Raw genomic sequence first — 899,729 nt, 5'->3', positions numbered from 1 at the left:
TCGCCAGCTTGAGGATTACATGCGCGGCCGTCTGCGGCAGGCGGGCTACAAGGAAATCAAGACGCCGCAGGTCGTGGACCGGGTGTTGTGGGAAAAGTCGGGCCACTGGGAGGCCTACCGCGAGAACATGTTCATCGTGGAGGTCGACGAAGAGGGCGCCAAGGAAAAGCGCATCAACGCGCTGAAGCCGATGAACTGCCCCTGCCATGTGCAGGTGTTCAACCAGGGCCTGAAGTCCTACCGCGACCTGCCCTTGCGGCTGGCCGAGTTCGGGTCGTGCCATCGGTATGAATCGTCGGGGTCCATGCACGGGCTGATGCGCGTGCGCGGCTTCACGCAGGACGATGCCCATATCTTCTGCACCGAGGATCAGATCGAGGCCGAATGCGCCGGGTTCATCGCGCTTTTGTCCAGCGTTTACAAGGACCTGGGGTTCGAGAAGTTCGACATCAAGTTGTCCACCCGGCCCGAGGTTCGGGTTGGCAGCGACGAAGTCTGGGACAAGGCCGAAACCGCGCTGCAAAAGGCGATCGAGGGTCTGGGCCTGCCCTATACGATCAACCCCGGCGACGGGGCGTTCTATGGGCCGAAGCTGGACTTCAAGCTGACCGACGCCATCGGGCGCGAATGGCAGTGCGGGACGTTCCAGGCCGACTTCAACCTGCCGGTCCGGCTGGATGCGGAATATGTGGGCGAGGACGGGGCCAAGCACCGCCCGGTCATGCTGCACCGCGCGGTCCTGGGCTCGTTTGAACGCTTCATCGGCATCCTGCTGGAGAACTACGCCGGCAAACTGCCGTTCTGGCTGGCGCCGCGGCAGGTTGTGGTGGCCAGCATCGTCTCGGACGCCGACCCGTTCGTGCATGAGGTCGTGGCCGCCCTGCGCAAGGCGGGGGTCCGGGCCGAGGCGGACGTGCGCAACGAGAAGATCAATTACAAGGTCCGTGAGCATTCCGTCGGCAAGGTCCCGGTGATCCTGGCCATCGGGATGCAAGAGGTCGAGGGCCGCACGGTCAGCGTCCGCCGCCTGGGTGAAACCCGGACCGAGACAATCTCGCTGGACGAGGCCATCGCCCGCTTCGGCCTTGAGGCGCTGCCCCCCGGCTGATGCAGGCCTGCCCGCAAAACAGGCGTCCCGGTTGCCGACCGGGCCGACTGTTCGCGTTGCGGCTTGATTTTCAGCGAATGATTGGCATCATCGCCGCAGTGACGACAGAATTCCTGCACGGCTCTCTGAACGAAGCCCTGGAAGACCTGGTGGCACGGCTCGCGGCAATGACGCCGCGGGGGGTTCTGAGAGGAGAAGCGGAATGCCGACAGGCACCGTGAAATGGTTCAACGCTACCAAGGGCTATGGCTTCATCGCGCCGGATGACGGCGGCAAGGATGTGTTCGTCCACATCTCGGCCGTGGAACGTGCTGGGCTGAAGGGCCTTAGCGACAACCAGAAGATCGGCTACGAACTGCAGTCGGGCCGCGACGGCAAGCAGTCGGCCGGCGACCTGCGTCTGCTCTAACTGGTCAGCGCGGCTTCGGTCGCGCTGTCCCATCCCAGATACCAGCGCTCACCGTCCTGGATGACCGGCCGTTTCATCACGGTCGGCTGCGCCATGATCTGTGCTTCGGGGTCCGAGGCCTTCAGGAAATCGTTGAAGCTGCGATAGGTGGTGGATTGCTGGTTCACCGCCTTCGACCCGAACTCCTGCACGATCCGGTCAACTTCATCCTGGGTCAACGGGTTGGCCCGGATGTCGCGAAAGCTGACGTCCTTGCCCGCCCGCTCCAGCGCCTTGAGGGCCTTTTTGCAGGTGTCGCAGGTCGGGATGCCGTAAAGGATCATGGAACTTCCTTCCGTCCGCGCGGGACGTTCCGTATCAAGGGCTTGACCTTACGGGTAGCATGGCAGGCCGGTGGCCGCAAAGGCCCTTAGCCATGGATCATCCGGGTGATCGTCACCCCAGCCCAGGCCGAAAACGCCGTGAGGAACCCGCCCCAGGCGACATCCGTCGCCACCATCGTCCAGTGCCAGTCCCGCATCACGCTCCATGAGGTGAATTCATAGGTGCCATAGGCCATCAATCCGATGACCAGTGCGGGCAGAAGAAGCGGCGCGCCGGTTTTCAGCGCGGGAAGGGATACCAGGTAGACCAACCCCGCGATGTAGGCCAGATAGAACAGCGCCGCCGGGGCGATGCGGATCGGCTCGGCCAGAAGCGGGCCGATGTGGCGGCTGAAAAGCGGCTTCATCACCAGGGTCAGCATGATCGCATCCAGGATCAGGAACACGGCGGCGGTGGCGGTGTACAGGGTAAGGGTCATGCGGGGGCTCCTTCGGCAAGAAAGGTAGCATGCCGGCACGGGCTGACCAGCACCCGCTTGCAACCGACGGCCGATCCCGGTGTTATCCCAGCAAGCGCGGCGGATGCCGCTGTGGGATGGAAAGGATGTTCCGATGCGGTTGCTTTCATTGCCCCTGGCCATGGCGGCCGGCCTTGCCCTTACCGGTCCTGCCCCCGCGCAGGATCTGGGCGACGTGATCGGCGGGATCGCGCAAGAGCTGATCCAGCAAGAGCTTGATCGCAACGCCTGGATCGCGGCGCAGGAGGCGAACACGGTCCGCGCCTACCGCGACTACCTGGCAAAGTTCCCCAAGGGGGCCTATCGCGCCCGGGCCGAACAGGCGCTGGCCCGGCTGGGCGCCCCGGCCGAGGGCACGGCCGATGCGGCCGCACAGGCCGAGGCGCGGCTGCGGATCACCACCGCCCAGAAGGTCGCCGTCCAGCGCGAACTGACGCGGCTGGGCTACCGGACCTACGGGACCGACGGGGTCTGGGGCCGCAATACCCGGACCGCGATCGCGACCTGGCAGCGCGACCGGGGGGACAAGGTGACGGGCTATGTGACCGAGGCCCAGCTGAAGGTCCTGCTGCGCGGGGCCGTGGTGACGCCGCCCGAGGACGAGGATGACGACCTCACCCCGGCGCAGGTCGAGGCCGCGCTGAAACTGACGCGGACCCAGCGGGTGACGATCCAGCGGCAGCTTTCCGACCTGGGCTATGATCCCGGGGTGGCGGACGGGCTGTGGGGGGCCAAGACGCGGGCGTCGATCCGGGGCTGGCAGCGGGCGAACCGGCAGGCCCAGACCGGCTACATGACGGCGGCGCAGGTCAAGCTTCTGGCCAGCCAGGCGGGGGCGGAGGCACCCGCTTCGGGGGCCGACAGCGAGGCCGCGCTGGAGGAGAGCCTGCTGGGCCTGACCCGGACCGAGCGGGTCGACCTGCAACGCCGGCTGACCCGCCTGGGCTATGACCCGCAGCGGACCGACGGGACCTTCGGGCCGGGCACCCGCCGGGCCATCGCCGAGTGGCAGGCCGACGGCGGAGAGCCGGTGACGGGCTACCTGACGGCCGACCAGGTGCGGCTGATCCGGGTCGAGACGGGCGGGTGACGGGGGCCGCAAGGACCTCTGTCCACGGTGGACATTTTGGGATTGTCGTTCGGGTCCAATGGGTTGGTCGTGGGCGTTAGGGGTTTGTTAAGGCGGTGGTTAATGCCCCGTTAGCCAGCCTTCGCCTTGTCGCGAAGCCAGTTGGCAAGGTCGCCATCCTCCATCAGCCCTTGAGCGCAGCGGATGATGATCTGGCCGATTTCTTCGGTCAGGTCTCCCGGGCGTTGAGGGCTGCGAAAAGCTCGTCGAAGGAGTCGTAGCCCGGGTGCGTCGGGTCAGCCCATTCGGGGTGGGCGAGTTCGGCGGGGATCAAATAGGCCGCGACTTCGGAGTTCTTCAGGATTGCCACAGGCTCTCCCTTCGCCCGCGCGAGGACTTTGTGCGGTTCGCGGAGTTCGGTGATCGTGGCGATCTGGCGGGTGAGGAGGTGGGTCACTTGGTGATGTCCTGTGATATGAAGTGAAATGTATATTAGAATGTGGGTTTTGGCAAAAGTGAGCACCGGCACCGCGCGCCCCTGCGTTTGGGGCGACAGCGGTCCGGTGGACTGTTTTCAGGGGTGATGGGCCGGGTGGGGTTGCGAGGGCCGGGCTGGCGGTGGGTTTAGTATCCACAAAGCTTCAAAGCAGCTGCATGAAGATCTTCGGAACGTTGGTTTCGAAAGGCTCGGAAGTCATCTGCCAGCAGGTGATCAAAAGCCGCTGGCGAGATAAGGTTTGAGGCCAACACCTCAGCAAAATCGGCACCAATCCGCTTCTCACAATCTCGGATGTATTGAGACGGAGCTTGGTCGGAGATTGTTTTGTTGGACACCGAGGACAGCAGAGCAAAATTGCTCAAGGAGTTTATCTCCGGGGGATGAAATCCACGCTCTTTCAGAAACGCTTGAGGAAAGATGTGATGAAATTCACGATTGTTCTGCCAAGCCAGCGCTTGGGCCAACTTCACCTTCTGACCAGAAACAAGATCACGCGGATCATGCTGGGTAAGTAGCAAGCCAAGTAATTTCGAAAGCGAGGTATTTGCTCGGAATGATCGACTCTTCCAAATAGAACTCGGTGGAGTCCCAGAGCCAATGTCTAGCTCCTTTGATCCTCCCGAAGTAAATTCTTCAATCTTCTGCAAATCCATGTCCATTTGGCCGGAACTCCAGCCACTGAAATAGGTCGAGAGTGTAGTCCTCCAAAACCAGTGCTTAAGCGCGTTTACCTCTTGTGCACTTAGAGTCTGTTTTCTGCGAAAAAGTTCAGCCATCACGACAATTTGGTTCACATAAGGAACAACTTCAGCATTCGGAATCTTTAGCTGGTCATGAAGGAAGTCCGTAGCTAGCTTAAACGCTGTGACCGTAGAATCAGCGGCGGCCTTCAATTGATCAGCTGTACGGTCGCGAAGCTTGTCAATTCCACTTGTACTGAACGAAAATCCCGAGGCTGACGACATTACCCTCAATACCGCTCGACGATCAATGGTTTCAAACCCTTTGCCTGAAACGGCTTCTAGAACCTGTTGGTCGATGGTATCAACTAAGTCAAACTCTTCACTCCAAGTCGCCGCACGCATGAGGTCTACAATTGTTAGCTTCGTGCCAGTGCTGTTGATTCTTTCAAAAATCGGTGCCACATCTTCAATTGGCATATCATGCAAAGTTACTGAAGCGATCGAGTAGCTTTTGAGCAAAGCAAAAAATCGCTCCGCTTCTGTGGCGAGACCTGCTTCCCCAGCTTGCTGCAAACTTGCGACATGTGCGAAATATTTTGAGGCATCGGGAAACTTATTTAGGCGAATTTGATGTACTGGCGGCTCATCTGTTGTTGAAAGATGAATGAACTTCTTTGTCTTCAAGTCATATGCAATATTCCAAACACTATCTTCGTCACCGTGCACAGGTTTCCAAAAAAGAGCGCCGCAAATACAGGAAAGACGTTGTTGGCCATCAAGCAGATAATTTACTGGATACTCATCAGGTCTTTCCTTGAATGGAAGGCCAGCAATGTTCACCTCTGAACGAAGTTTCTGTTTACTGAGCCACAGAAGAATGCTTCCGATTGGGTAATTCTTGGAAATTGAGTCGAAGAGGTCGATTATCTGGGCGCGGTTCCACACGAAATCTCGTTGAAACTTCGGCAAGAGTATGTCGCTCTCAATAATTCGTCTTGCGAGCTCTTCAATTCTTTCGACGGATGGTTTCGGATCTCTGATAGCTGCATCCATATCTTTTTACCCCCAAACCTCCACAAACTCCCGCCATTCACCCTTCGACATGCCGGAGTCTTCCTGGCTCACGGTCTCACCAGCAAGCCTTCGTTTCAAGGCGGAAATCGCCTTGGAGGAGAGCGTCACTCCCCCCATCCGGTAGTCCTCGAATGCCCCGTAGGCCAGGGGGACCCAGTCCTTCACACAGGCCGCAATCGCCTCGGCGTAGACGCGGATTTCGTATTGGGCGTGGGGGTCGGCGCGGAGGCGGAGGAAGTGGAAGAGGTTGTGCAGGTCGACCTTCCAGTACCACTGGGTGTAGATGTTGGCGGGGAGGTTCATGCGGGCAAGCTCTCGGGCGAGGCCCTGCTGGCCGTCCTGCGACAGCATCGCCTCGTAATGGTCATAGGCGCGGTTGGCGTCGGATTTGAGGAGGTCGAGGACGCGGGCGGCTTCTTCGCCGGTCAGCACCTCGCCCCGGCCCTGGTTGTTGACGGTGGACTGGGCGGCGAGGTGTTCGGGGGCGGGGATGTAGAACTCCCGGTCCAGGATCGAGTAGCGGGCGGAGTATTCGTTGACGTTGGCGGTGCGGTGGCGGATCCACTGGCGGGCGACGAAGACGGGCAGTTTGACGTGGAGCTTGACCTCGCACATCTCGAACGGGGTGGAGTGCCAGTGGCGCATCAGGTAGCGGATCAGGCCCTCATCGTTCTGGACGTGCTTGGTGCCGGCGCCGTAGCTGACGCGGGCGGCCTGGACGATGGCCGCATCGTCGCCCATGTAGTCGATGACGCGGATGAAGCCGTGGTCAAGCACGGGGTGGGCGCGGTAGAGATGGGCCTCCATCCCTTCGGAAACGGCGCGGAGGGTGGGGCGGGGGGTGGCCCGTGCGGCCTGAATCTCGGCGAGCTGGTCGGGGGTGAGGGGCATCGGGGCCTCCGGTTGTGGCGAGTCGGGGTCTACTATAACTTGGGGTCAGGGCGGGTGATACTCGCTAGATGGATGGAGGATGAGATGGGGATCAAGTACCTGCACACGATGGTGCGCGTGAAGGATCTGGAGGCGTCGATGGCGTTCTACCGGCTGTTGGGGCTGGAGGAGACGCGGCGCTATGACAACGAGGGGGGGCGGTTCACGCTGGTGTTCATGGCACCGCCCGGCCAGCCGGAGTGCCCTGTGGAGCTGACCTACAACTGGGACGGCGACGAGGGGCTGCCGTCGGACGGGCGGCACTTCGGGCACCTGGCCTATGAGGTGGACGACATCTATGCGACCTGCGCGCATCTGCAGGCGAACGGGGTGCTGATCAACCGGCCGCCGCGGGATGGGCGGATGGCGTTTGTACGCTCGCCGGACAACGTGTCGGTGGAGTTGCTGCAGGCGGGTGGGGCGAAGGAGCCGGCGGAGCCTTGGCTGAGCATGGGCAACACCGGGCATTGGTGAGGTTAGCGGGGTCAAGCGTCTGGCATGTGTCCAGACGATGGGCGGCATTTCCGGTCATGGGCCGGGGGTGCCCCACCCCCATCCCCTGCCCACGGGGGGCGGAGCGTTTGGTGATCGCGCAGGACGGTGCGGTGGGTACCCTATGATCGGGTCGTCCGTTCATTGGGAGTTGCGATGACTGGATATCGGGCAACTCTCAAGTTAAGGATAACCGTGGGGGTTATTCTGTTCGGAATAGCCTTCCTGGATGCAGATTACGATCCATTCAGAGACCGCAGTGACTTCTTAAATTCGGCTATTGTCCTATTCATCATATTTCTTGGGGATAGGCTGTGGGCCTGGATCAGGGCGCGGATCGAGTAATGAACCCAACCTGAATCGGCTTACGGTTCGCTCAGGAATGGGTAAAAGCCCAGCGGGACAGGGTGTCTTGCCCCAGTGCCGCAGCCTCACGCAGGACAGGTCGGTGGGCTTCTCCCAACTTCAGAAGCGAAAGTGGCCCCAATGACGAATGACCCTCTGATCCGATCAGTACCCCCCCACTGAACAACGCCAATTCATCCACCAGCCCCGCCTTCACCAGCGCCGCTGCAACCGTCGCGCCGCCTTCGCTTAGGATGCGGGTGAGGCCTTTCTGGGCCAGTGCTTGCAGGGCGGCTTGCAGGTCGAGGTGGCCGTTGGTTTCAGAGATCTCAAGTAGCGTCGCTCCTGTCGCCAGCCATGCCTTGCGGGCCGGTTCGGGGGCGTTGGGGCCGTGGAGGAGCCAGACCGGGTGGTCCTTGGCGGTGCGGCCCAAGCGGCTTTCGGGGGAATGTTTGAGGCTGCGGTCCAAGACGATGCGGACGGGTTGCCTCACTGCGCCCATGTCGCGGACGGTGAGGTCGGGGTCGTCGGCCAGCGCGGTGCCGGAGCCGACCATGACGGCGTCGTGGCTCAGGCGCATGGCGTGGACTTTGCGGCGGGCTTCGGGGCCGGTGATCCAGCGGGACTCGCCTGTGGCGGTGGCGGTGCGGCCGTCGAGGGAGGCGGCGAGTTTCAGGGTGACGAAGGGGAGGCGTTGGGTCACCCGTTTCAGGAAGCCGGCGTTGAGAGCGGTGGCATCGGTTTCCAGCACGCCTTCTGTGACGGCGATGCCGGCAACGCGGAGAATGAAATGGCCCTGGCCCGATACACGGGGATCGGGGTCGGTCAGCGCCGTGACGACACGGGCCACCTTGGCCGCGATCAAGGCATTCACGCAGGGCGGAGTCTGGCCGTGGTGCGCGCAGGGTTCGAGAGTGACATAGGCGGTGGCACCCTCGGCCAGGGGCCCGGCCTGTTCCAAGGCGCGGACCTCGGCATGGGGGCGGCCGCCCGGCTGGGTCCAGCCGCGACCGACGATCACGCCGTCACGAACCAGAACGCAACCGACGGCCGGGTTCGGCCAGACATTGCCAAGACCCCGCGCCGCAAGGCGCAGGGCGTGGGCCATATGGGCCCGATCCTGGGCGGGGTCGCTCACTCTTCGGTGGCCGGGGCGGGCCGGAGTTCGCTGACGAAGCGGTCAAAGTCGTCCGCCGCCTGGAAGTTCTTGTAAACGCTGGCGAAACGGACGTAGGCGACGGTGTCGATCCGGGCCAGCGACTCCATCACGATCTCGCCGATCTGCTTGGACTGGATGTCGGTATCGCCCAAGGATTCCAGCCGCCGCACGATGCCGCTGATCATCTGGTCGATGCGTTCCGGGTCGATCGGCCGCTTCTGCATCGCGATGCGGATCGAGCGTTCCAGCTTGGTGCGGTCGAAATCCTCGCGCTTGCCCGAGGATTTGATGACCACAAGGTCACGCAACTGGACGCGTTCATAGGTGGTGAAGCGGCCGCCGCAGGCCGGACAGAACCGACGCCGGCGGATCGAGACGTGATCCTCGGCCGGGCGTGAATCCTTCACCTGCGTGTCGATGTTGCCGCAGAATGGGCAGCGCATCGGCCCCTCCTTGCTATGGTTTTCCTGCCTCAAGGCCGGGTGTTCCCCCCGGTCCCTGCCACAGACTATAGGGCAGGGGCTTGGATTTGGGGAAGGGCTATATTCAGGCCACTGGATATGGGGGCAGGGGTGTGGCGGCGCGGACTCAGATCAGTTGCAGGTCGTGGTCCAGGCCTGCGCGTTCATGTCCCAGCACTGGCCGATCCCGGCCTTGAGGTCGTAGAGCGTATCCATCGGCGTGGCGGTCCCGCGGTCGCAGATCAGGTCAGCGACGGTCTGGTCACCCTGCAGGACGCGAACCCCGCCCGAGCGTGGTTCGGTCGCCTCGGGGTCGCGTTCGACGCTGGTCCAGACCTCGTAGGTATAGCCGTCGTTCTGGAAGGCCACGGTTTCCCACAAGGAGGAGCCGATGCCGGGCCAGGGGGTGAAGGCCACGGTCTCCAGCCGTTCGTTCAGGAAGAGGTCCGGCTTGCCCTCGGGTCCGAAGCTGTAGGTCAGCATGCCCTTCCAGTAGCAGACCTGCAGGGTCTTGGCGCCGATCTGGCAGGAGAAAGCCTCGTCGCCCTGGCAGGCCGCGTGTGCGGGGGCGGCGAGGAGGGTGAGGAGAAGGGCTGTGCGCATGCTGGGTTCCTTTGGCCCGAGTGTGCGGCGGCGGGAACCGGCGCGCAAGGTAGGGAAAGGCGCGATGCCGGCTTGCCGTGGGGCGGGGGTCGGGCGCATGCTGGCGGCCTGGTCAACGGGTAGGAGCATCAGATGAAAACGGTCAAGGACATGCTTGCCAGTGCCAATGCCGAGGTTCTGCGGATCGACACCGAAGCCGCGCGGGCGATGATGGCCGAGAAGGATGCGCTGCTGCTGGACATCCGCGATGCGCCAGAGCTGGACAAGACCGGCCGCGCCGAAGGCTCGCACCACATCCCGCGCGGGATGCTGGAGTTCCGGGCGGACCCCGAGTCGCCCTATCACGACCCCGCGTTGCGCAAGGACCGGCCGGTGATCCTGCACTGTGCCTCGGGCGGGCGGGCGGCGCTGGCGGGGAAGCTGTTGCAGGAGATGGGGTTTCAGACCGTGTACAACCTGGGCGGGCTGAAGGACTGGAAAGAGGGCGGCGGGCCGGTGGAGGAGCCGCTGGATCAGGGGATGTAGGGCTGGGGACCGGCCGGGCCGACCGGGGTGGTGGCGGTGTAATAGATACCGAAGCTGTTGCCCCAGCCGTGCAGGTCGATGATGGCTTTCGGCCCCATTGAACGAGCCGCCGTCTTGTCTTCCCGGCTGTCAAAGCACAGCCGGCCATAAAGACTGTCCATCCGGTCGGCGATCACCGCCTTGTAGCGGCAGCCGCTTGAGGGTGCGTCGACGCTGCCGACGAAGTTCATCTGCGCGGTGACTTGCTGGGTGATGGGGCCGCCAAGGGCCAGTGCCGCAACGCCGGGCAGGGTGATGTAGCCGGTGATGAAGATCAGCCCGAAGACGGCAAAGGCCGGGAGGATCCTGAAGACCCAGAAGTTGTCTGGAAGACCAGAGGGGGAGCGGCTGGGGCCGTCAGCCTCGCCAAGCCGGCGGATCAGCCAGACGGCGGGCAGCAGGATCGCGAGGATCAGCGATGGTGTGAAGGCCGTATCCTGCCACCAGGGGGCAGGCAGGAAGTGGACGTACTTTCTGGAAAGCAGAAGGACTGGTGCCAGCAGCACCAGTCCCACTCCCAAAAGGGCCCATTTGTCGCGTGTCACTGATCCAGGAAGCTGCGCAGTTTCCGGCTCCGCGACGGATGCTTCAGCTTCCGCAGCGCCTTGGCCTCGATCTGGCGGATGCGTTCGCGGGTGACGCTGAACTGCTGGCCGACCTCTTCCAGCGTGTGGTCGGTGTTCATCCCGATGCCGAAGCGCATGCGCAGGACACGTTCCTCACGGGGGGTGAGGGAAGCCAGCACGCGGGTCGTGGTTTCCTTCAGGTTCTCCTGAATGGCGCTGTCCAAAGGCAGGATCGCGTTCTTGTCCTCGATGAAGTCGCCAAGCTGGCTGTCTTCCTCGTCCCCGATGGGGGTTTCCAGGGAAATCGGTTCCTTGGCGATCTTCATCACCTTGCGGACCTTTTCCAGCGGCATCTGGAGCTTTTCGGCCAGCTCCTCGGGCGTCGGTTCGCGGCCGATTTCGTGCAGCATCTGGCGGCCGGTGCGGACCAGTTTGTTGATCGTCTCGATCATGTGGACCGGGATACGGATGGTCCGCGCCTGGTCGGCGATCGACCGGGTGATCGCCTGACGGATCCACCAGGTCGCGTAGGTGCTGAACTTGTAGCCCCGGCGGTATTCGAATTTGTCCACGGCCTTCATCAGGCCAATGTTGCCTTCCTGAATGAGATCAAGGAACTGCAACCCGCGGTTCGTGTATTTCTTGGCGATGGAGATCACCAGACGCAGGTTCGCCTCGACCATTTCCTTCTTGGCCTGACGCGCCTCTTTCTCGCCCTTCTGGACCTGGTTCACGATCCGGCGGAATTCGCTGATGTCGACGCCGATATATTGGCCGACCTGCGCCATCTCGTTGCGCAGTTCCTCCACCTTCTCGCGGCTGCGTTCGATCAGCGCCTGCCAGCCGCGACCAGCCTTCTGTGACATGCGGTCCAGCCAGGAGGGGTCGAGTTCATACCCCTGGTATTCCTGGATGAATTCCTGACGGTTGATCCGCGCGGCATCGGCCAGCTTCACCATGCCCGAGTTGATCGACATGATCCGCTTGTTGATGCCATACAACTGGTCGATCAGCGCCTCGATCCGGCTGTTGTTCAGGTGAAGTTCGTTGACCAGAAGCACGATTTCCGAGCGCAGCTTCTGATAGGCGGCCTCGTCGGCGGTGGAAAACCGCTGCGAGGAGGACAGCGTCGCGTCCATCCGGCTTTGCTGCATGTCGGCCAGCTTGTCATAGTCGCGGGCGATCAGGTCCAGCGTTTCCAGCACGCGCGGCTTCAGCGCGGCTTCCATTGCGGCCAGCGACATGTTCGCGGACTCGTCATCCTCGTCCTCGTCCATCTCGCGCAGGATCGGGTTGCCGTCGGCGTCCAACTCCGGCTCGGCGCTGGAGGCGCGGCGGGGGGCTGCTTCGCCGACGCCCACGTCGTCAAGCGGCGGGCCGTCCAGGTCTTCCTCGCCGTCCAGGCTGCGGCCGAAGGTGGCCTCAAGGTCGATCACGTCGCGCAGAAGGATCTCTTCGGACAGAAGTTCGTCGCGCCAGATGATGATCGCCTGGAAGGTCAGGGGCGATTCACACAGGCCCGCGATCATCGTGTTGCGGCCGGCCTCGATCCGCTTGGCGATGGCAATCTCGCCCTCACGCGACAGAAGCTCGACGCTGCCCATCTCGCGCAGATACATGCGCACCGGGTCGTCGGTACGGTCCAGCGTTTCGGTGGTCGCGCCGGCGACGGCGATCTCGCGGCTGGTGGAGGTCTCGACCAACTCACCCGTGGGGGCTTCGCCTTCCTCGACCTCTTCGTCCTCGATGATGTTGATGCCCATCTCGGACAGCATCGACATGACGTCCTCGATCTGCTCGGAGGACACCTGCTCGGGCGGGAGGACCGTGTTCAGCTGCTCGTAGGTGATATAGCCGCGCTCTTTGGCGTCGGCGATCATCTTCTTGACGGCAGCCTGGCTCATGTCGAGCGAGACATCGGGTTCTTCCGCTTCGGGCTTGGCGTCGTCGTTGTCCTTGAGGGCCATGGAATCTCCTAAGGGGCGCGAATCGGGCGAGGCTTGGTCGAATCAATAACGCGAATCAGACCAGTTGAAAGGCCGAATCAGCGGTTTTTCTTGACCCAGACCTGGCTATCGATCAGGGATTGCAGATGTCTTGACAGTGCGGTGCGGTCTTCGCCCAGGTCTGAACTGTCGCGGGCGGCCCCATGTTCCGAGCGATGACGCGCCTCGGCGGCCTTGGTCAGGCGCCAGGTCAGTCCCTCGTCGGGCAGGCCTTCGAAATCCTCCATGGCATCTTCGATCTCGCGTCGGGCGCCACGGCGGGCTTCAAGCTTGGCCAACTCTTCCGCCAGGCAAAGCGCAGCCAGATCGTCGTCCTCGCGGTTTCGCACCGGGGGTGCGATGGCGACATGGGGACGCTGAAGCAGGGCGTCAAGGGCCGCGGGCGCAGTATCGCGGATGCGGGCGTGCAGATCGGCGCAATCGGCGCCGGTCAGGATCAGGTGGCGCAGGTGGTCGTGGTCGGCTTCGGTCAGGTCCAGCCGTTCCAGCGCGGATTCGAACCGGTGGATGAGCGCGGGGTGCAGGATCAGGGTGGCCAGGATCACCGCTTCACGCAGGCTTTCTTCGACCGCGCCCTGGGCCTGGGCCAGCAGGGACGAGCGGGTGGTGGCCAGGGCGCCACCCGGCGGGGCGAACTTGCCGCCACGGGGGCGGAAGGGCCCGGGCTGGAAGGGGCGGGCCTGGCCGGTGCCGAACAGCTCCAGCCGCAGACGCTTCATCTCCTCGGCATAATGGCTGCGGATCGAGGGGTCGGCGATGCGGGCCAGGTGGCCGCGCAAGGTCTTGTCCAGGGCCGCCCGGCGTTCGGGGCTGTCGAAGACGCGGCCCTCGGTCTCGCGCTGCCACAGAAGCTGGACCATGGGCCGGGCCTGGTCCAGCACCGCCTGCATCGCGGGCGCGCCTTGCGCCTTGATCAGGTCGTCGGGGTCCATGCCCCCGGGCAGGATCGCAAAGCGCAGGGCCTTGCCTGCCTCAAGCAGGGGGAGAGCCAGGTCGATCACCCGCTGCGCGGCCTTGAGGCCGGCGTTGTCGCCATCAAGCGCGATGATCGGCTCGTCCGCGATGCGCCAGATCATGCGCAACTGCTCATCGGTGACGGCGGTGCCAAGGGGGGCGATGGCGGCGGTGAAGCCGGCCTCGGACAGGGCGATCACGTCCATGTAGCCTTCGGCGACGATCAGCGGCTTGCCCTTGCCCGCCGCTTCCCGCGCGGGGGAGTGGTTGAAAAGGCTGCGGCCCTTGTCGAACAACTCGGTTTCCGGGCCGTTCAGGTATTTGGCTTGCGCATTCGGGTCGAGCGAGCGGCCGCCCAGGCTGATCGGCCGGCCGCGCGGGTCGCGGATCGGAAAGATGATGCGCGCGCGGAAGCGGTCGTAGAGGCTGCCGTCGTCACCCTTGGCGATCAGGCCCGAGGCGACCATCAGGTCAGGCGCGACGCCCTTGGCGGCCAGCGCATCCTTCAGGGCGTGGCGGCTGGACGGCGCCCAGCCGATGTCCCAGCGGTCCCAGGCGGCCTCGCTCAGGCGGCGTTTCTGGGACAGATAGGCGCGCGCCTCGGCCCCGGCGCTGGTTTTCAGCTGCAGGCGGAAGAACTTGACGGCCTCGTCCATCACCTGCTGCAGTTGGGTCCGGCGATCGGCCCTCTCCGCCGCCTTGGGGTCGCGGGCGGGCATCTGCATCCCGGCTTCACGGGCCAGGATTTCGACCGCTTCCATGAAGCCGAGGTTCTCGGACTCTTTCACGAAGGTGACGGCGTCGCCCTTCGCGTGGCAGCCGAAGCAGTAGTAAAAGCCCTTGCGGTCATCGACGTGGAAGCTGGCCGATTTCTCCTGGTGGAACGGGCAAGGCGCCCAGAAATCGCCCTTGGCCATGTTCGACTTGCGCATGTCCCAGGTGACCTTCCTTCCGACGATGGAAGAAAGCGTGACGCGGGTGCGCAGCTCGTCGAGGAATCCGTTCGGCAGGGACATGCCCCCGCTTATACCAGATCGCGCGCCCTGTGCAGCCCCCGGGGGCCAGCCCCCGGACCCCCGGGATATTTTTCGACAGAAAATGGCAGGTGACTTTCCATTTTCTGTCCGCAAATATCCTCGGGGGGGCCGGGGGGCGAAGCGCCCCCGGGGGTGGTCAGAGGCCCAGCCGGTCGCGCATCGCGTACCAGGTCATCGCGGTGGCAAGGAGCGGCCAGCGCAGGGCCGCGCCACCGGGGAAGCGGTGCTGGGGCAGGCTTGCCATCAGGTCAAAGCGTTCCATCTGGCCCGCCGTGGCCTCGGCCATCAGCTTGCCCGCAAGGGTCGCCATCGCGACGCCGTGGCCGGAGTAGCCGGAGGCGGACAGGATGTTCTGGCCAGGACGGGTGAAGCAGGGCATCCGGTTCACCGTGATCGCAAGCGTTCCGCCCCAGGCATGGGTGATCCGGGTTTTCGCCAGTTGCGGATAGACTTGGAGCATCGGTTTCGAGACGGTCTTGAGGATGTCGGGGAAGCGGTAGCCGTAGGACTCACCGCCACCGAAGAGGAGGCGGTTATCCTCGGACAGGCGCCAGTAATTGACGACGAAGCGCGTGTCGGCGACGGCAACGGGTTCGGCGAGGAGGTCTTTCGCAGCCTCTCCCAGAGGTTCGGTTGCGAGGATGAAGTTGTTGATCGGCATGACTTTCGCCGAGACCTTTGGGGAAAGCTGGCCCAGGTAGCCGTTCCCGGCCAGGATCACCGTCGCGCAGTCGACATGGCCTGATGCGGTGCGGACCACGGGGCGCGGGCCGGGTTCCACGCGGTGGACCTCGGACAACTCGTGGAGGCGGACCCCGGCCTTCGCGGCGGCCTGTGCAAGGCCGATGGCATAGTTCAGCGGGTGCAGGTGGCCCGCGTCGCGGTCGATCTCGCCGCCGACATATTGGGTCGAGCCGATCAGGTTACGGATGCCCGCGCGGTCGAGCGGTTCCAGATGGGTATAGCCATAGTCGCGGCGCAGTTTCTCGGCATAGGCGTGGGTGTCGCGGACCTCGGCGTCCGACCGGCAGGCATGGGCGATGCCGGGGTGGAAGGTCACCGGCATGGCGTGGTCGCTGATCAGGGATTTCACCAGGGCTTTCGCCTCTTCCGCGAGATCCCAGAGCCGGTGGGCGTTCTCGCGGCCGACAGTCTTTTCGATCCAGACCTGGTCCTGACGCTGGCCAGAGCCGACCTGTCCGCCGTTCCGGCCCGAAGCGCCGAAGCCGACGCGGTGCGCCTCCAGCAGGACCACGTCAAAGCCGCGCTGGGCCAGATGCAGCGCCGCCGACAACCCGGTGTAGCCGCCGCCGACGACGCAGACATCGGCGCGCTGCTGCCCCTTCAGGACCGGGAAACGGTCAAGCGGGGTGGCAGTCGCGGCGTAGTAGCTGGCGGGGTATTCGCCCCGCCGGTCGTTCGCGTGAAGAAGGTTCAGCCGCATCAGACGTTCAAGAGCAGATGCTCCCGCTCCCACGGGCTGATGACTTGCAGGAACTCTTTGTATTCGTTCCGCTTCACGCTGTCGTAGACCTTGACGAACTCAACGCCCATCACCTCTTTCAGGGCCATGTCCTCGTCCAGAAGGTCCAGGGCATCGCCAAGGTTCACCGGAATATCCTCGGAATCGATATAGGCCGAGCCGGTGAATTCGGGGCGCGACTGCGTCTTGTTCATCAGGCCAAGATAGCCGCAGGCGAGGGTGGAGGCGATGCCAAGGTAGGGGTTGCAGTCCATGCCTGGCAGGCGGTTTTCCACCCGGCGGCCGGCCGGGCTGCTGATCGGGATGCGCAACCCCGTGGTGCGGTTGTCGCGGCCCCATTCCAGGTTGATGGGTGCGGCGAAGTCCGGGACGTAGCGGCGGTAGCTGTTGACGTAGGGCGCGAACAGGGCCACGGCCGCGCCAAGGTGCTTTTGCAAGCCGCCGATGAAGTGCATGAAGGCTTCGGTCTCGACCCCTTTCGGACCGGCGAAGATGTTCTTGCCGGTCTTGGTGTCCACGACCGAGGTGTGGATGTGCATGGCCGACCCCGGCTCCCCGGCGATGGGTTTGGCCATGAAGGTGGCGAAGCAGTCGTGGCGCAGCGCCGCCTCACGGATCAGGCGCTTGAAGAAAAAGACCTCGTCGGCCAGGCGGATCGGGTCGCCGTGGGCCAGGTTCAGCTCGATCTGGCCGGCACCGCCTTCCTGCAGGATGCCGTCGATTTCCAGGCCCTGCGCCTCGGCATAGTCGTAGATGTCGTCGATCACCTTGCCGTATTCGTCGACGGCGGACATCGAATAGGCCTGCTTGCCCGCCGCCCGGCGGCCCGAGCGGCCCATTGGCGGGATCACCGGCATGTTGGGGTCGATGTTGCGGGCGGTCAGGAAGAATTCCATCTCGGGCGCGACTACGGGGCGCCAGCCCTGGGCGGCATAGAGGTCCATGATGCGGCGCAGCACGTTGCGGGGGCTGAACGGGACGAGGTTGCCCTGCTGGTCCTTGGCGTCGTGGATGACCTGCAGCGTCACATCCGCGGTCCAGGGGGCGGCGGTGGCGGTGGACCAGTCGGGTTCCAGGATCATGTCGGGTTCGGTGAAGGCGTCGAAGGGGTTGTCGGCCCATTCGCCGGTGATCGTCTGCAGGAAGATCGAGTTCGGCAGGAAGTAGTTGGTCTGCTTGCCGAATTTCGCGGCCGGCATCGCCTTGCCGCGCGCCACACCGGCGATGTCGCCGATGATGCATTCGACTTCGTCTACCCGGCGGTTGCCGATGTAGTCACGCGCTGCCTGCGGCAGCTGATCGGTCCATTTGGACATATGTCACACATTGTTGGGGGGTGGCCCCCGCGGCCGAAGGATCAGGCGCGGAGCTTCTCGGCCCCAGATTTGGCTTGGTGGGTCAGGAAGAAATCCGCGATCCGGTCGGCCATCGACGGGCTGTCGGTGGGCGTGTCGAGCCTTTGGGTGGCATCGGCAAGAAGCGCGTCGGGGACCAGACCCGGCCCCCGGTGCTGGATCAGCCCCGCCATGAACTCCTTGCGGAATTCTGGGTGCGGCTGGACGGTAAACATGCGGTCGTCATAGAGGAGGGCCGCGTTCTCGCAAAACGCGGTCGAGCCAAGGACCTTGGCCATCTCGGGCTTTTGCACCACCTGGTCCTGGTGCCAGGCGTTCAGGGTATAGGTCTGGTCGCCGAAGTCGTATTCGGTGGGGCCGACCGACCAGCCGCCGGCATATTTCTCGACCCGGCCCCCCATCGCCTGGGCGATGATCTGGTGGCCAAAGCAGATGCCGACCACCGGCACATGCTGGGCATAGGCGCGGCGGATGAAGTCCTCCAGGGGCGGAATCCAGGGGTGCGGCTCATAGGCGCCGTGGCGCGAGCCGGTAATCAGCCAGCCGTCGCAGTCATGGACGTCCGACGGGAAGTCATTGTGCAGGACGGCCCAGCGGCGGAAGGTCAGGCCGCGGCCGGCCAGCAGCGTCTCGAAGAAATCCGGGTAATCGCCCTGGTCGCGGAGCGCGTCGGGGCTTTCGCCGGTCTGGAGGATGCCGATCTGCATCTTGATCCCTTTGGTTTTCCTCAAGGTGGGTGCGAAGGGTGGGGGCGGTCAAGGGGGGAGTTGGGGATGGGGGAGTTGGGGATGCTCGTCGTGCGGCTTCGCCTTCTCCTCGCCGCGGGCTTCGCGACGAGGAGACGCAGTCGAACGAGGAGCGGTCAGACGGTGTCGAGGTAAAGTTCCAGCCGCTCTTCCGCCGAAAGCTCGGCGATGTAGTGCAGTTCCTGCCGCTTGGTCTGCACCAGGTTGCGGATCAGTTCCTTGGGCAGGAAGCGATAGAGGATGTCCGAATGTTCGAACGCCTCGATCGCGGCTTCCCAGTTGGCCGGAATCGACGGCAGGTCCATCGCATAGGCATTGCCGGTGACGGGGGGTGGCGGCTCCATCTCGTCCTCGATCCCGGTCAGCGCAGCGCCAAGGATCGCGGCCAGCATGAGGTAGGGGTTCACGTCGCCCCCGGCCACCCGATGCTCGATCCGCCGGGCGGCAGGGTTGCCAGCCGGGATGCGGATGGCTGCCGTGCGGTTCTCATACCCCCAGGAGATGGCGGTGGGCGCGTGCTTGTCGGGGACCAGACGCTCATAGCTGTTGAAATGCGGGGCGAAAAGCAGCGTGGAGTCATTCATCGCCGCCAGGCAGCCGGCCACCGCGTGGCGCAGTTGCGCGGTGCCTTTCGGGCCGCCGCTGTCGAAGATGTTGTCGCCCTTGGCATCAAGGACCGAGAAATGCGTGTGCAGCCCCGAGCCGGAATATTCCATGTAGGGCTTGGCCATGAAGCTGGCGGCAAAGCCGTGGCGGCGCGCCAGGCCCTTGACCAGCATCTTGAACAGCCAGGCATCATCGGCGGCGCGCAGGGCGTCGTCGCAATGCATCAGGTTGACCTCGAACTGGCCCAGGCCGGTTTCCGACGTGGTGGTGTCGGCCGGAATGTCCATCGCCTCGCAGGCGTCGTAGAGGTCGGTGAAGAAGGTGTCGAAGGCATCCAGCGCGCGGATCGACAGAGTCTCGGCCGCCTTGCGGCGCTTGCCGCTGCGCGGGCTGGCGGGGACCTGCATAGTCTTGCCGCTGTCGTCGATCAGGAAGAACTCCAGCTCCATCGCGCAGACCGGGGTCAGACCCTTGGCCTTGTAGCGCTGGACGACAGCGTTCAGCGCGTGGCGCGGGTCGCCCTCGTACGGTGTGCCGTTCTCGCGGAACATCCAGATCGGCAAAAGGGCGGTCGGCGCCTCCAGCCAGGGCATCGGCATGAAGCCGCGCTCGGTCGGTTTCAGGACGCCGTCCTGGTCGCCCTGTTCAAAGACCAGCGGGCTGTCATCGATATCCTCGCCCCAGATGTCGAGGTTCAGGACCGAGAACGGGAAACGGGTCCCGTTCTTTACCACGTTCTCGGCAAACCGGGCCGGGACGCGCTTGCCGCGTGCCTGGCCGTTCAGATCGACGGCGGCCACGCGAATGGTCCGCACGTCGGGGTGCTTTCTAAGCCAATCCTTCATCGTCATGTTCAAACAGGAAGGGCACGATCCCCGCGCCCGGGGCACGGATGTGCCCGCCTGATGCGCAGGATGGGACCATGCCCTTGGTCCTTCCCCTGGTTTCGATCGCCTTCCCCCGCAGGCCTTCTTTTCGGCATTTCCACGGGGTCCGGGCGGGTGCCCGGATAATTTGATCAAAAGTAGCCTACTACCGGATCAACTGCGGACGCAAGCGAATTCTGCTTTTGACATTCGACGGCAGGTGCCGGTTCAGCCGCCGGTTCACCACGGCGAAGATCCAGGTGACCAGCAGGGTCAGAAGGATGAAATAGACCGCGACGATCGGGTAGGGGACGAAGGGGTTGAAGGTCTTGTCGGCAAAGTAGTTCGCGTAATAGAGCGCGTCGCCCATCTGCCGAAAGGCCGGAAAGCCCGAGAAGAACACCAGCGTCGTGGCGTGGAACAGGAAGATCGCCTCGTTCGTATAGGCGGGCCAGGCCAGCCGCAGCATGGTCGGCCACTGGATGCGGCGGAACTTCTGCCAGCCGGTGATGCCATAGGCCTCGGCCGCCTCGAGGTCGCCCTTGGGGATGGACTTCAACGCGCCGTGGAAGATCTCGGCAGCATAGGCCGAGGTGTTCAGGAACAGGACCAGAAGCGCCCCGGCCCAGGCGCGGGTGGTCCAGGCGGTTTCGACGGTGATCCCCAGAATGTTGATTCCGGCCTTGGGCAGCATCTGCAGCGCCTCATAAGCCAGGAAGAACTGGATGAAGAGGGGCGAGCCGCGGAAGAGAAAGACGAACCATTCGGCCGGCTTGCGGACCAGGGCGCGCGGTGAGGATTTGGCAAGGGCCACGGCGACGGCCAGGAAAAAGCCGAAGGCCAGGGCGAGGACGCCGAAATAGATATTCCAGAGCATCCCCGACCCGATCAGCGTGATCTGCTGGCAAAGGGTGAAGTCGGACCGGGGCAGAAGGTTCTCGCCGAACCCGAGCGAGCGGAAGGCATAGGCCTGGACGGTCTCCCAGCAGGTCATGCGGTGTCCCCCGGCGCGGGCCAAATTCCTTCGAAGGAATTTGCAAAAGTTTTGGAAAACTTTTGGTCGCTCATGCTGCGGCCTTTCGCAGGGCTTCACCGCCCGCCGTGGCCTGGCCGTGGTTCAGCCGGGCCGAGATGCGCGCCAGCACGATTTCCGAGACCTTGGTGAAGAGAAGGTAAAAGACCAACAGGCCCAGGAAATACCACAGCCGCCAGTCGGGGTGCGGGTATTCATAGGCCTGCGTCTTGGAGCCGCCCAGCTCTCGTGCCCAGTAGACGATATCCTTGACGCCCAAAAGGAACAGCAGCGGCGTGGCCTTGATCAGGATCATCCACAGGTTCGACAGGCCGGGCAGGGCATAGACCCACATCTGCGGCACCAGGATGCGGCGGAAAACCTGGCCGTGGGACATGCCGTAAGCCTCGGCCGTTTCCAGTTGCGCCCGGGGGACGGCATTCATCGCGCCGTAAAGGACGTTGGCGGCAAAAGCCCCGAACACCAGCGCGAAGGTAAAGACCGCCAGCGCAAAGCCGTAGGCCTGATGCCAGAAGGCCGAGGATTTGCCCAAGGGGATCTTCGCCTCGGGGCAGACGCGGAACTCCAGCCCCTGCCAGGGCCAGACGGGGTTTTCACAGACGGCAAGGCTTTTCAGGTATTCCAGCCCCTGGTCCAGCGCGATGACGAAAAACAGGAAAAACACGATGTCCGGCACGCCACGTACGATGGCGGCATAGCCCTTGCCAAGAAGGCTGACGGGCAGAAGGCGCGAACGGGCGGCGGTGGCACCGGCGAACCCCATGGCCAGCGCGGCCGGCGCGGTCAGGGCCAGCAGCAGAAGCACCGTCAGGAACGACCAGTAGAAATCCAGGTGCTTGCCCGAGGTCAGGTAGCACATGGCCCAGGTCAGGCCCTCGATGGATTTGGGATCGGCGCAGCTTGCGAACATCTGGGGACGGGGGCGCGGCCGGAACCGCGCCCCTTTTGATCAGAACTTGGCGGCTTCGGCGCCGAAGTGCTTTTCGATCAGCGCGTTCAGGCTGCCGTCATCCTTCATCGACTGGATGGCGGCGTTGAACTTGTCTTTCAGCTCGGTGTCGCTTTCGCGCAGGCCAAGGCCCACGCCGCCGCCAAGCTGCACTTCCTCGCCGACGAACATCAGCTCGCCGTTCGATTCGGCCACGATCGGGACCAGGAAGTCCTTGTCGGCAAAGACGGCGACCGCTTCGCCGTTGCGCACGGCGGCGACGGATTCGTCGGGGGTGGCGAATTCCAGCACGGTGGCACCCGATTCCGCGACATAGCCAGCCTGGATGGTCGAGACCTGAGCCGCGACGACGCCCTTGAGGTCGGCATCGGCCGCCATCGCCACATAGGCCGAGGAGGCTGGCGGGAAGTAGTTCTGGCTGAAGTCGATGACTTCGTCACGTTCGTCGGTGATGCTCATCCCGGCGATGATGACGTCATAGTTGCCCGACTGCAGGTTCGGGATGATCGAGTCCCATTCGTTGGTGACCCATTCGCAGGTCAGGCTGGCGCGCTTGCACAGCTCGTCGCCCACTTCCCGCTCGAAGCCCGCGACTTCGCCGGCGTCGTTGATGAAGTTGAAGGGCGGGTAGGCGCCCTCGGTGCCCAGGCGCACGACGTCCTGAGCGAAGGCTGCGCCGGAAACCGCGATCAGCGCGGTGGCAAGAAGCAGGTTTTTCATCCTTGGTCTCCTTCTAGGATGGTTCAGCCGGTTCACTGGAACCAGCGGGATTCGATGGCGGCCATGCTGCCGTCCTGACGCATGGCATCAAGTGCTGCGTCCAGCCTGTCAAGCAGCGGATTGCCCTTGCAGACGGCCATGGCGACGCCGTCGTCGGGGATCAGCTCGGAATACAGGTAGTCAAGGCCCCGGGCTGCGGCGAAATCCTGGATATCGGCCCGGGTCGAGAACGGGCCGAGGGCCAGGTCGACACGGCCCTCCGCGACGGCGGCCAGGGCTTCGGCCTCGGTCGCAAAGACGCTGTGGTCATAGCCCATGCGGCGCAGGTGCGATTCGTGGACGGTGCCGGACTGGACGGCAGTCCGCGCCTGGGAGGGGGCCGGGGCGCCGGGGCGGCCGATGTACCATTCCTCGGGGTCGGTCAGGTGGTAGCTTTGGGTGAAGTCCACCAGCGCGCGGCGTTCGTCGGTCACGGCCATGCCGCCCAGCACGACGTCAAAGCGCCCCGACATGACGCCGGGGATCAGCTCGTCGAAATTCGCCAGCTCCCAGGTGCAGTCAAGCGCGGCGCGGTCGCAGACCCCGTCCATCAGGTCGCGCTCATAGCCGATCACCTGGCCTTGCGGGTCAAGGGCGGTGTAGTCGGGAAAGGGCGCGTCGGTGCCGACCACCACCGGCTCGGCCGAGGCCAGGACCAGCCCGGTCACCAGCCCCGCGATGGTGCCGGCGCAGACCATCAGGCCGCCGTGGCCGACAGAAAGCCGCGCAGGCGGTCGCTTTGCGGGTTGCCGAACAGCTGGGCGGGCGGGCCCTGTTCCTCGATCAGGCCCTTGTGCAGGAAGATGACGTGGTCGCTGCAGTCGGCGGCCAGCTTCATGTCATGCGTCACCAAAAGCATGGTGCGCCCTTCATCGGCCAGGGCCTTGATGACGCGGACCACCTCTTGCTCCAGTTCCGGGTCCAGGGCACTGGTCGGCTCGTCGAACAGCAGAGCGCGCGGCTCCATGCACAGGGCGCGGGCGATGGCGGCGCGCTGCTGCTGGCCACCCGAAAGCTGCGCGGGCCAGGCGTCGGCCTTGTCGGCGATTCCCACCTTGGCCAGGTATTCGCGGGCCTTGGCCTCGACCTCTTTCGGATCGCGGCGCAGGACGGTGACCGGCGCCTCCATCACGTTCTGCAGGATCGTCAGGTGCGACCACAGGTTGAACTGCTGGAACACCATCGACAGGTTGGTGCGGATGCGCGTGACCTGGGCGCGGTCGGCGGGGTGGCGGTGCAGGCCCTGACCGCGCCAGTGGACCGCCTCGCCCTCGAACCGGATCTCGCCTTGCTGGCTGTCCTCCAACAGGTTGCAACAGCGCAGAAGCGTCGACTTGCCCGAGCCGGAAGAGCCGATCAGCGACACGACATGGCCGCGCGGGGCGACCAGATCGACGCCTTTCAGCACCTCAAGCGGACCATAGCTTTTGTGCAGGTCGCGGATTTCGATGACCGGGGTGTCTGAGGGGGCTTGTGGCATCTGGCTTGGGTCTTGGGGCGTCTGGCCCGGCAGTAGGGCAGGGATTCCGCGCCATTGCAACGTGGATTTGCCCGAGGTGCGGGCCGTTGACGCGGCGATCTGGTCAGTCGGCCGGCGAAAGTGGCAGCGGTGCGGGGGGATTGGGCACGGCAAGATAATCGGCCACCGGGATGCGGACCAGATCGCGCAGGCCAAGCGCCGCGCGCGATTGCGGGGCAAGGGCTGCGATGGCCTCGGCAACGGCGGCAAAGGTCGCCTCGGCGTCGCGGCTGGGGGCGGCGATCAGGGGCAGGCCGGGGGTCGGGTCGGTCAGGCCCACGGGTTTCAGCCGGGTGACCACCGGGTCGTCCTGCAGCAGCCGCCAGGTCACCGCATCCAGTGCGGCCAGGTCGGCCCGCCCCTCGGCCACGGCCAGCGCCGACAACCGGTGCCCGCCGGTTCGGGCCACCGGGCGCAAGGTCAGGCCCAACGTCGCCGCATGGGTCTGCGGTGCGGCCCAGCCGGATTGCGACAGGTCGTCGTTGAAGGCGAAGGGCGCGCCCGTGAAATCCTGAACCCGGTCGCGGGGGTCGTCGGTGCGGGCGACGAAAACCGACCGGTAATAGCCCGGCGGGCAGCCATCGACGCCGTAGTCGGGCGTTCCGACATAGGCCACGCGGTCATGCAGCCGGGCCCGGAACGGATAGCCGCAGGTCTGCGACAGGACGAGGTCGGGCGACTGCCAGGCCGGCCAGTAGGCGCCCTCACCACGGGTCAGCTCGTCAGGGGCGGACTGCCCTCGGGCGCGCAGGCCGTCGCGGATCAGCGCCCACAGTTCGTCATTCGCGGCCGTCGCCGGCCCGAAGTCGTACATCGCAAGGCTGGCGATCATTCCCGGGCGTCCCGCCGTTCCGCGCGTTGCCGGGCCTGGGCCGATTCCACATCGGTCAGGCCCAGAAGGCTGGCGACCATCCGCATCAGCCGGTCCTCCTCGGCATCGCGCAGGCCGTCGGCCAGCGCCACCGACCAAAGCGCGGCCATCAGGTCGGCCCGATCTTCCAGCGCGACGGCGGCCTTCAGCGCGCGGGTGAAGCGGACGGTGTCGGGGGCCTGACGCTCCATCTCCTCGGCCTCGGTGCGCAGGCGGGCGGCCTCGAACGGGCCAAGGCCGTGGTATTGCGCCAATGTTCGGTCGATCCGCTCCACCTCCTCAGCTGCGTAAAGCCCGTCGGTGCGGGCGATGCGGACCAAGAGGGCGGCGAGGGCCAGACGCGAGTCCGGTTCCGGCAGGCGGGCGGGTTCGGGGGCAAGCAGCTTGCGCAGGATATCGATCATCAGGGATATTTACGGTCTGGGGCCGGGTTTGGAAAGCTTGGCGAACCGGGTTGTGATCGCGGCCAGTTCTGCGTCCAGACCGAAGGGCGGGTTGACGATGAACAGGCCCGAGCCTTCCATCCGGTGCCCGTCGCGGGCGGGGGGGAAGCGGACCTCATGCTTCAGGCCGTCGGGGAAGGCGGTTTCCAACGCCTTCAGCATCGGGCCATGGGCGCCGCCGCGCAGCAGGGGATACCACAGGATCAGGGTGCCCACATTCCACTTGCGGTGGATGTTCGCCATGTGGCGCGGGATCGCCTCGTAATCCGCCTTCACCTCATACGAGGGGTCGATCAGCATCAGCCCGCGCCGGGGGGTGGGCGGGGTCAGCGCCAGCGCCAGCTGGAACCCGTCCTGCCGGTGGACATGCGCGCCCCAGGGCTGGGCGGCGGCCTGGAGATGGGCGAACTCTTGCGGATGAAGTTCGGCCAGGTGGATCGTGTCGCTCTCGCGCAGTCCCAGCGCGGCGATAAGGGGTGAGCCGGGATAGGCCGCGCGGCCATGTGCGGCGCGGGTCTCGTCCAGGCGCTGGCGGTAGGGGTGGTCCTTGGGGAACAGCGGTTCGGCCAGGGCGACGCCGGCCGCAGCCTCGCCGGTCTTGAGCGCCTCTTCCGCCGCCAGGTCATAAAGGCCCCGGCCGGCGTGGGTCTCGATATAGGACAGCGGTTTGTCCTTGCGGGTGAGGTAGTCCAGCACCCAGGCAAGGACCGCGTGCTTGTGGACATCGGCCAGGTTGCCGGCGTGGTAGAGATGTTGGTACGAGAGCATGGGCCTGCCTACCCCGGCCGCCCGGTCTTGGGAAGCGGCAACCGACTTGCGGGCCCGGCGTTGTGGGCGTAGGACCGGCGCAAACGGACGGGGACAGGCATGGAAATCTTCACATACGAGGGCTTTGTCGCCCTCATGCAGGTCATTGGCATCGACCTGGTGCTGGCGGGCGACAATGCCATCGTGATCGGCCTGGCCGCAGCCGGCCTGCCGAAAGAGCAGCGGGCCAAGGCGATCCTGGTCGGGATCGGTGCGGCGACGGTGATGCGGATCGGCTTTGCGCTGATCACGACGCAGCTTCTGGCCATCGTCGGCCTGTTGCTGGCGGGGGGCATCCTGCTGCTTTGGGTCTGCTGGAAGATGTGGCAGGAACTGCGCGCCGGCGCGCATGAGCATGACATCGAGGCGATGGAGGCCCTGGCCAACCAGGATCTTGACAAGGACGGCGCGATTGCCGACGACGCGCCGAAAAAGACCTTCCGGCAGGCCGCGACGCAGATCGTGGTGGCGGACGTGTCGATGAGCCTGGACAACGTGCTGGCCGTGGCGGGCGCGGCCAAGGATCACCCGACGGTGCTGATCATCGGCCTTGCCCTGTCGATCGCAATGATGGGCCTGGCTGCCAGCTACATCGCCAACCTGCTGAACAAGTACCGCTGGATCGCCTATATCGGCCTGATCATCATCCTTTACGTCGCCCTGAAGATGATGTGGGAGGGCTGGCACGAGGTCGAGCCCTTTGTGCTGAGCCAGCTGGGCTGACCACACGGGGCAGGCCTATCCGGCCCTTGTCTGTCAAGGGGTTGGGTGTGGGCCTTCAGGATGCGGTTACCAAGGGCCGGGGCCGGAAGGGTCCCGGCCCTTTTCCTTGGGTCGGGTGGACCTGCCTTGGCGGACCGATCCGGCCGTGACAGGCTGATCCCGTTGCGAAGGAGACCGCCATGACCCGACTTCTGACCCTTGTCCTGTCCGCCAGCCTTGCGGGCAACCCCGCACTGGCGGTCTGTGACGACCCCGCACCGCCACGCTTTGACGGTGATCCCGGCACCGGCGTCTCGGTCTCGGTCTCGGTCGGGCGGATCGCGGACCGGGTCTGGGAGCCCAGGTTGATCGCCGGCACGCCGGTGCCGCAGGGCGAGGGGATGTACCTGTTCGTCAGCTTTGACGGCAAGGTCGAAGGCGTGGGCGGCTGCAACCGGTTCTCGGGGTTGGCCGAGATGGATGCGGGTGTGCTGGAACTTGGTCCGCTGGCCGCGACCGAGATGGCCTGCCTGGACCCGGCGCGGATGGAGCGGGAGGCGGCCTTTCTGCAGGCCCTGTCCGAGGTGCGGTTCTTCGTGGTGGCCCCGGGGGAACTTTGGCTGACGCGCGAGGATGGCTCGGTCGCCGTCTGTCTGGAATAGGCCGCGCGACACGGTGCGGACCCGATAAATGAAAACGGGCGGCAGGACACCCTGCCGCCCGTTCTGTTTCGTCCGACCGGGATCAGAACGCGCCGGTCAGCGCCGTGTTCACCGCACCGTGGCGCGGGTTGAAGATCGAGTCGGCCACGCTGTTCAGCGGCGCTTCGCTGCCCGCGCCGCCCAGCGGGATGGTCCAGCCCAGACGGATGGTGTCGAGGTCGGTGCTGTCGCCACCGGCCGAGAGGTCGGTCCGGGCCAATTCCAGCGAGACGGTCGAGGCAACGCCGCCGAGATCGACGTTGTAGCCCAGGCCAAGGCCCATCGTGGTGACATCGCCGTCCAGCTCGTCCACCGAGGTGCGGCTGTACCCGCCAAAGACCGAGAACTGCTCGTTGATGTCATAGGCCGCCGCCAGACCGATCAGGTCGACGTCGACATCGGTGCCGCCCGAGCTGAGCGTGGCGCGCTGGAAGGCACCGGCGATGGCCAGGTTTTCCATCGGGCGGTACTTGGCGGTCAGGCCCAGGTTGTCGATGTCGATGTCACCGAGGAAACCAATGTCCGGGCTGGTCGAGGTGCGGCCGATGTTCATGCCGAACTCAAGATTGCCGGTGGTATAGCCGACTTCCGCGCCGATGGTTTTCAGCGAAAGATCGATCGGCAGGAGGCTGATCTGGCCGTTCAGCTGTTCGGCATAGGCGCCAAAGGACAGGCCATTGGACATCCGGTAGCCGACTTCAAGGCCGACGAAGGTCGCGTCGATGCCAATGGGCGTCCCGTCGATGCCGACGTCCAGATACCCGGCGTTGACGCCGAAGGTCATGCCGTTGTCAAAGGCCAGGTTCACGCGGCCATCAAGGCTGGCCGTGGACAGGTCCTGGTCGAAGTCGTCCAGCGAATGCTCGCCGAAGCCAAGGGTCACGGCGCCCGAGAGGTCCTGCGCAAGGGCCAGGTTGGGGGCGGAGACGGTCAAAAGGAGGAGTGCAAGGCTGCGTTTCATGGCAAGATCCTGAGGGAGGGGCCGAAAAAGGCCGGGGGTTAATAAGTATTAATAATATATTAATGTCCGTATGTGGCGCAATGCGGGGCTGGGGGTTTTCGGCGGCCTGTGTCGCCCGGGACATGGTTTGCCAAGGAAAAAGCGTATGGTTGCCGCCCTGTGCAACCACAGGTTTCAAGCTGCTGCCGAAGGGCCGCGAGGGGTAGGTGGCTGCCTTTCCCGGGCAGGTGCGAAGCCTTGGACCTGGGTCCCGCGCCAGGGCGGCGCGGGCAATGGGTCAGACCAGGCGCGACACCTCAACCGCGGCGCGCACGAAATCGGCGAACAGCGGATGGGGGGCGAAGGGCTTCGACTTCAGTTCGGGGTGGAACTGGACGCCGATGAACCAGGGATGGTCCTTGACCTCGACGATCTCGGGCAGTTTGCCGTCGGGCGACATGCCCGAGAAGATCAGGCCGCAGTTTTCCAACTGGTCGCGGTACTGGATGTCCACCTCATAGCGGTGGCGGTGGCGTTCCTCGATCACGGTGGTGCCATAGATGCGGGCGACGGCCGAGCCTTCCTTGAGGTTCGCGGTATAGGCCCCAAGGCGCATGGTGCCGCCCTTGGCGTCATCGGCCTTGCGGCGGACGGTGTGGTTGCCCTGGACCCATTCCTTGAGGTGGTAAACCACGGGGGTAAAACGCTTTTCGCCGGCCTCGTGATCGAATTCCTCGGACCCCGCGTCCTTCAGGCCGACAAGGTTGCGGCTGGCTTCGATCACCGCCATCTGCATGCCAAGGCAGATGCCCAGGTAGGGGATCTTCTTTTCGCGGGCAAAGGTCGCGGCGCGAATCTTGCCCTCGGTCCCGCGTTCGCCGAAGCCTCCCGGCACAAGAATGGCGTGGAAGTTTTCCAGCCAGGGGGCGGGGTCCTCACGCTCGAAGATTTCCGCATCGATCCATTCGGCGCGGACCTTGGTGCGGTTCGCCATGCCGCCATGGGTCAACGCCTCGGCGATGGATTTGTAGGCGTCTTCCAACTGGGTGTACTTGCCTACGATGGCGACGCGAACCTCGCCCTCGGGGTGCGAGATGCGGTCCATCACGTCTTCCCAGCGGGCCAGGTTGGGCTTGGGCGCGGGGGTGATGCCGAAGGCGTCAAGCACCGCCTGGTCAAGCCCGGCCTCGTGATAGGCGAGCGGGGCCTGGTAGATGGTTTTGAGGTCGTAGGCCGGGATCACCGCCTCTTTGCGGACGTTGCAGAAAAGGGCGATCTTTTCCCGCTCGCGGTCCGGGATCGGGTGTTCGCTGCGGCAGACCAGGACATCGGGGGCAAGGCCGATGGATTGCAGTTCCTTGACGCTGTGCTGGGTGGGCTTGGTCTTGAGTTCGCCGGAGGCCGCGAGGTAGGGCAGAAGCGTCAGGTGCATCAGGATCGACTGCCCGCGCGGCCGTTCGTGGATGAACTGGCGGATCGCTTCGAAGAAGGGCAGCCCCTCGATATCGCCGACGGTGCCGCCGATCTCGCACAGCATGAAGTCGACCTCGCCGTCGCCGACGCGGAGGAAATCCTTGATCTCGTTGGTGACGTGGGGGATCACCTGGATGGTCTTGCCAAGGTAGTCGCCCCGGCGTTCCTTCTCCAGCACGTTGGAGTAGATCCGGCCGGAGGAGATGCTGTCGGTGGTGCGGGCCGAGACGCCGGTGAAGCGTTCGTAATGGCCCAGGTCAAGGTCGGTTTCGGCGCCGTCGTCGGTGACGAAAACCTCGCCATGCTCGAAGGGCGACATCGTTCCGGGGTCGACGTTGAGGTAGGGATCAAGCTTGCGCAGGCGCACGGTGTAGCCGCGGGCCTGGAGGAGCGCGCCCAAAGCGGCCGAGGCCAGACCCTTGCCAAGCGAGGAGACCACGCCGCCCGTAATGAAGATGTAACGCGCCATGGGCAGCCCCCGTGTTTCCAATGCGATTCGGATCGGTGGAATCGCTGCACCACGGGAGTCGAGGTATAACGACTCCCACGGCAGGAGGCAACGCCCGCCGCTAGATCATGCGGGGCTTGGCCGAAGGCGGCCAAGCAGTTGTGGGTCAGGGATTTGAGGCCGGGGCGGTTGCCGGTTCATCCGCGCGGGGGGGCGTGGCCGGGGCATCGCCAGCGGTCGGCGGCAGGAGGTTGCCACCCAGGCCCGGCGTGGCGGGGGCCTCTTCCGCCGCCGGGGCTTCGGTGGCGACGCGGTCCACGACCGAGCCGCCTTCGCCGCCGCGGGTCGCCAGGATGGTAAGCGTGATCGAGGTCACGATGAAGGCCGAGGCGAGGATCCAGGTCAGCCGGGTCAGCGCGGTTGCGGCACCACGGGCCGAGACGGTCCCGCCGCCCCCGCCGATGCCCAGCCCGCCGCCTTCGGAGCGTTGCAGCAGGACCACCCCGATCAGGAGCAGCGCGAGGATCAGGTGGACAGTAAGGACAACGTTTTCCATGGGGCTTCCCGCAAGGTGACGCGCCTATCTAGGCGGAAGGGGCGGGGGGCGCAAGGGGCGGGGGGGCGCAACGGTTGTGCCGCCTTTCCCGGACCGGGTGCCGCCTTGGGGGGCATCGAGCCCCCCAAGACGGCGCTGCCGGGGATATCGGGCCCGGACCGGGGCGCGTGGGGGAGGTGTCGGAGCCTCCGGCGGGGATATTTGGGCAAAGATGAATGGGGCTCGGGGTATGGGCGCATGGGGTGTAGCACCTTTCCCGGACGGGGGTGCCGCATTGGGGGCATCGAGCCCCCCAAGGCGGCGCTGCCGGGGAAATGCGACCTGGCCTTGGCGCAGGGGGAGGTGTCGGAGCCTCCGGCGGGGATATTTGCGCCAATGTGAATGGGGGCGCGGGGGCTGGTGCAGGCGCAGTTGCGGCGGGTCAGCCTTCGTGGACGGCAGAAAGCTTGTTGCCGTCCGGGTCGCGCACGAAGGCGGCGAAGAAGGCCGGGCCGTAGGGGCGCAGGCCGGGGGCGCCTTCGTCGGTCCCACCGTGGGCCAGCGCGGCCTTGTGGAAGGCAATCACGGCGTCCTGGCTGGGCGCGACAAGGGCGGGCATCGAGCCGTTGCCCACGCTTGCGGGCTGGCCGTCGAAGGGAAGCGTGATCCAGAGCCTGGTGCGGCGGTCGGCGGGATTGCCGTAGCCGACCTCGGTTTCCAGGGTTGCGCGGCGGACCAGGCCCAGGGTGGCAAGTGCGGCGTCATAGAAGCGGGCGGCGCGGGCAAGGTCGTTGGTGCCGAGGGTGAGGTAGAGGAAGGTCTCAGCCATCGACCTCGTCCGTGGTCTGCTGGCCGGAGAGGCGCTGGCGCAGGATCGACCAGCTCATCCCGACGCCAAGGATCAGCGACAGGGCCAGGATCGCGAGCCAGGTGTTCAGGGCCGGGTTGGCCAGGCCAAGGAAGCCCCAGTCCATCAGCACCCAAAGGCCCGCCGCGAAGATCGCGGCGATGATGATCGCGCCGAGGAGGCCGATCGAGCGCATGGTGGCGACAAGGTAGACCATCGCCAGAACCGCGAGGATCAGGCCAAGGAACACGATCAGCGGGGTCTGGCTGCCCCAAGCGACCTGGGCCCAGCGGACATAGTTCCAATCGGTCGGGTTGAAGATCACGGCGAGCAGGACGAAGGCGCCCAGCCAGCGCAGGAGGATGCCCATCGGTTTGCCCTTCTTGGTGTCGGTCGGGCCATGCTAGCCTTGTCCGCGTGGAAGGCAAAGGGTTGGAATGGACGCGCTGTATGACGATCCCGCGCAGGTGGCCTTTTACGACTGGGACAATCCCTGGCCGGAGGATTTCGACTGGTTCCTGACCTTGGTCGACGGGGCCGGCTCGGTGCTGGATCTGGGGTACGGGACCGGGGTTTTCTCGGTCGCGCTGGCGGCGCGGGGGGCAAGGGTGGTCGGGGTCGATCGGGCGGGCGCGATGCTGGCGATCGCGCGGGCGCGGGAGGGCGGCAACCGGGTGTCCTGGGTCGAGGGCGCGGCGCAGGGGTTGGATCTGGAGCGGCGGTTTCAGGCTGTGGTGATGACGGGGCATGCGTTTCAGACTTTGCTGACGCCGCAGGACCGGGCCGCGTGTCTGGCCACCATCGCACGCCAACTTGCGCCGGGCGGACGGTTCTTTTTCGACAGTCGCAACCCTGCGGCGCGGGAGTGGGAGCAGTGGACGCCCGCGGCCACGCGGGAGGTCCGGGCGCACCCGGACTTTGGCCTTGTCGAGCGGTGGAATGCAGCCGAGGCGACCGACGGTGCGGGGGTGATCGAATACCAGACGCAGTACCGGCTGCAGGACGGCCGGCACTGGCAGGCCCGGTCGCGGATCGCTTTTCCGGCCTTTGACGAGTTGGAAGGGGCGATTGCGGCGGCGGGGTTGCGGGTGGATCGGTGGTACGGCGATGCCTCGGGCGGGCCGTTGCGACAGGGATGCCCGGATTTCATTCCGTTTGGGGGGCTGGCATGACCGGGCGGATGCGGGTCGGCGGGGCGATCTTTCTGCTGTCGGGCGCGGCCCTGGTCTGGATCGGGGTCTATCTGTTCAGCGGTATCCGGCATTGGCGGATCACGCCGGACGGGGCCGGGCTGGCGGCGCTGTGGCTGCTGGTCACGGGCGCGATGGGCGGGCGGATGCTGGCCACGGGGCAACGGCCGCGCTGGCTGTTGTGGGCGTTTGTCGGACTGATGGCGGTCCTTGTCGGGGCGGGGATCGTCGTCACCCTGCAATCGGGCGGGCGGATGCTGCGGCTTCTGCGTCAGGCTGCATTTGTCGGTTTCCACCGCGGCGGGGCGCCGCTATACCCCGCGTGGTTTGACACGTGACTCGGGGGAATGAATGGCCAACGTCGTCGTGGTGGGTGCCCAGTGGGGCGATGAGGGCAAGGGCAAGCTGGTCGACTGGCTGTCCGAGCGCGCCGATGTGATCGCGCGGTTCCAGGGCGGGCACAATGCGGGCCACACGCTGGTCATCGGGGGGACGGTCTACAAGCTGTCGCTGCTTCCGTCCGGGATCGTGCGCGGCGGCAAGCTGTCGGTGATCGGCAACGGTGTGGTGGTCGACCCCTGGCATCTGGTGGCCGAGATCGAGAAGCTGCGCGGGCAGGGGGTGGAGATTTCGCCCGAGAACCTGATGCTGGCCGAAAACGCCAGCCTGATCCTGCCGATCCATGGCGAGTTGGACCGGGGGCGCGAGGCGCAGACCAGCGTTGCCAAGATCGGCACCACGGGGCGGGGCATCGGTCCGGCCTATGAGGACAAGGTTGGCCGTCGGGCGATCCGCGTCGCGGACCTGTTCGATGCGGCGACGCTGGACACCCGGATCGGACGGCTCTTGACGCATCACAACGCGCTGCGCGCTGGCCTGGGGCTGGACCCGGTGGATGCCGAGGCGCTGAAAGCCTCGCTTCTGGAGATTGCGCCGAAGATCAGGCCCTATGCCGGGCCGGTCTGGAAGGTGCTGAACGAGGCGCGGCGGGCGGGCAAGCGGATCCTGTTCGAGGGCGCGCAGGGCTCGCTTCTGGACATCGACTATGGGACATATCCCTATGTGACGAGTTCCAACACCATCGCGGGGCAGGCGGCGACCGGGACGGGGGTGGGGCCGACGGCCATCGACTTCGTGCTGGGCATCGTGAAGGCCTATACGACTCGGGTCGGCGAAGGCCCGTTTCCGGCGGAACTCCACGACGCCGATGGTGAACGTCTGGGCGAGCGGGGGCATGAGTTCGGCACGGTGACCGGGCGCAAGCGGCGCTGCGGCTGGTTCGACGCGGTGCTGGTGCGGCAGACCTGTGCCACCAGTGGGGTGTCGGGGATCGCGCTGACCAAGCTTGATGTGCTGGACGGGTTCAAGACGCTGAAGATCTGCGTCGGCTATGATCTGGACGGCAAGCGGATGGATTACCTGCCGATCGCGGCGGATGAACAGGCCCGCTGCACGCCGATCTACGAAGAGATGGAAGGCTGGTCCGAGACGACCGCCGGGGCGCGGTCCTGGGCGGAACTGCCGGGTGCCGCGATCAAGTATGTGCGGCGGATCGAGGAGTTGATCCAGTGCCCGGTCGCGCTACTGTCCACCTCGCCCGAGCGGGACGACACGATCCTGGTGACCGACCCCTTCGCGGATTGACGGGGCTCCTCGCGTCACTGCGTTCGCTCCTCGCAAGGCGAGTGGGCGCGGGGCAGGGTGGAAAGGGACTGGACGATGGCACTCAGCTACAAGGCGCGCAGGCGCTGGGCCCTGGTGATCCTGCTGATCGGGATGCCGCTTTATGTGGTGGTCGCGGTGAACCTGATCGACCTGATCGAGCGGCCCTCGATCCCGGTGGAACTGGCGATCTATGTCGGGCTGGGGTTCCTGTGGGCGCTGCCGTTCCGGTTCATCTTTCGCGGCATCGGCCAGGCTGACCCTGCGGCAAACACGGACGGTGGGGGGCCGGCAGACTGATCGGCCCGACCCTTATGGCGACGCGGGCTGCCGGTCGCGTGGGCGTGGTCCACGCAAAGTCCTGACTCTGGACCTGGCGGCGCTACCCACCTTGGCCGTGGGCAAAGCGGTTCCGGGCAAGCGTCGGCTTTTCTTTGTGGGCCTGCGGCCTGGCGTCGTGGCCCCAGGTTGCGCAGGCGAGAGCGTCCGCCAATCACGCCGTCTTGCTGACGGCCCGCACAACAGGGCGGGCCGCCCAGACGCGGATCAGGCCATCCGGCGGGCTTCGGCCAGGTAGGGCGACTGGTCGGCCAGTATATAGTGGCCACGGCTGACCTTTTCGATCCGGCCGGTGCGCAGCAGCGTGCCAAAGCTGCGCAGGCCCTCTTCGCGGCTGACGGTCTTGCCGCCCGCGCTGGCCAGAAGGCGGCGCATCAGTTGCGGCCGGGTGAACTGGGCGCGGTTCTCGATGCAGGTGGCATAGGCGGCGGCGGCTTCCAGCATGTCGACCATCGACTTCACGCCCATCTGCTCGGCAAAGCGGGCCAGGCCAACCTCGTCCTCGGCGCTGAGTTCGTCGACCAGGTCTTCATCTTCGTCCTGATCGGAGGGCGCGGAACGCTGTTCCAGCACCAGTTTCTGCACGGGCATCGCCGGTTTGGCGGCGGCACCGATCCCGATGGCGCCGGTCAGCCGGCCGGTGCGCAGGGCGACCATCGGCTTCGGCTCTGGCGCGGGGGCCGGGGCCGGGGCGGGCGGGGCCACGCGGTCGATGCGCTGTTCGGAAACAAGGACCAGCGGCGGCGGGCTGATCATGCCGGGGCGGATCGTGCCGGGGCGCGGTTCCTGCGGGCGGACCGAGATGGTCTTGCGGCGCGGCTTGACCTGCGGCTCTGGCGCGGGGGCCGGGGCCGGTTCGGGCTGCACGGATTGGGCGAGGTCGTCGCGATAGCGGTCCTCTTTCGTGCCGGGCTTCTTCTCGGTTCCGGCGGCGCGGTCGGCCTCGGTCGCGGCGACGGCGGCCTTCAGATGCGCGATGGAGTCCAGGCGGCGGCGGTTTTCCGAATCCGACATGACATCGTCGGCCTGCCGCAAAAGCCGGGCAAAATCGTCGTCGTTGCCGTCCAGGATGCGGGTGGCGCTTGCATCGCGCGTGGCGGGGGCGTCCTCCTCGGGGTGGATGCGGACCACGCGCGAGTTGACGCGCTTGGTCTTGCTCTTCGCAGCCGGTGCGGGCGCTTCGGCTTCCACCGGGGCCTCGGCCTCGGCGGTCTCGGCTTCCGGGGCAGCTTCCGGGGCGGCTTCCGGCAGCGGATCGGCGACGGCGACATCGGCAAGCGACAGCGGTTCATCCGCCGCAGCCTCGGGCAGCGGGTCTTGCAGCAGCGCTTCGTCCAGGGTCAGGGCGGGCTCGGCCGCTTCGGGCAAGAGGTCGGCGGCTTCGGCCGGGAGGTGGGAGGCTTCGGACGACAGGTCTGCCGTGTCCAGTTCTGCGGTTTCCGGCGCCACGTCCACGTTGGACAGCCAGGTTTCGACCAGGGCCTCCACCGGCTCTTGCGGCACATCCTCGGCCATCGGGGCGGCATCGGCATCGGCTGCGGCGTCAGTTGCGATGGGCGCGGCGGGCTCTTCCTCGTCCATGTCCCAGATATTGACCGGCTCGGGGTCGGAGACCAGCGCGCCAAGACGGCTCAGCACCTCGGTCTCAGCCGGGAGGCTTTCGTCATCGGAGGTTGCGGTTTCGGGCAGGTCAGCTTCGGGCAGGTCAGCTTCGGGCAGGTCAGCTTCGGGCGGGGCGGTTTCCGACACGGCCGCGTCCGACTGCAAGGTCTCGGCGTCGTCGGTTTCGGACCGGGCTGCATCCGCCACGACATCCACGGCTTCGTCACTCGATGCGGCAATATCTTCGGAAACCGGCGGTTCGATCGCCAGATCGGCCACAAGCCGCGCCGGGGGTTCGGCGGCATCGGCAGAGGGTTCGGCGGGCGCTGTCGCCTCGGCCGCGCCGGGGACATAGCCGGGGGCCAGGGTCGAGGGGTTCACCGCCTGGCGGATGCGTGCCAGCTTGGCGGCGACGCCGGTCGGGATCAGGTCCTGCAGGGTGGGTTCGGCCGCAGCCTCGCCCAGTGCGGTCGCGGCCTTTGCGGCAAGGTCGGCGGCTTCGCGGGTGGGGCGGGGCTGGGTGCTGACCCGGCGGATCGCGGCGGGGGCGGCCTCCTGGTCCTGGGGACGCAGGACGACAGAGTTGTCGCGCATCCGGCTGTCGACCAGGCGGCTTACCTCACGCTCGGCAATCCGGTGCAGCATGGCGGCGTCGGGTTGCGGCGGTTCGGCGCCGAAATACCGATCCTCGGCGGCAAGGTCGCGGAAGTATTCGGCGATGGCTTTCATGGTGTTGAACGGGTCGTCGAACCCTTCCAGCGTGCAGCTGAAAGTGCCATAGGACACCGTCAGGATCTTGCTTTCACTGGCCATGACTGGACCACCTTTCGTATTCCACTAGAGCCGAAGTCTACTCAACACACGCCCTAATCCATGGACAGACATGGGTAATTTGATGGATTGATTGTGGCCGGGGCCCGAGAATCCTGCCTTAATTGGAGACAGTTTTGCATGAATGCGCCGATTGTCCAGACGGAGGCGGGGGTTACGCTGGCCGGAGGCGGGCCGTTCGGGCGGCGGGATCTGGCGTTTTGCCTGGTGCGGGCCCCGGTGGCGGTGGCGGCGGACGGGGGGGCGGACGGGCTTTTGCGGCTGGGAGTGATGCCCGAGGCAGTGATCGGGGATTTCGATTCGCTGTCGTCGGCGGGGCGGGCGGCGATCCCGGCGGGGCGGCAGCACCGGGTCGCGGAACAGGCGACCACCGATTTCGACAAGGCGCTGCGCTCGGTCGAGGCGCCCTTCGTGCTGGCGCTGGGCTTTGCCGGCGCTCGGCTGGATCACGGGCTGGCGGCGATGAACACGCTGGTCACCCGGGCGGAGCGGCGCTGCATCCTGGTCGGGCCGAAGGATGTGGCCTTCGCCGCGCCGCCGCGGCTGGAGCTTGACCTGGCTCCTGGCGAGCCGCTGTCGCTGTTCCCGATGGCGCGTGTTTCGGGCATCAGCCGGGGACTGGAATGGCCGATCGACGGGCTGGACTTCGCGCCGGACGGGATGATCGGCACCTCGAACCGGGTGACGGGGCGGCGGGTGGTGCTGGAGTTCGCGGCACCCGGCATGCTGGTGATCCTGCCGCGCCGGCGGCTGGATGCGGCGATCAGGGCGCTTGGGTAAGCCCCTCGGTCGCGGGGTGGGCCTTCTGGCGGGCCACGCCCCGCTCGCGGTGGATGATGTATAGGCCCGAGGCGACGATGATCGCGATGCCGGTCCAGGTCAGCGCATTGGGCCAGTCGCCGAAGATCAGGTAACCCAGAATTACCGCGATCACGATTTCGGAATAGTGCAGCGGCGCGAGGGTGGCCGAGGGGGCGTATTTCAGCGCGTAGGTCATGCACATGTGGCTGACGGCGGCCCAGAAGCCGACGCCGAAAAGCCAGAGCCAGTTCAGCCCCTGCGGCCAGACCGGGTCCAGCGCGGTGATGCCGCTGCCGTTGAAGCCGACCATGATCGGCAGGCAGAGAAGAAGGCCGGTCCAGGAGGTGTGGAACTGCATCGCGACCGGGTGCATGTAGGCCGAGATCGCGCGGGTCACCAGCATGTAGAAGGCGAAGAAGAAGGCGGTCCCCAGCGGCCAGAGCGCCACCAGCCCAAAGACCTGGATCGACGGCTGGATCACGAGAAGCGCGCCGCCGAAGCCCACCGCGCAGGCCGCGATCCGGCGCGGGCCGACCTGGTCGCCGAAGATCAGGCTGCCAAGGATCAGCAGGATGAACGGCTCGACAAAGGCGATGGCCAGCGCATCGGCCACCGGCATCACCGCGATGCCCGAAACGAAGGAATAGGTGGACAGGATCAGGAACACCGCACGCAGCGTGATGAAGCCAAGCGCGCGCGGCGACAGGCGCAGGGTCACCCCCATCGCCAGCACCACGGGCAGCATCAGAAGGCCCTGGACCAGGAAGCGGGCCGTGGTGATCTGGCCCACCGGCATGCCGTTTTCGGCTGCAAGCTTCGACGCCACGTCAAGAAGCGGCGCCAGCATGCAGAAAAGAAGCATCAGCACGATGCCGCGAAGAGTGGTGTCCCGGGCCATGTCCCTGCCTAGCTTGGCCGGCGCGGGCCTGCCAGCCTGAAAGCGACATCGCGGGGGTGGGGGCGGTTTTCAGAAGGAGCGCGTTCCGCGCAAGTCCTTTGTCTCGTCGCCGGGGCTTGCGCCCTCCTCCTCGGGGATGGGGGCCTTGCCCCCAAACCCCCAGGATATTTGTCGAAGGGAAAGCTCAGCAGTTCGGGACGTTGACGGCAAGACCGCCGAGGCTGGTTTCCTTGTATTTCTCATGCATGTCGCGGCCGGTCTGGCGCATCGTCTCGATGCAGACGTCAAGACTGACAAGGTGCTGGCCGTCGCCGCGCAGGGAAAGGCTGGCGGCGGAGACGGCCTTGATCGCGCCCAGGCCGTTCCGCTCGATGCACGGGACCTGGACCAGGCCCTTGACCGGGTCGCAGGTCATGCCGAGGTGGTGTTCCAGCGCGATTTCGGCGGCGTTTTCCACCTGTTCCGGCGTGCCGCCCAGGACGGCACACAGCCCGGCGGCGGCCATGGCGGCGGCCGATCCGACCTCGGCCTGGCAGCCACATTCGGCGCCCGAGATGCTGGCGTTGTGCTTGCAAAGCCCGCCGATGGCGGCGGCGGTCAGCAGGAAATCACCGACCTTCGCGGTCGAGGCGCCGGGAACATGGTCAAGGTAGTAGCGGATCACGGCCGGGACCACGCCCGCGGCCCCGTTGGTGGGTGCGGTCACGACCTGGCCGCCGGCGGCATTCTCTTCGTTCACCGCCATGGCGTAAAGGCTCATCCAGTCGTTGATCGTGTGCGGCGGCGTCAGGTTCAACCCGCGTTCGGCCAGAAGCGCGTCGTGGATGCCCTTGGCACGGCGGCGCACCTTGAGGCCGCCGGGCAGGATGCCTTCGCCCAACATGCCGCGCGAGATGCAGTCGTTCATCACCTGCCAGATCCGGTTGATCCCGGCGTCAAGATCGGCGGCAGAGCGGAATTTCAGCTCGTTCGCGCGTTTCATCTGGGCGATGGTCAGGCCGGATTTCTGCGCCATCTCCAGCATTTCCGCCGCCGTCTCGAACGGATAGGGCACATCGCCGCGGGCTTTTGATTTCGCGCCGCCGGTCTCGGCCAGTTCGGCCTCGGTCAGGACGAAGCCGCCGCCGATGGAATAGTAGGTCTCGGTCAGAATCACGTCGCCCTGGGCGTCGGTGGCTTTCAGGATCATGCCGTTGGCATGGCCGGGCAAAGCGGGGCCATAGTCGAAAAGCAGGTCCTTGCCCGGATCGAAGGACAGGGTGCCAAGGCCCGGGGCTTCGATCACATGGGTTTCCTTGATCTTTGCCAGCACCGCCTCGGCCTTTTCGGCGTCATAGGTGGCGGGTTCAAAGCCCGCGAGGCCCAGGATCGTCGCCCGGTCAGTGGCATGGCCGACCCCGGTGAAGGCCAGCGAGCCGTGCAGCGAGGCGCGCAGGCCCCGGAAGTGGAAGGGCGAGGCGCGCATCGCGTCCAGGAAGCGCGCGGCTGCAACCATCGGCCCCATGGTGTGCGAGGAGGACGGGCCGATGCCCACCTTGAACATGTCGAAAACGGAAAGGAACATCAGGGACCTGGATTGGTGAAAGGGGTGGGACCAAGCGCGTCTGACGTGGCGACGCGAAGGGCGGCGGGGCGGGCTTCAAGCGCGGCCAGGACGGAGCGCAGATGCGGGAAGTCGTCGAGGCGGATGCCATAGGGCGCGGGCGGCAAGAAGATCAGCCAGCGCACAAGGACGCCGATGTAATAGCCCAGGACGCCGGGGTGTTCGGGTGACAGCCAGCGCGGGCCTTGCGTGGCGATCAGCGTCTCGATCAGGCCCAGACGGGCGGTGATCTGGTCTTGCGCGGCGGCCTGGGCGGCGGCGGAGTTCGCCTCGCCCGCCGGGCGGTGCGGGTAGAACATCGCCAGCGCCGCCTGGTGCAGCGCGTTCGAGGTGAAGAAAAGCCAGGACAGGAAGGCGCCGCGGTCGGGGTCCCTTGGTCCGGGGCCAAGCCGGCCGGTCTGGTCCACCAGCCACAGAAGGATCGCCGCGGTCTCGAAGATCGGGCCGTCGTCGGTCTCCAGCGCGGGGATCAGGCCCACGGGGTTCACGCGGCGATAGTCCGGGCTGTTCAGCGCGCCGCCGTCGATGTCGGCCAGCGCCAGGGTGTGCGGCAGTTCCAGCTCCTCCAGCGCGAAGCGGATGATGGTCGAGGCGAAGTCGGGGGCGTGGTGCAGGGTCAGGGTCACAGGACCGATCCTTCCGGTGGATTGGGCTGTTCGGGCCGGGTGAAGGGATGGGGGCCCAGCCCCTCGGCCCGGGCGATGACGGGGGTCTCGACCCGGGCCTCTTGCGCGCGGGCCAAGGCGTGAAGCGTGGGAAAACGGGCCAGGTCGAACCAGCGGGGCCCGCCCTCAGGGTAAAGCGCGGACCAGCGGGTCAGCGCCAGGGTATAGGTGCCCAGGGGCGTGGCGGCGGCGAAAAGCCGGGGGTGCTGCAGGGCGGCGGTTTCCAGCAGCGCGAAGTGGCGCAGCATCCGGGCCGACATGATCTCGCCATGGCCGCGATGGGCGTCTGCGGGGGCGTATTGGTGCGGATAAAAGATCGTGCGCAGGTCGGCGTGGGCGGTATTCGACAGGAAGAACAGCCACTTGAGGAAGACCGGTCGGTCGGGATGGGCCGGGGCGGGGGCCAGCTGGTGCGTGTCGGCCAGCCACAGCAGAATCGCCCCGGTTTCCGAGATGGGGCCGGCAGGCGTCTCCAGCACCGGGATCAGCCCGGTCGGGTTCAGCGCGCGGTAGGCGGCGCTGTCCTGCTGGCGCTGGCTGCGGTCGACCAGCACCGTGCGATAGGGAATGCCGGCCCCGTCCAGCACCAGCCGGACGATCAGCGAGGCATTGTCCGGGGCATAGTGCAGGACGTACATCGGCTTTCCTTCAAGTCCGCGCGAGACTGACGAGTCGGTGTGAGACTGGTCCAAGTCTTGCCCCGGAACCGGCCGAAAAGCGACTCTCCTGCGGCGGTTCGCGCTTTGGCCCAAGGTGTTTGTGGTGTGGTTAACCCTTCGTCAACCCTGTTGCGCCAGCATCGCCGGCATCGGAACGGAGGATGGACATGGTAAGGATCATGGCGGCCCTGGCGCTGATGGTGCTGTTTGCGGCGAACGGGGCGATGGCTCAGGACGCAAAGGACCCGCTGGCCGAGGCAATGGAGCGAAACCCCGCGCGGTTCGAGGCGCGGATGGTCGACCTGGTGGCGGGCTTTGGCGGGCCCTCGGGCCTGACGCTGCAGGGGATCGAGGAACATGTCGCGCTGGAGCGGGCGGGGGCACGGGCGGCGGCGATGCGGCGGCTTCTGGCGCTGGACCTGGATGCCGACGGCAGCGTCACGCAAGACGAGCTTGCGGTGGCCCAGCGCGCGGCCAGCGCCACCACGCGGGGCCGGATGGAACGGCAGTTCTCTGGGGCCGACGCGGATGGCGACCGGCGGCTTTCGCCCGGCGAAATCACCGCCTCGGGCCAGGCGGCGGGACTTGCCGCATTGGATGACGGCGAGGCGGCGCTTCTTCGTGCGGCGCTGCGGCTGGACGGCAATGGCGACGGCGCGCTAACTGCTGACGAAGTGCGCAAGGCGGTGGCGCGGCTTGACCAGGAGGCGTGAGCGCGGCGAGAACCCTCTCGCCCTTGGCGGGCCTTTGCGCTATGCCAAGCGGCAAAAGAAGGGGAGTGCTGCCATGACCGCCGAGCTGTCGCCGATCGACAAGGCCAAATACGCCGCCGCGCGCCGGTCGGTGGATTTCGTCGAGGACGGGATGAAGCTGGGGCTTGGCACCGGATCGACCGCCGCCTGGATGGTGCGCTGCCTGGCCGAACGGGTGAAGGCCGAAGGCCTGACGGTCACCTGCGTCGCAACCTCCAGCCGCACCGCCGATCTGGCGCGCGAGTTGGGGCTGACGGTCGTCGGGCTGGACGATGTGCGCTGGCTGGACCTGACCATCGACGGCGCGGATGAGTTCGACCCGAACCTGAACCTGATCAAGGGTGGCGGTGCGGCGCTGTTGCAGGAAAAGATCGTGGCCACGGCCAGCGACCGGATGATCGTGATCGCCGATGCGGCGAAAGAGGTTGCTCAACTTGGCGCCTTCCCGCTGCCGGTCGAGGTGATCCCCTTCGGCTGGCAGACCACCAAGGCGCTGATCGAAGAGACGCTCTACAGCCTGGACGTGCTGAACCGCGAGATCGCGCTACGCCTGGACAACGGCAAGCCCCTGCGCACGGACGAGGGGCATTACATCCTGGACCTGCACCTCAAGCGGATCGGCAATCCGCGCCAGCTGGCACTGGTCCTGAACCAGATCCCCGGCGTGGTCGAGAATGGCCTGTTCATCGACATCTGCGACATCGTGGTCATCGGCGCGGGCGACGGGCGGGTGACGGTGCGCGACATCAACTCGGGCAAGGTCGAGGACGGCCAGGTCGATGTGGGCGACACCGGCAACATCTTTGCCGACCTTGGCGACTGATCCGGCCGCTGCCCCTTTCCCCGGCGGGGGTGAGGGCTTAGGTCAGGCAGAAAGCAGGCGGCAGGCGGGACGGGCATGAGCTTCGACTACGATCTTTTCGTCATCGGCGGCGGTTCGGGCGGGGTGCGCGCGGCGCGCATCGCCAGTGGCGAATACGGCGCCAAGGTGGGCCTGGCCGAGGAAAGCCGCATGGGCGGCACCTGCGTGATCCGGGGTTGCGTGCCGAAAAAGCTGATGGTTTTCGCCAGCGCCTTCCCCGACGCGATCGAAGAGGCGCAGGCCTATGGCTGGGACGTGCAGGCCGGCGCCTTCGACTGGACGCGGTTCCGCACCCGGCTGGAGGCCGAGCTGGACCGGCTGGAGGGCGCCTATCGCAACACGCTGACCAATGCCGGCGTCACGATCCATGACGAGCGGGCGGTGATCGTGGATGCGCACCGCGTCCGCCTGGCCTCGGGGCAAGAAGTGACGGCCAAGCATATCCTGGTCGCCACCGGCGGCTGGCCCTTCGTGCCCGACATTCCCGGCAAGGAGCTGGCCATCACCTCGAACGAGATGTTCCACCTGCCCGCGCTGCCAAAGCGCGCGCTGGTGGTGGGCGGTGGCTATATCGCCAGCGAGTTTGCCTGCATCCTGCACGGGCTGGGGGTCAAGGTCAGCCAGTTCTACCGTGGCGCGCAGATCCTGCGTGGCTTCGACGAAGAGGCGCGCGGCCATGTCGCCAACGCCATGCGGGCGCGCGGCATCGACATCCACTGCGGCACCGATGTGATGCGGCTGGAAAAGACCGCTTCCGGCATCCGCGCTGTGGCCACCGATGGCACCGAGCGCGAGTTCGACCTGGTGCTTTACGCGACTGGCCGGCGGCCGAACACCACCGGCCTGGGGCTGGAGGGACTGGGGCTGACGCTGGGTCGGCACGGCGAAATTCCGGTGGACCGCTTCAGCCAGACGGCCGTGCCCTCGGTCTATGCGGTGGGCGACGTGACCGGCCGGATCAACCTGACCCCGGTCGCGATCCGCGAGGGCCACGCCTTTGCCGACACCGTCTTTGGCGCCAAGCCCACGGCTTTTGACCACGGGCTTGTCGCCTCGGCCGTCTTTACCCAGCCGGAACTTGGGTCGGTCGGGCTAAGCGAGGAAGCCGCGCGCGAGCAGGAACCGATCGAGGTTTATGCCACCGCCTTCCGCCCGATGAAGACGTTGTTCGCGGGCAAGCAGGACCGGGTGCTGATGAAGCTGATCGTCTCTCAGGCGACGCGGAAGGTGCTGGGTTGCCACATCGTCGCGGCCGAAGCGGGCGAGCTGATCCAGCTGGCCGCCGTCGCCATCGGCATGGGGGCGACGAAAGAGGACTTCGACCGGACCGTCGCGGTACACCCGACGATGGCGGAAGAGCTGGTTACAATGAGAAAACCGACAAGAACGGCCTGACTGCGGCATCCCGGCCGCTTGATTTCCGGCCAGGGATGCACAGCTAAGGCGGAATGCGAGAAGAGAGGTTCTGATCCATGGCAGGTAGTGGCGGTCCCTGGGGCGGCGGTGGCGGCCCCGGCAACGATGACCGGGGCGGCAAGGGAAACAATGACGACGACGACCGTCGCGGCGGACGCCCTGGTCCGAACGGGCCGCAGATCCCCGAGATCGACCAGCTGGTGAAGCGGGGGCAAGAGCAGCTGCGCGTCCTGATGGGCGGGCGTCCCGGCCAGCGTGGCACGGGCGGCGGTGGCCCCGGCGGCGGCGGTCCGGTGATCACCAAGCAGGGCATCGCGCTGGGCGCGCTGGCGGCGGTGGGGCTTTGGGCCTTCATGTCGTTTTACACCGTGCGGCCGGAAGAACGCTCGGTCGAGCTGTTCCTGGGCGAAAGCTCGGGCGTCGGCAATCCGGGCCTGAACTTCGCGCCCTGGCCGATCGTGACCTACGAGAAGGTCCAGGTGACCGGCGAACGCACGACCGACATCGGCACGGGCGAGACCTCGGGCGATACCGGGCTGATGCTGACGCGCGACCAGAACATCGTGGACATCGGCTTTCAGGTGGTCTGGAACATCGCCGACCCGGAGTCCTATCTGTTCAACCTGGCGGACCCAGACGACACGATCCGCGCGGTCAGCGAAAGCGCGATGCGCGACATCGTCGCCCGGTCGGAACTGTCGCCGATCCTGAACCGCGACCGGGGCGTCATCGCCGCGGACGTGCAGGCGCAGGTGCAGGCCACGCTGGACAGCTACAACGCCGGCATCAGCGTGATCCGCGTCAACCTGCAACGCGCCCAGCCCCCGCGTGAGGTGCTGGACGCCTTCCGCGAAGTGCAGGCGGCCCAGCAGCAGCGTGACACGCTGGAAAGCGAAGCCGACGCCTATGCCAACCGCGTGACCGCAGGGGCCCGCGGTGCGGCGGCCCAGCTTCTGGAAGAGGCCGAGGCCTATCGCGCCCAGGCCGTGAACAGCGCCCAGGGTGAAGCCGCGCGCTTTGTCTCGATCTACAACGAATATGTGAACTCGCCCGAGGTCACCCGGCGGCGCCTTTACCTGGAAACCATGGAGCGGGTCTTGGGTGGGATGAACAAGGTGATCCTTGATGGCGTCTCGGGCGGCGAAGCGGGGCAGGGCGTGGTGCCCTTCCTGCCGCTGAACGAATTGGGCCGGACGACCCCGGCGCAAGGCGCGGCGGGCGGCACTACGGCCGGGGGGACCAACTGATGCGTGCAATGTATATCGTTCCCGTCCTGGTGGTGCTGGGCGCGCTGGCGCTGTCCTCGGTGTTCATCGTCGACGAACGCAAGAAGGCGCTGGTGCTGCAGTTCGGCCAGGTGACCCAGGTCAAGTCGGACCCGGGCCTTGGGTTCAAGATCCCCTTCGTGCAGGACGTGGTCTATTACGAGGACCGCATCCTTGGCCTGCAGACGACGCCGCTGGAAGTCACCATGCTGGACGACCGCCGCCTGGTGGTCGATGCCTTCTCGCGCTGGCGGATCGTCGATCTGGTCCAGTTCCGCGAGGCGGTGGGCGTGGGTGGCGAAACCCAGGGCCTGCGCCGTCTGGAAGGCATCGTGAACCCCGCGATCCAGGAAGTGCTGGGCTCGGTCCCGTCGAACCGCGTGCTGTCCGAGGACCGGACCGCGCTGATGAACCAGATCCGCGACATCGCGCGCCGCCAGGCCGCGAACCTGGGGATCGAGGTCATCGACGTGCGCCTGACCCGCACCGACCTGCCCGAGCAAAACCTGGAAGCCACCTTTGCCCGGATGCGTGCCGAGCGCGAGCGTGAGGCGGCCGACGAGATCGCCCGCGGTGGCGAAGCGGCGCAGCGCGTGCGGGCCTCGGCCGACCGGACCGTGGTCGAACTGACCTCGGACGCCCGGCGCCAGGCCGAGGTGGTCCGCGGTGAAGCCGATGCCGAGCGGAACCGCATCCTGGCCGAATCCTATGGCCGCGACCCGGAGTTCTTCGCCTTCATCCGTTCGCTGACGGCCTACGAGGTCTCGCTGCAAGGCGCGAACTCGTCGATCGTGATGCAGCCCGATAGCGAATTCTTCGACTATCTTCGCAGCGATCAGGCCCCGGCGGATCCTGCCGAGACGCCCGAGGCGGCCCCCGCTCCGGCGCCTGCACCCGCGCCATGAGCCTGGTGCTGCTGGCACTGGGGCTGGTGCTTGCAATCGAGGGGCTGGTGCTTGCACTGGCCCCTCGTCGTATCGAGGATGCCTTGCGCCTGCTGGCCAGCCTGGGCATCGACCAACGCCGGATGATCGGCCTTGGATCGCTGGCCTTCGGGGTCCTGCTGGTCTGGTTGGCCAGCCCAGGGTGACAAATCCCTTCACATCGCCTTGATGCGACGTGACGGGGTTTGCATTGCGTCTTTGGTTCACTAACTGTTTCTCTGTCCGGGGCGCGACGTGCGCGACAGGCGCCGCCCTCCGCCCGCTGCTGAACAGGAGTTCCACCCGTGCCTGACCTGACTCATTCCATCCGCTCTGCCCTGCGCTCCAGCACGATGCTGGCCCTGGTGCTGGGGCTGGGCCTCAGCCTGTCTCCGGCTGACCGGGCCGAAGCCTTCGGCGCGCCGGAAAGTTTTGCCGAGCTGGCTGAACAGATCAGCCCCTCGGTCGTCAACATCACCACCTCGGCCCTGGTCGCGGGCCCGGCCGACGGGATGCCGATGATCCCCGAGGGGAGCCCGTTCGAGGACTTTTTCGAGGACTTCGGCGGCCCCGGCCCCGGCGGTCCGCAGCGGTCCGAGGCGCTGGGTTCTGGCTTCGTGATCTCGGAGGACGGCTATATCGTCACCAACAACCACGTCATCGAAGGCGCGGACGAGATCACCATCGAATTCTTCTCGGGTAAGAAGCTGCCGGCCAAGCTGGTCGGCACCGACCCCAAGACCGACATCGCGCTGTTGAAGGTCGAGGCGGGCGAACCCTTGCCTTTTGTCAGCTTCGGCAATTCCGACCTGATGCGCGTGGGCGATTGGGTCATGGCGATGGGCAACCCGCTGGGCCAGGGCTTCTCGGTCTCGGCCGGTATCGTTTCGGCCCGGGGCCGGCAGCTTTCGGGCAGCTATGACGATTTCATCCAGACCGACGCGGCGATCAACCGGGGCAACTCGGGCGGGCCCTTGTTCAACATGGATGGGCAGGTCGTGGGGGTGAACACCTCGATCCTGTCGCCGAACGGCGGGTCGATCGGCATCGGTTTCTCGATGTCGTCGAACGTGGTGACCAAGGTCGTGGACCAGCTGAAGGAATTCGGCGAAACCCGGCGCGGCTGGCTGGGTGTGCGCATCCAGGACGTGACGCCCGACGTGGCCGAGGCGATGGGCCTGGCCGAGGCGGCCGGTGCGCTGGTCACCGATGTGCCGGACGGCCCGGCCAAGGATGCCGGCATCACCTCGGGCGATGTAATCACCCGGTTCAACGGGGAAGAGGTGGCCGACGCCGGTGACCTGACCCGCCGCGTGGCCGACGCCCCGATCGGCGAGGCCGTGCCGGTGATCGTCCAGCGTCAGGGCCGGACCGAGACCCTGGCAGTGACGCTGGGCCGGCGCGAAGAGGCCGAGGCCGCGACGATGCCTGCCTCCTCTCCCGCCCCGGACGAGCCGAAAGAGATGGAATCGCTCGGCCTGACGCTGGCGCCTCTGGACGACGACATGCGCTCGCGCCTGGGGCTGGATGCGTCCAGCGAGGGGCTGATGATCATGGCGGTCGATCCGGCCTCCGATGCCTATACCAAGGGCCTGCGCGAGGGCGACCTGATCACCGAGGCCGGCCAGGCGCGGGTGACCCGGCTGCAGGATCTGGAGGACCGGATCAAGGAAGCCAGGGACGGCGGGCGCAAGTCGATCCTGCTTCTGATCCGGCGCGGCGGCGATCCGCGCTTTGTGGCGCTGTCGGTCGAATAGCTTGGGGCCTTGGGGTTCGAATGGCGGCGGGGTCTCCTCGCCGCCAAATTTCTTGAGGAAGAAATTTGTCAAAATCCTTGAGGAAGGATTTTGGGCGGCCCGTCAGGGCTGATCGCCCGCCCGGACACCATCGGGCCGGAAGCCGGGTTCCAGCAGCCGGTCAAGGAGGGGCGACAGATCCTCGATCAGTTCGGCCACCACATGCACCACCCCCGCCTCGCGCTGCAGCTTGCCGGTGACGCGCAGAAGGCGCCCCGCGATCACCGCGCGGCGGAAGCGTTCGTAGACCTTGGCCCAGACCACGATATTGGCGGTGCCCGTCTCATCCTCCAGCGTGACGAAGATCACCCCCTTGGCGGTGCCCGGCCGCTGCCGCACCAGGACCAGCCCCGCCACCGTGACCCGCGCGCCCGAAGGCGGCTCGCCCAGCCGGGCGGCGGGAAGGGCGCGGGGCGGGCGCGGCCAGGGGTCGCGCAGGGAAGCTCGGTCCAGCATGAGAACAAGTGTAGAACATTACCGGCCGCGCGCAAGCCCCCGCCCCCTCTGGCAAAGCGGCGGGCTTTGGCCTATGTCGGGGGCAGGACATCCCCCGGAGACCCGAGAATGGCGAAGATCACTTACGTGGAACATGGCGGCAAGGAACATGTCGTCGAGGTTGCGAACGGCCTGACCGTGATGGAAGGCGCGCGCGACAACGGCATTCCGGGGATCGAGGCCGATTGCGGCGGCGCCTGCGCCTGTTCGACCTGCCATGTCTACGTCGATCCGACCTGGGTCGACCGGCTGCCGGCCAAGGACAGCATGGAGCAGGACATGCTCGACTTCGCCTGGAACCCCGATCCGGTCCGCTCGCGCCTGACCTGCCAACTCAAGGTCAGCGACGCGCTGGACGGCCTGCGGGTGCAGATGCCCGAAAAGCAGATCTGAGGGACTGCTCGTCGACGACTTCGTCACGCCTCGCGCGGGTCACCCCGACGAGAAGACTAAGTCGCACGAGGAGGGCCAGCCTTCGGGTTAGCCTTCGGCCTTGCCCAGACGGTCCGCCTTGCGCCGCACCAGGACCGTGCGCAGGTCGTGCATGGTCAGCAGCAGCTGGTCGGTGACCGCGTCCAGCTGGTCGTCTGTCGCCCGTGACTGCGCCCATTGCGCGGTCAGGTTCAGATGGTCCACCGTGCGCAGGATGTCGTCCACCTCACGCGTGGCAAGCAGGGCCTGCCGGCTGGCCAGCCAGTCGCGGATCGCGGCCAGATCGGCCTCGGTCAGTTCCACCTCGCCATGCGGCTTGATGTTGCCGTTGCGGACGTTGACCACCGCGATCTCGTCCATCTCGATCCGGCGCTGACGATTTTCGGTGCTGACGCGGAACACGGCCGCCCCGTTCTCGCGGACCCGGAAGTAATAGTCGGGAAGATCGGCGGTCATTCGGCACTCCGGACAGGGACAGGGCCATTCCTTGCCAAGGCGAGGCCCCGCGTCAAGCCGTGTGGTTCAGACGAGGCTGGCACAAAAGCGCTGGATGCGGGCGCAGGCTTCGCGCAGCACCTCGTCGCTGGTGGCATAGCTGACGCGGAAATTCGGCGACAGGCCGAAGGCCGCGCCAAACACCACGGCGACCCCGGTTTCTTCCAGCAGCGCGGTGGCAAAGACCTCGTCATTGGAAATCACCGTGCCGGCGGGCGTGGCCTTGCCGATGCAGCCCGAGATGTCGGGATAGACGTAGAACGCGCCTTCCGGCTTGGGGCAGCGGATGCCCTTGGCCTTGTTCAGCATTCCGACCACCAGATCGCGCCGGCCCTGGAAGACGCGGCGCCAGTCCGCCAGAAAGTCCTGCGGGCCGCTCAGGGCCTCAAGTGCGGCATACTGGCTGACCGAACAGGGGTTCGACGTCGACTGCGACTGGATCGTCCCCATCGCCTTGATCAGCGACACCGGCCCGCCGGCATAGCCGATCCGCCAGCCGGTCATCGCATAGGCCTTTGACACGCCGTTGCAGGTCAACGTCCGGTCGTAGAGGCCCGGTTCGATCTCGGCCGGGGTGCAGAACTTGAAGTCGTCGAACACCAGATGCTCGTACATGTCATCCGACATCACCCAGACCTGCGGGTGGCGCATCAAAACATCGCACAGCGCCTTCAACTCATCCCGCGTATAGCCCGCGCCGGTCGGGTTCGACGGCGAGTTGAAGATGAACCACTTGGTCTTGGGCGTGATCGCCGCCTCAAGCTGTTCGGGCGTAAGTTTGAAGTCGGTCTCGATCCCCGCGACCACTGGGACGGGTGTGCCCCCGGCCAGCAGCACCATGTCGGGATAGCTGACCCAATAGGGCGCGGGGATGATCACCTCATCGCCGGGGTTCAACGTCGCCATCAGCGCGTTGTACAGGATCTGCTTGCCGCCGGTGCCGACCGAAATCTGGCTTGGCGTATAGGTCAGCCCGTTCTCGCGCAGGAACTTGGCGCAGATCGCGGCTTTCAATTCGGGGATGCCGTCGACGGCCGTGTACCGGGTCTTGCCGGCATCGATCGCCCGTTTCGCCGCCGCGCGGATGTTTTCCGGCGTGTCGAAGTCCGGCTCGCCCGCGCCAAGGCCGATCACGTCCTTGCCCTCGGCCTTCAGCGCCTGCGCCTTGGTCGTCACCGCGATGGTGGGCGAGGGTTTGACGCGCGCCAGCGTGTCGGACAGGAAGGCCATCGATAAACACTCCGTCAAGCGGTTTGCGATTGTCGGCTGCAGGTCTTAGGCTGGCCCCCCAACCGACACAAGCGATATCGAAAGAAGGAGAGGCGTGATGGCGGAAACAAGCCCCGAGACCCGGTGGTATGCGGCGGAAGTTGCGACGTTTGGCGACCGGCTGGCCGGCGCGCGTGAGGCGGCGGGTCTGACCCAGGAAGACCTGGCCCAGCGGCTGGGCGTGCGGCTGACGACGCTGCAGAACTGGGAGGAGGACCTGGCCGAGCCGCGCGGCAACCGGCTGCAGATGCTGGCGGGGATGCTGAATGTGTCGCTTGCCTGGCTTCTGACGGCCGAGGGGGACGGGCTGGCCGACCCGGACCTCACTCCACGGCCCCTGAGCGGCGAGGCCGAGGCTGCGCTGGCCGAGTTGCAGCGCCTGCGGGCCGGGGCAATTGCGCTTGCGGACAATCTGCGCCAAGTGGAACTGAAGATGCGGCAGGCGATGCGGTCGGCCGCATAAGGCGGACAACGGGGGAAGCGATGGAAACGGCGGAAGCGCGGCTCAAGCGTATGCGGATGCGGTCCTGGCGGCGTGGCACCAAGGAGATGGACCTGGTGCTGGGCCCCTTTGCCGATGCACATCTGGAAAGCCTGAGCGAGGCGGATCTGCTGACCTATGACGTGCTTTTGGCCGAGAACGACCAGGACCTCATGGCCTGGATTCTGGGCCAATCGGCCGCGCCGGCGACCATCGCCTCCCTTTTGTCGCGGATCGCCAGCTTTGCCGAGACGCGGCTTTCGCGCGAAACCTAGACAAAGTTCCCCGCAAGTTTACTGAATGTTTGCCGTTTGTGCTGATTCTGCCTGCCAGTTGCCCTGGTAGAGAGAAACGGTAATGACCCATTACGCCCCCGTGCTGGACGGCTCGCAAAAGGCGTTCCTGTCCTGCTATCTGGACAGTCTGGCCCTGGTGGAACGGTTGCACCGACTGCTGCTGGACGTGATCAAGGATGAATTCGAACGGCTGAACATTCTGGAGATCAACTCGGTCCAGGCCCTGTTGCTGTTCAACATCGGCGAGAATGAGGTGACCGCCGGCGAGTTGAAATCGCGCGGCTATTACCAGGGCTCGAATGTCAGCTACAACCTGAAGAAACTGGTGGACCTGGGCTACATGCATCACCAGCGGTCCGAGATCGACCGCCGCTCGGTGCGTGTACGCCTGACCGAGAAAGGGCGTCATGTGCGCGGCCTGATCGCCGAGCTTTTTGCCCGCCATGCCGAAGGGATCGAACGGCGCGGGCTGGTCGATGCCTCGGGGATGGATGAGATCAACACCGCCCTGAAACGGATGGAGCGGTTCTGGACCGAACAGATCCGCTACATCTACTGAGCCCGCAGCGTGGTTAAGCGATCCTGAACGCCCGCGGCCAAACCCTTGATCGGAAACGAATCGTTGGTTTTGTCCACTGTGGACAGGGCCTAGTTGACCTTGCGGGTCGGCAGGAAGGGCAGGGGGGCGACGGGCAGGCCCTCTTCCAGCATCTGCCGCGCCTCCTCGGGCCGGGCCTCGCCATGGATCGCCCGGGCGGGCGCTTCGCCAGCATGGATCGCCCGCGCCTCGGCGGCGAAGTTCATGCCGACATAATCGGAATTCTCCTCGATCTGCTTGCGCAGGGCGGCGATGGCCTCCTCCAATTCGCTGGCCGGTCCGGAAAGCGTGGGGCGGTCGGTTGTGTCGGTGGGGGCCGCAGCCTTGCGGGCGGGGCGGACCATGGGGGCCATCAGTTCCTTCTCGACGCGGGTCGCGCCGCAGACCGGGCAGGCCAGTTGCCCCGCGCCCTGCAGCGCCGCGAAGGCATCGGCATTCTGGAACCAGCTTTCAAAGCCGTGCCCGGCCCCGCATTTGAGACTGTAGCGGATCATCCCCGTTCCCGCCCCGCTTCCCGTGGTGACCGCGCATAGCTATGGATTCGCCGGCCAAGGTCAATGCCCCCGGCCCGGCGGCGGCCGATCATTCGCCCGCAATCGGCGCGGGTCGCCCCTCGGACGGGGGGACGAAACCCTGGATGATGCGGGCAAGTTCCGGCTCATGCACCAGGCCCGCGGCGACCTCGGGCGGGAACCAGTGGCGGCGACGCTCTTTCACTTCGGGGAACTTTTCGGCCAGACGCTGCACCCGCAGGCCATAGACCGCCACCGCGCAGGGGACCTGCGCCGCCTCGGACAGAACCTTGTGATAGCCATAGCGACCCAGGCTGACCGGGTTCATCACCCCTTCGACGCCAGCCTCTTCCCAGGCTTCCTGCGCCGCCGCCGCCTCGGGGGCAAGGCCGGCCATCGGCCAGCCCTTGGGAATGACCCAGCGGCCGGTGTCCCGGCTGGTTATCAGCAAGACCTCGACCCCCTGGTCGCCCCTGCGCCAGCACAATGCGCCGTACTGAATCTTCGCGCCCGTTCCCCCCTCGGCCCTGGGGGAGGCGATCTTGTCTTGCCAACCCATCTTTCGCCATCCTGGCCGCCCGGTTCCCGGGTCTGGCCCTGCTCTGCCACCTCAGGCCTCACTATGCCACGGAGTCGGTGCGATTCACAGGATTTTCCCCCTGCATTGACCGTTTTCCGCTTCGGATTATCTGCCTTGCAAGGAAATCAGGCGGGAAGGGAAGGGCATGCGGCGACTTCTGGCGGCAACACTTGCGGGCACGATGGCGATCCTTGCGGCCGGGCCGCTGGCGGCGGCGGAGCGGTTCCGCTTCGCCTCGATCGACGGGGGCGAGATCGACCTTGGCGACTGGGCGGGCAAGCCGGTGCTGGTGGTCAATACCGCCTCGCTCTGCGGCTATGCCGGGCAGTACGACGGGTTGCAGGACCTGCACGACCGCTTTGGCGAAGCGGCATTGATCCTGGCCGTCCCCTCGGACGACTTCAACCAGGAGCTTGCGACCGAGGCGGAGGTCAAGGAATACTGCGCCATGACCTTCGATCTGACCCTGCCGATGACCGAGATTACGCCCGTTCGCGGCAGCGACGCCCATCCGTTCTACCAATGGGTGCGGGCCGAGACCGGCTTTGCCCCGCGCTGGAACTTCAACAAGGTGCTGCTGGCGCCCGATGGCACGATCGCCGGAACCTGGGGTGCGACGACCGCCCCTGAAAGCGCCGAGATCGCCGGCCGGATCGCGGCGATGGTCGAATGATCCAGGGGCCGCCGCCCCAAGGGGCCAGGGTGGCGCCGCTGTTCATCGGGTCCGAGATCTATCGCGGCTCGTCCTATGGCCCGGCGCATCCGTTGCGGGTGCCGCGTGTGTCGACCGTCATGGACCTGGCGCGCGCCCTGGGCTGGTTGCCGCCCGGGCAGTTTCGCACCAGTCCGCGCGCAAAGCCCGCCGCGCTGGCATTGTGGCACGACCCGGCCTATGTCGCGGCCCTGCAAGCGGCCGAGGCTTCGGGCGAGGCGACGGCCGAGATGCGGGCCCGGCACAATCTTGGCACGCTGTCGAACCCGGTCTTTCCGCAGGTCTACCGCCGCCCCGCGACCGGGGCCGGGGGAACGATGCTGGCGGCGGAACTTCTGTCCGCGACGCCGGGGGTGGTGCATGTCCCCGGTGGCGGGACGCATCACGGGCTGCCGGATCGGGCGAACGGGTTTTGCTACCTGAATGACGTGGTGCTGGGGATCAAGGTCCTGCAACGCAGCCTGTCGCGGATCGTCTATGTCGACCTTGACGCGCATCATTCGGACGGGGTGGAGCTGGCCTTTGCGGGCGATCCTGGGGTCCGCATGATCTCGGTCCATGAAGAGGGTCGCTGGCCCTTCACCGGGCGGCTGGAGGATCGGGCCGGGGGCAGCGCCTTCAACCTGCCGGTGCCGAAGGGCTATAACGACAGCGAGGCGCGTGCGGTCCTGCACGGCCTGATCCTGCCCCGCGTGGCCGAGTTTCAGCCCGAGGCCCTGGTCCTGCAATGCGGGGCCGACAGTCTGACCGAGGACCCGCTGTCGCGACTGGCCCTGTCCAACCGCGCCTATCTGGAGGCGGTGGCGGCCCTGGTCCCGCTGGCGCCGCGGGTGATGGTGCTGGGTGGAGGCGGGTATAACCCCTGGTCGGTTGGCCGCCTGTGGACGGCGATCTGGGGGCTTCTGGCGGGGCGTGAGCAGCCCGACCGATTGCCCGACGCGGCGGTGGCGGTGCTGGGCGGGCTTGGCTGGGGCGGTGGTGGGCGGCCCCCGCCGGACCCGGCGCTGCTGACGACGCTGCTTGATCCGCCGCGCGAAGGCCCGGTCCGGCCCGAGATCCGCGACCGCCTGGCCGCGCTGGCCCGGCGATGATCCGCGCCTTTCTGGGCATCGACCTGCCGCCCGAGGTGCGGGGGGCCTGCCAGGTCCAGCAGTTCCTTTTGCCCCTGCCGCGCAAGGTGGAGCCGGAGACGCTGCACCTGACGCTGGTCTTTCTGGGCGACTGCCCCGAACCTGCGCTGGAGGCCGCGCATGAGGGGTTCCAGACGCTTCGCGCCCCCGGCCTGACGTTGGCCTTGCAGGGACTGGGCCTCTTCGGCAAGGACAAGCCGCGCCTGGCCTTTGCCGGGGTCGCGCCGTCGCCCGAACTTCTGCATCTGCAGGCAAAGGCCGAGACCATCGCCCGCCGCGCCGGCTGTCCGGTCGACGCCCGGAAGTACCACCCGCATGTCACTCTGGGCCGCTTCTCTCCGCCACCTCCGGCCGACGCGATGCGCCTGGAACGCGCCGTGGCGCTGGGTGCGGGCTTTTGCGCGGGGCCGTGGGAGGCGCGCGAGTTGACCCTGTGGCAAAGCCACCTTGGCGGCAAATCCCCCCGCTACGACATCCTGGCGACCTATCCGCTAACTTGACAGCCGGGGGGCCGTCATGCAGCACCATAGCGCAGAAGGAGTCCCGCCCATGAAGATCGCCCACCGCGAAATCGGCCCCGGCCACCCGCCGCTTGTCATCGCCGAGATCGGCATCAACCACGGCGGCGACCTGTCCGTCGCCAAGGAAATGGTGCGCCTGGCCGCCGGTGCGGGCTGCGAGATGATCAAGCACCAGACCCATATCATCGAAGACGAGATGACGGACGAGGCAAAGTCGATCTTCCCGCCCAATGCCGACGTCTCGATCTGGCATGTGATGGAACGCTGTGCGCTGACGCGTGAGGAAGAGGCCGAGCTGAAGCGGTACACCGAAAGCCTTGGGGTGATCTGGATCTCGACCCCGTTCAGCCGGGCTGCGGCCGATTTCCTGGAAACGCTGGACGTGCCGGCCTACAAGATCGGCTCGGGCGAGGCGGACAACCTGCCGCTGATCCGCCACATCGCCCGCAAGGGCAAGCCGGTGATCATGTCCACCGGGATGCAAACCATTGAAACCATTCGCGCCAGTGTGGCGATCCTGGATCAGGCCGGCATCGACTATGCGCTGATGGAATGCACCAACCTTTATCCCAGCCCGCCCGAGATCGTCAGCCTGAAAGGGGTCACCGACCTGAAGACCGCCTTCCCGAAGGCGGTCGTCGGCTTTTCGGACCACTCCATCGGGCCCGAGATGGCGCTGGCCTCGGTCGCGCTGGGGGCTTCGATCCTGGAACGACATTACACCGACACGCGTTATCGCAAGGGTCCGGACATCATCAACTCGATGGACCCTTCGGAACTGCGCCACCTGATCGACCGGTCCAAGGAAATCTGGATTGCCGCCAACAACCCCAAACAGCGCACCGCCCCGGAGGAGGACGTGTACCGCTTTGCCCGCGGCTCGGTCGTGGCCGATGCCGATTTGCCCGAGGGCCACGTGATCCGCGAACAGGACATCTGGGCCCGCCGCCCCGGCAGCGGGGAAATCCCGGCCTATGACTTTGACAAGTGTCTGGGCAAACGGCTGACCCGCTCGGTCACCCGGAACACGCAGCTGAAGTGGAGTGATCTGGGGTGAGCGAAGGGATCCGCCTTCTAGCTGATGCGCGCGGAGAGTTCCGGTCGCATCTGCTGAGGCGGATCCTTAAGGATGCCGGCGGGGATATCACCCTGGCCCTGCATCTGGGCGACCGCGATGCCGATTTTCACGCCCCCTGCCTGCAACGGCTGGAGGTGCGCATGGGCCGCAAGGGCCACCTGCTGCATGGCCGCGAAGGTACCGGCGCGCAGCTTCCGCTGCTGGCGCAGCCCGATTTCCACCAGCTGATCGAAACCGCGGTGGACCAGATGCAGCGCAACGCGCAATTCTACCGCTACCGCGCGCACAACATCGTCAACCTGCAGGATTACCTGGACTATTATCACCTTCTGGCCAACGCCTTCGCACAGGAGATCCAGGACAACGGCGCGACCCATGCGCTGTTCACCACGGTCCCGCACCTGGCCTATGACGCGGTGCTGTACCAGGTCGCCCGCGCCTTGGGTCTTAAGACCCTGGTCCTGTGCCAGACGATCTTTCCCAGCCGCTACTTCTCGATGCGGCGGGTCGAGGACCTGGGCAGTTTCGTCGATGATGGCCGGTCGGTGGAGCCCTATCCGATCGAAAAGGGCTCGGCCCCGGATCTGTTCTACATGGACGACCGCTGGCAGAAGCCAAGCCCGCGTGGCCAGCTTGGTGCGCGGGCCGTCATGCAGCTCTTGCGCCACTTGGCGCTGCGCGATCCCGGTAAACTCTTCCGCCCGCGCTATCTGCGCGACACGCTGGCCCGGATGCGCGACATCTATGGCGCGCTGCCCGACTGGCGCGATCCTTTCGCGGCGTTCTTTCACACCAACGAAATGGCCTACTTCGAGCATCTGGCGCAGTACGAGGGCCAGACGGTCGATCTGACGCGCAAGTATGTCTATGTGCCCCTGCACAACCAGCCCGAGATGTCGACCTCGTCCCTTGGTGGGGTGTTCCGCGATCAGGTCCTGATGATCGAAGTGCTGGCCCGCCACCTGCCGCCGGGCTGGCTGATCTATGTGAAGGACAACCCTCGTCAGGGGGCCTTTGCCCGGGGGCCGATGCATTTCCATCGGCTGACCTCGATCCGCGGGGTGCAGGTCGTGCCGCTGGATGCCTCGACCCATGACCTCAGCAGTCATGCCCAGTTCGTCGCCACGGTGACCGGGACTGCCGCCTGGGAGGCGGTCCGCAAGGGCCGCCCGGCGCTGGTCTTTGGCAATGCCTGGTACAAGTCACTGCCCGGCATCTTTCCCTATCAGGAAGGGTTCGACCCCGAGGCCATCGCCGCCTTCCGCTTTCCCCACGACGCGCTGGAGACGGCGATGGGCCGGATCATGGCGCGCTGTCACCAGGGGGTGATCGAGCCGATCTATCGCGACATGGCCCCCGACCTGGACGAGGCGGCCAATGCCGACGAAATCTCGCGCACGGTCCTGGGGCTGTTGCGGCGCGAGGTGTCGCTGACGTTCGGCGCCCCGCATCCGGCAGAGGAGACGGCGCTGCTCTAGCCTCAGGCTGGAGCGGTCCCGCCATACTGCACCCAGTAATCCTGGACCCAGGCCACAGGACCCCGGCCCAGATGCGGAAAGCGGCCCCAGACCCCCGGGCGCAACAAGTCGGCGGGTCTTGGATCGCCGTGGTAGGCCAGGATGGCCGGGCCGGGCACCGGGGCGCGCGGAGGCACGAACAGGTCGCGGCCATAGCGGTGCACCAGATGGCGCTTGAAGCTGATCACCGCGCCCGAAGGCCACAGCGACAGGTCCGTGGCATGGGCGGCGACGAAGTCCTGCTCGTTGCGAAAGCGCGCCATGGCACCTGGGATATCGGCCTGAAAGGCGGTCAGGATCTGCTGCTGTTCGCCCAGGGTATAGGCAAAGACGCCGGTGGAGGGCTGCACCGCCTCGCTCTCGCGCCAGTCGTGGCCGGTGTCCAGCAGGACCATGCCGCCGGGCCGGGCAAAGAACGGGTCCAGCGGGCCAAGGATCATCATGTCGAGGTCGATGAACAGCGCCCGCGCACCGGGGGCCAGCGCCGCCACGTCGGGATGGAACAGAGCCAGCTTGCGCCAGACCCCCGGCGCGCGGATTTGTGCTTCTGTCAGGCCGATGTCGGGGATCGGCGCGGTGCGGATGCCTGCGTCCAGCCCTTCCGGCTGATCCGTCAGGCACAGGAACAAGAATCCCGGCACCAGGTGCGCCTTGACCGCCCGGTAAAGGACATTGGCATAGGAACAGTCGAACAAGCGGCCCCATTTCATGCAGATCACGACTCTGTCGGGCATCGCGTCCCCCAAATGTCAGCAAGAATTCGAATATGTTGGACTGCTAGACAATCTCCCGCTTCCTGTCCATACCCATGACCGGCCGCCCGGCAACCGAAGTCGCACCATGACCCGCCACCTGCTTTTCCTCACCGGCACCCGCGCCGATTTCGGCAAGCTTGAACCGCTTGCGGCCGCCGCGCGGGATGCGGGGCACCGGGTCACCTTTTTCGTGACCGGCATGCATATGCTGGAGCGTTACGGTCTGACCCGGAACGAGGTGCGCCGCATGCCGGGCGTGGCGGTCGAGGAATTCGTCAACCAGGCCGAGGGCGACCCGCAGGACCTGGTCCTGGCCCGCACGGTCACCGGCTTTTCCGCTTTCGCCACCGCCGCCCGCCCCGATCTGGTCATCCTGCACGGCGACCGGATCGAGGCCCTGGCCGGCGCGCTGGTGGCTGCCACCAACTATCTGCGCTCGGCCCATGTCGAGGGCGGCGAAGTCTCGGGCACGATCGACGAGGTCTTTCGCCACTGTAACACCAAACTGTGTACCCACCATTTTGTTTCCGCCGACTCTGCCGCACGCCGCGTCCGCGCGTTGGGAGAGCCGGAGGAGACGATCCACGTCATCGGCTCGCCCGAGTTGGACTTTCACGCGCGCCCCTCGGGCGTCACGCTGGAGGAGGTCCGCCAGCGGTACGAGATTCCGTTTGCCGATTTCGGCATCGCCACCTTCCATCCCGTCACCTCGGAACAGGACACGATCGGCCGTCAGGCTGCCGACCTGTTCGGGGCGCTGGCGGACAGCGGGCGCAACTTCGTCACCATCGCGCCGAACAACGACCCCGGATCGCAAGCCATCTTCGACGTCCTTGAAAAGCTGCCGAAAGACCGCTTCCGCCTTTTGCCCTCGATGCGCTTTTCGCATTTCAGCGAGTTGATGAAGAACGCCGCCTGCATGGTCGGCAACTCCAGCGCCGGCGTGCGTGAGGCGCCGTTCCTGGGACTGCCCTCGCTGGATATCGGCACGCGGCAGTCCAACCGCTCGGACGCGCCTTCGGTCACGGCTTGCGAGGCTGCGGACCGCGCCATCATCCTGGATTTCCTGCGCCGGCACTGGGGCCGCCAGGCGATCCCGCATGAAGGGTTTGGCCAGGGCACCGCCGCGCAACGTTTTGTCGAGACGCTGGACCGGCCGGAGTTCTGGTCGCTTGGCCTGCAAAAGGCCTTCCGTGACTAGGCCCGGCCTGGCTCTGGGCGCCTATCTTGTGGCCTCACGCGCCATCCCCTTGGCCGCACCGCGCCTTCTGCGCAAGCGGCTGGCGAAGGGGAAGGAACTGCCCGACCGCTGGCAGGAGAAGCTTGGCCAGCCTTCCGCCCCCCGGCCCGACGGCCCGCTGATCTGGCTGCACGCCGTCGGCCTGGGCGAGACGCTGGCGCTGCGCGGGCTGATCGCGGAACTGGCCACGCAGTCCGAAGCGCAGTTTCTGGTCACCTCCACCACCCGCGCCTCGGCCGAGGTGCTGGCCCGGAACCTGCCGCCCCGCACAGTTCACCAGTTCCTGCCGCTTGACGCCCCGGCCTATCTGGCGCGCTTCCTGGACCATTGGCGGCCGGCGCTTTCGGTCTGGGCCGAGCAGGACCTGTGGCCCGGCGCGGTTGCGGCGACCGATGCGCGTGGCATCCCCTTGGCCCTGATCAATGCCCGGATGAATGCCGACGCCTATGCCCGCCGCCGCCACTGGCGCAGCCTTTACGCCGATCTTCTTGCCCGCTTCCGCCTGATCGCCGCCCAGGACCCCCAGACCGCCAGCCACCTGACCCAGCTTGGCGCGCGGGACGTGCGGGTCGCCGGCTCACTCAAGGCCGCGGCACCGCCCCTGTCGGCCGACCCCCATGCCCTTGCCGCCGCGCGTGAGGCGCTGGCGGGCCGGCGCCCGGTCCTGCTGGCCTCCTCGCATCCCGAGGATGAGTTTGCCCTTTTCTCCGCGCTGCGTCACGGTCCGCGTCCCCTGACCATCATCGCCCCACGCGACCCACACCGGGGCGCCGATATTGCCGCCCGCGCGGCCGAACACGGACTGACCGCGACCCGCCGCAGCGCGGGGCAGGGGCCGTCCGGCGACGTCTGGATTGCCGACACATTCGGCGAGATGGCGCTGTGGTATCGCCTGTGTCCCACCACGCTGATCGGCGGCAGTTTCGGCCCGACCGAAGGCCACAACCCGTGGGAGCCTGCCGCCCTGGGCTCGGCCATCCTGCATGGGCCGCGGGTGGCGAATTTCGCCGCTGACTTCGCCGCCCTGCATCAGGCCGGCGCGGCGCTGCCGGTCCAGCCCGAGGGGCTATTGTCCGCTTTGGCCGCCGACCATGCCGAGATGGCCGCCCGTGCCAAGGCGCTGTCCGATGTCGCGCAGGACGGGCTTACCCCCATGACCCGCGACCTGCTGGCACTGGCGGGGCTGGCATGAGGCTTTGGTGGTTCCTTCGCCTTTGGTCGCTTCTGTGGCACCTGGGGCTGCCCTTCGTGCTGGTCTACCTCTGGCGGCGGGGGCGGAAGGACCCGGCCTATAGCCAGCATGTGGCGGAACGTTTCGGGCGCTATCGCCAGCATCTGCCGGGGGCGATCTGGGTTCATGCCGTCAGCCTGGGCGAGATGCGGTCGGCCGTGCCGCTGATCCGCGCGCTGCTGGACCGGGGCGAGCGGGTCGTGACCACGCATTTTACCCCCGCCGGCCGACGCGAGGCCGAACGGGTGTTTGGCCCCGAGATCGCTGCGGGCAAGCTGGCGGCCGTCTGGGTGCCGTTCGAGACCGCCTGGGCCTATGCCGGTTTCTTCCGCGCCTTCCGGCCGCGCGCGGGTCTGGTGATGGAAATCGAGATCTGGCCGAGGATGATCTTTGCGGCCCGCAATGCGGGCGTCCCCCTGTTCATGTGCAACGCACAATATCCCACGAAATCAATGGATCGGGACCGAAAGTTAAAGCTGCGTCACAAGTTGATGCAGGGCTATGCCGGGGCCTTCGTCAAGTCTGACCTGCAAGCCCGGCGTTTTGCGTCGGTCGGCGTGCAGAACATCCATGTGACCGGTGAATTGCGCTTTGACCAGCCGATCCCCCCGCATCTGGTGGCCGCCGCCGCGATCCGCCCGGAATTGGCCGGTGACCGCCCGGTCATCACCTTCGCCTCGGCGGTGGAGGGGGAGGACGAGCTTTACCTCGATGCCATCGTGGCCGCGCTGGCCCACCCCTCGCGCCCTTTCGTCGTCTATGTGCCGCGCAAACCGGAACGCTTTGACGAGGTGGCCGGATTGCTGGCGGCGCGGGGACTGCGGTTCCTGCGCCGCAGTCAGGCGCTGGATGCGGCCCTGACGCTTCCAGCGCCGCCGGCCGAGACCGACCTCCTCCTCGGCGACAGTCTGGGCGAGATGTACTTCTACATCGCCCTGTCAGACCGCGTTGTCACGGGCGGCGGTTTCACTCCGCACGGCGCACACAACATCATCGAACCCCTGGCCCTGAAGCGCCCGGTGATCGTCGGTCCCGAGATCCACACCATCGAATACCCGGCGGTCGAGGCCATCGCCGCCGGCGTCTGCCTGCGGGTCGAGACCGCTGCGGCCCTGACCGCCGCGCTGACCGACTGGCAGGGACCGGGCGACAGCGCGATCCAGACCTTCTTTGCCGCCCATTCCGGGGCGACGGAAAAGACCCTAGCCGCGCTGGACCGCGCGCTTACCAGCCGCTGAACCCGCCGTCGACGTTCACCAGTTGGCCGGTCATATAGCCCGCCTGCGCGCTGCACAAAAACAGCATGGCATCGGCGATTTCGTCGGGCTGGGCCATGCGGCCGGCCATGATCAACTCACCCACGCGGCGCTGGAATTCTTCGGTATGGCCGTTGAACACCGCCCCCGGTGCGATGGTGTTGACCGTCGCCTGCCGCTTGGCCCAATAGCCGGCCAGCCACAGGGTCAGCCCGTGTATCCCCGCCTTTGTCGTTGAATAGGCCGAGAAACTTTTGAACGGCATCCCTTCGTAGATCTGGTGATGCGGCCCGTTCAGGGCATACATGCTGGCCACGTTGATCAGCGTGCAGGGCCAGTTCCCGACGATGTCGCGGTCCATCTGCCGCGCGATCATGAAGGCCCCGGTCAGGTTGGTGCGCAGCGTCCGCTCCCAGTCCGAGACGCTGGTGTCAGCGAAGGACGGAAAGGGCTTGCCCGCGCCCATCAAGAGCTCGCCGGTGATGGCGGCGTTGTTCAGGACCACATTCGGCTGCCAGCCATCGGCCAGGATCCGGGCGAAGATGCCGGTCACCTGATCTTCGTCGCCGACGTCCAGATCGTAGAAGCGGAAGTTCTCGCCTCCGCCGTGTGATGCCTTCAGAGCCTCGGCCCGGTGGCCCGGCAGGTCCGACGCGATCACCCGCGCGCCTTCGGCCAGCATCCGGCGGACATAGGTGGACCCCAGCACCCCACCCGAGCCGGTGATAAAGACCGTGCGGCCCTTGAGTTGGTCAACCATTGCTGGCCTCCTGCATCAGAAATTCGACAAGACGGAAGTCGAAGGGCGTGTCGATATCGACGCACCTCTCGGGCGGCATGAGGTAGGGGATCACCCGCCCCTCCCACAGCCCCTTCGACCGTTTCAGATAGGCGGGCGAGACGACATAGGTCGAGGCCGCGTGTTCATAGACCGTGGGGGCCTGTTGCCGGGCGACCACCCCTCCGGGCAGGGGTTTCGAGACATGCAGCGCGCCAGTGGCGTCAGGCTCCACCAGGTTGAAATATGGATTCTTTCGCGCCTCGCAGCAGCTCATTACCAGATCTGGATGTTCGATTTTGTAAAGCTCCAGTGCGGCTGTAATGTCCGAGGGCAGCCGCAGGGGCGATGTGCAGTCGAGGTCCAGGAACGCATCAACCGGGCCGACCAGCGCCTCGGACGCCTCTAGTGCGTGCTGCCAGACGCCCCATTTGCCGGCCGTATCGGTGGCTAGATGCGCGGGCCTAAGGCCGATCTTCAGGCAGCCCTTGGCGATGGCGTGGTCATAGATTTCCTCGTCATCGGTGCTGACGACGACGGCATCCACCAGGGGATGCTCCAAAAGCTGGTCCAGCGACCAGTCGATCAGCGGCTTGCCGTGGATTTCCCGGAAGTTCTTGCGCGGCACACCCTTGGACCCTTTGCGCGCGCCGATATGGCCCAGAATCATGGCAAGGACCTCATCATGGGATCTCCTTCGTGATCTCGCCGACGAATGTGCGCATCGCCCAGGCCTGCGCCACCAGCCGGGCCGATGGCAGGCAGAGGTCCAGCCGCGGCATCAGCGGGTTGCCCAAGGTTGGGCCGCCGAACGCCAGCGCCAGAAAGTCGCGCATCGCGTCGAGGAACATCGCATTGCGCTCAAGCGGCAGGTCCAGTCCACGCGGGCCGTCGGGTTCGGTCACCCGGTAGACCTGGGCGGCAAGGTCGAAGTCATGCATCCGTTCCGTCCCGCGCAGGGTGGTGCGGCGATGGAGGAGCGGCGTCAGGTAGTCCATCGACACATCGCCCACAAGCCCTTTGCGATGCAGAGAAATCCGGCTGGCGAAGTCCACGCCCGGAAAGGCCGGGTGCCCCAGGCTTTCAACCCGCGCAACCTGCAACCCCGGGAACAGGCAGGCGGCAAGGTCCAGCTCGTGACAGAGGTCCAGCAGCACGCCGCCCCCCTCGGCCTTGGCGGCATAGCTGTCCGAAAACCGCCAGTTCTGCCGCCACTGGGTCACGTCATGGCCGATGGACAGCGCAAACTGGAACACATCCGTCAGGTCGATCCCGGCCAGCGCCCGCACGGCCGGATGATAGCGCATCATGTAGCCCAGCATCGACCGATCTGCGACCGGTGCGGCGACCGCAGCAATCGCCTCCACCTCCTCGGGCCGGAAGGCGAGCGGCTTTTCGATATAAAGCGGCAGGTTCCGCGCGGCGGCGGCCTCGATCAGCGGTAGGCGGATGTCGGTTGCCGTGGCCAGCACCACCGCCCGCGCATCCGTCATCGCGGCCAAGGCACCGCCAAGGCCCGCCTCGCGCCAGGACACCAGCCGGGACGAGGCGCCAAGCGCCTGAAGATTGTCGTGATGCCGGCGCCCGATGGACCCCGAGCCGATGACCAGAACTCGCATCCGCAAGACCTAGCGCGAAACCGCGCCTGCCACCAGAGGCGGGCGCTTCTGCGGCCATTCCGTCGCGCGATGCCAGGCCTGACCCAGGGCAAGGACGCCCCTGTCGTCGCCCGAGCGGCCGATGATCTGCATCCCCATTGGCAGGCCCTGGTCCGAGAAGCCCACGGGAACCGACAGCGCCGGCAGGCCGATCAGGCTGGCGGGGATTACCACCTCCATCCAGCGGTGGTAGGTGTCCATCTTGCGGTCCGCAATCTCTTGCGGCCAGCGCCAGTCGGCCGGGAAGGGCCAGACCTGGGCCGAAGGCAGGACCACGGCGTCGTAACGCTGGAACAGCCGCGCGGCATGGGCGTGCCAGCGGCTGCGGATCACGCTTGCCTCATGGACCGCCTGCGCCGACAGCCCCATGCCCTGTTCGATTTCCCATAGCGTCTCGGGCTTGGTCAGCGCCCGTTTGGCCGGGTCCTCCGCCAGCGCCCGCTTGCCCCCCGCGTTCAGCATCGCCCGCAGGATGACCCATGAGGACCACAGCTTTTCCGCCGGGAAGGGCGGCGCCAGCGGCTCGACCACCGCGCCCATCTTCTCCATCTGCCGCAGCGCCGTCTCACACAGGGCCAGAATCCCCGGCTCCATCGCATAGGCCCCGCCCCAGTCGGCCAGCCAACCGATGCGAAGGCCCTTCACGTCGCGGTCCAGCGCCAGGTCGGGCAGGGCGCGGGGAAAGGGCACCTCGGGGTTCTCTCCTGCCAGCACCTGCAAAAGACGGTCCAGATCCTCGACCGTGCGCGCCATCGGGCCTTCGGTCGAGAGCGTGGACAGATAGGTGTCGCCCTCGGCATCCTGCGGGACGAGGCCCCAGGTCGGGCGAAAGCCATAGACGTTGCAGAAGGCGGCGGGGTTGCGCAAGGAACCCATCATGTCGGACCCGTCGGCGACCCAGGCCATCCGCGCCGCCAGCGCCGCCGCCGCCCCGCCGGAAGAGCCCCCGGCGCTGCGGGTAAGGTCATAGGGGTTCCGCGTGACGCCGAAGATCGGGTTGAAACTGTGCGACCCCTGACCCCATTCCGGCACATTGGTCTTGGCCGCAATCACCGCCCCGCTGGCCCGCAGCCGGGCGGCGACAAGGTCGTCCTGCGCCGGCACGTGCCCGGCATGGATCGGTGAGCCCCAGGTCGTCCGCAGCCCCTTGGTGGCCACCAGATCCTTGACGGCAAAAGGAATTCCATGCAGCCAGCCCTGCGGCTGCACATCATCCAGCGCGCGCGCCTCGGCCATCAGCTCATCGGGATCGCGCAGCGAGACCAAGGCATTCACCGCCCCATTCACCGCCTGCACTTGCGCCAGCCAGGCCGCCATCACCTCAGACGGCGCCATCTTCCGCGCATGGATCGCGGCGGACAACTCGGTGGCCGTTCCCTCCAGCAGGTCTTTCATCTTTGCTTAAATATCCTGCGGGGGTCCGGGGGTGCAAAACCCCCGGACGGTTGGTGCTTGGACCTTACTTCTGCAATTCGGTCCAGATCGCGGTCATGTACTCCAACCCCTTGCCGCGGCAGGTGGGCAGGAACTTGCCGGCGGCCTTGTGCTCTTCCGGGACCACCACTTCGGGCGCGGTCTTCATGTCTTCCGGCATGAAGGCATCCGACCCCGCGATCCCGTTGGCATAGCGCGCAAAGGCCGAGATCATCGCCGCATTCTCGGGCAGCATGATGAAGTCGATGAACTTGTAGGCTTCCTCGACGTTCTGGGCATCCTGCAGCAGCATGACCGAGTCCATGAAGATCGGGTAGCCTTCCTTGGGATAGCCATACTGCACATCGCCGTTGGTGTTCAGCCGCACCCGCATGGTCGAGCCGTTCCAGTTCACGCTGGCCGCCCAGTCGCCGTTGGACAGCCGCTCGGTGGCGCCATAGTCCATGCTGATCCAGTTGGGCTTGGCGGCCAGCAGGACGTCGCGCGTTTTCTTCATCACTTCCGGGTCTTCGCTGCACGGCTCGCCGCCGACATACATCGTGGCCAGCGAGACGATGTCGATCATCTCGGGCACGACGTTGATCTTGCCGACAAGCTCGGGCGGAACCTCCAGGAAGACGGCCGAGGTGTTGATGTCACCGCCATAGATCTTTGTATTCACCGCGATGCCGGTCGAACCCCACTGCCACGGAACCGAGAACTTGCGGCCCTGGTCCCAGTCCACGTCCATCCATTCCGGCGCGATGTTCTTGTGGTTCGGCAGCTTGGACAGGTCCAGCTCCTGAACCAGGCCCTTCTCGACCCAGATCGGCACATAGCTGGCCGAGGGCACCACAAGGTCAAAGCCCGACCCGCCGGCCTCGACCTTGGCCAGCGCCACGTCGTTGCTGTCGTAGTCCGTCACCGTCACCTTGATGCCGGTCTCGGCTTCGAACTTCGCCAGAAGCTCGGGGCTGGTGTAGTTGCCCCAGTTGTACAGCTGCAATTCGCCCTCGGCCGCGGCAAGCGTTGCCGAGGCCAGGACCATCGCGGTCGCGGACAGAAGATGTTTCATCGGTAGTCTCCCCGTTTTTGGTTGTCAGTCTTTCTTGCGCGTCAGCAGGAAGAAGGCGGTCAGCATCACCACCGTCACCCCCAGCAACATGGTCGAGATCGCGTTGACCTCGGGCGTGAAGGACCGGCGCAGCTGGCCCAGCATGTAGGTGGGCAGGGTATCCTGGCCGCCGGACTTCACGAACTCGGTAATTACAACGTCGTCCAGGCTGATGACGAAGGCCAGCATGGCGCCGGCCATGATCCCAGGCGCCAGCAGCGGTAGCGTGACCCGCCGGAAGGTGGCAAAGGGGCTGGCGTAAAGGTCGGCGGCGGCAGTTTCCAGCGCCAGGTCCATGCTTTCCAGCCGCGCGCGGATCGGCAGATAGGCGAAGGGAATGCAAAAGGCGGTATGGGCGGCGATCAGATAGCCCAGCCCCTGATAGCCGGTCGCAACCTTCAGGATGCCGAAGAAGATCAGCAGGGCAACTGCCGTCACCACTTCGGGCACCATCAAGGGCTGGTTCAGCACGACATAGATGAAGGTCTGCCCCTTGAATGCCCGGCGTCGCGTCGTCCCCAGGGCGGCCATCGTCGCCAGCGCCGTGGACAGGACCGCAGCCGAGGCCCCGATCACCAGCGACCGCATGGTGGCGGCCTTCACATCGTCATTGGCCCAGGCGTCGGCATACCAGTGCAGCGAGAACCCGCCCCAGATCGCGACCGAGTTCGAGGCGTTGAACGAGAAGATCACCAGCGTCAGGATCGGCAGATACAGCAGCACGAAGGCCGCGATGGCAATGGTGGCAAAGCCGGGCAGGCGGCTGATCTGGAACCCGCGTCTAGCCATGACCCTGGCTCCGGTCGCGGTTCGCCACCCGGACATAGATCAGAAGGGCGGCCATCACGATGATCAGCAGGGTCACCGACAGTGCCGCGCCCAAGGGCCAGTTCTTGCCCTGCAGGAACTGCAACTCGATGAAGTTTCCGATCATCATGTTCTTGCCACCGCCCAGGATGCGCGGCGTGACATAGGCCCCAAGGCTGGGGACAAAGACCAGGATCGACCCGGCGATGATGCCGGGCTTGACGATGGGCAGGATCACCCGGCGCAGGGTCAGCCAGCGGCTGGCGTAAAGGTCATAGGACGCCTCCAGCAGCCGCATGTCGAACCGCTCGATCGTGGCGTAGAGCGGCAGCACCATCAGCGGCAGATAGACATAGGTCATGCCGATCAGGACCGCGGTTTCCGTGTAGTTGATCTGCAGCGGTGTCTCGATCACGCCCAGCCAGATCAGCAGGGTGTTCAGGATGCCCTCGTTGCGGATCACCTCGTTGATCGCGAAGGTGCGGATCAGCAGGTTGGTCCAGAACGGAATCGTGATCAGGAACAACCACATGGCGCGTTGCTGGGGCGGTCGGGTGGCGATGAACCAGGCCGTGGGAAAGCCAATGGCGAAGGTCAGCGCCGTGGTGGTCAGCGACAGCCAGACCGAGCGCCAGAAGATCGTCAGATGCGCATCGGCCAGGGCATAGCGTTCCTCGAAGATGTCATAGGTGTAAAGGATGCCCTTCCACCCGTCGGTCGAGAATTCGTGGATGACGTTGCCGGTATCGTTCGCCGTCAGGAAGGAATACCAGACGACGATCAGCAGCGGCCCCGAGGCCGCAAAGGCCAGCACCACCAGCGCCGGCAGCGACAGAAGCCAGCCGTTGCGGGCCGAGGTCCTGACGGCATTTGCCTCGGCGGGGCTCATTCAGTCCTCCACCCGCTGCACGGCGCCCTTGGCGAAGGTCACACCCACCGCTTGCCCCTCGGCCAGCCCCGCCTCGCCCGAGACGGGGTTCTGCAGCCGCGCGACCAGTTCGGTCCCGTCCGCCAGCGCCAGGTGGCAATGCGTGTCGGTGCCGAAATAGACCAGCGATTTCACCACCGCCGCCAGCCCCTGATCCGCCGCGCCCAGCCGCAACTGTTCGGGCCGCACGATCACCGTGGCCGGCCCGCCGGGGGACAGTCCCGGCACCTCGATCCGCTCGCCCGTGGCAAGCCGCAGGGCGCCATCCTCGGCCGTGCCGGTCAGGAAGTTCGTCTCGCCGATGAAGCTGGCAACGAAGCGGTTCTTCGGTTGGATGTAGATGTCCTTCGCGGTGCCGACCTGCTGGATGCGCCCTGCGCTCATCACCGCGATGCGGTCGGACATGGTCAGCGCCTCTTCCTGGTCATGGGTCACGAAGACGAAGGTGATCCCGGTTTCCAGCTGCAGCCGCTTCAATTCGATCTGCATCTCCTTGCGCAGCTTCAGGTCCAGCGCGCTAAGGGGTTCGTCCAGCAGCAACACCTTCGGCTGCGGTGCAAGCGCCCGGGCCAGCGCGACCCGCTGCTGCTGGCCGCCCGACAACTGGCTGGTCTTGCGCCCCGCCATCGTCGCAAGCTTGACCAGGGCCAGCATCTGCGCCGTCCGCGCCTTCACCTCCGCGCCGGGTTTGCCCAGCATTTCCAGGCCAAAGGCGATGTTCTGCGCCACGGTCAGATGCGGGAACAGCGCATAGCTTTGAAACACCGTATTCACCGGTCGCTTGTTCGGCGGCAGGGTGGTGATGTCGGTCCCGTCCAGCAGGATCGTGCCATCCGTCGGCATCTCGAACCCCGCGATCAGGCGCAGAAGAGTGGTCTTGCCGCAGCCCGAGGGGCCAAGCAGCGTGAAGAACTCTCCCCGCCGGATATCGACCGAGACATCGTCCAGCGCCCGAACGCTGGTGCTGCCTTGCCCGAATGCCTTGACGACATTGCGGGCCGAGATGGTCACTTCTTCCGCCACCAAGACCCCCACTTCATCCCCTGAGTTTGATCATATTGGGCGGAATAGTTTATTCCCCACAAGCGATTCCTTCCCGCTCAGCCGGCCATGGGCGCTCTTTTCCCGGCCCAGGGGGCGGCGCGCTCAACCTCTGCGCACAAGGCGATCAGGGTTTCATCCTGGCCGAATGCGGCGGCCAGGTGGATGCCGATGGGCAGGCCGGTGCGGGACCAACCCAGGGGCAGGCTGGCGGCTGGTTGCCCGCTGGCGTTAAAGACGGCGCAGAACGGGGAATAGGCAAAGATGCCCTCCGGTCCAGTACGATAGCCGACATAATCGGTGGTCTCATGGTTGAACCGCCCAACCTTGGCGGGGGGTTCGGCCAGGGTGGCTGACAACAGGATATCCGGCCCCTGGTCGAAGAACCCCGCCATCTCGCGTCCGAAGGCATGGATCTGGCCCACCGCCTCCAGATAGCGCGTGGGGTGCAGGGTCTCGGCATGGGCGACCGCACCGCGACCGACGCCCTCGACCAGATCGGGGGACAAGGGGCGGCCCTTCAAGGCCGAGCGGATGCCAAGCGCGGTCCCCACGGCGACGATATCGGTCCAGGCCCGCATCATCCCGGGCACATCGGCCTTGGGCCGCGCCGGCTCGACGATATGCCCCAGCGATTCCAGCAGCTTGCCCGCCGCACGCACCGCCTCGGCCACCTCGGGGTCAATCGGATCGCCAGTGAAGGTCGTGTCGCAAAGGCCCACCCGCAGCCGCCGCGGCGGACGGCTGATCGCGGCGGCATGGCCCCGGCCCAGCGGCGGTGCCCAGTAGGGCGCGCCCAGATCGGCCCCCTCGCAGGCGTCCAGCATCACCGCCGTATCCCGCACCGAGCGCGTGAGGAACCCGTCGATCGCCATCCCCGCCCAGCCTTCGCCGGCATAGGGCCCGTCCGGCAGCCGCGCCCGCGTCGGCTTGAACCCGAACAACCCACAGGACGCGGCCGGAATCCGCACCGACCCCCCGCCGTCCGAGCCATGGGCAAAGGCCACGATCCCCGCCGCGACCGCCGCCCCCGCCCCGCCGGAAGATCCGCCCGGGGTGTGGTCCAGGTTCCAGGGGTTCCGCGTCGGCCCGCCATAGACGGCCGATTCCGTCGCCGCACCGATCCCGCCCTCGGGACTGGTCGTGCGCCCGAAGGTCACGACTCCCGTGGCCTTCATCCGCGCGAAGATGCTGGAATCCTGCCCGTAGACCGTATTGGCCAAAAGACGGCTGCCATTGTGCGAGGGAAAGTCCTTCGCCTCGGCCCCCAGGTCCTTGATCAGGAACGGCACCCCCCGGAACGGCCCGGCTGGCAGCCCCTCGGCAATCGACCGTCGGGCGACCTCCGCCTGCAGCAGCACCACCGCGTTGATCGCGGGATTGCGCGCCTCGACCGCCGCCAGCGCCGCATCCAGCAGTTCCGAAGGGCTTACCTCGCCCTTCGCCACCAGCCCCGCAAGTTCTGTCGCATCCGCCGCACCCAGATCGCCGATCATCGCCTTCTCCTTCTTTTCGCAAAGCCTGCCCCCCGTGGCCTGCGGGGTCATGCCCATCCCCGCCGCTCCACGGTCGCTTTCCGCCACGTCTTTCCCTTCTGCAAATATCCTGGGGGTTTGGGGGTGAAACCCCCATCAGCCGAGGAGAAGGGCGCAAGCCCGCCGACGAGACAAAAGGCTTGCGCGGAACGCGCTCCGCTCAGTTGCCGCCCGCCACCCCGGGGGACAGCGCGACCTCCTGCGCCAGCCGGCCCTCGCGATCGAAGATCAGGATGCGATCATCGCGGGTCACCACGGCGGTCCACCCCTCGCCAAAGGTGACCGCCTGCGCCTCGGTGCCTTCGGGCAGGACGAACCCCTCGGGCAGCGCGGGCACACCAAGGGCCTGCGGCATCCGGGTGACAAGCAGGGCCACCACGGTTATGACACCGCCGATCATCGTCAGCATCAGGACGATCACCAGCCATTTCAGAAGCCGCAGGCTGGGCGGCAGGGCAGGATCGGGGGCGTCGGGCATGGCAGGATCGGACATGGACGAGACTTTCGATGAAGACGCGGGCGATGACGACTCGGGCGATGAAGACGCGGGCGATGACGGCGCGGGCGATGGCGGCGCAGGGGTCCTGGCCGTCACCATCGGCCCGGATGCCCCCACTCGCCTTGATAAGGCGCTTGCCGCCGCCGTGCCAGAGGAAGCCGCGCTTTCACGGTCGCGGCTGGCCCGGATGATCGCGGAGGGTGCCGTCAGCCGCGCAGGGGTGGCGGTGACCGATCAGAAGGCCAGGGTCGCCGAGGGCGAGGTCTACCTCCTGCGGCTGGACCCTGCCGTCGGGATCGAGACCCTGCCGGAAGCTATCCCGCTGAGCGTGGTGTGGGAGGATGCCGACCTCATCGTCATCGACAAGCCGGTGGGCATGGTCGTCCACCCCGCGCCGGGCACACCCTCGGGGACGCTGGTGAACGCGCTTCTCCATCACTGCGGCGACACGCTGTCGGGGATCGGCGGGGCGCGGCGGCCGGGGATCGTGCACCGGATCGACAAGGATACCTCGGGCCTGCTGGTCGTGGCCAAGACCGACCGGGCGCATCATGGGCTGGCGCGGCAGTTCGAGGACCATTCGGTCACCCGCCGCTACCTTGCGGTCGTCCTGGGGGTGCCCCAGGCCAGCGATCCGCGGCTGCGGGGGTTGCGGGGGGTGACGATGGAGGCGGCGGGGGTGATCCGGATCGCGACCAACCTGGCCCGCCACCGGACCGACCGGCAGCGGCAGGCCGTGGTCTGGGAGGAGGGCCGCCATGCCGTCACCCGGGTCCGCGTGGTCGAGGCCTTCGCCGACCAGGCCGCGCTGGTCGAGTGCTGGCTGGAGACCGGGCGGACGCATCAGATCCGGGTCCACCTGGCCTATGCCGGGCATGGGCTTGTCGGGGACCAGACCTATGGAGGCCGGCGGAAGGTGGCGGGCAAGGTCGCGGGGGCGGAGGTGGCGAACCTGTTCCCGCGGCAGGCGCTGCATGCGGCGACGCTGGGGTTCGATCATCCCGTGACGGGGGAAAGGCTGGAGTTCGCCGCCCCCCTGCCGGCCGATATGGCGGGCTTGATCGAGGCGTTGCGGGGGGTCTGAACCTGTGGGTGTCCACGGTGGACAAATTGCGATGCTGCAACATTATCAAACACTTGCTCGCGGGCGTTAGGGAAATCTTAACCCCTGGCCCCGGGCTTGCAGGGGCGGCTGCAAGGGCCTATGCTGACGCTTGCAAGGGCCAATGTGGCCCCCGAGGTGCGTATATGCCGGAGACTGTGGCAGCCAACTGATGTCATCCGCCCGCAAGGGCACGGATGACCGAACCGACCGACGAAGCGCGCCAGGCCTTCGTCCGGTCTGGCATGGCTTTCCGACTTCGGACAATCCTGATGAACATCTCACGACACGAGCAGCGCGTGCTGCACGTTCTGGCCCTTGGGGGCCGCATTGACCATTTCCGCACGGGCCGCAGGATCGCCGAGGTCCAGTGCATCACCCGAGACGGGTTTATCCTGGCTGACTGCACGCTGCCGGTCTTTCAACGGCTGCGGCGCAAGCGGCTGATCGCCTCGGAAGGTGGAGGGCCCTATCGCATCTCGCGGTTGGGCCGGCTTTCGGTGCGGGCGCAACTGGACAACCAGGGGTGACCCGCCTGCGCCGCTGCATCTGGGCCTGACGGTGTTGCAGCAAGCATGGCGGCAGGATCACGGAGCGGCGTTGCCAGGGCCGGCAGAGGCTGGATTGTGCGTCCTGCCGGATGCGTTCGCCGCATCCGGCAAGACGGTTGACCCGGCCCGCAGCCGGGTCGGCACCGTCAGTAGCTGACCCAGGCGGCGGGGCTTTCCAGCACCTCTTCCAGCTTGCAGCCCTTGGAGGTCTTCTTGCACAGCCGCATCGCCTTGCGCCGGGCCTGGCCGTTGTCGCCGCCGATATCGGCGTAGATCGTGCCGTCCTTGCCCACCACCAGGGCCAGGCTGCCATTGGCGACCGAGGGGCCAAGGTGGCAGTTGGAAAAGCCGCTGGACAGGCAGGCGTTCATCGCGCCGTTCTCGGCCTCGGCGAAGGACGAGGCGTTGACGTACCAGGCATAGGTCGGGCGGCCAGACGCATCTGTGCCCCAGGCAATTGCGCCGAAGCGTTCGACCCAATAGCCGCTGGGGCCGGGATCGACATAGTTCGGATCGACCTCGCACAGCGGCGTCGGGGGCGTGGTGCTGTTGTCCATGCCGACCAGGTACTGGCCCGGCCCAGGGCCGTTGCAGGGAAAGAGCGCCAGGGCGGGCGTAGCCAGCAGGCTGGGCAGGGCAAGGGCAAGGCCCAGGGCAAGTGAACGCAGGAGGGTGGCAAGCATGGTGGGCATGGGTGGTCCTTTGGCAGCGTGGCGGCCGGGGTAGCGCAGGGGACCTGTCCTGTCTGGTGGGGATTTCCTGATCCCTGTCCGTCCGGTGCGGTGCCGGACTGACATTCGCGTGACCCTGCTGTCACAATGCTTTGCGCGCGTGTGGGGGATCCTCACCTGTGCGGCAGGCGTTGGGAAATAAGACTTGCGGGGCTGGGTGAGTTACTTTAGGTTATCACCTTCCCCGGGGGCGCTGACGCACCGGGACACATGAGGGGGCACAATGAGCACCTACACCAACCTACCCGCACCAAGCCCGGAACAGGGCCTGAACCGGTATCTGCAGGAAATCCGCAAGTTTCCGCTGCTGGAACCGGAAGAAGAATACATGCTGGCCAAGCGCTGGGTGGACCACCAGGACGCGCAGGCCGCGCACAAGATGGTCACCAGCCACCTGCGTCTGGCCGCCAAGATCGCCATGGGCTATCGCGGCTATGGCTTGCCGCAGGCCGAGGTGATCAGCGAGGCCAACGTCGGCCTGATGCAGGCGGTCAAGCGGTTCGACCCGGAAAAGGGGTTCCGGCTGGCGACCTATGCGATGTGGTGGATTCGCGCCTCGATCCAGGAATACATCCTGCGGTCGTGGAGCCTGGTGAAGCTGGGCACGACGTCGGCGCAGAAGAAACTGTTCTTCAACCTGCGCAAGGCCAAGGCCAAGGTCGGCGCCCTGGAAGAGGGCGACTTGCGACCCGAGAACGTGGCCCAGATCGCCAAGGACCTGTCGGTGACCGAGGACGAGGTCATCGCGATGAACCGCCGGTTGTCGGGCTCGGACGCATCGCTGAACGCGACGGTCGGCTCGGACGGGGACAGCGTGACCCAGTGGCAGGACTGGCTGGAGGACGAGGATTCCGACCAGGCCGAAGCCTATGAGGAAAAGGACGAGCTGGACGCCCGCCGCGCACTGCTGGTGCAGGCGATGTCCGTGCTGAACGACCGCGAGAAGGACGTGCTGATGCAGCGTCGGCTGTCGGAGGACCCGGTCACGCTGGAGGAACTGTCGGAAAGCTATGGCGTCAGCCGCGAGCGGATCCGCCAGATCGAGGTGCGCGCCTTCGAGAAGCTGCAGGCGAAGATGCGGGAACTGGCCAAGACCAAGGGCATGGCGATCCCGGCCTGACCGGCAACCGATTTTCTGCGAAAATCGGATCGGGGCCCGAACCGGCTCCGGTCCGAAGCTAAAACTCCGGCAGCGCGACGGGTTTTCGTTGATCCGGGGGGCTGCCGGGGATAGGGAAGCGCCCATGCGCATGATCGACACCTTCCTCAAGCCGATGCACCCCGAGGGGTGGAAGTTCGTTCCCGTCTTTGCGGCGGTCAGCCTGGTCCTGTTCTGGATCTGGGACCCGCTGGGCTGGCTGGGTGTCGGGCTGACGGTCTGGTGCTACTATTTCTTCCGCGACCCGCGCCGGGCGGTGCCCGAGAATGCGGGGCTTCTGGTCAGTCCGGCGGATGGGGTGGTCAGCCTGATCGAACGCGCGGTGCCGCCGGCCGAGCTGGGGCTGGGGCCCGCGCCGCTGGTGCGCGTCAGCGTCTTCATGTCGGTCTTCAACTGCCACGTGAACCGCGCCCCCATCGCGGGACGGGTGACGGCGGTGGCCTACCGGCCGGGGAAGTTCTTCAACGCCTCCTTGGACAAGGCCTCTGAGGAGAACGAGCGCAATGCGCTGGCGATCGAGATGGCGGATGGTCGCAAGATTGCGGTGGTGCAGATCGCGGGACTGGTCGCGCGGCGGATCATGTGCTGGAAGAAGCCCGGTGACACCCTGCGCACGGGCGAACGCTTTGGCCTGATCCGCTTTGGCAGCCGGCTGGATGTCTACCTGCCCGAGGGCGTGCAGCCGCAGGTCGCGCTGGGCCAGACGATGGTCGCGGGCGAAAGCGTGATCGCGTTGATCGGTCAGGACGCCCCGGCACGGGCGGCGCGGATCGAATAGCCGATGGCGCGCCGCGAGACCGACCCCCCGCGCGAGCTTTTGCTGTTGAAGCTGCTGCCGAACCTGGTCTCGATCCTGGCGCTGTGCGCGGGGCTGACGGCGATCCGCTTCGCGATTGCGGGCAATTTCCCGATGGCGGTCCTGCTGATCGGCACGGCCGCCGCGTTGGATGGCCTGGACGGGCGGCTGGCGCGCATGCTGAAGTCGGAAAGCGCGATCGGCGCGGAACTCGACTCGCTGTGCGACTTCGTCAACTTCGGGGTGACGCCGGCGCTGGTCCTGTATCTTTGGGGGCTGCGGCCGGAAACCAGCCTGGGCTGGATCGCGGTCCTGGTCTATGCGGTCTGCTGCATGCTGCGCCTGGCGCGGTTCAATGTCGGCTCGCGCCAGGCGGGGCAGGCGGCGGAAAAGACCGTGTTCATCGGCGTGCCCTCGCCCGCCGGGGCCATGCTGGCACTGGTGCCGATGTATCTGGTGCTGGCGCTGGACCACGCGGTGACGCTGCCGCCGGCGCTGGTGGCGCTGTGGATGGTGGCCATCGGGGCGCTGATGATCAGCCGGGTGCGGACACCCTCGCTGAAACGGATCACCATTGCGGCGGACCATGCGCGCTATGTGCTGGTCGGTCTGGTCGTGGTGGTCGCGGCGCTGCTGACCTATCCCTGGGTGACGCTGCTTGCCCTGTCGCTGGCCTATCTGGCGGCGATCCTTGGCCTGTTCCTGCGCAGCTTGCGGCGAACCGCCGGTTAGACCGGCCAGGGCCACTTTGGCTTGCATCCTGCGGCGCAATGCGCAGTCTGGGGTTGAAAAGCCAAAGGAATCATGTGCATGCAAGCAGAAGCCATCCAACGCAGCTATCGCCGCTGGGCGCCGATCTATGACTTGGCCTTTGGCCGCATCACGCAAGGTGGCCGGATTCTGGCGGCGCGGCATGTGAATGCGCAGGGCGGCTCGGTGCTGGAAGTGGGGATCGGCACGGGGCTGGCGCTGGACTTTTACGGGCCGCAGGTCCAGGTCACCGGGATCGACCTGTCCGAGGACATGCTGCGCGAGGCGCGGGCCAGGGTCGCCAAGCGCGGCCTGCGCAACGTGGCGGGCCTGCATCAGATGGACGCGACCCAGGTGGCGCTGCCGGATGCCAGTTTCGACCATGTGGCGGCCATGCACATCATGTCGGTCGTCCCCGACCCCGAGGCGGTGCTGGCCGAGATGGCGCGCCTGTGCCGGCCGGGCGGGTCGGTCCTGATCGCCAATCATTTCGCGGGCCATGCCGGCGGCTGGTCGCTGGCCGAACGCCTTGCGGCGCCGCTGGCGAACCTGCTGGGCTGGCACTCGGACTTTCCGATGGCGCGGGTGCTGGGGCATCCGAAGCTGCACCTGGTCGAGCAGGTACAGGTGCGGCCCTTCGGGCTTATGACCTTCCTGCGCTTCCGGCGGCTTGAATAACCCGGCGGGTTCTGCCCAAACTGGTCCAAGGGATTCCTGGGGGAGTGACAGAATGAAACCGGTCAGATGGGGCGTGCTTGGCGCCGCGAAATTCGCGCGCGAGCATATGGCACCGGCAATCCATGCCGCGCATGGGGCGGAACTGGCGGCGCTGGCGACCTCGGACCCGGCCAAGGCCGAGGGGTTCCGGGCGTTCTGCCCGGGGATAACGGTGCATTCGGATTATGAGGCGTTGCTGGCCGATCCGACGATCGATGCGGTCTATATCCCGCTGCCGAACCACATGCATGTCGAATGGACGCTGAAGTCGCTGGCGGCGGGCAAGCATGTTCTGACCGAAAAGCCGATCGCCCTGAAGGCGCGCGAGATCGACCAGTTGATCGCGGCGCGCGACCGAACCGGCCTTCTGGCGGCCGAGGCCTACATGATCGTGCATCACCCGCAGTGGCAGCGCGCGAAGGAATGGTTCGAGGCGGGCGAGATCGGCGAGTTGGTCCATGCCGACGTCGCCTTCAGCTTCAACCTGACCGAGGGCGGCAATATCCGCAACAAGCCGGAAACCGGCGGTGGCAGCTTGCGCGACATCGGGGTCTATACCTTCGGTTGCGCCCGTTTCGTGACCGGGGCGGAACCCGTGGACCTGTCGGCCCGCATCCGCCGCGACAATGGGGTGGATGTGTTTGCCCAGGTCGCCGGGATCATGGAGGGGCCGCGCGGGCGGTTCACCTATGGCTCGGTCACCTCGATGCGGATGTACAACCGGCAGGTGGCGACCTTCCAGGGCACCAAGGGCATGATCCGGCTGGAGGGCGGGCCGTTCAACGCCAATGTGAACGACCTGGCCGAGGTGGAGCTGCACCAGAACGGCAACTGCGTGACGGTCGAGCGTTTCCCGACCGCGAACCAGTACAAGCTGCAGGTCGAAGCCTTCGGCCGCACGGTGCGCGAGGGTGTGGCCTATCCCTGCCCGCTTGAATTCGTGCGCGGGACCCAGGCGATGATGGATCGCGTCTACGACGTGGCGGTCGAGATCTGAGCGCCGCAGTGCGGCGTGGAATTGGGGTTGTGCGTCACGCCACTGTGATATGCTTGTCCCTGTCGGGGCGGGCCAGCTGGAAGGGTGGCGTCTTGCCCCGACCTGTGCCAGTGCGAGTCCCCGTTCTTCAGCTGGAAAGCATCGCCAATGCCTGAAGACATGTCTGGAATTTCCGCAGGTTACCTTGCGCCCTTGGACCGGGCGCGACGGTTCATGGAGCGGCGGGGTTCGGCGTTGCCGGACGCCGCGCTGCGGGCCCTGGCGCGCGAGGTGATTCTTCGCGTGTCGCGCGTGGCCGAAGTGCCCGAGGCGCAGCTTCTGGGGCAGCGGGCCGGCCGGTCCGAGATCGCCGCCCTGTGCGATGCGCTGCTGTCGGCGGACGAGGCCGCCGCCGCCGAGATGGTGCGCGGCGCCCGGCTGGCCGGAATGCCGGCAGCGGTGCTGTACCATGTCTACATCGCCGGGGCGACGCGGATGCTGGGCGAGCGTTGGGACCGCGACGAGGCCTCGGTGCCGCAGGTCATCATCGGGGCCGGCCGGGTTTACGGCATCCTGCGCGAGATGCGCGAGGCGTTCCTGACCGAACGGCTGACCGCCCCGCCCGGCGCACACGCGGTCTTTGCCAGCATCCCCGGCGAGGTGCATGGGATCGGCATCACCATGGCCGCCGACACGATGCGGCAGAAGGGATGGGACATCACGCTGCGGCTGGGTCTGGGCCATGACGCGCTGGTGGAAGAGATCGCGGACCTTGCGCCCACGATGGTCGGCCTGTCGACGGCGCTGAGCAGTTCGACCTTCGCGATTGCGCGGCTGATCGTGGCCTTGCGGGTGCGCTGTCCGCAGGTCTGGATCATCCTGGGCGGGCAGGCGGTCGCCGCCGATCCCGAGATTGCGGCGCTGGTGGACGCCGATGCCGCCGCCGCCGACATGGACAGCGGGCTGGAGTTGATGGCGGCGCATCTGGCCACGTTGAACCGTCTGGCGGGGCGTTAGCCCCGGCGGTGTCGCGCCGGGGCCCAGGATAGGGGGCTTACGCCTCCATCGCCTCCAACTCGTCGATGAAGCCGGCGATCATCGACAGGCCCTTGTCCCAGAAGGTCGGGTCGCTGGCGTCCAGGCCGAAGGGCGCAAGCAGTTCCTTGTGGTGCATGGACCCGCCCGCCTTCAGCATGGCGAAGTACTTCTCCTGAAAGTCGGGCAGGCCCGCCGCATAGGCCGCGTAAAGCGCGTTCACCAGCCCGTCGCCGAAGGCATAGGCGTAGACGTAGAAGGGCGAGTGGACGAAGTGCGGGATATAGGCCCAGAAGGTCTCATACCCGTCCATGAAGTCGAAGGCGTCGCCCAGGGATTGGGCCTGCACGCTCATCCACAGGGCGTTGATGTCGTCGGGGGTCAGTTCCCCTTGGGCGCGGGCAGCGTGGAGTTTGCATTCGAAATCGTAGAAGGCGATCTGCCGGACGACGGTGTTGATCATGTCCTCGACCTTGCCGGCCAGCAGGGTCTTTTTCTCGGCCGGGGTCTTGGCCTGGTCCAGAAGCTTGCGGAAGGTCAGCATCTCGCCAAAGACGCTTGCGGTTTCGGCAAGGGTCAGCGGGGTGGAGGACAAAAGTTCGCCTTGCCCTGCCGCCAGAACCTGGTGAACGCCGTGACCAAGCTCATGCGCCAGGGTCATCACATCGCGCGGTTTGCCCAGGTAGTTCAGCATGACATAGGGGTGGACGGTGGTGACGGTCGGGTGCGCAAAGGCCCCCGGCGCCTTGCCGGGTTTCACCCCGGCGTCGATCCAGCCCTTTTCGAAGAAGGGTTTGGCAAGGTCCGCCATCCGGGGATCGAAGGCGGCATAAGCCTCGGTCACCATGGCGCGGGCGGTGGGCCAGTCCACGGTGCGGGGCGTTTCGCTCGGCAGGGGGGCGTTGCGGTCCCAGACCTGGAGTTTCTCCAGCCCCATCCATTTCGCCTTCAGGCGGTAGTAGCGGTGGCTGAGTTTCGGATAGGCCGCGACCACGGCGTTGCGCAGCGCCTCGACCACCTCGGGTTCGACATGGTTCGACAGGTGGCGGCCGTGCTGGGGCGAGGGCATCTTGCGCCAGCGGTCGTGGATTTCCTTTTCCTTGGCCAGGGTGTTGTGGATGCGGGCGAACAGCTTGACATTCTTGCCGAACACCTCGGCCAGGGCCTGGGCGGCGGCTTGCCGGCGCGGCCGCTGGGGGTCGGTCAAGAGGTTGAGCGTCGCCTCAAGGTTCAGCTCCTCGGGCTCGCCGTCGACCTGGAACATGAGGGCGGCCATGGTTTCGTCGAAGAGCTTGTTCCAGGCGCTGGCCCCGACGACGGATTCGTCGTGCAGGAAGCGTTCGAGTTCGTCCGAAAGCTGGTGCGGCCGCATGGCGCGCATCCGGTCGAAAACCGGCTTGTAGCGGGCAAGGTCTGCGTTGGCGCCCAGAAGGCCGGCCAGATGGGTGTCATCCAGGCGGTTGAATTCAAGGCTGAAGAACACCAGCGGCGTGGTGGCGTTGGTCACGCGATCCTGGGCGTTGCCCATGAATTGCGCGCGTTCGGGGTCGATGGTGTTCTGATAGTAGCGCAGGCCGGCATAGGACATCAGGCGGCCGGCGATCACCTCGATCCGTTCGTATTCCTGCACGCAGGCCAGCAGGGCGGGCGCGTCGAGGCTGGCAAGCTTGCCTTCGTAAGCGGCGGCAAAGGCGGCGCAGGCGCGGTCAAGCTCGGCCATGTCGGCGGCGAATTCGGGGCCATCGGCCGAGGGGTAGAGGTCGGTCAGGTCCCAGTCCGGCAGATCGCCGAAGCCCCCGCCGCTGGCATTCGCGTCGAAAACGGGCTGGGGCAGGGACAGGGTCATCGGGTTCTCCATATCAGGCTTGGGGTTCATCTAGGGGCGCGGGGGCGGGATGTGCAAGGGCGGGCGGGTTCGCGGACACCTCCTCGTGCGACTTCGTCTTCTCGTCGGGGGATGGCGGGGGTCAGGGGGCCGCGGTCAGAAGGGCGCGCAGGCTGTCGATCGTGTCGATCTCGTCCACCCCCTTGTCGCGGCGCCAGCGCAGCATCCGGGGAAAGCGCAGGGCGATCCCCGATTTGTGCCGGGGGCTGGCCTGGATGCCTTCGAAGCCGATCTCGAACACTAGTTCGGCGGGCACTTTCCGCACCGGGCCGAAGCGTTCCAGCGTGTTCTTCTGCACCCAGCGGGTGATCTCGTTGAACTCGGCGTCGGTGAGGCCGCTGTAGGCCTTGGTGAAGGGCACGATCTCGTTGCCGTCGCGGACGCCGAAGGTGAAGTCGGTGTAAAGGTTGGCCCGGCGGCCGTGCCCGGCCTGGGCGTAAAGCATGACCGCGTCCACGGTCCAGGGATCAAGCTTCCACTTCCACCAGTCGCCGCGTTTGCGGCCCTGGAAATAAGGCGAGGCGGCACGTTTCAGCATCACGCCCTCGGCCCCTTCGGCGCGGGCGGTGGCGCGGGTTTCGGCCAGGGCGTCCCAGGTCGGGAAGGCGAGGGCGGGCGAGGCCGCGAGGGGCAGGCCGGGGGGCAGCGCGGCCAGGATCTGCGTCAGGCGGGCGCGGCGGTGGGCAAGCGGCTGGTCGCGGATATCCTGGCCTGCATCCTCGAGCAGGTCATAGGCCAGGATGCGGGCCGGGGCTTCAGCCAGCAGGGTTTTCGGCACGGTCTTGCGGCCGATGCGTTTTTGCAGCTGGGCAAAGGGATGCGGGCGTTGCGCGGCGGCGTCCCAGGCCAGAACCTCGCCGTCGATCACGGTGCCGGGGGGCAGGAAATCGGCGAGCGGGGCAAGGTCGGGGAAGCGGTCGGTGATCAGCTCCTCGCCCCGGCTCCACAGGGCAAAGGCGCCGGGGCGGGCGATAAGCTGGCCGCGGATGCCGTCCCATTTCCATTCGGCAAGCCAGTCCTGCGGCGGGCCAAGGGGCTGTGGCCCGTCCTCAAGCTGGCTGGCCAGCGCGAAAGGATAGGGCCGGGCGTCGCCGCCTTCGTCCCCGGCGATCAGGGCGGGAAAGGTGATGCGGGCGGGGTCCCAGTTGCCCATCAGGCGGTGGGCGAGGGTGGCCTCTTCCACCCCCGTCGCCTGCGCGAGGGCGCGGGTCAGGAGGCCCTGCGCCACGCCCATGCGGAAGCCGCCAGTCAAGAGCTTGTTGTAGAGGAACCGCTCGGTCGCCGGCAGTTGCGCCCAGGCGGTCAGGACGGCGGCCTTGCGCGCCTCGGCCGGCTGGCCGGTCAGGGCGATGAGGCCGCGGATCGCGTGGTCAAGCGTCAGGTCGGCGGTGGTCGCGGGGGGCGGCAGGAGCAGGGCGATGGTCTCGGCCAGGTCGCCGACGACGGTGTAGCTTTCCTCGAAGAGCCAGTCCGGGATGCCCGCGACCTCGGCCGCCCAGAGGCGAAGTTCGGTGGAGTTGACCGCGCGTTTCGGGCGGCGGCCGGTCAGCAGGGCCACGGTCCAGACGCGGTCGGGTTCCGGGGCGGCGCGGAAGTAATCGGCCAGCGCGGCGGTCTTGGCGCCGGTCTTGGTGGTGCCGTCCAGCGCGGCGAAGAGGGCGGCGAAACGTCTCATTCGGCAAGCGGGGGATCGGGAGGGGACTCGGCCTCGGCCTCGTCCCCAAACTGGGTTTCGACGATCCCGGCGTCGTAGCCCTGGCTGTCCAGCCAGTGCCGGAAGGGCGCGGTATAGCCGTGGGTGACAAAGACGCGGGAAGCGCCGGTCGCGCGGATGGCGTCGTTCAGGCCCTGCCAGTCGGCGTGGTCCGACAGGACGAAGCCTGTCCCCAGCGCGCGGCGGCGGCGGATGCCGCGCACGGCCATCCAGCCCGAGACGAAGGCCTCTTCCACCGGGCCAAGGCGGGCAGACCAGGCCGAACCGAGGGCCGAGGGCGGGGCGATGGCCAGCGCGCCGGGGTGGGTCTTGGCGGTGACGTCGGGTGTCACGCGGATCGTGGGGGGCAGGGCATAGCCCTGGTCGCGCAGGGTCTGGGTCATCTCCTCGACTGCGCCGTGGGTCAGGATGGGGCCATGCACGCCCAGCCCCGCCATAAGGCGCTGGGCCTTGCCGAAACTGTAGGCGCCCAGGATCGAGGTCTTGCCGGCAGCGGCGTTGGCTTGCCACCAGTCCAGGATGCGCTGCATGACCTGGGGCTGCGGCTCCCAGCGGAAGATCGGCAGGCCGAAGGTGCATTCCGAGATGAAGGCGTGGCAAGGGACGGGCTGGAAGCCTTCCGCCAGGCCATCGGGTTCGGTCTTGTAGTCGCCCGACACGACCCAGCTTTCCCCGCCGACCGTGACCTTGATCTGGGCCGAGCCGGGGACATGGCCGGCGGGATGGAACGAGACCCCGGCCCCGCCGATGCGGCGGGTTTCGCCGTAGGCGATGCCTTCGGCGGTGATCTGGCCCAGGCGCTTGCGGATCACCGGCAGGGCCTGGTCGGTGGCCAGATAGGCGCCCATACCCCAGCGGGCGTGGTCGGAATGGCCATGCGTGATCAGGGCGCGGGGGACCGGGCGCCAGGGGTCGATATGGAAATCACCGGCGGGACAGTAGATGCCTCGGTCGGTGAAGGTGAGGACGGGGGTGGCCATCGTCAAAGGGTAGCACGGGGGCAGGGGGCCGCAAGGGTTGGGGCCCTTGGGGGCAGGGGATCGGCGGGTTCGGCGGTGCCTTCCGGGTGGGGGCAATGCGGGCGTGGAGGTGCAGTTCGCCGACGCGGTTGGACGTTTGACGGGCGTTGGCGCGCGGGGGAAGGCTTGGGGCTGCGCCGGACCTGCTGCGGGGGCGTAGGGTGGGCGATCCCGCCCACCCTGGCGGTGATCTCAGGGTCTGGGGCCACGCGTGCGGCGGCGGGGCATCAGCTTGCGGAACCGGGGGCGGTTGGCGGCGATGAACGCCTCGAAGGTCGAGCCCAGGCCGAGGGTCAGGCCTTTCAGATAGGCCGCCCCCGCCACGGCGGCCAGCGTGGCGCCGAAGGCATTGACGATGAAGTCGCCCATCGTGTCATGCAGCCCCGACTTCTGCATGTTGAACCCGAAAAGCTGGTCCATCGCATATTCGAAGATCTCCCACAGCACCCCCACCGCCATTGCGGCGCAGAAGCTGAGCAGGCCGATCGCCCAGGGCGGCGCGGCATAGCGGTCGCCCTCGAACAGCATCAGGATCAGAAGGAAGCCCAGGATGCCGAACCCCATGGCCGAGGTGCCGTGCAGCGCCAGGTCCCACCACCAGAAGCGGTTGTAGAAGTCATGCATCTCGCCCAGGTAGATCGTCGCCAGCACGAAGGCCGCGATGGCTGCCAGAAAGCCGTTCGGCAGGAACAGCTTGACGCGACTGGCCAGAAGCTGCGGCAAAAGCGTCAGGACCAGGGCCGCGACCGCGACGAAGATCGCCAGCCAGTTGCCGCGCAGCAGACCGATCAACGCCTCGACCGCAAGGAAAAGGCGGATGCCGTTCAGGACAAGAAGCGATGGCGCGGGCATCTGGCGTTCCTGCTGGGCTGTGCCTGACCTATATTGGGATGATGACGCGGGAATCAAAGCCGTCGCTGAAAGTGGCAACCTGGAACATCCGGGCGGGGCTTGGCACCGACTTGCGGCGCGATGCGGACCGGGTGCTGGCGGGGATCGCGGCGCTGGGGGCGGATATCGTGGCCTTGCAGGAGGCGGATTTCCGGCTGGGGCTGCGTCCTTCGGCCCTGCCGCGCGAGGTGATCGAAGAGCGCACGGGCCTTGTTCCGCTGCCCATCGGGCGCAACGCGGCCAGCATCGGCTGGCACGGCAATGCGCTGCTGGTGCGGCCGGACTTCCACATGGTCGGGCTGGACCGGCTGGACCTGCCGGGGATCGAGCCGCGCGGCGCGGTGATCGTCGATCTGGACGGGCCGACGGCGCTGCGGCTGGTGGCGGTGCATCTGGGCCTGTGGCGCGGGTCGCGGCGCAAGCAGCTGGACGCGATCCGCGAGGCGGTCCTGCGGCATCCGGCGCGGCCGACGCTGATCCTGGGCGACTTCAACGAATATTCGCGGCGGGTGGGGCTGGGGCGGCTGGTACGGGCGTTCCGGCTGATGGAGCCCGCGCCGACCTTCCCTTCGCGCCGGCCGGCGTTGGCCCTGGACCGGATGGCGCACAGCCACGATCTGGACCTGGCGCCGCTGCCGGTGCCCTGGCGCAAGGGGGTGCAGGCCTCGGACCACCTGCCGCTGCTGGCCGAACTGCGCTGGATCTGAGGCGGGGGGGTAAGGTGGGCGATATCGCCCACCCTACGCCGGTGGTCTGCGGAGTGTCTGCCTCAAATTTGGGCAGTTGCGTCCGGCGCAGGCGGATTGGGAAGCATGGGGGCTTTTCGGAACGCGGGGCGGCTGCTCTAGTGCAGGAAAGCGGCAGGCAGATCGGCCGGGGGGTAACGGGTGGCGCAGTTCAACGAGATGTTTCAGGGCACCGGGGTGCGCACGCCCTATGGCCGGCTGCAGGACTGGGTGGCCGCCATGCCGCAAGAGTTGCGCAGCCTGAAACAGGCCGAGGCGGAGGCGCTGTTTCGCCGCATCGGCATCACCTTCGCGGTCTATGGCGAGGGCGGTGACCCGGACCGGCTGATCCCTTTCGACATGTTCCCGCGCGTCTTTGCCGCCGCCGAATGGGCCAAGCTGGAGAAGGGCATCAAGCAGCGCGCCCGGGCGCTGAATGCGTTCCTTGTCGATGTCTACGGCCGCGGCGAGATCATCCGCGCCGGCCGCATCCCCGGCCGGCTGGTCTGGCAGAACGAGGCCTATGAGAAGGCGGTGGTGGGGTTCGTCCCGCCCAAGGGCGTCTACAGCCATATCGTCGGCATCGACATCGTGCGCACCGGCCCGGACGAGTTCTTCGTGCTGGAGGACAATTGCCGCACGCCTTCGGGTGTCAGCTACATGCTGGAAAGCCGCGAGATCATGATGCGGATGTTCCCGGACCTGTTCCGTGAAAACCGGATCGAGCCGGTGGACGGCTATTCCGAGCTTCTGCGCCGGACGCTGGCCAGCGTCGCGCCGAAGAAGTGCAAGGGCGACCCCGTGGTGGTGATCCTGACGCCGGGCCATTTCAACAGCGCCTATTACGAGCACAGCCTGCTGGCCGACCTGATGGGGGTGGAACTGGTCGAGGGCCAGGATCTGTTCGTCGAGGGCGAGTTCGTCTGGATGCGCACGACCGAAGGCCCGCGCCGGGTGGATGTGATCTACCGGCGCATCGACGATGCCTTCCTTGACCCCTTGTGCTTCCGCCCTGACAGCATGCTGGGGGTGCCGGGGCTGATGGATGTCTACCGGTCGGGCGGGGTGACGATCTGCTCGGCCCCCGGGGCGGGGGTGGCGGATGACAAGGCGGTTTACACCTATGTGCCGGACATGGTGCGGTTCTACCTGGGCGAGGAGCCGATCCTGCAGAACGTGCCGACCTGGCAATGCGGCAAGGCGGAGGATCTGAAATACGTCCTCGACAAGCTGCCGGAGCTGGTGGTGAAGGAAGTCCACGGCTCGGGCGGATACGGGATGCTGGTCGGGCCGAAATGTAGCAAGGCCGAGGTGGAGGCCTTCCGCGCCAAGATCATCGAGGATCCCGGCAACTATATCGCGCAGCCGACGCTGGCCCTGTCGACGGTGCCGACCTTTGTCGAGCAAGGTGTTGCGCCCCGGCATGTGGACCTGCGGCCCTATTGCCTGGTGGGCGAGCGGATCGAGCTGGTACCGGGCGGCCTGACGCGGGTGGCGTTGAAGGAAGGCTCGCTGGTGGTGAACTCGTCCCAGGGGGGCGGGGTGAAGGATACCTGGGTGCTGGCGGAATGAAGGCGATGAAGGCACAATTCTTCTGCGAAGAATTAGGGTTTGGGGCAAGGGCAGGATTTTTCGCAGAAAAATCGTGGGTGGCACCATGCTGAGCCGGACCGCCGACAACCTTTACTGGATCGCCCGCTACATGGAGCGGGCCGACACGATCGCGCGCCTTCTGGAAGTGGGCAGCCGCATCAGCCTCTTGCCCAGTGCGCATGGCTATCGCAGCGAATGGGACAGCCTGTTGCAGGCCAGCGGTCTGGCCGTGGCATTTGCGCAGAAATACGGCGATCCGGTGCAGCGCAACATCGAAAGCTTTCTGTTCTTCGACCGCGACAACCCCTCGTCCATCGCCAGTTGCATCACGGCGGCGCGCGAGAACGGGCGGATCGTCCGCACGGCGTTGACCAGCCAGGTCTGGGACGCGCTGAACACCGCCTTTCAGGAGCTGAAGGCGCTGGAGCGCGAGGAACGCTCGCGTCTGGAGCTTAGCCGGCTGACCGACTGGACCATGCGCCACGCGGCCATGCTGCGCGGGGCGATCGACGCCACGCTCTTGCGCAATGACGGGTTCAACTTCCTGAACATCGGCTATTATCTGGAACGCGGCGACAACACCGCGCGCCTGATGGATGTGAAATACTATGTGCTGCTGCCGCGGCTGGAGTTCGTGGGCTCGGGTCTGGACAATTACCAGTGGTCCACACTCTTGCGCGCGATGGGGGCGCAGCGGGCGTTTCACTGGGCCTATGGCGGCGAGGTGACGGCGGCGAAGATCGCGGATTTCCTGATCCTGAACCCGCAGTCGCCCCGGTCGCTGGCCACCTGTGCGGCGGGACTTGTCAACCATCTGGGCCGCGTCGCCAAGGCCTATGGCCGCGAGACCCTGGCCCAGGCGAAGGCCCGCGCGCTGCTGGCCGAGGTCGAGGGCGCCAATGTCGAGGCGATTTTCGACGAGGGGCTGCACGAATACCTGACGCGCCACATCGCGGCGACGGCCGACCTCGCCCTGGCCATCCACGACGCCTATCTGAGTGGAGAAATGCGGCAATGCGGCTGACGGTCGATCATGTGACGCGCTATCTTTACGACCAGCCGGTGCGGTCGGTCGTGCAAAGCCACCGGCTTGCACCCTCGGCCTTTGCGGGGCAACGGGTGCTGGACTGGGAGGTGACGGTCAGCGGCGGGCTGCGCGGCGGGGCGCATCGCGACGGGGCCGGGGACATGATCCAGGCCTGGACCATCGCCGGTCCGGTGCAGGAGGTGACGGTCACGGTGCGCGGCACGGTCGAGACCGAGGATCTGGCCGGCGTCCTGCGCGGCCACCGCGAGGCCGTGGCGCCGGAGTGCTATCTGCGCCCGACCCTGGCGACGCGGGTCGACGTGGCCCTGACGGGGCTGGCGCAGTCTGCCATCGGCGCGGATGTGCTGGCCCTGTCACATGCCCTGTCCGCCGCCGTGGCCGATGCCATCGCCTATCGCCCCGGCGCGACCCACGCCCATACTACGGCGGCCGAGGCGCTGGCATTGGGCGAGGGTGTCTGCCAGGACCATGCCCATGCGCTGATCGCCTGCGCCCGCAGCCGGGGGATTCCGGCGCGCTATGTCTCGGGATATCTTTTCGCCACACAGGACGGTGTCCCGCATGAGGCCGCCCATGCCTGGGCCGAGCTGCATGTGCTGGGGCTGGGCTGGGTCGGGTTTGATCCGGCGAACCGCTGTTGCCCGGATGCACGGTATATCCGTCTGGGCTCGGGCCTGGATGCGCAGGATGCTGCGCCCATCCGGGGCATTGCCCGCGGCGGTGGGCGCGAGGCGATGGATGTGACCGTTGCGGTCCAGCAGGCGGCCCAATAGTCTGGGCCGAGGATCGGGGGACGGACAATGACTTACTGCGTCGGGCTGTTGCTGAATGAAGGCATGGTGCTGCTGTCGGACACGCGCACCAATGCCGGGTTGGACAACATCTCGATCTACCGCAAGATGTTCACCTTCGAGGACCCGGGCGAGCGGGTGATCGTGATCATGACGGCTGGCAGCCTGTCGGTGACGCAGACCACCATGGCCAAGCTGCGCGAAGCGATCGAGGACAAGGAGGCCACGCCTGAGACCAGCATCATGCTGGCACCCACGATGCTGAAGGTGGCCGAGATCGTTGGGGCCCAGCTGGCCGCGGTGCGGGCGGAAGTCGACGAGAAGCTGTCGGCGATGCAAGGCGCCAGCGCCAGCATGATCATCGCAGGCCAGCGCAAGGGCGGGGCGATGCGGCTGTTCCTGATCTACCCCGAGGGCAATTTCATCGAAGCGACCGAGGACACGCCGTTCCTGCAGATCGGCGAGCACAAGTATGGCAAGCCGATCCTGGACCGGGTGGTGAAGCCGACGACCAGTCTGGTCGATGCGCAAAAGGCGGTGCTGTTGTCGATGGATTCGACGGTGCGGTCGAACCTGTCGGTGGGCATGCCGCTGGACCTTGCGGTGATCGAGAAGGACGCCTGCAAGGTGGCCCTGCGCCGCCGGATCGAGGCGGGCGACCCCTCGTTCCGGGCGATGAGCGAGGCCTGGTCCAACGCGCTCCGCGACGGATTCGCGCGGATCACCATCTAAGGGTTGGAATCATCGCGCACGCGCCCTAGCTTTGACGGGAAGCATGGAGGGACCGATGCCCGAACTCGTCCGCCTTTACATCCGCAGCGTGGCCCTTGGCTTTGGGATCTCGGCGCTGTTCACGGCGGGTCTGGTCTGGTGGGACGTGGCGGGGATCGGGCATCTGATCCTGGGTTCGGACATCGGGCTGGTGGCGGCGGCGATGCTGGTGGTGTTCAACGGGATCGTCTTTGCGGCTGTGCAGTTCGCCTTCCGGGTGATGGCAATGGCTGAAAGCGATGACCGGCCTGCGGGGGGCCGTCCGCAGCGGCTGCCGGTTCCGGTGCCCGTGCCGGTTTCTGTCCGTTCGCAGGCCCCGCGCCGCTAAGGGCGCGCGCAGGACTTTTCCCGCAGCCCCGACCCTGTCGCTGCAACCCTTGGGTGGTCTGCCGCGTTCCAGGTCCGACGTCCAAAGGGCCAAGGGATGGATCTGCAACTGATCAAGACCTTTCTGGAAGTGGCCGCGACCGGGTCTTTCGGCGCGGCGGCCGGGCGGCTTTACGTCACGCAATCGGCGGTTTCGCTGCGGGTCCACCGGCTGGAGGACCAGCTGGGCCGTCCCTTGTTCGAACGAACGCGCGCGGGCGTGGTCCTGACCCCCGCGGGGCGTGAGTTTCGCGGCTTTGCCACGCTGATCCTGCGCAACTGGGAACAGGCGCGCCAGCGGGTCAGCGCGCTGGACGCTGTGCCGGCCACGCTGATGGTGGGGGCGCAGTCCGCGCTGTGGCCGCGGTTCGGGTTCCTGTGGCTGGACCGGCTGCGGGAAGAACTGCCCGACGTGGCGATCCGGGCCGAGACGGCGCGCCCCGAGGTGTTGGCAGAGATGATCCTCTCCGGTGCGGCGCAGTCGATCCTGTCCTATGAGGCGGTCGTGCGGCCGGGCCTACTGTCCGAACCGTTGATGGAGGATCAGCTGGTGCTGGTCAGCCCCTGGCAGGAGGCGACGCCGGACAGCCTGGCGGGGCGTTATGCGCTGGTGGATTGGGGGCCGGACTTCCTGCGCGCGCATGACGAGGCTTTGCCGATGCTGGCCGACAGCAAGCTGGTCCTGGGGCTGGGCACGATGGCGGCCTGGTATCTGCGCAACCGCCCGCTTGCCGCCTATCTGCCGGCGCGTCATATCCGCAAGGCCATAGCCGAGGGCGCGCTATTCCTGGTCCGGGACGCGCCCCGCTTTGCCCAGCCGTCCTGGGTGATCTGGCGCGAGGACATGGACCCCGGCCTGCGCGCTGTTGCAGCAAGGACACTCCGCGCGGCGGTGGAAAGTGCCGAAGCGGCCACAGCCGAGGTGCTGGACCAGATCTGAGGACGCCCTTGCTGCGACCAAGCCGCTGATCTGAAACAGGTTCTGCCCGATTGGCCAAGTGCGAAATGGTTCCCGGAGTAATTCTTGCGGGGGTCTCAAGTTATCGCAATTTTGGTAATCCGGTCAAAGGCTTACCTCATGGATACAACGGCGGTCCAGCCCGGATCGCGCAAGTTTACAGATGAGGTTTGACGATGAAGAACATCCACCTGCTTTGGTCGGTCCCGGCGCTGGCGCTGTTCGCAGCGGTCCCTGCGATGGCGCAGGACACGGTCACCGGGATCCGCGGCCTGAACGACCGCCTGGAGGATATCGAGGACGACGTGGCCGACGATCTGGACCGGGCCAACGACGAAGCGCGCTTTGGTTTCCCGGAGTATCAGCCCGGCTTCAGCGGCAGCGCTTCCTTGGGGTATTCGGCCCAGACCGGCAACACCGACACCCAAGACTTCTCGCTGGGGGTGCGGATGCGCTATGCCCAAGGCCAGTGGGTCCAGACGCTGGGGGTCGCGGCCGACTTTTCCGAGACCGAGGGCGTGAAGTCCGAGGAGGACATCTTCGCGGTCTATGACGGCAACTATTACTTCAACGACCGCTTCTACATGTTCGCCCTTGCCCGGGCGCAGCATGACGGCTTGGCGGACAGTGCGGGCGAATACGAAGGGGACGGCTTCATCGGGATCGGCCCGGGCTACCGGGTGGTCAACCGCTCGGACATGGCCTGGCGCCTGCAGGCCGGTATCGGCGTCAGCTATCTGCGCGACGGCTTGGGCGCCTCGGACACCGAGGTGGGTTACATCGCCTCGTCGCGGTTCTTCTATCAGATCAGCGACAGCGTGTTCCTGACCAATGACACCGACGTGCTGTCCTCGGACACCGCGCTGCGGGCGAATAACGATCTGGGCGTGAACTTCCAGGTCAGCGAGGCGCTGTCCACCCGCATCAGCTATCTGAGCGACTACAACGATGCGCGCGACATCAAGACGGACAACCGTCTGGGCATTTCGCTGGTCGTCGGCTTCTAGCCCTAAGGCCAGGATCAGCGGGGAACGGGGCAGGGGAATCTGCCCCGTTTTCCGTTGAAGTGGGGTGGCGGGCCCGCAGCAACCGTGGGTGCCTGGGTTTTCCCGAGAGCCAGAGGTCTCAGGTGGGCGCCAGATACCTGGACCAGGATCCAGGCAGAGCCAGCCCCCGTTCGCTTGCTTATCGGCCACTGGAAAATTGGCCCACACGCGAAGAGCAGCACCCGCCAATACTCAAGATAGGGCTTGGGGGGGCGGGCCGCAAGGCTGGACAGATGTTCACCTTTGGTTCATATTTCCAGGCATGGACAGTCCAGTCGCACCCATGCCGGATCTTTTGCCGCCCCTGCCGGGACAGCGGTTGCAGCGCGGTGTTGCGCGGGGCTTGCGGGCGCTGGACTTCGTTTGCGTCGAAGAGTTGATCCCGACACCTGGCCTGCGGGTCGACGTGATGGCGCTGGGCCCCCGGGGCGAGGTCTGGGTGGTGGAATGCAAGTCGGGCCGCGCGGATTACCGGGCGGACCGCAAGTGGCAGGGTTATCTCGATTGGTGCGACCGGTTCTTCTGGGCGGTCGATGCCGACTTTCCGGTCGAGCTTTTGCCGCCGGATACCGGGCTGATCCTGGCCGATCCCTATGACGCGGAAGTGGTGCGGATGGCGCCCGAGGTGCCCTTGTCGGGCGCGCGGCGCAAGGTCGTGCTGCGCACATTTGCCCGGGCGGCGGCCGCGCGCTTGCAGGGCTTGCGCGATCCGGGGTTCATCGGCTGAACCGTCCGCTTCTGCGGCGGGTCAGCGCTTCTTCGGTTTTCCGGCCGGTTGCACACCCATCGCCCGCGCGGCCTCGGCGGCGGCAAGCAGTTCCTCGGCGATTTCCTCGGCCTCTTCGGGGTCGAAGTCCAGCGGCAGGTCGATCCCGCCCTCGGCCTCGACATAGATCCGCACCATGCCGGCGTCGGTCGGGCCGATCTGCAGGTTCGCCGCGATTTCGCTTGGTGAGTTGATGCCCATGGCAGCCTCCTGACTTTTGCGGGGGGTAGCGGGCGGCCGGGCGGCGTGCAAGGAAAATTCGCAAGGCCAGCCCGACGAACCCCCGCAAAGCCGCTTGCAATCCGGGGGGAGGGGGGCTAAATCGCGCCCGAGTGCCGCCTTAGCTCAGTTGGTTAGAGCACCAGATTGTGGATCTGGGGGTCCCCCGTTCGAGCCGGGGAGGCGGTACCATCCTTCCCCTACATTGATTGTTCAAGCGGCAGGGAACCTGGGTCCGGCCGTCCTTGTCATGCCGCGTGCTTGCGTCGGGCCACGATCCTTGCCGCGGGCCGCCGGGCCTGCCGTTTCCTTCAAGGTTTCACGAACGCGCGATGCCTGTAATGGCCGCATGTCCTGGTGCGAACTGCTTGGTGAAGGGCAGATGGCCTTTCTGGTTCAACAGGAGTTTGACATGACTGCGATGACGTCCCGTCTGGTGTTCGGTGCTTCCCTGGCTTGCGCGCTTGGCGCGATGGCGGTGACGCCGGTGGCTGCCCAGGAAATGGAAAAGTGCTTTGGCGTGGCGCTGGCCGGGCAGAACGACTGCGCCGCCGGTCCGGGCACGACCTGCGCCGGCACCTCGAAGGTCGACTATCAGGGCAATGCCTGGAAGATGGTTCCGGCCGGGACCTGCGTGACCATGGAACTGCCGGCAGCCGAAGATGGCACCGCCCGTGCCGGCGCGCTTGAGGCGCTGGAGCGCGACGTTCCCAAGGCCTGACCCCCTGCCGGCGCGCGGGTCATCCGCGCGCCGCTTTCCCAAGGACGGATGCATCATGCTGCCAGCCCTGCCCGGAGTGGGTTTCAAGCCCGAACATTTCCCCGCGATCCGCGCCGATGCTGCCGGGGTGGGGTTCTTCGAGGTCCATGCCGAGAACTACATGGGGGCCGGCGGCCTGCCGCATGTGCAACTGACGTCCATCCGGGCGGATTACCCGATCTCGATCCACGGGGTCGGGTTGTCGATCGGGGGCGCGCGGGGGCTGGACGCCGAGCACCTGCAGCGCCTGCGCCATCTGTGCGCGCGCTATGAACCGGCAAGCTTTTCCGAACATCTGGCCTGGTCCAGCCATGGCGCGGAGTATCTGAACGACCTGCTGCCCTTGCCCTATACCGCCGAGACGCTGCAACTGGTCTGCGATCATGTGGATCAGGTGCAAGAGGCGCTGGGCCGGCGGATGCTGCTGGAAAACCCCGCCACCTATCTGCGCTTTGCGCAGTCGACCATCTCCGAGACCGAGTTTCTGGCCGAGATCGCGCGCCGCACCGGCTGTGGGCTGTTGCTGGATGTGAACAACGTCTTTGTGTCCTGCACCAACCACGGCACCGACCCGCGTGCGTTCCTGGCGGCCTTCCCGCTGCATGCAGTGGGCGAGATCCATCTGGGCGGCCATGATGCCGAGGATTTGCCCTCGGGTCCGCTGCTGATCGACAGCCATGGTGCGGCGGTGGCCGACCCGGTCTGGGCGCTTTATGCCGAGGTGATCGCGGCCGCCGGCCCGCTGCCCACGCTGGTGGAATGGGACAACGACCTGCCCGACTGGCCGGTGCTGGCGGCCGAGGCGGCGCGGGCGGCGGCGGTGCTGGCGGCGGGGGGGACCGGCCTTGCCCGCGCATCCTGAATTCGTCGCGCAGTTCGATGCGGCCTTGCGCGGGGGGGCCTTGCCTGCCGGCCTGACCGCCCGCGATGCGACCGAGGTCGAGCGCCGCTTTGCCGTCTATCGCAACAACGTGGCAGTCAGCCTGACCGAGGCGCTTGCCGCGCGTTTTCCGGTGATCCGGCGCCTGGTGGGCGCGGAGTTCTTCGCCCCGCTGGCCCGGCTTTACGCCGAGGCCGAACGCCCCAGATCGCCCATCCTTGCCGAATGGGGCGATGGGTTCGGGGCCTTTCTGGACGGCTTCCCCCCCTTGTCCGGCTATCCCTATCTTGGGGATGTGGCGCGGATCGAATATGCCCGTGGCCGCGCCTTCCATGCCGCCGATGCGCCGCCCGTCGATCCCTTGGCCCTGATCTCGGCCGATCCCGAGAAGGTTCGGCTTGCGCTGCACCCGTCCCTCCTGCTGCTGCGGCTGGCGCATCCGGCCGTATCGATCTGGGCGCGCAACCAGCCCGAGGGCGAGGGGCTGCCCCTGGCCAAGGGACCGCAGACCGCGCTGATCCTGCGCGATGCGGCGTTCCAGGTGCAGGTGCGGGCGCTTGAAGCGGGCGATGCCGCTCTGGTCACGGCGCTGATGGCCGGGGACCCCCTCGCCGCTGCGGCCTTGGCCGGGCAGGAGGCCGAAGCGGGGCATGACCCGCAACCGTTGCTTGTCTGGTTGATGCAGGCAGGCGCGATCACCGACGCAAGGGAGTAAGACATGACCGCAATCGCCAAGCTGAACCAGGCCTGCGCCAGGCTGCCAGAGGCACCTGTGGGCCTGCTGCTGCGGGTCTTTCCGGCGCTGGTGTTCTGGCAGTCGGGGCGCACCAAGGTGGAGGGGTTCTCGATCAAGGATTCGACCTGGTTCCTGTTCGAGCATGAATATGCCCTGCCCGTGATCCCGCACGAGTTGGCGGCGGTGCTGGCGACGGTGGCCGAGCATCTGTTGCCGGTCCTGCTGATCCTGGGCCTTTTCACGCGGTTTTCGGCGCTGGGCCTGTTGGCGATGACAGCGGTGATCCAGATCTTTGTCTACCCGGATGCCTGGATGACGCATGGCCTTTGGGCCGCGCCGCTGCTGGCGCTGGTGATCTGGGGGCCGGGGCGCTGGTCGCTGGACCATCTCTTGGGATGGGATGGCGGGCCGCGCGTCTGATGGACCTGGTTTTCGCATATCTTGCGGGGCTTCTGACGCTGATCAACCCCTGTGTGCTGCCGGTCCTGCCGATCGTGCTGGCCAGCAGTCTGCAGACCGACCCGCGTGCGCCGCTGGCGCTGGCGGCGGGAATGGGACTGTCCTTCGTGACGCTGGGCACGGGGATCGCGGCCCTGGGTCCGGCCCTGGGCCTTTACCCCGAGGATGTGACCCGCCTGGCGGCGCTGGCGATGATCGGCTTCGGCGCGGTTCTGGTCGTGCCGGCCGTGGGGCGCCGCTTTGCCGCGGCCTCGGCCGGGGTTGCGGCGGCGGCGGATGCGCGGATCGCAGCGGCGCCGCGCGGGATCGGCACCGAATTCATGGGCGGCGCGCTGCTTGGCGCGGTCTGGAGCCCCTGCATCGGCCCGACCCTGGGCGCCGCGATTGCCCTTGCCAGCACGGGCGAGGGGCTGGGCCACGCCGCACTGGTCATGGCCGCCTTTGCAACGGGGGTTGCGACGCTGATCCTGGCCTTCGCCTATGGCCTGCGCGGGGTGCTGCGCCGGAACATGGGGCGGCTGGTGGCGCTTTCGGCCCGGGCGCGGCCGGTCATGGGCTGGGTCTTCATCGCCGTTGGGGCGGCGCTCTTTCTGGGCGTGAACCATTTTCTTGAGGCCACCGCGCTGCGCATCCTGCCGGCCTGGCTGGTCGATCTGTCTGTCAGCATCTGAAACCGGAGTATCCCATGAACCGCCGCACCCTGCTTCTGTCCGCTTCGGCCCTGCTTCTGGCCGGCCCGCTGCATGCCGACGACCGCGTCTTCTATACCCCCGGCCTGGCCGAGGCGGCGATGGAGGCGGGCGAGGTTGTCATCCTGGACTTCTGGGCCAGCTGGTGCAGCACTTGCGCGGCGCAGGAACGGGTCATCGCCAGTCTGATGGCGGAAAGCCCGGTCTATGGCCAGAAGATCCGCCTGATCGTGGTGGACTGGGACCAGCATGGCGACGGTCCCCTCTCGCGCGGGCTGAAGATTCCGCGCCGCTCGACCCTGGTGGCGCTGAAGGGCCAGCAAGAGATCGGCCGCATCGTCGCCGGAACCGGCCGGGACGAGATCAAGGCGCTGTTCGATGCGGCGCTGGCGGCGGCAGGATGACCACAGCCTTCGCCTTTTCACCGAGGCGTGACTGTGCGGCAGGCTTCGGTTCGGCTAGGTTCGCCTGGTCGGGGATGGAGGCTAGGCTGCAACAGGATGAAGTCTGGGAAACGCTGCTCGCCCGCGCCAATGACGGGGATGGTGCAGCCTTTGCACGGTTCCTGCATCTGGTGACGCCCACCCTGCGCGCGGTGATCCGGCGCCGGGGCGACGGGCTGCCCCCCGACCAGCACGAGGACGTCCTGCAAGAGGTGCTGCTGGCGATCCACCTGAAGCGCCAGACCTGGCGGCGGGAGTCTCCGGTCAGGCCCTGGCTCTATGCGCTGGCCCGCTACAAGGTGGTGGATGCCTTTCGCCGGCGGGGCCGGGCAGTCAGCCTGCCGATCGAGGATTTCGCCGATGTGCTGCCCGAAGAGCATGTCACTCCGCCCCTGTCGGACCGGGATGCCGAGGTGATGCTGGGCCTGATCGACAGCCGTTCGGCCATCCTGGTCCGGGCGGTGGCGCTGGATGGCAAGACCGCCGAAGAGGCGGGCGCGGCGGTCGGTCTGACGGCGGGTGCGGCGCGGGTGGCGTTGCACCGCGCCATGCGTCGGCTGTCGGGGGTCGCGGAAAGGATGATGAAATGAGCGACAGAAGCTCGACCGAAGCCTTGATCCGGCAGTTGGCCGCAGCGCCCGCGCCGGTTGCGTTCCGCCCCGCCGTGGCGCTGAGCGCAACGGTGGTGCTGGTGGGATTTGTGCTGGTGCTGTTCCTGCAGGTCTTTGGCCTGCGCGCCGATCTTGTCGGCGCTTGGGCGGCGCTTCCGGCCCAGGCCAAGACGCTTCTGCCGCTGGCCTTGTCGGTCCTGGCGGGCTGGCTGGCGCTGCGGATGTCGCGCCCCGAGGGGCAGGGCGCGCTCTGGCCGCTGGCGATCCCGGCCGGGCTGGCGCTTGCCATGGTCCTGCAACGCCTGACCGTCGCCGAGGGCCCGCTGCTGGTCGAACTTGTCGGTCAGACGGCCATGGCCTGCCTGGTGTCGATCTCGGTCCTGTCGGCGCTGCCGCTGGCGGCGGGGGTGATCCTGCTGCGCCGGGGCGCGACCACCCGGCCGCGGGTGACGGGCGCGCTTCTGGGTCTTGCCGTCGCGTCGGCGATGACTGCCGGCTATGCCCTGCACTGCCCCGAGGATTCACCGCTGTTCTTCGTGACCTGGTACGGCCTTGGCATCCTGATCGTGACCGGCATCGGGGCCGCTCTGGGCCACCGTTTCCTGCGTTGGTAGGCGGGGCCTAGCCCGTCCGCCTGTCCGCCACGATACGCCCGTCCTCCAGCGTCAGGATGCGGTCGGCGCGGTCCAGGATGCGCGGATCATGCGTCACCAGCAGGGTCGTCATGCCACGGGCCGCACCGATCCGGCGCATCAGGTCGATGGCCTCGCTGGCGCTGTCCTTGTCCAGCGCGGCCGTCGGCTCGTCGGCCAGCAACAGGTCGGGATTGCCGACCAGGGCGCGGGCGATGGCGACACGCTGCTTCTGCCCGCCCGAGAGGTTGGCCGGAAGATAGTCGGTGCGGTCCGCAAGCCCGACCAGCCCCAGGATATGCCGCGCCGCGCCCCCCGCCGCAGTCTCGGCCACGCCGCGGTGGACCTGCGCGCCCATCATCACATTCTGTGTGGCAGTCAGGCTTTCATGCAGGTTATGCGCCTGAAAGATGAAGCCCAGGCGGCGGCGCATGGCGACCAACTGTGCCTCCTCCGCCCCGTGCAACTCGTGTCCCATAAGGTGCAGCGACCCCTCCTGCACCAGGCGCAGGCAGCCGATCAGGGTCAGAAGCGTGGTCTTGCCTGAACCCGAGGGGCCGACCAGCACGGTGAAACTGCCCCGCTCCAGCCGCAGGTCGATGTCGTAAAGCGCCTGTTTGCGCGCGGACCCTGTGCCGAACCAGTGGTTCAGCCGTTGCGCCAGGACGATCGGATCTTCGGTCATAAGGCCCCCTCAGAACAGGTCGGCCGGATCGGCGGCGGCAAGGCGGCGGGTGGCAATCGCGCCGGACAGGGCCGAAAAGACCACGGTCCCGACAAAGACGGTCGCCGCCATCGACCAGGTCACCGCCAGCGGCAGGGTGGTGACCTTGCCCATCACCGTCAGGATCGTGCCGCCGACCGTCACCCCCGGCACGAACCCCAGGATGCCCAGGATCAGCGCCTCTTCCAGGACGATGCCCATGAAGAAACGCTGGTCATAGCCCATCGCCTTGAAGGTCGCATATTCGCGCAGGTGGTCGGCCACATCGGTGGACAGCACCTGGTAGACGATCACCAGCCCGACCAGCACCCCAATCAGCACGCCGAAGCCGAAGATGATCCCGGTCGGGCGCTTGGTCTGCTGGTAAGTCAGTTCCTCCTGCCCGGCGTCGGCATAGCTGCGGATGCGCAATTCGGGGTCCGAGATCAGCTTGCGCAGGCGCTGGACGGTGGCGTCGACATCCGCCGAGGGGCGCAGGCGCAACAGGATATGGTCGGGCGCGGCCGAACGGCGGGCGGGAAACAGCGACAGGAAGGTCTGGTCCGACATGATCATGTAGCCGTCGCCGCCGAACCCGCCTCCGCCGGCAAAGGTGGAATAGGCCGTCACGGTGCGGCCCTGCGTCTCGAAGGCCAGGGGCGATTGCGGGCGGATCGCGGCGGCCTCGTCGCGCGGCAGGCCGCGGGCCAGGCGGTCGATCAGGGCCGAGTCCTGCACCTGAAGCAGCGCGATGTCGTCCGCGATAAGGGGCGACAGGAAATCGGGCTTGGTCGGATCAATGCCGAAGGTGGTCAGGGCGATGTCCGTGCTGGCGCGGTCCAGGGGCACGTTGCCGACGAACAGCCCGATCCCGTCGACCACATCCGGGTCGGCCATCGCCTGCAACAGCCACTGCCGCGCGACATTGCCGCCATCGGTCAGCGCGTTGGCATCCGAAGCCGAGATCATCACATCGGCGGAAAAGAAGCTGTAGGGTTGCAGGACGGCCGTCCCCATCGAATTCATGATCCCCAGCTGGACGAAAACCAGCACGTTGGCGAAGGCCACCCCGACCAGGGCCGCGGCAAAGCGCATCGGGTTGTGCGTCAGTTGCAGCCAGCCGATTGGCAGGCGGCCCAGCAGGCGTTGCAAAAGCCGCGTCACGGCGCGGCCTGCGTGTCGATCCGGGCAATCGCCTCAAGATTGGTGAACCGCGCCGCAATGGCCGAGGAGTCGGGGTCCAGCGCCACCAGAACGCGGATGACGCGGGCATCCTTGTTTTCCGCCGCATCGTCCGAGATCAGGCCCTGGCGGCCCACGGTCAGGCCGATGGCCGCGACCTGCCCCTGCAACGTTCGGCCCAAGGCCGAGGAGACCAGTTCGACCGGCTGGCCGACGGCAACCCGGGCGATGCGGTCCTGCCAGATTTCGACCTCGGCCATCATGCGGCCGGTGGCGCCCATCTGCATGATCCCGTCGGCGGGCGGGCGCTGGCCGGGGGTGGCGTTGATGTCCAGGATCGCGCCGCTGATCGGGGCGACGACGACTGCGCGTTGCAGGTCCAGCCGCGCGCGGGCCAGATCGGCGCGACTGGCCTCGACGTTGCGGGTGGCGACGACGATGTCGGGCTGCTCGTCCAGCGCGACCCCGGCAAAGCGCGCGAGCGTCGCCTCGGCGCGCGTCACCGCCAGGCGGGCGCTTTGGGCTGCGGTGCGGGCGGCGTCCAGTGTCTCTTGCGTGGCAACGCCGCGCAGGAACAACTCTTCCGTGCGCTGCTGGCCCGAGGCGGCCTCGGCGGCGGTTGCGGTGGCCTGGTCCAGCGTCGCCTGCGCCTCGTCCCGACTGGCCTGCACGGCCGCGCGGGTCTGCATCAGCGTGGCCTCGCGGACCGCAAGATTGGCCTCGGCAGTCAGGACCGCGCCTTCCAGCGCCAGGGCATTGTCCAGCCGCGCCAGTTCCGCACCCTTTTCCACGGTCTGGCCGACCGCGACCAGGATTTCCGCGATCCGCGCATCGCCCGCGCCATAGGGGGCAGCGACGACCGAGACATCGCCCTCGGGCATCAGGCGCGCCAAGCCGACCACGTCGCTGGGCAACATGGTTTCGGCCATGCGCGGCGGCAGTTCGACATTCGGCGGCAGGGCGATGGGGGTGTCCGACCCGCCGCCCGGCTGCAATCCGGTCAGGCCGTAGAAGGCCCGCAGAAGCGGCGGCTGGAAATACATGCCGATCACCGCGCCCGCGAACATGAGGGCCGGGACCAGCAGCACCAGCAGGTAGCGCCGCGCAAAGCGGGCCCGGGGCGGGGCGGTGGTCCCGGCCTCCGCTTGCGCGTGGATCTCCAGCGGGAGGTCGGTATCGCTGCGCTGGGGCATGTCGGGACTTTCTGGATGCAGGACGAAGGTCGGCCGACCGTCGCACGGGCGGCGGCAGTCGGCCTTGATGTCGGTCAACCCGTGCCCGGCACCCGCGACAGGCCCGGCACCAGCTTCAGGTCTGCGGGTGCGGCCGGGCTCGGTGGCGACCCCGGCCGCACCTGTCACGGGGCCGCGTGCGGCTTCTTGCAGAACGTGTCGCGCAGGGCGGTCACGATGGTCGCCACCTCGTCTCGGGCCAGGTGGTAGATCACGCTTTTCCCTTCGCGGCGGGTCTGCACGATACCCTCGGCCCGCAGGCGCATCAGTTGTTGCGAGACGCTGACGGGACTGGACCCCAGCGCCTCGGCCAGTTGGGAGACATTGCGCTCGCCATCGACAAGAAGGCAGAGGATCTGCAACCGCCCCTCATGCGAAAGCGATTTCAGAAGCGCCACCGCACGCGATGCCTGCTCGGCCGTGCCGCCGAAGCCTTCCAGGATCTCTGCCATCTTCGCTCCTACGGCTTCATTCGAACGCGCAGCCCTTCTTCACCCCCAACGACCGGAACAGCATGGCCGCCGGGCAAAAGCCGGTGAAGGAGGACTGGATCAGGTTCAGACCGATGAACACGGTGAACCACACAAACAGGGGCGAGACATACATGGTCAGCACGACGCTGAGAAGGACCATGGCCCCGGCAAACAGCATGACGGCGCGATCAAGCGACATGATTTATCCTTTCGTGGTTGCTTTAAGTTTGTCGATGCCCAGCACCTTGAGTGCGAGGCTTTCGTAGAAGGGTTCCGACTGGCCCTTGCGCAGCTTGCGGATGAAGTATTTCTCGAACCCCGCCTTGGCCAGGTGGACCCATTTGCCCGACGAGGACCAGTTGACGTTCCGCGGCGGAATCTGGGGCTGGGCGACAAAGGCGATGCCCCCGTCGCCGAAGTCGGCAAGGCAGACCGCGTTCCAGGTGCCGACGCTGTCGGGTTCCTTGCCGCGGACGATGTTGCCGATGTTGTGCGCGGTCGCGGTGACCATGCTTTCGATCATGAACCCGGTCTTTGGCACGCCGCAGGGCACGGGCGTCGGTCCCATCGGCGGGATCGCCACGCAGACGCCCACCGCAAAGACGTTGGGGTATTTCGGGTTCTGCTGGTGCTTGTCGACGATGGTGAAGCCGCGCGGATTGCTCAGCCCCTCGATCCCCGAGACGGGCTTGATCCCCCGGAAGGCCGGCAGCATCATGGAAAACGCAAAGGGCAGGTCCTTTTCGGGTTTCGCCACGCCATCCTCGCCCACTTCCTCGACGATCATGTGGCCTTCCTCGACCCGCTTGATCCGGGTGTTGGTCATCCACTTGATGTGCTTCTCGCGCATCTGGCTTTCCAGAAGGCCCTTGGTGTCGCCGACGCCGTCCAGCCCGAGATGGCCCACATAAGGCTCGGGTGTGACAAAGGTCATCGGCACCCGGTCGCGCACCTTGGCCCGGCGGAGCGCGGTTTCCAGGATGAACAGGAACTCATAGGCCGGGCCGAAACAGCTCGCGCCCTGCGCCGCGCCGATGATGACCGGGCCGGGGTTCGCCACCAGCTTTTCGAATACCGCCTTCGCGGCCTCGGCATGGTCGATGTGGCAGATCGACTGCGTGTGCCCCTCAGGCCCCAGGCCCGGCACCTCGTCAAAGGCCAATTCCGGCCCGGTCGCGATCACCAGATAGTCATAGGCGACCGACTGGCCGTCGACCAGGGCGATCCGGTTCTCCTCCGGCACCAGCTTTTCGGCGGCCACCGGGATGAACTCGATCCCCTTCTTCGCCATGGTTGGCGCAAGGTCGACCGTGATGTCCTCACGGTCGCGCCAGCCGACGGCGATCCAGGGGTTCGAAGGCACGAAGTGATACTTCGGGTCCTTCGTCACCACCGTGACCTTGTCCTCGGGCCGCAACTGGTCCTTCAATTCGTAAGCCATGATGGCGCCGCCAAGTCCGGCCCCCAGAACAACGACATGTGCCATTTCAGTCTCCTCTTCTGATCAGGCGTGAAGTACCGGTCATGTGCGGAACACGCGGTAGATGGCCGGGATGACAAGGACGGTCAGCAAGGTCGAACTCAGCAGACCGAACAGCAGGGAAATCGCGAGACCCTGGAAGATCGGGTCCGCCAGGATCGTCACCGCGCCGATCATGGCGGCGATGGCGGTCAGGATGATCGGCTTGAACCGGATCGCCCCCGCCTCGATCAGCAGGTCCACCGTGACCGGCCCCTGCCCATGGCGGATGAAGTCCACCAGCAGGATCGAGTTGCGCACGATGATCCCGGCCAGTGCGATGAAGCCGATCATCGAGGTGGCGCTGAAGGGGGCGGCGAACAGCCAGTGGCCGAACATGATCCCCAGGAAGGTCAGCGGGATCGGCGTCAGGATCACCAAGGGCAGCTTGAACGAGCCGAACTGCGCCACGACAAGGATGTAGATCCCCAGAAGCGCGATCCCGAAGGCGGCCCCCATGTCGCGGAAGGTGATGAAGGTCACCTCCCATTCGCCGTCCCACAGCAGGGTGACCTTGCCCTCGTCCTCGGGCTGGCCGTTCAGCGCGATTTCGGGCTTGGTCCCTTCGGGCCAGTCCATCTTTTCGATCGCGTCGGCGACGGCCAGCATCCCGTAAAGCGGGGCTTCGAAATCGCCGGCCAGTTCGGCGGTGACCATTTCGGCGTCGCGGCCGTTGCGGCGGAAGATCGGGAAGCTTGCGGCTTCCTCCTGAACCCGGATCACGTCGCCCAGCTCCACCACCCCGCGTGCGCCCGGCAGGGCATTGGCCGGGATCGGCGTGGTCAGGAAGCGTTCGTCCAGCACCCGGTCCGACTTGTCGCGCCCGACAACCAGCGGGATCGGCAATCGCCCCTCGCCGCGGTGCGAGTAGCCGACGGTTTGCCCGCCATTCAGCAGTGCCAGCGTGTCGAACACGTCCTGCTCCTGCACGGCGTAGAAATCCAGATCGTCCGAGGAAATCGTCGCCCGCAGCCGCCGCGCCTGGGTGCCAAAGCTGTCGTCCACGTCCACGATGAAGGGCACGGATTCAAACGCAGCCCTGATCATCGTCGCCGCCTGACGCCGCGTCTCGGCATCCGGGCCATAGACCTCGGCCAGAAGGGTCGAGATCACGGGCGGCCCCGGCGGGGGTTCCACCACCTTCAGGCTTGTGCCCTCGGGCACCGCCAGCGCCGCCAGCCGTTCCCGCAGGTCCAGCGCAATGTCATGGCTGGCCCGGTCACGGTCGGCCTTCGGCGCTAGGTTGATCGCCACTTCGCCCAGTTGCGGTTCGGCCCGCAGGTAGTAATGCCGCACCAGCCCGTTGAAGTTGAACGGCGCGGGCGTCCCGGCATAGGTCTGGACCGAGGTCACCTCCGAGAGGCCCATCACCACATCCGCCACGTCGCGGGCCACCCGGTCCGTCGCCTCGACCGAAGAGCCTTCGGGCAGGTCGATCACGACCGAAAGCTCGGACTTGTTGTCGAAGGGCAAAAGTTTCACCGTGACATCGCGGGTGTAAAGCAGCGCCAGCGACCCGAAAGACAGTGCCGCCGCGACCAGCAGGAAGCCCAGGCTGCGCCCCTTGGTGGCCAGCACCGGCTTTGCGGCGGCGGCATAGGACCGCTCCAGCCAGCCGCCGTGATGGCCGCCGTGGGCGTCATCCTGTGCATGGTCCTTCATGTCCGCGCCGCCGGCGATCTTGACCATCAGCCAGGGGGTGATGATGACCGCCACGAAGAAGGAGAAGATCATCGCCGCGCTGGCATTGGCCGGGATCGGCGACATGTAGGGGCCCATCAACCCGCTGACGAACAGCATGGGCAACAGCGCCACCACCACGGTCAAGGTGGCTACGATCGTCGGGTTGCCGACCTCGGCCACCGCCTCGATGGCGGCCTGCAGGCGCGGCTTGCGGCGGTCAAGGCCCCAGTGACGGTCGATGTTCTCGATCACCACGATGGCGTCGTCGACCAGGATACCGATGGAGAAGATCAGCGCGAAGAGCGACACCCGGTTCAGCGTGAAGCCCATCACCCATGCCGCAAACAAGGTCAGCAGGATCGTCACCGGGATCACGATGGCGACAACCCCGGCCTCGCGCCAGCCGATCGCCAGCCACACGAGAATGATGATCGACACCGTGGCCAGGCCGAGGTGGAACAGAAGCTCGTTCGCCTTTTCATTCGCCGTCTCGCCATAGTCGCGCGTGACCGTCAGCGTCACGCCTTCGGGGATCAGCTTTTCTTCCAGCGCGTGAACCCGGTGCAGGACCTCTTCGGCCACCACCACCGCGTTCGCCCCGGCGCGCTTGGCAATCGCCAGCGTCACCGCCGGGCCTCCGGTCAGGCCGTCGTCGGTCTTTGCCAGATGCGAGACGATGGCGTCCTTGGTGTTCGCGACATAAGCGACCGTCGCCACGTCCGCGACATAGACCGGCCGCCCGTCCCGCGTGGTCAGGAGGAGGTTCGCCACCTCGGCCGGGGCGGTCAGCGTTTCGCCGGCCACCAGGTCCACCATCTGGCCCTGATCGCGCAGCTTGCCCGTGTTCAGTGTCCGGTTCGCCTGCGCGACCTTCCCCGCCAGTTGCTGCAACGTCACGCCATACAGCGCCAGCCGGTCCGGGTCCGGCTCGATGCGGATCGCGTCCTGCGCGTCGCCGACCAGATAGGTCAGGCCGACATCCTGGGTCTTGGCGACCTCGGTCTGCAGGGTACGCGCGATGCGGGTCAGGTCGTTGGCGGTCAGATCCTCGGCCGAAAGCGTCAGCGTCAGGATCGCCACATCGTCGATGCCACGGCCGACGATCAGCGGCTCGGGTATGCCCACCGGGATCGCGCCGATATTCGCGCGCACCTTGTCATGCACCCGCAGGATCGCGTCCTCGGACCGGGTGCCGACCTCGAACCGCGCCGTCACCATCGCCGCATCGTCGCGGGTCTGGGAATAGACATGCTCGACGTCGTTGATGCCCTTGACAATGACCTCCAGCGGCTCCGTCACCAGCTTGACCGCATCCTCGGCCTTGAGCCCCTGCGCCATCACATGGATGTCGACCAGCGGAACCGAGATCTGCGGCTCTTCCTCACGCGGAAGGCTGACCAGCGCGACGATCCCCGCCGCCAGCGCAGCCAGGATGAAGAGCGGCGTCAGGGCCGAGTTGATGAAGGCCTTGGTCAGGCCCCCGGCAATGCCCAAGGGGTGCTTGCGGTCAGTCATGGCCCACCTCGCCACCGGCTTCGGCGGCCGGAACGACCACGTCGCCCGCGACCAGACCCGTAATCACTTCGACCATCGCCACGCCGTCCACCTCATGCGCCTCGCCCGGCACGATGCTGCGCAGGGCCACGCCTTCGGGCGTCTGCAGGCGGACGAAATCCAGACCCGCGCGGGTCACGATGGACGCGGCGGGGACCAGCAGGGCCTGACGCTCGCCCACCGGCAGGCGCACCAGAAGCCGCGCGCCGACATGGGTGTCGGGCAGGTCAGCGACCTCGACATCGGCGACGACGCGGCCGCCCTCGATCAGCGGATATACGCGGGCCAGACGCCCCTTTGTCCCTTCGGACAGGCGGATCGTGTCGCCCTCCTGCAAGGCCGTGGCATGGCGTTCGGGCACCGCGATGCGCAGGTAGGTTCCGCCGCCGCCGATCACCGCGACCACTTCGCCGGGCATGGCCACAGCGCCTTCGGTCACCGGCACATCCAGCACGCGGCCCGCGACCGGCGCCAGCACCACCCCCTCACGCGCCTGCTGCGAGATCACATCGGCCTGCGCCTCCAGCGCGGCGATCTGGCCTTTCAGCACATCGACCTGGGTGCGCAGGGCATCGACCCGCTGGGTCGTGGTCACGCCATTGGCCAGCAACTCCTCACCCCGCTTCAGGTCGGTCTCGGCATTGGCAAGTTGGGCGGAAAGGGATTCCCGCTGGGCCGACAGCGCGGCCAGCTGGAAATCCAGCTTGTCGTCGACGATTCGGGCCAGTTCCTGCCCGGCCTCGACCACGTCGCCTTCGGCCACCGCCAGGGCAACCAGAGTGCCGCCGATCCGGGCGCGGGCCGGGATACGGTCGCGCGCCTCGACCGTGCCGTAGACCGCCTTCCAGTCGGTGACGGCGACGGGCGACAGGGTCAGCGGTTCGGCCAGGGCCGAAAACGGGAAAAGGAGGGATGCCGTCAGCATCAGCTTGCGCAGGAGGGGCATGCGAGTCGGGTCCTTCTCATTGGCTCTTTATCTATAAAGCTTTGAAGATGTAAAATGCAAGGCCCTTGTGCGAAACGGAAGCGCCGGGGCAGGGCGGCGGCCGCAGGGACGCCCCCGCCACGCGACCGGGCGGGCGGGCGGTCGCGGCAGCCAATCCCTCGCCCCCGCCTTCCAGGCGCACGTGATCGGCCGGATCAATGCAGCTTGCGCTGCGGCGTCGTTCACAATCAACCTTTCGACCGATATTGCTGATTGACAGGAATTGGATCGTTCCAGTAATGATTTGGAACGATCCAGAATCAAGGGGGCGAGGATGCGCTGGGGGCTGATCGGGGCCAGTACGATTGCGGCCGAGCATGTGATCGGGGCCCTCCGCGCCGCCGGGCAAGAGGTTGCGGCCCTGCACAGCGGTGATCCGACCCGGGCGCGGGACTATGCGGCGACCCATGCCATTCCGGCGGTCCATGACCGTTTGGACGACCTCCTGGCCGATCCGATGCTGGCGGCGGTCTACATCTCCTCGACGAACGAAAAGCACCGTGATCAGGCGCTGGCAGCCATCGCGGCGGGCAAGCATGTGCTGTGCGAAAAGCCGCTGGCGATGACCGTGGCCGAGGCGGCCGCGATGGTCCGCGCCGCCGAAAGCGCCGGCCTGGTTTTTGCCACGAACCACCATCTGCGCTGTTCCGGCAGCCACAGGGCGGTGCGGGACCTGATCCGCGCAGGCCGCATTGGTCGCGTGCTGTCCCTGCGCCTGTTCCACGCCGTCCACTTGCCACCGCACCTTCAGGGCTGGCGGATCAACGATCCCTCGGCGGGGGGCGGCGTGATCCCCGACATCACCGTGCATGACGCCGACGTGGCCCGCTTCCTTTTGGGTGAGGACCCAGTCTCGGTCGTCGCCCAGATGGGGACCAGCGGCTTGGGGCAGGGGGTCGAGGATTCGGCCATGTCGGTCTGGACCATGCCCTCGGGCGCGATGATCCTGGCCCATGAAAGCTTCACCCATCCCTTCGCCGGCTCGGGGCTGGAGGTGCATGGCGACAAGGGGTCGATCTTCGCGCGGGGCGTGATGACGCAACAGCCGGTGGGCGAGGTGGACCTGGTCACCGCAGCGGGGCGTGAGGTCGTGGCTTACGCGTCGCACAACCTTTACGTCCAGGCGATCACGGATTTCCTGGCCGCTGTCCAGGGCAAGGGCCAGCCCGCCGCGACCGGTTGGGACGGGGTTGCCTCGCTGGCCGTGGCGCTGGCGGTGCGGCAGGCCGCAGAGACCGGCACCCGCCAGCACGTCGACTATGGAAGGGCCGCATGACCAAGCTTGTCACCCCAGCCCAGGCCGTGGCCCGCATTGCGGATGGCGCGGTTGTCACCGTCTCGTCCTCCTCGGCGCTTGGCTGTCCCGACCTGGTGCTGAAGGCGCTGGGCGACCGGTTCCGCGCCGAAGGCCATCCCAGGGCCATCACCACGCTCCACCCCATCGCGGCGGGCGACATGTATGGCGTCAAGGGCATGGAATGGATCGCGCAGGACGGGCTTCTGGCGCGGGTGCTGGCCGGGTCCTATCCGTCGGGGTCGTCAAACCTGCCGATGCCGGAAATCTGGAAGATGATCGTCGAGGACCGGGTTGCGGCCTACAACGTGCCCTCCGGCATCCTGTTCGACATGCACCGCGAAGCCGCTGCCCGCCGTCCCGGTGTGCTGACCAAGGTCGGGATGGACACCTTCGCCGACCCGGTGCGCGAGGGTTGTTCGATGAACGCCCGCGGGGCCGCAGCGCCCATCGTGCAGCGCGTCGACTTCGGCGGCGAGACCTGGCTGCACTTCTCCAACATCCAGCCCGACGTCTGCATCCTGCGCGCGACGACGGCGGACGAAAACGGGAACCTGACCTACGAACACGAAGGCGCCTACCTTGGGGGCCTCGAGCAGGCCATCGCCGCACGGAACAACCGCGGACTGGTGATTGCCCAGGTCTCGCGGATCACCGCCAAGGGCAGCTTGCGGCCGCATGACGTGCGGGTGCCGGGGCATCTGGTGGACCTGATCGTGCTTGACCCCGACCAGCGCCAGACCACGGAAACCCCCTATGACCCCGCCATCTCGGGCCAGATCATGCGCCCCTGGTCCAGCTTCTCCCTGGCCGAGCAAGGCGTGGAAAGGGTCATCGCCCGCCGCGCCGCGCTGGAACTGAAGGGCGGCATGACCGCCAACCTCGGCTTTGGCATCAGCGCGATGGTCCCGCGCATCCTCCTGGAAGAAGGCCACCCCGAGGCGGTGACCTGGGCCATCGAACAGGGTGCAGTGGGGGGGATGCCGCTGACCGGCTTCGCCTTTGGCTGTGCGTCGAACGCCTGGGGCTACGTCCCCTCGCCGCAGCAGTTCATCTACTTCCAGGGCGCGGGCTTCGACCTGTCCTTCCTGTCCTTCCTGGAGATCGACATCGAGGGCAACGTCAACGTCTCGAAACTGGGCAAGAAGCCCTACCTTACCGCCGGCTGCGGCGGCTTCGTCGACATCACCTCGCACGCCCGCAAGATCGTCTTTTCCGGCTGGTTCGAGGCCGGGGCAGGGGTCGCCCTTTCCCCCGCCGGGCTAAGCGTCACCACCCCCGGTAAGTTCTGCAAGATGGTCGAGAAGGTCGAACACGTCACCTTCTCCGGCACCCGCGCCCGCGCGCAGGGGCAAGAGGTGCTGTATGTCACGGAACGCTGCGTGATCCGGTCCACCGACCAGGGCCTTGTGGCAACCGAGATCATGCCGGGGATCGACCCCGCCCGCGATATCATCGCCGCGAGCCAAGGCCGCGTGAGCGTGGCCGAGAACGCCACCACCATGCCCCTATCCCTTCTGTCTGATGGCCCGATGGGGTGGCAGCCATGAGCGGCGTCCGCCTTCACCTTGCCGGTCCCGTTGCGACCCTGACGCTGGACAATCCGGCGAAACTGAACTGCTTCACCGTGGACATGCTGGCCCAGCTTGCCGGGCACCTTGAAACCATCGAAGCGAACCCCGACCTCCGCGCCGTGATCGTGACCGGCGAGGGCGACCGCGCCTTCTGCTCCGGCGCCGACATCAACGCCTGGGGCGGCCTGAGCCCCGCCGACTTCGCCCGCACCTGGGTCCGCGGCGGCCACCGGATCTTTGACCGCCTCGCGCGCCTGTCGAAACCCACCATCGCCGCACTGAATGGCCATGCGTTCGGCGGCGGGCTGGAACTCGCTGCGGCCTGCGACATCCGCCTGATCACGCCCAAGGCCACCATCGCGCTGCCAGAAGCAGGCGTCGGCATCGTTCCCGGCTGGTCGGGCAGCCAGCGCCTGGCCCGCCTGATCCCGGAAGGCATGGTCAAGGAAATGGCCCTCTTTGGCCGCCGCATCGGCGCGGACCGCCTCCTCTCCTGCGGCTTCGTCGCCGAAGTGACCGACGCCCCCCGCGCCGCCGCCCAGGCCATTGCCGAGACCGCCGTCCCCCTCTCCCCCCGCGCGACCGAGATCACCAAGGCGATGATCCACGCGGGTCAGGGCGAGGACCAGGCCGCCCTGATCGAGGCGCTGGGGTCCGCCGCCATCGCCGCCAGCGCCGACCGGCAAGAGGGCGTCGCCGCCTTCCGGGCCAAACGCAAACCAGAATTTCCGGGGACTTGAATGCTTGACCTGACCATTATCCCGGCCCTTGCCGTCACCCTGCCCGAGGTCCGGGTCAACCGCCACTGGATCGACGGAGCATCCGCATCCGGAGACACTGGCTGGATCGAGCGCACCTCGCCGTCGCATGGCGTGGTCGTCAGCCGCTCGGCTGCAGGCTCGGCCCAGGACGCCCAGACCGCCATCGCCGCCGCCCGCGCGGCCTTTGACGATGGCCGCTGGAGCCAGCTTTCCGGCAAGGCCCGCGCCACGGTCCTGCTGAAAGTCGCCGACCTGATCGAGGCCAACGCCGACCGCATGGCCCTGATCGAGACGCTGGAATCCGGCAAGCCGATCACCCAGGCGCGGGGCGAGATCAGCGGGGCCGCCGACCTCTGGCGCTATGCAGCCTCGCTTGCCCGGACGCTGCACGGCGACAGCCACAACTCGCTTGGCCAGGACATGCTGGCCGTGGTGCTGAAGGAACCCATCGGCGTCGTCAGCATCATCACGCCGTGGAACTTCCCGTTCTGGATCCTGTCGCAGAAACTGCCCTTCGCGCTGGCGGCAGGCTGCACCTGTGTCGTCAAACCGTCGGAACTGACGCCCTCGACCACCGTCATGCTGGCAGAGCTTCTGGCCGAAGCGGGCCTTCCCGCCGGCGTCGTCAACATCGTCCTTGGACACGGCCAGCCGGTCGGCGCGACGCTGGCCAGCGATCCCCGCGTGGACATGGTCACTTTCACCGGTTCCACCGCTGTCGGACGCGGCATTGCGGCGGCCGCCTCCAGCACGTTAAAGAAGGTCGCCCTCGAACTTGGCGGCAAGAACCCGCAGGTGATCTTCCCCGACGCCGATCTGGAAAGCGCCGCCGATGCCGTGGTCTTTGGCGTCTATTTCAACGTGGGCCAATGCTGCAACTCGGGCAGCCGGATCATCGTGCATGAGGAAATCGCAGAAGCCTTCACTGCCCGCGTGGTCGAGTTGTCGCAACAGGTCGCCTTCGGCGATCCCCTCGACCCCGCCACGCAGGTGGGGGCCATAGTCAGCCCCGAACATGGGCAGCGGATCGACGCCTATGTCACCGCCGCCCGCAAGGCCGGGGCAAACGTCGCAATGGGCGGCGCGGCGCTGACGGTTCCGGGCCTTGGCCCGCAATTCTACCAGCCCACCGTCGTGACCGGCGTCACCCCGGATATGGCCATCGCGCGGGAAGAGGTGTTCGGTCCGGTCCTTACCGTCCTCACCTTCCGCACGCTGGACGAGGCCCTGCATCTGGTGAACGACGCCGACTATGGCCTGTCCGCCGGCGTGTGGAGCGAGAACATCCACACCTGCCTGGCCTTCGCCCGTGGCGCGCAGGCCGGCACGGTCTGGACCAACACCTGGATGGACGGCTTCCCCGAAGTGACCTTCGGCGGGGTCAAGCAATCGGGCCTGGGTCGCGAGATCGGCCGCCAGGGCCTGGATGAGTTCATGGAAACCAAGTCGCTGGTGATGCGGATCGGCCGCACGCGGGCGCCTTGGGTAAGACCCCGCAGTTAGCGGGCAAGACGCATAAAGGGAGGAACCAACATGCGCTTTTTCGGAAAGACGATGACCGCTGCGGCGGCACTGGTGATGACCACCTCGATCAGCTTCGCGGAAGATGTGGAGGTCCTGCACTGGTGGACCTCGGGTGGCGAGGCCGCGGCGCTGAACGTGCTGAAGGACGACCTTGGCACCAAGTCGATCGGCTGGGTCGACATGCCCGTCGCCGGCGGCGGCGGCGAGGCGGCGATGACCGCCCTTCGCGCCCGCGTCACGGCCGGCGACCCGCCGACCGCCGTGCAGATGCTGGGCTTCGACATCCTGGACTGGGCCGGCGAGGGCGCCCTGGGCGACCTGACCGAAGTGGCGACCGCCGAGGGTTGGGATGCCGTGGTTCCCGCCGCCCTGCAAGGCTTCTCCAAGTCCGACGGCAAGTGGATCGCGGCCCCGGTCAACGTCCACTCGACCAACTGGGTCTGGATCAACAAGGCCGCGCTCGATGCGACCGGACTTGCCGCGCCGACCACCTGGGAGGAACTCGTCGCCGTCCTCGACAAGATGAAGGAAGCCGGGATCACGCCGCTTGGCCACGGCGGCCAGGCCTGGCAGGACGCGACCGTCTTCGACGGGATCGTTCTGGGCATGGGCACCGACTTCTACAAGGCCGCCTTCATCGACCTTGACCCCGCAGCCCTGGGCGGCGAGCAGATGGCGGAAGCCTTCAACCGCCTGATCAAGCTTAGCACCTATGTCGACGCGAACTTCTCGGGCCGCGACTGGAACCTGGCCTCGGCCATGGTGATCAATGGCGAAGCCGGGATGCAGATGATGGGCGACTGGGCCAAGGGCGAGTTCCTGAAGGCCGGCAAGGTCCCCGGCACCGACTTCGTCTGCATCCGTTTCCCCGGCACGCAGGGGGCGGTGACCTTCAACTCTGACCAGTTCGCGATGTTCAACGTCGAAAGTGACGCGGCAAAGGCGGCACAGGCGGCGATGGCCAGCGCGATCATGAACCCGACGTTCCAGTCGGCGTTCAACGTGGTCAAGGGCTCGGTCCCGGCGCGGACGGATGTGCCGAACGACGCGTTCGATGATTGCGGCAAGAAGGGCATGGCGGACCTGGCCGAGGCGAACACCAGTGGCAAGCTCTTCGGCTCGATGGCGCATGGTCACGCGGCCCCGGCCTCGGTGAAGAACGCGACCTATGACGTGATCACCGCGGCGTTCAACGGCGAATACGCCGATGGGGCCGCCGCTGCCGCAGCACTTGCCGAGGCCGTCGCCGCCGCGCAGTAACCGCATGGAAAGGGGGCGGGCCATCTGCCCCCCGACCCAAATTCCTTCGAAGGAATTTGCCAAAAGTTTTCGAAAACTTTTGTGCCCCAGAACCAACGGGAGGGACCGATGGCCACCAAGGCCGATTTCCGCACGACGCTACAGGATTGGCTGCCAAAGCTGGTGCTTGCCCCCTCCTTCGCCGTGACGCTGCTTTTCGTCTACGGCTTCATCCTCTTTACCGTGGTGCTGTCCTTCACCGGCTCGAAGATGCTGCCCCGCTATGACTGGGTCGGCTTCGAGAACTACGAGAAACTCTTTGCCCTTCCCGCCTGGACCACCGCGATCACCAACATCGCGATCTTTGCCACGCTTTACATCGTGATCTGCACCGTCATCGGCCTGATGCTGGCGATCTTCCTCGACCAGAAGATCCGGGGTGAGGGGATGCTGCGTCCCATCTACCTTTACCCGATGGCCCTGTCGTTCATCGTCACCGGCACCGCCTGGAAATGGTTCCTCGACCCCGGCATTGGCCTTGAACGCATCATGCACCAGTGGGGGTGGGAGTCCTTCTCCTTCACCTGGATCAAGGACGGCGAGATGGCGCTTTACACCATCGTCATCGCCGCCGTCTGGCAGACCTCGGGCTTCGTGATGGCGATGTTCCTGGCAGGTCTTCGCGGGATAGACAACGAGATCCTGAAGGCCGCCCAGATCGACGGCGCGTCGAACTGGCAGCTTTACCGCCGCATCGTGATCCCGCTTCTCCGCCCGGCCTTCCTGTCGGCCTTCGTCATCCTGTCGCACCTCGCGATCAAGTCCTACGACCTTGTCATCGCGCTGACCGGCGGCGGCCCCGGCCGGGCCACCGAAATGCCCGCGACCTTCATGTATTCCTACACCTTCACACGCAACCAGATGGGCATCGGCGCCTCCTCTGCCGTGATCATGCTGATGACCATCGCCGCGATCATGGTCCCCTACCTATACGCCGAGTTGAAGGAGAAGAAGGCATGAGCGTCGCGACCCAAGACACCGCTGTCTCCACCGGCCGCTTCACCCGAGCGCTGATCTACCTAACCCTCCTCCTCTTCGCGGTGTTCTACCTTCTCCCCCTTTACGTGATGGGCGTGAACTCCCTCAAACCCCTGGCCGAGATCACCGGCGGCAACATGATGGCCCTGCCGTCCGAATGGACGCTGGACCCCTGGCGCAGCGCCTGGTCCACCGCCCAGATCGGCGTCGAACCCACGGGCCTGAAGCCCTATTTCATCAACTCCATCCTGATGGTCGTCCCCGCCGTCGCCATCTCCACCATCATCGGAGCCCTCAACGGCTACGTCCTGACCAAATGGCGCTTCCGGGGCGATACCTGGGTCTTCGGGCTGATGCTCTTCTCCTGCTTCATCCCGTTCCAGATCGTCCTGATCCCGATGGCCGTGGTCCTGGGCAAGCTTGGCCTCGCCGGAACCGTACCCGGCCTGATCCTGGTGCATGTGGTCTACGGGATCGGCTTCACGACCCTGTATTTCCGCAACTACTACGCCAGCTTCCCCACCGAACTCGTCCGCGCCGCGATGATCGACGGGGCAGGGTTCTTCCGCATCTTCTGGCGCATCCTGTTGCCGGTCAGCGGCCCCATCGCCGTCGTCTCGGTCATCTGGCAATTCACCAACATCTGGAACGACTTCCTCTTCGGTGTCTCGTTCGGAGGCACCAGCCAGCCGATGACCGTCGCCCTCAACAACCTCGTCCAATCCTCGACCGGCGTGAAGGAATACAACGTCCACTTCGCGGGCGCGATCCTTGCCGCCCTTCCCACCCTCTTCGTCTACATCGTCGCAGGCCGCTACTTCGTGCGCGGGCTGATGGCGGGGTCGGTCAAGGGGTAAGGCCGACCGCCGGGCGGCGGCAACCGCCCGACGGTCTTTGTTCAACCCAAGCCCGCTTTCACACCAACAAGGGCGAACACCGGAAGGAATACCGCATATGAGAGCCTTGTCCATAACTGCCCTCCTCCTCGCGACCCCCGCCTTCGCCGAGCCGTCGGTCGAGGTGATGCACTTCTGGACCTCTGGCGGAGAGGCCGCCGCTCTGGGCGCCGTCCGCGACAAGGTGGTGGCCGAGGGCGTCGCCTGGACCGACGCGCCCGTCGCCGGGGGTGGGGGCGACCAGGCCAAGACCGCGCTGCAGGCCCGCATCGCCTCCGGCAACCCGCCCGCGGCGATGCTGATGCTGGGCCAGACGATCACCGACTGGGCGGCTGAGGGGATGCTGGGCAACGTCGACGCCCTGGCTTCGGCGCAAGGCTGGGACGCCGCCCTGCCGCAGGCTGTCAAGGACTGGACCAAGATCGACGGCCACTATGTTTCTGTCCCCACCAACGTCCACCGCACTGACATGATCTGGGCCTCCAAAGCCGCCTTCGACAAGATCGGCGCGGCCTATCCCACCACCTGGGAAGAGCTGAACGCCCTCGCGCCAAAGTTCGTGGAGGCCGGGATCATCCCCTTGGCCCACGGTGGGCAGGCCTGGCAGGAAGCCTACATGTTCGAAGCCGTCGCCGCCGGGGTCGGGGGCGCGGAGTTCTACCGCAAAGCCCTCATCGACCTCGACGACTCCACCCTGCGCGGCCCCGAGATGATCGCGGTCCTTGCCCAGATGGCCGAATTGCGCGGCATGGTCGACCCGAACTTCCCCGGCCGCGACTGGAACCTTGCCTCCTCGATGGTCATCAACGGCGAGGCCGCGATGCAGATCATGGGCGACTGGGCCAAGGGCGAATTCACCAATGCCGGCAAAAAGCCCGGCGACGACTACGCCTGCATCCCGGTCCCCAAGGCCAAAGGCGATGCCTTCGTCTACCTGGTGAACTCGCTGTCCCTGTTCACGCAAACCGACCCCGACCTGATCAAGGGCCAGGAAGTGCTTGCCTCGGCCATCATGGACGCGTCCGTCCAGATCGCCTTCAACCAGGCCAAGGGCGCGATCCCGGCCCGCACTGACATCGACCTTTCGGCGATGGACGTCTGCGCCCAAGCGACGAGCACGGCCCTTGCCGCCAATGACGCGGGCGGAACCGCTCTCCCGACCTTCGCCGGCACCCACGCCGCCAACGCCGCCGTCGTGGGCGCCGCCACCGACGCCATCACCGCCTTCTTCAACTCTGACCAGACCCCCGAAGAGGCCGCAACCGCCCTTGCCGACGCCATCGCGGCGGCCCGGTAAGGCAACCGGCCCCATCCCTCCCTCCCGTGGGATGGGGCCACCCAACGACATGAGGACGAACATGGGCTTTCTCGACATCCGCAACGTTACCAAATCCTACGGGCCGGTCCAGGTCCTGCACCGCATCGACATCGCGGTTGAAGAAGGCGAGTTTCTCGTCCTCGTCGGCCCTTCCGGCTGCGGGAAGTCCACGCTTCTGAACATGATCGCGGGGCTGGAAGGGATCACGGGCGGCGAGATCGCCATCAAGGGCCGCGTGGTCAACGGGGTGCATCCGTCCAAGCGCAACATCGCGATGGTGTTCCAGTCTTACGCGCTTTACCCCAACATGACCGTCGGCCAGAACATGACCTTCGGGCTGGAGATGCACGGTGTCCCCAAGCCCGAGCGTGACCGCGCGCTGGCCGATGTCGCCAAGCTCCTGCAAATCGAGACCCTCCTCGACCGCAAGCCCGGCCAGCTTTCCGGCGGCCAGCGCCAGCGCGTCGCGATGGGCCGCGCACTCGTGCGGAACCCTGACGTATTCCTCTTCGACGAGCCGCTTTCCAACCTCGACGCCAAGCTCCGCGTCGACATGCGGACCGAGATCAAGAAGCTCCACCAGAAGCTGCGCACCACCATCGTCTACGTCACCCACGACCAGATCGAGGCGCTGACCCTCTCCACCCGCATCGCGGTGATGAACAAGGGCCATGTCCAGCAACTGGGCACTCCGAAGGAAATCTACGACACGCCGGCGAACCTGTTCGTCGCCACCTTCATGGGCAGCCCCGCGATGAACATCGTCCCCGCCACGGTGGTCATGGAAAACGGCCACCCCCACGCCGCCATCACCGACGCCGACGGCACCCCCCGCACCTTGCGCTTCTCCCAACCCAACCTGGCACAGTGGCAGGGCAAGCCCATCCTCCTCGGCATCCGCCCCGAGGCGATCACCGATCCCGAAGGCGCGGACCGCAAGTCCGGTAACATCCAGCCCCTGACCAACCGCGTCGCCGTGATCGAACCTGCCGGGGCAGACACCTTCGCGACGATGGCCGTCTCTGGCCGCGACGCCATCGCAAGGATGCGCGCCGACGCTTCCGTCGCCCCCGGACAGACATTCGAGTTCGCGGTGAACATGGAAAAGGCGGTAGCCTTCGATCCGACAACCGAGGAACGGATCACCACCTGAATGCAACCCGACATCATCATCATCGGCTCCGGCATGGGCGGCGCGACCCTCGCCGCCGCACTCGCCCCCACCGGCCGCCGCATCCTGATCCTGGAACGCGGCGATTACTTGAAGGACTCGCCCGAAGCCCGCGACCCCGCCGCCATCTTCCAGCGCGGCCATTTCAAGCCGAACGAGACCTGGCGCGACATCTCGGGCGAGCCCCTGCAGCCCGGCAACTACGCCTATGTCGGCGGCAACACCAAATTCTACGGCGCGGTCCTCCTGCGCTACCGGGCCGAGGATTTCGCCCCCCTCCGCCACCTCGAAGGCACCACCCCCGGCTGGCCCATCGCCTACGCCGACCTTGAACCCTGGTATTCCCAGGCCGAAACCCTCTACCGCGTCCGGGGCGACGTTGCGAACGACCCCTCCGAACCACCGCACTCCGCCCCCTATCCCTTCCCCCCCGTCCCGGATGAGCCCGATATCCAACGCCTCCGCGCCGCATTCCAAGCCCAAGGCCTCCACGTCTCCGCCCTCCCGCTGGGCGTGGACATCGACGCCTGGCTGAAACGCGCAAAGACCGGCTGGGACGCCTTCCCCTGCACGACCGGAGCGAAATCCGACGCCGAATCCTGCGCGCTGGCCGAGGCGCTGACGCACCCCAACGTCACGCTGCAAACGAACACCAAAGTCACCCGCCTTCTCTCCGACGCCCGCCGCATAACCGGCATCGAGGTGGACCGCCAAGGCACCCGCGAGACGCTCACCGCCCCCCTCGTGGTCCTGTCTGCCGGAGCCATCCTCTCCTCCGCCCTCCTCCTCGCCAGTGCCAACGACCACTACCCCACCGGCCTTGCCAACCGCTCCGACCAGGTCGGGCGCAACTTCATGAACCACAACCTGACCGGCATGGTCGCCTACAACCCCTTCCGCCGCAACCGCACGACCTATGAGAAAACCATCCAGATCAACGACCTCTACCTGACCGGCGGTCCCAATAACGAACCCCTCGGCAACATTCAGATGCTCGGCCGCATCACTGGCCCGATCCTTGCGGGCGAGGCGGGCCTTCCCCTCTGGCTCGCCCACCACATCGCCGACCACTCGATCCACATCATGGCCATGTCCGAGGACCTGCCCGACCCGAACTCTCGCGTCCTGTGGCGGAACAACGAAGTCGTCCTCGACTGGAAAAAGACCAACACCAAGGCCCACGACCTCCTCGTCCAGCGCCTGAAACAGGCGATGAAGAAGGCAGGCTGGCCCATCACCTTGGCCCGGGGCTTCCCCAAATCCAAACCCTCCCACCAATGCGGCACCAACCGCATGGGCGCGGACCCGCAGACCTCCGTCGTTGACCCCAACCTCAAGGCCCACGACCTGGACAACCTCTACATCGTCGACGCCTCGGTCCTGCCGACGTCGGCAGCCGTGAACCCCTCGCTCACCATCGCAGCCCTCGCCCTCCGCGCGGGTGACCACATCGCGAAAGCCCACACATGAAACCCCTCGCCCTGATTACCGGAGGCCAGCAAGGCATCGGCCTCGGCATCGCCCAGGCCCTTGCCACCCAAGGCTTCCGCCTCGCCATCGCCTCCCGCTCGGCCCCCGAGGACGCGACCGTCCAACAAGCCCTGCAATCCCTGCCGGACGCCCGCTACTACCAGCACGACCTCTCGAACGTCGCTGCCATCCCGGCGCTTCTGGACCTGATCGAAGCCCAGCAAGGCCCCCTCGACGCCCTGATCCAGAACGCCGGAGTGGCCGCCAAGGTCCGGGGCGACATGCTCGACCTCACGCCTGAAAACTTCGACTGGATCCTGAACATCAACCTGACCGGAGCCTTCTTCCTCGCCCAACAGGTCGCCAAACGCATGCTCGCCACCCCAGCCGGGCACTACCGCTCCATCACCTTCGTGACCTCCGTCTCGGCCCAGATGGCCAGCCCCGAGCGTGCCGATTATTGCATCTCCAAGGCCGCCGCCGCGATGGCCGCGCAGACGCTGGCGCTAAGGCTCGCCCCCCACAACATCGGCGTCTTCGAACTGCGCCCCGGCATCATCGAAACCGGCATGACCGCAGGCGTGAAGGACAAATACGACACCCGCATCGCGCAAGGCCTCGTCCCCGCTGGCCGCTGGGGGCAGCCATCGGACATCGGCCAGGCCGTCCTCCCCCTTGTCACCGGACAGTTTGCCTTCGCCACCGGGGCGGTGATCCCGGTCGACGGCGGCCTCTCCATCGAAAGACTGTAGCAATGACCTCTCCACCCCGCGCACCGCAAAATTCTTCGAAGAATTTTGCCCGGAATTTTCGAAAATTCCGGCTTCCCGGCCGCACCAAGGCGCCCCAATGACCTACGACTACATCATCATCGGCGGCGGCAGCGCAGGCTGCGTCCTCGCTGCCCGCCTGTCTGAGAACCCCACCGCCAAGGTCCTCCTCCTTGAAGCCGGGGGCCGTGATCGCCACCCGTTCTACCACCTGCCCGCAGGCTTCGCGAAAATGACCAAGGGCATCGGAAGCTGGGGCTGGCAGACCGTCCCGCAGCGGCACATGAAGGGCATGCAGATCCGCTACACGCAGGCCAAGGTGATCGGCGGCGGCTCCTCGATCAATGCCCAGCTCTACACCCGCGGCAACGCGCAGGACTATGACGACTGGCGGCAGATGGGCTGCCCCGGCTGGGGGTATGAGGACGTGCTGCCCTATTTCCGCAAGTCGGAACACAACGACACCCATGACAACCGCTTTCACGGCACCGACGGCCCGCTCGGCGTCAGCCAACCCCGCGCGCCCCTGCCGATCTGCGAGGCCTTCTTCGCCGCCGGGGCCGAGCTTGGCATCCCCCGCAACCACGATTTCACCGGTGAGACGCAAGACGGCCTCGGCTACTACCAGCTGACCCAACGCTGGTATCGCCGCTCCTCGACCTCGACCGCCTTCCTGAAACCCGCCCTGGGTCGCCCGAACCTGACCGTGAAAACCGGCCAGCAGGTCCTGCGCATCGTCACCGAAAAGGGCAGGGCAGTCGGCGTCGAAACCACGGAAGGCACCCGTCGCGCCAGCACCGAAGTCATCCTCTCCTCCGGCGCCATCGGCTCCCCCCGCCTCCTGCAACTCTCGGGCATCGGCCCCGCCGACGACCTCACCCGCCTCGGCATCCCCGTGGTCCTCGACCGCCCGCAGGTCGGCGCGAACCTGCAGGACCACCTCGACCTCTTCGTGATCGCCGAATGCACCGGCCCGCACACCTACGACCGCTACGCCAAACCGCACTGGTCCGCCCTCGCAGGCCTGCAGTACCTGCTGACGCGCAAAGGCCCGGTCGCCTCCTCCCTCTTCGAGACGGGAGGTTTCTGGTACGCCGACCCCTCCGCCCGCAGCCCCGACATCCAGTTCCACCTCGGCCTCGGCTCGGGGATCGAGGCCGGCGTCGCCGCCATGCCCCAGGGCGGCGTCACCCTGAACTCCGCCTTCCTTAGACCCCGCTCGCGCGGAACTGTCAGGCTCGCGTCCAATGACCCGAACGCCGCCCCCCTGATCGACCCGAACTACTGGGAAGACCCCTACGACCGCGAGATGTCGATCAAGGGCCTCAAACTCGCGCAAGAGATCATGCGCCAACCCGCCCTGAAACCCTTCGTCCTGGCCGAACGCCTCCCCGGTCCCGAAGTCAAAACCGACGAGGACTACTTCGACTACGCCGTGAAGAACGCCAAGACCGACCACCACCCCGCCGGCACCTGCCGCATGGGCGCGGATATGGAGGCCGTCGTCGACCCGCATCTCCGCTTCAATGGCATCGAAAACCTCCGCGTCGTCGACGCTTCGGTCATGCCCACTGTCGTCTCGTCGAACACCAACGCCGCCACGATCATGATCGCCGAGAAAGCCGCCGACCTCATAAAGGAAGCCCGCAAATGATCCGTCACATCGTCCTTCTCAAAGCCCGCCCCGAAGTCACCGACGCCCTGATCGCAGGCATCTTCGCCGACCTCCACGCCCTGAGCCTCCCCGGCATCCTCGCCATCCACTCCGGCCGCTCCGAAAGCCCCGAGAAGATCGAACGCGGCTACCTCCATGGCTTCACCGTCGACTTCGCCGGTTGGGACGCGCTGGCCGCCTACCAGGCCCACCCCGACCACAAGCGCGTCGGCGCCGCCCTCGTCGCCGCTGCCCAGGGTGGCATCGACGGCCTCCTCGTGTTCGACCTTCCGATCCCATGACCATTTTCTGTCCCCAAATATCCTCTGGGGGTTTGGGGGGCGAAGCGCCCCCAACGTCCGAGCCGTTGCGCGTTCTTCACGCGCAAAAGGCGAGACAAAAGCCGTGCGCGCCAGCGCTCAATGTCAAACCCGCCCGAGAGGCAACCTCATGCTGACCCTGCCCACCGCCGACGCCCGCCTGGACCCCTACTGCCTCGCCGGCAGCCCCCTTACGCCGCGTGCACCCCGCACACCGCTTACCCGTACCGCCTTTGCCGCGGCCCATGTCATCAGCGATCCCCTGCGCGAACGTTCCCCCTGGGACACCAGGCCCGCCGTCGACTGGGAGGCGACCCTGGCCTTTCGCAGCCAACTCTGGGACCAGGGCCTCCACCTCGCCGAAGCGATGGACACCGCCCAACGCGGCATGGGCGTCGACTGGCCGACGGCGCTTCAACTGATCCAGCGCACCATGCGCGCCGCCAAGGCGCACCCGATGCGCCCCCGCGTCGCCTGTGGGGCAGGGACCGACCACGCGCAAGACCTTGCCACCCCCGACGCCATCCGCGCCGCCTACACCGACCAGGCCGAGGCGATCGAGGCCGCTGGCGGGCAACTCATCCTCATGGCCTCCCGCGCATTTACCGCGATCAGGGCGCCCCAGGACACCTACCACCATGTCTACCGCCACCTGATCGATGGCGCGAAAGACCCGGTCATCCTGCACTGGCTGGGCGACATGTTCGACCCCGCGCTTGCAGGCTATTGGGGCACGACGGATATTGCCAAGGCCTCGGACTTCGTCCTGAACCTGATCCGGGAAAACCCCGCCAAGGTGGACGGCATCAAGATCTCTCTCCTCGACCAGGCCCACGAAGAAGCCTTCCGCGCCCGCCTTCCCGCCGGCGTCCGCCTCTATACCGGCGACGACTTCAACTATGCCCCGCTGATCGAAGGCGACGGCGCCCACCACTCCCACGCGCTCTTGGGCATCTTCGCCGCAATCGCGCCCGCCGCGGCACAGGCGCTTGAGGCGCTGGCGCAAGGCGACCACGCCACCTACCACCGCCTCCTGGCCCCGACCGTCCCCCTTTCCCGTGAAATCTTTCGCGCCCCCACCCGCTTTTACAAGGCAGGCATCGCCTTCCTAAGCTGGCTGAACGGCCACCAGAGGCACTTCATCATGCCCGCAGGGTTCCAGTCCAGCCGCGACATCACCCATTACGCCCAGGTGTTTCGCCTTGCCGACGCCGCAGGCTTGCTTTCGCGGCCCGATCTGGCAGAAGCGCGAATGAAGGTGCTGCTCACGCTCCACGGGATCGACCAGGACTGATGGACAAACGGCCGACGATCATCGACGTGGCGACGCTTGCGGGCGTCTCCAAATCGACCGTCAGCCTGGTGCTGCAACAAAGCCCCCTGGTGCGTGAGGAAACGCGCAATGACGTGCGCCGGGCCATGGCGCAGCTTGGCTACGTCTACAACCGCGCCGCCGCCAACCTGCGATCCTCCAATGCGGGCCTGATCGGCGTCGTCATCAACGACCTGCGGAACCCGTTTTTCACCGAGTTCGCCACCTCGCTGCAGATGGCCCTCTCGGCCCGGGGCTATGCCACCGTCCTTGCCAATACCGACGAAGACCCCGCACTCCAGGCGCAGGTCATCGGCGCGATGCTGGAACACGGCGTCTCGGCCCTGATCGTCTCGCCCGCCTATGGCGACGAGACCGCCTTTGACGCCATCGCCCGCGCCAATGTGCCTGCGTTGCAGGTCCTGCGCCAGGTCGTGTCCAGCGAACGTGTCCCCTTCGCGGCCCCCGATTACCCGACCGGCAGCCGCCTGGCCACGGAACACCTCCTTGCCCAAGGTGCCAGGCACATCGCTTTCCTGGGCGGCCTCGAAGGCCGCGCCGTCACACAGCTTCGCATGTCCGGCTACCTTGCGACGCTTGCTGCCAATGGCCGGACACCGCTTCACCTTCCCGGCCGCCCCGGACGGGCCTTCGGACGCGAAGCCGCCCGCCGTCTGTCCGAGGAAAACCCCGGCGTCGACGCTGTCCTGTGCTTCAACGACCTGACCGCCCTTGGCCTCTTGACCGGCTGCGCCGAACAGGGCCGCAGCATCGGCACCAGCCTCAAGATCGTCGGCTTCGACGACATCGAAGATTGCGCCCAGGTCTATCCCGCGCTCTCCTCGGTCCGTTGCGATATCGCGGGCTTTGGCCGGCAGATGGCGGAAACCGTGCTGAACTGGCTGGAAAACGACCGTCGCCCGCCGCCGGAAACGATTACACCGGTCACCCTGATCCCCCGCGCGTCGAGCCTGTGATGATTCCTGACCCCGCCCGCTTCCTTCGCAGCCTCTTTGACCGCGCGGTCGAGGTGGCCGATCCCATGCGCTCGCTGGCCGGGTTCCTGCCGGACAAGCCCAAGGGCCGCGTCCTGGTGATCGGCGCCGGCAAGGCCTCCGCCCGCATGGCCGAGGCGGTCGAGGCCGTCTGGGGACCGTGTCAGGGTCTGGTCATCACCCGCTATGGCTATGGCCGCCCCTGCCAGGGCATCCGCATCGTCGAGGCCGCCCATCCGGTCCCCGACCAGGCCGGGGTCGAGGCGACGCAGCAGATGCTGCACCTCCTCCAGGGTCTGACGAAACACGATTTCGTCCTCGCCCTCATCTCGGGCGGGGCCTCTGCTCTCCTTTGTGCGCCGGCCACCGGCATGACGCTGGCCGAAAAGCAGCAGGTCAACGCCGCACTCCTTGCCTCGGGCGCGCCGATTTCGGCGATGAACACCGTGCGCAAGCACCTGTCCCGCGTGAAGGGCGGCCAGCTTGCCGCCGCCGCCTACCCAGCGCGGATGCTGTCGCTGATGATCTCGGACGTGCCGGGCGACGATCCGGCCTTCATCGGCTCGGGCCCCACGGTCGGCGACGCCAGCACGGCGCAGGACGCCCGCGCCGTGCTGGACCGCTGGCAGATCCCGGTTCCCGAATCCGCCCGTGCGGCCCTGGCGAAATCCCAGGTCGTCCCGCCCGGCGACCCGCGCCTTTCCCGCACTGAAAACGTCATCTATGCCGCGCCCGCCCAGTCCCTCGCCGCTGCCGCCGCGCTGGCTGACCCGCTGGCCGAAGTGCGCACCCTTGGCGACCGGCTGGAAGGCGAGGCGCGCGACGTGGCCCGCGATCAGGCCGCCATGGCAACCGCAATCGCCGCCACCCTGAAACCCGGCGACCGGCCGATCCTGCTGCTTTCGGGCGGCGAGCTGACCGTCACCCGCACCGGCGACGGGGTAGGGGGGCCGAATGCCGAATTCTGCCTGGCCCTCGCGCTTGCCCTGCAAGGCCACCCCGGGATCCACGCCATCGCCTGCGACACCGACGGCGTCGACGGCGCGGCCGAGGTTGCGGGCGCGCTGGTCAGCCCCGATACCCTGCACACCCCCGGCGCGGCCGAGGCGCTGGCCCGCAACGACGCCCACAGCTTTTTCGCCACGGCCAACGCTCAGGTCATCACCGGCCCGACGCTAACCAACGTCAACGACTTCCGCGCCATCCTGATCCAGCCGCCCGCCGCCTAGTTCCCGGCGCCTAGTTCCCCGTGTCGCGGTCCAGCGGCACCACGGTCAGCTTGTGCAGCGCCGCCGTGTCGCGCACGGCCCGCGCCACCTCGTCGCAGTCGATGCGCTGGTCCAGCCCTGCTGCCAGCAACTTGTAGCGCCGCAGCCCCAGCGCCACATCCTGCGACAAGGAAATCGGCCCGGCCTTCAGCCCGATCCGGTCCAGCACCTTGGACAAGACCGCCGCATCCAGCGCGCTGGCCTGTGGCACCACCACGTCCAGCCGGATCACCGGCCGCGCCGGCAGCACCCGCTGCAACAGCCGGAACAGCACCAGCACCAGCAGCGCCACCACCGTGCCGATCACCCCCAACTCCAGCAGACCCGCGCCAAAGACGATCCCCAAGGCCGCCGTCAACCAGACCGAGGCCGCCGTGGTCAACCCCTGCACCGCCGGCCCCTCGCGGAAGATCACGCCCGCGCCCAGAAAACCGATCCCGGTCAGGATCGCATGCGGCATCCGCGCCATGTCGGTGACGATCTGCGCATCCGGGGGCAGGGTGGTCAGCCATTCGTCCATCCGCAGGCCCAGCAGCGTCATTAACGCCGAGGCGAGGCAGACCAGTGCATGGGTCCGCACCCCCGCGGGCTTGCCGCGAAACTCGCGCTCGATGCCGATCAGAAGTCCGGCAAGGACGCTCAGGCCCAGGGGCAGGGTGATGGTATGGTCTTGCAGCAGGGCAAGCAGGCTGTCTAACGTCATTATCCGGTCCGAAGTTAATTCAATTCAACGCAGCCACGTCCGCCAAAGTTCCCGCCTGGCCCAAGAGCAGCGACCGGCACTCGGCCGTCAGGGCCTCGGCCCGCGCCATCGCTACCGCGGACAGCCGGGCATCCGTCCTGAACCGCGCCTGATAGAGGAGCGCGCGCTGCGCCACCTTGGCCTTGATCCGCCAATCCATCACCCGGACCCCGCTGTCCGGCGGCATCAGGGCCTCGACCAGCGCGACCATGGCCGCAAGCTCGTCCCTGGTGTGTTCCGAGGCCGGGCCGTCGAACATCCACTGATCTTCCATCACGGCCGACAGCCGACCGGCGCAGACGGCAAACTGCTGAAGCAAGGCCTCAGCCGCCCCGGGACCGCTGGAAACCCCAAGCAGAAAGACGGCAAGACATGTTCGCAAACCACGCGCCATTTCAGCATTGGGCGCGCAGAAAAGCACTTTTTCAAGGCAGAATGAAAACTTCTGCGGCAGGCAGCTGGCGGTCAGGGTGGCGTGGTGTTGTACGATTGCGGGAAGTTGGCGCGGACCATCCGGTTGAAAAGCCGCATGCAGTCGGCGCAACCTTCATCCACCATGCAGGCTTCCAGACGAAGATTGCCGCGATAGGTGTCCGCCAGTTCGATTAGACGCTCTTCTGCAAGGGCATGCCGTTCCCCACTCAGGTCTTTCGGACCGACACACAGGACCAGACTTAACAGTGGCGCGCGGTCGCTGCTGCAGCCAGCCCAAAAGGTTGGAGAGCGCATCTCGGCAAGATGCAAGAACAGGTCGGCCCGCCCCGAAAGAAAGGCAAGATGGCCCGCGTCCCCCTGCCCAAGGACTCCGGCATAGGTTGCACGTGCCTCGTACTCGGCCGCGCAGGCCAGCAATTCATCCGCCGTCGCTTGGGCGGCGGCCGCACCCGGAGCGCAGGAGAGCGCCAGGGCAAACCCGAAGGCCTGCCCCGCCCGCATCACTTCATCGCCATGCTGGCCGCCGACTCCGGCAGTTCCTCGGCAAAGCAGCGCTGGTAGAACTCGGCCACGGTCTGCCGCTCCAGCTCGTCGCATTTGTTCAGGAAGGTCAGCCGGAAGGCATAGCCCACGTTGCGGAAGATCTCGGCATTCTGCGCCCAGTTCAGCACCGTCCGGGGCGACATGACCGTGGACAGGTCGCCGTTCATGAAGGCAGTCCGGGTCAGGTCGGCCACCGCCACCATCTGGCTGATGGTCTTGCGGCCCTTCTCGGTGTTGTAATGCGCGTTCTTGGCCAGCACGATCGCGGTTTCCGCGTCGTGGGACAGATAGTTCAGCGTCGCCACCAGGCTCCAGCGGTCCATCTGCGCCTGGTTGATCTGCTGGGTGCCGTGGTACAGCCCGGTCGTGTCGCCCAGACCCACGGTGTTCGCGGTGGCTAACAGGCGGAAGCAGGGATGCGGGGTGATGATCTCGTTCTGGTCCAGCAGCGTCAGCTTGCCGTCATGCTCCAGCACGCGCTGGATCACGAACATCACGTCCGCGCGGCCCGCGTCGTATTCGTCGAACACGATGGCGACGGGGTTCCGCAGCGCCCAGGGCAGGATGCCCTCGTGGAACTCGGTCACCTGCTTGCCGTCGCGCAGCTTGATCGCGTCCTTGCCGATCAGGTCGATCCGGCTGATGTGACTGTCCAGGTTGACCCGGACGCAGGGCCAGTTCAGCCGGGCGGCGACCTGCTCGATATGGGTGGATTTCCCCGTGCCGTGATAGCCCTGGATCATCACCCGGCGGTTATAGGCAAAGCCTGCCAGGATGGCCAAAGTGGTATCGGGGTCGAACTTGTAGGTTGGGTCGATCTCGGGCACCCGGTCGGTGCGGTCGGCGAAGCCCTTCACACGCATGTCGGTGTCGATCCCGAACACATCGCGGACCGAGATTTCCTCGGTCGGTTTCATCACCTGATCCAGCATCGTGAAGGTCCATCTTTCGCCGGCAGCGCCCCATTGCACCGCACCACGGCATCCTTGGAACATAACGCCGGGGGGTTCAAGGGGAAGGGCGGACTTCCCGATTGCGTGATCCTGAAACTTGCCGCTTCTTGCGTGCGTAGCTTGGCGCATATCCTCTGCCCACGAAAGGACCGCCAATGCACCGCCGCCTGTTCCTTCTCACCGTCCTTGCCGCGCCAATGGCCCGGGCCGAAAGCTATGAGGTCTCCCTGACCGAGGCCGAATGGCGCGCGCGCCTCTCCGACATGGCCTACCGCGTCCTGCGCGAGGAAGAGACCGAGCGTCCGAACACCAGCCGCCTGAACACCGAAACCCGCGCCGGCACCTATCACTGCGCCGGCTGCGACCTGGCCGCGTTCTCGTCACAGACCAAGTACGACAGCGGCACTGGCTGGCCCTCGTTCTGGGAGCCCCTGCCGGACGCGATCCGCACGCGTGAGGACGGCGGCCTGTTCGGCGCCCGGACCGAAGTCCACTGCCGCCGCTGCGGCGGTCATTTCGGCCATGTGTTCGACGACGGCCCCCAGCCCACCGGCCTGCGCTACTGCATGAATGGGGCCGCGCTGACCTTCAGACCGGCCTAGTCGCGGAAATACCGGCTGTCCTTCAGCTGGTCCCAGGCCCAGACCACTTCCTGCAGCTGCTCCTCGTGGCTGCGGTCGCCGCCGTTCATGTCGGGGTGCAGCACCTTTATCAGGCCCTTGTAGACCTTGCGGATCTCGGTCTTGGACATCGTGTCCCGCGCATCCAGGATCTCGATCGCCTTGCGTTCGGTCGGCGGCAGCTTCCGCGTCGCGGCCGAGCTTGGGCGCCCCGGATTCTGCGTCGCCTTCTCGCCCAGAAGCGCCATCGGGTCGTTCACCCCCAGCCGCGCCCAGGCATTGCCATCCCCGATCCGGCTGAACGGCTTCGTCTCCCGCTCCCAGACCCGGTCCTTGTCCAGGAACTTCTGGAACTCCTCGTCCGTGGTCCCCTGAAAGAAGTTCCACTTCAGATTGTACTCGCGGATGTGGTCCTTGCAGAACCAGAAGAACTCATCCAGCAGGTCCGGCGATTTCGGCGCCCGGTAGGCGCCCTTTTCCTTGCAGCCAGGGTAATCGCAGGGCCGGTCGGCGGTGTCGAACGCCCCCGACATCCCGCGCCGCCCGGTTTTCTTGCGCTTCTTGTCAGCGGCGGCGCTGATGTTGAACTCGAATGGCGGGCGACTGGACATGCGAACTGGGCCTTTCCGACTCGGGGCCACGAGTTTAGGGCTTTCCACAGGGTTTTGAAGGGGGTGGCACTGACATGGCCGTGAAAGACGAAATCGAGGCGCGCCTGACCGCTGCCTTCGCGCCATCGCAGCTGGTGGTCGAGAACGAAAGCCACAAGCACGCGGGCCACTCTGGCGACGACGGCTCGGGCGAAAGCCACTTCCGCATCATGATCCGCGCCGCGGCCTTCCAGGACATGACGCGCATCGCCCGCCACCGCGCTGTGCAAGCCGCGCTGGGGGATCTGAACCAGCGCATCCACGCGATCGCACTGGACATCGGCTAGCGCGCCCCTCCTCGGCGCGCGCGCCCTTTTGCCGGGGGTAGCGGAAACGTGCCTGCATTTCCCTAAGATGGCGGGAACTTAACCGGTCGCAACCGGTTAGCCTTGTACACCTAAGCCCCCGTAAACCCATGCAGGAGGACACATCATGGTCCCGCATCTCCGTCTATGGCTGATCGCACTCTGGGCCTCGTCCGTGGCCGGAGCTGTCGTGATCGCCGGCCTCGTTCTGGGGCATTACGAATGGGCCACCTTCCTGTGGGCCGCTGTGTTCGGCCTGCTGATCGGTGTCCCCGCCGCGCTTCTGAACTGGGTCCGGCTGCGCCCGAACCGCGCACGTCAGGTGGGCGTGCTGGGTCAGGTCCCGCCCGACCGGACCTAGCCCGACCGGACCTAGGCCCCCCCGGACCTATAGGCCCCTAGTGTCCCTCAAAGGACATGGTCACCCGGTCCCAGCGACCCGCTTCCAGATCGGCAGGCCGCAGCCAGAACTGCAGCACGCCGGCATCGCCCCAGTGAAACCCGGCAAGATCGTCGCATTGCAACTGCAACAGCAGGTAATACCCCATGTAGGTCGAGGCCGCGTCCTGCACGCTGTCCGGTTCGCCGAACATCTGGTGAAACCCGCGGTCATAGGGCTGACGCCAGGCACCGTTGACTGCCTCCTGCACCGGCTGGGGCAGGGCGGCAAAGACGCGGTCCTCGGCCACCGCCATCACCAGCAGCGTTTCGGACACGCAGTCGCCCATACGCCGGTGGATGCCATAGCATTGGTCCAGATGCACATGGCCCAGCCCGCGATGCTCGGTCCAGGGCGCCAGCAGCGGCGCCAGCGTCTCCTGCTCGGCCTCGGTCAGGGGCGCCCAGCGGTCGCCCGTCCGGGCCCAGGTCTCCATCACGTCGCGCTCGGCCGCAAGGGCCGCGACGGCGGCCGGGAAATCGGCCAGGTTCCGCTCCAGCCGCCCCAGGGCGGTCCGCAGCCCCTGCAACCGCGCCTCCATCTCCTCGCGCCCCTCGGTCGCCGTCTCCAGCTTCGCCACCAGCGCCGCTTCGGACGCGGTGTATGAGGCCTGCATCTTCCGCAGCGCCGCCTCGGCCTTCTCGCCTGCGCCAAGCGCGATCTTCGCGCCATGCAGAAACCGCAGCAGGCTGTCGCGGTTGAAGGGGCGGTCGGGCGAGAAAGCCTCCTTGAACAGGGTTGCATCCAGGTTGTAGTGGCGCGCCGGTCCCAGCACCCGCTCCACCTCGGCCTTCTGTTCAGCGCGCTTGCCGTGGACTGGCACCAGCTCCAAGGCCATCCGCGGGAACAGAAGCTGACCGTCGCCCGGCTCGCCCCGGCGCAGGGGACCGCCGACCGTATGGTCCTCTACCGGCCGCAGCGCCCCCGGCGGCTTGGTCGTGGCGCCGACCGGCCCCGCGACATGGCGCACCCTGCCGACCCATTCGCCCTTTTCCGGCAGCGCCGCAAAGAAGGCCAGGCTTCCCTCCGCTGGCAGGCCGGGCACCTGCAGATGCGCCGCAAGTCCGGTCAGGTCGATCTGCGCCAGTGGGGTCATCGGCCGCCCCTCGTCGTCCAGGGGCCAGGTCATGTCGCCCAGGGCCGGCAGCCCGCCGAACCAGCTGGTCCCGTCGCGGCTGGGGTCGAACCCCGCCCCGCGCCGCCGCCGCGCCAGCACGATGGATGGCCCGTCATGCGCGCCCTCAGCCGCCTGACGCTCGCGCTGGATTGCGGGCAACTCGTTGCGGATCGCGCGTTTCAACAGCCGGAACATGTCCGTCTCTTTGCGCCCACCGCCGTATTTCTTGAACAGCGCAACCATCCAGGTTGTATCGGCGGGCGTGACGGGTTCGTTCACCGACAACTGGCGGACGATGCCAATCACGCGCTCACGCTCTTCCGCGGTCATCCTGTTGAACGGGTTCCGCACGGCCAGAACCAAGATGGCGACGGGGATCAGGGGGATGCCCAGCCAGATCAGCACATACCACCCCAGCGTGCCCATCGGGACGGTCTCAAGCTCTTTCAACACGTAAAGCCAGATCCCGGCTACGAACCAAGGCAGGGCGACAACCAAAGCCAGTGCTTTCACCAGTGACGCTCCCACCCGCACGGCCCAGGGGCGCCGCTCCCCGTTGCAACCGCAAGATAGTGCTTGCTCTCTTGCCGGTGGACTTCTGTCAAGCATCCGCCGGTCGATGACCGGGCGCGCCGTTCTGGCCTGACCCGTGGCGGATTTCCCCCGACCACTTCACGGACAGCCGCCCGTGCAAGGCGGGATGGCTTTCCCTTCGGCAAATATCCTCTGGAGGTTTGGGGGGCGAAGCGCCCCCAAGCAGCTGAACCCTTTGCGCGCCCTTCGCGCGCAAAGGGTGAGACAAAGGCGTGCGCGTCAGCGCTCCTTTTGAAAACCGCCCGAAGCCACCCGCGGGCCAAAGGTTGAGAAACCCCTAACGGCCACGCGCAAGGCATTGAAGGAAAAAGAAAATCAGATTCTGTCCACCGTGGACACTACCCCGCCTTCACCCGCAGCCGCCAGGCATGGAGAAGCGGCTCGGTATACCCCGAAGGCTGCTCCCGTCCCTTGAAAACCAGATCGCAGGCCGCCTGGAACGCCGCCCCCTGGAAAGCCGGGGCCATCGGCCGATAGAGGGGATCGCCCGCATTCTGCCGGTCCACCACGGCGGCCATCTTCTTCATCGCCTCCATCACCTCGTCGGCCGAGACGACCCCATGATGCAGCCAGTTCGCCACATGCTGGGCCGAGATCCGGCAGGTCGCCCGGTCCTCCATCAGCCCGACATCGTTCACGTCCGGCACCTTCGAACAGCCCACCCCCTGATCGATCCAGCGCACCACATAGCCCAGGATCCCCTGGGCGTTGTTCTCGACTTCCCGCAGGACCTGGGCGCGGTCCCAGGCCTGGAAACTGGCCAGCGGGATGTCCAGGATCCCGTCCACATGCGCCCTGCGGCCCCCCTTCGCCAGCCGGGACTGCACCGCGAAAACGTCGACCTTGTGGTAGTGCAGGGCATGCAAGGTGGCCGCCGTCGGCGAGGGCACCCAGGCCGTGTTCGCCCCCGCGCGGGGATGGGCGATCTTCTCGTCCAGCATCGCCGCCATCAGGTCCGGCATCGCCCACATCCCCTTGCCGATCTGCGCGCGGCCCGACAACCCGCATTCCAGCCCGATATCGACGTTCAGGTTCTCATAGGCCGTGATCCAGGACTTCCGCTTGATAAAGTCCTTCCGGCTGAACGCCCCCGCTTCCATGCTGGTGTGGATCTCGTCCCCGGTCCGGTCGAGGAAGCCCGTATTGATGAACGCCACCCGCCCCTTCGCTGCCCGGATGCATTCCTTCAGGTTGACCGAGGTCCGCCGTTCCTCGTCCATGATCCCCAGCTTCACGGTCGCCTTGGGCAGCCCCAGCACCTCTTCGACCCGCGCCATCACCGCGTCGGCAAAGGCCACTTCCTCGGGCCCGTGCATCTTGGGCTTCACCACATAGACCGACCCCAGGACCGAGTTCCGCATCCCCTCGGTCTTCTTCAGGTCATGCAGCGCGATGGCCACCGTCACCATCGCGTCCATCAGGCCCTCGGGAACCTCGGACCCGTCCGGCAACAGGATCGCCGGGTTGGTCATCAGGTGGCCGACGTTGCGCACCCACATCAGCGCACGGCCTTTCAGGGTGAAGGGGCTGCCATTCGGGTCCAGATATTCCCGGTCGGCCGCAAGCCGCCGCTCTACCGTGCGGCCAGCCTTCTGGAACGCCTCGGACAGGTTGCCCTTCATCAGCCCCAGCCAGTTCCGGTAGGCGCCGACCTTGTCCTCGGCGTCCACACAGGCGACCGAATCCTCGCAGTCCATGATTGCCGTAAGCGCGCTTTCCATCTGGACGTCGGCCAGCAGGGCCTGATCGCGCGAGCCGATGAAATGCGCCCGGTCAAAGACCAGTTCGACATGCAGGCCATTGTTGCGCAGCAGCACCGCGTCGGGCGCCTTGGGGTTGCCCCGGTAGCCGGCGAACTTCGACGGGTCCACCAGCGGCAGGTCGTCGACCAGAAGCTGGCCGTCCTTCACCACATAGCGGCGCACGTCGGCGTGGCTGGCCCCAGCGATGGGGAAGGCCTCGTCCAGGAATACCCGCGCCCGGGCCACGACCCGCGCGCCCCGGCCACGCTCATACCCGCCCGAGGGGGGCAGCGAGCCCATCGCGTCGGTTCCGTAAAGGCAGTCATAAAGACTGCCCCAGCGGGCATTGGCCGCGTTCAGCGCGTAGCGGGCATTGGTGACCGGCACCACCAGTTGCGGGCCGGGAATGGTGGCGACCTCGGGGTCGACATTCGTCGTCTCGATGGTGAAGTCGGGGCCTTCGGGCAGCAGATAGCCGATCTCGGTCAGGAAAGCCTTGTAGGCTGCATGGTCGTGCGGCTGGCCGCGCCGCGCGATGTGCCAGGCGTCGATCTTTGCCTGCAGGTCGTCGCGCTTGGCCAGCAAGGCGCGGTTCTTCGGCGCGAAACCGGCCAGAAGCCCGGCGAGACCCGACCAGAACGCCCCCGCCGCCACCCCGGTGCCGGGCAGCGCCTCATCCTCGACAAAGCGGGCCAGGACCGCATCCACCTGAAGCCCCGCCCGATCCAGACGTTCGGTCATCGCAAGTCCTCCGCAAGGCCGCCGGGGCCGTTCTGTATGCTATGGCACACAATATGCGAGCCCGCCGGGGTTCGGCAAGAAAAGCAGGGGGATAATTTCAAGCACAGCCGAAAATCACTTGTCGGGAAAACAGGAAGGTGAAAACTTTCCCAAGTGGCTAAGTTTTACTTTTCCCAAGCCGAAAAGGGTATATAGTTAGCAGCATGGCTAAGCATGATCCACACCTGGACCTTCTGTTCCACGCCCTGTCCGATCCGACCCGGCGCATGATGCTGAACCAGTTGGCCAAGGGCCCGGCTCCGGTTTCGGAGCTGGCCGGGCCGTCGGGGTTCAAGCTTCCGACGATCCTGCGGCACCTGTCGGTGCTGGAAGAGGCGGGCCTGGTCGCCACGCAGAAGGACGGCCGCGTCCGGTCCTGCGCGTTCCAGCCCAAGGCCTTGCAGCCGATGACCGACTGGCTGGACGAGCAGCGCAAGGTCTGGGAGTCGCGGCTGGATCGGCTGGACGACTATGTCACGAAACTTATGAAGGAACGCGAGCAATGACCCCCGATCTGGACCCTGCGACCGACCTCAGCTTCACCCGCACCCTGGCCGTGCCCCGCGCGCTGGTCTGGGAGTGCTGGACCGAGCCGAAGCACATCCCTCATTTCTTCGTGCCGAAGCCGCACAAGGTGACGGCGGTGGACATCGACCTGCGGGTCGGCGGGCGGTTCAACACGTCCTTCGATGTGGACGGCAACGTGATGGACAACAAGGGCGTCTACCTGGAAGTGGTTCCGGGCGAAAAGCTTGTGTTCACCGACGCTTATACCGAAGGCTGGAAACCTGCGCCGGAACCCTTCATGACCGCGATCCTGCTTCTGTCCGACGCGCCCGGCGGCGGCACGACCTATACCGCGATCGCCCGGCACCGCAGCCCCGAAACCAAGGCGGCGCATGAGGACATGGGCTTTTTCGATGGCTGGGGCACGGTGGTGACGCAGCTTGAGGACTATGCCAAGGGGCTGGTGAAATGAGCCGCGACCTTCCCGCTGACCGCTTCGCCACGCTGACCTTCCAGCGCAAGGTCGCGGCCCCGGTGGCGACGCTCTACGCGGCCTGGACCTCTCCGGCCGCGCGGGCGGTCTGGGCCGCGCCCACGCCGTCGGTGACGGTGGAATTCCTGGAAGCCGATGCCCGCGTCGGGGGCCGCGAAGTCTTGTTGTGCAAGGTGGCCGGCGAGCCCGATCTGCGGGTCGAGGGCGGCTGGCTGGACCTGGTGCCAGAGACCCGCTCGGTCGGGTATGAGGTCGTCTCGAAAGAGGGCGACCGCCAGTCCGCCGCGCTGGTCACGGCCGATTTCGCGCAGGCGGGCGACGAAAGCCGGATCACGGTGACGGTCCAGCTGGCCTCGCTGGCCGAGGATATGACCGAGGGCTATCGGCAGGGCTTCGATGCCGGGATGGCGAACCTGGGCGGGGTGGCCGAGCGGACGATGGTGCTGCAACGGCTGATCAAGGCCCCGGTCCCGGTGGTCTGGGGTGCCTGGATGGACGCGGAGTCCTTGCCGAAATGGTGGGGGCCGGAGGGGTTTTCCTGCCGAACCTCGCGGATCGACCTGCGGGCCGGGGGCGAATGGGTGTTCGACATGATCGGGCCGGACGGGACGGTCTTTCCGAACCACCACAAATACGGCGCCGTGATCCCCGAGGCACGGCTGGATTACACTCTGCACTGGGGCGAGAACGGGCCGAAGCACGCCGATGCCTGGGCGTCGTTCGACGATCTGGGCGGGGCGACCCTGGTGACGCTGGGCATGGTCTTTGCGACCGGACAGGAGTTCCGGGACGCCAAGGGCTTTGGCGCCGAGGCGCTTGGGTTGCAGACCCTGGGCAAGCTGGCGCGGATCGTCGGGGCAGACTGACGCGGCGATGGGGGGCGGAATTCCGAAGGGGAATTCCGTCACGATTTCCGTTCGGAAATCGCCTTGCGCCCGGCCCGGCAGCGGTCCGAGCAATAGCGGACCTCATCCCAGACCTTTTCCCATTTCTTCCGCCAGGTGAAAGGCTTGCCGCAAGTCGCGCAGGTCTTTTGCGGCAGGTCGGATTTCCTCACGCCCTTTGGCATCCTAAAGGTCCAGCGTCAGTTGTGCCGACGAAGCGCGGCGGCGGGGGGTGCGGTCGTTGACGAAGCGCGCATCGGCCCGGCTGGCGTGGCGCTGGACGATCTGCGCGGCGGTGGGGGCAAAGCCGGGGGCGCGGCGGGCGGTCCAGACCGCATCACGCGCGGCACGGGCGGCGGTGGCGATGTCGATGATCGGCTCGGGGTAGCGGTGGCCAAGCAGGCGGCGCGCCTCGGGCCATTTCCAGGGTTCGTGCAGGAAGGCGTCGGGAACCGGGGCCAGTTCGGGCAGCCAGCGGCGAGTGAAGGCGCCGGTCGGGTCCTGGTCCAGGCCTTGTTTGACCGGGTTGTAGATCCGGGGGATGTTGATTCCGGTCGTGCCCGATTGCATCTGGACCTGCGGCCAATGGATGCCGGGTTCGTAATCGGTGAACATCCGCGCCAGGTGCTGGCCCGTCACCCGCCAGTCCAGCCACAGGTGATAGGAGGCGACCGAGGTCACCATCGCCCGCATCCGGAAGTTCAGCCAGCCCGTCGCGCGCAGGTAGCGCAGGCAGGCGTCCAGGAAGGGCAGGCCGGTCTCGCCGTTGCACCACGCGGTCAGGCGGGCCGGGTCGCTGTCGCGGGGGCGGGTGACAGCCAGGGGATGCAGGTCGCGCAACTCGATCGAGGGCTGATCCTCCAGCTTCTGCATGAAGTGGTCGCGCCAGGCCAGGCGCGACTGGAAGCTGGAGAGTGCGCCGCCCCAGCGGCCGCCCGGACGCTCGGCCTGCCGGATGGTGGTGGTCTGGACCCCTTCTCGCAGGCTCAAAGTGCCCCAGGCTAGGTGTGGCGAGAGGCGCGAGCAGGCACGTTCCGCCGTCAGCGGCGAGGACATGGCGGTGCGATAGGGCTCTCCCCGCCGGGTCAGGAAGCTGTCCAGAAGCTCCAACGCGCGGGTGCGGCCGCCAAGCTGGCGATGCGGGCAGGGGTCGGGTGGCAGCTTCAGGGCCCGGGCGGTGGGGATCTGGCCGGGTTCCACCCCCGACACGGCACGGAGGGCGGGCAGGGGCAGGAACGGCTGCGACATGAACCCGTCGCGCCGGGACGCCCAGCCGTCGCGGTTTGGCAGACGCCGGGTGACACCGGACTGCGGCACCTCGGCCCAAGGGATGCCGGCCTGCCGCGCCCAGGCAGCGACGGCGCGGTCGCGGGCATAGCTGGCAAGGTTCCCCGTCTCCTCATGGCTGACGATGCGGGCGATGTGGTGCTGGCGGCACAGGCGGTCCAGCACCTCCACCGCCTCGCCCACCCGGACGATGAGGGGCAGGCCCAGGGCCGCCATCGCCTCGCGCAGGTCGGCCAGGCTTTCGGCGACAAAGTCCCATTGCCGGGCCGAGGCATCCGGCAGCGACCAGAGCGAAGGTTCCACCACAAAGACCGGCAGGACCGGGCCAAGGCCTGCCGCCAGGGTCAGCGCCGGATGGTCATGCGTGCGCAGGTCGCGTTTCAGCCAGACAAGAACATTCATGGAACATAGATGTAGCGTCTGCCCCGGATTCGTAAAGCACCCATTGCGCGCTGCCCCCTACTTGCACGCGCGGACCAAGGGCTTAGCTTGTCGGGAAAGGAGTCTTCGCATGACCGACGCGCCTGCCACCGTCCATCTGGCCGATTACCAGCCCTTCACCCATCTGGTGAACGGGGTGGAACTGACCTTCCGGCTGGCGCCCCAGGCGACGCGGGTTCTGGCCCGAATCCGCTTTGCCCCGAACCCGGCGCGCCCCGGGGTCCATCCGTTGCGGCTGGACGGCGAAGGGCTGCGCCTGCTTGCCTGCAGCGTGGACGGCCAGCAGGTCCAGGCTGCGCTGGACGCCAAGGGCATGACGATCTCGGCCGCCGACCTGCCGCCGGATGGCTTTCTGCTGGAGACCGAGGTCGAGATCGCGCCCGCGGACAATACCGCGCTCGAGGGGCTTTACATGTCGAAGGGCATGTACTGCACCCAGTGCGAGGCCGAGGGCTTTCGCAAGATCACCTACTACCCCGACCGACCCGACGTTATGGCGCGGTTCAAGGTGCGGATCGAGTCCGACCTGCCGATCCTCTTGTCGAACGGCAATCCGGTCGCCAAGGGCAAGGGCTGGGCCGAGTGGGACGATCCCTGGCCGAAGCCGGCCTATCTTTTCGCGCTGGTCGCGGGCGAGTTGCGGGCGCGGTCGGGCCGGTTCCGCACCTTCTCGGGCCGCAAGGTCGACCTGAACATCTGGGTCCGTCCGGGGGACGAGGACCGCTGCGCCTATGCGCTGGACGCGCTGGTCAGGTCGATGAAATGGGAAGAAGAGGTCTATGGCCGCGAATACGACCTGGACGTGTTCAACATCGTCGCGGTCGACGACTTCAACATGGGCGCGATGGAGAACAAGGGGCTGAACATCTTCAACTCCCGCTATGTCCTGGCCTCGCCCGAGACCGCGACGGACGACGATTTTGCCCGGATCGAGGCGATCATCGCGCATGAGTATTTTCACAACTGGACCGGCAACCGGATCACCTGCCGCGACTGGTTCCAGTTGTGCCTGAAAGAGGGGCTGACGGTCTTTCGCGACCATCAGTTCAGCGGCGACATGCGGTCTGGCGCCGTGCGGCGGATCGAGGATGTGGTGGTCCTGCGCGCCCGCCAGTTCCGCGAGGATGCCGGGCCGCTGGCCCATCCGGTGCGGCCGGAAAGCTTTGTCGAGATCAACAACTTCTACACCGCCACGGTCTACGAGAAGGGGGCCGAGGTCATCGGCATGCTGAAGACCCTGGTCGGGGACGACAGCTATAAACGCGCGCTGGACCTGTATTTCGACCGGCATGACGGGGATGCGGCCACGATCGAGGACTGGCTGAAGGTTTTCGAGGATGCGACCGGCCGCGACCTGGCGCAGTTCAAGCTGTGGTATTCCCAAGCCGGGACGCCGCATCTGAAGGTGGCCGAGGATTGGGCCGACGGGGTCTATACGCTGACCTTCACCCAGACCAACCCGCCCACACCGGGCCAACCGAAAAAGGCACCCAAGGTGATTCCGATCAACCTGGGCCTGCTGAACCCGAACGGGGACGAGGTGCTGCCCACCACCACGCTGGAGATGACCAAGGCCAAGCAGTCCTTCCGCTTTGAGGGGCTGGCGGCGCGGCCCATCCCTTCGATCCTGCGCGGGTTTTCCGCGCCCGTGGTCCTGGACCGCAAGGCCCCGCCCGAAGAGCGGGCGTTCCTCTTGGCGCATGACACCGACGCCTTCAACAAATGGGAGGCGGGACGGGCGCTGGCCAAGGACGTGATGGCAGAAATGGCATTGAAGGGCGCGCCGGTCAGCCGCGCCTGGCTGGATGCCGTCGCGGCGGTCACTTTTGACGAAAGCCTGGACCCGGCCTTCCGGGCGCTGTGCCTGCGCCTGCCGGGCGAGGATGACATGGCGCAGACGATCCATGCGCTGGGCCGCGTGCCCGACCCGGCCAAGATCCACGCCGCCCGGCGCGAGATGTCGGGGGCCCTGGCCGTCCGGCTGGGCGAAGGATTGTCGCAGCTTTACAAGGCGCTGGATGACGGCGCGCCCTTCAGCCCCTCGGCCGCGCAGGCGGGGCGGCGGGCGCTGCGGCTGGCGGCGCTGGCGCTTCTGACGCGGCGGGACGGGGGCAAGCTGGCCGCCGCCGCCTATGCCGCCGCCCGCAGCATGACCGAGGAGATTGGCGCCCTGTCCGCGCTGCTGGATATCCGCGAGGGCGAAGCCGAGTTGCAGGCCTTTGCCGACCGCTGGGGCAAGGACGCCAATGTCATGGACAAGTGGTTCGCGCTGCAGATCGCCCATGCCGAACCGGCCGAAGCGGCAGCGCTGACCGGCCGCCTGACCGCACGGCCCGATTTCGACTGGAAAAACCCCAACCGCTTCCGTTCGGTCATCGGGGCCTTGGCGGCGAACCACGCAGGCTTCCACCACCGGTCGGGCGAGGGGTACCGGATGGTTGCGGACTGGCTATTGCAACTGGACCCGCTGAACCCGCAGACGGCGGCGCGGGTGTCCACCGCCTTTGAGACCTGGCCGCGCTATGACGCGTCACGCCGCAAGCGGGCAAAGTCTGAACTGGAACGTATCCTGGATGCCCCGAACCTGAGCGGCGATCTGCGCGAGATGGTGGAGCGGATGCTGGCGGCGGGCTAGTCAGGCCGGCATCTGGGGCGGGGGCAAGAGTTTTCGAAAACTCTTGCAAAATCCTTTGAAGGATTTTGGTCCCGGACGCCCCGGCCCACCCCGGTTAAACAGTCAGGTCGCCTTGCAGTAGGGCTGCGCGCGGGTCCAGGCCGCCATAGCGGCACGCTTTTCAGCCGAGCGCAGCGGGGCCCAGTCGCGGCCGATCCCACGGTTGCCGCCGCCGGCCACCAGGTTGTCCTTGGCGACCTGGGTCGACATGATCTCAACCGCGCATTCAAGGTTCTGCTCGCCGTCTTTCAGCGCGTTGACCGACGTCGCCTCGCAGCCATAATTCACGGCCGAGCGTGGCGAAATCTGCATAAGACCGATCCAGCGCCCACCCCCGCCAGAAGCGTTTTCGTTCCAGGTGCTTTCATATTTGGCCACCGCCGACAGGAGCCCGACCCAGAAGGCCCGACGCTCTTCGACCGAGGCTTCGGGATAGCCTGGGCACCAGGTTTCAATATCGGCCGGCACGCGCTGCGACAGAATCGGGTCCTTGGTCGAGATGGCGACCATGGTCGATTCGGTCCATTCCTCGGCCTCGGGATGGTGATCCCACTGCATCGGCGGGGCGACGAAGGACATTTGGTCCTCGGTGTTCATCGGAACGCAGCCTGCCAGCGAAGTTACCGCAACCATTGCCGAAATTCCGGCAAGCCGCCAGGACCTGACACCTGAAATCCACCGCATTTCCATCATTCCGCCCTGATCTAAGCCATGCTGTACACAATGGCAGCCCGTGAACTGCCCAGGAATTCCAGTGATGCTGATTACCCCCTCGCTTCTGCATGTGAAAACCCGCACCGGCCGGCATCGGCAGGAAGACGCCGTTGTGCTGCAGGCAGGCGGTGCCGGCTCGGGGTTCCGGGTGGAGGGGTTGGGGGCCGATCTGGTGCTGTCGCGGCTGGACGCGACGGTGATGCGGGTGGGGCCGGAAGCGACCGAATGGCATTGCGTGCGGGCCGATCACGCGGCCATGGCGGATGCGGGCGAATGGGCCGACCTGCTTGAGGCGCTGCGCTATGCCGACCAGGAACGCACCATGGCCTCGGGTGGGCGGCGCGTCGCGGCCCTGATCAGCGAAGGTGTCCGCACCATCCTGGCCGAGGCGTTGGCCCGCCAGGATTGGCGCGGCGCGCGGGCGGAACTTGACCGGTTTGAAGCCGTGATGGCCATGCACCCCGAGAACTACGCCGCAGCGCATCTTCTGGCGCAGGCGCATCTCGACATCGGCGCGGCGATGCTGGCGGCCGCAAGCCAGGGCCAGTTGTCGCGCGACCTGATTGCAGAAAGTTCCGCACATTACGCCGCAGCCGAGGATATCCTGACCGCCTTCGACCCGATCGAACAACTGTCTCCGCTGCTGGCCGGCAGTCGCTATCTGTTGGTCCGCGGGATTGAGGACGGGGCCGATCTGTGCCGCGACTGGTTCGAGGATTGGTGCGATCTGGACCCCGAGGATGCGACCGTCCATGCCACGCACGCGGTCCACCTTCTGCCCGACTGGTTCGGCACCCTGGGCGCCTTCGAGAAAGAGGCCCGCCGCGCCGCGAACATGACCGCTGGCACCACCGGCCGTGCGGCCTATGCCATCTTCCACATCGCCGCCGCCGAGGCGCTGGGCGATTTCGTTCCGACGCTGGACCTGGAATTCTTCATCGAGGCGCTGGGCGACTATCAGGATGCGACCGGGTGCCAATACCGAGCCAACGTCGCCGCCAGCCTTCTGACGCGGATGGTCCATGACTACCGCGAGGCTGGACCGGCCGCGAACTGGCAGTTGACCAAGGCCCGCGCCGCCCTGTCGAACGTGATCTGGAACCGCCTGCGCGAAATCCATCTGGATTGCTGGATTCATGGTGCCGATGGCCTGGCCTATGCCTTGGCCGAGGTTTTTGGTCCCGCCCTTCAGCGCGGTGCGCGGATCGGACGCTGGGGCGAAGGACTGGGCAGCCGCATCCCGCGCCAGTGACGCCCCCTTGCCCCGCGCGGCCTTGCGGCCTAAACCCGGGCGCAAGACCGCAGTCCCGGAGGCGACCGATGCTTGACCTGACCTATACCGCGCCCACGCCCAAGGTGATCGCCGGGGCCAAGCATGACTGGGAGCTGGTCATCGGGATGGAAATCCACGCCCAGGTCTCGTCCAACGCCAAGCTGTTCTCGGGCGCCTCGACTGCCTTTGGGGCTGAACCGAACTCCAACGTCGCCTTCGTCGATGCCGCGATGCCGGGGATGCTGCCGGTCATCAACGAATTCTGCGTGGAACAGGCCGTCCGTACGGGCCTTGGCCTGAAGGCACAGATCAACCTGAGCTCGGCCTTTGACCGCAAGAACTATTTCTACCCCGACCTCCCGCAGGGCTATCAGATCAGCCAGCTTTACCACCCCATCGTGGGCGAGGGTGAAGTGCTGGTCGAGATGGCCCCCGGCGTCGCGCGTCTGGTGCGGATCGAGCGTATCCACCTGGAACAGGACGCCGGGAAATCCATCCACGACATGGACCCGAACCTGTCCTTCGTCGACTTCAACCGGACGGGCGTCGCGCTGATGGAGATCGTCAGCCGCCCCGACATCCGGGGACCCGAGGAAGCTGCCGCCTATGTCACCAAGCTGCGTCAGATCCTGCGCTATCTGGGCACTTGCGACGGCAACATGCAGAACGGCAACCTCCGCGCCGACGTCAACGTCAGTGTCTGCCGCCCCGGCCAGTATGAGAAGTACCAGGCCACCCAGGACTTCTCGCACCTGGGAACGCGGTGCGAGATCAAGAACATGAACTCGATGCGGTTCATCCAGGCCGCCATCGAATACGAGGCCCGCCGCCAGATCGCCATTCTGGAGGATGGCGGCAAGGTCGTGCAGGAAACCCGCCTCTATGACCCCGACAAGAACGAGACCCGCTCGATGCGGTCCAAGGAAGAAGCACACGACTACCGCTACTTCCCCGACCCCGACTTGCTGCCGCTTGAGATCGAGCAGGCCTGGGTCGACGACATTCACGCCAGGATGCCCGAACTGCCCGACGCCAAGAAGGCCCGCTTCATGGCCGATTACGGCCTGACCGACTATGACGCCAACGTCCTGACCGCCGAGCTCGACAGCGGCCGCTATTTTGATGAGGTGGCAAAGGGCCGCGACGGCAAGATGGCCGCGAACTGGGTCATCAACGAGCTTTTCGGCCGCCTGAAGAAGGAAGGGCACGACATCACGTCAAGCCCGGTTTCGGCTGCGCAACTGGGCGGGATCATCGACCTGATCGCCGCCGGCACCATCAGCGGCAAGATGGCCAAGGACCTGTTCGAGATCGTCTACACCGAAGGCGGTGACCCGGCGGCCATCGCCGAAGCGCGCGGCATGAAGCAGGTCACCGACACCGGTGCCATCGAAAAAGCGGTGGACGAGATTATCGCCGCCAACCCCGAACAGGTGGAAAAAGCCAAGGCAAATCCAAAGCTTGCCGGCTGGTTTACCGGCCAGGTCATCAAGGCCTCGGGCGGCAAGGCGAATCCGGCCACGGTCAACGCGTTGGTGGCGAAGAAACTGGGGCTCTGATCCGGCCCGGCGGGCAAGGACCCGCCGGAAACATTTGCGTTATTTGCCGACTTCGTGAAAATCGCCTATCAGATCTGCCAACACAGGCAGGAGACGCCCGATGCTGCGGTTTGAGTACAAGGTCATCCCAGCCCCGAAGCGGGGCGAAAAGGCGCGCGGTGTCAAGACGACCGAGGATCGCTTTGCCCTAGCGCTGACGCTGCTGATGAACGAGCTTGGTGCAGACGGGTGGGAGTATGTGCGCTCTGACGCGCTGCCCTGCGAAGAGCGGGTCGGTCTGACCGGGACGAAGACCAACTACCAGAACATGCTGGTCTTTCGCCGCACCCTCGCCTCGGCGGCCGCCACGCCTTCGGGCGCACGGCTGATGCTGCAAGAGCCGCAGGCCGGACCCACCCCGCGTCTTGGGCCAGCCGAACTGCCGGTTCCCGCCTCGGCGCCGTCGGTGGGTCCAGCAAAGCCCGAGCTTGCGGCCGAGTAATCAGCCCGCGGCCTTCAGCGCCATTGGCAGGGTTTCCTCAAGGATGTCAAGCGTCTGGTCGTCTCCCAGGCTGATGCGGATGCATCGGTCGAGGGGGGCGAGACCGGGCATCCGGATAAAGACGCCAAGCGTTCCCAACTCGGCCAGCACCTTCCGCGCGTGATCCCCGTCGCGGCCACAGTCGATGGTCACGAAATTGGTGGCCGAGGGCAGGGGGCGCAACCCGTTGGCGGTTGCGATAGCTGAAAGCCGGTCGCGCGCCGCAAGGGTCCGGCTTTGCACGCTTTTCAGCCAGTCCTGATCCGCCAGCGCCGCCAGCGCCCCGGCCTGGCTGATCCGCCCCATCCCGAAATGGTCGCGCACCTTGTCGAAGGCCAACGCCAGGTCCGGGTTGGTCACCGCATAGCCGACGCGGGCGCCCGCCAGACCGTAACCCTTGGAAAACGTGCGCATCCGAATGACCTGCGGATGGTCCGCCGGTATCATTGGCACCGTGCCGGGCGGGGCAAGGTCGGCATAAGCCTCGTCCAGGATCAGCAGGCTTTGCTCGGGCAGGTTCGCGACCATGTCCTCGATCACCGCGGCGGGATGGTGGCTGCCCATCGGGTTGTCTGGATTGGCCAGGTAAATCAGCTTGGCGCCAAGGGATTTTGCCTTAGAAACAAGTGCTTCCGTGTCCTCGTGGTCAGCCTTGTAGGGCACGCGCGTCAGCGCGCCACCATAGCCTGCGACGTGGAAGTTGAAGGTCGGATAGGCGCCAAGGCTGGTGACGACGGGGGTTCCCTCATCCAGCACCAGGCGACACACCAGACCCAGCAAGCCGTCGATCCCCGGCCCTACTGCGATATGGGCGGGCGTGACGCCATGGTGCGCCGCAAGCGCCTGCTTCAGATCATGATTTTCCGGGTCGCCATACATCCAGGCCCCTTCGGCCGCCGCCTTCATCGCATCGATTGCACGGGGCGAAGGGCCGAAAAGCGACTCGTTCGCGCCAAGGCGGGCACGGAAAGGAATGCCCGTCCGGCGCTCCAGCGCCTCGGGGCCGGTGAAGGGCACGGTCGACGGCAATTGCGCGGCGTGGGGGGTGAGAAAGCGGCTCATTCCGGCAGGCTGGCATGGGGCAGGGGGCTGCGCAAGAGGGGTGCTGCGGGCGGTCCGGTTAACGAAAGGTGAAGCGTCTGGAATGCGTCCGGCATCCGTCTGGCCGGACGGGGGCATCTTTTCAGACTGTGACTGTCGCCGTCAGGGCCGGAGCATGCGCCCAGTCGTCACCGCAGTCCCGCCAAGCCAAAGGCAGCGGCGGGCCGGTGCGCCCGGCTATGCCACCGCCCGCCTGCGGCTGCCGCCGCGGATCGGTTCCCTGAAAACCTATCCCAGGTCGGCAAGCCGCTTCAGCGCGTCCTGAATCTTGCTGGCTTCCTCCTGGCGGGCTTCCAGGTTCGCTTGCGCCTCCATCACCACATCCTCGGGTGCGGACTTGACGAAGTTCGGGTTGTCGAGCCGACCTTTCAGCCCGCCGATTTCCTTGGCCAACTTGTCCAGCGCCTTTTGCAGACGGGATTTCTCCTCGGCAATGTCGATCAGCCCCGCCAGCGGGATCGCGAAAGCAGCCCCTTCCGCCGCCACGGCGATGGAGCCCTTCGGGGCCACGCCTTCGGTGACTTGATCAACGCGGGCGAGGCGCTTGATCAGCGCCTCGTTCCGCTGGAACGCTTGCCGGGCCTCGTCGGTCAGGCTGGTCGCCACGAGGTCTGCCTTCAGCCCCACCGGCACATGCACCTGCGCGCGGGCGCTGCGGATATCGTCGATCAGCGTGGTGACGAAGGACATTTCCCGGTCGGCAGCCGCGTCGATCAGGCTTTGCGGCAGCGTCGGCCAATCCGTATGAACCAACAGCTTCTCGCGCTTCCCTGTCGTGCCCCACAGCTCTTCGGTGATGAACGGCATGAAGGGGTGCAGCAGGATCATCGACTGGTCGAGGACCCAGGCCATGGTTTGACGGGTTTCAGCGGCATCGGGGCCGTCGAACAGGGGTTTGGCGAATTCGACGTACCAGTCGCAGACCTTGCCCCAGACGAACTTGTAAAGCGCATCGGCGGCGGTGTCGAAGCGGAACGCCTCCATCGCCTCGTTGACCTCGGCCAGGGTGCGGGCGGTCTCGCCGATGATCCACTTGTTGGCGGTGGCCTTGGGGCTGGGGGCTGGGCCGGTCGCGTGACCCTCCCACACCCCGTTCATCTCGGCAAAGCGGCAGGCGTTCCACAGCTTGGTGCCGAAGTTCCGATAGCCGGCGAAGCGCTGGGTATCCAGCTTCAGCACGCCACCAAGGCTGGCCATCGCCGCATTGGCGAAGCGCAGCGCGTCGGCGCCGTATTCGTCGATGATCTCCAGCGGGTCGACGACGTTGCCCAAGGACTTCGACATCTTCTTGCCCTTGGCGTCGCGGACGAGGCCGTGCAGGTAGACGGTGTGGAACGGGATATCGTTCACCACGGCCAGCTGCATCATCATCATCCGGGCGACCCAGAAGAAGAGGATGTCCTGCCCCGTCACAAGGACCGACGAGGGGAAGTATTTCTTCAGTTCCTCGGTCTGTTCGGGCCAGCCGAGCGTGCCGATCGGCCAGAGGCCGGAGGAGAACCAGGTGTCAAGGACGTCGGGGTCGCGGCGTAGGCCCACCCGGTCAAGCTTTCTGCCCGAAGTACTGAACGTGTAACCTCTGATCGGAGCCTCATCGTTCCATTCATCAACGATGACATCCGAGCCGTAATAAGATTTCGCCATCGCCTGCGCTTCAGCGAAATTACTTGCGCAGAAACGCATTTCTGGACCGTGGTAGACGGCTGGATAAGCCTCGATTTCTTCAAGTGATGGCCCGTACCAAACCGGGATCTGGTGCCCCCACCAGAGCTGGCGAGAGATGCACCAGGGTTCAATGTTTTCCAGCCAGTGGTAATAGGTCTTCTCGCCCGAGGGCGGAATGATCTTCGTGCGGCCCGAGCGCACCGCCTCCAGCGCGGGTTCGACGATCTTGGCGGTGTCGACGAACCACTGGTCCGTCAGCATCGGCTCGATCACGACCTTGGAGCGGTCGCCGAAGGGCTGCATGATCGGCTTGGACTCGACATACGGCACCAGTTCCAGATGCTCGGCCCCGGTTTCCTTGTCGACGGATTTCTTCAGGGTGGTGACCGCCAGCCCCTCGGCTGTGATCGCCTCGACCACGCGCTTGCGGGCCTCATACCGGTCGAGGCCACGCAGGTCGTCGGGGACGAGGTTCAGGGCGTCGATCTCGGATTCAGACAGGGTGAAGGGCTGCTCGGCGATGCCGGGGGTGGCGTAGCCCTTGGCGACGAGCCAGGCGCGGGATATGCGGCCGGCGATCTCTGCCGCCTCGGCATAGGGCACCCCATCCGCCCGCATCTGGGCGCGGGTGTCCAGCAAACGGTAGCACGGGATATCGCCGCGCTTGGCGACGGCGTAGTCGTTGAAGTCATGCGCGCCAGTGATCTTGACGGCACCCGAGCCGAAGGTCGGGTCCGGATATTCGTCGGTGATGATCGGGATCAGGCGGCGGTGTTCGGCAGGCCCCACCGGGATTTCGCAAAGCTTCCCGACGATTGGCGCGTAACGTTCATCCGATGGATGAACTGCCACCGCGCCGTCGCCCAGCATGGTTTCAGGGCGCGTCGTGGCAATGGAGATGTAGTCCCGCGTCTCGCGCAGGGTCACATTCCCCTCGGCGTCCTTCTCGACGTATTCGTAGGTCTCCCCCCCGGCGAGTGGATACTTGAAGTGCCACATATGGCCAGGAACTTCGGTATTCTCGACCTCAAGATCGGAAATCGCCGTCTCGAAATGCGGGTCCCAGTTCACCAGCCGCTTGCCGCGGTAGATGAGGCCTTTGTTGTACATATCCACAAAGACCTTGATCACCGCGTCGTGGAAGTGTCCCGACATGGTGAACGCCTCACGCGACCAGTCCATCGAGGCGCCAAGCCGCTGGTCCTGCCCGACGATGGTGCCGCCGGACTGTTCCTTCCACTCCCACACCTTGGCGATGAACGCTTCGCGTCCCAGCGTACGGCGGTCGGGCTGCTGGTTCTTGGCCAGTTCCCGCTCCACCACCATCTGCGTCGCAATGCCGGCGTGATCGAGGCCGGGTTGGAACAGCGTGTCGTCGCCCATCATCCGGTGCCAGCGGATCAGGATGTCCATCAGCGTGTGGTTGAAGGCGTGCCCGACGTGCAGCGTGCCGGTGACATTGGGGGGCGGCAGCAGGATGCAGAAGGGCTTGCCGTCCGGCTTGGCGTTGGCGCCCGCCCGGAAGGCCTTGGCGTCAAGCCAGAGCTTCGAAATCCGGGCCTCGGCCTCGGCGGCGTTGAAGGTCTTTTCCATCGGCATTTGCGTTCCCCTACGGTCAGCGGGGTTCTAGCGTGACCTTGGCGGAAGGAAAAGCGTCAGAAGGGCGGCAGACCCATCAAGGCGCGCGCAAAGCACCACAACGTGAGGCCCGTAAACCCTGCCGCCGCCACCCAGACGGCCGCGCGGCTGCCGGTCAGGCCCGCCAAGGGGACGGCATGCAGGGCGTGGGTCGCCAGGAAGTGGGGCAGGCGCAGATCGCCGACCTCCGTCGACCAACCCATCAGGGGGAAGCGGGCCCCCGTGACGGGGGTGCCGATCAGGTGGCCGGTGCCCGAGGACATGGTGCCGGCAATCGGCACGGTCAGCAGGAAAGTCAGGATCAGCCCCAGCGCCACCGACAGCATCAGGGCGTCGGTGCGGTGCCGCCAGAAGGCCAGGCCCATCACCAGCGCCAGCGAGGTCAGGATCACCGCCGCCGCCCCCATCAGGCTGTAAAGCGGGGCCCAAAGGCCGGTCTGGTTGAAATGCGATGCGGTGCCTAGCGCCGCCGCGCTGCCGATCCAGGCAACCTCGGCAAGGATGCAGGCGGACACGACGCCAAGGTAGATCCGCCAGCGGCGCGAGGTGAAGGTGCCCTCGGGCAAAAGCATCGCGAACAGGGCCAGTGTGCCGGTATATACCGCCAGGGCCAGGTGGAACTTCAACGGCTTGAGCCAGATGTTGTCGCCTTGGAACTGCCGGTCGTCCAGGACATGTGCGGCCATCAGGGGCAGGGCGGCCAAGGCGACGAAAAGGGTCAGGCGCACAAGTTGCCGGTTCGGGGCCGAGACGGCCGCAAGACGTGGGGCGGCAAGGGTGGCGGTCATGGCAGGACCTTTCGGACAAAGGTGAAACGCAGGATCGCAAAGGCAAGCAACCCCGCAGGGCCGAAGAGGAACGTCAGCACCAGGCAGGGGATCACCGTCCAATGCGGGATGCCCTCGGCCCGGGCGGTGCGGACGGCCCAGGCGCCCAGGAACAGGTCAAAGGCCAGGTAGTGCAGCCACCCGGCCAGCGCGATCTGGGGGTGGGTGAACAGGGTTTGAACCTCGGCCAGACTGCCGAACCCGCCGGGAGCTTGCCACCAGAAAGCCAGGACCAGCCCGGCATAGGCCAGCGAGAGCAGAAGCGGGATCGCCGCCGCCGCCACCGCCTGCGCCGCGCGGGGCGCAAGCGGTGCCGCCAGCAGGGCGACCCAGCCCAGCAGGGCAAGCGGGTTGGCAAGTTGGAACAACTGGTCGGGGGGCATTGCGGCCTCATTTATCTTTACACTGTCAGGATGGGGCGGCGACTTGGCTGCGTCAAGAAAAATCTTTACGCTGGAAAGATGGACGGCTAGGTGTATGACATGGCGTCGAAACCCTATCATCACGGCGATCTGCGCGCGGCCCTTCTAAGCGCGGCCGAGGCCGAGTTGGCCGACCGGGGAATTGAAGGGTTCTCGCTGCGATCGGTCGCCAAGCGGGCCGGGGTCAGTCACGCGGCCCCCGCCCACCACTTTGGCGACGCCCAAGGCCTTTTGACCGCGCTGGCGGCCGAGGGGTTCCGCCGGTTTCAGGCCACACTGGATGCGCGCGAAGCGGGGGCTGCGGATGCGCGCGACCGCGCCGTGCGGGCGGGCCTGGGCTATATGGAGTTCGCGGTGGCCCGGCCGACGCTATTCCGGCTGATCTTCTCGTCCAAGAAGCCCGATTTCGCCGACCCCGAAATGCATGAGGCAGCCGAGGCGGCCTATCGCCATCTCGTCGGGCTGATTGACGACATGGGCGGCGGGCTTGCCGATGTCGCCGCGCTTTGGGCGATGAGCCACGGGCTGGCGGACCTGGCGGCGGGCCAGCGGATGCGCAGCCTGGCGGCCCTGTCCGAAGCCGAGCGCCAGGCAGTGTTGGGCGACCTGTTGCGGCGGGTGCTGCCGCCGGTCAGTCCAGTTGCAGGATCGGCGTGAAGCCGCCCCAGACCATCCGCTTGCCGTCGAAGGGCATCTCCATGCCTTCCATCGCCGGGTCGGCCATCATCTTGGCATAGGCGGCATCGCGCATCGCCTTGTCGGGCCAGGTCATCCAGCACAGGACCACCGTTTCGTCGTCCTTCAGGTCAACGGCGCGGCGAAAGTCGGTCTGCTGGCCTGCCGGCACGTCGTCGCCCCAGCCGACAACCAGCGACTGGGCGCCCATCTCGCGGAACCGGGGCCACCAGTGCTGTTCATGGGCGCGGTAGGTCTCCTGGTCGGACGTGCGGACCGGGATGAGGAATCCGTCGAAGTACATCGTCGCCTCCCTTTGGTTGGGCCGGGGGTAACCGCCGGGGCCGGGATCTGTTCCCTAGACGGCGCGGTCGATCTTGGTCGACAGGTGGATCAGGCTTTCGGAACTGCGCACCCCGGCCATCGCGCCGATCTGGTCCAGCACCTGGTCCAGCACCTGGGTGTTGGGGCAGGCGATCTGTACCAGAAAGTCGAATCGGCCCGAGGTGGTAAAAACCCGTTCGATTTCCGAGATCGACTTCAGCCGCGTCAGCACGGCCGCCTGCGAGCGCGGCTCGATCGTCAGAAGGACGCTGGCCCGCAGCCGGCCTTCACGCGCGCCTTCGCCCAGTTTCAGCGTGTAACCCGCGATCACGCCGCTGGTTTCCAGCCGTTCCAGCCGGGCCTGGATCGTGGACCGCGCCACCTTCAACCGCCGCGAGAGCGTGGCAACCGACATCCGCGCGTCGGCCCCCAGAAGCCCGATGATGTTGCGATCCAGCTCGTCCATTCAATCTGCCATCCTTTTCGTCATTATAACGAGGTTTGACCGCATTTATACAGTTTTGTTCGGTGAGTTTGTAACCCATATGCGGCATCCTCATTGCAGGAAAAGGGCGGCTCATACGCACCTGGCCTGGTTCACTTGAAACCACGCTGGTGCCCGGTCCCATGTCTTGCAAGGGGAAGGGCGAAGCGTCTTGTTGGCAAAGGGAAATACGCCGATGGGACTCTCCAAGACGATCTGGACCAATCCGACCGAGTATCTGAAGAACCAGCAGCCGGAGAATCCGGTGCTGTTCTTTGCACCCTCGGCCGCACAGGCTGCCGCGCGGCGATTCATCGACGGGTTTCCCGGTCTGGTGACCTATGCCGTCAAGTCCAACCCCGGTGAGGCGATGGTCGAAAACCTGGCCGCCGCGGGCATCCGGGGCTATGACTGCGCCAGCCCGTTCGAGATCGACCTCATCCGTCGCCTGGCACCCGATGCGGCGATCCACTACAACAACCCCGTGCGCTCGCGCGCCGAGATCGCCTATGCGGTCGAGCGTGGGGTGAAATCCTACAGCGTTGATTCCAAATCGGAACTGGCCAAGCTTATCGAGATGGTCCCGGTCGAGGGCACCGAAATCTCGGTCCGCTACAAGCTGCCGGTCGCCGGGGCGGCCTACAACTTCGGCGCCAAGTTCGGCGCCACGGTCGAGTTGGCGGTGGAGCTGCTGAAGGACGTGGCGGCAGCGGGTTACATCCCCTCGCTGACCTTCCATCCGGGCACACAATGCACCGATCCCCACGCCTGGGAGGCCTATATCCGCGAAGGCGCCAACATTGCGCGCGACGCTGGCGTGACCATCGCCCGGCTGAACGTCGGCGGCGGCTTCCCCAGCCACCGGATGAATGCGGTCGTGCCGCAGCTTGAGGAAACCTTCCAGCTGATCGACCGCGTCACGACCGAGGCGTTCGGCGCCGACCGGCCGCTTCTGGTCTGCGAACCGGGCCGGGCGCTGTGCGGTGACGCCTATGCTCTGGCGGCCCGCGTCAAGGCGCTGCGCGACGGGACGCATGTGTTCCTGAACGACGGCGTCTATGGCTCGCTCACCGAACTGCCGATGATCGGCGTGATCGACCGGATCGAGGTTCTGTCGCCCGAGGGCCAGAAGCGCAAGGCCGAAACCATGCCGCGCATCATCTTTGGCCCGACCTGCGATTCGGTTGACCGTCTGCCGGGCGAGATCCCGCTGCCGGCCGACTTGACCGAGGGTGACTTCGTGATCTGGCAGGGCATGGGGTCCTACTCCACCGTCACCAACACCCGGTTCAACGGGTTTGGCGACGTGCAGATGGCCACGGTGCTGTCGCTGAAACTCTGACCCCTTTTCCGGGGAAACGCGGGCGCCCGGCTGGACATTCCCGGCCGGGCGTCTAGCGTTTGCGGCCGGAGGTGCCGCATGGAGCAGCTGAGATTCGGAACGGCCCAGCCGCTGAAGCGGCGCGAGGACGTGCGGTTCCTGACCGGGACCGGCCGCTATGTGGCGGACCTTGTGCCGGCCGGGGCGTTGTGGGCGGTGTTCCTGCGCTCGGACTACGCACATGGCGAGATCGTCACGCTGGACGTGTCCGAGGCGCGCGCCATGCCCGGGGTGCATCTGGTGCTGACGGCCGAGGACCTGCTGGCGCGGGGCGTGAAGCTTGGCATGAAGGGCGAGCGGATCAAGGGCCGCGACGGGCAGCGGGGCCAGGGGCCGGAGCGCCCGGTGCTGGCGCAGGGCCGGGTCCGCTTCGTCGGCGAGGCGCTGGCCATGGTGGTGGCCGACACGCCCGAGGCCGCACGGGATGCGGTCGAGGTTATATCTTTTGATATCAACCCACTCGATGCGGCTCTTCACCTGAACTCTGAACACCCCGTCATCCACCCGGAAGCTCCTGGCAACCTGGCGCTGGACTTTGTCTTTGGCGACGAAGCCGCGACCGAAGCTGCGCTGAACGCGGCGACCCACCGCGTCGCGCTGGAGGTGATCCACAACCGCGTCACCGCCGCCCCGATGGAACCCCGCGCCGCCTTTGCCGAATGGGAGGGCGACCGGCTGCACCTTTGCGTCAACGGCCAGGGCGTCTGGACCCAGCGCAACGAGCTGTCGCGGATGCTGGGCCTCCCGCGTGAGGCGGTCCGGGTGACCAACCCCGACGTTGGCGGCGGTTTCGGGATGAAGGCGATGACCTACCCGGAATACGTCGTCCTGGCCGAGGCCGCGCGGGCCCTGGGCCGGCCGGTGGCCTGGGTCTCGACCCGGACCGAAGGGATGCTCACCGACAACGCTGGCCGCGATCTGGTAGCGCGGGTCGAGCTTGGCTTTGATGCCGACCACCGGATCACGGGCTATCGCGTCGACCTTGTGTCAAACCTTGGCGCCTACAATTCGCAGTTCGGACAGGGCATCCAGACGGAGCTTTTCGCCAAAGTGCTGACCGGCGTCTATGACATCCCCGCGGCCGCGCTGACGGCGCGCTGCGTCTATACCAACGCCACTCCGATCGACGCCTATCGCGGCGCCGGCCGGCCCGAGGCGATCCTGACCATCGAACGCGCGATGGACCAGGCGGCGCGAGTGCTCGGCGTCGATCCGGTGACCCTGCGCCAGAAGAACGTGATCCGCAGCTTTCCCCACCGCACGATGGAGGGGGAAGAGATCGACGGCGGCGACTTCGCGGGCCTCCTGGACACCGTTGCCCCCCGGATGCAGGGCTATGCCCAGCGTCAGGCCGAAAGCCGCGCCAGGGGGCTCGTGCGCGGGATCGGCCTAGCCTCGTATATCGAGGCGATCCTGGGGGCCCCGGACGAAATCGCCCGGCTGGTGCTGGACGCGGATGGCGGGGCCACCCTCTTTGTCGGCACCCAGTCGAACGGGCAGGGCCACGAAAGCGTCTATTCCCGCATGGTGGCCGAGGCGACGGGCATCCCGCAGGACATGGTGCGGATCGTCGAAGGCGACAGCGACCGGATCGGCAAGGGCGGCGGCACCGGCGGCTCGCGCTCGGTCACTGTGCAGGGCACGGCCACACGGGCGGCGGTCACCGCGATGATCGAGGCCTTCGAGGAGTTCCTGGTCGAGGAATGGGACGCAGCCGAGGTCAGCTTCACCGACCACCGCTTTGTCGCACCGGGGACCAACCACAGCATCACGCTGGCCGAGGCCGCAGCGCTGGCGCGGGCCAAGGCGCGGCAGGATCTGATCGACCGCAGCGAGAAGATCACACTGGACGGCCGGTCCTTCCCCAACGGCGTCCACCTGTGCGAGGTCGAGATCGATCCGCAGACCGGCCATCTGCGACTGGACCGTTACTCGGTTGTGGATGATTTCGGCGTGCTGGTCGCGCCGAACCTGGTGGAGGGGCAGGTGCATGGTGGCATCGCGCAGGGCTTTGGCCAGGCGGTTACCGAATGGCTGGTCCAGGACGACAGCGGCCAGGTGGTGACCGCCAGCTTCATGGATTATGCCATGCCGCGCGCCACCGACTTGCCGATGTTCTCCTTCGCCGAGCAGGGGGTGCCGACGCGAACCAACCCCCTGGGCATGAAAGGCTGCGGCGAGGCGGGAACCGTCGGCGCGCTGGCCGCGATATCCAATGCGGTAAGGGACGCCCTGGCGCCGCTGGGGGTCGACCGGGTTGACATGCCGTTCACCCCGTCCCGGATCTGGACCTGGATCAAGGAGGCCCGCCACGCGCCTGTTTGACCGCCTGCGCAGCTTTTTCCGCCGCGCCCCCGAAGTTACGGCGGAACCCGCCCCCGCGCCCGAACCGGGCCGGGTGCGCGGCCGGGTGGACCATGTGGTGATCCTGGACGGGACCATGTCCAGCCTGGAGCCGGGGCATATCGGCAATGCGGGCCTTCTGTTCCAGCTGTTGCACGAGGCCGGAGTCCACGCGCATCGTCGGCTGTACTACGAGCCCGGCATGCAATGGGAGGGCTGGCTGCGCGGTCTGGCGCTGATCGAGGGGCGGGGGATCGCGCCGCAGATCCGCCGCGCCTATGGCTGGCTCGCCTCGGGTTATCGCGAGGGGGACCGGATCTTTCTGTTCGGCTATTCGCGCGGGGCTTTCGCCGTGCGCTCGCTGGCCGGGGTGATCGACCGCGTGGGGCTTTTGAAACGCGAACATGCGACTGAACGGGCGGTGACGCTGGCCTGGCGGCACTATGAACGCGCGCCCGACAGCACGGCGGCCCAGGCTTTTGCCCGCCGCTTCTGCCACCTGGAGGCGCCGATCGAGATGGTGGGGGTCTGGGATACGGTCAAGGCACTGGGATTGCGGCTGCCGTTCTTCTGGCTGTTCGCCGCAGACCGCTATGCCTTCCACAGCCACCACCTTGGCGCCAGCATCCGGCACGGCTTTCACGCGCTGGCGCTGGACGAAACCCGCATGGCGTTTGAACCCGTCTTGTGGGACTGCCCGCCAGGCTGGGAGGGCAACGTGGAGCAGGTCTGGTTCCGCGGCGCGCATGGCGATGTCGGCGGACAGATCGGGGGATTCGAGCCGGCCCGGGCGCTGTCGAATATCCCTCTGGTCTGGATGCTGGAACGGGCCGAGGCGCTGGACCTGACGCTGCCCGAAGGCTGGCGCGACCGCTATGCCTGCGACCCAGAGGCACCAATGGTCGGCACCTGGAAAAGCTGGGGCAAGGCCTTCCTCTGGCGCCGGCGCCGGGTCATCGGGCGGGACCGGTCGGAACGGCTGCATCCGACCGCCACCCCCACTGCCGGCGCACGCTGGCCGCGCGGCCTGCCGGCAGAGTGACCGATTTCCGAACGGAAATCGGACCGGAATTCGTTCGAATTCCGGCCCCTTCCGATCAGCGGTGGCGCAGGTCGACGTAGTCGCGCTGGGCCGGGCCGATGTACAGCTGCCGCGGACGCCCGATCTTCTGGTTCTTGTCGGCGATCATCTCTTTCCACTGGCTGATCCAGCCAACGGTCCGCGAAATCGCGAAGATCGGCGTGAACATCGAGGTCGGGAAGCCCATCGCCTCCAGGATGATGCCCGAGTAGAAGTCGACGTTCGGGTAAAGCTTCTTCGAGACGAAGTATTCGTCCTCCAGCGCAATCCGCTCCAGCTCCTTGGCGACTTGGAGAAGGGGGTTGTTCTCGACCCCAAGCAGCCCCAGCACTTCGTCGGCGGATTCCTTCATCACCTTGGCGCGCGGGTCGAAGTTCTTGTAGACCCGGTGGCCAAAGCCCATCAGGCGGAAGCCCGAATTCTTGTCCTTGGCCTTGGCGATGTATTCCGGGATGCGGTCGACGCTGCCGATTTCCTTCAGCATCTCCAGGCAGGCCTGGTTCGCCCCGCCATGCGCCGGACCCCAAAGGCAGGCAATGCCAGCCGCGATGCAGGCAAACGGGTTGGCACCCGAGGAGCCGGCCAGACGGACGGTCGAGGTCGAGGCGTTCTGCTCATGGTCCGCATGCAGCATCATGATGCGGTCCATCGCCTTTTCCAGGACCGGATTGACGACGTAATCCTCGGCCGGGACGGCAAAGCACATGTGCAGGAAGTTGCCCGCATAGCTATGGGCGTTCTTCGGATAGACGAAGGGTTGGCCCACCGAATACTTGTAGGCCATCGCGGCAATGGTTGGCAGCTTGGCGATCATGCGGATCGCCGCGACCTCACGCTGCCAGGGATCGTTGATGTCGGTACTGTCGTGGTAGAAGGCCGCCATCGCGCCGACCACGCCCACCATCGTCGCCATCGGATGCGCGTCGCGGCGGAAACCGCGGAAGAAATAGTGCATCTGTTCATGCACCATCGTGTGGCGGGTCACGCGCTGGGTGAAATCGGCCAGTTGCGCGGCAGTCGGAAGTTCACCGTACAGCAGCAGATAGCAGACTTCGAGATGGGTCGATTTCTCGGCCAACTGCTCGATCGGGTAGCCGCGATACAAGAGTTCGCCCTTGTCGCCGTCGATATAGGTGATCGCGCTTTCGCAAGCGGCGGTCGAGGTGAAGCCCGGGTCGAAGGTGAACACGTCCGCCTCGCCGTAAAGCTTGCGGATGTCCAGCACATCGGGGCCGATGGTGGGTTTGTGGACCGGCAGGTCGTAGGTCTTACCGTCCAGTTCAAGCTTCGCGACTTTGTCCGACATGGTTCTCCCCGGTCATGGCGGTCGCACCCTGGCAGGGGCGGCCATTGGCTATCCTGCACCCCGGCAGGGGCGGCTGCAAGACCGGGGGGCGGGCCTAGCCGGCCGCGTCCATCAGCCTTGCGACGGTTTCTTCCCGACCGATGGTAAGCATCATGTCGTAAACCGAAGGCGTCACGCTGCGGCCCGCGATGGCGGCGCGCAGGGGCGCTGCAAGCTTGCCGAACCCGATGCCGTTTTCAGTGGCGATCTCGGTCAGGATGGGCTCCAGCGCGTCCTTGGTCCAGCTAGCATTTTGCAGGCGCGGCGTCAATGATTTCAGTATACCACGGGATACCGTATCGAGGGACTCCGCCGCCTTGGTCTCGGGGGAAATGGGGCGTTCGATCAGCAGAAATGCCGCCTTTTCCATAAGTTCCGGGAAGGTCTTCGCAGATTTCTTCAAGAAGGGCAGCGCCGCCGCCATCCGCGCCTTTTGCATGTCCGTCAGCGACTCACGCCCGGCCGCGGCCAGGAAAGCCTGCAATTCATGCAGCAGTGCGGCATCATCGGCCATCGCCATGTGGTGGCCGCAGGTATTCTCCAGCTTCTTGAAATCCAGCCGCGCCGGGGCGCGACCGATTCCCTTCAGGTCGAACATCTGCATCGCCTCGTCGCTGGTGAAGATCTCGGCGTCGCCATGCGCCCAGCCCAGACGCGTCAGATAGTTGCGCATCCCGGCGGCCGGATAGCCCATCGCCTGGTATTCCTCGACGCCGGTCGCCCCATGGCGCTTGGACAGCTTCTTGCCGTCCGGCCCGTGGATCAGAGGGATATGCGCCCAGATCGGCACGGTCCAACCCATCGCGTCATACACCATCTGCTGACGGGCCGCGTTGTTCAGGTGATCGTCGCCGCGAATGACATGCGTGACCCCCATGTCGTGGTCATCGACGACCACGGCCAGCATGTAGACCGGCGTCCCGTCGCTGCGCAGCACTATCATGTCGTCCAGCGTCTCGTTCTTGATGACCACGCGGCCCTGGACTTGGTCCTCGATAACCGTCTCACCGGTGCGGGGGGCTTTCATGCGGATGGCAAACGGGGCATCCGGGTGGGTCGCCGGGTCCGCGTCGCGCCAGGGCGACAGGAACACCGGGTAGCGGCCCGCAGCCTCTTCCGCCGCGCGGAAGGCGGCGATTTCTTCCTGCGTCGAGAAGCACTTGTAAGCCGTTCCTCGCGCCAGCATCTCATGCGCCACCTGCGCATGGCGATCGCGACGTTCGAACTGGCTGACCACCTCGCCGTCCCAGTCCAGGCCCAGCCAGGTCAGCCCGCGCAGGATCGCGGCCGTGGCTTCGGGGGTCGAGCGTTCGCGGTCGGTATCCTCGATCCGCAGCAGGAACTTGCCGCCGCGACCCCGGGCATACAGCCAGTTGAACAGCGCCGTCCGCCCGCCGCCGATATGCAGATACCCGGTGGGCGAGGGCGCGAAGCGGGTGACGACAGGTGCGGACATGACGGCATTAACCTTTCGGAAACCATGCGAGGTGTAGGAGTCCAGCGGGTTTAGGCAATCGCGGGGTGGGAAACAAGGTGGGCGTGGCCAGGGCCCTGATCGCGCCGCTCGTGGCGTTGCAGACGATGCAGGGGATGCTGTTCCCCTGGATCGCCGTGCTGATCGGCTGTGGCGTCGGCGTCTGGTTTTCGGTCTCGGTCGAGCCGGGGGCCGGCAGCTATGCGCTTGCAGCCGGGCTGGGGACTGCCGGGCTGGTCCTTGCCGCAAAGCTGGACCTCGCGCGTCCGCTTGGCCTGGCGGTGGCGGCCCTGGCGGCTGGCTGGATCGCGGCCGGCATCCGCGCCCATGCGCTGGACGCGCCGATGCTGACCTTCCGCTACTATGGCCCGGTCGAGGGGCGGATCGTCGAGATCGACCGCTCGCAATCCGATGCGCTGCGGCTGACGCTTGACCAGGTGGTCCTGCGCGAGGCGCCGCCCGACAGGACGCCGGCGCGGGTCCGGGTCTCGTTGCAGGGCGAACAGGCCTGGCTGCAACCGATGCCCGGACATGTCGTGATCCTGACCGCGAACCTCGCCGCGCCCGACGGGCCGGTGGAACCCGGCGCCTTCGACTTTCGCCGCATGGCCTTTTTCGACCAGTTGGGCGCGGTCGGCTATACCCGGACGCCGGTCTTGCTGCTGGAACAGCCCCTGGACGGCGCGCTGCCCATCGACCGGCTGCGCAGCTGGCTGACGCAAGGGATGCTGGCCCATATGGACGGCCAGGCGGGTGCCTTCGCGGCGGGGGCGATGACCGGCGACCGCTCGGCGATCACGGAAGACACGGTGCAGGCGCTGCGCGACAGCTCTCTGGCGCATCTTCTGGCGATCTCGGGCATGAACATGGCGTTCCTGACCGCCTTCGTCTTTGCGCTGTTCCGCTATGGTCTGGCGCTGATCCCCTATGTCGCGCTGCGGGTGAACACCAAGAAGGTCGCGGCGGTGGTCAGCTTGGGCGTGGCGCTGTTCTATCTCCTGCTCTCCGGGGCCAATGTGGCGACCGAGCGGGCCTTCATCATGATCGCGGTGATGCTGGGGGCGGTGCTGCTGGACCGCCGCGCCCTGACGCTGCGGTCGGTGGCTGTGGCGGCGATGATCCTGCTACTCCTGAAGCCCGAAAGCCTGCTGGAGCCGGGATTTCAGATGTCCTTCGCTGCCACCATCGCGCTGATCGTGGGCTTTGCGGCGCTGGACGGCAGCATCTACCGCGAGCGGGTGCCGCGATGGCTGATGCCGGTGTTCACGCTGGTCCTGTCCTCGCTGATCGGCGGGCTGTCGACCGCGCCCTACGCGGCGGCGCATTTCAACCGGTTCACGGACTATGGGCTGCTGGCGAACGTGCTGACCGTGCCGGTCATGGGCGCGGTCATTATGCCGGCCGGCGCGGTGGCGGCGCTTCTGGCCCCGCTGGGCCTGGCCTGGCTACCCCTGTGGTTCATGGAGCAGGGCGCGCGCTGGATCCTGTTCGTCGCCCACTGGATTGCGGGCCTGGAGGGGGCGGTGACCGCGATCCCGGCGCCCGGCCCCTGGGTGCTGCCGCTGTTCACGCTGGGGGCGATCTGGCTGATCCTTTGGCGGGGCAGGGTGCAGTTGGCCGGTGTCCTGCCCATGCTGGTGGCGCTGGGTCTGTGGGCCACGGCCGAGCGGCCAAGCCTGCTGATCTCGGGTGATGGACGCCTGGTGGGGCTGGCCGGACCGGAAGGCCGGGCGCTTTCCGCTGCGAAGGGCGGTGGATTTGCGGCCGAAAACTGGTTGCAGAACGACGGCGACCTTCTGGCGCAGGCAAAGGCGGCCGAGCGTCCGGGCTTTGACGGGCCGAAGGGAGAGCGTTGGTTCGATCTTGCCGGGCTACGGGCGGTCGCGCTGTCGGGCCGGGGGGCCGAGGCCAAGCTGGAGGAGCTATGCCGAACCGCCGACCTGGTCATCCTTGCGGCAAAGGCAGAGCGTCCGCCCGAAGGTTGCCCGCTTCTGGAGCAACCGGCGTTGGCCCAGACCGGACCGCTGGCGATCTGGGTTGACGGCGAAACCCTGCGGATCGAGCAGACGAAGGGCGCACGCCGCCTTTGGTCGCCGCCCTCTCGCCGGGTAGAGTTGCCGGACCTGAACCGAAAGACCCTGGATCTGGCGCGTCAGTAGCTGCGGATCAGGCCGACCAGCCGGCCCTGCACCTTGACCAGGTGATCGGGGAACACCCGTGTTTCATAGGCGGGGTTCGCGGCCTCAAGCGCGATCATGGTGCCGCGACGGCGATAGCGTTTCAGCGTCGCCTCGTGATCCTCGACCAGCGCCACGACGATGTCGCCGTTGTCGGCCGTCGATTGCTCGCGGATGACCACGATATCGCCGTCGTTGATCCCGGCCTCGATCATGGAATCGCCTTTGACCTCAAGGGCATAGTGCTGCCCTTTGCCCGAGAGCATCGAGCCGGGGACCGCAACATGGTGCGACACCTCGGAAATCGCCTCGATCGGGACACCTGCGGCAATGCGGCCCATCACCGGCAGTTCCATCGCATGGACGGACGAGATCGGCAGCGCGCCACGCGGCGGGTCGACCTTGTCGCCGGCGATCACCTTGGGCGAGAAGCCGGGCTTTTCCATCGCCTCGGGCAGCTTCACAATCTCCAGCGCGCGGGCCCGGTGGGCAAGGCGGCGGATGAAGCCCCGCTCCTCAAGCGCGGTAATCAGGCGGTGGATCCCCGATTTCGAGCGCAGGTCCAGCGCGTCCTTCATCTCGTCGAACGAGGGCGGCACCCCGTCGCGGTCCATCCGGTTCTTGATGAAGTCCAGAAGTTCCAACTGCTTGCGCGTCAGCATATGCGGGCCCCCAACAGCATGTGTTAACGCAATGTTCTGCCCGTGTTCCCGGTTTGTGTCAAGAAATATCCACAAGGGGTTAAAGCGGAAGGTAAGGCACCGTGTCCCCCGCGCGACAGGCTGGCGCATCGACCGGACGAAGAAGCAGCGCATCGGCCTGTCCCAGGATCGACAGAAGCGCCGAGTCCTGCCGGTCGAAAGGCGCGATCTCGGGCATCCCGTCGCCGGGCGCCAGCCGTGCGCGCATGTAATGCGCGCGCGGTCCATTGGCAGGCAGATCCACGGTCAACCGCGCCATAAGGGGTTTCGGCGCGGGCGCGGGGTCGCCCAGCATCGCCCGGACCATCGGCAGCAGAAACAGATGGCCGCAGACGATCGCGCTGACCGGATTGCCGGGCAGTCCCAGCATCGGCACCCCGTTCAACCGGCCCGCCATCAGCGGTTTGCCCGGCCGCAGCGCCAGTTTCCAGAAGCTGTGCTCCAGCCCCGCCACCTTGCCCACCAGATCATGGTCCCCGACCGAGGCCCCGCCGATCGTGACGATCAGATCCGCGCCTTCCGCCAGCCCCAGGACCGTGGCCAGTTCCGCCTCTGTATCCCGCGCGATGGGAAGAAGACGCGCTTCACCGCCGGCAGCCTCGACCATGGCCTTCAGCGCAAAGCTGTTCGAGGCGATGATCTGATCCGGCGCCGGGTCTTCGCCGGGCATCACCAACTCGTCCCCCGTCGCGACCAGGGCCACCACGGGCTTTCGGGTCGCCTGCACCGCCGAGATGTTCATCGCCGCCAGCAAAGCCAGGTCGTTCGGCCGCAGGCGCCGGGGCGAGAGGCTATCGCCGGCCCGGAAATCCTGGCCCTGCGGCCGGATGTGCAGGCCAGCGTCCAGACCGTCCTTCAGGATGATCCGGTCACCCACGCGCACCACATCCTCCTGGATGATCACGCGTGTTGCACCGGCGGGTACCGGCGCGCCGGTGAAGATGCGCACCGCCTGGCCAGAGCCAACCGGGCCGGCAAAGGCGTGGCCTGCCCCCGCCTCGCCGATCACGACGAAGGTGTCATCCGGGCCGGGGTCGCCTTGCACCGCATAGCCGTCCATCGCCGAGGCCGGAAAGGGCGGCTGGTCGCGGCGGGCGGTGGCCGGGCTGCACATCCAGCGGCCGGCAGCCTGGGCCAGCGGCACCGTTTCGTGCGGAAGCGGCGCGGCAAGGGCCAGGCAGCGGGCAAGCGCCTCTTCAACCGAAATCATCACTTCGCCTCGTATCGACCTGATTTGCCGCCATCTTTCAGGATCAGCTTGACCCCGTCGATCACCATCGACTTCTCGACCGCCTTGACCATGTCATAGACCGTCAGCGCCGCGACCGAGACGGCGGTCAATGCCTCCATCTCGACCCCGGTCTGGCCCGAGGTCTTGACCGTCGCCTCGATCCTGATGCCTGGAAGGGCGGGATCGGCGGTCAACTCAAGCGCGACCTTGGTGATCGGCAGCGGGTGACACAGGGGGATCAGGTCGGCGGTCCTCTTGGCCGCCATGATGCCGGCCAGCCGCGCGACGGACAGGACATCGCCCTTCTTTGCCCGGCCCTCGGTGATCAGGGCCAAAGTCTCGGCCGTCATCCGCACCGCGCCGATGGCAACGGCCACCCGGTCGGTGACGGGCTTGGCCGAGACGTCGACCATATGGGCCTGGCCGCGGTCGTCAAAATGGGACAGGCCGCTCACAGCCCGCCCTGCGCGGTCAGGGGCCGCGCCAGGATCGCGCGGGTCGCGGCGGTGACGTCGGCTTGCCGCATCAGGCTTTCGCCGATCAGGAAGCAGCGCGCGCCGTATTGCGCCAGATCGGCCAGGTCGTCGGCCGTGTAAAGCCCGCTTTCGGCGACGATCATCCGGTCCTCGGGAACCCGCCGCGCCAGTTTGCGCGTCGTGTCCAGCGTCACCTCGAACGTGTGCAGGTTGCGGTTGTTGATCCCGATCAGCGGCGATTTCAGCAGCGCCGCGCGGTCCAGTTCCTCTTCGTCGTGGACCTCGATCAGGACGTCCATGCCAAGCGCCATCGCTGCCGCTTCCAACTCGGCCGCCTGGCTGTCGTCCAGCGAGGCCATGATGATCAGGATGCAGTCCGCGTTCAGGGCGCGCGACTGTGTGACCTGCCAGGGGTCGTAGAGGAAGTCCTTGCGCAGGCACGGCAAGGCGACGGCGTTATGCGCCGCCACAAGGTATTCGTCGGCCCCCTGGAAACTTGGCGCATCGGTCAGGACCGACAGGCAGGTCGCGCCGCCGGCCTCATAGGCCTTGGCCAGGGCGGGTGGGTCGAAGTCGGGGCGGATCAACCCCTTGGACGGGCTGGCTTTCTTGATCTCGGCAATCAGACCGTATCCGGTCAGCGTCGCCTCGCGCAGGGCGCGGGCAAACCCGCGGGGCGGGCTGGCGGCTTTGGCAGCGGCTTCCAGATCGGCCAGCGACGTGGCGGCCTTGGCCTTGGCCACTTCCTCCAGCTTGTAGGCCTTGATGCGGTCGAGGATGGTGGACATGAAAGGCCTCTCAGGCGTTCGTCAGGCGGCGGAGCGCGTCGACCTTTGACCTGGCCGCACCGGAATCGATCGACTCCCGGGCCAACGCCACGCCGTCGCGCAGGGTTCCCGCCTTGTCGGCCACCACAAGGGCCGCGGCGGCGTTCAGAAGGACGGCGTCGCGGTAGGCCCCCGGCGCGCTGTCGAGGAGGGCTCGGAAGGCGACGGCGTTTTCGGACGGGGTGCCGCCCAGGATCGCTTCGAACGGGTGGGGGGCTAGGCCCGCGTCTTCCGGGTGGACGGTAAAGTCGCGCACCGCCCCGTTTTCCACTGCCGAGACAGAGGTGGGGCCGCAAATGGTGATCTCGTCCGTGCCGTCCGAGCCGTGGACAAGCCAGGCCTTCTCGGACCCCAGGGTCAGCAGCGTCTCGGCCATCGGGCGGATCAGCGCGTCCGAGAAGGCGCCGGTCAGCTGGCGCTTCACCCCGGCGGGATTGGTGAGAGGGCCAAGGATGTTGAAGATCGTCCGCGTCCCAAGTTCCGCGCGGACCGGCATGACATGGCGGATCGCGGGGTGGTGCATCGGGGCCATCATGAAGCCGATCCCGGCCTCGGCCAGGCAGCGTTCCACGACCTCGGGGCCGATCATCACGTTCAGGCCCATCTCGGTCAGCGCATCCGCCGCGCCGGACTTGGACGACAGGTTCCGGTTGCCGTGCTTGGCGACGGTGACGCCCGCCCCGGCCACCACGAAAGCTGTGGCGGTCGAGATGTTGAGCGTGCCCTTGCCGTCGCCACCGGTGCCGACGATGTCCATCGCGCCCTCGGGGGCTTTCACCGGGTTGCATTTCGACCGCATCACGCTGGCGGCGGCGGCGTATTCGTCGACCGTCTCGCCTCGGGTGCGCAGCGCCATGAGGAAGCCACCCATCTGGGCCGGGGTGCCCTCGCCTTCGAAGAGCGCGTTGAAGGCGGCCTCTGCCTCGGTGCGGGTGAGGGGGCGGTTGGCGGCGATGCCGATCAGGGGCTTGAGGACGTCACTCATGCCGGGACCCGGGCCTTGGCCTCGTCCAGGAAGTTGCGCAGCAGTTGGTGGCCGTGTTCCGAGGCGATGGATTCGGGGTGGAACTGGACGCCCTCGATCAGGTGCTGGCGGTGGCGCAGGCCCATGATCGTGCCGTCCTCCAGCCAGGCGGTCACCTCCAGCTCGGCCGGGAGGGTGGCGCGGTCGACGACGAGGGAGTGGTACCGGGTCGCCTGGAAGGGTGAGGGCAGGCCGCGGAACACGCCTTTCCCGGACTGGTGCATGGTCCCCATCTTGCCGTGGACGATCTCATGGCAGCGGACGACGTTGCCGCCGAAGGCTTCGCCGATCGTCTGGTGGCCGAGGCAGACGCCGAGGAGGGGGATGCCGGCCGTCGCGGCGGCGCGGGTCAGGGGCAGGCAGATCCCGGCGGCGGCGGGGTCGCAGGGGCCGGGGGAGAGGACGATCACCTCGGGCGCCATCGCGATCACGTCCTGGACCTGCAGGGCGTCGTTCCGCTTGACGACGACCTCGGCCCCCAGCTCGCCCAGGTAGTGGACGAGGTTGTAGGTGAAGCTGTCGTAATTGTCGATCAGGAGGAGCATGGGCGTCACCTTCGGGCCGGTTGCCGCCGGTTATCGCCGATGCAGGGGGCGGTGTAAACCGGGGGGCTGCGAGGGTGTCCACGGTGGACAAATCCGGGTTCAGGAGCGATATCAGTGGCTTGCTCGTGGGCGTTCAGGAAGTGTTAACTTTTGCCACGGTACGATTTTGGCCCGGAAGTCGCGCCGCCGAACCCAAGAGGCCCCGGCTTACGCCTGGGGCGTCGGTGCCATGGCGAAAGCGTCAGGAGCGGGCGTAGCGATCCTGGTAGCGGATGATGTCATCCTCACCCAGATAGGTGCCGGTCTGCACCTCGATCAGGTCTACGGGCACGCGGCCGGGGTTTTCCAGGCGGTGGACCTCGCCCAGGGGGACGTAGATCGACTGGTTCTCGGCCACCAGACTGACCTGATCGCCCACGGTGACCCGCGCGGTGCCTTGCACGACGACCCAGTGTTCGGCCCGGTGCAGGTGGGATTGCAACGACAGCGCCGCGCCGGGATGGACGTGGATGCGCTTGACCTGAAAGCGGTCGCCCGCGCCGATGGTTTCATACCAGCCCCAGGGCCGCAATTCGCGCGCAAAGCCGGTGGCCTGTGCCGCACCCTGGGCCTTCAACGCCTCGACCGCCAGCCGCACTGCCTGAGAAGAACCGGCGTCGGCCACCAGAACCGCATCCTTCGTCGCCACGGCGACGACGTTCTTCAGGCCGATCCCGATCAATTCCACCCCGTCGCTTTCCGAGCGCAGGAGCGTGTTCTCACAGTCCATCGCCGTGGCGCGGCCGTGGACGGCGGTCCCCGACCCGTCGCGCGGGGTTTCGGCAAAGACCGCGGCCCAAGAGCCAAGGTCGTTCCAGCGCCCGTCATAGCGGACGACCGACAGGCGGTCGGTCTTTTCCATGATCGCATGGTCGATCGAGGTGGCAGGCACCTTGTCCCAGGGGGCCGGGGCCAGGCGGATGAAGCCAAGGTCGGCCTCGGCGGCGGCGACGGCAGCCTCGGCCAGGGCAAGGATCTGCGGGGCATGCAGGCGGGCGGCTTCGATCAGCACATCGGCGCGGGTCAGGAACAGGCCGGCGTTCCACAGATAGCGCGGGTCTTGCAGAAGCTGCGTCGCCAGGTCCAGCGGCGGCTTTTCGATGAAACGGACCAGAGCCTGCACGCCGGGGTGGGTGGGTGTCCCACATTCCAGCCAGCCATAGCCGGTTTCGGCCCGGCTGGGCGCGATGCCAAAGGTGACGATCCGGCCGTCACGCGCGGCAGGCGCGCCACGGTCCACGGCGGCGCGGAAGGCGGCGGCGTCGGGGATCATCTGGTCTGAGGGCGCAAGCAGCATCAGCGCCTGCGGTTCGGTCGCCGCCAGGAGGAGGGCGGCGGCAAGGGCGGCGGGGGCGGTGTTGCGGCCCGCAGGCTCGATCAGCAGGGTCTGGGGGGTAACCCCAACCTCCTCCAGTTGCTCGGCGGCTATGAAACGAAAATCCTCGCCCGTGACGACAAGGGGAGCGGCGAAGCCTTGGGCGTCAAAGCGGCGGGCGGCGGCCTGGAATAGGCTTTCCTCACCCACCAGGGGCACGAATTGTTTGGGGAATTTCGCCCGCGACACCGGCCAAAGCCGGGTGCCCGATCCCCCTGCAAGCAGAACGGGCGTAATCAGGCCCGCACCAATCCTGCCGCCGGCAAGTGCCGGGCGGTCCTCATAACCACTGCCGTCCACGTCAACCTCACCCGTAGTCCCTGCCGTACCCTGGCTGCGGAATGGTTACCAAATGGTAAAAGCCTTCCGGTCTTTCCGAGGTCTTTCAAGGGCATAGCGGCGGCAAATGCCCCCGGTTCGCCATCTTTGGACCAAGGCCGCCCAAGTATTCGTGCGGCCCGAACCATCCCCGGTAGGGGGCGTGGCCCGGACCACAAGCCATGGTAGGCAGAAAGGTTAACGCCAGTCCAGCACGACCTTGCCCGACAGGCCCGAGCGCATGGCGGCAAAGCCCTGCTGGAAGTCGTCCACTGTGAAGCGGTGGGTGATCACGCGGCGGATATCCAGGCCGTTTTCCAGCATGGCGATCATCTTGTACCAGGTCTCGAAGATCTCGCGGCCGTAGACGCCCTTGATCGTGATCGCCTTGAACACGATGCGGGACCAGTCGACGGGGGATTTCCCTGGCGGGATGCCCAGCATGGCGATGCGGCCGCCCATGACCATGTGTTCGACCATCTGGTCCAGGGCGGCTTGCGAGCCGGACATTTCCATCCCCACGTCGAAGCCCTGGGACATCTTGAGGCTGGGGTAGACGGATTTGAGGTCGGTGGTGGCGACGTTCACCGGGACTACGTCGGCGACCTGTCCGGCAAGGTCGAGGCGGGCCTGGTTGATGTCGGTGATGACGACATGGCGCGCGCCGACGTGCCGCGCGACGGCGGCGGCCATGATGCCGATGGGGCCGGCGCCGGTGATCAGGACATCTTCGCCGATCAGGTCGAAGGACAAGGCAGTGTGGACGGCGTTGCCGAGGGGGTCGAGGATCGCGCCGATCTCGTCGTCGATGGCGTCGGGCAGGGGGACGACGTTGAAGGCGGGCAGGCGCAGGTATTGGGCGAAGGCGCCGGGTTCATTGACGCCGATGCCGCGGGTTTCGGGGTCAAGGTGGAACTTGCCCGAGCGGCTTTGGCGCGAGGTCTTGCCGATCAGGTGACCTTCGCCCGAACAGCGCTGGCCGATGCTCAGGCCTTCGACATTGCGGCCGATCTCGACGATCTCGCCGGCGAATTCATGGCCGGTGACGAGGGGCACGGGGACGGTCTTTTGCGCCCAGTCGTCCCAGTTCCAGATATGGATATCGGTGCCGCAGATGCCGGTCTTGTTGATGCGGATCAGCACGTCGTCGGGACCGATCTCGGGCACCGGGCGGGTTTCCATCCAGAGGCCGGGTTCGGGACGGGCTTTGACGAGGGTCTTCATTTCGTTGGTCATCTGAGGACTCCCGTGGCGTGTCCGGCCTTGGTGAAGGCGTCGAGGGCGAAGTCGAGGTCGGCGCGGGTCAGGGCCGCGTTCATCTGGGTGCGGATGCGGGCCTGGCCCTTGGGGACGACGGGGAAGAAGAACGGGGCGACATGGACGCCACTCGCGTTCAGGTCGGCGGCCATGGCCTGCGCAAGCTTGGCGTCGCCCAGCATGACGGGGATGATCGGGTGGTCGCCGGGCAGGAGAGTGAAGCCGGCTTGGGTGAGGCCCGCGCGCCAGTAGCGCGCGTTTTCTGTAAGCTGGACGCGCAGGTCGTCAGCCTGTTCCACGATGTCGAGCGCGGCCAGGGCGGCGCCGACGACGGCGGGGGGCAGCGCGTTGGAGAAAAGGTAGGGCCGGGCGCGCTGGCGCAAAAGGTCGATCACGGGCTGCGGCCCGGCGATATAACCCCCCAGCGCGCCGCCAAGCGCCTTGCCAAGGGTGCCGGTCAGGATATCGACCTGAACACCCGCGCGGGCTGGGGTGCCACGGCCTTGCGGGCCGGTGAAGCCGGTGGCGTGGCAGTCGTCAACCATGACCATCGCGCCGTAGCGGTCGGCAAGAGTGCGGATCGCGGGCAGGTTGGCGTAGAAGCCATCCATCGAGAAAACCCCGTCGGTCGCGATGAGGATGAAGCGGGCGCCGTCCGCGCGGGCCTGCTGCAACTGCGCCTCAAGCTCGGCCATGTCGTTGTTGGCGTAGCGATAGCGCTTCGCCTTGCACAGCCGGATGCCGTCGATGATGCTGGCATGGTTCAGCGCGTCGGAGATGACGGCATCCTCGGAGCCGAGGAGCGGCTCGAACAAACCGCCGTTGGCGTCGAAACAGGCGGCGAAGAGGATGCTGTCGTCCTGGCCAAGATAGGCGGCCAGCCGCGCTTCCAACTGCCGGTGCAGGTCCTGCGTGCCGCAAATGAAGCGCACGCTGGCCATGCCGAATCCGTGGTCGTCCATTGCCTGCTTTGCCGCCGCAATCAGGCGGGGGTCGTCGGCCAGGCCAAGATAGTTGTTGGCGCAAAGGTTCAGCATCTGCCGCCCGGCCATCTGCACATGTGCAGCCTGCGCGCCGGTGATCAGACGCTCGCGCTTCAACAGTCCGTCGGCCTCGATCTGGGCCAGTGTCGCGCCAAGGTGGCTGAGGAAGGCGCCCCGATCCATCGAAATTTCCGTCATTACAGAATCCCCTCCGGTTTGTCGGAAAATGGCAGGCTGCAGGCCTTAAGTCAATATTGCGGAATCAACTCCGTTAAGCTGGAATTTTCTGTCCTCAAATATCCCACGGGGGTCCGGGGGTGTGAAACCCCCGGTCCGCAGGTTCAACTGTCCTGCACGATCAGGATCGCGCGCGCCGGGCCGGGGTCGGCGGCAATCTGATGCGGGCGGTCGGCCGGGTAGCGGGCGACATCCCCGAGGGCGAGCCTTTCGGTCGCCTCGCCCGAGGTGACGGTCAGGCGGCCCTCAAGCACTGTGAGGTGTTCGCGACAGCCGGGGGAATGGGGGTCCGAGGTCAGGCGGGCGCCTGCGGTGAAGGCCAACTCGTAAACCTCGTGCTGGCCGATGCTTTCGGGCGCCGAAAGGATGCGGATGGTCACGCCGCCGCGCTGGATGACCGGGGCGGTGCCGGCGCGGGTCACTTCGATCCCGGGCGTGGGGCGGCCTTCCAGCAGCCCGGCAAAATCAAGTTGCAGCGCCTGGGTCAGGGCCCAGAGCGTGGCGACCGTGGGCGAGGACTCGCCACGTTCGATCTGGCTGACCATAGACCGGCTGACCCCGGACAGTTTGGCGGCGGCATCAAGCGACAGGCCGCGCGCCTTGCGGGCGGTGCGCAGGCTGGCGGCGAGGCGGTCATGAATGTCGGAACGGTCGGCCATGGCCCATGGTGGCGGGGAAGGGCGGGGGCGTCAATCTGGGGGTTCGCGCGTCGTCGACTTCGTCGCTCCTCGCTTGGGTCGCCCACGGACCTCCCGTCGTCGACTTCGTCGCTCTTCGCTCAGGTGAGCCACGGACTGCTCGTCGTCGACTTCGTCGCTCCTCGCTGGCGACGAGAAGCCGAAGGCGCACGAGGAGCGGCCGGTCAGGTGCCGCAGAAGGTGACGTAGTGGCCAAAGCCGGTCGGGGCGGGAAGCATGTAGGGCTCGGACTCGGCAAACGGCGCCTGGATCGCCGCAAGAAGCGCGTGGAAGGGCGTCATGTCGCCATCGGTGGCGGCGGAAAGCGCCTCTTCCACCTGGTGGTTGCGCGGGATCACGGCGGGGTTGGCCTGGGCCAGACGATCCGCGACCCCAGCGCCGACCCCAGCGCCAACCCCAGCGTCGGCACGGGCGCGCCAGCGGGGAAGCCAGGCCTCCATCGGCGTGAAGTCCGCGAAGAGGGGGCGCAGGGCGGCCTCATCCGCGAGGCGGCGGAAGGTCAGGGTCCAGTCCGCGCCCTGCATCGCGGTCAACAGGTCATCGGCCAGGGCCGCATCGCCCTGGTCCGTGCCGAGCAGCCCAAGCTTGCGGCGCATCACCGCCAGCCACGCCTCCCGGTAGCGGGAGGCAATGCCGGTCAGGCGGTCGTTGGCGATCTCGATCGCCTTGTCCTGGTTCGCGTCCAGCAGCGGGACCAGCGTTTCGGCCAGGCGCGCCAGGTTCCAGGCCAGGATCAACGGCTGGTTGGCATAGGCATAGCGGCCCTGATGGTCGATCGAGGAAAAGACGGTGCCGGGCGCGTAGCCTTCCATGAAGGCGCAGGGGCCATAGTCGATCGTCTCGCCCGAGATGGCCATGTTGTCGGTGTTCATCACGCCGTGGATGAAGCCCAGGCCCATCCATTCGGCGACAAGCGCGGCTTGCCGGTCGATCACAGCGTCAAGGAGGGCCAGATACGGGTTCGCGGCCTCGGCCAGGTCCGGGTAGTGGCGGGCGATGGCATAATCGGCCAGCGCCTTGACCTGGTCCCGGTCGCCACGGGCGGCAAAGAACTGGAAGGTGCCGACGCGCAGATGGCTGGCGGCGACGCGCGCCAGGACCGCGCCGGGCAGCTTCGTCTCGCGCCAGACCTCTTCTCCGGTTGCCACGACAGCCAGCGAACGGGTGGTGGGCACGCCGGCGGCGGCCATGAATTCCGAGATCAGATATTCCCGCAACATGGGACCGATGGCGGCCTTGCCGTCGCCCCCGCGCGAGAACGGGGTGCGGCCCGAGCCCTTCAGCTGGATGTCGACGCGGCGACCGTCCGGGGCGACCACCTCGCCCAGAAGATGCGCGCGGCCGTCGCCGAGTTGCGGCGAGAAGCCGCCGAACTGGTGGCCGGCGTAGGCCTGCGCGATGGGATCGGCGTCTGGTGGCAGGGCCGCGCCCGAGAACCAGTCGGTCGCCTCGGCCTCGGTCAGGTGCAGGCCGAGGTCGGTGGCAAGGGCCTGGTTCAGCACCAGAAGGCGCGGGGCGGGGGCGGCGTCGGGCCGGGCCCGCAGATAGGTGCCGGGCAGGTCGCGCGCGTAGGAATGTTCGAAGGCGATGGTCATGCAGGGGATATGCGCCTTGCCCCCGGCGATGACAACCTGCGAGACGGCGATTTCCGAACGGAAATCGGGCCGAATTCCGTTCGGAATTCGCGGCAGCGCCAGGGGCGGCGGGAGGGCCAAGCTGGAGAAGGTGGTCGGGGCGGAGGGATTCGAACTCTCGACCTACGGTACCCAAAACCGTCGCGCTACCAGGCTGCGCTACGCCCCGACAGCGCCCCCATACCCGGAAGCGCAGGGAATGAAAAGCCTTTAGCGGTCGCAGGGCCAGGCAGCACTGCCGGCAGGGATAGCGGGGTGGCGCAACTGGGCCCCGGGCGTGATACCCAGCCGTTCGGCCAGGCCGCCGTTGATTTCCAGGACATAGGCCACGCCCTCGCCGCCGTCGATCGGGGTCAGGTCGCCGGGAATGGCGTTGGAATGGACGCGCGTCACCGCGCCGGTCGCGTCGGCGAAGATCATGTCCAGCGGAATCAGGGTGTTCTTCATCCAGAACCGCGCGCGGCGCGGGCTGTCATAGACGAACAGCATGCCGGCGCCTGCGTCCATGCTTTCGCGGAACATCAGGCCGCGCGCCCGTTCGGCATCGTCGTCGGCAACTTCCACGGCAAAGCTTTCGCTGCCGCCCTGCCAGCGCAGGTCAAGCCGGTCGGGCGCACAGGCCGCTTCGGCCCGCGCTGCACCAGGCAGCGCGAGCAGAAGGGCCAGTGCGAGACCAGCCGCACGCCGCATCAGGACACATCCCGTGCGGCGGCTTCCCAGGATACGACCTGAACGGCCATCCGCCCGCGCCGCCCCTCGATGATCCGAAGGGCGACCGCCTCGCCGGCCGTAAGGTCGGCAAAGCCCGAGACGCGCAGCACCTCGGCATGGATGAACACGTCCTCGGGCCTGCCGAAGACATTGGCAAAGCCGAAGCCCTTGCCCTTGTCGAACCACTTCACACGCGCTGGTTCCAGCGCGAGCGTCAGAATGTCCTCTCCGACCAGCTCGCTGGCTTCTTCGCCCAGAGGAAACACCGCGCCTTCCGGCGGGTCGATCCTTACCACTTCCACAGCCTGAACCCCGCGTTGCGTCCGCTGGACGCGCACCACGATTCCTGCCCCGTCCGCCACGGACCCCTGCCCGAAGTTCCGAAGAACGTTCGCGTGCAGAAGGATATCCGAGTCGGTGTGTTCCGAAACGATGAAACCAAAACCCTTGGAAGGATCAAACCACTTAACGCGACCATGCACGAGCTGCATGACCTCTTCGTCTTCCGTCATGTGCAGAGCCTTCTCCCCAGAATGAGCCCCTTAAGTCGCACAATTGCGGCCAAGTCGGCGCCGGGTTCAAGGGGAAATTGCCATTTACCTTGCGGAGTGCAGGCGAGCCCTTGAAAACTAAGGGTTAAGCCGAAGGACCTGCCAGGCCGCATCCACCGAACTGCGCGACCAGCGAAAGCGGTCGTGCAACCGGAAGTTACCGTCGGCCCAGAATTCGATCTCGACCGGGCGAATGCGGAAGCCACCCCAGAAGGGCGGGCGGGGCGGATTCGGGCCCTTGGTGACGGCGACCTTCGCCGCCTCGGCCATCAGCGCCTCACGCGAGGAGAGGGGCTGCGATTGCTGGCTGGCCCAGGCGCCAAGGCGCGATTTCAGGCTGCGGCTGGCGAAATATTCGTCGGCCTGCGTCCCTTCTTCGCGGCTGACCAGCCCGCGGACCCGAATCTGGCGGCGTAGCGATTTCCAGTGCAAGACGAAGGCCGCCTTGCCCGAGGCCGAAAGCTCTTGCCCCTTCTTCGAGGTGTAGTTGGTGTAAAAGACGAAGGCGCCGCCGCCTTCGCCTGCGGTCTCGATCTCTTTCAGCAGCACCATGCGGACATTGGGCAGACCGTCCTGGTCCACCGTGGCCAGCGCGATGGCGTTGGGATCGTTCGGCTCGACGGCCTCGGCCTCGGCCAGCCAGCTTTGCGCCAGCGCGAAGGGGTCCTCGCCTGCGAAGATGCCGCTGCGGTCCATGGGGAACTCCTTACCCTGGCGCTTCGGACCTGCCTTGAAGGACGGCCGCGCTTCGCCTACACGTCATTGCCAATGAAAAGTGGGCGAGGGGTCAGGAATGTCAACCGGACTGATGCAGGGCAAGCGTGGCCTGATCATGGGACTTGCGAACGACAAGTCCATCGCCTGGGGGATCGCGCAAGCCGTCGCCGCACAGGGCGCAGAGCTGGCGTTCAGTTACCAGGGCGAGGCGCTGAAAAAGCGGGTTGAGCCTTTGGCGGCCAGCCTGGGCAAGCCGATCCTGCATGAATGCGATGTCGGCAGCGACGAAAGCATCGACGCGCTGTTCACCGCGCTGAAGGCGGAATGGGGCCAGTTGGACTTTCTGGTCCATGCCATCGGGTTCGCCGACAAGAACGAACTCCGCGGCCGCTATGTCGACACCAGCCGCGCGGGGTTCGCGCTGGCGATGGATATTTCGGTCTATTCCTTCACCGCCGTGTGCCAGCGTGCCGCCGGGATGATGGCGCAGGGCGGCAGTCTGCTGACGCTGACCTATTACGGCGCGGAAAAGGTCATGCCGCATTACAACGTGATGGGCGTGGCGAAGGCCGGGCTGGAGGCCAGCGTCAAGTATCTGGCCGAGGATCTGGGCCGGGACGGCATCCGGGTGAACGCGATCAGCGCCGGGCCGATCAAGACGCTTGCCGCCAGCGGGATCGGCGATTTCCGCTATATCATGAAGTGGAACGAGTTGAACTCGCCCCTTCGCCGCAACGTGACGCAGGAAGAGGTCGGCAAGGCCGCGCTGTACCTGCTGTCGGACCTGGGGTCCGGCACCACGGGCGAGAACCTGCATGTCGACGCGGGCTATCACGTGGTCGGCATGAAGGCGATCGACGCGCCGGATATCGACGTCGTGACCGGCAAGAAGGAAAACGGCCAGTGAGCCTTGCGGCCTTCCTGGCCTTTGCCGGCCTGGTGATCTTTGCCGCCGTCTCTCCTGGTCCGGCGGTCCTTATGTCGGCCCGCACCGGGCTGACCGAGGGCTTTCGCACCGGCGTGATGCTGGCGCTGGGCATCGCCTCTGGCGCGGTGATCTGGGCCGTGGCGGCGATGTTCGGGCTGCATCTGGTGTTCGACGCGGCCCCCTCGCTGCTGTGGGTGCTGAAGATCGGCGGCGCGGCTTATCTGTTGTGGATGGCCTGGCATCTGTGGCGCGATGCGAAGGTGCCCTTCGTCACGCAGGACAGCCGGCCGGTCCCACGCTCGGCTTTCGCCGCGTTCCGGCTGGGGCTGTGGACCAACCTGGCGAACCCGAAGGCGGCGGTGATGTTTTCGTCGATCTTCCTGGGCACACTGGACGCGGCCACGCCGGTCTGGGTGCTGGGCCTGCTTCTGGCGGTGATCTTTGCGGCCGAGGCGGTCTGGAACAGCCTGGTGGCGCGGATCTTCTCGCTGGACCGGACGCGGGCGCGGTATATCAGCCTGAAAACCGTTATCGACCGCAGCTTCGGCGGGATGCTCGCCCTGCTGGGGGTCAAGATCGTCGCCACCTGAAGGAGCGCGCGCCATGTCCGCCGACCGCCTGCCGCATGAAAAAGGGTTTCACGTCAGCTGGGACCAGATCCACCGCGACGCGCGGGCACTGGCCTGGCGGCTGGATGGCAAGGGCCCGGGCGAGGGCGGCACCTGGAAGGCCGTGGTCGGGATCACCCGGGGCGGGCTGGTGCCGGCGATGATCGTCAGCCGTGAGCTGGACATTCGCGTGGTCGACTCGATCTCGGTCAAGTCGTACCACTCGGGCGGCGGCAAGCAGGACCAGCGGCGCGAGGCGCAGGTGATCAAGGCCCCGAATGCCGAGGTGATGGGCGATGGCACCGGCGTCTTGATCGTCGATGACCTGGTGGACAGCGGCAAGACGCTGGAGCTGATCCGGGGCCTGTATCCCAAGGCGCATTTCGCCTGCGTCTATGCCAAGCCCGAGGGTGAGAAACAGGCCGATACCTATATCACCAGCGTCAGCCAGGACACCTGGATCTTCTTCCCCTGGGACATGGCGCTGCAATATGTCCAACCGATGCGTGGGACCGACTGACCGCTCCTCGTCGCATTGCATGCGCTCGTCGCTGGCGGGCGCTTCCGACGAGACGCGAAGCGCACGAGGAGGTGTCGCGATGAGCCTGCCGCTGAACCCTGCTTTCGCCGCGACCGAGCCGCCCCCGGTGATGGAGGCGCGGCGCTGGCTGGAGGGGGTGGTCCATCCCGAGGGCCGGCCGCTGATCAACGTCAGCCAGGCCGCCCCGGTGGAAAGCCCGCCGCTGGGCCTGCGCCAAGCGCTGGCGGATGCGGCGCTGAACGATCCGGCGGCGCATCTGTACGGGCCGGTCCTGGGCCTGCCGGCGCTGCGCGACGAAATCGCGCGCCAGTTCTCGGTCGCCTATGGCGGGACGATTGGCGCACAAGAGGTGGCGATCACCCAAGGGTGCAACCAGGCCTTCTGCGCGGTGATGGCGACGCTGGCCGGGGCGGGGGACGAGGTGATCCTGCCGACGCCGTGGTATTTCAATCACAAGATGTGGCTGGACATGACCGGCGTCCGCGCCGTGCCGCTGGATACCGGGGCCACGCTGATCCCGGACGCGGCGGCGGCCGAGGCGCTGATCACCCCGCGCACCAGGGCCATCGTGCTGGTCACGCCGAACAACCCCGGCGGGGTGGAATACCCGGCCGAGACGGTGGCGGCCTTCCGCGACCTCGCCCGCGCCCATGGCCTGGCGCTGATCATCGACGAGACTTACCGCGATTTCGACAGCCGCCATTCCATCGAACTGGGCGGGCGGCCGCATGACCTGTTCCTCGACCCCGGCTGGCAGGATACGGTGGTGCAGCTTTACAGCTTCTCCAAGGCCTACCGGCTGACCGGGCACCGGGTCGGCAGCATCGTGGCGGGCGCAGCAAGGCTGGCCGAGGTGGAGAAGTTCCTGGATACCGTCGCGATCTGCCCCAGCCAGCTGGGCCAGATCGGCGCGCTGTGGGGGATGCGCAACCTGGGCCAATGGGTCGCGGGAGAGCGGGACGAGATCCTGGCCCGCCGCACCGCGATGGTCGGGGGCTTCGCCGCGCTGGCGGGGTGGAAGCTTCTGGGCTGCGGGGCGTACTTTGCCTATGTCGAACACCCGTTCGACATCCCCTCGGACGCCTTGTGCAAGCGGCTGGTCACGGATGCCTCGCTTCTGATGCTGCCGGGGACGATGTTCCAGCCCGAGGGCAGCGCGGCCGGCAAACGGCAGATCCGCATCGCCTTTGCCAATGTCGATGCGGCAGGCATCGCGGAAATGTTCCGCAGGCTGGCGGCCTTCCGGCCCTGATGCGGCCTTGCCGCGCTGCGCCCCAGCCACTATTCACCTTGTCCAGACAGGATCCAAAGGCAGACCCATGGCCAAGACCCCCGACCACGAGGACGCGAAACGCCCCAGAGGCAAGGTGAAGGAGGCCGCCGTCTGGCTGATGATGGCCATGCTGATCCTGGGTCTGGGGGGCTTTGGCGTCACCAGCTTCTCGGGCGGGGTCACCCGCGTCGGCAGCGTGGGCGAGGTGGACATCACCACCGACGACTATGCCCGCGCCTTGCAGAACCAGGTGGCGCAATTCTCGCAGCAGATCGGCCAGCCGATCTCGACGCAAGAGGCGCTGGCGTTCGGGATCGACCGGCAGGTGCTGCAGGGCCTGGTCACCCGCGCTGCGCTGGACAATGAGGCCGACCGCATCGGCCTGTCGGTCGGCGACGAGGTCGTGGCGACCGAATTGATGGGGATGGATGCGTTCAAGGGCATCTCGGGCAGCTTTGACCGCGAAGCCTATCGCTTTCAGCTGGACCGCACCAATCAAAGCGAGGCCGAGTTCGAGACCAACCTGCGCCGCGACGTGGCGCGTGAGCTGATGCAGGGCGCGGTGGTCGGCGGCTTTGCGGCCCCGGCGGCGCTGACCGATACGCTGTACGCCTGGATCGGTGAACGGCGCGGCTTTTCCATGCTGCGTCTGACCGAGGCGGACCTGACCGCGCCCCTGGCTGAGCCGACCGACGAGGCGTTGAAAGCGCATTACGACGCGCATCTGGACCGGTTCACCAAGCCCGAGGCGAAGCGGATCACCTATGCCGCACTGCTGCCCGAGGCCATCGCCAAGGACCAGCCGGTCGATGACGCGCTGCTGAAGGAAATGTACGAGGACCGGATCGACGAATTCGTCCTGCCCGAGCGTCGGTTGGTCGAGCGGCTGATCTATCCCGATCAGGCCGCAGCGGATGCCGCGCGCGCCAAGCTGGATGCCGGCACGACCTTCGAGGATCTGGTGACCGAGCGCGGCCTGACGCTGGAGGCGATCGATCTGGGCGACGTGACCCGCGACGATCTGGGCGAGGCCGGCGAGGCCGTGTTCAGCGCCGAAGACGGCGCAGTAGTCGGCCCGCTGCCCAGCGATCTTGGCCCGGCGCTGTTCCGCGTCGTCACGGTGCTGGCGGCGGAAGAGACGACCTTTGATCAGGCGCGCGACATGCTGGCCATCGAGATCCAGACCGATGCCGCCCGGCGCGAGATTGCGGACAAGGTGGAACTGATCGACGACCTCTTGGCCGGTGGTGCCTCGCTGGAGGATCTGGCCAAGGAGGCGGCGCTGGACATCGCGACGCTGGACTTTGTGGCATCGCAGCAGGGCGAGGCGGTGATCGAGGGCTATCCCGCCTTCCGTCAGGCCGCCGAAGCCGTGCAGCAGGACGATTTCGCCGAAGCCATCCTGCTGGAGGACGGCGGCGTCGTCGCCCTGCGGCTGGACGAGGTGGTGCCCGCCGCGCCGATCCCGTTCGAGGAGGCGCGCGATCAGGTGGTTGCGGACTGGCGGCAGGACGCGCTGACTGCGGCCCTGTCCGCCCGCGCGGCCGAGATCATGGCCGAGATCGAAGGGGGCGCTGCGATTGGCACATTCGGCATCGTCGAGGTGACGCCGGAAATCGCTCGGGATGGCTTTGTCGCGAATGCGCCCGAGACGCTGCTGTCGGGTGTCTTTCAGATGGAAGAGGGCGCGGTCGAGGTCGTGGAAGGCCCCGGCTTCGTCGGGGTCGTCAAGCTGGACCGCATCCAGCCCGCCGCGACCGAGGGCGACGAGGCGCTGGCCCTGCGCGACGCGCTGGCGCGGCAGGCCGAGCAAGCCATCGCCGCCGACGCCTTTGCCGCCTTCACCAACGCCCTGACCACCGAGGCCGGGGTCACCCTGGACCAGGCGATGATCAACGGCATCCACGCGAGCCTGCCGTGATGCAACTGTCGCCCACCTTTGCCGAGTTCGAGGCCGCCTGGAACCAAGGCTGCAACCAGATCGTCTGGGCCCGTCTGGCGGCGGACCTGGATACGCCCGTCAGTCTGATGCTGAAGCTGGGCGATGCGCGCGCCGACACGTTCATGCTGGAATCGGTCACGGGGGGCGAGGTTCGGGGCCGCTACTCCATCGTCGGGATGAAGCCGGACCTGATCTGGCAGTGCCGGGGCGAGACCAGCCGCATCAACCGCGAGGCGCGCTTTGACGCGCAGGCCTTCACCGACCTGCCGGGCCATCCGCTGGAGACGTTGCGCGCCCTGATCGCCGAATGCCGCATCGACATGCCCGAGGGGCTGCCAGCGGTGTCCGCCGGGCTGTTCGGCTATCTTGGCTATGACATGATCCGGCTGGTGGAGCATCTGCCGGACGTGAACCCCGACCCACTGGGCGTGCCGGATGCGGTGCTGATGCGGCCTTCGGTCATCGCGGTGCTGGACGGGGTGAAGGGCGATGTGGCCGTCGTCTCGCCGGCCTGGGTCGCCTCGGGTCTGACGGCCCGGGCGGCCTATGCGCAAGCGGCAGAGCGGGTGATGGACGCGCTGCGCGATCTGGACCGGACGCCCTCGGCGGCGCGCGATTTGGGGGATGCGGCGGTGGCGGGGGCGCCGCGGTCGAACTTCACGCATGACGGCTATAAGGCCGCGGTCGAGAAGGCCAAGGAGTATATCCGGGCCGGAGACATCTTTCAGGTGGTGCCAAGCCAGCGCTGGGCGATGGACTTCAAGCTGCCGCCCTTTGCGCTGTATCGGTCGTTGCGGCGGACGAACCCGTCGCCCTTCATGTTCTTCTTCAACTTCGGCGGCTTTCAGGTCGTCGGCGCCAGCCCTGAAATCCTGGTGCGGCTGCGCGACGGCGAGGTGACGGTGCGCCCCATCGCCGGAACGCGAAAGCGGGGGGCGACGGTGGAAGAGGACAAGGCGCTGGAGCTGGACCTCTTGGCCGATCCCAAGGAACGGGCGGAGCATCTGATGCTTCTGGACCTGGGCCGCAACGACGTGGGCCGGGTCGCCAAGGTCGGCACCGTGCGCCCGACCGAGACCTTCATCATCGAACGCTACAGCCACGTCATGCATATCGTGTCGAACGTGGTGGGCGAGATTGCTGACGGCGAGGATGCGCTGTCGGCGCTGCTAGCGGGGCTTCCTGCGGGCACCGTGTCGGGCGCGCCGAAGGTGCGGGCGATGGAGATCATCGACGAGCTGGAACCGGAAAAGCGCGGGATCTATGGCGGCGGCGTCGGGTATTTCGCGGCCAATGGCGAGATGGATTTCTGCATCGCGCTGCGGACGGCGGTCTTGAAGGACGAGACGCTGTATATCCAGGCCGGCGGGGGCGTGGTCTATGACAGCGACCCCGAGGCGGAGTATCAGGAAACCGTCAACAAATCCAACGCCTTGCGCCGCGCGGCCGAGGATGCGGGTCGCTTCGCCGGGCGCGGTAACCTGTAGCCCCGGCGACGATTTTCCTGCGAAAAATCGGGGATCCCGGTGAGGCGCGGCGAGGGTTGACCCCGCCGCCGCGCCTTTGCGTCATTCCACCGTCAGGACTGCGGTGACCGGAGCCAGGGCAACGGTCGCACCGCGCCCTTCGATCGTCCATTCCAGCAGGCCCGCCACCAGTTCGGGCGTGGCGGCGGCCGCCACCGCGACGCGGCCCTCCTGGCCGGCCTTGAACACCACCCGCTCCAGCGAGCGGCGCAGGGCAAAGCGGTCGGTCCCGCCGGCGGCCAGATCGCGGAACAGCGTGGCGGCAGGCACATCCTCGCGCCGGGCGACCTGGTCGGCGGCGTTCAGGCCCGCGTCCCATGTGACCAGTCCGCGACCCTGGCCCTGGATGACCGGCACCACCAGGCTGGCCAGGGGCCGGTTGTTCTGGAACACCGGCGCGGCAAGCTCCATCACGGCCACCGCCTCGGGCAGGTTCTGCGCCATCGACTGGAAGGCGACCTCGACATCCGAGGCTTGCGCCCCTTCGGGCAGGCCGGTGGCCAGCATCACCACTTCCTTGCCCGCCGAGCGGTAAAGTGCGGCCCGTTCGGGCGTGGCCGGGTCCAGCGGGTCCAGCGCGAAGCTGACCGGGAAGGGCAGGGCAGCAAGGCCCGCGCGGTCCAGATCGGCCGCGCCACTGTCGATCAGGACGATCGCCACCAACGGCTTGGCATCGGGATTCTCGAACGCGGCGGCGTATTGTGCAAGCGGGCGGTCGTCGGTTGGTGCGACCTCGGCAGTCGCAGGCTCGGTCGCGGGATCGGGTTCGGGGGTGGCGCCGATGCGCGGCAGGCGGCCGACGACGACGCCTTCGGCTGCGCCAGAGAGGCCGGGTGCCGGTTCGGGCGGGACGACCAGTGCGCTGTCCGGCTCGGGCGCAGTGCCCGGCAATCCGGCGGGCCGGGTGCCCGGCATTTCGCTGGCGACGGCGCCGGGCAGGCGGTCGGCCGGCGCTTCGGGCAGCGGGACCATGCCGGATTCGGGGGTCTCATCCGTGGGGGCGTCGGGGGCGTCTGTCCCGGTATCAGGGGCCTCGGGGTCAGGGGTCTCGGCGCTGGGGGGCTCCTCTACCGGAGTTTCCTCCACCGGGGCCTCGGGATCGACCGGCAGCGACTCGGGCTGGGCGGGGGCGTCCACGGGCGCCTCGACCGGGGTCTCGGCCACGGGTGGCTGCGGGGCCAGTTCCGGGGTCGGCGGTTCGACAGGAGGCACGGGTTCGGGCAAGGCCTGGGCAATCTCGGTCTCGGCCGGCGCGTCGACGGGCGTTTCGGTCAGCGCCGTTTCGGGAGCGGCCTCTGGCGCCGCGTCTGAGGGCGCAATTTCGGGCGTGGCGTCCGCAAGTGCCGGTGCCTGGCCCATTTCCTTCGGCGGCACGGGCATCAGGGTTTCGGGCTGCGCCAGCGTTGCCGTATCCGCCCCTGTCTGCGGGGCCGGGTCACTTGCGGCTGAACCTTCGGCCGCAGGCTCGACCGGGGTGACGCCTTCGCTGTCTGCGGTGGCCGCAGGTTCGGTCACCGGCGTTTCCACGGAACTTTCGGCCGGAGGGATGGGGGTCGGTTCAGGCACCGGGGTTGGTTCTGGAATGGGGGTCGGTTCTGGAATGGGGGTCGGTTCGGGAACCGGAGTCGGCTCGGGAGGCGGGGTTGGTTCGGGCAGAGGCGTCGGCTCGGGCAGGGGCGTAGGCTCGGGCAGCGGAGTCGGCTCGGGCGCTTCGGCCTGGGCCAGTTCGACCTTGGGTTCGGGTTGCACCACCGGCTCGGGCGCGGTGACTTCGGGGTTGGCATTGGCATTGGCGACCGTATCGCGCGGCGGGAAGAGCGCCGCCCCGACCACCAGGCCGCCCGTCACCACGACACCACCGAAAATCGCGCCAAGGATGAATCTGCCGACCAATGTCGCCTCCGTTCCTGTGCCCGTCCAAGGGGCTTCTCGGGCCCAGCGGACCCTTGATCCATTGGACAGCTTGCCACCGCCCAGGGTGGCCCGTCATCCGTTCGGCCGCAGTATAGCCTGCGGCTTGGCCTGCTTCACCCCTTTTTCACGGTCGCGTCAACAAGTTGCGCCGCCGTGGCCGCTTTGCCCCGGCCCCGATTGCCCCGGTCAACCGGCAACGGGCGCCACGGGGCGACAGGGGCGCAAGACGCAACCCGTGCGCGAGTGCTTTTCGCGCCCTGCCAGCCCCGGTCGGGGGAGGGGCGTGCGCCGGTCGGCGTCTTGCCGCCGGCGCGCGGGTGGCGCGGCGTTTCCGGCACCCGGTCGGGAACCTTTCGCAGGTCTTGCGGGTTCACTCTCCGCAAGGTTGCAGGCCGCCCCTGGCCGGACACATCCATTCAAGAAGCAGGAGAACGCCCATGTCGGTCGCTGGTCGCGCGATGCCCAATACTCCGGTGGCGATTCTGCTGGCGGGCGGTCGGGGATCGCGGCTGCATGAGTTGACGGACAACCTGGCCAAGCCTGCGGTGGCGTTCGGGCGGCGGAACCGGATCGTGGACTTCACGCTGGAAAACCTGCGCCGGTCGGGCCTGTCCGAGGTGCTGGTCGCCACCCAGTACTGCGCCGACCCGCTGGAGGATTATCTGAACCGCTGCTGGCGGCCCGAGTTCGGGACCGGGCTGCGGCTGCGCCGGGCCTCGGGGCACGGCATGGCCGAGCGGTGCTATGCCGGGACGGCGGATGCGGTGTGGAAGAACGCGGCCGAGATCGATGCGCTGTCCCCGCGGGAGGTGATCGTGCTGTCGGGCGACCACGTCTATGCGATGGATTACCAGCCGATGATCGCCGCCCACCGGGCTGCGGGGGCGGCCGTCACCCTGGCCGCCGATGTGGTGCCCCTGTCCGAGGCCCGCGCCTTCGGCTGCATCGAGGCCCGCGCCGATGGCCGTGTCACCGGCTTTGTGGAAAAGCCCGCGCGGCCACCTGCCATCGACGGAGAGCCGGACCGGGCGCTGGTGTCGATGGGGATCTATGTCTTTGACTGGCGGTGGTTGCGCGAACGTCTGCGGCGCGATGCGGCCGATCCTGTCAGCACGCATGACTTTGGCCATGACATCCTGCCCGCCGCCGTGGCCGAGGGCGAGGTGCAGGTTGTGCGCGGCACGGCGCCGGATGGCGGGGCGTTCTTCTGGCGCGACGTGGGGACGCTGGATGCGTTCCGGGCAACCTGGTTGGCCTTTGACGGCGCAGTGCCCTGTCCGCTGCCATCGGTTCCTCCGGTTCCGGCTGCGCGGCTGGTGCCTGCGCTGCGCGAGGCCAGTGCCGCGCTGGACGACGCGGGTGCGGTTGTGCCCCTGGCGCCCGCGTTGCAGGACCGGACCGAGGTTGTGGACTCTGTCCTGATGCCTGGCGCGCGGGTGGGCGAGGACTGTCGCTTGCGCGGCGTGATCCTGGCGCCGGGCACCCGCCTGCCGGACGGGCTGGCCGTGGGCCACGACCCGCAGGAGGACGCGCTGTGGTTCCGGGTAACGCCGGATGGCACGGTCCTGGTCACGCCGCAGATGCTGGCCCGCCGCGCCCTGCTGCAACCGGGGCCGGTGCTTCTGCCGGGCCGACCCACCTTGGCGCGGAGCCGCTGACCATGCTGCAACGACTGGAGACCGCGCCGGGGCTGTTCGACCGCTCGCGCGCCAGCCCGGCCAATCTGGGCGCGACCTTTGATGGCGAGGGGGTGAACTTTGCCCTCTTTTCAGACCATGCCGAGCGGGTGGAGCTTTGCCTCTACTCGGACGACGGCGCGGTCGAAACGGCGCGCCATGACCTGCCCGAGATGGAGGGCGGGATCTGGTATGGCTACCTGCCGGGCGTGCGGCCGGGGCAGGCCTATGGCTACCGCGTCCACGGCCCCTTCGCGCCCGAGGAGGGGCACCGCTTCAACCCCGCGAAACTGGTCCTGGACCCCTACGCCCGGCAATTGGTGGGCGATCTGGTCTGGGACGAGGCGGTCTATGGCTATCCTGCGGGCGGCACGGATCTGGAGCGTGACGACCGCGACAGCGCGCCCTTCGTGCCCAAGGCCGTGGTGGCCGACCCGGATTTCGACTGGGATTCCGACCGGGCGCTGACCCGGCCCTGGGAAGAGACGGTGATCTATGAAGCGCATGTGAAGGGCCTGACCAAGCTGCATCCCTCGGTGCCCGAGGCGGACCGGGGCACCTTTGCCGGCCTTGGCGCCCCGGCGGTGGTGGATCACCTGAAGGCCCTGGGCGTGACAGCGATCGAGCTTCTGCCGGTCCATTCCTTCGCGCAGGACCATTATCTGCAGGAAAAGGGACTGACCAACTATTGGGGCTACAACACGCTGTCGTTCTTCGCCCCGCACCGGCCTTACCTGAAAACCGGGAACCCGGCCGAGATGAAGCGCGCGATCCGCGCCTTTCACGCGGCGGGGATCGAGGTGATCCTGGATGTGGTCTACAACCATACTGCCGAAGGTAACGAGATGGGGCCGACCCTGTCGTTCCGGGGGATCGACAACCGCTCGTATTACCTGCTGGCCGACAATCCCCGGCACAGTTTCGACACGACGGGCTGCGGCAACACGCTGAACGTGGCGCATCCGATGGTGCTGCGCATGGTGCTGGATTCATTGCGCTATTGGGTGCAGGTGATGCATGTCGACGGCTTCCGCTTCGACCTTGCCTCGACCCTGGGCCGCGAAAGCCAGGGGTTTGAACGGGACGGCGGGTTCCTGACCGCGATCCGGCAAGATCCGGTCCTGCGTCAGGTCAAGCTGATCGCCGAGCCCTGGGACATCGGCGAAGGCGGCTATCAGGTCGGCGGCTTTCCCTGGCCGTTCCGCGAGTGGAACGACAAGGCCCGCGATGATCTGCGCGCCTTCTGGCGGCGCGATCCGGGCAAACTGGGGCGGCTGTCGCAGCGCCTTCTGGGCTCGCCCACGCAGTTCCACCATTCGCGGCGGCCCGCGACCTCGTCCGTCAATTTCCTGGCGGCGCATGATGGGTTCACGCTGTGGGATACGCTGTCCTACGACCACAAGCACAACGAGGCGAATGGCGAGGACAACCGCGACGGCCACGACCACAACCTTAGCCACAACATGGGGGCGGAAGGGCCGACCGACGATCCGGATATCCTGCATGGCCGGATGCGGCGGGCCAAGGCGATGCTGGCCTCGCTTCTGACGGCGCAGGGCGTGCCGATGCTGCTGGCCGGGGATGAGATCGGCCATTCCCAGCAGGGCAACAACAACGCCTATTGCCAGGATAACGAGATCACCTGGCTGGACTGGTCCAAGACCAATCCCCAGCTTCTGGCCGCCACCGCCGCAATGATCCACTTGCGGGGCGAGTTACGCCTGGCCGATGCCCGCTTTGCCGTGGCGCCCGGCCACGGGTCGGGCGACCGGCCCGAAGTGGCCTGGCTGCACCCGGCCGGCCGGGCGATGGAGGATGGGGACTGGCAGGACGAAGGTCTGGCCTGCCTTGGCTTCCAGCTGTGGCGGGCCGAAGCGCCCGAGGTTCTGGTCTGGCTGAACGCCGGCGACGATGCCGAGGCCACGCTGCCCGAGGGCGAGTGGCAATTGCGCCTCTCCTCCTCGCAAGACCCGGTGACGGTCTCGGGCAATGCCAGCGGCCAGGTCCTGGTGCCGGGCCAGTCGGTCCTGATCCTGATCCGCGACCCCCTGCTTCCCCCGAAAAGGAGCCCTGACGATGCAACTTGATCCTACCCCCCTTCAGACGATGGACGACGCCGCGCTGGACAGTCTGGCCTTGGCCCATACCCGCACGGTCGATGCGTTGGCGGGGTTCGAGGTCATGGTGGACAAGGCCGAACCCCAGTTCCGCGCCACCGCGGCGCGGTTCCGCGATCTGCACCGGGCCCATGCGGCGGCGCTGTCGACGCTTTTGCAGCAGCATGGCCGCACGCCGGACGATGACGGGACCTTCATGGCGAGCGTGAACCGTCTGGTGGTCACCGCCCGCGCCTTCTTTGACGAGATCGACGAGGACGTGATGGATCAGGTCCGCAACGGCGAGGATCACGTCCTGGCCGCCTACCGCGATGCCGAAAGCGGCGTGCCGTTCCCGGTGGTCAAATCCTCGATCGCCAACCTGCGCACCGAGTTGGAGGCGCTGTTGGCCGAAACGCGGGATCTGGACTAGACCGCCGTGCGCACCAGCGCGCCTGGGGCGGCGATGACCCTTGCTGCAAGGCTGGCGCCTGCCGCCACCGCCTGGGCCAGCGGGGCGCCGTCCAGCCAGCCGGACAGGAGGCCCGCGTTGAAGCTGTCGCCGGCGGCGGTGGTGTCGACGGGGGCCGCGACCGGCGCGGGCAGGGGATGATGTGTCAGCGTCCCCGCCTGCAAGGCCAGCACGGGCCGGGACGCATCCTTGACCACGACCAGCCCTGCTCCAAGCGCGGCATAGCGTTCGGCCGTGGCTTGCGGCGTGGGGTCGCCGAAGTGCCGGGCCTCATCCTCGAACGAGGGCAGGGTGATGTCGGCAAGGCCCGCACCTTCGGTCAGGGCGTCCCGCATCTGGTTGGCGTCGGGCCAAAGCGCGGGGCGGATGTTCGGATCGAAGGCCACGACGGTTCCCGCGGCCCGCGCCATGCGCAGGGCGGAAAGAAGCGTGGACCGCGCGTCGGGTGCCAGGATGGCAAGGGTGATGCCCGACAGATAGGCCAGCCGCACCCCCGAAAGCCCCGCCGCCAGCGCGGCCGGATCATCTGCCAGGCCCCGCGCGGCAGAGGTGGACCGCCAATAGGCAAAGCTGCGTTCGCCCTTGTCCACCTGGATCAGGTAGAGCCCCACGCTGCGCCCTGGCACCCGGCGGACATGCGCGGTCCCGATCCATTCGGCGGCCATGAACCCCAGCATCCGGTCCGACACCGCATCCTGGCCCACCGCCGAGAGGTAATCGACCGCCACATCCGCCGGCAGCAGGCGGCGCAGATACCAGGCGGTGTTGAACGTATCCCCGGCATAGCCCAGCGCAAAGTGGCCATCGCCTGCGGGGGCAAGTTCCACCATGCATTCGCCGATGCTGACGATGCGGGTCATTCAGCCCTCGTCGGCGAAATAGGCGGCGTTCTCGGCGCGGATGCGGACGATCTGGTCCAGGATGCGCGACAGGTGCAGCCGCACCATCTGCGCCGCGCGGTCCGGGTCGCGGGCGCGGATCGCGGCCAGGATATCCTTGTGTTCAAGGAAGGCGCGTTCCGAGGCGAAGGACAGCGACAGATAGCGCACGCGGTCCATGTGCGACTTCATCTCGCGCGCGGTTTCCCAGGCAAAGCCCGCGCCGGCGCGTTCACAGATCTCGCGGTGGAACTGGTCGTCCAGATCGTGGAAGGCGGCGGGATCGCGGGCGGCCACGGCGCGTTCCTGCTGGGCCAGGATCGCCTCCATCGCCAGGAAATCCGCCTCGGTCAGGGTCTGGCAGGCGACGCGGGCGGTCTCCAGCTCGATCGCCATGCGGATGAAGCGGGCCTGCAGCACCGCGCGCTCCGAGATGGCCGAGACGGTGGTGGCGCGCTGTGGGCGGATGGTCAGGAAGCCCAGCTTCGACAGCCGGTAGAAGGCATCGCGCACCGGCTGTCGCGACACGCCAAGCGCGCGGGCCACGTCGAATTCCGACAGCTTGGTGCCGGGCGGCAGTTCCAGCCGCAGGATCTGGCGGTGCAACTCGTCAAAGACGGAATCGGCGATCGAGGGCCGCTGGATCGGCTCCAGCACGCTGAGCGCGTCATTGCCCGGCATCGCACATCTCCCCTGTTCCTGGGGTCAACCTAATCGGGGGCCGGGCGGGCGGCAACTGGAATATTAGTTGACTAGTCGAAAAAGTTCTCCCAAGGTGACTCGCATTCCAGACTGCGCCAGGGGGAGGGTGTCAGTTGCCGATCCTGCATCCAGACCGACTGTTTCCGGCCGATCCCGCGTCCCGCGATCTGGCGCGTGCGCTGTATGATGCGGTGCAGGACCTGCCCATCGTCAGCCCGCATGGCCATACCGATCCGGCCTGGTTCGCGGGCGATGCGGCCTTCCCGGACCCGGCGCAGCTGTTTGTCACGCCCGATCACTACGTCTTTCGGATGCTGGCGTCGCAAGGCGTGGCGCTGACCGACCTTGGGGTGCCGCGTGCCGATGGCGGGCCGGTCGAAACCGACGGGCGCAAGATCTGGCGGCTGTTCGCGGCGCACTATCACCTTTTCGCCGGCACGCCGTCGCGGATGTGGCTGGACCACGCGTTCCAGACGATCTTCGGCTTCGACCAGCGCCTGTCGGCGGCCAATGCGGATGATTACTACGACCGGATCGACGCGGCCCTGCGGACCCCGGAGTTCCGGCCCCGCGCGCTGTACGAGCGGTTCAATATCGAGGTCCTTGCCACCACCGATTCCGCGCTGGACGACCTAGGCCACCATGCCGCGATCCGCGCCTCGGGCTGGACGGGCAGGGTGGTGCCGACCTATCGGCCCGATGCCGTGGTGGACCCGGATTTCCCCGGTTTCGCCGCCAACCTGGCCCGCCTGGCCGAGATCACGGGCGAGGATACCGCCAGTTGGCAGGGCTATCTTGCCGCCCACCGCGCGCGGCGGGCCTTCTTCAAGACGATGGGCGCCACCGCCACCGACCACGGCCACGCCACCGCCCGGACCGAGGACCTGTCGCCCGGCGCGGCCGAGGTGCTGTTTGCCCGTGTGCGCACCGGCCAGGCCACGGCCGAGGAGGCCGACGCCTTCCGCGGCCAGATGCTGACCGAAATGGCCAGGATGAGCCTGGAGGACGGCCTTGTCCTGCAACTGCATCCCGGTAGCCGGCGCAACCATCATGCGGGAATCCTTGGGCAATTCGGTCGGGACAAGGGCTTCGACATCCCGGGCCGCACCGATTACGTCGCCGCCCTGCGCCCGCTTCTGAACGCCGTGGGGATGGAGTCGGGGCTGACGATCATCCTCTTCACGCTGGATGAAACCGCCTATGCCCGCGAACTTGCGCCCCTGGCGGGCGTCTATCCGGCATTGAAACTCGGCCCCGCCTGGTGGTTCCACGACAGCCCGGAAGGGATGCGCCGTTACCGCGAGATGACGACCGAGACGGCGGGCTTCTACAACACCGCCGGCTTCAACGACGATACCCGCGCCTTCCTGTCGATCCCGGCGCGGCACGACATGGCCCGCCGGGTGGACTGCGCCTGGCTGGCCGACCTTGTCACCACCGGCCGGCTTGACCGCGAGGAGGCGTTCACGCTGGCCCCATTGCTGGCCCACGGGCTGGCGAAAGCCGCCTACCGACTTTGACCAACACGAGGAGGAGACCCATAATGAAACTCAGAACCACTCTGGCCGCCCTGCTGGCCACCGCCGCCCTGTCCACCGCCGCCTTCGCCGAATGCGAAGTGACGCTGAAATCGTCCGACACCCATCCCGACGGCTATCCCACCGTCTCGGCGGTGCAGAAGATGGGCGAGATGGTCAAGGAACGCACGGAGGGGCGCATCTGCGTCGAGGTGTTCCACTCGGCCCAGCTGGGCGAGGAAAAGGACACCATCGAACAGACCAAGTTCGGCGTGATCGACCTGAACCGCGTTTCGATGGGGCCGTTCAACAACCTGATCGAAGAGACCAAGGTCGTCTCCTTGCCGTTCATCTTCCGGTCGGTCGATCACATGCACAAGGTGATGGACGGCGACATCGGGGCCGAAATCGCGGCTGCGTTCGAGCCGCATGGCTTTGTGGCGCTGGCCTTCTATGACGGCGGCAGCCGCAGCTTCTACAACTCGAAAAAGCCGATCCGGTCGATCGAGGACCTGGCGGGGATGAAGGTCCGCGTCATGCAGTCGGACGTGTTCGTCGACATGATGAGCGCGTTGGGCGCCAACGCGACCCCGATGCCCTATGGCGAGGTCTATTCCGCGATCCAGACCGGCGTCATCGACGGGGCCGAGAACAACTGGCCGTCCTTCGAATCCTCGGGCCATTTCGAGGTCGCGGGTTACTACACGCTGAACGAGCACCTGATCGTGCCGGAAGTGTTGGTCATGTCCAAGGTCAGCTGGGACAAGCTGTCGCCCGAGGACCAGGAAATCCTGCGCCAGGCTGCGAAGGACTCGATGCCCGTGAACCGCGAGCTTTGGGCCGCGCGCGAGAAGGAGTCGGAAGAAAAGGTCCGCGCCGCCGGGGTCGAGATCATCAGCGACATCGACAAGACCCCGTTCATCGAGGCGATGGTCCCGGTCTATGAAAAGCACGCCAACACGCCGAAACTGCAGGACCTTGTGACCCGCATCCAGGCGGTCGAGTGACCTGACCAACCGGGCGGCCGCGTCAGGCCGCCCGATCCAACGGGGGAAGATCGTGCAGGACGTCATGAAACGGCTGGCCCATGTCCTGGGCCTTTTGGCGACGGCTGCCCTGTGGGTGGCGGGGGCGGCGCTGGTCCTGATGACCGCGATCATTGCCGCGCAGGTCGTCTTTCGCTACGGCCTCAACTCCTCGTTGATCTGGAGCGAGCCCTTGGCCGTCATCCTGATGGGCTGGTTCATCTTCCTGGGTGCTGCGGTCGGCATCCGCGAGGGGTATCACCTGTCCTTCGACATCCTGATCCACGTCCTGCCGCAACGGGCGCGGCTGTGGCTGTTCTCGATCTCGGACCTTGCTGTCACCGGCTTCGGGATCGGGATGGTCTGGTACGGCGGCCAGCTTGCCGGGTCGGCCTGGAACATCAAGCTGCCCTCGCTGGGCATCACCGGCGCCATCGACTTTGCCCCGATCCTGGGCGGCGGGGCGCTGATCGTCCTTTTCTCGCTGGAGCGGCTGGCGCGGCGGGCGGCAGGCCTGCCCACGGCACGCTTCGGCGAAACCCAAACGGCGGAGTAAGCCATGGAACTGTGGATCCTGTTCGGCACCTTCGCCACGCTGCTGCTGATCGGCACGCCGGTTGCCTTCTGCCTGGGCATCGCCTCCTTCGCGACCGTCCTTTACATGGAACTGCCGCCGATCGTCGTGTTCCAGCGGTTGAATTCGGGCGTCTCGGTCTTTGCGCTGATGGCGATCCCGTTTTTCATCTTTGCCGGCGAGTTGATGGTGCGCGGCGACATCGCCCGCCGTCTGGTGGCGCTGGCCGGGGGCCTTGTCGGCCACATGCGCGGCGGGTTGGGCCAGGTGAACATCTCGGCCTCGGTCCTGTTCGGCGGCATCTCGGGGTCGGCGGCCGCCGATGCCTCGGCCATCGGGGGGCTGATGATCCCGCAGATGAAGGAGCGCGGCTATGGCGTGGATTACGCGGTCAACGTGACCGTGGTCTCGTCGATCATCGCGCTGATGATCCCGCCCAGCCACAACATGATCATCTATTCCATCGCCGGGGGCGGGCGCATTTCCATCGCTGACCTGTTCACCGCCGGCATCCTGCCCGGCCTGATGCTGGCGGTCTCGCTGATGGTCGCCGCCTGGCTGGTCGCCGCGAAGCGCGGGTATCCGACCGATCCCTTCCCCGGCTGGTCCGCCGTCGGCGGCCTGCTTCTGAACGCGATCCCCGGCATCCTGCTGATCGCGATCATCTTCGTCGGGGTCCGCTCGGGCGTGTTCACCGCCTCGGAATCCTCCTGCGTGGCGGCGGTCTATGCGCTCCTTGTCACCGTGCTGGCCTATCGGACGATGGACTGGAAGAACTTCGTGGCCGCCACCTTCGCCGCCGTCCGCACCACCGCGATGGTGCTGATGGTCATCGGCTGTGCGGCGGCCTTCGGCTGGCTCTTGGCGGTCCTGAAGGTTCCGGCGAACATGATCGAGGTGATGAAGGGCGTCTCGGACAATCCCATCGTCATCCTGCTGCTGATCAACCTGATCCTGCTGTTCCTGGGCACGTTCATGGACATGTCGCCGCTGATCGTGATCACCACGCCGATCTTCTTGCCTGTCGCCACCGCCTTCGGTGTGGACCCGGTGCATTTCGGGGTGATCATGGTGCTGAACCTCGGGATCGGCCTTTGCACGCCGCCGGTGGGGGCCGTCCTTTTCGTCGGCTGCGCGGTGGGGCGGATCGGGGTCGGGCAGGTGCTGCGCTCGATCTGGCCCTTCTACGGCGCGGCCTTCGCCACGTTGATGCTGGTGACCTATATCCCTGGCCTGTCGCTGTGGCTGCCCTCGCTGTTCCGGTGATCCCCATGACCTATCCCATCATCGCCACTGGCCCCGGTGTCACGCGCCAGGTCCTGTCGGACCACCCCGACCTGATGGTCGTCGCCTTCCGCTTCGACGCGGGCGGCGAGGGCGCGCTGCACCAGCATCCCCATGTGCAGGCGACCTATGTCCAGTCGGGCCGCTTTGCCTTCACCATCGCCGGGCAGGACCGCGAGGTCGGCCCCGGCGACAGCTTCATCATCCCCGGCGGGGCCGTCCACGGCTGCCGCTGCCTTGAGGCGGGGGTGCTGATCGACAGCTTCACCCCCCGCCGCGACGATTTTCTCCGAAAGGCCGCACCATGCTGACCGTCGAAACCCGCCCCGCCGTATCCCCGTTTGAGGCCAAGGGCATGGACACCACCGCCCTGCGCGGGGCCTTCCTGGGCCAGGGCCTGTTTGAGAATGGCGAAATCCGCCTGATCTACAGCCATTACGACCGGATGATCGTGGGTGGGGCGGTCCCGGCGGGCGACACGCTGACGCTGGACCAGGTCAAGGAATGTGGCACCGCCAGTCTCCTTGACCGGCGCGAGTTGGGCGTGGTCAACGTCGGCGGGCCCGGAACTGTGACCGCCGCAGGCCAGTCCTACGCGATGGAGAAGGGCGACGTCCTTTACCTTGGCCGCGGTCTTGGGCCGGTTACTTTCGCGGGGCAGGGCAGGTTCTACCTGACCTCCGCCCCCGCCCATGCCAGCCTTCCCGCCCGTCTGATCCGGCTGGCCGAGGCGAAGAACTTCACCACCGGTGCGGCGGAAACGGCGAACCACCGCACCATCTATCAGTTCATCCACCCCGAGGTGATGGAAAGCTGCCAACTGGTTCTGGGCTATACCAAATTCCACGGCGGTTCAGTCTGGAACACCATGCCCGCCCACCTCCACGACCGCCGGATGGAAGCGTATTTCTACTTTGACCTCGCCCCCGAGGCGCGGGTCTTTCACATGATGGGCGAGCCGTCGGAAACCCGCCACCTGGTCGTCGCCAACGAAGAGGCGGTCCTCTCGCCGCCCTGGTCGATCCACTGCGGCGCAGGCACCGGCAGCTATACTTTCGTCTGGGCGATGGCGGGCGACAACGTGGATTACAAGGACGTGGAGATGGTCGCGATGGGGGACCTGCGGTGAATTTCTTGCTGCAAGGCCGCCACGCGCTGGTGACCGGCGCCAATGCCGGGATCGGCCAGGCCATTGCCGTGGCGCTGCACCAGGCCGGGGCGCGCGTGACGCTGGCCGCCCGCCGCGACTGCGACGCGACGCTGGCGCTGATCCCCGGTGCGCAGGTCATCGCCTTGGATTTCGCCGACCCCCTGGCCGCCCGCGACACCTTCGCGGACCAGGACTATGACATTCTGATCAACAACGCCGGCACCATCCGCCGTGCCGACAGCCTGGACTTCACCGAACAGGACTGGGACGAGGTCATGGACGTGAACCTGAAGGCCGTGTTCTTCACCGCCCAGGCCTTCGCCCGCGCGCTGGTCCAGCGCCAGGCCCCCGGCGCGATCGTCAACATCGCCTCGCTGCTGTCGTTCCAGGGCGGCATCCGCGTGCCGTCCTACACCGCCGCCAAGCACGGGGTTGCGGGGCTGACGAAGCTTCTGGCCAACGAATGGGCGGCCAAGGGCATCAACGTGAACGCCATCGCGCCCGGGTATATCGAGACCGCCAACACCACCGCCCTGCGTGCCGATCCCGAGCGGAACCGTGCGATCCTTGATCGCATCCCCGCCGGGCGCTGGGGCCGGCCCGAGGATATCGCCGGCACCGCCGTGTTCCTGTGTTCCCCCGCCGCCGCCTATATCCACGGCGCGATCCTGAACGTCGATGGAGGCTGGCTTGCCCGCTGACCCACGCAAGCCGCAAAAGTTTTCGAAAACTTTTGCAAAATCCTTCGAAGGATTTTGGCCCTGCCGAAAGGCCACGGCATGACCCTGCAGCGCACCACCCCTGCCCCCAAGGTCGGCATCGTCCACCTGGGCCTCGGTGCCTTCTTCCGGGCCCATGGCGCGGTCTACATTCAAGAGGCCGACCGAACCGGCGACTGGGGCATCCTTGGCGTCTCGCTGCAACGCCCCGATGTCCGCGATGCACTTGCCCCGCAAGACGGCCTTTACCATGCGCTGGAGCTTGGCCCGGACGGCCAGACCGCCCGCCTGGTCACCAGCATCACGGGCGTCCTTGTCGCGCCCGAGGACCCGCAGGCCGTGCTGGAGGCGATGGCCGATCCCGGCGTCAAGATCGTCAGCCTGACCGTCACCGAAAAGGGCTATTGCCACAACCCCGCGACCGGGCGGCTGAACCCCGACCACCCCGATATCGCGCATGACCTGACGCAGCCCTTGCCCCGCTCGGCCATCGGCTTCCTGACCCGCGCCCTGCAGCTGCGCCAGCAGCGCGGACTGCGCCCCTTTACCGTGCTGACCTGCGACAACCTGCCGAACAACGGCCGTCTCCTCCGCGGTCTGGTGCTGGACTTCGCCCACCGCCTTTCGCCCGACCTCGCGGCCTGGACCCGAACCGAAGCGCGTTTCCCCGCCACCATGGTCGACCGGATCGTGCCGGCCACCACGTCCGAGACGCTTGCCACCGTCGCCCGCCTGACCGGCACCGAGGACCGTGCCCCGGTCCAGCATGAACCCTTCCGGCAATGGGTGATCGAGGATGATTTCGTCGACGGCCGGCGCCCCGACCTGGCCGCGGTCGGTGTGGAACTGGTCGGCGACGTGACAGCTTATGAGCATATGAAGCTGCGGATGCTGAACGGCACCCATTCGTCGCTTGCCTATCTGGGCTACCTGGCGGGGCACGAGACCATCGCCGACTGCATGGCCGACCCCGTCTTTGCCGCCTTCACCCGCACGCTGTGGCTGGACGAGATCATCCCGGCCCTGACCCCGCCGCCCGGCGTCGACCTTGCCGCCTATGCCGACCGGCTGGCGGAGCGCTATCGCAACCCCGGCATCCGGCACCGGACCTGGCAGATCGCGATGGACGGCAGCCAGAAACTGCCGCAGCGCATCCTGGGCACGCTGGCCGAGAACCTGGCGGCCGGGCGCGACAGCCCGGGCCTCGCGCTCGCCGTGGCGGGCTGGATGGTCTATGTCGGGGGCTCCGACCTGAGCGGCCGCCCGATCGACGTGCGCGATCCGCTGGCCGACCGGCTGCGCGTCACGGCGGCGGCCAAATCGACGACCGTGGGCAAGGTCGCGGCCCTTCTTACGGTGGCCGAGGTGTTCCCGCCCGATCTGGCCAAGGCGATGCAGACCTGCCTGACCCTGGCAATGAAATCCCTGTTGCAGAAAGGCGCACGTGGCGCCGTGGAGAGTTTGACATGATCGAAAGCTGGCGCTGGTATGGCCCCTTCGACAAGATCACCCTGCCCGAGATCGCCCAAACCGGCGCCACCGGCATCGTCACCGCGCTGCACGAGATTCCCTATGGCGAAGTTTGGCCCACCGACCGGATCGCCGCCCGCAAGGCCGAGATTCAGGCGGCGGGCTTTGACTGGGTCGTCGTCGAAAGCCTGCCGATCCACGAACGGATCAAGCGCGGGGAAGGGGACCTGTCCCAGCTTTTCGCCAACTACCGCCAGTCGATGGCCAACCTTGCGGCCAACGGCATCCACACGATCTGCTACAATTTCATGCCGCTGATCGACTGGACGCGCACCGACCTTGACGCCCCCGTTGCGCGCGGTGGCACCTGCCTGCGCTTCTCGGCCCCGAAGATGGCGGCCTTTGAGTTGCACATGCTGGGGCGACAAGCGGCCGAGGCCGACTATCCCGAGGACGTCCGCAAGGACGCCGCCGTCTGGTTCCAGCAATCGACGGAACAGGACCGCGAGACGCTTCTTCATTCCATCATGTCCGGCTTGCCCGGTGCCTATGACCGCTACGACATCGCGGGGTTGAAGCGGGCGCTGCACGGCTATGACGGGATCGACCGTGCCACCCTGCGGGCCAACTATCGCCGCTTCCTGGAGGAGGTGATCCCGGCCGCCGAAGATCTTGGCATGCGCTTTTGTGTCCACCCCGACGACCCGCCGCGCGACCTGCTGGGCTTGCCGCGCATCGTCTCGGACGCCAACGGCATCGCTTTCGCGCTGGAGGCGGTTCCGGCCCGGTCGAATGGCCTTACGCTCTGCGCAGGTTCGTTGGGCGCCAACCCGGCCAATGACGTGCCCGGCATCGCCCGCCGCTTCGCCGACCGCATCCACTTTGCCCATCTGCGCAACGTCAGGAAAGACCCGGACGGCAGCTTTGAAGAGGCGGCGCATCTGGAAGGCGACACCGACATGGTGGCCCTGATCGACGCGCTTCTGGCCGAAGAGCGCCGCCGTACGGCAGAAGGCCGGGCGGATGCGGTGATCCCGTTCCGCCCCGACCACGGGCACGAGCTTTTGTCCGACATCGGGCGCGGCACGCATCCCGGCTATCCGCTGATCGGCCGGCTGCGGGGCCTTGCCGAGTTGCGGGGCGTTGCGGCGGCGCTGTCGGCCAGTCACGGGGCGGCTCAGGCCCGGGCGTAACCCTCGACCGCCTGGCGGGCGGCGGCAAAGCGGGCCATCCGCGCGCCGCGTCGCGCAAGGCGAGCGCCCAGGTCGCGGCCGGGGCGCGGGTCGGGCAGGACCAGGCCCAAAGCCTCGGCCGCCATCCGGGCCAGACCGGCGGCGGTCTGCTCGGTCTCGTCGGGCAGGAACAGGTCGTGGCCGGCCACTTCGGCCAGGAAGTCGGTGAAATAGCCGTTCTTCGCCAGGCCACCATCGACCGAGACCGGCCCCCGGAAAGGTTGCAGCGCGGCCATCGCCTCCAGCACCTCGGCCGTCCGCAGGGCGATGCCTTCCACCAAGGCCTGCATCATGTCCTCGCGCCGGTCGGCCAGCGCCAGGCCCAGCCACGCCCCCCGCGCGCCGCGGTTCCAGTGCGGGCAGCCCAGGCCCGCCAGCGCCGGAACAAAGGCCAGCCCCCGGTCGATGGCCGGGGCGGCGGGAAAGACGGAAATCTCGCAGAAGGCCCGGAAAAGCCCCAGGTCCCGCGCCCAGTTCACCGCCGAGGCCGCAGCATAGACCCCGCCGTCCAGCGCATAGGTCACCGGCTGGCCCTGCGCCTGCCAGGCCACCGTCGGCAAGGGGCCGGGCTGGTCGGGGCGGACCAGCCGCCCGGTCAGGCATTGCACGAAGGCCCCGGTCCCGAAGGTCACCTTCGCCGCGCCGGGGGTGCGGCACCCGTGGCCATAAAGCGCGGCCTGTTGATCGACGATCGAGGCGACCAGCCGCCCGCCGCAGGGCAAGTTGCCCAACTCGCCCGAGGTCGGCCCGATCTTCGGTAGCGCGTCCAGCGGCACCCCGAACAGGCGACACAACTCCGCGTCCCAGTCGCCCGTCTCCAGGTTCATCAGCGAGGTGCGCGAGGCGGTGGCAATATCCGTCTCATACCGCCCGGTCAGCCGGTCGCGGAAGAAGGCGTCCGTCGTGCCCAGGCGCAGATGCCCTGCCCGCGCAAGCTCTGCCGCCCCCGGCACCTGGCGCAGGATCCAGCCTAGCTTCGAGGCCGAGAAATAGGGGTCCAGCGGCAGCCCGGCCCGCGCCATCACCTCTGGCCCCGCACCTTCGGCCGCAAGGGCGGCGGTCACATCCGCCGTCCGGTCGTCCTGCCACGAGATCACCGGCCCCAGAGGCCGCCCGTCGCGGGCGTCCCAGGCCAGGCAGCTTTCGCCCTGGTTCGCCAGCCCGATCACATCCGCCTCGGCCGCCTGCAGGCAGCGCACCAGATTGGACAGCAGCACCTCGGCATCCTGTTCGACATGGCCCGGCGCGGGATAGTCCTGGCCGTGCGGCAGGGACAGGACCGGGGTCAGTTGGCCGGTTGCCGCCAGCATCAGGATGCGCGTGCTGGTCGTGCCCTGGTCGAGTGCGGCAATCCTCATCGCGTCTCCTCCAGTTCCAGCCGGACCTCGGCATCGGACAGGGTCGGGGGCAGGGGCAGGGACAGGCGGCGCTCGGGCAGCGCGTCGATTCGCGCCTCGACCAGGACGCGGTCCCCTTGCGTCAGGCGCAGGCGGCCCTTCACGGCGCGGGTCAGGCGGATTTGCAGCCGGTCGTGCGGAGCGTCCGAGGCCGGTCCAAGGACCTGCGGCACCGCCAGGCGCAGGGCGGGATGCGCGACGGTCAGCCGCGCACCGCCGGGGGCGGGCAGTCGGCCCTCCAGCGCGGACAGGATCGCATGGGCGGTGCGCCGGCCCTCGGCCCAGCACCAGCCGGCGGTCTCGACCCCGCGCAATAGGTTGCCGGCGGCGAAATAGGCCGGGTCGGCAAGCCGCCCCCAGGCGTCGATCACCGGCCCGCCACCCTGCGGGTCCACGCCCAGATGGCTGGTGCGCAGCAGGGCAGATTCCGGGCGGAACCCGCCGGTGACGATGACGCCGTCAGCCTCGATCTCCACCTCTCCGTTGGGAGTGTGCAGGACCACCGCCTCGACCCTGCTGCGGCCACGGATCGCGGCAATGTCGCTCTGCAGATAAAGGGGCACGCCCATCAGGCGCGGCAGCCAGCGGGCGGCGGACCAGGCGGTGACGCGGGGACCCGGCTCGACCATCGCGGCGGGTTTGATCCCGGCGTGACGGCAGGTGAGCAGGGCCGAGAAAGCCACCAGTTCCGTCCCCAGCACAACCGGGCGGCGAAAGGGGCTTTGTCCGTTCAGATAGACCAGCCCCTGCAAGGCGGCGGTGTTCATCACCCCGCCCGGTTTTTCGCCCCCGATCAGCCGGGCGGCGCGGCTGGTTTCCCGCACCCCCATCGCCAGCAGGACCACCGGCGCGGCCAGCATCTCGGGGCCTTGGTCGCTGGTCACCTCCACCCGCCCGCCGGGCAGAAGGGCTGTCACCGTGGTTCCGGTGCGGATAGTGGCGCCCGCGGCCAGGGCGGTGTCGCGCAGGCGGGCGGCGTAGGCCGGGCCACTCATCACCCGCTTGAATTCACGCATCCCATAGGGCGAGTGCCCGCAGTGGCGCGGCACGCCGCCCGCTTCGGCCTCACGCTCCAGCACCACGACACGCCGGCCCGCGCGGGCCAGTTCGGTCGCGGCGGACAATCCCGCCGGGCCGGCGCCGACCACGATGACCTCGGGCTCAGTCATGCTCCAGCATCGGCTGCAACAGCCGCCCCTCGCTGATCCGCGCCAGCTCGGCCGAGCAGTAGAACCCCTGGCAGCGCCCCATCGTCACCCGCGTGCGCCGCTTCAGCCCCGCCAGACTGCCCGCCGCCATCGGCCCGGTCAGCGCCGCCTCGATCTCGCGCCGGGTGACCAATTCGCAATGGCAGACGATCCCGCCATGGCCCGCACATTGCCAGTCGCGTTGGCCGTCGACCGAGATGTTGGGCATCGCGGGCCAGACCGGATCGGCCGGGGCCGCCCAATCCCGCCCTGCCAGCCGCAGCACATGCGCCGCGATCCCCAAGGCCGCCGACAGGCCGGTCGAGCGGATGCCGCCCACGCAGATATAGCCCGGCGCCAGGTCGTCGCGGATGCGATAGTGCTTTTCCTCGGTCGCCGGGCGCAGGCCGGCATAGACCGCCGTCACCTCATGCTCCGCCAGCGCGGGCAGGATCTCTTCGCCCCGGCGCATCAGGGCCTGCAGGGTCTCACGCTCGACCGTGGCATGGTCGCGGTCGTCCTGTTCCTCGGCAGTGGGACCGACAAGCAGGTTGCCAAAGGCGGTCCGGCAGACGACGATCCCCTTGGTGATCTTGGTGGGCACCGGCAGCAGGATATGCCCGGCCAGCGCGGCAGCGGTCTTGTCATAGACCACGAACTGCCCCTTGCGCGGCTTGATCGTGAACCAGCTTTCGCCGGTGACGCGGCGGTCGACCTCATCGCCCCAAAGCCCGGCGGCGTTGATGACCAGATCGGCCGAAACCGCCCCTGCCGTCGTCGCCAGATGCCAGACCCCGCCCGAATGACGGCCGGCCAGCACCTCGGCCTGCCGCAGCAGGACCGCGCCGTTGGCCAGGGCCTGCGCCAAATAGCCATGCGCGGCCGACCAGGGGTCGATCAGATGCTCGCCCGGCACGCGAAACCCCGCCCTGACCGCCGCCGACAGCGCCGGTTCCAGCGCACGCGCGCCGGGGCCGGTCAGGGGCTCCAGATCGGTGATCCCGTTCGCCTCGGCCTGGGCCATCAGGGTGGGCAGGCTGGCGACCTCTTCCTCGCTCCAGGCCAGGACCATCGCGCCCGCGCGGACCAGGGGCAGGCCCAGCCTTTCGCGGACCTCGTGATACAGCGCATAGCCATCGCGGATGCAGGCCAGTTCTAGCGACCCTTCCGGCGCGTCGAATCCGGTGTGCAGGATCGCGCTGTTGCCCTTGGACGCGCCATCAAGCACGTCGGCCGCCTTTTCCAGCACCACCACACGCGCACCGGCCAACGTGAAGGCCCGCGCCAACGCGCAACCGACCACGCCCGCGCCGATCACCGCCACGTCATAGCTGCCCAGGGAGAGGGGGTCGGACATCGGTCCCTCATGTGGTTTCCGTCAGGAATTGACTATTCGGTCATTCTTGTCAAGCTGACTGCCGCGAATCCCGGCGTCTGGACCCGGGGAAACGTTTGTTCGGTCAGGGGTGCAAGAAAACTGTTGACCTGTGGCCCGGCCCCGTGTCGGCTGGCAGGCGGGGTGAAGGATGAAGCCGCACGAACGACAGCCTCAGATCGAGGCGATCATCAGGCGCGAAGGGGAAGCCTCGGTCGAGCTTCTGGCGCAACGCTTTGATGTCTCGCCCGAAACGATCCGACGCGACCTTGGTCAACTGGCCGAACGTGGCCGGGTGCAGAAGGTGCATGGCGGCGCGCGGCGGCCCCGGCTGATCCAGGAGCCCAGCCACACCCAGCGCGAGACAACAGCGACCGAGGCGAAAGCCGCCATCGGTCACCGCCTTGCCAGCGCGCTGGAGGCGGGCGAGACGGTGTTCGTCGATACCGGATCGACCACGCTGGCCGCGGCGGAATCGCTGGCATCCGTGCCGAACCTGACCATCATCACCAATTCCTGCCGTCTGGCCGAGCGCATCGCCCGCGTCGGGACCGACGCCACCATCCATCTTCTGGGCGGCCGCTATGGCGCGGACAATGCCCAGACCACCGGCACCGCCGTGGTCGAGCAGTTGCAGTCCTTTCGCGCCGACCGCGCGATCCTGACGGTCGCCGCGCTGGACCCCGACCTGGGGGCGATGGATGCCAGCCTGGACGAGGCACAGATCGCCCGTGCCATGGTCCGCCACGCCCGCACCCTGACCGTGCTGGCCGACGCCACCAAATTCGGACGCCAGGCTGCCTATGCCGTGTGCGGTATCGAAGAAATCGACCTGATCATCAGTGATGACAACCTGGACAAGGCGCACAGAGAGGCGCTGCGCGACAAGGGAGTGGAACTTTGGACCTGACGGCACCGCGGCAAACGGGGGCACCATGCCGCAACTGATTAAGGGCTATGTGCGCTTTATCGACCGCATCTCGGATTATGTGGGCTATCTGGCCGCCTCGCTGATCTTCTTCATGGGGGCGGTGCTGCTGTTCGACGCCTTCACCCGCAACGTGATCAACATGCCGGTGCATTGGGCGATCGAACTGACGCAGTTCACGCTGGCCGCCTATTACTTCATGGGCGGGCCGATCACGTTGAAGAACAACGAACATGTGCGGATGGACCTGTGGTACGCCAACCTGTCCGAGCGCGGGAAGGCCAAGCTGGATCTGGTCACCATCTGGTGCATGATCTTCTACCTGGGCGTGATGCTCTGGGGCTCCATCTCTTCGCTGCAATACGCGATTGCGACGAATGAGAAGCGGTTCTCGATCTGGAACCCCTCGACCATTCCGATCAAGTCGCTTCTGACCGTCTGCCTGGTGCTGATGCTGCTGCAAGCCTTCAGTCTGGTTTTCAAGCACATCGCCACCCTGCGCGGGGAGCGCATCTGATGTCCTATGAGATGATTGCGCTGCTGATGTTCGCCTCGATGGCGCTTTTGCTGGTCACTGGCCAGCGGGTGTTTGCCGCCATCGGCTTTGTCGCGGCGGGGGCGGCGCTGCTGCTGTATGGCAACGGCGCGGTCGAATTGCCCTACAACCAGGTGTTCAAGCTGTTCAACTGGTACGCCATGCTGACGCTGCCCATGTTCATCTACATGGGCTATATCCTGGCCGAAAGCGGGATTGCCGAAGACCTGTACAAGATGATGCATGTCTGGTTCGGCCGCCTGCCGGGCGGGCTGGCCGTGGGGACGATCCTGGTCATGGTCATCATCTCGGCGATGAACGGGCTTTCGGTCGCGGGCATGGCCATCGGCGCGACGATTGCGCTGCCCGAGATGATCCGGCGCGGCTATGACAAGGTGCTGATCTCGGGCGTGGTGCAGGGTGGCTCGTCCCTGGGCATCCTGATCCCGCCCTCGGTCGTGCTGGTTCTTTACGGGATGATCGCGCGGCAGCCGGTGTCGCAGCTGTGGTTTGCCGGCCTCATGCCGGGGCTGCTGATGGCGGCGATGTTCATCACCTACATCATGATCCGCGCCAAGCTGAACCCGAAGCTTGCGCCGCCGGTCCCGGTCGAGGAACTGGCGATGCCGCTGGGCCAGAAGCTGGCGCTGGCCAAGGCCGGGATCATTCCCTTCGTGATCTTCTTCACCATGACCGGCCTCTTCGTCACGGGCGTCACCAGCCTGGTCGAAAGCTCGGCCGTGGGGGCCTCGGCGGCGACGCTGGCGGCCTGGGTCAAGGGCCGCTTCAGCTGGCGTCTGGTGCGCGAGACCTCGATGAAGACCCTGGCCGTGTCCTGTATGTTCATGTGGCTGATCCTGGCCGCGCTGGCCTTTGGCGCGGTGTTCGACGGGCTGGGCGCGGTCAAGTCGATCGAGAACCTGTTCCTGACGCAATGGGAACTCAGCCCCTGGGCGATCATCATCATGATGCAGCTCAGCTTCCTGTTGCTGGGCATGTTCCTGGACGACACCGCGATGCTGGTGATCGTGGCACCGCTCTATATCCCGCTGGTCGGCACCCTTGATCTGGGCTTTGACAACCAGCTGGTCTGGTACGGTATCCTCTACACGATCACCTGCCAGATCGCCTATATCACGCCGCCCTTCGGCTATAACCTGTTCCTCATGCGATCGCTGGCGCCCGACGATATCTCGTTGGGCGACATCTATCGGTCCGTCTGGCCCTTCGCGGCCATGATGGCGCTGACGATCGTGTTGCTGATGCTCTTTCCCCAGATCGCCCTGTGGCTGCCCGAGCAGTTGCAAAGCGTGCGGGGCTGACCACCGACCACCCACCCGGGCCAAAGAAGCCCATAGCAACAGGAGATGGACATGACGACCGATCCCAAGAAACCCGCCAGCCCGTCCGAGGCGATCCTTGCCTCGCGGCGGAACTTCCTTCGCAAGTCGGTACTGGGTGCCGGTGCCGCTGCGGGGGCGACGCTGGCCGCACCCTACGTGAACGCGCAGACCGGGCCGATCAAGTGGCGGCTGCAGACCTATTCCGGCGCGCCCTTGGGTGCCCATGTGATCAAGCCGCAGATCGAGGCCTTCAACGCCGCTGCCAATGGCGAGATGGAGATCGAGCTTTACTACGCCGATCAGCTGGTCCCCACGGCCGACCTCTTCCGCGCGCTGCAAAGCGGGACCATCGACGCGGTGCAGTCGGACGAGGCGACGATGGCCTCGCCGGTCGATATCGCGGTCTTTGGCGGCTACTTCCCCTTTGCCACCCGTTACAGCCTCGATGTGCCGGCGCTGTTCCAGTACTACGGGCTGAAGGAAATCTGGGAAGAGGCGTATTCCGAGGTCGAGGGCGTGACCTGGCTGTCCGCCGGGGCCTGGGACCCCTTGCACATCTTCACCGTGGACAAGCCGATCCGCTCGCTGGCAGACATGCAGGGCCTGCGCGTCTTTGGCGTGCCGACGGCGGGGCGGTTCCTGTCCAAATACGGCCTCGTGCCGGTGACGATCCCGTGGGACAACGTGGAAGTCGCGATGCAGACCGGCGAACTTGACGGCGTGGCCTGGTGCGGCTTCACTGAGGCGTATGAGGTCGGCTGGGCCGATGTCTGCAAATATGCCCTGACGAACTCGGTCACCGGGGCCTGGTTCGGGTCCTACTTCGCCAATACCGCCAGCTGGCAGAAGGTGCCGCCGCATCTGCAGCAGCTGTTCCGCACCACGATCGACCAGTCCCACTACTATCGCAACGTCTGGTATTGGGGTGGCGAGGCGAAGCTGCGGGTCGAGGGCGAGAAGATGGAGCTGACCTCGCTGCCGGCCGAGGAATGGCAGCAGGTCCTGGCCGATTCCAACGGCTTCTGGGACGAGATCGCGGCCTCGTCGCCGCGGTCGGCCCGGGTGGTGGAGGCGTTCAAGAAATACGCCGCCACGATGGAAAAGGCCGGCTACCCCTACCGCTGAGGGCGCGTGCCAACCCCGGCTGTCCACGCAGGACGGCCGGGGCCAGCGCAGCAATATCAAGGGATTGCCCGCGGACGTTAACGATCCGTCAACCCGCGGGCAGACCCATCAGATGCGACATGGCCTGCGCGGCCGCCTCGGCCTCGCCTCGTTCCACGGCCTGGACCAGGGCCTCGTATTGCGGGGCCTTGGCCTCGGCCAGACCGCCGGGAGGGGCCTCGAACTCGCCCACCAGCCGGGCCTTCACGGCCACGGCCACGCCGAATTCCATCATCGCCGTCGCCGCCCGCAGGAAGGGGTTGCCCGAAGCCTCGGCCACGACGCGGTGGATCTCGAACTCGGCCATGGCAAAGGGTTCGGGCTGCTGCGCCATCACGGCGCGCTGGTTCAGCCAGTAGTTCAACAGGCGGACGTGTTCGGCCTCGCGGTGCCGGGCAGCCAGCTTCGCGGCCTCGACTTCAAGGCTTTCACGGATGGTCTGGAAAGAAGCCAGAAACGCCGGGGAGGGATCGCTTTCCAGCTTCCACGCCAGAATTTGCCGGTCGAAGAGGTTCCAGCGCGATTGCGGGAGGACGCGGGTGCCGACCTTGGCGCGGGCTTCGACCAGGCCCTTGGCTTCCAGCGTCTTGAGCGCCTCACGCAAAACGGTGCGGGAAACGCCGAAACGGTCCATCATCTCGGCATCGCCAGGCAGGCCCGACCCCACCGGCATCTCGCCCGAGACGATGGCCCGGCCCACCTCGTTGATCACATAGGAATGGTAATTCCGCGCCGCTGGCCGCCCGGAGAGCGTTCGGATCAGGCTCCCGGGTTCGCTCATACTCGTCCACGGCCCTTCAGGTTCTTCGCGGCCCGGCCCGGAAGACCAGCCGTTGCAGCAGGATGAACATAAACAAAAGCACGCCGACGACAATCTTGGTCCACCAGCTGGACAAGGTTCCGTCAAAGACGATGTAGGTTTGCACCAATCCCTGCAGCATCACGCCGATGAAGGTTCCTGCGACAAAGCCGTAGCCCCCGGTCAAAAGCGTGCCCCCGATCACCACGGCGGCGATGGCGTCCAGCTCGACCCCAAGCGCGTTCAGGCTGTATCCGGCCGAGGTGTAAAGCGAGAACACCACCCCGGCGAGGCCGGCAAGGAAGCCCGACAGCGCATAGATCGAGATCGTGGTGCGGGCCACCGGCACCCCCATCAGCGCGGCCGAGGTTTCGGACCCGCCCAGGGCATAGACGTTCGACCCAAAGCGCGTGCGATGCGCGAGCAGGATCGCGGCGGCAAAGACGGCCAGCATGATCATGCCGACAACCGTCAGGCGGCCGCCCCCGGGCAGGAGGATGTAGCTTTTCTGCACGGCGGTGAAGAAGGGATGCTCGATGCCGATGGAGTCGGGCGACAGGACGGAGGCCCCGCCACGGGCGAGGAACATGCCGGCCAGCGTGACGATGAAGCTTGGCACCTTCAGATAATGGATCGCGGCCCCCATGATCGCGCCGAAGGCGGTGGCGACCGCAAGCGCGACGGCGAAGGCGACCAGCGGGTGGAGTTGCAGCCACATGATCAGGACGGCCACGAGGACGGTGGTGAAACCGATCACCGCGCCGACGCTAAGGTCGATCCCGCCCGACAGGATGACGAAGGTCATCCCCACCGCCGCGATGCCGAGGAAAGCGTTGTCGGTCAGAAAGTTGCCGAGGACGCGGGTCGACAGCATCGCCGGTTGCTGGGTGACGGCCAGCATGTAGGCGAAAAGGAAGATCAGGGTCGTCGCCAGCAGGGGCCGGAGGCTGCGGTTCATTTTTGCGCTCCGGGCAAACGGCGGAAGAGGCGGGCGGACAGGGGCGATTGCAGGACCAGGATCACGATGATCACGGCCGATTTGACGACCAGGTTGAACTCGGGAGAGAAGCCGGAAATCAGGATGCCGGTGTTCATCGCCTGGATGATCATCGCGCCGAGGACCGCCATCGGGATGGAAAAGCGCCCGCCCATCAGGGAGGTGCCGCCGATGACGACGGCGAGGATTGCGTCGAGTTCCAGCCAGAGGCCTGCGTTATTGGCGTCGGCCCCCCGGATGTCCCCGGCGACGATCAGGCCCGAGATGGCGGCGCAGAAGCCCGCGAAAGTGTAAACGATCAGGAGGAGCGCGTTGGCCTTCAGCCCCGCGAACCGGGCGGCCGAGCGGTTGACGCCCACCGCCTCGATCAACAGACCAAGGGCGGTGCGGCGCACGAGGAGGGTGGCCAGGATCATCAGGACCAGCGCGATCACGACGGGCATTGGCAGGCCCAGGAAACTGCCGGTGCCGATGAAGATCAGGAGCGGGTCGGCGAAGGTGACGATGGTGCCCTCGGTGATCAGCTGGGCAAGACCGCGGCCGGCGACCATCAGGACCAGGGTGGCGATGATCGGCTGGATATCCAGGAGCGTGACCAGGATGCCGTTCCAGAGACCGCAGAGAACCCCGGTGCCAAGCGCGGCCAGGACAGCGACGGGGGCGGGGACGCCGTTCGTGACCAGGGTCGCAGCGGTGGCGCCGCTGATCGCCATGACCGCGCCGACCGACAGGTCCACGCCCTTGGTCGCGATGACCATCGTCATGCCGATGGCCAGGATCGCGACCGGCGCGCCGCGGTTCAGCACGTCGATCAGGCTGCCGAACAGGCGGCCGTCCTGCCAGGTGATGGTGAAGAAGCCGGGGAAGAGCGCCCAGTTGACCAGCAGGACAGCGGCCAGGGCGATGACCTGGGGCCGGGTGAAGAAGGTCGCGATGGGGCGGGGCCGGGGCAGGGGCGGCTGGCCGGTCGGGCGCAGGTCGACGGTCGGACGGGTCACGGGTGGGCCTCTTCAGGGGTTCCGGCGATGGCCTGGACGATGGCATCGGGGGCGATGGTGTCGCCGTCAAGTTCCGCCACCATCTCGCGGTCGCGCATGACGACGATGCGGTTGGAATAGGCGACGACCTCGTCCAGTTCCGAGGAGATGACGAAGAGGGCCAGGCCCTCTTCCCGCAGGCGGTTGATGGTGCGGACAATCTCGGCATGGGCGCCGACGTCGATGCCGCGGGTGGGCTCATCCAGGATCAGGAAGGTCGGGTCGATGGCCAGCCAGCGGGCGAGGATCACCTTCTGCTGGTTGCCGCCGGACAGAAGTTTCACCGGCATGTCGTGGTTTGCGGCGCGGATGTCCAGCGCCTCGGCATATCTTCCCGCCAGTTCGACCTGATCCTCGCGGTTCAGGGCCTTGAACCAGCCAAGCTTGGCCTGCAGCGCGATGATGATGTTTTCGCGCACGGAAAGGTCGCCGAAGATGCCGTCCAGCTTGCGGTCCTCGGGGCAGAAGCCGAAGCCGGCGGCGACGGCTTGGGCGGGGTTGCGGATGGTGACGGGCTGGCCGTCGACCAGCACCTGGCCCGTTTCGGCCCCGTCCACGCCGAACATCAGCCGGGCAACCTCGGTGCGGCCCGAGCCGAGGAGGCCCGCGACGCCGACAACCTCGCCTTCGTGGACGGCAAGGTTGAAGGGGGCCATTCCCTTGCGGCCGATCCCCTGGAACTGGACCCGTACGGCGCCCTTGGGGCCGCCCGCCAGGGCGGTGGGGTGGTGGTCGAAGGCGACGTCCTTGCCCAGCATCATGCGGACGACATCGGTGGTGTTCAGGGTGTTCAACGGTTGCGAGGCGACCTTGCGGCCGTTGCGCAGGATGGTCACGCGGTCGGCAAGGTCGAACACTTGATCCAGGAAATGGGTGATGAAGATGATCGCCAGCCCCTTGGCCTTCAACCCGCGCACCACGTCGAACAGGCGCTGGACCTCGTTGCGGTCCAGGCTGGCGGTGGGTTCGTCCAGGACCAGGACCTTGCCCGAAAGCTCGACCGCGCGGGCGATGGCGACGATCTGCTGGACGGCGACCGAGTATTCCGAGAGTTCCGCCCGCACGTCGATCTCAAGCCCGTAGCGGCCAAGAAGGTCGCGCGCCTGGGCGTCGATGCGCTTGCGATCGACCAGGCCAAAGCGGGTGGGCTGGCGACCAAGGAACAGGTTTTCCGCGACCGAGCGGTTGGGCAGCAGGTTCACCTCCTGGTAGACCGTGCCGATTCCGTAGGTCTGGCCGTGCAAGGGGTCGCGCAGGTGGATCGGCTGGCCGTCCAACAGAAGCTCTCCGCCGTCAGGCTGGTAGGCGCCGGTCAGGATCTTGATCAGCGTCGATTTCCCCGCGCCGTTCTCGCCCAGAAGCGCATGAACCTCGCCGGCATGGGCGGTGAAATCCACCCCATCCAGCGCACGGTGCTGGCCAAAGACCTTGACGATCGCCTTGGCCTCCAGAACCGGGGCCTCCAGAACCGGAGCATCCGTCATGCCTGCCTCCCCCACTTCGTTCGACTGTCCGCTTATCCCGCGGATAAAGCAATTCCGCCGGGCGGGGCCGTGAACCCCCGCCCGACGGCACCCTGGCTAGGAAACCTAGTAGCCAAGGCCTTTGCGGCGGTCGTACTCGCCCTGCGGGTCATCCGCGGGGGTATAGAGCTTCGACTCGGTGATGATGAACTTTGCCGGTTCCGTGCCCGCGTCCCAATAGGCTTGCAGCGCGTCGAAGGCGGGACCGGCCATGTTCGGGGTCAGCTCGACCGTGGCGTTCGCCTCACCGGCGACCATCGCGGCGAAGATATCGGGGACCGCGTCGATCGACACGACCAGGATATCCGTGCCCGGCTTCAGGCCGGCATCCTTGATCGCCTGGATCGCACCCACCGCCATGTCGTCGTTGTGGGCGTAAACGGCGCAGATGTTCGCCCCGCCGCCTTCGGCCTTCAGGAAGCCTTCCATCACTTCCTTGCCCTTCGAACGGGTGAAGTCCCCGGTCTGGCTGCGGATGATCGCAAGGTTCGCCTTGCCGGCCAGCGCCTCTTCGAAGCCCTGCTTGCGGTTGATCGCGGGCGAGGAGCCGACAGTGCCCTGCAACTCGACCACGTTGCACTGCTTGTCGCCGACCGCGCCCACCAGCCATTCGCCGGCGACACGGCCTTCCTTCACCTGGTCCGAGGCGACGGAGGTCAGATACAGATCCTCTGGCCCCTCGATCCCGCGGTCCAGAAGGACGACGGGGATATTTGCTTCCTTGGCTTCGGTCAGGACTTCCTCCCAGCCGGTGGCCACGACCGGGGCGACCAGGATCGCGTCAACGCCCTGGGCGATGAAGCCGCGGATCGCCTTGATCTGGTTTTCCTGCTTTTGCTGCGCATCGGCGAATTTCAGGTCGATGCCCCGGGCTTCGGCTTCCGCCTTGGTCACGGATGTCTCGGCCGCACGCCAGCCGGATTCCGACCCGATCTGCGAAAAACCGATGACTTTGCCTTGCAGTCCTTCGGCATAGGCTGCCGACATCAACAAGCCCGCCAGTCCCGCGCCAAGCGCGAGAGTCTTGATAAGCTTCATGTTTTCCTCCCGATGGAAAGCCCGGCCCTTCTCCCAAGGCCGGCTGAGGGGACGTTAGCAAAAGTATTACTATATGCAAGGAATCTGTTCACAGCGCCGTGTGGACCGGGGCTGCATGTGCAGCACAACGCCCCCCGAACAGGGGTTCGACCATAGGTTTCAACGGGCTGAGGGGTGCCGCGCCGCAGCGTGTCAGGCGGGCGCAGGGGTGAAGTCAAAGCGCATGACGTGGCTGTAGACCTGTCCCGGGTCCAGCCGGGCCGGGGGAAACTGCGGCTGGTTCGGCGAATCGGGGAAGCGCTGGGTCTCGGCCGCAAAGCCGGCAAAGCGCGGATAGCGCGCGCCGGCCTTGCCCGGACCGCCCGCGAAATGCGCGCCGGTGTAAAGCTGGACGCCGGGTTCGGTCGTGGAAAGCCGCATCCGGCGGCCCGAGGCGGGGTCGGTCGCGGTCAGGCAGGGGCGCAAGAAGGCGCTGTCCTGCGGGGCGGAAAGGCACAGGTTGTGGTCGAACCCGCCATCCCCCGGAAGGGTCTGCCCGATGGGACGGGGGGTGCGGAAGTCGAAGGCGGTGCCGGCCACTCTGCGGACCTCTCCGGTCGGGATCAGGGCTGCGTCCACCGGCAGGTAATGGGCGGCCTCGACCTGCAACGCGTGCCCCAGAATGTCACCTGAGCCCTGGCCGGCCAGGTTGAAATAGGCGTGGTTCACCAGGTTCACCACGGTCGGTGCATCGGTGGTGGCCTGCATCTCGATCACCAGGCCCCGGTCCAGCCGATAGGTGACGCGGGCCTGCAGCGTGCCGGGAAAGCCCATCTCCTGGTCAGGCGAGGTGGCGGTGAAGGTGACATGGGCATCGGAATGATCGGTGACGGCCCAGTGTTTCAGGTCAAAGCCCGCCCTGCCGCCGTGCAGGGTATTCGCGCCCTCGTTCCGGTCCAGCTGCACGGGTTTGCCGTCCAACGTGAAGCGACCCCCGGCGATGCGGTTGGCATAGCGACCGCAGGTGGCGCCCAGATAGGTGCCGTGGGTCTGCCAATCGGCCAGATTGTCCTGGCCCAGCACGATATCGGCAAGCTGGCCGCCCCGATCCGGCACCCAAAGCTCGGCCAGGCGGGCGCCCCAGGTCAGGACCTGAAGGCGCAGGCCCGCACCCTCCAGCGTCAGGGCCTGGACCTTGGTCCCGTCGATCTCTCCGATGGTTTCGATCCGCGCCATGTGCCCCTCCTGCCCGTCAGGGGGGCACTATGGCGGCGGCGGGGATCAACCGCAACGGGCCAGGAAGGCGGTCATCGCCGGGTCGATGAAGGCCAGCGTCTCGGCATCGGTAAAGGTGCCGTCGGTCAGCTTTTTCGGGGCGAAGGGGACGACGATTTCCTGCCAGGTGAAGGGTTCGGCCAGCATGGCGGCCAGGATCTGGCGCAGGTGCCCTTGGGCCCGCACCCCACCAAGCGCCCCGGCCGAGGTGGTGACGATCAGGCAGGGTTTCCCTTTGAAAACCGAGTTGTAGCCGGGGCGTGAGGCCCAGTCGATCGCGTTCTTCAACACGCCGGGGACGGAATAGTTGTACTCGGGCGTCACGAATACCACGCCGTCGGCCGCCTTGACCTGCGCCAGAAGCCTGGCCGTTTCCGGCCCGCCGTCATGGTCGGCGTTGTAGTGGGGCAGGGCGGCGATGTCGGCGGTCTCGGCCGTGGTGCCGCCGGGCAGGCGGGCAATCATCGCGTGCAAAAGCGCGGTGGACGAGGCCCCCGCGCGCAGCGAGCCGGGGACGAAAAGCAGCTTGGTCATGGGCGGTCCTTCACAGTCGGGCAAGCCAGGTCGAGATTGCGGGGAAGATGGCCAGGATCACCAGCGCGGCAAGCATGGCCAGGACAAAGGGCATGGTGCCCCGGAAGATGGTGCCGACCTTCAGGTCGGGGTCGTTCATCGCCGACTTGATGGTAAAGACCGACAGGCCGAAGGGCGGGGTCAGAAGGCCGATCTCGACCGCGACGACGGTCATCACGCCGAACCAGATCATGTCGAACCCCGCCGCCTGGGCAACCGGGATCGCGATCGGCAGAAGGATCAGCATGATCGAAATGCTGTCGATGATGCAGCCCAAGAGGATCACGACGGCAAGGTACAGGATCAGAAAGCCCCAGGGGCCGACCGGGCCAGAAAGCAGCACATCCCCCAGCGCAGCGGGCAGGCCGGACATGGCCAGCATCCGGCTGAAGAAGGTCGCGGCCATGACCAGGAACAGGACCGAAACGGTGATCTGCCCGGTCTCGACCAGGATATGCCACAGCCGCCCCTGACCCAGCGAGCGGCGCAGGATGGCGATGACCAGCGCCCCGGCGGCACCCGCCGCGCCGGCCTCGGTCGGGTTCAGGAAACCGCCGTAAAGCCCGCCCAGGACCAGACCCATCAGCGCCAGAATCGGCGCCCCTTTGCGCAGGGTCTCGGCCAGTCCAAGGCCGGGCAGATCGGCGGCCTGCTTCACCTCGGCAAAGACCATCTGCGGGCGAAAGCGGGCCATCAGGTAGATCGTCAGCGCAAACAGGACCGACAACAGGATCCCCGGCCCGATCCCCGACAGGAACATCCGGCCCACCGATTCCTCGGCCTGGACGGCATAGACGATCATCAGCAGCGACGGCGGAATCAGCATCCCCAGGACCGAAGAGCCGGCAACCACCCCGGTCGCAAAGCCCTTCTGATAGCCGTGGCGCACCATCTCGGGCACGGCAACGCGGCTGAACACGCTGGCCGAAGCGATGGAGATCCCGGTGATCGAGGCAAAGACGGCATTCGCGCCCACCGTCGCCATGCCCAGCCCCGCCCGCACCCGGCGCAGGGCGGATTGGAACACGTCGAACGTGTCCTTTCCCACGCCGGATATGGTGACCAGCAGCCCCATCAGGACGAACAAGGGCACCACGGCGAAGAGGTATTCCTGCAAACTGTCCCGCGCGACCGATCCGGCCATGCGGAAGGCCACGCCCTCGTTGCGGATGAAGCTGACCCCGCCGAACGAGACCGCCAGCATCGCCACGCCAATCGGCATCCCAATCAGGATCAACAGAAGCAGGACCGCGACGGCCAGAAGGCCGATTTCAACGCCGCTCATTCCAGCCCCCCGCCGGTGCGCGCCTGACCTTGCCGCAACGCGGCCCAGGCCTGGTACAGGAATTGCAGCACCGCGACGCCAAGGCCCAGCACGAAGGCCAGGCCAAAGGGCCAGGAGGGAAAGGTCAGGACACCCTGGATGCCGATGTAAAGGTCGCCCTGATACTCGCGCGCCAGGGTCAGGACGCCCGCCCAGCCGACCAGCGCCAGCATCGCGGCACCCACCAGGTCATAGACCGCCGACAGCACCGCCGCGACCCGCGGCCGCGACCGGGCCAGCGCGCCCAGCACCATGTCGGTGCGCGCCAGCCGGTTGGCGCGCACCGTGGTCGCCAGCGCCAGATAGACGATGGCCACCAGAAGCGCCGCGCCCAGTTCCGAGACCAGGGGCAGCGACGCCCCCATCGTGTTCCGCGCCACCGCATCGGCGCAGATGATCAGCATCAGGACCGCGATCAAGAGGGTAGAGACGGCCGCAAGACCGTCCCCCGCCTTTGCCAGCACGCGTCCGACCGGCCCCTCTTGCAGGGCCGCACCAGAGGGGCCGGTCATGGCTTATTCGGCCTTCCAGTCGCGGATCGGGCTTTCACCGCGTGCCTTCAGGCCTGCCATATAGGCGTTCATCACGGTCGAGCCCGGCAGGCCCTTGGCGTCCATGTCCTTGGCCCAGGTTCCAGCCAGATCGGGCAGGACGTTCACCCAGGCCTCGCGCTGGTCCTGCGGCAGGTCGGCCACGGCGACCGGCGGCGTCTGGGTCGCCCCGGCCTCGACGATCTTCTGCATCACGGCGACGGGCCGCTCCAGCAGGTCCTTGCCGTGGGCTTCGGTGTAATAGGCGCCGGCCTTCTTCATCGCCTCCTGCACCTCGGCCGGAAGCGCGTCCCAGCTGTCCTTGTTGATCGCGATGGCACCCGAGAACGCGGTGCCCATCTGCACCTTGGTCACATAGGGCGCGACTTCGTAGATCTTGGCCGGGAACACGCCCAGGGCCAGCGACAGAACGCCATCCGACACGCCGGTCTGGATATCGGTGTAATAGGTGGTCAGCGACCCATCGACCGGGTTCGCCCCGGTGCCCGACAGCCAGGTGCCAAGGACGCCCGGGGCCGAGATCTTCATCCCGTTCAGGTCGGCCAGGCTGGCAATCGGCTTCTTGGCGTAAAGGTCATAGCTGTCGGTCCCGGTCAGGCCCAGGACGACCAGATTGTGGCCCTCCCATTCCGCCTTCAGTTCCGGCACGGTGTCGATCAACTCCTGCATCACCGCCAGTTGCACCGGCGGGTTGTTGGTGGCGAAGGGCGCATAGCTAGAGACCTGGCTTAGCGGCAGTTCCGCACCTTCCAGAAGCGAAAAGACCCAGCCGATATCCGTCACCCCTTCCTCGACCGAGGAGAGCGTGGCGTTGGCCTTGTACAGGGCACCACCGAACGCCTCGTTCCAGGTGATCTTGTAGGTTCCGGTTTCCGCCAGCAGGCGGTCGGTCTCGGCCATGAAATGGGTCTGCATCATGCCGACCCACGGGATCGCCGTGGGGTGGCTTGAGGCGATGGTGAGGTCGATGTTTTCCTGCGCCAGGGCGGGCAGGGGCAGGGCGATGGCGGTCGCCAGCAGGATTGCCTTAAGGTTCATGGTCTTCCTCCTCCCAAAGGATGCCGGATCAGCCGGCTTTGCGGTGTTTCAACTCGTCACGGATGTCCGCCCCATGCTGGTCCAGCGTGGGCGGCGGCAGGACAGAGCGGTCAGCCGCCCCGTCAAAGTTGTAGGGGGCGCGGACGGTGGTGAACCGGCCCATTTCCGGGTGGTCGGCGCTGGTCTTGATCTCCAGATGCCGGGCCTGCGGGTCCTCCAACGCTTCGTCGGCGTCATAGGCGGGGGAATAGGGGACCTCGGCCGCCTCCAGCGCCGCGCACCAGGCGTCGCGCGGTTTGGTGCGGAACACCGGGGTCATGATGGCGATCAGGTCGTCCTGGTGCTTGATCCGCTCCAGCCGCTCGGCAAAGCGGGGGTCGGTGGCAAGGTGCTGCTGGCCGGTGGCGGCCAGGAAGCCCTCCCAGAACTTGGGCGGGCTGGACATGTGGATCGCCACCCATCTCCCGTCGGCGCATTCAAAGGTGTAGGACTGGCTGACCACCGGGCGGGACAGTGGCCCCATGACCTCGCCCGCGCTGAAATAATGGGTGAAACTGTCCAGGTTGAAGTGGCACATCGCTTCCAGCATCGAGATGTCAAGCCGCTGGCCGGCGCCCGTCTGCCCGCGCTCCAGCAGGGCCGCAAGGATGCCGGTCGCGGCGTAATGGCCGGTTACGGCGTCGGCCAGCGCCGGGCCGATGACGCGCGGGTTGGTGGGGGGCGTGACCAGACGCAGGAAACCGCTGGCCGCCTGGGCTACCGTGTCATAGGTCGGCCGGTCCCGTGCGGGGCCCGAGGTGCCGAAGCCAGAGATCGCGCAATAGATCAGCCGGGGATTCAGGGCGCGCAGATCGTCCCACCCTGCGCCCATCTTCTCGGCCACGCCGGGGCGGAAGTTCTGGATGAACACGTCCGCGCTGGCGATCAGGTCGCGGAAGGTGGCCAGATCGTCCGGCTTGCGGGTGTCCAGCGCGATGCTGCGCTTGTTGCGGTTGTAGGTCTGGAAATGCGGGGAATAGAGCCCGCCCTTGAAGGCGCGGAACGGGTCGCCCTCACCGGGACGTTCGACCTTGATCACATCGGCGCCCAGGTCGGCCAGATGCATCGCGGCGGCGGGGCCGGTGATATAGGTCCCCATCTCGATCACGCGGAGGGATTTGAGCGGCCTCATTTCGCGGGTTCTCCGTCATATGTGATCGCAAGGTCGGCGTTGTGCGACAGGATGAAGCCGATGGGGCGCTGGCTTTCCTCATAAAGATGCGCGGCAAGACCAGCCGTGCGGGCCAGCAGCGGGACCGCCTTCAGCGCCGCCAGGGGCCAGCCCGCGTCCAGGATCACCGCCGGGATCGCGCCACTGACGTTGATCGGCAGCGGGCGGTTCATGATGCCGGGGGCGTGCTTGCCCAGATGCCGCAGCGCCCCGATATGCGCGCCGCTGACCCCCAGATTGTCGGCAATCTCCAGCAGCTTGTCGGCGCGCGGGTCGCCCGAGGAATGTTGCGGATGGCCCAGGCCCGGCACCTTCTGCTTCTTCGCCTTCACCCTCTCCAGCGCCGCGATGGCCGCCGCTTCGTCGCCACCCGCCGCCACGACCTCGGCCAGGAAGCGCCCCGCAACCTCGGACGAGCCGGCCACGACCGTGCCCATCCCCAAGAGACCGGCGGCAATCGCGCCCTGCCAGGCGTCCGGCCCGGCCGCCAGCGTCATCCGTGCGGCCTGCACGCTGGGCACCAGCCCGTGTTCCGCAATCGCCACCAGACAGGCGTTCATTGCCGCCATCTGCGCCGGCGTCGGCCGCACGCCGCAGACCAGAAGCCAGAAGTAGTCGGTGAAATCGATCTGCCCGATCAGTTCCCCCACCAGGTCATGGCCCCTGACCGTGATCGTATGTTCGTCCGACGTGGCGATCGCCGTGAACGCCTGGTCCTGCTTGCCGATCCTCATTCTACACCTTTTCGCATGGCGAAAGAAATTTCCCTTGCCGAAGAGTATGGGCCGCACTACCGTTCCGTCAACCGCAAATCCGCCGGGGGGAAAGACGCCGATGCGCGACATCAACCAGTTCACGATCACCGAAGCCGTGAAGCAGTCCTTCAAGACCGAAGAGGGCAGCCGCCTGAAGTTCCTGTTGGAAAGCTTCATCGAGCACCTGCACGACTACACCCGCGAGGTGAACCTGACGCATGAGGAATGGATGGGAATCCTCATGTTCCTGTATGATTGCGGCAAGATCTCCACCCCCGAACGGCACGAGTTCATCCTTCTGTCCGACGTTCTGGGCTTTTCGGCACTGGTCGACATGATCAACACCCGCGGTGGGGCGACCGAGGGGTCGAACCTTGGCCCGTTCTACCTGGACGACGCACCCCGCTTTGCGCTGGGCGGCGACCTGGGCAAGGGCCGCGACGGGGCCGTGCTGCTGGTGCAGGGCCAGGTCCGCGATTCGCTGGGCAACCCGATCGCCGGCGCGGTGATCGACACCTGGCAGGCCGACAGCGCCGGGACCTACCCGATTCAGGAACAAGCCTCGGGCCAGGACAAGTTCGACCTGCGCGGCGTATTCACCACCGACGCGGACGGCAAATACTGGTACACCACCGTCCTGCCGAAACCCTATACCGTGCCCTATGACGGCCCGGTTGGCCGCCTCCTTCGCGCCGGCAACCGCCATGCCTGGCGCGCCTCGCACCTGCACTACATCGTCCGCGCGCAGGGCTACCGCGCCATCACGACCGAGCTGTTCTTCGAAAACACCGACTACATCGACAACGATGCCGTCTTTGGCGTGCGCCGGTCGCTGATCACCAAGCTTGAACCGGTGAAGAAGACCGATACTCTGCCCCCGACGGATGTGGCGCCGAACGCGCGCTGCACCTTCGATTTCGTGCTTGCGCCCGAGGGTTGAGAGTGAAGGATCTGATGGAAGCGCCTGACAGACCTGCGGAATTCGTCGAGGCGCTGGCCAAGGGGATCGCCGTGCTGGAATGCTTTGACGCCGGCCATCCCGACATGACCCTGTCCGAAATCGCGCGCCGTGTCGGCCTGACGCCCGCCGCCGCGCGCCGGTCGCTGATCACGCTGTCGGCGCTGGGCTATGTCGGGCAACAGGGCAAACGCTTCCATCTGCGGCCCAAGGTGATGACCCTGGGGTCGGGCTTCTACTTCGCCGCGCGCATCGACGAATTGCTGCTGCCCGAGTTGCGGCAGATCGTCGAGGCGCATGGCGACGCGGCCTCGGTCGCGATGCTTGACGGGACGGACGTGATCTATATCGCGCACCACTCCACCCAGCGCGCCCGCCGCGCCAGCGCCACCTTGGGCGCGCGCTATCCGGCCCATGCCACCAGCCTGGGCCGGGTGCTTCTGGCGGGCCTGCCCGACGACCAGCTGGACCGGACGTTCCAGACGATGACTCCGGTGGAACTGACCTCGCGCACTGTCACCTCCAAGGAGGAGTTGCACCGCCTGGTCTGGAAGGCGCGCGATCTGGGCTATGCCACCACGGTGGACCAGCTGGACTATGGCATCACCGCGCTGGCCGTGCCGATCCGCAATGCCGAAGGCCGGGTGGTCGCGGCGCTGAACTCCTCGGGCTATTCCGGCATGGTCACCCCGGACGAAATGGTGGCCCGCCGCCTGCCCGACCTGCGCGCGGCGGCGAACCGGATTTCCGCCGCCATCGCCCGCGTTCCGGCGCTGAACGCCGTCTTCGAATAGACTGAACCCAGGCCCCGGGGGTGGGGCTTGGCCTGCGAAATCCGCGAAGAAAACTTCGCAATGCGAAATATGGGAGAGGGAAAGATGTGCAAGTTCTGTGATGCCACGGCGAAAACGTTCGCCCGCGCCCCCGCCGACCTTGGCGGCGGCGCGGCGGCAAAGCCGGGCGCCATGCCGCAGGGCATCGGCCAGCCCGGCCGCAAGACGCTGATCCGTGGCGGCCATGTGATGAGCGTGGACCGCGCCATCGGCAATTTCGCCAAGGGCGATGTGCTGATCGAGGGCCGGAAGATCCTGGCCGTCGGCCCGCAGATCGACGCCGGCGACGCGGCAGTGATCGACGCCACCGGCCATGTGGTGATGCCGGGCTTCATCGACACCCACCATCACCAGTTCGAGACCGCGCTGCGCAGCCTTCTGGCCGATGCGATCCTGGTCAATGATGGTCGGCCGGAAAGTGCGGCGAACTATTACGAATGGATGCTGCAGAAGTTCTCGCTGCATTACACCCCGCACGACGTCTATGTATCCGAGCTTTTCGGCGGCCTGTCGCAACTGGATGCGGGCGTCACCACCGTGATGGACGTCAGCCAGATCCACCACTCGCCCGAACATTCCGACGCCGCGATCCAGGGGTTGCGCGATGCCGGGCGGCGCGGAGTCTTCGGCTATTTCGAAGGTTGGGGCGAGAAGGCGCAGTATCCGTCCGACGCGCGCCGGATCAAGGCGCAGCACTTTGCCAGCGACGACCAGCTCCTCAGCATGGTCATGGGGGCCGAGATCTACTTGCCGGGCTATGAAGCCGCCTGGGACCTGGGGCGCGAACTTGGCCTTCCCCTGGCGATGCATATCGTCGGCACCTTCGGCATGGCCCCCACCTTCGACGCGCTGGCGCAGGCCGGCAAGTTCGGCCCGGATTGCATCTTCATCCACATGACGGGGATGAGCGACCTGGCCTGGAAGGCCGCTGCCGACGCCGGCTCTCACGTCTCGCTCTCGACGCCGATCGAGATGCAGATGCGCCATGGCGTGCCGCCGATCCAGAAATGCCTGGACCTCGGGATGCTGCCCTCGCTTTCGTCGGACGTGGAATGCACGATGACGGCGGACCCCTTCACGCAGATGCGGTCGACCATCACACTGCAACGCATGTTCGCCAACGACCTGGCGTTGAACGGGAAAGACTATCCCCGGCTGATGGCGGCTGCGGACGTGATCGAGATGGCGACCCTTGGCGGGGCCAAGGGCCTGAATCTGGACCACAAGACCGGCAGCCTGACCCCGGGGAAAGAGGCCGATATCGTGCTTCTGGACGCGACCGCCCTGAACGTGGCGCCCTTGAACCACGTCCCCGGCGCGGTGGTGACGCTGATGGAACGCTCGAACGTCGCGACGGTGATCTGCGCGGGTGAGGTGCGGAAATGGCAGGGCGTACTCCTCGGCCACGACCTCGGCAAACTCCGCACCGAACTCGAGGCCAGCCGCGACGCCCTCTTCACCCGCGCCGGCGTGGAGCAGGACCTGTTCCGGGTCTGAGAACGGCCGCAGATTTTCTGTCCCCAAGTATCCTCAGGGGGTTTGGGGGCAGAATGCCCCCAACTGCCCGAGGAGAAGCGCGCAAGCGCGCCGACGAGACAAAAGCCTTGCGGCGCAAGCCGCTCCGCATGGCAACCGCTGGCCTCCCGCGGGCGTTAAGAAATCCTGAACGCCCACGGCCAAGGGATTGAAATTGCTGGTCTAAGCCGAATTGTCCACCGTGGACAGGGTCAGAAGTGGAAGTCCTCCACCACCACCCGCCGCCCCAGGGTCAGCGCGTCGGCGACATGGACCATCGGGGCCAGATCGACCTCGCTCTCCCCCGCGCGGACCAGCGCCGCCATGCGGGCGTAGAGGGCCGGATACTCGCCCATGATCGACGCCTCGCCCGACACCGGCACCCCGTCGATCTCCAGCACGTTGCCGCCCATTCGCAGGGCAAGCCGCCCCTCCGGGGTCTCGACCTCGATGTCCCAGGTCTGCGGACCCTGCTGCCGCCAGTCAAAGTCCGCGGTCACCCCGCCCGAGAAGGTCAGCCGCGCCCCGATCGGGGTCTGCCGGTTGCCTGGAAACTCCAGGTCCGCCGACACCAGATGCACGGGAGAGGGCAGGATCTCGGTCAGGATCGACAGCGCGTTGATGCCGGGATCAAAGACCCCCATCCCGCCCGGTTCGAACACCCAATCCTGCCCGGGATGCCATTTCCGCACATCCTCGCGCCAGGTGATGTGGGCGCGGGTCACGGTCTTGCCCGCCAGCCAGGCCTTGGCCGGAGCAACCGCCTGGGCCATCCGGCTGTGCCAGGTCGCATAAAGGGTCAGCCCCCGCTCGCGGGCCAGCGACTGCAGGGCGTGCACCTCGGCCAGGGTGGCGCCTGGGGGCTTTTCCAGCATCACATGCCGCCCGGCCAAAAGCGCCGCCTCGGCATAGGCAAAGCGCGGGACCGGGGGCAGGGCGAGCGAGACGATCTGCACATCCGGCCGCGCGGCCAGCATGGCCCCAAGATCGGTGAACGCCTCCACCCCCTCGACCTCGCCCTTGCGGCTGACCGTGCAGGCCAGCGTCAGGTCGGGCGAGGCGTCCAGGGCGGGGACGTGCTGGTCGACCGCGATCTTGCCGATCCCGACCAGCGCGACGCGCATCTTGCCCGCCATCAGTGGCTTTCCCGCGCGACCGCGTTGCCACGGCAGCCGATCAGGAAGTCCATGTCGGCCCCCTTGTCGGCCCCCTGGACGTGGTCGTGGTAGAGCTTGGCATAGCCGCCCGCCGGAGGCTCCACCGCCGGTTTCCAGGCCGCCAGCCGGGCGGCGAGTTCTTCGTCCGATATATCCAGATGCAGGCGGCGGTTGGCGACGTCCAGCTCGATGAAGTCACCCGACCGTACCACCGCCAAGGGGCCGCCGCGTGCAGCCTCGGGCGAGGTGTGCAGGACCACGGTGCCGTAGGCGGTGCCCGACATCCGGGCGTCCGAGATGCGGACCATGTCGGTGATCCCCTTGCGCAGCACCTTGGGCGGCAGGCCCATGTTGCCGACCTCGGCCATCCCCGGGTATCCGCGCGGGCCGCAGTTCTTCAGGACCATGACGCAGGTCTCGTCGATATCCAGCGCCTCGTCCTCGATCCGCGCCTTGTAGTCGTCGATATCCTCGAACACCACGGCGCGGCCGCGGTGCTGCATCAGGGCGGGCGTCGCGGCGGAGGGTTTCAGGACCGCGCCATCGGGGGCGAGGTTGCCCTTCACCACGACGATGCCGCCCGACTGGGCCAGTGCCTTTTCGGCCGGCAGGATCACGTCGTCATTGTGGCTGCGGACATCCTTGACCTCGTCCCAGACCGGGCCGCCGGAGACGGTCAGCGCGTCCTTGTTCAGCAGGCCCGCCTCGCCCAGCCGTTTCATCACGGCGGGAAGGCCACCGGCGTAGAAGAATTCCTCCATCAGGTACTTGCCCGAGGGCATCAGGTTTACGATCGTGGGCACGTCCTTGCCCCAGGCGTCCCAGTCGTTCAGCGTCAGGTCGATCCCGCAGCGGCCGGCGATGGCCAGCAGGTGGATGACCGCGTTGGTGGACCCGCCAATGGCCGCATTGGCGCGGATCGCGTTCTGGAACGCGTCGCGGGTCAGGATGTCCGAGGGTTTCAGGTCGTCCTTCACCATCTGCACGATGCGGCGGCCGGTCATGTGGGCCATGACGCGGCGACGGCTGTCCACCGCCGGGATCGCGGCGTTGCCAGAGAGGGTCATCCCCAGCGCCTCGGCCATCGAGGCCATGGTAGAGGCGGTGCCCATCGTGTTGCACGACCCTGGCGAGCGGGACATGGAGGCTTCCGCCTCGACGAATTCCTCGGCGGTCATCTCGCCGGCCTTCACGGCCTCGGAGAACTTCCACAGGTGCGTGCCCGAGCCGACGCGTTCGCCCCGGAAATAGCCGTTCAGCATCGGCCCGCCACTGACCATGATCGTCGGCAGGTCCACCGAAGCCGCGCCCATCAGAAGCGAGGGCGTGGTCTTGTCGCAGCCGACCAGGCAGACGACGCCGTCCATCATCTGGCCGCGGATGGTTTCCTCGACCGCCATGGCGGCAAGGTTGCGGAACATCATCGCCGTGGGGCGGAAGGCGGATTCGGACACGGAAAAGACCGGGACGATGATCGGGAAGCCGCCCGCCTCATAGACGCCATGCTTTACCCGTTCGGCCAGGTCGTTCAGGTGGGCGTTGCAGGGGTTGGCCTCGCTGAAGGTGTTCAGAATGCCGATCACCGGCCGGCCGTCGAAGAGGTCGGGCGGCAAGCCCTGGTTCTTCATCCAGGAGCGGTGATAGATCGCGTCCTTGGACGTGCCGGCGAACCATTCTTGGCTGCGAAGCTTGCGGGGCCAGGCGGCGGGTTTGAAGGTCATCTCACAGGGCTTTCACTAGGGCAGGGCCGGTTTCGCGGGGCGCGAAGGCGAGCGGGTTCTTCAGGGGCAGGCCAAAGGGCGGGGCCTCGATCTCGAACATATCCCCGGCTTCGGTCTTGATGCCATCGGCAACCGACAGGGTGGCGGTGCCGAACATGTGGACGTGCAGGTCGCCGGGCTGGCAGAAGATGCCATACTTGAAGTGGTGGTGTTCCAGGTTGGCATAGGTGTGGGACATGTTCGCCTCTCCGCTGAGGAAGGGCTTTTCCCAGATCACGCGGCCATTGCGGCGGATGCGGCTGGTGCCTTGCAGATCAGCGGGCAGGTCGCCAACCAGGATTTCCGGGCCGAAACTGGCCGGGCGCAGCTTGGAATGGGCGAGCCAGAGGTAGTTCACCTTCTCGATCACATGGTCCGAGAATTCGTTGGCCAGCGCCCAGCCGATGCGGAAGGGCTGGCCGTCGGGCGCTATGATATAGATGCCGGCGACCTCGGGTTCCTCGCCGCCATCTTCGGCGCAGCCGGGGGCGGTCAGGGGCTGGCCGGGGGCGACGGCGGCGTGGCCGTTGCCCTTGTAGAACCATTCCGGCTGGACGCCGATCTGCCCGGCGGCGGGGCGGCCGCCCTCCAGCCCCATCTTGAACATGCGCATGCTGTCGGTCAGCACCTCGGCACCGTCCAGCTTGGCGTGCATCGCGTCGCGGGCCGAGGCGCTGCCAAGGTGGGTGAGGCCGGTGCCGGTCAGGTGCAGGTGGGCCGGGTCGGGGTGGGTGACGGGCAGGGTCACGCGGCCTTCGTCCAGCAGGCGGGCCAGGTCCACCGCCTCGCCCAGGCCATGGGCGGCAATAGTGGCGGCAAGGCTCTGGCCGCTGGCGATGGCTTCCTGCGCCAGGGCATAGGTCGAGGCGGCGCCCTTGACCACCGCGGCCTCAGAGCCTTCACGCGCGACGACGGCCAGGGTGCCGTCGGGGCGGATGATCTGCGAAATCAGCATCTTGGCCTCATTTGTTCTTGTTGTAGACGTCGAAGATCACGGCGGCGAGAAGGACCAGCCCCTTGATCACCTGCTGGTAGTCGATGCCGATGCCCATGATCGACATGCCGTTGTTCATCACGCCCATGATCAGCGCGCCGATCACGACGCCGACGATCTTGCCGGACCCGCCCGCCATCGAGGCCCCGCCGATGAAGACGGCGGCGATCACGTCGAGTTCAAAGCCGGTGCCGGCCTTGGGGGTGGCCGAGTTCAGGCGGGCGGTGATGATCATCCCCGCCAGCGCGGCCAGGACGCCCATGTTGACGAAGCACCAGAACACCAATCGGTTGGTGCGGATGCCGGAGAGCTTGGCCGCCTTCTCGTTCCCGCCGGTGGCATAGATACGGCGGCCGGCGGTCGTGTTCTCGGTGAAGAAGGCGTAAAGGACGGTCAGGATCACCAGGATGACCAGCACGTTCGGCAGGCCGCGGAACTGCGCGAGTTTCCAGCCGACAAAGACCAGCGCGGCCGAAACGACGATATTGCGCGCCCAGAAGAGGCCGGTGGGTTCCGGGGTGATCCCGAACTCGATGTCACGGGCGCGGGCACGCAGGCCCAGCCAGATGAGGACCGCGGCCGCGATGACGACGACCAGGATCGCGGTGCCGTTCAGGCGTTCAAGGCCCAGCAGCGCCTGGTCCCAATCGCCGAAAAGGTCGGGGATAAAGCCGGTGGACATGCCCTGGAAGGACTTGGGGAAGGGCCCGATGTTCTGCCCGCCCAGAAGCCACAGCGTCAGGCCGCGGAAGATCAACATCCCCGCCAGGGTCACGATGAAGGACGGGATGCGCCAGTAGGCGACCCAATAGCCCTGCGCCGCGCCGATCAGGCCGCCGACCACCAGGGTCGCGGGGATCACGATCCAGACCGGCAGGCCCTGTTGCACGGTCAACGCGGCGGCAACAGCCCCGGTAAAGGCCGCGACCGAGCCTACCGACAGGTCGATATGCCCGGCCACGATCACCAATAGCATCCCCAGTGCCATGATGATGACGTATGAGTTCTGCAGGAACAGGTTGGTGATGTTCTGCGCCGACAGGAAATCGACGTCGATCGACGCGCGGACCACCACGGTAAAGAAGAACACGATGGCGACCAGCGCCAGAAGCATCCCGTTTTCCCGCAGATGCCCGCCCAGACGGGCCTTGATACCGCTGCCCTCGTTCACGCTGTCGCTCATCACGCCGCCTTTCCGCTGTCTTTCAGGATCAGCGCCATGATCGCCTCCTGGCTGGCCTGGTCGCGGGTGAGTTCGCCCACGATCCGGCCTTCGTTCATCACGTAGACCCGGTCGCACATGCCCAGAAGCTCGGGCATTTCAGAGGAGATCATCACCACGCCTTTGCCCATCTCGGCCAGCTGGTTCATGATTCCGTAGATTTCAAATTTCGCGCCAACGTCGATACCGCGGGTGGGTTCGTCCAGGATCAGCACCTCGGGGTCGGTGAAGAGCCACTTGGACAGGACCACCTTCTGCTGGTTGCCGCCCGACAGGTTCACCGCCTTCTGGAACACCCCCGGCGTGCGGATCGACATCTGCTTGCGGTAGCCCTCGGCCACCTGCGTCTCGCGCCGCTTGTCCAGGACGCCGCGCACCGCAACGCCGGCAAGGTTCGCCAGGGTGATGTTGCGGGTGATCGGTTCTTCCAGGACAAGGCCCAGGGCCTTGCGGTCCTCGGTCACATAGGAGAGGCCCGCGTCGATGGCTTTTGCGACGGTCGAGGTATCCACGGGCTTGCCACCCATAAGGATTTCGCCGCTGATGTTGCGGCCATAGCTGCGGCCGAAAAGGCTCATCGCCAGTTCGGTGCGGCCGGTGCCCATCAGGCCGGCGATGCCGACGATCTCGCCCTTGCGGACGGTCAGGCTGGCGGACTTGATCACCTGCCGCCCGGCCTGTTCGGGGTGCCAGACGTTCCAGCCCTTCACCTCCATCAGCACGTCACCGATCTTCGGGGTGCGCTCGGGATAGCGGTGCGCCATGTCGCGGCCGACCATGTCGCGGATGATCCGGTCCTCGGTGATCTCGTGGCGGTCCATGGTCGAGACGGTCGCGCCGTCGCGGATCACGGTGATCCGGTCGGCAACGCGGGAGATTTCGTTCAGCTTGTGGCTGATGATGATCTGGGTGACACCCTGGGTCTTGAGCTCCAGCATCAGGTCCAGAAGCTTCTGGCTGTCGTTTTCCTGAAGCGCGGCCGTGGGTTCGTCGAGGATGAGAAGCCGCACATCCTTGGCCAGGGCCTTGGCAATCTCGATCAACTGCTGCTTGCCGACGCCCAGCTTTTCCACCTTGGTGGTGGGGGGCTCCTTCAGGCCGACCTTGGCCAACAGTTCCTCGGTCCGTTGATAGGTCCTGGGCCAGTTGATGACCTGACCGCGCGCGACCTCGTTGCCGAGAAACAGGTTTTCGGCAATCGACAGGAGGGGGACCAGCGCCAGTTCCTGGTGGATGATGATGATGCCCTTCGCCTCGCTGTCGCGGATGCCGCGCAGGGCCAGGACCTCGCCATCGTAATGGATTTCGCCGTCGTAAGAGCCATGGGGATAGACGCCGGACAGCACCTTCATCAGCGTGGACTTGCCCGCGCCGTTCTCACCGCAGATCGCGTGGATTTCGCCCTGTTCCACGGTCAGGTTCACGCGGTCCAGCGCGCGCACGCCCGGAAAGATCTTGCTGATCCCGCGCATTTCCAGAAGTGCGGCCATGATTCCCCCTTGGTGAAGTCATGCCCGCCGGGACCACGGGGAGCGCGGGTCCGGCGGGCATGGGCCGTTCAGCTTATTTCAGCTGATCGGCCGTGTAGTAGCCGGATTCCACCAGCACCTTCTCGATGTCGGCAACGCCAAGCGAGATCGGCTCCAGCAGGTAGGACGGCACGACCTTGACGCCGTTGTCATAGGTCGAGGTGTCGTTGATCTCGGGCTCGCCGCCCTGCAGGATCGCATCCACCATCTTGACGGTGACGCCCGCCAGCGCGCGGGTGTCCTTGAACACGGTCGAGTACTGCTCACCCGCCATCATCGACTTGACCGAGGGGACTTCGGCGTCCTGGCCGGTGACGATCGGCATCGGCAGATCGCCCGAGCCATAGCCCACGCCCTTCAGCGACGACAGGATGCCGATGGAGAGGCCATCATAGGGCGACAGCGCGCCGTGCAGCTGCTTGTCGCCGTAGTTGGCGGACAGAAGGTTGTCCATCCGCGACTGCGCGACCGCGCCGTCCCAGCGCAGGGTGCCGACCACGTCCATGCCCATCTGGCCCGACGGGATCACGATGCTGCCGTCCGCGATCAGCGGGTCGAGGACCGACATCGCGCCGTTGTAGAAGAAGAAGGCGTTGTTGTCGTCCGGGCTGCCGCCGAAGAGTTCGACGTTCCACGGCTTGGCATCCGGGAAGCGTTCCTTCAGGCCCGCGACCAGGCTCTCGGCCTGCTGCACGCCGACCTTGAAGTTGTCGAAGGTGGCGTAATAGTCGACCGCGCCCGAATCCCGGATCAGGCGGTCATAGGCGATGACCTTGATCCCGGCTGCGGCGGCGTTTTCCAGCGCGTTCGACAGGGTGGTGCCGTCGATGGCGGCGATGACCAGGACGTTCACGCCCTTGGTGATCATGTTCTCGACCTGGGCCAGCTGGGTCGGGATGTCATCTTCGGCATATTGCAGGTCGGTCGCGTAGCCGGCGGCGGTGAACTGGTCGACCATCGACTGGCCGTCCGAGATCCAGCGCGAGGACGACTTGGTCGGCATGGCGATGCCGACAGTGCCCTTGTCCTGGGCAAAAGCCGGCAGCGAGGCCAGCGGCATGACGGAAGCAAGCGCGAGCAGCGCGCGTCGGGAAAGTTGCATGGGTATTCCTCCCTGGGTGGCGGGACCTTGGCCCGCGGTCTGCCTGTGCCCGGTTCGGGTCAGGTCTGTGATGGTGTTTGCAATCTGCCCACATATCCGTCAAATCATGTTTTGCGATTGATAGATAACGGGCATGATATGAAAAGCCTGCCAGCCCTTCTGACCCGGGGCCTCAAGCTTAGCCATTTGCAGATGATGGCGGCCTTTGCCGAGACCGGCCAGATCGGGTCCGCGGCCGAACGTTTGGGGATCGCGCAGCCCGCCGCCTCGCGCCTGTTGTCCGAGGTTGAGGAGATGCTGGGCCTGCCGGTGCGGACGCGGGCCGGGCGGGGGGTGATGCTGACCGAAGCCGGGCGCGTGCTGGCCGACCGGGCGGGCCGGGTCATGCAGGAACTGGCCGAAGCCGGCCGCGAGGTGGCCGAGATCGCGGCGGGGGGCGTGGGCCGGGTGCGGATCGGCGCGGTGACGGCCCCGGCGCTGGACATCGTCTTGCCCGCCTTGCGCACCGCGCGCCTGTCGCATCCGCGCATCGAGTCCGAGGTGGTCGTCGCCGCCTCGGACATTCTGTGCGACCAGTTGGCCTCGGGTCGGCTGGACTTTGTGATCGGCCGGGTGCCGGCGGGGGTGGATGCCGGGCTTTTCGACGGGCGGGTGATCGCGCCGGAACCCGTGGCGCTGGTGGTGCGCAAGGGGCACCATCTGGCGGAGCGCCCGCCGCAGGGTCCGGGCGAGCTTATGGGTTATGACTGGGTCCTGCCGGGCGAGGAAAGCCCGCTGACCCAGGCGGTGCTGGCGCGGCTGGCGGCGCTGGGGCTGCCGCGGCCCAGCCAGCGACTGTCCACCGCGTCGTTCCTGCTGACGCTGGCGCTGTTGCATCAGTCCAACGTGGTGGCCCCGCTGGCGCAGGCGGTCGCCGACCAGTTCGCGCGCGGTCCCGATGCGCCGCTGGTGCAGCTGCGGCTGGATCTTGGCATCGAGGTTGCGCCCTACAGCCTGCTCACCCGCAAGGGCGCACGGCTGACGGCGGCGGCGGAAACCGTGCTGGGGATCGTCGGGCTAAGCCTGCCGGGCGGGGATCAGGCCGGGTCCTTGGGGCGGCGCAACTCCACCACCTCACGGACGAAGGTATAGTCGTGATAGCCCAGCCGCGCGGCGGGGCGGTAGCGGGTCACGTCGAAGCGGCCATCGACCAGGCAATCGTCGCGCAGGTGGATGCCCACCACCTCGCCCACCACCAGATGGTCGTCCACTGGCAGGTCCAGGATCTGGATCACCCGGCATTCCAGCGTGGCGGGCGCGCCATCGACGCGGGGGCAGTCGATCTCGTTGCACTCGGCCTTGGGTACGCCGACGGCCTGGAATTCATCGGTGCCATGCGGAAAGCGGGCCGAGGTTTCGTTCATCAGCCGCCAGGCGGCCTCTTCCACGATGTTCACCGCAAAGACGCCGGTGGCGCGCACATTCGCCACCGTGTCGCGCGGATCGCCCGAGAACATCACCTTTGGCGGGGTGTAGCCCACCGCGTTGAAGAAGCTGTAGGGCGCAAGGTTGTCGCCCTGCGCGCCACGGGTGGAAATCCAGGCGATGGGGCGGGGCGAGACGATGGCCGAGAACGGGCTGTGACGCAGGCCGTGGCCATCGGCTGGGCGGTAGAACATGCTGATGCCTTTCAACGATTTGATCCTGACATGGGACCATGTTACGGCGCGCATCAAGCAGATTCGGGGGCGGTCGAAAGGGACGGGGCGCTGGTGTACCGGCTTGAGGAAGAGACCGAGGATGACTGGTGGGAGGTCGAGGCGCTCTATGACCTCTGCTTTGCCCCCGGCCGCACGGCGCTGTCGTCCTACCGGCTGCGCGACGGCGTGCCGACGGTCGCGCCCCTGTGCCTGACCCTGCGGGATGACGAGAACGCGCTGGCTGCCGTGATCCGCTACTGGCCCGCGCTGATCGGCGAGCATGACGTGCTGCTCTTGGGCCCCGTGGCCGTCCACCCCACCCACCAGGGCGAGGGGCTGGGGGCGATGCTGATCACCGAAAGCCTGGCCGAGGCCCGCCGCCTGGGGTGGGAGCGGGTAATGCTGGTCGGCGACGCGCCCTATTACGCCCGCTTCGGCTTTCGCAGGCTGGAGGGGGTCGAGATGCCGCCGCCCACCAACCCCGACCGTGTCCTTGGGCTGGAGCTGAAGGCCGGCGCCTGGGCCGGCGTGACCGGCAAGGTCGCGAAAGCCACCTGATCCCATTGCACGCAGGGCCGCTGGCCCCATATGAACGGGATGGACCAGACGCTGCCCGTTTCCCTGCCCGTGCCCGTTGCCGATCCCGGCCCCCGGATTGCCGAGCTTGCCCGCCGTTACAAGCGCGCGAACGGGCCGGTGATGCGGCTGGTCAACCGCATGGGCAACACGCTGGAGAACCAGCTTTCCGTCGTGCCCGACCGCTATCGCGGCCATGTCGAGCGTGCCACCGCCCAGGCGCTGGAAACCGCCTATGGGCTGGCCGGCCGCGCCCCGGACATGGGCGAGCGTGGTCCGATGATGGCGGTCCTTGCCTCGGGTGCGGCCGGGGGTGCGGGGGGGCTTGCGACCTCGATTGCCGAACTGCCGGTGACGGTGACGCTGATCCTGAACGCCATCCGGGCCGAGGCGCGGGCGGCGGGCTATGACCCCGACACCCCTGCCGTGCGCGAGGAATGCCTGCGCGTCTTTGGCGCGGGCAGCCCCTTGGCCAGCGATGACGGGATCAACACCAGTTTCCTGACCGCCCGGTTGTCGATCACCGGCCAGGCGGTGCAAAGCGTGATCGCCGCCGTTGCCCCAAGGCTGGCCGCGGCGCTTGGGCAGAAACTGGCCGCTCAGGCCGTGCCGGTGATCGGTGCCGTGTCAGGCGCTGCGCTGAACGCGGCGTTCCTGAGCTATTACCGCGAAGTCGCGCGCATCCGGTTCGAGCTTCTGCGCCTTGCGGAAAGCCACGGGGCCGAGCCGGTGCTGGACGCCTTCGCCGCCGCCATCTCCCCGCCGCGCGTCACCCGCGCCTGATCTGCGCTGCCTGACCCCGCGCGAACGATTTTTCTGCGAAAAATCTTGGGTTTCGTTCCCGGCTTGGCTAAACCGGCGCGAAAGTCGGGGGGCGGCATGAGTACGGATGTCATCGTCAAGCTGAAGGACATGGCGGCGCGGTCGGATCGCGTCTGGATTCAAGGTCGGTCCAGCTATGCCGATCTCCTGGCGGAAACCGGGCGGCTGGCCAATACCCTTGCGGCGATGGGCCTGGTCAAGGGCGACCGGCTGCTGCTTCAGGTCGAAAAATGCGAGGCGGTGCTGTCGCTTTACCTCGCCTGTCTGCGGCTGGGCGTGGTCTTTCTGCCGGTGAACCCCGGCTATACCGTGGCCGAGACGCAGCATTTCCTGACCGACGCCGACCCCGCCCTGGCCGTGACCGATCCAGACCGCGCCGCCGCCATCGCCGCGACCGGCGCGCGGGTGCTGGCACTGCCAGAGGTGCTGGCCCAGGCCGCAAGCGCCGCGCCAGAGTTCGCCGATCCAGCGCATGGTCCCGACGATCTGGCGGCGATCCTGTACACCTCGGGCACCACTGGGCGGTCCAAGGGCGTGATGCTTGGCCGTGAGAACCTGGCCTCGAACGCCGAGGCTTTGGTCGATCTGTGGCGGTTCACCGAGACGGACGTGCTTCTGCACGCGCTGCCGGTGTTTCACACGCATGGCCTGTTCGTCGCGACGAACTGCGCGCTCTATTCCGGTGCCTCGCTGATCTTTCAGCCGGGCTTTGCGCCGGAGGCCGTGCTGGCCGCCTTCCCGCAGGCCACGGTGATGATGGGGGTGCCGACCTTCTACACCCGGCTTCTGGCCGATCCCCGCCTGACGCGGGACGCCTGCCGGGGAATGCGCCTTTTCATCTCGGGTTCCGCGCCCCTGTCGCCCGCCACCCATGCCGAATGGCAGGAGCGGACCGGCCATGCCATCCTGGAACGCTACGGGATGACCGAGACGAACATGATCACCTCGAACCCCTATGCGGGCGCGCGGCGGGCGGGGACGGTGGGGAGGCCCTTGCCGGGGGTCGAGGTCCGGGTGACCGGCCCGGACGGTGCGCCGGTTCCAGTGGGCGAGGCAGGCGCGATCGAGGTGCGGGGGCCGAACGTCTTTCACGGCTACTGGCGGCTGCCGGAAAAGACGGCGGAAGAGTTTCGCGACGGCTGGTTTGTCACCGGCGATCTGGGGGCCTTCGATTCGCAGGGCTACCTGTCGATCCTGGGCCGGGCCAAGGACCTGGTGATCTCGGGCGGGCTGAACGTCTATCCGACCGAGGTCGAGTCCGCGCTGGACGCGTTGCCCGGCGTCGCCGCCTCGGCCGTGATCGGAGTTCCACACCCTGATTTCGGCGAAGCGGTCGTGGCCTGCCTGATCGCCGCACCCGGCGCTGCGTTGGAGGAAAGCGCGCTGCGCGCGGCCCTGCGCGACCGGCTTGCGGCCTTCAAGATCCCCAAGCGGATGCTGGTTCTGCCCGAGTTTCCGCGCAACGCGATGGGCAAGGTGCAGAAGGCGGAGCTTCGCCGCCAGCATGCTGGGCTGTTCAGCGAAAGCTGACAGAATCCCGTCTATACCTTTGGTTTATGACGGCGAATTAAACCTTTGATGACTTTTCGCCGCCATTTTCCTTGCGCAACGTGCCCCTACCCGACACGGGACGGGCGGTCCGCGAATGGTGCCCGTGCAGAACAAGTGGAGAGTGACATGACCGATTTCAACGACCAGATCGCATCGCGCCGCCGGGCGCTGGCCCGGATCGGGGCGCTTGCCCTGGCGGCCTATGCCGCGCCGGCCCTGACGACCCTCAGCGTGGCGCGGGCCAGCGGCTCCAGCAGCTCAAGCGGGTCCAGCAGCCCGAGCCCGACTTCCACCCCCAGCCCGACCAGCGCACCCAGCCCGACCTCGACGGCAAGCTCGTCTTCGTCCACGACGACGCCCACCACGCCGACCACCCCCAGCACCTGCTCGGGCCCGTCGGACGATGACGCGGGCTGCGGCGGCACCGGCGAGCCGTCCCTTTAAGCAGACCACCCCGGCGCGGACCGCCCGTGCCGGGGCCAGCAGCGGGTCGCAGGCTTGGACCAGGATATCCTTTTTCGCGGCTTGACTGCTCCGCTGCGGCTGGTTGATTCCCAGCCCGTGCTTCAGCTTATGCCCCAGATTGCCCGTGGCTGGCCGCATGAGGTGCGCCCCGCCGATCCCGCCGCGCGGCCGTTCTATACGATCCAAGCTGGGGCAGAGGCGGGGATGTTCCTGTGCGAGACCCATGTCGAGCCCGCGCCGCCCCGCAAGCTGGACGCGGTGAATGCGGCCTGCGACGCGATGGCGGGGCTGGCGATGGCACTTCCGGCCGAGGATGCCACGGTGATCTGCCTGCATGCGGCCGGGGTGGCGATGGCGGGGCGGCTGGTGGTGTTTCCCAACGTCCGGCGCGCGGGGAAAAGCACGCTGTCGGCGGCGCTGGCCCATGCTGGACACCGGGTCTTCAGCGATGATGTCCTGCCGCTGTCCTTCCCTTCCGCCGGCCCGCCGCTTGCCCGGTCAATGGGCATCTCGCCCCGCCTGCGACTGCCGCTGCCCGAGGCGGCGGGTCCGGCGTTCCACACCTGGGTCGCCGCAATTTCGGGTCCGGCGAACCGGCAGTACCGGTATCTGTCGCTGCCCGATCAGCCTGCCCATGGCGAGACGCTGCCCCTGGGGGCGTTCGTGATCCTGGATCGGCGGGATGAACCCACCGCCGCCCTGTTGGAGCCGGTGCCGCCGGATTTGGCGATGGATGCGCTGCTGCATCAGAATTTCACCCGGGATCGGCATTCGGGGGACGTCCTGCAGGCGATGGCGGGGGCCTTGGATGGGCTGCCGATCTATCGGCTGACCTATGCTGACCTGGCCGGGGCGGTGGCGTGTCTGGGGGCGGCCTTCCGGTCCTGGCCCGTGAGCCCGCCGCCGGGGCCGGTTGCGCCCTTCCGGCTGGCCGAGTTCGGGGCGGAGCCTGCCCCGCTGGGAGAGGGGGCGCGGCTGCGGCAGCGGGTGGGGGTGGTGGCCCGGGCGATCGGGGGGACGCTTTACCTCGCGGACCCGGAGGGGCGCGCGATCCACCGGATGGACCCCCTGGCCGCGGCGATCTGGGGGGTGCTGGAAGAGCCGGCGACGGCGGGGGAATTGGCGGCGGTCTTGGGGGAGGTCTTTCCAGAGACCCCGGCCGAGCGGATCGTGGCGGACCTGGACGGCCTGCTGGACCGGCTGTCGGGGGCCGGGCTGATCGTCGGCTAGGTCAGGCTGTCCACGGTGGACAAGGTCCGTATTGCAAGTGAAATCAGTAACTTGCTTGATTTCGTTAAGGAATTTTTCATAGTTCGGCCACGGCGGGCCAGCCCGCTTCCTGCCAGGGACCAGCCGTCCGGTCATGTCCCGGACCTTCGCAATCCTCGCGGGCGAGGAAGGCGGACAGGCTGGTGGCGGGATCATCGGCAAAGGCCACACCCGTCTGGGCCAAGGCCGCGATCCGGTCCAGTCGGAAGGTGCGGAAGTCCTGCCGCAGCTCGCACCAGGCGCTGACCATCCAGCCTTCGGCAAAGCACCAGAGCGCCAGCGGGCGGATGCGGCGGTCCGAGGGGCGCGCCTCGCCGTCGCGGTAGGCCAGCCGCAGGACGTGCCGCTGTCGGATCGCCTCACGCAGGCTGCGCAGCGTGCGCAGGCTGGGCGGCGGTGGGCGGTGCAGGCTGAAGAACGGCGCATCGGCCAGCCGCCGCGCGCCGGGATCGGGCATGCCGGCCTGCAGCTTGGCCCGCACTTCGCGCGCGGCCGAGGCCAGGACCGGATCGCCCGCCCGTTCGGCAAAGGCCAGGCCCAGGGCCAGCGCCTCGACCTGGTCATGGGTGAAGGTCACGTTCGGCAGATCGAAGCCGGGGCGCAAGAGGTAACCGATCCCGGCCGCGCCCTCGATCGGCAGGCCAGAGCCTTGCAGATGCGCGATGTCGCGGTAGACGGTACGGGTGCTGACCTCAAGCCGCAGGGCAAGATCTTCGGCCCGGGCAACACCCCGGGTCCGCAGTTCCTGCACCAGTCTGAACAGGCGTTCGGCGCGGCGAATCCCATTGTCCTCCGATTGGCCCGGCCGCAAGCCTAGCACGGCCGGGCGCAAGGGTCAGGCGGCGGCGGTCGCTTCCAGTTCGACCAGCAGCGGCGGGATCGCCAGCCGGGTGACGCCGACGACCGTCATCGGCGGGGCCACGCCAAGCGCCCCGATGCGCTGGCCCAAGAGGTCGAAGTTGCGCAGCGCCGCGTCCACATCGGTCGCATAGACGGTCAGCCGGATGATGTCGGCCAGCCCCATCCCGGCGGCGTGCAGCACGGATTCCAGGTTGTCGAGCGCCAGGCCCAGTTGCGCCCGCATGTCGCCGGGATGCTGTGGCGCGCCGGTGGCATCGACGGCGGTCTGCCCGGCGCAGATCAACTGGCGGGTGATGCCGGTCAGAAGCTCGGCCTGATGGTAGCCCAGCGGCAGGGACCAGGGCCAGGGGTTGATGGGGGTGCGGTGCATGGAGGCTTCCCTTGCTGTTGTCAGTGCCGGGAAGAAACCACATTGCCCCTGACAGCGTGCTGTCAGGAGTGTTCGGGCGGCGGCGACGATTTTTCTGCGAAAAATCGGGTCCGGGGGCGCGGGAGGAGTGGGGAGGAGTGCTGCGATTTTTCGCAGAAAAATCGTGCCCGGTGTCAGGTGCCGGATTGGGTGGCAAGCCAGTCCATGAGCAGCGGGCGCGCGCTTTCGGCCCCTTCGGCACGGGCGCGGTCGATCACCGCGCGGGCTTCGGACAGGTTCACCCGGCGCAACAGCGCCTTGACCGGGCCGACCGAGGCCGGCCGCATGGACAGCGCGCGGAAGCCGATGGCGGCAAGGGCCAGCGCCTCGATCGGGCGGCCGGCATCCTCGCCGCAGAAGGAGAGGGGGGTGCCGGTCTCGGCGCAGCGGGCGACGATCTGTTCAAGGAAGGCGAGGAAGGACAGGTTCAGCGTGTCATAGCGGCGGCGGACCAGTTCATTCTCGCGGTCGGCGGCGAAGAAGAACTGTTTCAGGTCGTTGCCGCCGACGCTGATGAAATCGGTCAACTCGAAGAAGGCGCGCGGCGCATAGGCCAGCGAGGGGGTTTCCAGCATCGCCCCGATCTCGATCCGCTCGGGCACCGGGTGGCCGAGAGAGCGTTCGCGGTGCAACTCGCGCAGGACATGGGCGCGGGCGGCCTGGAACTCGCTGAACTCGGTGATGAGGGGGAACATGATGGTCAGGGGCCGCCCGGCCGCAGCCCGGATCAGGGCCTGGACCTGCATCCGCATCACGCCGGGCTTGTCGAGGCCGACACGAACCGCGCGCCAGCCCATGGCGGGGTTTGGCTCCTCGGGCGGCTTCATGTAGGGCAGGACCTTGTCCGAGCCGATGTCGAGCGTGCGGAAGGCGACGCGCTTGCCCTTGGCCGCGTCCATCACCCGGGCGTAAAGCCGGGCGAGTTCGGCGCGCTGCGGCATCTTGGAGCGGATCAGGAACTGCAGTTCGGTGCGGAAGAGGCCGACGCCATCGGCGCCAGAGCCTTCCAGGCTGGGCAGGTCGGCCATCAAGCCTGCGTTCATGTGCAGCGCGATGGTGGTGCCGCAGGTCGTGGTGGCGGGCAGGTCGCGCAAGGAGGCATAGCGTTTCTGCGCCTCGGCCTGCATGGCGATCTTGTCGCGGAAGGCGCGGGCGACGGTTTCCTCGGGGCGCAGGTGGACAATCCCCTGGTCGCCGTCGACCAGGATCGGGTCGCCGTTCAGCGCCTCGGACGTGACGCGGGAGGCGTTGATGACCAGCGGGATGGCCAGCGCGCGGGCGACGATCGCGGCATGGCTGCCGACCGAGCCTTCCTCCAGCACGACGCCCTTCAGCTTGCGGCCATAGTCGAGGAGTTCGGCCGGGCCGATGTTGCGCGCGACGAGGACCGGGTTTTCCGGCATTTCCGCCCCGGTGTCCTTGCCCTGGCCCGTCAGGATGCGGAGAAGCCGGTTCGACAGGTCGTCCAGATCCTGCAGCCGTTCGCGCAGGTATTGGTCCGGCACCTGTTCCATCCGGCTGCGGGCGGCGGATTGTTCCTTTTCCACCGCCGCCTCGGCCGAGAGGCCGCGCATGATGTCCTCTTCCATCCGGCGCAGCCAGCCACGGGAATGGGCGAACATGCGGTAGGCTTCCAGGACCTGCTTCTGGTCCTTGTCCAGTTGCTCGGCCTCCAAGAGGTCGTCGATGGATACGCGCAACTCGCCCACGGCGGCGCGGATGCGGTCGATTTCGGTCAGGGGGTCGTCGGCGACGGGATTGGTGACGACGACGCGGGGTTCATGCAGCCAGACCCGGCCCTCGGCCGCGCCTTCCTGGCCCGAGGAGCCGCGGAAGAGGACCGGCTGCTTGTGCAAGGCCTTCATCGCGCCGTCATCGCCGATGAAGGCGCCAAGTTCGGTCATCTCGGCCAGGACCATGGCGACGACGTCCAGGGCATAGATCTCGTCTTCCGAGAACTGGCGGGCGGTCTTGGACTGGACGACAAGGACGCCAAGTTTCTCGCCGACACGCTGGATCGGCACGCCAAGGAAGGAGGAATAGATCTCTTCCCCCGTTTCGGGCATGTAGCGAAAGCCCTTTTCGGCGGGCGCGTTTGCGGTGTTGACCGGCTGGCCCAGCCGCGCGACGCGACCGACCAGGCCCTCGCCCAGCTTCATCCGGGTCTGGTGGACCGATTCCTTGCGCAGGCCCTCGGTCGCGCACAGCTCCAGCGTTTCGGGGTCGCGGAACAGGTAGATCGAGCAGACCTCGGTCTTCATGCTGTCGGCGATCAGGTGGGTGATCTGGTCCAGCCGGTCCTGGCCCTTGCCCGGGACGGACAGCATGTCGCGCAGGCGGCGCAAGAGCTTGCGGCTGTCGCTTTCGCTGCGTTCCGGCATTCGGCGGCCCCTCGGGTTTTGACGTCCTTAGAGCATAGGTCGCGCGGAAGGGGAACACGGTTGATGCGCGGGCGGCGGGTCCGGGGGGCGGGTGCCTGAAACTTGGGCAGGGGGAACTGCCGGTGGGGGGCGCGCGTAAGGCTTGGGTCTGACAGGGGGAGCCAGCGGATGCAGAAGGTCGATGTTGCGGTGGTCGGGGCCAGCTTTGCGGGCGTCTCGGCCGCCATCATGCTGGCACGGGCGCGGCGGAGCGTGCTGGTGATCGACGACGGGGTGACGCGGAACCGGTTCGCCCATAGCTCGCACGGGTTTCTGGGCATGGATGGGGCCGCGCCGGCGGCGATCCGCGAAAAGGGGCTGGCCGAGGTGCTGGCTTATCCGACCGCCCGGCACATGGCGGGCCGGGTTACCGGGATCACGGGCCAGCGGGGGGCCTTCGTGCTGCAGGGGCCCGAAGAGGTGCAGGCCGAACGGGTGATCCTGGCCTTCGGCCAGCGCGATGTGCTGCCGGACATTCCGGGGCTGGCCGAGTGCTGGGGCCAGACGGTGGCGCAATGCCCCTACTGCCACGGCTATGAACTGGCGGACCGGACCACCGGCCTTTTGGCCGTGGACGCGATCCCGATGCACCATGCGGCACATCTTCAGGACTGGACCGATGATCTGGTTCTACTGGAAAACGGCGTGCCGCTGATGCCGGAAGAGGCCGAGAAGCTGGAGCGCCTTGGCCTGCGCCGCGCGGCGGGGCGGGTGGTGCGGGTGCATCAGTCCGAAGGTGCCATCGAGGCGGTGGAGCTTGACGGCGGCACCCGTGTCGAGATGCGGGCGCTGTATCTGGTCACCTGGCAAGAGCCGGCCTCGGACCTGGCCGAGGCGCTGGGCTGCGAAGTCGAGGAGACGCCGATGGGGCGGCATCTGAAGGTGGATGACCACCAGCGGACCAGCGTTCCGGGGGTCTTTGCTGCGGGGGACCTGGCGCGGCCCTTTCCGTCAGCCACGCAAGCGGCATCGACGGGCAACCGGGCGGGGGCGGCCTGCCATCAGGACCTGCTGGGGATATTGGAGTGAGGGGGTAGGGTGGGCGATATCGCCCACCTTACGCCCGGGCAAACAGCAACGTGCGGCGCGCGAACGATACCCGGGCAAAAGCGCGGGGCGTTGATGGGCCGTTTCATTGCGACTGAAGAAGGGGGGTAGGGTGGGCGTTATCGCCCACCTTACGCCGGTGCGGTGACGCAGCTTGCGGGATTACGCCTTGTCGAGTTCAAACGTGTCGTGCAGGGCCTGCACGGCCAGTTCCATGTACTTGCGGTCGATCAGGACCGAAATCTTGATCTCGGACGTGGTGATGACCTTGATATTCACGTTCTCGGCCGCCAGCGCCGCGAACATCTTGGCCGCGACGCCGACCTGGCTGCGCATCCCGATGCCGACGACCGAGACCTTGGCCACATCGCTGTCGGTGACCAGCGAGGTATAGGCGAAGGCGCCGGCGGCGGCGGCATCCTCGATGGCCTTTTTCGCGCGGTCCACCTGATTGGTGGGCAGGCTGAAGGTCATGTCGGTATGGGCGCGCTTGTCGCTGGGGTCGTCCAGTTCCGAGATGTTCTGGACGATCATGTCAACATTGACGCCCGCATCGGCAAGGGTGCCGAAAATCGCGGCGGCGACGCCGGGGCGGTCCTCGACCTTCAAGAGGGTCATCTTCGCCTCGTCGCGGGAATAGGCGACGCCGGACACAACTTTCGATTCCATGATTTCATCCTCGTCGCAGACCAGGGTTCCAGAGTTCTCGTCGACATCCTCGAACGAGGACACGACCCGCAGCCGCACCTTGTAGCGCATCGCCAGTTCCACGGAGCGGGTCTGCAGGACCTTGGCGCCGAGGGAGGCGAGTTCGAGCATCTCCTCGAAGGCGATCTTGTCCAGCTTGCGCGCCTTGGGGCTGATGCGGGGGTCGGTGGTGTAGACGCCATCGACGTCGGTGTAGATGTCGCAGCGTTCCGCGCCGAAAGCGGCGGCGAAGGCGACGGCGGTGGTGTCAGAGCCGCCGCGGCCCAGGGTGGTGATCCGGCCTTCGGCGCTGACGCCCTGGAACCCGGCGACGACGGCGACCTTGAAGCCTTCGGCGAACTTGGCGTCGATGTTTTCGCGCGGGATGCTGACAAAGCGCGCCTGGCCGTGGGCCGAGGTGGTGTTGATCGGCACCTGCCAGCCCTGCCAGCTGCGCGCCGGCACGCCCATTTCCTGCAAGCGCAGCGCCATCAGGCCGGCGGTCACGTTCTCGCCGCTGGACACCACGGCGTCGTATTCGCGGGCGTCGTAGAGTTTCGAGGTGGTTTCGACCCAGCCCACAAGCTCGTTGGTCTTGCCGGACATGGCCGAGACGATGACGATCACGTCATAGCCGCGCTCGACCTCGGCCTGGACTTTCTTGGCGGCGTTCTCGATCCGGGCGAGGTCCGCCACGGAGGTTCCGCCGAATTTCATCACCAGAAGCGGCATCCGCGCCTCCCCCATGGGCGTTCAAAACCTGGGCTTCTTATGCGCGGGTGCGCCCATGCGCAAGGGTCAGTCGAGGCGGTAGCCGATGGGTTGCAGGGGCAGGGGCGGGGCCTCGTCCAGGTGCGGGGCGAGGGAGATTTCGGCGGTGCGGCAGATCGCGTCGAGGGGCAGCGCGTTGGCGGTCAGGCCGAAGGGGTGGGCCAGTTCCTCGGTCACCTCGGCCAGGCCGAAGAAGGTGTAGGCGACGATGACGGCGAAGAGCGGGGTCAGCCAGCCGGTGGGTTCCAGCAGCGCGAAGGGCAAAAGGAGACAGTAAAGCCAGCTCGTGCGGAAGATGAGGAGGGAATAGACGTAAGGCAGCGGGGTAAGCTTGATCCTTTCGCAGCCCGCCTGGGCGAGTGCGATGGTGGAAAGGCGGGTGGAGAGGGTGCGGGCGCCGAAGCCGTCCATGCGGCCTTGGCGCAGGGCCTCGGCCAGGTGGGCGGCCATGGCGTCCAGGGTCGCGTCAGGGGTGGCGGTGGCGGTGTCGCGCAGGGCGGCTGCGTCGTTGGGCAGGCCACGCAGGACGCAGCGGTGCTGGTGCAGGAAGGCGCGCATCGCGGTGAGAAGGCGGCGGCGGTCGGCAGGGTCGGGTAGGAAGATCTCCGCCTCGCGCGACAGGGAGCGGGTATCGGCGAGAAGGCCGCCCCAAAGGCGACGCGCCTCCCACCAGCGGTCATAGGCGGCGTTGTTGCGGAAGCCGAGGAAGAGCGAGAGGGCGACGCCGAACACGGCCAGGGGCGCGGCCTGGACATGGGGCAGGGTCAGGACGTGGCGGTCGATGGCGACGATGGTGGTGGCGAAAAGGGCGACGAACAGGAGTTGCGGCGCGATATGCGGCAGGACCGAGCACCGGACGGCGAAGAGAAGCGCGAGGATCCCGGGCTTGTCGCGCAGGATCATGGCAGCGCGCGCCAGCCGATGTCGCGGCGGCAGAACCCGCCCGGCCAGTCGATGCGGTCGACCAGCGCATAGGCGGCGTCACGCGCCTGTTGCAAGGTCTCGCCCCGGGCGGTGACGTTCAGCACGCGGCCGCCGGTGGCGATGATCTGGGCGTCGCGCGTGGCGGTGCCGGCGTGAAAGACCATGTGGCGGCTGTCCTCGGGCAACTCCTCCAGGCCCCGGATCTGGGAGCCCTTGAGGTAGCCGCCGGGATAGCCTTGCGCGGCCATGACCACGGTCAGGGCGTGATCGTCTCCCCAGTTGACCTGGACCTGGTCCAGCCGGCCTTCGGCGGTGGCCAGCATCAGATCCAGCGCCTGCGCGCCAAGGCGCATCATCAGGACCTGACATTCCGGGTCGCCGAAACGGGCGTTGTATTCGACAAGGCGCGCTTTGCCGTTTTCGATCATCAGGCCCGCGTAAAGGACACCCTGATAGGGCGTGCCGCGCAGGGCCATTTCGGCGATGGTGGGCAGGACGATTTCCTCCATCGCCTGCTGTTGCAGCGCCTCGGTCAGGACCGGGGCGGGGGAGTAGGCCCCCATGCCGCCGGTGTTCGGGCCGGTGTCGCCGTCGCCGACGCGCTTGTGGTCCTGGGCGGTGCCGATGGGCAGGGCGTGCGTTCCGTCGGTGAGGATGAAGAAGCTGGCCTCTTCTCCGGCCATGAATTCCTCGATGACCACCTCGGCCCCGGCTGCGCCATATTCGCCGCCGAACATGTCGTCGATGGCGGCAAGGGCTTCGGCCTCGGTCATCGCCACGATGACGCCCTTGCCGGCGGCAAGCCCGTCGGCCTTGACCACGATGGGCGCGCCCTTTTCGGCGATATAGGCGCGGGCGGGGGCGGCTTCGGTGAAGCGGGCGTAACCGGCGGTCGGGGCGGCGCAGGCGTCGCAGATTTCCTTGGTGAAGGCCTTCGATGCCTCCAGCCGCGCGGCGGCGGCAGAGGGGCCGAAAGTCAGCAGGCCCGCCGCGCGGCAGGCATCGGCGACGCCGGCGGCCAGGGGGGCCTCGGGTCCGACGATCACGAAGTCGATGGCGTTCTCTTCGCAGAAGGTGACCACGGTGGCGCCGTCCAGGATGTTGATGTCGGCGCATTCGGCCAGCATCGCGATCCCGGCATTGCCGGGTGCCACGATCAGCCGGTCGCATTTCGGGTTCTGCTTCACCGCCCATGCAAGGGCATGTTCGCGGCCACCGGAACCCAGGATCAGGATGTTCATGGCCGTGCCCCCGCTTGGAAATCTGCTCTTCGCGTCATAGGGTCAGGTGGGCGGGGAGGCAAGCATGGACCCGGACGCAGGCCTTGGGATCGAACCGGACAACACCGCGGGCGCCAGGCGAAGGCCGCGGCCCTCGCTTCTGGTTCGGGGTCTGGAGATGGTGGGCCTTGGTCTGGTGATCTATGGGCTGGCGACGTCTGGCATCTGGCTGGCTGCGCTGGGCGGGGGGCTGATCCTGGGAAGCTATGCCCTGTACCGCAGGACGCACGGGTCTGGCCTGGACCGGGGACGCGGCGTTGGACCCGACGGCCCGGATGCAGCGGACGCAGGTGAGTAGTCGCCGGATCGGCCCTGCGACCATCTGACAACGGAACCCTGCGGAACGCGTTGACGTTGACTGGGCGATAATCCCAAACAGCAACGGAGCATCCCATGCCGAGCATTCAAGGCAAGCGCATCGCCATTCTGGCCACCGACGGGTTCGAACAGTCCGAGTTGGAAGTGCCGCTGAAGCATCTGCGGGCCGAAGGGGCCGAGGTCCATGTCATCGCGCCGAAAGCCGGCGAGATCACGGGCTGGGAGGGCAAGGACTGGGGTCGGCCGATCACGGTCGATGCGGCGCTATCCGGGGTCAGTGCCGGCGACTATGACGCGCTGGTGCTGCCTGGCGGCCAGATCAACCCGGACCTGTTGCGGGTGGAACCCGAGGCGATTGCCTTCATCACCGCGTTCTGGGACGCGGGCAAGGTGATCGGCGCGATCTGCCATGCGCCCTGGCTGCTGGTCGAGGCAGGGATCGTGCGGGGGCGCGAGGTGACCTCTTACGCCTCGATCCAGACGGACGTGAAGAACGCGGGCGGGATCTGGTCGGATGCCGAGGTGGTGACCGACAAGGGTCTTGTCACCAGCCGCAAGCCCGAGGATCTGCCGGCCTTCTGCGCCAAGCTGGTCGAAGAAATCGCCGAGGGCACGCACCAGCGCGCGGCGGCCTGACGCGTCCCCGATTATCCTGTCCGATTCCGGCGCTTCATCTTCGCGTCGGGATCGGGCATCAATGAAGCATGAGCGAGCTTTTCGAAGACGACGGTCCCCGACCCAGCGGCAACCAGCCGGAATACACCGTGTCCGAACTTTCGGGCGCGGTGAAGCGCGTGATCGAGGGCGAGTTCGGCCTTGTCAGGGTCCGGGGCGAGGTGGGGCGGGTGTCGCGTCCGGCCTCGGGGCATCTGTACTTTGACCTGAAGGATGACCGCAGCGTGATTGCCGCGATCAGCTGGAAGGGCCAGGTCGCGCGGATGCAGGTGCGGCCCGAGGAGGGGATGGAGGTCGTGGCCACCGGGCGGATGACCACCTTTCCGGGGCAATCGAAGTATCAGCTGATCGTCGATGACGTGGCCCCGGCGGGCGCGGGCGCGCTGATGGCGATGCTGGAGAAGCGGAAGGCCGCGCTGGGGGCCGAGGGGCTGTTTGATGCGGGCCGGAAGAAGCAGATTCCCTATCTGCCAAAGGTGATCGGGGTGGTGACCTCGCCCAGTGGCGCGGTGATCCGGGATATCCTGCACCGGCTGCGGGACCGCTTTCCCCGGCATGTGCTGATCTGGCCGGTGGCGGTGCAGGGCCAGGACTGTGCGGCGCAGGTGGCGGCGGCGATCCGGGGGTTCAACGCGATTGCGCCGGGTGGGCCCATCCCGCGCCCTGATGTGCTGATCGTGGCGCGGGGTGGCGGGTCGCTGGAGGACCTGTGGGGGTTCAACGAAGAGATCGTGGTGCGGGCGGCGGCAGGGTCGGCGATCCCGCTGATCAGCGCGGTGGGGCATGAGACGGATACGACGCTGATCGACTATGCTTCGGACCTGCGGGCCCCGACGCCCACGGCGGCGGCGGAGCTGGCGGTGCCGGTGCGGCTGGAGTTGCTGGCGGTGTTGGAGGCGCTGGGCGCGCGGCTGGTGCGGGGGGTGGGGCAGGGTGTGACCCTGCGGCGGCAAAGGTTGCGGGACCTGTCGCGGGCCTTGCCTCGGGTCGAGACGCTGGTGGCGACGCCGCGGCAGCGGCTGGATACCTGCGGGATGCGGCTTGGCTCGGGGCTTGGGCTGGCGGTCGCGAAGAAGCACCGCGAGTTTGACCGGGTGGCGGGGCGGCTGCAGCCTGCGGCGCTGCGGGGGCTGGTGGCGCGACAGCGGGACCTGCTTGGCGCGCGGGAGGAGCGGCTGGCCCGCGCGATCCTTTTGCGGCTGGAACGGCGGGGGGAGCGGCTGGAGGCGCTGGCGGCCCGGCTGGCCCCGGCGCTGGCGCGGATGCTGGGCGAGGCGGGGCGGAAGGTGGGCGACGGGCGGCGCGACCTGGCGCGGCTGGGCGACCGGCTGAACGCGGCGCCCCGGCAGCGGCTGGCCCGGCTGGCCGACCGGCTGGAGGCGCTGGACCGGACGCGGGTCACGCTAGGCTATGCCGAGACCTTGAAGCGGGGCTATGCGGTCGTGCGGGGGGACGGGGCGGTGGTCACTTCGAAAGCCGGGGCCGAGAAGGCTGCGGCGCTGGAGATCGAATTCCGCGACGGGCGGCTTCTGGTCGGTGGCAGGCCAGGCAAGAAGGGCCGGGGCGAGGGCGAGAGCGGGCAGGGGAGCCTGTTCTGACCGTCCGCGCCGGTCTGGTTCTGGCGGGCTGGTAACCACAGGTCCGAGTTTGCAGACCGGCGGGGCGACGATTTTTCTGCGAAAAATCTGATCTTTCGCAGAAAGATCGTGGCGGAGCGCGGTCAGACGCCGAAGAAGCCTTCGCAGGTCACCACCTCGTCAGCGGGTTGCAGCGTGATCGGCTCGCGGCTGCGGTCGCCGTTCAGCCAGGCCACCAGCCAGCCGCCCCGGTCGTGGTAGGTCCAGCAATAGGGGAAGGGTTCGCCCAGGTAGTCGAAGCAGATCATCTCGCCCTCGGCGCGCCAGGTGCCTTCCAGGCATTGCCCCGCATCGCGCCAGATCGCGCGGCGGCCGGGCAGGAAGGTTTCCACCCCGTAGCGGCCGGAGAGGTTGAGCGTGTCGAAGGTGCGGCCCTGGACGATGGCCTCGAAGTCCTGGGCCGAGAGCGGCGGGTCTGCCCCTTCCGCCTGGGCCGTCGGCGGCTGGAGCGTCAGGAGAAGGGCGAGGACGAGGGCGAGGACGGGAGCGGCGCGCATCAGACGCCGACCTCGGGGCCGAAGCAGGCCAGGGGGGCGGTCGTCTCTTCCAGGATCACCGGGGCAGCATCCGGGGGGCTGCCGCTGAGACGGGCGTGCAGGGCGGTGCCTGCGGCGGTGATCTCCCAGCAGACCGGGTCGGTGCGGCCGTCATAGAGAAAGCAGATCGCCTGGTCGTGCGCGTACCAATGGCCGGTCTGGCAGTCGTCGCCCAGCACGGTCCAGCGGACCTTGCGGCCGGGCAGGTATTGTTCGACCCCGTAGACCTGGCCGAACTCGGCCCAGGTCAGGGTGCGGCCCCGGGTCAGGGCGTCGAAGTCCTGCGCCGAAAGCGGTGTCTCGGCCATCGCGGGGCCGGTCAGCAGGGCAAGGGTGACGAGAAGGCGCATGGGCTGTCCCTGCGTTAGACGCCGACATCCGGTCCGGGACAGGCAAGCGGCCCGGCGGCAGGGGTGACGGTCTGGGGCGGATCGGCGGGATCGGCGGTCAGCGGGCTGGCGAGGACGGTCTGGCCGTCGCGCCAGAAGCGCCAGCAATGCTCGCCGGGGAGGTCCTGATAGACAAAGCACACGGCCCCCTCGCGGGGGAACCAGCGCCCCGCGCGGCAGGGCCCGTCGGCATCAGCGTCGGTCACCCGGCGGCCGGGGTGATAGGCCTCGCTGCCCCAGACCTGGCCGCCCACGGCATAGTCCAGGGTCTTGCCGGTGGCCCAGGCTTCGAATTCCTCGGGCGTCATCGGGGTCTGGGCTGCGGCGGGCGCGGCGAGGAGCGCGAGAAGAAAGGCGCGGCGCATCAGACCCCCACATCCGGGCCGGGGCAGGGCAAGGGGGTCTGGCTACGCTCGGCCTCGGTCAATTCGGCCCCGGGGGCATCGGCGATGGAGAGGGCGACCAGCCGCCCCTCGCGCAGCCAGAAGGTCCAGCAGGACGGGTTGGGGTCGTATTCGTAGACGAAGCAGATGAAGTCGCCTTCGGGATACCAGGTGCCGTACTGGCATTCATCGGGCGCGACCGACCAGCGGACCTTGCGGCCGGGAAGGTATTCCTCGACCCCGTAGACGCGGCCGAACTGGGTGTAGGTCAGGGTGTGGCCGGAGACATGCGTCTCGAAGTCCGGGGCCGAGAGCGGGACTTCGGCCAGCGCGGGGGTGGCGAGCAGCGACAGGAGGAGGACGGCGCGCATCAGTGGGTCCGGGGGCTGGGGGCGCCAGGCTGGCGCGGGTTGCGGACGCGGCGGTGCTTGAGCGGGGAGGTGCCGGGCAGCGGCCCTGGGTGGGGCTGACCCCTGGCCCGGGTGGCCGCTGGGGGTTGGTCGATGGCACCGACCACCCCTTGCGCAGCGCCTGTCGGCAGAGCGCGGAAAGGACGGGGGCAGGTCATGCGCTTGGGCCCGCCTGCCGGGCGCGCGGGGCTGGCGGGCGGTATGGCGCGAAGGTGGATATCGCGAGGCGTGGGATGCGCCCGCTGCGCCGTGCCGCCACGATTGGGGCGGGGCTGATCCTTGGCGACACGGGCAGCAGGTGCGCGGGTTGGTGTCGGCAGCGCGGGGGGCGGACCGGAGGGCATCAGACGCCGACGTCGGGACCGGCGCAGGGCAAGGGGCCGCCGTCGCGGGAATGTTCGACGATCTCCCACCCGCCGCCTTCGCCCATGTAGCGGCCGCGAATTTTGCCGTTTTCCAGGAAGTACAGCCAGCAGGCCGGGTCGGGGTCGTTCTCGTAGGCAAAGCAGATCTCGTCGCCCGCCTGATACCAGGTGCCGTAGATGCACAGGTCGCCCTCGAACGCCCAGCGGACGCGGCGGTCGGCGAGGTATTCCTCGGTCCCGAAGAGGCCGCCGCCGTAGTCATAGGTGATCGTGGCGCCAAGGGTGGCGGCGTCGAACTCGGGCGCGGAGAGCGGCGTTTCGGCGAGGACGGGCGTGGCGGTCAGGATCAGGGCGGCAAGAAGATGGCGCATCTACGGCTCCAGCAGGTCGGTTCGGGGGGAGACTGCCAGAGACGGGAGCGATTGGCCAGTCAAGCGCCCGTGTCTTGCGCAGGGCGCGCGGAGGGGCGGTGGCGCTGGGCCGAACAGGTGCGACGGTGTCGCGTCGAGGGGGCAGCGTGCGGCGGGTCACGCGGGGCGGGTGTGGAAACGGCGTCGGGGGTGCGGGGCTATCTGTTGGCGGCTGGACTGAGGCGACGAGTCAGGCTTGCGCGGTTGCGGGTCTGGCGCGGCGATGGAGGTTGGTGGGGGCGGCAAAGCCGATGCACCGACGCCGGGTTGGTCACGCTTGGTGGGGGCGGGTGGCTGGAACGCTTTGCGGCGCCAGTCAGGCTGCGAGGCATCACTGACCTAGGGCAGGCGAGAGTGGTCACCGCGCGGATTGCTTGGCCTCGGCGGCCTGCCACTTGGCAAGATGCGGGCGAATCAGGCGCTTCCACTGGCGGGGGGCGAGGGCCAGCGCGCAGGCCAGGGGCAGGGGCCAGGGTAGGCGGGGGGCCTCGCCCTCGGGCGGAAGGCGAAGCGCGGGGAAGGGACGCCCGGGGTGGGCGTGGTGGTCCGAGTGGCGGGGGGCGTTCAGCATGAGGGCCGAGGAAAACCAATGCGCGGTGTTCCAGCTGTGGCGCAGGCCCACCGGCTCTAGCCGGCCGTCGGGCTGGCGCAGGCGGGTCAGGCCGTAGTGCTGGACATAGTCGGACAGAAGGACCTGGCTTTGCGCATGCAGGGCAAGGCCGGCCCAGGCCAGAAGGCCCGGCAGGCCAGCGATCAGCGCGGCCAGCACCAGGGCCGACAGGCTGCCGGCGATGTAGAAGTAGTAGGGGTGCAGACCCAGCCGGCTGCCGCGCGCGCGCAGATCGCTTTCCGCCCGCAGGCCCTGCAGGAAGCTGCCGCGCCAGGCGCGGAGCGCAAAGCGGTAGAACCCCTCGCCCGCGCGAGCGGTGTTCGGGTCCTCGGCGCTGCCGACATGGCGGTGGTGGACTAGCCGATGCGCGCTGGCGTGCTGGCCGAAAAGCAGCGCGACATAGACGGCGGCACCAAGCCGGAACAGCTCGCGCCGGGGGCGGTGGATCAGCTCGTGCGCGGCGGGGTGGGCGACCTGGCCCAGCCAGAAGCCGGTGGCGAAGAAGCACAGCACACGCTCGCCCGCCGTCAGGGGGCTGTCGCCGGCGATGGCCCAGGTGGCCACCGGCAGGATCGTCAGCGCGCCAAGGCCAAGGCTGACCAGAAGGATGTCGGCGGCGGGAAACTCCATCCCCTCGTCGGCCCCGGCGGTCAGGGGGATGAGTTGGTCGAGAAGGATCGTCAGCACCGCCATGTACAGGAAGGCCGCCCAAAGCCAGCCGCCGCCCAGCGTCACGCCAAGGGCAAGCAGCGGCAAAGGCAGGAGTGCGGCCAGCGCGAAACCGGCAAGCGGCAGAGGGCGGGGTTGCATCGGCGGGCAGGTCCGGTGAAGGCTGGCGGTCGGGGGGCGGAAGATCGGGGCGGAAGGTCGGGGGCGGGAGGTCTTGGATGCCGGGAACCTTGGGCGAAATCGTGGCGCTTGCAACTGCCATAGTGTCGCTGTCGGCGGCGATCGGCTATTGGCTGGTCTTTGCCGCGCGTGAGGTGAAGGGCTGGGCGGGGGTGGCGGTCAAGACCGGCTCGACCGGGCTGCTGGCGCTGGTGGTGCTGACGTTTCCCTTGGGCGACTGGTTCTGGCTGGTCCCGCTGGGCCTGGCACTGGGCGCGCTGGGCGATCTTTTCCTGGCTTTGGGCGGTATCGCGCGGTTCCTGGCCGGGGTCGCGGCCTTTGGGGCGGGACATCTGGCTTATGCGGGGGGATTTCTTCTGCGCTCGGGCGATCTGGGCTTTGACGGGCTTTCGGGTGCCGAGATCGGGGCGCTGGTGGCGCTGGGGGGGCTGGTCGCCTCGACCGAGATGTGGCTGACGCCCCGGACGGGTGTGCTGCGCCAGCCGGTGCGGGTCTATGTCGGGTTGATCGGGCTGATGGGCGTGGCGGCGGTGCTTTTGCCGGCGCATCCAGGGCAAGGGGTGCTGCGGCTGGGGGCGGGGCTGTTCATCCTGTCGGACCTGATGCTGGCGGTGCAACTGTTCGTCGCGAAGGGCGAGACGGTGCGGCGCTGGCTGGCCCTGACGCTATGGCCCGCCTACTGGGTCGGGCAGGCGCTGATTGCCTGGGGGGCGGTGCTGTATTGGCAAGGGGCGGCCTGACGGACTTTTCACCGCCTGCCAAAGCGACTAGGTGAAGATCAGGATAGCCCGGGGGCCAGGCCGATGTCGTTCTTCAAGAAACTCAAGGACCGGATGTTCCGGTCGTCGGACAAGATCGGCGAGGGGCTGGAGGCGCTGGTCGCGGACGAGGCGGCCCCTCAGACGCCGGCAGCCCCTGCGGCGCAAACGCCGCAGCCAGCAGCCGAGAAACCCGGTATTCTGGGCCGCCTGATCGGCCGGACCGAGGAGCCGCGGCGCGTACTGGACGATGCGATGCTGGAAAGCCTGGAGGAGGTGCTGATCCAGGCCGACATGGGCGTGGATACCGCTGTCCGGGTCACGGCCAACATCGCCGAGGGGCGCTTTGGCAAGCGCATCTCTACCAGCGAGTTGCGGACGGCGCTGGCCGAGGAGGTGGCGCGGATCATGACCCCGGTGGCGCGGCCGATGCCCCTTTATCCGACAAAGCCGCAGGTCGTGCTGGTGGTTGGGGTGAACGGGTCCGGCAAGACGACGACGATCGGGAAACTCGCCAGCCAGTTCAAGGCGGCGGGCAAGTCGGTGGTGATCGCGGCCGGTGACACGTTCCGCGCGGCGGCGGTGGAGCAGTTGCAGATCTGGGGCCAGCGCGCCGGGGTGCCGGTGCTGACCGCGCCCGAAGGCTCGGACCCGGCGTCGCTGGCGTTCGATGCGCTGACCAAGGCGCGGGCGGACGGCGCGGACCTTTTGATGATCGACACGGCGGGGCGGTTGCAGAACCGGGCCGACCTGATGGAGGAGTTGGCCAAGATCGTGCGCGTGATCCGCAAGGTTGATCCAACCGCGCCGCACAACACGCTTCTGGTGCTGGACGCGACCACGGGGCAGAACGCGGTGACGCAGGTCGACATCTTCCGCAAGATCGCCGATGTCTCGGGTCTGGTGATGACCAAGCTGGACGGCACGGCCAAGGGGGGCGTGCTGGTGGCGTTGGCCGACAAGTTCGGCCTGCCGATCCATGCCATCGGTGTGGGCGAGCAGATCGACGACCTTGCGCCCTTCGACCCCGAGGATTTCGCCCGCGCGCTGGTGGGGGCTGCGGAATGATCCGGGCGGCGGCTCTGTTTCTGGCGGCCGGGCTTGCTGCACCTGCGGCGGCCCAGGTCTCGGTCGTCCCGCCGGTCTGCGAGGCGGTGCTGGCGCGGCTGATCGCGATTGCCGAGCCGGTCGCTCCGCTTGCCGCGACCGTGACGCCAAGCGCGATGGAGGGCTGTCTTTACACGGACCTGCGGCTGGACCTGCCGGGCCAGTATATGCCGGATGTGCTGATGGACAGCCTGCATCTGTCCGGCGCGCTGCAATGGGTTGCCGATGGCACGACCGTTCCCGACCGGCTGTCGGTGCGGGTGCAAGGCCTGCGGATGGTGGTGAAGCTGGACGTTCCGCATTTGGATTGGCTTTACGCGGCCCAGGCGCAAGCGAAGTCGAACCTGATCCGGGTCGAGATGGACCTGGCCTGGGATGCGCCGGCGCGTGTGCTGGCCGTGGAGGGGCTGACCGTCGATCTGCCGGGCGAGAACCTGGTGACGCTCAGCGCCAAGGTTGCGGGGGTGGACCTGGGCTCGGTCGGGGCGGCGCAGATGTCGCTGACCAGCTTTGCCGTGACCGAGGCCGACCTGATGGTGCAAAGCCACGGGTTCTTCGAGACCTACCTGCTGATGGGCCTGGGGGAAAGTCTGCTGCAGAGCGAGGGCGACATCGACGCCGCCGCCGAGGCGCTGCGGCAAGAGGCGAAGGCGGGGATCGCCGATCTGCCCGAGGCGCTGGTCTCGGCCGAAAGCAAGGCCGCGCTGGTGGCGCTGGTGGAGGAGATGCCCAACCCAGCGGGCCGGTTGACGGTGCGGCTGCGGTCCGAGGCCGGGCTTGGTCCGGTGCGGCTGCTGGGGCCGGTGATGACCGGGATGCCGCAGGGTCTGGCCGAGGTGGTGCCGCTGTTGCAGGGCGTGACCCTGGACATTGGATGGAGCCCCGAGGATGCTCCGTAACCTGGCCGTTCTGGCGGCGCTGGCACTGGCGCGTCCCGCCCTGGCCGAGCCGGTTCCGGCCGATTGTGCCGCCCTGATCGCGCCCTTGCAGGGGCTGGAGGGCTATGTCCTTGCCGCCCCGCCGCAGGCCCCGGCCGATGGCTGGTGCGTGTTTGACGGGGCGACGTTGCGGACCCCGGCGCTGGACCGGCCCAATGTCAGTGTCGAGCGGTTGCGCCTGCGCGGCAGCGTCGAGGCGGGCGCGCTGGTCGCGCTGGCGGTCGAGGCCGAGGGGCTGCGGCTGCAACCCAAGGCGGGCGACCGGCAGATGGACGACCGGCTACGCTCGATTTTGCGGTTGCAGGTGGTGGATGTCAGCCTTGCGGCCAGTCTGGAGGACGGGGTGGTCGCGCTGCGCCCGCTGATTTTGCGGCTGGGCAGCGGCATGACCTTGCGGCTGGATGTGGAGGGGCGGGCCGGGGGGCTGGACCCCGCCGCGTTGCTGGCGGGGCGGCTGACCGGGTTGGCGCTGGACTGGCAGAACGACGGGCGCAGCCTGCGGCCGGTGATGGAGATGCTGGGCGAACGGCTGGTCGATGGGGCAAAGGGTAGCGCGGCCGTCGATGCGGCGCGGCTGGCGCTGCGGATGCTTGGCGACAACTTGCCCGAGACGCTGTTCGGCGAGGACGGGCGGTCCGAGCTTGCCGCGCTGCTTGCCGCCCTGCCGCATGGCCGGGGACGGCTGCATCTGGCATTCGCCGCCGAGCCGGGGATCGGTGCGGCGCAGGTGGCGGTGCTGGCGCTGTCCGGCGATCCGGCCTCATCCGAGGCGCTGGGGCGCTTTCTGGACGGCGCGCGGCTGGAGCTGGACTGGACACCCGGTCTGTCACCTTGAGCGCCTATCTGCAAAGCCTGGAGGGAACCCTTGCGGGGCAGGACCTGGCTCTGGCGCTGGCCTTGCTGGCGGCGGTGCTGCATGCGCTGTTCGGCGCGTTGCAGAAGGGTCGGCACGATCCCTGGCTAAGCCGGGCGGCGATTGATGCCAATTATGGGCTGATCGCAGTGCCCTTCGCGCTGTTTGCCGTGCCCTGGCCCGAGCCGCATATGTGGCCGATCTTCGCGGGCGCGGTGGTGATCCACTCGGTCTACAAGGTGTTGCAGGCGATGACCTACAGCCGGGGGGCCTTTACCGTGGTCTACCCGGTGGTGCGCGGCACGGGGCCGTTCTTCACGGTGATCGGTGCGGGCCTGGTCTTTGGCGAGACCTTCGCGCCGGGGCAATGGGCGGGCCTGGGCCTTCTGGTCGGCGGTATCCTGGGGCTGGCCGCCTGGAACCTGGTGCACGTGACGGTGGACCGCGCGACGCTGGTCCCGGCGCTGGGGCTTGCGGTGGCCACGGGGGCCATGGTCGCGACCTATACCACCTATGACGCCTATGGCATCCGGGCGACGGCGGACCCTTTCACTTTCCTGGCCTGGTTCTTCATGCTGGACGGCGTCTTTATCCCCGCCCTGACCTGGCGGCGCTGGAGCCGTCTGGCGCGCGAGGAAGCGGTTCCCCTGCTAAAACGGGGTGTATTGGGCGCATTCGTCGCCTATTTCAGTTTCGGCTCGATCATGCTGGCCACGCGGCTGGACAAGGTGGGCGAGGCGGCGGCGCTGCGCGAGACCAGCACCGTCTTTGCCGCCTTGATCGGCTGGCTGGTTCTGGGCGAGAAGGTGGGGCCGGTCCGGGCGGGCCTGATGGCGCTGATCGCGGCGGGCGCGGTCATCATGGAATTCGCGGGGTAAGGCGATGGCGGAAAAGAAGATCAACCCGGTCCTGAAACAGGTGCTGGAACTGGGACCGACGGTCGTCTTCTTCCTGATCTACATGTGGATCAAGGATGAGTCGTACCTGATCGCCGGCACGACATATTCGGGCTTCATTGTGGCAGCCGTGGTGCTGGTGCCGCTGCTTCTTGCCTCGATTGCGGCGCTGTGGTGGCTGACCGGCAGCCTGAGCCGGATGCAGATCTTCGTCGCGGTGATGGTGATCTTCTTCGGCGGGCTGACCGCCTGGTTCAACGACGAAAGCTTCTTCAAGATGAAGACGACGATCGTCTACGGCACCTTCGCGGTGATCCTGGGGATCGGGCTTTTGCGTGGCACAAGCCTGCTGCAATGGGTGATGGCCGAGGCTTTGCCCATGAAACCAGAGGGTTGGATGATCCTGACCCGCCGCCTGACAGTGATGTTCGCGGCGCTTGCGGTGGCGAACGAGGTGATCTGGCGCACCCAGTCGACCGAGCTTTGGGTCAAGCTGGAGACCTTTGCGATGCCCGCCGCATTGTTCCTGTTCCTGATGGTGAACTTCGCGATGCTGCAGTCCTACATCGACGAGCCGCCCAAGGACGAACCCTGAGCATTTGCACAGGAATGCCCCGGCGCGGTCCGGTTCATGCCGCAGGCCTGCCTTGATGGTCGGGTAGATCTTGAGGCGACCTGAGGGGGTTCGCCATGTACCGTCATCCGTTCGATCTTGTCCGCCTGTTCCTTAGCCTGTTTCAGGATCTGCCGCCGCTAAGCCGGGCGCTGTATCTGCCGGGCGCGGTGCTGCTGATCGGCTATCCGGTCCTGTCGGTGATGCTGGGCCCCGACCATGAGGGGCAGGCCTTCGTGACCGCGTTCCTTGCCGCGCTGGCCGTCCGGCTGGGTCTGGGCTTCGAAGGCATGGTGCGGCGGATGCTGACGCGCTACTCCACCGCGCAGGCCGTGCTGTTCGCCGTGGCTTTCGCGCTGCTGCCGATGCTGGTTCTGGCGGCCGTGGACGACCCGGTCTGGTGCCAGCGGATGCAAAGCGTGTTCTATGTGGTGATCGGCGGCGTGTTCCTGATCGACGTGATCCAGGGCAAGACCGCGACCGCCGCCAGCTTCTGGCCGGATGCCGAGATGCGTGACCATCTGCCGAACCTGACCCGGATGATGGTGGTCTACAACTTCGCGTTCCTCTTGCTGAACGAGACCCTGATCCGCGCTCTGGATACGTCGTACTGGCTGCTGTTCTGGGCGGTGCTGCCGGTGATCGGTCACATGATCCTGCGGGCCATGGTCCTGACCGTGATCAACCTGGACGACGACGCCCACCCGATCTGAGGCGATACGGTCTGATCGCCCCGTGCGGTCAGCTGGTCACCTTGCACCCAGCCTTCTTCACATCCAGACACCGCCGCAGCGCCGTCAGCACCCCTGGCGGCGCATTCGACAAGGGCAGGAAGCCCAGGCCCGACAGGCTGCGGGCATAGGCGCGGGACAGAGTGGGATCGAGATCCATCGCTGCGGCGTAATGGGCATAGGCCTCCTCAAGCCGGGCCAGGCCCACGTCGATCTGCGCCAGGGTGTCGTGATAGACCGCCTCCATCCGCCGGCCTTCGATCGCCTGGCGCAGGGGTTGGGTGACCTGATCGGCCGCCGCAAGATCGCCCGTCAGTAGAAGCGCCCGGCCCTTCACGTTCACCGCCGCAAGACTTTCGGGATAGCGCGCAAGCAGGGCATCCGCCTCGGCGGTGACGGTGGCGGCGGGGGCATAGTGCGACAGGGCCAGAAGGCGGCGCGACAGGATGTCCTCTTCGATCGCGGGGACAGGGTCGGGCACCACATCGGGGCGCAGCGCCTGGTCGGCGGTGGCCACCACCTCCTCATGCCGGCCAAGGGCTGCCAGCGCGGAAAGCTTGTTGCGATAGGCGTTCTGGTAGCCGGGGAAGAGCGAGATCGCGGTGTCGAAATAGGCCAGCGCCTCTTCCGCGCGGCCGAGGTCGATCAGGCAGCGGCCCTTCACCTCGTTGGCATAGGCGAAGCTGGGGTCGATGCGCAGGGCATTGTCGGCGTCGAAATCGCAGCGTTCGCCCATGCGGTACTGCCACCAGACCTCGGCTCGGTTGGCCCAGGCATCGACGTTATCCTCGACCGCCAGCGCCGCCGAGTAATGCGCCAGCGCCTCGGCCGCCTCGCCCTTGTCATAGGCGACGTTGCCCAGCTCGACCCAGATCCAGGCATTGTCGGCGGAAAAGCCAAGCGCCTCTTTCAGGACGGCGTCCGCCTCGTCATAGCGGCCAAGAAGGCGCAGCGCCTCGGCCTTGAAGGCAAGGGCCATGGCGGCGGCGCTGTTGTTTTCGGCCGCCGCGAAGGCCTGGTCGCAAAGGGTGATGCGGGCCGCGTAGTCCGGGCCGCGATCCTCGCAGGTCTGGGCGAGGAGGGGGTTGGGCATCAGGGTGGCAAGGACGAAAAGCAAGGGGCGCATGGAAACCTGCGGGGGCAATGGGGCGGGGCAAGCGTCCTTTACCTGTGGCTGAAAATCAAGGGCCGCGCGGCCGGGTTGACCCCGGCAGGCCACGGGCGTAAGAGGCAGGCCGTGGCGCTTTGTTACCGGATTGCGGGCCACGTTAAACAAACCGCTAAAGAGGTGAAGGGCATCGGCCCCGGCACCTTTCGGTTCCGGGGTTTTTTCTTGGCCGGGGGCCATGCTGGGGAAGATCACACGATGACGAAGGACTGGAAGACCCGCACAAGCCTGGTGCATGAAGGCAGCCGCCGCAGCCAGTATGGTGAGATGGCCGAAGCGATCTTCCTGACGCAGGGCTTCGTCTACCCGACCGCCGAGGCGGCCGAAGCGCGGTTCGTCAAGGCGGGCGAGGACGAGTTCATCTATGCCCGCTACGGCAACCCCACGACCCGGATGTTCGAAGAGCGCATCGCCGCGCTGGAGGGGACCGAGGATGCCTTTGCCACCGCCAGCGGCATGGCGGCGGTCTCGGGCGCGCTGATGGCCTGTCTGCGGGCCGGCGACCATGTGGTCAGCGCCCGCGCGCTGTTCGGGTCCTGCCTCTATGTCCTGGAAGAGGTGCTGGGGCGCTTTGGCGTCAAGGTGACCTTCGTCGATGGCGCGGACCTGGACCAATGGCGCGCAGCGGTCACGCCCGGCACCAAGGCGGTGTTCTTCGAGTCGATGTCGAACCCGACGCTGGAGTTGGTGGATATCCGCGGCGTGTCCGAGATCGCCCATGCGGCGGGTGCGCTGGTCATCTGCGACAACGTCTTTGCAACGCCGATCTTTTCCCGCGCGGTCGAGCAGGGGGCGGATGTGGTGGTCTATTCCACGACCAAGCACATCGACGGGCAGGGCCGGGCGCTGGGGGGCGTGGTTTGCGGCACGACCGCCTTCGTGCGCAAGGTGCTGGAACCCTACATGAAGCATACCGGCGGCAGCATGAGCCCGTTTACCGCCTGGATGCACTTGAACGGCATGGCGACGCTGGACCTGCGGTGCCGGGCGATGGCGGACACCGCGTTGCAGGTCGCCCGCGCGCTGGAAGGGCATGGCAAGGTGACGAAGGTGATCTATCCGGGCCTGGAAAGCCACCCGCAGCACGCGCTGGCGATGGCGCAGATGGGCTCGGGCGGGACGCTGGTCACGTTCGAGATCGCGGGCGGCAAGGACGCGGCCTTCCGCTTCATGAACGCGCTGGAGATCGCCAAGATCTCGAACAACCTGGGCGATGCCAAGACCATCGCGACGCATCCGGCCACGACGACGCACCAGCGCCTGCCGCAGGACCAGAAGGACGCGCTGGGGATCACGCCGGGTCTGATCCGGCTTTCTTTGGGGCTGGAGGATGCGGGCGATCTGGTCGCGGATCTGGCGCAGGCGCTTTCGGTGGCATGAGTGTCGCAAAGACCGCTTGTGTCCTGCGGCAAAATGCCTATCTGATGGGGACCTGCCCCGGACCAGGGTGATCCGGCGGCGGAGTTCCTGCGTAGAACATTCCGGAAATTGATGGTGGCCAACCGGCCGCCTGAACCGAAAGGACCGCCCGATGAACATCCATACCCCCGATTTCGACCGCATCCCCTCGCGCGAAGAGGCAGAGGCGGCGCTGGCCGTGCTGCGGCAGTGGGCGGGCAAGTCCTCGGACGACGAAATCGCACGGCTGGATTCCGCGCTGGGCTATCTTTTGCCCGGGCAGGGCTATCCTGCCCTGTCGCGCGACTATCCGCAGGGCTTTCGGCCCGATGCGGCCTATCGCGACAGCATGCCCGACTTGCAGAATGGGCCGTCCAGCCTGATCCGGGGCGCCAAGGCGCGTATTCAGCATGTCGGCATCTCGAACTTCCGCCTGCCGATCCGCTTTGCCACCCGTGACGGCGGCGCGCTGGTGCTGGAGACCAGCGTGACCGGCACCGTCAGCCTGGAGGCTGAAAAGAAGGGCATCAACATGAGCCGCATCATGCGGTCGTTCTATGCCCATGCAGAGAAAGAATTTTCCTTTGGCGTGATCGAGGCGGCGCTGGACGACTACATGCGCGACCTTGGGTCGTTCGATGCGCGCATCCAGATGCGGGCGTCCTTCCCGATGCAGATGACCTCGCTGCGGTCGGGCCTGTCGGGCTGGCAGTATTACGACATCGCGCTGGAACTGGTCGAGGTGGCCGGGGTCCGCAAGCGGATCGTGCATCTGGACTATGTCTATTCCTCGACCTGCCCGTGCAGCCTGGAACTGTCGGAACATGCGCGCTCGGTGCGGGGTCAGTTGGCGACGCCGCACTCGCAGCGCTCGGTCGCGCGGCTGTCGGTGGAACTGACGGGCGAGATGTGGATCGAGGATCTGGTGGACCTGGCGCGTGGCGCGGTGGTGACCGAGACCCAGGTGATGGTGAAGCGCGAGGATGAGCAGGCCTTTGCGGAACTGAACGCGGCGAACCCGATCTTCGTCGAGGATGCGGCGCGCCTCTTCTGCGAGGCGTTGCGGCGCGACGCGCGGATCGGGGATTTCCGGGTGATTGCCAGCCATCAGGAGTCCTTGCACAGCCACGACGCGATCAGCCTGCTGACCGAAGGCGCGACCTTCGCGGCCGAAAGCCTGGACCCGCGTCTGTTCCAGGGATTGATCCACGCCGGTTGACCAGCGGCGCAGGGCCGCGTAGCCATGCGCCATCATGGTTGACCTCCGCCCCGTCGCCTATGTCATTGGCCGCATCCTGATCGTCCTGGCGATCCTGATGCTGGCCCCGGCCATCATCGATTGGCGCGCGGGGCTGGAGAATGGCATCGCCTTTCTGCAATCTGCCGCGCTGACCGGCGTGGTGGGCGGGGCCTTGACCCTGTCCACCGGCAATGCGCTGGGGCGGGCGCTGGACACGCGGCAGGCCTATCTGCTGACCGCAGGGATCTGGTTCCTGGTCCCGTTCTTCGGCGCCTTGCCCTTCTGGATCGGCGCGCCCGGCCTGTCGCTTCTGTACGCCTATTTCGAGGGCGTCTCGGGGATCACCACCACCGGGGCCACGGTCATCTATGGGCTGGAGGAACTGCCGGCGGGGATGAACCTGTGGCGCGGGATGCTGAACTGGCTGGGCGGGCTGGGGATCGCCTTCATCGCGATGATCTTTCTGCCGTTGATGCGGGTCGGCGGGATGCAGTTCTTCCGCACCGAAGGCTTTGACACCTTTGGCAAGGCCCTGCCGCGCGCCACCGACATCGCGCGGCAACTGCTGGTGATCTATGTCGGGCTGACGGTGATCTGCATCGCGGTCTATTCCGCCATCGGCATGAGCGCGCTTGACGCGGTGGTCGGCGGTTTTGCCACCATCGCCACAGGGGGCTTCTTTCCGGCGGATGTGTCCTTTGAGAAATACAGCGGCGCGGGCGAGTATTTCGGCGCGCTGTTCATGGTCCTCGGCAGTCTGCCCTATATCCGCTATGTGCAGTTGGTGAATGGCCAGGCGGGGCCGCTGTGGCAGGATAGCCAGCTGCGCGCCTATCTGCGCTGGCTGGCCTATGCCGTGGTCTCGGTCACGGTGTGGCAGATGTGGACCACGGGATCGTCGCTGGAGCCGACCTTCCGCCAGGCGCTGTTCAACCTGAGTTCGATCATGTCCTCGACCGGGTTCTTCTCGGGCAGTTTCCCGACCTGGGGCGGGTTCATGCTGGTCGTGGCCTTCGTGATCGGCGTGATCGGGGCCTGTTCTGGATCATCGGCGGCGGGGCTGTCGGTCTTTCGCGTGCAACTGGTCATCGCCGTCCTGAAACGCGAGATCCGGCGGATCGCCAACCCCTCGGCGGTGGACCCGATCCGCTATGAAGGGCGGGCGGTGGAAGAAGATGTGCTGAACGCGCTGATCCTGTTCGTGTCCAGCTTCGTGCTGCTGCTGGGCATCTTCACCGTGTCGATCACGTTGCTGGGCGTGGACTCGGTCTCGGCGCTGTTCGCGGTCTGGACGACGCTGGGCAATGTCGGCTACGGCTTCGGCCCGCTGGTCGAGCGGACCGGGACCTTCATCGACTTTCCACCCGGCGCCATTGCGATCATGGCGCTGTGCATGATCCTTGGGCGTCTGGGCCTGCTGGCGATCCTGGTGATGGTGTTGCCCAGCTTCTGGCGGCGCTAGTCCCAGCAGGAGACCAGCGCCGTCATCCCCAGACCCGCCGCCGACAGGTCCGACGGCGGCAGCGCCGCGCGGCGTTCGGCTTGCAGCGGGGTCAGGCCCGAGCCGGTCAGAAGACGCGCGATCTCGGCCCCGGCGGCGGCGAAGTGGACGCCCTCGGGCAGTTGCCGGGTCGCATCGGTCGGGCGAGGCAGCAGCATCCCGATCACCGCGCCGGTGGCATCCAGCACCGGCCCGCCGGCATCGCCGGGCAGGGTGGCCACGGCCAACCGCTTCACGCCGGGTTCGCCGTTCAGGCCGGTCACCTCTTCCAGGGTGCCGAAGGTCATCACCGGGGCGGGCAGGCGGTCCTCATAGGGGTAGCCGGCAACCATCACCTCGGTCCCGGTGCGTTCGGGGGCAAGCTGGAATTCGGCCACAGCGCGGGGCGAAAGGGCGGCTGCGGGTTTCAGCAAGGCCAGGCCCGTGGCGGCATCGGTCAGGGTCACCGTCGCCTCGGTCGTGCGGTCGATGGTGACGCGGGCGCAGCCCTGCACCGCCTCGGCCGTGGTCAGCACCGCGCCGCTGGCATCGACGAACAGGCCCGAGCGGCTGAACCGGGGCTTGCGCACCTCTAGCCCCGAGAGGAGGCCGGCCTTCGTCTCGGCCGACATGGCGACCATGCCGGGGTCCAGCGCCTTGTCGTCGCGGGGGGCGAAGCTGGATTCGATCGTGCGGATGATCCGGGCATCGCGCGCCTCGTTCCCCGGCGAGGAGATGTACATCCAGCCCTTGATCAGCCCGCCCGTCAGTTCCGCATAGACGGTGGTGTCATACTTGTCCGAGGTGCCGCGGATGCGAAAGCCGCCCTCGGTCCGATCGCGCGGGCCGGTCAGGGGGACGGATTCCAGCGTTTGCAGGATGTCATAAAGCCCATACAGCGCCGCCTGGTCGCCGGGTTGCGAGATCAGCACGATCTGCGGGCCGGTGCCGGTTTTCGACCGGAAATGCACGAAGGGCGGCTCGTAATGGTCGAATTCCACCAGGCCCAGCGGCAGGGTCAGGGTGATCCCGGCCTCCTCCTCGACCAGTTCGGCAAAGCCGAAGGCGGCGGTCTCGCCGCGCCAGGCGTCCAGAAGGGCGCGGCGCTGGCGGGTGGTCAGGATGCCGGTGGCCTCAACCCCTTGCGCCTCTTGCCAGGCGGACATGGAGTTGCGGGTGCCGGGGCCATAGGCGCCGTCGATGCCGCCGTCGTAGAAGCCGAACCATTGCAGCGCGGTCTGCAATTCCTTGCGCTGGTCCTCGGACAGAAGTGCTTCGCTGTCGCGCGCCTCGGCCCGGGTTTCATCCGGCAGGTCGGCGAGGGCGGGTTCGGTCGTGTCGGGTTCGGTCGTGTCGGGTTCGGGGGCGGCCTCGGTCTCGGGCACGGGAACCACGGCGGGGCTGCCGGCGGGGGGCCAGAACGGCTGTCCCAGGTTGCGGGTGAAGGCGATGAAGCTGTCAGCCGGGATCATCCCGTCACGCGCCAGCCGGGTCATGCGCTGGCGGGCCTCCGTTTCCGGGAAGGGGCCAAGGACGATGCCATACCAGCCCGAGCGAAGCTGGAACCCGGCCGTTTCGGGAAACAGTTCGGCATAGGCGCGGGCGCGTTCCTCGGCCTCGGCCAGGGTGGGTTGCGCCTCGATCTGGATCCAGACGGTGCCGTCCTGCGCGGCTGCGGGGTGGGGCGCCGCCCACAGGGCAAGAGCCGACAGAAGCAGGGCAAACAGGGCAATAGGTCTGAACATAGGGCGTCCCGGACAGGGTTTCACAATCGCGCCGACATTAGTGGACGGGACCGCCGCGGCAAGCCATAACCGGCAGCCCGCCGGTCACAATCCCGCAGGCGGTGCGGCCAATCCGGGAATTGACCCTTGCCGGGCCAATGGATAGGGAAGGCGCGACCCTGCCACGCCCTGTCCTGAAGGTGCGCCATGCCGCATGAGACCACGACGCCCCGCAGTTTCCAGGAGATCATCCTGCGCCTGCAAACCTATTGGGCGAAGCAGGGCTGCGCGGTTCTGCAGCCCTATGACATGGAAGTGGGGGCGGGCACCTTCCACCCGGCGACCACGCTGCGGTCCCTGGGGTCGAAGCCCTGGGCGGCGGCCTATGTCCAGCCCTCGCGCCGGCCGACCGACGGGCGCTATGGCGAGAACCCGAACCGCCTGCAGCACTATTACCAGTATCAGGTCATCATCAAACCCAGCCCGCCGAACCTGCAGGAGCTTTACCTTGGCAGCCTTGCGGCCATCGGCATCGACCTTGGCCTGCATGACATCCGCTTTGTCGAGGATGACTGGGAAAGCCCGACGCTGGGCGCCTGGGGCCTGGGCTGGGAGGTCTGGTGCGACGGGATGGAGGTCAGCCAGTTCACCTATTTCCAGCAGGTCGGCGGACATGACTGCAAGCCGGTCAGTGGCGAGCTGACCTATGGGCTGGAGCGGCTGGCGATGTATGTGATGGGTGTGGACCATGTGATGGACATGCCGTTCAATGACCCCGACGCGCCGATCCCGCTGACCTATGGCGACATCTTCCGCCAGACCGAGGAAGAGTACAGCCGCCACAACTTTGACGGCGCCACGACCGAGATGCTGTTCCAGCATTTCAAGGATGCCGAAGCAGAATGCCAGCGTCTTCTGGCCTTTGCGCCGCAGGACCCCAAGTCCGGCAAGCGGATCATCATGGCGCACCCGGCCTATGACCAGACGATCAAGGCCAGCCACCTGTTCAACCTTCTGGACGCGCGGGGCGTGATCAGCGTCACCGAACGTCAGGCCTATATCGGCCGGGTGCGCGCCCTGGCGAAGCAATGCGCCGATGCCTTCCGGCAGACCGAAGCGGGGGCGGATCTGTGAATGTCGGGCGCATGGCGGTGGGGGTCATCGTGCTGACGGCTGCCCTGGGCGGGGCTTTCCTGTGGTACACGGCCGAGCGCGCCTTTTATGAACCCGTGGCCTTCACCCCCGGCGCGGAAATCCGGCTGGTCCCGCTGACCGGCGACCAGCCCGAGGCGATCCTGGCCGAGGGGGTCGAGGGGATCGACGCCGCCAGCTCTCCGATCAAGTTCCGCGCCTGTTTCACCACGCCCCTGTCGCTGGCGATGCTGACCGAGACCTACCGTGGCTATGAGGGGGCCGAGCCCCTGGTCGCGCCCTCGGGCTTTGACTGTTTCGACGCCGCCGCCATCGGCCGCGCTTTGGAGACGGGCGAGGCGCTGGCCTTCCTGTCGGAACCGAACATCACCTATGGTATCGACCGCGTGGTTGCCGTGACCGGCGACGGGCGCGGCTATGCCTGGCACCAGATCAACAATTGCGGCGTCGAGGTCTTTGCCGGCCGCCCCGCCCCCGAAGGCTGCCCGCCCCCCGAAGGACAGAACTGATGCCCGACCTTCTGATCGAACTTTTCTCCGAGGAAATTCCGGCCCGGATGCAGGCGAAGGCCCGCGAGGACCTGAAGAAACTGGTGACCGACGGTCTGGTCGAGGCCGGGCTGACCTATGCCTCTGCCGGGGCGTTCTCGACCCCGCGCCGGCTGGTGCTGTCGGTCGAGGGGCTGACCAGCGAAAGCCGCCCGGTGCGCGAAGAACGCAAGGGCCCTTCAGTATCGGCCCCCGCACAGGCGGTGGAGGGGTTCCTGCGCTCTACCGGCCTGACGCTGGACCAACTGGAGCGGCGGGCGGACAAGAAGGGCGAGACCTTCTATGCCGTCGTGGAAAAGCCCGGCCGGCAGGCGGCCGAGATCGTGGCCGAGGTGCTGGAAGGCGTGATCCGCAGCTTCCCCTGGCCCAAGTCGATGCGCTGGGGCGCGGGCTCCTTGCGCTGGGTGCGGCCGCTGCAGTCGATCCTGTGCCTTCTGTCGGATGAGACCGGCGCGCATGTCGTGCCTCTGACGGTGGACGGGATCGTGGCCGGCAACACGACCGAGGGCCACCGCTTCATGGGCATGGGCCGCTTCACGGTTACGGGCTTTGACGATTATGCGGTGAAGCTGAAGCGCGCGAAGGTGGTCCTGGACAGCGCCGAACGCGAGGCCGCGATCTGGCAGGGCGCGCAGAACCTGGCCTTTGCCGCCGGGATGGAAGTGGTCGCGGACCCCGGCCTTTTGACCGAGGTTGCGGGGCTGGTCGAATGGCCGGTGCCGCTGATGGGGCGGATTGCCGACCAGTTCCTGGCCCTGCCGCCCGAGGTGCTGCAGACTAGCATGAAGGAACACCAGAAGTTCTTTTCGGTGCGGAACCCCAAGACCGGCCGGATCGAGGGCTTTGTCACCGTGGCGAACATCGAGGCCGCGGATGGCGGCGAGGTGATCCTGAAGGGCAACCAGAAGGTCCTGGCCGCGCGCCTGTCGGACGCGAAGTTCTTCTGGGAGAACGACTTGCGGGTCGCCAAAGCCGGGATGGGCGAGTGGGTCGAGGGGCTGAAATCCGTCACCTTCCACAACAAGCTTGGCTCGCAGGCCGACCGGATCGACCGCATCGCCGCCCTGGCGCGCGAGATTGCGCCCTTGGTCGGGGCCGACGCCGATGACGCCGAACGCGCGGCGCGGCTGGCGAAACTGGACCTGCGCAGCGCCATGGTCGGCGAGTTCCCGGAGTTGCAGGGTGTAATGGGCCGGTATTACGCGCTGGAGGCCGGTGAGAAGGCTTCCGTGGCGGATGCCGCGCGGGATCACTGGCGGCCGAAAGGGGAGAGCGACTCGGTTCCGGTGGAGCCAGTGTCGGTCGCCGTGGCGCTGGCCGACAAGATCGACACGCTGACCGGGTTCTGGGCGATTGACGAGAAGCCGACGGGCTCGAAGGACCCGTTTGCCTTGCGCCGCGCGGCGCTGGGGGTGATCCGGTTGGTGTTGGGGAATGGCTACAAGCTGGATCTTCTTCTTCAGCTTTTGAACTCAATCGAACTGCACTACGAAGCGGCCAACCGAGCCGCCCTGCCGGCTCTTGAAGCCAAGATTGAACAAGACAAACGGGTCAAGGAAGCCTTCATCGAACAGGTCAAAAAGCAACTTGGTGATGACGTAGTTGTTACCCACCCCGACGAATTGCGCGACAGGAGCAATCGAATGTTTGCCAGGTACGGCGGTCTTAGTGGTGATCAGTTGCGGCTGACACATGCTAAGCTGTCCGACCTCCTCTCCTTCTTCCACGACCGCCTCAAGGTCTACCTCAAGGACCAGGGCGTCCGGCACGACATCATCGACGCCTGCCTCGCCATGCCGGGGAATGACGACCTGACGCTGCTCGTCAAGCGGGCCACGGCGCTGTCAGAGGTGCTGAAGACCGAGGACGGGGCGAACCTGTTGCAAGGCTTCAAGCGGGCCAACAACATCCTGTCTCAGGCCGAGGCGAAGGATGGCGTCGAATACTCGTTCGGCGCGGACCTCAAGTTTGCGGAAACCGACGAGGAGCGGGCGCTGTTCGCGGCGCTGGACAAGGCCGAGGCGACGATCACCCCCGCGATGCAGGCCGAGGATTTCGGCACCGCGATGGCCGCGATGGCCGCCCTGCGTGCGCCGATCGACGCCTTCTTTACCGCCGTCCAGGTCAACAGCGACAATCAGATCGTCCGGCGCAACCGGCTGAACCTCCTCCACCGCATCCGGGCGGTCTGCTCGGGCGTCGCCGACCTGACGCGGATTGAGGGCTGACCGCCGGCCGCCCTTGACCACGACGGCGGTCGCCAGCGGTTTCCAGACTGCCCAAAGATTCGTCACAGGACTGACATGTCACGCTTGATTGACAGGGCTTTCGGCGTATTCTGCACCTGAACACAAAGGTGCTGCGGTGCAGAAACACGATCCGATTGCCGAGTTCGTCCAGATCACGCCCCCGGCGCAGATCGCGACGGCCAGCCATGGCTGGCGTGCGAAGTGCTTGCAGCGTCTGGTGCGGCTGGACCTGCCGGTGCCAAAGTCCGTCGCCCTGCCCACCGCCACGGTGCGGGCGATTGCGGCCGGGCATGGGGTGGATGCGGCCGGAATCCTGGACCATTTCGGCGACGGCCCGCTGATCAGCGTGCGCCCCAGCCCGGCGAACCCGGATTGGGGCGGTCCGGCGACGATCCTGAACATCGGGATGAACGCCAAGCGCCACGCGCGGCTGGCCGAAACCCATGGCGAACAGGCGGCCGACGCCCTGTATCTGCGCTTTGTCCAGGCCTATGCGATCCATGTCGCGCGGTTGGACCCGGACGTGTTCGACGCGCTGAAGCCGGGACCGGGCGCCCTGCGCGAGGCGCTGCGCGAGTACGAGGTCGAGACCGACGAACCCTTCCCGCAAGAGGCCGCCCGCCAGTTGTCCGAGGTCCTGCGCAGCATGGCGCGGGCCTGGGAGGGGACCTCGGCGCGCCTCTTGCGCCAGGCCAAGGGCGCGCCGGATGAGGCGGCGCTGGGGCTGGTCGTGCAGGAAATGGCGCAGGGGATCGGGCAGGGGATCAGCGGGTCGGGCGTGATCCAGTTCGTCGATCCGGTGACCGGCCAGCGGCAGATCACCGGACGTTACCTGGGGCAAAGCCAGGGTCGCGATGCGCTGAAAACGACCGAGGCTTTGTATCTGACGCGCGACCCGCGCGGCCCCTCGCTGGAGGATGTGGCGCCCGAGGTTTTTGCCAGCCTGGTCGACTATGGCGCGATCTGCCGTGCCCGCCTGCGCGAGGAGATGCAGGTCGAGTTCACCGTCGAGGACGGCCGCCTGGCGGTGCTGGATGCGGTGAAGGTGCAACGCTCGGCCCGGGCGGGGTTGCGGATCGCGGTTGCGCTGGCCGAGGACGGGATCATCCCGCGCGACGAGGCGATCCTGCGGGTCGAACCCCGGGCGCTCTCGGAACTTCTGCACCACCAGGTCGATCCGCGCGGGGCGCGCGACGTGGTGGCGCGGGGGATTGCGGCCTCGCCCGGGGCGGCGACGGGGATTCTGGTGTTCTCGTCCTCTGCCGCGCAGGCGGCAGCGGCGCGGGGCGAGCCTTGCGTGCTGGTGCGGCGCGAAACCTCGCCCGAGGATATCCGGGGGATGCATTCGGCCGCGGCCGTGCTGACGGAACGCGGCGGCATGACCAGCCACGCGGCGGTGATCGCGCGCGGGCTGGGCCTGCCTTGCGTGGTCGGCGCCAGCGACATGCGGCTGGACGCGCGCGACAAGAAGCTGACGGCGGCGGATGGCCGGGTGTTCCGCGAGGGTGACCTGGTGACGCTGGACGGCTCCAAGGGTGAGGCGCTGGCGGGCGCGGCCGAGATGCTGCCCCCGGCGCTGGACGACAGTTTCCGCCGCCTCCTGTCCTGGGCCGACGAGGTGCGCGACATCGGGGTGCGCGCGAATGCCGACACGCCGGCGGATGCCGAGACTGCCCGCAAGTTCGAGGCCGAGGGGATCGGCCTGTGCCGGACCGAGCATATGTTCTTTGACGAGGACCGGCTGATCGTCATGCGCGAGATGATCTTCGCCGACACGCCGGGCGACCGGGCGGCGGCGCTGGCGCGGCTTTTGCCGATGCAGCGGGCGGATTTCGTGCAACTCTTTGAAATCATGCAGGGCCTGCCAGTCTGCATCCGGCTCTTCGACCCGCCCTTGCACGAATTCCTGCCGCAGGACCGCGAGGGTCTGCGCGATCTGGCCGAGGCGCTGGACCGTCCCCTCTCCGAGGTGACGCGGCGGGCCGAGGCGCTGACCGAGGTGAACCCGATGCTGGGGATGCGCGGCGTCCGGCTGGGGGTGGTGCTGCCGGAAATCTATGACATGCAGGCGCAGGCGATCTTCGAGGCGACGCTGGAATCGGCCCGCCGAGGCGCCCCGGTCGTGCCCGAGATCATGATCCCGCTGGTCAGCGCCCGGCGCGAGGTGGAACTGGTCAAGACCCGGATCGACGCGCTGGCGGCGATGGTGCGGACCAAGGCGGGGGCCAGCTTTGACTATAAGCTGGGCGTGATGGTCGAAACCCCGCGCGCGGCCCTGCGGGCAGGCGAGATCGCGCAGCACGCGGCTTTCCTCTCCTTTGGCACCAATGACCTGACCCAGATGACCTATGGCCTTAGCCGCGACGATGCCGGCCGGTTCATGAACACCTATGTCCGCCAGGGCGTTTTCCCCGAGGACCCGTTCCATATCCTGGACGTCGACGGGGTGGGCGAACTTTTGCACATTGGTGCCGAACGCGGCCGGATGACCCGCAAGGACCTGACATTGTCCATCTGCGGTGAACATGGCGGCAACCCGGAGTCGATTGAGTTCTGCCGGCGCGAGGGCTTTGACTATGTCAGCTGCTCGCCCTACCGCGTGCCGATGGCGCGGCTGGCGGCGGCGCATCTGGCGTTGCGCGATCGGCGGAATTCGATATAATCCAAGGGCTTGTAACCCTTTGTTAACATGAATCCCCCGATTTTAGGCGAGATTTCGCCGACTTCGGGCTGAAAACCGTTGCATTCCAGCAACAGTGGTGGACCCCCAAGCCGCATCCTCCTACCTAGCGACCCGCTTGCAAGGCGGGGGTCACTTCCGCCGTTTCGGAAACAACGACGGAAGAGCAGAATGAAACTGTATCCCCTGGCGCGTGTGGTTGCGCCCCTGTTGCTCGCCGCCCTGTCGGCCATGCCCGTCGCTGCGGATGGCCGGGTGGCCGACATGCGCACCCCGCTGATCGAACGGCTTCCCGCCCCCGACTTTACGGCCGCGCTGCCCGCCACCGCCCAGACCGAGGGGTTGACGCAGGACTGGCTGACCGCCCAACCCGCGCCCGAAGGCGATGCGGAATGGCAATGCCTGACCGAGGCGCTGTATTTCGAAGCGCGCGGCGAAAGCCTGGACGGGCAGATCGCCGTGGCCGAGGTGATCCTGAACCGCAAGGACAGCGGGCTTTATCCCGGCACCGTCTGCGGCGTGGTCAAGCAGCGCGGGGGTGGGGGCTGCCAGTTCTCCTATGTCTGCGACGGCAAGAAGAAGATGCGGGAACGCGATGCCGCCGACCTGGCAGGCCGGATCGCCCGCGCCATGCTGGACGGCGCGCCGCGCCTTCTGACCGATGGGGCCACCCATTTCCACACCCGCCATGTCCGGCCCGGCTGGTCGAAGCGTTTCGCCCATACCACCTCGATCGGGGCGCATCTGTTTTACCGCCAACCCAGCCCGCGCGGGTGATGTCGCCAATGGCGGCATCCGCGACGCCTTCTCGCTTGGCCCGGCCGTCCCAGATGCTATGACGGGGCCGAACTTGCGGAGGCGCCCATGACCATGTCCGATATCGAGCTTGCCTTCGCCCACCCCGAGGATCGGTCCGAAGCTTCGGCCGGGGCCGCCCCGCGTGACCGGATTTCCCTGCGCGACCATGTGGTCGAGGCCGATATCGGCGCCTTCCAGAAAGAACGTGGCCACAAGCAACGCCTGCGCTTCAACGTGGCGGTCGAGGTGCGCCCTGTCACCGAACCCCTGGAGGATGACGTTGACCGCATCCTTTCCTACGACCGGATCACCGAGGCGATTGCGGCCGAACTGGCGGCGGAACGGCTGAACCTGCTGGAAACGCTGGCCGAGCGCGTGGCCGAGCGCATCCTGGCCGAGCCCGCCGCGATGCGCGCCTTCATCCGCATCGAGAAGCTGGACATCGGCCCCTATGCCCTGGGGGTCGAGATCGTCCGCTCGCGCGCCGAGGTTCCGGTTCAGCGCGTCGGTGCCGAGGGGGACGAGGCGGTGCATCCGCTGGTGGTCTACCTGGACAACGCCACGATTGCGGCCCCCGATCTGTCGGCCCGGCTGGATGCCCTGTTGACCCGCGGGCTGCCGCTGATCCTGACCGTGGGTCTGCCCGACTTTCCGCGCCCTGCGACCGGCCACAAGCCGACCCAGCGCCGGATCGACCTTCTGGCGATGGAGCAGAATGCCTGGACGCTGGCCGCCCGCGACCCGCGCTGCGTCGTCGTCGCCACCCGGACCGAGATCGACTGGGCGATCAAGCGCGGCCAGTCCGTGGTCTGGGCGCCGTCGAAACTGGTGCTGGACGCGGTGGACGGGCCGCAAGGCACCGCCCCGGTCACTCTGGCGCTGTGGCTGGCCGAGATGATGTCGGCCACGGCCCTGATCGTTCACGGCGAGGTTACGGTCCCGGCAGGAAGCCGCGTGCCGGTCGAAAAGGGCCAAGACTTCCCCCTTGCCAAGTGACAGGGCATCGGCCAATCGGGGGCCATGGAATACTTCAGACCGATCGCAATGACCGATGCCGCCCGCCCGGACGGCGCTTTCTCTCTTGCCGGTGGCTGGTGCTGGTTTGACCGGGTTCAGGTTCTGTCCCGCGCCGCCGCCCCGCGGCTGATCGCGGCCCGTGACCTGCCCGAGATCGTGCTGCACCGCCTGACCGCCCCGCGCCCCGACTTCGCCAGCCTGTCGATGGACCGGCCACGGCTGATGGGGATCGTCAATACGACGCCGGACAGTTTCTCGGACGGCGGCCGCTACCTGTCTCAGGCGGCCGCGGTGGACCATGCGCGGCTGGTCGCGCGGTCGGCGGAACTGGTGGATATCGGCGGCGAAAGCACGCGGCCCGGCGCGGCCGAAGTGCCGGTGGCCGAGGAAATCGCCCGCACCGCCCCGGTGATCGAGGCGCTGCGCGCCGGGGGCATGCGCGCGCCGATCTCGGTCGACACGCGCAAGTCTCTGGTGGCGACCGCAGCGCTGAAGGCGGGGGCCTCGGTGGTCAACGATGTCTCGGGCCTGGATTTCGACCCCTCGCTGGGCAAGGTCGTGGCCAAGGCGCGGGTGCCGATGGTCCTGATGCATGCCCAGGGCCTGCCCGAGACGATGCAGGACGCGCCCCAATATGGCGACGTGCTGCTGGATGTCTATGACGCGCTGGCCGAGCGCCTCGCCCGGGCCGAGGCTATGGGGATCGCCCGCGAAGATATCGCCATCGATCCCGGCATCGGTTTTGGCAAGACCATGGCGCACAACCTGGTGCTGCTGCGCGGGCTGTCCTTGTTCCATGGGCTGGGCTGTCCGCTGCTGGTCGGTACGTCCCGCAAGCGGTTCATCGGCTCGATCGGGCGGGCCGAGACGGCCGAAGAACGGATGCCGGGATCGGTTGCCGTCGCGCTGTCGGGGATCGCGCAAGGGGTGCAGATCACCCGGGTGCATGACGTGGCCGAGACGCGGCAGGCGCTGCGGCTGTGGCAGGCGCTGCATACCGACCATCTGGAGGGACAGGCATGAGCCGCAAGCTGTTCGGGACTGACGGGGTGCGCGGCCGGGCCAATACCTGGCCGATGACCGCCGAGATGGCGCTGAAACTGGGCGCGGCCGCCGGGCGGCACTTCCGGCGCGACGGCTCTTCGGGGCATCGGGTGGTGATCGGCAAGGATACGCGACTGTCGGGCTATATGCTGGAGAACGCGCTGACGGCGGGTCTGACCTCGACGGGGATGAACGTGCTGCTCCTTGGCCCGGTGCCGACGCCGGCGGTGGGGTATCTGACGCGATCGATGCGGGCGGATGTGGGGGTGATGATCTCGGCCAGCCACAACCCGCACCAGGACAACGGGATCAAGTTCTTCGGCCCGGACGGGTTCAAGCTGTCGGACGCCGCCGAGGCCGAGATCGAGGCGCTGGTCGAGGGCGAGATTGCGCCGGCCCAGCCGCAAAACATCGGTCGCGCTAAGCGGATCGAGGACGGGCGGGGCCGGTATCAGGAGTTCGTCAAGACGAGCTTTCCGACCGGCCTGCGGCTGGACGGGCTGAAGGTGGTGATCGACTGCGCCAACGGGGCGGCCTATCGCGCGGCCCCCGAGGTGCTGTGGGAGTTGGGGGCCGAGGTGATCCCTATCGGCGTGGCTCCGAACGGGACCAACATCAACGACCGCTGCGGGTCCACCCACACCGAGACGGCGGCCGAGGCGGTGGTGGCCCACGGCGCGCATGTGGGCATCAGTCTGGACGGGGATGCGGATCGGGTGATGATCCTGGACGAGACCGGCCGTGTGGCGGACGGCGACCAGATCATGGCGCTGCTGGCGGCCCGCTGGGCCGAGGAGGGGCGGCTGCAGGGCGGGGCGCTGGTGGCGACCGTGATGTCCAACCTGGGGCTGGAGCGGTTCCTGGAAGGCCGGGGGCTGCGGCTGGAGCGGACCTCGGTGGGCGACCGCTACGTCGTCGAACGGATGCGCGAGGGCGGGTTCAACCTGGGGGGGGAGCAGTCGGGGCATATCGTGATGACCGACTATGCGACGACCGGGGACGGGCTGATCGCGGGCCTGCAGTTCCTGGCCGAGATGGTGCGGACCGGGCGGCCGGCGAGCGAGCTGACCCGGTCCTTCGACACGGTCCCGCAGCTTTTGAAGAACGTCCGGTTCAGTGCCGAGGCCCGGCCGCTGGAGGTCGCGGCGGTGCAGGCGGTGATCCGCGCAAGTGAGGAGCGGATCGCCGGGCGGGGGCGCATCCTGATCCGCAAATCCGGGACCGAGCCCCTGATCCGGGTGATGGCCGAATGTGAGGACGAGGGTCTGCTGATCCAGGTCGTCGACGAGATCGTTGGCGCGGTCGAGGCGGCTGTCTGACCACAGTGTCCACGGTGGTCACTTTCTGATTGCCTATTATAAACAGATAGATGCCGGTTCGCGTTAACCTGGCCTTAACCCGGACGCGCTGCCCCTTGGGTCAGGGTTTCCGCTCTGGCGCCCAGGGGCTGGCGCGGGCAGTCTGGCGGCAGGCAAAAGCTTGTGAGGTCGGGATGCGGAGTGCGGTCATCGGTGCGGGACTTCTGGTGGGGGGGCTTGCGGGGCTTTGTGGCTCGGCCCTGTTGGCCGAAGGTATGCGCGTCGCGGGGCGCGAGATCACCGTCACCGACGATGGCATGGGCAGCGCGGCCCTGGTCGTGGATGGGGCGGTGCTGCATGAAAACGGCGTCATCTACATGGACGACGCGCCGCAGGTGGTGGACGGCGTCACGGTTCTGACCGGCGCGGCGGGGGCGGGCGGCAATGCCTGCAATGCGGCGCCCGTGGTGCTGGCCCTGCCCGAAAGCGGCCCGCCCGAATTCTGGGGGCCGGTCGAAAGCTGCGCCTATTTCACCCCTCGGGTTGACGGCGGGCGGATTGTCTTTGCCGCGGACGCCCTGCCGGGCACGCCGGGCGAGACCTGGGTCTGGACACCCGGCGCGGGCTTTGCGCCCGGCCCGGCGGTCGGCTTTGCCTCGAATGGTGGTTGGGAGGGCTTTGACAGCCTGGCCGGGGCGCATCCGGTGGATGCTCTGGCGCTAATCCCGGTGCTGGACCGGCTGCAAGCGGGGCTGGGCGCGGAGTTCCCGGATTATGCCCGGCTGATCGGTGGCATTGGTGCGGGGAATCTGACGTCAGAGGGCTATCTGGGCAGCGCCTGCGACAAGCCGACCTGCGACACCGATTGGGCGATCCTGTATCTGCACCGCGAGACGCAGGGCGTCTTTGCGATCTGGCAGACCTATGACGACGCCTCTCCGCAGATCTGGCCGGTCGACCGCAGCCTTTGGCCGCCTGAGGCGCTGGCCCTGGTCGACTGGAGCACGCCATGAGCCGGGCGCGGATCGCGCTGGCGGCGGCGCTATTGGCCAGTGCGGCGGGGGCTGAGGGCCGCGACGAAACCTATTCGGCCGGGGATCAGCAGATCTGGATCGAGTATATCGACCCGATCGAAATCATGTGGGTCGGCCCGAACCTTTACGAACGCACGCAGGTCCTGTCGGGCGATGACATCGAGATCGAGACTTTCGCGACCGATGATCTTGGCGTCGGGCTTCTGGGCGTGCCGGCGGTGGTGACGCGGATGCATGCAACGCACAGCTGCGAGACCGGTACGCCTTTGGCCTATCATGTGATCACGCTTGGCCCGTTGCTGGCGACCGACGGTCCGCTGACGACCTGTGTCGAACTGGTGGTTTCGGTCACGAATGACATGATCCTGCTGGAAGAGGACCCGATGCGGCAGTCTGGCGAGGATGGCGAGGCCTGGGTCTGGAGGCCGGGCGAGGGGTTCAGCCAGTAGTGTCTGGCGGGGGCGCTCGTCGATGACTTCGTCACTCCTCGCTTGGCACCTCTGGGACACGCCGGCGTTTGGGGGCCGACGAGAAGACGAAGTCGCACGAGGAGGGGGCGGCGCGCGGTCGGGAACCATCCGGGCCACGGTCGGGTTGACCCTGCAACCGGTGCCAATGTGGCACCCTTTGCATGGAGTCCGACGATGTTCGAAGAAATGATTCCGCTGCTTGCGCTTTTCACCCTGCTGGCCGTGATCGTGCTGGCCTTGGTCAGCAAGGAGCGCACCATTGACCGCAAGCGCGACCCGAATGCGCCGGTGTCCTCGCTGGCGAAGGATGGCAAATACGGCGGCGTGGCCTTCCTGCGGCCCCTGGCGGCCCGGGTGATCGATCCGCGCGACCCGCTGGCCCGTCCGGTGCTGCGGTTGAACGAGGTCCAGGAGGACCGGGTCAACCGCGCCCTGTACTAGGGCCGTTCGGGCTGCCAGCCATCGTCGCACGAGACGGAGCGGAAGCGGTAGCGGCAGGTGACAAGACTGTCATCGGGCAGGCGGTACACGCTGCTATAGCCGAAATGGATTCCTTGACCGCCCACCAGCGCCGCCTCGCCCGGCGCCGCCGCTCGGATCGGTGTCTGGGTGAGGATACGCTCGTCCCCGCGGGTCAGGGCAAGAATCGGGCGGGTTCCAAGCTCGGTCAGGGCCAGGGCCGAGCCGAGGTTGGTCAGGGCGAACCACAGGATCGCCAGGACGATAAGGGCGACGGGAATCCACTTGCGCATGGTTGAAAAAGGGCGCCCGAAGGCGCCCTTTCCGTCTTAGTTGCGGGCCTTGTCGACCATCTTGCCCTTGGAGATCCAGGGCATCATGGCGCGCAGCTTTTCACCGACCTGTTCGATCTGGTGTTCGTCGTTGATCCGGCGGGTCGCCTTGAAGAACGGCTGGCCGACGGCGTTTTCCTGCATGAAGTCGCGGACGAACTTGCCGGTCTGGATGTCGGTGAGAACCGCTTTCATCCGGGCCTTGGTCTCGTCATAGGGCAGGATGCGCGGGCCGGAGACGTATTCGCCGTATTCCGCGGTGTTCGAGATCGAGTAGTTCATGTTCGCGATGCCGCCTTCGTAGATCAGGTCCACGATCAGCTTCACTTCGTGCAGGCACTCGAAATAGGCCATCTCGGGCTCGTAGCCGGCCTCGACCAGGGTCTCGAAGCCCATGCGGATCAGCTCGACAAGGCCGCCGCAGAGGACTGCCTGCTCGCCGAAGAGGTCGGTTTCGCATTCCTGGCGGAAGTTGGTCTCGATGATGCCGGACCGACCGCCACCGATCGCGGAGCAGTAGGAGAGGCCGATTTCCATCGCCTTGCCGGTCGCGTCCTGATGGACGGCCACGAGGCAGGGCACGCCGCCGCCCTTGGTGTATTCGCCGCGCACGGTGTGGCCGGGGCCCTTGGGGGCCATCATGATGACGTCGACGCCCTTTTTCGGCTCGATCAGGCCGAAGTGGACGTTCAGGCCATGGGCGAAGGCAATCGCAGCGCCCTCACGCAGGTTGTCGTGGACGTATTGCTTGTAGGTCGCGGCCTGGAGTTCATCGGGCATGGTGAACATGATCAGGTCGCACCAGGCGGCGGCCTCGGCGATGCCCATGACCTTCAGGCCTTCGGCTTCGGCTTTCTTGGCCGAGGGCGAGCCTTCGCGCAGCGCGACGACCAGGTTCTTCGCGCCCGAATCGCGCAGGTTCAGCGCATGGGCGTGGCCCTGGGAGCCGTAGCCCAGGATCGCGACCTTCTTGTCCTTGATCAGGTTCACATCGCAGTCGCGGTCGTAGTAAACGCGCATTTGGCGTCCTCCTTGATGTTGATGGTGGGAAAGTAGGGGTTTCTGCCCGTCTTATCGTGCATTCTTTGACGCGATACGAGTTTTCTGCGAAAACTCATTCCTGATTTGAGTAGTATCCGAGAAAATCATGCAGATCGACGATACCGACCGGCGTATCCTGCGCAACTGGCTGGCCGAGCCGGGGCTGGACCGCGCGGCTTTGGCCGAGCGGGCGGGGGTGACCCCAGCGACGCTGTGGCGCCGGCTGGACCGGCTGCGCACGGCGGGCGTGATCCGGTCCGAGGGCGCGGTGATCGACTGGCGCGCGCTGGGGTATGCGGTCGAGGTCAGCTTGCGCTTTACGCTGGACAAGACCAACCCCCGCGCCTTCGACGAGTTCATCGCAGCCGCGCGGCAGGTGCCCGAGGTGCTGGCGATCGAGACCTTCCTGGGCCGCGTGGACGTGCGCCTGAATGTCATCGCGCGGGACATGGGCCACTGGACCGGCATCTACCGCGACCGCATCCTGACCCTGCCGCATATCGCCGAGGTCGAGGCGCTGATGCTGGTCGCCACAATCAAGGAAACCGGGGGGCTGCCGCTTTGATCGACCTTGATGATACGGACCGGGCGATCTTGCGGGCGCTTGCGGGCGAGGGGACGCTGTCGGCGGGGGAGTTGGGGCGGCGGCTGGGCCTGTCGCAACCCGCGGCCTGGCGGCGGGTGCGGCGGCTGGAGGAGGCAGGGGTGCTGAAGGGCCTTGCTGTGGAGGTTGACCGCGAGAAGTTGGGGTTCGGGGTGACGGTGTTTCTTGGGGTGAAGCTGGCCACCAAGGGCCGGGTGAGCCTGGAGGACTTTGAGCGCGCGGTGCAGGCGATCCCGGAGGTGCAGGTGGTGCAGCATGTCCTGGGCCTGTTCGATTACCGCTTGCGCGTGGTGGCGCGGGACATCGCGGATTTCGAACGGGTCCTGCGGCGGCGGATCATGACGCTGCCGGGGGTGGGGAACGTCGAGGCGAACGTGCTGCTGACCGAAGAGCGCCGGCCGGGCCCCTTGGGGTAGGGATCGTAAGGTGGGGTTCAACCCCACCCTACGGGCTGGCAGAGCGGGACGGCAGGCGCTAGGCTTCGCTGCAAAGAGGGAGGATTACATGAACTTGCCGCATGCGCATATCGACCCGGACGGGTTGCAGGAATTCTCGGTCGTCTTCACCGACCGCTCGCTGAACCATATGTCCGCCCGCTTCCAGGGGGTGATGCGCGATGTCTCGGGGATGCTGAAGGAGGTCTACAAGGGGTCGGCCGTGGCGCTGATCCCGGGCGGCGGGTCCTATGCGATGGAAGCGGTGGCACGGCAGTTCGGCAAGGGCCGGGTGCTGATCGTCCGCAACGGCTGGTTCAGCTATCGCTGGACGCAGATCTTCGAGGCGGGAGGGTTCGCCGGCGAGACGACCGTGGTCATGGCCCGGCAGACCGGGAATGACGCCCGCGCCCCCTATGCCCCGCCGCCGATCGAGGAGGTGGTGGCGAAGATTCGCGAGGTGAAGCCCGAGGCGGTGTTTGCGCCGCATGTGGAGACCAGCGCCGGGATCATCCTGCCCGACGACTACATCGCGCAGATGGCGGCGGCAGCGCATGAGGTGGGCGCGCTGATGGTGCTGGACTGCATCGCCAGTGGCTGCATCTGGGTGGATATGGCCGCGACCGGGGTCGATGTGCTGATCAGCGCGCCGCAGAAGGGGTGGTCGGCCTCGCCCAGTGCGGGGGTGGTGGTGCTGTCCCCGGCGGCGGAGGCGCGGCTGGCCGAGACCGCCTCGAACAGCTTTGCGCTGGACCTGAAGAAGTGGCGCGCGATCATGGAGACCTATGAGAAGGGCGGCCACGCCTATCACGCCACCATGCCGACCGACGCGATCCTGGGTTTCCGCGACGCGATGGTCGAGACACAGGCGATGGGCTTCGAGGCGGCGAAGGCCGCGCAATGGGCGCTGGGGCGTGCGGTCCGGGGGCTGCTGGCGGGGCGCGGGGTGGCTTCGGTCGCGGCCGAAGGTTTTCAGGCGCCGGGGGTGGTGGTGAGCTACACCGCCGATCCCGAGATCCAGAACGGCGCGAAGTTCCGGGCGCAGGGTTTGCAGATTGCGGCCGGGGTGCCCCTGCAGGTTGGCGAGGGGCCGGAGTTCAAGACCTTCCGGCTGGGCCTGTTCGGTCTGGACAAGCTGAAGGATGTGGACGCGACCGTCGCGCGGCTGACCCGGGCGCTGGATGCGGTGATCCCGGCATAAAACAAACAGGCCGGAGGGGAGCTCTCCGGCCTGTGCGTTTCGGCAGAGGGACGCGAGATTATTGCGCGCCGAGGATCGCTTCGATGCCCTGAGCAGCGCCAGCGCGGGTGTTCAGGTTCTCGGAGTCGGCGAAGAAGGTCACCAGCTGGGCATACTGCGAGTTGGTCAGGGTCGACAGGTCGGCCGAGGGAACCAGCGTCAGGATCTGCGAAGTGATCGACGAGGGCAGCGCGACCGGGGCCTGCTGGGCCAGGGCGCCAACGGCAGAGAAAGCGACGAGAGCGGAAGCGAGAGCGAAGCGTTTCATGTTGTATTCCTTCGGGTTTGTTTCGTCCTGCCCCACCGTGGGGCGGTGAGGGAGAAATGGGCGATAACCGGGGAAAAGCAAAATCACGGCTTGGTCGCGTGCAATCGCCCTAATGTGAACGCCTGTGCGCCTTGCGGCGGGAACATGGGTGTTTCTTGGGGAAATCCAGGGGCCGGGTCACGCCGGGCATCACATGTTACAGGATTTTCACGCGGCCTTGCGGCGCTGCGGCAAGTCTGTGCAAAAATGCACGAAACTTCAGGCGTCAGCGGCCGTAGCCGTTTTTCCTGTGCCCAGGCCCGCCCGCATCAGGGTCTGCCGCACTGGCCGCGCCGAGTAGAGCAGGTCCAGCGCCCGTGCGCGCAGGTCGCGCAGCGGTTGCGCCCCGGCCATCGAGGCGCGGTTGAGAAGGTCAATCCCGGTGACGCGGGCCTGCACCTCCCAGTGGCGGCGGCGGTGGTAGGCCTCGGTCACGGCTGGCAGGCCGGGGTCCTCGCGGTGCTTCGTCGCCAGGTCCAGGAGGCAGGTGAGGTCGGCCAGCGACATGTTCAGGCCCTGCGCGCCAATCGGCGGGACGACATGCGCGGCCTCGGCCATCAGGACGGCGCGCTGGCCGGACATGCGGTCGGCGATGCGGCTGATGATCGGCCAGACGCTGCGCCGACTGGCCAGGGTCAGCGGCCCGAGGACGCCGGAGGACCGCGTGGTCATCTCGGCCTCGAACTCGAGAACCGGAAGGGCCGACAGGCGGGCGATCTCGTCCCCGCGCTCCATCCAGACGACGGCCGAGGCGGGTTGGCCGTCGCGGTCGGGCAGCGGCACCAGGGTGAAGGGCCCGCCCGAGCGATGCACCTCGGTCGAGACGTTGCCGTGCGTGAGGGGGTGGGTGACGGCGAAAGCCAGCGCCTTCTGGCCGTAGCGGAAGGTGCGGGAGGCGATCCCCAACGCCTCGCGCACGGGCGAGTCGCGGCCGTCGGCCCCGATCACCAGCCGCGCCGAGACGGTGGTTCCGTCGGTAAGGGTCGCCAGCGCCTCGGTCTCGCGCGTCAGAAGGCGGGCGAAGCCGGTGCCGATGCGAAGGGAAACGTTGGGCAGTTCGGCGATGCGGGCCATCATCTCGCGCCGCAACAGCCAGTTGGGCAGGTTCCAGCCGAAGGGCGCGTCCGAGATGTCGGCGGCGTCGAACTCCTTGGTCAGGCGGGCCTCGGTCGTCTCGCCGCCCGCGTCGACGATACGCATGACCTGCAGCGCGGCGGCATGGGGTTCCAGGCGTGCCCAAAGACCGGCGTCGTCCAGCACCCGACGCGACGGCTGCAGAAAGGCGGTGGTCCGCAGGTCGGCCCCTGCATCCTCGGCCTGGGTGACGGGGGCGGTCGGATCGACGCAGATCACACGAAAGCCGGCCGAGCCGAAGGCCGCTGCCGCGGTCAGACCCGCGACGCCGCCGCCGGAAATCAGGATATCGGTGGTTTCGCGCATGATGGGCCCTCCGCTATCCGGTTGTAGGCCGGGGTGCGGGCGGGGGCCAGAGGACAGGTTGTCCTAGGGCAGGGTGACCCAGATCAGAAAGACGAACATCACCGGGACGAAGGCGATTGCGCTGAGGACCAGGGCAGGCAGACCCCAGACCTGGATCGCCAGGATCAGCGCGGTCAGCGCGATGACGATCAGGTAGTAGACCGTGTCGATTTCGCGTTCGACCTCGCGGATGACGCGGCCGACGACGGGCAGGGCGCGGATGAGGCGCGAAGCAGGGCTGCGGAAGGCGGCAAGGGTCTGGGCGGTCACGGGGATATCTCCGAGCAGTTTCGGAGGAGATAGGGGCGGCGCGGCGGAAGGTCAGGGGCTGTGACGCTTCGTCACCCCCGCAGGCGCTGCAGGAAGCCGGCAAGGTCGTCGGTGTGGTGCTGGATATGCGGCGCGGGTTCGGGCGCGGGGGCGACATGGACCGTTCGCATCCCCAGGTCATGCGGCACGGCCAGGTTGCGGGGATCATCCTCGAACATCGCTGCCCGGGCGGGATCAAGGCCGTCGCGGCCAAAGACGGTGGCAAAGGCCCGAGCGTCGGGCTTGGGGTGGAACGCGGCATGCTCGACCCCGTAGATCGCGTCAAACAGGCCCGCAAGCCCGCGTGCCGAAAGGACTTTCTCGGCATAGGGGGCGCAGCCGTTGGTGTAGATGATCTTGCGGCCCGGCAGGTCGGCAATCGCCCCTGCGAGCGCCGGGTCAGAGGTCAGGACCGAGAAGTCGATGTCATGCACCTCGGTCAGATAGGGGCCGGGATCGACGTCATGCTCTCTCATCAGGCCGGCCAGCGTGGTGCCGTAGGTCTGCCAGTAGTAGGCGCGCAAATGGTCGGCGCGTGCCCGGTCGACCTGCAGCGCCTGCATCACCCAGTCGGTCATCTTGACCTCGATCTGGTCAAAAAGGCGCATGTGCGGCGGGTAAAGCGTGTTGTCCAGGTCAAAGACCCAGGTCGTGACGTCGGAGAAAAGCTGCTGGACCATGGCCCGCATCTAGCCCTGCGGGGCTGGTTTGGGAAGGGTTGAAAGCGGGGCTTGGGGCAGGCTAGGGTCCGCAGCGGGAATGAGGGGACCGATCCGGTGCAGAAAGACGCCTATACGCTGATCCTGGAGGCGATCGAGGCCGGGGTTTACAAGCCGGGCGACCGGCTGGTCGAAAGCGAATTGGCCGAGCGGTTGGGCGTCAGCCGTACCCCGGTGCGCGAGGCGTTGCAGCGGCTGGAGACGCAGGCGATGCTGACCCGCGACGGGCGCAGCCTGATCGTCGCCAGCCTGGACCATAACCAGTTGGCCGAGCTTTACGCGGTGCGGACGGAGTTGGAGGGGCTGGCGGCACGGCTGGCGGCCCGCCATGCGACGCCCGAGGAAGTGCGGGTCCTGCGCAGCATGGTGGCCGAGGACCGCGCGCTGCTAGGGGGCGATCCGCGCAATCTGAGCCGGGCGAACAAGCGGTTCCACAAGCAGATCCACCTGGCCAGCCACAACCGCTTTCTGGTGCAGCAGTTGGACCTTGTGCATCGCAGCATGGCGCTGATGGCCAATACCTCGTTTGCGGCCGAGGGTCGCGATGAGGTGGCGCTGGACGAGCATGACCAGATCGTCGCGGCGATCGAGGCGGGGGATGGCGACGCGGCCTATCAGGCGCTGAAGTCGCATATCAGCAAGGCGTTCGAGACGCGGCTGCGGGTCGATGCGGGCGAGTTGAAGCTGCGCTGATCACTTCGCCGCAGGCTGGTCGAATAGGCCGTGCGTGGTCTTGTCCCAATAGAAGGGGCGTGTCGCCAACTCCCACAGCCCCTTGTAGGTGGCCAGCGAGGCGAGCGGGAAGTAGAGCTTCATCGTCGGAATCCACAGAAGGCTGAGGTTCTGGCCGCTGCGTTTGAGGCCGATGATCCCGATGGCAAGGTTCGCCGCCTCGGACAGAATGAACACCGCGACCATGGCCCAAAGGGCAGGCAGGGGCAGGGCGGCCATCAGCGGGTGGTCAAACCCGAAGGGAACCAGCCAGAAGGTCCAGGCGATGGGCGACAGCAGGAATTGCGCGATCGTGCCCAGGAACAGGACCTGCACCCCGAAAAAGCGCCAGGGGCCAAGCTGGCGCCACAGGAGGCGCGGGTCGCGCATGTGGACGGCCCAGGTCATCATGTAGCCTTTGAGCCAGCGCGACCGCTGCTTGATCCAGGGCAGCGCGCGGCAGTTTGCCTCCTCTCCGGTCACCGTCTCGACGAAATCGGTGCGATAGCCGTGCCGGGCCAGACGCAGGCCAAGATCGGCATCCTCGGTCACGTTGTGGGCGTCCCAGGCACCCAATTCTTCCAGGACCGAGCGGCGGAAGAAAAGCGTCGTCCCGCCCAGGGGCACGACCAGGCCAAGGCGAGCGACGCCGGGCAGGATCAGGCGGAACCAGCCGGCATATTCGATGGTGAAACAGCGGCTTAGCCAGTTGGTCGTCGGGTTGTAGTAGTCGAGCATCCCTTGCAGGCAGGCGACTTCCGGCCCTGATCGCTGGAACTGGGCCACGACCTTGGTCAACTGGTCGGGGTCGGGCGCATCCTCGGCGTCGTAGACCCCGACGATGGCCCCGCGGGCATAGACAAGGGCGTGGTTCAGCGCGCGCGGCTTGGTTTTCACGGTACCGCGCGGGACGGAGATGACGCGCATCCAGGGCGGAATTTCGGACGCGGCAAGGGCGGCGCGCGTCATCTGGTCGTCCTCTTCGACCACGAGAAGGACGTCCAACAGCTCCTCGGGGTAGTCGAGACGGGCAAGCCGTGCGACCAGGCGCGGGGCGATGTCGCTTTCGCGGTATAGCGCCACGATGATCGAGATGATCGGGTTGATCCCGCCATCGGCTGGCGCGGCGGGGGCAGGGGGGCGGGCCAGGGATGCGACCATCGCCACGAGCTTCAGCCCGACCAGCAGGAACAGGCTGGCGACGAACAGCGCGAGAAGGCCAAGTGCGAAGCCCATCGGGGCGGTCCAGGCCAGCGCGGCCGCAAGCGCCAGCAGCGCCAGCGTGCGCGGCGAGCGGGTCAGGCGCGGCCAGGAGCGGCAGCTTTCGGACGGCGCGACGCAGGTTTCGGCGGCCCGGGCCAGGGCCGGGCCGGCCTGGGCAAGGATCGCCGCCTCGACCGCGTGGGGTGAGGCGAGCGCCGGGCAAATCGGGCCAAGCCGCGCCTCCAGCCGGGCGCGGAGGCGGGGAAATTCGGCGGGGCGCGAGGTTGCGACAACGGTCACATCGCCCGCCCGGCGCCAGGGGACGAGGCCAAGGCGCAGGCAGTCTGCGGCGCCCATCAGGTCGATCAACCGGGGATCGGGCGGGTCGGCCAGGGGGTCGACCAGGCCCATGCGCCAATTCCGCGCTTCGGCCGCCAGGAGGTCGCGTTCCACGACCAGGCCACGCGCGCGAAGCATGTCGGGCAGACGCCCAGCCTCACGCCCCTTGTGGGCCAGGGCGTTCACCACATCCTCGGACCCGACGACCCCGTCGCGCAGCAGCGCAGCGCCCATCGCAAGCCGCCGGGGCGGGTGCAACGTGGGGTCGGGAAGGCGCTGTGCAAGGCTCATGCCCCGCAGAGTGCGCCCGCCCGGGTTAACAGAGGGTTAAGACCCTTCAGGCCCTGCGGGTTTTCATCGCTTCGGCGAACCGCTCGAAGAGATAGAAGCTGTCCTGCGGGCCGGGTGAGGCCTCGGGGTGGTACTGGACGGAATAGACCGGCTTGCCGTCCACCGCGATGCCGCAGTTGGTGCCGTCGAAGAGCGAGACGTGAGTCTCGCTGACCCCTTTTGGCAGGGTGTCGGCGTCCACGGTGAAGCCGTGGTTCATGCTGGTGATCTCGACCTTGCCGGTGGTCAGGTCCTTCACCGGGTGGTTCGCGCCGTGGTGGCCGTGGTTCATCTTGCGGGTCTTGGCGCCAAGCGCCAGGGCCAGCATCTGGTGGCCAAGGCAGATGCCGAACAAGGGCACGTCTTGGGCCAGGACGCCCTGGATCATCGGCACGGCATAGCTTCCGGTCGCGGCCGGGTCGCCGGGGCCGTTCGAGAGGAACACGCCCTCGGGGTTCAGGGCGAGGACATCCTCGGCCGTGGCAGAGGCGGGCAGGACGGTGACCTCGCAGCCGACGGAGGCCAGGCAGCGCAGGATGTTGCGCTTGGCGCCGTAGTCGATGGCAACGACCCGGAAGCCGGGGCCTTCGCGCCGGGTATAGCCCTCGGGCCAGGCCCAGCGTTTCTCGTCCCAGCGATAGCTTTGCGCGCAGGTCACGTCCTTGGCGAGGTCGAGGCCGACAAGACCCTTCCAGGCGCGGGCCTTCGCGACCAGTTTCTCGATGTCGAACTTGCCTTCTGGGTCATGCGCAAGCGCGACATGCGGCGCACCTTGCAGGCGGATCGCGCGGGTCAGGCGGCGGGTGTCGATCCCGCCGATGCCGATGCGGCCGATCCGGGTCAGCCACTGCGTCAACTCGCCCGTAGCGCGCCAGTTCGAGGGTTCGGTCGGATCCCATTTCACCACCATGCCGGCGGCGGCGGGGGTTGCGGTCTCGTCATCCTCGGGGGTGATGCCGGTGTTGCCGATATGGGGGAAGGTGAAGGTCACCACCTGGCCCGCATAGGAGGGGTCGGTCATGATTTCCTGATAGCCGGTCATGGCGGTGTTGAACACGAGTTCCGCCACCGTTTCCCCGACCGCGCCGAAGCCCTGGCCGAAGAAGAGGGTGCCATCGGCAAGCGCGAGGCAGGCGGTAGGCTTCTGCGGCGCAGGCATGGGCGACTCTCCTATTGGCAAATTGCGCGGAACCTAAGGGCAGGGGGGCACAGGGTCAAGTCATTCGGCGAAAAGGTTTTGCAATGGGATTCAATGGCTTGGCAAAAGCGCCCCCGGTTGCGGCCGGCAGCACTTCGGGGTATTCTGCCAAACTTGGGGAAACCATGGGGAAACCAGCACATGCTTCTGCGCGACCGTCTGCAGACGGCCCTGAAAGAGGCCATGAAGGCGAAGGAGGCCGACCGGCTTTCGACGCTGCGCCTGATCAACGCCGCGATCAAGGACCGCGAGATTGCCGTCCGGGGCGAGGCCGATGCGGGAGAGGTCGGCGAGGCCGAGATCCTGCAGATCATGGGCAAGATGGTGAAGCAGCGCCAGGAATCGGCCCGCGCCTATGAAGAGGGCGGTCGGCTGGAACTGGCCGAGAAGGAGTTGGCCGAAATCGGCGTGATCCAGGAATTCCTGCCGCGCCAGATGGACCAGGCCGAGGTTCAGGCGGCGGTGGACGCCGCTGTGGCCGAGACCGGGGCTGCCAGCATCCGCGACGTGGGCAAGGTGATGGCGGCGCTGAAGGCCCGCTATACCGGCCAGATGGATTTCGGCGCGGTCGGGGCACTGGTCAAGGCGCGGCTGGGCTGACCCTTTAACCCGGGCTTGGCTCGCGTCCTGCCGCCCAGGCGATGACCAGCCAGAAGAGCGCGCGGAAGGGCAGGGCGAGCGCCGTGCGCAGTTCGACTGGCGCGCCGGTCAGGGCGGTGACGGCGAAACCCGCAAGGACGATCAGGGTGGCGGTGCCGATGGCGAGGGCAATCCCGCGAGCTGCGGGCAGCTGACCGCGCCAGAGGGCATAGGCCCCGGCCAGATAGGCAAATCCGGCCGCGGTGTTGAAGATGACCACGAAGGGAACGGCATCCCCGGCGGCGCGTTGCGCGGCCTCGGGCCCGAACAGCACAAGCCCGCCACTCAGGATTGTCAGGCCCCCGAAAAGGGCGGCGGCAAGGGCGGTGGGGCGGGTCCAGCGTGGCGCAGCTTGGGTCATGGCGGGGCCTTTCATGGGCGCTGATAGCACCCTGCACCCGCTGGCGGACGGACGCCTTGACCGGGATCAAGTCAGCGCGCGTTCAAGCGCGACTGCAACTCGTCCCGCAGGGCGACGCGTTCCTCCTCGGACAGGAAGGCACCCAGTTCCACCTCGCGCCCTTCTCCTTTCAGCGTCAGGTAGTTGGGCACCGGCCCGCCGGTCTCATGCAGGGTGACGCGCAGCCAGTAGGGGTTCGCCTCCCAGTCCTGTCTTTTGCCCCTTGGGCCGTGACGGACCAGTGTCACGCGGTCGGGTGACAGGCGCAGGTCCTCGACGATGTCGCGGTCGCGGCCGTTCTTGCGCAAGGCGAACCAGATCGCCCAGATCGCTCCAAGAAGGAACGGCAGCAGCGCCCAAAGGACGGGGCTGCCCAGGATGCCCAGCAGCGGCACGGCGATCAGCGCGGCGGTCGCGCCGATGAACCAGACAAAGCCGCGCTGGTCCAGCGACCGGTGCGGCCAGAGATGCAGGCGGTCCTCGCCGCCGTCGGGGGGAAGCCATTCGTAGGGCATGGGGGCAATCTAGTCGGCTTGCCGAGAAGGAAAAGGCGGTCTTTGTTCTGGTGACCCCAGGGATATTCCGGTGCGCAACAGTTCGGAAGGTCCGGCCCAGGCGGATCGCGGGCAGGATCGTGCCGTTGCCTTTGGCCACCGGGTGGGCCGGCTGTCGGCTATTTCGGAACGTCGGCCAGGAAGGCGGTGAAGGCGGCCTGATAGGCGGCCGGGTCCTCGGCGTAAGAGCCCAGGTGATCGGCCCCGTTCCAGAGCGTGGTGGTCGTCGCCGGGCGCGCGGCTGCCAGAGCCTCGGACGGGGCGAGGGGGACGATGCGGTCGCCGCTGCCATGCGCCAGGAACAGCGGGCCGGGGAAGGCGGCGTAGGTGGCCCCGACTTCGGCTTGGGTCAGCTCAAGTCCGGTGGTGCGCGGCAGGATCAGCGTTGCGGCCCAGGCCATCGGGCGCGGGAAGGGATTGGCGCTGATCTGGGCCAGATGGGCGAGGACGGCCGAAAAGCTGAGCGCGGGGCTGTCCAGGGCGATGGCGGACACCCGGTCGGCGTGGTCGCTTTTGGCCAGGAACTGCCCCAGCACGGCCGCGCCCATCGACTCGGCCACGATCAGGACCGGGGTCGCCTCATCGCCCGAGAGGCGCAGGACGGCGGCTTCCAGATCGGGCCATTCCTCCAGCCCGAAGGTGTAGCGGCGGTCGGGGCTGGCGGGCGCGGTGGGGTCGTTGCGATAGCTGATGAGAAGGACGGTCCAGCCAGCCGCATGAAGCATCGAGAGATGGCGGTACCCGTCCTCGCGGGCGCCGGCGATGCCGTGGACATAGATCGCACGCCCGACCTCGGGCCCGGCGGCGGGGACCAGCCAGGCTTCGGCCGGGCCAAGGGCGGTGTCGATGGTCAGGGTCTGGAAGGGCAGGGACAGGGCCTCGACCGGGGTGCCGCGATAGCCAAGCGCCAGGGGATCGGTCGGCGGCGTCGCAAGCGTGATGGCCGAGGCGATGGTCCCCACCGTCAGAAGCTGCGTGGCGGCCCGGGCCAGGAAATAACCGGTCAGCGCGATATAGCCGGTGGCCGCCACGCCAAGGATAAAAACCAGAACCAGGAACAGGCGTACCATTTCGACCCCCCAAGACAAAGGAAAAGGCCCCGGGAGCGTGGTCCCGGGGCCTTGCAGTGCGTTTCGCCTTAGTGGGCGTGCGACTTGTCCCAGTCCTCACGCTTCGGCAGCTGCTCGAACGTATGCTCGGGCGGCGGCGAAGGCAGGGTCCATTCCAGGGTATCCGCATGCTCGTTCCAGTAGTTCTTTTCGGTCACGCGGCGACCGGCGGTCAGGGTGTAGAACACGATGCCGATGAAGAACACGAACGAGGCGAAGGACAGGAAGGCGCCGATCGACGAGAACCAGTTCCAGTAGGCGAACGCCTCGGGATAGTCGATGTAGCGGCGCGGCATGCCCTGGCGACCCAGGAAGTGCTGCGGGAAGAAGGTGAGGTTCGAGCCGATGAACATCATCCAGAAGTGCAGCTTGCCCGCCCATTCCGGATACTGCCGGCCCGACATCTTGCCGATCCAGTAGTAGATGCCGGCGAAGATCCCGAACACGGCGCCCAGGCTCATCACATAGTGGAAGTGGGCCACGACATAGTAGGTGTCATGGTACGCACGGTCCACCGGCGCCTGGCTGAGGACGATCCCGGTCACGCCGCCGGCGGTGAACAGGAACAGGAAGCCGAAGGCAAACAGCATCGGCGTCTCGAACGAGACCGAACCGCCCCACATCGTCGCGATCCAGGAGAAGATCTTGATGCCGGTCGGCACCGCGATCACCATGGTCGCCAGCATGAAGTAGGACTGCTGCGTCAGGCTCATCCCAGCCGTGTACATGTGGTGCGCCCAGACGACGAAGCCGAGGACACCGATCGCCACCATCGCGTAGACCATCGGCAGATAGCCGAAGATCGGCTTGCGCGAGAAGGTCGAGATGACCTGGGAGATGATCCCGAAGGCCGGCAGGACGATGATGTAGACTTCGGGGTGGCCGAAGAACCACAGGATGTGCTGGTAAAGGACCGGGTCACCGCCGCCCGAAGGCGTGAAGAAGGTGGTGCCGAAGTTGCGGTCGGTCAGAAGCATGGTGATGGCGCCAGCCAGCACGGGCAGGGCCAGCAGGATCAGCCAGGCGGTCACGAAGATCGACCAGGCGAACAGCGGCACCTTGTGCATGGTCATGCCAGGGGCGCGCATGTTCAGGAAGGTCGTGATGATGTTGATCGCACCCAGGATCGACGAGGCGCCCGACAGGTGGACGGCGAAGATCGCGAGGTCCATCGCATAGCCGCCTTCGGCGGTGGTCGAGAGCGGCGGGTAAAGCACCCAGCCCACGCCCGCGCCGGTGCCAAGGTCGCCACCGCCGCCAGGGGCGAAAAGCGAGGCCACAGCCAGCGAGGTGCCCGCGATGTAAAGCCAGAAGGACAGGTTGTTCATCCGCGGGAAGGCCATGTCCGGCGCGCCGATCTGCAGCGGCATGAAATAGTTGCCGAAGCCGCCGAACAGCGCGGGAATGACCACGAAGAACATCATCAGGATGCCGTGGGCGGTGACGGTCACGTTCCAGAGGTGGCCGTTCGGGGTGCAGGTTGCTGCCGCGTCGGCGGCAAGGCGCATCCCCTCCTGGCACATGTACTGAACGCCCGGCTCCATTAGCTCCATCCGCATGTAGACGGTGAAGATGACCGAGATCAGGCCGACGATCCCGCCTGCGAACAGGTAGAGGATGCCGATGTCCTTGTGGTTGGTGGACATAAACCAGCGGGTGAAGAACCCGGGTCTGTCGTGCTCGTGGCCGTGAATGGCTGCGTCCGCCATAGGCTGCTCCCGCTTTGTCGTCTGTGTCTTACCTGTGACGGTCTGATCAACAGTCCGCCCGGTTCCCTTGTTCCAATGTCTTTAGCGGCGGCGAGGGCAGGTCGCAATGCATGACTTTGCCGCAGGGGGCAGAAATCGCCTTGGAAAACTGCAGGGGCGCGGCCCTGTCCGGTGCCGCGCCCCTGGGTCGGAAAGGTCGGACGCTTACTGCGCGACCGAGGCGAGGTAGGCCGCCACGTCCTCGTTGCCCGAGGCAAGCTTGAACGACATCTTCGACTTGGCTGCCGGGTCGCCAAGCGCGGTTTTCAGGTATTCCGCCGGGTTCGCGGTGTAGGCGGCCATGCTGGCCTCGTCCCACACGGCGCCGGTCGCGCCCAGGGCAGCCAGCGAATCGCCATAGGCATAGTCGGGGTCCGAGGCGACGCCCCGGCCGATCACGCCATAAAGGTTCGGGCCGGTCCGGCCGCCTTTCTGGATCTCGGTCCCGTCGGGGGCGACGATCGAGTGGCAGGCCTTGCACTTCTTGAACCCGTCCTCGCCCGCCGCGGGATCGGCCGCGAAAGCGGGGGCCGCCAGAAGGGCGGCGGCGGTGGCGAGAAGGCTGAGCGTCTTCATGGTATCCTCATGTGTCACGTGGCGGCCGCAGGCTTTGCCACGGGGTCAACATGGGGGAGGGGGGCGTTGATATGCAATAGCAACCTGACGTTATGCGCCGTCACGCCGCGCAGGATACCCCCTGGAAGCGGCGCGGGAAGGTGGCGATCAGGGCCGCGTCCAGGTCGGCCATCGTCACGGGCAGACCCAGGTCCACCAGGCTGGTCACGCCATGCTCGCGGATGCCGCAGGGCACGATGCCGTCGAAGTGGGACAGGTCCGGCTCGACGTTGATCGAGATGCCGTGAAAGCTGACCCAGCGGCGCAGCTTGATGCCGAGGGCGGCAATCTTGTCCTCGGTGGGTTTGCCGTCCGGCCCGGGCCGGTCCGGCCGCTGGACCCAGACGCCGACGCGGCCGTCGCGAATCTCTCCGGTCACGTTGAACTCGGCCAGGGTGTCGATGACCCAGCGTTCCAGCTCGCGCACGAAGCAGCGCACGTCACCGCCGCGTGCCTTGACGTCCAGCATGCAGTAGACCACCCGCTGGCCCGGCCCGTGATAGGTGTATTGCCCGCCCCGGCCCACCGGAAAGACGGGAAAGCGGTCGGGTTCGACGAGGTCCGCCGGTTTGGCCGAGGTGCCGGCGGTGTAGAGCGGCGGGTGTTCCAGCAGCCAGATCTCCTCGCCCGCGCGGCCTTCGGTCATGGCGGCGGCATGCGCCTCCATCGCGGCCAGGGTCTCGGGATAGGGGGACAGGCCCGGCAGATGCCGCCATTCGACCATTGCTGATGCCCTTCTGCTGTATGCCGCCCCGTCATGTGCGGATGTTTGCGCCGATTGCAACCGGGACCGGGCGGCGCGGGGTGCGAATCCCCCTTTTCATCGTCCGCGACTGCCGCTATCTAGCACCCGTTCCCGGCCAGACCCGATGCGGATGTGGCGGAATTGGTAGACGCGCAGCGTTGAGGTCGCTGTTCCTTAACCGGAGTGAAAGTTCGAGTCTTTTCATCCGCACCAGGGTCGCCGGGAATGATGCCAAGGGCGTGGAGGGCAACCTCCGCGCCCTTTGTTTTTGTGCGTCCCGTTGCAACCAGACGGGCTGTCTCGGTCAATCCCGGCATTGCTGAGCGAATTCCGACATGCCTCCACGACCCTGTGGCGCATTATTGCCGATTCCTGTCGTATCCAACCCGCGCTGCCGGGCAAAAGTGCGTTGCAAAGTAGGGACAGTTTCGATCTAGTCGAATCAAGTCAGAAGGCGCCCGAGCGCCCATTCCATCAGGGAGATACGGGTGACGATTGAGCCCCGCAACGACGCTTTCGTCGCGTTCGAACACGTCCAGAAAAGCTATGACGGGGTCACGCTGGTCGTGAAGGACCTGAACCTGTCCATCGGCAAGGGCGAGTTCCTGACGATGCTTGGACCCTCGGGGTCGGGCAAGACCACCTGCCTGATGATGCTGGCGGGGTTCGAGACCGCCACCCATGGCGAGATCAAGCTGGATGGCGTGAACATCAACCAGGTGCCGCCGCACAAGCGCGGGATTGGAATGGTGTTTCAGAATTACGCGCTGTTCCCGCACATGACGGTGGGGGAAAACCTGGCCTTCCCGCTGGAAGTGCGCGGCATGGGCAAGTCCGAGCGTGAGGCCAAGATCAAGCGCGCGCTGGACATGGTGCAGATGGGGGCCTTCGCCAACCGGCGGCCGGCGCAACTGTCGGGCGGCCAGCAGCAGCGGATCGCGCTGGCGCGCGCGCTGGTCTTTGACCCCAAGCTTGTCCTGATGGACGAGCCCTTGGGCGCGCTGGACAAGCAGCTGCGCGAGCATATGCAGTTCGAGATCAAGCACCTGCACGAAAACCTTGGGATCACCGTGGTTTACGTCACCCACGACCAGGGCGAGGCGCTGACCATGTCGGACCGCGTGGCGGTGTTCAACGACGGGCGCATCCAGCAACTGGCCCCGCCCGCCGACCTGTACGAACGCCCCGACAACAGCTTTGTCGCCCAGTTCATCGGCGAGAACAACAAGCTGCCCGGCACCATCGAGGAACTTGACGGCGACAAGGCTCTGGTCCGGCTTGGCACGGGCGAGTTGATCGACGCCACTGCGGTGAACGTGAAGCAGAAGGGTGACAAGACCCTGGTCTCGATCCGCCCCGAACGGGTGGAATTCAAGCCCGAGATGATGCCCCCGGGTGCCCATACCATCGAGGCCGAAGTGGTCGAGATGATCTATATGGGCGACATCCTGCGCGCGGTGCTGAAGGTCGCGGGCTCGGACGATTTCGTGATGAAGATGCGCAATACGCTGGGGCAGACCAAGCTTTCCCCCGGCCAGAAGATCAAGGTGGGCTGGCATCCGCAGGACGCCCGCGCGCTGGATCCTTGATGCCGGACTAAACCAGTCCGGCCGTTTGACAGACCAACCAGAAACAGGGAGCCTAGAATGAAGAAGACCCTCATCCTGACCACCGCTCTCGTCAGCTTCGCCTTCGCCGCGAATGCCGACGTGACGGTGATGTCCTGGGGTGGCGCCTATGGCGCGGCCCAGAACGAAGCCCATGTGAAGCCGTGGGCCGCCGCGACCGGCAATGCCACGATCATGGTCGACAGCGACAACCCCGCCCCGGCGATCAAGGCGATGGTGGAAGCCGGCAACGTCACCGTTGACGTCGCCTCGGTCGAATATGCCGATGCGATCCGCCTGTGCGACGAAGGCGTGCTGGAGCCGATCGACATCAACAGCCTGCCCGCCGCGCCCGATGGCACCCCGGCGTCCGAGGACTTCCTGGCCGGTGCGGTCACCGAATGCGGCGTGTCGACCGACATCTGGTCGAACGTCTTTGCCTATGACACCTCGAAGTTCCCCGAAGGCCCGACGACTGCCGCCGATTTCTTCGATCTGGAGAAGTTCCCCGGCAAGCGCGGGTTGAAGAAGGGCGCCAAGGCGGTGCTGGAATTCGCGCTGCTGGCCGATGGCGTGCCCGCGGCCGAGGTCTATGCCCTGCTGGACACCCCGGAAGGCGTGGACCGCGCCTTTGCCAAGCTGGACACCATCAAGTCGGACGTCGTCTGGTGGGAAGCAGGCAGCCAGGCGCCGCAGCTTCTGGCCGATGGCGAGGTTGCCATGACCACCGCCTACAACGGCCGGATCTTCGCCGCCGCGATGGACGAGGGCAAGCCCTTCCAGATCGTCTGGGACGGTCAGGTCTATGAGAACGAGATGTACGTCGTGCCGAAGGGCGCGCCGAACATGGACCTGGCGATGGAGTTCATCCGCTACGCCACCTCGACCGAGGGTCTGCGCGCCCAGGCGCAGTACATTTCCTATGGTCCGGCCCGCAAGTCCTCGTTTGCCGAGCCGATCATCTTCAAGGACGGCAAGACCGTGATGGCGCCCCACCTGCCGACCGCGCCGGAAAACCTGGGGAACGCGCTGGAAACCTCGGCCGAGTTCTGGGTCGACCATGACGCGGAACTGAACGAGCGCTTCCAGTCCTGGCTGGCGCAGTAACACCTTCCGGGCCGGGCGCAGGTGCTGCGCCCGGCCCGCCTTGCGGAAGAAAGCAGCATGGCCGACGCAGCCGAACCCCTTCTGACCACCGCAGATGGCCGCCCGCTGAGGGCTGCGCTGACGGCCGCGCAAAGCCGGGCCAAGCGCCGCGCCTTTCTGCTGGTGCTGCCGCTACTCTTGTTCGTGCTGCTGACCTTCCTGGTCCCGATCATCTACATGCTGATGCGCTCGGCCGAGCATGACGGCTTTGCCGCCTCCGCCCCCGCGCTGGTGGAGTGGTTCGGGGCAAACCCCGGTTTTGACCCGGCCAACCCGCCGGAAGCGGCCTATGCCGCCCTGGTCCAGGACCTGGCGCGGATGCAGGTCGAAAAGACCACCGGCATGGCCGGCACCCGGATCAACTATTCCGTTCCCGGTACGATCAGCCTGTTCAAGAAGGGCGCGCGTGAGGCCGCCGACCTGACCCCGCCCTACAAGGAGGCGCTGCTGGCCGTGGATGCCGACTGGGGCAAGCCGGCGCTGTGGCGCGGCATGCTGTCGGCCAGCGATGTCTACACGCCTGAGTTCTACCTGGTCGCGTCGGACATGAAGCTGACCGATGACGGCTGGGCGCGCGGGCAGGATAACGAACGGATCTACCTTTACCTATTTGGCAAGACCTTCCTGATCTCGGCCCTGATCACGGTGATCTGCCTGCTGCTGGCTTTCCCGGTCGCGCATCTCTTGGCGACGCTGCCGATGTCCAAGTCGGCGCTGTTGATGATCCTGGTGCTGTTGCCTTTCTGGACCTCGCTTCTGGTGCGGACCACGGCCTGGATCGTGCTGCTGCAAGAGCAGGGGGTGGTGAACAACCTTCTGGTCAGCGTCGGCCTGATCGACGACGACGGCCGGCTGAGCATGATGTACAACATGACCGGCACCATCGTCGCGATGACCCATGTGCTGCTGCCGTTCATGATCCTGCCGCTCTACTCGGTGATGCGGGTGATCCCGCCCAGCTATGCCCGTGCGGCGCGCAGCCTGGGGGCGACCAGCTGGACTACCTTCCGCCGGGTCTACCTGCCGCAGACGCTGCCGGGAATCGCGGCGGGCTCGCTGCTCGTCTTCATCCTGGCGGTGGGCTACTACATCACCCCCGCGCTGGTCGGGGGGGCGGATGGGCAGTTGATCAGCAACCTGATCAGCTTCCACATGACCAAATCGAACTGGTCGCTGGCCGCGGCGATTGCCGCGATGCTGCTGGCGGCGATCCTGCTTCTATACTGGGTCTATGACCGGCTGATCGGCATCGACCGGCTGAAGTTCGGCTGACGGAGGAACCTTTGGCCCTGCCCATCTACGCCTCGCCGCTGGAACGTGTCTGGCACTATACCTACATCGTGCTGTGCGCGCTGATCTTCCTGTTCCTGATCGCGCCGATCCTGGTGGTGATCCCGCTGTCCTTCAACCCGGACGCCGATTTCACCCTGGGGGTCGAGTTTCTGGACCCCTCGACCTATTCGATGCGCTGGTATGACACGCTCTTGACCCTGGGCCATCCGGCGGTCGAGGGCGCGGTGCGCGATGACGCCTGGTGGAGCGCGGTGTGGGAGCGGTCGACCTGGGTGCAAGCGGCGAAGAACTCGCTTTGGGTGGGTCTGTGGGCGACGATCCTGGCCACGACGCTGGGCACCATCGCTGCCCTGGGGCTAAGCCGCCCCGAAATGCCCTATCGCCGGTTGATCATGGCGCTTTTGATCAGCCCCATGATCGTGCCGATCATCATCATCGCGGTGGGGATGAGCTTTTTCTACGCCAAGGCCTGCGTCGCGCCGGACAGCGCGATGGCGCTGATCTTCGGCTGGATGCTGTCGGAAAAGGGCTGCCTTGCGAACTCGCATCTTGGGGTGATCGTGGCCCATGCGGTCCTGGGGATTCCCTTCGTGATCATCACGGTGACGGCGACGCTGTCGGGCTTTGACCAGTCGCTGATCCGGGCGGCGCAGTCGCTGGGCGCCAATCCGCGGACCGTGTTCTTCAAGGTGATCATGCCCCTGATCCTGCCTGGCGTGATCTCGGGCGCGCTCTTCGCCTTTGTCACCTCGTTCGACGAGGTGGTGGCGGTCCTGTTCATCGCAGGCCCCGACCAGCAGACGATCCCACGCCAGATGTTCAACGGCATCCGCGAGGCGATCAGTCCGGCGATCCTGGCGGTGGCGACGATCCTGGTGGTGATCTCGGTCCTTCTTCTGGCCACGGTCGAAGTGCTGCGACGGCGGTCCGACCGGCTGCGGGGCGTCACCGGGCGCTGACCCCCGGCTCCTCGTGCGCCTTCGGCTTCTCGTCGCGAGCGGGTTGCAACGAGAAGCCGAAGGCGCACGAGGAGCGTCAGGGCAGAAGCTGCAGCCAGACCCAGACCGTGGCGATGGACAGCCCCGTCGCCACCAGTACGGACGAGGCCGCGACCCGCTTGGCCACGCCGTAAAGGTTGGCAAAGACATAGGCATTCACCCCCGGCGCCATCGCTGCCGTCAGTACGGCCGAGCGCAGGGCCGCATCGTCCAGCGCAAAGACCTGGGTGCCAAGGACCCAGGTGATCCCCGGATGCAGCCCCAGCGAGATGGCTGACAGGACCGCGATGGCACGCAGGTCGCCCTCGGGGCGGTAGCGGAACAGGACGCCGCCCAGCCCGAACAGCGCCGCCGGCAGGGCCGCCGCGATCACCAGATCGACAGCAGACCAGGCAATGGCTGGCAGGCCCAGGCCCGAAAGATTGACCGCAAAACCGCAAAGGATGCCGATGACCAGCGGCTGCGTCAGGATCGCGCGCAGGACCTGACGGGTCAGCGCCACCGCCGACAGCCCCAACCCGCGTGAGCGGGCCAGCTCCATCAGCGTGATCCCCAGCGCGTAGAACAGCGGCGCATGGATCGAGATGATTGCAAAATTGCCCTCCAGCGCGGCGGCGCCGTAGGCGCGTTCCGTGATCGGCACGCCAAGCAGGAGCGAGTTCGAGAAGAGGCCGACGAAACCGAAGGCGATGCTGTCGGTCGCCGGGCGCCGGAACAGCAGTTTTCCGGCCAGGAACCCCGCCGCAAAACCCGACAGTGCGCCGAGGTAGAAGGAAAGCATCAGCCCCGCGTCATAAGCCCGCCCCAGATCCAGCCGCGCGATCGAGGCGAAGAGGAGCATCGGCAGCGCAAAGCCTTGCGCGAAATGCATGACACCATCGACCGAGCTGTCCTTGAACCCCAGCCAGCGCGCGGCGACATAGCCGAAACCGATGACCAGAAAGACCGGCAGAATGACGTCGAGGAGCGCGGTCATGTCCGGCCGCGACCGGGGCTTTCACATCCCCCGCGTCCATTGGTACCTGAACCAATGGCGCACGCAAAGGACGCACCCGTGGGGTATTTTCGCAAAGATGAAAGGCCGAACGTCACGGCTGGTTGTCATAGGCCACGGTCATGCCGTCGAAGGCGGGCGCGATATGGGCCGGAAGCTCGGCCCGCAGCGTCTCGTAATCCAGATCGACATGCATGTTGGTCAGGACCGCGCGGGTGGGCCGGGCGCGGGCAATCCAATCCAGCGCCAGGGCAAGATGCGCATGGGTCGGATGCGGCTTGCGGCGCAGCGCGTCGACGATCCAGCAGTCCAGGCCCTGAAGCAGCGGCCAGGACTCATCCGGGATCTCGACCGCGTCGGGCAGATAGGCGAGGGGGCCGATGCGGAAGCCAAGCGCGTCCATCGAGCCGTGTTCGGCGCGGAACGGGATCAGTGTCACGGGGCCGCCCTCGCCGGTCACGGTGACCGGGCCGTCGATCGTATGCAGGTCCAGGATCGGCGGATAGGGGCTGCCCTCGGGCTGGATGAAGGCATAGCCGAAGCGGGACAGGAGCGCCTCTTGCGTCGGGCCATCGGCCCAGACGCCCAGCCGGCGGTGCAGGTTGAACACCACCTGGCGCAGATCGTCGATGCCGTGCATGTGGTCGGCATGGCTGTGGGTGTAGACCACCCCGTCCAGCCGGCCCACGCCTGCGTCCAGAAGCTGGTCGCGCATGTCGGGCGAGGTGTCGATCAGGACGCGGGTCGCCCCGGCCTCGGTCTCGCGCGTGATCAGAAGCGAGCAACGCCGGCGGCGGTTCTTCGGGTTCGCCGGGTCGCAGTCGCCCCAGTCGCCGCCGATCCGGGGCACGCCGCCGGAAGAGCCACAGCCAAGGATGGTGAAACTCAGCCGTGCCATCAGCTGCCCCGTGCCGCGCGGGGGAAGAGCCGGTCGAAATTCGCCGTGGTGATCGCGGCGAATTCCTGCAAGCTCAGCCCGAAAACCGGGGCCATCGCGCTTGCGGTATGGGCGACATAGGCCGGCTCGTTGCGCTTGCCGCGATAGGGCGGGGGCGCCAGATAGGGGCTGTCGGTTTCCAGGATCAGCCGGTCCAGGGGCGCGCGGGCGAAGATGTCGCGCAGGTCCTGGCTTTTCGGAAAGGCGGCGATGCCGGAAATCGACAGGGTGAAGCCCATCTCCAGCGCCGCCTCGGCCAGCCGGGGGCCAGAGGAGAAGCAGTGCATGACGCAGGTGTAGGGCTTCGCCGCCATGCCTTCCGCCAGGATCGCCGCCATGTCCTCGTCCGCGTCGCGGGCGTGGATGATCAGCGGCAGGCCGGTTTCCTGCGCGGCCGCGATGTGGATGCGCAGGCTGGTCTGCTGGATCGCCTTGCTTTCGGCGGTGTAATGGTAGTCAAGGCCGGTCTCGCCGATCCCGACAAAGCGGGGATGGCGGGCGAGGGCGACAAGCTCGTCCAGCGTGGCAAGGGGTTCCTCGGCCGCGTGCATCGGGTGGGTGCCGGCGGCGTAAAAGACCTGCGGGTGCGCTTCGGCCAGGGCGCGGACCTTGGGTTCGTTCTTCAACCGGGTGCAGATCGTGACCATCCGGTTGACGCCGGCGGCGCGGGCGCGGGCGAGGACCGCATCCGTTTCGGCGGCGAGATCGGGAAAGTCGAGGTGACAGTGGCTGTCGACCAGGTCCGGGAGCTGGGGCGGAGCAAGTTCAGTGGCGGGCATTCGGCTACCTCAGGGCGAGGCTTCCCGCCGTCTCGTCGACCTTCAGGAGCATATCCATCAGAAGCGCGGCAGGGTCAAGGTTGACCGCCTTCCCGCGCCGGGCCCGTGACGACAGGCTTTGCGCCAGATCCGCCCATGCGCGGGCGGCCAGCGGGTGCGGGGCGAGGCGGTGGAGAAGCTGCGCCTCGTGCGGCGCGGCCTCGGGCGGGGTCTGACCGGTCGTGCCGCAGCGGGCGAGGCGGGCGAGGAAAAGGTCGATCAGGGTGACGATCAGGTCGAAGGTTTCGGCCGCGCCCTTTGCGGCGGCAAGGTCGGCCAGTGCCAGAGCCTGGGGGCGGTCAAGCCGGGGGAGCGTGGAGAAAAGCCGGGTCAGGGCAGTGTAAAGCTTCAGCCCGTCGAGGTTGGTCAGCCGGAACGCCTCGCCCACGGAGCCGCCGGAAAGCTCGGCCAGGGCGGTGCGGTCCTGGGGGGCGATGTCGCCGCCGGCCTGGGTCAGTGCGTCGGCAAGGTCCTGGGGGGCCAGCGGGGTCAGGCGCAGCTCGCGGCAGCGGGAGCGTATGGTCGGCAAGAGGCGAGCGGGCTGGTGGGCGATCAGGAAGAGGGTGACGTTCGGCGGGGGTTCCTCCAGCAGCTTCAGAAGCGCGTTGGCGGCGGCGGGGTTCATCTCGTCCACCGCGTCGATGATCGCGGTGCGCCGGCCGCCGTCGGCGGCAGTGAGGGCGAAGAAGCTTTTCATCTTCCGCACCTCGTCGACCGAAATGACCTGCGAGAGCGCAGTTTCCTTGTCGTTCGGCCCGCGCCGCAACAGGAAGTGGCGCGGCTCGGCCAGTTGCAGCAGGCGGCGGGCGACGGGGTGGCTGTCGGGGAGCTCCAGGCTGTCGGGCGGGGGGGCGGCGAACATGCCGCCGTCGGCTTCGGGCGTGGCGAGCAGGAACCGGGCCAGCCGCCAGGCGAGCGTCGCCTTGCCGACCCCTTTCGGGCCAGTCAGCATCCAGGCGTGGTGCAGGCGGCCGGAATTGAAGGCGCGCAGGAACTCGGCCTGCTGGTCGGCGTGGCCGAAAAACGCGCGGGTCTCGCGCGGGTGGGGGGCGCCCTCCAGGCGGTCGGGGTCGGGCAGGGGATCGGTTGCGGCCATGGAGGGAGATTGCACAGGCCGGGGGGCGGGGGGAAGGGGGGTCGTCGGGCCGGGCGGCTGTCCACGGTGGACAATCCGGGGGATGCAAGGAAAAGCAATGGCTTGGCTGCGGGCGTTCGGAATGTGTCAACCATGATCTGGGCGAGCATCGGCCCGGGTTGGCGACCCATGAGAGAGTCGGTTGACCGGGCGATCGTGCGGCGGCAGGCTGGCTGGCGCCGGGGGCCGCAGTGCCTGTCCAGTTAAGCGCCGCTAGCCGGAGGGGCCATGCAACCCAGAATCTCGCTGATCACGCTGGGCGTCTCGGACCTGGAGCGGGCGGTTGCCTTCTATCGGGACGGGCTTGGGCTGCCGACGGAAGGGATCGTCGGTCGTGAGTTCGCACACGGGGCGGTGGCCTTCTTTCCCTTGGCCGGTGGCCTGCAACTGGCCCTGTGGGCGCAGGCCGACCTGGCGCATGACACCGGGTTGGAGCCGCGCCCGGTCAGCCCGACCGGCTTTGCCCTGGCGCATAACGTGTCAACGCGGGCGGAGGTCGATGCGCTGATGGCGGATGCCGAGCAGGCCGGGGCGGTTATGGTGAAGCGGCCGGGGGCGACGTTCTATGGCGGCTATGCCGGATACTTCCAGGACCTGGACGGGCATTTGTGGGAGATCGCCTGGAACCCCGCAATGCTGCCAGAGTGAGGGGAAGGGTGGGTGAATCACCACCCTACGCCCGCGCGGATCTGCGACCGGCTGAGTTTCCGAGCGACTCGGAACGTCTTGGCCTGCGGCGCGGCGGGCACACGGCAGGATGCTGATGGAACGCGGGGATTGGGTGGGCGGATCGCCCACCTTACGCCCGTGGGGGTGCCGAGGCGGGATTTCGGGTTGAGGAGGGAGGGGACAGAGCGGCGCGGCTTGGGTGCGGCCGTGGGACTGCGGGATGCTGATGAAGCGCGGGGGTAGGGTGGGCGGATCGCCCACCTTCCGCTTGCAGTTTGACCCCGGTCACAGGCCGTAAGGATGCGTGCCCTCTTACCCAGGGCCGCTGGGGATCAGCGGCTGGTGAGGTGTGGGGCGACCGACGACCAGACACGGGCCGCGACGGTGTCGGGGTCGGCGTCGGCGTCGATCAGGGCAAAGCGCGGGTGGCGGGCGGCCAGCGCCAGGAACCCGGCCCGGGCCTTCTGCTGGAAGGCGAGGCCCATATCCTCGAACCGCAACTCGGCCCCGGCGCGGGCGGTGGCGCGGGCGAGGCCCACGGCTGGGTCGAGGTCGAAGAGGAGGGTCAGGTCCGGCTCGACCCCGATCATCAACTCGTGCAGACGGTCGACCGTCTCGGTCAGGTCGCCCCGCGTGATGCCCTGGAAGATGCGCGTGCTGTCGGCAAAACGGTCGGTGATCACGATCTCGCCCCGGGCCAGGGCCGGGCGGATGGCCTTTTCCAGATGGTCGCGGCGGGCGGCGGTGAAGAGAAGGATCTCGGTCTCGGCCGACCAGCGGTCGGTGGCGCCTTCCAGGACCAGGCGGCGAATCTCTTCGGCGCCGGGGCTGCCGCCAGGTTCGCGCGTCAGGGTGACGGCGTGACCGGCCTGCCGCAGGCGGTCGGCCAGCAAGCGGCCTTGCGTGGACTTGCCCGAGCCGTCGATGCCTTCCAGGCTGAGGAAGAATCCGGCCATTCAGCTGGCCGGCGACCCGAAATATTGCGCGTAAAGCGCCCGGGCGGCGGTGGTCAGCCGCTTGGTGAAGCCGGCGGTGCCGATGTCGGCCTCGGCCACCAGGGGGAAGCGGCGGTCGGGCAGGTCGGGGACATGGATCACCAGTTCTGCCACCGCAGTGCCGGCCTTGACCGGGGCGAGAAGCGGGCCGTTGTAGACGACTTCGGCGGTCACGCTGTCCTGCACCAGGGCCGGGACCAGCAGGCGCACATCCTCGGCCGGGACCAGGCCCACGGTGTCGGCGGCGCCAAGATGCACCTCGGCCTCGGCCACGCGGACGGCGGCCTTGGCCACGGTCTTTTCCGAGAACTGCCGGAAGGCCCAGGCGACGATGCGCTCGGATTCCTCGGCGCGGGCCTGTTCGCTGGGCAGGCCGGTGATGACGAAGATCACCCGGCGGTCGCCCTGCTTGGCGCTGCCGACCAGGCCATAGCCGGCCTCTTGCGTGTGGCCGGTCTTGAGGCCATCGGCGCCGACGCCCAGTTCCAGCAGCGGGTTGCGGTTGCGGGCGTTGGCCGGGGCGCGGTCCATGAAGTTGAACTCGGTCTCGGCGAAGATCGGATAGTATTCGGGGAAATCCTCGATCAGGTGCTGGGCCAGGATGCCAAGGTCGCGCATCGACATGCGGTGGTCCGGGGCGGGCCAGCCCGAGGAATTGGCGAAGGTCGAGTTCATCATCCCCAGCGCGCGGGCGCGTTCGGTCATCTGGGCCGAGAACGCCTCTTCGGTGCCCGCCAAACCTTCGGCCACGACGACGCAGGCGTCATTGCCCGAGTTCACGATCATGCCGCGGATCAGGTCATCGACCGTCGGCCGGTCGGTTTCCTGCAGGAACATGGTGGAGCCGCCCATGGCGGTGGCGTTGGAGGAGACGGCGAATTCGGTCTCCATCGTGACGCGGCCGTCGCGGAGGGCCTCGAACAGCATGTTGATCGTCATCAGCTTGGACATCGAGGCGGGGGGCAGGGGCTCGTCCGCGTTCTTGTCCATCAGCACGGTGCCCGTGGTCATGTCATAGACCCAGGCGGCGGTGGCGGCCGTCTCGAAGGCGCGGGCGGGCAGGGCGGCCAGCGCAAGGGCGAAGAGGATCAGGACGGGACGCAGGCGGTGCAGCATGGGCAGGCTTTCTATTGCAGGAAGAAGGCGTCGGCGAACCCGGCGGCCTTGATCTTGTCCAGAAGGGCAGCGTCGCCGACGGCGACCACGCCCCAGACCGCCTTGCCGTCACGTTCGGACTTCTGCGGCTGGGCGGTGATGCCGATCTTGGCCAGCGCCTCGGTCGCGCGGCGGGCGTTTTCCTCTTTCGAGAAGGATGCGACCTGGATCGGGCGGCCGCCCGTCGCGGCAGCGGGGGCCTCGGGGGCGGGAGGCGCTTCGGCAGCAGCCTTGGCGGCGGCGGCAGCGGCGGCCTCTTCGGCGCGGATCTGGCGGCGGGTCTTTTTCTCGGGCGCCGGTGCGGTCCCGGCGGCCACTTCGGGCGCACGGGCGTCCAGCGGAGCGGTCTCGATGGCCGCGACGGTGCCCGCTGCGGGATCGACAGCGTCGGTTCCGGCGGCGGCCGGATCGGTGGCAGCACCGGCCGCAGCGGCAGCCTTGGCAGCTTTCTCGGCCTCGCGCTTGGCTTTCGCCTCGGCCCGGCGCTCGGCCCAGGTCTTGCGCCTGGGCGGTTCGGCCGGGGTCGCAGCGACAGCCGCGTCGGATGCGGCGACAGCTGCGTCGGGGGCCGCGTCGGCTGTTGCATCCAAAGCTGCGGCAGCCAGTGCGGCAGTCTCTTGCACGGCCGGGTCCGTGGGGGTTGCGCCTTCGGCGACGGCTGGGTCGGCAACCGGGGCTTCAGCCGGGGCCGCGACCTCTTCCTTGCGCAGGGCCGTCACGCGCAGCTCGGTCGGTTGGCCGGCAAGGATGCCCAACGCCTCGGCCGCGTCGGAGGAGATCTGCAACGTCGGGCCGGGATTGTCCCGCTCACGCCGGAAGAGCGCGCCGGTGACCGACTTGCCGGTGGCCGGGTTGAACATCACCACCCGCTCGGGGTCGGTGGCATCGGGCGACGCGATCCAGATGCCGCCCAGCGAGGGCCGGCCATCCCAGAGCGCGCTGTCGGTGACCTGAAAGACATCGGGTGCCTCGACCTCGCGCGATCCGCCGCGCATGGCACTGGGGCTTGCCGCAGTACCGGCGGACGTGCCGCCCGACCCGTCGCTGCCCCCTCCTGGAACACAGCCCATCAACAAGGCGGTGGTGGACAGAGTGAATGCGAAATGCCGGAATGCCGCTCGTGCCATGGTCCGCCCTTGATCTGACGCGGTCTGCGTGCCGCGTTTCCTGTTCCTGTCGCACCGAGGGGCTTTTGCCCGGACTGTTTCCGCCCTTGCCCGCTGCGACAACGCCTGCCTTGCGCGGGAACATACCGGCTTTGGCATCCGGTGGGAAGGCCCGAGCGAAACTCCGCCTGTCACGATCAGCGGAAATCGCCGCTGCGGTTCTCTTTCAGAATCAATCGGCACCGCGTATGGCGCTTCTTGTCGGAGGAGTGGCGGAGTGGTCTATCGCACCGGTCTTGAAAACCGACGCAGGGGGAACCCTGCCGTGGGTTCGAATCCCACCTCCTCCGCCACTTGCCCTTGAGAAAGCGTTCTCCCGATCCGGCTGCGGACGGATTTTTCCGTTGTTTTCGGGGGTTATGCGGGTGTGGCTGAGCACTGGCCTTGGCGCAACGAGGCCCGAAAGCGGTCTCCCAGAGCCGATATTCTCCGGACCTCATGACTGCGACGATTTGGTGAATTTCTGCAAGCGCATGAAAAATAACAGGTATTTTTGCTCTGGCCTAAGCAGTTCGACCGCAGTCGCCTTACCAGATGGTACACAAATCGAGCATATACCCAAGGCGCCAGCGAGGCAAATCAGTCTATCCCGGTTAGAAGAGCACTGCGTTACCCTTGGCGTCGATACGAACCGCTGATCCAACTCTTGCATAAACCGTTGACGTCATTGAAAAACGACCACGTAGTTGCTGCGCGTGGCCAGCGTCAAGAAGTGTAAATGCGGCAGACTCAGCTGGTCCCTGTGCCGACAGGCCTGCACCGATCATCAACCCGCCAACCTCAGTGAGAAAGTAGCGGTCATGGAAGTCCTCGCCTCCCGGAATCGCAGCCCATTCATATAGCTCCAAGATAAAGCCTGGGGGGAGGATTCCGTTCGTCTGAGCCGGCGCATCACGCGCGAGGATATGGTCCGGAGGGCGAGAGACATGAGACCGAAAATGCACCCTAATCACTTTCGCTGCGGGTGCTGCGACGGCGAGTTTGGCAAGTAGTGCTGCCAATGGGCCGATGTAATCGCCTTTGGCGGGCCGCAGATCGAAGAATGGATCCACTATGTCAATTTCGCGAGCAACCACAGATAGAACCAGCAGAGCGTCAGCGATTTCGTTGGCCGTCCTTGCGACATTACGACTGATCGGTGCCCCAAACAAGACGCTTTCATCAGAACAGTCGTCGGGAACTAGGGACTCGGCGCATGGTTTTGCCCCATCACGGTAGATTATAGCGCGGAACGGTCTCCGCCCATGCTCGCGGACAGCGTTTTCGATCCAGTCCGCATCTGGATTGTAACTTCGGCCAAAATCAGCCATCTTGAACCTAGATCTACTCAAACGTTCAACGATGCTTGCCATGCGAATATCCGGTACGCCTGAAGCTTTCGCTTCTTGGATAACCTTCTTCTCCCACTTACTCGGCAGGCGTGAGATAAGGCGACCTTTATCAACCCCAAACTTTTCGATCAGGAATAGAAACGTTTTCCAGTCCGCACCAATTGCTGCAGGTTCCACCGCGTATTCGGAGAGCATCAGAACAGCTCCTCGGCGCGTTCTTCAAAGAAGCCTTTCGGCCAGCGGTCGATGAATTCTCCTTCCCGATCAACACGCAGCGGCCGAAATCGTACGCCGTCATCGCAGCTTTCGACGTAGATCACCGATAGGTCATTCGGCGAAAGGCCGATCACACCTGGCGGCACCTCATTTTCGGTCACCTCCCGGATGCGCCGAAGCAAGCGCAGCATAATATGTTCGCTGTGGGTTTCGACAAGCAGGGTCTTACCCGCACCAATGACGCTTTCGCTCGGCTGCACTGCGTGGATGAACAGATCGCCAAGGCCAACTTGAATCGCGGGATGGACGTGTAGTTCGGGCTGCTCGATCGCGAGAATGCCCTGTTGGTTTCGAAGGCAACTGACGATCACCGGGATCATCTGCGAAATACCGACTCCCACGTCACTTGGCGCGACGATGATGCCCTTTTCGAAATCACGCAGAGCGATCTCGGAACGTCCGCCAAGCGTTGCGTAAAGTTCTTGCAGCTCTCCGAGATCATCTTCGGAAAGCCCGCGATCGAAAAGCTGGTGAAATCGGCTGGGAACGGGAACTTCCCGGAATTGGAACTTCTCTAGACGATAGCCGGTTTTCAGCCGCTCTTCGCCACCGAGCCATGCATTGACTTCTTCCAGCAGCTTGCCCGCCGTATCGCTATAAAGAAGATCCCACGCCGCCAATCCCTGCGCCCACCGCGATTCATCTGGTGAACGGCGCGGGCGATACCTTCTACCTGGGATTTCACGTAGCGGGCCAATGTAGGTCATAGCATTGAGATAGTCTCGAACGATCCTCGCAGGCCCAAGAACCAGTTCGTCAAGCAGATCAGATAGTGCCTTCCGTCGCCCAAGCTCAATGTCGATCGCACGTCTGGTTTTTCCCATACTGGGGGTCCGTAGGAACTCTGGTAAATCGTCGGAAGCGGCTTGCACATCTTCCGGTTCAACGTCTCGCAGGTCCAGCTTTAGCGGAGTGTCAAGAGCAGGCAATGCGCCCAATCGCGTATCGACTGCAATGGCATAGACGGAATCTTGCCCGGTGAGTTCCGATCCATCGTGGATGTCGGTGAACCGCACCGGTTTGTAGCTCGCGAGTTCTTGGACCAACTGTGCCCTGATGGCCTTTGGGATTTTCTGACCCATCTTTTGGACTCGCGTCGAGGAAAGATCGATTGATGCCATATCCCGCGAGAGCTCAGCGATCTCTCTTTTCAACTGTGTGTCAAAGTCCGGCTTTTCACCATCATCGGCCTCGGAAAGCTCAAAAAGTTCAGGCTGGGCAGGTTCGGCGAGTAAAGGGTGGTCAAATTGAAAATTGCACAGCCGGGCTCGGCCAGGCTGTGCAGGGGACAGGATTTCGGCGACCTGGCGACCATTCATGTCAACGGTCAAACGAGAGATAAAGGGACCTCCAATTAGTTCGCTCCATTGAACTTCCAGCCCCAGAGCTATGGTCTTAACGAAAGCGCTTTCTTGAGATTCTGCATATTCGCCAAGAAGATATCGTAGTCCGAGATTCGCGAAATCTGGATCGCGAAGGCTTCCGCCAGAGTTTAGTGGCAGGCGCTCGCTGCCTTGATCATCTTGTAAGTCTATACACACCTTCAGCTTGATTTCACGATTGAGGTCGTGACCGTGAACCAGCGCCGCAAACCCGCCGAGATCGATCAGCCCTCCGGCGATGGTCTGGTCCGGGTCTGCGTTCCCGCGCTCAAGAATTTCACGCAGGTAGTGGAGCGATTGTAGGATCGTGCTCTTCCCGGCACTGTTCGGGCCGAAGAGCAACGTGATCGGTTTGAGGTCGACAACTTGCCTGCTGCCGATCCCTTTGAAGTTCTCGATTTCGATTCTTGCTAGTCTCATGATTCAATCCGCCCTAAGCCCGAAAAGTGTTCGGCGAATGCATTCCGAACCGCTTCCCACTGGGCGGCATCGTATTGCTTCTTGCTGTGGACCACGTTCAACACCGGATGACCGGCCTCCACCAGCGCATCCCGCAACTTCCTTTCCAGCGCGGCCATCTGGTCGCGCACCGGTGTGTGCAGCAGCATCTGATCGGCACGGAGCTGCTCCTTGGTCATGCCGATTTCCGGAAAGATCGGGCCATAAGAAAACAGGTCGAAATGCCCACAGCTTTCCGGCTTCACCCCCGCCTCGGTTAGCAGCCGTCGTAGACTGTTCTGGGCCTTTGAGAAGCCGAGGTGCTGGCCCATGCGGGTGTAGGGGGCCGTGGCATGGGGGCTGCTGCTGTCACCGGTGCGTCCCACATACAGCCGCTCCCCCTTGGGGGTCTGTACCCGCCAGACATAGAGCCAGAACCCCCGCTGGAGCATCGGGCCTGGAAGCGTCAGGCGGTGCAGACTGGCGGTCGTGGTGGCATTGCCGGAGGTCTGATCGTCCGTGTGGGGCTGGGTGCTCATGCCATGCTCCTACAGGTCACCGGCAAAGGCACGTTGGGATAGGGCTGCGAAGAGGGACTCACTCATCCCCAGATCATCTGCCAGTCGCTTACGGACCCGCGTAACGTTACCGAAAACCCTGTCAAATGCGATCAGGTCGTTCGGACGGGGTATTGGCAATTCGAGAGGTTTGAGGTCACCCTTGTTAAGCTGGGGAACGGTGCTGCCGTTGGAAAGTGTGGAGAGGTCCAATAGGTCAAACCAGACACGGAGGAATTGATACGAAATTGGCGACGCGACTTTAGGTGCTACAGCCATGAGGTTGGGGTCGAGGATGCAGTCCCGCCCAAGAACCCGCTTCTTGTTCGTGGCGATTGCCCCGCCACGTTTGGGAAACACGATGGCGTCTTTTGGTGCCCTAATTGCCGGTCCAGTCACTTGATCTTCGTCTATCCATTCCCGGGCGACCTGAACGATTTCTTCATTGCCTGACAGGTTCATGTCCCCGACCTTCAAGAGCAGCAACCCATGCTCCTGACCATCAAAAGTTGTTCCAACGGGCAACGAATTTCCGGCAAACAGATCACATATTTGGCCAAGCTCTTTCGTCGGTAGCAAGGGGTTCGGTTGCCCCGGTCGGCCAAACATCTCCAGAAACACCGACCGGAGAAAGTCATCTGCCAGGGCGAGGGCATGTTCGCGTTTGCGGCGGATGGCATCGGCCTTATCCAGTATCGCCGCGATCCGGCGTTGTTCAGTGTGTTCGATCAGTGGGAAGTCGATCTCTTCCAACTTTGCCTTATCGACGTGCGGGATGGTGGCCCCACGGCTCTGCGCTTCTTGGTTCAGTTTTGGGAAGAGCCCATCCAGCAGGCGGCCCAAGAAGCGGGGGTCCCAACGATCAGGTTCTTTCAGTCGCAACCTCGACACTGTGCTGCCGATTGCACCGGAAACACCGTAGCCTACCGTCCCGGCATTGGCCCCGTCCCATACGATGCAAAGATCGTTGCCGGTGACCACCACCGGCCTCGGATCGATAGCGAATTTGGTCGGGGTGACACCGCGAACTTCGTCGATCTGGATGTAGGGATGTGATCCAGGGACAAAGGTGTCCGAGGTGGCTGCGGCCTTCTTGCCTTTACGGATGTCGAAAACCTCACCGAGCTTCTTGGTCTTCGTCATACCAGCAGTTCCTCAAGCTCTGCCAAGTCCGACGCGATGTCATCGTTCAGCTTCTTCATCTGATCCAGGATCGCCGCCGGGGTGTCATATGTCTGGGTGACAAGGACCCGTTCCTTGTATTTCCCGAGCGACAAGTCGTAGTTCGAACCCCTGATCTCCTGGGCCGACACGAAGAAGGCTTTCTTCGTCCGGTCAGTATCGCTGCCCGCATCCCGGTTCCGCCATGCTGCCAAACACCCTGGCAGGTCGTTGGCGTCGATGAGGTCTCGCTTATCATCCAACGAGTAGCCGTCGGCCTGAACATCATAGAAAAACACGTCATCGGTCCGCCCACCCTTGGTGAACACCAGAATGCCGGTGCTGACCCCGGCATAGGGTTTGAACACGCCCGAGGGCAGCGAGATCACCGCCTCCAACTGGTTGTGATCAAGCAGCAGCTTGCGCAGGGTTACGTGGGCCGTCGAAGAGCCGAACAGTACACCATCTGGCACGATGGTCGCCGACCGGCCGCCGTTCTTCAGCATGCGCAAGATCAGGACGAGGAAAAGCAGCTCCGTCTTCTTCGTTTTTACCTGACGAAGCAGCGATGCATGAACATCTTCGAAATCGAGGCTGCCCTTGAAGGGCGGGTTCGCGAGGATGACGTTGAAGCCTTCGGCCGCGGTCGTCGGGAACTTATCGGTAAAGCCAGCGCTCAGCGTGTCTTGATAGTGGATGTCGGGATCATCGACCCCGTGCAGCATCAGGTTCATGGCCGCGATGCGTAGCATCGTGGCGTCGAAGTCGAAGCCGTGGAACATTCCGCTGCGAATATGCTCGCGATGCATTTCCAGCAGATCGCCTGTGTAGGTCCTTTCGGTTCTCCCCGTCTCGGGGTCGGTTTCTTCCAGAACGCCCTCGGCCGAGGTGTAGGTTTCGAGAAGATACTGCATCGCCTGGACAAGGAAGCCGCCGGTGCCGCAGGACGGATCGCCGATCACGTCGGTGGGCTTCGGCTCCAGCATGTCGACCATCAACCGGATGATGTGGCGCGGCGTCCGGAACTGACCGTTGATGCCGGCGGTGGTCAGCTTGCTGAGAAGGTACTCGTAGAGATCACCCTTCGCGTCTCCTTCGGTCAGCGGCAGCTGGTCGATCATGTTGACTGCCTTCACCAGAAGGCTCGGCTTCTGGATCATGAGCTGCGCGTCCTTCATGAATTCCGCGAAAGCGGAGCCACTTGTCGATGATTTCCTGAAATGCGGGAACACCTTGTCGCGCACGAGGGGCAGCATCGCGTCGGCGCCGAGATGGCGGAACTGCGACCAACGCAAGCTCTGCTCCTCATCGGAAAACCGCCGTTGAAACGACTTGCCCGTCCGCTTCAAGCGGTTCTCGTCGCGCGTTTCGTTGATGTCGAGCAGGCGCGCAAACATAAGGAACGTGACCTGCTCGATCACGGTCAACGGATTGGTGATGCCGCCCTGCCAGAACTCGGTCCAGAGGGCGTCCACCTTGCGCTTCAGATCACCAGTAATCATTTAGTGCTTCGTCCTTTCGGGGGATTCTTTTGTGCCCTCGCTGGCCGCTGGAGGCGGCGCGAAGACGCTCAGGATGTCGAGAAGATCGTCGATCTCCTCCGGTTTCTCAAAAACGCCATCCAGGCCGTCAGCGTCCACCACTGTGAACGGCTGCTCATAGAGGCGATCAAGCGTGACGGACCCGAAGCGCGCGATGTGATTTTGAAGCAGCCCAAGGAAGCGGGTCTGCTTCGCTGTAAGGCTGGGATGCCGACCCGCGAATTCCGCGAAACGTGCCGCCACTGCTTCCGGGTCCAGCCCGACAATCGACCGGATCGCGAAATCCAGCGGAAGAGCCGTGTCGGCGAAGAACTCTTCGAGCACATCCCGGCTCGCGTTCGGGCTTTGGATCAGGACCAGCGAAACAAGTGCCTGAATGTCGACATCTGAAACCGCTTCGCCCGCGCGAATCTTCTTGAGCGTCGGGTTCGTATCGAAGTGCCGCTTCAGTTCGGCCTCGACGATCTGCTGGTATGCCTTCATGTCGACGGTCTTCAGACTCGTCGCCCGGCGATTTGTCTGGAAGCCAGCCGTATCTTCCGTCACGTCGATGATCTTCGCCGGCAGCGGCATGGCGCCTTGGCGGTCTCGATGGTGCATGATTTCCCGTAGCGGTTTGCGAACCGACTCCAGATCGGCGACGGTTACGCCGTTCCAAAACTCGTCGGTTTTGACCCGCTTGATGACTTCAGCCTTCTCTCGCACCGGGTTGAGGTGCATCTGGAGCGCCGAGAGTCGATCGAGCAGATCGATTTTCAGATCGGCTACGTCTGCGGACTTTCGAAGCACTGCGATCTGGGCGCGCGCAATTAAGAGATCCAGCGCGTGGGCATCGCTCAATCCGCGAACGTCTCGCCATTGCATGAGGGGTGCGATGACTTGCCTGAGCATCGCAACGGTCGCGGGCGCAAAGGCTTTGAGCGTCGCCGGAACGGCCACCGCCCGCTTCTCGCGCCACTTTTCGCGCACCGAGACGGATTCCTCGGGCAGCGCTTCGATGTCTTTCGCGATGAGCTCTATCACCTCGTCGAAAATCGCGATTTCGCTCATCCGGAGCGCCGTCTCAGCGAGCAGCACGCGTTCTTCGAATACCAGTTGGAGCAAGGGCTTCGACTGGGTCGGCTCAGCCGGCCGGTAGCCCATTTCAAAGCGTTCGAAGTTCCCCCAGTGATCGAAAATGCGGAACATTTTCTTGTCCTTACCCGGGCCGAACAAATCGGGCTTCAGGCGCGTTCCACGCCCGATCATCTGCCAGAACTTGACAGGTGAACGGACCGGTTTGGCGAACACAAGGTTCAGGATTTCTGGGATGTCGATGCCGGTATCGAGCATATCGACTGAAATCGCGATCGTCAGTTCGGAGTTTGCGCCGTCGCCCTTGAAATCGTCTATGAGCTGCTCTGCGCGTGGATCATAATTGTCGATAACCTGACAGAAGCGACCGCCGTACTGCGGATACATCTCGTCGAACATCTGCCGCATGAGCACAGCATGTTGGTGGTTCCGCGCAAAGATGATGCTCTTGCCTGGAAGCTGCCCGGTGGCGTCGCGCAGCCCGTTCTCCATCAAGTTGCGAAGGATCGCGCGGTTGGTGTCCTTGTTGTAGATAATCTTGTCGATCTGCTCTGATGAGAAATCGTACTGCGCCGGGTCTTCGCCCTGTTCCTCAAGCTCCTGAATCTGCTGCTTGGTCAGGATGTCGAGCCTGATCCCTTCACGAAGGAATTGCGTCGTATGCTCGAAAACCTCAAACGGCGTCAGGAAACCGTCCTGAACCGCCTGTTCAAGATCGTAGTTCGCTGTCGGCAGCTGCCCTTCACACCCAAATAGGCTGAACGTGTTGCGCGAAACGAAATCGATCGGCGTCGCGGTCAAGCCGATCTGAAGGCAGTCGAAGTAGTGAAACATATCGCCGTATACATTGTAAATGCTTCGATGCGACTCATCGGCGATAATCAGGTCGAAGAACCCAACATCGAAAGACTGGTAGACCTTTTGCATTGCGGGATAGGTCGCAAGAAATATCCGTTCGCTCGCCGATTGATTCACGCGCGAGCTGACGATGCGAATGGGCTCAGACAGGAAATCGCCGAAAGCGTTTTTGGCCTGTTTGCGCAGTTCACGACGGTCGCAAAGGAACAAGACGCGCTTTACCCAGCCGGCGCGAATGAGCAATTCAGCGAGGGCTATTGCAACGCGGGTCTTGCCGGTGCCGGTCGCCTGCACGACGAGCGCCTTCCGATGGTTATCTGTAAACCGCTCAGAGACGCGCTTGATCGCCTCGATCTGATAAAGACGATTGACGATGGCGACATTAGGCTCAAGCGAGTTGAGCGGCTTCCTACCCGCCCGCTGAAAATTCACGAGGTACTGCAAGCTGTCCTTCGAATAGTAACCGAACACTTTTCGCGGCGGATAACCCAGGACGTCGTCCCACATCCAAATGTCGTAACCGTTGGTGTAGAAGATGAGGGGACGCTGCCCGTGCATCTTCTCAAGGCCGTCGGCATACAGTTTCGCCTGCTGCCGTCCCCGCTCCGGGTCCACAGCTGTCTTCTTGGCCTCGATGACCGCCAGAGGATTCCCGTTGTCATCCCAGAGCACATAGTCAGCATAGCCAAGGCCTGACGCAGTGGGCTGATGTTTGACCTCAACCTCCTTGCCAACCTCCGCCGTACTGGCGTTCCCAAGGCCAACGTTCCAGTTGGCTGTTGCGAGCAAGCTGTCGATGATACGGGCACGGGTCGTCGCCTCATTGAACGCCAGCAGGTTGGCCGTTGCCGCACCGGATGATGCCAGCGACTGAATCTCCTCAACCTTCTTTTCCGCTGTTACGGCGGCTTCGCGCGCGGCGTCCAGTTCTCGGAGAAGCGCCTCCATCTGTGCTTCTTGCGAGGCCAGCTTTTCTAGGACTTGGCGCTTCTCGCGCTTTAGCTGACCTTTGCTCTCATCGACAGCTTCCGCCATCGGTTGCACAAACGCTGGGATGGCCGCGGCATCGCCTTTGGCGAATTGCACGAAGAGCCACCGGCCTAGGTCAAACGCTTCTTGGATGAGCCAAAGTGCAGTTCGAACCGTCGCCGGCTCGCCGTGGGCGGCTTTGTTGCCGTGAATTCGAAGGGCGTGGAGCTTGTCGAGGACCACCTTCGGCGTGATCGCGATGAAGGCGTCACTCTTCAAGAGATCGACAAACGTCGGCTGATCCGGCTTTGGCAGCCGAAGCTCACGATAGATGTCCTTCGTCAGATTCTCGCCGAAGAGCCGAAGCTTGACGAGCGCGCTCGCCGGATCTGCGTGCGCATAGGCCTCCGCAAAACCGCCAAGGCCCGCAAGTTCGGGCCACCCGTCACGAAGGATCTCGAAATTGATCGACTTCATGCCATCGCCTCCGCAAGCGCCGCGTCGAAGGCAGCGCGATTTGAAACCACGACCGGGATTTCGTGCGGGTTGTCCAACTTGTCGGCGATGTCCAAACGGAGGCGCTTCTGAAAATAGTAGAGCATCGCCTTGCGAACCATTACTTCGGCGCGCCCGTTCTTCATCTCGTAGTCTTGAGCGATAATCGACTGCTGGCTCTCGCTAAGAGCTGGATTCGGCGCGAGTGCGACGGCAAATCGATCATGCCAAAGCATGTCATCGCTCGCGGATGCGCCCGGCAATCCATGCTTCTGGGTTTTTATGCATCGCGACAGGATGAAGTCCTTGAACTTGTGATCGACGTGACAAAATGCACGAACATGCCAGCGCAGTCCGTCATTGCCGAGAGCATGGGGTGTAACTGGTCTCCACTCCGGGGCAGGTCTCTTGGCGCTCATAGACTGATAGAAGACTTCGATGGACCGGCCGTCCCTCACAGCCTTGAGGACGTCACGGAGGACCTCAGCGTCCACGCGCCGGTGCGGGATCGGCAAAGCATCATGTTCGGGTGCAGAAGCAAGCCATACATCGGTAGCGCCTGCTGTTCCTCCGTTCGCTTCGCGCAGATGAGCGAGGTACGTGGATGCAGAGGGCTGCATGAAGACGGGCTTAAAATCGTCGGCCGCTTTGTAGAGCTTCGCGCTCTTGTCGTAGATCAGATTTCCTGGCGCCTTTTCCTCATAGAGCGTCAGATCCTTGGATGCTTGGGGCACGGACACGCTGAACTGGTCGACGATGTCGGCACGGTTGATCCCGCCCTCCCAAAAGAGGCGGAATTCTATGAACTCCAGCCGTTTTTCGACACCCCAGCGCATGGCAGGTCCTCGTTGAGCAGGTAGGACAAGAGCGTCAACCCGATTCGTTTGATGATGGATATATAAACTATACTCATCCGCGCAATCAACCCCTTTCCGTGTTGCCTTGTTGGGGCAAGTTCACGCAATGGCGCGAGTCGAGAATCGGCGGCGCTGCTCGTCCCACTCTACCGGAAACGGCTCAAGCACCGGGGCCAGCGTCACCCCCGGGCCCTGACTCCCATCCAGGATCGCCTCGACGATATTAGGTGCTAGCAGCGTGACGCGTAAGATGCGGGTCATGTACGAGGGTGCGATCTCCTCACGTTCGGCCAGTTCGGCGACGGTGGCGAACTCGCCCGACTCCAACATCCTCTTCCAGCGGAAGGCGCGGGCCACTGCTTTGACCAACGAGTTGTCGGTCTTGCGCTGCTGGGCGCTGCCTTCAGGCATTTGCATTTCCTTGCGCCCGCCGCGCTTCACGATGCGAAACGGAACGTGGAGCGTCATGGTTTCGGGGATCGGCGTCCCGCGTTTCATGCGGCTGCCCCCATTTCTCCAGCGAACATCTCTCGCGCGAGGCCACCAAGACCATCGACGCGGAGGCGAATGTTCAAGCTGTCCTTGCCGATATCCACCCCCTCGACCAGCATCGTCACGATGCGCGCCTGCTCGGCGGGGAACAGTTCGTCCCATAGCGGGTCAAGCCGGGCCAGGGCTGCGCAGGTCTCTGCCTCGTTGATCCCTGCATCTTTCACTTGGGCCGCCTTCCATAGGACTTCCAGCGTCAGGTGACGCGGCTGACGTCCTTCGAGGATCGACTCAACCAGGTCTGGGGACAGATGCGACAAGCGCATCGTCCTCGTGAGGTATGGTGCAGCGATCCCCTCTCGCTCGGCCAGTTCGGCGATGGTGGCGAACTCACCCGACTCGAGCATCCGCTTCCAGCGGAACGCGCGGGCCAGCGCCTTGACCAGCGTGCTGTCCGGCGTGCGCTCTGGTCGGACATGGTCGGGCATCTGCATCTCCTTCCGCCCGCCGCGTTTCACGATGGAGAAGGGGATATGGATGGTAACGGTGTCCGATTGCCCGCCGCGGGTGGCACTGCAGCTCATTCCTGCCCCCCGGTGTTTTTCTGCTTCCTGCCTGTTCCTTCTGTGGTGTTTTTTGCGCGGATACCGCGGGGAGGATGAGTTCGGTTTCGGTTTCAAGTTGATGAGTTTATTGGGCATAGCGTGCCGAGGTTGATTTAGGCCACCAAAGGTTAGGACTTGATGAAGTTTGCGCACGTTCATGCCGCTTCTCCCACCTTTGTGAGCAGTTCGCTTGCAAGCCCCGTCAGGCCATCCAGGCGCAGCCGAACGTTCAGCCCATCCACGCCAATGTCGACCCGTTCCAGGAGCAGCGCCACGATACGCGCCTGTTCTGCCGGGAAGAGTTCGTCCCACATGGGATCAAGCTGCTTAAGGGCTGTTCGGGCGTCCGCCTCGCTGATGTCTGCGGAAAGCGCGCTGGCGGCCTTCCACGTTCCGGCGATGATCTCCGGCTGCCGGAAGACCAAGCGGAGCTGGTCAATGACGGCCGCCTCGATCTCCCCGGCTGACACCCGCCCGATTGGGCAGGCGCGTTTACCGAACTTCAAGATACTCTGGCTAACGTAGTAGCGGTACAGTCTCCCGTGTTTGCGAGTGTGTGTCGGGGAGAAAGCTGCGCCGTCTGGGCCGAAGATCAGGCCTTTAAGCAGTGCAGGCGTCTGCGCCGTCGTGCTTGCTCCCCTTGCACGAGGGCTCACCGTCAGCATCAGATGGACTTTGTCCCAGACATCGCGATCGATGATCGCCGCGTGCTCGCCAGGATAGCTGGTTCCCTTGTGAACAGCCTCGCCAATGTAAACCCGGTTGTTCAGCATCCGATAGACGAACTTCTTGTCGATGCGGTGGCCCCGGCTGGTGGTCACATCCCGCTCGGCTAGCTCGCGCGCCAACAGTGTGCCGGAACCGATCTCGATGAAGCGGGCGAAGACCCAGCGCACATGCGCGGCGGCGTCCTCATCAACCAGCAACTTCCGGTTTTCCACCCGGTAGCCGTAGGGCGGTACGCCACCCATCCACATGCCCTTCTTGCGGCTGGCGGCGACCTTGTCGCGAATGCGCTCGGCAGTGACCTCGCGCTCGAACTGGGCGAAGGACAGGAGAACGTTTAGCGTCAACCGCCCCATAGAGGTGGTCGTGTTGAACGACTGCGTGACTGAGACGAAGGTCACGCCGTTCCGGTCGAACACCTCCACCAGCTTTGCGAAATCCGCCAGCGAGCGGCTGAGGCGGTCGATCTTGTAGACCACGACGACATCGACCAGCCCGTCCTCGATATCTGCCATCAACCGCTTCAGGCCGGGACGTTCCAGCGTGCCGCCCGAAATGCCGCCGTCGTCATACTGATCGCGGACCAGCACCCAGCCCTCTGACCGCTGGCTGGCGACGAACGCCTCGCACGCTTCGCGCTGGGCATGCAGGCTGTTGAACTCCTGCTCCAGCCCTTCCTCGGAGGATTTCCGGGTGTAGACGGCGCAGCGGAGCTTGCGGACGACAGGCTTGCTCTGCGCGTTCATGTCCGCCCCCTGTGGTTCTTGAGCCCGAAGAAGGTCCACCCGTTCCAGCGCGTGCCGGTGATGGCGCGCGCGATAGCCGACAGGGACTTGTAGGGTCGTCCCTGCCATTCGAAGCCGTCCTTGGTCACGGTGACCACCTGCTCCACACCCTGCCACTCCCGAAGGAGCCGCGTGCCGGTGATTGGGCGATCCCGATCGAGGCGCATGCTGCGCTTTTTCTTGTCACCGCCGTCGAGTTCCTCACCAAGTTGCTCCAGCCGCCGGACGGTCTCGGGCTTCAGCCCTCCGTACGCCAGCTCCTGGATGCGGTAGGCCAGCCTGGACTCCAGGTAGCGCCGGTTGAAGGGTGGTGGCTCTCTGTCTAAGAGGTCGCGCCACTGCTGCTTCAAGTCAGCTGTCGTGGCGGTCTTCAGAGCGGCCAGGCGCGCGGGAATGGGGTCATGTGTGGTCATGCGGGTCTCCGTTCATAACGGGTTGCATGACCGCTCTGGTCGGGCGGGAAGTGTAGCGAACTTTCTCCGGGGCGGTGTGATAGTTCGGTTGACTGTCGCTGCAGGAGGCGAACCAGGCCTAGGCCGAGGATACGGCACAACTCGGCGCGGCGTTCGGTGGGGGTCATGTGGAACGGGGAGAGCGGGTTCATTCGCTATCCTCCGGTCGGCGGGCGGAGCGAAGCCCGATGCCGTGCCAGCCTCGATCGCGACCGACCTTCCCATCACCGAAGCCGCGGGAGCGGAGTTGCTCCCCGAGATACCGGATAGACTTCGGATCAATCCCGGCGTCCTGCGCCCAGCTCGACCAGGATGCGAACAGGGCCCTAGACGTCGCCCTGCGAGCCGCCCCAACGTCGCAGCCCACTTCAATCCACTGTCCGAAGCGATCCTCGGTGGAGAAGTACTCCTCCACCGCCGAGCTGACACAAGTCGGAGGGCACAACCCGCCGAGCCGTTGCAGATCGTTGCAGCCTGCCAGCATCCACCCAAGGATGCCGTTGGCTTCCAGCTTGAGCTTATCCGCCAGGCCCGGGTCGCGCTGATCTTCCGGGATGGTCACATTGAAGGGGATGAGGTGGAGGCGCCGCCGCATCGCCTCGCCGACCTCGCCGAGCGCAGGGCGGTGGTTCGTTCCGACCAGGAGCTTGAACTGCGGGGTGAATTCGAAGTGGTCCTTGTACATGAAGTTTGCGCGGAGTGTTTCACCGCCGGTCACCATCTTGATCCGCGCTTCCGCCCATTGCGCGTCAGCTTCGGTTTCAGACATCAGCACCAGACGCGCCCCCCGTAGCCCGGCGATTTCTGACAGATGCCGGGTGCCGCCGCGGCTGACGAACGTGTCGCTGGCGGCCGTGGCGGCATAGTCACCGAGGACATACGCAAGGGTCTGCAGGAAGACCGACTTGCCGTTCGCCCCCAGCCCGTGAAGCAGGAAGAAGGCCTGCTCTTTCGTCTGACCGGTCAGGCAATAGCCGGCGACCCGCGCCAGGTACGCCATCAACTCTTCATCGCACCCGGTAATGGTTTGAAGGAATTTCATCCATGTTGCGCATTCTCCGCCCGGGCTCGCGCGGGTGATCTGCGTCAGAAGCAAGCGGCGTTCGTGCGGACCAACCGCGCCAGTATCGAGGTCGACAACACCCTCGGGAGTGTTCAGCAGCATGACGTGTTGATCGAGCTGATCGACTTCAGTCGCGATGGAAGGGTCGGCACCAGCAAGCTTTGCGACCGCCAGGATCGTCTTCGCACTGGCTAGGCGTCGCTGGTCTGCAGGCTTGTTGTTCTTGCTTGCCGAGGTCCGACAAACAAGCCGAACGGCCTGGACTACCGCCCCGACAGCGTCGCGCTTCCAGACTTTGCCCGTCCAGCGGTACCATTGCCCCCAGACCGCAACGTAGATCCAATCCCGGCCACACTCGCGAACAAACAACTGGACGAGCGCGTCGTCACTAAACTCAGGCGCCGCATCCTCTTGGTCCTCAGCCTCTTGGCCAGGCATCGGGCCGTGTTTTTCGCAATCGACGCGAAGGAGCGCTTTGAACTCGCGGAGCAGCCGCTCTTCCGGCCACGGCGGCTGGATCGTGGCGGCGTTCTGCTGCTGAACAGCAATCCAGGCTTCTTCGAGCGTTGCGCGCCCCCTCCTGACCATCCGGAGCCAGTGGCCGATGATCTTGGACAAGGTCAAATAGCGGGTCTCGCCGTCCTTCCCATCCTCACGGATAAAGGAGGTCATCAGTTCCTCTGCTGACCGGCTCTGCCGCTTCGCGTTGTTGTAGTCGTGCTTGGCATTCGCCGTTGCCATGGGCGGCATCGCTTCAACGGCGGCGGCCAGATCAGCCAAGTGGTATTCGACTTGCTCGTGGCTCAGCAGACGAACCGAGGCCAGAACGCCGTGCTTGCCATGGATCGTGCCCGCTACCCGGATCGGCTGGGTGACATTGTCAAAGCTGTCATCTCCCCCGACCTTGCTGGCCATCAGGGACCGAAGGTGGACGGCAAGTTTCAGGTCGGCGCCTTCCGCCGCTTCGCTGAGGCGCCAGTACACGTGAAACTTGGTGTTCCCTTCTTCGGTAATGCCACCTGAGGCAACGATCATCGTGGGCGTCCCGAGATAGCGGATGAGGTGATCGCGCTTGGCGTCAGTGTCACCGTTGTCGATATCGATCACCAGGACGCCCGTAGTGACGATGTCCTCCTCTTTCGCGCGCCTAGGCTGGGCAACCGTGCACGGCACGACATAAATGGCTTCCTGCCTTGCCGCGGCCTGCGGTGCGATCCTCCCAATTCTCGTCGCGATGTCATGGGGCCGAAGGTACTCGGGCGTCACCTTGGAGTTGGACGTCCCCTTTTCACCGATCAGGCGGAGAGGAACGTAGCCGTCGAGATACCCGAACAGAACCTCGCAGTAGGTGTTGATGGCGTCAAAGTCGATCTGGGGAAGCTCGTCCATCACTGCGATCCCCCGCCCCGGCGCATACGGGCCTCGAACTCCTCGATGTCCTCCAGACGGTAGAAGATGGATCCGCCGATCCGCATGAAGGTCGGCCCGTAGCCTTTGGCCCGCCAGCGCTGAAGCGTGCGGACGGCCTTGCCGTACCTGAAGGCCAGATCTGCCTCCGCGATAAACTGCCGATCTTCATCAAGGCGCATGGACGATCTCCACCACAAGACTGGCGAGATAATCCCACGAAAACAGAAGTTTAGTCAGGCATGACGAGATGACGTGGTCTGACTTACTTCATGACACTCGTCATTCCTGTTCCCTCTGGAAATGCGCACGCATGAACTCGCATCATGACATTTCGGCTCTGCCATCATGACATTTGACGGGAAATGACCTCGACTGCGGCCGGGACTTACTACGTGATTACCCGAATCGTAGGGTCGAGGCGGTAGCCTTTCGGACCGTGGCTCTGGATAAGGAGCGGCTCGGCCGGAGGAATACCCTCCATCGCAAGATAGAACTCGGCCAATTCCTCGCGACATCGCCGAATGTTCTTTGTAACCGCCGAGACACTCATCTTCTTCGTGGTCGTTATGTTCTTCGCCAACGTGTACCGGCAGCCATCAATCGGACGACCTAAGTTCCGATCCTCATCGAAGACGGGCTTTAGGGCATGCGCGACGGACGCGGGTTCTCCGCTGACCATGCCGAGGTCCTGGACATCCAGATGATCAACGGAGCGCCGTTGTCCTTCGGTCTGGTAGAAGCGTACCTGCAATGGAAAGCGAACCGCTGGACCATGGATCGAGGCCGCTGTGCCTTGTTCCAAGCCAGCTTCGACCGAAGGGTTCAGTTCGATTGCAGTATCTCCTGTGTCGTCAGCGCTGAGCGTGGCAAGCAAGGCTGAAACCGGCACTTCGCCCCTTGCCAACGTTCCAGCATGATACCTGAGCGCATTCTCGATCGCGATGAGAGCCGTCTTGCCATGCTTGGTCTGCAATTCTGCTATTCGAGACCTCGCCTCGTCTCTGGGAAGATCAGGAAGCCCGCGGACCAAGCGTGACATCTGTAGGCCGAACTCATTCGCCAGTTTGTCGGGTGTCATCTGGGCCATGCGGCGCGCGTGGCGTGTCCACTCGATCGCGACCTGCCTTGATCGCCCATTCCCTCGTGCGCCAACGAACACATCGGTGGAATAATGCACGTCCTGCTCGAACGCCTCCATGCCAGTCGCGAAAACAGCAAATCTTCGGTCAAGACACTGCGTGCAGTCACCACAGTGGCTTACCTCGGCGCTTTGGGTGTGCAGGTTCGTGCAGCTGACGGTGTGCTTGATCTGATCTTCAGCACCGTGGGCTCGGATGACTTCCAGGACCTCCGCCTTGGTTTTCCAGATGAAGGGATTCCGTATCGCAATTCTGCTGCCGCCCAGGGCACCAAGGAGCCGTTCAAGAAGAACGAGGCTAAGTGGATGGGTCGTGCGCGTTGCTGACGTCCCTACCACCGACCCGGAGATCGGCAGGTTCTGACTGATCACGCCATTCTCGTAAAAGCTGATCGTGGAAATCTGCAGTGCCCGAGCCACGGCGTAACCCAGACTCGTGAAGAGAAGAGATCGTGATCGCTGCGTTCGTTCTGTCGCGACGGTTGCCTTCCTTCGGGCGGTAATCTGCACGTGAAGTACCCGTTTTGGAAAACGCTCCTTCAAGTAGTCAGCCAATTTGGTCTGGCGTGTGATCGCCTTTTGTGAGGAGCGATGGGTCAGCAGGACAACGTTTCCGGTTCCAGTGGCGAGCGACTGCAATGCTCCCGCAAAGCTATCCAAACCCCCACTGAAGAGTATGACTTCGTCGAACGTCCGTTCGTCTTCGCGCGCGGCGAAGTTGAAGTACTGCTGAGTGGGCTTGCCAGGAGGAAGGTCCTCAAACTCGAACTGGAAAGTGTCCTCCGTTAGAAACCCGGCAGCGTCAACCAGCGCCTCCCGAACGTCCTGCCGTGCCCAGAGTTGAGGGTCTGAGACCTTGACCTTTGCTGAAAAACCCCGGCGCCAGGCCGCCCCCATGTCCGATCGAGCGTCGCCCCCACGGCTAACGGAACAGTCTGCGTGGAAGACTGCACAGGCAATCCGCATGAGGTCGTTACAGGTCTCTGGCAGAGGCATCAGGTTGCGGGCAAACACATCACCTGCCGCGAGGTTGAATGTTTGGCTGGACCCGCCAAAGATCAGGTTAAGGCGCTTGTCGGTACGATCGGCGACGCAGGTGATTTGTGCCTCAATCATCTGCGTCTCGCTTCCTGCGAAGTTCCTCGCCGATCTTCTTGAACGCAACGTGGCCAAATGCGGCGACGCGATCGGCCGGAACTGTTCCCGTGCCGGCTATCACCTTTCCATACCAGCCTCGCGAGAACTCCTTGATGATACGCGTTGACTCGAAAACATACTGGGTCATCGCCGCGTCGAATGCACCACGGTCTCCCAACGAACGGAACCGGCTGTCGGGGCCGGTGTGAATAGGAAGGACGCGGTCCAGCCAGTATCTAAGCGTCCCATCCAGCAGCTTTCTGAAGAAGAGACGCGACAGCTTCTCAAAGCCTTCTGGATTGGAAAACTTCCTGATTCCAGTCTGAATGATTTCGGGATTAGGATCTAACAAACCGGGCAATGCCGCAGTGAACGCTTCACCTAAGGTAGACGCCATAGCTCGTGCCGAAAGCTCGGAGAAATCGTCAGCCGATCGAGATTTGGCTTGGACCTCTTCCAGTCTCATGGTTGCGGCCACCACGACATCGATGATTGAGGGCGCCGGGCCGGCATCCAGGCCGCCAAGCCTCAAGGCGGCTGCGAAGTTGTCGGCCTGTGCCGAGAGTGGAATTTGGCAGAGCAGTCGAATTGCTTCGACGAATACAGGGTTTCGGGCCGCTTCCGCCAAGTCCCCTTCGGACGCGACCGCGGCCGCAGAGACCACCTCATCCGCCTCCGCGCCCTGGGTCAGAAGCGCAACAACTTCACGCCATTTGCGTGTTCCAGGTAACCGAACAAGATGGGTATGGCCCACGAAGCACCGCTGTTGGAACCCCTAAGTGGCAGTTCAACCTTGGCGGGAATTGTCTGTCAATGCAGTTGGAAGGGACACATGGGACAGATTGGACAGAGGATTTACAAACTTCCTCAACACGCGCGCACATGAAGGAAGCTTCTATTTGGTCCGTCCAATGTGTCCCATCTGTCCCGCGAGAGGCCCCTCCCGTCGGTTTCGCGAGTAGACGGAGAACCGGATGATGTTGCCTTCGATCATCGGCGCAGAGGTCATCGGCGCTGGAGGTCCGAACAGTGCGGGTGCCCCGCTGTTCTGATGGACAACGGCTGCAGCCTTCATGACGGCGACTGCACTTTCGTGCATCCCCGACGAGGATAAGCACGCGGCGATTTCATTCAGCGTTGGAACGACCCAGTCGTTTGTGGACGGAGAGATCATGGAAGAGTGCCTCGCTTCAGTCTGGAAACCGTAGCCTTTCGTTGGTTACCTCCCGGTTAAGCTGAGCATCTGCCTACACCGCAGGGGCGGGGAATGTCGCAACATGGCGCGCCTCGTCGTGAAACGTCATTTAATTACATAATTACAATGCTTTAGCCTTCTGCTATACTGCCCGCATGAGCCCCAGAGACGCCGCTTGTTGCGGACCGGGGGGTGGGAGGCACGGATGGACGGCACGCTGTCAATCGACTACCGCCCGATCGAGGCGCTGATCCCCTATGCCCGGAATGCCCGGACGCATTCGGAGGCGCAGGTTGCGCTGATCGCAGGATCGATCCGGGAGTATGGATTCACCAGCCCTGTGCTGGTCGACGGCGAGAACGGCGTCATCGCGGGCCACGGCAGGGTGATGGCGGCGCGCAAGCTCGGCCTTGCGAAGGTGCCGGTGATCGAACTCGCGCATCTGACTGAGGCGCAGAAGCGGGCCTACATCCTGGCGGACAACAAGCTGGCGGAGCAGGCGGGGTGGGACAAGGCGCTCCTCGCTTTGGAGCTTGGCGACCTGCAGGACATGGCAGTCGATCTGACCAGCCTGGGCTTCGACGCTGCGGAGCTGGACGCGCTCCTGCGGTCAGGCGAGACGGACGAGCGGGAAGACGACATCCCTCCGGTGCCAGTGGTTCCGGTGTCTCAGCCCGGCGACCTCTGGCTGCTCGGCACCCACCGGCTGATCTGCGGCGATGCGACGGACGCGGCCACGGTCGCAAGGGTGCTGAACGGCGTGCGTCCGCACCTGATGGTGACCGATCCCCCCTATGGCGTCGCTTACGACCCGAACTGGCGCAACGAGGCGGGGGCAGCCAGGACCAGGCGCACCGGCAAGGTCCTGAACGACCATCGGGCAGATTGGCGCGAGGCCTGGGCGCTCTTTCCGGGCGACGTGGCCTACGTCTGGCACGGCGCGCTGCATGCGACGACCGTGGCCGAGAGCCTCACTGCCTGCGGCTTTGCCATCCGCAGCCAGATCATCTGGGCCAAGGAACGACTGGTCCTCTCCCGCGGGGACTACCACTGGCAGCACGAACCGGCCTGGTACGCGGTGCGCGAGAAGGCGACAGGCCACTGGTCCGGGGATCGCAAGCAGACCACGCTGTGGAGTATCCCCAGCCGCGACCAGGATGCCGCCACTGTTCATGGCACGCAGAAGCCGGTCGAATGCATGCGCCGGCCGATGCTGAACAACTCCAGCCCGGGCCAGGCGATCTATGAGCCGTTCTCGGGATCGGGGACCTCGATCATCGCAGCCGAGAGCTGCGGGCGGCATTGCCATGCGGTCGAACTTGATCCGGCATACGTCGACGTCGCAGTTGAGCGTTGGCAGGCCTTCACGGGGAGGGAGGCGGTGCTGGACGGCGATGGCCGCAGCTTCGCCGCAGTGCGGGCGGAACGGCTCAGTGCCGAGGTGACGGCATGAGCGGCGTAGCAATGACCCTCGGGGGGAGGGTCAATCTCTGGGCCATTCGGGCTGGGGACCGGCATGGGGCTCCGCTTACCACAACCGCGAAATTCCCCAGGGGGTATCGCCAGGACCAGGACAGACATTCCCGCGCATTTGCAAACGCATGGCCGCCGATTGGACAGGCGCGAGAGCCAAATTCGGTCGACCAACTCTGCAGTCCGATCGCACCCCTTGAACCTGACCGGAGGCTGACATGAGAGGCCGTAAGCCCAAGCCCACCCATCTGAAGTTGCTGGACGGCAATCCGGGCCGCAGACCGATCAACGGCGCGGAACCGAAGCCGACTCCCGGTCTCCCGACTTGTCCCGCGCATCTCAATCCCACGGCCAAGGCGGAGTGGAAACGGCTGGTTCAGGAACTTGAGGCAGTCGGCATCCTGACCCGCGTCGACCGTGCCGTCCTGGCGGGCTACTGCCAGTCCTGGGGACGCTGGGTCGAGGCCGAGCGCAAGCTTGCGGAGGGCCCATCGCTCCTTCGGACGCCTGCAGGCTACGTGCAGCTTTCGCCGTGGCTCACCATCGCGAACCGTGAGCGCGAATTCATGCTGCGCTACATGACGGAACTCGGCCTGACGCCTTCATCCCGCAGCCGTCTCAGCGTGAAGCCGCAGGGCCCGAAGCCGTGGGAGATCCCTTGGACGGATGGAGCCACTGGATGAGCGCCTTGGAGGATACCTCGGCGAAGCGATTGGGCGGCCGGCCGCTCGTGCAGCTGACAGCTGCCCAGCGAGCCGAGGTCGAAACGCTATCCGCTGTCCTGAACGCCGAACAGATTGCCGACTTTCTTGGTATCGGCCGGACCACCTTCTTCGCACTTCTGAACCGCGACGAAGACCTATCCGAACGCTATAAACGCGGGAAGGCGCGCGCCGTGGGCGCGGTAGCCCAAAGCCTCGTCACCAAGGCCCGGGCAGGCAATGTGACTGCAATGATCTTCTTTCTCAAGACGCAAGGGGGCTGGCGCGAGGGGGTGGACCTCGCGGTCAAGCAGCAGCCCGAGGAAGATATCGACCTCACGGATCTATCGGACGAAGAACTGGAAGTACTCCTGGCACATGCGAGGATGCTGGAAGAGGCGAAGAGGTCCATTCTCGAAGCCCGGAAGGAGCAGGCCAATGGCCACTGGTCAGTCGCGTAGCGCCTCCCTTTTCGAGGCTTTGACCGGAACGGTGGTTGGCTTCCTGCTGTCCCTGTGGCTGCAGCGTCTCCTGTTTCCGGCGATGGGACACGACCTTGCCCTTGTCGAGAACCTGCTGGTGGCGTCAGTGTTCACCGCCGTCTCGATCCTGCGAGGCTATGCGGTGCGGCGGGTGTTCAACGCGCTGAAGGATCAGCTGCCGTGAGCGGTCCGCCCCGCAAACCCACCGCCTGGCGGCGGTTGGAAGGCAACCGCGGCAAGAAGGCTTGGAACCGGGCCGAGCCCATCCCGCCGGAAGGTATTCCCGATTGCCCGGAGCATCTGAGCGACGAAGCGCGCGCGGAATGGCACCGGCTGGTGGACACGCTGGTCGCCATGGGCGTCATCACCATCGTCGATCGGGCAGTGCTTGCAGCCTATTGCCAAGCCTACGGGCGATGGGTGGAGGCCGAGCAGAAGCTGAAGGAGACACCGCTCCTGTTCAAGACGCCGTCCGGCTATGTGCAGCAGTCGCCCTGGCTCGGAATTGCCAATCGGCAGATGGAGCTGATGGGGCGCTACATGGCGGAGATTGGCTTGACGCCTGCGTCGCGGTCGCGGATCGCGGTATCGGGGCCGTTCGACCATGGGGAGCCAGTCGACAAGATTGAGTACGTGATCGTCTACCAGGATGAACAGGGCAAACGCGTGAAGCGCCCTTTACATGACCCGAGCCCGTTGGACCCGCCCGAGCGGACGTTGGCACGCGGTGGAACTGCACGGAAGATCGAGCTTGACGGAAATCTATGAAGATCAGGCACTTGCCAGACACCGCCGACTGAGCGACCTGTACAGAACTGCGCAACGAACGTTAGGCAGTTCTGTACAGGGGGCGGAGATGGCGGCAGGGCAGCGGCTGGTGGCTTACGAGCGGGTCTCGACCGCCAGACAGGGGGCAAGTGGCCTTGGGCTCGAAGCACAGCGTAAGGTGATCGAGGACTTCGCCGTCTCCCGTGGTGCCGAGGTCCTCGGGCGGTTTACCGAGGTCGAAAGTGGACGAAAGGCCGATCGGCCGGAACTGGCGAAGGCGCTGCACCTGGCGAAGGTCACCGGGGCGACGCTGGTGATCGCGAAACTGGACCGGCTCAGCCGAAATGCAGCGTTCCTTCTGGCCCTGCGTGACAGTGGCGTGCGGTTCGTGGCCGTGGACATGCCAGAGGCCAACGACCTGACCGTCGGGATCATGGCGCTGGTGGCTCAGGCCGAGCGCGAGGCGATCTCGCGGAGGACGAAGGAGGCCCTTGCAGTGGCCAAGGCGCGCGGAGTGAAGCTGGGGAACCCAAACGGGGCGGAAAGCCTTAGACGAGCGGGGAAAGGCGGGGCGGCGCTAAGGGCCGCCGTGTCGGCCAACGCTGCGGCCTTCGCGGAGGACCTCGCGCCCGTGCTCGCGGATATCTGGGAGGAGGGGCATACGTCGCTGCGGGCGATCGCGGCGGAACTGACCCAGCGGGGGATCAGGACGCGGAGAGGGGGGAAGTGGGGCGTGGGTAATGTTAATAACTTGCTTCGGATGGCCGACTGAAACTTTCGGGGCAAAGCGGACATTCGCCGCGAAGGGCCATGCTACCGGCACGCGCCTGATAGCGGGCCTTAGCGGCGCGCATCGCAAGGTCATGGTTTTGTTGCCCTGCATTCAGCGCAACCGGGCAGATCAGGCCTCGCACCAGTCCTTGATCGATCGAGCAAGGATAGGCAGCGCAAGCCATATGGTGGCCCGATAGCCCGGAAACTCGGACTTCAGGGTGAACAGGACTAGCTGCCGTCCTTCCGCGACGATCTCATGACGCGGGCTCGCATCACGGGCTTTTGAAAAATGGGCCACGCTACGCCATCTCGCGGAAGCCTCGCCGCCGCCTGCGGTTTCGTCGCCCCTTGCCTGTGCAAGCATCGCCAGAATGCGCAGACCTTGCCACCCCGTGGCAATCAGTGCCGTTGCATGCTGTCACAAGAGCCCCTGGTCTCGCTTCAGGTGGCGAACATGGCCAGTAGCCGGTCGCATCGATCCGGCCAGTCCGGCGACCGGACGTCCGCCCACATCATGCCGGCTGATCTTGCCGCATCGATGCCCTGATCGCTGTCTTCAAGGACGAGGCAGCCGGAAGGTGGTGCGTCAAGACGCGCTGCGGCGGACAGGTAAAGGTCTGGGGCGGGCTTTGGACGCGGGGCTTCCTCTACCGTCACGATGCAGTCAAAGAGCCCGGAAAGCTGCGTTTCAGCCAGGACTGCCCGCGCGATGCTGCCTTCGCTGTTGGTCACGACCGCCATCGGCACCCGCCCGAATGCGCGGCGCGCAAGCCCGGCGACCAGGGGGTTTTCGCGCACGTGACCGGTCAGACCCAATGTCAGCGCGATGCTGTCCTTGACCAGGCGGTCCATGTCGAAGGTGGCCGAGGCCTCGGCAGCGAAGCGGTGGAAGAGGTCGCGCCGCCCAAGGCCCGTAAAGGACATGTACCATTCGCGTGGCATCTGGTGACCTTGCCGCGCAGCTGCCCGGGAGATGGCATTGTAGTGCAGGTCTGCCGTCAGCACGAGCGTTCCATCACAGTCGAAGAGGAGGGCCGCAGGAGCCGGAGGCAATCCCGTGTCAGAGACCGTGTCGGGCAATGGTCGCATTCTCGATCCTTGGGTTGAACAGTTCGACCAACGCACTGGACAGAAGGTCTTGCGTCAGGGGTTTTGCCAGCATTGCGATCCGCCCGGGAAAGCGGGCTGAAAGAGGTTGCACCTCAGGCAGGTGCCCCGAGACGACGATGGCCCTGGCGTCGGGCCAGCGCGTCAGCGCCGTCTCGGCCAGACGCCAGCCTTCGATCTGGCCGTGCAGTGTCAAGTCCGTGATGATCAAGCCAACCGGTTCGGCAAGATGGCGCAGGGCGGAGGCCGTTTCTTCGGCAACCAGCAGGCGGTCCGTCACGGGGGCGAGCAGCGAGAGGGCGGTGATCCTGTCGGATGGATCGTCCTCGACCACCAGAACGGTGCCAAGCAGGGGCAGCCTGGATGCTGCCGCTTGCTGCAACGGCAGCACAAGCCGGACAGTGGTTCCCTTTCCGAGAGTGGAGACGATGCCGATGTCCCCGCCCGACTGGCGGATGAAGCCATAGACCATGGCAAGTCCAAGCCCTGTTCCGGTGCCGTCGGCGCGGGCGGTGAAGAAGGGTTCCATCGCGTGGGCCAGCACTTCGGGGGTCATGCCAGTGCCGGTGTCGGCGACCTCGATCAGGGCCAGGTCGCCGTCGCGCCGGACCGACAGCGTGATGCGGCCGGCGCCTTCGATCGCCTGACCCGCGTTCAGGCAGAGGTTCAGGATCGCGCTTTCCAGCTGGCCCGGATCGACCAGCACCGGCAACGACCCCGGTTGGCAGTCGATCACCAGCTCGACCCCGTCGCGCAGTGCGAACCCGACCAGATCAGCGATGCCGTCCACCAGAGTCGGCAGGTCCACCGTTTCCGGCGCCAGATGCTGGCGACGCGCGAAGGCCAAGAGCCGCCCGGTCAGCGAGGTCCCCAGGTCCACCGCCGAGGCGATGGTCTGGCGCAGCATCCCCTGACGTTCCAGCGGGGCGCTGTCCATCAGGTGCAGGCTGCTCGAGATCGTGGACAAGATGTTGCCGAAGTCATGCGCTACCTCTCCCGAGACCTTGCCCAAGGCCTCGATCCGCTGGATCTGGCGCAGGCGGTCCTCCATCTGCCGCCGTTCGGTCGCGTCCGAGACAAGGACGACCGCCCCGCCACCGGGCAAGGGGCTTTTGCGCAGCTCGGCCTGCGGGCCGGTGGGATGGATGAGGCTGCCCGGCGCCTCGCCTGCCTGCCAGCCCGCTTCGGCAATGACATCGGTCAGACGGGGACGCCCCACAAGGCGGGCGGGATCGATGCGGAGGGTGGGCGCAAGGCGCTGGTTGTGGGCCACGATCTGGCCCGGATCGGACAGGATCGCCACCCCGTCGCTGATCCCGGCCATCATGTTCTCGTAAAGCGCGGTGCGCTGCGCCATCTGGCGGTGCGAGCGGTCCAGCCGCAAGGCATTGGCGCGGAAGGTGCGGAAGGCGTGGAACAGCTTGCCGATCTCGTCCCCTTGCCCCTCGCCGCGCGGCAGGCGGGTCTGCCGGTCGCCAGCGGCAAGCCGCATCATCGCTTCGGATATCGCGCGGAGGTTGGCCGTGACATAGCCCGAGACATAAAGCGCCGCCGCCAGCGCCAGTGCCGCGCTGGCCAGCACGACGACAAGAAGCGTCGACTTCGCGACCGCGATCGCTGTCGTGGTGCTGGCGCGCTCGGCGGCGATGACGGACTGCGCGGCGGCCGTGTCGGTTGCGGCATGGGCGGTTACCAGCGCCGCCCCCTGACGGATGCGTACTAGCGCTGCCTCGGCTCCGATCTGGCGGGCAAGTTCAATCCGGCGCAGCTCGAACAGACCCTCCGGCCCTTCGGCGATGGTGCGGAGGCGTTGCAGTTCGGCGCTGTCGGAGTCGGGGCGTGTGGCGGCAAGGCTGGCGATCAGCCGGGTGTATTCGCGCTGGAGCTCGCCCACGCCTATCAGGTTCTCGGCCCGCCCGGCGCCCAGAAGCGCCGCAGCGATGCGTTGCAGGGTCAGCCAGTCCTGTCGTTCCTGCAAGGGCGCGGTGGAGTGGGCGGAGAGTGCGCCAAGGCGGCGCTCGGTGGCGGCAAGTTCGGCGTTCAGGCGCAGCGTGCGGTCGCGCAAGCCCGCGCGCAGCGAGGTGTCGCGCACTAGGTCGGCAATCGCGCGGCGTGTGTCATCCAGAGAGACGCGCAATGGGTCGCCCGAGGGCAGGTCCGCGGCGATGGCATCGACCAGCACGGTGGCGGCCTGACCTTCCTGCGCGATGCGAAACGGACTGTCGAGCGTAAGCAGGTAGGGCGCAAGCGTCGCAAGGTCGGCCGCCTGGCGCGAGAGCGTCAACGCACGGTCCACCCCGGCCAGCGTCTCGCCATGCAGCCGGTCCAGCCGGTCATTGCCACGGCTGAGCGCCCCCCAGGCGATGGCCCCCACAGTCAGGACGGCGACGGCGAGGAGAGCGAGCGCCGTCAAGAGCCGGACGCGGACGGACAATGCCCTCATGCCGAGGTCTCCACGACGAAGAGGTAGCCCTGCCCGCGCCGAGTTTGTAGATGGATGGGCTTTGACGGCACAGCCTCAATCTTGCGGCGCAGGCGCAAGATCAGCACGTCGATGGTCCGGTCCATGTATTGCGAAAGATCGTTGCCAAGCTCGGTCAACAGCTCCGTGCGTTGGATGATCCTGCCGGGATGGCGCAGGAAATAGTCCAGAAGCCGGTATTCGGCATTGGTCAGGGGAATCTCGGCGCCGTCGTAATCCAGAAGCTCGCGTCGGGTCTGATCCAGTCTCAGCCGCCCGAAGACGCGGATCGTGCTGGTGCTGCGGTCGGTCGGGGCCATGGCGGGATGGCCCGCTCGGCGCAGCACGGCACGCAGGCGGGCGATCAGTTCCCGCGGGTTGAAGGGCTTCATCATGTAGTCGTCGGCTCCGGTTTCGAGCCCGATGATCTTGTCCATCTCGTCGCCGCGGCCCGTCAGCATCACGATGGGTATACCCATCGTCTCGCGGATCCGGATGGCTAGAGTCAGGCCGTTCTCGCCGCGCAGGCGCAGGTCGATCAGTGCAAGGTCCACCGCGGGACGCGGCCCCAGCGCCAGGAAGGAGGCCCCATCGGCCAGGGGAAGCGGCGTGAAACCGTTCTCGCCCAAGAGGTCGGCGACCGTGCGGCGCAGGTCCGGGTCGTCATCGATGATGGCCACGACAGGGCCCGCGCCCATAGGCGCCAGCCTGTCTGGCATGGAAGCCTGTTCCATGCAGTTCGTCCTCCCTCCCGCCATGATGGCCGAACTTCGCTGCGCTGCAATCGCTATCGGGTTTCAATTGTTGTGGCGCGGCCCCGCTTTGTAACACTGTTCATCGAAAAGCTGCGCCGGGGTCAGTCTGTTAACGGAGCCACCCCTACCCCTGAAGCGGGGCCGCGTGCCAGTCTTGCCTTGGCCGCTCGGGAGAGGCGGTTGAACGGGAGGATCACGATGAAACGTTATACGATCAGTGCGCTGGCACTGAGCGCGATCATGGCCGCAGGCGCGGCTTCGGCGCAAAGCCTGAACGTGGTCTGCTCGAACGAGCAGGCCTGGTGCGATCTAATGGCGCAGAACTTCAAGATCGACACCGGCATCGACGTGGCCATGGTGCGCAAGTCGACCGGCGAGGTGCTGGCCCAGATCCGCGCCGAGGCCGGGAACCCCAAGATCGACGTGTGGTGGGGCGGCACGGGCGACCCTCACCTGATTGCCGCGAACGAAGGGCTGACGGTCGCCTCGGGCGTCGATGTCTCTGGCCAGCTTGGCTGGTCGCAGAACATGACCGAGATGTCGGGCGGCAAGGCCGTTGGCGTTCACGTCGGCCTGCTGGGGATGCTCTACAACACCGAGGTTCTGGCCGAAAAGGGCCTGCCCGCTCCGGCCTGCTGGAAGGACCTCGCCAAGCCCGAATACAAAGGCGAAGTGACGGTGTCGAACCCGCAATCCTCGGGCACGGCCTATACCCAGTTGGCCACTCTGGTGCAGCTCTTCGGCGAGGATGAGGCGTTCAAGCTGCTGGCTGATATCGCCGTGAACGTGAACCAGAACACCAAGTCCGGCTCGGCCCCCGGCAAGATGGCGGCGCGGGGTGAAACCACGATTGCCGTAGGCTTCATGCATGACATGGTGAACCTGAAAAAACAGGGTTTCCCGGTGGAAATCGTCTCGCCCTGCGAAGGGACGGGGTACGAGGTCGGCGCCGTCAGCGTCATCAATGGGACGCCCAACCTTGAGGCCGCGACGAAGTGGGTGGAATACGTCATCAGCGCCGAGGCGCAGTCGCGCGGCCTTGAGGTTGGCGTGTTCAACATCCCGTCGAACCCGGCGGCTGCGACCGACCCCGAGGCCCCCGACATGGCCGCGGTCAAACTGATCGACTATGACTTCGCCACCTACGGCTCGTCCGAAACGCGCGAGCGTCTGCTGGCGCGATGGGAGGCGGATGTGAAGTCCAAGGGCGGCACCTTCGAAGAGTGATCCCTGCACCCGGCCCGCGCCCCGAGGCGCGGGCCGCCTTCAATTTCGGGAAGAATGCGATGCGGCGCACGGCGGGGCTTTGGCTTCTGATCGGGCTGGGGGCCTATGGCCTGATGCCCTGGTACATGGTGGCGGGGGGCTTCTGGTCCTTTGGCTGGCTGGGCACAGAGCGCTCGGCGCTGGGCTGGGCGCTTGCGGATCGGGCCTGGCTTTGGCTGCCCTTGATGGGCTGTGCCATCGCCGGGGCCACGCTGGTCGTTGCGCGCAAACAGCTATCCGTCGCGCGGGGGCTGGTGGCTGGCGGGGCCTCGGGCCTTTTGCTTCTGGCCGCGCAGGGGCTGGTCATTCTGGGCAACGGCCCGCGGCTTGGGTTGATGGAAGGGGCGACGCAACCCGGCATGGGGGCGGGCGCCTTCGTCGTGGCGGCGGCGCTTCTATTCCTTCTGACCACCGGCGTCTCCGGCCTTGGCCGGGGCCGGGGCGATGCCTTCATCACCGGCATGATCGGCGCGATCATTGCACTGGTTGGCGTCTTCGTCTTCTACCCGATGAGCTTCATCCTGATCCGCGCCTTCGAGTTGCGCGGCGGCGCGGGCCTTGGCGTGAGCGAGTTCCTGCCGCGCTTCTTTGCGCCCGAGATCTGGTCGCCTGCCTGCCTGCTTGGCACCGGCTACTGCGGCGCTGCGCTGAATTCGCTGTTGCTGGGGATCGCCACCGCAGCATCGACCACGCTTCTGGGCCTCGCCTTCGCCTTGATCTTCACCCGTACCAATTTCCGCGCCAAGCGCCTGCTACGGGTGTTGACGATCCTGCCGATCATTACGCCCCCCTTCGTGATCGGTCTGGCGCTGATCCTCTTGTTCGGCCGGTCGGGCACGGTAACGGAGTTCTTCGCGGATGCCTTCGGCTGGGAGAAAACGCGCTGGCTTTACGGCTTCTGGGGCGTGTGGCTGGCACAGACCTTGTCCTTTACCCCCATCGCCTTTCTGGTCCTGATTGGTGTGGTCGAAGGCGTCAGCCCCTCGATGGAGGAGGCGTCCCAGACCCTTGACGCCAACCGCTGGCAGACTTTCCGCTTTGTGAGCCTGCCCCTGATGCGCCCAGGGTTGGCCAATGCCTTCCTGCTGGGGTTCATCGAAAGCCTGGCAGATTTCGGCAACCCCCTAGTGCTGGGCGGCAACTTCAACGTCCTGTCGACCGAGATCTATTTCGCCATCGTGGGCACCGTGGCCGATCCGGCAAAGGCCGCGATCCTGTCCTTGATCCTCCTGTCCCTGACCCTGGGCGCGTTCATGGCGCAGCGAAAATGGTTGGGGAAGAAGAACTATGCCACCGTCACCGGCAAGGGCGACAGCGGTCGCCATGCCGCGCTGAACCCGGGGCTGCGGGTGGCCTGCTATGCCATCGCCCTGCCGTGGGCCGCCTTCACGCTGGTCCTTTACGCGCTGATCGTCTTCGGCAGCTTCGTCAAGCTCTGGGGCTATGACCACAGCCTGACGTTCGAGCATTACACCCGCGCGTTCGGGATCGTGTTCCGCAACGGCGTGCACTTCACCGGGGCAGCTTGGGACAGCTATGTCACCACGATAACCATCGCCGCCATCGCCGCCCCCCTGACCGCCGCCGTGGGCCTCGCGACCGCCTACCTTCTGGTGCGCCAGAAATTCACTGGGAAAGACGCGTTCGAGTTTTCGACCATGCTGTCCTTCGCCATCCCCGGCACGGTCATCGGTGTGGCCTATGTCATGGCCTTCAACTTCCCCCCGATCGAGCTGACCGCGACCGGCCTGATCCTGGTCATCGTCTTCGTCTTCCGCAACATGCCCGTTGGCGTTCGCGGCGGTATCGCGGCGATGAGCCAGCTGGACAAGTCGCTGGACGAGGCGTCGATCACGCTTGGCGCGAATTCGGCCACCACGCTGCGCCGGGTGATCCTGCCCTTGATGGGCCCGGCGATCCTGGCGGCGCTGACCTATGCCTTCGTTCGCGCCATCACCTCGGTCTCTGCCGTGATCTTCCTGGTCTCGGCCCGCTACAACATGGCCACCAGCTTCATCGTCGGCCGCGTGGAAAACGGCGAGTTCGGCATCGCCATCGCCTATGCCACGGTGCTGATCTTCACAATGCTGGCCGCCATCCTTGCCCTGCAACTGATCATCGGACGACGCAAACTGCGCCGCGCCGACCGTATCGAAGCCCATTGAAGGGGGTGCCATGAAAGGTTCCGTCCGGTTCGAAAACGTTACGAAAAAGTTCGGCGAGGTTGTGGCGCTGAAGCCCTTGTCGCTGGACATCACCCCCGGCACGCTGGTCACGCTTCTGGGACCGTCGGGCTGCGGCAAGACCACGACGCTGCGACTGATTGCCGGGCTGGAGAGCGCCAGCGAAGGCCGTATCCTGATCGGTGGGCAGGATGTGACGCATCTGTCGGCGACATATCGCAAGGTCTCGATGGTGTTCCAGTCCTACGCGCTTTTCCCGCACATGACGGTGCTGGAGAACGTTGGCTACGGCCTGTCCGTCAAGGGGATGCCCAAGGCCGAAGTGAAGGCTCGCGCCGAGGCGGGGCTGGAGACGGTAGGGCTGAAAGATTTCGGCGCGCGGCTGCCGTCGGAGCTTTCGGGCGGGCAGCAGCAGCGCGTGGCGGTGGCCCGCGCCATCGTGCTGGAGCCGGAGGTGCTGCTGCTGGACGAGCCCCTCTCAAACCTTGACGCGAAGCTGCGCCGCCATGTGCGTGAGGAAATCCGCCAGATCCAGCAGCGCCTTGGCCTGACGGCGGTTTATGTCACGCATGACCAGGAAGAGGCGATGGCGGTCAGCGACCGGATCATCGTGATGAAGAATGCCGAGATCGCGCAGGAAGGCACCCCGCACGACCTGTACGATCGGCCAGAAAACGCCTTTATCGCGGATTTCATCGGGGACGCAAACCTGATCGACGTCGAGGTCACCAAGTCGGGCGCCGAGACGGAAATTGCATTGCAAGGACGCCGCCTAACCCTTCCGCTGGCAAGCACCGCGACCGGCCCGTCCAAGATGGTCCTGCGGCCGCATCACATCCGCCTGTCCCGCGAGCCGGGGCCGGAGCGCCTTCCGGCCGAGGTGACCTACGCCGCCTGGCTGGGTAATTCCGTGCAGTACACGCTGAGCACGGCAGTCGGCCCGATCTTCGCCATCGCCCCGCCGCAGCCCCTGCCGTTCCGGCAAGGCGACAGCGTGCAGCTTGCCTTCGCGCCAGGGGATGTGCGGCTGGTGCCGGCCTAATCCGGCGCGCCGAGTTCGGGGGGACCGGGACGGAAGTTGTAAAGCTCTAGCTACGCCGCATCGCCGTTCAGCCGCAGCACCGTCAGGCTGGCGGGGGCGAGGGGCGGGACATGCTGCGGACGCAGGCCAAGGAACACATCCAGCGCAGCGCTGACCACGCCAAGGTCCATCGGGGGCTTTTGATGGCCTTCTCCGCTTCGATGAAGCCGAAGGTCATCGACTTCTCTCTGCCGCGAAGAAGGCCGCGGCCTTTTTTAGGAATTCGCGCTCTTGCTTCAGAACCGCATTCTCTCGCCGCAATGGCTTCAACTCGGCATGCAGATCATCCTGGACCTCACTCGGCTCCCTGGCATCCCGTTCCTGCCCGAGCCACCGCGTCAGCATCGACAAGCCAAGGTCCAGGCCGGAAGCTTGCGATGGCTGGGCAATTGCGGCTCCCCAAAGCAATAGTCTAAACTCAAGGTGGAGTGGCTTTCCTGTAGCTGCCCCGGGGTTGTGTTAGCGCTGCAAGTTTGGGCGGGTCAATATGTTGTGTAGCGGCAGCCAAGATCATCAGCATTTGGCCCTCCAGCGCGCGACCGCACGGGTGGTGGCCAGCGGCAGGGAGGTTACCTGTAAGTTGATTGTCCCCAAAAAAGAGGGTGATTAACCCAATGTTAAGATTCGCGGACTAGCTTTGTCCGGAGTGAGGCAATAATGGGGTTTGCGTTGTTGGAGAATGGACTGAGAGTGCGCGCCCTTGCAGCTGCCAGCGCCGCGCGATTTGCTGGATTTCCTGAGGCCTGTAAAGCTCTGTTAGAGCTTGCCAAAGAATGCGAGCGCGACTTACCTGAACATGCTGGCGGATGCGACACGATGTCCTGGTGCATTGAAAGAGCTCCGAAGCTCAGGAACACTAAGTTAGGCCCAGTAGGAGTTTCTTAACCAGTTCCTGATCTTGATTGCCCCACGGAGCAATCGAGAGCAATTATGAAGCACCTTAACTTGCCTGTCCGCAGTCTGATAACGGAAAGCATCGTTGCCGAGGCTGAGGCCCATACCGTACGCCTTCTGGAGGCTAAGCCCAACCGTTTGGCACCTTTGCATGATGATGTGCTCGTCGGTCACCTAGACTGTTGGGTGTATCAGTCCATGCTTCGATCCATGGTCCACAGTGGTGCGATAAAGGTCGCAGAGCAACGTGCCGTTGAGCTACTCCCTGCTGCCTGGGCAGATTTCCGCCTGACTTAACGGACCGCTGAAGAAGTCGGCAAGGCGGAACGGTTTCCCGATTGTGGGGCGTTGGGGTGGCCGTGCATTGCGGTCTGTGTCGCGGGTGTCGTGAGACGGTCACCCGCTATTGGTCGCGCCCCACGCAGCCGGGGCAACCGGATGAGGTTGTTGGCGGCCATGGTCAGGACGAAGCGGGCGCCGACCCGTTCGAGGCCGCGGTAGACGGTCTGGGCGAGGCTACCGACGGTTTGCCCTAGCCGACAGGCTCCTCGATCCGCTTTTTGTGCTTTTGGGATAGGGCATAGCTCGCGTGACGGATCGTAAGACCGTCGATCGCGGAACACCGGAAATTCCGCGCCACATGCGGCGTGACGCAGGCCTGCCGGAGATCGCGGACAAGGTCGGCGCTGTCGTAGCCCCGGTCCGCGCCCAGCGTCAATTAGCGGGTCGATCCTGGAGAATGGGCATGGATCATCTCCAGCGCCGCCCGGCGCTCGGCGCGGCCGCGGCCCGGGTGAGATCGGCCTGCACGATCAGCCGGCTCCGGTTCTCCATCAGCGCATGCCCGATGAAGAACAGCATGGCGCCGGTGCCGGGCAACTTCTTGTAGAGCCGCGCGTCGCGATCGGTCGTCGAGGCATGGGTCCATTCGACCGCTTCTCGCCCCGGAAGTCGACTTCGGCATTGAGGGACTGGCGGTCGGGGCGGGGCATCGAGGCGGTCTCTGCTGGGGTCGGTTCGGGGTGGTCTTCGGCGCGGGGGTCGGGTCCGGGCGGGTCGCCCGGATCGTCATCGTGTGGCGTGTCTCCGGCCTTTGGCTGGAAGCTCTTGATCGACGCCGAGGCCTTCACCAGCCTGCCGTCCACCGAGAAGCGGTCAGCCGAGAGAAGCGGCGGCACCGGGCGATGGGCCAGGATCGCCGTCATCACCTTGCGCGACATGTCGGTCGTGAGCAGCCGGTCGCGGTTCTTGCTAGAGACCATGGGGACCCAGACGGGATCGTCGCCCCCCAGCCTGACAAACTACCGGAACAGCAGGTTGTACTACATCTGCTCCATCAGTTGCCGCTCGGAGCAGACCGAGAATCGGGTCTGGATCAGCCTCGCCCGGATCAGCCGCTCTGGCGGGATCGAGGGGCGACCGTAGTCGATGTAGAGCGCCTGGAACTCGGCATCGAGGATCCACAGTGCACCGTTGACCACCTGCCGGATCTTCCGCAACGGATGCCGCAACGGGATGCGCTCCGCCAGATCAACATAGCTGAACAGGGACCCGCTCGTCTCGTCCGCCCCGCGGACACAGGCCCCGCAAAAGCCTGCCGAGGTTGAATCATCTTCTTCATATCGGGCCAAGGCCCAACTTCTTCAGCAGCCTGCTAGTCCTTACTCTCGCATTTCCGTGAGTGCAAAAGCATGGGACCGGCTTCAGGTGCGAAGGCGTGACCTGACCGCAAACGACACGATATTGCCCGGGTCTGAGACTTTCTCCGTCAACCTGCATTCACGAACGGAGTGTCCGCGTTTTTCCAAATCATGCCGAATGCTTTCTGCGGCCACTGCCACGACCTCGGCGCTTCCGGCCATATCATTTGTGATTAGGAAGGAAACGATGTCCTGCAGAACACAGTTGATCCACTCGAGATCGGAACTTTTCTTCACAAAGGCCTCCCCATCGATAAGAACAATGTGGTCCGAATTTGTTAATAATCGGTTAGGGACATCTCGTACCTCGCAAGAGGCTCGAGGGTCAGGACTCGTTCTTGTTTCACAGCCAGAATATGACGGTTTCGGCGAGAGCCATGGCGGAGAGGAAGACCTTGCGGCAGCGGTCCTAGCAGGTGGCAACCCCCGCCAGTCCTTGAGTCGCCCGAACATGATCTCGATCCTGTTGCGGCATTTGTAGTGGCGTTTGCCGTGCTGGAAGGGCTTGCCGTGCGACTTCCGACTTACGCTGCATCACTCTATCCCCTTGTCTTTCGGTCATCGACCCGCGCAACGCTATGGCTCTTTGGGAAGAACGGCCGAATCCGGGCCATCTGCGAGTCTGTAGGCCAGAAAAGACTGCTAAGGACACCTCACGCAAATCAATGGGTCTTGACCCGACGCAGTCGCTGCTCGACCAGGCCGCGCTGACGGATCTTCTCTCGCCAAGTGGTGACGCCAGCTATCAGGCGCGAAGCCGTCGCGATGCTCGTGGAGCGCCACGAGATGTGTGAGAGGTGGGCGTGTAGCGTGACCGGCGTGAACTGGACCTCGATCCGGTATTGCAGCCGACGTCCTAACGATCACGAACTGCTCGAGCGCCTGCGGGCGCTTATGTAAGAAAGTTCGGTTTACCCGCAGCTGCATGTTCTGCTGCGGCGGGAGGGCCAACTCATGAACCGCAATAAGATCCAGCGGTTCTACCGCGAAGAAGGCTGTTGGTGCGCAAGTTGCGTGGGCGGAGGAAGGTGGCGGGCACATGGGCGCACTGCTGACAGTGGCCGCTCCGGACGCTCGCTGGTCGGTCGACTTCGTCCACGACCATTTCGCCCAGGGCCGGCGGTTCCGGATATTCAACTTGAACAATGACGTCACAAAGGAGTGCCTGACGGCGGTGGCCGACACATCCCTGTCAGGATGCCACGTCGCGCGGAAGTTGACGGTGCTGATCGCCCGGCGCGGCAAGGCTGGCTTGATCGGCAGCGAGCCTGGCACCAAGTTCAACTCGAGCGCGGTGCCGGCCTGGAGCGATGAGACAGGCGTGCCGTGGCACTTTATCGCGCCGCGGAAGCCGACGCAGAACGGCATCTGGGGAGCCTTCAATTCGAAGATGCGCCACGAACTTTTGAACGAGACGTTGTTCTTCGGACAAGACCACGCCCGCAGAGTGATCGGCACATAGGTGGCGGATTGCAGCGCCGCCCATTGCTCCCTCCGCCCAAGCGGATAGCTGTCGCGCGTCCGATATGGTTTCAGCTCGATGGAGGTCGGGGGTCACAGCACACCGAAAGATACATCAACAGATATCCTCCGTCGCGAGCCTTGTGCAAACAAGCGGCTCGGCCCTTCCCGGCGGTACTGGCGGCGTCGGGATTGACCACTTAACCAAGATTTAACCGCCTTGTGTTTTCCTCTACGACATGAGGGAAGGGAGACGGATGACAATGCGAACGTGGCAAAAGGATGCACGGCGACTGTTGCGCGAGGCAAGGGCCCACGCGACGCGCACCTCCACTGTCTCCTACACCAGGCATGCTGCCGGGCCATCGAGGCGATGATAGCCAAGGGCGGCTGCCGTCCGACCCTCGCAACTATGGTCTCCAGATTCGTCAATGTCATCAGGCCTCGGGAGTGCCTGACAGTCATCGCAGCCCAACGCGCTGCAGTGGGCGATAGGCCCCGCTGAACAGAGGCATTCTGCTCGTCGTGTATTGTTGCCTCCCGGAAGGCGGGTAAGCGCATCACACCGGTGCTGGTGTCAAATGGATGAACATCTGGCGTCAGAGCACCAAGAACCCATCCTGCATTCGCTCAAGGCTTCTGATCTTGGCCAAATAAGTCAACTTTGAGCCGCAAATGGGGCCCGAAGAAGGAAGCACCCCAGTCTTCAATACAAACGAACTTGAGAGATTAACTAGTTGTTATGCATCGATCTGCCATCATCTGGATGTGACGACCTAGGCGTAAGAGACGGAATATGGCAAACTTAAACCTACTGACGCTTACACCACGAATACAGTATATTTCTGATAAAGCAACCGAAGAGCTATTCGGTGCCAACTTCCTGTTCAACAGGGATGGAGCACAACAAACATCGGATATCTCAGCTGCATATCAAGAGTTCGCAAAAGAGACAGGACTGAGTACTCTGCGCTATCCTGGCGGGACTATCAGCGAGGTCCTTTTTGATATAGCGAATCCCAATGCAGAAGGCGCCTACGATCAGGGCAAGAAGGGTACAATCCCACTCACCGATTTTCTTGAGTACGCCGCCTCGATAGGAGCGAGCGTTACGATCGTGATGCCGACCTATCGGCTACTGAGTGCAGAGCTGGATAGTTCTGGTAATCACATAATCGACATCAGCCAGAAATCAATAGTTAAAGAGTTTGTCAAATTTGCTCTGTCTGAGGCGGAGAGGCTTGGGACAAGCATCGCTGCATTTGAACTTGGAAACGAGTGGTGGGTTGACAACAGTGCTGCGTTCGGCTTCCGAATGTCACCAATTGAGTATGGCCGCGTCGCCAACTTTCTTGCGGAGGCGATCGAAGAGGCGGTTGGCGAATACAACCTAACGCAGGATGAGGCGAACGGCGTTGACCCGGATATTGTCATTCAGGTTGGTCCAGGCGGAAGCGCTGAATGGTTTTCGCGCGCCGAACTTGGCATTCCTGACGAGGGAACCGGTCCCGATATATCAGCGACCGAAGTCATATTTCGGCAAATAACGAGTCCAATCGCCCGAGCTGCTATCGATGGTACGCTGATGCATCGGTATCTGCATGGAGCAGACGAGATGATTAGCGGCTGGATCTATCAGCCGTTTCAAATCTGGGATCTTCTCGCACGAAATACGCCGGGATTTCAGATCGATGTCAAAAGATTTGTGACCGAATGGAATGTGTCTTCCAGAAATCAGAACGAAGTCGGACTGAAGCAGTTCGATACAATGGTCCTCCTGGTAGAGGAGATGCTCGGGGCCGGAATTGATCTGGCGAATGTCTGGGCGGTGCAGCAAAACAATAACACGAAGATGATCTACAACACTGGTCTAAAGGACGATCCGTATGGTGGCTTGACTTTTGGCGGCCTTGCTTTCGACATGATGGCGGCCCAGCTACCTGGTCAACGCATTGTGATGCAGTCGCAGAGCTTGGCAGGACTCCACAGTGTTGTGTTCGGCTCCGAGCAGAAGTTCATCTATTTTCTATCGAACAAAAGCGGGTCGAGCAGAACTGACACGCTAAGCTTGTCAACGCTCCCCGCGAATGCGCACCATGTGTCAATCTATTCCGTCGAACAAGGTGCGGACGGAAGACCTGACGTCACAGTCACGACAATTGACCTGCGGACGACCACGCAAGCACAGATCTTGCAATTCTCTGCCAATGAAACTGTCATGATAGTTGTTGCCAGGAATGCGACCGGATCTTTCATCGAAGGTTACAATCAGGCGGATACGTTGTCGGGGAGTGAATACGACGACACCATTTCAGGCGGCGACAACCATGATCGGTTGAGCGGTCAGACTGGAGAAGACAGGTTAGAAGGCGAGGCAGGGAACGATGAGCTCTACGGGGGCGATGGCAACGATGTTCTCGTTGGCGGTACAGGAGACGATTTGCTCTACGGCGGTGCTGGCAATGATCTTCTATTTGCTGACGGGGGAAGCGACACAGTCTTTGGTGGGGCCGATTTCGATATAGTTTCTTTGGTTGATGTCAATGTCGATATAACACTCGACCTCGAATTTGCGCAAGAAGCACCGAGTGCTGTGGCTGGTGGGTTTGTGTCTGGAGTTGAGGGAGTGATTTCCGGAAGTGGGAATGATGCTCTTCGAGGAGATTCTGGACGAAACTCCATTTCTGGAGGCGCTGGGAACGACACCCTCACAGGCATGGCAGGCAGCGATACTCTCAGTGGCGATGAAGGCAATGACACTATCGATGGAGGGGAAGGGGACGATTTTCTTTGGGGGGGATCCGGGGCGGATACCCTGGCCGGGGGGGATGGAAGCGATCTTATTCGGGGCGAGGATGGCAACGATCTAATCTTTGGTGGACTAGAGTTCGATGTCCTCGAAGGTGGCTCTGGGAACGACACACTGTTCGGCGGTGCGGGTATTGATGTTCTGCTGGGCCAAGAAGGTGACGACTTTCTCGATGGCGGTTTCGAGGGAGATCGCATCTTTGGCGGCAATGGAGGGGATCTGCTATCGGGCGGAGACGGATTCGATTTCCTCGACGGTGGTAGCGGGAACGACACGATGTCTGGGGGGGCGGATGATGACCATATGCTCGGAGGTCAGGGCAATGACCTTATCTCCGGTGACATCGGGAATGACCTTATGATCGGTGGGTTGGGCGACGATACGCTCACTGGGGGTGCGGGCGCCGACACCTTGATGGGCGGCTTGGGTGCGGATCACTTCGTCTTCAACAGCACGACGAGTGGCGTCGATATCATTACCGATTTCAACGAGTTGAATGGTGGCGTGGAAAAGGGCGACATCCTACGATTCGAGGGGCTTGGGATTGGGACCTTCAGCTATCTGGGAACCGGTGCCTTTACGGGCGGTTCGGACAATTCCGAGGCGCGAGTTGTCGGCAACCAGGTTCTGGTCGACACCAACGGAGATGGTACGGCGGACATAACGATTGCCCTTACTGGGCTCACCGACGCGAACCAACTTTCGGCCGGCGATTTCCTCTTTGTGTGACTTGGGGGTGAGGGGTCTTGAAGCGAACTAGCGCCATCCAGGGGGTGAGGGAACTCAGATCGGCGCGACGTGAGTCCGCCGGTCTGATCCTTGCGACGGTCCTCTTCAGTGCAATTGTGAACGCGCTGATGCTGACGGGTCCGCTGTACATGTTGCAGGTTTATGACCGGGTGCTGGGCAGCGGCTCAGAGGCAACCTTGGTTGCGCTTTCCGGGCTGGTCATTGTCCTCTTCCTGGCCATGGGCGTCCTGGAGTATGCCCGAGGCAAGGTAATGGCGATTGTGGGGGCGAGGTTTCAGGAACGATTGGATCGCCGGGTGTTTGAGGCGGCGATGCGACGATCAGCCGTCGTCCCCAACGACCCTGCAGCGATGACGGCGCAACGGGATCTTGAAGCGATCCGCGCTTTTCTCGGCTCGCCTGTCCTTTTGGCGCTGATGGACCTGCCCTGGACGCCATTCTTCTTGGCGGCCATCTTCATTTTCCACTCGATGCTTGGCTGGCTCTCCATCGCCGGTGGGGCTGTTCTGGTCATAGTGACCGTACTCAACCAGGTGATGTCCAAAGCCCCGCAAAGGGAGGTCGGTTCTGCCGCGGTCCAGTCCGAGCGCATGGCCGACCAGCTGAAAGCCGAAGCCGAGACGCTGCAGGCCTTGGGCATGTCTGGAGCGGGCTACGACCGCTGGCAAACTGCCCGGCGAAACGCGCTGCGGAAAGGTATAGCGGTGGCTGGTCTTGCCGGTGGCTTCCGGTCTCTGACCAAGACGTTTCGGCTGTTTCTGCAGTCTGCGATGCTTGGTCTTGGCGCTTGGCTTGTTCTGCAGGGCGAACTCTCGGCCGGCGCAATGATTGCAGCATCGATCCTTATGGGGCGTGCTCTCGCTCCCATCGAAATGGCGGTAGGACAATGGGCGGTGGCTCAGAAGGCAAATGAAGCTTGGCATCGCCTCGCAGAGCTCTTGACGCACAGCCCCCAACAGTTGCCGCGGACCGCCCTCCCGCGGCCCAAATCTCTTATAGAGGTGGAGGGCTTGAGCGTCGGACCGCCCGGAGAGCAGATCGCACTCCTACGTGCCGTGAGCTTTCGACTCGAGCCCGGAAAAGCCCTCGGCGTGATTGGTCCCTCCGGTGCCGGCAAGTCGACACTTGCAAGGGCCCTGACGGGCGTCTGGCGTCCGCTCGGCGGTAAGATCCGCCTGGATGGGGCGGCATTGGAGCAGTACGATCCTGACGTGCTTGGGCGCCATGTCGGCTACTTGCCGCAGCGGATCACGCTCTTCGACGGTACGATTGCAGAGAATATCGCGCGGCTCGACGTTCAACCAGATAGCGCCAGTATTGTTGAGGCTGCGCGAAAGGCGGACGCACACGACATGATCGTCCGGCTGCCGCAGGGCTATGACACCCGTGTTTCGGCAGCAGGTGGTCGTCTCTCAGGAGGCCAGATGCAGCGGATCGGCCTAGCCCGGGCGCTTTACGGTGATCCGGTTCTGCTGATTCTGGACGAGCCGAACTCGAATCTCGACAACGCCGGATCCATGGCAGTGAACGCTGCCATTCGGACGATGAAGGCCGAGGGAAAGTCGGTCCTGATCATGGCGCATCGGCCCGCGGCGATTCAAGAGTGTGACCTGCTTCTGGTCCTGGAAGATGGTATGCGCAAGGCCTTTGGACCCCGCGATCAGGTGCTGCGGGATCAGGTGAAGAATCATACCGAGATCCTGAAACCAGTCGCCCCGGGAAATGCGCCATGAGCATTCCCGAGGGAAATTGGTCAGCCTCACGGCCGCTTTTCTGGGGCTTTCTTACGGTTGCACTTCTCGTGGGAGGTCTGGGTGCGTGGTCGGTCATGACGACCCTTGCTGGTGCGATTATCGCTCCCGGCCAGATCGAGGTCTCACAAAACCGTCAAGTTGTGCAGCACCCCGATGGCGGTGTTGTTCAGGAAATCCTTGTTGTCGAAGGTGCGAACGTTGAGGCTGGCGATGTCCTGCTGCGCCTGGATGGCAGCGCGATCAAGTCCGAGATCTTGATCATCGAAAACCAGCTTCTTGAGCTTGGGGCACGGCGGGCGCGGCTCGAAGCGCAGAGCGATGAAGCCGATGCAGTTGTATACCCGGAAGATCTGAAAGCTGCGGCCATCACTCGCCCAGATGTTTCCGAGATTCTGGCGGGTCAAACGAGCCTGTTTGCGAAGCAGGCCGAGGTTCTGGCGCAGGCGCAGGACCAAAGGCAGACGCGGATCCTGCAGATCGGCAGCCAGATCGAAGGCCTCGCAGCGCAGCAGGGGGCAATCGAGATGCAGACCCAGCTTCTGGAGGAAGAACTCATCACACAGCGCGATCTCCTGTCGAAGGGATTGACCCAAGCCACACGGGTTTCAGTGCTGGAGCGCGAGCTTGCGCAACTCAAAGGCCGGATGGGCGAGTTGATCTCAGCCCGTGCAGAAGCCGCCGGCCGCGTCACCGAAATTGAGATCGAGATCACCGCCCTGATCACTCAGCAACGCGAAAAGGCGGAAGCCGAGCTCCGGGATGTGGTTGCGCGACAGTTGGAGCTTCTTGAGCGCCAAAGCGCCCTTGCTAAGCGTATCGCCAGGCTCGAGGTCAGAGCGCCCGCTTCCGGTCTGGTCCTTGGGCTGCAGGTCACGACGCTACAATCGGTTATCCTCCCCGCTGATACGCTGATGTACATCGTGCCACAGGACCGGCCGCTCCTAGTCGCGGCCCGCGTGCCGGTTACCCATGTCGATGAAGTCCGCCCCGGACAGGATGTCCGGCTTGTGTTCTCGTCACTGCCCACTCGCACGACGCCGGAGGTGATCGGAAAGGTGACGCTGGTTTCTGCGGATGCTCTGTCCGATGAGCGGACTGGCCTTACTTACTTCAGAACCGAGATCGCTTTAGACGCGGCTGCCTTGCAGCAACTGGCTGAGGTAGACATCGTTCCCGGCATGCCGGTGGACGCATTCATACGCACGGCAGACCGCACACCGCTGTCCTATCTGCTGAAGCCTTTCACGGATTACTTCCGGAATGCGTTTCGGGAAACTTAAACTAAGTTTTCAACTTGTTACGAAGTGGAGAAGGTTGGATTCCGGTCCCGTTTCCTCCGCCAGCTTTGAAAGCTGAATCCGCTCAGAGGTGCAGGCATCGCTGTCCGGGCTTTCGCGGTGCGTCTGCGTTTGTCTGCGGTCGGATGGCCCGCGCGGTCGTGGCTTGAACTGGCCTTCCACCTGCCAGCGGACGGGTATGCTGTTGCGCGGCTGATCGCGGCCGGATGACAAGACTGGGACTGGGCAGAGCGGTCCTGACCGCGCGGCCGTGCCTTTTGATGTTGCTTGGAGACCCAGCCCCTTTCGCCCTTCCGCGTGCCATCCGTGCCCGGGCCTGAACCCAGATCGGCGATATGTTCGCTCGCAGATCGACCGTGGGTTCGCCGCGATGGTCTTGGGCGCGAGGGGCAGTTGCCGATGACGTGGATCAATGCGGCGCGCATCGTTGCATGGCAGATGCGGAGGGGAAGAGGACCGCGCCGATGGCCATCGCCACCTTGCCTGCCGATGTAGCACCCGCCCGTCGTGCGACTGGGCGGACCCGCGCCACTCCCGCCACTGAGGCGACCAAGGGCGGGCCCGCAGCATGAGCGTGTTTGCCTGGGCGAACGATCAGTTGCTGCGGATGACCTGGCTGAACGACCTGGTGGGGCAGGGCGTGGTGGCCATCGGGCTGGATCCTGCCTCGCGGCTGGGCGGGTCGGTGCAGTTCTTCGTCTATGACGTGATCAAGATCTTCATCCTTTTGTCGGTGCTGATCTTCGCGATTTCCTGGGTGCAAAGCCATTTCCCGCCGGAGCGCACGCGGGCGATCCTGGGCGGCCGCACCGGGCTGGGCGCCAACACGCTGGCAGCCCTTCTGGGCACGTTGACGCCGTTCTGTTCCTGCTCTTCGATCCCGCTGTTCATCGGCTTTACTGCCGCTGGGTTGCCGCTGGCGGTTACCTTCTCGTTCCTGATCTCGTCGCCGCTGGTCGACCTGGCCTCGGTGATCCTGCTGGCCTCGATCTTCAGCTGGCCAATCGCGCTGGCCTATGTGGCGGTCGGTCTGGTCGTCGCGATCCTGGGCGGCACGCTGATCGGACGGCTGGGGATGGAGGGGCAGGTGGCCGCCTTTGTCCGCAGCGTTCCGGTGACCGGCACGGCCGTCACGCTGACCCGCGGAGAGCGTCTGGCCTATGCCAGGGACCAGGTGGCCGAGATCATCCACCGCGTCTGGCCTTATGTGCTGATCGGCGTGGGCCTGGGTGCGGCGATCCACAACTGGGTGCCGGGCGATCTCATCTCGGCGCTGCTCGGGCAGGACAAGTGGTGGTCGGTGCCGGTGGCGGTGCTGGTCGGCATCCCGATGTACGCCGACATCTTCGGCACCCTGCCCATCGCCGAGGCGCTGGTGGGAAAGGGGGTTGGCCTTGGCACGGTCCTGGCCTTCATGATGGCTGTGACGGCGCTGTCGCTGCCCTCGCTCATCATGCTGAAGCGGGTGGTCGGGATGCCGCTGCTGGCGACCTTTACGGCGGTGGTCACGGCTGGCATCCTGTCGATCGGGCTGATCTTCAACGCGATTTCCCACTGGTTCAGCTAGGAAAGGACCATGCCATGATCATCAAGATCCTTGGATCTGGCTGCAAGAAATGCATCGCCCTGGGCGAAAATGCCAAGGCAGCGGCCGCCGCGGCGGGCAAGATGGCCGAGATCGTCAAGGTCACGGATTTTGCCGAGATCGCACGTTATGGTGTCATGTCCACGCCGGGCCTGGTGGTGGACGAACGGCTGGTCTCTTCGGGCCGGGTGCTGACGGCGGACGAGATCGGAAAGCTGCTGTGACGGAGTACCGCGTCGCGGCGCGCCGCATTGATGCGCACGGCAGCTTGGCCCGCGCCAAGGCGGCCGAGGTGGTGCTGGACACCGAACTGGCCGGGCGGCAGGATGCGATGAACCCGGTCGAGTTGCTGCTGTCGGCCCTGGCCGCCTGCATGCTGAAGGGGATCGAGCGGGTCATACCCATGCTGCACTTCCAGCTTTCGGGCGCCGAGGTCCGGCTGGAGGCGCTGCGCCAGGACGCGCCGCCCAAGCTGACGCTGATCCGCTATGAGATCCTTGTGGACAGCCCCGAGACCGACCAGCGGCTGGACCTTCTGCACCGCAACATCCTGAAATACGGGACGATCTCGAACACGCTGGCTGCTGCCGTGCCGCTGGAGGGCACGCTGCGCCGCGCGGGCGGCTGACATGCGCCAGTCGGGCCAGGGCCCTCGTGGTCAGCTGCGCAGGATGAAACCGCGCGCCAGGTGGTTGCGGAAGATCCAGATCATCGCGATCCCCGGCACCAGCGAGAGGCAGGTCATCGCCATCACCGGGCCGATGTCGGTCTGAAAGCCGAACATCGCATTGATCGCCATGGTGATCGGCTTGCCGGCGGTCACGGTCAGGATGCGGGCAAACACCACCTCGACCCAGCTGAAGATGAAGCAGAAGAAGGCCGCGACCCCCAGCCCCGGCGCGATCTGCGGGATCAGGAAGCGGAAGAAGAAGGCCGGGAAGGACCAGCCGTCCAGGAACACCGTCTCGTCATACTCGCGCGGGACCGAGCGGATGAAGCTTTCCAGAATCCAGATCGTGACCGGCAGGTTGAACAGGCAATGCACCAGCGCGATCCCAAGCGGCGAGTTCACCAGCCCAAGGTGCGAAAACAGGATGAAGATCGGCAGCGACAGGACGACCGGCGGTGTGACGCGAAAGACCAGGATCAGAAGCAGGAAATGCCGGTCGCCGATGAAACTGTAGCGCGCCAGTGCATAGGCGGCCGGCAGTCCGACGGCCAGGCACAGCGCCACATTGACCAGCACATAGGTGATCGAATTGCCGATGGCTGCGCGCAACTCGGGGTCGGCAAGGACCGCGAGGTAGTTGGCCAGCGCGATCTCGCCCGGTTCGGCCCCCGGTTTGGGCAGGGTGACGGTGAAACTGAGGATCACCGCCTGGGTCAGGGGCAGAAGGATGAAAACGGCCAGCGCCAGGAAGCCAAGGATGCGGGTCATGCGCTGGGCTCGCGGCGCATGGCAACGACGAAGGCCCAGACGGCGGCCAGCACGATCAGGAAATACAGCGTCGCGCGGGCGGCGGCCTGGCCATAGGAAAAGCCCTTGATCTCTTCCCCCAACTCGATCGACAGGAAGCGGGTCGCATCATGCGGGCCGCCCGCGTTGATCGCGAAAGCCTCGGTATAGATCATGAAGCTGTCGACAAAGCGCAAGAGGAGGACGATCCCCAGCGCGCGGGTGATGCGCGGCAGTTCGATATGGCGGAAGATGGCCCAGCGGGAAGCGCCGTCGATGGCGGCGGCCTGCCGGTAGGCGGGCGGGATGGCGGAGAGGCCGGCATAGGCCAGGACCACGACGAGGCCGATCCAGTGCCAGGTGTCGACGGCCAGCAGAAGCGCCCAGGTATGGACCGCCGTCGCCTTGTAGTCGAAGCCGGTCGCCAGGACGGCGGGGCCCAGGAGGCCGGTGTCCTTGTCGATCAGCCCCAGCCACAGCATCGGGATCATGTTCCACGGCACGACCAGCGGGATCGCGCACAGCATCAAGCCCCAGACCGCACCCCGGCCGCAGGTGATCAGGAAGCGTGCGATGACCAGTCCCAGCGGGATCTGGATTGCCAGCACCAGCCCCGCGAACAGAAGGCTGCGGCCCAGTGAGGCAAGGAAGCGGTCCGATCCCAGGATATCGGCGAACCACTCCACCCCCACCCAGTGGATGTCGGCCAGCGAGAAGATGTCGTGGAAGCCGTAGTTTACGACGGCCAAAAGCGGCAGGAGGCCGACGACAGCGAGGAGCGCCAGCGCCGGAAGTAGAAGCAGCCAGGCCCGGTTGTCATGCGGCGGCATGGAGCGCGTCCAGAAGCTGCCCCTCGCTCAGCGCGACCGGGTTGCCCTGCATCGAGGACGAGGTCAGCGCCGCCGAAGCGATCCTGGGGAACAGCACAGGGTCCACGCCTTGTGCGACAAGGCCGGGCAGGCCGGCAGCCTTGGCCCAGCCTGCCAGCGTTGCGGTCGCCGTGTCGCGGGTACCGCCCAGGGTCGCGGCGATATGGTCCAGCACAAGGTCCAGCCGCGCGGCAGTCTCGCCCGTGGCCACCGCCCGGTTCAGCCGCAGGATCGGGGACAGGAGCGCGCCGCAAACCGCCCCATGCGGCGCGGGGGAAAGACCGCCGATCACGCCGGCCAGCCCATGCACCGCGCCAAGGCCGGAGTTGGCCAGAGCCAGCCCGCCCGACAGGCTGACCCAGGCCAGCGCGTCGCGGGCCTGCGGGTCCTCGGCCTGCATCAGCCGGGCCAGCGCCGCCAGTCCCTGCGGGATCGCAGGGGCGGCGATGGCGTCGGTGAAGGGGGTTGCCTTGCGGCTGACGAAGGGCTCGATCACCTGGGTCACCGCGTCAAGGCCCGAGGCCAGGGTGGTCGCGCGGGGAGTTCCATCGGTCAGGGCCGGGTCCACGATGGCCAGTCGCGCCAGCATCCGGTCATCGCGCAGGCTGACCTTGCGGCCGTGGTCAGGCAGGCCGATGACCGCGTTCTTCGTCGCCTCGGCCCCGGTGCCGGCTGTGGTGGGCAGCGCGATGAAGGGCAAGGGCGGGGCGGAGAGGGGCAGGGCGCGGCCCACAACCTCCAGATGGTCCATCGGGCCGCCGGGGGCCGGGATCAGCGCGGCCAAAGCCTTGCCCAGGTCCAGCGCGGCGCCGCCGCCGATGGCGGCAACCCAGTCGGGGCGGAAGGGACGGGCAGCCTCCTGCGACGCAACCAGCATTGGCAGGTCCGGCTCGCCCGGGCAGGGCAGGGCAAGGGTGATGGCCCCGGCCTCCTCCAGCGCCTCGATCAGCCAGCGGGCGCGGGCCGGCTTTGCGCCATGCACCACCAGCCCGCGCGGGCCAAAGGCGCGGATCAGGCCCGGCGCGCGCGCGGCCTCGCCCCGGCCAAACAGGATGCGGCCGGGGGCGGCGATGGCGAAGGGGGTCATACGCTCATCGTCGCGGCGACGGCGCGGCCCCAGCGGGCGTATTTCGCGTCGCGGGTGGCGGCGTCCATGGCCGGGGTAAAGCGCCGCTCCAACGCCCAGGATTTCTGGAACTCGGCCGGGGCGGGGCAGATCCCGGCCTTGAGGCCGGCCAGATAGGCCGCGCCAAGGGCCGTCGTCTCGGTCACCACGGGGCGGTCCACCGGCGCGCCCAGGATGTCGGACAGGAACTGCATAGCCCAGTCGCTGGCCGTCATCCCGCCATCGACGCGCAGGATGCCGTCCGCCCCCGCCCCCCAGTCCGAGCGCATCGCCTCCAAAAGGTCGCGGGTCTGGTAGCCCACGCTTTCCAGCGCCGCCTTGGCCAGTTCCGCCGGGCCGGAATTCCGGGTCAGCCCATAGACCGCGCCCCGGCAGTCCGGCCGCCAATAGGGTGCGCCAAGGCCGGTGAAGGCGGGGACCAGCACCACGTCCTGCGCGGGGTCGGCGGCATCGGCCAGGGGCTGCGTCTCCTTCGCCTCGCGGATGATCTTGAGGCCGTCGCGCAGCCACTGGACCACCGCGCCCGCGATGAAGATCGAGCCTTCCAGCGCGTAGGTGGTCTTGCCGTCCAGCCGGTAGGCGATGGTGGTGAGCAGGCGGTTCGTCGAGGGGACCATGTCCGTCCCGGTGTTCAAAAGCGCAAAGCAGCCGGTGCCGTAGGTCGATTTCATCATGCCGGGGCTGAAACAGGCCTGGCCCACGGTCGCGGCCTGCTGGTCGCCTGCGACGCCCAGGATCGGAATCTCGCGCCCAAAAAGATCGGCGCGGGTGGTGCCGTAGAAGGCGGCGCAGTCGCGCACCTCGGGCAGAAGGGAGAGGGGAATGTCGAGCAGCGCGCAGATCTCGGTATCCCATTCGCCCTTGGCGATGTTGTAGACCAGGGTGCGGGCGGCGTTGGTGGCATCGGTAGCATGGGTGCGGCCGCCGGTCAGCTTCCAGATCAGGAACGTGTCAACCGTGCCGAAGGCAAGCTCCCCCCGCTTGGCCCGATCCCGCGCGCCGGGGACGTTGTCCAGAAGCCACTTGATCTTGGTGCCCGAGAAATAGGGGTCGAGCAGCAACCCGGTTCGGGCGGTCAGCATCGGCTCGTGCCCCGCCTGTTTCAGTGCGGTGCAGGTGTCGGCGGTGCGGCGGTCCTGCCAGACGATGGCGCGGTGGATCGGTTCGCCGGTCGCGCGGTCCCAGATCAGCGTGGTCTCGCGCTGGTTGGTGATGCCGATGGCGGCGATGTCGGTGGCGGCGATCCCGGCCTTTTCGATGGCCGCGCGGGCGGTGCCGGCGACCGTGGACCACAGGTCCGAGGGGTCATGCTCCACCCAGCCCGAGGCGGGGTAGTGCTGCGGAAACTCTTCCTGCGCGACGGCCTTCACCCGGAGGCCTGCGTCGAACAGGATCGCGCGTGACGAGGTGGTGCCCTGGTCGATGGCAAGGATATGGGTCATGGCCGGTCCGGTGCTTTCGTCTGTCTGGCAAAGAAACTGGTCCCGGCACAGCGAGGAGCGCAAGCGGGTCAGTGCCTTTGCAAGAAAGAGGGGGGCGGGCGCCCGGTGGACGCCCGCCCGAAGGGATCAGCCCTGCTGCCAGGACTTGATCAGCTCGTCATAGGAAATCGTCTCGCCCTGGGGCTTTTCGTTTTCCAGCTTGCCGACCGGGGCGCCCGGCTCGTCCAGCCAGACTTGCGGGTCCTGCGGCTCGTTCAGCTTCGGACCGATGTCGCCCTGGACGCCGGCGCGCTCCAGACGCTCCAGCACCTTTTCCTGCTCTTCGCACAGGGCATCAAGCGCCTCCTGCGGGGTTTTGGCCCCTGACATGGCGTCGCCGATGTTCTGCCACCACAGCTGTGCCAGCTTCGGATAGTCCGGCACGTTGGTCCCCGTCGGCGACCACTGGACACGGGCGGGCGAGCGGTAGAACTCGACCAGACCGCCCAGCTTGGGGGCGCGTTCGGTGAAGGATTCGTGCTGGATCGTCGACTCGCGGATGAAGGTCAGGCCGACGTGGCTTTTCTTCACGTCCACGGTCTTGGAGGTGACGAACTGGGCATAAAGCCAGGCCGCCTGGGCACGGTCGACCGGGGTCGATTCCATCAGCGTCCAGGAACCGGCGTCCTGGTAGCCGACCTTCATGCCGTCCTGCCAGTAGGCGCCGTGCGGCGAGGGGGCCATGCGCCACTTGGGCGTGCCGTCCTCGTTCATCACGGGCAGACCTTCCTTGACCATGTCGGCGGTGAAGGCGGTGTACCAGAACATCTGCTGGGCGATGTTGCCCTGCGCCGGAACCGGGCCCGCTTCGCCGAAGGTCATGCCCTGGGCTTCCGGGGGCGTGTACTTCTGCAGCCACTCGATCGCCTTGGTCACGGCATAGACCGCCGCCGCGTCGTTGGTCGCGCCACCGCGCGCCACGCAAGAACCGACGGGCTGCGAGTTCTCGTTGACGCGGATGCCCCATTCGTCGACCGGCAGGCCGTTCGGCTCACCCACGTCGCCCATGCCGGCCATCGACATCCACGCGTCGGTGTAGCGCCAGCCAAGCGAGGGGTCCTTCTTGCCGTAGTCCATGTTGCCATAGACGCCGGAAGCCGGGCCGCCGGCATAGGACATGTCGCGGCCGGTGAAGAACTCGGCGATGTCCTCGTAGGCGGACCAGTTCAGCGGGACGCCCAGGTCATAGCCATACTTGGCCTTGAAGTCGTCCTTGGTCTTCTGGTCGTTGAACCAGTCGTAGCGGAACCAGTAGAGGTTGGCGAACTGCTGGTCGGGCAGCTGGTAGACCTTGCCATCCGGGCCGGTGGTGAACTTCAGCCCGATGAAGTCGTTCATGTCGAGGTTCGGGTTGGTCACGGCCGCGCCGTCGCCGGCCATCCAGTCGGTCAGGTTGCGGGCCTGCTGATAGCGCCAGTGGGTGCCGATCAGGTCAGAGTCGTTGATGTAGGCGTCATAGATGTTTTCGCCCGACTGCATCTGCGTCTGCAGCTTTTCCACCACGTCGCCTTCGCCGATCAGGTCATGGGTGACCTTGATCCCGGTGATCGCCTCGAACGCCGGGGCCAGCACCTTGGCTTCGTATTCGTGGGTGGTGATGGTTTCCGAGACGACCTTGATCTCCATGCCCGCATAGGGCTTGGCGGCGTCGATGAACCACTGCATCTCGGCTTCCTGCGCGGCGCGGTCCAGCGTCGACAGTTCGCCGATTTCCGCATCAAGGAAGGCTTTCGCCGCCTCGATGTCGGCCCAGGCCGGGGCCTGCATGGCCATCAGGGCCAGTGCCATGGCGGTTGCGGTTGAACGAAGTCTCATGCGTGTTCCTCCCAGAATGTTGAGACGTTTCGATTTATTGCCGGGCAGGTCGCCTCTGCCCGGGTCGTGCCTTGCCCGGCGTCAGACCCAGCGAAAGACCGCTGCGGCATAGACGAGGCAAAGGATGGTCGCGCCCCAAAGCAGGTCGGGGCCGGCGAAGAACAGCCAGGCCAGATGGATGAAGGCCGAGCCGAGAAGCGTGATGAACAGCCGGTCGCCGCGCGTCGTCTCGATCCGCAGGATGCCAGTGCGCGGCGTTTCGGGAAAGCGGATTGCGAGCAGCGTGAACAGGATCAACAGGCAGGCGATGCAGTAGAAGAACAGCGCCACCGGGAAGGTCCAGGCCATCCAGCCGCCGGGGATCATCGGGGCAAACCAGTCGATGCCGTCCTCGCTTCGCGGGGTGGCATAGATCAGCGCGGCCAGGATCGCGGCCATGGTTCCAAAGGTGAGCACATAGATGGTGGTCCAGCGGGACGCGGTCATGTCACACCCTTCCCAGGGCAAAGCCCTTGGCGATGTAGTTGCGGACAAAGTAGATCACCAGCGCGCCGGGGATGATGGTCAGGACCCCGGCGGCGGCCAGTACGCCCCAGTCCATGCCGCTGGCCGAAACGGTGCGGGTCATGGTGGCCGCGATCGGCTTGGCGTTGACCGAGGTCAGCGTGCGGGAAAGCAGCAGTTCCACCCACGAGAACATGAAGCAGAAGAAGGCCGCGACCCCGATCCCGCTGGCGATCAGCGGCATGAAGATCTTCACGAAGAACTTCGGAAAGCTGTAGCCGTCGATATAGGCGGTCTCGTCGATCTCTTTCGGGACCCCGCGCATGAAGCCTTCCAGGATCCAGACCGCCAGCGGCACGTTGAACAGGCAATGCGCCAGTGCGACGGCGATATGGGTGTCGAACAGCCCGACCGAGGAGTAAAGCTGGAAGAAGGGCAGGGCGAACACGGCCGGCGGGGCCATGCGGTTGGTCAAGAGCCAGAAGAACAGGTGCTTGTCGCCCATGAAGCTGTAGCGGCTGAAGGCATAGGCCGCCGGCAGCGCCACGGTCAGCGAAATCACCACGTTCATCGTGACGTAGATGATCGAGTTGACATAGCCCATGTACCAGGACGGGTCCGTCAGGATCGTCACATAGTTCTGGATCGTGAAATTGGCCGGGAACAGCGTGAAGGTCGACGTGATCTCGGTGTTGGTCTTGAAGCTCATGTTCACCAGCCAGTAGATCGGCACCAGCAGGAACAGGAGATACAGCGTCATTACAAAGGCAGAGCCGCGTAGCCGCATGTTACTTGCCCTCCTCTTTGTCGAGATTGGTCATCACGGTGTAGAACACCCAGGACACCAGCAGGATCACCAGGAAGTACATGATCGAGAAGGCGGCCGCGGGCCCAAGGTCGAACTGTCCGATGGCCATCTTCACCAGGTCGATGGACAGGAAGGTGGTCGAGTTGCCGGGGCCGCCGCCGGTCACGACGAAGGGCTCGGTATAGATCATGAAGCTGTCCATGAAGCGCAGCAGCACCGCGATCAGAAGGACGCCCGCCATCTTCGGCAGCTCGATATAGCGGAACACGGCCCAGCGGCTGGCCTGGTCAACCCGCGCCGCCTGGTAATAGGCGTTGGGGATGGATTGCAGGCCCGCATAGCACAAGAGCGCGACAAGGCTGGTCCAGTGCCAGACATCCATCACGATCACGGTGATCCAGGCGTCGATGGGGTCGCTGACATAGTTGTAGTCAAAGCCCAACTCGGCCAGGTAATGCCCCAGCAGCCCGATGTCGACGCGGCCGAAGATCTGCCAGATCGTGCCGACCACGTTGAAGGGGATCAGCAAGGGCAGCGCCATCAGCACCAGGCAGACGCTGGCCCAGAAGCCCTTCTTCGGCATGTTCAGCGCGATGTAGATGCCAAGCGGCACCTCGATCGCCAGGATGATGGCGGAAAACAGGATCTGCCGCCCCAACGCCTCGTGCAGGCGGGAGGAGGTGACCATCTCCTCGAACCAGACGAGGCCCTGCCAGAAGAATTCGTTGTTCCCGAAGGTGTCGTTCACCGCATAGTTGACGACCGTCATCAAGGGCAGGATGGCCGAGAAGGCGACCACGACCAGGACCGGCAGGACCAGGAACCAGGCCTTGTTGTTCTGCGTCTTGTCCATCAGGCAGCCCCCCCGGCCGGTGCGACGCGCCAGTCGTCGGCGTATACGTTGATGCGGTCCGGCGTGAAGCGGACATGGGTCAGCGAGGCGCCGACGGGCATCCCCTCGGGCGCGATGACGCTGACCATCTGGCCCGCGACCTCGCCCCGGACGATGCGGTGGCGGCCCACATCCTCGACCCGGCGGATGGTGATCGGCAGCCCGTCGCCCTCGGTCAGGACGGCGTATTCCGGGCGGATGCCGATCTGGGTGCGGCCCGTAATTGGCCCATAGGCCGCACCCAGCGGGACAGCGGCGCCTTGCAGGTGCGCGGTGCTGCCCCGGATCTCGGCCGGCAGAAGGTTCATGCCGGGCGAGCCGATGAAATAGCCGACGAAGGTATGCGCCGGGGTCTCGAACAATTCCTCCGGCGTGCCCATCTGCACGACGCGGCCGTCATACATCACGACCACCTTGTCGGCGAAGGTCAGCGCCTCGGTCTGGTCATGGGTGACGTAGATCATCGTATGACCGAACTCGCGGTGCAGCTGTTTCAGCTGCGTCCGCAACTCCCACTTCATGTGCGGGTCGATCACGGTCAGGGGTTCGTCGAAGAGGATCGCGTTCACGTCCTCGCGCACCATGCCCCGCCCAAGGCTGATCTTCTGCTTGGCATCCGCCGTCAGACCGCGCGCCTTGCGGTCAAGGGTTGCCTCCATCCCGATCATCCGGGCGATCTGGTCCACGCGCCGCGCGATATAGGCGGCATCCTTGCCCCGGTTCCGCAGGGGAAAGGCCAGGTTGTCGCGCACGGTCATCGTGTCGTAGACGACCGGGAACTGGAACACCTGGGCGATGTTGCGCTCGGCCGTCTCGGCCTCGGTCACGTCGCGGTCGCCGAACAGGACCCGGCCCTGGCTGGGTTTCAAGAGGCCCGAGATGATGTTCAGAAGCGTGGTCTTGCCGCAGCCCGACGATCCCAGCAGCGCATAGGCCCCGCCGTCCTGCCAGACATGGTCCATTTCCTTCAGCGCGTAGTCCTGCTCGCCCTTGGGGGTGGCCAGGTAGCTGTGCGCCAGGTTCTTGAGGGTGATCTGTGCCATCGGTCAGGCCGCCATCGCATAGCCGGCGGGCGCGGCAAGCCGGCCCTCGGCGTCGAAGATGTAGACATGGGTCGGGTCCAGCCAGACGCTGACCTCGGCCCCGGCGGTCAGGTCGTGGACGCCGTGGACCAGCCCGACCCAGCGGTCGGAGCCATGCGTCAGATGCAGGAAGGTCTCGGACCCGGTGATCTCGGTCACGCCCAGGGTGCAGCGGAATTCGACCGCGGTGCCGGAATGGGTGTTCAGATGCAGATGGTTCGCGCGGAACCCGGCGGTGTAGCGGCCGTCGGGCAGGGCGGCAAAGGCGCCATCGGCCGGGGCATTGGCGGTGCCGCCAAAGTTCATGCGGTGGCCTTCCTTGAAGCACGAGACGAAGTTCATCGGCGGGTCGCTGAACACCCGCGCGGTGGTGGCGTCGGCCGGCTGGCGATAGACGGTGGGCGTGGGGCCGAACTGGGTCACGCGGCCCTCCCACAAGGTGGCGGTATTACCGCCCAGCAGCAGCGCCTCTTCCGGTTCGGTCGTGGCATAGACGAAGATCGCGCCCGATTCCTCGAAGATCCGGGGGATTTCGGCGCGGAGTTCCTCACGCAGCTTGTAGTCCAGGTTGGCCAGGGGCTCGTCCAGCAGGACCAGGCCTGCGTCCTTGACCAGCGCCCGCGCCAAAGCGCACCGCTGCTGCTGGCCGCCCGAAAGCTCCAGCGGCTTGCGGGCCAGCATCGGGGTCAGCTTCAGCATCTCGGCCGTGGCGCGCACGGCGCGGTCGATCTCGGCCCGGTCCTTGCCCATCAGGCGCAGGGGCGAGGCGATGTTGTCATAGACCGACATGGCCGGATAGTTGATGAACTGCTGGTAGACCATCGCCACCTTGCGGTCCTGCACCCGGACCCCGGTCACATCCTGCCCGTGCCATTTCAGCCGCCCGGTCGTGGGTGCATCCAGCCCCGCCATCAGCCGCATCAGCGAGGTCTTGCCCGACGAGGTCGGTCCCAAAAGCACGTTCATCGTGCCTTTTTCCAGCGTCAGGGTCGTGGGCTGGATATGCACCTGCCCCTTCACGACCCGGCTTACGGCCTGCAATTCAAGCGCCACTAAACTCCCCCCTTATTCGGCCGCGGGGCTGACTGCCCCGTGGGCCGTGGCGCTGGCCATGAAGGCGTCCAGCGCGTCGATCTGCTCCTTGGTCAGCCGCAGCCCCAGCTTGGTGCGCCGCCAGACCACATCCGCCGCAGCACGGGCAAATTCGTGGGCCATCAGCCAGCGCACCTCGGCCTCGGTCAGCGTCGCGCCGAAGTCGCGGCCCAGGTCGGCAGCACTGCGGGCATTGCCCAGCACCGCCTCGGCCTCGGAGCCATAGGCCCGGATCAGGCGACCGGCCCAGAACTCGGTCAGGAAGGGGAAGCGCCCCTTCAGCCGTTCGGTCAGCGCCGCCACCCCGTCATGCGGGAAATCGCCGCCGGGCAGGGGGACGCGGGCCGTCCAGGGCCCCTTGGCCTGCGGGAAGAACGGCGCGAGTTTCTCCAGCGCGCTTTCCGCCAGACGCCGGTAGGTGGTGATCTTGCCGCCGAACACGTTGAGAAGCGGCGCGCCGGTCTGGTCCAGCGACAGAACATAGTCCCGCGTTGCCGCCGTGGCCGACTTGGCACCGTCGTTATACAGGGGCCGGACGCCGGAATAGGTCCAGACCACGTCGTCCTTTGTCACCGGCTTGGCGAAATACTGGCTGGCGAAGGCCAGAAGGTAATCGCGTTCCTCATCGCTGCAGACCGCATCCTTCGGCGCGCCCTGGTGGTCCTTGTCGGTGGTGCCGATCAGGGTGAAATCCTGCTCGTACGGGATCGCAAAGATGATCCGCCCGTCGGTGCCCTGGAAGAAGTAGCAGCGGTCGTGGTCGTACAGCTTCTTCGTGACGATATGCGACCCCCGCACCAGCCGCACCCCTTCGGTCGAGTTGATGCGCGCCACGTTGCGGATCACATCCTCGACCCAGGGGCCACCGGCGTTGACCAGGGCGCGGGCGTGGTGGGTCTGGCGGCCGTCCGGGCCTTCGGTCACGATCTCCCACTGGTCGCCTGCGCGACTGGCCGAGGTGACGCGGGTCCGCGTCAGCACCGTCGCGCCCCGCTGGGCGGCGTCGCGGGCGTTCAGCGAGACCAGCTTGGAATCCTCGACCCAGCAGTCGGAATATTCATAGGCCTTGGCGAAGCGGTCCTGCAGCGGGCGTCCGGCCGCATCGCGCGTCAGGTCCAGCGTGCGCGTCGCGGGCAGGATCTTGCGGCCGCCAAGGGTGTCGTACAGGAACAGCCCCAGCCGGATCAGCCAGGCCGGGCGGCGACCCTTCATCCAGGGCATCACCCGCGACAGCAGCCGCCCGGTGGGGGTGTCCCCTTCAAACCGCATGTCGGGGTGATAGGGCAGGACAAAGCGCATCGGCCAGCTGATATGCGGCATGGCGACCAGAAGCGTCTCCCGCTCCTCCAGTGCCTCACGCACCAGACGGAATTCGAAATACTCCAGATAGCGCAGCCCGCCGTGGAAAAGCTTGGTCGATGCGGAAGAGGTGGCCTGCGCCAGGTCCCCCTGTTCGGCCAGCACCACCGACAAGCCGCGGCCGGTGGCGTCGCGGGCGATGCCACAGCCATTGATGCCGCCACCGATGATGAAGAGGTCGGCCACATCGGGCCTGGTCTTCGTTGTCACGCCAGTCTCCTCCCTGGTGGCGCGAGGTTGAAACGAATCGCGCCGCACCGTCAATCCTGTTTTTTCGTTTATGCGCGCTTTCTATAAAAGCGAACATCGGCGCGCAAGTGACGCTAGGTAACTCGCGCATTGCCAAGGGCTTGCGCCCCAAGCGCGCAAATTCGCGCCGCAACGCAGCGTCAGGGCGCTTTGCGGCTGCGGCAACTTTTCCCGCTTGATCGCCGGGGCTGGTCTCGCGAAACTGCGCGATCACGGGCGAACGAAAAGGAACGCGCATGGCGCTGAGTTTCCGGCAGACCGAGATCATGGAGATCGCCCGCGCCGAGGGCCGGGTGATGGTCGAGGATCTGGCCCAAAGGTTCGACGTCACCTTGCAGACCATCCGCCGCGACCTGTCGGAACTGGCCGACATGGGGCATCTTGATCGCGTCCACGGCGGGGCGGTGCCACGGACGGGGGTGGCCAACCTGGGCTACGAACAGCGCCGCCGGATGAACGAGACCGCAAAGGCCGCCATCGCGCGGGCCTGTGCGGCGGCGATCCCGGAAAATTCCTCGCTGATCATGAACCTGGGCACCACGACCGAGGCGGTGGCACAAGAATTGCTGACCCACCGCAACATCACCGTGGTGACGAACAACATGAACGTGGCCAATACCTTGGCCGCCAATCCCGGCTGCGAGATCATGGTGGCGGGCGGCGCGCTACGGCGCTCCGACGGGGGGCTGGTGGGAGAGTTGACGACCCAGTTCTTCGAGCAGTTCAAGGTCGACATCGCGGTCATCGGCGCCTCGGCGCTGGACCGAGACGGCGACCTTCTGGACTTTGACCTGGCAGAAGTGCGGGTGTCGAAGGCGATCATCCGACAGGCGCGCAAGGTCTATCTGGTCTGCGACCATTCCAAGCTGGACCGTTCGGCCCCCGCGCGCCTGGCCTCGTTGGCCGAGGTGACGGTGCTGTTCACCGACCAGGCGCTGCCGCAGGAACTGGCGCGGAAATGCGCGGAATGGGGGACCGAGGTCGTGGTGGCGGGCGAGGGGGCGTAAGGTGGGCGCATCGCCCACCTTACGCCCGTCCTTCGACGTCAGCCGCCGTTCTTGGCCAGCCACTCCTGCATCCATTTGATCTCGCCTTCCTGGGCGGCGATGATCGTCTCGGCCAGTTTCTTCACCTCGGGGTCCTGGCCATGCTCCAGCACGACGCGCGCCATCTCGACCGCACCCACGTGGTGGGCGATCATTCCGCGCACGAAGTCCACATCGGCATTGCCCGTGTATTCGATCGCCATCGCGGCATGCATCCGGTCGTTCGCCTCCATGAAGGCCATCGCGGCCGGGCCCTTGTCGCCCATCATCGTGTGGCCCTCGTGGCCCGTCGCCTCTTGCGCGGCGGCGGGAAGGGTCAGGGTCAGGCCAAGGGCAACTGCGGTCAGAATACGGGTCATCGTCGGGTCTCCTGTTGTCGTGATGCGACCGGGATGCCGCCTTCCCCCATGGGAAGGAAAGTCATTTCCGCGTGAAGTTTGGGCAGTGTGCGTCAGGGCAAACCGGGTTGTGCGCCGCGAAACCGCCCTTTGTCTTTCCCCCAGCAGTCCCGGGGGCTATGTTTCCGGCAGGGACAAGGGTGGAATGACGTGAGCCTGTGCAGCCATGGCCGGCGCCCCGTGGTGGGGATCATCGGCAACATCTATTCGATCAACGACCGGTATGAGGTCCATTCCGGCGGCACGATGAACTCGGCCGCAGTGGCGGATGTGGCGGGGTGCCTGCCGCTGATCGTGCCCTCGGACCCGCGCTATGTCTGCGTCAACGAACTGCTGGAGCTGTGCGACGCCTTCCTGCTGACCGGGGGCCGCCCGAACGTTCATCCCAGCGAGTATGGCGAGGAAGAGACCCCCGCCCACGGCGCATTCGACCGGGGCCGGGACGCGATCACGCTGCCGCTGATCCGCGCCTGTGTGGACCGTGGCCAGCCCTTCCTGGGGATTTGCCGGGGGTTTCAAGAGGTGAACGTGGCCCTTGGCGGTACGCTGCACCCGGAAATCCGCGATCTGCCCGGCCGGATGAACCACCGCATGCCGCCCGATGGCACGCTGGAGGAACAGTTCGCGCTGCGCCATGTCGTCAGTTTCACCGAAGGCGGCGTGTTTCACCGCCTGCTTGGCGCGCGTGAGGTGATGACGAACACCCTGCACGGCCAGGGCATCGCCCGTCCCGCGCCCGGGATCGTGATCGACGGCCACGCGCCCGACGGCACGCCCGAAGCGATCTATGTCAAGGACGCACCCGGCTTCACGCTGTCCGTCCAATGGCACCCGGAATGGAACGCCGACAGCGATCCCGTCTCGCGGCCCCTGTTCCAGGCCTTCGGTCAGGCGGCCGCCGACTGGGCGACGCGGCGGGTTCCGGCCGACCGCAAGCGGGCTTGATCAGGATCAGGGCGGCGCGGGCAGGTTCGGGGCAGAGTACACCCCGCCGCACCCAGAGGGCCCGCCGATGCTGATCCTGATCGCCTATGCCACCACCGATGGCCAGACCCGCAAGATTGCCCGCTTTGCCGCCGACCGGCTGGCGGGGCAGGGACACGGGGTCGAACTTCTGAACGTCGAGGATGCCGAGGGGCTGGACCTGTCACGTTTTGACGGGGCGATCCTTGCGGGCTCGCTGCACGCGGGGGGCTACCAGAAGGCGCTCAGCCGCTTTGCAGCGGCGGAACAGGCCCGGCTGGCCAAGATGCCGACGCTGTTCCTGGCGGTATCGCTGTCGGCCGCCGGCAACGATGCCGAGGATTGGGCCGGCCTGAACCGTTGCCTGGCCGACTTCCAGGCCGAAACCGGCTGGACGCCGGGCCGGACGGAACATGTCGCCGGCGCCTTCCGCTTTTCGGAATACGACTTCTTCCGCGCCTGGGCGATGCGCCGGATCGCCGACCAGAAGGGCGAAACGGTCGAGCCTGGCACGGACAAGGAATACACCGATTGGGCTGCGCTGATCCTGGCGCTGGACGGCTGGGCCGCCGGGATCAAAGCGGGCGCAGCTTCAGCCGGATGATCCGGTTTTCCCGCTTTTCCACCACTTCGAAGCGGAACCCGTGAAAGCTGAAGACCTGACCCGCGTTCGGGATCATCTGCGCCTCGTGGATGACCAGGCCGGCGATCGTGTTCGCCTCGTCGTCGGGCAGCCGCCAGTCGGTGGCGCGGTTCAGGTCGCGGATCGTCATCGCGCCATCAACCAGCCAGGCGCCATCCTCGGACGGGGTCAGGCCCGAGTCCTTCTTCACCACGTCGAATTCGTCGGTGATGTCGCCGACGATCTCTTCCAGGATATCCTCAAGCGTGATCAGGCCTTGCAAGGTGCCGTATTCGTCCACCACCAGCGCGAAATGGGTGCGCCGGGCCAGAAACTCGCGCATCTGTTCGTCCAGCGTCGTGGTGTCAGGGATGAAATAGGGCTTCATCGCCACTTTCACGATGTCCAGGGCCCCGATCCCCTGACCCTCTTCGCCTCGGACCAGGCGGTCCACCTCGCGTAGAAGGTCCTTGGCATGGACCACGCCCAGGATGTTGTCGTCGCTGTCCCGGTAGATCGGCAAACGGGTGTGGGGCGAAGCCAGGACGCGGGTGATGATCTCGCCGGGGGGCAGGTCGGCGTCGATCATCTCGACCTGGCGGCGGTGGCGCATGATTTCGTCCACCGTGCGGTGCGACAGGTCCAGCGCGCCCAGCAGGCGGTCGCGGTCCTCTTTCTCCACCGCGCCTTCCGAGTGACCCAGCGCGATCGCCCCGGCGATTTCATCGCGCAAGGCCAGCATCGCGCTGCCCTCGTCGGTCTTCAATCCGAACAGGCGCAACATGCTGCGCACCAGCAGCCGGACCAGCGTGACGATGGGAGAGAAGATCAGGATCAGCACCCGGATGATCGGGGCCACGCGGGTCGCCACGCTTTCGGGGAAAGTGATGGCCACGGTCTTGGGCATTACCTCGCCAAAGATCAGCACCAGCGCGGTCATGCCCAGCGTCGCCAGCGCCACCCCGCTGTCGCCGAAAACCCGCGTAAGCAGCGCCGTCGCCAGCGAGGCCGACAGGATGTTGACGATGTTGTTGCCCAGCAGAAGCGCGCCGATCATTCGCTCGCGGTCCTCGGTCACGACCATCGCCGCCTTGGCCCCGCGCGACCCTCGGTCGGCCTGGGCCTTCAGCTTGCCCCGCGACGCCGCCGTCAGCGCGGTTTCGGAGCCGGAGAAGAAGGCGGACAGCACCAGCAATACCAGGATTGCAGCGGTGGTCAGCCAAAAGGCGGTATCAAGTGCAGCGTCGGGCATAGGCTCTTTCCGGGCTTAGCCCTTGCGGGCCAGGGGATGCTTGGTCAGGACCAGGTCCTTGAGGTGATCATCGAGGACATGCGTGTAAATTTCGGTGGTGGCAACATCTGCGTGGCCAAGCAAGGTCTGGATCACGCGCAGGTCGGCGCCATGTGCCAAAAGGTGGGTGGCAAAGGCATGGCGCAGGACATGCGGCGTCACGCGCGACGGGGAAATCCCGGCCAGCACCGCCACGTCCTTGACCAGGCTGTGGAAATACTGCCGCGTCAGGTGCCCCTCGCGCCCGTCGCCGGGAAACAGGAAACGCGACGGCGCGCGGCCCGCCTTCTTGCCCGCCTCATCCTCGGCGTCGCGCTGCGCAAGCCAGGCCGCCAGCGCCGTCCGGGCGGGGGTGGAAAGCGGCACCATCCGCTCCTTGTCTCCCTTGCCCTTGACCAGGATCATCCGCGGATCGCCCCGGACGGCGGCGACTGGCAGGCCCACAAGCTCGCTGACCCGCAGGCCGGTGGCGTAGAGGAGTTCGAACAGCGCGGTGTCGCGCAGCCGGTCCACCGGGTTGCGCCCGCGCGTGCGGGCGGCCTCCATCAGCCGGGTCACCTCGGTCTCGCTGAGGGTCTTGGGCAACGACTGCGCCTTGCCCGGGCCGGTCAGCCGCAGCGCGGGATTGTCGGCGCGCCAGCCTTCCTCGACCGCAAAGCGGAAAAGCTGCCGGATCGAGGACAAGCGCCGCGCACGGGTGGCCTTGGACAGACCCTGTGCATCGCAATGCACCAGGTAATCCTCGACCGCCGCCCGGTCAGTCTGGGCCAGCCCACGGCCGCGCCGGGCCAGCCAGTCGGCAAAGTCGGACAGGTCGCGGCCATAGGCCAGTTGCGTATTGCGCGACGCACCCAGATCTGCCGCCCGCGCATCAAGGAAGGTGGAAATCCAGCGGCTCGCCTCGGCGTCCGGCATGGGTCAGCCCCGCCGTTCCAGGATCATCAACTCCAGCGCCGTTCTGCGCGCCACGGCCTCCAGCCCCGTCAGGCGCAGGACGGAAAGCCCCTCGCTGACCCCGCGCAGGTCGCCCTGCACGCCGCGCGCGATGGTGTCGATCGCCAGCACGATCGCCTCGCCCTTGCGGTTGCCGTCCAGAAGCGCCTGCGCCTCGGCCGAAGCGACGGGCGTGCGGAAACCGGCCCAGATCGCCCGGCCCAGACTGTCCGGCGGCACGCGGCCGTCCAGATTTCCCGTCGCCAGCCCGATCAGAAAGCCCTCGGTCGCATCGGCGGGGGTATGCCGGCGCGCCACCAGTTCGGCCTGCGGCGACAAGAGCGCGACCCGGAACGCGACGGCCGCAGCCTCGCCGGTCAGGGGCAGGTCGGCCAGCCGCTTGCCGAAAAGGACCGCAAAGGGCACCTCCAGCTCGGCCTCGGCCATCTTGTCCCAGACGGCGGGGAGGGTGGCCGCAACGCGGGCCGGATCGCCCGAATCCAGCGCCGCCTCAAACCGCTGGAACGCCTCGGCCCGGTCCCAGACTCCGCCCGAGGCGGCGGGGTCGGCCTCGGTATACAGCCCCAGGATCACGTTCGGCGGGATCGTGCCCGCGCGCGTCAGCCGCTCGGCCGCCTCGATCCGCGCCTTCCAGCCGGACCGGGGACCGATCTCGGCGTAGGAGAACGCCAGCGGCAGCCCCTCGGTCGACAGGGGTTCGCCCACCGCCTCATAGATCTTCCAGTCCAGCGGCGTCACCGGATCGGGCGCAGGCGGCACCGGCTCGCCCTCGAAAAGGTCGGGGTCCAGGAACCGCGCCAGAAGTTGGGCTTGGTCCGGCCCGATCTGCCCCAGCGCCTGCGAGGTGTGCAGCGTCAGCGCCGCCGTATCCCAGTCGCCCGACCGCGCGAGGCAAAAGATCCGCGCCGGCACGGTGGGCGCCAGGTGCGGCGCGCCCTGCATCCGGGTGCAGGCGCGATCCTCGGCCCCGGTCAGCAGCGCCACGTCAAAGCTGCGGCGGAAGAGTTCGGGCGTATCCGCCCCGGCCGCATCGATCAGCGCCGAAGCCTGCTCCAGCGCGCCAAGCGCCAGCAGCTTGTCGATGCGGACCTGCAACAATTCGCCCCGGCCGCCCGAATCGCTGGGCGCAGTCAGCTCTGCCAAGAGGATCGTCAGGAACAATTGCCGCATCGCCGGCAGGTCGTCGTCGGGATGCGCCACCAGCCGCTCGGCAATCTCACGCGTCAGGCCCGCGCCCCACAGCGCCGTCGGCAGGCCCGAGACGGCGGGCGGGATCAGCCCGACCGCATCCGGGTTCGGCCCGTCCAGCGCCGTCGTCGTCACCGGATCGGGGATCGCCCCGCCCTGTTCGGTGACCGGCGGCTCGTCGATGCCCGAGGCAACCCCGGGCGCAGCGGTCACCGGCGTGGCCACCGACTGCGACAGCCAGTCGATCGCCGAAAGCGGCCCGCCCGCGCTGTCCTGGGCCGACAAAGGCCCAGTCAACGCCAGGAACGCGACCGCCGAGACTGCGCTAGTCCGCATTCAGCACCACGGGCTTCTTCACCTCGGACTGCGGCGGGGTGAGGTCGGCCAGATAGGCATAGCCGGTCAGCCCGATGAAGCCAAAAATCACCAACACCACCAACACCTTGATGATCCGACCCATCGCCTTGCCCTTCCTCGACATCATGCCCGGCCGTTGGTCGGCCGGATCTTCTTTTCCGCCCCAGCGATTGCCGGCACGACATGATTTGACAATCTATATAGCATCCGCTCCAGTTTCACGCCATTGAGTGCGGAATATTTGCCGTCGGTCATTCCTTGCCCGGGGGCGCGTGAACCAGACAGGATCGGACCTTTGCGCCTGGGTAAAACGGTGGTGATGGTGGGGATGATGGGGGCGGGCAAGACCGCCGTCGGCACGGCCTTGGCCAGGCAACTGGGCGTGCCCTTCCTTGATTCGGACGAAGAAATCACCCGCGCCGCCAGCCGCTCCATCGCCGAGATCTTCGAACGCGACGGCGAGCCGTTCTTCCGCGCCCGCGAGTCCGAGGTGATCAGCCGCCTCTTGCGCGGCACGCCTTGCGTGCTGTCCACCGGGGGCGGCGCCTTCCTGTCGGCGGCGAATCGGCAGTTGATCCACGATGTCGGTGTCTCGGTCTGGCTGCGCGCCGATCTTGACCTTCTTTGGCAGCGTGTCCGCCACAAGACGACGCGCCCGCTGTTGCGGACCGCCAACCCGCGCGAAACCCTGCGCGAGCTTTACGAAGCCCGGCTGCCCTTCTACGCCGAAGCCGACCTGGTGGTGGACAGCTCGCCCGACCTGTCGGTCGAAGACATGGCGACCCGCGTGCGCCAGGCGTTGCTGACGCGGCCCGACGTGCTGGAGGAATGATGACCAATACCGTGGCGGTGGACCTGGGCGCTCGCTCGTATCAGGTGCGCATCGGCGAAGGCCTGATCGCCAGAGCAGGGGCCGAGATCGCACCGCTGCTGCGCCGCAAGCGCGTGGCGGTGGTGACGGATGAGACCGTCGCCGCCGCGCACCTGCCCGCCCTGACCGACGCCCTTGCCGCCGAGGGGATCAGCGCAACCGCGCTGGCCCTGCCGCCCGGCGAGGGGACCAAGAACTGGGAAAACCTGGCCCGCTGCACCGAATGGCTGTTGGAACAGAAGGTCGAACGCAAGGACGTGGTCCTGGCGCTGGGCGGCGGCGTGATCGGCGACCTCGTCGGCTTTTCCGCGGCCATCCTGCGGCGCGGCGTGCGCTTCGTGCAGCTTCCGACCTCGCTTCTGGCGCAGGTCGACAGCTCGGTCGGCGGCAAGACCGGGATCAACACCGCGCAAGGCAAGAACCTGGTCGGCGCCTTCCACCAGCCCTCGCTGGTGCTGGCCGACATCGGCGTCCTGTCCACGCTGCCCGGCCGCGACTTCCTGTCTGGCTATGGCGAGGTGGTGAAATACGGCCTGCTGGGCGATGCGGCCTTCTTTGACTGGCTGGAACGCGACGGCCCCGCCTTGCGCGACGGCGACACCGCCGCCCGCCTGCGCGCCGTCACCCGCTCGGTCGAGATGAAGGCCGGCATCGTCAGCCGCGACGAGACGGAAGAGGGCGAGCGCGCGCTGCTGAACCTGGGCCACACCTTCTGCCACGCGCTGGAAAAGGCGACGGGCTATGGCGACCGCCTGTTGCACGGCGAAGGCGTCGCGATCGGCTGCGCGCTGGCGTTCGAGCTTTCCGCCCGTCTGGGCCTGTGCAGCCAGGAAGAGCCCAGTCGCGTCCGCGCCCATCTTGCCGCGATGGGCATGAAGGTCGACCTGTCCGACATCCCTGGCGACCTGCCGGGGACCGAGGCGCTGATCGCGCTGATGGAGCAGGACAAGAAGGTGGTGGACGGCCGGCTGCGCTTTATTCTTGCGCGCGGAATCGGCCAGGCCTTCGTGGCCGAGGATGTGCCGGGCGAAGCCGTCCGCGCCGTTCTGGACGAAGCCATGGCGCGGCGGCGCTAGAACAGCAATTTATAGACGTTGCCCTGGGTATCGGTCGCCTGGCCGGTGCCGCTGGCGGTGCCCGAGCCGATTACGAACGTGCCCTGCACCCTGCGACCATCCTCGCAGACCGCGTAAAGCTCGCCGTCGTTCACCCGTGCTTCGGTGCGCGTCTCGTTGCCGATCTCGCCGCCGGTCTTCTTCCAGGTCAGCGACAACCCGTTCGACCGCGAGACGGTCTTGGGCGTCAGCGAGGACCAGGTGCCTTCGCATTTCACCCGGCCGGGCAGGCGGAACTTCAGCGGGCCCGAGGTGCCCGAGACGTTCTCCATCACCGCTTCGATCACCAGCGTGGGGTCCTCGGCCGCGATCTGCCCTTCCAGCGGGTAGAACTGCATCGTGGTCTTGCCGCCGCCGCCCACACAGGCGACCAGCGGCAGAAGCGTGGCAAGGAACAGGGGGCGTAGGGTCAAGGCGCGATCTCTGCTCTGCCGGAATGGTGGGGGAAAAGGTTGGCTGGGGCGCTAGGATTCGAACCTAGGTATGGCGGTACCAAAAACCGCTGCCTTACCACTTGGCGACGCCCCAACCGTGCGGCGGTGTTTAGCGAAGGCCCGCAGGGGGTGCAAGAGGCCAATGGCGAAAATTTCGCGGGGTGGCGGCGGCTTGCGGGACCGGGCCGGCCGGGCTAGGACGGGCGGATGGACTGGGACGCGATCATCCTTGGCGCCGGGGCGGCCGGCATGATGGCCGCCATCGAAGCGGGCCGCCGGGGCCGTCGGGTTCTGGTCATCGACCATGCCAAGGCGCCGGGCGAAAAGATCCGGATCTCGGGCGGCGGGCGGTGCAATTTCACCAACCTTGGCATCGCGCCGGACCGATTCCTGTCGCAAAATCCGCGCTTTGCGCTGTCGGCGCTGAAACGGTTCACGCAATGGGACTTCATCGCGCGGATGGATGCAGCCGGCATCGCCTGGCACGAAAAGACCCTGGGCCAACTGTTCTGCGACGGGCCCGCCACCCAAGTGGTAGACATGCTGCTTCGCGACATGGAGCGGGCGGGGGTCACGCTCTGGCTGGGCTGCGCCCTGGGCGAGGTGCAGCGGTCCGGCGCAGGCTTCACGGTCGAGACCGCGCGGGGCCTGCAATCCGCACGGGCCGTGGTGGTCGCCACGGGCGGCAAGTCGATCCCGAAGATGGGGGCCACGGGCTATGGCTACCGTGTGGCCGAGAGCTTTGGCCTGCCCCTGGTCGAGACCCGGCCCGCCCTGGTGCCCCTGACCTTCGCCGAGCAGGAACTGGCCTGGATGCGCCCCCTTGCCGGCGTGGCACTGCCCGGCCGGGTGGCCTGCGGCCGTCAGGGCTTTGACGAGGCGATGCTCTTCACCCATCGCGGGCTGTCGGGTCCGGCGGTGCTGCAGATCTCCAGCTACTGGCGCGAGGGCGAGGCGATCCATCTGGACCTTTTGCCCGGCCGGGACGTTGCGGCCGAATTGCGGGCGGCGCGCGGCAAGGTCGCCTTGCGCACCGTCCTGGCCCGCTGGCTGCCCGAGCGGCTGGCGCGGCATCTGGAAGAAGCGGCAGGGGTGACCCAGACCATGGCCGAACTGCCCGCCGCAGTGCTGGACCGGCTGGCCGAGGGGCTGCGCGACTGGCGGCTGGTCCCCGTGGGCTCCGAAGGCTATCGCACGGCCGAGGTCACGCTGGGCGGGGTGGACACCCGGGCGCTGGACGGACGCACGATGGCGGCGCGGGATGTGCCGGGGCTGTATTTCGTCGGCGAGGTGGTGGATGTCACCGGCTGGCTGGGCGGCTACAACTTTCAATGGGCCTGGTCCTCGGGCTGGGCCGCCGGGCAGGCCATCTGACGCCGGGCACCGATTTCCGACCTGGAAATCGGTCCGGAAATCGTGACGATTTCCGGCACCCGGGCGCACCCGCCGGTCAGACCCGCAGCGGATCGGCCTTGGCCAGACGGTCGAACTGCATCAGGCTTTCCACCAGCGCCGGCATCTGCGCCAAGGGGATCATGTTCGGCCCGTCCGACGGCGCGCGGTTGGGGTCCTCGTGCGTTTCGATGAACACCCCCGCGATGCCCAGACTGACCGCCGCCCGTGCCATGACCGGCGCGAATTCGCGCTGGCCGCCCGAGGCGTTGCCTTGCCCACCGGGCTGCTGCACCGAATGGGTGGCATCCATGATCACCGGCCAGCCGGTCCGCGCCATGACCGGCAGCGCGCGCATGTCGGCCACCAGCGTGTTGTAGCCGAAGCTGACCCCGCGCTCGGTCAGCAGGATGCGGCTGTTGCCCGTGCTTTCGACCTTGGCGGCCACATTGGCCATGTCCCAGGGCGCGAGGAACTGCCCCTTCTTGATGTTGACCACCGCCCCGGTTTCCCCGGCAGCGAGCAGAAGGTCGGTCTGCCGGCACAGGAAGGCCGGGATCTGGATCACGTCCACCACCGCCGCCGCTTCGCGCGCCTGACCGGCGTCGTGGACATCGGTCAGGACCGGCATCCCCATCGCGCGCACCGCCTCCAGCACTTTCAGCCCGGCCTCGATCCCCAGGCCCCGCTGGCCCGAGAGCGAGGTGCGGTTGGCCTTGTCGTAGCTGGCCTTGAACACGAACTGCGCCCCGGCCGCCGCGCAAGCCTGCGCCATCTCGCCCGCGATCATCTGGGCGTGGTCCAGGCTTTCCAGCTGGCAGGGGCCGGCAATCACCAGAAGCGGCCGGTCGTTGCCGACGCGCAGCGCGCCGATCGTCACATCCTTCATCGCACCCTCAGGCAGAGACCTGTTCCCGCAGGATCGCGGCGGTCATCGAGACCATGAGGTAAATCCCCAGCATGATCAACAGCGTGACAGCCGTGTTTTCGAAAGCGCGCGGATAGGTGGGGGCGTCTGGCGGAATCGGGCGCACCGAAAGCGACAGATAGCGCACCTGGCGGTTGGCCTCGACGCGCGAGGTCTCCATCGACTGCAGGGCCTGGGCCAGGATCATCTGGCGGGTCTGCAGGTCGGCCTGGGCCACCAGCAACTCGCCCTGCACCTGCGCCAGGCTGGAGCTTCCGGCCGAGCTGCCAGTCATCTTGGCGCGGATGCTGGCGATCTCGGATTCCAGGGTGGCGATCCGGCGAAGGACCGGCTCCATCCGGGCCTGGTTCGGGTTTTCGTTTGCCTGCATCTGTGCCAGCGACAGCCGTTCTTGCGTCAGTTGCGCCTCAAGCGTCGAAATCTGGCCGGTCAGCAGCCCGACTTCGGTCTCCGAGGAGATGACCTTGAACCGTTCCTGCAATTCGATCAGCTCGCGCTGCGAGGTGGCAAGGGCGACCTGCGCATCGTCATAGCCGGTCTGCGCATCCTTCATCTGGTCGGCGCGCAGGCGTTGGGTCAGGTGGTCGACCTGTTCCTCGGCATAGGCGATCAACTGGTTGGCCCATTGCGCGGCGACCGCGGGGTCGGCGGCGATCACCTCCATGCGGATCAGACCTTCGGTCGGGTCATACGAGATCTTCACGAAATTGCGGTAGACCTTGTAGGCGGCTTCCAGGCTGGCGTCCGGTTCCAGCCGTTGCAGGGGGTCGATCATCTCGCTTTGGAAATGGGCGCGGAAGCCCACATCCTCTTCCAGGCGCAGCATGGCCTCACGCGATTGCAGATAGCCCTGCACCGCGATCGAATCCTGCGAGGTCGCCATGGCGGTCCCTGAGAAAAGGCCGCCCAGCTGCCCCGCACCCGCTGCGGGGGCGGCCTGCTGGATGACGAATTCGGTGCGTGTGGCGAACATCGGGGTCGCCATCTGGTAGAAGTACCAGCCCGCCAGCATCGTCGGCAGCAGGACAAAGGCGATCAACCGCGTGGCCAGCAGCGCCAGGCGGCGGCGGCGGCGGCGGGCGATGTCCTGCTGCATGCGCAGGATTTCCCCAGCCTGGGTCACATCGGCGCGCTGTTCGGTCGAGGGTAGCGCCAGCGGCCGCGCCTTCTGCGGCAGTTGCACCACGTCGCCGGGCAGGCGCGCAAGTTCGCGTCCCGGAGGCGGGGCCCCGCCGTTGCCGGCGGGGTCGGCCTCCGGCGTGGGGGCAGGGGCCGCCGCGCCGCCGGTCAGCCGCGACGTGACCATGTTCAGAAGCGAGCCGCGCGTGAACGGGTCGATGCCGGCAAGGCGCAACTGGCGCACGGCGTCCAGGTCCGACGTGACGGAAAGGCCGTGCTGCTGGGCGATCATCCGCGCCCTGCGCAGTTGGCGGCCGGTCAGCCCTTCGGCCGCGATGGCGGAAAGGTCTGCCTCGACTCCGGGATCTGCAGCGGAGGCGCGCGGCACCTTCAGCACGCTGGCTGCTGCGCGGGGCGGTTCGGGCGGGGCCGGGGCGGCTGCCGCCGTCGCGGAGGGCGCTGGCGCATCCGGCCGGCGAAAGTCCATGCCGGCAAAGCCGTCATCCTGGGTGTCGAACATCCCCGCACCCTCGGCCGGCGGGGGGGTGGGACGCTCGGGCGGGCGGATGTGGAAGCGGGTGGCTTTAGGCGGTGTAGTCATACAGGCGCTTCGCTTCCTCGAGCGTGTCGAAATGATAAAGCTGTCCATTGCGCAGGACCGCGGCCGAATTGCAGAACCGCTGCAGGGTCTGCGGCGAATGCGAGACGATGACCACCGTGGCTTTCAGCAACCGCTCTTTCAGCAGATTGCCGGCCTTGCGGTTGAATTCGACGTCGCTGGTGGCGGGCATGCCTTCGTCGATCAGGTAAATGTCGAACTCGATCGACAGCAGGAGCGCGAAGGAAAAGCGCGACCGCATGCCAGAGGAATAGGTGGACAGCGGCATGTCGAAATATTCGCCCAGGCCGCAGACCCAACGGCAGAAGCTTTCGACATAATCCGGGTCCAGCCCGTAAAGCCGCGCGATGTAGCGGCAGTTTTCCTTGGCGGTGTGCTTGTTGTTGACCCCGCCCATGAACCCCAGCGGGAACGACACGCGCGAGGTCTTGCGGATCGTGCCTTCGTCAGGCTTTTCCAGGCCCGCCATCATGTTGATGATCGTGGTCTTGCCCGCCCCGTTCGGCGCCAGGATGCCCATCGACTGGCCCAGGTCGACCCGGAACGAGGCGCGGTCAAGGATCACCTTGCGCTGCGTCCCCGTCCAGTACGATTTCGAGACCTGCTGGAATTCGATCATCGTCGCCCCTGTGTCGACAGCCCGTGGCCGTCCCTGACCCCAATGATTACGCGCCTACCGTTAACATCTGGTTTGTGGCGTTAAAAGGGCCAGGTGCCGGCGATCCCCGCGACCTCTGACGCCGGATCAGGTCCGCCGCCGGGCAAACAGCAGCGCAAGCGGTGCCACCAGCAGGCTGGCGGCCAGGCCCAGCCGGGCGGCCTCTTGCATCGCGCCACCGGGCAGGGCGGTTTCCAGGCTTAGGACCGGGACCGTGAAGCCAAGCGCCAGAATCAGGATCACCGTCAGGATGTCGCGCAAGCTGATGCCCGGTGGCAACCGCAGGCCCAGCACCGCCGCCAGACCCAGCCCGATCACCAGCATTCCCAGCGGCCGGCCCAGCCAAAGCGCGGCCAGCGTGGTCACGGTCGTCGGTGCAAAGGCCGACAGGTCCACCCCGCCCCGCGTCACCCCGAACAGGAACAGCACCCCGACCAGCGGCCAGGCCAGCGCATGGGCCAGCCGGTTCAGCGGATCGTGCAACAGCTCTTCCGCCTCGGCAAAAAGGCCGAAGCTGCGGTCGGCATGCGCAATCGCCGGGACCACTGGCAACAGCCCCAGCGCGCCGGGCAGCCCTGCGGCCGTGACGCCGACCCATGAGGCCGCCCCGGCAAGCACATAGGGCCACAGCCGGCGTGCTGCGGTCCGGTCGCGCTCGGCTGCGTCTGCGGGCAGGGCGCGGCCATAGAAGCGCCAGGCCAGCCAGGATGCGGCCAGCGGCATCAGCAGCCAGGCCGGGCGCAGGCCCGCCGGCGGCAGGGTCAGGCCCAGAAGGATCAGCGCAAAAAGATCGGTGCCGATCGCCAGCAGCAACAGCAGGTGAAGCGCCGGATGGCCGGCCCCGAAAACCCGCCGTCCGACCAGAAAGCTGATGACCACGTCCGACCCCAGCGGCACCTGCCAGCCGGTGGCAAACCCCGCCTCCTCGGCGGTCTCGATCAGGCTGCCCACCAGCACCCAGACCATCGCCGCACCCAGCATCCCGCCTAGCGTCAGGCCCAGCGGCAGCAGCGCCTTGCCGCCGCGCAGCGCACCGCGCTCCAGCACCAGCGCCTCCCACAACTCCTTGCCGACGAAGAACAGGAACAGCGCCATCAGGCCCTCGGCCACCAGCGACAGCGGCGTCAGGCTGACCGGGATCGGCGAGACCCAGCCCGGCAGGTCCAGGTCGAGAAGCCGCCACTCCACCGCATCATAATAGGAGGCGGGCGCCAGGTTCACCCAGACCGTCGCCAGCGCCGCGCCGGCAAGCAGGGCCTGGGCAAAGCGCGGCAGGAAAGAAGAGACGCGGTACATCAAGGGCAACCGGGGACAGGGGCAAGCCCTGGCATTTGACGCGGTTTTTTCGGCAGCCGCAATGGTCCGCGATGGCCCGCAATGGGACGGGGGTGCCGGCCTGCGGGGCATCGAGCCCCTCGGCCGGCGCTGCCGGGGCTGTCGTAAGCCGGTCGCGGATCGGGGGGGGCGGATGGGTGGACGCGGCAGGGCGGACGGGAGGCGGGTGATCGCCCAGGCCGCGCGGCATGGGTTCGAATGCGATGTCTGGGGGTGCCGGCCTGCGGCGCATCAAGCCCCTCGGCCGGCGCTGCCGGCTCCGGGCGGCTTTCGGTGGCGCATGGGATGCCGGCGGTGTGGCGCAGGCGGGCCGGGCCCAGCGGTTGCATCCGGCAGCCCACCGGCGCAGGGTTCAGGCATGGGACTGGACGCCGATATCCGCGCCTGCCGGCTGTGCGCCACGCGCTTTGCCGCGACTGCGACCGCGCATGAGCCGCGCCCGGTCGCCTGGTTCCGCCCCGGCGCCCGGCTTCTGATCGCGGGGCAGGCGCCCGGGGCACGGGTGCATGAGAGCGGCCGGCCCTTCACCGACCGCTCGGGCGCGCGACTGCGCGACTGGACGGGGCTGAGCGAGGCCGAGTTCTACGATCTTGGCCGGGTCGCCATCGTGCCCATGGCCTTCTGCTTTCCCGGCTATGATGCCAAGGGAGCGGATCTGCCGCCGCCGCCGCTCTGTGCCGCGACCTGGCGGGCGCGGGTGCTGGCGCGGCTGGGTGCCGTGCCGCTGACGCTTCTGGTCGGCGGTGCCGCGATCCGCTGGCACCTGGGGCTGCGCGATGTCGGTGCGGCCGTGGCGGATTGGCGCGGACCCGCCGCAGGTGGCGTCTTTCCCTTGCCGCATCCGTCCTGGCGGAATACCGGGTGGCTGAAACGCAATCCCTGGTTCGAGGCCGAGCTTCTCCCGGCGCTGCGCAACCGGGTGCGGGAGGTGATGGATGGCTGACCTGGTGACCTTTCTCGACGCGGCCCATGCCGCTGTCTCGGCCGACCCCGAGAACGAGGCCCTGCGCCTGCGCTTCTTCGAGCGGCTGGCCGATGGCGAGATGGTGCTGCTTCTGGAGCGCGAGGCGGTAGGGCAAAGCCTGGAGCCCAAGGTGTTCGAACTTGAGGATGGCCCCGTCGTCCTGGTCTTCGACCGCGAGGAACGGCTGGCCAGCTTTACCGGCGGGATCGCGCCTTATGCGGCGCTGCCCGGTCGGGTGATCGCGGGCCTTCTGCGCGGGCAGGGGATCGGGATGGGGGTGAACCTGGGGGTGGCACCGTCCTCGATGCTTCTGCCGCCCGAGGCGATGGACTGGCTGGCCGAGACGCTGGAGGAGTCGCCCGAAGAGCTTGAGGCACGGCCGCAGGAGTTCCTGCCCCCCGCCGTGCCCGAGGCGGTGATCGCCGCGCTGGATGCCAAGCTGGCGCGGGCCGGTGGGCTGGCCGCGGCGGCGCTGCTGGCCGGGGTGGTCTACGAGGGCGGCCGCCGGGGACATATTCTTGCGGTGATCGACGCCGCCGACGGCGCCGAGGACGCGCTGGCCCGCGCGATGAACGAGGCGCTGGTCTTCTCGGGCATCGAGGCGGGGGAACTGGACGTCGCCTTCCTGCGCGGCGGCGATCCTGCGGCCGTGGCCATGGCCCGCGTGGCGCTGCGCTTTGACCTGCCGGTGCCGGATGTGCAGGACCTGGCCCCCGCCGCCCCGGGGATGGACCCCTCGCGCCCCCCGAAGTTGCGCTAGCGCCAGTATCGGATGGCAAAGGGCCTGCGGCGGGGATATTTGGGCAAAGATGAAAGGGCTTTGCGTGGGGTATTATGATACCGTTCTAGCAAGACATTGATTTTGAGTGATTAAATATCGACCTGGGCGCTTGACGCTGCATGGGGCTTCGGCGATAAGCCGGCATCCGAGATTCCGGGGGCGCTTCTGCCTCCCTCTTCGCTGGGAACCACGATGAAAACCTTCACCGCTACTCCGGCGGACATCGAGAAGAAGTGGATCCTGATCGACGCCGAAGGCGTCGTTCTGGGCCGCCTCGCCACGATCGTCGCCAACATCCTGCGCGGCAAGAACAAGCCGACCTTCACCCCCCACATGGACATGGGTGACAACGTCATCGTCATCAACGCCGACAAGATCCAGATGACCGGCAAGAAGCGTGACGACAAGGTCTACTACTGGCACACCGGCCACCCGGGCGGCATCAAGCAGCGCACCGCGCGGCAGGTGCTGGAAGGCAACCACCCCGAGCGTGTGGTGGTCAAGGCCGTCGAGCGTATGATCACCCGCAACCGCCTGGGCCGTCAGCAGATGACCAACCTGCGCGTCTATGCCGGGGCCGCCCATCCGCATGAAGCACAGCAGCCGACCGTTCTGGACGTCAAGGTCCTGAACCCGAAGAACACCCGGAGCGCGTGATCATGGCCGATATCAAATCTCTCGATGACCTGAAATCGGCCGTCGGTTCGGCCCCCGCTGCCGTCGAGGCTGCGCCCCGCGTTGCAGTCCGTGACAAGCTGGGCCGTTCCTATGCCACCGGCAAGCGCAAGGACGCGGTCGCCCGCGTCTGGGTCAAGCCCGGTTCGGGCAAGGTCGTGGTCAATGGCAAGGAAATGGCGGTCTACTTCGCCCGTCCCGTGCTGCAGATGATCCTGAAGCAGCCCTTCACCGTGGCCAACGTGGAAGGTCAGTTCGACGTCTACGCGACCGTCGCCGGTGGTGGCCTCTCGGGCCAGGCTGGTGCGGTGAAGCATGGCATCTCCAAGGCCCTGCAACTGTATGAACCCACCCTGCGCCCGGCGCTGAAGGCGGCAGGTTTCCTGACCCGCGACAGCCGCGTCGTCGAACGGAAGAAGTACGGCAAGCCGAAGGCCCGCCGCTCGTTCCAGTTCTCCAAGCGCTGATCGCTATCGCTGAGTGTGCTTCGGCGCACCCTTCGGAAGGCCCGCCCCTGGCGGGCCTTTTCCATTCCGGGGCCGGGTTGCACCGCCCGGCAAGATGCAGTCTGATCCCGGCCGACGGGCACAGCACAACATGGGGCAGGGCATGAGCGATACCGGACCGGAAGCGCCCGCCACCCTGGTGCGCGACCCGACCAAGCCGTGGCGCTATCAGACCGGCCGGTCCTGGGTCACGGTCGGCCGCTTCTCCTATGGGATCGAGCATATGGCCGTCCGCCACTGGCGCGAGGGGGCGAGGCTAAGCATCGGTGCCTTCTGCTCGATCGCGCGCGGCCTGACCGTGTTCCTGGGCGGCAATCATCGGGTGGATTGGGCCACGACCTATCCCTTCGGCCATATCTTCAAGGAAGAATTGCTGCCCCCCGGCATCAAGGGCCATCCGCAGACCCGCGGCGATGTGGTCATCGGCAATGATGTCTGGATTGCCGAGGGGGTCACGATCCTGTCCGGTGTCACCATCGGCGATGGCGCGGTGATCGGGGCCAATGCCACCGTCACCCGCTCGGTCGGTCCTTACGAGATCTGGGGCGGCAATCCGGCCACGCTGATCCGCCCGCGCTTTGCCGATGCTGTGACCGCGCGCCTGCAGGCTCTGCGCTGGTGGGATCAGCCGCTCCCGGTGGTCCGCACCCTGGCGCCGCTTTTGTCGCAAGAGCCCGTCGATGCCGTCCTGGCCGAGATGGAGGCGCTGGTCGCCGGTCAAAAAAACGGGCCGGAATGATCCGGCCCAGTCAGGGGTAAGAACGATAGGCGGGGCCGGTCAGGCCTGCCAGAAGCGCTTTGCCGCCTCGGTGGCGGCGTCTTCCTGGGCAAGGCCGATGTCGCGCAACAGGTGCTGGTCCAGCCGGGCCAGCGACTGGCGATCACGGCGGCGGGCCATGGCTTCGGTCAGGGCACGGCCAATGCGGGTCAGCAGGGCCGGGCGGGTGGTCAGGGCAATGCGTTCGATCCGGGCTTGGGGCATGGTGGCCTCCTGGGTAGATTTGTGTTGATACAATGGCCGTTTGGCTATAGGGACAATGTAGCAATTACCCGCAATGAGTCGCCAGAGGATTATTGTGACTGACACAAGTTGGGCGCCTGATCTGACTCAATTCCCTGGACCGAAGTATCTAGGCCTGAGCCGCGCCTTGCGTGAGGCGATCCGAAGTGGCGAACTGCCGGCAAATTCCCAGCTTCCGACGGTGCGAGATCTGGCCTGGCGGCTGCATTTGACCCCCGGAACCGTGGCCCGCGCCTATCAACTGGCCACGCAAGAGGGGCTTTTGGCCGCGACTGTCGGGCGGGGCACATTTGTTGCGGCACAATCGCCGCGGCTTGGACCAACCCAGGCATTGTATACCGAGCGGGTGACCGGCGGATCGACCGGCCTTGTGGACCTGCGCCCACCGCTGGTGCCCGAGGTCGGCCAGGCCGAAGCCTTCCGCGCCGCTCTTCTGGACATGGCCCAGTCGACGGGGCAGGGTTGGCTTGACTACACCAGCCAGCAGGGCGAGGCCGCGCTGCGGGCCGAGATCGTGTCCTGGATGGGCGACCGCATCCTGGGGCCGATCGTGCCGGATGACGTGGCGCTGACCCATGGTGGGCAGAATGCGATCAGCCTGATCTATGATTGCTGCCTGCGTGGCGAGCGGCCCGTGGTGCTGATCGAGGACCTGGCCTATCCCGGCTTTCGCTACGCCGCCCGCGCCGCCCGCGCCGAAGTGGTCCCGGTCGAGATCGACGAGCAGGGCATCGTCCCCGCAGCACTGGAGGCCGCCTGCCGCCGTCACGGTGCCCAGGTCCTGTGTCTGACGACCGAGGCGCAGAACCCCACCACCGGCCGGATGCCGGTGAAGCGCCGGCAAGAGATTGCCGAAATCGCCCGCCGCTACGACCTGCAAGTGCTGGAGGATGACTGCTATTCCGTCGCCGAAAGCGACATCCCCAGTTTGCGCGCGCTGGCGCCGGAACGGGTCTGGCTGGTCGGCAGCGTGTCCAAGACCATCTCGGCCGCGCTGCGCTTTGGCTATGTCATCTGCCCGTCCGGCATGGGCGAGGCGGGCCGGCTGACCGCGCAGCACGGCTTCTTTGCCCTGTCGCGCCCGGTGGCGGACCTGATGCTGCACCTGTTCCGCTCGGGCGAGGCAGCCCGGATCCGCGCCGCCGTGCAAGGCGAATTCGCCATTCGCCAGCAGATCCTGGTCAACCAGCTGGGCGCCTATGACCTTGCCTGGCAGCCCGGCGTGCCCTTTGTCTGGCTGCGCCTGCCCATCGGCTGGCGCGCCTCGGCCTTCCTGCGCGCGGCCGAGGCGAAGGGCGTGCTGGTGCGCTCGGCCGACGAATATGCCCTGGTCCATGCCCGCGCCCCGAACGCGATCCGCATCGCCATCGCAGCCAACCTGCCGCGCCCCGATTTCGAAACCGCCATGCGCCGCCTGGCCGAACTCCTCGCCCGCCCGCCGGCCGACCTGTCGGTCTGAAAACCCCACCTGTTGCAGATGGGACTCGCTCACGCGCTTGTTATTCGTGGACCGGATTGACCGTTGCCGCTGACCTGACGGAAAGTCGCGCCAGAGCAGTCATATAGCGAGAGTCCGAAAATGGGCCTGCAATCCTTCCACGCCCCCCACGGGGGCGCCGATTTCCTTGGCTGGCGCAAGAACCGCCAGGGCGCCACCGAGATCGTCTATGACGACGGCGTCGCCCGCCGCATGGTCTGGCGCGTCGCCTCCACCGACCCGTCCGAGGATCGCATCAGCGATGCCCTCCGCGTGGCCGTCGGATCGCTCCGCGTCGTGCCCACACTCTATGACGAGCTGAAAAAACGGGCGATTGCCATCGAACGCGTCGCCGGATAGCTGCCTCTGGGGTTGATTTCGCGCCGCAGTGATGGCCCTCTTGCTTAAAGCCGGGCGTTCGGTCTAATTTGATCAAATGGCAAGGCTGCCGCAGCGCAGTCACGACAGGGGGCATGATGGCGCAAACGCCAAGTTCAGAGGCCAGGGCTGGCCTGAAGCTGATCAGCCCGACTGCGATCTATGTCATCCTGCTGCTGGCCGTGCCGCTGGCGACGGTGCTGCTCTACTCGGTCCTGACCGGCGGGCGCGGCACCGTGGGGCTGCCCCTCACCGGCGAAAACTATGCCGAGCTGTGGTCAAAGCCGGTCTACGGCTACATCATGCTGAAATCGCTGCTGGTCGCGCTGACCGTGACGGCGATCACCGTGCTTCTGGCCTATCCCGTGGCCTATTTTGTCAGCTTCCACGTCAAGCCGGAACGCAAAAGCCTGTGGCTTTTCCTGATCACCATCCCGTTCTGGACTAGCTACATCATCCGCGTAAGCCTGTGGTTCGTGATCCTGGGCTACGGCGGTGTGCTTGATTCGACGCTGGCCTCGATCGGCCTGCCGCCGCTAAACGTCGCCAGCTATTCCATCCTGTCGATCATCATCGTGCTGGCCCATGCCTATGCGCCCTTCGCGGTGCTGCCGATCTTCGTCAGCCTGGAAAAGGTCGACCGCTCACTCCTTGAGGCCGGGCAGGACCTGGGCGAAAGCCGCTGGGTCACCTTCCTGCGCGTCACCCTGCCGCTGTCGATGCCGGGCGTGATTGCCGCGACGCTGATCGTGTTCATCCCGACCGTGGGCGACTATGTCACGCCCGAGCTTGTCGGCGACGGCAAGGAGCCGATGATCGCCAACCTGATCGAGACGCAACTTCTCAAACTGCGCAACTTCGCCCAGGGCTCGGCCTTCGCGGTGGCCTCGATGCTGATGGTCGGGGTGGTCAGCCTGATCTTCGTCCTTCTGAACCGGCGCTTCATCGGGGGGCAGAAATGAAGAAGGCCCCGCTCCTGCGCAGCTACACGCTGTTCTACCTCTTGTTCCTGTACGGCCCGATCATCCTTCTGCCGATCTTCGCCTTCAACGACAGCCGCGTCGTCGCCTTCCCGCTGCAAGGCTTCACCCTGCAATGGTTCGGCGAGATGGCGGCCGACCAGAACCTGCGCAACGCGGCCTGGAACAGCCTGATCATCGCGCTGTCGGTGGCCACACTCTCGACCGTCCTTGGCATCTTCGCCGCCCGCGCCAGCGTGCGCTACCGCTTCCCCGGCAAGGTTCCGGTCATGGGCCTGATCATGCTGCCGCTGGTCCTGCCCGAGATGATCGTGGCCATGGCGCTTCTGGTCGTGCTGCTGTCGATCCAGATCCCGCTGTCGCTGTTCACCGTCATCCTCGGCCAGGTGCTGATCTGTACCCCCTTCGCGGTGGCGATCCTGACCTCGGCCTTCCAGTCGCTGGACAAGTCGCTGGAAGAGGCCGCCCTTGACCTTGGCGAAACCCCCTGGTCCACCTTCCGGCTGATCATCCTGCCCCTGGTGATGCCCGGCATCATGGCCAGCTTCCTGATCTGCTTCACCATCTCGTTCGACGAATTCATCATCGCGAACTTCCTTGGCTCGGGCCAGCCGATCCTGTCCGTATACATCTTTGGCCAGTTCCGCTTTCCCGCCAAGGTGCCCTCGATGCTGGCACTCGGGACCGTGCTGGTTCTTTTCTCGATCATCCTGCTCGGCTTTGCCGAGTACATGCGCCGCCGCGGCATCGCCAAGGCGGGTGGCAAAGATTCCGGAGGCTTCCTGTGACCTTTTCCGATGACCGTCCGACGATGATCGAGTTCAAGGACGTCCACAAATACTACGGCGACTATCACGCCCTGCGCGGGATCAACGGCACGATCAAGGCGGGCGAGTTCTTCTCGCTCCTTGGCCCCTCGGGCTGCGGCAAGACCACGCTCCTGCGCACCATCGCGGGGTTCGAGGACATCTCCTCGGGCGTGGTGATGATCGACGGCAAGGATGCGGCCGGGATGCCGGCGAACGTGCGCCCGACGAACATGGTGTTCCAGTCCTACGCCATCTTCCCGCATATGTCGGTGGCCGAGAACGTGGGCTTCGGCCTGCGCAAGGACCCGCGGTCCAAGGAAGAAAAGGCCAAGGCCGTGGCCGAGGCGCTGGAGATGGTCGGCCTCAAGGGCTATGGCAACCGTGCGGCGCACGCCCTGTCGGGCGGCCAGCGGCAGCGCGTGGCGCTGGCCCGGGCGCTGATCCTGAAGCCCAAGGTGCTGCTCCTCGACGAACCCCTGTCCGCGCTCGACAAGAAGATGCGCGAGCATATGCAGGTCGAACTGATCAAGCTGCAGCGCCAGGTCGGGATCACCTTCATCCTGGTCACCCATGATCAGGAAGAGGCGCTGGTCATGTCCGACCGGATCGCTGTAATGTTTGAAGGCGAGATTGCCCAACTTGCCGACCCCGAGACGCTGTATCGCCGCCCCGCGACCCGCAAGGTCGCGGATTTCATCGGCACGATGAACTTCATCCCGGCCGAGATCCTCAGTGAGGCCGGCGACAAGGTCGAGGTCGACGCCAAGGGCCTGGGCCGCGTGGCGCTGGACATCTCGCAAGCCCCGGCCAAGACCGGTGAGACGCCCGTTGTCGGCCTGCGCCCGGAAACCCTGACGCTGCTTTACGACGACCAGAAGCCGACCGAACGCGAGACGGATGGCGTGATCGACGAGGTGATCTACTTCGGCGACATGACCTATTACGACGTCTATCTTGGCGGGACCGATGTGGAAGTGCGCCTGTCGATGCGCAACGTGCCCGGCCGACCGGTTCTCGACGTCGGCACCAAGGTCCGCGTCGCGTGGAGCCCCTCGGCCCTGGTCCTGTTCCGCTAGCCTTTCTGATTTTCGCAGAAAATCAGTGCACGAGTTTTCTGCGAAAACTCGATGCTCGGCCTTGCAACGACCTTAACACTTCCTGAATGCCCGCGGGCAAATCTATGAAAAGGCAGGGTTTTCGGATTCTGTCCACCGTGGACACTTCACCTCACCGATCCGGCGAGATCAGCCCCAGCCCGCGCAGATAGATCCCGATCCCGGTCTCCAACAGATCCTCCGCCGGCCAGGGCTGCGGCCCCCCGTTCCCCCGCAGGAACAACTCCACCACACCGTGACTGACTGCCCAGACATGGGCCGACACCATGGAGGCCGGCGGCCGCCGCCCCTCGGGCAGCCCTTTGACCAGCCCCTCCGCCGCCCGGTCCATCGTCGCCCTTGCCTTGGCCGAGACCTGGGCCAGATCAGGGTGCTTCCCCGGCTGCAGCCCGCTTTCAAACATCGCCTGGTAGTGGCCCGGATACTTCCGGGCGAAGGCGAGATAAGCCCGCCCCGTCGCCTCAAAGGCCGCCAGCGCGGACGGCCGCCCCTCATCGTAGGCATATTCCAGCAGGGCGGCGAAAATGTCGAACCCCTGGCGCGCCACCTCGGCCAAAAGGTCATCCCGCCCGGCAAAGTGCCGGTAGACCGCCGCCGGCGTCACATCCGCCGCCTTCGCGGCCTCGGACAAGGTGAAGCCTTGCGGCCCCTTCTCGGCGATCAACGCCAGCGCCGCCTCGACCAGCGCCTGCCGGAGGTTGCCGTGGTGGTATCCCCGCTTCATTTTGCCCGCAGCTTCGGCCCGCCGCAGATCCTGTCGTCGATCTTCCCGATCGCGCCCGCATCCTTCCCCGCATAATCGACCGCCCCGAGGATCGTCTGAATCGCCGCGATCCGCGCGCGTTTCTTGTCGTCGGACAGGATCACCGTCCAGGGTGCGTGCTTGAAGTGGGTCCGCTCCATCGTCTCATCGATCGCCGCGCAGTAGTCGTCCCACTTTGCCAGCCCGTCCACATCGATCTGGGAGAGCTTCCATTGCTTCAAGAGGTCCCCCTCACGGTCGAGAAAGCGTTTCAGCTGCTCGGCCCGCCCGACCTCCAGCCAGATCTTCAGGAAGATGATCCCCTCATCGACGATCATCTGCTCGAATTCGGGGAGCTGCCGGAAGAACTTCGCCCGCTGCTCCGGCGTGCAGAAGCCGAAGACATGCTCGATCATCGCGCGGTTGTACCAGCTGCGGTCATAGAGGGCGACCTCGCCCTTTGCCGGGAACCAGTCGACGTAGCGTTGGAAGTACCATTGCTGGCTCTCCCGCTCGGACGGCTTTGACAGGGCCACGACATAGGCCTGGCGTGGGTTGAGGTTTTCGGTCACCGCCTTGATCGTGCCGCCCTTGCCGGCGGCATCGCGGCCTTCGAACACCACCACCAGCCGCTTGCCTGTGGCTTTCAGCCCCGACTGCATCTTTGCAAGCTCGATCTGCAGGGCTTCCATCTGGGCGCTGTAGTCCTTGCCCTTCATTTCCTCCCGGTAGGGGTAAGAGGCAGTCATGATCTCGTCCTTGCCGGCGTTCTCGATCGCCTTGCGCACCTCTTTCGGCGCGCCTTCGCGGAAATAGCGGCTGATCGCGCCGTCGAATGGCAGAGTCATCTGAATCCTCCTTACATCGCGGCCAGTATGGCGATTGAAAGCCTTAGCGCAATGCGGCGCGGTCGATCGCTTGCAGGACCAGATCCGCGTGGCTGTGGTGCGGCATGTGCCCGGCCCCGGGGATCGTGGTCAGGGTCACGTTCGGCAAAAGCTGCGCCAGGGGCTGCGAATGGATATGCAGCGGCACGATGGTATCGGCGGTGCCGTGGATCAGCTCGACCGGCAGCGCAAGCGCGGGATAGCGCGGTTCCATCGTCACAAGTTCGGGCCGCAGGCTGTTGATCTGGCTGGTGTTTGCGACCAGCGTCTCACGCCGCAGGGTCAAAGCCGCGCCAAGGTGGTCTTCATAGCCCGCGGGCACGGGGCCGGGGGCAAAGACCGCGGCGGTGGCGGCCGAGACGTAGGACTGCGGCACGAAGGCCGCGGCCAGCGGGATCGCCAGGTGGCGACCGGGCCAGGTGTCGGTCAGGCGGTACCAGGGGTCCAGCTTGCCGGGCCAGGGCATCGAGGGGCTGCCGACCAGGACCAGTGCCCGGGGCCCGCCCTCCAGTGCCCAGGCAAGGGCCACCGCGCCGCCGTAGCTTTGACCCAGGACGACCGGTTCCGTCACCCCAAGCTGCGCGAGGCCCGCCTTGATGTGCCGCGCCTGAGCCAGAAGGCTGGTCTCCTCCAGCGGGTCCGAGTGGCCAAGGCCGGGGCGGTCCACTGCGATCACGCGAAAGCGGTCGGTCAGACGGTCCCGCAACGAAAAGGTAAGGTCGCGCAACGAGCCTGACGCGCCATGGATCAACACCAGGTCGGGGCCGCTGCCCGCCATCTCGTAATGCAGACGGCGGCCTGCGACCGTGACGAACTGCCCGGTGGGCGGAAAGGCGGCCTCGGCCGCGGCCTCACGCGCAGACGCGCGCCAGTGGGTGACACCGGCAAGCCCCAGGGCAGCAATGACGAGGCTAGTGGCCAATCTCTTCAATGTCATATGGCGTGGATTGATAGATCTCGTTGATCCAGTTGCCATATAGCAGGTGGGCGTGACTTCTCCACCGGTTCAGGGGCGGCATCGCGGGGTTGTCATCGGGGTAGTAGTTCATGGGCACATTGATCGGCGTGCCGTTGGCGATGTCCCGGTCATATTCCTGCTTCAGCGTGTCGCTGTCATATTCGAAGTGGTTGAAGATATAGAGCGCGCGGTGACCGGCATCCTCGACCAGGCAGGGGCCGACCTCGTCGCTTCCGAGAAGGGTTTTCAGGCCCGGTGCAGCGTCGATCTCGGCCTGTTTCATCTCGGTCCAGCGGGAGACGGGGATGACGAAATCATCCGAGAACCCACGCAGATAGGGCGAGGTCGGCGCAAGGTTCTGGTGGCGGAAGCAGCCGAACGCCTTGGCCTGCAGCATGTGCTTCTTCACGCCGTGGAAATGGTTGATCATCGCCATCCCGCCCCAGCAGACGCCGAAGGTGGATTGAACGTTGGTCTGGGTCCAGTCCATGACCTCACACAGCTCGTCCCAGTAGGTGACCTCTTCGAACGGCAGATGCTCGATCGGCGCGCCGGTGATGATCAGGCCGTCGAATTTCTCATCCTTCACCGCCTGGAAGGGGCGGTAGAAGGTCGCCATATGCTCGGCCGCGGTGTTCTTGGTCGTATGCTCGGACATGCGGATCAGATGCAGGTCGATCTGCAGCGGCGTGGCCCCGATCAGGCGGGCGAACTGGTTCTCGGTCTGGATCTTCTTCGGCATCAGGTTAAGCAGACCGATCCGCAGGGGCCGGATGTCCTGATGCGCGGCGCGGGTGGGCGACATGACCATGACGCCCTCGGACCGCAGCACGTCATAGGCGGGCAGGGTTTCGGGAAGCGTGATTGGCATCTGGTCAGTCCTTGGGTGGGAAAGGAAAGCTAGGCAAGGCGTGTCAGGGTTGCAAGATCAGGTCCGGTCGATGGCCCGGGCCATAAGCGCGTCGAAGTCGGCCGTTGACCGGACCTCGGCCACTTCTTCGGCCGTCACGGTCACGCCCCAGCGCGCCATGGCGGCATAACGCGGCTGGCGGTGGGCCAGGGCGCGGGCATAGGTCCAGCGGACGAAGTGATCTGGATCGCAGTTTTCTTCGGTCACGGAATGGGTTGCGCGGTATTCCTCCCACGCCGCATGAAGGAAATGCGGCTGGTAATACATCGGTTTCGGGGCGCGGTCGAAGCGGCGGACGAGTTCGGCCGTATGGGCGTCCGAGCCCTTGATCCAGACCAGAAGCAGGGTTTCGGACAGCTGCTTCATCACCGGATCGGTAGGGTCCTCGGCCTCGACCACCTCGCAGATGGAACCGGAGGTGTCGCAGACGAAGTTAGGGTAGCCGTAGATTTCCTTCGCCCGCTCCATGAAGCGGGCGGTGTCCAGGGTCGCTGCCACTTCGGCGGCGCGGTGCTGTTCCTGACGCTTCATGTATTCGGCAAAAGGCACGCCGCCCTTGGCTGGATCGCCGGGTTTGCCAAGGTAGGTGGACAGGGGCGCGAGGTTGTCGAAGGTGATGTTCGACGCAATATAGACGCTGTCGGTCATCAGAAGCTCACGCAGAAGCGGAACCTTCATCGCCTCGCGCTTGAAGTTGTCGGCGATGTATTCCCCCATGTAGCGCGTGCCGATCCGGTAATCGACCGAGTAGTGGAACCAGTCGCCATGGTCGCGCAAGAGGGTCGAGAGGTAGGTCTTGCCCAAGCCAGACATGCCAAACAGCATGACCCGCTTGGCGCGGGCGTTCAGGTAGTCGGAACCAGAGCTGTAGATCATCGCGTCACCCCTCATCGCGGCCCGTGTTATCGCCGGGCGAAAGGCTTCACAATGGAAAAACCCCGCCCGGGTGGGGCGGGGTTTCATGCCGTGCTGGCGGTTCAGAAGGTGTAGCCGATCTTCAGGCCCACAGCGATGCCCGAGTTGTCGGTGAAGCTGGCCGATGGGTTGGTCTGGTCCAGCGTCGGCTGCGCGTTACCGATGTCGACATAGCGGATGCCGCCGGTGATCTTGATGTTGTCCACGGTGTAGATCGCCGACACACCGATCGAACGCTGGCCATCCGATGGCCCAAGGTTGGACGAGAACCCGCCCAGGCCTTTTTCGTAGCCGATCGAGACGGCGCCGGACCAGTTCTCGTTGAACCGGCGGCCAAGGCCCAGGGTGTAGGTCGTGTAGTCCCCGCTGTACGAGACCAGCGCCTGCGGCGGCGGATAGCGGGCCGGATCGATGACGAACTCGGACCAGTCCACCCAGCGTATCGAGCCGAAGATCAGCGTGTCCTTGGCGATGCCGGACTGGAATTCCAGGTTGACCGACTGCGGCGTCTCGATGTCGGTGACGGAGTCGGGGCCGGGGATGACGGAAACCTCGGACGTGTCCAGCGAGTGCTTCACCGACGAGTTGTAGGTCAGCGCGACGCGCAGGGCGATCTCGGGCTTTTCATAGGCGACGCCCACCACATAGCCCACCGCGCCGTCGCGGTCGCCGATGACCGAATAGCCCGCGACGAAGGGAATGTTGGCCTCGGCCGCGAAGGTCTGATAGCGCAGGCCGCCGATCAGGCTGATGTTCGACGGCAGCCGGTATTTGGCCAGCACCGTCAGGGCATGGGTGTTCAACTCGGCCACGGTGCCTTGCGCATAATAGCCCGTTCCGGCCGGATAATCGACGTTCGCTCCGAACGGCTGGTCATAGATCAGGCCCAGGGCGAGGTTGTCGTTCAGGTCCATCTTCATGGCCAGGCCCAGTTGCAGGTAGTCACCCGCCATGTCGCCCGAGGGTCGGCTGCCCAGTCCGGCCGCCGAGGTGCCCTCGACCGACGGGCTGATCGAGCCGAAGCTGAGTTCGGCATAGTTCCCCAGTTCGAAGATCGAGGCGATGGATTGGCCCGACCGATCTAGCGCCCCGGCATTTGCGCCGGATGCCGCTGCGGCAAGCGCCGCTGCGGTGGTAAGAATGCGTTTCATGTTCCTCGTCCCTGTCAAAGGATTTCCCCTGACGAAAACGCTAGGCCCCTGCCTTCAATGGGTCAATCAATGACGCGGCGTCACAGATTCGTGACGGACTCAACCTGTGGCCGCTGCGCCGCGTTGTCGCAGGTTCAGCCAGATCCCCAGGAAGATAAGGGCAGCGCCGAGGAAAAGGCTGGGTTCCACCGGCTCGGCGTAGAAGACGGCACCAACGGCGGCGATGATCGGCAGGCGGGCGAAATCGACCGGAACGACGGTGCTGGCTGGCGCCAGTGACAGGGCGGTCGTCAGGCACAGATGCGCCGTGATCCCGGCCACGCCGATCAGGGCCAGCCAGGGCAGGGTGGCCGCGGTCGGCAGGGTGACATTGCCGTCGGCCAGCATGGCGGCCGTGCCGAAACAGGCTTGCATCAGCGTCAGCCAGAACAGGATCGACACGATCGGCTCCCCCCTGGTCAGCGCCTTGGTCATCAGGTTGGTCGCCGCAAAGAACACCGCCGCACCGGCCGCCGCCAGGACGCCCGGCTCCAGCGCGGTGAAATCGGGACGGGCCACGATGATGATCCCGGCAAAACCCAGGGCGGCCGCCAGCATCTTGCGCCGGGTCAGCCGCTCGCCCAGGAAAAGCGGCGAGAGCAGGATCACCCAGATCGGCGAGGTGAACTCCAGCGCGAAGACCTGGGCCAGCGGGATCAGGGTGATCGCCCAGAACCACAAGGACTGGCCGGTGAAGTGAAAGACATTGCGCACCAGGTGGCTGCCCACCCGGTCCGTGCTGATGCGCCCGGTCTGGCCCAAGGCCAGCGCGAGGACCATAACCAGAACCCAGCCGATGACGGACCGATAGGCCAGGATCTCGAACGTGTCATGCGCGCCGTTGATCTGCCGGGTGGCGATGGCCATCGAGGTGAAGGCCGCGATCGAGCCGGTCATCCACAGGGCAGCGGCAAGGGGGCGATGGGGTGCGCTCATCCGGCAAGGCTTGCCGGGGTGGGGTGCGAATGTCCAGCACGTCCAGGGGAAATGTGACCGCAAGGGCACAGGGCGCAGTGGAACATCGGCCCGGCATTTTCCTTTTTGTGACAGGCTGCTAGTCATACATCTTGGAAACGGAATTTTTGAAAGGATCTACCATGATGCGGAAAGCAATGCTCTGCGCCACCGTTCTGACCATGGCGGCGGGATCGGTCGCGGCACAGGACGCAGGCTGGGCCGGCTATTACGGCGGGGTCATGGGCGCCACGCATAAGGGCGGGCAGGACTATGAAGGTGGCTCCTCCAGCTATGATCTTGAAGGCCCGGCCTTCGGCATCTTCGCCGGTCATCTGTGGGAATCCGGCACCCTGGTCTATGGCGCGGAAGTCGCGGCCGGCCGGGGCGGGGTCTATGAGGTGTCCGAGGACGGCGAAACCTCGTACAAGGATGATTATGAGTACAACCGCTTCCTGGATGTGAAGGCCCGCGCCGGCTATGCGCTGAACAACGTGCTGCTTTACGGCACGATCGGCCTGTCGCGCGCCAGCTTCCTGTCGAACGAGACCACGACGGATTCGACCGGGCTGATCCTTGGCGTTGGGGCTGACTACAAGGTCAACGACCGTTTCTTCCTGGGTGCCGAAATCCTGCGTCGGAACTATGACTTCTACGACAACGGGCAGGACGTCGACATCGACGCCAGCTTCAATTCACTGGGCCTGCGCGCCGGTATCCGGTTCTAGGACCGGCCAGGCACAGGAAGGAAGGCCGCCCGATGGGGCGGCCTTCTTGTTTCTGTCCGGTCGAGTGAGGCTAGGCCGCCGGGTAGTCCGGCTCGTCAACCACGTTGAAATCCCGCAGAAGATGGGCCGTGACCCGGAACCAGTCCGATGCGCGCGCCCGGGTCTGGTGCGCCTCAAACGCTGCGCGGTCGGCGAAGGTTTCGTCCAGCCGCCAGACCAGCGGATCGTCGGTCGGTTCGACACGGAAGGTCAGACAGCCGGGTTCCGCACGGCTAAGCCGGATATGTTCCGGCAGGTGCTGCCGCACCAGGTCCGCGTCGGCGGCCGTGGCACAGGTCAGGGAGCCGGTGACGCGGATCATTCCAGCTCGATCGTGCCCGGCGGTTTCGAGGTGCAGTCGTAGAACACACGGTTCACGCCCTTGACCTCGTTGATGATCCGGGTGGCGGTTTCGCCCAGGAACTCGTGCGTGAAGGGGTAGTAGTCGGCGGTCATGCCATCGACACTGGTCACCGCGCGCAGCGCCAGGGCGTAATCGTAGGTCCGCCCGTCGCCCATCACGCCCACCGTCTTCATCGGCAGGATCGCGGCGAAGGCCTGCCAGATCTCGTCATAAAGCCCGTGCTTGCGAATCTGGTCAATGTAGACCGCATCCGCCCGGCGCAGGATATCCAGCTTTTCCTTCGTGATCTCGCCCGGGCAGCGGATCGCAAGGCCGGGACCGGGGAAGGGGTGGCGGCCGATGAAGCTGGGTGGCAGGCCAAGCTCACGGCCCAAAGCGCGGACCTCGTCCTTGAACAATTCGCGCAGAGGTTCGACGAGCTTCAGGCCCATCTTTTCCGGCAGGCCGCCGACATTGTGGTGCGACTTGATCGTGACCGAAGGCCCGCCCGAGAAACTGACCGATTCAATCACGTCCGGGTAAAGCGTGCCTTGCGCAAGGAACTTCGCGCCCCCGACCGCAGTCGCGTGTTTCTGGAACACGTCGATGAACAGCCGGCCGATGGTCTTGCGCTTGACCTCAGGGTCGCTGACGCCCTCCAGCGCGCCAAGGAAGAGGGCGCTTTCATCGGCATGGATCAGCGGCATGTTGTAATGGTCGCGGAACATGGTCACGACCTGCTCGGCCTCGCCCAGACGCAACAGCCCATGATCAACGAAGACGCACGTCAGCTGGTCGCCGATCGCCTCATGGATCAGGACGGCGGCAACGGACGAATCCACCCCGCCAGACAGCCCGCAGATCACCTTGGCGTCGCCGACCTGCTCGCGGATCTTGCGGATCGCCTCTTCGCGGTAGGCGCCCATCGTCCAGTCGCCCTTGAACCCGGCCAGCTTGACGAAGTTCTCGTACAACTGGCCGCCCTTCGGGGTGTGGTGCACCTCGGGATGGAACTGGACGGCGTAGAAGTGGCGCTTGGGGTCCGCCGCGATGGCAAACGGCGCATTGGGCGAGGTGCCAAGGACCTGGAACCCCGGCGCCAGTTTCGACACGTGGTCGCCGTGGCTCATCCACACCTGCTCACGCGCCTGCGGGCCGTCCTCGGGCGGGAACCAGCCGGCAAGGATCGGGTGGGTCAAGTCGGTCGGCGTGACGAAGGCGCGCCCGAATTCGGCGGTGCCGTGACCGCCTTCGACATGACCGCCCAGGCAATGCATCATCACCTGCTGGCCGTAGCAGATCCCCAGGATCGGCACGCCCAGGTCAAAGACGCCCTTCGGCGGCATCGGCGCGTTTTCCCAGTAGACGCTGGCCGGCCCGCCCGAGAAGATCACCGCCTTCGGCGCAAAGGCCGTCAGAAAGGCGTTGTCCACGCGGTTGTAGGGGTGGATTTCGCAATAGACGTTCAACTCACGCAGGCGGCGCGCGATTAGCTGCGTCACCTGGGAACCGAAGTCGATGATGAGAAGACGATCATGTGCCTGGGTCATGCGCCCGCGTAGCCAAAGCCATGCCGCGATGCAAGGGGGTCAAGCCCGGCCGTCCACCATCCGCATCAGCGCGCGGGCCATCTTTCCCCCGGCCTCGCGCATCAGGTCGGGGCGGGCAGAGAGATAGCCGGGCGTCTTGTTCGCGTCGTAAAGGACCGGCCCCTCGGGCCCGATGGCGAAGTCGAACTTGCCATAGTCGATGCCCAGGCGCTGGCGTTCCTGGCGCAGAACCTCGGGCACCTCGGCGCTGCCGAAACTCACGATGTTGCGGCCTTTCACGATGGTCTCGGGCGAAGTGTACCAACTGCACCGCTCATAATCGCCCATGAAGCTCCAGATCCGCAGGACGTTCATGCCGTCGCGGCGCTCGGGCAGATACCGTTCGACGACACGGCCAGGGTCGTCCCAGACGGCGGCCGGGACCAGGTCGATCCGGTCGTAAAGGTGGTATTCGGGCGGCGGCGGGGGCAGGGCGGCACCACCGCGCTGCGCGACCAGGTACTCTGGCCGTCCACCGCAGTTCAGGTCGCTTTTCACGAGGACCGGCCCGGTCCAGCCCGAGTCGCGCTGGACCAGGTTCCGGCTGACCTGCCGCTTGCGGATGTCGCGGGCGCGGCCGTTCACCGCCACCGGATAGCGCGCGGCCAGGTCCAGATAGGGCTGGCCCACGACCGACTGGTCGACATGCAGGATCGCGGCATCTGCGGGGCGGAACCGTTTGCCGGGATCGGTGAAGAACCAGCGCAGGCCGGTGCGGCGACCCTCGATCAGCATGGCGTCCAGTTGATAGCGCGGCGAACTGACGGGAACCCATCCGTCCAGCCAGCTGCGCAGCCGGCGATCGCGCGGATGGGTGATGATCGCCAGCAGCATATGGACGGCCCCTTCGGCGGCAGGCTAGGGTCCGGGCCATGGAAACTCAAGACCACTGGGCCCGCATCGGCCAGCGCATGGCGCGGATGGGGCCGCCGCAGGTGCCAGGGCCGGCGCTGGCCAGGCAGATCGCGGGGCTTCTGGACGGCTGCCCGGGGCTTACCGTCCTGTTGGGGGTGACGCCTGCCTATGCGGATTTGGGTAAGCGGGTCGAGGCGTTCGACGCCGCGCCCGGCATGATCGCCGCCATCTGGCCCGGCGATACCGCCTGCCGCCGCGCCCAGGTCGCGGACTGGCGCAAGCTGCCCCTGCCGTCGGGGGCGGCGCGGCAGGTGATCGGCGACGGTGCCCTGAACGCCGTGCCCGACCGCACCACGCTGCGCGCGATCCTGGGCGAAGTGCGCCGCATCCTTGCGCCCGGCGGTCGCGCGGCCATCCGCTGCTTCCTGCGCCCTGGCCCGTCCGAGACGCTTGACGCCGTCTTGCAAGCCGCCCGCGAGGGCCGCATCGCCAGCCTGAACGTGCTGCGCTGGCGCATCGCCTCGGCCCTGGCGGTGGCGCCTGGCCACGAGGTCGCGGTCGCTGACATCCTGTCCGCCACCGCACCCCTTGGGGATCTGGCCGAATTCGCCCGCAAGCAGGACATGGACCCCGACCAGGCCGAGCATTTCCTGGCCTACCGCGCCTCGCCCGCCCGCTATGTCTTTCCCGACCGCGTGGCGCTGGAAGCCGACGCCGCAAGCGCCGGGTTGCGCTGCGCTTGGGTCCCGACCGCAGGCTATCCGGGGGCCGAGGATTGCCCCATCGCGCTACTTTCCTGACGCCGTGTCGCTTACCGCCAAATCCAGTGTCGGTTTTGGAAGCCAATGGCCGGTTTCAGGGCGCGATCCGGCGGCGATTGGCGGCATAAGACGGGCAAACGGTATTCGGAGGCTGACATGAACGAAGTTGCAGGGCGCCGGTCGCGCAGCGGAGGGGGCGCCAGCCGCCGGGCAGAGCGCACCGCGGTCAGCTTCGAGACCGCGCGCTTCATCCAGCGCAACATTCCGAACTTCGAGATCCTGAACGAAGAGGCGCTTCAGATCATCGAATGGAACGCCGAGACGGTCCTGGAAGAGATCGGCGTCAACTTCGTCGAGAACCCAGCCGCCCTGGACCTGTGGCGCGCGGCGGGCGCGGATGTGAAGGGCGAACGCGTCCACATCCCGCGTGGTCTTGCGCGCAAGCTTTGCGCCACCGCGCCGTCGTCCTTCACCCAGCACGCCCGCAACCCCGAGCGCAACGTCGAGGTTGGCGGACGCAACCTCGTCTTGGCCCCGGTCTACGGACCGCCCTTCGTCCGCGATGCCGAAGGCGGCCGCCGCTATGCCACGCTGGAGGATTTCCAGAACTTCGTGAAGCTGGGCTACATGTCGAAGTGGCTGCACCATTCCGGCGGCACGGTGTGCGAGCCGACCGACATTCCGGTGAACAAGCGCCACCTCGACATGCTGCTCGCGCACATGACCCTGTCGGACAAGCCCTACATGGGCTCGGTCACCGAACCCAGCCGGGCGGCCGATTCGGTGGCGATGTCGAAGATCCTGTTCGGCGATGACTTCGTCGACCAGAACACGGTGATGACCTCGCTTATCAACATCAACTCGCCGCTGACTTTCGACGGCATCATGATGGGCGCGCTGGAGGTTTACGCCAAGGCGAACCAGGCCGCGATCATCAGTCCCTTCATCGTCGGCGGCGCGATGGCGCCGGTGACGGTGGCCGGCACGCTGACCCAGGTCCTGGCCGAGGTTCTGGCCGGCGTCGCCTACAGCCAGCTGATCCGCCCCGGTGCGCCGGTGATCTTTGGCGCCTTCGTGACCTCGATCGACATGAACTCGGGCGCGCCGACCTTCGGGACGCCGGAAGCCGCGCATATCACCTATGGCGCGGGGCAACTCGCGCGGCGGATGGGGCTGCCCTACCGCTCGGGCGGGTCGTTCTGCGGGTCCAAGCTGCCCGATGCACAGGCCGCATATGAGACCGCGAACAGCCTGAACATGGCGCTTCTGGCGGGCGTGAACTTCATGCTGCACGCCTGCGGCTGGCTGGAGGGCGGGCTTGTCTCGTCCTACGAGAAGTTCGTGATGGACGCCGACCAACTGGGCACGCTGCACCATCTGGCGCAGGGCATCATGATGGACACCAACGGCCAGGCGATGGACGCGATCCGCGAAGTCGGTCCGGGCGGCCATTACCTGGGCTGCAGCCACACCCAGGCCAACTTCAAGTCGGCCTTCTGGCGCTCGGACCTCTTCGACTACAAGCCCTTCGAGACCTGGGCCGAGGAAGGCAGCCGCGACACCCAGGCGCTTGCGTCCGAGAAGGTGAAGAAACAACTCGCTGACTACCAGCCCCCGGCCCTGGACGAGGGCACGCGTGAGGCGCTGGAAGCCTTCGTCGCCAACCGCAAGGCGGAAATGCCCGACGCCTTCATCTGAGGGCGCCGGGTCCGGCTTAAGCCATCCCGCTGCGGCGCAACAGCTGCGCCTCGGCCAGAAGTGCGATCAGCACGTCGATGTGGCGCGCGACCGAATAGCTCGCGTCGCCCGCCACCCGCGTGGCCTCCAGCCGCTCCTCGACCGCGATCAGCTGTGGGAGCGTGACCTCGGGCGAGGTCGCGCTCTGCACCAGCCGCCGCAAGTCCCGCTCGCGCCGGTAATCGCCCAGCCCGAAGCGGGCCGCATGCATCAAAAGGCGGGGGCGGCGCAGGTTGGACAGCATCACGCGGAAATCAGACATTGGGCACACTCCATTCTTGGATGCGTGCATTCTGCAATGGGTCAACCCTGCGTTGCGCAAAGCCACCAAGCACCGCACGGAGGTTACCAAGAAGTTTAGGAATTCCCGTCAATTCTCGGGGTTGGCCGAGAGGTTAACGAACAGGTAACCAATTCCACCCAAGGTTGCGAAAGACCAAGGCTGGACGTATCGCAGCCCGAAAGTGGACCAAAACGGGACGACTGCCTTGCCTGAACTCATTGCTGCCAGCCTGCCAGACTGGCTTCCTGCTGCCGTGCGCCATTACCTGGACCACGTCGAGGAAGGGACATCGTTCAGGGCGCTTGCACGACGCGAGGGGCTGCATGCCTCGACCATCCTGCGCCAGGTTCGCCGGTACGAAAACCGGCGCGACGACCCGCTGATGGACGAGGCTTTGGCCGCCGTGTCCCGACTTGTTCCGCGTTCGGCCGATCACCCAGATCGAAAGGATGACCCGCCCATGACTGCCCATCTCCGCCAGGCCCCAGGCCGCGCACCGGCCGAGCTTTGCGATCCCCAGCTTCTGACCCGCGAGGGTCGCCGCGTCCTGCGCCGGCTGGCCGAACCGGGCGCGGTGCTGGCCATCGCGCCGGAAATGGAAAAGGCGGCGGTGCTGCGTGAATTCCCTGACGGGCGTTCCTTGCGCACGGCCGTGCTGGATCGTCCGGTGGCCCAGGCCTTCATCCTGCGCGACTGGATCGCCTGCCGGAAAGCGGGGCGCGTTTCGACCTACGAGATCACCGCAGCGGGCCGTGCCGCGCTGAAGCGGATGATCGATGAAGAGGACCACCGCCGCCAGGGCCTGAACGAGGCGGCGGGAACCTTCGCCGACCAGCACCGCGTCTGGGGCGAGCGCGAGGTGATGGACGACGCCGGTCCGCGCCGCCTGCGCTATAACATGGCGGAAAGCCCGGTCAGCCTCTTGGGCCGCCGCCGCGACAGAGAGGGCAAGCCGTTTCTTGAGGCCGAACTGGTCCAGGCCGCCGAACGCCTGCGCGAGGATTTCGAACTGGCGCAGATGGGCCCTCGCGTCGCGCAGAACTGGGACCGGTTCCTGACCGGCGGGGACCGGGGCGGGTTTCAGGCGGATTCGGGCCTGGCCGAGGGGCCGTCTGCCGCCCGGGGACGCGTCGCGGCGGCGCTGCGCGACCTTGGCCCCGGTCTGGGCGACGTGGTCCTGCGCTGCTGCTGCTTTCTGGAAGGGCTGGAGGTCGCGGAAAAGCGGATGGGCTGGGCGGCGCGCTCGGGCAAGATCGTGCTGCGCATCGCGTTGATGCGGCTGCGCCGGCACTATGACGAAACCTATGGCCGCGCAGGCCCCCTGATCGGCTAGGCGCCGACCCCGCGCACCATCAGGACCAGCGACATTGCCCCCAGAAAGACCGAGGCCAGCCGCCGCAGCAGCATCAGCGCGCGCGGCTGGCCCCGCCCGCCAAGGGCCGCGCCCAGCCCGGCCCAGAGCAGCGCCACCAGACCAACCAGCACCACGAAAAGCGCAAGGTTCCAGCCCAGCCGGTCGGGCGCAGGCAACAGGACCAGCCCGAAGATCAGCGCCTTGGGGTTCAGCGCCGTCGTCACAAACAACGCGCGCGGGCCCACGGCCGGATGTGCCGCCCCCGCCGCAGGCACCCGCCAAAGCCGCACCGCCAGCACCGCGACCCATCCCGCCGCCGCAAGGGTCACCGCAATCCGCAGCGCCGGCAACTCGGCCAGCACCGCCGCGCCCAAAAGGGCCAGGGGCAGCACCGTGACCAGATAGCCCGCAAGTTCTGCCGGGATCAGGCGCATGGCACCCGCCATTCCGCGCTCGGCCCCCGCCAGCAGCATCAGCGAGTTCGTCGGTCCCGGCGTCAGCAGCAGGGCCAGGATGGCAAAGGTCAGTTCAAGGCCGGTCATCATCGCTCCCGTCATCTGGCGCTCCGGTGCCATGGGGCCAGGATGCGCACCTTGATCCGCGTCAAATGCAACCCCGCTACGCGTTGCCATGCGCCGCAAACCGGCTTATCTGGAGGGCAGGTCCAGCCGTCAGGGGGAACAGCCGTGCGCGATCTGAAGCTTCCGGAAGAACGTCACCCCGAAAAGGCGCATCGCCCGGATAATGCGCAGCCGAAAAAGCCGGCCTGGATCCGCGTCAAGGCCCCCACGTCCGAGGGCTACAAAAAGACCCGCGACATCCTGCGCGAAAAGAAACTGGTCACGGTGTGCGAGGAAGCCGGCTGCCCGAACGTCGGCGAATGCTGGAGCCAGGGCCACGCCACCATGATGATCATGGGCGAGATCTGCACCCGTGGCTGCACCTTCTGCAACGTGGCCACCGGCAAGCCGCAGACCCTTGACGCCTTCGAGCCAGGCCGCGTCGCCCATGCCGTCGCCGAACTGGGTCTGGCCCATGTCGTTGTCACCAGCGTCGACCGCGACGACCTTGATGACGGCGGGGCGGAACATTTCGCCCAGACGATCCGCGCGATCCGCCACCGCTCGCCCGGTACCACGATCGAGGTGCTGACGCCCGACTTCCTGAAATGCCCCCCCAGCGCGCTGGAGAAGGTGGTCGAAGCGCGGCCCGATGTGTTCAATCACAACCTTGAAACCGTTCCCGGCCTCTATCACGAGGTCCGCCCCGGTGCGCGCTACTTCCACTCCCTGCGCCTCTTGCAGCGGGTGAAGGAACTTGACCCGATGATGTTCACCAAATCCGGCATCATGGTGGGGCTGGGAGAGGAGCGGCAGGCCGTCTTGCAGGTGATGGACGACATGCGCAGCGCGGATGTCGATTTCCTGACCATCGGCCAGTACCTGCAACCGACCCCGAAGCACCATGCCGTGGCCCGCTTCGTGACGCCCGGAGAGTTCAAGGCCTATGAAACCGCCGCCTGGGGCAAGGGCTTCCTGATGGTTTCGGCCACGCCGCTGACGCGTTCCAGCTATCACGCTGGCGACGATTTTGCCCGTATGCGGGACGCGCGGCAGGCCGGGCGGGGCTGAACGCCCGAGTTTTCGCAGTAAACTCGTCCACTGATTTTCTGCGAAAATCAGAAGATCATCCGCACGGGGCCTGTGTTGCAGACCACGATGTACTGGTTTTCTGTCATCAGCAGGTGAAACCCGCGCCGGCGCACTTCGGCGATGAAGCGGTCGTGTCCAACCTCGGTCGCAACCCAGCCGATGGCCCGACGTACCACGCCGCCCTGGGCCGCCTTGGCCGAGAAGACGAGGTCGATCCAGGCGTCCGGGTCGGAGGTTCGATGCTGGGGCAGGGCGCGGTTCATTGCGCCAGCCTGGGGCTCGCCGGTTAAAGCCCGGTTAACGCGTCACGGCACATCCGGCACCGCCAGCAGATATTCCGCCACTGCCTGCCGGTCGTTGTCCGGCAGCCGTGCCATGTTCTCGACCACATGGGCCATATGCCCGCCGACACTGTCGAACTCGGGCGTGAAGCCGGTGGTCAGGTACTGCACGATGTCGCCGGCACTCCATCCCAGGGCCGCTGGCGTGATGTTCGGCACCCGCCCCTGGCCCGAAGGATCGGGCGCGCCGGCCAGCCAGCGTGCGGTGTCCATGCCGCCAAGGGCCGTGCGCGGCGTATGACACTCGCCGCAATGGGCCAGCGCCTCGGCGATATAGCGGCCGCGGTCGACCGTGGGGGTCACGTTCCCCGCCAAGGCCCAGTCATCGTTCAGATACAGGATCTTCCACACCCCCACGGCCTCGCGGCGCGAGAAGGGGAAGGCCAGCTCATGCGGCTGGTTCGGCGTGGCATCGGCGGGCAGGGTCTGCAGAAACACATGCAGGTCCGCCACATCCTGCAGCCGCATCTTCGCATAGGATGCATAGGGCAGGGCGGGATAGTAATGCTCGCCCTCCGGGCTGACCCCGCGGGTCAGGGCGTTGGCCAGGTCAAGCAGGCTCCAGCCGCCGATGCCATGTGTCGGGTCCTGGCTGATGTTCGGCGCGATGAAGGTGCCAAAGTCAGAGGCAAAGCGCTGCCCGCCCGCCAACACCAGCTGCGCCTCACCCTTCGCCTCGGCCCCCATGTGGCACGAGGCGCAGCCCGCAGCCCAGAACACCGCCTCGCCCCGGGCGGCGTCGCCCTCCAGCCCGGCGACATCGGCCGCAGACAGAGGCTTCGGTCGGGCCAGGAACCAGACGCCCACTCCGGCAATCACCGCCAACAGCACCAGCCAGCGCAGAACCCGCATTCCGTTCCCTCCGTCGGTTGCGACCCGCGCCACCCTACCGCGGGGGGCGGGACTGTCCAATCACGGTTTCAGGCGATTGACCGTCAGCCAGTCGGGCCAGCCGAACAGCCATTCATAGCCCGCGATCACCAGGCACAGCGCAATCACACCAAAGACCAGCAACACCCGCTTGGCCGAGGGCGGGTTCTGCGCCCATCGCTTGGCGCGCAGCAGCCAGATCGGGTTCACGCCCCCTCCACGAAGCGCACCTTGCCGATGAAGGGCAGGTTGCGGTTTCGCTGGGCGAAGTCGATGCCATAGCCCACGACGAATTCGTCGGGGATATCGAACCCGGTCCAGTCGGCCTTGACCGGCACCTCGCGGCGCGTGGGCTTGTCCAGAAGCGCACAGGTTTTCAGCCGGGCCGGGCCGCGCGCCTTCAGAAGGTGCAGGACGTGGGACAACGTGAACCCGGTATCGATGATATCCTCGACCACCAGCACATCCCGCCCCGCGATCTCGCCGCGCAGGTCCTTCAGGATGCGCACTTCGCGGCTGGAATGCATCGCATCGCCGTAGCTGGAGGCTTCCAGGAAATCCACCTCCACCGGCAGTTCGATCTCGCGCACCAGATCGGCGATGAACACGAAGGAGCCGCGCAGCAGGCCCACGACCACCAGCTTGTCGGTCCCCTGAAAATGCGCCGTGATCTCGCGCGCCAGGGCCTCGACCCGGGCAGCGATGGCTTTGGCGCTGATCATCTGGTCGATGACATAGGGGCGGTCGGGCATTGCGGTCATCCAGTTGCGTCGCCCCTTCCTAGCGCCCAAAGCCACAGTTGCCTAGGCCGTGACATGACACCCGCTTGATCTTGGACGGCGCTCGGGCCACATGTCGGGTCAAGAGAGACGCCGATGCCCACCCATTCCGAAACCAAACGCCTGCCCTATACCGCCCAGCAGATGTACGATCTGGTGGCCGACGTGGCATCCTACCCGAAGTTCCTGCCCTGGAACTCGGCCGCCCGCATCCGCTCGCGCCGCCCGATCGACGGCGGCGGAGAGGTGATGGAGGCGGATCTGGTGATCAGCTTCAAGGTCTTTCGCGAACGCTTCGGCAGCCGGGTGACGCTGTGGCCGGCGGCGCAGAAGATCGACACCGAATACCTCGACGGGCCTTTCCGGCACATGCGCTCGAACTGGGCGTTCCGCGACATTCCGGGGGGCTGCGAGGTGGATTTCCACGTCGATTTCGAATTTCGCAACGCAATCCTGCAGGGGATCATCGGCGTGGTGTTCAACGACGCCATGCTGCGCGTCGTCCGCGCCTTCGAACGCCGGGCGGCAGAGCTTTACGGACCCGGCCCGATTTGACGCGACGGAAACCCCTCACGGCGGCGTGACACCTGCACGACCAACCGGAGATTTCCCATGCGCAAGATTGCCCTGCTGATTGCCCTCCTCTTCGCCCCGCCGCTGGCCGCCGAGACAGTGCGCCTTGGCGACCGCCTCTATGAAATCGAGCTTCCCGCCCGCGCAAAGGGCGCGCCCTTGATCGTCATGCTGCATGGCGGCGGCGGAAACCCCGACCGGACCGAACGGGTCACCGGCCTGACCCGCGCGGCGCTGCGCAAGGGCTATGCCGTGGCCTATCCGGCAGGGACTGGGCGGCGGCTTCTGTCCTGGAACGCCGGCTACTGCTGTGCCGGGGCCGCGCGCAGCGGGGTGGATGACGTCGGATTCATTGCCGACGTCATCGCCGACGCGCAGGGCCGGTTCGACCTCGGCGACAGCGTCTATGTGGCCGGCATGTCCAATGGGTCGATGATGGCCGAGACCTTCGCGGCCCGAAACCCCGGAATGGTGCGGGCGGTGGCGGGCGTTGCCGGGACGATGGACACCCGCACTGTGCGCGTGAAGGCGCCGGTTCCGGCGCTGATCATCCACGGCACCGCCGACACGATGGTGCCCTATGCGGGCGGGCAGGGGGACACCAGCCTGACACGCACCGACTTTGCCTCGGTGGACTCAGTCGTCCAGGCCTTCCTTGCCCCCTGGGGCGCGGGCCTGACGGAAAGCGCGCGCAAGATCGACCGCCGCGATGACGCGACTTCGGTAACGGTCACCGACTATGCCAAGGGCGGGCAAGTGGTGCTGCGCCTGATGACGGTCGAGGGCGGCGGGCACAATTGGCCGGGCGGGCGGGAACCCCGGGCTGACATGGACATGACGCAGGAAATCGACGCGAATGCCGAGATCCTGAAGTTCTTCGCGCTGCATCCGTAACGGGCAGGGGCCAAATTCCTTCGAAGGAATCTGCAAATCCTTTCGAAAGGATCTGGCGCCTTACTCCAGCGCCGCGGCCAGCAGACCCAAGGCATGCTCGGTCGCGGCGGCGCGGACCTTGGCCCGGCCAAGCGGCCCGAATTCCACCGTCTCGACCCGCGTCGGGTGGCCCTTCTGCGCCAGGCCGAAGCAGACCCGCCCCTCTGGCTTGAACTCGGACCCGCCCGGCCCGGCGATCCCGGTGATCGACACCGTCAGCCCCGCCGCCGAGTGCTGCAGCGCCCCCTCGGCCATCTCGCGCGCAACGGCCTCGGAGACCGCGCCGTGCGTGGCCAGCGTTGCCTCGGACACGCCCAGAAGCTCGATCTTCGCCGCGTTGGAATAGGTGACAAAGCCGCGCTCGAACACGTCCGAGGACCCTGCCACATCGGTCAGCGCCGCCGCCACCATCCCGCCGGTGCAGCTTTCCGCCGTGGCGATCCGCAGCCCCCAATAGCGCGCCCGCGCCAGGATATCCTTGACCGTCAGCCCAGCCATGGCTCCAGCACCCCATGCCAAACCTCCGCCAGCCCGACCGAGATGATCCCGGCAAAAAGGCCGGCCCAAAGGTCGTCCAGCATCACACCGGCCGTGTTGCCCATCCGGTCCGCCCGACCCACCAGCCAGGGCTTCCAGATATCGAAAAGGCGGAAAAGCAGGAACGGCGCCACCCAGCCCGGCCAGGCCGCCAGCGCCAGATCCTCGACCCCGTGGCGCCACAGCGGGATCACCGTGAAAGACAGCGCCAGCAACTGACCCGCCACCTCGTCGATCACCACTTCCGACGGGTCCTCGCCCGGCCGCTCGCTCAGGTACTGTGGCACGGCCCAGAACCCCAGCACCACCGCCACCACGCAACCCACCGGGATCGCCAGCGCCCAGCCCGCCTGATAGGCCGCGACCGCCAGCACCACGGTAATCGCACTTGCCCAGGTGCCCGACGCGGGGCGCAGATAGCCCGCGCCCAGGAAGGTTGCGATCAAGCGGCTCATGCTTTCACCAGAAGGGCGGTGGCCAGCGCCGCGATACCCTCTTCCCGTCCAGTGAAGCCCAAGCGTTCCGAGGTGGTGGCCTTGACCGAGACGCGGCCCACTTCCACCCCCATGATCCGCGCCAGTTCCGCCTGCATATCAAGGGCATGCGGCCCGATCTTCGGGCGCTCGCAGACCAGGGTCACGTCGCAGTTGCCCAACTCATACCCGCGGGAACGGGCCAGGGCGATGGCATGGGCCAGAAAGATATGGCTGGCCGCACCCTTCCACTGCGGGTCGCTGGGCGGAAAGTGGCGGCCGATGTCACCCTCGGCCAGCGCGCCATAGATCGCATCGGTCAGGGCATGCATTCCCACATCCGCGTCGGAATGGCCCAAGAGGCCCTTGCCATGCGGCACTTTCACCCCGCACAGCCAGACATGGTCGCCTTCGCAAAAGGCATGCACGTCATAGCCATTGCCCAACCGCACATCCATGTCGCGCCCCTTCAGTATCGCCTCGGCCCGGGCGAAATCGCCGGGATAGGTCAGCTTCAGATTGGTTTCCTCGCCCTCGACGATCGCCACGTCAAGCCCTGCGTCCCGGGCGACCTGAACATCGTCCAAGGCGCCGCCCGGATGGGCGCGATGTGCCGCCAGGATGGGCGCAAAGCGAAAGGCCTGCGGGGTCTGCGCCCGCCACAGCCCCGCGCGGTCCACTGTGCCCGACACCTTGCCACCGTCGCCGCGCCACAGCGCATCGGTGACCGGCAGGGCAGGGGCCGCGCCATCGTGATCCTCCAGCGCCGCGACCAGCCGGCCGATCAGCGCCCGGCTGACCAGGGGGCGCGCGCCATCGTGGATCAGCACCGCCTCGATGCCCTGACCCTCCAGTGCCCGCAGCCCCGCCAGGACCGAGGCATCCCGCGTCGCCCCGCCAATGACCAGTTGAGTTCTCCGCCGAACCCGAAATGAATCCGCCCGCGCCTTGTCGTCAGGGTGGATCACCAGCACCACCCGCATCCCCTGGAAAGCCGCCAAAGTGTGCGCCAGCACCGGCCTGCCCGCCAGCATCTGCCACTGTTTCGGCACCTCGCCGCCCATGCGGCTGCCGCGACCGGCGGCGACGATGATGACGGCTGTTTCCATGGCACCTTCCCTTTGCCCCTTGCCTAGTCCAGCCGGGCCTGCATGACAATCTGGCGCTTCACCCCGGTTCATGCCTAAAATTTGTGCATCGCATGTTTTTCAGTCATTATGCGGCGATGCTGCCTTGGTTCCCCTTCAATCCCGGGCGTAACACTTGATCATCTGCACAAGGAAAAGGCTTTGACGCTCGCACTCGGCCCCCTGACGCTGACCCCGCCGGTCTTTCTTGCCCCGCTGGCCGGGATCACCGACCTGCCGTATCGCCGGCTTGTCGCCCGCTTCGGCGCGGGCCTCGTGGTCAGCGAGATGGTGGCCAGCGCCGAAGTCGTCCGCGCCCAGCCCGAAGCCCGCGCCCGCGCCGAACTTGGCTTCGGCGAGCAGGCGACCAGCGTCCAGCTTGCCGGCCGCGATCCGCACTGGATGGCCGAAGGCGCGAAGTTCGTCGAAGGGCAGGGCGCGCGGGTCATCGACATTAACATGGGCTGCCCGTCGAAACGGGTGACCACGGGCCTTTGCGGCTCGGCCCTGTTGCGCGATCTGGACCTGGCGCTGACGCTGATCGAGGCGGTGGTGAAGGCGGTCAAGGTTCCCGTCACCCTCAAGACCCGCCTCGGCTGGGACAATACGCTGCACAACGCGCCCGACCTGGCCCGCCGCGCGGAAGAGGCCGGAGTCCAGATGATCACCATCCACGGCCGCACCCGCTGCCAGTTCTACAAGGGCCACGCCAACTGGGCCGCGATCCGCGCGGTGAAGGATGCGGTCCGCATCCCCGTCATCGCCAACGGCGACATCATCGATACCGCCTCGGCGCGCGAGGCGCTGCGTCTGTCCGGCGCCGATGGGGTGATGATCGGTCGCGGTGCGCAGGGCGCACCCTGGAAGCTGGCCCAGGTTGCCCACGACCTTTACGGCACCCCCGCGCCAACGATCCCCGAGGGTGGCGCGCTTGGCCGGATGATCCTGGACCATTACGAGGACATGCTCACCTTCTACGGCCGCGAGCTTGGCCTGCGCATGGCCCGCAAGCATCTGGGCTGGTATCTGGACGAAGCGGGCCTGCCCCATGCGCGTGAGGCGATCCTGACCTCCACCGACCCGGCCGAAGTGATCCAGCTGATCGAACAGGCCTTCGCCGAGCTGGAGCTTGCAGCATGACCCCCTACCGGATGCCTTACCCCGTGCCGGGGGTGATCTGGGCCTCGCTCCCGTTGCCCACGCTCCTGATCGACATGCAGGGCCGCATACTTGAGGCCAACCCGGCGGCCGAGACCTTCCTCAATGCCTCGGCCAAGGCGCTGAAGGACCAGCCGGTGTTCGACCGTCTTGCCATCGACGCCCCGATGGACGAGGCGTTGGCCCGCGTCCGCGCCAACCAGTCGGCGCTGAACATCAACGACGTGGACGTGACCACCGGCGAACGCGCGCCCTTGCAATGCACGATCCACCTCGCGCCGATGCACGACAACCCGGGCATCGTGATGCTGATGCTGTCCCCGCGTGAGTTGGCCGACCGCCTCGGCCGCTCGATGGGGGCCAAGACCGCCGCCCGCTCTGCCATCGGCATGGCCGAGATGCTGGCGCATGAGATCAAGAACCCCCTCGCCGGCATCTCGGGCGCGGCCCAGCTTCTGTCGATGAACCTGTCGCCCGAAGACCAGGAGATGACCGATCTTATCGTCGAGGAAACCCGCCGCATCGTGAAGCTCTTGGAACAGGTAGAGCAGTTCGGCAACCTCCGCCCGCCCGAACGCAAGCCGGTGAACATCCACGACGCCCTCGACCGCGCCCGCAAATCCGCGCTGGTGGGCTTCGCCGCCCACATGACCATCACCGAGGATTACGACCCCTCGCTGCCGCCGACCTTCGCTGACAGCGACCAGCTGATGCAGGTGTTCCTGAACCTTATCAAGAACGCGGCCGAGGCCTGCAAGCAGGGCGGCACGATCCGGCTCCACACATTCTACGACCTCTCCCTGCGCCTGCGCCGCAAGGATGGCGCGTCCGCTGCGCTGCCCCTGAACGTCGAGATCATCGACGACGGCCCCGGCATCCGCCCGGACATCGCCGCCAACATATTCGAGCCCTTCGTCTCGGGCCGCGAGAACGGCACCGGCCTTGGCCTTGCGCTGGTGTCGAAGATCATCACCGACCACGAGGGCTGGATCACCGTCGATTCCGCCCCTGGCCGCACCGTGTTCCGCGTGTCGCTGCCCATGGCGCCGCGCGAGAAGAAAAAGGAAGCGAAGTAATGGATGGCACCGTCCTTGTCGCCGATGACGACCGCACGATCCGCACGGTCCTGACCCAGGCGCTGACCCGCGCGGGCTGCAAGGTCCATGCGACCTCCTCTCTCATGACGCTGATGCGCTGGGTCGAGGAAGGGAAGGGCGACCTGGTGATCAGCGACGTGATCATGCCCGACGGCAACGGCCTCGACGCGCTGCCCCGCATCTCGAAGATGCGCCCGGGCCTGCCGGTCATCGTCATCAGCGCGCAAAACACCATCATGACCGCAATCCAGGCAGCCGAGGCCGAGGCGTTCGACTACCTGCCGAAACCCTTCGACCTGCCGGACCTGATGAAACGCTCCTCCAAGGCGCTGGAGCAGAAGCGCCGCGGCCCGAAGGTGGTTGTCGCCCCGCGCGATCCGGGCGACGATCTGCCGCTGGTGGGGCGCACGCCCGCGATGCAGGCGCTGTACCGACTGGTGGCGCGGGTGATGAACACCGACCTTGCCGTGCTGATCACCGGCGAATCCGGCACCGGAAAGTCGCTGATCGCCCGCGCGATCCACGACTTTTCCGACCGCCGGACGCTGCCCTTCACCGTGGCCCAGGCCGCCGACCTTGCCGGCGTCGACGGTCCCTCGGCCCTGCTGGCCAAGGCCCGTGGCGGCTCGATCGTGTTCGATGAGGTCGCCGACTATGACGAGGATACCCAGGCCCGCGTCGTGCGGATGCTGGACCTCTTGGGCGACAATGCGCCCCGGATCATGGCCACCAGCCAGTCCGACCTTGCCGCCCGGATGGAGTCCGGCCAGTTCCGCCAGGACCTGTACTACCGCCTTGGCGGCGTGACGCTGCATGTCCCAAGTCTGCGCGAACGGGTGGACGACATTCCGCTTCTGGCCGAACATTTCCTGGCGCGGGGCGAGCGTGACCTTGGCCTGACCCGGCGTCTTTCGGCCGATGCCACCGAACTGGTGCGCACCTATTCCTGGCCCGGCAACGTCCGCCAGCTTGAAAACACCCTGCGCCGCCTTCTCGTTACCGCGTCCGAGGCCGAGATCTCACGGCTGGAGGTCGAGCAGGTTCTTGGCAACCAGCCCGGCCCCGAACCAAGGGCCGAGGGCGGCACCGGCGAAAAGCTCTCCGCCTCGGTTGCGCGGCACCTGAAACGCTATTTCGACCTGCACGGCGGCCAGCTTCCGCCCCCCGGCGTCTACCAGCGCATCCTGCGCGAGGTGGAGCTGCCGCTGATCGAAATCGCCCTGGACGCCACGGCCGGGAACCAGGCGAAATGCGCCGACCTTCTGGGCATCAACCGCAACACCCTGCGCAAGAAGATCACCGATCTGGACATCCGCGTGACCCGTCGCCGCAAGTTGATGTAACCGGGCCACGGCACCTGTGTCTTTTGGGTTTCACTCGGCCACAACGCAAGATATAGTGGTCGCGGGTGGCAAGAACCCTGGCGAACGGGCAGATTCGGTTGGATCGCGTACAGAACAGGGACATCTGGACACGCTTTTCGCGCCTGCGCCGGCAGCGGCGGGTGCAAACGGCCATCACGCTTGGCCTGGTGTTCCTCGGCCCCGTCCTCGCCGTCGCCACCTTCCTGGCCATGGGCCCGTTCAGCCAGGATGCGACCTCACCCACGCTGCGGCTGATCCTTCTGTCCGACCTCGTCTATGTCCTGGTCGTGGCCGCCCTGGTCCTGGCCCGCGTCATGCGGCTGGTGGCCGACCGCCGCTCACGTTCGGCCGGGTCGCGGCTGCATTTGCGCCTGTCCGGCGTGTTCATGCTGATCGCGCTGGTCCCGACCGTGCTGGTCGCGGTCTTTGCCGTCCTGTCGATCAACATCGGCCTTGAAGGCTGGTTTTCCGACCGCGTCCGGTCCGTCGTCGGCTCCTCCCTGTCTGCCGCCCAGGCGTATGAGGCGGTGCAGCGCGACGATCTGGCCGCCGACGCCACCGCGCTTGCCGGCTATCTGAACCGCGCCAAGCAGCAGACCGTGTTCATGCGTGACGACCAGTTGCGCCCGCTCCTCAGCCAGGGCCAGCAGATCATCCAGCGCGGGTTGAAAGAGGCCTATCTGGTCGATGGCGACGGCGACCTGCGCACCCGGGGCGAACGATCCTACCTTTTCGGCTTCGAACCCCTGACCGCCGAGCAACTGCAACTCGCGCGCGAGGGGAATACCGTCCTGATCCCCGACTGGCCGAACAACGAATTCCGGGCGCTGATCTTCCTGGACGCCTATGCCGACCGCTATCTTTACGTCACGCGGGCGGTGGATGGCTCGATCCTGTCGCTGCTGGATGAAACGCAGGAAACCGTCCAGCTTTACAACCAGTTGGAAAGCGAACGCGGCCGCCTTCTGTTCAACTTCGGCCTCATCTACCTGGGCTTCGCGCTGATCCTGATCCTGGCTGCGGTCTGGCTGGGCCTGTGGTTCGCCGAACGCCTGTCACGCCCGGTGGGCCGTCTGGCCGGGGCGGCGGAGAGGGTAGGGGGCGGCGATCTGGATGTGCAGGTCACGGAAGAGGATGGCGATGACGAGATCGCATCGCTTGGCCGCCTGTTCAACCAGATGACCCGCCAGTTGAAAGGTCAGCGTGAGGCGCTGGTCGAAAGCCATGCCCAGACCGAAACCCGGCGGCGTCTCTTTGATTCCGTGCTGTCGAACGTCACCGCAGGCGTGATCGGGCTGGACCCCGATGGCGACATCGACTTTGTGAACCGTGCGGCGGAAAAGCTGCTGGATTTCGCGGACGGCCAGTCAGACATGCCGCTGGCCGCCGCTGTCCCGGAATTCGCGCCGCTTTTCGACCGCTTGCGCGACAGCGCCGGCAACGCCGTGCAGGAAGAGGTGCGCCTGACCCGCAAGGGCAAGCTGGAAAGCCTGCTTGTCCGCGTGTCCACGCGCCGCAGCGACGCGGGCGATCTGGAAGGCTATGTCGTCGCCTTCGACGATGTGACCGACCTGGTCAGTGCGCAGCGGATGGCCGCCTGGGGCGACGTGGCCCGCCGCATCGCGCATGAGATCAAGAACCCCCTGACCCCGATTCAGCTGTCCGCCGAGCGGATCAAGCGCAAGTTCCGCACCCAGGTCCGCGACCATGAAGATCTGGAGCAGTTGACCGATGTCATCGTACGCCAGACCAACGACCTGCGCCGGATCGTGGACGAATTCTCCAAATTCGCCCGGATGCCAGAGCCCGACCGCCGCGACTGCGACCTGGCCGAGCTTTTGCGCGGGGCGGTCCTGTTGCAGGAAAACGGCCAGCCCGGCGTCCGCTTTGTGAAGTCGATCCCCCGCGATCCGCTGCAAATGGAAATCGACGCCACCATGATCGGCCAGGCCTTCACAAACCTGATCAAGAACGCCGGTGAAGCCATTGAGGCGCAACAGGAAAAGGCGGCCCCCGGCTTTACCCCCGAAATCCGCATCACGCTGGAGGCGGACGACAGCGCCGCCGTTATCCGCATCATGGACAACGGGACGGGCCTCCCACTCGACCGCGCCCGCCTGTTCGAACCCTACGTCACCACCCGCGCCAAGGGCACCGGTCTGGGCTTGCCGATCGTCAAGAAGATCATCGAGGAACACGGCGGCACGCTTGCCCTTGTGGACGCCCCGGTGTTCGACGGTTGCGACCACCCCGGCGCCATGGCCGAAATCCACCTGCCACGCGCCACCCGGCGCCGGCCCCGTTCCCACGTTCCCCCGGAAGTTGCTGCCGCCAGCCAGACCGGCGGGCAAGGAGGTTGACCCATGACCATTCTGATCGTTGACGACGAACAGGACATCCGCGAACTCGTCGGCGATATCCTGCGGGATGAAGGCTACACCGTTCGGCTGGCGGCGAATTCCGACGACTGCATGGCCGCGATCAACGTCGAGCCGCCCTCGCTGATGATCCTGGATATCTGGCTGAAGGACAGCCGGATGGACGGGATCGACATCCTGAAAACGGTCAAGCGCGACAACCCCGATGTGCCCGTGGTCATCATCTCGGGCCACGGCAACATCGAGATCGCCGTCGCCGCGATCAAGCAGGGTGCCTACGACTTCATCGAAAAGCCGTTCAACATCGACCAGCTCATGGTCGTCGTCGCCCGCGCGATGGAAACCAGCCGCCTGCGCCGCGAGAACCAGGAACTTCGCCGCCGCGACGTCGCCTCGTCCGACATGCTTGGCTCCTCGGCCGCCTTCAAGGCGCTGAAGGCCAACCTCGACAAGGTCACGAAATCCAACGGCCGCGTCATGCTGAGCGGCCAGCCGGGGTCCGGCAAGGAAATGGCCGCCCGCTACATCCACATGCATTCCAACCGCGCCAGCGCGCCCTTCGTCACCGTCTCCTCCGCCTCGATCGAGCCCGAGCGGATGGAAGAGGTGCTGTTCGGCCGCGAGACTCCCGAAAGGGGCGTGGAACCTGGGCTTCTCGAACAGGCCCACGGTGGCGTCGTCTACTTTGACGAGGTGGCCGACATGCCGCTTGGCACGCAGTCCAAGATCCTGCGCGTGTTGACCGAACAGCAGTTCACCCGGGCCGGCGGCACCGACAAGGTCCGCGTCGATCTGCGGGTCATCTCCTCGACCTGCCGCGACCTGCGCGCCGAGATCGGCCTTGGCCGCTTTCGCCAGGAACTTTACGACCGCCTGAACGTGGTCCCCATCGCCGTCCCCGCCCTGACCGAACGGCGCGAGGATATCCCCGAACTTACCCGCCATTTCATCGACTGGTTCCACAAGTCGCAGGGCCTGCCCGCCCGCGAGCTGTCGGCCGAGGCCGAGACCGTCCTGCAGACCATGCCCTGGCCCGGCAACATCCGCCAGTTGCGCAACGTGATCGAACGCGTGCTGATCCTGGGCGAAGGCGCCGGTCCGATCGAGGCGCAGGAACTGCCCGGAACCGAGCCCAAGGCCCAGACCGAAAGCTCGCTCGCCCTGGGCGGCGCCATCGCGACGCTGCCCCTGCGCGAAGCGCGCGAGCTGTTCGAGCGGGAATACCTGCTGACCCAGATCAACCGCTTCGGCGGCAACATCAGCCGCACGGCAAGCTTTGTCGGCATGGAACGCTCGGCCCTGCACCGCAAACTCAAATCGCTTGGGGTGGTGGGGACCACGCGCGGGGGCCGGGGCTTCGGCGAGTTCGAGGAATAACCCGCCCCCCGCAATCGGCCTGCCACATTGACCCCCCGGCCCCGATCTGACATTCAGTCCGGGACGACGGATCGCGGAGAACTTGATGAAGGTCATCATCTGCGGGGCGGGTCAGGTCGGCTGGCAGATCGCCCGCCACCTTGCCGGCGAACGGAACGATGTGACGCTGGTCGATGTGAACGCCGATCTCGTCCGCCGCGCGACCGAGACGCTGGACGTGCAGGGCGTGGTCGGCTTTGCCAGCCACCCGGACGTGCTGGAAAAGGCCGGCGCGCGTGATGCCGACATGCTGATCGCCGCCACCCACTCGGACGAGGTGAACATGGTCACCTGCCAGGTGGCCCAGTCGGTGTTCAACATCACGCGCAAGATCGCCCGCATCCGGGCGCAGAACTACCTTGACGCTCTCTATGGCGACCTGATGAACCAGGACCGCCTGGCCATCGACGTGGTCATCTCGCCCGAGCGTGAGGTGGCCGAGGCCGCGTTGCAACGCCTGGCCGCGCCGGCGACCTTCGACACCGAAAGCTTCATGGGCGGCCGCGCCCAGCTTCTGGGGATTCAGCTGACCGACGAATGCCCGGTCCTGAACACCCCCCTGCGTCAGCTGAACGAGTTGTTCTCCACCCTGCGCGCCATCGTCGTCGGCATCCGGCGCGAGGGTCGGCTTTTCGCGCCCGAACCGGGCGACCAGCTTTATGCCGATGACCAGATCTATGCATTCACCCATTTCGAGGACGTGAACCGCGCCCTGGAAATCTTTGGCAAGAAAACGAAAAAGCAGGAACGCATCGTCATCGTCGGCGGCGGGAACGTGGGCCTTGCCGTGGCCCGCGCGCTTGAGGCCCGGACCGACCGCGTCCGCGCCAAGATCATCGAGAAGAACCGCGCCACCGCCGAACAGGCCGCCGACGGGCTGGAACGGACCATCGTGCTGAACGGCGACGGCATGGACATTGACCTTCTGATGGAAGCGGCGGTCGACCGGGCTGACGCGATCCTGGCGGTCACCGACGACGACAAGACCAACCTTCTGGTCTCGGTCCGCGCCAAGCAGGCCGGCTGTCCGATGACCATTGCGCTGGTGAACGACCCCACGCTGGCGCCGCTGATGGCGCCCCTGGACATCGACGCCTACATCAACCCGCGCGCCACCACCGTCTCGTCCATCCTGCGCCACATCCGCCACGGCCGGGTCCGCGCCGTCTACTCCATCGGCGACGCCGAGGCCGAGATGATCGAAGCGCAGGTTCTCACCACCTCGCCCCTCGCCGGGCGTCTGGTGCGTGACATCGAATTCCCCGAAGGCGTGCTGGTCGGCGCGGTGATGAAGGGCGACAAGGTGTCGAAGCCCACCGGCGATCTGCGCATCGATCCCGGCGACGTGGTCGCACTCTTTGCCATGGCCAAGGACGTGCCCGAGGTCGAGCGCCTCTTGCAGGTCTCGATCGACTTCTTCTGATGCGCGACCGCCTGGCCCAGGTTCCGCTGCTGGTCGTGCTGCTGGGGCTGTGCGGGGCACTGGCGCTGCTGCCGGCGGCCCATGCCTTTGCAGTGGATGACGACCGCATCGCGCGCGGCTTTCTCTATTCGGCGCTGATCCTGATCCTGGTCGCGGTGATGCTGGCCATCGTCACGGCCGGACGGCAGGGCCGCGCCAATGCCCGCGGGCTTCTGGCCGCGTTGGTCGGCTCTTATGCGCTCTTGCCGCTGGCCCTGGCATTGCCGATGCTGGAAACCGTCCCCGACACGCGCCTGGCCAACGCCTGGTTCGAGATGGTCTCGGCCTTCACCCTGACCGGCGCCACCGCCTATCCGGCCGAGCGTCTGGCCCCCTCGATCCATCTCTGGCGCGCGCTGGTGGGCTGGTTCGGCGGCTTCGTGACCCTGCTGGCCGCGACGGCGATCCTGGCCCCCCTGAACCTTGGCGGGGCCGAGGTGGCGACCGGCCGCGTCCCCGGTCGCGGGACGGTCGGCGCCGCCCTGATCGGCCGGGCCGAGGATCCGACCGACCGGCTGATCCGCATCGCGCTGCGCATCCTGCCGATCTATGCCGGGCTGACCTTCCTCCTTTGGCTGGGCCTGCTGATCCTGGGGGAGCGGGGCATTACCGCGCTGATCCATGCCATGGGCACGCTCTCCACCTCCGGCATCTCGGGTCAGATACCTTTGGCCGAGGCCGGGGCGTCCCTTCCGGGCGAGTTCTTGATCTTCGGCTTCTTCGTCTTTGCCGTCACCCGCCGCGCGCTGCCGGGACTGCACCCCGCTCGCAACCGCACCGCGCTGCTGTCTGACCCCGAACTGCACCTGGCCGCGCTGATCCTGTTGTCCATCACGGCGCTCCTTTTCCTGCGACACTTCTTCGTGGCCGAGGCCGCGGGCCTGGCCGGCGATCTGGTCGAGGGCCTGGCCTCGCTTTGGGGCATCCTGTTTACCGCCGCCTCCTTCCTGACCACCACCGGCTATGTCTCGTCCCACTGGCTGACCGGCGCCAGCTGGTCGGGCGTTGGCACCTCCGGCATGGTGCTGATGGGCCTGGCAATCTTCGGCGGCGGCACGGCAACCACCGCAGGCGGGGTCAAGCTCTTGCGGGTCTACGCCCTTCTGCGCCACGGCGAACGCGAGCTGGAGCGGGTGATCCACCCCTCCTCCATCGGCCGCGGCGGGTCCGAGCGTCGCCGTCTGGCCAGCGAAGGCGCCCAGATCGCCTGGGTGTTCTTCATGCTGTTCGGCATTTCGATCGCCGCGACGGTGGGGCTCTTGTCGATCCTTGGCGTCACCTTCGAATCCGCCCTCGTCCTCGCCATCGCAGCGTTGACCAATACCGGGCCGCTGGCCGACCTTGGAACCGCTCAGCCCATCGCCTTCGGCGCGCTCTCCGACACGGTCAAGGCCGTCCTCGCCCTGGCGATGGTCGTGGGCCGGCTAGAGCTGCTGGCCCTTCTGGTCCTGATCCTGCCCGCCGGCCGCCGCGACTGACCGCGCTTTTTGCGCTGGAAAGTCCTTGAAACCCGTTTCATACTCGCTCTGTGCCGCAACGCAGGCACCAGACTGCCAAGAAGAAGAACGACCAAGACGCGACAGTGAAGCGATAGAAAAACAAGGCAAAAAATCAATGGCCGCCGACAAACAGAACCTGCAAGACGCTTTCCTCAACCATGTGCGGAAAGCGAAAGTTCCGGTGACGATCTTCCTCATCAACGGTGTCAAGCTTCAGGGTGTGATCACCTGGTTCGACAACTTCTGCGTGCTTCTGCGCCGTGATGGCCAGTCGCAGCTGGTCTACAAGCACGCGATCTCCACCATCATGCCGGGCGCGCCGATCAGCCTCTACGAAGGGGAAGACTGATCTCCCGCGAACCCCAGGACGACGATGACCTCATCGCCAAGCGTGAGGGGCAGCGCCTGCGCGACACCGCCGCAGCCGCAACGCGCACCTTCGTCCTGCACCCCGCGCTGAAGTCTGCCAGCGCCCGCCGCCTGCCCGAACACGGGCTGGCCGAGGCGGTCTCCCTCGCCGCCGCCCTGCCCGAACTCGACGTCCAGGGGGCCGAGGTCGTGCGCCTGGCGCGCACCCATCCCGGCACGCTCCTCGGCTCGGGCAAGGTGGCCGAGCTGAAAGAGCGGTTCCACGACGCCCACATCGACCTTGTGATCGTCGATGGCACCGTCTCGCCGGTCCAGCAGCGCAACCTGGAAAAGGAATGGGGGGTCAAGCTTCTTGACCGGACCTCGCTCATCCTGGAAATCTTCGCCGACCGCGCCCGCACCCGCGAAGGCGTCCTCCAGGTCGAACTGGCCGCGCTCAGCTACCAGCGCACGCGCCTGGTCCGCGCATGGACCCACCTCGAACGCCAGCGCGGCGGCTTCGGCTTCGTCGGCGGCCCCGGCGAAACCCAGATCGAAAGCGACCGCCGCGCCATCGACGATCAGGTGATCCGCCTCAAGCGCCAGCTGGAACAGGTCGTCAAGACCCGCGAACTCCACCGCGCCGCCCGCGCCAAGGTGCCGTTCCCGATCGTCGCCCTCGTCGGTTATACCAACGCCGGCAAGTCCACGCTCTTCAACCGCATCACCGGGGCCGAGGTGCTGGCCAAGGACATGCTCTTTGCGACCCTCGACCCCACCATGCGCGGCGTCACATTGCCCACCGGCGCAAAGATCATCCTCTCCGACACCGTGGGCTTCATCTCGGACCTGCCGACCCAGCTTGTCGCCGCTTTCCGCGCCACCCTGGAGGAAGTCCTCTCCGCCGATCTTATCCTCCACGTCCGCGACATCTCCCACCCCGAAACGGTGGAACAGGCCGCCGACGTGGCCGACATCCTCACCTCGCTTGGCGTCGGCGATGAGACCCCGCAGATCGAGGTCTGGAACAAGCTCGACCTCGTCGATGCCTCCCAGCGCGAGGCGCTGGCCTCCCAGGCCGCCCAACGCCCCCGCGTGCTGCCCGTCTCCGCCCTGACTGGCGAAGGGGTGGACAAGCTCCTCACCCTCATCACCGCCACCCTCGACGCCGACCGGACCGAGGCCACGGTGACCATCCCCTTCGACCAGGGCCGCAAGCGCGCTTGGCTGCACGACCAGAACATCGTCCAGTCCGAGGCCGAAGCCGAGGACGGCTGGCGCCTCACCGTCCGCTGGACCGCCCGCCAGCAAAGCCGTTTCCGGCGCCTCTGACACCGGAAGGCTTGCCTTGCGCGCGCCGCCCATGCTTGCATCCTGGCATCTGACGTGCAGCCGAAGGCCATCATGACCCGCAAAGTCCTTGCTGTCCTCCTGCTGGCTCATCCCGCGACGGCCCAGGACGACGACGCCTGGCTGCAAAACCTCGCCGTGTTGCAGCTTTCGCCGCAGGAAATCGACCGCCGGGGCATCATGCTCACGCAACTCGGCACGATCCACCTGCCCAGCGGCCGGATTGTCGCCGTAGATCCCTATACCGCCTTCGGCCTCACCCCCTTCGATCGCCGTGCGCCGCCCGGCAATTACGCCGTCCGTCTCTGGTTCGCCGCAACCGAGCCGACCCGCCCGGCGCTGGCCGAGCTTCGCCTGCGCGCTTGCACCCCAGTCTTCTGGCACAATGCCGCACCCGAAGGCCGCAGCCTCCTGGGACTGGCGCCCGGCGAAGGCTATGGAGTGGCGGTCGACGCCGGAACCTCCAGCTTCGCCCCGCCCGAGTTCTTCGAAACCTTCGGCCCGGTGACCGATGGGGTGCTGCAGGGCGATGCCTATTTCAGCTTCGTGAACGAAACCCTCTTCCCCCTTGCCTTCCCCGACGACACCGGCATCCCGCGCGACTTCATCACGCAGAACGGCGGCCAGGACATCGCCGTCTTCTCTGCCGGCTGGGGCGATGGTTTCTACTTCAGTTACTGGGGCTTCGACGACCTCGGCTGTCCCTGCGCCCTGGTGACCGATTTCGGCGTCCTGGAAGAAGGCTACCCCTATGACAGCACGGCCCTGCGCCTGCCCGGGCCCCGTGCGCGCAAGGCCCCGCCCTTCGCCATCTGGGGCAGGGACGCGGCCTGCGTGGACGGGTAGGGGCCATGCCGTCCAACGACGGACCCAAGGCATGATGGCCCGCCGCCTCGCCGCCCTGTGGATTGCGGCAGCCGGGACACTCTGGTTCCACGCGCTTCTGGGCATCCCCGGCGACTACCTCGGCCAACGGTTTCCGGCCTATCCAGGCGTCAAGGTCACCGCGGCCGAACTTGCCCTGACCGCCTTGGGCGCAACTCTCCCGATTCCGCTTGTTGCAGGACTGGTCAACCGGCTTGCCGTCCGCTGGATCGCGCTGCCACTCGTTGTCCTCTTGTGGTTCTGGGCCGCCGCTCAGCTAATCCGGCCCTTCGTCCTGGACTTCGGGACCACCTGGGTCTGGTCCGAACCGTTGACCGACCTTTTCCTTCACCCGCTCCACACACCAACCGCAATCGCAGTCTTGCTCGCCGTCGTCGCCTGGGCGCTATCCCCACCGCGCACCGCCTAAGGCATTTTCTGTCCGCAAGTATCCCCGCCGGAGGCACTCCCGAGTGCTTTTGCGTCCTTCACGCAAAAGCACGAGACAAAAGGCACGCGCGTCAGCGCACAATTTGAAAACCGCCCCGACCTGCGGGACGGCTACCCAGACCGGGGCCGGGCCAGATAGACGCTGTCGCACCATTCGTCGCGCCACAAGAGCGTCCGCTCCGCCCGATGCGTCTCGTGAAAGCCCAGCCGGTCCAGCAGCCGCAGGCTGGCTGCGTTGCGCGGATCGACCTCGGCGGTCAGGGCCGGCAGGGCAGGGAACTCGGCCTCCAGTTGCGCGATCACCGCCGTCATCGCCTCGAAGCCCAGGCCCTGACCCCAATATGCGGGCGCCAGCAGGAAGCCGACCTCCGGCAAGGCCCAGGCCCCGGCCTTGCCGATCACCACGCCATCCGTCTCGATCAGCCAGTCGCGGCTGTCCTCGGCCTGATCGATCAGGAAGCCCAGCCAGTGCCGCGTCTCACCCAGGGTCTCATGCTCGGGCCGCGACCAATAGCGCATGACGCGCGGGTCCGACATAAGCCGGTGAACCGCCTCCAGATCCGCCCAGACCGCCTGTCGCAGCACAAGCCGCGCCGTGCGCAAGGTCGGAACGCCGGTCACTGTCCCTCTGGTGTCAGCACCATGACGCCGGCCGCCGCTGCCCGCGCCAGGTCGGGGTCCAGCGACATCGGGATGTATTCTCCCCGCCGCCACAACTCGCCCAGATCATCATAGTGCCGCGACAAGGGATGGCCCGACTGTCCAGTCGCGCTGATAAAGACCGATGAATCAGGGTCGGCAAAGTCATAGACCCCGCGATAGCCGGCGGAATGCACGTTCTGATAGGGCTCAGGCCCCTCGCCGCGGCTTACGCCCCGCATTAGCGTGTCGTCTCCGCCCGACGTCGATTGCCGGATGTTGACGAAGTATTTCAGGAACGCCACCTCGCCCAGCACCGGATGGTCGTGGGTCGCCTGGTGCGCATCGCCCCAGCGCCAGCTTTCCAGGTTCGGCCCATAGGTTTCGGCAAGCTGGAGCAGCGCCTCGTCCAGCGCAATCCGGGCAATGTCAGTGCAGCTTTCCACCGCCGCCGACTGGATCACGTCGCACCACACGCTCGCGCCGCCGACGTTGCGGTAGACCCGTTCGATGAAGACCGGAGAGATATGGGTGAAGCTGTCCGCCATGGCCCCGATCTCGTCCCGGATCAGCCGCTGCATCAGCGCCCGCATCCAGGCTTCGGCGATCAGCGGTTCCGGCAGATGCTCGTTCATCTCGCCGTTCCACTCCGCCAGCAGCACCAGCGCCCGCTGGCGCAAGCGTTCCGGCGTGCCCTCCGGCGCCGCTTCCCCGGTGAACCACAGGTCCGCCCCGATCAGCGGCAACAGCGCCCGCGCCGTCGGGTTCACCGTGTCCAACTGCGCTTCGATGAAGCTTTCCCGCGTATGCACCTCGCGCGCCTTCATCAGCGTCAGCCAGCGCTGGATGCGCTGCGTGTCACCCCAGTCAAAGCTGACATGGTTCGGGAAGGGTCGGTCCACCGTCTTGTTGTTGGTATTGCCCAGCAGGCCCGAGGCCGGATCGACGAAGCGCGGGTTTCCTTCATAGGTCAGCACCCCCTTGAACCCGGCCCGCGCATCCGCCCCCAGAACCGGCAGCCGGCCCTGGCCGGGGTTCCCCGCATCCCGTGCGGGCAGGGCGCCCACCACCTGCAGCGCGATCCCGCTGGCATCCGCCAGCGTCAGGTTCTGCGCCGGTGCCACCGCCAACTGGCCCGCCTCCAGCGCCTCGGCCACCGTGCCCGCGCGCATCAGCCGCATCGCCGCCGTCATCGAGGTGTCCGCCCCCGCCAGCGCCGTCCAGGCCAGCGCCGCCACATGGCCGGGCGGGGTGATCGTCGCCAGGTCGTAATGCGTGCCCGGCAGGATCGGCCCATGCCGCGACCAGCGCAGCGTCAGCGTCACGGGATCCGCGTCCTTCACCGTGATGATCGACTGCCGGCTCTCGAACCGCGCCCAGCCGTCGGCGGTGCGATATTCCTCTGTATTCTCGGGGTTCACCTCTTCGATCAGCACGTCCTGGTCATCGACATAGGCCGTGGTCAGCCCCCAGCCCAACCGCTCGGACCGGCCCACCAGCACCACTGGCACCCCCGGGATCGTGCCGCCGATCACCCCGCCCGAGGCCAGTTCCAGCCGCGCCAGGTACCAGATCGTCGGCGCCGTCAGCCCCAGATGCGGGTCGTTGGCCAGAAGGCTCCCCCCCGCGGCCGAGCGTCCGGGCATCGCCGCCCAGGCATTCGATGCCCCCGCCATGCCGGGGTCTGCGACCGGCGAGAACGGCCCCAGCGCAAAGTCCACCGGCCGCGCCTCGGGTGCCACACCCGGCACCAGGCTGGCATAATCGGGCAGGGCGGCCACGCCTTGCCCCGGATCGTCCGGCAGCAGGTCCGCCAGCCGCTCGGGCGACAAGAGCAACGAGACCCGCGCCCGCAGGATCTCTTTCTGCGCCGAGTCGGTCAACTGCAGCGCCATCAGCTTCAGGATCGCGATCGAATCCGCCGGGGCCCAGGCGGAAATCTCGGGCTCGAACAGGAAGAACTCCGGCGCGCCCCGGCCGCGTGCGCCCTGGTTCACCTGGCCGATCCAGGCATTCACCCCGGCCGCATAGGCCTCCAGCGCCGCCTGCGTCTCGGGGTCCTGTGCCGCCACCGCCTCCAGCGCCAGACCATAGAGGTCCAGCCGCCGCATCAGCTCATCGACCTTGACGGTGGGTGGGCCGAACAACTCGGACAGCCGCCCCTGCGCGGTGCGCCGCAGCATGGTCATCTGCCACAGCCGGTCCTGCGCATGGGCGAACCCCAGCGCAAAGAACACGTCCTGATCCGTCGCCCCGAAGATATGCGGCACGTTGTCGTTGTTGCGCACGATCTCGACCGGGGCCGAGATGCCGGGCACGGTGAAGTCCTCGGAATAGTCGATCAGAGAGCGCGACAGGATCCAGTAGGCCAGCAAAAGCACGACCAGCCCCAGCGCGATGGCTCCGGTCAACAGGCGGATCAGCCAGCGAAAGGCGGTCAGCATGGGGGTCCTGTTCTTGACGGCACGGGCGTGATCGGTTCCTAGTCCATCACCCTTGCAAGGGCAATGATCGGGGAATCGACATGGCGAAAGTTGCGTATCTGGGCCTTGGGGTCATGGGCTTCCCCATGGCTGGACATCTGGCGGCCAAGGGGCATGACGTGGCGGTCTACAACCGCACGCCGGCCAAGGCGCAGGCCTGGGCCGCCCAGCACAAGGGCCGCACCGCCGCCACCCCGCGAGAGGCGGCCAAGGGGGCCGAGTTCGTCTTTGCCTGCGTCGGCAACGACGACGACCTGCGCGCCGTCTGCACCGGCCCGGACGGGGCCTTTGCCGGCATGACCCCCGGCGCGATCCTGGTGGACCACACCACCGTCTCGGCCAAGGTGACGCGCAAGCTTGCCGCCCAGGCCGCGGCCATGGGCCTGGCCTTCGTCGATGCACCGGTCTCGGGCGGGCAGGCGGGGGCCGAGAATGGCCAGCTTTCGATCATGTGCGGCGGCGATCCCGCCGATTATGCCCGGGCCGAGCCGGTGATGGCCGCCTATGCCCGCATCTGCCGCCTGCTTGGGCCCTCGGGTTCGGGGCAGCTGGCAAAGATGGTCAACCAGATCTGTATCGCCGGCCTGATGCAGGGCCTGTCCGAGGCTTTGGCCTTCGGCCAGAAAGCCGGCCTTGACGGCGAGAAGGTGGTCGAGGTGATCAGCCAGGGCGCGGCCGGCTCATGGCAGATGATGAACCGGCACAAGACCATGCTGAAGGACGAATTCGACTTCGGCTTCGCAGTGGACTGGATGCGCAAGGACCTTGGCATCTGCCTGGACACCGCCGAAGAGATCGGCGCTCGGCTTCCCGTGACGGCGCTGGTGGACCAGTTCTACAAGGACGTGCAATTGATGGGCGGGGGCAGGGGCGACACCTCCAGCCTGATCCGCCGGTTGAAGTAACCGGCGCAGGGGCAGGGGGGCGCCCCCCGGGCCAGCCCCGTCTAGCCCATCAACGCGACCGCATCCGCCCCCGCCGCAATCCGCAGCGGCGCGGCAGGATCGGTCGCGGCCCGCCAGACCGCCTCGGCCACTTCCTCGGCTTCCGTCACCGGGCCGGGGCCTGTGAGGTTGGCAAAGAGCGCCTGAGCCATCGCGCCATAGGCTTCCGGGATCTCGGCCCCCGTCATCCGCGCGCGCGAGGCCTCGCCAAAGCGGGTGCCCGGCGCGCGTCCCGGCAGCACGGTGACGACCCGGATGCCGAAGGGCGCGACCTCTTCCGCCAGACACTCGCCAAAGGCGTTCACCGCCGCCTTGCTGGCCTTGTAGACCGATAGAAGCGGGACCGTCAGCAGCGTCACGGATGAGGTGACATTGACCACCACCCCCGCCCCGCGCGCCCGCATCTGCGGCAGCACGGCCTTGGTCATGGCGAATGTGCCGAAGGTGTTGGTCTCGAACATCGCGCGCAGCTGGCCCATGTCCATGCCCTCTACCGCCGCCAGGCCCCCGAACCCGGCATTGTTGACCAGCACATCCACCGGCCCCGCCGCTGCCACCGCCGCCGCGATGCTGCCCGCATCGGTCACATCAAGCGGCAGCACGGTCAGGTTGGGCTGGGCGGGCAGGACGTCGTTTGGCCGCCGCATGGTCGCAACGACGCGCCATCCGCGCGCAAGAAACAGCTTTGCTGTGGCCAGTCCAAAGCCCGAGGAACTGCCAGTAATCAAGATCGTCTGCATGATTTTCTATCCACTCCGTGTCATGTCACTGGGATATGGACCGGAAGCGTTGGACGTTCTATAATCTAAAATCCATGTTTCATGCGTGAAAGTCCTGTCATGACCGATCCCCTGGCCGAAATCGTCACGCATCTCCGGCCTGCTGCCCGCTTTGCCAAGGTCGTCGGCGCGGCCGGTCGATGGCAGATCACCCGGGATGGCGATGGCCAACCCTTCTATCTTCTTATCCTTGGTGGAGAGTGCCGCCTGACCCTGACCGGCGTCAGCGAGCCGATCGTTCTGACCGAAGGCGACTTCATCCTTGTGCCCGGTGCACGGGGCGCGCGGCTGACCAGCCTTGAGGCACCCCCGGCGGGCGCCCCGGACGCCCCCCACACCGTCCTGCCCGATGGCGCGTTCCGGGTGGGCAGCACCGACGGCCCGGCTCAGGTGCAGTGGCTTCTTGGCTATTTCGCCTTCGGCTCTCCCGACGCGGCCTTGCTGGTCGCACTTTTGCCCGACTTCGTCCTTGTCCGCAGCCAGCCCCGGCTGACCACCCTTGTCCAGCTGGTCATTGACGAGACCCGGGACGAGCGTCCGGCCCGCGACGTGGTTCTCTCCCGCCTGCTTGAGGTTCTCTTGGTCGAGGCACTGCGCTCGACCGCGACCGCCACCGCGCCCGGCCTTCTGCGCGGGTTAAGCGATGGGCGCCTCGCCTCTGCCTTGCGCGCCCTGCATCAAGACCCCGCCCGCGCCTGGACTGTCGCCGAACTGGCGGCGAAGGCTGCGCTGTCGCGCTCCGCCTTCTTCGCCCGTTTCGCGGCCGCCGTCGGCCTTGCCCCGATGGACTATCTGAAGGCCTGGCGCATGGCCTTGGCAAAGTCGCTGCTGCGCCAGAACCACTCGGTCACCGTGGTCGCGGGCCGCGTCGGCTATGGCTCGGCCAGCGCCTTCAGCACCGCCTTCACCCGCCATGTCGGCACACCACCCGCCCGCTATGCCGAGGGCGGCTGACCCGTTCCGCGGGCGTCGGAAAGTCCTGACAATTCGTTAACGCGAGCGGCCAAGCCCTTGATTTCTCATGGGCTCAAATCCTGCCCACGCGCGGACAGGATCAGGGAATGATCCGCGTATACTTGACCCCGCCCAGCGTGGCCCCCGCGATCAGCCCCTGCTGGCCGAAGATCAGCGCGATGACCGGGTCCAGCTCGGTCGTCTCCTTGCCGATCGAAGCACCCTGTTCGGGGGTCGCATAGCGGACCTCGCCGCTCGCCGCCCAGCCGGACGACCGCCGGAACTCCTCCAGCGCCTCGGGGGTCATGAAGAACAGGGCGTGGGCATATTGCTGCGCCCCGATCTGCAGCCCGATGGTCCCCTTGGCGGCCGAGTAATAGTCGACCGTGGCCCCCTGGATCCGCAGCGCCCCGCGTCCGAAGGCGCCACCCAGACCGAAGCCCGCCTCGGTCATCAGGGGCATGTAAAGCACCCCGTTCGCCCGGCTTGCCAGGTCCTGCGTCCCGGGATACCGGCTGAACAGGAAGTTCTGCGTCGCATCGACCCGCGCGTCGATCTGCGCGCCGCCGTTCGACCCGATCCCGTTGTTGCACCCCGCCAGCCCCAGGGCACCCAGCCCCAGAAGCATCCCGCGCCGGGTTAGTCCGTCCTGAAAATCCATCCGACCGCCCTTTCTGCCTCGCGGGGTCTCATGGCCCCTTGCGCCACAGATACCCCGTTTCCCGCCGGCTGTCATGTCCCGAAGTCCATACCGGCAGTCCCGCGCCTAGGGCAGCAGCGTCCGGTAGAGCGCGAAGTCCTCGGCCGCAGCCTCGGCCAGCAGCGCCTCGGTCGCGGGGGAAAGGTCGGTCGCACCGGGCGGCGAGACGTTCAGGCGCGGCAGGATGATCTCGCAGCCAAGCCGGTCTTCCAGGAAATGGACGAAGGTGTCGATCTCCTCATAGCGAAACAGCCGGTCCACCCCGACCCCCTGGCGCGGCCGCAGGAACTTGGCCTGGCTGCCCACATCCGCCACCTCGGGCCGCGGGTCCTGGCACCAGGCCCGGACGAAGTCGTCAAAGCTGATCCCCGCTGTGGACTTGGCGGCGGGTGTCTCCTCGCGCTGGCGGAAGCGGTACCAGCTGCCCAGCCAGTCGCGCGGCTCTCGCATCAGGGCGACCAGGGTGAATTCATCCTTCGACGCCGCCTCCAGATAGGGGCCGATAAAGCGGCGATACCGATGCACGGTCGTGTGCTTCAACAGCGGCGGGCGCTGGATCGAGACCGAGGCAAGCGATTCGAGCGCGGCCGCGATGGCCGTCGACCCCGTCTTCGGCGTGGCCAGAAAGGCAAGCCTTTGCTCCCAGAACACCAGCACTGCACCACCTCCGCCAAAAGAATCCCGCGTCACGCCCGCTTTCGGACGGCGGCGTAAACTATCCTTTAACCAAACCGGGCAAAAGCTGGCTTTATCGAGAATTTGGTTGAAATGTTCTGCCTTTGTGCTCATAAGCATGAGAACACTTGCGGAACAACGGGCAGGATTGCCGCCCCACGGCGGCTGTGGAATAAGGAGACGGACATGGCGGTGGCAAACCTCCTCGACCTTGGTGGGAAGCGGGATATGGACAAGTCGAAGGCGCTGGAAAGCGCGCTGGCGCAGATCGAACGACAGTTCGGCAAGGGCTCGATCATGCGCCTTGGCGCTGACAGCCCGGCGATGGATATCGAGGCGACCTCGACCGGATCGCTGGGCCTTGATATCGCGCTGGGGATCGGCGGCCTGCCCAAGGGCCGCATCATCGAGATCTACGGGCCGGAATCCTCTGGCAAGACGACGCTGACCCTGCATGTCGTGGCTGAGGAACAGAAAAAGGGCGGCGTCTGCGCCTTTGTCGATGCGGAACACGCGCTGGACCCGCAATATGCCAAGAAGCTGGGCGTCAACCTTGATGAGCTTCTGATCAGCCAGCCCGACACCGGCGAACAGGCGCTGGAGATCGTGGATACGCTGGTCCGCTCGGGCGCGGTCAGCCTGGTTGTCGTCGACTCGGTCGCGGCCCTGGTGCCGAAGGCCGAGATCGAGGGCGACATGGGCGACATGCAGATGGGCAGCCAGGCCCGCCTGATGAGCCAGGCCATGCGCAAGCTGACCGCCTCCATCGGCCGCAGCAACTGCATGGTCATCTTCATCAACCAGATCCGGATGAAGATCGGCGTGATGTTCGGCAGCCCCGAAACCACCACGGGCGGCAACGCGCTGAAATTCTACGCCTCTGTTCGCCTGGATATCCGTCGCATCGGCGCGATCAAGGACCGGGATGAGGTTGTGGGCAACACCACCCGCGTCAAGGTGGTGAAGAACAAGGTCGCTCCGCCCTTCAAGCAGATCGAATTCGACATCATGTATGGCGAAGGCATCTCGAAGGTTGGCGAATTGATCGACATCGGCGTCAAGGCCGGCGTGGTTGAAAAATCCGGCGCCTGGTACTCGTTCCGGGACGAGCGTATCGGCCAGGGCCGCGAGAACGCCAAATCCTTCCTCAAGCAGAACCCCTCGGTCGCGCTGGAGATCGAGGACAAGATCCGCGCGGCCAACGGGCTTGATTTCACGATGGCCGGGGACGAAAGCGAAGTCCTGGACGAATGACCCACTAGCCCCTGCGCACCCAGCGCCGGGTTCCCACGGCGAGCGGAAGTTGCTCGACGGTGGGCAGGGCCAGTGGCGAGCTATAGTCGCAGCATAGGAAAGGCCGGAAGCCCCGCTTCCGGCCTTTTTTCCTTGAAGCCCGGGCCGATGGTGGACAGGCCCGCAACCTGGGGCTACATGGGGGGCCGAATTCCTGCTTTCGCCAAGGACCGCCCCCACATGGCCTCGCTGAACGACATTCGCTCAACTTACCTGGACTTCTTCCGCCGCAACGACCACCGGGTCGTGGACAGCTCGCCCCTGGTGCCGCGGAACGATCCCACGCTGATGTTCACCAACTCGGGCATGGTGCAGTTCAAGAACCTTTTCACCGGGGTCGAGACGCGGGATTACAAACGCGCCACGACCGCGCAGAAATGCGTGCGGGCAGGGGGCAAGCACAACGATCTGGACAACGTGGGCTACACCGCGCGGCACCATACCTTCTTCGAGATGCTGGGGAATTTCAGCTTCGGCGATTATTTCAAGGACCAGGCCATCGCCTTCGCCTGGGAGCTTCTGACCAAGGACTTCGGTCTGGCCAAGGACAAGCTTCTGGTCACCGTCTACCACACCGACGATGAAGCCGCCGACATCTGGAAGAAGGTCTCGGGCTTGACCGACGACCGGATCATCCGCATCGCATCCGACGACAACTTCTGGCGCATGGGTCCGACCGGCCCTTGCGGCCCCTGCACCGAAATATTCTATGACCACGGCGACCATATCTGGGGCGGTCCGCCGGGTAGTGCGCAGGAAGACGGCGACCGGTTCATCGAGATCTGGAACAACGTTTTCATGCAGAACGAACAGTTTGCCGACGGGCGACTGGTTCCGCTGGAGATGCAGTCGATCGACACCGGCATGGGGCTGGAGCGGATCGGGGCGCTGCTGCAGGGCAAGCACGACAACTACGACACCGACCTGATGCGCAGCCTGATCGAAGCCAGTGCGAACGTCACGTCCCAGGACCCTGACGGACCAGGAAAAATCCACCATCGCGTCATCGCCGACCACCTGCGGTCCACCTCGTTCCTGATTGCTGATGGCGTTATGCCCTCGAACGAAGGCCGGGGCTATGTCCTGCGCCGGATCATGCGCCGCGCGATGCGGCATGCCCACATGCTGGGCGCCCAGGACCCGGTGATGCACCGTCTGGTCCCGGCGCTGGTGCGCCAGATGGGCGGGGCCTACCCGGAACTCAGCCGCGCCCAATCGTTGATCGAAGAGACGCTGCGGACGGAAGAGACCAAGTTCAAGCAGACCCTCGACCGGGGTCTGAAGCTTCTGGACGAGGAACTGTCCGGCCTGCCCAAAGGTGGCGCGCTGCCCGGCGCTGCGGCGTTCAAGCTTTACGACACCTATGGCTTCCCCCTCGACCTGACCCAGGACGCGCTGCGCGAAAAGGGGCGTGAGGTCGACATCCAGGGCTTCGACGCCGCGATGGCGGAACAGAAAGCCAAGGCCCGCGCCGCCTGGTCGGGCACCGGGGCGGCTGGCGACGCGAAAATCTGGTTCGAGATCGCCGAAGAACATGGCGTGACCGAGTTCCTTGGCTACGACACCGAAACGGCCGAGGGCGTCGTGACCGTTCTCCTCCGCGAAGGCGCCCCGGTCGGGCAGGCTGCGACCGGCGAGACGGTGCAGATCGTCGTCAATCAGACCCCGTTCTATGCCGAATCCGGCGGCCAGGTCGGTGACGCGGGCCTCATCCGCACCCAGACCGGCACTGCAGAAGTGACCGATGTAAAGAAGGCCGCCGGGGTCTTCATCCACATTGCGAAGGTCACGGAAGGCACTGTCATCAAAGGACAACCCGCGAAGCTGGAGGTCAGCCACGCCCGCCGCTCCGCGATCCGGGCCAACCATTCCGCGACGCACCTTCTGCACGAGGCGCTGCGCCGCACCCTTGGCGATCACGTGGCGCAGCGGGGCAGCCTGAACGCGGCTGACCGGCTGCGGTTTGACTTCAGCCACTCGGCTGCGATTGCGGCCGCGGACCTGTCGGTCATCGAAGCAGAGGTGAACACCTTCATCCGCCAGAACTCGCCCGTCGAGACCCGGATCATGACCCCCGACGACGCCCGGGCCATCGGAGCCCAGGCGCTGTTCGGCGAAAAGTACGGCGACGAGGTCCGTGTCGTGTCGATGGGCACGCTGGAAGGCTCGGGCAAGGGCGCGGATGGCAAGACCTACTCGTTGGAGCTTTGCGGCGGTACGCATGTGCAGCGCACGGGGGACATCGGCGCGATGGTCCTTTTGTCGGAAAGCGCCTCCAGCGCCGGCGTTCGCCGGATCGAGGCGCTGACCGGGCAGGCCGCGCTGGATCACCTGCGCCAACAGGACGCCCGGCTGAACGACATCGCCGCGATCATCAAGGCCCCGGCGAGTGAGCTTGCCGACCGCATCCGCGCGCTGTTCGACGAGCGGAAGGCCTTGGCGAACGAGGTCGCGCAACTGCGCCGCGAAGTGGCGATGGGGGGCAAGACTTCTGGCCCGGAAGCCAAGGAAATCAACGGGGTGAAGTTCCTTGCTCAGGTGCTTTCCGGCGTTTCCGGCAAGGACCTTCCGGCGCTGATCGACGAGATGAAGGCCCGCCTCGGCTCGGGCGCGGTGCTGCTGATCGCCGATACCGGCGCGAAGCCGGCCGTCGCCGCAGGCGTGACCGCTGACCTGACGGACAGGCTCTCCGCCGTCACGCTGGTCAAGGCAGCGGCCGAGGCCCTTGGCGGCAAGGGCGGCGGTGGTCGTCCTGACATGGCACAGGCCGGGGGCGCCGACATCGCCCAGGCCGACGCGGCGATCAAGGCGGCCGAAGCCGCGATGGGGGGCTGAAGCATGCCGACCGCGCTCTGGATTGCCCATGTCCACGTCACCGACGCCGAGGCTTATGGCCGCTACGCCAAGGAAGCCGGTCCCGCCATCGCGGCGCATGGGGGCGTGTTCCTGGCCCGTGGCGGCCGCTATGTCCAGCTTGAGGGGAACGACCGCGCCCGCAACGTGGTCGCCCGCTTCCCCAGCCTGGAAAAGGCGGTGGAATGCTACAACTCGCCCGCCTATCAGGCAGCACTCGTCCATGCCAAGGGCGCAAGCGTCCGCGACCTGATGGTGGTCGAGGAAATCGAGTAGGGTTTTCCTAAACTTCAACGCAGTATCTTCCCCGGCCCCGATGTTTTCTGCTAGATTTTCTGAAAAGAAGGGCCGGGCAGAATGATCCTTTCCATGCTGGGGGCAGGCTGATGTGCCGCTGGGCCGCTTATACCGGCGCGCCGATCTTCCTGGAGGAGATCGTCAGTCGCCCGCAGCACTCGCTGATCCACCAAAGCCATTGCGCCACGCAGTGCCATACCGCGATCAATGCCGATGGATTCGGCATCGCCTGGTATGGCGCAAAGCCGGAGCCGGGCCTTTTCCGTGACGTTCTGCCCGCCTGGTCGGACCCGAACCTGAAAAGCCTGACGGCACAGGTCCAGTCGCACCTGTTCCTGGCCCATGTCCGTGCCAGCACCGGCACCGCGACCAGCCGCAACAACTGCCACCCCTTCACCCATGGCCGGTGGAGTTTCATGCACAACGGCCAGGTCGGCGGCTATGACGCCTTCCGCCGCGACGCCGACATGATGATCCCGGAACACCTGTATCCCCACCGCAAGGGCGCCACGGACAGCGAGGCCTTGTTCCTGGTGGCCCTGGCCGAGGGGTTGGACGACGATCCGCGCGGCGCGCTGGAACGGGCGGCGGCGCGGTTCATCCGGCTGGCCCGGGCCAAGGGGCAGGGGCCGCATCTGCGGATGACGGCGGCGCTCAGCGATGGGCGAAACCTCTATGCGGTCCGCTATGCCACAGATGACGCCGCGCCGTCGCTCTACCATCGCTGGTCAGAGAGCCGGGGCGGAATGGCGGTTGTCTCGGAACCCTTGGAAGCCGAGGAGGAGGGCTGGATCGAGGTTCCCGCCGCCAGTTTCTGCACCTTTGACGGCCAGACCGTCCTCTTGGAGGAATTCCTGCCCTGCCGCCTGGCCGCTGCCGCCTGAACTTTTCGCGAGCGTCTTGCCAAGCGTGCCGCTGACCGCATTTCCCGGGCATGCGACTGATTGCCCTTTGTCTTGCCCTGCTTGCCGCCCCGGTTCAGGCCGACCCCATGGTGGCGGCTGGCGCGCCGGGCGCGGTGCTGCTGATGCGCCACGCGACCGCCCCGGGCACGGGTGATCCACCGACCATGCGACTGGGCGACTGCGCCACCCAGCGCAATCTCTCTGACGCGGGGCGGGCCGAGGCGCGGGCCATCGGCGCGCGCCTCAGCGCCGCAGGGATCGGCTTTGACCGCATCCTGACCTCGGAATGGTGCCGCACGACCCAGACGGCAGACCTGCTGGGCCTTGGGCCGGTGACACCCTTTCCGCCAGCGAACTCGTTCTTCTCGGATCGGTCGGAAGCGGACCGCCAGACCGCCGAGGTTCTGGCCTACATCGCTGCGCTGCCCGAGGGGGAGCGTGTTCTGATCGTGACCCACCAGGTCAACATCACCGCCCTGACCGGGATAGTGCCCCGCTCGGGCGAGATCGTGATCACCCGCCGCACCGGCGCCGGGCTGGAGGTTGTGGATCGCCTGGCCCCGGAATGAAAACAGGGGCCGAAGCCCCTGATCCCGTTAGTCTTTTCGTGATGCGCGCTTGCGCTCGTTCGGGTCCAGCTCGCGCTTGCGCAGGCGGATGATCTTGGGCGTGACCTCGACCAATTCGTCGTCGTCGATATAGGCGATCGCCTCTTCCAGGCTCATCTTGATGTGCGGCGTCAGGCGGACCGCCTCATCCGTGCCCGAGGCCCGGACGTTGGTCAGCTTCTTGCCCTTCAGCGGGTTCACTTCCAGATCGTTGTCGCGGGAGTGTTCGCCGATGATCATGCCGACATAGACCTGCTCTTGCGGGCCGATGAACATGCGACCGCGGTCCTCGAGGTTCCACAGGGCATAGGCGACCGACACACCGCTTTCGGTGCTGATCAGCACGCCCTGGCGGCGGCCCTGGATCGGGCCCTTGTGCGGCGCCCAGCCGTGGAAGATGCGGTTCAGGACGCCCGTGCCGCGCGTGTCGGTCAGGAATTGGCCCTGATAGCCGATCAGCCCGCGCGAGGGGACATGGGCAATGATCCGGGTCTTGCCGACGCCGGCCGGCTTCATCTCGACCAGCTCGCCCTTGCGTTCGCCGGTCAGCTTGTCGATGACCGCGCCCGAGTATTCGTCGTCCACGTCAACGATGACTTCCTCGATCGGCTCGTGCCGGGTGCCGTCGATTTCCTGCATGATGACGCGGGGGCGCGAGATGGAAAGCTCAAACCCTTCGCGGCGCATGTTCTCGATCAGGACGCCCATCTGAAGTTCGCCACGGCCCGAGACCTCGAACGCCTCGCCGCCGGGGGTGTCGGCGACCTTGATCGCGACGTTGACCTCGGATTCCTTCATCAACCGGTCGCGGATGACGCGGGACTGGACCTTGCTGCCATCACGGCCCGCCAGGGGCGAGTCGTTGATGCCGAAGGTGACGGTGATGGTCGGCGGGTCGATGGGCTGGGCGGGGAGCGCGGTATCCACCTCCAGCGCGCAAAGGGTGTCGGCAACGGTGGCCTTGGTCATGCCCGCGAGGGTCACGATGTCGCCCGCGACGGCCTCGTCGATCGGCTGCTGCGACAGGCCCCGGAACGCCAGGATCTTGGTCACGCGGAACTGCTCGATCCGGTCGCCGGTGCGGGACAGGGCCTTCAGGGTGGTGCCGGTGCCAATGCGGCCGGATTCGACGCGCCCGGTCAGGATGCGACCCAGGTAGGGGTCGGCGGACAGGGTGGTCGCCAGCATCGAGAACGGCTCGTCCACCCGGGCCAGCACCTTCGGGGCCGGGACGTGGCGCACGATCAGATCGAAGAGCGCCGACAGGTCCTTGCGCGGGCCGTCCAGCTCATTGTCGGCCCAGCCGGCGCGGCCCGAGGCGTAGACATGCGGGAAATCCAGTTGCTCGTCGGTGGCGCCAAGGTTGGCGAAAAGGTCAAAGACCTCGTTCAAGGCGCGGTCGGGTTCGGCGTCGGGCTTGTCGACCTTGTTCAGGACCACGATGGGACGCAGGCCCAGGGCCAGCGCCTTGGTCAGCACGAACTTGGTCTGCGGCATCGGGCCTTCGGCGGCGTCGACCAGCAGGCAGACCCCGTCCACCATCGACAGGATCCGCTCCACCTCGCCGCCGAAGTCGGCGTGGCCGGGCGTGTCGACGATGTTGATCCGGGTCGAATGCCACTCGACCGAGGTACACTTGGCCAGGATGGTGATCCCGCGTTCGCGTTCGATGTCGTTGCTATCCATCGCCCGTTCGGAAACGGCCTGGTTGTCGCGGAAGGCCCCCGACTGTTTCAGAAGCTCGTCCACGAGGGTGGTCTTGCCGTGGTCGACGTGGGCGATGATCGCGATGTTTCGCAGTTCCATGGGGTCCGGGTCCTATTGGGTTGGCGCGGCCTTACAGGGTTTTCCGGCCTCTGGCCAGAGGGGGCGCGGTGTCCACGGTGGACAGCCTGGGCGGCGATCGGAAAATCAATGACTTGGGCGCGGGCGTTAACGATCTGGCAAGGGTTCAGGTCGCCACATAGCGGTCGCGGCGGTGGTTGATGGCGATCACCAGGTTCACCACCAGCGCACCCAGGAAGCTGATCAGCACCAGGCGCGGCTCGATCACCAGGAAGGCTGCGGCGAAAAGGACGGCGTCAAAGCCAAGCTGCACCCAGCCCGCCCGCCAACCCAGCCGGTCCTGCAGCATCAGGGCAACGATGCCAATCCCGCCCAGGCTGGCCCCGTGCCGGAACAACGCCAGAAGCGCCGAGCCCGAGAGAAACCCGAAGAGCACCACCCCCACCCAGGGGTTCAGCGTCGCAAAGCTGACCTGCCCCGGCAGCCATTGGCTGAGCGCGGACAGAAGCCCCACCGCAAGGAAGGTCTTGACCGTAAAACGCCAGCCCATCCGCAGATAGCCCAGCACATAGAAGGGCAGGTTGATCGCAAAGAACACCGGCCCGAACCCCCAGCCCGTCGCATAGGAGATCAGGACGGCCAGCCCCGCCGTCTGGCCGGTGACCAGGCCCAGATGCGTGAGGATCACGATGCCAAAGGCCGCCATGGTGGCGCCATAGGCGATGCCCTGGGCATCCTCGATCAGCGTATGGCGTGCGGTGTCGGTCATGGTGCAGCGGGTTAGCGCAAAGCCGCGCGGGCCGGAAGTGCCGACGAATTTTCTGCGAAAATTCGGTCCTCTGCTGGCAGCATGTCAGGCAGCAACATAGCGGTCGCGCCGGTGATTGGCGGCCAGGAACAGGGCAAAGACGGCCGCGCCAAGCGCACTGTAGGCCAGCTTGTCCCAGGGCAGGATCAGCGCGGCCGCCGCGAAGATCAGCGCATCCGAGATCAGCTGCGCATGGCCCGCCTTGAAGCCGGTACGGTCCTGCAACTCGATCCACAGGACCGAAAGCCCGCCGAAACTGCCGCCATGCCGGATCGCGGCCAGGGCGGCGATGCCGAACAGGAGGCCGAAAATGACGGCGGCAAGGGCGGGTTCGATCCGGCCAAGTTCGATCCAGTTGGGCAGCACCGCGACGAGGGCCGACAGGGCGGCGGTGATGAGCAGGGTTTTCAGCGCAAATCGCGCGCCCATCCGGCGCCAGGCGATGGCCAGGAACGGCAGCGACACGGCAAAGTAGACCGCCGGGAAGGGCAGGCCGGTCAGATGCGCGATCAGCACGGCAAGGCCGGTGGTCTGCCCGGTGACAAAGCCCATATGGGTCAGGATGTGGATGCCCAGCCCGGCCATGGTGACGCTGAACGCGATGCCCTGGGCATCATCAAGGGCCGTATGCCGGGCCGACGGAACTGCAAGTAACGCGCTGCTGTCGGACATCGGTGCCCCCGGGGATGGCTGGTTCAATGGGTCATATATGCTGACTTAATATAAGTCAACAGGTATGACGTTTCCGGGCCTGCCCTGGCCTGGAACGCCATGGCGGCGAGCGCGGTTTGGACCCCGTGCTGGACGCCGGTCGGTCCATTGCGAAAAAAACTTCGTGCTGCGGTGAAACTCTGGCCTGCATCGCCTCGTAACTCCACCATGGGTTGCAAAGCGCAGCCCAAGGTTGCAGTCCCGGAGCGACGACATCGCCGTGACCTTCGCGATCTTCGCTTCAGGCAGACGGGGCCTGCACGCCAAACCGAGTCTGCGACGGAGGGAATGGCATGTTTTACACCTACAGCGAACCGCGGGGTGCGGCAGGACTTGGGCAGCCTTCGATGCGGGGGCAGGTGGCCGGTCGGCTCCTGGTCCTGGCGCTGCTGGTTGGGCCTGCTCCGGCAGTGGCCCTGAACCTTGGCGGCAGTGGGCTTGGTGTCGGGGTCGATGTCAGTCTGGGCGGCGGTGGCATCGGCGTCGGGGTTGATGTCAGCACGGGTAGTGGCGGGATCGGCGTCGATGTTGGCATCGGCGGCTCGGGCGGTGGTTCGGGTGGGTCTGGCGGTGGAAATGGCGGAGGATCGGGTGGCGGGTCTGGTGGTGGAACTGGCGGAGGTTCGGGCGGTGGCGGCGCTGGGGGTGGCGGCTCGGGTGGCGGTACGGGGGGTGGCGCGACTGGCTCCGACGACGACACGCCACGCGCAGGCGCCGTGGTCTCGCGTCGGGCGGGCGGGGGTGGCCTTGCGTGCGCCCGCGACGGCAACGAGACGGCCTATAACGGCTTTGTCGTCCGCGCCAAAGACGGCGAGCGCATCGGCTGGGTCCATGCGGCGACCGTCACGCCGGAAGGCCGGATCGTCGCGCTGCGGCTGCAGTCCGAGGGCAGCGCCTGCTACCGCCTGAGCGGAGCCGGCCTGCGCATCGGCAGCGGCGAAGTCTGGACCAGTGCCGACAGGGACGCATTCCGTTGAATGGCAAGGGCCCGACCGCATGACGGCGGGCCCTGATGCAGGGGCGTAGGGTGGGCGATCCGCCCACCCTTGGGCCGTCAGCCCACCAGCGCCTTGTTCAGGTATTCGTCGACCTTTTCCAGGTAACCCATCGTGGTCAGCCATTTCTGATCCGGCCCGACCAAAAGCGCCAGGTCCTTGGTCATCCAGCCATCCTCGACCGTGTCGACGGTCACCTTCTCCAGCGTGGTGGCAAAGTGCATCAGCGCCTCGTTCCCGTCCAGCGTCGCGCGGTGCTTCAGGCCCCCGGTCCAGGCGTAGATCGACGCGATGGAGTTGGTCGAGGTCTGCTTGCCCTTCTGATGCTCGCGGTAGTGGCGGGTGACGGTGCCGTGGGCGGCCTCGGCCTCGACCACCTTGCCATCGGGCGTCATCAGGACCGAGGTCATCAGGCCCAGCGAGCCGAAGCCCTGCGCCACGATGTCGGACTGCACGTCGCCGTCATAGTTCTTGCAGGCCCAGACATAGCCGCCCGACCATTTCAGCGCCGAGGCGACCATGTCGTCGATCAGCCGGTGTTCATAGGTGATGCCGGCGGCCTTGAAACCTTCGGCGAATTCGGCGTCGAAGACCTGCTGGAAGATGTCCTTGAAGCGGCCGTCATAGGCCTTGAGGATCGTGTTCTTCGTGGACAGATAGACCGGGACCTTGCGCATCAGGCCATAGTTCAGCGAGGCGCGGGCAAAGTCGGTGATGCTGTCGTCAAGGTTGTACATGCCCATGTAGACGCCAGCGGAGGGGGCGGTGTAGACGTCCCGCTCGATCACCGTGCCGTCGTCGCCGACGAACTTCATCGTCAGCTTGCCCTTGCCGGGGAAGCGGAAGTCGGTCGCGCGGTACTGATCGCCAAAGGCGTGGCGGCCGACGATGACGGGCTGGGTCCAGTGTGGCACCAGGCGGGGGACGTTCTTGCAGATGATCGGCTCGCGGAAGATCACGCCGCCCAGGATGTTGCGGATCGTGCCGTTGGGCGATTTCCACATCTGTTTCAGGCCGAATTCCTCGACCCGCTGCTCATCCGGGGTGATCGTCGCGCATTTGACGCCGACGCCGTGCTTCTGGATCGCATGGGCCGCATCCACGGTGATCTGGTCGTTGGTGCGGTCGCGCTCTTCGATCCCGAGGTCGTAGTACTGCAGGTCGATGTCGAGATAGGGCAGGATCAGCTTCTTCTTGATGAAGTCCCAGATGATCCGGGTCATCTCGTCGCCGTCGAGTTCAACGACGGGGTTGGCTACCTTGATCTTCGACATGCGCGCCTCCTCGGGGATTCGGGTGGCGGCGTGATAGCCCAAAACCGGGGGCTTGGGAAGGACGGTATGCGATTGTATACCGAAATGCCGCAGCCCAGCCGGACCCGCTCGTCGATGACTTCGTCACTCCTCGCTGCGGGCCTCGCTGCGGAGCGGTTCCGACGAGAAGACGAAGTCGCACGAGGAGGTTATCCGAACCAGGGGCGGACCTTGTCGCGGACCCAGTCCCATAGCGCCGGTGCGCCCTTGGCGATCTTGACGCCGACGCGGGCCTCAAGCTGGTCGAAGGTCACGTTATAGCTGGCCCAGGTGCCGCCACCCGACATCAGGTTGGCCATGACCGGCTGCACCCGGTCCAGCGACTTGGCGAAGCGGGCGTCGGGGGTTTCGGCGCCTTCGAACTCTTCCCACAGGGCGCGGAGATTGTCGCGCAGGTCGGCGGGCAGCAAGCCGAAGATGCGGTCGGCGGCGCGGGCCTCGGCGGCTTGGGTTTCCGCACTCGCATGGGCCTGTCCGTTCTGCGAGTGGATCGGCACGTCGCCCACGTCGATCTCGACAAGATCGTGGATCAGCAACATGCGGATCACCCGGTTGATGTCCACGCCCGGCCCGGCCTGATCGGCCAGCACCAGCGCGTAAAGCGCCAGGTGCCAGGAGTGTTCGCCCGAATTCTCGGCGCGGGCGCCGTCGACCGTGGTCGTCGCGCGCATCACGTGTTTCAGGCGGTCGGCCTCGTTCAGAAAGGCGAACTGGGCTTCCAGCCGGTCGGTCACGCTGTCAATGACCCATGCCGCCAAAGTCGATCGGGGCCACCGGTTCCGCTTCGACCTCGCCGCGCTTGGCGGCAAGGGCCTGGTTCAGGAAGTCGCGCCCCCGGCGTTCGGCCAGCCGGACGCGGATCGAGGTCATGTAGGCCTCTTGAAAGGTGGGCGAGGCGGCCATCAGCACCTTTGCCACCTTCTCGAAGAACCGGTCGTCGCCCAGTTCGGACTCGGCCGCCAGCACATCGTCGGCCAGTTTGTCCGCCATGTCCTGCAAAGTGCTCATCAGCGGCTGGCCTCCGTCATCCTCCGGCGGACATAGTCGGAAACCGTCTGGATCATCGGCTTCATATGCGCCTCTTCGTCCTTGAAGAAGTGATCGGCCCCTTCGACCTCGGCATGGGTGATGGTGATGCCCTTCTGCTCGTGCAGCTTGCCAACCAGGGTCTTGGTGTCCTTCGGCGGGGCGACCTTGTCGGCGGTGCCGTTGATGATCAGCCCGGAGGAAGGGCAGGGGGCGAGGAACGAGAAGTCATACAGGTTCGCCGGCGGCGCGACCGAGACGAAGCCGGTGATTTCCGGCCGCCGCATCAGCAGCTGCATCCCGATCCAGGCCCCGAAGCTGAACCCCGCCACCCAGCAATGCTTGGCGTTCTGGTTCATCGCCTGCAGGTAGTCCAGCGCCGAGGCGGCATCGGAAAGCTCGCCAATCCCCTGGTCATACTCGCCCTGGCTGCGCCCCACGCCGCGGAAGTTGAACCGCAGGACAGTGAAGCCCAGATTGTAGAAGGCGTAGTGCAGGTTGTAGACGACCTTGTTGTTCATCGTCCCGCCATAGGCAGGGTGCGGATGCAGCACGATCGCGATCGGCGCGTCGCGTTCCTTCTGCGGGTGGTAGCGGCCTTCCAGGCGTCCGTCCGGACCGGCAAAGATAACCTCGGGCATGGGCCTCTTCTCATGCGGGAGCGTGCGGTTTCTTGACGCTTTCGCTCGGATAAAATAGAACCATTCTAAAGACGGCCGGGCCGCCTGTTCGAGGGGTCCGGTTTCAGGTAATGCTCGCCGGGCGCGCCGTCAATCGGCTTGGCGTCTGCATCTTTGCCAGGGAGCGGCGGATGAAGCTATCTACTAAGGGTCGCTATGCGATGGTGGCGCTGGCCGATCTGGCGCTGGCCGAGGCAAGGTCGGGCGGCGACGACCTGGTATCGCTGGCCGCGATCTCGAAGCGGCAGGACATCAGCCTGCCCTATCTGGAGCAGCTCTTCGTCAAGCTGCGCCGCGCCGGCCTGGTCGAGGCGGTGCGTGGTCCGGGGGGCGGCTACAAGCTGGCGAAAAGCCCCGACCAGATCCGCATCTCCGACGTGATGCAGGCGGTGGAAGAGACGGTGGATGCGATGCACACCGGGGCAGGGGCCAGCGGCGGGCTGTCGGGCACGCGGGCGCAGTCGTTGACCAACCGGCTGTGGGAAAGCCTGTCGGCCAATGTCTATGTCTTTCTGCATCAGGTGCGTCTTTCGGACGTCGTGAAGAACGACCTGACGCCCTGCCCGGCGGTGCCAAGCCTGTTCCGCGTGGTGGACGAGGAATGAAAGCGCAGCGCCTCTGGCCGGCCCCGGAGGGTTTCACACCCTCCGGACCTCCCGTGGGATATTTTGAGAAGAGAAAGCCATGGTAGGGCGGCTTTACCTGGACTGGAATGCAACCGCGCCGCTGCGGCCCGAGGCCAAGGCCGCGATGGTTGCGGCGATGGAGGTGGTGGGCAACCCCTCGTCCGTCCATGCCGAGGGGCGGGCGGCCAAGGCGCTGATGGAGAAGGCGCGCGGCCAGATCGCGGCGGCCTTGGGGGCAGAGGGGGCGGATATCGTCTTTACCTCGGGCGCGACCGAGGCGGCGGCGCTGGCCTGCGCGGGACGGGGGCTGACTTGCGCGTCGGTCGAGCATGATGCGGTGGCGGCCTGGTGTGATGCTGCGCTGGCGGTGGATGCGCAGGGTCGCGTGGGCGTGCCCGATCCGGGGCGGGCGGCGCTGCAACTGGCGAATTCCGAGACCGGGGTGATGCAGGACCTGCCGCCGGGCGTCGCGGTCAGCGACCTGACGCAGGCCTTCGGCAAGGTGCCGCTGGCGTTCAACTGGCTGGGCTGCGACATGGGTTTGGTCAGCGCACACAAGCTGGGCGGGCCAAAGGGGATCGGCGCGCTGGTGCTGCGGCGGGGGCTCGACCTGGCGTCGCAGTTGAAGGGCGGCGGGCAGGAGATGGGGCGCCGGGCGGGGACCGAGAACCTGATCGGCATCGCCGGATTTGCGGCCGCGGCCGAGGCGGCGCAGCGCGATGTCGCCAACGGGGTCTGGGACGAGGTCGCCGAGATTAGAAATATTCTAGAATCAGAGTTGTCCGCCGGGCCGAATGAAACTATTTCCGTCGGGAATGGTTCACCGCGTTTGCCGAACACTCTATGCCTGATCGCGCCGGGCTGGAAAGGCGAGACGCAGGTGATGGCGATGGACCTTGCCGGCTTTGCGGTTTCGGCCGGGTCGGCCTGTTCCAGCGGGAAGGTGCGCGCCAGCCGCGTGCTGACCGCGATGGGGTATGACGAGGCCCTGGCGGGCCAGGCGATCCGGGTCTCGATCGGGCCCGGGGTGACAAAGGACGATGTGGGACGGTTCGGCAAAGCCTGGACCGCCGCCTATGCCCGGGCCCGCGCCCGGGCGGCATGAAGGAGAAGGCCGATGACTGCCGTTTTGGATACCGTCGACGGAACCGAGGTGCGCGAAGGCGTGGACCGCGAGACGATTGAGACCGTCCAGGCGATGGCCGGCAAGTACAAGTATGGCTGGGAAACCGACATCGAGATGGACTATGCCCCGAAGGGCCTGTCCGAGGATATCGTCCGCCTGATCAGCCAGAAGAACGGCGAGCCGGAGTGGCTTCTGGACTGGCGGCTGGCGGCCTATCGGCGCTGGGTGAACCTGGAAGAGCCGCGCTGGGCGATGCTGAACTATCCCGAGATCGACTATCAGGACCAGTTCTACTACGCGACGCCGAAGAGCATGGCCAAGAAGCCGAAGTCGCTGGACGAGGTCGATCCGAAGCTCTTGGCGACCTATGCCAAGCTGGGGATTCCCTTGAAGGAACAGATGCTTCTGGCCGGCGTCGAAGGTGACGCCGAGCCGCGCAAGGTGGCGGTGGATGCCGTCTTTGACAGCGTGTCGGTGGGCACCACCTTCAAGGCCGAACTGGCCAAGGCCGGGGTGATCTTCTGTTCCATCTCCGAGGCCGTGCGCGAACATCCCGAACTGGTGAAGCAATACCTTGGGTCGGTCGTGCCGCCGTCGGACAACTTCTTTGCCACGCTGAACAGCGCCGTGTTCTCGGACGGGTCCTTCGTCTACATCCCCAAGGGCGTGCGCTGCCCGATGGAGCTGTCGACCTATTTCCGCATCAACGCCGAGAACACCGGGCAGTTCGAACGCACCCTGATCGTCTGCGACGAGGGCGCCTATGTCAGCTACCTGGAAGGCTGCACCGCACCTAAGCGTGACACCAACCAGTTGCACGCCGCGGTCGTGGAAATCGTGATCCTGAAGGACGCCGAGGTCAAGTACTCCACCGTCCAGAACTGGTATCCGGGCGACGAGAACGGGGTTGGCGGGATCTACAACTTCGTCACCAAGCGCGCCGATTGCCGCGGCGACCGGGCCAAGGTGATGTGGACGCAGGTCGAAACCGGGTCGGCGATCACCTGGAAATACCCGTCCTGCATCCTGCGGGGGGATGATTCACAGGGCGAGTTCTACTCGATCGCCATCGCCAACAACGCCCAGCAGGCCGATACCGGGACCAAGATGATCCACCTGGGCAAGCGGACGAAGTCGCGGATCGTGTCCAAGGGCATCAGCGCGGGCCGGGCGCAGAACACCTATCGGGGGCTGGTCTCGATGCACCCGAAGGCCAAGGACAGCCGCAACTACACGCAGTGCGATAGCCTGTTGATCGGCGACAAGTGCGGCGCACATACCGTGCCCTACATCGAGGTCCGCAACAACTCTTCCCGGGTAGAGCATGAAGCGACCACCTCCAAGGTGGACGACGACCAGCTTTTCTATTGCCGCAGCCGTGGCATGGACGAAGAAGAAGCCGTCGCCCTTGTGGTGAACGGGTTCTGCAAAGAGGTCCTGCAGGCCCTGCCGATGGAATTCGCGATGGAGGCCCAAAGCCTGGTCGCGATCAGCCTGGAAGGAAGCGTGGGGTGACCGAAGGGGCGACGACCGGACGCAAGCGCCGAGGGCTGTTTGTCTCGCCGTTGGCGCATGTGGTGCGCACGACGGTCCATGGCGAGCCGATCTTCTTCACCGTGAACAACCCGCGCGATTCGATCCAGCGCTGCCATCTGGACGGCAATTTCTACGAGCCGGAAGAACTGGCGATCATCGCCCGGCACTTTCCGCTGGGCGGCAGCTTTCTGGACATCGGCACCAATGTCGCCAACCACACGATCTATGTGGCCAAGTTCCTGCATGCCTCGCGCATCGTCTGCATCGAGCCGAACCCCCCGGCGATCGAGCTTCTGGAAAGCAATGTCTGGCTGAACGGTCTGACCAAGGTGGTCGACGGCAGCTACCTCGGCATCGGCCTGTCGGACCATGCGCAAGAGAATGTCGGCCTGACCTATCGCCCGCGCAACCTGGGCGGGGCGCGGGTCGTGGCGGACGAAGGCGTGATCCGGCTGGAGCGGGCCGACAGCCTGTTGGCAGGTCAGCGGTTCGATTTTGTGAAGATTGACGTCGAAGGTATGGAATTGGCAGTGCTTTCCGGGATGGCCGGCCTTTTGGCGCAGCACCGCCCGAAGATGTTCATCGAGGTCGACAACACCAATGCGGCCGGTTTCGAAGCCTGGCTTGCCGAGGCCCGCTATCAGGTGCTTGAGCGGTTCAAGCGCTATCGGGCCAACGTCAACTACCTTGTAGCCCCGGTGCAATGACACCCGCCGCCAGCCCTGACGCGGCCAGAGTCGTGCCGAGCCATGCCATGAAAAGAGCGATCTGATGCCTGGTTCCCTGAGTGCCCCGCGGACTGACCGCACCGTGCTCATCTCGTCGATGCGCAACGAGGGGCCGTTCCTTCTGGAATGGGTCGCCTATCATCGTGCCATCGGGTTCGACCGGATCATCATCGCCTACAACGACTGCACCGATGGGTCGGAAGAGCTGTTGAAGGCGCTTGAGGGTGTCGGCTGGATCGAGGCGATCGCAAACCCGATCACGCCCGAACAGGTGCCGCAATACGAGGCTGGCAAGCGACTGCTGGAACATGCCAAGTTCGCCGACGGCGACTGGGTGCTGTGGCTGGATGCCGACGAATTCCTGAATATCCATGTGGACGGCCATCGGCTGCCCGATCTGATTTCGGCCCTGGGCGATGCCTCTGGCCTGCTGGTCAACTGGCGCATCTTCGGGGACGGCGACGGCCGGTTCGAGGGCCGGTTTCTGGCCGAACCCTTCGTCATGGCGGCCTCGCCCAAGCGCGATCTGAACGAATTTGTCAAAACGCTCTTCCGGTTCGGCCCGCATATCGAACGGCTTGATATCCACCGCCCGATCATTCGCAAGGCCGGCGACTACAAGGGCATGACCTTCCTGTGCGGGACGGGTGCGGAGATCAGGCCCGGCATGTGGCACGCCTGGCGGTGGTTCTCGGGTCATGCGCCCAAGGCGCGGGTCACCCCGGGCGAGGTCGGTTGGACGCTGGCCCAGGTCAACCACTATGCCGTGCGCGACCGCACGTGCTTTGGCCTCAAGCAGTTGCGGGGCAGGGGCTACAAGGCGAACAAGGGCAACAACAATCGTCACACCGACGATTACTGGGCCACGCACAATCTGAACGACGAGCGGGATGTCACGATCCTGCGCCACGCCAAGCGGGTGCAGGCCGACATTGCCAAGATCATGAAAGACCCAAGCGTCGGAAAGGCGATGGATTTGGTGCAGGAACGCATGGCAGCCGCAGTAAAGACCCTGTCGGAAAACACCGAGAAAGCCGCCAGCAACGAGCCGGACTTCGTCCTGACGCTGCCGGCCGAGGAGGCCGAGTTTCTGAGGGCGCAATATGCGGCGGCCTCGACGATCCTGGAATACGGCAGCGGTGGGTCGACCCGGCTGGCCGCCGATCTTGGCAAGCGCGTGATCAGCGTGGAAAGCGACAAGGGCTGGGCGCACCGGCTGGCGGCGGCGCTGGGCAAGGTCTCTGACCAGGCGCAGGTTCACCATGTGGATATCGGGCCGACCAAGGAGTGGGGACATCCCGCGACGGCCAGGTTCTTCCAGCGCTTCCCGCTTTACGCGCTTTCCGTCTGGGACCGCCCCGATCTGGGCGACCCGGATGTCGTGCTGATTGACGGTCGGTTCCGCAAGGCCTGCCTGGCGGCGGTCCTGATGCGGGCGCGGCGGCCGACGACGGTGCTTTTCGACGATTACGTCGAACGCAAATACTATCACGGGGTCGAAAATCTGGCCCGCAAGGACGGGGTGGTGGGCCGGATGGCGCGCTTTACCGTCACACCGGGCCCGATCCCGCCCGAAATGCTTACCCAGGTCATCGGCTGGTTCCACGACCCGCGCTGATCGGACGAAAGGAAAAGAAAAATGCTGGAAATCAAGAACCTGCACGTCAAACTTGAAGAAGAGGACAAGGTGATCCTCAAAGGCGTCGACCTGAAGATCGGCCCGGGCGAGGTGCATGCCATCATGGGGCCGAACGGGTCGGGCAAGTCGACGCTGTCCTATGTGCTGGCTGGCCGTGACGGCTATGAGGTCACCGAAGGCTCGGCTATGCTTGAGGGGCAGGAACTTCTGGAGATGGAGCCGGAAGAGCGTGCGGCGGCGGGCCTCTTCCTGGCCTTCCAGTATCCGGTCGAAATCCCGGGCGTCGGCAACATGACCTTCCTGCGCACCGCGGTGAACGCGCAGCGCAAGGCCCGCGGCGAGGACGAGGTCAGCGCGGCCGAGTTCCTGAAACTGGTGCGCGAAAAGGCCAAGACGCTGAAGATCGACGCCGAGATGCTGAAGCGTCCGGTCAATGTCGGCTTTTCGGGTGGCGAGAAGAAGCGCAACGAAATCCTGCAGATGGCCATGCTGGAACCCCGCATGTGCATCCTGGACGAGACCGACTCGGGCCTGGATGTGGATGCGATGAAGCTGGTCTCGGACGGGGTGAACGCGCTGCGCGACGCGGGGCGGTCCTTCCTGGTCATCACGCACTATCAGCGGCTGCTGGACCATATCAAGCCGGACGTGGTGCATATCATGGCGGCGGGCCGGATCATCAAGACCGGCGGGCCGGAACTGGCGCTGGAGGTCGAGACCAACGGGTACGCCGATATCCTGAGCGAGGTGGGCTGATGGCATTGCCGAAGGTCAAGGAAGACGCGCTGACGGCGCGGCTTGCCGCCCTGCCGGCACTGGCGGGCAAGGGCTGGCTTGGGGCCGCGCGGGCCGAGGCGCAGGGGCGGCTTGCCGCCATGGGCCTGCCCTCGCGGCGTGACGAATACTGGCGCTACACCGATCCCGCCAGCCTGGTCGCGGCCGAGGCGGTCCCGGCCGCCGACTTCCATCCTGGCGACGAGGCGCCGGCCTTTGACGCGATCGACCGGCTGAAGCTGGTCTTTGTCGATGGCGTCTTTGACCCCGCCCAGTCCGACGACCTGGCCCTGGCCGGGGTCGAGATCGAGCGTCTGGCCCAGGCCGGCGCGGCCGATATTCATTGGGCGCAGGGCCTTTACGGCGTGCTGGAGGCGCGGGGCCAGACCCCGGTCCAGCGGCCCCTGGCGGCGCTGAACTCGGCCCATGCGACGGATGGGCTTTTGATCCGGGTGACGGGTCGGGCGGCACGGCCCATCGCGCTGATTTATGCCCATGAATCAAAGACCTCTGATGCAATGCTCCACCATTGCGTGAAGGTCGAGGCGGGGGCCGAGCTGACGCTGCTGGAAAGCGGCCCGGGCGCTGCACGCTTCACCAAGGTGCTGGAGGTCGAGGTGGCCGAAGGCGCGCAGTTTCACCATATCCGGGTGCAGGGCCGCGACCACGAACGGCGCGCCGCGACGCATGTCTTTGCCCGCCTTGGCGCGAGGGCCGAGTTCCGCAGCTTTACCCTGACCGCGAATGGCCGCCTGACCCGCAACGAGGCGGTGCTGGAACTTGCCGGACCCGACGCCCGCGCCCATGTGGCCGGGGCGGCTGTGGGCGACGGCGATTTCCACCATGACGACACCGTCTTTGTCACCCATGCCGCCGCGGCCTGCGAAAGCCGTCAGGTGTTCAAGAAAGTGCTGATGAACGGGGCGACAGGGGTTTTCCAGGGCAAGATCCTGGTCAAGCCCGGCGCGCAAAAGACCGACGGCTATCAGATCAGCCAAAGCCTGCTTCTGGACGAGGACAGCCAGTTCCTCGCCAAGCCCGAGCTGGAGATCTACGCCGACGACGTGAAGTGCAGCCACGGCTCTACTTCGGGGGCGATCGACGAAACCGCGCTCTTTTACCTGCAATCGCGCGGCGTGCCGCGCAAGGCGGCGCAGGGCCTGCTGGTCCTGGCCTTTCTGGCCGAAGCGATCCAGGAAATCGCCGACGAGACCATCGCCGACGACATCCGCGGCCGGCTGGAAGGCTGGCTGGCCCGCCACGCCTCCAAGGGATCGGCATGAGCGTTTCGACCGAACTGGTCTCGACCTGGACCGCTCCGCGCAAGGCGGTGCGGCGTCACCTGGCGCGCGGCCGGTCCGAACCTTTTGCCTTCACGCTGCTGCTGGTCTTTCTGATCCTGGCCTTTGTCGGCCAATGGCCCACCGCCGCGCGCGAGGCGCATTTCGCCGGCGATGCCTCGGCCGCGCCGCGTATCCTGGCGCGGGCGCTGGCGGTCTTGGCAACCTTGCCGCTTTGGTATGGGCTGGCGGCACTCAGCCACCTGGTCTCGCGCGCCCTGGGCGGGCAGGGGACGTGGTATGGCGCGCGGATCGCGCTCTTCTGGGCTTTGGCCAGCGTCGGGCCGCTGATGCTGTTGCAGGGGCTGGTCTCCGGCATGATCGGCCCCGGTCCGGCGCTGTGGTCGGTGACCGTTGTGGTCGGGGTCGCCTTCCTGTGGTTGTGGCTGACCATGCTGCACGAAGTTGAGAAGGGACCCCAGCCATGACCGGCCTGCCTGCCCGCATTCTTGAGCTTGTGGGCCTTTCCCTGCGCGACCCCCGGGCCGGGCTGCGGGCGCTGCAGGCCGAACAGGTGCCGCTGGCCGCCCGGTCGGCGGGGCTGCTGCTGATGGCGGTCCTGTCCACGATCCTGTTGCAGGCGGGCTTTGTCCTGGCCCCGCCCGGACCGGATCCGGTGGCGATTTTCCTGGCGCAAAGCCCGTTCCAGACGGCGGTCGTGCAATGGCTGGTGCTGATCCTGTCGGCGGTCCTGATCTTCCGCGTCGGCCGCGCCTTTGACGGGCATGGCAGCCTGGCCGATGCGATCCTGGTCGTGGTCTGGCTGCAACTTGTCATGCTGGGCGTGCAACTGCTGCAACTGACCGCCTTCCTGTTGGTGCCGCCCCTTGGCGGGCTGCTCGGCATCATCGGTTTCGGCGTATTCCTGTGGCTCTCGGTCAACTTCATCGCCGAGTTGCACGGTTTCCGCTCGCTGGGCCTGGTGTTCCTGGGCATGTTCCTGACCGCCCTGGCCGCAGTCTTTGCGGTGGCCGTGATCCTGAGCTTCCTCTTCGGGCCGGAGGCCCTGACCAATGTATGACGTCCGCAAAGTCCGCGAAGATTTCCCGATCCTCAAGCGGCAGGTGAACGGTAAGCCCTTGGTTTATCTGGACAACGGCGCCAGCGCGCAGAAGCCGCAAGTGGTGATCGACGCGGTGACGCAGGCCTATTCCCAGGAATATGCCAACGTCCACCGGGGCCTGCACTACCTGTCCAACCTCGCGACCGAGAAATACGAAGCCACCCGCGGCATCCTTGCCCGCTTCCTGAACGCTGCGTCCGAGGAAGAGATCGTCTTTACCACCGGCACGACCGAGGCGATCAACCTGGTCTCCTACGCCTGGGCCGCGCCGCGCCTGCAGCCCGGCGACGAGATCGTGCTGTCGGTGATGGAGCATCACGCCAACATCGTGCCCTGGCACTTCCTGCGCGAAAGGCAAGGCGTGGTGCTGAAATGGGTCGAGGTGGACGCGAACGGCGATCTTGATCCGCAGGCGGTGATCGACGCGATCGGACCCCGGACGAAGCTGGTTGCCGTGACCCACATGTCCAACGTGCTGGGCACCGTGGTCGATGTGGCCGCGATCTGCCGTGGCGCGCGCGAAAAGGGTGTGCCGGTCCTGGTCGATGGCAGCCAGGCGACCGTGCATATGCCGGTCGACGTGCAGGCCATCGGCTGCGACTTCTATGCGATCACCGGGCACAAGCTTTACGGCCCCTCAGGCTCGGGCGGGATCTACATCCGGGCCGAGCGGCAGGCCGAGATGCGTCCCTTCCTGGGCGGCGGCGACATGATCCGCGAGGTGACGCGCGATGCTGTCACCTGGAACGACCCGCCGATGAAGTTCGAGGCCGGCACCCCCGGCATCGTCCAGCAGATCGGCCTTGGCGTGGCGCTGGACTATCTGATGGGTCTGGGCATGGCCAATGTCGCCGCGCATGAGCGGACCTTGCGCGACTATGCCCGCGCGCGGCTGGCGGGGCTGAACTGGTTGCATGTGCAGGGCAATTCTGCGGCCAAGGGGGCGATCTTCTCGTTCACCATGGAAGGCGCGGCCCATGCGCATGACATCTCGACCATCCTGGACAAGCGCGGGATTGCCGTGCGGGCTGGTACGCATTGCGCGATGCCGCTGATGCAGACGCTGGGGATCACCGCCTCGTGCCGGGCGTCCTTCGGGCTTTACAACACGGTGGACGAGGTTGACGCCCTGGTCAGTGCGCTGGAGCTTGCGCACGAGCTGTTCGCCTAAGCCGCGCCCGGGGCCCTGCGGCCCCGGGACGGTCGTTCAGAATTTCCACTTCATCCCGATGACTGCGGCCTGGTCGGTCACCCCGGCGCGGTTGCCGTAGTTTTCTGCGTGGACCAGTTCCAGCAGGAACTCGGACGCGTCGCCCATCGGCATCTGATAGCTGATCGACAGGTCGACCTGCCGTTCGGTCGGGGCCAGGTCCAGCGCCAGGCTGCGCATCTCGGACCGGCCGGCACCCAGGGCGACCGGGACATCCATCACCGCTTCGCCCGAACTGACCGCGATGGGCATCGACACGCCGACCGAAAGCCGGTCGTCGCGGGCAAAGACGTTGCGACCGCCCAGGTCGAGGCTGATGCTGTCAAACCGCGCGGTCGAGACGCGCGACATCGCCGTGGGCGTGGCAAGGTCGGCCATCCCCATCTCGCCGGTCAGCGCGAAAAAGCCGCCGTTGCCCAGGTCATGCGACAGGCTGACCGTAACGGCCGCCATCGTGGCCCCGCCCCCGGTGGCATCGGAAAAGCCCATCAGGCTGCCGTCATCCCGCGCCAGTTTCAGGCCCAGGTCCAGGTTCAGCACCCCCTCCGCCACGCGGCGCGACAGGGCGACCCCATAGCTGTCATCCCCCCCAAGCATAACCGAAGCCGAGGCGCCGCCGTCCGGCGTTGTCATCTCCATCGCATGGCCGGCAAATGCCTCAAAGCTCCGCGCCAGCGGATTCACCGGTGCGGTGCGGGCGGCGGCCAGGTCCCGATGCATCGCCCGCGTGGCCCGGGTCTCGGCCAGCGGCAGGGGGGCGGCCTCGGTGGCAAAGGACTTGGCGGCCACGGCAAAGCCGGCCCCCAGCTGGTCCTTGGCTGCAAGGTTCACGCCCTCCAGCCCACGCGCCATCGCATCGCCCATCGCCCCGCCGGTGGAAAACGCCATGTCCTCCGTCGCGACTTCGCGTCCGTCGGCCATCGCGAACCGGGTGGCCCCGATCGGCCGTAGCGCCGCCTCGATGTCCAGGAAGCCATGGCCGTATGTTACCGAATAGCCCTTGATGAAACCGTCGGCCAGTTCGACGGTCGCGTCGGGGGTGAAGAAATCATCCTCTGCCGATGCAAGGAGTCGGATCCGCAATTCATGCGGGCTGAGATCCGGGAAAGCCTCTGCCAGCAATGCCAGCGCGCCCGCGACTTGCGGTGCGGCAAAGGAAGTCCCAGTGGTGGGCGCATAGTCCGACCCGCCGCCGGTGGCCGCGTTCCAAGTGCCGTCCGCGACCAGACACCAGCGCGCGGCTTCCCAACAAGCGTTTGATACCAGGTGAACACCCGTCACCTCTGTGCCGTTCAACGTCGGCACGCCGTTCATCACGGCAAGCCAGCCCGCCTCCAGCGTGTTGCGCAGCCAAGGCAGGCCGTCCATCAGGCCGGCGTTCTGCAGTTTGATGTTCGAGCCTGCAAAGACCACGACGCCATAGGCGGCATAGGCATCCAGCGCGGCCAGGTAGGCCTGTCCGTCCGGACCGTAGTTGAAGGCATCGTTAAACCCGGTCTGATCCAGACCAATCGTGGTATACCCCCAGGAGTTGTTCCAGGCCACTGCACGATTATTCAGTGCAATCTGGCCCATGGCCGTCAAGGCCGGGTCCAAAAGGAAGTCGCCCGCCAGCAGGCTTGCGCCCGGGGCCGTGCCGATGAAATCGTCGGAGTTCCCGGCGATGACCGAGGCGACGGCTGTTCCGTGTTCGTCCCGCAGGTTTGAGGTGCTGAACACGCTGACGCGGCCGGCAAGGCTGTCATGGGTAAAGGAGACCGCGCTGTCCGACATGGCAACGACCTGACCGCGTCCGGTGATGCCCGCCGCATGGGCCACGACCGCCCGAGAGCTGCGCAGGGGATCCTGTGTCGCGGAATTCGGAACGGCAGAGTCAAAGTTCTGCTGCAGCCAAGCTATCGACACCGGCGTGTTTTGATACTTGGGCAGGTCCAAAAGGTCCGCCACATCGTCAGCCAGGCTGGGCAGGAAGGTAACGCCGCTGACCAGAACGAGAGCCGACACCGGGTCCGGTGCGTCGAAATCCGGCAGATAGGCAAGGAAGGGGTTCTCGACTGCGCTACCGTCGCCGCCCCCGCACCCGGCGACCAGCGCCAGGCAGGAGAGCGACGTCAGGGCCGCAGCCAGCCGGCGGCGGCGCGGGCGGGGGAAGAGTCTCGGGGCCGGGGTCGCGGGGCGCTTGGTCACAGTCGGGAACCTCACAAAAGCGTTATGCCGGCACTCCACCTGCCGGCGCAGATTCGGTCAATCCCCGGCATAATCCATGGCAGAGGTTTCTTGCGCGGCACTCACCCAATGCGGGAAACGCCGGCAGTCGTCCCTTTGCCGTTGAAACCCGTCGCGCCATCCGCTAAGGACACGCGCAGGCACCCATAGCTCAGCTGGATAGAGCGTTGCCCTCCGAAGGCAAAGGTCGCACGTTCGAATCGTGCTGGGTGCGCCAGCCCCTTCCGCCCTTTCCGGCCCGCGCCGTCCGGCCCGGCCCGCCCGACGGGCACGCCTGATCTTGGACCCGACCTTGCCGCCATTGGCCCGAATAGCCGCCGGCCTTGCCCTTGGAACCCTTGGCGGGGGCGTCTTTTACCTCATGGCGCTGCCCTTGCCCTGGATGCTGGGGGCGCTGTTCGTCACCATGGCGGCCTCGGTCGCGGGGTTGCCGGTCCAGGGACCGGCGCGCCTGCGACCCGTCATCGTGGCGATCATCGGCGTGCTTCTCGGCTCGCGCTTCACCCCGGATGTGATGGGACAGGTGGGCGAGATGCTGGCGACGCTGGCGATCCTGCTTGTCTATCTTGCCGTGGTGGCCGTCGTGGTCGTGCCGTTCTACCGCTATGTCGGGCGACAGGACTGGACCACGGCCTACTTCGCCGGCATGCCCGGCGGCCTGTCCGAGATGATCGAGTTCGGCGAGGCGCGGGGTGCCAATGTCCCGGCCATCGTGCTGGCCCATTCGCTGCGCATCGTCGTGACCATCGCGCTGATGGCCTTCCTGTTCCGTGTCGTCCTGGGCCATGACGTGGGGGCGGCGGCGCAGGGGCCGGGGGCGGCGCTGGGGCTGGTGGATGCCGCGATCCTGACCGCCTCGGCCGTGCTGGGCGCGCTATTCGGCAGTTGGGCAAGACTGCCCGCGCCGACCTTTCTGGGCCCGCTGATCCTGTCGGCTGCGGTGCATCTGGCGGGCCTGACCGAAAGCGCGCCGCCGACCCTTCTGGTCAACGCCGCGCAGGTGGTGCTGGGCACGATCCTGGGCTGCCGCTTCCTGGGCATCGCGCCGGTCATGCTGGCGCGGGCGGGGCTGCTCAGCCTTGGGTCCACCCTTCTGACCCTGGCCTTGGCGCTGGTGGCAGGGCTGGCGATGGGGCGGGCGGCCGGGGTGGGGCTGGACCAGGCGCTTTTGGCCCTGGCACCCGGCGGGCTGACCGAGATGGGCCTGATCGCGCTGGCGATCCAGGCCGACGTGGCCTTTGTGGCGCTGCACCATGTCGCCCGCATCCTTCTGGTGCTGGTCCTGGCGCCCATGGTGGCGCGCTTCCTGCCCGGCGACCGCTGACCCCCGACCGCTGACCCCCAACTGAACGAAGGGCAGGGGTCTTGTCTTCTTGCAAATGCTTCTCATTTACATTCTACTCTTTCCACCAGCTTACGGAGCATCCATGCCCACCCGTCGTCTCCTGCTGCTTGTCACGCTGACCGCCACGTTGCCCTTTGCCGTTCAGGCGCAGGACAAGCTGAAGGTCGTCACCACCTTCACCGTGATCGCCGACATGGCCCGGAACGTCGCGGGCGACGGGGTCGAGGTCGTCTCGATCACCAAGCCCGGGGCCGAGATCCACGGCTATGAGCCGACCCCGCAGGACATCGTGGGCGCGTCGGATGCCGATCTGGTGCTGTGGAACGGGCTGAACCTGGAGCGCTGGTTCGAGCAGTTCCTGGGCAACCTTGGCGATGTGCCTTCCGCCACGCTGACGGACGGGATCCAGCCGATCTCGATTTCGGGGGGCGAGTATGAGGGCAAGCCCAACCCCCATGCCTGGATGAGCGTCGACAACGCGCTGATCTATGTGGACAACATCTCCGCCGCGCTTGCTGCGGCCGACCCCGCCAATGCCGCGTCCTATGCCGCGAATGCGGAGGCGTACAAGGCCGAGCTGCGCGCCGCACTTGACCCGCTGAAGGCGCAGATCGCAGCCCTGCCCGAGGACCGGCGCTGGCTTGTCTCCTGCGAGGGGGCGTTCTCCTATCTCGCCCGCGACCTTGGGCTGCAAGAACTGTACCTCTGGCCGATCAACGCCGACCAGCAGGGCACGCCCCGCCAAGTCCAGGCGGTGATCGACGGCGTGCGCGAACACCAGATCCCGGCGGTTTTCTGCGAAAGCACCGTGGCCTCGGACCCCGCCGAACAGGTCGCCCGCGAAACCGGCGCGGCCTTCGGCGGTGTCCTTTACGTCGACAGCCTGAGTGCTGGCGACGGGCCGGTGCCGACCTATCTCGACCTCTTGAAGGTCACGACCGAAACCATCGCCAAGGGGCTGGCCCCGGCGAATTGAGGGTGAAATGCGCGACACCGCGGGCGATCTGGGGGCAGGGGACGAGGGCATCTTCGCCGAAGGGGTGACCGTCACCTACCGCAACGGGCTGACGGCGCTGACCGACGCCAGCTTCCAGATCCCGCGCGGCACGATCACCGCGCTCGTTGGCGTGAACGGCGCAGGAAAGTCCACGCTTTTCAAGGCGATCATGGGCTTTGTCCCCGTCGCCCGCGGCACGATCCGGTTGCTTGGAATGCCCGTCCGCGAGGCGCTGCGCCGGAACCTCGTCGCCTATGTCCCCCAGGCCGAGGAGGTGGATTGGTCCTTCCCGGTCCTGGTCGAGGATGTGGTGATGATGGGCCGATACGGCCACATGGGGTTCCTCCGCCGCCCCTCGGCCACCGACCGGGCCAAGGTCGATCAGGCCCTTGCCCGCGTCGGCCTCTCCGACCTGCGCCACCGCCAGATCGGCGAACTCTCCGGCGGCCAGAAGAAACGCGTCTTCCTCGCCCGCGCCCTGGCGCAAGAGGGGCGGATCATCCTTCTGGACGAACCCTTCACCGGGGTGGACGTGACGACCGAAGAGCAGATCATCACCCTTTTGCGCACCCTGCGCGACGAGGGGCATGTGATGCTGGTCTCGACCCACAACCTGGGCTCGGTCCCCGATTTCTGCGACCGGACCGTCCTCGTCAAAGGCACTGTCCTTGCCTATGGCCCGACCGAGACCACCTTCACCCGCGCCAACCTGGAACATGCCTTCGGCGGCGTCCTGCGTCACTTCACCCTGGGCGGCACCGACCTGCACGAGGACGACGACAGCCGCGAGATCAGCATCCTGACCGACGACGAACGCCCCTTCGTCCAGTACGGCCGCAAGGGCGACAAATGACCGGCCCCGCATTTTCTGTCCGCAAATATCCCCGCCGGAGGCTCTCCGAGCCGTTTTGCGTCCTTCACGCAAAACGGCGAGACAAAAGGCTCGCGCCGCAAGGCGCTCAATCAGAAAACCGCCCCAACCCCCGCGCGGCCGGCCATGCTTGAGCCCTTCGCCTACAGCTACATGACCAACGCGATGTGGGTCTCGGCCCTGGTCGGTGGCGTCTGCGGGTTCCTCTCGGCCTACCTCATGCTGAAGGGCTGGTCTCTGATCGGCGACGCGCTGTCGCACTCCGTCGTCCCCGGCGTGGCAGGCGCCTACATCCTGGGTCTGCCCTTCGCGCTCGGCGCCTTTCTATCGGGCGGCCTCGCCGCCGCCGCCATGCTGTTCCTGACCAACCGCACCGGGCTCAAGACCGATACCATCATCGGCCTCATCTTCACCTCGTTCTTCGGCCTCGGCCTGTTCCTCATCTCGATCTACCCCACCTCCGTCTCGATCCAGACCATCACCATGGGCAATATCCTGGCCATCTCGCCCGAGGATACGCTGCAACTGATCCTGATCGGGGGCATCTCGGCCGCCGTCCTCGTCGTCCTCTGGAAAGACCTGATGGTCACCTTCTTTGACGAGGCCCATGCCCGCACCATCGGCCTGCGCCCCGACCTCTTGAAAGTGGTATTCTTCACCCTCCTTTCCGCCTCGACCGTCGCCGCGATGCAGACCGTGGGCGCCTTCCTTGTCGTCGCCATGGTCGTCACCCCTGGCGCCACCGCCTATCTGCTGACCGACCGGTTCCCGCGCCTTCTGGCCCTTGCGTCGGGGATCGGAGCGACCACCGCCTTTGCGGGCGCCTACCTCAGCTATTTCCTGGACGGGGCCACGGGGGGTGTCATCGTCCTCTTGCAGACCGCCTGCTTCGCGCTGGCCTTCCTCTTCGCCCCGAAACACGGCCTTCTCGCCGCGAAACGCAGGGCCAAAGCATGATCGACGCCCTGATCCAGCCTTTCCAGTTTCCGTTCATGCAGAACGCCTTCCTGATCGCGCTGATCGTGGCCCCGCCAACGGCGCTTCTGTCCTGCTTTCTGGTCCTGAAAGGCTGGGCGCTGATGGGGGATGCGGTCAGCCACGCGGTCCTGCCGGGCATCGTGCTGGCGTATATGGCGGGGCTGCCACTCCTTCTGGGGGCCTTCGTCGCGGGGCTTGGCTCCTCGCTTCTGACCGGCTGGCTGGCCGACAACAGCCGGATCAAGCGGGATACGGTGATGGGGGTGGTCTTTTCGGCGATGTTCGCGGCCGGGATCGTGCTGCACACCGCCTTTCCGTCGGATATCCACCTGGACCACATCCTGTTCGGCAACATGCTGGGGGTAGGGGGCGCGGACCTGCTGACCGCCACCGCCATTGCCGCGCCGGTGACGCTGATCCTGGTGCTGAAATGGCGCGACCTGATGCTGCACGCCTTCGACCCGGCCCAGGCCCAGGTCTCGGGCCTGCGGACGCCGCTTCTGCACTATGGCCTCCTTGCCATCCTGGCGCTGACCATCGTGGCCACGCTGTCCTCGGTCGGCCTGATCCTGGCCATCGGCCTTCTGATCGCGCCGGGGGCCATCGCCTTTCTGGTGACGCGCAGTTTCGGCGCGATGCTGGTCACGGCGGTGCTGGTCTGCCTGTTCGCCATGACCACTGGCGTCTATGCCAGCTTCCATCTGGATTCCGCCCCCGCGCCCACGATCATCCTGATCCTGACCGCGCTTTTCCTTGCCGCCTTCCTGCGCCGCTGGCTGGCGACCCGCGCCGCCTGATCCGGCTTTACGCGCGGGCGGTAAGCCCCTACCCATGGGCCATGACCGAGACGCCCCTGACCCAGGCCATCGACGCCAGCCTTGCCCGCATCGCCGCTCAGGCCCCCGGCCCGGCCCGGCTGGAGGCGCAGTTGCGCCAACTGGCGAAATGGCGCTCGATCGTGCTGGCCAACACGCTGGCCGCCCGGGGCGGCACCCGCATCACCCACGGCCCCTTTGCCGGAATGACCTATCCGGTCGACGCGTCCGAGGGCGCGCGCGCCCCGCGCCTTCTGGGGGCCTATGAGGCCAGCCTGCACCCGGTGATCGAGGCCGTCATCGCCCGCGCCTATCCCCAGGTCCTGGATATCGGCTGTGCCGAAGGCTACTACGCCGTGGGTCTGGCGCGCCAGATGCCGGGCACCACGGTCCATGCCCGCGACAGCGATCCCCGGGCGCGCGCGCTGTGCGCCAACCTTGCGCAAGTTAACGAAGTCTCCGACCGCCTGCAGATCGGGCCAGAGGTCACCTATGCCGACCTTGCGCTCTGCGATCAGGCCCCGACCTTTGTCCTGTGTGATATCGAAGGGGCCGAGGACGCGCTTCTGGACCCCGCCCGCGCCCCGGCGCTGGCCCACGCGGATCTTCTGGTCGAGGTGCATGGCCCCGCGATCCGGGCCCGCCTGACCGACCGCTTCGCCGCAACCCACCGGATCACCCGGATCGACCGCACCCTGCGCCCCGACCTTTTGCCCGACTGGGCCGAGGGGCTGTCCGACCTCGACCGCCTGCTACTGCTGTGGGAATGGCGCGCGATGCCCACACCCTGGCTCTGGATGGAACACCGCTGATGCCGCCCAAGACCAATGCCGCGATCTGGTTCACCGCCGATGGCTATGACCCCGCCGCCAAGGGGATCAATGGCCGTCGGGTGGCCGGCGAAAGCTTCCTGCGCGGCTTTTTCGCCCATGGTGAGGTGGATGAATTTGTCAGCCTGGCCCATACCTCTGCCGAACACACGGCCTTTGCCGCCATGGCCCGTGCCGCCGGGGTGACGCGCCCCCTGCGCGCGGTGCGGCTGGACCAGCCCACCGGCATCCGCCCGGTCGAGGTCGTCAGCTACCCCGCGCCGCTCGGCACCACCGAATGCTGGCGTCGCGCGCCGCATGGCGGGGCGGCCTGGGCCTTGTGCGGCATCACGCATACCATCTCGACCAAGCCGGTGATGCAGGGTTTCTTCGACCTGCGCTCGGCCCCGCAGATGCCGTGGGACGCGGTGATCTGCACCTCGGCCGCCGTGCAAGCCGCCGTGCGCCGGCTGATGGAACTGGGGGAAGAGCATCTGGCCCGCCGCTTCCCCGGCGCGGTCCTGCCGGCGCGGCCCCTGTTGCCGGTGATCCCGCTGGGGGTGCATTGCGACGACTTCGCGCCCGATCCGGCAGCGGGGCAGGCCCTGCGTGCGCGGCTTGGGATCGCGGCTGGCGACGTGATCGCCGCCACCATCGCCCGGCTGACCCCGGATGAAAAGTTCGACCCCTTCCCGCTGTTCCTGGCGATGCAGGCCGCGCAAGAGCGGTTGACGGCGGCGGGCAAGGGCAAGCTGCACCTGATCCTCTGCGGCCAGTTCCGCGCGCCGCATTGGCAGGGCGTTTTCGAACGCGGCGCGGCGCGGCTTATGCCCGATTGCGGCTATCACCTGACCGATGGCGGCGACGCGGATCAGCGCAAGGCGACGCTGTCGGCCGCCGACATGTTCCTGTTTCCGATCGACAACGTGCAGGAAACCTTCGGCCTGGCACCGGTCGAAGCAATGGCCGCGGGTCTGCCGGTGGTCGTGTCGGACTGGGACGGATTGCGCGATACGGTGACCGATGCCGTGGGCCTGCGCATCCCGACCGACCTGCCGGCGCCGGGCACGACCACGCATCTGGCGCAGCGCCACCTGGGCGGCACGGACGGTTATGTCCAGTACGTCGGCCAGCTTGCCGCGATGACTCGGCTGGACGTGGCAGCGCTGGCCCGCGCGCTGGAGGTGCTGGCGCTGGACCCCGATTTGCGTGCGCGCATGGGGGCTGCGGGGCAGGCGCGAGCGCGGGCGCTTTACGACTGGCGCGCGGTGATCCCGCAGATGCAGGCGCTTTGGGCCGAGCAGGCGGCGATGCTGGCCCATGCCCGCGCGCATCCCGGCCCCCTGACCGCCCCGATGGACCCCGCGCTGATCCCCGTGGGCCCCGCCCCCGACCAGATGTTCGCCGCCTACCCAAGCCCCCGGCGCAAGCCCGCCCCCCGCCTGCGCCCCGTCGCGCTGGGCGCGCGCCCCGACGTGGCCGAGACGCTGGACCTGCGCGACTACCTCGCCACCCGCCGCCTGGTCGAGGACCCGGCCCGCATCGCCGGGATCCTGGCCGCCTATGCCCCCACCGCCACCGAGGCCGAGGTCACCGCCGCTACCCGTCTGCCCCCTGCCGCCGTCGCCCGCGCCACGGCCTGGCTGTTGAAATACCACTTCCTGGAGGAGTCCCCATGACCCGTTCCATCCTGATCACTGGCGCCGGGGCCGGCATCGGCCGCGCCACCGCGCGCCTGTTCCTGGCCGAAGGCTGGGAGGTCACGCTCCTTGGCCGCCGCCGCGCGACGCTGGAGGAAACGGCGCAAGGCCACGCCGCCCGCATCATCCCCTGCGACGTGGGCGACCCCGCCGGTGTCGAGGCCGCCTTCGCCCAACTGACCCGGCTTGACGTCCTGTTCAACAACGCCGGCATCTCGGCCCCCGCGGCGCCGATCGACGAAATCCCGGTTGATCAGTGGCTTGAGGTCAGCCGCACCAACATCACCGGCATGTTCCTCTGCGCCCGCGCGGCCTTTGGCCTGATGCGGCGGCAAAGCCCGATGGGGGGCAGGATCATCAACAACGGCTCGATCTCGGCGCATGTGCCGCGGCCGGGCTCCACCCCCTATACCATGTCGAAACATGCGGTGACGGGGCTGACCCGCACCCTTGGCCTGGACGGACGCGCCTTCGACATTGCCTGCGCGCAAATCGACATCGGCAATGCACTGACCGAGATGGCCGCGCGTTTCACCAAGGGCGTGCTGCAAGCCGATGGCAGCATCAGGGCGGAACCCGTGATGGACGTGGATCATGTCGCGCGGATGGTCCTGCACATGGCCAGCCTGCCGCTGGAGGTGAACACCCCCTTCGTCACCATCATGGCGCGCGACATGCCCTTCATCGGGCGCGGCTAGGATCAGGCTGCGTCGGCGTAGATGCCCTGCAAAAGCTGGATCGTCTGCAGCACCTTGGGGTCCTGGATGGCGTAGAAGATCGCCTTGCCCTCGCGCCGGGTGGCAACCAGCCCCTCTAGCCGCAGCCGTGCCAACTGCTGGCTGACCGCCGCCTGACGCGACCCCAACAGCCGCTCAAGCTCGGTCACCGAACGCTCGGCCACGGCCAGATGGCACAGGATGGCCAGGCGTCCCTCATGGCTTAGTGCTTTCAGGAAGGCCGCCGCCTCGGGCGCGCAGGCTACAAGGCCGGCAGTTCCGGCCGAGGCAGGCATTGTGCCAATGGCCGAGGGGTCAAGATCGTACCGTTCACGCGACATCAAGGAATCCTATACAACGCTGGATTGCAACTAACATATCATCACCTGTGCAGGTGCGCGAGGGGACACTTGCCACCAGAATTCCCCGCGGGCAAGGTTCGGCCGAAACCCACCGCTCGGGTGACGCAGCGTCGGCGGGACCTCGCCGGCCCGCGCGTGCCCGTTGCCCGGCTCTTCAAGGACCGCTGATGACCCGCCCGCTTGCCTTTACCGCCCCCGGCCGCTTCTGGCGCGGCAACCTGCACACCCATTCCACCCGGTCGGACGGCGCGCTTGACCCCGAGGAGGTTTGCCGCCGCTACCAGGCCGAGGGCTATGATTTCCTGGCGCTGACCGACCACTTCATTGGCAGCTACGGCTATCCGATCGTGGATACCGTGCCCTTCCGCGCGCCGGGCTTCACCACGATCCTGGGGGCCGAACTCCACTCGGGCGCGATGGCCAATGGCGAGCTGTGGCATATCCTGGCCGTGGGCTTGCCGCCGGATTTCGCGCCGTCGAACAGCCCGACCTTCGTGCCGGTCGCGGGGCAGGAAACCGGGCCGCAGATTGCCGCCCGCGCCGTCGCCGCCGGGGCCTTCGTCGCCATCGCCCATCCGCAATGGTCCGGCCTGACGCTGGCGGATGCCCGCAGCATCACCGCTGCCCATGCGGTCGAGATCTACAACCACGGCTGCGCCACCGGGGCCGACCGGGCCGACGGCGGCGCGATCCTGGACCTCTTGCTGACCGAGGGGCGGCAGCTATCGCTCATCGCGACCGACGATGCGCATTTCACCGAACCCGACCATTTCGGCGGCTGGGTGATGGTCAAGGCCCAGAAAAACACGCCCGAGGCGCTGCTGGCCGCGCTGAAGGCAGGGGCCTTCTATTCGACCCAGGGACCGGAATTGCGCGATGTCTACCTCGACGGCGATCAGGTGGTGGTGGAAAGCTCGGCCGTGGTCTCGGTCGTGGCGCTGGGGCATGGGACCGGGGCCAAGGCGGTGCATGGCCATTCGATGACCCGCGCCGCCGTGCCGCTTGCACGGCTGAACAACAGCCCCTGGGTCCGCGTCGCGGTGATCGATGCCGCCGGCCGCCGGGCCTGGTCGAACCCGATCTGGCGCGAGGGCGGGCGGAACCCGCGCGCGCTTCACGCGTAAGAGGGGAACCCCGACGAAGGACGCGCCATGCCCGGCCCTGCCATGATCACCGAGGTCGAGGATTTCTTCGCCCTCGGCTGCGGCCGCTGCGCCCGCTTTGCGACGCCCGATTGCTCGACCCGGTTCTGGCTGCCGGGCCTTCTGACGCTGCGCGCGCTATGCCGCGAGGCCGGGCTGTCGGAGGTGGCGAAATGGGGGCACCCGGTCTACATGCACGCCGGACGCAACATCGCGATCCTGGGGGCCTTCCGGGGTGATTTCCGGCTGACCTTCTTCTACTCGGCCCTGTTGTCCGACCCCAACGGGCTGCTGGAGCGGCAGGGACCGAACACCCGCCACCCCGACTGCCTGCGCTTCACCGACAACGCCGCGCCGCAAGCGATGGCGCCGGCGATCCGCGATTTCTTGGCCCAGTGCATGACCCATGCCGTAGCCGGCACCCTGCCGCCGAAGGATCAGACCGAGTTGGACCTGCCCGCCGAACTGGTCGAGGCGCTGGACGCTGACCCGGAACTGGCCGAGGCCTTTCATGCCCTGACGCCGGGCCGGCAGAAAAGTCATGTGTTGCAGGTGAACGGCGCAAAGACGCTTGCCACGAAACAGGCCCGTATTGCGCGCGCCCGGCCGAAGATCCTGGCCGGCAAGGGCGCGACCGAGCGTTAAGCGGCTCCTCGTTCGACTTCGTCTCCTCGTCGCCGGGCGCGCGCCCCGGCGATGAGCGCATGACATGCGACGAAGAGCGGGTCGTTCGGCCGGCTGACCAGGGTTAACAATCCCTGAACCTCGCCGCACAACCCCTTGATGTCCCGGTCGCAGCCCATTCTGTCCACGCGGGACACGCCCCGGTTTGACCCCCGGCCCGCCGCCCGTTACGATTGCCGCCATGACCCAGGACCCCGCCCTCCGCATGACCCAGGCCCTCCGCGACGGCGGGGTGCGCGTGACCCGCCAGCGCGAGGCGCTTCTGAAGGTCCTGACCGAGGCCGCCGATCACCCCGACGCGGCCGAACTCCACCGCAGGGCCCGCACCCTGGACGACAGCCTGTCGCTGGCCACCGTCTACCGCACCCTCTCGGTCCTGGAACGCGAGGGCGTGGTGCTGAAACTGCCGCTGGAAAACGGCGGCGCGCGGTACGAGGTCGCGGACGCCCCGCACCACGACCACATCGTCGACCTGGACAGCGGGCACATCACCGAATTCCGGTCCGAGAAGATCGAACAGCTCCAACGCGAGATCGCCGCTGAACTCGGGTTCGAGATCGTCCACCACCGGATGGAACTGTACTGCCGGAAGAAGCCCTAGCCGGCAAAGCCGCCATAGCGGCCCTGGCTGAAGACCAGGGGCTCGCCCGTTCGCACGGTCACCCGCAGGACACGGCCAACCACGATCGCATGGTCGCCCCCGTCATGCACGGCATGGGCCGCGCAGTCGAACCGGGCCAGAGCGCCGGTCAGGGTGGGCAGACCCTCGGTCGTGACCGAATGGTCCAGCCCGTCGAACCCCGCGCCGCCGCGGGCAAAGCGGGTCAGCCAGTCGCGCTGCCCCGCCTCCAGCACATGGATCGCGAAATGCGCCGCCCCGGCAAAGATCGCAAACCGCGACGAGGCGCGGGCCGGGGACCACAGGACCAGGGGCGGGTCGAGGGAAACCGAGGAAAAGCTGTTCGCGACAAAGCCGACCGGACCCTCGGGTCCCAGCGTGGTGACCAGAGTCACGCCGGTCGCAAAGCGGCCGAATGCCTCGCGCAGCGCGCGGGGATCGGCGGGGTCGAGGATGGTTTCGGGAGCGTTCTCGGGGGCGTTCTCGGGGGCGGGGCTTCCGTCGGGCATGGGTGAACCTGTCATGGGTGCCACGAGATATGGCAAAACCCATGACATTCAACCGCATTTTCGCGCGTCAGACCGTGCGCAGAAGCCGAAGCGCGTCATAGATCGCGGCATGGGTGTTGCGCGCCTCGACCGCGTCGCCGATGCGGAAAAGCTGGAAGCCCCCGACCGCAGGCTGCGGACGCCCGTCGATCAGCGCGTCGTAATCCACCGCGCCCCGGTTGCCCGACTGCGGTTTCAGCGCGAAATAAAGGTCCGCCAAGGGCTGCGTCCCGCCGTTCACGACCACCTGGTCATAGCGCGCGGTCTTGTCCAGCTTCATGTAATCCGAACCGATCACCGCCTCCAGCTGGTTGCCCGCGCGCCGGACCGCATCCAGCTTGTAGGTCACGGTGAAGGTCACCGCCTTGTCCTGCAGCGCCCGCATGTAGGGCACTAGGTTCATCCCCATCACCTCGGGCGAGAAGCTGCGGTCGCGGGTCATCACCTCGACGCGGGCCCCGGTCTCGGCGATCAGTTGGGCGGCCTGCAGCGCGGCATGGTCGCCGGCGTCGTCATAGATCAGTACGTTCGTCCCCGGCTTGGCATCCCCCGACAGGATATCCCAGGTCGAGACCACAAGGTCGTTGCCGTCCGCCAGCAGACCCGTTGTCGGCAGGCCCCCCGTGGCGATCACCACCACATCGGGGTTTTCGCCAAGCACATCAGCGGCTTCGGCCCAAGTGTTGAAGCGGAACTCCACCCCCTTTGCCGTGCATTGGGCCAGGCGCCAGTCGATGATCCCGATCATCTCGGCCCGGCGCTTCGATTGTGCGGTCAGGCGGACCTGGCCGCCCGGCTGGTCGGCGACCTCGAACACGACCACCGAATGACCGCGCTCGGCGGCGACCCGCGCGGCCTCCAGTCCTGCGGGGCCGGCGCCGACCACGACGACCTTTTTCGGCACCTCGGCCTTTGCGATGTCGTGCGGTTGGGTCGCCTCGCGGCCGGTCGAGGGGTTGTGGATGCACAAGGCCATGCCGCCCTGGTAGATTCGGTCCAGGCAATAGGTCGCGCCGACGCAAGGCCGGATGTCGGCCTCGCGCCCCTCGATGATCTTGCGCACGATATGCGGGTCGGCCATGTGCGCCCGCGTCATGCCGACCATGTCCACCTGTCCCGTCGCCACCGCATGGCGCGCCGTCGCCACATCGGGGATGCGCGCGGCGTGCAGGGTGGGCATCCCCACCTCGGCCTTGATCCGGCCTGCGAAGTCCAGGTGCGGGGCCGAGCGCATGCCCTGCACCGGGATCAGGTCGGTCATCGCCGGATCAGTGTGGATGCGGCTGCGGTTGATGTTCAGATAGTCGACCAGGCCCGAGTCGCGGAAGATCTTGCCGATCGCCACGCCTTCCTCGATGTCGATCCCGCCCGGCTCCATCTCGTCGACGCCGTAGCGCATGCCGATGATCAGCTTCGGCCCCACCTTTTTCCGGATCGCGGCCAGGATTTCCATCGTCAGGCGGGCGCGGTTTTCCAGGGACCCGCCATAGGGGGCGTCCAGCGTATTGGTCAGCGGCGACATGAACTGGTCGAGGAGGTGGCCGTGGCACATGATCTCGATCCCGTCGAGACCGGCCGCCTGCATCCGCTCTGCCGCATCGACATAATCGCGGATGATGCGGGCGATGTCCCAATCCTCGGCCGGTTTCGGGGTGGCGCGGTGGGCCGGCTCGCGTTCGTGGGTCGAGGAGACGACGGGCAGCCAGTCGCCCTTGTCCCAGCGGGTGCGGCGGCCAAGGTGGGAAAGCTGGATCATCACCGCCGCGCCCGCCTCGTGGCAGTCATCGGCCAGCCGCTTCATCCAGGGCACGATCTCGTCCTTCCAGACCAGAAGGTTCGAGAACACCGGCGGGCTGTCGCGGCTGGTGCTGGCGGACCCGGCGGTCATCACCATCGAAACCCCGGCCCTGGCGCGTTCCAGATGATACAGCCGGTAGCGGTCCTTCGGCATCCCGTCGTCGCCGTAGGCCGGTTCATGGCTGGTGGTCATGATCCGGTTGCGCAGGGTGAGGTGCTTCAGCTGGAAGGGTTGAAGAAGCGGATCGTTCGACATGGGGCCGGGCCTGCAAGCTGGAGGGAATCGCCGTTACCTCCCAGTATGGCAAGACTTGACATATGTGTCGAGTTTTTCAGCCGTCATCCTGGCCGGGGCCGCTTGTGCCGGGCCGCGCGGCAGGCCAAAGTCGCGGTATGGATGGCAAGCGCACAGAACGTGGCTGGCGGGGCACGCCGGATGTCTGGCTGGAGGCGGCCTACGACCTTTTGGTCGAAGGCGGGGTCGAGGCGGTCAAGGTCATGCCGCTGGCCGACCGGCTGGGCCTGTCGCGCACCAGCTTTTACTGGCATTTCCAGGACCGCGAGGCGCTGTTGGCCGGTCTGATCGACCGCTGGAAGGCGAAGAACACCGGCAATCTGGTCGCCCGCTGCGAGGCCCCGGCCGCCACGATCGCCGAGGCGATGCTGAACCTGATCGATTGCTGGGTGGACCCGCAGCTCTTTGACAGCCGGCTGGAATTCGCGATGCGGACCTGGGCCTTGACCGACCGCACGGTCGAGGTCGCGATGGCCGAGGCCGACGCCACCCGGATCGCGGCGCTGACGGCGCTCTTCCGCCGCTTCGGCTATGCCGAGACCGAGGCGGACACCCGGGCGCGCACGCTGTATCTGACCCAGGTCGGCTATATCGCGCTGCGCAGCCAGGAAAGCTTTGCCGTCCGGTTGGGTCGCATCCCGGCCTATGTCCTGACCTTCTCGGGCCAAGCCCCGACCGAGGCCGAGGTCGCGGCCTTCCGCGCCCGCCACGCGGTCAGGTCAGACGGCTGAGAAGTTGCAGAAGCGTCGCCCGCTCGCCCGCCGTCAGCGGGTCCAGCGTATCGTGCGAGACTTGCAGCGCGGTCCCGGCACGGGTGGTGAAAAGCGCGGCGCCCGCAGCGGTCAAGGACACGGTCAGGCGGCGGCGGTCGTCGGGGTCGGCGCTGGTGGCGACATAGCCCAGCTTGGCCAGACGGTCCACGACGCCCTTGATCGTGGCGGCGTCCATCGCCGTCTCGCGGCCAAGGTGGTTCTGCGACAGGGGGCCGACCTGCGCCAGGCGGGCCAGGACGGCAAACTGGGTGGTGGTGACCTCGGGGATTGCGGCGGCAAAGATCGCCAGATGCCGCTGCGTCACCCGGCGCAGGACATAGCCGATCTGGTCATCCAGGCGGTAATTCGCAGCATCGTTCATGATCTTGCGATACGCGCTGCGCCCCCGCCGCGCAAGACTGTTGACAGGGGGCACGGCCGGTCGCAATCTTGTTTCTGTGCATATGAATTCGGGGGCAAGCGTGCCGGACTACGCCCGACCTGACAGCCTGCCAAAGGCGCTTCAGCTTCTGTCGCGTGGCGGCTGGCGCGTGCTGGCCGGGGGCACCGACCTTTACCCCGGTGCGGGGTCCAGGCTGGACGGGGACGTGCTGGATCTGGGTGGGCTGGACGAACTTGCGGGCATTCGCGCCGGGCAGGGGCAGGGGCTGCGGATCGGCGCGGCGACCAGCTGGACCGCGATTGCCACGGCCGACCTGCCCCCTGCGGCCCGTGCCCTGCAGCAGGCCGCGCTGCAGGTCGGCGGGCGTCAGGTGCAGAACGCGGGCACGATTGGCGGCAACCTGTGCAACGCCTCACCCGCCGCGGACGGTGTGCCGCCGCTCCTGGCGCTGGACGCAAGTGTGGAGATCGCCTCGCCCGCCGGAACCCGGACCCTGTTGCTGGACCGCTTCCTTCTTGGCCCCCGCCGCACTGCGCTTGGCCCGGATGAGGTGCTGACCGCAATCCTGATCCCGCAAGCGGCGCTTTCGGGCCGGTCGGCCTTTGTCAAGCTGGGCACGCGGGCGCATCTGGTAATCTCGATCGCCATGGTCGCCGCGCGTCTGGACATGGACGGCGACCGCATCACCCACGCCGCCGTGGCGGTCGGGGCCTGCTCCCCTGTCGCGCAGCGCCTGCCGCGGGTCGAGGCCGCGCTTGTCGGCCCCCGGGACGGTGCCGCCGACCGCATCCCCGCCGAATCGGTCGCCGCTGCCCTTGCCCCCATCGACGACGTGCGCGCCACCGCCACCTATCGGCGCCAGGCCGCCGCCGAACTGGTCCGCCGCGCGGTCAGCGAGGCCCTGGCATGATCGCCTTTACCCTGAACGGCGCCCCCGTCGGCACCGACGCCCCCCCGACCGAACGCCTGTCCGAGACGCTGCGCGAACGGCTGGGCATGGTCGGCACCAAGGTTGGCTGCGACGCCGGTGATTGCGGTGCCTGCACGGTGCTTCTGGACGGGGCGGCGGTCTGCGCCTGCCTGACGCCCGTCGCACGGGTCGAAGGCCGCGCCGTCACGACCATCGAGGGCGAGACCGCCGAGCTTTCCCGCCTCTGCGCCAGTTTCCACGCCCATGGTGCCGCGCAATGCGGGATCTGCACGCCCGGCATGCTTTTGACCGCAGCCGAGCTTCTGGCCCGCACCGCCCAGCCCACGGCCGAGGAGGTGGAACAGGCGCTTGGGGGCGTCTTGTGCCGCTGCACCGGCTATCGCAGCATCATCGCCGCCGTGGTCGCGGCCGGTGGGCCGTTGCCCGCTGCGCCGACAGACGGGGTGGGGGCCAGCGTCCTGCGGCTGGACGGCGCGGCCAAGGTGGCGGGCGACAGTTTCGGCGCGGACGAATGGCCGGTCGGCGCGCTGGTGGTCAAGGCCGTCCGCTCGCCCCATCCCCATGCCGCGTTCCAGATCGGTGACCTTGGCCCGTTCCGCGCCCGTCCCGGCGTGGTTACGATCCTGACCGCCGCCGACATCCCCGGACGCAACGCGTTTTCGGTGATCCCCCCCTTCGCCGACCAGCCCGCCATCGCCGCCTCGCCCGCCCGGTTCCGGGGCGAATGCGCGGCCCTTGTGGCGTTCGAGCCGGGCACCGACCCCGACCTGACCGGCTTTCCGATCACCTGGACCCCGCTTCCCGCCCTCACCACCCCGGCCGAGGCCGAGGTGGGCGACCTCATCCACCCGACCCGCCCCGGCAACCGCCTGATCGAAGGCCGGGTGCAAAAGGGCGATGCCGCCGCCGCCCTTGCCGCCAGCGCCCATGTCGTCGAAGGCGAGATGACCACCGCCTTCGTCGAACACGCCTATATCGAACCCGAAGCCGGCAGCGCCTGGGCAGAAGGCGAGACCCTGGTGATCCGCGCCTGCACCCAGGCCCCGGCCATGGACCGCGAGGATACCGCCGCGATCCTGGGGCTGCCGCTGGACCGGGTCCGCATCATCCCTTCCGCCGTGGGCGGGGGGTTTGGCTCCAAGCTGGATATCTCGCTGCAACCGCTGATCGGCCTGGTCACCCTCAAGACCGGCCGCCCCTGCCGCATGGTCTACAGCCGCCAGGACAGCATGACCTCGACCACCAAGCGCCACCCGGCCGAGATGCGGGGCCGGATCGGCTGTGACGCGCAAGGCCGGATCACGGGGGTGGAGTTCGAGGGCCGCTTCAACACCGGCGCCTATTCCAGCTGGGGCCCGACCGTGGCGAACCGGGTGCCGGTGCATGTTTCGGGGCCGTACCTGACGCCTGCGATCACTGCCCGGGCGCGGGCGATCCATACCCACGGGCCGGTTTCGGGCGCGTTCCGTGGCTTTGGCGTGCCGCAAGGCGCGCTGTGGCAGGAAACGCTGTACGACCGGCTGGCCGACAAGGCGGGCATCGACCGGCTGGAGTTCCGGCTGATCAACGCGCTGCGCGACGGCGACGCCTCGGCCACCGGCCAGACCCTGCGCGCGGTGGGCATCCACGACTGCCTGACCGCCTTGCACCCGCACTGGACCCGCGCCCTTGCCGACGCGCGGGGCCAAAAGGGCCGGGGCGTCGGCATCGCCTCGTGCTGGTACGGCTGCGGCAACACGGCGCTGCCGAACCCCTCGACCATCCGCATCGGTGTTTCGCCCGAAGGTGAAGTGGTCCTGCATCAGGGCGCGACCGACATCGGCCAGGGCTCGAACACCGTCATCGCCCAGATCGCGGCCGAGGCGCTGGGTCTGCCGCTTGCCGCCTTCCGCCTGATCGGCCCCGACACCGCGCTGACCCCGGACGCCGGCAAGACCTCAGCCAGCCGGCAGACCTTCGTGACCGGCCGCGCCGCCAAGGCCGCGGCCGAGGCCCTGCGCGCCGAAATCCTGCGCCACGCCAATGCGGGGCAGGGCGCCACGCTGGCGCTGGACGGCCCCACACTCATCGTCCGCGACCGTGGCACGACCGCCCGGATCGACCTTGCCCGCCTGCCCACCAATGCCCAGGGCCACGCCCTTGCCGCCGAGGCGACCTATGACCCCCCGACCTCGCCCCTCGACGCCGATGGCCAGGGCGCGCCCTATGCGCTTTATGGCTACGGCGCCCAGATGGTGGAGCTTCTGGTGGACGCGGCCCTTGGCACGGTCAAACTCCTGAAGATCACCGCCGCGCATGACGTGGGCCGCGCGATCAACCCGATGCTCGCCCGCGGCCAGATCGAGGGCGGCATTGCCCAGGGCATTGGCCTCGCGCTGATGGAGGAATACCTGCCCGGCCGGACCGAGAACCTGCACGACTACCTGATCCCCACCACCAGCGACGTGCCCCCGATCGAAAGCCTGTTGATCGAGGTTCCCGACCCCGAAGGCCCCTTCGGCGCCAAGGGCCTGGGCGAACACGTCCTGATCCCCACCGCGCCGGCGATCCTGAACGCGATCCGCCATGCGACCGGGGCCGAGATCACCCGCGTCCCCGCGCTGCCGCACCGGGTCCTGGCCAGCACGCGGGGGCAGGCATGACTCTGCGCCCCGGCCATTTTCTGTCGATAGATATCCCGGGGGTCCGGGGGCTGGCCCCCGGCGGGTGCCACCCATGACCGACACCCCGGAAAAGATCCGCTGCGATGCCTGCCCGGTGATGTGCTACATCGCCCCCGGCCAGACCGGCGCCTGCGACCGCTATGCCAATGAGGCCGGTCGGATCGTGCGGACCGATCCTGTGGTCATGCTCTCGCACAGCGTCGAGGCCGGGGGCCGCATCGTCCCCTTCGCCGCCCGCGACTGGGACGGCACGCCGGTCCCGGCCGATGCCTTCGTCACCGGCATCGGTTCGGGCACGACCTACCCGGACTACAAGCCCGCGCCCTTCATCGTCGCCTCGCAGGTTCAGGGCGCCGACATGGTCACGGTGGTGACCGAGGCGATCTTCTCCTACTGCGGGGTCAAGGTGAAGATCGACACCGACCGGTTCCTTGGCCCCGAAGGCGCCGTGGTGCGCGTCCAGGGCGAACCCATCGGCCATGTGACGACCGCTGAATACGGGTCGCAGATGCTCAGCCTTGGCGGTGTCCACCACCTGACCGGCGGCACCAAGGCCGAGGGGCGCGTCACCTGCGCCGCGATGCTGGCCTTGTGCAACGGCGAGGCGGTGGAACTGGCGATCGACGGCGGCTCGACCCTTGTGGTGCAGGCCGGGCAGGCGCCCATCGTGGACGGGGTGCGCGAAAGGCGGATGCGCGTCGGCTGCGGCTCGGCCACCATCGGCATGTTTGCCGTCCAGTGGCAGGGCCTGGTGGACGAGGTGGTGGTGGTCGATGACCACATCACCGGCGTCGTCAGCGAACATCAGGCCGGCAAGGTGATCGGCTGGCCACCCTCGGGCATCCGGATCAAGGGCCACCGCTCCACCCCCGGGCGCTATTTCAAGGTCTCGGAACCCGGGCAAGGCTGGGGCGGCACGCGGCTGACCGACCCGCTGGAGATCCTGGGCGACTGGAACCCGAAGAAGGGCGCGCGGCCGGGGTTGCGGCTGTTGATGGTGTCCACCACGGGTGAGCAATATGCCTATTACGTCCTGGACGATGCCCTGCGCCCGGTGCCGCAGGACTTGCCAGAAAGCCTGAAGAAATCCGTCGAACTTATTGACGAGAATTGCGAACCTTCGCTTTGCACGGTGCTGTTCGTCGGCGGCGCGGGCGGCAGCCTGCGGGCGGGGGTGGCGAAGAATCCGGTGCGCCTGACGCAGTCAGTGCAGGGGGGCGTCACGCGGCTGACCAGCGGCGGGGCCGAGACCTTCGTCTGGCCGGGTGGCGGGATCACCTTCATGGTCGACGTCACCCGCCTGCCGAAGGGCGCTTTCGGCTATGTTCCCACTCCGGCCCTTGTCGCCCCGCTGGAGTTCACCCTGCCGCGCGCCGACTATCTGGCGATGGGCGGCCATGCCGACAGCATCCGGACGCTGGACCAGTCCATGGCCGAAGGCGGGGAATACCCCACCGCAGCACGGGTCGCGCCATGGCCCTGACCGCCCCCCAGCCCAGCGGTGCCGTCGCGGCCCTGCTGCCGGGCGGGCGGCTGCATCTGCAGCACGGCCCCATCGACATTATCGCCGAGGCTTTCGGCGTGCCCCTGGCCATCCGCGCTGCCCATGCCCGCGCCGCGGCCCGGTTCTCGACCGTGCTGGAAGAACTGGTCGCCGAACTTCCCGCCCTTCGTCTGCCTGGGGCCAGGGTGAACGGCCCCATCGCCCGCCGCATGGCCGAAGCCGTCGCTCCCTTCCGCCCCGCCTTCATCACCCCGATGGCCGCCGTCGCCGGTGCGGTGGCCGAAGAGGTGCTGGCCGCCCTGTCCGGCCCCGGCATCAGCCGCGCCTATGCCAACAACGGCGGCGACATCGCGCTTTGGCTGGCGCAGGGCGAGGAGTTGACCTGCGCCCTGGCCGCCTCGGGCGGGGTGGACCTGGTGACGGTCCGCGCCGCAGACCCGGTGCGGGGCATCGCGACCTCGGGCTGGCGCGGGCGCAGCTTCTCGCTTGGCATCGCGGATGCGGTGACGGTCGTGGCACGGAGCGCGGCGATGGCGGATGCGGCGGCAACGATGATCGCGAATGCGGTGGACCTGGACCATTCCGGCATCCAGCGCCGCCCGGCCTGCGCGGTGCAGTGCGACAGCGACCTTGGCGACCGGCTGGTCACGGTGGCGGTGCCCCCCCTGACCGACGCCGACCGGGCGCGGGCGCTGGAGACGGGCCTGCGCGCGGCCCAGGGTTTCTGCGCGCGTGGATTGATTGAAGGTGCGGCGCTTTTCCTGCAAGGTGAGCGTCGGGTGACAGGCGTTCTGGCGCTGGAACAGGGGGATGCAAGTGGCTGATTTTACAGTGCGTAAGATCGTGGTGCAGCTTGAGGAGATCCGGCATGAGGGCGGCCCCCTGGTCCAGCCCCCCCCGGTCCGGGGCGCGATCTATGCGATCTGCCAGAATCCCTTTGCCGGCCGCTATGAGGCCGACCTGCAAGCGGCGATGGAGGATCTTAAACCGCTCGCCCTGGACCTGACCGACCGCCTTGTCGCCGCCCTTGGCGGGCGCGAGGGGATCGACGCCTATGGCAAGGGTGCCATCGTGGGCGAGGGCGGGGAAAGCGAACACGGCGCGCTTTGGCATGTCGCGGGCGGCTATGGGATGCGGGAACGGCTGGGGGAATGCCGGGCCATCGTGCCCTCGGTGATGAAGGTCGGCGGCATGGGCGCGACGCTGGACCTGCCCTTGGGCCACCTGAACGCGGCCTATGTCCGCTCGCGCTTCGATGCGATCACGCTGGCCTGCGCCGATGGGCCCCGCGCGACCGAGGTCCTGTTCGCGCTTGGCATGGCGCGCGGCGGCAGGGTCCACAGCCGGATGGGCGGGCTGGAAGTCCACCAGGTCAAGGGGGAGGACGGGCTAAGGTGACGCGCGACCCAAAATCCTCTGAAGGATTTTGCCCAAAGTTTTCGAAAACTTTGGGGGCGGGCGGTCTGGCCGTCCTGCTGACGCCCGGCCTTGCCATTGCCTGCGCCTTGCCGCCCTCGGTCATCCTGACGCTGCCGACGGGCCACTACATCACCGCCGCCGCGCTGACGGTGGCGCTGACCGCAGTCATGGGCGCCGTCGCCCACCGGCTGCCGGTCATGGCCCCGCGCCTTGTGTGGGAGCGGCGGGTGCTGCTGCCGGTGGGGCTTACCTCTTACCTGTCGTTTATGGCTTTCCTCGCCCTGGTCCTTGTCGGCCTCTTTGGCGAGCGTGACCCGATGCATAACCTGATGACGCTGGTGTTCTGGACTGGTGTCTGGATCGCTGTCCCGCTTGGCTCGATGCTGCTGGGCAACCTTTGGCGGCCGCTCAACCCTTGGACCGGCCCCGTGCGCATCGCCCGCACGCTTCTGGGCCGCTCCGGCAGCGTCGGCCTTGCCCGCCTTGGCCATTGGCCGGCGGTCGCGGGCTATGCCGGTTTCGTCTGGTTCCAGATGGTCTCGCTTTACCCCGACGACCCCGCCGTCCTGGCCCAGGTCGCGCTGGCCTATTGGGCCGTCATCTTCCTGCTGGCGGTGGCCGAGGGCGAGGATTGGCTGGACCAGGGTGAGTTCCTGACCGTCCTGTTCGGCTTCATCGCCAAGGTCTCGCCGCTTTGGCACGAAACTGCGGGCGCGCGCTCCCGCCTGATGCGCGGCTGGCCCGGCACGCAGGTGCTTGCAATGCCGCCCCTGACCCCTTCGGCCGTGGTCTTTGTCAGCCTTGCCCTGGCCGCGCTGACCTTCGACGGTCTGGCCGAGACCTTCTGGTGGCAGGGGCTGATCGGCGAGAACCCGTTAGAGCCGACGGGGCGCAGCGCGGTGATGTGGCAGAACACCGGGGGCCTTTTGGCGATCTGGGTGCTGACGCTGGCGCTGATCCTGGGCGCGATCACGCTGGGCCGCAAGGTCGGCGGCGGCTTTGCCACCGGGCCGGTGATGCTGTCGTTCCTGGCCATCGCGGCGGGCTATCACGCGGCGCATTATCTGGTGATGTTGCTGACCGCCGGGCAATATACCCTGGCCGCGCTGAACGATCCGTTCCTGACCGGGGACAGCTGGCTGGGCCTGCCGCCCTTCTATGTCTCGTTCGGCTTCCTGACCGATACCCGGGTCATGCCTGTGATCTACGGCCTGCAATTCGTCGCCATCCTTGGCGCGCATCTTCTGGCTGTGCTTCTGGGGCTGAAACTTGCGGGGCAGGGCGCGCGGCCGGTGGCGCATCTGCCGATGACCGTGCTGATGGTGGGTTATACCGTGCTTGGCCTGTGGCTGCTGTCGACTGCCAGGTCTGGCTGAAAAGGCTGGACAAATCCGGGCCTTGGCCCGCCAATGACATCAAGGGCCCGCTGAGAGGCCGCAACAGTGGAGAGACGGACATGACGAACACCTTGCTGCATCCCACCCGCCGCGGCCTGCTGATGGCCGGGGGCGCGGGCCTACTGACCGCCGCCCTGCCGGGCTATGTCGCGGCGCAGGCCGCGCCCATCAAGATCGGCTTCCAGTTGCACCGCACCGGCATCGGCGCGGCCTACGGCCGCTGGTACGAACGCACCGCGCAAGCCGCGCTGAAGGCGATCAATGACGCCGGCGGCATCGCCGGCCGTCCGGTCGAGATCCTGTTCGAGGACGACGCGACCGACCCCAAGCGCGGGTCCGAGGTGGTGGACAAGCTGACCCAGTCCGATGGCTGCGACCTGGTGATGGGAACGCTCTTTTCCCATGTCGTCATGGGGTCCGCGCCGAGGGCGGGTGAGTTGAAAGTGCCCTACCTCGTCTGCTCCGAGGGCTACCACGTCGCAAGCGGGGCGCTGAACCGCTGGACGCTGCAGCCCGGCATCACCGATGTCCGTGCGCAGATTTCCACGATGGCGCCCTGGGTCAGCCAGAACCTTGGCAAGAAGGTCACGATGGTCTTTCCGGACTATGCCTTCGGCCACGACCACCGCGACTTCTTCACCGCCGCGATCCAGGCTCAGGGCGGCGAGGTCATCGCCCAGATCGCCGTGCCCCCGACCGAAACCAGCTTCACCCGCTATTTCCCGCAGATCCCGGCCGAGACCGAGGTCATCTATCACGTCATGGTCGGCCCCGCCGTCCTGACCTTCGTCAAGGAATTGGGCGAGTTCTACGGGACCGGCGCCAAGCCCGCGCTCTTCGGCTTCATCGACTCGCTTGAGGCCGTCGATACGGCCACGCCGGGCCTGGAATTCCTGGAAGGCTCGCACTTCTGGGAAGCCCATCCCCGCGTGAAAGCCACCGATGCCGGTGAGCATGAGGCCGCCTATCGCGCCGCCGTAGGGGTGGACGACAACGGCGCATCGGTCAGCGACGCGGCGGATGTGTCGACCTACAGCCACATGTTCTCGACCTGGGAGACGCTCTACTTCATCAAGCAGGCGATGGAGGCGTCGGGCTACACCGGCCCCGCCGACCGGCAAAAGCTGGTCGAGGCGATGGAGGCGATCACCGATCTGCCCTATGGCATCGAACGGCCGCAGGGGGCCAAGCGCTTCAACGGCAAGACGCACCAGGTCTTTGGCTCGCAGCACATCAGTCAGGTCCAGGGCGGCAAGCTGGTCAAGGTCCATACGACGACGATCGACGAGGGGCTTTACGAGGACGCGGTCGACTATACGACCATGTCCTTCTGAAACCGCAGGGTGGGCGGATCGCCCACCCTACTCCCCCGCATCGGGTGGGCGCAGCACCCATCCAACCCAGTCACAGGACCTGCATGGCCTTCGGACCCTTCCTGCTTCTTGCCCTGATGGAGGGCCTGGTGACCGCCGCAGTTCTTGCGCTGGCGGCGGCGGGCCTGTCGCTGGTGTTCGGTGTCATGCGCGTCGTCAACGTGGCACATGGCGAGTTCTACATGCTGGGCGCGGTCCTGGCCTGGGCCGTCACCACCATGATCCCCGGCCCCCCGGCGCTGGCCTTCCTGGCGGCCGTCCTCATCGCGCCGCTTCTGGTCGCAGCCCTGGCTGCTGCCGCCGATGGCCTCATCCTGAAGCGGCTGAACTATGACCCCGAGGCGACCATCGTCGCCACCATCGGCCTTCTCTACATCCTGCAGCAGGCGGCGCTGTCGCTTTATGGCCCCAATGCCTATCCCGTGACCGCCCCCTTCGAGTGGCGCATCCAGCTGCCCTGGTTCGGCTATTCCGGCTACAAGCTGTTCGTGGTCCTTGCCGCCGAGCTGGTGCTGCTTGGCCTGTGGCTGTTCATGACCCGCACCAGGGCGGGCCTCATCATGCGGGCGACGCAGGTGGACCGGTCCACCGCCCAGGCCTTCGGGGTCAACGTGGACCGGGTCTACATGGGCACCTTCGCGCTTGGCGCGGGGCTGGCCGCATTGGCCGGAGTGTTGATCGTCCCGATCCAGCAGGCCCAATACCTGATGGGCCATGACCCCCTGCTTTTGTCCTTCATTGTCGTCATCATCGGCGGCCTTGGGTCATTGCGCGGAACCCTGATCGCCGCGCTGGTGATCGGCCTGTCGGATGGCGTGATCAGCATGTTCTTCACGCCGACCCTTGCCAAGATCCTGGCGACGCTTCTGGTCGCCATGGTCCTGGTCTTTCGTCCGCAGGGCCTGTTCGGAGCCAGGGCATGACAGGTGGGGGCGTGAAGGTCTGGGTGCTTCATCTTACCCTCATCGCCGCCCTGTTCGCGGCGCAGTTCCTGCTCTCGCCCTACCACGCCACCAACCTTGCGCGGATCATGGTCCTGGCGGTCTTTGCGATGGGCTACAACCTGGCCTTCGGCTACACTGGCCTTCTCAGCCTGGGCCATGCGCTGCTGCTTGCCGCCGGGATGTATGCGGCGGGACTTCCGGCCCAGCTTTGGGGCTGGACCGCCGGCCCCGCCTTCATCGCCGGGATCGCAGGCGGGGGCCTCGTCGCTGCGGCCCTTGGCCTGCTCGCCCTGCGGACGGCGGGGGTCAGCTTCATGATCGTGACGCTGATGTTCGCCCAGGCCGGCTTCCTGACACTGCTTTACTTCGCCCCGATTACCGGCGGGGACGACGGGTTTGCCGTCGCCGCCGCCAGCCGCACGCTCATGGGCTTTGATCTGTCCACCGACACCCCCCGCTTTCTTGCGGCGCTGACGATCTTTGCCATCGGCCTTTGTGCCAGCCTGGCCCTTGTCCGCTCACCCTTCGGCCGGACCATGGTCGCGATGCGCGAGAATGAGGAGCGCAGCCGGATGCTGGGGATGAACCCCTTCACCGTCAAACTGGCGGCGCTGACGATCTCGGGCCTTTATGCCGGGGCGGCGGGGGCGGCCTATGCGATCCTGTTCGGCTATGTCGGGGCCAGTTTCGCCACGATCCAGTATTCGATCCTGCCGATGCTTTACGTCCTTCTGGGCGGCGCGGGCACCACGCTTGGCCCCTTCCTTGGCGCGCTGCTGATGTTCGCCCTGATCGAGGCCGCGACCGGCATCACCACCGCGCACCAGTTCATCGTCGGCGCGGCGCTTGTGGTGCTGGTCCTGTTCGCGCCGAAAGGCATCCTTGGGACGATCCGGGAAAGGTGGGCCAGATGGCTGTCCTGATCGAGACGCGCGGCCTGACCCGGCACTTCGGCGGCTTGCGGGCGGTGGACGGGGTGGATTTCGCCCTGCAACCGGGCGAAATCCATGGCCTGATCGGTCCGAACGGGGCCGGCAAGACGACCTTTGTCAGCCTTCTGTCCGGGCGCCTGCCGGCCCAGTCCGGGACCATCCTTCTGGGTGGCGAGGACATCACCCGGCTTCCCGCCCATGCCCGCGTGCGCAAGGGGATTGCTTATACCTTCCAGATCACCTCGATCTTCCCGCGGCTGACCGTGTTCGACAACGTGGCGCTCGCGGTGCAGTCCCAGGGGTCCGCCGAGTTGGCCGCCCGCACCCGCGCCGCGCTGGCCCGTGTCGGACTGCAAGGGCTGGAGGAGCAAGAGGCGCAGACGCTGTCCTACGGCCACCAGCGCCTGCTGGAACTGGCGATGGGCCTGGCGCTGAACCCCAAGCTGCTGATCCTGGACGAGCCGACCCAGGGCCTTGCCGCCAGCGAGATCGAGGGGTTCAAGACCCTGGTCCGCAGCCTGGTGCCGCAGACAACTGTCCTGCTGATCGAACACAACATGGAGGTGGTGATGGACCTTGCCACCCGGATCACCGTCCTGACCTTCGGCCGGGTCCTGGCAACCGGCACGCCCGCCGAGGTCCGCGCCAATCCTGCCGTGCAGGAGGCCTACCTTGGCGCTTGAGGTTCAGGGCCTGACCGCAGGCTACGGCCCGGTCACCGTGCTGCGCGGCGTCGATTTCCGGGCCGAGCCGGGCCGGATCACCTGCCTGATGGGCCGCAACGGGGTGGGCAAGTCCACCTTCCTCAAGGCGCTGATGGGCCTGGTTTCTGCCAGCGCCGGGACCGTGACGCTGGACGGCCAGCCCCTGCACGGCCTGCCCGCGCATGAGGTGCCAAAGCGCGGCCTGGCCTATGTGCCCCAGGGCCGCCGCTTGTTCGGTCCCCTGACCGTGGCGGAAAACCTGGCCGTCGGCGGCCTTGTCCGCCGCAACGACCCCGCCCGGCTGGAGCAGGTGCTGACCCTGTTTCCCCGGCTGCGCGACCGGCTGGGGCAGGTCTCGGGCACGCTTTCGGGCGGCGAGCAGCAGATGCTTGCCATCGCCCGCGCGCTTTGCCTTGACCCCAGGGTGCTGCTTCTGGACGAGCCGACCGAGGGGCTGCAACCCTCGATCATCGCACTGATCCAGGAGGCGGTGGTGACGCTGAAAGGGCAGGGCGTGGCCGTGGTGCTGGTGGAACAACGGGTGGATGCGGTGCTGAAACTGGCCGACCGCGTGGCCTTCATGGTCGCGGGCCGGATCGAAGCGGGACGGGATGTGGCGGGCCTGACCGCCAGCGACCCGCTGTTCCGAACCTATGTGGGGGTATGAATGACGCCTTGCGCTGACCATCGGGCGGCCGGAATCCTTCGACGTGGGACAGGGTGGCGGGCATGACGGGCCTTGTCGCCGGTGTCGACGTGGGCGGCACCTTTACCGACCTTGCGATCTTCGATCCGGCCACCGGCGCGGTGCGGCTGGCCAAGGTGCCGACCACGCTGCCGAACCAGGCCGGCGGCGTGCTGGCCGCCTTCGACGCGGCGGGGGCGGAACTGTCGCAGATCGACCTTATCGTCCATGGCACCACCACCACGACCAACGCGGTGCTGGAACGCCAGCTCTCCAAGACCGGCCTTGTCACCACGATGGGCTTTCGCGACGTGCTGGAACTTGGCCGCCGCACCCGGCCGCAGGCTTACGGGATGCACGGCTCCTTCACCCCCGTCATCCCCCGCGACCTGCGCCTGGAGGTGCCCGAGCGCATGGACGCCCGCGGCCGCGTCCTGACGCCCCTGGACGAGGACGCCCTGCGCGCCGCCGTCATCCAACTGCGCGACCAGGGCTGTGAGGCGCTGGTGATCCACTTCCTGCACGCCTATGCCAACCCCGCGCACGAATTGCGCGCGGCCGAAGTGGCGCGCGAACTCTGGCCCAACGACTACATCACCCTGGGCCATGCCCTTCTGTCGGAATCGCGGGAGTATGAGCGGGGGGTGACGGCGGCCGTCAACGCCTCGGTCCAGCCACTGCTGGAACGCTACGTCGCCCGGCTGGCCGCGCAACTGGCGGCCAAGGGCTATGCCCGCGACCTTCTGGTGATGAACGGCAACGGCGGCATGGTGGCGGCCAAGGACGTCGCGCGCGAGGCGGTCAAGACCGTGATGTCCGGCCCGGCCTCGGGCGTGATGGCCGCCGTGGCCACCGGGCGGCGGGCGGGGATGCCGAACCTTCTGACCTATGACATGGGCGGCACCAGCACGGACGTGGCGATGATCCGGGGTGGCGTGGCCCCGGTCTCGAACGAGATCGAGGTCGAATATGCCATGCCGATCCATGTCCCGATGGTGGACGTGCGCACCGTTGGCGCGGGCGGCGGCTCCATCGCCCGGATCGACGCGGGCGGGATGCTGCGGGTCGGGCCGGAAAGCGCCGGCTCCACCCCCGGCCCGATCTGCTATGGACGCGGGGGCACCAGGGTCACGATCTCGGATGCGAACCTGATCCTCGGTCGCCTCCCCGCCAGTCGCTTCGGCCAGGCCGCCGCCGCCGCGCATCAGACGATGCAGGACCAGATCGCGGCCCCCCTCGGCCTGTCGGTGGAACAGGCGGCCGAGGCGGTGATCCGCATCGCCAACACCCATATGGCCGGCGCGATCCGCATGGTCTCGATCTCGATGGGCGCCGACCCGCGCGACTTTGCGCTCTTTGCCTTTGGCGGGGCCGGACCCCTGCATGCCGTGGCCCTTGCGCGTGAGTTGAACGTCCCCAAGGTCCTGATCCCCGCCCGCCCCGGCATCACCAATGCGCTTGGCTGCGTCGTGGCCGACCTGCGCCACGACTTCGTCCGCACCCTGAACCGCCCGCTTGACGCGGTGGACATGGCCGAGGTCCACCAGGTCCTTGCCCAGCAAGAGGCCGAGGGCCGCCGCCTGATCGGGCTGGAGAAGATCGCCCTCACCACCACCCGCGCCGAATATTCCGCCGAAATGCAGTTCGTCGGCCAGACCCATCTTCTGCGCGTCCCCTTGCCGTCGCCCACCCCCAGCCGCGAGGACCTTCAGCGCCGGTTCGAGGCCGCCTATCACGCCCGCTTCCGCGTCGACCTGCCGACGATCCGGGCGAACCTGGTGAACTTGAACTGCTCGGTGATTGGTGAGCGGCCGGCCCTGGACCTGTCGCGTCTGATCGACCCCGCAGGCCGCAAAGCCAGCGCGGACCCCAGCGCCATCCGCCGGGTCTGGTTCGACGGCTGGCACGATACGCCGGTCTACTGGCGCGACCACCTGCCGGCCGAGGCCACCCTGCAAGGCCCCGCCGTCATCGAACAGATGGACTCCACCATCGTCATCGACCCCGGCGCCCGCGTGGCCCAGGACGGAGACGGCAACCTGATCGTAGAGGTCGGCGCATGACACGGCTCCTCGCGTCCCTTCGGTCGCTCCTCGCAGGGCCGCAGCGAAGAGCAAGCGCCAGCGCCGCGATGAGCGGTCCCGGAGAGGCAGCATGATCGACCCCGTCACCCTTGCCGTCATCCAGGCCGGCTTGCAGCAGGTCTGCGACGAGATGGACCTGACCTTCTCGCGTGCCGCCTTCAGCCCGGTGATCGCCGAGGCCGACGACCGATCCGATGGGATCTATTCGGCCGCCGACGGCAGCCTGATCGCGCAAGGATCGAAAGGTCTGCCGGTCTTTGTCGGCGTCATGCAGTTCTCGACCCGCACGATCCTGGAACGCATTGCGGAAGGCATTACCGCCGCGCCCGCGCCCGGCGACATCTACATCGTCAACGACCCCTACCTGGGCGGCACGCATCTGATGGATGTGCGCTTTGCCATGCCGGTCTGGCGGAATGGCGCGATCTTCTGCTGGCTCTCCAACACCGGCCATTGGCCCGACACCGGCGGCGCGGTGCCCGGCGGCTTTTCGGCCAGCGCGATCAGCGCAGAACAGGAAGGGCTGCGCATCCCGCCGGTCAAGCTGTTCAAGGCGGGGGTTCTGGACCAGGAAATCTACCAGATCATCTGCTCGAACATCCGGGTGTCGGAACAGCGGATCGGGGATGTGAAGGCCCAGGCCTCGGCCCTGCTGGTCGGGGCGGACCGGCTGGGGGCGCTTCTGGACCGCTATGGCGACGCCACCGTGACCGAGGCGATTGCGCAGATGCGCCAGCTTGCAGCGAAACAGATGCGCGCGATGATCGACCTGATCCCCGACGGCACCTATCGCGCCACGGCCAGCATCGACAGCGACGGCGTGGTGAACCAGCCCCTGACCATTGCCCTGACCGTGACAAAGGGCGACGGCCTGACCTTCGACTTCGCCGGCTCCTCGCCGCCCTGCATGGGCCCGATGAACTCGGTCCGCGCGACGACGCTGTCGGCGGTCTACCTTGCGATGCGCCACATCTTCCCTGACGTCCCGATCAGCGCCGGCGCGTTCGAGCCGCTGACCGTGACCGGCATCGCAGGCACCTTCCTTGACGCGCAATACCCGCGCCCCGTTTCGGGCTGCGCGGCCGAGGTCAGCCAGCGGATTGCCGAGGCGGTGTTTGCCGCACTGGTCCAGGCGATCCCGGACCGGGTGACTGCCGCGCCCGCAGGCACCAGCGGCAACTTCGGGCTGGGCGGGCATGACCCCGAAAAGGGGCGCGACTATGTGATGTACCAGATTTCCGGCGGCGGCTATGGCGGCTTTGCCGGCGGCGACGGCATCGCCAACGGCTGCTCTACCATCGGCATTTCCAAGGCCCCCCCGGTCGAGATCATGGAGCAGACCTATCCCGTCCTCTTCCGTCGCTACGCGCTGCACGAAGGCTCGGGCGGGGCAGGGCAGCACCGCGGCGGCTTCGGGCTGGATTACGAGATCGAACTGCTGCGTGGTCAGGCCCGGGCCAGTTTCGTCATGGACCACGGCCGCACCGGGCCGCAAGGCGCCCTTGGCGGCCAGGATGGCGCGCTGAACCGGGTCGAGGTGATCCGGGGCGGGGTGACGCTGGTGCCGGAACATCTGTCCAAGGCCCAGGACATCGCTCTGGAACCGGGCGACCGGGTCCGCGTCCGCACGCCGGGCGGCGGGGGCTATGGCCCGCCCGCTGCCCGCGACCCCGCGCTGGTGGCCGAAGATGTGCGCCTTGGTCGCTATACGGCAGAGGAGGCGGCGCGCCTATGGCCGAAGGGCGCGACCGGGACCCAAAATCCTTAAGCAAGGATTTTGACAAATTCCTTACTTAAGGAATTTGGCCCCGGCCCGACCGTCCCGCCCTATTCTGCCGCGTGCGGCCGCGCCTGGCCGCCGGTCAGCTTGGCCTCCAGCGCCATCAGCCGGCCCTGCACCAGCGCCAACTCCTCGCGGCCCTGCTCGATCCGCTCGGCCAGCACATGCGCCTCGGGGCTTTCCGGCTCGACTTCCTTGCGGCCGATGAAGCGGCCCAGGACCCAGGAGAAGAGCCGCGACAGATCGTCCATCACCAGATACATCGACGGCACGACGACCAGGCTCAACACGGTCGAGACGATGATCCCGCCCATCACCGCGATCGCCATCGGCGCGCGGAAGGCCCCGCCTTCGCCCACCCCCAGCGCCGAGGGCAGCATCCCCGCCGACATCGCGATCGAGGTCATCACGATCGGCCGCGCCCGCTTGTGCCCGGCCTCGATCACCGCCTCGATGCGGTTCATGCCGCGCACCCGCATCTCGATGGCGAAGTCGATCAGCAGGATCGCGTTCTTCGCCACGATCCCCATCAGCATCAGGATGCCGATCAGCACCGGCATGGACAGCGGATTTTGCGTCAGGATCAGCGCCGCCGCCACGCCACCCACGGACAGCAAGAGCGAGAAGATGATCGTCACCGGCTGCACCACCGAATGGAACAGCAGGATCAGCACGAACATCATCAGAAGGACGCCCAAGACCATCGCATTGACGAAGCTGCCGACCAGTTCCGCCTGCACCTCGGCATCGCCCGAGGGCGAGACTTGCACCGATGCCGGCAAGTTCAGCGTCGGCAGCAGCTCCTGGAACCGGGCGGTGGCCTGGTCCAGCACGAAGCCCGGCGCGATATCTGCCCCCACCGTCGCCACCCGCAGCCGGTTCAGCCGCTTGACGACCGAAGGGCCCTCGGCCACCTCGACCGTCGCCACCGCTGACAGGGGTACCGGGCCCACCGCCGTCATCAGTTTCAGCGCCGAGATCCGGGCCAGGTTGTCGCGGCTGGCTTCGTCCAGCTGCACCCGGATCGGGACTTGCCGGTTGTCGATCGACAGCTTGCCAAGCGCGGCCGAGATGTCGCCGATGGTCGCCACCCGCACCACGGAGGCGATCTGCTGCACGGTGACGCCCAGCCGGGCGGCCTCATCCGCCTTGGGGGTGATCTGGATTTCCGGCCGGGGCAGCGACGCCTCGGTCGAGGCGTTCAGGAACATTGGTTCCAGCCGCAGCGCCTCGTCGATCTTGCGGATCGCCTCGTCCAGGTCCTGCTCGTCATCCGAGAGGATGTCAAAGCTGAAGGGCCGCGCGCCCCCACCCATCGCCGCCGCCTTGTAGGCCCGCAGGTCCGGCACCTCCCGCAGCGCGTTGAACACCTCGGTCTCGATCTCGGCCTGCGGGCGGATGCGGCCCTGCAACGGCGCCTCGGGCAGGATCGGCCCGACCAGCGGAATCCGCTGTGCCAGGTCCGACAGCTTGCGCCCCAGCCCGTTGTCCAGCCGGTCCAGGATGATGGTGAAGGTCGCCCGCCGGATGTCGCGGTCGCCCAGGGGGGTCGAGCCGCCGATCACCAGCACCGATTTCACGCCTTCGATCTCCAGCACGGCGTCGCGCATCCGGTCGGTGGTGGCGGCCGTGTCGTCAAGGGTGGACCCCGGCGGCAGTTCGACCGAAACCACGATCCGGCTTTCATCCTCGGGCGGGAACAGGCTGCCCGGCACCTGCAGCATGGCAATTACCGACAAGATCACCACACCAATCGCCACGACCAGGGTGACGTAATAGGTCGGCAACGCCAGCCAGGGCCGCGTGGAGGACCGCCGGACCTTGGTCGTGGCATGCACCATCCGCAGGTAGCCGCGCATGATCAGGCCGTCGCCGTGGCCTTCGTCATGGCCGACCGCGTCCTTGGTGCGCATCAGATAGGCCGCCATCATCGGCGTGATCAGTCGCGCGACCAGAAGCGAGAACAGGACCGCAATCGCCACCGTCAGGCCGAACTGCCGGAAATACTGGCCGGGAATCCCGGGCATGAAGCTGACCGGCACAAAGACCGCGACGATGGTGAAGGTGGTCGCGATCACGGCCAGGCCGATCTCGTCCGCCGCCTCGATGGCCGCGCGGAACGGGGTCTTGCCCATGCGGATGTGCCGGGCGATGTTTTCGATTTCCACGATGGCGTCGTCGACCAGGATGCCGGTTGCCAGCGTCAGCGCCAGGAAGCTGACCAGGTTCAGCGAAAAGCCCAGCATGTCCATCAGCCAGAAGGTCGGCACGGCCGACAGCGGCAGCGCCACCGCCGCGATCAGCGTCGCGCGCCAGTTGCGCAGGAAGGCCAGCACCACAAGGACCGCCAGCAGCGCGCCTTCCAGCAGCGTGTGGATCGCCGCCTCATAGTTACCGTAGGTGTAGAACACCGAGTCATCGACCATGCTGATGGTCACATCCGGGTTCTCGGCCCGCAACTGGTCGACAACCGTGTTCGTCGTTTCGGCCACGCTGACCTCGGACGCGCCCTTGGAGCGGAAGACCAGGAAGGCCACCGTCGCTTCGCCGTCGAAGCGGGCAAAGCTTTTCAGCTCTTCATAGCTGTCCACCACCCGACCCAGGTCGGTCAGCTTCACGAACCGGCCCGAGGGCAGCGCGATGGTCGTCTGCGCCAGGCTGTCCACCGTGCCGCTGTCGCCCAGCGTGCGGATCACCTGCTCGCCTTCGCCCAGGTTCACCTTGCCGGCACCCAGGTTGGTATTCGTCGCCGCGATCTGCGCGCTGACGGCCTGGGCCGTCACGCCATAGCTGTCCATCCGCACCGGGTCGAGTTCCACCCGGATCTCGCGGTCGGCCCCGCCAATGCGGGTGACGCGGCCGATGCCGGGCCGGCCCTGCAAGGCACGGGTCACGGTGTCGTCGACGAACCAGCTCAACTCCTCCATCGTGCGGTTCGGAGCGGTGACCGTGAAGGTCATGATCGCCTGGCCTTCCACGTCGATGCGGCTGACGATGGGGGCCTCGATCCCGCCCGGCAGGTCGCCGCGGATCTGGTCGACGGCGTCCTTCACATCCTGCACCGCCTTGTCGGTGGGGATTTCCATGCGGAATTCCACGACCGTGGTCGACAGCCCGTCGGTCACGGTCGAAGTAACGCGCTTGGCCCCGGTCAGACCGGCAACGGCATCCTCGATCTCTTTGGTGATCTGGGTTTCCATCTCGGCCGGCGCGGCGCCCGACTGGGCGACGCTGACCGCCACAAGGGGCACGTCGATATTGGGAAAGCGGGTGATCGGCAGGCTGTTGAAGCTTTGCCAGCCCAGCACCATCAGCAGGAAGAAGGCCAGAAGCGGGGCAACCGGATTGCGGATCGACCAGGCAGAGAAGTTCATCGCGCGACCCTCAGTTCGTGTTGCCGATGGCGGGGACCGGATTGATCCGGTCGCCTGCGCGGACAAAGGCACCGGCCTTCGTCACCACCTGGTCACCCGGGTTCAGCCCCGACGTCACCTCGACCAGCCCGTTGTCGCGGATGCCGGTCGTGACCAGCACCCGCTCGACCACGCCGTCCGTGACCCGCATCACCGTCGCCCCCTCGGGCGAAGAGCCAAGCGCCGTGACCGGCACCGCCAGCCCCTCGCGCTCGGCCACCAGGATCTCGGCCTCGACGAACATGCCGGGGCGCAGGCCGCCTTGCGCGCCGTCCACCGCGATCCGGGCCCGGCCCAGGCGGCTGGTCGCGTCGATGGTCGGCTCCACCAGACGCACCGTGCCGGCGAGGGGTTCGGTCATGCCGACGCCGCGCAGCTGCGCCTTCTGGCCGGGGGCAAGGCGCAGGATATCCGCCTCGGCCACATCGGCGCGCAGTTCCAGGGCGGCGTCGCGCACGATGACGAACATCGGTTGCCCGGCCCCCGTGGCAATCGCGCCGATCTTGGCGTTGCGGGCCACGATCTCGCCCGCGACCGGGGCCTTCACTTCGGTCCGGCTCAGTTGCAGCTCGACATTCTCCAGCCGGGCTTCGGCCAGCGCCAATTGCGCCCGCGCCGATTCCAGCCCCTGCCGCGCGACCGAGACCCGCGCCGCGGCCGAGGTGGCATTGGCATTGGCCGTATCCGCCTGCGCCTGGGGCGCGGTGCCCTGTTCGCGCAGCTTCGCGGTGCGTTCGGCGACCCGCTGCGCCTCGGCCGAGGCGGATTCGGCCTCGATCAACTGCGCCTCGCCCTGGGCGATACCGGACTGCGCTGCGGCCAGCGAGGCGACCGCCTCGGCCCGCTGCAATTCCAGCGTCGATTTCGACAGGACCGCCAGCACCTGGCCCTCGGTCACCATATCGCCGATGTCGACGCGCAGTTCTTCCAGCGGCTGGCCCTCGATCAAGGGCGCGACCTGCACCTCCTCGACCGCGGCCACCAGGCCCGAGGCGATGATCCGCTCGGCCAGGGGCTGCGGCACCACGTCGGTGACGGTGATCGCCGGCAAGGGGGCTGCAGCGGGGGCCTCGGTCGCCGCGGCGGCGGCCTCCTGGGCCAGGGCGGGCAGGGCGGGGGCCAGCCCAAGGGCGGCGGCAAGGAACAGGATCGGAGTGGTCGGGCGCATCGGGTTCAGCCTTATGCCTTGTCGGTGGAAATATCGGCCAGGATGCGGTCGATCACCGCATGGACCTGGGCTTCAAGCGCGGGGCCGGCGGGGCCGCATTGCGCGGTGCGCATCGCCATGGCCTTCACCAGCATGACCAGCATCAGACACTGGCCTTCGTATCGCGCCCGCGCCTCGGCCTCGGGGCGGCCGGTGACACGGGCGAAAATTGTCGTCAGCAGCGTGACGATCGTCTCTTCCATCTGCCGCGCCGCCTCGCCGATCTCGGGCTTGCGGATCGCAGCAGCGGTGATCTCGGCCCAAAGCTGGCCGTCCTTCAGCTGCTCTTCGTCGAAATGCGCCAGGATCCGGGCGCGCAGCGCGGCCATCGGCTCCTCGGCCTTCTCGATCTCGGCAAACTCGGCCTGGATCTCGGCCAGGTCATAGCCGCACATCGCCTGGACGATGGCCATCTTCGACGGGAAATAGCGGTAGAAGTTGCCGACACTCATCCCGGCCGCGCGGGCCAGATCCTGCATCGAGGCGCCGTCAAACCCCTTTTCGGCGAAAGCCTGCCGGATCGAAGCCAGGATTTCATGGCTGCGCTCTTCGGCGGCAGGGACAGGGGCAGGGACAGGGGCGGGCGTGGCGGGCATTGGCAACCATGATGGGAATGAACGTTCATTCACTCAGATAGAGAGCCTTCCGCAAAGGTCAAGCAGAATGATGCGCGGTGGGGCTTGTCAGGGGGCGGGCGCTTGGCTTTTGCGTCGAATTAGCTCAGAGACGCGGCAGGCAAGGGGGGCAGCGCATGGCGACCGGGTTCGACTTCAGGGTTTCGGCAACCGACGGCGCGGCGCGGACCGGGGTCATCAAGACCCCGCGGGGCGAGATTCGCACCCCCGCCTTCATGCCGGTGGGCACCGCCGCGACGGTCAAGGCGATGCTCCCGGAAAGCGTGCGCGCCACCGGGGCCGACATCCTTCTGGGCAACACCTACCACCTGATGCTGCGCCCCACGGCCGAGCGGATCGCGGCCCTTGGCGGGCTGCACCGGTTCATGAACTGGGACCGCCCGATCCTGACCGACAGCGGCGGGTTCCAGGTCATGTCGCTGGGCCCCCTGCGCAAGCTGACCGAGGAGGGCGTCCGCTTCTCCTCGCATCTTGACGGGTCCAAACACATGCTGACCCCCGAACGCAGCATGGAAATCCAGAAGCTGCTTGGGTCTGACATCGTCATGTGCTTCGACGAATGCCCGGCCCTGCCCGCCACCGAGGCCGAGGTGGCCAAGTCCATGCGCCTGTCGATGCGATGGGCGCAGCGGTCGCGCGATGCCTTCGGCGACCGGCCGGGCCATGCGCTCTTCGGCATCATGCAGGGCGGCGTCACCCGCGATCTGCGCGAGGAATCGGCCGAGGCGCTGAAGGGCATCGGCTTTGACGGCTATGCCGTCGGCGGGCTTGCGGTGGGCGAGGGGCAAGAGGCGATGTTCTCGGTCCTTGATTACGCGCCGGGCTTCCTGCCGCAGGACAAGCCGCGCTATCTGATGGGCGTCGGCAAGCCCGACGACATTGTCGGCGCGGTAGAGCGCGGGATCGACATGATGGACTGCGTGCTGCCCTCACGCTCGGGGCGGACGGGCCAGGCCTGGACGGCGCGCGGCCAGGTCAACCTGCGCAATGCCCGCCACAAGGACGACCCCCGCCCGCTGGAAGAGGGCTGCACCTGTCCCGCCTGCCGGGGCTACAGCCGCGCCTATCTGCACCATGTGGTGAAGGCGGACGAGATCATCGGTTCGATGCTGATGACCTGGCACAACCTGCACTACTATCAGGTCTTGATGCAGGGCCTGCGCGACTCGATTGCCGCAGGCACCCTGTCGGACTTCGTGGGCGACTTCCACCGGCAGCGGTCCGAAGGCGATATACCTACCACAGGTTGATCCGCGCGCCGTTTGCTGTCGTCAGGCCGGTGGTTCTGTGACCTGGGCGCACAAAACCCATGCAAAAATCGTGTTTCAATGGGACATGGCCCTGCCAAGCCTTGACCTATCCCGTCCAACTCCCGTCAGATTAACCAGTTGTTAAGAATTGGGGCTGGCATGGCGATCTCGGACATCTTCTATGCGATGCGCGACAAGAACAATGCCGCCAACGACGCGCTGAACCTGGACCCCGGCCAGGTGGTCTCGCTGCAGTTCGTCAGCGGCCCCTCGGGCGACCTGTTCCTGGAGCAGGAGCCCGACGATGGCGACGCCGACAGCTTTCCGAACTTCGATCCCGACACGCAGGTCATCCTGAACGATGGCACCCCGGCGAACTTCTCGGTGCTGCTGGTGGGAACGCTTCCCGTTTCGGGGAAGGTGCCGGATCCGCTTGAGGGCAAGACCGTCATCCTGATCAAGATCGACGTCAATGGCGACGGGATACTGAACGCGAACGACCCGCAATACTTCTTCGTGGCCGACGGTTCGGGCACCCTCACGCTTATGTCCAACGGCTGGGGCGGCGGCTCGCTTACACTCTTGGCTGTGGATGAAACCCCGCCGCCCGATCCAGTCTGCTTTCGCGCCGGAAGCGCGATTGCCACCCCGTCCGGCCCCCGCGCGGTCGAGACCTTGCGCCCCGGCGACATGGTTCTGACCGAGGACGGCCGTGCCGTGCAACTCGTCTGGGTCGGTTGCTCGCACTACAGCGCAGCGCAACTTGCGGCCGACCCCGCGCTTCGCCCGATCCGAATCCCGGCCCATGCCATCCGGCGCGGGATGCCCGACCGCGACCTTGACCTCTCGCCGCAGCACCGGATCGTGATCGACGGCGCGGCCTGCGAACTGATGTTCGGCCAGCCGCGCGTCCTTGTGGTGGCGAAGCATCTCGTCGGCACGCTGGCCCAGGTGGTCGAGGATGATGCCGGCGTGACCTATTTTCACCTTTTGTTCGAAGAGCATGAAATCCTGCTCAGCAACGGCCTGCCCAGCGAAAGCTTCCAGCCCGCGCGGCGCATGATCGAACAGATGGCGGGCGGCGCACAGACCGCGCTGATGGCGACACTGGATGCGTTGGGGGCCGATGCGATTCTGACCCGCCCCGATGCGCTTCCCACGCTTAGATCACTCGAGGCGCGTGTCCTGCTGGAGTCGCTCGTCCAGACCACCCCGACCCTTGCCCGGCAGGGCAGCGCGCAGACCCGCGCGCTTCATTAACCGCCGCGCGGCCCAGCTGATCGCCTGGCACCGCCCCCGCGGGGCGCGGCGGATTCGCACCTTGCGGCGGCGCGCACAGAGGTTCATTCTGCCCAACCAGACCAGAACTTGAAACTTTCGCCGGGCGACCACACGTTACCACATCTGACAGGCGGAGCGGGCCGGGTTGCCGATGGTCGGGACCCAGCCGCGTTGCCGCGAATGAAGGACACAAGATGACCGAACCCCTTTCCACCAGCTACCCGGTCCTGCCGCTGCGCGACATCGTGGTCTTTCCGCACATGATCGTGCCCCTGTTCGTCGGACGCGAAAAGTCGGTCCGCGCGCTGGAAGAGGTGATGCAGGACGACAAGCAGATCCTTCTGTCCTCGCAGAAGGACCCCACCGCCGACGACCCGGATGCCGACGGCATCTTCCGCACCGGCGTGCTGGCCAACGTGCTGCAACTGTTGAAACTTCCCGATGGCACCGTGAAAGTGCTGGTCGAAGGCAAGGCCCGCGTCAAGATCACCGGCTTTGTCGAAAATCCCGCCTATTTCGAGGCGACGGCCGAACGCCTGCCCGAAACCCCCGGCGACCAGACCTCGGTCGAGGCGCTGGTTCGTGCCGTGGGCGAAGAATTCGACCGCTATGCCAAGGTGAAGAAGAACATCCCCGAAGAGGCGCTTGCCGCCGTCTCGGATACCCGCGAACCGGCCCGCCTGGCCGACCTGGTCGCCGGCCACCTGGGCATTGACGTGGCACAGAAGCAGGCGATCCTGGAAACCCTCGACATCGCCGAGCGGCTGGAGAAGGTCTATGGCCACATGCAGGGCGAACTTTCGGTCCTGCAGGTGGAGAAAAAGATCAAATCCCGGGTGAAAACCCAGATGGAGAAAACCCAGCGCGAGTACTATCTGAACGAGCAGATGAAGGCCATTCAGAAGGAACTTGGCGACGGCGAGGACGGCCAGAACGAGGTCGCCGAACTGGAAGAGCGGATCCGCAAGACCGAGCTGTCCAAGGAAGCCCGCGAGAAGGCCGAGGCCGAGCTGAAGAAGCTCAAGTCGATGTCGCCGATGTCGGCGGAAGCGACCGTGGTGCGCAACTACCTCGACTGGCTTCTGGGCGTGCCGTGGGGCGTGAAGTCCCGCGTCAAGAAGGATCTGGGTGCGGCGCAGAAGGTGCTGGATACCGACCACTTCGGTCTGGAAAAGGTCAAGGAACGCATCGTCGAATACCTGGCGGTGCAGGCCCGCTCGACCAAGCTGAAAGGCCCGATCCTCTGCCTCGTCGGCCCTCCGGGTGTCGGCAAGACCTCGCTTGGCCGCAGCGTGGCGAAAGCCACGGGGCGTGAGTTCATCCGCATCAGCCTTGGCGGCGTGCGGGATGAATCCGAAATCCGGGGTCACCGGCGGACCTATATCGGCTCCATGCCCGGCAAGATCATCCAGTCCCTGAAAAAGGCCAAGACCACCAACCCGCTGATCCTTCTGGATGAAATCGACAAGATGGGCCAGGACTTCCGCGGCGACCCGGCCTCCGCGCTGCTTGAGGTGCTGGACCCCGAACAGAACAACACCTTCATCGACCATTACCTCGAGGTGGAATACGACCTCTCGAACGTGATGTTCATCACCACGGCGAACTCTTACAACATGCCGGGCCCCTTGATGGACCGGATGGAGATCATCCCGCTGGCCGGTTATACCGAGGATGAAAAGCGCGAGATTGCGAAGGGCCACCTTCTGCCCAAGCAGATCGCCGCGAACGGCCTCAAGAAGGGCGAATTCAGCGTCAGCGACGACGCGCTGAACCATGTCATCCGCTACTACACCCGCGAGGCGGGCGTGCGGAACCTGGAGCGTGAGATCGCCAAGCTGGCCCGGAAGGCCGTGACCGACATCCTGAAGGGCAAGACCAAGCGCGTCGAAGTCGATCCCGCCAAGGTCGAGGAATACCTGGGCGTCCAGCGCCACCGCTATGGCCTGGCCGAGAAGGAAGATCAGGTCGGCGTGGTGACGGGTCTGGCCTGGACCAGCGTCGGCGGCGATCTTCTGCAGATCGAGGCGCTGAAGCTGCCGGGCAAGGGCCGGATGAAGACGACCGGGAAACTGGGCGACGTGATGAAGGAATCGATCGACGCGGCGGCGTCCTATGTCCGCTCGATCAGCCCGAAGATCGGGGTGAAGCCGCCCAAGTTCGAGACGATGGACATCCACGTCCACGTCCCGGACGGCGCGACGCCCAAGGACGGCCCTTCGGCCGGCCTGGCGATGGTCACCTCGATCGTCTCGGTCCTGACCGGCATCCCGGTCAAGAAGGACATCGCCATGACCGGCGAGGTCAGCTTGCGCGGCAATGCCATGCCGATCGGCGGGCTGAAAGAGAAGCTGCTCGCCGCCCTGCGCGGGGGGATCAAGACCGTCTTCATCCCGGAAGAGAACGCCAAGGACCTGGCGGAAATTCCGGCGAACGTGAAGGAAGGGTTGCAGATCATCCCCGTGACCCATGTCCGCGAAGTTCTGGCCCAGGCGCTGGTGCGCCAGCCGGAACCGGTGGAATGGGACGAAGCGGCGGAAGAGGCCGCCGCCGCCGCCAGGGCCGCCCAGGCCCAGCAGCCGGCGCAGACCGCGCACTAAGACAGGACGGCGCGCCCCACCGGGCGCGCCGTTTTTCGGTCAGGCGACCCGCTTTAACTCCAGCCCCAGTTTGCGGTAATCCACCGTCCGATAGCCCAGCATCGGCCGGATCGCCCCGGGGTGCAGCACGGCCACCTCGTCGGCCATCACGCCTTCCCACAGCCCGTCCATCCCGTTGTAGCGGTAGTGATAGACCCCCAGGCCCAGCTGGGTGGTCCCCACCCGGCGGATGTCATGCTTCAACCGGCGGTCGCTGATCGGCAGCGGCTCTTCCTTCGTCGGCTCGTCGTTTCCGCCCGAGGCCGCCAGTGCCACTACCGCCAGCAGAAGCAGCGGAATCACCAGCCCAGCGGACGAGGCCGGCCGTTCGGCCACCACTTCGGTTTCCTCCTCCATCACCACCGGCCCCCCGGCCAGTGCCGGTCCCAGCGTGCCCAGCGTCAATGCGGTGGACAGAAGCAGTATCTTGCGCATCCTTGGTTCCCTTTCTGCCGCCAGTTGCAGCACGAGAAACAGGATACCGCCCTCCGCACACCGGGCGAGGTGGAAACCGACGCCAACGGTCGAAATCGTCTGGTTCCGCGCAGGAACCCCGACTAAGGTCGCGCCAAATCACCTTGGAAAGCAGCATGGCACGCACTCCGAAATCCCCCGACGCTCCGACCGCAACCACCCCCGACACGGCTGCCCCGGCAAAGGCCAAGGCCGCCAAGGCGAAACCTGTGAAGGCCGCGAAACCGGCGCTGAAAGTGGTCGAAAAGCCGGCCCCCAAGGCCCCGGTCGCGACGCCGGCCGCCACCGAGATCCTCAAGCTGAAAGAGCTGATCGACCGTGTCGCCGGCACCACCGGCGGCAAGAAGCCCGAGGTCAAGGCCGCAGTCGAGGCGACGCTCCTTGCCCTGGGCGAGGCGCTGGCGGCGGGCCGGTCGCTGGCGCTGCCGCCGCTGGGCAAGCTGCGGGTGGTCAAGAACAAGGGCCCGGCGCTGACCCTCAAGCTGCGGCTGGGCGATAGTGCAAAGGCCGCCGGATTGGCCCTTGCAGACGACGGAGAGGACGACTAAAAGCCTCCGCATCGGGCGATTAGCTCAGCGGTAGAGCGCTTCGTTCACATCGAAGATGTCAGCGGTTCAAATCCGTTATCGCCCACCATCATAGCCGAAAGCGCGCCCCTCGTGGCGCGCTTTCGTGCTTTTGGCGCTGCCTTGGTCACCTGGACCAAAAGTCTTGAAAGACTTTTGCAAATTCCTTCGAAGGAATTTGGCCCCACCTGGACGCACCTCCGCGGCGCAGCGACCAGATGTTCAAGTCCCTGCCCATGTCCTGCGATGCCCGCTCTTGCATTGCCCGCCCGGAACAGGTTAGGGGTCGGGCAGGGGCGGTTAGCTCAGTTGGTAGAGCGTCTCGTTTACACCGAGAATGTCGGGGGTTCGAGTCCCTCACCGCCCACCAGTCCCCCGCACCCATGTCTTGCGGCCCGCCCAAACCGTGCCTTCGCGGGCCCGTTCTTCCGACGCGGCGACGGGGACGGGTTAAGAAAGGGTAAACAGCTTTCGCCAAGGCATTGGCAACATTACACTCTTCCGAAATGTCCACCGTGGACAGTCAGCCGAAACTCCACCCCGCCCGCCGCGGCACCCGGAAGGCGATCATCGGTTTCAGCCAGGGCCGGGCATAGCGGGTCAGATCCAGCGCCTCGTGGACCCCCAGGCTGGTCTCGCCGCCGATCCGGGTCTCGACCAGGGCGCGGGAATAGAAGGGGGCGTCCAGGAGGCTCATCTTCTGCCTCGGCTGGCAGCCCGGATCCCCCCGCGTCTCGCGCCGGACCCCCCAGCGGCTGCGCGGAAATCGGGTGAGGGGGGGCGGGTCGATTTCGCGGACCTCGCCCTGCCGGTCAACCTCGACCCCCAGGGCCAGGACCGACCCGTCGGCGCGGGTGGCGTCGTAGAAGCAGACGGTCCGGTCGGCCAGCGGAAAGCGCCCCCAGGTCCAGAACCGGAAGTCCCGCTCCACCGCGGCGGTGCCGAAATTCGCGTCCCAATAGCCGTGCCCCTCCCAGCGGTGACCCTGCGAGAGGTCGACCTTGACCCGCGCGATGGGGGCGAAGGGGCGCCAGCTGTGGGTTCCGTCCGGGGTCAGCCGCGCCTCGACCCCGGTCAGCGCGGCGGGGGTCAGGGTGATCGTTCCCTGCACCCGGCTGATGATCGGCGGGCCCGAGATCTCGTCGATCTCCACCACCAGCTCGCGGCCGGTCCAGGTCATCGAGGACGGCCCGATCTGCAGCCGGTCCGGCGCCTGCCGCAGCGCGCCCCGGCCCCGGTCGGTCATCGTGAACCTGCCCCCCGGCCCGTAGGTGGCGACGTTCAGGCAGACGTGGTTCTGCGGCTCTTTCCGCCCCGACCAGGCATACCAGGGCGAGAAGACCGAGCCGATGAACCCGATCACCGAAAGCGCGCGGACCCCGTCGTCGGCGACCGCGTCGAGGTACCACCAGGCATAGCCGTCCGGGTCCACCCGGATCGAGAAGTCAGGTCCGCGACCACCGCCTGGGCCGCGTGCTGGCCGGAGAGCGCCGCCATCGGCACCCCAGCCCCCGGATGCGCCCCCCCGCCCGCCAGGTACAGCCCCGGCATCCTGGTCCTGGCCGGGGGCCGGGCGAAGGCTGCGAAGCTCCCCTCCGGGCTGCGGCCGTAGATCGCCCCGCCCGAGCCCGGAAACAGCCGCTCCAGCATCGCCGGCGTGGTCAGGCCCGCGCGATCCGGTTCGGGGCTGAAACTCAGCCCCATCCGGCGCAGGGTCTGGAAGGTGCGCGTCATGCATCGGGCAAAGTCCTCTGGCTGGTCGGCACGGCCCGCAGGCGCGTTGACGATGATCTCGAACCGCTCGGGCCCCGTCGGCGGCACGCCCCCGGCGCGGTCCTCGGCGCAGAGGTAAAGCGTCGGCGTCTCGGGCATGTTCCCGGCACCGATCGGGCCGAATTCCTGCGCGGTGTCCTGGGGGAAAAAGACGTTGTGGTGGATCAGGTCGGCGGCCAGCGGTCCCTGCGGGGTGGCGGCGAAGGACCAGACCCAGGCCGACAGGCTGCGCGGGGTCGTGGCGGTGGCGGGGAGTGCTGACTCCAGCCCCTCGCCCATCAGGCCGCCGGTCAGGGCAGCGGGGTCGCCGGCGTGGATGCAGGCGGCGCAGGGCAGGGTCTCGCCGCTGTCCAGTTGCACGCCGCTGACCCGGCCGCCCTGCCGGACGATCCGCCGCGCCCGCGCGCCATAGCGCAGCCGCACCCCCAGCCGCCCGGCCAGTGCGGCCAGCGCCTCGGCCAGGCGGTGCATCCCGCCCTGTACGGCCCAGACGCCCGCCGCCTCGGCCCGCCAGATCAGCGCCAGCACCGCTGGCGAGTGGTCGGGCCGCCCCCCGACATAGGTCGCATAGCGCGCGAAGAGCTGGACCAGGCGCGGGTCGCGGAACTGATGGCGGAGAAGGCCAGCAAGCGTGCGGCCCGGCAGCAGCGCCGGCCACAATGCCGGGCGCCCGGCCACGGCGCGCAGGATGGGCAGGAATTGTGGCTGCGGCGCGCGCATGACCGGGGCGTCGAAAGCGTCATAAAGGCCCTGGGCCAAGGCGTCGAAGCGGCGAAAGGCCCGCGCCTCGGCCGGTGAGGCGAAATCGGCGATGGCGTGGGCATCGGTTTCGCGCGTCCCGGTCAGGTCCAGCCGGCTGCCATCGGGCCACCAGTGCCGGGCAAGGATGGGTTGCGGCAGAAGGGTCAGGTGGTCGTCAAGCCTTTCGCCAGCAAGGGCAAAAAGGTCATCGAACACCGCGCGCAGGGTCAGCACCGTCGGGCCGGCATCGACCGGCCCGGCCGCCGAGGCAAGGGCCCGCATCTTGCCGCCGGGATAGGCCTGCGCCTCGACCACGGTGACGCGCGCGCCGCCGGCCGCCAGCTGAATCGCTGCCGCAAGGCCACCCATCCCGGCCCCGATCACCACCACCTCTGCGCTGTCCATCTGCATCGGGCCAGTCTGGCCTTGGCGGGGGATATGTCAACCTGGATCGTCAGCTATATGTAAGTTTCAGTTTACACTTTGCGTTGCCGGTGCCAGACTGCCCCCGGGTCGGACCGATCCCGCGAGGTATGAGATGGAGCTTTCCACCCGAATCGAGGCTGCGCTGACCGAGGCGATGCAGGTAGGGCAGGGCTTGCATCTGCCCGTCGACCAGGTGCCGTTGCGGCTGTCCTCGGCGCTGGATCTGGCAGTGATGTCGGGCGGCGCGCGGATCCGGCCGACGATTCTTTTGTCGGTGGCAATGGCCTGTGGCGATGACCGCCCGGGGCTTGCCAGTGCCTCGGCCGCCGCGCTGGAGTTGATCCATTGCGCAAGCCTGGTCCATGACGACCTGCCCGCCTTTGACAATGCCGACACCCGGCGCGGGCGGCCTTCGGTCCACCGCGCCTTTGGCGAGCCGGTGGCGATCCTGGCGGGGGACAGTCTGATCCTGCTGGCCTTCGAGATGCTGGCCCGCAACGCTGCCGAAGCGCCGGACCGGGCCATGCGCCAGGTCCGAATCCTGGCGCAGCGGGGCGGGATGCCGGGCGGGATCTGCGCCGGGCAGGGCTGGGAAAGCGAGCCGGTTGTCAACCTGCGCGCCTATCATCGTGCCAAAACGGGTGCATTGTTCATCGCGGCAACGCAAATGGGTGCCGTGGCGGCGGGTCAAGAGCCGGAGCCTTGGGAAGAACTTGGCGCCCGGATTGGCGAGGCGTTCCAGGTCGCGGATGACCTGAAGGACGCGCTGTTGCCGGCCGAAGTGACGGGCAAGCCTGCCGGGCAGGACGCTGTGAACGGACGCCCGAATGCGGTGGCCGTGATGGGCGTCGCGGGCGCGGTCCGGCATCTGAAGGATATCCTGGGCGGGGCCATCGCCTCGATCCCGGCCTGTCCGGGCGAGGCGCAGTTGGCCCGCCTGGTCCGCGCCTATGCCGAGCGTCTCACGCCGGTAGACCTGGCCGCGCAGGTCGCGGCCGCGAAATGACCGAGACGGACATGCCGGGCGCGCCCGTGGGCACAGGCCCCGGCTGGGCCGCGCGGCTGGCGGGGCAGGGCTGGTTCCACCGGCTGTGCGCGCGGGTGCCGGGTCTGCGCCAGATCGCGCAGGCCGAGGGGGCGGCGCTGTTCGAGGTCGTCTCGGGCTTTGTCCGCTCGCAGGCGCTGCTGGCGCTGGTCGAGTTGCGGGTGCTGCACAGGCTGGCCGAAGGGGCGGCGGATACCGCCACGCTGGCGCGGATGGCCGGGGTGCCGGGGGACCGGATGCAGATCCTGGCGCAGGCCGGGGCCGGGCTGAGGCTGATGAAGCAGCGGCGCGGCCAATGGCAGTTGACCACGCGCGGCGCGGCCTTCCTGGCGGTGCCGGGGCTGGAGGGGATGGTGCGCCACCATCCGGTGCTTTACCGCGATCTGGTTGATCCGGTTGCGTTTTTCCGGGGCGAAACCCAGCCGGAACTGGCGGGGTTCTGGCCCTATGTCTTTGGCGGCGGCGATGCGGCTACGGCCGCGCGCTATTCGCGTCTGATGGCCGAAAGCCAGGCCCTGGTGGCCGAGGATACCTTGCGCCTGGTGTCCTTGCGCGGCGTCAGCCATCTGATCGACGTGGGTGGCGGGACCGGGGCCTTCCTCTCGGCCGTTGCCATGGCCCATCCCGCGCTGCGCCTGACGCTGTTCGATCTGCCCGTGGTGGTCGCCGGTGCCCGTGTGCCGCCGCAGGTCGCGGTGGTGCCCGGCAGCTTTCGCCAGGACCCGCTGCCCCGGGGCGCCGATGCGATCAGCCTGGTCCGGGTGCTGTATGACCACGCTGACGCGACGGTTGCGGGACTGCTTTCCGCCTGTCACGCTGCCCTGCCACCTGGCGGTCGGCTGATCGTCTCGGAACCCATGTCCGGCGGGACGCAGCCCGATCCTGCGACGGATGTGTACTTTGCAGTTTACACCCTGGCGATGCAGACCGGCCGCACCCGATCGGCCACCGAGATCGTGGCGCTGATGCAGACGGCCGGATTCCGGGTCAATTCCGGGGCGAAAACCCTGCGCCCCTTCGTCACTTCGGTGCTTGTCGGGCGCCGGGACGAGATTCCGCACGGAAAAGTGTCTAATTAAATTGACACCACCGATTGTAAGCTTAAACTTACATCAAGGGCGACGAGCGGCCAGGCGGTCGTAGCGGTACTCCCAGGGGGATAAGACGTGCAGACGACGGCGGTTATCCTTCATGGGGCGCGGAACCTGGGGCTTGAGGCCCTGGACCTGATCGCCCCGGGGGCCGAGGACCTGGTGGTCCGCGTCGATCACTCGGGCATTTCCACCGGCACCGAAAAGCTGTTCTGGTCTGGCACGATGCCACCCTTTCCGGGCATGGGCTATCCGCTGGTCCCCGGCTATGAGGCCGCGGGCGAAGTGGTCGAGGCGGGGCCGGACAGCGGCTTCCGCGTCGGCGAGACCGTTTTTGTCCCCGGCGCAAACTGCTTTGCCGGCAATGTTCGCGGCCTTTTCGGCGGGGCCTCACGCCATCTGGTGACCAAGGCTGCACGGGTGGCGCGGATCGACGCCGGCATGGCGGCCGAGGGTGCGCTTCTGGCGCTGGCCGCAACCGCCCGTCATGCGCTGGCTGGATTCAATACCGCGTTGCCAGACCTGATCGTCGGCCACGGCACCCTGGGCCGCCTTCTGGCCCGCCTGACCGTCGCTGCGGGCGGCAAGCCCCCGACAGTCTGGGAGATTGACCCCACGCGTCGCGACGGCGCCGAGGGATACAGCGTGATCGCCCCCGAGGATGATCCGCGCCGCGACTATCGCGCGATTTATGATGCATCCGGCGCCAAGGGCCTGCTCGACCAGCTGATCATGCGCCTGGCCAAGGGCGGCGAGATCGTTCTGGCCGGCTTTTATACCGAGCCTGTCGCCTTCGCCTTCCCGCCCGCCTTCATGAAGGAAGCACGCCTCCGCATCGCCAGCGAATGGCAGCCGGACGACCTGACCGCCACCCGCGCGCTGATCGAAAGTGGCGCGCTGTCACTGGCCGGCCTGATTACCCACACCCGCCCCGCGGCCGAGGCTGGCGCGGCCTATGAGACGGCCTTCACCGATGCGGGCTGTCTGAAAATGATCCTCGACTGGAAAGGTCAGGCATGAACGACGTTCCGAATCTGAAGGACTTCGCGACCCGCCTCCGCGACGAGGCGCATGAAGAGCCGACGCTGGAGATCCCGCAGGACCCGCCGTCGAAAAAGACACAGATCATCGCGATCTACGGCAAGGGCGGGATCGGCAAATCCTTCACGCTGGCCAACCTGAGCCACATGATGGCCGAGATGGGCAAGCGCGTGCTGCTGATCGGCTGCGACCCGAAATCCGACACGACCTCGCTTCTCTTCGGCGGCAAGGCCTGCCCGACGATCATCGAAACCTCGACCCGCAAGAAGCTGGCCGGGGAAGAGGTCAAGATCGGTGACGTCTGCTTCAAGCGTGGCGGTGTCTTCGCGATGGAACTGGGCGGGCCGGAAGTTGGCCGCGGCTGCGGTGGGCGCGGGATCATCCACGGCTTTGAACTGCTTGAAAAGCTTGGGTTCCATGACTGGGACTTTGACTATGTGCTGCTGGATTTTCTGGGCGACGTGGTCTGTGGCGGGTTCGGCCTGCCGATCGCCCGCGACATGGCGCAGAAGGTGATCCTGGTCGCCTCGAACGACCTGCAGTCACTGTATGTGGCGAACAACGTCTGCTCGGCGGTGGAATACTTCCGCAAGCTGGGCGGCAATGTCGGCATCGCGGGGCTGGTGATCAACAAGGACGACGGCACCGGCGAGGCTGCGGCCTTTGCCGAGGTGGCGGGAATTCCGGTCCTTGCCGCGATCCCCCAGAACGACGATCTGCGCAAGAAATCGGCGAATTATCAGATCGTTGGCAGCTATGACAGCGAGTGGGGCCCGCTTTTCGCCAGCCTTGGCGAGGCGGTGGCAATTGCCCCCCCGGTGCGCCCGAAACCCCTGTCGCAGGACGGCCTGCTAAGCCTGTTCAGCGCCGAGACGACGGGCGCGGATTTCGTCCTGACGCCGGCCTCGGACGCGGACATGCGCGGCAAGAACGCGGCCGTGAAGCCCTCTCTGGAAGTGGTCTACGACAATGCTTGACCTGGATCGCCTGCACGACTTCGACCGCGCCCTGGCCGTTCTTGGTAAGAAGAAATCCATGCAAGCCAACGGCATGCAAGACAAGGCTAAAGCAGAATGAGCGATCTTCGGCATCAGATCAAGGCGACGGAAGCGGGGCTTCCCGCTGACGGCCTTGGCTGTCATGCCGGGACCGAGATGCAGGCCGCGGCGCGGGCGGCGGGGAACTCGGAGCTGCTTGACGGTTTTGCCCGCGACTATCCGCAAGGCCCGCATGACAAGCCGCAGTCGATGTGCCCGGCCTTCGGCAGCCTGCGCGTCGGCCTGCGGATGCGGCGCGTGGCGACGGTGCTGTCAGGTAGCGCCTGCTGCGTCTATGGCCTGACCTTTGTTTCCCATTTCTACGGTGCCCGCCGGTCAGTCGGTTATGTTCCCTTCAACTCGGAGACGCTGGTGACCGGCAAGCTCTTCGAGGACATCCGCGATGCGGTGCATGAGCTTGCAGACCCCGACCGCTATGATGCGGTCGTGGTGACAAACCTTTGCGTTCCAACGGCTTCCGGTGTTCCGTTGAAGTTGCTGCCCAGCGAGATCAACGGTGTTCGCATCGTCGGGATCGACGTGCCGGGCTTTGGCGTGCCGACCCATGCCGAGGCCAAGGACGTGCTGGCCGGCGCGATGCTGCGCTATGCTCGCGAAGAAATCATGGCTGGCCCGGTCCAGGCGCCCGAGCGGGGCCGGTCCGACCGTCCGACGGTCGCCCTTCTGGGTGAGATGTTCCCGGCCGACCCGATGATGATCGGCGCGATGCTGGCGCCAATGGGTCTGGCTGCCGGTCCCGTGGTCCCGTGCCGCGAGTGGCGGGAGCTTTATGCGGCACTGGATTGCGGCGTGGTCGCAGCGATCCATCCCTTCTACACCGCCGCGATCCGTGAGTTTCAGGCGGCAGGCCGGTCGGTCGTGGGCTCTGCGCCCGTGGGCTATGATGGCACGATGGGCTGGTTGAAGGCTATCGGCGAAGCCTATGGAATTGCTGGCGAAAAGGTCGCTGCGGCACAGAATGCTTTCGGGCCTGCGATCCAGGCGGCGCTTGCGGCAACCCCGATCAAGGGCCGGATCACGCTGAGCGGCTACGAAGGCTCGGAACTCCTCGTCGCCCGCCTGCTGATCGAAAGTGGCGCGGATGTGCCTTATGTCGGCACCGCCTGCGCGCGCAACGAATGGTCGGCGGCGGATCGGGACTGGCTGGAGGCCAAGGGCGTCGCGGTCAAGTTCCGGGCCAGCCTGGAGGATGACCTTGCGGCGATGGAGGGCTTCAAGCCTGACCTGGCCGTCGGGACCACTCCGGTCGTGCAGGCAGCGAAAGCGCAAGGAATCCCATCGCTTTACTTCACGAACCTCATCTCTGCCCGGCCCCTTATGGGACCGGCGGGGGCAGGGTCCCTGGCCCAGGTCGTGAACGCCGCCATCGCTGGCAAGACCCGGATGGAGGGCATGAAGGCCTTCTTCGAAGGGGTCGGCGAAGGTGATACCGCCGGCATCTGGGAAGGTTCTCCCAATCTGCGGCCGGATTTCCGGGCGATCCATCAGAAGAAACTCGACAAGGCCGCCAAAGCTGCCAAGGCCGAGGAGATGATCTGATGCTGGTGCAGGATCATGATCGGGCGGGCGGCTACTGGGGGGCGATCTATGCCTTCTGTGCGGTCAAGGGCCTGCAGGTCGTCATCGACGGCCCGGTCGGGTGTGAGAACCTGCCTGTGACATCGGTGCTGCATTACACCGATGCGCTGCCGCCGCATGAGTTGCCGATTGTCGTCACCGGCCTGGGCGAGGACGAGATGTCCTCGGGCACCGAGACCTCGATGGCGCGGGCCTGGAAGACGCTTGATCCGGCGCTGCCGGCGGTGGTGGTCACCGGGTCGATTGCCGAGATGATCGGCGGGGGCGTGACCCCGGCCGGGACCAACATCCAGCGTTTCCTGCCGCGCACCATCGACGAGGACCAGTGGCAATGCGCCGATCGCGCGATGACCTGGATCTTCACCGAGTTCGGGATGACCAAGGGCCGGATGCCGCCCGAGACGGCACGTCCTGACGGCGCGAAGCCGCGCGTCAATATCCTGGGGCCGATGTACGGCACCTTCAACATGGCGTCGGACCTGCACGAGATCCGCCGCCTGGTCGAAGGGATCGGGGCCGAGGTCAACATGGTGATGCCGCTTGGCGCGCACCTGGCCGAGATGCGGAACCTGGTGAACGCTGACGCGAATATCGTGATGTACCGCGAATTCGGCCGCGGTTTGGCCGAATGCCTGGGCAAGCCCTATCTGCAAGCCCCGATCGGGCTGGAATCGACGACCCTCTTCCTGCGGACCCTGGGCGAGATGCTGGGCCTGGACCCAGAGCCCTTCATCACCCGGGAAAAGCATTCGACGCTGAAGCCCCTTTGGGATCTTTGGCGGTCGGTCACGCAGGATTTCTTTGCCACGGCCAGTTTCGCGGTCGTGTCGAACGAGACCTATACCCGCGGCATCCGGAACTATCTGGAAGGCGACCTTGGCCTGCCTTGCGCCTTTGCCGTGCCGCGTCTGGCCGGGCAAAAGACGAACAACGAAGGCGTCCGCGCCAGCCTGAAACAGCATCGCCCGCTGATCGTCATGGGGTCGATCAACGAAAAGATGTACATGGCCGAGCTGAAGGCCGGCCATGGGCCGCAGCCCGTGTTCATCCCCGCCGGTTTCCCTGGCGCTGCGATCCGCCGGGCCACGGGCACGCCCTTCATGGGCTATGCCGGGGCGGTCTACCTGCTGCAAGAGGTCTGCAATGGCCTGTTCGATGCGCTTTTCCACATCCTGCCCCTGGGGTCAGAGATGGACAGCGCCGCCGCCACCCCCACGACGCTGCGCCGCGATTTCCCCTGGGACGTGGATGCACAGGCCGAACTGGACCGGATCGTCAGCGAACACCCGGTTCTGACAAGGATTTCCGCTGCGCGCACCCTGCGCGATGCGGCCGAGAAAGCCGCGCTCGACCATGGGGCCGAGCGGGTTGTGCTGGAATACGTGGCCGGACTGCGCGACGGGCGCAGCCCCACGGCGAACATCAAGGGAGGCACGCATGAGTGACCATACCGCAGGCCATGGGATGGGGCAGGGCGCAAGCCACGCCCACCGCACCCCGAAGGTCGAGTTCTACGTCTATTTCGCGCTGATCTTCCTGGTCGCGATCCCCTTTGCGACCGTTGCCTGGGCCTTTGGCCTGGTGCGCGACCGCCATTTGCCGGTGCATGGGCCTCTGGCCCGCGCCTGGCGCGAAGCCGGGGCCATCACCCCGGCGATCTTCCGGCCGTAAGGCCCGGAACACCCATTGCCTTTCCCGCGGAACCCCGTGGGCCAGGCAGCTTTCGCCGGGACCGGAAAATCCTGGCGGCTCGATATCTCTGATGGGCGAGCGCCCGCGCCATCGGACACAGCATTCGCCGTTCCCCCTGCCGTCCGGCGATGGGGGGGGCGGAGAAACTCGGGGAGGCATGCAGCCAAACCGTGAACCCGGCCGCAGGGTATGCGGCTCAGTCAACCCCTTCGGAGGATACTATGGCTGATAGAACCGACCTGAGCTTCACAGGTCTTACCGACGAGCAGGCGCAAGAGCTGCACTCCGTCTATATGAGCGGGCTTTTGCTCTTCACGGGCATTGCCGTGGTCGCTCATATCCTGGTGTTCATCTGGCGCCCTTGGTTCTGAGGAGAGAAGAAAATGTCCAAGTTTTACAAGATCTGGCTGATCTTCGATCCCCGTCGTGTCTTCGTCGCGCAGGGCGTGTTCCTGTTCCTGCTCGCGGCGATGATCCACCTCGTGCTGCTCAGCACCCCGGGCTACAACTGGCTTGAAGAAGCCGGGGCCCGCGCGCTTGCCGCGCAGGGTGTCGCACCGGCCACCGAGTAAGGCCGCGGCCCCAGTTGCGGGCGGCGGTCAACCGTCGCCGCCCGCAACAAAACGAGGGAACGTCACATTCCGGGGACCCGTGTCCCGCGCCCGATGCGCACCCTGGACATAGCGGAGAGAGAAGCATGGCAGTGCTCAGCTTCGAACGAAAATACCGCGTGCCTGGCGGCACGCTGGTCGGCGGGAACCTGTTCGACTTCTGGGTAGGTCCCTTCTACGTCGGGTTCTTCGGCGTCACGACCGTATTCTTTGCCGCCCTTGGCACGATCCTGATCTTCTACGGGACCGCCCTGGAAGGGGTGTGGAACCCCTGGCTGATCTCGATTGATCCACCGGCAGTCTCATACGGGCTGTCTTTCGCGCCCTTGGCGGAGGGGGGCCTGTGGCAACTGATCACGATGTGCGCGACCTGCGCCTTCGTCAGCTGGATGCTGCGCGAGGTGGAGATCTGTCGCAAGTTGGGGATGGGCTACCATGTGCCCTTCGCCTTTGGCGTCGCGATCTTCGCCTATCTGACCCTGGTCGTGATCCGGCCGGTTCTCATGGGGGCTTGGGGTTACGCCTTCCCCTACGGGATCTGGACGCACCTCGATTGGGTGTCGAACACCGGTTATCAATACGGCAACTTCCACTACAACCCGGCGCATATGATCGCGGTGAGCTTCTTCTTCACCAACGCGCTCGCGCTTGCCCTGCATGGCGCGCTGATCCTGTCGGCGGCCAACCCTGAAAAGGGCAAGGAAATGCGGACGCCGGACCACGAGGACACCTTCTTCCGCGACTTCATCGGCTATTCCGTCGGCACCTTGGGCATTCACCGCCTGGGCCTGCTTCTGGCGCTGAATGCCGGGTTCTGGAGCGCGGTCTGCATCGTGATCTCGGGCACGATCTGGTTCGACCAGTGGGTCGTCTGGTGGGACTGGTGGCTGCAGCTGCCGTGGTGGGCCGACATTCCGGGAGGCGTCAATGGCTGAGTATCAGAACATCTTCAACCAGGTGCAGGTTCGCGGCGCCCCGGAATCGGGGATGGTCGAGGGCGTGGACCTGGCCAACCGGACCCGCTGGGCGACTTTCTCGACCCTGGCAGGCTGGTTCGGCAACGCCCAGCTTGGCCCGGTCTATCTGGGCACCATGGGGGTGATCTCGCTCTTTGCAGGGATCGTCTGGTTCACCATGGTGGGCGCGTGGTACTGGGATCAGGCGGGCTACAACCCGGCCGTGTTCCTGCGCGACCTCTTCTGGTTCTCGCTGGATCCGCCGGATGCGTCCTATGGCCTGCGCTTCCCGCCGATGGCGGAAGGCGGCTACTTCCTGATCGCCTCGTTTTTCCTGTTGGTCAGCGTGCTGGCCTGGTGGGTGCGCAGCTATCTGCGGGCCCAGGCGCTGGGGATGGGCAAGCATGTGTGCTGGGCCTTCGCCTCGGCGATCTGGCTCTTCCTGGTGCTGGGCCTGATCCGGCCGATCCTGATGGGATCCTGGTCGGAAGCCGTGCCCTACGGCATCTTCAGCCACCTCGACTGGACGAACAACTTCAGCCTTACCTACGGCAACCTGTTCTACAATCCGTTCCACGCGCTGAGCATCGTCTTCCTTTACGGGTCGGCCCTGCTGTTCGCGATGCACGGGGCGACGATCCTGGCCGTCAGCCGCTTTGGCGGCGACCGGGAACTGGAACAGATCGCCGACCGTGGCACCGCCTCGGAACGCGCCGCCTTGTTCTGGCGCTGGACCATGGGCTTCAACGCCACGATGGAAGGCATCCACCGTTGGGCCTGGTGGTTCGCGATCCTTGTCACCCTGACGGGCGGCATCGGGATCCTGCTGACGGGCACGGTCGTGGACAACTGGTACGTCTGGGCCCAGGAACACGGCTACGCGCCGCTGAATTGAGGAGAGAGACATGTCTGACGACAACTACTTCTCGCTGTCGCGCCGCGGCCAGCTGACCGCCTGGATCTCCGGGCAGATGCTGCGCGGGGCGGGGTGGGCTGCGCTGGTGGTGGTGGGCTTCGGCCTGGTGCTGACGGCGATCTGGGTCATCGGGACCTGGCTGCCTGCCGAAAGCCGCGAGACGCCCGACCCGAACACCTGGGACACAAGTGCCCTGGTGGTCGAGCTTCCGGCGACGGCTTAAGACTTCGGGGGGCGGCGATGATCGCCCCCTGCACTGCCATCCGGGCGAATGCCAGCCCGGATCCGGGGCGCAACCACAGCCCGGTTCCCTTCCTGTTGGCGACAGGGACCTGGTGCCGTGTGGGACCTACCACACGGCACTTTTTTCGTTAGGAGGCGCTGATGGACACCGAAAGCCGAACCCCAACGCTGGATCGCGTGGCCGGGCCTGCCGACCTGAAAAGCCTGACCGATGCCGAGCTTGGCCTTCTGGCGCATGAGTTGCGCCAGGACACGGTCGAGAGCGTCAGCCGCACGGGCGGGCATCTTGGCTCCTCGCTTGGGGTTGTCGAACTGACCGTGGCGCTGCATGCGGTGTTCAACACGCCGATGGACAAGCTGATCTGGGACGTGGGCCACCAGTGCTATCCGCACAAGATCCTGACCGGCCGCCGCGACCGAATGGGCACCCTGCGGCAAAAGGGGGGGCTTTCGGGCTTCACCAAGCGGTCCGAATCCGAATACGACCCCTTTGGCGCGGCGCATAGCTCGACCTCGATCTCGGCCGCGCTTGGCTTTACCATGGGGCGCAAGATGGGGATGCCGGTGGGCGACTGCGTGGCCGTGATCGGCGACGGGGCGATCACCGCCGGCATGGCCTATGAGGCGCTGAACCACGCCGGCCACCTCAAGGAACGCCTGTTCGTCATCCTCAACGACAACGACATGTCCATCGCGCCCCCGGTTGGTGCCATGTCCACCTATCTGAACGCCATCGCCGAGAAGGGCCCCTTCGCCATGCTGAAGGCCGCCGCCGAGGGGTTGGAGGCAGCCCTTCCCGGCCCGGTCCGCGACGGCGCGCGTCGGGCGCGGTCGTTGGTCACCGGCCTGCCGGGTGGCGGGACGCTGTTCGAGGAGTTCGGCTTTGACTACATCGGCCCGATCGACGGCCACGACATGCCCCAGCTTCTGGCCACGCTGCGCGCCGTCAAGGCGCGGGCAACCGGGCCGGTCCTGATCCATTGCGTCACGGTCAAGGGCAAGGGCTATGCCCCGGCCGAGGGCGCGGACGACAAGTACCACGGCGTGGCCAAGTTCGACGTCGCCACCGGGGCGCAGGTCAAGTCCAAGTCCAACGCGCCCAGCTATACCCAGGTCTTTGGCGAAAAGCTGACCGAGATGGCGTCTCGTGACCCCAAGATCGTGGCAATCACCGCCGCCATGCCGGGGGGCACCGGCCTGGACATCATGCAGAAACGCTTTCCCGCCCGGGTCTTTGACGTGGGCATCGCCGAGCAGCACGGCGTCACCTTCGCCGCCGGGCTTGCCGCCAGCGGGATGCGGCCGTTCTGCGCGATCTACTCCAGCTTCCTGCAGCGCGGCTATGACCAGATCGTGCATGACGTGGCCCTGCAGAACCTGCCGGTGCGCTTTGCCATCGACCGGGCGGGCCTGGTGGGCCAGGACGGCGCGACGCATGCCGGGGCCTTCGACATCGGTTTCCTTGCCGCCCTGCCGCACATGACCGTGATGGCCGCGGGCGACGAGGCGGAACTTGTCCACATGCTGGCCACCGCGGCCGCGCATGACCAGGGTCCCATCGCCTTCCGCTATCCGCGCGGCGAGGGGGTGGGCGTTGAACTGCCCGCCCGTGGCGAGGTGCTTGAGATTGGCCGTGGCCGCATCGTGCGGGAAGGTGACCGCGTCGCGCTTTTGTCCTTCGGCGCGCACTTGGCCGAGGCTCTGGCCGCCGCCGACCTGCTGGCGGGTGAGGGGATCGAGGTCACCGTCGCCGACGCCCGTTTTGCCAAGCCGCTGGATAGCGCGCTGATCGACCGGCTTCTGGCCAACCATGGCGCGCTGGTGACGCTGGAACAAGGCGCGTCCGGTGGGTTCGGCGCCCAGGTGCTGGAGCATCTGGCCCGGACCGGAGGCCTGGATCGCGGCCGCCGCATCCGCACCCTGGCGCTGCCCGACCGCTTCATCGACCAGGCCAGCCCGCGCGAGATGTACGAAGAGGCCGGCCTGACCGCCAACCAGATCGCGGCCCAGTTGCGGGAACTGCACCAGGTGCTGGGGCAGGGCGTGGTCCCTCTGCGACGGCCCCGGCTTAACTGACGCTTGATTTTTCGCCTGCCGCAAGGTCACCCTTTTCCAGCGGAATCGGGTGGGAGTTGCCGGATGTGGGAGTTCAGCCTTGCACGGGCGTTCGGGCTGATGGCACGGACCGCGCCGTTCCTTGTCTTGCGCATGGCGGTCTACTTCGGGATCGCGGTCGGGCTGATCCTCACGACCGGCACGGGCGCCAGCATTGGCTATGGGATCGGCCAGTTCGGCGATGACGAATTCCTGGCGACCAGCACCTTCTGGGGCGGGGCGGCGGGCTTTGGCCTGACCGCCGCCGTGATCTTCTTCCTGCGCGATTATGTCCTGTACCTGGTCAAGGCCGGCCATATTGCGGTGATGGTCGAATTGCTGGACGGCAGGCCCATTCCTGGCGGGCAGGGCCAGATCGCCTATGCGCGCCAGATCGTGACCGACCGGTTCGGCCAGGCCTCGGCCCTCTTCGCGCTGGACCAGTTGGTGAAAGGGGTGATCAACGTCATCACCGGGCTGATGGGTGGGGCGCTGGCTTTTGTGCCCGGCATGGGCCGTCTGGTCGCCGTCCTGCGCGCCTGGCTGCGGCTGGCGGTCGGGCTGGTGGACGAGGTGATCCTGGCCCAGGCCATCCGAACCCGGTCGGACAATGCCTGGGAGGCGGCGCATGACGGGCTGGTCCTTTACGCGCAGAATGCCCGGCCCATGCTGGTCAACGCGGCCTGGCTGACGCTGTTCACCTGGGTGTTGTCCGCTGCGGTCTTTCTGGTCATGCTGGCCCCCGCCGCCGCCGTGGTCTGGCTGCTGCCGGGCGAGGGCAGCGCCGGGATGATCGTCTTTGCCCTGGCCTTCGCCTGGGCCGCAAAGGCCGCGCTGATCGAACCCTTTGCGCTGGCCTGCCTGCTGCAGGTCTACTTCAAGGTGATCGAGGGGCAGGTCCCGCAGCCGGAATGGCGCGGCCGGCTGGGCCTGGTGTCCGACCGCTTCCGCAAGCTGGGCGAGCAGGCCCTTTCCCGCCGCAGTGCAGAAACCAGCGTGTAGCCTTGACGCAGGCCGCGGAAATCCCGGCAAATGCCGTTGCGGGCCATGGGCTTCTGTGGCAAGACTGGCCAAGGACACAACCAAACCGATGAGTTCAGAATGAGCGAATTCGCCACCCGCCGCGTGATGATGGTGGATACGCAGGTCCGCCCCTCGGACGTGACCAAATTCCCGATCATCGACGCAATGCTCTCGGTCCCGCGTGAAACCTATGTTCCCTCGGACCGCCGCGAAGCTGCCTACATGGGCGAAAACCTGCCCCTGATCCCCGGCCGCGTGATGCTGGAGCCGCGGACGCTGGCCAAGCTGCTGGACGCGCTGGATATCCAGCCGGACGAGATGGTGCTGGACCTGGGCTGCGGGCTTGGCTACTCGGCCGCCGTGCTGGCGCGGCTGGCGCAGACGGTGGTCGCGGTCGAAGCGGACGATGCCATGGCCGCTGATGCCGAGCGTCTGTTGTCCGAGCAGGGCGTGGACAATGCGATCCTGGTCGCCGGGCCGCTGGAAACGGGGGCCGCGCGCCATGCGCCCTATGACGTGATCACCATCCAGGGCGGCGTCGAGCAGGTGCCCGAGGCGATCCTGGGACAGTTGAAGGACGGCGGCCGGATTGGCGCGATCTTCATGGACGGCCCGCTGGGCGTGGCCAAGGTCGGGATCATGGCCGACGGCGTGGTGTCCTGGCGCCCGGCGTTCAACGCGGCAGCCCCAGTGCTGGACGGCTTTACCCGCGCGCGGGGCTTTGTACTCTAGGCCGAAGGCGGCCTTCCGGCGCGGGCCTCTGCCCGTCCGGTGATCATGCAACACAGCGGGCGGCCTGGGCCGTTCGCAAGAAAGGCGGAAGTCATGCGGACCTGGATTCGTGCAATGGTGGTCGCGGTCGCGGCGCTTGGCCTTCCCGCAACGCTGCAGGCCGAGACGCTGACCGACGCGCTGATTGCCGCCTACCGCAACTCCAACCTGCTGGACCAGAACCGCGCCGTCCTGCGCGCGGCGGACGAGGATGTGGCTGTCGCCGTCTCGGCGCTGCGGCCGGTGATCTCGTACACCGCTTCGGCGGGCTGGCGTCGGACGGCTGATGCCGCCACCCCGGCCGGCCGCACCACCGTTGAAGGCACCAGCGCCTCGTTGTCGCTGTCGGCCGAGCTGCTGTTGCTGGACTTTGGCCGTCGCCAGTTCGGGATCTCGATCGCGCGGGAAAGCGTGCTTGCCACCCGCCAGGCCCTGGTTCAGGTCGAGCAAGAGGTCCTGCTTTCCGCCGTCAGCGCCTATGTCGACGTGCGTCTGGCGCAAGAGGTCGTGGCGTTGCGCCAGTCGAACCTGCGGCTCATCACCCAGGAACTGCGCGCCGCGCAGGACCGGTTCGACGTGGGCGAGGTTACCCGCACCGATGTCGCCATCGCCGAGGCGCGGCTTGCCGCCTCGCGGTCGGCCCTGGCGGCGGCCGAGGGCGATCTTATGGTTGCGCGCGAAGCCTACAAGGCCGCAACCGGGGCCTATCCTGGAAACCTTGCACCGCTGCCCAAGGCACCCGCTTTGCCGCGGACCCTGGAAGAGGCGCAGTCGGTCGCCCGTTCTACCCATCCGCTGATCCGGCAGTCGCAGCATCTGGTGACCATCGCCGGGCTGCAGGTCGATCTGGCCCGCGCCGGGATGAAGCCGACGCTGGGCGCAGGCATCACGCTGGAGACGGACAACGACGGTCAGGATTCGGTCAGCTTCGGGCTGAATATGAACCAGACCCTGTACGCCGGTGGCCGGCTGGCCGCGCTGCTGCGCCAGGCGATCTCGGGCGACGACCGGGCGCGGGCCGGACTGCAGCAGACGGTGGTCAACGTGCTGGAATCGGTTGGCGTGGCCTGGGCGGGCCTTCTGGTCTCCAATGCCTCGATCGAGGCATCCGACCGCCAGATCCGTGCCGCGCAGACCGCGTTCGACGGCGTGCGCGAAGAGGCACAGCTGGGCGCGCGCACTACGCTGGACGTGCTGGACGCCGAGCAGGAACTGCTCGATGCCCGCAACGCCCGCCTGCAAGCCGAGGCGCAGCGCTATGTCGTGGTCTATCAGCTGCTGGCGACCATGGGCCTGTTGACCGTGGACCATCTGCAACTGGGCATCCCTACCTATGATCCCGAAGCCTATTACAAATCGGTCGAGCGCGCGCCCTCGCACTCGGCGCAGGGCAAGAAGCTGGACCGGATCCTGGAAAAGATCGGCGACTAGGCGGCTCTCGCGCTTCGATCTGCGAAAACTGTTGCCCGGCAGGGGTTTGCCAGAGTAGGCTTGCCGCCGGGGAGTTCGAGTGGGTCGAACGGAAGGCCAAAATGCCAGGATCGCTGACTTCGAACGAGATCGAGGATGTCGTTTCCTCAGTCCGGCGGCTGGTGTCGACCGACCAGCGCCCCCGTGCCGCCAAACCTGCGCCCGACAAGCTGTTGCTGACCCCGTCGCTGCGGGTGGTCCCCGAGGCGGAGGCCATTAAGCCCCTGATTCTGACCGGCGCAGATCGTGCCGACCTGGACGCTTCTGCCGCCGAGGCGGAATGGGTGGAAGAGCCGCTTTGGGGCGCCCCCGAGGCCCCGCTGGCGGAGCTTGCGCTCACCGCCGAAGAGGCGGAACTGGTCGAGGATCCGGTTATCGAAGCCCGGATGTGGCCCGAGGCCGAGGATGGCTGGTTCGAAGCGCCGGAACCCGTCGAAGCCGCCCCCGTGGTCCCGTTTCCGCGGGCTGCAGCGCCGGTGGACGCTGCCGCTTCGGCTGCCGAGCATGAGGACGACGACATCGACGTGGCCGACGTGTTGTCCGCGGCGATGCTTGAGGACGAGTCGATCCGGGTGATGGACGAGGCAGAGCTGCACAGCCTGGTGCGCGACCTGGTCCGGCAAGAGTTGCAGGGCAGCCTTGGCGAACGCATCACCCGCAACGTGCGCAAGCTGGTCCGGGCCGAGGTCAATCGCGCCTTGGCCGCCCGCGCCCTGGACTAGGCGCCACCCCGATCCACAAACGACAACGCGCCCCGGTGGGGCGCGTTCGGCCTTCCGGTCAGGGAAAGGATCAGGCGGCTTCGGCCTGTTCGGCTTCCAGGGCATGGCGACGCTCGGATTCCTCGCGCGACAGGGCGACGCTGGTCCGCACGCCCTTGGCGACGAATTCCATCAGGCCCTTCACCACCCGCTCGTTCGGGTCGATCCCGGCGCAGGACAGCACCTCACGCCCGTCGCGCGACCGCGCCCAGCGGGCGATCTGGTCCGGCCCGTTGCCGTATTTCTTGTCATCCGCGATGGCATCATCCAGCGCAGCAAGCACAACCGCCGCGAAAAGCTTGCGCGCGCGCTGACCTTGCTCGAAGTTGAAGGCGGTGCTGTCGATTGTATCGAGCATCGGCTTTCCTTTTTTCTTGCTCTTGTATTTCCTCAGCGTCCCGGGGTTGTAACGATTTAACAGCGATTCGGGGTTTCCGGTTTGGAATAACTGCTATGCGTTCAGCGCATAGCTTTGGAACCCTTCCCTCATCATTTAGTCGTTAACCCTGGGGGTTAACGCCGAGATTTGGTAAGCGCGCTGGATATTTCAACCTTTTGGTAAAGATTTTCTCTCGGCCCCGGGCGCTTGATCGGGGCGCACCTGTGCCTGGCCCGCCCGAAGCTCGGCCTCGGCGCGGTCGAAGCGCAGGTAGGCAAGCCCCCGGCCGCTCGATTGGGTGAATAGGCGCCCGGCTGGCTTGCCCGCCGCCAGAATCTCGGTCCCGACCGGCGCGGTGCCCTCAACCTTGACGCGAACCAGGCCCTTCCGCAGCTCGGTCTTGTGCTTCATCCGGGCGGTGACTTCCTGCCCGACATAGCAGCCCTTGCGGAAGTCCACGCCATGCAGCCGCTCGAACCCGTGTTCCAGGATATAGCTGTCGTCGGGGATCAGCTCGACCCCGCTTTCCGGGATCTCATGCTCGACACGGATCGCGTCCCAGTCGATGCGGGGCGCCTGGCCCGGCGTGGCGCTGAAGGCCCGCCAGCCAAGCGCCGGGTGGCGCGGGTCGGGCAGGGCGCCGGTCGGTGCGGGACCAAGGCCGCGCAGGACATGCAGCGACGTGGGCGCGATCTGCACATCGGCGCGCAGCCGGTACAGCGTCAGCCGCCGCAGCGTGTCGGCGGCCAAAGGTGTCGCGATGTCCAGATGCAGCAGGCCGTCGCCAAGGCGCGCCACGAAGAAGTCCGCCAGATACTTGCCCTGCGGGGTCAGCAGCGCCGCCCAGATCAGGCCGGGCCCCTGTTCCAGCGGGCGCAGGTCGTTCGACACAAGGCCCTGCAGGAAACCAAGGGCATCCTTGCCGGTCAAGGTCCAGACGGTGCGGTCGGGGGCGGCTTCGCCCAGAAGCGGATCTATCATGTGTGGCAAGATAGGCAGGCCGATGCCAAGGGGAAAGGGTCAGTCGCGCAATTGCGCCCGGTGCAGCTGCGCATAGGCCCCGCCCTTGGCCATCAGGCTGTCATGGGTGCCTTCCTCGATCAGGCGACCCTGATCCAGGACCAGGATCTTGTCCGCGCCCTTCACCGTCGAGAGCCGATGCGCGATCACCAGCGTGGTCCGCCCCGCCTGCGCCCGGGCCAGTGCGGCCGAAACGGCGGCCTCGGTCCGGGTATCCAGCGCCGAGGTCGCCTCGTCCAGCAGCAGCACCGGGGCCTCGGCCAGCAGCGCACGCGCGATTGCGATCCGCTGGCGCTGGCCGCCCGACAGCAGCGAGCCGCGCGGTCCCGCCGGCGTCTCCAACCCCTGGGGCAGGGTCGCGGCAAACCCGGCAACCTCGGCATCGGTCAGGGCGGCGGTCAGGCGGGCCTGCGGGACATCGGCGCGACCCAGAAGCAGGTTCTCGCGCAGGGTCTCGTCAAACAGCGCCGCGTCCTGGGTGACCGAGGCCAGCAATGCCCGCTGGTCCGACAGGCTGAGGTCCTGCACATCGACACCGCCGATCAGAATGCGGCCATCCTGCGGCTCGATCAGCGCGCTGATCAGTTGAAAGACGGTGGACTTCCCCGCGCCCGAGGGTCCGACCAGGGCGGTGACCTTTCCGGCCTCGGCCGTGAAGGTCAGCGCCTTCAGGACCGGACGGTCGGGATAGGTGAAACTGACCGCCTCGAACCGGATCTCCGGGGCGCCAGGGGCCGGGCAGGCGCGGCTGACGGCCGGACGGCTGCCCGAGGGCAGGGTGTCGAAAAGCTCGAAAATCCGCTCAAGGCTTGCCTCTGCCACCTGCCACTGGCCGGCAAGATCGCCCAGCCGGCGGATCGGCTGAAAGGTCAGCGCCATGGCGGTGAAAAAGGACATGAACTCGCCCGTCGTCCGCTCGCCCGCCGCAACTTCGCTGCCACCCAGCATGAGGACGGCGAAAAAGCCAAGGCCGGTGATCACGTCGACCAGAGCCGGCATGGCGGTGCGACCGACCACGGTCTTGACCTCGGCCCGGACGATGGTCTGCACGATCCGCTGGAAGCGCGAGGTCTGGTAGCCCTCCATCCGGTTCAGCTTGACCGCCTGGATGCCGTGAAAGATCTCGTCCAGCCGGGTGGCGCGCAGGCCGGCCTGCTCGCGCGTGTGCATCGCCTTGCGGCGCAGGTAGCGGCGCAGCACGATCGCGGGCAGGATCAGCAGCGGCGCGCCGACCAGCGCGGCCAGGGTCCACAGCGGGTCGATCATGATCGCCACGGTGAACAACCCGACCAGCGCCACCACGTCGCGGCCGATGCCACCCACCAGCATGGTGGCCGCACCTTGCACGGCCATGGTGTCGCCCTGCACCCGCTCGATCAGCTTGCCGGGCGAGTTCGCGGCAAAGAACCCCGCATCCAGCGTCAGCAGATGGCCAAGCAGGTCCACCTGCATCTCGCCCGCACTGGTCTGGTTCACCTGCGCCAGAAGCCAGCGCCCCAGAAGTGAGGTCGCGGCGCGCAGCACGAACAGTGCCAGGATCGCCCCGCCCACCCACAGCAGCGCCCCGCTGCCGCCGGGAGTGAAGACCTGGTCGAACAGCGGCTCGATCATGTAGCTGAGCAGACCCAGCGTGGACCCCTCGATCACCATCATCAAGAAGGCCAGCCCCATCAACCCCAGATGCGGACGCAGATAGCCGCGCCAGAACCGGGCGAACAGGGAACGGGAAGTATAGGCGCGGTCGGTCGGCACGGGCTGGGGGCCTTTCGGACAGTCAGGCCGGGGTTTACCGGGAAAGCGCCCCGCTCTCAAGCTGCGCCGGTTGACGCTGGGCGCGCCCCGGCCTAGCCATGGCGGTGAAGCGATGGAGAGACGCATGAGCCTTGCCAACGGCCGCCCCTATCTGGCCATTCCCGGCCCCTCGGTCATCCCTGACCGGGTGCTGCGCGCGATGCACCAGGGCTCGCCCAACATCTATGAAGGCCCCCTGATCGAGATGGTCGCCAGCCTGTGGCCCGACCTGCGCATGGTCGCCGGGACCACCGGGCATGTGGCGATGTATATCGGCAACGGCCATGCGGGATGGGAGGCGGCGAATGCCAACCTGTTCAACCGCGGCGACAAGGCGCTGGTGCTGGCGGTGGGTCAGTTCGGCCTGTCTTGGGCCAATTCCGCCCGCGCCATGGGGATCGTGGTCGAGGTCCTGGACTTCGGCAAATCCGCGCCGGTCGATTTCACCCGGGTCGAAGAAGCTCTGCGCGCCGACAGCGGCCACAGGATCAAGGCGGTCCTGACCACGCATGTCGATACCGCCAGTTCGATCAAGACCGACATCCCGGCCCTGCGAGCCTCGATGGATGCGGCCGGCCACCCGGCGCTGCTGGCGGTGGACTGCATCGCCTCGCTGGGCTGTGACGAGTTTCGCATGGACGACTGGGGCGTCGACGTGATGGTCGCGGCCTGCCAGAAGGGGCTGATGACGCCACCCGGTCTGGCCTTCGTCTGGTTCTCGGAAGCCGCCCGCCAGCGGTGCGGTCCCTCGGACCTGGCGACGCCCTACTGGGCCTGGGGCCCGCGGGCCGAGCCCGAGGAGTTCTGGCAGATGTGGGACGGCACCGCGCCCACCAGCCACCTTTACGGCCTGCGCGAGGCCCTGGACATGCTGCGCGAAGAGGGGATGCCCCAGGTCTGGAAGCGGCACCACACCCTGGCCAGCGCGGTGTGGGCCGCCTTCGACGCCTGGGGCCAGGGCAACCCTCAGATCGGGATGAACGTGGCGAACCCCGGCGATCGCGGCTGGTCGGTCACCGCCGCCCGTTTCGGCGCGCCGCACGCCACCCGCCTGCGCGACTGGTGCGAAAAGAAGGCCGGCGTCACGCTTGGCATCGGGCTTGGCATGGCGCCCTCGACCGACCCGGCCTATCATGGCTTCCTGCGCGTCGCTCATATGGGCCATGTGAACGCCCACATGACCCTGGGTGCCCTTGCGGTGATGGAGGCGGGGCTGACCGCACTGGACATCCCGCATGGTGACGGTGCGCTGGCCGCAGCGGCTCAGGTCATCGCAAGAAACGTATGAAAAGCAAAGCGGTGCGCTGAAGTCTTCACCTTGGATGTGAAGATCGGCCCGCCGGAACGAAAAGGACCGAACATGACCTGGACCCCGCATGGCGCGCATCTGATCGCCGGAACCTGGGTGAACACCCCCGACACCTTTCCGTCCGAGCCGGCGTCCGGCCCGGTGCACCAGTTCTCGGTCGGCACGCCCGCGCTGGTCGACCAGGCTGCCCGCGCCGCCGAAGAGGCGTTCTGGACCTACGCCTATACCAGCCGCGAGACCCGCGCCGCCTTCCTGGACCGCATCGCCGACGAGATCGAGGCGCGCGGGGCCGACATCACACTGATCGGCACGCAAGAAACCGGCCTGCCCACCGCCCGGCTGGAGGGTGAGCGCGGCCGCACCACCATGCAACTGCGGCTTTTCGCAAGCCACATCCGCAAGGGCGACTACCTTGACCGCCGCACCGATCCGGCGCTGCCCGACCGCCAGCCGGCCCCCCGCCCGGAAATCCGCCTGATCCAGCGCCCGGTCGGCCCGGTCGCGGTGTTTGGCGCCTCGAACTTCCCCTTGGCCTTCTCGACCGCCGGGGGCGACACCGCCGCCGCCTTGGCCGCCGGCTGCCCGGTCGTGGTCAAGGGCCACTCCGCCCATCCCGGCACCGCCGAGATCGTGGCCGAGGCCGTCCTTGCGGCCATCAAGGCGCTGGACCTGCATCCCGGCGTGTTCAGCCTGATCCAGGGCGGCGACCGCAAGGTTGGCGCGGCCGTGGTGCAGCATCCGCTGATCAAGGCGGTGGGCTTCACCGGCAGCCTTGCCGGTGGTCGCGCGCTGTTCGACCTCTGCGCCCAACGCCCCGAGCCGATCCCGTTCTTCGGTGAGTTGGGCAGCGTCAACCCGATGTTCCTGCTCCCGGCCGCCATGGCCGCGCGGGGCGAGGCGATTGCCAAGGGCTGGTCGGGCTCCCTGACGCTGGGGGCGGGCCAGTTCTGCACCAATCCCGGCATCGCCGTGGTGCGCCAGGACCAGGCCGACGCGCTGGCCCAGGCAACGCTGGACGCCCTGCGCGCCGTCGGCTCGCAGGTCATGCTGACCGAAGGGATCGCCGGGGCCTATTCCCGCGGCACCGAACAGATGGCGGGTGCGCCGGGGGTGCAAAGCCTGCTCACGCAGGTCTGCGACCGCCGCAACGCCCTGCCGCAGCTTTTCCAGATCACCGCCGCCGACTGGCTGGCCAACCATGCCCTGGCGGAAGAGGTGTTCGGTCCCCTCGGCCTGATCGTGACCGTCACGGGTGAGGACGAGATGCTGGCCATCGCCCGCAGCCTGCAGGGCCAGTTGACCACGACCCTGCATCTGGACGAGGCCGACAAGCCCACCGCCCGCAAGCTGCTGCCGATCCTGGAGCGGAAGGCGGGCCGGGTGATCGTCAACGGCTACCCGACCGGGGTGGAGGTCAGCGACGCGATGGTCCACGGCGGGCCTTACCCGGCCTCGACCAACTTTGGCGCGACCAGCGTCGGCACGATGTCGATCCGCCGCTTCCTGCGTCCGGTCAGCTTCCAGAACCTGCCGCTGGACCTTTTGCCCGAGGACCTGCGCTAACCTCGGCCCGCGATGTGGGCGGCCAGCCGTTCCGCATCGCGCCAGGCACCCCAGATGAAGGCCGAGCCCCGGCAGGACAGCCACGGCAGGCCGACGAAGTAGAGGCCCGGCACCTCGCTGACCCCGTCCTGATGGCGGGGGCGGCCATCGTCGCGGAAGATGTCAAGGTCGATCCAGCCGAAATCCAGGCGGAAGCCGGTGGCCCAGAGGATGGTGGAGATGCCCTCCGCTGCCAGGTCCAGCGACAGGATCGGCTGGGTCACGGACGGAGGAAGGGGCAGGAACTGCCGCGCCTCCGGCTCTGCGGGCAGGTCCAGTCCCTGGGCCGCGGCATAGGCGTCGGCCTCGTCCAGGACCGAGAGGTAGTTGCGATCCCCGGCCTCGATGTTGCGGGCAAGGTCGTCGGCAAAGTGAAGGCGGCCGTCCCGGTAGCTTCCCGCCCGACCCAAGAGCGTCACCCCCAGCGCGGCAAGGCGGCGGAAGTCCATCGTCTGCCCGCCATACGCGCCCGAGACGGCGATGGTGACGTGTTCGGTCCCCGGCGACGGGGTTTTCACGTCCCACTTGCCCAGTTTGCCCAGCCACCAGACAAAATCCTGCCCCCGATAGCGGCGGGGTGGGCGGTCGTGGGGGCCGATGGACAGGTGGACGCGGTGGCCGGCGCGGGCCAGTTCCTCGGCGATCTGCGCGCCGGATGAGCCGGCGCCGACAACCAGCACGGCACCTTCGGGCAGTTGGGCGGGGTTGCGGTAGCTGCTGGAGTGAAGCTGGGTGATGGCGGGGTCGGTGACGACGGTCGGGATCACCGGGGTCTGGAACGGGCCGGTGGCAACGACGACGTTCCGCGCCGCGATCACGCCCTTGGGGGTGGTGGCGCGGAAGCCTGCCTCGGTCCGTTCCAGCCGCGTGACCTCCACCCCTGTCCGGATCGGCAGGTCGCGGGTTCGGACGAAGGTTTCGAAGTAGGCGGCGACGGCGTCTTTCGGGGCGAAGGCGTCGGGGGAGAGCCCCTGGAACTCGGCCTCGGGGAAGCGGTCGTGCCAGGCGGGGCCGTTCGCGACCAGGCTGTCCCACCGCTCGGACCGCCACCTTTCGGCGATGCGAGCGCGTTCCAGGACGAGGTGGGGGATGCCCTGTTTCTGCAGGTGGGCCGAGGTCGCGACCCCGGCCTGACCGCCGCCGATGACAAGGGTGTGGGTGGTTTCGGTCATGGTCGGGCGGGCCTGCGGGTTTGGGTGTCCACGGTGGACAAATCCTGAGAATCGAGAAATAACAACGGCTTGCTCGTGGTCGTTAGGGGTTTCTTAACCCGCGCCATCGGCCCGTTCATCGCCCGGCACGCCGTAGGAGGGCGCCTGTATCGGATCAAGCGCACCCGGATATCGACCGGCATCTCCGGCGCATAGCCCGCCCAGGCGCCGCGCGGTGCGAACAAATCCTGAGAATCGAAAAATATCAACACCTTGCGCGTGGGCATTAGGGGTTTCTTGATCCGCGCCATCGGCCTATTCATCGCCCGGCACGCCGTAGGAGGGCGCCTGTGTCGGATCAAGCGCGCGCTGGATATAGGCCGGCATCTGTGGCGCATAGACCGCCCAGGCGCTGCGCAGCATGGCCACGGGGTGATCGGCCCAGTCGATGCGCAGGTCGATGATCGGCCAGGCCAGCCGGTCCACCACCTTCAGCCCTGCGGAATGGACCGGGCCAGCCTCGCCCCCGGCGGCAAGCCCGGCCTCCAATGCCTGCATCAGCCGCTCGCCCAAAGGCCCGGACGCGGCCTCGAACGCGGCGACCATCGCGGCGGGAACATGCGGATCGGCCAGAAGGTTGCCGCCCGCCGCGCAGGCCAGACCCTGCGCCTCGCCCCAGAGGCCAAGGACCTGGCGGCCGGAATGCACCGCGGTCCGGCCTTGCGTGTCCACCACCAGAAGCTGGCGATAGTCGATATGCGCCTGCCGCTCGGTCACCGAGGCCAGCGCCTGCATCGCGGTCAGGCCAGTTTCCAGCCGGTCCAGCACCAGCGGCCCCAGCGCCGGGTCGGTGACGTTCTGGCTGGCCACGGCCCCAACGCCCGGCCGCAGATGCACGCAGCGCGCGGCAACGGCGGGCGAAGACGACGAGATGGCCATCCCGAACTGGCCAGTCGCAGCGCAGCGGGCGACAAGCGAGAAGGTCATGGCCCGTCATCCGGGATCACGGCGGTCCCGTCGATTTCCACCAGCCAGGAGGGGCGGGCGAGCGCGGTCACCACCACCCCGGTCGAGACCGGATGCACGCCCTTGATATATTCGCCCATGGTCCGATAAACCGCCTCACGGTGGCGGACATCGGTCAGGTAGACCACGACCTTGCACAGGTGGGTCATGTTTCCGCCAACCTCTTCAAGCAGTTGGCGGATGTTCTGCATCACCTTGTGGGTCTGTTCGACCGGGTCATGGCTGCCAATGTCCTTGGCCGTCTCCAGATCCTGCGGGCACTGGCCGCGCAGAAACACGATCCGGCCCCGGGCGACGACGGCCTGGGCCAGGTCATTGTCCAGCTTCTGTTCGGGATAGGTGTCGCGGGTGTTGAACTTGCGGTGGCGGAAATGGGTCATCGGGGCCTCGGCATCGGTTTGATCAAGCCTGCCCCAATCCAGGGTTTCGGGGAAGCTTGGTTACGACATGGACCCGGCGATTTCGGTCAGAGGTGGCGAAGATCGGCCGCTTGGGTGGAAATCCGGGCAGGATCGCGGGGCGGCAGGTCGGCGATGAGGAGGGCGGGGGTGTCACCGGCCTGGGCCAACACCTCGCCATGCGGGCCGGCGATGAGCGACTGTCCGGTATAGGTCAGGTCGCCCTCGGTCCCGCAATAGTTGGTATAAACGATGGCAACCCCGTGGTTGGCCGCCATGGCGGGGACGGTGTGGCGGGCGACATGGGTGAAGGGCTGCATGTTGGCGGTCGGGACCAGGATCACGGTGACGCCCCGGTCGGCGAGAGACTTCACATGCGGTGCGAACTCTATGTCGTAACATATCAGGATTGCAGCGGTTTCGCCGTTCAGCGCAAAGGTCTCCAGCCGGTCGCCGGGGGTGAAAAGGGCGGCTTCGCGCGGGCCGTAAAGCTGGACCTTGCGATAGTTGGCAAGGAGAGCGCCGTCCGGTCCGAAGCAGGCGGCGGAATTGAAAAGGCGGTCGCCGTCGCGTTCTGCGTAGCCAAGGATCAGGGCGGTGCGGTGGGTGCGGGCGGCGGCGGCCAGGCGGCGCAGGGGGGCGCTGTCGCGGGTCAGCGCATGGGCGGGCAGGTCGGGTCGGTTGTAGCCGGGCAACCAAAGCTCGGGCAGGACCAGGGCGGTGGCGCCCAGGGCACCGGCGGCGGCAAGGGCGGCTTCGGCCTGGGCGCAGGCCAGGTCAAGGTCGGCTGCGGGAGAATGTCCCTGCCAGAGGGCGAGGCGCATGACGGCTCCTGTCCGCGGTTCCGGGCCAGTCTAGCCCGGACGCGGGGCGGGGTCACCAGCGGCGTTCGAAGCGGCGGCGCAGCAGGATCGCGGCGACGTTCATCACCACAAGGAACACCAGAAGCACGATGATCGCGCCGTTCGAGCGTTCGATGAAGGCCGGGTCCGAGCGGCTGGCCCAGGAATAGACCTGCACCGGCAGGGCGGTGGCGGGGTCAAGGATGCCTTCGGGCGGCAGGGAGGGGTAGTTGTCGACGAAGGCGACCATGCCGATCAGGAGGAGCGGCGCGGTTTCCCCCAGCGCCGAGGCAAGGCCCAGGATCGTGCCGGTCAGGATGCCGGGCATCGCCAGCGGCAGGACGTGGTGGAACACGGTCTGCATCTTGGAGGCGCCGACGCCAAGGGCGGCGTCACGGATCGAGGGTGGCACCGCCCGGATCGCGGCGCGGGTGGCGATGATGATCGTGGGCAGAGTCATCAGCGACAGGACCAGCGCGCCGACGACCGAGGACGATTGCGGCAGGCCGGCGAAGTTGATGAAGATCGCCAGGCCCAGGATGCCGAACACGATCGAGGGCACGGCGGCGAGGTTGGAGATGTTGACCTCGATCGCATCGGTCCAGCGGTTCTTGGGGGCGAATTCCTCAAGATAGATGCTGGCGGCGATGCCGACGGGGACGCAGAGGATCAGGACCAGGACCATCATGTAAAGCGAGCCGAGGATGGCCACGCCCAGGCCCGCCGCCTCGGGGCGTTGGTCGGAGGCGTCGGGGTTGGTCAGGAAGGACCAGTTGAAGGCCGAGGTCAGCATCCCGGCGTCCACCAGTTGCTGGGCAAGGCGCAGCTGTTCCGGGCTGATGTTGCTGTCACGCTCGGCCGATTCCAGTGTCACGCGGCCCTTGAGGAAGCCGTCGATGCGGCCGGCGGCGAAAACGGTGGCGTCGATGGTGGTGCCGATCAGCGTGGGGTCGGCCAGGACCTGGGCGCGCAATGTGCCGGGCGCGTCCTTGGAGATGAGCGCGCTGATGTCCTTGTCGGACAGGTCGGTGGCGATGCCGCGACGCTCGACCTCGGCCAGAAGGGCGGCGGTGAGGACCTTGCCGTAGCCGATGGTGGTGACCTTGGACAATTCGGCGGGGTTGCGGTTGCCCTTGGGGTCCAGGGTTTCGGCCGACAGCTCGACCGGGAAGGAGAGGCTGGCCTGGGTGAAGGACGACACACCGTCACGCAGGATGGTGAAAAGCATGATCGCCAGCGTCGCCAGCGCCAAGGCGATGGCGGCCAGGCCATAGAGGCGAAAGCGCGCCTCGGCGGCATTGCGGCGGCGCATGCGGGCGGAGGGGGCCAGAAGCGAGGGTTTCTGGCGCGGTGCGGGCAGGGCGGGGGCGGCGGCGGAAAGGTCGGTCATTCGTACTGCTCGCGATATTTGCGGACGATCCACAGGGCGAAGATGTTCAGGCAAAGGGTGATGACGAAGAGCGTCATGCCAAGCGCGAAGGCGACCAGCGTCTCGGGCGAGGCGAAGTCGGTGTCGCCGGTGAGCTGGCCGACGATCTTGACGGTCATCGTGGTCATCGCCTCGAACGGGTTCAGGCTAAGCTTGGCGGCGGCACCGGCGCCCATGACGACGATCATCGTCTCGCCGATGGCGCGGGAGGCGGCCATCAGGATCGCGCCGACGATGCCGGGCAGGGCGGCAGGCAGGATCACCTGCTTCACCGTCTCGGACCGGGTGGCGCCAAGGCCATAGCTGCCGTCGCGCAGGGATTGCGGCACGGCGTTGATGATGTCGTCGGACAGGGACGAGATGAAGGGGATGTTCAGGATGCCGATCACGATCCCTGCGGTCATCACCGAGGAGCCGGAGTTGCCAAGGCCCAGGGGTTCCGCAAACCAATCGCGCAGGGCGGGGCCGACGGTGACCAGGGCGAAGATGCCAAAGACGACGGTGGGGATGCCGGCGATAATCTCGATCAGCGGTTTCACCCAGGCGCGGGTGCGGCGCGATGCGTATTCCGCCAGGTAGATCGCGGCGAACAGGCCGATGGGCACGGCGACCAGCATCGAGATGACGGTGATGTAAAGCGTGCCCCAGATCAGCGGCAGGATGCCAAGCTCGGACCCGCCGCGGAAGTTGGGCGACCAGGTCAGGCTGAAGAAGAAGTCCTTCGCGGGGTATTTCGAGAAGAAGTCGAAGGTTTCCGACACCATCGACCAGATGATGCCGACAGTGGTCAGCACCGCGATGGACGAGGCGGCGATCAAAAGGCCAAGCACCACCCGCTCGACGCTGTTGCGGGCGCGGAAATCCTTGTGGCTGCGACTGACCGCCCAGATAAGGCCCGCGACCGCGACCGCAAGCACCAGAATGGTGCGTAGCGCCGCGCCCCAGGCGGAAGTGGCGCGATAGTCCCGTGCTGCCGACAGCGTGGCATCCGAGACCTCGGCCCCCAGCGCCACACCCACCTCGCCCAGCGTGGCGCGGGCGTCGGCGGCCGTCAGCGCCGCAGCCTGGTCCAACGAGAGGGCCCCAGCAGCGACGGCGGTATCCAGCCCATCGGCCACGCGGCGGATGTCGGCCATGGCAAGTTCCCGGGCGGCGGGGTCGGCGACCATCCCGACCGGCAGGGCGGCAGAGATCCGCGCCTCGATCACCATGGGCTGGGCGAGAAGCCAGACCAGCAGCGCGGCAAGGGCCGGGGCCAGCACCGAAATCGCGCCGTTCCAGCCGTAATAGCCGGGCAGCGAATGCATAAGCCGGGGATTGCCCCCGGCACTGGCCAGCGCGCGCTGGCGCGACAGGACGAAGCTGGCAAGGGCCAGGACCGCGACGGCGGCAAGGGTCATCAGGACGGACATCGCGGGGCTTTCCGTTCGCGCGAAAGGGAAGGGCGGGGCCCGAAGGCCCCGCCCAAGGGTCTTATTGCAGCGGACCCATCGGGGTTTCGGCGGCAACGGCTTCCTGCGTCGCGGCCAGTTCCGGGTCGGAGACCAGGCCGTATTCCGCCAGCGGGCCATCCGGGCCGGCCATGTCGTCGCTGACGAAGAACTCGATATATTCCTTCAGGCCGGGGATCACGCCGATGTGGGCCTTCTTGACGTAGAAGTAGAGCGGGCGCGACACCGGGTATTCGCCCGAGGCGACCGACTCAGCCGAGGGAACCACGCCGCCCATGGTGGCGACGCGCAGCTTGTCGGTGTTGTTCTGGTAGAAGGACAGGCCGAACACGCCGATGGCGTTCTTGTTGGTGTCCAGGCGGGCCAGCGTCTCGGTGTAGTCGCCGTCGATGTCGACGTTGCGGCCATCGGTGCGCAGCTTCATGCAGGCGGCTTCGGTCGCGTCCTCGTCCATCCCCGAGGCGGTGAAGGCGGCCATGGCGCCCGAGTCTTCGCAGCCCTGGATGATGACCTTCTGGTCAAACACTTCACGGGTGCCGTGCTTGGTGCCGGGCGAGAGAACCAAGATGTCCTGAGCGGGCAGGGCGCTGTTGAACTCGGCCCACTGGGCGTGGGGGTTGGCGACCAGCGCGCCGTCCTTCAGGACGGTTTCGGCGACGGCGTTGTACAGGTCGGTCGGGGTCAGGGCGAATTCGGGGCCGTTCACGTCGGACGCGAACACGATGCCGTCATAGCCGAAGCGGACTTCCATGATCTCGTTCACGCCGTTCTGGGCGCAGAGGTCGATGTCGGACTGCGAGATGCGGCTGGAGGAGTTGGCGATGTCGACGGTGGTTTCGCCCACGCCTTCGCACAGCTTCTTGCGGCCGGCACCCGAGCCGCCGCCTTCCACGACCGGGGTCGGGAATTCGAAGTTTTCGCCGAAGGCTTCGGCGACGATGGTGGCATAGGGCAGGACGGTGGACGAGCCGGTGATCTGGATCTGGTCGCGGGCCATGGCCGGCAGCGCCGAGGCGGCGGCGAAGGCCAGGACCGAGGCGGTCAGGTGGAAGGATTTCATGATGCACTCCTGCAAATTCGTGCGGCCGTCTTTGGCTGCGCGGGGACCGGACTAGCCCCGTCGCATGACGCTTGTTCAACAGGAATGTAAAAGCTGTGTGACAATCGCCCCCGGATCAGTCGCGGGTCAGGCGCAGATCGTTCGGGCGATGGTTTCGGCGATCATCATCGTGGGGGCGTTGGTGTTGCCGCCGATGATCCGGGGCATGAGCGAGGCATCGACGACGCGTAGGCCGGTCGTGCCCCGGATGCGGCCCTGCGGGTCGGCGGGGGCGGCGGGGTCGGTCCCCATGCGGCAGGTGCCGACCGGGTGGTAGATCGTCTCGGCCCGCTGGCGGATGTCGGCGACAAGGTCCGTGGCGGTGCCGGGCCGCGTCTCGTGCCGGATATGGCGGGCCAGCGCAGGCGCCTGGGTGATCTGGCGGGCAAGGTGCAGGCCCTGAAGGAGCGTGGGCAGGTCGTCGGGGTGGGACAGGTAGTTGGCGGCGATGCTGGGGGGTGCGGCGGGGTCGGGGCTGGCCAGGCGGATGGTGCCCCGGCTTTGCGGGTAAAGGTCGCAGACATGCAGCGTCAGGCCGAAGCCCCAGGCGGTCTTGCGGCCGTGGTCGTGGATGAAAGCCGGGATGAAGTGGAATTGCAGGTTGGGCCGGTCGCGGTCGGGGTCGGATTTCGCAAAGCCCCCGGCCTCGGCCACGTTGGAGGTCAGCTCGCCCTGGCCCTTGCGGAAGGCCCAGGCGGCGCGAAGGGCGCGGGGCAGGACGCGCGGGGCCAGGCCGATGGCCAGGGGGCCGGTCGCGGCCTGGACGGTGATGTCAAGGTGGTCGGCAAGGTTGGCGCCGACCTCGGGCGCGTGGTGGATGGGCGCGATGCCCATGGCCTGCAGGTGGTCGCCGGGACCGATGCCGGAGAGCATGAGGAGGTGGGGCGAACCGATGGCGCCGGCCGACAGGATGACCTCGCCGCCCTGAGTGAGGGTAAGGTCGCGGGTGGCCAGGCGGATGCCGGTGGCGGTGCGGCCGGAGAAGAGGACGCGCTGGACCTGCTGGCCGGTGAGGATGGTCAGGTTCGGACGGTGGCGGACGGGGTCCAGGAAGGCGCGGGCCGAGGAGAAGCGGCGGCCGTCCTTCTGGGTGACCTGGTAAAGGCCGACGCCTTCGGTCGTGTCGGCGTTGAAGTCGGGGGTTGTGGGGTGCTGACACTCGGTCCCGGCCTGGATGAAAGCGCGGGACAGCGGGTTGACGTGGCGCAGGTCGCTGACGGCAAGCGGGCCGGTGGTGCCGTGGTGCGGCGGGCCAAGGGCGGTGTTGCCTTCCAGGTCCAGGAAGGTCTGGCGCACGGCGGGCCAGTCCCAGGCCGGCCCCGCCGTGGCGGCCCAGTCCCGGTAGTCCAGGGGGTGGCCGCGCATGTAGATCATCGCGTTGATGGAGGAGGAGCCGCCAAGGACGCGGCCGCGCGGCCAGTAAAGGCGGCGGTGGTTAAGTTCCGCCTCGGGTTCGGTCGTGTAGCCCCAGTTGATCCTGCGGTTCCGGGCCAGAAGGGCAAGGCCAAGCGGCATGTGGATCAGGGGGTTGTGGTCGGGGGGGCCGGCCTCGACCAAGGCGACGCGGGTCTGCGGGTTGGCCGAGAGGCGGTTGGCGAGGAGGCAGCCCGCGGACCCGGCACCGACGATGATGTAGTGAAAGCTCATCCCAGGATCCGCTTGATCAAGCCGATCAGCCGCAGGGTCCGCGCACCGTAGGGGGCGAACAGGATCGGGAGCGCGAGGAAGCGGTTGCGGAGGACCGCGCGCTCGTGGCTGAAGGCGCGAAAGCCGTGGTGGCCGTGGCTGGACCCGAGGCCCGAGGTATTGACCCCGCCGAAGGGCAGGTTCGACTGAGTGTAATGCACCACGGTCAGGTTGATGCCGACCCCGCCCGAGGTCGTCTCGGTCAGGATGCGGTCGATCCGGGTCTGGTCGCGGTCGAAGATGTAAAGCGCGAGCGGCTTGTCGCGGGCGTTGATCCGGTCGATGACCTGACCAAGGTCGCTGTAGGGCAGGATCGGCAGGAGGGGGCCGAAGATTTCTTCCTGGTCCAGGCGCATTTCGGGAGTGATCGCCTCGATCAGCGCGGGGCCGATGGCGCGACCGTCGGCCCCCTGGTCAAGGGTGACCTGCGCGCCCTTCTGGCGGGCGTCGGCGAGGAGGTCGGTCAGCCGGGCGGCGTGGCGGTCGCTGACGATGCGCGCAAGGTGCGGGCTGGCGGGACCCTTGCCATAGGCGCGGGCAATGCGCGCACGCAGGAGCGTGACGAAACGGTCCTTGACGCTGTCATGGACAAACAGGTGGTCGGGCGAGATGCAGACCTGGCCGGCATTCACGAATTTGCCGAAGGTGATCCAGTCGGCGGCCTGTTTCAGCTCGGCATCCGGGCCGATGATGGTGGGGGACTTGCCGCCAAGCTCCAGCGTGACCGAGGTCAGGTTCCGGGCGGCGGCGGCCATTACGATCTTGCCGACCGCAGGGCTGCCGGTGAAGAAGATGTGGTCGAAGGGGAGTGCGAGAAGGTGCTGGGCCACATCCTTGTCGCCTTCGACCACGGTGACGAGGTCGGGGGGGAAGGTGTCGGCGATCATCCGGGCGATGAGGGCGCTGGTGGCCGGCGTCAGCTCCGACGGTTTCAGGATCGCCGCGTTCCCGGCGGCAAGGGCCGAGACGAGGGGCGAGAGGCAGAGCGCGAAGGGCACGTTCCACGGCGCAATGATCAGACAGACCCCGCGCGGCTGGGGTAGGATCCGGGCCGAGGCGCCGAAGGTGGCAAGCGTCGGGGCCACCCGGCGCGGCCGCATCCAGGACCGTAAATGGCGGCGGGCGTGGCGGATTTCCTGCAGGACGGGAAGGTAGTCGATCAGGATCGTCTCGGCCATCGGCCGGCCAAGGTCATCGCTCAGGGCCTGGACCAGGGTAGCCTCATTCGCGCGGACGGCGGCGGCCAGCCGGTCCAGCGCAGCGCGGCGTTCGGTCAGGCCAAAGCTGACGCGGCGGGCGGTAGTGCCGGCGCGCATGGTGTCGAAGGTGGCTTGAATGGCGGTCGGTGTCATGACGACAGATTAGCCGGGAACCAACGGCGCGATAGAGGGACGCAGCGTCAGTTGAGCGGGTGCAAGCAGGGCATCGCGGCGGCGAGCGCGCGGTTCGTGTCAACCGCGCGCAAGGGACTCTGGTGCAACACAGTTTGGCGCACCCAGGTAGTGAACGGATTTCTTGTGCTCTGATTGAGCATAATTGCCGGGACCGCCCGCCAAATTCCGCTCCAGGACATATTCTGTACGAACCTGATCAATCCAGAAGGATCCCCGCATTGTCGCACAGACGTAGACGCGGTCGATCTCGTCGGCGGGAAGAGCAACACGCTCGGTCAGGATCGCTCCATCCTTGGCCGTGTAGGGGCCGATGGTCATGCCAAGCGGGGTGAAGTAGTCGTCCTGTGCGTCTGACCAGCCACCTTTTTCCAGCCTGATCGCAATCCGCGCACCATCGCGGTCATAAAGTGAGAAATAGATTTCCGCGTCATCCATGATCTGGGCCGACTGATTATTGAGCGTGAAAACGATTGCCCCGGGATATGCCGAGTGGAACTGTGTGAAGTCCGCCGAAAAGACCGCGTCCTTGCGTGCAAGGTCGACCGAGATAAAGGAAAAGACGCTGATGAAGGCACCGCAGACCAACCCAAGCCGTTTGGCCATGCGCCAGCGGCGGGCGGTCAACCAGGCGCGAAGGCGCGCCGAATAGGGAGTTGTACTGTTGGTGGCCATGCCTGTTGCCCGACCCTTTGCGTGAACTTAAACTCTGAAACCGACTGTTCTTCTTTTGGCTGATCTACACGATGTGCTGAAGGCCTTTTTCTGACAAAGTTCTGTTCCAAGTTGGAAAAGCGGCGCGGGCGAAGGCCACCCGCGCCGCAATTGGTCACGTCTGATTGTGTCAGAAGAAGCCCAGTTTGTTCGGGTTGTAGCTGACCAGCATGTTCTTGGTCTGCTGGTAGTGGTCGAGCATCATCTTGTGCGTCTCGCGCCCGATGCCGGACTGCTTGTAGCCCCCGAAGGCCGCGTGGGCGGGGTAGGCGTGGTAGTTGTTCACCCAGACGCGGCCGGCCTGGATCTCGCGCCCGAAGCGGTAGGCGCGGGTGCCGTCGCGGGTCCAGACGCCGGCGCCAAGGCCGTACATCGTGTCATTGGCGATCTGCAGTGCCTCGGCCTCGTCCTTGAAGGTGGTGACGGAGACGACGGGGCCGAAGATTTCCTCCTGGAAGACCCGCATCTTGTTGTGGCCCTTCAGGATCGTTGGCTGGATGTAGAAGCCGCCCGCAAGGTCGCCGTTGAAGCGGGCGGCGTCGCCGCCGACCAGGACCTCGGCGCCTTCCTCGCGGCCGATCTGCAGGTAGGACATGATCTTGTCATGCTGCTGCTGGCTGGCCTGTGCGCCGACCATCGTGTTCAGGTCGCGCGGGTCGCCCTGCTTGATGGCCTTCACCCGGGCGATGCAGCGGGCGATGAAGTCTTCGTAGATGTCTTCCTGGATCAGTGCGCGGCTGGGGCAGGTGCAGACCTCGCCCTGGTTGAAGGCGAAGAGGACGAAGCCTTCGACGGCCTTGTCGAGGAAGGCGTCGTCCTGGGCCATCACGTCGCTGAAGAAGATGTTGGGCGACTTGCCGCCCAGTTCCAGCGTGACCGGGATCAGGTTGACCGTCGCGGCCTCCATGATCTTGCGGCCGGTGGCGGTGGAGCCGGTGAAGGCGATCTTGGCGATGCGGTTGGAGCGGGCGAGCGCGTTCCCGGCCTCGGCCCCCAGGCCGTTGACGATGTTCAGGACGCCGGGCGGCAAAAGGTCGGCGATGAGTTCGGCCAGGACCAGGATCGCGGCCGGGGTCTGTTCGGCCGGTTTCATCACGATGCAGTTGCCGGCGGCAAGGGCGGGGGCGAGTTTCCAGGCCGCCATCAGGATCGAGAAGTTCCAGGGGATGATCTGGCCGACGACGCCCAGGGGTTCGTGGAAGTGATAGGCCACGGTGTCGTGGTCGATTTCCGACATGGTGCCTTCCTGGCTGCGCAGGACACCGGCGAAATAGCGGAAATGGTCGATGGACAGCGGGATGTCGGCGTTCACCGTCTCGCGGATCGGCTTGCCGTTGTCCCAGGTCTCGGCTTCGGCGAGGAGTTGAAGGTTTGCCTCCATCACATCGGCGATCTTCAGCAGGATGTTCGAGCGGTGGGCGGCCGAGGTGCGGCCCCAGGCTTCGCGCGCGGCATGGGCGGCGTCGAGGGCGAGGTCCATATCCTCGGGGCCCGAGCGGGCGACTTCGCAGACCTTCGCGCCGGTGATCGGCGTGATGTTGTCCATGTAGCGGCCGGCGACGGGGGGCACGAACTTGCCGCCGATGAAGTTGTCGTAGCGGGTCTTGAAGGGCGAGGCCTGCTGGCCTGCCACCTGGGTCATCTGGTTCATGTCGGGTCTCCTCCAAAGGCCGCACTCTCCCGGTGCGGCGGTGAGGGGACCATGGGGGATCGCGGGGCCTGCGTCAGCCGGGGGGTGGGAGGGCGCGGGGCAGGGGTGTCTCACCAGTGAGACAGGTCAGGTGCGGTCTTCGATGCCGAGGCGCTTCATGCGGCGGTAGAGGGTGGCGCGGCCAAGGCCAAGGGCGCGGGCGGCCTCGGACACGTTGCCGCCGGCGCGGGTCAGGGCGCGAATCACGGCGGCGCGTTCGGCGCCTTCCAGGCCGGCGGGGCCGCCGTCGCGGCCGAGGAGGTCGACGACCGGGCGGGGGCGGATCGTGCCGGCCGGTTCCAGCCCGTGCCGGCGGCGGGCTTCGCGCGTCGCGCCGATCACCACATCGTCCTGGTCCACCGCCAGAAGGGCGGCGCTGGCGGGGTCGGCGCCTTCGGCCAGGATGATGCGGGCCTTGGGGAAGGTCTGGCGGAAGAGGTCTGCCTCGATCGCCTGGGCCACGCGGGCGACCATCGCCTCGATCAGGCGGTTGAAGCCTTCGGTCTGGTCGGCGCGGGCGGAACTGACGTCGAGGGCGGCAATGAGGCCGCCATCGGGGCCGAAAACAGGGGCGTCGATGCAGCTCATCCCGATGTTGTCGGCAAGGTAGTGCTGGTCGCGGTGGATGGTCAGGGCGCGGCGTTCGGCCAGGCAGGTGCCGATGCCGTTGGTGCCTTGCGCGGCCTCGGACCAGTCGACACCGGGGGCCAGGCCCCAGGCGCGGAACACCTCAGTATCGGCGGAACCGGCGCGGGCGTCCAGGACCAGGCCGCTGGCGTCGGTCAGGAGGATGCCGCAGCCGCAATGGCCGATCATCGCGTAAAGGTCGTCCAGTTTGGGTGCGGCGACGGCCAAGACCTGCTCCAGCGCCTGACGCTGGTCGCGCAGCCGGTCGGTGTCGGGGGCGCGGGCGGCGGCGGTGGCGGCGGGGTCAAGGCCGTGCTTCAGCCAGGAGCGTTGCCACGAGGCCGCCAGGCGCGACCGCGCCGCCTCGGAGCCCGAGGTGACGGTGCCGATGACGCGCGCCACATGATCGCCGGTTTGTGCCAAGACTCCTCCCTTGCCGGGGGAAGCTTAGGCGCTTGGCGGCAGGGTGCCAAGGAAAACTCAGCTGCGAGACAGGACGAAGTCGAACTGCAGGTCCAGGAACTCGCCCTCAAAGCCCGAGGCGGGGTCGGTCATCGGTGTGAATCGGGCCATCAGGCTTTCCTTGACGCCAAAGACCGCGTCCGAGCGGATGTAGGGATCGTCGGGGTCGAAGATATGCGTCACCAGCCGGTCGAAGCCCGGCGCCTCGATGATGTAGTGCAGATGCGCGGGGCGATAGGGGTGGCGGCCAAGCTGGCGGAGAAGCTTGCCGACCGGGCCGTCGTCGGGGATCGGGTAGAACTTGGGCTTCACGCCGCGAAAGTGATAGCTGCCGTCCGCCCCGGTGCGGAACACGCCACGCAGGTTGAAGTCGGGCTGGATGCCCTTTTGCTGCACGTCGTAAAAGCCTTCATCATTCGCCTGCCAGACGTCGATCTTGGCGCCGGGGATCGGGTTGCCTTCGGTGTCCAGGATCCGGCCATGCACGCGCATCGGCTGGCCCTTCTGATCCAGGCAGATGTTCGCCCCCATCGGCAGTTCCGGCGCGTCGGCGACGTGGAAGGGGCCAAGGACGGTGGATTCGCTCGCCCCCTTCGGTTTGCGGTTGTTGATGGCGTCCACCAGCATCGAGACGCCAAGGATGTCGGACAGAAGGATGAATTCCTGCCGCCAGTCGCTGCACATGTGGCCGGTTTCGCTGAGGAAGAGGATGGCCTTCAGCCATTCCTCCTCGGTCGGTTCTATCTCTTTGACGGCGGCGTGCAGGTGGCGGATCAGGACGGCCATGACCTCGGCCAACCGCGCGTCCTTGGCGGCGGCGTTGCGGCTGATGACGACCTCGGCGCTATCGGCTTCGGTGAAGAACCCCTGTTCGGTCATGTCAGTGCCCCAGCACGCTGCGCAGGACGCGGGTCAGGTCGGCCTCTGGGTCGGCAGTCATGCCGGCGCTGCGCCAGGCGACGTGGTGGTCCGGGCGGACCAGGATGCAGCCGGCATCGCTGATGTCCCGCGCGCGGGCCCAGTCGCCCAGGTGATCCTCGACCTCGCAACGCGGGCCGATCTTGACGACCTGGAGGGGCAGGTTGAGGGCCTTGGACGCGGCTTCGGCGGCCTTGGTCCAGCCTTCGCCGCCGATCCCGGTCAGAAGGGTGAAGCGGCCCTTGCCGGTAAGGTCCAGCGTCGAATGCTTGCCGCCCTGGCGGTCGTACAGCCAGACATGCGGCAGCCGCGCGCCGGGGTGGGTGGTGGGCTGATAGTAAAGCTCCATGTCGTCGTTCACAGGGGCTTTGGTGCCGTCGGACACCACGGCCGAGGAGCTGTAACGCTGGTTCATCTCGACCCCGTGGGCGTCGAATTCGTATTTCTTGAAGGCGATGGCCTTGCGCAGCGCCTCACGCTGCGCCTCGGCGGCCGGGGTGGCGTCGCAGCGGGCGGCCATGTTGCGCTGGATCTTGTCGTGGTCGACACCGCCGTCCATCCCCAGCGCCTCGAAGATCGGGCCGAATTCGCCGATCGACTGGTTGGCGCGGGTGACGATCTGGCGGGCGATCGGCGCGCGTTCGGCGCTGTAGCTGTCCAGAAGTTTCGGGGTGGCCTGGCCCTTGATCACGGCGGCGAGTTTCCAGGCGAGGTTGAACCCGTCCTGGATCGAGGTGTTCGAGCCAAGCCCGTTCGACGGCGGGTGCCGGTGCGCGGCGTCCCCCATGATGAAGGCGCGGCCCGACTGCATGTGGGTGGCAAAGCAGTTGTTCACGGTCCAGGTGTTGGCGCCCAGAAGCTCGATCTCCAACTCCGGGTCGCCGACCAGTTGGCGGGCGACCTGGGTGGCAAGCGCGGCATCGACAACCGGGGCGGGCTGGGTGATGTCATAGCCCCAGACGATCAGCCATTCGTTCCAGGGGCGCACCATGCGCACCAGGCCCATGCCGATCCCGCCGACATCCGCGCCGGGCTGCATGACCCAGTAAAGGACCGAGGGGCGGTGGGCGACATATTTGGACAGGTCGGCCCGGAAGAGGATGTTCATCGACCCGCCGACGCCCATCTTGCCTTCGAACGGCAGGCCCAGGTGTTCGGCGACCAGCGAGTTGCCGCCGTCCGCGCCGACAAGGTATTTCGAGCGCACCGTCAGGTCGCGTCCGGTCAGCCGGTCGCGGCAGGTGGTGGTGACGCCGTCCGCGTCCTGGACGTGGCTGACATATTCGGTCGACATCCGGCTTTGGGCGCCGCGGCGGCAGGCGGTGGTGAAGAGGATCGGCTCCATGAAGGTCTGGGGCAGGTCGTTCATCTCGCACGGGGAGGCGCGCAGGTGGCGGGCTTTCGACTCGGGCGCGGTGCCCCAGGACTGCATCCGGCCCAACTCCTCACCCGCGAGGCTTTCGCAAAAGACATTGTTGCCCATGAGGTCCTGGTGCGTGGCGTGCAGCATCGCCTCGGCCTCGACCTCGGGGCCAAGGTCGCGCAGCACCTCCATCGTGCGCTGGTTGGTAATGTGCGCGCGGGGGGTGTTGGCCAGCCAGCGGTAGCGGTTGATGACCAGGACATCGACCCCGTACGAGGCGAGAAGGGCGGCGGTGGCAGAGCCGGCGGGGCCGGTGCCGATGACAAGAACGTCGGTGGTGATGTCGGCGGTCATGGGGTCCTCATGGGTCAGGGCGGCCGCCGGTCAGGCCCGGCGGCCGAAGGGGGGGCGTCAGGCGGCGATCCAGCCGTAGCGGGCGGTGTCCTTGCCGGCGTAATCAGGGTCTAGGTAGATATAAAGCCGGGCGATCTTGCCGTCGCGCAGGGTGAAGCAGTCGCAGAAGCGCCCGGCACCCCATTTCGGCTGGTCGGCGACCCAGGGGCCGTCGCGGTGTTCGCCCTGGCTGGTGCCCTCGACCGCGAAGCTGTCGGAGCCGGTCATGTGCCAGGTGAAGCCGTCGTAATCGTGCTTGATCGCCTTCAGCATGCCGCCGACGTCGGTGAACATCTGGATGACCTCCTCTTTCCCGCGGGCGACGCCCCATTTCGGGAAAAAGACCTCGGCGTCGTCGGTGAAGTGGTCAAAAAGGCCAAGGCCGGTGGTGGGCGAGACGCCGCCTGCGTCGAGCGATTTCAGGTAGCTTTCGGCCACGGCCTTGCGCGCGGCCTCACCATCGTCTTGCGCCAGCACGGGGGCTGCGGCAAGGGCGGCGGCGGTCCCTACCAGGGCGCCGCGGCGGGTCAGGTCGGTGGTGTCGGTCATGTCTTTCCTCCCTTCATGGTGATGCCGGTCAGCCGGCGTTGGACCGGGAAAAGCTGCAGGCCCGTCCGGTCGGAGATGAGGCCCCAAAGGCCGCGGGGCGCGAACAGCATCACCGCGATGGCGATGAGGCCGAGGGTCAAGAGATACCAGGCGCCGTAATCGGCCAGCAGCGTCTGAAGCGCGTAGAACACAAGGACGCCAAGGATCGGGCCTTCGATCCGCCCGATGCCGCCGATCACGACGATGAAGATGACATAGGCCGTCCAGTCGGTGACGCTGAAGGCCGCGTCGGGCGAGATCCGGGCGGTCTGGACATAGATCAGCGCGCCGACGAGGCCGGTCATCGCGGCGGCGATCAGGAACACCGCCCAGCGGATGCGGCGGGCATCGACGCCGACGGAATTCGCCGCCTCGGCATTGTCGCGCACGGCGGCAAGGGCAAGGCCCAGGCGGTTGCGCAACAGCGCATAGATCGCCGCGATGGTCAGGACGGCAAGGGCGAGGGCCAGCCAGTAGGCGAGGATGTCGCGCGCCGCTGCCTCGCGCACGTCGAAGAGGGTGCGGATGGCCTCGACCCCGATGATGTCGGAGGTGGCCTCGCGCGGGAGGCTGGTGCCAGTGCCGCCGCCAAGGGCTTTCCATTGGGCGATCAGCAGGCGCGTCACCTCGGCGATGACCCAGGTGCCTATGGCGAAATAGGCGCCGGCCAGGCGAAAGGCGAAGAAGGCGGTGGGGATGGCCAGGAGGAGGGCGGCAAGGCCGCCAAGCGGGATGGCAAGGACCGGGTCGATGCCCCAAAGGATCACGCCCGCGAACATCGCATAGGCGCCGATGCCCACGAAAGCCTGCTGGCCGACGCTGACCAAGCCGCCGTAGCCGGCCAGAAGGTTCCAAAGCTGGGCCAGCGTCAGCATGGTCAGGATGAAGAACAGGTCCTGGATCAGGCTGCGCGAGGCGAAGGCCGGAAGCGCGAGGCCGACGGCTATGAGGATGAGCGCAAGGACGGCGGTGATCGTGCCGGCGCGGGTGCGGGTGGTGACGGTCGGTTGCATGTCAGTCCACCGCCCTGGGGAAAAGGCCGCGCGGGCGGATGAGAAGGACGACCAGGAAGGCGATATGCCCGGCCAGGATCTGCCATTCCGGGTTGATCGCGGCGCCGAGGCTTTGCGCCACGCCGATGATGATGCCGCCCGCGAGCGTGCCCCAAAGGGAGCCGAGGCCGCCGATGATCACCGCCTCGAACGCGTAGATCAGGCGGGCGGGGCCGATCGAGGGGTCGAAGTTCGCGCGCATGCCCAGATAAAGCGCGGCGACGGTGACGACGACCATGGCAAGGCCGGTGGCGATGGCGAAGATGCCCTTGGGGTCGATGCCCATCAGGCTGGCGGTGACCGGATCGTCGCTGGTGGCGCGGAAGGCGCGGCCAAGCGCAGTGGCGTAGAAGATGCGGTTGAGCGCCAGGATCACCAGGACTGCGGAGAGGAAGGTGAGAAGCGGCATCCACCCCACGGTCACGATCCCAAGGTCGAGCGAGGCGCTTTCCAGGGGGCCGGCGGGGATGCGGCGGGTGTCGGCGCTGAACGCCTCCAAGAGCCCGTTCTGCAGCGCGACGGAGAGGCCGAAGGTGACGAGGAGGGGGGGCAGGATGTCCTTGCCGAGGACCCGGTTCAGGACAAAGCGCTGCAAGGCCCAGCCAAGCGCGAACATCAGGGGCGCGGCCAGGAGGGCGGCGAGGAAGGGGTTGAGGCCCAGCGTGGAGACCGCCAGCAGGATTGCGAAGGCGGCGAAGATGATCAGGTCGCCATGCGCGAGATTGACGAGGCGCATGATCCCGAAAACGAGGCTGAGGCCTGCGGCGAAAAGCGCGTAAAGGCCGCCAAGGAGCACGCCCTGGACAAGGATATCAAGCCAGTTCATCGCGCGTCTTTCGGGTTGGGGCGGTTGGTAAATCGAGCGCGTTCCGCGCACATCTTTTGTCTCGCCTTGTGCGCGCGAAGGGCGCGCAACGGCTCGGTCGTTGGGGGTTTTCCACCCCCAAACCCCCGGAGGATATTTGGGCAAATGTGAAAGGCTGGCAGGGTCATGCCGCTTCTCCGAAATAGGCGGCGTGGATGGCGCTGCGGCTGACCTCGGCGGCGCGGGCGGTCAGGGTGACGCGACCCTCCATCATGCAGTAGACGCGGTCCGAGACGGCAAGCGCGCGGCCGATGTCCTGTTCGACCACGATGATGGCGGTGCCTTGGTCCTTGATCCGGGGCATGGCGGCGTAGATGTCGCGGATCACCACGGGGGCGAGGCCGAGGCTGATCTCATCGCAGAGAAGGACCTCGGGGTTCGACATCAGGGCGCGGCCGATGGCGACCATCTGCTGCTGGCCGCCTGAGAGCGCGGTGCCGGGCATCTGGCGCTTTTCCTTCAGGATCGGGAAGAGGTCGTAGATGGTGTCAAGCGTCCAGGGGCCGGGGGCGCGGCGGACCTGGCCGCCGATGCGCAGGTTTTCCTCGACCGTGAGCGAGGGGAAGAGCTTGCGGCCTTCGGGCACCATGGCGATGCCGCGCTGCATGACAAGATGGGCAGGCAGCGCGCCGATGGGGTCGCCCCGGTGCAGGACCATGTCGGGGGCGTTGCGCAGCACCCCGGTGATGGAGCGCAAGAGGGTCGATTTTCCGGCGCCGTTCGCGCCGATGACGGCGACGGTCTCGGCCTTGTCCAGCGTGACATCGACGCCGAAAAGGGCGTTAAACTGGCCGTAACCGGCGGTGAGGGCGCGGGTTTCCAGGAGCATCAGACCTCGATCCCCAGATAGATTTCGCGCACCTCTTTCGAGGCCATGATCGTGTCGGGGTTGCCCAGGCCGATCACCCGGCCGAAGTCGAGGACGAGAAGGCGTTCGACCACGGCGGTGAGGGCGTGGAGGACATGTTCGATCCAGATGATCGTGATCCCCTTGGCGTGGAGGCCCTTGATCGTGGCGACGAGGGCCTTGCATTCGCCCTCGGTCAAGCCGCCGGCAATTTCGTCGAGGAGGAGAAGGTCGGGCCCGGTGGCCATGGCGCGGGCGAGTTCCAGGCGCTTGCGGTCGAGAAGGGACAAGGCGCCGGCGGGGGTGTTGGCGCGGTGCAGAAGCTCGCAATCCTGCAGGATCTGGACGCAATCGGCGGTGACGGACGCCTCGGCCCGGCCCTGGCCGAAACTGGCGGCGACGGCGAGGTTTTCGTAGACGGTCAGGCCCTCGAACGGCTGGGGGATCTGGAAGCTGCGGCCGACGCCCATGCGGACGCGGTCCATCGCGGGCAGGCGGGTCACGTCGCGGCCCATCAGGGTGACGCGGCCGGTATCGGGGGCGATATTGCCGGTGATCAGGTTGAACAGCGTGGATTTCCCCGCGCCGTTCGGGCCGATGATGCCAAGCGCCTGGCCCTTGGGCACGGAAAAGCTGACGCTGTCGGTGACCTTGAGGGCGCCGAAGCTTTTCGAGACGTCGGAGAGGGTCAGGATATCGGTCATCGGTCTTTCCAGAAAGGCGCCCGGCCCGAAGGCCGGGCGCGCGGTGTCAGGCCAGGGCTTCCATCACGCCGCCGGTGGGGATGTTCGGTGCGGTCTGGTTGTCGACGACGACGAGGCTGAAGCTCCCATCCTCGGCCCGGCGCCACTGGCCGCCCACAAGCTGGGTCTTGCAGACGTTGGTCGCGGCGAAGGGGGGCAGGCCGGCGCCATCCCAGGCAATCTTGCCGACCATCGTGTCCATGCTGGTCGCAGCGATGGCGGCGGCGACGCCTTCGCGGTCGGTCACATCGGAGGCGCGGCCCATCACGTTGGTCGCGACTTCGAACAGCGAGTGGATGAAGCCGATCGGCTGGGTCCAGGGGCGCTGGGTCTGGGCGGTAAAGTCGGCCGCGAGGTCCGCCGCCGACTGGCCGGTCAGCGAGGAGGAGAACGGGTGGGTGTTCGACCACCAGACCTCGGACGACAGGTTGTGGCCGGCTTCCCCCAGGGCTTCGACCGACTGCGGGAATAGGATGGCCTTGGCGACGGTGATGATCTTGGGGTTGAAGCCCTGCTGGATCGCCTGGTTCCTAAAGGTGGTGAAGTCGGGCGGGATCACGACGCCGGTCACGATCTCGGCGTTGGCGGCCTTGAAGGCGTTGATCTGGGCGCTGAAATCGTCGGTCAGGTTCTGGTAGCGGCCGGGATCGGTCAGGGTATAGCCCTGCGCCGCGAAGCCGGGGCCGACGCCCACGTTCGGATCACCCCAGGCATTGCCGTCGCCGTCATTGGGGAAGAGGCCGCCGACCGCCTTGTTGGTGGGGATCTGGTTCCACATGTTCAGGAACACGGCAATCACATCCTCCAGCCCCCAGAAATAGTGGAAGGCGAAGTCGAAGGGTTTCCACGATGCCGGGTCGCCGGGGTTGCCCTGCTGGCCGATGAACCAGGGCTGCCAGGGCGCCTTGGTCGAGATGACGGGCATCCCTTCCGCCTCGCAGGTGGTGGCGACGGGGTTGGTATTCTCGGGCGTGGAGGCGACGAGCATCAGGTCGATTTCGTCGTCGACGATCAGTTCCTTGGCCACTTCCGCCGCGCGGTTCGGGTTGGACTGGCTGTCCTTGACGATGACCTCGAAGTTCTTGCCGGCCTCGGTCGCAAGGAAGGCGTTGATGTTGTAGGCGTCGCTTTCGGCGAAACCGGCCAGCGGGCCGGATTGCGGGCTGACATAGCCCAGCTTGATCTTGGCCCCTTGCGCGATGGCGGGGGCGGCAAGGCCCGAGGCGGCAAGCGTCAGGCCCGTCGCGGCGGAGTTGCGCAGGAATTTCCGTCTGGTCAGCATGGTAGTCCTCCCTTTATGTCAGCTTGCGGGGCGTGTGCCGGTGAAGGCCGCCTGCAAGAGGTTGCGGATGTCGGCTTCGGTGAAGGGGCGCGGGTTCCAGTATCTGTTCTTCATCGCGATTTCAGCGGCGCGGGGCAGGTCGGCCTCGGCCAGGCCCAGGTCGGCCAGACGCAGGGGCGCGCCGGTCGCCTTGGCAAAGTCCCAAAGGCCCGCGCCGGTGGGCGTGCCGAACACCTCGGCGATAGGGGCCAGAAGGTCGGGGACGGCCACGGCATTGAAGGCGGTGGTATGGGGCAGCAGGACGGCGTGCGTCTCGGCATGGGGCATCCCGAAACTGCCGCCAAGGACATGCGCGAGCTTGTGGTGCAGCGCCATGGTAACCTGGCCAAGCGTGGTAGAGCAGCACCATGCGGCGAAAAGCGCCTCGGCCCGCGCGTCGCGGTCGGTGGGGTCTTGCACCAGACGGGGGATCGCCGTCTTGAAGGCGCGCATGGCGTCGCGGCACAAGGCTTCGATCACCGGATTGCGGTCGGGGGCATAGAAGCCCTCCATCGCGTGGGCGATTGCGTTCAGGGCGGACGTGACGGTCAGGCCGACCGGCAGGGTCAGGGTCAGGTCGACGTCGTAGATCACCACCTCGGGCCGGATCGCGGGGTCACGGCGGGTGGTCTTCTCGCCCCCGGCGGTTTCGCCCAGGATGTCGGTCATCTCGGAGCCGGCATAGGTCGTCGGGATGGCGATCTGGTCGGCGCCGGTGCGGACGGCGATGGCCTTGCCAAGGCCGGTGGTGGAGCCGCCGCCAAGGGAGATCACGCAATCGGCCTCCATGGCACGAAAGGCTTGGACGGCCTGTTCCGTCACCTCGACCGGGGTGTGCATGGCCGCCCCGGCAAAGACGCCGGCGGCCTTGTCGCCCAGCCGGTCGGCGAGGGTTTGGGCGTCGTCCTCCTGGTTCGGGGTCGAGAGGACCAGCGCGCGGGAATGGCCAAGGCGGGCGAGTTCGTCGGCGGTCTGGGCGATGGTGCCAGAGCCAAAGACAACGCGGGTGGTGATGCCGGGAAAGGTGAAGGCGCGGGTCATCGGGGGGCCTCCAGCGTGACGGGGCGGTCTTGGGCGAGGGCGGTCAGGACTGCGGCAAGCATGGCGCGTTCGGGGGGCGAGACTTCGTGGCCCCGGCCGGGGAAGAGGTCGGCGCGCAGGGCCGCGCCCTGGGTGCCAAGTTCGGCAGCAGCTTCGGCAAAGGCCGAGACCGGAATCCAGGGGTCGGCATCGCCGCCCGAGAGATAGACCGGCAGGCTGCGGGGCAGGGCACGGGGCCGGGCGTCGGCGGGCTGGCCAACGCGGCATCCGGTGAAGGCCAGTACGGCCTCAACCGGGTCGTGGCCGGTGAAGGCGTGTTCCAGCGACAGGCAGGCCCCCTGCGAGAATCCGGCCAGCACCACGGGCCGGGCGGATTGCAGCCGGACCTGGCCGATGATCCGGGCGAGACCATCCAGCGCCGTGGACAGTTCGGCCAGGGTCGCGTCGGTCAAGGGGTCGATGGCGCGGGCCGCATACCAGCTGCCGCCAGGGGCGCGGGGCAGGACCCAGGCCACGCCGTCCAGCGGCAGATGCCGGACCACATGGTCCAGCATCGCCTCGGGCGACTGGCCCCGGCCGTGGACGAGGACGCAGGTGACCTGCGCCTTGTCCAGGGCCGTGCCGGTATGCAGCAGGTCAAGCGTCACTGGAACGCGGCCTCTTCCAGGCCCTGCATCAGTTCGGCGCGCCGATCCTCGAACCACGGCGGGAACACCAGCGACTTGCCGATGGCATCGGGTGCTTCGTCCTTGGCCCAGCCTTCCGGCACGGTCCAGGCGATTTCGAACAGGGCACCGCCGGGGGAGCGCACATACATCGACTTGAAGTAGTTGCGGTCCTTCTGTTCCGAGACGTCGGTGAAGCCCATGCCTTCCAGCCGCGCCTTCAGGGCGTACTGGTTTTCCTCGTTCCCGGTGTTCAGCGCCATGTGGTGGATGGTGCCGCCCGCCAGCATCCAGGTGCCCTGCTTGGAGGTGCGGTCCTCCAGGATCTCGACCACGGAATGGGGGCCTAGGTTGTCGGGGACGGAGTACATCCGGCCTTCGTCGGTCTTGGCCTCAAGCGTCAGACCCACGCCGCCTTCGACGAATTCGTTCATCGAATCCAGGTCGAACACCGCAATGCCGCCGCCGTAGATGCCACGGATGGCGGTCTGTTCGGTGGTGCCCTGCGCCGGGTTCACGATGGCGGGGCGGGTATCGGCGGGGTTTTCCACCAGTTCGTGCGGGATGCCGCAGGTATGGGCAAAGACCACGCGGGTCAGGCCAAAGCGGGTCGTCTTGGTCGCGGGGACGCCCTTGCCATTCAGCCGGTCGACCCAGTAGTCCGAAGACCCGACCGGGATCGACTGCATGATCGTCCGGCTTTGGTTCGTCCCGCGCCGGCCGTAGATCGCGGGCTTGCGGAACGGGAAGGTGGTGATGATGGTCGACGCCTCACCATGCTTGGAGCCGTAGTAGAGGTGGTAGACCGGGATCGTCCCGTCGAACAGCACGGTGCGCTTGATCGAGTAGAGACCCAGCGTCTTGGTGTAGAAGTCGAAATCCTCCTGCGCGCCGTCGGTGGACAGGGTGAGGTGGTGGTAGCCGCTGACAAGTGCCTTGGCCATCTGGTGTCCTTTCAAGAGAGGGTTTCAGGGGTCGCCCCGCCCGCGTGGCCATCGCGGACAAGGACCAAAGTCAGATCCAGCGCATGTTTCGCGGCCGACCCGGGTGGCAGGGCGCGAAACTGGGCCAGAAGTTCGGGCCGCACGCCAAAGAGCGCGTCGCGGCCGATCGCCGGGTCGTCCCGGTCGAAAACATGGGTGACCAGCGTGCGAAAGCCGGGGGCGGTCACCTTGAAATGCACATGCGCGGGGCGCTCCAGCCGCAGCCCCAGCGCGTTCAGCAGGCGGCCGACGGGGCCGTCCTCGGGCAGGAAGTAGCCGCGCGGCTTCACCGTGCGGAACTGCAGCCGGCCATCGGCATCCGCACGCATCCGGCCGCGCAGGTTGAATTCGGGCTGCAGGTCAGGGTCCTGGTTTTCGTAAAGCCCGTGCGCGTTGGCCTGCCAGACATCCACCAGCGCCCCGGCAATGGGCGCGCCGGCAAGGTCGGTGACGTGGAGCGAAACCGCCATCGCCTCGCCCACCCCGTCGCGCGACAGGTCGGCGCCGGGCGGCAGTTCCGGCACGTCATCGCGCCAGAAGGGGCCGGGCAGGGTGATGGGGGTCGCACCTTCGGGGCAGGGGGTGTTCAACTCCTCGACCCGGGTCGAGACGCCGATCACATCGGCCAGCAGCACCCATTCCTGCCGCCGCGCGTCCGAGGCATGGCCGATCTCGGTCAGGAAATCGACGACCGCCTGGAACTCCGCCGCCGAGGGCTGCAACTCGTCCACCAGTTGATGCACCCGGGCGATGATCGCCAGGAAGGCCGCGCCAAGGCGCCCGTCGGACCTGGCGCCGGAACTGGCCGCAAGGCGCTGGCCGATCTCGCCCAGCACGTCCTTTTGCGCTGTTTCGGGTGCGGTTCCGTCCATCCTGGCGCGGGCCTCCCCTCCCGCAGGAAGAAACATGCGGCCGGGATGCAGGTTGTTGAATGAAAATTGCGCGGGCTACTATATCATCCTGGTATGAAATTGAACGAATCCCATCTCATGCAATTGGCGGCGGTGCTGGACGCCGGTACGATCAGCGGTGGCGCGCAGGCTTTGGGCCAGACCCAGCCGGCGGTCAGCCGGTCATTGGCGATGCTGGAGGCGCGGATCGGCCAGCCCCTGTTCATCAAGGGCAAGCGGCCGTTGCAGCCGACGCCGCTGGCGGCGCAGCTTGCGGCGCATGGGCGGGCGATGCTGGCGGCCTCACGCCGGGCGACGGATACGGTCAAGGGGTTCCTGTCCGGCACCAAGGGGTTGGTGCGGGTGGGGGGCGTGCCCTTCTTCATGGATGCGATGATCAGCCGGATGATCGCCGACTTTCAGAACATCGAGCCGGATGTGACGGTCCAGCAAAGCTATGGCAACCTGCCGGACCTGGCGGCGGCGCTGGAAGATGACCTGATCGACCTGGGCATCGTGCCGATGGGCCTGATCGAGGCGGGGCCAGGGTTCGAGTTTCTGGAAATCCTGCCCGGCCGCAATATCGTGGCCTGCCGCACCGGCCATCCCTTGCTGCGCAAGCGGCGGCTGCAAATGTCGGACCTGACCGATTACCCTTGGGTCGCGCCGCTGCCCGGGTCGCCGCTGATGTCGGACCTGCACTCGATCCTGCTGACCATCGGCATGTCCGAGGTGACGATCCGCTATTCCGGCGGCAGCCTGATGAGCGTGATCAACTACATGGCCGAAACGAATGCGCTGGCGGTGCTGCCGTTCTCGGTCGTCTTTGCGCAGAGGAAAGAGAATCGGATCGCCGTCCTGCCGCTGGACATCCCGCAGCCGAACCGCAGCCTTGGCATCCTGCGCCGGTCGGGCAGCGCGCGGTCACAGGCGGCGGACCGCTTTGCGCTGCACATCACGACGGCGTTCGAGGACCTGAAGCACCTGATCAAGCGGCACGAGAATGCCGTGGTCTGGGGACGTTAGGGCGCGGTGGTTTCCGTCTCCATCGCCGGGCAGGCGATTTCCAGACCTTCGGCCCAGATCACCTCATCCTCGGCGAAGCGCAGGGTGAAGATGCGGGCCTCGGCCAGGACTTCCAGCCGCACCAGATCGCCATCGGCCAGACGCTCGGCCGGCAGGACGGCGACGGGCGTGCCATAGACCGCCATCGCGCGCCAATCGCGGATCACGATAGGGGTGCCGGGGGCGACCAGGAGGTCCTGTTCCGGCCGGTCATGGCCCAGGGTCGAGGCCGAGAAGCGCACCACCGCCAAGGCCCGGCGCTTGGAGACCGACACCGATCCCAACCGCCGCGCGCCGGAGCGGGTGATGACACGGTCGCCAGGCTCCAGAAACTCGACCGGGAGGACGCCGTCCAGCGTGCGGACCATCGTCCCGGACAAAAGACCCACGGGCTGCACCCCGTCCTCGTCCCGCCCGAACTGCCGTGCCGTTGCTTCCATGGTAACCACCCACGCCTTGCCACTGGACCTTGACTAGGGGCGGTTTGTGTCCCGCTTTCGGTCCGGCTTTGCTTTTTTCGCGGCAGTTGTGGCGCGATGGGGCGGGGGCTGCGGCAGAAATGCGGCGGCGATTGCCTCTCGCCCCCGGCGCGCGGCTTTGCTAGAAGGGCACCCGTGCGGGTGTGGCGAAATTGGCAGACGCACCAGATTTAGGTTCTGGCGCCGCAAGGCGTGGGGGTTCAAGTCCCTCCACCCGCACCACGACGGCCTTTGGCGGGCCGCGAATTACCCCTTACACCGGCGGGAAAGCTTTGCTAGAAGGCGCGCGACAAAGCGCGGGGCACAGCCTTCGCGTTCGCGAACTATTGCGCCCAGGCGCCCGAATGATCGAGGAAGGACACCCCAGCATGCAGGTCACCGAGACCCTGAACGAAGGCCTCAAGCGCGGCTACACCATCACGGTGACGGCGGCCGAACTGGACGCGAAGGTCCAGGAAAAACTGCTGGAGGCGCAGCCCGAGGTCGAGATCAAGGGCTTCCGCAAGGGCAAGGTGCCGCTGGCGATCCTGAAAAAGCAGTTCGGCCAGCGCATCCTGGGCGACGCGATGCAGGAAGCCATCGACGCCGCCATGCGCGACCATTTCGACAAGACCGGCGACCGCCCGGCGCTGCAGCCCGACGTGAAGATGGTTGGCGGCGAAGAGTGGAAAGAGGGCCAGGATGTCGTGGTCGAGATGACCTATGACGCGCTGCCCCCGATCCCGGATGTCGATGCCGGCAAGCTGAAGCTGGACCGTCTGATCGTGAAGGCCGACGACAAGGCCATCGACGAGGCGCTGGAGAATCTGGCCGGTTCGGCCAAGTCCTTCGACGACCGCAAGAAGGGCGCCAAGGCCAAGGATGGCGATCAGATCGTGATCGACTTCAAGGGCTCGGTCGATGGTGAGCTGTTCGAGGGCGGCTCGGCCGAGGATTATCCGCTGGTGCTGGGCTCCAAGTCCTTCATCCCGGGGTTCGAGGACCAGCTGGTCGGCGCGAAGGTCGGTGACGAGGTTTCGGTGAATGTCTCGTTCCCGGAAAACTATGGCGCTGCCCATCTTGCCGGCAAGGCTGCGGTCTTTGCCTGCACTGTGAAAGCGGTGAAAGAGCCGAAGGCAGCCGAGATCGACGACGAGCTGGCCAAGAAGTTCGGTGCCGAGGATCTGGCCGGGCTGAAGGCCCAGATCGCCGAGCGTCTGGAAGCCGAATACAAGGGCGCTGCCCGCGCCGTGATGAAGCGCGCGCTGCTGGATCAGCTGGACGGCCTGGTCAAGTTCGACCTGCCCGCGAACCTGGTCGAGGCGGAAGCCAACCAGATCGCCCACCAGCTGTATCACGAAGAACATCCGGACGATCACGGCCACAACCACGGCGCGATCGAGCCGACGGACGAGCACAAGAAGCTGGCCGAGCGCCGGGTGCGTCTGGGCCTCCTCCTGGCTGAAATCGGCCGCAAGGCCGAGGTCACCGTGACCGATGCCGAAATGACCCAGGCCGTGCTGGCCGCCGCCCGCCAGTATCCGGGGCAGGAGCGTCAGTTCTTCGAATTCGTGCAGAAGAACGCCCAGATGCAGCAGCAACTGCGCGCGCCGATCTTCGAGGACAAGGTCGTGGATCACATCGTGGCCCAGGCCAAGGTGACCGACAAGGAGATCTCGAAAGAGAAGCTTCAGAAGGCCGTCGAGGCGCTGGACGAAATGTAATCTGCCCGCCAGGGCAGAAGGATCAGGCCGCGCCTTCGGGTGCGGCCTTTTCGCTTGCAGGGGCTGACGGCGCGCGGATCACCACCAGACCTGCGGCGACAATCACCGCAATGCCCAGCCAGCCAAAGCTATCGGGGAAGTCGCCCCAGACCAGCCAGCCCCAAAGCACGGCCCAGAACATGAAGCTGTACTCGAACGGCGCGACGCTGGGGGCGGGCGCGATGCGGTAGGAATGGGTCAGCAGCGTCAGGCCGAATGCCGCGATCACGCCGCAGGCGGCCATCAGGGCAAGGTCGGTCGCATCCGGCATCACCCAGTGCCGGGTCAGGAACGCCAGAGACGGATGCGCCGCCCCGGCATATGTCCCGGTGCCATAGACCGCCGACAAGGCCAGCGCGCAGAACAGGAAACACAGGTTACCCCAGAAGGCCATCGCCGCCACCGTCTCGGTCCGGCCCAGGGGGCGCGCGGCGACCATGGCCAGCGCATAGCCGAGGGCGCCCAGAACCGGCAGCAGGGCGGCCAGGTCAAACCCCTCGCTGCCCGGTTTCACGATCAGAAGCACCCCGGCAAATCCCGCCGCCACCGCCATGGCCGAGCCGAAGCCGACCCGTTCGCCCAGAAACAGCGCGGCGGACAAGGTGATGAACAGCGGCCCGGTGAAATACAGCGCCACCGTCTCGGCCATCGGCAAGCTGGCGAGGCCCAGATAATAGGCGGCATAAGCGACAAAGCCCAACAGCCCGCGCGCCAGCATCTTCGGCCAGCCCGGCGTGGTGATGGTGGAAAGCCGGCCGTCGAACCACCAGACGATGGCCAGATGAAAGGGCAGGGCGACCAGGCTGCGCAGGACCATGGCCTGATGCAGCGGATAGTCGCCGGAAAGCTGTTTCAGGATCAGATCCTGCACGGAAAAGACCGCGATTCCCGTGGTCAGGGCCAGGATGCCTTGGGTGGTGGCTGACATGCGCATCTGCCGGACGCTAGGCTATGCCGCCCGCCCGGCTGTCCTGTGCCCGACAGCGCCTTGTCAAAGCGCGGCAATCCTTTGCGCCGTCTCGGGCATCCGCGCCAGCGTCGCGCCGATATGGGCCCGCCATTGTGGCCCGCGCGTCATCGCGTCCTCGTAGGCTTCTCGCAACTCATCGGGGCGGTCCTCGGCCAGTGCCTCGACAAGGAGGGCGGCCTGGGCCCGGTCCTTGCGCGACTTGAGTTGGTCTGCGCCAGCCCGCCGCCGATCCGCGACGATCAGCTTGTGGACGGCATAGCGTTCCGGGCGCGGGATCTGGACCAGCACGCCGGAGCGATAGAGCGCGACCGCCTTGATCGGCCCCGCGATCAGGAAGTTCAGGAAATGCAGTGACCGAGCCTCCACCCCCAGGGAGGGCAGGTCGCGGATGTCCTCCTCAGGCCGGAACGAGGGGGTAAGAAATTCAACCAGCAGGTCGGAACGGGTCTGTCGCCATTTCCAGATCGATCGGCTGCCAAGGGATGGCACCTGGGCGAAGTCCAGGGCCTGAAACCCTTCGGCCAGCGGGGCCTCCACTTCATCTCCCAGGGCCAGAGACAACCGTTCAAACTGGGCGATGTCCATGTCACCTGTCTGGGCCAGGTCTTCTCCGGGGATGCGGATGCCCAACTCTCCCTCGTAAAGTCGGAAGGCTTGGGTTCCTACAAGCGTGCCCCCAAGCCGGAACACGCCCAGCCGCTCCATCGTCAGGAGGAAAGAGCCGACTGACGCGTCCGTGCTAAGCATCCCGCATGCGCGAAGGGTGCGGACCAGCTCCGTCCGTTTCTGGTTCCGCGCCTTCCTTTCTTTTGCAAGGACTGACGCCCGCGTCAGGCGCTCGGACAGGTCCGGAGTGTCTTCGCCGATATAGGCTTTGCGGACGCTCGAACCGACGCGATGGACATCATACCAATAGGCCCGACCATTGCGGATTTCGCGGGTCGGTGTGCCGCGAAGGGTCGAAGCCTGTTCATCAAGCAAGCTGCGGAGCAGGTCTAGGTATGCCGAGTTGGCGATCAGACTGTGACGCTGCATTTTGTACAACAATTGTTGCGTTTGTTGTACATACGCGATGTGCAACAAAAATCAAGATTGTTGTACATGGCTGGCTGCAAAGAAAAACCGCGCCCGGTTGCCCGTACGCGGTTCCCAAACCCCTGAAGGGGAAAGACTTATTCGTCCGAAGCGGCAGCGCCCATTTCGTCGAACAGCTCGGCGATTTCGAACTCTGCTTCGGCTTCCGCTTCGGCGGCGAGTTCGGCAATCGACTTGCCCGACGCCTGCAGCTCGGCCTCTTCGACCGAACGGGCGACGTTCAGCTGAATCTTCACCGTGACTTCCGGGTGCAGACGCACGGAAACCGTGTGCAGGCCCAGGTCCTTGATCGGCTTGTCCAGGACGACCAGGGTCCGGCCGACGGTGAAGCCCGCCTCGGTCGCGGCTTCCGCGGCGTCGCGCGGGGTGACCGAACCGTACAGAGCACCGGCATCCGATGCCGAACGGATCACCACGAAGGTCTGGCCGTCCAGCTTGGCGCCGACAGCTTCGGCCTCCTTGCGGGTTTCCAGGTTGGTGGCTTCCAGCTGGGCTTTCTTCGTCTCGAACGACTTGATGTTCGAGTCGTTGGCGCGCAGCGCCTTGCCCTGCGGCAGCAGGTAGTTGCGGGCGTAACCGTCCTTGACGTTGACGACTTCGCCCATCTGGCCAAGCTTGGCCACGCGTTCCAGAAGGATCACTTGCATGTCATGTGCTCCTTATTTCACGGCATAGGGCAGCAGGGCCAGGAAGCGGGCGCGCTTGATGGCCTGGGCCAGTTCACGCTGCTTCTTCGCCGAGACTGCGGTGATGCGGGACGGGACGATCTTGCCGCGCTCAGAGATGTAGCGCTGCAGCAGACGCGTGTCCTTGTAGTCGATCGCCGGAGCGTTGTCGCCCGAGAAGGGGCAAACCTTGCGGCGGCGGAAAAACGGCTTGTTCGCCATGGTCTATTCCTTTCCTCAGATCAACGACGCGGAGCGCCGAACGACGGACGCTCGCCGCGGTCACCACGGTCGCCACCAAAGCTGGGCCGTTCGCGACGTTCGCCGCCAAAGCCACCCCGGTCGCCGCGATCGCCACGGTCTTCGCGCTCGTCCCGCTTCTGCATCTGCACCGAGACGCCTTCGGCATGCTTGTCGACCTTGATGGTCAGGACGCGCATCACGTCGTCGTGCAGGCGCATCAGGCGTTCCATTTCCTGAACGGCCGACGCGGGCGCGTCCGACTTCAGGAAGGCATAGTGGCCCTTGCGGTTCTTGTTGATCTTGTAGGCCATCGTCTTGACGCCCCAGTACTCGTTCTCAACGACTTTGCCGCCGTTGTCCGCGAGGACGGTCGAGAAGTGTTCGATAAGGCCTTCGGCTTGCGCGTTGGACAGATCCTGGCGCGCGATGAAGACATGCTCGTAAAGAGGCATGCGGGCTTCCTTCGTTTCAGGGCGGCTTCATAGGACGGGCAGACCTTGCCGCGGCCCGTCCACGAGAGGCATCGCCGGTTCGTGGGTAATGCGGCAAGGATGCGGCCTTATACAGGGGATTGCTGCGCGCGCAAGGAAAATGGGCGGGATGTTTCGGCCGGCCCGCCGCACATGACAATCGCGTCAGTCGCTGTTCATTTTCGAACAGTCAGCCTTCCGCCGTGCCGAATTGCCGCAGCGCAGCGTTCACGGGCATTGAGGCAGTGTCAACTGGCCGACCGGCCTGCAATGAAGGTGACCCATGACCCGTTTCGCTACCCTGGCCGCTTTGGCCGTCCTTGCCGCCGCCCCCGCTTTCGCCGAGGCCGAGAAGTATACGCTGGACGCCAGCCACAGCCAGATCGTGTTCAGCTACAACCATCTGGGCTATTCGACCAACTGGGGCATGTTCTCGGGCTTCAACGGCGAGATCATGTTCGACCAGGCGAACCCTGCGGCCTCGGCGGTCACGGTGTCCTTCCCGGTCAAGACCATGCTGACCGGCTGGCAGGAGCGCTTTGATCACTTCATGTCGGCGGACTTCTTCGGCGCGACCGATGAAGAGATGGTGACCTTCACCTCGACCGCGATCGAGGTGACGGGCGACACCACCGCCAAGATCACCGGCGACCTGACGCTGAATGACGTGACCAAGTCGGTGGTGCTGGACGCCGTGCTGAACCAGGTCGGCGATCACCCGATGGCGGCAAAGCCCTGGGCCGGGTTCTCGGCCACGACCACGCTGGTGCGCAGCGAGTTCGGCCTGGGCGAGTTCGCGCCCTTCGTCAGCGACGAGGTGCAGGTCCAGATCTCGATCGAGGCGATGAAAGCCGAGTGATCGGTTCCATGGCATGACAGGGGCCGCCCGCGACCTGCGGGCGGCCCTTTGCTTTGGGGGCCGGGTGGGCGGATCGCCCACCTTACGCCCGAACCGGGTGACCTGACGGGTGGGCAAGGTGATGGGCGTAGGGTGGGCGATCCGCCCACCGTCCCGGCCAAAACGAAAGGGCATCCCGAAGGATGCCCTGCCGTCCCGTGAAGGGAAGAAATGCCTCAGGCGGCTTCCGAGATGAACTTCACCGCGTCGCCGAAGGTCTGGATGGTTTCGGCCGCGTCGTCCGGGATCTCGATGCCGAACTCTTCTTCGAAGGCCATGACCAGTTCCACGGTGTCGAGCGAATCCGCACCGAGGTCGTCGATGAACGAGGCCGATTCCGTCACCTTGTCCTCTTCGACGCCCAGATGCTCGACGACGATCTTCTTCACGCGATCAGCGATGTCGCTCATGTCCGTTCCTCTATCCTGGCGGGGCTGCCCCGGCCTTACAGTATCTGCCCGTTGCCGGGCGGTTGCCTTCCCGGACAGCCGCCCGGTCCGAATTCCCGCGCCTATAGCAAGGGTCGCGCCGCATGGCAAACCCTTTAACCTGACCTTGCGCCGGCGGCGGCGCAGAGCGGTTGGGTCAGATCATCGCCATGCCGCCGTTCACGTGCAGCGTGGCGCCCGTGACATAGCCAGCCTCGGGTGCCGCAAGGTAAAGGACCGCAGCCGCGATTTCCTGCGGCGTGCCCATCCGGCCGGCCGGAACCGCCGTCAGGATGCCGGCGCGCTGCTGGTCGTTCAGCTTGTCGGTCATCGCCGTCTCGATGAAACCGGGCGCCACGCAGTTCACGGTGATTCCCCGGCTTGCCACCTCGGCCGCGAGCGACTTCGACAGGCCCACCATCCCCGCCTTGGACGCGGCATAGTTGACCTGGCCCGGATTGCCCGTGGTCCCCACCACCGACGAGATGTTGACGATCCGCCCCCAGCGCGCCTTCATCATGCCGCGCACGGCAGCGCGGCAGAGGCGAAAGGTCGCCGTCAGGTTCACGTCGATCACCGCCTGCCAGTCCTCGTCCGACATGCGCATCACCAGCCCGTCACGGGTGATCCCGGCATTGTTGACCAGGATGTCGACCGCGCCCATCGCCTCGGCGGCGCGCTTGACCAGGCCCTCGACATCGGCCGGGATCGACAGGTTGCAGGGCAGGACATGGGTGCGCGCGCCAAGCTCGGCCGCCAGCGCCTCAAGCGGTTCCGTCCGGGTGCCCGAAAGCCCCACCGTGGCCCCAGCGCCATGCAGCGCGCGGGCGATCTCGGCCCCGATGCCGCCGGAAGCGCCGGTCACCAGCGCGGATTTGCCTGTCAGGTCGAACATCGCTTTCTCCTATCCCTTGGCCGCGGCCACATCGTCCGGCGAGCCAATCGCCCGCGTCGCAGCACCCGAGGCGATGCGCTTGATCATCCCGGACAGCGCCTTGCCCGCACCGATTTCCCAGAATTCCGTCACCCCGGCCTTTTCCATCCAGAGCATGCTTTCCCGCCAGCGGACCGAGCCGGTGATCTGCGCGATCAGAAGGTCCATGATCCGGTCAGGTTCCATCACCGCCTCGGCCCGGACGTTCACCACGACGGGCACGATGGGCTTGGAAATCGGAACGGCGGCCAGCGCCTCGGCCATGACATGGGCGGCGGGCTGCATCAGCGCGCAGTGGAAGGGCGCGCTGACCGGCAGGATCAACGCGCGTTTCGCGCCGCGCGCCTTGGCGATCTCGACCGCGCGCTCCACGGCGGCCTTGTGGCCCGAGACCACGACCTGAGCGGGGTCATTGTCATTGGCCGCCTGGCAGACCTCGCCCTGCGCCGCCTCAGCCGCCACCGCGACAGCCGTCTCGAAGTCCAGGCCCAGAAGGGCGGCCATAGCGCCGACACCAACCGGCACGGCCTCTTGCATCGCCTGGCCGCGGATGCGCAGCAGCCGCGCCGTGTCGGCCAGGGTCAGCGCCTGCGCCGCGCAGAGGGCGGAATATTCCCCCAGCGAGTGCCCGGCGACGAAGGCCACATGCTCCATCCCCAGCCCCTCGGCCTCCAGCGCCCGCAGCGCGGCGATCGAGGTGGCCATCAGCGCGGGCTGGGCGTTCTGGGTCAGCGTCAGCTCGGCGATGTCGCCCTCCCAGATCAGGGTGGACAGCTTTTCGCCCAAGGCGGCGTCGACCTCGTCGAAGACGGCCCTTGCGGCGGGATAGGCCTCGGCCAGGGCGCGGCCCATGCCGATCACCTGGGCCCCCTGGCCCGGAAAGACGAATGCGCGGCTCATGGTTCCCCCGAAATCCTGTGCAATTGCGGTCCGGGATACCGCGCCCGCCGCCCTTGCGCAATCGCCCGCCGCACAGGGCCTGTGCGAAGCCCGCGCTGCCCGGGGGCGGGTGTTCTCTGCTATGGTCTGGCAGTAACCAATGCCAGAGGTCCCCATGCCCGCCCGCAACACGGCCCAAAGTTTCGGCACCGTCACCCGCGCCTTTCACTGGCTGACGGCGCTGTTGATCCTGACCGCAATCCCACTTGGGGTGATCGCCAACCAGCTGCCCTATGACACGGCCGAGGCGCTGGCGCTGAAGGCGCAGCTCTTCTCGGTCCACAAGACGCTGGGGGTGGCGGCCTTCCTTTTGGGGGCCGCGCGCATCCTTTGGGCGCTGGTCGAGCGTCATCCCGCGCCGCTGCACCCCGAACGCCGGGGAGAGCTGACGCTGGCCGGGATGGTGCATTGGCTGCTCTATATTTCGCTGGTGGTCGTGCCGCTGTCGGGCTGGGTGCATCATGCCGCCGTGACCGGATTTGCGCCGATTCTCTGGCCCTTTGGTCAGGGTCTGCCCTTTGTCCCGCAGTCCGAGGCGGTGGCCCAGGTGGCGGGGGCGGTGCACTGGGTCTTCACCAAGGTGATGGCCGCGGCGATCCTTCTGCACATCGCGGGGGCCTTGAAGCACCACTTCATCGACCGCGACGCCACGCTGCGCCGGATGCTGCGCGGGGTGGCTGCGCCCGATCAGCCTGTGGCGGGCAAACGTCGTCTGGCCCCGCTGGCGCTGGCGCTGGTGGTCTATACCGCCGGTGCCGGGATCGCGGCGCTGCTGGTGCCGCAGACGCAAACCCTTGCCGCCGTGGCGCTCCCGGCCGAACCCGCTGCGGCCGAGGCCGGGGCCTGGACGGTCGAGGCCGGAACGCTGGCCATCGGCGTGCGCCAGATGGGGGCCGAGGTTTCCGGCAGTTTCGCGGGTTTCATTGCCGACATCCGCTTTGACGAGGCCGCGACGGGTGGCGCATATGGTGAGGTGACCGTGACCGTGGACCTGGCCAGCCTGACGCTCGGCAGCGTGACGAAACAGGCGCTGGAGCCTGAGTTCTTCGATGTGGCGAACCATCCCACCGCGGTCTTTCGTGCGCCCCTTCTGGCCGAGGGCGAAGGCTATGTCGCTGACGGCACCCTTACCTTGCGCGGCGTCGAGCGGCCGGTGCGGCTGCCCTTCACGCTTACCCTGGACGGCGACGTCGCGGTGATGCGCGGCGAGACCACGCTGGACCGGCGCGAGTTCGGGATCGGGCAAAGCTATGGCGACGAGGCCTCGGTCGGGTTTCCGGTGGTGGTGCGGGTCGAACTGACCGCCCGCCGCCCGCAGTAAACAGGGTGGGCGGATCGCCCACCCTACACCCTTTCCCGCACCTGACGCGCCGCGCGGGAGTAGGGTGGGCAATCTGCCCACCGTCCCGCCGCTGTTCACCCCCGCACAGCCCCCGCGCGCCTGGCCGGGATGCACTTCGCGCCCCCGGACCCTACCTTTCCGTCAAAGGAGATCGCCATGTGGAACCCGCTGCTCGACGCATCCATCCCGATCGGTGACCAGGTCGATTCGATCGAGACCGTCATCGTCCCCCGCGCCCGCGACCTTGGCGGTTTCGAGGTGCGCCGCGCGCTGCCTTCGGCCCAGCGGCAGATGGTCGGGCCCTTCATCTTCTTCGATCAGATGGGCCCGGCCGAGTTCCTGACCGGCCAAGGCATCGACGTGCGCCCGCATCCACATATCGGTCTGGGCACGGTGACCTATCTGATGAGGGGCCGACTGCACCACCGCGATTCCTTGGGCACCGACCAGTGGATCGAGCCTGGGGCCGTGAACTGGATGCTGGCGGGGCAGGGGATCACCCACTCCGAGCGGACCGATGGTCCCGCCCGGCAGGCGCCCTTGTCGATGTTCGGCCTGCAGACCTGGCTTGCCCTGCCGAAAGATCGCGAGGAGGACCAGGCCGGCTTTCTGCATCTTGGCCGCGAGGCGCTGCCCGAGCTGCAGGGCGAGGGGAAAGAGGTCCGCCTGATCCTGGGTCACGCCTGGGGCGAGGAGGTGCCGCTGGCCATGCCCTCCGAGGTCTTTTACGCCGATGCCCGCCTTGCCCCCGGTGCGGCGATTCCCTTGCCCGACGATCACGAGGATCGCGGGGTCTATGTGCTGGACGGCGACGTCACCTGTGCCGGGCAGGTTTTCGAGGCCGGCCGGATGCTGGTTTTCCGCCCCGGCGACCGGGTCTCGGTCCGCGCGGGTGACCGGGGGGCGCGGCTGATGCTGCTGGGCGGGGCCACGATGGATGGGCCGCGCTTCATCTGGTGGAACTTCGTCGCCTCCTCGCGCGAGAAGATCGACGCCGCGCGCGAGGCCTGGCGGGCCGGGGACTGGCAGCACGGTCGCTTCCGCCTGCCGCCCTCGGACGACGGCGAATTCATCCCCGCGCCGGAGCGGTGAAATTTCGCATCGGGGGCCATTGACGGCGGCAAAGCTGTTCAGTATCACGCCCCCACGTTCGGGAAACCGGACGAAAGATCGCGCGGTGGTAGCTCAGTTGGTTAGAGTACCGGCCTGTCACGCCGGGGGTCGCGGGTTCGAGCCCCGTCCACCGCGCCATCCTTCCCCCTGATGCAGTTGTTCGGGATGTGTCCACGCTGGACACGTCCCGAACTGCTTTGGTTTCAAGGGTTTGCCCGTGGGCGTTCAGGAAGCGTTAAGCGTGTTTGCGGCGGGGGCGGTGCAGCGGGGCGCTTGGTTTTCAGCGGATCACCGCACAGGGTTTCCTGGTGGTCCTGCGGCGCCCGGGCACGCGTGACGCAATCGCTGCGCGATTGGCCGGCAGGAGGTGCGTGAAATCACGCACCCTACGGGAGTTCCGGTGTGGCGCGCGGGCGGCGGGCAGAGCATATCTTGACGCCTATCTTTTGAGGGCGACGGAAACGCCGGCCCGGGCTGCGGTTTCCGGCTTGACGCCCCGGGCGCGACGCACTATCCCGCCCCCATCGCGCGGTGGTAGCTCAGTTGGTTAGAGTACCGGCCTGTCACGCCGGGGGTCGCGGGTTCGAGCCCCGTCCACCGCGCCACTTCCCCCCCCCAAGTCCCGATATGGTCATGGTTTCCAGCCTCGCTGACGCGGGGTGATTGTGCTTTCAAGGCGTTCATCCATCGCCACGAGGTCACACATGCTGCGCCTGTCTCTTGCCACCCTCCTCGGCCTTGCCGCAGGACCCGCTCTCGCCGGGGGCGTCAGCCTGCCGCCCCAGTTCGACGGAACCTATGCGCCCGAGGGGATTCCCTGCGACTCGGCGCTGGTGGTGCAGGTGGCGGGCGACACGATCCTGGGCGGCGACGGGGCGATGGAGGTGACGGACCTGATCGAGGTGCCCGGCGACCCGAACACGGTGGAAGTGTCGCTGATCGTCAGCGGCGGCGGCGGGAGTTGGGCCGAGTCGGCGGTGATGACGCTGGCGGGGGATGGGCAAAGCCTGCGCCTGGTCTACCCGGATGGGGGCGAAGTCACCTGGGCGCGCTGCGGCTAGCCGGCTTGCCGGGGCGCAGCGGTGCGGCTATGGGTCCGGCCATTGGCGCGGGCCATCCGCGCGGGGGACCGTACATGGCGCTTTTGGACAAGATTCCGCTGTCGATCCTGCTGATCGCCGCGCTGACGCTGGGCCTTGCCCCTTTCGTGCCCGAGCCGCATCTCTGGGAAAAGCTGAAGCTGCTGGTTGCGGGACAGCTGGTGCAGCCGGTCGATATCTTCGACCTGTTGATGCATGGCGCGCCCTGGCTGCTGTTGGCGGCCAAGCTGGGTCGCATGGCCGCCACGCGATCCCGCTAAAGCGTCATGCGATAGCGGATGTGGCCGTCATTGTCGCAGAACTGGTCATAAAGGCGGCGTGCGGTAGCGTTCTCGATCTCGGTCAACCAGTAGAGGCGGCGCCAGCCGTTGCTGCGGCCGATCGCAACCAGATCCTCGATCAGCGCGCGGCCAAGGCCCTGACCGCGGGCTTCGGGCGCGACGTAAAGGTCTTCCAGATAGCCGTCATCGCCCAGGACCCAGGTCGAGGGGTGGTGCTGGTGGATGGCAAAGCCCTGCGGCCGGCCGTTCAGCCAGGCCAGCCGCGCGGTCAGGGGGTTGGCCGGGTCCATCAGGCGGACCCAGGTGAAATCGGTGACCTCGGCGGGTAGGGTCAGGCCGTATCCGTCGCAGAACCCCTGCCAAAGTCGGCGGAAATCGCTTTCATCCGAATGGGTTGCGTCGCGAACCTCAACCATCACGCGATCCGCGCCAGGATGCGGGCCCAGGAGCGGATGCCCTTGTGGAAGCTTTCCACATCATACTTTTCGTTCGGTGAGTGGATGTTGTCGTCGTCCTTGCCGAAGCCGACCAGCATCGCATCCATGTCAAGGATCGTCTTGAAATAACCCGCGACCGGGATCGACCCGCCCGAGCCGATGAAGGCCGCGGCCTTGCCCCATTCGTCGGTCAGGGCCTGACGGCTGGCCTCGAAGGCGGGGTCGCCGATTTCCATGACGCTGGCCGGCGCGCCGTCGATGCCGTCGTGCCAGACGATCTCGCAATCGGCGGGGATCTGGGCTGCCGCCCAGGCGCGGAAGGCGTGCAGGATCTTGGCGGGGTCCTGCTGCGAGACCAGGCGGAAGCTGACCTTGGCATGGGCCTCGGAGGGCAGGACGGTCTTGAAGCCCGCGCCGTTGTAGCCGCCCCAGGTGCCGTTCACCTCGGCCGTGGGGCGGGACCAGATCATTTCCAGGGGCGTGCGGTCCTGCTCGCCGGCGGGGATCGACAGGCCCACATCGCCCAGGAAGGCGGCATGGTCGAAGGCCAGCGCCTGCCACTGTTGGCGCAAGGTGTCGGGCAGTTCGGCCACATCGTCGTAGAAGCCCGGCACCTGCACGCGGCCGGTGTCGTCATGCAGGGCGGCCAAGAGCTTGGCCATCACATGCAAGGGGTTGCGCGCGAGGCCGCCATACATGCCGGAATGGAGGTCGCGGTTGGCGGCGCGGATGGTGAATTCCGACTTCGCCAAGCCCCGCAGCATGGTGGTGATCGCCGGGGTCTTTTCGTCATAAAGCCCGGTGTCGCAGATCAGCGCCAGGTCGCAGGCCAGTTCGGCGCGGTTCGCTTCCAGGAAGGGAATCAGCGAGGGCGAGCCTGATTCCTCCTCTCCCTCCAGAAAGATCGTCAGCTTTCCGGGCAGTTTGCCGTGGACAGCCTTCCAGGCCCGGCAGGCCTCAAGAAAGGTCATCAGCTGGCCCTTGTCGTCGGAAGACCCACGGCCGCGGATGACCCGGCCCTTGGCGGTGTCCTGCACCTGCGGGTCGAAGGGCGGGCGGTCCCAAAGGTCCAGGGGATCGACCGGCTGCACGTCGTAGTGGCCGTAAAAGAGGATATGGCGCGCGCCTTCGCCACCGTGGCCCACGACCATCGGATGACCGGGTGTCGCGGCGGCGCGGGCCTGAAAACCCAGCGTTTCCAGGTCGTTGACCAGCCAGTCGGCCGCCCGGGCACAGTCGGACTTGTAGGCCGGGTCGGTCGAGATCGAGGGGATGCGCAACAGCTCCATCAGCCGGTCCAGCGCCTGGGGCAGGGTGTCGTCGATGCGGGCAAGCACGGCATCAAGGGTCATCGGGGGGCTCCGGGAAATGTGATCAAAGTGCAGCCTATCAGGCGGCGGGGGACTGTCCAGAGCGGGCGGCCTGCGTTAAGACAGGGGCCGGGGCGACAATTCGCCCCCTTGGCCCGGGCACGGGCTTGACCGAAATCAAGGCACGATTGCAGGCGGGCTGGCAGCCTGTCGCAAACCGGACCGAGGACGCCATGGATTACAGCACCGCCATCGAGGCCAGCCTGCAACGCCTGCACGACGAAGGCCGCTACCGCACCTTCATCGACATCGAGCGCAAGCAGGGCCATTTCCCCCATGCGGTCTGGACGCGGCCCGACGGCAGCCAGAAGGACATCACCGTCTGGTGCGGCAATGATTATCTGGGCATGGGCCAGCACCCCGAGGTTCTGGCGGCGATGCACCAGGCGCTGGACGCGACCGGGGCGGGGTCGGGCGGGACGCGCAACATCAGCGGCACCACGGTCTGGCACAAGCGGCTGGAGGCGGAACTGGCCGACCTGCATGGCAAAGAGGCCGCGCTGGTCTTTACCAGCGCCTATGTCGCCAATGACGCCACGCTCTCGACGCTGCGGGCGATCTTTCCGGGGCTGATCATCTATTCCGACGCGCTGAACCACAACTCGATGATCGAGGGCATCCGCCGCGGCGCGGGGGAAAAGCGCATCTTCCGGCACAACGATGTGGCGCACCTGCGCGCGTTGCTGGCCAAGGACGATCCGGCGGCGCCGAAGCTGATCGCCTTCGAATCGATCTACTCGATGGATGGCGACTTTGGTCCCATCGCGGAAATCTGCGATCTGGCCGAGGAATTCGGCGCGCTGACCTATATAGACGAGGTCCATGCCGTCGGCATGTATGGCCCGCGCGGGGCAGGGGTTGCGGAACGCGACGGCCAGATGCACCGGATCGACATCATCAACGGCACGCTGGCCAAGGCCTATGGCGTCTTTGGCGGCTATATTGCTGCAAGTGCGAAGATGGTGGACGCCGTCCGGTCCTATGCGCCGGGCTTCATCTTCACCACCAGCCTGCCGCCGGCCGTGGCGGCCGGTGCGGCGGCCTCGGTCCGCTTCCTGAAGGGCGAGGGCGGGCGCGCCTTGCGTGACAAGCACCAGACCCAGGCGCGGATCCTGAAGGCCCGGTTGAAGGCGATGGGCCTGCCGATCATCGACCACGGCACACATATTGTGCCGGTTCATGTCGGCGACCCCGTCCATTGCAAGCTGATCTCGGACATGCTGCTGGAAAACCATGGCATCTATGTGCAGCCGATCAACTATCCCACCGTCCCGCGCGGCACGGAACGGCTGCGCTTCACCCCCTCGCCAGTGCATGGGCCGGACCAGATCGACCGGCTGGTCCGGGCGATGGACGGCTTGTGGAGCCACTGTGCGCTGAATCGCGCCGAGGCCGTCGCATAGGGCATACTGCGTGTGCAAAAGCCCTTGTCCTATGCTACCGTTTCGCCAATACGAAAAGTGAGTGAGTCGCACGGTGGGGCGGCTACACCGTAGGGACGCACCGAAGGGGACAGGGCGCAGAATGATCGGTTGGAGGTCGAAACCTTCGACAACCGAAGAGGACAAGCCAAAGGGCTTTGACGACTTCGAGTTGCGTCTTGGCGATCTGATGCGGGGCGAACGCGCCACGCTTGGCAAGTCGTTGCTGGATGTCCAGCGCGAGTTGAAGATCAAGGCCACCTATATCGCCGCCATCGAGAATGCCGATCTTTCGGCATTCGAGACCCCGGGCTTCGTGGCCGGCTATGTCCGTTCCTATGCGCGCTATCTGGGCATGGACCCGGAATGGGCCTTCGAACGCTTCTGCGGCGAGGCGGGCTATGCCGTGTCGCATGGGCTGTCCTCGGGGGCCTCGGCCCAGCATGTCGTGAAGGCCCGCGCCCGATCCGAATTTTCCGACCCGCTGGGCAATCCCAACGCCAGCTTCATCCCGCGCGGCGAGGCGATCTGGGCGCAGGTCGAACCCGGTGCCATCGGGTCCATCGCCGTGCTGGTCGCGCTGATCGGGGCCATCGGCTATGGCGGCTGGTCGGTGCTGCAGGAAGTGCAGCGCGTGCAACTGGCCCCGGTCGATGAGCCGCCCAGCGTGGTGGCGCAGATCGATCCGCTGTCCGAGGCCGGAACCTCTGCCTCGGCACTGGTGGCGACGCGGCCGGGCGAAACCGGCGCGGGCGCTGAAACGGCGGACGGCTCGGATGTGATGGATCGGTTGTACCGGCCGCAGGCGCTGGACGTGCCGGTTCTGACCTCGCGCGATGGGCCGATTGCGGCGATTGACCCGCGTGAAACCGGGGTTCTGGCCGGCGCGCCCTCGGGCACTCCGGTCGAACTGGCGCTGGAGCAGGCGCTTGGCGAAGAGGTGCAGGTCGTGGCCGAGGCGCAGCAGGGCGTCGAGGTGCTGGCGGTGCGTCCGGCCTGGGTCATGGTCAATGCGGCGGACGGCACGGTCCTGTTCGAAAAGATCCTGGATGCCGGCGAGCGGTATACCGTTCCGCCGCTGGAAGAGCCTGCGGTGTTCCGCACCGGCAATTCGGGCGCGGTCTATTTCCTGGTCGCTGGCCAGATGGTCGGCCCCGCTGCCCCTGGCGCGAATGTGGTGAAGAACATCGCCCTGTCGCCCGAGGCGCTGGTGGAAAGCTTTGCCACCGCCGACCTGACGCAGGACCCCGACCTGGCCAAGTTCGCCACGGCGGATGCGACCGGGCTGGCCCCGACCGAACCCGTCACCGAATAGTGCGCGCCCCGTTGCCGCCGGGCGCGGCTGCGCCTATCCTTCACCGCAGCATCGCAGCGGAGCCTGACCCATGACCCACAATCCCATCCGCCCCTGGCGCAACATCCAGCGCCGGCCCTCGCGGCAGATCCGGGTGGGCAAGGTGCTGGTGGGCGGCGATGCGCCGATCAGCGTGCAGACGATGACCAACACGCTGACGACGGATGTCGCCGGGACGATCGAGCAGATCCAGCGTTGCGCAGTGGCGGGTGCGGATATCGTCCGCGTCTCGACCCCGGATGAGGACTCGACCCGCGCGCTGAAGGAAATCGTGGCGGAAAGCCCGGTGCCGATCGTCGCGGACATCCATTTCCACTACAAGCGCGCCATCGAGGCGGCCGAGGCGGGGGCTGCCTGCCTGCGGATCAACCCCGGCAACATCGGCGACGCCCGCCGCGTGGCCGAGGTGGTGCGTGCGGCGAAGGACCACGGCTGCAGCATCCGCATCGGGGTGAATGCCGGGTCGCTGGAGCGGCACCTCTTGGAGAAGTATGGCGAACCTTGCCCGGATGCCATGGTCGAATCCGGTCTGGATCATATCAAGCTGTTGCAGGACAACGATTTTCACGAGTTCAAGATCAGCGTGAAGGCCTCGGATGTGTTTCTGGCGGCGGCGGCCTATCAGCAGCTTGCCGATGCCACCGACGCGCCGATCCATCTGGGGATCACCGAGGCGGGGGGCCTGGTCTCGGGCACGGTGAAGTCGGCTGTCGGGCTGGGCAACCTGCTTTGGGCCGGGATCGGCGACACGATCCGGGTCAGCCTGTCCGCCGATCCGGTGGAAGAGGTCAAGGTCGGCTTCGAGATCCTGAAGTCGCTGGGTCTGCGGCACCGGGGGGTGACGATCATCTCGTGCCCGTCCTGCGCGCGGCAGGGGTTCGACGTGATCAAGACCGTCTCGGCGCTGGAAGAGCGGCTGGCCCATATCACCACCAGCATGAGCCTGAGCATCATCGGCTGCGTGGTGAACGGCCCGGGCGAGGCGCTGATGACCGACATCGGCTTTACCGGCGGTGGGGCGGGCAAGGGGATGGTCTACCTTGCGGGCAAGCAGGATCACACCTTGGCCAATGACCGGATGGTCGAGCATATCGTCGAACTGGTCGAGAAGAAGGCGGCCGAGATCGAGGCGGCCGAGAAGTTGGCGGCGGAGTGACCGGACCCTCCTCGTGCGACTTCGTCTTCTCGTCGGAGGGGCAGCGAGGAGTGACGAAGTCATCGACGAGCGGAGGCCGGGCCTAATCCTCGCCCAGCTCTTGCGCCAGGTGATCGATGAAGGCGCGCAGGCGGGCAGTCACGGATTGCGCGGAGGGATAGACGAAGTAGATCGCCTTGCGGGGCGTCGACCAGTCCGGCAGGACGCGGACCAGGCGACCCTCGGCGATTTCGGCCCGGGCGATGAGACCTGGCAGGGCGGCGATCCCGGCCCCGGCCACGACGGCATCGCGCACGGCCAGGTGTGACCCCAGCCGCAGCGGCGGGGCATAGGGCAGGGTGACCTCCTCGGCGCCGTTCTGCAGCGGCAGCCCGCCGGACCAGATCATCGCCAGCCCCACCAGCGGAAAGCGCAGCAGGTCGGTCGGGTGGTGAAGGGTTGCAAGGTCGGGCAGGCTGGGCGCGGCCACCAGCATCGCCTGCCCATGCAGCAAGCGCCGGGCAACCTGGCTGGAATCTTCCAGCGGGCCAAAGCGGATGCAGCCGTCGAAGCCTTCTTCCAGAAGGTCGGGCGTGCGGTCAAGGAAGTGGATCTCCAGCGTCACCTCGGGATGCAGCCGGCGGAAGCTGGCGGCGATGGGACCAAGCAACAGGTTGCCGATCACCTGCGGCACCGCCAGTCGCAGATGACCGCGCGGGGTGCCGCCGGATTCGCCCAGGGCGCGGCGGATATCCTCGGCCTCGCCCAGCAGGCGGTCGGCGCGGGCGGCCAGAACCTCACCCTCTTGCGTCGGGCGCAGGGTGCGGGTGGAGCGTTCGATCAGCCGCACCCCCAGGTCGGCCTCAAGGTCGGCCACGCGTTTCGACAGCGTCGATTTCGGCACACGCAGCGCCAGGGCCGCAGCCGAGAACGAGCCTTCGCGCAGAACAGCGCGAAAGCCGCGGAGGGCGGAAAGGTCGAGGTCATTATCCATTAATGTGGACACACCTTGCAGGAATGACGGTCTGGTGCAGGATTGTGGATTTCGGCATGATGCGCAAGAGCAGATCAAGGACTTTCGGATGGACCGGATTGAGGACAAGCCGCCGACGCGGGCGGTAACATGGGCTGTGTTGGGCCTGGCATCGATGACGATCATGGCGAATGCCACGGTCGCCTCGTCGCTGCCGGGCTTGCGTGCGCATTATGCCGACGTGCCGCATATCGACACGCTGGCCGGGCTGATCGTGACGCTGCCCTCGCTGGCCATCGTGCTGAGCGCGGGGCTGATGGGGGTGCTGATCGACCGCTGGGACCGGCAGAAGCTGTTGCTGCTGACGGCAGTCCTTTACGCGGTCGGGGGCACATCCGGGCTGTGGGCAGAGAGCCTGTGGGCGATGCTGGTGGGCCGGCTTGCGCTGGGGCTGGGCGTTGCGGGGACGATGAACCTGGGGATGACCTGGGCCAGCGACCTGTGGCAGGGGCCGGCGCGGGCGCGGTTTCTGGGGATGCAGGGGGCGGCGATTTCGGGGGCGGGGATCGTGTTCATGCTTTTGGGCGGGCTTCTGGCCAGCTACCACTGGCGCGGGGCTTTTGCCGTCTATGCGCTGATCCTGCCGATTGCCTTCCTGGCCTTCGCCGCGCTTGGCCCCCATGCCCGCCGCATCGCGGCCGAGCGTGACCATCCGAAACCGGCGCAAAGCACGGCGGAGCGATTTCCCTGGGCCGCCTTTGCCTTCATCGCGCCGCTGGCGTTCCTGTTCCAGGCCGCGTTCTACATCACGCCAACCCGGCTGCCGTTTCACCTGGAGGCGCTGGGGACCACCAGCCCGCTGGTGGTTGGCGCGCTGATGGCGGCGCTGGTCACCGTCTCGGCCCCGGTATCGCTGATGTATGGCCGCATCCGGGCGCGGTTGTCGGCGATGACGATCTTCGGGCTGTCTTTCGTGCTGATCGGGGCGGGGTTCGTCGCCCATGCCATGGCAAGCGATTGGCATGGCGTGCTGGCGGGGTCGATGATCGCCGGGCTGGGCATGGGGATCTCGATGCCGAATTACACGACCTGGTTCATGGCGCGGGTGCCGGCCACGATGCGGGGTCGCGCCTCGGGCCTGCTTACGACGGCGTTCTTCCTGGGGCAGTTTGCCTCGCCGCTGGTGTCGGCGCCGCTGGTGGCGGCCTTCGGCCTGGCGGGGACTTTCGCGGTCGTGGGCGGCGCTTTGGTTGCGCTGGGGGGCGGGCTTTGGGCGCTGCACCTGCTGCGCCCCGAGCCTGGCTTTGCCGAAACCTGACGCGCAGGCCCCGGCCCCGAGGCGGGTCGGGGTCAGCCCTCGGCCCGGACCTCGGCCACGATTTCGCGCATTGCTTCCAGCGGGACATAACCGCGCAGCATCATCGACTTCAGGACAAAGGTCGGGGTGCCCGAGATTTCCATCTTGTCGGCCAGCGCATGGTTGGCCTGGATCACCGACATGACCTCGGGCGCATCCATCCGGTCCAGGATCGGCTGCGCCTCGAACCCCAGATCGGTGGCCAGCCGGCCCAGGGTGTCGACCGTCGGCTCGCCCCGCAGCGCGATCAGCGCGTCGTGCGCCGATTTATAGGCCGCATCCCCGTGCAACTGCCGCACCGCGATGGCAAACTGGGACGAAAGCAGCGAAGCCTCGCCGAGGATCGGGAACTCCTTCACCACAAAGCGGATGTTGCCGTCGGATTTCACCAGTTCCTCGACCTCGGTATAGGCCTTGCGGCAATAGCCGCAGCGATAGTCCATGAATTCGACCAGGACGATGTCGCCCTCGGGGTTGCCGCCGACCCAGTCGTCGGGGCTTTCGAAGATCACCTGGGCGTTCTCGGCAAGCATCTGGAGGTCACGGTTAGCGGCGGCCTGATCCTCACGCGATTGCAGGATGTCCATCGCCTCGATCAGAACCTCGGGGTTCTCCAGAAGATAGGCGCGGACCTCCTCGCGGAAGGCGGCGCGCTCTTCCGGGGTCATCTCGGCCTGGGCGGGCAGGGTCATCAGGCCTGCGGCCAGGGCGGCGGCGGCAAGGCGGCGCATCGGGGGCATCCGTGGTCTCCATCTGAGGCCGGTCGCACCGATGCGGCGGCGGCGCGCAGGATGGGCGCGCGCGCGGCGAAGATCAAGGCGGGTCTCCCATCGTCGCCCGTTTGTGATCTTCGCGGCTTTCTGCCGTGGCCGAATTTACTTTTCCCCGGGCAAGGGGCATGAACGCGCCATGCGTGCGCTGATCCTGTCCCTGCTGATTGTCCTTGCCGTCCCGGCCCCCGCGCAGGAGCTGTCGGCTTTGGCCCGGCTGGATGCGGCGGCATCCTCGGTCACGGCGACGGGCGAGGGGCTGGCGTTGGACCTGGCGATCTCGCAGCCCGCGCCCTGGCGCATCCGCTTTCTGGACGCGCCGCCCCGCCTGATCCTGGACGCGCGCGAGATCGACTGGACCGGCAGCGCCGGGCTGGAGGTGCCGCCGGCGATCACCGCTCTGCGGGCGGGCAGTTTCCGTCCCGGCTGGTCGCGGCTGGTGGTGGAACTGGCCGGCCCGCACCGGCTGACGGCGGCCGAGATGGTGACCGACCCCTCTGGCACGGCGATCCGGCTGGCCCTGGTCCCGACCGATCCGGCCAGCTTCGCGGCCGAGGCCGCGCGTCCCGACCTGCCGGAATGGGCCGCGCCCGACCCGGCCGAGCTTCCGGTGCTGTTGCCGCAGGGAGGGGGGCCGATTACCGTGGTTCTGGACCCCGGCCACGGCGGCATCGACCCGGGCGCGGAACGGGAGGGCCAGACCGAGGCCGACCTGATGCTGACCTTCGCGCGCGAGTTGAAAGAGGTCCTCTTGCGCGACGGCCGTTTCAGCGTGGTGATGACGCGCGAGGAGGACGTGTTCGTGCCGCTGGAGACCCGCACCTCGATCGCCCGCAGCGCCGAGGCCGACCTCTTCCTGTCGCTGCACGCCGACGCCCTGGCCGAGGGCGAGGCACAGGGGGCAACGGTCTATACGTTGGCCGAGGACGCGACCGACGCCGCCAGCGCCGCCCTGGCCGAACGCCATGACCGCGACGACCTGCTGGCCGGCGTGGACCTGAGCGATCAGGACGACGTGGTGGCGCAGGTCTTGATGGACATGGCCCGGACCGAGACCCGGCCGCGCACCGACCGGCTGGCGCAGGCGATGGTGGCCGCGATCAAGGGCGCGGACATTCGGATGCACCGCAACCCGCTGCAATCGGGTGGGTTTTCGGTGCTGAAATCGCCCGACATCCCCTCGATCCTGCTGGAGGTGGGGTTCCTGTCCTCCGAGCGCGACTTTGCCCGGCTGACTGATCCGGCCTGGCGCGCCCGGATGGCCGAGGCGCTGCGGCAGGCGCTTCTGGCCTGGGCGGACGAGGACGCCGCCCTGCGCGGCGCGGCCCAACCCTGACCGTGGCGCAATTCCCCGCCACCGCCCGCAAAAGTGACCGCCCAAGGTTTTGACGCCGGGCCGCGTCTGGTATAGTGCAGGCCGGGCAATCAAGGGGAGTGGCGGGTGCTTCGTTTCGTCGGCAATGTACTGGGCGGCATCTTCACCGCGCTGACCCTGGGCATGGTCTTTGCCGCGCTGACGGTCGGCGGCATCTTCTACATGTATTCCCGCGACCTGCCCAGCTATGAGGCCCTGTCGCAATACACCCCCGCCACGATCAGCCGGATCTACTCGGGCGAGGGTGAGATCATCGACGAATTCGCCCGCGAGCGGCGGCTGTTCGTCCCGGCCGAGGATATTCCCGACCTGGTGAAGCAGGCCTTCATCAGCGCCGAGGACAAGAATTTCTACACCCACCACGGCTATGACACCCGCGGCATGGTCGCGGCCCTGGTCGAGGCCGTGCAAACCCGCGGCGAGCGGGTGCGGGGGGCCTCGACCATCACCCAGCAGGTGATGAAGAATTTCCTTCTGTCCTCGGACCGGACCGCCGAGCGCAAGATCAAGGAGATCATCCTGGCCGCCCGCGTCGAAGGCGCGATGTCGAAGGAAAAGATCCTGGAGCTGTATCTGAACGAGATCTTCCTCGGTCAAAACTCCTATGGTGTCGCGGCGGCGGCGCAGACCTATTACAACAAGACCCTGTCCGAGCTTTCGGCGGCCGAGGTGGCCTATCTGGCCGCGCTGGCGCAGCGGCCGGGCAACCTGCATCCGGTGCGCCAGAAGGACGACGCCGTCGCGCGCCGGAACTACGTTCTGGGCGAGATGCTGGACAACGGCTATATCGACCAGGCGACGCATGATGCGGCGGCTGCGGCTCCGCTGGAAACCGTGCAGGGCGGCGATTTCGAGGCGTTCCGCGAAAGCCTGCCGCCGCGCGATTACTTCACCGACGAAATCCGCCGCCAGCTTTCGGGCACCTTCGGCGAGGAAGAGTTCTTCTCGGGCGGGTTGACGATCCGCGCGACGGTGGACCCCGACCTGCAGGCCGATGCCGCCGCTGCCCTGCGCGCCGGGCTGGAGGAGTTCGACCGAAACCAGGGCCTGTGGCGCGGGACCGGCAAGGTGATCCCGTCCGATCAACTGGGGTCCGAGGAAACCTGGCGCGCCGCCTTGGCCGCGTTGGAAGTGCCGCGCGACATTCCCGCCTGGTTCCCGGCCGTGGTGCTGGAGGTCGGCGATACCGCCGCCCGCATCGGCATCGAGGGCGTTGCCGAGGATGAGGATGGCCATTTCATCCCGGCCGAGGACGTGACCTGGGCCCGCAAACTGCTGGAAGGCGGGGAGCGGGGTCCGCGCGCGAAGGTGGCGGGTGACCTCGTCTCGGTCGGCGATGTGGTGCTGGTGCGGGCGGTGACGAACGACGACGGCACGTTCAACCGCTGGTCGCTGCGGCAGATCCCGGAAGTTCAGGGCGCCTTCATGGCGATGGACGTGAACACCGGCCGCGTCCTGGCGATGCAGGGCGGGTTCAGCTATCAGGATTCGGTCTTTAACCGCACCACACAGGCGACGCGCCAGCCCGGGTCCAGCTTCAAGCCCTTCGTCTATGCTGCCGCGCTGGACAGCGGGTTCACCCCCGCCACCATCGTCGTCGACGCGCCCATTGAGATCGAGACGCCGCAGGGCCTTTGGACGCCGAAGAACGCGTCGAACAAGTTCTACGGGCCGACGCCCCTGCGCACGGGCATCGAGCAAAGCCGGAACCTGATGACGATCCGTATCGCGCAGGAAATCGGGATGCAGACTGTCGCCGGCTATGCCGAACGCTTCGGGGTCTATGACCGGATGGGGCCGTTTCTGGCCAACTCGCTTGGCGCGCAGGAGACGACGCTGTTCAAGATGGTCGCCGCCTATGCCATGTTCGCCAACGGCGGCGAGCGGGTAGAGCCGACGTTGGTCGACCGCGTGCAGGACCGCTATGGCCGCACGATCTATCGCCACGACCAGCGGGTGTGCGAGGATTGCTTAGCCACCGACCTTGCGCCGGGGCAGGGGGTGCGCATCACCTCGAACCGCGAGCGGGTGATGAACGCGATCACCGCCTATCAGCTGACCAGCATGATGGAGGGCGTGGTGTCGCGCGGATCTGCCAGCCGTCTGGATCTGCCGGTGCCGATTGCGGGCAAGACCGGGACCACGAACGACGCCAAGGACGTGTGGTTTGTCGGCTACTCCTCGAACATCGTGGCGGGCTGCTACATCGGCTATGACCAGCCCCGCACGCTGGGCGAACGCGCCTATGGCGGCACGCTGTGCGTTCCGGTCTTCCAGGACTTCATGGAAGATGCGATCAAGAAATACGGCGGCGGCAAGTTCGCCGTGCCCCCAGGCGGCTATTTCATCAAGATCGACCGCTTCTCTGGCCAGCAACTGCCGCCGGATGCCACGGGCGACAACGTGGTGGCCGAATACTTCCGCGAAGGCGAAGAGCCGATCTTCGGCCTGGGCGCGATGGTCGATGGCGGCTTTGCCATGGGGTCGAACCTGCCGCTTTTCGCCTATGGCGAGGGGGAAGGCGGCGGCGATGCCGGCACCACCATCACCAATTCCGAAGGTGAACAAGTCGTCGTTCCGAAGAAGGCCGATTTCGGCACGGTTTCTTCCGGCGGGCTTTACTGACCCTGCTCTGCCGATCCGGCCGCGCCCTTGCCGGGGCGCGGTCAAAGCCTTATGACCCCTGGCCAAGATCAAGGACTGGACCCGACCCATGCGCGCCGAAACCCAAGCCAATATCGAGGCGATCGAAAAGACGCTGAAACTGCTGGCCCAGCGGATGGACTGGGAAACCGCGCCGCACCGGCTGGAAGAATTCGACGCCATGATCGAGGCGCCGGACCTGTGGAACGACCCAGCCAAGGCGCAAAAGCTGATGCGCGACCGTCAGGCGCTGATGGATGCGGTGAACGGCTACAAGATGCTGGCCGGTGGCTTGAAGGACAATGTCGAGCTGATCGAGCTGGGCGAGATGGAGGGTGACACCGAGATCGTGCGCGAGGCCGAGGCGGCGCTGTCCGATCTGGTCAAGGTGGCCGAGGCGAAAGAGCTTGAGGCGCTTCTGGACGGCGAAGCGGACGGGAACGACACCTTCCTGGAAATCAACGCCGGTGCGGGCGGGACGGAAAGCTGCGACTGGGCCTCGATGCTGGCGCGGATGTACGTCCGCTGGGCCGAGGCGCATGGCTTTACCGTTGAGCTGCAGTCCGAAAGCGAAGGCGACGGCGCAGGGATCAAGTCGGCCAGCTACAAGATCAGTGGCAAGAACGCCTATGGCTGGCTGAAGACCGAGGCGGGGGTGCATCGTCTGGTCCGCATCTCGCCCTATGACAGCGCGGCGCGGCGGCATACCAGCTTCTGCTCGGTCTGGGTCTATCCGGTGGTTGACGACAACATCGAGATCGAAGTTCAGGACAAGGACATCCGCATCGACACCTTCCGGTCGTCTGGCGCCGGTGGCCAGCACGTCAACAAGACCGACTCGGCCGTGCGGATCACCCACTTTCCATCCGGGATCGTGGTGACCTCGTCGCTGAAATCCCAGCACCAGAACCGCGACATCGCGATGAAGGCGCTGAAATCTCGGCTTTACCAGCAGGAACTGGACCGCCGCACCGCTTCGATCAACGAAGCGCACGAAAACAAGGGCGATGCCGGCTGGGGCAACCAGATCCGGTCCTATGTCCTGCAGCCCTACCAGATGGTGAAGGACCTGCGCACCGGTTACGAGACGTCGGACACGCAAGGTGTGCTGAACGGCGATCTTGACGGGTTCATGGCCGCCACGTTGGCGCTGAACGCCAGCGGCAAGAAGCGCGGCGATTTCGCCGACGTCGACTGACGGTCGGGCTTTCCGCACTGGCGGGGGCCTGCGGTTCGGCTAGCCTTGGGCGTTCCGTATGAGGCCCCCGATGCGCCCGGTCCTGATTGCCCTTTGTCTTGCCTCGCCCGCCCTGGCGCATGAGCCTGTGATCGACGACTGCGCAATCAGTGCCGCTGCCTGCCCGGTAGAAGTCCTGTTGCCGGGGCTGGCACCTCTGGACGGCTCTCCGCTCCTGACAGCGCCGGATCGGCTGACCTTTCTGGCGCATGGCGGGGTGGGGCCTGTTGCGGCCGAGGTTTCGCTGTCGGACGGCCAACTCCTGCGCGAGGTCCCGCTGCGGCTGCCCAAGGACGCCGACCTTTACGTCGGGTTGGTGGCAGCGGGGGGCCGGGGCTATGCCCTGTCGCTGTGGCACGGGGGCACGGAGTTGGGGCTGCAGTTCTTTGCCCCCGATGGCGCTGCCTTGGGCCTGCTGCCAGCCAGCTGGCCCGAGGGTTGGCCGCTGGAGATGAGCCTGGCCACTGCCATCACGCTGCTGGCGGGGCAGGGGGTGCTGACCTTTGACGGGGAGGAGCTGCGCGGCACGCTTTACCGCTTTGATCTGGCGGTATCGGCGGCGGATGGCGCGCTGACGGTGACCGAGACGCGCTCCGGCACCGGCGCGGTCGATACGCTGGGCGCCTATCTGGAGCGCCGGCTGGCCCGCCAGATCGACCCGGTCGGGGCCGAGGATGTGCATGTCGAAAGCGCGCTTGAGGCGGTGACGAGCTGGGCCTCGGACGGATCACCGTCGCGGCTGCTTTTGCGGTCGGCAGACGGTGGCGAGATCGCCTTTGACCAGCGCCTTGGCCCCGACCGGATGGGGCATGACTACTCGGCCGCGCGCGTCACCCCGGACGGCACCCGGCTGGCGGCGATCCGCACCACGGCGACCGAAAGCCGCCTGATGGTCTTTGACACCGCCACGACGGCCCCGGTGTTCGAGGCCCCGTTGCCCATCGGCTGCTGTGCGAGCGTGGTCTGGTTGCCGCAGGGCCGCATCGCCGTCTTGCAGGTCGACGGCGACGAGGGCGCGCGGCTTCTGGTCTTTCAGACCCGGTAGCAAAATCCTTGCCTGCCGCTTCACGCCGCGCGTAACATTGCGGCATGAGCGTCGCACATCCCCCATCCGTCCCGCAAATCAACGAGGTCGACATCTCGGACCTGCGGACCAGCCTTGCGCTTGGCTGGCAGGACTTCAAACGCGCGCCGCTGCTGGGGCTGGTCTTTTCGGCGGTCTATGTTCTGGGCGGCTGGCTGATCCTGTGGGCGATGACGGCCAAGGGCCAGATCTGGTGGACCCTGCCGGCCAGCGCCGGGTTCCCGATCCTTGGCCCGTTCATCGCCTGCGGCTTCTACGAGATCTCCCGGCGGCTGGAGACCGGTGAGGCCCTGCGCGCGGGTGAGGTTTTCGGGGTGATCCTGCGCCAGAAGGACCGGCAGATCCCGGCCATTGCGGCAGTGATCGTGGTCTATTTCCTGTTCTGGAACTTCCTGTCGCACATGATCTTTGCCCTGTTCCTGGGCAATGCGACGATGACCAATGTCTCGTCCTCGCTGGCGGTGTTCCTGTCGCCCGAGGGGATGACGATGCTGGCCTTTGGCACAGCGGTGGGGGCGATCTTTGCGACGCTCCTTTTCAGTCTGACGGTGGTCAGCCTGCCGATGCTTCTGGACCGCGAGGTGGATTTCGTGACCGCTATGCTGACCAGCTTCGCGCTGGTGCAGGCCAATCCGCGGGTGATGCTGTGCTGGGGCGCGCTGATCGCGGTTTGCCTGTTCGCCGGGATGCTGCCGGGGTTCCTGGGGCTTTTCGTCGTGCTGCCGCTGTTCGGCCACGCCAGTTGGCACCTGTATCGCCGGGCGATCACCTGACAGGTCGGGCGACCAGCAGTGCCAGCAGGGCAGCCAGCGCCGCCGCAAGGCTCGCGACCAGCGCCACCGTGCCGAAGGCCGCACCCGTCGCCGCCAGATGCGCGGCCCCGGTTCCTGTGACCCCGAAGCCCGGCGCGCCGGGACCATAGGCCGAAGCCGCCACCCGGCCCAGCAGCGCCACCGCCACCAGACCCGCCACCCGCGCCACCGCGTTGTTGATGCCCGAGGCGGCGCCCTGTTCGCCATCTTCGGCGCCCTGCATCGCCGCCGCCGTCAGGGGCGCCACCACCAGCCCCAGGCCCAGACCGGCAAGCGCGGTCAGCGGCACGACCAGTGCCCAGAATTGCCCGCCGGGCGCGGCCAGCCACAGCCCGGCATAGGCGCAAGCCACCAGGGTCGAGCCCGCCGCCATCAACACCCCCGCCCCCCAACGGTCCGCCAGCCGCCCCGCCGGGGCCGAAAGCACCGCGATCATCAGCGAGATCGGCAGAAAGGCGGCCGTCACCTCCAGCGCGCTGACCCCCCAGGCCGAGACGGCGGTCATCGGCAGGTAGAACATCACCCCGTTCAGCGCGAAATAAAGGGCCAGCGTCACCAGGTTGGTCACGGCAAGCGTCCGGTTGCGGAACAGGCCCAGCCGCAGCATCGGGGCAGGGGCCACCCGCTCCCACGCAAGGAAGCCGGCCAGCGTTGCCCCCGCCACGGCCCAGACCACCAGCGAGGCACCGGGTGCGATCAGCGCCCAGGCCAAAAGCCCAAGCCCGGCCGAAGCCAGGACCGCCCCCAGCGCATCGACCCGGATGCCGGGCTGCCCCCGGTCGCCCGGCGTGCGGCCGCGGATCAGCCAGACGGCCAGCAGGCCCAGGGGCAGGTTCAGCGCAAAGATCAGCCGCCAGCCCGCCTCGCCGCCCCAGGTGATAAGGGCACCGCCCAAGACCGGCCCCAGCGCCGTCGTCATGGTCGAGGCGGCGGCCCAAAGCCCCAGCGCGCGGCCACGCTCGGCCCTTGGATAGGCGCGCGAGACCATGGCCATCGACCCCGGCACCATCAGCGCCGCCCCGATGCCCTTGACCGTGCGCGCCGCGATCATCTGGCCGGCGTCCTGCGCTGCGGCACAGGCCAGCGAGGCCAGGACAAAGACCCAGATGCCGATGACAAAGACCCGCGCCGTCCCGAACCGGTCCCCCGCCGCCCCGCCCACCAGGACCAGGGCGGACAGCGCCAGAAGGTATGCGGCGTTGATCCACTGCGCCTGGGCCAGGGTCGCCCCCAGCGCCGTCCGCATCGCGGGCATGGCGATGGCGGTGACCGAACTGTCGATGAACCCCATCGACGACGCAAGGATCGCCGCCCACAGGACAGTGCGGCGGTCGGCCTTGGCACAAAAGGAAACGGGCACCGAGGGATGCCCCGATGCCCGCGCGATGGTCATGTCAGGTGGACCTTAGACAGCGTCGCCGGCGGCGGGCGTCTCAAGCCGCATCGAGGGGGCGGGCGCCGGGCGACCGTTGGCCAGCGGGTCTTCCTGACGCTGGACCGAGCCTTCGAAATGCGCACCGGATTCGATCGCGATGGTCTTGTGGATGATGTCGCCCTCGACCCGCGCGGTCGAGGTCAGACGCACCTTCAACCCGCGAACGCGGCCGATCACCCGGCCGTTCACGACGATGTCGTCGGCCACGATCTCGCCGCGGATGGTGGCGCTTTCGCCGACGGTCAGAAGATGCGCGCGGATGTCGCCTTCAACGGTGCCCTCGACCTGGATGTCGCCGGTGGTCCGCAGGTTGCCCACCACCGTCAGGTCCGACGACAGGACCGAGGCCGCAGCCTTGCCCTTCGGGGCCGAGGGGGTGAACTCCATGCTGGGCTTGGTCATCGGGGTCTCCGGGGTTTTGGGCTTCTCGACCTCGGCCTTGGGGCCCGGCTCGTTGATGCGGCTCTTAGAAAACATTCTTCGCTGCCTTTATGAAGGTCATCGGGTTCACGGCGGATCCGCCAAGGCGGACCTCGTAATGCAGATGGGTGCCGGTGGACCGGCCTGAGTTGCCCATATCACCGATCCGGTCGCCGCGCGAGACCCTTTGGCCCACTTCGACGCGCACCTGACTGAGATGTGCATAGCGCGTCTCGATGCCGAAGTCGTGGCGGATCTTCACCAGACGGCCATAGCCGTTGTCCCAGCCGGCATGGACCACGGTCCCGTCGGCGGTGGCGTAGATCGGGGTGCCATAGGCGCCTGCCATGTCGGTGCCTTCGTGCATCCGGTTGCCGGCGCCCTTGGGGTCGCGGCGATAGCCGAAGCCGCTGGTCCAGCGGAAGCTGTCCTTGACCGGCATGGCGAAGGGCAGCTTGAAGGCCGCGATGCGGTACATGTTCATCCGGTCCAGGCTGCCCAGGATCGCGTTCGCCCGCAATTCCTCGGCCGAAGGGGCCGCGCCCGAGGTCGAGAACGAGATCGGCGTCAGCGGGCCGCCCTGGCCGGAATAGCCGTCGCGCACCGCGTCCAGCAGATCCTCCGGCTCCATCCCCGCTTCGCGGAACATGTTGTCCAAAGGCTCGACCGAGATGGTCAGCGCCTCTTCCAGCTTGGTGAAGATCGCGTCGTTGCGCATTTCCAGCGCCGCCTTGGCGTCGGCGATGGCCTGCACCTCGGCGCGCGCGGCCTCGGCCTCGGCGATTTCGGCGTTGCGCTCTTCGGCGGCCATGCCCAGCGCGCCGGTCAGATATTCCAGCGTGGCCACGGTGTCGCGCGCGCGGCCCATCTCGGTCGCGCCGCCGGATTGTTCGTTCAGCGCCAGCGTCATGCGGTCGGCCTCGGCCCGGGCCTCGTCGCGTTCCTTGATCGTGCGGCGCAGCGTTTCCTGGATCGCGTCGATCCCGGTCTCCAACTCGCGCCGGCGGTCTTCCGAGGCCAGAAGCCGTTCCTGCATGTCCGAGACCTGGGCCAGCGCGATGTTGAAGCGGTCCTGCGCGCGGACGGCTTCCTCGGCCCGCAGGTCGCGGTCGGCGGACAGGGTGTTCAGCCGTTCCTCGTACATCGCCTGCTGGCGGGCGGACTGTTCGCGCGCCGATCCGGCACCGATCGAGTCCATCATGATCAACGCGGTTGCAACGATGGTCCAGGCCAGCGCCAGCGCGCCCCCGGCAAGTGCAATGATCTGGGTCGACGGACGCAAGCGGATGAAGCGCGTCTCGGTGTCGGATTTCAGGAACAGGCGCTGTTCGGGAAAATGCCGTTCCAGGCTAAGATGAATCCGATAGGCAAGACGGTTCAGCACGTGGGGGTCATCCGGTTCATGGCCTTGTGTGGCGTGCGAGGCACGGGCAGACGCGGGGTCGGCCCGGCGTGGCAACTGCTTACCGGCCGCATTTCAGCCCTGCAACAATTTTGACCACGTGCAGGGTTTTCCCGCGCGGCTGTTGAAATTTGTCGGCAAGAAACCGCCTATTCTCCATCCGTATAGGCCGACGACTCGGTCAGCGGCCAATAGAAATCGGGCGGAATTCCGGCTTCAGCGCGTTTTTCTTCGTTGAAAGGTGGTTTTAGCGCGCCGTGGAAGTAGCGACGCACCAGGTCGTGGAACACGTCCTTTGGATCCAGCCCCTCACGCCCGCAGAGCCAGTTGAACCATTTCGAGCCATAGGCGACGTGGCCCACTTCTTCGGCATAGATGGTTTCAAGGGCCGCGATGGCGCCGGTCACGCCGGCCTTGCGGAAGATTTCGATCATGCCGGGCGTGACATCCAGACCCCGCGCCTCCAGCACCATCGGCACGACGGCGAGGCGGCCCAGAAGATCGCCCGCCGTATCTTCGGCCGCACGCCACATGCCGGCATGGGCGGGCAGGGCGCCGTAATGGCTGCCCAGAGCCTCCAGGCAGTCGGAGACCAGGTTGAAATGCTTGGCCTCTTCGTCCGCGGCCTTGACCCAGTCGTCGTAGAAGCCCAGCGGCATCGGCTGGTCGGCGAAGCGGGCGATGATGTCCCAATGCAGGTCGACCGCGTTCAACTCGATATGCGCGACGGCATGCAGCAGGGCGATGCGCCCCGCCTCGCTGCCGGGTCGGCGGCGGGGGACATCCTTGGGGGCCAGAAGCTCGGGCCTGTCGGGGCGCGCCGGGCGCAGGGGTGGGGTCGCCTGACCGATGGGCAGGGGCTGGCCCGCCGCGCGGGCGGCGAACCAGGTGGCGGCGTGGCGGCGGCCCAGCGCGGTCTTGGCACGGCCGTCTGCGGTGGTCAGCACCTCCACCGCCATTTCCGCCAGGCTTTGTGTCATCGGTTTGGTCCCGCCGATCTGAGAGCTGCAAATTCCTTCGCAGGAATTTGGTCCCTATGTCACAGGGCGCGCACTGCGGCCAGCACCTCGTCGGCATGGCCCTTGACGCTGACCTTGGGCCAGACGCGCGCCACCATGCCTGCGCCGTCGATCAGGAAGGTCGAGCGTTCGATCCCCATGTATTTCTTGCCATACATGCTTTTCTCGACCCAGGTCCCATAATCCTCGCAGACCGTGCCGCCCTCGTCCGAGGCCAGGACGATCCCCAGCCCATGCTTCTTGCAGAACTTGTCGTGGCTTTTCACGCTGTCCTTGGAAATCCCGATCACCGTGGCCCCGGCGGCGGCGAAGTCGGCCAGGCGGGCGTTGAAATCCTGTGCCTCCAGCGTGCAGCCGGGCGTGTCGTCCTTGGGGTAGAAATACAGCACCACCTTGCCGGGTTTCAGCGCCGAGAGCGTCACCGTCCCGTCGCCGTCGCGCGGCAGGGTGAAATCGGGGGCGGGGCTTCCTTGGGAAATCATGCGCGGCTCCTTGCCTTGTCAGGGTTTGTGACTTTCGCATCTAGGCGTCTTCGGCCAAAGATAAAGCGGGCAGGGGAACAGGAAAAGGCGCCGGGCCGGAATGCAGGACAGGGGGGCCGCCACGACGCGGACCGAAGCGGCGGACCGGGGAGAGGACCCGACCGGGTCCGGGCGTCGGACCCGACGGCCGCGCGCTGCCCGCCGGCCGCGCCGGGCGGGGATCAGCCTGACCGTCATCCTGACCCTGATCCTGCTGGCGCTTGGCTTTGGCTATCTGACGCTGGCCTATACCGGCAAGACGATCCGCCTGCCGACCTGGACCGTGGCCGAGATCGAGGATCGGCTGAACCAGGGCCTGGTTGCCAACCGGCTGCCGCGGGGGGCGGCGGTGTCGCTGGGGGCCGTGCAGATCGCGGTGGATGAGGGGTTCGTCCCCCGCTTCCGGCTGGAGGATGTGCGCCTGATCGACCGCGACGGCCGCTCGATCCTGACCCTGCCCGAGGCGATGATGGCGCTGGACCCGGCCGCGATGCTGTCGGGCAAGGTCCGGCCCAGCGCGCTGCGGCTGGTGGGGGCGCGGCTGGCGGTGCGGCGCGATGCCGAGGGGCGGATCGACCTGCAGTTTGGCGGCACCAGCGGGCCGGGGCCGAAAAGCCTGGGCGAGGTGCTGGATGCGGTCGGACGCCTGTTCACTGCGCCCGCGCTGTCCTCATTGACCACGATCGAGGTCGAGGGGCTTAGCCTGACGCTGACCGATGCCCGCGCCAACCGCCGCTGGCAGATCGGCGACGGGCGGGTCGCGATCGAGAAGCGCGCGGGCGAGGTTGCGGCGGAACTGGCGCTGACGCTGCTGGACGGGGCGGAACCGGCGCAGGCCACGGTGACGCTGGTGGTGGACCAGGATGGGGGTGCGGCGCGGGTCGCGGCCACGGTGGACCGGGTCCGGGCGCGCGACCTGGCCGTGATGGCCCCGCCGCTGGCCTGGCTGAAATTCGTCGAGGCGCCGATTTCGGGTGCGCTGCAGGGCGGCATCGATGCCGAGGGCGCGTTGACCGACCTGACCGCCCAGCTTAGCCTTGCGGCGGGAAACCTGGCGCCGGGCGAGGGCGCGCGGCCTGTCCCCTTCGACCGTGCCTCGGTCGGGTTGCGCTTCGATCCCAAGGCGGGGCGCATCCACATGACCGGGCTTGGCGTCGAAAGCGCCTCGTTGCGGCTGAAGGCAACGGGGCAGGGCGATCTTCTTGGCACCACCGGCGCGCCCATCGGTCCGGGTGAGTTGCCGCAGACCATCCTGGGTCAGGTGGCGTTCTCCGAAGTGATCATGGACCCCGAGGGCCTGTTTGCCGAGCCGGTGACGTTCACCCAAGGGGCCCTTGACCTGCGCCTGCGGCTGGACCCGTTCCGGCTGGAGATCGGCCAGCTTGCCCTGGTCGAGGCGGGGGAACGGCTGCTGCTGTCGGGCGACGTGACCGCCACGCCCGAGGGCTGGAAGGGCGGGCTGGATGTCAGCCTGGACCGGATCGATTCCGACCGGCTGTTGAAGATCTGGCCGCTGTCCGCCGTGCCCCGGACGCGCAAGTGGTTTGCCGACAATGTCGGCACTGCGACCCTTGGGAATGTCCGCGCTGCCCTGCGGCTTACGCCGGGTGCCGCGCCCCGCTTCAGCCTGGGCTACGAGTTCACCGAGGCCGAGGTCCGCTTTGTCCGCACCCTGCCGCCGGTCCTGGATGCGCGCGGCCATGCGACGCTGGAGAACCTGACCTACACCGTCAAGCTGGACGAAGGCCACGTCCTGCCGCCCGAGGGCGGGCGGATCGAGGCCGACGGTTCGGTCTTTCAGATTGCCGATATCACCCAGCGCCCGGCGACGGCGAAGATCGACCTTGTCACCTCCTCGCCGCTGACTGCCACGCTGTCACTCCTGGACCAGCCGCCGTTCAGCTTCTTCTCCAAGGCCGGGCAGCCGGTGAACCTGGGCGACGGGCGGGCCGAGTTGCAGACCACGCTTTACATGCCGCTGAAACCCCGCGTCACGCTGGAGGATGTCAGTTTTACCGTCGCCGGGCGGATCGTCGATTTCACCTCGCCCTCGCTGGTGCCGGGCCGCATCCTGACCGCGCCCGAAGTGGCGGTGGCGGTGGATACCGAGGGGCTAAGCCTGTCGGGCCAGGGCCTTCTGGACGAGATGCCGGTGGACCTGACCTATCTGCAAGGCTTCGGGCCAGAGCAGAAGGGCCGGGCGCGGGTCAATGGCACGGTGATGCTGTCCGACGCCGCGCTGCGCGACCTTGGGGTGGAACTGCCCGAGGGATCGGTCAGTGGCGAGGGTCCGGCGGCCATCGACATCGCGTTGGTCAAGGACCAACCGCCGCAGTTGACGCTGGTGTCGAACCTGGTGGGCCTTGGCCTGCGGCTGGACGCGCTTGGCTGGTCCAAGGGGCCGAAGGCGCGGGCCAGTCTGGACCTGGAGGCACGGCTGGCCCGTGAACCCGTGGTGGAACGGCTGTCCCTTGATGCGCCCGGCCTGACGGCCGAGGGCGTCATCACCACCCGCGAAGGCGGCGGTCTGGCCGAGGCGCGCTTTTCTCGCGTCGTGGCGGGTAACTGGCTGGATGCGCCGGTCGTCCTGACCGGAAGGGGGCGCGGGGGTACGCCGGACGTGGCGGTGACCGGGGGCCGGATCGACATACGCGCCATGCCGGACGGCGGGGGCGGGGGCGGCACTGGCGGGCCGATCAGCCTGGCGCTGGACCGGCTGGTGATCAGCGAAGGCATCAGCCTGACCGGCTTTCGCGGCGATTTCTCGCAAGGCGGCGGGCTGAACGGCCGTTTCCGCGCCGGAGTGAACGGCCAGGGCGAGATCCAGGGCGTCGTCGCCCCGGCCGAAGGCGGCAGCGCGTTCCGCATCACCTCGACCAATGCAGGCACGGTGATGGCGGCCGCCGGCATCTTCGACCAGGGCCGGGGCGGAGAGCTGGACATGACCCTGTTCCCGCGCGGACCGAAGGGCCAGTACAACGGCACCGCCACCTTCAGCCGGATGCGGGTGCAGGGCGCGCCGGCGCTGGCGGAACTGCTGTCCGCCATCTCGGTCGTGGGCCTGCTGGAGCAGATGGGCGGCGAGGGGCTGGCCTTCAACAACGGCGAGGTCCGCTTCATCCTGACGCCCGAAGCGGTGGAAATCACCCAAGGCTCGGCCGTCGGCGCCTCGCTTGGCATTTCCTTCGCCGGGCTCTATCTGACCGCAAGCGAGCGGCTGGACCTGCAAGGGGTCGTCTCGCCGATTTATCTGGTGAATGGCGTGGGTCAGATCTTTTCCCGCCCCGGCGAGGGGCTGTTCGGTTTCAACTACCGCGTCACCGGCACGGCCGAGGCCCCCGTGGTCTCGGTCAACCCCTTGTCGGTTTTCACGCCGGGCATGTTCCGCGAGATCTTCCGCCGCGCACCGCCGAACCTGAAGGACGCGGGATGAAGCTGGCCGATTTCGACTTTCACCTGCCCGAGGGGCTGATTGCCACCCGCCCCGCGCGGCCGCGCACGTCGGCCCGGCTTCTGCTGGCGGAAGGCGAGCGGATCAGCGACCGGCGGGTCAGCGACCTGATCGACATCTTCCGCCCCGGCGACCGGCTGGTGCTGAACAACACCAAGGTCCTGCCCGCGCGCCTGTACGGCACCCGCCAGCGCGGCGAGGCGGTGGCCAAGGTGGAAATCACCCTGCTGGAACCCCTGGCCCAGGGCTGGCGCGCCCTGGCCAAGCCCCTGCGCAAGGTGCAGGCGGGCGAGGTGATCCGGTTTTCGGACCGGCTGTCGGCCCGGGTGGCCGAGAAGTCCGAGACCGACCTTGTGCTGGCCTTCGACCTGACCGGCGAGGATTTCGACGCGGCCCTGGCCGAGGCCGGGGTGATGCCCCTGCCGCCCTATATCGCCGCCAAGCGCGCGGCCGATGACCAGGACCGCACCGATTACCAGACCGTCTTTGCCCGTCATGCCGGCGCTGTCGCGGCCCCGACGGCCAGCTTGCATTTCGACGAGCCACTCCTCCGCGCCCTTGCCGCCAAGGGGGTGGAGTTCACCGAGGTCACCCTGCATGTCGGTGCCGGTACCTTCCTGCCGGTCAAGGTCGAGGATGTGACCACCCACCGGATGCACGCCGAATGGGGCCGCGTCACCGCCGCGGCGGCCGAGGAGATCAACGCGACGAAACGGGCGGGGGGCCGGGTGATCCCGGTCGGCACCACCGCGCTGCGGCTGATCGAAAGCGCGGCCAATGAGGCCGGGACCCTGCACGCCTGGGAAGGCGAGACCGACATCTTCATCTATCCCGGCTACCGCTTCCGGGTGACCGATGCGCTGATGACCAACTTTCACCTGCCGAAATCGACGCTGATGATGCTGGTCTCGGCGCTTATGGGCAAGCAGCGCATCGACGCGATCTATAGCCATGCGATCCAACAGGGCTACCGCTTCTTCTCGTATGGCGACAGCTCGCTTCTGATCCCGGGGCCCTGATGCTGAAAGTCCTGACCCATTCCTGGCCGCTTTTGCTGGGTGTCATGCTGCTGATGGTCGGCAACGGCATCCAGGGCACGCTTCTGGGCATCCGCGGCAATCTGGAGGGGTTCACGACCTATCAGCTGTCCTATGTCATGGCGGCCTATTTCGCCGGGTTCCTGTTCGGGTCCTGGGCGGCGCCCAAGCTGATCCGGCAGGTCGGCCATGTGCGGGTCTTTGCCGCCCTGGGTTCGCTGATCTCGGCGATCCTGGTGATCTATCCGGTCTACCCCGACTGGCTGGCCTGGACGCTGCTGCGGGTGCTGGCGGGGTTCTGCTTTTCCGGCATCTACATCACGGCGGAAAGCTGGCTGAACAACACCGCCAGCAATGAAACCAGGGGTCAGGCGCTGTCGGCCTACATGATCGTGCAGATGCTGGGAATCATCGCCAGCCAGGTCCTGCTTAACCTGCCCGACCCCACGGGCTTTGCGCTGTTCATCGTGCCCTCGGTCCTGGTCTCGCTGGCCTTCATGCCGATCCTGCTGGCCGCGACGCCTGCGCCTGCCTTCGACACGACCCGCCGCCTGCCGTTCCGCGAGCTTTTCCAGATCTCGCCCCTGGGCTGTGTGGGCATGCTGCTGACCGGGGGGGTCTTTTCGGCCATGTTCGGCATGGCCGCCGTCTGGGGCGCGCAAGAGGGCTTAAGCCTGCGCGAGATCTCGATCTTCGTCGGCGCGCTTTATGTCGGCGGGCTGGTGCTGCAATATCCGATTGGCTGGGCGTCGGACCGGATGGACCGGCGGATGCTGATCATGGGCCTGTCGGCGGTCGCGGCGGTGGTGATGCTGGTCGCGGGTCTGGTGCCGCTGCCGTTTCCGGCGCTGATCCTGGTCGCGCTTTTGCTGGGCGGGATCACGAACCCGGTCTATGCCCTGCTGATCGCCTATACCAACGACTTCCTTGGCCGCGACCAGATGGCTGCCGCCTCGGCCGGGCTGATCTTCCTGAACGGCTTTGGCGCGATCTTCGGCCCCACCGCCACCGGCTGGATGATGGAGACCGTGGGCCCGCGCGGCTTTTTCCTGTTCATCGGCATCCTTTACGTCGCGCTGACCGGCTATGCCCTTTACCGGATGTCCCGCCGCGCCGCGCCGCAGGTCACCGGGGCCTTCCGCACCGTCACCCCCACCGCCTCGCCGCTGGCCGTGGGGGCCGTGCTGGACGAGGCCGCCAAGGACTGACATCGACGGTTGCGATCCGGGCCGAACCCTGCAAGGCTTTGCCTTGAAAGGCAGGTGCCCATGTCCGACCCCGTCGAGGTGCTGGAATTCTGGCTGCACGAGATCGGCCCCGAAGGCTGGTACAAGGGCAGCGCCGAGATTGACCAGGCTTGCGCCGAGTTTGCCGATCTCTGGCAGGCCGCGCGGGATGGCGGGCTGGAGCATTGGGTCGACGGCACGGTCGGCACGCTGGCCTATCTGATCCTGACCGACCAGATCCCGCGCAACATCCACCGGGGCACGGCACAGGCCTTCGCCACCGATCCCCTGGCCCTTGCCGCCGCGCGCAAGGCGGTGGCCGAGGGCTGGGACATGGCCGCGCCAGAGCCCGAGCGGCAGTTCTTCTATCTGCCGTTCGAACACTCCGAGGACCCCGCCGACCAGGCCCTTGCCGTGCAACTGCTGACCGAACGGCTGTCCTCTGACCCCGAAATGGCCCTGCATGCCCGCGCCCATCAACAGGTGATCGCCCGCTTTGGCCGCTTTCCCACGCGCAACGCCGCGCTGGGTCGGAGTAGCAGCCCGGAAGAGCAGGCCTATCTCGATCAGGGCGGCTATATGGCCGTGGTGAACGGCCTGCGCAGCCATGCGCCTGATGCATAGGGCCACGGCGCGGCCTTTATTGCTTGGGTTTTCGGAATAGTTTAAGGGCAAACTACTTTTCCAGGGAGGGAAGAATGGCCAGCCAAAGCTTCGACGTGATCGTGATCGGTGCCGGACCGGGGGGCTATGTCGCGGCCATCCGTGCCAGCCAACTGGGGCTGAAGGTCGCGATCGTCGAACGGGAAAACCTGGGCGGCATCTGCCTGAACTGGGGCTGCATCCCGACCAAGGCACTTCTGCGCAGCGCCGAGGTCTTTCACCTGATGCACCGCGCCAAGGAATTCGGCCTTTCTGCCCAGGGCATCGGCTATGACCTGCCCGCCGTCGTCGCACGCAGCCGGGCGGTGGCCAAGCAGCTTTCGGGCGGCATCGGCCATCTGATGAAGAAGAACAAGGTCACGGTCTTCATGGGCACCGCGACGATCCCGGCCAAGGGAACTGTCTCGGTCAAGACCGACAAGGGCACCGAGGAGTTGACCGCAAAGTCGATCATCCTTGCCACCGGGGCGCGGGCGCGTGAGTTGCCGGGTCTGGAAGCGGATGGCGACCTGGTCTGGTCCTACCGCCACGCGCTGGTCGCGACGCGGATGCCGAAGAAACTGCTGGTCATCGGCTCGGGTGCCATCGGCATCGAATTCGCCAGCTTCTTCAGCACCCTCGGCGCCGATACCACGGTGGTCGAGGTGATGGACCGCATCCTGCCGGTCGAGGACGCCGAAATCTCGGCCTTCGCGAAAAAGCAGTTCGTGAAGCAGGGGATGAAGATCCTGGAAAAGGCCGCGGTCAAGAAGCTGGACCGCAAGCCGGGCGTCGGCGTGACCGCGCATGTCGAACAGGACGGCAAGGTCACCACGCAGGACTTTGACACGGTGATTTCCGCCGTCGGCATCGTCGGCAATGTCGAGGATCTGGGGCTGGAGGCCCTGGGCGTGAAGATCGACCGCACGCATGTCGTGACCGACGAATACTGCCGCACCGGGGTTGAGGGGGTTTATGCCATCGGCGACATCGCCGGCGCGCCTTGGCTGGCGCACAAGGCCAGCCATGAGGGCGTGATGGTGGCCGAACTGATCGCGGGCGGTCATCCGCATCCGATCAAGCCGAACTCCATCGCCGGCTGCACCTATTGCCACCCGCAAGTCGCCAGCGTCGGCCTGACCGAGGAAAAGGCCAAGGCGGCCGGTCATACGGTAAAGGTCGGCCGCTTCCCCTTCATCGGCAACGGCAAGGCCATCGCCCTGGGCGAGCCTGAGGGGCTGGTGAAAACCGTGTTCGACGCCAAGACCGGAGAGCTTCTGGGGGCCCACATGGTCGGCGCGGAAGTGACCGAACTGATCCAGGGCTATGTCATCGGCCGCACGCTGGAGACGACGGAAGAGGACCTGATGAACACGGTCTTCCCGCACCCAACCCTGTCCGAGATGATGCACGAATCTGTCCTGGACGCCTACGGCCGCGCGCTGCACTTCTAGGCGAAGGCAATCATGCGGCCCGCGACAAGCACCATCAGCCACAGCGCAAGCGAGGCGATGGCGGCGCGGGCCGGAACCACCTCGGCCCGCAGATGCCAGCCGGCATGGGCCAACGCCGCCGCCAGCAGCGCGATCTTCGCCTGAAACCAGGGGTTTGCCAGATAGTCCGACCCCTGGGCCAGGAACAAAAGCGCCCCGCATCCCATAGCCAAGGCCAGCCCGGCCATGGCATAGGGCCGCAAGATTCCCTCCAGCGGGGCCGCGCCGCGCAGCCGTTGCAGATGCATCGGCACCAGCGCCCCGACCAGCACCGCGATCCCCAGGATATGCCCGGCATTGACCAGCGAATAGGTCCAGCGCGACCGGCGCAGATGCTCGGCCAGGGTGCTGGCCTCCAGCGCCTCGATCACGGGCGGTCGGGATAAAGGTCGTAGGTGGTGCCGCCGATCAGCAGCCGTTCCGCCTTCATCACCAGCTGCGCCGGATCGGCCGAGCGCTGGCCGCGTGCGGTGATCTCGGCCCCCGGGGCCAGCATCGCGTCGGTCACGCCTGCCCGTTCGTTGCGCCAGGGTTGCCCGACCTCGACCGTCCAGACCTCGCCATTCGCCTCGACCGTCAGCAGGCCGTGCGGGTTGTCAAGCTGGGCCGCGGTGATTTGGCCGGTCAATTCGAATGCGCCATCCTCGGTCCAGCGCCAGCCGTGATGGGCCAGGGCGGGCAGGGCGGGCAGGGCCAGAAGGGTGACAAGGAACAGGCGGCGGGCAAGGGTCATCGGGTTCTCCATCCACGGCATGATCGGGCGCGGGGCGTGCCTAGACAAATCACAAGCCCGACAGCTTTTCCTTGCCCCGCCGCTGGTCTAGGGTCGCGCCATCATGCGCAGCCTTCCCCCGATGATCCTTGTCCTTCTCCTATGGTGTGCCGGCCTGGGGGCTGCGGCGCAATTCGGGAAGATCTCGATCCTCTATGAAACCTTGCGCGCCGGTTATGGCGGGAACGGAGAGGTCGCGCTTGGCTTGGTCGTGTCCATCGTCGGCATGGTCGGGCTGATCTTCGGCACCACCGCCGGCCTGCTGGTCGCCCGCGTCGGCCCGCGCCGGGCCATCGTCGCCGCGCTGGCCGCCGGGGCGGCGATGTCGGCGCTGCAATCGCTGCTGCCGGCCTATCCGCTGATGCTGGCCAGCCGGATCATCGAAGGGGCCAGCCACCTTGCCATCGTCGTGGTCGGCCCCACGATGATCGCGACCCTTGCACCCGAGACGCGCCGCCCCCTGGCAATGACGCTGTGGTCGTCGTTCTTCGGCGTGACCTATGCCGTCCTGGCGCTGATCGGCCCCTATGCCACGCCAACGGGACTGTTCCTGGGCCATGCCGCCTATATGGCCGCCCTATCCGCGATACTGGCGCTGACCCTGCCGCCTGATCCGCGCGGGGCGGCGCTGCCGATGGGGAACCTCTTGGCCCAGCATGCGCAGATCTACGCCTCGCCCCGCCTTGCGGCCCCGGCGATGGGGTTCTGCTGCTATACCTTCCTTTATGTCGCCATCCTGACCCTCTTGCCGCCCGAGACACCTGCCACCCACCGCGCGCTGATCGCGGCCGGGATGCCGCTCGTCTCCATCGCCGTGTCGCTGACGTTGGGGGTCTGGCTTCTGGGCCGGATGAGTGCGGTGCGCCTGGTCCAGGCGGGCTATGCCGTGGCGATTCCCGGCTTTCTGCTGCTGTGGCTGTTCTGGGGGCAGGGCGCCGGGATGGTGGCGGGCGGCTTCCTGCTGTCGGGCGCCCTGGGGATCGTGCAGGGCGCCAGCTTCGCGGCGATCCCCGAGCTGAACGCCAGCGCCGGGGATCGCGCACGCGCTGCCGGTGCTGTTGCCCAGCTGGGGAACCTGGGCACCACCACCGGCACGCCGGTCCTTGCGGCCTTGCTGGCCGGTTCGGGACCGTCGGGTCTGACTATCGCCGCTGTTCTACTGTGCGGGATCGGAATCGCGGTCCACGCCGTCCAGCGCGCCCGCCGTCTGCGGAATCAGTAGGCCACCACCGCCCCGCCGCCTTGCGCCCAGTCGCGCAAGCCGCCCAGGTTGACCACCGGGCCATAGCCCATCCGGCCCAGCACATCCGCCGCCATCCCCGACCGCGCGCCCGAGGCGCAATAGACCGCCACCGGCAGGCCCTGCGGCAACTCACACCCCGGCTGACGCGGGTCGGCCTTCAGCGGCAACAGCGACAGCGGGATCAGCCGGGCGTCCTTGGCAAGGCCGGACGCCTTGGCCTCGGCCACTTCGCGCACGTCCAAGAGCAGCATCCGACCTTCGGCCACCTCTTGTGCGATCTGGGCGATATCGGGCTTGGCCGCTGACGAACCGGGACGCAGGAACGAGAACATGGGACACCCCTTGGATTGGTTTTCACCTATATAGCTTCAAACCTGAAAAGGTGAAGGGGAATCTTGTGCCCGCGCGTGGTTCATGCTTCGTTCACTTTTTCCGGTTGGAGACTCGGCCAAACCGTCCTATGTCTTGCGCCTGCACCTTTGGGGTCGGTCATGGCGGAACAGAAGTTCATCGAAGTGCGCGGCGCGCGCGAGCATAACCTGAAGGGCGTCGACGTCTCGATTCCCCGGGACCAGCTGGTGGTGATCACCGGGCTGTCCGGCTCGGGCAAGTCCAGCCTGGCCTTCGACACGATCTATGCCGAAGGCCAGCGACGCTATGTCGAATCGCTCAGCGCCTATGCCCGGCAGTTCCTGGACATGATGGGCAAGCCGGATGTGGACCACATCTCGGGCCTGTCGCCGGCTATCAGCATCGAACAAAAGACCACCTCGAAGAACCCGCGCTCCACTGTCGGGACTGTCACCGAGATCTACGATTATCTCCGCCTGCTCTTTGCCCGCGTCGGCACGCCCTACAGCCCCGCCACCGGCCTGCCGATCACCGCGATGCAGGTGCAGGACATGGTCGATGCGGTGATGGCGATGGAAGAGGGGACGCGGGCCTATCTCCTCGCCCCGATCATCCGGGACCGGAAAGGCGAATATAGGAAGGAATTTCTGGAGCTTCGGAAGCAGGGCTTCCAGCGCGTCAAGGTCAACGGTGCCTTCTACGAGTTGGAGGAGCCGCCGACCCTGGACAAGAAGTTCCGCCACAACATCGACGTGGTGGTTGATCGGATCGTGGTGAAAGAGGGGATCGAGACCCGCCTCGCCGACAGTTTCCGCACCGCGCTGAACCTGGCCGACGGGATCGCGGTCATCGAACTCGCCGACGTCAAGGAAGGCGAGGACGCCACCCGCATCACCTATTCCGAGAAATTCGCCTGCCCGGTCAGCGGTTTCACCATTGCCGAGATCGAGCCGCGCCTGTTCAGCTTCAACGCCCCCTTCGGGGCCTGCCCGGTCTGCGATGGCCTTGGGATGGAGTTGTTCTTCGACGAACGCCTGGTCGTCCCGGACCAGAACCTGACCCTGATGCAAGGCGCCATCGCGCCCTGGGCCAAGTCGAAGTCGCCCTACCTGACCCAGACGATGGAGGCGCTCTCGAAACACTACGGCTTCAACCTGAAGGCCAAGTGGAAGGACCTGCCCGACACGGTGAAGGAGCTGTTCCTGCGCGGGTCCAAGGGCGAGGAGATCGACTTCCGCTATGACGAAGGCGGGCGGGTCTATCAGGTGAAGCGCGTCTATGAAGGGATCATCCCCAACATGGAACGCCGCTACCGCGAGACCGACAGCGCCTGGAGCCGCGAGGAGATGGAGCGGTATCAGTCGAACCGCGCCTGCGGGGCCTGCGGCGGCTACCGGCTGAAGCCCGAGGCGCTGGCGGTCAAGATCGCGGGCCTGCACATCGGGCAGGTGGTGCAGATGTCGATCACCGAAAGCTTTGCCTGGATCGAAGGCGTGGCCGCGACGCTGACCAAACAGCAGAACGAAATCGCCCGGGCCATCCTTAAGGAAATCCGCGAACGCCTTGGATTCCTTGTGAATGTCGGCCTGAACTACCTGACGATGAGCCGCGCCGCAGGTACCTTGTCGGGCGGGGAGTCGCAGCGGATTCGACTTGCCAGCCAGATCGGTTCGGGCCTGACCGGGGTGCTGTATGTGCTGGATGAGCCGAGTATCGGCCTCCACCAGCGCGACAATGACCGGCTTCTGACCACGCTGAAGAACCTGCGCGATGCGGGGAATACGGTGCTGGTGGTCGAGCATGACGAGGACGCGATCCGCGAGGCCGACTATGTCTTTGACATGGGGCCAGGGGCCGGCGTGCATGGCGGGACCGTGGTCAGCCATGGGACGCCCGCCCAGGTGGCCGCCGATCCGGCCAGCCTGACCGGGCAGTATCTTTCGGGCACCCGCGAAATCGCCGTGCCCAAGACCCGCCGCAAGGGCAACGGCAAGACGCTGACCGTGGTGGGCGCCACGGGCAACAACCTGAAGAACGTCACGGCCGAGTTTCCGCTGGGCAAGTTCGTCTGCGTGACCGGCGTGTCAGGCGGCGGCAAGTCCTCGTTGACCATCGAGACCCTGTTCAAGACCGCCGCGATGCGCCTGAACGGCGCGCATGAAACGCCAGCCCCCTGCGAGACGATCAAGGGGTTTGAACATCTGGACAAGGTCATCGACATCGACCAGCGGCCCATCGGCCGGACTCCGCGTTCAAATCCAGCCACTTACACCGGGGCCTTCACGCCGATCCGCGATTGGTTTGCGGGCCTGCCCGAGTCGAAAGCCCGCGGCTACGGGCCGGGGCGGTTCAGCTTCAACGTCAAGGGCGGCCGGTGCGAGGCCTGTCAGGGCGACGGCGTGTTGAAGATCGAGATGAACTTCCTGCCCGATGTCTATGTGACTTGCGAGACCTGCAAGGGCCAGCGCTACAACCGCGAGACCTTGGAAATAAAATTCAAGAACAAGAGCATAGCCGACGTTCTTGACATGACCACCGAAGACGCCCGCGAATTCTTCCAGGCGGTCCCGTCGATCCGGGAAAAGATGGATGCCTTGTGCGAAGTGGGTCTGGGCTACATCAAGGTCGGCCAGCAAGCGACGACCCTGTCAGGCGGCGAAGCGCAGCGGGTGAAACTGTCAAAGGAACTCAGCCGCCGGGCCACCGGGCGGACGCTGTATATCCTGGACGAACCCACCACCGGCCTGCACTTCGAGGACGTGAGGAAACTGCTGGAAGTGCTTCATTCCCTTGTGGAACAGGGAAATACCGTCGTGGTGATCGAACACAATCTGGACGTGGTCAAGACTGCGGACTGGGTCATCGACATCGGCCCCGAGGGTGGCGATGGGGGTGGGCTGATCGTGGCCACCGGCACGCCCGAGGATATCGTCAAGGTCGAGGCCAGCCACACGGGCCGCTACCTCAAGGACCTGTTGAAACCACGGCGCATCGCGGCAGAGTAAGGTGGGCGATACCGCCCACCCTACGCCCGGATCAATCCAGCACGCGGTCCAGGATGCGGACCGCTTCCAGCACGACCAATGTGTCGCGCATGACGCGCAGGACCTGGTTGTCCACGCGCAGGTAGGTGCTGCCGTCGTCATAGTCGCGCAGCGCCAACCGCTCCCACTCGGCGCGGGGGATCAGGACATAGTCGACGTCCACGCGGTCACCACGGCGCCACTCGTGCTGGTCGACGCCTTTCTTTGCCTGGCCCGGCGGCACGCAAGGCACCTCCTTCTTGGCAAGGCCCGGCGGACAATGCTTGTTCTTCGCCTCGGCCGGGGCGGCCAGCGCGGCCGACAGCGCCAGGATCACGGCAAGGGTGGGGCGGGTGCGGGTCATTCGGACCTCCTTCATGTCATCGTAGGGTGATGCCTTGGCGCGCGCCCCGGTTCCAGACGGGTCCGGCCGGTCGGCAGCATTCCACCGAAGGGACGGCGCGTTCTAGCGCAGATGCGCCGTCTTGCGGCTGCGGATCACGTCCAGAACTCGGCTTGAAGCCCGGTCGACGCGGTAGACCACCCCGGCCATCGCATAATAATGCCAGGTGCCGTCTGAGGGGGCCAGGCCATAGCGCGTCGGATCCAGAAGCAGGGACCGCGTCTCGACCGGGAACCGGTCGCCGGTGCGATAGGGCGTTGCGGTCGGGGTGACCTTCAGAACCTTGCGGGCGGGTGCCGCCTCCTCCAGCGGCAAGGCACAGACGGAGGCAATGATCGAGCCGCATTGACCCGCCTCGCTGGGCAGGGCCGGGGTCAAAAGCAGCAGGGAAAGGATGAAAGGTCGCATCGTCGCCTCGCCTGAGGATCAGGACGACAACGCAGCAGGTTCGGGCGCGGTTCCCCGGCGGAAACCGCGCCCGGAAAGCTTAGTCCAGTGCCTTGAAGTTCAGGCTGGCACCGTCCTTGATGCCGCTGAACCAGCGCGCGGTGACGGTCTTGGTCTTGGTGTAGAAGCGGAAGGCGTCGGGCCCGTACTGGTTCAGGTCGCCGAAGGCCGACTTCTTCCAGCCGCCGAAGCTGAAGTAGGACAGCGGCACCGGGATCGGGAAGTTGATCCCGACCATGCCGACATTGACCCGGCTGGCGAAATCGCGCGCGGTGTCGCCATCGGCGGTGTAGATCGCGGTGCCGTTGCCGTATTCGTTGTCCATCACCAGTTTCAGCGCCTGCTCGTAGGACCCGGCGCGGACGGTGGTCAGGACCGGCCCGAAGATCTCCTGCTTGTAGATCTCCATGTCCGGGGTGACATGGTCAAAGAGCGACGGGCCGACGAAGAAGCCGTTCTCATAGCCCTGCAGCTTGAAGCCGCGGCCGTCGACCACCAGCTTCGCGCCCTGATCGACTCCCGAGTTGATCAGGCCAAGAATGCGGTCCTTCGACGCCTGGGTGATCACCGGCCCGAAATCCACATCATTTCCAGCGGTATAGGGGCCGACCTTCAACTTCTCGATCTTCGGAATCAACCGTTCGATCAGGGCGTCGGCAGTCTTTTCACCGACTGGAACCGCCACGGAAATCGCCATGCAGCGTTCCCCCGCAGCCCCATAGCCCGCACCCACCAGCGCGTCGGCGGCCTTGTCCAGGTCGGCGTCCGGCATGATGATCATGTGGTTCTTGGCACCACCAAAGCACTGCGCGCGCTTGCCGTTCGCGGCGGCCCGGCCATAGATGTACTGCGCGATCGGGGTCGATCCGACGAAGCCCACGCCCTGGATCACCGGATGGTCCAGGATGCCGTCAACCACCGTCTTGTCGCCGTTCACCACCTGCAAGACGCCATCCGGCAGACCCGCCTGCTGCAGCAGTTCCGCCAGGAACAGCGAGGTCGACGGCACCCGCTCGGACGGCTTCAGGATCATCGCATTGCCAGAGGACAGGGCCGGGCCGATCTTCCACAATGGGATCATGGCGGGGAAGTTGAACGGCGTGATTCCGGCAACGACGCCAAGGGGTTGGCGGATTGCGTAAAGGTCGATGCCGGGGCCGGCGCTGTCCATCGCCTCGCCCTTCAGCATGGCGGGGGCGCCCATGCAGACCTCTATCACCTCAAGCCCGCGCTGCACGTCGCCCTTGGCGTCGGGGATGGTCTTGCCGTGTTCGCGGGCGACCATCTCGGCCAGCTTGTCCATGTTCTCGTTGATCAGGGCGCCAAACGCCATCATCACCCGCGCGCGGCGCTGCGGGTTGGTGGCCTGCCAGCCGACCTGGGCCTTCGCGGCCTCCTGGATGGCGTGGTCCAACTCGCCCAGCGTGGCCAGCGCCACTCGCGCCTGCACTTCGCCCGTGGCGGGGTTCATGACATCGGCGAAGCGGCCCGAGGTGCCGGCAACGCGCTTGCCGTTGATCCAGTGTCCGATCTCTTGCATGGAGTCTCTCCCTTGGTTGCAGGCGTTTTACCCTTGCACAAATGCCAGACAAAGCGGCAATGTGCCAAAAGTGTTTTGCGAAAATGCACGCCTCCTCGTCGCATTTCATGCGCTCGTCGGGGGCTCACGACGAGAAGCGCAGCGCACGAGGAGGTTTCCGTGGACTGGGACGACCTGCGCGTCTTTCTTGCCGTGGCACGGACCGAAAGCCTGTCGGCGGCGGGCAAGCGGCTGAAGATCGACCCGGCCACCGTCGGCCGCCGCATTGCCCGGCTGGAAGAGGCGACGAAGGCGCGGCTTTTCACCAAATCGCCGCAAGGTTATGCCCTGACCGAAGAGGGCGCGCGGCTCATGCCCCATGCCGAACAGGCCGAACGCGCCACCCTCAGCGCCGAGGAAAGCCTTTCCGGCCCCGGCGGTCTGACCGGCCTGATCCGCCTTGGCGCGCCGGATGGCTGCGCGAACTACCTTCTGCCGCAGGTCCTGTCGCGGATCTGCGACGCCAATCCGGGGCTGGAGGTGCAGATCGTCGCCCTGCCGCGCGTGTTCAACCTGTCCAAGCGCGAGGCCGACATGGCCATCGCCGTCAGCCGCCCCGAGGCAGGCCGGCTGACCGTGCAGAAGCTGACCGACTATCGCCTGCATCTTGCGGCCAGCCGCGACTACCTGGCCAAGGCGCCGGCGATCCTGACGCCGGACGATCTGCAGGGCCACCGCATCGTCGGCTATATCCCCGACATGATCTTCGACAAGGAATTGGATTATCTGGCCGAAATCGGGATCGGGCCGGCGACACTCTCCTCCAACTCGGTCTCGGTGCAACTCAACTGGCTGCGGACCGGGGCAGGGGTCGGCGTTGTCCACGACTTTGCGCTGCCTGCCGCGCCCGGCCTGACGCGAATCCTGACCGACCGCATCCGCCTGACCCGCAGCTTCTGGCTGATCCGCCACGAAAGCGACGCGCGGCTGGACCGTCTGAACCGCTTTGCCGACCTTCTGACCCGGGAAGCGCGGGCCGAGATGGCGCGGCTTGACGCTGCGGTTGAATCGCGCGCTTGACAGAATCCCCTGCAAGGTCCGACCCTTGACCTCCGGTCAGGAGGAGGGACCGTCCCATGCTCGTTCAGCAGATCCTCGCATCCAAGGGTGACCACGGTGTGATCACGGTGGCCCCCGGCGCCACGGTTCAACAGGTCGCCGAGCTTCTGTCGCAGCGCCGGATCGGCGCGGTGGTGGTCTCGGGCGACGGCAAGGCGGCCCGGGGCATCGTCTCGGAACGCGACATCGTGCGCGAGTTGGGCAAGCGCGGCGCTGCCTGCCTGGGCGATCCGGTGGAAAGCCTGATGACCGCAAAGATCGTCTCCTGCACCCGGACCGAGGGCACCGACGCGGTGCTGGGCCGGATGACCGACGGCCGCTTCCGCCACATGCCGGTGATCGAGGACGGCCAGATGGTCGGGCTTATCTCGATCGGCGACGTGGTGAAGGCCCGGCTGATGGAGCTGGCGGCCGAAAAGGATGCGCTGGAAGGCATGATCAAGGGCTTCTAGGGCGGAAATGCGCTTGCGCCTGCGCGCGCAATATTGTTGCGTGCGCGGGTCATGCGGCCAGCCAGGGGGTAGCTTTGCGCATCGGGCTTTATCCGGGGACCTTCGACCCCATCACTCTGGGCCACATCGACATCATCCAGCGCGCGATGGCACTGGTCGACCGGCTGGTCATCGGGGTGGCGATCAACCGGGACAAGGGCCCGCTTTTCACCCTGGAAGAACGTGTCGCCATGGTCGAGGCGGAATGCGCCGCCATCACCGCCAAGACCGGGGGCGAGATCATCGTCCATCCGTTCGAGAACCTGTTGATCGACTGCGCCCGCGACGTGGGGGCCGGGATCATCGTCCGCGGCCTGCGCGCGGTGGCGGATTTCGAGTATGAATTCCAGATGGTCGGCATGAACCGCGCGCTCGACGCCAGTATCGAGACGGTGTTCATGATGGCCGACGCCCGCCGGCAGGCGATTGCGTCCAAGCTGGTCAAGGAAATCGCGCGCCTTGGCGGCGACGTGTCCAAGTTCGTCACGCCCCCCGTGGCCGAGGCCCTGGGCCGCAAGTACGGCTAGACATGCAAAAGGGGCCCGAAGGCCCTCGCATGGGTTTGGCTGTCGCCCAGTTCAGGCTGCCTTGCCGTAGACGGCCTCACGCGCGATCCGCTCGGCATCGCCCCGGTAGATGCCCAGGTCCAGCGCGATGTCGGCCGGCAGGTTGGCAATCTCGTTCCGGGTCTGGCGGTACAGCGCGTAATTCGCGGCGGTGGTCTTCAGCATTTCGAATACGGAAATCATTATCATCGTCCTTGTCTGGCGAGGGACTGCTTGTTCTCCTCGCATGGCCGGAACATAGGCATTTGCCGGGTGCCAACAACGGCCAATGCTGCGCTGCGGCTATGCGCCTGGCGCATGGCTTGTCGAATGAAAAAGGGCGCCCGAAGGCGCCCTTTCAGTGCAATTTCAACAGGTTCAGATCAGCTTGCCCATCGCCACGGCCGTATCAGCCATGCGGTTCGAGAAGCCCCACTCATTGTCATACCAGCTCAGGATCGAGACGAAGGTTCCGTCCATCACCTTGGTCTGGTCCATGTGGAACACCGACGAATGCGGGTCGTGGTTGAAGTCGGACGACACCAGCTTTTCGTTGGTATAGCCCAGGATGCCTTTCAGCGGGCCATCGGCGGCGGCCTTGATCGCGGCGTTCACCTCGTCGACCGTGGTCGCGCGCTTGGCGATGAACTTCAGGTCCACGACACTGACGTTCGGCGTCGGCACCCGCATGGCGAAGCCGTCCAGCTTGCCTTTCAGCTCGGGCAGGACCAGACCCACGGCCTTGGCCGCCCCGGTCGAGGTCGGGATCATCGACAGCGCGGCAGCGCGGGCCCGGTACAGGTCCTTGTGCATCGTGTCCAGCGTCGGCTGGTCGCCGGTATAGCTGTGGATCGTGGTCATCATGCCCTTTTCGATCCCGATGGCGTTGTTCAGGACGTAAGCCACCGGCGACAGGCAGTTGGTGGTGCAGGACGCGTTCGAAACGACGATATCATCCTTGGTCAGCGTGTTGTGGTTGACGCCATAGACGATCGTCTTGTCCGCGCCGTCACCGGGGGCGCTGATCAGCACGCGCTTGGACCCGTTCTCCAGATGCGCCTGGCACTTTTCCTTCGAGGTGAAGATGCCCGTGCATTCCATGACGATATCGACGTCGCCCCAAGGCAGTTCGGCCGGGTTCCGCAGCGCGGTCACCCGCATCGGCCCGCGGCCGACGTCGATGGTGTCCGCGCCGGTGGTCACGGTTGCCGGGAACTTCCCATGCACCGAATCGTAGCGCAGAAGATGCGCATTCGTCTCGACCGGGCCAAGATCGTTGATCGCCACGACCTCGATATCGGTGCGGCCCGACTCGATGATGGCGCGCAGCACGTTGCGCCCGATGCGTCCAAATCCGTTGATGGCAACCTTGACGGCCATGTCCCAATCCTTTCGAAGCTGAGGCTCCCGATAGCGCTAACAAGACCATAACGCCGGGAAATGCAACCTCAGTTTGCCGCAGTCAGCGCCAGAAAGCCAACCATTCGACCAGATCAAGGAACTTGCGGGCAAGGAAGAACAGGGCCGACCCGTCGTTCAGGACAAGGTCGGCAAGGCCGGCGGCCAGGATCACCAGGCCAAGCCAAACTGCGATACGATCGGTCACGCCGCCCCTCCGCCGGGGCAGGTGCCCCGTTATTGTGCCAGCCGCCCCAACACGCCGGCCACATCGGCCATCCGGCAGGAGAAGCCCCATTCGTTGTCATACCACGCCAGCACCCGAACGGAACGCCCTGCGACCTTGGTCTGGTCGGGCGCAAAGATCGACGACTGCGGCGTGTGGTTGAAGTCGATCGACACCTTCGGTTCCGGGTCATAGGCCATGACCATGCCCATATAGCCTGCGCAGGCTTCCCTTACGATTTCGTTGACCTCGGCCACCGTCACCGATTTCTGCGCGATGAAGGTCAGGTCCACCGCGCTGACGTTCGGGGTGGGCACCCGGATTGCGCTGCCCTCCAGCCGGCCGGCCAGTTCCGGCAGCACCTCGCCAATCGCCTTGCCCGCGCCGGTCGAGGTCGGGATCATCGCCATCGCCGCCGACCGCGCGCGGTACAGGTCCTTGTGCCGCCGGTCCAGCGTCGGCTGGTCGCCAGTGTAGCTGTGGATCGTGGTCATGATCCCGGATTCAATCCCGATGCTGTCGTTCAGCACCTTGGCCAGCGGCGCCAGGCAGTTCGTCGTGCAGGACGCGTTCGAGACGACCTTGTGTTCCGGCAGAAGGCTGCGGTGGTTGACCCCATAGACCACCGTCAGGTCCGCCCGCTTGGCCGGGGCCGAGACAAGGACGCGCTTCGCCCCGCGCCCCAGATGCACCGCCGCCTTGTCGCGGTCGTTGAACTTGCCGGTGCATTCCAGCACCACGTCGACGCCCTGCCAGTCCAGCTCTTCGGGGTTGTAGGTCGACATCATCCGGATCGGCCCGCGGCCAAGGTCCATGCCTTCGTCCGTCACCTTCACCACGCCGGGAAACCGGCCATGCACGCTGTCGTAGCGCAACAGATGCGCGTTGGTCTCCACCGGGCCCGTGGCGTTGATCGCGACCACCTGCACGTCGTTGCGGTTCGACTCCGCGATATGCGCCAGCGTGCAGCGTCCGATGCGGCCAAAGCCATTGATGCCGATGGTGATGGTCATGCCGGAACTCCCCTCTTGCCGTTCGATCTGATCCGGCAATAGCCGCTGCCGCCCGTCACGCAAGATGAAAAGCGACGCTAAATCAGCATGTTAGCGCAATCTTCGCCTGTTTGCGCTAACCCTGCGCGGCGCTTTGCCTTCTCGCCCCATCCGCGCTACACCTTCCGGGCAACAGCAGGAGCAGGGGCATGAGCGGACTTCTGGCGCTTCTCGACGACGTGGCGGCCATCGCCAAGGTGGCGGCCTCATCGGTCGATGACATCGCGGCGGCCGCGGCCAAGGCGGGGACCAAGGCGGCGGGCGTGGTGATCGACGATGCCGCCGTCACGCCGAAATATGTCCACGGCTTTTCGGCCGACCGCGAGTTGCCGATCATCTGGCGCATCGCGCTGGGATCGCTGAAGAACAAGCTGATCATCCTGCTGCCCGGCCTTCTGGCGCTGGACTATTTCGCGCCCTGGGTGATCACGCCGCTTTTGATGCTGGGCGGGGCCTATCTCTGCTTTGAAGGGGCGGAAAAGCTGGTCCATGCCTTTGCCCCCCATGCCGACCACGCCGTCGAAGCCGATTTCGACACCAAGGACCCCGCCCACCTGGAAGAGGAAAAGGTCGCCGGCGCGATCAAGACCGACTTCATCCTGTCCGGCGAGATCATGACCATCGCGCTGGCCACCATCGAGTCGCCCAGCTTCTGGATGCAGGCGATCACCCTGGCGGTGGTCGGCACCTTCATCACCGTCCTGGTCTACGGCGCGGTCGCGCTGATCGTGAAGATGGACGATGTCGGCCTGCACATGGCCGCCACCGGCCGCACCAGCGGGGGCAGGGCGCTTGGCCGGGGCCTGGTGCTGGCGATGCCAAAGCTGATGGCGGTCCTCTCCACCGTCGGGACCGCGGCGATGCTGTGGGTCGGCGGCAATATCGTGATCCACGGTCTGGAGGTCACGCATCTTTGGGCCTGGCCCTATCAGACCATCCACCACGCGGCCGAGGTTGTGGCCCATGCCGTGCCGGTCGCACAAGGGTTCGTCGAATGGCTGGTGACCGCCGCGCTGGATGGGGTGTTCGGCCTGATCCTGGGCGTGCTGCTGATCCCGGTCGCCACCCGGGTCATCGGCCCGCTCTGGTCTGCCGCCACTGGCAAGAAGGCTGCCGGCCACTAAGGGAACCCCGCCTCTGGTCCCGGCGTTTAGCTTGGGACAGAAAAGGGGGCCAGCATGGACCGCAGTGATTTCGAAGCCTGGGAAACCCGCATCCGCGCGAAGGCCGAGCAGCTTTGGCGCGACGCCGGCCGGCCGGATGGCGGCTCGAAGCCCTATCTCGCCCAGGCGCGTGAGCTGATCGCGCTGCAAGAGGTGCCGCTTCCCACCCTCGACCCCGAGGAAGAGGCCGAACCGGTGATCGAGGAAGCCTCGATCCAGGGCAACCTGGGCGAATTCCCCACGCTGACCGACCAGGGCGAAGAACAGACCTATCCCCATGCGCAGGACGACGACGGCCCGCGCCTGTCGGACGGGGACGCCTCGGCCGACGGTGGCGTCCTGCCGCTGGACGAAGAACCGTCCGAGGATCTGCCCGAGGTCTCGGAACCCGAAGGCGACGTGACCTCAAGTTCGATCAATGCCGGGGACGGGCCGCAGAACCCGGACCTGAACGACGACGGCATGCCCGACCGCGAACATCTGGACGACGACGGCACCCGCAGCGCAACTGCGCGCTAGGCCAGCGCCAACCGCTGCGCCAGGGCCGAGACCAGGTCCGTCCGTGTCACGATGCCCAGGATCGCCGCGCCTTCGACGACCGGAACGGCCTCGGCCCCGCCATCGGCCAGCAGCGGCAACAGCGCGCCAACGGGCGTCGCCGGCGTCACCTGCGGCACGCCGGTCGTCATGATCTCGCTGGCCCGCGGCGGTCGCGCCCGATGGGTGTCGATCAGCCGGGCCAGCGCCGAGATCAGGCTTTTGTGCTGGCGAAAGGCATCCTCGCGCGCCCGGCGGATCAGGTCGATCTGGAAGATCACCCCCAGCAGCCGCTCGCCCTCGACCACCGGCAGAGAGGTGAAGCCGCGCTTGCGGAAGATATCCGCGACCTGGCCCAGCGGGGCCTCGGGCCCGACCGTCACCAGGTCGCGCGACATGATGTCGGCCGCGGTGAACCCCTCCATCCGCCGCGCGGCCGCCGCCTGTTCCGCCGCACCCACCAGACGCGCAAGGTCGGCCACGCCCAGGTTGGCGGACTGCCGATACTCGTTCAGGATCGCGGCCAGTTCTGCCGGATCAAGTCCGATCCGCGCTTCGGGCGTCGGGTCCTGCGTGCCATGCGCCCCGGGCTGCGCGGGCTGGCGGAACGGATAGACCCGACCCACCGCCCGGTTCCACACCATGCCGACGCCCACCAGCAGCGCCGATCCGGCCATGACGGGGACAAGCGTCAGGTGCCAGTCAAGCGAGCCGTTCATCTCGACCAGAAAGGCCACCGCGCCACCCGGCGGATGCAGGGCGCGTCCGGCCAGCATGGTGATGATCGCCAGGCCCACCGCCAGCGGCGCGACCCAGGGGCCTTGGGGCAGGGCGGCCAGCAGCGCCAGCGCGACCAGCGCCGACAGCGTATTGCCCGCGATCACCGACCAGGGCTGCGCCAGCGGGCTGTTCGGCACGGCATAGATCAGCACGGCCGAGGCGCCCAGCGGCGCAATCAGCCAGCCCAGCCCCAGCCCCTGCAAGGCCAGCCCTGCCAGAACCAGCCCCAGCGCCGCCCCAAGGCTTGCCCGGACCAGGTCCACCGTCTTGGGGCCCGTCATCGCCGGGCCGAATCCCCGCCAGTCCATCTTCCGCCGCTCATCCATTCAGGCGAACCTGACCTGACCGCCGGCAAATGAAAAGCCCAACCGGGCACGGCTCTCAGGCACGGGGCCAGCGCCAAATGCAAAGCGGCGGCCCGAGGACCGCCGCCTGCTCAATTGACGCCAAGGCTCAGAGCAGCGCCTTGGCTGCCGCGACGGTCGCCTCGGCGGTGATGCCGAACTCGGCATAAAGCCGTTCCATCGGGGCCGAGGCACCGAACGAGGACATGCCGACAAAGCCTGCCTTGCCCTCACGCCCCCGCTCGCCCAGAAGCCAGCGGTCCCAGCCCATGCGGACCCCCGCTTCCACCGCCACCCGGACCGGGCCGGGCGGCAGAACCTTGCGGCGGTAAGCCTCGTCCTGCGCGGCGAAGAGCTCCATCGAGGGCATGGAGACGACGCGGGTGCCGATGCCTTCGGCCTCCAGCGCATCGCGGGCCTTCAGCGCGATTTCCACCTCGGACCCCGTGGCCATCAGGATCACCTGACGCTTGCCCGTCGCTTCAGCCAGCACGTAAGCGCCCTTGGCGACCATGTTGGTGTTGGTATGGGTCTTGCGCACGGCGGGCAGGTTCTGCCGCGACAGCGCCAGCACCGTGGGCCGGGTCTTTTCGGTCAGGGCGATTTCCCAGGCTTCCGCCACTTCGACCAGGTCTGCGGGGCGGATGACCAGCGTGTTCGGCGTGGCGCGGCTGATCGCCAGATGCTCGACCGGCTGGTGGGTCGGCCCGTCCTCGCCAAGACCGATGGAGTCATGCGTCATCACATAGACCACCGGAATCCCCATCAGCGCCGACAGGCGCATGGAAGGCCGGGCATAGTCGGTGAAGCACATGAAGGTGCCGCCATAGGGCCGGACGCCGCCATGCAGCGCCATACCGTTCATCGCGGCGGCCATGCCATGCTCACGGATGCCGAAATAGACGTAACGGCCCTTGCGATCTTCGGGGGTAAAGACGCCCAGATCGGCCGTCTTGGTGTTGTTCGACCCGGTCAGATCGGCCGAGCCGCCGATGGTCTCGGGCAGAACCGGGTTCACCGCCGCCAGCACCTTTTCGGATGAGGCGCGGGTGGCCAGCTTCGGCAGGTCCGCAACCGCCTGCTTCTTCACGCCACGGATGATCGAGGCCAGCTTGGCCGGGGCCTCCAGCGCGAAGATGCGGGCGAACTCGGCCTGCTTGGCGGGGGACAGGGCGGCCAGCCGCGCCTCCCACTCGGTGCGGGCCTTGGCGCCCTTGGCCCCCAGCGATTCCCACCACTGCTTGATGTCGGCGGGCACTTCGAACGGCCCGCCCTTCCAGCCGTAACCGTCCTTGGCCGCCTGCAACTGCGCCTTGTCGGTCAAGGCACCGTGGCCCTTCGACGTATCCTGCGCCGCGTGGCCGATGGCGATATGCGTCTTGCAGGCGACCATCGCGGGGCGGGGGCTGGCCTTGGCGGCCGTCAGCGCCCGGTCGATGTCCGCCGGATCATGCCCGTCGCATTCGAACACATCCCAGCCCGAGGCGGCGAAACGCGCCTTCTGGTCGGTCACGTCGGCAATCGACACCTTGCCGTCGATGGTGATGCCGTTGTTGTCCCAAAGGACGATCAGCCGCGACAGTTGCTGCTTGCCCGCCAGACCGATGGCCTCCTGGCTGACGCCCTCCATCAGGCAGCCATCGCCCGCGATGACCCAGGTGTAATGGTCCTGGACCTTGGCCCCCCAGCGGGCGCGCAGGGATTCCTCGGCCATCGCGAAGCCCACGGCGTTCGAAATGCCCTGGCCCAGCGGCCCGGTCGTCGTCTCGACCCCCGCGACATGGCCGTATTCCGGGTGGCCCGCCGTGATCGCGCCCCACTGGCGGAAGTTCTTGATCTGCTCCAGCGTCATGTCGGCATAGCCGGTCAGGTACAGCAGCGAATAGATCAGCATCGAGCCGTGGCCCGCCGACAGGATGAACCGGTCGCGGTCCGCCCAGCGCGGGGCCTTCGGGTCGAACTTCAGGTGCTTTTCGAACAGCACCGTCGCCACATCGGCCATGCCCATCGGCATCCCCGAATGGCCCGAATTGGCAGCCGCCACCGCGTCCAGCGTCAGGGCGCGGATCGCGGTCGCGCGCATCCAGTGGTCGGGGTGCGTCTGGCGGAGGGTCTGGATGTCCACGGGGCGGCTTCCTTCGACAAAGGGGCAGGGGCTTTGGCCAAGCGTCCTAACGGTGGCACCCGGCAAGATCAAGCTTGGACCCCAAGGCATTGGGAAGAAAGGCCCGTCGCCTTTGCCGGGTTTCACGCTAAGATCGCCCTTGACCCGCCGGACCCGATTCGGACACTGGCGGCAGGCAGGCTTGATCCCGAAAATCCGGGGGGCCAGGGTCCAGGACGTGCAGAAGGGGTGGCGATGCAGGAAATCTCGCAGCTAGAACAGCGGATCACGGCCGCGCTGGAACGGATCGCCAAGGGTGTGGACCGCATGGCCACCGCGCCGCGCCCGGCACCCGTGGCCGCGACGCCTGCCCCAGCACCCGCACCGGCCCCAGCACCCGCACCGGCCCCCGCCGCCGATGCCACCCTGCGCGCCCAGCTTGAGGAAGAGAAATCCCTGACCGCCCAGCTGCAGGAACGCCTGCGCAGCGTGAAGGAGCGTGAGTCGAAGGGCGACCAGCAGGACAAGATCGACCGGCTGACCCAACAGCTTGACGTCCAGGGGCTGGAGTTGCAGCGGATGCGCCGCACCAATGCCGCGCTGCGCGACCAACTGGCCGCCCTGCGCGCCGCCCAGGCCGCCGGCGTCACCGAACCCCAGCTGATCAACAAGGCCATGGCTGCCGAACTTGACGCCCTGCGCGCCCTGCGCCTGACCGAAATGGCCGAGATGGACGAGATCCTCGCCGCGCTCGAGCCCCACCTGACAGAGGCCTGACCCATGCCCGAGCTTGAAGTCACCATCGGCGGCCGCCCCTTCACCGTCTCGTGCCAGCCGGGGGAAGAACACTTCCTGCGCTCGGCCGCGGGGATGCTGGATGCCGAAGCCACCCCGCTTGTCGCCCAGCTTGGCCGCCTGCCCGAAGCGCGGATGCTGCTGATGGCGGGCCTGATGCTGGCGGACAAGACCGCCGCGGTCGAGGACGAGATCCGCACCCTGCGCGCCCGCTTGGCCGAGTTGGAGGCCCGCCCCGTGGCCACCCGCGACGTGGCCGTGATCCCGCCCCAGGTGACCGAGACCCTGGCCGAGATCGCCGCCCGGGCCGAGGCGATGGCCGCCCGCGTCGAAGAACAACTCAAGGCATGAGGGCGCTCTGGCTGCTGGCGCTTCTGCCCTCGGTCGCGGCCGCGCAGGATTTCTCGGGCCAGACCTACACCTGCGACCGCGACGTCCAGGTTCCGGCGACCTATGTCACCACGGCCGAGGGCAGCCTGGTCGTGATCCATGTTGACGGCCACCAGATCACCCTGCTTGGCGAACCCGCCGCCTCGGGCGCGCGGTACGGCTGGCCCTCGGACGGGTCGAACTACGTCTGGTGGACCAAGGGCGACACGGCAACGCTGTACTGGAAAACGCCCGAGGGCGAGGACCCCATCCTCAACTGCACGGCCGCCCAGACCTGATCCTGCCCCAAGCACGAAACGAAAAAGCCCCGCCGAAGCGGAGCCGAAACCGACGTGATGGGTCTTTTCACAGCTCGTCGATGACTGCGTCACTCCTCGCCGGGGCCCGCCCGACGAGAAGACGCAGTCGCACGAGGAGGCAGCGCCTCAGGCGTTCGCTTCGCGGATCTTGTCCGCCGCAGCCTTGTCGAAGGCCACGCCCTTGGTCTCCAGCAGCTGGTCCAGCTCGCCCGAGAGGGTCATCTCGGTGACGATGTCGCAGCCGCCCACGAACTCGCCCTTCACATACAGCTGCGGGATCGTCGGCCAGTCGCTGAAATCCTTGATCCCCTGCCGGATCTCGGCATCGGCCAGCACGTTCACGTCGGCGAATTCCACGCCCATGAAGTTCAGCACCCCCGCCACGCGGGACGAGAACCCGCACTGTGGCATCATCTTGGTGCCCTTCATGAACAGCACCACGTCATTCTTGCTGATCGTCTCGCGGATCATGTCCTCGGCGCTCATCGTCGTCTCCTTTTCACTCCCGGCCGCGCCCATCAGGGCTACCGGGTCAACGTCCAACGGATCCCGGGCAAGGACCCACTCATTCATCGCATCATCGCCTGCCGCATCGCGACTGTCCATATAGCGCCCGATGCCGGATTGCCGCGCCGCATGGTCGCGCGCCAGTTGCTCGGCCTCCGCTTTCACTTCCCGGTGTCGCGCCGGGTCGGCGAAAGCCCAGGTCGGCACGCCCAACTGCACGGCACCAGTCTGCATCAAGGACTGCACGACAGCCGACACGGACTTGTCCTGCAGCGCATCCTTGTCCCGGCTCACGGACGCGGGTCCTCATCCGCTGCGGCGGGCGAACTGCGCCCGGCCAGATAGGCCGCCATCCGGCGTTCGGTCTCAAGCGTTGCAGCCTGACGTCGCTCAAAGTCCTCGTCCCTTGGCGCGGCCCCGGACCTGCGCTGCTTGCGGCTGCGCAGCATGGTCACCACGCCGACCAGCGTCATCGCCACCGGAATCAATGTGCCAAGACCGCTTCCCGTCGCCATCCGCTTATAGCATCCCCAAATCCTGCCCCAGCACATAGGCGGCCCCAACCACGCCCGCAAGGATCAGCAATGTCAGCGGCGCGCGCAGGGCAGGGGTCGTCTCCGTCATGGCGCGCAGGCGGGCAAGGCCCACCAGCAGCAGCACCAGCATCCCGCCATGCAGCACCGCCTTGAAGCCCATGTACCAGCCCGGCAACTGCTCGGCGATCTCGCCCGGTTCGGGACGCTCGATCCACCCCATCGCGGCAAGAAACAGCGCGCCGACCGCCAGAACCGTTACACCAAGCCGTTCCTGTCGTGCCTTGTCTGCCGCCATTGCCGCTCCTCCGGTCAGTCGGGTGCCTTTGTCGTCAGGGCCAGCGCGTGGAGTGCGCCGTTGGGTCCGTCCATCCGGCCCTTCAGCGCCGCATAAACCGCGCGCTGCTGCTGGACGCGGTTCAGGCCCCGGAAGGACTCGTCGATCACCTCGGCCGCGAAATGCGCGCCGTCATCGCCCTGCACGCTGATCTTTGCATTCGGGAAGCTTTCCCGGATCAGGGCTTCGATGTCGCGGGCGTCGATGGGCATGGCCGAGGTCTCCTTCTTCTCCCCTCAACCCTAGGCTTCGGCCCGTCCCGGTTCAAGAGCCTCCCAATCGGCCCGCATCAGCCCAAGGATGTGCAGATCGACGACGCGCCCCAGAACGGGGCGGAACCAATGGCCGCGCAAGGTGCCCTCCAGCCGGAAGCCCGCGGCGACATAGGTCTTGACCGCCCGGGGATTCTCGGCGCTGGCGTCCAGCCACAGCCGCGCGGCGTTCAGGTCGCGAAAGGCGTGGTCAACCAGGGCGGCAAAGAAGGCCCGGCCGTGCCCGCCGCCCGCAGGGTCCAGCGCCAGACGGAACAACTCCACCACGCCTCCGGGGCTGTCGAGGCCATGAAAGATCGCAAAGCCCCGGGCCGGGCCTGACTCCCAGATCACCAGGTCCGAGGCGGGACTCGCGATCCAGGCCAGAAGCTGCGCCTCATCCGCATCGCCGATGAAGGGCGCATAGTCCGCCCGAGTGGTCAGGCCACGGATAAAGGGAATGTCCCCCGCCGTGGCCCGCCGCAGCATCAGACCCCGACCATCTCGGCGAATGCCGTGCGGTAAAGCCGCGACAGCGCGTCGAGGGGGGCCACATCGGCCCCGAAGGCCACCGCATCGCCGCCGAAGCGGCCCACGATCGCCACCGGCACCCCCGCCGCTTTGCCCGCCGCCAGCAGCGCCTCGGCATCCGCAGGTGCGGCCGCGAGCAGATAGCGCGCCTGGTCCTCGGCAAAAAGCGTCGCCGTGTCGCCCGCGTCCAGCGCCAGGCCCAGCCCGGCCGCTTCCGCCATCTCGAAGGCCGCCAGCGCCAGCCCGCCATCCGACAGGTCGCTGCACGCCCGGATCAGCCCGCGCTGCGCCCGCACGAACTCGCCATGCGCGCGTTCCGCCGCCAGGTCGACGGGCGGAGCGTCCCCGGCCTCGATCCCGAAGGCCTCGGCCAGCAGGGCCGACTGGCCCAGATGCCCCTTCGTCTCGCCCACCAGCAGCGCAAGGTCGCCGGCCACCGGCTTGCCCGCGATCAGCTCGTCCAGGCTGGCCAGCAGACCCACCGCGCCGATGGTGGGGGTCGGCAGGATGCCCTTGCCGTCGGTCTCGTTGTAAAGGCTGACGTTGCCCGACACGATCGGCATGTCCAGCGCGATGCAAGCCGCGCCGATCCCCTGCAGGGCACCGACGAACTGGCCCATGATCTCGGGCTTTTCCGGGTTGCCGAAGTTCAGGTTGTCCGTCGTCGCCAAGGGCCGCGCGCCCACGGCACAAAGGTTGCGGAAGGCTTCCGCCACCGCCTGCTTGCCGCCTTCGACCGGGTTCGCCTTCACATAGCGCGGCGTCACGTCCGAGGTGAACGCCAGCGCCTTGCCGGTCCCATGCACCCGCACCACGCCCGCCGGCAGGCCCGGCGTCACCAACGTATCCGCGCCAACCTGCGCGTCATACTGCTCATAGACCCAACCCTTGTGGGCATAGCTGGGCGAGCCGATCAGCGCCCGCAACCCGTCCATCGCACCAATCGCCGGCACCTCGCCCAGCGGCTCAGCCGCAGGCGTCGGCACCCAGGGCCGGTCATATTCCGGCGCGCTGGACGACAGCTTGGACAGGGGAATATCCGCCTTCACCTCATTGCCGTGCAGGATCAGGAAGCGGTCCTCGGCAATCGTCTCGCCGACGATGGCAAAGTCCAGGTCCCATTTGACGAAGATCGCCCGCGCTTCCGCCTCGCGCTCGGGCATCAGCACCATCAGCATCCGTTCCTGAGACTCGGACAGCATCATCTCATAAGCGGTCATGCCGGTCTCGCGCTGCGGCACGTCATCGAGTTGCAGCTTGATCCCGAGGCCCCCCTTGTCGCCCATCTCGACTGCCGAGCAGGTCAGCCCCGCCGCGCCCATGTCCTGAATGGAAATGACCGCACCGCTGGCCATCAGCTCCAGGCACGCCTCCAGCAGGCGCTTTTCGGTGAAGGGGTCGCCGACCTGCACGGTCGGGCGCTTTTCCTCGATCGTGTCGTCGAACTCGGCGCTGGCCATCGTGGCCCCACCGACGCCATCCCGGCCCGTCTTGGCCCCCAGATAAACGACCGGCATTCCGACGCCCGAAGCAGCCGAGTAAAAGATCTTGTCCGCATCCGCGAGACCCGCCGCAAAGGCGTTCACCAGACAATTGCCGTTGTAGCTGCGGTGAAACCGCACCTCGCCACCCACCGTCGGCACGCCAAAGGCGTTGCCATAGGACCCCACGCCCTCGACCACACCCTTGACCAGATGCGCGGTCTTGGGATGGTCCGGCAGCCCGAAGGACAAGGCGTTCATCGCCGCAATCGGCCGCGCGCCCATGGTGAACACATCGCGCAGGATGCCGCCCACGCCCGTCGCGGCACCCTGATGCGGCTCGATGTAGGAGGGGTGGTTGTGGCTCTCCATCTTGAAGATCACCGCCTGCCCGTCGCCGATATCGACGACGCCCGCATTCTCGCCCGGCCCGCAAATGACCTGCGGTCCCGTGGTCGGCAGCTTCTTCAGATGGATCTTCGACGACTTGTAGGAACAATGCTCGTTCCACATCGCGCTGAAGATGCCCAGTTCGGTGAATGTCGGCTGGCGCCCCAGGATGCCCAGCAGACGCTCCCACTCATCGGGCTTGATCCCGTGGCTGGCAACCAATTCCGGCGTGATCGCGGGCTCTTGCATGGCATCCCCTCTGGCAGCATGGCCCGCCTCATAAGCGATCACCGGGCGAAGGGCAAACCACCGCATCCGACCGGGGCGACAATTTTTCGCAGAAAAATTGTACCCCGGCTTCAACCGATGTCGAAATCGATGCGCGCCCTGCGTCTTTGGTCCAGGATTGCCGGCACGTCTGCCCGCAAAAGGCAGGGCCGGGTCGAGACGGGCCAGACCCTGCCGCCTGCCTTCAGGCCCGCCTGCAGCGACTGGCGCAAAAAAAAGGCCGAGCTTAACGCTCGGCCAAGTCCAACAGGGAGGTACGAAGGGGCGAGAGCACGCTCACGCCGCTTCGAGGAAGCAAATAGGCCGGGCTGGTGACGCAAACAAGTGCAGGTTGCCCGCAAATTCGGCATTCCCGATATGCACTTGCTGCATGGCAGCAATTCGCCGCCGATCAGGCCGCCGCGTCCTCGGCCTGACGCCGGCGGAAGGCCATGATCTCTTCGGTCACGAAATCCCGGAACGCGGCGACCCGCTTGGAATGGCGCAACTCCTCGGGATAGGCCAGGAAAACCGGCACCTCGGCGCTTTCCACATCGGGCAGCACACGCACCAGGTTCGGGAAATCCTCGGCCAGGTAGTCCGGCAAGACACCCACACCCAGATGGTTCAGCACCGCCTGCAGCACCCCGAAATAGTTGTTCACCGTCAGGGTCGAGGGGATGTCATGCGTCATCAACTCGGCCACCAGCAGGGCCCCCGCCGCGACCTGAGGCGTCCCGGCATGCTGCGCGATCAGCCGGTGACTGCTGAAATCGTCCATCGTCTTGGGCGTGCCGTGGCTGGCCAGATACTCCGGCGTCGCGAAAAGCTGCATCTTGATGTTCATCAGCCGCTTGCGGATCAGGTCGGCCTGGCTTGGCTCTTTCATCCGGATCGCCACATCCGCCTCGCGCATCGGCAGGTCCAGGACCCGCTCCTCCAGCATCAGGTCGATCTTCAGCGCCGGGTACTTCTCATACAAACGCGCCAGACGCGGGGCCAGCCACAGCGTGCCGAACCCCATCGTCGTCGTCACCCGCAACTCGCCAAAGACCTCGTCCTCGCTGTCGCGGATGCGCGCGGCGGTGGCGTCCAGCCGCTTCACCATCTGCGTGGTCGCGTCATAGAGAAGCTCGCCCTGTTCCGTCAGGATCAACCCCCGCGCATGGCGGTGGAAGAGCGTGACATTCAGGCTTTCCTCCAGCGCCCGGATCTGCCGGCTGACGGCGGATTGCGACAGGTGCAGCACGTCGCCCGCATGGGTCAGGCTGCCTTTCTCCGCCACCGCGTGAAAGATCCTCAGCTTGTCCCAATCCATGCCCGCCCCCCTTTATCCGCCACTGATAACCCTAACATGACCGCCCCTAGATAGGGAAACGCCTTCACATGTAAACCCCGGCCCGCCTTACCCCGGCTGCATCCGGCTTGGCCCTTTCGTCGGCCCGCGCTCCGTCCTATGATCGGTCCCAAGGCAGGATGCGCCTGCAACAGGCACCAGCGAAAGGGGCAGGCATGGCGGTGGGAGTGTTCGATTCGGGCCTTGGCGGGCTCACTGTTCTGGATGCGCTGACAAAGCGCCTGCCGGACGTCCCCTTCGTCTATTTCGGCGACAATGCCCATGCCCCTTACGGCGTCCGCGACCATGACGACATCTTTGCCCTGACCTGCGCCGCCACCGAACGCCTCTGGGCCGAGGGCTGCGATCTGGTCATCCTGGCCTGCAACACCGCCTCTGCCGCCGCCTTGAAGCGGATGCAGGAAACCTGGGTCCCGGCCGACAAGCGCGTCCTTGGCGTCTTTGTTCCCTTGATCGAGGCGCTGACCGAACGCCAGTGGGGCGACAACTCCCCCCCGCGCGAGGTGGCCGTCAAACACGTCGCCCTTTTCGCCACGCCCGCCACTGTCGCCTCCCGCGCCTTCCAGCGCGAGTTGGCCTTCCGCGCCATCGGGGTGGACGTTGAGGCGCAGCCCTGCGGTGGCGTGGTCGATGCCATCGAACAGGGCGACGAGATCCTGGCCGAGGCCCTTGTCCGCTCCCATGTCGAGGCGTTGAAACGCCGGATGCCGAACCCCGAGGCCGCAATCCTGGGCTGCACCCATTACCCCTTGATGGAAAAGGTCTTTGCCGATGCCCTGGGGCAGGGCGTCAAGGTCTATTCCCAAGCCAACCTCGTGGCCGAGGCGTTGGCCGACTACCTGACCCGCCGCCCGCAATTCCTTGGCTCCGGCACGCAGTCGAAATTCCTGACCACGGGCGATCCGGCCTATGTCTCGAACAAGGCGACACAATTCCTGCGCCGGAAGATCACGTTCGAGGCGGCATGAACCGGCTTGGTTTCCGCCCGGTAGAGGTTGAGGGCTCCTCTTTCCTGCGCTGGATGGCCTGCATCGATGACCAGGCCCTTGCCGATGCCGTCAGGGATTTCGAAGCTTCTGAGGGGTTTGATGTGCAGGGCGGATATGGTGGCGTGCCCATCCGGATCGCCAAAGACTCCATCGATGCCAGCAACAAGGATTTTGCCAGGATGAACCCGGTGTTCCGGCCCACGCAGGGTGAGCAAGTGATCTTGCTGGAATGCGTCTGCGGCGTCGAGGGATGCTGGCCCCTGCTGGCACGTCTGACGGTCGATGATGCCCGGGTGGTCTGGAGCGACTTCTGCCAACCCCATCGCCCCGATCGGGACTATACCGGGTTCGGTCCGTTTTCCTTTGATCTTGCGGACTATGCGCGCGCGATCCGGTCCGTTCTGCGCGACGCCTCGCACCATGGCAGGGTAGGCCGATGATCCCCTTGTCCGACCACCGCGCCGCCCGGCTGGCCGCGCTGACCGCGCCGGACGGCTGGTTGAACCTTGTCGCCCGCATCGACCTTGTCCCTGGCCGGCATCAGGTGGGCGCCGCGCAGGACGTGCAACTGCCTTCCGGTCCCGACCTGCTGGGAACGCTTGACCTGACCGCGACCGGCGCCAGCTTCGCCCGGCCGGGTGAGGCTCCGCTTCCCTTCCAGCCCGTACCGGATGCCTTCCCGCAATTGCGCGTCGATCCATTCCTGCTGGAAATCCACACCGTCGACGGCATCCCGGCGCTTCGCGTGCGCGACCTGACCCTGCAACCGACCATCGCGCTGCGCTATTTTCCCGAAGCCCCAGACTGGACGATCCGCGCAAAATGGGAAAGATTCGCCCCGCAAGCTGCGGAAATCACGATGAAAGACGGCTCCACCGCCGCCGTGACCCTGACCCACCGCGCCACGTTCCAGCATCAGGGCCGGACCGTCACGCTTACGCCAACGCATTGGAAAGCGGCCAAGCCTATGTTCGTCTTTCGCGACGCCACGGCGGGCGAGACCTATCCGGCCGCCCGGTTCCTCTTTGGCGAGGACGTCACCGAGACGGAAATCACGCTGGACTTCAACCGCGCCGTCAACCCGCCCTGCGCCTTCACCGATTTCGCGATCTGCCCGCTGCCGCCGCCCGGCAACGTTCTGCCCTTTCGGATCGAGGCCGGCGAACTGGCCCCGACCTGATCGCGCTGCCCCGGTAGGCCGCGCTTCAGACCGGCAATCCCTTCCGATCAGTCTACCCAAAGCCGCCAGTATCCGGCACGGGCGTAGGGTGGGCGATCCGCCCACCCACCGATCACCCGCGCATAGCTCCATAGGCAAAGCGATAGGCCAGCGCCACGCCCCCCGCGCCGCCGACCACATTGCCCAAAGTGACCCAAAGCAGGTTTCCAGCGACCCCGGATGTCGTGACCTCGGCCCCGGCCCAAAGACCCGCCGGAAACAGGAACATGTTCGCCACCGAATGCTCCAGTCCCAGCGCCACGAAGGCCGCAACCGGCCACAGGACGCCCAGGATCTTGTCCGTCGCCGTCCGTGCCGCAAAGCTTAACCAGACTGCCAGGCAGACCAGCGCATTGCACAAGGCGCCGCGGACGAAAGCCTCGACCGGGGGCAGGGCAGCCTTTGTCTCTGCCGCCTTCGCGGCCACGGCACCCATCGACCCGTCCAGCAATCCCGCCATCCCGAAGGCAAGTGCCAGGCCCACCGCGCCGACAAGGTTGCCCGCATAGACGATGCCCCAGTTCCGCAACAGCTGCCCCAGCGTGATGCGCCGGTCCACCGCCGCCATCACCATCAGCGCATTCCCGGTGAACAATTCGGCCCCGCCGACGACGACCAGGATCAACCCCAGCGCAAAGACCACGCCCCCCAGCACCCTGTGCGGCCCGAAACCGGGGTCCGCGCCCACCATCGCGATGCACCAGAACGCCGCGCCGAACCCGATGAAGGCCCCCGCCAGCAGCGCCAGAGTCGCCATCCGGTGCAAGGGCAGGGCCGCCTTCGCCACCCCCGCCGTCTCGATCAGCGCCGCGATCTCGGCGGGCTTGTAGGCATCATGGTCGCTGGGCATCCGGGCCTCCATCCTGGGGGCAGGATAGCCCGATGCGGCGCGCGGCAAAGCAAAAAGGCACGTCCTGGGACGTGCCTTTTCCAGATCTTTCCAATTCCTTAACGTCCGCGGTCAAGCCATTGATATCACTGGACAAGCGCGGAGTGTCCACCGTGGACAGGTCAGTCCTTCGACCGCTCGACGTAAGAGTCGTCGTCGGTATTGATGATGATCCGCGTGCCCGGCCCGATATGCGGGGGGACCATGACCCGGACGCCGATGTCGGTCATCGCCGGCTTGTAGGACGACGAGGCGGTCTGCCCCTTGGTGACCGGCTCGGTCTCGGTGATCTCGACGGTGATCTTCTGCGGCACTTCCAACGCGATCGGCACGCCGTCGAAGGTCTTCACATAGCAGCGCATCCCTTCCCGAACGTAGGGTTTGTTGGCCCCCATCACGTCCTCGGTCACGACGACCTGCTCATAGGTCGCCGGTTCCATGAAGTGGAAGCCCTCGCTGTCCTCGTACAGGAAGTCATACTCCCGCTCGTCGACCGTGGCCTTCTCGACCATCTCGGTCGTCCGCCACCGCTCGCTGACCTTGGTCCCGTCCGAAATCCGACGCATGTCGACGCTGGTGGTCGGAGTGCCCTTGCCGGGGTGGAAGTTCGAGGCGGTGAGGACGACGTAAAGCCGGCCCTCCATTTCGACGACGTTGCCCTTGCGGAGCGAGGAGGCGATGACTTTCAAAGGTCGGGTCCTTGTTGTATCGGGGGGCCGGTCCCCAAAGACCAGCGTCTGCCCGCGCCCGTAACCGATCCCGACCGGAATTTCCAGATGAATCCCGCATCGACCCCGCCCAGCCCGTGGTGGAGCCCCGCCCGACACGCCGACCGCAGGCCGCTTCTTCTGACCCGCAACCGTATCCAGGCGGCGATCCGGGGCTGGCTGGCGCAGGAAGGGTTCACCGAGGTCGACCCAGCCGCCCTGGCCATCAGCCCCGGCAACGAGGCGCATCTGCACGGCTTTGCCACGCAGGCCATCGGCAATGACGGCCTTCCCCGGTCGATGTATCTGCACACCTCGCCCGAGTTCGCGATGAAGAAGCTGCTGGCCGCCGGGGAAACCCGAATCCATGCCTTCTCCCATGTCTGGCGCAACCGCGAGCGTGGGCCGCTGCACTCGCCCGAGTTTACGATGCTGGAATGGTACCGCGTCGGCGAAAGCTACGAGGTGCTGATGGCCGACACGCTGGCTTTCCTGCGGCTGGCGGCGCAAGCGGCGGGGGCTGCGGCCCTGCGGTTCCGCGACCGGACCTGCGACCCCTTCGCCCAGCCGGAGCGGCTGACCGTGGCCGAGGCGTTTCAAGCCCATGCGGGGGTGGACCTGATGGCGTCAATCGCACCGGACGGAGCCACCGATGCGGCGCGACTGGCCGGGGAAATGGACCGCATCGGCCTGCGCCGCGCCCCGGATGACACCTGGTCGGACATGCTGAGCCGCGTCCTGTCCGAGAGGGTAGAGCCCCAGCTTGGGCAGGGCCGGATCACGATCCTGGACCACTACCCCGCAGCCGAGGCGGCGCTGGCGCGCAAGGTGCCTGGCGACGCCCGGGTCGCAGAGCGCTTCGAGGTCTATGCCTGCGGTGTCGAACTCGCCAACGGTTTTGGCGAGTTGACCGACCCCGAGGAACAGCGCCGACGCTTCCAGGCCGAGATGGCCGAGAAGGCCCGGGTCTACGACGAAACCTATCCGCTGGACGAGGATTTCCTGGCCGCCCTGGCCCTTATGCCCGCCGCCGCCGGAATCGCCATGGGCTTTGACCGTGTCGTGCTGCTGGCCACAGGGGCGCCCAGGATCGACGATGTCCTCTGGACGCCCGTGCCCTGACCTGGCCTAGCCTTCATCCGAGGGGCTGAAGGTATCTTCCGGGTGGGCGATCATGCAGGTGACAAGCTGGATGCCGCTCATCTTCCACCAGGAATCCGAGCAGGTGCGGGCCAGAGCAAAGTCCTTGCCCGCTGGCGCGACCAGCTGGATCGCGATCCGGTCGTAGTCCAGCGCCCTTTGCGGCATGGATGGCGTTGCAGCCGGCTCGGTCGCGGCAAGAGCGGCGGCAAAGAGCAACGGGATGGTGTCGATGGCCATGGGTCCTCCGTCATCTGGCGGCCCCCGTCGGGCCGGCCCAAGGCAGGATCAGACCAAAGTCCGTGCGAAAGCGGCAGTCACCCGTGCCTCAGCATCCGGTATTCCGCACCCCGGAAAACCAAACCGCCGCCCGGGTGGGGCGGCGGTTGCGGATGGAGCGGGTGAAGGGAATCGAACCCTCGTCGTAAGCTTGGGAAGCTTCTGCTCTACCATTGAGCTACACCCGCCCGATGCCCATGACGTAAGCGATGCGTGCGACAAGGTCAAGCGGCCGGGAAGGCCGCAGGACCGGGTCCGAGGGCGAGGGGACATGGCCCCCGGACCCGGCTGCAACCGGCGCGCCTTGGCGAAGTGACCCGCCCGGACGCGCCGTGCAGATCAGTTGGCCGGCAGAAGCACGGTGTCGATGACGTGGATGACACCGTTCGACTGTTTCACATCAGCGATGGTGACGGTGGCGATATTGCCCTGGCCATCCTTGATCTTGACCATGCCGTCCTCGACCATCGCGGTGAAGTCGCAGCCGCCGACGGTGCTGACCGTGTGCATGCCGCCATCATCGGCCACCATCTTGTTGATGTCGGCCGCCAGGGCATTTGCCGCGACGACGTGACAGGTAAGGATCTTCGTCAGCTGGTCCTTGTTCTCGGGCTTCAGCAGGGTTTCGACGGTGCCGGCCGGCAGCTTGGCGAAGGCGTCGTTGGTGGGCGCAAAGACGGTGAAGGGGCCGGTGCCCGACAGCGTTTCGACCAGGCCCGCGGCCTGCACGGCGGCCACCAGCGTCGTGTGGTCGGCCGAGTTCACCGCATTCTCGACAATCGTCTTGTCGGCATACATTGCCGCACCGCCCACGTCGGGGTTGCCATGGTCTGCCAGGCTAAGTCCGGTGGACAGGGCCAGGATCGCGGTCGCAAGGGTCAGGGCTTTCATCGTCGTCTCCGTTCAGGTTGCCAAGGCGGGGGCATTCCCGCCTCACACCTGAAGGAACGGAGGCTTTTTTGCGAAGTTTCGACGGGTCGCAGCGATCACGCGGACGTGATCAGGTGCCGACCTGTGCCGTAAGGATCACGGGACCCGTGGGCTGTCCGGTGGTCGATCCGCCAGCCGGTTCGACCGAGACCGCCAGCACCCAGCCCGCAGGTGGCGTCGGATAGGTCACGATGAGCGGATCGTCCTCCAATAGACCCAGCGAGACCGGGGCGGCGCCGGGGGCAATCACCCAAAGCTCGTGTACCTGGCCCTCGACGGCCGGAACACCGGCGACGCGGGTCACGCGCAGGCTGTCGCCGACGCTGGCGACCTCATAGGCCAGGCGGTTGTCAGCCGTGGCCAGCAGCGCCACCGGCGCAAGTCGCGGCGGCCCCAGAGTGACCAGCGCCAAAAGCACCAGCGTGGCCCCGAACGCCATGCCCGAAAGCCAGCGCAAGGGCGACCAGCCCGGCGCGGGCTGCGGGGCAGGGGATGGGAACAGCCGTGCCTCGATCCGCGGCAGAAGATCCGGGGCGGGCGCGTCGTCAAAGCCGTCGTTCAACCCGCCAAGCCTTGCCTCCCAGTCCGCAATCCGCGCGGCAAAGCCCGGCTCGCGTTTTGCCCGCGCCTCGGCGGCGGCGCGTTCGGGCAAGTCCAGGACGCCCAGGACATACTCGGCGGCCAGAAGGTCGTCGGCTTCGTGATCGGGGGGCGGCAGGTCGGTCATTGGTCCAGACACTCCCGCAGTTTCAGCAGGCTGCGACGCAGCCAGGTGCGCATGGTGTTCAGCGGGACCGCGTGGCGCTCAGCCAGTTGCACATAGGACAAACCGTCGAGGTAGGCCCCGCGCACGGCGCTGGCGCGGTCGGGCTCCAGCGTGGCAAAGCAGTCCACCATCCGCCGCGCCTCGCCCTGGGCCACCAGCCGGTTCTCGGCCCGTGGCGCGCTGTCGGCGACGGCGTCCAGGCCATCGTCGCTGGACGGCAGCGGACGGGCGCGCAGCCGGTCGATCGCCAGGTTGCGTGCCACCGCGATCAGCCAGGTCATGCCCCGGCCCTTCGTCGGATCGTAACGACCGGCGCGCAACCAAACCCTTGTGTAAACCTCTTGCAAGGCATCCTCCGCCTCGGCCCGTTCACCAAGCATACGAAGCAGGACACCCATGAGTTTCGCCGACGTGCTGCGATAAAGCGACCGAAAGGCCGCACGGTCAGCGGCGGCACATTTCGCGATCAGGTCTGCAACGGGGTCGTCCATGCCCCGACGTTACGGGTTTTCTCTCGCAGCGCAAGGGTTTGACCCCCGGACCAAGGCGCGTCGATGCATTTCATGCACGCCTGGCAAAGGCGCTCGGGGCCGCTGTCGGCAAGACCTGCCAAACCAGGTTGCTATCCCCGCCGCCGCCGCCCCCCGTCACCACCCTGTCCGGCTGTGTTGAAGCTGACCACGGGCAGGGTGACGATGCTGTTCAGATGCGGGAACGGGTCCACCGCATGAGGGATGGCGTTGGCGTTGACGAAATGCTCCTGGAAGCGCGGCTCGATGGCGGTCTCGACCTTGTGGATCTGGTGGACCGTGGCCTCGATCTGGTCGCGCGCGGCAACATTGCACAGCGCGATGCGCGCCCCGGTGCCGGCGGCGTTGCCGGCGCTGGTGACCTTGTCCAGCGGCACGTCCGGGATCATCCCCAGAACCATCGCGTGCTTGGGGCTGATATGCGCGCCGAAGGCCCCGGCCAGGGTGACGCGGTCCACGGTATCGATCCCCATCTCGTCCATCAGAAGGCGCGCACCGGCATAAAGCGCGGATTTCGCCAGTTGGATCGCCCTGATGTCACCTTGCGTCACGCTGATCCGCGGCCCACCCTCGGCGCTGCCGTCGTGCAGAAGATAGCTGTGCGTCCGTCCCGTCGCCTCGCAGCGGGCGGTCCCGGTCTGGTCCGGCCCGCCGATCAGGCCGCCCGGGTCCACCAGGCCCGCCAGCCGCATCTCGGCCACCGCCTCGATGATGCCGGAGCCACAGATTCCGGTGATTCCGGTCGATGCCGTCGCGGCCGCAAAGCCCGGATCGTCGGACCAGAGGTCGCTGCCAATGACCCGGAAACGCGGCTCCTTCGTCACCGGGTCGATCTCGACCCGTTCGATCGCGCCGGGGGCGGCGCGCTGGCCGGAACTGATCTGCGCGCCCTCGAAAGCCGGACCGGTCGGCGAGGAGCAGGCAAGGACGCGGGCCTCGTTGCCCAGCAGGATCTCGGCATTGGTGCCGACATCAACAATCAGGACCATGTCCTTGGACTTGTTCGGTTCTTCCGAAAGCGCCACCGCCGCCGCATCGGCACCGACATGGCCCGCGATGCAGGGCAGCACATAGACCCGCGCGTTGCGGTTCAGGGTCGTCAGGTCAACATCCCGCGCATCCAGGCTCAGGCTGCCACTGGTCGCCAGCGCGAACGGCGCCTGGCCCAGTTCCACGGGGTCCACGCCCAGGAACAGGTGGTGCATAACGGGGTTGAAGACGATGACCATCTCATAGATCGACGCGGCATCGACACCGGCCTCCTCGGCAATCGCGCCTGCCAGCGTGTTGATCGCCTCGCGCACAACGCGGGTCATCTCGACATCGCCGCCGGGGTTCATCATCGCATAGCTGACGCGGGACATCAGATCCTCGCCAAAGCGGATCTGCGGGTTCATCAGGCCCGATGAGGCCAGCACGCGGCCATCCGACAGATCACAGAGATGCGCCGCGATGGTGGTTGAGCCGAGGTCGACCGCCAGGCCCAAGAGCGGCCCCTCATGGAAGCCGGGGAAGATGTCTAGGACGCGGGTGGCGCTGTCATGGTTGCCCTTGTGCAGGACGACCGTCGCCTTCCATTCGCCCTTGCGCAGGACGGACTGCAAGCGGCGCAGGACGGACAGGTCGGCCTCGATTTTCTCGACCTGCCATTGTGCGGCAAGCGCCCGGGCCAGGCGTTCGAAATCGCCGGTGGGTTCGTGCATGTCGGGCTCTTCGACTTCGACATAGACAGCGCGGGTGGCGGGGTCCATGACCATGACCCGCTCGGTCGCGGACTTGCGGATGACCTGCTTGTGGACCTGGCTTTCGGGCGGCACGTCGATGACGACATCGCCCATGACCTTGGCCTGGCAGCCCAGCCGCCGTCCGTCGATCAGCCCACGGATGCGCTTGTAGCGGTCCTCGACCGCGTTCCACTCGGACAGCGCGTCCTCGGCCACGGTCACGCCGTGCTTGGAGAACTCGCCGTACCCAGGGCTGATCTGGCACTTCGAACAGATCCCCCGCCCGCCGCAGACGGAATCCAGGTCCACCCCCAACTGCCGCGCGGCGGTCAGGACCGGGGTGCCAAGCGCAAAGCGCCCGCGCTTGCCCGAGGGGGTAAAGATCACAAGTGCATCGTCAGTCATGTCAACGGTCATGTCGGGCCCAGTCTTCTTGCGCTTGGCGGTTGTAAACCGCGGGAAGGCGCTTGCAATGCCGGATTGCGGCAGGTGCCGCGCCTATACCGGCACGAACCCTCGGCCAAGCCGTTTCACATTTGCCCAAATATCCCCGCCGGAGGCCGCCCGAGCCGTTTTGCGTCCTTCACGCAAAACGGCGAGACAAAAGCCTTGCGGCGCAAGCCGCTCAATTTGATACCCGCCGCACCCGGCTAACCGGCCAGCCCCTCCAGGACGGTCCTTGCATCGGCATCCGCCGGGAACATCAGTTCGATCTTCATGTCCGACAGCGCCACTTCCTCGGCCGCACCGAACTGGGCATAGGTCGAGAACATCGCCAGCCGCTGCCCGCCCATCCGGTAGACCGTGGGCAGGATCGCCCGGCCGGTGGCGCGTGGCTGGTGGGCCGCGATCTGGGGGTCGGACATCAGCGCCGCGACCGCCCGGTCCAGCGCCGCAATCCCGCCCGCGCGCGCGCTTTCCCCCCTCAGCCGCAAAGCGGTGTGGTGGCCGACCTCGACCCAGTTCTCGATCAGGCCGGAAAAGGTTGCGGGATCGGAAAGGGTGTCCAGCAGGCTTGCGCCCTCGGCAAAGCCGGCGGGGCCGAACAGGCGGGAGGCGGGCGGGTTCAGCGCCACGATGCGCCAAAGCCGGTCCAGGATCAGCGCCGGATAGGGCGCGTGGCGGTCGATCATCCAGCCCATCGCGGCGCGGACCTGGGCCATCTCTTCGGCACCCAGCGGCAGGACGGGGAACTGCGGCGCGAAGCCAGCGGCGGCGAGCAGCCCGTTCTGCTCGCCCCTGGGCAGCCCCAGCACCCCGGCCAGCCGCAGCACCATCCCGCGTGAGGGCCGCGCGCGCCCCGTTTCCAGGAAGGCCAGGTGGCGGGGCGAGATCTCGGCCTCGGTCGCCAGCGCCAGCTGGCTTAGCCGCCGCCGCTGCCGCCAATCCCGCAATGCCCCCGCAAAATCGGTCATGTCCGTTCCCCTTTGTGCCAGCCTAGCTGACCGGCAGCCGCTTGCCACTTACCTTGCAGGGAATTGGCCCGCTTACCCGACCCATGCTTGGCTATGCCCGCACACATGGAGGCGATGATGACCCAAGAACAGACAGGCCTGCGCCTTGCCGCAGCCATCACCATCGGCACCGGGGCCGTGCTGGCCCTGGCTGCACACCCGATCACGAACCTTCCGGTCAGGCTGCTTGCCGACCTGATGATCTGGCCGCTTGACGGGGCCGAGACCGGGGACCGACCCGAAACTCGGCTGGCCCTGGCCATCGCGGGCGGAGTTATGGCGGGCTGGGGGCTGATGATCTGGCACCTGGCCGGCGCGCCCTTGCGCCAGATGCCCGAGGTCACGCGCGCACTTATCCGACGCTCGGTTCTGCTGTGGTTCGTGGTGGACGGCGCGGCCTCGCTCTTGGCCGGGGCGGGGCTGAACATCCTGGGCAACCTTGTGTTCCTGGCGCTTTTCCTGCTGCCGATGCGGCCAACCCTTCGCCCGGGGCCGGTCTGATCCCTGGGAACGGCCCCGGTCACCCTGACGGGCGTTGACGCGGGGCCGTTCCCCCTCTACCTCGCGGCCATGGCACGCGCACCGCTTCTGCAACTGAATTCCGTCTCGCTGACCTTCGGCGGCAACCCGCTTCTGGACCAGCTTTCGCTGACCGTGCAGCCCGGAGACCGGCTGGCGCTGGTCGGGCGCAATGGCTCGGGCAAGTCGACGCTGATGAAGCTGATGGCGGGCCTTGTCGACCCAGACAGCGGGGCCCGGACGATTCCGCCCGGGGTCAGCGTCGGCTACATGGAGCAGGACCCCGACCTGTCCCGCTATGCCACCCTGGGCGATTTCGCGGCCTCGGCCTTGCCGGAAGGGCACGAGTATCGCCTGGCCGTTGTGGCCGAGGGGCTTAAGTTCGATCCCACGACCCCGGTTGCCACCGCCAGTGGCGGGGAACGCCGCCGCGCCGCGCTGGCCAAGCTGCTGGCCGAGGCGCCCGAGTTGATGCTGCTGGACGAACCGACCAACCACCTGGACATCCAGGCGATCGAATGGCTGGAGGCCGAGTTGCAGGGCACCCGCGCCGCCTTTGTCCTGATCAGCCACGACCGCGCCTTCCTGCGGGCGCTGACCAAGGCCACGCTCTGGCTGGACCGCGGCGTTCTGCGCCGCCGCGAGGCCGGGTTCGACGGGTTCGAGGACTGGCGCGAGACGATCTGGGCCGAAGAGGACGAGGCGCGCCACAAGCTGGACCGCAAGATCAAGGCCGAGGCGCGGTGGGCCGTGGAAGGCATCTCGGCCCGGCGCAAGCGCAACATGGGCCGGGTCCGCGCCCTGCAACAGCTGCGCGCCGACCGCGCGGCGCAGATCCGCCGCCAGGGCACGGCTGCGCTGGCCTTTGAGGGCGGCACCACCTCGGGCAAGAAGGTGATCGAGGCGGTGGGGATCGCCAAGACCTATGGCGACAAGACCATCATCCGCGACTTCAGCCTGCGGGTGCTGCGGGGTGACCGGGTGGCGTTCGTCGGGCCGAACGGCGTCGGAAAGACCACGCTTCTCAAGCTGTTGACGGGTGAAGTTCAACCGGACACCGGCACCGTCAGCCTTGGCACCAACCTGGAAATCGCCGTCTTTGACCAGACCCGCGCGCAACTCGATCCCGAGGCCAGCCTGTGGGAGAACCTGACCGGCGATTCCTTGATGCGCGTCTCGGGCGCGGCGGATCAGGTGATGGTGCGCGGCCAGCCCCGGCATGTGGTGGGTTACCTGAAGGACTTTCTCTTCGACGAAATCCAGGCCCGCGCTCCGGTGCGCAGCCTGTCGGGGGGCGAGAAGGCCCGGCTTCTGCTGGCCAAGCTGATGGCGCAGCCGTCGAACCTGCTGATCCTGGACGAACCGACCAACGACCTTGACGTCGAAACCCTGGACCTTCTGCAGGACATCCTGGGCGAGTATGACGGGACCGTCCTTCTGGTCAGCCACGACCGCGATTTCATCGACCGGGTGGCGACGACCACCGTCGCACTTGAAGGGCAGGGCAAGGCGACGGTCTACCCCGGCGGCTGGTCTGACTATGCCCGCCAGCGGCCTGCGACCTTGGCACCCGCGCAGGAAAAGACCGTGGCCAAGCCGGTCGCTGCGCCCAAGGAAGAAGGTCCCCGCGCCTCGGGCCTGTCTTTCACCGAGCGCAAGCGTCTGGAAGATCTTCCCGCCCTGATCGCGCGGCTGGAGGGCGAGATCGCCAAGCTTGCCACCCTGCTGGACGACCCCGATCTTTTCACCCGCGAACCGGTGAAGTTCCGCAAGGCAACCGAGGCCCTGACCGAGCGTCAGACCGCCCTTGAGGCTGCGGAAACCGAGTGGCTGGAACTTGCCGATCGGAGCTGACCCGCGGGAACCGGCAAAGTTTGGCCAGTATGGCGGTGGCGGCTGCGCGTATAACCGCCAAGGTTGAACACACTCGATCAAGCACCCGTGAAGGGCCATTGCCCCCCACAGCGCAAACTCCCACCCTCCTGCGCGAGCCGCCCGTCATTCATCAGCCGGGTCGCCGCAAAAGGAGATAAAGATGAGATCTATCGCAGCACTTCTGGCCACCGTGGCCATTGCTTCGCCCGCGCTCGCCGGTGGTCCGGTCGCCGTCGCGCCCGAGCCCACTGTCACCCCGGTGATCGAGCCGGTCATGGCCCCTGGCATGGACTGGACCGGCGCCTATGCCGGTATCCAGCTTGGCTATGCCGATGTCGATTCGAACGGCGAAGGCCTTGATGGCGACGGCATGCTGGGCGGCATCCACGGCGGCTATCGCTGGGACATGGGCACGTTCGTGGCCGGCGCCGAGGTGGATTATGACACCGCCGACATCGATCTGGGCGACCCGGCCCTTGGCACGCTGGACGATGTGACCCGCCTCAAGCTGATCGCGGGCACCGAGTTCGGCCGCAGCCTGGTTTACGGTACGGTCGGTGCGGCCCATGCCAGCGCCACGGTCGGCGGGACCGAGCTGTCGGACAATGGCTGGTTCCTGGGTGCCGGCGTCGACTATGCGGTCACCGACCGCTGGAGCGTCGGCGGCGAGCTTCTCAAGCACAAGTTCGACGACTTTGACGGCCAGGGCGTCGATTTCGACGCGACCACGCTGAAGGCCAAGGTCTCGCTGCGCTTCTAAGCCAGCCCGGGCCGTCCCCGTTTCCCGGGGGCGGTCCTACACGCCCAGGCGCTCCTTGATGAATTGCAGCGCCACGCCCAGACCGTCCGGCGCGATGCCATGTCCCGTGCCACGCATCACATGCGCAAAGGTCTGGAACCCCGCCGAAACCAGCGCATCCCCCGCCTTGCCCATGTCCGCAAACGGCACCACCGGGTCCTGATCGCCGTGGATCAGCAGGATTGGCGGCTTCACCACCGCTTCCGCCGCCAGCGCCTCGGGGCGCAAGAGACGACCCGAGATCGCCACCACCCCCGCCACCGCTTCGTCCCGGCGCACCGCGACCTCCATGCTCATCATCGCGCCCTGGCTGAACCCGACCAGCACCAGCCGGTCCGCGCCCAAGCCCTCTTGCTCCAAAAGCGTATCCAGAAACCCGTTCAGATCGCGCGAGGCCGCGACCAACCCCGCCTCGGCCGCCGCCTGGGGCGAGCCGTCCAGCCAGGGGATCGGAAACCATTGAAAGCCGAACCCGCCGCCGACACAACGCTCGGGCGCATCGGGGGCGACGAGGGCCACGCCCGGCAGATGCGGGGCAAGCACGTCCGACAGGCCCAGCAGGTCGGCACCATCCGCGCCATAGCCGTGCAGGAACACGACCAGGCCCTTTGCGGGCTGCGGACCCTTCCGGCCGAACTTCAACTCACGCATCACATCACCCCCTCGCGGTCCTTGGCGACCCGGTAGTAGGCCCAAAGGATGCGCGCCGCAACCGAACGCCAGGGCGACCAGGCCTCGGCCATCGCGCGCAACGCCTTGTCCTTGGGCCGCGCCTCCAGCCCGAACAACAGCCGCGCGCCTTCCTGCAAGGCCAGGTCGCCCGGCGCGAACACATCCGCCCGGCCAAGCGCGAACATCGCATAGATCTCGGCCGTCCAGACCCCGATCCCCGGCACCGCGACCAGGGTCTGCACCACCTCGGCATCCGAGGCCGCGCGCAAGGCATCGAAATCGATGCCCGCCTGCGCCAGCGCCCGGCCATACCGCGCCTTTTGCCGGCTCAGCCCGGCCGCGCGCAGATCCTCGTCCGTCGCCGCCGCCAGCGCCGCCGCCTCGGTCAGCCCCATGCCCTCCAGCCGCGCCCAGATCGCCCGCGCCGACGCGACCGAGACCTGCTGGCCGACAATCGCCCGCAGCAGGGCCGCAAACCCCTCGGCCTCACGCCGCAGGGGCAGGGCACCCACCAACGGCAACGCCTCGGCAAAGCGCGGCTCGCGCGCGGCGAGCCATTCGGCCCCTTCCGCCACGCAGTCCAGCGACATGATGATCCGCCCTGTCATGTTTCATCTTTGCCCAAATATCCCCGCCGGAGGCAACCGACGTTTCCGCTTGCCCCTGCGGATGGGCAGTTCTACCGATACCGCATGACCAACGACTCCACCGCCCGCCGCAATGTCCTTGTCCTTGTCGCCGCCCAGGCCATCTTGGGCGCGCAACTGCCGATGATCTTCACCATCGCGGGCCTGGCCGGGTCCAGCCTTGCGCCGAATGTCTGCTGGGCCACCTTGCCGATCACCATGATGGTCATCGGCTCGATGCTGACCGCGACTCCGCTTTCCATGCTGATGCAACGCTTTGGTCGCCGCGCGGGCTTCTTCTTCGGCGCGGCCGGGGGCGCCACCGGGGCCGCCATCGGGGCCTATGGCCTGGCCAGCAGCAGCTTCCTCATCTTCTGCATCGGGGCGCTGATCTCGGGCATCTACATGTCGGCAAACGGCTTTTACCGCTTTGCCGCCGTCGACACCGCGTCGGACGCCTTCCGCCCCAAGGCGATCAGCTGGGTCATGGCCGGGGGCCTTCTGTCCGCCGTCGTCGGCCCGCAGCTGGTGAAGGTCACCGCGGACGAGATGGCCGTCCCCTTCCTCGGCTCCTATCTTGCGGTGATCGTGCTGAACCTTCTCGGCTCGCTCCTGTTCCTGGCGCTGAACATCCCCAAGCCGAAACCCCCGGCCGAGGGCAGCCCGCTGGGACGCAGCCGGGGCGAGCTTTTGCGCAATCCGACGATCCTGGTCGCGATGATCTGCGCCACGGTCTCTTACGCGCTGATGAACCTGGTGATGACTTCCTCCCCGCTGGCCGTCGTCGGCTGCGGCTTCGACAAGGGCAGCGCGGCCGATGTGGTGACGGCGCATGTGCTGGCGATGTATGCGCCCAGCTTCTTCACCGGCCACCTGATCGCCCGCTTCGGGACCGAGCGGATCATCGCCCTGGGCCTGACCATCCTGGCCGCCGCCGGGGCGGTGGCGATGGCGGGCGTGCAGCTGGAGAATTTCTTCATCGCACTTGTCCTCCTTGGCCTGGGCTGGAACTTCGGCTTCATCGGCGCGACGACGATGCTGACCTCGGCCCAGCGCCCCGAGGAACGCGGCCGCCTGCAAGGGCTGAACGACCTTGTCGTGTTCGGCGGGGTGACGATGGCCAGCTTCTCGTCCGGCGGGTTGATGAACTGCTCGGGCGGGTCGGTGCAGGCCGGCTGGCAGATGGTCAACCTGGCGATGCTTCCCTTCCTGGTCCTGGCCGGGGGCGCGCTGATCTGGCTGTGGCTGCGGCCTGAGGTGCGGCGCGCCTGACGGGCGGCTCTTCGTCGCATTTCATGCGCTCGTCGCGGGCGGTTCCACCCCCGCGACGAGAAGACGAAGTCGCACGAGGAGCCCGCTCCTACCAGCGCCCGGTGAACGCCTGCCAGAGAAGCCGCCACCGCTTTTGCGCTTCCGGCAGGGCAGGCGAAGCAGCACCGGCAAGCACCTGCCGCAAAAGCCCTTCCGTCTGCCAGCCCGCCAGCAGCGCCGGGGCGACCTTGCGTGGCACCTTCCCCCGTGATCCCCGCGCCTCGGCCAACCGCTGCAGGCCGCGCTGCGCCAGATCCTGTGGCGCGAACCCCTGCGGCAAAGGCTGTCGCCCGCGCTCGGCCAGCACGGGAACCGCGCGCAGATACCCTGCTGCCGCCGTCGCCCAGCCATAGTCCCGCACTGGCGCTTCCGCAGCATCAGGCGCGCCCAGGGCGCGCGCGGCCAGCCACATCAGCCCGGCGCCCGTGTCCTCCAGATAGTCCGACAGCGCCTCTGGTCCGTCGTGCGGTTCGCGGTGGATGTCCCAGCGGCGGGCGGCGATCAGGCGGTCCAGAACCTCGACCGGCAAGCCGGCTTCGCGGATCAGGTCGTGCAACGGCCCTGCCACCTCATGGGCCCTCGCCGCGCCCGAGGCGGCATTTTCCACCACGTCGCGCCACCATTGCAGCCGCATCTCGGCAATCAACGGCTCCTGCGTGACCCAGGGCGCGCGGGCAACCTCCAGGTTGACGGCGTAAAGCGGGAAGAGCCGCGCGCGGACTGCCGCAGGTGCGGCCATGACGGCCAGAAAGCGGTCCGGGTCGCCCCGCCGGACCAGTTCGGCGCAGGCGTCCACACTCACCTGGGCGCCCCGAAATCGCGGATCAGTTTCCACTGGATCGCATCAAGCAGCGCCTCGAACGAGGCATCGACGATGTTCGCGCTGACCCCAACCGTGGACCAGCGGCGGCCCTGGCCATCCTCACTGTCGATGATGACGCGGGTCACGGCCTCGGTCCCGCCATTGGTGATGCGGACCTTGAAGTCGACCAGTTTCATGTCGTCGATGCAGGCCTGATAGGGCCCCAGGTCCTTGGCCAGCGCCTTGGCGAGGGCATTGACCGGCCCCCGGTCACTCCCGGTCTCGTCCATGCTGTCGGACACCGACATCATCTTGCGCTCGCCGATCTTCACCACCACCACGGCCTCGGACAGGCTGATCATCCGGTCGTACTTGTTCTTCCGCCGTTCCACCGTGACACGGTAGCGCTTCACCTCAAAGAACTCCGGGCACAGGTCCAGCTCGCGCCGGGCGACCAGCTCGAAACTGGCTTGCGCGCCGTCGTAGGCATAGCCCTGGTCCTCGCGCTCTTTCACCACCTCGATGATCCGGCCCAGGCGCGGGTCCTTCGGATCGATGCCAATCCCCGCCGCCTCCAGCCGCGCGCGCAGGTTCGACTGGCCGGCCTGGTTCGACATCGGGATCACGCGCTCGTTGCCGACAAGGGCGGGGTCGATGTGTTCGTAGGTCGTCGGGTCCTTCAGGATGGCGCTGGCATGAAGGCCGGCCTTGTGAGCGAAGGCCGAGGCGCCGATGTAGGGGGCCGAGCGCAGGGGGACACGGTTCAGGATGTCGTCCAGCATCCGGCTGGTCTTGAGCAGCCCCGCCAGTGCTTGCCGGGTGACGCCGGTCTCGAACTGGCTGGCGTAGGGTTCCTTGAGGAGCAGGGTGGGGATCAACGTGGTCAGGTTCGCATTCCCGCAGCGTTCGCCAAGGCCGTTGAGTGTGCCCTGGATCTGCCGCGCGCCGGCATTGACGGCGGCGAGAGAGTTGGCGACCGCGTTGCCGGTGTCGTCGTGGCAGTGGATGCCCAGCCGGTCGCCAGGGATGCCGGCGGCGATGACCTCGGCGGTGATGCGGCCCACGTCAGAAGGCAGCGTGCCGCCGTTGGTGTCGCACAGGACCACCCAGCGCGCGCCGGCGTCGAGGGCGGCTTGCAGGCAGGAGAGGGCGTAACCGGGGTTGGCGAGGTAGCCGTCGAAGAAGTGTTCCGCGTCCAGAAGGGCTTCGCGGCCCTTCGAGACGAGGTGACGGATCGAGGTGGCGATGGCCTCGCGGTTCTCCTCCAAGGTCACGCCGAGGGCGGTGGTGACGTGGAATTCGTGGGTCTTGCCGACCAGGCAGACGGCGGGGGTGCCGGCGTTCAGGACCGCCGCCAGCACGTCGTCGTTCTCGGCCGACCGACCGACGCGGCGGGTCATGCCGAAGGCGGTGAGGGTCGCTTTTGTCGCCGGGGGGGCGGCGAAGAACTCGCTGTCGGTCGGGTTCGCGCCGGGCCAGCCGCCCTCGATATAATCGACCCCAAGGGCGTCGAGGGCGGCGGCGATCTGGACCTTCTCGGCGGTGGAAAACTGGACGCCCTGGGTCTGCTGGCCGTCCCGAAGGGTGGTGTCGAAGAGGAAAAGGCGGTCGCGGGTCATGGTGTGTCCACGGTGGACAGAATCTGATTGTCTTGCAGTTGCAAGGGATTACGGATTTCTGTTAGGGTGGCGTTAAGGTTTGAGATGACCCCACCCCGGACCTGATCCGGAGTCTCGTGGGGCTGCGGGAGGCCACGGATCAGGTCCGGGGTGGGTGTTCTGTCGGTCACTGGATTGCCTCCAGCTTGGCCGGGTCGAAGTCGGGGCCGGGGACAAGTTCGACGCCCGATTTTGACATGCGGACTTCGACGCCGGCGGCGACCAGGACGGATTTCATGGCATCGACAGCGGAGAAGTCTTTGGTGGCCATCGCGGCGGTGCGGAGTGTCTCTAGTTTTCCCCGCAATTCGTCTACACGTTGCGCGTTATTCCACGCCGCATCACCATGCGCACTGATCGTCCTTCCCGAACCAGACTCAGCAATGAACGATCGGACTGAAAACGGAGAGAACTTTTCAACCAAGCGCTCAGTATCAAAGCCAAGAAGCCGAAGCGCGCCAACCAAATGGCTTTCCTCTCGCTTTTTGAGGTAGCCGCCCAAGAGCGTCAGAGCCAAGGAAGTATTGAGGTCATTCGAAAGGGCTTCGACAAATTCCTCCGGAGGCCTTGCATATCGAAGATCAATCCAGGGCTTGGTGAGTGGGTCACTTTCAAGAAACTCCGCAATCTTCCGCAACGTCGCCTCGGCCTGCCGGGCCTTCTCCGCCGTCCAGTCCATCGGGCTGCGGTAATGCGTCATCAGAAGGACGAAGCGGATCACCTCGCCGGGGATGCCTTGATCCAGAAGATCCCGCACTGTGAAGAAGTTGCCCAGCGACTTGGACATTTTCTTGCCCTCGACCTGCAGCATCTCGTTGTGCAGCCAGTAGTGGGCGAAGTCGCCATGCGGGTGGGCGCAGGCGGATTGGGCGATTTCGTTTTCGTGGTGCGGGAATTGCAGGTCCAGCCCGCCACCGTGGATGTCGAAGCTGTCGCCGAGAAGTTCGTGGGCCATGGCACTGCATTCGATGTGCCAGCCGGGGCGACCCTTGCCCCAGGGGCTGTCCCAGCCGGGCTCTTCGCCGCTGGACGGCTTCCAGAGGACGAAATCCATCGGGTCTTCCTTGAAGGGTGCGACCTCGACCCGGGCGCCGGCGATCATGTCGTCGATGCTGCGCCCAGAGAGTTTGCCATAGTCCTGGTAGCTGCGGACGCGGAAGAGGACGTGGCCTTCGACCGGGTAGGCATGGCCGCCCGCGATAAGGCCTTGGATCATAGCGATCATCTGGCCGATGTATTCGGTGGCTCGCGGCTCGTGGTCGGGGCGCAGGGTGCCAAGCGCGTCCATGTCGGCATGGTACCAGGCGATGGTTTCCTCGGTCCGCTCGTGGATCAGGTCTTCCAGCGTGCCGGGAGAGCCGGCCTTCTGGCGGCGCAGGGCCTCGGCGTTGATCTTGTCGTCAACGTCGGTGAAATTGCGGACATAGGTGACGTGATCGGCGCCGTAGACATGGCGCAGCAAGCGGTAGAGCGTGTCGAACACCACCACGGGGCGGGCATTGCCGAGATGGGCACGGTCATAGACGGTGGGGCCGCAGACATACATCCGCACATTGGCCGGATCGATCGGAACGAAGTCCTCCTTCGTCCGGGTCTTCGAGTTGGTCAGGCGGATCGTCACCATGGCAGTCGTCCCTGAACGCGCGGCCCTGCGGCGCGGGGGGTTCTCATCCATGGGAATGACGAAGCGCCCGCGCCCGAAGGTCAGCGGGTAATGCAGCAGATGTGGATGTTGCGCAACGTCGTCATGGCCGTGGCCTAGCATGGCAGACGGTCATCACGCAAGCGCCGCAGGCGGGGCCGGGCCCACGAATTTTCTGCGAAAATTCCGGGCCCGGTCTGCGTTGCGAGACGGGGCGGGTCAGTTCCCCTGGCGGCTGAATTCGCCCCGGTTGTCGGGGCCGATCCCCAGCCAGCCCGCCACGGTCTTGGCGACATGGGCGGAGATCATCGACTTTTGCGTGATGCCCTTGCGCCGGGCGTCCTTCATCTGCTGGCCCGACAGCGCCGGAAGCTCGGCCCGGATGGCGGTGGCGGGAAGCAACACCTCGCCCGTCGCGGCGTCCACGACCTTTGCCGTGAACTTGATGTTGTGCACGCCCCAGGACTGGCCGCGCTGCTCGGCCTCGAAGGTGAGGGCGTGGAAGCGGGTCACGGTCACGTCGATGTAGACCGGGCGGGCGCCGCGCAGGCCCTGGGCGCCACGGGTGACCGCATCGTCCATGATCTTGGCGACCTGGGCGTAGCGGTCGCCGAGCGGGTCCTCGCGCCAGACGATGTCGGCGTTGGGCAGAAGGCTTTTCGCCTCGCTGACGGTGAGCGAGCTGGGCACCGTGACGCGGACATCGGCCAGGCGCCAGTTGCGCGAAACCTCGGCCGAGAGCGGAACGTATTCGGTCTTGAAGCTGCCGCCGCCGACGCAGGCGGAGAGCAGCAGCGTTGCGGCACCAAGAAGGGCGAAGCGGCGGGTCAGGGACATACTGGGCAACCTTTGCAGCGAATTTGGTCGGATCATATCGGCCAATCCTTACGGGGTCACCATGGCCGCAACAAGGACTTGCCGTGTCGGGATCGGGCAGGCGGCTTGCCGTTTTGCCGCGATCATGCCTTGTTGCGGCGCGCACAAGGGAGGCGAGGATGGATCACGAGGACCTGCGGCACTGGTCGAAGCGGGCGGCGGATTGGGCGGCGGATTATCACGCGACCCTGCGCGACCGTCCGGTGCGGGCGCCCCTGGTGCCTGGCGCGGTGGCGCGGCAGGTGCCAGGCGCGCCGCCCGAGGGGCCAGAGCCGATGGAGGCGATCTGGGCCGATTTCGAGCGGATCGTGCCGGGGGGCATGACGCATTGGCAGCATCCGCGCTTCTTTGCCTATTTCCCGGCCAATGCCGCACCGGCCTCGATGCTGGCGGAACAGCTGGTCAACGCGATGGCCTCCAACGCCTTGATCTGGCAGACCTCTCCGGCAGCGACCGAGATCGAGCAGGTGATGGTCGACTGGCTGCGGCAGGCGGTGGGCCTGCCCGAGGGGTTCGTCGGCACGATCCACGACACGGCGACGGTGGCGACGCTGTCGGCGGTGCTGACGATGCGCGAGCGGGCGCTTGGGTGGCGCGGGCTGGAGGAGGGGTTGGCCGGCGGGCCGGTGCTGCGGTTCTATGCGAGTGCCGAGACGCATTCGTCGGTCGACAAGGCGATCCGGGTGGCGGGGATCGGGCAGCGGAACCTGGTGAAGGTGGCGGTGGATGAAAGCCGGGGGATGACGGGCGCGGCCTTGCGGGCGGCGATCCGGGCGGATCGGGCGGCGGGGATGGTGCCGGCGGGGGTGATCCTGTGCGCCGGGGGGACCAGCGTGGGGGCCTTTGACCGGATCGCCGACTGCCTGGCGGTTTGTCGCGAAGAGGGCGTGCCCAGCCATGTCGATGCGGCCTGGTCAGGTTCGGCGATGATCTGCCCGGAGTTCCGGGCGCTGTGGGCGGGCGTCGAGGGCGCGGATTCGGTGGTGCTTAACCCGCACAAGTGGCTGGGCGCGCAGTTCGACTGCTCGGTCCAGTTCATCCGCGATCCGGGCGCGCAGGTGCGCACGCTGGGGCTGCGGCCGACCTATCTGGAGACGGCGGGGCGCGAGGAGATCGTCAATTTCAACGAATGGACCGTGCCCCTGGGCCGCCGCTTCCGGGCGTTGAAGCTGTGGTTCGTGCTGCGCGCCTATGGGCTGGAGGGGCTGCGCACCCGCATTCGCAACCATGTCGCCTGGGCGGAGGAGGCGCGCGACCAACTGGCCGCGCTGCCGGGGGTCGAGATCGTGACCCAGCCGCGGCTGTCGCTGTTCAGCTTTGCTCTGACTGATGAGGCCGCGACCGAGGCGCTTTTGGCCCGGATCAACGATGACGGTCGGATCTACCTGACCCAGACCCGGGTTGACTGGCGCTTTGCGATTCGGGTGCAGGTCGGATCGTTTGACTGCACGCGCGAAGATGTCATGCTGATCGCCAAAGTCGTAAACGAGTTGCTTGCAAAATGATTCTTCGCACCCTTGCCCTTTGGCTTGGCCTGTCCGGCATCGTCGCCGCGCAGGACCTGCCGCAGCCGGTCAGCGACACCATCTCGGACTTTTCCGAGGTGCTGGACGCGACCGAAGAGGGGCGGATCACCCGTGCGCTGCAGGCGCTGCGGGATGAGACCGGGGTGCAGATGGTCGTGGTGACCCTGCCGACGCTGGCGGCGTACGGCGGAGCAGGGCAGCGGCTGGAGACCTATGCCAAAGACCTGTTCAACGCCTGGGGGATCGGGGACGCGCAGCGCAACGACGGCATCCTGCTTCTGGTCGTCACCGAAGCGCGCGAGGCACGGATCGCGCTGGGATCGGGCTATGACGCCGTCTATGACGGCCGCGCCGCCCGCGTCCTGTCCACCGCCGTCCTGCCCGAGTTCCGCGAGGGCCGGCTGGCGGTCGGAATCGAGGCCGGAATCGCCTCGGCCCGCGAGCGGTTGGTCGTTCCGTTCCAGGCGGGCCAGCCGGTCGGCCTGACTGACGGCTTTGCACCAGAGGTGGGTCTGGGCGAGCAGGTGACCCCCTGGCTGGTCGGCGGGGGTGGCGTCGGCGGCATTCTTGCGCTGATCCTGTGGCGGTCGCGCAGCCGGCGGAAATGCCCGAAATGCGGGGCGCAGACGCTGGAGCGGACGCATGAAGTCATCTCGCCGTCCGGGATGCTGAGTTCCGGTACCGGGATGGAGCATATGATCTGCTCCAGCTGCGGCTTTACCGACCGGCGGACCTATACGATCCGTGGCACCTCGCGCAGCGGCAGCAGGTTCAGTTCCCGCTCAAGTAGTGGCGGGCGGAGCGGAGGTTTTGGTGGCGGGCGATCCTCGGGCGGGGGCGCAAGCGGGAAATGGTAAGTCTGCCAAGGGCTTCGGTGGTGCTTTTCATCCTGGCCTTGCCGGCTTTGGCACAAAGTCCGACCGACCGGTTCTTCCCCACCGACAGGCAATGCTATGCGCGCAGCTACACCGACGCGCATCTGGCCGACCACCCGGCGCAGCGGGTGACGCGGATGGAGGTGCGCCCCGACCAGGCGGCGATGGCGCCGTACCTGGGCCTTTGGGTGAACCTGACGCTGCGCGGCGTGCCGGGCGGCGCCTTCGAGGCGCTGGCGCAATGCGAGAATATCGAGGACCAGCTTTACTGCACCATGGAGGGGGACGCGGGCGCGTTCAGCCTGACGGCGGCCAAGGGCGGCGCGGTGCTGCTGTCGGTCGGCAGCCGGGGCATGGGCTTTGAAAACGAGGTCGGCTTCACCACGCTGGAGCGGGACCAAGGCGACGACCGCAGTTTCCTGTTGCGCCCGGTGGCCTGCCGCTAGGCCACGCTTTCCAGATAGGCGGCGCAGCCGGTCAGCGCGGCATAGTCATCCTCGACCACCGTGACCGAGAAATCGTTCAGCAGCAGGTCCACGCGCCGGGCCTCACGGAACTGGCTGGACAGACCGAAGCGGGCGAAATGCGGGGTCATCGCGCGCGACATGCCGCCGATCAGGTAGATCCCGCCATAGGGCAGGTGGATCAGCGCAAGGTCGGCCAGCACCTGGCCCAGGATATGAACATAAAGCCGCGCGGCATGGGCGGCGGTGGCATCGCCCTGGTCCAGCGCCGCCAGCACCTCGGCCGAGGTCATGGTCGCGGGGTGTCCGGCGGCATGGGCGGCAAAGGCGTGCAGGTTGGCAAGACCGCGACCGGCCAGGACCTCTTCGACGCCGGCATGGGGAACCTCGCCCTCGGCCCGGAGCTTCTGTTCGATGAAGCGGGCAAGAAGAAAATCCTCTTCGCTGCGGACGGGCATGTTGACATGGCCGCATTCCGAGGGCGGCACGACGCGGCCTTGCGGGCCGGGATGGACCGGGGCGGCGTTGACGCCGGTGCCAAGGCCCACGACCAGCATCGGGCCCTGCGCGGCGGGGCCGGGGATCACGCAGCGCAGATTGGCGGCCGGGATATGCCCCAGCGCCTGCCCCTGGGCCTGAAGATCGTTCAGGATCGCCACGCGGGTCGCGCCGGTGGCCCCGGTCAGCTTGGCCGCGTCGATCACCCAGTCCAGGTTGGTCATCGTGGCGACGCCATCCTGCACCGGGCCGGCGGCGGCGACACAGACCCCGGTCACTTGCGCGCCGGTCTGGTCCAGATAGTCGCGCAGGACGTGGGCAATATCCTTGCCTTGCGCCTGATAACCGCCATTCGGGAAACGACGGATCGAGTCGATGCGGACCTGCGCCCCGTCGGCCAGGGCGACGCGGGTGTTGGTTCCTCCGATATCGGCAAGGATCGAAAGGCTCATCGCGCGGTTCCCTGGTCGTTGCGGGCCAAGGCCCGGGCGAGCGCGTGATACGAGGATTTGGGCGTACGCACCAGCGTATCGTAATCCACGTGGACCAGGCCAAAACGCTTGTCATAGCCCTCGGCCCATTCGTAATTGTCCAGCAGCGACCAGTAGAAGAAGCCCTGCACATTCGCGCCGTCAGCAATGGCCTGCTTGGTGGCTGCAAGGTGTGAGAACAGGAAATCCTCGCGAACCTGGTCACTTACGCGGCCATCTTCAAGCAGGTCGGCATTGGCCATGCCGTTTTCAGTGACATGAAGCGGCAGGTCGCCGACATAGTCCTTGGCCATCCGCGTCAGGAAGTGGTGCAGCCCCTCGGGGTAGATTTCCCAGCCCATCTGCGTCTTGGGCCGGTCGCCCGGCACGTCGCGCAGATGCGGCCAGGGCTGGGTCGCGTCATGGGCATGCAGGTGGCGGGTATAGTAGTTGATGCCCAGCCAATCCAGCTTCTGGCCGATCGTGGCCATGTCGTCCTGCCAGTTCGCGGGCATGTGGGGGGAAAGACCCTCGAGCACGATCTCGGGATAGGTCTGGCGGGTGATGGCTTCGATGAACCAGCGGTTGAAGATGCCGTCCCAGCGGGCGGCGGCCTGCACGTCCTCGGGCCGGTCCGAGGCGGGCTGGGCGTAGTCGAAGTTGAGGACGATCCCCAGGTTCGGCTGGCCCATGCCGCGCAGACGCTCTACCGCCAGGCCGTGGGCCAGGAGGATGTGGTGCATGGCGCGGGCGGCGGCGCGGATGTCGCGCAGGCCGGGGGCGTGGATGCCCATGAAATGCGACAGCCAGGCGACGCACCAGGGTTCGTTGATCGTGGCGATGGAGGCCACGCGGTCGCCAAGGCGGCGGGTGATCGCCTCGGAGAAGTCGGCAAAGCGGTGGCAGGTGTCGCGGTTGGTCCAGCCGCCCTTGTCGGCCAGGGCCGAGGGCATCTCCCAGTGGTAGAGGGTCTGGAAGGGTTTCAGCCCGCGGGCCAGCATGCCATCGACAAGACGGTCATAGAAATCAACGCCTTCCGGGTTGATGCTCACCCCGTCCGGCATGACCCGCGCCCAAGAGGTCGAGAAGCGGTAGCCGTCCAGATTGGCGGCTTGCAAGAGGTCAAGGTCGGCCGGCCATTGGTGGTAATGGTCGCAGGCACGCGCGCCGCTTTCGCCCCGCACGACGTTGCCCGGGGTGGCGGAATAGGTGTCCCAATGGCTGGACCCGCACCCGCCGAAGGCCGAGCCTTCGATCTGATAGGCGGCGGTGGCGGCGCCGAAGATGAAGCCTTCGGGGAAGTCGAAGCGCGAGAGCATGGGTCAGGCTTTCGGTGCGGGGCCGGTGGATTGGCCGATGATCAGTTCCGCCTCGAGCAGGCGCTGTTGCGGGGCATCTTCGGGATGGGCGATGAGGGCCAGCAGCATCTCGGCCGCCAGGCGCCCGGCCTCGCGCACCGAAGAGCGGGTGGCGGTGAAGATCGGCACGTCCTCGCCGTTCTTCATGTAGGACAGGTCGTCGTCGTGGATGATGATCGACACGTCGCGGCCCACCACCAGGCCGGCGGATTCCACAGCACGCCGCGCCCCCATGCCCGAGATCATCGAGGCGCACAGGAGGGCTGTCGGCGGCTGGGGCAGGGTGAGCATGGCTTGCGTGGCGCGGAAGCCCGCGACTTCGGTCATCTCGTCCGAGAACATCAGGCCCGGGTCCGGCGTGATCCCGCGTGCCGTCAGCGCATCGACATAGCCGGTGCGGCGGCGGATGGCGAAATCCATGAACTCCAACCCGTTCACGAGGCCGATGCGGCTGTGGCCAAGGTCCAGCAGAAACTCGGTCGCGCGCTGGAAGGCGCGGCGGTTGTTCACGTCCAGCCAGGAATAGGGCTCGGCCGTGCCGGTGGCGCGGCCATGGACGACGAAGGGCAGGCCGATCTCGCGCAGAAGGGCGATGCGGGGGTCGTTCATTCGCGGGGCATGGACGATGACGCCATCGACGTTGCCCTTGGATTTCAGCCCGCGATAGGTGGCGTCCTCATCCTCGTCCGGGACGACGGACAATATCATGTCATAGTCGTTGCGGCTGTAGGTTTCCCCCGCGCCGGCGATGAAATCGGCGAAAACGGGGTTCACGATCTCATGCCGTGTGGCGATCGGGATCACGTGGCCCACGGCCATGGCGCGCCCGGTGGCCAGGCGGATGGCGCGGGTGTTCGGGTGATAGTTGTGCCGCTTGGCCGCAGCGATGACGCGTTCGCGGGTGGCTTCGTTCACTTCCGGATAGCCGTTCAGCGCGCGCGACACCGTGGTGGGCGACAGTCCCAGCTTGGTCGCGAGTTCCTTCAGGTTCATCGCTGCGTCACGCTTCAAAACGGTTTCAATCGCCCGGACCTTAGTCAGCCGGTCGCGCCGCGTCAAAAAGTATCACTCGGCTGGCTATAACGTTTACGGTAAGCCGGATGCACAAGCAACAGGCCCGTTGCAACGGTTCAAGGCGCTTTGGATTGACTTGAGGGGCGGGATCGGACAGGGTGAACCATCCAAAGCGGTTTGAAGCGATTCTGCCGCCGTTGGGAAAAACGCCCCGCCGTGAGGGCGGGTGAATCGGGAGGATGCACATGAAGACGAAGCTTCTCGTCAGCGCAGCGGCGCTGGCGCTTTCGGCCGGTGGGTCGGTCGCGCAGGACCTGAAGTACCCGGTGGGCGAGGGTGCCTTCAACTGGGACAGCTACAAGGCTTATGACGAGGCCACCAACCTGGAAGGTCAGACCCTGACCATCTTCGGGCCCTGGCGCGGCGAGGACCAGGTTCTGGTCGAGTCGATGCTGGCCTATTTCGAGGCGGCCTCGGGCGTGGACGTGAACTATTCGTCCTCGGAAGGCTATGAACAGCAGATCATCATCGACGCCGAAGCGGGTTCGCCCCCGGATGTCGCGGTGCTGCCGCAGCCCGGCCTGATCGCCGACCTGGCCGCGAAGGGCTTTATCCAGCCCCTGGGCGACGAGACCAAGCAGTGGCTGACCGACAACTACGGCGCGGGCGCCTCGTGGGCGGCGCTGGGGACCTACAAGGGCAAGGACGGGGCCGAAGCCCTGTTTGCCTTCCCCTACAAGGCCGACGTGAAGTCGCTGGTCTGGTACAGCCCGGAAAACTTCGAGGACGCCGGCTATGCCGTGCCGACCACGATGGAAGAGCTGAAGGCCCTGACCGACAAGATCGTCGCCGATGGCGGCACGCCCTGGTGCATCGGTCTGGGTTCGGGCGGCGCGACCGGCTGGCCCGCGACCGACTGGGTCGAGGACATGATGCTGCGCACCCAGTCGCCCGAGGTCTATGACCAGTGGGTGACCAACGCGCTGCCGTTCAACAGCCCCGAAGTCCTGGGCGCGATCGAGGAATTCGGCTGGTTCGCCAAGAACGACGCCTACGTTCAGGGCGGTGCGGCCGCGGTCGCTTCGACCGACTTCCGCGACAGCCCCAAGGGCCTCTTTGCCTCGCCTCCGGGCTGCTACATGCACCGTCAGGCCAGCTTCATCCCGTCCTTCTTCCCGGAAGGCACCGAGCTGGGCACGGATGCGGACTTCTTCTACTTCCCGGCCTATGCCGAGAAGGATCTGGGCCAGCCGGTGCTGGGCGCGGGCACGCTTGCATTCATCATGAAGGACAGCGATGCGGCGCGGGCCTTCATCGAGTTCCTGAAGACCCCGATCGCGCATGAAGTCTGGATGTCGCAGACCGGCTTTGTCACCCCGCACAAGGGCGTGAACGTCGACCTCTACGGTTCGGCCGCGCTGAAGAAGCAGGGCGAGATCCTGGCCAACGCCACCACCTTCCGCTTCGACGGGTCCGACCTGATGCCGGGCGCCGTGGGTGCAGGCAGCTTCTGGACCGCGATGGTCGACTATGTCGGCGGCAAGTCGGCACAGGAAGTGGCTGACGCTGTTCAGGCCAGCTGGCCGAAGTGATCTGACGATTTCCCCGGGCCTGTTCTCGCAGGCTCGGGGTCCTATACCAGAAGCCGGATCGAACCGGACGATACGTGCTGCTTGGGTCTAGGGAGGGGCGAATGGACCAGGCTTTCCTGGCGCTAGTGACCATCGTGATCGGCGTAGGCGGATGCGTTGGCTACTTCTGGGCGTCGAACATCTTTCTCGACAAGGTGATCTTTCCGGCGCGCGGCCCCCAGGCCGGGCGGAACATCAGCCGCGCCAACATGGTGCGCCCCTGGTTGTTCCTGTTTCCCGCCCTGCTCGCGCTGGGGCTTTATTTGGCCTATCCGGTCTTTGCGACCGCCTGGCTGTCGCTGAACCGGAACACGGGCGGCGAGCTGGTCTTTGTGGGCTTCGACAACTACCGGCAGATGTTCAGCGAGTCGAAGTTCTGGGAGTCGCTCAGCAACAACATGATGTGGCTGATCGTGGTGCCGGCGCTGGCGACCGCCTTCGGCCTTCTGGCGGCGCAGCTCACCGACCGCATCCGCTGGGGCAACCTGGCCAAGTCCCTGATCTTCATGCCGATGGCGATTTCCTTCGTTGGCGCCTCGGTGATCTGGAAGCTGATCTATGACACCCGCGAGGCGGGGCAGACGCAGATTGGCCTCTTGAACGCGATCTGGCTGCAGTTCGAAGGCGGGCTCGGGTCGCTGCTGATCCTGCGGCTGTTGCCGGCGGTGCTGCTGGTGGGCTTTGCGCTGGCGCTGCTGTGGGTGCTTTGGACAGTCTTGCAGCGATTTGGTGCTCTGACGGCAGTCGCGGTTATCGTGCTGGCTGCTGGTGCGAGCTATTTCGGCTCCCAGGTGTATCGTTATCTGACCGATGCACTGCCTGGTGTCGGTTGGCTTCTACTTGCGGCGGCCCTCTTATTCTCCGGCCTTTGGGCTGCAAGAGCGGGTAATTTTGGAATTGTGGCTAGATTGCTCGGAGGGTTCGTTGCAGCCTGGCTGGCCTATGTCGCCGTGTCCTGGGCCTATGGCGCGGCGACGGCGGAGCTGCCGTATGGGCAACCGCAGTTCTGGCTGCAGATCCCGTTCTGGAACAACTTCTTCCTGATGGCCGTCCTGGTCTGGCTGCAGACCGGCTTTGCCATGGTGATCCTGTCGGCCGCCTTGCGCGGTGTGCCCGAGGACACGATCGAGGCCGCGATCATCGACGGGGCCAACCCGTTCCAGATCTTCTTCAAGATCAAGGTGCCGCAGATCATGGGGACCATCGTCGTGGTCTGGACCACGATCACCATCACCGTCCTGAAGGTCTTTGACATCGTCCGCGCGATGACCGGCGGCCAGCAGGAAACGCAGGTGCTGGCCAACTACATGTACGACAAGCTGTTCGTGGCGGTGGATTGGGGTGTCGGCTCGGCTTCCGCGATGATCATCCTGCTTCTGGTCACGCCGATCCTGGTCTGGAACGTCTGGAACGCCCGGAAGGAGATGCGGTGATGGACAACATTGCGGGCAAGAAACCGGCGCTGACCTGGGCCGTGCATCTGTCGGTCGGGCTTCTGGTGCTGTTGTGGGTGATCCCGACCTTGGGGCTTCTGGTCTCGTCCTTCCGGTCGGGGGATCAGATCGTCTCCTCCGGCTGGTGGGACGCGCTTTTCACGCAAGAACAGCAGATGGCCCCGATCCGCATCGAGGGTGAAGAGGTCGCGCGCGACGGTGCCTTCGTGATCGAGGGGCGGCTGTTCACCGCCGAGGGCGTGGCGGTCAGCGCCTGGGGCACCTCGTCGCGCGAGCCGACGGCGTTCGAGCCGGGGGCGACCGCCGACCTGGGAGACGGGCAGACGGTGACGGTGCAGGCGGACGGTGCTTATGTCCTGACCTCGGCCACCACGACCGAGGGCACGCGCCTGCCGCGCATCTTCACCACGGCGGCCACCCCGCCCGAGTTCACCACCAACAACTACAACACGGTCCTTTTCAGCCCGATGGCCGGGCAGTCGATCTTCCAGGCCTTCATGAACACCGCGACCGTGGCGATCCCGGCGACGATCATCCCGATCCTGGTTGCGGCCTTTGCCGCCTATGCCCTGGCCTGGATGGAGTTTCCGGGCCGCGCGCTCTTGATTGCGGCTATCGTCGGCCTCCTCGTGGTGCCGCTGCAACTGGCGCTGATCCCGCTTCTTCAGATCCACAACGCCATCGGCATCGGCAAGGGCTACCTTGGCATCTGGTTGGCCCATACTGGGTTTGGTCTACCCTTGGCGATCTACCTGTTGCGCAACTACATGGTTGGCCTGCCGCGCGACATCATCGAGAATGCCAAGGTCGACGGGGCCACGGATTTCCAGATATTCACCAAGATCATCCTGCCCTTGTCCTTCCCGGCGCTGGCCAGCTTTGCGATCTTCCAGTTCCTCTGGACCTGGAACGACCTTCTGGTGGCGCTGGTGTTCCTGGGCACCAGCAATGACCAGCAGGTGCTGACCGGCAATATCGTGAACCTGATGGGCAGCCGCGGTGGCGACTGGGAAATCCTGAGCGCCTCGGCCTTCGTGTCCATCGCGGTGCCGCTGGTGGTGTTCTTCTCGATGCAGCGCTTCCTGGTGCGCGGGCTTCTGGCGGGGTCGGTCAAGTGACGATGATGGAGCGTGAGGGGCGCCGGGTCCTGGCTGCGGACCCGGATTGGTGGCGCGGGGCGGTGATCTATCAGATCTATCCGCGCAGCTATCAGGACAGCGATGGCGACGGTGTGGGGGACCTGGCCGGGATCACCGGGCGGCTGGACCATATCGCCGGCCTTGGCGCCGATGCGATCTGGATCAGCCCGTTCTTCACCAGCCCGATGAAGGACTTCGGCTATGACGTCAGCGACTATTGCGACGTCGATCCGATGTTCGGCAAACTGGCGGACTTTGACGCGCTGGTCGCACGGGCGCATGCGCTGGGGCTACGGGTAATGATCGACCTGGTGCTGTCGCACACCAGCGACCAGCATGCCTGGTTCAAGGAAAGCCGGCAGAACCGTTCGAACGACCGCGCCGACTGGTATGTCTGGGCCGATCCCAAGCCCGACGGCACGCCCCCGAACAACTGGCTGTCGGTCTTTGGCGGATCGGCCTGGGAATGGGACGGCCGGCGCGAGCAATATTTCCTGCACAACTTCCTGGCCAGCCAGCCCGACCTGAACCTGCACCACGAACCCGTGCAAGAGGCTCTTCTGGACGTCGCGCGCTTCTGGCTGAAGCGCGGGGTGGACGGGTTCCGGCTGGACACGATCAACTTCTACTTTGCCGACAAGTACCTGCGCGACAATCCCCCGCTGCCGAAAGAGTTGCGCAACGACAGCATCGCGCCGTCGGTGAACCCGTATAATCACCAGCTGCATCTTTTCTCGAAGAACCAGCCGGAGAACATGAATTTTCTGCGAAAATTCAGGGCCGTGCTGAACCCCTACAATGCCGCCGCCGTGGGCGAGGTGGGTGATGCCCAGCGGGGGCTGGAGATCATGGCCGAGTATACCTCGGGCGGGGACAAGGTGCAGATGTGCTACCCGTTCGAGATGCTGCAACCGACGCGGCTGACGGCGCCCCTTCTGGAGGAAACTTTTGCCCGGATGCGGGCGGCGGCGCCGGATGCCTGGCCCTGCTGGTCCTACTCGAACCACGACACCGTGCGCCACATCACGCGCTGGCACCTGACGGCCGAGGCGGCCAAGACCTATGCCACGCTTCTGGTGTGCCTGCGCGGCTCGCTTTGCCTGTATCAGGGTGAAGAGCTTGGCCTGCCCGAGGCGGAACTGGCGCTGGACGAGTTGCGTGATCCCTATGGCATCCAGTTCTGGCCGGAGTTCAAGGGCCGCGACGGCGCGCGGACGCCGATGGTCTGGGTCACCGACAATGCGAACGGCGGGTTCAGCCATGGCCGGCCCTGGCTGCCGGTGAAGCCGCCGCACCTGCCGCTTTCGGTTGCCGCGCAGGAAGGGGACGAAACCTCGATCCTGGCGCATTACCGTCGGGCACTGGCCTTCCGCCGCGCGCATCCGGTGCTGCGCACTGGCGCGATGGAGGAGATCCGTGCCCAAGGCGAGGCCGCGACCTTCTTGCGCCGCGGAGAGGAGACGCTGTTCTGCGCCTTCAACCTGGGTGACGGGGTGGCGGAAGTGCTGTTGCCGGCGGGCGACTGGACGGTAATCGGACCGGAACTGGGCAGCCAGCCGGTCGCAGCGGGGCGCGCAAGCTTGCCGCCCTGGGGCATCTGCCTGGCGAAACGGGGCTGAGGGAGGGAACACATGGCCGATCTGGTCTTGAAGAACGTCGAAAAGGCCTATGGCGAGGTCAAGGTGTTGAAGGACATCAACCTTGACATCAAGACGGGCGAGTTGATCGTCTTTGTGGGGCCATCGGGCTGCGGGAAATCCACGCTGCTGCGGATGATCGCGGGGCTGGAGAAGATCACCGGCGGTGATTTCAGCATCGACGGGGTGCGGATGAACGATGTGCCTCCGGCACAGCGTGGCATCGCGATGGTGTTCCAAAGCTATGCGCTCTATCCGCACATGACCGTGCGCGACAACATGAGCTTTGCGTTGAAACTGGCGAAGAAGTCCCCGGCCGAGATTTCGGCGGCGGTGGACAAGGCCGCGCGCATCCTGCAACTGACCCCCTATCTTGACCGCCTGCCGAAGGCGCTGTCGGGGGGCCAGCGCCAGCGCGTGGCGATCGGGCGCAGCATTGTGCGCGACCCGAAGGTCTATCTCTTTGACGAGCCGCTCTCGAACCTGGACGCCGCGCTGCGGGTGGCGACGCGGATCGAAATCGCCCAGTTGAAAGAGGCGATGCCGCAGTCGACGATGATCTATGTGACCCACGACCAGGTCGAGGCGATGACCCTGGCCACCCGGATCGTCGTTCTGGCGGGGGGTGGGATCAGCCAGGTCGGAAGTCCGCTGGAACTGTACGAGCGGCCCGAGAACGAGTTCGTCGCCCAGTTCATCGGCAGCCCGTCGATGAACCTGCTGACCGGCGAGGTTGTGGGCACCGGCGCGGAAACGCTGGTGCGGCTGGACAATGGCGGAATGGCCAAGTCGCATGTCGCGACGCAGAACACCGACAAGGGCCTGCGGGTCAAGATCGGCGTGCGGCCCGAGGACTTTCACGAGACCGACGGCGAGGCGATCCACTCCGGCGAGGTCGAGATCACCGAGGCCCTGGGGGAGGTGACGCTTCTGTACTTCCGCAAGCAGGGCGATGCGGCCGCCGTGGTGGCCAAGCTGCCGGGTATCCGGCCGGAACTGCGCTATCAGACGGTGAATCTGACCGCCGATCCGTCGAAGGTGCATCTGTTCGCCAACGGCAAGTCGCTGCTTTATCGCTGAATCAGGGCGACCAGCCCCAGCCAGAACAGGCTGAGCAATCCCGCAACGATCACCGGCACCCAAAGCGTCAGCCTTGGGGTAGGGGCGGGTGTGGCGCGAAGCGAGATGCGTTTCATCGGGATATCCTTGCGACTCCTTTCCGTCGATTAAGGGCATCGAAAGATTTCCCGGCCGTTAATGCTGGCCATGGACGCCTTTCTGCCCTTTCAGCAAAGTCCGGTCTATGCGGCCGCCGCTTCCGCCCTTGGCGCGCGGGTCCGCATGGTGGACGGGGCGCTGGCGGTTGAGCGGGGGCGACTGCGGCTGATCTCTCGCGTGACGGGGCTGGACCGGATGGGCCTGCGGCGGCTGGCCCGCTGGCCGGGGCTGACGGTGGTGACGCCCGAAGTGCCGGTGGCGGGCTTTGGCCTTGTGCCGCTGGTGACGCCGCTGCACCACGCGGTCTGGCGGCTGGAAGGCGACCTGCGATCAGGCATGACGGCCAAATGGCGCAACCGCCTGGTCTCGGCGGAGGCGTCGGTGCGGGTGCGGCGTGGGGACGCCCGAACGCTGGACCACCTGATCCGCGAAGAGGCGACCCAGCGCCGGGCGCGGCGCTATCGGGCATTGCCCGAGGGGTTCGCCCGCGCGCTTGACCCCGATGCGCTGCGGCTGTGGGAATGGCGCGAGGGCGGCACGATGGCGGCGGCGATGGCTTTTGTGGTCCACGGAAGTTCGGCGACCTATCACCTCGGCTGGGCCTCGGCTGCGGCCAGGGCGGTGGGGGTGCATGGGGTGATGCTGATGCGCGCGGCCGAGGGCTTGCGGGCCGAGGGGGTGCGCTGGCTGGACCTTGGGTCGGTGGACACCGAGGCCGCGCCCGGCCTGGCGCGGTTCAAGCTGGGCACCGGAGCGGACCTGCGCCGGCTGGGCGCAACTTGCCTGGTCTTGCCCTGACGCCCGCGCCGGGGCAGGGTGCGCGAAAGTGGAGGGGCAGTCATGGTCACGGTGACGGATGAGATGGTCGCGGCCTACCAGCGCGACGGGGTGGTGCTGGTCAAGGGGCTGTGGGCCGACTGGGTCGAGATGCTGCGCGCGGGCGTGGCGCGGAACATGGCGAACCCGACCAACCAGATGGCGACGCTGAAACCGGGCGAGCCGGGGTATTTCTTCGACGACTACTGCAACTGGCAGAAGGTGCCCGAGTTCGGGGCGGTGATCCGCCAATCCGGCGTGGCCGAGGTCGCGGCGCGGTTGATGGGGTCGGAGCGGGTGCAGATGTTCCACGACCATGTTCTGGTGAAGGAACCCGGAACGACGAAGCCGACGCCCTGGCACACGGACGGGCCGTATTACTTTGTCGAGGGCAGGCAGACGGTCAGCTTCTGGTCGCCGCTGGACCCGGTGAAAGAGGCCGCGCTGCGCTGCGTGGCGGGGTCGCACCGGTGGAAGAAGGACGTGCTGCCGACGCGGTGGATGTCCGAGACGAACTTCTATCCCGGCGAGGACGACTATATGCCGGTCCCGGACCCCGAGGCGGAGGGCATGGAAATCCGGGAATGGGAGATGGAGCCGGGCGATGCGGTGGCCTTCAACTTCCGCACCCTGCATGGGGCGCGGGGGAACACGACCGCGAACCGGCGGCGGGCCTTCTCGCTGCGGCTGGTGGGCGAGGATGCCCGCTATGTGGAGCGGCCCGGCCCGACCTCGCCGCCGTTTCCGGGGCATGGGATGGTGGCGGGCCAGCGGCTGCGCGAGGACTGGTTCCCGGTCCTGCGGGGCTAAGGTGTCCATGGTGGACAATCCGGCTTATGCGTTGCATTGCAAAGGGTTGGCGGCGGATGTTAGGATTTTCTTGACATCTTTTGTCTGCGTGCGGGAAGGCTGGCGAGGGGCTGGCGGTGGGCGGAAAGGCGGGCCTTCGCCGCAGACCTTTGCGGCAGATCAAGGACGACCGTTGCGCACCGGGACAGACCGCACCTTGGCCCTGCACCGGGCCCTCTTGATCGCAAGGACATCCGCATGACGCTTGACGCGCGCCCGAAACGCTATCCGCCGCCCGAGTTTCCGCCGCGGCGGCCGAAGCTGTTTGCCCGGACCCCCCCGGCGGTATTCCCCTCGATCCTGGGGCTGCTGGGCCTGGTCTCGGCCGTGCGGCTGGGCCTGGGGCGGATGGGCTGGGACATGGGGCCGGGAGACCTGGCGGCGGGACTGGTCGTGGCGCTGTGGGCCTTTGCGGCGGTGGCCTATGGGGTCAAGGTCGCGCGGCGGCCGGGGGTGGTGATGGAGGATTTGCGGGTCCTGCCGGGGCGGTCGGGCCTGGCCACGCTGACCATGGGGGGCATGGTCACGGCGGGGCTGGTCGCCAGCTATAGCGCGCCGGTCGGCAGCGTGCTTCTGGTGCTGGCGCTGGCCGGCCATGCGATGCTGGCGGGGCTGCTGGTGCGGCTGCTTCTCAGCCTTCCGGCCGAAGCGCGGGCCGTGAACCCGACGCTGCATCTGAGCCTGGTGGGCTTTATCGTCGGCGCGGGCCCCGCGCTGGCGCTGGGGTGGGGCGGGTTGGCCGAGGCGCTGTTCTGGGCGGTCATGCCGGTGGCCATGGTGATCTGGGGGCTGAGTGCGGCGCAGTTCGCCAAGGCCGTGCCGCCCGCGCCCTTGCGTCCGTTTCTGGCGATCCACCTTGCGCCGGCGGCGCTTTTGGCGCTGGTCGCGGGGCTTTTGGGCAAGCCGGGTCTGGCGCTGGTCTTTCTGGCTTTGGGCGCGGCCTATGGGCTGGTGCTGCTGGCGGCGGGGCGCTGGGTCACGGCCTCCGGGCCATCGCCCTTGTGGGGCGCCTTCACCTTTCCGCTGGCGGCGCTGGCCAGTGCGATGCTGGTGGCCGGCGGGGCGTGGCTTTGGCCGGGCCTTGTGCTGGTCGCTGTTGGCCTTGGGGTCATTCCGGCGATTGCCTGGTGGGTGTTGAAACGCTGGCCGGGGGGCAAGCTGGCGGCGGTGACCAACGCGGCCGAGGCGTGAGGGCCGGGGTGTAAGGGCCAAGGTGCAAGGGCTGGGGCGGTTTTCGAATTGAGCGCGTTCCGCGCAAGCCTTTTGTCTCGCCTTTGCGCGCGACGGGCGCGCAACGGCTCGGTCGTTGGGGGTTTTCCACCCCCAAACCCCCGGAGGATATTTGGAGCCAGGTGAAAGGGTTTGGTCAGGCGAGCAGGCTGACCCAGGCCCGGGCGAGGGTCAGTCCGTGGGCGTCGGCCTCGCGCCCCCTGGTGCGGGCGAGGTCGGGATGGCGCGCGCCCCAGCCGGGGTGCATCCGTTCGGTCAGGTCGGGAAAGGTGCGGGTCCAGTCCTGGACGACGGGGCGGCTCGCCTCGAAATGGAACTGGGTGCCATAAGTGGCGCGGCCGATGCGGAAGGCCTGGTGGCGAGCGGTGGCGCTGTGGGCAAGGTGGGTTGCACCTTCGGGCAAGGTGAAGGTGTCGGAGTGCCACTGGAAGATCGGGAAGGTTTCGGGAAGTGTGCCGAGGACCGGGTCGGCGCGGCCCTCGTCGGTCAGTGTGACGTCGACCCAGCCGAATTCGGGCGCGGTGCCGAGGTGGTTTTCCGCCCCGAAGGCGCGGGCGAGAAGCTGGGAGCCGAGGCAGATGCCGAGGACCGGCTTGTCCGCCGCGGCATAGGCGGCCATCAGGTCGGCAAGTGCGGGCAGGTAGGGGTGGCTGTCGTCGTCGCGGGCCGATTGTTCGCCGCCAAAGACGATCAGCGCGTCGGCCTCGGGTCTGGCGGGCAATGGCTGGCCGGACCAGGGTTTGTGCAGGTCGATCAGGGCCGCGGCCTCGTGCAGGGCCACGCCGACCTGGCCGTGATGGGTGATCCGGGTATTCTCGACGATGGCGACGCGCATGATGCCCCCCTGGTTCAGGCGTAATCTGCATGGGCGCGCGGCGGCTGCAAGGGCGTCATTTTCCCTTGCGTCGGCGGGCGGGCCGTGAAAAGGGGAACCGCCAAACGAGGCTTGCTCCCGGAGGGAAAACCCATGGAGATTCGTGAGGCTCTCACCTTTGATGACGTGCTTCTGGTGCCTGCGGCATCCAGCGTTCTGCCGTCGGATGCGGATACGTCGACCTGGGTTACCCAGTCGATCCGGATGAACATTCCGCTGCTCTCCAGCGCGATGGACACGGTGACCGAGGGCCGGATGGCGATTGCCATGGCGCAGGCGGGCGGGATCGGGGTGATCCACCGCAACCTGGACCCCGAGGCGCAGGCCCGGGAAGTGCGGCGGGTGAAGCGGTTCGAAAGCGGGGTGGTCTATCAGCCGATCACGCTGACGCCGGACCAGACGCTGGCCGATGCCAAGGTGTTGATGGAGCGGTATTCGATCACCGGGTTCCCGGTGGTGGACGACAGGGGCCGGGTGCTGGGGATCGTGACCAACCGCGACATGCGCTTTGCCAGCGACGACAAGACGCCGGTGCGGGTGATGATGACCGGGGAGAACCTGGCGATCCTGCGCGAGCCGGTGGACCGGGCCGAGGCGATCAGCCTGATGAAGGCGCGGCGGATCGAGAAGCTTCTGGTGACGGACGGGCAGGGCAAGTTGACGGGGCTTCTGACCCTGAAGGACACCGAGAAGTCGGTGCTGAACCCCAATGCCTGCAAGGACGAGATGGGGCGGCTGCGGGTGGCTGCGGCCTCGACCGTCGGGGATGCGGGGTTCGAGCGGTCGCAGGCCCTGATCGACGCGGGCGTGGACCTGGTGGTGATCGATACGGCGCATGGACACTCGGAAGGGGTGGCCCGCGCGGTGGAGCGGATCAAGAAGCTGTCGAACCGGGTGCAGGTGGTGGCGGGCAACGTCGCCACGGCCGAGGCGACGCGCGCGCTGATCGGCGCCGGGGCGGATGCGGTGAAGGTGGGCATCGGGCCGGGGTCGATCTGCACGACGCGGATTGTGGCGGGGGTCGGCGTGCCGCAGTTGACGGCGATCATGGATTCGGCGCGGGCGGCGGGCGATGTGCCGGTGATCGCGGATGGCGGGATCAAGTATTCCGGCGATTTCGCCAAGGCGATCGCGGCGGGGGCCTCTTGCGCGATGGTCGGGTCGGCGATTGCGGGGACGGATGAGAGCCCGGGCGAGGTGATCCTGTGGAACGGGCGGTCGTTCAAGGCCTATCGCGGCATGGGCAGCCTTGGCGCGATGGCGCGCGGCTCGGCCGACCGGTATTTCCAGAAGGATGCGGCAAGCGACAAGCTGGTACCGGAAGGGATCGAGGGGCAGGTGCCCTACAAGGGCACGGCGGCGGCGGTCATTCACCAGATGGTCGGCGGGCTGCGGGCGGCGATGGGCTATACGGGCTGTGCGACGGTGGCCGAGATGCGGACCAAGTGCCAGTTCGTGCGGATCACCGGGGCGGGGCTGAAGGAAAGCCATGTCCATGACGTGCAGATCACGCGGGAAAGCCCGAACTACCGGGTCGGATGAGGCTGGTCTGACCTTCGGGCTGACCGTCAGGGAACGTGGCTGATCAGCTTGGCGGCAGGCCCGCGACCTGTTGCACAAGCGCCATCAGGCGGTCGCAGCGCGCGGGCAGGGTGGTCTGGCCCTGCGCCTGGGGTCCGGCAAGGATGTCGTCAAGGTCGGCGCGCAACCGGGCGATCCAGGCGGCTGCGGCGGATGGGTGGCTGGCGGTGGGCCGGTTCAGATCGAAGCTGGTGCCGGGATCGGCGGCGAGACGCTGGACAAGGGAATCCACCGCTTCGCGACAGCTGCAGAACGCATCGAGGGCGGGGTCGCTTCGCAGGCCCTGCCAGTCGGCAAACAGGGACGCTATTTCGGCGGCTGGACGCGCGCGGGCGCGTTCGATCACCAGGGATTCGAAGGCGAACGGGGTCTCGGCCCAGCGGCCTTGGGGTGTGCGCAGGTTCGCAAAACAGGTCTGCCCCTGACGGTCAATCACGGCGAGGCGGTCGAACAGGACCGCGTCCTCGGCCCGGGCGATCAGGGCGGGCCAGCGGCGGGCGGTGCTTTGGACATTGGCCCAGGGCACGACCTGCGCGCCTGGTGTGGCAAGGCTGCGGCGCAGGGTGGCAAGCCAGCTGTCCAGCGCAGGCAGGCTGAGGATCAGACATTCCACCTGATACCCCAGACTGCGCGCGACAAGGGCCAGGCCCTCGATCGCGCCGGGGGTCGGAAGCTCCCACAGGATATGCGCGCGCTGGCGGGTTGCGTGCTGGACCAGACGCTCGGCCAGAGCGGTCAGATGCCGGTCGCGGTCCAGGCTGGGCAGGTCGGGGAGCAAGGCCAGCAGCGCATCCCCGCTGATCTGCTGGGTGCAGTCGGGGCCAAGCTCGGCCTCAACCGCGCGGACCAGCGTGGACTTGCCGCTGCCCTGCTGGCCGCAGACGAAGATCCAGCGCGGTGCGGAGACGCCGCCCCCCGTCACGGCAAGACAGGGCTGAATGCGGTCGGCATAGACCGCATCCCAGTCGATTACGGACATCGCGGGGCCTGTTGCCCTGCGATCAGCAGGAGGGGACGCTGACCGGCACACATTCCTCGGTATCATCGCCGCCGCTGCTGGCGATCACGCCCACGGCCAGCAGGATCAGAAGCGGCACCAGGATCGAGTTTCCGGGCCGTTCGGCCACGACCTCGGTTTCATCCTCGATCACGACCGGGCCACCGGCAAGGGCGGGGGTGGCGGCAAGCGCGCAAAGCAGGGTGGCGGTCAGGGTCTTGTTCACGAGGGAAACTCCGAAAAATGACATGCAGATATTTGCAGGACGACTGTGTGATCAGGTCGGACCCGGCGTCAAGTTCCCTTTGCGAAACAGTGAGGGGAAAGCGATGCTGGGTCGCCTTGAGGCCGGGGCGGTAGCGTGTCGACAAGATCGGCCCTCGCCGATAGGCAGGGGCAGCAGAAGGGGCGGGGGATGGACATGGATCGGGACAGCTGGCGCAATGCGGGGAATTCGGGCCTGCGGTATTGCTGGCCTCTGGTCGCTGACGCCGGCTTTGGGGCAGGCACATGACCCCGGCGGCGCGGGCTGCAGCGGCCATCGCGGTCCTGGATCGGGTGCTGGCCGGTGAGGCCGCCGAAAAGGCGCTGACCAACTGGGGCCGGGCCAGCCGCTATGCCGGGTCGGGCGACCGGGCGGCGGTGCGCGATCTGGTCTATGACGCCTTGCGCCAGCGGCGGTCGGCGGCGGCCCTGGGTGGGTCGGAGACGGGGCGCGGGCTGGTGCTGGGGCTGCTTCGCGCAGGGGGGCAGGAGGCGCTGTTCACCGGCGAGGGTCATGCGCCCCAGCCGCCTGGCCCCGACGAGGCGGGCCGTTCGCCCATGGGAGCCGAGGCGCTGGACCTGCCGGACTGGCTGCTGCCCGAGATGGAACGCGCACTTGGCGACCGGCTGGCCCCGGTGGCGCAGGCGATGCAGGCGCGTGCGCCGGTGTTCCTGCGGGTGAACCTGGCGCGCGGGGACGTGGCGGCGGCAGTGGCGGCGCTGGCGGGTGAGGGGATCGAGGCCCGGCCGCATGCCTTGGCGCCCACGGCGCTGGAGGTGGTCGCAGGCGCGCGGAAGGTCCAGACCTCGGCCGCCTATCTTGAAGGGCTGGTCGAGTTGCAGGATGCCTCGTCCCAGGCGGTGGTGGTGGCGCTGCCGCTGGCCGACGGGATGCGGGTCCTGGACCAGTGCGCGGGCGGCGGCGGCAAGACGCTGGCGATGGCGGCGCGGGCGAAGCTGCGGCTATGGGCGCATGATGCGGCCCCCCGGCGGATGGCCGACCTGCCCGAGCGCGCGAAGCGGGCCGGGGCCAAGGTCACGCTGACCGAGCGGCCCGAGGCGACGGCACCCTATGATCTGGTGCTGGTGGACGCGCCCTGTTCCGGGTCCGGCAGCTGGCGGCGCGACCCCGAGGGGAAGTGGCGGCTGACGCCGGATCGGCTGGGCGAGTTGCGGGCCGTACAGGCCGCGATCCTGGACCGGGCGGCGGCGATGGTGGCCCCGGGCGGGTGGCTGGCCTATGCCACCTGCTCGCTCTTGGAGGTGGAGAACGGCGATCAGACGGCCGCCTTCCTGGCGCGGACGCCCGGCTGGCGCCTGGACGCCGAGCGCCGGTTCACCCCGCTGGAGGGGGGCGACGGCTTTTATCTGGCGCTTCTGGCGCGACTTTGAGGGGCTCATCACAACCTCGACGCGAAAGCGCAGCGCGGTTAAGCTTCGGTTAACCCATTCCCGCCGATTGTCTTGCGACGAGAGCGGGAAGGAATCTGCGCGGTGACGGAGGCGGGGCGGATGGATGTGCGACGGCTGGGCCAGTGGACGGCCGGAAGCCTGGCTGTGCTGGTGGTGTCGGGCCTGGTACTGATCGCGGCGGCTGGGATTGCGGCGCAGGGCAATGGCGGCGGGCTGGTGCTGACGGGGCTGGCGCTGACGCTGGCAAGCCTGGTGCTGGGCGTGGTCATCTGGCAGCGCAACGCCGACACGCGGGCCGAGCGGATGCGTGCCTTCAGCCTGATGGCCGACGATGCGGCCCCCTGTTTCATGACCGACGCCGAGGGGCGGCTTCTGTTCCGCAATGCGGCGGCCGAAACGGCCTTTGGCCCCGACGCGCACAGCCTGCTTGCGGTCTTGGGCAACCGGGTGGTCGACCCCTCGGCCCTGCTGTTCCGGTTGCAGAAACGGGCCGACGCGGAGGGGGCCGCGCGCCACGACAGCGCGGCGCGCGACGGGGCGCTGCGCTTCAGTGTGCATCGGGCCGGGGGCGAGCATTACTTCTGGCGCATCGACCGCTTCGGCGACGCCCCGACGATCCTGAACCTGGTTGAGCCGGTGGAGCGCCCGCCCGGCCGGGGCACGGATCTGGAGGATGTGCCGGTCGCGTTGATGGTGTTCGGGCCGGATGGCGTTCTGCGGGTCGCCAACCGCGCGGCGCGCGACCTGATGTGGCAGGGCGAGTTGCGGGCCGCCATGTTCCACGACATTTTCGAAGGGCTGGGCCGCCCGGTTTCGGACTGGCTGGCCGATGTGGTGGCGGGCCGGCATCCCGGCGGGTCCGAGGTCCTGCGCGCGCGGCGGGTCGGCGAGGAGGCGTTCCTGGAGGTCACCTTGCGCCGTTATGTCGACGGTGGCCGCATGGGCGCGCTGGCGGTCCTGAACGACGCGACCCGGCTGAAAAAGCTGGAGGCGCAGTTCAACCAAAGCCAGAAGATGCAGGCGATCGGCCAGCTTGCAGGCGGGATCGCGCATGATTTCAACAACCTATTGACCGCGATCTCGGGGCATTGCGACCTGCTTTTGCTGCGACACGGCAAGGAGGACCCCGAGTTTGCCGATCTGGAGCAGATCCGCCAGAACGCCAACCGCGCGGCGGCGCTGGTGGGGCAACTGCTGGCCTTCTCGCGCAAGCAGACGCTGAAGCCCGAGCGGCTGGACCTCCAGGACGTGCTGGCGGACCTGACGCATCTGCTGAACCGGCTGGTGGTGGAGCGGGTGGGCCTGACGCTGGCGCACCGCGGTCAGGGCCTGGGCAAGGACCTGCGCGAGATCCGGGCCGACAAGCGGCAGCTGGAACAGGTGCTGATCAACCTGGTGGTCAACGCCCGCGACGCGATGCCGAACGGCGGCAGCATCCGCATCGAGACCGAACCCGTCACTCTGGCTGAACCCCTGAAGCGCGACCGCGCCTCGGTTCCGGCCGGGGATTACTCGGTGATCCGGGTGATCGACACCGGCATCGGCATCCCGCCCGAGCAGATCCAGCATATCTTCGAGCCGTTCTTCACCACCAAGCGGGTGGGTGAGGGGACGGGGCTGGGCCTGTCGACCGCATATGGCATCGTCAAGCAGTCGGGCGGGTTCATCTTCGTCGATTCGGTGGTGGGGGCGGGCACGACCTTCACGCTGTATTTCCCGGTCAGCGATGGCGGTGACCTGGAGATCGAGGCAGAGCCCGAGCCGCGCCGCACCGCCGCGCGTCAGGGCGAGGGCGTGATCCTTCTGGTCGAGGACGAGGCCCCGGTCCGCGCCTTTGCCGGCCGCGCCCTGCGGTTGCGCGGCTATACCGTGCTGGAAGCCGCCAATGCCGAAGAGGCGCTGAAGGTGCTGGAGGACCCGCGGCTGGAGGTCGATGTCTTTGTCACCGACGTGGTGATGCCGGGCATGGACGGCCCCTCCTGGGTCAAGCTGGCGCTGGAGCGGCGGCCGGACGTGAAGGTGGTCTTTGTCTCGGGCTATGCCGAGGACGCGCTAAGCGAGGATCAGGCGCGAATCCCGAATTCGGTCTTTCTGCCGAAGCCCTTCAGCCTGAACGAGCTGACCCGGACGGTGCAGGGCCAGATTCACTGACCATGCAGCAGGCGCGCGACCTCGGGGGCGAAATAGGTCAGGATGCCGTCGCAGCCGGCGCGCTTGAAGCAGAGCAGGCTTTCCAGCATCGCCTTCTCGCCGTCGATCCAGCCGTTCAGCGCGGCCCCCTTGATCATCGCGTATTCGCCCGAGACCTGGTAGGCGAAGGTCGGCGCGCCGAAGGTCTGTTTCACCGCCGTGCAGATATCGAGGTAGGGCATCCCCGGCTTTACCATCACCATATCCGCGCCCTCGGCCAGATCGCGGGCAACCAGGCGCAGCGCCTCGTCCCGGTTGGCGGGGTTCATCTGGTAGGTCTTCTTGTCGCCTTTCAAGGCACCTGTCGCCCCCACCGCATCGCGGAACGGACCATAGAAGGCGCTGGCGTATTTGGCGGCATAGGACAGGATCGTCACGTCCTTGTGGCCTGCGCCTTCCAACGCCTGCCGCATCGCCAGGATACGGCCGTCCATCATGTCCGAGGGGCCAAGAATGTCCGCCCCCGAGGCCGCCTGGGCCAGCGCCATCTTGACCAGCGCCTCAACCGTCTCGTCGTTCAGGATCACCCCGTCCACGACCAGCCCGTCATGGCCATGCGCGTTGTAGGGGTCCAGCGCCACGTCAGTCATCACCGCAATGTCGGGCACCTGCGCCTTGATCGCGCGGATCGCGCGGTTGGCCAGGTTGTCGGGGTTCCACGCCTCGCGGCAGTCGGCGGTCTTGAGCGCCGGATCGGTGTAGGGGAAAAGGCAGATCGCCGGGATGCCCAGATCGGCCGCCGTCGCCGCCGCCTCGACCACCAGATCGACCGACAACCGCTCCACCCCCGGCATCGAGGCGATGGGCTCCCGCAAGTTGGTGCCGTCGCGCACAAAGACCGGCCAGATCAGGTCCTTGGTGGACAGGCGCACCTCTTGCGTAAGGTCGCGCAGCGCGGCGGTGCGGCGGACACGGCGGAACCGGGCCAGGGGAAAGGGGGCAGAGGCGGGCAGCATGGGCTGGCTCCTGACAAGGCAAGTGACAAGCGACAGGCAAGCCAGGGCTTGCGGCTTTCGGTTCTGCCTGCCATGGAATTGTCATCGCCTCAAGTGCGCTATGTCACTGGCAGGCATAAGGAAGGGACAGGCGCGGCTCGTGGACGTTCTGGATACGGTTTTCGAAGTCATCGACATGCGATCGTTCTCGAACCTGTGGTTCTGGATTGCTCTGGCGGTGCTGTGGTCCTCGACCAGCCATTGGGTGCTGGGCATCCCGCATGACCTGATCATGCGCGCCCGCCGCGAGGGCGGGCAGGCGATGGAAGATGTGGAGGACCTGGCGCGGATCAACACGGGGCGGCTTTTGCACATCGTCGATCAGGGGGCGCTGATCCTGGTCGGGCTGGGGTTCTTCTGGCTGACCGTCTTGGGGATGCTGGCCTTCTGGTACGACGTCGAATTCGCGCAGGCCGTGTTTCTGCTGTCGTTCCCGATGTCGATTGTCGTCTGGGTCAGCGTCCGGGCCAGCCGGCGCATCGCGGCCGGCGAGAACAAGGGCGAGGCGTTGTGCCGCCGCCTGACGGTCCACCGGCGCTGGACGCAAGGGATCGGCGTGGTGGCGATTTTCGTGACCGCCATGTATGGCACCTGGCAGAACCTGAGCGTTTCGATTCTTCACTGACAAGGGCAGCCATGCCGGCCGAACGCATCATCCTGGGCGGCGCGCCCGAAGGGTTTGACGCCCGCCTTCTGGCCCGCGAACTGGCGCGGGGCCGGCCGGTGATCCATGTCGCGCGCGACGATAAGCGGCTGGAGGCGATGCGCGCCGCCTTGGCAGTAATGGCGCCCGAGGTGGCGGTGCTGGACTTTCCGGCCTGGGACTGCCTGCCCTATGACCGCGTCAGCCCGAACCCCGAGATTTCCGCGCGGCGGATGGCGACCTTGGCGGTGTTGGCCGATGGGTTGAAGGCTCCGGTGGTCCTGCTGACCACGCTGAACGCGGCGACGCAGAAGGTGCCGACGCGTGAGGTGGTGCGGGCCGCCTCGTTCCGGGCCGAGGTGGGCGGGCGGGTCGATGAGGCGCGGCTGAAAGGGTTCCTCGCGCGGATGGGGTTTTCGCCGGTTTCGACGGTGGCCGAGCCGGGTGACTATGCGCTGCGGGGCGGGATCGTCGACATTTTCCCGCCGGGGCCGGGGGGGCCGATCCGGCTGGATTTCTTTGGCGACGTGCTGGACGGCGCGCGGCGGTTCGACGCGGAAAGCCAGCGCACGATCGAAAAGCTGAAGCGGGTGGAGTTCTCGGCCGTGTCCGAGATCGTCCTGGACGAGGCGGCAATTGCGCGGTTCCGGCAGAACTACCGCATCGCGTTCGGGGCGGCGGGCACCGATGATCCGCTGTACGAGGCGGTCAGCGCGGGCCGCAAGCACCAGGGGATGGAGCATTGGCTGCCGTTCTTCCATGAGCGGCTGGAGACGCTGTTCGACTATCTGCCCGATGCCTCGGTCATGCTGGACGATCAGGTCACGCCAGCGCGCCTGTCGCGGTGGGAGGCGATCGACGACAGCTATGACAGCCGTGCCGAGGCGATGGGGGCCAAGGGCCGGATCGACACGGTCTACAAGCCGGTTCCGCCGGGCGAGCTGTATCTGGACGACGCGGGCTGGGAGGCGGCGGTGGCCGCGCATCGGGTGGTGCAGCTTTCGCCCTTGCCGCAAAGCCCCGGGCCGGGCGTGCTGGATGCGGGCGCACGGGCAGGTCGCAGCTTCGCGCCCGAGCGGCAGCAGGAAAAGGTGAACCTTTTCGAAGCCTTGGCGGAACATGTTCGCGTTCTGGCAAAGGACGGTCATGTGGTCCTTGCCTCATGGTCCGATGGCGCGCGTGACCGGTTGAAGGGCCTGTTGCAGGACAGCGGCCTGAAAGGCGCGGAGGAGATTGCCGATTTCCGCGCGGTGCCCGAGGGGAAGGGCGGCCTCTTCCTGGTGGTCTGGCCGCTGGAGGCGGGGTTCGTCGCGCCGGGGCTGGCGGTCATCAGCGAGCAGGACGTGCTGGGCGACCGGATGGTCGGCAAGCCGCGCCGCAAGCGCAAGGCCGAGAACTTCCTGCGCGAGGTCGACACCCTGTCGCCGGGCGATCTGGTGGTGCATGTCGAACATGGGGTCGGCCGCTATCTGGGGATCGAGACGATCACCGCGCTGGGGGCCCCGCACGCCTGCGTCATGCTGGAATATGCGGAAAACGCAAAGCTTTACCTGCCGGTCGAGAATATCGAACTGCTCAGTCGCTATGGCCATGAAGAGGGGCTGCTGGACCGTCTGGGCGGCGGGGCCTGGCAGGCGAAGAAGGCCAAGCTCAAGGAACGGATCAAGGAGATCGCCGGCCGCCTGATGCGGATCGCGGCCGAACGGGCCTTGCGCCACGCTCCGATTCTGGAGGCGCCGCATTCGATCTGGGAGGCTTTTGCGGCCCGCTTCCCCTATCAGGAAACCGACGACCAACTGTCGGCGATCGCCGATGTGGTGGCGGACCTGGAAAAGGGCAGCCCGATGGACCGGTTGGTCGTGGGCGACGTGGGTTTTGGCAAGACCGAGGTCGCGATGCGGGCGGCGTTCGTGGCGGCGCTGTCGGGGATGCAGGTGGCGGTGATCTGCCCGACGACGCTGCTGGCGCGGCAGCACTATCGCAGCTTTGCCGAGCGTTTTCGCGGATTTCCGATTTCAGTCAGACCCTTGTCACGCTTTGTTTCGGCAAAGGACGCGGCCGCCACGCGGGCGGCAATGGCGGACGGGACCGTGGACATCGTCGTCGGCACCCATGCGCTTTTGGCCAAGGGGGTCAGCTTCAAGCACCTTGGCCTTTTGGTCATCGACGAAGAGCAGCACTTTGGCGTCAGCCACAAGGAACGGCTGAAGGAGATGCGGTCCGAGGTTCACGTCCTGACCCTGACCGCGACCCCGATCCCGCGGACCTTGCAGCTTAGCCTGGCCGGGGTGCGCGACCTGTCGATCATCGCGACGCCGCCAGTGGACCGTCTGGCGATCCGCACCTACGTTTCCGAATTCGACACAATCACAATCCGCGAGGCGCTTTTGCGCGAACGCTTCCGCGGTGGACAGTCGTTCTACGTCGTGCCCCGGATCGCCGACCTGCCCGAGGTCGAGGACTTCCTAAAGACCCATGTGCCCGAGGTGTCCTACGTTGTCGCCCATGGCCAGATGGCCGCCGGCGATCTGGATGAGCGGATGAACCAGTTCTATGACGGCAAGTATGACGTGCTGGTGGCCACGTCGATTGTTGAGAGTGGGCTGGATATTCCCACGGCCAACACGATGATTGTCCACCGGGCAGATATGTTTGGCCTCTCGCAACTGTACCAGATCCGGGGCCGGGTGGGGCGATCCAAGACGCGCGCCTATTGCTATCTGACGACGAAGCCCCGCGCGCCGCTTACGCCGCAGGCGATGAAGCGGTTGCGCCTTCTGGGCAGCCTGGACAGCCTGGGGGCTGGGTTCAACCTGGCTTCCCACGACTTGGACCTGCGGGGCGCTGGCAACCTTTTGGGCGAGGAGCAGTCGGGTCATATTCGCGAGGTCGGCTATGAACTCTACCAGCAGATGCTGGAGGAGACGATTGCCCGGATCAAGTCCGGCGAGTTGCAGGGTTTGTCCACGATTTCAGATGATTGGAGCCCGCAGTTGAACCTGGGGGTGCCGGTGATGATCCCGGAAACCTATATCCCTGACCTGGATATCCGGCTGGGGCTTTATCGCCGTCTCTCCAGCCTGACGACGAAGGTCGAGTTGGAGGGGTTCGCGGCTGAACTGATCGACCGCTTCGGGCCGTTGCCCAAGGAAGTGAACACGCTGATGCTGATCGTGCGCATCAAGGCGATGTGCAAACGGGCGGGGATTTCCAAGCTGGACGCAGGCCCGAAGGGCGCGACGATCGCCTTCCACAACGACAAGTTCGCCAATCCGGCGGGGCTGGTCGATTTCCTGAAGGCGCAGGGTCCGGCGGCGAAGGTGAACGGCAACAAGATCGTGTTGCAGGGCGAGATGAAGTCCGAGGCCGACCGGATCAAGGGCGCGTTCAACATCGCCCGTGACCTGGCCGAAGTGGTGAAGGCCGGCAAGAAGGGCTGAGCGGGCGGGCTGGTCGACGCACTTCGTCCACTCCTCGCGCCTGTCCGACGCGTGTACGAGGTGGTTCAGAAGGAATTCCCGGGGGTCAGGCGCGCGCGTCGCCCAGGGCGCGGCGCGACAGGAGAAGCGCCAGGCCCATCAGCACCGCGACCCCGACCAGGAGCGGCGTGGCGGTGCCGTTGAACGCCAATCCCACCGGGATCGCCAAGAGGACCGACCCCACCGTCGCCAGCGCCGAGATGACCGAGGCGGCAAGGCCGGCGATATGGCCCACCGGCTCCATCGCCAGGGCGTTCAGATTGCCCATCGTCAGGCCCATCATCGCGAATAAGCCAATCGACCAAATCACTTGCACGGCAAAGCTTGCGTTACCCTCCAGCACCGACAGCAGCCCCAGTGCGACCAGCGTCAGGGCCAGTTGCGCGGCATAGGTCGCACGCACCACGCTGCGCATGCCCCAGGTCATCACGATCCGGCTGTTCAGGAAGCTGCCCGACATCGACGCCACGGCGATCAGCGCGAACCAGAGCGGGAAGCTTTCCGCCCGGTCGTGGACGATCTCGAAGATCGGCTGGATCGAGGAGAGGGTGGCAAACAGCGCGCCCAGGGTCAGGGCTTGCAGAAGGGTCGAGGTCAGGACGATCCGGTGAGCGGCCAATTCGCGTGTGGCGGCGACCAGGGCGGAAAGGTGTAGCGAGCGGCGGTGTTGCGGGGCCAGCGTATCGGGCTGGCGCAGGCCGAGCCAGAGCATGGTCAGGCCGGAAAAGGCGATATAGGCCAGGAAGATCGCGTGCCAGTCGGCCAGCGCGATGATCCCCTGACCCAGAAGCGGTGCGATGGCGGGGACGGCGGTAAAGACCATCATTACGAAGGACATGAGCCGCGCCATCTCGCGCCCGGAAAACAGGTCGCGGATCATGGCGATGGACACCGTGCGCGGGGCGGCGGCGCCCAGGCCCTGCACGACGCGGGCGATGAGCAGGGTTTCCAGCGTGGGCGCGAAATAGCAGGCGACGGCGGCCAGCGCGTAAAGGCCCGAGCCGGCAATAATCACCGGCTTGCGGCCGAAGGTGTCGGAGAGCGGTCCGGCGAAAAGTGTGCCGATGCCCATGCCCAGGACGAAGCTGGTCACCACCAGCTGCGCGGCATTCGGCGCGCCGGGAGAGAGGGTGGCGGCGATATCGGGCAGGGCGGGCAGCATCGCGTCGATGGAGAGTGCGATGGTGGCGAAAAGCATCGCCATCAGTGCGACGAACTCGCCCTGCGACAGGGGTTTGTCGGTCACTTCGGTTGATCCAGTTTCGCAAGGTCCTGGATGACCTGGCTCCAAAGCTCGGGCGGTTGGGCGCCGCTGACGACATATTGCTGGGCGATCAGGAAGGTCGGGACCGAGTTCACCCCCTTGGCGCGGGCGTCGGCGTCGCGGGCGGCGATATCCTCGGCATCGGCGTCAGAGTGCAAAAGGCGCAGCGTCGCCGCCGCGTCCATGCCCTGCTCGCCGGCGATGGCGGCAAGGGTGTCGAGATCACCGATATCGCGGCCCTCGGCCCAATAGGCGCGCATCAGGGCGTCGACGACAGGCTGTTGCCGCCCCTCGATCCCGGCCCAGTGGATCAGGCGGTGGGCGTTCAGCGTGTTCGGCATCAGCTGCGGCGTGTCGGGGTTCAAGTCCACGCCGGCGGCGCGCGCGACCTCGCGCAGGCGTTCGTGGATGGCATCGACGCGGGCCTTGCCGCCGAACTTCGCCTCAAGATAGGCGCGCTTGGCCACGCCTTCGGCCGGCATGTCGGGGTTCAGCTGGAACGGGTGCCACTGGATCGCGAACGGGTGGTCGGGGTCGTCGGCCAGGGCCCGGTCCAGGTTGGCCTTGCCGACATAGCACCAGGGGCAGACCGGGTCCGAGAAGATGTCGAGACGGATAGCGGGGCGGATCATGGGCCGTCCTTTTGGTAAAGCGCAGCCAGGGCGCGGCGGATCAGTTTGCCCGTGGCGGTTCGGGGCAGGGTGTCGATGTGCTGGTAGTGGCGCGGTTGCTTCCAGCGGGCAAGGGCGCTTTCCGCGCGCTGGTGCAGAAGCGCGGCGTCGATCGCGCACGGTCCTTCGTAGAACAGCGCGATGATCCGGGTGCCAGGCGCGGGCTGAACCTCGGTCGCGGCGGCGGCGTGCAGGCCGGGAAGGTCGTGGAACGCGGCCTCAACCTCGATCGGTGAGACGCGGAAGCCCCCGGCGTTCAGCAGGTCGTCCCTGCGGCCAAGATGGGTTATCGCACCATCGGGGGCCATGCTTGCCGCATCGCCGGTGCGGAACCAAGGGCCGTGCGGCGGGGTCGTGCCCAGATAGCCGCGCATCAGGCCGGGGTCGGTGGTGGCGACGGCCAGTTCCCCCGGTTCGCCGCGGGGGGTGGGCTGGCCCTGGTCGTCCAGGATCGCGACGTGGCGTCCCTGTTGGACATAGCCCGCCGTTCCGGGCGGGGCCGGACGCGAGGGCGAGCCGGACAGATAGGTCGAAACCTCGGTCATCCCCAGCGCCTCATGCACCTGGGTGCCGGTCGCGGCCTGCCACGCGGCGCGGGTGGCGGGGGGCAGGGCCTCGCCGGCCGAGAGCGCGTGGCGGAGCGTGGGAAGGGCCGGGAAGGGCGCGCGCAGCATCTGGCGAAAGACGCCGGGGGCGGCGGCGAAGATCGTGGCCTGGGCACGCTGAAGGAGGGCGGGCAGGGCTGCGGGCACGGTGCCCGGGGCCGGGACCAGTGCGGTCGCGCCCAGCGTCCAGGGGTCCAGCAGGCCGGTGCCCAAAGTGTAGGTCCAGTTCATCGCGCCGGCGTGGAGGAGGCGGTCGTCGGGACCAAGCCCCTCCCATCCCTGGTGCATCGGCTGGCGGGCCAGGATGGCGCGGTGGGCGTGGCTGACGGCCGAAGGTCGCCCCGAGGTGCCGGAGGTGAAGATGACATAAGCCTCGGCATCGGGGTCGGTCTCGGGCGGGGTGTGGGGCGGCAGCGTCCCCCACACGTGAAGTTCGGGGGTGAGCGCGGGGATGTCGTCGGGCAGGGGCAGACCGGGGTCGGCCAGCACCAGCCGCGGTGCGACCAGGGCGGCGAGGCGGGCAACTTCGGGCGCGGTCAGCGCGGCAGAGGTCGGGACCGGGACCAGACCGGCGGCGATGGCGCCAAGGAAGGCCACTGGAAAGGCGGGGCCATTCGCCAGCCGCAGCAGCACGCGGTCGCCGGGGGCAAGGCCAAGGGTCAGCAGGTGCGTCGCCGTGCCAAGGACAAGGGCGCGGAGGTGGGCGTAGGTGAAGCTGTCCTCGCCGTCGGGGTGCAGGATCACCAGCGCGGGCTTTTCCGCCAGCGCCTGCCCCCGCGCCAGCACATGGGCAGCAAGGTTCAGCCGGGCGGGCAGCGGCGGATGCGGGCGGGTGTCGACGACCGAAAGCATGGGCCAAGGGGTCGCATCTGCGCCGGCCGGTTGCAAGCGTCCGGCGGGCAGGGAGGTGTGTCGGCAGGGATTAAGGGTCAGTCCGTCGAGCGGCGTCGGAGGCAGGCTTGATGTGCGGCGGTCCGTGCAGGCCGGTTGCAAGCGTCCGGCGGCCGGGCTATCCGGGGCCTCATGCAGCCCACCGATCCCAAGACGATGATCCGCGTCGCCCGCGAAGCGGGTGGCGAGGCGCATGTCGAGCCGGTGAACCTGGGTGAAAGGGTGCGCGAATTGCGCCGCAGCCTTGGCTGGACGCTGGAAGAGGCGGCAAGCCGGGCGGGGCTGGCGCGCTCGACCCTGTCCAAGATCGAGAACGGGCAGATGAGCCCGACCTATGAGGCGTTGAAGAAGCTGGCGTTGGGGCTGGCGATCACCGTACCGCAGCTCTTCACGCCGCCGTCGAAGCAGCAGGTCATGGGCCGGATGGCCGTGACCAAGGCGGCCGAGGGGCTGGCGCAGGCCACCGCGACCTATGAACACGAGCTTTTGGCCCAGGGTCTGACCAAGAAGCAGATGCTGCCCTATCGCGCCACGATCCGGGCGCGGTCGTTCGAGGAATTCGACGGCTGGGTGCGCCATGACGGCGAGGAATTCCTGTATGTGCTGACCGGCATCGTGCGGCTTTACACCGAGTTCTACGAACCCGTGGACCTGCGTCGGGGCGACAGCGCCTATTACGATGCGGCGATGGGGCACAATGTGATCAGCCTGTCGGATGAGGACGCGACGCTTCTGTGGGTCACGTCGCTGGTGTGACCCGACGCGCAGGCGGGCGAGGGTTTCAAAGGGGAATTGGGTGCGGTTTGCGATCCTGACGGACATCCACGCCAATCGCGAGGCTTTCGCGGCGGTGCTGGAGGACGCCCGGGCGTGGGGGGCGGACCGGATCGTCCTGCTGGGCGATCTGGTGGGCTATGGGCCGGACCCCGGCTGGTGCTGCGACAGGGCGGCGGAGCTGGTGGGGCAGGGCGCGCTTTGCGTGCAGGGCAATCACGACTCCGCCGCCGGTGGCGCGCCCGAGCCGATGTCGGCCTTGGCCCGGCGGGCGATGGACTGGACCAAGGCGCAGTTGACCCCGGCGCAGTGCGGGTTCCTGGCGGGCCTGCCGCTGGTGGCGGAAGAGGGCGATGCGCTGTTTGCCCATGCCTCGGCCCATGAACCGGGGGCGTTCGGCTATGTCACCTCGGACAGGCGGGCGGTGCCTTCGTTCCGGGCGACGGGGGCGCGGCTGATCTTCTGCGGCCACACCCATCAGCCGCTGCTGGTCAGCCGCGATCCGACCGGCGCGGTGCGCGAGCAGGCGTTTCAGTCGGGCCTGCCGATCCCGCTGTTGCGCAGCCGGCGCTGGCTGGCGGTCATAGGCTCGGTCGGGCAGGCGCGAGATGGGGTGGCGCAGGCGGGCTGGGCGCTACTGGACACGGCCACGAACGAGTTGACCTTCCGCCGCACACCCTATGATCTGGCCCGGACGGTCGAGAAACTGCGCGCGGCGGGGCTGCCGGAAGACCTGGCGCTACGGTTGTTGAGGGGGAGCTAGGCGATGCCGCTGCGGCCACGGACCGGGCTGACGATCGACGGCTTCACGCTTGGCGCGAAACTGCACTCTGGCGGCTTCGCCACGATCTGGGACGTGACGCATCCCGACCATGCCCTGCCCCTGGTGATGAAGGTTCCGACGATCCTGGACGGCGATGATGGGCCGACGATCGTCGGTTTCGAGGTCGAGCAGATGATCATGCCGCGCCTTGTCGGCCCGCATGTGCCCAGGGTCATCGGGACCGGCGGCTTCGACCGGATGCCCTATATCGTGACCGAGAAGATCGCGGGCGGCAGTTTCCTGCCCCTGTTCCAGCAGGCGCCGCTGCCCCTGTCCGAGGTGATCGAGATCGCGGCGCGGATGGTGGATGCGGTGGCGGACCTGCACCGTCAGCAGGTGATCCACCTGGACCTGAAGCCGGAGAATTTCCTGCAGCGCAGCACCGGCGAGATGGTGCTGGTGGATTTCGGGCTAAGTCGGCACGGCCAGTTGCCCGACCTTCTGGCCGAGGAATTCAGCATTCCGATGGGGACCTTCCCCTTCATCGCGCCGGAACAGTATCTGCGTTGCCGGGACGACCTGCGATCCGACCTTTTTGCCCTGGGCGCGATGCTGTACGCGCTGGCCACCGGGCGCACTCCCTGGGGCACGCCGCAGACGCTGCGGGGGGTCAGAAAACGGCTGTGGCGCGACCCCGAGCCGCCGCGCGCGATCCGGCCCGAGATCCCGGAATGGCTGCAAGAGATCATCCTGCGCGCCCTGGTCGTCGACCCGATGCAACGCTACCAGACAGCGGCGCAGATGGCCTTCGACCTGGCCCATCCGCAGCAGGTGACTCTGACCGCCCGCGCCCACAAGCTGCGCCGCGACGGCTGGCTGCAGGTCTGGGACCGCTGGCGGATCATGCGCCGGATCAAACACTTCCGGGCGCCGGATACGGTGGCGGCGCAGCTTGCCTCGGTTCCGGTGATCGTGGTGGCGGTGGACCTGTCGCCCGAGGGCGAGCGGCTGGCAGCAATGCTGCGCGGGGCGGTAAAGCGGATGCTGACGATCGAGCCGGAGGCCCGGATCGCCTGCGTCAACGTGATCAAGACCCACCGGATCGGCCTGGACCAGGGCACGGACGATCAGGGGAACAACCTGCATGTGCTGCGGCTGGTGGCACTCAAAACCTGGGCCGCCAGCATCGATCTGCCCGACCACCGGCTGACCTATACCGTGCTGGAAGGCCCTGACCCCGGCCAGGCGATCATCGACTATGCCAGGGCGAACCATGTCGACCACATCCTGATGGGCGCACGCGGCCATTCGACCACGCGGCGCTATCTTGGATCGGTCTCGGCCCAGGTGGTGGCCGAGGCGCAGTGCAGCGTGACGGTGATCCGCCTGCCCGAACCGCGCGACGCTGTGGTCTGAGGCGTCAGAACATCCCCTGAACGGTGCGGGCGCCCGAGGACACGTCCTCGCCCACGCCGGCGACAGTGTTGCAGCCCGCAAGGGCCAGCAGGGTTGCGATCAGGGCAAGTTTGCGCATGTTTCTACCTGTTCATTGCTGCCGGGCGGTCATTCTTCGAACCACCACAAGGCGGGAAGATAGGACGTCGCCCAGTCTCCGTAAAGCTGGACCCGGTCGGGATGTTTCAATTCCGCCTTGTGGACGATCAGGTTGCGGTCGGCGAACCAGAACGGGACGACATAGCGACCGGCGGTCAGAAGCCGGTCCAGCGCCTGGGCGGCGGTGGCGGCGTCCTCCTGACTGCGGGCGGCCAGCATCGCGGCGATGACCGCGTCGATGGCGGGCGACTTCACCCCCATCCAGTTGCGCGAGCCTTCGGTGTCTGCGGCAGCCGAGGACCAGTACAGGCTTTGCTCGTTGCCCGGGCTAAGCGACATGGTGCGGATCATGTAGGTCATGTCGAAGTCGAAGCTGTCGGTCCGCGCCTTCATCTGCGCGCTGTCCAGCATGGTGACCTTGGCGTCGATACCGACATCCTTCAGCGCCTCGATATAGATCGCGGCCACGCTTGCGACCTCATCCTGGCCGATGGTCAACAGGATCTCGAAGGCGAAGGGGGTGCCGTCGGCGTTCTTCAGCACGCCATCATCGCCCACGGTCCAGCCCGCCTCTTCCAGCAGTGCAAGCGCGCGGCGCAGGCCGGGGCGGTTCTGTGCGGTGCCATCGGGCTGGGGCAGGGCGTAGCCTTCCAGCGTGCCGGGCAGAAGGTCGGCCTTGAACGGCTCCAACAGTGCCAGCACCCCGCCTGCGGCCGGCTGGCCAGCTTCCACGGCGAAGGGGCTGTTGGCGAAATACGAGGTGATGCGCGGTGCCGCACCGCCGGTGACGGTCGCGTTGACGAAGTCGAAGTTGAACAGCTCGATCATCGCTTCGCGCACGCGCCAGTCGGCGAACTGCGGCTTGCGGGTGTTCATCACGAAGCCGATGATCCCCGAGGGGCGGTCATGCGGCACCTCAAGCTTCACCATCTCGCCGCTGGCAAGCGCGGGAAAGTCGTAGCGGCTGGCCCAGCGGGCAAGGTTGTCCTCGCGATAGGCCGAGATCGCGCCGGTCTTGACCGATTCGAAGATCGCCACCGGGTTCGAGTAGTAATCGTAGCGGATCGTGTCAAAGTTCCACTGGCCGCGGTTCACGGGCAAATCCTTGCCCCACCAATCGGGGTTGCGCTTGTAGGTGATCTGCACGCCCGGATCGACCTGGTCGATGACATAGGGCCCCGAGCCGGTCAGCCGGTCCAGCGAGGTCGCCTCGAAATCCTTTCCCTCGAAATCCGACTTTTTCAGGATCGGGCGCAGGCCCAGGATCAGGGGCAGTTCGCGGTCCTCGGTGTTGAAGGTGAAGCGGACGGTGCGGGGGCCGGTCGCCTCGGCCTTGGCGATCTTCTTCCAGGCGGTGTGATAGCGCGGGTGACCCAGGGTGCCCAGCGTCTCATAGGACCACAGCACATCCTCGACCGTGACCGGGGTGCCGTCCGAGAATCGGGCCCCCTCGCGCAGGGTGAAGGCGACGAAGGTCCGGGCGTCGTCGGTTTCAATCGATTCGGCCAATAGGCCGTAAAGCGAGAAGGGTTCGTCGAAGCTGCGGGCCATCAGCGTCTCGAAGGTGAAGGGAGTGATGCCCTCGGCCGCGGTGCCATTGGTGATGAACGGATTCAACGTATCGAAGCTGCCGGTCATCGACAGCGTGATGGTGCCGCCCTTGGGGGCATCGGGGTTCGCCTGCGGCAGCGACACAAAATCCGGGGGCAGCGCGGGTTCGCCATACATAGCTATGCCATGCGTGGGTTCGGCCAGGGCGGTGCCGGCGCTGAGGGCCAGGCCAAACGGCAGGACCAGGCGGCAGAGGATCGGGGTCAGATGGCGCAGCATCGCGGGGGGTCCCTCGTGTAAGCTGTTGTTCTTTGTCCCGAACCCTATGCGGGTGATCGTGGATATTCAAACTTTTAGCTTGGCCATCGGCGGAGAGGGGACTATATAGAAGGCACTGCTCGATAGGTTTCTTGCCTGTATGAAACCTGCCTCAAAGACTTAACGCCGGCCTTGTGCCGGCGTTTTTTTTGGCGCTTCGGCTGGAATCTTGCAACCGACAGGCCCTATGATCCGTTTGCAGGTGCAGCATAGGGGTCTGAGCATGGTGTTGACGGGCAAACGGGCGATCGTGACCGGGTCGAATTCGGGAATCGGGCTGGGCGTGGCCGAGGCTTTGGCGGCGGCCGGGGCCGAGGTGATTCTGAACAGCTTCACCGACCGGCCCGAGGATCACGCCCTTGCCGCCGAGCTTGGCGTCCGCCACTGCGTCGCCGTCCGCTATATCGCGGCAGACATGTCCAAGGCGGCGGACTGCCGGGCGCTGGTGGAAAGGGCCGGCGGCTGCGACATCCTGGTGAACAACGCCGGCATCCAGTTCGTCAGCCCGGTCGAGGATTTCCCGGTCGAGAAATGGGATGCAATCCTGGCGATCAACCTTTCGTCGGCCTTCCACACCACGGCGGCGGCGCTGCCGGGTATGAAGGCGCGCGGCTGGGGCCGGATCGTCAACGTGGCCAGCGCCCATGGCCTGACCGCAAGCCCGTTCAAATCGGCCTATGTCGCGGCCAAGCACGGTGTTGTCGGCCTGACCAAGGCCGTGGCGCTGGAAGTGGCGGGGCAGGGCATCACGGTGAACGCGATCTGCCCCGGCTATGTGCTGACCCCCCTGGTCGAGGCGCAGATCCCCGAGCAGATGAAGGTGCACAACATGGACCGCGAGACCGTCCTGCGCGAGGTGATGCTGCAGCGCCAGCCCAGCCGGCAGTTCGCCACGGTGGAACAGATCGGCGGCACCGCGGTCTATCTGTGCAGCCCCGCGGCCGAACAGGTGACCGGCACCACGATCAGCGTCGATGGCGGCTGGACCGCGCTGTGAGGCGGGTGAACCTGGCCCTGCAGGGCGGCGGGGCGCATGGCGCCTTTACCTGGGGTGTGCTGGACCGGCTGTTGCAGGTCGAGGATCTGGAGATTGCCGGGATCTCGGGTTGTTCGGCCGGGGCGCTGAATGGTGCGGCGCTGAAGGCCGGCCTGATCGAGGGCGGGCGGACGGGCGCGCGGGCGCGGTTGGACCGGCTGTGGGACCAGATCGCCGGGATCAGCGATTTCCGCATGTTGCCCTGGTTGCAGCCCTTCGTGCCGGCGATGCGGTTCTGGCAGACGGCAAGTGCCGCCGTCCTGCCGTTCTCGCCGCAGGCCTTGGCCGCGCAGGTCTGGTCGCCGCAGCTTTGGGGCGACAGCTGGAAGAACCCCCTGGAGCCGGTGGTGCGCGACCTGGATTTCAGCGAAGTCAGCGCCCGACAGGGCCCCCGGCTGTTCGTCAGCGCAACGAATGTGCGGACCGGGCGGATCAAGGTCTTTCAGGGCGAGGAGATCACGCCCGAGGCGCTTTTGGCCTCGGCCTGCCTGCCTACGGTGTTCCAGACCGTCGAGATCGAGGGCGAGGCCTATTGGGACGGCGGCTTTGCCGGCAATCCTGCGCTGTTCCCGCTGTACGAGCCTGACCTGCCGGATGACATCCTGCTGGTCTCGATCAACCCGATGCGGCGCGAAGAGGTGCCGGAAACCGCGCTGGATATCCAGAACCGGATCAATGAGATCAGCTTCAACGCCAGCCTGCTGGGCGAGTTGCGGGCGATCAACTTTGTCCGCCGCCTGATCGCCGAGGGCCGGATGGAGCCGGGCACGATGAAGGCGGTGAATGTCCATATGATCGCCGATGACGCGCTGATGAACGAGCTTGGCGCCGATTCCAAGCTGTCGCCGACGCCCTTGCTTCTGCACCGGTTGAAGGACGCCGGCCGCGCGGCGGCCGAGCGGTTCCTGACCGAGGGCGCGCCGAAGATCGGGCAGGACTCCTCGGCCGACCTGAAGGGGGTGCTGGCCTAGTCCAGCGGCTCTTTCGGCAGGGGATAGACCAGGCCGCCCGACACGATCAGCTTGGCCGCGTCGTCCACGCCCATGTCCATCACGATCAGGTCCTGTGTCGGCACGAAGAGGAGCATCCCGCTGGTAAAGGGGGTCAGACCGACGAACACCGCGGACATGTCGGGGCCAAGGGCTGCCAACCGCTCGGCCAACTCGCCCCTGGGCCGCGTGGACACGAATCCCAGCGCCCAGGACCCGGGGCGCGGAAACTCGACCAGGACGACCTTGTCGAAGCTTTGTTCCTTCTTGTTGAAGAAGGTTTCGGCCACCTGCTTGATCGCGCCGTAGACGGAACGGACGACCGGCATCCGCTCGACCAAGTTCTCGCCCGAGCGGATGACAGAGCGGCCGATCAGGCCCTTGGCCATCCAGCCGACGATGATCGTGACGATCAGGAAAACCAGGACGCCGACCCCGCGCACCGGGAATTCGTAGTCCGGACCGATCCAGCGGCGGATCACGGCGTCGGGCTGCCAGTAGGACGGGATCAGCGGCAGGATCCAGCCGTCGATCCAGCCGATGACGGCCCAGACAAAATAGATCGTCAGCCCGATGGGCAGGACGACGACCAGGCCGGTCAGGAAGCTTGCGCGCAGGCTGGCAAGAAAGCCGCGACGGTGGGGCGGATGCGGTTCGGTCACGTGGTACTGTCCCTGTTCCGCCCCAATCTAGGGGCTGTCCCCGGCCCTGCGCAATGGCGGCCGGGGGAAAATCAGGTCTGCGCCGCCAGTTCCCGGGCGATGGCGGCACCAAGGCGGGCATTGTTCAGCACCAGCGCAATATTTGCCTCCAGCGAGCGGCCCTGGGTCAGTTCGAAGATGCGTTGCAACAGGAAGGGCGTCACCGCCTTTGCGGCGATACCCTGCGCCTCGGCCTCGGCCAGGGCGGCCTCGATCTGGGGCATGATTTCGGCGCGGGGGATCTCGGCGCTGGCCGGGATCGGGTTGGCGACGAGTTGGCCGCCGGGCAGGCCAAGGCGGGTGCGCATCCGTTGCGCGGCGGCGATGCTGGCGGCGTCGTCCATCCGCAAGGGCGCCTTCAACCCCGAGGAGCGCGACCAGAAGGCCGGGAAATCATCCTGGCCATAGGCGATGACGGGGACGCCCAGGGTTTCCAGATATTCCAGCGTCTTTGGCAGATCGAGGATCGCCTTGGCCCCCGCGGCGACCACGGTGACGGGGGTTTCCGCCAGTTCGCGCAGGTCGGCCGAGATGTCAAAGCTGGTCTCGGCCCCGCGATGCACCCCGCCGATCCCGCCGGTGGCAAAGACGCCGATCCCGGCAAGCCGCGCGCAGATCATGGTGGCGGCAACCGTGGTGGCCCCGGTTCCGCCAGTCGCCAGGCAGGCCGCCAGGTCGGCACGCGAAAGCTTGGCCACGGCCTTTGCCTGACCCAGGGCTTCAAGCTGCGGATCGGTCAGGCCGATGTGGATCTGCCGGTCCATGATCGCGATGGTGGCGGGCGTGGCACCATGGGCGCGAACCTCGGCCTCCACCCGGCGCGCTGTTTCCACATTCTGCGGGAATGGCATGCCGTGGGTGATGATCGTGCTTTCCAGCGCAACGATGGGCGCGCCCTTGGCATGGGCCTCGGCCACTTCGGGCGACAGGATCAGGGGCAGGGTGGGGGGCAGGGTCATGCGCCGATATCTCCGGATACATAGGTGGCGGCGGCGCGCAGCGCCTCGTCCAGGGCGGATTGCCGGTCGGCGCCGCGGCGTTCGGCGACCAGATGCGCCGCCATGAACGTGTCGCCCGCGCCGGTGACACGGGTCACCAGGACCTGGGGCGGCTGGCCCATGATGACGCCTTCGTCGCGGCGGCCTTCGGCGGCAAGCTCTCCGCCGTTGGTCACCAGGACCCGGCCCGCCCCGCGTTGCAGCAGGGCCTGTGCGGCCTCGGGCGCGGTGGCGGCATCGGACCGGGCCAGGATGTTCGCCTCTTCCAGGTTCACATAAAGCGTGGCCGACGGATGGGTGAGCAGCGGCAAAAGCCGCCCCGCCTTGCCGGGCGAGGCCGGGGCGACCCGCAGGTCGGCCGCCGCAAACAGGGGCGAGGCGGCGATGTCGGCCAGAAGCGCCTCGGTCAGGTTGCCGTCCAGCGCGATGGGGCCGGTCCAGGGCGCGTCGGGGCGACCAAGGCGGCCATCCTCCAGCGGGCGCAGGACCTTGTCGCCGGCGGCTTCCAGCGAATGGGCGTCGGCGATGGCGGCGATCAGACCGTTCGCGCCTTCGATCGCCATGTAGCGGTCGGTCGGCAGATCGTCCGAGCGGTAGACATGCGCCGTCACCAGCCCCAGCCGTTCGCAGGCGGCGACCAGCTCCGCCCCCTCGGCATCGCGGCCGATGGCGGTCAGCAGCGCGGGCGTCATTCCGAAGCGGCGCAGCGTCATGGCGATGTTCATCGCCACGCCACCCGGCAGCCGGGTGATCCGCCCCGGCACGTCCGAGCCAAGGCGCATCGCGGTGGGCGAGCGGCCGATGATGTCCCACAGGACCGAGCCGATGCAAAGGATATCCGGTGTCATGCCCTTCCATCGCCGAAACCCGCCAGCGGTGCAAGGGCGGAACCCGGAAGGGCTTGCACCCCGGCCCGTGGCCGTCTATACGCCCGCCACTTCACAGGTGTGGTCGGGGCCGATGCGGGGAGAAATCCCGTGCGGTCCACCGGTTGCCCCGCAAGGGGTGAAGACGGCCGCACCGAGGATCAAACCGGAAAAGGATATAGTATGGCTCTTCCCGAGTTCTCCATGCGTCAGCTCTTGGAAGCTGGCGTTCACTACGGCCACCAGACCGCCCGCTGGAATCCCCGCATGGGCGAATACATCTATGGTGACCGCAACGGCATCCATATCATCGACCTGACCCAGACTGTTCCGCTGTTGGACCAGGCGCTGAAGGTCGTGCGCGACACCGTCGCCAAGGGCGGCCGCATTCTGTTCGTCGGCACCAAGCGCCAGGCCCAGAAGCCGATCGCCGAAGCGGCCGAGCGTTGCGCGCAGTTCTACATGAACCACCGCTGGCTGGGCGGCACGCTGACCAACTGGAAAACCGTTTCCCAGTCGATCCAGCGCCTGAAGCAGCTGGACGAAGTTCTGGGCGCGGGCGGCGAAGGCCTGACCAAGAAAGAGCGTCTGGGCATGGAGCGTGACCAGGCCAAGCTGCAGGCCAGCCTTGGCGGGATCCGCGAAATGGGCGGCACCCCGGACCTGATCTTCATCATCGACGTTGGCAAGGAAGACCTCGCCATCCTTGAGGCGCAGAAGCTGGGTATCCCGGTCGTCGGTATCGTCGACACCAACTGCTCGCCCAAGGGCGTGACCCATGTGATCCCGGGCAACGACGACGCGGCCCGCGCGATCCAGCTGTACTGCGACCTGATCAGCCGCGCGGCGCTGGATGGCATGTCGGCCCAGATGGGCGCGGCGGGCGTCGACCTGGGCGCGCTGGAAGCAGCCCCCGAGGAAGAAGCGGTCGCCGAAGCCGAGGCCTGAGCCCCGGTTGTCACCAGACTTTCACCCGGCGGGTCTATCCCGCCGGGCCATCTATTCCAAGGAGTGCAAGGCATGACGATCACCGCACAGATGGTGAAGGAACTGCGCGAGTCGACCGGCGCAGGCATGATGGACGCCAAGAAGGCGCTCACCGAAGTTAACGGCGACATGGAAGCCGCAGTCGACTGGCTGCGCACCAAGGGCCTGGCCAAAGCCGCCAAGAAGGCTGACCGCGTCGCCGCCGAAGGGCTGGTTGGCGTCGCCGTGTCCAACGGCAAGGGCGTCGCGGTCGAGATCAACTCGGAAACCGACTTTGTCGCCAAGAACGAAGACTTCCAGGCGCTGGTCCGTGATGTGGCGAATGTCGCCCTGACCACCGGCGACTCGGTCGAAGTCGTGAAGGCCGCGCATCTGAACGGCAAGACCGTCGAGACCGTGATCCAGGAAGCCATCGCCCGCATCGGCGAGAACATGACCTTCCGCCGCCTGCATGTGCTGGAAGGCGACACCGTCGTCTCCTACGTCCACAACGCGGCGACTGCCGGCATGGGCAAGATCGGCGTCCTCGTTGCCCTGAAGGGCGACAAGGCCAAGGCCGAAGAGATCGGCAAGCAGTTCGCGATGCACATCGCCGCGACGAACCCGCTGTCGCTGTCGGAAGCCACCCTGGACCCCGTGCTGGTCGAGCGTGAGCTTGCCGTACAGACCGCCAAGGCCCTGGAAGAGAACGCCTCGTCCGCCAAGCCGAAGCCCGAGCAGGTGATCCACAACAACATCATCCCGGGCCGGATGAAGAAGTTCCTGGCCGAGAACACGCTGATGGGCCAGGCCTTCGTGATCAACCCCGACCTGACCGTGGAAGCCGCGGCCAAGGAAGCGGGCGTCGAGATCACCGGCTACGCGCGCGTTGCCGTGGGCGAAGGCATCGAGAAGAAGCAGGAAGACTTTGCCGCGGAAGTGGCCAAGGCGCTGCAGGGCTGATTTCCCCAAGATCGGGGCAGGGGGGCCGGTGCCGCAAGGTGCCGGCCCTTTTCCTGTTCCGACAGGTAGCAAATGAAAACGGCGCGGTCCCGGGGAAGGACCGCGCCGCAAAGCCCTGCCCGGGCCCCTGGGGATAGGACGAGGCGGACAGAACCGAAGCCGGCCGCCGTAATTGCGGCCAAGGGGACTAAGGACCTTACGGTCGACCAACGATCCGGTGGCGGCCCAGTCTGCACCGCTCCGGTAGCGGGCTTTGTGGCAGGTGACGCAACGTCAGGCGAGTAGGGAAAACCCTACCTTCAGCGCGCGGCCTGGGCGACCTCGGGCTGGCGCTGGAAGATCATGTTCAAAAGCGCCCCCTTTGCGACGGCCTGGGCCGTGGTCTCGACCGCCAACGCCTCGCGCGCAAGGCGCAGGTGCTTTTCCACCATCGCGGGACTGACTCCCATCAACAGCGCCACATCCTGCGTGGTCTTGCCGTCGGCCACCCATTCCAGCGCCTCGCGCTGACGCGGGGACAGCGCGCGGTGGCGCGACAGTTGCGGCAAGTGGACGATCGTGAGGTGCATCATGTTCGCCACGGCCAGGATCTCTTCCTTGCGCTGCGCCAGGATCGCATCCACCGCCTCGGCCGTCAGGCCGGGGTCCGCGATCAGCCCCAGCGCGCCCTTCGAGCGGGACGAAACCTCGGGGAAGCTGACCGAGATCCCCGCCACCACGCCCATGGCCGCATTCTGACGCACCGCCTCGGCCTCTTCCGCCGACAACCGCCCGGCCTCGAACGCCTCTTTCACCCAGGTCCAGCTGCAAATGCCCGAGCTGCGTTCCGCCCAGCGAAAGACCGGCGTCTTGGCATAGAACCCGCCCTGGAAGTAGCGCTTGACGTAATCCGCATCGCAGGTCGACAGGAACAGCGCATCATCCGGGTCGCCGATGGTTTTCAGGTGCTTGAACCGGGTGAAACCGTAGTTCACGCGCTTGAAGCCCAGGCTGGCGAAATGTCCGGTCGCCCGCTCCCAGGCCTCGTCGATGCTGGAGGCGGCGGCAATCCGGTTCAGCAAGGCAAGAATGGTCTCACTCATCGTTCTATCCCTGTTGGCGGGGGGCCCGGTCAGCTTTGCCTGACCTTGGGGCATTCAGGACTTGGACGTGAGATACGGCAGGTTTCCTTGGCTTGTCGAGAGTTTGCGGCATGCGAAGGGCGCCAAAACGCCCGCATGACGGGACTTGTCATGCAATCGGGGCATCCTGGACGCGAAATCGGGCAGCCAGATGGCCGATCAGGCGGGGCAGGGCGGCGAAATCGTCGAACACCAGCTTTGCGCCCAGGCTTTCCGGCGCGGCGGTGCGGTAGCCTTGGGTGAACAGCGCCAGGGGAACGCCAGCGGCTTGCGCGGTCTGGGCGTCAACCTCGCTGTCACCGATGAAGAGGGCCGGCGCCGGTTGAAGCCCCGACAGCGCCGCGCGCAGGGGCGCGGGGTCGGGCTTGCGCTGCGGCAGGCTGTCGCCGCCGATGACAATGGGAAAGAAACGGTCCAGCCCGAAGTGGCGCAGCACTGCGTGGGTCGGTCCTTGGGGTTTGTTGGTGCAGATCGCCAGGCGATGGCCCGCCGCGGACAGCGCCACCAACGCGTCGGTCACGCCGGGATAAAGCGTTGTCAGATCAAAGGCTTCCTCATAGATGCTGATGAAACCCGCGACCAGTTCGGCGTGGAGTGGGCCCTCCGGTGGCAGCCCTTGATGGGCCAGCAGGCGGCGGACCAGCACGCCGACGCCGTTGCCGATGAAACCGCGCACGGTTTCATAAGGAAAGCCGGGCAAGCCTTTGGCTAAGAACACTTTATTGGCCGCGTCGTGGATCTGCGGCGCGCTGTGGATCAGCGTGCCGTCCAGGTCGAAAACCAGGTTCAGCGCGTCACGCAATCGCAGCCTCGGCCGCCGCACGGATTGCCCGGATATTCGCGCCATAGGGCGCAGGATTGTCCACCGATCCGCCCTTGAACACGGCCGAGCCTGCCACCAGCACATCCGCGCCGGCCTTGGCCACCAAAGGCGCCGTTACCGCCGTGATGCCGCCGTCGATCTCGATATGCACCGGCCGGTCGCCGATCATCTGGCGCAGACGCGTCACCTTGGCGACCTGGCTTTCGATGAAGCTTTGGCCGCCAAAGCCCGGGTTCACCGTCATCACGCAGATCAGGTCAACCATGTCCAGCAATTCGCTGACTGCCTCGACGGGCGTGCCGGGGTTAATCGCAAGACCGGCCTTTTTCCCAAGCCCGCGAATGGCTTGCAGCGTGCGGTGAATGTGCGGGCCGGCCTCGACATGGGCGGTCAGCACGTCGGCACCGGCCTTGGCATAGGCCTCAAGATACTGATCCACCGGCGCGATCATCAGATGCACGTCCATCACGCCCTTGATATGCGGCCGGATCGCCGCGCACATCGCCGGGCCGAAAGTCAGGTTCGGGACGAAGTGGCCGTCCATCACATCGACATGCACCCAATCCGCGCCTTGCGCCTCGATCGCGCGGCACTCGGCGCCAAAGTTCGCGAAATCGGCGGCAAGGATGGACGGGGCGATCTTGATCGAACGGTCGAACATGGGGCAGGCTCCAATGGCTTGCGGCCTCATATCCCGGCGCTTAAGGCCTTTCCAGCATGCATTACATTACATAATACTGATTACGCGATATCCGGGCACGGCGACGGACACCCCACCCCGAAACGAAAACGGCCCGGTCAACCGACCGGGCCGCATCGCAAACTTCAGACGAAATCAGCCGACCAGTTCAAGGCCCGAGAAGAAGAACGCGATCTCGCGCGCGGCCGAAGCCTCGCTGTCCGACCCGTGGACCGAGTTCTCGCCCTTGGACAGCGCGAATTCCTTGCGGATCGTGCCGTCGGCAGCGGCGGCCGGATCGGTCGCGCCCATTACTTCGCGGTTCTTGGCAATCGCGCCTTCGCCTTCCAGGACCTGCACGACGACCGGCTCGGACGCCATGAACGCGCACAGCTCGCCGTAGAAGCCGCGCTCGGCATGCTCGGCGTAGAATGCGCCGGCCTGGGCGGGCGTCAGGTGGATGCGCTTGGATGCGACGACGCGCAGGCCGGCATCCTCGAACTTGGCAACGATCTTGCCGGTCAGGTTGCGCTTGGTGGCATCGGGCTTGATGATCGACAGGGTACGTTCAACGGCCATGTGGCTCTCCATCGGGTTTGGGGCCGGCGTGGCCCTTTTCGGATGGCGGGCTGCTATCACGGGCGCACGCCTTTGAAAAGGTGGGCCGGCATTGACGTTTCACGCCTGATCGGGCACTTGGCCCCCATGCTGAAGATCGAGGACATCACCTATAACGTCGAAGGCCGCCCCCTGTTCGAGGGCGCGTCCGCGACCATCCCCACGGGCCACAAGGTGGGCCTCGTCGGTCGTAACGGGGCGGGCAAGACCACGCTGTTCCGGCTGATCCGGGGCGAGCTGGCGCTGGAGGGCGGGTCGATCACCCTGCCCCAGCGCGCCCGTATCGGCGGTGTTGCGCAGGAAGTGCCGTCGTCCGACACCTCGCTTCTCGAGACGGTGCTGCAAGCGGATACCGAGCGCGCGGCCCTGATGGCCGAGGCCGAGACCGCCACCGATGCCCACCGCATCGCCGAGATCCAGGCGCGGCTTTCGGACATCGACGCCTGGTCGGCCGAGGGTCGAGCCGCCAGCATTCTCAAGGGCTTGGGCTTCGATGCTGAACAGCAGCTGATGCCCTGCTCGGCCTTCTCGGGCGGCTGGCGGATGCGGGTGGCGCTGGCGGGGGTGCTGTTTGCGCAGCCTGACTACCTGCTTCTCGATGAACCGACCAACTACCTGGATCTCGAAGGCGCGCTCTGGCTGGAAAGCTATCTGCAGAAGTATCCGCATACGGTCCTGATCATCAGCCACGACCGCGGGCTTCTGAACCGGGCCGTGCAAGGCATCCTGCATCTGGACAACCGCAAGCTCACCTACTGGCAAGGCGGCTATGACCAGTTCGCCCGCCAGATGTCCGAACGCCGCGCCGTGTTGCAGGCCGAGGCGAAGAAGGTCGAGGCGCGGCGCGCGCATCTGCAGAGCTTCGTCGACCGTTTCAAGGCCAAGGCGTCGAAGGCCGTGCAGGCGCAGTCCCGCGTCAAGATGCTGGAAAAGCTGACCCCGATCACCGCTCCGGAAGAGGCGAAGAAGGTGGTATTTACCTTCCCTGCCCCCGAAGAACTGGCCCCGCCGATCATCAACCTGGACGGCGCGGCGGTCGGCTATGGCGGCCCGCCGGTGCTGAAGCGGCTGAACCTGCGGATCGACCAGGACGACCGGATCGCGCTTCTGGGCCGCAACGGTGAAGGAAAGTCCACGCTTTCCAAGCTGTTGGCGGGCAAACTTCAGGCGGCCGAGGGGCGGATTGCCCGGTCCTCCAAGCTGCGGATCGGCTATTTCGCCCAGCATCAGGTCGATGAACTGCATCTGGACGAGACGCCGTTGCAGCACATCAAGCGCCTGCGCCCCGCCGAAGGGCAGCCGAAACTGCGTGCGCGGCTGGCGGGCTTTGGCCTGATGGCGGACCAGGCCGACACGGTCGTCGCTCGGCTGTCGGGCGGGCAGAAGGCGCGCCTGTCGCTGCTGCTGGCCACCATTGACGCGCCGCACCTTCTGATCCTGGACGAACCGACCAACCACCTGGACATCGAAAGCCGCGAGGCTTTGGTCGAGGCGCTGACCGAATACCCCGGTGCGGTCATCCTGGTCAGCCACGACATGCACCTTCTGGGCCTGGTGGCCGACCGGCTTTGGCTGGTGAAGGACGGCGCAGTGACGCCCTATACCGACGACCTGGAGGCCTATCGCCGGCAGTTGCTGGCCGGCGATGAAGAGGTGAAGGTCGCCTCAAAGCCCGTTGAAAAACCAAGAAAAGCCAGCCGGGATGAAATCCTTGCGCTGAAAGCCGAGGTCCGCAAGTGCGAGGATCGGCTGGCCAAGCTGAACGACATGCGCGACAAGCTGGCGGCCAAACTGGCGGACCCCGCGCTGTACGAAGACACCCGCAAGGGTGAACTTGCCACCTGGAACGCCAAATATGCCGAGGTGATGCAGGCGCTGGACAAGGCCGAGGCGATGTGGCTGTCGGCCCAGGAAAAGTTCGAAACATCAGCGGCTTGACAGCCCACCTGCCGCAACCATCCCGGCGCAAGGCATCCCGCGCCTGCCTTGAGGACATCCGACCCTTTCCAAGCCGCCGCCCTGCCCCCATATCTTGCGAAACCGGAGGTTCGGATGGACGGTGAAACCCTGGCCCGCGTGGGCTATCTGGCGATCATCCTGGTCGCGCTTGGCGGCTGGGTCTTGGTCGAGTTTCGCCAGCGTATGGGCCAGGCGCTGCGCATGGCGATGGCCTGGGGCCTGATCTTCGTGGGCGTCGTGGCCGGTTACGGGCTTTGGGGCGACATCCGCAATGATGTGATGCCGGTGCAGGCCGTGGCGCAGGACGGCACGGTCGAGGTGCCGCGCGCCTCGGATGGGCATTACTATCTGACGCTGACGATCAATGGCACCCCGGTCCCCTTCATGGTCGACACCGGCGCCAGCGGCATGGTTCTGGCCCGTCAGGATGCCGAGGCGCTGGGGATCACCCACGACAGCCTGATGTTCCTGGGCGAGGCCTTTACTGCCAATGGCGTGGTCCGCACCGCGCGGGTCACGCTGCCGCTGGTGCAACTTGGGCCCTTCGAGAACCGGGATTTCCGCGCCTTCGTGACCGAGGGCGAGATGAAGGGCTCGCTTCTGGGGATGGAATATCTGGACCAGTTCCGCATGGAATTTGCCGGCAACCGGCTGATCTTGCGACAGTAGCCTGAGAAGATCGCCGCAACCCCCTGAATTACTTCATGAAACGCCGGCCAATCCGCGCGGCTTTCTTGGCCTTGTCGGCCATTTCCTTGGCGGATTGCGCGCGCTGGCGATCCTCGGGCGTAAGTGTGGCCGGGGACTTGCCGCGCCGCGCCGCGAAATCGATGCCCTTGTTCACCGCTTTGCGCAGGAACATCCGCGTCACCATGTTGATCAGCCGATTCCAGTCCATTGCGGTCTTTCCTAATCCTCGAACAGCTCACTTTGTCCGGCCTGCACGCCGTCGTCATCATCTGGGGTGGCGGATTGCCCCGGCAAGGGGCGGCTGTCCAGAAGCCCCGCTGCGCGCAACTCTTTCAGGCCCGGCAAGTCGCGGGCGGATTCCAGGCCGAAATGGTCCAGGAACTGTTCCGTGACCACAAAGGTCACTGGCCGGCCCGGCGTCATCCGCCGGCGGCCCAAGCGAATCCACTCCAACTCCATCAGTTGGTCAACGGTGCCCCGGCTGACCGCAACCCCGCGGATTTCCTCGATTTCCGCGCGAGTCACCGGCTGGTGATAGGCAACGATGGCCAGGGTCTCGATCGCGGCGCGCGACAGTTTCCGCGTCTCGACCGTCTCGCGCTGCATCAGGAAGCCAAGGTCGGGCGCGGTGCGGAAGGCCCAGGCGTCGCCGACCTTGACCAGGTTCACCCCCCTGCCCTCGTACCGCTTGCGCAGGTAGACCAGCGCCTCGGCCGGGTCGGCGCCATGCGGCATCCGCGCCTCAAGTTCAGCCACGGTGACGGGCTCGGCGCTGGCAAACAGGATCGCCTCGACCATCCGTTCCTGCTCGCCCATCGGGGGGGCGTCGAACAGGCTTTGTTCCTCGCTCATGCGTCCCTCCGGCGAAGTTCGATGGGCGCGAAGGTCTCGCCCTGACGCAGGGTGACCTGGCCGCGCTTGGCCATCTCCAGCACCGCCGCGAAATGCGCCGCGAGTGCCGAGCGGCGGGCCATCGGCGTCACGTCCCAGCCTTCGGGCAGAAAGCTGGTCAGGCTGGCCCAATCGCCGGCATAGCCGATCAGGCCCCGCATCCGGTCCAGCGCCTGTTCCATGGTGTAGACATGCTCGCGGTCCAGGACAAAGGGGCGGAATTCATCCTTGGTGCGGATTTGGGCATAGGCGCGCATCAGGTCCAGAAGCGTGGCCGTCCAGGTCACCTTGCGGTGATGCGTCATGTCCTCGGGCAGGCCCCGGGCAAAGAAGTCGCGGCCCTTCTGGTCGCGCGCCATCAACCGGGCCGCCGCATCGCGCATCGCCTGCAGGCGTTCCAGCTGAAAGGCCAGGTGCGCGGCCAGATCCTCGGCGCTTGGTCCCGCCTCGCCGGGTTCGGGCGGCAGCAGGAGGCGCGATTTCAGGAACGCAAGCCAGGCCGCCATCACCAGGTAATCCGCCGCAAGTTCGATCCTTAAGGTCCGGGCGCGTTCAACGAAACCCAGGTACTGCTCGGCCAGTTGCAGGACCGAGATCTTGCGCAGGTCCACCTTCTGCGTGCGGCTCAGCGTCAAAAGAAGGTCCAGCGGCCCCTCGAACCCGTCCACATCGACGATCAGCGCCTCGGCCGCCAGCCGTTCCTCGGGCGCGATGCGTTCAGGCTGGTCCCAAGGGTCAGCCATCCAGAGCCTCCAGCGCCTGGGCCAGGCTGAGGCCCGCCGCAGGTCGCGCGGCCAGCGCAGCGCGGGCGCGGTCCAGGGCGGCCGGACCCATCTGCCCCGCTGCGGCGGCGACCTCCTGCATCTCGGCCAGGTCGCCCTTGCAGTGCAGCGCGATGTCGCAGCCGGCAACCAGGCTGCGCGCGGTGCGGTCGGCCAGCGTTCCCGCCAGCGCCTGCATGTTCAGGTCGTCGGTCATCAAGAGGCCCTGAAACCCGATCTCCTCGCGGATCAGGCGGATCATCACGGGCGATTGCGTCGCCGGCTGGTCGGGGTCCAGCGCCTGGAACACCAGATGCGCGGTCATCGCCATCGGCAGGTCGTTCAACGCCCGGAACGGCGCGAAATCGACGGCACGCAGCGCCTCAAGCCCCAGATCCACCACCGGTAGGTCCAGGTGCGAGTCGACATGCGACAGGCCATGTCCGGGAAGGTGCTTCAGCACTGGCAGGACGCCCGCCGACAGCAGCCCGTCGGCCACCGCGCGGGCGACAAGGGCGACGGTTTCGGGATCGGTCCCGTAGCAGCGGTTGCGAAGGAAAGGATGCGTGCCGTCCCGCGCCACGTCGGCCAGGGGTGCGCAGTTCGCGTCGATCCCGACCGCGCGCAGTTCCGCCCCGATGACTGCCATCCGGCGGCGCATCCGCTCGGCAGCGGTCGCCGGGTCAGCCAGCACCGTGTCCAGGGGCGGCTCCCACTCGCGCCAATGGGGCGTGCGCAGGCGCTGGACGCGGCCGCCCTCTTGATCCACCAGGATCGGCGCGTCGCGGCCGACGGCGTCGCGCAAGGATGCGGTCAGGCGCGCAACCTGTTTCGGCGCCTCGATATTCCGCGCGAACAGAATAAAGCCGAACGGGTCCGCCTCACGGAAGAAGGCGCGTTCCTCTGGCAACAGCGCCGGACCCGCGCAGCTGAAGATGGTCGCGCCGCGACCCAGGCTCATCGCTGCGGGACCGGGATGCAGGTGGCACTTTGCGCAACGAAGGCCGAGCAGAAGCGGCGCGCGTCGGCCTCGTCGTCGAACCCGTGGGCGCGCAGGCGATAGAAGGTGCGCCCGCCGCTTTCGGCCGGTTGCAGCACCATGCCCTTGCCCCCCATCAACTCGCCGAACTGGCCAGACAGCCGCACCCATTCCGCCCGCGCCTGATCCTCGGTGTCAAAGGCGCCGAACTGGACCAGCCGCGTACCGGCCGGGATCGTCGCGGGGTCGATCTCGTTCGGGGCCTCCAACGCCACGGCGGGTTGCGGTTCAGGCGCGGCGCGGCTGCCGGGGCGCGCCTTCGGGCGGGGCGAGACGGCCATCGCGCCCGCAGGCACCGGGTCCTGCACCACGTCCGGCAGGGCGGCGACCGGCTCCAACGCCTCGGGCGGGATCTCGCCCAGAGCTTCAGCCAGGGCCGCGTCGATCGCCACCTCGGTCGGGCTGGCGCTTTCGGTCGGCGGGGCGGCGGCAACGGCAAGGTCGGCGGCCGAGGCTGGCGCGGCGACAGCAGTCGCAGCCGCAAGCTCGGGCGGCAAGGGCGACAAGCCCGCCAGGCCCGCGGTATCCTCTTCGGCCAGGTCCACCGGACGCGGGGCAAGGATCAGCTTTTCCGGCGGCGGTGCGGCCACGCCGACCGCAGCCACGGTGTTCACCGCCAGGCCCTGGTGATCAGCAATCTCGCCCCCCGGGTCAGCCGGCGCGATGCGCATCGGCCCCTCCAGCGCCTGGATCACCGGCACGCCGCGCACATCCCGCACCGCAAGCTGATAGCCCCAGACCCCCATGCCCACGACCAGCGCCACCGAGGCCACGGCCCCGGCAAGGGTCACCAGCCGGGCCGCCTTCGGGCCGGCAGTACGGCCATAGCCCTGAAGCCCGTCAAAATCCGCATCCGCCATCTGCTGCCCCTGCCTGCGGGACGGTTCGTCCGTCCCTGCATTCACGCCTCACACCCGGCGGGTCGCCATTCGTCAGCGCATTTCCTCGACCGGGGTAACGCCAAGGATACCAAGACCGGCGCAAATAACAACGCCCACAGCGCGTGCGAGGGCGATTTTTGCCGTCGAAACCGCCGCATCCTCTTGCAGGAAGCGCAAGGAGTCGTCGTCATTGCCCTTGTTCCACAGCCCGTGGAAGTCCGAGGCCAGCTCGTACAGATAGAAGGCAACGCGGTGCGGCTCGTGCCCCTTGGCGGCGATTTCGACCAGCCGGGGCCATTCGCCCAGCTTGCGGATCACCTCCAGCTCGGCCTCATGCCCCAGATGCACCAGATGTGCCGCCGACAGGGCCGCATCACTGACATCAAGGCTTGCGTCGCTGCGCGCTTTCCGCAGGATCGAATTCACCCGCGCATTGGCGTATTGCACATAGAAAACCGGGTTGTCCTTCGACTGTTCGGTCACCTTGTCAAAGTCGAAATCCAGCGCCACATCGTTCTTGCGCGTCAGCATCACAAAGCGCACCACGTCCGGCCCGACCTCGTCGATCAGATCGCGCAGGGTGACGAATGTCCCCGCCCGCTTCGACATCTTGACGATCTGGCCGCCTTTCAGAAGCTTGACCAGCTGGATCAGCTTGATGTCCAGCGTGACGCGGTTCTCGGACAGGGCGCTGACCACCGCCTTCAGCCGTTTGACATAGCCGGAATGGTCCGCGCCGAAGATGTTGATCAGCTCATCAAAGCCGCGCACGACCTTGTTGTAGTGATAGGCGATATCGGGCGCGAAATAGGTCCACGCGCCATCGGATTTCTGCACCGGCCGATCCTGATCATCACCAAAGGCGGTGGAGCGGAACAGGGTCTGCTCGCGCGGCTCCCAATCCTCGGGGGCCTTGCCCTTCGGCGGCTCCAGCGTGCCCGAGTAGATCAGGTCCAGCGCCCGCAGCCGTTCCAGCGCGGCCTCGATCTGGCCGGTGCCGTACAGGGCCTTCTCCGACGAATAGACGTCCATCTCGACGCCAAGCGCCGCCAGATCCTCGCGGATCATCGCCATCATCATGTCGGTGGCAAAGACCCGCACATCGGCCAGCCAGACGCTTTCCGGCTGGTCCAGAAGGCTGGCGCCGTACTTGTCCTTCAGCGCGGTCCCCACCGGGATCAGATAGTCGCCCGGATACAGCCCTTCGGCAATCTCGGGCGACAGGCCATGCGCCTCGCGGTAGCGTTCAAAGGCGCTGCGGGCCAGCACATCGACCTGCCCGCCGCCGTCGTTGATGTAGTATTCGCGCGTCACCTGATAGCCCGCAAAGGCCAGCAGCGCCGCCAGCGCGTCGCCGACGACCGCGCCGCGCGCATGGGCCACATGCATCGGGCCGGTCGGGTTGGCGCTGACGAACTCCACGTTCACCCGGCGCCCCTGCCCCAGGGTCGAGCGGCCGTATTGCGTGCCCTGCACCAGCACTTCGCGCACCAGCCCTTGCCAGGCGGCGGGCTCCAGCCGCAGGTTCAGGAACCCCGGCCCCGCCACATCGGCCCCGGCGATCCGGGGATCGGCCATCAGCCGGGCCGCCAGCGCATCGGCAATCGCGCGCGGCTGCATCCCGGCCGGCTTCGCCAGCACCATCGCCGCGTTGGTCGCCATGTCGCCATGTCCCGCATCGCGCGGCGGCTCTACGGCCACGCCGGCCAGGTCCAGGCCCTGGGGCAGCGCGCCCTCGGCCATCAGGGCCTGCAATTCGGCCACCACAAGCTCACGGATATCGGCGAACAGGTTCATTTGATCACATCCTCTTAGCCCCTTGGCCATGCCAGAGGCCCGCTCAGAGGTCAAGGATCGGCGGGTCAAGGATCGGGGTTCAGGGATCGACGGTCAAGGCTTGGCGGCGGGGTCAGCCCCGCCGCCATTCGTCCAGCGCCGCATTCTCCTCGGGCACCGCCCCCGACGCGGTAAAGGGCGAGATCACCGCCCGGTTGCGAAAGTAATGCGTTTCGCGCGCCCCGAAGTAGAAAGCGACGATCGCGCCCAGCAACCACCACAGCGGCTCGGGCACCGCGTTCAACCCAACCATCCGCTTGGCAAAGGCCTCGGGATCGACCATCGCATAGGTGAAAAGCCCCAGCGTCCCGAAGGCGAGGCAAGGCCGCGGCAGGCGGTTCAACCCGTTCACCATCCGGTCGAACCAGCTTAAGGCCGGATGCTGATACTCCTCGCCCAACTGCCGCAAGGCCGCCATCTGCGCCTCGGCCGACAGTTCCATCCGCTTGGTGGCCGAAGGAATGAACACCTCCGCCACACCCTGCGCCGCCTCGCCCAGGGCCGAGACCGCCGCCGGGGTCCCGATCAGCTTGCCGATCACTCCCCCCATCCCTTCACCCCCATGCCGCCACCCGCGCCCGGTGCTGCGCCTCGGTCAGGTGATACTTCGGCGAGATGAATTCCTCGGCCCGGGTGATCCAACCGCCCTTTCCGCCATCCTTGCGGCGGGCGAACTTGCGGCTGGCCGGGCGCTTGTCGGCAATCGCGTAGTAGTAGTTCCGCCGCGCGATCCCATAGGCATCGACCAGATGCGACGGTGCCGCCTCATGCGCCATCTGCGCCGCGCGGATCGTCTGCGGCCCGATTTGCCCGTCCGGGTCGCAGGGAAAGCCCATGTCGGTCAGCAGCCGCTGCAGGATCTTCACCGCGTTACCGCCGGCGTTCACATACATGTCGAACAGGCTGGCCTGCAGCGCCTCGGGCAGGGCCGCGATGCCGGGGCGGGTGTAGTAATGCTCCAGGTAAATCTCGACCGCCTGTTTCCGGGTCAGGGCCTTCACGTCCGCCACATCGATCCGCGTATCGCGGTTCACGTCGATGCCAAGGCGCCGCAGCGTGTGGATCGTCACCCCGTGATTGGTCGCGCCACCGGGATCGTCCGGATCATCGACAAACCCACCCTCGCGCCCCACGATCTCTGCGGCAATCTGACGAACATCCGGCATCGGCACCCCCGTTCAACCCGGGGACAGCCTTGCAAACCGCGGTTAACGCGGCCTCTGCACAGCGCGCGGTCAGCTTTCCGGCGGGGCGTTGGGGTCGACGTAGACGCCCTGCTCTTTCAGCGCGTCGACCACTTCCTTCGGCATATAGGTCTCGTCATGCTTGGCCAGCACTTCGGTGGCGACGAAGGTTTCGCCCTCCATCCGTCCCAGCGCCACCATCCCCTGCCCTTCGGCGAACAGGTCCGGCAGGATGCCGTTATAGCGCACCGGGACCGTCGCATTGGTGTCGGTGACAGCAAAAGCGACCTCGGTCCCCTCGCCCCGGATGATCGAGCCTTCGACTACCAGCCCGCCAATGCGGAAGGTTTCGCCCGTTTCCGGGGGTTCCGACAGGACCTGGCTGGGCGAGCGGAAGAAGTTGATCCCGTCGCGCATCGCATAGCCGACCAACCCCGTGGCGCCGATCAGTGCCACGGCGGCCAGCGCAACGATCTGGATGCGCCGCTGCTTCTTCAGCCCTTTCAGGCCCCGGAATTCCTTCTTCTCGACCATCGCCCGCATCCTTTGCCGTTCCCCGGCCTATGCCATGTCCAAGGTGGGGATGCCTTGACCCGCGTCAAGTCCCGTTCCTAGATCACTTCATCACCCGCCGATGCCCCCGCGAGGAGACGTCGAAGACGCACGACGAGCCGGCCTTACGGAAAGACCGGCGCCAGCATCAGCCCTTCGGTCTCGGGCAGGCCCAGCATCAGGTTCGCGTTCTGGATCGCCTGGCCCGAGCTGCCCTTGGTCAGGTTGTCCAGCACCGCCACCACCACCGCCCGGCCCGGGGTCCGGTCGCCGATCACGCCCAGATGGCAGAAGTTCGACCCGGCAATGTCGCGGGTGGACGGCAGCAAGCCGAATGGCAGGACGCGCAGGAAGGGCTCGTTTTCATAGGCCTTTTCAAGGGTCTGATGCACGATCTTCGCGTCGCCCTTGACATAGACCGTCGCCAGGATGCCCCGGTTCATCGGCAGAAGATGCGGCGTGAACTGCACCTGCACCGGCCGCCCGGCGACCTTGGAAAACTCCTGGTCGAACTCGCCCAGATGCCGGTGCTTGCCGCCGGCCGAATAGGCATGGGTGCCGCCCGACAGCTCGGCATGCAGCAGGTTTTCCTTCAACGACCGCCCCGCGCCCGAGACCCCAGCCTTCAGGTCGATCAGGATATCGTCCAGATCGATCACCCCCGCCGCGATCAATGGCCGCAGCGCGAATTGCCCGGTCGCCGCATTGCAGCCCGTGCCGGCGACCAGCCGCGCTGCCTTGATCTCGTCGCGGTAGAACTCGGTCAGGCCATAGACCGCTTCCTTCTGGATCTCGACCGCCGTGTGCGGCTGGCCATACCACTTGGCATATTCCGCCGGGTCGCGCAGGCGGAAGTCGGCGCTCAGGTCCACGATCCGCAGATTGCGCGGCAGCTTGGCGATCACCTCTTGCGTGGTCGCATGCGGCAGCGCGCAAAAGCACAGGTCCACGGTCGAAAAATCGATCTCGTCGATCTTCACCAGCCGGGGCAGGTCCAGATGCCGCAGGAAGGGGAACACCTCGGCCATCGACATGCCCGCCTTGCGGTCGGCCGACAGCGCCACGATCTGCATCGACGGATGCGTCGCGATCAGGCGGACAAGCTCGGCCCCCGTATAGCCCGAGGCCCCGAGGATGGCGATGCGATGGGTCATGGTCCTGCTCCCATGGAGTGAAACGGGAACTCTTTGCGCCGATGCGGGGGGCATTGCAAGTCCGCATCCGCTTGCCGCGCGCCTCGGGCCTTGCTAGGCAGGCGGCGTCCCAGCGAAAGGCGCGACCATGCGGATTGCCCCGGCCCTTCTGATGCTTCTGCCGCTTGCGGCCTGCACCGAACCCGCGCCGCCCGTGGAACCCTATCCCTTCGTCGGCAGCTGGGATTGCGGCGTGGCGGTGTTCAGCTTCACCAACACCACCTACAACAACGGGTCCGAGACCTATCGCATCCTTGCCGTCGATCAGGACACCGACAACTACACCCTGTTCATCGAGGGCGGCTATCGCATCGGTCTGGCGTTGGTCACCGACACGGGCATGACCTGGGTCTCCGGCACCACGGGCGACCAGTTCGACTGCGCCCGCGTGAACTGACTTCCGTTCGGCCCTGCGACCGGCTAATCGGCAAGCAGCAACAACGGAGCATCCCCATGAACAGCGACATCACCCGCTACGGCACCGGCCCCCGCATGTCCGAGGCCGTAGCCTTCAACGGCATCCTCTGGGTTGCCGGTCAGGTCGGCCAGCCCGGTGCCGGCGTGGCCGAGCAGACCCGCCAGTGCCTGGCCGAGGTCGACCGCATCCTTGCCGCCGCCGGCATCGACAAGACCCGCATCCTGTCGGCGCAGATCTGGCTGGCCGACATGGCCACCTTCGCCGAGATGAACTCGGTCTGGGACCAGTGGGTCCCGCAGGGCCACACCCCGGCCCGCGCCACCGGCGAGGCGAAGCTGGCCACCCCCGACTACAAGGTCGAGGTCATCGTCACCGCCGCCCTCAAGTAAGGCGGCTGAAGCACCTTTGGGGGTCGGGGAAACCCGACCTCTCACCCGTATGGGGTATGCGCCCCGAAGGCCCCCTGCGCTAGGACCGACGAAGGGGGCAACACGCCCCTGGTTGCAAACATTCCAGAGGCTTGCAGATGTCCCCTCCCCCGTCCCTCCTGACCCGCAGCTTTCTTGTCGGCGTGCTGGTCCTCTCCACCGCCTACGGCGCCTCGGCGCTGACGGTAAAGCGCACGAACCAGCTGATCGACGGCACCTATGTCCCGGTCCTGGTCGTCCGGCATGACGGCCAGACCTTCGTCCACCAGATCGGCGAGGACGGGCTGACCCGCGCCATCCTTTTCAACCGCGCCAAGGCGCTGGCCTGGGCCAAGGCGAAATACGGTGCCATGGCCACCGATGTCACACCGGGCGAAGGCGGCGACGGCATGGCATCGATTGGCGATGACGACGACGATGATGACGACGACGGCGGCGCCACCGGCTGATGCAGGCGCTTCTGGCGAACGAGGCGGGCGGCGGGCGTGGTCATGTCACAACGCTGGCCGCCGCCGCCCGCGCGCTGCCACCGGGCATGCCGTGCCTCGCCGCCCTGGGCCGCCTGATCTATGCCGATGAGTTGGCGGGTCTCGCCGATCCGATCGTCAAGGCCCCGCTCCTTGCGCGACCCCGGGACATGGTCCACCCGCTTGGCCTTCTCGGCGGCGCGACCTGGGGCGATGTGCTGGCCCAGATCGGGCTGGCCGACCCGCACAAGGTCGCCCGCGGCCTTGCCTTCTGGCGCAGCCTGATCGTCGAACACGACGTCTCGCTTCTGATCGCCGATTTCGCCCCGCTTGCCGTCCGCGCCGCCCTCGCCTTGCGAGATGAGGGCTGGGCGATCCGTATCGTCACCCTTGGCACCGGATATACCTCGCCCCCTGCGGGCCTGGACCGTTTTCCGGTGCATCTGCCCGACTTCAGCCGCGTGACCCATGCCGAGGATGCGACCTGCGCCACGCTGAACCAAGACCCCGACCTGTCGCCCCTGCCCCGCCTGACCGCGCTTTATGACGTGGACCGGCCGCTGGCCACCACCTTCGGCTTCCTTGACCCCTACGCCCGCCCCGCCCACGACCGCATTCCGCCGCTGGTCCCGGCCTCACGCGATCTGGCCAGCGACGACGGCATCTTCGTCTACTTCTCCACGGCCGAGCTGACCGACCCCGCCCTTGTCGCAGCCTTGGCCGCCCTGCCCCAGCCACGCCGGGGCTACATCCCCAGCGCCGCGCCCGAGGTCCGTGACCGCCTTGCCGCCTCGGGGATGGAGGTTCTGGACCGCCCCGCCAGCGCCGACGAGATTGCGCAATATGCCCGCCTGATCGTCCATGCCGCCCCGCACGGCACGACCTGCCTTGCCGCGCTGGCCGGGGTGGCGCAGTTCGGTGTGCCGCAGCACCTGGAGCAGCTTTTCAACGCCCGCAAGGCCGCAGACGCGGGCATCCTGACCCACGCCATGCGCGGCGACCCCGACCTTGCCGACCGGATCAGCGCCGCCTATTCGGACGTAAGACTAACCAACCGCGCCTGCGACCTTGCCCGCAACCTGCGCGCCAGCCATCCAGCCGATCCCCTGGCCCCCCTGGCCCACATCCTGGCCAAGGAAGCGCAGGCCCTGACCTAGCCCCGCAGGAACCCGACCAAAGCGGCGGTAGAGCCGTCCTTGCCCTCGACCCCCGCCGTACCTTCCAGCACCGGCTGCAGGGCCAGCGCCAGTTCCTTGCCCAACTCCACCCCCCACTGATCGTAGGAGTTCACGCCCAGGATCACGCCCTCCACGAACACCCGATGCTCATAAAGCGCGATGATCTGGCCCAGCACGAAGGGGGTCAGTTGGTCATAGGCCAGCACGGTGGAGGGCCGGTTGCCCGGGAACACCCGATGCCGCGCCTGACGCTCCAACTCGGCCCCGGTGGCCCCCTTCTTCGACATGATCGACCGCGCCTCGTCCAGGGACCGCCCGCGCAGCAGCGCCTCGGCCTGGGCCAGGCAGTTCGACACCAGCAAAAGATGCTGATGCGCCAGATCAGGCTCATGCCCGCGCCGGGCAACCAGGAATTCGCATGGCACCACCCGCGTGCCCTGATGGATCAGCTGGTAAAAGGCGTGCTGGCCGTTGGTCCCCGGCTCTCCCCAGACCACGGGGCCAGAGTGGGTTTCCAGGTCCGACCCGTCCACCGCCACGCGCTTGCCGTTGCTTTCCATCTCCAGCTGCTGCAAATATGCAGGAAGCCGCGCAAGCCGTTGATCATACGGCAAAACCGCCCGCGTCGCATAGCCGCACAACTGGTTGTGCCAGATGCCGACCAGCGCGAGCAGCACCGGCATGTTGCGGGCAAAGGGCGTGCCGAGGAAATGCGCATCCATCGCCCGGCCACCGGCCAGGAATTCGTCAAACCGCTCGGGCCCCACGGCGATCATCAGCGCAAGGCCGATTGGCCCCCACATCGAATAGCGACCGCCGACCCAATCCTCGAATCCGAAAACCCGTGCAGGATCAATGCCATATGCGGCGGTCTTGTCACCGGCGGTGGACACGGCCGCGAACTGCGCCGCGGGGTTCGCCACCTTTTCCGCCATCCAGCGCCGCGCGGTGTCGGCGTTGGTCATGGTTTCGATGGTGGTAAAGGTCTTGGAGGCGACGATCACCAGCGTCGTTTCCGGGTTCAGCCCCTTCAGCGTGTCGGCGATATGCGCCCCGTCCACGTTCGAGACGAAATGACAGCGCGGCCCGTCGGCATAGGGCGCCAGCGCCAGATAGGCCATTGCCGGGCCAAGATCCGACCCGCCGATCCCGATATTGACGACATCGGTGATCCGGCCGCCCTGCCCGGTAAAGACACCGTCGCGAACGTCGCGGGCAAAGGCGGCGCAGGTCGCGCGGATGCGGCGCACCTCGGGCAGCACGTCCTGGCCATCGACCGGGATCACCGCGCCATCCCCGGCGCGCAGCGCAACATGCAGGACCGCGCGCCCCTCGGTGTCGTTGATCTTCTGGCCGCCGAACATCGCCGCGCGCTTTTCCGCCACGCCCGAGACTTCGGCCAGCCGCACCAGCGCATCGCGCGTCGCCGCGTCGATGTTGGTCTTGGCATAGTCGAACAGCATCCCGTCCGCCTGGACCGAGAACTCCGCCGCGCGGCTTTCGTCAAAGAGATCAAGGATATGCCGACCCTTGTTCAGGTCGTGCAGCCGCTGCAACTCAGCCCATTTCGTCATGTCATTCCGCCCAATGCACAGTTGCCGTATCAAGGACCACGCGCACCGGCGCTTCCTCGGGGGTCAGGGTCATGGCGCGCTCCAGCGCGGCGCGCTTCTCGACCCCGGTGATCAGGATATGCGTGTTGAAGGCCCCGCGCAGGACCGGCGCGGTCAGGGTCACGCGCGGCTCGCCCGCCGCCTCGGCCCGCATCGGCAGAAGCAGCGGCGCATTCGGCGCCAGCGCCTCGGCCAGACGGTCGGCACCGGGAAACAGGCTTGCGGTATGCATGTCCGCCCCCATGCCCAAAAGCAGGACCGAGATCGGCAGATGCGGCCGCAGCCCATCCTCCAGCGCCGGCAGCATCTCCTCCGGCGTCTCGGCGGGGGCATAAAGCGGGATCAGCCGCGCCTGTGCCGCCCGGCCCCGGATCAGCCTTTCGCGCAAGAGCCGCGTGTTCGACCGGTCCGAGGTTTCGGGCACCCAGCGTTCGTCATTCAGCACCACCGCGACAGTGGCCCAGTCGATATCCACCCCCGACAGCGTGTCGAAGATCGGCCCCGGCGTCGTCCCGCCCGGCACTGACAGCGTGGCCTTGCCATCCCGGCGCAGGAAATCGGCCAACTGCCCGGCGATCTTGTTCGCCAGGCCCAGCATCAGCATTTCCCGGTCGGGATAGGTTTCCAGCTGCATCAGCGAATCTCCCGCCAGCGCCGCCCATCGCGGTGCATCAGCATCAACGCATCCTCTGGCCCCGAGGATCCGGGGTCATAGGTCTGCGGCTTGTCGCCCCGCGCTTCCCAGCCCTGGATGATCGGGTCGGTCCAGGCCCAGGCGGCCTCGACCTCGTCGCCGCGCATGAAGAGGGTCTGGTTGCCGCGGATCACGTCCATGATCAGCCGTTCATAGGCGTCGGGCGTATCCTCGGCATCGTCGCCCAGGACGGCGGCAAAGGACATGTCGAGGGGAACCTGCATCAGGCGCATGCCGCCCGGCCCCGGCTCCTTGATCATCACCATCAGGTTCATGCCCTCATTCGGTTGCAACCGGATGACCAGCACGTTCTCGTGCCAGCCCTTGGCATCGTCAAAGATCGCATGCGGCGGTTGGCGGAAGGTGATGGCGATCTCGCTGGAGCGCGCGCGCAGCCGCTTGCCGGTGCGCAGGTAGAACGGCACCCCCTGCCAGCGCCAGTTCGAGATGGCGACCTTCAGCGCGATATAGCTTTCCGTCCGGCTGGCCGGGTTTTCCGAATGCGCGACATAGCCCGCCTCGCCCCCGCCCGCGCCATATTGGCCGCGCACGATATCCTCGGCCGCCACCGGCTTCAGCGCGCGGATCACCTTCAGCTTTTCGTCCCGCACCGCGTCGGGGTCGAAGTGATAGGGCGGCTCCATCGCGATCAGGCACAGAAGCTGCATCAGGTGGTTCTGCACCATGTCCCGCATCGCGCCCGACTTGTCGTAATAGGCGCCACGGCCGTCCACGCCCACGGTTTCGGCCACCGTGATCTGGACGTGGTCGATGTATTCGGCCTTCCACAACGGCTCGAACAGGATGTTGGCAAAGCGCACCGCCATCAGGTTCTGGACCGTTTCCTTGCCCAGGTAATGGTCGATCCGGTAAATCTGCGCTTCGGTGAAATGCCGCGCCAGCACCTCGTTCAACGCGCGCGCGGATCCAAGATCCCGGCCAAACGGCTTTTCCACCACGATCCGGCTCCAGGCGTCGGCGATGCTGTGGTCGTGCAACCGGCTGGCCAGATCGCCGAACAGGCTGGGCGCGACCGAGAAATAGAAGGCCCGCACCACGTTCTCGCGCATCAGCCCCTTCAGCGCCGCCCAGCCGTTGGTCCCCGTCGCGTCGATCGCGACGTAGTGCAGCCGCTCCAGGAACCCCGCGATGGCGGCCTTGTCCTGACGGTCCTTCGGGACGAACTCGGCAATCGCCTCGGCCACCTGCTCGCGCCAGGCCGCATCGGTCAGGTCGGCCCGCGCGGCGCCGATGATGCGGCTTTCGGCGGGCATCTGCCCCGCAAGGAAGCGCCGGTATAGCCCCGGCAGGATCTTCCGCCGTGCCAGATCCCCGGTGCCCCCGAAGATCACCAGATCGAACACATCCACCGGAATGACACGCGAGACCATCGGGCACCTCCTCGACGCGCTGTGTTAGCGCTAACGGCGGCCTTCTACAGCCTGCGCCCGCCCATGTCTAGCATCCCCGCGCCCCGGACGGAACCATCAGGTCCGCAGCCCGGTCTCTTCCAACAGGCCCTTGCGCTTGGCCTCATAGTAATAGCCGCGCGCATACCACATCACGGCCTCTTCCTCATTGCCATCGGCCACCAGCCAGGCCCCGCGCAAGTAGCGCCCGGCATAGCGCAGGTTGGTCTCGGCATCCAGCAACCCCTCGGGCGCGCCGCGATAGCCCATGGTCTGCGCGGTCTGCGGCAGGATCTGCATCAGCCCATAGTACGGCCCATTCCGCGCCCCTGGATTATAGCCGCTTTCGCGCTGGATCACCCGGTGCAGCAGGCTTTCCGGAATGTCATGCTCCTGGGCCGAGCGTCGGACCAGCGCCATCATCTCGGGCGTGGCACCGGGCTGCATCGGCGCACGGCTGACCTCGGGCGCGGGCTTGCGTCCGCAGGCGGACAGGGCGGCGGCGGCAGTCAGAAGCAGCAAATGACGACGGGAAACAGGCATCCAGACACTCCGGCAGATCTGCCGCAAGGATTAGGCCGCCCGCGCCCGGCCTGCAAGACCGCCACCCGGCGATGCGCGCCCTTCCCCGGTGCTGGCAGGAAATTGAGCAAAGACCCGCGAAATTCCTGCTGGATTGCGTGCGGTTTCGCATAGTCTTGCCCATACGGAAGGGGGGAATCGTCCAATGCAGATGAGCGACAGCCGCGAAATCGCCGCCCCGCCCGCCATCGTCTGGCAGGCGATCCTGGACCCCGACGTGCTGCGCGCCTGCATCCCCGGCTGCGAAAGCCTGTCGGGTTCGGTGGCCGAAGGCTATCAGGCGGTCGTCAAGCAGAAGGTCGGCCCGGTCAGCGCCACCTTTACCGGCGTGGTGCAGATCACCGATATCGTCGAAGGCCAGTCCCTGCGCATCTCGGGCGAAGGCAAGGGCGGGGTCGCGGGCTTCGCCAAGGGTGGCGCCGACATGGCGCTTGAACCCAGCGAGGCCGGCACCCGCCTGACCTATACCGTCGATGCCTCGGTCGGCGGCAAGATCGCCCAGCTTGGCAGCCGCATCATCGACGGCTTTGCCCGCAAGCTGGCCGACGAATTCTTCACCCGCTTCCAGGATGCGGTCGAAGGCCCGGAAGAGGAGCCGGCCCCGACCGAAGCAGAAGCGGCCGACGCAGCCCCGAAGAAGGGCTGGTTCAAACGCATGATCGGGGGGTGACCCCCTACCCAGGGAAATCCAAGGGAGGAGAGGAATGACCAAAGTCAGCATGACCGTGAACGGCCGCACCGTTTCCGGCGAGGCCGAGGGGCGCACGCTCCTGTCCAGCTTCCTGCGTGAAGGGTTGGGCATGACCGGCACCCATATCGGCTGCGACACCAGCCAGTGCGGCGCCTGCGTGGTGCATGTGAACGGCCAGGCGGTGAAAAGCTGCACCGTCTTTGTGCAGGACGTGGCCGGGTCGGATGTGCGCACCATCGAAGGAATGGCGAACGCCGACGGCTCGCTTTCCGTGATCCAGCAGGCGTTCCAGGACCACCACGGCCTGCAATGCGGCTTCTGCACGCCGGGCATGGTGATGTCGGCGGCGGCCCTGCTGAAGGAAAACCCCACACCCACCGAATCCGAGGTGCGCCACTACCTTGAAGGCAACATCTGCCGCTGCACGGGCTACCACAACATCGTCAAGGCGGTGCTGGCGGCCAGTGGCCAGGACGTCTCGAAAATCGCAGCCGAATAACCAGAACAAGGGAGGACGACATGCCGAAAGACGGAGGCATCGGCGCCAGCACCAAGCGGCGCGAAGACGTACGGTTCCTGACCGGAAAGGGCCGCTACACCGACGATATCAACATCCGGGGCCAGCTTTACGCCCATTTCATCCGCAGCCAGGTCGCGCATGGCACGATCCGCAAGATCGACACCCGTGACGCCGAGGCGATGCCGGGCGTGGTCAAGGTGTTCACCAGCGCCGATTTCACTGGCGTCGGGGGGATTCCCACCGGCTGGCAGGTGACCAGCCGTGACGGCCAGCCGATGCTGGAACCGAAGCATCCCGTCCTGGCCGAAGGCAAGGTGCGCCATGTCGGCGACCCGATCGCCGTTGTCGTGGCTGAAACGCTGGACCAGGCGCGCGACGCGGCCGAAGCGGTCGAGATCGACATTGATGAACTTCCCGCCGTCGTGGACATGAAGGCCGCCGTCAAGGGCGGGCCGCTGGTGCATGACGAGATCGGCTCGAACCTGTGCTACGACTGGGGCTTTGTCGAGGAAAACAAGGCCGCCGTGGACGAGGCGTTCAAGAAGGCAGCCCATGTCACCACGCTGGACCTGGTGAACAACCGCCTGATCGCCAACCCGATGGAACCCCGCGTCGCCGTCGGCGATTATGAGGACCACTCGGGCCAGCACACGCTTTACACCACCAGCCAGAACCCCCACGTCATCCGCCTTCTGATGGGCGCCTTCGTCCTGGCGATCCCGGAACACAAGCTGCGCGTCGTGGCCCCCGATGTGGGCGGCGGCTTTGGCTCGAAGATTTACCACTACGCGGAAGAGGCCTTCGTGACGAAGGCCGCCCAGATCCTGAAGCGCCCGGTCAAGTGGACATCGTCCCGGTCCGAGGCGTTCATCTCTGACGCGCAGGGCCGCGACCACCTGACCCGCATCCAGCTTGCGCTGGACGCCGACCACAACTTTACCGCGCTGCGCTGTGAAACCTACGCCAACATGGGCGCCTACCTGTCCACCTTCGCGCCCTGCATCCCGACCTGGCTGCACGGCACGCTTCTGGCCGGCAACTACAAGACCCCGCTCGTCTACACCAACGTCAAGGCCGTGTTCACCAACACCGTCCCGGTCGACGCCTACCGTGGCGCCGGCCGGCCCGAGGCGACCTTCCAGCTAGAGCGCGTGATCGACATGGCCGCGCGTGAGCTTGGGGTCAGCCCCGTCGAACTCCGGCGGAAGAACTTCATCCAGCCCGACCAGTTCCCCTACCAGACCCCCGTCGCCGTGGTCTACGACACCGGCAACTATCAGGCGACGCTGGATAAACTGCTGGACCTCTCCGACCACGCCGGGTTCGAAGCCCGCGCGGCCGAGTCCAAGGCCCGCGGCAAACTCCGCGGCTTCGGCCTTGCGCATTACATCGAGGCCTGCGGTATCGCGCCCTCGAACCTTGTCGGCCAACTCGGCGCCCGGGCGGGCCTTTACGAATCCGCCACCGTCCGCGTCAACGCAACCGGCTCGATCACCGTCTTCACCGGCAGCCACAGCCACGGCCAAGGCCACGAGACGACCTTCGCCCAAGTCATCTCCGAGATGATCGGCATCGATGCCTCCCAGGTCGACATCGTCCACGGCGACACCTCGAACTCGCCGATGGGGATGGGCACCTACGGCTCGCGCAGCCTGGCCGTCGGCGGTTCGGCCATGGTCAAGGCCACCAACAAGATCATCAACAAGGCCAAGAAAATCGCCGCCCACCTGATGGAGGCCTCCGAAGCTGACATCGAACTGAAAGGCGGCAAATTCACCGTGGCGGGAACCGACAAGGAGAAATCCTGGGTCGACATCACCCTCGCCGCCTATGTCCCGCACAACTACCCGCTGGAGTCCATGGAGCCGGGGCTGGAGGAGACGGCCTTCTACGACCCCTCCAACTTCACCTACCCCGCCGGCGCCTATGGCTGCGAGGTCGAGGTTGACCCCGACACCGGCAAGGTCACGATCCTCTCCTTCACCGCCGCCGACGACTTCGGCAATGTGGTCAACCCGATGATCGTCGCCGGCCAGGTCCACGGCGGGCTGGCGCAGGGCATCGGCCAGGCCATGCTGGAAAACTGCGTCTTTGACGAAAACGGCCAGCTTCTGTCCGGCTCGTTCATGGACTACGCCATGCCGCGCGCCGATGACGTGCCGTTCTACAGCGTGGACCACAGCTGCGCCACGCCCTGCACCCACAACCCCCTGGGCGTGAAGGGCTGCGGCGAGGCGGGGGCCATCGGCTCGCCCCCCGCCGTCGTCAACGCGGTGCTGGACGCACTGCACCGCGGCGGCTTCACCCATGTCACCCATATCGACATGCCCGTCAGCCCCTCGCGGGTCTGGCAGGCGATGCACGGCTAAGGAGAGGGACCATGCACAACTTCGACTTCGTCAAACCCTCGACCATCGCCGAGGCCGTGGCCGCCCTCTCGCACGAGGGCGCCCAGGCGCTTTCGGGCGGGCAGACCCTGATTCCGACCATGAAACAGCGCCTTGCCGCCCCGGCCACCCTGGTCAGCCTGACCGGCATCGCCGAGATGCAGGGCGTCTGCCTGGGCGACGGCGGCCTGCACATCGGCGCGGCCACCCCCCACGCCACCGTCGCGCGCGAAGCCAAGGCGCATTACCCCGCCCTGGCCAAACTCGCCGGCGGCATCGGCGACCCGGCGGTGCGCAACAAGGGCACCGTCGGCGGCAGCCTTGCCAACAACGACCCGGCGGCCTGCTACCCCTCGGCCGTCCTCGCCTCGGGTGCGACCATCGTCACCAACACCCGGACCATCGCGGCGGACGACTACTTTCAGGGCATGTTCACCACCGCGCTCCATGATGGCGAGATCATCACCAGCGTCGTCTTTCCGATCCCGGAAAAGGCCGCCTATGTAAAGTTCGACCAGCCCGCCAGCCGCTTTGCCCTGACCGGGGTATTCGTCGCGAAATACGCCGGCGGCGTGCGGGTGGCGGTGACCGGCGCCTCGCAGGACGGCGTTTTCCGCTGGCATGAGGCCGAGGCCGCCCTGTCGGCGAATTTCTCGCCGGCGGCGGTCTCGGGCCTGGCGATGGAAAGCCGGCACATGATCGCCGACCTGCATGGCACGCCGGCCTATCGGGCGAACCTGGTCAAGGTGCTGACCAGCCGCGCCGTCGCTGCCGCAGGCTGACCCAACCCCCGCGTCCGGCAGCACCGGGCGCGGGGTTCACCCCGCCTGCGCCGCGTCTGCCTCGGCCCGCTGCGCCGCCAGCGCGCGCTGAAATGCCGGCCGCCCCTCGCCCCGCGCGACATAAGCCACCAGTCCCGGAAAATCCTCGATGATCCCGTGCCCGGCCAACCGCCGCAACACGCTGACCAGCATCAGATCCCCTGCGGTAAAACCAGCCTCCAGCCAATCGCCCTGCCCCAGCCGGTCGGACAACCGCCCCAGCACCGCGCGGATGCGCCCGGCCAGCATCTCCTGCCGTTCCTGAAACCAGGGCGTGTCGCGCTCCAGCACCGTCGCCAGGCTGAACTCGAAGATCGGCGGCTCTACCGTGCTGACGGCCGCGAACATCCATTGCACCGCCCGCGCCCGCGCCGCCGGGTCCACCGGCAGCAGCACCGGATGGGCCTGCCCCAGATGCAGAAGGATTGCGCCGGATTCGAACAGGGTCAGTCCCTCGGCCTCATAGGTCGGGATCTGCCCGAACGGGTGGCGCGCCAGATGCCGCGCCTCTTTCATCTCGGCAAAGTCCAGCAGTTCCACGACATAGGGCTGGCCGATCTCCTCCAGCGCCCAGCGGACCCGCAGGTCCCGCGCCAGGCCCCGCCCGCCGTCAGGAGAGCGGCGAAATCCAGTGACCACAGGAACCTTGGCCATCCTTGCATCCCCATTGCATACCATACGGTATGTATTTTCCGCCGCTTTCGCAATCACCGATGACACCACCTGCGGCTTTCCGCGTTGTCATGCTGGGGTCACAGAAAACGGGCAGATCTGGTCACGACACCGTCAGGCGCTTGGGGGTAGACATGCGACAAACGCCAGATATAGTTCCCTCGATCGGGGCGGGCTCCCCCGCCCTGAAGGCCGAAAGGTCAACGGGCAAAGCGTGGAGTCTTTGACGGCAATGGACGGCGATTTCAGAACCCAGTTCGTGCGCGACCCGGCCGCGCTGAAGCACTACCCCGCGCTGGTGCTGAATGCCGACTATCGGCCGCTCAGTTACTACCCGCTCAGCCTCTGGCCCTGGCAAGAGGCGATCAAGGCCGCCGTCCTCGACCGGGTCCAGATCGTCGCCGAATACGACCATGTCGTGCGAAGCCAGCGGCAAGAGTTTCGGATACCCTCGGTCGTCGTGCTGAAAGAATTCGTAAGACCCCAGAAGCGCGTGGCCTTCACGCGCTTCAATCTTTTTCTAAGGGACGAATTCTGCTGCCAATACTGCGGCGCGCGCGGCGATCTGACCTTTGACCATGTCGTGCCTCGCTCGCGCGGCGGGATCACCAGTTGGGAAAACGTGGTGGCCGCCTGCTCACCCTGCAACCTGCGCAAAGGCTCCAAGACGCTGCGGCAATCCGGCCTGACACTGCGCCGCCCGGCCCGCGTTCCCTCCGCCGAAGAGATGCAAGCCCACGGCCGCCGCTTCCCGCCGAACCACCTGCACGACAGCTGGATGGACTACCTCTACTGGGACGCCGAGCTGGAGGCCTAAGCGCCCGCCGTCCACGGACGCCCGTAGCGCAAACCCATCACAACAAGGCGCTACACAGCCAAGCGCCCGCACTCCACGGACGCCTTGGCGCAAGCCCATCGCACCCGCGCACTGGACACTCTGCCCGCACCAAACCGCTGCCCGCGGGACGCAGCAGCCCTCGCCCCCCGATCAAACCTTAGCGCCCCCACCGCCCCATTTTCTGTCCCCAAATATCCCCGCCGGAGGCTCCCACCGCTGCCTCACGCGCACCATAAGCCATCCCTCGGCCAAAGCCTCACCCACGCAAGCGCCAACCCGGCTCCGAAGCCCTTCTGTCCATTCGGCAGGGCCTTCCGACAAAGGTTAAAAATCCCCTAACGTCAGCGCGCAACCGTCTGATTTCGCGATGATATCCGAATTTGTCCACTGTGGACAGATCAGTGCCAGGCGTCCGGCATCCCCGCCTTTTTCCGGGCCACATAGTCCCGCAGCCCCTCCCGGACCCCCTCATCCAAAGCCGGCGCCTCATACTCGGCCAGCCGCTTCTTCCACAGCCGGTTCGCCCGCGTCGCCGCATCCGAGGACCCTGCCGCCTCCCACTTTTCGAAGGGCTCGTTGTCGGACAATTCGCTGTCCCAGAAGGCCGTCTCATAGTGCCGCAGGGTGTGGGCCGAGCCGAAGAAATGGTTGCCCGGCCCCACCTCGGCGAAGGCCTCGACCGCAAGGTCGTCCTCCTCCATCCGGATGCCGTCCAGATAGGCATGCAAGGCCCCGCACAGGTCGGCATCCAGCATGAACTTTTCATAGGACATCGACAGCAGCCCATCCAGGAAGCCAGCCGAATGCAGGATGAAATTGGCCCCGCAATGGATCGCTGCCAGCATCGACATGGTGCCCTCCATCATCGCCTGCCCGTCCGGCAGCTTCGAGGTGGTGAAGTTCCCCGAACAGCGCAGCGGCAGGTTCAGCCGGCGGGCAAGCTGGCCGATCACCTGGCTGCCGATCGCGGGTTCCGGCGTGCCGAAGGTGGGGCTGCCGGACCGCAAGCTCATCGAGGACAGAAAGTTCCCGAAGATCACCGGCGCGCCCTTCCGCTCCAGCTGGGTCAGGGCGCAGCCGGCCATCGTCTCGGCCAAGGACTGCACGATCCCGCCCGCGTTTGTGACCGGCCCCATCGCGCCGCCCAGGATGAACGGCACGATCACCGCCGCCTGATTGGCCCGCGCATAGGCCCGCAGGCTGGTCGTCATCGTCCCGTCCCAGACCAGGGGCGAGTTCACGTTGACGTTGCCAAGGATCACGCAGTTCCGGTCCACGAAATCGGCCCCGAACAAAAGCCGGCTCATCTCGACCGACTCCTCCGCCCGGGACTCGGCCGTGACCGAGCCCATGTAGGGCCGGTCCGACAGTTCCATGTGGGCCAGCACCATGTCGAGGTGCCGCTTGTTGACCGGCACGTCGGTCGGCTCGCAGATCGTGCCGCCGGAATGGTGGAAGTTGGGGCTGGACTGGGCCAGCTTGATGAAATTGCGGAAGTCCTCGATCGTCCCGAACCGCCGGCCCCGGTCGAGGTCCATGACAAAGGGACTGCCATAGGCCGGCGCAAAGACCACGTTCCGGCCGCCGATCTGCACCGAATGCGCCGGGTTGCGGGCGTGCTGGGTGAATTCGGAAGGGGCAGATTTCAGGATCTCGCGCAGCATCCCGGGCTCGAAGCGGACCAGCACCCCGTCCACCCTGGCCCCGGCCCGCCGCCAGAGGTCCAGCGCGGCAGGGTCGTCGCGGAACTCGATCCCCGTCTCGGCCAGGACGCGGTCGGCGGCCCGTTCGATGCGGATCAGGTTTTCTTCCGACAGAACGTCATAGGTCGGGATGTTGCGGACGATGTAGGGCCGGCCATGGCCCTGCCCCTTCTGCGCGCGTTCCGCCTGGCGGGCCTGACGGCCTGACCGCACCCTGACTTCGCCCATGGCTTGCCCTCCTCGAAAAACTCGACATGGGTGTCAGGTTTGTCGCAAACGAGCCAGTCGTCTGGCCCGTTTGCGACCTGTGCGCGGCGGAAACAGGGGTCAGGTCACCACGTCGGGTGCCGTGCGGCCGGTGTGGTCGGCAATGCCTGCCAGCGCGTGGGCCGCGCGGATGACGGGGGCCAGCGCCGCCTGCGCATCAAGGTCCAGGCCGCTCGGCCCGGCCGCATACCGTTCCAGATAGACCCGCAGCGTCGCCCCTTCCGTGCCCGTGCCCGACAGGCGATAGACGATGCGGCTGCCGTCCTGGAACAGCACCCGGACGCCCTGTTTCTGGCTGACACTGCCATCCACCGGGTCGGTATAAGCGAAATCGTCGGCAGACTGGACCACCATGCCTTCGACCTGCCGCCCCGGCAGGTCGGAAAGTGAGCCGCGCAGGGCGGCGAACATGGCGTCGGCGCGGGCGGTCTCGATCGCCTCGAAATCGTGGCGGCTATAGTAGTTGCGGCCGAACTTGGCCCAATGCTCGCGCAGGATCTCGGCCACCGACTGCTTGCGGACCGCCAGGATGTTCAGCCACAGAAGCACCGCCCAAAGGCCGTCCTTTTCCCGCACATGGTCGGACCCGGTGCCAAAGCTTTCCTCGCCGCAGATCGTGGCCTGCCCGGCATCCAGAAGGTTGCCAAAGAACTTCCAGCCGGTCGGCGTCTCGTACTTGCCGATCCCCAGGGCGTCGGCCACCCGGTCCGCCGCCGCGCTGGTCGGCATCGAGCGGGCGACCCCCCTCAACCCCTTGGCATAGCCGGGCGCAAGGTGGGCATTGGCCGCCAGCACCGCCAGGCTGTCAGAGGGCGAGACATAGATGCCGCGCCCGACCACCATGTTGCGGTCGCCGTCCCCGTCCGAAGCGGCGCCGAAATCGGGGGCCGCATCCGAGAACATCTCGTCCATCAGGGCCTTGGCCCAGGTCGGGTTGGGGTCGGGGTGCATCCCGCCGAAATCCGGCAGGGGCGTGGCGTTCACGCAGGTGCCCTTGGGCGCGCCAAGGCGGTTTTCCAGGACTTCCACGGCATAGGGGCCGGTCACGGCGCACATGGAATCCATGCGCATCCGAAAGCCGCCCGCGAACATGGCCCGGATCGCGCCGAAGTCGAAAAGCGTCTCCATCAGCGCGGCATAGTCGGTGACGGGGTCCACCACATCCACGACCATGTCGCCAAGCTGGTGGCGTCCGATGCGGCCAAGGTCCACATCCTGCGCCTCAAGCATGCGGTATTCGGTGATCTCGGTCGTGCGCTGGAACATCGCCTCGGTCACCGCTTCCGGTGCGGGACCGCCGTTCGGCATGTTGAACTTGACGCCGAAATCCTCATCCGGGCCGCCGGGGTTGTGGCTGGCCGACATGATGATCCCGCCGTCGGTCTGGTTCAGCCGGATCAGGTGGCTGGCGGCCGGGGTGGACAGGATTGCCCCCTGCCCCACGATCACCCGTGCCGCGCCGTTGGCAGCCGCCATCCGCAGGATCACTTGTGCCGCGCGGTCATTGAAATAGCGCCCGTCGCCGCCCAGGACGAAGGCTTTCCCCTTTGCCCCCACCACGTCGAAGATCGCCTGGACGAAATTCTCCAGATAGTGGCGGCTCATGAACACGGGCGTCTTTTTGCGCAGGCCCGAGGTGCCGGGTTTCTGCCCCGCGATCGGGGTCGTGGCGACGGTGGTGATCAAGGTTTGCCTCCCTTGGGCTGGCCGGTCAGGGACCGGAAAAGCAGAACGGATTGCGCAGGCGCATGGGTCAGGTCCGAGGCACGGCCCTCAGGCTGCAGATCGGGCCGGGTTGTGTCCAACAACAACTCCCACCCCGGCGCGGTTTCCGGCAGGTGCAGGGAAACCTCTGCCCCGGTGTTGAACACCGCGAACACTGCATCGGGATTGGGATCGCCGCCTTCGGCCTGCATGCGCAACTCGACGCAAAGGCAGCGGAAGCCGGGGTCGTGCCATTCCTCGGACTGCGGCACGGTGCCGTCGGCGCGGCGCCAGATCACATCGGGAAGGCCGTCGGACTGTCGCTTGCGGGCATGCAGGAACCGGCGTTGGCGCAGGACCGGCAACGACCGGCGCAAGGCCGAAAGTCGCGCCACGAAAGCGGACAGCGCCGCGTCCGGGGCGGACCAGTTCAGCCAGCTTGTCTCGTTGTCCTGGGCATAGGCGTTGTTGTTGCCGCCCTGGGTATGGCCGATCTCGTCCCCGGCCAGCAGCATCGGCACGCCCTGGCTAAGGAACAGCGTCGCCAGAAGGTTGCGCTTGCGCAAGGCGCGGGCGGCCAGGACCTTTGCATCCTTCGTCGGCCCCTCGACCCCCAGGTTGTCGCTGTGGTTCTCGTGGTGGCCGTCGCGGTTGTCCTCGCCATTGGCGAAGTTGCGCTTGATCGTATAGCTGACAAGGTCCTGCAGGGTGAAGCCGTCATGGCTGGTGATGAAGTTCACCGAAGAGGTGGCAGCCCGGCCGGAATGGTCGAACCGCTCGGCACTGCCGAGGAGGCGGGCGGCCAGGTCACGGGTCAGGCCGGCATCGCCCTTCCAGAAGCGGCGGACCCCGTCGCGGAACTTGTCGTTCCATTCGTGAAACGGGTGCGGATAGGCCCCCAGCTGGTAGCCGCCCGGACCGATGTCCCAAGGCTCGGCGATCAGCTTGACGCGGGACAGGACCGGGTCCTGCCGGATCGCGTCGAAAAAGCCGCCTTGCGGGTCGAAGCCATGCGCCTCACGGCCCAGGACTGTGGCAAGGTCGAAGCGGAAGCCGTCGACGTGGACCTCTTCAACCCAGTAGCGCAGGCTGTCCATCACCATGCGCAGCACCATGGGATGGGTCAGGTTCAGCGTGTTGCCAGTGCCGGTGTCGTTGACGTAATAGCGCCCGCCCGCGGCCAGCCGGTAATAGCTGGCGTTGTCGAGGCCGCGGAAGGCAAGGGTCGGGCCCCATTCGTCGCCCTCGGCCGTGTGATTGTAGACCACGTCCAGGATCACCTCGATCCCCGCAGCGTGGAAACGGCGGACCATGGTCTGAAACTCCCACAGCGCGCCTTTCGACATGTAGCGGGGTTCCGGCGCGAAGAAGGCCAGCGTGTTATAGCCCCAGTGGTTGCGCAGGCCCTTGGACACCAGGAAACGGTCGTCGATGAAGGCCTGGACTGGCAGGAGTTCAACCGCGGTGACGCCCAGCTTGTGCAGATGGTCGATCATCGGATCCGAGCAGAGGCCCAGGTAGGTGCCGTGCAACCCCTTGTCGACGCCGGGATGCAGCGCGGTCATCGAGCGGACATGCGCCTCGTAGATCAGCGTATCAGTGCGGGGGGTGCGGGGGGACTGGTCGTTGCCCCAGCTGAACGAAGGGTCGGTCACCACCGCCTTAGGCACGGCAAAGGCACTGTCGCGGGTGTCGAAGGAAAGGTCGCCGCGCGGGCTGCCGATCTTGTAGCCCATCAGCGCGTCCGACCATTTCAGCCGCCCCTCCAGCGCGCGGGCATAGGGGTCCAGAAGCAGTTTGTTGGGGTTGAAGCGGTGGCCCTGTTCGGGCGCATAAGGCCCATGCGCGCGAAAGCCGTAGACCGTGCCGGGGGTCAGGCCGCCGACATGGATGTGCCAGATGTCGCCATCGCGCTCGATGATCGGCAGACGGCACAACTCCTTGCGGCCATCGGGGGTGAAAAGGCACAACTCGATCCGCTCGGCATGGGCCGAGAACACGGCGAAGTTGACCCCGTCGCCGGTCAGGGACGCCCCCATTGGCCAGGGGCGGCCAGGACCGACCGCATGGCCCGAAAGCCGCGCGGGGGGCGAGACGGTCTGCGGTGTCACGCGGTCAGCCTTTCGTAAAGCCCGGCATAGGCGGCGGCGCTGGATTCCCAGCCCACGGGATGCGCCATGGCATTGGCGCGCAACCTGGCCCAAAGCTTTGGCTGCCGGTAAAGGTCCAGCAGCTTTTGCAGGGCCTGCCCGAAGGCCAGCGCATCGACCGGGTGGAAGGTCACGCCTGTTGCCACCCCGGCCGCCAGCGTCGCAGGACTGGCGCCAATCACGGTATCGGCCAGCCCGCCCACCAGGCTGACCACCGGCAGCGTGCCATAGCGCAAGCCATACATCTGGGTCAGGCCGCAAGGCTCGAACCGGCTGGGAACGAGGACGGCGTCGGCTCCGGCGAACAGGCGGCGGCTCAGCCCCTCGTCATAGCCGATGCGCACCGCGACCCGGCCGGGAAAACGGTCGGCCAGATGCCGCATCGCGCCTTCCATCCCCGGATCGCCCGAGCCCAGCACGATCAGCCCGCCGCCGCCAAGGATGAAATCCGGCATCAACTGCGGCAGAAGGTCGATCCCCTTCTGGTCGGTCAGGCGGCTGACGACGATAGCCAGAGGGCCTGGCACCTCCAGCCCGAATTCCTCGCATAGCCGGGCACGGGCGGCGGACTTGCCGGCCATCGCCTTCGGCCCGAAGGCCGGCTGTTCGCGCATGGGGTCCCACAGCGCGGTGTCCACACCGTTCAGGATGCCCGAGACCACCCGGCTGCGCGTGGCGATCACGCCCTGCAGACCCATGCCGAACTCCTCGCGCATCAGTTCGGCGGCATAGGTCGGCGAGACGGTGGTAATCCAGTCCGCAGTCATCAGCCCCGCCTTCAGGCTGGAGATGCCGCCATAGTATTCCAGTGCATCGGGATGGAACGCATGGCCCGGCAGGCGCAGGATGCCCAGCATATGGCCGGGCGCCCAGCCCTGGAACGCGATGTTGTGGATCGTGATGACCGACTTGCAGCCCCCGCTGCCGTGATAGGCAAGATAGGCCGGGGCCAGCCCCGCCTGCCAGTCATGCGCATGCAGAACGTCCGGCTTCCAATCCGCCAACCCCTCGCGCGCGATCCGGGCGGCGATCCAGGACAGGGCGGCGAAGCGGATGGCATTGTCGGGATGCTCTCCCTGCAGTGAGGAATATGGCCCACCCTCGCGGTCATAAAGATGCGGCGCGTCCAAGAGCAAAAGGTGCAGGCCCTGGACAGTGCCCGCCAGCACCCGGCCCGGCCCGCCCCAAAGGTCGCCCTCTTCCCAGACGACCGGCCAATCCGTCGCCTGGGCCCGCAAGGCACGGTAGGCCGGCAGCAGCACCCGCATATCCCAGCCCGCCGCCGCAAGGGCGCCCGGCAGGGCACCAACCACATCGGCCAACCCCCCGGTCTTGACCAGCGGGACACATTCCGAGGCCACCGACAGAACCCGACCGCCCATTTGCCTTGCCTTTCAGAAGCTTCCGGCCCGGAGTTAACGCACTCCCCGGACCGGGTCCAGTCCCTTAGCCCAAGGCCCTTGCGCGGGCATCCAGCATGTCCTGCGTGACCAGCACGATCCCACCTTCCGAGCGGCGGAACCATTTGGCATCTTCCTCGGGGTCGATGCCCACCACCAGCCCCTCGGGGATGACCACCCCACGGTCGATGACGCAGTTCTTCAACTGCGCCTTGCGGTTCACCTTCACCTGCGGCAGGGCCACGACATACTCCAGGCTGGAGTAGCTGTGGGTCCTGACCCCGGTAAACAGCAGCGAGTTCGAGACAGAAGAGCCCGAGACGATACAGTCACCGGACACCAGCGAGGATACGGCGCTGCCACGGCGGCCATCCTCGTCATGGATGAACTTGGCGGGGGGTACGATCTCGGCATAGGTCCAGATCGGCCAGGCGTTGTCGTAAATATCCAGCTTTGGCACGAAATCCGTAAGGTCGATGTTGGCCTGCCAGAAGGCGTCGATCGTGCCGACGTCGCGCCAGTAGGGCTCGGTCTCAAGGCCGCTGGTCACACAGCTGTCGGCGAACTTGTGCGCCACGGCCTTGCCGTTTTTCACGATATGCGGGATCAGGTCAAAGCCGAAGTCGTGGGTGGAATTGTCGTCCTGCATGTCGCGCAGCAGCAGGTCGCGCAGGAAGGCCCAGTCGAACACATAGATCCCCATGCTGGCCAAAGCATGGGCCGGGTCGCCGGGAATGGCAGGCGGGTCTTTCGGCTTTTCCAGGAAATCGGTGATCCGCATCGAGGCGTCGACATGCATGACACCAAAGGCCGTTGCTTCCATCCGCGGCACGGTCAGGCAGCCAATGGTCACGTCGGCCCCGGCCTCGACATGCTGGCGCAGCATGACCTCGTAATCCATCTTGTAGATGTGGTCGCCAGCCAGGATGATGACGTATTTCACCCCGTAGCTGTCGATGATGTCGATGTTCTGCGCCACGGCATCTGCGGTGCCGCGATACCAGTTCACCTCGTCCATCCGCTGGCTGGCGGGCAGGATGTCCAGGTATTCGTTCCGCTCGGCCCGAAAGAAGCCCCAGCCCCGCTGGACGTGGCGGATCAGGCTGTGCGCCTTGTACTGGGTGGCAATGGCCATCTTGCGGATGCCCGAGTTCAGCGCATTCGACAGCGCGAAATCGATGATCCGCGTCTTGCCGCCGAAATAGACCGCCGGTTTCGCGCGGCGGTCGGTCAACTCCTTCAGGCGGCTGCCGCGCCCCCCGGCCAGCACGAAGGCCATCGCCTGTGAGGACAGCCGCTGGTTCGGTCTTGGTTTCATCGCATCCCTCCCCGGATGGGCGGCCTTCGCCGCCTCTGTTCAGTCCTGTTGCAGATAGACTGCCGACAGCGGCGGCAGCGTGACAAGCGCCGATTGCGTCTGGCCGTGCCAGGGCGTCTTTTCCGTGGCTACCCCTCCCAGGTTGCCACGGTTGCCCCCGCCGTAAACCTCGGCATCGGTGTTCAGGATTTCGCGCCAGGTCCCCGCTTGCGGCAGGCCCAGCCGGTAGCTGCGGTCCAGCGGCGTCATGTTGACCACCGCGACCACCGGTCGGTCGCCGTCGCGCCCCTTGCGCACCCAGGAAAAGACCCCGGCCTCGGCATCATGTGCCTCGATCCAGTCGAAGCCCTCGGTCCGGCAGTCATTGACATGAAGCGCGGGGGTTTCGCGGTAAAGCCGGTTCAGGTCGCGCACCAGACGCTGCACGCCGCGGTGTTCGGCCAGGTCCAGCTGGTGCCAGTCCAGGCTTTGGTTGTGGTTCCACTCGGCCCCCTGGGCGAATTCCTGACCCATGAAGAGCAGTTTCTTGCCCGGATGCGCCCACATGAACCCGTAATAGGCGCGCAAGTTGGCGAACTTCTCCCAGCCGGTGCCGGGCATCTTGGCCAGCATGGAGCCTTTCCCATGCACGACCTCGTCATGGGAAATCGGCAGGATGTAGTTTTCCGACCAGGCATAGACCAGGCCAAAGGTCATCTGGCCGTGGTGGTACTTCCGGTAGATCGGGTCCTTCTCCATGTAGGACAGGGTGTCGTTCATCCAGCCCATGTTCCACTTGAAGCCAAAGCCCAGGCCGCCCCAGTTCGCCGGTCGGCTGACGCCCGGAAAGGCCGTCGACTCCTCGGCGATGGTCATGATGCCGGGCACTTCGCCGTAAGCGGTGATGTTCGTCGTGCGCAGGACGTCGATCGCCTCATAATTCTCGCGGCCGCCGTCCTTGTTCGGGATCCATTCGCCATGCTTGCGGCTGTAGTCGCGGTACAGCATCGAGGCCACCGCATCGACCCGAAGGCCGTCAATGTGGTATTCCTCCAACCAATACAAGGCGTTGGAGACAAGGTAGTTCTTCACCTCCACCCGGCCATAGTTGTAGATCAGCGTGTTCCAGTCCTGGTGAAACCCCTCGCGCGGGTCCTCATGTTCATAAAGCGCGGTGCCGTCGAAGCGGCCCAGACCGTGCGGGTCGGTCGGGAAATGGCCCGGCACCCAGTCCAGGATCACGCCCAGCCCGCGCCGGTGTGCGGCATCGACAAAGGCGCGAAACTCTTCGGGCGTGCCGTGGCGGATCGTGGGGGCGAACATGCCGACCGGCTGATACCCCCAGGAGCCGTCGAAGGGAAACTCGCTGACCGGCAGGCATTCGATATGGGTGAAGCCCATGTCGGCAACGTAATCGACCAGTTGCTCGGCCAATTCCAGATAGCTCAGCATCCGGTCGCCGGGCGCCCGCCGCCATGACCCCAGATGCACCTCGTAGACGCTGATCGGCGCGTCAATCGCGTGCTTTGCAGCGCGCGTCTCCATCCAGCCCGCATCCTGCCAGTCGCCCCGGATTGTCCTTACGACCGAGGCATTTGCCGGCGGATGTTCAGAGCCGAACCCGACCGGATCGGCCTTCAGCGGCAGGACCGCGCCGCCGGGGCCCTTGAGTTCGTACTTGTAGACCGTGCCCTCGCCCAGGCCGGGAATAAAGATCTCCCACACCCCCGTCGCGCCGCGCCGGCGCATCGGATTGCGCCGCCCGTCCCAGACGTTGAAATCGCCGACGACACTGACCCGTTCGGCATTGGGCGCCCAGACGGCGAAATGCACGCCCTGCACGCCTTCATGCACCATCACATGCGCGCCAAGCGCCTGCCACAGACGGCGGTGCGTGCCTTCGCCCAGAAGGTATTCGTCCATCTCGCCAAGCACGGGGCCAAAGCGGTAGGCATCGTCGAATTCCCACGTGTTTCCATGCCCTTCAGCGCGGAACCCGTAGTTGGCCTTCCGCCCCATGGCATAGGTGAAGAGGCCGGGTATCCCGGGATAGGGCACCGCTTCGGCCTCCGCCTTGCCCGTGATCACCCACAACCGATCCGCGCCGGGCACAAAGGCGCGCACCTCCCAGCCCGAGGCCAGCTTGTGCGGTCCCAGCACCGAGAAGGGGTCGCCGTGCCAGCCGCCGGCGATGGCTTCGGCCGCGTCACGGTCCAATGTCGTCTCGGCCATGCTTCCCCCTCCCAATGCCCGTCAAAGGGCAGATGTCGCCTGCCAGATTTCGTCCATGTAGCTGCGGATGGTCCGGTCGGATGAAAAGAACCCGCTCCGGGCGGTGTTGAGGGCCGCCATCTTCCACCAGCGCAGCGGATCGGCATAGGCACGGTCCACCTCGCCCTGCGCGGCGTGGTAGGCGTCGAAGTCCGAAGCGACAAGGAAGTAGTCGTGGTGCCAGACCCGATGCACCAGACCGTGATAGCGGCCCGGATCATCGGGCGAGAACCGCCCCTCGGCGATCATCTGCAGCACATCCATCAGGGGTTGGCTGGCCTCGATCGCCTTGCGGGCATGTTCGGGATCTTCGCGCCGCTTCGCCACCTCGTCGGCGGTCAGGCCGAACAGGAAGAAGTTCTCGGCGCCGACTTCCTGCAGGATTTCCACATTGGCGCCGTCCAGCGTGCCGATGGTGGGCGCGCCGTTCATCATGAACTTCATGTTCCCGGTGCCCGACGCCTCTTTCCCGGCGGTCGAGATCTGTTCGGACAGGTCCGCCGCAGGAATGACCCGCTCGGCCATGGTGACGTTGTAGTTCGGCGGATAGACGATCTTCAGCAGATCGCAGGTGACGGGGTCGTTGTTAACAACCTCGGCCACATCATTGATAAGCCGGATGATTTCCTTTGCGACCGCATAACCCGGCGCGGCCTTTCCGCCAAAGATCTTCACCCGGGGCACCCAGCCGGCGGTCGGGTTCGCGCGGATGCGCTGCCAGTGGGCGATGGTTTCCAGGATGTTGAGAAGCTGCCGCTTGTATTCGTGAATCCGCTTGATCTGCACGTCGAACAAGGCATCGGGCGAGACGGAAATCCCCATCTCGCGACCGATCCAGTTCGACAGGTGCCCCTTGTTCTCGCGCTTGGCGGCAGCAAAGGCCTCGCGGAAGCCCGCGTCCGGAACATGCGGCTCCAGCCCCTTCAGCCGGTCAAGGTCGGCCTCCCAGCCCGCACCAATGGTCGCGGTGATCAGCGTGGAGAGCGGCCGGTTCGCCATCCGCAGCCAGCGGCGGGGCGTCACGCCATTGGTCTGGTTGATGATCCGGCCGGGATGCAGCCCGTTCAACTCGGGGAAGAGGTTCTTCTTCACCAGGTCCGAATGCAGCGCCGAGACGCCGTTGACCTTGTGCGACATGATAAAGGCCAGCTCGCCCATCCGCACTTCCTGGTGCTTGACGATGCCGACGTAATGCGGCCGGTTCGGATAGGCGCGGCGGTGCCAGCTGTCGATCCGCTCGACGATCTGCATATGGCGCGGCAGGACGTTGCCAAAGGTGAAAGTCGCCCATTTTTCAAGGGCTTCCGGCAACAAGGTGTGGTTGGTATAGCCCAGGCAGGCCCGCGCGATGGTCAGCGCCTCGTCGAAGGGCAGGCCGTGGTCGTCGGACAGAAGCCGGACCAGTTCGGGCCCGGCGATGGCCGGGTGCGTGTCGTTCATCTGGATCGCCACATGCCGCGGCAGGGCGCGCAGGTCGCTGTGCGTCGACAGGAAGCGGCGCAGGATGTCCTGCAGCGCGGCGGAGGTCAGGAAGAACTCCTGCTTCAGGCGCAGTTCCTTGCCCTGATATGTGGTGTCGTCGGGATAAAGCACGCGGGACAACGTCCGGGCCAGGGTCTCGGGTTCCGCGGCGGCGGTGTAATCCCCCCGGTTGAAGCGTTCGAGGTCGAAGTTCGTCGTCCCCTTCGCCCCCCACAGCCGCAAGGTATTGGCCCATTTGCCCTGCCAGCCGACGACCGGAGTATCATAAGCCTCGGCCGTTACGGTTTCCTGCGGCACCCAGACCTCGCGGCCGTCGCGGGTCTCGACGTGACCCTTGAAGCCCACGGTATAGGCGCTTTCCGGGCGCGAGAATTCCCAGGGATGGGCCTGGGCCAGCCAGTTCTCGGGTGTCTCGATTTGCCGGCCGTGATCGAAGTGCTGGCGGAACAGGCCGTGTTCATAGCGGATGCCATAGCCATAGGCCGGACAGCCCAGCGTCGCCATCGACTCCATGAAGCAGGCCGCAAGTCGGCCGAGCCCGCCGTTGCCCAAGGCTGCGTCCGGCTCGTCGTCGATCACGGCGCGCAGGTCCACTCCCACGGCGGCCATCGCCTCGTTTGCGGCGTCGTAAAGGCCCAGGTTGATCGTCGCGTCCTCAAGGATGCGACCGATCAGGAATTCCATCGACAGGTAGTAGACACGCTTGCGGTCCTCGGCCCAGGTGCGACGGGTCGAGGCGAACCAGGGCTCCACGATCCGGTCGCGGATGGCGTGCGACAGGGCCAGACGCCAGTCGTGGACGGAGGCGTGCGGGGCATCCTTGCCCACCGTGAAGGTCAGATGACGCAGGATGTCGGCCTGCAGAAGATTCGGGGTAACGCTCAGGTCGGTCACGGATTTGTCCAGCACTTCATTCCTTCCCAAAGCCTAAGCGTCGCAGGGCGGCGGTCAAGCGAACAGTCGGCCCCAGGCCGGTGTAACAGGTCTCAAACCGCTTTCGTGTTACCGCAAACATCGGCCCTGTCCACTGCAAATTTTTTCAGACATCGGTCATTATCCGCAGATTCAAACCGCTTTGGATGTGGTGCCATCCACAAGGTCATGCTGTCAAAGGAAAAGCGGATGCCGACGCAGATGAGCAGAAAACCGGCCACCCGACGATGAACGGGCCGTGTTCAGAGGGGTTGACGTGGCAGGGCGCACGGCACATCTGACATACAGACAAGGAACTGGCGACATGACCACCTACTCGATTCCCGACATGAGCTGCGGCCATTGCAAGGCCACGGTAGAGGCCGCGCTGGCCGCCGTGCCAGGGATCGGCGCGGTACAGGTCGACTTGTCCGCCCGTCGGGTGGACGTTGCCGACAGCGCCGCACCGGCCGAGGTCCTGGCCGCCTTGGCCGCGGCGGGTTATCCAGCCCAGGTTGCAGGCTAGATCGGGCGCGGGGCGCTTTCGGCCTTCTTTTCCCAGCGACCCGTCTCGTCAGACCAGTATTGGGCGGCGTGACCGGCTGCGATAACAGCCTTCCACTGGTTGCGCGCCGCCTGCACAAGGTCCGGGTCGCCCGCATCGAACAGTATCCAGACCCGCTCCATCCCGGCGATCTCGGCATCATCAGCGACCGCCCCATCCACCAGGGCCAGCACCTTCGCACCGTTTGCCGCTGGCCCCCGACACAGAAGTACCGGCTGGTCGCCGTCCTGCGGGCCGCCTTCCAGGCCATGCGGCAGAAAGCTGTCGTCACCGCCCGCAAGCCAGAGCTGGCCATCCAGCCGCTCCAGCGCCGTGGGGTCGGTTCCGCGGACCGACACCCGCCAGCCTTGCGCCAGCGCACGCGGCAGGTTCACCGCCAGCAGGTCAGCCGGGCTGGACCGGATCAGGTGGTAGAACATCACCGTGCCCATGGCGCGCGCCTTTCGGGTCCGCTCATCGCTTTGTCTGCGACCGCTCTTCGCTGGCGTCGCCCCTGTGCGAGGACCGACGCGCAGCGAGGGAGGAGCCTCACCCTTCGAACCGGTCGCGGATCAGCCGGTCCAGCGTCATCACGCCCCAGCCGGTCGCCCCCTTGGGTGCCAGCATCGAATCGGACTTCAGCAGCGCCGTCCCTGCGATGTCGAGGTGGCACCATGGGACCTCGGGCTTGACGAACCGGGCCAGGAACTGCGCCGCCGTGATCGCGCCGCCGTCGCGGCCGCCGACGTTCATCATGTCGGCAACCCGGGATTTCAGCTTTTCGTCATAGGCCTCACCCATCGGCATCCGCCAGGCGCCCTCGCCCTCCGCCTTGGCGGCAGACAGGAAGGCGTTGCACAGGTCGTCGTTGTTCGAGAAGACGCCGGTATTCTCATGCCCCAGCGCGATGATGATCGCGCCGGTCAGGGTGGCCAGGTTGATCATGCCCACGGGCTTGAAGCGTTCCTGCGCGTACCAAAGCACATCGGCCAGCACGAGCCGGCCCTCGGCGTCGGTGTTGATCACCTCGATCGTGTCGCCCTTCATCGACTTGACCACATCGCCCGGGCGCTGCGCCTTGCCATCGGGCATGTTCTCGACCAGGCCGACCAGGCCAACCACGTTTGCCTTCGCCTTGCGCAGGGCAAGCGTGCGCATCACGCCCGCCACGACCCCGGCGCCGCCCATGTCCATCGTCATGTCTTCCATGCCACCCGCCGGCTTGATCGAGATGCCGCCGGTGTCGAATACCACGCCCTTGCCGATCAGCGCGAAAGGCGCCTCGCCGCCGCCGCCGTTCCACTGCATGACAACGACCTTCGAGGGGCTTTCGGACCCCTGCCCCACGCCCAAGAGCGCGCCCATGCCAAGACGGCGAAGTTCGTCTTCCTCCAGGATCTCGACCTGCAGGCCAAGTTCCTGCATGGCGGCCAGCCGGGCGGCAAAGTCGCTGGTGGTCAGCACGTTCGCAGGCTCGTTCACCAGGTCGCGAGTGAAGAACACGCCCTCGGCGACCGCGGCCATCGGGGCTGCGGTGCGCGCCACGGCCTCGGGGTTGGTCACGGCCAGACTGACCGGGCCGCGCGGCTTTTTCTCGCCGGTCTTGTGGGTGTCGAAGGCATAGGCCCGCAGCGCCAGGCCAAAGGCGATGTCGGCGGCCCGGGGGTGCCCCTCGGCCAGAACCAGCGTCGCGGCAGCGCCATGCGCCTTGCCCACAGCCGCGCCCGCCTTGCGCGCCTGCTGCTGATCGGCCCGCTTCGGCAGGCGCAGGATCTGCACCGCTTCGGCTTGCAGGCCCGTGGGCCAGGCCAGATCCATCGCATCCCCCGGCTTCAGCTTGCCGAAGGCGGTCGAGGCGACGGCCCGGGTCAGCGCGCCCTTGGTCAGCCGATCCAGCTTGCGGAACCCGGCCGAGGGGGTCTGGTCAGGCTCGGCCAGGACGGCGATCCGGCCGGGTTGGGTGGCCAGCGCGTCAAGGTCGGGGGCAAGGAACTGGATCGGCAGGGGCTGGGGCATCATTCTCTCGCGTTTGGGGGCTGGTCTGCCATACTCGGCAAGGCTTCGCCCGGAAGCTACAACCGGCCCCGGCAATTGGCCAGATAGCAGTTTTCGCGGCTGGTGAATTCCGCTAGGGTCATCGCAACATATTGTGGGGGCCGGCAGGCAAGTGTCCAGATTCGACAGATATCTCCTGTCGCAACTGCTTCAGTTGTTCGGCTTTTTCGCGCTGGTCCTGGTGGCGGTCTACTGGGTCAACCGGGCCGTGGGCCTGTTCGATCAGCTGATCGGCGACGGCCAGTCCGCCCTGGTGTTCCTGGAATTCAGCCTGCTGACCCTGCCCAATGCCGTGCGCCTGGTGCTGCCGGTCGCCGCCTTTGCAGCGACGGTCTATGTCGTCAACCGGCTGATGCAGGAAAGCGAGTTGGTGGTGATGCAGGCCACCGGCTTTTCCGCCTTCCGGCTGGCGCGGCCGGTCCTGTATTTCGGCCTTTGCGTCATGGCGATGCAGCTGGTGCTGACCAATGTCCTGGTCCCGGCCAGCCAGCGCACCCTCACCGCCCGCAGCGCCGAGATTTCGCAGAACGTGACCGCACGCTTCCTGAACGCCGGGCAGTTCATGCATCCGACCAAAGGCATCACCTTGTACATCCGCGAAATCACCCCGGCGGGTGAATTGCTGGATGTGTTCCTGTCGGACGAACGCGCTCCGGGCGAGCGTCTGGTGCATACCGCGCGCAAGGCGTTTCTTGTTCGGGGCGATGTGGCACCGAAGCTGGTGATGGTCGAAGGGTCGACCCAGAACCTGGACCGGACCAGCGGCCGCCTGTCGGTCACGCGCTTTTCCGACTTTACCCTGGACCTTGCGGGCCTCGTGGACATGGGTGCCTCAGCCGCGGTGCCGACCGAAACCTTGTCCACACCGGCGTTGCTCTTGGCTGACGCAGCGGCGCAGACGGCGACGGGGGCCAGCCGCGCGCAGATGCTGGAAGAGGGGCACTCGCGCCTGGCCGGGCCGCACTTGGCGGTGGCAGCGCCCCTTCTGGGCTTTGCTGCGCTGATGCTGGGCGGTTTTTCGCGCTTTGGGCTTTGGCGGCAGATGGCGGTGGCGGTGGGGCTGATCATCGGCTTGCAGCTGGCCTGGACCTGGGCCGGCAGCCTTGCCCTGCAATCGGTGGCGGCCTGGCCGGCGCTGTATCTTGCACCGCTTTCGGGGGTGGTTCTGGCGGGCCTTCTGTTGTGGTGGGCGCAACTGCCGCGCCGCCTGCGGCGAGAGGTGGCGGCATGACGCTTAGCCTCTACATCGCGCGTCGGTTCGCAGCCATGGTCGGCCGGGTCTTTCTGATCTTCTTCGCCATCCTGATGCTGATCGACATGATCGAGCAGTTGCGCCGGTTCGCGGATGCCGGGGTCGGGCTGGGCCAGGCGGCGCAGCTGTCGCTGATGAACGTGCCCGAGACGCTGTATCGCATCCTGCCCCTGATCATGATCATGGCGGCCATCGCGATGTTCCTCGGCCTGGCGCGGTCGTCCGAACTGGTGGTGGTCCGTGCCGCCGGGCGGTCCGGCCTGCGCTTTCTGGTGACGCCGCTGGTCGTGGCGGTGGCGCTGGGCGCGCTGATGGTGGCGCTGTTCAACCCGCTGGTCGCTGCCACCTCCAAGGCCTATGACGCCCGCCGCGCCGCGCTGTCGCAGGGCGGCGGGTCGGTCCTGTCGGTAGCCGACACCGGCCTTTGGTTGCGTCAGGGCGCGGAAGAAGGTCAGACCGTCATCCAGGCCGCCCGCGCCAACCTGGACGGAACCCAGCTTTTTGGCGTGACCTTCCTGTCCTTCGACGCCGAGGGCCTGCCCTCGCGCCGGATCGAGGCGGAACGCGCCGCCCTGATCGAAGGGGCCTGGCAACTGACCGGGGCAAAGACCTGGGATCTGACCAGCCCCAACCCGGAACTGACCTCGCGCTTCAGCGCGGGGCCCGAGGCGCTGCCCTCGGACCTGACGCCGGAACGCATCCGCGACAGTTTCGGCACGCCTTCGGCCATCGCCTTCTGGGACCTGCCCGGCTACATCCAGGACCTTGAACGCGCGGGCTTCTCGGCCCGGGCCTACAAGCTGTGGTTCCAGATGGAACTGGCCCAGCCCCTGCTGATGGCCGCGATGGTGCTGGTCGCCGCCGGCTTCACCATGCGCCACGTCCGCTTTGGCGGGACGGGCCGGATGGTGCTGGTCGCGATGCTGTCCGGCTTTGGCATCTTCTTCCTGCGCAACTTCGCCCAGGCCTTGGGCGACAGTGGCCAGATCCCCATCGCCCTGGCCGCCTGGAGCCCGCCCGTCGCGGCGGTGATGCTCTCGCTTGGCCTCCTCTTGCATCTGGAGGACGGCTGACATGGCGCGCCTTCTGACCATCCTGCTGCTGACCCTGACCCTGGCCCTGCCCGCCCGCGCACAGGAACAGGCCACGCTGATCTCGGACAGCATCGAGATCACCGGCGATACCCGGCTGATTGCCGACGGCAATGTCGAGGTGTTCTACAAGGGACGCCGGCTGAAAGCCTCGCGCATCATCTTCGACCAGGCCACCGACCGGCTGGAGATCGTCGGCCCGATCGTCCTGACCGAGGATTCGGGCGAGGTGATCATCCTCGGCTCGCAGGCCGAATTGCAGGCCGACCTGGCCCAGGGTATCCTGACCAGCGCCCGCTTGGTCCTGAACCGTCAGCTGCAGATGGCCGCGAACACGATCACCCGGGTCTCGGGCCGCTATACCGAGCTTGAGACCGTGGCCGCATCGTCCTGCAAGGTCTGTGCCGGCGACCCCACGCCCCTGTGGGAAATCCGCGCCCGCAAGGTGCGCCATGACGAGGTGGAGCGGCAGATCTATTTCGACAACGCCCAGTTCCGGGTGGCCGGCATCCCCGTTTTCTACATCCCGCGCCTGCGGATGCCCGATCCGACGCTGGACCGCGCCACCGGCTTTCTGATGCCCTCGATCCGCACCACCTCGGATCTGGGGACCGGCCTGAAACTGCCCTACTTCATCGCACTGACGCCTTCGTCCGACCTCACCCTGACGCCCTACCTGACGACCCGCGACAGCCAGACGCTGGAACTGCGGTACCGCCAGGTCTTTGCCACCGGCCGGATCGAGTTGAACGGCGCGATCACCAACGATGACCTGATCCCCGGTGATCCGCGCGGCTATCTGTTCGTCGACGGCAGCTTTACCCTGCCATTGAACTTTGGCCTCACGATCAAGGGCCAGACCGTGACCGACCCGGCCTATCTTCTGGACTACGGGATCGCCAACCTGGACCGCCTGGACAGCCGGATCGAGGCCAGCCGCACCCGCCGGAACGAGCATATCTCGGCCCGCGTCATCAGCTTCCAGTCCCTGCGCGACGACGAAGACAACACCACCCTGCCCGCACTTACGGCGGACCTGACCTTCCACCGCCGCTTCTCGCTGGGGGCGCTGGGCGGCGAGGGCGGGTTGCGGCTGCAGACCCACAACCATTGGCGCAGCTCTGTCAGCCCGCTGGACGGCCCGGACAGCGACGATATCGCCGACGGCCGCGACCTGGCCCGGATTTCCGCCCGGATCGACTGGCGCCGCAGCTTCATCCTGCCCCTGGGTATCGAGGCCACCGTGCTGGGCGAGGCTTCGGCCGACGCCTACAGCGTCGCGCAGGACGCCGTGTTTCAGGGCAAGACCACCCGCACGCACGGCAACGCCGGGATCGAGTTGCGTTGGCCCTGGGTCAAGGCCGGGGCAAACGGCGCCACCCATGTGATCGAGCCGGTGGCGCAAGTCATCTGGGCCTCGTCAGACGCGGAAAGCCTGCCGAACGAGGATTCGGTGCTGGTCGAATTCGATGAAAGCAGCCTCTTTGCGCTGGACCGCTTCCCCGGTTCGGACGCCGTGGAGCGCGGCCCCCGCGCCAATCTTGGCGTGACCTGGACCCGGCACGATCCTTCGGGATGGTCGATGGGCGTCACCCTGGGCCGCGTCTTCCGAAAGGACGACCTGGGCCAGTTCGGTCCCGGCTCCGGCCTGGACGGATCGCAATCGGACTGGCTGGCCTCGGTCAACTTCGACCTCGCCGATGGCCTTGCGCTGACCGCCCGCACCGTCTTTGACGACGACCTGACCCTGACCAAGGGCGAGGCGCGCGTTGCCTATAGCGGCGAGCGGACGGCGCTGGCCTCCTCGTTGATCTGGGCGGTGGCGGACCCGCTGGAAAACCGACCCGACCCGACGCAAGAGATCACCTTCGACGCCCGGCGAAAGCTGAACCCGAACTGGACCGCCAAGGTCTCGGGCCGCTACGACTTTGTCGCCGACCGCGGCACAGTGGCCGGCATGGGTCTGGAGTTCCTGAACGAGTGCGTGCGCTTCGACGTTTCCCTCTCGCGTCGGTTCACGTCATCCACTAGTGTGACGCCGACGACGGATTTCTCCTTGTCGCTGGACCTTGTCGGCTTTGGCAGCGGCGTGACCGCTGGACCGGCACGGACCTGCCGGCAATAGATCGGGCGACAGGCAGCGGGCGCAGACCCACGCGGGAACAGGAAGAACGGCTGAGGCGATGGCATTTTCGGTTCTGAAACGACAGGCGACGGCTTTGGCCTGCATTCTGGCCCTTACCGGCCCGGCGCTGGCACAAGACCTGTTCACCCCCCGGCTTTACGTCAACGACCGGGTCATCACGGAATACGAAATCGCTCAGCGCGCGATGTTCCTTCAGGTTCTGCGCGCCCCCGGCAACCCCGAGGACGAGGCGCTGAAAGCGCTGATAGAGGATCGCCTTCAGCGCAGCGAGGCCGAGCGTCTGGGCCTTGGCCTGTCCGATCAGGAATTGTTGCAGGGGATGGAAGAATTCGCTTCGCGCGCCAACCTCTCGGCCGAGGGTCTGATCGCCGAACTGGCCAAGGTCGGCATCGCGGCGGAAAGCTTCCGCGATTTCGTCTCGGCCGGACTTCTGTGGCGCAAGGCGGTGCGGGCACGCTTTGCCGGACAGGTGCCGGTCAGCGAGAATGACATCGACCGGGCGCTTGTCGCGGAAACGCGTCCACGGGCGCTGCGGGTTCTGGTCTCGGAACTGGTGATCCCGGCCGAACCCGGTCGCGAGGCGGACGCGCTGGCGCTGGCCCAGCAACTTTCGGATACGGTGACCAGCGAAGGCGGCTTTGCCTCGGCCGCGCGGCAGTATTCTGCGGCACCCACGGCTGGAAACGGTGGCCGTCTGGACTGGATGCCGCTGGCGAACCTGCCCGGCGCCATCGGGGCGGCGGTGCTGGCCCTTGGCCCGGGCGAGGTTTCGGACCCGGTCTCGGTCCCCGGCGCGGTGGTGCTGTTCCAGCTGCGCGACGTGGCGCTTGACCAATCGGCCGAGCCGCTGGCCGTGACCGTGGAATGGGCCGATTTCCTGATTTCGGACGACCCGGCCGAGATCGCAAGGATCCGCGCCAATGCCGACGAATGCAATGACCTTTACGGCCTGGCCCGTGACCTGCCTGCCGACCGGCTGACGATCACCAAGCAACCCGCCGGGGACGTGCCCGGCGATGTGGGACTGGAGCTTGCGCGGCTAGACCCCGGTGAGGTTTCGCTGGCCCTGGCCCGTGACGGTTTCCGCCGCCTGATCATGCTGTGCAGCCGCGAGCTGACCCGCGAAGAGCCGGTGACCCGCGACCAGGTGCGCGAGGCGGTGATCAACCAGAAGCTGGAAGGTCTGGCCGAGGGCTATCTGGAAGAGCTTCGCGCCGCCGCCTTCATCCGCGAGCCGTGAGCGGCCCGCTGCTCCTGACCTGCGGTGACCCGTCCGGCATTGGCCCCGAGATCGCCGCAAAGGCCTGGGCCGCCGGTGAACGCTTCGTCTGGATTGGCGACCCGCGCCATTTGCCCCCCGGCACCCCTTGGCGCCAGGTGGCCGAGGGTGAGGCGCCCGGCGACGGCGCACTCGCCGTCCTCCGCCACGACTTTGCCGCCCCTGCGGTCCCCGGCCAGCCCACCCCCGCCAATGCATCCGGCGTGATCACCGTGATCGAGCGGGCCGTTCGCCTGGTCCAGGCCGGCAAGGCCGCCGCCATCTGCACCGCGCCGATCCACAAGAAGGCGCTGAAGGACGGCGCCGGGTTCGCCTTTCCCGGCCATACCGAATTCCTGGCCCACCTTGCCGGGGTGGACCGCGTGGTGATGATGCTTGCCTGCCCGGAGTTGCGCGTGGTCCCGGCCACGATCCACATCGCCCTGTCCGAGGTTCCGGCCGCGCTGACACCCGCGCTGCTGGAAGAAACGATCCGCATCACCAGCGCCGGGCTGCAACGGGATTTCGGCCTGCCAAAGCCGCGCATCGCCGTCGCCGGCCTGAACCCCCACGCCGGCGAAGGTGGTGCCATGGGGCACGAGGAACTGGACTGGATGGCCCCCCTTGTGGCCCGCCTCGCGGCCGAGGGCCTCGCGATCCGTGGTCCCCTGCCCGCCGACACCATGTTCCACGCCGCCGCCCGCAAAGGCTATGACGTGGCCATCTGCGCCTACCATGACCAGGCGTTGATCCCGATCAAGACCATCGACTTTGCCGGCGGCGTGAACGTCACCTTGGGCCTGCCCTTCGTGCGCACCTCGCCCGACCATGGCACGGCCTATGACATCGCCGGTCGCGGAAGTGCCGACCCCTCCAGCCTGCTTGCCGCTCTGCGCATGGCGCGTGAGATGGCAGCGGCGCGCGGCGCGGATGCGTCGGATGCCTCCGGCGGGGATGTTTCCGCAAAGATGAAAGGCTGACCCCGTGGGGACGATCGACGGCCTGCCGCCCCTGCGCGACGTGATCCGCACGCATGATCTGGTGGCGAAAAAGCAGCTGGGGCAGAACTTCCTTCTGGACCTGAACCTGACCGCCAAGATCGCGCGTTCGGCCGGCGACCTGACCGGCTGCGACGTGCTGGAGGTCGGCCCCGGCCCGGGCGGGCTGACCCGGGGTCTGCTGGCCGAAGGCGCCCGCCGCGTTGTAGCGGTGGAGAAGGACGCCCGCACCCTGCCCGCCCTGGCCGAGATCGCCGCCGCCTATCCGGGACGGCTGACTGTGCTGCACGGCGACGCGCTGGAACTGGATCTGGCCGCGCATCTGACGCCCCCGGTCAAGATCGTGGCCAACCTGCCCTATAATGTCGGAACCGAACTTCTGATCCGCTGGCTCTCGCCCAAGGTCTGGCCGCCGATCTGGTCCTCGCTGACACTGATGTTCCAGAAGGAAGTGGCCGAGCGGATCGTCGCCAAACCCCGGACCGACCATTACGGGCGCCTCGCGCTTCTGGCGCAGTGGCGTTGCGATGCGCGGATCGTGCTGACCCTTCCGCCCGAGGCGTTTACCCCCGCCCCCAAGGTCCATTCCGCCGTGGTGCAACTGACCGCCCTGCCCCAGCCGCGATTTCCCTGTGATTTCGGTGTGTTGCAGCGGATAACTGCGATGGCCTTCAACCAGCGCCGCAAGATGCTGCGCTCCAGCCTCAAGGGTCTGGGACCACAGGTCGAGGCGCAGTTGGACGCGGTGGGCATCCCGCCCACCGCACGGGCCGAAGAAATCGGCCTTGAACAGTTCTGCGCCTTGGCCCGACAGATCGCGTAGGCGGAATTTTCGCAGAAAATTCGTCTCTCACGCCGCCTGACGCAGCGACAGGACCCGGGCCATCGTCTCGCCCATGGCGCTGGGGTTCGGGGCCACCACAATGCCGGCTGCGGTCAGGATATCGACCTTCTCCTGCGCCGATTCCCCAAAGGCGCTGATGATCGCCCCCGCATGGCCCATCTTCCTGCCCTTCGGTGCCGACAGGCCGGCGATATAGGCGACCACGGGCTTTTTCATGTGATCGCGGGCATAGGCGGCGGCCTCGGCCTCTTGGGGGCCACCGATCTCGCCGATCATCATGACCGCATCGGTTTCCGGATCATTCTCAAAGAGTTGCAGGATATCCTTGAAGCTGGACCCGTTGATCGGATCGCCACCGATCCCGACGCTGGTCGACACGCCGATCCCAAGGTCCTTCAACTGGCTTGCCGCCTCATAGCCGAGCGTGCCAGAGCGCCCAACGATCCCGACCCGACCCGGCATGTAGATATGCGGCGGCATGATCCCCATGAAACCCTTCCCGGGCGAGATGATCCCGGCGCAGTTCGGCCCGATCAGACGCATCTTCCGCGCCTCGGGGTAGCGGCGCAGGAAGCGTTTGACCCGCATCATGTCCTGGCTGGGGATCCCGTCGGTGACACAGACGGCGGTGCGGATACCCGCATCCGCGGCTTCCATGATCGCATCGGCAGCAAAGGGCGGCGGGACAAAGACCAGCGAGGCTTCGGCCCCGGTCGCCTCGACCGCCTCACGGACAGTGTTGAACAGCGGCCGGTCCAGGTGGCTGTCGCCGCCGCGTCCCGGCGTGACCCCACCCACCACATTGGTGCCGTGCTTGATCATGTCGGCAGCGTGAAAGGCGCCAATGCGGCCGGTCATGCCCTGGACGATGACGCGGGTCTTTTCGGTGATCAGAATGGCCATGGGTTCCTCCCTCAGGCGGCTTTGCGGGGACGGGCAGCGACGGCTTTCATGGCCGCCTCGGCAAGCGTGTCGGCCGAGATCAGCGGCAGGCCAGAGCCGTCGATGATCCTCCGGCCCTCTTCGACATTGGTGCCGGCCAGCCGGACGATGACCGGCAGGGTCAGGCCCAGCTGGCGATAGGCGGTGACGACGCCCTCGGCCACCCAGTCGCAGCGGTTGATGCCGGCGAAGATGTTGACCAGCACCACGCTGACATTGCGGTCGGCCAGCACGGTCTGGAACGCCTTCACCACCCGCTCGGGGCTGGCCCCGCCCCCGATATCCAGGAAATTCGCCGGCTCGCCGCCAGACAGCTTGATCATGTCCATCGTGGCCATCGCAAGGCCCGCGCCGTTGATGATGCAGCCGATATCCCCGGTCAGCCCAACATAGCTGAGGCCATGGTCGCCAGCCGTGGATTCCCGCGGGTCTTCCTGGCTGCGGTCGCGCAGTTCAGCCACATCAGGACGGCGGAACAAGGCATTGGTGTCGAAGGACATTTTGGCATCCAGCGCCACCAGGTCGCCACCCTTGGTGATCACCAGCGGGTTGATCTCGACCATCACCGCGTCAAGGTCGCGATAGGCGCGATAGCAGGCGCGCAGGATATTCACCATCTGGGCGATCTGTCCGCCCTTCAGGCCCAGTTGGAAGGCCAGTTCGCGGGCCTGGAACTCGGTCAGGCCGACGGCGGGGTCGATCGTCATGCGCCGCAGGGACTCGGGGTCGGTTTCAGCCAGGTCCTCGATCTCCATTCCACCCTGGGCCGAGGCGACGATCATGATCCGCTCGGACTTCCGGTCCAGCACGAAGCCAAGGTAAATCTCTTGCGCGATGTCCGAGGCTGCCTCGACCCACAGTCGGTAGACGCCCTTGCCACTCGCGTCGGTCTGCTTGGTGACCAGTTGCTTGCCGAAAAGGGTCGAGGCGAAGCTGGCCACCTCATGCTCATCCCGGCACAGCTTCACACCCCCGGCCGCACCCCGGCCGCCCGAGTGGATCTGCGCCTTGACGACCCAGGCACTACCCCCCAACTCGCGCGCCCGGTACCCCGCCTGTTCTGGGCTGTAGGCCAGCCCCCCACGCGGGACCGGCACGCCGAAGCGGGCAAGGATTTCCTTGGCCTGATATTCGTGAATGTCCATGAGCTTCCTCCCGTAAGCGTTTGTTGGGTGGGCAATTTTCCCACCTTGCTATTCAGCGGCGATGGCCTCGGCGATCACCAGGACGTTCTTGGCCATGCGCTCGCTGGCCGCGTCGATCATCTTGCCGTCCAGGCTGGCCGCACCCTTGCCCGCGGCCTCGGCCGCTTTCAGCTCGGCGATGATCCGGCGCGCCTTGGTCACCTCGGCCTCGGTCGGGCTGAAGACCTCGTTGGCAAGGGCCACCTGGCTGGGATGGATCGCCCATTTCCCCTCGCACCCCAGCGCCGCCGCCCGGCGCGCGCCGGCCTTGTAGCCCTCGGGGTCCGAGAAATCGCCGAACGGGCCATCCACCGCGCGCAGACCAAAGGCCCGGCAGGCCGTCGTCATCCGCGCAATCGCCGCGTGCCACTGGTCGCCGGGATAGTCCGGGTTCAACCCGCCGATGTTCACCGTGCGCGCCCGCATGCTGGCGGCGAAGTCGGCCACCCCGAAGTGCATCGCCTCCAGCCGGCTGCCGGGTTGCGTCGCCGACTGGGCAATCGCCTCGACATTGGCCATCCCAAGCGCGGTCTCGATCAGGGCCTCCAGCATCACCTTCGAGCGGTAACCCTTTGCCATCTCGATCTGATTGACCATCGCCTCGACCATGTAGAGGTCGGCCGGCACGCCCACCTTTGGCACCAGGATCGTATGAAGCCGGTCGCCGGCCTGCTCCATCACGTCGACCACGTCGCGGTACATGTAATGGGTGTCCAGGCCGTTGATCCTGACACTGACCGTCTTGCCCTTGGCGGCCCAGTCGATGTCGTTCAACGCCTGGATGCAGTTCTTGCGGGCCTGCTCCTTCTCGGGCGGGGCGACCGCATCCTCAAGGTCCAGAAAGACGTAATCGGCGGCGCTATCGGCGGCCTTGTCGATCATCGTCGGGTTCGACGAGGGCACGGCAAGCTCAGAGCGTTGCAGACGCTGCCGGCGCAGTGGGTGAAGAGTGTGGCTCATCTGTCTGTTTCCCTTGCTTTATTCTGCTGCGATGCGGGCAGGCTGTACGCTGCGACCTTGCGCGTACCAGGCCTGCGCCGCGGCCACGCCCGACCCGAACTCGACTGCGGCACCTGCCTCGACCAGGGCCATTTCGGCCACCGACAGGGCGGTAAGGCACATCGCCTCGTTCAGGTCGCCCAGGTGGCCGATGCGGAAAACCTTGCCCGCCAGCCGCGCCAGACCCGATCCGAACGAGGTGTTGTAACGCTCATACCCGATACGGATGACGTCGCGGGCATCCACCCCTTCCGGCACCCGGATCGCAGTCACCGTGTTCGACGCGATCGAGGCATGTTCGGCGCAGATCTGCAGGCCCCAGGCCGCAACCCCGCGCCGGACGCCCTCGGCCAACCGGGCGTGGCGGGCCAAGACGGTATCCAGCCCCTCGGCATTGATCCGGTCCAGCGCCGCGCGCATCCCGTGCAGCAGTTGCGCGGGCGGCGTGTAGGGGAAATAGCCGGTGTCGGCCAGCATGGCGAAGTCGCGGAATTCGAAATAGGCGCGCTTCATCCTGCCCTTCTCGGCCGCCGCCAGCGCCTTTGGCGACACCGCCAGCACACCCAGACCCGCCGGGCACATCAGGCCCTTCTGGCTGCCTGTCACCGCGAGGTCGACGCCCCAGTCATCCATGCGGAAGTCGATCGAGCCGACCGAAGACACCCCATCGACGAACAGCAACGCATCGTGGAAACAGTCGTCCAGCGCCTTGCGCACCCCCGCCACGTCGCTTGTGACGCCCGTCGCGGTTTCGTTATGGGTGACAAAGACCGCCTTGATCTGGCCCTTGCGATCCGCTGCCAGACGCCGGGCGAACTCGTTGACCGGGGTGGCCGCACCCCAGGCCAGGTCGATCAACTCCACCTCCAGGCCCAGCCGGGTGGCCATCTCGGCCCAAAGGGTCGAGAACTGGCCGTGCCGCGCCATCAGCACCTTGTCGCCGGGGTTCAGCGTGTTGGTGATCGCCGCCTCCCAGGCGCCGGTGCCCGATCCGGGATACAGGATAACCCGGGCGGTTTCAGTGCGGAACACACGCTTCAGGTCCGCCAGGATGTCCAGAACGAAGCCCCCGAATTCGGGGCCGCGCTGGTCCTCCATCGGCACGTTCATCGCGCGCCGCACGACCTCCGGCACGTTGGTCGGGCCGGGAATGAAAAGTGTGTTGGTGCCTGTCCGCATGGGATCCTCCGTTGGTTAGGACAGGCATGGCACTGCTTGGAAATTGTGCAAAGTGAATGCGGGTTTCGCTGTGAATGCGAGAATTTACACAATGTGTTTTTTGTAATACTGTAAATTAGACAAATCCAGATTGTGTGCGACGGTATGCAGAAAACCTTCATCGGCCCCCACCTTCGCCGCTTGCGGCTGGAGCGGGGTGAGACTCAGGGCGCCATGGCGCGGCGGCTTGGGATCAGCGTCTCCTATGTGAACCTGCTGGAGAACAACGAACGTTCGATCTCGGTTCAGGTCATGCTGCGCCTGTTCGAGGCCTACGGGGTCGATTGGCGTGAGATTGCGGATGAGGATGGGGCAAGTCAGCTGGCCGACCTGCGCGCCGCACTGCAGGACCCGATCTTCGACACCCGGCCGGACCTGCCGCAGTTGCGTGCGTCGCTGATCCACGCCCCCGACCTGGCCGCTGCCTTCCTGCGGCTGCACCGCGCCTGGCAGGCGGCGAACGACCAGCTCCTGGCGCGCAACGAAGGCGACGGCGGGACCATCGCCTCCAGCCCCGAGGCCGCGGTTCACACCGTTTTTCGTCGCCACCGCAACCACTTCCGCGAGTTGGAGGAGGCCGCCGAGCGGTTCTGGTCCGCCCCGGTCGAACAGGACGAGATCTACACCGCCCTGAAGTCCCGCCTGCGTGACGGTCTGGGCATCTCGGTCCGCCTGGCCCGGGTCGAGGATTTGCCCGGCACCCTGCGCCAGTATGACGAGGCCCGGCGCGAGATCCTGCTGTCCGAGGCGCTGGATCACACCAACCGCACCTTCCAGCTTGTCCATATGTGCGGCCTGCTGGAACAGCGCGACCTGCTGGATACGCTGGTCGGCCGGTCGGACATCAGTGACCCGCGCGGCGTGGCACGGTTGCGGGTGGAACTGGCAAACTATTTCGCCGCCGCCGTGCTGATGCCCTACGACGCCTTCCTGGCCGAGGCGCGGGCCACCAAATACGACCTTGACCACATCGCAACCCGGTTCGGGGTCAGCTTCGAGCAAGCCTGCCACCGTGCCACGACCCTGCAACGCGAAGGGGCGCAAGGTGTGCCCTTCTTCTTCCTGCGGATCGACAAGGGCGGCAATGTGACCAAACGGTTCAATGCCACCGACTTTCACCTGGCCGAATATGGCGGGGCCTGTCCGCGGCTGGATGTGCATACCAGCTTTCGAACCCCTGGGAAGATCGTCCCGCAATTCGTTGAAATGCCTGATCAATCGCAGTATTTCGTTTTCTCGCGCACCGTGGACCGGCCGACCTGGATTCGCCATGCCCAGGACAATCGCCTGGCTGTCGCCATGGGCTGCACCATCGACCACGCGCCCGAGATCGGCTATGCCGAGGCTTTCACCGTCACCGGTGCCCGCATGGTGCCGATCGGGATCAACTGCCGCATCTGTCCGCGCGCCAACTGCGACCAGCGCGCCTATCAGGCGGTGGTGCTGACCCGGCCGGTGGACGAACACCGGCGCGGCCCCACCCGGTTTGACGGCTAAACGACCGCAGCGCGGCAGTGGATCAGCGCCTGTGCCAGCCGGTCCAGGGCGATGGGCTTGGCCACGCAGGCGGTAAAGCCCTGCGCCAGGTAGGTCTCGATCTGGTGCGTCATCGCGTTGGCCGTCACTGCCAGCGCAGGCGGCAGCGTCATCCCGCGCGCCTGCGCCTCTTCCTGCAGCCGCTCCAGCGTCTCGATCCCGCCCCGACCCGGCATGGCGATGTCCAGTAGCAGCGCGTCATAGCCCTGGTCCCAACGCTCCAGCATCGCGTCGCCCGAATGCACGATATCGGCCGTCACGCCCAACGTCTTAAGCATGCTGTGCAGGATGATCCGGTTGGTCGCATTGTCCTCGGCCGCCAGAACCCGCATCGGCGGAACCTCGGGGACCGTGCGCTGCGGCGCGGCGGCGCGGGCATCGGGCAAGACCGGCAGGGCGATGTCGACCCGGGCCGTCACCCCCTCGCCTGGACGCGACTGCAGCGTGATGTCGCCCTGCATCAACCGTGCCAGTCGGCGCACGATGGCCAGCCCCAGCCCCGTGCCGCCATGCCGGGCCGAGTTGCCGCCCTGCCCTTGGGTGAATTCCTCCAGCACCCGGCTCAGCTCGGCCTCGGCCATGCCGATCCCGGTATCGCGCACCACCACCACCGTCCGCTCGGACGAGGTGGCGTCGACCTCCAGCACGATCTCGCCCTGGTCGGTGAACTTGACCGCATTGCCCAGAAGGTTGTGGAGGATCTGGATGATCCGCTGCTCGTCCCCCATTCGCACCTCACCCTCGGCCCCGCCGACGCAGCGCGTCACCAGCTTCACGCCCTTTTCGCTGGCCTTCAACGCATGCAACTGCACGATCCGGCTCACCACCTGACACAGCATCAGCGGGCGCGGCACCAGGGTCAGCCGGCCGGCCTCGATCTTCGCCAGGTCCAGGATGTCGTTGATCACCCCCAGAAGATGCTCGCCCGATTCGCGGATCACCTGCAGCATCCCGCGCTGGTCTGGGTCCGACAGGTGCAGGTCCAGCACATGCGCCATGCCCAGGACGCCGTTCAGCGGGGTGCGGATCTCGTGGCTCATCGCGGCCAGGAAATCCGACTTGGCGCGGTTCGCCGTCTCGGCCGCAGTCATCGCGGTGCGCAGGCGGTCCTCATTCTCGACTGCGGCGGTGATGTCCGTGAACGAGCAGACGACCGCCAGCCCGGTCCCCGGCGCCGAAAGCCGTGCCGCGTTGACCGAGACGACGCGCCGCGTGCCGCAGGGCCAGCGGATCGCGTGCCGCAGGTCATGCAACCCGGTGGTCCCGGCCAGCGCCTGCGAGAAGGGCAACCGATCAGGCGGCACCGCCACGCCGTCCAGGTCGGTCACCTTGGCCTCGCACATCAGCGCCATCAGGTCATCGCCCGGCGCCACTGGCCGGCCCAGCACCTGTTCGGCGGCTCCGTTGACGAACACGACCTTGCCGGTCGCATCCACCGCGATGATCCCGGAAACCGAGGTTTCCATGATCCTGGCCAGCGTGTCGCGTTCCCGCGCCAGTTCCGCCTCCAGCCGCTTGGCGGCTGAGACGTCGATATGCACGCCGGTGATCTGCAAGGGCTGGCCCGACCAGTCCCAGTCGATCACCTGACCACGCGACAGGATCCAGACCCAGTGACCGTCCCGGTGGCGCAGGCGCATCTCGTGCTGGATGGTCCAGATGCCCGAGGCAAAGGCCTGCGCCTCGCGCATCAGCATGTCGGCGGCATCGTCGGGATGGATCATCGCTAGCCAGCGGTCGCGCGGCAGCGGGTTCAGCTCGGCCGCGCGATAGCCCAGAATCTCGGCCCAGCGGTCGTTCACCAGCGTCCGGCCCTGCGGGATGTCATGCTCCCAGATGCCAAGCTGCGCCCCGTCGATGACCCGTGACAGCTTGCGCTCGGCCTCGGTGCGGGCGCTGATATCCAGTGTCACGCCCGAGATGCGCCGCGGCGTGCCGTCGGCGCGGCGGGCCAGCACCCTGCCCCGTGCCAGAAGCCAGACCCAGCGGCCGCTGCCATGCCGCAACCGGCAGACCAGGTCGAACTGCTCGGCCCCGTCCTCGGCCAACGCGCGCCAGGCTTCATGCACCGCGGCCAGGTCGCCACGATGCACCAGCGCCAGCAACTCCATCGGTCCCAGGGGACTGTCCGACTGCCCCAGCATCGCGCGCCAACGGTCGTTCATCGCGCTCAGACCCTGTTCGTCGTCCCAGTCCCAGACCGCGACCTCGCCGCCCTCCATCACCTGTTGCAGCCGCCGGTCCGCCAGGCGTCGGGCCGTCACGTCCTCGTAAAGCCCGACCGTCTCGGCGGCCGGGGTCGCGCGTTCGCGGACCCAGATCAGCCGGCCATCGGCCAGTTCGTCCTCGCCATCCCAGACCTCGGTCAGTGGCCGGTCCAACCGCCGACGCAGGGCCACCTCGTCACGCTCGCCCTCAGCCCCAAAGACCCCGCGCTCGATCGCGGCGCGCAGAAGGTCGTCGTACAGCGCCCCCTCGCGGATCAGGTCGGCAATCCCGCCGAACACCCGGACATAAGGCGTGTTCCACAGCACCAGCCGATCCTGCGCGTCAAAGATGGCAAAGCCATCGTCCAGCGCCTCGATCGCCGAAAGGAAGCGCCGGCGCGTGGCCTGCAGGGCCTCACGCTCGGCCAGAAGGGCGGCTTCCTGGGCACGAAGATCGGTCACATCCTCGATCAGCGCCCAGACCAGGCGGCGCCCGTTCGGATCGATGCTCATGAACCCGCGCAGGACGGCCGGAAACCGCGACCCGTCCGCCCGGCGCAGCGAGGCCTCGACCGGCCCGTAACTGCCCTTGGCGCGCAGCTCGGCAATCGCCAACTTGACGAACCAGTCCACATCATCGGGCAGGATGCTTAGAACCTGCAGGTCGGGCGAGGCCTGCGGGTCCAGCCCGAAGGTCGTCTTGAACGCCCGGTTGGCATCCAGAATCTCGCCGGTATCATAGTCGTTCAGCAGGATCGGCTGCGGGCACATCTCGAAAAAGGCGGTGAACTGCCCCTCACGGTAGGAGGCCATCTCGCTGGAGGTCTGGCTGCCCGAAAGATCCCGGATCACCGCGACCACACCAGGGGCCGATCCATCCGGGGGCATCGGCAGCGGCGCGACCGACACGTCGTACCAATGCGGCGCGACCAGGGTGGACACGCCAACCCGGCGGGTGCGGATGCTACGCGCGCCGGCCGGCGTCTGGACCAGTTCGCTCAGGGCTTCGGACAGGGGATAGGGCATCACGTCGCGCACATGTCGTCCGATCCCGGCATGGACCAGCGCCGAAAGCCAGGGCAGCTTGTCGCTGTGGCAGGCCGCGATATGGCCGCCCGGGCAGATCTCGACCACCAGGTCCGGCAGGGCACGCAGGGTCGCTGCCAGATGGGCCAGCGCCGCGGCCTCGGCCGCCGAAGCTTCGGCCCGCAAGACGACGCTTGCCACCGCCCGCGCGACCGAGGTCAGCAGGAACAGCTCGTCCTCGTCCCAGGCCCGCTCCTCGGTCTGGCTGTCATAGCCCAGGACACCGATCAGCCGTGCGCCATCCATCAGCGGCACCATCAGCGCGGCGTGGATGCCGATCTTCGCCATGAACTGCCGCTCGGCGCTGTCCTCGGGCACCTCCGCCCGGCTCTGCACCGCGACCGAACGGCCGGCATTGAAGGCCGCGTGCCAAAGCGGATGTCCCTCGGGGCGCAGTGACTGCATCTCGGCGTGCAGCGGTTGCACCCCCTCGGCCACCCACTCATGGCTGTTGTAATGCGTTCCGTCGGGGCGAACCCGGAACAGGAAGGTGCGGTCCAGCCCGCAGGCCTGGCCCAGCCGGGTCAGCACCTCCTGGATGCGCGCGTCCACCGTCTGCGGATCGGCATCCAGCAGACGGTTGATCAGCTCGACCACCAAGAGTTCGACCCGGGCCGGGCGACCTGCGGGCCGGGCTTTGGCGAGACTGGCCTTGGCTGCATGTTCCATGTCGCGCCTTCCGGGGATCAACCTGCGGCCGAGTATTGGCCCAAGCCGTCGCGCGCGCAACCCTTGGGCCAAGCCGGGTGCCTGGGCCGGCACCCGGCTGGTCAATGCTCAGGCGGCGGGCATCCGCGCTTCGGCCATGCCGGCATACCAGCTGGCGCCGAAGGGAATGGCGTTGTCGTCGAAGTTGTAGGCCGGATGATGAACCATCGCGGTGTCGCCATTGCCCAGGAAGATATAGGCGCCGGGGCGTTCGTTCAGCATATAGCTGAAATCTTCGGCCCCCATCAGTGGCGGGGTATTGGTGTCCACCTGCCCCGAGACCTGCTGCGCCACCTCGGCGGCAAAGCCGGTATGGTCGGGGGCATTGATCGTGACCGGATAGCCGCGGCTGTAGTGGACCTCGGCCCGCGCCCCAAGCGCAAGCGCCGTGCCCTCGACCACCTGCGCCAGCCGCGTCTCGACAAAGTCTTGCACCTTGGGGTCCAGGGTGCGGACCGTGCCCTTCATCTTCACCACTTGCGGGATCACGTTATGCGCCGTGCTGTCGGTCTCGACCGTGCAGACCGAGACGACGACCTGCTTCATCGGGTCCACGTTGCGGCTGGCGATGGTCTGGATCGCGACGATGATATGCGCGGCGACGACCGTGGTGTCGATGCAGTCATGCGGCTTGGCGGCGTGGCCGCCCTTCCCCGTCACCACGATCTCGAACTGGTCGGCCGCCGCCATCATCGGCCCGGGCCGGATCGCGAAATGACCGACCGGGATACCGGGCATGTTGTGCATCCCGTAGACCTCGTCGATCTTCCAGCGGCTGATCAGCCCGTCCTGCACCATCTCGCGGCCGCCGCCGCCGCCCTCTTCTGCCGGCTGGAAGATGCAGACGACCGTGCCGTCAAAGTTCCGCGTCTCGGCCAGATAGCGCGCCGCGCCCAGAAGCATCGCGGTATGCCCGTCGTGGCCGCAGGCATGCATCTTGCCCGGGGTTTTCGAGGCATAGGGCACCCCCGTCTGCTCCTTGATCGGCAGGGCGTCCATGTCGGCGCGCAACCCGATCACCCGGCCCTTGCTGTCGGACTTGCCCTTGATCACCGCCACGACGCCGGTGCGGCCAATGCCCTCCACCACCTCGTCACAGCCAAAGCTGCGGCACAACTCAGCCACCTTCGCGGCGGTGCGATGGACCTCGAACAGCAGTTCGGGATGCTCATGGAAGTCGCGCCGCCAGGCGGTGATTTCGGGCAGAAGCTCGGCGAAACGGTTCTTTACGGGCATGTCATGTCTCCTTTGCTTCGGAACCTGATCCTTCCCGGCCGGTTCGGCAAGGGGGAAGCCGAAGCTTGCAGGCGGAACGGACACGCGCAAGGATGGACATAGGACCGGAGGGACCGATGGCCGCGACGTTAAGGGGAAGCTGCCTCTGCGGGCAGACAAGCTATGAGGTCGAGGACGCCTTCGACTATGCGATGAACTGCCATTGCGGCCAGTGCCGGCGCACCACCGGCTCTGCGTTCAAGCCGATGGGCGGCATCCCGATCGGCAAGCTGCGCCTGACGGCAGGGGCAGACGATTTGCTGTCCTACGGCAAGGGCGACATCCGCGATGTGCATTGCGGGCGTTGCGGCTCACTGCTCTATTCCATCGTGCGTGAGGGGGCCTGGGCGCATGTCGCCTATGGCACGCTGATCGACCCACCCAGCCTGGCGCCGCAGGAACATATCTTCGCTGCCGACCGCGCGCCCTGGGCACCGATCACCGACGGTCTGCCGCAATGGGCCGGCCATTCCGGGGAAAGCGCGCGGCTGGACTGAGGGGCTTTCCGCTTTCTGGTCAAAGGCTCGGCCCCGGCGCGATCTTCGTGCCATCGCTGAACCGCGCGAAACGGAAGCGTGACAGGTCATGCCCGACATGCCCCCCCGTCACCAGGTCCGCCACCACCCGCCCCATGCCGGGACCGATGCCGAACCCATGCCCGCTCATTCCCGTGGCGATGGTCAGGCCGGCGATCGGCCCATGATCCACGATCGGCACCACATCCGGCAGCGTATCGATCATCCCGCCCCAGGCCGCCTTCAGCCGAGGCCGGCCCAGCGACGGGAAGGCCCGCGCGAAAGCGTCCTGCACGCGGCCCAGCGTCCGCAGGTTCGGCGCGGGGTTCAGGATGCGCGTCGCTTCGAAGGGGCTCGGCCCATCCTCGGCCCAGCGGCGCGGGGTGTACCAGGCGTCGGGAAAGCCCTTCGGTGCCATGGGGCGGAACCGGGCCGAGCGGAGGTCCTTCTTCAGGATCGGCAGATACAGGGAAAACGACCTGAACGCATCCGGGCCGATGAAGAAGTCATGCTCTGACCCGCCCGGCGCGATGGAATACCCGCCGTCGGCGCGGCGGCGGAAGGCAAAGTCGTCATCGGCGGCATTGCCGGGAAAGATTTCCGGCATCGGCTCGGTCGCCGCCACGCTGGCCAGCACCGAAAGCTGCGGGATGCGCACCCCATGCCGGCCCAGGAACAGCCGCGACCAGGCCCCCGCCGCGACAACCACCCGGTCGCAGGCCACCCGCCCCGCCTCGGTCACCACGCCCGCCACCTTTCCGGCCGCAATGTCCAGGGCGCGCACCGCGCAGCCCTCGCGGATCAGGACGCCCGCTTCCGTTGCCCGTGCCGCCAGCGCCGGGACCGCCGTCCAGGGCTCGGCCCGCGCATCCGAGGCGGTGTAAAGCGCGCCCTTCCACGGGGCGACCGCGCCTTTCAGCATGGCCAGGGTTTCGGCCCCGGTCAGAAGCCGCGTATCCAGTTGGTGCGCGCGGGAGTGTTCGGTCCAGGCCTCGAACCCCGCCATTTCGCGCTCGGTCTTGGCCAGGTACAAAACGCCGGTCTGCCGGAAGCCCAGGCTTTCCCCCATCTCGGCCGCCAGGCGGTTCCAGATCGCCAGACTTTCGACCATGATCGGCAATTCGCCCGGATCGCGGCCCTGCTGGCGGACCCAGCCCCAGTTGCGGCTGGATTGCTCGCCCGCGATGCGGCCCTTTTCCAGCACCAGGACCGACAATCCCTTCTGCCGCAGGAACCAGGCCGCCATCACTCCGATGACGCCCCCGCCGACAATCGCCACGTCGACCCGGTCGGGCAACGCTGCCGAAAAACGGACCGGCGAGGCCTCGGAAATCGGAAAGCTCACGCCAGCGCCTCCAGAAGGCGCTCCATGAACCGCTGCCCGGCCTGCCATTCGGAAAGCTCCAGATATTCGTCCGGCTGGTGCGCCTGGGCTATGTCGCCTGGGCCGCAGACCACGGCGGAATAGCCCGCGTCCTGGAACTGCCCGGCCTCGGTGCCGTAGCTGACGACGCCAGTCCGGTTGTCTCCGGTCAGGCGGCGGGCCAGGGCCTCGGCCTCGCCCTCGGTCTCGGGCTGCAGGCCGGGGACGCCGAAAAACTTCTCCAGATGGATGCCCGCCTCGGGCCGCACCGCCTGCATCGCGGCCGTCAACTCAGCCGCCTTTGCGACAAAGCGCGCTTCCCAGTCCGGGATCGACTCGCCCGGGACCACCCGCATCTCGACCGCAAAGCGGCAGTCGGCGGCGGTGATGTTGTGCGCGGTCCCGCCCTGGATCATGCCGACATGCAACGTGGTAAAGGGCGGATCAAAGCGCGCGGCCATCGGCGTCTGCGGCCGGGCCCGGATTTCCGCGTTCACCTCGTTCAGCCAGTCGATCAGCCGCGCGCCTTCCATGATCGCCGAAACGCCATAGGGCAGCAGCGAGGAATGGACCTCGAACCCCTTCACATGCACATGATAGCCGGTGCCGCCCTTGTGCCCGGTAATCACGCCCATCCGGCTTGGCTCGCCGATGATCGCGGCGCTGCCTTTCGGCACCACCTCCTGCATCGTGCGGATCATCGGCGGCGCGCCGGTGCAGCCGATCTCCTCGTCATAGGACAGCGCCAGTTGCAGCGGCCGCCGCACCCCGCGCGCCTGCGCCTCGACCAGCGCCCAGACCGCCAGCGCGACATATCCCTTCATGTCGCAGGTCCCGCGCCCGTAGAGCCGCCCGTCGCGTTCCGTCACCACCCAGGGGTCCGAGGTCCAGGCCTGCCCGTCCACCGGCACCACATCCGAATGGCCGGACAGAACCACCGCACCTTCCTCCCACGGGCCGGCATGGGCAATCAGTGCCGCTTTCTGCCGGTCCTCGTTCCAGTGCCGGAAGCAGCGGATGCCCTGCCCGGTCAGGTAGCCCTCCAGCCAATCGACCAGCGCCAGATTCGATCCGCGACTCACGGTCGGAAAGCTGACCAGCTGGTCAAGGATCTGACGCGACGTCAGTGCCTGCATTTTAGCCCCCAATCCCGCACGCAACATGTAGTGGCCACCCTCACCCCCGGCCGCAACACTGTCAATATCTGGCAGATTGCAGGGGCGATCCGGCAGAATGACGGCGATGACCAGTGGAATCGCGCAGCGAAACAGGATTGATAGAGGGCGGAAAATCGGAAACAGTTGGCCCAAGATCGGGGCTGCGCCACGGCTTCCGGCTAAAAAGACCTAAGAATAACAACAACTAAGAAACGACGCGGGGAGTTTTGAATGGCCGATGGGGCCGCGCCTGTCCTTGATGTCAAGGGCCTTCGCACCGTATTCCGCACCCGCGGCGGCGAGATCCATGCCGTCAACGACGTCAGCTTCCACCTGAACCGGGGAGAGCTTCTGGGCGTCGTCGGCGAAAGCGGGTCGGGCAAGTCCGTCACCATGATGTCGCTGATCGGGCTTCTGCCCTCGCCCCCGGCCGAGATCCGGGGCGGGCAGGTGCTGCTGGACGGGCGCGACCTCTTGCAGCTGGACGACAAGGGCCTGCAAGAGGTGCGCGGCGCCAAGGTCGGTTTCGTGTTCCAGGACCCGATGACCAGCCTGAACCCGGTCTTTACCCTGGGCGACCAGCTGATGGAGCCATTGCGCAAGCACATGGGCCTGGACAAGACGGCCGCCGCCAACCGCGCCGTCGAACTTCTGGAGCTGGTCGGCATCCCCGACGCGCGCCGCCGGCTCAAGGCCTATCCGCACCAGTTTTCCGGCGGCATGCGCCAGCGGGTGATGATCGCCATCGCGCTGGCCTGCGACCCCGACGTGCTGATCGCCGACGAACCGACCACCGCGCTGGACGTGACCATCCAGGCCCAGATCCTGGAACTGGTGAAGGAACTTCGCCAGAAGCTGGGCATGGCGATCATCTGGATCACCCATGACCTTGGCGTGATCGCCGGAATAGCGGACCGGGTGATGGTGATGTACGGCGGCCAGGTCGTCGAACAGGCCCCGGTGCGCGAGTTGTTCGCCAACCCGCAGCACCCCTACACCCGTGCCCTGCTCAAGACGATCCCGGCCATCTCCGGCCCACGCGAGGACCGGCTCAAGGTCATCCAGGGCCAGCCGCCGATCCTGGCCGGCGCGCCAACCGCCTGCCCGTTCCGCGCCCGCTGCGAACACCGCCACGACCGCTGCGACCGCGAAAACCCGGCCCGCCGCGCGATCGACGGCCAGACCGTCGGCCAGGGCCATGACGTCGCCTGCCACTGGTCGGCCCCCGCCCCGGCCCCCCGCGCGGAGGCCGCCCATGCCTGAACCCCTGGTCAAGGTCGACGACCTGAAGATGCATTTCCCGATCTACACCGGGGTCTTTCGCCGCCACACCGGCGACGTAAAGGCGGTGGACGGGGTCAGCTTTTCCATCCTGCCGGGGGAGACCCTGGGCCTCGTCGGCGAATCCGGTTGCGGCAAGTCCACCGTGGGCCGTGCCCTGCTGCGGCTTTACGAACCCACCGCGGGCCGCGTGGTGATCGACGGCGACGATGTGGCCAGCCTTGGCCCCGAGGCGTTGCGCAAGAAGCGCCCGACGATGCAGATGGTGTTCCAGGACCCGCAGGCCAGCCTCAACCCCCGGATGACCTTGGCCCGCATCATTGGTGAGCCGTTGGACGAACACACCGACTGGCCCAAGGCGAAAAAGCTGGAGCGGGTCTACGAGCTGATGGATCAGGTCGGCCTCAACCGCCGCTTCGCCAACCGCTACCCGCATGAATTCAGCGGCGGCCAGCGCCAGCGCATCGGCATCGCCCGGGCGCTTGCCCTGAACCCCAAGTTCATCGTCTGCGACGAACCCATCGCCGCGCTGGACGTCTCGATCCAGGCGCAGGTCGTGAACCTGCTTGAGGATCTGCAGGAAAAGTTCGGCCTGACCTATCTTTTCATCAGCCACGACCTGTCGATGGTCCGCCACATCGCCGACCGCGTGGCGGTGATGTATCTGGGCCGGATCGCCGAACTGTCCCCCCGCGACGCGCTTTATGCCCGCCCCCTGCATCCCTATGCCGAGGCGCTGCTGTCGGCCGTGAACGAACCCGATCCGGTGCTGGCGCAGAACCGCAAGCGGATCATCCTCAAGGGCGACGTGCCCTCGCCCGCCAACCCGCCGCAGGGCTGCAACTTCTGCACCCGCTGCCCCAAGGTCTTTGACCGCTGCCGCGTGGAAAAACCGCAACTGCAAGAGGTGGAACCGGGCCGCTTCGTCGCCTGCCACCTGTTCGACAACACCGCCGCCGGATCAACCGGCGCACCCGAGGCTTTCGAGCGCAACCAACAAGGAGTGACGCAATGAAACTGAGAACCGCCCTGATGGGCGCCGTGGCGGCCCTGGGCCTGGCCCCGGCCGCCTTCGCCGAGCGCGGCGCCGACGGGCACGTCAACGTGCTGTATTGGCAAGCGCCCTCGATCCTGAACCCCTACCTGTCGTCCGGCACCAAGGACGTCGAAACCGCCTCGCTGATCCTTGAAGGCCTGGCCGGCTTTGACGAAAAGGGCGTGGTCATTCCCCGTCTGGTCGAGTCGGTCCCGACCGTCGAAAACGGCGGCATCACCGAAGACCTGACCCAGATCACCTGGAAGCTGAAGCCGGGTCTCCTGTGGTCGGATGGCACCCCCGTCACCTCGGCCGACGCCAAGTTCACCTGGGAATACTGCACCCATCCCGAAGGCGGCTGCGCCCAGGCTGCCCGCTATGAAGGCATCACCGCGATCGAGACCCCGGACGAGCTGACCATCGTCATCAAGTTCTCGGGCCCGAAGCCGAACCCCTACCAGGCCTTCGTCGGCGGCACCTCGCCCATCCTGCAGGCGGCGCAGTTCGCCAACTGCCTGGGTGCTGCGGCCTCGACCTGCTCGGACCAGAACTTCAAGCCGATCGGCACCGGCCCGTTCATGGTCAAGGACTTCAAGGTCAATGACGTGGTCGAACTGGAAGCCAACCCGAACTACCGCGACCCGGCCAAACCGGCATTTGCGACGATGACGGTGAAGGGCGGCGGCGACGCCCAGGCGGCCGCGCGTGCGGTTCTGGAAACCGGCGAGTTCGACTATGCCTGGAACACCCAGATCAACCCGGAAATGCAGACCCAGATGGCTGCGGCCGGCAAGGGTGTTCTCTTGAACGGCTTCGGCACGCTGGTCGAGCGGATCGAGATGAACATGACCAACCCCGACCCGAACCTGCCGGAAGGCGAGCGGTCGACGGTCAAGCACCCGCACCCGTTCCTGTCCGACATCAACGTCCGCAAGGCGCTGTCGATGGCCATCGACCGCCAGGTTCTGGTTGACGTGGGCTATGGCGCCGCCGGCCGCGCGACCTGCAACCTGGTCCCGGCGCCGGAAATGTTCGCCAGCCCGAACACCGACTGCCTGACGCAGGACGTGGAAGGCGCGAAGGCCCTGCTGGAAGAATCCGGCTGGGTTGACAGCGACGGCGACGGTGTCCGCGAAAAGGACGGGATGAAGCTGAAGGTCCTGTACCAGACCTCGGTCAACCCGGTCCGCCAGGACTTCCAGGCGATCATCAAGTCGTTCTGGAACGAAATCGGCGTGGAAGTCGAACTGAAGCAGGTCGACGCCTCGGTGTTCTTCGGCGGTGACGCGGCTTCGCCCGACACCTTCCAGAAGTTCTATGCCGACGTCGAGATGTACGCCAACAACTTCGACGGCACCGACCCGGAACCCTACCTGGCGCAGTACAAGTGCGACAAGATCCCGGGCCCGGAAAACCAGTGGCAGGGCGAGAACATCAACCGCTTCTGCGACCCGGCCTATGACGCGCTGGTGGACGAGCTGTCCAAGACCGCCGACATGGCCAAGCGCGCCGAGATCGCCATCCGCCTGAACGAGATGCTGACCAAGGACAGCTACGTCGTCGTGCCGCTGGTCGACCGTGGCCGTCTGTCGGCCGCCTCGAACACGCTGGGCGGCGTGGTGCTGAACACCTGGGACACCGAGCTGTGGAACGCCCAGGACTGGTTCCGCATCAAGTAAGTCTCTGATCTTCAGGGTGTCCGCCGCTTGGCGGGCACCCTACCCTTCCTCCCCAGCAGACAGGCCCGCCCATGTTGACCTACACGCTCCGGCGCTTGCTGGTCGCGATCCCGACGCTCCTGCTCATCAGCCTCGTGATCTTCCTTCTGGTCGATCTCGCGCCCGGCAGTCCCGCGTCCGAAATCCCGCTGACCGTGCCGCCCGAGGTCAAGGCCAAGATGATCGAAGCCATGGGCATCAATGAGCCTGTGCATATCCGCTATCTCTTGTGGCTGAAGCAGTTCTTCTGGACCGAGCCGCTCTATGCCATCGACGCGGCCTTCGGCACCAATTACGCCGACGGCGCCCCGCGCATCATCTCTTATTCCTCCAAGGTCCCGGTGATGGACTATATCGGCGAGCGTCTGCCCCAGACGCTGATCGTGATCGGCACCGCCTATGTCGTCGCCATCCTGATCGCGCTGCCCATCGGCATCTACTCCGCCTATCGCCAGTATTCCTGGTTCGACCAGGTCGGCACCTTCGTCTCGATGGTCGGCTACTCGGTCCCGACCTTCTTCACCGGCCTCCTTGCCATCATCATCTTCACCACCTGGCTGGGCTGGTTCCCCTCGATCTACAACACCTCGCTCGAGGTCGTGGATTGGGAAACCTTCAAGCAGCAGGTCCGGCAGATGTTCCTGCCCGTCGCCGTGCTGGCCCTTTTCAACGCCGCCGAACTCAGCCGCTACACCCGCTCGGCGATGCTGGAAAACCTCAGTCAGGACTATGCCCGCACCGCCCGCGCCAAGGGGCTAAGCGAGCGGACCGTGGTCCTGAAACACGTCCTGCGCAACTCGATGATCCCAGTGATCACCGTCATCACCCTGGGCCTGCCCGCCGTCTTTGCCGGCGCTATCGTCACCGAACAGGTGTTCAAGATCAATGGCATCGGGGCGGCGCTGATCGGCGCGATCCATGTCAACGACCTGCCCGTGGTGCAGACCATCGCCTTCATCACCGCGATCCTGATCGTCCTTTTCAACCTGGTTGCCGACATCCTGTACGGCATCCTCGACCCCCGGATCCGCTATGACTGACGCCACCGCCGCGCCCGCCATCCTTGACCGAGAAGACGCCCCGCGCAGCCTGTGGCGCGATGTCTGGGACCAGTTCCGCATGCATCGCGGGGCCACGATCGGCCTCTGGGTCCTGGCCTCGCTCCTGATCTTCGTGCTGATCGGTCCGCTCTTCTGGACGGCCGAGCCGATCAAGGTGAACCCGAACACCGCCGAGATGTTCAAGTCGCGGAACCTCTCGCCCTCCTGGTCGAACCCGCTGGGCACCGACCAGGTCGGCCGCGACATCATGGCCCGGCTGATGCTGGGCGGGAAGGTCAGCCTTGCGGTCGGCTTTGTCGCCATGGCCGTCGCGGTGTTCCTTGGCACGCTGATCGGCCTCCTTTCCGGCTACTTCCGCCGGCTGGACGGCGCGCTGATGCGCCTGACCGACCTTTTCCTGTCGCTGCCGCTTCTGCCGCTGATCCTGGTCCTGACCTTCCTCTACGGCCCCGCGCTGAAAGAGGCGTTCGGCCCGAACCTTGGGACCTTCTTCATCCTGATCATGGCCATTGGCCTGACCTCCTGGATGCATGTCGCCCGCATCGTGCGCGGCCAGGTCCTGGCGGTGAAAGAGCGTGAGTTCGTACTGGCCGCCCGTTCGATCGGCACGCCGGCGCGCCGGATCATCAGCCGGCACATCCTGCCGAACGTGCTGGCTCCGGTCATGGTCGCCGCAGCCCTTGGCGTGGCCAACGCGATCATCACCGAATCCGTGGTCTCCTTCCTGGGCCAGGGCTTCCAGTCGGACTTCTCGACCTGGGGCTCGATGCTGAACTCGGCCTATTACAACCAGACCTATCCGATGCAGATGGTCTGGCCGGGGCTGGCGATCAGCCTGACCGTGCTGTCGGTCAACTATGTCGGCGACGGCTTGCGCGACGCGCTCGACCCGCGCATTCGGGGGCGGTAAGCCCCCGATCTTTCGCAGAAAGATCGTCGTCCGGCCGGTCTAGTGCAGGTGGTTGCGGATGCGCCGCACCATCAGCCAGACGCCCAGCACCACCACCGGCACCAGCCCGGCCAGCAGCGCGCCGTGACTGACATGGAAGCGGTGCGCCAGGGGCTCCAGCAGATAGGCCGCCAGGTTCACCGCATAGTAGCTGATCGCCACCGTCGACAGCCCCTCGACCGTGCGCTGCAACCGCAGTTGCAGGTCCGCGCGCCGGTCCATGCTCTCCAGCAGCTTCTGGTTCTGCGCCGACCGTTCCACATCCACCCGCGTGCGCAACAGTTCCGCCGCGCGTTCCGCCCGCTCGGCCATCGCCTTCAGCCGGCTTTCCGCAGATTTCACCGTCCGCATCGCGGGATCATACCGGCGCATCATGAACTCGCCAAAGGTCTGCCGCCCCTCGATCCGCTGCTCGCGCAGGACCTCGATCCGCTGGCTGACAATCGCCTCATAGGCCGCTGTCGCCCCGAACCGGAACGAGAACTGCACCGCCAGGCTCTCCAACTCGGCCGAGATCGTCAGCAGGTTGTGCAGCGCCGTCTCGGGCGCCGGTTCGGCATTGTCCAGCCCCGAGACCAGCGCCGAAAGCTGCGGATCCAGCGCATTCAGCCGCGCGCCCAGGTCGCGCGCCCGCATCAGGCCCAGCATCGACATGGCGCGGTAGGTCTCGATCTCGCACAGCCGCTGCACGATCCGCCCCACCCGGCGCGGCCCGGTGCCGGGGGCGACAAAGACCGCAAAGCGCATGTGCCCCGCCGGATCGATGCGGAAATCGCCCGCCACCACCGCCGCCCCGTCGACGACACGGCTGACCGCCAGGCTTTCCGGCACGAACCAGCCGTCCAGCCGGGCCAGCAATTCGGCCTCGGTCGCCGGCATCGTCTCGACCCGGATCAGGACCGAGGTCAGCCGCCTGCCCGGCGCGTGCGCCAGCCAGTCCTCGGGCAGGACTTCGGCCTCGGCCGGATCGAAGGGCCGGGCCGAGACGCCGCGCGTGAAGGCGGTATAGGTCACGAATTCGGTATGGCTTTCCCATTTCAACTCGGCCCGGCCGATGGGCCCCTGGAAATGCGTCGCCCCCGGTTGCGGATGCGCGCTGCCGTGGCGGTCAAGCAAGGAGAGCAGATGCGCCAGGTCCTTCGCCCGGTCCCGATTCTGGGCGTGGGCCGGTTCCTTGATCGCGACATAGACCGCCGTGGCCGGCACTTCGATGGCCGGAAAGGGCCGGGCGTGCAGTTCGTTGACGGTGGCATAGCGCAGCGGGTGGTCAGGGATCGGCATCTTGGCTCTCGCTAAGGGTTCGACGTGAGGTAGGTCGCCGCCGCGCGGCTTTCCAGAAAAATACCGGAATACAAGGGTATGCAGCCGATGTGTTGCCCAATCGCCGATCAGGACGGACGATTGGCGCAGCAGGCAAGGGCGGGATGAAAAGATCAGCAGAGCAGTTGGGTCGCAAATCCTAAGATTTCCCTAACGCCCGCGCCCAACGCCTTGATGTTGCAGGATATCCTGCGCCTGTCCACCGTGGACAGACTGGAAGGGTGGGCGAAACCGCCCACCCTACGCCCGTTCAGTCGATCATCGGCAGAAGGCTGTCCAGCGACTTCTTCGCGTCCCCGTAGAACATCCGGGTGTTTTCCTTGAAGAACAGCGGGTTTTCGATCCCGGAATACCCGGTCCCCTGCCCGCGCTTGCTGACAAACACCTGCTTCGCTTTCCAGCACTCCAGCACCGGCATCCCCGCAATGGGGCTGTTCGGGTCCTCTTGCGCGGCCGGGTTCACGATGTCGTTCGATCCGATGACGATGGCCACGTCCGTCTCGGGGAAGTCCTCGTTGATCTCGTCCATCTCCAGCACGATATCGTAGGGCACCTTCGCCTCGGCCAGAAGCACGTTCATGTGCCCCGGCAGACGCCCCGCCACGGGATGGATCGCGAAGCGGACGTTCTTCCCCTTGGCCCGCAGCTTGCGGGTCAGTTCGCTGACCGACTGCTGCGCCTGCGCCACCGCCATCCCGTAGCCCGGGATGATGATGATGCTGTCCGCATCGTTCAGCGCCGCTGCGACACCTTCGGCATCGATGGCGATCTGCTCGCCGGTGACTTCCATCGCCGGCCCCGTGGTGCCGCCGAAGCCGCCGAGGATCACGCTGATGAAGCTGCGGTTCATCGCCTTGCACATTATGTAGGACAGGATCGCACCCGAGGAGCCGACCAGCGCCCCGACCACGATCAGCAGGTCGTTGGACAGCGAGAAACCAATCGCCGCCGCCGCCCAGCCGGAATAGCTGTTCAGCATCGACACGACGACCGGCATGTCCGCCCCGCCGATCCCCATGATCAGGTGATAGCCGATGAACAAGGCCGCCAGCGTCATGCCGACCAGCGCCAGCGAGCTTCCGGACTGCAGATAGACGACCAGCAACACCAGCGACATGATCGCCGCCGCGGCGTTCAGCAGATGCCCACCCGGCAGCTTCTTCGCCTTGCCGTCCACTTTCCCGGCCAGCTTGCCGTAAGCAATGACTGACCCGGTGAAGGTCACCGCACCGATGAAGATCCCCAGGAAGGTCTCGACCCGCAGGATCGAGATCTCGACCCCGGTCTTGTGGGCCACGGTCGCGGCAAAGCCGGTCAGGGCCGCACGCGCCGCCTCGTCCATCGCAGCGACCCGCACCATCTCGATATGCGTGTTGAAACCGATGAACACCGCCGCAAGACCGACAAGGCTGTGCATCGCCGCGACCAACTGCGGCATCTCGGTCATCTGGACGCGCTGCGCGACGATCCAGCCGATGGCGCCGCCGCCCGCGATCAGCGCGACCGACAGCCACCAGAGGCCCGCACCGGGCCCATAGATCGTGGCCGCAACCGCCAGCGCCATGCCGACGATCCCGTACCAGACCGCGCGCTTGGCGCTTTCCTGGCCCGAAAGCCCCCCGAGCGAGAGGATGAACAGAACTGCCGCAACAACGTAGGCAGCCGTGGTGAATCCATATGCCATGTCTGCCCCCTTACGACTTCTGGAACATGGCAAGCATGCGCCGGGTGACCATGAAGCCACCGAAAATGTTGATCCCGGCCATGAACACCGACAATGCCGCCAGCAGGATCACCAGGAACGACCCCGAGCCGATCTGCATCAACGCGCCCAGGATGATGATCGACGAGATCGCGTTCGTCACCGCCATCAGCGGGGTGTGCAGGGAATGCGAGACGTTCCAGATCACCTGGAAGCCAACGAACACCGCCAGCACGAAGACGATGAAGTGACTCATGAAACTGGCCGGAGCGTATAGCCCCGCCAACAGCATCAGCCCGCCCCCGATGGCCAGAAGCCCGACCTGGTTGCGGGTCTGCGCCTTGAAGGCGGCAACCTCCTTCGCCCGGCGTTCTTCGGGCGTCAGCTCCTTGGCCTTTTCCTTCGGCTTCGCCGCCGCGATGGCCGCGATCTTCGGCGGTGGCGGCGGATAAGTGACCGCACCGACATGCGCCACGGTCGCGCCCCGGATCACGTCATCCTCCATGTTGTGCAGGATGACGCCATCCTTCTTCGGCGTCAGGTCGGTCAGCATGTGGCGGATGTTGGTCGAATACAGGGTCGAAGCCTGCGCCGCCATCCGGCTGGGGAAGTCAGTATAGCCGACGATGGTCACGCCATTGTCGGTCACGATCTTCTGGTCCGGCACCGTCAGGTCGCAGTTGCCGCCGCGTTCCGCCGCAAGGTCGACGATGACGCTACCCGGCTTCATCATCCGCACCATGTCCTCGGTCCACAGCTTCGGCGCCGGGCGACCCGGGATCAGGGCGGTGGTGATGACGATGTCCATCTCGGGCGCAAGTTCGCGGAACTTGGCCAGCTGCTTTTCCCGGAACTCGGGGGACGAGGGTGCAGCATAGCCACCCGTCGCCGCCCCGTCCTGGGCCTGCTCGAATTCAAGGAACACGAAGTTCGCGCCCATCGATTCAATCTGCTCGGCCACTTCCGGGCGCACGTCGAAGGCGTGGACGATGGCACCCAGGGACACGCTGGTCCCGATGGCCGCCAGACCCGCCACACCCGCACCGACGATCAGCACCTTGGCCGGGGGCACCTTGCCCGCCGCTGTCACCTGGCCGGTGAAGAAGCGGCCAAAGTTGTTCCCGGCCTCGATCACCGCGCGGTAACCCGCGATATTGGCCATCGAGGACAGCGCGTCCATCTTCTGCGCGCGGCTGATCCGTGGCACCATGTCCATCGCGACCACGGTCAGGTTCTTCTTCGCCGCCGTCTCCAGCAACTCCGGGTTCTGCGCCGGCCAGAAGAAGCTGATCAGCGTCTGGCCGTCCTGCATGGCGGAGAGTTCACCCGCCTCCGGGCCACGCACCTTGACGATCACATCCGCCGCCGCGACGACCGCCGCCGCGTCGGGCAGCACCTCGACCCCCGCAGCCGCATAGGCCGCGTCCGAGAACCCGGCCTTCGCCCCAGCCCCGGACTGGATGCAGGCGCTATGCCCAAGCTTGGCCAGCTGCACCGCCGAATCCGGCGTCATGGCCACCCGGTTCTCGCCCGGGAATACCTCTGTCAGTGCTCCGATCTTCACCTAAGTCCCCCGATCCTGCCCAAAGCCGGCATAAACTGTTCGCTGCACTTAACATTGCGCAACAATATTTCAAACCCTACTTTTTCCGCCGTGCAGCATGGTCATTTGCGACCCAGCCAGCGGCGGGTCCGCGCAGCCCAAAGATCGAACTCCGGCCCGAAGGCCAGGGTCAGCCGCGCCTCTTCGTCGCGAATGAAGCGGGTCTGGATCAGCCAGACGAAACTTGCGACCAAGGGCAGCGCCAGCACCGCATCCAGCCAAAGGATCGCACCCAGCAGGATCAGCGCATCGGCCAGATAGATCGGATTGCGCGACCAGCCAAAGACCCCGCCCGTCACCAGGGACGAGGGGTTGCGCCGGGGGATCACCGTGGTCCGCGCCCGTGCCATCTGAAAGACGGCCGCCAGCATCAGCGCGGCCCCAAGCGCAACCAGGCCCAGGCCCAGCCAATCCCCCGCCGCCCCGAACAGGGCGGGCGAAAGCAGCCCCAGGACCCAGGCCGCCAGCACATGCAGGGCAAGCCAACTGGGCGGAATGTCGATCTCGGTCAGGAACTTCGGCATCTTTGGCCCCCCGTCCCGATCCAACACCAGCCCGGCCCTGGGCGCAACCACTTGGCAAGCCGCCCCGAACCCCCGATAACACCGGGGAAGGAGACCGCCATGCCCATCGATTTCGCCGCCACCAAGGCCCAGTTTCACCTGCCGGAAGGCGTCGTCTACCTGGACGGCAACTCGCTTGGGCCCATGGTGCTGACCGCGCCGGCGCGGGTTGAAAGGGCGGTGACGCAGGAATGGGGCGAACTGCTGATCCGCGGCTGGAACAAGGCCGGCTGGATGGCGCAGCCCCGCGCCCTGGGCGACCGCATCGCGCGCCTGATCGGGGCCGAGGCCGGGACTGTCGTTCTGGGGGACACCCTGTCGATCAAGGTCTATCAGGCCCTCGCCTCGGCGCTGGAGATGAACCCCAAGCGCCGCGTGATCCTGTCCGACACCGGCAACTTCCCGTCCGACCTTTACATGGCAGAAGGGCTGTGCCGCACCCTGGGCGGCCAGTACCGCCTGAAAACCGTCGCCCCCGAAGAGGCGATGGCCGCCATCGACGATACCGTTGCCGTCGTCATGCTGACCGAGGTCGACTACCGCACCGGCCGCCGCCACCACATGGCCGACATCACCCGCCGCGCGCATGAGATGGGGGCGATCACCGTGTGGGACCTGGCCCACAGCGCCGGCGCGCTTCCGGTGGACCTGGCCGGCGCAAAGGCCGATTTCGCGGTGGGCTGCACCTACAAGTACCTGAACTCCGGTCCCGGCGGCCCGGCCTTCATCTACGTCGCCCCCCGCCATGCCGCAACCGCGCGCCCTGCCCTGTCCGGCTGGCTGGGCCATGAGGCCCCCTTCGCCTTCGACCTCTCCTACCGCCCCGGTCAGGGGATCGAGCGGATGCGCGTCGGCACCCCGCCCGTCTTGCAGATGGCCGCGCTGGAGGCAGCACTTGAGGTGTGGGAGGGGATCGACCTGGCAGAGGTTCACGCCCAATCCCTGCGCCTGCAGGACCAGTTCATCAGGGGCGTGGAAAGCCGCGCGCCGATGCTGCAACTGGCCACCCCTCGCTCGCACCAGATGCGCGGGTCGCAGGTCAGCTTCCGCCACCCCGAGGGCTATGCCATCATGCAGGCCCTGATCGCCGAGGGCGTGATCGGCGACTTCCGCGCGCCCGACATCCTGCGCTTCGGTTTCACGCCGCTTTACATCGACGAGGACGACGTCGCCCGCGCCGTAAGCGTGCTGGCCCGGATCATGGACTATGGCACCTGGGACAAGCCCGAGTTCAAGCAACGCGCGGCGGTGACCTGATGCTCCGGCGCTGGACCCCCGACACGATGCCGAAACCCGCCTCGCGCTACAGCCAACTCGCCCTGGCCGAAGGCGCGACACAGCGGTTGGAAATCTCGGGCCAGATCGGCATCCACCCCGACGGCACCCTGGCCGAGGGGCTGGCGGCGCAGCTGGACACCGCGCTTGCGAATGTCGACCGCGCGCTGGCAGCGGCCGGGATGGGGCGCGAGAACCTGATGAAGATCACCGTCTACCTGGTGCCGAACACGCCCGAGGCGGTGGCGACTTACCGCACCTGCCGCGATGCCTGGGTGGGCGATGCCGCACCCCCCGCCGCCACGCTGCTGATCGTCGCCGGCCTGGCCTCGCCCAGCCTTCTGGTCGAGGTCGATGCCGTCGCCGCCGGCTAGGGCCAAGGGCATTTGTGGCGGGAACCCGTGCTGAATCGGCAACGCATGCTTGGGATTCGCAAGGTTTTCACGCGCCCGTGATCACTCGCCGCCCCTGCCACGGTTTGACGCAGAGGCGGCGCTAAGCTACCGTCACGGAAAGTTTTCCCGGGGCTTGTCGGCCAGCGGGCTGCACGAAAGCGAGTTTTCCGAATGCGCCTTACCGTACCCGCCCTGGTCCGCAAGACCTCTGCCCTGGTCGCCCTTGCCGCTTTGGCGGCATGCGTCGACCCGACGCTCAGCACCTCGACCAGCCAACCCCTGCCCAAGACGGACGAGAATGTCTACGTCGCCAAGATGGATGCCGGGATCGAAATTCCCGCCCTGCCCGTCGACGAAATCCCCGAAACCCACCGCCGCCAGGTCGTCGCGTACGAGACCGACCAGCCCGTCGGCACGATCATCATCAACCCCAAGACCCGCCTGCTGTATTACGTCGTCGGCAAGAACAAGGCGATCCGCTACGGCATTTCCGTTGGCCGCGCCGGGTTCGAATGGTCGGGCGAGGCGATCGTCGCCGACAAGAAGCCCTGGCCGACCTGGACCCCCCCGCAAGAGATGATCGCCCGCGATCCGAAGCTGGCGAAATGGGCCAAGGGCCAGCCGGGCGGCCCGACCAACCCTCTGGGCGCGCGCGCGATCTACCTGACCTCGGGCGGCAAGGACTACGGCTACCGCATCCACGGCACGCCGGAGTGGAAATCGATCGGCCGCAATGCCTCGTCGGGCTGCATCCGCATGATCAACCAGGACGTGATGGACCTTTACGGTCGCCTCACGGGTGGCGAAAAGGTGATCGTGCTGACCGCCTCGGGCGAGATGCCGAAGGGCCTGTATATCCCGAAACCGCCCGCGCCGAAGGCCACCGCCAAGCCCAAGGCCGAGGTTGTCGTGCCAGCCGGTGCCGTGCCGGCGCTGAAGGTCCTGCCGCCGCCGACGATCACCGCGGCCCCGGCTGTCCCGGCTGCCGCGCCCGCGGTCGCGCCGGCAATTGCCCCGGCAAGCCCTGCGCCGGCTGCACCGGCCACGACCGCCCCGGTCTGCAAGACCGCACTTGTCAACGGCGCCTGCCCGCCCGAGAACTGAGGCAGCCTGCCGAAATGACAAAGGGGCGCCCCGCGGCGCCCCTTTTCAATTCCGGCTTTGGCGTCAGACCAGCCAGCGGTCGTAATCACTGACCAACAGATGCCAGGGGGCCTCGTCCTCCTCGATCTCGGCAAAGCGCCCGATCGGCTCGCGGAAGATGTTGTCGGTCAGGTCGTCGTTCACGGTCGAAACCTCACCGATCAGTACGTCGCCGCCCTCGCCCCAGAAGGCATGCCAGTCGCCCGGCATCAGCGTCACGCTTTCCCCCGGCGCAAAGCGCAGCTTCTCGCCCGGCTTGTAGGCCCGTTCGATCCCGTCGCAGCGCACCACGCCGCCCTTGTCACTGGCGAATTTGCCTTGGTCGTCGCTGCCATAAAGCTCCACCACCAGGGTCGCGCCGCCGCGGTTGATGATGTCCTCGGCCTTGATGACATGGGTGTGCATCGGGCTTAGCTGGTCCTGCCGGCTGATCAGCAGCTTTTCGGCATAGCACATGCCGCCGCCGCGCTGCAGGTCGGCCAGCCGCCCATTGCGCAGGGTGAACAGGAACAGCCCCATCTCGTCGAACCGGCCCTGGCCGTAATCGGTGATGTCCCACCCCATCCGCGTCTCGACGATGGCCCCGGCATCGGTGCGCGCCTTGAACTCATCCGGCGACCAATAGGCAAAGGGCGGCAGCACAAAGCCGTGGTGGCGAATCAGATCATCCGCCGCGCGCATGATGTCGTTGATACGTGAGCGTTTCATTCCATCCTCCCGGGAATCGTCCGGCCGAGGATGATCCGATTTCGCGCGCGCTGTCACCGGGCGGAACCGGAAACCGAACGGTTTCCGGCCCGATTTCCGGTCGGAAATCGGCGTCAGGTCAGCCGGCGGATCGGTTCGCGGTTGCAGAACACCACCAGTTGCCCGGCGTTTTCCACCACCGTGAACCCGCGCCGGCGCATTTCGGCAAGAAACGCCTCACGTCCGACGAAGCGGTCCACGTCCCGGGCATTGCGGCGGATCACCGCCCCGGTCGCGGCAGCTTGCGAGCTGAAAAGCTCGGTCAGGAACTGCTGCGAGGTGACGGGCTGCATCATCGACATGGCGTCGATCCTGATCTGCAGCGGTTAAGATCGCGTTACCTCTTGCCGAAGATCGACCCCAGGATGCCGCGGACCAGGGCTTGCCCCGACCGCGTGCCCAACTGGCGGGCAAAGCTTTTGGCAAAGGCCGTCCCGACCGAATCCGACCGGCTGCCCGAGCTGCGCTTGGGCTTTTCCTCGGCGTAGCCCTTGCCGTCATAGCGCCGGGCCCGCTCGAACTCGCGCTTGTCCTTGGCCGCCTGCTCTTCGGCCTCGGCCTCGCGCGCGGCAGCCTCGGCCCTGGCGCGCAGCTTTTCCCAGGCGCTTTCCCGGTCCAGGACCTGGTCGTATTTCCCCTGCACGGGCGACGATGCCATCACCGCCGCCCGGCCCGCCTCGTCAATCGGGCCAAGCTGGCTGGACGGCGGCCGCACCAGAGTGCGTTCGGCCACGCCGGGTATCCCCTTGGCCTCCAGCAGCGAGGTCACCGCCTCGCCGGTGCCGACATCGCGGATCGCCTCGTCGATGGCAAAGCGCGGGTTCGGCCGGTAGGTCTCGGCTGCCTTGGCCAGGTCCTTCTGGTCCTTGGCGGTAAAGGCCCGCAGCGCGTGCTGCACCCGGTTGCCCAACTGGCCCAGGATCGTGTCGGGCACGTCGGCCGGGTTCTGGGTGATGAAATAGACCCCCACCCCCTTTGACCGGATCAGCCGCGCCACCTGTTCCACCTTGGAAATCAGCGCCTTGGGGGCGTCGTCGAACAGCAGATGCGCCTCGTCAAAGAAGAACACCAGCTTCGGCTTGTCCGGGTCGCCCACCTCGGGCAGCGCCTCGAACAGTTCCGACAAAAGCCACAACAGGAAAGTCGCGTAAAGCCGGGGCGAGTTCATCAGCTTGTCCGCCGCAAGGATGCTGATCCGCCCCAGCCCTTCCGGCGTCACCGTCATCAGGTCGGCCAGGTCAAGCGCCGGCTCGCCGAACAGCGCCGCCGCGCCCTGGTTCTCCAGCACCAGAAGCCGCCGCTGGATCGCGCCCACCGATTCCTTCGAGACCAGCCCATAGCGACCCGAGATCTCTTCGGCGTTCTCGGCGACAAAGGTCAGCAACGCCTGCAGGTCCTTCAGGTCCAACAGCGCCAGCCCTTCTTCGTCGGACAGCCGGAAGGCCACGTTCAGCACGCCCTCCTGCGGCTCGCTCAACTCCAGCAGGCGCGACAACAGCAGCGGCCCCATCTCCTCGACCGTGGCGCGGACCGGGTGGCCCTTCTCGCCAAAGAGGTCCCAGAAAATGACCGGGAAAGCCCGATACTGCAGGTCCAGCCCGATCTGGGCCGCGCGTTTGGTAAACGGCTCGTGCAGCTTGTGGCTGGCCAGGCCAGTGGCCGCGATCCCCGACAGGTCGCCCTTCACGTCCGACAGAAAGACTGGAACCCCTGCGGCCGAAAAGCCTTCGGCCAGGATCTGCAGCGTCACCGTCTTGCCGGTGCCCGTCGCCCCGGCAATCAGCCCGTGGCGGTTGCCGTATTTCAGCAGCAGGCGCTGGGGGGTCCCATAACCCTCGCCACCGCCGCCCACGAAGATGCTGTCTGCCTGATCCGTCACATCCGCCCCCGTAACTCAACCTGGGCGGTCAGGCCGCCACTCGGAACCAACATACAAAATTAACCCACCGGTGCCAGACTGATCGCATCGGGTCGTGACTTGGGTTCGGTCCGATGGTGACTTCCTCCCTGTTGAACTGGCCGCGCCCTTGAAAAGGCGCGGCTTTTTTTGCGCCCTGCAACCTGCGCCCCGCCACCAGAATCCCGTTGACCGCATCACGAATCCGCCGTAGCGTCCGGTTCCATGAAGTCGGCCAGTCCGACAGGGAGCAAAAAACGACATCCGAAAAGGGCCGGTCCTTCCGGCCCTTTTTCATTGGTCGCGGCGCCCGGCATAAGGGTGCCCATCATGCTTTTCGCACCTGACTTGGCCCGGTCGGCGTGCTAGAGACCGGCCAGCATATCGACCGAAGGAATTGTCTCGAATGGCAAAGACCACAACCACCGCGCTGACCCTCATCCTGGCGCTGATGTCCACCCCGCTGCTGGCGCAGGACGCCGAAGCCCCGGCCGAGGGTGAGGCTCCAGCCGCAGAGACGGCGGCGGAACCGACGGCCGATGCGGGCGGCCTCTCCATGGGGACCGAGGTTGGCGGCGACGGCGTGGGCAGCAACTACACGGCCGCCACGTTCGATGCCTGGGAGCAGCGCTGCGTCCGCACCGAAACCGGGGCCGATCCCTGCCAGCTTTACCAGCTTCTGAAGGACGAGGCCGGCAATTCGGTGGCCGAATTCACCATCTTCGGCCTGCCCGAAAGCGCCAACAGCCCCGCCGCTGCCGGTGCCACCTTCATCGCGCCGCTGGAAACCCTGCTGACCGCCGGGATGCAGCTGCAGATCGACACCGCCGCGCCAAAGGCCTATCCCTTCACCTTCTGCACCCAGATCGGCTGCGTCTCCCGGCTTGGCTTTACTGCTGAGGAAGTGGCCCAGCTGAAGAACGGCGCCAATGCGACGCTGACCATCGTCCCCTTCGTCGCCCCGGACGAGACGGTGAAACTTACCATGTCGCTCAAGGGCTTCACCGCCGGTCTTGATGCGGTGAACGCGGCCAATGACGCGGCAGATGCCGCTGCGGCGGCTGCGGCTCCGGCCGAAGGCGCAGCGCCGGCGAACGAATAACTCTGCCCTATGGGCAGCAGGGGCCGGCTCCGAAAGGGGCCGGCCCTTTCCGTTTCAGGCCCGCCGCAGCGCCAGCACCGCGTTCAGCCCGCCAAAGGCAAAGGCATTCGACAGCGCCGCTTCAACCCGCGCCGGCCGCGCAACATTGGCCACCACATCCAGCGCGCAATCCGGGTCCGGGGCCTGAAACCCGACCGTCGGCGGCAAAAGCCCCTCGCGCAGCGCCATGACGCAGGCAATCGCCTCCAGCGCGCCCGTCGCGCCAATGGCGTGACCATGCATCGCCTTGGTGGAACTGACCGGCGGCGGTGCCTCGCCAAAGACCGCCCGGAGCGCCCGCGTCTCGCTGCGGTCGTTCAGCAGCGTCCCGGTGCCATGCGCGTTGACATAGCCCACCTCCTGCGGCCCCAGCCCCGCATCCGCCAGCGCCGCCCGCATCGCCCGCGCGGCACCTTCGGGGTCGGGCGCGACGATGTCGCCCGCATCGGCTGTCATCCCGAACCCCGCCAGTTCCGCCAGCACCGGCGCCCCGCGCGCGCGGGCATGGTCCTCGGCCTCCAGCACCAGGACACCGGCCCCGTCGCCGATCACCATGCCCTTGCGGCCCAGCGAAAACGGCCGGCACATGTCGGGCGACAGCACGCGCAGCCCCTCCCAGGCCTTCACGCCGCCGAAACACAGCATCGCCTCGGACCCGCCCGCGAGCATCACATCGGCCGCCCCCGCCCGGATCTGCTGCAAGGCCAGCCCCAGCGCATGGTTCGCACTGGCGCAGGCGGAGGAGACCGACAGGACCGGCCCCCCCGCCCCATGCCGGATCGACAGATGCGAGGCGGCGGCATTGTGCATCAACCGCGGCACCACCAGGGGCGGCACGCGGTTCTTCCCCTCGGCGAACACCGCGCGATAGCTGTCCTCCCAGGTGCGGATGCCGCCAGCCGCCGTGCCCAGGATCACCCCGGCCCTAGGTCCAAGCGGGCCGACCAGCCCCGCCATCGCCAGGGCCTCGGCCCCCGCGACCAGCGCGTATTGCGTGACCCGGTCGTACAGGGCCTGCTCCGAAGGGGTAAACCGCCCCTCGTCCCAATCCCGGATTTCCGCGCCGACCCGGATCGTCAGCCGCTCCGCATCGCGGAACCCCAGTGGGCCGATGGCCGTCCGACCGTCCCGAAAGGCGGCAAAGGTTCCCGGCACGTCCAGCGCCAGGGCATTCACCGTGCCGATGCCGGTGATGACAACCCGCCTCATGTCGCGGCGATCAACCGTTCGACCCCGGCAACTATGCTGGGCACGCTAGAGAAATCGAAATCCGGCTGGTCGGGTTCGTTGGCGTTGAAGGGCACGCTGATGTCAAAGCGTTCCTCCAGCGCAAATATCGCCTCGACCTTGCCAAGGCTGTCCAGCCCCAGATCCTCGACCCGTGCCTCCGGCGCGACCTCACCCGGCGGCAACAGCAGTTGCCGCGCCAGAATCTCGATCACCGCTGCTTCGATCTCTGCCCGGTCCGTCACTCAGTCCGCCTCCGGCTCCGGTCCTTTTTCCAGCGCGGCAACCCGGCCCGCCAGTCGCGGCAGGCGGCGCAGCGCCTTCTGGATCTCGACATGCGTCTCCATCTTCACCGCCGGATAGCCCAGCAGGACGCGACCGGCCGGGGCGTTGGTAAAGATCTTTGTGGCCCCGCCCGCGATCACGTCATCGCCGACAAAGATGTTGTCATTGACCCCGCATTGCCCCGCCAGCACCACCCGGTCGCCGATCCGCGCGCTGCCTGCGATGCCGACCTGGCCGCACAGCAGACAATCGCGCCCGACTTGCACGTTGTGGCCAATATGGACCAGGTTATCCAGCTTGGTCCCCGACCCGATCACGGTATCCCGGATCGTGCCCCGATCAATGCAGACATTCGCGCCGATTTCCACATCATCCCCGATGGTTACGGCGCCAAGTGAATGGATCCGCGTCCAGGTCTGGTCCTTGATTTCCGCGCGGCTGCCCAAGGTCTCGCGGATCTCCTCGACCCCCGACTTTTCCGGGGTGACAAAGGAAAACCCATCCGCGCCTATCACCGCGCCCGGCTGGCAGATGAAGCGGTCGCCGATGGTGACCCGCGCCCCGATCCGCGCGCCTTGCAGGATCAACGCCTCGGCCCCGATCCGCGCGCCTTCCGCGATGGACACATGGCTTGCGATCCGTGCGCCCGGCCCGATCCGCACATCGCGGCCGATCACCACGAAGGGACCCACCGCCGCGCCCTCGCCCAGGCTGGCCGAGGGGTCGACCACCGCCAAAGGATGCACTCCCGGCGCAAGATCCGGCCCCGGATCAAGCAGCCGCGTCAGCCCCGCCATCGCCAGCCGGCCCCGTGGCGCGAAAATCGCCGCCTTCAGTCCCATCGCGCGCCAGTCGGCCCCCGGCCAGACCACCGCCGCCCGGGCCTGCCCCTTGGCGATCCCGTCGGCATAGCGCGGGTCCATCGCCAGCGCGAGTTGGTCCGGCCCCGCCGCCTGCGGCTCGGCCGCGCCGGTGACGCCCAGGTCCAGGTCGCCCTCGGCTTCGGCCCCCAGCGCAAGGGCAATCTCGCGGATCGTGTGGGGCATGTGACCTCCGGTCGGCTTTTCCCGCCCAGACTTACCCCTGAACGCCCGGCAGTTCCACCCCGGCCGCCGACAGCGCCTCGAACAGGGCAGCATCGCGGCCATAGACGTCGCGGCGATAGCTGATGCGCCCGCGCGCGTCGGGATAGGCGGTGAAATAGACCAGATGCACCGGAAGATGCTGCTTCAGCTTCACCGTGGTTTCCTTGCCCGTGTCCAGTGCCGTCTCGAACTCGCCTTCGGCATCGTCGACCTGCCAGGACAGCAGCTCATGCGCCAGGTCGAAGGGATCGGCCACCCGGATGCAGCCGTGGCTATAGGCGCGCACGTCATGGTCGAACAGGGATTTCGACGGCGTATCATGCAGGTAGATGTTGTGCGGGTTCGGGAACATGAACTTCACCTTCCCCAGCGCATTCGCGTCCGAGGGCGGCTGCCGCAACCCGTAAGGGAAGTTCCGCGCGTTGTAGGCGGCAAAGTTGACCGACCCCCGCGGCACCACGCGCCCGCGCCGGTCCAGCACCTGCAAATGGCCCACCGCATTGGGGTTCTTCTGCAAAAGCGGCAGGTATTCCTTGACGATGATCGACCGCGGCACCCCCCATGAGGGGTTGATCACCATATGCTCCATCTCGTCCGAGAATTCCGGGCTGCGCTGGTCGGGGACGTTCTTGCCGATCACCACCCGGGTTTCAAAGATCGTCCGGCCCTCGTCCAGGATCTTGGCCTTGAAGTCCGGCAGGTTCACCCAGATGTGCCGCACGCTGCGGTCGATGTGCATCCAGCGTTCCCGCTCCAGCGCGACGATCACCGACTGCAGCCGCTCTTCCGGGGCGCGGTTCAGCTCTTCGATCGTGCCCTCGCCCAGGACGCCATCGGCGACCAGCCCGTGGTTCAGCTGGAACCGCTGCACCCCAGCCTGCAACGCCCCGTCATATGCGGCCGAGGCGGTGGCGGAAAGATAGCCCATCCGCACCAGCCGGTCGCGCAGCGCCACGACCTCGGGCCCCGTCGCACCAGGTTCCAGGGGCACCATCGCCAGGGCCTCGCCCCAGCCACCGGCGGCGATCACGGCCTCCAGGTCCAGCTTCGCCTTCATCAGCTGCACATAGATCGGAGAGGTCGGCAAAAGGCCCGCCAGCACCGCCTGCGGGTCACCCCCGGCGATCCGCTGCAACAGAATCTGCGGCTCGGGGCGCGGGACATCGCGCAGGATGCCGCCGTCCACCTTGGTCGCGGTCAACGCGCCCGCCGTCAGGTCGCCGGCCCAGGCCAGATAGGCGCGCGTCAGCTCGACCTCGATCCGGCCGCGGTCCGCCTCGGTTTCGGCCGCGGCCAGCGCCGCCGTCAGCGCCGCCGCGTCATAGCGCGCCCGGGGCAGACCATGCAGGTCCGCCGCCGCCAACGCCGCGAGCAAAGCCGCGCGCCGTTCCGCATCCGCCGGGCCGGTCCAGAGTGTCCGGAATCCCGTCCCCCGGTACCAATCGGCAATCGCCGGCTCGCCCGAGGCGCTGGCGGCAAGGGACTGGGTAAAGGCCTGGGGCTGGGCTGCCACGGCGCCTGGAACCAGCGCGGCAAGCAGCGAAAGCGACAGCAGGGCGGACCGGACGCGGCTTCCCGGCACAGCACAGACAGACATTCAGCCCCCGTTCTCAATCACTTGGCGTTTGCCTCATCTAATCGTGAAAGCCGCGCCCCTGTCCATTCACAAACCCGTCGCTAAGGCCTTTGCCCCAAGCATTGTTGTGCATTTCGCGACAGTCCGGTCGAATTCGATGCACCGGAACCACAGTTGGCGGGTTTCGCCCGCGTTCAGCAAAAATTTGCCGATTCAAGGTGATGGTCGGAACCGGCGGGCAAACGGTGCTTGGGCTTCGATTCGACTTGTGCAATAACATCGCTGCACTTGGGGAAGAAGTTGCACGAGAGCTGCGCTAAGGCAGTCGAAGACAGCTACGGGGACAGGCGTTAGAATGACGGACAGCAAGCTTATCGGCGTTTCGCGGCGCGGCCTTCTTGGTGCCTTCGCGGCAACCGCCCTGGTCGCGGCACCGACCTATACCCAGGCCTTCGGGCTGCTCAAGGGCGCAGGCGACATCCGCCGCATCCGCATGTACTCGGGTCGAACCGGCGAAAGCATGGACACGATCTACTGGATCGAGGGTGAGTACATCCCCGAGGTTGTCAAGGAAATCAACCACTTCATGCGCGATTGGCGCACGGATGACACGACGAAGATCGATCTGCGCGCCATCGACATCATGGCGGCTTCGCACCGGCTGATGGATGTCAGCGAACCCTACATGCTGCTCTCGGGCTACCGCAGCCCCAAGACCAACGCGATGCTGCGCTCGAAGTCCAGCGGTGTTGCCCGCAACTCGCTACACATGAAGGGTCAGGCGGCCGACCTGCGGCTCAAGTCGCGCTCGGTCGGGCAGATGGCCAAGGCGGCCGCGGCCTGCGCCTCGGGTGGTGTCGGCAAATACTCGCGGTCGAACTTCGTGCACATGGATTGCGGCCCGGTCCGCACCTGGGGCGGCTGACCCCGGCACTTCGTGAAAACAGGGCGCCTTCGGGCGCCTTTTTCATTAGAATTTTCCCCATCTTTGGACGGATCGCCCCCCGACGAGAAGACGAAGTCGCACGAGGAGGCACAACCACCGCTCGTCGATGACTTCGTCACGCCTCGCTAGCGTCACACAAGCATGGCGTCACTCCGGCGCGTCGGACCCAACCCCGCCCGCGACCTCGCGCCCGCGGAAGCCCATCGCCACGACGAACTTTTCGGAACTGTCCGACCGGCTGGCGGGCGGCTTAACATTCGCCACCTTGCGGAAGTTGCGCTTCAGCATGGTCTGCATCTCGTTCTCGGCCCCGCCGGCCAGCACCTTGGCCACAAAGGTGCCGCCGTCCTCCAGCACGTCGAAGGCGAAGGCCAGCGCCGCCTCGACCAGCGCCACGATCCGCAAGTGATCGGTCGCCTTGTGCCCGCTTGCAGCCGCCGCCATGTCCGACATGACCACATCGGCCCGGCCACCAAGCCAGCCCTTCACCTTTTCGTCCGCGTCGTCGGCAAGGAAATCCAGTTGATGAATCTCGGCCCCCGCGATCGCCTCCACCTCTTGCAGGTCCACGCCCAGCACCGTGCCCTGCGGCTTTTTCGGGTTCTGCCCCAGCGCATTGACCCGCGCCACCGCCACCTGGCACCAGCCGCCCGGCGCGCAGCCCAGGTCCACGACCCGCGCCCCCGGTTTCAGAAAGCCATAGCGGTCGTCCAATTCCAGGATCTTGTAGGCCGCCCGGCCGCGATAGCCCTCGCGCTTGGCCTGCTGCACATAAGGGTCGTTCAACTGCCGCTCCAGCCACAGCGTCGAGGACAGCTTGCGTCCCTTGGCAGTTTTCACCCGCACCCGCAGTTCGCGCTGGCCCCGGCCTGAGGTGTTCTTGCCCGAATTCGGCTTGTCGTTCATGTGTAGGGCCCGTCTTCCAGCACGCCATCCGCGCTCATCTGCGCATAAAGAAGCCCCTCCCTAAGCCCCCGGTCGGCCACCGACAAGCGGTCCGTGGGCCAGATCCGCATCAGAGCCTGCAGGATCGCCGCGCCCGACATGATCAGCGAATGGCGGTCGCGACCGATCCGGGGGTCGGTCCGCCGCCCCTCGGGCCCAAGCGCCAGATATTCCCGGATCACCAGGTCGATCTGGTCGCTGGTCATCTGCAACCCGTCGACCTTGGTCCGGTCATAGCGTTTCAGGTTCAGGAAGGACGCAGCCACCGTCGTCACCGTGCCCGAGGTGCCGATGATCTGAAACCCTTCGCGCGGGTTCTGCGCGTTATAGGGGCTGAAACTGGCCAGGTTCTCCTCGAAGAACCAACTCATCAGCGCAAACCGCGCCGCGTCGTCGTCCACGTCGATGAACTGGTCCTTCAGCGTCGCCACCCCCAGGGGAACGCTGATCCAGTCCACCACCCGCGCCACCGCGCCCTCACCCTGCGCGTCAAAGCCCATGTGCAGCCGCATGATCGCCCGGGCCCGATCCGCTGGGGCCACGGCAGAAAGGTCGATCCACACCAACTCGGTCGATCCGCCGCCGATATCCACCACCAGAAGCTGCTCGGTCGAGGCATTGACCAAAGGCGCGCAAGAGATCACCGCCAGCCGCGCCTCTTCCTCCGGAGTGATGATCTCCAGCGCCAGCCCGGTCTCGCGCCGCACCTGGCGCAGGAAATCGCGCGCGTTGCGGGCCCGACGGCAGGCCTCGGTCGCCACCAGCCGCATCCGGCGCACGCCGTTCTTCTCCAGCTTCTTTTCGCAAATCCGCAACGCCTGGATCGTTCGCCCCATTGACGAGCGCGACAGCCGACCCGTCGCCTCCAGACCGACGCCCAGCTGGACGGTCTTGGAAAAGCTGTCGACGATCACGAACTGACTGCCCTTGGGCTGGGCAATCAGCATCCGGCAACTGTTGGTCCCAAGGTCAAGCGCCGCATAAAGCGGGGCCGACCCTGGGTCGGAAAGGGCCGACGGGTCATCTGCGCGGGAGACGGTTGCCGCAGCATCCCTGGGCGTCTCGACCGGCGCGTCAGTCGCGTCCGCCCTTTGGGGACGCTCGGGCGTCATATCCGCCCTCCATCTGTGGTTATCGCCAAAACTAGTCGCCTTCGCCCCCCCGCGCAAGCGCAGGATGCCCGGGCGTCGGCACGTTCGACGCCGCGCATGATCTGCATGAACATTCTTCGCACGCCCTCCCATCGCCTGCCGGCCCCGACCGTGCTAAGCGATCGCGGCAGGGCGGCGGGTCGCATCCATCGCTCGCCATGTCGAAATCCGACACTGCCTGTCGGGATCGCACGACTATCTGTTGGGGCAACCAGTCAAAGGGAATCACCGCAATGGCCGAGATCACCGTCGTCTACTGGCGCGACATTCCGGCACAGGTCATCGTCGGCAAGGGCCGGCGCGGCTCCAAGGTGCAACTGACCGAGCGTTTCGAACAGGCCATCGACCGCTGCGCCATGAAGATCGGCGCCAAGGACGCGGACGCCTATCTTGCCGAATGGCGCAAGGTCGTCGTCGCCGACCTCGACGGCGAGCCGGACACCATCGCCGCAGACTATGCCGCAAAGCTTGAGGCCGAGTTCGACACCGCCCGCCTGAAAACGCTGATCGACGCCGAAGGCTGGGCCAAGGCCTGACCTCATGACCCTCCCCCCGCCTTCCACCCTCAAGGAGACCGTGATGGCCCTGTTCAATTTCCGCCGCAAGGAAGAGGCCGCCCCCACCACCGGGTCGCTGGAGACCTTCCTCAAGGGCTACTCGATCGAGGTCATGCCCCGCACCGCCGAAAAGGTGGACAGCTTCCGCGACATCCTTCCCACCGGCACCCGCGTCTACATCGCCCATATCGACGGCACCCCGATCGAGGACATGGTCGCGACCGCCAAGCGCATCGGGGACGAAGGCTTTGACGTGATGCCGCACTTTCCGGCGCGGATCATCAAGGACCGGGCCACGCTGCAGGACTGGATCGCGCGCTACAAGGACGTGGGCGTCCAGCAGGGCCTGCTCCTCGCCGGTGGTGTCGCGCAGCCCGTGGGCGACTTCAGCACCTCGATGCAACTCCTTGAATCTGGTGCCTTTACCGGCTTCAAGCGCCTGCACGTCGCAGGCCACCCCGAGGGCAACAAGGACATCGACCCCGATGGGTCCGACCGCATGGTCATGGAAGCCGCCCGCTGGAAATCCGCCTTCACTGAGCGCACCGACGCGCAGATGGCCATGGCCACCCAGTTCTGCTTCGAGGCGAAGCCGGTGATCGACTGGGTCAACCGCCTCGCCGCCGAAGGCGTCAAGCTTCCCGTCCACATCGGCATCGCCGGCCCGGCCAAGCTGCAAACGCTGATCAAGTTCGCCATCGCCTGCGGTGTCGGCCCCTCGCTCCGCGTGCTGCAAAAGCGCGCGATGGACGTGACCAAGCTCCTCCTGCCCTACGAGCCGACCGAGATCCTGGAAGGCCTCGCCGCCCACAAGGCCGCGAACCCGGGCTTCGGCATCGAACAGGTCCATTTCTTCCCCCTCGGCGGCATCAAGACCAATGCCCAGTGGGTCACCGAAAACGGCGGCGCCTCGGGCGTTCCGGCCTCTGCCACCGCTTAAAGGAAAGTATAAAGAATGACCCGTACCGTCATAGAATCCAAAACGAAAACCGTCATCATCGGCTTTGACGAGCCCTTCTGCGTGATCGGCGAACGCATCAACCCCACCGGCCGTAAGAAGCTGGCGGCGGAACTGGAAGCCGGCAATTTCGAGACGGTCATCAAGGACGCGCTGGAACAGGTCGCCTGCGGCGCAACGGTCCTTGACGTGAACTCGGGCGCGGTCTTCACCAACAAGATGGCCACCGACCCGCGCTACGCCGACAACAACTTTGTCGAGCCGCCCTTGATGAAGGCGCTGATCGAAATCATCCAGCAGACCGTCGACGTGCCGCTCTGCATCGACTCGTCGGTCCCCGGCGCCCTGGAATCCGGCCTGATGGCCTGCGAAGGCCGCCCGCTCCTGAACTCCGTGACCGGCGAAGAGCACCGCCTTGAACTCGTCCTGCCGCTGGTGAAAAAGTACAACGTGCCGGTCGTGGCGATCTCGAACGACGACACCGGCATTTCCGAAGACCCTGATGTCCGTTTTGCCGTCGCGAAAAAGATCGTCGAACGCGCCGCCGATTTCGGCATCCCGGCGCATGACATCGTCGTCGACCCGCTGGTGATGCCGGTCGGTGCGATGGGATCGGCGGGCCAGCAGGTCTTCGCCCTCGTCCGCCGCCTGCGCGAAGAGCTTGGCGTGAACACCACCTGCGGCGCCTCGAACATCTCCTTTGGCCTGCCGCACCGCCACGGCATCAACGCAGCCTTCCTGCCGATGGCCATTGGCGCCGGCATGACCAGCGCGATCATGAACCCCGTCCGCCAGCAAGAGATGGAAGCGATCCGCGCCGCCAACTTCCTGATGAACCATGACGCGAACGGTGGCGAATGGATCCGCTTCGCCAAGGTCCTGGAAGCGGTCGAAGGCGGCATGACCTTCGCCGAAGCCTCCGCCGCCGCAAGCCAAGCTGCCGCCGGTCGTCGCGGCGGACGTCGCGGCCGGTCCTGACCCGATAGACCTGCCCCCGTTCAAGGGGGCAGCCTTCCCCCATTTTCTGTCCCCAAATATCCCCGCCGGAGGCAACCCCGAGCGGTTTTGCGTTCTTCACGCAAAACCGCGAGACAAAAGCCTTGCGCGGCACGCGCTCAATTTCAAAGGCACCCCGCGCGCCGGTCACCTTTGCGGCACCGGACCCCGGCCCCCGTTGCAGCCGATCCCGCGCCTTGGCACCCTGCCCTCATGCCGCGCCGCCTTGCCCTCGCCCTCTGCCTGCTCGCCGCCCCCGCCTTGGCGCAAGACCCCAGCCTGCCATTGCGGGCGACCGGCCGCATTGCCCTGGAAACCGGCTTCGACCTCGCCGCTGCCGCGCTTGCCAATGCGCTGGTCCAGTCCCGCGACGCCGCCTGGGCCGCCGGCACCCAGCCGATGCCGCCCCAGATCCGCCAGGCCCTTCTCGCCTGGTATCCGGCTGATCTTCTCGACAGCATCGAATACCGCACCGGCATAGCTCAGGATGCCACCCTCCAGTCCCTGTCGATCCGCTACGGCGAGGCGACCGCCGTCGCCACCATCGACACGATCACCTTCGCCAATCCCTGGAACGCCGAAAACAACATCGCCCTCTGGGCGCATGAGGTGGAGCACATCGAACAATTCCGCCGCTGGGGCCTGATGGGCTTTGCGCAGCGCTACGTCCGCGACCATCACGCGGTCGAAGCCGAGGCCTACGCCATCGGCGCCAGGGTGAAAGCCCTCCACGGCGGCGGTTGAGCGGCGCATTTCCTTGTCGCCTGCGGTCCCGAATCCAGATGAACAAAACCTTAACGTCCGCAAGCAAGCCTTTGTCTTTGCGTAGTTATCCCGATTTGTCCACCGTGGACACCTACCCCGCCACGGCCCGCAAGCTGGCCGCCCTCGCCGCCGGAACCCGGTCCACCTCGACGCAGGTAAAGACATGCAGCGTGTCCAGCTCGCGGTCCACCACCGCGTGATCGCTGACCCAGCCCCCCATCCCCAGATAGGTCCGCAGCAAGGGCGGCAGCCCCGCCAGCGCCGCCCTCCGGTCCCCCACCGGGCCAACGAGGGCGGGATAATCCACCACCTCCGCCGCCTTCCGCCCCGGAAGATGCGCGCCCGGTCCGACGAATTCCTCGGCCAGCAAAGCCAGCCCCGCCCGGTGCGCCCGCCAATCCGCCCCCCGGAACGAGGTGCAGCCCACCAGCAGCCCCGCCTGCCCCTCGTCCACCAGCCGCGCCATCGCCCCCCAGGTCAGGCGCAGCACATCCGGGTGCACGCCCCCCGGCGCCAGGCAGAACCGGCCCATCTCGGCGATCGGGCGGGCATAGCCGGACAGCGGCCCCACATCATAGAATCGCGCCGCATAGCCCTGCGCCAGGCCCGCCCCCCAGCCGAACAGCATGACCCGGAAATAACCCAGAAGCGCCCCCCCAGCTTCGACCATCACATGGGCCGACAGCGCGTCCTGGGCGTCCGCTTCCTGCCCGCCGGCGCGGGGAAAGCAGGCGGCGCGCAGGGCCATGACCCGACCCATGTCCCCCGGCCCCCGCGCCAGCCGCGCCACCATTCCGCCCCTGCTGATCGGCTCCACGCCCTTTTCCCCCGGGGCCCCAGGCCCTAGATTGACCCCATAAAGGAGACCCGCATGGACAAGATCGTCAAGTCAGATGCCGAGTGGCAGGCCCAGCTTTCGGACCTCGCCTACAAGGTGACCCGCAAGCATGGCACCGAACGCGCCTTCACCCACGATGACTTCCCCAAGGCCCCCGGCACCTTCCGCTGCATCTGCTGCGATGCGCCGCTGTTCGATCAGGCCACCAAGTTCGACAGCGGCACCGGCTGGCCCAGCTTCTATGCCCCCCTAGACGCCGAGATGGTGGGCGAGCAGTCCGACAACAGCTGGTTCATGCGCCGGACCGAGGTGCACTGCAACCGCTGCGAGGCGCATCTTGGCCACGTCTTTCCCGACGGGCCAAAGCCCACCGGGCTGCGCTACTGCATCAACGGGGTTGCCCTGCGATTCGAGCCGGCGGACTGATCAGTCCGCCAGAAGGCCCCCTGCATCAAGCCGGCCGAAGCTGCCCAGAAGCTGCTGGATCAGGGTCAGGCCCTTGATGTTCGTCTCGGTCACCCGACGCGAGATCTGGACGACCTTGCCGTCCTCCAGCCCGTAACGGGCAATGTTCTCGACCGTTCCAGACTGGTTGAAGGTCACGGCCAGCACCTGACGCTCGATCTCCTTCGGCTCTCGCGGGCCGAAGTGGCGGTACTTGCTTTGCACGTAATACCAGCCCTCGTCGTTCAGCAGGCCTGAGGTCGAGGGACGCCCGATCTTCTGGCCCACCGTCTCACGCGTGTCGACGCCGACCTCGACCAGCGCAAGTTCGTCCTCGGCCGGGACATAGCCGTGGTTTCGGATCACCGGCGAACAGGCCGCCAGCCCCGCCCCAAGGACCAGCACGAGGCCGCCCTTGCGCCAACCGGACCCTGCCGCCAGGACCGCGCGCGCCAACCGGTAGAATGCCATGCCTGTCCTCACCCTCTGATCGTCGGGCCGAACCGGCCGAACACGGGTTCTTCAAAACCCCTGGGGTTCGGGATAACAGAAGCAGAGGCCTCTGTTCAAGAATGGAACGCCGGACCCGCCCCCGGCGTTGCTCTTACCCGACTGGATCACGCGAATGACCGACCCCGACCGCCCCACCCGGTTCCGCACCGCCGCGCTTTCCCCGCGCAAGCCGACCCGATTCCGTTTTGCCCCGGACGGCACGGCCCGCGCCGCCCTGGCGCGCGACCTTGGCCTGATCGCCTTGCAAGAGCTGCATCTTGACGGCGAGATCACCCCGAACGGCCGCGACGAGCTGGTGCTGACGGCCAGACTGCAGGCCCGCGTAGACCAGGCTTGCGTTGTCACGCTGGCCCCGGTGCCGGCCCGGATCGAGGATACGGTCCGGCGCCGCTACAGCGCGGCCTATGTCGACCCCGAGGGCGAAGAGGCCGAAATGCCCGAGGATGACAGCGTCGAGCCCATGCCCGAAGTCATCGACCTTGCCGACGTCGCGGCCGAGGCGCTGGCCCTGGCCCTGCCGGAATACCCCCGCGCCCCTGGCGCAGAACTGGGGGAAAAGGTGGTGGCCCCGCCCGGCGCCGAGCCGCTGACCGAGGCCGCGCTGAAGCCTTTTGCCGGCCTGGCCAGCCTGGCAGAACGGCTTGCGGCAAAAGACGGAAACGACCCCGAAGGCGCGGAATAGGCGTCCCCTGGCCGGGCGCCGGCACTTGCGAAATGGGGGCTTGCACCGCCCCGGAATCCGAGTATGTTCCGCGCCTCATTCAAGCTGTGAAGCAGCAGGTGTCGGCTATTGCCCAACGGCCGGCCAACCCGCTGTAGAACAAGGAAAAACCGGGGCCTCCCGTCCCCACTGCCCAAAGGTTGAGACATGGCTGTCCCGCAGAACCGCACCACGAAATCCCGCCGCAACATGCGCCGCGCGCATGACGCCCTCGTTGCCGCCAACCCGAACGACTGCCCGAACTGCGGCGAACTGAAGCGTCCGCACCACGTCTGCAGCGCCTGCGGCCACTACGATTCGCGCGAAGTCGTCTCGATGGCGCGTGAGGTCGATCTGGACGAGGACGCGGCGTAATCAACGCCCCGCGCGACGTTCCCATGGCCACCGGACCCACGTCTGAGTCTGCCACGGCTGCCGAGCGTGTCGTCATTTCGGTGGACGCCATGGGTGGCGACCGGGGACCGGCAGCGGTTGTTGCCGGTCTTGTCGACTCGTTGGCACAGCATGATCGGCTGGACGTGATCGTCCACGGCGACGAGGCTGTGTTGCAGCCCTTGCTTGCGCGCAATCCCGCGCTTGCCGCGCGCATCACGCTGCGCCATGCAGCGCGTGTGGTCACGATGGAGGACAAGCCCAGCCAGGTGATGCGTCACGGCCAGGGCACCTCGATGTGGTCGGCCATCGATTCCCTTCGTGAAGGTCAGGCCGCCGCGGCGGTGTCGTGCGGGAATACCGGGGCGCTGATGGCGGTGTCGATGCTGCGCCTGCGCAAGATGCCCGGGCTGAACCGCCCCGCCATCGCCAGCCTCTTTCCGACGCCGACCCCCGGCAAGATGAACGTCATGCTGGACATGGGCGCCGACGTGAAGGCCGAGCCGCGTGATCTGATGCAATACGCCTTCATGGGCGCGTCTTATGCCCGCAACGGCCTTGGGATCGCGCGCCCGCGTGTCGGCCTCTTGAACGTCGGCACCGAAGAACATAAGGGCCGCGCCGAGTTGCATGAGGCGCACGCCCTCTTGGGCCAGCACGCCGGGGCCGGAAGCTTCGATTATGTCGGCTTTGTCGAGGGCACCGACATCCTGTCCGACCGCGTGGACGTGATCGTGACCGACGGCTTTACCGGCAATGTCGCGCTGAAGGCGATCGAGGGAACGGCCCGTCTGGTCGGCGACCTTCTGCGTCAGACGCTGACCTCGACACTGATGGCCAAGCTGGGCGCGCTGATGGCGCGGGGTGCGCTGGGGCGGCTGCAACGCCGCATTGACCCGCGCCGGGTGAATGGCGGGGTGTTCCTGGGGCTGAACGGCACGGTGGTGAAATCGCATGGCTCGGCCGATGCGACGGGCGTGGCGGCCGCGATCGGGCTGGCGTTCCAGCTGGCCCAGGCCGGCTTCCTGGAGCGGCTTGCGGCGCGGGTTGCATCCGCCGAAGCTGCGGGGCAGGATGCGGCGAATGAAGGCTCTGGCGCGACCGGAGCAGGGGGCGATCTGACCGAATGATACGTGCGGCAGTAAAGGGTGTTGGGCATTATCTGCCTGACCGGGTCGTCCCGAACAGCGAGTTCGAAGCGATCGTCGAAACCTCGGATGAGTGGATTCGCTCGCGCTCGGGGATCGAGCGGCGGCATTTCGCGGCCGAAGGGCAGCTGACCTCGGACCTTGCCGCCCGCGCCGCCCGTGCCGCCCTTGCGGACGCCGGGATGGATGCGGACCGGGTCGATGCGATCATCGTCGCAACCTCGACCCCCGACCTGACCTTCCCATCGGTCGCGACCATGGTGCAGGCCGAACTTGGGATCACCAAGGGCTTTGCCTTCGACGTTCAGGCAGTCTGCGCAGGATTCGTCTATGCGCTGGCCAACGCCAACGCGCTGATCGCTGCGGGACAGGCCAATTGCATTCTGGTCATCGGGGCCGAGACCTTCAGCCGGCTGATGAACTGGAAGGACCGCTCGACCTGCGTCCTGTTTGGCGACGGCGCAGGTGCAGTGGTGCTGGAGGCGACCGAAGGTGCCGGAACGCCCTCGGACCGGGGCATCCTGTCAACCGACCTCAACTCGGACGGGCGCTACAAGGACATCTTGTATGTCGATGGTGGCACCTCGACCGGGACGACCGGGCACCTGGTGATGGAAGGCAAGGAAGTCTTTCGCCACGCCATTGAAAAGCTTGCACAAACTGCACACACCGCATTGGACAAGGCCGGTCTGACACCCGACGACGTGGACTGGATCGTGCCGCACCAGGCCAATATCCGCATCATCGAGGGCACGGCCAAGCGCATGCAGGTTCCGATGGACCGCGTCGTTGTCACCGTGCAGGACCACGGCAACACCTCGGCCGCCTCGATCCCGCTGGCGCTGTCGGTCGGCAAGGCGCGCGGCCAGATCAAGCCCGGCGACCTGATCGTGACCGAGGCGATCGGCGGCGGCCTGGCCTGGGGCGCGGTGGTCCTGCGCTGGTAGGCGCCTTTAACCACGCATCCCAAGTGCTTGATATTGACTCGTAAATCCATCCGGCCCAATCATGGCGGAAATAGCCACGTGGGGGACGTGATGAGTGAGAAGACCCTGACCCGGATGGATCTCAGCGAAGCGGTCTTTCGCGAGGTTGGTCTGAGCCGCAACGAATCCGCCAATCTGGTGGAAAGCGTGTTGCAGCACATGTCCGACGCGCTGGCCGCGGGCGAGACGGTGAAGATTTCCTCGTTCGGCACTTTCTCGGTCCGAGCGAAATCCGCGCGTGTCGGCCGCAACCCCAAGACCGGGGAAGAGGTTCCGATCTCGCCCCGCCGGGTGCTGACCTTCCGCCCGTCGCATCTGATGAAGGACCGCGTTGCGGCCGGGAAGAAGCGCTAGGGGATAGCAGCGGATGGACAAGTCGCCGGACGCCTTCCGCACCATCAGCGAGGTCGCCGAACATCTGGAAACCCCGGCCCATGTGCTGCGGTTCTGGGAAAGCCGTTTTCCGCAGATCCGGCCGGTGAAACGGGCGGGGGGTCGGCGCTATTACCGCCCCTCGGACGTTGCCCTGCTGGCGGGCATCAAGCGCCTTCTGCATGACGAGGGGCTGACGATCCGCGGCGTGCAGAAGATCCTGCGTGACCAGGGCGTGCGCCATGTGGCGGGCCTTTCCGACGATTCGGTCCCAGTCGATCTGCCCGACGGCCTGCCTGAGCCAGCGGATTTGCCGCCCCTGGTGCCCGGCGAAGCGGTGCCCGAGGCTGCCTTCATCGCCATAGAGGATGAGGAAGAGACCGCACCCCCTCCTACGGCGCCGCAAGTGCAAGCCCCGGCCGCGCCGGCGCCGGTTCAGGCGGTGCTGCCGCTCTTCGACCTGCCCATCGCGCAGCCAGTTCCTACCCAGCCTGCCCCAGTCCAGCCAGCCGAAGCCGACCCCGCGCCAAAGCCCAGGCCCATCCTGCGCAATGATGTGACCTTTGCCAGCCGAATCAGGGCCTTGCCGCCCAAAGCTCTTTCAGATGCCATGCCTGAGGTGTCGGCGCTTGCCCGGCGCCTTGCTGCCTTGCGTGCCCGACTGGGCGATCGTGCCGAAGGTGGCACGGCATAGCAGTGCAATGCGCTTTCCCGCTTGCACCGGCCCGGAATACCGGTATGTATCCCCCCGTGTCGGGCCGTAGCGCAGCCTGGTTAGCGCGTCCGTCTGGGGGGCGGGAGGTCGAGAGTTCGAATCTCTCCGGCCCGACCATCGAAAACCCGCCCGCCTGCCAACCGGCATGGCGGGCGGTTTTATATCCGGCACCACGCCGGTGAAGGGGGACGGCAATGACATCCGGAGTTCTGCCCGCCCAAGCCCTGCGCCAGCTGATCGCCGCCGGCGCGCTCTCCGCCCAGCCAGCGATTCTTGACGACCAGATCCAGCCCGCCAGCCTGGACTTGCGCCTTGGTTCCGTTGCCTACCGCGTGCGCGCCTCGTTTCTGACGGGGCACGGTCGCACGGTGCAGGACCGGCTGGACGAGTTCACCATGCACAAGGTGAACCTTGCCGAAGGCGCGGTGCTGGAAAAGAACTGCGTCTACGTGATTCCCCTGGCCGAGCGTCTGGCCCTGCCCCAGGGCGTGACCGCCGTCGCCAATGCCAAAAGTTCCTCGGGGCGTCTGGACCTTCTGACCCGCACCATCACCGATGGCGGCACCGAATTCGACCGCATCCCCGAAGGTTATCACGGCCCGCTTTACGCCGAGGTCTGCCCGCGCAGCTTCTCGGTTCTGGTGCGCGAAGGGCAGCGGCTGAACCAGATCCGCTTCCGCCAGGGCCAGGCGGTCCTGTCCGACGCCGAGTTGCACACCCTCCATGCACGCGAGCCGCTGGTCTCGGGCGAGGCCGTCATCTCAGAAGGGCTGGGCTTTTCGGTTGACCTGAAACCGGCGCAGGGCACGCTGGTCGGCTACCGCGCCAAGCCGCATGCCGGTGTGATCGACCTGGACCGCATCGGCCACTATCCCGTCGCCGACTTCTGGGAGGAACTGCACTCGCGTGACGGCCGCATCATCCTGGACCCCGGCGCGTTCTACATCCTTGTCAGCCGCGAGGCGGTGACGATTCCCCCCGACTATGCCGCCGAGATGGCCCCCTATCTGGCCATGGTGGGCGAGTTCCGGGTGCATTACGCCGGTTTCTTCGACCCCGGCTTTGGCCATGCTGCCGCAGGGGGCGCAGGCTCGCGCGGGGTGCTGGAGGTGCGCTGCCACGAGGCACCCTTTGTGCTGGAACATGGCCAGGTCGTCGGCCGCCTGGTCTATGAGCACATGAAGGAACGCCCGCAAACACTTTATGGCGCCGGGATTTCCTCGAATTACCAAGGCCAGGGCCTGAAACTGGCCAAGCAGTTCCGTACGGGCTGAGGCCCTGTTGGAAAACCCGACCTTCTGGCGGAAATCTGTTGCCGAATGTGCACGATTCTGACAAATCGTCGCAAATTCGCCATCGACCCGGCTTGCCTGCGCCCCTATGCGACGCAATATCGGTAAAAGGCGACAAGAGCCAGCAAACGGAGCAGTCAGATGGCCACCACTTCCGCAACCCCGCAGCAACAAGCCGGCGGTTCCGGTTCGTCCACCCAGCAACAGCAGCAGGGATCCAGCGCCCCGCAACAGGCCGGCCAGCACACCGGGAAACCGATCTTCCGCGACTGGGCGGCGATCTGATCCCGACCAGCCGTTGACAGATGCCGGGCCAGCCGCAAGGCTGGCCTTTTCCATGTCCGGGGATACCCATGCCCGCGCCCGTCTCTTCGATCCCGAACCTCGGCCCCGCCTCCGAAGAGGCGTTTGCCCGCGCCGGCATCACCACGGCCGAGGAAATCCACGCCCTTGGCCCGGATGAGTCCTACCGCCGCCTCCTCGCCGCCGGCACGCGCCCACATTTCATCGGCTATTATGTCCTGGTGATGGGCCTGCAGGGCCGGCCCTGGAACGACTGCAAGGGCGAGGAAAAGAAGGCGCTGCGCAAACGCTTCGACGCACTCTGCGCCGGGTTCAACCGCTCGGACGTCAAGCTGCGCGCCGATATGGAGGCGATGCTCAGCTACCTTGGTGTCGTGGAACGGGCGTAGGGTGGGCAATCTGCCCACCTTCGGGATGGTGCCCCCAGAGAGACTCGAACTCCCGACCCTCTGATTACAAATCAGATGCTCTACCAGCTGAGCTATAGGGGCCACCTCTCCGTCAGATACCCTCGACAGGGGCCCCGCGCAAGGGTCAGTCCCGCTGTTCGCGCGCCAGAAGCACCACCGCGACCATGCCGACGGCCATCACCACCAGCGCCGCCGGGGCCGCTTCGGACAGACGCTCCAGGCTCGCCAGCTCATAGACCCGCGTTGCCAGGGTGTTGTAGTTGAAGGGACGCAAGAGCAGCGTCGCAGGCAGTTCCTTCACGCAATCGACGAACACCACCAAAAGCGCCGTCAGGACCGACCCGCGCATCAGCGGCAGATAGACCGCCGACAGCGTGCCCCCCGGCGTCCGGCCCAGCGAGCGGGCCGCCATCGGCAGGCTGGGCGCGACCCGGCCATAGGCCGCATCCAGCGCGCCCTGGGCGATGCCGAAAAAGCGCACCAGATAGGCAAGACCCAGCGCGAATGCAGTGCCGGTGATCAGAAGGCCCGGGTCCCAGCCCGTGGCGGCCAGCACCGTATCGGCCAACCAATGGTCCAGCGCCGCCAGCGGGATCAGCAGCCCCAGCGCCAGCACCGCCCCCGGCGCGGCATAGCCGATCAGGGTCACCGGCAGCACCAGGCCCGCGACCCGGCTGCCCGCCATCCGCAGCGCATAGACCAGGTACAGCGCCGCGGCCACTGTCGCCACCGCCGCGCCGCCCGCCACGACCAGCGTGTTCACGAAGGCCTCGACCAGGCCGGGGGCCAACCACCCCTCGGGCGCCGACAGGCTTTGCGCCAGCATCACGCCGACCGGCAACAGGAACCCACCCGCCACCGGCAAAAGGCACAGCGCGGTCGCCATCCAGCCCGCGACGCCGTCCAGGGGCTGCGGCTCGACCTCGCGCGCGCCGCGGCCCAGGCGGTGGAACTTTGCGCCGCCGCGCCCTGCCCGCTCCAGCCCGACCAGAAGCAGGATCAGCGCCAGGATCACCAGCGCGATCTGCGCCGCGCCCCCGGCATTGCCGCCGTTCAGCCAGGTCGAGAAGATGCCCGTCGTCAGCGTCTGCACCCCGAAATGCTGGACCGTGCCGTAATCGGCCACCGTCTCCATCAGCGCCAGCGCCACGCCCGCCGCAACTGCCGGGCGCGCCAGAGGCAGGCCCACGCGCAGGAACAGCCCCCAGGGCCCGCAGCCCAGGGCGCGGGCCACCTCATAGCTGCGGCCCGACTGCTCACGCCAGGCCGCGCGGGCCAGAAGGTAGACGTAAGGATAAAGCGCGAAGGACAGCACCAGGATCGCCATGGTCAGCGAACGCGTCTCGGGGAACCAGTAGTCGCGCGCAGTGGTCCAGCCGAAGGCGGCCCGCAGTGCCGATTGCAGCGGGCCGGCATAGTCCAGGAAATCGACCAGCGCATAGGCGCCGACATAGGCCGGGATCGCCAGGGGAAACAGCAGCGCATGTTTCAGCCAGTCCCGCCCCGGAAAGCGATACTGGCTGACCAGCCAGGCCGCCCCCGTCCCCATCAGCGCCGTCAGCGCCGCCACGCCCAGCATCAGCCCCAGCGTCGTCGCCAGATAGCGCGGCAGCACCGTGGCCATCAGATGCGGCCAGATATTTTCGGTCGGGGTCAACGCGATCCAGAGAATCGCCACCACCGGCGCCAGCACCACCACGGCAATCAGAACCGCCCCCGGGGTCCAGAGGTCAGGGCGCAGGTTGCGGCGCGCCGGATCAAGTTGACTGAAACGCTCGGTCATCATCCGGGGCTTAAAGGAAAGCGGTTTGACTGTCCAGAAAAGCCCGTATAGTCCGCCTCTAAGCCGGCCCCAGGGCCATAGTGAATCAGGCCCGATGCGCATCGTCTATCACCTTGGCGCCCATTGCACGGACGAGGATCGGCTGATCCGATGCCTTCTTAAGAACCGCGCGGTCCTGGCTGAAGAGGGGATCGCCATCCCCTCGCCCACCCGCTATCGCAAGCTTCTGCGCAATACGGCGGTGCAGCTGAAGGGCGCGCCCGCCTCGGCCGAAACGCAGGCGATGATCCTGGAACAGATCCTTGACGCCCCCTCGGCCGACCGGATGGTGTTAAGCTGGGAAAGCTTCATGGCCTTTCCGGCCTGGGCAGTCCGGGGCGCGTTCTACGAATTCACCGGCGAGCGGATCCGCGCCTTCACCAATGTCTTTCCCGACACCGAGCCCGAGTTCCACCTTGCGATCCGCAACCCTGCGACCTATCTGCCCGCCCTCAAGGCCAAGATCGCCGAACGCGGGCAGGACCCCAACCTGGTCGAGGCTGATCCGATGTCGATCTCGTGGTCTGACGCAATCCGCCAGATCCTGCACTTCAACCCCGGCGTGCCGCTGACGGTCTGGTGCGATGAGGATACGCCCCTGATCTGGCCCGAGGTGCTGCAGGCCGTTTCTGGCCATGCGACGACCACCCGCTTGCAGGACTGCGACGACGTCTTGGCCCTGGTCCTGACCGAGACCGGGCTTTCCCGGCTGAAGGCCTATTGCGTCCAGCATCCGCCCGCCTCGGTTAGCCACCGCCGCCGGGTCATAACGGCCTTTCTCGAGAAATTCGCCCGCCCGCAAGAGATCGAGGTCCCGGTCGAGATGGCAGGCTGGACCCAGGACTACGTGGACGAGCTGACCGCGCGATACCACCAGGATATCGCGCGCATTCGTCAGATGCCCCGGGTCCGCTTCATCGACCCTTAGCTCATTCCCAGCGCGGTCTTGTAAAGCTCAAGCACGGCCTCTTCTTCGGCCAGTTCGTCCGGCTTGCGCTTGCGCATGGCGATCACCTTGCGCATGACCTTGGTGTCATAGCCGCGGCCCTTGGCTTCGGCCATCAATTCTTTCTGCTGCTCGGTGACGTCCTTCTTCTCGGCCTCAAGCTGTTCGTACCGTTCGATGAACTGGCGCAGCTCATCGGCGGTCACGGCATAGGGGTCGGTTGCGTCGGCCATGGCGTCCTCCGGGGGAAATGGTGGGGGGTTCCTACCCCGGCCCGGCCCCCGGGTTCAAGCGGGAAGCCCGGGCCTTGCGCGGCAGTGGCGGGCGGGATAGCGAGACGGCAGACTTTCCGGGGGACACGCGGATGCAGGCACTGATCTGGGGCGGCGCGGCACTGACGCTGCTGGGCGTGGCGGGCCTTGGCTATTGCGTGGTGCGCACACTCAAGGCGCGAAACGCCGGCCTGCCGGACGAGGTGTTGCGCGCTGAACTGCAGCGGATCGTGACGATCAACCTGGGCGCCCTGGGCGTGTCGGCCTTGGGGCTGATGCTGGTCGTCCTGGGGATCGTCCTGGGCTAAGCCCCTAGATCGGCATGTTGTCGAAACCGGCTTCGGTTTCGGCCTCGATCTCGGCCTCGGTCGCCGGGGTCGCGCGGGGGGCGGCGCCGGTCATCATCCCCTTCAGCGCATGCATTTCGGCCAGCAGAAGTTCCAGCCCCTGTTCCTGCAGCGCCACTGTGGTCGCGACCAGTTCGGTCTCGGTTTCCACCAGCTTGTCCATCGGCGTCTTGGTCATTTTGCACAGCTCCTGCACAGGGGGGTCCATGGGATCGCATCCAGCCGCGCCTCGGCGATGTCCTCGCCGCAGCGGACGCAGGTGCCGTAATCGCCGACCTCGATCCGCTGCAGCGCGTTGCGGATCTGGCGGATTTCGATCTGGCCCGCCTCACCTGTCGCTTCCAGCACCTCATCGCCCTCGCGCTCGACGGCAAGCTCGGACCAATCAGGATCGTTGTGCGACTCAAGTTCTTCCTCAATCGCCTCCAGCCGGGCGCCAAGTTCGACGAGGCGGCGTTCGAGTTGCGCCTTGCGCGTGGAAATCTGCGTCTTGGCCTGCATGCGGTTCTCCTTCGATGAGCCCCTTTTGCCATGCGCCTGGCGCCCGCGCCTTGACCCACGTCAAGCTTGCGCTTTTGCTTTTCGCCGCGCCCCGGTATGGTCGCAGCCGCAGATTGAAAGGACAGCCCGATGGATATCCGTGCCCTGACGCCCGACTATGCCGTCTCGCCCCAGATCGAGCCAGGCGACCTGCCGGCGATCAAGGCGGCCGGTTATACCACGGTCATCGACAACCGCCCCGATGGCGAGATTCCGCCGCATCTGCACACGGACGCGATGCGCCACGCTGCCGAGGCGCTGGGGCTGACCTTTGTCGCAAATCCGGTGATCGGCGGCGCGCTGACCATGGACAACGTGACCGCCCAGGCTGCGGCCATCGCGGCGGCCACGGGGCCGGTGCTGGCCTATTGCGCCTCGGGCAACCGGTCGTCGGTGGTCTGGGCCCTGGCCCATGCCGGCAAACGCCCGGTGGACGAACTGGTCGGCATCCCCGCCCGATTCGGCTATCAGCTTGACCATCTGCGCCCGCAGATTGAGGCCCTGGCCCGCCAGGGCTAACGCTATCCGGCCGCGCGCAAACCGTCCCCTTCGTCCAGAAGACCGGGGTCCAGCATCATCGACAGGACGGGTCGCATCGAGGGAGAGTCGGTCGGGGCCATTTCCGCATTTTCGGTCAGCTTCAGCGCCCGCATGCCGCGATGCTGGCCCAGGCGGCCGGTGGCGATCTTCCGCCCCTCCATCGTTTCCAGTGCCACCCCTTCGACCGAGGCCTGCCCCAGCGGCAACACATCGCCGGGCAAAAGGCCCATGACCTGCTTCAAGGGCAACGTGATCCGCCCAATCACCCCGTCCAGCCGGCAATCGGCCTGCATCACTTGAGCCGACAGGGCGGCGGTGAACTGCGGCGCCTCGCCCTCGCCCAGACTGGCCAGCGTTGCGGGCCGTTCGCCCCGGCCTTGCGCCGGCAGGATCAGCAGCACCTGCCCCGACCGTTTGCCGCCGCCCATCGCCACCTCGGCCGAGAGGACACGGTAGGGCTCATCCTCAAGCATCAGGCCCAGAGGGCGCACCTCTTCCAGAAAACTGGCATAGCGAAAGCCCCCGGCCCAGGCGAGGTCGGCCTCCTCGGCCAAGGCTTCATCCAGGCCGGCAAGGGCGCGGTCGACCAGCCCCGCGACCATGGCCGCGTCGATCCGGGTGGGCCGGCGCGGCGTGGGGGCCGCGGCGGTCAGCCGGCCCAGCGTCTGCATCTCGATCAGGGTGCCGGTCACTTCGGGGGCCAGCATCAGCACGCCCAAGGCACCGCGCGGTCCGTCCAGCAGCGCGATCAGGGCCCGTTCGGGGGCAAGCTCCAGCAGGTCGGCCAGGCTGCGCCGGGTGATGGTCATGCGGGTGAAGTCAAGCTCCAGCCCCATGGCATCGCGCGCGGTGCGGGCCAGGGCCAAGCGCCAGCCCCGATCGGCGCCGGGCGCACCTTCGGCTTGCGCCGGGCGGGCGCGGTCGATCTTGCGGCGGATCACGTCGGTCATGCAGGCGTCCCGTCCAGTCCCGGCCACCCTAGGACAGGAAGCCTTCACAAAGGGTTAATCGCCCCCTGGGATCAGGTTGCCGGCTTCTCCAGCCGCAGGGGCACGGTCACGCGAAACCCGGCCCCGCCCTGCCCCGGCAGATAAACCACCGAGCCGCCCAGGTTCGCCATGATCTCGCGGCAGATCGCCAGCCCCAGACCAGCGCCGCCCGCCCGGTTTGCATCGGTCAGGCGGGCGAATTTCTCGAAGATCAGCGCCTGGCTTTCCTTGGGAATCCCCTTGCCGTTGTCGACGAAATCCACCATCGCCCGCCCGCCACGCTGGCGCACGGTGATGCGCAACTCCGGCCGCGCGGCATCGCAGTATTTCCGCGCGTTCGAGATCAGGTTGATGAAGACCTGCGTCAGCCGGTCGGCATCGGTCTTGACGTAAAACGCTTCGGACGGCAGGTCACGGTGGACGGTGAAAGACCGCTCGGGCCGCGTCTGACGGGCCGCAGTCAGCGCGGTGTCCAGCATCTGTTGCAGGCTGGCCAGCCCCAGGTTCAACTGCACCGTGCCGTTTTCCAGCACGCTCAGATCCAAGAGGTCGTCCAGCAGCCGGGTCAACCGCTTGGCTTCATCATGGATGATCCGGCCGTATTTCGCCACCTGCTCGGGCGGCAGGTCGCCCTCGGTCAGGATCTCGGAAAAGGCGCGGATCGAGGTCATCGGCGTGCGCAACTCATGGCTGATCTGGGACAGGAAGGCGTCCTTCTGGATCGAGAGCTGAGTCAACTTCTCGTTCGCCTCGCGCAAGGCGCCGGCAGTGCGGGTCAGCTCGGCCTCGCGCGCTTCAAGCTGGGCAGAATACTCCATGATATGGGCGGATTCGCTGGCCACGGCCATCAGGTCCTCGACCGTGACCGTGGCGCGGCCGACCAGCTGGCTGATCATCGCATGGGCCGTCGCCGCGCCCACAGACCCCGACAGCCGCGCCTCCAGCGTGTCCAGGAAAGCGGGGGTGGGATCGGGCAGATAGCCCTCCTTGCCCTGTTCGCGCGCCGCCGTCTGAAACAGCGACAGCGCGACCTCCTCGCCCAGGATGCGCTGCGCCATGGTCAGCAGGGCCTCGGGCTCTGCCTGACCACGGGCCCAGCGTTGCGGCCCGACCGCACCTTCGAACACGTTGACGAAGGCCGCGCCCTGCAACCGTTCCACCGGGCCGGGGAAGGTCAGCAGCGAGCCGATGCAAAAGGCCAGCGCATTCAGCACCAACGACCAGAACAGCGCATGGGTCAGGGGGTCCATCGCCTCGGTCCCGAACAGGCTGTAGGGCCGCAGCCAGGCCAGACCGAACAGCCCCTGATCGAAGACCGCCTGCGACAGCGCCGCCCCCGGCCCGAACGAGGGCAGGAACGAGGTGAAGGCCCAGACCGTAAAGCCGGTCACCAGCCCCAGCATCGCCCCCACCCGGGTCGAGCCGCGCCAGAAGAGGCCCCCGATCAGCGCGGGCAGCACCTGCGCCATGCCCAGGAAGGCGATCAGCCCGATGGCGGCCAGCGCCGCCGACCCACCCGAGACGTGATAGTAACCATATCCCAGCGCCAGGACGGCCCCAATGGCCAGCCGCCGCGCCATCAGGACCACGCCCCGCAGGTCGTCGCCCTGCCCCGCCGCAGCCGGCCGGAACCGCAGCCACAGCGGGATGACGATGTGGTTCGAGATCATCGTGGCCAGCGCGATCGATTCGACGATCACCATCGACGTGGCCGAGGAAAAACCGCCCAGGAAAGCCAGCATCGCCAGCCCGCCCTGCCCCTCGGACAGGGGCAGGGTCAGGACGAACATGTCGGGGTTCGCGCCTTCCGGCATCCGCTCCAGCCCGATGACGGCGATGGGCACGATGAACAGGCTCATCAGCATCAGATAGGCCGGGAAGGCCCAGCTGGCACGGGCCAGATGCCCTTCGTCATCGTTCTCGACCACCATGACCTGGAACATGCGCGGCAGGGTGATGACTGCCACCGCCGACAGGAAGATCAACCCGGCCCAGCGGCCGGGCTGGACCTGCCAGGCCGACAGTTCGGCCGCGTCGATCCGCTCCATGACCTCGCCCACGCCACCAGCGATGCCCCAGACGACAAAGGCCCCCACGGCGACCAGCGCGACCAGCTTCACCACCGCCTCGACTGCGATGGCCGTGACGATGCCGTGGTGCTGCTCCTTGGCGTCAAGGTTGCGCGTGCCGAACAGGATGGTGAACACCGCCAACCCTGCCGCCACCCAGATCGCCGTGCTTGCCGCATCGGGCGGGGTCACCCCATCCGGCGACCGCGTGGCAAAGACGCCAAAGGACAGCACCACCGATTGCAGTTGCAGCGCGATATAGGGTGTCGAGGCGATGACCGCGATCAGTGTCACGATCACACCCAGCGTGTTCGACTTGCCATAGCGCGACGAGATCAGGTCGGCGATCGAGGTCACCCGATACTGCCGCCCGATCCGCACCAGCTTGCGCAGCAGCCACCACCAGCCAATAAAGACCAGCGTCGGGCCAAAGTAGATCGTCAGGAACTCCAGCCCCGACCGCGCCGCATAGCCGACCGCGCCATAGAAGGTCCAGGCGGTGCAGTAGATCGACAAGGACAGCGTATAGACCAGGGGCGAGCGCAGCCAGACCAGCCGCCCGCTTTGCGCCCGACGTTCCACCATGAAGGCGACGGTGAACAGGAAGATCACATACAGAAGGCAGGCCGCGACCAGAAGGTTGAACTGCACCTCAGTCCTCCTCCTCGTCGCTGCCCTCGCCGGCGCGCAGGCCGGGGGCAAAGACGGCGGCCACGGCGATCAACACGCCCCAGACCAGGAAGAAATACACGACATCCGCCGACCGCAGCGAGACCTTGGCCTCGGGCGCCCAAAGCAGCGGCAGCAGCAAGAGCAGCATCCCAACCACCGGCAGCAGCCGCGCCGCATCACGCAGCCGGCGCCGCCGATAGGGCGCGCGGGCCAGAAACATCGGGCGGCGCGGGCGGCGCATCAGCCGCCCATCATCGCCCGGACCTCGGCCAGGATCTCGGCATTGGAGAAGGGTTTGGACATGAAACGATCCGCCCCGGCCTGTTCGGCCGCCTCGCGGTCACGCCCGCGCGCGGTCAGCATCATCACCGGCAGGGCCCGTGTCCGGGGATCGGCGCGCAGCGCGGCCAACACCTCCAGCCCCGACATGCCCGGCAGCATGTGGTCCAGGATCAGCAGATCGGGCGGTGACTGTCGTACCTGTGCCAGGGCCTCGGCCCCGTCGGCCATGTGCGATACCCGCCAGCCGTCGCGCGACAGGATGAAGCGGATCGCCTCGGCGATGTTCGCTTCGTCCTCCACCAGAAGCACGTGCCGTTCCACAAATCTCCCCCCGGCAGGCTTGCGCTGCCCTGCGGCCACTATCGGCGGATCGGGCGGCCATGTCAAAACCGACTTGCTTCCGCCTCTGCCGTCAGGATCGAGGGTTCGCGCCGCGCCACGCAGCCCGGGCGCGGACAGACGCGGCAACTGGAGCCGATCGGCAAGACCGGCCCGGTCCCGCCGCTGTCCGGCAGGATCAGCATCCCGGCCTCGCGCAGTTCGGGGCCCCGCAGCCCCAGCGGATGGCGCAGGGCCGAGACCGCGACCACCCGGTGCCGCCGCCCCGACTGGCCGGCAATCTCGACCGCGGTCTCGATCGGCAGTTGCTGCCGGGCCAGTGCTGCGTACAGCGGCCACAGCGGACAGGCCGCCCCAAAGCGCGGCAGGGGAAAACCGGCCGCGGGCTTGCGGAATGTCAGCGTCCCCGAGGCGTCGCACACCACCAGCCCCGCACCAAGATCCGGCAGGCTGGCGATCCGCCGCATTGCCACCAGGGGCGCGACCTGAAACCGCTCGGCAATCGCCAGGGGATCGGGGCCAAGCGCAACCAAGGCCTCGCGCAGCGCCGGTTCCGGCAGGGCCTGGGCGTCGGCTGCGGCCCGCGCCACATGGCCCCGCGCCAGCGCCCGCGCTGCCGGACCCTGCAGTTCGGCAATCTCGCCCTCCAGCCCCTCGGCCAGTTCGGCATCCTCCAGCCGCCAGCGGCGGGCGCTCAGCCAGTCCTCCACCTCTTCCTGGGGCGAGGCGATACCCTGCCCCGCCTGCTCGCCCCCGCTGTTCAGATACGCCACCAACGCCTCGGCCCCTGCGGCCAGACGTTCACTGTCGTGGCGCAGGTTGCGGTGAAATCGGGCGGCCCAGTCCGGCTCCAGATCCACGGTATCGGCCAGGATCGCCGCCGTCGCCCGGACCGAGGTCAGCGAGGACAAAAGCTCGTGCAGGGCCTGGCTCAGATGTGGGTCATGCGTCATCCTGTCGTTCAGCGCCTCGACCGCGCGTTCCAGCGTCTGGGCCTGCGATCCCAGGCGGACCAGAAGCGCAGCCCAACCGGGGAAACGGTCGGCGAACTCCTCCAGCCGCTCCAGCTCGGCCGGGGTCAGACCGCCGCGCGCCGCCGCGGCGCGCAGGTCCTCCAGCAGGGCCGGATTCTGCCCGCCCTCCAGCGCCGCCCGGTCCAGTCCCAGCGCCCCGGCCAGACGGTCCAAGACCTGGGGCGTGACCTTGCGGCGGTTGTGCTCGATCAGGTTCAGGTAGCTGGCCGAAATTCCCGCCGCCCCGGCGACATCCGCTTGGCGCAATCCGGCCGCCAACCGGCGTTCACGCAGTCTGGTTCCGGTCAGGGCGGATAGCGGCATGGGATCCTCCGCCCGTCAGCTTTACAAGCTGCGTGAAGCTTTACAACCAGTTTACTCGAAACTGGGAAAGCGATGGCCATAGAAGCTGACCGCCCGTATGGCGCAGTCCTGGACCGCCAGATGCAGATAGGCCCCCTCGTTCACCCCGGGGGCCGAGGTGTCATGCCCCAGCGCCGCGCGACCCAGGCCAGGACGCGGCCCCGCCCGTGAGCGCCAGAAGGCCACCTGCTCGTCCAGATGCGCCTCAAGCCGCGCTTCGCCCCGACCGCCGGTGATTTCGGAAATCCGTTCGGCGACCGCCAGGCAATAGGCCGCCTCGCCCTCTGTCGTGTCAGAGCCATACAGCAATCCCGGCGGCGCGGCGAAGCCCTGCCACCAGACGGTCGCCATCAGTCCCACCGCCGTCGCCACCAGACCGATTACAATCCCCTGCATCCCGATCCCACCTCTCCAGGACCAGGAAAGCCGCAAATGGTAAAGAAAAGGCGGATGCGACCCCGGGGCCGCATCCGCAGATTTCAGACAAGTCTAGCGATTACTGCGCCAGTGCGGCGTCGGTGATGACGCTGGTCCAGGCCCCTTCCGGTGCCTTGGTGATCACCGGGTCCGACCCGCCCGACAGCAGCGACGCCACAGTGCGTTCCGCCGCCGCCACGTCCAGCGCGCCGGTCGAACCAGCGGTCAGCTTGGCGACCTCGCCCATCATCCGTTTCTGGTGGGTCTCGGTCTGTGCGCCGGTCTGGTCGTTCTCCAGCACGATCATCGCCGCTTCGTCCGGGTTCGCCTCGGCGTATTTCCAGCCCTTCATGCTCGCACGGACGAATTTGACCATCGTCTCCTGGAAGGCCGGGTCGGCCAGGCGATCCTCAAGCACGTACAGCCCGTCCTCCAGCGTTGCCACGCCTTGCTCTTCATACTTGAAGGTCATCAGCTGATCCTCGGTGATCCCGGCATCGATGACCTGCCAGTATTCGTTGTAGGTCATGGTCGAGATGCAGGCCGCCTGCTTCTGCAGCAAGGGATCGACGTTGAAGCCCTGCTTCAGCACGGTTACCCCGCCCGGCGATCCATCGGTCGCCAGCCCAAGCTGCGACATCCACGACAGGAACGGATATTCGTTCCCGAAGAACCAGACACCCAGCGTCTTGTCCGCGAAATCGGCGGGCGAGGTGATCCCGGTTTCCTTGAGGCAGGTCAGCATCATGCCAGAGGAGGCGAAGGGCTGGGCGATATTCACCAGCGGCAGGCCCTTCTCGCGCGCGGCAAGGGCGGCCGGCATCCAGTCCACCATCACATCCGCCCCGCCACCCGCGATCACCTGGGTCGGCGCGATGTCCGGCCCGCCGGGCAGGATGGTGACGTTCAGGCCCTCTTCCTCATAGAACCCCTTGGCTTGGGCGACGTAATAGCCCGCGAACTGCGCCTGGGTGACCCATTTCAGCTGCAGCTTCACATCCTCGGCGCTGGCGCTGGTGGCCATCGCCGCCACGAAGGCCGCCGTCATCAGTTTCTTCATCTTCGTTCTCCCGTGTTGAGCCCGCTCTCGGGGCCTTTGTTAATGCCGTTGCGACGGGTGCCAGAAGGTCACCCAACGTTCGATCAGCGTGATCAGCCCGTAAAAGACCGACCCCGCCAGGGCCGCGACCGCAATCGTGGCCCAAACCATGTCAAGGCCAAGCCGCCCCACCTCGGTCGAGATGCGGAAGCCCATGCCATAAATCGGACTGCCGAAAAACTCGGCAACAATCGCGCCGATCAGGGCCAGTGTCGATGCAATTTTAAGCCCGTTGAAGATGAAAGGCATGGCCGCAGGCAGCCGCAGTTTCAGCAGACTTTGCCCATAACTCGCCCCCCAGGTCGCCATCAGATCGCGCTGCATCCGCTCGGATGCCTGCAGGCCCGCGACGATGTTCACCAGCATCGGGAAGAACACCATCACCACAACGACCGCCGCCTTGGACTGCCAGTCAAAGCCGAACCACATCACCAGAATCGGGGCAAGGCCGACGATCGGCAGCGCCGCGACAAAGTTGCCGATGGGTAGAAGGCCGCGTTGCAGAAAGGGGGAACGGTCGATGGCAATCGCCACCAGGAACGCCGCCCCGGCCCCGATCAGGAAACCGGGAATGGCCCCCTTCAGGATCGTCTGCGCGAAATCCTGCCACAGCACTGGCAGTTCCACCGCGATCTTTGCCGCGATGACGCTGGGGGCGGGCAGGATCACCGGTGAGACGCCCAGGCCGCGCACCAACCCCTCCCACAGGACCAGCACGGTGGCCCCGAAAATCAGCGGCACCAGGGCGCGGCCCAGGCCAGTCGTTGACACCCGGCTTCCCGCCAGCCAGACGTTCAGCGCCCAGGCCGCCAGCCAGACCCCCACTGCAAGCCAAAGCGCGGTCATGCCGGCACCCCCATCCGCTTGCGGGCTGCCCGTTCCAGGAAGCCCACCACCAGGATCAGCAGCCCCGCCAGGATCGCCGCCGCGAACAGGCTGGCCCACATGATCAACGGCTCCCCGAACTGCGAGCCGATCAGCATCCGCGCCCCCAGCCCCTCGATGGCCCCGGTCGGCAACTCGCCCACGATGGTGCCCACCAGGCTTGCCGCGACCGCCACCTTCAGCGAGGCGAAGAAATACGGCATCGAGGCTGGCAGCCGCAGCTTCAGGAAGGTCGCCGCCTCGCCCGCGCCATAGGTGCGAAGCAGGTCAAGCTGCATCTGGTCGGGGCTGCGCAACCCCTTCACCATGCTGACCAGCACCGGGAAGAACGACAGATAGGCCGCAATGATCGCCTTCGGCAGATCGCGCCCCTGCAACCCAAGCTGGCTGGACAAGGTGATGATCATCGGCGCCAGCGCCACGATGGGAATCGTCTGGCTGATGATCGCCCAGGGCATGACCGACATGTCCATCACCCGGAACCGGATAATCGCCATCGCCAGTAGTACGCCAAAGGCAATCCCCAGCCCAAAGCCCATCATCGTGCCCTTGAAGGTGACGTAGGCGTGGTAGACCAGGCTGCGCTTCGAGGTGATGGCCTGCCCGAACAGGCCCTGCCACAGCTCTGCCGCGACCTGATGCGGCGGCGGCAGCAGGGGGCGGTCCTGGCTCATGGTCTGCGGAATTACCTCGGCCCAGGTCACAGTGGCCCCCGCCCGCTCGGCCTGGTCAAAGACCCAGGTCGCGTTCATCCAGACGGCGGCCGCGTACCACAGGGCAAGGATCATCCCCAGCACCGTCAGAACCGGCAGCACCGTTGCGCGCGCGTTCATGCAGCCCCCGATTTCATCTTTGCCCAAATATCCCCGCCGGAGGCATCTGCCCCTGAACCCTGCGCCACGCTCATCCCTTCGCCCCCGTCGGCCAGGCGATCATCGCAACGGCGACAATCCCCAGCGCCATGCCGGCCAGCTGCAAGCCGGTCGGCCGCTCGCCAAAGACAAAGATCGCCATGACGCTGATCGCCACCAGTTGAAAGATCGCCGACAGCGCGATGGCCAACCCCAGACCGTTCGCCTTCATCACCTGGACCATCAGCCAGTTGCCCAGGCAGAACAGCGCGAGCGCGCCGACCAGCACCGGAACCTGCCCCTTGGTCGCATAGACCTTCAACACCCCATTGGCGGCTACGAACACCGCCGTCGCCGCCCCCAGCCACAGAAAGCTCAGCGCGGTCATCGGCGCACCTTTGTCTGCACGAAAGCCAGACGGGTGCCAGACAGATGCCCGAGGCTTGACCTAGTCCTCATGATGCCCGGCCCGCAGCCCCTCCCGCACCCGGTGGGCGATCTCGATGAACTCGCGGCTATCGCGGATATCCAGCGGCCGTTCCTTCGGCAGGGGACTGTCGATCACATCGGTGATCCGCCCCGGACGCGGCGACATGACGACGATCTTGGTCGACAGATAGACCGCCTCGGGGATGGAATGGGTGACGAACCCAATGGTTTTCCCCGTGCGCGCCCAAAGCTTCAGCACTTCCTCGTTCAGGCGGTCCCGCACGATTTCGTCCAGCGCGCCAAAGGGTTCGTCCATGAGGAGGATATCCGCGTCAAAGGCCAGGGCCCGTGCGATGCTGGCGCGCTGCTGCATCCCGCCCGAAAGCTGCCAGGGGAACTTCTTGCCAAAGCCCTTCAGCTCCACCAACTCCAACACCCGTTCGGTCCGCTCTTCCTGCTCGGCCTTGGAAAATCCCATGATCTCAAGGGGAAGCCGGATATTCCCGGCAATCGTCCGCCAGGGATACAGCCCCGCCGCCTGAAAGACATAGCCATAGGCCCGCTTCCGCCGCGCCTCGTCCGGCGACATTCCATTGACCGTCAGCGTGCCACTGGTCGGATGCTCCAAAGCCGCGATGGCCCGCAGGAAGGTCGTCTTCCCGCACCCACTTGGCCCGATGAAGCTGACAAAGTCGCCCCGGTTGATCACCAGGTTGACATCCTTCAACGCCTGCACCGGCCCGTCGGCGGTCTGGAACACCAGGTCGACCCCCTTGGCCTCGATCACCGGCTGGCTCAGGCTTGCCGTATCCTTCACGCCCACATCCCTTCACATTCCCGTTGCCCGCAGATGCGATCCTTGACGCGCGCCACCACCTTGGTCGGCACAGGAGGACCGCCATGCTTTACAACGCCTTGCAGACGACCCTCGCCTTTGCCCCCGCGCCCGAGGATCTGGACGACGTCCATTTCGACACCCCGGTGATCGCTTTCGCACCGCATCCCGCCGACGACGAGGAAAGCGAACAAGGGGAGCCGTAGAACAGGCGGGGTTTCTGTCGCCATCACACCCCCGTCGCCGGAATACCCGCCCGCTCCACCGGCCGGGGGGCGGTAAGATCCTTCCACTGGGTCAGAGCGCGGTTGACCGCGGGGCGGGCCTCCCGCGCAACGAACTTGCCATGGCCTTCCTGAGTGCGCACCTCACCATCGTGGATCGCGACGTGGCCGCGGGTCAGGGTGAACCGTGGCAGGCCCTTGACCTTCTGGCCCTCGAACACGTTGTAGTCGATCTTCGACTGCTGGCTGCCTGCGCCGATGGTCTTTTCCCTCTCCGGATCCCAGACCACAAGGTCCGCATCCGCCCCCACCAGAACGGCACCCTTCTTCGGGTAGCAGTTCAGGATTTTCGCGATATTGGTTGAGGTTACAGCGACAAATTCATTTGGCGTCAGCCGGCCCGTGCCAACCCCATGGGTCCAGAGCATCGGCATCCGATCCTCCAAGCCTCCGGTCCCGTTCGGAATCTTGGAGAAGTCGCCGACCCCGAACCGCTTCTGTTCGGTCGTAAAGCTGCAATGGTCGGTCGCCACCACCGAAAGCGACCCGCTCATCAGCCCGGCCCACAGGCTGTCCTGATGCTGCTTGTTGCGGAAGGGCGGCGACATCACCCGGCGGGCGGCGTGGTCCCAGTCGGGGTGGAAATATTCGCTTTCGTCCAGCGTCAGGTGCTGGATCAGCGGTTCGCCCCAAACGCGTTTCCCCTGCTGGCGCGCCCGGCGGATCGCCTCATGTGCGTCCTCGCAAGAGACGTGGACGACATACAGCGGCACCCCGGCCATATCGGCAATCATGATCGCGCGGTTGGTCGCCTCGCCCTCCACCTGCGGCGGGCGGGAATAGGCGTGACCCTCCGGCCCCGTGTTGCCTTCCTTCAGCAGCTTCGCCGTCAGTTCCGCCACCACATCGCCATTCTCGGCATGGACCATGGCAAGGCCGCCAACGTCACCGACCCGGCGGAAAGAGTTGAACAACTCGTCGTCGTTCACCATCAACGCGCCCTTGTAGGCCATGAAGTGCTTGAAGCTGGTGATCCCCGCCTTGGCGCTGTCCTCGATCCCCTGCCAGACCTTCTCGCCCCACCAGGTGACGGCCATGTGGTAGGAATAATCGCAGGTCGCGCGGGTGGACTTGTTCGACCAGACCTTGGCCGCGTCCATCAGGTCCTGGCCCTGGCCGGGCAGGATGAAGTCGACGACCATCGTGGTCCCGCCACTCAGCGCCGCCCGCGTGCCGCTTTCAAAGTCATCCGCCGAGTAGGTGCCCATGAAGGGCATCTCCAGGTGCGTATGCGGGTCGATCCCGCCGGGCATCACATAGCAGCCGGTCGCATCCAGCTCTGTCCCGCCCTTGAGGCCCGGCCCGATCTCGGTGATCACCCCGTTCTCCACCCGCACATCGGCCTTGTAGGTGAGGTCGGCGGTAACGACGGTGCCGTTCTTGATGATGGTGGTCATGTGCGGCTCCTTAAGGAAATGGGGATGCCCGTCCCGGGCCTGACCCGGGACCTCCGGTTTATCCGAATACAGACAGTCGCCGGTATTAGACCGGAATATGCGAAGTGACGTCCTGCCAGTTCGGGTTGCGCTCGGCAATCAGCGCATTCTTCCACGCCCGCGGCCAGCGCTTCATGGCGCGTTCGCGTTGCAGACTTGTGTTGAAGTCCTCGTGGCATTCGAACCAGACCAGTGTGCGGATCTTGTACTTTGCCGTATGAACGGACGCCCCGGCGCGATGCGCTTCGACCCGAGCGGCGAGGTTGCCCGTGCGACCAATGTAGATCGCTCCGCCTGGTCGAGAGGCCATGATGTAGACGAAATGCGCCATGAACGCAGATTGCTGCGCCTCGGTTAACCAAAGGTAAACCCCGCCCCGGACTTGATCCGGGGCCTCCATCGGCAAGCGGCACCGCATGTTGGAAATCGAGGTCCCGGGTCAAGCCCGGGACGGGAGTCCTTTGATCCCTCACCCCACCACCTCCGCCACCTCAAGCACCGCGTGCAGCAGCACATCCGTCCCTGCCGCGGCCCATTCGGGCGAGATGCTTTCGGCCTCGTTATGGGAAAGCCCGTCCACACACGGGCACATCACCATCACCGTGGGGGCGACGCGGTTGATCCAGCAGGCGTCGTGACCGGCGCCCGAGACGATGTCCATGTGGGAATAGCCCAGCTTTTCAGCGCTCTGGCGGACGATCTTCACAAGGCCGGGGTCAAAGGTGACGGGGTCGAAGTGGCCCACGTCCTCGATCTCACAGCCCAGCCCCAGCTCCTTCGCCACCGCATGGGCGGCGCGGATGACCTCGGCCTTCATCGCATCCAGCTTCGCCTGTTCGGGCGAGCGGATGTCGACCGTGAACACAACTTTTCCCGGTATCACGTTGCGGCTATTGGGAAAAACCTTCACCTGCCCCACCGCGCCCACGGCGTTCGGCTGGTGGCTCATCGCGATCTGGTGGACGCGTTCGGTGATACGCGCCATGCCAAGCCCCGCGTTCACGCGCAGGTTCATGGGGGTCGATCCGGTATGGGCGTCCTTGCCGGTCAGCGTGATCTCCAGCCACCAGAGGCCCTGCCCATGGGTCACGACGCCGATCTCTTTCCCCTCGGCCTCAAGAATAGGCCCCTGCTCGATGTGCAGTTCCAGCATCGCGTGCATCTTGCGGGCACCGACCTTCTCGTCGCCGACCCAGCCGATACGGGCCAACTCCTCACCAAAGATCTTGCCATCCAGATCGCGGCGCGACTTGGCATATTCCTCGGTATGGATGCCAGCAAAGACACCCGAGGCCAGCATGGCGGGGGCAAACCGTGCGCCTTCCTCGTTGGTCCAGTTCGTCACCACGATCGGGTGCTTGGTCTTCACGCCCATGTCGTTCAGCGTGCGAACCACCTCCAGCGCGCCAAGGACGCCGAGGACGCCGTCATACTTCCCGCCCGTCGGCTGGGTGTCCAGATGCGACCCCATGTAGACCGGCAGCGCGTCAGGGTCAGTCCCCGCCCGCGTGGCGAACATGTTGCCCATCGTGTCGACGCCCATCGACATGCCCGCCGCCTGACACCAGCGCTGGAAAAGGTGGCGGCCCTCAGAATCCGCATCGGTCAGGGTCTGCCGGTTGCAGCCCCCCGCAATTCCGGGGCCGATCTTGGCCATCTCTTCAAGCGAATCCCACAGACGTGCAGGATCGATCCGCAGGTTGTCCCCGGTGGCTGGCATCAGCGTAGCTCCCTGTTCGCGCCGGGGCCATGCTGCCCCTTGCCGCGACTCGTTTCCTGACCGTATGGTCAAGGTGAAGCGCAACACAACCTGACCAACCGGTCAACAAGAATATGGGACCTGGATGAGCGTTGATGCCCAGATTTCGCGCCTGAAACCGGGCCGCCGCACAGATATCCGGCGCGAGAATGAGCGGGCCATCCTGGAGGCCGCCGAGAAGGTCTTTGCCGAGGCCGGGTTCGGCGGTGCGACCATGCAGCTGATCGCCGACATGGCGGGGCTGCCGAAGGCGAACCTGCACTACTACTTCGCCACCAAGGAGGACCTTTACCGCCGCGTGGTGCAGCAGATCTTCGAGATCTGGCTGGATGCGGCGTCAAGCTTCGACAATGCGCCGGGGCCGGTGGAAGGGATCGGCGCCTATATCGACGCCAAGATGGACATCAGCCGCACCCATCCGCATGGCTCCAAGGTCTGGGCGTCCGAGGTGATGCACGGCGCGCCCGTGATCCAGGACTATCTGGAAACCACGCTGCGTGACTGGACCGAGGGGCGGATCGCGGTGATCCAGCGCTGGATAAACGAAGGGAAGATGCAGCCGATCAACCCGCGGCACCTACTGTACATGCTTTGGGCCACGACGCAGCACTATGCCGACTTCGGCCACCAGATCCAGACTTTGAACGACGGGAAGCCCCTGACCGACAAACAGTGGCGCGAGGCGAAGGCCAGCGTGAAGGACATGGTCCTGCGTGGCATCGGCGCAATCTAGGGGGACGGGCATGGAGATTTCCGAAATCGAGGCGGAATTCGCCGCGCTGGAACTGCCGAAGTTCGATGAAACGCTGGCGCTGCGGCTGGGCGAGGTGCTGATCGACCTGGCGCTGGCCGACGATCTGCCCGTGGTCATCAACATCCGCACCGCCGACCGGACCCTGTTTCATGCGGCCCTGCCCGGCTCGGCCCCGTTGAACGATCTTTGGGCCCGGCGCAAGTCGAACACTGCGCTCCTGTTCCTCTTGCCGACGCTGCTGGTGGGCCGGCGCAACAAGGCCAGGGGCGAGACGCTGGTGCGTCATGGCCTGGACCCGGCCGACTATGCCGACAATGGCGGCGCGGTGCCGGTCCGGGTCAAGGGCTTGGGCGTGGTCGCTGTTGCCACCGTCTCGGGCCTGCCGCAGGTCGAGGATCACAAGCTGGTGGTGCGCGGCCTGAAGGCCTTGATGACGGGCTGAAACGCACCGCATCCCCTTGCAGAGGCCCGTCCCGCACCTATCTGCGCTGCGGGAACAACAAGGGAGATCAACATGTTCACCGGCCTCAAGCGTTCGCTGCTGATCATCGTCGCCATACTGACGGTGCTGCCCTGGGGCATGATGCAACTGGTCCAGTAAGCGGACCCAAGGCCCGCGCCTACGCCCCCGAAGGTTCGGGTGTCGCCGCCCCCCTGCCCGGCCGATCCGCCCTGTGGGCTGCCGCAAGGCCGGGCACATCAGGCGAAGCGTTTGACCTTGCACTTGCCCCCGCGCTATCCAAGGGGTCCGTCCGTCCAAGGTTCCCAATGCCGCCAAGTGCCCGCCCCCGCTCCCGCATCCAGCAAAGGAACCGTGAGGTCATCCTGGACGCCGCGCTTGAGGTTTTCTCGCAGCACGGATTTCGGGGTGCGACCCTGGACCAGATCGCCGAGGTGGCCGGCCTGTCGAAGCCCAACCTGCTGTATTATTTTCCGTCCAAGGAAGCCGTACACAAGGCGCTCTTGACCGGGCTTCTGGATACCTGGCTTGATCCTTTGCGCGCGATGAACCCCGGCGGGGAACCCCTGGCCGAGATCATGGCCTACGTCCGGCGCAAGCTGGACCTTGCCCGCGACTACCCCCGGGAAAGCCGCCTGTTCGCGGGCGAGATCCTGCAGGGTGCCCCCCGGATGCGCGAGGCGATCGAGGGCGACCTGCGCGATCTGGTGGACGAAAAGGCCCGCACTCTGCGCCGCTGGATGGAGGAAGGCCGCATTGCCCGCGTAGATCCGGTGCATCTGATCTTCTCGATCTGGGCGCTGACGCAGCATTACGCCGATTTCGACGTGCAGGTCCGAGCGGTGCTGGGCCCGGGCCACGATCCCTTTGCCGAAGCAGGCAGTTTCCTGGAAACGCTTTTCGCGCGCCTCTTGGCCACCGGTCAGGCCCCTGGCTGAAGAGTCGAATTTTCGGCATTTCCCGCAGGCCAGGCCGCCCGATTTCGGCTAGTGTCGCGGATGGGGGCGTCTGATCTTTGGGGGACGCAAAATGGGTATCATGTCTGCCGTCCGGTCGCAGGTGCCGGTGCCGGCTTTGCCACCACCGCCTGCCAGCCCAGCCAGCGAACGCGCGCCGGCGGCACAGTCGATTTCGGCGGTATCGCAACCGGACCGGCCACAGGCTGTCCGGCAGCCCGAGACAACCTCGGGTGCGGTTGGCGTTCAGCTCGCCGCCGTGGATGAAGGCAAGGAGCCCGTGGTCGCTGCCCGCGTGGCGGCCGAAGCCGCACGCGACGCCTATATCCGCGCCAGCATCGCCGCCGGGGTCAATCCATTGCCGCTGCCGTAACTTGGGTCAGCCTTCACCGTCCAGCACCAGGTCGAACTGGTCGGCGGGGGCGGCATGGGCAAAATACCAGTCCTCAGCCTCGTGCCACTGGGTTTCCCACGGCCCGATCTCACCTTCGCGCGCCAGAAGGCGCACAAGACGCACGGCATCCGGCACGCGCAGCAACAGGCGCAGGTCGGTCAGATCGGCCAGTTCCGGCCGCGCCGAATAGGTGCCCTCCAGGATCACCAGCCGGGCTGGCGCGACTCTGGTCGCCTGCGCGGACCGGCTGCCGTCGAAAGCATCCCAGTCAAAGGCGTGCCAGGCGGCCGCCTGCCCCCGTTTCAGCAGGCCAAGCACCCGGCGCTGGTCCTGCCAGTCGATGCAGCGCGCTGCACGGCTGGCCGGGGGATCGCCCAGGATCCCGGTCCCCCCGGCATAGAAGTCATCGCCCTCGATCACCAGGCCGCCGAATTGCTCGGCAAGCTGAGCAGCCAGGGTCGACTTGCCGACCCCGCTGCGCCCGTCCACCGCCACGACGACCGGACCAACTGCCCTATCCAAGGACGACGCGACCAGCCCCGCCGCTCGCGCCAGAGCGTTCCCGCTCACTCGGCCGCGCGGGCCATCGGGTTGTTCGGATGCGTGGTCCAGTTGGCATAGTCGCCCACCACCTTGCCGGTGCGCAGGTCAACGCTGCCCTTCGGCAGTTCGCGCATGGTGATGCAGTTGTCCACCGGACAAACATCGACGCACAGGTTGCAGGCCACGCATTCGTCGTCCTTCACCGTGAACACGCGATCCGGCGACATGGCGATGGCCTGGTGGCTGGTATCCTCGCACGCCGCATAGCAGCGCCCGCACGAGATACACAGGTCCTGGTCGATCTGCGCCTTGGTGACGTAGTTCAGGTTCAGGTGCTGCCATTCGACAAAGTTCGGCACCGCGCGACCGATCAGGTCGTTCAGCGACATCTGCTTTTCGTCCAGGTATTGCGACAGGCCCGAGATCATCTCTTGCACGATCTTGAAGCCATAGGTCATCGCCGCCGTGCAGACCTGCACATTGCCCGCGCCAAGCGCCATGAACTCGGCCGCATCGCGCCAGGTGGTCACCCCGCCGATGCCGCTGATCGGCAGGCCGCGGGTTTCCTCGTGCCGGGCGATCTCGGCCACCATGTTCAGCGCGATGGGCTTGACCGCCGGGCCGCAATACCCGCCGTGCGAGCCCTTGCCGTCGATCATCGGGAAGGGCGAGAAGGCGTCCAGATCGACATTTGTGATCGACTTGATGGTGTTGATCAGGGAAACCGCATCCGCCCCGCCACGGTTCGCCGCCAGCGCGGGCGGCAGGATCGAGGTGACGTTGGGCGTCAGCTTCACGATGCAGGGCATGCGGCTGTATTGCTTGACCCAGCGGGTCACCATCTCGATGTATTCCGGCACCTGCCCCACGGCGCTGCCCATGCCGCGTTCGGCCATGCCGTGCGGGCAGCCGAAGTTGAGTTCCACCCCGTCCGCCTCGGTATCCTCGATCCGCTTCAGGATGTCCTTCCAAGATTCCTCGTCACAAGGGACCATCAGGGAAATCACCAGCGCACGGTCCTTCCACTTGCGCTTGACCTCCTTGATCTCCTGCAGGTTCACCTCCAGCGGGCGGTCGGTGATCAGTTCGATGTTGTTCAGCCCCAGAAGGCGGCGGTCGGCCCCCCAGATCGCGCCATAGCGCGGGCCGTTGACGTTGACGATCGGCGGGCCTTCCGCGCCCAGGGTTTTCCACACCACACCACCCCAGCCCGCCTCGAACGCGCGCTCGACGTTGTATTTCTTGTCCGTGGGCGGGGCCGAAGCCAGCCAGAACGGGTTCGGCGACTTGATGCCAATGAAATTCGAGCTGAGGTCAGCCATGGGACGCCTCCTTGCGGCACGCTGGGAGTGGATGGGGGGATGTAAGGTGGGCGATCCGCCCACCGTCCGACCAGGAAGGGGTGGTCAGAACAGCGACCAGATCCAGCCGATCAGATCGCCGCCGAACTGGCCCAGTTTCGGGATCAGAAAGGCCCAGGCGACGCAGCCCAGAACGTTCCAGACCAGAAAGCGCGGCAGGGTCATGCCGCTCATCCCGGCCATCAGGAACACCACCGGCCGAAAGACCGTGGTGAAATGCCCGACCAGAATGGTCACCGGCCCATAGCGGTCGAAGGCGGATTGCGCCTTTTCCACCATCTCGGGATGGTCCTTCAGGGGCCGCATCCGCAGCACCGTGCTGCCATAGCGCCACCCCAGCCAGTAGCTGAAGCACGACCCGATCAGCGCGCCAACCGTCGCCCCGGCCCAAAGCGGCCAGAATGGCACGGCCCCGGTCGCGGCCAGCGCGCCCACCGCCACAAGCACGGCGGTCGAGGGGATCAGGATCGACAGGAAGGCCGTGGTTTCGGCTGCGGCAAAGACGACCATGATCAGCGGCAACCACTCGCGGTTGCGCTCGATAAACGCGATGAAAGTGTCGGTCCAGCCGTCCATGCAAGTTCCCTGCCCCGCCCCTAAGTGGCGGGGAAGTCCCGGCCTGACAAGGAAAATCGGCGCGCATCAGCCGGCCAAAAGTATAGTGTGGATCGCCTCGGCGGCATCGCGCCCCTCGGCCACGGCGGTGACGGTCAGGTCCTCGCCCCCCGCCGCGCAGTCGCCGCCGACCCAGACCTTGCCCGACGGCCCCGCCAGCTTGCCGCCCGCAACCGCCAACCCTTCGGGCGCGCCGGTCAGCGTCTGGCCGATCGCCTTGAACACCTGGTCGGCCTTCAGCGTAAAGGTCTCGGACGACAGGACCAGCCCGTTCGGCCCGTCCGAGGTATAGGCGAACTCCACCGCTTCGGCGCTGCCATTGCCAAGGACGCGCACCGGCGCCGCGTTATGGATGATCCGCACCCCGGCCTGCGCCGCATGGTCCTGCTCATAGCCCGAGGCCGACATCTTCTCCTGCCCGCGGCGGTAGACGATGGTGACGTTCTCGGCGCCCAGCAGTTTGGCCTGCACCGCCGCATCGACCGCCGTCATGCCGCCGCCGATCACCACCACGTCACGGCCGACGGCCAGACGCGACAGATCCTCGGTTTGGCGCAGTTCGGCGATGAAATCGACCGCGTCGCGCACCCCGGCCAGATCCTCGCCAACCGCCCGCAGCGCGTTCATACCCGCCAGGCCGATGCCAAGGAAGACCGCGTCATACTCCGCCTCCAGCGCGGCCAGCGTCACGTCACGGCCAAGCTCTACCCCGTTGCGGATCTCGATCCCGCCGATCTGCAGCAGCCAGTCGACCTCGCGTTGCGCAAAGCCGCCCGTCGCCTTGTAGCTGGCGATCCCGTATTCGTTCAGGCCCCCGGCCTTGGCCCGCCGCTCAAGCACCACCACGTCATGGCCGTGCATCGCCAGCCGGTGCGCGCAGGCCAAACCTGCCGGGCCAGCCCCCACCACCACCACCCGCTTGCCGGTCGCGGCCGCACGGGTGAAGGGATGCATCCCCTTGCCCATCGCCACATCGGTCGCATAGCGCTGCAACCGCCCAATCTCCACCGGCTTGCCCTCGGCCGCCTCGCGAACGCAGGCCTCTTCGCACAGCGTCTCGGTCGGGCAGACCCGGGCGCAGATGCCGCCCAGGATGTTCTGGCTCCAGATCGTCGTGGCGGCCGCTTCCGGCGTGCCCGTTGCGATCTGGCGGATGAACAGGGGAATGTCGATCGAGGTCGGGCAAGCCGTGATGCAGGGCGCATCATGGCAGAAATAGCAGCGATCCGCCGCGACCCTGGCCTCGTGCCGGTCGAAGGGCGGCTCGTGGTCCCCGAAGTTGTGGGCATAGGCCTCGGGCGGCAGACGGCCGGCAACGATTCCTGGCGTAAGCGGGCTGTTCGACATGGGCTGGGGGCCTCCCTGGCTTATGTTTTTTGTCACGCTGGCACAGGTCATATTTTTTATCAAACGGTAAATTTTCCGCGCCCACAGGATTTTGCCCGACCCGCCGCGACTGCCTAATCCCTGGGCAACGGTTTCGCGGCTTTTCACCCCTGATCGCGTGGCGTATAAGCGCCGGACAACAGACGGGGCCGCTGGACCCCGCAGGGGAACCAGGCGCGTAGCCAACCAATCAGAGGACGGCATGAGCAAGCAGACGACCGACACCGATGTGGCCTTCATTTCGGCACTGGCCGAGCTTCTGAACAAGAACGACCTGACCGAGCTGTCGGTGAAGCGCGAATATGGCGAGGACGACAGCCTTGAAGTCCGCGTGGTCAAGCAGGCCAATGTCGTGACCGTCCAGGCCACAGCACCTGCCCCGATGATGCAATACGCCGCCCCGGCTGCGGCCGCCCCGACCGCAGCCCCTGCCGCGCCCGAGGACCCGGCCCAGCACCCCGGCGCCGTGACCTCGCCCATGGTGGGCACCGTCTACCTTGCCGCCGAACCCGGTTCCGCGCCTTTCGTCGCTGTGGGCGCCCAGGTCAGCGAAGGGCAGACCGTCCTCATCATCGAGGCGATGAAGACCATGAACCACATCCCCGCCCCCAAGGCCGGCACGGTCAAGCGCATCCTGGTCGAGGATGGCCACCCGGTCGAATACGGCGCCCCCCTGATGATCATCGAGTAAGGGCAGGCCCGCATGTTCGAGAAAATCCTGATCGCCAACCGTGGTGAGATCGCGCTGCGCGTGATCCGCGCCTGCCGGGAAATGGGGATCAAGTCGGTCGCGGTGCATTCGACCGCCGATGCCGATGCAATGCATGTCCGCATGGCCGACGAATCCGTCTGCATCGGACCGGCGCCCAGTTCCGAAAGCTATCTGAACAAGGCCGCGATCATCTCGGCCTGCGAGATCACCGGCGCGCAGGCCGTGCATCCCGGTTACGGCTTCCTGTCGGAGAACGCTGCCTTCGCCCAGGCGCTGCAGGATCACGGGCTGACCTTCATCGGCCCGAACGCGGAACATATCCGCATCATGGGCGACAAGATCACCGCCAAGGTCACGGCCAAGGACCTCGGGATTCCCGTCGTCCCCGGCTCGGACGGCGGCGTGCCGGATTTCGAGACGGCGATCAAGGTGGCCGAAAGCATCGGCTTTCCGGTCATCATCAAGGCCACCGCCGGCGGCGGCGGGCGCGGGATGAAGGTCGCCAAGAACGCTGAAGAGCTGGAAATCGCCTTCCGCACCGCGCGGTCCGAGGCGAAGAACGCCTTCGGCAACGACGAAGTCTATATGGAGAAATACCTCCAGAAGCCGCGCCACATCGAGATTCAGGTCTTTGGCGACGGCAAGGGCAAGGCGGTACATCTTGGCGAACGCGACTGCTCGCTGCAGCGCCGCCACCAGAAAGTCTTCGAAGAGGCCCCCGGCCCCGCGATCACCCCGAAGATGCGCGCCGAGATCGGCGCGATCTGCGCCAATGCCGTGGCCAAGATCAACTACATCGGCGCGGGCACGATCGAATTCCTGTATGAAGACGGGAACTTCTATTTCATCGAGATGAACACCCGGCTGCAGGTGGAACATCCGGTCACGGAATACATTTTCGGCGTCGACCTTGTGCGTGAACAGATCCGCGTCGCGGCCGGCCTGCCGATGTCCTTCACCCAGGACGAGTTGGAGATCAACGGCCACTCGATCGAGGTTCGGATCAACGCCGAGAAACTGCCGAACTTCGCGCCCTGCCCCGGCAAGGTCCGCACCTTCCATGCGCCCGGCGGCCTTGGCGTGCGGATGGATTCGGCGCTGTACGGCGGCTATTCCATTCCGCCCTATTACGACAGCCTGATCGGCAAGCTGATCGTCCACGGCCGCGACCGGCCCGAGGCGCTGGCCCGCCTGAAACGCGCCCTGGGCGAGTTGATCATCGACGGTGTGGAATCTTCGGTGCCGCTGTTCCACATGCTGCTGGCCGAACCCGACATCCAGAACGGGGAATACAACATTCACTGGCTGGAAAAGTGGCTGGCCGAGCATTTCGCCTGATCTGAAGGGCGCCCGCGCGGCGCCCTTCGCGCAAAAGTTTTGAAAACTTTTGCAAAATCCTTCAAAGGATTTTGCGATGCCGAACCCGGTCGAGGATATCACCCCGCAGATCCTGCTGCGCGCCTATGCCATGGGCATCTTTCCCATGGCCGAAGGCCGCCATGACAGTGAAATCCACTGGATCGACCCGCGCCGCCGCGGCATCCTGCCCTTGGACGGCTTTCACATCTCGCGCTCGCTCGCGCGCCGGCTGCGGTCTGGCGCGTTCCAGGTCACCGCCGACCGCGCCTTTTCCCAGGTGGTCGCGGCCTGCGCCGAGCGGGACGAAACCTGGATCAGCCACCGCATCCAGGCGCTGTACGAACAGCTTCACGCCCTTGGCCGGGCCCATTCTATCGAGGTCTGGGCCGGCGACCGCCTGGTCGGCGGGGTCTATGGCGTGACGCTGGGCGCGGCTTTCTTCGGGGAAAGCATGTTCAGCCGCGTGACGGATGCCTCGAAGATCGCGCTGGCCCATGCGGTCCGGGGGTTGACCGCGGGCGGCTTCCGGCTGTTCGACACCCAGTTCCTGACCCCGCACCTTGCCAGCCTAGGCGGGATCGAAATCCCCCGCGCGGACTATCACAAGCGTCTGGCCGAGGCGCTGGAGGGCAACGCGCGCTTCGATCCGGCGGATTATTCTTCTGGCGCCGCTTCTTCCGCCGGCGCATCCGGCAGCACGCAGGACAGCACCCAGACGTCATAGCGCGGATGGTCCAGCGCCGACAGCGCCGGGGATGACGCCAGCATCCAGCCCGCGAAAAGCTGGCTTTGCGTCGTCTCCTCGATGATCGTCACATGCGCCTCGCTGTCCGAGGCGGGGTTGGCCACCGGATAGCGGCAGCTATCCAGCCGCACGACCAGTCGCCCGAACTTGGCCGCTTGGCCGACACTCAGCGTCACATCGCCGGTCTCGCTGGTCAGCTTGTCCAGAAAGCGCAGCGATGCCCCGGGGGAATCGGCAACTTCCTGGGCGGCGACCGGGGTGGCCAGCGCCAATAGAAGGGCCAGCGCCCTCATGGGGCGACCGGATCGGCGGGGGCGGCTTCGCCCTCACCGCCGACGAATTTCATCAAAAGCGAAATCAACCCAACCGCGCCCTGCGTATCCTCGATCTCCTCGCCCGCAGCCAGGGTCTCCAGCGCGCCGCCGGGCAGAAGCTCGACGAAATTGCCGCCAAGCAGACCCTCGGACGAGATCAGGATGGTGGAATCGGTCGGCAGCAGCACGTCATTGCGCAAACTGATCGTGGCATCGGCGAAGAAGGTCTCGGGGTTCAGCTCTAGGCTGGTGATCGTGCCGACCTTGACCCCGGCCAGCCGCACGTCCGATCCGACCGCGATCCCCTCGACCGAGCGGAAGCTTGCGGTCAGCGGATAGCTGTCGGGTTGCCGCCCCAGCCCCGCGCCTTGTGCGGCGTAAACCGCAAAGCCAAGCGCCACGGCCAGAACCGCGGCACCGGTGACAATCTCTGCCTTCTCGTAGGCCATCACTCGGGCTGCCACGCCTCATAGTCGCGACGCGCCACCGGTTCGGTCCGGCGGATCGAGCCGGGGGGCGCATAGGCCGCCTCGGTGCCGGTCAGGTTCTCCTGATGCGGCTTCTGCCAGGACTTGTGCTTGAGCGGAGCCTTGGTCGGCGGCTCGTCCCAGGTGTGGTGCAGCCAGCCGTGCCAGTCCGGCGACACGCGCGAGGCTTCCATGTCGCCGTTGAAGATCACCCAGCGCCGCACGCCATCGCGGGTCTGGTAAAAGATGTTCCCCGCCTCATCTTCCCCGACCCGAACACCCTTGCGTGCGGTGAAAAGCTGAGTGCCGATGGTCTGGCTGTTCCACCAGGTCAGCAGGCGTTTCAGGAAATACATGGGCGGCCTCCGGATCTTTGGCCCTGATATGGCGGAAAGCGGGGCGAAGGTCTAGGGCCTAGCCGGACGGCAAGCCGTGCTTCGCCAAGGAAAAAGGCGGGCCGGGGCCCGCCTTTCACTGGTGCGGCGGGTTACGCCTTCACCGGTTCCTTCTTCTTTTCGGTATAGACCAGCATCGGTTTCGCGCCGGAAGTCACTGCCTCGTCCTTGACCACGACTTCCTCGACCCCGTCCATGCCAGGAAGTTCGAACATCGTGTCCAGCAGGATGTCTTCCATGATCGAGCGCAGACCGCGCGCGCCGGTCTTGCGTTTGATCGCGCGCTTGGCGATGGCGATCATCGCGTCCGGGGTGAAGGTCAGCTTGACGCCTTCAATCTCGAACAGGCGCTGATATTGCTTGACCAGGGCGTTCTTCGGTTCGGTCAGGATGGTGACCAGCGCGGCCTCATCCAGGTCGGTTAGGGTGGCGATCACCGGCAGACGGCCGACGAATTCCGGGATCAGGCCGAATTTCAGCAGATCCTCGGGCTCCAGCTCCTTGAAAAGCTCGCCCACGCCACGCTCTTCCGGGCCCTTCACATCGGCACCAAAGCCGATGCCGCTGCCCTTGTTGCGGTGCGCGATGATCTTCTCCAGGCCGGCAAAGGCGCCGCCGCAGATGAACAGGATGTTCGTCGTGTCCACCTGCAGGAATTCCTGCTGCGGATGCTTGCGGCCGCCCTGCGGGGGGACGCTGGCAACCGTGCCCTCCATGATCTTCAGAAGCGCCTGCTGCACGCCCTCGCCCGACACATCGCGGGTGATCGATGGGTTGTCCGATTTGCGCGTAATTTTATCGACTTCATCGATATACACGATCCCGCGCTGCGCGCGTTCGACGTTGTATTCCGACGCTTGCAGCAGCTTGAGGATGATGTTCTCGACATCTTCCCCAACATACCCCGCCTCGGTCAGCGTGGTCGCGTCGGCCATGGTGAAGGGCACGTCCAGGATACGGGCCAGGGTCTGGGCCAGAAGCGTCTTGCCGCAGCCCGTCGGGCCGATCAGCAGGATGTTCGACTTCGACAGCTCGATATCCGTCTTGGACGAATGGTTCAGCCGCTTGTAGTGGTTGTGCACCGCCACTGACAGGACCCGCTTGGCGTGGATCTGGCCGATCACGTAATCGTCCAGCACCTTGCAGATTTCCCGCGGGGTCGGCACCCCATCCGAGGATTTCAGACCGGTGGTCTTCGTCTCCTCACGGATGATGTCCATGCACAGCTCGACGCATTCGTCGCAGATGAACACGGTCGGACCCGCGATCAGCTTGCGCACCTCGTGCTGGCTTTTGCCGCAGAACGAGCAGTAAAGCGTGTTCTTGCTGTCGCTGCCGGAATTGTTCGCCATCCAAAGTCCTCTGGACACCAGTCCGTTGTCACGGGCTTACGGGCAAAGTCTAGGACAAGCCCCCGGCCACCACAATCCGAAAAACCCCCCGCAGGTTCAACCTCCGGGGGGATCCGATCACTTCGACGTATCGTCGGCCTTGCCGCGGCTTTCCAGGATCTGGTCGATCAGACCCCAGGCCTTGGCATCTTCGGCCGACATGAAGTTGTCCCGCTCCAGCGCGGCTTCGACCGTGTCGTAGTCGTTGCCGGTGTGACGCACGTAGATCTCGTTCAACCGGCGCTTCAGCTTTTCGGTTTCCCGCGCGTGGATCATGATATCCGTCGCCTGGCCCTGATAGCCCCCGCTCGGCTGGTGCACCATCACGCGGCTGTTCGGCAGCGAGAAGCGCATCCCCTTTTCGCCCGCCGTCAGCAACAGCGACCCCATCGACGCCGCCTGCCCGATCACCAGGGTCGAGACCTTGGGCCGGATGTACTGCATCGTGTCATAGATCGACAGGCCCGAGGTCACCACGCCGCCGGGGCTGTTGATGTACATGCTGATTTCCTTGGTCGGGTTCTCCGATTCCAGGAACAGCAGCTGGGCGCAGATCAGGCTGGACATCCCGTCATGGACCGGGCCGCCCAGAAAGATGATCCGCTCTTTCAGCATGCGGCTGAAGATGTCGTAGGCGCGTTCCCCCCGGCTGGTCTGTTCGACGACCATGGGGACGAGCGTGTTCATGTAGTGGTCAACGGGATCGCGCATCGGGGCCTGCCTCTTCGTGTCTCGCCAGGAATATCGCCAAATGTATTGCCAGAGTCTTAGTGGGGTGGCACGGGGCCTGCAAGGGCAGCCCCGCCGATTTCCCGGCCCCCTGCGACCTGCCGTCCTGCCGGATTGAAATTGCGCCGCGCCAGCCTAGACCCCGGACATGGACCTGAACCCGACCCGCACCGAAGGGCTTGCCCGGCTTGTCCGCTTCCTGCCCCAGGCGGGGCGCGACTATGCCAGCCTGCGCAACCTTGACCTGCCCGGCCACCCGCATGTCTCCGGCCTCTCGCCCTGGCTGCGGCACCGCCTGGTAACCGAAGCCGAGGTGATCGAGGCCACCCTCCGCGCCCATCCCCAAGGCGCCGAGAAATTCCTGGCCGAAGTCTGGTGGCGCACCTACTGGAAGGGCTGGCTGGAGTTGCGGCCCGGCCTTTGGACCGCTTACCGGCAAGGGGTGCAGGCGGCGCTGAACCGGCTGGCGGCGGAGCCGGGCCTTGCCGCACGGGCCGAGGCGGCCATGCTGGGCGAGACCGGGATCGACGGCTTCGACCACTGGGCGCAAGAACTGGCCGCCACCGGCTATCTGCACAATCACGCCCGGATGTGGTTCGCCTCGATCTGGATCTTCACCCTGCGCCTTCCGTGGGAGTTGGGGGCCGACTTCTTCCTGCGCCATCTGATCGACGGCGACCCGGCCTCGAACACCCTGTCCTGGCGCTGGGTGGCGGGGCTGCACACGCCCGGCAAGACCTACCTCGCCACCGCGGACAATATCCGCCAAAACACCCAGGGCCTTTTTTCGCCCGAGGGGCTCGCCCCCTCGGCCCCACCCCTGCCCATGCAACCCTTGCCCGCCCCCGGCCCCGCCCCGCAAGGCGAAGCCTGGGACCCGACGCTGCCCAGCCTCCTCCTGGTCACGGAAGAGGATCTCAGCCCCGAGTTCATTCTGGCCCAGGGCCTGCGCCCCCGCGCCATGGCGGTGCTGACCGATGTGGCCGGCCGTTCGCCCCGTGCCGTGGCTGGCCCCGTCCACCGCTTCACCCAAGGCGCCATCGCCGATGCCCTTGCCCGGCTTCAGGCCCCCGATGCGCCGATCCTGACAAGCACGGCCGAGGTTCTGGCCCAGGCCCAGGCCCAGGGCGCGGCGCAGATCGTCACCCCCTACGCCCCGACCGGGCCGATTGCGTCGCGTCTTGCCGAACTGACCCGCCTTGCCCGTCCCCAGGGCATCACGGTGGCCCGCGTCCTGCGCGACCACGACCGCGACGCCTGGCCCCATGCGACCCACGGCTTCTTCCGCTTTCGCGAGGCGGTGATGGGCTAGCGGAAACTTCGCGCGGCCAGCAGGACTCGCGCCAGGGCCGTCACCAGGCACAGCGCGCCAAAGATCCAGGCCGCGGGCACGAACAGCGCCGGCACCATGGCGATCAGCAGGAAGAACAGGATCGTCTCGGTCCCCTCCAACAGGCCCGCGGTGAAATACAGCGACTTCTCCCCCCGGCTGCGCGTCTCCATCCCGCGCTTGGCCGCCAGCACGGCATAGCCCAGGAACGTCGCCCCGTTCACATAGAAACTGGCCAGCAGAAAAGCCCCCGCCGCGCCGTTCAGCGCCGGGTCGGCCAGGACGAAGGCCAGCGGGATCGCGCCGTAAAAGGCGAAATCGCAGACGATATCCAGATAGCCGCCGAAATCCGACTTGCCCCGCGCCCGCGCCACCGCGCCATCCAGCCCATCGGCCAGGCGGCTGGCCAGCACCAGCGCCGCCACCTCCAGCCCCGAGCAGCCGATCGCCACCAGCCCCGCCGCAGCCAGCCCCAGCACAAGGCCGACCACCGTCACCAGATCGGCCGAGGCCCCCCGCGCCGCCAGCCAACGCCCGCCCCGGTTCAGCGGCGCATCGATCACCCCGCGCATCATCCCGTCAAGCATGGCTTACCCCTGTGGAACGTGACAGATATGGCACAAAGCCGCTGCAATGATTGTCACGTTTTCGCTGGCCCGGCCATGCAACCGTGAATTGCCATGGCCCGAACAGTTTCCCGCGAATTCCACGGTTCCGCCACAATCCGCCCGATTGCAGCCGCAGTGACCCGTCAGAACGGATGCCAGCAAGTTACGGGGAATTTGCCCATGTCCTTCCAGTCCACCTTTGCGGCCCTTGTGGCTGCGGTCCTTCTGTCATCCGCGCCTGCCCTGGCCGGCTGCATCCTGCCATCCAATGCCGACGCGCTGCAGCAAGAGGTGCTGAGCCACCTCAACGCCGAACGCAAGGCGCATGGCCTGCCGGCGTTCAAGCTGTCCACCAAGCTGGACAAGGCCGCACAGGGACATGCCTGCGACAATGCGCGCCGCCGGTCGATCAGCCATGATTCCTCGGATGGTGGCACGCTCAAGACCCGGCTGCGCAAAGCGGGCTACAAGTTCCGCGCCGCGGCTGAAAACACCGGACGCGGCTTCGGCACCGGGGCCCGGGCGGTGGAGTGGTGGATGAACTCGCCCAAGCACCGCAGCAACATCCTGCTTGGCAAGGTGCGCGAGGTCGGGATCGGCATCGCCCTCTCCGACGCGCCAGACAACAAGCTGCATTGGGTCATCAACTTCGGCGCGTCGAAGTAACCTCGGCGCGGCCCGGCCCCCACGAACGCCCCTGTCGGGCCGGCCTCTGGGTCCCCGGCGGGGGTGCGCCCCCTAGCCGACTTTCTTGGCGCATCGCATGGCCAAGAACCCCACGAGCCGACCTGCGCTCTGATCCGGGTAGAACCGCGCGAACACATCGGCGGCCAGTTCGGCCCATGGCGTGGGCAATGCCCCCCGTTTTCCACCGGACACCTCCGGCCATAGGCCCTACCCCGCCCACCTTCACCGCGCCAGGGTCAACTCGGCCTTCAGCCCGCCCAGCCGCGCGCTTTGCCCCAGCCGCAATGCGCCCCCGTGGCTGAGTGCGATGTCCGAGGCGATCGACAACCCCAGCCCCACCCCGCCGCCCTGGTTCGGATCGCGTGAGGCATCCAGCCGCGTGAACGGCCGCAGCGCCTCGTCGCGCTTTTCGGGGGGGATGCCGGGGCCGTCATCCTCGACCGTGATCCACAGGCTGCCCTCGCGGAACCACAGGCCGATCTCGACCCGCCGGCCAAAGCGACGGGCGTTCGAGACCAGGTTCTCCACCGCCCGCGTCACCGCCTGCGGCCGCATCTGCACCAGCGCCGGCGTGCCGCGCACTTCGGCAAGCACTGCGCCTGCCCGCTCGGCAATCCCCTGGACCAATGCCACCGCATCAGTGGGCTCGGTCCCCTCCATGGCGTCGCCGCGGACAAAGGCCAGGAACTCGTCCACCATCCGCTCCATCTGCGCGACATCCGCCTGCAGATCGGCCACCTCTTCGTCCTCGGGCAGCATCGCCAGGCCCAGACGCAACCGCGTCAGCGGCGTGCGCAGGTCGTGGCTGACCCCCGACAGCATCAGCGTCCGCTGCTCGATCTGCCGCTCGATCCGCTCGCGCATGTCCAGGAACGCCCGGCCAGCCGCCCGCACCTCCAAGGCGCCGCGCGGCCGGTAGGGCACCGTGCGACCCTTGCCGAAATCCTCGGCCGCCTTGGCCAGCTTGGTAATCGGCCGCAACTGGTTGCGCAGAAACACAAACGCAACCGCCGTCATCAGCAGCGAGGTGAAGATCATCAGCACCAAAAGCTGGTGCGGATTGGTCGCTGCCATCCGCCGGCGCACGATCTGCGCCTGCACTGGCCCGACCGCCGTATCAAGGCGCAGGTTCACCACCCGCTCCTCATCCGTCACATCCACCGCCACCAGCCCCGGCACCTCGGCCCGCAGCGTATCGACAATGGCCCGGCCGGACAGGTCCAGGAACCCGACCCGGTCCTCGACCGGCGCATCCGGCCCTGCCGGCAGGGTCAGCATGATCTCCAACGACTGCGCCAGGGGCACCACCACCGCCCGCGCCGCCTCCACCGACCCCGCCGCCGCGATCTCCTGCTGCAACAGCACCAGTTCCAGCGCCACGCCCTCGGTCAACTGCTGGGTCACCCGCTCGTAATGCCGGCGGATGAATTCGGTGGACACCACAAGCTGGATCGTGACGATGGGCACGATCAGGATCAGCGCCGCGCGCCAGTAAAGACCCCGGGGAAGGAACCGCTTGAGACTTGCCATCACCCGCCAGCCTAGCCGCCCCCGCCCCGCTTGGAAAGGCCGGCATGTCGCGCTCTGATCCCCCGGTGCTGCGGCTTCTGGCGCCGAACCCCTCGCCCCTTACCGGACCCGGGACCAACACCTACCTTGTCGGCGGGGCAGAGCTTGCCGTGATCGACCCCGGCCCCGACCTAGACGACCACCTGACCGCGATCCTGGCCGCCGCCGCCGGCCGTCCGGTTGCCCGCATCATCGTCACCCACGCCCACCGCGACCATTCCGCCTTGGCCCCGCGCCTTGCCGCCGCGACGGGGGCCGAGGTTCTGGCCTTCGGCACCGCGACCGAGGGGCGCAGCCCCCGCATGGCCGCCTGGGCCGACCGCCTGCCCCCCGCGGCCGAAGGCCTGGACCCCGCCTTCACCCCCGACCGCCGCCTGGCCGACGGCGACCGCCTGACCGGCCCCGACTGGGAGATTTCGGTCCTCCACACCCCCGGCCACCTGGGCAGCCACATCTGCCTGGCGCTGGGGGAGCTGCTCTTCTCCGGCGACCATGTGATGGGCTGGTCCAGCAGCATCGTGGCCCCGCCCGATGGCGACATGACCGACTATATGGCTGCCCTCCACCGTCTGGCCGCGACCCGCTGGCGCCAGCTTCTGCCCGGTCACGGCGATCCGGTCGAGGACCCGCCCGCCCGCCTTGCCGCCCTGATCCGCCACCGGCAGGAGCGTGAGGCTGCCGTCCTCTCCGCCCTGACCGACGGCCCCGCCACCCCGACCGAGTTGACCGCCCGGATCTACCAGGACACCCCGCGCCACCTCTGGCCCGCCGCCCGCCAGAACGTGCTGGCGCATCTCATTGATCTTGCCGCAAGAAGCCTGGTCGCCGCCGATCCCGCCGCCTCTGCCGACCCGCATTTCCACCGCATCTGACGCGCCACAACTTTTCGCACTTTTGCCCCTTGCCGCCCCCCAACCGCCTTGCTATACGCGCCCCGTGTTCCGGCGTAGCTCAGCGGTAGAGCAGTTGACTGTTAATCAATTGGTCGTAGGTTCGATCCCTACCGCCGGAGCCAGTTAAGCCCCAAAGGCTTGCAGACAAAAGAAAAAGCCCCGCGTCATTGCGGGGCTTTTCTTCTTTGGGACCGCGGGCGGCAGGGACCTCAGACCCCCGCCGCAGCCGCCAGGGTCCGCAGGCCCGCCACCAGATCCGCCTCCGCCGTGTCCTCTTCAAACGCGTGGCTGATCCCGCCGATCGACGGCACGAACAGCATCGCCACCGGCATCAGGCACGCCACGTTGGTGGCGTCGTGCAGGGCGCCCGATGGCATCCGGCGCCAACGGCCCGGGGCCACCGCTTCGGCTGCCACTTCAAGACGCGCGCGCAGGGCCGCATCCATCGCCACCGGCGCAAGGCCCAGCACTGGCCCGACAAACAGATCCAGACCGGTCGCCCGCGCGACCTCGCGCAGGGTGGTTTCGATGACAGCCTGCATCCGCTCCAGCCGCGCCTCATCTCCATCGCGCCACTGCATCGAAAACTGCGCCTGCCCCGGAACGATCGACGCGGCGTTGGGGCTTAGCGTGACGTGGCCGATGGTCCAGACCGACTGCGGCGTCACCACGTTGCGCAGATTGTCGTTCAGTTGCGCCGCGAAGGCAGCCAACCCCTGAAACGCATCCCGCCGCAGGGCCATCGGGGTCGTGCCCGCATGATTCTGCTGGCCGGACAAGGTGACCATGACCTCGCGATAGCCCACGATATCGGTGACCACCCCGATCTGCTCGGCCGCAGCATCCAGAATCGGCCCCTGTTCGATGTGCAACTCAAGATAGCCGGTGAACCGCGCCGGATCGACCTCGCCGGTGACCCGGTCACCAAGCGCCTGTCGCGCCGCGCGCAGGGTGATCCCGTCCAGATCCTCGACTCCATCCGCCTCGGCCAGCGACAGCGCCCCCGACCAGACCGCCGATCCGGTCGTGCCGCCGAAACGCCCCTCTTCATCCTGAAACGACACGACCGAGATCGCCGGCCCCCTCGCCTCACGCGCCGCGCGCGCGACCTCCAGGCCCGCGATCACGCCAAGCGCCCCGTCCAGCCAGCCCCCGGTCGGCTGCGTGTCGGAATGCGACCCGAGCAGCAGCGACCGCCCCGGCGCAAGGCCAAAGACATTGCCCATCGCATCCACCCGGACCTCCAGCCCCGCTGCGGCCATGCGCCCGGCAAGCCAGTCGCGCGCCGCCAGATCGGGGGCCGAGAAGGCCGGTCGGACCACACCACGGCCTTCGGCCCCAAAGCGGCGCAACTGGTGAAGATCAGACAGAAAACGGGACGGGTCGATCATGGCATGCCTCGGCTTGGTCTGGGGGCCAAGCGTTTCATGCCGGCATGGGAAGGACAAGCGTGGCCAGGGCCGGCAGCGCGCGTCCGGCCGGGATGGCGGTCGCCTGGTGCGACCCTGTCCCCATGGAGCAGTTGGGCCGGCCCGGCAGATGCCGCGCCGGCCATGCTTGGCACGGGCGTAGGGTGGGCGATCCGCCCACCCCTGCCCTGCGTCAGAGAACCTCGGTCATCTTCACGGAACGGCCTTCGGCGACCGACTTCAGCGCCGCTTCGGCCAGCGCCAGCGCCAGCAGCCCATCCTCGCCGGAAGGGCTGGCCGCAGCCTTGCCCGCCATCGCGTCGATGAAAGCGGCGATTTCGGCGGCATAGGCCTCGGTGTAGCGGGTCATGAAGAAGTCATGCAGCGGCGGCCGGGTATAGCCCGCGCCCGTTGCAACCTCGATGCTGACCGGGCGCTGGTTCTCGGCGCTCGCCGCCCCCTTGGAGCCATGCACCTCAATCCGCTGGTCATAGCCATATGTCGCCCGGCGGCTGTTCGAGATCACCGCCATCTTGCCGGTGGCCGTGCGCAGCATCACCTGCACACTGTCGCTGTCGCCTGCCGCACCGATCGCCGGGTCCACCAGCACCGAAGCCATGGCCGAGACTTCCGCGACTTCCTCGCCCAGAAGATACCGGGCCATGTCGAAGTCATGGATCGTCATGTCGCGGAAGATCCCCCCCGACCGCTTGATATAGTCGACCGGCGGCGCGCCCGGGTCGCGGCTGGTGATGACCACCATTTCCACGTCGCCGATGGTCCCCTTGTCGATCTCGCCCCGGACCGCCTGGAAATGCGGGTCGAAGCGGCGGTTGAAGCCGACCATCAGCGTGCCCTTGTGGGCGCGGACGACCTCCAGGCACTGCTTCACGCGGGCCAGCGACAGGTCGATGGGCTTTTCGCAGAACACCGCCTTGCCGGCCTTAACGAACTGCTCGATCAGGTCGGCGTGGGTGTCGGTCGGCGTGCAGATCACCACCGCGTCAATATCCTTGGCCGCGCAGATGGCGTCGATGGTCCGGACGTCGCAGCCATACTGATCCGCAATCGCCTGGGCCGCGGCCGGCATCGCATCGGACACTGCCACCAGCTTTGCGGCCGGGTTGCCCGTCACCGCCTTCGCATGAACCTTCCCGATGCGCCCTGCACCCAGAAGCCCGAACCTGATCGTCATCTTCTCTCCTTACTCCGGGTAGGCCCCGGCGACATTCTGATCGAAATCCACCAATGCGCCGGTCATCACGCCGGACGCATCGGAAAGCAAGTAGCTGGCCAGCCCCGCGACATGGCCCGGCTTCACCAGCATCCCCATCGGCTGGCGCGCCTCGGCGGCCTCCAGCCAGCCATCCTGCGCGCCATGAAAGCGGCGCTGGGTCTCATCCTCGCCGGGGGTGTCCATCCAGCCGCAATTGATCCCGTTGACTCGGATCCGGTGCCCGCGCAGCGCCTGCGCCGCATTCTTGGTGATGTTCGCCAGCGCCGCCTTCGACGCGGAATAGGGCGCGAGGTAGCTTTGCCCGCAATGCACCACCATCGACAGGATGTTCACCGCTGCGGCCGGATGCCCCTTCTCCACCGCCAGTTGCGCAAAGCGTTGCAGCGCGAAGAACGGCCCGCGCGTATTCACCGCGATATGCCGGTCGAAATCCGCGGGCGAGCAATCCAGGATCGAGCCGCGTTCCGTCGTCGCTGCCGCATTGACCAGCGCGGTCACCCGACCAAAGCGCGCCGCACCCTCGTCCACCAGCGCCACCGCGTCCGAGACCTCGGCCATGTCGGTGCGGCGGAAATGCGCCTCGGCCCCCAGGCCGCGCAGCCGCTGCACCGCCGCCTCGCCCTCGGCCAGGCGCCGCCCGGCCACCACCAGCCGCCGGCAGCCATCGGCCACCAGCGCCTCGGCGATTGCCAGGCCCAGGCCCTGGGTGCCGCCGGCAATCACGGCCACGGTCTCACGATGGTCAGACATAGACATCCGCGCCCCCTTTGACGCCGGTGATGTAGCTTACGATGTCATTGCCGTCCGTCTCGTCCTTGCGCAAGCTGGCGACGATCCGCCCGCGACGAAAGACCACGATCCGGTCCACCAGATCGAACACCTGCCGCAGGTTGTGGGAAATCAGGATCATCGGGATGCCCCGCTCCTTCAGGCCCCGGATGATGTTCTCGACCTGAGCCGTCTCCTGCACCCCCAGCGCCGCCGTGGGTTCGTCCATGATCACCAGCTTCGAGGCAAAGGCCGCCGTCCGCGCAATGGACACACACTGCCGCTGCCCGCCTGACATGTTGCGGATCGGGTTGTCGACGTTGGGGATCTTGACCGCCGTGGTCGCCAAGGCTTCCATCGTCCGCTCGCGCATCGTCTTGCGGTCCAGCCAGGAAAACGGCCCCAGCCTGAACTTGAACAGCTCGCGCCCCAGGAAGAGGTTCGACGGCACGTCCAGGTCGTCAGCCAGCGCCAGCGTCTGGAACACCGTCTCGATCCCGGCCTGCCGCGCCTCCAGCGGGCCGGCGAACTGCACCGGCTGGCCGTCAAAAATTACCTCGCCGCTGGTGCGCTGCTCGACCGCCGTCACCTGACGGACAAAGGTCGATTTCCCCGCCCCGTTGTCGCCCACGACGGCGACATGCTCGCCCTCGTGCAGGATGAAGTTCGCATCGTCCAGCGCATGCACGCCGCCGTAGTGCTTGGTCAGGCCACGGGTTTCCAGAATGATCTTGCTCATTGCCCTTACCCCCGGGTCCGTTTGCGTTGACGCCACTGGTCCAAGACCACCGCACCGACAATGATCGCGCCCTTGACCATCTCCTGGTAATAGGCGTCCAGCTTGATCGAGGTGAAGCCCGAGATGATCACCGAAAAGATCGCCGCGCCCAAGACCGTCCCAAGGATCGACCCCCGACCCCCGGCCAATGAGACGCCCCCGATCACCGCCATCGCGATGGCGTCCAGTTCGTACATCACCCCCATCCCGGCTTGCGCCGTCAGGTTCTTCGAGGTCAGCAGCACCGCCGCGACAGCCGCAAGCAGGCCCGCCATCGCATAGACCAGCACCTTGTGACGGTCGACGTTGATCCCCGACATCCGGGCCGCCGCCTCGTTGGACCCGATGGCATAGCTGCGCTTGCCATACAGCGTGTAGGTCATGATGACGTGGAACAGGATCGCCAGCAGGACAAAGACCACGGCCGGGTTCTGGCCCGGCCAGGACAGAAGGCCGAATGTCATCCCGCCCAGCAGATCACCGTTCGCCAGCGTCCCATAGGTTTCGGTCGGAAAGCTGACCGGCTGACCGTTGGACCACCAGCGCGCCACGCCGCGTGCGCTGACCATCACGCCCAGCGTGGCGATGAAGGGCGGGATCTTGGTGTAAGCCACCAGCACGCCGTTGATAAGTCCGGCCAAAAGCCCGCAGGCCAGGCCAATCGCAATGGGCACGATCACCGGCAGGTCCATCGCCCAGTCGCCGAAGATCGCCTTCGGGTTCGGGTTGCCGTTGACCATCGCCGTCTGGGCAAAGCTCATCGTCACCATCGCCGTAGCACCCACGACGGACCCCGACGACAGGTCGATCCCGCCGATGATGATGACCTGCGTCACCCCCAGCGCGATGATCCCTATGATCGCCACCTGCAGGATCATGATGTCCAGCCGCTGCTGGTTGAAGATCGCGTCGACATTGTCGCGCATGTTGAAGAGGAACGATCCGCCCTGCATCCGGTTCAGGATCTCGAAGATCACGACGATCAGGACCAAGGCACCGAACACGTTCCACTCCGGCGCTCGGGTCCGCTTTGCCGGATCGTATTTCAAGCCGCCAAGGCCATGCGTTGCTTCTGCCACGTCGCCTTCCCTCCCAAATATGCGATTTTCAGCCTGCCCGGTGCCTTGCCCGCACCAGCAAAAACGGGGCGACCGTTGCCAGCCGCCCCACAGGTGCCCGGAAGGGGCTTAGTTCTTCGACAGGTAGCCGTCGATGTTCGCCGGGGTCACCAGTTCGAACGGGACATAGACCTTCTGGTCAACCGCCTCGCCTGCGGCCAGCTTGACGGCCGCATCCAGCGCGCCGCCGCCCTGGGCCGCCGCGTTCTGGAACACGGTGATGTCGAGTTCCCCGGCCTGCATCGAGGCCAGAGCGTCCTGGGTCGCATCGACGCCCGACACGATGACCGCGTCCATGCCGATGCCGGCCGCCTTGATCGCCTGGATCGCGCCCAGGGCCATCTCGTCGTTGTTGGCCAGCACGCCGTCGAAGGCCGCGCCGGTCGAAAGCCAGTTGGTCATCAGCGACTGGGCCTGGTCACGGCTCCAGTTGGCGGTCTGCTGGTCGATCACGGTGACCTTCACCGCGCATTCGCCGGCTTCCATCACGTCATAGTAGTTCTGCGTGCGCTGCACGGCGGCCTGGTTCGACAACTCGCCCTGCATGACGTAGACGCTGACTTCTTCCTTGCCGGCGGCTTTCCACTGGTTGCACTGCTCGATGAAACCCTGACGCGAGGACTCGCTTTCGTTCGACGCGACGAACGCCTGGTTGTCGGGCAGCGTGTCGACGTTGATCGGCTGGCGGTTCACGTATACCAGCGGCACACCAGCGGCGGCAGCGGCGTCCGACATCGCCTGGGTGGCCGAGGTGTCGACCGGGTTCACGATGATCGCGTCAACTCCGCTCGCGATGAAGTTGTTGATCTGGTCCAGCTGCTTGGCAACGTCGTTCTGCGCATCTTCGATCTGCACCGACAGACCGGCCGCATCGGCCTGCTCCTGAATGCCGTTGCGCAGGACGGTCAGGAAGTTGTCGTCGAACAGCGCCATCGAAACGCCGATACCTTCCGCCATCGCGGTGGTCCCAAGCAGCGAGGCAAAGCCTGCGGCGATAAGGGTTTTCTTCATGGGTCACTCCTCCCGTTATTGTCCGCCGTCCACTACAGCGGTTCAATTCTGCATGCCGCAACCCGCCTCCCTGCGCGCCGCGGCCCTTCGTCAGTCCAGACTGAGCCGCCGACTCCCCCCGGTCAACCGATTCTTGCAACCGGTTGCAAACAAGGTCACGCCGGCACCTTCGCCATGTAATCCATGCTGGCCCGCAGGGCGCTGGCCGGGTCCGACAGGGCGTGGACCTCGGGCGAGAACGCCTCAAAGCTTACCGGCCCGTTCCAGCCCGCCGCCTGCAGTGCCGCGATCTGCTCCAGGTTGCCCAGCCGGTCGCCCGGCGTCACCAGCACCCGGTGCGGGTCGCGCATGTCGTTGATCCCGACCTCCTGGTCGACCACGCCCGAGACATGGACGATCCCGGTATGCTCGGGGAACAGCGGCCCGCCGTGGGCCAGCGTGTGGTGGAACGTGTCATGCACCAGCTTGAACCGGCCCTTGCCGCCGACGGCCTCGATGCCCTCGACGGCCTCGGCCTTGTAGCGCAGCGCGCAGACCTCAAAGCCCAGCGGCTCGACCATGCCGACCAGACTGTGGTCCTCCAGCATCGGCTTCAGCGCCTTCAGCGCCACCCGCAGGTTCGCCTGCCGCTCGCCGTTGCCCATCCCCAGGTTGTCGTTGCGCGGGATCAGGCTGACCGCCTCGGCCCCGGCGGCCTGGGCGATCTTCATCAGGGCCAGCGCCTCGGCTTCCTTGTCCGCGGACCAGTCGTTGAACCGCTTCACCTCGGCCACCGCCAGCAGCCGCAGCCCCTGCGAGCGCAGGAAAGCCCCCGCCTCGGCCGGGTCCGTTCCGTCGAACAAGGGCTGGGGCAGGTCGTTGCGCAGCTCGACCCCGATGCAGCCCAGTTGCTTCGACAGCGCGACAAGCTCGCGGAACGACAGCCGTGCCACCGTCATGTGGTTCAATGCGAACTGGATCATCCCGGGCCTCCCACCCTGCATTCCTGGTGGCCGGACCATCGGCGGGCGGGAAGTTCGCGTCAATCCGTCGCGGGCCAATCCCATCATCCCTGACGAAATGATGGTCAGCGGTCTGATGTTATTTCATCAAACAGACTCGGGCAGGTAAAGGTCCGGCGGCAGGAAGTGCTGGCCCTGCACGGCCGTCATCCCGCCGTTGACCGCCTCGGACGCCAGGGTGATCAGATCGTCGCACAGCCGTTGCAGCGGCGTGCCGATCACCATTGTCACATGCCGGCTGATCAGGGCGGCGCGGCTTTCCGGCGTCAACTCGTTGACCACCAGCGCCACCTGCCCCGGCGCGCGCGCCTCGCGGACGGCGGCGATTGCCCCCTCCATGCCGCCGCCAGCACAGTAGATTCCCCGCAGGTCCGGATGGCGGCCCAACAGATCCAGCGTCGCCTCATAGGTCAACTGCCGGGTTTCCAGGTTGATCAGCGTATCCAGGATCTGGAACTGCGGCGCATGTTCGCGGAAATAGCTGCGCACCCCGGTTTCCCGCAGTTCATGGCCGTGCCAACGGTAGCCGCCAACAAAGACGGCGATCTTCCCGGCCTGGTGCGAGGCTGTCGCCATCATGTGCGCCGCGATCCGCCCGACCTTCAAGTTATTGAGTCCCAGATAGTTTTGCCGCACCCCCTGACCAAAGTCGTTCAGAAGCGAAAAGCACGGCACCCCCTTGGCGTTCAGCCGCATCACCGCTTCCGTCACTTCGGGATGGGTCACCGCCGTTGCGGCAATCGCATCGACGCGGCCCGCCATCCCCTCCATCAGGCTGGTGAAATCCTTGGGCGATTGCGACGCGGCGAACCCCACCTGCAGCGAGACGCGCACCCCAACCGCCCGCGCCACCGCGCGCTCGGCCTCGGACTTGAAGGCCTGGTAGAAGGACTGCCGCTCCTTGTGCAGGACCAGACCCAGCCGCAGGCGCGGCAGTTCGGCCTGCACCCGCTGCCCGATCAGCGGGGCCGCGTGATAGCCGATCAGACGCGCAGCGTCATAGACCCGCCGCGCGGTATCCTCGCGCACCCGCTCACGCCCGTTCAGGACACGGTCCACTGTCGCGGTCGATACCCCGGCCTCGCGGGCCACATCATGGATCGTCGGTCGATTGGCCATGTCTTGCCGAAATCCCATCATACTGCCCTGCAAGCATGATGCAGTCTGACGAAACCCACAAGCGCCTCTCTTGGAGAATGGCCACCCCCCGCCCTATCCAGTCAACAGCGGCGCGACCTGCGCCCTGGGATGGGGAGGCAAACATGGGCAAACGCGACTACAGCCCGTTTGGCGCCGATGCAAAGCGCGCGGTGGACAGCGGACTTACGGCGGCCGAATGGTATCATACCGAGGTGCCGCGCAAGGTGATGAAGGATCTCATGGCCCGCAGCGACGGCCCGGCGATCCGCGACACGATCCTCTTGTACGGCAGCATGATCCTGCTTGCGGGCATCGGTATCGCGCTTTGGCCCAGCTGGTGGTCGGCACCGTTCTGGCTGGCGTATGGCGTCCTCTACGGCTCGGCCTCCGACTCGCGCTGGCACGAATGCAGCCACGGCACCGCCTTCAAGACGCCCTGGATGAACAACTGGGTCTACCAGATCGCCAGCTTCATGATCATGCGCAACTCGGCCACCTGGCGCTGGAGCCATGCGCGCCACCATTCCGAGACCTACCTTGTGGGCCGCGACCCGGAAATCGCCGTGATGCGCCCGCCGGAACTGGCCAAACTGATCCTCAACTTCTTCGGCATCCTCGACGTGCTGAAATTCTTCCCCACCCTGATCCGCAACGCGGTATCCGGCCCCACGGCGGAAGAGCGCACCTTCGTCCCCGAAAGCGAATGGGGCAAGGTGCAGCGCGTTGCCCTGATCCATCTGACGATCTATCTGGCCACCCTTGGCCTGGCCGTCGCCCTGGGCTCGATCCTGCCGCTGATGGTCATTGGCCTGCCCCGTCTGTATGGCGCCTGGCACCATGTGATGACCGGGCTTTTGCAGCACGGCGGCCTGGCCGACAATGTCATCGACCACCGGCTGAACAGCCGCACCGTCCTGATGAACCCGATCAGCCGCTTCATCTACTGGAACATGAACTACCACGTCGAACACCATATGTTCCCGATGGTGCCCTACCACGCCCTGCCCCGGCTGCATGAGGTCATCAAGGCCGACCTGCCGCCGCCCAATCGCTCCATCGCCGAAGCCTTCCGCGAGATGTGGCCCGCGCTGAAGCGCCAGCTTCTGAACGAGGATTACTTCCTGAAACGCGACCTGCCGCCCACCGCCAAACCCTACCGCGAGGACTTCCACCAATACGTGCCGGGCATGATGCGCCCCGCCGCAGCCGAATGAGGACGACATGCCCTGGATTTCCGCCTGCTCTACCGACGACATCGACGCCGAGGATCTGATCCGCTGGGACCACGGCGCCCAGACCTTCGCGATCTACCATTCGCCCGATGGCCAGTTCTACGCCACCGCCGGCAGATGCACGCATGAGGACGTGCATCTCTGCGACGGCTTGGTCATGGGCCACCTGATCGAATGTCCCAAGCACAACGGCCAGTTCGACTATCGCACGGGCGAAGCCAAGCGCGCCCCGGTCTGCGTCAACCTGCGCACCTTCCCCGTGAAGGTCGAGGCTGGCCAGGTCTACGTCGAGGTGCCGTGATGCCCCGCCTGACCGTCCGCGACCTGCTGGACGCCCGTGGCAAGCACCAATTCGCCATGCTGCGGGTCGAAACCCTGGAAGAGGCCGAGGCCGCCGCGAAAGCGGGGGTAGAGCTTCTCTCCGTCCCGCCCGCGATGATCCTGGACGGCCGGTTCCGTGACGCAGCGCCCGACTGCTTTGCCTTTCCCGGCGACAATTTCTATGAAATCGGCGGGACCGAGGATTTCCTCCGCTGGGCCTTCCCGCTGTACAAACACGGGGCTGACGGCTTTTACTGCTCGGGCTCTCTGGCAACCGTCAGGGCGCTGGCGGACCACGCGCTGCCCGTCTGCGGCCATGTCGGCCTCATCCCTTCCAAGAGCACCTGGACCGGCGGCTTCAAGGCTGTGGGCAAGACGCTGGAAACCGCGCAACTCGTCTGGAACCAGTGCAAGGCGCTGGAGGACGCCGGGGCCTTCGCCGTGGAAATCGAGGTGGTGCCCCATTCCATCACCCGCCTGATCGCGGAACGGACCAACCTGTTCCTCATCTCGATGGGCGCCGGCGCGGGCGGCCATGCGCAGTACCTGTTCTCGGACGATGTGCTGGGCCAGAACCGCGGCCGCATCCCGCGCCACGCCAAGGTCTATGCCGATTTCGCCGCCGAATATGACCGGCTGCAACAGCTTCGCATCCAGGCCATGAGCCGCTTTGCCACCGATGTCCACGACGGCGACTATCCTGCCCCGCAGCATCTGGTGGACTGCGACCCCGCCGTGGTCGAAGCCTTCCACGACTGGCTGGAGCAGGTGGCATGACCCTGGGCGTCGGCCTGATCGGCACCGGCTTCATGGGCAAGGCCCATGCCCTGGCCTGGCGCACTGTGCGGGCGGTGATGGGCGACGTTCCCGCGGTCCGGCTGGAGGTCCTGGTGGACACCCCCGCCGACAAGGCCCGCGCCATGGCCGACCAGTTCGGCTTTGCCCGCGCCACCGACGACTGGCGCGGGCTGCTTGCCGACCCTGCCATCGACGTGGTCTCGATCACCACCCCGAACGGGATGCACCGCGAGATGGCGGTGGCGGCCCTCCAGGCCGGCAAGCATGTCTGGTGCGAAAAGCCCATGGCCCTGACGCTGGACGACGCCCGCGCGATGGAGGCCGCCGCCCGCGCCGCGCCCGGCAAGACCCAGCTTGGCTACAACTACATCGCCAATCCTGCCGTGACCCATGCCGCGCGACTGCTGGCCGACGGCGCCATCGGTCGCCTGGTCCATGTCCGCGGCTGGGTGGACGAGGATTACCAGGCCGACCCCGCCCTGCCCTGGACCTGGCGCGCCACGCTGGCCGACGCGGGCCTTGGCGCACTGGGCGACATCGGCTGCCACCTGATCTCGCTGCTGACCCTTCTCGCCGGCCCCCTCGACAGCGTCCTGGGCGAGATCGCGACGATCCACCAGACCCGCCCACTGCCCGACGGCCTGGGCCGGGCCGCCGTCGAGAACGAAGACACCGCCACCGCGCTTCTGACCTTTGCCAGCGGCGTGAAGGGCACCTTCGCCGCCTCGCGCAGCGCCTGGGGCCGCAAGTCGCGCCTGGGATTCGAGCTTCACGGCACCGAAGGCATGCTGATCTTCGACCAGGAGAGGATGAACGAATTCCAGCTTTTCCAGAACCGGGGCGACCGCGCGACCCAGGGCTTTACCACCATCCTGACCTCGCCCGACCATCCACCCTATGGCGCCTTCTGCCCCGCGCCGGGTCATCAACTGGGCTTCAACGACCTCAAGGTGATCGAGCTTGCGGGCTTCCTGCGGGCGATCCGCGACGGCGGCCGGCCGGCGCTGGACTTCACCGCCGGGCTGGAGATCGAGAAGGCGATCCACGCCATTGCCCTCTCCTCGCGACAGGGGCGCAGGGTGGCACTCGACGGGCTTTGAAACCAAAGGCCGCCCCTGGGGGCGGCCTTCTGCTATTCTGCGGCTTCCTTGGGCGGGGCGTCGTCGCCTCCCGGCCCATCCTTGCTTTCGACCTTCGGCTTGCGCGGCCCGCGCGGGCGGCGGGCGGGGCCCCGGTCCTCTTTCTCGGCCTTCGCGGGCTTTTCGGCCACCGGCTCGGCCGGGGCGTCGTTGCGCGGGCGGGCCTGGGATTCGGGTGTCTCGATCAGCCCGGTCTCGTCGCCGCTGTCCAGGTCGATCACGTCGCCCGCCATCGGCTGCTCGCCCGTCTCACGCTCGTCGCGGACGTCGCGCTGAAAGTCCTGGCGGCGTTCGCCCCGGTCCGGCCTGTCACCACCCCGGTCGCCGCCCCGGTCCTGCCGGTCGCCACGATCCTGACGCTCGCCCCGCTCAACGCGGTCCGGGCGATCCTGCCGCTCGGGCCGGTCCTGCCGTTCGGGCCGGTCGCCACGCGGCTGGCCCTGCGGACCGCCCTGCTGGCCAGCGTATTGCCCGCCCTGCTGGCCATTCTGACCGCCGTTCGGCCCGCCATTCTGGCCGCCGTTCTGCTGGTACTGCTGCTGACGGGCTTCCTGCTCGGCCGCCATTTCCTTGGTCGCCTCGGCCAGCATCCGGGTATAATGCTCGGCGTGCTGCAGGAAGTTCTCGGCCGCCACGCGGTCGTTCGACAACTGGGCATCGCGCGCCAGCATCTGGTACTTCTCGATGATCTGCTGCGGCGTGCCGCGAACCTTGCCCTCGGGACCCGAGGAATCGAAGACGCGGTTGATGATGTTGCCGAGTGTGCGCGGGCGGTTCTGACTGGAACGCGAGCGTTTCTTGGAAGAGCGCATCTTGTCCTTATGATGGCTTTGGCCTGCAACCGCCGCCCCTCATGGGCCGCAAGATCAAGGTCAGCAGGGCTTGGGTAGTTCGCCAGGGCAGGTAAAAACCCGCGCCCGACAGGGGTCAATAACCACAGGCTTTCGCGTGTGACAAGGGATTTTTGCGGACTTATCCCGGAATCGGCAAGGATCAGGCGCTGCCGCACCCTTCCCCCGCGCCCGGTTTCACCGCCGCGACAACCCGGTCGCGCCCGTCCATGTCGGGCAGGATGCGAATCTGCTCCAGCCCGGCCGCACGGAACAGGTCGGCAACCGCCGGGCCTTGCGTCGGCCCGATCTCGACCAGAAGCCGCCCGCCCGGCAAAAGCCGCGCCCCCGCGCCGCGCGCGATGATCCGGTAAGGCTCCAACCCGTCGCCCCCCGGCGTCAGCGCCAGATGCGGCTCCCACTCGCGGACTTCGGGGGCCAGGCCGGGCATCTCGTCGGCGGCGATATAGGGCGGGTTCGACACAATCAGGTCATAGGACCCGGCAACATCTGCAAACCAGTCCGACCGGCGGAACCGCGCCCGCGCCTCCAGCCCAAGGTCGCGCGTGTTGCCGACCGCGACCAGCAAGGCCGGCTCTGAAATATCCGTGCCCAGGCCCCGCGCCATCGGCATCCCCTTCAGGCAGGACAGAAGGATGCACCCCGTCCCCGTGCCCAGGTCCAGCATCTTGACGAAGGGCTGCGACACCGCCTCGGCGACCAGCGTCTCGGTCTCGGGGCGCGGGTCCAGCGTGTCGCGCGTGACGCGGAACGACAGCCCCCAGAACAGCCGCCGCCCGGTGATCTGCGCCACCGGCTGCCGCGCGATCCGCGCCTGCAGGGCGGCGTCATACAGCGCCTCTTGCGGCCCCGTCATCTCGTCCTGCAGCTTCAGCGTCAGCCGGTCATGGCCGATCCCCAGCGCATGGGCCAGCAGCACCCGCGCATCGCGAGAGCCATCCTCGATCCCCGCCTCGCGCAGAAGCGGAACCGCCCGGCGCAACGCTTCCTGCGCCCTCATCCCTCCATCTCCGCCAGCCGCTCGGCCTGATCGTGCGAGACAAGGGCGTCAATCACCTCGGTCAGGTCGCCCGCCATGATCTGGCTCAGCGCATAAAGCGTCAGGTTGATCCGGTGGTCGGTCATCCGGCCTTGCGGGAAGTTGTAGGTGCGGATGCGCTCGCTGCGATCCCCCGATCCGATCTGGCTTTTCCGGTCCGCCGCCCGCGCCGAATGGATACGTTCCCGCTCGGCCTCATAAAGCCTGGACCGCAACACCTGCATCGCGATCTCCTTGTTGCGGTGCTGCGATTTTTCCGAACTGGTGACCACGATCCCGGACGGGATATGGGTGATCCGCACCGCCGAGTCGGTCGTGTTCACATGCTGCCCGCCCGCCCCGCTGGAGCGCATCGTGTCGATGCGGATGTCGCTGGCGGGAATGGAAATCTCGACCTCATCCGCTTCGGGCAGGACCGCGACCGTGGCCGCCGAGGTGTGGATCCGCCCCTGCGCCTCGGTTTCCGGTACGCGCTGCACGCGGTGGACGCCGGATTCGTACTTCATCCGGGCATAGACGCCCTCGCCCTCGATCAGTGCCGAGAATTCCTTCAGCCCGCCAAGCTCTCCGGCCTGCTCGCTGATGATCTCGAACCGCCAACCCATCCGCTCGGCATAGCGCTGGTACATCCGCGCCAGGTCGCCGGCGAACAGCGCCGCCTCGTCGCCCCCGGTGCCCGGCCGGATCTCGATGATCGCCGGGCGCGCGTCGGCCGCGTCCTTCGGCAACAGCGCCAGCCGCAGGGCCTGCTCCATTTCCGGGATGCGCGCCTTAAGGCGGGGCATCTCCTCCTCGGCCAGGGCCTTCATCTCGGGGTCGGCCAGCATCGCCTCGGCCTCGGCCAGGTCGTCCAGCGACTGGCGATAGGCGCGGATTTCCTCGACCACCGGCTTCAACTCGGTATATTCGCGGCTGATCCGGGCGATTTCGGCCGGGGCGGCGCCCGCGTTCAACTGCGCTTCGAGAAACTCGAAACGCTCGGTGATCTGGGCAAGCTTTTCCATGGGAACCATGGCCGGGGTTTCGCCCGTTCCGCCCATGCGGTCAAGGCCTCAAAGCCGCGACAGCCAATCGCGCAGCCGCGCCGCGTTCACCCCCATGTCGCCCTTGCCGAACCGGGACCGGGCCAGGATCATGACCTCGCTGGTCGCCACATCCAGCGTCATCGCCTGCGCCGTGGTGTAATCGGGAAACCCCCACAGCGCCGAGCGCGTGACCCAGGTGATCCGCCCCTCCTCGGGGCTGCCGGCCAACCGTGTCGTCCGGGGGTTGGCCAGGGCGATCTTGTCCAGCCGCGCCAGCGCCACGCGGTCCGGCCCCTGCGCCTCGACCCGCACAGCGGCCGCGTTCAGCGTCGTCGCAATCTGCGGCACCTCGCCCAGGCGCGACAGGGCCAGCCCCTCGGCCAAGCCGGCCGAAGGGTCCACATGCCAGACCGCAGCGTCAGAGGGGGCAAGGCGGACATAGGCACCGAACAGGACCAAGGCCAGAACCAGCCCGACTGCCAGATAGCCCACCATGCCCCGTCTCCTCATCTTTGCGTCCGCGCCCAATGGTAAAGGCAGATCAGTTCATAGGCCACATGCGCCCCGGCAATCGCCGTCGCCCCGGTGGTGTCATAGGGCGGCGAGACCTCGACCACATCGCCCCCGACCAGGTTGATCCCCGCCAGGTCCCGCAGCATCGCAGCCGCCTGCCAGGACGCAAGCCCGCCCCAGACCGGGGTCCCGGTGCCCGGCGCAAAGGCCGGGTCCAGCGCGTCGATGTCAAAGGTCAGATACGTCGGCCGGTCGCCGACGATGCCCTTCACGGTGTCGACCACCCGCTCCACGCCCCATTCATGCGCCTCGCGCGCGGTGATGACGTTCACGCCCAGGTAATCCTCGGTCACCGTGCGGATGCCGATCTGCACGCTGCGCGCAGGGTCGACGTAGCCCTGCTTCACCGCCTTGTACAGCATCGTGCCGTGGTCGATCCGGCTTAAATCGTCATCCGGCCAGAGGTCGGAATGCGCGTCAAAATGGATCACGCCCAGGGGGCCGAACTTTTCGGCATAGGCTTTCAGGATCGGGAAGGTGATGTAATGGTCGCCCCCCAGCGTGACCGTCCCGGTCCCGGCGGCCAGGATGCCCCGGATATGCGCGGTCAGGGCTTCGGGAAAATCCGACACCTTGGCATAGTCGAACGCCAGATCGCCGTAATCGACGACAGTCATCTCTTCCAGGGGATTGGTCGGCCAGCCGAATGGCGGGTCATAGGCCTGCAAGGTGCTGGCCTCGCGGATTGCGCGCGGCCCGAACCGAGTGCCGGCCCGGTGGGTCACCGCCTGATCGAAGGGCACCCCGGTGATCGCCAGATCGACCCCGGCCAGGTCCTTGGTATAGGTCCGCCGCAGGAAACTTGTCGCGCCGCCAAAGGCGTTTTCAAAGGCATAGCCCCGTTGCGTGGTCCTGGTGAACGCAGTGTCGACCTGCGTTTTCGCGTCTTCAAGTGCCATGAGATGTCTCGGGTCTGTCGGCGCAGTCGTTCAACGGAGACGCGCGGATCCGGGGCCGCAGGAAACCCGCGCGCCCCGGTGAAGTCAAGCCGTCCCCTTGCCACCCGCGCCAGGATTTCCATTCGGAAATCGTTCCGGAATGTCCTGAATTCCGGCGCGGCTCAGCCGATCCGGTGGCCCTCGCGGACCAACTCGTCCGTCACCTGCCGGATCGCCTTTTCCAGTGTCTCGGTCACGAAATCCACCTGATCGCGCGTGATCGTCAGCGGCGGCGACATCACGTTCAGATGGCCCATCGGCCGCACCATCATTCCCATCGCCTCGGCCGCATCCGAGATGCGCTTGGATTCGTTCACCCCGTCCGGCAGCGGCTCCTTCGTCAGTTTGTCCGCAACGTTCTCGACGCAGACCATCAGCCGCCGCCCCCGGACCTGGCCCACCAGCGGCAGCGCCTCCAGCCCTTTCAGCCGGTCGATGAAATAATCCCCCACCGTCGCGGCCTGCTCCAAAAGACCCTCGCGCTCGATGATCTCGATCGACGTCAGCCCTGCCGCACAGGCGACCGGATGGCCTGAATAGGTGAAGCCGCTGGTGAACCACCGCTCGCCCTTGGCCGCCATCGCCTCCCAGATCCGGTCGCTGAAGATCACCGCGCCCAAAGGCAAGTAACCCGAGGTCAGGCCCTTGGCGCAGGTGATCAAGTCCGGCACCACCCCGAACTCCGCCTCGCTGGCGAACCAGTGGCCCAGCCGCCCGAAGGCCGTCACCACCTCGTCGGCGATGAACAGGATGTCGTGGCGCTGGCAGACCTGCCACATCCGGCGCAAATAGCCTTCGGGCGGCACGATCACCCCGCCGCTGGCCTGGATCGGCTCCGCGATGAAGCCGCCGATCCGGTCTGCACCCACGCGCGCGATCAGCGCCTCGAACTCGGCCACCAGCGCGTCGCAGAACTCTGCCTCGCTCATGCCCTCGGGGCGACGGTAGGGGTTTGGCGCGCTCAGGTGGTGGATGCCGGTCTCCTTGTAGCGGAACTCCTCCACCCGGTCGCCCGGCCGCTTGCCCACCGACTGCGACAGGTAGGTGGACCCGTGATAGCTGTGATCCCGCGCCACGATATCGGTCTTGCCGGGCCGGCCCATGCAGGTCTGCCAGTACCAGACCATCCGCACCGCCGTATCCACCGCCGTCGACCCCCCGGTGGTGAAATGCACCCGGTTCAGATCGCCCGGCGCCAGCGCGGCCAGTCTGGCCGCCAGCTTCGCCGAAGGCTCGTTCGTCACATCGACAAAGGTGTTCGAGAACGCCAGCCGCTCCACCTGCTCGGCAATCGCCTGCGCCATCTCGCGCCGGCCCAGGCCCACATTGGTACACCACATGCCGCCCACGGCATCCAGATAGCGCCGCCCCTCGGCATCCCAAAGGTAACAGCCCTCGCCCCGCACCATCACCAGGGACCCCTCGCGTTCAAAGGGGCCAAAGTTCGTCCAGGGGTGCAACAGGTGCTGCCGGTCCATCTCCCAAAGGGCATCGGGGCCGGGCCGTGCCAGGGCCATCGGGGCGGTCATGTCGGGTCTCCTTCGCGGTGAATGATGCAGTTGGATAACAGCACCAGACTAGCATTTTGATCAAAACCCGGCCAGCCCCGCCTTGTTCCAAAGGTTGCGGGTCACCCTGCGATGGCGTCCAAAGGTTGATCCGGCCCCCACCAGGACCAAGGCAACCGCAGTCCCGCGATTCGCGCTTTCATACTGGCGCAAATATCCCCCGCGGAGCGTCCACCGCCGCCCCGCAGCGCCACCGCCCTAGAACGGCCGCTGCTTCGCCTTCGCCACGCTGAACCCATGCCCTTCCGCATTGGTGCAGGTCATCCCGGTCTTGGCCGAGACGCAGGAAATCCCACCCAGCGAAACCGCCTAGCCATAGGGCAGCACCGGATTGCCCCGGTCCGCCACGGCATCGGACACACAGGCCAGATAGCCCTTGCCCCGGTCCTCCACCCCGAAGGCGGAACCCCAGTCGAACTCGCAATCCGCCGGGGCGCGGGTAAAGCTTGGCACCAACTCCCGCAGGTCGCAGCGCGCGACGGCACCCTCCCGGTCCTGGAAGATCGCACAATGGATATTGCCGGTGGGTGACTGGAAGCTGACATAGTCATCAGCAAACGCAGGGCCGGCCAGAACCAGGGCGGCAAGAACGGACAGCTTCAAAGGGATCTCCTTCCATGCGATGTGGAAGGCAAAGCCCCCCGGGAATGAAGCAGAAGAAGGCGCCCAGATGTCTGCCCTCGTCAAGTCAGCCTTGGCCTACACGTTGCCAGTCTTTGCCCTGGCCTTCGCGCTTGGCGCGCTGCGCGTCACGCTGATCGCCCCCGCGACCGGCCCCCTTCTGGCCGTGGCGCTGGAGGTGCCGCTGGTCCTCGCCCTCTCCTGGTTGGTTGCTGGCCGCGTCGTCAAACGCTGGCCACTCCCGCCCGCGCAGCGCCCCGCCCTGGCCGTCCTGGCCTTCGCGCTCCTGATGCTGTTGGAGGGTCTCACCGCCCTCGCCTTCGGCCAGACGCCCGCGCAGTTCCTGGTCGCGATGACCACCCCCGCAGGCGCCCTTGGCCTGGCCGGCCAGATCGGCTTTGCCCTGATCCCGGCCCTTCGTCAGCCCAGCGGCTGAGCCCGCTCGACCAGCCGGGCAAAGAAACTTGCCCCCACCGGCGCGACCTCGTCGTTGAAGTCATAAGCCGGATGGTGCAGCCCCGCCCCCGGCCCGGTCCCCAGGAACAGATAGGCCCCCGGCCGCGCCTCCAGCATATAGCTGAAATCCTCCGACCCCATCTCGCGGTTGGCCCGCGCGTCCACCGCATCGGCCCCGACCACCTCGCGCGCCACTTCGGCGGCGAAATCGGTCTCGTCCTCGTGGTTGATCGTCGCGGGATAGCCCCAGTCATAGTCGATCCGCGCCGTCACGCCATAGGCCGCCGCATGCCCCTCGACGATCTCGAAGAACCGCTTCTTCAGCAGCGCCCGCACGTCCGGCTTGAAGCAACGGATCGTCGCGCAAAACATCGCCTCTTCCGGGATGATGTTGCTGGCGGTCCCGGTATGGATCTGCGTCACGCTGATCACCGCCTCGTCCAGGGCATAGACGTTGCGCGGGATGATCGTCTGCACCGCCCCGACCATCCCCACGACCGCGACCACCGGGTCCACACATTCATGCGGCGTGGCGCCGTGACCGCCCTTGCCGGTGATATAGACAAACGCGGTATCCACCGACGCCATCAGCGGCCCCGGAGTCGTCGTGAAATGCCCAAACGGCACGTTCGGAGCGTTGTGGATGCCGTAGACCTGGGTGATCCCGAACCGGTCCATCACCCCCTCCTGCACCATCACCTGCCCGCCGCCGCCGTCCTCTTCCGCCGGCTGGAACAACAGCGCGACCGAGCCTGCAAAATTCCGCGTCTCGGCCAGATACTTCGCCGCGCCCAGCAGCATCGTCACATGCCCGTCATGGCCGCAGGCATGCATCTTGCCCGGCACCATGCTGGCATAGGGCGCGCCGGTCAGCTCTTCGATCGGCAGCGCGTCCATATCGGCCCGCAGCCCGATGACAGGCCCTTCCCCGCGCCCCTTGATCACGGCCACGATCCCGGTCTTGGCGATCCCCTCATGGATCTCGTCCACCCCCATCTCGCGCAGCCGCTCGCCGATCCAGGCCGCGGTCTGATGGCAGTCGAACGCCAGTTCAGGATGCTGGTGCAAATACCGCCGCCACCCCTTCATCTCGTCGGCATATGAGGCGATACGGTTCAGAACGGGCATGACAGTCTCCTTGCGTGTCCTTTGATCAAATCGGAATTCGCCGCTGACCGCAATCTATCTTGCCCAGACCCTGCGCGGCGAAAGTGTCGCGACCGCCCACCAGTGATGCCAGCCTGCATCGCGCCGCAGATTATCCAAGGTTCCACTCTCCCTGGCCTATCCAGATGCCAAGGGTCGCGATACGGCGGCACACAGCCACAGGAGGCGCATCATGAAATCAGCAGCAGCCGTCAGCCTCGCTCTATCCCTGTCCTCGCCGGCATATGCCGGTGGACCCACGTTGGTCGGCGACGAGCCCGCCCCGTCGGCAACGCCCGCGCCAGCCAGCCACGACTGGTCTGGGGCCTATGTCGGCCTGACGCTCGGGTCAGTCTCGGGCGACCTCACAACCAGCCCGATCCCAGGGGTCTACGACGTCACCAGCGGGACCTACACCGCGCTCCATGCGGGCTATCTCTTTCAACGCGGCCGCGCGGTCTTTGGTGCTGAGCTGTCCTATGGAACGGCTGACAGTGCCGGAATCGAGGGTGTTGCGACTTCGGAATTCCAGAAGATTCTCGATCTAAAGGCCCGGATCGGCTTTGCGACAAACAACATGCTGATCTACGGCCTTGTCGGCCGGTCCAAGGTTTTCCTCTACGACAACCCTACGAACACTTTCGACATGCAGGGCACAAGTTACGGCCTTGGCGCAGAGCTGGTCCTGTCTGAACGCCTGACCGTAGGCGCCGAATACGTGACGCGCGACGTTTCCGGCACGGCCTCGTCCCTGTCCTTCCTTAAGGCCGACACGACCTTCGACACGCTCAGCCTGCGCGCCAGCCTGACCTTCTAGGCCTGGCGGGCGTGACACGGCCCACCAATCCCCTATCCTGTGCCCGAACCTTCCAGATCGGGCGCACCCCATGACCGAAACCCTTCCCCCCTCCGGCATCGACCGCCTGCTCGCCATCATGGCCGCCCTGCGCGACCCCGCCACCGGCTGCCCCTGGGACATCGAGCAAAGCTTCGCCACCATCGCGCCCTACACCCTGGAAGAGGCGTTCGAGGTTGCCGATGCCATCGACCGCGCCGACTGGCCCGACCTCAAGGGCGAGCTTGGCGACCTTCTGTTCCAGACCGTCTACCACGCGCAAATGGCGGCCGAGGCTGGGCATTTCACCTTCGCCGATGTCGTCGCGGCCATCAGCGACAAGATGATCGCCCGCCACCCGCATGTGTTCGGCAGCGAAAGCCGCGACAAGACGCCCGAACAGCAGACCCGCGACTGGGAGGCGCAGAAGGCCCGCGAACGCGGTCCCGCCCGAACCCTCGACGGCATCGCCCCGTCGCTTCCCGCCCTGACCCGTGCCCTGAAACTGCAAAACCGCGCCGCCCGCGTCGGCTTCGACTGGCCCTCGACCGGCGAAGTCCTCGACAAGCTGGTCGAGGAAGCGCGTGAGGTCGTCGAGGCCCGCGACACCCTCACCCACGCCGCCCTGACCGAAGAAATCGGCGACCTCCTCTTCGTCATGGCCAACCTCGCCCGCCACCTGCACGTCGATCCCGAAGCCGCCCTGCGCGCCGCCAACCAGAAGTTCACGCGCCGCTTCGCCCGGATCGAGGACTGGCTGGCCGAAACCGGCCGCACCCCCGCCGACAGCGACCTGGCCGAGATGGACGCGCTCTGGAACCGCGCCAAGGCCGAGGACAAGGCAAAGGACCAAACCAGGCCCTGATCCGGCCCAGTCCCGCCCCCCGTCGCCCAGGGTCCGGTCTGTTGCCTGACCACCTCCACGCGCGCCTTCGGTCTTTCATACTGGCCCAAATATCCCCGCCGGAGGCTCCCCCGCCCCCCGGTGGCGCAGCGGCGCAAGATTACCGCCCCCTTCACACAGACAAGCATCCCCGCCAAACCCGCGCCTTCCAGCCCGCGCCAGGCCAACACCGCCTGACCTCGCCCATTCATCTTTGCCCAAATATCCCCGCCGGAGGCTCCCCCGCCGCCCCAAGGCGCAGCGGCCGCAAAATTATCCGACCATTTCACTCAGCCTCTTGACCCAAGCAAAAGACTCAGGTTTAACCCGCCCCGTAAACCCGACCAAAGGAGTCAGCAATGCTGCGCCTCTCGACCCTCGCCCTTCTCGCCTGCACCACGCCGGTCCTGGCCCAGGAAATCAACGTCTACTCCCACCGCCAGCCGGAACTGATCCAGCCCCTCGTCGATGCCTTCACCGCCGAGACGGGGGTCAAGGTCAACGTGGCCTTCGTGGACAAGGGCATGGCCGAGCGTCTGGTGGCCGAGGGCGACCGCTCCCCCGCCGACCTGGTCCTCACCGTCGACATCGCGCGCCTCTTGCAGATCGTCGAGGCCGATGTCCTGCAGCCCGTCCAGTCCGAGGTTCTGGAAACCAACATCCCCGCCGAACTGCGCGACCCGAATGACCTCTGGTTCGGCCTGACCGCCCGCGCCCGCATCATCTATGCCGCCAAGGACCGCGTGCAGCCCGGCGAGATCACTACCTACGAAGACCTCGCCTCGGAAAAATGGCGCGGCCGCATCTGCTCGCGCTCGGGCCTGCACGACTACAACGTCGCCCTCCTCGGCGCGATCATCACCCACCATGACGAGGCCTATGCCACCACCTGGGCCGAGGGCCTGAAGGCCAACCTCGCAAGGAAGCCCGACGGCGGCGACCGCGACCAGGTCAAGGCCATCGCGGCCGGCGAATGCGACATCGCCATCGGCAACACCTACTACATGGGCCAGATGATCGCCGACCCCGAACAGGTCCCCGCCGCCGAATCCGTCAACATCCTCTTCCCGACGTTCGAGGCCGGCGGCACCCACCTCAACATCTCCGGCGTCGCCATGACCAAATCCGCCCCGAACAAGGAAAACGCGCTGAAATTCATGGAATGGCTCGCCTCGGACGCCGCCCAGAAGATCTACGCCGAGACCAACCACGAATACCCGGTGAAACCCGGCGTCGAACGCTCCGCCCTCGTCGCCTCGTGGGGTGAGTTCACCGCCGACACCACCCCCCTCGCCGACATCGCCGCACAGCGCCCCGCCGCGGTGAAGATCATGGAAACCGTGAACTTCGACGGCTGACCCCTCCCGCCCCCCTTCCCCGTGAAGGGGGGCGAACCCTCTGGACAATCCGCGCGCGCCCCGGTCTCCTCCGCCAAAAGGAGTCGCCCATGCCCCGCAAGATCATCATCGACACCGACCCCGGCCAGGACGACGCCGTCGCCATCCTCCTCGCCCTCGCCTCGCCGGAACTTGAGGTCCTCGCCCTCACCGCCGTCGCGGGCAACGTGCCGCTCCCCCTCACCCAGAAGAACGCCCGCACCATCGTCCAGCTTGCCGGCCACCAGACCCCGGTCTACGCCGGCTGCGACGCGCCCCTGAAACGCACCCTCGTCACCGCCGAATACGTCCACGGCAAGACCGGTCTCGACGGCATCCCGCTGCCCGATCCGACCCACCCCCTCCAGGACCAGCACGCCGTTGACTACCTGATCGACACCCTGCGCGCCCATCCCGCAGGCACCATCACCCTCTGCCCCCTCGGCCCCCTCACCAACATCGCCACTGCCTTCCAGCGCGCCCCCGACATCATCCCCCGCGTGGCCGAGATCGTCCTGATGGGCGGCGGCTGTTTTGAGGGCGGCAACATCACCCCCGCGGCCGAGTTCAACATCTATGTCGACCCCGAAGCCGCTGATATCGTGTTCAAATCCGGCGTGCCCCTGGTGGTGATGCCCCTCGACGTCACCCACAAGGCCCTGACCTCCCGCGCCTGGGTCGAGGAGATGCGCGCCCTCGGCACCCCCGTCGGCCAGGCCGTCGCAAGCTGGACCGATTTCTTCGAACGCTTCGACACCGCCAAATACGGCAGCGAAGGCGCCCCCCTGCACGACCCCTGCGTGATCGCCTACCTCTTGGAGCCCGCCCTCTTCACCGGCCGCCACATCAACGTGGAGATCGAGACGGGATCAGAGCTCACCCTCGGCATGACCGTCGCCGACTGGTGGCGCGTGAGCGGTAGGGAGCCCAACGCGATGTTCATGGGCGGCGTGGACCGGGACGGGTTCTACCGGCTGTTGACGGAGCGGTTGGGGAGGTTGTGAGGGGTCGTAGCCGGAAAATTCTTAGGCGTAATTAGCGTACGATTGGGTCTAGAACCGAACCGCCCTCATAGCCAACGAGCCTTGAGTGAAGTCGGGTTGCCTCCCTTTCGGTAAGCGAAGAAATGCAGTCGGCTGCAAAGCGTTGTACAGTTTTGCTGAAATCCGTGAGATATGACATTCGCTTCGGCAAGTAATCTGGCAACTTGTGAGAGCCATCTACTCCCCATCTCGTATCTTCAATTATCATTCCGAACAGTTCGCGAATTATACGCTCTTGTCCTTTTTGCTGCGCAGCAAGTGCTGGGTTTGCAATTATGTAGTCGCGTGCCATTGTCTTGAGCAGCAGAACGGAGTGCCGCGTTTCAGGCGGAACGTAAATTTTTGGTGGCGAGAGCAAATCAGTTTGTAAGATGAAGTTGCCGACTAGAGCCGACGTCATCTGACGCAGACCAAGCCGCAAGGCGTAACTGCCGTCGTACCTTTCCTGAAGCACCTCTCCGTATAAAGCGAGCTGCTCCTTAAGACTCTCAAATGCATCGGATAGCAACTGTGGGGCGTTCTCGGGCTTTTCGTGCCACTTAGAAATAGTTTGGGAAATGATTCTTTCTCTTTCTTCGGAGTCGTTAAGTACCTTATGCCAGGGAATAAGATTACAACGATGGAAGTCCTCAAGGTCGTGCACGGAATAGGCAATGTCGTCCGACCAGTCCATCAGTTCGGCTTCGAGCGATTGTCTGTCCGTAGGCTGTCCCGCGCGAGCCCAATTGAACTCCTGCGCTTCACTCCTATACGCCGACCATTTCTTTGACTTGTCACGACTACCTTCATCCCGCAGCCACGGGTACTTTAGAACCGCGCAGGAGACAGCCCTTGTAAGATCAAGGCCTGGCCGATCATCAAATCTCACTGCCAGTTTGGTTATGATCCGGAATGTCTGAGCATTCCCCTCGTAACCCTCTTCACCTTGGTCTTGGAGCATCCTGTTGAGAGTGTACTCTCCCTTGTGTCCAAATGGAGGGTGTCCTAGATCGTGAGCAAGGCTTGCCGCAGCTACAACTTCGGGATCAATGTTGGGACATGCAATTCCATTGCTCGTTGCCTTCCGTACAAGGTTCTGCGCTAGCCGCCGTCCAATTTGAGCAACCTTGTGAGTATGCTGTTGCCTTGTATGGAAGCTATCCTCTTCCCCCGCTCGAACAATTTGCGTGACGCCCGCTAGGCGATGAAAATAGGATGAGTAAAGTATCCTATCATGATCACGCTGGAACGGATGCCTCTGATCATCTTCAGAGGCGCCGGAGAAACGATCTGTACGCAAGACGTGAACCTTAGAGTGCCTTCACGGCAACAGTAATTAGCGGTTCTTTCCCAAGTGCAACCTGAAATTACGATCTGTGCAAACTTTGCCTTTGTCTATCGCAACGCGCACAACAAATCGAGCAGAGGACTCAGGCAGGTGCCGGGTCCTTGCCACTTCCTCCACAACCTCAGAAATCTTAACGCCACCGTTCGAGTGCCGCTCCACAACCTTGGCGACTTCAGCCAAGTCCTCGCCGCGAACCATCGTTCTCATAGATTTTCCTACGCGGTGTCATTGATTCATTTGCATGCGCTAGCAGATTTCTGCTGCGATTCCAACCCATAGTTGGGAGCGTACCTAGCCACGCCTTAATGCCCCGAACGTGGTTTGTGTCTCTCAACCTTTCGTTACAGCGGTTCTAACGCAACTGCATGTGAACAGTTCCGACTAGTGCGATATGTCTTCACGTTGAGCGTGTGGAGTTACCTAACAAACCGCTAACGCCCACGACTAACCCCTTGATTCAAAAGCATAATCCGAAAATGTCCACCGTGGACAACCGGAGCCCTTGCGGCCCCCACCTCACCCCAGCGGCAGGACGACCGAAAACCGGCTCCCCTCGCCCACCACGCTCTCCACCCGCAGCCAGCCCCGGTGCCGGCTCACGATGTGCTTCACGATGGCCAGCCCCAGCCCCGTCCCCCCCATCTCGCGGGACCGGTGGGAATCGACCCGGTAGAACCGCTCCGTCAGCCGCGGCAGGTGGACCGGATCGATCCCCTCCCCCTCGTCCGCGACCTCCACCCGCACCGCCGGCCCCCGCACCGTCTTTTCCGGGGAAAGCCGGACCCGCACCACCTGCCCCGCCGCCCCGTATTTCAGCGCGTTCTCGATCAGGTTCGTGAAGACCTGCACCAGCTGGTCCGCATCCCCCGGCACCACCACCGGGTCGCCCGTCAGCTCCACCCGGTCCCCATTCTTCGCCGCCACCCCGGCCAGCGACGAGATCACCCCCTCCAGCAGCCCCCGCAACTCCACCGGCTCCTTCGGCCGCACCCTCTCCTCCGCCTCGACCCGCGAGAGCTGCAACAGATCCCGCACCAGCCGGTTCATCCGCCCCGCCTCCCCCTCCATGATCCCCAGGAACATCTCCCGCGCCTTCGGATCGTCTTTTGCGGCGTGTTTCAGCGTCTCGATGAACCCCATCAACGCGGTCAGCGGCGTCCGCAATTCATGGCTGACGTTCGCCACGAAATCCCGCCGCATCTCCCCCGCCCGCTCTTCCTCGGTGGTGTCGCGGAAGACGACCAGCACCCGGCCCGCCCCCTGGGATGAGATGGTAGCGGCCAGCATCACATCCTGCCCCTCGCGGCGCAGGGTCATGCGGGCGGTGTGAACCCCGCCCTTCCCCGCCGCCGCCGTGATCGCCTCCAGCACCGCGGGCGCGCGCACCGCCATCGCCGGGTGCCGGCCCACCACCGCCGCCCCCAGCAACTCCAACCCGGCCGCGTTGCACAGGGTCACCCGCTCACGCTCGACCAGCATCGCGGGAAGCGGCAGCCCCGCCAGCAGGGTTTCCCAGTCCATGCGCACAGACCTCTTAACTTTTTTGCAATCGGACATCTTGTCACTGACAGGAATAACGGTAACCTGCGCCGCGTGTAAGTGAATTGGTTCGCTGCCGGCCTTTGCCCGGAACAAAGGTTGGCCCACGGAAGTCACTTGGACACGGTTACCGCGGCGCCACTGATCTAAGGTGGAAGGAACGCGATGTCGCCGAAGCTAAGATGCCTGGTCGTTGGAATCCCGCACGCGGTCTTCCCCGAGGGTATTCGTACGGACGAGGCCACCGTGGTCGCGTTTGCCACCCTGCGTGAGCAGACGGTGTTGCCGGCCGGGCTTGAACTGGTGGTAGCGCCGCTCTTCTGCGACGAGTTCGATGCGCTGGAACTGATCGAACTGCTGGGAACTGCCGGGTTCCGGGGCGTCTTGCGGATCGCGGCGCCAAAGTTGCCGAACCGTCAGATCGTCCTGCGTGAGTTGCGCAGCCACGCCGTGCGCCAGGGAATCACGCTGGAACTGGTCGAGCCAAGCTAGACCGCCCGCAGTCCCGCACGAAAGCGCCGCGCATTGGCCCGATAGCCGGCGGCTGAAAGCAGCAGCCGTTCCCGTCCCGCCGCATCCAGTTCGCGCACCACGCGGCCGGGCGCGCCCATGACCAGGCTGCCGTCGGGGATCTCTTTCCCCTCGGTCACCAGGGCGCCGGCGCCGATCAGGCAGCCGCGCCCGATCTTCGCGCCGTTCAGGATCGTGGCGCCCATCCCGATCAGCGTGCCTTCCCCGATGGTGCAGCCATGCAGCATCGCCTTGTGACCGATTGTGCAATCCGCGCCGATCACCAGCGGAAAGCCCATATCCGTATGCAGAACGCAGTTTTCCTGCACGTTCGAGCCGCGACCGACCCGGATTTCCTCGTTGTCGCCGCGCATCGTCACACCGAACCAGACCGAGGCCTCGGCCTCCAGCACCACGCGGCCGATCAGGTTTGCATCCGGCGCGACCCAGGCGCTGGCGTCGATCTGGGGGGCCACTCCGTCCAGGGCATAGATCATCGGGCTTCGAACTCCTCGTTCAGGGCGCGGACAAAGGCGGAAAGCTGCGGCTGACGTTCACGCTTCAGGCGTTCGGCGGTCAGGATCGCCTTCAACTGCTCGAATGTCTCGTCCACCTCGCGGTTGACCAGCACATAGTCATATTCCAGCCAATGACTGATCTCGTCGCGGCTTTTCGCCATGCGGCCGGCGATCACCTCGTCGCTGTCCTGGGCGCGGGCGCGCAGGCGGCGGTCAAGCTCGGCGATCGAGGGCGGCAGGATGAAGATAGAAACCACATCGCCGCGCATCGCCTGCTTGACCTGCTGGCCGCCCTGCCAGTCGATGTCGAAAACCGTGTCGGTGCCGGCCTGCATCGCCGCTTCGACCGGACCACGGGGCGAGCCGTAGAAATTACCGAACACCTCGGCATGTTCCAGCATCTGGCCGTCGGCGACCATCGACTGGAACTCCTCGCGGCTGCGGAAATAGTATTCGCGGCCGTCCTCTTCCCCCGGGCGCGGCTTGCGCGTGGTGGCCGAGACCGAGAATTTCATCGTCGGGTCCCAGGCCATCAGCATCCGCGACAAGGTGGATTTCCCGGCGCCCGAGGGCGAGGAAAGGATGAGGAGAAGCCCGCGCCGGGTCATTTACTTATTCCACATTCTGGACCTGCTCGCGCATCTGATCGATCACCGTTTTCAGGTCAAGACCGATGCGCGTGAGGGTCAGAGACTGCGCCTTGGAGCAAAGCGTGTTCGCCTCGCGCATGAATTCCTGCATCAGGAAATCCAGCTTGCGGCCAACCGGCGCGGGGTCCGCGACATGGGCGCGGGCGGCGGCGACATGGGCGGCCAGACGGTCCAGCTCTTCGGTCACGTCGGTCTTGACGGCCAGAAGCGCCAGTTCCTGCGCCAGCCGCGTGGCATCCACCGCGTCAGTGGCCGACAGGATGCGCGCCAGCCCGTCCCGCAGGGTATCGGCCTGGGTGGCGGCGCGGGCGGCAGCCTCGCGCTGCGCCTCGGCGGTCAGGGTGGCGATCTGGTCCAGCTGCGTCGTGAGGACTGCCGCCAGCGCCGCGCCCTCGCTGGCGCGCATCGCCGCGAAATCGGCCAAAAGGGCCGGCAGATCGGCCAGGATCGCCTGGCGCAAGGGTGCGGTGTCCTGGTCCTGCTGGCTTTGGTCCAGGACGCCGCGCAGGGTCAGCACATCCGCCGCCGTCGCCTGGCGCAGGGTCAGCCCGGCGGCGATGGCCGCATCCTCGACCCGCGCCAGTGCCGCCAGCGCCGCGCCAAGCTGGCCCGCGTTCAGCCGAAAGCCCGCCTCCTCGGCCCCGCTGTCCTGGGTGGCGCGCAGCGAAAGGCTGACATTGCCCCGCGTCACCGCCTTCTGCAGCTCGGCCCGGACCGCCAGTTCCAGCCCGTCGATCCAGTCCGGCAGCCGCAGCCGCAGGTCCAGCCCCTTGCCGTTCACGCTGCGCAGATCCCAGGTCCAGCTGTAGCCCACCGCCGCCCCACGCCGCGCGGCAAAGCCCGTCATCGAGATCATGTGCATCCTCCCCCGCCCGGGCGCGGTATTTACCATTTGATTAGATTTTCGTCCGAATCTTCACGATCCGGCCTATTGTGGCTACATGGCGCGACCGGCCCCAAGGCTGCAAGCGCGAAGCAACCGGCACGCGAGGGCGCGATGGACCTGAAATTCCTGGAACTGGCGCGGTTCCGCGCTTCGCCCACCCCGGCGCCGGTGGTGTTCGACGGCCCGTCGCAGGTCCGCGCCTATTGGGAAAGCCTGCGCCAGGCGGGCGCGATCCCGACACGGGCGGCGCTGGACCCGCGCGGCATGACCGGCGTTCTGGACCGCGTGTTCCTGGCCGAACGGATCGGACGCGGCGTGGCGCAGGTGCGCATCGCCGGCTCGGCCCTGACCGAGATCGGCGGGATGGACCTGCGCGGCCTGCCCCTGACCGTCCTTTTCTGCGCCGAGACGCGCGACCTAGTCGGCCAGATCCTGGAGCAGGTGACCCATGAACCCGCCGTGGCCGAGCTGGACCTTGTCTCGGACCGCGGCAACGGCCAGGTGATCGCGCAGCTGGCGCTGATGCCCCTGGCCGACGACCAGGACCGCAAGCTGGTGCTGGGCGCCTTCGGCTTCGCGCCCGAGGCGCAGCGCCGCTGCAAGTTCAAGATCGCCCGCCGCCGCGAACAGCGCCTGTTCGGCCGGCCCGAACCCGTCGCGGCCCCTGCGCCCGTGCCGGTCATCACCTCGCGCCGGGTCGCGCACCTGACGCTGGTCCACTCGAAAGAGTAAGGGCGGCAGGTTTCCCCGCCGCCCCCGAATTCCCTGACCGAAACCTTACAGCGCCACGCGCCGCGCGGCCTCGCGCTGGCTGGACAGCTCTTCGGCCACCAGGAAGGCCAGTTCCAGCGACTGGCTGGCATTCAGCCGCGGGTCGCAGGCGGTGTGATAGCGGTCGGCCAGGTTCTCGTCGCTGACCGCGCGCAGCCCGCCGGTGCATTCGGTCACGTCCTGCCCCGTCATCTCGAAATGCACGCCGCCGGGAACAGTGCCCTCGGCCTTGTGGATCGCGAAGAACTCGCGCACCTCGCGTAGCACGCTGTCGAACGGCCGGGTCTTGTAGCCCGAGGCCGCCTTGATCGTGTTGCCGTGCATCGGGTCGCAGGACCAGACCACGTTGGCCCCTTCCGCCTGCACCGTCTTGATCAGGCGCGGCAGATGCTCGCCCACCTTGCCCGCGCCAAAGCGGGCGATCAGGGTCAGGCGGCCCGGCTCGTTCTCGGGGTTCAGCTTGGCCATCAGGACCTTCAGGTCCTCGGCCGTTGTGGACGGCCCGCACTTCAACCCGATCGGGTTCAGCACGCCGCGGCAGAATTCCACATGCGCGCCGTCGGGCTGCCGCGTGCGGTCGCCGATCCAGATCATGTGACCGGACCCCGCGACGTTCTGGCCGGTGATGCTGTCCACCCGCGCCAGCGCCTCTTCATATTCCAGAAGCAGCGCCTCGTGGCTGGTGTAGAAGTCCACACGGCTCAACTCGTTCGCGGTGTCGGAGTTCACCCCGGCCGCGTTCATGAAGTCCAGCGCGTCGGAAATCCGGTTCGCCATCTCGCGGTAGCGTTCGGCCTTGTCGTGTTCCGCAAAGCCCAGCGTCCAGGAATGGACCCGGTGGATATCGGCGAAACCGCCCGTCGAAAACGCGCGCAGCAGGTTCAAGGACGCCGCCGCCTGGGTATAGGCCTGCAGCATCCGGTTCGGATCGGGAATCCGCGCCTCGGGCGTCGGCTCGAAGCCGTTGATGATGTCGCCCTTGTAGCTGGGCAGCTCCACGCCGTTGATGATCTCGGTCGGGGCCGAGCGCGGCTTGGCGAACTGGCCCGCCATCCGGCCCACCTTGATGACCGGCACCTTGGCGGCATAGGTCAGCACGACCGCCATCTGCAGCATCACCCGGAAGGTGTCGCGGATGTTGTCGGCGCTGAATTCCGCAAAGCTTTCGGCGCAGTCGCCGCCCTGCAACAGGAAGGCCTTGCCCTCACCGGCCGCCGCCAGTTGCTTCTTCAGCCGCCGCGCCTCGCCGGCAAAGACCAGCGGAGGGTACTTGCCCAGCTGCGCCTCGACCGCCGACAGCGCGCCCTGATCGGGATAATCCGGCATCTGGACCCGCGGTTTCGCGCGCCATGCCGATTTCGTCCATCCCTTGGTCATCGTTCCACTCCGGAGCCTTGCAATCGGCCAGCGGTATACGCCCCCGTTTCCGCCTTGGCAAATCCAGTTTGGGCGAAAACCGCGTGTTTCGGCCCTTGCGGCGCGCCGATATTTGGGGTTCCGTAGCCCGCAAACGACATGAACAGGTCGCGGAAATGTCCATTACGCCCCGCAAAGCCACCCAGACCGCCAAGGCGCAAGGCCCGCGCCGCTTTGTGTTCCTGCTTTTGGACAAGTTCACCATGATCAACTTCGCCGGCGCAATCGAACCGCTGCGCCTGGCGAACCATGTCGCGGGCGAGACGCTTTACACCTGGGTCCTCTGCGGCGAGGGCACGGAAAAGACCTGCTCGAACGGCGCGACCTTCCGGCTGGACATGGGGCTGGAGGAGATGGACCGCGAGGACACGGTCCTGGTCTGCGGCGGCATCGACATCCAGCGCACCACGACCAAGGGCGTGATCAGCTGGCTGCGGCGCGAAGCACGGCGCGGCATCACCATCGGCGGGCTTTGCACCGGCTCGCATGCCTTGGCCAAGGCGGGGCTTCTGGACGGCAAGAAGGCCACCATCCACTGGGAAAACCAGGACGGCTTTTCCGAGGAATTCGAGGATGTGAAGCTGACCAAGTCCGTCTATGTGATGGACGGCAATCGCTGGACCACGGCGGGCGGGATTTCCTCAATCGACCTGATGCTGAAGATCATCGCCAACCACCAGGGCGAGGATGTGGCCAACACCGTGGCCGACCAGTTGATCTATTCCTCGATCCGCACCGACCAGGACACCCAACGCCTGTCGATCCCGACGCGCATCGGGGTCCGGCATCCGAAGTTGAGCCAGGTCATCCAGATGATGGAGGGCAACATCGAGGACCCGATGTCGCCCGCCGACCTGGCCGAGGAAGTGGGCATGTCCACCCGCCAGCTGGAGCGTCTGTTCCGCCGCTACCTCAACCGCTCGCCGAAACGGTATTACATGGAGTTGCGGCTGCAAAAGGCGCGCAACCTTCTGATGCAGACCGACATGAGCGTAATCAACGTCGCCCTGGCCTGCGGCTTTGCCAGCCCGTCGCATTTCTCAAAGTGCTACCGCAGCCATTACAACACCACCCCATATCGTGAGCGCGGGACGCAAGGGATGCCGGGCGCGATCCCGGTGCGGCTGTCGATCTAGGCCCTTGGGCAAAGGTTAAGACGGCGTAAACGCGCGCGTCCAAGTCACTGAAATCAAACGGTAGTCCGGCTTTGTCCACCGTGGACACTAGTCCCCCGGCGCCAGCCGATAGGCCGCGCCATTGTAGACCGACAGGAACCAGATCGACCCGTCCGGCGCCTCGACCACGTCGCGGACCCGCCCGGTCTCCTTGGCCGCGATCCGTTCCTCGGCAAAGCCGGTCGCGGCCGGGGTATCGGGGTCCAGCCGGCCCAGGAAATCGCTGTTGAGCGAGCCAAAGAAGATGTCCCCCCGCCACTCCGGGATCAGCTTGCCGGAATAGACCAGCAGCCCGGAAGGCGCGATCGAGGGGTCCCAGTAATGCAGCGGCTGCTCGGTCCCCGGCAGGCTGGTGCCCAGCCCGATCTCGTTGCCGTTGTAGTTCACCCCGTAGCTGGCGATGGGCCAGCCATAGTTCTTTCCCTCTTCCGGCGCGTTCAACTCATCCCCGCCGCGCGCCCCGTGTTCGACGGTCAGAAGCCGCCCCTCCAGGTCCAGCGTGGCCCCTTGCGGGTTGCGGTGACCCATCGACCAGACCCCCGGCAGCGCGCCTTGCAGCACCGTCGCGGGCGAGCCGTCGCGGTTCAGGTGGATCACTTTGCCCTCGCCCCGCAGCGGCAGCTGCGCCTGCATCCCCTGCGGCCCCGTGCCCCGGTCGCCCACGGTCAGGAACACGGTCCCGTCCGCCGCCTCGACAAGCCGCGAACCGAAGTGGCGGCCCCCGGACGAGCCTTCGGGGATCTCGAAAAGCTGGGTGAAGCCCTCCAGCCGCGTCCCGTCCTCGGACAGCCGTCCCTTGCCCGCCGCCGTCCCCGACCCATCGCCCTGCGCCACCGCATAGCTGAACCAGACCTCGCGCGTCTGGGCAAAATCGGCAGGGACCATGACGTCCAGAAGCCCGCCCTGCCCGTCCACCGCGACCTCTGGCCCGCCCTCGACCAGCACCGGATCGGCCCCCGGCGCGGAGAAGAGTTTCAGGCGTCCGTCCAGTTCGGTGACCAGGAACGCCCCGTCCGGCAGGAAGCCGATCGCCCAGGGTTCCTCCAACCCCTCGGCCACAGCAGTCACGGCGAGGGTCCCGACACTGGTCTCCACCTCTTGCGCGAGGCTGGCCGAGGCCGACAGACCGACAAGCGCGGCAAGGGCGGGGGCGAGGGTCTGATGCATAGTGGCTCCAATCACGGGTTGCGAGGATTAGATAAGCTGACTGCCATGCGGTGCAAATCACGGATTTTCACCCTGCCGTTGGCCCAAAAGCCGGAAAAACGCCCCCGCAAACCGCTTTCCTTTTGCAGGAGGCCCCACTAGGTTCTTACCAGGATTGCGATCCAATTAGGGAGACAAGAATGAAGAAACTGCTTCTGGCGACGGCTGCCACCGCCGCCCTGTCCGGCGCGGGGTACGCCGAAGAGGTCAAGATCGGCATCCTGGTCGGCTTCACCGGGCCGCTGGAATCGCTGGCCCCGGCGATGGCGCAAGGCGCCGAGATGGCGATGAAGGAAATCTCGGATTCGGGCAAGTTCATGGGCGGCTCGACCGTCGTTCCGGTCCGCGCCGACAGCACCTGCGGTGACTCGGCCGCCGGTACAGCCGCTGCCGAACGTCTGGTCACTTCGGACCAGGTCAAGGGCATCGTCGGTGGCGACTGCTCGGGCGTGACCGGGGCTGTGCTGCAGAACGTCGCCCGTCCGAACGGGATGGTGATGATCTCGCCCTCGGCCACCTCGCCGGCGCTGACCACGGCCGAAGATGACGGCCTGTTCTTCCGCACCGCCCCGTCGGATGCGCGCGAAGGCGAAGTCATGGCCGAAATCCTGGGCGAAAAGGGCGTGAAATCCATCGCCCTGACCTACACCAACAACGACTACGGCAAGGGCCTGGCAGAAGCCATCGCTGCGTCCTTCACCGCCAAGGGCGGCACCGTGACGATCAACGCCGCGCATGAGGACGGCAAGTCCGACTACTCGGCCGAAGTGGCGGCTCTGGCCTCGGCCGGCGGCGACATCCTGGTCGTTGCGGGCTATCTGGACGGCGGCGGCAAGGGCATCATCCAGGGCTCGCTGGACACCGGCGCCTTCGCAACCTTCGGTCTGCCGGGCGGCATGATCGGTGACGCGCTTCCCGAAGCGATCGGCGCGGGCCTTGACGGGTCCTACGGCCAGATCGCAGGCTCGGACTCGCAGGGTGCGGCCAAGTACGAAGAGATGGCGGCGGCTGCCGGCTATGACGGCACCTCGGCCTATTCGCCGGAATCCTACGACGCGGCGGCGCTGATCGCGCTGGCGATGGCGGCGGCGAACTCGACCGATCCGAAAGTCTACAAGGACAAGGTGATCGAGATCGCCAACGGCCCGGCCGACGGCACCGGCGAGAAGATCTATCCCGGCGACCTGGCCAAGGCGCTGGACCTGATCGCGGCCGGCACCGCCATCGACTATGAGGGCGCCACCGCCGTCACGCTGATCGGACCGGGCGAAAGCGCGGGCCGCTACCGCGTGATCGAGGTCAAAGGGGGCAAGAACGAGACCGTGGGCTTCCGTTGATCCGGAATCTCGGTTGACAGACTGGCGCGGCCCGGGCATTTCCCCGGGCCGCTGCACTTGAACCTGCCCGTTTCAGAGGCAGGGCTTGGGGGAAATGGATGATCGTTGTCGAAAACCTTCACCGGCATTTCGGGGGATTTCGTGCGGTTGACGGGGCGTCGCTGACGATCCGCACCGGCACGATCACCGGCCTGATCGGCCCGAATGGTGCTGGCAAGACCACGCTGTTCAACGTGATCGCGGGGCGCCTGCCGCCGACCTCGGGCCGGGTGCTGATGGATGGCGAGGATATCACCGGCCTGCCGCCGCATGTGCTGTTCCACAAGGGCCTGCTGCGGACCTTCCAGATCGCGCATGAGTTCGGCAGCATGACCGTGCGCGAGAACCTGATGATGGTCCCCGCCAACCAGGCGGGCGAGACGATCTGGAACACATGGTTCGCCCGCGGGCGGGTTGCGGCGGAAGAAAAGCGCATCCGCGAGAAGGCCGACGAGGTGCTGGACTTTTTGACGATCAGCCATCTGGCCGACCAGAAGGCCAGCATGATTTCGGGCGGGCAGAAGAAGCTGCTGGAACTGGGCCGGACCATGATGGTCGACGCCAAGATCGTCTTTCTGGACGAGGTCGGCGCGGGCGTGAACCGCACGCTGCTGAACACCATCGGCGATGCCATCGTCCGGCTGAACAAGGAACGCGGCTATACTTTCTGCGTGATCGAGCATGACATGGATTTCATCGGCCGCCTCTGCGACCCGGTGATCTGCATGGCCGAGGGCAAGGTTCTGGCCGAAGGCACCGTGGAGCAAGTCAAGAACGACGAGCGGGTGATCGAGGCCTATCTGGGCACCGGCCTGAAGAACAAGGTCAAGGAGGGCGCGGCATGATCCGGCCGTTTACGCTGGCCATTGTCGCCGGTCTGGCACTTGCGGCGCCTGTCCTGGCGCAGTCGGTGGTCGGCCGGTCGATTGTCGAGGGCAAGGTTGCGCTCCTCTATGACAACGGCACCTGGGCTTATGAAACGGCCACCGGTGCTGCTGGCAGCGACTGCGCCACGATTACGCCCCGCGTCCAGTTCTGCGGCGGGGCGCTGGGGTGGGCCACCAGCCCGCCAAGCTCGCCCGAGATCAACGCGGCCTACCGGATCGATGCGCGGCACTATGCGCAGTATCTGATCGAGGATCTGGGCAGCGACGATGGCTTGACCGCTGAATTCATGCGCGACGTGGTGCTGCAGAACGCCCAGGCAGTCACCGGTGCCCCGGCCGAGGTCATCGACGTCCTGCCCGCCACCTTGGGCGAACTTTCGGGTGACACGGTCATCTACAAGATCAAGTTCAACGGGCTGGACGTGGTCTATGCGAACTCGATCTTCCTGGAGCCGAAGGTGGTCATGCAGATCATGACCTACGGGATCGGCGCCGAATACACCCCGGACCATGCCGCAATGCACGCCGACTTCCTGGCCAATACGAAATTGACTCCATGACCGAGACCAGACCCACCCCCGCCCCGTTCCTGATCGGGGACGCCATGACTGGCGGCTATGGCCCGGTCGACATCCTGCATGGCTGCACCATCGCGGTCGAAAAGGGCGAGATCGCGGTGATCGTCGGCCCGAACGGCGCGGGCAAGTCCACGGCGATGAAGGCCGTCTTCGGGATGCTGAAACTGCGCGGTGGCCAGGTCCGGCTGGACGGCGAGGATATCACCGGCCTGACACCGCAGGCCCGCGTCGCCAAGGGCATGGCCTTCGTGCCGCAGACGCACAACATCTTCACCTCGATGACGGTGGAGGAAAACCTGGAGATGGGCGCCTTCCTGCGCCGCGACGATATCCAGGCCACGCTGGAGCAGGTCTATCACCTGTTCCCGATCCTGAAGCAAAAGCGCTTTCAGGCGGCGGGAGAGCTTTCGGGCGGCCAGCGCCAGCAGGTCGCCGTTGGCCGCGCGCTGATGACGCAGCCCAAGGTCCTGATGCTGGACGAACCCACCGCCGGCGTCAGCCCCATCGTGATGGACGAACTCTTCGACCGGATCATCGAGATTGCCCGCACCGGAATCTCGATCCTGATGGTCGAGCAGAACGCCCGCCAGGCACTGGAGATCGCCGACAAGGGCTATGTCCTGGTGCAGGGCCGCAACCGTTTCACCGACACCGGCAAGGCCCTGATGGCCGACCCCGAGGTCCGCCGTTCATTCCTGGGAGGATGACCATGCGTATTCTGCTTGCGGCCCTTTGCCTGACTGCGACGCCCGCCCTTTCCACCACGCTAAGCTGCACGGTCGAGCGCCAGTGTGGCGGCGGGGCTTGCGAGCCCTATGCCGGCGGCCCCTTCTTGATCGAGGAGACCGGCGAGACCGTTCGCATCACCGCCGACGGACAGGTCTGGGAGGGCTATCTGTCGAACGACGGCAGCACCGAGGAGTTGTCCATCGTGATCCCGCCGCAGAACGGCATGTCGGGCCTGATCTCGGTCTTTCCGGCAGGCGAGTTCCTGTTCACCGCCCATGCCAAGGGCGACATGGTCGTGGCGATCAGCGGCGAAGGCAGCTGCGTCGCCCCGGGCTGACCCCATTGCAAGTGAAGTGATCCGATGGATATCCTGAACGCCCTCGTCGCCTTTCTGAACTTCGTCTTCATCCCCGGGCTTGCCTACGGGGCGCAACTGGCGCTGGGGGCGCTGGGGGTGACGCTGATCTATGGCATCCTGCGGTTCTCGAACTTTGCGCATGGCGATACCATGGCCTTCGGGACCATGGTGACGATCCTGCTGACCTGGGCCTTCCAGTCGGTCGGCATCGGGCTTGGCCCCCTGCCGACCGCGCTTCTGGCCCTGCCCTTCGGCATCGCGGCCACGGCCGCCTTTGTCCTGGGCACTGACCGGGTGGTCTATCGGTTCTACCGCCGCCAGAAGGCCACGCCGACGATGGTGGTCATCGTCTCGCTGGGGGTGATGTTCGTGATGAACGGCATCGTCCGCCTGATCATCGGGGTGGACGACCAGAACTTTGCCGACGGCGCGCGTTTCCTGGTCAACCCGCAGGAATTCCGCACCGCCACCGGCCTGGCCGAGCCATTGGCGATCAAGACCACCCAGGCGGTGACCGTGGTCACGGCCGTGGTCGTCGTCGCGTTCCTGTTCTGGTTCCTGCAAAAGACCCGCACCGGCAAGTCGATGCGCGCATTCTCCGACAACGAGGATCTGGCGCTCTTGTCGGGCATCAACCCTGACCGCGTCGTCGCCGTGACCTGGATCCTGGCGGCCGGCATCGCCACCATTGCCGGCGTGCTTTATGGCCTGGACAAGACCTTCAAACCCTTCACCTATTTCCAGCTGTTGCTGCCGATCTTCGCCGCCGCGATCGTCGGCGGCCTGGGCAGCCCGCTGGGCGCGATCACCGGCGGTTTCGTCATCGCCTTCTCCGAGGTGATGCTGACCAACGCATGGAAGAAGATCGTGAACCACCTGCTGCCCCAGGACATGCAGGTGGACAGCCTGCTCCAGCTTCTGTCCACCGACTACAAGTTCGCGGTCAGCTTCACGATCCTGATCATCGTGCTGCTGTTCATGCCGACCGGGCTTTTCAAGGGTAAATCGCTATGAATTCGCGCAACCTGTTGCTCTTCGGGGCGGTGGCGGGCCTCTATGTCCTGACCGGGATCGGGGAAAGCTGGAACCTGTCGCTGTCGATCCTGAACGTGGCCCTGCTTGCGACGATCGCGGCCCTGGGTGTGAACATGCAATGGGGCTATGCGGGCCTGTTTTCGACCGGGGTCATGGGCTTTACGGCCCTTGGCGCGCTGTCGGTGGTGCTGATCACGGCCCAGCCCAATGTCGAGAACTGGCAGGCCGGCGGGTCCGGCATCGTGCTGGCGCTGGTCCTTGGCGCGGCCTCGGTCGCGGCGGCGGTGGTGGCCTGGGGGCTGATGCCCAAGGGTCGGCTGCGGGCGCTGGTCGTGGCGGCCATCCTGATCGGCGGCTTCTTCCTGTTCCGCGCCATCTTTGACCCCGCTGTCAGCGCGGTCGAGGCGGTGAACCCGCAATTCGCCGGCAACCTTGGCGGGCTGGGCTTGCCCTCGCTGGTGGCATGGCCGGTCGGAGGGCTGCTGGCCGCTGCCGCCGCCTGGGCCATCGGCAAGACCGCCCTTGGCCTGCGGTCCGACTATCTGGCCATCGCCACGCTGGGTATTGCCGAGATCATCGTCGCGGTCATCAAGAACGAGGACTGGCTGGCACGGGGCGTCAAGAACGTCACCCAACTGCCGCGCCCCTGGCCGGTGCCGCTGGAGATCGAGCTGCAGAAAGAGCCGGGCTTTCTGGACTTTGTGGCAAGCTGGGGGTGGGATCCGATCTTCACCTCGACCATCCTGGTCAAACTGCTGTATGCCGGGCTGTTCCTGATCGTTTTGTGCATCATCATCTGGGCCTTCGAACGCGCCTTGAACAGCCCGTGGGGCCGAATGATGCGAGCGATCCGCGACAACGAAGTCTCGGCCGCCGCGATGGGCAAGGATGTCACCCGCCGCCACTTGCAGGTCTTTATCCTGGGTTCGGCCGTGATCGGCTTCGCCGGCGCAATGGCCGCCTCGATGGAGGGCACGCTGACCCCCGGCAGCTATCAGCCGCTGCGCTTTACCTTCCTGATCTGGGTGATGGTGATCGTCGGCGGCTCGGGCAACAACTGGGGCACGGTGCTGGGTGGGCTTTTGATCGGCTGGCTGTATTTCGCGGTCGAATTCCTTGGGCCGAACGCCATGGCTGCCGTCACCTCCAGCCTGCCCGACGGATGGCTCAAGGCGCACCTCGTCAACAGCGCCGAGCATATGCGCCTGCTGACGCTGGGGGTGATCCTGCTGATCGTCCTGCGCTTCAGCCCGCGCGGCCTGATCCCCGAGAAGTAGCGCCGTCCGACCCGGACGCTCTGGTTGCACCGCCCGGTCCACCGGGCGGTGTTTTCATTTCCGGCTCCACCCATCATGCGCCAGACGCGACATTGTCTGTCGCAAACCTGCATGACCCCTGTCGCGACCCCAGCCAGATTGCGCCGGTGAACTGAGGGAGTCTTCCATGAAAACCCATGCCCGCGTGGTCGTGATCGGCGGTGGCGTCGTCGGCTGCTCTGTCCTGTACCACCTGACCAAGCTGGGCTGGTCGGACGTGATGCTGATCGAACGGTCGGAGCTTACCAGCGGATCGACCTGGCACGCGGCCGGGGGCTTTCACACGCTGAACGGCGACACCAACATGGCGGCGCTGCAGGGCTACACGATCCGGCTGTACAAGGAGCTGGAGGCGATCACCGGCATGTCCTGCGGGCTGCACCATGTGGGCGGCATCACGCTGGCCGACAACGAGGCCCGGTTCGAGCAGTTGAAGGCCGAGCGCGCCAAGCACCGCTACATGGGTCTGGATACCGAGATCCTGGGGCCGGACGAGATCCGCAAGCTGACCGACGGGATGGTGAACCTGGAAGGCATCATCGGCGCGCTTTATGATCCGCTGGACGGGCACCTGGACCCCTCGGGGACGACCCACGCCTATGCCAAGGCCGCGCGGATGGGCGGGGCCGAGATCGTGCTGCACAACCGGGTGCTGGAGACCCGGCCGACGAAAGAGGGCTGGGAGGTCGTCACCGAAAAGGGCACCGTCACCTGCGAGCATCTGGTGAACGCCGGCGGCCTTTGGGCGCGCGAGATCGGGGCAATGGCGGGGGTCTACCTGCCGCTTTTGCCAATGGCGCACCAGTATCTGGTGACCGACGACATCCCCGAGATCGTCGATATCATGAAGTCCGGCCGCGAGTTCCCGCATGTGATGGACCCGGGCGGCGAAAGCTATCTGCGTCAGGAAGGCCGCGGCCTGTGCATCGGTTTCTACGAGAAACCCTGCGAGCCCTGGGCCGTCGATGGCACGCCCTGGACCTTCGGGCATGAGCTTCTGAACGAACAGTTCGACAAGATCGAGGATTCGGTCGCCTTCGCCTATCGCCGCTTCCCGGTGCTGGAACGCTCGGGCGTCAAGCGGGTGATCCACGGCCCCTTCACCTTTGCCCCCGACGGCAACCCGCTGATCGGGCCGGTGCAAGGCCTGCGCAACTACTGGTCGGCCTGTGCGGTGATGGCCGGGTTCTCTCAGGGCGGTGGCATGGGTCTGGCGCTGGCGCAATGGATGATTCATGGCGAGGTCGAACGCGACCCGCGCGGCTTCGACGTCAGCCGCTTCGGGACCTGGACCAGCCCGGGCTACACTGTGCCGAAGGTGATCGAGAACTATCAGATGCGGTTCAGCGTATCCTACCCGAACGAGGAACGCCCCGCCGCCCGCCCCTTCCGCACAACGCCGATGTATCAGGTCTTCGACCAGATGAACGCGGTCTGGGGCCAGCAATACGGGCTGGAAGTGGTGAACTACCACGCCCTGCCGGGCGAGCCGCGCTATGAAGAGCCGTCCTTCAAGCGGTCGAACGCCTGGGAGGCGACGCGCCAGGAAGTGCTGGCGGTCCGCGAGGGTGTCGGCATCAACGAGGTGCAGAACTTCGGCAAGTATCGCGTCACCGGCCCCAATGCGCGGGAGTGGCTGGACCGGATCATGGCCGGCACGATCCCGAAGCCGGGCCGTCTGTCGCTGACCCCGATGCTGGCACATAGCGGCAAGATCATCGGCGATTTCACCGTCTCCTGCCTGTCCGAGACCGAATTCCAGCTGACCGCCAGCTACGGCGCCCAAGGCTGGCACGAACGCTGGTTCGAGCAGAACGCGATGGCGGGCTGCCGGGTCGAGAATATCTCGGACGCCCGTTCCGGCTTCCAGATCGCCGGCCCGAACGCGCGGGAACTTCTGTCGCGCGTCACCCGCAGCGATCTCGGACCGGATGCGTTCAAGTTCATGGATGTGAAGCGGATGACCGTGGGCATGGCCAACTGCATCGTCCAGCGCGTCAGCTATACCGCCGACCTGGGGTATGAAATCTTCACCGACCACATGTCGGTCCGCCACCTGTGGGACACGCTGAACGCAGCCGGCAAGGACCTGGGTCTGCGCCCCTTTGGGATGCGGGCGATGATGTCGCTGCGGCTGGACAAGTGGTTCGGCTCTTGGGGGCGCGAGTTCAGCCCGGATTACACGCCCTGCGAAACCGGCCTGGACCGCTTTATCCGCTGGAACAAGGCGGCCGACTGGATCGGCAAGGCTGCGGCGACGGCGGAAAAGGCCACGGGGCCAAAGCGCAAGCTTGTCAGCTTCGTCGTCGACGCCAAGGACGCCGACGTGGTGGCGTGGGAGCCGATCTGGCTGGACGGCGACGTGGTGGGCTTCTGCACCTCGGGCGGGTTCAGCCATTGGACCGGCAAATCTGTCGCCATGGGCTTCCTGCCCGCCGACCGCGTCCAGGACGGCCTGGCCTGCGAGATCGAGATCCTGGGCGAACGCCGGCCGGCCACTGTGCATCTGGCCCCGCTTTGGGACGCCGACGGCGCGCGGATGCGCGGTTGACTTGACCCCGGGGCCGAAGGACGCTTCGGCCCCATGGTGACCGTCCACATCCTGATCCTTGGCGCCGGGGCCTCGTCCCGGATGCGGGGGGCCGACAAGCTGCTGCAGCCGGTGGGTGGCCAGCCGCTGCTGCGGCATATGGCGGCCCTGGCCCTGGCGACGGGCGCGCCGGTCACCGTGACCGTGCCACCGGACGCGCCCCTGCGCCGCGCTGCGCTGGCGGGACTGGATCTGCGGATCGTCGAGGTGCCGGACGCAAATCTGGGCATGTCACGCTCGCTGGTGCGGGGCGTGGCGGCGCTGCCGGGCGGGCCGCAGGACGGGGTGATGATCCTGCCCGCCGACATGCCGGGCTTTACCACGGCCGCGCTGTCCCACCTGATCGCGCGCTTTCGCGGCGAACCCGGTTTGATCCTGCGCGGCGGCACGGCCGAAGGCGAACCCGGCCACCCGGCGATCTTTCCGCACGACCTTTGGCCGCACTTACAAAGTGTTACCGGCGATGAAGGCGGCCGCGCCGTTCTGCGCCAACATCAAGACCGGGTCAGGGTGATCCCCCTGCCCGGCCCGATGGCCATTCTTGACCTTGACACGCCCGAGGATTGGGCCGACTGGCGCGCAGGCGGCTGATCCCTATTCGGCGGCAAAAAGCACCCGCGCTTCATGCGCCTTCAGCGACAGGCGGGCTCCTTCAAAGACCTGATCCGACTGCTCCAGTTGCGGGAACAGCGCCAGAACCTCGGCCCGGACCTCGGCCTCCATCGCCGAAAGCATCCGCTCGGCCGGTTGGAAACTTTCGGTCCAGATCCCGTCGGACTGAACGATCTCGTGCCGGTCGAAGAGGATGTGGATATAGGTCACCCCGGCCTCGGGCAGAACGCGCGTCACATGGGCCTTGCCGACCAGGTGCTTGGCGGGAACCAGAACCTCGGCCTCGCCGAACAGCATCTCGGCCCGCGCGCCCTCGACCAGGATGCGGTGCTGCGGCGAGACCAGCATGTCCCGGTCCGGGCCTTGCCCTGACAACGCGCCACGACCGATCTGCACCGGCTGAAGGTCGGGCTCGGCCATCAGTTGCGCCATGGACAGCCGACGCTGTCCCACCCAGCGCAACGGTTGCAGGCCATTATCCCGTGTCATCACCAGATCACCGGCCTGCAGGGTTTCAACCGGAACCTCGCCACGCGCGGTCTGGATCAGCGTGCCTGGCGTGAAGCAGGGGATGACCTGCTCGATCTCGGTGAAGCTGATCGTCCCGATCTGCGTGATGCCATCGGCGGCAAAGATCGTGACGGTGCCGGATTCGGAGCCCCGGTCGTTATTGGTAAAGACGATATCGACGCGCGCCTTGCCAAACTCGCGCAGATCAAGGACGTCGAAGTCATCGGCCGGAGACGGCAGGGTGCCACCACCATCGACGATCTCGTTCGTCAGGGTGCCGTCGAAGTCGGTGGCCGCATAGAGGAAGAGGTCGTTTCCGACCCCGCCATACAGCGAGTCGACGCCGGCGCCACCCTGGAAGGTGTCGTTGCCGGTGCCGCCGAAGATCAGGTCATTGCCGATGCCGCCAAAGAGCAGATCGGCATTGTCGCCGCCGTCGATGGAGTCGTCCCCGGCATCCCCCAGCAGCGTATCGTTGCCCTCGTTGCCGAAGAGGCGGTCGTTCTCGGCGCCGCCGTCGATACTGTCATCGCCCAGGCTGCCAAGGATGCTGTCCGACCCCGCGCCGCCCGCAATGACGTCGTCATTCGCGCCGCCATCGATGTTGTCGTTGCCGGCCCCACCCAGAAGGTTGTCGTTGCCAGCACCGCCGAAGATCAGGTCGTCGTTCGCGCCGCCGTCGATGCTGTCGTCGCCTGCCCCACCCAGAAGGCTGTCGTTGCCCTCGTTGCCGAAGATGCGGTCGTTCTCGGTGCCGCCGTCGATGGTGTCGTCACCCGAACCGCCGAGCAGGCTGTCTGCCCCGCTGTCGCCCTGGATAAAGTCGTTGTCCGCGCCGCCGTCGATGCTGTCGTCGCCGGTGCCGCCGAACAGGCTGTCATTAGAGCCGAAGCCCTCCAGAATGTCGTTGCCGCCGTTGCCGTAAAACACGTTGGTATAGGCGTCGCCCGGCACAGTCGAAGAGCCGCCGAAGCCGCGCAGCGTATCCGCCTGGTCCGAGCCGAACAGGCCATCGATGCCCGAAAGCGAGTCGCCCTCCGCATCGCCGCCCAGACCGGTTCCGGCGGCCAGATCGACGTTCACCCCGGCAGCCGAGCCGGAATAGTCGGCGAAGTCCATGCCGCTATCGCCGCGGAGGAAGTCGTTGCCGGCCCCGCCTGTCAGTGTGTCATCTCCGGCCCCGCCGTCCAGCGAGTCAGACCCCGCCCCGCCGAACAGCTGATCATTGCCGATACCGCCTTCCAGCGTGTCAGCACCGTCGCCGCCGACCAGGCTGTCGTCGCCCGCATCGCCCTGGATCGAATCCGCCCCAAGGCCACCGTCGACCACGTCATTCTCGGACCCGGCGTTGACGCGGTCGTTGCCGTCGCCGCCAAAGATGCTGTCGGCCCCCGCCCCGCCCAGGATCTGGTCGTTGCCCGTGCCGCCGAAGATGGAATCGGCATCGGCGCCGCCATCGATCGTGTCATTGCCGCTGCCGCCGAGGATCGTGTCCGCGCCGGTGCCGCCAACGATGTTGTCGTTGTCGATTGCCGGAACCGCCTGGAACTGAACGTCCGAGACGTTGATCGCCTGCTGGTTATTCTCAAGGTTGCCGTACTCAATCACGACGCGGGCAACGGGGCCTGCGATCGTTACCAGAACCGAGCCACCAGCGTCAGAAGGTTCCAGGTTTCCCGTGCCGTTGATTGCATTGACGATGTTACCATTCGTCGTAAGCGAACCAGAGGTTTCAGTCAGACTGACCGGGACTTCATTCCCTTCGGCATCATAGGCCCGGACGGTGACGATGTCGCGAAAGCCGTCGTCATCAATGTCCGAGATGCGGAAAGCGACATTGCGAACCTCATCAAGGTAGCCCGAACCCTCAACAGCGGTAAAGTCCAGCTGAAGCGTGGTCAGTGGCGTAGCCGTGCCACTCTGCCCACCGGGGCGATAAAGTTCGGCCGAGGAATTCGGGTTGAACGTCTCACCGGCACCGGCGTTGTTGTAGATCGTGCCGTTCGCAACTTCGCCCGGCGTGGCAGCCCCGGTCTCGACCGTGATGGTCGATCCGGCAAAGCCCCCGGTGTAGTTGACCGTAACTTCGATCCCGCCGGTATCCTGTGTATAGCCCTGCGAAATCGGTGCCGCATCTCCGCCGGCAAGGTTCCAATTGAAATCCAGGGGCACCGGGTTGACCGAGGTCGGCTGGCCGGCCTCGGGTCCGCCGATCAGCAGGTCATTGCCAGCCCCGCCGTCGATGGTATCGTTGCCGACGCCGCCGTCGATGGTGTTCGCACCAGAATCGCCAGTGATGTTGTCCCCAAAGGCCGAGCCGAGGACGCCTTCGAACTCGCTGAACGTATCGCTGCCAGTCTGGCTGCCGCTGGCCGTTCCGTTGCCAAGGTTCACCGTGACCCCGGCCGCGGCATTGTCGAAGGACAGCGTATCGTTGCCGCCGCCGCCGACCATGTTGTCGTTGCCCAGACCGCCCTCGATCGTGTCGTCGCCAAGGCCGCCGTTGATCGTATCGTTGCCGCCCAAGCCGCGCAGATCGTTGTTGCCGTCGTTGCCGGTGATGTTGTCGGCCGCGTTGCCGCCGATCACACCTTCGACCTGCGAAATCAGGTCATCGCCGCCACCGCCCGAGGCAATGCCCGTGCCCAGGTTGACGGTTACACCCGATCCGAGGCCAGAGTAGCTGACATAGTCAAAGCCATCGCCGCCGATCAGGGTGTCGAAGCCACCTGCGTCTGTTCCGCCGAACAGCGTATCATTGCCAGCACCGCCAACCAGACTGTCAAGGCCGCTGCCACCGTACAGGGCGTCGTTTCCGGTCCCGCCGTCGATGCGATCATCGCCAGAGCCGCCGAAGACGGTATCGTTGCCGCCACCTGCAAACAGCGTGTCGTCCCCGCCCTGCAAGTCATAGTAATCACCCGCCGTGCCAATGATGCTGTCGTTGCGAAAGTCATCGCCGCCAGTACCGGTAATCGTCGACATCTGCCTGCTATCCTCTGTCTCTGGACGGGGTCATCTGCGCAATTCGTGACGATTTTGCGTCACGGTCGGGAAGCACTTGGGGATTTTTATCCCCAAAGGCCCAGACGAGCTGCGATGCCGGGTTCATTCTGCTTTGGCTCTGGCCCTGTCCGCTGCAAATCGGGTCATGCATGGGCGACAAGGTCCTCGGGGCCGGCCAGAAGCCGGGCCGGGCCATGGGCGCTGCGGCCCTCGGCGGTTTTCAGTTCGGGGAAGATCTCGAAGATCTCAAGCCGCTGGGCGTTGCCCAACCCCTTCAGCGACTGGTCGTCGGGGTGGAAGCTTTCGGTCCAGATCCCGTCAGCAAGGACAACCTCATGCCGGTCGCACATGAAGTGGATATAGGTCGTCCCGCTGGACTGCACCTGGTGCACCCCGGTGGCGGTCAGGTGCTTGGCGGCCAACAGGACCTCACGCTCGGCGAAGCGGATGGCGCTGCGGTCCGAGGTCACCAGCACGCGATGGTTGGGGGACACAAGCATGTCGCGCTCGGGCAGGTCGCGGCCAAGTGCCCCCTGCCGGATCAGGATCGGTTGCAGATGGGGATCGGCCTGAAAGTCCTGGATGTACATTTGTGTCCGGCCAACCCAGCGCACCGGCTGGATGCCGTTGTCACGGGTGATCACCCGGTCGCCAACGGCAAGATGCTCAACCGGAGTTTCGCCGCGATGGGTGGCAATCCGGGTTCCGGGGGTGAAACAGGGCGTGGTCCGCCGCGCCGCAAGGAGGGTCTCCTGCAGCGCCGCGCCGGTGCCCGCATTCAGCGGTCTGGCAGAGAACACACTCAACTTCATATTCAAAATCCGGAAGCCCCGCCTTGCTTGCGGCATCTGGCAGCATTTACCCTGCGAAACGCGGCTTTGAAAAGTGCTTTGTCAGTGTCAATTAGCCAAGAACCCAAGCCTTTTCCCGCAAGGGTTGCATGCTGCGGGCGCCGTTCTGCGCTGCCTCGCGCGGCCGGATAAGCCGCCAATTTCGAAAGGGCGTCTTGCTGGCCCGCATGAGGTTGAATTTGCATAAAATTCTTACAGCCTTGAGAGGGGCCGCGGTGCGCGCGAGTTAGGCATGCTTCGTCCTGAAGCTGCGTTAAGCCTGTTGCCAGGATTTTAAGCAGAAGCTTTGTCTGGGTTTCCAATGCGTAAATGATAGGCGGATTTCAGCGGAACTGGCCGTAGAGCCGGCAGATTCCATAATACAAGGATGTTGGAAAACCGCTGTCCAAGATGTTGGTGCCCGAGGCGAGACTCGAACTCGCATACCTTGCGGCGACGGATTTTGAATCCGCTGCGTCTACCATTCCGCCACTCGGGCCACCGGGGATGGGTCTACCGACTCATTCCCCGGTCGTCAACGGCATCACAAATCGTCGGTTTGAAAGGTGTCGCAATCGGACAGCTGGCCCGACTGCAGCCCCACCATGAACCAGCGCGAGCGCTGCTCGGAGGTGCCGTGGGTGAAGGTGTGCGGCATCGGGCGCTGGCCGGCGTTCCGTTGCAGCGTGTCGTCACCGATCTGGCGGGCGGCGTTCACCGCTTCTTCCAGGTCACCGCGCTCGACGACGCCCAGAGTTTCGGAGGCCTCGCGCGCCCAGATGCCGGACAGGCAGTCGGCCTGCAGCTCGATCCTGACCGAGATCGCGTTCGATTCCGCCTGGCTGACGCGCTGGCGGATCTGGTTGGCCTCGCCAAGAATGCCAAGTTCGTTCTGGATATGGTGGCCGATCTCGTGGGCGACGACGTAGGCGGCCGCGAAGTCGCCGCTGGCGCCAAGCTGGCGGTGCATCGTCGTGAAGAAGGCGGTGTCGAGATAGACCTTGCGGTCGGCCGGGCAGTAGAAGGGTCCCGTCGCCTCGGACGCCCCGCCGCAGGGCGAGCGGGTGGCGGCCTTGAAGAGGACCAGGGTGGCCGGGCGGTAGGTCTCGCCCAGCTGGTCCCGAAAGACGCGGGTCCAGATCTCCTCGGTATCGGCGAGGACGACGGAGACGAACTCGCCCTCGGCGCGGTCGGCCTCGGTCAGCTCGACCGGGGTGGAGGAAGTGGTGCCATCAAGCCCCCCCGGGCCGAGAAGCTGGCTGGGATCGACCCCGAGGAAGAGGGCGAGGAGGACCACGACGATGGCCCCGGCGCCGCCAATCCCGCCGGCGCGGGCTGCGCGGCCGCCGCCGGTGCGACGGCGGTCCTCAATGTTGCTGCTGCCCCTGCGTCCGCGCCAGTCCATGTGGTCACCCTTCCCTGCCGGCCGCTGTCCACGGTGGACAAACGGCCATACCCCTGAATTATCAATACCTTGTCCGGGGCCGTTTACGAATCCTTAACCCGCTTACAGCCCGTCCGCCGCAAATCTAGCGCCGGCCGGGCCGAGAGGGGAAGCAGAATGACAAACGGCCGTCGCGGGATTTCGGTTCCCCTTCCCCTTCCCGGCCTGCGCGCCTATGGTCGCGCCACCTTGTGACCGGGAGCGCCGCGACATGACCCTTTCCCGCCAGACGCTGATCCTGCTGGCCACCCTCGGCTCCGTCGGCCTGTTGGGTGGGGCCTTTGCCTTCCAGTACATCGGAGGTCTGGCCCCCTGCCAGCTGTGCCTGTGGCAACGCTGGCCGCATGCGGCGGCCATCCTGATCGGCGTGATCGCGCTGACGACGGGCTGGCGGGGTGTGGCCTGGGCCGGGGCGCTGGCGGCGCTGGCGACGGCGGGGATCGGCGGCTTTCATGTCGGGGTCGAGCAGGGCTGGTGGGAGGGCCTCGCGACTTGCACGGCGGGGTCGATCAGCGGGCTGTCCACGGCCGACCTTCTGAACCCCACAGCGGATGTGGCCGCGCCGGTGCGCTGCGATGCAATTGCCTGGGAGATGCTGGGCATCTCGATGGCCGGGTGGAACATGATCCTGTCGCTGGGACTGGCGGGGATCTGGGTGGCAGCGGCACGCAAGGGCTGAGGGCGCCAGGCGGGCAGCGGCCTGCCCCCGGTTGGTAGGGTTATCACATTGAGCGCCTTGCGGCGCGAAGTCCTTTTGTCTCGCGGTCTTGCGTGAAGAACGCAAGACCGCTCGGCGCTGCCTCCGGCGGGGATATTTGGGCAAATGTGAAAGGCAGGTCAGCCGCAGAGGCGCTGGTGTTCCTGGATCGCGAAACGGTCGGTCATGCCGGCGACATAGTCCGCCACGGTGCGGGCGAGGTCGGTTTCATCCCGCGCCGCGCGCACGTCATCCTGCCATTCCGGCGGCAGGAGATCGGGCTGTGCGAGGAAAAGCGGGAAGAGGTCGTCGATCATCTGCGTCACCTCGGCCCGGACGGCCATCACGCTGGGCGCGCGGTACATGCGGTGGAAGAGGAAGCTGCGCACCGCTTTCAATTCCTGGTAGAGCGGTTTCGAAAAGCGGATGATCGTTGTGCCCATGTGACGGATGTCGTCCACCGACTGCGGTTGCGCGGCGGTCAGGCGGTTCTGGGCGACGGCGATCACATCCTCGACCATGCGGCCGAAGACGCGGCGCAGCGCCTCATGCCGGCGGCGCATCTTGTCGAGATCAGGATATAGCGCGTCCACTTCGGCGAAGGCGGGGCCGGTGACGGGAAGCTCCATCAGGTCGGCTTCGGTGAAGAGGCCCGAGCGGAGACCGTCGTGCAGGTCGTGGTGCGAATAGGCCACGTCATCTGCGATGGCGGCGACCTGCGCCTCGGCGCTGGCATGGGTGTCAAGCTCGAGGTCCCACTGGGCGTTGACCTCGGCCAGGGCGTAGGGAAGCGGGCCGTCATGCTTGGCGTCGGCCTTCTCGCCCGTCACTGGCCCGTTGTGTTTCGCAATGCCTTCAAGGGTTTCCCAGGACAAGTTCAACCCGTCGAAATCGGCGTAGTGCCGTTCCAGCCGGGTCACGATCCGCAGTGCCTGGGCGTTGTGGTCAAAGCCGCCATAGGGCGCCATCAGGCGTTCCATCGCGTCTTCGCCGGTGTGGCCGAAGGGGGTGTGGCCCAGGTCATGCGCGAGGGCGACGGCCTCGGCCAGGTCGGTGTTCAGGCCCAGGACGCCGGCGATGGTGCGGGCGACTTGCGCGACCTCGATCGTATGGGTGAGCCGGGTGCGGTAGTAATCGCCCTCGTGTTCCACGAACACTTGCGTCTTGTGCTTCAGGCGGCGGAAGGCGCTGGAATGGATGATCCGGTCGCGGTCGCGCTGGAAGGGCGAGCGGAAGGAGGACAGCCGTTCCGGCCAGAGGCGTCCACGGCTGGCATCGGGCTGGCAGGCAAAGGGGGCAAGCATCAGGTCGCCTTGTGAGGAGCGTTCAGCTTTCATATATTCACCACAGGCGCCAAAGGATACGGGAACAGCCATGGAACTGACGCTTCCTCCACGGGTCACCGACCGGGCCTTTGCCCGCCTGGCCGAGATTGCCGAAGCGACGGGCGATGCGCGCCCCTTGCGCGTGGCCGTCGATGGCGGCGGCTGTTCGGGATTTCAGTATTCGATCACGCTCGACGCGCCTGCGGCGGATGATCTGGTGCTGGAAAAGGACGGCCAGCGCGTGCTGGTCGATCAGGTCAGCCTGCCCTTCCTGGCCAATGCGGTGATCGATTTCACCGATGAGTTGATCGGGGCGCGCTTCGTGGTCGAAAACCCCAACGCCAAGACAAGTTGCGGCTGCGGCACGAGTTTTTCGCTGTAACCTCTCGCCACGCGTTCAGGTTGCGCTACTTTCCGCCGACAACGGAAAGGGCGCGGGAACATGCGGGTATTGATGCTGGGTTCGGCGCCCATGGCGGCAGAGGCGGCAGCCTGGGCGCGCGCGCCGTTCGATCTGGTGCTGGCGATCAACAATGCTTGGCGGATCCGGGCCGATTGGGATCTGGCGATCCATCCGCATGATTTTCCGGTCGAGCGGCAGGCGGTGGCCGGGCCGGGTCAGCGGGTGGTGACCGAGGCGGAGTTCGTGCCGGCGCAGAACGCCTATGGCGGGTTTGTTTACGCCGGCGGGACAATGGCGTTTACGGCGGCCTATTATGCTTTGGGCGCGCTACGGCCTAGCGTGATCGCGGCCTATGGGTGCGACATGCACTATCCGGCGGCGGGGCCGACGCATTTCTACGGCGCGGGGACGGCGGACCCCTTGCGGGCCGATGTCACCTTGCGGTCGCTGGAGGCGAAGGCGGCGCGGCTGATGGTGCTGGCGGCGCTGCAGGGCTGCGCGATGGTGAACCTGTCGACCGGGCCGTCGCGGCTGGTCTTTCCGCGGGTGCAGCGTGCCGCGGCGGGGCGGGCGGTGCCGCTGCCCTTCTGTGCCGCGACCGCCCGGGCGGCCCTGGCCGAGGAGGCGGCGCTGGATTACCGGGTGCCCTCGGGCCGCTACTGGGAGGAGGCGGGGCGCTTTGATGTGGCGGCGCTGGACCGGGTCGATGCGCTGTGGCTGAAGGCGGTGGAACCGGCGCTGGCCGAGACGGCTTGAACCTGGCGGGCCCGCGGGCCTAGATGGGTCAAGCGGAGGACCGGCCGATGAAACTTGCGACCTTCAACATCAACGGGATCAAGGCGCGGGGCGAGGCGCTGGCCGCCTGGCTGGCCGAGGCGGCGCCGGATGTGGTCGTGCTGCAGGAGATCAAGTCGGTCGACGAGGCCTTCCCGCGCGAGGGGCTGGAGGCGGTTGGCTACCAGGTGGAAACCCATGGCCAGAAGGGGTTCAACGGAGTGGCGATCCTGTCAAAGCTGCCGTTGTCCGATGTGCGCCGCGGCTTGCCGGGGGACGAAAGCGACGAGCAGGCGCGCTGGATCGAGGCGGTGGTCGATGCAGGGAGGCCGCTCCGGGTCTGCGGCCTTTATCTGCCGAACGGCAACCCGGCTCCGGGGCCGAAATATGAGTACAAGCTGGCCTGGATGGCACGGATGGAGGCGCGGGTGCGCGAGCTTCTGGCCAGCGAGGAACCCTTTGTCTGCCTGGGCGACTATAATGTGATCCCGCAGGCCGAGGATGCCAAGAAGCCGGAGAACTGGATCACCGACGCGCTGTTCCTGCCGGAAAGCCGGGCGGCCTATCAGCGGATGCTGAACCTTGGCCTGACCGATGCGGTCCGCGCGCGGATGCCGGGGCCGGGGGTCTTTACCTTCTGGGATTACCAGCAGTTGTCGTGGGAGCGGAACAACGGCATCCGCATCGACCATGTGCTATTGTCGCCGCAGGCCGCCGACCGGCTGGAGGATGTGGGCATCGACAAGGCGGTGCGCGGCCGCGAGAAGCCCAGCGACCATGTGCCGGTCTGGGTGCGGCTGGCGGGATAGGCAGCGAGTTTTCCTTGGGCAGGGCTCCTCGTGCGACTTCGTCTTCTCGTCGCGGGGCGGCAGCGACGAGTGACGCAGTCATCGAGGAGCGGTTCGGGGCCGGGCCGCCGTCACGTCAGGCGTGGAGCCAGCGGGCCTCGTTCGCCTCGATCGCGGCGATGCGCTCCTCTACCCTTGGGTGGCTGAGAAGCCAGGCCGGAATCCCTTCGGCCCGGGTCTGGGTCAGCGCATCCAGCTTGCGAAACAGCGACTTCTGCGGCGCGGTGCCGATCCCGGCCTTGATCAGCAGGGCCGAGGCATAGGCGTCCGCCTCGAACTCGTCCCGGCGCGACAGGCGCGCCATCAGGGCGGTCGACAGAAGGTTCGCGATCCAGATCCCGATGATCGGCAGAAAGCGGTTCAGGAAGGCCGAGAGCATCACGAACACCGCGTTCTGCCCGGTAAAGTCGATCATCCGGCGGCGGATATGGCCCTGGGCGACATGGCCCAACTCATGCGCGATCACGCTGGCCAGTTCCTCGGCCGTCACCTCGCCGCGCGCTTTGCGATTCAGGAAGCCGCGCGTCAGGAAGATGCGGCCGTCGGGGGCGGCAAGACCATTGATCGGCTCGACCTCGTACACATGGACGCGGATTTCCGGCAGGTCCATCGCCGCCGCCATCCGCTGGGCCAGCCGGGTGATCGCGGGATCGGTCAGGGGCTGCGAGTTTTCGTCCAGCACCTTGCCGGTGCGCCAGACGGAAAAGCGCAGCATCAGAAAGGCGTAAAGGACGGCCAGCGCGAGGGGGAGGAGAAGCTTGGTCATGTCGCGGATATAGGGTGGCGCGGGGCGCGGAGCAAAGGGCCTGGATCAGTGCCGCTTGCGGCCCCGCGCCGCAGCCCGGGGGGTGGAGAACAGCCAGTAGCCAAGCGCCAGCACCGCCCCTGCCCCGCCGACCATGCCAAGAGCCGAGCCAAGCATGTCGCTGGCGGCCTGGACATTGCCGGCAAAGGCATGGCCGGTGCCGACGTAAAGCCCGGCCCAGACCCCCTCGCCCGCGACGCCAGCGGCGGTGAAGCGCGGCCAGCCATAGCGGGTGCTGCCCGCCACCAGGTTGACCCAGGGGCCAAGCGGGCTGAGAAGCCAGCGCGTCAGGAACACCGCCAGCACGCCGCGCCGGTCCATCAGCGCATCGGCCCGCGCCAAAAGCCGGTCCCGCCCCGGATCGGCGCGCAGCCGCGCCAGCAGCCCCGCGCCAAGCCCCCTGCCCGCCCAATAGCCCAACTGGTCCCCGGCCACTGCCCCCGCCAGCGCCGCCAGAAACGCCTGCCACAGCACCAGATCCCCGGCGGCGGCAAAGCCCCCCGCCGTCAGCATCAGGATCGAGGCCGGGATCGGCAGCGCCAGGCAGGACAGGAAGGTGGTCGCCGCCAGCAGCCACAGCCCGTATTGCGGCACCAGTCCCAGCAGCCAGTCGGTCATTGCCCGGCCCGCAGGGTGGTGATGGCGGCCTGCACATCGGCGATCACCTCGGCCACCGGCACGCCACGGTCGCGGGCAATCTCGGCCAGGGGTTGCGGGCGGCCGCGCTCTTCCGGCCCCGGCAGGCCGGCGGCATCGTCCAATTCGCGCGGATCAAGGCCCCAGGAGCGGGCGACATAGCCCACGGTCATCCAGGGTTCGACCGGCATCTCGCGGTGGGTGGACCAATAGACGGTATAGACCACCAGCCGCCCGGCAAAGAACAGCGTGACCCCGCAGGCAAGGAGGAAGGCCGAGGTCAGCCAGGGCCGCGTGCGCCAGAGGGTGAGAAGCCGTTTCATCGCAACTCCCTTACGCCCCGCGCCAGCCCGTCCAGCGTCATCGGCACCATGCGGTCCTCGAATATCCGGCGGATAAGGGCGGTGGATTGGCTATAGCGCCAGTCGGGTTCGGCCACCGGGTTGATCCACAGGTGATGCGGCCATTGCGCGCGGAGGCGCTGCAGCCAGACCTCGCCCGCCTCGCGGTTCCAGTGTTCGTTGGCGCCGCCGGGATGGGTGATCTCATAGGGCGACATGGCGGCATCGCCCACCAGGATCAGCCGCCAATCCGCGCCGTAGGTGCGGATCACGTCCCAGGTCGGGGTCTGGTGGTCCCAGCGGCGGCTGTTGTCGCGCCAAAGCCCTTCGTACACGCAATTGTGGAAGTAGAAGGTTTCCAGGTGGCGGAATTCGGCGCGGGCGGCGGTGAAAAGTTCCTCCATCACCCGGATATGCGGGTCCATCGAGCCGCCGATGTCCAGAAGGAGAAGCACCTTCACCGCATTGCGCCGCTGGGGCCTGGTTTGCACGTCCAGCCAGCCCTGCGCAGCGGTGGCGCGGATGGTGCCGTCCAGGTCCAGTTCCTGATCCGCGCCGTCGCGGGCCCAGCGGCGCAGGCGGCGAAGGGCAAGCTTCATCGTGCGGGTGCCGATCTCCGCATCGCCGTCCAGGTTGCGAAACTCGCGCCGGTCCCAGACCTTGACCGCGCGCTGGTGGCGGCTTTGGTCCTGGCCGATCCGCACCCCTTCGGGATTGTAGCCATGGGCCCCGAAGGGCGAGGTGCCGGCGGTGCCGATCCACTTCGACCCGCCCTGGTGGCGGCCCTTCTGGTCCTCCAGTCGTTGGCGCAGGGTTTCCATCAGCTTGTCGAAGCCGCCCAGGGCCTGGATCGCGGCGCGTTCCTCCTCGGACAGGTGGCGTTCGGCCAGCTTTTCCAGCCAGTCCTGCGGCAGGTTCAGGGCGTCAAGCACCTGGTCGGGCGTGATCGCCCCAAGCCCCTGGAAGGCACGGGCGAAGGCGCGGTCGAAGCGGTCGATGTGGCGTTCGTCCTTGACCAGCGTCAGGCGGGCCAGGTGGTAGAAGCCCTCTGCGTCATGGATCACCAGGCCCGCGGCGAGGGCTTCCAGAAAGGCCAGGAACTCCCGCAACGAGACCGGCACCCCCTCTTCCCGCAGCGTCTGGAAGAACGGGAGGAACATCGGTCAGCCGAGGAGGAGACGGTCGAGGATCAGCGTGACGAACAGGCCGATCAGCCCGAAGAAGATGGCATAGACGGCGGCGTATTGGGCGATGTCAGCGCGCTTGCCGCCGCGCCGCTTGGCGGTCCAGCCGCCGTAGAGAACCCCCAGAACCACCCCAGCTATGACGAACATTCCGCCCCTTTTCCAGGCGGTTGCCCGCCCCTTCACCCTTTCGCGGCGCGGCTGGCGACGGCGGCGATATCGCGCATCCGGGCCTTGACCACGCTGTCAGGGCCGAAGCCATAGCGTGCCCAGGGCTGGCTGTCGAGGCGCAGCGCCGCCGCAGCCTGCGGGTTGCCCAGGGCCTCCAGCGCCTCGGCCTTGACCAGCATCAGGGTAGCCAGAAGGGCGGCATTGCCGCTTTGCCGGACGGGGGGAATGGCGCGGTCGGTCAGGCGGACGGCATCCTCGGCCAGCCCCCCGGCCAGGGCCATCGCGGCCAGCTGCATGTCGACATGGGCCAGTTGCACCTCGCCCCCCGGCAGGCGGGACCAAAGCGCCCCCGCCCGGTCAAAGGCCTGCAAGGCCCGGCCGGGATCGCTGCCGGCGGTCAGGCGGCCGACGGCGAAATGGCTGAAGGCGGCGCGGCTGTCCTGCCAGCCCGCCTCGGTCGCGATGCGCAAGGCCCGTTCGGCCGCGGTCTGGCGCGCGCCAAGCGTGCCGTTGCGGCCCAGCGCGGCCTCGATGGCCTGGACCCACTCGACAGGGGTCTCGTTGACCGAGGGCATCGGGCTGGTCCCCAGCCGCGCCGCAACCGCAGCCCGGGTCATGCCGGTGGCAAGCCCCGAGGAATAGGTCAGACGCAGGATCTCCATGTCGAAGCCGGTCAGCGTCGAATGGAAGTTGTCGTCGTTGAACACGCTGTCGGACAGCCGGTAGAGGTCGTTCAGGGGACCAAGTGCCTGGGCCAGTTCCTCGTGCAGGCAGTCGCGGATTTCCTGCGGGCTGGTGTCGGTCGGGATGAAGATCGCCGCCCGGTCGCGCCGGGTGATGCGGGCCCAATCCACCGCGTCCGAGCCGCGCGACTGGCGGTAGTCGGCCAGCGACGCGACGTTCGGCACCACGAAACAGGCGGCCTGTGGCGCAAGGCGGCGCAATTCGGACCGGCGGGCGAATTCGACGGTGATCGTCGCGGCCCCCGTGGTCTGGGTGATGTCGATCCCGGCCTCCGACCTCAGGCGGGCCAGCAGGTCGGCCAGGTCGCGCGGGGCCGAGGCTGGCACTTCGCCGGCAAAGGCCACGGTGATCGGACCCTCGAACCGGGTGAAGGTTTCGATCCGCTGGCCGCTTTCCAGCGCGAAGCTGAGATCCATGAAGTCGCGCGCGATCGACCGGGCAGCGGGCGCGGACCCAGGCGTGGCGCGCACCGACAGGGCACCGAAGCCCGCCCCCGACAAGGGCTGGTTCTTCGACACCTGCGCTGGCGGCGCGCAAGCGGACAGCGCGGCAAGCGCAAGGACGGCAAGGGTCAGACGCATGGGCAGACCAAGGGCAACACGCCCCGGCAGCTGGGACGCCGCACAAGTCTCGGGGCCAGCCGACCCATGAGTCAATTGCCGAAAAAGTGCGGATTTTCGGGGCACTACCCCTCGCGGTTAAAGTTCTCTCGGCCGCAGCATCTGTCCCGACCCATCACCGATTGTTGCAGGTTCCGCGTCAGATGCTACCGATCCTGCGCCCGCAGCCCTGCGGCGAATCGATTCGCATCCCCCGTTGCGGAGGGCCTTCAGCCGCGCTGCCCCCGTGCCATGAAGGCCAGGCGTTCGAAAAGCTGCACGTCCTGTTCGTTCTTCAGAAGCGCGCCATGCAGCCGGGGCAGCGCCGATTTGGCATCCTTGCGCAGATCCTCGGGCGCCAGATCCTCGGCCAGAAGAAGCCGCAGCCAATCCAGCACCTCAGAAGTCGAGGGTTTCTTCTTCAGCCCCGGCACCTCGCGGATTTCGAAGAACCGGGTCAGGGCGGCGGCCAGAAGCTGGTCCTTGATGTCGGGGAAATGCACCCGGACGATGGCGGCCAGCGTCTCGGGGTCGGGAAAGCGGATATAGTGGAAGAAACAGCGCCGCAGAAAGGCGTCGGGCAGTTCCTTTTCGTTGTTCGAGGTGATGATGACCACCGGCCGGTGCCGCGCCTTCACGGTCTGGCCGGTTTCGTAGACATGGAACTCCATCCGGTCGAGTTCCTGCAGAAGGTCGTTCGGAAACTCGATATCGGCCTTGTCGATCTCGTCGATCAGCAGGACCACGCGGGCCTCGGCCTCGAACGCCTGCCAGAGCTTGCCCTTGCGGATGTAGTTTGCGACGTCGTTGACGCGCTTGTCGCCAAGCTGGCTGTCGCGCAACCGGCTGACGGCGTCATATTCGTACAGCCCCTGCTGCGCCTTGGTGGTGGACTTTACATGCCATTCGATCAAGGGCAGGCCCAGCCCTTCGGCGACCTGGCGGGCAAGCTCGGTCTTGCCGGTCCCCGGCTCTCCCTTCACCAGAAGCGGGCGCTGCAGGGTGACGGCGGCGTTCACCGCCAGCGCCAGATCATCCGAGGCGACGTAGCGGTCGGTCGTGGCGAATTTCATCGTGCTTACAACATCCTGCCTGCCGGACTTTCACAAACCCTACCTGTGCCCAGAAAATGTAGCAACCGCTAGTGACAATCCCCCGGGCTTGGGGTACATGGCCGCCCAACAGGAGTGCGTCGATGACAGAAGCCCACCTGTCGGACCGGTCCGGCGCGAAGGAGAAAGTTTCGATGAAGGCCGAAGTTTTCCTGCCCGATGATTATCGTCCCGCCGAGGACGAGCCCTTCATGAACGAACGCCAGCTGGAGTATTTCCGCAGGAAACTCCTGATCTGGAAGCAAGAGCTTCTGGACCAGTCGGCCGAGACGATCGACAGCCTGCAGGACAGCGCCCGCAACGTCCCCGACATCGCCGACCGCGCCTCCGAGGAAACCGACCGCGCGCTGGAACTGCGCACCCGCGACCGCCAGCGCAAGCTGGTGGCCAAGATCGATGCGGCCCTGCGCCGGATCGAAAGCGGCGAGTTCGGCTATTGCGAAGTGACCGGCGAGCCGATCAGCCTGAAGCGGCTGGACGCGCGCCCGATTGCCACGATGACCCTGGAAGCTCAGGAAAAGCACGAGCGCCGCGAAAAGGTCCACCGCGAGGATTAAGGCCGGCCCGGCGACGATCTGCGTTTCACGCCGGGCCTTTGGTCCGGCGTTTTCACTTCGGGAGGTTGCGATGAGCCTGATCGGCCAATCCGTCACGGTGGTGGGCGCGGGCGTTGCGGGCCTGGCCCTGGCGCGGGCCCTGGCGCTGCGCGGGGCGCAGGTCACGGTGCTGGAGCAGGCCGACGCCATCCGCGAGGTGGGGGCGGGGTTGCAGATCTCGCCCAACGGGGCCTGCGTGCTGCGGGCGCTGGGGCTTTACCCGGCGCTGGAGGCGGCGTCGGTCCGGGCACAGGCGGTGCAGCTGGTCGACGGCCCCTCGGGCGATGCCGTCACGCGGCTGGAGGTTGGCCGGCTGCGGCCTGATCAGGGCTATCACTTCCTGCACCGCGCCGACCTGATCGCGCTTCTGCTGCAGGGCGCGGTCGAGGCCGGGGTGACCCTGCGCCTTCTGTCGCGGGTGGCCGAGGTAGACCTCTCCCCCCCGCGCCCCGCCGTGGTGCTGGACGGCGGTGAGCGGCTGGAGGCCGCGCTATTGGTCGGGGCGGATGGATTGCACTCAAAGGTGCGGACCGCGCTGAACGGGCCGGAAACCGCATTCTTCACCCATCAGGTCGCCTGGCGCGCGGTGATCCCGGCCGAACCCGGCGCCGCCCCGGTGGCCGAGGTGCATATGGGCCCCGGCCGGCATCTGGTCAGCTACCCCCTGCGCGGCGGGACTTTGCGCAACATCGTCGCGGTCGAGGAACGCGCGAAATGGGCCGAGGAAAGCTGGACCCTGCGCGACGACAGCATGGACCTGCGGCTGGCCTTTGCCGGCTTCTCGCCCCGGGTGCGCGGCTGGCTGGAACGGGTGGAGGACCCCTGGCTTTGGGGTTTGTTCCGGCATCAGGTGGCCAGCACCTGGGTCGATCCGACGGGCGTGGCGATCCTGGGCGATGCGGCGCATCCCACCCTGCCCTTCCTGGCGCAAGGCGCCAGCATGGGGCTGGAGGATGCCTGGGTCCTGACCGATTGCCTGTCGCGCCACGACACGATCCCAGCGGCCCTGGCCGCCTACCAGGCGCTGCGCAAGCCGCGCACGACGCGGATCGTCGCGGCGGCCACGGCCAATGCCCGGGCCTATCACATGTCCGGCCTGCCGCGGGTCATCGGCCACACCGGCCTGCGCCTCTTGGGCCGCCTCTCGCCCGGCACGATGCTGTCCCGCTTCGACTGGCTTTACGGCCATGACGTGACCGCCCAGCCCCCGGCGTAGGGTGCGCTTCCAGCGCACCGCCCCCTTAGACCCCCAGCGCCTTTGCCAGCCGGTAAAGCCGCGCCCGCTTCAACAGCCCTTTCAGCGCCACCGGCTGACCCGAGATCGCCTCGGCCTTGGCGCGCACTGCCTCGACAACCGTCGCCATCACCTCAGGGTGGCGCGACTGCAATTCCCACAGGAACCCGTCCGGGTCGCGGCGCGCGATTCCCTCGGCGGCCAGCACATGGCCGGGGAAATCCTGGGCGTTGAAGGTGACGATGGCATCCGCCCCGCTGGCAATGGCGCTGGCCAGCACATGGCGGTCGTTCGGATCGGGCAGCAGAAGCCGCGCCTCGATATCGGCGCGCTCGGCCACCACCGCGCGCGGGAAGGCGGCGCGGAACAGCGCCGCCTCGGCGGCGGCAAGCGCCGGGACTTCGGGGCCAAGCTTGGCCGTCGCCAGCACCCATTCGCGCAGGATGCGCTCGGACGCGACTGGCTGGAACAGGCCGGCAGCGGCCGCGCCCTGCAGGATCTCGCGCAGGACGGTCGGATAGAGGACGCAGGCATCCAGGACCGCCTTCGGCGCACCCGGTCTGGGCGTAGGGTGGGCGGTCCCGCCCACCTTACCCGTCCAGCCGGAAGGCCAGCGTCTTGAGATACGAGGATTCGGCCAGTTGCGGCAGCACCGGATGGTCCGGCCCGGCAAAGCCGGTGTGGATGATCTGCCCCCGCCGCCCGCCGCGCCCGATCCCGCGCGCACTGGCGTTGCGGAAGGCCTGCAGGTCGGCCGCATGGCTGCAGGAACACAGCACCAGGTAGCCCCCCGGTGCCACCAAAGGTGCCGCCAGCCGCGCAATCCGCTCATAGGCCCGCAGGCCCGCCTCCAGCGCCGGTTTCGCGGGCGCAAAGGCCGGCGGGTCGCAGATCACCACGTCGAACCGCGCGCCTTCCGATCCCAGCGCCTCCAGCACCTCGAACGCATCGCCCTGCCGCGTGGCAAAACGGTCGCCCATGCCCGAGGCCGCGGCCCCGGCCTTTGCCAATTCCAAAGCAGCGGCCGAGGCATCGACGGCCAGCGCGCTGTCCGCCCCCCCCGCCAGAGCCGCCAGCGCAAAGCCGCCGACATGGGAGAACACATCCAGCACCCGCACCCCGCGCGACAGGCGCGCGGCAAAGGCGTGGTTCGGCCGCTGGTCGAAGAAGAGGCCGGTCTTCTGCCCGCCCATCAGGTCCGCCATATAGGTCGCGCCGTTCATCGGCACCGGCACCGGACCGTCCGGCGCCGTGCCATGGACCACCGCCATCTCCTCGACCAGACCCTCCAGCCCCCGGGACCGGCCCTGCCCGTTCTTGATCACCGTCGCCACGCCAGTAACCGCCACCAGCGCCGCCACCAGGGCGGGCAAGAGCGCCTCGGCCCAGGCGGCGTTGGGCTGGACCACCGCCACCGCGCCGAACCGGTCGATCACCACGCCGGGCAGCCCATCAGCCTCGGCATGGACCAGCCGGTAGAAGGGCGCGTCGAACAGGCGCTCGCGCAAGGCCAGTGCCCGGGTCAGGCGCGCGGCGAACCAGGCCTCGTCCACCACGGCATCCGGGTCGCGGTCCAGCATCCTGGCGATGATCTTCGACTTCGGGTTAACCGTCACCAGCCCCAGGGTCCGACGCTCGCCATCCTCCAGCACCGCCAGCGCGCCGGGGGCCAGCCCCTGCGTGCGCCGGTCTGTCACCAGTTCGTCGGCATAGACCCATGGGAAACCATGGCGGATCGCCCGCGCCTCGGCCTTGGGCTTCAGGCGGACAGTGGGCAGGCGGCGGGGGTCGGTCGTGTCATCCATCCCCCAGCCTTAGCCGATCCCGCCCGCCACCGGAAGGTGGCCGCCTGCGGTTTGGGCCGCTCGCGCCCCGCGCCGAAACAAAACCTTTCCGGCAGCGGTTTCCTTGTCACAGGGCGCAGTGCTAGTCTTGACCAGGCTCGGGTCTTGTTAGCGCTAACAAAGCTTGCTATATCCGCCCCAGCCCTGCCGGAGGACCCGATGAGCCTGCATCCCGTGATCGCCCGTGTCACCGACCGCATCCGCGCCCGCTCGCAGCACTCGCGCGGCCTCTATCTCGGGCGGATGGGCCAGGCGGTTGCCAACGGCCCGGTCCGCGCGCACCTCAGTTGCGGCAACCAGGCCCATGCCTATGCAGCGATGGGCACGGCAAAGGACGCGCTGGCCGCAGCCAAGGTGCCGAACCTGGGGATCGTGACCGCCTACAACGACATGCTGTCGGCGCACCAGCCGTTCGAACGCTATCCCGACCTGATCCGCGCGGCAGCGGCCAAGGCAGGCGTCACGGTGCAGGTGGCGGGCGGCGTGCCGGCGATGTGCGACGGGGTCACGCAAGGCCAACCGGGGATGGAGCTGTCGCTGTTCTCCCGCGACGTCATCGCCCTCGCGGCCGGCGTGGCGCTTTCCCACAACTGCTTTGACGCGGCCCTGTATCTTGGCGTCTGCGACAAGATCGTGCCCGGGTTGATCATGGCTGCGGCCACCTTCGGCCATGTCCCGGCGGTCTTCGTTCCGGCAGGCCCGATGACAAGCGGCATTCCCAACGACGAGAAATCCCGCGTCCGCAACGCCTATGCCGAGGGCAAGGCGACCCGCGAAGAGCTGATGGCGGCCGAAATGGCCAGCTACCACGGCCCCGGCACCTGCACCTTCTACGGCACGGCCAACACCAACCAGATGCTGATGGAGTTCATGGGCCTTCATCTGCCGGGCACCAGCTTCGTGAACCCCGGCACCCCCCTGCGCGAGGCGCTGACCACGGCCGCCGTGGAGCGCGCGGCGGCGATCACGGCGCTGGGGAACGACTTCCGCCCGGCGGGCGAGATCCTGGACGAACGCGCCTATGTGAACGGGATCGTCGGGCTGATGGCGACGGGCGGCTCGACCAACCTGGTGCTGCATCTGCCGGCCATGGCCCGCGCCTCGGGCGTCCTGCTGGACCTGCAGGACTTTGCCGACCTGTCCGAGGTCGTGCCGCTGATGGCCAAGGTCTATCCCAACGGGCTGGCCGATGTGAACCACTTCCACGCCGCCGGCGGCTTGCAGTTCCTGATCGGCCAGCTTCTGGACGCGGGCCTGCTGCATCCCGACGCCAAGACCATCGCGGGCGACGGGCTGGCCGCCTATCGGCAGGAACCGGTGCTGGCCGACGGCCGCCTGACCTGGCGCGACGGACCTGTCGAAAGCCTGAACGACCGGATCGTGCGTCCGGCCTCGAACCCCTTCGCGCCCGAAGGCGGGCTGAAGCAGTTGACCGGCAACCTGGGGCGCGGCGTGATCAAGGTCTCGGCCGTGGCGCCCGAGCGGCATGTGATCGAGGCACCGGCCCGCGTGTTCCACAGCCAGGACGCGGTGAAGGCCGCCTTCAAGGCAGGTGAGTTCACCGGCGACACTGTGGTCGTCGTCCGCTTCCAGGGCCCGCAGGCGAACGGGATGCCCGAGTTGCACTCGCTGACGCCGACGCTCTCGGTGCTGCAGGACCGCGGGCTGAAGGTCGCCTTGGTGACCGATGGCCGGATGTCCGGCGCATCCGGCAAGGTCCCGGCCGCGATCCATGTCGCGCCCGAGGCGGCGGCGGGCGGCCCGCTGGCGAAACTGCGGGACGGCGACATGGTCCGACTGGACGCCGTGGCGGGGACACTCAGCGTCCTTGCCCCGGACTTCGACAGCCGCACCCCTGTCACTGCCGACCTTTCCGGCAATGAGTTCGGCATCGGCCGCGAGCTTTTCGCCGCCTTCCGGCGCGGCGCCGGTTCGGCCGATACGGGCGGTGCCCTCATTTTGTGACCGGCGCGCCCGGTCGTTCCGTCGCTGCCTCCGGCGGGGATATTTTAACCAGTATGAAAGGATTGGCGGTGCAATATCTGGTCACGGTACAGGCGGGGACGCCGATGACCGTCCAGTGTGAAAGGCCCCCTGCCTCCCCCCGAAACCGGGCCCGAGGTGGGGGGTCAGCACCGTTCTTGCGCTTTCATACTGGCCCAAATATCCCCGCCGGAGGCTTCCGCACTATCCACTTCCCCGACGCCGGGGCCTGAAGGAGCCTGACCATGACCCCCGCCCAGCAATCGCTCAAAGCCGCTGAAATCTGCCGTCTTGCCCCGGTCGTCCCGGTGCTGGTGATCGATGATCTGGCCCATGCCCGCCCCCTGGCGCAGGCCCTGGTGGCGGGAGGCCTGCCCGCGCTGGAGGTGACGCTGCGCACGCCCGTCGCGCTGGACGCGATCCGGGCGATGGCCGAGGTGCCGGGCGGCGTGGTGGGTGCCGGCACGCTGCTGACCCCGGCCGATGTGAAGGCAGCCAAGGCGGCGGGGGCGATGTTTGGCGTCTCGCCGGGGGCCACGGACCGGATCATCGCGGCTTGCGAAGATGAGGGCCTGCCCCTTCTGCCCGGGGCCGCCACCGCCAGCGAGATCATGGCGCTGCTGGAGAAGGGGTACACGGTGCAGAAGTTCTTCCCGGCCGAGCAGGCGGGGGGTGCGGCTTACCTGAAGTCCATCGGCTCGCCCATTCCGCAGGTCAGGTTTTGCCCGACCGGCGGGATCAGCTTCAAAATCGCGCCGGATTACCTTGGGCTGAAAAACATCCTCTGCGTCGGCGGCAGCTGGGTCGCGCCGAAAGAGGCGATGGCAAAGGGCGACTGGGCCGAGATCACCCGTCTGGCCCGCGAAGCGGCGAACCTGGTCCGCAGCGCCTGACTGGTCAGGCTTGCAGGCCCTGGCGGCCGGTTCGGCCCCCGCGACGGCGGGGGATCTCGGGGGCGGCCAGCGCCTGGTTCAGGACGGAAGTCATCGGGTGGTCAGGGTTCGCCGTCCCGTAGGTCGCGATCAGCACCCGCACCGCATCTGCCACCGGCGCGCCCACCGGGATCGACAGCGCCCAGTCCATGAAGATCGACCGGCATTCCCCCGCCGTGATCCCCTCGATCCGGTAGCTTTCCCGCACCAGCCCTTTCGGGTCCGCCTCAGCCAGCTCCATCGCCCGTCTCCCCCTCCGCCGTCCCCACCAGCCGCGTCACCGCTGTCTCTGCTTCCGCCACGGCTTGCGCCAGCTGCTGCGCCAGCACGTCTGCATCCGATGCCCCGGCCTCGCGCAGGACAAAGGCGCGACCGCCCTCGCCCAGGCTCTCCCAGTCCAGCGCCCGCTCGCTGAGCAGACGCGCCGCCGCATGCAGCCGCCACATCAGCCTGTAGGCAGTCGTCAGCGCCTGCGCGTCCGATTGCGGCAATTGGCGGCCCGCCCCCGCCGCGATCTGGCGTTCGACGCTGCGGGCGGGGCTGCCCGAGAGCAGCGCCACCGTCTGCGCCGCCAGTTCGATGTCCATGATCCGTCCGGGGCCGTTCTTTGCCTCCCAGGCCCCTTGCGCCGGTTTCGCGGCGGCCAGCCGGGCGCGCATGTCGGCCACGTCCGGCTTGACCCGCGCGCCCTGCCCCTTGCGCTGCAAAAGATCGCGCCGGAAGTCCTCGACCTCGCCGGCCAGGGTCGGCTCGCCGGCCAGCACCCGTGCGCGGGTCAGGGCCAGGTGTTCCCAGGTCCAGGCCTCGGTTTCCTGGTAGGTCGAGAAGCTGTGCAGGCTGGTCGCCACCGGACCCGCCCGGCCCGAGGGGCGCAGGCGCATGTCCACCTCGTAAAGGCGACCTTCCGGCATCTGCGCGGTCAGCGCCGTCACCAGCGCCTGGGTCAGGCGGGCGTAATAGGGGCGCGTCGCCAAGGGGCGCGGGCCGTCCGAGCCTTCGACCCCGGCGTCGTCATAGATCACGATCAGATCGAGGTCAGAGCCCGCGTTCAGCCGCGCCGCCCCCATCGACCCCATGCCGATCACCACCGCACCTCGGCCCGGCATCGGCCCGTGTTTGCGGGTGAAATCCGTCGTCACCTCGGACCAGATCACCTGCACCACGGCCTCGGCCAGGTCGGCATACTGTTTTCCGGCCTCGAATCCGTCGATCAGGCCGCGCAGGTGGTGAACACCGATGCGGAAGTGCCATTCCTTCATCCAGCGCCGCGCCATGTCCAACCGGCCCTCATAGTCCGGCGCGGGCGCAAGGCGGGCGTGCAGTTCTGCCCGAAGGGCAGCGGTGCCCGGCCAGTCGCCCCAGAAACTACCGCCGATCACCCCGTCCAGCACGGCGGCGTTGCGCGCCAGGTATTGCGCCAGCGCCGGGGCCGATCCGGCGATGTCGATGATGAGGTCAATGAGCGTCGGGTTCGCCTCGAACAGCGCGAAAAGCTGCACCCCGGCCGGCAGCTTTGCCAGGAAGGCATCCAGCGCGGCCAGCGCCTCGTCCGGGTTCGCCGCGCGGGCCAGACCCTTAAGGAAACGCGGGCGCAAGCGCCGGAAAATGGCTTGCGCGCGGTCGGACCGCAACGCGGGATAGCTTTCCCACCCCTTGGTGATCTCGCGCGCCTTGTCGGAAAGCTCCGGGCCATCCTCGACCGCTCCGGGCGAGAAGAAGCCTTCGGTCAGCCGGTCGGTGCGGTTCAGCCGGTCCAGAAGATCACGGCGGAACTCGGCATCCGACTGGCCACAGAAGGCGGCGATGCGGGCGACGCCCTCGGGGGTCGTCGGCATCGAATGGGTCTGGGCGTCGTTCACCATTTGCAGCCGGTGTTCCACCTCGCGGTGGGCGCGGTAGAGGGTGGTCAACTCCTCGGCCACTTCGGGCGGGACCCAGCCTTTGGCCGCCAGCGCCGACAGGCCGCCGACCGTGGTGCGATCGCGCAAGCTGGGATCGCGGCCCCCGGCGATCAGCTGGCGGGTCTGGGTGAAGAACTCGATCTCGCGGATGCCGCCCGCGCCAAGCTTCATGTTGTGGCCTTCCACCGTGATCGGGCCGTGCAGGCCCCGGTGGTCGCGGATGCGCAGGCGCATGTCGTGGGCATCCTGGATCGCCACGAAATCCAGGTGCTTGCGCCAGACGAAGGGGGTGAGGGTTTTCAGGAACCGCTCCCCCGCCGCAAGGTCGCCGCCACAGGGCCGCGCCTTGATGTAGGCGGCGCGTTCCCAGGTGCGGCCCTCGGCCTCGTAATAGCCCTCGGCGGCGGCCATCGACAGGCAGACCGGGGTGACGCTGGCGTCGGGGCGCAGGCGCAGGTCGCTGCGAAAGACATAGCCGTCGGTCGTGTCCGACAGGATCGCGGCCATCCGGCGGGTGACCTTGATGAAGCTTGCCCGCGCTTCCTGTTCCTCACCAGGATAGCGGGTTTCATCGAACAGGCAGATCAGGTCGATGTCAGAGGAATAGTTCAACTCCCCCGCCCCCATCTTGCCCATCGCCAGCGCGACCATCCCGCCCGCGGTTGCGGCATCGTCCGGGCTGGCGCCGGGCAGTTTGCCGCGACGGATTTCCTCGGCGACAAGGGTGGTGAGGCTAATGTGGACCGCCCGGTCGGCCAGCCGGGTCAGCGCGCCTGTCACCTGCTCCAGCGTCCAGACGCCGCCCAGGTCGCACAAGGCGGACAAGAGCGCGACGCGGCGCTTGGCTTCGCGCAGGGCCAGCGGCAGCGCCTCGGCGGCAAGGCCGTCGGCGGCGGCAAGCGTGGTGTCCAGCGCCGCCTCGGGGGCCTCGACCGCGGTGCGCAGCCAGTCGGCCTCGCGCAGCATGAGGCCGCGCAGGTAGGGGCTGCAAGCGGCGGTGGCGGCCATCAGGTCCATCACCTTGGGCGAAAAGCCGGGCAGTTCGCTGCGCAGGTCGGCAGCGGCAGCGGGGTCGAAGGGGATCGGCTGGCGGGTGATGCGGGTGGCAAGGGTCATGGCGCGACCTTGCTGCGGCGCGGGGACCGGGTCAATGGCACGCCGCTCTCCAGGATGTGTGTGGATCGCGGTTGCGGGCCGTGCCATCACCTTGGGCATGCCACGCGTTGCGGTCTTATTTCGCGTTCATTCCGGCTGGCTGCGCCAGTTTTGGGTGGCGCTTGGGCTGCTGATCGCCCTCGCCGTCTCGGCCCCGGCGGGCCTGGCCGGCGAACCCTGTTGCCCCATGCTGGCCAGCGCGGCCCCGTGCCATGCCGATGCCTTGGACGCCTGCGGCATCGCCTGCACCGTCTGTCAGGCCCGGATGCCGGCGCTGCGCGGCCCCGAACCCGGGCTGGCCGTCGCGGATGCGGGCCTGCGCCCCCTGGCTGACCTGGCCCGGGCCGGGACCCTGCCGCAACCGGCTACGCCGCCTCCTCGCGGATGATGGATGGATGTTGTCACCTATCCCTCAAACGCCAGTATGGAGATTGGCACATGAAACGACTGATCCTTAGCCTTGCACTTCTGTTCGCCTTCGGCGGCACGGCCTATGCCGCAACCTGCTGCGCCTTTGGCCCCTGCTGCGACGAGCCCATGCCCTGCTGCAAGGACTAAGCCCGCGCTGTAAGATCGGAAAGGGCCGCCGTCGGGTGGCCCTTTCCCGCGCCCATCCAAGCGCATGGGACGGACTGCGGGCAGCTTATGTAAAATATCTTCACATACCCTCTTGAACCGGGGGCAAAGGCAGCGCATCTTCGATCATGTGAAAGACATTCACATCAACTGGAGACCGCCCATGCACAGCTATACCGACACCGCCCGGCCTGGCGGGATCCGCGCCACCTTTCGCCGGGGGGAAGCCTGGCTTGACGCCAAGGGGAAATGGGCCTGGATCGCCTTCATGGTCCTTGGCTTTGTCATCAACCCGCTCGTCGGCCTTGCCATCCTGGCCTACCTGATCTGGGGGAAACAGATGTTCGCACGTTCCTGCGGCCAGCGCCGCACGCATGACACCGGCTGGAGCCGCCCGCGCATGATGCAGGCCACCGGCAACCACGCCTTCGACAGCTACAAGGCCGAGGCCCTGCGCCGGCTGGAAGAAGAGCAGGAAGCGTTCGAATCCTTCCTGCAGCGGCTGCGCACCTCGAAGGACAAGACCGAGTTCGACTCGTTCATGGAAGAACGCGCCCGCACCGCCACCGCAACCGCCGAGCCCCCGGTCGAAGCGAAGCCCGAAGCCGGCGCCCGTCCGGGCGAGTACTAAGGCCCCCGCCCCCTCCGGTTTTCGCCGGTGGGGGCATTCCTGCGGCCGCTGCGCGCAAGGCTCACTCGGCGCTTGGCGGGCGGGCGCGGTCTTGCTAGGCTGGCCACATTTCCAGCCCAGCCGGACCCGATGCGACACACGCTTCCCCTTGCGCCCCAGTTCTATGTGACGGCGCCCCAACCCTGCCCCTACCTGCCGGGCCGGATGGAGCGGAAGCTTTTTACCGCGCTGCAAGGCGAACATGCGCAGAAACTGAACGACAGCTTGTCCAAGCAGGGCTTCCGCCGCAGCCAGAACGTGCTGTACCGCCCCTCCTGCGCGGAATGTTCGGCCTGTCTCTCGGCCCGCATCCGGGTGGCGGACTTTCAGCCCAGCCGCACGCAAAAGCGCATCCTGAAGCGCGCCGCCGCCCTGCGCCGCAACGCGACCAGCCCCTGGGCGACCGAGGATCAGTTCACGCTGTTCCGCCGCTATCTGGACCAACGCCACGCCGACGGCGGCATGGCCGACATGGACATCTTCGAATTCGCCGCGATGATCGAGGAAACCCCGATCAAAAGCCGTGTCATCGAATACACCCGCCCGCCGGTCGAGGGCGAGAGGGGCCGCCCCCTGGCCGCGGTCTGCCTGACCGATGTCTTCGACGACGGGTTGTCGATGGTCTACAGCTTCTACGACCCCGATCTGACCAGCCTCAGCCTGGGCACCTATGTCATCCTGGACCACGTCGCCATCGCGCGCGAGGCGGGGTTGCCCTATGTCTATCTGGGCTACTGGGTGCCGGGCAGCCGCAAGATGGGCTACAAGGCCGGCTTCGACGCGCTGGAGATCTACAAGGGCGGCGCCTGGCAGCCCCTGGGCAATGCCGGCGACCATGTGGCAGACCTGCATCCCCTGTCGGTGGACCCGATCGCCGAACAGGTCGCCCGGATCAGCCTGCCCGACTCCCGCTTTTGATGCCCGCCCGGATCGCCGCCCTGGCCCTTGTCGTGCCGGACTATGACCAGGCCATCGCCTTCTATGTCGGCACGCTGGGCTTCCGCCTGACCGAGGACATCGACCAGGGCCGCAAGCGCTGGGTCACGGTGGAACCCCCTGGCGGTGGGCCCAGGCTGGTGCTGGCGCGGGCCGACACGGCCCAACAGGCCCAGGCCATCGGCAACCAGGCGGGCGGCCGGGTGTTCCTGTTCCTGCAGACCGACGACTTCGCCCGCGATCATGCCGCGATGCTGGCCGCCGGAGTGACCTTCGAGGAAGCCCCCCGGCACGAGGTCTATGGCAGCGTCGCGGTCTGGTGCGACCCGTTCGGCAACCGCTGGGACCTGCTTGGCCCGCCGGTTTCCACGACCGCCTAGCTTGTCCGGCGCCCCATGCTCGCCTATCTTGGCCACAGCGACCGGGGGGCAGACCCATGAGCCACAAGAACCGCACGCCGCATCCGATGTGTCCCTTGTCGGATTGCATGGCCTTCATCGGCGGTGCCTGGACACCGAACATCCTGTGGCACCTCGCCCAAGGTCCGCGCCGGTTTTCCGAATTGCGCGCCGACATCCCCCTGGTTTCTGCAAAGGTCCTGACCCAACGCTTGCGCGAACTGGAGGAGCGGGGCATCCTTCTGCGCATCGTCAGCCAGGGCACCGCGGCCTCGGTCGAGTATCGACTGACCGAGTTGGGGCTGGAATTCCTGCCGGTGATCCAGGCCATTGCCCAGGTCAGCCTGCGCCTGAAACGCCGTGCCATCGCGGCAGCCTGACGGGGGCGCACCTACCCCGGGTTGACCGATGGTGTGAAATTGGTCTAATTGGCCAGATAAGTTTACCAGTTGAACAAGGCACGCCATACTTGAACCGGCGGCCACCCAGGGGGAGGATTGGGAATGCAGGCTTTGCTTGGCCTGGCACGCGGCATCGACCGCGTCAGTGCCTTTGTCGGAAAATCGGTCATGTGGCTGATCCTGGTCGCGGTGCTGGTCAGCGCCGGGAACGCGATCGTGCGCAAGGCGATCAACTGGTCGTCGAACTCGTTGCTTGAACTGCAGTGGTACCTGTTCGGCGCGGCCTTCATGGGGGCGGCGGCCTATACCTTGCAGCAGAACGAGCATATCCGCATCGACATCTTCTACGGCAGCCGCAGCCGGCGCACGCAGCACTGGATCGACCTGTTCGGCCATGTGGTCTTTACCCTGCCCTTCGTGGTGCTGATGACCTGGATGCTGATCCCCTATGCCTGGCAGGCCTATCAGGTCGGCCAGGTCTCGAACAACGCGGGCGGTCTGATCATCTGGCCGGCGCGGGCGATCCTGGCGGCCGGCTTCGTGTTGCTGATCGCGCAGGTCCTGGCGGAAATCATCAAGAAGATCGCGGTGATGCAGGGCCTGATCGAGGACCCGCACCCCTTCGTCTCGGCCCATCAAGCGGCCGAACAAGAGGGCGCGGAACTGGCCAAGGTCGTGGCCAATGCCGACGGGGAGACGCGTTGATGCTGGAAATCATCGCCCACAACATGGCGCCGATCATGTTCGCCAGCCTGGTGCTGTTCCTGTTGCTTGGCTATCCGGTCGCCTTCTCGCTGGCGGCCAACGGTCTGATGTTCTTTGCCATCGGCGTCTGGCTGGCGCCCCTGTCGGGCGGCGAGATCACGCTGGACTGGCCGCTCCTTGGCAACCTGCCGCGCCAGCTTTGGGGCATCATGTCGAACGAGACGCTGCTGGCGATCCCGTTCTTCACCTTCATGGGCATCATCCTGGAACGAAGCGGGATGGCCGAGGATCTTCTGGACACGATCGGCCAGTTGTTCGGCCCGATCCGGGGGGGCCTCGCCTTTGCGGTGATCCTGGTGGGCGCGCTTCTGGCGGCGACGACCGGGGTCGTGGCGGCCAGCGTCATCGCGATGGGGCTGATCTCGCTGCCGATCATGCTGCGTTACGGCTATGACAAGCGCACGGCGACCGGGGTCATTGCGGCCTCGGGGACACTGGCGCAGATCATTCCGCCCAGCTTGGTGCTGATCATCCTGGCCGACCAGCTGGGCCGGTCGGTGGGCGACATGTATGCCGGGGCGCTGATCCCCGGCCTGGTGCTGACGGGGATGTATCTGGGCTATGTCGCGATGATCGCGATCTTCCAGCCGCACAAGGTTCCGGCCCTGCCGCCCGAGGCGCGGACGCTGGGCGGGGGGGTGACCTCGCTTCTGGTCGCGCTGGGGGCCTGCGTCGCGATCAGCTACGGGGTGCATCTGTGGGCCTATGCCGACTGGGGCGCCAATGCCGACGTGCTGGGCGCAACGGTGGGGACGCTGCTGATCTATCTTTATGCGCTGGCCGACCGTTACCTGGGGCTGAACCTGCTGTCGCGGCTGGCGCAGCAGGTGATCATGGTGCTGATCCCGCCGCTGGCGCTGATCTTCCTGGTGCTGGGCACGATCTTCATCGGCCTTGCCACCCCGACCGAGGGCGGCGCGATGGGCGCGCTTGGCGCCATGATCCTGGCCTTCGCCAAGGGCCGTTTCCGTTTTCCGGTCCTACACTCGGCCCTGGTCGCCACCACGCGGCTGTCAGCCTTCGTCATGTTCGTCCTGATCGGCGCGCGGGTGTTCTCGCAGACCTTCTACGGCGTGAACGGCCATATCTGGGTCGAGGAGCTGCTGACCGCCGTGCCGGGCGGAGAGTATGGCTTCCTACTGGTGGTGAACCTGATCGTCTTTGTCCTGGGCTTCTTCCTGGACTTCTTCGAAATCGCCTTCATCCTGATCCCACTGATCGCTCCGGCTGCCGACAGCCTGGGCATCGACCTGATCTGGCTGGGCGTGATCCTGGGGATGAACCTGCAGACCTCGTTCCTGACCCCGCCCTTCGGCTTTGCGCTGTTCTATCTGCGCTCGGTCGCGGCGAAGGTGCCCTATCTGGACAAGGTCACCGGCAAGAACATGGACGGGATCCGCACGGGCGAGATCTACAAGGGCGCGATCCCCTTCATCTGCATCCAGGTGGTGATGATCATCGCCGTGATCGCCTTCCCGCAGATGGTGATGCACTACAAGGGCCCGGTGGTCGACCCGAACTCGATCGAGATCACCGTGCCGGGCTTCGCGCCCCTGGCACCCGGCGCACCGGCCCCGGGCGGCGCACCGGCCCTGGGGGCCCCGAATCTTGGGGCACCGAACTTGGGCGCACCGAACCTTGGGGCACCATCGCTGGGCACGCCAAACTTCGGCGCCCCAGCCGACGGCGCGGCCCCGGCCCAACCCGGCCTTGGCGCACCGCAACTGGGGGCACCGCAACTGGGCGCACCGCAGTTGGGGGCACCGGTCGTCACGCCCTGACGGCCGGTCCCAGGCCCCGAAACGACCACGGCCTCGGGTTTCCCCGGGGCCGTTTCCATTTCAGAAGCCGAAGCTTACAGCTTGCCAGCCTGCTGCTGCGACATCATGAACACGTCATAGTTGTATTCGGCGATCTGCGCATTCAGATAGGCGTCGCGGCGGAAGGCCGACTGCGATTCCCAGATCTTCTTGAAGGTCTCGTTCGTCGCCGAAACCTCGGCATAGGTCGCGGTCGCGGCGTCGAAGGCGGCGGACAGGACGTCCTGCGGCAGCGGACGCAGCTGGGCGCCATTGGCCACCAGCGACTTCAGCGCCGTCGGGTTCTTCCAGTCATAGCTGGCCAGCATGTCCAGGTTCGCCACCGCGCAAGCGGCGCGCATCGCGGCCTGATAGGCCGGGGGAAGCTCATTCCACTTGGCCAGGTTGATCATCGTCGCGATCGACGGGCCACCCTCCCACCAGCCGGGATAGTAGTAGTAGGGCGCAACCTTCTGGAAGCCCAGCTTCTCGTCGTCATAGGGGCCGACCCATTCCGCCGCGTCGATGGTGCCCTTTTCCAGCGACGGATAGATGTCGCCGCCCGCGATCTGCTGCGGCACGACGCCCAGCTTCTCGATCACCTTGCCGGCAAAGCCCCCGATCCGCATCTTCAGACCCTGAAGGTCGGCGACCGAGTTGATCTCTTTCCGGTACCAGCCCGCCATCTGCACGCCGGTGTTGCCGGCCGGGAAGGCGATCATGTTCTGCGTGGCATAGAACTCGTTCATCATGTCGATGCCGCCGCCATAGTAGAACCAGGCGTTCATCATCCGGGCGTTCAGGCCGAAGGGAACCGCAGCCCCCAGCGCATAGGACGGATCCTTGCCCCAGTAGTAGTAGGGAACGGTATGGCAGGCCTCGACCGTGCCGGCGGCGACGGCGTCAGCCGCTTCCAGACCGGGGACCAGTTCACCAGCCGGGAACACCTGCAGCGTGAACTTGCCGTCGGTCATTTCCGACACATAGCGCGACATCGTGTCGGCAGCGCCAAAGATGGTGTCCAGCGACTTGGGGAAGGACGAGGTCACCCGCCAGGTGACAGTCGGGGCGTCCTGGGCAATCGCCGGCGCGGCCAGGGTCGCAGCCGCTCCGGCGGCAACGCCGCCAACGGTCGCTTTGGTCAGAAATGAGCGTCGATCCATTCGGGTCTCCTCCACTGTTGCTCTCATTGCGCCCTGCGGACCAACACAGGACGTACAGGCCGGAAGCCTAGAGAACCTTCCGCCGGTTGAGAACCAAAATCTGCGCGAGTTTCCGGGCTCCGGTCAGGAAACCTTACCAAAGCAGCCATGTCCGGGGTCGACGGCACCGATCGCGGCCGGCAACCGGGGCGCGAATGCCCAGCTTCGCAACAAACGCCCACGCAACGCGCCGGGGTTGCCGCAGGGGCAGAATCAATCGCCTGGCCGATATTTGCGACACAGTCCCGTCGTGCCAGCGCAGAATTCTGCCCGCTGCCCCTTGCATTTGGCAGCCGCCCCCCAACCTTTCCGCGAAAGCAATCGGGGATTCAGCGTGACTTATCTTATGTTTCTTCTCGGCCTCGTCATCCTGGTGGCGGGGGGCGAGTTTCTTGTGCGCGGGGCTTCGTCCATTGCCCGCGCCTTCCATTTGTCGCCCTTGCTGATCGGGCTGACCATCGTCGGCTTCGGCACTTCGGCGCCCGAGTTGATCGTCTCGGTCCAGGCCGCACTGGCCACCCCACCCGCGCCCGGCATCGCCATCGGCAACGTGATCGGCTCGAACATCTCGAACATCCTGCTGATCCTTGGCATCTCGGCCCTGATCGCGCCCCTGATCATCCCCGGCCGCAAGTTGTGGCGCGACCTTGCCTTCATGCTGGCGGCGACTGCGGCGATCTGGGTCATGCTGCTGGACGGCCAAGTCACCCGGATGGACGGGCTGATCCTGCTGGCGGGCCTCGTGGCCTTTTTGACCACGGCCTTCATCGCCGGCAGCGGTCACCCGCCCGAAGGCGATACCGAGACGTTCGGCCCGAACTGGAAGCCCTGGGTGATGACCGGCGCAGGCCTCGTCGGTCTGGTGATCGGTGCGCGGTTCCTGGTGGACAGCGCCACCACCATCGCCCGCGACTTCGGGATTTCCGAGGCGGTGATCGGCCTGACCATCGTCGCCGTCGGCACTTCGCTGCCCGAGCTTGCAACCAGCGTCATCGCCGCCTTCCGAAAGCATACCGAGATTTCGGTCGGCAACATCGTCGGGTCGAACATCTTCAACCTGTTCGGCATCCTGGGGATCACCGCGCTGGTCGCGCCGATCCCGGCCGAGGCCCGCTTTGCCGCCATCGACATGTGGTGGGTTGCCGGCGCTTCGGTGGGCCTTGCCGTGGTGGCCTTTGTCCTGGGCGGCTTGCCCCGGATCGCCGGGGCGGGCCTGCTTGCGGCCTATGGCGTCTATCTGGCCTTCATCGGCTGAGGTCAGCGAAAGGGGGGCCGCGCGGCCCCCCCCTCTTGGTTCAGGCGGCCAGCCCCTCGGCCTTCAGCGCCTGCTGCACGGCCGGGCGGGCGGCGACCTTGGCGCGCAGGGCGGTGATGCGCGGGAACTTCGCCAGGTCGTGGCCGACATGCGCCGACCAGTTGGTCACGGTGAACAGATAGGCATCCGCAGGGGTATAGGCGTCGCCCGCCAGCCAGTCGCGGGTGGCAAGACGGTCCTCGACCACTTGCAGGCGCGCGTCCAGAAGCGACATCTGCTTGTCCTTCGCCTCGCCCTCGATGCCATAGAAGAAGGGCGAATAGGTCTTGTGCACCTCGGCCGCGACATAGTTCAGCGCCTCGGTCAGGCGGGCACGGGCCAGGGTGCCGGCCGCCGGAAGCGCGCCCGGGGCGGCGCTGTCCATGACGTGCTGCATGATCGCCACGCCTTCGGTCAGCACTTCGCCATTGCCCAGGTCCAGCGCCGGAACCGCACCGCGCGGGTTGATCGCGGCGAAATCGGCGCCGGTCTCGGTGCGCTTGGCGCGGATGTCCACCTTCTCGGCGGTGAAAGGCACCCCGGCCTCGGCCAGCGTGATGTGCGATGCCAGCGAGCAGGCGCCGGGCGAATAGTACAGCTTCATGTCACTCTCCCATCGACCGGGAACCGTCCCGGCCGCAAACCCCACCTGGATAGCGCCACTTGCGGCCCCCTTCACTTGCCCACCACCGCGCAACCACCGTGCCTTTTTGCGCAAAGTTGTGAAAGTTGCGCAGCGCGGCATCGTGCCGCAACAAAAGTTCAAAAACAGACCCGGAAAGCGACATTTTCAGATTGCAAATCCCGTTGACGCCCGGCATATCCGCCCCTACTGTTCCGACCGAACATGAAGGGATGGGCCAATGGCCGGAATTCTTGTCATCGTAGGAAGGAAGCGCATGGGCCGGTGACGGTTTGACCATAGTGGTTCCCATGCGCCCCCGAAGGAAACTTCCGGGGGCTTTTTGTTGCGCTGTAAGGAGATGCGAGAGATGTCGAAGCAGATGACCGGTGCGAAGATGGTGGTCCAGGCCCTGAAGGATCAGGGCGTCGAGGTCGTCTTCGGCTATCCCGGCGGTGCCGTGCTTCCCATTTATGACGAACTGTTCCTGCAGAACGACATCCGCCACATCCTTGTCCGCCACGAACAGGGCGCCGTCCACATGGCGGAAGGCTATGCGCGGTCGACCGGCAAGCCCGGCGTGGCGCTGGTGACCTCGGGTCCAGGGGCCACGAACGCGGTGACCGGCCTGACCGACGCGCTGATGGACTCGATCCCCATCGTGGTGCTGACCGGCCAAGTCCCGACCTTCATGATCGGCACCGATGGTTTCCAGGAGGCGGATACGGTCGGCATCACCCGCCCCTGCACCAAGATGAACTGGCTGGTGAAGGACACGGCGAAGCTGTCCGACACCATCCACCAGGCCTTCCATGTCGCGACCCACGGCCGCCCCGGCCCGGTCTTGATCGACATCCCCAAGGATGTGCAGTTCGCCACCGCCGACTACACCCCCGCCGAAAAAGCCAGGGTCAGCCACTACCAGCCCCGCACCGAAGGCGATGCCGACCAGATCGCCCGCCTGGTCGAGCTGATGGAGACCGCCGAACGCCCGATCTTCTACACCGGCGGCGGCGTCATCAACTCGGGCCCCCGCGCCAGCCAACTCTTGCGCGAACTGGTGGCCGAGACGAACTTCCCGATCACCTCGACCCTGATGGGCCTGGGCAGCTACCCGGCCTCGGGCAAGAACTGGGTCGGCATGCTGGGGATGCACGGGCTTTACGAGGCCAACCTCGCGATGCACGGCTGCGACGTGATGATCAACATCGGGGCTCGCTTCGATGACCGGATCACCGGGCGGATCAAGGACTTCAGCCCCAAGTCGAAGAAGGCCCACATCGACATCGACCCCTCGTCGATCAACAAGGTCATCCGCGTGGACGTGCCGATTGTCGGCGACGTGACCCGCGTGCTGGAGGAAGTGCTGCGCCAGTGGCGCGCGCGCGGGTCCAGGACCGACCAGCGCGGCCTGGCCAGCTGGTGGAAGCAGATCGACGAATGGCGCGCGGTGAAGTGCCTGTCCTACAAGAACTCCACCACCACGATCAAACCGCAATACGCGCTGGAGCGGCTGGAGGCCCTGACCAAGGGCATGGACCGCTACATCACCACCGAAGTGGGCCAGCACCAGATGTGGGCTGCGCAGTTCCTGGGGTTCGAGGACCCGAACCGCTGGATGACCTCGGGTGGCCTTGGGACCATGGGCTATGGCCTGCCTGCCAGCATCGGCGTGCAGATCGCGCATCCCGATGCCCTGGT

The 899,729-nt window shown here is 66.6% G+C and carries 880 protein-coding genes, 16 tRNA genes, 3 pseudogenes and 1 riboswitch (2 of these 900 only partly in view); of the genes and pseudogenes, 438 read left to right on the top strand and 461 right to left on the bottom strand.

The window, feature by feature from the left end; genetic code table 11:
• Together thrS and CXR42_RS06885 are read left to right on the top strand one after the other, a co-directional pair.
• Positions 1-1,108, top strand: partial view of a threonine--tRNA ligase gene (gene thrS, locus CXR42_RS06890; RefSeq protein ID WP_103256686.1) — the 3' portion only. It extends 833 nt beyond the left edge of the window; only the last 1,108 of its 1,941 coding nucleotides appear in the window; its start codon lies off the left edge, out of view; the stop codon is at positions 1,106-1,108.
• A 202-nt stretch (positions 1,109-1,310) separates the two neighbouring features.
• Positions 1,311-1,517, top strand: coding sequence for a cold-shock protein (locus tag CXR42_RS06885; protein WP_103256685.1), 207 nt, complete (start codon positions 1,311-1,313; stop codon positions 1,515-1,517).
• On the opposite strand, the gene CXR42_RS06880 is transcribed toward CXR42_RS06885, so the two are convergent.
• The gene (locus tag CXR42_RS06880; protein ID WP_103256684.1) at positions 1,514-1,840 is read right to left on the bottom strand and encodes an arsenate reductase family protein; all 327 of its coding nucleotides are present in this window, start codon (positions 1,838-1,840) and stop codon (positions 1,514-1,516) included. The two genes, CXR42_RS06885 and CXR42_RS06880, sit on opposite strands and share 4 nt — an antisense overlap.
• Positions 1,841-1,926: 86 nt before the next feature.
• A complete protein-coding gene (locus CXR42_RS06875) occupies positions 1,927-2,319 on the bottom strand; it encodes a DUF2177 family protein (protein ID WP_103256683.1) in 393 nt (130 codons plus the stop codon).
• Between the two features lie 133 nt (positions 2,320-2,452).
• Between CXR42_RS06875 and CXR42_RS06870 the strand changes: the two genes are divergently transcribed.
• Positions 2,453-3,448: a peptidoglycan-binding domain-containing protein gene (locus CXR42_RS06870; RefSeq protein WP_180995979.1), complete on the top strand. Its 996-nt coding sequence runs from the start codon at positions 2,453-2,455 to the stop codon at positions 3,446-3,448.
• Between the two features lie 208 nt (positions 3,449-3,656).
• On the opposite strand, the gene CXR42_RS06865 is transcribed toward CXR42_RS06870, so the two are convergent.
• The 3 genes from CXR42_RS06865 to thyX all read right to left on the bottom strand — a co-directional run bounded on the left by CXR42_RS06865 (position 3,657) and on the right by thyX (position 6,574).
• The gene (locus CXR42_RS06865; protein WP_103256681.1) at positions 3,657-3,884 is read right to left on the bottom strand and encodes a hypothetical protein; all 228 of its coding nucleotides are present in this window, start codon (positions 3,882-3,884) and stop codon (positions 3,657-3,659) included.
• 167 nt (positions 3,885-4,051) lie between these two features.
• The gene (locus CXR42_RS06860; RefSeq protein WP_103256680.1) at positions 4,052-5,662 is read right to left on the bottom strand and encodes a DUF262 domain-containing protein; all 1,611 of its coding nucleotides are present in this window, start codon (positions 5,660-5,662) and stop codon (positions 4,052-4,054) included.
• 6 nt (positions 5,663-5,668) lie between these two features.
• Positions 5,669-6,574, bottom strand: a complete 906-nt coding sequence (gene thyX, locus CXR42_RS06855) for an FAD-dependent thymidylate synthase (RefSeq protein WP_103256679.1) — start codon at positions 6,572-6,574, stop codon at positions 5,669-5,671.
• Positions 6,575-6,658: 84 nt separating this feature from the next.
• Here thyX and CXR42_RS06850 point away from each other — a divergent pair, with 84 nt between their 5' ends.
• On the top strand, positions 6,659-7,087 hold the full coding sequence (locus CXR42_RS06850; protein WP_103257076.1) for a VOC family protein: 429 nt from the start codon (positions 6,659-6,661) through the stop codon (positions 7,085-7,087).
• 394 nt (positions 7,088-7,481) lie between these two features.
• Here CXR42_RS06850 and ribD read toward each other — a convergent pair whose 3' ends face one another.
• From ribD to CXR42_RS06830, 3 genes are all read right to left on the bottom strand, one after another.
• Complete coding sequence (gene ribD, locus CXR42_RS06840) at positions 7,482-8,588, bottom strand: bifunctional diaminohydroxyphosphoribosylaminopyrimidine deaminase/5-amino-6-(5-phosphoribosylamino)uracil reductase RibD (protein WP_281256713.1); 1,107 nt, start codon at positions 8,586-8,588, stop codon at positions 7,482-7,484.
• Entirely contained in the window at positions 8,585-9,052 is a 468-nt protein-coding gene (nrdR, locus tag CXR42_RS06835) for a transcriptional regulator NrdR (protein ID WP_103256677.1), read from the bottom strand. The genes ribD and nrdR overlap by 4 nt, the downstream gene beginning before the upstream one ends.
• Positions 9,053-9,202: 150 nt before the next feature.
• Positions 9,203-9,673: a hypothetical protein gene (locus tag CXR42_RS06830; RefSeq protein WP_103256676.1), complete on the bottom strand. Its 471-nt coding sequence runs from the start codon at positions 9,671-9,673 to the stop codon at positions 9,203-9,205.
• 132 nt (positions 9,674-9,805) lie between these two features.
• Between CXR42_RS06830 and CXR42_RS06825 the strand changes: the two genes are divergently transcribed.
• Positions 9,806-10,198 carry a rhodanese-like domain-containing protein gene (locus tag CXR42_RS06825; RefSeq protein ID WP_103256675.1) on the top strand — a complete coding sequence of 131 codons (393 nt, stop codon included), beginning with the start codon at positions 9,806-9,808 and terminating at the stop codon, positions 10,196-10,198.
• Here CXR42_RS06825 and CXR42_RS06820 read toward each other — a convergent pair.
• The 15 genes from CXR42_RS06820 to CXR42_RS06750 form a co-directional block, all read right to left on the bottom strand.
• Positions 10,186-10,743 (bottom strand): hypothetical protein, encoded by a 558-nt coding sequence (locus tag CXR42_RS06820; RefSeq protein WP_146038011.1) that lies wholly within the window; start codon positions 10,741-10,743, stop codon positions 10,186-10,188. The genes CXR42_RS06825 and CXR42_RS06820 overlap by 13 nt on opposite strands.
• A gap of 35 nt (positions 10,744-10,778) precedes the next feature.
• On the bottom strand, positions 10,779-12,770 hold the full coding sequence (gene rpoD, locus CXR42_RS06815) for an RNA polymerase sigma factor RpoD (RefSeq protein ID WP_103256673.1): 1,992 nt from the start codon (positions 12,768-12,770) through the stop codon (positions 10,779-10,781).
• A 77-nt stretch (positions 12,771-12,847) separates the two neighbouring features.
• Positions 12,848-14,779 carry a DNA primase gene (gene dnaG, locus CXR42_RS06810; protein WP_103256672.1) on the bottom strand — a complete coding sequence of 644 codons (1,932 nt, stop codon included), beginning with the start codon at positions 14,777-14,779 and terminating at the stop codon, positions 12,848-12,850.
• Positions 14,780-14,936: 157 nt separating this feature from the next.
• Positions 14,937-16,238, bottom strand: a complete 1,302-nt coding sequence (locus CXR42_RS06805; protein ID WP_103257074.1) for an NAD(P)/FAD-dependent oxidoreductase — start codon at positions 16,236-16,238, stop codon at positions 14,937-14,939.
• Between the two features lie 5 nt (positions 16,239-16,243).
• A complete protein-coding gene (locus CXR42_RS06800) occupies positions 16,244-17,599 on the bottom strand; it encodes a glutamine synthetase family protein (RefSeq protein WP_103256671.1) in 1,356 nt (451 codons plus the stop codon).
• A gap of 41 nt (positions 17,600-17,640) precedes the next feature.
• Positions 17,641-18,345, bottom strand: coding sequence for a type 1 glutamine amidotransferase (locus CXR42_RS06795; RefSeq protein ID WP_103256670.1), 705 nt, complete (start codon positions 18,343-18,345; stop codon positions 17,641-17,643).
• A gap of 155 nt (positions 18,346-18,500) precedes the next feature.
• Positions 18,501-19,835 (bottom strand): glutamine synthetase family protein, encoded by a 1,335-nt coding sequence (locus tag CXR42_RS06790; protein WP_103257073.1) that lies wholly within the window; start codon positions 19,833-19,835, stop codon positions 18,501-18,503.
• A 187-nt stretch (positions 19,836-20,022) separates the two neighbouring features.
• A complete protein-coding gene (locus CXR42_RS06785) occupies positions 20,023-20,850 on the bottom strand; it encodes an ABC transporter permease (RefSeq protein ID WP_103256669.1) in 828 nt (275 codons plus the stop codon).
• 70 nt (positions 20,851-20,920) lie between these two features.
• Positions 20,921-21,799, bottom strand: coding sequence for an ABC transporter permease (locus CXR42_RS06780; RefSeq protein ID WP_103256668.1), 879 nt, complete (start codon positions 21,797-21,799; stop codon positions 20,921-20,923).
• Positions 21,800-21,838: 39 nt separating this feature from the next.
• On the bottom strand, positions 21,839-22,558 hold the full coding sequence (locus CXR42_RS06775) for a transporter substrate-binding domain-containing protein (protein ID WP_103256667.1): 720 nt from the start codon (positions 22,556-22,558) through the stop codon (positions 21,839-21,841).
• Between the two features lie 32 nt (positions 22,559-22,590).
• Positions 22,591-23,295, bottom strand: coding sequence for a transporter substrate-binding domain-containing protein (locus CXR42_RS06770; RefSeq protein ID WP_103256666.1), 705 nt, complete (start codon positions 23,293-23,295; stop codon positions 22,591-22,593).
• Entirely contained in the window at positions 23,295-24,077 is a 783-nt protein-coding gene (locus CXR42_RS06765; RefSeq protein WP_103256665.1) for an ABC transporter ATP-binding protein, read from the bottom strand. The genes CXR42_RS06770 and CXR42_RS06765 overlap by 1 nt, the downstream gene beginning before the upstream one ends.
• A 103-nt stretch (positions 24,078-24,180) precedes the next feature.
• Complete coding sequence (locus CXR42_RS06760; protein ID WP_103256664.1) at positions 24,181-24,948, bottom strand: phosphate/phosphite/phosphonate ABC transporter substrate-binding protein; 768 nt, start codon at positions 24,946-24,948, stop codon at positions 24,181-24,183.
• Entirely contained in the window at positions 24,945-25,391 is a 447-nt protein-coding gene (locus CXR42_RS06755; protein WP_103256663.1) for a tellurite resistance TerB family protein, read from the bottom strand. The genes CXR42_RS06760 and CXR42_RS06755 overlap by 4 nt, the downstream gene beginning before the upstream one ends.
• Before the next feature lie 9 nt (positions 25,392-25,400).
• Positions 25,401-26,198: a 23S rRNA (adenine(2030)-N(6))-methyltransferase RlmJ gene (locus tag CXR42_RS06750; protein ID WP_103256662.1), complete on the bottom strand. Its 798-nt coding sequence runs from the start codon at positions 26,196-26,198 to the stop codon at positions 25,401-25,403.
• A 99-nt stretch (positions 26,199-26,297) separates the two neighbouring features.
• Here CXR42_RS06750 and CXR42_RS06745 point away from each other — a divergent pair, with 99 nt between their 5' ends.
• Both CXR42_RS06745 and CXR42_RS06740 read left to right on the top strand, forming a co-directional pair.
• Positions 26,298-26,960, top strand: a complete 663-nt coding sequence (locus CXR42_RS06745) for a TerC family protein (protein WP_103256661.1) — start codon at positions 26,298-26,300, stop codon at positions 26,958-26,960.
• 179 nt (positions 26,961-27,139) lie between these two features.
• Positions 27,140-27,601 carry an META domain-containing protein gene (locus CXR42_RS06740; RefSeq protein WP_103256660.1) on the top strand — a complete coding sequence of 154 codons (462 nt, stop codon included), beginning with the start codon at positions 27,140-27,142 and terminating at the stop codon, positions 27,599-27,601.
• Positions 27,602-27,683: 82 nt separating this feature from the next.
• Here CXR42_RS06740 and CXR42_RS06735 read toward each other — a convergent pair whose 3' ends face one another.
• From CXR42_RS06735 to CXR42_RS06715, 5 genes are all read right to left on the bottom strand, one after another.
• Positions 27,684-28,601, bottom strand: a complete 918-nt coding sequence (locus CXR42_RS06735; RefSeq protein WP_103256659.1) for a porin — start codon at positions 28,599-28,601, stop codon at positions 27,684-27,686.
• Between the two features lie 277 nt (positions 28,602-28,878).
• Positions 28,879-30,522: a CTP synthase gene (locus CXR42_RS06730; protein WP_103256658.1), complete on the bottom strand. Its 1,644-nt coding sequence runs from the start codon at positions 30,520-30,522 to the stop codon at positions 28,879-28,881.
• A 145-nt stretch (positions 30,523-30,667) separates the two neighbouring features.
• A complete protein-coding gene (secG, locus tag CXR42_RS06725) occupies positions 30,668-31,057 on the bottom strand; it encodes a preprotein translocase subunit SecG (RefSeq protein ID WP_103256657.1) in 390 nt (129 codons plus the stop codon).
• A gap of 421 nt (positions 31,058-31,478) precedes the next feature.
• Complete coding sequence (locus tag CXR42_RS06720) at positions 31,479-31,865, bottom strand: VOC family protein (RefSeq protein ID WP_103256656.1); 387 nt, start codon at positions 31,863-31,865, stop codon at positions 31,479-31,481.
• Positions 31,858-32,253: a DUF6524 family protein gene (locus CXR42_RS06715; protein WP_103256655.1), complete on the bottom strand. Its 396-nt coding sequence runs from the start codon at positions 32,251-32,253 to the stop codon at positions 31,858-31,860. Before CXR42_RS06715 ends, CXR42_RS06720 begins: the two co-directional genes overlap by 8 nt.
• Before the next feature lie 67 nt (positions 32,254-32,320).
• Between CXR42_RS06715 and CXR42_RS06710 the strand changes: the two genes are divergently transcribed.
• The 4 genes from CXR42_RS06710 (at position 32,321) to CXR42_RS06695 (ending at position 35,035) form a co-directional block, all read left to right on the top strand.
• The gene (locus CXR42_RS06710) at positions 32,321-33,055 is read left to right on the top strand and encodes a class I SAM-dependent methyltransferase (protein WP_103256654.1); all 735 of its coding nucleotides are present in this window, start codon (positions 32,321-32,323) and stop codon (positions 33,053-33,055) included.
• Positions 33,052-33,411 carry a hypothetical protein gene (locus CXR42_RS06705; protein WP_103256653.1) on the top strand — a complete coding sequence of 120 codons (360 nt, stop codon included), beginning with the start codon at positions 33,052-33,054 and terminating at the stop codon, positions 33,409-33,411. The genes CXR42_RS06710 and CXR42_RS06705 overlap by 4 nt, the downstream gene beginning before the upstream one ends.
• A gap of 13 nt (positions 33,412-33,424) precedes the next feature.
• Positions 33,425-34,717, top strand: a complete 1,293-nt coding sequence (locus CXR42_RS06700; protein ID WP_103256652.1) for an adenylosuccinate synthase — start codon at positions 33,425-33,427, stop codon at positions 34,715-34,717.
• A gap of 75 nt (positions 34,718-34,792) precedes the next feature.
• Entirely contained in the window at positions 34,793-35,035 is a 243-nt protein-coding gene (locus tag CXR42_RS06695; protein ID WP_103256651.1) for a DUF2842 domain-containing protein, read from the top strand.
• Between the two features lie 246 nt (positions 35,036-35,281).
• On the opposite strand, the gene CXR42_RS06690 is transcribed toward CXR42_RS06695, so the two are convergent.
• Positions 35,282-37,489, bottom strand: a complete 2,208-nt coding sequence (locus tag CXR42_RS06690; RefSeq protein WP_103256650.1) for a hypothetical protein — start codon at positions 37,487-37,489, stop codon at positions 35,282-35,284.
• Between the two features lie 138 nt (positions 37,490-37,627).
• Here CXR42_RS06690 and CXR42_RS06685 point away from each other — a divergent pair, with 138 nt between their 5' ends.
• Complete coding sequence (locus CXR42_RS06685) at positions 37,628-38,287, top strand: thiamine diphosphokinase (RefSeq protein WP_103256649.1); 660 nt, start codon at positions 37,628-37,630, stop codon at positions 38,285-38,287.
• Here the strand turns inward: CXR42_RS06685 and CXR42_RS06680 are convergent.
• From CXR42_RS06680 to CXR42_RS06665, 4 genes are all read right to left on the bottom strand, one after another.
• Positions 38,271-39,206 (bottom strand): DMT family transporter, encoded by a 936-nt coding sequence (locus tag CXR42_RS06680; protein ID WP_245875354.1) that lies wholly within the window; start codon positions 39,204-39,206, stop codon positions 38,271-38,273. The genes CXR42_RS06685 and CXR42_RS06680 overlap by 17 nt on opposite strands.
• A 184-nt stretch (positions 39,207-39,390) precedes the next feature.
• Positions 39,391-40,770, bottom strand: a complete 1,380-nt coding sequence (locus CXR42_RS06675; RefSeq protein WP_103256648.1) for an L-serine ammonia-lyase — start codon at positions 40,768-40,770, stop codon at positions 39,391-39,393.
• A complete protein-coding gene (locus tag CXR42_RS06670) occupies positions 40,770-41,435 on the bottom strand; it encodes a glutathione S-transferase family protein (protein WP_180995978.1) in 666 nt (221 codons plus the stop codon). Before CXR42_RS06670 ends, CXR42_RS06675 begins: the two co-directional genes overlap by 1 nt.
• Complete coding sequence (locus CXR42_RS06665) at positions 41,432-42,112, bottom strand: glutathione S-transferase family protein (RefSeq protein ID WP_103256646.1); 681 nt, start codon at positions 42,110-42,112, stop codon at positions 41,432-41,434. The genes CXR42_RS06670 and CXR42_RS06665 overlap by 4 nt, the downstream gene beginning before the upstream one ends.
• A gap of 188 nt (positions 42,113-42,300) precedes the next feature.
• On the opposite strand from CXR42_RS06665, the gene CXR42_RS06660 reads away from it, so the two are divergent.
• The 7 genes from CXR42_RS06660 to CXR42_RS06630 all read left to right on the top strand — a co-directional run bounded on the left by CXR42_RS06660 (position 42,301) and on the right by CXR42_RS06630 (position 49,108).
• Positions 42,301-42,846 (top strand): EF-hand domain-containing protein, encoded by a 546-nt coding sequence (locus CXR42_RS06660; RefSeq protein ID WP_146038010.1) that lies wholly within the window; start codon positions 42,301-42,303, stop codon positions 42,844-42,846.
• 73 nt (positions 42,847-42,919) lie between these two features.
• A complete protein-coding gene (rpiA, locus tag CXR42_RS06655) occupies positions 42,920-43,708 on the top strand; it encodes a ribose-5-phosphate isomerase RpiA (protein WP_103256644.1) in 789 nt (262 codons plus the stop codon).
• Positions 43,709-43,783: 75 nt separating this feature from the next.
• Complete coding sequence (gor, locus tag CXR42_RS06650) at positions 43,784-45,142, top strand: glutathione-disulfide reductase (protein ID WP_103256643.1); 1,359 nt, start codon at positions 43,784-43,786, stop codon at positions 45,140-45,142.
• Between the two features lie 77 nt (positions 45,143-45,219).
• A complete protein-coding gene (gene hflK, locus CXR42_RS06645; protein ID WP_103256642.1) occupies positions 45,220-46,410 on the top strand; it encodes an FtsH protease activity modulator HflK in 1,191 nt (396 codons plus the stop codon).
• Positions 46,407-47,333 carry a protease modulator HflC gene (hflC, locus tag CXR42_RS06640; protein ID WP_103256641.1) on the top strand — a complete coding sequence of 309 codons (927 nt, stop codon included), beginning with the start codon at positions 46,407-46,409 and terminating at the stop codon, positions 47,331-47,333. The genes hflK and hflC overlap by 4 nt, the downstream gene beginning before the upstream one ends.
• A complete protein-coding gene (locus tag CXR42_RS06635) occupies positions 47,330-47,518 on the top strand; it encodes a DUF2065 family protein (protein ID WP_103256640.1) in 189 nt (62 codons plus the stop codon). The genes hflC and CXR42_RS06635 overlap by 4 nt, the downstream gene beginning before the upstream one ends.
• Positions 47,519-47,704: 186 nt before the next feature.
• Entirely contained in the window at positions 47,705-49,108 is a 1,404-nt protein-coding gene (locus tag CXR42_RS06630) for a DegQ family serine endoprotease (protein ID WP_103256639.1), read from the top strand.
• 102 nt (positions 49,109-49,210) lie between these two features.
• Here the strand turns inward: CXR42_RS06630 and CXR42_RS06625 are convergent, their stop codons facing one another.
• Positions 49,211-49,603, bottom strand: coding sequence for an OB-fold nucleic acid binding domain-containing protein (locus CXR42_RS06625; protein WP_103256638.1), 393 nt, complete (start codon positions 49,601-49,603; stop codon positions 49,211-49,213).
• Between the two features lie 108 nt (positions 49,604-49,711).
• Here CXR42_RS06625 and CXR42_RS06620 point away from each other — a divergent pair, with 108 nt between their 5' ends.
• On the top strand, positions 49,712-50,035 hold the full coding sequence (locus CXR42_RS06620) for a 2Fe-2S iron-sulfur cluster-binding protein (protein WP_103256637.1): 324 nt from the start codon (positions 49,712-49,714) through the stop codon (positions 50,033-50,035).
• 87 nt (positions 50,036-50,122) lie between these two features.
• Here the strand turns inward: CXR42_RS06620 and CXR42_RS06615 are convergent, their stop codons facing one another.
• The gene (locus tag CXR42_RS06615) at positions 50,123-50,530 is read right to left on the bottom strand and encodes a hypothetical protein (RefSeq protein WP_103256636.1); all 408 of its coding nucleotides are present in this window, start codon (positions 50,528-50,530) and stop codon (positions 50,123-50,125) included.
• A 66-nt stretch (positions 50,531-50,596) separates the two neighbouring features.
• Positions 50,597-51,799 (bottom strand): pyridoxal phosphate-dependent aminotransferase, encoded by a 1,203-nt coding sequence (locus CXR42_RS06610; protein ID WP_103256635.1) that lies wholly within the window; start codon positions 51,797-51,799, stop codon positions 50,597-50,599.
• 97 nt (positions 51,800-51,896) lie between these two features.
• On the opposite strand from CXR42_RS06610, the gene CXR42_RS06605 reads away from it, so the two are divergent.
• From CXR42_RS06605 to CXR42_RS06595, 3 genes are all read left to right on the top strand, one after another.
• Positions 51,897-52,301 (top strand): helix-turn-helix domain-containing protein, encoded by a 405-nt coding sequence (locus CXR42_RS06605; RefSeq protein WP_103256634.1) that lies wholly within the window; start codon positions 51,897-51,899, stop codon positions 52,299-52,301.
• Between the two features lie 20 nt (positions 52,302-52,321).
• Positions 52,322-52,594, top strand: coding sequence for an FAD assembly factor SdhE (locus CXR42_RS06600; RefSeq protein WP_103256633.1), 273 nt, complete (start codon positions 52,322-52,324; stop codon positions 52,592-52,594).
• Positions 52,595-52,676: 82 nt separating this feature from the next.
• On the top strand, positions 52,677-53,174 hold the full coding sequence (locus tag CXR42_RS06595) for a MarR family winged helix-turn-helix transcriptional regulator (protein WP_103256632.1): 498 nt from the start codon (positions 52,677-52,679) through the stop codon (positions 53,172-53,174).
• A gap of 89 nt (positions 53,175-53,263) precedes the next feature.
• Here CXR42_RS06595 and CXR42_RS06590 read toward each other — a convergent pair whose 3' ends face one another.
• Complete coding sequence (locus CXR42_RS06590; protein ID WP_103256631.1) at positions 53,264-53,707, bottom strand: DUF1178 family protein; 444 nt, start codon at positions 53,705-53,707, stop codon at positions 53,264-53,266.
• Between the two features lie 88 nt (positions 53,708-53,795).
• The gene (locus CXR42_RS06585; RefSeq protein WP_103256630.1) at positions 53,796-54,284 is read right to left on the bottom strand and encodes an NUDIX hydrolase; all 489 of its coding nucleotides are present in this window, start codon (positions 54,282-54,284) and stop codon (positions 53,796-53,798) included.
• A gap of 166 nt (positions 54,285-54,450) precedes the next feature.
• On the opposite strand from CXR42_RS06585, the gene CXR42_RS06580 reads away from it, so the two are divergent.
• From CXR42_RS06580 to CXR42_RS06560, 5 genes are read left to right on the top strand one after another with little or no spacing between them, the layout of a single operon-like run.
• The gene (locus CXR42_RS06580; RefSeq protein WP_245875353.1) at positions 54,451-54,978 is read left to right on the top strand and encodes a glutathione peroxidase; all 528 of its coding nucleotides are present in this window, start codon (positions 54,451-54,453) and stop codon (positions 54,976-54,978) included.
• Positions 54,975-56,108, top strand: coding sequence for an acetoin utilization protein AcuC (locus CXR42_RS06575; RefSeq protein WP_103256629.1), 1,134 nt, complete (start codon positions 54,975-54,977; stop codon positions 56,106-56,108). Before CXR42_RS06580 ends, CXR42_RS06575 begins: the two co-directional genes overlap by 4 nt.
• A complete protein-coding gene (thpR, locus tag CXR42_RS06570; protein ID WP_103256628.1) occupies positions 56,105-56,647 on the top strand; it encodes an RNA 2',3'-cyclic phosphodiesterase in 543 nt (180 codons plus the stop codon). Before CXR42_RS06575 ends, thpR begins: the two co-directional genes overlap by 4 nt.
• 49 nt (positions 56,648-56,696) lie before the next feature.
• Positions 56,697-57,725, top strand: coding sequence for an N-acetylneuraminate synthase family protein (locus CXR42_RS06565; protein WP_103256627.1), 1,029 nt, complete (start codon positions 56,697-56,699; stop codon positions 57,723-57,725).
• Positions 57,722-59,224: a capsular polysaccharide export protein, LipB/KpsS family gene (locus tag CXR42_RS06560; RefSeq protein ID WP_103256626.1), complete on the top strand. Its 1,503-nt coding sequence runs from the start codon at positions 57,722-57,724 to the stop codon at positions 59,222-59,224. Before CXR42_RS06565 ends, CXR42_RS06560 begins: the two co-directional genes overlap by 4 nt.
• Positions 59,225-59,226: 2 nt before the next feature.
• On the opposite strand, the gene CXR42_RS06555 is transcribed toward CXR42_RS06560, so the two are convergent.
• Positions 59,227-59,997, bottom strand: coding sequence for a hypothetical protein (locus CXR42_RS06555; RefSeq protein WP_103256625.1), 771 nt, complete (start codon positions 59,995-59,997; stop codon positions 59,227-59,229).
• Between the two features lie 106 nt (positions 59,998-60,103).
• On the opposite strand from CXR42_RS06555, the gene neuC reads away from it, so the two are divergent.
• From neuC to CXR42_RS06540, 3 genes are read left to right on the top strand one after another with little or no spacing between them, the layout of a single operon-like run.
• Positions 60,104-61,219 carry a UDP-N-acetylglucosamine 2-epimerase gene (gene neuC, locus CXR42_RS06550; protein ID WP_103256624.1) on the top strand — a complete coding sequence of 372 codons (1,116 nt, stop codon included), beginning with the start codon at positions 60,104-60,106 and terminating at the stop codon, positions 61,217-61,219.
• Complete coding sequence (locus CXR42_RS06545) at positions 61,212-62,450, top strand: 3-deoxy-D-manno-octulosonic acid transferase (RefSeq protein WP_245875352.1); 1,239 nt, start codon at positions 61,212-61,214, stop codon at positions 62,448-62,450. The genes neuC and CXR42_RS06545 overlap by 8 nt, the downstream gene beginning before the upstream one ends.
• Complete coding sequence (locus tag CXR42_RS06540; protein WP_103256622.1) at positions 62,447-63,727, top strand: 3-deoxy-D-manno-octulosonic acid transferase; 1,281 nt, start codon at positions 62,447-62,449, stop codon at positions 63,725-63,727. The genes CXR42_RS06545 and CXR42_RS06540 overlap by 4 nt, the downstream gene beginning before the upstream one ends.
• On the opposite strand, the gene CXR42_RS06535 is transcribed toward CXR42_RS06540, so the two are convergent.
• From CXR42_RS06535 to CXR42_RS06490, 10 genes are all read right to left on the bottom strand, one after another.
• A complete protein-coding gene (locus CXR42_RS06535) occupies positions 63,714-64,505 on the bottom strand; it encodes an SDR family NAD(P)-dependent oxidoreductase (RefSeq protein ID WP_103256621.1) in 792 nt (263 codons plus the stop codon). The genes CXR42_RS06540 and CXR42_RS06535 overlap by 14 nt on opposite strands.
• The gene (locus CXR42_RS06530; protein WP_103256620.1) at positions 64,498-65,193 is read right to left on the bottom strand and encodes an acylneuraminate cytidylyltransferase family protein; all 696 of its coding nucleotides are present in this window, start codon (positions 65,191-65,193) and stop codon (positions 64,498-64,500) included. The genes CXR42_RS06535 and CXR42_RS06530 overlap by 8 nt, the downstream gene beginning before the upstream one ends.
• A gap of 13 nt (positions 65,194-65,206) precedes the next feature.
• Positions 65,207-66,142 carry a Gfo/Idh/MocA family protein gene (locus CXR42_RS06525; RefSeq protein ID WP_103256619.1) on the bottom strand — a complete coding sequence of 312 codons (936 nt, stop codon included), beginning with the start codon at positions 66,140-66,142 and terminating at the stop codon, positions 65,207-65,209.
• 9 nt (positions 66,143-66,151) lie between these two features.
• On the bottom strand, positions 66,152-67,576 hold the full coding sequence (locus CXR42_RS06520; protein WP_103256618.1) for an amidase: 1,425 nt from the start codon (positions 67,574-67,576) through the stop codon (positions 66,152-66,154).
• 64 nt (positions 67,577-67,640) lie between these two features.
• On the bottom strand, positions 67,641-68,669 hold the full coding sequence (locus CXR42_RS06515; protein WP_103256617.1) for an extracellular solute-binding protein: 1,029 nt from the start codon (positions 68,667-68,669) through the stop codon (positions 67,641-67,643).
• Positions 68,670-68,693: 24 nt separating this feature from the next.
• Positions 68,694-69,497 (bottom strand): ABC transporter permease, encoded by an 804-nt coding sequence (locus CXR42_RS06510; RefSeq protein WP_103256616.1) that lies wholly within the window; start codon positions 69,495-69,497, stop codon positions 68,694-68,696.
• Entirely contained in the window at positions 69,490-70,404 is a 915-nt protein-coding gene (locus CXR42_RS06505; protein WP_103256615.1) for an ABC transporter permease, read from the bottom strand. Before CXR42_RS06505 ends, CXR42_RS06510 begins: the two co-directional genes overlap by 8 nt.
• Positions 70,405-71,466, bottom strand: coding sequence for an ABC transporter ATP-binding protein (locus CXR42_RS06500; RefSeq protein ID WP_103257070.1), 1,062 nt, complete (start codon positions 71,464-71,466; stop codon positions 70,405-70,407). It abuts the gene before it with no gap.
• Positions 71,467-71,543: 77 nt separating this feature from the next.
• Positions 71,544-73,067, bottom strand: a complete 1,524-nt coding sequence (locus tag CXR42_RS06495; RefSeq protein ID WP_245875351.1) for an amidase — start codon at positions 73,065-73,067, stop codon at positions 71,544-71,546.
• Positions 73,068-73,179: 112 nt separating this feature from the next.
• Positions 73,180-73,512, bottom strand: coding sequence for a DUF6476 family protein (locus tag CXR42_RS06490; protein WP_245875350.1), 333 nt, complete (start codon positions 73,510-73,512; stop codon positions 73,180-73,182).
• Between CXR42_RS06490 and CXR42_RS06485 the strand changes: the two genes are divergently transcribed.
• Entirely contained in the window at positions 73,511-74,602 is a 1,092-nt protein-coding gene (locus CXR42_RS06485) for an RluA family pseudouridine synthase (RefSeq protein ID WP_103257067.1), read from the top strand. The two genes, CXR42_RS06490 and CXR42_RS06485, sit on opposite strands and share 2 nt — an antisense overlap.
• A 290-nt stretch (positions 74,603-74,892) precedes the next feature.
• A complete protein-coding gene (locus tag CXR42_RS06480) occupies positions 74,893-75,150 on the top strand; it encodes a YjhX family toxin (RefSeq protein WP_103257066.1) in 258 nt (85 codons plus the stop codon).
• Between the two features lie 167 nt (positions 75,151-75,317).
• Here CXR42_RS06480 and CXR42_RS06475 read toward each other — a convergent pair whose 3' ends face one another.
• A complete protein-coding gene (locus CXR42_RS06475) occupies positions 75,318-75,863 on the bottom strand; it encodes a DUF4189 domain-containing protein (RefSeq protein ID WP_180995977.1) in 546 nt (181 codons plus the stop codon).
• Between the two features lie 262 nt (positions 75,864-76,125).
• On the opposite strand from CXR42_RS06475, the gene rpoH reads away from it, so the two are divergent.
• The 6 genes from rpoH to CXR42_RS06445 all read left to right on the top strand — a co-directional run bounded on the left by rpoH (position 76,126) and on the right by CXR42_RS06445 (position 81,317).
• A complete protein-coding gene (rpoH, locus tag CXR42_RS06470; protein ID WP_103256613.1) occupies positions 76,126-77,022 on the top strand; it encodes an RNA polymerase sigma factor RpoH in 897 nt (298 codons plus the stop codon).
• Between the two features lie 124 nt (positions 77,023-77,146).
• The gene (locus tag CXR42_RS06465; RefSeq protein WP_103256612.1) at positions 77,147-77,839 is read left to right on the top strand and encodes a phosphatidylserine decarboxylase; all 693 of its coding nucleotides are present in this window, start codon (positions 77,147-77,149) and stop codon (positions 77,837-77,839) included.
• A 3-nt stretch (positions 77,840-77,842) separates the two neighbouring features.
• Positions 77,843-78,589 (top strand): CDP-diacylglycerol--serine O-phosphatidyltransferase, encoded by a 747-nt coding sequence (gene pssA / locus CXR42_RS06460; protein ID WP_103256611.1) that lies wholly within the window; start codon positions 77,843-77,845, stop codon positions 78,587-78,589.
• Between the two features lie 78 nt (positions 78,590-78,667).
• Positions 78,668-79,285 carry a class I SAM-dependent methyltransferase gene (locus tag CXR42_RS06455; RefSeq protein WP_103257065.1) on the top strand — a complete coding sequence of 206 codons (618 nt, stop codon included), beginning with the start codon at positions 78,668-78,670 and terminating at the stop codon, positions 79,283-79,285.
• Positions 79,286-79,337: 52 nt separating this feature from the next.
• A complete protein-coding gene (locus CXR42_RS06450; protein WP_103256610.1) occupies positions 79,338-80,321 on the top strand; it encodes a Gfo/Idh/MocA family protein in 984 nt (327 codons plus the stop codon).
• A gap of 159 nt (positions 80,322-80,480) precedes the next feature.
• The gene (locus CXR42_RS06445; RefSeq protein WP_180995976.1) at positions 80,481-81,317 is read left to right on the top strand and encodes a cobalamin B12-binding domain-containing protein; all 837 of its coding nucleotides are present in this window, start codon (positions 80,481-80,483) and stop codon (positions 81,315-81,317) included.
• 37 nt (positions 81,318-81,354) lie between these two features.
• On the opposite strand, the gene CXR42_RS06440 is transcribed toward CXR42_RS06445, so the two are convergent.
• From CXR42_RS06440 to CXR42_RS06425, 4 genes are all read right to left on the bottom strand, one after another.
• Positions 81,355-83,181, bottom strand: coding sequence for a M3 family oligoendopeptidase (locus tag CXR42_RS06440; protein WP_103257064.1), 1,827 nt, complete (start codon positions 83,179-83,181; stop codon positions 81,355-81,357).
• Between the two features lie 121 nt (positions 83,182-83,302).
• Positions 83,303-84,895: an ATP-dependent DNA ligase gene (locus tag CXR42_RS06435; protein ID WP_103256608.1), complete on the bottom strand. Its 1,593-nt coding sequence runs from the start codon at positions 84,893-84,895 to the stop codon at positions 83,303-83,305.
• On the bottom strand, positions 84,892-85,914 hold the full coding sequence (locus tag CXR42_RS06430) for a ligase-associated DNA damage response exonuclease (protein ID WP_103256607.1): 1,023 nt from the start codon (positions 85,912-85,914) through the stop codon (positions 84,892-84,894). Before CXR42_RS06430 ends, CXR42_RS06435 begins: the two co-directional genes overlap by 4 nt.
• A 231-nt stretch (positions 85,915-86,145) precedes the next feature.
• Positions 86,146-86,805, bottom strand: coding sequence for a DUF2238 domain-containing protein (locus CXR42_RS06425; protein ID WP_103256606.1), 660 nt, complete (start codon positions 86,803-86,805; stop codon positions 86,146-86,148).
• Between CXR42_RS06425 and CXR42_RS06420 the strand changes: the two genes are divergently transcribed.
• From CXR42_RS06420 to CXR42_RS06380, 9 genes are all read left to right on the top strand, one after another.
• On the top strand, positions 86,793-87,551 hold the full coding sequence (locus CXR42_RS06420; RefSeq protein ID WP_103256605.1) for an endonuclease/exonuclease/phosphatase family protein: 759 nt from the start codon (positions 86,793-86,795) through the stop codon (positions 87,549-87,551). The two genes, CXR42_RS06425 and CXR42_RS06420, sit on opposite strands and share 13 nt — an antisense overlap.
• A 198-nt stretch (positions 87,552-87,749) precedes the next feature.
• A complete protein-coding gene (locus tag CXR42_RS06415; protein ID WP_103257063.1) occupies positions 87,750-89,141 on the top strand; it encodes a circularly permuted type 2 ATP-grasp protein in 1,392 nt (463 codons plus the stop codon).
• Between the two features lie 85 nt (positions 89,142-89,226).
• Positions 89,227-90,186, top strand: a complete 960-nt coding sequence (locus tag CXR42_RS06410; RefSeq protein WP_103256604.1) for an alpha-E domain-containing protein — start codon at positions 89,227-89,229, stop codon at positions 90,184-90,186.
• Positions 90,177-90,983, top strand: coding sequence for a transglutaminase family protein (locus tag CXR42_RS06405; RefSeq protein ID WP_103256603.1), 807 nt, complete (start codon positions 90,177-90,179; stop codon positions 90,981-90,983). Before CXR42_RS06410 ends, CXR42_RS06405 begins: the two co-directional genes overlap by 10 nt.
• A gap of 27 nt (positions 90,984-91,010) precedes the next feature.
• Positions 91,011-91,733, top strand: coding sequence for a proteasome-type protease (locus CXR42_RS06400; protein ID WP_103256602.1), 723 nt, complete (start codon positions 91,011-91,013; stop codon positions 91,731-91,733).
• A gap of 55 nt (positions 91,734-91,788) precedes the next feature.
• Positions 91,789-92,100: a hypothetical protein gene (locus CXR42_RS06395; protein ID WP_103256601.1), complete on the top strand. Its 312-nt coding sequence runs from the start codon at positions 91,789-91,791 to the stop codon at positions 92,098-92,100.
• 96 nt (positions 92,101-92,196) lie between these two features.
• On the top strand, positions 92,197-93,078 hold the full coding sequence (locus CXR42_RS06390) for a LysR family transcriptional regulator (RefSeq protein ID WP_103256600.1): 882 nt from the start codon (positions 92,197-92,199) through the stop codon (positions 93,076-93,078).
• Between the two features lie 194 nt (positions 93,079-93,272).
• Positions 93,273-94,103, top strand: a complete 831-nt coding sequence (locus CXR42_RS06385) for a DUF481 domain-containing protein (RefSeq protein ID WP_103256599.1) — start codon at positions 93,273-93,275, stop codon at positions 94,101-94,103.
• A 322-nt stretch (positions 94,104-94,425) separates the two neighbouring features.
• Positions 94,426-94,869 (top strand): MmcB family DNA repair protein, encoded by a 444-nt coding sequence (locus CXR42_RS06380; RefSeq protein ID WP_103256598.1) that lies wholly within the window; start codon positions 94,426-94,428, stop codon positions 94,867-94,869.
• Positions 94,870-94,890: 21 nt separating this feature from the next.
• Here CXR42_RS06380 and CXR42_RS06375 read toward each other — a convergent pair whose 3' ends face one another.
• Positions 94,891-95,109, bottom strand: a complete 219-nt coding sequence (locus tag CXR42_RS06375; RefSeq protein WP_103256597.1) for a DUF6324 family protein — start codon at positions 95,107-95,109, stop codon at positions 94,891-94,893.
• A 133-nt stretch (positions 95,110-95,242) separates the two neighbouring features.
• Between CXR42_RS06375 and CXR42_RS06370 the strand changes: the two genes are divergently transcribed.
• The 9 genes from CXR42_RS06370 (at position 95,243) to CXR42_RS06330 (ending at position 100,319) form a co-directional block, all read left to right on the top strand.
• Positions 95,243-95,319 (top strand) — tRNA-His (locus CXR42_RS06370).
• Positions 95,320-95,539: 220 nt separating this feature from the next.
• Complete coding sequence (locus CXR42_RS06365; RefSeq protein ID WP_180995975.1) at positions 95,540-95,848, top strand: BufA1 family periplasmic bufferin-type metallophore; 309 nt, start codon at positions 95,540-95,542, stop codon at positions 95,846-95,848.
• Positions 95,849-95,903: 55 nt separating this feature from the next.
• Positions 95,904-96,749 (top strand): MNIO family bufferin maturase, encoded by an 846-nt coding sequence (gene bufB / locus CXR42_RS06360; RefSeq protein ID WP_103256595.1) that lies wholly within the window; start codon positions 95,904-95,906, stop codon positions 96,747-96,749.
• Complete coding sequence (locus CXR42_RS06355) at positions 96,733-97,482, top strand: HvfC/BufC N-terminal domain-containing protein (protein ID WP_103256594.1); 750 nt, start codon at positions 96,733-96,735, stop codon at positions 97,480-97,482. The genes bufB and CXR42_RS06355 overlap by 17 nt, the downstream gene beginning before the upstream one ends.
• 3 nt (positions 97,483-97,485) lie before the next feature.
• Entirely contained in the window at positions 97,486-97,923 is a 438-nt protein-coding gene (locus CXR42_RS06350; protein ID WP_103256593.1) for a DoxX family protein, read from the top strand.
• On the top strand, positions 97,923-98,633 hold the full coding sequence (locus tag CXR42_RS06345; RefSeq protein ID WP_103257062.1) for a cytochrome c biogenesis CcdA family protein: 711 nt from the start codon (positions 97,923-97,925) through the stop codon (positions 98,631-98,633). Before CXR42_RS06350 ends, CXR42_RS06345 begins: the two co-directional genes overlap by 1 nt.
• Before the next feature lie 14 nt (positions 98,634-98,647).
• Positions 98,648-99,055 carry a thioredoxin family protein gene (locus CXR42_RS06340; protein ID WP_103256592.1) on the top strand — a complete coding sequence of 136 codons (408 nt, stop codon included), beginning with the start codon at positions 98,648-98,650 and terminating at the stop codon, positions 99,053-99,055.
• A gap of 74 nt (positions 99,056-99,129) precedes the next feature.
• Positions 99,130-99,684 carry a sigma factor gene (locus CXR42_RS06335; RefSeq protein ID WP_103256591.1) on the top strand — a complete coding sequence of 185 codons (555 nt, stop codon included), beginning with the start codon at positions 99,130-99,132 and terminating at the stop codon, positions 99,682-99,684.
• The gene (locus tag CXR42_RS06330; RefSeq protein WP_103256590.1) at positions 99,681-100,319 is read left to right on the top strand and encodes an NrsF family protein; all 639 of its coding nucleotides are present in this window, start codon (positions 99,681-99,683) and stop codon (positions 100,317-100,319) included. The genes CXR42_RS06335 and CXR42_RS06330 overlap by 4 nt, the downstream gene beginning before the upstream one ends.
• A gap of 7 nt (positions 100,320-100,326) precedes the next feature.
• Here CXR42_RS06330 and CXR42_RS06325 read toward each other — a convergent pair whose 3' ends face one another.
• The 8 genes from CXR42_RS06325 to CXR42_RS06290 all read right to left on the bottom strand — a co-directional run bounded on the left by CXR42_RS06325 (position 100,327) and on the right by CXR42_RS06290 (position 109,620).
• Positions 100,327-101,022 (bottom strand): ATP-binding cassette domain-containing protein, encoded by a 696-nt coding sequence (locus CXR42_RS06325; protein ID WP_103256589.1) that lies wholly within the window; start codon positions 101,020-101,022, stop codon positions 100,327-100,329.
• Positions 101,023-101,031: 9 nt separating this feature from the next.
• Positions 101,032-102,204: an FtsX-like permease family protein gene (locus tag CXR42_RS06320; protein WP_103256588.1), complete on the bottom strand. Its 1,173-nt coding sequence runs from the start codon at positions 102,202-102,204 to the stop codon at positions 101,032-101,034.
• Positions 102,201-103,415 (bottom strand): HlyD family efflux transporter periplasmic adaptor subunit, encoded by a 1,215-nt coding sequence (locus tag CXR42_RS06315; protein WP_146038009.1) that lies wholly within the window; start codon positions 103,413-103,415, stop codon positions 102,201-102,203. Before CXR42_RS06315 ends, CXR42_RS06320 begins: the two co-directional genes overlap by 4 nt.
• A gap of 164 nt (positions 103,416-103,579) precedes the next feature.
• Complete coding sequence (locus tag CXR42_RS06310) at positions 103,580-103,906, bottom strand: ArsR/SmtB family transcription factor (RefSeq protein WP_103256586.1); 327 nt, start codon at positions 103,904-103,906, stop codon at positions 103,580-103,582.
• A 16-nt stretch (positions 103,907-103,922) separates the two neighbouring features.
• Positions 103,923-104,126, bottom strand: coding sequence for a YgaP family membrane protein (locus CXR42_RS06305; RefSeq protein WP_103256585.1), 204 nt, complete (start codon positions 104,124-104,126; stop codon positions 103,923-103,925).
• Positions 104,127-104,129: 3 nt separating this feature from the next.
• Positions 104,130-105,413, bottom strand: a complete 1,284-nt coding sequence (locus CXR42_RS06300; RefSeq protein WP_103256584.1) for an NAD(P)/FAD-dependent oxidoreductase — start codon at positions 105,411-105,413, stop codon at positions 104,130-104,132.
• 36 nt (positions 105,414-105,449) lie between these two features.
• A complete protein-coding gene (locus CXR42_RS06295; protein ID WP_103256583.1) occupies positions 105,450-108,644 on the bottom strand; it encodes an efflux RND transporter permease subunit in 3,195 nt (1,064 codons plus the stop codon).
• The gene (locus tag CXR42_RS06290) at positions 108,637-109,620 is read right to left on the bottom strand and encodes an efflux RND transporter periplasmic adaptor subunit (RefSeq protein ID WP_180996003.1); all 984 of its coding nucleotides are present in this window, start codon (positions 109,618-109,620) and stop codon (positions 108,637-108,639) included. Before CXR42_RS06290 ends, CXR42_RS06295 begins: the two co-directional genes overlap by 8 nt.
• A 322-nt stretch (positions 109,621-109,942) precedes the next feature.
• On the opposite strand from CXR42_RS06290, the gene CXR42_RS06285 reads away from it, so the two are divergent.
• From CXR42_RS06285 to CXR42_RS06210, 16 genes are all read left to right on the top strand, one after another.
• On the top strand, positions 109,943-110,944 hold the full coding sequence (locus CXR42_RS06285; protein WP_103256581.1) for a Gfo/Idh/MocA family protein: 1,002 nt from the start codon (positions 109,943-109,945) through the stop codon (positions 110,942-110,944).
• Complete coding sequence (locus CXR42_RS06280; protein WP_103256580.1) at positions 110,941-112,512, top strand: acyl CoA:acetate/3-ketoacid CoA transferase; 1,572 nt, start codon at positions 110,941-110,943, stop codon at positions 112,510-112,512. Before CXR42_RS06285 ends, CXR42_RS06280 begins: the two co-directional genes overlap by 4 nt.
• Positions 112,509-113,276 carry an enoyl-CoA hydratase/isomerase family protein gene (locus tag CXR42_RS06275; protein ID WP_103256579.1) on the top strand — a complete coding sequence of 256 codons (768 nt, stop codon included), beginning with the start codon at positions 112,509-112,511 and terminating at the stop codon, positions 113,274-113,276. Before CXR42_RS06280 ends, CXR42_RS06275 begins: the two co-directional genes overlap by 4 nt.
• Positions 113,277-114,800 carry an aldehyde dehydrogenase family protein gene (locus CXR42_RS06270; protein ID WP_103256578.1) on the top strand — a complete coding sequence of 508 codons (1,524 nt, stop codon included), beginning with the start codon at positions 113,277-113,279 and terminating at the stop codon, positions 114,798-114,800.
• Positions 114,801-114,830: 30 nt separating this feature from the next.
• A complete protein-coding gene (locus tag CXR42_RS06265) occupies positions 114,831-116,081 on the top strand; it encodes an ABC transporter substrate-binding protein (RefSeq protein ID WP_103256577.1) in 1,251 nt (416 codons plus the stop codon).
• Between the two features lie 108 nt (positions 116,082-116,189).
• Complete coding sequence (locus CXR42_RS06260; RefSeq protein WP_103256576.1) at positions 116,190-117,080, top strand: carbohydrate ABC transporter permease; 891 nt, start codon at positions 116,190-116,192, stop codon at positions 117,078-117,080.
• Complete coding sequence (locus CXR42_RS06255) at positions 117,077-117,955, top strand: carbohydrate ABC transporter permease (protein WP_103256575.1); 879 nt, start codon at positions 117,077-117,079, stop codon at positions 117,953-117,955. The genes CXR42_RS06260 and CXR42_RS06255 overlap by 4 nt, the downstream gene beginning before the upstream one ends.
• 97 nt (positions 117,956-118,052) lie before the next feature.
• On the top strand, positions 118,053-119,291 hold the full coding sequence (locus CXR42_RS06250) for an ABC transporter substrate-binding protein (RefSeq protein ID WP_103256574.1): 1,239 nt from the start codon (positions 118,053-118,055) through the stop codon (positions 119,289-119,291).
• A 61-nt stretch (positions 119,292-119,352) separates the two neighbouring features.
• On the top strand, positions 119,353-120,465 hold the full coding sequence (locus CXR42_RS06245) for an ABC transporter ATP-binding protein (protein WP_103257061.1): 1,113 nt from the start codon (positions 119,353-119,355) through the stop codon (positions 120,463-120,465).
• The gene (locus tag CXR42_RS06240; RefSeq protein ID WP_103256573.1) at positions 120,466-121,953 is read left to right on the top strand and encodes a GMC oxidoreductase; all 1,488 of its coding nucleotides are present in this window, start codon (positions 120,466-120,468) and stop codon (positions 121,951-121,953) included. It begins immediately after the preceding gene.
• Complete coding sequence (locus tag CXR42_RS06235; protein ID WP_103256572.1) at positions 121,950-122,705, top strand: 3-ketoacyl-ACP reductase; 756 nt, start codon at positions 121,950-121,952, stop codon at positions 122,703-122,705. Before CXR42_RS06240 ends, CXR42_RS06235 begins: the two co-directional genes overlap by 4 nt.
• Before the next feature lie 97 nt (positions 122,706-122,802).
• Positions 122,803-124,377 carry a GMC family oxidoreductase gene (locus CXR42_RS06230; protein ID WP_103256571.1) on the top strand — a complete coding sequence of 525 codons (1,575 nt, stop codon included), beginning with the start codon at positions 122,803-122,805 and terminating at the stop codon, positions 124,375-124,377.
• Entirely contained in the window at positions 124,374-124,679 is a 306-nt protein-coding gene (locus tag CXR42_RS06225) for a Dabb family protein (protein WP_103256570.1), read from the top strand. Before CXR42_RS06230 ends, CXR42_RS06225 begins: the two co-directional genes overlap by 4 nt.
• 148 nt (positions 124,680-124,827) lie before the next feature.
• A complete protein-coding gene (locus CXR42_RS06220; protein ID WP_103256569.1) occupies positions 124,828-125,991 on the top strand; it encodes a dihydrodipicolinate synthase family protein in 1,164 nt (387 codons plus the stop codon).
• Entirely contained in the window at positions 125,991-126,986 is a 996-nt protein-coding gene (locus CXR42_RS06215; RefSeq protein ID WP_103256568.1) for a LacI family DNA-binding transcriptional regulator, read from the top strand. Before CXR42_RS06220 ends, CXR42_RS06215 begins: the two co-directional genes overlap by 1 nt.
• Positions 126,986-128,233, top strand: coding sequence for a glycerate kinase type-2 family protein (locus CXR42_RS06210; protein WP_103256567.1), 1,248 nt, complete (start codon positions 126,986-126,988; stop codon positions 128,231-128,233). The genes CXR42_RS06215 and CXR42_RS06210 overlap by 1 nt, the downstream gene beginning before the upstream one ends.
• A gap of 10 nt (positions 128,234-128,243) precedes the next feature.
• On the opposite strand, the gene CXR42_RS06205 is transcribed toward CXR42_RS06210, so the two are convergent.
• From CXR42_RS06205 to cobS, 4 genes are all read right to left on the bottom strand, one after another.
• Positions 128,244-128,975 carry an MgtC/SapB family protein gene (locus tag CXR42_RS06205; RefSeq protein WP_103256566.1) on the bottom strand — a complete coding sequence of 244 codons (732 nt, stop codon included), beginning with the start codon at positions 128,973-128,975 and terminating at the stop codon, positions 128,244-128,246.
• Between the two features lie 19 nt (positions 128,976-128,994).
• Positions 128,995-129,333: a hypothetical protein gene (locus tag CXR42_RS06200; protein WP_146038008.1), complete on the bottom strand. Its 339-nt coding sequence runs from the start codon at positions 129,331-129,333 to the stop codon at positions 128,995-128,997.
• A gap of 146 nt (positions 129,334-129,479) precedes the next feature.
• Positions 129,480-129,950, bottom strand: a complete 471-nt coding sequence (locus CXR42_RS06195; RefSeq protein ID WP_103256564.1) for a hypothetical protein — start codon at positions 129,948-129,950, stop codon at positions 129,480-129,482.
• On the bottom strand, positions 129,950-130,924 hold the full coding sequence (cobS, locus tag CXR42_RS06190; protein WP_103257060.1) for a cobaltochelatase subunit CobS: 975 nt from the start codon (positions 130,922-130,924) through the stop codon (positions 129,950-129,952). Before cobS ends, CXR42_RS06195 begins: the two co-directional genes overlap by 1 nt.
• A 176-nt stretch (positions 130,925-131,100) precedes the next feature.
• Here cobS and msrB (CXR42_RS06185) point away from each other — a divergent pair, with 176 nt between their 5' ends.
• Positions 131,101-131,547, top strand: a complete 447-nt coding sequence (gene msrB / locus CXR42_RS06185) for a peptide-methionine (R)-S-oxide reductase MsrB (RefSeq protein ID WP_103256563.1) — start codon at positions 131,101-131,103, stop codon at positions 131,545-131,547.
• On the opposite strand, the gene CXR42_RS06180 is transcribed toward msrB (CXR42_RS06185), so the two are convergent.
• On the bottom strand, positions 131,544-132,176 hold the full coding sequence (locus CXR42_RS06180; protein ID WP_103256562.1) for a J domain-containing protein: 633 nt from the start codon (positions 132,174-132,176) through the stop codon (positions 131,544-131,546). The two genes, msrB (CXR42_RS06185) and CXR42_RS06180, sit on opposite strands and share 4 nt — an antisense overlap.
• Before the next feature lie 74 nt (positions 132,177-132,250).
• Here CXR42_RS06180 and CXR42_RS06175 point away from each other — a divergent pair, with 74 nt between their 5' ends.
• Both CXR42_RS06175 and CXR42_RS06170 read left to right on the top strand, forming a co-directional pair.
• The gene (locus tag CXR42_RS06175; RefSeq protein ID WP_103256561.1) at positions 132,251-132,502 is read left to right on the top strand and encodes a BolA family protein; all 252 of its coding nucleotides are present in this window, start codon (positions 132,251-132,253) and stop codon (positions 132,500-132,502) included.
• A 145-nt stretch (positions 132,503-132,647) separates the two neighbouring features.
• On the top strand, positions 132,648-132,881 hold the full coding sequence (locus tag CXR42_RS06170) for a hypothetical protein (RefSeq protein WP_103256560.1): 234 nt from the start codon (positions 132,648-132,650) through the stop codon (positions 132,879-132,881).
• A gap of 37 nt (positions 132,882-132,918) precedes the next feature.
• Here the strand turns inward: CXR42_RS06170 and CXR42_RS06165 are convergent, their stop codons facing one another.
• Together CXR42_RS06165 and CXR42_RS06160 are read right to left on the bottom strand one after the other, a co-directional pair.
• Complete coding sequence (locus CXR42_RS06165) at positions 132,919-134,589, bottom strand: DUF1963 domain-containing protein (RefSeq protein ID WP_180995974.1); 1,671 nt, start codon at positions 134,587-134,589, stop codon at positions 132,919-132,921.
• Positions 134,590-135,008: 419 nt separating this feature from the next.
• The gene (locus CXR42_RS06160) at positions 135,009-137,153 is read right to left on the bottom strand and encodes a malate synthase G (protein ID WP_103256558.1); all 2,145 of its coding nucleotides are present in this window, start codon (positions 137,151-137,153) and stop codon (positions 135,009-135,011) included.
• 203 nt (positions 137,154-137,356) lie between these two features.
• Here CXR42_RS06160 and CXR42_RS06155 point away from each other — a divergent pair, with 203 nt between their 5' ends.
• From CXR42_RS06155 to CXR42_RS06145, 3 genes are read left to right on the top strand one after another with little or no spacing between them, the layout of a single operon-like run.
• A complete protein-coding gene (locus tag CXR42_RS06155; protein WP_103256557.1) occupies positions 137,357-137,698 on the top strand; it encodes an ArsR/SmtB family transcription factor in 342 nt (113 codons plus the stop codon).
• Entirely contained in the window at positions 137,695-138,171 is a 477-nt protein-coding gene (locus CXR42_RS06150; protein ID WP_103256556.1) for an SRPBCC family protein, read from the top strand. The genes CXR42_RS06155 and CXR42_RS06150 overlap by 4 nt, the downstream gene beginning before the upstream one ends.
• Positions 138,168-139,058 (top strand): SRPBCC domain-containing protein, encoded by an 891-nt coding sequence (locus CXR42_RS06145; protein ID WP_103256555.1) that lies wholly within the window; start codon positions 138,168-138,170, stop codon positions 139,056-139,058. The genes CXR42_RS06150 and CXR42_RS06145 overlap by 4 nt, the downstream gene beginning before the upstream one ends.
• Before the next feature lie 38 nt (positions 139,059-139,096).
• Here CXR42_RS06145 and CXR42_RS06140 read toward each other — a convergent pair whose 3' ends face one another.
• Both CXR42_RS06140 and CXR42_RS06135 read right to left on the bottom strand, forming a co-directional pair.
• Positions 139,097-139,249: a DUF2256 domain-containing protein gene (locus CXR42_RS06140; RefSeq protein ID WP_425444842.1), complete on the bottom strand. Its 153-nt coding sequence runs from the start codon at positions 139,247-139,249 to the stop codon at positions 139,097-139,099.
• A gap of 13 nt (positions 139,250-139,262) precedes the next feature.
• Positions 139,263-140,765: an FAD-binding domain-containing protein gene (locus tag CXR42_RS06135; RefSeq protein ID WP_103256553.1), complete on the bottom strand. Its 1,503-nt coding sequence runs from the start codon at positions 140,763-140,765 to the stop codon at positions 139,263-139,265.
• A 109-nt stretch (positions 140,766-140,874) separates the two neighbouring features.
• On the opposite strand from CXR42_RS06135, the gene pepN reads away from it, so the two are divergent.
• Positions 140,875-143,439, top strand: a complete 2,565-nt coding sequence (gene pepN / locus CXR42_RS06130) for an aminopeptidase N (protein ID WP_103256552.1) — start codon at positions 140,875-140,877, stop codon at positions 143,437-143,439.
• Between the two features lie 102 nt (positions 143,440-143,541).
• Here pepN and CXR42_RS06125 read toward each other — a convergent pair whose 3' ends face one another.
• Complete coding sequence (locus tag CXR42_RS06125; RefSeq protein WP_245875349.1) at positions 143,542-144,057, bottom strand: transglycosylase SLT domain-containing protein; 516 nt, start codon at positions 144,055-144,057, stop codon at positions 143,542-143,544.
• Between the two features lie 178 nt (positions 144,058-144,235).
• Here CXR42_RS06125 and CXR42_RS06120 point away from each other — a divergent pair, with 178 nt between their 5' ends.
• The 3 genes from CXR42_RS06120 to CXR42_RS06110 all read left to right on the top strand — a co-directional run bounded on the left by CXR42_RS06120 (position 144,236) and on the right by CXR42_RS06110 (position 147,505).
• Positions 144,236-145,444 carry a hypothetical protein gene (locus CXR42_RS06120; RefSeq protein ID WP_103256550.1) on the top strand — a complete coding sequence of 403 codons (1,209 nt, stop codon included), beginning with the start codon at positions 144,236-144,238 and terminating at the stop codon, positions 145,442-145,444.
• 68 nt (positions 145,445-145,512) lie between these two features.
• Positions 145,513-147,024, top strand: a complete 1,512-nt coding sequence (gene gatB / locus CXR42_RS06115) for an Asp-tRNA(Asn)/Glu-tRNA(Gln) amidotransferase subunit GatB (RefSeq protein ID WP_103256549.1) — start codon at positions 145,513-145,515, stop codon at positions 147,022-147,024.
• A gap of 100 nt (positions 147,025-147,124) precedes the next feature.
• Complete coding sequence (locus tag CXR42_RS06110) at positions 147,125-147,505, top strand: DUF4177 domain-containing protein (RefSeq protein ID WP_103256548.1); 381 nt, start codon at positions 147,125-147,127, stop codon at positions 147,503-147,505.
• Here the strand turns inward: CXR42_RS06110 and CXR42_RS06105 are convergent, their stop codons facing one another.
• The 4 genes from CXR42_RS06105 to CXR42_RS06090 all read right to left on the bottom strand — a co-directional run bounded on the left by CXR42_RS06105 (position 147,506) and on the right by CXR42_RS06090 (position 153,158).
• Entirely contained in the window at positions 147,506-148,606 is a 1,101-nt protein-coding gene (locus CXR42_RS06105; RefSeq protein ID WP_103256547.1) for a pyridoxal phosphate-dependent aminotransferase, read from the bottom strand.
• A 267-nt stretch (positions 148,607-148,873) separates the two neighbouring features.
• The gene (locus CXR42_RS06100) at positions 148,874-151,909 is read right to left on the bottom strand and encodes a valine--tRNA ligase (protein WP_103256546.1); all 3,036 of its coding nucleotides are present in this window, start codon (positions 151,907-151,909) and stop codon (positions 148,874-148,876) included.
• Positions 151,910-151,965: 56 nt separating this feature from the next.
• Positions 151,966-152,736, bottom strand: a complete 771-nt coding sequence (locus CXR42_RS06095; RefSeq protein ID WP_103256545.1) for a hypothetical protein — start codon at positions 152,734-152,736, stop codon at positions 151,966-151,968.
• On the bottom strand, positions 152,733-153,158 hold the full coding sequence (locus CXR42_RS06090; protein ID WP_103256544.1) for an ABA4-like family protein: 426 nt from the start codon (positions 153,156-153,158) through the stop codon (positions 152,733-152,735). The genes CXR42_RS06095 and CXR42_RS06090 overlap by 4 nt, the downstream gene beginning before the upstream one ends.
• A 99-nt stretch (positions 153,159-153,257) precedes the next feature.
• On the opposite strand from CXR42_RS06090, the gene CXR42_RS06085 reads away from it, so the two are divergent.
• The gene (locus tag CXR42_RS06085) at positions 153,258-153,854 is read left to right on the top strand and encodes a TetR/AcrR family transcriptional regulator (protein WP_103256543.1); all 597 of its coding nucleotides are present in this window, start codon (positions 153,258-153,260) and stop codon (positions 153,852-153,854) included.
• Here the strand turns inward: CXR42_RS06085 and CXR42_RS06080 are convergent.
• Both CXR42_RS06080 and CXR42_RS06075 read right to left on the bottom strand, forming a co-directional pair.
• The gene (locus CXR42_RS06080) at positions 153,829-154,176 is read right to left on the bottom strand and encodes a DUF1428 domain-containing protein (RefSeq protein ID WP_103256542.1); all 348 of its coding nucleotides are present in this window, start codon (positions 154,174-154,176) and stop codon (positions 153,829-153,831) included. The two genes, CXR42_RS06085 and CXR42_RS06080, sit on opposite strands and share 26 nt — an antisense overlap.
• Before the next feature lie 54 nt (positions 154,177-154,230).
• Complete coding sequence (locus CXR42_RS06075; RefSeq protein WP_103256541.1) at positions 154,231-154,662, bottom strand: Lrp/AsnC family transcriptional regulator; 432 nt, start codon at positions 154,660-154,662, stop codon at positions 154,231-154,233.
• Positions 154,663-154,876: 214 nt separating this feature from the next.
• On the opposite strand from CXR42_RS06075, the gene CXR42_RS06070 reads away from it, so the two are divergent.
• The 3 genes from CXR42_RS06070 to CXR42_RS06060 all read left to right on the top strand — a co-directional run bounded on the left by CXR42_RS06070 (position 154,877) and on the right by CXR42_RS06060 (position 159,446).
• Positions 154,877-156,022: a type III PLP-dependent enzyme gene (locus tag CXR42_RS06070; protein WP_103256540.1), complete on the top strand. Its 1,146-nt coding sequence runs from the start codon at positions 154,877-154,879 to the stop codon at positions 156,020-156,022.
• Between the two features lie 78 nt (positions 156,023-156,100).
• Positions 156,101-158,386 (top strand): xanthine dehydrogenase family protein molybdopterin-binding subunit, encoded by a 2,286-nt coding sequence (locus CXR42_RS06065; protein ID WP_103256539.1) that lies wholly within the window; start codon positions 156,101-156,103, stop codon positions 158,384-158,386.
• Positions 158,379-159,446, top strand: coding sequence for a DUF2235 domain-containing protein (locus CXR42_RS06060; protein WP_103257059.1), 1,068 nt, complete (start codon positions 158,379-158,381; stop codon positions 159,444-159,446). Before CXR42_RS06065 ends, CXR42_RS06060 begins: the two co-directional genes overlap by 8 nt.
• Positions 159,447-159,501: 55 nt before the next feature.
• On the opposite strand, the gene CXR42_RS06055 is transcribed toward CXR42_RS06060, so the two are convergent.
• The gene (locus CXR42_RS06055; RefSeq protein WP_103256538.1) at positions 159,502-160,791 is read right to left on the bottom strand and encodes a citrate synthase; all 1,290 of its coding nucleotides are present in this window, start codon (positions 160,789-160,791) and stop codon (positions 159,502-159,504) included.
• A gap of 94 nt (positions 160,792-160,885) precedes the next feature.
• Positions 160,886-162,286: a glutamate--tRNA ligase gene (gene gltX / locus CXR42_RS06050; protein WP_103256537.1), complete on the bottom strand. Its 1,401-nt coding sequence runs from the start codon at positions 162,284-162,286 to the stop codon at positions 160,886-160,888.
• 83 nt (positions 162,287-162,369) lie between these two features.
• Here gltX and CXR42_RS06045 point away from each other — a divergent pair, with 83 nt between their 5' ends.
• A complete protein-coding gene (locus CXR42_RS06045; RefSeq protein ID WP_245875348.1) occupies positions 162,370-164,463 on the top strand; it encodes a ComEC/Rec2 family competence protein in 2,094 nt (697 codons plus the stop codon).
• Here CXR42_RS06045 and lexA read toward each other — a convergent pair.
• The 15 genes from lexA to pdxH all read right to left on the bottom strand — a co-directional run bounded on the left by lexA (position 164,457) and on the right by pdxH (position 177,784).
• A complete protein-coding gene (gene lexA, locus CXR42_RS06040; RefSeq protein WP_103256536.1) occupies positions 164,457-165,143 on the bottom strand; it encodes a transcriptional repressor LexA in 687 nt (228 codons plus the stop codon). The genes CXR42_RS06045 and lexA overlap by 7 nt on opposite strands.
• A 79-nt stretch (positions 165,144-165,222) precedes the next feature.
• Positions 165,223-166,392 (bottom strand): molybdopterin molybdotransferase MoeA, encoded by a 1,170-nt coding sequence (locus CXR42_RS06035; RefSeq protein WP_103256535.1) that lies wholly within the window; start codon positions 166,390-166,392, stop codon positions 165,223-165,225.
• Entirely contained in the window at positions 166,392-166,868 is a 477-nt protein-coding gene (gene moaC / locus CXR42_RS06030; protein ID WP_103256534.1) for a cyclic pyranopterin monophosphate synthase MoaC, read from the bottom strand. The genes CXR42_RS06035 and moaC overlap by 1 nt, the downstream gene beginning before the upstream one ends.
• Positions 166,865-167,677: an indole-3-glycerol phosphate synthase TrpC gene (gene trpC, locus CXR42_RS06025; protein WP_103256533.1), complete on the bottom strand. Its 813-nt coding sequence runs from the start codon at positions 167,675-167,677 to the stop codon at positions 166,865-166,867. Before trpC ends, moaC begins: the two co-directional genes overlap by 4 nt.
• A gap of 10 nt (positions 167,678-167,687) precedes the next feature.
• Complete coding sequence (trpD, locus tag CXR42_RS06020; RefSeq protein ID WP_103256532.1) at positions 167,688-168,701, bottom strand: anthranilate phosphoribosyltransferase; 1,014 nt, start codon at positions 168,699-168,701, stop codon at positions 167,688-167,690.
• On the bottom strand, positions 168,698-169,285 hold the full coding sequence (locus CXR42_RS06015) for an aminodeoxychorismate/anthranilate synthase component II (RefSeq protein ID WP_103256531.1): 588 nt from the start codon (positions 169,283-169,285) through the stop codon (positions 168,698-168,700). The genes trpD and CXR42_RS06015 overlap by 4 nt, the downstream gene beginning before the upstream one ends.
• Positions 169,286-169,526: 241 nt before the next feature.
• Positions 169,527-170,939: a mannose-1-phosphate guanylyltransferase/mannose-6-phosphate isomerase gene (locus tag CXR42_RS06010; protein ID WP_103257057.1), complete on the bottom strand. Its 1,413-nt coding sequence runs from the start codon at positions 170,937-170,939 to the stop codon at positions 169,527-169,529.
• A gap of 276 nt (positions 170,940-171,215) precedes the next feature.
• Entirely contained in the window at positions 171,216-172,253 is a 1,038-nt protein-coding gene (tdh, locus tag CXR42_RS06005) for an L-threonine 3-dehydrogenase (RefSeq protein WP_425444841.1), read from the bottom strand.
• Positions 172,250-173,455, bottom strand: a complete 1,206-nt coding sequence (locus CXR42_RS06000) for a glycine C-acetyltransferase (RefSeq protein WP_245875347.1) — start codon at positions 173,453-173,455, stop codon at positions 172,250-172,252. The genes tdh and CXR42_RS06000 overlap by 4 nt, the downstream gene beginning before the upstream one ends.
• A gap of 143 nt (positions 173,456-173,598) precedes the next feature.
• Positions 173,599-174,153: a helix-turn-helix domain-containing protein gene (locus CXR42_RS05995; protein WP_103256530.1), complete on the bottom strand. Its 555-nt coding sequence runs from the start codon at positions 174,151-174,153 to the stop codon at positions 173,599-173,601.
• A 203-nt stretch (positions 174,154-174,356) separates the two neighbouring features.
• Positions 174,357-175,787, bottom strand: a complete 1,431-nt coding sequence (locus CXR42_RS05990) for a protein adenylyltransferase SelO (protein WP_103257054.1) — start codon at positions 175,785-175,787, stop codon at positions 174,357-174,359.
• A gap of 131 nt (positions 175,788-175,918) precedes the next feature.
• Positions 175,919-175,995, bottom strand: a tRNA-Pro gene (locus tag CXR42_RS05985).
• Between the two features lie 41 nt (positions 175,996-176,036).
• The gene (locus CXR42_RS05980; RefSeq protein WP_103256529.1) at positions 176,037-176,516 is read right to left on the bottom strand and encodes a DUF192 domain-containing protein; all 480 of its coding nucleotides are present in this window, start codon (positions 176,514-176,516) and stop codon (positions 176,037-176,039) included.
• A complete protein-coding gene (locus CXR42_RS05975) occupies positions 176,516-177,049 on the bottom strand; it encodes a cold-shock protein (RefSeq protein ID WP_103256528.1) in 534 nt (177 codons plus the stop codon). The genes CXR42_RS05980 and CXR42_RS05975 overlap by 1 nt, the downstream gene beginning before the upstream one ends.
• Before the next feature lie 117 nt (positions 177,050-177,166).
• Positions 177,167-177,784, bottom strand: a complete 618-nt coding sequence (pdxH, locus tag CXR42_RS05970; protein ID WP_103256527.1) for a pyridoxamine 5'-phosphate oxidase — start codon at positions 177,782-177,784, stop codon at positions 177,167-177,169.
• A 97-nt stretch (positions 177,785-177,881) separates the two neighbouring features.
• On the opposite strand from pdxH, the gene fabI reads away from it, so the two are divergent.
• From fabI to trpE, 6 genes are all read left to right on the top strand, one after another.
• Positions 177,882-178,712 carry an enoyl-ACP reductase FabI gene (gene fabI, locus CXR42_RS05965; RefSeq protein ID WP_103256526.1) on the top strand — a complete coding sequence of 277 codons (831 nt, stop codon included), beginning with the start codon at positions 177,882-177,884 and terminating at the stop codon, positions 178,710-178,712.
• A complete protein-coding gene (locus CXR42_RS05960) occupies positions 178,709-179,323 on the top strand; it encodes a LysE family translocator (protein WP_103256525.1) in 615 nt (204 codons plus the stop codon). Before fabI ends, CXR42_RS05960 begins: the two co-directional genes overlap by 4 nt.
• A gap of 13 nt (positions 179,324-179,336) precedes the next feature.
• Positions 179,337-179,861: a xanthine phosphoribosyltransferase gene (gpt, locus tag CXR42_RS05955; protein WP_103256524.1), complete on the top strand. Its 525-nt coding sequence runs from the start codon at positions 179,337-179,339 to the stop codon at positions 179,859-179,861.
• Positions 179,862-179,940: 79 nt separating this feature from the next.
• Positions 179,941-181,134: an aminotransferase gene (locus CXR42_RS05950; protein ID WP_103256523.1), complete on the top strand. Its 1,194-nt coding sequence runs from the start codon at positions 179,941-179,943 to the stop codon at positions 181,132-181,134.
• Between the two features lie 67 nt (positions 181,135-181,201).
• Entirely contained in the window at positions 181,202-183,076 is a 1,875-nt protein-coding gene (locus tag CXR42_RS05945) for a peptidylprolyl isomerase (protein WP_103256522.1), read from the top strand.
• The gene (trpE, locus tag CXR42_RS05940; RefSeq protein WP_103256521.1) at positions 183,076-184,584 is read left to right on the top strand and encodes an anthranilate synthase component I; all 1,509 of its coding nucleotides are present in this window, start codon (positions 183,076-183,078) and stop codon (positions 184,582-184,584) included. Before CXR42_RS05945 ends, trpE begins: the two co-directional genes overlap by 1 nt.
• An 81-nt stretch (positions 184,585-184,665) precedes the next feature.
• Here the strand turns inward: trpE and CXR42_RS05935 are convergent, their stop codons facing one another.
• Positions 184,666-186,516, bottom strand: a complete 1,851-nt coding sequence (locus tag CXR42_RS05935; RefSeq protein ID WP_103256520.1) for a divergent polysaccharide deacetylase family protein — start codon at positions 186,514-186,516, stop codon at positions 184,666-184,668.
• A gap of 458 nt (positions 186,517-186,974) precedes the next feature.
• Here CXR42_RS05935 and CXR42_RS05930 point away from each other — a divergent pair, with 458 nt between their 5' ends.
• The 3 genes from CXR42_RS05930 to CXR42_RS05920 are packed head-to-tail and all read left to right on the top strand — an operon-like array spanning position 186,975 to position 190,742.
• The gene (locus CXR42_RS05930) at positions 186,975-188,195 is read left to right on the top strand and encodes a sugar phosphate nucleotidyltransferase (protein ID WP_103256519.1); all 1,221 of its coding nucleotides are present in this window, start codon (positions 186,975-186,977) and stop codon (positions 188,193-188,195) included.
• Positions 188,196-188,197: 2 nt separating this feature from the next.
• Complete coding sequence (gene glgX, locus CXR42_RS05925) at positions 188,198-190,300, top strand: glycogen debranching protein GlgX (RefSeq protein ID WP_103256518.1); 2,103 nt, start codon at positions 188,198-188,200, stop codon at positions 190,298-190,300.
• Complete coding sequence (locus tag CXR42_RS05920) at positions 190,290-190,742, top strand: ferritin-like domain-containing protein (protein ID WP_103256517.1); 453 nt, start codon at positions 190,290-190,292, stop codon at positions 190,740-190,742. Before glgX (CXR42_RS05925) ends, CXR42_RS05920 begins: the two co-directional genes overlap by 11 nt.
• Here the strand turns inward: CXR42_RS05920 and CXR42_RS05915 are convergent.
• Positions 190,739-191,641: a sugar kinase gene (locus CXR42_RS05915; protein ID WP_103256516.1), complete on the bottom strand. Its 903-nt coding sequence runs from the start codon at positions 191,639-191,641 to the stop codon at positions 190,739-190,741. The genes CXR42_RS05920 and CXR42_RS05915 overlap by 4 nt on opposite strands.
• Positions 191,642-192,340 carry a GntR family transcriptional regulator gene (locus CXR42_RS05910; RefSeq protein ID WP_103256515.1) on the bottom strand — a complete coding sequence of 233 codons (699 nt, stop codon included), beginning with the start codon at positions 192,338-192,340 and terminating at the stop codon, positions 191,642-191,644. It abuts the gene before it with no gap.
• 134 nt (positions 192,341-192,474) lie between these two features.
• Between CXR42_RS05910 and uxaC the strand changes: the two genes are divergently transcribed.
• The 9 genes from uxaC to uxuA all read left to right on the top strand — a co-directional run bounded on the left by uxaC (position 192,475) and on the right by uxuA (position 201,293).
• Positions 192,475-193,881: a glucuronate isomerase gene (gene uxaC / locus CXR42_RS05905; protein WP_103256514.1), complete on the top strand. Its 1,407-nt coding sequence runs from the start codon at positions 192,475-192,477 to the stop codon at positions 193,879-193,881.
• Between the two features lie 23 nt (positions 193,882-193,904).
• On the top strand, positions 193,905-194,885 hold the full coding sequence (locus CXR42_RS05900; RefSeq protein ID WP_103256513.1) for a TRAP transporter substrate-binding protein: 981 nt from the start codon (positions 193,905-193,907) through the stop codon (positions 194,883-194,885).
• A 52-nt stretch (positions 194,886-194,937) separates the two neighbouring features.
• Positions 194,938-195,459: a TRAP transporter small permease gene (locus CXR42_RS05895; protein WP_180995972.1), complete on the top strand. Its 522-nt coding sequence runs from the start codon at positions 194,938-194,940 to the stop codon at positions 195,457-195,459.
• A 3-nt stretch (positions 195,460-195,462) separates the two neighbouring features.
• A complete protein-coding gene (locus tag CXR42_RS05890; protein ID WP_103256511.1) occupies positions 195,463-196,743 on the top strand; it encodes a TRAP transporter large permease in 1,281 nt (426 codons plus the stop codon).
• 5 nt (positions 196,744-196,748) lie between these two features.
• Positions 196,749-197,072, top strand: coding sequence for a cupin domain-containing protein (locus tag CXR42_RS05885; RefSeq protein ID WP_103256510.1), 324 nt, complete (start codon positions 196,749-196,751; stop codon positions 197,070-197,072).
• The gene (kduI, locus tag CXR42_RS05880; protein WP_103256509.1) at positions 197,066-197,890 is read left to right on the top strand and encodes a 5-dehydro-4-deoxy-D-glucuronate isomerase; all 825 of its coding nucleotides are present in this window, start codon (positions 197,066-197,068) and stop codon (positions 197,888-197,890) included. The genes CXR42_RS05885 and kduI overlap by 7 nt, the downstream gene beginning before the upstream one ends.
• Positions 197,887-198,612 (top strand): 2-dehydro-3-deoxy-D-gluconate 5-dehydrogenase KduD, encoded by a 726-nt coding sequence (gene kduD, locus CXR42_RS05875; protein ID WP_103256508.1) that lies wholly within the window; start codon positions 197,887-197,889, stop codon positions 198,610-198,612. Before kduI ends, kduD begins: the two co-directional genes overlap by 4 nt.
• A 78-nt stretch (positions 198,613-198,690) precedes the next feature.
• Positions 198,691-200,100 carry a mannitol dehydrogenase family protein gene (locus CXR42_RS05870; RefSeq protein ID WP_103257053.1) on the top strand — a complete coding sequence of 470 codons (1,410 nt, stop codon included), beginning with the start codon at positions 198,691-198,693 and terminating at the stop codon, positions 200,098-200,100.
• A complete protein-coding gene (uxuA, locus tag CXR42_RS05865; protein ID WP_103256507.1) occupies positions 200,097-201,293 on the top strand; it encodes a mannonate dehydratase in 1,197 nt (398 codons plus the stop codon). Before CXR42_RS05870 ends, uxuA begins: the two co-directional genes overlap by 4 nt.
• Here uxuA and CXR42_RS05860 read toward each other — a convergent pair.
• From CXR42_RS05860 to CXR42_RS05850, 3 genes are read right to left on the bottom strand one after another with little or no spacing between them, the layout of a single operon-like run.
• On the bottom strand, positions 201,278-202,690 hold the full coding sequence (locus CXR42_RS05860) for an FGGY family carbohydrate kinase (protein ID WP_103256506.1): 1,413 nt from the start codon (positions 202,688-202,690) through the stop codon (positions 201,278-201,280). The two genes, uxuA and CXR42_RS05860, sit on opposite strands and share 16 nt — an antisense overlap.
• The gene (locus tag CXR42_RS05855; protein ID WP_103256505.1) at positions 202,687-203,898 is read right to left on the bottom strand and encodes an NAD(P)/FAD-dependent oxidoreductase; all 1,212 of its coding nucleotides are present in this window, start codon (positions 203,896-203,898) and stop codon (positions 202,687-202,689) included. Before CXR42_RS05855 ends, CXR42_RS05860 begins: the two co-directional genes overlap by 4 nt.
• Positions 203,891-205,273 (bottom strand): NAD(P)/FAD-dependent oxidoreductase, encoded by a 1,383-nt coding sequence (locus CXR42_RS05850; protein WP_103256504.1) that lies wholly within the window; start codon positions 205,271-205,273, stop codon positions 203,891-203,893. Before CXR42_RS05850 ends, CXR42_RS05855 begins: the two co-directional genes overlap by 8 nt.
• A 169-nt stretch (positions 205,274-205,442) precedes the next feature.
• Between CXR42_RS05850 and CXR42_RS05845 the strand changes: the two genes are divergently transcribed.
• The 4 genes from CXR42_RS05845 to dctP are packed head-to-tail and all read left to right on the top strand — an operon-like array spanning position 205,443 to position 209,222.
• A complete protein-coding gene (locus CXR42_RS05845; protein WP_103256503.1) occupies positions 205,443-206,201 on the top strand; it encodes a DeoR/GlpR family DNA-binding transcription regulator in 759 nt (252 codons plus the stop codon).
• A 25-nt stretch (positions 206,202-206,226) separates the two neighbouring features.
• Positions 206,227-206,736 (top strand): TRAP transporter small permease subunit, encoded by a 510-nt coding sequence (locus tag CXR42_RS05840; protein ID WP_103256502.1) that lies wholly within the window; start codon positions 206,227-206,229, stop codon positions 206,734-206,736.
• Positions 206,736-208,076 (top strand): TRAP transporter large permease, encoded by a 1,341-nt coding sequence (locus CXR42_RS05835; RefSeq protein ID WP_103256501.1) that lies wholly within the window; start codon positions 206,736-206,738, stop codon positions 208,074-208,076. The genes CXR42_RS05840 and CXR42_RS05835 overlap by 1 nt, the downstream gene beginning before the upstream one ends.
• Before the next feature lie 51 nt (positions 208,077-208,127).
• On the top strand, positions 208,128-209,222 hold the full coding sequence (dctP, locus tag CXR42_RS05830; RefSeq protein WP_103257052.1) for a TRAP transporter substrate-binding protein DctP: 1,095 nt from the start codon (positions 208,128-208,130) through the stop codon (positions 209,220-209,222).
• 88 nt (positions 209,223-209,310) lie between these two features.
• On the opposite strand, the gene CXR42_RS05825 is transcribed toward dctP, so the two are convergent.
• The 12 genes from CXR42_RS05825 to CXR42_RS05770 form a co-directional block, all read right to left on the bottom strand.
• Positions 209,311-210,042: a FadR/GntR family transcriptional regulator gene (locus CXR42_RS05825; RefSeq protein WP_103256500.1), complete on the bottom strand. Its 732-nt coding sequence runs from the start codon at positions 210,040-210,042 to the stop codon at positions 209,311-209,313.
• 16 nt (positions 210,043-210,058) lie between these two features.
• Positions 210,059-211,018: a galactofuranose ABC transporter, permease protein YjfF gene (gene yjfF, locus CXR42_RS05820; protein ID WP_103256499.1), complete on the bottom strand. Its 960-nt coding sequence runs from the start codon at positions 211,016-211,018 to the stop codon at positions 210,059-210,061.
• Positions 211,015-212,055 (bottom strand): ABC transporter permease, encoded by a 1,041-nt coding sequence (locus CXR42_RS05815; RefSeq protein WP_245875346.1) that lies wholly within the window; start codon positions 212,053-212,055, stop codon positions 211,015-211,017. The genes yjfF and CXR42_RS05815 overlap by 4 nt, the downstream gene beginning before the upstream one ends.
• Positions 212,052-213,578 (bottom strand): sugar ABC transporter ATP-binding protein, encoded by a 1,527-nt coding sequence (locus tag CXR42_RS05810; protein ID WP_103257050.1) that lies wholly within the window; start codon positions 213,576-213,578, stop codon positions 212,052-212,054. Before CXR42_RS05810 ends, CXR42_RS05815 begins: the two co-directional genes overlap by 4 nt.
• A gap of 105 nt (positions 213,579-213,683) precedes the next feature.
• The gene (gene ytfQ, locus CXR42_RS05805) at positions 213,684-214,655 is read right to left on the bottom strand and encodes a galactofuranose ABC transporter, galactofuranose-binding protein YtfQ (RefSeq protein WP_103256498.1); all 972 of its coding nucleotides are present in this window, start codon (positions 214,653-214,655) and stop codon (positions 213,684-213,686) included.
• A 192-nt stretch (positions 214,656-214,847) separates the two neighbouring features.
• Positions 214,848-215,870, bottom strand: coding sequence for an aldose epimerase family protein (locus CXR42_RS05800; RefSeq protein ID WP_103256497.1), 1,023 nt, complete (start codon positions 215,868-215,870; stop codon positions 214,848-214,850).
• Positions 215,871-215,915: 45 nt separating this feature from the next.
• Entirely contained in the window at positions 215,916-216,443 is a 528-nt protein-coding gene (locus CXR42_RS05795; RefSeq protein WP_103256496.1) for an NADPH-dependent FMN reductase, read from the bottom strand.
• Between the two features lie 10 nt (positions 216,444-216,453).
• Positions 216,454-217,767: a TRAP transporter large permease gene (locus CXR42_RS05790; protein WP_103256495.1), complete on the bottom strand. Its 1,314-nt coding sequence runs from the start codon at positions 217,765-217,767 to the stop codon at positions 216,454-216,456.
• Positions 217,764-218,318 (bottom strand): TRAP transporter small permease subunit, encoded by a 555-nt coding sequence (locus CXR42_RS05785; protein ID WP_103256494.1) that lies wholly within the window; start codon positions 218,316-218,318, stop codon positions 217,764-217,766. The genes CXR42_RS05790 and CXR42_RS05785 overlap by 4 nt, the downstream gene beginning before the upstream one ends.
• A gap of 3 nt (positions 218,319-218,321) precedes the next feature.
• Positions 218,322-219,395, bottom strand: coding sequence for a C4-dicarboxylate TRAP transporter substrate-binding protein (locus tag CXR42_RS05780; protein WP_103256493.1), 1,074 nt, complete (start codon positions 219,393-219,395; stop codon positions 218,322-218,324).
• A 28-nt stretch (positions 219,396-219,423) separates the two neighbouring features.
• On the bottom strand, positions 219,424-220,566 hold the full coding sequence (locus CXR42_RS05775; protein WP_103256492.1) for a CaiB/BaiF CoA transferase family protein: 1,143 nt from the start codon (positions 220,564-220,566) through the stop codon (positions 219,424-219,426).
• Complete coding sequence (locus CXR42_RS05770; protein ID WP_103256491.1) at positions 220,563-221,339, bottom strand: citryl-CoA lyase; 777 nt, start codon at positions 221,337-221,339, stop codon at positions 220,563-220,565. Before CXR42_RS05770 ends, CXR42_RS05775 begins: the two co-directional genes overlap by 4 nt.
• A gap of 100 nt (positions 221,340-221,439) precedes the next feature.
• Here CXR42_RS05770 and CXR42_RS05765 point away from each other — a divergent pair, with 100 nt between their 5' ends.
• The 3 genes from CXR42_RS05765 to CXR42_RS05755 all read left to right on the top strand — a co-directional run bounded on the left by CXR42_RS05765 (position 221,440) and on the right by CXR42_RS05755 (position 224,648).
• Positions 221,440-222,300: a dioxygenase family protein gene (locus tag CXR42_RS05765; protein WP_103256490.1), complete on the top strand. Its 861-nt coding sequence runs from the start codon at positions 221,440-221,442 to the stop codon at positions 222,298-222,300.
• Positions 222,301-222,314: 14 nt separating this feature from the next.
• On the top strand, positions 222,315-223,112 hold the full coding sequence (locus CXR42_RS05760) for an IclR family transcriptional regulator domain-containing protein (RefSeq protein ID WP_103257049.1): 798 nt from the start codon (positions 222,315-222,317) through the stop codon (positions 223,110-223,112).
• Between the two features lie 84 nt (positions 223,113-223,196).
• Positions 223,197-224,648 (top strand): amidohydrolase family protein, encoded by a 1,452-nt coding sequence (locus CXR42_RS05755; protein ID WP_103256489.1) that lies wholly within the window; start codon positions 223,197-223,199, stop codon positions 224,646-224,648.
• A 230-nt stretch (positions 224,649-224,878) separates the two neighbouring features.
• Here CXR42_RS05755 and CXR42_RS05750 read toward each other — a convergent pair whose 3' ends face one another.
• The 6 genes from CXR42_RS05750 to chvE form a co-directional block, all read right to left on the bottom strand.
• On the bottom strand, positions 224,879-225,790 hold the full coding sequence (locus tag CXR42_RS05750) for a Gfo/Idh/MocA family protein (RefSeq protein WP_103257048.1): 912 nt from the start codon (positions 225,788-225,790) through the stop codon (positions 224,879-224,881).
• 11 nt (positions 225,791-225,801) lie between these two features.
• Positions 225,802-227,544: an L-arabinonate dehydratase gene (araD, locus tag CXR42_RS05745; protein WP_103256488.1), complete on the bottom strand. Its 1,743-nt coding sequence runs from the start codon at positions 227,542-227,544 to the stop codon at positions 225,802-225,804.
• Between the two features lies 1 nt (position 227,545).
• Positions 227,546-228,538, bottom strand: a complete 993-nt coding sequence (gene araD1, locus CXR42_RS05740) for an AraD1 family protein (protein WP_103256487.1) — start codon at positions 228,536-228,538, stop codon at positions 227,546-227,548.
• A gap of 7 nt (positions 228,539-228,545) precedes the next feature.
• Entirely contained in the window at positions 228,546-229,760 is a 1,215-nt protein-coding gene (gene mmsB / locus CXR42_RS05735) for a multiple monosaccharide ABC transporter permease (protein WP_103256486.1), read from the bottom strand.
• Positions 229,760-231,289 (bottom strand): multiple monosaccharide ABC transporter ATP-binding protein, encoded by a 1,530-nt coding sequence (gene mmsA, locus CXR42_RS05730; RefSeq protein WP_103256485.1) that lies wholly within the window; start codon positions 231,287-231,289, stop codon positions 229,760-229,762. Before mmsA ends, mmsB begins: the two co-directional genes overlap by 1 nt.
• Before the next feature lie 73 nt (positions 231,290-231,362).
• Entirely contained in the window at positions 231,363-232,430 is a 1,068-nt protein-coding gene (gene chvE, locus CXR42_RS05725; protein WP_103256484.1) for a multiple monosaccharide ABC transporter substrate-binding protein, read from the bottom strand.
• 138 nt (positions 232,431-232,568) lie between these two features.
• Here chvE and CXR42_RS05720 point away from each other — a divergent pair, with 138 nt between their 5' ends.
• The gene (locus CXR42_RS05720) at positions 232,569-233,561 is read left to right on the top strand and encodes a LysR substrate-binding domain-containing protein (RefSeq protein WP_103256483.1); all 993 of its coding nucleotides are present in this window, start codon (positions 232,569-232,571) and stop codon (positions 233,559-233,561) included.
• Here CXR42_RS05720 and CXR42_RS05715 read toward each other — a convergent pair.
• Positions 233,507-234,088 (bottom strand): flavin reductase family protein, encoded by a 582-nt coding sequence (locus CXR42_RS05715; protein ID WP_103257047.1) that lies wholly within the window; start codon positions 234,086-234,088, stop codon positions 233,507-233,509. The two genes, CXR42_RS05720 and CXR42_RS05715, sit on opposite strands and share 55 nt — an antisense overlap.
• A gap of 93 nt (positions 234,089-234,181) precedes the next feature.
• Here CXR42_RS05715 and CXR42_RS05710 point away from each other — a divergent pair, with 93 nt between their 5' ends.
• The 5 genes from CXR42_RS05710 to CXR42_RS19880 all read left to right on the top strand — a co-directional run bounded on the left by CXR42_RS05710 (position 234,182) and on the right by CXR42_RS19880 (position 238,753).
• A complete protein-coding gene (locus tag CXR42_RS05710; protein WP_103257046.1) occupies positions 234,182-234,667 on the top strand; it encodes a GNAT family N-acetyltransferase in 486 nt (161 codons plus the stop codon).
• A 39-nt stretch (positions 234,668-234,706) separates the two neighbouring features.
• Positions 234,707-235,468: an EcsC family protein gene (locus tag CXR42_RS05705; protein ID WP_103257045.1), complete on the top strand. Its 762-nt coding sequence runs from the start codon at positions 234,707-234,709 to the stop codon at positions 235,466-235,468.
• A gap of 96 nt (positions 235,469-235,564) precedes the next feature.
• Complete coding sequence (locus CXR42_RS05700) at positions 235,565-237,037, top strand: AMP-binding protein (protein WP_103256482.1); 1,473 nt, start codon at positions 235,565-235,567, stop codon at positions 237,035-237,037.
• Between the two features lie 147 nt (positions 237,038-237,184).
• Positions 237,185-237,502 carry a hypothetical protein gene (locus CXR42_RS19290; RefSeq protein ID WP_146038007.1) on the top strand — a complete coding sequence of 106 codons (318 nt, stop codon included), beginning with the start codon at positions 237,185-237,187 and terminating at the stop codon, positions 237,500-237,502.
• A 129-nt stretch (positions 237,503-237,631) separates the two neighbouring features.
• A complete protein-coding gene (locus CXR42_RS19880; protein WP_103256480.1) occupies positions 237,632-238,753 on the top strand; it encodes a PqqD family peptide modification chaperone in 1,122 nt (373 codons plus the stop codon).
• Between the two features lie 76 nt (positions 238,754-238,829).
• Here the strand turns inward: CXR42_RS19880 and CXR42_RS05685 are convergent, their stop codons facing one another.
• The 3 genes from CXR42_RS05685 to ptsP form a co-directional block, all read right to left on the bottom strand.
• Positions 238,830-239,612, bottom strand: a complete 783-nt coding sequence (locus CXR42_RS05685) for a helix-turn-helix transcriptional regulator (protein ID WP_281256710.1) — start codon at positions 239,610-239,612, stop codon at positions 238,830-238,832.
• A gap of 15 nt (positions 239,613-239,627) precedes the next feature.
• The gene (locus CXR42_RS05680) at positions 239,628-240,023 is read right to left on the bottom strand and encodes a RidA family protein (protein WP_103256479.1); all 396 of its coding nucleotides are present in this window, start codon (positions 240,021-240,023) and stop codon (positions 239,628-239,630) included.
• Positions 240,024-240,196: 173 nt separating this feature from the next.
• Entirely contained in the window at positions 240,197-242,443 is a 2,247-nt protein-coding gene (ptsP, locus tag CXR42_RS05675; protein ID WP_103256478.1) for a phosphoenolpyruvate--protein phosphotransferase, read from the bottom strand.
• A 168-nt stretch (positions 242,444-242,611) separates the two neighbouring features.
• Here ptsP and CXR42_RS05670 point away from each other — a divergent pair, with 168 nt between their 5' ends.
• Positions 242,612-243,511, top strand: coding sequence for an NAD(P)/FAD-dependent oxidoreductase (locus tag CXR42_RS05670; protein ID WP_103256477.1), 900 nt, complete (start codon positions 242,612-242,614; stop codon positions 243,509-243,511).
• A 180-nt stretch (positions 243,512-243,691) separates the two neighbouring features.
• Here the strand turns inward: CXR42_RS05670 and CXR42_RS05665 are convergent, their stop codons facing one another.
• The 3 genes from CXR42_RS05665 to purD all read right to left on the bottom strand — a co-directional run bounded on the left by CXR42_RS05665 (position 243,692) and on the right by purD (position 247,152).
• Positions 243,692-244,948: an aspartate kinase gene (locus tag CXR42_RS05665; RefSeq protein WP_103257043.1), complete on the bottom strand. Its 1,257-nt coding sequence runs from the start codon at positions 244,946-244,948 to the stop codon at positions 243,692-243,694.
• A 66-nt stretch (positions 244,949-245,014) separates the two neighbouring features.
• Positions 245,015-245,890: a bestrophin family protein gene (locus CXR42_RS05660; RefSeq protein ID WP_103256476.1), complete on the bottom strand. Its 876-nt coding sequence runs from the start codon at positions 245,888-245,890 to the stop codon at positions 245,015-245,017.
• Complete coding sequence (purD, locus tag CXR42_RS05655; RefSeq protein WP_103256475.1) at positions 245,887-247,152, bottom strand: phosphoribosylamine--glycine ligase; 1,266 nt, start codon at positions 247,150-247,152, stop codon at positions 245,887-245,889. The genes CXR42_RS05660 and purD overlap by 4 nt, the downstream gene beginning before the upstream one ends.
• A gap of 64 nt (positions 247,153-247,216) precedes the next feature.
• Here purD and CXR42_RS05650 point away from each other — a divergent pair, with 64 nt between their 5' ends.
• From CXR42_RS05650 to xseA, 3 genes are all read left to right on the top strand, one after another.
• Positions 247,217-247,489 carry a hypothetical protein gene (locus CXR42_RS05650; protein ID WP_103256474.1) on the top strand — a complete coding sequence of 91 codons (273 nt, stop codon included), beginning with the start codon at positions 247,217-247,219 and terminating at the stop codon, positions 247,487-247,489.
• A gap of 95 nt (positions 247,490-247,584) precedes the next feature.
• Positions 247,585-248,145, top strand: a complete 561-nt coding sequence (locus CXR42_RS05645; protein ID WP_103256473.1) for a type 1 glutamine amidotransferase domain-containing protein — start codon at positions 247,585-247,587, stop codon at positions 248,143-248,145.
• A gap of 68 nt (positions 248,146-248,213) precedes the next feature.
• Positions 248,214-249,782 (top strand): exodeoxyribonuclease VII large subunit, encoded by a 1,569-nt coding sequence (xseA, locus tag CXR42_RS05640; protein WP_103256472.1) that lies wholly within the window; start codon positions 248,214-248,216, stop codon positions 249,780-249,782.
• Positions 249,783-249,904: 122 nt separating this feature from the next.
• Here xseA and CXR42_RS05635 read toward each other — a convergent pair whose 3' ends face one another.
• The 6 genes from CXR42_RS05635 to CXR42_RS05610 form a co-directional block, all read right to left on the bottom strand.
• Complete coding sequence (locus tag CXR42_RS05635) at positions 249,905-250,318, bottom strand: hypothetical protein (protein ID WP_103256471.1); 414 nt, start codon at positions 250,316-250,318, stop codon at positions 249,905-249,907.
• On the bottom strand, positions 250,318-250,707 hold the full coding sequence (locus CXR42_RS05630; protein ID WP_103256470.1) for a hypothetical protein: 390 nt from the start codon (positions 250,705-250,707) through the stop codon (positions 250,318-250,320). The genes CXR42_RS05635 and CXR42_RS05630 overlap by 1 nt, the downstream gene beginning before the upstream one ends.
• 14 nt (positions 250,708-250,721) lie before the next feature.
• Positions 250,722-251,111 carry a hypothetical protein gene (locus tag CXR42_RS05625; protein ID WP_103256469.1) on the bottom strand — a complete coding sequence of 130 codons (390 nt, stop codon included), beginning with the start codon at positions 251,109-251,111 and terminating at the stop codon, positions 250,722-250,724.
• On the bottom strand, positions 251,111-251,500 hold the full coding sequence (locus tag CXR42_RS05620; RefSeq protein ID WP_103256468.1) for a hypothetical protein: 390 nt from the start codon (positions 251,498-251,500) through the stop codon (positions 251,111-251,113). The genes CXR42_RS05625 and CXR42_RS05620 overlap by 1 nt, the downstream gene beginning before the upstream one ends.
• A 382-nt stretch (positions 251,501-251,882) precedes the next feature.
• Positions 251,883-252,275 carry a hypothetical protein gene (locus CXR42_RS05615; RefSeq protein WP_103256467.1) on the bottom strand — a complete coding sequence of 131 codons (393 nt, stop codon included), beginning with the start codon at positions 252,273-252,275 and terminating at the stop codon, positions 251,883-251,885.
• A gap of 397 nt (positions 252,276-252,672) precedes the next feature.
• On the bottom strand, positions 252,673-253,734 hold the full coding sequence (locus CXR42_RS05610) for an alkane 1-monooxygenase (RefSeq protein WP_103256466.1): 1,062 nt from the start codon (positions 253,732-253,734) through the stop codon (positions 252,673-252,675).
• Positions 253,735-253,811: 77 nt separating this feature from the next.
• On the opposite strand from CXR42_RS05610, the gene CXR42_RS05605 reads away from it, so the two are divergent.
• From CXR42_RS05605 to CXR42_RS05575, 7 genes are all read left to right on the top strand, one after another.
• Positions 253,812-254,513: a lysoplasmalogenase gene (locus tag CXR42_RS05605; RefSeq protein WP_103256465.1), complete on the top strand. Its 702-nt coding sequence runs from the start codon at positions 253,812-253,814 to the stop codon at positions 254,511-254,513.
• A gap of 63 nt (positions 254,514-254,576) precedes the next feature.
• Positions 254,577-255,599, top strand: a complete 1,023-nt coding sequence (gene ftsY / locus CXR42_RS05600) for a signal recognition particle-docking protein FtsY (protein WP_103256464.1) — start codon at positions 254,577-254,579, stop codon at positions 255,597-255,599.
• Positions 255,596-256,537: a hypothetical protein gene (locus CXR42_RS05595; protein WP_103256463.1), complete on the top strand. Its 942-nt coding sequence runs from the start codon at positions 255,596-255,598 to the stop codon at positions 256,535-256,537. The genes ftsY and CXR42_RS05595 overlap by 4 nt, the downstream gene beginning before the upstream one ends.
• The gene (locus tag CXR42_RS05590) at positions 256,527-257,411 is read left to right on the top strand and encodes a hypothetical protein (protein WP_103256462.1); all 885 of its coding nucleotides are present in this window, start codon (positions 256,527-256,529) and stop codon (positions 257,409-257,411) included. The genes CXR42_RS05595 and CXR42_RS05590 overlap by 11 nt, the downstream gene beginning before the upstream one ends.
• Entirely contained in the window at positions 257,408-258,307 is a 900-nt protein-coding gene (locus CXR42_RS05585) for an EamA family transporter (RefSeq protein WP_103256461.1), read from the top strand. The genes CXR42_RS05590 and CXR42_RS05585 overlap by 4 nt, the downstream gene beginning before the upstream one ends.
• 4 nt (positions 258,308-258,311) lie before the next feature.
• Positions 258,312-258,920 (top strand): inner membrane-spanning protein YciB, encoded by a 609-nt coding sequence (locus tag CXR42_RS05580; RefSeq protein WP_103256460.1) that lies wholly within the window; start codon positions 258,312-258,314, stop codon positions 258,918-258,920.
• Between the two features lie 95 nt (positions 258,921-259,015).
• Positions 259,016-259,651, top strand: a complete 636-nt coding sequence (locus CXR42_RS05575; protein ID WP_103256459.1) for a hypothetical protein — start codon at positions 259,016-259,018, stop codon at positions 259,649-259,651.
• A 28-nt stretch (positions 259,652-259,679) separates the two neighbouring features.
• Here CXR42_RS05575 and CXR42_RS05570 read toward each other — a convergent pair whose 3' ends face one another.
• The gene (locus CXR42_RS05570; RefSeq protein ID WP_103256458.1) at positions 259,680-260,795 is read right to left on the bottom strand and encodes a tetratricopeptide repeat protein; all 1,116 of its coding nucleotides are present in this window, start codon (positions 260,793-260,795) and stop codon (positions 259,680-259,682) included.
• 101 nt (positions 260,796-260,896) lie between these two features.
• A riboswitch (SAM riboswitch) is annotated at positions 260,897-260,974 on the top strand.
• A 61-nt stretch (positions 260,975-261,035) separates the two neighbouring features.
• Between CXR42_RS05570 and metZ the strand changes: the two genes are divergently transcribed.
• The 3 genes from metZ (at position 261,036) to CXR42_RS05555 (ending at position 264,937) form a co-directional block, all read left to right on the top strand.
• On the top strand, positions 261,036-262,217 hold the full coding sequence (gene metZ, locus CXR42_RS05565; protein WP_103256457.1) for an O-succinylhomoserine sulfhydrylase: 1,182 nt from the start codon (positions 261,036-261,038) through the stop codon (positions 262,215-262,217).
• A gap of 151 nt (positions 262,218-262,368) precedes the next feature.
• Positions 262,369-263,454: a GTP cyclohydrolase FolE2 gene (gene folE2 / locus CXR42_RS05560; protein ID WP_103256456.1), complete on the top strand. Its 1,086-nt coding sequence runs from the start codon at positions 262,369-262,371 to the stop codon at positions 263,452-263,454.
• Positions 263,455-263,488: 34 nt separating this feature from the next.
• Positions 263,489-264,937 (top strand): TrkH family potassium uptake protein, encoded by a 1,449-nt coding sequence (locus CXR42_RS05555; protein ID WP_103256455.1) that lies wholly within the window; start codon positions 263,489-263,491, stop codon positions 264,935-264,937.
• Here CXR42_RS05555 and CXR42_RS05550 read toward each other — a convergent pair.
• A complete protein-coding gene (locus CXR42_RS05550; RefSeq protein ID WP_245875345.1) occupies positions 264,934-266,700 on the bottom strand; it encodes a trypsin-like peptidase domain-containing protein in 1,767 nt (588 codons plus the stop codon). The two genes, CXR42_RS05555 and CXR42_RS05550, sit on opposite strands and share 4 nt — an antisense overlap.
• A gap of 186 nt (positions 266,701-266,886) precedes the next feature.
• On the opposite strand from CXR42_RS05550, the gene CXR42_RS05545 reads away from it, so the two are divergent.
• From CXR42_RS05545 to CXR42_RS05495, 11 genes are all read left to right on the top strand, one after another.
• Positions 266,887-267,813, top strand: a complete 927-nt coding sequence (locus CXR42_RS05545; protein WP_103256454.1) for a glycine--tRNA ligase subunit alpha — start codon at positions 266,887-266,889, stop codon at positions 267,811-267,813.
• Positions 267,814-267,824: 11 nt separating this feature from the next.
• Positions 267,825-268,340 (top strand): DUF6446 family protein, encoded by a 516-nt coding sequence (locus CXR42_RS05540; RefSeq protein WP_245875344.1) that lies wholly within the window; start codon positions 267,825-267,827, stop codon positions 268,338-268,340.
• Positions 268,340-270,607: a glycine--tRNA ligase subunit beta gene (gene glyS / locus CXR42_RS05535; protein ID WP_103256452.1), complete on the top strand. Its 2,268-nt coding sequence runs from the start codon at positions 268,340-268,342 to the stop codon at positions 270,605-270,607. The genes CXR42_RS05540 and glyS overlap by 1 nt, the downstream gene beginning before the upstream one ends.
• Positions 270,608-270,743: 136 nt before the next feature.
• Positions 270,744-273,290, top strand: coding sequence for a putative PEP-binding protein (locus CXR42_RS05530; RefSeq protein WP_103256451.1), 2,547 nt, complete (start codon positions 270,744-270,746; stop codon positions 273,288-273,290).
• 189 nt (positions 273,291-273,479) lie between these two features.
• Positions 273,480-274,085 (top strand): cell wall hydrolase, encoded by a 606-nt coding sequence (locus CXR42_RS05525; protein ID WP_103256450.1) that lies wholly within the window; start codon positions 273,480-273,482, stop codon positions 274,083-274,085.
• A gap of 87 nt (positions 274,086-274,172) precedes the next feature.
• Entirely contained in the window at positions 274,173-275,102 is a 930-nt protein-coding gene (locus tag CXR42_RS05520; RefSeq protein WP_103256449.1) for a dihydroneopterin aldolase, read from the top strand.
• 24 nt (positions 275,103-275,126) lie between these two features.
• Positions 275,127-276,146, top strand: a complete 1,020-nt coding sequence (gene folP / locus CXR42_RS05515) for a dihydropteroate synthase (RefSeq protein ID WP_103256448.1) — start codon at positions 275,127-275,129, stop codon at positions 276,144-276,146.
• Positions 276,143-277,486, top strand: coding sequence for a phosphoglucosamine mutase (glmM, locus tag CXR42_RS05510; protein ID WP_103256447.1), 1,344 nt, complete (start codon positions 276,143-276,145; stop codon positions 277,484-277,486). Before folP ends, glmM begins: the two co-directional genes overlap by 4 nt.
• A gap of 173 nt (positions 277,487-277,659) precedes the next feature.
• Entirely contained in the window at positions 277,660-278,478 is an 819-nt protein-coding gene (locus tag CXR42_RS05505) for a hypothetical protein (RefSeq protein ID WP_146038006.1), read from the top strand.
• Complete coding sequence (locus tag CXR42_RS05500; RefSeq protein ID WP_103256445.1) at positions 278,475-278,948, top strand: hypothetical protein; 474 nt, start codon at positions 278,475-278,477, stop codon at positions 278,946-278,948. Before CXR42_RS05505 ends, CXR42_RS05500 begins: the two co-directional genes overlap by 4 nt.
• Before the next feature lie 195 nt (positions 278,949-279,143).
• A complete protein-coding gene (locus CXR42_RS05495; RefSeq protein ID WP_103256444.1) occupies positions 279,144-279,410 on the top strand; it encodes a hypothetical protein in 267 nt (88 codons plus the stop codon).
• Here CXR42_RS05495 and CXR42_RS05490 read toward each other — a convergent pair.
• Positions 279,407-279,721, bottom strand: coding sequence for a hypothetical protein (locus tag CXR42_RS05490; RefSeq protein WP_103256443.1), 315 nt, complete (start codon positions 279,719-279,721; stop codon positions 279,407-279,409). The two genes, CXR42_RS05495 and CXR42_RS05490, sit on opposite strands and share 4 nt — an antisense overlap.
• Positions 279,722-279,757: 36 nt before the next feature.
• Positions 279,758-280,780, bottom strand: coding sequence for a ketol-acid reductoisomerase (gene ilvC, locus CXR42_RS05485; protein WP_103256442.1), 1,023 nt, complete (start codon positions 280,778-280,780; stop codon positions 279,758-279,760).
• 127 nt (positions 280,781-280,907) lie between these two features.
• On the opposite strand from ilvC, the gene CXR42_RS05480 reads away from it, so the two are divergent.
• From CXR42_RS05480 to CXR42_RS05470, 3 genes are all read left to right on the top strand, one after another.
• Entirely contained in the window at positions 280,908-281,366 is a 459-nt protein-coding gene (locus CXR42_RS05480) for an Lrp/AsnC family transcriptional regulator (protein ID WP_103256441.1), read from the top strand.
• Positions 281,363-281,821 carry an Lrp/AsnC family transcriptional regulator gene (locus CXR42_RS05475; RefSeq protein WP_103256440.1) on the top strand — a complete coding sequence of 153 codons (459 nt, stop codon included), beginning with the start codon at positions 281,363-281,365 and terminating at the stop codon, positions 281,819-281,821. Before CXR42_RS05480 ends, CXR42_RS05475 begins: the two co-directional genes overlap by 4 nt.
• Before the next feature lie 88 nt (positions 281,822-281,909).
• Complete coding sequence (locus CXR42_RS05470; protein ID WP_103256439.1) at positions 281,910-283,040, top strand: aminotransferase class V-fold PLP-dependent enzyme; 1,131 nt, start codon at positions 281,910-281,912, stop codon at positions 283,038-283,040.
• A gap of 58 nt (positions 283,041-283,098) precedes the next feature.
• On the opposite strand, the gene CXR42_RS05465 is transcribed toward CXR42_RS05470, so the two are convergent.
• The 4 genes from CXR42_RS05465 to CXR42_RS05450 all read right to left on the bottom strand — a co-directional run bounded on the left by CXR42_RS05465 (position 283,099) and on the right by CXR42_RS05450 (position 285,854).
• A complete protein-coding gene (locus CXR42_RS05465) occupies positions 283,099-283,347 on the bottom strand; it encodes a hypothetical protein (protein WP_146038005.1) in 249 nt (82 codons plus the stop codon).
• A gap of 258 nt (positions 283,348-283,605) precedes the next feature.
• Complete coding sequence (locus tag CXR42_RS05460; protein ID WP_103256437.1) at positions 283,606-284,829, bottom strand: UbiH/UbiF family hydroxylase; 1,224 nt, start codon at positions 284,827-284,829, stop codon at positions 283,606-283,608.
• A 60-nt stretch (positions 284,830-284,889) separates the two neighbouring features.
• Positions 284,890-285,135, bottom strand: a complete 246-nt coding sequence (locus CXR42_RS05455; protein ID WP_103256436.1) for a hypothetical protein — start codon at positions 285,133-285,135, stop codon at positions 284,890-284,892.
• A gap of 71 nt (positions 285,136-285,206) precedes the next feature.
• On the bottom strand, positions 285,207-285,854 hold the full coding sequence (locus CXR42_RS05450; protein WP_103257041.1) for a pyrimidine 5'-nucleotidase: 648 nt from the start codon (positions 285,852-285,854) through the stop codon (positions 285,207-285,209).
• A 96-nt stretch (positions 285,855-285,950) separates the two neighbouring features.
• Here CXR42_RS05450 and CXR42_RS05445 point away from each other — a divergent pair, with 96 nt between their 5' ends.
• Complete coding sequence (locus tag CXR42_RS05445; RefSeq protein ID WP_103256435.1) at positions 285,951-286,586, top strand: GntR family transcriptional regulator; 636 nt, start codon at positions 285,951-285,953, stop codon at positions 286,584-286,586.
• Here the strand turns inward: CXR42_RS05445 and CXR42_RS05440 are convergent, their stop codons facing one another.
• The gene (locus tag CXR42_RS05440; protein WP_180995971.1) at positions 286,587-288,437 is read right to left on the bottom strand and encodes a glycosyltransferase; all 1,851 of its coding nucleotides are present in this window, start codon (positions 288,435-288,437) and stop codon (positions 286,587-286,589) included.
• 46 nt (positions 288,438-288,483) lie between these two features.
• Positions 288,484-289,635, bottom strand: coding sequence for a glutamine-hydrolyzing carbamoyl-phosphate synthase small subunit (gene carA, locus CXR42_RS05435; RefSeq protein ID WP_103256433.1), 1,152 nt, complete (start codon positions 289,633-289,635; stop codon positions 288,484-288,486).
• Between the two features lie 180 nt (positions 289,636-289,815).
• Here carA and CXR42_RS05430 point away from each other — a divergent pair, with 180 nt between their 5' ends.
• Positions 289,816-290,274, top strand: coding sequence for a GatB/YqeY domain-containing protein (locus CXR42_RS05430; protein WP_103256432.1), 459 nt, complete (start codon positions 289,816-289,818; stop codon positions 290,272-290,274).
• A gap of 4 nt (positions 290,275-290,278) precedes the next feature.
• Here the strand turns inward: CXR42_RS05430 and CXR42_RS05425 are convergent, their stop codons facing one another.
• The 6 genes from CXR42_RS05425 to lipB form a co-directional block, all read right to left on the bottom strand.
• Positions 290,279-290,674, bottom strand: coding sequence for a hypothetical protein (locus CXR42_RS05425; protein ID WP_180995970.1), 396 nt, complete (start codon positions 290,672-290,674; stop codon positions 290,279-290,281).
• Between the two features lie 71 nt (positions 290,675-290,745).
• Positions 290,746-291,228, bottom strand: coding sequence for a DUF2244 domain-containing protein (locus CXR42_RS05420; protein WP_103256431.1), 483 nt, complete (start codon positions 291,226-291,228; stop codon positions 290,746-290,748).
• 158 nt (positions 291,229-291,386) lie between these two features.
• A complete protein-coding gene (locus CXR42_RS05415; RefSeq protein WP_103256430.1) occupies positions 291,387-292,337 on the bottom strand; it encodes an alpha/beta hydrolase in 951 nt (316 codons plus the stop codon).
• A 68-nt stretch (positions 292,338-292,405) separates the two neighbouring features.
• Positions 292,406-294,085, bottom strand: coding sequence for a cytochrome c oxidase subunit I (gene ctaD / locus CXR42_RS05410; protein ID WP_103256429.1), 1,680 nt, complete (start codon positions 294,083-294,085; stop codon positions 292,406-292,408).
• Positions 294,086-294,289: 204 nt separating this feature from the next.
• Positions 294,290-294,700: a c-type cytochrome gene (locus tag CXR42_RS05405; protein ID WP_103256428.1), complete on the bottom strand. Its 411-nt coding sequence runs from the start codon at positions 294,698-294,700 to the stop codon at positions 294,290-294,292.
• Positions 294,701-294,800: 100 nt separating this feature from the next.
• Entirely contained in the window at positions 294,801-295,523 is a 723-nt protein-coding gene (lipB, locus tag CXR42_RS05400; RefSeq protein WP_281256709.1) for a lipoyl(octanoyl) transferase LipB, read from the bottom strand.
• A gap of 87 nt (positions 295,524-295,610) precedes the next feature.
• On the opposite strand from lipB, the gene CXR42_RS05395 reads away from it, so the two are divergent.
• The 5 genes from CXR42_RS05395 to CXR42_RS05375 all read left to right on the top strand — a co-directional run bounded on the left by CXR42_RS05395 (position 295,611) and on the right by CXR42_RS05375 (position 300,489).
• Positions 295,611-295,697: transfer RNA gene (locus tag CXR42_RS05395), tRNA-Leu, on the top strand.
• Positions 295,698-295,972: 275 nt separating this feature from the next.
• A complete protein-coding gene (locus CXR42_RS05390; protein WP_103256426.1) occupies positions 295,973-297,073 on the top strand; it encodes an ABC transporter ATP-binding protein in 1,101 nt (366 codons plus the stop codon).
• Positions 297,074-297,130: 57 nt separating this feature from the next.
• Complete coding sequence (locus tag CXR42_RS05385) at positions 297,131-298,198, top strand: ABC transporter substrate-binding protein (RefSeq protein ID WP_103256425.1); 1,068 nt, start codon at positions 297,131-297,133, stop codon at positions 298,196-298,198.
• A 57-nt stretch (positions 298,199-298,255) separates the two neighbouring features.
• Positions 298,256-299,509 carry an ABC transporter permease gene (locus CXR42_RS05380; RefSeq protein WP_103257040.1) on the top strand — a complete coding sequence of 418 codons (1,254 nt, stop codon included), beginning with the start codon at positions 298,256-298,258 and terminating at the stop codon, positions 299,507-299,509.
• Positions 299,510-299,520: 11 nt separating this feature from the next.
• The gene (locus CXR42_RS05375; RefSeq protein WP_103256424.1) at positions 299,521-300,489 is read left to right on the top strand and encodes an ABC transporter permease; all 969 of its coding nucleotides are present in this window, start codon (positions 299,521-299,523) and stop codon (positions 300,487-300,489) included.
• Between the two features lie 76 nt (positions 300,490-300,565).
• Here CXR42_RS05375 and CXR42_RS05370 read toward each other — a convergent pair whose 3' ends face one another.
• From CXR42_RS05370 to CXR42_RS05355, 4 genes are all read right to left on the bottom strand, one after another.
• Entirely contained in the window at positions 300,566-301,504 is a 939-nt protein-coding gene (locus CXR42_RS05370; RefSeq protein WP_103256423.1) for an AEC family transporter, read from the bottom strand.
• A 112-nt stretch (positions 301,505-301,616) separates the two neighbouring features.
• Positions 301,617-302,420 (bottom strand): MBL fold metallo-hydrolase, encoded by an 804-nt coding sequence (locus tag CXR42_RS05365; RefSeq protein WP_103256422.1) that lies wholly within the window; start codon positions 302,418-302,420, stop codon positions 301,617-301,619.
• The gene (locus CXR42_RS05360; protein WP_103256421.1) at positions 302,420-303,238 is read right to left on the bottom strand and encodes a TatD family hydrolase; all 819 of its coding nucleotides are present in this window, start codon (positions 303,236-303,238) and stop codon (positions 302,420-302,422) included. Before CXR42_RS05360 ends, CXR42_RS05365 begins: the two co-directional genes overlap by 1 nt.
• Before the next feature lie 4 nt (positions 303,239-303,242).
• Complete coding sequence (locus CXR42_RS05355) at positions 303,243-304,373, bottom strand: DNA polymerase III subunit delta' (protein WP_103256420.1); 1,131 nt, start codon at positions 304,371-304,373, stop codon at positions 303,243-303,245.
• A 267-nt stretch (positions 304,374-304,640) separates the two neighbouring features.
• Between CXR42_RS05355 and CXR42_RS05350 the strand changes: the two genes are divergently transcribed.
• Entirely contained in the window at positions 304,641-305,060 is a 420-nt protein-coding gene (locus tag CXR42_RS05350; RefSeq protein WP_103256419.1) for a VOC family protein, read from the top strand.
• 353 nt (positions 305,061-305,413) lie between these two features.
• On the opposite strand, the gene tmk is transcribed toward CXR42_RS05350, so the two are convergent.
• The 3 genes from tmk to CXR42_RS19960 are packed head-to-tail and all read right to left on the bottom strand — an operon-like array spanning position 305,414 to position 308,358.
• On the bottom strand, positions 305,414-306,037 hold the full coding sequence (tmk, locus tag CXR42_RS05345) for a dTMP kinase (RefSeq protein ID WP_103256418.1): 624 nt from the start codon (positions 306,035-306,037) through the stop codon (positions 305,414-305,416).
• Entirely contained in the window at positions 306,038-307,192 is a 1,155-nt protein-coding gene (locus tag CXR42_RS05340) for a D-alanyl-D-alanine carboxypeptidase family protein (RefSeq protein ID WP_103256417.1), read from the bottom strand.
• Between the two features lie 11 nt (positions 307,193-307,203).
• A complete protein-coding gene (locus CXR42_RS19960) occupies positions 307,204-308,358 on the bottom strand; it encodes an SPOR domain-containing protein (RefSeq protein WP_146038004.1) in 1,155 nt (384 codons plus the stop codon).
• A 242-nt stretch (positions 308,359-308,600) separates the two neighbouring features.
• Here CXR42_RS19960 and CXR42_RS05330 point away from each other — a divergent pair.
• Positions 308,601-308,690 (top strand) — tRNA-Ser (locus CXR42_RS05330).
• Between the two features lie 300 nt (positions 308,691-308,990).
• On the opposite strand, the gene CXR42_RS19280 is transcribed toward CXR42_RS05330, so the two are convergent.
• From CXR42_RS19280 to CXR42_RS05250, 15 genes are all read right to left on the bottom strand, one after another.
• Positions 308,991-309,923 carry a hypothetical protein gene (locus CXR42_RS19280; protein WP_146038003.1) on the bottom strand — a complete coding sequence of 311 codons (933 nt, stop codon included), beginning with the start codon at positions 309,921-309,923 and terminating at the stop codon, positions 308,991-308,993.
• A complete protein-coding gene (locus CXR42_RS05325; RefSeq protein WP_103256416.1) occupies positions 309,923-311,806 on the bottom strand; it encodes an AAA family ATPase in 1,884 nt (627 codons plus the stop codon). The genes CXR42_RS19280 and CXR42_RS05325 overlap by 1 nt, the downstream gene beginning before the upstream one ends.
• Positions 311,803-312,363, bottom strand: a complete 561-nt coding sequence (locus CXR42_RS05320) for a hypothetical protein (protein WP_219727920.1) — start codon at positions 312,361-312,363, stop codon at positions 311,803-311,805. Before CXR42_RS05320 ends, CXR42_RS05325 begins: the two co-directional genes overlap by 4 nt.
• A gap of 9 nt (positions 312,364-312,372) precedes the next feature.
• A complete protein-coding gene (locus CXR42_RS05315; RefSeq protein ID WP_103256415.1) occupies positions 312,373-313,524 on the bottom strand; it encodes a restriction endonuclease subunit S in 1,152 nt (383 codons plus the stop codon).
• Positions 313,521-315,044: a type I restriction-modification system subunit M gene (locus CXR42_RS05310; protein WP_103256414.1), complete on the bottom strand. Its 1,524-nt coding sequence runs from the start codon at positions 315,042-315,044 to the stop codon at positions 313,521-313,523. The genes CXR42_RS05315 and CXR42_RS05310 overlap by 4 nt, the downstream gene beginning before the upstream one ends.
• Entirely contained in the window at positions 315,045-318,461 is a 3,417-nt protein-coding gene (locus CXR42_RS05305; RefSeq protein ID WP_103256413.1) for a DEAD/DEAH box helicase family protein, read from the bottom strand.
• Positions 318,458-319,315 carry a BrxR family helix-turn-helix transcriptional regulator gene (locus CXR42_RS05300; RefSeq protein ID WP_103256412.1) on the bottom strand — a complete coding sequence of 286 codons (858 nt, stop codon included), beginning with the start codon at positions 319,313-319,315 and terminating at the stop codon, positions 318,458-318,460. The genes CXR42_RS05305 and CXR42_RS05300 overlap by 4 nt, the downstream gene beginning before the upstream one ends.
• A 120-nt stretch (positions 319,316-319,435) precedes the next feature.
• Entirely contained in the window at positions 319,436-319,747 is a 312-nt protein-coding gene (locus tag CXR42_RS05295; protein WP_425444840.1) for a hypothetical protein, read from the bottom strand.
• A gap of 83 nt (positions 319,748-319,830) precedes the next feature.
• Complete coding sequence (locus CXR42_RS19955; protein WP_425444839.1) at positions 319,831-320,313, bottom strand: hypothetical protein; 483 nt, start codon at positions 320,311-320,313, stop codon at positions 319,831-319,833.
• A gap of 272 nt (positions 320,314-320,585) precedes the next feature.
• Positions 320,586-321,902, bottom strand: a complete 1,317-nt coding sequence (locus tag CXR42_RS05280) for a recombinase family protein (RefSeq protein ID WP_103256410.1) — start codon at positions 321,900-321,902, stop codon at positions 320,586-320,588.
• Positions 321,899-322,354, bottom strand: coding sequence for a DUF2924 domain-containing protein (locus CXR42_RS05275; protein WP_103256409.1), 456 nt, complete (start codon positions 322,352-322,354; stop codon positions 321,899-321,901). Before CXR42_RS05275 ends, CXR42_RS05280 begins: the two co-directional genes overlap by 4 nt.
• A 187-nt stretch (positions 322,355-322,541) precedes the next feature.
• Positions 322,542-324,845 carry a phage/plasmid primase, P4 family gene (locus CXR42_RS05265; protein ID WP_103256407.1) on the bottom strand — a complete coding sequence of 768 codons (2,304 nt, stop codon included), beginning with the start codon at positions 324,843-324,845 and terminating at the stop codon, positions 322,542-322,544.
• Complete coding sequence (locus CXR42_RS05260) at positions 324,845-325,045, bottom strand: helix-turn-helix transcriptional regulator (protein WP_103256406.1); 201 nt, start codon at positions 325,043-325,045, stop codon at positions 324,845-324,847. The genes CXR42_RS05265 and CXR42_RS05260 overlap by 1 nt, the downstream gene beginning before the upstream one ends.
• A gap of 209 nt (positions 325,046-325,254) precedes the next feature.
• On the bottom strand, positions 325,255-327,120 hold the full coding sequence (locus CXR42_RS05255) for a 7-cyano-7-deazaguanine synthase (protein ID WP_103256405.1): 1,866 nt from the start codon (positions 327,118-327,120) through the stop codon (positions 325,255-325,257).
• Entirely contained in the window at positions 327,113-327,895 is a 783-nt protein-coding gene (locus CXR42_RS05250) for a hypothetical protein (RefSeq protein WP_146038002.1), read from the bottom strand. Before CXR42_RS05250 ends, CXR42_RS05255 begins: the two co-directional genes overlap by 8 nt.
• 646 nt (positions 327,896-328,541) lie before the next feature.
• On the opposite strand from CXR42_RS05250, the gene CXR42_RS05245 reads away from it, so the two are divergent.
• The 6 genes from CXR42_RS05245 to CXR42_RS05225 all read left to right on the top strand — a co-directional run bounded on the left by CXR42_RS05245 (position 328,542) and on the right by CXR42_RS05225 (position 332,532).
• Positions 328,542-329,789 carry a site-specific DNA-methyltransferase gene (locus tag CXR42_RS05245; RefSeq protein ID WP_103256403.1) on the top strand — a complete coding sequence of 416 codons (1,248 nt, stop codon included), beginning with the start codon at positions 328,542-328,544 and terminating at the stop codon, positions 329,787-329,789.
• 238 nt (positions 329,790-330,027) lie between these two features.
• Complete coding sequence (locus CXR42_RS05240) at positions 330,028-330,492, top strand: phage terminase small subunit P27 family (protein ID WP_103256402.1); 465 nt, start codon at positions 330,028-330,030, stop codon at positions 330,490-330,492.
• Positions 330,489-330,971: a hypothetical protein gene (locus tag CXR42_RS05235; protein WP_103256401.1), complete on the top strand. Its 483-nt coding sequence runs from the start codon at positions 330,489-330,491 to the stop codon at positions 330,969-330,971. Before CXR42_RS05240 ends, CXR42_RS05235 begins: the two co-directional genes overlap by 4 nt.
• Positions 330,949-331,176, top strand: a complete 228-nt coding sequence (locus CXR42_RS19275; RefSeq protein ID WP_146038001.1) for a DUF7220 family protein — start codon at positions 330,949-330,951, stop codon at positions 331,174-331,176. The genes CXR42_RS05235 and CXR42_RS19275 overlap by 23 nt, the downstream gene beginning before the upstream one ends.
• Positions 331,173-331,760, top strand: a complete 588-nt coding sequence (locus CXR42_RS05230) for a phage terminase small subunit P27 family (protein WP_103256400.1) — start codon at positions 331,173-331,175, stop codon at positions 331,758-331,760. Before CXR42_RS19275 ends, CXR42_RS05230 begins: the two co-directional genes overlap by 4 nt.
• The gene (locus tag CXR42_RS05225) at positions 331,744-332,532 is read left to right on the top strand and encodes a recombinase family protein (RefSeq protein WP_245875343.1); all 789 of its coding nucleotides are present in this window, start codon (positions 331,744-331,746) and stop codon (positions 332,530-332,532) included. Before CXR42_RS05230 ends, CXR42_RS05225 begins: the two co-directional genes overlap by 17 nt.
• Positions 332,533-332,975: 443 nt before the next feature.
• Here CXR42_RS05225 and CXR42_RS05215 read toward each other — a convergent pair whose 3' ends face one another.
• From CXR42_RS05215 to CXR42_RS05205, 3 genes are read right to left on the bottom strand one after another with little or no spacing between them, the layout of a single operon-like run.
• A complete protein-coding gene (locus tag CXR42_RS05215; RefSeq protein WP_180995969.1) occupies positions 332,976-333,614 on the bottom strand; it encodes an HAD family hydrolase in 639 nt (212 codons plus the stop codon).
• Entirely contained in the window at positions 333,595-336,084 is a 2,490-nt protein-coding gene (locus CXR42_RS05210; RefSeq protein WP_103256396.1) for an ATP-binding protein, read from the bottom strand. The genes CXR42_RS05215 and CXR42_RS05210 overlap by 20 nt, the downstream gene beginning before the upstream one ends.
• Positions 336,081-336,782, bottom strand: a complete 702-nt coding sequence (locus CXR42_RS05205) for a winged helix-turn-helix domain-containing protein (protein ID WP_342749201.1) — start codon at positions 336,780-336,782, stop codon at positions 336,081-336,083. Before CXR42_RS05205 ends, CXR42_RS05210 begins: the two co-directional genes overlap by 4 nt.
• A 273-nt stretch (positions 336,783-337,055) precedes the next feature.
• Here CXR42_RS05205 and CXR42_RS05200 point away from each other — a divergent pair, with 273 nt between their 5' ends.
• The 3 genes from CXR42_RS05200 to CXR42_RS05190 are packed head-to-tail and all read left to right on the top strand — an operon-like array spanning position 337,056 to position 341,348.
• A complete protein-coding gene (locus tag CXR42_RS05200) occupies positions 337,056-338,084 on the top strand; it encodes an ABC transporter substrate-binding protein (protein ID WP_103256394.1) in 1,029 nt (342 codons plus the stop codon).
• Entirely contained in the window at positions 338,081-340,288 is a 2,208-nt protein-coding gene (locus CXR42_RS05195; protein ID WP_342749200.1) for an ABC transporter permease, read from the top strand. Before CXR42_RS05200 ends, CXR42_RS05195 begins: the two co-directional genes overlap by 4 nt.
• Before the next feature lie 10 nt (positions 340,289-340,298).
• Positions 340,299-341,348 (top strand): ABC transporter ATP-binding protein, encoded by a 1,050-nt coding sequence (locus CXR42_RS05190; RefSeq protein WP_103256393.1) that lies wholly within the window; start codon positions 340,299-340,301, stop codon positions 341,346-341,348.
• A 1,355-nt stretch (positions 341,349-342,703) separates the two neighbouring features.
• On the opposite strand, the pseudogene CXR42_RS05180 reads toward CXR42_RS05190, so the two are convergent.
• Together CXR42_RS05180 and CXR42_RS05175 are read right to left on the bottom strand one after the other, a co-directional pair.
• A pseudogene (locus CXR42_RS05180) lies at positions 342,704-343,912 on the bottom strand (IS5 family transposase); the annotation flags it as partial.
• Between the two features lie 412 nt (positions 343,913-344,324).
• Positions 344,325-344,536, bottom strand: a pseudogene (locus CXR42_RS05175) (IS5/IS1182 family transposase); the annotation flags it as partial.
• Positions 344,537-345,047: 511 nt separating this feature from the next.
• Here CXR42_RS05175 and CXR42_RS05170 point away from each other — a divergent pair.
• The 7 genes and pseudogenes from CXR42_RS05170 to CXR42_RS05140 form a co-directional block, all read left to right on the top strand.
• A pseudogene (locus CXR42_RS05170) lies at positions 345,048-345,434 on the top strand (integrase core domain-containing protein); the annotation flags it as partial.
• An 804-nt stretch (positions 345,435-346,238) separates the two neighbouring features.
• Positions 346,239-348,980 carry a calcium-binding protein gene (locus CXR42_RS05165; protein ID WP_103256390.1) on the top strand — a complete coding sequence of 914 codons (2,742 nt, stop codon included), beginning with the start codon at positions 346,239-346,241 and terminating at the stop codon, positions 348,978-348,980.
• Between the two features lie 17 nt (positions 348,981-348,997).
• A complete protein-coding gene (locus CXR42_RS05160) occupies positions 348,998-350,734 on the top strand; it encodes a type I secretion system permease/ATPase (RefSeq protein ID WP_281256708.1) in 1,737 nt (578 codons plus the stop codon).
• Positions 350,731-352,035, top strand: a complete 1,305-nt coding sequence (locus CXR42_RS05155) for an HlyD family type I secretion periplasmic adaptor subunit (RefSeq protein ID WP_103256389.1) — start codon at positions 350,731-350,733, stop codon at positions 352,033-352,035. The genes CXR42_RS05160 and CXR42_RS05155 overlap by 4 nt, the downstream gene beginning before the upstream one ends.
• 586 nt (positions 352,036-352,621) lie before the next feature.
• Positions 352,622-353,620: a permease gene (locus CXR42_RS05150; protein WP_103256388.1), complete on the top strand. Its 999-nt coding sequence runs from the start codon at positions 352,622-352,624 to the stop codon at positions 353,618-353,620.
• Positions 353,621-353,634: 14 nt separating this feature from the next.
• Entirely contained in the window at positions 353,635-353,862 is a 228-nt protein-coding gene (locus CXR42_RS05145) for a thioredoxin family protein (RefSeq protein WP_103256387.1), read from the top strand.
• The gene (locus CXR42_RS05140) at positions 353,859-354,266 is read left to right on the top strand and encodes an OsmC family protein (RefSeq protein WP_103256386.1); all 408 of its coding nucleotides are present in this window, start codon (positions 353,859-353,861) and stop codon (positions 354,264-354,266) included. Before CXR42_RS05145 ends, CXR42_RS05140 begins: the two co-directional genes overlap by 4 nt.
• A 30-nt stretch (positions 354,267-354,296) precedes the next feature.
• Here CXR42_RS05140 and CXR42_RS05135 read toward each other — a convergent pair whose 3' ends face one another.
• From CXR42_RS05135 to glpD, 11 genes are all read right to left on the bottom strand, one after another.
• A complete protein-coding gene (locus CXR42_RS05135) occupies positions 354,297-355,076 on the bottom strand; it encodes a carbohydrate ABC transporter permease (protein ID WP_103256385.1) in 780 nt (259 codons plus the stop codon).
• Entirely contained in the window at positions 355,073-355,924 is an 852-nt protein-coding gene (locus CXR42_RS05130; RefSeq protein ID WP_103256384.1) for a carbohydrate ABC transporter permease, read from the bottom strand. Before CXR42_RS05130 ends, CXR42_RS05135 begins: the two co-directional genes overlap by 4 nt.
• Positions 355,911-357,050 (bottom strand): iron-containing alcohol dehydrogenase, encoded by a 1,140-nt coding sequence (locus CXR42_RS05125; RefSeq protein ID WP_103256383.1) that lies wholly within the window; start codon positions 357,048-357,050, stop codon positions 355,911-355,913. Before CXR42_RS05125 ends, CXR42_RS05130 begins: the two co-directional genes overlap by 14 nt.
• On the bottom strand, positions 357,047-358,531 hold the full coding sequence (gene glpK / locus CXR42_RS05120; RefSeq protein ID WP_103256382.1) for a glycerol kinase GlpK: 1,485 nt from the start codon (positions 358,529-358,531) through the stop codon (positions 357,047-357,049). The genes CXR42_RS05125 and glpK overlap by 4 nt, the downstream gene beginning before the upstream one ends.
• 126 nt (positions 358,532-358,657) lie before the next feature.
• Positions 358,658-360,385: an ABC transporter substrate-binding protein gene (locus CXR42_RS05115; protein ID WP_103256381.1), complete on the bottom strand. Its 1,728-nt coding sequence runs from the start codon at positions 360,383-360,385 to the stop codon at positions 358,658-358,660.
• Positions 360,386-360,466: 81 nt separating this feature from the next.
• Positions 360,467-360,871, bottom strand: coding sequence for a DUF2160 domain-containing protein (locus CXR42_RS05110; protein ID WP_180995968.1), 405 nt, complete (start codon positions 360,869-360,871; stop codon positions 360,467-360,469).
• 1 nt (position 360,872) lies between these two features.
• A complete protein-coding gene (locus tag CXR42_RS05105) occupies positions 360,873-361,676 on the bottom strand; it encodes a carbohydrate ABC transporter permease (protein ID WP_103256380.1) in 804 nt (267 codons plus the stop codon).
• A 1-nt stretch (position 361,677) separates the two neighbouring features.
• Positions 361,678-362,550 (bottom strand): carbohydrate ABC transporter permease, encoded by an 873-nt coding sequence (locus tag CXR42_RS05100; protein WP_103256379.1) that lies wholly within the window; start codon positions 362,548-362,550, stop codon positions 361,678-361,680.
• A complete protein-coding gene (locus tag CXR42_RS05095) occupies positions 362,550-363,632 on the bottom strand; it encodes an ABC transporter ATP-binding protein (RefSeq protein WP_103256378.1) in 1,083 nt (360 codons plus the stop codon). The genes CXR42_RS05100 and CXR42_RS05095 overlap by 1 nt, the downstream gene beginning before the upstream one ends.
• A 3-nt stretch (positions 363,633-363,635) precedes the next feature.
• Positions 363,636-364,724 (bottom strand): ABC transporter ATP-binding protein, encoded by a 1,089-nt coding sequence (locus tag CXR42_RS05090; protein ID WP_103256377.1) that lies wholly within the window; start codon positions 364,722-364,724, stop codon positions 363,636-363,638.
• Positions 364,725-364,736: 12 nt separating this feature from the next.
• Positions 364,737-366,332 carry a glycerol-3-phosphate dehydrogenase gene (gene glpD / locus CXR42_RS05085; RefSeq protein WP_103256376.1) on the bottom strand — a complete coding sequence of 532 codons (1,596 nt, stop codon included), beginning with the start codon at positions 366,330-366,332 and terminating at the stop codon, positions 364,737-364,739.
• Positions 366,333-366,607: 275 nt separating this feature from the next.
• Between glpD and CXR42_RS05080 the strand changes: the two genes are divergently transcribed.
• Positions 366,608-367,378 (top strand): DeoR/GlpR family DNA-binding transcription regulator, encoded by a 771-nt coding sequence (locus tag CXR42_RS05080; protein WP_103256375.1) that lies wholly within the window; start codon positions 366,608-366,610, stop codon positions 367,376-367,378.
• A 38-nt stretch (positions 367,379-367,416) separates the two neighbouring features.
• On the opposite strand, the gene copM is transcribed toward CXR42_RS05080, so the two are convergent.
• A complete protein-coding gene (gene copM, locus CXR42_RS05075) occupies positions 367,417-367,776 on the bottom strand; it encodes a CopM family metallochaperone (RefSeq protein ID WP_103256374.1) in 360 nt (119 codons plus the stop codon).
• Positions 367,777-367,965: 189 nt separating this feature from the next.
• On the opposite strand from copM, the gene CXR42_RS05070 reads away from it, so the two are divergent.
• Both CXR42_RS05070 and CXR42_RS05065 read left to right on the top strand, forming a co-directional pair.
• The gene (locus tag CXR42_RS05070) at positions 367,966-368,760 is read left to right on the top strand and encodes a gamma-glutamyl-gamma-aminobutyrate hydrolase family protein (protein ID WP_103256373.1); all 795 of its coding nucleotides are present in this window, start codon (positions 367,966-367,968) and stop codon (positions 368,758-368,760) included.
• 67 nt (positions 368,761-368,827) lie between these two features.
• Complete coding sequence (locus CXR42_RS05065) at positions 368,828-369,382, top strand: flavodoxin domain-containing protein (RefSeq protein ID WP_103256372.1); 555 nt, start codon at positions 368,828-368,830, stop codon at positions 369,380-369,382.
• Here the strand turns inward: CXR42_RS05065 and CXR42_RS05060 are convergent.
• The 5 genes from CXR42_RS05060 to CXR42_RS19870 are packed head-to-tail and all read right to left on the bottom strand — an operon-like array spanning position 369,354 to position 373,445.
• The gene (locus tag CXR42_RS05060; RefSeq protein ID WP_103256371.1) at positions 369,354-370,652 is read right to left on the bottom strand and encodes an HlyC/CorC family transporter; all 1,299 of its coding nucleotides are present in this window, start codon (positions 370,650-370,652) and stop codon (positions 369,354-369,356) included. The genes CXR42_RS05065 and CXR42_RS05060 overlap by 29 nt on opposite strands.
• 15 nt (positions 370,653-370,667) lie before the next feature.
• A complete protein-coding gene (locus CXR42_RS05055) occupies positions 370,668-371,606 on the bottom strand; it encodes a site-specific tyrosine recombinase XerD (RefSeq protein ID WP_103256370.1) in 939 nt (312 codons plus the stop codon).
• Between the two features lie 3 nt (positions 371,607-371,609).
• A complete protein-coding gene (locus CXR42_RS05050) occupies positions 371,610-373,169 on the bottom strand; it encodes a hypothetical protein (RefSeq protein WP_146038000.1) in 1,560 nt (519 codons plus the stop codon).
• On the bottom strand, positions 373,159-373,293 hold the full coding sequence (locus CXR42_RS19875; protein WP_281256706.1) for a hypothetical protein: 135 nt from the start codon (positions 373,291-373,293) through the stop codon (positions 373,159-373,161). Before CXR42_RS19875 ends, CXR42_RS05050 begins: the two co-directional genes overlap by 11 nt.
• A gap of 20 nt (positions 373,294-373,313) precedes the next feature.
• Positions 373,314-373,445 (bottom strand): hypothetical protein, encoded by a 132-nt coding sequence (locus tag CXR42_RS19870; protein ID WP_281256725.1) that lies wholly within the window; start codon positions 373,443-373,445, stop codon positions 373,314-373,316.
• Between the two features lie 40 nt (positions 373,446-373,485).
• On the opposite strand from CXR42_RS19870, the gene CXR42_RS05045 reads away from it, so the two are divergent.
• Positions 373,486-374,022 (top strand): shikimate kinase, encoded by a 537-nt coding sequence (locus CXR42_RS05045; protein ID WP_425444838.1) that lies wholly within the window; start codon positions 373,486-373,488, stop codon positions 374,020-374,022.
• Positions 374,022-375,137 carry a 3-dehydroquinate synthase gene (gene aroB, locus CXR42_RS05040; RefSeq protein WP_425444837.1) on the top strand — a complete coding sequence of 372 codons (1,116 nt, stop codon included), beginning with the start codon at positions 374,022-374,024 and terminating at the stop codon, positions 375,135-375,137. The genes CXR42_RS05045 and aroB overlap by 1 nt, the downstream gene beginning before the upstream one ends.
• On the opposite strand, the gene CXR42_RS05035 is transcribed toward aroB, so the two are convergent.
• Both CXR42_RS05035 and CXR42_RS05030 read right to left on the bottom strand, forming a co-directional pair.
• Entirely contained in the window at positions 375,134-375,589 is a 456-nt protein-coding gene (locus CXR42_RS05035; RefSeq protein WP_103256367.1) for a hypothetical protein, read from the bottom strand. The two genes, aroB and CXR42_RS05035, sit on opposite strands and share 4 nt — an antisense overlap.
• A gap of 40 nt (positions 375,590-375,629) precedes the next feature.
• Positions 375,630-375,704: transfer RNA gene (locus tag CXR42_RS05030), tRNA-Gln, on the bottom strand.
• A 113-nt stretch (positions 375,705-375,817) separates the two neighbouring features.
• Between CXR42_RS05030 and CXR42_RS05025 the strand changes: the two genes are divergently transcribed.
• Positions 375,818-376,984, top strand: a complete 1,167-nt coding sequence (locus CXR42_RS05025) for a BaiN/RdsA family NAD(P)/FAD-dependent oxidoreductase (RefSeq protein WP_103256366.1) — start codon at positions 375,818-375,820, stop codon at positions 376,982-376,984.
• A 76-nt stretch (positions 376,985-377,060) separates the two neighbouring features.
• Here CXR42_RS05025 and kdsA read toward each other — a convergent pair whose 3' ends face one another.
• From kdsA to CXR42_RS05005, 4 genes are all read right to left on the bottom strand, one after another.
• Entirely contained in the window at positions 377,061-377,891 is an 831-nt protein-coding gene (gene kdsA / locus CXR42_RS05020) for a 3-deoxy-8-phosphooctulonate synthase (protein ID WP_103256365.1), read from the bottom strand.
• 7 nt (positions 377,892-377,898) lie between these two features.
• Complete coding sequence (locus CXR42_RS05015; protein WP_103256364.1) at positions 377,899-379,650, bottom strand: KpsE/RkpR family capsule polysaccharide export protein; 1,752 nt, start codon at positions 379,648-379,650, stop codon at positions 377,899-377,901.
• Positions 379,634-380,287, bottom strand: coding sequence for an ABC transporter ATP-binding protein (locus CXR42_RS05010; protein WP_103256363.1), 654 nt, complete (start codon positions 380,285-380,287; stop codon positions 379,634-379,636). The genes CXR42_RS05015 and CXR42_RS05010 overlap by 17 nt, the downstream gene beginning before the upstream one ends.
• 126 nt (positions 380,288-380,413) lie before the next feature.
• On the bottom strand, positions 380,414-381,622 hold the full coding sequence (locus CXR42_RS05005) for a Na+/H+ antiporter NhaA (protein ID WP_180995967.1): 1,209 nt from the start codon (positions 381,620-381,622) through the stop codon (positions 380,414-380,416).
• A gap of 397 nt (positions 381,623-382,019) precedes the next feature.
• Between CXR42_RS05005 and CXR42_RS05000 the strand changes: the two genes are divergently transcribed.
• The 5 genes from CXR42_RS05000 (at position 382,020) to CXR42_RS19865 (ending at position 385,326) form a co-directional block, all read left to right on the top strand.
• Positions 382,020-382,604, top strand: a complete 585-nt coding sequence (locus CXR42_RS05000) for a uracil-DNA glycosylase family protein (RefSeq protein ID WP_103256361.1) — start codon at positions 382,020-382,022, stop codon at positions 382,602-382,604.
• Between the two features lie 4 nt (positions 382,605-382,608).
• Complete coding sequence (locus tag CXR42_RS04995; protein WP_103257034.1) at positions 382,609-383,385, top strand: SseB family protein; 777 nt, start codon at positions 382,609-382,611, stop codon at positions 383,383-383,385.
• 213 nt (positions 383,386-383,598) lie between these two features.
• Positions 383,599-384,063 carry a 50S ribosomal protein L13 gene (gene rplM, locus CXR42_RS04990; RefSeq protein WP_103256360.1) on the top strand — a complete coding sequence of 155 codons (465 nt, stop codon included), beginning with the start codon at positions 383,599-383,601 and terminating at the stop codon, positions 384,061-384,063.
• Between the two features lie 2 nt (positions 384,064-384,065).
• Positions 384,066-384,548 carry a 30S ribosomal protein S9 gene (gene rpsI / locus CXR42_RS04985; protein WP_103256359.1) on the top strand — a complete coding sequence of 161 codons (483 nt, stop codon included), beginning with the start codon at positions 384,066-384,068 and terminating at the stop codon, positions 384,546-384,548.
• Between the two features lie 142 nt (positions 384,549-384,690).
• Positions 384,691-385,326 carry a CatB-related O-acetyltransferase gene (locus tag CXR42_RS19865; RefSeq protein ID WP_281256705.1) on the top strand — a complete coding sequence of 212 codons (636 nt, stop codon included), beginning with the start codon at positions 384,691-384,693 and terminating at the stop codon, positions 385,324-385,326.
• A 39-nt stretch (positions 385,327-385,365) separates the two neighbouring features.
• Here the strand turns inward: CXR42_RS19865 and CXR42_RS04975 are convergent, their stop codons facing one another.
• Entirely contained in the window at positions 385,366-385,569 is a 204-nt protein-coding gene (locus CXR42_RS04975; RefSeq protein ID WP_103256358.1) for a DUF1127 domain-containing protein, read from the bottom strand.
• Positions 385,570-385,642: 73 nt separating this feature from the next.
• Between CXR42_RS04975 and CXR42_RS04970 the strand changes: the two genes are divergently transcribed.
• The 5 genes from CXR42_RS04970 (at position 385,643) to CXR42_RS04950 (ending at position 390,328) form a co-directional block, all read left to right on the top strand.
• Positions 385,643-387,067 (top strand): aminotransferase-like domain-containing protein, encoded by a 1,425-nt coding sequence (locus CXR42_RS04970; RefSeq protein WP_245875342.1) that lies wholly within the window; start codon positions 385,643-385,645, stop codon positions 387,065-387,067.
• Between the two features lie 120 nt (positions 387,068-387,187).
• Positions 387,188-387,445, top strand: coding sequence for a hypothetical protein (locus tag CXR42_RS04965; RefSeq protein WP_103256356.1), 258 nt, complete (start codon positions 387,188-387,190; stop codon positions 387,443-387,445).
• 116 nt (positions 387,446-387,561) lie between these two features.
• A complete protein-coding gene (locus CXR42_RS04960; protein ID WP_425444836.1) occupies positions 387,562-388,425 on the top strand; it encodes an ABC transporter permease in 864 nt (287 codons plus the stop codon).
• Positions 388,422-389,231, top strand: coding sequence for an ABC transporter permease (locus CXR42_RS04955; protein ID WP_103256354.1), 810 nt, complete (start codon positions 388,422-388,424; stop codon positions 389,229-389,231). Before CXR42_RS04960 ends, CXR42_RS04955 begins: the two co-directional genes overlap by 4 nt.
• Positions 389,232-389,254: 23 nt before the next feature.
• The gene (locus tag CXR42_RS04950; protein WP_180996001.1) at positions 389,255-390,328 is read left to right on the top strand and encodes an ABC transporter ATP-binding protein; all 1,074 of its coding nucleotides are present in this window, start codon (positions 389,255-389,257) and stop codon (positions 390,326-390,328) included.
• A gap of 151 nt (positions 390,329-390,479) precedes the next feature.
• On the opposite strand, the gene CXR42_RS04945 is transcribed toward CXR42_RS04950, so the two are convergent.
• The 7 genes from CXR42_RS04945 to CXR42_RS04915 form a co-directional block, all read right to left on the bottom strand.
• Positions 390,480-391,091, bottom strand: a complete 612-nt coding sequence (locus CXR42_RS04945) for a TetR/AcrR family transcriptional regulator (RefSeq protein ID WP_103256352.1) — start codon at positions 391,089-391,091, stop codon at positions 390,480-390,482.
• Complete coding sequence (gene ppk2, locus CXR42_RS04940; RefSeq protein WP_103256351.1) at positions 391,088-391,957, bottom strand: polyphosphate kinase 2; 870 nt, start codon at positions 391,955-391,957, stop codon at positions 391,088-391,090. Before ppk2 ends, CXR42_RS04945 begins: the two co-directional genes overlap by 4 nt.
• A gap of 43 nt (positions 391,958-392,000) precedes the next feature.
• Positions 392,001-392,918, bottom strand: coding sequence for an alpha/beta fold hydrolase (locus CXR42_RS04935; RefSeq protein ID WP_245875341.1), 918 nt, complete (start codon positions 392,916-392,918; stop codon positions 392,001-392,003).
• Entirely contained in the window at positions 392,908-393,825 is a 918-nt protein-coding gene (metA, locus tag CXR42_RS04930; protein WP_103256349.1) for a homoserine O-acetyltransferase MetA, read from the bottom strand. Before metA ends, CXR42_RS04935 begins: the two co-directional genes overlap by 11 nt.
• Positions 393,826-393,882: 57 nt before the next feature.
• The gene (locus tag CXR42_RS04925; RefSeq protein ID WP_103257032.1) at positions 393,883-394,740 is read right to left on the bottom strand and encodes an ATPase; all 858 of its coding nucleotides are present in this window, start codon (positions 394,738-394,740) and stop codon (positions 393,883-393,885) included.
• Between the two features lie 101 nt (positions 394,741-394,841).
• Positions 394,842-395,930, bottom strand: coding sequence for an outer membrane protein transport protein (locus tag CXR42_RS04920; protein ID WP_103256348.1), 1,089 nt, complete (start codon positions 395,928-395,930; stop codon positions 394,842-394,844).
• A 99-nt stretch (positions 395,931-396,029) separates the two neighbouring features.
• Entirely contained in the window at positions 396,030-396,905 is an 876-nt protein-coding gene (locus CXR42_RS04915; RefSeq protein WP_219727919.1) for a DMT family transporter, read from the bottom strand.
• 161 nt (positions 396,906-397,066) lie between these two features.
• Between CXR42_RS04915 and CXR42_RS04910 the strand changes: the two genes are divergently transcribed.
• A complete protein-coding gene (locus CXR42_RS04910; protein ID WP_103256346.1) occupies positions 397,067-397,651 on the top strand; it encodes an outer membrane protein in 585 nt (194 codons plus the stop codon).
• Between the two features lie 70 nt (positions 397,652-397,721).
• On the opposite strand, the gene CXR42_RS04905 is transcribed toward CXR42_RS04910, so the two are convergent.
• The 3 genes from CXR42_RS04905 to CXR42_RS04895 are packed head-to-tail and all read right to left on the bottom strand — an operon-like array spanning position 397,722 to position 400,456.
• On the bottom strand, positions 397,722-398,012 hold the full coding sequence (locus CXR42_RS04905; protein ID WP_103256345.1) for a putative quinol monooxygenase: 291 nt from the start codon (positions 398,010-398,012) through the stop codon (positions 397,722-397,724).
• Positions 398,009-399,583, bottom strand: a complete 1,575-nt coding sequence (guaA, locus tag CXR42_RS04900) for a glutamine-hydrolyzing GMP synthase (protein WP_103256344.1) — start codon at positions 399,581-399,583, stop codon at positions 398,009-398,011. Before guaA ends, CXR42_RS04905 begins: the two co-directional genes overlap by 4 nt.
• A 39-nt stretch (positions 399,584-399,622) precedes the next feature.
• Positions 399,623-400,456, bottom strand: coding sequence for an ATP-grasp domain-containing protein (locus tag CXR42_RS04895; RefSeq protein ID WP_103256343.1), 834 nt, complete (start codon positions 400,454-400,456; stop codon positions 399,623-399,625).
• A 38-nt stretch (positions 400,457-400,494) separates the two neighbouring features.
• Here CXR42_RS04895 and CXR42_RS04890 point away from each other — a divergent pair, with 38 nt between their 5' ends.
• Both CXR42_RS04890 and CXR42_RS04885 read left to right on the top strand, forming a co-directional pair.
• Positions 400,495-401,277, top strand: coding sequence for a class I SAM-dependent methyltransferase (locus CXR42_RS04890; RefSeq protein ID WP_103256342.1), 783 nt, complete (start codon positions 400,495-400,497; stop codon positions 401,275-401,277).
• Between the two features lie 117 nt (positions 401,278-401,394).
• Positions 401,395-402,936, top strand: coding sequence for a trimethylamine methyltransferase family protein (locus tag CXR42_RS04885; protein WP_103256341.1), 1,542 nt, complete (start codon positions 401,395-401,397; stop codon positions 402,934-402,936).
• Between the two features lie 16 nt (positions 402,937-402,952).
• On the opposite strand, the gene CXR42_RS04880 is transcribed toward CXR42_RS04885, so the two are convergent.
• Positions 402,953-403,237 (bottom strand): DUF6477 family protein, encoded by a 285-nt coding sequence (locus tag CXR42_RS04880; RefSeq protein ID WP_103256340.1) that lies wholly within the window; start codon positions 403,235-403,237, stop codon positions 402,953-402,955.
• Between the two features lie 226 nt (positions 403,238-403,463).
• Here CXR42_RS04880 and CXR42_RS04875 point away from each other — a divergent pair, with 226 nt between their 5' ends.
• Positions 403,464-404,591 (top strand): DUF6456 domain-containing protein, encoded by a 1,128-nt coding sequence (locus tag CXR42_RS04875; RefSeq protein WP_103257030.1) that lies wholly within the window; start codon positions 403,464-403,466, stop codon positions 404,589-404,591.
• Here CXR42_RS04875 and CXR42_RS04870 read toward each other — a convergent pair.
• Positions 404,588-405,169: a hypothetical protein gene (locus tag CXR42_RS04870; RefSeq protein WP_245875340.1), complete on the bottom strand. Its 582-nt coding sequence runs from the start codon at positions 405,167-405,169 to the stop codon at positions 404,588-404,590. The genes CXR42_RS04875 and CXR42_RS04870 overlap by 4 nt on opposite strands.
• A 129-nt stretch (positions 405,170-405,298) precedes the next feature.
• Between CXR42_RS04870 and lipA the strand changes: the two genes are divergently transcribed.
• Positions 405,299-406,243, top strand: coding sequence for a lipoyl synthase (lipA, locus tag CXR42_RS04865; protein WP_245875339.1), 945 nt, complete (start codon positions 405,299-405,301; stop codon positions 406,241-406,243).
• Positions 406,244-406,290: 47 nt separating this feature from the next.
• Here lipA and CXR42_RS04860 read toward each other — a convergent pair whose 3' ends face one another.
• Genes CXR42_RS04860 through hpt form a run of 4 tightly spaced genes read right to left on the bottom strand, consistent with a single transcriptional unit; the run spans position 406,291 to position 408,227 of the window.
• The gene (locus CXR42_RS04860) at positions 406,291-406,527 is read right to left on the bottom strand and encodes an N-(5'-phosphoribosyl)anthranilate isomerase (protein ID WP_103256338.1); all 237 of its coding nucleotides are present in this window, start codon (positions 406,525-406,527) and stop codon (positions 406,291-406,293) included.
• A gap of 42 nt (positions 406,528-406,569) precedes the next feature.
• Positions 406,570-407,457, bottom strand: coding sequence for a c-type cytochrome (locus CXR42_RS04855; RefSeq protein WP_103256337.1), 888 nt, complete (start codon positions 407,455-407,457; stop codon positions 406,570-406,572).
• 60 nt (positions 407,458-407,517) lie between these two features.
• Entirely contained in the window at positions 407,518-407,685 is a 168-nt protein-coding gene (locus CXR42_RS19465; protein WP_180995965.1) for a hypothetical protein, read from the bottom strand.
• Entirely contained in the window at positions 407,682-408,227 is a 546-nt protein-coding gene (hpt, locus tag CXR42_RS04850) for a hypoxanthine phosphoribosyltransferase (RefSeq protein ID WP_103257029.1), read from the bottom strand. Before hpt ends, CXR42_RS19465 begins: the two co-directional genes overlap by 4 nt.
• Positions 408,228-408,350: 123 nt before the next feature.
• Here hpt and CXR42_RS04845 point away from each other — a divergent pair, with 123 nt between their 5' ends.
• Positions 408,351-408,809, top strand: a complete 459-nt coding sequence (locus tag CXR42_RS04845) for a type II toxin-antitoxin system RatA family toxin (protein ID WP_103256336.1) — start codon at positions 408,351-408,353, stop codon at positions 408,807-408,809.
• Between the two features lie 57 nt (positions 408,810-408,866).
• Positions 408,867-409,721, top strand: a complete 855-nt coding sequence (locus CXR42_RS04840) for a CE1 family esterase (protein ID WP_103256335.1) — start codon at positions 408,867-408,869, stop codon at positions 409,719-409,721.
• A 60-nt stretch (positions 409,722-409,781) separates the two neighbouring features.
• On the opposite strand, the gene CXR42_RS04835 is transcribed toward CXR42_RS04840, so the two are convergent.
• From CXR42_RS04835 to CXR42_RS04825, 3 genes are read right to left on the bottom strand one after another with little or no spacing between them, the layout of a single operon-like run.
• Positions 409,782-410,258: a CinA family protein gene (locus tag CXR42_RS04835; RefSeq protein WP_425444835.1), complete on the bottom strand. Its 477-nt coding sequence runs from the start codon at positions 410,256-410,258 to the stop codon at positions 409,782-409,784.
• Complete coding sequence (locus tag CXR42_RS04830) at positions 410,246-410,752, bottom strand: phosphatidylglycerophosphatase A family protein (RefSeq protein ID WP_103256334.1); 507 nt, start codon at positions 410,750-410,752, stop codon at positions 410,246-410,248. The genes CXR42_RS04835 and CXR42_RS04830 overlap by 13 nt, the downstream gene beginning before the upstream one ends.
• The gene (locus tag CXR42_RS04825; RefSeq protein WP_103256333.1) at positions 410,749-411,879 is read right to left on the bottom strand and encodes a bifunctional 2-C-methyl-D-erythritol 4-phosphate cytidylyltransferase/2-C-methyl-D-erythritol 2,4-cyclodiphosphate synthase; all 1,131 of its coding nucleotides are present in this window, start codon (positions 411,877-411,879) and stop codon (positions 410,749-410,751) included. Before CXR42_RS04825 ends, CXR42_RS04830 begins: the two co-directional genes overlap by 4 nt.
• Positions 411,880-412,059: 180 nt before the next feature.
• On the opposite strand from CXR42_RS04825, the gene dusB reads away from it, so the two are divergent.
• The 11 genes from dusB to CXR42_RS04770 all read left to right on the top strand — a co-directional run bounded on the left by dusB (position 412,060) and on the right by CXR42_RS04770 (position 425,263).
• On the top strand, positions 412,060-413,037 hold the full coding sequence (gene dusB, locus CXR42_RS04820; protein ID WP_245875338.1) for a tRNA dihydrouridine synthase DusB: 978 nt from the start codon (positions 412,060-412,062) through the stop codon (positions 413,035-413,037).
• On the top strand, positions 413,034-414,131 hold the full coding sequence (locus tag CXR42_RS04815; RefSeq protein WP_245875337.1) for a two-component system sensor histidine kinase NtrB: 1,098 nt from the start codon (positions 413,034-413,036) through the stop codon (positions 414,129-414,131). The genes dusB and CXR42_RS04815 overlap by 4 nt, the downstream gene beginning before the upstream one ends.
• Positions 414,131-415,495, top strand: a complete 1,365-nt coding sequence (locus tag CXR42_RS04810; protein WP_103256331.1) for a response regulator — start codon at positions 414,131-414,133, stop codon at positions 415,493-415,495. Before CXR42_RS04815 ends, CXR42_RS04810 begins: the two co-directional genes overlap by 1 nt.
• Before the next feature lie 98 nt (positions 415,496-415,593).
• Entirely contained in the window at positions 415,594-417,876 is a 2,283-nt protein-coding gene (locus tag CXR42_RS04805; RefSeq protein WP_103257026.1) for a sensor histidine kinase NtrY-like, read from the top strand.
• Between the two features lie 3 nt (positions 417,877-417,879).
• Positions 417,880-419,271 (top strand): nitrogen assimilation response regulator NtrX, encoded by a 1,392-nt coding sequence (gene ntrX / locus CXR42_RS04800; RefSeq protein WP_103256330.1) that lies wholly within the window; start codon positions 417,880-417,882, stop codon positions 419,269-419,271.
• 85 nt (positions 419,272-419,356) lie between these two features.
• Positions 419,357-420,733, top strand: coding sequence for a Trk system potassium transporter TrkA (gene trkA / locus CXR42_RS04795; RefSeq protein WP_103256329.1), 1,377 nt, complete (start codon positions 419,357-419,359; stop codon positions 420,731-420,733).
• Positions 420,733-422,250, top strand: a complete 1,518-nt coding sequence (locus tag CXR42_RS04790) for a potassium transporter TrkG (protein WP_103256328.1) — start codon at positions 420,733-420,735, stop codon at positions 422,248-422,250. The genes trkA and CXR42_RS04790 overlap by 1 nt, the downstream gene beginning before the upstream one ends.
• Positions 422,251-422,386: 136 nt before the next feature.
• A complete protein-coding gene (hfq, locus tag CXR42_RS04785) occupies positions 422,387-422,620 on the top strand; it encodes an RNA chaperone Hfq (RefSeq protein WP_008028786.1) in 234 nt (77 codons plus the stop codon).
• Between the two features lie 32 nt (positions 422,621-422,652).
• Positions 422,653-423,951, top strand: a complete 1,299-nt coding sequence (hflX, locus tag CXR42_RS04780; RefSeq protein ID WP_342749209.1) for a GTPase HflX — start codon at positions 422,653-422,655, stop codon at positions 423,949-423,951.
• A 72-nt stretch (positions 423,952-424,023) separates the two neighbouring features.
• Complete coding sequence (locus CXR42_RS04775; RefSeq protein ID WP_146037999.1) at positions 424,024-424,815, top strand: DUF4241 domain-containing protein; 792 nt, start codon at positions 424,024-424,026, stop codon at positions 424,813-424,815.
• A gap of 31 nt (positions 424,816-424,846) precedes the next feature.
• On the top strand, positions 424,847-425,263 hold the full coding sequence (locus tag CXR42_RS04770) for a hypothetical protein (protein WP_103256325.1): 417 nt from the start codon (positions 424,847-424,849) through the stop codon (positions 425,261-425,263).
• Positions 425,264-425,394: 131 nt separating this feature from the next.
• Here the strand turns inward: CXR42_RS04770 and CXR42_RS04765 are convergent, their stop codons facing one another.
• Together CXR42_RS04765 and CXR42_RS04760 are read right to left on the bottom strand one after the other, a co-directional pair.
• Positions 425,395-425,904 carry a GNAT family N-acetyltransferase gene (locus tag CXR42_RS04765; RefSeq protein WP_103256324.1) on the bottom strand — a complete coding sequence of 170 codons (510 nt, stop codon included), beginning with the start codon at positions 425,902-425,904 and terminating at the stop codon, positions 425,395-425,397.
• A complete protein-coding gene (locus tag CXR42_RS04760; RefSeq protein ID WP_103256323.1) occupies positions 425,901-428,366 on the bottom strand; it encodes a penicillin acylase family protein in 2,466 nt (821 codons plus the stop codon). The genes CXR42_RS04765 and CXR42_RS04760 overlap by 4 nt, the downstream gene beginning before the upstream one ends.
• 80 nt (positions 428,367-428,446) lie before the next feature.
• Here CXR42_RS04760 and CXR42_RS04755 point away from each other — a divergent pair, with 80 nt between their 5' ends.
• On the top strand, positions 428,447-429,310 hold the full coding sequence (locus tag CXR42_RS04755; protein ID WP_103256322.1) for an NAD(P)-dependent oxidoreductase: 864 nt from the start codon (positions 428,447-428,449) through the stop codon (positions 429,308-429,310).
• Positions 429,311-429,351: 41 nt separating this feature from the next.
• Here the strand turns inward: CXR42_RS04755 and CXR42_RS04750 are convergent, their stop codons facing one another.
• Positions 429,352-430,089 (bottom strand): SDR family oxidoreductase, encoded by a 738-nt coding sequence (locus CXR42_RS04750; RefSeq protein ID WP_103256321.1) that lies wholly within the window; start codon positions 430,087-430,089, stop codon positions 429,352-429,354.
• A gap of 99 nt (positions 430,090-430,188) precedes the next feature.
• Here CXR42_RS04750 and CXR42_RS04745 point away from each other — a divergent pair, with 99 nt between their 5' ends.
• The gene (locus CXR42_RS04745) at positions 430,189-431,082 is read left to right on the top strand and encodes an AraC family transcriptional regulator (RefSeq protein ID WP_103256320.1); all 894 of its coding nucleotides are present in this window, start codon (positions 430,189-430,191) and stop codon (positions 431,080-431,082) included.
• 100 nt (positions 431,083-431,182) lie between these two features.
• On the opposite strand, the gene CXR42_RS04740 is transcribed toward CXR42_RS04745, so the two are convergent.
• Complete coding sequence (locus tag CXR42_RS04740) at positions 431,183-431,743, bottom strand: lipid-binding SYLF domain-containing protein (RefSeq protein WP_103256319.1); 561 nt, start codon at positions 431,741-431,743, stop codon at positions 431,183-431,185.
• A gap of 105 nt (positions 431,744-431,848) precedes the next feature.
• Positions 431,849-432,439, bottom strand: coding sequence for a hypothetical protein (locus CXR42_RS04735; RefSeq protein ID WP_103256318.1), 591 nt, complete (start codon positions 432,437-432,439; stop codon positions 431,849-431,851).
• A gap of 204 nt (positions 432,440-432,643) precedes the next feature.
• On the opposite strand from CXR42_RS04735, the gene recA reads away from it, so the two are divergent.
• From recA to CXR42_RS04710, 5 genes are all read left to right on the top strand, one after another.
• Positions 432,644-433,711 (top strand): recombinase RecA, encoded by a 1,068-nt coding sequence (recA, locus tag CXR42_RS04730; RefSeq protein WP_103256317.1) that lies wholly within the window; start codon positions 432,644-432,646, stop codon positions 433,709-433,711.
• 219 nt (positions 433,712-433,930) lie between these two features.
• Positions 433,931-436,585, top strand: coding sequence for an alanine--tRNA ligase (gene alaS / locus CXR42_RS04725; protein WP_103256316.1), 2,655 nt, complete (start codon positions 433,931-433,933; stop codon positions 436,583-436,585).
• A 3-nt stretch (positions 436,586-436,588) separates the two neighbouring features.
• Complete coding sequence (locus CXR42_RS04720) at positions 436,589-436,879, top strand: DUF1330 domain-containing protein (protein ID WP_103256315.1); 291 nt, start codon at positions 436,589-436,591, stop codon at positions 436,877-436,879.
• 110 nt (positions 436,880-436,989) lie between these two features.
• A complete protein-coding gene (locus tag CXR42_RS04715; protein WP_103256314.1) occupies positions 436,990-437,784 on the top strand; it encodes a class II glutamine amidotransferase in 795 nt (264 codons plus the stop codon).
• Between the two features lie 50 nt (positions 437,785-437,834).
• Positions 437,835-438,374, top strand: coding sequence for a histidine phosphatase family protein (locus tag CXR42_RS04710; protein WP_103256313.1), 540 nt, complete (start codon positions 437,835-437,837; stop codon positions 438,372-438,374).
• Positions 438,375-438,401: 27 nt separating this feature from the next.
• Here CXR42_RS04710 and typA read toward each other — a convergent pair whose 3' ends face one another.
• The 3 genes from typA to CXR42_RS04695 form a co-directional block, all read right to left on the bottom strand.
• Positions 438,402-440,219 (bottom strand): translational GTPase TypA, encoded by a 1,818-nt coding sequence (typA, locus tag CXR42_RS04705; protein ID WP_103256312.1) that lies wholly within the window; start codon positions 440,217-440,219, stop codon positions 438,402-438,404.
• A 145-nt stretch (positions 440,220-440,364) separates the two neighbouring features.
• Positions 440,365-440,967: a YitT family protein gene (locus CXR42_RS04700; RefSeq protein ID WP_103256311.1), complete on the bottom strand. Its 603-nt coding sequence runs from the start codon at positions 440,965-440,967 to the stop codon at positions 440,365-440,367.
• Between the two features lie 84 nt (positions 440,968-441,051).
• A complete protein-coding gene (locus CXR42_RS04695; RefSeq protein ID WP_103256310.1) occupies positions 441,052-441,678 on the bottom strand; it encodes a YitT family protein in 627 nt (208 codons plus the stop codon).
• A 332-nt stretch (positions 441,679-442,010) separates the two neighbouring features.
• Between CXR42_RS04695 and CXR42_RS19460 the strand changes: the two genes are divergently transcribed.
• Entirely contained in the window at positions 442,011-442,694 is a 684-nt protein-coding gene (locus CXR42_RS19460) for a hypothetical protein (RefSeq protein WP_103256309.1), read from the top strand.
• A 77-nt stretch (positions 442,695-442,771) separates the two neighbouring features.
• On the opposite strand, the gene CXR42_RS04685 is transcribed toward CXR42_RS19460, so the two are convergent.
• The 4 genes from CXR42_RS04685 to CXR42_RS04670 form a co-directional block, all read right to left on the bottom strand.
• Positions 442,772-443,986, bottom strand: coding sequence for an NADP-dependent isocitrate dehydrogenase (locus CXR42_RS04685; RefSeq protein WP_103257025.1), 1,215 nt, complete (start codon positions 443,984-443,986; stop codon positions 442,772-442,774).
• Between the two features lie 188 nt (positions 443,987-444,174).
• Positions 444,175-444,759, bottom strand: a complete 585-nt coding sequence (locus tag CXR42_RS04680) for an HD domain-containing protein (protein ID WP_103256308.1) — start codon at positions 444,757-444,759, stop codon at positions 444,175-444,177.
• Positions 444,760-444,763: 4 nt separating this feature from the next.
• Complete coding sequence (locus CXR42_RS04675) at positions 444,764-445,033, bottom strand: hypothetical protein (protein WP_103256307.1); 270 nt, start codon at positions 445,031-445,033, stop codon at positions 444,764-444,766.
• On the bottom strand, positions 445,033-445,692 hold the full coding sequence (locus tag CXR42_RS04670) for an alpha/beta hydrolase (protein WP_103256306.1): 660 nt from the start codon (positions 445,690-445,692) through the stop codon (positions 445,033-445,035). Before CXR42_RS04670 ends, CXR42_RS04675 begins: the two co-directional genes overlap by 1 nt.
• 170 nt (positions 445,693-445,862) lie before the next feature.
• On the opposite strand from CXR42_RS04670, the gene iscR reads away from it, so the two are divergent.
• The 10 genes from iscR (at position 445,863) to CXR42_RS04620 (ending at position 455,734) form a co-directional block, all read left to right on the top strand.
• Complete coding sequence (gene iscR, locus CXR42_RS04665) at positions 445,863-446,336, top strand: Fe-S cluster assembly transcriptional regulator IscR (protein WP_103257024.1); 474 nt, start codon at positions 445,863-445,865, stop codon at positions 446,334-446,336.
• 79 nt (positions 446,337-446,415) lie between these two features.
• On the top strand, positions 446,416-447,462 hold the full coding sequence (locus CXR42_RS04660) for a cysteine desulfurase family protein (protein ID WP_103256305.1): 1,047 nt from the start codon (positions 446,416-446,418) through the stop codon (positions 447,460-447,462).
• Positions 447,463-447,474: 12 nt separating this feature from the next.
• On the top strand, positions 447,475-448,998 hold the full coding sequence (gene sufB, locus CXR42_RS04655) for a Fe-S cluster assembly protein SufB (protein ID WP_103256304.1): 1,524 nt from the start codon (positions 447,475-447,477) through the stop codon (positions 448,996-448,998).
• Positions 448,995-449,726, top strand: coding sequence for an FkbM family methyltransferase (locus tag CXR42_RS04650; RefSeq protein ID WP_180995964.1), 732 nt, complete (start codon positions 448,995-448,997; stop codon positions 449,724-449,726). Before sufB ends, CXR42_RS04650 begins: the two co-directional genes overlap by 4 nt.
• 64 nt (positions 449,727-449,790) lie before the next feature.
• Positions 449,791-451,365, top strand: a complete 1,575-nt coding sequence (locus CXR42_RS04645) for a glycosyltransferase family 2 protein (protein WP_103256302.1) — start codon at positions 449,791-449,793, stop codon at positions 451,363-451,365.
• 21 nt (positions 451,366-451,386) lie between these two features.
• Positions 451,387-452,142 carry a Fe-S cluster assembly ATPase SufC gene (gene sufC, locus CXR42_RS04640; protein WP_103256301.1) on the top strand — a complete coding sequence of 252 codons (756 nt, stop codon included), beginning with the start codon at positions 451,387-451,389 and terminating at the stop codon, positions 452,140-452,142.
• A complete protein-coding gene (gene sufD, locus CXR42_RS04635) occupies positions 452,142-453,443 on the top strand; it encodes a Fe-S cluster assembly protein SufD (protein ID WP_103256300.1) in 1,302 nt (433 codons plus the stop codon). The genes sufC and sufD overlap by 1 nt, the downstream gene beginning before the upstream one ends.
• Entirely contained in the window at positions 453,440-453,928 is a 489-nt protein-coding gene (locus CXR42_RS04630; RefSeq protein ID WP_103256299.1) for a YIP1 family protein, read from the top strand. Before sufD ends, CXR42_RS04630 begins: the two co-directional genes overlap by 4 nt.
• A complete protein-coding gene (locus CXR42_RS04625) occupies positions 453,925-454,521 on the top strand; it encodes a YIP1 family protein (protein ID WP_103256298.1) in 597 nt (198 codons plus the stop codon). Before CXR42_RS04630 ends, CXR42_RS04625 begins: the two co-directional genes overlap by 4 nt.
• Complete coding sequence (locus CXR42_RS04620) at positions 454,514-455,734, top strand: cysteine desulfurase (protein WP_103256297.1); 1,221 nt, start codon at positions 454,514-454,516, stop codon at positions 455,732-455,734. The genes CXR42_RS04625 and CXR42_RS04620 overlap by 8 nt, the downstream gene beginning before the upstream one ends.
• 36 nt (positions 455,735-455,770) lie before the next feature.
• On the opposite strand, the gene CXR42_RS04615 is transcribed toward CXR42_RS04620, so the two are convergent.
• The gene (locus CXR42_RS04615) at positions 455,771-457,960 is read right to left on the bottom strand and encodes a S8 family serine peptidase (protein WP_103256296.1); all 2,190 of its coding nucleotides are present in this window, start codon (positions 457,958-457,960) and stop codon (positions 455,771-455,773) included.
• Between the two features lie 179 nt (positions 457,961-458,139).
• Between CXR42_RS04615 and CXR42_RS04610 the strand changes: the two genes are divergently transcribed.
• From CXR42_RS04610 to CXR42_RS04570, 9 genes are all read left to right on the top strand, one after another.
• Positions 458,140-458,216: transfer RNA gene (locus CXR42_RS04610), tRNA-Arg, on the top strand.
• Positions 458,217-458,291: 75 nt separating this feature from the next.
• Positions 458,292-459,323, top strand: a complete 1,032-nt coding sequence (locus CXR42_RS04605; protein WP_219727918.1) for an AbrB family transcriptional regulator — start codon at positions 458,292-458,294, stop codon at positions 459,321-459,323.
• 103 nt (positions 459,324-459,426) lie between these two features.
• Complete coding sequence (locus CXR42_RS04600; protein WP_103256294.1) at positions 459,427-460,320, top strand: metal ABC transporter substrate-binding protein; 894 nt, start codon at positions 459,427-459,429, stop codon at positions 460,318-460,320.
• A 7-nt stretch (positions 460,321-460,327) separates the two neighbouring features.
• Complete coding sequence (locus CXR42_RS04595) at positions 460,328-461,194, top strand: manganese/iron ABC transporter ATP-binding protein (protein ID WP_103256293.1); 867 nt, start codon at positions 460,328-460,330, stop codon at positions 461,192-461,194.
• Between the two features lie 144 nt (positions 461,195-461,338).
• On the top strand, positions 461,339-462,169 hold the full coding sequence (locus tag CXR42_RS04590) for a metal ABC transporter permease (protein ID WP_103256292.1): 831 nt from the start codon (positions 461,339-461,341) through the stop codon (positions 462,167-462,169).
• A complete protein-coding gene (locus CXR42_RS04585; RefSeq protein WP_103256291.1) occupies positions 462,166-462,987 on the top strand; it encodes a metal ABC transporter permease in 822 nt (273 codons plus the stop codon). Before CXR42_RS04590 ends, CXR42_RS04585 begins: the two co-directional genes overlap by 4 nt.
• Positions 462,988-463,028: 41 nt before the next feature.
• Complete coding sequence (locus tag CXR42_RS04580; protein WP_103256290.1) at positions 463,029-463,817, top strand: class I SAM-dependent methyltransferase; 789 nt, start codon at positions 463,029-463,031, stop codon at positions 463,815-463,817.
• Positions 463,817-465,493: a glycosyltransferase family 4 protein gene (locus tag CXR42_RS04575; protein ID WP_146037996.1), complete on the top strand. Its 1,677-nt coding sequence runs from the start codon at positions 463,817-463,819 to the stop codon at positions 465,491-465,493. The genes CXR42_RS04580 and CXR42_RS04575 overlap by 1 nt, the downstream gene beginning before the upstream one ends.
• Positions 465,490-466,212, top strand: coding sequence for an SDR family oxidoreductase (locus CXR42_RS04570; protein ID WP_103256288.1), 723 nt, complete (start codon positions 465,490-465,492; stop codon positions 466,210-466,212). The genes CXR42_RS04575 and CXR42_RS04570 overlap by 4 nt, the downstream gene beginning before the upstream one ends.
• Positions 466,213-466,214: 2 nt before the next feature.
• On the opposite strand, the gene CXR42_RS04565 is transcribed toward CXR42_RS04570, so the two are convergent.
• A complete protein-coding gene (locus tag CXR42_RS04565; RefSeq protein ID WP_103256287.1) occupies positions 466,215-466,571 on the bottom strand; it encodes an ArsR/SmtB family transcription factor in 357 nt (118 codons plus the stop codon).
• A 188-nt stretch (positions 466,572-466,759) separates the two neighbouring features.
• Between CXR42_RS04565 and CXR42_RS04560 the strand changes: the two genes are divergently transcribed.
• The 3 genes from CXR42_RS04560 to CXR42_RS04550 all read left to right on the top strand — a co-directional run bounded on the left by CXR42_RS04560 (position 466,760) and on the right by CXR42_RS04550 (position 469,019).
• Positions 466,760-467,716 (top strand): PHP domain-containing protein, encoded by a 957-nt coding sequence (locus CXR42_RS04560; RefSeq protein ID WP_103256286.1) that lies wholly within the window; start codon positions 466,760-466,762, stop codon positions 467,714-467,716.
• A 27-nt stretch (positions 467,717-467,743) separates the two neighbouring features.
• A complete protein-coding gene (locus tag CXR42_RS04555; protein WP_245875336.1) occupies positions 467,744-468,379 on the top strand; it encodes a YdeI/OmpD-associated family protein in 636 nt (211 codons plus the stop codon).
• Positions 468,380-468,599: 220 nt separating this feature from the next.
• Entirely contained in the window at positions 468,600-469,019 is a 420-nt protein-coding gene (locus CXR42_RS04550; protein ID WP_103256285.1) for a Fur family transcriptional regulator, read from the top strand.
• Here CXR42_RS04550 and CXR42_RS04545 read toward each other — a convergent pair.
• Positions 469,016-469,546: a flavin reductase family protein gene (locus CXR42_RS04545; protein WP_103256284.1), complete on the bottom strand. Its 531-nt coding sequence runs from the start codon at positions 469,544-469,546 to the stop codon at positions 469,016-469,018. The genes CXR42_RS04550 and CXR42_RS04545 overlap by 4 nt on opposite strands.
• Before the next feature lie 67 nt (positions 469,547-469,613).
• A complete protein-coding gene (locus CXR42_RS04540) occupies positions 469,614-471,638 on the bottom strand; it encodes an oxidoreductase (protein ID WP_103256283.1) in 2,025 nt (674 codons plus the stop codon).
• 137 nt (positions 471,639-471,775) lie between these two features.
• Here CXR42_RS04540 and CXR42_RS04535 point away from each other — a divergent pair, with 137 nt between their 5' ends.
• Entirely contained in the window at positions 471,776-472,408 is a 633-nt protein-coding gene (locus CXR42_RS04535; protein ID WP_103256282.1) for a TetR/AcrR family transcriptional regulator, read from the top strand.
• Here the strand turns inward: CXR42_RS04535 and CXR42_RS04530 are convergent.
• A complete protein-coding gene (locus CXR42_RS04530; protein WP_103256281.1) occupies positions 472,392-472,811 on the bottom strand; it encodes a MarR family winged helix-turn-helix transcriptional regulator in 420 nt (139 codons plus the stop codon). The genes CXR42_RS04535 and CXR42_RS04530 overlap by 17 nt on opposite strands.
• 100 nt (positions 472,812-472,911) lie before the next feature.
• Here CXR42_RS04530 and CXR42_RS04525 point away from each other — a divergent pair, with 100 nt between their 5' ends.
• The 13 genes from CXR42_RS04525 to CXR42_RS04465 all read left to right on the top strand — a co-directional run bounded on the left by CXR42_RS04525 (position 472,912) and on the right by CXR42_RS04465 (position 489,236).
• On the top strand, positions 472,912-473,742 hold the full coding sequence (locus CXR42_RS04525) for an FAD binding domain-containing protein (RefSeq protein ID WP_245875335.1): 831 nt from the start codon (positions 472,912-472,914) through the stop codon (positions 473,740-473,742).
• Positions 473,739-476,405: a molybdopterin-dependent oxidoreductase gene (locus CXR42_RS04520; RefSeq protein ID WP_103256279.1), complete on the top strand. Its 2,667-nt coding sequence runs from the start codon at positions 473,739-473,741 to the stop codon at positions 476,403-476,405. Before CXR42_RS04525 ends, CXR42_RS04520 begins: the two co-directional genes overlap by 4 nt.
• A gap of 73 nt (positions 476,406-476,478) precedes the next feature.
• Positions 476,479-477,909 (top strand): 6-hydroxynicotinate reductase, encoded by a 1,431-nt coding sequence (locus CXR42_RS04515; protein WP_103256278.1) that lies wholly within the window; start codon positions 476,479-476,481, stop codon positions 477,907-477,909.
• A complete protein-coding gene (locus CXR42_RS04510) occupies positions 477,900-478,754 on the top strand; it encodes a UPF0280 family protein (protein WP_103256277.1) in 855 nt (284 codons plus the stop codon). Before CXR42_RS04515 ends, CXR42_RS04510 begins: the two co-directional genes overlap by 10 nt.
• A complete protein-coding gene (locus tag CXR42_RS04505) occupies positions 478,741-479,328 on the top strand; it encodes an amino acid synthesis family protein (RefSeq protein ID WP_219727917.1) in 588 nt (195 codons plus the stop codon). Before CXR42_RS04510 ends, CXR42_RS04505 begins: the two co-directional genes overlap by 14 nt.
• Positions 479,325-480,725: a hypothetical protein gene (locus CXR42_RS04500; protein ID WP_146037995.1), complete on the top strand. Its 1,401-nt coding sequence runs from the start codon at positions 479,325-479,327 to the stop codon at positions 480,723-480,725. The genes CXR42_RS04505 and CXR42_RS04500 overlap by 4 nt, the downstream gene beginning before the upstream one ends.
• 80 nt (positions 480,726-480,805) lie before the next feature.
• Positions 480,806-482,080: an ABC transporter substrate-binding protein gene (locus CXR42_RS04495; RefSeq protein ID WP_103257021.1), complete on the top strand. Its 1,275-nt coding sequence runs from the start codon at positions 480,806-480,808 to the stop codon at positions 482,078-482,080.
• Positions 482,081-482,163: 83 nt separating this feature from the next.
• Entirely contained in the window at positions 482,164-483,042 is an 879-nt protein-coding gene (locus CXR42_RS04490; RefSeq protein ID WP_103256275.1) for a branched-chain amino acid ABC transporter permease, read from the top strand.
• Complete coding sequence (locus CXR42_RS04485) at positions 483,039-483,986, top strand: branched-chain amino acid ABC transporter permease (protein ID WP_103256274.1); 948 nt, start codon at positions 483,039-483,041, stop codon at positions 483,984-483,986. The genes CXR42_RS04490 and CXR42_RS04485 overlap by 4 nt, the downstream gene beginning before the upstream one ends.
• Positions 483,974-484,678, top strand: coding sequence for an ABC transporter ATP-binding protein (locus tag CXR42_RS04480; RefSeq protein ID WP_103256273.1), 705 nt, complete (start codon positions 483,974-483,976; stop codon positions 484,676-484,678). The genes CXR42_RS04485 and CXR42_RS04480 overlap by 13 nt, the downstream gene beginning before the upstream one ends.
• Positions 484,668-485,366, top strand: a complete 699-nt coding sequence (locus CXR42_RS04475) for an ABC transporter ATP-binding protein (RefSeq protein WP_219727916.1) — start codon at positions 484,668-484,670, stop codon at positions 485,364-485,366. The genes CXR42_RS04480 and CXR42_RS04475 overlap by 11 nt, the downstream gene beginning before the upstream one ends.
• Before the next feature lie 62 nt (positions 485,367-485,428).
• Positions 485,429-487,447 carry a hydantoinase/oxoprolinase family protein gene (locus CXR42_RS04470; RefSeq protein ID WP_103256271.1) on the top strand — a complete coding sequence of 673 codons (2,019 nt, stop codon included), beginning with the start codon at positions 485,429-485,431 and terminating at the stop codon, positions 487,445-487,447.
• 91 nt (positions 487,448-487,538) lie between these two features.
• Positions 487,539-489,236 (top strand): hydantoinase B/oxoprolinase family protein, encoded by a 1,698-nt coding sequence (locus CXR42_RS04465; RefSeq protein ID WP_103256270.1) that lies wholly within the window; start codon positions 487,539-487,541, stop codon positions 489,234-489,236.
• A gap of 59 nt (positions 489,237-489,295) precedes the next feature.
• Here the strand turns inward: CXR42_RS04465 and CXR42_RS04460 are convergent, their stop codons facing one another.
• Genes CXR42_RS04460 through CXR42_RS04450 form a run of 3 tightly spaced genes read right to left on the bottom strand, consistent with a single transcriptional unit; the run spans position 489,296 to position 494,464 of the window.
• The gene (locus tag CXR42_RS04460; protein ID WP_103256269.1) at positions 489,296-492,622 is read right to left on the bottom strand and encodes an efflux RND transporter permease subunit; all 3,327 of its coding nucleotides are present in this window, start codon (positions 492,620-492,622) and stop codon (positions 489,296-489,298) included.
• A gap of 10 nt (positions 492,623-492,632) precedes the next feature.
• Positions 492,633-493,829, bottom strand: coding sequence for an efflux RND transporter periplasmic adaptor subunit (locus tag CXR42_RS04455; RefSeq protein WP_103256268.1), 1,197 nt, complete (start codon positions 493,827-493,829; stop codon positions 492,633-492,635).
• Positions 493,830-493,840: 11 nt separating this feature from the next.
• On the bottom strand, positions 493,841-494,464 hold the full coding sequence (locus CXR42_RS04450; RefSeq protein WP_103256267.1) for a TetR/AcrR family transcriptional regulator: 624 nt from the start codon (positions 494,462-494,464) through the stop codon (positions 493,841-493,843).
• Between the two features lie 155 nt (positions 494,465-494,619).
• Here CXR42_RS04450 and tgt point away from each other — a divergent pair, with 155 nt between their 5' ends.
• The 3 genes from tgt (at position 494,620) to lon (ending at position 499,634) form a co-directional block, all read left to right on the top strand.
• On the top strand, positions 494,620-495,753 hold the full coding sequence (gene tgt / locus CXR42_RS04445) for a tRNA guanosine(34) transglycosylase Tgt (protein WP_103256266.1): 1,134 nt from the start codon (positions 494,620-494,622) through the stop codon (positions 495,751-495,753).
• A 159-nt stretch (positions 495,754-495,912) separates the two neighbouring features.
• A complete protein-coding gene (locus tag CXR42_RS04440) occupies positions 495,913-497,013 on the top strand; it encodes a Hint domain-containing protein (RefSeq protein WP_103256265.1) in 1,101 nt (366 codons plus the stop codon).
• 215 nt (positions 497,014-497,228) lie between these two features.
• Positions 497,229-499,634 (top strand): endopeptidase La, encoded by a 2,406-nt coding sequence (gene lon / locus CXR42_RS04435; protein ID WP_103256264.1) that lies wholly within the window; start codon positions 497,229-497,231, stop codon positions 499,632-499,634.
• 39 nt (positions 499,635-499,673) lie between these two features.
• Here lon and CXR42_RS19705 read toward each other — a convergent pair whose 3' ends face one another.
• Complete coding sequence (locus CXR42_RS19705) at positions 499,674-500,108, bottom strand: tail fiber domain-containing protein (protein WP_245875334.1); 435 nt, start codon at positions 500,106-500,108, stop codon at positions 499,674-499,676.
• Positions 500,109-500,263: 155 nt separating this feature from the next.
• Between CXR42_RS19705 and CXR42_RS04425 the strand changes: the two genes are divergently transcribed.
• From CXR42_RS04425 to CXR42_RS04415, 3 genes are all read left to right on the top strand, one after another.
• On the top strand, positions 500,264-500,695 hold the full coding sequence (locus tag CXR42_RS04425) for an HU family DNA-binding protein (RefSeq protein WP_103256263.1): 432 nt from the start codon (positions 500,264-500,266) through the stop codon (positions 500,693-500,695).
• A 13-nt stretch (positions 500,696-500,708) separates the two neighbouring features.
• A tRNA-Val gene (locus CXR42_RS04420) sits at positions 500,709-500,783 on the top strand.
• Between the two features lie 224 nt (positions 500,784-501,007).
• A tRNA-Val gene (locus CXR42_RS04415) sits at positions 501,008-501,083 on the top strand.
• A 153-nt stretch (positions 501,084-501,236) separates the two neighbouring features.
• Here CXR42_RS04415 and crtC read toward each other — a convergent pair.
• Both crtC and crtD read right to left on the bottom strand, forming a co-directional pair.
• Positions 501,237-502,076, bottom strand: a complete 840-nt coding sequence (gene crtC / locus CXR42_RS04410; RefSeq protein WP_103257020.1) for a carotenoid 1,2-hydratase — start codon at positions 502,074-502,076, stop codon at positions 501,237-501,239.
• Entirely contained in the window at positions 502,073-503,638 is a 1,566-nt protein-coding gene (crtD, locus tag CXR42_RS04405) for a 1-hydroxycarotenoid 3,4-desaturase CrtD (protein ID WP_103256262.1), read from the bottom strand. The genes crtC and crtD overlap by 4 nt, the downstream gene beginning before the upstream one ends.
• Before the next feature lie 127 nt (positions 503,639-503,765).
• On the opposite strand from crtD, the gene CXR42_RS04400 reads away from it, so the two are divergent.
• The 17 genes from CXR42_RS04400 (at position 503,766) to CXR42_RS04320 (ending at position 519,964) form a co-directional block, all read left to right on the top strand.
• The gene (locus CXR42_RS04400) at positions 503,766-504,659 is read left to right on the top strand and encodes a polyprenyl synthetase family protein (protein WP_103256261.1); all 894 of its coding nucleotides are present in this window, start codon (positions 503,766-503,768) and stop codon (positions 504,657-504,659) included.
• A complete protein-coding gene (locus tag CXR42_RS04395) occupies positions 504,656-505,777 on the top strand; it encodes a methyltransferase (protein ID WP_103256260.1) in 1,122 nt (373 codons plus the stop codon). The genes CXR42_RS04400 and CXR42_RS04395 overlap by 4 nt, the downstream gene beginning before the upstream one ends.
• 87 nt (positions 505,778-505,864) lie before the next feature.
• The gene (gene bchC / locus CXR42_RS04390) at positions 505,865-506,809 is read left to right on the top strand and encodes a chlorophyll synthesis pathway protein BchC (protein WP_103256259.1); all 945 of its coding nucleotides are present in this window, start codon (positions 505,865-505,867) and stop codon (positions 506,807-506,809) included.
• Positions 506,806-507,807 (top strand): chlorophyllide a reductase iron protein subunit X, encoded by a 1,002-nt coding sequence (locus CXR42_RS04385; protein ID WP_103256258.1) that lies wholly within the window; start codon positions 506,806-506,808, stop codon positions 507,805-507,807. The genes bchC and CXR42_RS04385 overlap by 4 nt, the downstream gene beginning before the upstream one ends.
• Before the next feature lie 96 nt (positions 507,808-507,903).
• Positions 507,904-509,427, top strand: coding sequence for a chlorophyllide a reductase subunit Y (gene bchY, locus CXR42_RS04380; protein WP_103256257.1), 1,524 nt, complete (start codon positions 507,904-507,906; stop codon positions 509,425-509,427).
• Positions 509,427-510,911: a chlorophyllide a reductase subunit Z gene (gene bchZ, locus CXR42_RS04375; protein ID WP_103256256.1), complete on the top strand. Its 1,485-nt coding sequence runs from the start codon at positions 509,427-509,429 to the stop codon at positions 510,909-510,911. Before bchY ends, bchZ begins: the two co-directional genes overlap by 1 nt.
• Positions 510,904-511,137 (top strand): cytochrome PufQ, encoded by a 234-nt coding sequence (pufQ, locus tag CXR42_RS04370; RefSeq protein ID WP_103256255.1) that lies wholly within the window; start codon positions 510,904-510,906, stop codon positions 511,135-511,137. Before bchZ ends, pufQ begins: the two co-directional genes overlap by 8 nt.
• 242 nt (positions 511,138-511,379) lie before the next feature.
• On the top strand, positions 511,380-511,529 hold the full coding sequence (gene pufB / locus CXR42_RS04365) for a light-harvesting antenna LH1, beta subunit (protein ID WP_103257019.1): 150 nt from the start codon (positions 511,380-511,382) through the stop codon (positions 511,527-511,529).
• A 12-nt stretch (positions 511,530-511,541) separates the two neighbouring features.
• Positions 511,542-511,730 (top strand): light-harvesting antenna LH1, alpha subunit, encoded by a 189-nt coding sequence (gene pufA, locus CXR42_RS04360; RefSeq protein WP_103256254.1) that lies wholly within the window; start codon positions 511,542-511,544, stop codon positions 511,728-511,730.
• Between the two features lie 125 nt (positions 511,731-511,855).
• Positions 511,856-512,704, top strand: a complete 849-nt coding sequence (gene pufL / locus CXR42_RS04355) for a photosynthetic reaction center subunit L (RefSeq protein WP_103256253.1) — start codon at positions 511,856-511,858, stop codon at positions 512,702-512,704.
• Positions 512,697-513,620: a photosynthetic reaction center subunit M gene (gene pufM / locus CXR42_RS04350; protein WP_103256252.1), complete on the top strand. Its 924-nt coding sequence runs from the start codon at positions 512,697-512,699 to the stop codon at positions 513,618-513,620. Before pufL ends, pufM begins: the two co-directional genes overlap by 8 nt.
• A gap of 10 nt (positions 513,621-513,630) precedes the next feature.
• Positions 513,631-513,864: an RC-LH1 core complex protein PufX gene (gene pufX, locus CXR42_RS04345; RefSeq protein ID WP_103256251.1), complete on the top strand. Its 234-nt coding sequence runs from the start codon at positions 513,631-513,633 to the stop codon at positions 513,862-513,864.
• Between the two features lie 161 nt (positions 513,865-514,025).
• The gene (gene dxs, locus CXR42_RS04340; RefSeq protein ID WP_103256250.1) at positions 514,026-515,960 is read left to right on the top strand and encodes a 1-deoxy-D-xylulose-5-phosphate synthase; all 1,935 of its coding nucleotides are present in this window, start codon (positions 514,026-514,028) and stop codon (positions 515,958-515,960) included.
• A gap of 63 nt (positions 515,961-516,023) precedes the next feature.
• Positions 516,024-516,980: a hypothetical protein gene (locus CXR42_RS04335; protein ID WP_103256249.1), complete on the top strand. Its 957-nt coding sequence runs from the start codon at positions 516,024-516,026 to the stop codon at positions 516,978-516,980.
• Between the two features lie 99 nt (positions 516,981-517,079).
• On the top strand, positions 517,080-517,733 hold the full coding sequence (locus tag CXR42_RS04330) for a protein-L-isoaspartate O-methyltransferase family protein (protein WP_103256248.1): 654 nt from the start codon (positions 517,080-517,082) through the stop codon (positions 517,731-517,733).
• Positions 517,734-517,826: 93 nt separating this feature from the next.
• Positions 517,827-519,203 carry a TolC family outer membrane protein gene (locus tag CXR42_RS04325; RefSeq protein ID WP_103257018.1) on the top strand — a complete coding sequence of 459 codons (1,377 nt, stop codon included), beginning with the start codon at positions 517,827-517,829 and terminating at the stop codon, positions 519,201-519,203.
• A gap of 101 nt (positions 519,204-519,304) precedes the next feature.
• Positions 519,305-519,964, top strand: coding sequence for a hypothetical protein (locus CXR42_RS04320; RefSeq protein ID WP_103256247.1), 660 nt, complete (start codon positions 519,305-519,307; stop codon positions 519,962-519,964).
• Between the two features lie 70 nt (positions 519,965-520,034).
• Here the strand turns inward: CXR42_RS04320 and CXR42_RS04315 are convergent, their stop codons facing one another.
• From CXR42_RS04315 to CXR42_RS04305, 3 genes are all read right to left on the bottom strand, one after another.
• Positions 520,035-520,361 carry a DUF6280 family protein gene (locus tag CXR42_RS04315; protein WP_103256246.1) on the bottom strand — a complete coding sequence of 109 codons (327 nt, stop codon included), beginning with the start codon at positions 520,359-520,361 and terminating at the stop codon, positions 520,035-520,037.
• Positions 520,362-520,550: 189 nt separating this feature from the next.
• Positions 520,551-521,363 carry a CAF17-like 4Fe-4S cluster assembly/insertion protein YgfZ gene (gene ygfZ, locus CXR42_RS04310; protein ID WP_103256245.1) on the bottom strand — a complete coding sequence of 271 codons (813 nt, stop codon included), beginning with the start codon at positions 521,361-521,363 and terminating at the stop codon, positions 520,551-520,553.
• A 39-nt stretch (positions 521,364-521,402) separates the two neighbouring features.
• Positions 521,403-523,073, bottom strand: coding sequence for an ABC transporter ATP-binding protein (locus CXR42_RS04305; RefSeq protein ID WP_245875378.1), 1,671 nt, complete (start codon positions 523,071-523,073; stop codon positions 521,403-521,405).
• A 205-nt stretch (positions 523,074-523,278) separates the two neighbouring features.
• Between CXR42_RS04305 and CXR42_RS04300 the strand changes: the two genes are divergently transcribed.
• Both CXR42_RS04300 and CXR42_RS04295 read left to right on the top strand, forming a co-directional pair.
• Positions 523,279-524,481: a pyridoxal-phosphate-dependent aminotransferase family protein gene (locus CXR42_RS04300; protein ID WP_103256243.1), complete on the top strand. Its 1,203-nt coding sequence runs from the start codon at positions 523,279-523,281 to the stop codon at positions 524,479-524,481.
• A 72-nt stretch (positions 524,482-524,553) separates the two neighbouring features.
• Positions 524,554-526,065 (top strand): aldehyde dehydrogenase (NADP(+)), encoded by a 1,512-nt coding sequence (locus CXR42_RS04295; protein ID WP_103257017.1) that lies wholly within the window; start codon positions 524,554-524,556, stop codon positions 526,063-526,065.
• Here the strand turns inward: CXR42_RS04295 and CXR42_RS04290 are convergent.
• The 25 genes from CXR42_RS04290 to CXR42_RS04170 all read right to left on the bottom strand — a co-directional run bounded on the left by CXR42_RS04290 (position 526,062) and on the right by CXR42_RS04170 (position 551,721).
• On the bottom strand, positions 526,062-527,276 hold the full coding sequence (locus CXR42_RS04290) for a flavin-containing monooxygenase (protein ID WP_103256242.1): 1,215 nt from the start codon (positions 527,274-527,276) through the stop codon (positions 526,062-526,064). The two genes, CXR42_RS04295 and CXR42_RS04290, sit on opposite strands and share 4 nt — an antisense overlap.
• The gene (locus CXR42_RS04285) at positions 527,273-527,566 is read right to left on the bottom strand and encodes a hypothetical protein (protein ID WP_146037994.1); all 294 of its coding nucleotides are present in this window, start codon (positions 527,564-527,566) and stop codon (positions 527,273-527,275) included. Before CXR42_RS04285 ends, CXR42_RS04290 begins: the two co-directional genes overlap by 4 nt.
• A gap of 4 nt (positions 527,567-527,570) precedes the next feature.
• On the bottom strand, positions 527,571-528,242 hold the full coding sequence (locus CXR42_RS04280; RefSeq protein ID WP_103256240.1) for a DUF1028 domain-containing protein: 672 nt from the start codon (positions 528,240-528,242) through the stop codon (positions 527,571-527,573).
• Entirely contained in the window at positions 528,239-528,661 is a 423-nt protein-coding gene (locus tag CXR42_RS04275; RefSeq protein ID WP_103256239.1) for a RidA family protein, read from the bottom strand. Before CXR42_RS04275 ends, CXR42_RS04280 begins: the two co-directional genes overlap by 4 nt.
• A gap of 86 nt (positions 528,662-528,747) precedes the next feature.
• Positions 528,748-529,503 (bottom strand): nitrilase-related carbon-nitrogen hydrolase, encoded by a 756-nt coding sequence (locus CXR42_RS04270; RefSeq protein ID WP_103256238.1) that lies wholly within the window; start codon positions 529,501-529,503, stop codon positions 528,748-528,750.
• Between the two features lie 52 nt (positions 529,504-529,555).
• Positions 529,556-530,911, bottom strand: a complete 1,356-nt coding sequence (gene pstA / locus CXR42_RS04265; RefSeq protein WP_103256237.1) for a phosphate ABC transporter permease PstA — start codon at positions 530,909-530,911, stop codon at positions 529,556-529,558.
• Positions 530,908-532,362 carry a phosphate ABC transporter permease subunit PstC gene (gene pstC, locus CXR42_RS04260; protein ID WP_103256236.1) on the bottom strand — a complete coding sequence of 485 codons (1,455 nt, stop codon included), beginning with the start codon at positions 532,360-532,362 and terminating at the stop codon, positions 530,908-530,910. The genes pstA and pstC overlap by 4 nt, the downstream gene beginning before the upstream one ends.
• A gap of 61 nt (positions 532,363-532,423) precedes the next feature.
• Positions 532,424-533,461 (bottom strand): PstS family phosphate ABC transporter substrate-binding protein, encoded by a 1,038-nt coding sequence (locus tag CXR42_RS04255; RefSeq protein WP_103256235.1) that lies wholly within the window; start codon positions 533,459-533,461, stop codon positions 532,424-532,426.
• A 126-nt stretch (positions 533,462-533,587) separates the two neighbouring features.
• Positions 533,588-535,147, bottom strand: coding sequence for a GMC family oxidoreductase (locus CXR42_RS04250; protein WP_103256234.1), 1,560 nt, complete (start codon positions 535,145-535,147; stop codon positions 533,588-533,590).
• Entirely contained in the window at positions 535,144-536,538 is a 1,395-nt protein-coding gene (locus tag CXR42_RS04245) for an aldehyde dehydrogenase family protein (protein ID WP_103256233.1), read from the bottom strand. Before CXR42_RS04245 ends, CXR42_RS04250 begins: the two co-directional genes overlap by 4 nt.
• Before the next feature lie 99 nt (positions 536,539-536,637).
• Entirely contained in the window at positions 536,638-537,252 is a 615-nt protein-coding gene (locus CXR42_RS04240; RefSeq protein ID WP_103256232.1) for a hypothetical protein, read from the bottom strand.
• A gap of 169 nt (positions 537,253-537,421) precedes the next feature.
• The gene (gene exaC / locus CXR42_RS04235; RefSeq protein WP_103256231.1) at positions 537,422-538,942 is read right to left on the bottom strand and encodes an acetaldehyde dehydrogenase ExaC; all 1,521 of its coding nucleotides are present in this window, start codon (positions 538,940-538,942) and stop codon (positions 537,422-537,424) included.
• 126 nt (positions 538,943-539,068) lie between these two features.
• Positions 539,069-540,031: a GAF domain-containing protein gene (locus CXR42_RS04230; protein WP_103256230.1), complete on the bottom strand. Its 963-nt coding sequence runs from the start codon at positions 540,029-540,031 to the stop codon at positions 539,069-539,071.
• Between the two features lie 57 nt (positions 540,032-540,088).
• Entirely contained in the window at positions 540,089-540,949 is an 861-nt protein-coding gene (locus CXR42_RS04225) for an intradiol ring-cleavage dioxygenase (RefSeq protein WP_103256229.1), read from the bottom strand.
• Between the two features lies 1 nt (position 540,950).
• On the bottom strand, positions 540,951-542,705 hold the full coding sequence (locus CXR42_RS04220; protein WP_103256228.1) for an FAD-dependent oxidoreductase: 1,755 nt from the start codon (positions 542,703-542,705) through the stop codon (positions 540,951-540,953).
• A 57-nt stretch (positions 542,706-542,762) separates the two neighbouring features.
• A complete protein-coding gene (locus CXR42_RS04215) occupies positions 542,763-543,293 on the bottom strand; it encodes a nuclear transport factor 2 family protein (RefSeq protein ID WP_146037993.1) in 531 nt (176 codons plus the stop codon).
• Positions 543,290-544,345, bottom strand: coding sequence for a branched-chain amino acid ABC transporter permease (locus CXR42_RS04210; protein WP_103256227.1), 1,056 nt, complete (start codon positions 544,343-544,345; stop codon positions 543,290-543,292). The genes CXR42_RS04215 and CXR42_RS04210 overlap by 4 nt, the downstream gene beginning before the upstream one ends.
• 1 nt (position 544,346) lies before the next feature.
• The gene (locus CXR42_RS04205) at positions 544,347-545,210 is read right to left on the bottom strand and encodes a branched-chain amino acid ABC transporter permease (protein WP_103256226.1); all 864 of its coding nucleotides are present in this window, start codon (positions 545,208-545,210) and stop codon (positions 544,347-544,349) included.
• Between the two features lie 163 nt (positions 545,211-545,373).
• On the bottom strand, positions 545,374-546,078 hold the full coding sequence (locus tag CXR42_RS04200; protein ID WP_103256225.1) for an ATP-binding cassette domain-containing protein: 705 nt from the start codon (positions 546,076-546,078) through the stop codon (positions 545,374-545,376).
• Positions 546,078-546,800, bottom strand: a complete 723-nt coding sequence (locus CXR42_RS04195; RefSeq protein ID WP_103256224.1) for an ABC transporter ATP-binding protein — start codon at positions 546,798-546,800, stop codon at positions 546,078-546,080. Before CXR42_RS04195 ends, CXR42_RS04200 begins: the two co-directional genes overlap by 1 nt.
• A 46-nt stretch (positions 546,801-546,846) precedes the next feature.
• Positions 546,847-548,121, bottom strand: a complete 1,275-nt coding sequence (locus CXR42_RS04190) for an ABC transporter substrate-binding protein (protein ID WP_103256223.1) — start codon at positions 548,119-548,121, stop codon at positions 546,847-546,849.
• Positions 548,122-548,139: 18 nt separating this feature from the next.
• Positions 548,140-549,201 carry a maleylacetate reductase gene (locus CXR42_RS04185; protein ID WP_103256222.1) on the bottom strand — a complete coding sequence of 354 codons (1,062 nt, stop codon included), beginning with the start codon at positions 549,199-549,201 and terminating at the stop codon, positions 548,140-548,142.
• Positions 549,198-549,848, bottom strand: coding sequence for an alpha/beta hydrolase (locus CXR42_RS04180; protein WP_103256221.1), 651 nt, complete (start codon positions 549,846-549,848; stop codon positions 549,198-549,200). The genes CXR42_RS04185 and CXR42_RS04180 overlap by 4 nt, the downstream gene beginning before the upstream one ends.
• Positions 549,845-550,810: a VOC family protein gene (locus tag CXR42_RS04175; RefSeq protein ID WP_103256220.1), complete on the bottom strand. Its 966-nt coding sequence runs from the start codon at positions 550,808-550,810 to the stop codon at positions 549,845-549,847. Before CXR42_RS04175 ends, CXR42_RS04180 begins: the two co-directional genes overlap by 4 nt.
• An 11-nt stretch (positions 550,811-550,821) precedes the next feature.
• On the bottom strand, positions 550,822-551,721 hold the full coding sequence (locus CXR42_RS04170; protein WP_103256219.1) for a dioxygenase family protein: 900 nt from the start codon (positions 551,719-551,721) through the stop codon (positions 550,822-550,824).
• 93 nt (positions 551,722-551,814) lie between these two features.
• On the opposite strand from CXR42_RS04170, the gene CXR42_RS04165 reads away from it, so the two are divergent.
• A complete protein-coding gene (locus tag CXR42_RS04165; protein ID WP_103256218.1) occupies positions 551,815-552,765 on the top strand; it encodes a LysR family transcriptional regulator in 951 nt (316 codons plus the stop codon).
• Here the strand turns inward: CXR42_RS04165 and CXR42_RS04160 are convergent.
• A complete protein-coding gene (locus CXR42_RS04160; RefSeq protein ID WP_103256217.1) occupies positions 552,762-553,244 on the bottom strand; it encodes a Hint domain-containing protein in 483 nt (160 codons plus the stop codon). The genes CXR42_RS04165 and CXR42_RS04160 overlap by 4 nt on opposite strands.
• Positions 553,245-553,420: 176 nt before the next feature.
• On the opposite strand from CXR42_RS04160, the gene CXR42_RS04155 reads away from it, so the two are divergent.
• Positions 553,421-553,505, top strand: a tRNA-Leu gene (locus CXR42_RS04155).
• Positions 553,506-553,651: 146 nt separating this feature from the next.
• On the top strand, positions 553,652-554,986 hold the full coding sequence (gene tig / locus CXR42_RS04150; RefSeq protein WP_103257015.1) for a trigger factor: 1,335 nt from the start codon (positions 553,652-553,654) through the stop codon (positions 554,984-554,986).
• Positions 554,987-555,008: 22 nt separating this feature from the next.
• On the opposite strand, the gene CXR42_RS04145 is transcribed toward tig, so the two are convergent.
• The 5 genes from CXR42_RS04145 to rpsF all read right to left on the bottom strand — a co-directional run bounded on the left by CXR42_RS04145 (position 555,009) and on the right by rpsF (position 558,450).
• A complete protein-coding gene (locus CXR42_RS04145) occupies positions 555,009-555,953 on the bottom strand; it encodes a DMT family transporter (protein ID WP_180995963.1) in 945 nt (314 codons plus the stop codon).
• 63 nt (positions 555,954-556,016) lie between these two features.
• Positions 556,017-557,075: a nucleotidyltransferase family protein gene (locus CXR42_RS04140; RefSeq protein ID WP_342749197.1), complete on the bottom strand. Its 1,059-nt coding sequence runs from the start codon at positions 557,073-557,075 to the stop codon at positions 556,017-556,019.
• Positions 557,076-557,167: 92 nt separating this feature from the next.
• The gene (gene rplI, locus CXR42_RS04135) at positions 557,168-557,737 is read right to left on the bottom strand and encodes a 50S ribosomal protein L9 (RefSeq protein WP_103256214.1); all 570 of its coding nucleotides are present in this window, start codon (positions 557,735-557,737) and stop codon (positions 557,168-557,170) included.
• Positions 557,738-557,749: 12 nt separating this feature from the next.
• The gene (rpsR, locus tag CXR42_RS04130; protein WP_103256213.1) at positions 557,750-557,977 is read right to left on the bottom strand and encodes a 30S ribosomal protein S18; all 228 of its coding nucleotides are present in this window, start codon (positions 557,975-557,977) and stop codon (positions 557,750-557,752) included.
• Between the two features lie 20 nt (positions 557,978-557,997).
• Positions 557,998-558,450 carry a 30S ribosomal protein S6 gene (gene rpsF, locus CXR42_RS04125; RefSeq protein ID WP_103256212.1) on the bottom strand — a complete coding sequence of 151 codons (453 nt, stop codon included), beginning with the start codon at positions 558,448-558,450 and terminating at the stop codon, positions 557,998-558,000.
• 301 nt (positions 558,451-558,751) lie between these two features.
• On the opposite strand from rpsF, the gene CXR42_RS04120 reads away from it, so the two are divergent.
• Positions 558,752-559,327 carry a YceI family protein gene (locus tag CXR42_RS04120; protein ID WP_103256211.1) on the top strand — a complete coding sequence of 192 codons (576 nt, stop codon included), beginning with the start codon at positions 558,752-558,754 and terminating at the stop codon, positions 559,325-559,327.
• Positions 559,328-559,542: 215 nt separating this feature from the next.
• On the opposite strand, the gene CXR42_RS04115 is transcribed toward CXR42_RS04120, so the two are convergent.
• From CXR42_RS04115 to fabD, 3 genes are all read right to left on the bottom strand, one after another.
• Complete coding sequence (locus CXR42_RS04115; RefSeq protein WP_103256210.1) at positions 559,543-559,776, bottom strand: acyl carrier protein; 234 nt, start codon at positions 559,774-559,776, stop codon at positions 559,543-559,545.
• Positions 559,777-559,951: 175 nt separating this feature from the next.
• Positions 559,952-560,689: a 3-oxoacyl-[acyl-carrier-protein] reductase gene (gene fabG, locus CXR42_RS04110; RefSeq protein WP_103256209.1), complete on the bottom strand. Its 738-nt coding sequence runs from the start codon at positions 560,687-560,689 to the stop codon at positions 559,952-559,954.
• Between the two features lie 9 nt (positions 560,690-560,698).
• Positions 560,699-561,628, bottom strand: coding sequence for an ACP S-malonyltransferase (gene fabD, locus CXR42_RS04105; RefSeq protein ID WP_103256208.1), 930 nt, complete (start codon positions 561,626-561,628; stop codon positions 560,699-560,701).
• 154 nt (positions 561,629-561,782) lie between these two features.
• Here fabD and CXR42_RS04100 point away from each other — a divergent pair, with 154 nt between their 5' ends.
• From CXR42_RS04100 to CXR42_RS04075, 6 genes are all read left to right on the top strand, one after another.
• Complete coding sequence (locus CXR42_RS04100) at positions 561,783-562,988, top strand: cytochrome b/b6 domain-containing protein (RefSeq protein WP_103256207.1); 1,206 nt, start codon at positions 561,783-561,785, stop codon at positions 562,986-562,988.
• Between the two features lie 177 nt (positions 562,989-563,165).
• On the top strand, positions 563,166-564,101 hold the full coding sequence (locus CXR42_RS04095) for a pirin family protein (RefSeq protein ID WP_103256206.1): 936 nt from the start codon (positions 563,166-563,168) through the stop codon (positions 564,099-564,101).
• An 82-nt stretch (positions 564,102-564,183) separates the two neighbouring features.
• Positions 564,184-564,260: transfer RNA gene (locus tag CXR42_RS04090), tRNA-Asp, on the top strand.
• Positions 564,261-564,650: 390 nt separating this feature from the next.
• A tRNA-Asp gene (locus CXR42_RS04085) sits at positions 564,651-564,727 on the top strand.
• Between the two features lie 99 nt (positions 564,728-564,826).
• Positions 564,827-565,183: a hypothetical protein gene (locus tag CXR42_RS04080; RefSeq protein ID WP_103256205.1), complete on the top strand. Its 357-nt coding sequence runs from the start codon at positions 564,827-564,829 to the stop codon at positions 565,181-565,183.
• 74 nt (positions 565,184-565,257) lie between these two features.
• On the top strand, positions 565,258-565,482 hold the full coding sequence (locus CXR42_RS04075) for an RND transporter (protein WP_103256204.1): 225 nt from the start codon (positions 565,258-565,260) through the stop codon (positions 565,480-565,482).
• Here the strand turns inward: CXR42_RS04075 and CXR42_RS04070 are convergent.
• Together CXR42_RS04070 and CXR42_RS04065 are read right to left on the bottom strand one after the other, a co-directional pair.
• Positions 565,479-565,919: a GNAT family N-acetyltransferase gene (locus tag CXR42_RS04070; RefSeq protein WP_103256203.1), complete on the bottom strand. Its 441-nt coding sequence runs from the start codon at positions 565,917-565,919 to the stop codon at positions 565,479-565,481. The genes CXR42_RS04075 and CXR42_RS04070 overlap by 4 nt on opposite strands.
• Positions 565,919-567,292, bottom strand: coding sequence for a M20/M25/M40 family metallo-hydrolase (locus CXR42_RS04065; RefSeq protein ID WP_103256202.1), 1,374 nt, complete (start codon positions 567,290-567,292; stop codon positions 565,919-565,921). The genes CXR42_RS04070 and CXR42_RS04065 overlap by 1 nt, the downstream gene beginning before the upstream one ends.
• Before the next feature lie 191 nt (positions 567,293-567,483).
• Here CXR42_RS04065 and hemA point away from each other — a divergent pair, with 191 nt between their 5' ends.
• From hemA to ispG, 3 genes are all read left to right on the top strand, one after another.
• Positions 567,484-568,713: a 5-aminolevulinate synthase gene (hemA, locus tag CXR42_RS04060; RefSeq protein WP_103257014.1), complete on the top strand. Its 1,230-nt coding sequence runs from the start codon at positions 567,484-567,486 to the stop codon at positions 568,711-568,713.
• Positions 568,714-568,834: 121 nt separating this feature from the next.
• Entirely contained in the window at positions 568,835-570,046 is a 1,212-nt protein-coding gene (locus CXR42_RS04055) for a helix-turn-helix domain-containing protein (RefSeq protein ID WP_103256201.1), read from the top strand.
• Positions 570,047-570,116: 70 nt separating this feature from the next.
• A complete protein-coding gene (gene ispG / locus CXR42_RS04050) occupies positions 570,117-571,241 on the top strand; it encodes a flavodoxin-dependent (E)-4-hydroxy-3-methylbut-2-enyl-diphosphate synthase (protein WP_103256200.1) in 1,125 nt (374 codons plus the stop codon).
• An 82-nt stretch (positions 571,242-571,323) separates the two neighbouring features.
• Here the strand turns inward: ispG and CXR42_RS19260 are convergent, their stop codons facing one another.
• Positions 571,324-572,214, bottom strand: coding sequence for a LysR family transcriptional regulator (locus tag CXR42_RS19260; protein WP_180995961.1), 891 nt, complete (start codon positions 572,212-572,214; stop codon positions 571,324-571,326).
• Positions 572,215-572,302: 88 nt separating this feature from the next.
• Between CXR42_RS19260 and CXR42_RS04035 the strand changes: the two genes are divergently transcribed.
• Complete coding sequence (locus tag CXR42_RS04035; RefSeq protein WP_103256198.1) at positions 572,303-573,511, top strand: MFS transporter; 1,209 nt, start codon at positions 572,303-572,305, stop codon at positions 573,509-573,511.
• Positions 573,512-573,543: 32 nt separating this feature from the next.
• Here CXR42_RS04035 and CXR42_RS04030 read toward each other — a convergent pair whose 3' ends face one another.
• The gene (locus CXR42_RS04030) at positions 573,544-574,281 is read right to left on the bottom strand and encodes a DsbA family protein (protein WP_342749196.1); all 738 of its coding nucleotides are present in this window, start codon (positions 574,279-574,281) and stop codon (positions 573,544-573,546) included.
• Between the two features lie 178 nt (positions 574,282-574,459).
• Between CXR42_RS04030 and CXR42_RS04025 the strand changes: the two genes are divergently transcribed.
• The 5 genes from CXR42_RS04025 to CXR42_RS04005 all read left to right on the top strand — a co-directional run bounded on the left by CXR42_RS04025 (position 574,460) and on the right by CXR42_RS04005 (position 581,432).
• Positions 574,460-575,656 (top strand): N-acetylmuramoyl-L-alanine amidase, encoded by a 1,197-nt coding sequence (locus CXR42_RS04025; RefSeq protein ID WP_103256196.1) that lies wholly within the window; start codon positions 574,460-574,462, stop codon positions 575,654-575,656.
• Positions 575,657-575,761: 105 nt separating this feature from the next.
• The gene (locus CXR42_RS04020) at positions 575,762-578,320 is read left to right on the top strand and encodes a penicillin-binding protein 1A (RefSeq protein WP_103256195.1); all 2,559 of its coding nucleotides are present in this window, start codon (positions 575,762-575,764) and stop codon (positions 578,318-578,320) included.
• Between the two features lie 88 nt (positions 578,321-578,408).
• Entirely contained in the window at positions 578,409-579,536 is a 1,128-nt protein-coding gene (gene prfB / locus CXR42_RS04015; RefSeq protein ID WP_103256194.1) for a peptide chain release factor 2, read from the top strand.
• Positions 579,537-579,606: 70 nt separating this feature from the next.
• Entirely contained in the window at positions 579,607-580,620 is a 1,014-nt protein-coding gene (locus CXR42_RS04010) for a TolB-like translocation protein (RefSeq protein ID WP_103256193.1), read from the top strand.
• 44 nt (positions 580,621-580,664) lie between these two features.
• Positions 580,665-581,432, top strand: a complete 768-nt coding sequence (locus CXR42_RS04005) for a DUF2189 domain-containing protein (protein ID WP_103256192.1) — start codon at positions 580,665-580,667, stop codon at positions 581,430-581,432.
• Here the strand turns inward: CXR42_RS04005 and CXR42_RS04000 are convergent.
• The 5 genes from CXR42_RS04000 to CXR42_RS03980 all read right to left on the bottom strand — a co-directional run bounded on the left by CXR42_RS04000 (position 581,425) and on the right by CXR42_RS03980 (position 586,229).
• Entirely contained in the window at positions 581,425-582,864 is a 1,440-nt protein-coding gene (locus CXR42_RS04000; protein WP_103256191.1) for an MFS transporter, read from the bottom strand. The two genes, CXR42_RS04005 and CXR42_RS04000, sit on opposite strands and share 8 nt — an antisense overlap.
• 12 nt (positions 582,865-582,876) lie before the next feature.
• The gene (locus tag CXR42_RS03995; protein WP_103256190.1) at positions 582,877-583,383 is read right to left on the bottom strand and encodes a bactofilin family protein; all 507 of its coding nucleotides are present in this window, start codon (positions 583,381-583,383) and stop codon (positions 582,877-582,879) included.
• Positions 583,373-584,710 carry a M23 family metallopeptidase gene (locus tag CXR42_RS03990; protein ID WP_103256189.1) on the bottom strand — a complete coding sequence of 446 codons (1,338 nt, stop codon included), beginning with the start codon at positions 584,708-584,710 and terminating at the stop codon, positions 583,373-583,375. The genes CXR42_RS03995 and CXR42_RS03990 overlap by 11 nt, the downstream gene beginning before the upstream one ends.
• A 167-nt stretch (positions 584,711-584,877) precedes the next feature.
• Positions 584,878-585,708: a ferritin-like domain-containing protein gene (locus tag CXR42_RS03985; protein WP_103256188.1), complete on the bottom strand. Its 831-nt coding sequence runs from the start codon at positions 585,706-585,708 to the stop codon at positions 584,878-584,880.
• Positions 585,709-585,767: 59 nt separating this feature from the next.
• Positions 585,768-586,229 (bottom strand): peroxiredoxin, encoded by a 462-nt coding sequence (locus CXR42_RS03980; protein WP_103256187.1) that lies wholly within the window; start codon positions 586,227-586,229, stop codon positions 585,768-585,770.
• Positions 586,230-586,329: 100 nt separating this feature from the next.
• Here CXR42_RS03980 and CXR42_RS03975 point away from each other — a divergent pair, with 100 nt between their 5' ends.
• The 5 genes from CXR42_RS03975 to lpdA all read left to right on the top strand — a co-directional run bounded on the left by CXR42_RS03975 (position 586,330) and on the right by lpdA (position 594,078).
• A complete protein-coding gene (locus tag CXR42_RS03975) occupies positions 586,330-589,701 on the top strand; it encodes a hypothetical protein (protein ID WP_103256186.1) in 3,372 nt (1,123 codons plus the stop codon).
• Complete coding sequence (gene queA / locus CXR42_RS03970) at positions 589,698-590,738, top strand: tRNA preQ1(34) S-adenosylmethionine ribosyltransferase-isomerase QueA (protein ID WP_103256185.1); 1,041 nt, start codon at positions 589,698-589,700, stop codon at positions 590,736-590,738. Before CXR42_RS03975 ends, queA begins: the two co-directional genes overlap by 4 nt.
• Positions 590,738-591,964: an MFS transporter gene (locus CXR42_RS03965; RefSeq protein ID WP_103256184.1), complete on the top strand. Its 1,227-nt coding sequence runs from the start codon at positions 590,738-590,740 to the stop codon at positions 591,962-591,964. The genes queA and CXR42_RS03965 overlap by 1 nt, the downstream gene beginning before the upstream one ends.
• A 60-nt stretch (positions 591,965-592,024) precedes the next feature.
• The gene (locus CXR42_RS03960; RefSeq protein WP_103256183.1) at positions 592,025-592,606 is read left to right on the top strand and encodes a DUF924 family protein; all 582 of its coding nucleotides are present in this window, start codon (positions 592,025-592,027) and stop codon (positions 592,604-592,606) included.
• A 74-nt stretch (positions 592,607-592,680) separates the two neighbouring features.
• Entirely contained in the window at positions 592,681-594,078 is a 1,398-nt protein-coding gene (gene lpdA, locus CXR42_RS03955; protein ID WP_103256182.1) for a dihydrolipoyl dehydrogenase, read from the top strand.
• Here the strand turns inward: lpdA and CXR42_RS03950 are convergent.
• On the bottom strand, positions 594,075-594,488 hold the full coding sequence (locus CXR42_RS03950; protein ID WP_103256181.1) for a hypothetical protein: 414 nt from the start codon (positions 594,486-594,488) through the stop codon (positions 594,075-594,077). The genes lpdA and CXR42_RS03950 overlap by 4 nt on opposite strands.
• Positions 594,485-594,850, bottom strand: coding sequence for a DUF6152 family protein (locus CXR42_RS03945; RefSeq protein ID WP_103257013.1), 366 nt, complete (start codon positions 594,848-594,850; stop codon positions 594,485-594,487). The genes CXR42_RS03950 and CXR42_RS03945 overlap by 4 nt, the downstream gene beginning before the upstream one ends.
• Positions 594,851-594,953: 103 nt before the next feature.
• Here CXR42_RS03945 and CXR42_RS03940 point away from each other — a divergent pair, with 103 nt between their 5' ends.
• The gene (locus CXR42_RS03940) at positions 594,954-596,111 is read left to right on the top strand and encodes an MFS transporter (RefSeq protein WP_245875333.1); all 1,158 of its coding nucleotides are present in this window, start codon (positions 594,954-594,956) and stop codon (positions 596,109-596,111) included.
• Here CXR42_RS03940 and CXR42_RS03935 read toward each other — a convergent pair.
• Complete coding sequence (locus CXR42_RS03935) at positions 596,105-596,464, bottom strand: rhodanese-like domain-containing protein (protein ID WP_103256179.1); 360 nt, start codon at positions 596,462-596,464, stop codon at positions 596,105-596,107. The two genes, CXR42_RS03940 and CXR42_RS03935, sit on opposite strands and share 7 nt — an antisense overlap.
• 159 nt (positions 596,465-596,623) lie before the next feature.
• Between CXR42_RS03935 and uvrA the strand changes: the two genes are divergently transcribed.
• Positions 596,624-599,488 carry an excinuclease ABC subunit UvrA gene (uvrA, locus tag CXR42_RS03930; protein WP_103256178.1) on the top strand — a complete coding sequence of 955 codons (2,865 nt, stop codon included), beginning with the start codon at positions 596,624-596,626 and terminating at the stop codon, positions 599,486-599,488.
• Positions 599,489-599,519: 31 nt separating this feature from the next.
• On the opposite strand, the gene CXR42_RS03925 is transcribed toward uvrA, so the two are convergent.
• The 3 genes from CXR42_RS03925 to CXR42_RS03915 all read right to left on the bottom strand — a co-directional run bounded on the left by CXR42_RS03925 (position 599,520) and on the right by CXR42_RS03915 (position 601,896).
• Positions 599,520-599,870, bottom strand: coding sequence for an excinuclease ABC subunit A (locus tag CXR42_RS03925; RefSeq protein ID WP_245875332.1), 351 nt, complete (start codon positions 599,868-599,870; stop codon positions 599,520-599,522).
• A 102-nt stretch (positions 599,871-599,972) separates the two neighbouring features.
• Positions 599,973-600,317: a hypothetical protein gene (locus CXR42_RS03920; RefSeq protein ID WP_103256177.1), complete on the bottom strand. Its 345-nt coding sequence runs from the start codon at positions 600,315-600,317 to the stop codon at positions 599,973-599,975.
• 79 nt (positions 600,318-600,396) lie between these two features.
• A complete protein-coding gene (locus tag CXR42_RS03915) occupies positions 600,397-601,896 on the bottom strand; it encodes a CoA-acylating methylmalonate-semialdehyde dehydrogenase (RefSeq protein ID WP_103256176.1) in 1,500 nt (499 codons plus the stop codon).
• A 159-nt stretch (positions 601,897-602,055) separates the two neighbouring features.
• Between CXR42_RS03915 and CXR42_RS03910 the strand changes: the two genes are divergently transcribed.
• The 3 genes from CXR42_RS03910 to coaD all read left to right on the top strand — a co-directional run bounded on the left by CXR42_RS03910 (position 602,056) and on the right by coaD (position 604,012).
• Positions 602,056-602,955 carry a LysR family transcriptional regulator gene (locus CXR42_RS03910; protein ID WP_103256175.1) on the top strand — a complete coding sequence of 300 codons (900 nt, stop codon included), beginning with the start codon at positions 602,056-602,058 and terminating at the stop codon, positions 602,953-602,955.
• Positions 602,956-603,011: 56 nt separating this feature from the next.
• Positions 603,012-603,446 (top strand): CBS domain-containing protein, encoded by a 435-nt coding sequence (locus tag CXR42_RS03905; protein ID WP_103256174.1) that lies wholly within the window; start codon positions 603,012-603,014, stop codon positions 603,444-603,446.
• Between the two features lie 74 nt (positions 603,447-603,520).
• Positions 603,521-604,012: a pantetheine-phosphate adenylyltransferase gene (gene coaD / locus CXR42_RS03900; protein ID WP_103256173.1), complete on the top strand. Its 492-nt coding sequence runs from the start codon at positions 603,521-603,523 to the stop codon at positions 604,010-604,012.
• Between the two features lie 51 nt (positions 604,013-604,063).
• On the opposite strand, the gene CXR42_RS19255 is transcribed toward coaD, so the two are convergent.
• From CXR42_RS19255 to gap (CXR42_RS03890), 4 genes are all read right to left on the bottom strand, one after another.
• Positions 604,064-604,234, bottom strand: a complete 171-nt coding sequence (locus CXR42_RS19255; protein WP_146037991.1) for a DUF1127 domain-containing protein — start codon at positions 604,232-604,234, stop codon at positions 604,064-604,066.
• Between the two features lie 174 nt (positions 604,235-604,408).
• Positions 604,409-605,410 (bottom strand): type I glyceraldehyde-3-phosphate dehydrogenase, encoded by a 1,002-nt coding sequence (gene gap / locus CXR42_RS03895; RefSeq protein WP_103256172.1) that lies wholly within the window; start codon positions 605,408-605,410, stop codon positions 604,409-604,411.
• A gap of 82 nt (positions 605,411-605,492) precedes the next feature.
• Positions 605,493-605,636 (bottom strand): hypothetical protein, encoded by a 144-nt coding sequence (locus CXR42_RS19455; protein ID WP_180995960.1) that lies wholly within the window; start codon positions 605,634-605,636, stop codon positions 605,493-605,495.
• Between the two features lie 29 nt (positions 605,637-605,665).
• Positions 605,666-606,667 carry a type I glyceraldehyde-3-phosphate dehydrogenase gene (gap, locus tag CXR42_RS03890; RefSeq protein ID WP_103256171.1) on the bottom strand — a complete coding sequence of 334 codons (1,002 nt, stop codon included), beginning with the start codon at positions 606,665-606,667 and terminating at the stop codon, positions 605,666-605,668.
• A gap of 188 nt (positions 606,668-606,855) precedes the next feature.
• Here gap (CXR42_RS03890) and CXR42_RS03885 point away from each other — a divergent pair, with 188 nt between their 5' ends.
• Both CXR42_RS03885 and CXR42_RS19700 read left to right on the top strand, forming a co-directional pair.
• A complete protein-coding gene (locus CXR42_RS03885) occupies positions 606,856-607,830 on the top strand; it encodes a DUF808 domain-containing protein (RefSeq protein ID WP_103256170.1) in 975 nt (324 codons plus the stop codon).
• A 54-nt stretch (positions 607,831-607,884) separates the two neighbouring features.
• Positions 607,885-608,388 carry a DUF2934 domain-containing protein gene (locus CXR42_RS19700; RefSeq protein WP_245875331.1) on the top strand — a complete coding sequence of 168 codons (504 nt, stop codon included), beginning with the start codon at positions 607,885-607,887 and terminating at the stop codon, positions 608,386-608,388.
• Here CXR42_RS19700 and CXR42_RS03875 read toward each other — a convergent pair.
• Entirely contained in the window at positions 608,385-609,512 is a 1,128-nt protein-coding gene (locus tag CXR42_RS03875; protein WP_245875330.1) for an HPP family protein, read from the bottom strand. The genes CXR42_RS19700 and CXR42_RS03875 overlap by 4 nt on opposite strands.
• A 127-nt stretch (positions 609,513-609,639) precedes the next feature.
• A complete protein-coding gene (tkt, locus tag CXR42_RS03870; RefSeq protein WP_103256169.1) occupies positions 609,640-611,655 on the bottom strand; it encodes a transketolase in 2,016 nt (671 codons plus the stop codon).
• A gap of 234 nt (positions 611,656-611,889) precedes the next feature.
• Between tkt and CXR42_RS19450 the strand changes: the two genes are divergently transcribed.
• The 3 genes from CXR42_RS19450 to CXR42_RS03850 are packed head-to-tail and all read left to right on the top strand — an operon-like array spanning position 611,890 to position 613,097.
• Entirely contained in the window at positions 611,890-612,411 is a 522-nt protein-coding gene (locus CXR42_RS19450) for a hypothetical protein (RefSeq protein ID WP_180995959.1), read from the top strand.
• 3 nt (positions 612,412-612,414) lie between these two features.
• On the top strand, positions 612,415-612,780 hold the full coding sequence (locus CXR42_RS03855) for a cell division protein ZapA (RefSeq protein WP_103256167.1): 366 nt from the start codon (positions 612,415-612,417) through the stop codon (positions 612,778-612,780).
• Positions 612,777-613,097: an MliC family protein gene (locus tag CXR42_RS03850; protein ID WP_103256166.1), complete on the top strand. Its 321-nt coding sequence runs from the start codon at positions 612,777-612,779 to the stop codon at positions 613,095-613,097. The genes CXR42_RS03855 and CXR42_RS03850 overlap by 4 nt, the downstream gene beginning before the upstream one ends.
• A gap of 147 nt (positions 613,098-613,244) precedes the next feature.
• Here CXR42_RS03850 and grxD read toward each other — a convergent pair whose 3' ends face one another.
• From grxD to CXR42_RS03815, 7 genes are all read right to left on the bottom strand, one after another.
• Positions 613,245-613,604 carry a Grx4 family monothiol glutaredoxin gene (gene grxD / locus CXR42_RS03845; RefSeq protein WP_180995998.1) on the bottom strand — a complete coding sequence of 120 codons (360 nt, stop codon included), beginning with the start codon at positions 613,602-613,604 and terminating at the stop codon, positions 613,245-613,247.
• A 311-nt stretch (positions 613,605-613,915) separates the two neighbouring features.
• Positions 613,916-614,140: a hypothetical protein gene (locus CXR42_RS03840; protein ID WP_103256165.1), complete on the bottom strand. Its 225-nt coding sequence runs from the start codon at positions 614,138-614,140 to the stop codon at positions 613,916-613,918.
• A gap of 4 nt (positions 614,141-614,144) precedes the next feature.
• Positions 614,145-614,456: a hypothetical protein gene (locus CXR42_RS03835; RefSeq protein WP_103256164.1), complete on the bottom strand. Its 312-nt coding sequence runs from the start codon at positions 614,454-614,456 to the stop codon at positions 614,145-614,147.
• Positions 614,457-614,470: 14 nt separating this feature from the next.
• Positions 614,471-614,707 (bottom strand): BolA/IbaG family iron-sulfur metabolism protein, encoded by a 237-nt coding sequence (locus CXR42_RS03830; protein WP_103256163.1) that lies wholly within the window; start codon positions 614,705-614,707, stop codon positions 614,471-614,473.
• A gap of 30 nt (positions 614,708-614,737) precedes the next feature.
• Positions 614,738-615,235, bottom strand: coding sequence for a GNAT family N-acetyltransferase (locus CXR42_RS03825; protein ID WP_103256162.1), 498 nt, complete (start codon positions 615,233-615,235; stop codon positions 614,738-614,740).
• On the bottom strand, positions 615,235-617,397 hold the full coding sequence (gene purL / locus CXR42_RS03820; protein ID WP_103257009.1) for a phosphoribosylformylglycinamidine synthase subunit PurL: 2,163 nt from the start codon (positions 617,395-617,397) through the stop codon (positions 615,235-615,237). Before purL ends, CXR42_RS03825 begins: the two co-directional genes overlap by 1 nt.
• A 430-nt stretch (positions 617,398-617,827) precedes the next feature.
• Complete coding sequence (locus CXR42_RS03815; RefSeq protein WP_103256161.1) at positions 617,828-618,733, bottom strand: LysR family transcriptional regulator; 906 nt, start codon at positions 618,731-618,733, stop codon at positions 617,828-617,830.
• Between the two features lie 194 nt (positions 618,734-618,927).
• On the opposite strand from CXR42_RS03815, the gene murI reads away from it, so the two are divergent.
• From murI to CXR42_RS03800, 3 genes are read left to right on the top strand one after another with little or no spacing between them, the layout of a single operon-like run.
• Entirely contained in the window at positions 618,928-619,740 is an 813-nt protein-coding gene (murI, locus tag CXR42_RS03810) for a glutamate racemase (RefSeq protein WP_103256160.1), read from the top strand.
• Positions 619,737-620,201 carry a hypothetical protein gene (locus tag CXR42_RS03805; protein ID WP_103256159.1) on the top strand — a complete coding sequence of 155 codons (465 nt, stop codon included), beginning with the start codon at positions 619,737-619,739 and terminating at the stop codon, positions 620,199-620,201. The genes murI and CXR42_RS03805 overlap by 4 nt, the downstream gene beginning before the upstream one ends.
• Entirely contained in the window at positions 620,198-620,941 is a 744-nt protein-coding gene (locus CXR42_RS03800; protein WP_103256158.1) for a DUF1684 domain-containing protein, read from the top strand. The genes CXR42_RS03805 and CXR42_RS03800 overlap by 4 nt, the downstream gene beginning before the upstream one ends.
• Before the next feature lie 112 nt (positions 620,942-621,053).
• On the opposite strand, the gene CXR42_RS03795 is transcribed toward CXR42_RS03800, so the two are convergent.
• The gene (locus CXR42_RS03795) at positions 621,054-621,830 is read right to left on the bottom strand and encodes a formate/nitrite transporter family protein (RefSeq protein WP_245875329.1); all 777 of its coding nucleotides are present in this window, start codon (positions 621,828-621,830) and stop codon (positions 621,054-621,056) included.
• A 161-nt stretch (positions 621,831-621,991) separates the two neighbouring features.
• Positions 621,992-622,558 (bottom strand): elongation factor P, encoded by a 567-nt coding sequence (gene efp, locus CXR42_RS03790; RefSeq protein ID WP_103256156.1) that lies wholly within the window; start codon positions 622,556-622,558, stop codon positions 621,992-621,994.
• Between the two features lie 87 nt (positions 622,559-622,645).
• On the opposite strand from efp, the gene epmA reads away from it, so the two are divergent.
• Positions 622,646-623,698 (top strand): EF-P lysine aminoacylase EpmA, encoded by a 1,053-nt coding sequence (epmA, locus tag CXR42_RS03785; RefSeq protein ID WP_103256155.1) that lies wholly within the window; start codon positions 622,646-622,648, stop codon positions 623,696-623,698.
• A gap of 6 nt (positions 623,699-623,704) precedes the next feature.
• Here the strand turns inward: epmA and CXR42_RS03780 are convergent, their stop codons facing one another.
• From CXR42_RS03780 to CXR42_RS03750, 7 genes are all read right to left on the bottom strand, one after another.
• Positions 623,705-623,956 (bottom strand): hypothetical protein, encoded by a 252-nt coding sequence (locus tag CXR42_RS03780; protein WP_103256154.1) that lies wholly within the window; start codon positions 623,954-623,956, stop codon positions 623,705-623,707.
• 153 nt (positions 623,957-624,109) lie between these two features.
• Positions 624,110-624,183 (bottom strand) — tRNA-Gly (locus CXR42_RS03775).
• 151 nt (positions 624,184-624,334) lie between these two features.
• Positions 624,335-624,886, bottom strand: coding sequence for a fasciclin domain-containing protein (locus tag CXR42_RS03770; RefSeq protein ID WP_103256153.1), 552 nt, complete (start codon positions 624,884-624,886; stop codon positions 624,335-624,337).
• 109 nt (positions 624,887-624,995) lie between these two features.
• Positions 624,996-625,652 (bottom strand): anti-sigma factor, encoded by a 657-nt coding sequence (locus CXR42_RS03765; RefSeq protein WP_103256152.1) that lies wholly within the window; start codon positions 625,650-625,652, stop codon positions 624,996-624,998.
• Positions 625,649-626,182, bottom strand: a complete 534-nt coding sequence (locus CXR42_RS03760; protein ID WP_103256151.1) for a sigma-70 family RNA polymerase sigma factor — start codon at positions 626,180-626,182, stop codon at positions 625,649-625,651. The genes CXR42_RS03765 and CXR42_RS03760 overlap by 4 nt, the downstream gene beginning before the upstream one ends.
• A gap of 131 nt (positions 626,183-626,313) precedes the next feature.
• Positions 626,314-628,350, bottom strand: coding sequence for an ASKHA domain-containing protein (locus CXR42_RS03755; RefSeq protein WP_103257008.1), 2,037 nt, complete (start codon positions 628,348-628,350; stop codon positions 626,314-626,316).
• Positions 628,351-628,595: 245 nt separating this feature from the next.
• Positions 628,596-629,360 (bottom strand): helix-turn-helix domain-containing protein, encoded by a 765-nt coding sequence (locus tag CXR42_RS03750; protein ID WP_103256150.1) that lies wholly within the window; start codon positions 629,358-629,360, stop codon positions 628,596-628,598.
• Positions 629,361-629,477: 117 nt separating this feature from the next.
• Between CXR42_RS03750 and CXR42_RS03745 the strand changes: the two genes are divergently transcribed.
• The 3 genes from CXR42_RS03745 (at position 629,478) to CXR42_RS03735 (ending at position 632,553) form a co-directional block, all read left to right on the top strand.
• Positions 629,478-629,900 (top strand): hypothetical protein, encoded by a 423-nt coding sequence (locus CXR42_RS03745; protein WP_146037990.1) that lies wholly within the window; start codon positions 629,478-629,480, stop codon positions 629,898-629,900.
• A 69-nt stretch (positions 629,901-629,969) separates the two neighbouring features.
• Positions 629,970-631,772: an ABC-F family ATP-binding cassette domain-containing protein gene (locus CXR42_RS03740; protein WP_103256148.1), complete on the top strand. Its 1,803-nt coding sequence runs from the start codon at positions 629,970-629,972 to the stop codon at positions 631,770-631,772.
• 181 nt (positions 631,773-631,953) lie between these two features.
• Positions 631,954-632,553, top strand: a complete 600-nt coding sequence (locus CXR42_RS03735; protein WP_103256147.1) for an outer membrane protein — start codon at positions 631,954-631,956, stop codon at positions 632,551-632,553.
• Positions 632,554-632,589: 36 nt separating this feature from the next.
• On the opposite strand, the gene CXR42_RS03730 is transcribed toward CXR42_RS03735, so the two are convergent.
• Positions 632,590-633,246, bottom strand: coding sequence for an alpha/beta hydrolase (locus tag CXR42_RS03730; RefSeq protein WP_103256146.1), 657 nt, complete (start codon positions 633,244-633,246; stop codon positions 632,590-632,592).
• Positions 633,243-633,872 (bottom strand): DNA-3-methyladenine glycosylase family protein, encoded by a 630-nt coding sequence (locus CXR42_RS03725; protein WP_103256145.1) that lies wholly within the window; start codon positions 633,870-633,872, stop codon positions 633,243-633,245. The genes CXR42_RS03730 and CXR42_RS03725 overlap by 4 nt, the downstream gene beginning before the upstream one ends.
• A gap of 84 nt (positions 633,873-633,956) precedes the next feature.
• Between CXR42_RS03725 and CXR42_RS03720 the strand changes: the two genes are divergently transcribed.
• Positions 633,957-635,162: an MFS transporter gene (locus CXR42_RS03720; RefSeq protein ID WP_103256144.1), complete on the top strand. Its 1,206-nt coding sequence runs from the start codon at positions 633,957-633,959 to the stop codon at positions 635,160-635,162.
• An 88-nt stretch (positions 635,163-635,250) separates the two neighbouring features.
• Here CXR42_RS03720 and CXR42_RS03715 read toward each other — a convergent pair whose 3' ends face one another.
• From CXR42_RS03715 to CXR42_RS03700, 4 genes are all read right to left on the bottom strand, one after another.
• Positions 635,251-636,003: a phytoene/squalene synthase family protein gene (locus CXR42_RS03715; protein ID WP_103256143.1), complete on the bottom strand. Its 753-nt coding sequence runs from the start codon at positions 636,001-636,003 to the stop codon at positions 635,251-635,253.
• Entirely contained in the window at positions 636,000-637,622 is a 1,623-nt protein-coding gene (cimA, locus tag CXR42_RS03710; RefSeq protein ID WP_103256142.1) for a citramalate synthase, read from the bottom strand. The genes CXR42_RS03715 and cimA overlap by 4 nt, the downstream gene beginning before the upstream one ends.
• A 166-nt stretch (positions 637,623-637,788) precedes the next feature.
• Positions 637,789-639,285, bottom strand: a complete 1,497-nt coding sequence (gene cysS / locus CXR42_RS03705) for a cysteine--tRNA ligase (protein ID WP_103257007.1) — start codon at positions 639,283-639,285, stop codon at positions 637,789-637,791.
• 237 nt (positions 639,286-639,522) lie between these two features.
• Positions 639,523-640,140, bottom strand: a complete 618-nt coding sequence (locus tag CXR42_RS03700; protein ID WP_103256141.1) for a DUF6778 family protein — start codon at positions 640,138-640,140, stop codon at positions 639,523-639,525.
• Positions 640,141-640,298: 158 nt separating this feature from the next.
• On the opposite strand from CXR42_RS03700, the gene CXR42_RS03695 reads away from it, so the two are divergent.
• Genes CXR42_RS03695 through CXR42_RS03685 form a run of 3 tightly spaced genes read left to right on the top strand, consistent with a single transcriptional unit; the run spans position 640,299 to position 643,026 of the window.
• Positions 640,299-641,684 carry a pyridoxal phosphate-dependent decarboxylase family protein gene (locus tag CXR42_RS03695; RefSeq protein ID WP_103256140.1) on the top strand — a complete coding sequence of 462 codons (1,386 nt, stop codon included), beginning with the start codon at positions 640,299-640,301 and terminating at the stop codon, positions 641,682-641,684.
• A complete protein-coding gene (locus CXR42_RS03690; protein WP_103256139.1) occupies positions 641,681-642,562 on the top strand; it encodes a TPM domain-containing protein in 882 nt (293 codons plus the stop codon). Before CXR42_RS03695 ends, CXR42_RS03690 begins: the two co-directional genes overlap by 4 nt.
• A 20-nt stretch (positions 642,563-642,582) precedes the next feature.
• Positions 642,583-643,026 (top strand): hypothetical protein, encoded by a 444-nt coding sequence (locus tag CXR42_RS03685; RefSeq protein WP_146037989.1) that lies wholly within the window; start codon positions 642,583-642,585, stop codon positions 643,024-643,026.
• Here the strand turns inward: CXR42_RS03685 and CXR42_RS03680 are convergent.
• The 3 genes from CXR42_RS03680 to CXR42_RS03670 are packed head-to-tail and all read right to left on the bottom strand — an operon-like array spanning position 643,023 to position 646,381.
• Positions 643,023-643,994: a glucokinase gene (locus CXR42_RS03680; protein WP_103256137.1), complete on the bottom strand. Its 972-nt coding sequence runs from the start codon at positions 643,992-643,994 to the stop codon at positions 643,023-643,025. The two genes, CXR42_RS03685 and CXR42_RS03680, sit on opposite strands and share 4 nt — an antisense overlap.
• Positions 643,991-645,331, bottom strand: a complete 1,341-nt coding sequence (locus CXR42_RS03675; protein ID WP_103256136.1) for a GH1 family beta-glucosidase — start codon at positions 645,329-645,331, stop codon at positions 643,991-643,993. The genes CXR42_RS03680 and CXR42_RS03675 overlap by 4 nt, the downstream gene beginning before the upstream one ends.
• 3 nt (positions 645,332-645,334) lie before the next feature.
• Positions 645,335-646,381, bottom strand: a complete 1,047-nt coding sequence (locus CXR42_RS03670; protein WP_281256701.1) for a substrate-binding domain-containing protein — start codon at positions 646,379-646,381, stop codon at positions 645,335-645,337.
• A 248-nt stretch (positions 646,382-646,629) separates the two neighbouring features.
• Here CXR42_RS03670 and CXR42_RS03665 point away from each other — a divergent pair, with 248 nt between their 5' ends.
• The 5 genes from CXR42_RS03665 (at position 646,630) to CXR42_RS03645 (ending at position 653,325) form a co-directional block, all read left to right on the top strand.
• A complete protein-coding gene (locus tag CXR42_RS03665; RefSeq protein ID WP_103256134.1) occupies positions 646,630-647,976 on the top strand; it encodes an ABC transporter substrate-binding protein in 1,347 nt (448 codons plus the stop codon).
• 125 nt (positions 647,977-648,101) lie between these two features.
• Positions 648,102-649,448, top strand: coding sequence for a carbohydrate ABC transporter permease (locus CXR42_RS03660; RefSeq protein ID WP_425444850.1), 1,347 nt, complete (start codon positions 648,102-648,104; stop codon positions 649,446-649,448).
• The gene (locus tag CXR42_RS03655) at positions 649,448-650,587 is read left to right on the top strand and encodes a carbohydrate ABC transporter permease (RefSeq protein WP_103256132.1); all 1,140 of its coding nucleotides are present in this window, start codon (positions 649,448-649,450) and stop codon (positions 650,585-650,587) included. The genes CXR42_RS03660 and CXR42_RS03655 overlap by 1 nt, the downstream gene beginning before the upstream one ends.
• Positions 650,588-650,589: 2 nt before the next feature.
• A complete protein-coding gene (locus tag CXR42_RS03650; protein ID WP_180995997.1) occupies positions 650,590-652,227 on the top strand; it encodes an alpha-amylase family glycosyl hydrolase in 1,638 nt (545 codons plus the stop codon).
• A 12-nt stretch (positions 652,228-652,239) separates the two neighbouring features.
• Entirely contained in the window at positions 652,240-653,325 is a 1,086-nt protein-coding gene (locus tag CXR42_RS03645; RefSeq protein ID WP_103256131.1) for an ABC transporter ATP-binding protein, read from the top strand.
• Here CXR42_RS03645 and CXR42_RS19860 read toward each other — a convergent pair.
• Positions 653,316-653,441, bottom strand: a complete 126-nt coding sequence (locus CXR42_RS19860; protein WP_281256699.1) for a hypothetical protein — start codon at positions 653,439-653,441, stop codon at positions 653,316-653,318. The genes CXR42_RS03645 and CXR42_RS19860 overlap by 10 nt on opposite strands.
• Positions 653,442-653,511: 70 nt before the next feature.
• On the opposite strand from CXR42_RS19860, the gene CXR42_RS19855 reads away from it, so the two are divergent.
• The 3 genes from CXR42_RS19855 (at position 653,512) to CXR42_RS03630 (ending at position 656,319) form a co-directional block, all read left to right on the top strand.
• Complete coding sequence (locus CXR42_RS19855; protein ID WP_180995958.1) at positions 653,512-654,261, top strand: GNAT family N-acetyltransferase; 750 nt, start codon at positions 653,512-653,514, stop codon at positions 654,259-654,261.
• A 42-nt stretch (positions 654,262-654,303) separates the two neighbouring features.
• Positions 654,304-655,089 carry a phytanoyl-CoA dioxygenase family protein gene (locus tag CXR42_RS03635; protein ID WP_103256129.1) on the top strand — a complete coding sequence of 262 codons (786 nt, stop codon included), beginning with the start codon at positions 654,304-654,306 and terminating at the stop codon, positions 655,087-655,089.
• Between the two features lie 237 nt (positions 655,090-655,326).
• Complete coding sequence (locus tag CXR42_RS03630; RefSeq protein WP_103256128.1) at positions 655,327-656,319, top strand: TDT family transporter; 993 nt, start codon at positions 655,327-655,329, stop codon at positions 656,317-656,319.
• Positions 656,320-656,494: 175 nt separating this feature from the next.
• Here the strand turns inward: CXR42_RS03630 and CXR42_RS03625 are convergent, their stop codons facing one another.
• A complete protein-coding gene (locus tag CXR42_RS03625) occupies positions 656,495-657,193 on the bottom strand; it encodes a type 1 glutamine amidotransferase (protein WP_103256127.1) in 699 nt (232 codons plus the stop codon).
• A gap of 132 nt (positions 657,194-657,325) precedes the next feature.
• Between CXR42_RS03625 and guaB the strand changes: the two genes are divergently transcribed.
• Positions 657,326-658,774: an IMP dehydrogenase gene (guaB, locus tag CXR42_RS03620; protein WP_103256126.1), complete on the top strand. Its 1,449-nt coding sequence runs from the start codon at positions 657,326-657,328 to the stop codon at positions 658,772-658,774.
• A 43-nt stretch (positions 658,775-658,817) separates the two neighbouring features.
• On the opposite strand, the gene CXR42_RS03615 is transcribed toward guaB, so the two are convergent.
• Together CXR42_RS03615 and CXR42_RS03610 are read right to left on the bottom strand one after the other, a co-directional pair.
• Positions 658,818-659,792, bottom strand: coding sequence for a zeta toxin family protein (locus tag CXR42_RS03615; protein ID WP_180995957.1), 975 nt, complete (start codon positions 659,790-659,792; stop codon positions 658,818-658,820).
• Positions 659,793-659,814: 22 nt separating this feature from the next.
• Positions 659,815-660,036, bottom strand: a complete 222-nt coding sequence (locus CXR42_RS03610; protein WP_103256124.1) for a hypothetical protein — start codon at positions 660,034-660,036, stop codon at positions 659,815-659,817.
• Between the two features lie 284 nt (positions 660,037-660,320).
• Between CXR42_RS03610 and CXR42_RS03605 the strand changes: the two genes are divergently transcribed.
• Together CXR42_RS03605 and CXR42_RS03600 are read left to right on the top strand one after the other, a co-directional pair.
• Positions 660,321-661,466 (top strand): RsmB/NOP family class I SAM-dependent RNA methyltransferase, encoded by a 1,146-nt coding sequence (locus tag CXR42_RS03605; RefSeq protein WP_103256123.1) that lies wholly within the window; start codon positions 660,321-660,323, stop codon positions 661,464-661,466.
• A 324-nt stretch (positions 661,467-661,790) separates the two neighbouring features.
• Positions 661,791-663,638: an ATP-binding protein gene (locus CXR42_RS03600; protein WP_425444849.1), complete on the top strand. Its 1,848-nt coding sequence runs from the start codon at positions 661,791-661,793 to the stop codon at positions 663,636-663,638.
• Here the strand turns inward: CXR42_RS03600 and hemB are convergent.
• On the bottom strand, positions 663,632-664,633 hold the full coding sequence (hemB, locus tag CXR42_RS03595; RefSeq protein ID WP_103256122.1) for a porphobilinogen synthase: 1,002 nt from the start codon (positions 664,631-664,633) through the stop codon (positions 663,632-663,634). The two genes, CXR42_RS03600 and hemB, sit on opposite strands and share 7 nt — an antisense overlap.
• Positions 664,634-664,772: 139 nt before the next feature.
• On the opposite strand from hemB, the gene CXR42_RS03590 reads away from it, so the two are divergent.
• A complete protein-coding gene (locus CXR42_RS03590; RefSeq protein ID WP_103256121.1) occupies positions 664,773-665,297 on the top strand; it encodes a component of SufBCD complex in 525 nt (174 codons plus the stop codon).
• An 11-nt stretch (positions 665,298-665,308) separates the two neighbouring features.
• The gene (gene mfd, locus CXR42_RS03585) at positions 665,309-668,755 is read left to right on the top strand and encodes a transcription-repair coupling factor (RefSeq protein WP_103256120.1); all 3,447 of its coding nucleotides are present in this window, start codon (positions 665,309-665,311) and stop codon (positions 668,753-668,755) included.
• An 85-nt stretch (positions 668,756-668,840) separates the two neighbouring features.
• Here mfd and CXR42_RS03580 read toward each other — a convergent pair whose 3' ends face one another.
• Genes CXR42_RS03580 through CXR42_RS03570 form a run of 3 tightly spaced genes read right to left on the bottom strand, consistent with a single transcriptional unit; the run spans position 668,841 to position 672,186 of the window.
• The gene (locus CXR42_RS03580; RefSeq protein ID WP_103257004.1) at positions 668,841-669,998 is read right to left on the bottom strand and encodes a multidrug effflux MFS transporter; all 1,158 of its coding nucleotides are present in this window, start codon (positions 669,996-669,998) and stop codon (positions 668,841-668,843) included.
• A 38-nt stretch (positions 669,999-670,036) separates the two neighbouring features.
• Positions 670,037-670,690: a DsbA family oxidoreductase gene (locus tag CXR42_RS03575; RefSeq protein WP_103256119.1), complete on the bottom strand. Its 654-nt coding sequence runs from the start codon at positions 670,688-670,690 to the stop codon at positions 670,037-670,039.
• Positions 670,687-672,186 carry a class I adenylate-forming enzyme family protein gene (locus CXR42_RS03570; RefSeq protein ID WP_103256118.1) on the bottom strand — a complete coding sequence of 500 codons (1,500 nt, stop codon included), beginning with the start codon at positions 672,184-672,186 and terminating at the stop codon, positions 670,687-670,689. Before CXR42_RS03570 ends, CXR42_RS03575 begins: the two co-directional genes overlap by 4 nt.
• 171 nt (positions 672,187-672,357) lie before the next feature.
• Here CXR42_RS03570 and CXR42_RS03565 point away from each other — a divergent pair, with 171 nt between their 5' ends.
• Genes CXR42_RS03565 through CXR42_RS03555 form a run of 3 tightly spaced genes read left to right on the top strand, consistent with a single transcriptional unit; the run spans position 672,358 to position 675,178 of the window.
• Entirely contained in the window at positions 672,358-672,981 is a 624-nt protein-coding gene (locus CXR42_RS03565) for a helix-turn-helix domain-containing protein (protein ID WP_103256117.1), read from the top strand.
• A gap of 40 nt (positions 672,982-673,021) precedes the next feature.
• A complete protein-coding gene (locus CXR42_RS03560; protein ID WP_103256116.1) occupies positions 673,022-673,762 on the top strand; it encodes a metallophosphoesterase family protein in 741 nt (246 codons plus the stop codon).
• A gap of 3 nt (positions 673,763-673,765) precedes the next feature.
• Positions 673,766-675,178: a bifunctional serine/threonine-protein kinase/universal stress protein gene (locus tag CXR42_RS03555; RefSeq protein ID WP_103256115.1), complete on the top strand. Its 1,413-nt coding sequence runs from the start codon at positions 673,766-673,768 to the stop codon at positions 675,176-675,178.
• A 4-nt stretch (positions 675,179-675,182) separates the two neighbouring features.
• Here the strand turns inward: CXR42_RS03555 and CXR42_RS03550 are convergent, their stop codons facing one another.
• Both CXR42_RS03550 and CXR42_RS03545 read right to left on the bottom strand, forming a co-directional pair.
• The gene (locus CXR42_RS03550) at positions 675,183-675,296 is read right to left on the bottom strand and encodes an entericidin A/B family lipoprotein (protein ID WP_103256114.1); all 114 of its coding nucleotides are present in this window, start codon (positions 675,294-675,296) and stop codon (positions 675,183-675,185) included.
• 29 nt (positions 675,297-675,325) lie between these two features.
• Positions 675,326-677,146 (bottom strand): extracellular solute-binding protein, encoded by a 1,821-nt coding sequence (locus tag CXR42_RS03545; protein WP_245875327.1) that lies wholly within the window; start codon positions 677,144-677,146, stop codon positions 675,326-675,328.
• Positions 677,147-677,408: 262 nt separating this feature from the next.
• On the opposite strand from CXR42_RS03545, the gene CXR42_RS03540 reads away from it, so the two are divergent.
• Both CXR42_RS03540 and CXR42_RS03535 read left to right on the top strand, forming a co-directional pair.
• Entirely contained in the window at positions 677,409-678,182 is a 774-nt protein-coding gene (locus tag CXR42_RS03540; RefSeq protein WP_103256113.1) for a 3-hydroxybutyrate dehydrogenase, read from the top strand.
• Complete coding sequence (locus CXR42_RS03535) at positions 678,179-679,192, top strand: patatin-like phospholipase family protein (RefSeq protein WP_103256112.1); 1,014 nt, start codon at positions 678,179-678,181, stop codon at positions 679,190-679,192. Before CXR42_RS03540 ends, CXR42_RS03535 begins: the two co-directional genes overlap by 4 nt.
• On the opposite strand, the gene CXR42_RS03530 is transcribed toward CXR42_RS03535, so the two are convergent.
• The 3 genes from CXR42_RS03530 to CXR42_RS03520 form a co-directional block, all read right to left on the bottom strand.
• The gene (locus CXR42_RS03530; protein WP_103256111.1) at positions 679,189-679,872 is read right to left on the bottom strand and encodes a DUF502 domain-containing protein; all 684 of its coding nucleotides are present in this window, start codon (positions 679,870-679,872) and stop codon (positions 679,189-679,191) included. The two genes, CXR42_RS03535 and CXR42_RS03530, sit on opposite strands and share 4 nt — an antisense overlap.
• A gap of 71 nt (positions 679,873-679,943) precedes the next feature.
• Positions 679,944-680,870, bottom strand: a complete 927-nt coding sequence (locus CXR42_RS03525) for a pseudouridine-5'-phosphate glycosidase (RefSeq protein ID WP_180995956.1) — start codon at positions 680,868-680,870, stop codon at positions 679,944-679,946.
• Positions 680,867-681,757, bottom strand: coding sequence for a PfkB family carbohydrate kinase (locus CXR42_RS03520; RefSeq protein ID WP_103256110.1), 891 nt, complete (start codon positions 681,755-681,757; stop codon positions 680,867-680,869). Before CXR42_RS03520 ends, CXR42_RS03525 begins: the two co-directional genes overlap by 4 nt.
• Positions 681,758-681,958: 201 nt before the next feature.
• Between CXR42_RS03520 and rpsB the strand changes: the two genes are divergently transcribed.
• Positions 681,959-682,723: a 30S ribosomal protein S2 gene (gene rpsB, locus CXR42_RS03515; protein ID WP_103256109.1), complete on the top strand. Its 765-nt coding sequence runs from the start codon at positions 681,959-681,961 to the stop codon at positions 682,721-682,723.
• Between the two features lie 72 nt (positions 682,724-682,795).
• On the top strand, positions 682,796-683,704 hold the full coding sequence (gene tsf / locus CXR42_RS03510; protein ID WP_103256108.1) for a translation elongation factor Ts: 909 nt from the start codon (positions 682,796-682,798) through the stop codon (positions 683,702-683,704).
• Positions 683,705-684,003: 299 nt separating this feature from the next.
• Here tsf and CXR42_RS03505 read toward each other — a convergent pair whose 3' ends face one another.
• The 4 genes from CXR42_RS03505 to ndk form a co-directional block, all read right to left on the bottom strand.
• Complete coding sequence (locus CXR42_RS03505; RefSeq protein ID WP_180995955.1) at positions 684,004-684,786, bottom strand: helix-turn-helix transcriptional regulator; 783 nt, start codon at positions 684,784-684,786, stop codon at positions 684,004-684,006.
• A 148-nt stretch (positions 684,787-684,934) separates the two neighbouring features.
• Positions 684,935-685,627 (bottom strand): phosphoglycolate phosphatase, encoded by a 693-nt coding sequence (gph, locus tag CXR42_RS03500; RefSeq protein ID WP_245875326.1) that lies wholly within the window; start codon positions 685,625-685,627, stop codon positions 684,935-684,937.
• Positions 685,620-686,309 carry a ribulose-phosphate 3-epimerase gene (rpe, locus tag CXR42_RS03495; protein WP_103256105.1) on the bottom strand — a complete coding sequence of 230 codons (690 nt, stop codon included), beginning with the start codon at positions 686,307-686,309 and terminating at the stop codon, positions 685,620-685,622. Before rpe ends, gph begins: the two co-directional genes overlap by 8 nt.
• Positions 686,310-686,483: 174 nt before the next feature.
• Positions 686,484-686,906, bottom strand: coding sequence for a nucleoside-diphosphate kinase (ndk, locus tag CXR42_RS03490; RefSeq protein ID WP_103257001.1), 423 nt, complete (start codon positions 686,904-686,906; stop codon positions 686,484-686,486).
• Positions 686,907-687,032: 126 nt separating this feature from the next.
• Here ndk and CXR42_RS03485 point away from each other — a divergent pair, with 126 nt between their 5' ends.
• Positions 687,033-688,883 carry an ABC-F family ATP-binding cassette domain-containing protein gene (locus tag CXR42_RS03485; RefSeq protein ID WP_103256104.1) on the top strand — a complete coding sequence of 617 codons (1,851 nt, stop codon included), beginning with the start codon at positions 687,033-687,035 and terminating at the stop codon, positions 688,881-688,883.
• A 114-nt stretch (positions 688,884-688,997) separates the two neighbouring features.
• Positions 688,998-689,573: a retropepsin-like aspartic protease family protein gene (locus CXR42_RS03480; RefSeq protein WP_103256103.1), complete on the top strand. Its 576-nt coding sequence runs from the start codon at positions 688,998-689,000 to the stop codon at positions 689,571-689,573.
• Between the two features lie 28 nt (positions 689,574-689,601).
• On the opposite strand, the gene CXR42_RS03475 is transcribed toward CXR42_RS03480, so the two are convergent.
• The 10 genes from CXR42_RS03475 to argC form a co-directional block, all read right to left on the bottom strand.
• Positions 689,602-689,802: a hypothetical protein gene (locus CXR42_RS03475; RefSeq protein WP_103256102.1), complete on the bottom strand. Its 201-nt coding sequence runs from the start codon at positions 689,800-689,802 to the stop codon at positions 689,602-689,604.
• A gap of 11 nt (positions 689,803-689,813) precedes the next feature.
• Entirely contained in the window at positions 689,814-690,446 is a 633-nt protein-coding gene (gene scpB, locus CXR42_RS03470; RefSeq protein WP_103256101.1) for an SMC-Scp complex subunit ScpB, read from the bottom strand.
• Positions 690,443-691,228, bottom strand: a complete 786-nt coding sequence (locus CXR42_RS03465; RefSeq protein WP_103256100.1) for a segregation and condensation protein A — start codon at positions 691,226-691,228, stop codon at positions 690,443-690,445. Before CXR42_RS03465 ends, scpB begins: the two co-directional genes overlap by 4 nt.
• Positions 691,221-692,207: a glycoside hydrolase family 3 N-terminal domain-containing protein gene (locus CXR42_RS03460; RefSeq protein WP_103256099.1), complete on the bottom strand. Its 987-nt coding sequence runs from the start codon at positions 692,205-692,207 to the stop codon at positions 691,221-691,223. Before CXR42_RS03460 ends, CXR42_RS03465 begins: the two co-directional genes overlap by 8 nt.
• On the bottom strand, positions 692,204-693,145 hold the full coding sequence (locus CXR42_RS03455; RefSeq protein WP_103256098.1) for an SPOR domain-containing protein: 942 nt from the start codon (positions 693,143-693,145) through the stop codon (positions 692,204-692,206). Before CXR42_RS03455 ends, CXR42_RS03460 begins: the two co-directional genes overlap by 4 nt.
• 72 nt (positions 693,146-693,217) lie before the next feature.
• Positions 693,218-694,963, bottom strand: a complete 1,746-nt coding sequence (argS, locus tag CXR42_RS03450) for an arginine--tRNA ligase (protein WP_103256097.1) — start codon at positions 694,961-694,963, stop codon at positions 693,218-693,220.
• A 112-nt stretch (positions 694,964-695,075) separates the two neighbouring features.
• Positions 695,076-695,552 carry a holin family protein gene (locus tag CXR42_RS03445; protein WP_103256096.1) on the bottom strand — a complete coding sequence of 159 codons (477 nt, stop codon included), beginning with the start codon at positions 695,550-695,552 and terminating at the stop codon, positions 695,076-695,078.
• Positions 695,553-695,556: 4 nt separating this feature from the next.
• The gene (locus CXR42_RS03440; RefSeq protein WP_103256095.1) at positions 695,557-696,168 is read right to left on the bottom strand and encodes a holin-associated N-acetylmuramidase; all 612 of its coding nucleotides are present in this window, start codon (positions 696,166-696,168) and stop codon (positions 695,557-695,559) included.
• Positions 696,169-696,237: 69 nt separating this feature from the next.
• Positions 696,238-696,693, bottom strand: coding sequence for a cytochrome c maturation protein CcmE (gene ccmE, locus CXR42_RS03435; RefSeq protein ID WP_103257000.1), 456 nt, complete (start codon positions 696,691-696,693; stop codon positions 696,238-696,240).
• Positions 696,694-696,863: 170 nt separating this feature from the next.
• Entirely contained in the window at positions 696,864-697,892 is a 1,029-nt protein-coding gene (gene argC / locus CXR42_RS03430) for an N-acetyl-gamma-glutamyl-phosphate reductase (RefSeq protein ID WP_103256094.1), read from the bottom strand.
• A 127-nt stretch (positions 697,893-698,019) separates the two neighbouring features.
• Here argC and CXR42_RS03425 point away from each other — a divergent pair, with 127 nt between their 5' ends.
• The 4 genes from CXR42_RS03425 (at position 698,020) to CXR42_RS03410 (ending at position 700,401) form a co-directional block, all read left to right on the top strand.
• Positions 698,020-698,328 (top strand): hypothetical protein, encoded by a 309-nt coding sequence (locus CXR42_RS03425; RefSeq protein ID WP_103256093.1) that lies wholly within the window; start codon positions 698,020-698,022, stop codon positions 698,326-698,328.
• Between the two features lie 56 nt (positions 698,329-698,384).
• Positions 698,385-698,738 carry a RidA family protein gene (locus CXR42_RS03420; RefSeq protein WP_103256092.1) on the top strand — a complete coding sequence of 118 codons (354 nt, stop codon included), beginning with the start codon at positions 698,385-698,387 and terminating at the stop codon, positions 698,736-698,738.
• 137 nt (positions 698,739-698,875) lie between these two features.
• Positions 698,876-699,226: a hypothetical protein gene (locus tag CXR42_RS03415; RefSeq protein ID WP_103256091.1), complete on the top strand. Its 351-nt coding sequence runs from the start codon at positions 698,876-698,878 to the stop codon at positions 699,224-699,226.
• Positions 699,226-700,401 (top strand): hypothetical protein, encoded by a 1,176-nt coding sequence (locus CXR42_RS03410; protein ID WP_103256090.1) that lies wholly within the window; start codon positions 699,226-699,228, stop codon positions 700,399-700,401. Before CXR42_RS03415 ends, CXR42_RS03410 begins: the two co-directional genes overlap by 1 nt.
• Here CXR42_RS03410 and pgi read toward each other — a convergent pair.
• The 4 genes from pgi to CXR42_RS03390 all read right to left on the bottom strand — a co-directional run bounded on the left by pgi (position 700,398) and on the right by CXR42_RS03390 (position 704,681).
• Positions 700,398-701,996, bottom strand: coding sequence for a glucose-6-phosphate isomerase (gene pgi, locus CXR42_RS03405; protein WP_103256089.1), 1,599 nt, complete (start codon positions 701,994-701,996; stop codon positions 700,398-700,400). The genes CXR42_RS03410 and pgi overlap by 4 nt on opposite strands.
• 1 nt (position 701,997) lies before the next feature.
• Positions 701,998-702,669, bottom strand: a complete 672-nt coding sequence (gene pgl, locus CXR42_RS03400) for a 6-phosphogluconolactonase (protein WP_103256088.1) — start codon at positions 702,667-702,669, stop codon at positions 701,998-702,000.
• Positions 702,669-704,120, bottom strand: coding sequence for a glucose-6-phosphate dehydrogenase (gene zwf / locus CXR42_RS03395; protein ID WP_103256087.1), 1,452 nt, complete (start codon positions 704,118-704,120; stop codon positions 702,669-702,671). The genes pgl and zwf overlap by 1 nt, the downstream gene beginning before the upstream one ends.
• A gap of 96 nt (positions 704,121-704,216) precedes the next feature.
• Complete coding sequence (locus tag CXR42_RS03390) at positions 704,217-704,681, bottom strand: lytic transglycosylase domain-containing protein (RefSeq protein ID WP_103256086.1); 465 nt, start codon at positions 704,679-704,681, stop codon at positions 704,217-704,219.
• Positions 704,682-704,865: 184 nt separating this feature from the next.
• Here CXR42_RS03390 and CXR42_RS03385 point away from each other — a divergent pair, with 184 nt between their 5' ends.
• From CXR42_RS03385 to CXR42_RS03370, 4 genes are read left to right on the top strand one after another with little or no spacing between them, the layout of a single operon-like run.
• Entirely contained in the window at positions 704,866-705,390 is a 525-nt protein-coding gene (locus CXR42_RS03385; protein ID WP_103256085.1) for an SRPBCC family protein, read from the top strand.
• Positions 705,391-705,424: 34 nt separating this feature from the next.
• Entirely contained in the window at positions 705,425-705,910 is a 486-nt protein-coding gene (locus tag CXR42_RS03380) for a (2Fe-2S)-binding protein (RefSeq protein WP_103256084.1), read from the top strand.
• A 20-nt stretch (positions 705,911-705,930) separates the two neighbouring features.
• Complete coding sequence (locus CXR42_RS03375) at positions 705,931-708,300, top strand: xanthine dehydrogenase family protein molybdopterin-binding subunit (RefSeq protein WP_103256083.1); 2,370 nt, start codon at positions 705,931-705,933, stop codon at positions 708,298-708,300.
• Between the two features lie 11 nt (positions 708,301-708,311).
• Positions 708,312-709,100 (top strand): FAD binding domain-containing protein, encoded by a 789-nt coding sequence (locus CXR42_RS03370; protein WP_103256082.1) that lies wholly within the window; start codon positions 708,312-708,314, stop codon positions 709,098-709,100.
• Positions 709,101-709,136: 36 nt separating this feature from the next.
• Here the strand turns inward: CXR42_RS03370 and CXR42_RS03365 are convergent, their stop codons facing one another.
• Positions 709,137-709,793 carry a glutathione S-transferase family protein gene (locus tag CXR42_RS03365; protein WP_103256081.1) on the bottom strand — a complete coding sequence of 219 codons (657 nt, stop codon included), beginning with the start codon at positions 709,791-709,793 and terminating at the stop codon, positions 709,137-709,139.
• Positions 709,794-710,043: 250 nt separating this feature from the next.
• On the opposite strand from CXR42_RS03365, the gene CXR42_RS03360 reads away from it, so the two are divergent.
• Positions 710,044-710,628: an HNH endonuclease gene (locus tag CXR42_RS03360; protein ID WP_103256080.1), complete on the top strand. Its 585-nt coding sequence runs from the start codon at positions 710,044-710,046 to the stop codon at positions 710,626-710,628.
• A gap of 419 nt (positions 710,629-711,047) precedes the next feature.
• Here CXR42_RS03360 and CXR42_RS03355 read toward each other — a convergent pair whose 3' ends face one another.
• The 7 genes from CXR42_RS03355 to CXR42_RS03325 all read right to left on the bottom strand — a co-directional run bounded on the left by CXR42_RS03355 (position 711,048) and on the right by CXR42_RS03325 (position 723,817).
• Positions 711,048-712,580, bottom strand: coding sequence for a trimethylamine methyltransferase family protein (locus CXR42_RS03355; RefSeq protein WP_103256079.1), 1,533 nt, complete (start codon positions 712,578-712,580; stop codon positions 711,048-711,050).
• Positions 712,581-712,679: 99 nt separating this feature from the next.
• Positions 712,680-714,302 (bottom strand): alpha-D-glucose phosphate-specific phosphoglucomutase, encoded by a 1,623-nt coding sequence (locus CXR42_RS03350; RefSeq protein WP_180995996.1) that lies wholly within the window; start codon positions 714,300-714,302, stop codon positions 712,680-712,682.
• Positions 714,302-716,434 (bottom strand): glycogen debranching protein GlgX, encoded by a 2,133-nt coding sequence (glgX, locus tag CXR42_RS03345; protein WP_281256697.1) that lies wholly within the window; start codon positions 716,432-716,434, stop codon positions 714,302-714,304. The genes CXR42_RS03350 and glgX (CXR42_RS03345) overlap by 1 nt, the downstream gene beginning before the upstream one ends.
• Positions 716,431-717,855 carry a glycogen synthase GlgA gene (gene glgA, locus CXR42_RS03340; RefSeq protein ID WP_103256076.1) on the bottom strand — a complete coding sequence of 475 codons (1,425 nt, stop codon included), beginning with the start codon at positions 717,853-717,855 and terminating at the stop codon, positions 716,431-716,433. Before glgA ends, glgX (CXR42_RS03345) begins: the two co-directional genes overlap by 4 nt.
• A 64-nt stretch (positions 717,856-717,919) precedes the next feature.
• Positions 717,920-719,191 carry a glucose-1-phosphate adenylyltransferase gene (gene glgC, locus CXR42_RS03335; RefSeq protein ID WP_103256075.1) on the bottom strand — a complete coding sequence of 424 codons (1,272 nt, stop codon included), beginning with the start codon at positions 719,189-719,191 and terminating at the stop codon, positions 717,920-717,922.
• Positions 719,192-719,230: 39 nt separating this feature from the next.
• The gene (gene glgB / locus CXR42_RS03330; RefSeq protein ID WP_103256074.1) at positions 719,231-721,402 is read right to left on the bottom strand and encodes a 1,4-alpha-glucan branching protein GlgB; all 2,172 of its coding nucleotides are present in this window, start codon (positions 721,400-721,402) and stop codon (positions 719,231-719,233) included.
• Between the two features lie 21 nt (positions 721,403-721,423).
• Complete coding sequence (locus CXR42_RS03325; protein WP_103256999.1) at positions 721,424-723,817, bottom strand: glycogen/starch/alpha-glucan phosphorylase; 2,394 nt, start codon at positions 723,815-723,817, stop codon at positions 721,424-721,426.
• Positions 723,818-724,160: 343 nt separating this feature from the next.
• Between CXR42_RS03325 and CXR42_RS03320 the strand changes: the two genes are divergently transcribed.
• On the top strand, positions 724,161-724,361 hold the full coding sequence (locus CXR42_RS03320; protein ID WP_103256073.1) for a heavy-metal-associated domain-containing protein: 201 nt from the start codon (positions 724,161-724,163) through the stop codon (positions 724,359-724,361).
• Here the strand turns inward: CXR42_RS03320 and CXR42_RS03315 are convergent.
• Complete coding sequence (locus tag CXR42_RS03315) at positions 724,358-724,831, bottom strand: DNA polymerase III subunit chi (RefSeq protein ID WP_103256072.1); 474 nt, start codon at positions 724,829-724,831, stop codon at positions 724,358-724,360. The genes CXR42_RS03320 and CXR42_RS03315 overlap by 4 nt on opposite strands.
• A gap of 97 nt (positions 724,832-724,928) precedes the next feature.
• Entirely contained in the window at positions 724,929-726,395 is a 1,467-nt protein-coding gene (locus CXR42_RS03310) for a leucyl aminopeptidase (RefSeq protein ID WP_103256998.1), read from the bottom strand.
• A gap of 151 nt (positions 726,396-726,546) precedes the next feature.
• Here CXR42_RS03310 and lptF point away from each other — a divergent pair, with 151 nt between their 5' ends.
• The 6 genes from lptF to rsmA are packed head-to-tail and all read left to right on the top strand — an operon-like array spanning position 726,547 to position 734,002.
• Positions 726,547-727,665: an LPS export ABC transporter permease LptF gene (gene lptF / locus CXR42_RS03305; RefSeq protein ID WP_103256071.1), complete on the top strand. Its 1,119-nt coding sequence runs from the start codon at positions 726,547-726,549 to the stop codon at positions 727,663-727,665.
• Complete coding sequence (gene lptG, locus CXR42_RS03300) at positions 727,662-728,759, top strand: LPS export ABC transporter permease LptG (RefSeq protein ID WP_103256070.1); 1,098 nt, start codon at positions 727,662-727,664, stop codon at positions 728,757-728,759. Before lptF ends, lptG begins: the two co-directional genes overlap by 4 nt.
• A 1-nt stretch (position 728,760) precedes the next feature.
• Entirely contained in the window at positions 728,761-730,902 is a 2,142-nt protein-coding gene (locus tag CXR42_RS03295; RefSeq protein WP_103256069.1) for an LPS-assembly protein LptD, read from the top strand.
• A 58-nt stretch (positions 730,903-730,960) separates the two neighbouring features.
• Positions 730,961-732,163, top strand: coding sequence for a peptidylprolyl isomerase (locus tag CXR42_RS03290; RefSeq protein WP_103256068.1), 1,203 nt, complete (start codon positions 730,961-730,963; stop codon positions 732,161-732,163).
• Positions 732,160-733,161, top strand: a complete 1,002-nt coding sequence (pdxA, locus tag CXR42_RS03285) for a 4-hydroxythreonine-4-phosphate dehydrogenase PdxA (protein ID WP_103256067.1) — start codon at positions 732,160-732,162, stop codon at positions 733,159-733,161. The genes CXR42_RS03290 and pdxA overlap by 4 nt, the downstream gene beginning before the upstream one ends.
• 4 nt (positions 733,162-733,165) lie before the next feature.
• On the top strand, positions 733,166-734,002 hold the full coding sequence (gene rsmA, locus CXR42_RS03280; RefSeq protein ID WP_103256066.1) for a 16S rRNA (adenine(1518)-N(6)/adenine(1519)-N(6))-dimethyltransferase RsmA: 837 nt from the start codon (positions 733,166-733,168) through the stop codon (positions 734,000-734,002).
• Positions 734,003-734,029: 27 nt separating this feature from the next.
• Here the strand turns inward: rsmA and sucD are convergent, their stop codons facing one another.
• From sucD to CXR42_RS03260, 4 genes are read right to left on the bottom strand one after another with little or no spacing between them, the layout of a single operon-like run.
• Positions 734,030-734,926 (bottom strand): succinate--CoA ligase subunit alpha, encoded by an 897-nt coding sequence (sucD, locus tag CXR42_RS03275; protein WP_103256065.1) that lies wholly within the window; start codon positions 734,924-734,926, stop codon positions 734,030-734,032.
• Positions 734,927-734,937: 11 nt separating this feature from the next.
• The gene (locus tag CXR42_RS03270; RefSeq protein WP_103256064.1) at positions 734,938-736,110 is read right to left on the bottom strand and encodes a malate--CoA ligase subunit beta; all 1,173 of its coding nucleotides are present in this window, start codon (positions 736,108-736,110) and stop codon (positions 734,938-734,940) included.
• A 48-nt stretch (positions 736,111-736,158) separates the two neighbouring features.
• On the bottom strand, positions 736,159-737,109 hold the full coding sequence (locus CXR42_RS03265) for an HpcH/HpaI aldolase/citrate lyase family protein (protein ID WP_103256063.1): 951 nt from the start codon (positions 737,107-737,109) through the stop codon (positions 736,159-736,161).
• 18 nt (positions 737,110-737,127) lie between these two features.
• Complete coding sequence (locus CXR42_RS03260; RefSeq protein ID WP_103256062.1) at positions 737,128-738,327, bottom strand: pyridoxal-phosphate-dependent aminotransferase family protein; 1,200 nt, start codon at positions 738,325-738,327, stop codon at positions 737,128-737,130.
• Between the two features lie 144 nt (positions 738,328-738,471).
• Here CXR42_RS03260 and CXR42_RS03255 point away from each other — a divergent pair, with 144 nt between their 5' ends.
• Positions 738,472-739,863: a helix-turn-helix domain-containing protein gene (locus CXR42_RS03255; RefSeq protein WP_103256061.1), complete on the top strand. Its 1,392-nt coding sequence runs from the start codon at positions 738,472-738,474 to the stop codon at positions 739,861-739,863.
• On the opposite strand, the gene CXR42_RS19850 is transcribed toward CXR42_RS03255, so the two are convergent.
• Together CXR42_RS19850 and CXR42_RS03245 are read right to left on the bottom strand one after the other, a co-directional pair.
• Positions 739,860-743,864: a PAS domain S-box protein gene (locus CXR42_RS19850; RefSeq protein WP_103256060.1), complete on the bottom strand. Its 4,005-nt coding sequence runs from the start codon at positions 743,862-743,864 to the stop codon at positions 739,860-739,862. The genes CXR42_RS03255 and CXR42_RS19850 overlap by 4 nt on opposite strands.
• A gap of 108 nt (positions 743,865-743,972) precedes the next feature.
• Positions 743,973-745,139, bottom strand: coding sequence for a M20 aminoacylase family protein (locus CXR42_RS03245; RefSeq protein ID WP_103256059.1), 1,167 nt, complete (start codon positions 745,137-745,139; stop codon positions 743,973-743,975).
• A gap of 116 nt (positions 745,140-745,255) precedes the next feature.
• Here CXR42_RS03245 and CXR42_RS03240 point away from each other — a divergent pair, with 116 nt between their 5' ends.
• Positions 745,256-745,675: a GFA family protein gene (locus CXR42_RS03240; RefSeq protein ID WP_103256997.1), complete on the top strand. Its 420-nt coding sequence runs from the start codon at positions 745,256-745,258 to the stop codon at positions 745,673-745,675.
• Positions 745,676-745,694: 19 nt separating this feature from the next.
• Here the strand turns inward: CXR42_RS03240 and CXR42_RS03235 are convergent, their stop codons facing one another.
• Together CXR42_RS03235 and argE are read right to left on the bottom strand one after the other, a co-directional pair.
• On the bottom strand, positions 745,695-747,038 hold the full coding sequence (locus CXR42_RS03235; protein ID WP_180995954.1) for an NAD(P)/FAD-dependent oxidoreductase: 1,344 nt from the start codon (positions 747,036-747,038) through the stop codon (positions 745,695-745,697).
• Positions 747,035-748,192, bottom strand: coding sequence for an acetylornithine deacetylase (gene argE / locus CXR42_RS03230; RefSeq protein ID WP_103256057.1), 1,158 nt, complete (start codon positions 748,190-748,192; stop codon positions 747,035-747,037). The genes CXR42_RS03235 and argE overlap by 4 nt, the downstream gene beginning before the upstream one ends.
• Positions 748,193-748,444: 252 nt before the next feature.
• Here argE and CXR42_RS03225 point away from each other — a divergent pair, with 252 nt between their 5' ends.
• From CXR42_RS03225 to CXR42_RS03205, 5 genes are all read left to right on the top strand, one after another.
• On the top strand, positions 748,445-749,476 hold the full coding sequence (locus tag CXR42_RS03225) for an ABC transporter ATP-binding protein (RefSeq protein ID WP_103256056.1): 1,032 nt from the start codon (positions 748,445-748,447) through the stop codon (positions 749,474-749,476).
• Complete coding sequence (locus tag CXR42_RS03220) at positions 749,469-750,509, top strand: ABC transporter ATP-binding protein (protein WP_103256055.1); 1,041 nt, start codon at positions 749,469-749,471, stop codon at positions 750,507-750,509. The genes CXR42_RS03225 and CXR42_RS03220 overlap by 8 nt, the downstream gene beginning before the upstream one ends.
• Positions 750,506-752,209, top strand: coding sequence for a peptide ABC transporter substrate-binding protein (locus CXR42_RS03215; protein ID WP_103256054.1), 1,704 nt, complete (start codon positions 750,506-750,508; stop codon positions 752,207-752,209). Before CXR42_RS03220 ends, CXR42_RS03215 begins: the two co-directional genes overlap by 4 nt.
• A gap of 71 nt (positions 752,210-752,280) precedes the next feature.
• Entirely contained in the window at positions 752,281-753,288 is a 1,008-nt protein-coding gene (locus tag CXR42_RS03210) for an ABC transporter permease (protein ID WP_103256053.1), read from the top strand.
• Positions 753,281-754,219, top strand: coding sequence for an ABC transporter permease (locus CXR42_RS03205; protein ID WP_103256052.1), 939 nt, complete (start codon positions 753,281-753,283; stop codon positions 754,217-754,219). The genes CXR42_RS03210 and CXR42_RS03205 overlap by 8 nt, the downstream gene beginning before the upstream one ends.
• Positions 754,220-754,258: 39 nt before the next feature.
• On the opposite strand, the gene CXR42_RS03200 is transcribed toward CXR42_RS03205, so the two are convergent.
• The 4 genes from CXR42_RS03200 to CXR42_RS03185 form a co-directional block, all read right to left on the bottom strand.
• A complete protein-coding gene (locus CXR42_RS03200) occupies positions 754,259-755,539 on the bottom strand; it encodes a DUF3422 family protein (RefSeq protein WP_103256051.1) in 1,281 nt (426 codons plus the stop codon).
• A gap of 289 nt (positions 755,540-755,828) precedes the next feature.
• On the bottom strand, positions 755,829-757,262 hold the full coding sequence (locus CXR42_RS03195) for an NAD(P)(+) transhydrogenase (Re/Si-specific) subunit beta (protein WP_103256050.1): 1,434 nt from the start codon (positions 757,260-757,262) through the stop codon (positions 755,829-755,831).
• A 10-nt stretch (positions 757,263-757,272) separates the two neighbouring features.
• Positions 757,273-758,844: a Re/Si-specific NAD(P)(+) transhydrogenase subunit alpha gene (locus CXR42_RS03190; protein WP_103256049.1), complete on the bottom strand. Its 1,572-nt coding sequence runs from the start codon at positions 758,842-758,844 to the stop codon at positions 757,273-757,275.
• 101 nt (positions 758,845-758,945) lie between these two features.
• A complete protein-coding gene (locus CXR42_RS03185) occupies positions 758,946-759,407 on the bottom strand; it encodes a methyltransferase family protein (RefSeq protein WP_245875325.1) in 462 nt (153 codons plus the stop codon).
• A 99-nt stretch (positions 759,408-759,506) separates the two neighbouring features.
• Here CXR42_RS03185 and kynU point away from each other — a divergent pair, with 99 nt between their 5' ends.
• The 3 genes from kynU to CXR42_RS03170 all read left to right on the top strand — a co-directional run bounded on the left by kynU (position 759,507) and on the right by CXR42_RS03170 (position 762,220).
• Positions 759,507-760,703, top strand: a complete 1,197-nt coding sequence (gene kynU / locus CXR42_RS03180) for a kynureninase (protein WP_103256048.1) — start codon at positions 759,507-759,509, stop codon at positions 760,701-760,703.
• Positions 760,703-761,095 (top strand): RidA family protein, encoded by a 393-nt coding sequence (locus CXR42_RS03175; protein ID WP_103256047.1) that lies wholly within the window; start codon positions 760,703-760,705, stop codon positions 761,093-761,095. The genes kynU and CXR42_RS03175 overlap by 1 nt, the downstream gene beginning before the upstream one ends.
• A gap of 192 nt (positions 761,096-761,287) precedes the next feature.
• Positions 761,288-762,220, top strand: coding sequence for a L,D-transpeptidase (locus CXR42_RS03170; protein ID WP_103256046.1), 933 nt, complete (start codon positions 761,288-761,290; stop codon positions 762,218-762,220).
• A gap of 63 nt (positions 762,221-762,283) precedes the next feature.
• On the opposite strand, the gene CXR42_RS03165 is transcribed toward CXR42_RS03170, so the two are convergent.
• The 3 genes from CXR42_RS03165 to CXR42_RS03155 all read right to left on the bottom strand — a co-directional run bounded on the left by CXR42_RS03165 (position 762,284) and on the right by CXR42_RS03155 (position 764,885).
• Positions 762,284-762,967, bottom strand: a complete 684-nt coding sequence (locus tag CXR42_RS03165) for a D-lyxose/D-mannose family sugar isomerase (protein WP_103256045.1) — start codon at positions 762,965-762,967, stop codon at positions 762,284-762,286.
• Between the two features lie 113 nt (positions 762,968-763,080).
• On the bottom strand, positions 763,081-763,308 hold the full coding sequence (locus CXR42_RS03160; protein ID WP_103256044.1) for an N-(5'-phosphoribosyl)anthranilate isomerase: 228 nt from the start codon (positions 763,306-763,308) through the stop codon (positions 763,081-763,083).
• Positions 763,309-763,343: 35 nt separating this feature from the next.
• On the bottom strand, positions 763,344-764,885 hold the full coding sequence (locus CXR42_RS03155; RefSeq protein WP_103256043.1) for a helicase HerA-like domain-containing protein: 1,542 nt from the start codon (positions 764,883-764,885) through the stop codon (positions 763,344-763,346).
• A 424-nt stretch (positions 764,886-765,309) separates the two neighbouring features.
• On the opposite strand from CXR42_RS03155, the gene CXR42_RS03150 reads away from it, so the two are divergent.
• Positions 765,310-766,005, top strand: coding sequence for an invasion associated locus B family protein (locus tag CXR42_RS03150; protein WP_103256042.1), 696 nt, complete (start codon positions 765,310-765,312; stop codon positions 766,003-766,005).
• A gap of 54 nt (positions 766,006-766,059) precedes the next feature.
• Here CXR42_RS03150 and CXR42_RS03145 read toward each other — a convergent pair whose 3' ends face one another.
• The 4 genes from CXR42_RS03145 to CXR42_RS03130 are packed head-to-tail and all read right to left on the bottom strand — an operon-like array spanning position 766,060 to position 770,238.
• Positions 766,060-767,253 (bottom strand): beta-ketoacyl-[acyl-carrier-protein] synthase family protein, encoded by a 1,194-nt coding sequence (locus CXR42_RS03145; protein WP_103256041.1) that lies wholly within the window; start codon positions 767,251-767,253, stop codon positions 766,060-766,062.
• Complete coding sequence (locus CXR42_RS03140) at positions 767,250-767,516, bottom strand: acyl carrier protein (RefSeq protein ID WP_245875324.1); 267 nt, start codon at positions 767,514-767,516, stop codon at positions 767,250-767,252. The genes CXR42_RS03145 and CXR42_RS03140 overlap by 4 nt, the downstream gene beginning before the upstream one ends.
• Positions 767,517-768,602 (bottom strand): UDP-3-O-(3-hydroxymyristoyl)glucosamine N-acyltransferase, encoded by a 1,086-nt coding sequence (locus CXR42_RS03135; protein ID WP_103256040.1) that lies wholly within the window; start codon positions 768,600-768,602, stop codon positions 767,517-767,519. It lies immediately after the preceding gene.
• 31 nt (positions 768,603-768,633) lie between these two features.
• Positions 768,634-770,238: a L,D-transpeptidase family protein gene (locus tag CXR42_RS03130; protein WP_103256039.1), complete on the bottom strand. Its 1,605-nt coding sequence runs from the start codon at positions 770,236-770,238 to the stop codon at positions 768,634-768,636.
• Between the two features lie 334 nt (positions 770,239-770,572).
• On the opposite strand from CXR42_RS03130, the gene mepK reads away from it, so the two are divergent.
• The gene (gene mepK / locus CXR42_RS03125) at positions 770,573-771,142 is read left to right on the top strand and encodes a peptidoglycan L,D-endopeptidase MepK (RefSeq protein ID WP_103256038.1); all 570 of its coding nucleotides are present in this window, start codon (positions 770,573-770,575) and stop codon (positions 771,140-771,142) included.
• 168 nt (positions 771,143-771,310) lie between these two features.
• On the opposite strand, the gene CXR42_RS03120 is transcribed toward mepK, so the two are convergent.
• Together CXR42_RS03120 and CXR42_RS03115 are read right to left on the bottom strand one after the other, a co-directional pair.
• Positions 771,311-772,069, bottom strand: a complete 759-nt coding sequence (locus CXR42_RS03120) for an RlmE family RNA methyltransferase (RefSeq protein WP_103256037.1) — start codon at positions 772,067-772,069, stop codon at positions 771,311-771,313.
• The gene (locus tag CXR42_RS03115) at positions 772,066-773,220 is read right to left on the bottom strand and encodes a Ppx/GppA phosphatase family protein (RefSeq protein WP_103256036.1); all 1,155 of its coding nucleotides are present in this window, start codon (positions 773,218-773,220) and stop codon (positions 772,066-772,068) included. The genes CXR42_RS03120 and CXR42_RS03115 overlap by 4 nt, the downstream gene beginning before the upstream one ends.
• Positions 773,221-773,492: 272 nt before the next feature.
• On the opposite strand from CXR42_RS03115, the gene CXR42_RS03110 reads away from it, so the two are divergent.
• The 4 genes from CXR42_RS03110 to CXR42_RS03095 all read left to right on the top strand — a co-directional run bounded on the left by CXR42_RS03110 (position 773,493) and on the right by CXR42_RS03095 (position 776,514).
• On the top strand, positions 773,493-773,795 hold the full coding sequence (locus CXR42_RS03110; protein ID WP_103256035.1) for a virulence factor: 303 nt from the start codon (positions 773,493-773,495) through the stop codon (positions 773,793-773,795).
• Positions 773,796-773,838: 43 nt separating this feature from the next.
• Entirely contained in the window at positions 773,839-774,756 is a 918-nt protein-coding gene (locus tag CXR42_RS03105; RefSeq protein WP_103256034.1) for a methylenetetrahydrofolate reductase, read from the top strand.
• A 15-nt stretch (positions 774,757-774,771) separates the two neighbouring features.
• Positions 774,772-775,752, top strand: coding sequence for a methyltetrahydrofolate cobalamin methyltransferase (locus CXR42_RS03100; protein WP_103256033.1), 981 nt, complete (start codon positions 774,772-774,774; stop codon positions 775,750-775,752).
• Between the two features lie 231 nt (positions 775,753-775,983).
• Positions 775,984-776,514 carry an eCIS core domain-containing protein gene (locus CXR42_RS03095; RefSeq protein ID WP_103256032.1) on the top strand — a complete coding sequence of 177 codons (531 nt, stop codon included), beginning with the start codon at positions 775,984-775,986 and terminating at the stop codon, positions 776,512-776,514.
• Between the two features lie 112 nt (positions 776,515-776,626).
• Here CXR42_RS03095 and CXR42_RS03090 read toward each other — a convergent pair whose 3' ends face one another.
• Positions 776,627-777,352 (bottom strand): GNAT family N-acyltransferase, encoded by a 726-nt coding sequence (locus CXR42_RS03090; RefSeq protein ID WP_146037988.1) that lies wholly within the window; start codon positions 777,350-777,352, stop codon positions 776,627-776,629.
• A 54-nt stretch (positions 777,353-777,406) separates the two neighbouring features.
• Here CXR42_RS03090 and msrB (CXR42_RS03085) point away from each other — a divergent pair, with 54 nt between their 5' ends.
• Positions 777,407-777,799, top strand: coding sequence for a peptide-methionine (R)-S-oxide reductase MsrB (msrB, locus tag CXR42_RS03085; RefSeq protein ID WP_103256030.1), 393 nt, complete (start codon positions 777,407-777,409; stop codon positions 777,797-777,799).
• Here the strand turns inward: msrB (CXR42_RS03085) and CXR42_RS03080 are convergent, their stop codons facing one another.
• Positions 777,800-778,288, bottom strand: a complete 489-nt coding sequence (locus CXR42_RS03080; protein ID WP_103256029.1) for an outer membrane protein assembly factor BamE — start codon at positions 778,286-778,288, stop codon at positions 777,800-777,802. It lies immediately after the preceding gene.
• Positions 778,289-778,442: 154 nt separating this feature from the next.
• Between CXR42_RS03080 and CXR42_RS03075 the strand changes: the two genes are divergently transcribed.
• From CXR42_RS03075 to CXR42_RS03035, 10 genes are all read left to right on the top strand, one after another.
• The gene (locus CXR42_RS03075) at positions 778,443-779,012 is read left to right on the top strand and encodes a YceD family protein (RefSeq protein ID WP_103256028.1); all 570 of its coding nucleotides are present in this window, start codon (positions 778,443-778,445) and stop codon (positions 779,010-779,012) included.
• 186 nt (positions 779,013-779,198) lie between these two features.
• On the top strand, positions 779,199-779,405 hold the full coding sequence (gene rpmF / locus CXR42_RS03070; protein WP_103256027.1) for a 50S ribosomal protein L32: 207 nt from the start codon (positions 779,199-779,201) through the stop codon (positions 779,403-779,405).
• A gap of 23 nt (positions 779,406-779,428) precedes the next feature.
• Entirely contained in the window at positions 779,429-780,553 is a 1,125-nt protein-coding gene (plsX, locus tag CXR42_RS03065; RefSeq protein WP_103256026.1) for a phosphate acyltransferase PlsX, read from the top strand.
• Positions 780,550-781,518 carry a beta-ketoacyl-ACP synthase III gene (locus CXR42_RS03060; RefSeq protein ID WP_103256025.1) on the top strand — a complete coding sequence of 323 codons (969 nt, stop codon included), beginning with the start codon at positions 780,550-780,552 and terminating at the stop codon, positions 781,516-781,518. The genes plsX and CXR42_RS03060 overlap by 4 nt, the downstream gene beginning before the upstream one ends.
• Before the next feature lie 87 nt (positions 781,519-781,605).
• Positions 781,606-781,911, top strand: coding sequence for an integration host factor subunit alpha (gene ihfA / locus CXR42_RS03055; protein ID WP_483883550.1), 306 nt, complete (start codon positions 781,606-781,608; stop codon positions 781,909-781,911).
• A 13-nt stretch (positions 781,912-781,924) separates the two neighbouring features.
• A complete protein-coding gene (locus CXR42_RS03050) occupies positions 781,925-782,623 on the top strand; it encodes a MerR family transcriptional regulator (protein WP_103256023.1) in 699 nt (232 codons plus the stop codon).
• Positions 782,624-782,683: 60 nt separating this feature from the next.
• Positions 782,684-782,761, top strand: a tRNA-Pro gene (locus CXR42_RS03045).
• A 77-nt stretch (positions 782,762-782,838) separates the two neighbouring features.
• Complete coding sequence (locus CXR42_RS03040; RefSeq protein ID WP_103256022.1) at positions 782,839-783,918, top strand: 2'-deoxycytidine 5'-triphosphate deaminase; 1,080 nt, start codon at positions 782,839-782,841, stop codon at positions 783,916-783,918.
• 159 nt (positions 783,919-784,077) lie between these two features.
• Positions 784,078-784,221, top strand: coding sequence for a hypothetical protein (locus CXR42_RS19445; protein ID WP_180995952.1), 144 nt, complete (start codon positions 784,078-784,080; stop codon positions 784,219-784,221).
• 68 nt (positions 784,222-784,289) lie between these two features.
• Positions 784,290-784,628, top strand: a complete 339-nt coding sequence (locus CXR42_RS03035; protein ID WP_103256021.1) for a TfoX/Sxy family protein — start codon at positions 784,290-784,292, stop codon at positions 784,626-784,628.
• Between the two features lie 26 nt (positions 784,629-784,654).
• Here the strand turns inward: CXR42_RS03035 and CXR42_RS03030 are convergent.
• Both CXR42_RS03030 and CXR42_RS03025 read right to left on the bottom strand, forming a co-directional pair.
• Positions 784,655-784,730 (bottom strand) — tRNA-Thr (locus CXR42_RS03030).
• 43 nt (positions 784,731-784,773) lie between these two features.
• Positions 784,774-786,432: an ABC transporter permease gene (locus CXR42_RS03025; RefSeq protein ID WP_103256994.1), complete on the bottom strand. Its 1,659-nt coding sequence runs from the start codon at positions 786,430-786,432 to the stop codon at positions 784,774-784,776.
• A gap of 94 nt (positions 786,433-786,526) precedes the next feature.
• Between CXR42_RS03025 and CXR42_RS03020 the strand changes: the two genes are divergently transcribed.
• Complete coding sequence (locus CXR42_RS03020; protein ID WP_103256020.1) at positions 786,527-787,399, top strand: hypothetical protein; 873 nt, start codon at positions 786,527-786,529, stop codon at positions 787,397-787,399.
• On the opposite strand, the gene CXR42_RS03015 is transcribed toward CXR42_RS03020, so the two are convergent.
• A complete protein-coding gene (locus tag CXR42_RS03015) occupies positions 787,396-787,650 on the bottom strand; it encodes a DUF2312 domain-containing protein (protein WP_103256019.1) in 255 nt (84 codons plus the stop codon). The two genes, CXR42_RS03020 and CXR42_RS03015, sit on opposite strands and share 4 nt — an antisense overlap.
• Before the next feature lie 131 nt (positions 787,651-787,781).
• Here CXR42_RS03015 and CXR42_RS03010 point away from each other — a divergent pair, with 131 nt between their 5' ends.
• Positions 787,782-787,997, top strand: coding sequence for a hypothetical protein (locus CXR42_RS03010; RefSeq protein ID WP_103256993.1), 216 nt, complete (start codon positions 787,782-787,784; stop codon positions 787,995-787,997).
• Between the two features lie 4 nt (positions 787,998-788,001).
• Here CXR42_RS03010 and CXR42_RS03005 read toward each other — a convergent pair whose 3' ends face one another.
• A complete protein-coding gene (locus CXR42_RS03005; RefSeq protein ID WP_103256018.1) occupies positions 788,002-788,214 on the bottom strand; it encodes a hypothetical protein in 213 nt (70 codons plus the stop codon).
• Positions 788,211-788,537, bottom strand: a complete 327-nt coding sequence (locus CXR42_RS03000) for a TraR/DksA family transcriptional regulator (RefSeq protein ID WP_103256017.1) — start codon at positions 788,535-788,537, stop codon at positions 788,211-788,213. Before CXR42_RS03000 ends, CXR42_RS03005 begins: the two co-directional genes overlap by 4 nt.
• 129 nt (positions 788,538-788,666) lie before the next feature.
• Between CXR42_RS03000 and CXR42_RS02995 the strand changes: the two genes are divergently transcribed.
• Positions 788,667-789,095, top strand: coding sequence for a protein tyrosine phosphatase family protein (locus tag CXR42_RS02995; RefSeq protein WP_103256016.1), 429 nt, complete (start codon positions 788,667-788,669; stop codon positions 789,093-789,095).
• A 2-nt stretch (positions 789,096-789,097) separates the two neighbouring features.
• Here the strand turns inward: CXR42_RS02995 and CXR42_RS02990 are convergent, their stop codons facing one another.
• From CXR42_RS02990 to CXR42_RS02940, 11 genes are all read right to left on the bottom strand, one after another.
• Entirely contained in the window at positions 789,098-790,066 is a 969-nt protein-coding gene (locus CXR42_RS02990; protein WP_103256015.1) for a FliM/FliN family flagellar motor switch protein, read from the bottom strand.
• A gap of 71 nt (positions 790,067-790,137) precedes the next feature.
• Complete coding sequence (locus tag CXR42_RS02985; RefSeq protein ID WP_103256014.1) at positions 790,138-792,825, bottom strand: ATP-binding protein; 2,688 nt, start codon at positions 792,823-792,825, stop codon at positions 790,138-790,140.
• A 1-nt stretch (position 792,826) separates the two neighbouring features.
• The gene (locus CXR42_RS02980) at positions 792,827-793,087 is read right to left on the bottom strand and encodes a hypothetical protein (protein ID WP_103256013.1); all 261 of its coding nucleotides are present in this window, start codon (positions 793,085-793,087) and stop codon (positions 792,827-792,829) included.
• On the bottom strand, positions 793,087-793,449 hold the full coding sequence (locus CXR42_RS02975) for a response regulator transcription factor (protein WP_103256012.1): 363 nt from the start codon (positions 793,447-793,449) through the stop codon (positions 793,087-793,089). The genes CXR42_RS02980 and CXR42_RS02975 overlap by 1 nt, the downstream gene beginning before the upstream one ends.
• 62 nt (positions 793,450-793,511) lie before the next feature.
• Entirely contained in the window at positions 793,512-794,804 is a 1,293-nt protein-coding gene (locus tag CXR42_RS02970) for a helix-turn-helix domain-containing protein (RefSeq protein WP_103256011.1), read from the bottom strand.
• Positions 794,805-794,855: 51 nt separating this feature from the next.
• Positions 794,856-795,239, bottom strand: coding sequence for a hypothetical protein (locus CXR42_RS02965; protein ID WP_103256010.1), 384 nt, complete (start codon positions 795,237-795,239; stop codon positions 794,856-794,858).
• Positions 795,240-795,339: 100 nt separating this feature from the next.
• Positions 795,340-796,320, bottom strand: a complete 981-nt coding sequence (locus CXR42_RS02960; RefSeq protein ID WP_103256009.1) for an ABC transporter substrate-binding protein — start codon at positions 796,318-796,320, stop codon at positions 795,340-795,342.
• Between the two features lie 39 nt (positions 796,321-796,359).
• Positions 796,360-797,205: an ABC transporter permease gene (locus CXR42_RS02955; RefSeq protein WP_103256008.1), complete on the bottom strand. Its 846-nt coding sequence runs from the start codon at positions 797,203-797,205 to the stop codon at positions 796,360-796,362.
• Complete coding sequence (locus CXR42_RS02950; protein WP_103256007.1) at positions 797,202-798,077, bottom strand: ABC transporter permease; 876 nt, start codon at positions 798,075-798,077, stop codon at positions 797,202-797,204. The genes CXR42_RS02955 and CXR42_RS02950 overlap by 4 nt, the downstream gene beginning before the upstream one ends.
• A gap of 70 nt (positions 798,078-798,147) precedes the next feature.
• Positions 798,148-798,483: a hypothetical protein gene (locus CXR42_RS02945; protein WP_103256006.1), complete on the bottom strand. Its 336-nt coding sequence runs from the start codon at positions 798,481-798,483 to the stop codon at positions 798,148-798,150.
• A gap of 60 nt (positions 798,484-798,543) precedes the next feature.
• Positions 798,544-799,341, bottom strand: a complete 798-nt coding sequence (locus tag CXR42_RS02940) for an ABC transporter ATP-binding protein (protein WP_103256992.1) — start codon at positions 799,339-799,341, stop codon at positions 798,544-798,546.
• An 83-nt stretch (positions 799,342-799,424) separates the two neighbouring features.
• On the opposite strand from CXR42_RS02940, the gene CXR42_RS19440 reads away from it, so the two are divergent.
• A complete protein-coding gene (locus CXR42_RS19440; protein WP_180995951.1) occupies positions 799,425-799,565 on the top strand; it encodes a hypothetical protein in 141 nt (46 codons plus the stop codon).
• Positions 799,566-799,588: 23 nt separating this feature from the next.
• On the opposite strand, the gene hydA is transcribed toward CXR42_RS19440, so the two are convergent.
• The 3 genes from hydA to CXR42_RS02925 all read right to left on the bottom strand — a co-directional run bounded on the left by hydA (position 799,589) and on the right by CXR42_RS02925 (position 802,799).
• Positions 799,589-801,040 carry a dihydropyrimidinase gene (gene hydA / locus CXR42_RS02935; protein ID WP_103256005.1) on the bottom strand — a complete coding sequence of 484 codons (1,452 nt, stop codon included), beginning with the start codon at positions 801,038-801,040 and terminating at the stop codon, positions 799,589-799,591.
• 85 nt (positions 801,041-801,125) lie between these two features.
• Complete coding sequence (locus tag CXR42_RS02930; protein WP_103256991.1) at positions 801,126-801,410, bottom strand: GIY-YIG nuclease family protein; 285 nt, start codon at positions 801,408-801,410, stop codon at positions 801,126-801,128.
• A gap of 138 nt (positions 801,411-801,548) precedes the next feature.
• Positions 801,549-802,799 carry a Zn-dependent hydrolase gene (locus CXR42_RS02925; protein WP_103256004.1) on the bottom strand — a complete coding sequence of 417 codons (1,251 nt, stop codon included), beginning with the start codon at positions 802,797-802,799 and terminating at the stop codon, positions 801,549-801,551.
• Between the two features lie 124 nt (positions 802,800-802,923).
• Here CXR42_RS02925 and CXR42_RS02920 point away from each other — a divergent pair, with 124 nt between their 5' ends.
• The 4 genes from CXR42_RS02920 to CXR42_RS02905 all read left to right on the top strand — a co-directional run bounded on the left by CXR42_RS02920 (position 802,924) and on the right by CXR42_RS02905 (position 805,381).
• Positions 802,924-803,571 (top strand): TetR/AcrR family transcriptional regulator, encoded by a 648-nt coding sequence (locus CXR42_RS02920; protein ID WP_103256003.1) that lies wholly within the window; start codon positions 802,924-802,926, stop codon positions 803,569-803,571.
• Between the two features lie 10 nt (positions 803,572-803,581).
• On the top strand, positions 803,582-804,034 hold the full coding sequence (locus CXR42_RS02915; RefSeq protein ID WP_103256002.1) for a heme-degrading domain-containing protein: 453 nt from the start codon (positions 803,582-803,584) through the stop codon (positions 804,032-804,034).
• 326 nt (positions 804,035-804,360) lie between these two features.
• Positions 804,361-804,990 (top strand): TetR family transcriptional regulator C-terminal domain-containing protein, encoded by a 630-nt coding sequence (locus CXR42_RS02910; protein ID WP_103256001.1) that lies wholly within the window; start codon positions 804,361-804,363, stop codon positions 804,988-804,990.
• Between the two features lie 100 nt (positions 804,991-805,090).
• Positions 805,091-805,381: a hypothetical protein gene (locus tag CXR42_RS02905; protein ID WP_146037987.1), complete on the top strand. Its 291-nt coding sequence runs from the start codon at positions 805,091-805,093 to the stop codon at positions 805,379-805,381.
• Between the two features lie 6 nt (positions 805,382-805,387).
• On the opposite strand, the gene CXR42_RS02900 is transcribed toward CXR42_RS02905, so the two are convergent.
• The 4 genes from CXR42_RS02900 to CXR42_RS02885 form a co-directional block, all read right to left on the bottom strand.
• On the bottom strand, positions 805,388-805,924 hold the full coding sequence (locus CXR42_RS02900) for a uridine kinase family protein (protein ID WP_146037986.1): 537 nt from the start codon (positions 805,922-805,924) through the stop codon (positions 805,388-805,390).
• A gap of 44 nt (positions 805,925-805,968) precedes the next feature.
• Positions 805,969-807,267 carry an NAD-dependent dihydropyrimidine dehydrogenase subunit PreA gene (gene preA, locus CXR42_RS02895; protein ID WP_103255998.1) on the bottom strand — a complete coding sequence of 433 codons (1,299 nt, stop codon included), beginning with the start codon at positions 807,265-807,267 and terminating at the stop codon, positions 805,969-805,971.
• An 84-nt stretch (positions 807,268-807,351) separates the two neighbouring features.
• Positions 807,352-807,882 (bottom strand): DedA family protein, encoded by a 531-nt coding sequence (locus CXR42_RS02890; protein WP_103255997.1) that lies wholly within the window; start codon positions 807,880-807,882, stop codon positions 807,352-807,354.
• Between the two features lie 66 nt (positions 807,883-807,948).
• Positions 807,949-809,268 carry an NAD(P)-dependent oxidoreductase gene (locus tag CXR42_RS02885; RefSeq protein ID WP_103255996.1) on the bottom strand — a complete coding sequence of 440 codons (1,320 nt, stop codon included), beginning with the start codon at positions 809,266-809,268 and terminating at the stop codon, positions 807,949-807,951.
• Between the two features lie 241 nt (positions 809,269-809,509).
• Between CXR42_RS02885 and accB the strand changes: the two genes are divergently transcribed.
• From accB to aat, 3 genes are all read left to right on the top strand, one after another.
• The gene (accB, locus tag CXR42_RS02880; protein WP_103255995.1) at positions 809,510-809,998 is read left to right on the top strand and encodes an acetyl-CoA carboxylase biotin carboxyl carrier protein; all 489 of its coding nucleotides are present in this window, start codon (positions 809,510-809,512) and stop codon (positions 809,996-809,998) included.
• Positions 809,999-810,010: 12 nt separating this feature from the next.
• The gene (accC, locus tag CXR42_RS02875; protein WP_103255994.1) at positions 810,011-811,357 is read left to right on the top strand and encodes an acetyl-CoA carboxylase biotin carboxylase subunit; all 1,347 of its coding nucleotides are present in this window, start codon (positions 810,011-810,013) and stop codon (positions 811,355-811,357) included.
• Positions 811,358-811,433: 76 nt separating this feature from the next.
• Positions 811,434-812,102, top strand: a complete 669-nt coding sequence (aat, locus tag CXR42_RS02870; protein WP_103255993.1) for a leucyl/phenylalanyl-tRNA--protein transferase — start codon at positions 811,434-811,436, stop codon at positions 812,100-812,102.
• Here aat and CXR42_RS02865 read toward each other — a convergent pair.
• The 5 genes from CXR42_RS02865 to CXR42_RS02845 form a co-directional block, all read right to left on the bottom strand.
• Positions 812,033-812,416: a DUF2155 domain-containing protein gene (locus CXR42_RS02865; protein ID WP_103255992.1), complete on the bottom strand. Its 384-nt coding sequence runs from the start codon at positions 812,414-812,416 to the stop codon at positions 812,033-812,035. The two genes, aat and CXR42_RS02865, sit on opposite strands and share 70 nt — an antisense overlap.
• The gene (gene mlaD / locus CXR42_RS02860; protein WP_103255991.1) at positions 812,413-812,886 is read right to left on the bottom strand and encodes an outer membrane lipid asymmetry maintenance protein MlaD; all 474 of its coding nucleotides are present in this window, start codon (positions 812,884-812,886) and stop codon (positions 812,413-812,415) included. Before mlaD ends, CXR42_RS02865 begins: the two co-directional genes overlap by 4 nt.
• Positions 812,886-813,260, bottom strand: coding sequence for an NADH:ubiquinone oxidoreductase subunit NDUFA12 (locus tag CXR42_RS02855; RefSeq protein WP_103255990.1), 375 nt, complete (start codon positions 813,258-813,260; stop codon positions 812,886-812,888). The genes mlaD and CXR42_RS02855 overlap by 1 nt, the downstream gene beginning before the upstream one ends.
• A 131-nt stretch (positions 813,261-813,391) precedes the next feature.
• Positions 813,392-814,651, bottom strand: a complete 1,260-nt coding sequence (gene clpX / locus CXR42_RS02850; protein ID WP_103255989.1) for an ATP-dependent Clp protease ATP-binding subunit ClpX — start codon at positions 814,649-814,651, stop codon at positions 813,392-813,394.
• Between the two features lie 117 nt (positions 814,652-814,768).
• Entirely contained in the window at positions 814,769-815,401 is a 633-nt protein-coding gene (locus tag CXR42_RS02845) for an ATP-dependent Clp protease proteolytic subunit (RefSeq protein ID WP_103255988.1), read from the bottom strand.
• Between the two features lie 166 nt (positions 815,402-815,567).
• Here CXR42_RS02845 and CXR42_RS02840 point away from each other — a divergent pair, with 166 nt between their 5' ends.
• Positions 815,568-816,731, top strand: coding sequence for an FAD-binding domain-containing protein (locus CXR42_RS02840; protein ID WP_103255987.1), 1,164 nt, complete (start codon positions 815,568-815,570; stop codon positions 816,729-816,731).
• Here CXR42_RS02840 and CXR42_RS02835 read toward each other — a convergent pair.
• Positions 816,728-817,336 carry a CDP-alcohol phosphatidyltransferase family protein gene (locus tag CXR42_RS02835; protein ID WP_103255986.1) on the bottom strand — a complete coding sequence of 203 codons (609 nt, stop codon included), beginning with the start codon at positions 817,334-817,336 and terminating at the stop codon, positions 816,728-816,730. The two genes, CXR42_RS02840 and CXR42_RS02835, sit on opposite strands and share 4 nt — an antisense overlap.
• A gap of 201 nt (positions 817,337-817,537) precedes the next feature.
• Between CXR42_RS02835 and CXR42_RS02830 the strand changes: the two genes are divergently transcribed.
• Positions 817,538-818,023, top strand: coding sequence for a CAP domain-containing protein (locus CXR42_RS02830; RefSeq protein WP_180995950.1), 486 nt, complete (start codon positions 817,538-817,540; stop codon positions 818,021-818,023).
• Positions 818,024-818,266: 243 nt separating this feature from the next.
• On the opposite strand, the gene CXR42_RS02825 is transcribed toward CXR42_RS02830, so the two are convergent.
• Complete coding sequence (locus tag CXR42_RS02825; RefSeq protein ID WP_103255984.1) at positions 818,267-819,577, bottom strand: ATP-binding protein; 1,311 nt, start codon at positions 819,575-819,577, stop codon at positions 818,267-818,269.
• A 41-nt stretch (positions 819,578-819,618) separates the two neighbouring features.
• Between CXR42_RS02825 and CXR42_RS02820 the strand changes: the two genes are divergently transcribed.
• Together CXR42_RS02820 and CXR42_RS02815 are read left to right on the top strand one after the other, a co-directional pair.
• Positions 819,619-820,485 carry an MBL fold metallo-hydrolase gene (locus CXR42_RS02820; protein WP_103255983.1) on the top strand — a complete coding sequence of 289 codons (867 nt, stop codon included), beginning with the start codon at positions 819,619-819,621 and terminating at the stop codon, positions 820,483-820,485.
• A 68-nt stretch (positions 820,486-820,553) separates the two neighbouring features.
• Positions 820,554-820,628: transfer RNA gene (locus CXR42_RS02815), tRNA-Asn, on the top strand.
• An 87-nt stretch (positions 820,629-820,715) separates the two neighbouring features.
• Here CXR42_RS02815 and CXR42_RS02810 read toward each other — a convergent pair.
• The 8 genes from CXR42_RS02810 to CXR42_RS02775 form a co-directional block, all read right to left on the bottom strand.
• The gene (locus tag CXR42_RS02810) at positions 820,716-821,897 is read right to left on the bottom strand and encodes a hydantoinase/carbamoylase family amidase (protein WP_103255982.1); all 1,182 of its coding nucleotides are present in this window, start codon (positions 821,895-821,897) and stop codon (positions 820,716-820,718) included.
• Positions 821,898-822,108: 211 nt separating this feature from the next.
• Positions 822,109-823,110, bottom strand: a complete 1,002-nt coding sequence (iolG, locus tag CXR42_RS02805) for an inositol 2-dehydrogenase (RefSeq protein ID WP_103255981.1) — start codon at positions 823,108-823,110, stop codon at positions 822,109-822,111.
• Positions 823,111-823,119: 9 nt separating this feature from the next.
• A complete protein-coding gene (locus tag CXR42_RS02800) occupies positions 823,120-823,908 on the bottom strand; it encodes an SDR family oxidoreductase (protein WP_103255980.1) in 789 nt (262 codons plus the stop codon).
• Positions 823,895-824,659: an ATP-binding cassette domain-containing protein gene (locus CXR42_RS02795; RefSeq protein WP_103255979.1), complete on the bottom strand. Its 765-nt coding sequence runs from the start codon at positions 824,657-824,659 to the stop codon at positions 823,895-823,897. Before CXR42_RS02795 ends, CXR42_RS02800 begins: the two co-directional genes overlap by 14 nt.
• Positions 824,660-824,664: 5 nt before the next feature.
• The gene (locus CXR42_RS02790; RefSeq protein WP_103255978.1) at positions 824,665-825,777 is read right to left on the bottom strand and encodes an ABC transporter permease; all 1,113 of its coding nucleotides are present in this window, start codon (positions 825,775-825,777) and stop codon (positions 824,665-824,667) included.
• Between the two features lie 108 nt (positions 825,778-825,885).
• Positions 825,886-826,827 carry a substrate-binding domain-containing protein gene (locus CXR42_RS02785; RefSeq protein WP_103255977.1) on the bottom strand — a complete coding sequence of 314 codons (942 nt, stop codon included), beginning with the start codon at positions 826,825-826,827 and terminating at the stop codon, positions 825,886-825,888.
• Between the two features lie 155 nt (positions 826,828-826,982).
• Positions 826,983-827,789 (bottom strand): TIM barrel protein, encoded by an 807-nt coding sequence (locus tag CXR42_RS02780; protein WP_103255976.1) that lies wholly within the window; start codon positions 827,787-827,789, stop codon positions 826,983-826,985.
• 126 nt (positions 827,790-827,915) lie between these two features.
• Positions 827,916-828,947, bottom strand: a complete 1,032-nt coding sequence (locus tag CXR42_RS02775) for a LacI family DNA-binding transcriptional regulator (RefSeq protein WP_103255975.1) — start codon at positions 828,945-828,947, stop codon at positions 827,916-827,918.
• A 143-nt stretch (positions 828,948-829,090) separates the two neighbouring features.
• On the opposite strand from CXR42_RS02775, the gene CXR42_RS02770 reads away from it, so the two are divergent.
• The 4 genes from CXR42_RS02770 to CXR42_RS02755 are packed head-to-tail and all read left to right on the top strand — an operon-like array spanning position 829,091 to position 832,419.
• Positions 829,091-830,182, top strand: a complete 1,092-nt coding sequence (locus CXR42_RS02770) for a fatty acid desaturase family protein (RefSeq protein WP_103255974.1) — start codon at positions 829,091-829,093, stop codon at positions 830,180-830,182.
• Positions 830,183-830,189: 7 nt separating this feature from the next.
• Positions 830,190-830,501, top strand: a complete 312-nt coding sequence (locus tag CXR42_RS02765; RefSeq protein ID WP_103255973.1) for a MocE family 2Fe-2S type ferredoxin — start codon at positions 830,190-830,192, stop codon at positions 830,499-830,501.
• Positions 830,501-831,298: a 3-methyl-2-oxobutanoate hydroxymethyltransferase gene (locus CXR42_RS02760; protein WP_103255972.1), complete on the top strand. Its 798-nt coding sequence runs from the start codon at positions 830,501-830,503 to the stop codon at positions 831,296-831,298. The genes CXR42_RS02765 and CXR42_RS02760 overlap by 1 nt, the downstream gene beginning before the upstream one ends.
• Positions 831,295-832,419 (top strand): Gfo/Idh/MocA family protein, encoded by a 1,125-nt coding sequence (locus CXR42_RS02755; RefSeq protein ID WP_103255971.1) that lies wholly within the window; start codon positions 831,295-831,297, stop codon positions 832,417-832,419. Before CXR42_RS02760 ends, CXR42_RS02755 begins: the two co-directional genes overlap by 4 nt.
• 32 nt (positions 832,420-832,451) lie before the next feature.
• Here CXR42_RS02755 and CXR42_RS02750 read toward each other — a convergent pair whose 3' ends face one another.
• The 7 genes from CXR42_RS02750 to CXR42_RS02720 form a co-directional block, all read right to left on the bottom strand.
• On the bottom strand, positions 832,452-833,270 hold the full coding sequence (locus tag CXR42_RS02750; protein ID WP_103255970.1) for a DUF4167 domain-containing protein: 819 nt from the start codon (positions 833,268-833,270) through the stop codon (positions 832,452-832,454).
• A gap of 181 nt (positions 833,271-833,451) precedes the next feature.
• Positions 833,452-834,309 (bottom strand): peptide chain release factor N(5)-glutamine methyltransferase, encoded by an 858-nt coding sequence (prmC, locus tag CXR42_RS02745; protein WP_103255969.1) that lies wholly within the window; start codon positions 834,307-834,309, stop codon positions 833,452-833,454.
• The gene (prfA, locus tag CXR42_RS02740) at positions 834,306-835,361 is read right to left on the bottom strand and encodes a peptide chain release factor 1 (protein ID WP_103256990.1); all 1,056 of its coding nucleotides are present in this window, start codon (positions 835,359-835,361) and stop codon (positions 834,306-834,308) included. Before prfA ends, prmC begins: the two co-directional genes overlap by 4 nt.
• A gap of 39 nt (positions 835,362-835,400) precedes the next feature.
• Positions 835,401-835,868, bottom strand: coding sequence for a DUF1499 domain-containing protein (locus tag CXR42_RS02735; RefSeq protein ID WP_245875323.1), 468 nt, complete (start codon positions 835,866-835,868; stop codon positions 835,401-835,403).
• An 11-nt stretch (positions 835,869-835,879) separates the two neighbouring features.
• Complete coding sequence (gene speB, locus CXR42_RS02730) at positions 835,880-836,845, bottom strand: agmatinase (RefSeq protein ID WP_103255967.1); 966 nt, start codon at positions 836,843-836,845, stop codon at positions 835,880-835,882.
• Between the two features lie 161 nt (positions 836,846-837,006).
• Positions 837,007-838,413 (bottom strand): aminotransferase, encoded by a 1,407-nt coding sequence (locus tag CXR42_RS02725; RefSeq protein ID WP_103255966.1) that lies wholly within the window; start codon positions 838,411-838,413, stop codon positions 837,007-837,009.
• 348 nt (positions 838,414-838,761) lie between these two features.
• The gene (locus tag CXR42_RS02720; protein ID WP_103255965.1) at positions 838,762-839,055 is read right to left on the bottom strand and encodes a DUF6636 domain-containing protein; all 294 of its coding nucleotides are present in this window, start codon (positions 839,053-839,055) and stop codon (positions 838,762-838,764) included.
• Between the two features lie 67 nt (positions 839,056-839,122).
• Between CXR42_RS02720 and CXR42_RS02715 the strand changes: the two genes are divergently transcribed.
• Positions 839,123-839,509, top strand: coding sequence for a hypothetical protein (locus tag CXR42_RS02715; RefSeq protein WP_146037985.1), 387 nt, complete (start codon positions 839,123-839,125; stop codon positions 839,507-839,509).
• On the opposite strand, the gene CXR42_RS02710 is transcribed toward CXR42_RS02715, so the two are convergent.
• Entirely contained in the window at positions 839,494-840,657 is a 1,164-nt protein-coding gene (locus CXR42_RS02710; RefSeq protein WP_103255963.1) for a M20 aminoacylase family protein, read from the bottom strand. The two genes, CXR42_RS02715 and CXR42_RS02710, sit on opposite strands and share 16 nt — an antisense overlap.
• 211 nt (positions 840,658-840,868) lie before the next feature.
• Here CXR42_RS02710 and CXR42_RS02705 point away from each other — a divergent pair, with 211 nt between their 5' ends.
• From CXR42_RS02705 to CXR42_RS02690, 4 genes are all read left to right on the top strand, one after another.
• Positions 840,869-841,492 (top strand): outer membrane protein, encoded by a 624-nt coding sequence (locus CXR42_RS02705; protein ID WP_103255962.1) that lies wholly within the window; start codon positions 840,869-840,871, stop codon positions 841,490-841,492.
• A 70-nt stretch (positions 841,493-841,562) separates the two neighbouring features.
• Positions 841,563-842,375, top strand: a complete 813-nt coding sequence (mazG, locus tag CXR42_RS02700; RefSeq protein WP_103255961.1) for a nucleoside triphosphate pyrophosphohydrolase — start codon at positions 841,563-841,565, stop codon at positions 842,373-842,375.
• Between the two features lie 377 nt (positions 842,376-842,752).
• Positions 842,753-843,751 (top strand): Fe(3+) ABC transporter substrate-binding protein, encoded by a 999-nt coding sequence (locus CXR42_RS02695; RefSeq protein WP_103255960.1) that lies wholly within the window; start codon positions 842,753-842,755, stop codon positions 843,749-843,751.
• An 89-nt stretch (positions 843,752-843,840) separates the two neighbouring features.
• The gene (locus CXR42_RS02690; protein WP_103255959.1) at positions 843,841-844,773 is read left to right on the top strand and encodes a nucleoside hydrolase; all 933 of its coding nucleotides are present in this window, start codon (positions 843,841-843,843) and stop codon (positions 844,771-844,773) included.
• Positions 844,774-844,804: 31 nt separating this feature from the next.
• Here the strand turns inward: CXR42_RS02690 and CXR42_RS02685 are convergent, their stop codons facing one another.
• Together CXR42_RS02685 and CXR42_RS02680 are read right to left on the bottom strand one after the other, a co-directional pair.
• Positions 844,805-846,091, bottom strand: coding sequence for a deoxyguanosinetriphosphate triphosphohydrolase family protein (locus CXR42_RS02685; protein ID WP_103255958.1), 1,287 nt, complete (start codon positions 846,089-846,091; stop codon positions 844,805-844,807).
• Between the two features lie 564 nt (positions 846,092-846,655).
• A complete protein-coding gene (locus tag CXR42_RS02680; protein ID WP_103255957.1) occupies positions 846,656-847,660 on the bottom strand; it encodes a sensor histidine kinase in 1,005 nt (334 codons plus the stop codon).
• 183 nt (positions 847,661-847,843) lie between these two features.
• Between CXR42_RS02680 and CXR42_RS02675 the strand changes: the two genes are divergently transcribed.
• Positions 847,844-848,170: a hypothetical protein gene (locus tag CXR42_RS02675; protein ID WP_146037984.1), complete on the top strand. Its 327-nt coding sequence runs from the start codon at positions 847,844-847,846 to the stop codon at positions 848,168-848,170.
• Here the strand turns inward: CXR42_RS02675 and CXR42_RS02670 are convergent.
• Genes CXR42_RS02670 through CXR42_RS02660 form a run of 3 tightly spaced genes read right to left on the bottom strand, consistent with a single transcriptional unit; the run spans position 848,167 to position 850,218 of the window.
• Positions 848,167-848,685 carry a gamma carbonic anhydrase family protein gene (locus CXR42_RS02670; RefSeq protein ID WP_103255955.1) on the bottom strand — a complete coding sequence of 173 codons (519 nt, stop codon included), beginning with the start codon at positions 848,683-848,685 and terminating at the stop codon, positions 848,167-848,169. The genes CXR42_RS02675 and CXR42_RS02670 overlap by 4 nt on opposite strands.
• Positions 848,682-849,314 carry a guanylate kinase gene (gene gmk, locus CXR42_RS02665; protein ID WP_103255954.1) on the bottom strand — a complete coding sequence of 211 codons (633 nt, stop codon included), beginning with the start codon at positions 849,312-849,314 and terminating at the stop codon, positions 848,682-848,684. Before gmk ends, CXR42_RS02670 begins: the two co-directional genes overlap by 4 nt.
• Positions 849,315-849,318: 4 nt before the next feature.
• Positions 849,319-850,218 (bottom strand): YicC/YloC family endoribonuclease, encoded by a 900-nt coding sequence (locus CXR42_RS02660; RefSeq protein ID WP_425444834.1) that lies wholly within the window; start codon positions 850,216-850,218, stop codon positions 849,319-849,321.
• A 135-nt stretch (positions 850,219-850,353) separates the two neighbouring features.
• On the opposite strand from CXR42_RS02660, the gene CXR42_RS02655 reads away from it, so the two are divergent.
• On the top strand, positions 850,354-850,974 hold the full coding sequence (locus tag CXR42_RS02655) for a PAS domain-containing protein (protein WP_146037983.1): 621 nt from the start codon (positions 850,354-850,356) through the stop codon (positions 850,972-850,974).
• 45 nt (positions 850,975-851,019) lie between these two features.
• Here CXR42_RS02655 and CXR42_RS02650 read toward each other — a convergent pair whose 3' ends face one another.
• Complete coding sequence (locus CXR42_RS02650) at positions 851,020-852,390, bottom strand: class II 3-deoxy-7-phosphoheptulonate synthase (protein WP_103255952.1); 1,371 nt, start codon at positions 852,388-852,390, stop codon at positions 851,020-851,022.
• 155 nt (positions 852,391-852,545) lie between these two features.
• Between CXR42_RS02650 and CXR42_RS02645 the strand changes: the two genes are divergently transcribed.
• Positions 852,546-853,565: a GlxA family transcriptional regulator gene (locus CXR42_RS02645; RefSeq protein ID WP_103255951.1), complete on the top strand. Its 1,020-nt coding sequence runs from the start codon at positions 852,546-852,548 to the stop codon at positions 853,563-853,565.
• Between the two features lie 87 nt (positions 853,566-853,652).
• Here the strand turns inward: CXR42_RS02645 and CXR42_RS02640 are convergent, their stop codons facing one another.
• Positions 853,653-854,771: a PQQ-dependent sugar dehydrogenase gene (locus CXR42_RS02640; RefSeq protein ID WP_103255950.1), complete on the bottom strand. Its 1,119-nt coding sequence runs from the start codon at positions 854,769-854,771 to the stop codon at positions 853,653-853,655.
• A 179-nt stretch (positions 854,772-854,950) separates the two neighbouring features.
• On the opposite strand from CXR42_RS02640, the gene CXR42_RS02635 reads away from it, so the two are divergent.
• From CXR42_RS02635 to CXR42_RS02595, 9 genes are all read left to right on the top strand, one after another.
• Entirely contained in the window at positions 854,951-856,147 is a 1,197-nt protein-coding gene (locus CXR42_RS02635; RefSeq protein WP_103255949.1) for an ABC transporter substrate-binding protein, read from the top strand.
• Between the two features lie 98 nt (positions 856,148-856,245).
• On the top strand, positions 856,246-857,031 hold the full coding sequence (locus CXR42_RS02630; RefSeq protein WP_103255948.1) for an ABC transporter ATP-binding protein: 786 nt from the start codon (positions 856,246-856,248) through the stop codon (positions 857,029-857,031).
• Positions 857,028-857,633: a hypothetical protein gene (locus CXR42_RS02625; RefSeq protein WP_103255947.1), complete on the top strand. Its 606-nt coding sequence runs from the start codon at positions 857,028-857,030 to the stop codon at positions 857,631-857,633. The genes CXR42_RS02630 and CXR42_RS02625 overlap by 4 nt, the downstream gene beginning before the upstream one ends.
• A complete protein-coding gene (locus tag CXR42_RS02620; RefSeq protein WP_103255946.1) occupies positions 857,630-858,358 on the top strand; it encodes an ABC transporter ATP-binding protein in 729 nt (242 codons plus the stop codon). The genes CXR42_RS02625 and CXR42_RS02620 overlap by 4 nt, the downstream gene beginning before the upstream one ends.
• Positions 858,359-858,360: 2 nt before the next feature.
• On the top strand, positions 858,361-858,717 hold the full coding sequence (locus CXR42_RS02615; protein ID WP_103255945.1) for a hypothetical protein: 357 nt from the start codon (positions 858,361-858,363) through the stop codon (positions 858,715-858,717).
• Positions 858,718-858,741: 24 nt separating this feature from the next.
• Positions 858,742-859,752 (top strand): branched-chain amino acid ABC transporter permease, encoded by a 1,011-nt coding sequence (locus CXR42_RS02610; protein WP_103255944.1) that lies wholly within the window; start codon positions 858,742-858,744, stop codon positions 859,750-859,752.
• Positions 859,749-861,050: a branched-chain amino acid ABC transporter permease gene (locus CXR42_RS02605; RefSeq protein WP_103255943.1), complete on the top strand. Its 1,302-nt coding sequence runs from the start codon at positions 859,749-859,751 to the stop codon at positions 861,048-861,050. The genes CXR42_RS02610 and CXR42_RS02605 overlap by 4 nt, the downstream gene beginning before the upstream one ends.
• A 166-nt stretch (positions 861,051-861,216) precedes the next feature.
• Complete coding sequence (locus tag CXR42_RS02600; RefSeq protein ID WP_103255942.1) at positions 861,217-863,640, top strand: GcvT family protein; 2,424 nt, start codon at positions 861,217-861,219, stop codon at positions 863,638-863,640.
• 33 nt (positions 863,641-863,673) lie between these two features.
• A complete protein-coding gene (locus CXR42_RS02595; RefSeq protein WP_103255941.1) occupies positions 863,674-864,270 on the top strand; it encodes a nucleotidyltransferase family protein in 597 nt (198 codons plus the stop codon).
• Between the two features lie 3 nt (positions 864,271-864,273).
• On the opposite strand, the gene CXR42_RS02590 is transcribed toward CXR42_RS02595, so the two are convergent.
• The 4 genes from CXR42_RS02590 to ypfJ all read right to left on the bottom strand — a co-directional run bounded on the left by CXR42_RS02590 (position 864,274) and on the right by ypfJ (position 870,042).
• Positions 864,274-867,786, bottom strand: coding sequence for a Hint domain-containing protein (locus tag CXR42_RS02590; protein ID WP_146037982.1), 3,513 nt, complete (start codon positions 867,784-867,786; stop codon positions 864,274-864,276).
• A 164-nt stretch (positions 867,787-867,950) separates the two neighbouring features.
• The gene (locus tag CXR42_RS02580; protein WP_342749195.1) at positions 867,951-868,607 is read right to left on the bottom strand and encodes a Hint domain-containing protein; all 657 of its coding nucleotides are present in this window, start codon (positions 868,605-868,607) and stop codon (positions 867,951-867,953) included.
• Positions 868,608-869,052: 445 nt separating this feature from the next.
• Positions 869,053-869,136 (bottom strand) — tRNA-Leu (locus CXR42_RS02575).
• A 45-nt stretch (positions 869,137-869,181) separates the two neighbouring features.
• Positions 869,182-870,042: a KPN_02809 family neutral zinc metallopeptidase gene (gene ypfJ, locus CXR42_RS02570; RefSeq protein WP_103255937.1), complete on the bottom strand. Its 861-nt coding sequence runs from the start codon at positions 870,040-870,042 to the stop codon at positions 869,182-869,184.
• Positions 870,043-870,292: 250 nt separating this feature from the next.
• Between ypfJ and CXR42_RS02565 the strand changes: the two genes are divergently transcribed.
• A complete protein-coding gene (locus CXR42_RS02565) occupies positions 870,293-870,760 on the top strand; it encodes a disulfide bond formation protein B (RefSeq protein ID WP_103255936.1) in 468 nt (155 codons plus the stop codon).
• 158 nt (positions 870,761-870,918) lie between these two features.
• Here the strand turns inward: CXR42_RS02565 and CXR42_RS02560 are convergent, their stop codons facing one another.
• Entirely contained in the window at positions 870,919-872,082 is a 1,164-nt protein-coding gene (locus CXR42_RS02560; protein WP_103256988.1) for a deoxyguanosinetriphosphate triphosphohydrolase, read from the bottom strand.
• A gap of 76 nt (positions 872,083-872,158) precedes the next feature.
• Between CXR42_RS02560 and CXR42_RS02555 the strand changes: the two genes are divergently transcribed.
• From CXR42_RS02555 to xth, 3 genes are read left to right on the top strand one after another with little or no spacing between them, the layout of a single operon-like run.
• Positions 872,159-872,485 (top strand): HesB/IscA family protein, encoded by a 327-nt coding sequence (locus tag CXR42_RS02555; protein WP_103256987.1) that lies wholly within the window; start codon positions 872,159-872,161, stop codon positions 872,483-872,485.
• Positions 872,486-872,545: 60 nt separating this feature from the next.
• Positions 872,546-873,262 (top strand): hypothetical protein, encoded by a 717-nt coding sequence (locus tag CXR42_RS02550; RefSeq protein WP_103255935.1) that lies wholly within the window; start codon positions 872,546-872,548, stop codon positions 873,260-873,262.
• A gap of 47 nt (positions 873,263-873,309) precedes the next feature.
• Positions 873,310-874,089: an exodeoxyribonuclease III gene (xth, locus tag CXR42_RS02545; protein WP_103256986.1), complete on the top strand. Its 780-nt coding sequence runs from the start codon at positions 873,310-873,312 to the stop codon at positions 874,087-874,089.
• Between the two features lie 115 nt (positions 874,090-874,204).
• On the opposite strand, the gene CXR42_RS02540 is transcribed toward xth, so the two are convergent.
• The 7 genes from CXR42_RS02540 to CXR42_RS02515 form a co-directional block, all read right to left on the bottom strand.
• Entirely contained in the window at positions 874,205-874,894 is a 690-nt protein-coding gene (locus CXR42_RS02540) for a M48 family metallopeptidase (protein ID WP_103255934.1), read from the bottom strand.
• 45 nt (positions 874,895-874,939) lie between these two features.
• A complete protein-coding gene (locus tag CXR42_RS02535) occupies positions 874,940-875,551 on the bottom strand; it encodes a DedA family protein (protein ID WP_103255933.1) in 612 nt (203 codons plus the stop codon).
• Positions 875,548-875,892 carry a hypothetical protein gene (locus tag CXR42_RS02530; RefSeq protein WP_103255932.1) on the bottom strand — a complete coding sequence of 115 codons (345 nt, stop codon included), beginning with the start codon at positions 875,890-875,892 and terminating at the stop codon, positions 875,548-875,550. The genes CXR42_RS02535 and CXR42_RS02530 overlap by 4 nt, the downstream gene beginning before the upstream one ends.
• Positions 875,889-877,070 (bottom strand): vWA domain-containing protein, encoded by a 1,182-nt coding sequence (locus CXR42_RS02525; protein ID WP_103255931.1) that lies wholly within the window; start codon positions 877,068-877,070, stop codon positions 875,889-875,891. Before CXR42_RS02525 ends, CXR42_RS02530 begins: the two co-directional genes overlap by 4 nt.
• Before the next feature lie 3 nt (positions 877,071-877,073).
• Positions 877,074-877,244 (bottom strand): hypothetical protein, encoded by a 171-nt coding sequence (locus CXR42_RS19435; protein ID WP_180995948.1) that lies wholly within the window; start codon positions 877,242-877,244, stop codon positions 877,074-877,076.
• Between the two features lie 32 nt (positions 877,245-877,276).
• Positions 877,277-878,590 (bottom strand): DUF2927 domain-containing protein, encoded by a 1,314-nt coding sequence (locus tag CXR42_RS02520; protein WP_103255930.1) that lies wholly within the window; start codon positions 878,588-878,590, stop codon positions 877,277-877,279.
• Between the two features lie 248 nt (positions 878,591-878,838).
• Positions 878,839-879,681, bottom strand: a complete 843-nt coding sequence (locus CXR42_RS02515; RefSeq protein ID WP_103255929.1) for an AAA family ATPase — start codon at positions 879,679-879,681, stop codon at positions 878,839-878,841.
• Between the two features lie 173 nt (positions 879,682-879,854).
• Here CXR42_RS02515 and dksA point away from each other — a divergent pair, with 173 nt between their 5' ends.
• Together dksA and CXR42_RS02505 are read left to right on the top strand one after the other, a co-directional pair.
• Entirely contained in the window at positions 879,855-880,277 is a 423-nt protein-coding gene (gene dksA, locus CXR42_RS02510) for an RNA polymerase-binding protein DksA (RefSeq protein ID WP_103256985.1), read from the top strand.
• 70 nt (positions 880,278-880,347) lie between these two features.
• Positions 880,348-881,532, top strand: a complete 1,185-nt coding sequence (locus CXR42_RS02505; protein WP_103255928.1) for an FAD-dependent oxidoreductase — start codon at positions 880,348-880,350, stop codon at positions 881,530-881,532.
• A gap of 25 nt (positions 881,533-881,557) precedes the next feature.
• Here the strand turns inward: CXR42_RS02505 and CXR42_RS02500 are convergent, their stop codons facing one another.
• Both CXR42_RS02500 and CXR42_RS02495 read right to left on the bottom strand, forming a co-directional pair.
• Positions 881,558-882,139 carry an RSP_2648 family PIN domain-containing protein gene (locus CXR42_RS02500; protein ID WP_103255927.1) on the bottom strand — a complete coding sequence of 194 codons (582 nt, stop codon included), beginning with the start codon at positions 882,137-882,139 and terminating at the stop codon, positions 881,558-881,560.
• A gap of 1 nt (position 882,140) precedes the next feature.
• Positions 882,141-883,355 carry an RSP_2647 family RNA methyltransferase gene (locus CXR42_RS02495; protein WP_103255926.1) on the bottom strand — a complete coding sequence of 405 codons (1,215 nt, stop codon included), beginning with the start codon at positions 883,353-883,355 and terminating at the stop codon, positions 882,141-882,143.
• A 198-nt stretch (positions 883,356-883,553) separates the two neighbouring features.
• On the opposite strand from CXR42_RS02495, the gene edd reads away from it, so the two are divergent.
• Together edd and CXR42_RS02485 are read left to right on the top strand one after the other, a co-directional pair.
• Positions 883,554-885,359: a phosphogluconate dehydratase gene (gene edd, locus CXR42_RS02490; RefSeq protein ID WP_103255925.1), complete on the top strand. Its 1,806-nt coding sequence runs from the start codon at positions 883,554-883,556 to the stop codon at positions 885,357-885,359.
• A gap of 263 nt (positions 885,360-885,622) precedes the next feature.
• A complete protein-coding gene (locus tag CXR42_RS02485; protein WP_103255924.1) occupies positions 885,623-886,270 on the top strand; it encodes a bifunctional 4-hydroxy-2-oxoglutarate aldolase/2-dehydro-3-deoxy-phosphogluconate aldolase in 648 nt (215 codons plus the stop codon).
• A 4-nt stretch (positions 886,271-886,274) separates the two neighbouring features.
• On the opposite strand, the gene CXR42_RS02480 is transcribed toward CXR42_RS02485, so the two are convergent.
• Both CXR42_RS02480 and CXR42_RS02475 read right to left on the bottom strand, forming a co-directional pair.
• A complete protein-coding gene (locus CXR42_RS02480; protein ID WP_103255923.1) occupies positions 886,275-886,550 on the bottom strand; it encodes a hypothetical protein in 276 nt (91 codons plus the stop codon).
• Positions 886,537-889,326, bottom strand: coding sequence for a [protein-PII] uridylyltransferase family protein (locus CXR42_RS02475; protein WP_103255922.1), 2,790 nt, complete (start codon positions 889,324-889,326; stop codon positions 886,537-886,539). The genes CXR42_RS02480 and CXR42_RS02475 overlap by 14 nt, the downstream gene beginning before the upstream one ends.
• A gap of 97 nt (positions 889,327-889,423) precedes the next feature.
• Here CXR42_RS02475 and CXR42_RS02470 point away from each other — a divergent pair, with 97 nt between their 5' ends.
• The 7 genes from CXR42_RS02470 to CXR42_RS02440 all read left to right on the top strand — a co-directional run bounded on the left by CXR42_RS02470 (position 889,424) and on the right by CXR42_RS02440 (position 894,892).
• Positions 889,424-889,753: a hypothetical protein gene (locus tag CXR42_RS02470; RefSeq protein WP_146037981.1), complete on the top strand. Its 330-nt coding sequence runs from the start codon at positions 889,424-889,426 to the stop codon at positions 889,751-889,753.
• 351 nt (positions 889,754-890,104) lie between these two features.
• Entirely contained in the window at positions 890,105-890,572 is a 468-nt protein-coding gene (locus CXR42_RS02465) for a DUF2852 domain-containing protein (RefSeq protein WP_103255920.1), read from the top strand.
• A gap of 129 nt (positions 890,573-890,701) precedes the next feature.
• On the top strand, positions 890,702-891,529 hold the full coding sequence (locus CXR42_RS02460; RefSeq protein ID WP_103255919.1) for an arginyltransferase: 828 nt from the start codon (positions 890,702-890,704) through the stop codon (positions 891,527-891,529).
• Positions 891,529-891,927, top strand: coding sequence for a VOC family protein (locus tag CXR42_RS02455; protein ID WP_103255918.1), 399 nt, complete (start codon positions 891,529-891,531; stop codon positions 891,925-891,927). The genes CXR42_RS02460 and CXR42_RS02455 overlap by 1 nt, the downstream gene beginning before the upstream one ends.
• Positions 891,928-891,983: 56 nt before the next feature.
• A complete protein-coding gene (locus CXR42_RS02450; protein ID WP_103255917.1) occupies positions 891,984-892,325 on the top strand; it encodes a winged helix-turn-helix transcriptional regulator in 342 nt (113 codons plus the stop codon).
• Between the two features lie 123 nt (positions 892,326-892,448).
• Complete coding sequence (locus tag CXR42_RS02445) at positions 892,449-893,051, top strand: TRAP transporter small permease subunit (protein WP_103255916.1); 603 nt, start codon at positions 892,449-892,451, stop codon at positions 893,049-893,051.
• Positions 893,051-894,892 (top strand): TRAP transporter large permease, encoded by a 1,842-nt coding sequence (locus CXR42_RS02440; protein WP_103255915.1) that lies wholly within the window; start codon positions 893,051-893,053, stop codon positions 894,890-894,892. The genes CXR42_RS02445 and CXR42_RS02440 overlap by 1 nt, the downstream gene beginning before the upstream one ends.
• A 74-nt stretch (positions 894,893-894,966) precedes the next feature.
• Here CXR42_RS02440 and CXR42_RS02435 read toward each other — a convergent pair whose 3' ends face one another.
• On the bottom strand, positions 894,967-896,073 hold the full coding sequence (locus CXR42_RS02435) for a TRAP transporter substrate-binding protein (protein ID WP_103255914.1): 1,107 nt from the start codon (positions 896,071-896,073) through the stop codon (positions 894,967-894,969).
• 373 nt (positions 896,074-896,446) lie between these two features.
• Here CXR42_RS02435 and CXR42_RS02430 point away from each other — a divergent pair, with 373 nt between their 5' ends.
• Positions 896,447-897,367, top strand: coding sequence for a sodium:calcium antiporter (locus tag CXR42_RS02430; protein ID WP_103255913.1), 921 nt, complete (start codon positions 896,447-896,449; stop codon positions 897,365-897,367).
• A 40-nt stretch (positions 897,368-897,407) separates the two neighbouring features.
• On the opposite strand, the gene gstA is transcribed toward CXR42_RS02430, so the two are convergent.
• Both gstA and CXR42_RS02420 read right to left on the bottom strand, forming a co-directional pair.
• On the bottom strand, positions 897,408-898,010 hold the full coding sequence (gene gstA / locus CXR42_RS02425) for a glutathione transferase GstA (protein WP_103255912.1): 603 nt from the start codon (positions 898,008-898,010) through the stop codon (positions 897,408-897,410).
• A gap of 1 nt (position 898,011) precedes the next feature.
• Positions 898,012-898,329 (bottom strand): hypothetical protein, encoded by a 318-nt coding sequence (locus tag CXR42_RS02420; protein ID WP_146037980.1) that lies wholly within the window; start codon positions 898,327-898,329, stop codon positions 898,012-898,014.
• Between the two features lie 69 nt (positions 898,330-898,398).
• On the opposite strand from CXR42_RS02420, the gene CXR42_RS02415 reads away from it, so the two are divergent.
• Positions 898,399-899,729, top strand: partial view of an acetolactate synthase 3 large subunit gene (locus CXR42_RS02415; RefSeq protein ID WP_103255910.1) — the 5' portion only. The gene runs 415 nt beyond the window's last position; the window shows 1,331 of its 1,746 coding nt (coding positions 1-1,331); it begins with the start codon at positions 898,399-898,401; its stop codon lies off the right edge, out of view.

The sequence above is a fragment of the Tabrizicola aquatica genome (genome assembly GCF_002900975.1).
GTDB lineage: Bacteria > Pseudomonadota > Alphaproteobacteria > Rhodobacterales > Rhodobacteraceae > Tabrizicola > Tabrizicola aquatica.
This window is presented reverse-complemented; position numbering and strand designations above follow the sequence as displayed.

Coding starts and splice junctions, on each gene's coding strand:
- CXR42_RS03505 (WP_180995955.1), bottom strand. CDS start 684,786: ATGAGTGAGACCATTCTTGCCTTGCTGAACCGGATTGCCGCCGCCTCC.
- CXR42_RS05890 (WP_103256511.1), top strand. CDS start 195,463: ATGGAACTGTGGATCCTGTTCGGCACCTTCGCCACGCTGCTGCTGATC.
- CXR42_RS03800 (WP_103256158.1), top strand. CDS start 620,198: ATGATCCCCTTGTCCGACCACCGCGCCGCCCGGCTGGCCGCGCTGACC.
- purL (WP_103257009.1), bottom strand. CDS start 617,397: ATGCAAGAGCCCGCGATCACGCCGGAATTGGTTGCCAGCCACGGGATC.
- CXR42_RS02630 (WP_103255948.1), top strand. CDS start 856,246: ATGATCGTTGTCGAAAACCTTCACCGGCATTTCGGGGGATTTCGTGCG.
- CXR42_RS03565 (WP_103256117.1), top strand. CDS start 672,358: ATGCAGCCCACCGATCCCAAGACGATGATCCGCGTCGCCCGCGAAGCG.
- CXR42_RS05305 (WP_103256413.1), bottom strand. CDS start 318,461: ATGAAGTCGATCAATTTCGAGATCCTTCGTGACGGGTGGCCCGAACTT.
- glmM (WP_103256447.1), top strand. CDS start 276,143: ATGAGCCGCAAGCTGTTCGGGACTGACGGGGTGCGCGGCCGGGCCAAT.
- CXR42_RS05165 (WP_103256390.1), top strand. CDS start 346,239: ATGGCAAACTTAAACCTACTGACGCTTACACCACGAATACAGTATATT.
- CXR42_RS03225 (WP_103256056.1), top strand. CDS start 748,445: ATGGCCGATGGGGCCGCGCCTGTCCTTGATGTCAAGGGCCTTCGCACC.
- bufB (WP_103256595.1), top strand. CDS start 95,904: ATGCTGCCAGCCCTGCCCGGAGTGGGTTTCAAGCCCGAACATTTCCCC.
- CXR42_RS05645 (WP_103256473.1), top strand. CDS start 247,585: ATGCCGAGCATTCAAGGCAAGCGCATCGCCATTCTGGCCACCGACGGG.
- CXR42_RS04065 (WP_103256202.1), bottom strand. CDS start 567,292: ATGACCCTTGATGCCGTGCTTGCCCGCATCGACGACACCCTGCCCCAG.
- CXR42_RS03545 (WP_245875327.1), bottom strand. CDS start 677,146: ATGCTGCGCCATCTGACCCCGATCCTCTGCCGCCTGGTCCTGCCGTTT.
- CXR42_RS05080 (WP_103256375.1), top strand. CDS start 366,608: ATGGCGCTGAGTTTCCGGCAGACCGAGATCATGGAGATCGCCCGCGCC.
- CXR42_RS04005 (WP_103256192.1), top strand. CDS start 580,665: ATGAGCGTCGCACATCCCCCATCCGTCCCGCAAATCAACGAGGTCGAC.
- ptsP (WP_103256478.1), bottom strand. CDS start 242,443: ATGCCGGAACGCAGCGAAAGCGACAGCCGCAAGCTCTTGCGCCGCCTG.
- CXR42_RS04520 (WP_103256279.1), top strand. CDS start 473,739: ATGATCGCCTTTACCCTGAACGGCGCCCCCGTCGGCACCGACGCCCCC.
- CXR42_RS19960 (WP_146038004.1), bottom strand. CDS start 308,358: ATGGCACGAGCGGCATTCCGGCATTTCGCATTCACTCTGTCCACCACC.
- CXR42_RS02795 (WP_103255979.1), bottom strand. CDS start 824,659: ATGAGCAAGATCATTCTGGAAACCCGTGGCCTGACCAAGCACTACGGC.
- CXR42_RS04470 (WP_103256271.1), top strand. CDS start 485,429: ATGACGGGCCTTGTCGCCGGTGTCGACGTGGGCGGCACCTTTACCGAC.
- CXR42_RS06350 (WP_103256593.1), top strand. CDS start 97,486: ATGACCGCAATCGCCAAGCTGAACCAGGCCTGCGCCAGGCTGCCAGAG.
- CXR42_RS02440 (WP_103255915.1), top strand. CDS start 893,051: ATGCTGGAAATCATCGCCCACAACATGGCGCCGATCATGTTCGCCAGC.
- lon (WP_103256264.1), top strand. CDS start 497,229: ATGACCGAACCCCTTTCCACCAGCTACCCGGTCCTGCCGCTGCGCGAC.
- CXR42_RS06455 (WP_103257065.1), top strand. CDS start 78,668: ATGCAAGCAGAAGCCATCCAACGCAGCTATCGCCGCTGGGCGCCGATC.
- CXR42_RS04845 (WP_103256336.1), top strand. CDS start 408,351: ATGCCCACCCATTCCGAAACCAAACGCCTGCCCTATACCGCCCAGCAG.
- CXR42_RS03650 (WP_180995997.1), top strand. CDS start 650,590: ATGATGGAGCGTGAGGGGCGCCGGGTCCTGGCTGCGGACCCGGATTGG.
- guaB (WP_103256126.1), top strand. CDS start 657,326: ATGGAGATTCGTGAGGCTCTCACCTTTGATGACGTGCTTCTGGTGCCT.
- CXR42_RS02990 (WP_103256015.1), bottom strand. CDS start 790,066: ATGACCGACGTGATCCGCCGCAAGATCGACCGCGCCCGCCCGGCGCAA.
- CXR42_RS05845 (WP_103256503.1), top strand. CDS start 205,443: ATGAAGCCGCACGAACGACAGCCTCAGATCGAGGCGATCATCAGGCGC.
- CXR42_RS04965 (WP_103256356.1), top strand. CDS start 387,188: ATGGGCCTGCAATCCTTCCACGCCCCCCACGGGGGCGCCGATTTCCTT.
- CXR42_RS04535 (WP_103256282.1), top strand. CDS start 471,776: ATGGATGGCAAGCGCACAGAACGTGGCTGGCGGGGCACGCCGGATGTC.
- CXR42_RS03020 (WP_103256020.1), top strand. CDS start 786,527: ATGCGCATCGTCTATCACCTTGGCGCCCATTGCACGGACGAGGATCGG.
- CXR42_RS04175 (WP_103256220.1), bottom strand. CDS start 550,810: ATGGCCAAGGCACTTGTCAGCGGCTACCACCACCTCACCCTGTCCACC.
- CXR42_RS04840 (WP_103256335.1), top strand. CDS start 408,867: ATGCGCAAGATTGCCCTGCTGATTGCCCTCCTCTTCGCCCCGCCGCTG.
- CXR42_RS06205 (WP_103256566.1), bottom strand. CDS start 128,975: ATGACGTTAGACAGCCTGCTTGCCCTGCTGCAAGACCATACCATCACC.
- CXR42_RS03420 (WP_103256092.1), top strand. CDS start 698,385: ATGAACAGCGACATCACCCGCTACGGCACCGGCCCCCGCATGTCCGAG.
- CXR42_RS02530 (WP_103255932.1), bottom strand. CDS start 875,892: ATGAAACGGCTTCTCACCCTCTGGCGCACGCGGCCCTGGCTGACCTCG.
- CXR42_RS03170 (WP_103256046.1), top strand. CDS start 761,288: ATGCGCCTTACCGTACCCGCCCTGGTCCGCAAGACCTCTGCCCTGGTC.
- mmsB (WP_103256486.1), bottom strand. CDS start 229,760: ATGAGCGACAGCGTGAACGAGGGCAGCGGTATCAAGGCCCGTCTGGGC.
- glgX (WP_103256518.1), top strand. CDS start 188,198: ATGCTGCAACGACTGGAGACCGCGCCGGGGCTGTTCGACCGCTCGCGC.
- bchY (WP_103256257.1), top strand. CDS start 507,904: ATGAGCGATCTTCGGCATCAGATCAAGGCGACGGAAGCGGGGCTTCCC.
- pufX (WP_103256251.1), top strand. CDS start 513,631: ATGTCTGACGACAACTACTTCTCGCTGTCGCGCCGCGGCCAGCTGACC.
- CXR42_RS04170 (WP_103256219.1), bottom strand. CDS start 551,721: ATGGACGGAACCGCACCCGAAACAGCGCAAAAGGACGTGCTGGGCGAG.
- CXR42_RS05200 (WP_103256394.1), top strand. CDS start 337,056: ATGAAACGTTATACGATCAGTGCGCTGGCACTGAGCGCGATCATGGCC.
- rpoH (WP_103256613.1), top strand. CDS start 76,126: ATGAGCACCTACACCAACCTACCCGCACCAAGCCCGGAACAGGGCCTG.
- CXR42_RS06575 (WP_103256629.1), top strand. CDS start 54,975: ATGATCCAGGGGCCGCCGCCCCAAGGGGCCAGGGTGGCGCCGCTGTTC.
- CXR42_RS02435 (WP_103255914.1), bottom strand. CDS start 896,073: ATGGATCGACGCTCATTTCTGACCAAAGCGACCGTTGGCGGCGTTGCC.
- CXR42_RS02775 (WP_103255975.1), bottom strand. CDS start 828,947: ATGGCCAATCGACCGACGATCCATGATGTGGCCCGCGAGGCCGGGGTA.
- CXR42_RS04715 (WP_103256314.1), top strand. CDS start 436,990: ATGTGCCGCTGGGCCGCTTATACCGGCGCGCCGATCTTCCTGGAGGAG.
- CXR42_RS04100 (WP_103256207.1), top strand. CDS start 561,783: ATGCCCGCCCGCAACACGGCCCAAAGTTTCGGCACCGTCACCCGCGCC.
- rpsF (WP_103256212.1), bottom strand. CDS start 558,450: ATGCCTCTTTACGAGCATGTCTTCATCGCGCGCCAGGATCTGTCCAAC.
- CXR42_RS03465 (WP_103256100.1), bottom strand. CDS start 691,228: ATGGCTGACCCTTGGGACCAGCCTGAACGCATCGCGCCCGAGGAACGG.
- CXR42_RS06735 (WP_103256659.1), bottom strand. CDS start 28,601: ATGAAACGCAGCCTTGCACTCCTCCTTTTGACCGTCTCCGCCCCCAAC.
- folP (WP_103256448.1), top strand. CDS start 275,127: ATGGAATACTTCAGACCGATCGCAATGACCGATGCCGCCCGCCCGGAC.
- CXR42_RS06765 (WP_103256665.1), bottom strand. CDS start 24,077: ATGCCACAAGCCCCCTCAGACACCCCGGTCATCGAAATCCGCGACCTG.
- CXR42_RS02655 (WP_146037983.1), top strand. CDS start 850,354: ATGGACCTGAAATTCCTGGAACTGGCGCGGTTCCGCGCTTCGCCCACC.
- CXR42_RS02800 (WP_103255980.1), bottom strand. CDS start 823,908: ATGTCTATGTCTGACCATCGTGAGACCGTGGCCGTGATTGCCGGCGGC.
- CXR42_RS06000 (WP_245875347.1), bottom strand. CDS start 173,455: ATGACGGAAATTTCGATGGATCGGGGCGCCTTCCTCAGCCACCTTGGC.
- scpB (WP_103256101.1), bottom strand. CDS start 690,446: ATGAGCGAGGAACAAAGCCTGTTCGACGCCCCCCCGATGGGCGAGCAG.
- CXR42_RS06785 (WP_103256669.1), bottom strand. CDS start 20,850: ATGACCTGCTGGGAGACCGTCCAGGCCTATGCCTTCCGCTCGCTCGGG.
- CXR42_RS05720 (WP_103256483.1), top strand. CDS start 232,569: ATGAAAAGCCTGCCAGCCCTTCTGACCCGGGGCCTCAAGCTTAGCCAT.
- CXR42_RS05885 (WP_103256510.1), top strand. CDS start 196,749: ATGACCTATCCCATCATCGCCACTGGCCCCGGTGTCACGCGCCAGGTC.
- hpt (WP_103257029.1), bottom strand. CDS start 408,227: ATGCCCGACCGCCCCTATGTCATCGACCAGATGATCAGCGCCAAAGCC.
- CXR42_RS02610 (WP_103255944.1), top strand. CDS start 858,742: ATGGATATCCTGAACGCCCTCGTCGCCTTTCTGAACTTCGTCTTCATC.
- CXR42_RS03160 (WP_103256044.1), bottom strand. CDS start 763,308: ATGTCGATGATGCAGCCCGTCACCTCGCAGCAGTTCCTGACCGAGCTT.
- CXR42_RS04285 (WP_146037994.1), bottom strand. CDS start 527,566: ATGGCGCGGATCAAGAAACCCCTAATGCCCACGCGCAAGGTGTTGATA.
- CXR42_RS04000 (WP_103256191.1), bottom strand. CDS start 582,864: ATGACCATCGCGCGGGCATCGGGGCATCCCTCGGTGCCCGTTTCCTTT.
- CXR42_RS06830 (WP_103256676.1), bottom strand. CDS start 9,673: ATGCGCACAGCCCTTCTCCTCACCCTCCTCGCCGCCCCCGCACACGCG.
- murI (WP_103256160.1), top strand. CDS start 618,928: ATGGCGGTGGGAGTGTTCGATTCGGGCCTTGGCGGGCTCACTGTTCTG.
- CXR42_RS02885 (WP_103255996.1), bottom strand. CDS start 809,268: ATGTCGAACAGCCCGCTTACGCCAGGAATCGTTGCCGGCCGTCTGCCG.
- CXR42_RS06110 (WP_103256548.1), top strand. CDS start 147,125: ATGCTGCGGTTTGAGTACAAGGTCATCCCAGCCCCGAAGCGGGGCGAA.
- CXR42_RS02765 (WP_103255973.1), top strand. CDS start 830,190: ATGCCCTGGATTTCCGCCTGCTCTACCGACGACATCGACGCCGAGGAT.
- CXR42_RS02810 (WP_103255982.1), bottom strand. CDS start 821,897: ATGATCGACCCGTCCCGTTTTCTGTCTGATCTTCACCAGTTGCGCCGC.
- CXR42_RS05505 (WP_146038006.1), top strand. CDS start 277,660: ATGCGGAGTGCGGTCATCGGTGCGGGACTTCTGGTGGGGGGGCTTGCG.
- CXR42_RS04440 (WP_103256265.1), top strand. CDS start 495,913: ATGGCGATCTCGGACATCTTCTATGCGATGCGCGACAAGAACAATGCC.
- thpR (WP_103256628.1), top strand. CDS start 56,105: ATGATCCGCGCCTTTCTGGGCATCGACCTGCCGCCCGAGGTGCGGGGG.
- CXR42_RS03185 (WP_245875325.1), bottom strand. CDS start 759,407: ATGCCGAAGTTCCTGACCGAGATCGACATTCCGCCCAGTTGGCTTGCC.
- CXR42_RS03105 (WP_103256034.1), top strand. CDS start 773,839: ATGGCCCTGTTCAATTTCCGCCGCAAGGAAGAGGCCGCCCCCACCACC.
- CXR42_RS03995 (WP_103256190.1), bottom strand. CDS start 583,383: ATGTTTTCTAAGAGCCGCATCAACGAGCCGGGCCCCAAGGCCGAGGTC.
- CXR42_RS06120 (WP_103256550.1), top strand. CDS start 144,236: ATGCTGATTACCCCCTCGCTTCTGCATGTGAAAACCCGCACCGGCCGG.
- carA (WP_103256433.1), bottom strand. CDS start 289,635: ATGCCTGCGCCGCAGAAGCCTACCGCCTGCCTCGCGCTTGCCGATGGC.
- exaC (WP_103256231.1), bottom strand. CDS start 538,942: ATGAACCAGATGACCCAGGTGGCAGGCCAGCAGGCCTCGCCCTTCAAG.
- CXR42_RS05365 (WP_103256422.1), bottom strand. CDS start 302,420: ATGGCACGGCTGAGTTTCACCATCCTTGGCTGTGGCTCTTCCGGCGGC.
- CXR42_RS06255 (WP_103256575.1), top strand. CDS start 117,077: ATGAGCGTCGCGACCCAAGACACCGCTGTCTCCACCGGCCGCTTCACC.
- CXR42_RS05470 (WP_103256439.1), top strand. CDS start 281,910: ATGAACTTGCCGCATGCGCATATCGACCCGGACGGGTTGCAGGAATTC.
- CXR42_RS05575 (WP_103256459.1), top strand. CDS start 259,016: ATGTACCGTCATCCGTTCGATCTTGTCCGCCTGTTCCTTAGCCTGTTT.
- CXR42_RS02950 (WP_103256007.1), bottom strand. CDS start 798,077: ATGAACGCGCGCGCAACGGTGCTGCCGGTTCTGACGGTGCTGGGGATG.
- CXR42_RS04625 (WP_103256298.1), top strand. CDS start 453,925: ATGACCGGCCTGCCTGCCCGCATTCTTGAGCTTGTGGGCCTTTCCCTG.
- pufA (WP_103256254.1), top strand. CDS start 511,542: ATGTCCAAGTTTTACAAGATCTGGCTGATCTTCGATCCCCGTCGTGTC.
- pufB (WP_103257019.1), top strand. CDS start 511,380: ATGGCTGATAGAACCGACCTGAGCTTCACAGGTCTTACCGACGAGCAG.
- CXR42_RS05265 (WP_103256407.1), bottom strand. CDS start 324,845: ATGGACGAGCTTCCCCAGATCGACTTTGACGCCATCAACACCTACTGC.
- metA (WP_103256349.1), bottom strand. CDS start 393,825: ATGCCAATCACGCTTCCCGAAACCCTGCCCGCCTATGACGTGCTGCGG.
- CXR42_RS03905 (WP_103256174.1), top strand. CDS start 603,012: ATGCTCGTTCAGCAGATCCTCGCATCCAAGGGTGACCACGGTGTGATC.
- CXR42_RS05130 (WP_103256384.1), bottom strand. CDS start 355,924: ATGCCGCCGCATGACAACCGGGCCTGGCTGCTTCTACTTCCGGCGCTG.
- CXR42_RS05115 (WP_103256381.1), bottom strand. CDS start 360,385: ATGAGACTTCGTTCAACCGCAACCGCCATGGCACTGGCCCTGATGGCC.
- CXR42_RS04120 (WP_103256211.1), top strand. CDS start 558,752: ATGACCCGTTTCGCTACCCTGGCCGCTTTGGCCGTCCTTGCCGCCGCC.
- CXR42_RS03745 (WP_146037990.1), top strand. CDS start 629,478: ATGACCCAAGAACAGACAGGCCTGCGCCTTGCCGCAGCCATCACCATC.
- CXR42_RS03175 (WP_103256047.1), top strand. CDS start 760,703: ATGCTCCGGCGCTGGACCCCCGACACGATGCCGAAACCCGCCTCGCGC.
- CXR42_RS05440 (WP_180995971.1), bottom strand. CDS start 288,437: ATGAGCCTTGCACAGCGCCTTCCCGACCCCACGTTGCACCCGCCCCGG.
- gor (WP_103256643.1), top strand. CDS start 43,784: ATGAGCTTCGACTACGATCTTTTCGTCATCGGCGGCGGTTCGGGCGGG.
- CXR42_RS05340 (WP_103256417.1), bottom strand. CDS start 307,192: ATGCTGCACCGCCTGCGTCCCGTCCTGATCCTCTTCGCCCTTGCGCTG.
- CXR42_RS03840 (WP_103256165.1), bottom strand. CDS start 614,140: ATGGCGACGGGAAGCGGTCTTGGCACATTGATTCCGGTGGCGATGACG.
- CXR42_RS03735 (WP_103256147.1), top strand. CDS start 631,954: ATGAGATCTATCGCAGCACTTCTGGCCACCGTGGCCATTGCTTCGCCC.
- CXR42_RS06635 (WP_103256640.1), top strand. CDS start 47,330: ATGAGCCTGGTGCTGCTGGCACTGGGGCTGGTGCTTGCAATCGAGGGG.
- CXR42_RS05525 (WP_103256450.1), top strand. CDS start 273,480: ATGAAACTGTATCCCCTGGCGCGTGTGGTTGCGCCCCTGTTGCTCGCC.
- CXR42_RS05910 (WP_103256515.1), bottom strand. CDS start 192,340: ATGCCGGGCAATGACGCGCTCAGCGTGCTGGAGCCGATCCAGCGGCCC.
- CXR42_RS06755 (WP_103256663.1), bottom strand. CDS start 25,391: ATGATCGATATCCTGCGCAAGCTGCTTGCCCCCGAACCCGCCCGCCTG.
- CXR42_RS03675 (WP_103256136.1), bottom strand. CDS start 645,331: ATGCTCTCGCGCTTCGACTTCCCCGAAGGCTTCATCTTCGGCGCCGCC.
- CXR42_RS04895 (WP_103256343.1), bottom strand. CDS start 400,456: ATGCTGCTGGCGATCATCACCCATCCGCGCGATCGCCGGCTGCGCAGC.
- CXR42_RS05355 (WP_103256420.1), bottom strand. CDS start 304,373: ATGGCCGCAACCGATCCCCTGCCCGACCCCGACCGCCTGGAGGGCGCC.
- CXR42_RS02905 (WP_146037987.1), top strand. CDS start 805,091: ATGTCTGCCGTCCGGTCGCAGGTGCCGGTGCCGGCTTTGCCACCACCG.
- CXR42_RS06305 (WP_103256585.1), bottom strand. CDS start 104,126: ATGTCGCTTGATCGCGCCGTCATGCTGTTTGCCGGGGCCATGGTCCTT.
- CXR42_RS05780 (WP_103256493.1), bottom strand. CDS start 219,395: ATGAACCTTAAGGCAATCCTGCTGGCGACCGCCATCGCCCTGCCCCTG.
- lptG (WP_103256070.1), top strand. CDS start 727,662: ATGACGCTTAGCCTCTACATCGCGCGTCGGTTCGCAGCCATGGTCGGC.
- CXR42_RS04575 (WP_146037996.1), top strand. CDS start 463,817: ATGCCGCCCAAGACCAATGCCGCGATCTGGTTCACCGCCGATGGCTAT.
- CXR42_RS06325 (WP_103256589.1), bottom strand. CDS start 101,022: ATGACCGAAGATCCGATCGTCCTGGCGCAACGGCTGAACCACTGGTTC.
- CXR42_RS05280 (WP_103256410.1), bottom strand. CDS start 321,902: ATGAACGCGCAGAGCAAGCCTGTCGTCCGCAAGCTCCGCTGCGCCGTC.
- argS (WP_103256097.1), bottom strand. CDS start 694,963: ATGAACCTGTTCGCCGATATCCGTGAGCTTGTGGTGGCCGAATTGCAG.
- CXR42_RS19875 (WP_281256706.1), bottom strand. CDS start 373,293: ATGGGTCGGATCATCAAGGTGTTGGTGGTGTTGGTGATTTTTGGCTTC.
- hydA (WP_103256005.1), bottom strand. CDS start 801,040: ATGACCACCATCATCAAGAACGGCACCGTCGTTACCGCCGACCTCACC.
- CXR42_RS03740 (WP_103256148.1), top strand. CDS start 629,970: ATGGCACGCGCACCGCTTCTGCAACTGAATTCCGTCTCGCTGACCTTC.
- CXR42_RS04385 (WP_103256258.1), top strand. CDS start 506,806: ATGAACGACGTTCCGAATCTGAAGGACTTCGCGACCCGCCTCCGCGAC.
- CXR42_RS06335 (WP_103256591.1), top strand. CDS start 99,130: ATGGAGGCTAGGCTGCAACAGGATGAAGTCTGGGAAACGCTGCTCGCC.
- accB (WP_103255995.1), top strand. CDS start 809,510: ATGAGCAAGCAGACGACCGACACCGATGTGGCCTTCATTTCGGCACTG.
- CXR42_RS04240 (WP_103256232.1), bottom strand. CDS start 537,252: ATGGCCACCAACAGTACAACTCCCTATTCGGCGCGCCTTCGCGCCTGG.
- CXR42_RS04860 (WP_103256338.1), bottom strand. CDS start 406,527: ATGAACCGCGCCCTGCCCCAGCATCGAACCTCCGACCCGGACGCCTGG.
- CXR42_RS02770 (WP_103255974.1), top strand. CDS start 829,091: ATGGGCAAACGCGACTACAGCCCGTTTGGCGCCGATGCAAAGCGCGCG.
- CXR42_RS04645 (WP_103256302.1), top strand. CDS start 449,791: ATGCCTGGTTCCCTGAGTGCCCCGCGGACTGACCGCACCGTGCTCATC.
- CXR42_RS05350 (WP_103256419.1), top strand. CDS start 304,641: ATGCAACCCAGAATCTCGCTGATCACGCTGGGCGTCTCGGACCTGGAG.
- CXR42_RS04185 (WP_103256222.1), bottom strand. CDS start 549,201: ATGACCCGCGCCTTCACCTTTCCCGGCATCACCACCCGCGTTGTCTTT.
- CXR42_RS05990 (WP_103257054.1), bottom strand. CDS start 175,787: ATGACCATCGCCTTCGAACATTCCTACGCGCGCGACCTGCCCGGCACC.
- CXR42_RS02660 (WP_425444834.1), bottom strand. CDS start 850,218: ATGCACATGATCTCGATGACGGGCTTTGCCGCGCGGCGTGGGGCGGCG.
- CXR42_RS03445 (WP_103256096.1), bottom strand. CDS start 695,552: ATGGGGGGAGTGATCGGCAAGCTGATCGGGACCCCGGCGGCGGTCTCG.
- CXR42_RS06795 (WP_103256670.1), bottom strand. CDS start 18,345: ATGCAGATCGGCATCCTCCAGACCGGCGAAAGCCCCGACGCGCTCCGC.
- secG (WP_103256657.1), bottom strand. CDS start 31,057: ATGGAAAACGTTGTCCTTACTGTCCACCTGATCCTCGCGCTGCTCCTG.
- CXR42_RS06340 (WP_103256592.1), top strand. CDS start 98,648: ATGAACCGCCGCACCCTGCTTCTGTCCGCTTCGGCCCTGCTTCTGGCC.
- CXR42_RS05850 (WP_103256504.1), bottom strand. CDS start 205,273: ATGTCCGACCCCCTCTCCCTGGGCAGCTATGACGTGGCGGTGATCGGC.
- preA (WP_103255998.1), bottom strand. CDS start 807,267: ATGGCTGACCTCAGCTCGAATTTCATTGGCATCAAGTCGCCGAACCCG.
- CXR42_RS05210 (WP_103256396.1), bottom strand. CDS start 336,084: ATGAGGGCATTGTCCGTCCGCGTCCGGCTCTTGACGGCGCTCGCTCTC.
- dxs (WP_103256250.1), top strand. CDS start 514,026: ATGGACACCGAAAGCCGAACCCCAACGCTGGATCGCGTGGCCGGGCCT.
- CXR42_RS02785 (WP_103255977.1), bottom strand. CDS start 826,827: ATGAAGAAAACCCTTATCGCCGCAGGCTTTGCCTCGCTGCTTGGGACC.
- CXR42_RS04755 (WP_103256322.1), top strand. CDS start 428,447: ATGGCGAAAGTTGCGTATCTGGGCCTTGGGGTCATGGGCTTCCCCATG.
- CXR42_RS02455 (WP_103255918.1), top strand. CDS start 891,529: ATGCCCGCCCGGATCGCCGCCCTGGCCCTTGTCGTGCCGGACTATGAC.
- CXR42_RS06580 (WP_245875353.1), top strand. CDS start 54,451: ATGCGGCGACTTCTGGCGGCAACACTTGCGGGCACGATGGCGATCCTT.
- CXR42_RS04080 (WP_103256205.1), top strand. CDS start 564,827: ATGCTGCGCCTGTCTCTTGCCACCCTCCTCGGCCTTGCCGCAGGACCC.
- CXR42_RS05705 (WP_103257045.1), top strand. CDS start 234,707: ATGGACCAGACGCTGCCCGTTTCCCTGCCCGTGCCCGTTGCCGATCCC.
- CXR42_RS05260 (WP_103256406.1), bottom strand. CDS start 325,045: ATGCGCCTTGATGAAGATCGGCAGTTTATCGCGGAGGCAGATCTGGCC.
- recA (WP_103256317.1), top strand. CDS start 432,644: ATGGCGGTGGCAAACCTCCTCGACCTTGGTGGGAAGCGGGATATGGAC.
- plsX (WP_103256026.1), top strand. CDS start 779,429: ATGGCCACCGGACCCACGTCTGAGTCTGCCACGGCTGCCGAGCGTGTC.
- CXR42_RS05635 (WP_103256471.1), bottom strand. CDS start 250,318: ATGCGCGCCGCTCCCGTCCTCGCCCTCGTCCTCGCCCTTCTCCTGACG.
- CXR42_RS03015 (WP_103256019.1), bottom strand. CDS start 787,650: ATGGCCGACGCAACCGACCCCTATGCCGTGACCGCCGATGAGCTGCGC.
- CXR42_RS05495 (WP_103256444.1), top strand. CDS start 279,144: ATGTTCGAAGAAATGATTCCGCTGCTTGCGCTTTTCACCCTGCTGGCC.
- CXR42_RS03805 (WP_103256159.1), top strand. CDS start 619,737: ATGAACCGGCTTGGTTTCCGCCCGGTAGAGGTTGAGGGCTCCTCTTTC.
- CXR42_RS19865 (WP_281256705.1), top strand. CDS start 384,691: ATGAGCGATACCGGACCGGAAGCGCCCGCCACCCTGGTGCGCGACCCG.
- CXR42_RS19260 (WP_180995961.1), bottom strand. CDS start 572,214: ATGGATAATGACCTCGACCTTTCCGCCCTCCGCGGCTTTCGCGCTGTT.
- CXR42_RS03390 (WP_103256086.1), bottom strand. CDS start 704,681: ATGCCTGTTTCCCGTCGTCATTTGCTGCTTCTGACTGCCGCCGCCGCC.
- CXR42_RS03690 (WP_103256139.1), top strand. CDS start 641,681: ATGATTCTTCGCACCCTTGCCCTTTGGCTTGGCCTGTCCGGCATCGTC.
- CXR42_RS05465 (WP_146038005.1), bottom strand. CDS start 283,347: ATGAAACGCTTCGCTCTCGCTTCCGCTCTCGTCGCTTTCTCTGCCGTT.
- CXR42_RS04010 (WP_103256193.1), top strand. CDS start 579,607: ATGCGCCCGGTCCTGATTGCCCTTTGTCTTGCCTCGCCCGCCCTGGCG.
- CXR42_RS04685 (WP_103257025.1), bottom strand. CDS start 443,986: ATGTCGAAGATCAAGGTAGCCAACCCCGTCGTTGAACTCGACGGCGAC.
- CXR42_RS06095 (WP_103256545.1), bottom strand. CDS start 152,736: ATGACCGCCACCCTTGCCGCCCCACGTCTTGCGGCCGTCTCGGCCCCG.
- CXR42_RS06125 (WP_245875349.1), bottom strand. CDS start 144,057: ATGTCCTTCGTCGCCCCGCCGATGCAGTGGGATCACCATCCCGAGGCC.
- CXR42_RS04225 (WP_103256229.1), bottom strand. CDS start 540,949: ATGACCGAACAGGGGTTCTTCACCGAAGCCGATAGCGCCGAGGTCGTC.
- rpe (WP_103256105.1), bottom strand. CDS start 686,309: ATGTTCGACCGTTCGATCAAGATCGCCCCGTCCATCCTTGCCGCCGAT.
- sufB (WP_103256304.1), top strand. CDS start 447,475: ATGACTGCCGTTTTGGATACCGTCGACGGAACCGAGGTGCGCGAAGGC.
- CXR42_RS06625 (WP_103256638.1), bottom strand. CDS start 49,603: ATGCTGGACCGAGCTTCCCTGCGCGACCCCTGGCCGCGCCCGCCCCGC.
- CXR42_RS04910 (WP_103256346.1), top strand. CDS start 397,067: ATGATGCGGAAAGCAATGCTCTGCGCCACCGTTCTGACCATGGCGGCG.
- CXR42_RS06885 (WP_103256685.1), top strand. CDS start 1,311: ATGCCGACAGGCACCGTGAAATGGTTCAACGCTACCAAGGGCTATGGC.
- trpD (WP_103256532.1), bottom strand. CDS start 168,701: ATGAGTGACGTCCTCAAGCCCCTGATCGGCATCGCCGCCAACCGCCCC.
- glgC (WP_103256075.1), bottom strand. CDS start 719,191: ATGAAACCAAGACCGAACCAGCGGCTGTCCTCACAGGCGATGGCCTTC.
- CXR42_RS06860 (WP_103256680.1), bottom strand. CDS start 5,662: ATGGATGCAGCTATCAGAGATCCGAAACCATCCGTCGAAAGAATTGAA.
- CXR42_RS02725 (WP_103255966.1), bottom strand. CDS start 838,413: ATGACCGCCCCGATGGCCCTGGCACGGCCCGGCCCCGATGCCCTTTGG.
- prmC (WP_103255969.1), bottom strand. CDS start 834,309: ATGAGGGCGCAGGAAGCGTTGCGCCGGGCGGTTCCGCTTCTGCGCGAG.
- CXR42_RS06540 (WP_103256622.1), top strand. CDS start 62,447: ATGAGGCTTTGGTGGTTCCTTCGCCTTTGGTCGCTTCTGTGGCACCTG.
- CXR42_RS06295 (WP_103256583.1), bottom strand. CDS start 108,644: ATGACTGACCGCAAGCACCCCTTGGGCATTGCCGGGGGCCTGACCAAG.
- CXR42_RS04870 (WP_245875340.1), bottom strand. CDS start 405,169: ATGACGGGAGCGATGATGACCGGCCTTGAACTGACCTTTGCCATCCTG.
- CXR42_RS02840 (WP_103255987.1), top strand. CDS start 815,568: ATGGACCTGAACCCGACCCGCACCGAAGGGCTTGCCCGGCTTGTCCGC.
- CXR42_RS04325 (WP_103257018.1), top strand. CDS start 517,827: ATGCGGACCTGGATTCGTGCAATGGTGGTCGCGGTCGCGGCGCTTGGC.
- CXR42_RS06870 (WP_180995979.1), top strand. CDS start 2,453: ATGCGGTTGCTTTCATTGCCCCTGGCCATGGCGGCCGGCCTTGCCCTT.
- CXR42_RS05005 (WP_180995967.1), bottom strand. CDS start 381,622: ATGTACCGCGTCTCTTCTTTCCTGCCGCGCTTTGCCCAGGCCCTGCTT.
- CXR42_RS03220 (WP_103256055.1), top strand. CDS start 749,469: ATGCCTGAACCCCTGGTCAAGGTCGACGACCTGAAGATGCATTTCCCG.
- ppk2 (WP_103256351.1), bottom strand. CDS start 391,957: ATGACTCTGCCATTCGACGGCGCGATCAGCCGCTATTTCCGCGAAGGC.
- CXR42_RS02485 (WP_103255924.1), top strand. CDS start 885,623: ATGACCCCCGCCCAGCAATCGCTCAAAGCCGCTGAAATCTGCCGTCTT.
- CXR42_RS19290 (WP_146038007.1), top strand. CDS start 237,185: ATGACCGATTTCAACGACCAGATCGCATCGCGCCGCCGGGCGCTGGCC.
- CXR42_RS05700 (WP_103256482.1), top strand. CDS start 235,565: ATGAGTACGGATGTCATCGTCAAGCTGAAGGACATGGCGGCGCGGTCG.
- CXR42_RS03040 (WP_103256022.1), top strand. CDS start 782,839: ATGACATCCGGAGTTCTGCCCGCCCAAGCCCTGCGCCAGCTGATCGCC.
- CXR42_RS05580 (WP_103256460.1), top strand. CDS start 258,312: ATGGCGGAAAAGAAGATCAACCCGGTCCTGAAACAGGTGCTGGAACTG.
- CXR42_RS04710 (WP_103256313.1), top strand. CDS start 437,835: ATGCGACTGATTGCCCTTTGTCTTGCCCTGCTTGCCGCCCCGGTTCAG.
- CXR42_RS05240 (WP_103256402.1), top strand. CDS start 330,028: ATGAGAGGCCGTAAGCCCAAGCCCACCCATCTGAAGTTGCTGGACGGC.
- CXR42_RS04510 (WP_103256277.1), top strand. CDS start 477,900: ATGGCCCTGACCGCCCCCCAGCCCAGCGGTGCCGTCGCGGCCCTGCTG.
- CXR42_RS05310 (WP_103256414.1), bottom strand. CDS start 315,044: ATGATTACTGGTGATCTGAAGCGCAAGGTGGACGCCCTCTGGACCGAG.
- CXR42_RS06525 (WP_103256619.1), bottom strand. CDS start 66,142: ATGCGAGTTCTGGTCATCGGCTCGGGGTCCATCGGGCGCCGGCATCAC.
- CXR42_RS04540 (WP_103256283.1), bottom strand. CDS start 471,638: ATGTCGAACGATCCGCTTCTTCAACCCTTCCAGCTGAAGCACCTCACC.
- accC (WP_103255994.1), top strand. CDS start 810,011: ATGTTCGAGAAAATCCTGATCGCCAACCGTGGTGAGATCGCGCTGCGC.
- CXR42_RS02715 (WP_146037985.1), top strand. CDS start 839,123: ATGTCTGCCCTCGTCAAGTCAGCCTTGGCCTACACGTTGCCAGTCTTT.
- CXR42_RS05770 (WP_103256491.1), bottom strand. CDS start 221,339: ATGAGGATCGGCAAGCAGGACCAGGCGTTCACGGCGATCGCCACGTCG.
- rpiA (WP_103256644.1), top strand. CDS start 42,920: ATGACCGCCGAGCTGTCGCCGATCGACAAGGCCAAATACGCCGCCGCG.
- CXR42_RS04885 (WP_103256341.1), top strand. CDS start 401,395: ATGAACGAAGTTGCAGGGCGCCGGTCGCGCAGCGGAGGGGGCGCCAGC.
- trpC (WP_103256533.1), bottom strand. CDS start 167,677: ATGTCCACCATCCTCGACCGCATCAAGGCCTACAAGCTGGAGGAAGTG.
- trpE (WP_103256521.1), top strand. CDS start 183,076: ATGCAACTGTCGCCCACCTTTGCCGAGTTCGAGGCCGCCTGGAACCAA.
- CXR42_RS03825 (WP_103256162.1), bottom strand. CDS start 615,235: ATGCTGCGGCGGGCCACGGCGGGGGACATTCCCTTTATCCGTGGCCTG.
- CXR42_RS04700 (WP_103256311.1), bottom strand. CDS start 440,967: ATGACCGACACCGCACGCCATACGCTGATCGAGGATGCCCAGGGCATC.
- CXR42_RS04915 (WP_219727919.1), bottom strand. CDS start 396,905: ATGAGCGCACCCCATCGCCCCCTTGCCGCTGCCCTGTGGATGACCGGC.
- CXR42_RS06155 (WP_103256557.1), top strand. CDS start 137,357: ATGGCTAAGCATGATCCACACCTGGACCTTCTGTTCCACGCCCTGTCC.
- hemA (WP_103257014.1), top strand. CDS start 567,484: ATGGATTACAGCACCGCCATCGAGGCCAGCCTGCAACGCCTGCACGAC.
- CXR42_RS05255 (WP_103256405.1), bottom strand. CDS start 327,120: ATGATTGAGGCACAAATCACCTGCGTCGCCGATCGTACCGACAAGCGC.
- CXR42_RS05775 (WP_103256492.1), bottom strand. CDS start 220,566: ATGAGGCCGCTCAAATCCCTCCGCGTGATCGAGATGGGGACCTATATC.
- CXR42_RS05765 (WP_103256490.1), top strand. CDS start 221,440: ATGCGCGACATCAACCAGTTCACGATCACCGAAGCCGTGAAGCAGTCC.
- lexA (WP_103256536.1), bottom strand. CDS start 165,143: ATGCTGACGCGCAAGCAGTTGGAACTTCTGGACTTCATCAAGAACCGG.
- CXR42_RS06630 (WP_103256639.1), top strand. CDS start 47,705: ATGCTGGCCCTGGTGCTGGGGCTGGGCCTCAGCCTGTCTCCGGCTGAC.
- CXR42_RS03680 (WP_103256137.1), bottom strand. CDS start 643,994: ATGAGCCTTTCGATCCTTGCCGATATCGGAGGAACCAACACCCGCGTC.
- CXR42_RS05315 (WP_103256415.1), bottom strand. CDS start 313,524: ATGACGAAGACCAAGAAGCTCGGTGAGGTTTTCGACATCCGTAAAGGC.
- CXR42_RS04555 (WP_245875336.1), top strand. CDS start 467,744: ATGCCCGGCCCTGCCATGATCACCGAGGTCGAGGATTTCTTCGCCCTC.
- CXR42_RS06365 (WP_180995975.1), top strand. CDS start 95,540: ATGACTGCGATGACGTCCCGTCTGGTGTTCGGTGCTTCCCTGGCTTGC.
- CXR42_RS05370 (WP_103256423.1), bottom strand. CDS start 301,504: ATGACCGCGCTCCTCGACGTCATTCTGCCGGTCTTTCTGGTCATCGGT.
- pssA (WP_103256611.1), top strand. CDS start 77,843: ATGGCGCGCCGCGAGACCGACCCCCCGCGCGAGCTTTTGCTGTTGAAG.
- CXR42_RS04425 (WP_103256263.1), top strand. CDS start 500,264: ATGGCACGCACTCCGAAATCCCCCGACGCTCCGACCGCAACCACCCCC.
- CXR42_RS03475 (WP_103256102.1), bottom strand. CDS start 689,802: ATGGACTGGAATCGGCTGATCAACATGGTGACGCGGATGTTCCTGCGC.
- glyS (WP_103256452.1), top strand. CDS start 268,340: ATGCCCGACCTTCTGATCGAACTTTTCTCCGAGGAAATTCCGGCCCGG.
- CXR42_RS03150 (WP_103256042.1), top strand. CDS start 765,310: ATGGCAAAGACCACAACCACCGCGCTGACCCTCATCCTGGCGCTGATG.
- CXR42_RS03830 (WP_103256163.1), bottom strand. CDS start 614,707: ATGCCCATCGACGCCCGCGACATCGAAGCCCTGATCCGGGAAAGCTTC.
- CXR42_RS19955 (WP_425444839.1), bottom strand. CDS start 320,313: ATGCCCGACCATGTCCGACCAGAGCGCACGCCGGACAGCACGCTGGTC.
- CXR42_RS03945 (WP_103257013.1), bottom strand. CDS start 594,850: ATGACCCTTGCCCGCCGCCTGTTCCTTGTCACCCTTCTGGCCCTGCCC.
- CXR42_RS05015 (WP_103256364.1), bottom strand. CDS start 379,650: ATGACTACACCGCCTAAAGCCACCCGCTTCCACATCCGCCCGCCCGAG.
- CXR42_RS04740 (WP_103256319.1), bottom strand. CDS start 431,743: ATGGATTTTCAGGACGGACTAACCCGGCGCGGGATGCTTCTGGGGCTG.
- CXR42_RS04215 (WP_146037993.1), bottom strand. CDS start 543,293: ATGACCGACACCACCGACCTGACCCGCCGCGGCGCCCTGGTAGGGACC.
- CXR42_RS04550 (WP_103256285.1), top strand. CDS start 468,600: ATGACCCAGGACCCCGCCCTCCGCATGACCCAGGCCCTCCGCGACGGC.
- CXR42_RS04330 (WP_103256248.1), top strand. CDS start 517,080: ATGAGCGAATTCGCCACCCGCCGCGTGATGATGGTGGATACGCAGGTC.
- CXR42_RS04455 (WP_103256268.1), bottom strand. CDS start 493,829: ATGCGCCCGACCACTCCGATCCTGTTCCTTGCCGCCGCCCTTGGGCTG.
- CXR42_RS05800 (WP_103256497.1), bottom strand. CDS start 215,870: ATGGCGCGGATCGAAACCATCGGAGAGATCGACGGGACCAAGGTCCAG.
- CXR42_RS02955 (WP_103256008.1), bottom strand. CDS start 797,205: ATGACCGCGCTTTGGCTTGCAGTGGGGGTCTGGCTGGCGGCCTGGGCG.
- CXR42_RS02675 (WP_146037984.1), top strand. CDS start 847,844: ATGTCGCCGAAGCTAAGATGCCTGGTCGTTGGAATCCCGCACGCGGTC.
- CXR42_RS02915 (WP_103256002.1), top strand. CDS start 803,582: ATGGAGATTTCCGAAATCGAGGCGGAATTCGCCGCGCTGGAACTGCCG.
- CXR42_RS03135 (WP_103256040.1), bottom strand. CDS start 768,602: ATGCCCCACACGATCCGCGAGATTGCCCTTGCGCTGGGGGCCGAAGCC.
- xth (WP_103256986.1), top strand. CDS start 873,310: ATGAAACTTGCGACCTTCAACATCAACGGGATCAAGGCGCGGGGCGAG.
- CXR42_RS02925 (WP_103256004.1), bottom strand. CDS start 802,799: ATGCCAGCCACCGGGGACAACCTGCGGATCGATCCTGCACGTCTGTGG.
- neuC (WP_103256624.1), top strand. CDS start 60,104: ATGACCCGCCACCTGCTTTTCCTCACCGGCACCCGCGCCGATTTCGGC.
- CXR42_RS03060 (WP_103256025.1), top strand. CDS start 780,550: ATGATACGTGCGGCAGTAAAGGGTGTTGGGCATTATCTGCCTGACCGG.
- gltX (WP_103256537.1), bottom strand. CDS start 162,286: ATGTCCGCACCTGTCGTCACCCGCTTCGCGCCCTCGCCCACCGGGTAT.
- CXR42_RS03115 (WP_103256036.1), bottom strand. CDS start 773,220: ATGACGCCCGAGCGTCCCCAAAGGGCGGACGCGACTGACGCGCCGGTC.
- CXR42_RS06760 (WP_103256664.1), bottom strand. CDS start 24,948: ATGATCGCCAGCCTTGCGATGTACGACTTCGGGCCGGCGACGGCCGCG.
- CXR42_RS03310 (WP_103256998.1), bottom strand. CDS start 726,395: ATGCCCCAGCCCCTGCCGATCCAGTTCCTTGCCCCCGACCTTGACGCG.
- CXR42_RS02890 (WP_103255997.1), bottom strand. CDS start 807,882: ATGGACGGCTGGACCGACACTTTCATCGCGTTTATCGAGCGCAACCGC.
- CXR42_RS19440 (WP_180995951.1), top strand. CDS start 799,425: ATGCTTTACAACGCCTTGCAGACGACCCTCGCCTTTGCCCCCGCGCCC.
- CXR42_RS06075 (WP_103256541.1), bottom strand. CDS start 154,662: ATGGACGAGCTGGATCGCAACATCATCGGGCTTCTGGGGGCCGACGCG.
- CXR42_RS03940 (WP_245875333.1), top strand. CDS start 594,954: ATGCGCAGCCTTCCCCCGATGATCCTTGTCCTTCTCCTATGGTGTGCC.
- hfq (WP_008028786.1), top strand. CDS start 422,387: ATGGCCGCCGACAAACAGAACCTGCAAGACGCTTTCCTCAACCATGTG.
- CXR42_RS06285 (WP_103256581.1), top strand. CDS start 109,943: ATGCGCTGGGGGCTGATCGGGGCCAGTACGATTGCGGCCGAGCATGTG.
- CXR42_RS06315 (WP_146038009.1), bottom strand. CDS start 103,415: ATGCCCCAGCGCAGCGATACCGACCTCCCGCTGGAGATCCACGCGCAA.
- CXR42_RS04395 (WP_103256260.1), top strand. CDS start 504,656: ATGACCGAGACGGACATGCCGGGCGCGCCCGTGGGCACAGGCCCCGGC.
- CXR42_RS05190 (WP_103256393.1), top strand. CDS start 340,299: ATGAAAGGTTCCGTCCGGTTCGAAAACGTTACGAAAAAGTTCGGCGAG.
- CXR42_RS06775 (WP_103256667.1), bottom strand. CDS start 22,558: ATGAAAAACCTGCTTCTTGCCACCGCGCTGATCGCGGTTTCCGGCGCA.
- CXR42_RS05625 (WP_103256469.1), bottom strand. CDS start 251,111: ATGCGCCGCGCCTTTCTTCTCGCGCTCCTCGCCGCGCCCGCCGCAGCC.
- CXR42_RS06730 (WP_103256658.1), bottom strand. CDS start 30,522: ATGGCGCGTTACATCTTCATTACGGGCGGCGTGGTCTCCTCGCTTGGC.
- CXR42_RS04580 (WP_103256290.1), top strand. CDS start 463,029: ATGACCGAGACGCCCCTGACCCAGGCCATCGACGCCAGCCTTGCCCGC.
- CXR42_RS03485 (WP_103256104.1), top strand. CDS start 687,033: ATGCTGAAGATCGAGGACATCACCTATAACGTCGAAGGCCGCCCCCTG.
- gap (WP_103256171.1), bottom strand. CDS start 606,667: ATGACCATCACCATCGGCATCAATGGCTTTGGCCGCATCGGACGCTGC.
- CXR42_RS02650 (WP_103255952.1), bottom strand. CDS start 852,390: ATGACCAAGGGATGGACGAAATCGGCATGGCGCGCGAAACCGCGGGTC.
- CXR42_RS06590 (WP_103256631.1), bottom strand. CDS start 53,707: ATGATCCGCTACAGTCTCAAATGCGGGGCCGGGCACGGCTTTGAAAGC.
- CXR42_RS02670 (WP_103255955.1), bottom strand. CDS start 848,685: ATGATCTATGCCCTGGACGGAGTGGCCCCCCAGATCGACGCCAGCGCC.
- CXR42_RS05760 (WP_103257049.1), top strand. CDS start 222,315: ATGGAAGCGCCTGACAGACCTGCGGAATTCGTCGAGGCGCTGGCCAAG.
- CXR42_RS05795 (WP_103256496.1), bottom strand. CDS start 216,443: ATGACCAAGCTGCTTTTCGTCCCCGGCTCGCTGCGCGCGGGGGCCTCG.
- CXR42_RS19280 (WP_146038003.1), bottom strand. CDS start 309,923: ATGCTCTCCGAATACGCGGTGGAACCTGCAGCAATTGGTGCGGACTGG.
- CXR42_RS06265 (WP_103256577.1), top strand. CDS start 114,831: ATGCGCTTTTTCGGAAAGACGATGACCGCTGCGGCGGCACTGGTGATG.
- nrdR (WP_103256677.1), bottom strand. CDS start 9,052: ATGCGCTGCCCATTCTGCGGCAACATCGACACGCAGGTGAAGGATTCA.
- CXR42_RS02910 (WP_103256001.1), top strand. CDS start 804,361: ATGCCGCCAAGTGCCCGCCCCCGCTCCCGCATCCAGCAAAGGAACCGT.
- araD1 (WP_103256487.1), bottom strand. CDS start 228,538: ATGCTGATTTCGCAGATCATCCGCCCCGACGGCACCCTGGCCGTCGTC.
- CXR42_RS05450 (WP_103257041.1), bottom strand. CDS start 285,854: ATGGTCCAGCAGCTTTTCTCCGACGTCACGACCTGGGTCTTTGACCTG.
- CXR42_RS02930 (WP_103256991.1), bottom strand. CDS start 801,410: ATGGCGCATTTCGTCTACATCATGGCCTCTCGACCAGGCGGAGCGATC.
- CXR42_RS04190 (WP_103256223.1), bottom strand. CDS start 548,121: ATGCTGACCAGACGGAAATTCCTGCGCAACTCCGCCGCGACGGGCCTG.
- CXR42_RS19860 (WP_281256699.1), bottom strand. CDS start 653,441: ATGAAACGCATCTCGCTTCGCGCCACACCCGCCCCTACCCCAAGGCTG.
- CXR42_RS03765 (WP_103256152.1), bottom strand. CDS start 625,652: ATGACCGACCTGCCGCCCCCCGATCACGAAGCCGACGACCTTCTGGCC.
- CXR42_RS05050 (WP_146038000.1), bottom strand. CDS start 373,169: ATGCGGACTAGCGCAGTCTCGGCGGTCGCGTTCCTGGCGTTGACTGGG.
- CXR42_RS05545 (WP_103256454.1), top strand. CDS start 266,887: ATGCCGCATGAGACCACGACGCCCCGCAGTTTCCAGGAGATCATCCTG.
- CXR42_RS04675 (WP_103256307.1), bottom strand. CDS start 445,033: ATGAGCACTTTGCAGGACATGGCGGACAAACTGGCCGACGATGTGCTG.
- sucD (WP_103256065.1), bottom strand. CDS start 734,926: ATGGCCATTCTGATCACCGAAAAGACCCGCGTCATCGTCCAGGGCATG.
- CXR42_RS06875 (WP_103256683.1), bottom strand. CDS start 2,319: ATGACCCTTACCCTGTACACCGCCACCGCCGCCGTGTTCCTGATCCTG.
- CXR42_RS03750 (WP_103256150.1), bottom strand. CDS start 629,360: ATGACCGATTTTGCGGGGGCATTGCGGGATTGGCGGCAGCGGCGGCGG.
- rpmF (WP_103256027.1), top strand. CDS start 779,199: ATGGCTGTCCCGCAGAACCGCACCACGAAATCCCGCCGCAACATGCGC.
- CXR42_RS04960 (WP_425444836.1), top strand. CDS start 387,562: ATGGCGCAAACGCCAAGTTCAGAGGCCAGGGCTGGCCTGAAGCTGATC.
- CXR42_RS05325 (WP_103256416.1), bottom strand. CDS start 311,806: ATGAGACTAGCAAGAATCGAAATCGAGAACTTCAAAGGGATCGGCAGC.
- CXR42_RS06100 (WP_103256546.1), bottom strand. CDS start 151,909: ATGCCGATGGAAAAGACCTTCAACGCCGCCGAGGCCGAGGCCCGGATT.
- CXR42_RS06710 (WP_103256654.1), top strand. CDS start 32,321: ATGGACGCGCTGTATGACGATCCCGCGCAGGTGGCCTTTTACGACTGG.
- CXR42_RS06475 (WP_180995977.1), bottom strand. CDS start 75,863: ATGCCCACCATGCTTGCCACCCTCCTGCGTTCACTTGCCCTGGGCCTT.
- folE2 (WP_103256456.1), top strand. CDS start 262,369: ATGAACATCCATACCCCCGATTTCGACCGCATCCCCTCGCGCGAAGAG.
- CXR42_RS03255 (WP_103256061.1), top strand. CDS start 738,472: ATGCAGAAAACCTTCATCGGCCCCCACCTTCGCCGCTTGCGGCTGGAG.
- CXR42_RS06430 (WP_103256607.1), bottom strand. CDS start 85,914: ATGGCCACCCCCGTCCTCACCTTCACCGACCGAGGCATCTACTGTCCC.
- CXR42_RS04490 (WP_103256275.1), top strand. CDS start 482,164: ATGGCCTTCGGACCCTTCCTGCTTCTTGCCCTGATGGAGGGCCTGGTG.
- CXR42_RS04630 (WP_103256299.1), top strand. CDS start 453,440: ATGAGCGTTTCGACCGAACTGGTCTCGACCTGGACCGCTCCGCGCAAG.
- CXR42_RS05540 (WP_245875344.1), top strand. CDS start 267,825: ATGGCGGTGGGGGTCATCGTGCTGACGGCTGCCCTGGGCGGGGCTTTC.
- CXR42_RS05490 (WP_103256443.1), bottom strand. CDS start 279,721: ATGCGCAAGTGGATTCCCGTCGCCCTTATCGTCCTGGCGATCCTGTGG.
- CXR42_RS05320 (WP_219727920.1), bottom strand. CDS start 312,363: ATGAGCACCCAGCCCCACACGGACGATCAGACCTCCGGCAATGCCACC.
- CXR42_RS06330 (WP_103256590.1), top strand. CDS start 99,681: ATGAGCGACAGAAGCTCGACCGAAGCCTTGATCCGGCAGTTGGCCGCA.
- CXR42_RS06015 (WP_103256531.1), bottom strand. CDS start 169,285: ATGCTCCTCCTGATCGACAATTACGACAGCTTCACCTACAACCTCGTC.
- CXR42_RS03605 (WP_103256123.1), top strand. CDS start 660,321: ATGACCCCGGCGGCGCGGGCTGCAGCGGCCATCGCGGTCCTGGATCGG.
- CXR42_RS06410 (WP_103256604.1), top strand. CDS start 89,227: ATGCTGAGCCGGACCGCCGACAACCTTTACTGGATCGCCCGCTACATG.
- CXR42_RS02420 (WP_146037980.1), bottom strand. CDS start 898,329: ATGGTCAAACCGTCACCGGCCCATGCGCTTCCTTCCTACGATGACAAG.
- CXR42_RS06170 (WP_103256560.1), top strand. CDS start 132,648: ATGGTCCCGCATCTCCGTCTATGGCTGATCGCACTCTGGGCCTCGTCC.
- CXR42_RS03415 (WP_103256091.1), top strand. CDS start 698,876: ATGTCCCCTCCCCCGTCCCTCCTGACCCGCAGCTTTCTTGTCGGCGTG.
- gap (WP_103256172.1), bottom strand. CDS start 605,410: ATGGCCGTCAAGGTTGCCATCAACGGATTTGGACGCATCGGGCGCAAC.
- CXR42_RS06220 (WP_103256569.1), top strand. CDS start 124,828: ATGCTGACCCTGCCCACCGCCGACGCCCGCCTGGACCCCTACTGCCTC.
- CXR42_RS02495 (WP_103255926.1), bottom strand. CDS start 883,355: ATGGATGACACGACCGACCCCCGCCGCCTGCCCACTGTCCGCCTGAAG.
- CXR42_RS05055 (WP_103256370.1), bottom strand. CDS start 371,606: ATGCCGGACGCCGAGGCGAGCCGCTGGATTTCCACCTTCCTTGATGCG.
- rplM (WP_103256360.1), top strand. CDS start 383,599: ATGAAAACCTTCACCGCTACTCCGGCGGACATCGAGAAGAAGTGGATC.
- CXR42_RS06530 (WP_103256620.1), bottom strand. CDS start 65,193: ATGATTCTGGGCCATATCGGCGCGCGCAAAGGGTCCAAGGGTGTGCCG.
- CXR42_RS04770 (WP_103256325.1), top strand. CDS start 424,847: ATGATGGCCCGCCGCCTCGCCGCCCTGTGGATTGCGGCAGCCGGGACA.
- CXR42_RS03210 (WP_103256053.1), top strand. CDS start 752,281: ATGTTGACCTACACGCTCCGGCGCTTGCTGGTCGCGATCCCGACGCTC.
- hemB (WP_103256122.1), bottom strand. CDS start 664,633: ATGCTGCCCGCCTCTGCCCCCTTTCCCCTGGCCCGGTTCCGCCGTGTC.
- uxuA (WP_103256507.1), top strand. CDS start 200,097: ATGATCGAAAGCTGGCGCTGGTATGGCCCCTTCGACAAGATCACCCTG.
- CXR42_RS06195 (WP_103256564.1), bottom strand. CDS start 129,950: ATGCGGGCGGGGCAGGCCTTCGGGTTTGCCCTGGCGCTCTCCTGCGCT.
- CXR42_RS03835 (WP_103256164.1), bottom strand. CDS start 614,456: ATGGCGGCAGACAAGGCACGACAGGAACGGCTTGGTGTAACGGTTCTG.
- prfA (WP_103256990.1), bottom strand. CDS start 835,361: ATGGTTCCCATGGAAAAGCTTGCCCAGATCACCGAGCGTTTCGAGTTT.
- CXR42_RS03760 (WP_103256151.1), bottom strand. CDS start 626,182: ATGGACGACCCCGTTGCAGACCTGATCGCGAAATGTGCCGCCGCTGAC.
- CXR42_RS06480 (WP_103257066.1), top strand. CDS start 74,893: ATGAACATCTCACGACACGAGCAGCGCGTGCTGCACGTTCTGGCCCTT.
- CXR42_RS19700 (WP_245875331.1), top strand. CDS start 607,885: ATGGACCGCAGTGATTTCGAAGCCTGGGAAACCCGCATCCGCGCGAAG.
- mazG (WP_103255961.1), top strand. CDS start 841,563: ATGACCGAAACCCTTCCCCCCTCCGGCATCGACCGCCTGCTCGCCATC.
- fabI (WP_103256526.1), top strand. CDS start 177,882: ATGTCAACCGGACTGATGCAGGGCAAGCGTGGCCTGATCATGGGACTT.
- metZ (WP_103256457.1), top strand. CDS start 261,036: ATGACGAAGGACTGGAAGACCCGCACAAGCCTGGTGCATGAAGGCAGC.
- msrB (WP_103256563.1), top strand. CDS start 131,101: ATGCACCGCCGCCTGTTCCTTCTCACCGTCCTTGCCGCGCCAATGGCC.
- pepN (WP_103256552.1), top strand. CDS start 140,875: ATGACCGACGCGCCTGCCACCGTCCATCTGGCCGATTACCAGCCCTTC.
- CXR42_RS03050 (WP_103256023.1), top strand. CDS start 781,925: ATGGACAAGTCGCCGGACGCCTTCCGCACCATCAGCGAGGTCGCCGAA.
- CXR42_RS03570 (WP_103256118.1), bottom strand. CDS start 672,186: ATGCTTTCGGTCGTCGACACCCGCCCGCATCCGCCGCTGCCCGCCCGG.
- CXR42_RS03795 (WP_245875329.1), bottom strand. CDS start 621,830: ATGCCCAGCGACCATGATGCCTACAAGCCCGCCGAGATCGCGGCGCTG.
- CXR42_RS02705 (WP_103255962.1), top strand. CDS start 840,869: ATGAAATCAGCAGCAGCCGTCAGCCTCGCTCTATCCCTGTCCTCGCCG.
- CXR42_RS05785 (WP_103256494.1), bottom strand. CDS start 218,318: ATGACCGGCCCCTCTGGTGCGGCCCTGCAAGAGGGGCCGGTCGGACGC.
- CXR42_RS04880 (WP_103256340.1), bottom strand. CDS start 403,237: ATGTCTGATTTCCGCGTGATGCTGTCCAACCTGCGCCGCCCCCGCCTT.
- mfd (WP_103256120.1), top strand. CDS start 665,309: ATGCCGGCCGAACGCATCATCCTGGGCGGCGCGCCCGAAGGGTTTGAC.
- CXR42_RS02480 (WP_103255923.1), bottom strand. CDS start 886,550: ATGGAGCTGGCTGAGGCGGACCCGAAAGGGCTGGTGCGGGAAAGCTAC.
- aat (WP_103255993.1), top strand. CDS start 811,434: ATGCCGAACCCGGTCGAGGATATCACCCCGCAGATCCTGCTGCGCGCC.
- CXR42_RS04530 (WP_103256281.1), bottom strand. CDS start 472,811: ATGAACGATGCTGCGAATTACCGCCTGGATGACCAGATCGGCTATGTC.
- rpsR (WP_103256213.1), bottom strand. CDS start 557,977: ATGGCGAACAAGCCGTTTTTCCGCCGCCGCAAGGTTTGCCCCTTCTCG.
- CXR42_RS06230 (WP_103256571.1), top strand. CDS start 122,803: ATGACCTACGACTACATCATCATCGGCGGCGGCAGCGCAGGCTGCGTC.
- CXR42_RS05835 (WP_103256501.1), top strand. CDS start 206,736: ATGTCCTATGAGATGATTGCGCTGCTGATGTTCGCCTCGATGGCGCTT.
- CXR42_RS05605 (WP_103256465.1), top strand. CDS start 253,812: ATGCCGGGAACCTTGGGCGAAATCGTGGCGCTTGCAACTGCCATAGTG.
- CXR42_RS04760 (WP_103256323.1), bottom strand. CDS start 428,366: ATGCTGACCGCCTTTCGCTGGCTGATCCGCCTGTTGACCGGAGCCATC.
- CXR42_RS03075 (WP_103256028.1), top strand. CDS start 778,443: ATGACCGACCCCGACCGCCCCACCCGGTTCCGCACCGCCGCGCTTTCC.
- CXR42_RS06465 (WP_103256612.1), top strand. CDS start 77,147: ATGCGCATGATCGACACCTTCCTCAAGCCGATGCACCCCGAGGGGTGG.
- CXR42_RS04925 (WP_103257032.1), bottom strand. CDS start 394,740: ATGATCTACAGCTCTGGTTCCGACTACCTGAACGCCCGCGCCAAGCGG.
- cysS (WP_103257007.1), bottom strand. CDS start 639,285: ATGGTGACGATCCGCCTGACCAACTCGAAGACCCGGACGAAGGAGGAC.
- CXR42_RS05380 (WP_103257040.1), top strand. CDS start 298,256: ATGGCCGACGCAGCCGAACCCCTTCTGACCACCGCAGATGGCCGCCCG.
- CXR42_RS03965 (WP_103256184.1), top strand. CDS start 590,738: ATGCTGAAAGTCCTGACCCATTCCTGGCCGCTTTTGCTGGGTGTCATG.
- CXR42_RS05150 (WP_103256388.1), top strand. CDS start 352,622: ATGAGCGTGTTTGCCTGGGCGAACGATCAGTTGCTGCGGATGACCTGG.
- sufD (WP_103256300.1), top strand. CDS start 452,142: ATGGCATTGCCGAAGGTCAAGGAAGACGCGCTGACGGCGCGGCTTGCC.
- CXR42_RS02590 (WP_146037982.1), bottom strand. CDS start 867,786: ATGTCGACGATTACCGGTACTGGCGGCGATGACTTTCGCAACGACAGC.
- CXR42_RS06090 (WP_103256544.1), bottom strand. CDS start 153,158: ATGCCCCCCGACCAGTTGTTCCAACTTGCCAACCCGCTTGCCCTGCTG.
- CXR42_RS03095 (WP_103256032.1), top strand. CDS start 775,984: ATGCCGCGCCGCCTTGCCCTCGCCCTCTGCCTGCTCGCCGCCCCCGCC.
- kdsA (WP_103256365.1), bottom strand. CDS start 377,891: ATGAAGGATGTGACGATCGGCGCGCTGCGCGTCGGCAACGACCGGCCG.
- CXR42_RS06105 (WP_103256547.1), bottom strand. CDS start 148,606: ATGAGCCGCTTTCTCACCCCCCACGCCGCGCAATTGCCGTCGACCGTG.
- CXR42_RS02640 (WP_103255950.1), bottom strand. CDS start 854,771: ATGCATCAGACCCTCGCCCCCGCCCTTGCCGCGCTTGTCGGTCTGTCG.
- CXR42_RS05555 (WP_103256455.1), top strand. CDS start 263,489: ATGGTTGACCTCCGCCCCGTCGCCTATGTCATTGGCCGCATCCTGATC.
- CXR42_RS02710 (WP_103255963.1), bottom strand. CDS start 840,657: ATGCCCGTTCTGAACCGTATCGCCTCATATGCCGACGAGATGAAGGGG.
- CXR42_RS03635 (WP_103256129.1), top strand. CDS start 654,304: ATGGTCACGGTGACGGATGAGATGGTCGCGGCCTACCAGCGCGACGGG.
- CXR42_RS06175 (WP_103256561.1), top strand. CDS start 132,251: ATGGCCGTGAAAGACGAAATCGAGGCGCGCCTGACCGCTGCCTTCGCG.
- CXR42_RS06790 (WP_103257073.1), bottom strand. CDS start 19,835: ATGAAGGATTGGCTTAGAAAGCACCCCGACGTGCGGACCATTCGCGTG.
- CXR42_RS03315 (WP_103256072.1), bottom strand. CDS start 724,831: ATGGGCACGGTGATGTTCTACCACCTGATCCGGTCCAGCCCGGCTGAC.
- CXR42_RS06150 (WP_103256556.1), top strand. CDS start 137,695: ATGACCCCCGATCTGGACCCTGCGACCGACCTCAGCTTCACCCGCACC.
- CXR42_RS19705 (WP_245875334.1), bottom strand. CDS start 500,108: ATGCGCAAGATACTGCTTCTGTCCACCGCATTGACGCTGGGCACGCTG.
- CXR42_RS19870 (WP_281256725.1), bottom strand. CDS start 373,445: ATGACCGACGGCAAATATTCCGCACTCAATGGCGTGAAACTGGAGCGG.
- CXR42_RS04920 (WP_103256348.1), bottom strand. CDS start 395,930: ATGAAACGCATTCTTACCACCGCAGCGGCGCTTGCCGCAGCGGCATCC.
- kduI (WP_103256509.1), top strand. CDS start 197,066: ATGCTGACCGTCGAAACCCGCCCCGCCGTATCCCCGTTTGAGGCCAAG.
- CXR42_RS05750 (WP_103257048.1), bottom strand. CDS start 225,790: ATGCGCGTCGCGCTGGTCGGGATCGGCAAGATCGCGGTCGACCAGCAC.
- CXR42_RS06825 (WP_103256675.1), top strand. CDS start 9,806: ATGAAAACGGTCAAGGACATGCTTGCCAGTGCCAATGCCGAGGTTCTG.
- CXR42_RS05125 (WP_103256383.1), bottom strand. CDS start 357,050: ATGACCCCCTTCGCCATCGCCGCCCCCGGCCGCATCCTGTTTGGCCGG.
- CXR42_RS05100 (WP_103256379.1), bottom strand. CDS start 362,550: ATGGACAAGACGCAGAACAACAAGGCCTGGTTCCTGGTCCTGCCGGTC.
- CXR42_RS04030 (WP_342749196.1), bottom strand. CDS start 574,281: ATGCGCCGCCTTGCCGCCGCCGCCCTGGCCGCAGGCCTGATGACCCTG.
- CXR42_RS03195 (WP_103256050.1), bottom strand. CDS start 757,262: ATGGCATATGGATTCACCACGGCTGCCTACGTTGTTGCGGCAGTTCTG.
- CXR42_RS06385 (WP_103256599.1), top strand. CDS start 93,273: ATGAAGAACATCCACCTGCTTTGGTCGGTCCCGGCGCTGGCGCTGTTC.
- purD (WP_103256475.1), bottom strand. CDS start 247,152: ATGAACATCCTGATCCTGGGTTCCGGTGGCCGCGAACATGCCCTTGCA.
- CXR42_RS06610 (WP_103256635.1), bottom strand. CDS start 51,799: ATGGCCTTCCTGTCCGACACGCTGGCGCGCGTCAAACCCTCGCCCACC.
- CXR42_RS05995 (WP_103256530.1), bottom strand. CDS start 174,153: ATGGCCGACCGTTCCGACATTCATGACCGCCTCGCCGCCAGCCTGCGC.
- CXR42_RS03520 (WP_103256110.1), bottom strand. CDS start 681,757: ATGACACCGGATATCCTTTGCATCGGCTCGGTCCTGTGGGACATCATC.
- CXR42_RS04400 (WP_103256261.1), top strand. CDS start 503,766: ATGGAGCTTTCCACCCGAATCGAGGCTGCGCTGACCGAGGCGATGCAG.
- CXR42_RS03540 (WP_103256113.1), top strand. CDS start 677,409: ATGGTGTTGACGGGCAAACGGGCGATCGTGACCGGGTCGAATTCGGGA.
- mmsA (WP_103256485.1), bottom strand. CDS start 231,289: ATGGCCGCACTTCTGGAAATGCGCGGGATCAGCAAGATCTTTCCGGGC.
- CXR42_RS06065 (WP_103256539.1), top strand. CDS start 156,101: ATGGAGCAGCTGAGATTCGGAACGGCCCAGCCGCTGAAGCGGCGCGAG.
- CXR42_RS03555 (WP_103256115.1), top strand. CDS start 673,766: ATGCCGCTGCGGCCACGGACCGGGCTGACGATCGACGGCTTCACGCTT.
- CXR42_RS06505 (WP_103256615.1), bottom strand. CDS start 70,404: ATGAGCCCCGCCGAGGCAAATGCCGTCAGGACCTCGGCCCGCAACGGC.
- CXR42_RS03720 (WP_103256144.1), top strand. CDS start 633,957: ATGACCAACGACTCCACCGCCCGCCGCAATGTCCTTGTCCTTGTCGCC.
- CXR42_RS02465 (WP_103255920.1), top strand. CDS start 890,105: ATGCACAGCTATACCGACACCGCCCGGCCTGGCGGGATCCGCGCCACC.
- CXR42_RS05595 (WP_103256463.1), top strand. CDS start 255,596: ATGATCCGGGCGGCGGCTCTGTTTCTGGCGGCCGGGCTTGCTGCACCT.
- CXR42_RS05670 (WP_103256477.1), top strand. CDS start 242,612: ATGCAGAAGGTCGATGTTGCGGTGGTCGGGGCCAGCTTTGCGGGCGTC.
- CXR42_RS02505 (WP_103255928.1), top strand. CDS start 880,348: ATGAGCCTGATCGGCCAATCCGTCACGGTGGTGGGCGCGGGCGTTGCG.
- CXR42_RS04745 (WP_103256320.1), top strand. CDS start 430,189: ATGACCGATCCCCTGGCCGAAATCGTCACGCATCTCCGGCCTGCTGCC.
- CXR42_RS04115 (WP_103256210.1), bottom strand. CDS start 559,776: ATGAGCGACATCGCTGATCGCGTGAAGAAGATCGTCGTCGAGCATCTG.
- CXR42_RS05715 (WP_103257047.1), bottom strand. CDS start 234,088: ATGTTCTACCGCCCAGCCGATGGCCACGGCCTGCGTCACAGCCCGTTC.
- CXR42_RS03130 (WP_103256039.1), bottom strand. CDS start 770,238: ATGTCTGTCTGTGCTGTGCCGGGAAGCCGCGTCCGGTCCGCCCTGCTG.
- CXR42_RS06705 (WP_103256653.1), top strand. CDS start 33,052: ATGACCGGGCGGATGCGGGTCGGCGGGGCGATCTTTCTGCTGTCGGGC.
- CXR42_RS02970 (WP_103256011.1), bottom strand. CDS start 794,804: ATGCCGCTATCCGCCCTGACCGGAACCAGACTGCGTGAACGCCGGTTG.
- CXR42_RS03025 (WP_103256994.1), bottom strand. CDS start 786,432: ATGACCGAGCGTTTCAGTCAACTTGATCCGGCGCGCCGCAACCTGCGC.
- CXR42_RS04450 (WP_103256267.1), bottom strand. CDS start 494,464: ATGCCCGCCACGCCCGCCCCTGTCCCTGCCCCTGTCCCTGCCGCCGAA.
- dksA (WP_103256985.1), top strand. CDS start 879,855: ATGAAGGCCGAAGTTTTCCTGCCCGATGATTATCGTCCCGCCGAGGAC.
- CXR42_RS04055 (WP_103256201.1), top strand. CDS start 568,835: ATGATCGGTTGGAGGTCGAAACCTTCGACAACCGAAGAGGACAAGCCA.
- CXR42_RS04250 (WP_103256234.1), bottom strand. CDS start 535,147: ATGAGCTTTCACTACATCATCGTCGGTGCCGGGTCCGCGGGCTGCCTC.
- xseA (WP_103256472.1), top strand. CDS start 248,214: ATGAGCGAGCTTTTCGAAGACGACGGTCCCCGACCCAGCGGCAACCAG.
- CXR42_RS19255 (WP_146037991.1), bottom strand. CDS start 604,234: ATGATTTCCGTATTCGAAATGCTGAAGACCACCGCCGCGAATTACGCG.
- uvrA (WP_103256178.1), top strand. CDS start 596,624: ATGGCGGAACAGAAGTTCATCGAAGTGCGCGGCGCGCGCGAGCATAAC.
- CXR42_RS02470 (WP_146037981.1), top strand. CDS start 889,424: ATGCCACGCGTTGCGGTCTTATTTCGCGTTCATTCCGGCTGGCTGCGC.
- CXR42_RS02560 (WP_103256988.1), bottom strand. CDS start 872,082: ATGCTTGCCCCCTTTGCCTGCCAGCCCGATGCCAGCCGTGGACGCCTC.
- glpK (WP_103256382.1), bottom strand. CDS start 358,531: ATGACCCATATCCTTGCCATCGACCAGGGCACCACCTCGTCACGCGCG.
- queA (WP_103256185.1), top strand. CDS start 589,698: ATGAAGCTGGCCGATTTCGACTTTCACCTGCCCGAGGGGCTGATTGCC.
- CXR42_RS02535 (WP_103255933.1), bottom strand. CDS start 875,551: ATGACCGACTGGCTGCTGGGACTGGTGCCGCAATACGGGCTGTGGCTG.
- CXR42_RS04590 (WP_103256292.1), top strand. CDS start 461,339: ATGCTTGAGCCCTTCGCCTACAGCTACATGACCAACGCGATGTGGGTC.
- CXR42_RS05295 (WP_425444840.1), bottom strand. CDS start 319,747: ATGCCTGAAGGCAGCGCCCAGCAGCGCAAGACCGACAACTCGTTGGTC.
- CXR42_RS02960 (WP_103256009.1), bottom strand. CDS start 796,320: ATGAAGAAACTGATGACGGCGGCCTTCGTGGCGGCGATGGCCACCAGC.
- CXR42_RS02820 (WP_103255983.1), top strand. CDS start 819,619: ATGTCGCGCTCTGATCCCCCGGTGCTGCGGCTTCTGGCGCCGAACCCC.
- zwf (WP_103256087.1), bottom strand. CDS start 704,120: ATGGTCTCGCGTGTCATTCCGGTGGATGTGTTCGATCTGGTGATCTTC.
- CXR42_RS06675 (WP_103256648.1), bottom strand. CDS start 40,770: ATGTTCCTTTCCGTTTTCGACATGTTCAAGGTGGGCATCGGCCCGTCC.
- CXR42_RS19460 (WP_103256309.1), top strand. CDS start 442,011: ATGTTTTACACCTACAGCGAACCGCGGGGTGCGGCAGGACTTGGGCAG.
- CXR42_RS06235 (WP_103256572.1), top strand. CDS start 121,950: ATGAAACCCCTCGCCCTGATTACCGGAGGCCAGCAAGGCATCGGCCTC.
- gmk (WP_103255954.1), bottom strand. CDS start 849,314: ATGACCCGGCGCGGGCTTCTCCTCATCCTTTCCTCGCCCTCGGGCGCC.
- CXR42_RS02735 (WP_245875323.1), bottom strand. CDS start 835,868: ATGGTGGGCTATCTGGCAGTCGGGCTGGTTCTGGCCTTGGTCCTGTTC.
- CXR42_RS06685 (WP_103256649.1), top strand. CDS start 37,628: ATGAATGCGCCGATTGTCCAGACGGAGGCGGGGGTTACGCTGGCCGGA.
- CXR42_RS02750 (WP_103255970.1), bottom strand. CDS start 833,270: ATGCGCTCTTCCAAGAAACGCTCGCGTTCCAGTCAGAACCGCCCGCGC.
- CXR42_RS06240 (WP_103256573.1), top strand. CDS start 120,466: ATGCAACCCGACATCATCATCATCGGCTCCGGCATGGGCGGCGCGACC.
- ilvC (WP_103256442.1), bottom strand. CDS start 280,780: ATGCGCGTTTACTACGACCGCGACTGCGATGTGAACCTGATCAAGGAC.
- CXR42_RS02595 (WP_103255941.1), top strand. CDS start 863,674: ATGGTGACCGTCCACATCCTGATCCTTGGCGCCGGGGCCTCGTCCCGG.
- CXR42_RS06135 (WP_103256553.1), bottom strand. CDS start 140,765: ATGAATGTTCTTGTCTGGCTGAAACGCGACCTGCGCACGCATGACCAT.
- CXR42_RS05920 (WP_103256517.1), top strand. CDS start 190,290: ATGCAACTTGATCCTACCCCCCTTCAGACGATGGACGACGCCGCGCTG.
- CXR42_RS06280 (WP_103256580.1), top strand. CDS start 110,941: ATGACCAAGCTTGTCACCCCAGCCCAGGCCGTGGCCCGCATTGCGGAT.
- CXR42_RS04855 (WP_103256337.1), bottom strand. CDS start 407,457: ATGCGGGTTCTGCGCTGGCTGGTGCTGTTGGCGGTGATTGCCGGAGTG.
- CXR42_RS04200 (WP_103256225.1), bottom strand. CDS start 546,078: ATGCTCCTGGAAACCCGCGCCCTCACCGCCGGTTACGGCCAGTTTAAC.
- CXR42_RS06600 (WP_103256633.1), top strand. CDS start 52,322: ATGGAAACGGCGGAAGCGCGGCTCAAGCGTATGCGGATGCGGTCCTGG.
- CXR42_RS06510 (WP_103256616.1), bottom strand. CDS start 69,497: ATGGCTAGACGCGGGTTCCAGATCAGCCGCCTGCCCGGCTTTGCCACC.
- tmk (WP_103256418.1), bottom strand. CDS start 306,037: ATGGCCGGATTCTTCCTCAGCCTGGAAGGCATCGACGGCTCGGGCAAG.
- CXR42_RS06880 (WP_103256684.1), bottom strand. CDS start 1,840: ATGATCCTTTACGGCATCCCGACCTGCGACACCTGCAAAAAGGCCCTC.
- CXR42_RS02760 (WP_103255972.1), top strand. CDS start 830,501: ATGCCCCGCCTGACCGTCCGCGACCTGCTGGACGCCCGTGGCAAGCAC.
- CXR42_RS05145 (WP_103256387.1), top strand. CDS start 353,635: ATGATCATCAAGATCCTTGGATCTGGCTGCAAGAAATGCATCGCCCTG.
- CXR42_RS05630 (WP_103256470.1), bottom strand. CDS start 250,707: ATGCGCCTTCTCGTCACCCTTGCCCTGCTGACCGGCCCCGCGATGGCC.
- CXR42_RS04095 (WP_103256206.1), top strand. CDS start 563,166: ATGTGGAACCCGCTGCTCGACGCATCCATCCCGATCGGTGACCAGGTC.
- CXR42_RS05385 (WP_103256425.1), top strand. CDS start 297,131: ATGAAGAAGACCCTCATCCTGACCACCGCTCTCGTCAGCTTCGCCTTC.
- CXR42_RS03885 (WP_103256170.1), top strand. CDS start 606,856: ATGAGCGGACTTCTGGCGCTTCTCGACGACGTGGCGGCCATCGCCAAG.
- CXR42_RS04275 (WP_103256239.1), bottom strand. CDS start 528,661: ATGACCCATTTCCGCCACCGCAAGTTCAACACCCGCGACACCTATCCC.
- CXR42_RS04810 (WP_103256331.1), top strand. CDS start 414,131: ATGGATGGCACCGTCCTTGTCGCCGATGACGACCGCACGATCCGCACG.
- CXR42_RS03755 (WP_103257008.1), bottom strand. CDS start 628,350: ATGACTGACGATGCACTTGTGATCTTTACCCCCTCGGGCAAGCGCGGG.
- CXR42_RS02920 (WP_103256003.1), top strand. CDS start 802,924: ATGAGCGTTGATGCCCAGATTTCGCGCCTGAAACCGGGCCGCCGCACA.
- CXR42_RS02755 (WP_103255971.1), top strand. CDS start 831,295: ATGACCCTGGGCGTCGGCCTGATCGGCACCGGCTTCATGGGCAAGGCC.
- CXR42_RS03120 (WP_103256037.1), bottom strand. CDS start 772,069: ATGAACGACAAGCCGAATTCGGGCAAGAACACCTCAGGCCGGGGCCAG.
- aroB (WP_425444837.1), top strand. CDS start 374,022: ATGACCAATACCGTGGCGGTGGACCTGGGCGCTCGCTCGTATCAGGTG.
- CXR42_RS05360 (WP_103256421.1), bottom strand. CDS start 303,238: ATGCCCGCCACTGAACTTGCTCCGCCCCAGCTCCCGGACCTGGTCGAC.
- CXR42_RS02995 (WP_103256016.1), top strand. CDS start 788,667: ATGGATATCCGTGCCCTGACGCCCGACTATGCCGTCTCGCCCCAGATC.
- CXR42_RS04975 (WP_103256358.1), bottom strand. CDS start 385,569: ATGCCCCAAGCCCGGATCGAACGCATTGCCCTGACCACCCGCCCGGCC.
- msrB (WP_103256030.1), top strand. CDS start 777,407: ATGGACAAGATCGTCAAGTCAGATGCCGAGTGGCAGGCCCAGCTTTCG.
- CXR42_RS06620 (WP_103256637.1), top strand. CDS start 49,712: ATGGCGAAGATCACTTACGTGGAACATGGCGGCAAGGAACATGTCGTC.
- rpsI (WP_103256359.1), top strand. CDS start 384,066: ATGGCCGATATCAAATCTCTCGATGACCTGAAATCGGCCGTCGGTTCG.
- cobS (WP_103257060.1), bottom strand. CDS start 130,924: ATGCTGGATCAGGTGATGAAACCGACCGAGGAAATCTCGGTCCGCGAT.
- CXR42_RS06260 (WP_103256576.1), top strand. CDS start 116,190: ATGGCCACCAAGGCCGATTTCCGCACGACGCTACAGGATTGGCTGCCA.
- CXR42_RS04160 (WP_103256217.1), bottom strand. CDS start 553,244: ATGGAAGCAACGGCACGGCAGTTCGGGCGGGACGAGGACGGGGTGCAG.
- CXR42_RS03600 (WP_425444849.1), top strand. CDS start 661,791: ATGCGTGCCTTCAGCCTGATGGCCGACGATGCGGCCCCCTGTTTCATG.
- CXR42_RS03100 (WP_103256033.1), top strand. CDS start 774,772: ATGACCCGTACCGTCATAGAATCCAAAACGAAAACCGTCATCATCGGC.
- CXR42_RS03010 (WP_103256993.1), top strand. CDS start 787,782: ATGCAGGCACTGATCTGGGGCGGCGCGGCACTGACGCTGCTGGGCGTG.
- CXR42_RS19850 (WP_103256060.1), bottom strand. CDS start 743,864: ATGGAACATGCAGCCAAGGCCAGTCTCGCCAAAGCCCGGCCCGCAGGT.
- CXR42_RS03265 (WP_103256063.1), bottom strand. CDS start 737,109: ATGAGCCACACTCTTCACCCACTGCGCCGGCAGCGTCTGCAACGCTCT.
- CXR42_RS06300 (WP_103256584.1), bottom strand. CDS start 105,413: ATGGCACATGTCGTTGTTCTGGGGGCCGGACTTGGCGGCGCCATCATG.
- CXR42_RS04460 (WP_103256269.1), bottom strand. CDS start 492,622: ATGAACTTCTCTGCCTGGTCGATCCGCAATCCGGTTGCCCCGCTTCTG.
- CXR42_RS06690 (WP_103256650.1), bottom strand. CDS start 37,489: ATGGCCAGTGAAAGCAAGATCCTGACGGTGTCCTATGGCACTTTCAGC.
- CXR42_RS04280 (WP_103256240.1), bottom strand. CDS start 528,242: ATGACCTTCTCGCTTGTCGCCCGCTGCGCTGCGACTGGCCAGTTCGGG.
- CXR42_RS03080 (WP_103256029.1), bottom strand. CDS start 778,288: ATGGCATTCTACCGGTTGGCGCGCGCGGTCCTGGCGGCAGGGTCCGGT.
- iscR (WP_103257024.1), top strand. CDS start 445,863: ATGAAGCTATCTACTAAGGGTCGCTATGCGATGGTGGCGCTGGCCGAT.
- CXR42_RS04335 (WP_103256249.1), top strand. CDS start 516,024: ATGTGGGAGTTCAGCCTTGCACGGGCGTTCGGGCTGATGGCACGGACC.
- CXR42_RS06715 (WP_103256655.1), bottom strand. CDS start 32,253: ATGGGCATCCTCCTGCGCTGGCTGGGCGCCTTCGTCCTGCTCGCCGTG.
- CXR42_RS06555 (WP_103256625.1), bottom strand. CDS start 59,997: ATGCCCGACAGAGTCGTGATCTGCATGAAATGGGGCCGCTTGTTCGAC.
- lpdA (WP_103256182.1), top strand. CDS start 592,681: ATGGCCAGCCAAAGCTTCGACGTGATCGTGATCGGTGCCGGACCGGGG.
- CXR42_RS03440 (WP_103256095.1), bottom strand. CDS start 696,168: ATGCCGGATGTTCGTCAGATTGCCGCAGAGATCGTGGGGCGCGAGGGT.
- CXR42_RS04270 (WP_103256238.1), bottom strand. CDS start 529,503: ATGCGCCTCGCCCTCTGGCAGGGACATTCTCCCGCAGCCGACCTTGAC.
- CXR42_RS04495 (WP_103257021.1), top strand. CDS start 480,806: ATGACGAACACCTTGCTGCATCCCACCCGCCGCGGCCTGCTGATGGCC.
- CXR42_RS06720 (WP_103256656.1), bottom strand. CDS start 31,865: ATGGCTGAGACCTTCCTCTACCTCACCCTCGGCACCAACGACCTTGCC.
- CXR42_RS06745 (WP_103256661.1), top strand. CDS start 26,298: ATGGAAATCTTCACATACGAGGGCTTTGTCGCCCTCATGCAGGTCATT.
- CXR42_RS04210 (WP_103256227.1), bottom strand. CDS start 544,345: ATGCAACCGACCGTCACCACCCGCACCCGCGCCGGCACGATCACCGCC.
- CXR42_RS06380 (WP_103256598.1), top strand. CDS start 94,426: ATGCCGGATCTTTTGCCGCCCCTGCCGGGACAGCGGTTGCAGCGCGGT.
- CXR42_RS04560 (WP_103256286.1), top strand. CDS start 466,760: ATGACCCGCCCGCTTGCCTTTACCGCCCCCGGCCGCTTCTGGCGCGGC.
- CXR42_RS05235 (WP_103256401.1), top strand. CDS start 330,489: ATGAGCGCCTTGGAGGATACCTCGGCGAAGCGATTGGGCGGCCGGCCG.
- CXR42_RS06375 (WP_103256597.1), bottom strand. CDS start 95,109: ATGGGCATCAACTCACCAAGCGAAATCGCGGCGAACCTGCAGATCGGC.
- CXR42_RS02980 (WP_103256013.1), bottom strand. CDS start 793,087: ATGCGCCGCCCGCGCCGCCCGATGTTTCTGGCCCGCGCGCCCTATCGG.
- CXR42_RS03375 (WP_103256083.1), top strand. CDS start 705,931: ATGCCGAAAGACGGAGGCATCGGCGCCAGCACCAAGCGGCGCGAAGAC.
- CXR42_RS06680 (WP_245875354.1), bottom strand. CDS start 39,206: ATGGCCCGGGACACCACTCTTCGCGGCATCGTGCTGATGCTTCTTTTC.
- CXR42_RS19435 (WP_180995948.1), bottom strand. CDS start 877,244: ATGTTCGTCATAGCTGGGGTGGTTCTGGGGGTTCTCTACGGCGGCTGG.
- CXR42_RS05480 (WP_103256441.1), top strand. CDS start 280,908: ATGCAGATCGACGATACCGACCGGCGTATCCTGCGCAACTGGCTGGCC.
- CXR42_RS04905 (WP_103256345.1), bottom strand. CDS start 398,012: ATGATCCGCGTCACCGGCTCCCTGACCTGTGCCACGGCCGCCGACGCG.
- speB (WP_103255967.1), bottom strand. CDS start 836,845: ATGGCACTTGAAGACGCGAAAACGCAGGTCGACACTGCGTTCACCAGG.
- CXR42_RS04195 (WP_103256224.1), bottom strand. CDS start 546,800: ATGACCGATATCCTGACCCTCTCCGACGTCTCGAAAAGCTTCGGCGCC.
- CXR42_RS03205 (WP_103256052.1), top strand. CDS start 753,281: ATGACTGACGCCACCGCCGCGCCCGCCATCCTTGACCGAGAAGACGCC.
- argC (WP_103256094.1), bottom strand. CDS start 697,892: ATGACCCATCGCATCGCCATCCTCGGGGCCTCGGGCTATACGGGGGCC.
- CXR42_RS05420 (WP_103256431.1), bottom strand. CDS start 291,228: ATGCCCTACGAATGGCTTCCCCCCGACGGCGGCGAGGACCGCCTGCAT.
- CXR42_RS03925 (WP_245875332.1), bottom strand. CDS start 599,870: ATGACCCGCACCCGCCCCACCCTTGCCGTGATCCTGGCGCTGTCGGCC.
- CXR42_RS04750 (WP_103256321.1), bottom strand. CDS start 430,089: ATGCAGACGATCTTGATTACTGGCAGTTCCTCGGGCTTTGGACTGGCC.
- CXR42_RS04300 (WP_103256243.1), top strand. CDS start 523,279: ATGAGCCTTGCCAACGGCCGCCCCTATCTGGCCATTCCCGGCCCCTCG.
- CXR42_RS03575 (WP_103256119.1), bottom strand. CDS start 670,690: ATGATCCGCCCCGCTATCCGTCTCGACATCTTCTCGGACCCGGTCTGC.
- CXR42_RS03630 (WP_103256128.1), top strand. CDS start 655,327: ATGACGCTTGACGCGCGCCCGAAACGCTATCCGCCGCCCGAGTTTCCG.
- CXR42_RS05660 (WP_103256476.1), bottom strand. CDS start 245,890: ATGATCCTGCGCGACAAGCCCGGGATCCTCGCGCTTCTCTTCGCCGTC.
- CXR42_RS05945 (WP_103256522.1), top strand. CDS start 181,202: ATGGCCAAGACCCCCGACCACGAGGACGCGAAACGCCCCAGAGGCAAG.
- CXR42_RS04570 (WP_103256288.1), top strand. CDS start 465,490: ATGACCCGTTCCATCCTGATCACTGGCGCCGGGGCCGGCATCGGCCGC.
- cimA (WP_103256142.1), bottom strand. CDS start 637,622: ATGACCCGCGACCGCCTTTTCCTCTTCGACACCACCCTTCGGGACGGC.
- CXR42_RS02845 (WP_103255988.1), bottom strand. CDS start 815,401: ATGCGCGATCCCGTTGACCACTACATGAACACGCTCGTCCCCATGGTC.
- CXR42_RS03645 (WP_103256131.1), top strand. CDS start 652,240: ATGGCCGATCTGGTCTTGAAGAACGTCGAAAAGGCCTATGGCGAGGTC.
- CXR42_RS06400 (WP_103256602.1), top strand. CDS start 91,011: ATGACTTACTGCGTCGGGCTGTTGCTGAATGAAGGCATGGTGCTGCTG.
- CXR42_RS04315 (WP_103256246.1), bottom strand. CDS start 520,361: ATGCTCGATACAATCGACAGCACCGCCTTCAACTTCGAGCAAGGTCAG.
- pgl (WP_103256088.1), bottom strand. CDS start 702,669: ATGCAGCTGGAAACCTATCCCGACCGGGAAATGCTGATGCTGGGCCTG.
- CXR42_RS05550 (WP_245875345.1), bottom strand. CDS start 266,700: ATGTTCAGACCTATTGCCCTGTTTGCCCTGCTTCTGTCGGCTCTTGCC.
- CXR42_RS05135 (WP_103256385.1), bottom strand. CDS start 355,076: ATGACCCGCATCCTTGGCTTCCTGGCGCTGGCCGTTTTCATCCTTCTG.
- trkA (WP_103256329.1), top strand. CDS start 419,357: ATGAAGGTCATCATCTGCGGGGCGGGTCAGGTCGGCTGGCAGATCGCC.
- CXR42_RS06450 (WP_103256610.1), top strand. CDS start 79,338: ATGAAACCGGTCAGATGGGGCGTGCTTGGCGCCGCGAAATTCGCGCGC.
- typA (WP_103256312.1), bottom strand. CDS start 440,219: ATGGAACTGCGAAACATCGCGATCATCGCCCACGTCGACCACGGCAAG.
- CXR42_RS03215 (WP_103256054.1), top strand. CDS start 750,506: ATGAAACTGAGAACCGCCCTGATGGGCGCCGTGGCGGCCCTGGGCCTG.
- CXR42_RS04660 (WP_103256305.1), top strand. CDS start 446,416: ATGGTAGGGCGGCTTTACCTGGACTGGAATGCAACCGCGCCGCTGCGG.
- CXR42_RS04295 (WP_103257017.1), top strand. CDS start 524,554: ATGACCTGGACCCCGCATGGCGCGCATCTGATCGCCGGAACCTGGGTG.
- CXR42_RS04945 (WP_103256352.1), bottom strand. CDS start 391,091: ATGAAGCGGGGATACCACCACGGCAACCTCCGGCAGGCGCTGGTCGAG.
- dctP (WP_103257052.1), top strand. CDS start 208,128: ATGACGACCGATCCCAAGAAACCCGCCAGCCCGTCCGAGGCGATCCTT.
- CXR42_RS06800 (WP_103256671.1), bottom strand. CDS start 17,599: ATGTCCAAATGGACCGATCAGCTGCCGCAGGCAGCGCGTGACTACATC.
- CXR42_RS06605 (WP_103256634.1), top strand. CDS start 51,897: ATGGCGGAAACAAGCCCCGAGACCCGGTGGTATGCGGCGGAAGTTGCG.
- ndk (WP_103257001.1), bottom strand. CDS start 686,906: ATGGCCGTTGAACGTACCCTGTCGATCATCAAGCCCGATGCCACCAAG.
- pstA (WP_103256237.1), bottom strand. CDS start 530,911: ATGACCGACCTTTCCGCCGCCGCCCCCGCCCTGCCCGCACCGCGCCAG.
- CXR42_RS06740 (WP_103256660.1), top strand. CDS start 27,140: ATGACCCGACTTCTGACCCTTGTCCTGTCCGCCAGCCTTGCGGGCAAC.
- CXR42_RS04515 (WP_103256278.1), top strand. CDS start 476,479: ATGACCGACACCCCGGAAAAGATCCGCTGCGATGCCTGCCCGGTGATG.
- CXR42_RS06310 (WP_103256586.1), bottom strand. CDS start 103,906: ATGGCAGAGATCCTGGAAGGCTTCGGCGGCACGGCCGAGCAGGCATCG.
- CXR42_RS03975 (WP_103256186.1), top strand. CDS start 586,330: ATGCAGGACAGGGGGGCCGCCACGACGCGGACCGAAGCGGCGGACCGG.
- CXR42_RS03665 (WP_103256134.1), top strand. CDS start 646,630: ATGAAGACGAAGCTTCTCGTCAGCGCAGCGGCGCTGGCGCTTTCGGCC.
- pdxH (WP_103256527.1), bottom strand. CDS start 177,784: ATGGACCGCAGCGGCATCTTCGCAGGCGAGGACCCCTTCGCGCTGGCG.
- CXR42_RS02865 (WP_103255992.1), bottom strand. CDS start 812,416: ATGAGGGCGCTGGCCCTTCTATTGGCGCTGGCCACCCCGGTCGCCGCC.
- guaA (WP_103256344.1), bottom strand. CDS start 399,583: ATGACCCAGGCACATGATCGTCTTCTCATCATCGACTTCGGTTCCCAG.
- CXR42_RS05860 (WP_103256506.1), bottom strand. CDS start 202,690: ATGAGGATTGCCGCACTCGACCAGGGCACGACCAGCACGCGCATCCTG.
- CXR42_RS03920 (WP_103256177.1), bottom strand. CDS start 600,317: ATGCGACCTTTCATCCTTTCCCTGCTGCTTTTGACCCCGGCCCTGCCC.
- argE (WP_103256057.1), bottom strand. CDS start 748,192: ATGCAGGCACTGACGTCGCGTCAGATCCTTGACCAGCTGGTCAGCTTT.
- rpsB (WP_103256109.1), top strand. CDS start 681,959: ATGGCTCTTCCCGAGTTCTCCATGCGTCAGCTCTTGGAAGCTGGCGTT.
- CXR42_RS02945 (WP_103256006.1), bottom strand. CDS start 798,483: ATGACCGCGCTGAGCTTTCTGTGGCTGGGGGCGGCGACGGCGGTGTTC.
- CXR42_RS04950 (WP_180996001.1), top strand. CDS start 389,255: ATGATCGAGTTCAAGGACGTCCACAAATACTACGGCGACTATCACGCC.
- CXR42_RS06660 (WP_146038010.1), top strand. CDS start 42,301: ATGGTAAGGATCATGGCGGCCCTGGCGCTGATGGTGCTGTTTGCGGCG.
- CXR42_RS02680 (WP_103255957.1), bottom strand. CDS start 847,660: ATGGACTGGGAAACCCTGCTGGCGGGGCTGCCGCTTCCCGCGATGCTG.
- CXR42_RS06080 (WP_103256542.1), bottom strand. CDS start 154,176: ATGTACTTCGACGGATTCCTCATCCCGGTCCGCACGTCCGACCAGGAG.
- ygfZ (WP_103256245.1), bottom strand. CDS start 521,363: ATGATAGATCCGCTTCTGGGCGAAGCCGCCCCCGACCGCACCGTCTGG.
- CXR42_RS02525 (WP_103255931.1), bottom strand. CDS start 877,070: ATGTTCCTCCCGTTCTTCCAGACGCTGCGGGAAGAGGGGGTGCCGGTC.
- gstA (WP_103255912.1), bottom strand. CDS start 898,010: ATGAAGCTGTACTATTCGCCCGGCGCCTGCTCGCTGGCATCGCACATC.
- CXR42_RS03240 (WP_103256997.1), top strand. CDS start 745,256: ATGGCCGCGACGTTAAGGGGAAGCTGCCTCTGCGGGCAGACAAGCTAT.
- CXR42_RS06245 (WP_103257061.1), top strand. CDS start 119,353: ATGGGCTTTCTCGACATCCGCAACGTTACCAAATCCTACGGGCCGGTC.
- CXR42_RS03245 (WP_103256059.1), bottom strand. CDS start 745,139: ATGCCCGTAAAGAACCGTTTCGCCGAGCTTCTGCCCGAAATCACCGCC.
- copM (WP_103256374.1), bottom strand. CDS start 367,776: ATGACCCGTATTCTGACCGCAGTTGCCCTTGGCCTGACCCTGACCCTT.
- CXR42_RS05615 (WP_103256467.1), bottom strand. CDS start 252,275: ATGCGCCATCTTCTTGCCGCCCTGATCCTGACCGCCACGCCCGTCCTC.
- CXR42_RS04565 (WP_103256287.1), bottom strand. CDS start 466,571: ATGTCGCGTGAACGGTACGATCTTGACCCCTCGGCCATTGGCACAATG.
- CXR42_RS05930 (WP_103256519.1), top strand. CDS start 186,975: ATGTCGGTCGCTGGTCGCGCGATGCCCAATACTCCGGTGGCGATTCTG.
- CXR42_RS06535 (WP_103256621.1), bottom strand. CDS start 64,505: ATGGTTGACCAACTCAAGGGCCGCACGGTCTTTATCACCGGCTCGGGT.
- CXR42_RS04815 (WP_245875337.1), top strand. CDS start 413,034: ATGACCCCCTACCGGATGCCTTACCCCGTGCCGGGGGTGATCTGGGCC.
- CXR42_RS03480 (WP_103256103.1), top strand. CDS start 688,998: ATGGACGGTGAAACCCTGGCCCGCGTGGGCTATCTGGCGATCATCCTG.
- CXR42_RS03875 (WP_245875330.1), bottom strand. CDS start 609,512: ATGGATGAGCGGCGGAAGATGGACTGGCGGGGATTCGGCCCGGCGATG.
- CXR42_RS04545 (WP_103256284.1), bottom strand. CDS start 469,546: ATGCCCGACGGAAGCCCCGCCCCCGAGAACGCCCCCGAGAACGCTCCC.
- CXR42_RS05620 (WP_103256468.1), bottom strand. CDS start 251,500: ATGCGCGCCGTCCTCCTCCTGTCGCTGCTCGCCACCCCCGCGCTGGCC.
- CXR42_RS05610 (WP_103256466.1), bottom strand. CDS start 253,734: ATGCAACCCCGCCCTCTGCCGCTTGCCGGTTTCGCGCTGGCCGCACTC.
- CXR42_RS06390 (WP_103256600.1), top strand. CDS start 92,197: ATGGATCTGCAACTGATCAAGACCTTTCTGGAAGTGGCCGCGACCGGG.
- CXR42_RS04485 (WP_103256274.1), top strand. CDS start 483,039: ATGACAGGTGGGGGCGTGAAGGTCTGGGTGCTTCATCTTACCCTCATC.
- CXR42_RS05680 (WP_103256479.1), bottom strand. CDS start 240,023: ATGCACCGCACCCCCATCAACCCCTGGCCCTGGTCCCTGCCGCTGGGC.
- CXR42_RS02835 (WP_103255986.1), bottom strand. CDS start 817,336: ATGCTTGACGGGATGATGCGCGGGGTGATCGATGCGCCGCTGAACCGG.
- CXR42_RS03550 (WP_103256114.1), bottom strand. CDS start 675,296: ATGCGCAAACTTGCCCTGATCGCAACCCTGCTGGCCCTTGCGGGCTGC.
- ntrX (WP_103256330.1), top strand. CDS start 417,880: ATGACCATTCTGATCGTTGACGACGAACAGGACATCCGCGAACTCGTC.
- CXR42_RS04670 (WP_103256306.1), bottom strand. CDS start 445,692: ATGCCCGAGGTTATCTTTGCCGGTCCGGACGGACGCCTGGAAGGCCGC.
- CXR42_RS04025 (WP_103256196.1), top strand. CDS start 574,460: ATGCGTGCGCTGATCCTGTCCCTGCTGATTGTCCTTGCCGTCCCGGCC.
- CXR42_RS03110 (WP_103256035.1), top strand. CDS start 773,493: ATGGCCGAGATCACCGTCGTCTACTGGCGCGACATTCCGGCACAGGTC.
- CXR42_RS03915 (WP_103256176.1), bottom strand. CDS start 601,896: ATGCAAGAGATCGGACACTGGATCAACGGCAAGCGCGTTGCCGGCACC.
- CXR42_RS05275 (WP_103256409.1), bottom strand. CDS start 322,354: ATGACCACACATGACCCCATTCCCGCGCGCCTGGCCGCTCTGAAGACC.
- CXR42_RS05975 (WP_103256528.1), bottom strand. CDS start 177,049: ATGACGGAAGACGAAGAGGTCATGCAGCTCGTGCATGGTCGCGTTAAG.
- CXR42_RS06425 (WP_103256606.1), bottom strand. CDS start 86,805: ATGCCCGCGCCATCGCTTCTTGTCCTGAACGGCATCCGCCTTTTCCTT.
- CXR42_RS06210 (WP_103256567.1), top strand. CDS start 126,986: ATGATTCCTGACCCCGCCCGCTTCCTTCGCAGCCTCTTTGACCGCGCG.
- CXR42_RS03005 (WP_103256018.1), bottom strand. CDS start 788,214: ATGACCAAGACGCCGATGGACAAGCTGGTGGAAACCGAGACCGAACTG.
- CXR42_RS05415 (WP_103256430.1), bottom strand. CDS start 292,337: ATGGTACGCCTGTTCCTGGTTCTGGTTTTTATCCTTGGCGTGGCGGCC.
- CXR42_RS02635 (WP_103255949.1), top strand. CDS start 854,951: ATGAAGAAACTGCTTCTGGCGACGGCTGCCACCGCCGCCCTGTCCGGC.
- pgi (WP_103256089.1), bottom strand. CDS start 701,996: ATGACGAAATGGGCTGAGTTGCAGCGGCTGCACGACCTGAACAAGGGT.
- CXR42_RS19855 (WP_180995958.1), top strand. CDS start 653,512: ATGGACGCCTTTCTGCCCTTTCAGCAAAGTCCGGTCTATGCGGCCGCC.
- CXR42_RS03145 (WP_103256041.1), bottom strand. CDS start 767,253: ATGAGGCGGGTTGTCATCACCGGCATCGGCACGGTGAATGCCCTGGCG.
- CXR42_RS03295 (WP_103256069.1), top strand. CDS start 728,761: ATGGCGCGCCTTCTGACCATCCTGCTGCTGACCCTGACCCTGGCCCTG.
- CXR42_RS03270 (WP_103256064.1), bottom strand. CDS start 736,110: ATGGACATTCACGAATATCAGGCCAAGGAAATCCTTGCCCGCTTCGGC.
- CXR42_RS06750 (WP_103256662.1), bottom strand. CDS start 26,198: ATGCTCTCGTACCAACATCTCTACCACGCCGGCAACCTGGCCGATGTC.
- CXR42_RS03985 (WP_103256188.1), bottom strand. CDS start 585,708: ATGACACAAAGCCTGGCGGAAATGGCGGTGGAGGTGCTGACCACCGCA.
- CXR42_RS03365 (WP_103256081.1), bottom strand. CDS start 709,793: ATGGCCAAGGTTCCTGTGGTCACTGGATTTCGCCGCTCTCCTGACGGC.
- gatB (WP_103256549.1), top strand. CDS start 145,513: ATGCTTGACCTGACCTATACCGCGCCCACGCCCAAGGTGATCGCCGGG.
- CXR42_RS05810 (WP_103257050.1), bottom strand. CDS start 213,578: ATGACGGATGCTCCGGTTCTGGAGGCCCCGGTTCTGGAGGCCAAGGCG.
- CXR42_RS02690 (WP_103255959.1), top strand. CDS start 843,841: ATGCCCCGCAAGATCATCATCGACACCGACCCCGGCCAGGACGACGCC.
- CXR42_RS05825 (WP_103256500.1), bottom strand. CDS start 210,042: ATGAGCGAACCCGGGAGCCTGATCCGAACGCTCTCCGGGCGGCCAGCG.
- CXR42_RS19275 (WP_146038001.1), top strand. CDS start 330,949: ATGGCCACTGGTCAGTCGCGTAGCGCCTCCCTTTTCGAGGCTTTGACC.
- CXR42_RS02450 (WP_103255917.1), top strand. CDS start 891,984: ATGAGCCACAAGAACCGCACGCCGCATCCGATGTGTCCCTTGTCGGAT.
- CXR42_RS03580 (WP_103257004.1), bottom strand. CDS start 669,998: ATGGCGATGCTTTTCGCCACCATCGCACTCTCCATCGACGCGATGCTG.
- fabG (WP_103256209.1), bottom strand. CDS start 560,689: ATGTTCGACCTGACAGGCAAATCCGCGCTGGTGACCGGCGCTTCCGGC.
- CXR42_RS03725 (WP_103256145.1), bottom strand. CDS start 633,872: ATGACAGGGCGGATCATCATGTCGCTGGACTGCGTGGCGGAAGGGGCC.
- CXR42_RS06595 (WP_103256632.1), top strand. CDS start 52,677: ATGACCCATTACGCCCCCGTGCTGGACGGCTCGCAAAAGGCGTTCCTG.
- mepK (WP_103256038.1), top strand. CDS start 770,573: ATGACGGACAGCAAGCTTATCGGCGTTTCGCGGCGCGGCCTTCTTGGT.
- CXR42_RS06250 (WP_103256574.1), top strand. CDS start 118,053: ATGAGAGCCTTGTCCATAACTGCCCTCCTCCTCGCGACCCCCGCCTTC.
- CXR42_RS04720 (WP_103256315.1), top strand. CDS start 436,589: ATGCCGACCGCGCTCTGGATTGCCCATGTCCACGTCACCGACGCCGAG.
- CXR42_RS05405 (WP_103256428.1), bottom strand. CDS start 294,700: ATGAAGACGCTCAGCCTTCTCGCCACCGCCGCCGCCCTTCTGGCGGCC.
- CXR42_RS06405 (WP_103256603.1), top strand. CDS start 90,177: ATGCGGCTGACGGTCGATCATGTGACGCGCTATCTTTACGACCAGCCG.
- thyX (WP_103256679.1), bottom strand. CDS start 6,574: ATGCCCCTCACCCCCGACCAGCTCGCCGAGATTCAGGCCGCACGGGCC.
- CXR42_RS06520 (WP_103256618.1), bottom strand. CDS start 67,576: ATGAAAGACCTGCTGGAGGGAACGGCCACCGAGTTGTCCGCCGCGATC.
- CXR42_RS02600 (WP_103255942.1), top strand. CDS start 861,217: ATGAAAACCCATGCCCGCGTGGTCGTGATCGGCGGTGGCGTCGTCGGC.
- CXR42_RS06180 (WP_103256562.1), bottom strand. CDS start 132,176: ATGTCCAGTCGCCCGCCATTCGAGTTCAACATCAGCGCCGCCGCTGAC.
- sufC (WP_103256301.1), top strand. CDS start 451,387: ATGCTGGAAATCAAGAACCTGCACGTCAAACTTGAAGAAGAGGACAAG.
- CXR42_RS04970 (WP_245875342.1), top strand. CDS start 385,643: ATGAGTCGCCAGAGGATTATTGTGACTGACACAAGTTGGGCGCCTGAT.
- ftsY (WP_103256464.1), top strand. CDS start 254,577: ATGTCGTTCTTCAAGAAACTCAAGGACCGGATGTTCCGGTCGTCGGAC.
- crtD (WP_103256262.1), bottom strand. CDS start 503,638: ATGCAGATGGACAGCGCAGAGGTGGTGGTGATCGGGGCCGGGATGGGT.
- CXR42_RS03980 (WP_103256187.1), bottom strand. CDS start 586,229: ATGATTTCCCAAGGAAGCCCCGCCCCCGATTTCACCCTGCCGCGCGAC.
- edd (WP_103255925.1), top strand. CDS start 883,554: ATGAGCCTGCATCCCGTGATCGCCCGTGTCACCGACCGCATCCGCGCC.
- CXR42_RS03455 (WP_103256098.1), bottom strand. CDS start 693,145: ATGGCGGATGCGGATTTTGACGGGCTTCAGGGCTATGGCCGTACTGCC.
- ispG (WP_103256200.1), top strand. CDS start 570,117: ATGACCCACAATCCCATCCGCCCCTGGCGCAACATCCAGCGCCGGCCC.
- CXR42_RS04145 (WP_180995963.1), bottom strand. CDS start 555,953: ATGTCAGCCACCACCCAAGGCATCCTGGCCCTGACCACGGGAATCGCG.
- CXR42_RS06395 (WP_103256601.1), top strand. CDS start 91,789: ATGCCCGAACTCGTCCGCCTTTACATCCGCAGCGTGGCCCTTGGCTTT.
- CXR42_RS05950 (WP_103256523.1), top strand. CDS start 179,941: ATGAGCCTGCCGCTGAACCCTGCTTTCGCCGCGACCGAGCCGCCCCCG.
- CXR42_RS02625 (WP_103255947.1), top strand. CDS start 857,028: ATGATCCGGCCGTTTACGCTGGCCATTGTCGCCGGTCTGGCACTTGCG.
- CXR42_RS04955 (WP_103256354.1), top strand. CDS start 388,422: ATGAAGAAGGCCCCGCTCCTGCGCAGCTACACGCTGTTCTACCTCTTG.
- CXR42_RS05110 (WP_180995968.1), bottom strand. CDS start 360,871: ATGACCGCGTCCCGCTGGACCACCATCTATGTGCTCACCTTTGGAACC.
- CXR42_RS06445 (WP_180995976.1), top strand. CDS start 80,481: ATGTCTGGAATTTCCGCAGGTTACCTTGCGCCCTTGGACCGGGCGCGA.
- CXR42_RS04790 (WP_103256328.1), top strand. CDS start 420,733: ATGCGCGACCGCCTGGCCCAGGTTCCGCTGCTGGTCGTGCTGCTGGGG.
- CXR42_RS05025 (WP_103256366.1), top strand. CDS start 375,818: ATGGACTGGGACGCGATCATCCTTGGCGCCGGGGCGGCCGGCATGATG.
- araD (WP_103256488.1), bottom strand. CDS start 227,544: ATGACCTTCAAACCCGCCGCCTGGCCCCGCAAGCTTCGCAGCCAAGAA.
- CXR42_RS03935 (WP_103256179.1), bottom strand. CDS start 596,464: ATGTTCTCGTTCCTGCGTCCCGGTTCGTCAGCGGCCAAGCCCGATATC.
- CXR42_RS06275 (WP_103256579.1), top strand. CDS start 112,509: ATGAGCGGCGTCCGCCTTCACCTTGCCGGTCCCGTTGCGACCCTGACG.
- glgB (WP_103256074.1), bottom strand. CDS start 721,402: ATGGCCGAGACGACATTGGACCGTGACGCGGCCGAAGCCATCGCCGGC.
- dnaG (WP_103256672.1), bottom strand. CDS start 14,779: ATGTCCCTGCCGAACGGATTCCTCGACGAGCTGCGCACCCGCGTCACG.
- CXR42_RS04620 (WP_103256297.1), top strand. CDS start 454,514: ATGTATGACGTCCGCAAAGTCCGCGAAGATTTCCCGATCCTCAAGCGG.
- CXR42_RS04890 (WP_103256342.1), top strand. CDS start 400,495: ATGGAAACTCAAGACCACTGGGCCCGCATCGGCCAGCGCATGGCGCGG.
- ypfJ (WP_103255937.1), bottom strand. CDS start 870,042: ATGGACTGGCGCGGACGCAGGGGCAGCAGCAACATTGAGGACCGCCGT.
- alaS (WP_103256316.1), top strand. CDS start 433,931: ATGGCCTCGCTGAACGACATTCGCTCAACTTACCTGGACTTCTTCCGC.
- CXR42_RS03380 (WP_103256084.1), top strand. CDS start 705,425: ATGACCAAAGTCAGCATGACCGTGAACGGCCGCACCGTTTCCGGCGAG.
- CXR42_RS04035 (WP_103256198.1), top strand. CDS start 572,303: ATGGACCGGATTGAGGACAAGCCGCCGACGCGGGCGGTAACATGGGCT.
- chvE (WP_103256484.1), bottom strand. CDS start 232,430: ATGCAACTTTCCCGACGCGCGCTGCTCGCGCTTGCTTCCGTCATGCCG.
- CXR42_RS19445 (WP_180995952.1), top strand. CDS start 784,078: ATGGCCACCACTTCCGCAACCCCGCAGCAACAAGCCGGCGGTTCCGGT.
- pufM (WP_103256252.1), top strand. CDS start 512,697: ATGGCTGAGTATCAGAACATCTTCAACCAGGTGCAGGTTCGCGGCGCC.
- CXR42_RS19880 (WP_103256480.1), top strand. CDS start 237,632: ATGCCCCAGATTGCCCGTGGCTGGCCGCATGAGGTGCGCCCCGCCGAT.
- grxD (WP_180995998.1), bottom strand. CDS start 613,604: ATGAGCGCCGAGGACATGATCCGCGAGACGATCAGCAAGAATGACGTG.
- CXR42_RS02540 (WP_103255934.1), bottom strand. CDS start 874,894: ATGACCAAGCTTCTCCTCCCCCTCGCGCTGGCCGTCCTTTACGCCTTT.
- CXR42_RS06615 (WP_103256636.1), bottom strand. CDS start 50,530: ATGACCGCCGATCTTCCCGACTATTACTTCCGGGTCCGCGAGAACGGG.
- CXR42_RS02565 (WP_103255936.1), top strand. CDS start 870,293: ATGACCCTTTCCCGCCAGACGCTGATCCTGCTGGCCACCCTCGGCTCC.
- CXR42_RS03000 (WP_103256017.1), bottom strand. CDS start 788,537: ATGCAGGCCAAGACGCAGATTTCCACGCGCAAGGCGCAACTCGAACGC.
- CXR42_RS02515 (WP_103255929.1), bottom strand. CDS start 879,681: ATGAAATTCGCCACGACCGACCGCTACGTCGCCTCGGATGATCTGGCG.
- CXR42_RS02855 (WP_103255990.1), bottom strand. CDS start 813,260: ATGTATTTCCTGAAACGCCTGCTGACCTGGTGGAACAGCCAGACCATC.
- CXR42_RS04600 (WP_103256294.1), top strand. CDS start 459,427: ATGCCCACCCGTCGTCTCCTGCTGCTTGTCACGCTGACCGCCACGTTG.
- CXR42_RS06440 (WP_103257064.1), bottom strand. CDS start 83,181: ATGACCCTGTCCCTGCCCCAGCCCGTTTTCGACGCGAATGCCAGCGGC.
- CXR42_RS06035 (WP_103256535.1), bottom strand. CDS start 166,392: ATGATTTCGGTTGAAGAGGCGCTTGCCCGCTGCCTGGCCCTTGCCGCG.
- CXR42_RS04165 (WP_103256218.1), top strand. CDS start 551,815: ATGAAATTGAACGAATCCCATCTCATGCAATTGGCGGCGGTGCTGGAC.
- CXR42_RS05500 (WP_103256445.1), top strand. CDS start 278,475: ATGAGCCGGGCGCGGATCGCGCTGGCGGCGGCGCTATTGGCCAGTGCG.
- CXR42_RS05245 (WP_103256403.1), top strand. CDS start 328,542: ATGGACGGCACGCTGTCAATCGACTACCGCCCGATCGAGGCGCTGATC.
- CXR42_RS03165 (WP_103256045.1), bottom strand. CDS start 762,967: ATGAAACGCTCACGTATCAACGACATCATGCGCGCGGCGGATGATCTG.
- CXR42_RS03960 (WP_103256183.1), top strand. CDS start 592,025: ATGTCCGACCCCGTCGAGGTGCTGGAATTCTGGCTGCACGAGATCGGC.
- CXR42_RS02645 (WP_103255951.1), top strand. CDS start 852,546: ATGTCCATTACGCCCCGCAAAGCCACCCAGACCGCCAAGGCGCAAGGC.
- tgt (WP_103256266.1), top strand. CDS start 494,620: ATGGCGACCGGGTTCGACTTCAGGGTTTCGGCAACCGACGGCGCGGCG.
- CXR42_RS03460 (WP_103256099.1), bottom strand. CDS start 692,207: ATGAGCCTGGGTCGCGGCGCGACCATCTTCAGCTGCGCGGGTCCGGCG.
- CXR42_RS05000 (WP_103256361.1), top strand. CDS start 382,020: ATGGGACTGGACGCCGATATCCGCGCCTGCCGGCTGTGCGCCACGCGC.
- CXR42_RS02965 (WP_103256010.1), bottom strand. CDS start 795,239: ATGCAGGGGATTGTAATCGGTCTGGTGGCGACGGCGGTGGGACTGATG.
- CXR42_RS02475 (WP_103255922.1), bottom strand. CDS start 889,326: ATGACCCTTGCCACCCGCATCACCCGCCAGCCGATCCCCTTCGACCCC.
- CXR42_RS06160 (WP_103256558.1), bottom strand. CDS start 137,153: ATGACCGAACGTCTGGATCGGGCGGGGCTTCAGGTGGATGCGGTCCTG.
- CXR42_RS05430 (WP_103256432.1), top strand. CDS start 289,816: ATGCTTCTGCGCGACCGTCTGCAGACGGCCCTGAAAGAGGCCATGAAG.
- CXR42_RS06345 (WP_103257062.1), top strand. CDS start 97,923: ATGGACCTGGTTTTCGCATATCTTGCGGGGCTTCTGACGCTGATCAAC.
- pufL (WP_103256253.1), top strand. CDS start 511,856: ATGGCAGTGCTCAGCTTCGAACGAAAATACCGCGTGCCTGGCGGCACG.
- CXR42_RS06700 (WP_103256652.1), top strand. CDS start 33,425: ATGGCCAACGTCGTCGTGGTGGGTGCCCAGTGGGGCGATGAGGGCAAG.
- CXR42_RS05870 (WP_103257053.1), top strand. CDS start 198,691: ATGACCCTGCAGCGCACCACCCCTGCCCCCAAGGTCGGCATCGTCCAC.
- CXR42_RS03615 (WP_180995957.1), bottom strand. CDS start 659,792: ATGTCCGTAATCGACTGGGATGCGGTCTATGCCGACCGCATTCAGCCC.
- ytfQ (WP_103256498.1), bottom strand. CDS start 214,655: ATGAAGCTTATCAAGACTCTCGCGCTTGGCGCGGGACTGGCGGGCTTG.
- CXR42_RS03385 (WP_103256085.1), top strand. CDS start 704,866: ATGCAGATGAGCGACAGCCGCGAAATCGCCGCCCCGCCCGCCATCGTC.
- CXR42_RS06565 (WP_103256627.1), top strand. CDS start 56,697: ATGAAGATCGCCCACCGCGAAATCGGCCCCGGCCACCCGCCGCTTGTC.
- CXR42_RS06665 (WP_103256646.1), bottom strand. CDS start 42,112: ATGTACGTCCTGCACTATGCCCCGGACAATGCCTCGCTGATCGTCCGG.
- CXR42_RS06435 (WP_103256608.1), bottom strand. CDS start 84,895: ATGAGACGTTTCGCCGCCCTCTTCGCCGCGCTGGACGGCACCACCAAG.
- glgA (WP_103256076.1), bottom strand. CDS start 717,855: ATGGGCGGTCGGGTTCTGTCGGTGGCCTCGGAATGTGTCCCGCTGGTC.
- CXR42_RS02550 (WP_103255935.1), top strand. CDS start 872,546: ATGCGGGTATTGATGCTGGGTTCGGCGCCCATGGCGGCAGAGGCGGCA.
- CXR42_RS05105 (WP_103256380.1), bottom strand. CDS start 361,676: ATGCGGCTACGCGGCTCTGCCTTTGTAATGACGCTGTATCTCCTGTTC.
- CXR42_RS05650 (WP_103256474.1), top strand. CDS start 247,217: ATGGACCCGGACGCAGGCCTTGGGATCGAACCGGACAACACCGCGGGC.
- CXR42_RS06415 (WP_103257063.1), top strand. CDS start 87,750: ATGTTTCAGGGCACCGGGGTGCGCACGCCCTATGGCCGGCTGCAGGAC.
- CXR42_RS03425 (WP_103256093.1), top strand. CDS start 698,020: ATGCGGATTGCCCCGGCCCTTCTGATGCTTCTGCCGCTTGCGGCCTGC.
- CXR42_RS06780 (WP_103256668.1), bottom strand. CDS start 21,799: ATGTTCGCAAGCTGCGCCGATCCCAAATCCATCGAGGGCCTGACCTGG.
- CXR42_RS05065 (WP_103256372.1), top strand. CDS start 368,828: ATGCTGATCCTGATCGCCTATGCCACCACCGATGGCCAGACCCGCAAG.
- epmA (WP_103256155.1), top strand. CDS start 622,646: ATGAATCCCGCATCGACCCCGCCCAGCCCGTGGTGGAGCCCCGCCCGA.
- CXR42_RS02615 (WP_103255945.1), top strand. CDS start 858,361: ATGCGTATTCTGCTTGCGGCCCTTTGCCTGACTGCGACGCCCGCCCTT.
- CXR42_RS04775 (WP_146037999.1), top strand. CDS start 424,024: ATGACCCGCAAAGTCCTTGCTGTCCTCCTGCTGGCTCATCCCGCGACG.
- CXR42_RS03815 (WP_103256161.1), bottom strand. CDS start 618,733: ATGGATTGGGACAAGCTGAGGATCTTTCACGCGGTGGCGGAGAAAGGC.
- CXR42_RS03355 (WP_103256079.1), bottom strand. CDS start 712,580: ATGGGCGAAGTCAGGGTGCGGTCAGGCCGTCAGGCCCGCCAGGCGGAA.
- CXR42_RS03655 (WP_103256132.1), top strand. CDS start 649,448: ATGGACAACATTGCGGGCAAGAAACCGGCGCTGACCTGGGCCGTGCAT.
- CXR42_RS02620 (WP_103255946.1), top strand. CDS start 857,630: ATGACCGAGACCAGACCCACCCCCGCCCCGTTCCTGATCGGGGACGCC.
- CXR42_RS06055 (WP_103256538.1), bottom strand. CDS start 160,791: ATGTCGGACAAAGTCGCGAAGCTTGAACTGGACGGTAAGACCTACGAC.
- CXR42_RS06225 (WP_103256570.1), top strand. CDS start 124,374: ATGATCCGTCACATCGTCCTTCTCAAAGCCCGCCCCGAAGTCACCGAC.
- CXR42_RS04505 (WP_219727917.1), top strand. CDS start 478,741: ATGCAAGTGGCTGATTTTACAGTGCGTAAGATCGTGGTGCAGCTTGAG.
- CXR42_RS03035 (WP_103256021.1), top strand. CDS start 784,290: ATGCCCGCGCCCGTCTCTTCGATCCCGAACCTCGGCCCCGCCTCCGAA.
- CXR42_RS04480 (WP_103256273.1), top strand. CDS start 483,974: ATGGCTGTCCTGATCGAGACGCGCGGCCTGACCCGGCACTTCGGCGGC.
- CXR42_RS03855 (WP_103256167.1), top strand. CDS start 612,415: ATGCCCGAGCTTGAAGTCACCATCGGCGGCCGCCCCTTCACCGTCTCG.
- CXR42_RS04830 (WP_103256334.1), bottom strand. CDS start 410,752: ATGAGCCGCTTGATCGCAACCTTCCTGGGCGCGGGCTATCTGCGCCCC.
- CXR42_RS05840 (WP_103256502.1), top strand. CDS start 206,227: ATGCCGCAACTGATTAAGGGCTATGTGCGCTTTATCGACCGCATCTCG.
- CXR42_RS06145 (WP_103256555.1), top strand. CDS start 138,168: ATGAGCCGCGACCTTCCCGCTGACCGCTTCGCCACGCTGACCTTCCAG.
- gpt (WP_103256524.1), top strand. CDS start 179,337: ATGTCCGCCGACCGCCTGCCGCATGAAAAAGGGTTTCACGTCAGCTGG.
- CXR42_RS03200 (WP_103256051.1), bottom strand. CDS start 755,539: ATGCCGATCCCTGACCACCCGCTGCGCTATGCCACCGTCAACGAACTG.
- CXR42_RS04695 (WP_103256310.1), bottom strand. CDS start 441,678: ATGTCCGACAGCAGCGCGTTACTTGCAGTTCCGTCGGCCCGGCATACG.
- CXR42_RS03525 (WP_180995956.1), bottom strand. CDS start 680,870: ATGACCCTGCCCCCCACCCTGCCCCTGATCCTGTCGCCCGAAGTGGCC.
- CXR42_RS05855 (WP_103256505.1), bottom strand. CDS start 203,898: ATGACTGAGCCCGAGGTCATCGTGGTCGGCGCCGGCCCGGCGGGATTG.
- CXR42_RS05520 (WP_103256449.1), top strand. CDS start 274,173: ATGACCATGTCCGATATCGAGCTTGCCTTCGCCCACCCCGAGGATCGG.
- rpoD (WP_103256673.1), bottom strand. CDS start 12,770: ATGGCCCTCAAGGACAACGACGACGCCAAGCCCGAAGCGGAAGAACCC.
- CXR42_RS04585 (WP_103256291.1), top strand. CDS start 462,166: ATGATCGACGCCCTGATCCAGCCTTTCCAGTTTCCGTTCATGCAGAAC.
- CXR42_RS04220 (WP_103256228.1), bottom strand. CDS start 542,705: ATGACCGCCGACATCACCACCGACGTTCTTGTCATCGGCACCGGCCCC.
- CXR42_RS03360 (WP_103256080.1), top strand. CDS start 710,044: ATGGACGGCGATTTCAGAACCCAGTTCGTGCGCGACCCGGCCGCGCTG.
- CXR42_RS06420 (WP_103256605.1), top strand. CDS start 86,793: ATGGCGCGGGCATCTGGCGTTCCTGCTGGGCTGTGCCTGACCTATATT.
- pufQ (WP_103256255.1), top strand. CDS start 510,904: ATGAGTGACCATACCGCAGGCCATGGGATGGGGCAGGGCGCAAGCCAC.
- CXR42_RS02520 (WP_103255930.1), bottom strand. CDS start 878,590: ATGCGTCTGACCCTTGCCGTCCTTGCGCTTGCCGCGCTGTCCGCTTGC.
- CXR42_RS05010 (WP_103256363.1), bottom strand. CDS start 380,287: ATGATCGAATTCCAGCAGGTCTCGAAATCGTACTGGACGGGGACGCAG.
- CXR42_RS02445 (WP_103255916.1), top strand. CDS start 892,449: ATGCAGGCTTTGCTTGGCCTGGCACGCGGCATCGACCGCGTCAGTGCC.
- CXR42_RS06585 (WP_103256630.1), bottom strand. CDS start 54,284: ATGGGTTGGCAAGACAAGATCGCCTCCCCCAGGGCCGAGGGGGGAACG.
- CXR42_RS06850 (WP_103257076.1), top strand. CDS start 6,659: ATGGGGATCAAGTACCTGCACACGATGGTGCGCGTGAAGGATCTGGAG.
- CXR42_RS06695 (WP_103256651.1), top strand. CDS start 34,793: ATGGCACTCAGCTACAAGGCGCGCAGGCGCTGGGCCCTGGTGATCCTG.
- CXR42_RS19450 (WP_180995959.1), top strand. CDS start 611,890: ATGCAGGAAATCTCGCAGCTAGAACAGCGGATCACGGCCGCGCTGGAA.
- tdh (WP_425444841.1), bottom strand. CDS start 172,253: ATGACCAACGAAATGAAGACCCTCGTCAAAGCCCGTCCCGAACCCGGC.
- rplI (WP_103256214.1), bottom strand. CDS start 557,737: ATGCAAGTGATCCTTCTGGAACGCGTGGCCAAGCTTGGCCAGATGGGC.
- CXR42_RS03410 (WP_103256090.1), top strand. CDS start 699,226: ATGCAGGCGCTTCTGGCGAACGAGGCGGGCGGCGGGCGTGGTCATGTC.
- ctaD (WP_103256429.1), bottom strand. CDS start 294,085: ATGGCGGACGCAGCCATTCACGGCCACGAGCACGACAGACCCGGGTTC.
- CXR42_RS02605 (WP_103255943.1), top strand. CDS start 859,749: ATGAATTCGCGCAACCTGTTGCTCTTCGGGGCGGTGGCGGGCCTCTAT.
- CXR42_RS06085 (WP_103256543.1), top strand. CDS start 153,258: ATGGCGTCGAAACCCTATCATCACGGCGATCTGCGCGCGGCCCTTCTA.
- CXR42_RS05060 (WP_103256371.1), bottom strand. CDS start 370,652: ATGCCCGACGCTGCACTTGATACCGCCTTTTGGCTGACCACCGCTGCA.
- CXR42_RS05155 (WP_103256389.1), top strand. CDS start 350,731: ATGAGCATTCCCGAGGGAAATTGGTCAGCCTCACGGCCGCTTTTCTGG.
- CXR42_RS03700 (WP_103256141.1), bottom strand. CDS start 640,140: ATGTCCCTGACCCGCCGCTTCGCCCTTCTTGGTGCCGCAACGCTGCTG.
- CXR42_RS03260 (WP_103256062.1), bottom strand. CDS start 738,327: ATGCGGACAGGCACCAACACACTTTTCATTCCCGGCCCGACCAACGTG.
- CXR42_RS03695 (WP_103256140.1), top strand. CDS start 640,299: ATGGATCACGAGGACCTGCGGCACTGGTCGAAGCGGGCGGCGGATTGG.
- hflK (WP_103256642.1), top strand. CDS start 45,220: ATGGCAGGTAGTGGCGGTCCCTGGGGCGGCGGTGGCGGCCCCGGCAAC.
- CXR42_RS06070 (WP_103256540.1), top strand. CDS start 154,877: ATGGGACTCTCCAAGACGATCTGGACCAATCCGACCGAGTATCTGAAG.
- clpX (WP_103255989.1), bottom strand. CDS start 814,651: ATGGCGAACAATTCCGGCAGCGACAGCAAGAACACGCTTTACTGCTCG.
- iolG (WP_103255981.1), bottom strand. CDS start 823,110: ATGACGATCAGGTTCGGGCTTCTGGGTGCAGGGCGCATCGGGAAGGTT.
- pstC (WP_103256236.1), bottom strand. CDS start 532,362: ATGTCCGTCCTGATGACCCTTGCCGCCGTCGCGGTCCTGGCCCTTGCC.
- CXR42_RS06515 (WP_103256617.1), bottom strand. CDS start 68,669: ATGAAACATCTTCTGTCCGCGACCGCGATGGTCCTGGCCTCGGCAACG.
- CXR42_RS05590 (WP_103256462.1), top strand. CDS start 256,527: ATGCTCCGTAACCTGGCCGTTCTGGCGGCGCTGGCACTGGCGCGTCCC.
- CXR42_RS03320 (WP_103256073.1), top strand. CDS start 724,161: ATGACCACCTACTCGATTCCCGACATGAGCTGCGGCCATTGCAAGGCC.
- yjfF (WP_103256499.1), bottom strand. CDS start 211,018: ATGAACCGCAGCCTCCGGCCCCTGCTGGCGACGACCCTGATCTTCCTT.
- CXR42_RS03770 (WP_103256153.1), bottom strand. CDS start 624,886: ATGAAAGCCCTGACCCTTGCGACCGCGATCCTGGCCCTGTCCACCGGA.
- CXR42_RS05665 (WP_103257043.1), bottom strand. CDS start 244,948: ATGCCGCTTCTGGTGATGAAATTCGGCGGAACCTCCGTGGCGGACCTC.
- CXR42_RS04320 (WP_103256247.1), top strand. CDS start 519,305: ATGCCAGGATCGCTGACTTCGAACGAGATCGAGGATGTCGTTTCCTCA.
- CXR42_RS06270 (WP_103256578.1), top strand. CDS start 113,277: ATGCTTGACCTGACCATTATCCCGGCCCTTGCCGTCACCCTGCCCGAG.
- CXR42_RS02695 (WP_103255960.1), top strand. CDS start 842,753: ATGCTGCGCCTCTCGACCCTCGCCCTTCTCGCCTGCACCACGCCGGTC.
- CXR42_RS06490 (WP_245875350.1), bottom strand. CDS start 73,512: ATGTCCGATCCTGCCATGCCCGACGCCCCCGATCCTGCCCTGCCGCCC.
- CXR42_RS02780 (WP_103255976.1), bottom strand. CDS start 827,789: ATGATCCAGTTCGCATTGAACCACATGACGGTGGCACGGCTGTCGTTC.
- CXR42_RS02460 (WP_103255919.1), top strand. CDS start 890,702: ATGCGACACACGCTTCCCCTTGCGCCCCAGTTCTATGTGACGGCGCCC.
- CXR42_RS05570 (WP_103256458.1), bottom strand. CDS start 260,795: ATGCGCCCCTTGCTTTTCGTCCTTGCCACCCTGATGCCCAACCCCCTC.
- tsf (WP_103256108.1), top strand. CDS start 682,796: ATGACGATCACCGCACAGATGGTGAAGGAACTGCGCGAGTCGACCGGC.
- CXR42_RS04255 (WP_103256235.1), bottom strand. CDS start 533,461: ATGAAATCCTTCCACCTGACCGCCTCGGTCCTGGCCTTCGCCGCCGCC.
- tig (WP_103257015.1), top strand. CDS start 553,652: ATGCAGGTCACCGAGACCCTGAACGAAGGCCTCAAGCGCGGCTACACC.
- CXR42_RS04075 (WP_103256204.1), top strand. CDS start 565,258: ATGGCGCTTTTGGACAAGATTCCGCTGTCGATCCTGCTGATCGCCGCG.
- fabD (WP_103256208.1), bottom strand. CDS start 561,628: ATGAGCCGCGCATTCGTCTTTCCGGGCCAGGGGGCCCAGGTGATCGGC.
- kynU (WP_103256048.1), top strand. CDS start 759,507: ATGCCCATCGATTTCGCCGCCACCAAGGCCCAGTTTCACCTGCCGGAA.
- CXR42_RS04595 (WP_103256293.1), top strand. CDS start 460,328: ATGCGCGACACCGCGGGCGATCTGGGGGCAGGGGACGAGGGCATCTTC.
- CXR42_RS06215 (WP_103256568.1), top strand. CDS start 125,991: ATGGACAAACGGCCGACGATCATCGACGTGGCGACGCTTGCGGGCGTC.
- CXR42_RS03370 (WP_103256082.1), top strand. CDS start 708,312: ATGCACAACTTCGACTTCGTCAAACCCTCGACCATCGCCGAGGCCGTG.
- CXR42_RS04465 (WP_103256270.1), top strand. CDS start 487,539: ATGATCGACCCCGTCACCCTTGCCGTCATCCAGGCCGGCTTGCAGCAG.
- CXR42_RS03780 (WP_103256154.1), bottom strand. CDS start 623,956: ATGGCCATCGACACCATCCCGTTGCTCTTTGCCGCCGCTCTTGCCGCG.
- CXR42_RS04070 (WP_103256203.1), bottom strand. CDS start 565,919: ATGGTTGAGGTTCGCGACGCAACCCATTCGGATGAAAGCGATTTCCGC.
- CXR42_RS05790 (WP_103256495.1), bottom strand. CDS start 217,767: ATGAGCGGCGTTGAAATCGGCCTTCTGGCCGTCGCGGTCCTGCTTCTG.
- CXR42_RS05915 (WP_103256516.1), bottom strand. CDS start 191,641: ATGACCCGCATCGTCAGCATCGGCGAATGCATGGTGGAACTTGCCCCC.
- CXR42_RS05095 (WP_103256378.1), bottom strand. CDS start 363,632: ATGGCACAGATCACCCTCAAGAACCTGGCGCACAGCTACCTGGCCACC.
- CXR42_RS05300 (WP_103256412.1), bottom strand. CDS start 319,315: ATGCGCTGGGGTGTCGAAAAACGGCTGGAGTTCATAGAATTCCGCCTC.
- CXR42_RS05755 (WP_103256489.1), top strand. CDS start 223,197: ATGTGCAAGTTCTGTGATGCCACGGCGAAAACGTTCGCCCGCGCCCCC.
- CXR42_RS04205 (WP_103256226.1), bottom strand. CDS start 545,210: ATGAACTGGCTTGATATCCTTGTCCAGGGCGTGCTCCTTGGCGGCCTT.
- CXR42_RS05425 (WP_180995970.1), bottom strand. CDS start 290,674: ATGACCCAAGCTGCGCCACGCTGGACCCGCCCCACCGCCCTTGCCGCC.
- CXR42_RS03625 (WP_103256127.1), bottom strand. CDS start 657,193: ATGCGCGTCGCCATCGTCGAGAATACCCGGATCACCCATCACGGCCAG.
- CXR42_RS03290 (WP_103256068.1), top strand. CDS start 730,961: ATGGCATTTTCGGTTCTGAAACGACAGGCGACGGCTTTGGCCTGCATT.
- CXR42_RS06770 (WP_103256666.1), bottom strand. CDS start 23,295: ATGGTCTGCGCCGGCACCATCGCGGGGCTGGTGACCGGGCTGGTCCTG.
- CXR42_RS04305 (WP_245875378.1), bottom strand. CDS start 523,073: ATGGGGCTGGCCTTCTTGATGATGGTGATCGAGGGGTCCACGCTGGGT.
- CXR42_RS02830 (WP_180995950.1), top strand. CDS start 817,538: ATGTCCTTCCAGTCCACCTTTGCGGCCCTTGTGGCTGCGGTCCTTCTG.
- CXR42_RS04290 (WP_103256242.1), bottom strand. CDS start 527,276: ATGACCGAAACCACCCACACCCTTGTCATCGGCGGCGGTCAGGCCGGG.
- CXR42_RS04835 (WP_425444835.1), bottom strand. CDS start 410,258: ATGGCTGGGCTGACGGTCAAGGATATCCTGGCGCGGGCGCGCTATTGG.
- CXR42_RS04245 (WP_103256233.1), bottom strand. CDS start 536,538: ATGACACCGACCGCCATTCAAGCCACCTTCGACACCATGCGCGCCGGC.
- CXR42_RS05980 (WP_103256529.1), bottom strand. CDS start 176,516: ATGCGGCGTGCGGCTGGTCTCGCACTGGCCCTTCTGCTCGCGCTGCCT.
- prfB (WP_103256194.1), top strand. CDS start 578,409: ATGCGCGCCGAAACCCAAGCCAATATCGAGGCGATCGAAAAGACGCTG.
- bchZ (WP_103256256.1), top strand. CDS start 509,427: ATGCTGGTGCAGGATCATGATCGGGCGGGCGGCTACTGGGGGGCGATC.
- CXR42_RS03850 (WP_103256166.1), top strand. CDS start 612,777: ATGAGGGCGCTCTGGCTGCTGGCGCTTCTGCCCTCGGTCGCGGCCGCG.
- CXR42_RS05900 (WP_103256513.1), top strand. CDS start 193,905: ATGAAACTCAGAACCACTCTGGCCGCCCTGCTGGCCACCGCCGCCCTG.
- mlaD (WP_103255991.1), bottom strand. CDS start 812,886: ATGGCCTACGAGAAGGCAGAGATTGTCACCGGTGCCGCGGTTCTGGCC.
- CXR42_RS06485 (WP_103257067.1), top strand. CDS start 73,511: ATGGACGAGACTTTCGATGAAGACGCGGGCGATGACGACTCGGGCGAT.
- CXR42_RS04825 (WP_103256333.1), bottom strand. CDS start 411,879: ATGGAAACAGCCGTCATCATCGTCGCCGCCGGTCGCGGCAGCCGCATG.